The following is a 912,199-nucleotide window of genomic DNA, read 5'->3' as shown; positions in this document are numbered from 1 at the left end:
GCCTCGTTGTGCCAGCCCGACGACAGCAGGCGCGGCGTCCCTCCGATCGCCTCTTCCGGCGTGTAGCCGGTGATCTCGGTAAACGCGCGGTTCACCTCGACGACGCGCTGTTCGGGGTCGGTGATGACGATGCCCTCGATGCTGCGCTCGAACACGCTCGCCGCCATGTGCAGGCGCCGGTTGGCGGCCTCCAGCGCCTCGTTCTGCGCGCGCATGCTGGCTTCGTTCTCGCGCAGCGCCCCGTACTGCCGGCGCAGGATGCGGTCGGCGCGGCCGACGACCAGCAGCAGTACCGCGTAGAGGGCGCCGAATCCCAGCACGATCGCGAGCAGCAGCCACCACGAATCGCGGTCGATCTCGCGGATGTCGCCGGAGACGTCGGTATAGAGCTCGAACACCGCCTTCACCTGCCCGTCCGGATCGGGCCGGATGGGGATGTAGCTCGACACCACGTTCACGTTCTCGATCTCGCCTTCGGTCGCGCTCATGCGGCCGCGATAGACGAGCTCGCTCATCGTCACGCCGCTGCGCGCCGAGAGAAACCCGGGATTGGCGCTCTTGTCCTCGCCGATCTCGCGCACCACGGTGGAAAACACCGCCGTGCCGTTCAGGTCGTATACCTTGATCTTGATCACCGGCACGCCGGCCGACAATTCGCGGACCCGTTCCCGCAAGCGCGCGGTGAGCACGCGCTCGCGCAGCGCGAGGGCGTCGCGCCCTTCCGACTCCATCAACGCGGCGCCGAACTCCGGCCAGATCGCGTTGGCGACCGTGCGTGCGAGCAGTTCGTTGCGTGCGCCGGAAATCTCCGTGCGCTCGGCGATCTCGCTGCTGCGGTATCCCCACAGGAACAGCAGCGAAAGCACCAGCAAGGCGATCCCGCTCGCGATCGAAAAATAACGGGTCAGTCTGAACATGTTTTTCCCGCCCTGCCGGCCTGCGGACCCATGCCTGCGAGGCACGCAGCGGGGCTGCAGCCCATCATACGACCAATCGTCCGCGCGGGAAGCGCCCCCCAGCGCTTCCGCGACGCGATCCGCATCGCCGCGGAAGCATCAATCGCGCAATTGCTCGAGCGGGATGCCCCAGCGCGTCATGGCGTCGCGCAGCAGGGTCTGCTCGGGCAGGCAGATCACGCCATCGGCCTTCGCCAGCACCAGCATCGCGCGGCACACCATCTCGCGCAGGGCGGGGTCGGTGATGCGGTCGAGCATCGTCTCGAAACGCTCGATGTCGAGCATGCGCACCGGGTCGACGCGTTCGGGTCGCTGCAGCAGGCCGCGACAGTGGTCGATGATGGCCTGGATCAGGGTGTCGCGCTCGACGCCCAGCAGTTCGGGAATGCCGAGGCGGTCGAGCGCCTCGAGTTCGCGGCTGGCGAGCACACCGTCCGCAAGCAGGGTGAGTGCCACCAGCTCGGTGGCAACGGCGCGTTGCGCCTCGTAGTTCGGGTCGGTCATCGGCAAGAGCCCAGGGTGCGCGTGGAATGCTGAAGGATAACGCGCCTATGACCGCATGCTGCAAGGAATGGTTTCCGCGGGCCCCGCTCCGCGCGCGGAGGCCGGCGGCCCCGCGCGGGCGCCGCCGGCCGTGCCGTTCCCGCCGCTCAGAAGAACAGGATGCCGCCCAGCGAGATCGTGCGGGTCTTCAGGTCGCCCGGGAACATCTCCGCCCCGGTGCCCTTCTCGCGGTTGTACTCGGCCACCAGCGTGATGTACTTGTTCAGGCTGTGATACACGCCGAGCGTGGCCGAGCGGAACTTGTTGGTCTCGGTCAGCAGGCCGCTGCTGTCGCGGTTCTCGCCGTAGTTCAGGCCCACCTTGGTCTTGCCGAATTTGTAGGTGCCCTGCACGAAGTAGCCCTTGCCCTTAGTCTTCTCGAAGGGCGAGAAATACAGCGCGCCCACCGTGGACAGCCCCAGCCCCTTCGCGTCGAAGCCGTAGGCCACCGCCTCGAAGTTGCCGATACCGATCTTCGCGCCGAGCTCGTAGCCGTTGGCGTCGAAGCTGCCGTCGCCGCTCGTGCCCTGGTGGACGTAGCCCGCCCACAGCGACCCGGTGGTGCTCGTGCCCGCCTTCCAGTCGTAGTTCAGCATCGCCTGGAAGCCCGGATCCTTGGTCTCGTCGCCGGCGAACTTGTTCGGGTCGAAGATGCCGGCCGAGGCCGAGAAGCCGCCCATCGTCGGCGTCGTGTAGGTGATCTGCGGCTGGAAGCCGGTATACATGTAGCCGTGGCCGATCATGCCGAAGGTGGTGTTGAACGGCGTCGCCGCGTAGCTGTTGCCACCGAGGCCCAGCAGCGTCATGTCCGAAAGGATGATCTTCTGGCCGAAGAGGCCGATGTCTCGGCCCAGCTTGATCGTGCCCCAGTCCGACGCGCCGAACTGGAAGTACAGGTTGCGCGTGTCGATCTGGGAGAAGGGGCTGTCACAGCCGGTCGCGCCGCCGCAGCCCGGGTTGCTCGGCAGGCCGACCACGTCCGACTTGTCGTTGATGCCGGGCGCAAAACCCACGTGCGCCTTGATGTCCAGCCCTTCGACCTTGGTCGTGAACACGAAGTTGATCCAGCCCGGCAGCAGGCCGTTGGTGAGCGCCGATTCGCGCGTCTTGACGCCGCCCGACTCGGCGGTACGGTGCGAATAGAAGCCGTTGATCGTGCCGTTGATGTCGATCGTCGAGTCGCCCTGCGAGAAGCTCACCGCCTGGGCCTGCCCCAGCCCCAGCGCGCACAGCGCGCCCGCCATCGCCGTCCGCTTCAGCACACCCGATTTCGCACGAATTGTCATGTTTTCCTCCTTGGCCTTTGGTTTTGCTGCCTTGTTTGTTTGCGTTCCGCCCCCGCGCCCCTGTCCCGAAGGGCGCCAACCGGTGCGTGCAGCCGCGCCGGTGGGCGGGCCTGGGCGCACTTCGCAAACTCCGGGCCAAGTCCGGATTGCTGCACTTTGACCGCATTTTTAGCGATTTTCGCTACGCTTCACCCCCATATCGCCGTACACATCTGATCCGCTTTGACACAGCGCGCCGGTCGCCGGCGATACAGTTGTTGCAGGGTGGAACACCCGCGCCCGCGCCATGCGAGGACATGGGCCCGTTCGTCATTGCCAGCATCCGCAATTTGGCGGAACATCCTTACGACACGCCGGCACGCCCTCGCGCCGGCGCAGCCTCCCAGCCTCAAGCCGATCATGAATTCCCCTGCACAGTCCCTCGCCGCCGCCCTGCTCGCGCTCGCGCTGGCCGTCCCCCTGAGCGCGGCGGCCCAGTCGCGCATTCCCTCGCTCGACCGCAACGACCACCTCGGCGACGTGGGCCGCGCCGCGCGCCAGAAGGCCATCGAACGCTTCGACGGCGCCGACGCCGACAAGGACGGCAAGCTCTCGCGTGAGGAAGTCACGGGCCGTTTCACCTACCTGAGCGACAATTTCGACCAGCAAGACAAGAACCGCGACGGCTTCCTCGATTGGGAAGAATTCATCGGTCACGACCGCTGGAAAAAGGAATAGGACAATGTCCCGCCGGCCCGCCCCTGCGTCCTGGCTGCGGCTGCTTCTCGCCGCGGCGGTGCTGGCCTTCGCCGGCGCAGCAGGCGCGGAGGATCTTGGCCCGCTGCTCGAGCGCATCGAGCGCGCCTATGGCACCGTCACTCCGCCGAATACCATCCTGCAGCGCGGGCGCACGCTCTCGCACAGCCGTGGCGAAGGCGCCCTGCTGCGCGCCTACCGGGGCGCCGAGCGCTTTCGCATCGAGATCCACTATCGGTCCGGCGTCGAGACGCGCATCATCGACGGACCGACGGCCTGGCAAAGCAGCAAGCCGATGAGCGAAACCTTCCGCGGCGCGCTCATCCTGCAGGCAGCGCGCGTCGCCCTGCCGTGGAACCTGCTCGCGGCGCGCGAGCAGCTGCGCGACGGCGGCGAGCAACGCCTCGGCGACGTGCGCCTGCACTTCGTCGAAATGCCGCTCGGTGACAAGCTGCGCATGATCGCCGAAGTCGATCCCGAGTCCGGCCGCATCCTGCGCTCGCGCGGCATCCTTACCCACCCGGGCGGCAGCGAGATGGTTTTCGGTACCGTGTACGAGGACTTTCGCACCGCGAACGGTCGCCTTTATGCCGCCGTCGAACACCACTACGCGATGGGCCGTTACATCGGCCGCTCGGTCATCGAATCGGTCGAATATGACGCTCCGATCGCCGACAGCCTGTTCCGCCCCGACATCCCCGGCCTGATCTGACGCCGCTCATTCGGGCGGGACGTACAGCGTCTCCTTCAGTTCCTCCATCACCACGTAGCTGCGCGACTCCGCCGCCGACGGCAGCTTGAGCAGGATGTTGCCGAGCAGGCGCCGGTACTCGCCCATCTCGGTGATGCGCGCCTTCACCAGATAGTCGAAATCGCCCGACACGAGGTGGCACTCCATCACCTCGGGCACGAAGCTCAGCTCCTTCTTCACGCGGTCGAACACCTCGCCCGACTTCGCCGACAGCTTGATCTCGACGAACACCAGCAGGTTCTTGCCCAGCGCATGCGGATTCACGTGCGCGTGGTAGCCGGTGATCACGCCCTCGCGCTCCAGGCGCCGCACGCGCTCGGTGCAGGGGGTCGCCGAGAGGCCGATCTTCGCCGCCAGATCGGTCATGGAAATCCGGCCATCCTTCTGCAGCAGATCGAGGATGCGACGGTCGATGCGGTCGAGTTCGCGCATTTCACTAATCCAGAGGAAAACACCCTCCAAATATACGGTTAATCACTAGCGTACGCATATATTCGAGTGAATTTCACTACCAAACCATCACTAGACTGGCGATATTCAATGCAACGAAAGTCACGGAGTCAGTCATGCGCGTTCTCGTCCTCGGTAGCGGCGTCGTCGGCACCACCACTGCGTACTACCTCGCCCGCAGCGGCGCCCAGGTCACGGTCATCGACCGCCAGCCCGGCCCGGCGCTCGAGACCAGCTACGCCAACGCCGGCCAGGTCTCGCCCGGCTACTCAACCCCGTGGGCCGCGCCCGGCATCCCGCTGAAGGCGATGAAGTGGCTGTTCCAGCGCCACGCGCCGCTCGCGATCCGCGCCGACGGCAGCCTGTTCCAGCTGCGCTGGATGGCCGAGATGCTGAAGAACTGTTCTGCCGCCCGCTACGCCGTGAACAAGGAACGCATGATGCGCCTGTCCGAGTACAGCCGCGACGTCCTGCGCGACCTGCGTGCCGACACCGGCCTCACCTACGAGGAACGCACGCGCGGCACGTTGCAGCTCTTCCGCAGCCAGGCCCAGGTCGACGCCGCCGCGCGCGACATCGAAGTGTTGCAGGAATGCGGCGTGCCCTTCGAGATGCTCGACCGCGACGCCCTCGCCGGCGCCGAACCGGCGCTCGCCGCGGTGCGCGGCAAGCTCGCCGGCGGCCTCCGCCTGCCCAATGACGAGACCGGCGACTGCCAGCTGTTCACCTCGCGGCTCGCCGAGAAGGCGCGCGCTTTGGGCGTCGAGTTCCGCTTCGGCCAGGACATCCGCGAAGTGCTGGTGGGCGGCGGAGATGTCATCGGCGTGAGGGTCGGCGACGAGGTGCTCGCAGCCGACCGCTACGTGCTCGCGCTCGGCAGCTACTCGCGCCAGATGCTCAAGCCGCTGGGCCTCCACCTGCCGGTGTATCCGGTGAAGGGCTACTCGCTCACCGTGCCGCTCGTCGACGCCGCCAAGGCGCCGGTGTCGACCGTGCTAGACGAGACCTACAAGATCGCCATCACCCGCTTCGACGACCGCATCCGCGTCGGCGGCATGGCCGAGCTCGCGGGCTTCGACCTCGCGCTCAACCCGCGCCGCCGCGAGACGCTGGAGATGGTCGTGGGCGACCTCTTCCCCGGCGGCGGCAACATCCCCGCGGCCGAATTCTGGACCGGCCTGCGCCCGATGACGCCGGACGGCACGCCCATCGTCGGCGAAACCGCCTATCCGCAGCTCTACCTCAACACCGGCCACGGCACGCTGGGTTGGACCATGGCCTGCGGCTCCGGGCAATTGGTGGCCGATCTCGTCACCGGCCGCCAGCCGGCGATCCGTCATTCCGATCTGGGACTCGCGCGTTATGGCAAAGTAGCGGCTTCCCGCTCGCAAGGCCTTAACCTCTCCCCCGCCGCATGAGACCCGCCCGCGCCCTGATCGATCTCGACGCCCTGCGTCACAACTACCGCCTCGCCCGCGGCCGCCACGGCGGCCGGGCACTCGCCGTCGTCAAGGCCAACGCCTACGGCCACGGCGCCGTCGCCTGCGCGCGCGCCCTCGCCCCCGAGGTCGACGGCTTCGCCGTCGCCTTCCTCGAGGAAGCGCTGGAACTGCGTGCGGCCGGCATCGACCAGCCCATCCTGCTGCTCGAAGGCATCTTCGACGCCGCCGAACTCGACGAAGTCGTGCGCCACGACCTGTGGATGGTCGTGCACCACGCCGAGCAGATCCGCATCATCGACCACGCCAAGCCGGCGCTGCCGCTCGACGTGTGGCTCAAGGTCAACAGCGGCATGAACCGCGCCGGCTTCATGCCGCACGAGCTGCGTGCCGCGTGGCAGCGCCTAAAGGATAACGGTCGGGTCGGCAGCATCACGCTGATGACCCACTTCGCGCGTGCCGACGAGCCCCACATTCTGTCGACGCCCGAGCAGGTCGCCGCCTTCGACGCTGCCACCCGCGACCTGCCGGGCCCGCGCAGCCTCTCCAATTCCGGCGCCATCCTCGGCTGGCCCGATGCGCACCGTGACTGGGCGCGCCCGGGCATCCTGCTGTACGGTGCCGACCCCATGCCCGGCGAGCCCAACAGCCTGCGCCCGGTGATGACGCTCGAGAGCGCCGTCATGGCGATCCGCGAGATCCCCGAGGGGGCACCGCTCGGTTACGGCGCCCGCTTCCACGCCGAGCGCGACACACGCGTGGGCCTGGTCGCGATGGGCTACGCCGACGGCTATCCGCGCACCGTGCCGGACGGCACCCCCGTCGCCGTCGATGGCATCCGCACGCGCCTGATCGGTCGCGTATCGATGGACATGCTCACCGTCGACCTCACGGACCTGCCCGACGCGAAGCTGGGCAGCCGCGTCGAACTGTGGGGCAACAACGTCCCCGTAAACCGCATCGCCGAAGCCGCGAACACCATCTCCTACGAACTGCTGTGCAACGTCAAGCGCGTGCGCTTCGAATACACGGACTAACAACGTCGCCGTTCGCCGTGAGCCGGTCGAAGGGCCCGGCAAGCAGGGCGGATTTCAGCCCGCCACCAGCGACAGCCCCCGGCGGTCGGCTCGCGGCTCGCGGCCGCGCAGCAGCCCCTCGAAGGCCTCTGCGCGCAGCGGTTTCGCGATCAGGTAACCCTGCAGGTAATCGCATCCCCGCTCGCGCAGGAAATCCGCCTGCGCCTGCGTCTCCACGCCTTCCGCAACCACCTTCAGGTCGAGGCTGTGCGCCATGTTGATGATGGCCTCCACCAGATGCACGTCATTGCGGTCCTCGGGGCAGTCGCGCACGAAGCTGCGGTCGATCTTCACGATATCGACCGGAAAGCGCTTCAGATACGACAAGGACGAGAATCCCGTGCCGAAGTCGTCGAGGGAATACGCAACCCCCTGATCCTTCAGCGCACGCATGCGCTTCTCGGTTGCACTGTTGGCGTCGACCATCACCGACTCGCAGATCTCTAGCGTCAACGCGCCCGACGCCACGGCATAGCTGTCCATCACCTCGGCGACCAGCTCGGGCAGGGCCGGGTCGCGGAACTGCACCCCCGAGACGTTCACCGCAAGATGCGACAGCGCATGGCCCATCTCGCGCCAGGCATGCATCTGGCGCACGGCCTCGCGCAACACCCACGCACCGATCGGCACGATCAGTCCGCTGTCCTCCGCCACCGGCACGAAGTCGGCGGGCGACACGGATCCCAGCTGCGGATGCGACCAGCGGATCAGCGCCTCGGCACCGAACAGCTCGCCGCTGGCGGCCGCGACGATGGGTTGGTATTCCAGCGTGAAGGCATCCCGCGCGAGCGCCGTGCGCAGGTCCGCCTCCATCTGCATGCGCTTGAGCGCATCGCATTGCATCTCGCGCGCATAGAAGTGGAAGCGGTTCTTGCCGTTCTGCTTCGACTTGTACATCGCGATGTCCGCGTTGCGCAGCAGGCTGTGGACGTCGTCGCCATCGTCGGGGAACACCGTGATTCCCATGCTGCCCGAGATCTGGTGGCGCGTGGCCGGCAGCGCGATCGGCTGCTCCAGAACGCCCAGCACCTTCTCCCCGACCGTGCGCAGATGCTCCGCGTCCTGCAGATCGCCTACCACGATCGTGAACTCGTCCCCGCCCAGGCGCGCCACGGTGTCCTGCTCGCGCACGCAGTCCTTCAGGCGGTGCGCGACCTCGACCAGCAGCTCGTCGCCGACGTCGTGGCCCAGCGTGTCGTTCACCCACTTGAAACCGTCGAGATCGAGGAACAGCAAGCCGACCTTGCTGCCATTGCGGCGCGCATGTGCGAGCGCACGATCGAGGCGGTCGTACAACAGGCTGCGGTTCGCGAGCCCGGTCAGCGCGTCGAAGTTGGCCTGGCGCCAGATCTCGTCCTCATGCTGCTTGCGCTCGGTGATGTCGCTGAACATCGCCACATATTCGACGACACCGTCCTCGTCCCCGCGCACCGCCGACACCGTCAGCCACTGCGGGTAGATTTCGCCGCTGCGACGCCGGTTCCAGACTTCCCCCTCCCACTCGCCGCAGCTCGCAAGCGCCGACCACATCGCCTCGTTGAAGGCCTCGTCCTGGCGTCCCGAGCCGAAGACCGTGGCCTTGCGCCCGATCACCGCTTCCGCCGCGTAACCCGTGATGCGGCAGAAAGCGGGATTCACCGACGTGATCGTACCCTCCGCGTCCATCGTCATGATGCCCTGGCTCGACGCCGAGAACACCACCATCGCCTCGCGCATGCGCGCCTCGGTGAGGCGCCGCGCCGTGACGTCCTCGACCGTGCCGACGCAGCGCGGAGGCTCACCCGGAAGCACGATGCGTTCGGCGATTTCGCGCACCCAGCGGACCTCCTCCCCCAGGAGCACCCGGTGCTCGATGTCGAAAGGCCGGCCCGCAAGCACGCGCTTCCATGCCCTGCGCACCATGCCGCGATCCTCGGGATGCACGGCGTCCAACAGCACCTGCCACGACAGCTGCAACTCGGCCGACAAGCCGAAAAGCCGTCGCGTCTCGGCGGACAACTCGAGCCTGGGCTCGCGCGGCAGATAGACCCAGCTGCCGACATGTGCAATCGCCTGCGCACGGTTCAGGTCCGCAGTGCGCTCCTCGACCAGCGTCTCCAGTTCGCTCTCGTGCGCCTTCAACTCCTCGAGCAGGCGCACCAGGCTCGCCGCAAGATCCCCGACCTCGTCGTTGCCGAAGCGCCCCGCGCCGAAGCCCTGCCGCGGCCGCCCTGTCAGCGCGACTTCGCGCGCCTCGCTGGCAAGCTCCTCGATGCGGCGCGTCTGCGCGCGCGCGAGCGCGTAGCTGCCTGCACCGACCAGCATGATCGCGACCAGGCCCCACGCCACATGCTCGGCGAGCAAGCGCTCGATGGGCCGTTCGAAGACATCGGCATCCATGCTCACGCTCACCTGCAAGGGCACCGACAGGGGCAAGCCCGCGCTCACCCCGTGCGCGCTCGTCACCAGCCGCGCCGGGTTGCCCGGAAAGGCACGCTGCACGACGACGCCCCCACCCGCGCTCAGCGCCACCTCCACCAGACCGTCGTCGTTCAGGTCGAACGGTGACCCCGTGCCATGCAACCACTGGCTGAGGTTCGCCTCGAACACCAGCGCCCCCTCGAAGGCTCCGGTGGCATTCACGAGGATGGGGGCCGCGATGCGCAGCACCGCATCCGGGCCGCTTTGCTCGATGGCGACATGCGTCTCGCCGCGCAGGACCTTCTCCGACAACCACGCCTCGCCGCGGAAACTCCGCGGTGCCTTGCGCGCCGCGACGGCGTCGCCGCGGTAATCGACCAGGACGAGGTTGTAGTCGACGGATGTCGGCAGCGTGTGGCGGGCGAGAAAGGGTCTCAGATAGGCATCGCGCCCTTGCGAGTCGAGCAGCGCATTCGACAGCAGGGGCTGTCCGGCAAGCGCGACCAGCTCGCGATGCGCCAGGTCCAGCGTGCGCTCGATACGCTCCGACACCGAGCTGGCGATCTGCGCGAGGTGCCCGGCGGCGATGCCGTGCACCAGCGTGCGCGCATTGAAATACGACAAGGCGGCCATCACGACCACGACCAGCGTGGTCAGCGCCGCACCGTACAGTGCATAGCGGCCGCGCAGGCCCAGGCGCATGCGTCTCGGCGCAGCGACACCCCCCATCGCCTCAGCTTTCCGCCGCCCGCAAGGACTCCGCCCAGGTCGCCTCATCCACTTTCCTGAATATGTTCTTGTTTTATTTAAAGATAACACATCGGAAAGAATCCTGTGCATCGTCATATCGCGGGCGTCCGTCCGTGTCCCTTCGCACTCGCGAGGACGGGGGTGAATTCTTGTTCTGGCTCAAGGCGCGGGGCACCTGCGCCCCCTACGATCGGAACCCTGCGGCACCCCCGTACTTGTTTCGTAAGCCATTCATATCGCCATCGCCGCCCCAACCCGGAGACCCGACTCATGAGCGAACTGCCCATCCTCGACAACACCGTCTTTCCCTTTGACGCCCGCGGCGTCGCCAAGCGCTTCCGCCACGCCGCGATCTTCGGCGCCCTCGAATCCCTCGAGGACGGCGAAACCATGCGCTTCGTGAACGACCACGACCCGCTGCCCCTCCTCAACCAGATCCAGCAGCGTTATGGCGCCCAGGTCGCGATCGCTTACGTTGCGCGCGAACCGGGCAACATCGTCATCGATTTCCGCATCCAGCTCGGCGCACGCGACCAGGAGCCCGCTCCGATCCCGGCATCCACCGGCGGCGGCTGCGGTGGTGGCGGTGGTGGCTGCGGCTGCTCCGGTCACTGACCTCCGCACGGGCCCGGCCCCACGCCGGGCCGGTGTGCAGATTTTCAGGCGCCGCGCATCAGGTAGGCCAACGCGCCGGGGGCACGCGCAAGCCCGGCCACCGACAGGTAGTGCCGCCAGTGGCGGGCGAGGTGGCGCGCGACGAACCCCGGGCTCAAATAGAACCTGCGGTAGAAACGGCGCTGCAGGGCCGCCAGCGCCACCGGCGGAATGAGGCTGCAGCTCGTCGCCGGCGTCAGGTAATGGTATTCGGCGCCGTGCGTGCGCGACTGCTGCGGCAGCTCGCCCCACAAGGGCACGTCCGGATACGGCCGGTAGATCTGCATCTGCAGGTAGTCCGGGCGGATGCGCCGCGCCAGCGCCAGCGTCGCCTCGGCGTCGGCCTCGGTCTCGTCCGGCATGCCGACCATGAACAGCGCCACCGAGCCGATACCGGCCCGATCCAGCCGCTCGAAGGCCGACTCGGTCGCGGCGATCCACCCCGCACCATCCGCAGTCTTGCCCAGGCGCTCGATCAAACGGGCCGAACCGCTGTCCACCCCCACCTTCAACAACACTGCTCCAGCCGCCGCTGCCGCCGCCACCCGCTCCTCGTCGAGCTCGTCGGGACGGGCATTCGCCATCCATGGGAGCCCCACGCCACGCCGTACCAGCTCGTCGGCCAACTGCAGGAAGCGCCCGCGATGCACCAGCAGGGAATCATCCTCGAAAGCGATCGCCTGCGCACCGGCGGCCTGCAGCACAAGCACCTCGTCGACAACATCGCCGACCGGGCGCACCCGCAGGTCGCGCCCGACGCTCTTGCGCACGATGGCGGTACAGTGGCGGCACGGTCGCGGACAGCCCCAGGCGGTGAGCACGTAGCCCCAGCGCGCCGCCGGCCGCCCACGCACCGGAAAGGGGAAGGCATATGTCTTCAGCGCATCGCGTCCGAAGCGCGGACGGGGCAGCGCGTGCGGAGCCTCCACGAGGGCGACCTCGCCCGCGTCCATGCGTCGGCGGCACTCCGCGCGCAGACCGGCAAGGTCCTCGCCCGCCAGCACGCGCAGCGCCAAGCGCGGCGCCTGCTCCTCGGGTTCGCCCGCCACGGCGAGATCGTAGGCCTCGTTCCAACCGCCGAAGCGCGTCCGTGCCACGTGCTGCACCTGCTGCCCGACCGCGATCGTGACGACGCCAGCCGCGCGCAGCGCCGCCGCCACGCGCACGGACTCCTCCAGGCACCACGTCACGGCGCGGATTACCGCGACCCGCGGCTTCAGCGCCAGCACGCGCGCAATGAAGGATTCGACGCGGAATTGCCCCAGCCAGCCGTCGAGCAACGGTACCGCAACCTGCAGCGCCTGCTCGAGGCCCGCCTGCACGTACATCAGGTCGAGCGCAGGATGCAGGTGACGCGGATGCCCCGTGTGACGCCCCGCCTCGCGATCAATGCGCAGCACGACGACCGGATGCTCCGTGCCGCTCATGCGAGTTCCTCCGCAATTCGCCGGAGAACGGCGACAGTGCGCCGCAGCCGCGCCTCCGACAATCCATCGTAAAGCGGAAGCAGGACCGCCTGCGCGGCGGCCCCCGCCGCTCCGGGACAGTCCGCGAAACCGAGCATCGCCGCGGTATCGTCCATCACCTCGCCACCAATGCCGAGGTCCAGACCGTGCCGTTGCGCCGCAGCGCGCAGGGCGCCGATATCGCCGTCGAAGCGCGCAACAAAATTGTAGAACGCCGGCCGGCCAAAATCGCTGCGCCGCTGGGCGACGAAGCGCGCCGGCAGATCGCGCGCAAGGGCCTCCCACTGCGCGTTGAGCCGCTTCTGCCGCGCTGTCACCCGCGCCAGCTTGCGCAGCCCCAGCCTCGCCTGGAAAGCGCTGAACGCGAGGGGCTTGCCGCGCACCCGGTCATGCGCTTGGCGGTAGAGCCGGTCGAACCCGCCGGCGCTACGCGCGGAAAACATCAGGCGCGCCGCAATCGCATAGGCGGGGCTGCGCACCGCAATCTCTTCGGCAAACTTGAGCAGCATCTTGCGCACCGGCAGCCATTCGCGTCGTTCGCGACCGGCCAGGCGCGCCCGGGCCGCCGCCGCCAGCGCTGCGTCCGCAGTCACCAAGACGCCGCCGCCGAACGCCGCCACCGCCTTCGTCGCCTCCAGGCTGAACAGCGCCGCGCTGCCGAAGCTCCCGGCCGGTCGGCCATCGATCGACGCACCGAACGCATGGGCGCAATCCTCGACCACCGCAAGCCCGTGCGCATCGGCCAGGGCGCAGATGCCGCGGATGTCGCACGGCGCACCGAGCAGGTGCACGACGAAGATCGCGCGCGTGCGCGGTCCGATACGCGCCGCCACACTCGCCACGGTCATGTTGAAGCTCGCCGGATCCACGTCCGCGGGCACCGGCACGATCCCGCGCGCACGAATCAGCGGCACCAGTTCGCCCAATGTGTAGGCGGGAATCACTAACTCGTCGCCCTCGCCGAGCCCGAGACCATCCAGGATCAGCCCGAGCGCATCGCGGCCGCTCGCAGTCGCAATGGCATGCGGCGCGCCGATCGCGTCGGCGAAGGCGCGTTCGAATGCCGACACCTGATCCGCCGCCGCATCCGCCGACACCCACGGCGTGCGCAAGGCGTCCGCCAGGTCCGCCCATTCCAGCCGAATGCGCCGACGCGGAATCACGCCCCGACCTCTGCCAGATGGTCGCTGTGCGCCGGGCGCGCGGCACGCGCATCGAGCACGCGGCACAGCGCGCCGAACACCTCCGCGACGGAAATCCGCTGCATGCACTGATTATCGGTGCAGCGCGTGCGCCGCTGATTGCCGGCATTCACGCACGGCGAGCAGGCGAGGCCGGCACTGATCACGGTCACCTCGCCGAGCGGCCGGAACAGCACCGGCGTCTCGGGGCCGAACAGGGCGATCACGGGCAGGGCCGTGACCGCAGCGAAGTGCGCCGGCCCCGAGTCGTTGCTGACGAGCGCGGCACCAAGCGTGAAGAGCGCCGGCAACTCGCCGAGGGCGAACTGCCCCGCGATATCCACGCAGCGGCGTTCGCCTACCTCGGCCGCGATTGCCGCCGTCGTCGCCCGGTCGTCCTCAGCGCCGATCAACAGCACGCGCACGTCCGCATGGCGCGCGAGCAGCGCGCGCACCAGCGCTACGAAGTGCCCCTGCGGCCAGCGCCGCTGCGGCAGCATCGCGCTTGCGTTCGCATTCACGAACACCAAACGCTCGCCACCCACCGGACCGCGCACCAGCCGGGCCAGCTTGTCGCGCACCGGCGCCAGTTCGTCCGCGCCCAACTCGCGCCGGCGCACCCGCGGCACCAGCATTGCTGCCGGCACACGCGGCGCGGGGGGCACGTCCTCGGCAAACAAGGCCTCCACCAGCATCAGGTAGTTCTGCGCCATGTGCAGTTGCGGGTTAAAGGCCAGCGGGTGCGTGTACAAGTCGCCGCGATACAGCCCCACTCCTTCGAAACGGTGGAACCCCGCACGTCGGCGCACCCCGGTCAGCAGGCACAGGGCCGCCGTCAGGCGCGAGAACAGTTCGAGGTCGACCAGCGCGTCGATGCCCGCCCGGCGCACGTCGCGCAGGAAACGCCAGGCATCCGCCGCCAGCATGCGCAGCGAACCCGTACGGATCACGAACACGCGCTCGGGCGGCACCGTGCCGGCGATCGCGAGGCTGTCGCGATTGTGCGCGAAGGTCAGGCAATACGCCTGCGCACCGCTGCGCGCCGTCAGCGCACGCATTGCCGGATCAGCAAGGACCATGCTGCCCGACTCGGCCAATTGCACGAAGAGCACGCGGCGCACGGCCTGCTCCTTCTCCGGCACCGGCCGCAACGCGCGCGTCGCCCTGCGCATTCCCGACAGCGCGGCGCACAACGGCACACCGAGCCAGCGGTCCATGCGACGCATCGCCTCAGGGCCGGGCACCGCCCCCCCCTTGACGCAGATCGCCGTTCCGCTGCGTCGGTCGCGAAATCATGTCGAGTGCATGCGCGCAATCGGACGAAATACGCATAGAAACGGGCAATTGAGGTGAATTCGAACGGAGCGGACTATACCGCGCTTTGCCCCTGCCGTCGCGTGCCGCCACCGCCGGAAAACACGTGATCTGAATCACGCCAACCCGGCTCCGATCCCGCTAGAATGCCGACGATCGCAAGCCATTGCCCGGAGTGCGGTTATTAATCACGCACTCGGAAGCTGGTCGAATGAGCGAAACCCTGATTTTATCGGCAAACCCGGCTCACGACGCCCGCGCGTCGCTCGTGCAGTCGCTCGTTGCCCAGTCACCGGCGCTCATCGCCATTCGTGGCAACGACGGCACCTATCTCTACGCCAACGAATCCTTCGCACAGCTCCTCAACCTCCCCGCCGAATCGCTGCCGGGCCGGCACGAGGACGACGTGCTGCACACCGCCGGCGCACCGCGCGCCCTGCGCATCGGTAACAGCGCCGCGACGGAAGTCACTCACAGCGAGGAAGAGGCGATCGTGGGACTGCGCGCACGGCGCTTCCTCATCACGCGCTTCCCGCTGCGCGCAGGCGATAGCGAAGTCATCGCCTCGGGGATGATCGCCACCGAGATCGGCACACGCACGGGCAGCCTCCCCAATCCGGCCGAGTACGCCGAGGCACGCCACGCCGAGCTCCTCCATGCCCTCGAGCAGATGGAGCGCATCGCCTACACCGACCGGCTGACCGGTGCATGGAACCGGCGCCACCTCGAGGACGCCGCGTTGTTGGAAATGTCGCGCGCCGAGCGCCACGGTCACGCCGTCTCCCTGCTCGTGCTGGACGTCGATCACTTCAAGGAGATCAACGACCAGCTCGGCCATGCCGTCGGCGACTACGTTCTCGTCGAACTCGTCCGCCGCATCCGCAGCGGCATCCGGCGCGCCGACACCATCACACGCTGGGGCGGCGAGGAATTCGTCGTGCTCGCACCCGACACCGCCCTGCGCGAGGCTAAGCAGCTCGCACACAAGCTGTGTGCCCGCGTGGAGGAGGCGCACTTGTCGAGCGCACGCCCCGTCACCATCAGCGTCGGGGTCGCCGAATACCATTGCGGCGAAGGCTTCGAACACTGGCTTGCACGGGCCGACCGTGCGATGTACCGGGCCAAGAACACGGGGCGCAACCGCGTCGTCGCCGACCCCTACTCCGCGTACGCGAGCGATGGCACCCGGCTCGCCTCCTCGCCCGTCGAGCTGGTGTGGCGCGAAAGCTACCGCAGCGGCAACGAGCGGGTCGACCACCAGCACCGTCAGCTCTTCAAACACGCCAATCGGCTCCTGCAGGCCGTGATCGCGCACGCGCCCCGCGCGGAAGTCCTCGAAGCCATGGAAGTCCTGGTCGAGGACATCACCACGCACTTCACCGAAGAAGAGCGACTGCACGCCGCCATCGGCTATCCCGACAGAGAGGCGCACGCGGCGGAACATGGGCATCTGCTCGCATTGGCCAACGACCTGTTCGAACGCGCCCGGCTGGACGCCGAACTCCCGATCGCAGAAGTCTTCCAGTTCCTCGCCTACGACATCGTGGCCCAGCACCTCGTGGGCGCCGACCGGCAATACTTCCCCTATCTGGAAACGCCCCCCGCCTCGACGTCGACGTAATCCGCAGCAATCCGCGACCAGCACGCGCATGCGGTCGCTCGGCCAGGGCGCTGACGTACCCATGCGTTTCGGCACTTTGCATTCGCCGGGACGTACCCGATAATCGGAAAAAAACAACGAGCCTTGCGCAAGCAAGCGTGACTGTCCGTCCTCACCCACCGGGCTGGCGGAACTTGCAAACCCGATTCGGCGTCGACATGGGGCCGGTCGATTCGGCCCCGCGCTGGGTGGCGTGCGGGCGTCCCAACCGTCAACGCACACCAGACAGACGATGAACGAGTCCATCGACGATGGCCCTTCCATCGGCGTCCCTCCACTGCGGGGCCGCCGAAGCTCCGCGACCGCCGCGGCCCGGACCACCCACGCCGCCCCCCCCCCGCACGGGCTCGTCGATACCCGTCGCTGGACCCGCAGGCTGGGTCGAGCGGTGTTCGCCCTGCTCGCCGTCATTTGCATCGCCCCCGCATCGGCGCAGCAGTCGAAAATCGCCAATACCAAGCACAACCTTTCCTCCTCCGGCTCCGGCACGGTGAAGGCCACCGCGGAAAGCCAGATCTGCGTGTTCTGCCACACGCCGCACGCGGCCAACGCCAGCGCGCCGGCGCCACTATGGAACCGCGAACTATCCAGCGCGACCTACACGCCCTACACCTCGAACTCGCTCGACGCACAGACGATCTTCGGTGCGCTGTCACAGCCGGGCGGAAGCTCCAAGCTGTGCCTTTCCTGCCACGACGGCACGATGGCGATCGGCACGGTCGGCGTGCTAGGCGGCAAGGCGAACGTATCGGTGACGATGAGCGGCACCGACGCTGGCAAGATGCCCGCCGGCCCGCAAGGCGCAACCTCGGGCTTCACGCGCAATCTCGGCATCGACCTGCGCAACGACCACCCGATCTCGTTCACCTTCAACGACACGCTGGCAAGCACCGACGGCGAACTGCGCCGCATGGACGCGCAGCAGCGCCACCCCCCCGGCAGCGGCACCGTGATCGGCATCCGCGGCCCCGGCTCCAGACCCTTGCTGCCGCTGCAACCGACCGGCACCGCGGGAGCGGGCCAGGTGCAATGCACGACCTGTCACGACCCGCATCTCGACGTATCGAAGTTCCTGCGCCTGAACCGCTTCCAGACGTCCAACCCGTCCGGCGGCGCATTCAATTCCGCGTCCGACCAGATCTGCCTCGGCTGCCACGACAAGCTCGGCACCGCGTGGTCGCAGTCCTCCCACGCGTCGCAAACCATCGCCGACGAGCAATACAAGACCGACGCCGCGAACCGCCGCGAATTCCCGACGACGACGCAGGTCTGGCAGGCCGCCTGCCTCAACTGTCACGACACCCACGCCGTGCAGGGCACGCGCCGCCTGCTGCGCGAAGGCGTGAGCGGCGCCACCGGCGGCACCGGCGTCGGCAGTTTCAGGACGGGCTCGACCGCCACGCCCAACACCGTCTCCGCCATCGAGGAAACCTGCTATCAGTGCCACACGACCGCGGGCGAGAGCATCGTCGACACTGCCACCGGCACCGTCCCCAACATCAAATCCGACTTCAGCCTGCTGCGGCACATGCCGATCACCACCGCCGAACAGAAATCCGGCGTCGAGACGCACGACATCAAGGACCGCAACTTCACCGAGGATCGCCCGACGCTCGGCCAGATCGACGTCAACAATCGCCACGCAGAGTGCACCGATTGCCACAACCCGCATCGTGTGACGCGCAACAGCCTGTTCAACCTCACCGGGACGGACCAGCGCACCCATGTCCCCGGCGGCGTCAACGGCAACCTCGCTTCGGGCGCGCTGCGCGGCACTTTCGGCGTCGAGCCCGTTTATGGATTGCGCAGCTTTTTCGCACTACCGAACAGCTACACGGAAAAGAGCGGCGACGGCGGACAAGGGGCCGCCACCGCCGTCACCAGCCCGTGGGTGACGCGCGAATACCAGGTGTGCCTGAAGTGCCATTCCGACTATGCCTATACGGACGACAACGTGTATCCGAGCGGGCTCAAGCGCCCCGAACTGGGTGCCCCGGGAACACCTTCGTCATCGACCGAGCGCAACAACTACACGCGCTACACCAATCAGGCGCGTGAATTCCAGTCACCCATCACGCACCAGGGCGCACCCGGCAGCGTCGGCACCGATGGCGGCGCCGGCTACAACACGAACAACCACCGCTCCTGGCACCCGGTCATGGCCAGCACCGGCCGCACCACCTCGCTGCGCAACAACGCGAACGCCAACTCCTGGCTCGCCCCGTGGAGCGCCAACGTCGGCAACAACACCATGCACTGCACCGACTGCCACGGCAATGCCACCGCCGCCGGCACCATCACCCCGACGAGCCCGAATCCATGGGGACCGCATGGCTCGACCAACAACTTCCTGCTGAAAGGCCCATACAACACCAGCACGGGCAGCCCCGACACCAACGCCCTGTGCTTCAAGTGCCATTCGACGGTCTATGCCAACGGCGGCGGCACGACCGGTTTCCGCGGTGGCGGCCGCGGCGACCTGCACTCCTACCACCGCGAGAAGGTCGGCAGCATGCGCTGCAACTGGTGCCACGTCGCCGTGCCGCACGGCTGGAAGAACAAGTCCTTCCTCGTGAACCTCAATGACGTCGGCGCCGAGGCCGGCCAGGCCGGGAGCAAGGAGGTCGCGACCAACGGCAACGCCTCCAATTACAGTGAAGGTCCTTACTACCGTCGCGCCAAGCTCAAGATAGTGAACTTCCGCCAGAACTCGGACTGGAACGACACCGATTGCGGCTCGGCCGGCAAGACCGGCACCAACCTGATCGCCAACAGCCAGGGTGGCACCGGCAACACTTCGGGCACCGGCAAGGACTGGATGACGAACACCTGCTCCAATCCGCCGTAAGTCCCGCATCCGGCGGGGCGACTGATCCTCGTCAACAAGCAGCATGACGACTGTTGATAGAGTGCGCACACCTTGTCCGGCCCGCTCACGCGCCTTGCCCGCGTGGAACCGGACCCCGCCGCGACGTCCGCGGTGTGCACACTCAGAGTCGCCGCCATGACCACCAACGCTCCCGCCGCCGCCCCCCAGCCCGACCCCGTGCGCGAAGGGCTCGCCGAGCGCATCCGCGCGATGATCGCCGCAGGCGTCGACGCCGATCGCAGCCCCTTCGACAAGCTCGCACTGGACATCTTCGCCTGGCAGTTCGAGCGCAACATCCCCTACCGCGAATTCTGTACCGCCAAGGGCATCACCCCGGCGCAGGTCGCCGACTGGCGCCAGATCCCCGCCTTCCCGACGGACAGCTTCAAGACCGCGATCGTCACCTCCTTCCCGCCCGAGCAGGCCGTGATGGCGCAGATCACCAGCGGCACCACGGCCAACCGGCGCGGGCAGATCTTCCGCGACGACATCGGCCGCGAGCTCATCCTCACGGCCAACCGCACGATGACCGCGGCTTACCTCTTCCCCGACTTCGCGCGCGGCCAGCGCTGCCGCATCCTCATCCTCGCGCCCAGTCCCGAAATGGCGCCCTCGATGGGCATGGCGGTCGGCATGGACGAGACACGCCGCCATTTCGGCACGCCGGACAGCCGCTTCCTGCTCGACTACTCGGGCCTCGACATCAAGGGCATGATCGCCGCGATAGAAGAATCCGAAGCGACCGGTGTCCCGCTCGCGATGATCGGCTCGACCTCGGCCTTCGTCTATTTCTTCAACGCCTGCAAGGCGCGCGGTCTGCGCTTCCGCCTGCCCGCCGGCAGCCGCATCGGTGACGGCGGTGGCTACCGCGGGCGCTTCGGCGAACTCACGCAGGACGACTACTTCCGTCTCGCCGTTGAAGTGCTCGGCATCCCCGCCTCGCATTGCGTGAACGTGCTCGGCATGGCCGAAAGCGCCACCAACTACTTCGACGACACGCTGCGCGCCGCCGTTCACGGCCGCAGCTCGCAACGCCGCCGCCTCACCCCGCCGTGGGCGCGCGTCGCCGCGGTCGGCCTCGACGACCTGCAACCGCTTCCTGCCGGCGAGGTTGGCCTGCTGCGCCACTACGACCTCGCCAACCTGCCGACCGTACTGGCCGTGCAGACCGACAACCTCGGCTATGTCGACCATGACGGCAGCTTCCAGATCGTCGGCCGTGCAAAGCTCGTCGACGGCAAGGTCACGCCGCTGCCGAGCGAACGCCCCGTCGGGCCGATGGGCGACAAGCGGATCTTCCGCTTCCTCGAGGCCTACGTGAATTTCTCCATCCGCTTCAAGATGGGCCTCGCCCGTGCGCGCCAGCCGGCGGCAACCACCGGTGCCGTGCCGACGTCGCTGCCGATGACGCCGCCCGTCTGCCCATGCGACGAGCTAAGCGAGGAAATGCTCGCCAACCCCGTTCCGCGCGCCGAATCCGCCACCGACTCCTCCGCCGCGGTGCGCTAACCCCGCGAGCCCCCTGCGCGCGCCCGCGCCCTGCGTGCCGACCTATTCGGCGCGGGGTTCGGCCACCTCTTCGGCAATGCCGTTGATGTACGTCAAACCCCGTCGACAGGGGCTCACCTACCATGCCGCCGGTAGTCTGGCCCCCAGCATGTCCGCACACAGAGAACAATGAAAACCAACGGCTCCCCGATCACCTTCATCCCCCCCCCACGCACCGGTCCCGTCACCCCCCGCCAACGCAAGATCAAGCGCGTTGCGCTCGTCACCGTGCCCTATCACTCGGGAGTCGTCGAATCGGCCGGTACCTGGCTCAACGTCGGCTTCGTGTACATTGCCGGCTCGCTGCGCGAGGCGGGCTACGAGGTCGATTACTACGACGCGATGGCCCTGTGGCACGACGAGGACCAGATCCGCAAGCGCCTCGAGGACTTCCGCCCCGACGTCGTGTGCACCTCGGCGTTCACCGCAGCGATCGTCGCCGCGACGAAGCTGCTGCGCCTCGCCAAGGACATCGACCCGGAGACCGTCACCGTCATCGGCAACGTGCACGCCACCTTCTGCTACCAGGAGATGCTGCGCGTCGACAACGACGCCATCGACTACGTCGTGCGCGGCGAAGGCGAACGCACCCTGCCCGAGCTGCTCGACTGCCTCAACGCCGGCGACGACCCGGCCAAGGTCGCCGGCATCGCCTTCTGGCGCGACGACGGCGTCATCGCCACCCGCTCGGCCCCCTTCATCCGCGACCTCGACGCCCTGCCCACCGCCTGGGACCTCGTCGAGTGGCCTATCTACAAGTACCGCGCCAAGAACGACGCACGCCTCGCCATCGTCTCCTCCGCGCGCGGCTGCCAGCAGGACTGCTCGTTCTGCTCGCAAAAGCTCTTCTGGCGCCGCGGCTGGCGCGCCCGCAGCGCCGAGAACTTCGTCGCCGAAATCGAGATGCTGCACCAGCAGTACGGCGTCGAGGTCGCCATGCTCGCCGACGAGATCCCGACCTTCGACCGCGCCCGCTGGGAACGCATCCTCCAGCTCATGATCGAGCGCAAGCCCGGTGTGCGCCTGCTGATGGAAACCCGCGTCGACGACATCGTGCGCGACGAGGACATCATGGACAGCTACGCCGAGGCCGGTGTCGAGCACATCTACGTTGGCGTCGAGGCCGGCCAGCAGGCCACCCTCGACCTCTTCAAGAAAGGCTCGAAGGCTGCCGACTCGCGCCGCGCCATCGACATCATCAACGGCGCCGACATCGTCTCCGAGACCTCCTTCGTGCTCGGCATGCCCGGCGACACGCCGGAGACCTTCAAGGAAGCCGTGGAGCTCGCCAAGCTCTACAACCCCGACATGGCCTTCTTCTTGGCCATCGCGCCGTGGCCCTACGCCGACCTCTACCCGCAACTTGAGGCCCACGTCGCCACCAAGGACTACAGCAAGTACAACCTCGTGCAGCCCGTCGTCAAACCCGACGCGATGACGCTCGAGGAAGTCGAGCGCGAACTCGGCCGCGCCTCGCGCAACTTCTTCATGCACAAGTTCCAGAACCTGGATCAGCTGTCATCGTGGAAGCAGGAATTCATGCTGGCGGTGTTCGACATTCTCATCAACCACTCCTACCTCTCGGGCCAGATGCAGGAAATGGCGGCCGGTCAGCGCATGCCCGAGGCGGTCAAACAGATGCTGCGCAAGGTGAACGCCACGCGCCGCGACCTCAAGGTCCAGGCCGGCGCCGAACCGCGCAACTTCGCGCCGATTCCATAATCGTTTAGCATTAGTCGTTTCGCATTTATCTGGGCGCCAAAATACCCGCAGCACTGAAAAGGTTATGAAGAATTTCCACAGATTCCATGCCCTGATGCTCGTCGCTGCAGCCCTGCTCGGGTACGGCGCGCAGGTACCCGCGCAGAACACGAATGCGAAGATCTCGAACACCAAGCACAACCTCTCGGCAAACGGCCCGGGAACGGTCAAATCCGCCGCGACCAGCTCAGGTGGCACGGACCAGATCTGCGTCTTCTGCCACACCCCGCACGCGGCCAACGCCACCGCCCCCGGCCCGCTGTGGAACCGCACGCTGTCCACGGCCACCTACACCCCCTACACCTCGAACTCGCTCGACGCCGAAGACATTCTCAACGGGACGATCGGGCAGCCCGGGGGTGCCTCCAAGCTGTGCCTGTCCTGCCACGACGGCACGCTCGCGCTCGGCGCCGTCGCGAACTCTCCCGGCAGCGGCACCGGCACCGGCAAGAGCATCTCCATGGTCGGCACACCCGACGGCAAGATGCCCACGACCGACAATACGACGGGCTACACGCGCAACCTTGGCGTCGATCTGCGCAACGACCACCCGATCTCCTTCACCTTCCAGAGCGCACCTCCGGAATCCGACACCCTGTCCAGGCGCGACGGGGAATTCCGCTCGCCGCCTTATTCGGTCCAAGTCGCGGGTGAGACGAAAACCGTGGTGGGGATTCGCAGCCGGGGCACAAAGCCGATGCTGCCGCTCGACCATGAGGGCAAGGTACAGTGCACGAGCTGTCACGATCCGCACCTCGACGCGAGTAAATTCCTGCGCTTGAACCGCTTCCAGACAGGCGGCAGCCCCGGGACCAACTTCAATCCCAGCTCGGACCAGATCTGCCTCGGCTGCCACGACAAGAACAAGGATCGGCAGGGCAATGCTTTTCTGGCCTGGTCGAACTCCGCTCACGCCAACACCAGCGTCGCCACGTATTCGTATCTGGGCACGGCATCGACGCAGCGCGAGTTTCCGGCCGGCATCAAGGTCTGGGAAGCGGGCTGCCTGAACTGTCACGACACCCACACGGTGCAGGGCTCGCGGCGGATCCTGCGCGAAGGCACCGACAGTTCCGCCACGCCAAAGGCGGGCGGCAACCCTGCCATCGAGGAAACCTGCTACCAGTGCCATACCACCGCTGCCGCCAATATCCTGAGCGTGCCAACGATGACGGCAAGCACGGGCGTACCGAACATCCGCAGCGACTTCACGACGACCGGCAACAAGCGCATGCCGATCGCAAGCGGTGACCAGCCCGCGAACGCGGAGAAGCACGACATCGGCGGCAATTTCAGCGACAGCTTCGTAAGCTGCAACACACCCACCAACAAGTGCGGCGCAGATTTCATCGAGGACCCCACGCTGCTTGGCTCTGGCAACCACCTCAACCGGCACGTCGAATGCACGGACTGCCACAACCCCCACCGGGTGCTGAAGAATGCGCTGTTCAACGGCAAGGGCTCCGCGTCGCAGCGTACGCACGTTCCCGGAAGCAACATCGCGTCCGGCCCGCTGCGTGGCACCTGGGGTGTCGAACCCACCGCGGGCGTAGTCTCCACGGCGACCAGCTTCCCTGAAACGCCAAGCACCTACACCGTCAAGCGCGGCGAACCGGGCGGCAGCGAGGATACAGCACGCACCAACCCCTATCTCACGCGTGAATACCAACTGTGCCTGAAGTGCCATTCCGACTACGGTGCGGGTACCACCTTCCCCTCGCTCGGCAGCTTCACGGGCGGCACTGCCACCAACACCAACGGCATGTCGAAATACACCAACGTCGCGGCCGAATTCTCGGCCGTCAAGGCCACCGACCCACCGACCACGGGCACCGACCAAGGCGAGAAGACCAACTCGGGCACCGCCTGCGGTGGCGGCGACTGCAATCCGAGCGGCACCTCCCCCATCGGCGGCGGCACCGGCAACAACCACCGCTCGTGGCACCCGGTGATGTGGCCGACGGGTCGCGATGCGAAAGAACGCACGCGCAACTCGTCCGGCACCTTCACCAATATCCGCAACCCGTTCAGCACGGGCCTGGGCACCCAGACGATGTATTGCTCCGACTGCCACGGAAATTCGGGCTCCTGGAGCCAGGGCACGACTCAGGGCGCCACCGGCAACGGTCCGAATCTGGCGCAAGTGCAGGGGCCGCACGGCTCGCCGCAGAATTTCATCCTCAAGGGCAAATGGGACGATTCGGTAACCCCCAGCAACACGCGGGACGGCAACAGCAGCGGCGGCATCTGCGGGCGCTGTCATCATCCGAGCACGGCGAGCGGTTTCGCCGGCGCGGACTCTGAGGCGTCGCACGGCTGGGACGCCAAGACCTCGCGTTACTGCATGGCCTGCCACATCGCGGTGCCGCACGGCTGGAAGAACAAGGCCTTCCTCGTGAACCTCGCCTGCGTTGGCCCCGAAGGCGGCAAGGCCGCCGGCTGTACCCAGGTCGGCAGCACCAGCACCGAAACGATCGCGCCGTACTACTACCGCGCGCTGCTGCGCATCAACACATGGCAGGCCAGCGGCCAATGGACGGAGGGGAGCTGCGGCGTGTCAGGGAATAACGGCAAGGACTGGATGTCCAGCGCGTGCGGATTCTGATGTCCACACCCGCAGAACCCGCGCGGCCGACAGCCTGGGCGCTCGCAATCGCGTCGCCCAAGCTGTCGGCCGCCTTCTTCGTGTTGGCGGCCGGCTGTGCACTGTGGGCGAGCACACCTGGCCGCAGCGCCACGCTCGCGATGCTCGTCCCTTTCTCGCTGCTAGCGGCCAACCTGATCGCTGCCATCGCGACGAATCGGCGCTTCCGCACCGACCTGCCGCTGTTGGTATTCCATCTGGCCCTGCTCGCGATGACCGCCACATTCGTGATCGCCCGCCTGACCTACTTCGAGGGACAGGCCACCGTGACCGCCGGGGCTGGCTTCGAAGGCGAAATGCTCGCCCAGGAAAGTGGTCCCGTCCATGCAAACCGTCTCGACAGGATACGTTTCACCAACCTCGGATTCACCGAGAACTTCTCCGCCCGCAGTCACTATCACGCGACCTACAACCGTGTCGGCTGGCAGACGACAGATGGCGACGCGCACACGGCAGACATCGGTGACGACATTCCTCTGATTCTCCACGGCTACCGCATCTACACGAGCCGACATCGCGGCTTCTCACCGGTGTTCCGCTGGCAGAAACCCGACGGCACTGACGAGCTGGGGACCGTGCAGTTGCGCGACAACAATGGCGGCGAATTTGCGAGCGCCAACGACTGGGCGCTCCCGGACGGCGAGAAGGCATGGCTGATGGTGGACTTCGAGGCCGACGAGAGTCCCGGCGAAGCCCGCTCTCGCACCAACTTCGGTGTCGACCCGCTGCACCACCAGCTGATCCTGCGTATCGGCAACGACCGCCACATCCTCAAGCCCGGCCAGAGCGTGGTTCGCGCCAACGGCACTCTCACCTACGTCCGGCTGGGCTCGTGGATGGGCTACCGCATCGTCGCCGACCCGACCAAGCCGTGGCTCATCGGCAGCATCGCGCTCGCGGTCCTGTCGCTGGTCTGGTTCTACGCCCGCATCCTGTTTCGACCCATTCCCCAAACGCCCACCTGCCCATGAGACCGCTCACCGCGACAACCGCGGCCCTGCTCTTCGCCGCCGGAATGACGAGCACAGCCCTTCACGCTGCGGACGCTGGCAAGCCGCGCACCTGGACCGACCCGAAGTCGGGCCTCGAGTTCGTCCGCGTCGGCAAGGCCTGCTTCCGCATGGGAAACGATGCGCAGCTGCCGCCTGAAGACGAAAACGGGTGGGCGCGCGTCAAGTACAAGGAATCACTCTCGGCCGACGAGGCGCCCGCGCACGAAGCCTGCCTCGATACCTACTGGCTCGGCCGTCATGAAGTCACGCGCAGGCAATGGCAACAGGTGATGGGTTCCCTGCCCGACGGCAATGCCGAAGGCGCCGACAACCTGCCCGTGACACGGGTAACCTGGGAGCAGGCGCGCGCATTCACCGAGCGCCTCTCGGCGATGAACGGCAAACGCCATCGCTTCCGCCTGCCGACGGAAGCGGAATGGGAATTCGCCTGCCGCGGCGCAAGCCCCACATCACTGGACCGGGACGTTCCGGCGAACGAGACGGAACTGCAGGAGATCGCTGTTGCCGACATCCGCGCCCCCGTCGCACCGGCAACGGTCGGCAGTCGCAAGCCCAATGCCGCCGGCTTCCACGACCTGCTCGGCAACGTGTGGGAATGGACCGCCGACGACTACGCCGCCAACGCCTACGCCCGCCACAGCCTGTACAACCCGCGCCACAGCGCCGGAAGCGACACGGCCGTGATCCGCGGAGGCAGCGTGCGGACCGAATTTGTGCAGACGCGCTGCACGATGCGCGGACACTATCCGAAAAGCGACACCCTGAGACTGATCGGGCTGCGCATCGTGCGCGAGGACTAAGGAACGCCGACATGCCGCTTTACCAACACGTCGCCATCATTGCCACGGCCTTGTACTGTGCCCTTTCGCCTCAGCCATCCCACGCCCAGACGCCGGCAGTCGCCCTGCCGCGCGAGGTGCTGATCAACGGCGTCGAATTCATCCACATTCCGGCCGGAAATTTCTGGTATGGCATCGAAAACGTCGATTATTCCCAGAATCAGAAACCGATAGGCGGCGAGTACGTCCGGGATGTCCGGATCTGGCTGGACGGCTTCTATCTCGCCAAGTTCGAGGCGCGTGCGCGCGATTTCAAACGCTTCATGGAGCAGCCGAACGTCAAGCACCGCAACCAGTACGCGGGGGAAAGGGACGGGTGCTCGGTGACCGGAAACGCCACCGCCGGCTATACGCTCAAGGAACCCGAGCAGGACCTCCCCGCAACGCACCTGTCGAACGAGCTGTCGGCCGAGTTCGCGCAATGGCTGGGCTTCCGCCTGCCGACCGAAATGGAATGGGTCAAGGCCGCGCGAGGCACGGACAAACGCATGTTCCCGTGGGGCGATGAGTACCCCGATGACACTTTCGCGGGCTTCAAATCACACGCCGGCTGCAGCCCCGCGCCCGTCGACGCATTCGCCAACGGCCGCTCCCCCTACGGCCTGTACAACATGGGGGGCAACGTGTACGAGCATGTCGCCGACTGGTACGACAACACCTACGACCTCGCGCTCAAGGACGGGCTGCGCAACCCCGCGCCGGCAGCCAAGGGCTCGCTGCGCGAGGACATCGACCGCCCGATGAAGATCCTCAAGGGCGGCCGCTGGGCAACGCACGCGCGGGGGATGACGATCTATTCGCGCAACCTGAACCGCCCGGACGGCGGCTTTGTCTGTTTCGGCACACGCTTCGCAATCGACGAGGAGGCCGTCGCGCGCCACCTGCAGGCCGGCACCGCCCGGGTAATCGCACAGAAATGACCACTCACGCTCAGCCTCGCGAGGTGCGCGATTACCGCCGTGGCGCGATCCTCGCCGTACCCTTTTCGATCGCCCTCATTGCCACGGTGGTATCGCTGATGCCTGGCCGCGGCGTCGAATCGGGCAATCCGCACAGCGCCGCCTCGCCTTTCCCGTCGGTCGCGCCGCACGCGCCCGCGAATTTCCGCGTCGACGAGTCCCGCGAGGCCGAACCGGCGTCCGGCACGGGGCTGAAGGTCGACCCGGGCAAGGATGCAGCCGGCCACGTAAGTGAAGTTCGCCGCGCGACGCTCGACTCCCTCAACGCGCTCGCCCGAGAGGCTTTGAAACGCGGACTCCCCGAACAGGCCGCTGACTCTCTCCTCAAGGCGATGTTCCTGGTACCCGAAGACGCGGAAGCCTTCCATTTGATGGGCGATGTGATGATGCAGCGCGGTCGCTTCGGTGAGGCGCGCGAGTACTACGAAGGGGCGATCGACCGCGACCCGCTGCGCGCGGAAGCGTACTTCGGCCATGCCGAGGCCTCGGAGGCGATGGGCGACCTCGAATCCGCGCTCGGAGGCATGCGCAGCTACCTGCACGTGGTGACCGACAAGGACCCCTTCCGCCTCAAGGTCGCGCAGGCGCGCTCGGCAATCTGGGAATGGGAATCGAAACTCGGTCGCGGCCCGTGGGGGCCGACCCGCGGCATCCCCCCGGGCTTCACGGAAGAGGAACTGCGGCGCGACGGCAAGGGGGTCGCGGTGAAGATGCCGATCCCCGGCACCACCGATGAGAGCGGCGTGACGAAATATGAGATAAAGCACGCCGACAAGATCAGGATGTTCGAGAAAGAATGACCGACCTGCTGCAAACCGAACTCGTCGCCTTCTGGGCGTCCGTCGTTGCCTACAGCCTGGCGACCGTTGCGGCCATCAGTGCCCTGGTGTTCCGCCGCGACTGGCCTCGCCTGATCCTGCTGCTGCTGATCGGCGGATGGCTCCTGCACACGGCCGCGTTCGGTGCGCGCTGGATGCGCATCGGCCACCTGCCGGTGATCAACACCTTCGAGATGCTGTCGGCCAATGTCTGGGGCCTCGTCGCCGCAGTGTGGCTCGGCTACGTGCTGTTGCCGCGGGTGCGCGCCTTCGCCGCCTTCGTGCTGCCGGTCGTGACCTTGCTGATGGGCTGGATGATGCTGATCCCGATGGACGGTTCGTCGCTGCCGCCGACCTACCGGACGGTATGGCTGTTCATCCACATTGGGTTCCTGAAGATCTTTCTCGGCGCAGCCTTTGTCGCGCTGGGTATCGCACTGATCACGATCTTCCGCAAGTTCGACATTGGCACCGGCGCGCTTGCCCGCTTCCCCGGGGACGCGGAACTGGACGCCACCGCCTACCGCTGCATGGCGCTGGCGCTGATCTTCGACACGCTGGGCATCGTCGCCGGCGCGATCTGGGCACAAGACGCGTGGGGCCGTTACTGGTCGTGGGATCCGCTGGAGGTCTGGTCGCTGGTGACCTGGCTCGCGATTGGGCTGACGCTGCACGTGCGCGCGTCCTTCCGCACGCCACCGCTGACCAACTCGCTGCTGGTCACGGGCACTTTCGTCGTCGCGTTCTTCACCTTCTTCGGCATCCCCTTCATCTCCACGGCGCTGCACAAGGGGGCGATCTGAACCCGCCGGTCGTTGCGCGCGGGCTTGCCTTCCCGCGCGTACTGCTGTGGTTGATCGTGCTGGGCTACGCAATTTTTGTCGGCACGAAGATTATCGGCGGATACCGCGACGCCGCGCGCGGCGATACGCCCCTGTTTACCGACTTCACGCCCACTTACGCGGCGTCGATCATCGTGCGCGAACTGCCCGCCGAGTTCGTCTATATGCCACGCACAATGGCCGCTGCAGGCAAGGAGGCGGCACGGCGGATCTACGGCGAGCTCACGGAGCAGCAGGCAGGCGTGGTCGGCTTCGCGCCGTGGATGTATCCGCCGAGCTTCATTCTGCTGGTGCTCCCGCTCGCCTATCTGCCCTATCTGGTCGCGTGGGCGGGGTGGCTGGGCGTCACGGCCCTGCCCTACCTGCTGAGCCTGCGCCGCATCCTGCCCGAGCGCCTCGGCCTGCCGTTCGCGCTCGCAGCGCCGCCGGCCTTGTTCAACGTGATGTACGGCCAGACCGGTTTCCTCACCGCAGGGCTGATCGGCGCGGGCCTGCTGCTGCTCCGCAATCGTCCGCTCTGGGGAGGTCTCCTGATCGGCCTCGCCAGCGTGAAGCCGCATTTCGGCGTGCTGATTCCCTTCGCGCTGCTCGCCGGCGGACACTGGCGGGCCTTCGCCGCGGCGAGTACGAGCGTGCTGGGATTGGTCGCGCTCAGCGTGCTCGCACTCGGCGACGATCCGTGGTTCGCCTTCATCGGCACCAGCCTGTTCCACCTCGACGCCTTCACGGTCGGCGCCTTTGCGCTGCCGGCGATGGTCACGCCATGGTCCGCGGCGCGCCTCGCGGGGATGACGATCGATCAGGCCTGGGTGCTCCAGTGCCTCGTCAGCGCGCTGATGCTGGCGATCGTCACGTGGGTGTGGTGGCGCGGCCGGCGACACACGGGATCGCACGGCCTGCAGGCGGCCGTGCTGTGCCTCGCGACGCCGCTCGCGCTGCCGCTAGCCTTCCTCTACGACCTCGCGCTGATCGTGCCTGCCGCGGCCTGGCTGTGGGCCGACATGCGGAGCCGCGGCGCGGGGCGCGAAGAATACTGGCTGCTCGCCGGCGGGCTCGCGGCGCTGCTCGGGGCGAAGGAACTCGCCAGGTTGATGCCCGTCCAGATCGCGCCCTGGATTCTCGCGCTGCTGCTGGGCCTCGCCCTCTACCGCTTCCTCTCCGCGGTCGCGCGCGACGAAGCCACCGCGACCTGAGGCGACGCTGTGCAGCAGGAAACGCGGCAGCGTCCACGGACGGTAGCTCATGGTCGCGAAGATCGCGCATTCGAAGGAGCAGCGGCATTGCGTATCGCGGATGTAATCGGTAATGCGGCGGGCCTGCGGGCTCGCCAGGACCGCGCGCAGATCGTCGCCGTGCTCGGCCAGCCGGCCGATGACGAATCCGTCGTGGGACAAGGCATCCTGCGTGCGCACGCTACGGATCATCTCGCAAGGCAGCACCGCGCCGTCGCCACGGATCACCGTGAGTCGTCGACCGGCAAGGCAGCCGCCGCAGGGCCAGGGCGCGTCGGGCGACCGCACGATCGTGTACATCGCGCGGTCGAGCAGCGCGAACGCGCGCGACAAGCCCCTCGCGCCTCCGTTCGCGGCGGCGACCGCAGCCCCCAACTGAGCATAAGTCGCGTCGTCGGGACCGTGGACGGCCGGATCTGCAGGGGTGCCGCGCAGCCGGGTGAGCTCCACCTGATCCAGCGGAAATCGCCGCAGGCGCGCGAGAATCGCCGGGACTTCCGGGGCGTTCGCCGCGGTGGCAGCGACGCACGCATGCACGCGCAGTTGGGGCAGCCACGGGCCGGCCTCGCACAGCAGGCGCAGCGACTCTTCGACCCGAGCGAAGAGGCCGGGCACGCCGCGGAGGCGGTCATGCGCGTCGCCAACGCCGTCGACCGAAACAGTCACCATGACGCGCCCGAAGGGTGCGATGGCGGGGATGCGCGTGAGGAGGGCAGCGATCTTCTCGGGGTAGGAGCCATTCGTCGAGACGCTGAACGAGCGCACCCCGCTGCGGTAGTAGGCCGCGATGACCTCGGCGAGGTCGTCGCGCAGCAGGGGCTCGCCGCCGGTGAGGGACAGGTGGCCGACCGACCCGGTGCTTGCCGCGACGCGGCGGATGCGCGCGAGGTCGAGCTCGGCGTCTCGTCCGATCGCGTGCCGCTGCGGCATGTCGAAGCAGTGGCCGCACAGCGCGTTGCAGCGGTGGGTCAGGAACTGGATCAGGTAGCCCGGCGAACCGCGCGACAGCAGGCTGCGGAGGTAGGCGAGCACGACCGCGAGATCGATCGCCATGCTGCGCAGTCCGCGCGCCGTGATGTCCCGCAGCGCCAACAGGCCGCCGGCGACGATGGCGGCGCTGGCTGCGGCATGGAACGCAAGTCCCGTCGGCACGCCGGCCGCGCCATGCCTGCGCGCGAGCTCGCGCACCAGTGTGCGCGCCTGCCAGCCCGCCACGCCCAGCAGCAACAGGGCCGCGGCCATCAGCTCGGGGAACACGAGGCCGGCGGGTACGAGCAGCAAGCCGATCACCAGTGCCCCGCGCCCTATCCCTTCGCCCGCGCCCCCCATCATCGGATTGAAGCTGCGATAGCGCCGGATGAGCTGCAGGTAGTGGCGCGTGCGCGGGACGAGTTCGCGCACGTAATCGGAAAAGCCGGGCTGCCGGTGCTCGACGCGCAACTCGCCCGACAGCCACAGCCGGTAACCGGCCGCGGCCAGCCGGCATCCCAGGTCGGGGTCTTCGAGCGCGACACGGCGATTCTCGCTGAAGCCGCCCAGCTCGAGGAACACAGCGCGGCGGATCGCACACACCGAGCCGCCGAGGCAGCCGGGCGCGCTGCGATCGAGACTGCCGCGGCGCATGACGGTTTCGCACGCGTCGAGATAACGCGCGAAACGTCCGCCGCCCGGGTTGTCGTCGTGGTAGCAGCCCGAGATTGCGTCGTAACCGGGACGGCTAGCGATGAGGCCGACGCAGCGACGCAGGAAGTCGCGATCGCGGATGCGCGTGTCGGCATCGAGGAACACCAGCCACTCACCCTGTGCCGCGCGTGCGCCGGTGTTGCGCGCTGCCCCCGCCCCGGCGCAGCGCTCGTGGCGCAGCAAGCGCACCTTCGCGCGACAGGCGAGCAATCGTGCCGTCGCGTCAGTCGATCCGTCATCGACGACGATGAATTCGCAACCGCCCACGCCGTCGAGGCACTGCGCTTCGAGCGAGTCGAGCAGGCCGTCGATGGAGGCCGCGGCGTTGCGCGCGGGGATGACTACGGAGATCTTCATGCGCTTGACGTTTGCATGAAACGCGTCTGGATCCTGGGGGCGTGGGCTTGTATTCTACGCGCCCCGGCAGACGTGTCCGTCTCCGCGCGCACGTTCGTCGCTCACCCGTCGCAGCCATCGCCTAGCAACGAGTTCTCATGAAGATCGTCGTCGTCATTCCCACCTATAACGAACGCGGCAACATCGGGCGCCTGATCGTGGCGGTGCACGCCGCGCTTGCGGCACCGGAGCGGCGGGTGCGCGTTCTCGTGGTCGACGACGACTCCCCCGACGGCACCGCGGCCGAGGTCTTCGCCTGCGCCGCTTGCCTCCCCGGCGTGTCGTTGCTGAGCGGCCCACGCACGGGTCTCGGCGCGGCTTACGTGCGCGGCTTGAACCATGCGCTGGCGCATCACGCTCCCGACGTCGTGATCCAGATGGATGCCGATTTCTCCCACAACCCGTCCGATCTTCCACGACTGCTCGCGGCCATCGACGACGGCGCCGAGGTCGCCATCGGCAGCCGCTACCTGGGCGGGAACCGCACGCCGCATGACTGGGGCTGGCGGCGACGACTGCTGTCCCGGGCCGGCAATCTGGTCGCCCGCCACTGGCTGGGACTCGCGCCCGTGCATGACTGCACGGCCGGATTCCGGGCCTGGCGTGCCTCGGCACTGCGCGCTGCGCGCTTCACCGATGTGAGCGCCCAGGGATACGTCTTCATCGTCGCGATGCTGCAGAACGCGGCCCGCGCGGGAGCGGACATCCGCGAAGTTCCGGTGCATTTCCCGGATCGAAGGCTCGGCACATCGAAGCTCGGCACGCGCGAAATCGTCGAGTTCGCGCGCTGGGCACTGGCGCATGGCGCGCCAGCGATGCCGCGCACGGGCCTCGCGGAGCAGCAGGCGCGATGAACGCGATGCTGCTTCGCACCGGCCTCGCGCTGTGCCTGGTCCCGGGCCTGCTGTTCGGGCTGTCCCTGTTGCTGGAGCACCGCGCCTACCTGTGGGATGCCACGGTCTATCGCTGCGCCATCGAGGCGACTCTCGCGCACGGTGACCCGTACCGCTTCGTCGGTGACTGCACCGACTACTTCCTGCCGCACACCTACCCCTACGCCGGCACCCGACTGATGGCCGGACTGGCGTCCCTGGCCGGCACGACCGTGCTCGGGTACATCTACGTCCTCACGTATGCGGCGGGCTGCGCCCTGTTCCTGTACGTGGCCGGGCGTATCGGCGGATCGCCACAGGCCGTCGCCCTGCTCGTGCTGGCACCGGCCGCAGGCGTGTTCGTATCCGAGCTGGTGTCGGGAAACATGGGCGTTCCCTTCTATGGCGCGCTATCCTGGCTGATCTGGCGGGGGGCCGGAGGACGGCCGGTGGCAGCGCTGGGGGTGGCGATGGCGCCGTTCAAACCACTGTATGCCGCCTATCTGCTGCTACCGTTCTTCCAGCGGCGCGAGATGCTCCTCCCGCTCGCCGGCGCGATTGCCGTCGCCGCGTGGTACGGGGGCGATGCGCTGCTCTTCCCGACGCACTTTGCTGACTGGTTGCGCACCGCGGTGGATCATGCGAACGAGGTGCCGGGCTTCGGCTTCTCGATACTGGTGCGCAAGTCCGGCCTCGAATTGCAGAGCGGACTGTCGATCGTCGCGGCCTATGCCGTGTGGGCAGCGTTCGTCCTCGTCCTCACGCTGCGTGCTGTCGAACGCGCTCCGACCTCGATGTTGCGAGCTTTCGTGGCAGTCGCCGGCGTGGCACTGCTGCTGCCGCGCCTCAAGGAATACGACTGCCTCATGCTGATCCCGCTCGCCCTGGCGCTGTGGCCGACGCTGGACGCCCGCGAGCGCCGGGAATGGCTCGGATTGGTCGGCGGCTTCGCCATCGTGCTCCCTGCCGTGATCTGGTGGCTGCGCAAGCTCGCGCTCGTGGGGGGGGCCAGTCCCGCAACCTGGCGCAACCTGGTCGACATGCGCTGGTTGGTGCAGAACCAGGGCGCCTTCCTGTTCGCGGCGCTGCTTGCGGCGCTCGTCTGGCTTGCCTTCCGCTCGCGCGATGTCGCAAAGCCGGCATGACGGCACGGCTCACTTGACCATCGCGCTCGCGGCAACGCAGTGCGCGGTGCCTGCCGGCGCCCTGCATTACAATTCACCCTTCCTGCGGAACGGTACGACGGGCACCTGCGCAGCGCACCGGCCCGCCTCGTGCCCGGCAGCACCTTGCGACGCGACTCGTCCCGATCCACGCCCATGACCCTCGACCACGCCTTCCAGACCCTACGCCGTACGCTCGAAGGCGCTGTGCTTGGGCAGGCAGCCTTGGTCGAGCGTCTCCTCATCGCGCTCCTCGCAGACGGGCATCTCCTCATCGAAGGCCCCCCGGGCGTCGCCAAGACTCGCGCCGCTCACGCGCTGGCATCATTGATCGACGCCGACTTCCACCGCATCCAGTTCACGCCCGATCTGCTGCCCGCCGATCTCACCGGGACCGAGATCTTCCGGCCGCAGGACGGCGGCTTCCGCTTCGAACATGGCCCGCTGTTCCATCACCTGCTGCTCGCCGACGAGATCAACCGCGCGCCGGCCAAGGTGCAATCGGCGCTGCTCGAGGCGATGGGCGAACGCCAGGTCACGATAGGGCAGACGACCCATGCGTTGCCGAGCCTCTTCCTCGTCATCGCGACGCAGAACCCGATCGAGCACGAAGGGACCTACCCGCTTCCCGAGGCGCAACTCGACCGCTTCCTGATGCATGTGCGCGTCGGCTATCCGGAGGCGGCAACCGAACGGGACATCCTGCGCCTTGCCCGCGCCGAAGCGCAGGCCGGCATCGCGTCCTCCGTTACTCCGGCCCTGTCACCCGTCCTCACGCAGGAGCAGGTGTTCGCCGCGCGCCGCGCGGCGCTCGATCTGCACCTGAGTGCCGATCTCGAGGACTACATCGTGCGCCTCGTCGCGGCGACACGAACCCCCGGGCAGTACGGGGCCGACCTCGGAGGTGCCGTGCGTTTCGGCGCCAGCCCACGAGCCAGCATCGCGCTGGATCGCTGCGCCCGGGCACGTGCCTGGCTGCACGGACGCGACTACGTGTCGCCCGACGACATCCAGGCGTTGGCGCCGGACGTACTCCGCCACCGCATCCTCCCCGACTGGGAGGCGATGGCCGACGGCATGAACGCGGACACGCTTGCAGCGACGCTGCTCGCACGCGTTCCGGTACCCTGAGCGTGGTTCGCGTTACGCCATGAAGGCTGCACCCATAGCCCAGCCGACCGGCGCGGCCGGCGCCGTCGTCCCGGAACCACACGATCTGATCGCGCTGCGGGCCCAGGCCACCATGCTCCGCACGACAAGGAGCATCGGGAATGGCACCAGCGCCGGCATGCATCGCGGCCGCGAACTCGGGACGGGGCTCGATTTCGCCGAACTGCGCGCCTACCAGGCCGGCGACGACCCACGCAACATGGACTGGCGGCACACGGCACGGCGCGGACGCCCCTTCACGAAGCTCTTCCACGAGGAGCGCGAGCGACCGGTGCGCGTATTTGTCGATCTTGGTCCGACAATGCGCTTCGGCACACGCAGCTCGTTCAAATCGGTCGCCGCGGCGCGCTTGGCCGCGCTGCTCGCATGGACGGTGACGGACGCCGGTGACCGGATCGGCGGCGCCATCCACGATGGCTGCGCGCATCGGGAGCAGCCAGCCCGCGGACGCGAACACGGCGCACTCGGATTCATACACCAGCTCGTCGCGATCGGCGCGCACCCGCCCGCGGCCTCCGGCCCCGACGCCTTCACCGTAGCACTGCGCGCCTTCGCACGCCGCGTGCGCCCGGGGAGCCACGCGATCGTGGTATCCGATTTCCACCACCTCGATGTGGCGGGCGAGCACGCACTCGCGATGCTGCGCCGGGCGGCGGCCATCGCGCTGGTGCAACTCTTCGACAGCATCGAATCCATCCCGCCCCCTCCCGGCATCTACCGCATGTCCGCAGCAGACGGCGAACGCACGCTGGACCTGCGCTCCCCGGCCGCACGCGATGCATACGGCGCACCTTTCCGCGATCGCAGCGAACGGCTTGCCACACTGGCGCGACGTCTCGGCGCGCAGCACCTCACGCTCGCCACGCACGACGACCCGGTACGAACGCTCGCAGGGCTGTTCCGCCCCAGGGTCGCCGCATGATCACGGCCTCGATCGACCAGCTTCGCGACATCCACCTGCCCCCCACCCCGGGACTATGGCCACCGGCGCCCGGCTGGTGGATCCTCGGTGCGGCGGCACTCACCCTTGCGGTGTGGTTCGCACGGCATCGCCGACACGGACGACCGCTGCGCGCTGCCCTGAGCGAACTCGATGCCATCGCACGGATTCATGCGCGCACGCATGACGCGGTCGAACTCGCACGCTGCACCGGCGCGGTCCTGCGCCACTATGCGCAGTGGCGCTTTCCCCATGCACACCCTGCCGGCCTGGGCAGCAGCGCATGGCTTGAGTTCCTCGACGAATATGGCGGACAGGGCGAATTCGCCGCCGGCGCAGGCGCCGTGCTCGCCACCCTGCCCTATCGCCCCGCAAAAACCGCGACGGCCCTGACCGACGCCGAAGCCCGGGCACTGCTGTCACTTGCACGGCGCTGGTTGAAGGCCAACGCGCCCGGGAGCACCTCCGCCCAACCGCCCGATAGCGACACGGGTCCTCCCCCGACGATGCGCTCGCGTAATGATCGGAGATTGGCCCGGTGAGCTTTCTGTGGCCTTGGCTGCTCGCGCTCCTGCCTCTGCCGTGGCTGCTGCGCCGCTGGCTGCCCCCGGCGGGCACGGCGGCCGTGCTGCGCGTGCCATCGCTCGCCCCCTTCGCCGGGCCCGCGACATGCGGCCCCGCTGCACGCCCCCAAGGAAAGACGCTCCCGAGCCTCAACTTCATGCTCGCGACATTCATATGGGTACTGCTGGTGCTTTCCGCGGCGCGGCCGCTGGGTCCTGCCGCACTGCGGACGCTCCCGGTCAGCGGCCGCGAACTGATGCTCGCGCTGGACGTCTCCGCCAGCATGGGCACCGCTGACCTGCGCCTCGACGGGCCGCCCGCGACGCGCCTCGACGTGGCGCGCCGGATCGCGCAAGACTTCGTCACCCGCCGCGACGGCGACCGTGTCGGCCTGATCGTGTTCGGCAAACAAGCCTACCTGCATACGCCACTCACCTTCGACCTGAACGCCGTCCGCGACGCGCTCGCCGGCACCCCCATCGGGCTCGCGGGGCGCCAAACCGCGCTCGGGGACGCAATCGCCCTCGCCACCACCCGCCTGCGCGAGTTTCGCGGCAGCGAGCGCGTACTCGTCTTGCTCACCGATGGCGCAAACACCGCCGGTCATCTGTCCCCTGCCCAGGCCGGCTGGATCGCCCGGCGCGAGGGCTTGCGCATCCACGTGGTGGGCATCGGTACAGAGCCGGCGCAAGGCGATGGCGACGGAGCCGCCCCCTCTGCCGATCTCGACGAAGAAACACTGCGGGAACTCGCCAACCGGACTGGCGGCATCTACCGACGAGCCACCGATGGGCAGGCGCTGGCCGATTTCTACCGCCTCGTCGACCGCCTTGAGCCCGTCGCACTCGGACAAGTCGCCATGCGTCCCGTGCGCGAGCTCTACCCCTGGCCGCTCGCTGCCGCACTGCTCCTTGCGGCAACCCTCGGCTGGCGCACCCGGCTGGCACGCCCGGAGGCGGCGCGCGCATGAATTCCGCGAGCGACGTGGCGATCGGGCTGGCGGACTTCACCTTGCTGCGTCCATGGTGGCTGCTGGCACTGCTGCCCTGCTGGGCACTCGCATGGCTGCCCGCCCGCAAGCCCCGCGGTCCGTTCGGCAACTGGGCGGACGTGGTCGACGCCCCGTTGCTGCCGCATGTCGTTGTACCGGCACGCACCGCACGCGGCAGTGTGGTTCGCATGCTGTCTGCGCTCGGCCTCACACTCGCGATCATCGCGCTGGCCGGTCCTGCACTCCAGGGTCGTTCCGGCATTGCCCTGCGCAGCGACGCGATGCGCGTGCTGGTGGCAGACCTGTCCCCCGCCCTCGATGGCGCGCGCGACACCGCGCCGCTCGTCGAAGCCTTGCAGATCAAGCTGCTCGACCTCCTCTCCCGCATGCCCGCAGGCCAGACCGCGCTGATCGCGTACGCGGACGAGCCCTACCTCGTCGCCCCGCCGACGACCGACACCGCCACGCTGCGCATGTTCGTCACAGAACTGGCGCCGGACGTCTTACCCGTCGCCGGCGACCGCCCGGAGCGCGCGCTGCAGATGGCGGCACATTTGCTGGCGACAAGCGGTACCGCGACGCGCGACGTGCTCTGGCTCCACGCTGGCAGCGAGACTGCCGCACCCGCCGTGCAGACCGTCGCGGCATTGCGGGCCGAGGGCATACGGGTCTCCCTGCTGCGACTTTCCACCGACGGCATTACCCGGGGCGCCCTGCACGACGCCATCGTGGCGAGCGGCGGGCTCGATCTCGCCCGCCGCACGGACGACGGCGACGTCACCTCCCTCGTCGCTCATCTGGAGCCCACCTCGGCCTTGCGAGCCGGCGCGGCTGCGACGCGCGCAACACCGCGCGAACTCGGCCCTTGGCTGCTGGTAATGCTGCTGCCCTTGGCCGCCCTCGCCTTCCGCCGTGGCATCTTCGTCCTGCTCGCCACCGTCCTGCTGCTGCCCCCGCCCGCCGCGAACGCACGCGACTTTGCCGACTGGTGGCTGCGCCCGGACCAGCGCGCGATGGAGGCTCTGAACGGAGGATCTGCCGAGACGGCCGCACGTCAGTTCGCCGACGCGCGCTGGAAGGCCGTCGCGCACTACAGCGTCGGGAAGTATGCCGAGGCGGCCGCGCTGCTGGAGCCTTTCGACGATGCCGACTCGCTCTACAACCGCGGCAACGCCCTGGCGCGCCTGCAGCGCCTCGACGAGGCCCTCCAGGCCTATGACGCCGCCCTGCAACGACGCCCCGAGGACCCCGACATCCTCCACAATCGCGAGCTCGTGCGCGAACTGATGAAGCGCCCGCCGCCGTCAGGACAGGCTAACCCGCCGGCTCCGGGCAGGAACGTCCCCGCAGCCGCCTCACCACCGCCTCCGGCCCCAACCACCAACAGCGACACGCACGAACAGGAAGCCGAGCGCCTCGCCCAACAGTGGCTGCGCCGCGTCCCCGACGAACCCGCGGGACTGTTGCGCCGCAAGCTCGAACTCGAACACCGCCGCCGCCAGAGCGGCGAGGTCGCACTGCCATGGTGAGGTCCAGAGCAACCTCGAGGACATCCGCATCCGCGTTCGCGCGGCTTGCCCTCATCCTCACGCTCATTGCCGCCGCACCGGGCCCGACTCACGCCGCTGAAACGGGCGGCGCCCCCGCCGCAGACAAGACGCTGTGGATCGAGGCGGAACTGCAACCCGACACGCTCCACGTCCACGCGCAAGCGCGCTACACGCTACGCCTCTACCAGGCGGTCAGCGTGCGGGACCTCTCCTTCCACCCCCCCGAATCCGCGCTCGCCGAAATTCGTCCGGCGGGCGAAAGCGTCCGCGAACTAACGCGGGACGGCCAGCGCCTCCGCGTCACCGAACGACGTTACGCCATCTTCCCGTTTGCGAGCGGCAGTTTGCAGCTCTCGGGCGGCCATGTATCGCTGCGTACCGACGGCGGCTCCGCGTCCGAACGTCGAATCGAAGCGCCTGCCCTGACCCGCAACGTCCGCCCGGTGCCGACGGGCCTCCGTCCCGAGGAATGGTTGCCTGCCCGCACCGTGACCCTCAACGAATTCTGGCACCCCGACATGCCGCAACTACGCCCCGGCCAGCCGCTGCGCCGCAGGATCCGCGTCGAGGCCGTGGGGGTCGCTGCGGCACAGATTCCCCCGCTTCACATCGGCGCCGACGGATTCTCGATACATCCTGAACCCCCGCGGCTCGAAGAGCGCGAGGAAGACGGCTGGATCACCGGCATACGCGAACAGACCTGGCGGCTCGTTCCCAGACAGGGTGGCGATTTCAGGCTCCCCGCCCTGCAGGTGCAGTGGTGGGACCCCGTCGCCGGGCAGCCGCGCCAGGCCACGCTGCTGCCGCGCCCCATTGCCGTCATGGCTTCGCCCGGCGAGAGAGCCATTGCGACGGACGAGCCGGTGGTAGCTGCGGCTGCGGCCGCGCTCGCACCGGTACAACCAGCCCCGTCCGGCACAACTTCGCGACGAACGAAAGCGGTCGGCACCAGCGCCGCCCTTCTCGCGGCGATCGCTTTGCTGGCCGTCGGCGCCACTGTGATGCGCCGACGGGCCACTGCGACGCTCCGCCGCATTTCCCGCGCGTGCCGCGACAACGACCCGATCGCCGCCCGCGCGAACCTGCTGCAATGGTCCCGCCAAATCGGCGTCCCCGGCCAGGGTGGCCTGCTCACCCTCGCCCATCGCGTTGGCGGCACCGCCACCGGCCACGAACTCGCCGCCCTCGACCGCCACCTGTACGGCGAACAACATCAGCCTTGGAACGGCCAGCAACTTATCACTGCGCTGTGCAGCGAACACCACGAATTTCAGCCCTGGCGCCTTCGATGGACAACAGGGGGTGCGGCGAACGTGCTTCGCCCCCCGAAACGGTCGTGGAGGCCCCGACCAAGCAGATGACATTGAGCTTCCGGACTATGATGTAATCCGCCCGCTACCGCCGCCCCGGCTACACTTCGACTACCCTGAGCGGCGCAGAACCGACATCGAGATTTTACCCGAATGCCTACCCGAAACTCTGCAGCCCAACAAACGTCAAGCGTCTTGGGTACTGCTGGGCAGGAAAAACCGCGTCTTCTGGTCCTCACTTCCACCTTCCCGCGATGGAAGGATGACGCAGAGCCCCCTTTCGTATACGAACTGTGCCGCCGGCTTGCTGCGAGCTACGAAGTCTGGATCCTCGCGCCCCACGCCAAGGGGGCCGCGGTGCGCGAGCAATTCGACGGACTGAACATCGTCCGGTACCGCTATTTCCCCGAGCGGATGGAGAACATCGCCTACGAAGGCGGCATCACGGCAAAGCTTCGGAAAACCCCTGCCAACTATCTCGTCCTGCCCTTCTTCCTTCTGAGTCAATGGCGAGCCGTTCGCCAGCAACTCCGCCACCAGACATTCGCTGCGATCCATGCGCATTGGCTGATTCCCCAGGGGCTCGTTGCCATTGCATGCGCCGGCGCACGCACGCGTCCCCCGATCCTGTGCACCTCCCACGGGGGAGATCTCTTCGGCCTCAAGGGTGCCGCCGCCGAGTGGATCAAGCGGCTCGTCCTGCGGCATGCGCAACGCCACACCGTAGTAAGTCAGGCGATGAAGCGCGCCGAAATCGAGCTAGGTGCGGCGCCCGAGCGGATCGACGTCATCCCGATGGGCGTCGATCTGAGGGAAACCTTCGTTCCCGCACAGACAGCGCGAAACGGCACATCGCTGCTATTTGTCGGCCGTCTGGTGGAGAAAAAAGGCCTCGCGTACCTCCTCGAGGCACTGCCACCGCTGCTGCCGGACTTTCCCGACCTGACCCTCCAGATCGCCGGCGATGGCCCGGACAGGCCCGCACTTGAACAATTGGCCACGGCGCTCGGGATTGCGATGCATGTCCGGTTCCTCGGCCGCGCCAATAACGCCCAGCTCCCCGCCCTCTACCAGCAAGCCGGGATCGTGATTTTCCCCTCCATCGTGGCCCAAGGGGGTGACCAAGAAGGATTCGGGCTCGTCGCTGTCGAAGCGCTGGGGTGCGAGTGCGCCCTGGTGGCGACCGAACTACCGGCGATGAGGGATTTCCTCGAAGACGGCGTCAATGCGCTGATCGTGCCCCAGAAGGACACGCACAGCCTGACGACGGCCCTCAGGACCCTGCTCGACGATCCCGCACTGCGCGCGCGCCTCGGAAAAGCAGGCCGGCTTTCGGTTCTGAATCGCTTTGACTGGCCCGTTATTGCCGACGGCTACGCACGGATCGTCGACCAGCTCGCCGAACCACCGGCCCGAACAACGCCACGTGAACAGGCCACATCGGGGAAGCGGTAAACCGACCATGAGCGCTCCAACCTGCTCCATCTGCATCGCCAACTACAACGGCGAATCCCTGCTGGCCGACTGCATCGACTCCGTTCTCGCGCAAGACTGCGATTTCGCGTTCGAAATCCTCATCCACGACGATGCATCGACCGACGCATCGCTCGCCCTGCTGCGCGATCGCTACCCTCAGGTCGAGGTGATCGCGAGCAGCACCAACGTCGGCTTCTGCATTGCCAACAACCGCCTCGCCGACCGAGCCCGCGGCGACTACCTGCTGCTGCTCAACAACGACGCGGCCCTCGCCCCGGACGCCCTGTCCACCCTGTCCGCCCACGCCCGCCTCCAACAGCCCGAAGGCATCCTCACGCTGCCGCAATACGACTGGGAGACGAACGAGCTCGTCGACCGTGGCTGCCTCCTCGACCCCTTCTACAATCCCGTTCCCAACCTCGATCTCGACCGCCGCGACGTCGCGATGGTGATCGGGGCCTGCCTGTGGATTCCCCGCAGGCTTTGGCACGAACTCGGCGGTTTCCCAGAATGGTTCGAATCGATCGCCGAAGACATGTACCTTTGCTGCCGCGCGCGCCTCGCGGGCTATCCTGTGGAGGTGACCGCGACCAGCGCCTATCGCCACCGCCAGGGGAAGAGCTTTGGCGGCAATCGTGCAAATACGGGCCGGCTATCGACTACCTATCGCCGCCGGCGCCTGAGCGAGCGCAACAAGACTTTTGTGTTGACGATCTGTACGCCGAGCCCCTGGCTTTGGCCCGTGCTGACGTTGCATCTTGTCGCGCTCGCGATCGAGGGCGCCGCGCTTGTCATGTTGAAGAGCGATTCGCGTATCTGGCGGGAAGTGTATGCAACGCCCTTTCACAGCCTGTGGGAAGATTTCGACCGGCTCAAACGCCGGCGCAGCGCCGTTCAGGCTACCCGGCGAAGTAGCAGCATTTCCTATGGGAACGGCTTCACACTCGTGCCACGCAAACTGACGATGCTTCTCAAATACGGCATCCCGGCTTTGCGTTGATCCATGCAGAATGCGGGCCTCAGGCACCGAAGCGGCGCCGGAACCTCGCCAACCTGTCGCGCAGCGCGACGAACTGCTCGCGCGTAATGCAGAACAGTCCGCGATACCGCAGATATTCCGCCACCATGCTCCTGAACTCCGCCGGCGAAATCGCGAACCCCGGGTATTCGTGTCGAAGCGCGACGGCGGCATACGCGTTGCCGAAGGACGTGCTGCGCGCCTTTCTGCCCGTGAATATCCTGTACCGCGAGGTAACCTTCGGAACGAACCCGAAGTCGCATCTCGTAGAGTACTTGACCCACAAGGACCAGTCCTCGTAAAGATCCAGTCTCTCGTCAAACCCTCCCAGTTCCTCGAACAGGGAGCGTGCAAACAGCACCGACTGGATCGGAAGATAATTCTTGTACCAGAGAAGCACGCGCGAAAATTCCTGTCGGTATCTCACCGACACATGGCCATCGGTCCATCCGTCCGCGGTGGATTCGGCGGAAATCTCCTCCGCCAGCGCGTAGCACACGCACAATCCCCTAGTCACGGCGTGCGCGACCAGCACCTCGACGTGATCTGCATAAAGCTGATCGTCCTCATCCAGAAAACAGATGAAGTCGCCCTTGGCACGGGCGAGGCCGATATTTCCCGCCACCGACCGTCCCACGGCGCCACTGGTCCTGATGTAGACAATTTCGCGGCTAGACGACGCGCAAAACTCGTCGGTAACCTCCTTGCCCTGCCCGTCGCCATCGTCCACCACGACGACTTCGATGTTCCCATGGGTCTGGCCCCACGCCGTCTCGATCGCCTCCTTCAACATCCGCGGGCGATTCATGGTCCGGATCACGATCGAAACCTTCGGACTCGCTGCGATCCGTTCAATTACGTGTTGTCCACCGACGCGATGACGGCAGTACCGCCAATGATCGAATTTCGGCCTAACCTGCGCCTTCCGCAGACGTTCCGCCCTCATCGCCGTGCCGCGACTGGCGATGAGCGACAACACGCGCAGGACGGGGATCTTTCGTCCCTTGAACCGGAAGTACAGGCTTTCGGCCAACAACCAGAGCATCCCGCGCGCAGCGACGAGGGCCGAACCGTACTTCAGGCGCAGGAGAATGTTGTTCGCCCGGTCATACGCTTCCTGCAAGGGCTTCTGGCCGTGCGGCCCGACTACATCGTCATGGAACACTGCGCAGTCCGGCAGGTACTTGATCGACCGGCCGCGACTTCGCAAACGGAAAGAGAGGTCGACGTCCTCCCCGTACATGAACAGACGGCCGTCGAATCCTCCCGTCTCCCGAAATGCCCGTCGCGTCACGCAAAACGCTGCGCCAGAAAACCAGGGCGTGTCGCGCGAGACCGGGTCATATTCCTTCGGATGTTCGCAGGGCCGGTGGGCGAGTTCCAGAACCGCGACCGTCGGACCGGCGTTCTCCATGGCTCGGACGGCACGTATCATCGCCCCCTGGTCAATCCGTAGATCCTGATTGAGAACGAAATACCAATCCTCCTGGGTACGTTCGATAACGCTATTGACTGCCGCCCCGAAGCCGAGATTCTTACCGTCTCCTCCCATCACGACCAACCGATCCCCGTCGGCTCCATCGATCAAATCCCTCACCGACAAGGGCGAGTTATCCCAGATGAAGACCCGGAACGGATGCGGGAGAGGCTCCAGCGTGCGAAACAGGGAATGGACCAATTCATTCAGCGCTTCAACGTCAGGCTCATACGCGATGATCACGGCGCCGAGCGAAAACTTGCGCCCTCCGTTCACGTTCACGTCCTCCTCCCCCGACATCTCCACGTGCGCAGGCCTGCTCTCACTGATTTCCGACATCCGGCCGGGCGCGTCGGCGGAACTCATTCATTTTTCCTTTCGAGCCAAATAAGTCAGAAATTCGCGGCGCCACGGAACGATCATCTCGTAAGCCTCGACCAGCACATCTGACATCTTTGGCCGCCCCCTGCGCGAGGCGGTCAGCACATCGCCCCCCCGCTCGATCGCTTCACTCGCAGCGAATACCGAATACAGCACCAGACCCGGAAATTTCTGGGAGATGTGCGAAAAACCGGCCTTGTACAGAACGGAACACAAGGACGTCGCGTTAAACAGCACGAGATGCCGTGGGGGCTCCAAGCCGCGCCAGTTCGGGCCGTACAATCGGTGCCCTGCGCTGCTGAGGTTCGGCGTTTCCAACCACAGAATGCCTCCCGGCTTCAGCAGGCGGTGGATGCGGCCAAGCAGGTCGATCGGGTCGTGAATGTGCTCGATGACATGACTAAGGGTGATTACATCGTACCGTTCCCGCTCCCCGTCGAACAGTTCGATGCCGCCGAGACGAACCTGGAGGCCCGCAGAGCGGGCCGCATTGACGGCGCACTCGTCGAAATCCACGCCCTCCGCGTTCCAGCCCATTTCCCGCGCCATCGAAAGGAACTGGCCGTTGCCGCACCCCACATCCAGCAAAGCGCCGCCACCCGCGGGCGGCCGTGGCAGATGACGGCATTCCGCATCCGCTGCCGCGCGCAGGGGCACCAGCAGCGGAATCAACAGGCGCCCGAGCGGCTTCGCGGGTCGGCGCCGCAACCCGTAAACGCAATTCAGATAGCCATTCAGCCAGTCATGAAGCAAGGTCCTGATCGCGCCGATCCGCCGGACGGTCACTCCCCCCTGTGAGGAATGAGTATAGTAATTTGCATAAGCGAGACCGATCGTCGCCCTGTCAGGGCGCGGATCGAGATAGGCAGAGCCGCACCCTTTGCATTCATACATGCTCCAGCGACCAGGGGCGACACGAAAGATGCGGTCGGTCAGCCCCGTGTGCAGCAGCGAACGTTGCTCGCATCTGCACACGGGGCATCGCTCGACCTCCTCGCGGCCGGACGCGGGCCACTCGACGGGCAGGGATTGATCAGTCCAGGCGATGATCGACTCTCCCGCTCTCGACGCATGGCTTCTGACGGCCGAAGCGTCGCAACATTTCAGCGAGCAGAATTGCCATGACCACGGCAAGCAGCCAGCGCATTTCCGACGGAATATCCAGCAGGCACGCCGTCAACAGTCCAACGCCTCCGGCGACGTGCATTCCCGTTTCACGCAGGACCGCCCTGCAGGCCGGTTCGAGGCGTGCTGCCGTGACAAATAACAGGCCCGTATCCAGCACGATTCTCAGACACCACGCGACGGCAGCACCGACGATCCCGAACTGCGCAACCGCGAGCACAAGTAGCAGCACGTAAAAGGGCAATTCAAGGAGATGCAGTTTCGCAGTCACGTCGGAACGGCCCGACGACTGCAGCACAGCATATGGTATGTGCGCATAGCCATTCAGGAAGACGCCTAACAGAAGCCAACGCGCGACATCTTTGCCCTCACTGGCCATCGATGCGTTGAGCCACACTGTTAGCAATTCCTCGGCGAGCAGAACGGGAATCGCAACCAGCGGAAACCACAACAGGGTCATCGACATTGCTGCTCGGCGCACCAAGTCCGCACTACTCGTCCTTGCCCCCGATCGCTTTGCCAACTCCGGGAATGCGGCATTGATAGCGCCCATCGGAAGCGCCGCCAATCGCGATACGGCATCGAGCGGTACGGTGTACAAAGCCACGGCGGCCGGCGGAAGAACGCTTGCAAGATAGAATCGGTCGGCGAATACCATCACCGGGCCGACAATGCTCGATATGGTAAACCAGGCACCGAAACGCATTAACCTTCGCATCGCACCATCCGGCGTGCATTGTTTTCCGCCGCACCTCAAATGCGGGCGTGCTAGAAGCAACCAAGGAAGTAGCGCGACGATTCGTACTGCCGCCAAGGATGCCAGCGCAAGATCGAGACGCTGCGTAAGCACTGCGGTCACCGCAGGAAGCAGAAAGCTCGCGCTGCCGAGGAAGAGGCGCACGCAATTGACAACGGCAAAGCGCTGGAAACCCTCGAGACAGCCAACGAGACCTGTCGTCACCAATGCGGCCGGCAATGAAACAGCCACCCACCGGAGACCATCCACAGCCTCCCGGCCCACGAATTCCTCGAACTCGAAGACCCGCCCGACCAGCATCGGAGTGCCCACCCACAGCACTGCTGCCCAAAATACCCCTAGCGCCAGCAACATCCGAAGAGCCCTGCGGGCGAGTGTAGCCAGATCTGACGGAACAGCGCCGCGTCCATGCTCGCTCGCCACCAGCTGAGTCAACGCACGCCCCAACCCGAGATCGAAGACGCCCGCAAAGCCGATCAATCCGATCGCGAGTGTAAACACCCCGAGACGCGCGCCACCAAGACCAGTCAACAGCAGCGGGACCGCAACTATGCCCGCAATGGAAGGCACCGCTATGCCGGCCACATTCCAGGCGGCATTGCGCCCGACCGACGATCTCATCGCGGAATCAACTGCTTCAAGGGGAAACTCGCGATGACGACCCGCGAGGAAATCGTGCTCGCGGATTCACTCGTGCCCGATGAGCCGGTAACGGCGCCGGAAATCATTCGCTCCCCTCTCCGGGCGAGCGATACATCAACTGCGTGATCTGCTCCGACACCAACCCGATCAGGAAAGTCGTCACGGCAGATGTCAGCAGGAAGATCGTCGCCAGTGACAGCCGGCCATGAGCGGCAAACGTGTACGCATAGTAGCCGACGCCCAGCAAGACCTGCAGACCCACCACTGGTGCAAACAGCTTCAGCGGCGAATACAACGTCCCGATCTTGAAAATGATCAGCAGGAAGCGCGCCCCGTCCTTCAGAATCCGCACATGGCTCTTGCCGACCCGCTTCGCCGCCTTGATCGGGATGTACGCCACCGGATAACCCGCGCGGAAGAACGCCATCGTGCTCGTCGTCGGGTAGGAGAAACCATTCGGCAACAGGTGCAGGAATTCCCGAAACTGGTGGGCGCGCGCCGCACGCATCCCGGAGGTGAGATCCTCGATCCGCTGGCCGGTCATGTAGCTCGCCAGGCGATTGTAGAACCGGTTTGCCAGTCCGCGCCCAAGACTCGCCTGCGACGCGCCGTCACGTGCGCCGACCACCATGTCGAAACCCTCATCCAGTTTTCCCAGCAAGCGCGGAATATCGGCGGGATCATGCTGTCCATCCGCATCCATGAATAGGAGGATATCGCCCGTCGCCGCACGCGCTCCGCTCTTGATCGCCGCACCGTTTCCCATGCTGTAAGGGTGCGTGACCACCCTTGCGCCGGCGCGCTCCGCCTCCTCGCGCGTGGCGTCCGTCGAGCCGTCGTTGACCACGACAAGATCTGCATCGGGAAAATGATTCCTGATGCCTTCGACCACCCGCCTGATTACCGCCCCTTCATTCTTCGCGGGCAGGATGACACTGAGTCTGTTCATGAAATATCCGATCGAAACGGGCAGGGCCGCCGCCATTACCTCGTCATTGAAGCGACAATGATAGCGCCCCCCGACATCACAAGCACGATTCATGCTAATCCTCACGAATCGGGAACGATGCTTGCTTTTGACATTCGCCGCTTAAACTAACGCCGCGCCCGTCGAATCACCCCCTTTTGCGCCAACGCCGTGCCTCTACCGAAGACAGCCGAGTCGTCCCTGCTTCCCCGCGCGATTGTCGCCGTGCTGCTCATCGCCGTGACCCTTGCCGCCTATCACGGCATTGAGGCGAACAGCTTCCATTTCGACGACTGGCATAACATCCTCCTGAATCCGGCACTCCAGCTCGACGACTTCACCTTGGCCGGCCTGCTCGATGCAGCCCGGGGGGCTTCCCTCCCGCATCGCCCCATCGCCTCGATCACGTTTGCGATCGACTGGTGGCGCGGGGGAGGCGATCGCGCCGCACACTTTCTCGTCACGAACCTCGTACTGCACGGCGCGACCGGCATTGCCGTGTTTGCATTCCTGCTTCAAACGTTGGGTAAGGCCAACGCGGACCACGCACCGCTGCGGAGAATCATCGCGGCCGGGCTTGCCGCGGCGTGGTGGCTGGCGCAGCCGATCCATGTTCAGGCAGTGAGCTACGTGGTGCAGCGCATGACCGAACTAGCGGCCCTGTTCTCCGTGCTCAGCGTCTGGGCCTATGTGCAGGGACGCACCGCCCGGCGCGGACGCACGCCTTGGTGGGGGCTGTCCCTCCTGCCGCTCCTGTCCCTCATGCTCGGCGCGCTGTCCAAGCAGAATGCCTGGATCTCGCCCGCGCTCATGCTGATGGCCGAATTCCTCGTGCTTCGCCAGCACTCGGACCTCGTGCGCAGCCGGCTGGACAAAGGATTGCTGGCCTTGCCGGTCGCCCTCGGATTCCTTGGCCTTGCTGCCCTGCTCGTCGACGGCCCGTTCAGCGAATGGATCCTGCACGGCTACGCATGGAGGGACTTCACCCTCACTGAGCGCCTGCTCACCCAGCCCAAGGTGGTCCTGTTCCATTTCTCTCAGCTCATGTGGCCGCTCCCTGACCGCTTCTCGCTCGACCACGACATTGAAATCGTCCGCTCCGCAGCCTCCCCCCAGTTCTGGCTGCCCATGGGCGCCGTGCTCGCGTGGACATTAAGCGGCATCTGGCTGGCATTCCAGCGCAGTACCCGGCTGGCCGCCTTTTTCGTGCTCTGGGTGCCCGTCACGCTGCTGATCGAAAGCACGGTCGTTCCGCTCGAGCTTGTCTTCGAGCACCGCATGTACCTCCCCTCCGTCGGCGTTGCCGGCCTGATCGCATTCGGGCTCGCACGAACACCTGGCCGCACCTTCCTCCCCGCCTGTGCGGCGGTCGCGTTCGCCACCACCTTCGGCATCTGGTCGACCCAGCAGCGACTGCCGCACTGGCGCAGCGAGATCAGCCTGCTGGAAAACTCCACACGGCACGCCCCCAACTCCGTACGGGTCTGGAATGAGCTCGGCCTGAAGTACCTGGAACAGGGAAATCTCGAGCTCGCCAGACAGGCAATCGACCGCGCCAACCAGATCGAGCCCCGCTGGGGCGATGGCTACCCCTTCGTCAACCGCGGCGTCCTGCTCGAAGCGATGGGCCTGCGCGACCAGGCCCTCGCCGTGTACGAAGAGACGATTCGCCTGTTTCCGAATCAGGTCCTCGGGTACAACAACCGGGGCCTCGTGCACCTGCGGGCCGGCGAATTCGAACTCGCCGCAAGCGATTTCGACCGCGCGATCGAAACCGATCCCGAATACGCACCCGCCTGGACGAATCGGGGCACGACCAACTACCTGCGCGGTAAAGCGGCAGCTGCGCTTCCAGACTTTGAAAAGGCCGTCAGGCTCTCCCCGCGCGAGTCCATCGCCTGGCACTATCTTGCGAGAATTTACGCAACGCACGGACGCCAGGCCGACGCTGCAGCAGCCCGACTTCGCGCCTGCCGCCTGGGTGTTGCCAGGGACTGCACCGAGTAAGCGCCGACCACCATGATCGAGCACGCCGCCTTGCCATCCGACATTTCCCCCGCCACGCCAGCTCGTGCCGCAACACCTGGCCATTTCCTGGTCGCGCTACTAGCACTGACCGTCCTCGTCCTTCTTGCATACCAGGATATAGGCCGAAACAGCTTTCATTTCGACGACTGGCCGAACATTCTTGACAATGCCTCACTGCACATGGCGCATCTGAGTGTCGGAGCACTCATCGACGCCGCGCGCGGGGCCTATCTGGCACTTCGCCCCGTTCCCTCCATCAGTTTCGCCATCGATTGGTGGCGCGGCGGCGGCAACGCGAGTCCTTTCCTCATCACCAATCTGTTTCTTCACCTCCTGACGGCCTGGGCGGTGTTTGCGCTGCTGCTGCAAGTATTTGCCAAGGGACACCCCACGACGCTGCGCACGGTCGTCGTCTGCAGCGCGGCTGCCCTGTGGTGGGCCGCTCAACCAATCCACGTGCAGGCGGTGAGCTACATCGTCCAGCGCATGACCGAATTGGCCGCGTTGTTCTCGATCCTATGCGTCTGCGCCTACCTGAAGGGCCGGACGTCAACGCGCGCCAAACGGACGTGGTGGGCCCTGTCCGCACTCAGTCTCGCCCTTGCCGCGCTGTCGAAGGAAAATGCCTGGATCACGCCCATCCTCCTGCTGATGGCCGAACTGCTCCTCCTGCACGACGAAGCCAGGCTCTTCCGCGGTCGGCGCGAAATACTGCTGCTGGCCATCCCAGCATGCGCCGCACTCGCACTTCTCGCCGACCTCGCCTTCAAGGGGCCGGTCAGCCAGTGGGCGCTGTCGGGCTACGCGACCCGCAGTTTCACGCTCACCGAGCGCCTCCTCACCCAGCCCAAGGTCGTACTGTTTCACCTCTCCCAGATCGCGTGGCCGCTCCCGCAACGCTTCTCGCTCGAACACGACCTCGGCATCGTGCGTGCCGCGACATCTCCGGACTTCTGGCTGCCACTCGTCACGATCCTCGCGTGGTGCGTGGCTGGCATCGTGCTCGCCGCGAGGCAGGGTAGCCGCGTCGCCGGTTTCTTCACCCTCTGGCTGCCTGTGACCCTCCTCCTCGAAAGTTCGCTCGTTCCCCTGGAGATGGTCTTCGAACACCGCATGTACCTTCCCTCGGTCGGCCTCGCTGGCTTGATCGCTCTCGGCCTGGAGCATGCCGCCCGGCGCGGAGCTACTCCCCTTCCCTTTACCGCATTCGTTTTCACCGCCGCCACTGTCCTCGCCCTGTGGTCGACCAGCGAGCGCATCCCGCAGTGGCGCACCGACGCGAGCCTGTACGAACAGGCCGTACTGCGGGCCCCGCGATCGGCGCGGGCATGGAACCATCTCGGCATCGCCAATCTCGCCCAGCATCGCGGTGAAACCATCAGCCGTGACCGCTACCTGCGCGCCCTCGAAGCCTTTGACCGCGCCATTGCACTCGACCCGAACTACGCGGCACCACTCACTAACCGGGGCATTGCCCGCTACGTCCAGGGCGACATCTCCGGCGCGCAAGCGGACCTTGAACGTGCAATCGCCGTCTCGTCGCGCGAGGCCGCCGCGCAGCACTATCTCGGCGAGATCTATTCGCAGACCGGGCGCTTCAATGAAGCGCGAACCGCCCGCCGCCGCGCGTGCGCGCTCGGTGTAAACGTCGATTGCAGCCGTTGACACAGCCTTTTCGGATGACCCTCACCACCGCTCAGCCCGACCCACGGCAGAACCGATTCCGCCTGCTCCAAATTGGCCTGATCGCGCTACCGCTTCTCGCCATCGCGATCGCCTACCACGCAGCGCCGCGGAACGGATTCCACCTGGACGATGCCGTCAATATCGTCCAGCAGGGATCCATGCATGTCGCCGAGCTCGATGCCGCATCGCTGAAACGTGCCGCCGCCGAGGCGCACCTGCCACAGCGCGTTCTCCCCAACATCAGCCTCGCAATCGACTGGTGGCGCGGGAACGGCTCACCGGCACCATTCCAGCTGACCAACGTCCTGATTCATGCAGCCACCGCACTGGCCGTGCTGGCACTCCTCGTCACGACCCTGCGTCGTGCCGACATGCCCGGGCGTCGCGCTTGGATCGCCGCGGCGACCGCAACGATGCTCTGGGCGGTCCATCCGATCCAGGTCCAGGCCGTGACCTATGTGGTGCAGCGCATGACATCAATGGCAGCGCTTTTCATGCTCGTGACGCTCATCGCCTATGTCCGCGCAAGATCCGCCCCTCGTCGCTGGCCCTGGCATGGCGTCGCTGCTCTCTCGGCCATCGCGGCATGCCTATCCAAGGAGACGGCCTACATCCTTCCGGTCCTGATCCTGCTCGCCGAATACACTTTGTGCCGAAAACCGGGCGAACGCATCCGATCGCGCGTCGACCTTTGCATCTTGGCACTGCCTATCCTCGCCACCGGCTACGCCGTTGTCGACCTCACCATCCTGCACGGCCCGCTGGCGGCCTACGTGATGCCGGGCTACGCCTCCCGTGACTTCACCCCGACCGAGCGCCTGCTCACCCAACCACGCGTGATCTTCTTCCACCTCGGCCAGATGCTTCTCCCGCTGCCCGAGCGTTTCTCGATCGAACACGCCTTCCCGACTTCGACGAGTCTCTGGAAACCCTGGACCACTGCGTTAGCGATCGGCGGCATCGCCATCTGGATCGCTGGCGGAATCTGGCTCTCCCTACGCAGCAGATTCCCGGTCGCCGGCTTCCTGGTCCTGTGGGTACCGGCTACGCTCGCTATCGAAAGCAGTATCGTCCCCCTCGAGATGGTCTTCGAGCATCGCATGTACCTCCCATCGGTCGGACTCGCCGGGCTCGCCGCTCTTGGGCTCCATCGGCTCGCCGACACCCGGCTCCGCCCCGCTGCCATCACCCTCGCGGCAGTCGCGATACTGGGCTTCCTGGCGTCCACGCTCGTGCGGGTTCCCACCTGGCGCACCCCCGTATCCCTCTATGAGCACGCTGTACGCACTGCACCGGATGCTCCGCGCGCGTGGACCAACCTCGCCACGGCCTATGAAGGCCAGGACCGGACCACCGACGCCATTGCCGCTTACACGAAGGCTGTGGAGATCGATCCCGGCCGCGCAATTGCCTACCTCAACCGCGGATCGAGTCATCGCAAACGCGGCGACCTCGCTGCCGCCGAAACCGACTACCAAAGGTTCATCCGCCTTGAAGGGAGCGACTATCGAGGCCCGCTCGCACTCGGCAGCCTATACTCCGCCGCCGGGCGTTACGACGACGCTGCCCGCTGGCTCGAACGGGCCGCTCAGCTTGATCAACGCTCCCCACTTCCCCCACGCGAACTGGCCAACGCCTATTTCGCCACGGGACGCCCCGACGCCACGATCCAGGCACTCGAACTGGCCCGAGTCCGCGACGCCGCAATGGCCGACGCAGCCTACTTCACGCTTCTGGGAGCTGCGCAGGGTCGCCTTGCCCGCTACGACGAGGCCATCCGCGCGTTCGATCGCGCCTTACAACTCGATCCGGCTCTGAGCGGAGCACGCCTGAATCGGGGCTACGCTCACCTGCGCAGCAGCAAACTGCAGGAGGCCCTCGCGGACTTCGACGCCGTAATTGCAGGATCACCGGAGAACGCGGGGGCTCACTACGGGCGCGCCGAAGCATTGGCAGTGCTCGGCCATCATCGCGAAGCACTCGATGCTGCACAGCGAGCACTCACCCTCAACCCCAGCGACGACCGCGCAGCACGCCTCGTCAGCCAGATCCGCGCTACGCAACCATAGCGTGCATGGCCCCGCGGGTGCGTGATGGGGCCACACGATTCACCTACGGCTTCACCGGATGGAACACACGCGAAACATAGGAAACGATCGCGTCGATTTCTTCGTCCTTCAGCACGGACTTCCACGCTGGCATCGACGTGTTCGGCAGCCCTTCCCGGATCGTATGCGCCAAACGCCCATGCGTCATGTCGCGCATGAATTTCGGGTCGGTCAGGTCGCGCGGATGCGGCTCCATGAAGCTGCCGATCCAGTTCCGCCCCGTCCCGGTCGCACCATGGCAAAAAGCGCAGTTCCCCTGGAACAGCGCCTCTCCGCGTTTTTCCGTCGAAGTCAGGCCCGACACCTGCGGCACCACATCATGCAAGGCGTACGGGCTCGCACTGGCGATCGCATCGGCCTTGGTCGGTGGCGGTGCGGAGAAATCGCCCGGATCGAAATGGTTCCGCGGGTAGGACAGCGGCCGCCCGCCCCACACCGGCCCCGGATCCTCGGTACGGGCATGGTCATGACACGAAATACAGGTTGTCAGGAATAGGCGCTTGCCCTTCTGCTCGACCGGACTGAGCTGCTCCCACGGGCGGTCGAGCGGAATGACCCCCGTGGCAAACGGAAAGGCCACCTTGTGCCGTTCGTGGTTCGGCCAGCCGTTCTCCGGTGTGTGATACCGCGTGTTCGCCGCCTTCGCACGAATAAACTCCGCACGCACAAAGTCCACCACCAGATCGATGTCGCGCTCCGGGATGATGCCCTTGAAGCCCTTCATCGCCGTGCCCGCCTTGCCGTCGCGCACCGCGCCGATCATCTGCTCCCGGCCGATCGACTTCTCATCGTCCTTCGTAAAGTCGCGCGGCTTGGGCGTGAGATACGTCGCCGCAAGCGTCTTCGCATCCCCGGAGTAACCGTGACAAAAATAGCAGCGGAAATTGTAAATTTTGCGCCCGGCCTCATGCCGGGCATCCTTGCCAACGTCGACGGCAAATACCGGTGCCGTGAACGGGACGGCGACGAGTGCCGCGACCAGCCCGCGTAACCACAAACGCCCGATCATTTCGCCTTGGCAGCCTTCTCACCCGAACGAATGAAGGCCTGGAACACGTATTCCGAGACGTTGGCCATTTCCTGCTCGCTCAATACCTTGCTCCATGCCGGCATCTCGGTCCCGTTGCGGCCGAAGAAAACGGCCGCGTAGATGGTCGGACGATTCAGCGTCAGACGCGAACGCTCATTCAGGAAGTCGCGCGGCACCGGACGGATGAAATAGGCACGAGGCCCTTGGCCATCCCCCTTCACGCCGTGGCATTCAGCGCAATTCTTGTCGTAAAACGCCTGCCCCTTGGCTGCGTCGCCTTTCAGCCCCGACGGAAACGGCGCGCTCATGTCAGCCCGCTCGTCAGGTGCCACCGGCTTCACCGGTGGCAAGGGCGCAGCGATCGGCGGCACCGGGGCCTTTCCGGCCGCATCGGGCGCCGGGTTCGCGGTCCCAGTTCCGCCGGTCGTCCCGGAGGTCCCGGAGATCCCCTTGATCATCCCCGCCGAAATCGCCGCCCCGCGGTTCACGATGTCGTTGTGAACATAGTCGGCCAATGCAGCCAGTTGCTCCGCATTCAAGCGGGATTTGTAACCGACCATCGCCGTGTTCGGCTTGCCATTCGTGATGACATGAAGAATGTAGTCACGCGGAAGAGCCGTGCCCGCCTTGGTCAGATCCCGCGGGGGGGGGTTCAGGCTCTTCATCGCCCGGGAATTTCCATCACCCCGGTCCCCGTGGCACACGGAACAGTACTCATGGTAAAGCACATCCGCCTTGATCGTGCTGCCGCTCGCGCCGAAACTCAGCGCCGCGCCAACACCAAGCACGCAAGCGCGCAGGACCTGCGTGAATTGCCTCTTCTGATTCACAAGATACCCCTGGGTCGAAAAACTGCAGCCTAGATGCAAGAACCGAACCGGCCAATATTGAAGTTTGGCATGTGCATTGCTTGCCTTACCGATCCAACCACACGTGACGCCTCCGACCAGCGCTACGTTTCATCGACGGGACCAGAATGAAACACCTCCTTGCACCTGCCGGCCTGGCGCTCCTCGTCGTGTCAACCAATGTTTCGGCTGCCGACGGCAAGGCGGTTTATACTCAAATTTGTCGCGCCTGTCATGCGACGGGGGTCGCTGGCGCCCCGATTCTCGGCGACAGGGATGCTTGGGCAGCGCGCGTGCCGGCCGGGCTCGAGGCACTGCAACAGTCGGCGCTCCGGGGCAAGGGCGGAATGCCTCCCAAGGGCGGCAATCCAGGACTCGCAGATAGTCAGGTCAAAGCCGCGGTCGAATACATGGTTTCGCAGTCTCGCTAGGAACAGCAACCGATCCCGAACTTGAGAACAGGCTTCCACGGTTTGGAAATCCCGCAACCTCACGAGCACCCAGTGCAAACCACGCACCTCCCGCCGCCGATCCGACTCTTCACGACGCTGCTCGCGCTTCTCACCCTGACCTCGATCTGCAGCTTTCCGGCGATGGGGCAACGGATCGACATGCGCACCAGCAAGCACAATCTCGTCCAGATCGAAGGCAGCGGAGGTGTCGACCCGCGCCAGATCTGCGTCTTTTGCCATACCCCGACCGACACGAACACCGACGATGCGGCCCGACCGAAGTGGCAAAGCTCGGTGCCGAAGGACGGCGTCTTCCCAATGTTCGACGACATCGGTCGACTCGGGAGAGAAGGCAACGAAGCCATTGGCTCACAGTCTGTCGCCTGCCTATCGTGCCACGACTCGTCCCAAGCTTTCGGAATCGCTGGCAGAAGCCTCGACCACCCTTTCGCAGTCCCGTATCGGGGCGCCCTGACGCCCGAGCAGCGCAAGCAGATCCGCGAAGAGCTGCAGCGTGCCGGCAAGCTGATCAACACGGCAAAGCAAATCAAGTTCGACGACGGCTTTCGCCAGGCCCGACGTGGCGTTGTCGACAACCGCCCGGTCTGGTGGGTTTCCAAGGACAACTCATCTGCCCAGCGCGGCCGCCTTGACGTCCCGCTCTACGTACGCATTGATCAGGAAGACCAAACGGAAATCCCATTCGTCGAATGCGCGAGCTGCCACGACCCCCATACGGTGCGCCCACTATTTCTCCGCACGGAGAGCAACCCCAGCGACCTGTGCCTTACCTGCCACGTCAAGTGAACGAAGCGTGCGCAGCGTCCGCCCTCCCGCGAAATCCACACTCCCCTTTCTGACCATTCCTGCCCGACACAGCGATGAAATTGCTTACTGACCGCAAGACTTCCATGAAGGCACAACGCTCAACCCTCACGGGCTCGCGCCTTCTCGCCCTTACGCTCGCCGCCAGCCTCGCCCTGATCGCCGGGTGCGCCGAAATCGGAGGCGAAGCACCGGCAGCACGCGCCACCGGCCCGTTGGTATTCCCCGGCCCGCCTGATGACCCGCGCTTCGTGTACGAACGCACGATCACCAGTTCGGCCGACGTCGAGACCGACACCAGCGACGACGCATTCCGGCGGATGGTGACAGGCGCCCAGCGCACGGGCCACTTCCTCACGAAGCCCTATGCCGTTGCCGTTCACCAAGGCAGGATTTTCGTATCGGACACTGCCGATCGAGCGGTGAAGGTCTTCGACGTCGCCGCCGCGAAATACTTCACCATCGGCGAAGAAGAGCCCGGTCAACTCGTCAAGCCGCTCGGACTCGACGTGGATCGTTCCGGACGGCTCTATGTTGCCGACGCCACGCAGAAGATGATTTTCATCTATAGCCGCGACGGCAAATTCCTGCGCAAGATCGGAGGCAAGGAGCTCTTCGACCGCATCTCGAGCGTCACCGTTGACCCATCTGGGCAGCGGATCTACGTCGTCGATATCGGCGGCGTCAAATCGGAGAACCACCGCGTACGGGTCTTCGAGACGGCAACGGGCCGACACGTCATGGACATCGGGAAACGCGGCATCGGCCCCGGCGAATTCAATTTGCCGCGGGACATGGCCATCGGCAAGGACGGGCGCCTGTATGTCGTCGACGGTGGCAATTTCCGCGTCCAGATCTTCAACCCCGACGGAACCCACCACAGCAGCTTCGGCTCAGTCGGCCGCCAACTCGGCAACTTCGCCCGCCCGAAGGAGATCGCGACCGACAAGAATGGCAACGTCTACGTCGCCGACGCAGCCTTCGGCAACTTCCAGATCTTCGACCCGGAAGGCGAACTGCTGATGTTCATTGGCAACCGCTCCGAACAGGGCGGCCCGGCCCAATACATCCTGCCATCCGGTATCGCCATCGACGACGACGGCCGGATCTTCTTCGTCGATCAGTGGTTCTCCAAGATCGACGTTTTCCGCCCCTACGACCTTCCGGCGGACCAGGGCTTCCTGGTGAATCGCGCAACCGGTTCCAAACGCTGATAATCACCTTCCCGAGTTCAGGAATATTCCGATGTCACACAGCGGATTTCGACAGGTCGAAATCCGCATGGCGATCGAGAAGGATACGCAGCGCCAGTAATAAGCATTGAATAACAACATCTTATCCTTTTCTTACGCACTTGAATGCGCCCCCCGAGCAGGTGGACCGGAACCTGCTAGTAGAGCCTGCAACATCGAAATTCGTTTTGAGGTCGGCATCGACGCAGGCGTCTGGCTACCCGGACACGGTCCTTGATGACCAACAAACGGTTAAACCATCCATCGGGGGTTACCATGAAAAAAATCTTCAAGCTGTCGCTCGCAGCTGCCTCGCTCGCGCTGATCACAGGCGCCGCGTCGGCCGGCATTGTGAGCACACCGCACAACCTGACTGCGACGGGCGCGAATCCCGGCCCAGGCCCGAACAAGCAGAGCACCACCGAACAGATCTGCGTCTTCTGCCACACCCCGCACGCGGCAAACACGGCTGCCACTGCCCCCCTGTGGAACAAGGCGATTCCTGCCAGCACCGGTTACACGACCTATTCGACCGCCAACTCGTCGACGATCGACGGCAACGTCCTGGCTGTCGGTTCGGTCTCCGCAGCCTGTCTATCGTGCCACGACGGCACCCAGGCGATGGACAACCTCGTCAATGCTCCGGGATCGGGCGGCCTGAACGCTGCCGGCTCGGACCGCGGCTACAACTGGACCACGGGCGCGAACAAAATCACCGGCGTTGCCAACCTTGGCAAGGACTTGACCAACGACCACCCGATCGGCATCCAGTATTGCGGCGGCGGCCTGACCGGTTCGGGCGCCACGGTGAGTGGAACGTGCGCCGACACCGACTTCAACGCCCCGACGACGAAGTCGATCAATGGCTCGCAGGTCTTCTGGGTTGACACCACCGGTGCCGGCACCCGCTCGAAGAACGACATCATCCTCTACACCCGCACCTTCACGAACAATGCGACTGGCCCGTCGGTCGAGTGCGCGTCCTGCCACGATCCCCATACGGACAAGGCCGGCACGAACTCCGACGTGAACTTCATGCGCGTCACGACGTCGGGCAGCAAGATCTGCCTGGCCTGTCACACCAAGTAAGTCGGGCAGAGACCGCGATCTGCGCTGCGCACGTTGCAACAGCTGCGCTGCCGCGGTCACGGAAGGGGTCAGGCGACAAAGTCGCCTGACCTTTTTTTTGACACAATCGCTTTTCCCAGCCGACGTGCGTCGCTACTGGCCCGAAGCAGACACTAGCAGCCCAGCAAGACGAGAGCTCCTGATGAAAATGATCGTTCGAGCAGTTTCCGGCACTATCGCCGCCGCACTCCTTGCCGTCGGCGCCCAAGCGGCCGACGCCCCCAAGCCCGACGCCGCCAAGCCCGCTGCGACGGTGCCAAAGCCCGCCGATCCGCACGCCTCGCCCCCGTATCTGGCGGTCGTCAATGGCAAGGTGATCAGTTCCTCCGATTTCGATGCCGCGACCCGGGAAGCGATCCGCCAGAAGTTTTACCACGGCACCCCGCCTGAAGGTGAAGTCGAGCAGCTTGTCCGCGACGTCGCCAATGACATGATCGAGCGCCGACTCCTGGCCGAGGAGATCAAACGCCGTGAAATGAAGCCCGACGCGAAAGCCGTGGACGAGAAAATAGCCGCATACGAAAAGCGCTATGCGTCCAGCGCTCGTTGGCAACAGGAGCGGGCACAGATTCTGCCGGCACTGCGAGAACGTCTTGAAGAAGACGATATGCTCGCTGCCCTGGAAGCGAAGACGCGGAACGTCCCGCAACCTCCCCAGGACAAGGTTCTCGCCTATTACAAGAAACATCCCGAGAAGTTCACCGAACCCGAGAAGATGCGGATATCGCTGCTTCTGCTGACCGTCGACCCATCGGCCCCCACTTCGGCCTGGGAGGCCGCCGAGACCGAAGCGGGCGCCCTGCAACTCAAGCTCACGGAAGGCGGGGCCGATTTCGCGCAGCTGGCGAAAGAGCATTCGCGACATGAATCGGCCGAAACCGGCGGGGACCTTGGCTACATGCATCGCGGCATGTTGCCCGAGGGCATCCAGGAAAAGATCGACGGCATGAAGCCCGGCGACCTCTCCCCGCCAACCCGAGTCCTTCAGGGAATCGCATTGTTCCGCTACGAAGCCCTGCAACCTCCCAAGCATCATGACTTCGAGACTGTGAAGTCCCGCGCGGGGGATCTGCTCAAGCGCGATCTCAGCGACGAAGCATGGCGAAACCTGAACGAGCAACTGCGTAAGAAAGCGAAGATCGAGCTGAACACGGCGCGCTATCCTGCGCTCGCCAAAAAGGGGCCGGTTGCCACCAAGTAAGCCACCCGCACCACGAATGTCCCGTTTTGCGCTTGTGCGAGCGAGCAAATCGGCAGCCGACATGACACGCAGGCTCGTGTCGGCCTGCCACGGCCCCATTACGCCCATATGCGGAGGTATGCTGCTGGGCTTGGCGACAATGCCGGCCTTCGCCACATCCGCCCCACAAGCGGCCGACGCGTCGCCCCAACCGCGCCTGCGCCTCGCGACGGTACTTGCAAGCCTGCATCAATCCCGCGAATCGGGGGGCGAAGTTCCGCCCACGGCATCCGGGAACATTGACATCGCCCCTGCGGCACCAGAGCAAACCCCACTGGCGCTGAACTGGACATATCAGTTACCCGGCCTCTCCGCGGCCAAACCGGCAGCAGTCAGTCGCGACTCGTCAGCAGATCGAAAGACTTCGGCGCCCGTTCCGCCGCCCGAACGACCGACCCCCAGCGACAAGCCGGGTAACGACGACGACGCCCCAATTCCCGTTCGACGTTCGGCAAGTGCAGATTCCAGATCACGTGACGCCCTCGTCGAGGCATCGCGCAAGCCGGAGAACGCGACCAGAACCTCCGCTGAACCTGCCACATTGCCGAAGCTGGCAGCCACTGACACGGCATCGAGCACTCAAAGCTCGGGCACGGATGCCAAGGTGGTCGGCGATGAGGAGTTTCTGCCCGCCGAAGAATCGACAATCGAGTCAACGGTGGCGGACCTGCCCGTTCCGTCCCGCAGCAGGAGCTCGCCCACTTCGAATCTGCCCTCCCCTTCCCAGAAGCGCTGGGGCGCAGCCCCGATACGCTGGGGGGGAATCGTGTCGGTCGGTTTGCGCCGCAGCACTTCGGACACCTCGTCGGGTTCGTCAAGCCAGGTGTACGAAGGCCGGCTACGCGCCAATTCCTACATCTGGAAACCCTACATCGCGCTCGTTTCGGGCGATTTCGCACTTACCTCGATTCGGTCTCAGGAATCCGGCGATGTATCGTCCAGCAATTTGGTAGGCACCTCTGTCACCGGGAGCGGAACGCTCCAGCTCTTTCCGCAAAGCCGCTTTCCATTTTCGGCCTCGCTCACCTTATCCGACAGCCGAAGCGAAGGTTCCTTCTCGGACTCGAATATCCAGCAGAAACGCCTCTCACTGCGACAGGATTACCGGCCCCAGACAGGGCGGTGGTCGAGCTCGGCAGGCTATGACCGCAGCGAACTCACCGGCGACTTCGGCTCAGACGTCGTAGACCGCGTGTTCGGCAATTTCTCCAATTCGCTGGAGCGACATTCCATCAACTTGACCGGAGACTTCTCGAGGAACCAGGCAGCCGAACAGACTGGGCGAAGCTATTTCCTCGGCGCAAATCATGGCTTCACCTACAGCGATGAGTTGTCGTTGAGCACGAATGCGAGCCTAACCGGCCAACAGTTCGACCTGGACACCGATTCCGCGACGACGCAGAGCCTGCAAGTATTCAGCTATGGAAACTGGACGCCGTCGGAGTCGAAGTGGCGGGGCTCTGCAAACCTGCGCTATTTCCAGACAAACAACACGGTCGGAGGAACGACTTTCGAGAATCGCACGATCGGAGGTGCAGCAAGCCTGAATTACCAAGCCAGCCGCAATCTAAACGTGTTCGGCTCGGCCGGGTTGAGCGCAGACAACGACAATAAGCTCACATCGAACCAATCTCTGGGCTTGAGCTATAGCGGTGACCCACTCCGCTTCGGCTACTATGATTACACGTGGTTTACATCCGCGTCGGTGTCGAATGCAACATCCGGCGAGGGGGACTCATTCCGTTCGCTCAATGGATCGGTCGGACACTCGCTGATGCGCACATGGCAGACGAGTGAGCAAACGACCCTGAGCGGCAGCGTGAACCAGTCTGTATCGAGTTCGCGCTCGACGGGCATCGGCTCATCGAGCGCCACCACGCTTAGCCATGGCGCCAGCATCGGCATACAGGCAAATTCCGGAGAGACTCTCACGGGATACCTCAGCGCAAGCGCCTCGGACAGCCGCACCACGGGCGACACGACATCGTCCTTCCAGATGCTCAACGTCCAGCTCACCGGCAATTGGCGTATCAATCAATACTCGGAAGTCGATTCGAACCTGACTTGGCAGTGGACGCGCCAGGAGTCCGAGAACGATCAACCAGTGGTGCTCATCGACGAGTTTGGGCGCCCCCTCATCCGCGACGATACGTCGCGCACTGGCAATACCAGTCTCGCGGGAGGCGTGGGTTACAGTCACCGTCGGGCACTCGGGCTTCGCGGCTTGCGCTATAGACTCGATTTCCGCGCGAACACAAACCGTGACGACTCGCGACGATTCGGAAATCCAAACGCCCTGCGCCAACAAGACCGCGCCACGCTAGACCTCGATCAGAGACTTTACTATCGCATCGGCCGCCTCGACACGGAACTGCAGTATCGTATTGCCGAAATTGAAGGGCGCCGTAACCAGCTGGTTTTCTTCCGGGTAAGCCGAGAGTTCGGCTCGTTCTAACGCAGATCGGCCTTGCGCTGTGTTGCCGGGTGCAACCTTCCGCCCTGCCGGGCGACTAAATCCGATAATCTCTCGGAGCGATCCGCCCGAACCGGTTGCACCGCCCATATGTCTGCTCGCCTACGAGGCACTTCACTGAGACATTTAGTCTGCTGCCTGTGCCTGCTCTTGATCTTCCCCACACTTCCCGCGGGAGCCGATGACCGCTCATGGCTACCACTCGCCAAGGATGGGCTTCGCGACCCCGGCGGCCCAGCTGTAAAGGTGCTGCAGCAGCCTGCTGACGCGCTGTCGCCCCTCGCGCCGGACAACGCGGGCAACCAGGTGCGCTGGGTCCGCGCCTTACGGGACGGCCAGATCAACCCGAGATCGAGCCTGCGTCATCCGCTGAACGGCGAAAAATACGACAAGGATGTGCTGCTGAACCTCAACGGGGGCATGCCGGTCGTCCGCTTTCCGCACAGCGTGCATAACGAGTGGCTGGACTGCACGAACTGCCACGACCATCTTTTCAAAAAGCAGCGGGGCGCGACGAAAATCAGCATGTTTCTGATCCTGCAAGGCGAGCAATGCGGCGTCTGCCACGGGGCGGTGGCGTTTCCCCTGACCGAATGCGCCCGCTGCCACAGCGTCAAGCGCTCCGACGCTCTGGCCGAACTCGAACGCGAAGCCGCCGCGAAGCCTAGCCCCACTCCGCCCTTCGAGCCCGCGCCCACGCCGAGCACACGCCCTTCCGCAGGCAAGACCGAGGGCAAGGCCCGATGAGCACGCGATACCTGCCGCCATGGCACATCTGCGCCGTTTCGCTGTGCATTTCGTCTTTTTTTGCAGCACCACCCGCGACAGCAGAGTATGCTGACGTCGTTATCAATCGAGCAGCCGAATCTGCCGGCATGCGACCGGTGATCTTTCCTCACTGGTTCCACCGCATACGGTTTCGCTGCAAGGTATGTCACGCAGAACTCGGCTTCAAGATGCGAGCAGGCGCGAATCAGATCAAGATGACCGACATCATCGACGGCCGCTTCTGTGGCGCATGCCATGACGGCGAAACCGCATGGTCGGTCGAGAACTGTGACTTGTGTCATTCCGGGAAGGCAGGCCTGCCACCCGGCATTTTCGGCGGGCACGAAACACTCGGCCCCGGACGTTGGTGAACTCGATATGTGGCGTAACCTAGCCGGCAGCGTGCTTCTTGCCTTGGCTCAGATTGCCGGAGCCGATACGGGCTCCGATGCTTCAGCCATCGAACACGCCCCCACTTTCCTGTCGCCCAACCGGATGATTGTCGGCGGCTTCTCGACACCGGCATCACCGGTTCCAGGACGCGCCCCGACCGGGCCTTATCTGAAACTGCTGCAGCCATCAGCTCTGGCGGCAAACGGTCCCGATCTCTACATCGCGGACAGCGGCCAGCGATTGCTGTTACGCATCGACACAGTCACTCAGTCGATCACGCCGCTACGCGAGATACCGCCTTCGCCGGGAGTTCGCATCAAGGTCGGCAGCGATGGCAGTGTGTACGTGCTCCGCCCCGATCGCGGCGAGGTCGCCCGCCTTACCCGTGACGGCCGTCCGATCGCCACGTTCAGCGCAAAATATGAGATTCTCCAACCCGCTGACATTGTGATTGAACCGACCCTCAACAGGCCGTGGATATCCGATGCAGCCGGTGGCGTGTTTGCCTTTCATCCATCGGGGCGAAAGAGCGAGCCGCTCGTCGGACGAGGCGACGGATTTCCGGACGAACTAGCCGGCGCAACGCTTCTCGCTGCCAATCGTGCACGTGTCGTCGGAGTCGACCCGCGCTGCCGCTGCATCCTCGACTTCGACCGCGAAGGATCCGTGATCGGCAAGTTCGGGGAGGGCGAACTATTGAACCCGGCGGACATCGCGCTCGACGTACATGACCGCACATGGGTGGTGGACCGCGGCGATCGAAGCCTCAAGATCTTCGATCACGGACAACTGCTAGCAGTCCTGAAACCCGCACAGCTTGGGCTGGTAGACATTACGGCGATCTCGATCGATGTATACAACGCGTACATCGCAGACGCCGCTTCGGGGAGAGTTGGAGTATTCGGCATCACCCCGCCCTCACGGAGATGATCTTGAAGAATTTCGCGTCGTCCGTCCTCTCGTGGCTGACGGTCGCCCTCGCCCTCACGCTGGCGGGATGCGCAACCCAGTCTGCCCCGGCGCGCCTGCATTACGGCCTGCTCGATGCTCCGGAAGGCAAGCGGCTCATGTGGCCGGCCGAACCGGAAGTGCCCCGGTACCAATTCGCAGGCCAGCTTACCGGCGAGGAAAATTTTGTCCGCGAAGACGACTCGAAAGGGATTGTACGTTTCCTCGCCTGGGTCGTCGGGCTTTTCGACGAGGAAAAGCCGAACGTGCTGCAGCGGCCACAGGCTGTGATTGCAGATGGAAGCGAGCGAATCTTTGTCACCGACGTCAGCCGTGCCGCCGTCCTCGTCTTCGACAAGCCCGCCGGCGAACTCAAAATATGGGAGTATGCCGTAGGCTTGCGTCGATTCGTCGCCCCGATTGGCGTCGCGCTCGCCGACGGCGGCGGAATCTGGGTTGCCGATGCAGAACTTCAGCTCGTCGCACATCTCGATGCGCAGGGAAATCCGCTGCCGCCCATCGGTGCAGGCGTGTTGCAGCGCCCCACGGGAGTCGCCCGCGACGCGGCCACCGGTCTGCTCTACGTGGCTGACACCTACGCACACGACATCAAGGTTTTCGGCGCCGATGGGCGACTGGAAAGGATCATCGGCGAGCGTGGCGAGGCTCCAGGCGAATTCAACTTCCCTACACACCTCGCACTTGGGCAGGGCAAGCTTTACGTGACAGACACGATGAACAGCCGCGTGCAGATCATTCCGCTCGAGGGTGACGGAAAGCCGCAAGTCATCGGCAAGCGCGGTCTTTACTACGGCAATCTCGTTCGACCGAAGGGCGTCGGCGTCGACAGCGAGAACAATATCTATGTCGTCGAGTCATATTACGACAATTTGCTGATCTTCAATGAAGCGGGGGAGTTTCTGATGCCGATTGGCGGTGTCGGCCAGGGAACGGGTAATTTCTACCTTCCAGCCGGGGTTTGGGTCGACTCCTTCAACCGCGTCTTCGTTGCAGATACGTTCAATGGCCGCGTGACGATCTTCCAGTACCTGGGCGGAGCAAAGGCCGACGCCGAATGATGGGGGGCCGGCGACAAGATGGTCTGCACTGTTAAGGAGGACAAGGGAACGCAACGCAACGCCGAACAGGCTTGGGCCGACCACACGAAAGCGCAGAAAGGACATTCGACGGTCGCGAGCGCGCTGCGCTCGCTCGCTTCGTTACGGCTGACCCTGATATTGATCGCGCTCCTCGGATTCGGGATTGCGTTTGCCTACCTGTGGGAAGGCGCCCGCACCTGGCCGTTGGTCATCCCACTTATATTGCTCTCGCTCAATTTGCTGGCGGCAGTGCTGACCAATGTCGTGTTCCGGCGTCAAACCGCATTGCTGGTCTTCCATCTGGCTCTCGTGGCCCTGCTGCTTCTCGTTGCCGCAGGCCGGCTGACCTACCTGAACGGCTACGTCGGAGTCACCGAAGGCGTACCGTTCGACGGTGTGCTCTCCGAGTCTGAGCACGGGCCGATGCACGCAGGGGAGTTCTCGCGCATACGTTTCGTGAATCGTGGCTTTCGCATCGATTATGCACCGGGCCTCCAACGCGGCGCGACACTCAATGAAGTGGCGTGGGTTGGTCCGGACGGCCGCTGGCATGAATCACGGATCGGCGATCAGGAACCTCTGATCTTGTCGGGATATCGCTTCTACACGACGTTCAATAAGGGCTTCGCACCGACATTTCGGTGGCGCAGCGCTGAGGGGACCGAACTGCGTGGCTCGGTGCAGCTCCCGCCCTATCCTCTCAAGGAATACAGCCAGGCTGCCGAATGGGCCCCTCCCGGCAGCGGGCTGTCGATCTGGGTGATGCTCGACATCGACGAAATACTCCTCGACCCAGCCCAGCACACCAGCTTTCGCCTGCCCGAGCGATACAAGCTTGTTGTCCGAATTGGCCGCGACCGCCACGAAATGAGGCCGGGAGAATTGCTGCAGACCAGCGAAGGCGTACTTCAATTCGAAGGGCTGCGAAGTTGGATGGGGTACCGAGTGTTCTACGACTGGACTTTGCCTTGGCTTCTTTCGGCCTGCGCAGTGGCGGTGTTGAGTCTGTCGACACATTTTTGGAAGAAGTTCGCGGCCAGGCCGTGGGACGCTTGAAATGGAACAAGAACTGCAGATCCTGTGGGCCGCAGTAACGGCCTATGTGCTCGCCGGCGTCGTCGCCGTCGTTGGCGTCGTTCTGGGCAAACGACCTGAACGTTCGGTGCTGGTGTTCATGCTTGCCGGACTTGCGCTTCAGTCGACATCAATCGCACTGCGGTGGGAACGCCTTGGTCACGGCCCCTTCATCACGATGTTCGAGATCCTGTGCTCGAATGTGTGGAGCCTGATGACCGCCTACACCCTTGCCTACTGGCGCATCCCCCGCATTCGTGCCACGGCCGCAGTCGTGATGCCGCTGATGTTCATCATGCTAGGCTGGTTGATGGTTGCTCACCCCGGAGAGGGGCACTACCCTCCCACTTACAACACGCCTTGGCTGTATATCCATATTGGACTCGGCAAAGTCTTCCTCGGCGCCGTGCTGGTGGCAGTTGGGCTGTCGTGCGTGATCCTCATGCGCCACGCGGGACTCGGACGGCAACGTCTGGCACAGCTTCCGAACAGCGCTCAACTCGACGAGCTTGCGTTCCGCTGCATGGCAATCGGGCTCATTTTCCACACCCTGATGCTTATTGCCGGTGCAATCTGGGCTCAGGACGCGTGGGGCCGCTATTGGGCATGGGATCCGCTCGAAACTTGGGCCTTCATCACCTGGCTAACGGTCGCGTTCACCATTCACGCCCGGCTCGCCTATCGGCTCTCGCCCCCGGTACACGCAGGCCTGGTTCTCGCCGTGTTTGTCACCGCATTTCTGACGTTCTTTGGCGTACCCTTCATCTCCGCCACCCCGCACCAGGGAGCAGTGTGATGCCGCTGGCGCCCCCCCGCCCCACGCTTGTCTCTCAGCGCTGGCTTCTTGCCGCAACAATGTCACTGGGGCTGTCGTCGATAGCGGCTGCCGCCCTCGTGCTCGCCCGCACCCCAGTCCTTACCTCGTTCATACCCCCGGACAGTTTTCCCCGCGCCCTCGTGGTACATGTAAACCTCGCAACCTTGCTGTGGTATTTCGCTATGGCGAGCGCTCTGTGGACCGAACGCCTCGGGACACGTCGTCAAAGAGTTGCCGCGGCGCTTAATCTGGGCGGCATCGCCGGGGCTCTTGGGGTTGTCACGACGGGCCTTCTCTCTCCCGGCTCACCTATCCTCGCCAATTACATTCCCTACGTCGACCACCCTTTGTTCTTGGGATCGTTGGCACTTTTTGCGCTGACGACGCTGTTGACCGCCGGCATGTCGCTTACTCGCCCCCGGGATACCGCAGAAATCGGCTTCGCCATAGCCCGCCTGCCCTTCATCATGGCCGCAGCATACATGCTGCTCGCATTTCCACTGAAAATGAGCCTGGTGGACGCTCTCTGGGGCGCGGGACACATCCTGCAATTCGGTTTCGTGACGCTGATGATGGCAATCTGGCTGAGGCTGATCCAGAGGATCGGTGCTGATAGTCCACCTGCATGGCTTACGGTGGCATTGTTCGCCGCAGCATCCCTGCCTGCTTCGATTGCCCCTGCGCTCCTCCTGGCCGGAGCAGATCACGACAATCTGCACGGCCTTCACACCGAGATCATGCGCTGGACGAACTGGCCGGCCCCACTGATCTTCGGCCTGCTCCTGGCATGCCAGCCAGGCGCCCGTCGCGCCGACGGCTTTACGGCATCACTCGGCCTTTATTGCGTGGGCATTGTTGCCGGCACTGCCATTGAAAGCCAGACGACCCTGATTCCAGCCCACTATCACGGTACAATTGGCGCTTTTACGCTCGCCCAGATGGCTGCAGTCTTCGCACGCCTGTCGCCGGCGCACAACGCTCGCGAACCTGCTACGCCCACGCGTAAGCCCCTCGCGATCTACGTTTTCGGAATAACGACGCTGATCTGCGGACTTGCATGGAGCGGCATTCTCGGCGCGCCTCGCAAGACGGCATTCAGCTCGACGGCGGCCGAGCCTGGCGCAATAATCGCTGCCGCGCTTACCGGATTGGGCGGCGTCATCACAATCATTGGCGTCGCCTATTTCGCGCTCATTGCCGCCCCCCGGATTGCCAGACTATGCAACCCACGCATAACCCCGACCTCCCCGCACAGCAACAGCACCCCCGCCGCGACGTTCGCCGCCGCGCGCTAGGCATCACCGTTCTCGCCACACTGGCACTCGGGTCCCTGCTTGCTCTGGAGCTACCGCGTGGCGACCGTCAGCCCCCGAAACGCCTCGCTTTTGCAGACGTATTGGCGCTCGCGCCGCGCAACCCGACAAGCGATGCGGCAACCCTGAAGGAAGTCCAGGCACGCTTCGAGCAGGGCGTGGCGATGCTCCACATGCGCCAGTACGAGTACGCGCTCACCGCCTTTCACCAAGTCCTGGCGCTCGCACCCAAGATTCCAGAAGCACACGTGAACATGGGCTTCGCATTGATCGGACTTGAACAGTGGAAGCACGCACGCGATTTCTTCGAATCGGCAATCGAGCTTCGCCGCGACCAGATCAATGCATATTACGGGCTCGCCTTGACGCTCGAAGAACTGGGTGACCGACCCGGAGCCATGGGGGCAATGCAGACATATCTGCACCGAGCCCCCGCCGACGACCCATTCCGCGCGCGCGCCGAGTCGGCAATGTGGGAGTGGCGTTCCGCGGCAAGCGTTTCCGCAAGCGCGAAGGGAAGCCGCTCAACCGAACTCCCAGGGCGCTGACCCTGCCCGCCCGGGCAGGGTCAGGTTTGTTTGCCCGCATGGGCGCACGCTTGCTCGCCCCGCACTTTCCCGAACGCGGGAAAATATTCTCACGCACGACACAATCGGTTACATTCGCCACCCGACAAGAGGCTCTGCTGCCATCTTCAGCGGGCTACGCCGATCGTTATATATTTCGGCACATTTTTTGCTGAAGGCAGCAGTCCGACGCGCAGCATGGCCCAGTCAGGGAGACTCAATTTGAATGACGGGCAGGCTTGGTGCGACAGTATGAACCTCCAACTCCGGGACGGAATTGTCTGACGCGGCGGAGGGGACGATTACATTCGTTTGATTGCCAGCCGGCGGAGACTCGGGCACTTTGGCTGGCAGAAACGGTTCACGTTTTCAAGAGGGTTGAACTATGAAGCAGGTCCCGTGGGTAACAAGAGTCCGTCGTGGGCTCACTGCGCTGCTGTTTGCCGTAGTGGCCATCACACTATGGACTCCGTCCGACAGCCGCGCCGAGTACGGCGATATCGTCATCAACAACTATGCCGACGCGGCCGGCATGCGACCTGCGATCTTCCCGCACTGGTTCCACCGAATCCGCTTTCGCTGCAAGGTCTGTCATGCCGACCTCGGCTTCCAGTTCAAGGCTGGCGGCAACGAGATCACGATGCTGAAGATCATCGACGGCCAGTTCTGCGGCGCTTGCCACAACGGCGAAGTCGCGTGGTCGGTCGAGAACTGCGACCTGTGCCATTCCGGAAAACCCAATACCCCCACGCAAGTGCACGAAAGCACCATCCAGAAACTGGCAATTCCCGTCGGGCAAGGAGGTAGCAAGAAATGACCCGCCGTATTCCAACCCTGCTCCTGACCGCGCTCGTAGCCTCCCTGTTCGGCTCCGCACCCGCAATTGCCCAGGACAAAGGCAAGGCCGCAGCAACTCCGGCCGCAGCTCCGGTTGCCGCACCGGCCGCAGCCGCGCCGACCACCGATGTCAACCGCTTCAACCGCCTGCTCAAACCGGCCAACCAGCGCAACCTGCCTCCGGCGCAGGACGGCATCCACGATCCCACCAGCGAGGGCACCGCTGCGCTCATGCCGCCCTTGTCCGCTTTCGAAACGCTTCCCCGCAGCAACGCCGGCAACCGCGTCAATTGGGTCAAGGCGCTCGAAGATCGCGCGATCAACCCGCGCTGGGACCGCGTGGATACGACCGCAGCGCCCGTCGTGATGGACCTGAACATTGTGCGCGAGGTCAAGGGGTCGATGCCCGACGTCGTCTATCCTCACAAGCAACACACGGAGTGGCTTGACTGCTCGAACTGCCACCCGGCAATCTTCATCCCGCAGAAGGGCGCCAACCAGATCAGCATGGCCGCCATCCTTCTGGGCCAGAAGTGTGGCGTATGCCACGGCAAGGTTGCATTCCCGGTCTCCGAGTGTCGTCTGTGCCACTCGAAAAAGAAGGACGGCCCGATCGCCCGTACGGGTCAGTAAGTCGTATCTGCAGTCGCCAACATGCATGCCCAGGAGTCCACAATGATGAAACCAAACTACCACAGGGGGCTTCTTGGGCATGCTGCACTTGCGCTGACTCTGACTCTGGCCGCCGGCGACATGGCAATTGCGCAGACGGAATCCGTCCCGCAAGGGAGCGCATCGACGCGCCTCCAGGCCAACGAGCCCGACCGCGCCCAACTCGAGCGCCGGTTCGAATCGGTTGGAACACTAATCGAAAAATCCACTGCGGCCCGCCAGATCGAATCCAGCGGCGAAGCACCAGCCATCGAGAAGCGTCAGTCGGCCAAGGAGCAGTACGCGCAGGCGAAGGCTGCCTTTGACGCAGGCGAGCTCGCCAAGGCATCCAGCCTGCTGTCGGCAGCGAGCAAGACCATGTTCGAGGCGGCACGGCTTGCCGCGCCGGAAAGTGTCACCGCCAAGAAAGTGGAAACCGACTACAAGAACAAACTCGAGAGCGTCCGCGCCCTACTCTCCGCGCAGCAACGAATTGCAACGGAAAAAGGCAACAAGGAATCGCAGGAAAGCAGCCGTCAGGTCGAGGCTCTCATTGCCGACTCCGAGCGCAAGGCTGCTGCCGGCCAGTATGCGGCCGGCAGGACGATTCTCGAACAGGCGTATCTTCTTGCGAAAGCATCGGTCAGCTCGATGCGATCCGGCGACACGCTGGTACGTTCGCTGAACTTCGCATCGAAGGAAGAGGAATACCACTACGAGATCGATCGCAACGAGACGCACAAGATGCTCGTCAAGGTATTGCTCGAAGAAAAACTCGCCGGCGCGCCGATGAGCCCGCGCGTAACCGAGTTCCTCACCAACGCCGGCTCACTCCGCGGCGAAGCAGAAGCGGCGGCGTCGCGCAAGGATTTCGAGGCGGGCATCAAGCTGCTCGAACAATCGACCAGCGAACTGGTCAAGGCCATCCGCAGCTCCGGCATCTACATACCCGGCTAAACCTACTCCCTGCCGTGCCTGAGCATTCCTCGCTGAACGGCAGCTCCTGGCCCGTACCGAGGACGAGGGAGTTCTTGAAATCAGGAACTCCGTCATCCCTGAGCCCTGCTTGGGTGCCCCTTGAATCACGCCCTTACGTGGGGCTGCATCCGATTTCGGCCGACTACAGGTCGGCATGCCGATTGCTTGTTAAGTCATAAGACCCCACCATCAAACGCGCACGACAAGATGCCCGCACTCAGCAGCACCCTCAGCTCGGACGAATCGCTGCCAATGACCGCATGGTCACAAGCGACTCCGCAGCGTGGGTATGTCCAGGCGGGACGCCTGTGCCCATGGTTTGCCCTCGCCGCCGCAGTGCTGTGTTCGATTGGCCTGTTCGTCGGACTGGTCGTCGCCCAGACGGATCCGCACCAGCACGAGCACTACCGCATCGCATTCATTCATACCCCCTCTCTCTGGCTTTCGGTCGGTATCTACTTCGTTACCGCGGGCATGGCGGGCTATGGTCAGGCGAGACGGCAACGCTTCCTGTCGATGATTGCTTCGGCGCTGGCACCGACAGGAGCTCTGTTTGCCTTCTTGGCGCTCTGGACCGGCTCCCTCTGGGGAAAGCCGATCTGGGGTGCATGGTGGGTATGGGAAGCGCGTCTGACCGTGGAGCTTCTGCTGCTCTTCCTCTTCCTCGGATATGTTGCGCTCCAGGAGGCCATCGATGACACCCGCCGTGCAGACCGCGCCAGCGGCCTCCTGGCCTTGCTCGGAGCCTTCGGATTACCGCTTCTTTACTTCTCCGTGTTTCGCTGGAGCAGCATGTATGGCACTCCGCCCCAAAACCTCTCCGCCCCCGACAGCCCGGTCATCAGTGCCGGGATCCTGTTGATGGGCCTGGGCCTGTTCGCGTACGCGGTTTCTGCGACACTTGCGCGCCTGCGCAACGTCATACTCAAGCGTGAACGCAACAGCGAGTGGGTTGTACAGAACTTCGGTGCCCGAGCATGAACTGGGACAGCTGGGGCGACTTCTGGGCAATGGGCGGGGACGGTCTTTACGTCTGGAGCGCCTATCTGGTCGCGCTGGTTGTCATTTTCACCGAGATCGCAGTCCTTGCACTGACGCGCCGGTCCATCCTTGAGCATCTTGGCCGCTATGCCAAAATTGCAAGAAAGGAAAGGAAGCCGCGAAATGAGGACTCAAGATTCTGATCAGGCACCATCGAGCCATGGGACGTTCGCAACTGTGCGACGCGGCGTTTTCCGCCCCATACTCGCTGCGCTTGCCCTTGCAGCCCTCCTGATTCCACACGTCGCGCCGACGAATGCAGCGGAGACGCCGGCATTCATGCCCGAGCTTCCGCTTACCAACCTTGAGGGTGCGGCAATTGGCAGCCAAATCTGGCTGAAGGGACGCCCTGCAGTGCTGAACCTGTGGGCGACGTGGTGCGCGCCCTGCCGCACCGAAATGCCCTCCCTGCAGAGACTCGAAACCCTCCTCGCGCCCGACGGCATCCGTGTGCTCGCACTGTCCATCGATACCGATCACAATCTAGTGCGTGAGTTTGTACTCAAGTACGGGCTCACCCTTCCGGTGAGCATTGCGCACTCGCCGAGCCAAGCGATGGCCGCCCTGGGAGTCGTTGCGCTTCCGCAGACGCTTTACGTCGGCGCGGACGGCCGCATCCTGGGCAGTCACCTCGGACAGCGGGACTGGGCCGACCCGGCAACGGTGCGCGAGTTGCGCAGCCGCTTTGCCGCAAGAGGCCCCATCAGACCTTAGCTGGAGGTCGCGCCATAATCGGCCAAGCGTGCATCATGCAACGCGTATCGTTCCCATCATTCCGCCCGCGGCATGGTCGAGAATGTGGCAGTGATACATCCAGTCGCCAGGATTGTCGGCGACGAACGCAACGTCGATGGTCTGGCGCGGCCCCATGATGGCCGTATCGCGCCAAACGGGACGGACTTCCTTCCTCCCATCGACGGACAGGACACGGAAAAAGTGGCCGTGCAGATGCATGGGGTGAACGAAATCCGTTTCGTTGATCATGCGCAGCACGACGTGCTCGCCTCGCCGGAGGTGGAGAAATGGCTCGTGCATCAGTGCATGCTCGTGCTGGGCCGTGTAATTCATCGTCCAAGCCAGACCATGTCGCTCCATCAGTTCGTGCGAACGAACCGGCTTGCCGTCGACAATGCCCATCGTCGGGAGGCCCCTCATCCCCCCCTGGAACATGATGTAGTGCTCAGTCGCCTTCGCGAGGTCGGGCTCGGGCAAGCGATTGGGAGCCAGCCGGATCGGTGCACCGAGCGGCTTGCGGCGCAGCGGGCGCGCATCGCCATAGACGAGCGACACGATGGGCCCCGCGCTGCGCCGATGCGTGTCGTTCATCAGGTAGCGGCTTCCAGGGGCCTGCATGCAGTCGATCACGAGATCCGCCCGCATTCCCGGCCCGAGGATCAGCGACTCCACCGCATGCGGTTCGACGGCCTGCCCGTCGTAGGCGATCACCTGCATTGCGTGGCCGTGCAGTTCGAGCTGAAAGATCCTGGCAGCTGCCGCATTGATGAGTCGCAAGCGAAGTCGTTCGCCGCTTCTAACCTCGACCACGTTTCCCGCTCCGGCCGCCCTCCCATTAACCAGGACCTCATTGCCGATCCTTCCATCGTTCGCGATATCCAGAATGCGGCCAAAGTCCTCGATCTGCCGCCCGTCCTCTCCGATCCGCACATCGGACAGCAACCAGACCAATTCGCGGTCGACCTCGATTGGTCGCTCTTCCTCGATGATCAGTGCGCCGTATAGTCCTCTCGGCACCTGCTCGAAACTCGACTGATGCGGGTGGTACCAGAAGGTCCCTGAATCCGGGAGTGCAAACTCGTAGGCGAACTCTTCACCCGGCTTCACCGGATTCTGCGTGACATAGGGAACGCCATCGAACGCGTTCGGCACGCGGACTCCATGCCAATGGACGGCGGACTCGACCTCGAGGGCATTCTGGAAGATCATTCTCACAGTCTCGCCCTTGCGATACCGTAGCGAGGGCCCCGGCACGCTTCCGTTGAAGCCCCAGAAATTCGTGCGTGGCGCCCCTGCGCGAATCGCTTGATCCACCGGAGCAGCACGCAACGTCGCAGCCCGCGGAGCGGCTGCAATCCCCTGCCGCAGCGAGAGTGCCATCAGGCCAAGTGACGATGCCGCGGACTTGATGAATTGGCGGCGCGAAATACCCATCGTCTCCCCCTCGAGCGAATTGATCGGATGTAGGTCAACGCGATTCCGAATTCTGGTACAGGCGAACCAAGCGGTCCGTTGCCGCAAGGATGGAGTCTGCAGCTTCCGCAACAACGAGCCGATAGGATCCCGCCCCCTCCACCAACAGCGCGGTACGTAACCACTCCCATTGGAGCGCGATCTCCGAGAGTTCGGCTCGCACGTCCGCGGTATTTTCCGGCAGTGCGGCGAGAGTGGTCAGACCGCACCCGAATTCGTCTGCAGCGGACTCCATCTCGTGGCGGCTGGCTGCCGTGTCGGCACCCCACGAGTACAGCATGTAGGCCTTGACGACACGCTGCGAGAGCATGCGTAGCTTTCCCGCCTGGTTGATTCGGCGGGCACCACCGTTGTCCGAAGCGACCTCCAGGGCATCGACAAGTCGTTCCGCGCCGTCCAGAACGTCAAGGCTGCGTTGCGACGCAAGCAGCGCACGCGTTTTGTCAGCAGGTTCGGCGACTACTGTGTTCAGGGCCGCCCAGTCCCCGCGCAGGCGCTTGATCGCAGGCGCAACCGACGGAAGGGCACTCGCGAGAATCTCCATGCGCTCGAGATTGCGCTCGAAACGCAGCGTCGAATCCCGCAGTTGCTCGAGGGCTGCGGCAGGGACAACGTCGAGACCGAGCTGGACATAGGACTTGGCAAGACGTTGCGACAGCATCCGGAGCTCGGCTGCCGCGTTGATGTCGCCCGGGGAAACGCCCTGCTGCGCACCGGCATACGCGACCGTGACCGTCAGCAAAGCCCAGAGAAGAACGAACAGTTTCCGCATCATTCTGCGCACCTCGTTCAAAAGACCGGCACGCCCATCGATTGCAGGGCTCTGATCAGTTGAGCTGAGGCCTGCTCCATGAGCCTGACCGCCTCTGCATGCTGCCCTGCTGCAGCGTGCTCGTCGGCCTGTACGCCAAGCCGGCGTCCCTCCTCCACAAAGCCGTCGACCAGGTGTCGCTTGTCGCCAATGGCCCGCCCCTCAGCGACCATCATGTCAACCATGATCTCGTTGCTCGCAAAGCGCTTTTTCTCGTATGCGTACTCGTCCGCCGGCGTATCGAACTTCAGCGACAGCAGGACTTCCTGACCCGCGCGCAAACGCGAAAGCTCCTCCACGGCAAGCTTGTAGGCTTCAGCCATCCTCTTTCCCGCCTCGCCGACGCGCCCCGCATCGGCGAGCTGCCGCGACTCGGCCGCCAACCCATCCACGTGTCCGAGCAAGGTCTTAGCAGCAGAGCCCTTCTGGGCATCCCGGGACAACTCCTCGATCGAATTGCGGTACATCGCGACCTGATCGCCGAGATCCTGCAGGTTCTTGCGCTGCGCACTCTCGGGCAAGGCCCCTTCGCCCGGAGACATCCGCCTTGATGCGCTCGAGACAGCGCGCAAGGCGTCGTCGGCCAACCTCGCGGCGTCATCGTAACGGGAATCTGCCAGCGCCTTGCGCGCATCGTCGATCGCTTGCGTTCCCTGCCGTATGAGCGCCCGGGAACCCGCCTCCTGCCCTTCCGCTGCCCCTCTGGCGGCCGGAGAGTTGATCAGCGTATCGACCAGGCGGATCTTCTGCTCGATGAGCCGCCTCTTCTGATCACTTCCTTCTGCTGGTGCCTGCGCCCCCACCGTCAGGGCAAACACTGCGGCAGCGACACCCATCATCCAGCGCAAGCTCATCGACCTCTCCGGTTCAAACGCGATGAAATCAATCGAAGCCAAGCTCCGCCGAATACCGCGCCACCCTGTGTATGCGCGACCACGAGGCGTTCCTCAATGCCCCGCCCCCTTCGATCCGCCGAGGAAGGATCGCGCACCGGGGTGACCATTATCGGCTGCCGAGCGGATCCAGCGCATTGCCTCCTCCTGGTCCTGAACAACGCCCTTGCCCGCCAGGAACAACAAGCCCAAACCGTACTCGGCCTCGGCATGCCCCTTGCGTGCAGCTTCGAAATACCAACGCGCCGCCTCCTGGTCGGGATCCGGCACGGACTTGGGAAGCCTGTCACCGAACACGTACATGTTGCCGATGAAGTACATCGCATCGAGATTTCCCTGGTCCGCACTACGGCGGGCCCATTGCAGCGCCTTGTCCTCGTCCTCGGGTACTCCGCGTCCGTAGAAATACATGATCGCGAGCCTTTCCTGGGCTACGGCATTCCCGCCCTCGGCCAGTGGCTCGAACTGTCTGGCCGCGACTTCGTAATGACCACCATCGTATTGGCGAAGTGCATCGTCGATGGGGGCGGCATGCACGGCTCCGGTGAGCAAAATCATGCAAAAGGAAAGACGACGCAACATGTAAGAACCCTCTCCCTAACAACCATCAAGTCATCTGTATATGCGGGACGCCGCAACGGTGTGCGCTCCCGGCGCATCGCCCCACGCAATAACTGTACCGTCGGACGCGATTGCGAACGTATCATCGACTATGTGTTCTTATTTTTCGCTTCCGCCGATTCGCGCCATCGTGCGGGCAAACGCGCCATCTGAGAAAATGCGTGCGTGCGCGTCAAGTGTAGCCCGACGGTTCCGACGGAAGCGGTACGCGCCGAGAGAAATGTGATGAACACGACGACCTTCACCACGGCAGACGGTTTCTACGAAATGCCCGACGACGAATCCCGACCGCAGGAAAACCTCGGGCGACAACCGCGCTCGCTGTCGCTCAGAGCCAAAGGGATCATCGCCTTCATTCTCATGGTCGCATATTCGCTGCTGATCGGCGTCTCCACCGAAACGCAGCGCCAGAACCTCCTGACGGTCGTCGACGAACTGGAGAAGGCCCACCGCACGGAAGCCCAGCTCCTCGAAATCAACACCTCGATGGCGCGTACGCTGTTCTCCGTGAACATGTCGTTCTCCGATGACGATCTGGCATCCTCGGCGATACGGTCGATGATCGAGGTCGAGGCCAGCCTGTCATTGCTCGAAGCGATACAGGACCGCCACCCGTCGGTCCTGATGCTTGCGGGCAAGCTGCACGCACTGGTGCGCGATCTGGCGCAGTCGCCGACGCTCAGCACCCTGGGCGTGGCACGCGCGACCCTGAACGAATTGATCATCGAGCTGGACGGCGTAACGAAAAATGCCCATGCACACCGGTTGAAGCTCCTCGACCAATACCGAGAAAATTACGATCGCATTACGCTTAGCAGCTTGGCCATGCTCGTTATCGGGCTGATCCTGGTGGGCGCCGTGACGGCCATTTTTTTCAGCCGACTGACATGGGATATCCGCAAACTGGAGGCGCACGCACACGGGATCGTGAATGGGAATCGTGACGCCCCTCTGCCTGTCACGCGAAATGACGAGCTGGGCACGCTGATGCATGCGGTAAATCGCATGCAACAAGATCTGCGCGAACGCGAACGCCACATCGAGCGAGCACGGCTCGAACAGTTCCATCGCGAGAAGATGGTGGCCGTCGGCTCGCTCGCAGCGCAGTTGGCACACGAGATCAACAATCCGATTGCGGCGATCACCGGTGTGGCGAGCGCAATGAATCAGGTACAACAAGCCAGCCAGTGCCCCAATCACGGCGTGTCCTGCCACCCCGGACTGATCCTCGAGCAGGCGAAGCGCATCTCCGCCATCACGCGGCAGATTGCGGACTTCACTCGGCCCCAGCCGCAGCGTCCGGAATTGCTGAGCCTCAACGAGCTCGTGAGCAATACCTGTGCGTTCGTCAGCTACGACCGGCGCTTCCGACGCATTGCCATGACGACCGAGCTCGACGCCGAAATGCCGGCGATTCGCGCAATCGGCGATCACCTGACGCAGGTTCTCATGAACCTGCTTTTCAACGCCGCGGACGCCCTTGAGGAAATGCCCGCAGACCACCCTGCACAGATTCTCGTGCGCACGCAGGCACTCGACGATGGGGCCCTGGTTGAAATCGCGGACAATGGTGCTGGCATAGACGCCGACACGCTCGGAAAGGTCTTCGATGAATACTTCACGACCAAGCCTGCGGGCAAGGGAACTGGCCTCGGACTCGCACTCAGCAGGGAGTTGATCGAGGACGCAGGTGGCACTCTGACGCTCGAAGCGGAACCAGGCAAGGGGGCCACCGCGCGCATACGCTTGCCCCTGCGCCCGCCCGAAACGGCAACCTGACAACTGAGCTGGACAGCATTCACACCACAAGGGAATTCGATGCACATACTGGTCATCGACGACGAACGCGCCGTCCGGGAAATTCTCGCGGAAGCCTGCCGACAGGCGGGCTACTCCGTGGACGAAGCGCGTAACTGCACAGAAGCCGCATCAAAACTGGTCCGCGGAGACGTCGACCTGGCGCTTTGCGACATCAAGATGCCCGACGGAAACGGCGTCGATCTCATGCGGTCGATCAAGGAATCCGGCATCGAAACCAACTTCATCATGGTCACCGCATTCGCATCGATGGAGTCGGCCGTTGAGGCGCTTCGACTGGGCGCATCGGACTATGTGACCAAACCCTTCAACGTCGAAGAAATGCTGCACCGCGTGCAGCAGATCGCAGCCCTGCGCGGCTTGCGCGAGGAGAACCGCGTCCTGCGCAAAATCACCAGGGCGGACTCCGACAAGTTCCGCTTTACTTCGCCGTCGATGGCCGCGGTGGAGCGCCTCGCCGGCAAGGTGGCCCCCACGGACAGCACCGTGCTGATCACCGGCGAATCCGGTACCGGCAAGGGCGTGCTCGCACGCTTGATCCACGAACAGAGCCGACGAAGCGAGCACCTGTTTCTGCCGGTGAACTGCAGCGCGATCCCGGAAACATTGATGGAGGCCGAGTTTTTCGGCCATACAAAAGGCGCATTCACTGGCGCAGACAAGGCCCGCAAGGGGTTGTTCCTGCAGGCTGACCTCGGCACCCTGTTCCTCGACGAGGTCGGCGAACTGCCGATGCTGATGCAGACCAAGCTCCTGCATGCCATCGAAGAGAAGGAAATCCGCGCCGTCGGCAGCGAACAGTCGCGTCGCGTCGACTGCCGCATCATTGCGGCAACCAACCGCGATCTCAGCCAGATGGTGAAGGAAGGCACTTTCCGTGAGGATCTGTTCTTCCGACTCAGCATGTTCCACATCCATATACCGCCACTGCGCGAGCGCAAGGAAGACATCCGCGCTCTGATCCGCTTTGTCCTGGACCGAGCCCGTGACCAGCGCGACGCTGCCACCTGCATGACCGTCTCTGACGAGGTGGAGCGGCTGCTGGTCGGCTATCCGTGGCCAGGCAATGTGCGCCAGATGGAAAACGTCATTAATCGCGCGTGCATCCTTGCCGAGGACAATTGCATCACGCTGGATGACCTTCCCCCCGAGATCGCGCGGACTGTTTCACCCGGTTCGGTTCATGGCACACGCATTGCTACCCAGCGAAGCCTGCGCGATCAATTGCGCGAGTTCGAGGCGAGCGTGATCTACCGGACGCTGGACGAGACCGGAAGCGACAGACGTACCGCCGCCCAGAAACTAGGCATCGGTTTGTCTAGTCTTTATCGCAAACTCGAGGAATTCGAGGCATTTGGCATTCACCGGAGCGAGGCCGGCACCTCCAACCCGGCCCGTGCACCAAACTCCGAACAAGGAAACTAGGATGAAGCTTCCCGGAACCGAGAAAGCCGTTCCCGCTTTCAGCCATGCACTTTTGACATTAGCCTTGCTGGCAAGCTGCACGTTTGCGCGTGCCGATGCCGAAGCCGACTTCGTGCGCGGGCGCGAAGCATACCGCCTGAACGACGTCGCCGGCGCCATGGAACCGCTCAAGAAGGCTGCCGACGCAGGCCACGGCGCTGCACAGGCGCTGTACGGCGCCATCCTCGACAGCGCCGAATTGGACGACGAAGCCCTGCCGTACCTGCAGAAGTCCGCCGGACAAGGCGACATGGATGGGCAATACGGACTCGCAAAGATGTATTTCACGGGCGAAGCCCAAGCCCCCGATCCGGCCGATGCGGGACGTCTGATGCGCGCGGCCGCGAGCAAGGGGCACAGGCTCGCGATAGTCACCCTGGCCCTCGCGTACATTCGCGGGGACAGGCGCCTCGACGCCGACCATCCCGATTCGGCGGAAGCCCGCGAGATGCTCACCCAGGCTGCGGAAATCGGCGAAGTCGACGCCATGAAGGCCGTCGCACAAGGCTATCGCAGCGGGAAATTCGGTTTCCCTGCCGATGGCACGAAGGCCGATCAGTGGGATGCCCGGGTCGCTGCGATCCTCGGGACCGGCAAGAGGGGAGCGCGCAAATGAAATTCCTTCGCAGCGCAGCCCCGTCGATTTTCGCGGTGGCGATGCTGGCGCCGGGAGCGGTGCTCGCCGCCGACGTCATCGAAGGTCAGCGCATCTACAATCAGCACTGCATCGGATGCCACGGTCCCGGAGGGCACAGCGCCCTGCCCAATGCTCCCCATTTCTCACGCGGCGAGCGCCTGATGCAACCTGACATGTTGTTGCTCGCAACAATCAAGGCTGGAAAAATGACCATGCCATCATTCAACGGCATTCTAAGGGACCAGCAGATCCTCGACGTAATTGCTTACCTACGGACACTTCAACGATGACCCTGAACCTGCAGCACGCGCGACACGCCCTCGCGGCAGTCGGACTGTCCCTCACATGCATGACCGGATCAGCCTTCGCTCAGGCACCCGCGGCCGACTACCGGGTCCGCGAGACCTTTAATGTCGGAGACACGGTGTACGTTCGGGCACTGACCATCGAGAAGACTACTAACACCATTTGGGTGGGCACGTCGACCGGGGTGCATGAAATCGATCTCTCGACACGCAAGCCGCGCAACACATTCACGCGTGCCGACGGACTTGCCAACGAGTACGTGTTTGCCGTCGGGATCGATTCGCAGGGATACAAGTGGTTCGGGACGAACGCCGGCGGTGCATCACGGTATAAGGACGGCAAATGGAAGACCTACTTCCCCATGCACGGCCTTGCCGATTACTGGATCTACTCTTACGCCAACGACAAGGACGGTAACCTCTGGATCGGCACCTGGGCGGGCGTAAACCACTACAACGTCAAGACCGGTGAATTCAAGAAGTACGTCAAGGAACTCATCAACGAGTGGGTCTACGGCCTTGCGGTCGACGCCAAAGGGCGCGCGTGGTTTGCGACTGAGGGCGGGGTTTCGATGTTCGACGGCAAGAGTTGGAAGTCCTGGACTCACAAGGACGGCCTCGGCGCACCGAACGTCGAACAACTCCCCGCATCGAGCAACACGGGCCTCGGCACGCGGTCGCGCCATGACCTGACGACGATGGAACACGGTCAGCCGACCTACAATCCGAACTATTCGTTCGCCATGCACATCGACCCGCGGGGTGATGCATGGGTTGGCACCTGGGGCGGAGGGGTCGCACGCTTCGACGGCAAAGCCTGGAAGAACTACAACAGTAAGGACGGACTGGTCGGCAACATCGTCTATTCGATCGCGCAAGACAAGCAAGGCGTGTTCTGGTTCGGCACGGACAAGGGCGTATCACGCTTCGATGGCAAGAACTGGCGCTCGTACACGACCAAGGAAGGCCTGCTCGATGCGCACGTATACACCATTGCGGCGGCCGACAACGGAGATGTCTGGGTTGGCACTCGCCGCGGCGTCGCGGTCATCGGCAAGTAAGACAAACTCACGGACGGACGCGCCGGCGGACCCTTCACGCGGCCCCGCCTGCCGTGCGATTACCGGAACCTAAAATGGAGTTTTTCGCATGAGTTACAAAGTTGCAGCCGTCGCCGCCATCGTCGGCGCCGTCGCGATTGCCGGCGCCTATACGCTCGGTCAGCAGCAAGGCAAGACCCCCGCAGCGGTTGCGCACGCCCCGGCCGGCACTCTTCCCGCAAGCGGGGCGCAGGACGTCCGTGAAGGGAAGGTCGGCGTGGATCCGAACGAGAAATTCACGCATTTCCGCGTCGGCAACAAGAACGTCAAGAAGATATTCGCCGACAACGGCGTGATCTGGGTCGCGACCTCCGGCGGTGTCATCCGCTACGACACGCGCACGGACGAATACAAGCTGTTCGACAACCAGAGCGGCCTTCTGTCGAACGGCATGTTCTATGTCGGCCGGATACAGGGGAGGATCACCGTCGGCACGTACGGCGGCGGCATGTCGATACTGGACGAGAACACGGGCGCTTGGGAAACCTACAACATCCCCGAAGGGCTCGGCGACGCCTTCGTGTACGACGTCGTCGAAACGCGTTCGGGCGACATCTGGATCGCAACCTGGTCCGGCGTAAACCGCGTGCGCGGCGGCAAGCTCAAGGACCCCTCTGCCTGGGAACTCCACACCGTCGAAAGCACCAGCGGCGGTCTGCCCAACGACTGGGTCTACGGGCTCGCCGAAGGCAAGAATGGCGAAATGTGGCTCGCGACCGAAGGCGGCATGGCGCGTTTCATGGATGGCAAGTGGGAGAACTGGAACCACTCCCGCGGAGTCGGTGCCGATTACGATAAGGTCAAGCAGGACATCGCGTACAAGAGCGACCCCGCGAAGGAATCGCTCCACCATGCGCAGCAGAAGCGCGAAATGGGCCTCGAGGGTATCGACCAGGCATATAACCCGAACTACATCATCGCGCTCGTCGTCGATGAGGATGGCACGGTATGGTCCGGCACTTGGGGGGGCGGCCTGGCGCACTACGACGGTCAGAAATGGACCAATTACACGACCGTAGAAGGACTGCCGGGCAATCACGTTTTCATGCTGCACCGCGACCAGCAGAATCGTTTGTGGGTGGGCACCAACAATGGATTGGCGGTCAAGGAAGGGGATCAATTTCGCATCATGAAGTCTTCCGATGGCCTGTTCAACGACACGGTGTTCTCGATGACGACCACCAAGGAAGGCGATCTCTGGATCGGCAGCTACGGCGGCGTCGCCCATATCCGTCCGGCCAGCTGAGCCTGACGGCAGCACTCCGCTGCATCAGCGAGCCGCCCCCATTGCGTGGGGCGGTTTTTTTGCCGCGATACCGGCTCGCCCCCACGACCAGTTGCCCGCGCCATGCCACCCCACGACCGATAGCCCTTAATCGGTTTCAGGCGATAGAGAACGTAATGCAAGGGCTGCCAACGCTGCGGAGGAGGCAAGTTGGGACGTCCTGCAACGAGCGGGCGCACGCGCCATCTTTGCGGACCCGATCGTCGCAGCCGCCGCCCTCCGTGGAGTCACCCGCGCGGGCCACGGCGGACGCATTTTCCTCCTTGAGCGCGCCTCAAAACAAGAAGGGCGTGGTGCCAATGGCACCACGCCCTTCTGCTTGGCCGGTCGCGGCGCTCTTACTTCCGCACGCGGTCGATCACGATACTGACGCCTTGGGCGTCCGGCGCGACGAGCACGGTCTGGCTCTCGAGATCGCCTGCAGCAGCAGTCGCGCCTCCTCCCTTCGAGACGCGCGCACCGACGGCGATCTGTTCGGGCAAGGGCCCCTGCGACATACGCTGGGCGTTGGCGAAATCGAACTCGACGGGCAACTCGCCCGCACGCAGGCGCAATGCCGCAATCGGCATTCCGCCTTGCAGCGGACGCGCGAACAGGAACACGGTCGCGTCGCTGCCGGCTTGTTGCACAAGTTCGGGGGCCAGGCTCAGGCGACCACGCAGCGTCAACGGTGCCGATGCGGCAGCCCCTTCCTCGCGTGCCGCGGGCGCCCCGCCGATTCCCGCCATCTGCGCACCGGCAGGCGGGCTAAGCGCGGCCATCCCTCCCTTGGCGCGAGCCTCGTTGATGCTCGCCAGAATCGAGCCGTACGCACCGTCACCGGGCTGCAGGGAGGCGAGGATCTTCTCCCACTGCGCGGAGGCGGTCGCATAGTCGTGACGGACGAACGCAGAGGTGCCGGAGAGGGCCAGCGCCTTGACGTGATTCGGCGCGAGTTCCAGCGCGCGCGCGATCAGTCGGTCGGGGTCTCCCTCGAACTTGCGGCCGGACGCACCCGCCAATAGATCCGCCCAATCGGCGAGGATGTCAGGATGATCCGGGATCTTCGTGCCGATCTTGGCCCAGGTCGCCAACGCGCCCTGGAAATTCTGCATCACGGCGAACGACCGTCCGAGCATCATCCAGCCCTGCACGTCGTCCGGCTGACGCTCGAGGCGATCGGCAAGCTGGACTACCATGGCCTGCATCTGCTCCGGCGTGATCTGATGACCGGCCTCGGGCGCAGGCCTGGCGCTGGCGGGATCCAATCCTTCGGGCGTGCCGAGGACCAGGTACACCGCCACAGCGAGAACGGGCACTGCAAATACCACGCCAAGCGCCCAGGCACGCGCGGGGGCGGCGTCGACGCCGGCCTCGGTGGTGCCGGCCTCCGTCAGCGCGCGTTGCTCGAGTTCCTCGCGGGAACGCTGGTACTCGGCATCCGCGATGCGGCCCGCGGCGTGGTCGGCCTCGAGTTCGGCCAGTTGCTCACGCAGCACGATCAGTACGGTGCGGACCTGTTCCTGACGTGCAGCATGTTCGCGCGCCTTTGCGCCCGCACCCAGCATGGGCGGGATCACAAGCAGCAGGGCGCCGGCCACCAGCAAGGTGGCCAGGATCAGGAAAACGGTCACGAGCGGGACTCCTGGGAAGGTTTGGCGGTGCCATCAAGCAGCGCGGCGGCGCGGGCGTGCTCTTCCGCGCTCAGGGGTGGCGGCGCCTCGCGCACACGCCTGCGCAGGCGCCAGCCGAGCCATCCGGCCCCGGCGACGAGCAATAGCGCCGGCCCGAGCCAGAGCAGCAGCGTCGTCGCGTTGAACGGCGGCAGGTAGAGCACGAAATCGCCGTAGCGGGCGACGAGATAGTCGACGACCGCCGCTTCGTCCTTGCCGGCGAGGAACTGCTCACGCACCTGGTTGCGCAGATCGACGGCCAGCGGAGCATTGGACTCCGCGATCGACTGGTTCTGGCAGACGAGGCAGCGCAGGTCGTGCGACAGGCGCATCACTCGCTCCTCGAGGGCAGGATCGTCGGCGACCGGCGCGGCTTCACCGGCATGGGCCGCCAAGGGCAGCGACAGGGCCGCAACAAGCGCCAAGCGGCGCATCAGCTCAGCTCGCACGCTGCAGCTCCGCAATCTTGGGCACCAGCACGTCGCGCAGCGACTCCGGGGTGATCGGACCGATGTGCTTGTAACGGATCACACCCTGCTGGTCGATCAGGAAGGTTTCCGGAACGCCGTAGACCCCGTAGTCGATGCCGATGCGTCCATCCAGGTCGACCGCGGACACCGTGTAGGGATCGCCACCATGCTCGACAAGCCACTGGCGGGCACGCTGGCGCGCGCTGGCCAATTCGGTCGCCGGATCCAGCCCCTTCACATCGAGTGCGCCGTCACCGCGCAACTCCTTGTAGTTCAGGCCAATGATGGGCACCGGGCTGTTGCGGGCGAAATCCACCAGGACCGGATGTTCGTAGCGGCATGAGATGCACCACGAGGCCCAGACGTTGAGGAGCCACACACGCCCCTTCAGATCCTCCGGAGCGATGGTCTTGTCCTCGGCCTGCAACTGCGGCACGCGGAACGCCGGCGCCGGTTTGCCGATCAGGGGTGAAGGCACCTCGCGCGGATTGAGTTTCAAGCCATAACCAAGAAAACCGGCCAACAGCAGGAAAATAAAGAGGGGGACTAGGAACTTCGCTTTCATGGAACCTCTCAGGCAACCTGGCGCGCCGCCCCGGCAGGGGCTTCGCGCTCGGCCAGACGGCGATAGCGGCGGTCGGCAGCGGCGAAGATGCCTCCGAGCGCCATCAGGGTGCAGCCGAACCAGATCCAGCTGATGAACGGACGGTAAAACAGGCCGACGACCCAGGCGCCATCCTCGAGCTGGTCGCCGAGGTTCACGTACACGTCGCGGAGCGGTCCGATATCGATCGAAGCCTCGGTCATCGGCATACCCTGCGCTTCGTAGAAGCGCTTCTCGGGCGTGAGCGTCGCGAACGTGACGCCGCCGCGGCTGACCTCGATCGTCGCGCGGGCCGCCGCGTAGTTCGGGCCGGGCGCATTGGACACGCCACGGAAGGTGAAGGTGTAGCCGGCCAGCTGCGCCGTATCGCCGGCCAGCATCTTGACCTGGATCTGGCTGTTAAGGCTGCCGACCATGGCAACGCCGATGATGAAGACACCGATCCCCAGGTGCGCGAGCCACATTCCCCACCATGCGGCGGGGATGCCGCGCAGGCGCGCCCCCGTGCCTGCCCCCGCACGATCGGAGAGGCGCTGCCAGAGGATCTGAACGCTGCCGATCAGGACCCAGGCCGCGAGTGACAGTCCGAGGATGGTGCGCCACGTGACATGTCCGATCGCGTAGGCCGCGCCAATGCCAAGCACGATGCTCGCTACCAGGCCCGGTCCGATTTTACGCAGGATGCGGTTGCCGTCGTCGCCCTTCCAGCGCACGAACGGACCAATCATCATCAGGACGATCACCGGGGTCATCAGTGGCACGAACACGGTCTCGAAGTAGGGCGGCCCGACTGAGATCTTGCCGAGATTCAGCGCATCGATGAACAGGGGATAGAGGGTGCCGAGCAGCACGGAGCCGCTGGCAACGGACAGCAGGACGTTGTTGCCGAGCAGCGCGGCCTCGCGCGACACGAGCCCGAAGCTGCCGCCTCCGGCCAGGGTGGGGGCACGCCAAGCGAACAGCGCGAGCGAAACGCCGATCACCAAGACCAGCAGCGCCAGCACGAAGAGACCACGTGCGGGATCGGTGGCGAAGGCATGCACGGAGGTCAGCACGCCGGAACGGACCAGGAAGGTGCCCATCAGCGACAGCGAGAATGCCCCGATGGCGAGGAGCACCGTCCAACTGCGAAAGGCGCCGCGCTTTTCCGTAACGGCCAGAGAGTGCATCAGCGCGGTGCCCAACAGCCACGGCATGAAGGAGGCGTTCTCAACCGGATCCCAGAACCACCAGCCCCCCCAACCCAGTTCGTAGTAGGCCCAGCCCGAGCCTATCGTGATGCCCGCCGTGAGGAAGACCCACGCGACCGTAGTCCACGGACGCGACCAGCGCGCCCACGCGGCGTCCATTCGGCCGGACAGCAACGCGGCGATTGCGAACGCGAAGGCGACCGAGAAACCGACGTAGCCCATGTAGAGCAGCGGCGGATGGATGATCATGCCCGGATCCTGCAACAGCGGATTGAGGTCGCGGCCGTCGGGCGCGGCGGGCAGGAGGCGGTCGAACGGGTTGGACGTGACCAACAGGAACAGCAGGAAGCCGCTGCTGACCAGCCCGAGTACACCGAGCACGCGCGCCATGAAAATTTCGGGCAGGTTGCGGCTGAACACGGTCACGGCGACGGTCCACAGCGCGAGGGACATCGCCCACAGCAGCAGCGAGCCTTCGTGGTTGCCCCACACGCCGGTGATCTTGTAGATCAGCGGCGTCGCCGAATGCGAGTTGCTGGCGGCGAGTTGCAGCGAGAAGTCGCTGTTGATGAAGGACCAGGTGAGACAGCCGAAGGAGAACGCGATGAAGAGGAACTGGCCTTGTGCTGCCGTACGTCCGACGGACATCAGCGCGAGGCGGTTGCGGCTCGCGCCGACGAGAGGAACGACGCCCTGCACGAGGGCAAGGATCAGCGCGAGGATGAGGGAAAAGTGCCCTAGTTCGGGAATCATTGCTTCACCGTCTTGGCGGTCTTCTGCGCCTGATCGACCGCGTGCTGGGCTTCCGGCGGCATGTAGTTCTCGTCATGCTTGGCGAGCACTTCGGACGCGGCGAACTGGCCGTCCGCTCCCATCTTGCCCTGCACCACGGCGCCCTTGCCCTCGCTGAAGAGATCGGGCAGCGAGCCCTTGTAGGTCACGGGGATGACCTTCGCGGTATCGGTGATCGCGAACTGCACCGTGAGGCCATCGGCCGCGCGCTTGATGGAGCCGGGTTCGACGAGTCCGCCGATGCGGAAGGTGCGGCCGGTCGGCGCCTTGCCTTCGGCGACCTCGGTGGGGGTGTGGAAGAACACGAGGTTCTCCTGGAAGGCGGTGAGCACGAGGGCCACCGCCCCAATCAGCAGTGCGACGGCGCCGCCGAGCAGCATGAGCCGTTTGCTACGGGGTTTCATTCAACGATCTCCTCAAAAGCACGGCGCCCGCCCGCGCCGGCCGCATTGGCTCGACGCAGGCGCAACAGGCGCCGTACGGTATCCCTACGACGACGCACGACGAGGAACAGTTCCCCGACCACGAGCAACAGCGTCACGCCGTAACTGCCCCACACGAACGAGGCGAATCCGCCCATGTCCCAGAAGGCGCTCCAGGATTCCCACTGCATCAGATCTTGCCCTCCAGCGCATTCAGTTCCGCCGCAACCCAGTCGGTATGGCGCTCGCGTTCGAGGATCAGCGAGCGCACGCGCCACAGCGTCACAGCGATGGTGTAGGCCCATGCCGCGAGCGCCATGACCAGCATTCCGGTCAGCATGGTCGTTGCCATCGAAGGCGCTTTGTTGAGACTGACGGAGGCGCCCTGATGCAGCGTATTCCACCACTTCACGGAGAAATAGATGATGGGCACGTTGACCGCGCCGACGAGTGCGATGATCGCCCCGGCCTTATCGGCGCGACGCGGGTCTTCGATCGCCCGTGTGAGGGCCATGAATCCCAAATACAGGAAAAGAAGCAGCAATTGGGAAGTCAGGCGCGCGTCCCACACCCAGTAGGCGCCCCAGGTCGGCTTGCCCCACAGCGCACCGGTCCACAGCGCGACGAAGCAGAACATGGCGCCGGTGGGCGCAAGCGCCTGCGACATGATGAAGGACAGGCGCGTGTTCATGACCAAGCCGACGAAGGACCAGAAGGCCATGACGAGATAGACGAACATCGACATCCAGGCCGCTGCGACGTGGATGTAGATGACGCGGTAGACGTCGCCCTGCACGGCATCGGTCGGCGCGACGAAGAAACCCAGCCACAGGCCAGCCGCCGCGAGAACGGCGGAGATGCCTGCGAACCAGGGGGCGAGCTTGCCGGCCAGCGGGTAGAACATCTGGGGAGCAGCAAAGCGGAAAATACTCTTGCTGCGTTCAGGCTTTTGCATGTCTTTCATCATTCAACCGCGATTCGGAGGGCTGCCGCACAGGCCAGCGGTGCGAGGGCCAGGGTAGCCAGCAGGCCGCCACCTAGAAGCAAAAGATGTGCCTGCGCCCCAACGCCGGAGAGGTAGGCATCGACTGCCCCCGCACCGAAGATCAGCACCGGCACGAAGAGCGGCAATACCAGCAGCGCGAGCAACATGCCGCCACCGCGCAGCCCGAGGGTGAGCGCGGCACCGACCGCGCCGAGCAGCGCGAGGATCGGGGTCCCGAGCGCGAGGGACAGGATCAGCACCCCCAGCGCCCCCTGCTCCACGTCGAAGAGCAGAGCGAGGCCGGGCGCAACGACAACCAGCGGCAGACCGGTAGCGATCCAGTGGGCGCTGATCTTCGCGACGACCCAGAGGACGGTCGGCTCGGGCGTGAGCAGGAGCTGTTCGAGCGTGCCGTCGGCGTGATCCTGGGCAAACAGGCGGTGCAGAGACAGCAGGGTGGACAGCAGGGCCGCCACCCATAGCACACCCGGCGCGATGGCGCGCAGCTGGTTGGGCTCGGCCCCGACCCCGAAGGGGAAGAGACACACGACGACGACGAAGAACGCAAGCGTGACGAGGACGTCGGCGCGGCCGCGCCACGCAAGCAGGAGATCGCGGCCGAGGACCGCGGTAAAAGGACCCAGGGCGCGACTCAACAGGCTACCTCGGCAAGATCGAGCACCGTCGGGGCCTTGGCGAAGGGGGCGTCCTGGTGGGTCGTGAGCACCACCATGCCGCCGGCGGCGCAATGTTCGGAAAGGGTGTCAGTGAGGTCGGCCACCGCCGCAACGTCGAGCGCAGTGAAAGGTTCGTCGAGGATCCACAGTTTGCGGTCGGCTTCGAGAAACAGGCGTGCGAGGCCGACCCGCCGGCGCTGCCCCTGCGACAGGACGCGGGCGGGCAGATCGAGCTGCTGGGCGAGGCCGATGCGCACCAACGCGTCGATGCATGCGTCTTCGTCGACCTTGTCGCCCCCGGAGGAGCAGGCGAAGCGCAGGTTTTCGAGCGGCGAGAGAAGGTCGTTGAGCGCGGGAGCGTGGCCGAGGTACAGCAGGGAACGATGGTAGCTTTCGCGATCGCGATTGATGGGGACGTCGTTCCAGCGAATTTCGCCGCTTTCTGGCATCGCGAGACCGCACAGGATGCGCAGCAGGCTGGTCTTGCCGTATCCGTTGGGGCCGGCGACGCGCAGCAGATCCCCCGGAGCGACCCGCAGGGAAAGGCCACGGAACAGCGGGCGGTCACCCTTAACGCAGGCGAGATCGTTGGCATAAAGCATGGGCGTGGATTTAACCACAGACAGGACCGATGCGGGAGCCCCAAAAATGGGAAAAACCGCGATATCACCAGTGGATAGGTGAAATCGCGGCGGGACCAGCACGCGCCGGGAGTATTACTGCTGAGCGGGCGCTGCGGGCGGATGGAAGACCTCCGGGGCGACGCTCTCACGCGCGGCGCCGATGTCCTGCGCGATCGGCGGCAGGGAGTGGGCGACTCCCTTGTGGCAGTCGATGCAAGTCTTGCCTTCGGCCAAGCCGGCCTGGTGCGCCTTGTTCGAGCGGCGGCCCTGCACGGAGTAGTCGAAGTACTCGTAGTTGTGGCAGTTGCGGCACTCCTGCGAGTTGTTCTTCTTCATGCGGCGCCATTCGTTCTGGGCGAGCTGGACGCGTTTGGCGTTGAACTTCTCCGGGGTGTCAATCGAACCGAGGAGGTGGTGGAAGACCTCGTTGGACGCCTGGATCTTGCGGATGATCTTGGGGATCCACTCCTTGGGCACGTGGCAGTCCGGGCAGGTCGCACGCACACCGGTGCGGTTCTGGTAGTGGATGGTATTGCGGTACTCCTTGAACACGTTTTCCTTCATCTCGTGGCAGCCGATGCAGAAGGCTTCGCGGTTGGTGAGCTCAAGCACCGTGTTGAAGCCGCCCCAGAAGATGATGCCGGCGACGAAGGCAATGCCGACGACGCCGAAGGCTAGGCGACGCAGGCGCTGCCACAGGCTGCCCTTCGCGTTGTTGTTGTCCTGGGTCATGTTGGTTCCCTGTCCGTTAGGCGTCGAGGATCAGCGCAGGCCCTCGGCGCGTTTGAAGTTGTTGTCGACCAAAGGCTTGGCGTCGGTCTGGGGGATGTGGCACTGCAGGCAGAAGTAGCGGCGCGGCGAGATGTTGGAGAGTTCGCCGCCGTCGCGGTCCTTGAAGTGGGTAAGGCTGACCTTGGTCGCGTTGAACTCCTGGTAGCGGCTCCACGCGTGGCAGTCCATGCACTTGTTGAAATTCTTGGTGACCTCGTAGCCCTCAACCTTGTGCGGAATCAAGGGCGGCTGCTGCACGTAGTCGCGCGCGATGGCCGGTCCGTCGGGCCGGATGTGCGCCGCCGGGGTGACCGGCTCGGCGGCGTCGACGGGTGCGCCGCGCAGACTCTGCACCTGCTGGGCGAAGGCGGCCTGTCCGCCGAGGAAACCGAAACTCACGGCGGCAACGAGCGCCAGCGTCAGGTTACGGGTCTGTTTTTTCATGACTCGCTCCTATCAAATCGGGTCGTGATTCGAAAAACGTTCTTGCCGCACACATCGATGCAACGGCCACAGTTGGTGCAGTTGCGGTCGAGGATGACGGGATGATCCTGGCCGGCCGCCTTGAGGGCGGGGCGGATGACCTGGGGTTCGGGACAGACGGCAAAGCAGTCCATGCAGTCGTCGCAGGCGCTGCGGTGTGCGGCGCTTACGCGGACCAGCGCGGTGCTGCCGAGCAGGCTGTAGAAGGCGCCCATCGGGCAGAGGTGGCCGCACCAGCCGCGCGTGGCGATCAGGAGGTCGTAGAGGAAGACCCCGCCGACGATGCCCCACGCGAGGCCGAAGCCGAAGATGAGGCCGCGATGCAGCATCGACACCGGATTGACCCATTCCCACGCGAGGCTGCCGGTGGCGAAGGCGGCGAGCAGCATGAAGCCGAGCAGCCAGTAGCGCGTGTCGCCGGAGGGGATTTTGCCGCCCTTGAGGCCGAGGCGCCGGCGCAGCCAGGCGGCGGCGTCGGTGACGAGGTTCATCGGGCACACCCACGAGCAGAACACGCGGCCGCCGACGGCGAGGTAGAAGGCGACGACGATGCCGGCGCCGATCAGGGCCTCCTTGTAGGGGAGCGTTCCGGCCGCGAGCGACTGTGCGAGCAGGAAGGGATCGGTGAGCGGCAGCAAGTCGAGCGTGAGGCTCGACGAAAGGTTGCCCTTGACGATCCACACCCCGAACCACGGACCGGCGAGGAACAGCGCGAGGATGCCGAGCTGGGACAGGCGGCGCAAGATGAGCCAGTTGTGCGCGCCCAGCCAGCCCTTGCCGGCGATGGCTTCGGCGCCGATGCGCGGGCGTGCGGTCTTGGTCGTGGCAGCGCTCATGGCTTCCACCCCGAGTCGAGGCCGCTGCCCGGACGGGCGGGCGTGGCCGGCACCGGCCCCTGGCCGGGCAGCACGCGCGTGTCGCCATAGGCCTTGTCTTCGAGGCCACGCGCGGGCAGTTCGATCTGCTCGCCGATCAGGGACTGGCCGGCGGCTTCTTTTTCTTCCCAGCCCTTGCGGTAGTGCTCGGCCTTCGACCCTTGGGCGAGCTTGACCGGCAGCACCTTGATCGCCGCTTCGCCGGGCAGCACGCAGGACTTCTCGCATTTGCCGCAACCCGTGCAGTAGTCCGAGTGCACGGTGGGCAGCAGCATCGCGTGGCGGTCGGAGCGCGGGTTGTGCTGGCGTTCCAGGGTGATCGCCTTGTCGATGACCGGGCACACGCGGTAGCAGACGTCGCAGCGCAGGCCGAGGAAGTTGAGGCAGGTCTCGTGGTCGATCAGCACCGCGAGGCCCATGCGCGCCTTGCCGATGTCGGTGAGGCTGCGGTCGAGCGCGCCGGTCGGGCACGCTGCGACGCAGGGGATGTCCTCGCACATCTCGCACGGGATCTGGCGTGCATTGAAGTAGGGGGTGCCGGTGGGGACGGCTTCGCCCAGCGCTGCGAGCTTCAGCGTGTCGTAGGGACAGTCGCGCACGCACAGGCCGCAGCGCACGCAGGCGGCGAGGAAGTCGTCTTCGGCGAGTGCGCCGGGCGGGCGCAGGGCGACCGCGGGCAGGGCGCTGGCCTGCTTCGCGTACAGGCCGACGCCGAGCGACAGCAGGCAGGCGCCTCCCGCCACCCCCGCCACTTCCCGGAGGAAGCGGCGGCGGGGCGAGGCGCCTGCCTGGCCGACCGGCTTGTCCTGCATGTCACCCATGATCCGCGCTCCGCTGCCCTATTCCGTCAAACCTTGAGCACCTTGACGGCGCACTTCTTGAAGTCCGTTTCCTTGGAGATCGGACAGGTGGCATCCAAGGTGAGCTTGTTCACCAGGCGCCCTTCGTCGAAGAACGGGATGAAGATGAGGCCGACGGGCGGCTTGTTGCGGCCGCGGGTCTCCAGGCGCGCGGTGATCTCGCCGCGACGCGAAGCGACCTTGACCATCATGCCGCGCTGCAGTCCGCGTTTCGTCGCGTCGTCCGGGTGCATGAAGATCTGCGCCTCGGGCACCGAGCGGTGCAGCTCGGGCACGCGACGCGTCATCGTGCCGGTGTGCCAATGCTCGAGGACGCGGCCGGTACACAGCCACATGTCGTATTCCTTGTCCGGCATCTCCGGCGGATCCTGGTAGGGCAGCGCGAAAATGATCGCCTTGCCGTCCTTGTGGCCGTAGAACTTCACGCCCTCGCCGGTCTTGACGTAGGGGTCGTAGCCTTCGCGGAAGCGCCACAGGGTTTCCTTGCCCTCGACGACCGGCCAGCGCAGGCCGCGCGCCTTGTGGTACATCGCGAAGTCGGCAAGGTCGTGGCCGTGACCGCGACCAAACTGGGCGTATTCCTCGAACAGACCCTTCTGCAGGTAGAAGCCGAGTTCCTTGGACTCGTCGTTCATGTAGCCGGGGATCGCGTGCGCGTTGGCCTTCTCGACGTCGGCGAGGGGGAACTTGTTGACCGAGCCGTTCTTGTACAGCACGTCGAACAGCGTCTTGCCCTTGTACTCGGGCTTCTTCGCGATCAGTTCGGCGGGCCACACGTCCTCGACCTTGAAACGCTTGGAGAACTCGATCAGTTGCCACAGGTCGGACTTCGCCTGGCCCGGTGCGGACACCTGCTGGCGCCAGAACTGCGTGCGGCGCTCGGCGTTGCCGAAGGCGCCCTCCTTCTCTGCCCACATCGCGGCGGGCAGGATCAGGTCGGCGGAAAGCGCGGACACCGTCGGGTAGCAGTCGGAGACGACGACGAAGGCTTCCGGATTGCGCCAGCCGGGATAGACCTCGCCGTTGACGTTGGGACCGGCCTGCATGTTGTTGGTGGTGCTGGTCCAGTAGCACTTGATCTTGCCGTCCTTGAGCGCCCGGCTCTGGGCGACGGCGTGGTAGCCGATCTTCTCGGGAATCGTTCCCTCCGGCAGCTGCCAGATCTTCTCGGTGATCGCCCGGTGCATCGGGTTGGTGACGACCATGTCGGCCGGCAGGCGATGCGAGAAGGTGCCGACCTCGCGCGCGGTTCCACAGGCCGAGGGCTGGCCGGTGAGCGAGAACGGGCTGTTGCCGGGCTCGGAGATCTTGCCCACCAGCAGGTGCACGTTGTAGATCATGTTGTTCACCCACGTGCCGCGGGTGTGCTGGTTGAAGCCCATGGTCCAGAAGGACACGACCTTCTTTTTTGGGTCGGCGTAGAGCTTGGCCATGCGCTCGAGGCGGTCGACGGGCACGCCGGAGAGCTTCGACACCTTCTCGGCCGTGTACTCGGACACGAACTTGGCGAATTCCTCGAAGCTGATGTCGGTCGCGGCGCCGGTGTTGCCCTTGGGCTTGCCGTCCGCGCCGGGATAGCCGTTGTTGGTGGCATTGGCTTCGAGCGCGTGGTTCGGGCGCAGGCCAAATCCGATGTCGGTCTCGCCCTTCTTGAAGTTGACCCGCGTCTTGACGAACTCGGTGTTGACTTTCTTGTTCTGGATGATGTAGTTGCAGATGTAGTTGAGGATCGCCAGATCGGTGTTCGGCACGAAAATCATGCCGTTGTCGGCGAGTTCGAAGGAGCGGTGCTCGAAGGTCGACAGCACGTGCACCTCGCTGCCTTCCTTGGACAGGCGGCGGTCGGTGATGCGCGACCACAGGATGGGGTGCATCTCGGCCATGTTCGAGCCCCACAGCACGAAGCCGTCGGCGTTCTCGATGTCGTCGTAGCAGCCCATCGGCTCGTCGATGCCGAAGGTACGCATGAAACCCGCGACCGCGCTGGCCATGCAGTGGCGCGCGTTGGGGTCGAGGTTGTTGCTGCGCAGGCCGGCCTTGTGCAGCTTGGCCGCGGCATAGCCTTCCCAGATGGTCCACTGGCCGGAGCCGAACATCGCGACGGAATCGGCGCCGTGCTGCTTGATCGCGGCCTTCCATTTCTCGGCCATGATGTCGAAAGCCTGGTCCCAGCTGACCGGTGCGAATTCGCCGTTCTTGTCGTACTTGCCGTTCTTCATGCGCAGCAAGGGCTTGGTCAGCCGGTCGTTGCCGTACATGATCTTCGACAGGAAGTAGCCCTTGATGCAGTTGAGGCCGCGGTTCACAGGCGAGTCGGGGTCGCCCTGGGTGGCGACGACGCGGCCGTTCTGCACGCCGACCAGCACCGAGCAGCCGGTGCCGCAGAAGCGGCAGGCGGCCTTGTCCCAGCGCACCTTCGTGGAGGCGTTGCCGGCGGGCTGGGCCTGCGCCTGGGCCACCACCGGGATGCCGATGCCGGCGGTCGCCGCGGCGGCCGCGATGGCATTGGTCTTGATGAATTCGCGTCTATCCATGGTCATTTCAAGCCTCCTTGTCCTGAGCGCTGCCGATTCGGTCCACCGCGAGCGGCAGGCCCGGTATCGGTTCCGGGTGTTCCAATTCGTTGTCCAAACCTTCATCCGTGTATTCGTAGGCCAGCGTCACGCCGAGCGCGTGCGGGGCCAGGTTGACCGCCAGCAGGGAGTCGGTCATCGCGTACCCCTCACCGTCCTCGACGGTGACGATGACGCGCCCGAGTTCGGCGCTGGCGCCGTGCAGCTCGACCCCCGGGATCTTCTGCAGCGCATCCTTGAGCACCTCGATGTGCTCCGGGGCGACCCGGACGACGAGACTTGCGATCTTCATTCAGACATCTCCACTTCATTTCTCATTGCAATGGCACCTGCCGGACAGGGCGCCAGGCAGCCGCCGCAGCCGGTGCAGCAGGCGGCATCGAACAGGGGCTGCGCGACACCACCGAGGCTGGGCCGGAAGCGGATCGCCGCCGCGCCGCATGCCTCGCCGCACACGCGGCATTCCACCCCGCGTCGCGCGAGGCAGGCATCGCCGATTGCCGCCTTGAGCCGCCACGGCACCGCCGCGACATCCTCCCGCTGCAGGGCGCGCGGCTTGCAGACCGACACGCAGTCGCCGCAGAAGCTGCATTCACCTCGACTGAAATCGACAGCCGGATAGCCGCCCGCGGTTGCGACGAGAATCGCCGGGGGACAGGCCCTCAGGCATTCTCCACAGCGCGTGCACGCGTCCTCGAACGCGCCGTCCGGGATCGCCCAGGGCGGGCGCTGCATGTCGGAATCGGAACTGAAGCGGCCCCTGAGAAAACCGCGGCGTGAGGTCGACATGAAGCGAGCGCAATACCCTGAAACATCCATGGTTTTCATTGGACACGTGCCCACCTGGCCGAACCTTGACTGCTGTCAAGATGAGAACAGCTCTCAGTTGAGGCCGTTCGGGCGGCCGGATCAGCGATCGCTACGCATGTGCTCGACCGCCCACACGGCGGCCTCGACGCGCGAACGAAAATTGAGCTTGCGCAGCAGGTGTTTGACGTGCACCTTCACGGTGCCTTCCGCGATGTTCAGTTCCCGGGCGATCTGCTTGTTCGACAGCCCCCCGGCGATGCACTCGAGGATGCCCTGCTCACGCTCGGTAAGTCCGGCCGCCGACGCGCTCTCCGGGCGCTTTTCATCGCGCAAGGCTGCGGCCAGCAGATGCGTGAGGGCGTCGGAGACGACGATGCGACCGGCTGCGGCGGCGTGCAGCGCCGCCACCATCTCCTCCGGCTCCATGTCCTTGAGCAGATAGCCGTCGGCGCCGGCACGCAGCGCGGCGACGAGGTCGTCGGCCGCGTCCGAGACGGTGACCATCACGACGCGGGTGTCGAGATCGGCCTGCTTCACGAAGCGCAGGACTTCGAGCCCGGACATGTCCTTCATGTTGAGGTCGAGCAGGAGCAGGTCGGGGCGCAGGTGCAGAATCTGGCGGATACCTTCCTTCCCGTCCGCGGCTTCGGCCACCAGCTGGAATCCGGGGACGGTGCGCAGCAGTTGGATCAAGCCTTTGCGGAACAGCGGGTGGTCGTCGATGATAATGACGCGTTGCGGGGTTTCGCTCATTTGCCTTCCACAGCGATGGATATCTGGGGGTGCATCTCTGCCGCTTCCGGCATGAAACGCACGACGATGCGCGTGCCACCGCCCGGGCGGTCCTGCACTTCGAACGAGCCGCCGAGCCCACGCGCGCGCTCGGCCATGATTGTGAGGCCGAAATGCTGCGCCGCGACCCTCGCACCGTCCCCCACGCCGCAACCGTCGTCCTCGACGACGACCTCTATCTCTCCGTCGGGGCCGGGCGCGAGCGCGACGCGGATATCGGTCGCCTGCGCATGGCGCACCGCGTTGGACAAAGCCTCGCGGACGATGTGCAGGACATGGATTTCCTGGTTCGGGTTGAGATGCCCGCCCGCCAGATCGAGCTCGAGCCTGATCGGCAGGCCGCTGCGTGCGGCGAATTCGGACACGGTATTGCCGAGCAGGCGCGCGAAGTCGCCCTCGATACGCAGTCGGAAGCTCGTGAGCAGTTCCCGCAACTGACGGTAGGCGACGTTGATGCCCTCGCGCAGGTCGCCGAGGATTGGCGCGGCGTCTTCGCGCGGCTTCGGCCCGGCCAGCGCCGAGGACAGCAGGCTTACCTGAATCTTCATGAAGGACAGCGACTGCGCAAGCGAATCGTGGAGTTCGCGAGCGATGATCGAACGTTCTTCCTGAAGCGAGAGCAGGCGCTCGCGCTCGCTCTGGCGCGAGATGCCGAGCGCGATACCCATGTGGCGCGACACGGCCTCGAGCAGGTCGCGCTCCCATTCCGCCAGTCGCTGCCCAAGCGGCAGCGCGAGGCGCAGCATGCCGTAGTGCCGCTCGGCATCGCGAAGCGGCACCATCAGTACATCGACGTCGCCCTCGCGATGGTAGCTCCATGGTGCCGCACGCCCCGAGCAGCGCGCGCAATTCTCGCTGCCCGCCGTGCGTTCGGCGCAGTCACCCATCGTCGAGGCGATCGCGGCCGCCGGCCCGCCGTGCTTGGGCTCGATGCAGATGAAGCTTCCCTTGAGACCCAGGGTCTGCTCAAGGTCGTGCAGCGTTTCGGAATAGGTCTCGCTGCTGGCGGGCGCGTGGTACAGGCGCGCGATCACGTAGTACAGGAGTTCGAGCGCGCGGTTGCTGCGGGTCAGGTCGGCAGTCTTCTTTTGCACTCGGGCTTCCAGTTCGCGGTAAGCCACCGACAACTCGTCGGCCATCGCATTGAAGGCATCCCCCACCCGCCCCAGTTCGTCAGGCCCGGTGTAGCGGCTGCGCGCGCCGAAGTCGCCGCGGGCAATGCGGGCCGCGCAGGCGCGCAGGTCCGTCAAGGGAACGAGGACCCCGCGACGCAATACGGCCAGTGCCGCAGCGATGACGAACACGAGCAACACGAACGCCGCCCCCAGCAGCGTGCGCAATTGGCCGATGCGCGACTCGGCCTCGTGCTCCAGGACCGCCACCAGCGTATTGATCTCCTCGGCAAACGCATCGACGTCGGCGAGCAACGCGCGATAGTGCGCCGTCGCGAGCGGATCGTCTGCCGGCGCCTCGGGGATGTGCAGCAGGTTGGGGCGAATGCGTTCCGTCCAACCGGCCTCGACCCCACGGAAGATCGATGCGAAGACGCTGCTCGGCTGGCGCTCGAGCACGTTGGCGATGACGGGGCTTTCCAGCGCAGCCTCGAACTGGGCAACCGCATCGCGAACAGCGCCCTGCTCCGCAGCTCCCATACCGCGCGCCAGCGCCAAGCCGCCAGCCCGATGGGCGAGCCGGCGCAGGCTGCCCGCGACGTTCACAGCACTGGCGCTTCCCTGCACCGACTCGACGACGACGACCGACACGCCGATGCCGGCGACGCCAATGAGGGCGACCGCAAAGAAGGCCAGCAGCAGAAGCAGCAGCACGGCACGACCCGCGATCATGCGCCAGATGCGCTGCATGAGTCCGCGCAATCCGCGCCTGGACGCAGCCGCCGCTGGATTCATGGGAGATACCTCCATATACCTCAATCCGTAACCGAATATTTCTCGTTCAAAAAAAAGCCATAAAAATCCGACACTTTCGACTTACCACCAATACCTCTGAAGAGGTAGTCAGCAGCAAAACGCGACATATGCCACTAGGATCAACATGTTTTCTGCATCTACACTTGCGGAAGAATGTCGGCCAGACCCCGCATCATGACGCTCAGGGAGCATCCTGCCATGAACACGATTCAGGCTCAGACCGTTCAGATTCTCGCCCACCTCGAGCCCTTCGATCGACTCGATGCCGCCGCCCTCGGGCGACTCGCGCACGGGGTACGCTCGCTGCGCGCATCGCGCGGGGAGATCCTGATGCATCGCGGCGCCGAACCGGGCGGCATGTACCTCGTGCTCGAAGGCGAGATCAAGTTGTTCCTGATCTCCAGCGCAGGGGCGGAAAAAGTCGTGCGCCTTGCCGGCCCGGGCGATACCTTTTGCGAGGAAAACATCTTCAGCGACAGCTGTACGAGCCTCGCGGCGCAGGCCACGCGCAACGGCACGGTGCTGCACATCCAGCGCGGGGCGCTGCAGGCGGCGATGTCGGCGCAGCCGGCCTTCGCGATGGCCCTGATGGCGCGACTGTCTGAGCGCATGCGCGAACTGGTCGACGGGATGGAGCAATGCACGCAGCGCAGCAGCACCCAGCGCGTCGCGCACTACCTCGTGCAGCATGCCGGCAGCGATGACGGCGAGGTGCATCTTCCATGCGACAAGCAAACGATCGCGTCACAACTCAACCTGACGCCGGAAACCTTCTCGCGCGTGCTCAACCGGCTGCGGCGCGACGGCTTCATCATCCCGCGCGGTCGCCGCGCGATCACCCTCACCAACCGCCTGCAGCTCGAGCGCATCGCGGCGTGACGGACGATTCTTCGCCTCAGGCGGAGAACGGTTCCACGCGCTCGCGGTTGCCGTCCGCGGCAAGCCAGCGCACCAGGATGCGGTAGATGTCCAGATCGAAGCGGCGCGGCGGCAGTTCCGCGCCTAACGCTTCCAGCGCCGACAGGCTGTCCGCAGAACCCAGCAGGCACCAGCGGTCGAACACGTGCCAAGCCTCGCTGCCGCTGTGCGGGCAGCGTTCCGCAACGACCACCGGCCCGGTCCACGACCAGGGGCGCAGCTTCACCGCACCGAGCGCCCCGAGCAGGCGTTCGTCATGCGCCGCAATGCTTTCCTTGCCGGCGCACACGCCGGCGCAGCGTTTCGCGGCATGTGCAGCGCACGCCCCCTCCTTGCCGCCCTCCAGCCCCAGACGCTTGAGGCACAACTGATACGCCTGCGCGAGCTCGCGCAACAAGTTGTCGGCTTCCTGCTTCGTGCGAAAAGTGCCATGCACGTCGCTCCATGCCGCAGGATCGCTGCCGGTGAGCGGCACGCGCTGCAGGATGGGCGGGCGACGGCGCCCCGACACGTATTGCAGGCCGAACACCTCTGCACTGCCGGCGGCGCGGTTGTACTGTGGGCAGCGGCGACGCAGGAGCGCCGCCTCCTGCAGGGTTGCGGTGAGTTCGCCGGCGCTCTCCTCCCAGTCGACACGGCGCACGCGCTGCGCGAGCTCCGCGTCCTTGCCTTTCACTCCGGGAGCGAAGTGCTCCATCACGCGCGCGCGCAGGCAGGCGCTGCGACCGAGGTAGAGCAGCTGGTCGTTGTCGCCGTAGAGGTAATACAGGCCGGGCGACTCCGGCAGACCTTCGAGCACGCCCTCGGGCAGTTCGACGGCGCGCGCGGGACGTTTCATCGCGCGCTCGACGGCACGCGCCAGCACCTCGGGTGCGAACGAAGCCGTGACCAGGCGCGCGAACTGCCACAGCACCTCGGTGTCGCCCATGGCACGGTGGCGGGCGCCGCAGGTGAAGCCGTGACGCTCGATCAACGCGTCGAGGCCGTGGCGGTGGTGCTCCGGGTACAGAGCGCGCGACAGCTTCACGGTGCATAGCACCGGCGCATCGAAGCTCTGGTCGATGCGCGAAAACTCGCTGCGGATGAAGCCGTAGTCGAAGCGCGCGTTGTGCGCGACGAACACAGCGCCACCGAGTCGGGCGCGCACCTGGTCTGCGATGGTCGCGAAGGTGGGCGCATCGGCCACCATCGCGTCGGTGATGCCGACCAGCCGCTGGATCAGCGGCGGAATCGGGCATTCGGGATTGACCAGCGTTTCCCAGCGTTCGACCACCTCGCCACGCTCGACGCGTAGCACGGCGATCTCCGTCACGCGGTCGCGCAGCGGATTTGCGCCGGTGGTTTCGACGTCGATCAGGACCAGTGAGTCAGGCAGTGACACGCGGGCGGTGAAACGGGGGGATTCCCACAAGACAAGACGCACGCGGCACGGGCGAAGACCCGCGCGGCGGACGCGTCAGCCGTGCCGGATCAGTAATGCGTGTCGTAGTAGTAGGCCTTCACCGGCACGCGCGACTCGTCGAAGCGCTTCTGGGTCGCGACGTCCTGGGGCTTGTCCCACCACAGCGCACGGCCCTGCTTCTGCTCCTCGAGCTCCTTGGGGTGCTTCTCAAGCCACTCGCGCATGAACTTGGTGTGTTCCGATTCGTACATCGCCATCTGTTCTCTCCCGGTACAAGGCGACGCATTGTAGACGTCCGGCCTGCCGCCGCCAATGCGCACGCGCACAACCGGAATCCTTGACGTCACTTCGACAGCAGTTCGTCGATCAGGATCCACGCCGCGGTCGCACCGAGCAGCGCGGCCATCGTCCAGTTGAAAGCGCGCAGCGCAAGGGGGCTCTTCAGGATCACCCCCATGCGGTCCCCCGCGAACGCCCACAGCGCGATGCAGGGCAGGTTCACGGCGGCGCACCACCACGCGAGCTCCGCCGCCCCCTGCCAGCCGCCGTCGCGCGGCAGGAACAGGATCGCGACGTTGAGCACCATCATCCATGCCTTGGGATTGACCCACTGGAACAGCGCGGCGCCGATGAAGCCTAGCGGACGGGCTTGGCCGCGCGAGGCCGGCTCGCCCGCGCGCGCCTGGCGCCACGCGAGCCACAGCAGGTAGGCACAGCCGGCGATCACGAGCGGCACGCGCAGCGCTTCGAGCCACGCCATGATCCACGCCAGCAGGCTCGCGACCAGCACGACCTGCACGCCGTGCCCGATGCTGACGCCGAGCATGTGCGGCAGCGTGCGGCGGAAGCCGAAATTAACGCCGCTCGCCGCGAGCATGAGGTTGTTCGGCCCGGGGGTGACGGACATCGTGACCACGTAGGTCATCAGGGGCAGATCGAACATGGCACCTCCTCCGGGCTGAATTCACGTCATCAAGGATAGGGGTTCGCGGTCGAAGGTTACAGATCCAGAAACCGTCGCTTATACTGGTTACAGATAACAACATAAACAGCTGTGCCCATCATTCCGGGCACAGACTGCACCCATCGCACCCGGAGTCCCGACATGCTCGACGACAGCCAGCCGCTCTATCAGTCGCTCGCCCTGGAGCTGCGTCACGCGATGACGGACGGACGCCTCGCCAGCGGAGAGCGCCTGCCCTCGGTGCGCGAGGCGGCGAAGAGCCGCGGGCTGAGCATCAACACCGTTCTCGCCGCCTACCGCCAGCTCGAGGCGCACGGCCTGATCGAGGCGCGGCCGCAGTCGGGCTATTTCGTGCGCTCGCGCCTGCCGACGCCGGCGGCGCCACGCTTCGCAGCCGCCAGCACGACGGCGAAATCCGCGGAGGCGGAGGTCCTCGACCAGATCAGCCGCGTCGTCGTCGCGCAGGCGAGCCCCGACACGATCGACCTGTCGCTCGCCTGCCCCAAGGGCAGCGATTTCTATCCGGGCGAACGCCTGGGCCGGCTGGTGTCCGACCTCGCGCGGCGGCGGCCGGAGCTGCTGTCCGACTACTGCCTGCCGCCCGGATCGCTGCTGCTGCGGCGCGAGATCTGCCGCCACGCGCAGGATCTGGCGATGTCGCTGGAGCCAGAGAACATCATCCTGACCAACGGCTGCATGGAGGCGCTGCAGTTCGCGCTGCGCACGGTGACAGGTCCTGGCGACACGATCGCGCTGGAGTCGCCCACCTACTTCAACCTCATCCCGCTCGCCGAGCGCCTGGGCCTGAAGACGATCGAAGTGCCGACGCATCCGGAGTCGGGCATGTCGCTCGACGCGCTGGAACTGCTGCTGTCGGAGAGGCGCGTGCAGGCGGTCGTGGCCATGCCCAACGTGCACAACCCGCTGGGCACGAGCATGCCGGTCGAAGGCAAGAAGCGCCTCGCGGAACTCGCCAACGAATACCGCGTGCCGGTGATCGAGGACGCGCTGTACGCCGAGCTGCAATACGCCACGCCGCTACAGCCGACCGCCAAGGCCTTCGACCGCGACGGCTGGGTGATCGTGTGCGCGTCCTATACGAAGACACTGGCGCCGGGGTTCCGCGTCGGCTGGATGGAAGGCGGGCGCTTTCGCCGCGAACTCAATGACCTCAAGTTCTGCTCGTCGGTGTCTCAGCCCGCGCTGCTATGCGAGGCGCTGGGGGTGTTCCTGGAAAGCGGCGGCTACGCGCAGCACCTGCGCCGGCTGCGGCGCACCTACGCGGGACAGGTCGAGCGCCTGCGCGGCCTGATCGACGGCGCCTTTCCGGCGGGCACGCAGGCGACACGACCGACCGGCGGCTTCCTGCTATGGGTGCAGCTGCCCGCGGGCTGCGACTCCAACCGCCTGTTCGACACTGCCCTCGCGCGCGGCATCAGCATCACGCCGGGGCAGCTCTTTTCGCCCGGCGGGCGCTACACGCGGCACATCCGGCTATCGGGCTGCTATCCCTTCTCGGACCGGCACGTGCATGCGCTGATGACACTCGGGGAGCTCGCGGCGCGGCAGCTGTGAGCTGCCTCGGCGCGCAGATTGCCCCTATGGGAGCGGCTTCAGCTGCGAGACGAAGGTTTTGCATTCGGCAAGGCCGATTCGCGGCTGAAGCCGCTGCCACCGCGAGCCGGATCCTTACGCGGGGATCTGGCCGCAGAAGCTCGACAGGATGCTCACGACCTCGTCGCGCGGCAGCTCGCGTACGATGAAGACGAGGCGACTGCGGCGGTCGTCGTAGGGCGGACCTTCGGGCCACGCGGGTAGGCTGCTGGTCGGGTAGGCGACGTGCTGCACGCACTGCACCACGCGCGGCAGGGGATCGCCGGCGACGTTGAGCAGGCCCTTGATGCGCAGGATGCGCGCGCCGTACACCTGCAGGATCAGGCCGAGCCCGTCGGAAAAGCCGAGCCAGTCGAGCGGCTCGTCGAAGCGCAGCACGTAACTCGTGACCTGCTCGTCGTGGCGGGCCTCGTGCCCCTGCGCGGGCGCGGGTTTCGTCCCCGGCCGGCGCCATGTCGGCGCCGCGGCCGCCTGCGCGCGCACGCGCTCGTCGCCGAGCCAGCGCGCGACATCGGGGATCTTGCCCGCCGGGTCGTACAGACCGCAGCCCGACACCGCCGACGCCGGCACCTCGCCGCGGAACACCTCGATCTGCTGCGCGCCCGGGTTCAGCGCCGCGAGCCGCGCCGCGAGCGCCGCACGCTCGTCCGCGCCGGCGAGGTCGCACTTCGTCATCAGCAGGCGGTCGGCCATCGCGACCTGGCGCACGGCCTCGCGGTGGCGGTCGAGCTGGCCCTGACCGTGCGTCGCGTCGACGGCGGTGATGACGCCGTCGCAGCGGTAGCGCTCGGCGATGAAGGGCTCCTGCATCAGCGTGTAGACCACCGGCGCCGGATCGGCCAGTCCCGTGGTTTCGACCAGCACACGCTCCAGCCCGGGAATCTCGCGCCGCAGCGCGCGCATGAAGAGGTTCTTGAGCGCCTTCACGAGGTCGCCCTGCACGCTGCAGCACACGCAGCCGGAATCGAGCACGACGAGGGTCTCGTCGACCTTGTCGACGAGGTGGTGATCGACCGCGACCTCGCCGAATTCGTTGATCAGCACCGCGGCGCGGGCCATCGCGGGGTCGCGCAGCAGGTGGTTGAGCAGCGTCGTCTTGCCCGCACCGAGGAAGCCGGTCAGCAGCGTGACGGGGATGCGGCGGTCGCCTGCGTGCGCCGCCTCGGACGGAGCTGCGGACATGCCGGCCTCAGGCGCGCACGTCGCTCTTCATGCGCGCGATGCGCACGACTTCCGGCACGCGCCGCACGCCGCGCATCACGTTGGCGAGATGCATGCGGTCGCGTACCTGCACGGTCAGATTCATCGCCGTGTACAGGCCGCCCTGCTCGTTGTCCATCGACACGTTCTGGATGTTGCAGTCCGCATCCGCGATCGAACTGGCCACCCGCGCGAGCACGCCGCGCACGTTCTTGGTCAGCACGCGGATCGTCACGTCGAACAGGCGGTCCTCGCCGGACTCCCACTCGACATCCACCCAGCGCCCGCGGTCGCCGCGCACCTTCGACACCACCTGGCAGTCGTGCAGGTGCACTTCCAGCCCCTGTCCCTTGCGAATCACGCCGATAATGGGGTCGCCCGGGATCGGCTGGCAGCAGCGCGCGAGCTGCACCGCGATGCCCTCGCTGCCGCGGATCAGGATCGCCCCTGCGGGCTTGGGCTTGATGACGTCCGGACGGCCCGATTCGAGGTCCTGCGCCTGCGCCAGCCGCCGCGCGACGATGACCGGCAGGCGCCGTCCCAGCCCGATGTCGGCGAAGACTTCCTTCTTCGAACGCATGCTGCGGTCGCGCAGGAAGCGGTCCCACGCGAAAGTGCTGATCTGGCCCAGCGTGAGGCCGTGGGGGCGCAGGGCCTGGTTGAGCAGGCGCTCGCCCAGCGTCACCGACTCCTCCTGCTGCGCACCCTTGAGGAAGTGGCGGATCTGCGCGCGCGCCTTGCCGGTGCGCACGTAGGCGAGCCAAGCGGGGTTGGGGTTGGCGTGCGCGGCGGTGATGATCTCGATCTGGTCACCGTTGCGCAGCTCGGTGCGCAGCGGCATCAGGTCGCCGTTGATGCGACAGGCGACGCAACGGTTGCCGATGTCGGTGTGCACGGCATAGGCAAAATCGACCGGCGTGGAGCCCTTGAGCAACGACAGGATGCGGCCCTTGGGCGTGAACACGTACACCTCGCCGGGGAAGAGGTCGATCTTCACGTGCTCGAGGAATTCGGTCGCCTCGCCCGAGGTCGATTGCAGCTCCAGCAGCGATTGCAGCCACGAATGCGTCTTCTGCTGCAGCTCGGTGAGCGTCTTCTCGTCTTCCTTGTACAGCCAGTGGGAGGCGACGCCGCTCTCGGCGATGTGGTGCATCTCCGCGGTGCGGATCTGCACCTCGACGGGCGTGCCGAAAGGGCCGATCAGCGTCGTGTGCAGCGACTGGTAGCCGTTCGCCTTGGGGATCGCGATGTAGTCCTTGAACTTGCCCGGCACGGGCTTGTACATCGAATGCAGCGCCCCCAGCGCGAGATAACAGCTCGCGATGTCGCGCACGATCACGCGGAAGCCGTAGATATCCAGCACCTGCGAGAAGGACAGGTGCTTCTCCGCCATCTTGCGGTAGATCGAGAACAGGTGCTTCTCGCGCCCGCGCACCTCGGCCGCCAGATTCCATTGCGGCAGCCGTTCCTCGATCGCCTGCAGCACCTTGCCGACAACCTCGCGCCGGTTCCCGCGCGCGGCCTTGATCGCGCGCGACAGCACGCGGAAGCGCATCGGGAACTTGTGCTCGAAGGACAGTTCCTGCAGCTCGCGGTAGAGGTTGTTGAGGCCCAGCCGGTTGGCGATCGGGGCGTAGATCTCCAGCGTCTCGCTGGCGATGCGGCGCCGCTTGGCGGGGCGCACGCAGTGCAGCGTACGCATGTTGTGCAGGCGGTCGGCAAGCTTGACCAGGATCACGCGCAGGTCGCTCGCCATCGCCAGCAGCATCTTGCGGAAGTTTTCGGCCTGCGCCTCCTCGTGCGAGCGGAATTCGATCTTGTCGAGCTTGGATAGCCCGTCGACCAGCTCGGCGGTGGTCTTGCCGAAGCGCTCGGCGATCTCCTGCTTGGAGATGTGGGTGTCCTCCATGACGTCATGGAGGAGCGCGGCCATCAGGGCCTGCGGGTCGAGGTGCCAGTCGGCGACGATGTCGGCGACCGCGACCGGGTGCGAGATGTAGGGATCGCCGCTGATGCGGAACTGCCCCTCGTGGGCGCTCGCGGCGAAATGGTAGGCCGCCTCGACGCGGCCCACATCCTCCGGTTTCAGGTAGGTTGCGAGTTTCGCCTTGAGCTCGGCGAAGTCGAGCGACAGCACGCTCGACGCGGGAGGACGGAACGGTTCGGGGGCGGGAATCGCAGCGGCGGCTTCCATGACGGCACGACTCCCGGCTCCCCGTGCGCGGGGATCAGGCCTGTCCGCGGTTGAGGACTTCCAGGCCGACCTTGCCGGCGGCGATTTCGCGCAGTGCGATCACGGTCGGCTTGTCCTTGTCGCTCTTGTCGATCTCGACCTGCGGGGTCGAGCCGATGGTGATCTGGCGCGCACGATAGGTCGCGGCCAGGGTCAACTGGAAGCGGTTGGGGATTCGTTTGAGGCAATCCTCGATGGTGACACGAGCCATTTTTCAGTCCTGTTCAAGAAAATCGAAATACTGCTGGTGCCGCAGACGCTGGCGCCCGTAGCGCAGCCGCGACGCCCGCACCACCGCGACGAGGTCGTCGATGGCGTTGTGCAGATCGTCGTTCAGTATAACGTAGTCGAATTCCGCCACATGCCGCATCTCGCCGCGCGCGCCCAGCAGGCGCCGGGCGATCACCTCCTCGCTGTCGGTGCCGCGCCCGCGCAGGCGCGACTCCAGCGCATCCACCGAGGGCGGCAGCACGAACACCCCGACCGCGTCGGGGAAGCTGCGCCGCACTTGCTGCGCGCCCTGCCAGTCGATCTCGAGCAGGATGTCGCGCCCGGCGGCGATCTGCTCCTTCAACCAGACCTTCGAAGTGGCGTAGTAGTTTCCGTGCACCTCGGCCCATTCGAGGAACTCACCGCGGTCACGCAGCGTACGGAAGGTTTCGACGTCCACGAAATGGTATTCGCGCCCGTCCTGTTCGCCCGCGCGCGGCGCGCGTGTCGTGTAGGACACCGACAGGTGCATCTGCGGGTCGCGTTCGAGCAGCCCCCGCACGAGGGTCGTCTTGCCGGCGCCGGAGGGCGCAGTGATGATGATCAGGGTACCGGGCATATGTGCGCGCCGCATTCCGTCGCGAGCGGCGCCTCCGTGGTTCGCAGGTTGATCCGCCGCCGGCACGCACCGGGGCGGAACCGCGATTGTGCCAGCCGGCACGCGGCGACGCCAAACCCCGCGCGCACCCATGCCGTCCGGACGGAGCCTATCGCGGTGCATGCCTGCGCGCTGCGGCAAGGCAGTCGCGAGCGAGACGAGGGACTCGGAGCGAACGGATGCCCCCGATTGCCGCCTTGATATTAGAATGCATATTTTCCGCCCCCGGATACGCCGATGTCCTGGAACCTCCGTGAACGCGGGACGTTGCTGGCGCTCGCCGAAGACGGCGCCCTGACGCCGCGGCAGCTCGAACAGGCCGCGTCGCTCTCGCCCCTCGTGCCCGCGCGCGACGAATGGCTCAGCGGCGCCGACCGCATGCTCGCAGTCGCCGGCGCCATCCTCCTCGCCGCCGGCCTGATCTTCTTCTTCGCATACAACTGGGACGACCTGCACCGCTTCGCCAAGCTCGGTATCGCGATCGCGGCGATCGCGGCGTGCACCGGCACGGCGCTCGCCGCCCCGCCCTTCGGGACGGCGTGGCGCGCTGCGCTGCTCGCGGCCTGCCTCGCCACCGGCGCGCTGCTGGCGCTGATCGGCCAGACCTACCAGAGCGGCGCCGACGTCTGGGAGCTGTTCGTCGCATGGACCGCCCTGATGACGCCCTTCGCGCTGCTCGCACGCTCGTCGGCGAGCTGGCTGCTGTGGCTCGTCGTCGCCAACGCCGGCCTGCTGCGCTACCTGTCGGAATCCTGGTGGTCGCGCTTCATCGGCGCGCTCGGCGAGGCAGAGTCGCTGTTCGCGATCGCCGGGTTCAACGCCGCGATGCTGCTCGTTTTCGAATTCGCCGGCCATGCACTGCTCGCCACGCCGCGCCGCCCCATCCACCGCGTTGCCGGCTTGGGCGTGCTCGTGCCGCTCGCGCTCGGCGCCTGCCTGAGCTGGTGGGATGCCGATTTCCACGCCGTGGGGTTTGCCTTCGCCGCAGTCGCGGTCGCCTTCGCATATGCCTACCTCGCGTACCGGCGCGACGTGCCGATGCTCGCGCAGACCGCATTCGCAGCGATCTCCGTCGCCACTACCGCGCTGATCCGCGTGCTGCCGCACAGCGCCGACTTCGTCACGATCAACATCGTCGCGGTGTTCGTGATCGCCACCACCGGCCTCGCCGGCGTCTGGCTGACCCGCCTCCACCGCGAAGGACGCAGGCCATGAGCAACGCCCCGTTCCCGCCGATCGCCGAGCGCCTGCGCGATGCGGGCATCATCGACGAGGCCTGTCTCGCCGCACTGCAGGCGACGACGCGGGCACCGTGGTGGCTTGCACTGCTGCTCGGCTTCGCGGCGTGGATCGCCGCGACGATGATCATGTCATCGTTCTTCGTCCCCCTCCTCGCCTTCGGCAACGGTCCCGTCGCACGCGGCATCGGCGGCCTCCTGCTGGCCGCGGCGAGCGCCTTCCTGTTCCGCCAGCGCAAGCCCTTCACCGATCAGATGGCGCTCGCCTTCTCGCTCGCCGGCCAGTCGCTGTTCGTCTCCGCCTTCGCCGACCGATTCCTCGACCTGCTCGACGGCTCGGACGTGCTCTCGCTCGCGGCGCTCGCCGCCAGCCTGGTGATGGCCGCGATACCTGCGACGACCCTGCACCGCAGCGCATGCGCGCTGATTGCCCTGTTCAGCCTCGCATGGCTGATCGGCGCCGGTACGGGGCTCGCGCTCTTCGGCATTGCGCTCGCCGGCGCCGCCGTGGCGCTGTGGCTCGCCCGCCCGGCGTGGGCCGCCCATCCGCAGGCGCCGCTCATCAAGGCGGCCGCCCATGCGCTGACCTTCGCCGCATTGATCCTCGCCCCCTACGGCCGTGCGCATTCGGCGCTGACAGCGCTCGAAGAGGCGCTCACCGGCTACCAGACCGGTTTCGCGCTGCCGGTGTATCGCATCGGCGCCGCGCTCGTGCTCCTTGCGACGACGGCCTGGCTGTGCCGCGACACGCCGTCCTTGCGCTTGCCGGCCCTCGCCGGTGCGCTGCTGTTCGCCCTCGCCGCCCACCCCGCGCCCGGCCTGCTGGTTGCAGTCGCCGTGCTGCTCGCCGTCTTCCACGCCAGCCACCGCCCCTGGATCGCGATGACGCTGGTGTTCGCCACGCTCTACCTCGGCGAGCTGTATTACAGCCTGCAGCACACGCTGCTGGTGAAATCCCTCGCACTGATCGCCAGCGGCGCGGTGCTGCTCGTATTGCGCACCCTGCTGCGCACCCGCATGCAGAGGACCGTATGAACGCGAAGACCCTGCGCGCCGCCCTGGTCGCGGCCTTCCTGCTGGTGACGGCGGCGGCGCTGTACGCCGTGCGCGACAACGAGCGCATCCTCGCCGAAGGGCGCGTCGTGCTGGTGCAGCTCGCGCCGGTCGATCCGCGCTCGCTGATGCAGGGCGACTACATGGCGCTGCGCTACGCGATCGACAACGAGATCCTGCGCAGCGACGGCGAAGGCCGCTACGCCCACCTCGCAGTCGATGAAGAAGGCCGCGCCAGCCTCGCCGGACTCGGCAAGCGCCTGCCGGATGATCCCGCACTGATCGCGATGAAGTTGCGTTCGCGCGACGGGCGCAAAACGGTCGGGCCGAATGCCTTCTTCTTCCAGGAAGGCCGCGCGGACGACTTCGTCGGCGCGAAGTGGGGCGAGTTCCGCGTCGACGCAAACGGCAAGGCGCTGCTCACCCACCTGCGCGGTGAAGATCTCGTGCGGCTCGGCGAGAACCGCCGCTGAACGGCCGCTTCGGCTATCGTGCACGGCATGACACGCCCCCTGCGCCCCTTCGCCCGCCTGCTCACTGGCCTCGCCCTCACCGCGCTCGCGGGCGCAGCGCCGGCTGCCGGCGATCCGCAGCTGCCGGCACTCGGGGCCAGCCTCGAGCAGCTCACCATCTCCGGGGTCTCCTCGGGTGGCTACATGGCCGTGCAGTTCCAGGTCGCCCATTCGGCGCTCGTCAGGGGCGCGGGCGTCCTCGCCGCCGGCCCGTACGAATGCGCCACTGGCAGCATGTGGCGCGCGCTCAACAACTGCATGAATCCCGGCAGCGGCGCGCGCACCCCCAGCGCCGAACAGACGCTCGCCCGGGTGCGCGAAGAGGCCGAGGCGGGCAGCATCGACCCTCCCGCGGGCCTGAGCGACGACCGGGTATGGGTGTTCAGCGGCGGCGCCGACCGCACCGTCGAGCGTCCCGTGGTGGACGCCCTGCTCGATTTCTACCGGCGCGTGTTGCCCGCCGATGCGATTCGCTTCGTCGAGGTCGGCGAGGCCGGCCACGCGATGATGTCCGTCGCGGACCCGCAAGCCAACGCCTGCGACACGTCCGAGCCGCCCTTCATCAACCGCTGCGGCGACCTCGATGCCGCAGGCGAGCTGCTCGCCCATCTCGTCGGGCCGCTGGAACCCCGCAGCACGGCGCCCGCCGGCGAGATGCTCGCCTTCGACCAGCACGCCTTCACCAAGCTCGCGCCGATCGAGCTGAGCCTTGCAGACCGCGGCTACGTGTTCATCCCCGCCGCCTGCCGCGAAGGCGGCTGCCGTGTGCATGTGGCCTTTCACGGCTGTCGCCAGGGCGAGGCGCAAGCCGGTCGTCGCTTCGTCGACGGCGCCGGCTACAATGAATGGGCCGACAGCAATCGCCTGATCGTGCTGTATCCGCAGGTGCGGCCGCGCAGCGGCTTCGCCTGGGGATCGCTGCGCTGGGTGTACAACCCGAAGGGCTGCTGGGACTGGTGGGGTTACGCGGACCCGGATTACGCGACTCGCAACGGCGGACAGATCCGGGCCGTGCGCGCGATGCTCGAGCGCCTCGCCGCCCCGCTGCCGCCCCTGCCGGAGCGCTGAACGACATGGATGCCCACGAGCTGCTCGGCCTTGCGCCGGGCGCCAGCGCGCACGACATCAAGCGATCCTTCCGCCGCTTGGCGATGCTGTGGCATCCCGACCGCAACCCCGATCCGCACGCGCTGGAACACTTCAAGACCCTGCGCGCCGCCTACGAGAGCCTGCTCGCCGAGCTCGCGTCCCCGCCCCCGGAGGACGGCCCGCCGGACGCGGACGAGGGCGACGAGCAAGCCGGCGGCACCACGCCGCGCGGCGCAGACCGCCACCACGATCTCACGTTGACGATCGAAGCCGCCTTCTTCGGTGGCGAGCGCACGATCGAACTCGACGGCGAGGACGCCTGCAGTGCCTGCGCCGGCAGCGGCGAAGAGGTGCTGCGCCACACGCGGCTATGCGCAAGCTGCCACGGCACCGGGCGCACCCCCGGCGGCCACGGGCTCGCCCCATGCCGGCACTGCGCGGGGCGCGGTTACCTGACGAAGCAGGCCTGCCCGAGCTGCCACGGCAGCGGCCGACAGCGCACGCTGTGGCCCGTGATCGTGCGCCTGCCCGCAGGCATGCTGGACGGCGAGGAACTGCGCGTGGCCGGCGCAGGCGACGCCGCCGCCGAACTAGCGCCCGGTGACCTCGTGCTGCACATCCGGCTCGCGCCGCACGAACTGTACCGCCTCGATGGCCGCAATCTGGTGCTGGAGCGCCCGGTGAGCGCACCGCGCCTGCTGACCGGCGGCGAGCTCGCGATTCCGCTGCCGGACGGCATCCGCACCCTCAGGCTGGAACCCGGCACGGCCACGGCACGAACGCTCCGCGTCGCCGGCGCGGGTTTCCCCGGGCGCGACGGGCAGGCGGCAGGAGACCTGATCGTGCATCTGCAGCCGCGCCTCCCCGAGGCCCCGGACGAGGCCATGCGCAGCCTGCTCGAAGAGCTGGACGCCCTTGCCGCGGCGAATCATTCCCGCCACCTGCCGGATGTGGCACTCTGGGAAACACGCTGGCTGCGCGAGGAACCGGAAGAGCCCTGAAGCGCCCGCGCGCGGCCCCTGCATCACCTTCGGCCGGACGACACGCCCGGCCCCTCACCTCACCCCCGATCCATGATTCTCGATATCGATTTCGTCTCCGACTTCGTCTGCCCGTGGTGCTTCCTCGGAAAGACGCGTCTCGCCCGCGCCCTCGAACAGGTCCGCGAAAGCCACCCCGACATCGAGGTGCGCGTGAACTGGCTACCCTTCTTCCTCAATCCCGACACGCCCGCCGCCGGCGAGGCATACCGGCCCTTCCTGGAGGCGAAGTTCGGCGGACGCCGCGGTGCGGACGAGGTGCTCGCGCGCGTCGCCGACGCGGCTGCCCCGGACGGCCTGCAATTCGCGTTCGACCGCATTGCCACGCGGCCCAGTACACTGCTCGCCCACCGCCTGACCTACCGTGCGCAGTCGGTCGGCCACACCTCCGCACGCATCAATGCCCTCGGCGAGGCGCTGTTCGCGGCGCACTTCCAGCAAGGGCGCGACATCGGCGACATCGCGACGCTGGTCGACATCGCCGTCGAGACGGCAGGCGACAGGCGAGAGGACGTGGAGGCCTACCTGGAGAGCGACGAGGACACCGCGACGGTCAAGCGCATGGCCGCGCAGCTGCAGAAGCAGGGAGTGAACGGCGTGCCCTTCTTCATCTTCAACCGCCGCCTCGCCGTGTCGGGTGCGCAGACCTCTGCCGTGCTGGGCGCGGCGGTGCTGCAGTCGCTGCAGAACGCCTGAGCGGCGGGCCGCCTCCGCTCAGTGTGCGGGCGTGGGCGGCGCGGCCGCGGGGTGCACCGGCAGCACCGACGGCGGCAACGCGGGCGTGCCGTCCGGATTCACGCTATGGCAGCGATAGCAGTTGCGGTGCGTGATGAAGGCGACGCGGTCATGGCACTTGCCGCAAAACTGGCCGCGGAAGATGTCCTCCATGCGGATCTGCGTGCTACCGGCCTTTTCCGCGAACGGGTCGGGGTGGCAGTTCTTGCAGTCCAGCCACTCGGTATGCGCACGGTGCGGAAAGCGCACGTTGGGCATCTGCTTGGTGTTGCGCAGGATCACGTCGAGGTCGAGCGGCGGCTCGCGGTCCTTGCCGTCGATGCGCTGGCGCGGTTTGATCAGCCCCTGGCGCAAGGCGTTCATCCAGTCGACCTTGCCGTCGCGGTCGCGCGGCAGGTCGCCCAATGCCTCGTCGGCGCGCTGCAGGCGCTCGTAGGCCGGACTCGTGGGATCGTAGAACTCGTCGCTCGGACGCTGCCGACCAACGACGCGCGGCGGTGCCGCAGGCGAGACGGGCGCGACAGCTGCCTCGTCCTCTGCGGGTGGCACCTCGACCGTCTTCAGGGCTGCGCCCGCATGCGGGATGCCCCCGTACAGGACCGCCGCGATCAAGAGACCACCGACACAGCGCAAGATTCGATTTCCCATCTGTTCACACTTCCCCGCCCGAGTGCGGGCGATGCATGCAAATTCGGCACCCGCGGCACCTGCCCGGACGTGCGGAGCGCATTCTGCCTCGTCAACTGCCCCGCCGCCACCGCAGCGGCACGCGGTCGAGCATCCGCCGCGACGCGTCACGGGACCGCGCGTTCCCATAGTCGGAGACTCGTAGCGACGCATTCCCGCATTCGGGAATGACGGCCGTGCGCAGCCCTCCCGCTCTATACTCGATGCATGTCCGCGGACGCCGCGCCGAACGATGAACACCCTGGAAAGTAGCCACGCATGAAAACCGCCCTGCATCGACTCTTCACCACCGCGCTCCTCGCCGCCGGCCTCGTCGCGAGCGGCGGCGCTCGCGCCGAACCACTGGCCGAGGTGTCGACCGTCTGGAAACTGATCGGCCCGAACCACAAGATCGTCGTCGAGGCCTACGACGACCCGCTCGTCGAAGGCATCACCTGTTATGTATCGCGCGCCAAGACCGGCGGCCTGTCGGGCGCCTTCGGGCTCGCCGAGGACGTCGCCGAGGCCTCGATCGCCTGCCGCCAGGTGGGACCGGTGCGCATCGTGAAACCGCTCCCCGCCAAGGAAGAGGTGTTCTCCGAGCGCCAGTCCATCCTGTTCAAGCGCCTGCAGGTCGTGCGCATGGTCGATGCCAAGCGCAACGTGCTGGTGTATCTGACCTACTCGGACAAGATCATCGAAGGCAGCCCGCAGAACAGCGTCACGGCCGTCGCGGTCGATCGCGGCACGCCGATCCCGGTGCGCTGAAACGACAAGGGCCGCGCTTGCGCGCGGCCCTTGTCCACTGCTGCAGCCGGCGCAGACCGGCCACTACAGGGCTTACTTGTTCACGCGCACGGCGCTCGCGAACACGATCTGGTCGAACTTGCGGTTCAGCGAGGTGCTGGTGAAGTTCGTCATCACCATGCCATCGCCCCAGCTCACCTTGTCGCCCGCCTGCGCCTGGGTGACCGGCGCGGCAACCCACACGGTGTTGCCGTTCTGGAGCACTTCCAGGTAGGTGTAGCCACCGCCGGTCAGGACGCTTTTCACCTCGCCGCTGCTGCCGGCGGGCGCTTCGGCCTGGGCTGCCGGCTGGGCTGCACCCATCGGCGGATGCGCCCCAACCGCTGCCCCGGCCATCGGCTGCGTGCCGTGCGGCGCGACGCCGGTCGGCGCTGCGCCGGCAGGACCCCATGCATTCACGAACAGGATGCGATCGAAGGTACGTCCCAGCGACTTCGACGCGAAATTGGTCATCACGGCCGAATCGCCCCACTGGACGGTGTCGCCGACCTGCACCGGGATCTGTCCTCCGGCGATCCACACCGTCTCCCCGCCGCCCTGCTCCACCTCGGCATAGGTGTAACCGCCACCCTGCAGGAGTTGCAGGACCTTGCCGGAATTCGGGGTCGCTGCGGACACGGCCACCGGAGCAGCGGGCGCCGCAGCCTGAGGCGCCGGGCTGGCGGGCGCGGCAGCCTCTTCTTTCTTCGAACATGCGGCAAGGCCGACCGAGGCGGCCACAGCGACCAACAACCAGGGCTTCACAGGAATTTCTCCGTAAATGTCACGACCGACTGGCCGTGAAACGTGAATATTAGCACGCAAAAAATAGTCCACCCTTGGCTCGGCCGGCAACGGTGTGAACCGATACTTCCCTCCAACTTCGCGCCAAACAACCTCGCCGGACCTGCCCGCTTCGAGCAATCTGCCGTTCCTTCACGGCATCCCGCGCCTGCCCGCAGCTCGCCGCCGTGCGATAATTCACATTCGGGCAACACAGGCCGTTCAGTGTATCGGCCGCCCGCAGGTTTTGCGGTCTGGGTACCGCATCGTTCGTTCGACGGGGCGCCGTGGCGCCCGTCTCTATTAAACCCCGGCGACTTCCGCACCGGGGTGGATGTGGTCTCGCGCCTCGGCGCGGGCTCACGCATGTATCGGGAGAGGATTCATGTTCGATCCGCATCGTGCCGGACGCCGGCGCATGCTCGCCTCCATCGGGGGGCTGTTCGCGGCCGCCATTGCGCCGCCGGCCCTGTCCTTGCCTGGCAATTCGCGTACGACGCTGCCGGGTGACCGGCTGGAGTCGCTGGCGCAGCTCCCGCCCGCCCCGCCGGCCCTGCGCCGGGCGCTGGAACCGCTGCACGGCAAGGCCGTGCTGGTGAATTTCTGGGCGACGTGGTGCGAGCCCTGCCGCACCGAGATGCCAGCCCTCGTCAGCCTCGCCGAATCGGAACCCGGCCTCGCGCTGGTGACGGTTGCCGTCGCCGACCGCGCGGACGAGGTACGCCGCTTCTTCGACGAGCACCTCGTCGATCCCGTGCTGGTGAGCGATCCGGAGCAGGTCGTGTCGCGCGCCTGGGACGTGCGCTACCTGCCCACGACCGTACTGCTCGATACCACCCACCAGCCCCTGCTGCGCGTGCGCGGCGAACTCGACTGGCACCACGACAGCGTGCGCGAACGCATCCGCAGCGCAACAAAGTCCTCCCGCCCGGCCAGAACCTGATTCCGACAAAAGGACCCACGATGAACCGCAGAGACTTTCTCAAAACCTCGACGATCGCCGCCGGCCTGGTGCTGCCGGCTTGGAGCCACGCCGCCGCCCCGTTCGCCGCCGCCCCGGTCTCAACTGCCTTCACGCCCCGGCCGGAAAACGGCTGGAGGGTGTTCGAGCTCGTCACGCGCATCGAACCGGTCGCCACGGACGGCCCGATCCAGGTGTGGATCCCGCTGCCGACCGTGCAACAGAGCGACTGGAGCCGGCCGATGGGCAACCTGTGGAGCGGCAACGCGACCGGCATGTACGTCGCGACCGACCCGGTGTATGGCGCGACGATGCTGCACGCTACCTGGCCTGCCGCCACCGCCGCGCCGGCGCTCGAAATCGTCAGCCGCTGCGCGACGCGCGACCGGGCCGTCGACCTCGCGCACGGCGGCCGCATGCCCAAGCTGGCTGCCGCCGAGCGCACGCTGTACACGCGCGCGACCGCGCTGCTGCCGACCGACGGGATCGTGCTCGATACCGCGCGCGAGATCACGCGCGGCGCGAAGAGCGACGAGGCCAAGGCGCGCGCGATCTACGACTGGATCGTCGACAACACCTTCCGCAACCCGAAGACGCGCGGCTGCGGACTGGGCGACATCCGCGCGATGCTGGAGACGGGCGACCTGTCGGGCAAGTGCGCCGACCTCAACGCGCTGTACGTGGGCCTCGCGCGCTCGCTGGGGCTGCCGGCGCGCGACGTGTATGGCGTTCGCGTCGCCGACTCGCGCTACGGCTACAAGAGTCTGGGCAAGAGCGGCGACGTGTCGAAGGCCCAACATTGCCGCGCGGAAGTGTGGCTGGAGCACGCCGGCTGGGTGCCGGTCGACCCCGCCGACGTGCGCAAGGTCGCGCTCGAGGAGCCGCCGGGCGGCCTGCCGCTGTCCGACCCCAAGGTCGTCGCGGCACGCAACACGCTGTTCGGGGCATGGGAGATGAACTGGCTGGCGTACAACTTCGGCCACGACATCCGTCTGCCCGGCAGCGAGGGCCCGGAAACGCCCTACCTGATGTATCCGCAGGGCGAGAACCGCGACGGCCGCTTCGACAGCCTCGATCCGGCGAACTTCCGCTACACGCTGAGCGCACGCGAAGTCACCGGCGCCTGAGCCGCCGGCGTTTGACGCAGGCCCGGCGCGCCACGGCCGGGCTTGCTATCATCAACGGGATGAAAGCTTCCCACCGCGAGCAGCTCGACATCCGCGGGCTGCGCTACAACGTCCGCCACTGGGGCGCCGCGGACGCCCCGGCCGTGTTCTTCCTGCATGGCTGGATGGACACCTCCGCGACCTTCCAGTTTCTCGTCGATGCGCTCGCGTTGGACTGGCACGTGATCGCGCCCGACTGGCGCGGCTACGGCGCGAGCGAGTGGCTCGGGCGCCCGTACTGGTTCCCCGACTACTACGGCGACCTCGACGCGCTGCTTGCGCACTATTCGCCGGAGCGCCCGGCGCGCATCGTCGGGCACAGCATGGGGGCGGCGATTTCCTCGACTTACGCGGGCGTGCGGTCGGAGCGCGTCGCGCAGCTCGTGATGATGGACTTCCTCGGCCTCACCGCAACCAAGGACACGGACGCGCCGGGGCAACTCGTCGGCTGGCTCGACAACCTGCGCAAGGCACAGCCGGTGCGCGGCTATCGCGATCACGACGCCTTCGCGCGCCGGCTGCAGCTCGCCAATCCGCGGCTTTCCGACACGCGTGCAGCCTTCCTCGCGCGCAACGTGTCATGCACGCTGCCCGACGGCCAAGTGACGATGGCCGGCGACCCGTGGCACAAGGTGCCTTCGCCGCTGCGCTACCAGGCGGCCGACGTGATGGCGTCCTGGCGCTTGATCAAGGCGCCGGTGCTGATGATGCTGGCCGACAAGGGCTACGTGAGCGATCGTTTCGCCGACGATCCCGCGGAGATCGAACGCCGCCTCGCGTGTTTCGCCGACCTGCGGCGCGTGACGATCACGGAGTCCGGCCACAACCTGCAGCACGACCAGCCGGAGCAGGTCGCGGCGGCGATCGAGGCCTTCCTCACGCGCGACTGATCAGCGCATCTCGCCGCGCAAGGCGGCGACCGCCGCCTGCAGGCTTTCGGGGGTGGCTGCCTCGGGCGCGAAAGACGTGCCGCCAACCAGCTCGATGCGGCTGAAGAGGCCGCGCCGGAAGGGGCGGCTCATCGCCGGTCCGTCCTTGCGGCTGAAGCTGCTGCCCCACAGGCCGCGCAGCGCGAGCGGCACGACGGGCACCGGCGTGCGTTCGACGATGCGGCGGATGCCCGGGCGGAAAGGCTTGAGTTCGCCGTCGTCGGTGATGCGCCCTTCCGGGAAGATGCCGACCAGCTCACCCGCCTCCAGCGCGCGGGCGACCTCGTCGAAGGCGCGCTCCATCATTGCAGCGTCCTCCTTCGCCGGCGCGATCGGGATTGCGCGGCTCGAACGGAAGACGAAGGACAGCACCGGCCAGCGGAAGATGTGGTGATCCATCACGAAGCGGATCGGGCGGCGCGACGCGGCCATGATCACCAGCGCATCGACGAAGCTGACATGGTTCGCCACGAGCAGCCCCGGCCCCTCTTCGGGGATGTGTTCGACACCTTTCACGCGCAGCCGGTAGATGGTGTGCACCAAAAGCCACACGATGAAGCGCACGAGGAACTCCGGCACCAGCGTGTAGATGTAGAGCGCGACCGCGGCGTTGAGGATGGCGGTGATGAGGATCAGCTGCGGGATCGTCACACCTGCGGCGAGCAGGCCGGCGCCGAGCCCCGCGGCGACCACCATGAAGGCGGCGTTGAGGATGTTGTTGCCGGCGATGATGCGCGAGCGGTGGGCGGGTTCCGAGCGGGCCTGCACCAGCGCGTACAGCGGCACGATGAAAAAGCCGCCGAACACGCCGATCATCACGAGGTCGACGAGCGCACGCCAAGTCGCAGGGCTGGCGAGCACCGTGGCCAGCGGCAGGGCCTCACCCGCGTGCGCGGCGGCCGGGCTCACCCACCACAGGTCGAACGCGAACACGGACAGGCCGATCGAGCCGAAAGGCACCAGGCCGATCTCGACGTGCTTGCCGGAGAGCTTCTCGCACAGCAGCGAGCCGACGCCGATGCCGACCGAGAACAGCGCCAGCAGCAGCGTCACCGAATGTTCGTCGCCGCCCAGCACGTCCTTCGCGTAGCCGGGGAATTGCGACAGGAACAGCGCGCCGTAGAACCAGAACCACGAGATGCCGAGGATGGACAGGAACACGGTGCGGTTGCCGCGCGTGAAGCCGATGTTGCGCCAGGTCTCGGTGAGCGGGTTCCAGTTGATGCGCAGCGTCGGATCAGCCGCCGGCGCGGGGGGAATCGCGCGGCTCGTCACGTAGCCCGCCACCGCGACCGCGAGCACCGCCGCCGACAGCCAGGCGGCGCCACCCGGCAGCGCGATCGTCACGCCGCCGGCAATCGTCCCGAGCAGGATCGCGATGAAGGTGCCCGCCTCGACCAGCGCGTTGCCACCGACGAGTTCCTCCTCACGCAGATACACCGGCAACACGGCGTACTTCACCGGGCCGAAGATCGTCGAATGCAGCCCCATCAGGAACAGCGCAGCGAAAAGCAGTGCCAGCGAATCGAGCGCGAAGGCAACCGTCGCGAGCGCCATGACGCCGATCTCGAACAGCTTCACGAAACGGATCAGGCGCGTCTTCTCGAACTTGTCGGCCAGCTGGCCCGAGGTCGCGGAGAACAGGAAAAAGGGCAGGATGAAGAGGCCTGCCGCGAGATTCACCAGCACGCCGGGCGCGAGCGTCGTGTAGCGCGCCGCCTGGAAGGTGATCAGCACCACGAGCGCGTTCTTGTACAGGTTGTCGTTGAACGCGCCGAGGAACTGCGTGAGGAAGAAGGGCAGGAAGCGCCGCTCGCCCATCAGCTTGAATTGGGAGCTCATGTCGGATCCGATGCGGAAATTGGCTGCAAGTATAGGGGTCGGACTCAGGCGGCCTGCGCCCAGTGCTTCAGCGTGACGTAGTCGATCTTGCCGGAACCCAGCAGCGGCAGTGCCTCCACGGGCACAATCTTGCGCGGCACCGCGAGCTCGGGCAGGCCGGATTCGCGCGCCGCGGCGAGGAGGCGCTCGCGCGTGAGGCCGCGGTCGCTCGTGAAGAGCACCAGCGCCTCGCCCTTCGCCGCGTCGGCCTGCGTCGAGGCCGCGTGCAGGGCCGCCGGGACGGTGGCTGCGGCGAGCTTTTCGACTGCCTCGAGGCTCACCATCTCGCCAGCGATCTTGGCGAAGCGCTTGACGCGCCCGACGATGCGCACGAAGCCGTCCTCGTCGATGTCGACCACGTCGCCGGTCTCGTACCAACCCTCGCCCGCTTCCGACGCGGAGGGCTGCAACACGCCCGGCTGGTCGACCTTGAGGTAGCCGCTCATCAGGTTGGGACCGGACACGTGCAGCATGCCCCCCTGGGCGATGCCCGGCACCGGCACGACCCGCGCCTGCAGTCCCGGCAGGAACTGGCCGACGGTGCCCGTGCGGTAGGCCATCGGCGTGTTCACCGCCATCACCGGCGCGGTCTCGGTCGCGCCGTAGCCTTCGAAGATGCGGATGCCGAAGCGCTCGAACCACAGCTGCCGCACTGGCTCGGCGAGCTTCTCGGCGCCGGCGATGACGTAGCGCAGGCGGTAGAAATCGTAGGGGTGGGCGAAGCGCGCGTAGTTCGCGAGGAAGGTGCTGGTGCCCAGCAGCACGCTGCAGCCGCGGTCGTAGGCGAGCTCGGGGATCACGCGGTAGTGCAGCGGGCTGGGGTAAAGGAAGACGTTCGCGCCGGAGAGCACCGGCAGCAGCCCGCCCGCAGTCAGCCCGAAGGAGTGGAACAGCGGCAGCGCGTTGAGGATCTTGTCGTCGACCGAGAAATCAACCACCGCGCGGATCTGCGCAATGTTCGCGAGCAAGGCGCGGTGCGACAGCACGGCACCCTTGGGCTTGCCCTCGGAACCGGAGGTGAACAGCACCACCGCCGTATCCTCGGGCGATCCGATGTGCGTCGCGGCGCGCGGGAAGCGCAGCGCCCACAGCATGAGCCACAGCTTGTCGACCAGGCCCATCTGCGCGCGCAGGTCTTCGAGATAGACCACGCGTACGTCCGGGCACACCACCACGAGCGCCGCGAGCTTGTCGCCGAGCTTGGCCTGCTCGACGAAGGCGCGCGAGGTGAGGATGGTGCGGATCCCCGCGGCCGTGCACGCGGCCTGCATGCCGTCGGCGCCGGCCGTGTAATTCAGCATCGCGGGGATGCGGCGGAAGGCGGTCAGGCCAAAGACGAGGCCCAGCGTCGGCGCGAGGTTCGGCAGCAGGATGCCGACGTGCTCGTCCCGGCCCGACTCCCGGGCGACGATGCGGCCCAGCGCGAGCGCCATCTTGATCAGGTCGCCGTAGGAATACTCCTCCTGCTTCAGGTCCTCGACCAGGCGGCGCGAGCGGCCGTGAATGCTCGCCGCGTCGAGCAGCGCCTCGAACAGGGTCTGCTGCGGGCGGCTGGCGAAGATCATCTCCTGCATGATGCGGCGCATCGCCTCGCCGGCCTTGCGGCGGCGCTCGCGCGCGGTCGGCGCAACGGGCACGTCGATGCGCGTGACCGGATGGATGCTCAACGTGAGCTGCGGGAACAGCCGGCGCGGGAAACGTCCGCCCATGCGCGAGAAGTAGGTGCGCGCGGCGCCGTCGATCTTCACCGGCAGGATGGTCGCGCCGGTGCGCGCGGCGACGAAGGCCGGACCGTCGTAGGTTTTCATCAGGCTGCCGGTGGTGGTGATGCGTCCCTCGGGGAAGATCACGACCGGTCGGCCCGATTCGAGCAGGCGCACGACCTTCTTCATCGCCATCGGGCTGGTCGGATCGACCGCGAGGTAATCCACCAGCGACAGCATCAGCCGGAACCAGCGCTTCTTCGCGACCGTGGTATGCACCACGAAGACCGGATCGAGCGGCAGGAAGAGGCCCAGCAGCAGGCCGTCCAGGAAGGACTCGTGGTTCGCGATCACCAGCAGGCGCGCCGCGTCGACCGGCGCGGAGCCCTTCACGCGCACGCGGAACAGCAGGCTCGCGAGGGCGCGCAGCAGGGGTTTGAGGAGCGATCGGAGCATGGTCGGATCTCGTCGTCGGAAAGGTTCAAAGGGATGCGTCAACGTCCCGGTGCATCGGGCCAAGCGATGTCCGGGCGTTTCAGGTCGCGGAATGCCGCCATCAGCCAGGAGCGCATGCCGATGACGAGGGTGTAGGGGCGGCGGTCGGCGGGCGCGAGCTTCTGGTCGGCGATGTGCTGCTGCGCGAAGTCCTGACCGACGCGTGCGAGGCGCTCGCGGAAAGAGTGCGCGAGGCCGCGCCCGATCTGGCCATGCACGACCATCAGCATCTCGGATTCGCCGTCGAAGCCGCCGGCGAAGTAGTCGTCGATGACCTCGCCGCGGAAGTACTGCATCACCGGCCCGTGCGGGCGCCAGCGGAAGCCCTTGGCGACCTTGAGGTGGTAGCGGTTGCCCGGGCGCAAGTCGATGATGCCGAGCCGGTCGAGGTGCGTGAGCTGCTTCACGACCTCGGCCTCGCTCATCTGGTAGGTCGCCACGATCTGCTCCGCGCTCCAGTGGCTGAGGCAGCAGATCGCCACCAGCAGCAACCGGCGATCGCTCACGACCGCCGTCTCCTGCGCGAGCGACAGCTCCTCGAGCAGCGGCTCCTTCTCCGCGACGCGGCGCGCGAGGTCGGCGAAGTCGAGGTTGAGCGCGCGGCAGATCGCGTCGATGCGCGACAGCGGCATGTCGCCACTGGCCGAGAACATGCGCTTGACGCTGGATTCGGCCATGCCCAGGCGCTCGGCCAGCGCGGCATAGGTGAGGCCCGCGGCTTTCAGCTCGCTCTTCAGCGTGGCGACGAGGTCGGCGGTGGTGCTCATGGTCGGGGTTCCGTCCGGGAAGTGGCGCCAGATTATCCGCATGGTGTTCTCGGAGCGAGCGAATGTCATGAAGTATCGCATGGCGATACCCAAAGAACACGCCAGACACACTTCGCACGACCAACTTGTACCGCTACCGGGGCCGGCGAATGATGGGCTCGCCTGCCAACCAAGGAGCACTCCATGCAAGCCCTCATCCGCCGCGACACCCGCGCCTGGCGCGCGCAAGTCTGGATTTCCTTCGTCCTCGCCGGCCTGTTGTGCGCCGGCGGCCTGGCCGCCCTGCCTGCGATTGCCCTCGACCGCGCCTTCATGGTCATGGGATACGCCTTCTGCCTCACCAGCGCCTTCGTTCTCGCGAAGTTCGTGCGCGACGGCGAGGCGCGCGGCGACGACTCCCCCTTGTGGCGCCTCGTCGTGTGGGGTGGTTTCGCGCTGGCGATGGGTCTCACCGGGTGGGGGCTGTGGCGCATGGAGATCCACCCGACCTGGAAGGCCTATCTCGGCGTGAGCTGGCTGTACCTGATCTCCAGCGCGCTGACGCTCGCGAAGACCCTGCGCGACGCCTGGGAGGCCGAGCGCGCCGAAACGGCCCTGCACGCCGGCGCCCATCACGAGCCGCCTGCCCGCTGACCGACCACCGCCCCGACGGAGACGTTCATGACTATCCTTTCCCGCCGCAATGCCCTCGCGCTGCTCATTACCGCCCCCCTCGCCTTCGCTGGACGCACCACCCGCGCGCATGCCGGACCGTCCGACGCCAGCGCCGCCTCCGCGCTCTCGCTCGCGCTGCCCCTCGCCTCGGTCGTCGCCGCACCGGTGATGATCCTGTCCGCCGGCGCAGTGCTCACGGTCGCGGCGGTCGACATATCCGTGCACGGCACGGTCTGGATCCTCGAGCGCGCGTCCGATGGCGCTCGCGTGAGCCTCGAGATCAGCGCCGCAGGCATCGAGGCCTCCGCAATCACGATCGGCACCACCCTCACCGTCACGGCGCTGTCGGCCGGCTGGATCCTGTCCGCGGCCGGCACCGCGCTGTGCTTCGTGCCGAACGCGATCGGGCAGGCGCTGCTGTACAGCGAGAGGATCACGCCATGAGGACGTGCACCGATCTGCCGCGAAATTCGGGCCGGGCTGGACGGGCCGCGGCACCACCTCGCCTGTTCGCACGTCTCGCGGCGGTACTGCTGGCCGTGAGCCTGCTCGCCACGCCCTTCGCAAGCGGCGATGCGCTCGCCGGCCGCCCCTGCACCGAACGCCGTCTGACCACCGACGAGTTCGTCCGCAGCCTCGAACTCGCCGCGCACACCGCCGAGGCGCTCGATCGCAGCGGCGCGCGCGCAGCGGTCGTCGCCCGCGCCGGCCAGGATCTGCGCGAATGGCGCCTGCGCTACTCGCACCTCGCGCTCGCCTACCGCGACGGGCAGACGGCCGACGGCCGCGGCATCTGGCGCGTCGTGCACAAGCTCAACCACTGCGGCAGCGACCGCGCGAGCGTGTTCCGCCACGGGCTAGCGGAATTTTTCGGCGAGGAGCTGCATGACTACGAGGCCGCGATCGTGCCCTTCGAGACGGTGAGCGGCGCGGTGCTCGCGAACCGCCTGCGCGACAACTTCGTCGTCGCCGACCTGCACGAGCCGCGCTACAACATGCTCGCCTACCCGTGGGCGACACGCTACCAGCAGAGCAACCAGTGGGCGATCGAAACCCTCGCCCACGTGCTCGAACCCGCCGCGACCGACCGCGACCGCGCGCAGGCCTGGCTGCGCCTGCGCGGCTACCGGCCGACCACGCTGCGCATCGATCCGCTGCGGCGCCTCGGCGCACGAGTGGGCAGCGCAAACATCGCCTTCGACGACCACCCCAACGCCCGCCGCTTCACCGACCGCATCGACACGGTGACGGCGGATTCGGTGCTGGAGTGGCTGACGGCGAGCGGGCTGGGGCGGGAGCGGATCACGGTGCGCTGAAGCCGTCGGGCCTCAGACCGCCACCTTGCCGCGCGCGAGCAAGCCCTTGATCGTCTCCTGCAGGTCGGCCGGCAGCACGACGAGCTTGGCACTCTGGGAAGAGCCCATGCGCTCCATCGAGGCGATGTACTTCTCACCGAGCATGTACATCATCGGCCCCGGCTGGTCGCCGATGGCGGTGGCAACGCGGCGGATGGCCTCGGCGGAGGCTTCGGCGAGCATCACCTGGGCATTGGCGTCGCGCTTGGCGGATTCGAGGCGGGCTTCGGCCTCCAGGATCGCGGCCTGCTTCTCACCTTCGGCCTTGGTCACCGCCGCCTTCCGTTCGCGCTCCGCAGCGGCTTGCATCTCCATCGCGCGCTGCATCGATTCGGACGGCTTGATGTCCTGGATCTCCACCGACTTCACGGTGAGGCCCCAGTCGACCGCCTCGTCGGCAATGCTCTCCCTCAGGCGCGCCTTGATCTTGTCGCGTGACGACAGCGCCTCGTCGAGTTCCATCTCGCCGACGATGGAGCGCAGCGTGGTCATGATCAGGTTGCGGATCGCCTCGGCGAAGTCGGTGACGCCGTACACCGCCTTCACCGGATCGGTGACCTTGATGAAGGCGATGGCGTTGGTGACGATCACGGCGTTGTCGCGCGTGATGACCTCCTGCTCCTGCACGTCGAGGATGATGTCCTTGGTGACGAGCTTGTAGGCGACATTGTCGAGGTAGGGAATGATGATGTTGAGGCCGGGTTTGAGGGTGCTGTGGTACTTGCCCAGGCGCTCGACGATCCACTCCTCGCCCTGCGGCAGGATGCGCACGCCCTTGGCGAGCGTGACGACGACGAAGATGAGTAGGGCGACGACGAATACAAGACTACCGCTCATGAAATCTCCTCAGGCTTTGACGACTTTCAGGAAACTGCCCTCGACCGCGACGACGCGCACGCGCTCGCCAGCGGGAATCGGATCTTCGGCGAGGCACACCCACTCCTCGGCACCCAGCAACGGGCGCTGGAAGCGCACCTTGCCACGCTGGAACGGTGCGACCGCGCCGACGAGCAGGCCGACTTCACCGATGACCTCGCCCGCGGAGGTGCCGATGCGGGTCTTGTGAAAGCTGGGCTTGAACACGCGGAACCACAGCACGACCATGACCAGCGACAGGGCTGTCCAGGTCGCGAGCTGGGCGGTGAGCGACAGCGCCGGCGCGACGAGGAGCACGAGCGCCATCGCCAGGCCGGCGATGCCGAACCAGATCAGAAAAAAGGACGGCAGCGCCAGCTCGGCGAGGATCAGGGCGATGCCGATTACGGTCCAGTGCCACCATTCGATAGTCATAGCATCCTCCTCGACGGCGATTGTAGCGGGATGGCATCAACGTGTGCGCCCCCCGCCGGTCCGCACGCACGCGGCTGCGACCGAATTCACACGATCGGAACAGGGAAGTGCGCAGGGGCACGCGGAGTAGTTGACCGCACCGCCGTTTTTCACCAGACTGCTTGCGCGCATCAGTCATCGCGTGGCGTTTCGTACTCGAAGTCCTCTGGTACTCAGTTCGTCATCCCCCCGATAGCGATTGTCGCAACTCTGGGCAAACGCCCCTTATTTAAACTTTGATTTGGGAAATTCAGAAATGGCAACTGGTACCGTCAAGTGGTTCAACGACGCCAAAGGCTACGGCTTCATCACCCCGGACAACGGCGGCGAGGACCTCTTCGCACACTTCTCCGCGATCCAGGGCAACGGTTTCCGCAGCCTGGCCGAAGGCCAGAAGGTGCAATACGACGAGACCTCGGGTCCGAAGGGCAAGCAGGCCGGCAACATCCGCCCGCTCTGATCCGCCTCGGCAGGATCCGAAATGAAGAAGCCCGGCATTGCCGGGCTTTTTGCTTTTGGGCCCGGCCCACGCTCAGCGCGTAAGCTGGAAGGGCGACACGGCGGGCGCGGCGTTCGCGCCGACCTGCGCGCCAATGCAGGTGAAGCCGCGCTCGCTGGCCCGCGACGCCACGGCTACCACTCCACGTAGGGCGTCCCGTCGCGCGCGTTGCCCTCGGCGCCGCTGCGTACATCACCCACCGCGCCGCCGACACCGTCCGGCGGCGGCACGATCACCCAGCTGTCGTTGCGCTGCGTGATGGGGTCGACGGGGACGCTGCGCAGGTAGCGCTTGTCGGCAAGGGCCTGCAGCGAGTCGGGATAGGCTCCGGTATCACCGTAGTAGTGGTCGAGCGCGTCGCGCATCACCGCAAGGGTCTGGCGCAGCGCGGTGTCCTCTGATTTTTCCAGGCTGCCGAAGTAGCGCGGTGCGGCGATCGCCAGCAGGGTCGCGATGATCGACAGCACGACCAGCAGCTCGATCAGGGTGAAGCCGGCGTGTGATTTGTGCGGGATATCCATCGCGGACCTCACCACTGGCGATAGGGAACGCCGTTCATGCCCTCGCCGGGGGCGAGCGAGAAGACGTCGAAGACGTCGGCGCCGACACGCGGGTTGTCGGGCGGGCTGTCGTAGGCGCGCAGTCCCCAGGTTTCCTCGGGCGGCAGCTCGGGGGCGGCAAAGGGGTCGCGCGGGATGCTGCGCAGGAAGTAGATACGCTTGCCTTCGGCGTCGCGCACGTCGCGCAAGCCCTCGGCCAGCACGCGCAGCGTCGGCGGGTAGCCGCTGGCATCGGCCATCTTCTCGATCTGGCCGGCATCGGCCGCGGCCTTGTAGGCGTCGATGGCGTCGCGAATGCGGTACAGCGCGCTCTTGAGTTCCTGCTCCTTGCCGCGGCGCACGACCGTCTCGGCGAGCGGCATGGCGATGCTGGCGAGCAGCGCGACGATCGCCACCGTGATGACGACCTCGACGAGGGAGAAGCCGCGCGCGCGCCGCATCGTCCGTCCTCAGGGCTTCGCGCCCTGCTGCACCGAGTGCGGCAGCGCGACGAACATGCGCCCGCTCTCCTCGTCGATGCGCGGGGCGACGGAGATGATCGTGCAGTCGGCATTCATCACGTCGCCCTCGGTGACTTCGATAACGCGCAGTGCGGTCGGGGCGGTCGTGGCCATGCGCAGCATGGGCTCGGGGCGCACCTTCGGCTCCGCTTCGGTGCCCGACGGATACTCGATATCGTAGAGGTTCAGGTAGGGCATGTTGCGCACGATGGGCGGGATGATCGAGAGTACCAGCTCGGACTTGCCAATGGTGGCCTTGTTGCTGACGCGGATCACCGGGTTCGCCAGCGTGTTCACGCCGCTGTCGTTGGGCATCGCTCTGCTGCGGGTTCGGTGCATACCGCCCCGCCCTTCATCACGGCCCTGCGCGCCCTTTCCGCCCCGAGCGCGCGCTGCCGCGCCTCTCAGTGGTCATTGTTCGCCCTCATCCTGCCGACCATCCGGAGCCTTGTGCACATGGCGGCGGTCGGCAAACAGCCACGTTCCGTCATACAGCCGCATGGGGAAGCGGTGGCTCGGATGCTGCCGCCGGTCAGGATGCGTCAGGGCATGCGTGCCGTACTGCCCCGCCACGCCCGCCACGCGCGTCGCCGCGTCGGGCCCGATGCTGCACACCACTTTCGACAGCTCGGCGAGCGGGAAGGGCTTGAACAGGATGTGCTCGATGCCCCGTCGCGCCGCCTCGTCATACACCTCGTCGCGCGGCTGCCCCGTCATCAGGATGGCGTTGGCGGTCGCGCCGCGCCGCCGGATCGTGTCGAGCACCTGGAAGCCGGACATGTCCGGGAGCCGATAGTCGAGCACCAGCACCTCGGGCACGAACTCGTCCAGCAGCCGGATCGCGCTCGCGCCGTCGGACGCCACGCGGGCCTCGCAGCAGGCACGCTGGAGGTAGGCCTGGAGGTTCTCCGCGAGGATGTCCTCGTCTTCGACTATCAGTACTCTTCTGGTGGCTGACATGGCCGTCTCCGCTTGCGCACCGCCCCGGTCCCGAATGCCGGCGCTCCATTGACGATTGTTCAGCACGCTTTGTGCCAGCGTCCGCGCCCCGCTGAACGGGCCTGTTTCCGGGGGATCCGGCGCCCGGGGGGGCGCGTCCGCCCCCGAAAGTGGGGAAACCCACTCGCCCCCGGATCACTCGCCCCAGCCCCGGGGCCCCCGTTCAGAATTTCTGCGACACCATCACCTTCGCCGCACCCCGGAGGTTCTGCCGCATGCGGCTCGCCGCGAGCTCGTGGCGCAGGAAGTCGGCATGGGCGGCGTCGTTGCGCGCCTGCCGCTTGAGGTAGTCCTCGACATGGCGTTCGAGGCGGAAGACGGAGATCTCCGCACCGTGGCCCCGCGCGGCAACGCCGACCTCCTGTAAAGGGGCCGGCGTCGACAGCGCGAGGGTGCAGACCAGGCACACAGCCACCGCCCCGAGCCGCAGGCCGCTCAGCACGTGGCGAACGGCCCCTCCTCTCCTCTCCTGCGCCGTGGCGCGCGCCTGACTTGTGCCTGGTCTGTCCTCACTCGTCTTCTTTTCAACAATAGCCCATCGCCTCGCTCTTGCATCGTGTCGAGGCACACGTAGCGTCCGGTCGGGCGAAACACGCGCTTCTGCGCGCCCACGCCGACGATGTGGGCGCCTGCATCAGCGGCGCGACGACGGATTAGGGAATGTAGTTCGGGTTCAGGCACAAGACCGTCGCGTACGCTCCGTTCATGATGCTGGTCGCGTCGCCCATGCCCAGCTTGGGCTTTGCGGCGGAACTGAGTTCGTCGGCCTTGTCCGACACGGCGATGATCAGCGTGACCGCATCGTCGACCTTGCCCGCATCAACCTTGATTACCGCACCCGAAACCTTCGACAGCATGCCGGTGCGGTCCTTCTCCGACTTGAACGTCTTGGCGTAAGCGATCGCGCCCTCGAGCGTGGTGAATTCGGCTCCGCAGGTTCCGGTGTATGCGGCGTGGGCACTGCCCACAGCGAAGACGAGGGGAGTCGCGACGAGGGCGACGAAGGTACGAATGCTCTTGACCATATCAACATCTCCGAAGGGTTAGATTGTTGGGCTCGGAGTCCGCAGACCCCTTACCTGACACCACGTCGTCCGATGGAACACTGGCAGTTCGGCCCGGCGGATGCGTTGCGGGAAGGTCCCGCGGAACACTGAGCAACCCGCATGCCAGCATTTCCGGCACTGCCGTCCCTCAGGCATTTCGCGATCTCCGGCGCCACAGCAGGCAATTTTCCCCGATTCCGCCCCCCACTTCCGGGGGCCCGTCACCACGTGACAGGCACATCAACAAACGCTCATGAACTTCGTCGAGCTCGGCACATCCCGCGCCGTCCAAGGGTTTTGCCTGGCCGCGGGGAACCGGGGGGGCGTTTCCCCACCTTTGGGCGGCTCTCCCCACCCGTCATGACATCCGCCCGCCACGGCGAGCGAGCGGCATGCCCGTCCCGCCAATGGGCGCCCGGCCCACGCTCGCGAGGCCGGGTGGGGCGACGATGCGCTCGAAGCCGCGGTGCGGCTCGTCGGTGAGCGTTACCGAGCCGTCCGGCTCGACCTGCATATGGACGTCTGCGTGCGCGGCCAGCGGCAGCGCGAAGTATGTTGCGAGCAGCTGCGGGGCAGGCGAAGGCATGCGGCGTCTCCCTTTCATGTGTCTTGCTTGGGGAAAATTCCCCATCACCTCGGGGTTTACGCAAGCGCCATGCCTTGCATTCCCGCGCCGCGACGCGCGTCACGCCACGGGCATGTTTCCTGCCGCCAAAATTGACGCCGCCGGGAGCCTCTTCCTACACTGGCGGACACCCAACCAACCGAGCGACCAAGCCCATGGATGATCGTCGAATGCTCCGCCGCCTCACGGGCACCGCCTCGCGCGGCTTCACGCTGCTGGAACTGCTGGTCGTGCTGGTCGTGCTGGGCCTGCTCGCCGGCCTGGTGGCACCAAAGTACTTCAGCCAGCTCGGCAAGTCGGAAGTGAAGGCCGCGCGCGCGCAGATCGAAGGCCTGGTGAAGGCACTTGACCTGTACCGCCTCGACACCGGCCACTACCCCTCGACCGAGCAGGGCCTCGCGGCGCTGGTGACGCACCCCGGCAACGAAGCGAAGTGGGGCGGCCCCTACCTGCAGAAGGCGGTACCGGCGGACCCGTGGGGCCGCAATTACGCCTACGTGGCGCCGGGCGAGCACGGCGAGTACGACCTGTACTCGCTGGGCAAGGACGGCCAGCCCGGTGGCGACGGCGAGAACGCCGACGTCACCAGCTGGGAGTGACGCACCCGCTGCGTCGTGCTGGCGGAAAAGCGCATGGCGCCCCCGGTGTCGCTGCGCATGCTGCGCGCGGGCGAGCACGCCGGCAACCTGGGCGAGATGATGGACCACCGCACGGCGGCCATCCATGACGAGGAGATGAGCCTCTTCATCGAGTGGCTCGTGCGCCTCTTCGAACCTGTTCTGATGACCTTCATCGGCCCGGTGATCGGCATCATCGCGATCCTGATGTACATCCCGATCTTCGAGCTGGCGAGCCGTACCCAGTGAAAAAGGGCGCGGCTTGCGCCGCGCCCCCTCTCCCTCCCTTCCCGTATTCCTCGCCTCAGCGTCGCGGGCGCTCAAGCCCCAGCTTCTCGATGCGATAGCGCAACATATCGCGCGTGAGGCCCAGCAGGCGCGCGGACTTGGTGACGTTCCAGTCGGTCTTGTCGAGCATCTTGACGACGAGGTCGCGCTCGACCTCGGGGACGCTGACACCCGTCGGCGGCACCGACATGCAGTAGGAGTCGAGCGAGTGGAAGTCACGGTCGCAGGTGCCGTACAGGCCCGGGCAGATCGCCAGCTGGTTGGGCGTGATGGCCTTGCCGGCAGCCAGCAGCACGGTCTGCTCGAGCATGTTGCGCAGCTCGCGGACGTTGCCCGGCCAGGCGTAGCTCTTCAGCACGGCGAGCGCGTCGTCGTTGAAGAAGAGGCCCGGCTTACCGTAGCGGCGGGCGTGCTGTTCGAGGTAGTGCTTCGCCAGCGTGACGATGTCCTCACCGCGCTCGCGCAGCGGCGGCACCTTGATCGTGATGATGCGCAGGCGGAAGTACAGGTCGCTGCGGAACTTGCCTTCGCGCACCATCTGCTCGAGGTCGCGGTTGGTGGCGCTGATGATGCGCAGGTTGACCTTGATCTCCTTGACCGAGCCGAGGCGCCGGATGGTGCGCTCCTCCAGCAGCTTGAGCAGCTTGGCCTGCAGCGCGAGGTCGATCTCGCCGATCTCGTCGAGGAACAGCGTGCCACCGTCGGCCGCTTCGACCAGGCCGGCGCGGCGGTCGCGCGCGTCGGTGAAGGCACCCTTCTCGTGGCCGAACAACTCGACCTCCAGAAGATGGGAGGGGATCGAGGCGCAGTTCACTTCGACGAAGGGGCCACTGCTGCGCGTGCCGTCGACATGCAGGGCGCGGGCGACGAGTTCCTTGCCGGTGCCGGTTTCGCCGTTGATGAGGACAACCGGCAGCTCGCTCGCGGGCATGTGCTGCTCGGCTTCGAGCAGCTGGCGGATCATGTTCTTCATCGCCTGCATCGGGGCCGAGGCACCGATCAGCGCATTCACGCCCGCGTCGCGCGTGTCGCGCTCCTGATAGAAGGACAAGGTCCTTTCCATGCGCCGGGTGTTGAGGGCGCGCTCGATGAGCAGCTTGAGCTCGGCCAGCACGAGGGGTTTGGTGAGGTAGTCGTACGCGCCGGCCTTCATCGCCTCGACCGCGCGCTGCACGTTGCCATCCCCGGTCATGAGAATGACCTTGGCGTCGGGCTCGGCTTCGCGCACCCTGCCGATCAGCTCGATGCCGGTGATGCCCGCCAGGTTGAGGTCGGTGAGGACCACGTCGGGATGCAGCACCGCGAGCATCTTGAGAGCCTCTTCCGAGGAGCCCGCGAGCTGCGCGTCCCAGCCATTGCGCTTGAGGCTGGTGCAAATGTTGTCGCCCAGGATCTCGTCGTCTTCGACGACCAGGATCGTGTTTGGCATTTCCTTACTCCTGCTCCGCTACCTTGAATGTCAGACTCACGGTGGTTCCCGCCTGCTCCCTGCTCTCCAGCACGACGGTCCCGCCGAATCGCTCCATTATCCGCTGTACCAGCGCCAGACCGACACCCAAACCGTTGCGTTTCGTCGTGTAGAAGGGCTTGAAGACCATTTCAAGCTGTTTTTCCGACATCCCGCAGCCGGTGTCGGAAATCTTCACCGTGACGTCACCACGCGCGGGTGGCTCGACCCGCACGCCGAGACGCCCGCCGCGCGGCATGGCTTCGATGGCATTGGACAGCACGCTGTTGAGCACCTGCTCGAGCAAAGATCCGTTCGCCTGCACCTCGACCGCCGGCGCCGCGTCGGGCGTCCAGTCGACCTCGATGCCGGCGCGGCGGATCTGCACCTCGTAGGTGGACAGCGCGTTATCCAGGGCCATGTCGATCTTCACCGCCTCGCGTTCGTCGCTGATCGGCTTGGAAAATTGAAGCAATTCTCGTACCCATTTCGAGAGCCGATCGACCTGGGTGACGATGTCGTTGAGGTTCTTGGCAGTCGCGGGATCGCCGATTTCAAGCGCGACTTCGGCGCTGGATCGGATCGACGCCAGCGGGTTGCGCAGGCCGTGCGCGACCGCGGAAGACATCTCGCCGAGCGCGACCAGGGTCTTGTTGTCGACGATCTCGCGCTGCTGGGCGTCGATCTGGCGCGCGGCGCGAACGATGATCCAGTGCAGGCAGACGTAGATGGCCACCGCCGACAGCAACGCCGCCAGCCAGATCAGCAGGTAGCCGCGCTTGAGCGAGTGGATGAGGTCGCGCGGCTCCTTGTAGATCTCGACGATGGAAGCGACCTTGCCTTCGCGGTCGAACAGCGGCACGTAGTTCTCGATGTAGATATCCTCGGGAAGCCGCAGGAACTGCTGCTCGACCTTGGAGCCGGCGGTCGATTTGAAGTGGCCGCCCGCCACCGACTCCTTGCGCTCGGCCACTTCCTGGAGGTCGCGGTGATTGGGAAACGACTTGCCGATCAGCAAGGGATTGGCGGACCAGATCACGTGGCCGTCCGGCGAAAAAACCGTCGCGAGCAACAGCTCGGGCATATTGGCCAAGTGATCAAAGAACTCCTGACGCGCGCGCGAAAGATTCTCTTCTTCGAGACCGAGGTCTTCGGCCGACATGCGGTTGTCCAGGATGCCCCCGAGCGAAATGTGGACAAGGCCGAAGTGCCCGTGGCGCAACTCGATGTCCGCGATCGACTGGATGAAACGGGTGGTGAGCATCACGTCGCGCTTGATCGCTTCCGAGACGAAGAAATGGGACAGGATCGCACCCGAGACGATGGCCGCCCCTCCCGTCACCAGCAGGCTGACGATGGAAAACCATCTGCGCAGGTTGAAAGGCTTCCGGCTCCCATCCATGACCGTGCGAACTCCTGGAGCGTACGTGACGGGCCATATGCCCCGGACACACTTCGTTACAGTGTGCGCGCGTTCGTCGCACAGGACCGTGAACGACTTAACGTTACGAGACGTGGCGGGCGGCCATCAGGCCGCTCGCGCGCAGCACGCGCCGGTCGACGGCCTCGTCCAGCACCCGGTCGGAACCCGCCGTTGCCAGCGTCAGCCACTGGCGCGCGCGGGTGATGCCCGTATACACCAGCTCGCGCGTGAGGACGGGGTTCAGCGTGTCGGGCAGCACCAGCGCGGCGTGCGTGAATTCCGAGCCCTGCGACTTGTGCACCGTCATCGCGTACACCGTCTCGACCGCCTGCAGGCGGCTCGGCAGCACCCAGCGCACGCCGTCGCTGCCGTCGCCCGCGGGGAAGGCCACGCGCAGGCCCCACTGCAGTCCGCCGTCCGGCGCCGGACGCGGCAGTTCCAGCGTGACGCCGACGTCCCCGTTCATTAGGCCCAGGCCGTAGTCGTTGCGCGTGACGAGCACGGGCCGGCCGGGGTACCAGCCGTGATCGGCCGCGATCAGGCCCACCGCGTGCAGCATGCGCGCGACGCGTTCGTTGAGCCCTGCGACGCCCCACGGCCCGCGGCGCAGCGCGCACAGCAGCTGGAAATGCCCGTGCGCGGCGAGCACCGCGCGCGCCCAGCGGTCGAAGTCGGTCTGCGTGGCGTCGAGCGGCGGACGTCCGTCGCGCATCCCCTGCAGGTAATGGCCGAAACCCGCGGGCGACGGTACATCCTTGCCGGCAAGCTTCCCGCCGCCGGGGAAATTCTCCGCGCCGCCGTCGATCACAAGGCCGCGCAGGTCCGCGTCGCCGGCGAGCCGCAAGCGCGCGAGATCGACGCAAGGCTGCGCCCCCGATCCGTTCAACACCGCGTGCATCGCCGCCCGGTCGGCGGCATTCACGGCCTCGGCGAGGCGGCCGATGCCGCTGTCGGCGGTGAAGCGGTGACTCACGCGCAGCATCGCCACGGCTTGGTCGAGCGGCTCGCCCTGCGCGTCGACGAGGGCGTCGTCGACGCGCGTGCCGGTCACGCCGGCGAGCCAGTCGCGCGTCGCCGGCGTGTAATGGGCCTTGCTGGCGCGGGCGCACAGCTCGCCCAGCACCGCGCCGGCCTCGACCGAGGCGAGCTGATCCTTGTCGCCGAGCAGCACGAGACGGGCATGGGCGGGGAGCGCGGCGAGCACCGCGGCCATCATCTCGAGGTCGACCATCGAGGCCTCGTCGACGACCAACACGTCGAGCGCCAGCGGGTTGCGCACATCGTGGCGGAAGTGGCGCGTGTCGGGGCGGCTGCCGAGGAGACGATGCAGCGTGCCGACGGCGACCGGGATCGTCGCGCGCACGGCTTCGCCGCCGGGCAGGCGATCGAGCTCAAGCTGCGCGACCGCACCTGCGATCGACTCGTTGAGCCGCGCCGCCGCCTTGCCGGTGGGCGCGGCGAGGCGGATGCGCAGCGGGCGGCCCTGCGGCCCGGTGAGCGCGAGGCTCTGCAGCAGCGCAAGCAGGCGCACGACGGTGGTGGTCTTGCCGGTGCCGGGGCCGCCGGTGACGATGCCGAAGGCGCTGCGCGCGACCAGCGCACAGGCGAGCTTTTGCCAATCCACGGCACCCTCCGCGCGCGGCGGGAACAGCGCGTCGAGCGCCTGGCGGAAGGCGCCGGGGTCGGGCTCCGGCGGCGGCGCCGCCAGGCGCGCGTCGATCCCGGCACGCACGTCGCATTCGTATTGCCAGTAGCGGCGCAGGTAGAGGCGGGTGTCGACGAGCGCGAGCGGGGTGTTGCCGACGCCCTGCGCAACGAGCAGCGGATGCGCCAGCGCCGCAATCCAGTCCGCCAGCGTCACGCCCGCGAGCACCTCGTCGGGCAGCGGCGGCAAGCCCGTGTCGTCGTCCCCCTCGGGCGGCAGCGACAGCGCGAAGCGCGGATCGGCGAGCGTCGCGGCGAGATCCAGACACACATGGCCGCGCCCGAGCTGGTGGCTCGCGAGCGCCGCGGCGAGGAGCAGCAGGGGGGCGGCATCGGGCGCCGCGTCGTGCAGGAAGTCGGCGAGCACCCGGTCGAGCGGGCGGAGCCAGCCACGCTCCGCCCAGCGGCGCAGCAGCGCGGGAATGTCGCTGCGAACGGCAACGCCGCGATCGTCCATGCCCGCGAACAGGTCATCCATGCGGTCCGCGCCGGGACGGGTGCCTCGGGTGCTGCGCGTCATTGCCCGCCCTCCCCGGCCAGGATCCGTCCGAACGCTGCATCCAGCGCCTCGATCAGCGCGCGCGGCGGACGCTCGGCATGCACGCCGCGGGTCGGCGCGTGACTGCCGCGCAGGAAGAGGTACACCGCGCCGCCAACATGGCGGTCGTAGTCGTAGTCCGGCAGGCGCACCTTGAGCAGGCGGTGCAGCGCGAAGAGGTAGAGCACGTATTGCAGCTCGTAGCGCTTCGCGAGGACTGCGTCGCGCATCGCGTCAAGCGTGTAGGCCGCGTCGTCGGCCCCCAGCCAGTTGGATTTGTAGTCGGCCACGTAATAGCGCCCCTGGTGTTCGAAGACCAGATCGATGAAGCCCTTGAGCATGCCATTGAGCTGGCCCGGCGCGAGCGCCGGACGCGGCGCGCCGGCGAGGGTGTGGGCGCGCACGAGGGCATCGAGGCGGCCGAGGTCGGCGCGGTGGGTCTCGAACCAGAACTCCATTTCGGGGCGGGCGCCGGCGAGCTCGGCAAGGCACGGCGCCTCGCCGTCGGGCAAGGGCAGCGGGGTTGCGATGAAGTCGAGCAGCCAACGCGTGAGCGTCTCGGTCCAGTGGCTCCAGCCGCGTACGGCGCAGCGGCGCGCGATCATGTCGCGGGCGCGCTCGGGCGCCGCACGCACACGGCCGAAGCCTTCGCGCGCGGCCCATTCGAGGAGCTCGTGCAGGAAGGTGCCAGGACCCGCACCGCGCGCGAAACGGTGCAGGCGCTGGTCCGCGCCGGGGGCAGCGGGAGCACCCGGACTTTCGTCGAGGACCTCGGCGAAGGTCTCCTCGGCGGGGGTTTCGGCGGCAGGCAGTGGTGGAACAAACGCGGGTACGGCGGCGGCGTCCGCACTGGCTGAGCCAGGCTCGCGCGCGCCGCCTTCCGCCTCCGCGGTGCGCAGCGCCGAATAGCTCGCGATCCACCAGAATTCACGCACCGGCCGGCGCGGCTCGCGCGCGGCGCCGAGCTCGCTGCGGGCGATGCGCGGCGTGAAGCGATCGCCCGCGGGCGCCGGGGCGGGTGCGACGGCGATGTGGCCGCATTCGCCGCGCAGGACGTCCAGCGCAACGGGCAAGGCGTCCACCGCGACCGAGGCGCCACCCGCAAGGAGGTAGCCCAGCGCGCTGCGTTCCAGCCCGTCGAGCGGCGCGACGCCGATCCAGGTCGCGTGGCGCGCGCGCGTTAGCGCGACGTAGAGCTTGCGCAGATCCTCGCCGAGGCGTTCGCGGTCGGCCTGTGCGACCTCGCCGTCCGCAGGTTCCAGCGCGAGCCGCAAGCGCCCCGCGTCGTCGTGCAGCTTGATCGGCAGATCGGCAGGATCGACCGGACGATAGGCGCAGGCGAAGGGCAGGAACACGAGCGGGTATTCGAGGCCCTTGGACTTGTGCACGGTGACGACCTGCACGAGGTCGGCATCGCTCTCGAGGCGCAGTTTCCTCGCATCATCGCCGTTCGCAGCGTCGGCGCGCTGCTCCGCGAGGTGACGGATCAGCGCATGCTCGCCGTCGAGCGCGACGCTCGCGTGCTGCAGCAGTTCGGCCAGATGCAGGAGATCCGTGAGCGCACGCTCGCCGTCCTGCTCCGCCCTCTCCCCTCCACCGAGAAGTCGCCGCGGCACGCCGAAGTCACCCAGCAGGCGACGCAGCATCGGCAGCACGCCCTGCCGACGCCACAGCTGGCGGTAGGCGCGGAACTGCAGCACGCGCGCTTCCCATTCGAGCTCGTCGCGGCGCAGGCGGTCGAGCGCTGCCCAGTCGAGTCCGAGGCTGGGCGTTGCGAGCGCGGCGCGCAGCAGGCCGTCGTCGTCCGGTTCGGCACAGGCGGCGAGCCAGCGTTGCAGCTCCTCGGCCTGCGGGCTGGCGAACACGGATTCCTGGTCGGACAGATAGACGCTGCGCACCCCGCCCGCGGCAAGCTTGGCGCGCACGGCGTTGGCCTCCTTGCGGCTGTTCACGAGGATCGCGATGTCGGCCGGGCGCAAGGGCGCGAATCCTTCCCCCTCGCGCGCAAAACCCGCGCGCCCGTGCTGGCCGAGGTTCAGCAGGCGCACGACCTCGGCGGCGCAGCTCGCCGCCATGCGGGCGCGGTAATCGGTGACGCCAACCGCCTTGCCTGCCTCGCGCGGTTCCAAGGTCCAACAGGTGAGTGCCGAGACCGCCTCGCCCTCGACGACGAGGCGTTCGCGTCGCCCGTTGGCTGCGACCGCGTGGAAAGGCACGGGGTTGTCATCCTCGGCGCGAAAGAGGAAGGCCCCCTCCCCCTGCGCGCGCGTCTCGGCCAGCGCGAAGCAGCGGTTCACGGCCGCGACCATCGCCTCGGTCGAACGGAAGTTCGTCCCGAGCGTGAATAGCCGCCCGCCCGCGTCGCGACGCGCGCGCAGGTAGGTGAAGATGTCCGCGCCGCGGAAGGCGTAGATCGCCTGCTTGGGGTCGCCGATCAGCACGACGCCGGAATCCGGCGCGTTGTCGGCGATGCGATAGACGCGGTCGAAGATGTCGTACTGGACCGGGTCGGTGTCCTGGAATTCGTCGATCAGCGCGACCGGAAACTGGCGGCGGATCACCTCGGCGAGGCGCGCGCCGTTTGGCAGGCCCAGCGCCGCGGCCAGGCGCGTGAGCAGATCGTTGAAGCCCATCTGCGCCCGGCGCTGCTGCTCGGCCGCAAAACGCCGGGCGACCCAGCGCGCGGCAAAGCGCAGCAGGTCGGCGCGCGCGTCCGGCAGGCTTTCCAGTTCGGCCTTGAGCGTCAGCATCGCGTCGAGCGCGGGGTGATCGGGAGGATCGCCTTCCTTCCAAACCTCGGCCAGGCCGGCGCGCGTAAAGCGCGTCCAGCCGGTCTTGAGTTCCGGCATGATCAGCGTCGGATCATCGATCCAGGCACGCAAGCCGTCGAACCAGCGGTCGTAATTTCCCTTCTTCAGCTTCTGGCCGTTCACCTTCTTCGCCGCAACGGCGGCGTTCAGTAGTTCTTGCAGTTCATCAGCCCAATCCACCCATGGCGCCTTGAGTGCCGCGAGCGCCTTCGCCTTATCGTCGCGTGCGGCGGCAACCGCCTCAGCCGGTTCCGGCGCCTCATCGAGCGCCTCGGCATGCTCGACCAACTTGCCGAGTTCGCCCTGCAGCGCGTCCGGCGTCGCCCACCAGCCGGCGATCTCGGCGACGGCGTCCGCGTCGAGGGGGACGAAGAAGCTGCGCCAGAAGTCGCGCACGACCTCGGCGAGCAGTTCGCTCTGGTCGGCTTCGAGCTGCTGCGTGAACAGGCTGTCGCTGTCGAAGGCGTGCTCGTTGAGCATGCGCTTGCACCAGCCGTGGATGGTCGACACCGCGGCCTCGTCCATCCACTCGGCGGCGAGCTGCAGCTTGCGCGCGCAGCCGGGCCAGACCTCGGGCGGGTAGTCGGCGCGCAGGTCGTGCAGGAAATTCTTGCCGCGCTCCAGCGTGTCGACCGCCTCCGCTTCGGCGCGGAAGTAGCCCGCGGCCTCGGCCAGGCGCGCGCGGATGCGGTCGCGCAGTTCCTGCGTCGCGGCGTCGGTGAAGGTCACGACGAGGATCTCGGGCGGCGTCAGCGCGCGCGCGAAGGCCGCCTCGCCGCCGTGGCCGAGCACGAGGCGCACGTACAGCGCGGCGATCGTGAAGGTCTTGCCGGTGCCGGCGCTGGCCTCGATGAGGCGGCTGCCGTGCAGCGGGAAGGCGAGCGGGTCGAGTTGCTGCGGTTCGGACATCATCTGGGCGCTCATGCTTCATTTCCCTGCGCGGCATCGACCTTGCCACCCCTGGCGCCGACGGCGTCGTACAAGGGACGCAGCAGCCGGTCGGCGAGCAGCGCAAATTCCCCGTCCGCCCACAGCGCGTCGAAATCCGGCCAAGTGCGCGCGAGATAGGCGCTGTACGCGCGCTCGCCCCGGCGCTTGTAGCCGTCGCCGTCGAAGGCGATGCGCGCCTCGCGCCCGGCGTCGCTTTCCAGCGGCGTGTCCGAGCGCCCGCCCTTGCCGATCCATGCGAAAGCGGTCTTCACCGCGAGCGGCAGCGGACGCGCGAGCCCCGCACGCCAGGCTTCCAGCAGGTGGCGGAAGTATTCCCGCGCGGCCTCCGGCGCGAGCGGGTTGATCGGCGCGTCGCCCGCCTTGCTGACGATGCGGCTCGTCAGCGGCACGCCGCCGAGATGTCCGGCCACATGCGCGATCCAGTGTCCGACGAGCTTGTCGCGGCGGTACTTGCCGTCCTCGATGACGCTGCCGCGTTCCAGCACCAGCCGGCCGCGTGCGCCCTCCGCGTTGCGGCGCAGACTGCCGAGGCGATCGGCGAGGACGAGCCGCGCGGTGCCGACCGCGTGCTCGAAGGCGACATCCTCGTCCGGCTCGATCGCCTCGGGCCAGTCGGCAAGCGCCCTCGCGTAGCGCTCGAAGAGGCCCGACATCGGTTCGGCGAGCTCGGCCTGCATCAGCGCTGCGAAGCGCCCCGGCGCGAGTTCGCCGCGCCGTTCGATGCGCGCGAGCGCCCGCTCCAGCGCTGTCTCGCGTTCTTCGCCGCGACGCAGCGCGTCGAGCTGGGCGCCGATCAGCTCGTCCTGAAGCTGCCAGTTTTGCAGCGCATCGAGCGCAAAGGGTTCGTGGTCCTCGGCTGCCGGGTCGGGCAGCTCGAAATACACGCCCAGGCGGCGGCGCAGGAACACCCTTGCCGGTTCCTTGAGGAAATCGGCGAGCTCGCGCAAGGTGAGCGGCTCGCTCTCGTCGAGCGGGGCCAGCGGCGCGGAGTCCTCCGCCGCGGCATCGGCCCCAAGCCCCTCGCGCCACTCGCGCGCATACGTGAACAGCGCCGTGGCCGTGCCGCCGGCGGGGAAATAGTCCGGGCTGAAGGGCTGCAGGCGGTGCTCGACGGTGAGCGCGGCAAGCAACCTGTCGCCGCAATCCTCGCCCCCTTCATCGCCCGCCAGCCGCCAACCCGCCGCAAGGTGGTCGCGCAGCTGCCCGACCAGCACCGAGGGCGGACGCGCGGTGTTGTCGTGGATGCTGCGCCCGACCCAGCTCACGTGCAGGCACTCACGCGCCGACAGCAGCGCCTCGAGAAACAGGTAGCGGTCGTCCTCGCGGCGCGAGCGGTCGCCAGGGCGCCAGTCGCGCCCCATCAGGTCGAAGTCCATCGGCACGCGCGTGCGCGGGTAGTCGCCGTCATTCATGCCCAGCAGGCACACGTGGCGGAAGGGGATCGCGCGCATCGGCATCAGCGTCGCGAAGGTCACCGCGCCGGCGAAGAAACGCTGCGCGAGACCCGAATCGCCCATCTGCGCGAGCCAATGCTCGCGCACCACCGACAGCGGCAGCGCCTCCGTGAGCCCCGCCGCGGCGCAGGCGTCCTGCCAGGCCTGCAGTGCGGCTTCGAGGCGTTCCAGCGTATAGGCGCCGGTCGCGTCGGCGGGGTCGAAAAAGTCGGCGAGCAGGCCGCGCAGGCGCAGGCACCAGTCCGCGACGGCGGCCGGCTCGCGCAGCCCGCGCCAGGCCGCGTCGAGGCGCTCCAGCAGCGTCGCGAGCGGCCCGACCAAGCCCGCGTCCAGCCCGCCGATCTCGTCGTAGGGCTCGATGCCCTGCCAAGCCTCAGTGGCGCCCCCCGCGCCATTCCCCGCGCTGCCCACCGCATAGCCGAGCAGCATGCGGCGCAGGCCGAACAGCCACGAGTTCTGCTCCGCCCCGTCGGGCAGGCCGAGGCTCGCGCGCTGCTCAGCGTGCAGGCCCCAGCGGATGTTCGCGCCGCGCACCCAGCGGTGCAGCAGCGGCACGTCGTCCTCGGCGATGCCAAAGCGAGCGCGCAGCGCCGGCACTTCGAGGAGATCGAGCACGTCGGAGACGGCCACGCGCGACTGCGGCAGGCCCAGCAGCTTCTCGACGGCATTGAGCAGCGGATCGTGGTGGCGCAGGCCCTGGTCGGCAACCGTGAAGGGGATGAAGCGCGGATCCTCGGCGTCCATCAGGCCGAACACCGCCTGGATGTGCGGCGCGTAGGCGTCGATGTCCGGCACCATCACGATCACGTCGCGCGGGCGCAGCGTCTCATCGGCGTTGAAGGCCGCCAGCAGCTGGTCGTGCAGGATCTCGACCTCGCGCTGCGGGCCGTGCGCGACGTGGAAGCGGATCGAGGCATCCGTCGCGGGATCGACCGCCGGCCAGCGCGCGCGCGTCTCGGCGAGCGGGCGCAGGTCGCGGAAGTCGTCCTGCAACTGGTGCAGCAGGCAGTCGTCACCGTGCGGCGCAAAGAGATCGATGCGCGTGCCGACCTCGGCGAAGCGTCGCGCATAGCGCTCGCGGGCGTCGCCGGCGTCGTGCTCGTCGAGCAGGCCGATGAAATCGCGCCCCTGCTTGCCCCAGGCCGCGAGCAGCGGATGGGCGTGCAGGTGCAGGGCCTCCTCGGCCAGCACCGCCGGCATCCCGGCGCGGCGCGCATGGCGCGAGGCGGTCGCGCGCAGCAGGTCCTTGTCCGCGACGATGTCGGCCCAGTAGTGCTCGCAGGGGTTATGCACGCACAGCAGCACCTGGCTCCACTGCGCGATCGCCGCGAGCACTTCCAGCGTCTGCGCCGGCAGCGAGGAGATCCCGAACACCATTACGCGCCGTGGCAGCGAGGGCGGGCGTGGAGCATCCCGCATGTCGGCGACGGCCGCCAGAAAGCGCGTATGCACCGCGGCACGCCCGCTGCCGGCGAGCGCCGGACCGACGTCTTCCAGCAAGGCGCGCCACAAGGCCGGTTGCCACGCCTGCGCCGCGGGCAGCGGCTCGCGCCCGCCACGCGCGGTCAGCACCACGTCTTCCCCGTCGGCCCACGCCGCGAGCCAGTCGGCGCGATACATCTGGTACTGGTCGAAAAGGTCGGCGAGGCGCTCGGCGAGCTGGTGGCGCTTGCGCAAGTCCTCGTCGTCGGACAGGAAGCGCGCGAGGGGCGCGAACTCGCCGCGCGCGAGCAATGCCGGCAGCAGACGCATCAGGCGCCACACGAGCAAGGGTTTGTCGAAGGGCGACACCTCCGGCACCGCGTCGCGCCCGAGCACCGCGCGATATGCCTGCCACACGAAACGCGAGGGCAGGAAGGCATCCAGCGCCGCCGCGATGCCGCACCCCCCGGCCGCCTCGTCGGCCGCCAGCGCCATCTTCAGCCACTGCGCGATGCCGTTGCTCTGCACGAGGATCAGCTCGTTCTCCAGCGGCGCCAGCGGATGGCGCTTCATCCACGCGACCAGCACGTCGCGCAGCGCCTCCGGGTGATTGCCGTGGATCACCATCAGCCCGCCCGCAACGTCGTCCTCACGCTCCATGCCTGTCCCGGCCTCCCCTTGCCGCACCGAATCCATTCGCCTCGCACTGTAGCGCCCGCACGCGACAGAACGCATCGCATCCCTCCGCCGTAGCGGCGCACAACCTAACACGGTAGCATGCGCCCCGCGCCACCCCCACCCCCCGGAGTCCTGCATGGTCCGCGAGATCGAATTGAACCTCGTCAGATTCGCCCCCGACGTGATGGACCTGTGGGCCGACGTGCTGCGCGTGAATTATCCCCGACTGCGCCTCACCGGCCGGCCCAGCTCGCCGTGGAAGGTGCACGAGGTCATCGACACCCGCGCACGCATCCTCGACTCGGGTGAGCTCGAGCTCTTCGCCGAGACCGGCGCGGGCGAACCCGTCACGCTGCGCATCCCCGCGCGCGAATGGGGCTGGCGCTCGCGCTGAGTGCGGCACCCCCCGGTGGCGCCCCGGTCGTCAAGCGCCTGAAACATTGCCTTGCGAGACTCGTCGCCACATCCGCGACCACACGAGGCAGCACGATGATCTCCGCTTCAAGGCTTCTCGCCCGGCACATCCCAGGCCCCGTCCCCGGCACCTTCCCGCCGGCGCGCGCGACCGCCTGGTGGGGCGGCATTCTCGCGCTAGCCACGCTGGCGCTCGCCCTGCCGATGGAGGCCGGATGGCTCGACCGCAGCTTCGCCGCGACGATCTCGGCCCTGCAACCGGCCCGCCCCGAGGGCGCGCCCGCATCGCTGTCCGGCCATCGGGCAGACGTCGACGCGCGCCCCGTCGCCGGCGTCGGGCGCAACCTCTCGGGCCTCGCCTGGGACGAGCGCCGCGGCCACCTGTGGGCGGTCGTCAATGAACCGCCGCAGCTGCTCGCACTGACCGCCGACGGCGACGTGCTCGCCCAGCATCCGCTCGAGGGCTTCCAGGACGTCGAGGGCGTCGCCGTGCTCGATGGCGACCGGCTGCTGCTTGCCGAAGAGCGCCGCCAATCCGTCGTCGTCGCACCGGTCCCGGCCGCCGCGGATGCCGTGCTGTCGCGCACCGGCCTGCCCGCGCTCTCGCTCGCACTGGGCGCGGGCGGCAACGCCGGCTTCGAAGGCCTCGCCTACGACGAAACCGGCGACCGCCTGTTCGTCGTCAAGGAGCACTCGCCGCGCAAGCTCTACGAGATCCGCGGCCTGCGCGCGAGTCTTGCTGGCCGCCTCGACATTCAGATCATCGACCGCGAGGACTGGGTCCGCGACAAGCTCGTCGCGCGCGATTTTTCCTCGGTCGAGTTCGACTCCCGCACCGGCCATCTGCTCCTGCTCAGCGACGCCTCGAAGCTCGCACTCGAACTCGACGGCGAAGGCCGCTACGTCGGCTTCCAGAGTTTCGCCGCCGGATTCGCCGGCCTCGCCGACAGCGTGCCGCAGGCCGAAGGGCTCACGCTCGACGAGCGCGGCAATCTGTATGTCGTCAGCGAACCCGACCTCTTCTACGCCTTTCACTCCAAGCAAGCGGGGCCTTTTCCCCATCCCCACCGCGAATTTGCGCCAGATCAAATTTACCCGATTTGAGAATAAGAATTTCCTAACGGATCCTATACTTCAAGAGGACATTGACCTTCCGGCGAACCACTTCGAAGGGGAACGAAAATGACAAAATTTGTTGATGTGAACAGCACGGCGGCTGTTCTCGATCCCGGCTTCACGTTTTCCGCCTACGCTGGCGAGCTGCTGTCGACGATGACTTCGATCGACCAGGCGGCCACCACCATGCAATTTGCCGATCCGATCTCCATGACGCCGCCCGGCGTTGGAACGATGCAGGTCCAATGGGCTGACGGCACGCATCTGCAGATCGGCATCAGCGCGATCGGCTCCAGCTCGTTCACGATGGATGGCATGCATCTCGGCGCAGGTGACGGCTCGTACTTCTCGCTGCAGGGCGGGGGGCGCGTCGCCGTCAACGCCATGGGCGACCTCACCAGTTCCAGCCTGCGCGTGACGCGCATGATGTTCGGCAACGACCAGATCGGCCAGATCCTCGACGGTACCGGACGCATGAGCCTCGACACCGGCGCCGTGTCGGGCAGGCTCAACTCGATGACCTTCAGCTGGCTCGCCGACAATCCCGGCACGCCGGCACTCGAATGGCAGTACGTGACCCTCAGGGGCAGCGTCAGGCTCACGGGTGATGCCTTCTCGTCCGATCTCGGCACGCTCACCGGACGGGTCACCGGCTTCGAATGGGGCACGATGAGCACCGACGCCGATGGCAATCCGCTCGGCTTCAGCCCGACCACGAGCTTCAGCGGCCTGAAGATGGACGCCGCAAGCACGCTGAACGGCCTCGAATCCGGCGGCTTCAACTCGCTGATGGCCGGCCTGTACGCCGGCAGCGACGTGATCGACGGCACCGCCGGTGACGACCTCCTCGAAGCCTCGACCGGCAACGACAAGGTCTTCGGCGAGGAAGGCGACGACCACATCGATGGCGGCGCAGGCAACGACCAGTTGTTCGGCGGCGCCGGCAACGACCACATCATCGGCGGCGCCGGCAACGACAAGATCGTCGATGAGGCCGGCGACAACACCGTGATTGACACCGAGGGCAACGCGCGCGTCACCACCGGCGCGGGCAAAGACACCATCACCACGGGCGCGGGCAACGACAGGATTGTCGCGGGCGACGGCGACAACAACGTGGACGCCGGCGCAGGCAACGACAACATCGCGACCGGGGCCGGCGCGGACTTCATTCTCGCCGGCAGCGGCAACGACAAAGTCGTCGCAGGCGACGGCGCGAATTGGGTCGAAGGCGGCGCAGGCAACGACGTGCTGCGCACCGGCGCGGGTGCTGACGTGATCTACGGCGGCGAAGGGGCCGACAAGATCAACGGCGGCGGCGGCAGCGACGTCTTCGTGTTCGACAACCTCGCCGTCGGCGGCAAGGACCTCATCAAGGACTTCAGTGCGGCCGATGACTTCCTCGCCTTCGATACCAGCGTGTTCACCTCGCTATCGGGCGGCATTGCAGCCGACAACGTCGTGATCGGCGACCGGGTAACCGCCGTGCAGGCCGACGATTTCTTGATCTTCGACACCCAGGGCGGCAAGCTGTATTACGACGCGGACGGTAGCGACACCGGATTCGCCGCGGTGCAGATCGCGGTCGTGAAGGGCTCGCTGACCGGCCTGGACGCAGGCAATTTCATCGCTGAGGCGACGCTGTTCGCCTGATCCGGCCTCATCCCGGTCGTTGCGATAGGGCTGCCCGCGGGCAGCCCTTTCCGTTTACCCCCAGGCCCATGCACCGTTTGCGGACGGCATGAAAAATTTGGCTTTGCGGCCCATTCATCGTCATTTCATTTGTATAGAATTGTTACCATTTTGCATTCCCAGACAGGACAGGAATCCATGGCAAGCTTCAGCAGCGTCAGCGACACCTCGGCAACGATCAGCGCCGGCTTCAACTATGCGAGCTACACGACTGAGCTGGTCGACGCCGCCTGGTCGGTCGCAGATTCGATCTCGACCGTCTTCTACGATTCCCCCTACGACTGGGACTTTCCGACGGCCAACTCCTGGGGAGCCTGGTGGGACGGCACCGAACTGTACGCCACGCTGTCTTCTTGGAGCGCGACCTCCGCCACCGTCACCGACCTCGACCTGTATGCCCCGGACGGAGCATGGCTGGCTATTTCGGGCAGTGCGAAGATCCAGTACGACAGCTTCGGCGAGATCACCGACGTCAGCAACTTCTCCATGAAGTCGCTGGTCATGGGCAATGACTATGCGGCAACCATCCTTGCCGGATCGATGACGTTGAACGTGGATGCCGGCACGGTATCGGGAAAGCTGAACGCCATCACCATGGGCTGGCAGGACGACGACCCCAACACCGTCGGCATCGAGTGGAGCTACGTCACGCTGAAGGGCAGCGTCAGCATCGGTGGCGACGTCCTCGGCGGCACGCCGTCGCTGTCCGGCAAGATCACCGGGGTCGAGTGGGGAACCCTGGTCGATAACGGCAACGTCACCTGGATTCCGGCAGGCAGCGCCAGCGGCCTGAAGCTCGACGCGTCAGCGACAAGCGCCGCGCTCGCCAACGGCGGCTTCGAGGGTCTGTCGGCCGGCCTGTACTCCGGCAACGATACCATCACCGGCACCGCGGGCAACGACTTCCTCGACGCCTTCACCGGCAACGACAAGGTCAGCGGCGGTGAAGGCGCCGACGAGATCTTCGGCGGGGCCGGCAACGACCAGCTCACGGGTGGCACAGGCGATGACTACATCGACGGCGGCGCCGGCAATGACAAGATCAGCGACGACTCCGGCGACAACACCATCATCGACGAGTCGGGCAACGCCCAGATCACGCTCGGCGCCGGCAATGACGACGTGTACACCGGCGCAGGCAACGACAAGATCAACGCCGGCGACGGCGTGAACTGGGTCGAATCGGGTGCCGGCAACGACAACATCACCACCGGCGCACACGCGGATTTCATCTTCGCAGGCAGCGGCAACGACAAGATCGTCGCCGGCAACGGCGACAACTGGATCGACGGCGGCGCGGGCAACGACACGATCACGACCGGCGCGGGCGCAGATCTGATCTACGGCGGCGAAGGCGCCGACAAGATCAACGGCGGCGGCGGCAGCGACGTCTTCGTGTTCGACAACCTCGCCGTCGGCGGCAAGGACACCATCAACGACTTCAACGCCGCCGAGGACTTCTTCGCCTTCGACACCACGGTATTCGGGTCGCTCGCGGGCGGCATCACCGCGGAGAACGTGGTCGTCGGCGCGAAAGCGGCTGCGCTCGAAACAGACGATTACCTCATCTTCGACACGCAGGGCGGAAAGCTGTACTACGATGCGGACGGCAGCGGCGCTGGCGCCGCAGTGCAGATCGCCGTCGTGAAGGGTTCGGTGAGTACCGCCTCCAGTGGCAACTTCATCGACGAAACCACGCTGTTCGCCTGACGCGGTAGTACGCCGGCGACCACGAAAGGCTGCCCCCGGGCAGCCTTTTTCATGCCAATATGTTCGATTCGCCGCAGCGCTCCTTCGCCGCCCATCCGTGATGTCAGAAACCCGGCAGTTCGTCTCCGCCTTCCGCTCCATCTTCATGAACGCGGGCGTGTTCAGCCTCGCGATCAACGTCGCGCTGCTCGCCCCCTCGCTCTACATGTTGCAGGTCTTCGACCGCGTGCTCGCCAGCCGCAGCGACGAGACCCTGCTGATGCTGAGCATCGCGACCGCCGGCGCCCTGCTGCTGGCGCTCGCCCTCGACTACCTGCGCGGCCTGCTGCTGCAACGGGCCGGCGCATTGCTCGACCGCACGCTGGGCCGGCGCGTGCTGGTCGCGCTGATCCGCAACGCCTCCAACATCCAGCGCCGCGAGAACCTGCACGGCCTGCGCGACGTCGCGACGCTGCGCGGCTTCCTCACCGGCAGCGGCATCATCTCGCTGTTCGACGCGCCGTGGGGCGTGATCTTCGTCGTCCTGATCTTCCTGTTCCACCCACTGATGGGCATCGTCGCCGTCGCCGGCATGCTCGCGCTGCTCGTGCTCGCACTGTTCAACGAGCGCATGAACCGCAAGAAGGTCGAAGCGGTGCAGGACCGCGCGCGCCGCGCCGGCCAGTACATCGACAAGGGCATGGCCAACGCCGACGTGCTCAACTCCATGGGCATGACCGTGCCCTTCGTCGAACGCTGGCATGCACTCAACGACGAGGTCATCGCCAGCTCCCTCGCCACCAGTGGCGCCATGAGCGGCGTCACCAGCCTGTCGCGCTTCGTGCGTCAGCTCATCCAGGTCGCGGTGATGGGCACCGGCGCGTGGCTCGTGATCGACCAGCACGTCACGCCCGGCATCATGATCGCCTCGACCATCCTGCTCGGCCGCGCGCTCGCCCCGGTCGAGAGCGTCATCGGCAACTGGAACAACTTCGTGCTCGCACGCGCCGCATGGGCGCGCATGAAGCCCTTCCTCGACGAGGACGAGGCCGCGGCACCGACCAGCCTGCCCGAACCGCGCGGCGAACTCTCGGTCGAGGCCGTCACGCTCGCCGGCCGCACCGCGATGCAGACCATCCTGCGCCAGGTGAGCTTCCAGCTCCCGGCCGGCCAGTCCCTCGCGATCGTCGGCCCCAGCGCCTCGGGCAAGTCCAGCCTCGCGCGCCTGCTCGCCGGCGTGTGGGCGCCGACGCACGGCACCGTGCGCGTCGACGGCGCGGACGTGCGCCAGCTCGTCGCCAGCGGCCACGGCCGCCACATCGGCTACCTGCCGCAGGACGTCGAGCTCTTCCCCGGCACCATCGCCGAGAACATCGCCCGCCTCGGCAGCGTCGACGCCGAGCGCGTCATCGCCGCCGCGCAGCGCGCGCAGGTGCACGAGCTGATCCTGCGCCTGCCCGAAGGCTACGACACGCGCATCGGGCAGAACGACTACATCCTCTCCGGCGGCCAGATGCAGCGCATCGGCCTCGCGCGCGCGCTGTACGACGAACCCGCGCTGGTGATCCTCGACGAACCCAACGCCAACCTCGACGCCGACGGCGAGGCGAGCCTGGTGCGCTGCATCCGCCAGATCACGCATGAGGGCGTGACGGTGGTGATGGTCACGCACAAGCCCAGCCTGCTCGACTGCATCGACCGCGTGCTGGTGCTGCGCGAAGGCCGCGTCGAAGGCTACGGACCGCGCGAGGAACTGCTCGCGCGCATCGCGCCGCAGCGCGTTGCGCCGGTCGCCCCCGTCTCCCCCTCGCGCGCGCAGGGGGCATGATGATCGACCAGACGAAACGCCTCATCCGCGTCGGCCAGCTCATCATCGCCATCGCATTCGTGGGCCTGGGCATCTGGCTCGCGTTCGCGCCGCTGCAGGGCGCCGTCATTATGATGGCGCAGGCCAAGGTCGACGCCAACCGCAAGGCCGTGCAGCACAACGAGGGCGGCATCGTGAACGAGATCCTCGTGCGCGACGGCGACATCGTCGCCCAGGGCCAGCCGCTGATCGTGCTGCGCGACGCGCAGGCCGAAGCGCTGTACTCGGTCACGCACACCGCGCTCGACGCCGAACTCGCCCGCCACGCCCGCCTCGAAGCGGAGATGACCGGCAGCACCCCGAAATTCCCGCAGGCGCTGCTGCAGCGCAAGGACGAGCCCGTCGCCGCCGAGATGATGCGCCGCGAGCAGGCCCTCTTCGAGGAACGCCGCCGCGCGCTCGCGGCGCAGATCGCACTGCTGGAGAACCAGGCGAAGAGCGTCGGCGACGAAGTCGAGGCGCTCAAGGCGCAGATGGAAGCCGAGCGCATGGGCGCCGCCGCCGCCGAGGAGGAGATGGCCAGCCTCGCGTCGCTGAAGGACCAGAAATTCGTCGCCAACACCCGGCTGCTGACGCAGAAGCGCGTGATCTCCGACTACCGCTCGCGCGAGGAGGAGCGCCGCTCCGAGATTGCCCACGCGCAGAGCCAGCGCGAGGAACTGCGCCTGCGCGCGGTGACGCTGCGCAGCGACCTGGTGCGCCAGGCGGCCGAGGAAGCCAAGGCCAGCACGACGCGCATCATGGAACTGCAGGACCGCCTGCGCCCCGCGTCCGACCTGCTGCAGCGCCTCACCATCCGCGCGCCGGTCGCTGGCCGCGTGCTGAACCTCGCCGTGCATACGGCGGGCGGCACCATCGCCCCGCGCGCGACGCTGATGGAGATCGTCCCCGACACCGGCCCGCTCGTCCTCGAAGGCCGCGTACATGTCGATGCGATCAAGGAGCTGCACATCGGGCAGGGCGCGGACATCCGCCTCACCGCGCTGCCGCAGCGCACGACGCCGCTGCTGCCGGGCAAGGTCAGCTACATCTCGCCGGACGCGCTCACGGTCGAGGACGGCGCGACCTTCTACCTCGTCCAGCTCGTCCCCGACGCCGCGGAGGCCGACTCGCCGCTCGCCCAACTGCAGCCCGGCATGGCCGCCGAGGTGTTCATCCGCACCAAGCCGCGCACCGCGCTCGAATACCTGCTCGAGCCGGTCACCGACACGATGATGCGCGCCTTCCGCGAACGCTGAGTGCATCCGGGCGCGGCGGGAACGAAGCGCCCGGCTTCCCCTCCAATCGCGCATGGATACACTCACCCACGCCGTGTCCGGCGCGATCGCCGGCCGCCTGCTCGCCGCACGGCGTCCCGGCACCGCCGCATTCCCCTCCGCAACGACCCCACCCCTGCCGGTGTGGCAGAGCGTCGCCGCCGGTGCGGCAGCCGCCACTTTTCCCGACCTCGACTTCGTCCTCGGCTACGTCTCCGAACTCGCCTACCTGCGCGGTCACCGCGGCGTCACCCACTCGCTCGTCTTGCTGCCCCTATGGGGCCTGCTGCTCGCCTGGCTGTTCGGCCGCCTCGCGCGGCGCAGCCGCCCGGGGACGGACTGGCGCGGCTTTTATGCCGTCGCCTGCGCCGGCATCCTGATCCACATCGCGGGCGACCTCATCACCCAGTTCGGCACGATGATCCTCGCCCCCTTCTCCGACCAACGCTTCGGCTGGGGCACCACCTTCATCATCGACTTGGTGATCACCGGCCTGCTCGTCGCTGGCCTTGCCGGCAGCGCGCTGTGGCGCACGAGCCGCCTCCCCGCGGCAACCGCGCTCGCGCTCGTCATCGCCTGGATCGGCGTCGGCGCGGTCGGCCGCGGCGAGGCGATCGCCGCCGCGCGCGCCTGGGCGGCGGCGAACCAGGTGCCCGTCGTCGACGTCGACGCCGCGCCGCGCCCGGCCTCGCCCTTCAACTGGACCGCGATCGTGTTCGACGGCGAGCAGTACCATTTCGCCCACCTCAACACACGCCGCAGCGAGATCCTCGTCGCCGGCCCCGACGACAACTTCATCCGCCGCTTCTCCGCCCCCTACCGTCCGGTCGCGCTGGCACAATGGGAGACGCGCCCGCGCTTCGGCAACGGCGACCTGCAGCGCGTCGTGCGCGAGGTGTGGAGCAAGGAGAACTTCGCCTTCTACCGCTGGTTCGCGATGTTCCCGGTGCTCGACCACGCACAGCAGGACGCCTCCGGCAGCCTGTGTGCGGGCTTCCGCGATCTGCGCTTCGAGATCCCCGGCCGTGCCGAACTGCCTTTCATCTACGGCCTGTGCGGCACCCCCGGCGCCGACGGCTGGCGGCTGTACAAGGTCGCTGCGGAAGGACGACGCTGGGTGATGCACTGATCGGGCCCTTCAGCCCCCCAGTTCAAGGACCGCCACCATGGATACGCGCAGCGCAAGGCCGGCAAGATGATCGACCAGGTCGCCGAAAAGCTGGTGCGCCGCGTCATCCTCGGCTTCCTGCTCGGCGGGCTGCTGGTGCTGGCCTACGCCGTGCTGCAGCTTTTCATCGTGCCGGTCGCGTGGGCGGTCATCATCGCCTACGCCACGTGGCCGCTGTACCGACGCCTGCGCCGAGCCCTCCGCCGCCCGACGCCGAGCGCCCTGGTCATGACGCTGCTGCTGAGCGCGGCCTTCATCCTGCCGGCGCTGTGGCTGGGTGGACTGTTCCGCGGCGAGATCGGCACGGCCTACGCCGCGGTGATCGAGCGGCTCACGCAGGGACCATTGACCTTGCCCGAGGCGATCCGCACGCTGCCCTGGCTGGGCGGCTGGCTGCAGGACCAGCTCGACCTGATCGGCAACGATCCGGCAACGCTGCGAACGGAGCTCGCGGCCTGGGGCCGCCAGGGTGCGGACCAGCTCGTCGCCCTCGTCGGCGATGTCGGGCGCAATGCGGCGAAGCTCGGCTTCGCGCTGATCACGGTCTTCTTCCTGTACCGCGACGGCGAGCAGGTGCTGCAGCAGGTGCACCGCGTCCTGTCGCGCTTTCTCGGCAGCCGTATCGACGCCTACCTCGCCGCCGTCGGTGGCATGACCAAGGCGGTGGTGTGGGGGCTGCTCGCCACCGCGCTGGCGCAAGGCTTCGTCGCCGGGCTGGGCTACTGGTGGGCGGACCTGCAGGCCCCGGTGCTGCTCGGCGCGGTCACGGCGCTGATCGCGATGATCCCCTTCGGCGCGCCCATCGTGTGGGGTTCGATTGGCGCCTGGATGCTGGTCAACGGCGACATGGTCGGCGGCATCGGCCTGCTGCTGTGGGGAGCGCTGGCGGTGAGCTGGGTGGACAACCTGGTGCGCCCGCTCGTGATCAGCAACGCGACGCGCATTCCCTTCCTGCTCGTGATGTTCGGCGTGCTGGGCGGCCTGGCGGCGTTCGGGCTGGTGGGACTGTTCCTCGGCCCGGTCATCCTGGCGGTCATGATGGCGGTATGGCGCGAATGGATCGAGGAGTCCCGGCTCGAGGCCGTGGCGCAGCAAGAAGCCGACGCGCGGGCATCCGAAGAATCGCGATGACGGCGGTGGGCTGCCCGGCGCAGCCGCCTCGGCGGCATCACCCGCCCGCGCTGCCCTGCACCGCGAGCATCTCGCGGAAAAGCGGCGAGCGCTGCGCGAGCTCCCACGCCGACCCCATCGCCTCGATGCGCCCGGCCTGCATGAGGATCACCTGGTCGAAGCGGTCGAGAAGATGCAGGCGGTGCACCGAGGACACGACGATCGCATCGGCGAAGTGCGCGAACAGGCCCTCATACACGCGTGCCTCGGTTTCCGGGTCGAGCGCGCTGCTCGGCTCGTCGAGCAGCACGATGGAGCTTCCGTCAGCCGCGAGCACGCCGCGCGCGAGCGCGAGGCGCTGACGCTGGCCGCCGGACCAGTTCGCGCCGCCTTCGACAACGCGCGCAGCGAGCCCGCCGTGCAGTCCTTCGACGAAGGCATCCGCGCAGCTGGCGCTCAGCGCGGCGGTGATCGCGTCGGGATTGGCGGTGCCGCCCAGCAGCAGGTTCTCGGCGACGGTGCCGTCGAACATCTCGGCCTGCTGCGGGATCAGCGTCGCGATGCCGCGCAGGATGGATGCGGCCTCGGGCGCGGGGATCGCGTCGAAGCTCACGGTCGCGTCGGCCGGGGTGTCGAGCCCCGCGAGCAGGCGCAGCAGCGTGCTCTTGCCCGCGCCGCTGGGACCGACCAGCGCATAGCGACGGCCGCGTTCGAGTTCCAGGTGCGGGATGTCGATCGCCGCGCCGGCGCGCTCGGCTCCGGCATGGGCGAAGCGCAGGTCCGCCACGGTCATGCGCTGCCACGGCTCGCCCTCGGCGCTGCAGCGCGCGGGCTCGGCCGCCTCGCGCGCCGCGAACACCGGTTGCGCCGAGGCGAAGTCCGCGCGCTGGCGCGACAGCGACTGGAAGTGCGAGGCGATCGCGGTGATCACGCCACCGGCCTGCTGCGAGTACTCGTACACCATGAAGACCTTGCCCAGCGCGATGCCGGTCGCGACCCCCGCCGCGGCTTCCGCACCGACCAGGCCGGCCGCCTGCGCGGCATACACGGCGACGAGGATGCACCACAGCAGGCTCGCGAGGAGATCGACCGACGCCCACTTCGCCTCGTTGATGACGATGCTGCGCTTCAGGGGCCCTGCCATCGCCTCCAGCCGCGCGGCGATCAGGCGCGCGACGCCTTCGGCGCGGCGCAGCGCGAGCACGGACAGCACGTTGCCGAGCACGTCGACCAGGGTCGCCGACCAGGCGCGCTCGGCGCGGTTGGTGTCGACGGCGATCTTCATCATCACGCGGTCGAAGCGCGTGATCAGCAGCGCAATGAGCCCGTAGCCGATCACCGCGACGCCGCCGACCAGGGTGGAGATCAGCCACAGCGCGACGATGGGGCCGATGAGCTGCACGGTGTTCTGCAGGTAGATGAACTGGCTCTGCGCGAAGTCGTACAGCGCGCTGGTGCTTTGCTGTACCCGGTGCGTGATCTCGCCCGAGTGGTGGCGCTCGTGCCACGCCAGCGGCGCGCGCATCAGGCGTCCGACGAGCAGCGCCGACAGGCGTTCGCGCACGCGCAGCGCGACGTTGCGCTCGAGGATGCGCCCGGGGCCGTGCAGCAGCCAGGTAGCCACGATGGCCGTGAAGACGAGGATCAGCCAGCGCCCGGCGTCCGACAGCGCGCCGAGCCCGCCCTTCTGGATCGCGTTGATCGCGTTGCCGGCGAACCACGGCACGGCGAGCTTGAAGAGCTGGGAGGCGAACAGCAGGCCGAAGGCCCCGAAGATCAGGTGGCGCACGCCCTCCGCGTGCTGCCACAGCGCGCGGTACATCCCGGGCAGGCTGGCCGGGCGCTCATCGGCGACATGCTCCTCGACCGCGGCGGCCGCCTGGACGGCCTTCTCGTCATCCTGCTCGTCGATGATCTCGACGGTTTCGGGAACGCGCAATCCACTCACCTCCGCATGTCGGGAATCGAAAGTGTAACGGTTGGCGCGGCCGTCGGCGAAATTCCCGCCGCATGACGCAGCGCCGCCGCGCGCCTCCTCTGCGCCGACAGCATCGCGCGGTTGGCGATGACGACGGTGAGCGACACAAGCACGACGATGACCGTCGCGAGCGCATTGATCTCGGGCTTCAGTCCGTGGTGCAGACGCGCGAACACCAGCACCGGCAACGTCGTGCTGCCGGGGTCGGACAGCATCGCGGCGAGCACGAAGTCGTCCATCGACAGCGTGAACGCGAGCAGCCACCCCGCCAGCAACGCCGGCGCGATCACCGGCACGGTGATCACGAAGAAGACCTTGAAGGGCGGACAGCCGAGGTCGAGCGCTGCCTCCTCCAGCGAGCGGTCCATCTCGCGCAGACGCGACTGCACCAGCACGCTGACATAGGCCGTGCACAAGGTCGTGTGCGCGGCCCAGATCGCCACGACGCCACGGCCGCCGAGGAAGGGGAAGAGCGGATGCGCGAACAGCAGCACCAGCGACAGCCCGATGACGACCTCGGGCATCACCATCGGCGCCGTCGTCATGGCGGCGAAGGCGGTGCTGCCCGGATAGCGCCCGAAGCGTGCGAGCACCAAGGCGGCAACGGTGCCGACGACGACCGCCGCCGTCGCCGCCAGCGCACCGACACGCAGCGACAGCAGCACCGCGTCGATCAGCTCCTCGTCGCGCGCGAGTTCGGCGTACCAGCACAGCGAGAAGCCGTCGAGCTGCGTCGTGATCTCGCCGGCCGTGAAGGAGAACACGATCAGGCACAGGATGGGCACGTACAGGAAGGCATATACGGCCAACAGCCAGGCCGTCGCGCCGGGACGGGAGCGCACGCTCATCGCCCTTCCTCCCCGTCGCCGCCATTGGCGCGGCCGTGCCGGTGCAGCAGCACGATGGGCGCGATCAGCACCAGCACCATCGTCACCGCAACGGCCGCCGCCATCGGCCAGTCCTGGTTGGGGCCGAAGTCGTCCCAAATCCTGCGGCCTATCATCAGCACGTTGCCGCCGCCCAGCAGATCCGGGATCACGAACTCGCCCACCGCCGGGATGAACACCAGCATCGAACCGGCGACGATGCCGCGCCGCGACAGCGGCAGGGTCACGCGCAGGAAGGTCGTCCACGGCCGCGCGCCAAGGTCGGCAGCTGCCTCGAGCAGGCGTTGATCCAGCTTCACGAGGTTCGCGTAGAGCGGCAACACCATGAAGGGCAGGTAGCTGTAGACCATGCCGACCAGCACCGCGCCCGCGTTGTAGAGCAGTTGCAGCGGCACGTCGATGACGCCGGCGGCGAGCAGCAGGCGGTTGATCAGCCCCAGCTCGCTGCTGTCGAGCAGCACCATCCACGCATACACGCGCAGCAGGAACGAGGTCCAGAACGGCAGCATCACCAGCATCAGCAGCGTGTTGCGCGCGGCCTCGCGCGAGCGCGCGATGTAGTAGGCGAAGGGATAGCCGATCAGCAGGCACAGCAGCGTCGTCAGCGCCGCCAGCAGCAGCGAGCCGCCCCACGCGGAGAGGTACTGCAGGTCCGCGCCGGGCGTGCCGAGCGCGAGGAGTTCGTCGTGCAGACGGCGGTAGCTCGCGAAGTCCGGGCGGAAATGCGGCAGCATCTCGCCCGGTTCCATGACGAAGGGCGACACGTAGGGCGGAATCGCGAGCTGGGGCGTGGACAGGCTGACCTTCACGATCAGCGCGAAGGGCAGTGCGAAGAAGAGCAGCATCCACGCCCAGGGCAGCAGCCCCGTCCAGAAGCGCCCGCGCGCGAGGACGAAGCGCCGCCGTGTCATCGCGTCAGCACCACGCCGTCGGGCGCGAACCACGCGACGCCTACCGCATCGCCCCAGGTCGGCGGCGCGGAATCGCCCCAATGCACGGACGGCACGCTCGCGATCACGATGCGGCCGTTCGCAAGCTGCACGTGATACACCGAATGGCTGCCGAGATAGGCGATCTCGGCGACCTCGCCGGTCGCACCATTGCAGCCGGCGCCCGCCTGCACGCCACCGGATGCGGCACCGGCGCGGCTCAGCGTCACGCGCTCGGGGCGCACCGAGACCCAGGCCTCGTCCCCTTCCGCCAAGCCCGCATCGGGCGGCAGCACGATCGCCGCGGGAAACCCCGCACACGCGAGCGCCCCGTCGGCAACGCGCCCGTGGAACAGGTTGGTCTCGCCGATGAACTCGGCCGTGAAGCGGCAGTCCGGGGTCTCGTAGATCTCGCCCGGCGTGCCGACCTGCAGCAGCCGCCCCTCATTCATCACGCCGATCCGCCCGGCCATCGTCATCGCCTCTTCCTGGTCGTGCGTGACGAGGATGCAGGTCACGCCGACACGCTCGATCAGGTTCACGAGTGCGAGCTGCGTGCGCTTGCGGATCTTCTTGTCCAGCGCGGCGAGCGGCTCGTCGAGCAACAGCAGCTTGGGCTCCTTCGCGAGACTGCGCGCGAGCGCCACGCGCTGCTGCTGCCCGCCCGAAAGCTCGTGCAGCTTCCTGCGCGCGTAGCGCTGCATCTGCACCAGCTCCAGCTCCTGCATCTCCGCGACGCGCGTCTCGACCTCGGCACGCGCGAGGCGCGGGCTCAGGTGCCACAGCCCGAAGGCGACGTTCGCCTCCACCGTCATGTGCGGGAAGAGCGCGTAGGACTGGAACATCATGTTGGTCGGGCGTCGATACACCGGCACCTCGGCGAGATCCTCGCCATCCAGCACGATGCGCCCCGCGTCGGGCGTCTCCAGCCCCGCCAGCATGCGCAGCATGCGTGCTCTTGCCGCAGCCGGAACTGCCCAGCAGCGCGAAGATCTCGCGCTCGGCGATCTCCAGCGACACCTCATCGACCGCGAGGATTTCGTCGAAGCGCTTGGTCACGCCCTCGATGCGCAGGTAGGCCCGCCGGTTTGCCCTCCCCGCCGCCGCCCCGTCGCCGTTGTGGTCCACGAGCGCCTCCCGGCCCGGCCGCGTTACTTCGCGGTCTTGAAGCGGTTCAGCGCCTGCGTGAGTTCGCGCTGAACCTCCTGCGTCAGCACCGGCTTGGCGTGCAGACGCGCCTTGGGCGCCTCGGGCACGTTGATCGCCGGGTTGCCGGTGATCTCCGCCGAGGTCAGCGGCAGCGCCGCCTTGTTCGCGCTGAGGTAGTAGGTCTCGTTGGAGATCTGCGCGACGACCTGCGGATCGAGCATTGCGTTGATCCATGCGTGCGCGTGGGCGACGTGCGGCGCGTCGCGCGGAATCGCCATCACGTCCACCGACATCATCGCCCCGGTCTCGGGGATCAGGTAGCGCACCTTCGCGCCGGTGTGCGACTCGGCCGCCCGCCGCGCGGCGATCAGCGCGGCGCGGATTTCGGCCGGATCCATCTTCGCGGTTTCGGCGCCCGCATACAGCATCGCCGCCGGAATCACGTCGCTCGCCTCGTCCATCAGCGCGATGCCGCAGCCCTTCAGGCGCGCGGTCACGGCCGGGTCGAAGAGCAGGTCCCACGCGTTGTCCGGCAGCTTGCCGCCCAGCGCCTTCCCGACCTTGTCGACATTGATCGCAACCCCGGTCGTGTACCACATGTAAGGCACCACGAAACGGTTGCCGGGGTCCGCGCGCTCGACCGCCTTGAGGATTACCGGATCGAGATTGGCGAGATTCGGCAGGCGCCCCTTGTCGAGCGGCTGGAAGATGCCCGCCTGGATCTGCCGGCCCGCATACTCGACGCTGGGATAGACGACGTCGTAGCCGCTCGCCCCCGTCAGCAGCTTGCCCTGCAGCGTCGCGTTGCTGTCGTACAGGTCGTACTTCACCGCGATAACGGTCGCCTTCTCGAAGGCGGGGATCGTGTCGCGCGCGATGTAATCGTTCCAGTTATAGACGCTGAGGCCGTTCGCATCGGCCGAGCCCGCCCCGGACGCGAACGGGCCGGCCCCCACAAGGCCCAGCAGCGCCACCAGAAACCCGTGCAGTCGCATGGCCGTCCTCGCACCAAGTCCCGTTGCCGTCATTGCGCACAGACACCCGAAAGATGTAGGCAACATTCTTCGCAGCGCAGCCCCTCCACGCGCACGCCAGCCGCGCGTGAGGTCGGCAGCAGGCATCCGCCACCAACTTCGACCGGGTTTTGCTCGCTCCGTGCAACCGCGGCGCGTGCGATGCCGCCGATTCGCGGCTGAAGCTGCTCCCACGCCCACCGCATCGCCCCGCGACCCGCTTAACGACAATCCCGATGACATTAATTTACGTTATGCTAACGGGCTTTTCGGCACCCAGGCACAAACGCTGCTGCTGCCCCTGTTCGCCGCGGCGCGTCCCTGACTCCGTATGCACAGCATTCCCGACCTCATCGCCGGCGGCGCCGGCTGGCGTCAGACCGCGCGCCTGCTCACCCTGACGACGCCGCTCGGCCCCGACGTCCTGCTCGCCGAAACGGTCACCATCGACGAAGCGCTCGGCTCGCTCGCCGAACATGCCGGCTTCCGCATCGAGCTCACCGCCCTGAGCGCCGACGTCCGGCTGCCGCTGGCCGCCCTGCTCGGGCAGCCGGCACGCGTCGATCTCCTGACCGCCGCCTCGCGCACCGAGGCCCGCCCCTTCCACGGCCACATCACGCATGCCGCCCGCCTCGGCGCCGACGGCGGCTTCGCGCGCTACCGGCTGACGATCGAACCCTGGCTGAGCTTCCTCGGCGAGACCCGCGACAGCTACCTCTTCCAGGACATGAGCGTCGTCGAGATCGTCGACGAACTACTCGGCGACTGGCAGGGCCAGGGACGGCTCGCCCCCGCCTGGCGCTGGGAGCTCGCCGATCCCGCAGCCTACCCGCGGCGCGGCATGACCACCCAGTACCGCGAAAGCGACCTCGCCTTCCTGCGGCGACTGCTCGCCGAGGAGGGCCTCTTCTACTGGTTCGAGCACCAGGCCGACAGCGGCCCCGCGCTCGGTACTCATACCCTCGTCATCGCCGACCACAATGCCGCCTTCCGCGACAGCCCGCAGCCGCGGGTGCGCTTCACCCAAGCGGGCGCAACACTCGCCGCAGACAGCATCGACCGCTGGAGCGCCACCGCGCGCCTCGACACCGCCTCCACGCGCGCCGCGAGCTGGGACTACCGCAGCCTCGCCACGCGCCCCCAGGCTGTCGACAGCGCCCACCACGGCGCAGCGCCCGCCACAGCTGCCACCGACGACCCCGGCCCCTACGCGTGGCAGACCGCAGCCGACGGCGAACGCATGATCCGGCGCCAGCGAGAAGCCATCGACGCCCGCCAGCGCGAGATGCTCGGTGAAGGCACCGTGCGCGGCGCCGCTCCCGGCACCACCTTCGAACTGCGCGACCACGCACGGCACTCGGGCACGGATGCGGACCAGCGCCGCTTCCTCATCACCGCCGTCACGCACCGCGCGCGCAACAACCTCGCGACACTCCCCGGCATCGCGGGCAGCCCCGCCCCGGAAGGCGGCACAGCCGACTTCTACCGCAACCGCCTCCGCTGCGTTCCCGCCGCCCTACCCTGGCGTCCGCTGCTGCGCGACGGCCACGGCCGCGCCCTCCACCCGCGCCCCACCGCCAGCGGCCCCACCACCGCCATCGTCGTCGGCGACTGCGCCGCCACCGGCGAACCCACCCCGACCCACACCGACCGCGATCAACGCATCCGCGTGCAATTCCACTGGCAGCGCGGCGAACGCTCGGCCGCCCGCCAGCCCCACCCCAGCGGCAGCGACAACGCCCCCGCCAATGCCACCCGCGGCGTATGGCTGCGCGTGCTCTCGCCCATGGCCGGCGCCGACTGGGGCGGCCACTTCGTCCCGCGTCCCGGCCAGGAAGTAGTCGTCGCCTTCCAGAACAGCAACATCGACCGCCCCATCGTCATCGGCAGCCTTTACAACGGCCAAGGCAACGCCGACGCCGCAGGCAACCGCCTCGCCGGCGGCACCCAGCGCGCCACCGCCAACGCACCCGCGTGGTTCGCCGGCCGCTCGGATCCCGCCCACACCCACGGCGCCAGCCTCTCCGGCCTCAAGACGCAGGAGCTCTCCGCCAGTCGCAGCGGACAGGGCGGCCATAACCAGCTCGTTTTCGACGACACCCCGACCGAAGCGCGCATCGAACTCTCCACCACCGCCCACGACACCCGCCTGCAACTGGGCCACCTCAAGCACCAAACCGGCAACGCGCGCGAAGCCAGCCGCGGACATGGCGCCGAACTCGCCACTCGCGCCGCGCTCGCCACCCGCGCCGGCAGCGGACTGCTCGTCAGCGCCGACGCGCAGCCCGGCGCGCGCGGCCCCCACCTCGACAGCCGCGAGGCGATCGATCGCACGGACGAAGCCCGCGACCTCGTCCACGGCCTCGCCGCGACTGCCCACAAGCACCACGCGGGCCTGAGCGGCGACGACGCCCCGCACAATCTCCCCGCCACCACCTCGCTCGATCGCGGCCTCGACGTCCTGCGCAGCACCGCCGAACGCCAAAGCACCGAAGCCGCCTCGAGCCGCGGCAGCTTCCTCGCCGCCGGCGGCGGCACCGGCACCGTCCCCGCCTGGTCCGCCCCCCGCATCCAGTACAGCGCCCCCGCCGGCATCGCCCAGCTCACCCCGCAAGACCTCATCCTCGCCGCCGGGCACAACCTCCTCACCGCCTCCGGCGACGCCCAGTTCGTCAGCCAGGGCAATCACGCCATGGCGATCGCGCATGGCCTCGCCCTCTTCACCATCGGCAAGGCCCCGGGCGGGCAGAAACCCAACACCGAAACCGGCATCCACCTGCATGCCGCCAGCGGGCGGGTCAGCGTGCAAAGCCAGAGCGGCAAGCTCAGCGCCGCCGCCGACAAGCGGGTGACCGTCGCCAGCACCACCGCCGCGCTGTCGGCAAGCGCGAAGAAGCACATCCTCGCCACCGCACAGGGGGCGTATCTCAGGATCGAGGGCGGCAACATCCAGCTGCATGCGCCCGGGAAGGTCGCACTCAAGGCGAGCAGGAAAAATTTGACCGGGCCGGCGAGTGCCGACGCGGACGGACTCTCCTTTCCGAAAACGAAGGATCTCTTTGACGAACAGTTTGTAATCCGTGACGAGGTGACGCAGGAGCCCATCGCCGGAGCGCCCTATCGCATCGAGGATGACAAAGGGAATGTCCTGTTTGCCGGCCTTGCCGACGCACAAGGCCGGACGGCTCGTCTGACATTCGGCAAAGCCGAAAAGCTCCGGCTCTTCTGGGGCAAATAGCTCATCCCGATCTCTCACCAGACCTGAAATCCCTCAAACCATGTCTTACGGATCCACGCTCACGGCCCTCCAGACCGGCACCGCAAACACGACGCCCGGCAGCCAGGTTTACGCGCAGGTGGCGCCCACCCCCAACGCCTATCTGCGGCTCGATACTGGCGAAGTGATCGGAGTTCCTGCCGGCGACACGACCGCACTGAATAATGAGTTCGACAAGTGGAATCGCCTCATGCACGAACAGATGCTCGCGAATGAAGTGCTTGCCGTTTGTGACGAACGGCTGAGCGTCATCGCGCGAGAGCTAGCCGCAAGACCTCGCTCCGTGAATCGCGCAACCATCGAGCAGGCCGAGCAGGCACAGGCACTCGCGATCCAGTGGCGAGAAGAGGCGACCCAATCGCTGCGCAAGGAGCTCGCGCCGCTCGACCGATTGGGCGGCAACGGCAAGAAGCTCATAGAACTCATTCCCTTGCTCGACGGCAACAATGCGAGTCCCGCCAGATTCGAACGCGGCGCCGATGACGGGCAGTGGAAGCGCGACGGAACCGATCTGAAGACGGCCTGGAGCTTCAAGACAGGGGCGGGGCTGCGCGACCATTTCATGCAGGAGGCACGCTACAAAGGCCTGGGCCCTCTGCGCGTGCTCAGTTCGGACAAGCTCAAGGCGCGTTGGCCCAGGTTCAAGGACAAACAGTCCATGAAATGGGCCGACGTCTATAAGACCGACGCAAACGGCCAGCGCAAGATCGACCGCACAAAAATGCGGCAGTACCTCGGCGAGCAGGTCATGAAGCTCAAGGTCGATAGCAAGAATTTCGGCACCCTTGAGATCAGTAATACGGGCACGCTTGGACCCGAGGCACTAGCCAACTGGAACGCCAGCGCGACCTTCAGCAAGGAGGGAAAACTCGTCTTCGGCGACACGCCGATCGGCGATATCGACCTCGGCGCAGAGGCCGCCGCGATGCGGTACTTCAGCGGCGCCAGCCTGTCGGGCGAGATCGCCCCTCTCCAGGGCAACGTGAGCGTCAAGGCGGAAGGCAGCGCCGAAATCGCCTTCGCCGAAGGCAAGGCGGGCGCCAGTCTCTACCTGCCCTCCAGAGAGGGTGTGATGCTCTACCTGCTCGACATCGAACAGATCGCGGCAATATCGAAAGGCCAGGCGATGCCCCGCAAGCCCTACGACATGGGCGCCGTGCGCGTCGTCGCCGCGGCCGAGCTCAAGGGGGTGATCGGCGTCTGCCTCGCAGGAGAGCTTTCACTGGAAGTCGCGATGAAGGACGTCGATGTCGCAGACCTGGATGGAAGGCGCAAACGTGGAAGGGCGGCCCGCCTCTCGGGCAAGGGCAGAAGGACCCGCCGAGCCCGCAATATCGACGTCAATGGGCAGGGCGATGCGTGGAAGAACGTCGCCTCGGCCGCAGCGGAGGTCGAGTTTTTCGCGGGCGCCAAGGGAGGTCTTGAACTCAAGGGCGCCCTTCAGTGGCGCAATCCGCACAACGAGCAGAAAGAGTTCGAAGTCATGGCGAGCATTGCGCCGGAAATCCAGGGCCAGGCCGGTATTGGTGCGAGTGCGAGATGGATGGTCGACTATGTCGACGGGGTCTTCCGTATCACCGCTCACGCGGGGATCTGCTTCGGTGTCGGGGCCGAAGGGACTGTTAGCTTCGCCGTGGGCGTGAAGCAGCTGGCGAGCTTCATGTACTGGATCTACTACAACCTGCTGCACGTGGGGTTCAGAAATCTCGTGATCATTTCCGAGCAGGGCTTTAGGGCACTGAAGCACCTGACCTATCTGATGGTATGTCAAGGAAAAAAGGTTGAAGAGTATTTTCTTGTCGGCGGCAATGCATTAGCGAAGGTATTTCGAGACATTGAGCTCTCCTATCAACGAGCCGAAAATTCATATGCGCTCGGCAAACAGATTCTAGGAAAACCTGCCGCAACCCGCTTCAGTCCGCCTGAAGCCAAGGGCATGCTTATTTACCAGCTGACGCGGCACCGTTGGCAAAGCATCGCCACCGAACCGGGTCTGGGGAGCAGCTACCTGCGTACGCAGAAACAGGCCGTACTCTCTATCCTTCGGCAGACACAGTTGAAATCGGATATTGAGAATGTCATTCAGCACATCAGCGCAGACGGGAGCAAGGGCAGCTTCGAGAGGAATTTTTCCGAACTCAAGGCGTTTTTCGCCGTGGAAGGGCCTTCCGGCCTGGATTTGCCGGGCATGACGACGCACGAAACCGACTTATACGAATACTTGGACGAGACGGGCTTCAATGCCCTGCAACTGTCGAATGCTCGACACTCATTGGGGAGTGGGGCAGACCGAATCGCTATGGCTGGCAACTTCGGAGCTTGGTACGACAAAGTCCATGCATCGCTCAAGGACGAACCAACCCGCGGTTACGTAGCGGTAGGGAACGACACGGTCGCCTACGCCCTCCAGCGGAACATGCGCGATGATCATCCACTTTACGCGTCGGCCGCCGGCGGGTTTTATTCATAAGCATTATTAGTGTGACGCATCCTTTCTGGATGTCGCAGGGGCATTCATCGCGTCGAATTAATCGCACAGCGCAGCGTAGGGGAACTGTTGGTTGCGCTTGGCACAAGTCTATCGAAGACTTCTGTTCCATCTGGAATCAATTTCTCGAACTTGCGCCAGAGGTTGGTTCCCAAGACTTGCCCATTCCAGATGTACCAACTGCGCATGACCTTCTGCTCTCCGCTCTCTGGGCCTCCGGGGTCGCGCGGCGCCGCTTTCTCGTATGTATCCTCGGCATACCAGTCATTGACCCATTCAAATTCGAGGTAAGCCATGTCGTAAAGACCTAACGGATTCGGCGGATATAGCCCGATTGGATAGCGCGAGCCTGACTGGACGTATTGAGATGCAAGCGCCTCAGCTTGTGATGGGCGCGGCGTGTTCCGGCCGTACTCCAGATGTCCATTGTCCGTGGCCGTTGCAAAGAACTGCCCGCGGCTTCGTGCCGCATATTCCCATTGCGCCTCGGTCGGCAGATCGAACGGGTAACCGCTAATCTCCCCCAGCCACTGGCAGTAATCCTTGGCCTCCTGCCAGTAGGCACCCGCAGGTAGAAGCGGATGCCGGAATTTGGCATCGTGCTCCATCCCCGTCCGTTTGCGTCCCGTGGCATCCGTAAATACATCGAATTCAGCGTAGGCGACCTTGTACTTGCCGATCCAGAAGTCGCTCAGGGTGATCTTCTTGACGTGTTTATCGTCGAGATTGGGTGTGAAGCTCGCACTCAAGCCAGCCTGGACATGAAAATCTCCGCGCATGAAGCTTCCGCCGCGCACGTACACGAGATCGCCCACAACCTTCTTCTTGAGTTTCGCAATGCGCTCGTCGAGGCTCCCCTTTTCCAGATCGAGCAGCGCCGCGGTCAGTGCTGGGGGTTGCTTGGGAAGGGGCAGTTTTTCAATCTCGTCTCGCGGCAGGTGCTCGTTCAGGACACGGGGATGCTTCGGTGGCTTGACCTTGCGGAGGTTGGGCGACTCCGTGCGCGGCAATGCGGAGAAATCCCCGGGGGCTGAAACGGAAATCCCAGGGGCGATGCACGCAAGAATCGTCAGAGCGGTGAACCGACGGCAGGTGCGCTCGGGGGCGTGAGACATTCATTTCTCCGGGATAGCATGCGTATGTTTATTGCATTTTATCGCACATCACTGTGAAACGTCGCCCACCCAACTTCGTCCCGCGTCCCAGCCAGGAACTGCTCATCGCCTTCCGGCACGGCAAAATTGATCGCGCCGTCGTCATCGGCAGCCTCAACAACGGCACGGGCACCCCGGACACCGCGAACGAACCGCGCATCGAGCTCTCTACCACCACCCACGACACCCGCCAGCAGTTGGGCCACCACAAGCAGCAGAGCGGCAACGCCCGCAACGCCAGCCGTGAGGCGATCGAGCGCACGGACGAAGCCCACGACCTCGCCGCCACCGCCCACCAACACCACGCCGCCCTGCCCGGCGACGCCCCGGACAGCCGCCCCGCCACCACCTCGCTCGACCGCGCCCTCGACTTCCTGCGCAGCACCGCCGAACGCCAAAGCACCGACGACGCCGAGAACCGCGGCAGCTTCCTCGCCGCTGGCGGCGGCACTGGCACCGTCCCCGCCTGGTCCGCCCCCCGCATCGAGTACAGCGCCCCCGCCGGCATCGCCCAGCTCACCCCGCAAGATCTCATCCTCGCCGCCGGGGAACACCTCGTCACCGCGTCGGGCGACGCCCAGCTCGTCAGCCAAGGTAATCACGCCATGGCGATCGCGCATGGCCTCGCGCTTTTCACCATCGGCAAGGCGCCGGGAGGGCAGAAACCCAACACCGAAACCGGCATCCACCTGCATGCCGCCAGCGGGCGCGTCAGCGTGCACAGCCAGAGCGGCAGACTCAGCGCCGCCGCCGACAAGCGGGTGACCGTCGCCAGCACCAACGCCGCGCTGTCCGCCAGCGCCAAGATGCACATTCTCGCCACAGCACAGGGGGCATATCTCAGGATCGAGGGCGGCAACATCCAGTTGCATGCACCCGGCGCAGTCAAACTCAAAGCCTCGCAGAAAGTTTTGACCGGACCAGCGAGCATTGAAACCGCCGAGCATGCTGCCAAGGTCGACGAACTGCGCCTCAAGCGCGACATGGAAATTCGTTATCTCGATGCTGATGGCCAGCCCGCCGCAGGAGAACAGATTGCCTTGTCCTTCAACGACGGGTCTAGCAAGGCAGCGACTTTGGACGCCACCGGCAAGACAATTCTTAGGAACGTCCCACTAGGGCCTTTTAATGGACGCCAGCCGCGTCGTCGCACGTAAGGAATGAAAATGAAGATGCTTGCGGAACCATCCAAACGTCAAGCGACGCCTGAAACTGCGTACCAGCGCGTCTGTATTGACCTGCCCGGCGAGGCCGTTCGCTGCTGGCGGTCAAACGATAAGGTTGAGGTGATCCTGCGAAAACACCGGGACGTCATCCTGCAGTTCAAGATGAAGGCGGGCTCGACGTATACCGTTGAGAGCGAGCCGAACCCGGTCTTGAGAGCGGCATCGGCCGGCCGTCCGCACGAATCGATCCTTTCCCAACGCGACTTCTATAATGCCCGGGACAAGAAACTGGTTGAAGCCAGACTGAAACAGAAAGTCCATTTCCAGGATGGTGAGCAACTACATCTCTGGGTCGGACGCGAATTCAACGGGGTGTTGCTGGTCAAGCGGGGCGATGAGGTCGCAGGCCGCTTTGAGCCAAACGTATTCGATGCCTTCCCCTATGGATCGGACCCGAAAACAAAACCGGCTCCTATGATCGTGGTGGTCGATTCCACTACCCCCGATGCGGGAACAAGCCGCAGTGCCTCAGGATCGACAGAGACCATGCATGTATTGGAGGTCAGGCGGGATCTTGGTTCGTTACCGGATGATCTCGCCGATTTCTTTAAGAAAGGTGGCGAGGAAACTGCCATCGACACAAGGAAACTGATGACGCGAAACTGGCTGTGGGCGCAGATCACAGGCGCCGTCGCGTTTTTCGACAGCAACAAGGCCTGGATACGAGAACTGTGGGCGCAGAAGTTCCTGATTACGAAGGTCAAGGACAAGGCCTACATCATTTTCAAGGGAAACCACAAACTGCGCGAGCACATGAAAGGCACGCGTTACCTTTCTGAAAACAGCAAGATCATTGCCATCAGTGCCGGAGCAGGTACGCTTAAAGGCGCGCACAAGGCCGCGTGGGATGCGTCCAAAGGCAGTTTCAAAGGCGCCCCCGGTTGGGCTGTGATGTTCACGATCGGCCTCGACGTAGCCGAATGGCTTGCCGACTATGAAGCGCGCGATCCAACAAGTGGTCGGTCAAAACGAGATTTCTTCGATCTTGGAGCAAAGATCTTTACCGACGTAGCCTGGGCTGCGCTTGGTGCATGGATCGGCTCGTTCCTCGTTGCTGGACTTTCATCCATGTGGACGTTACATATCGGCGCTGCCCTTGGTGCCGGCGCAATTCTTGGCGGCGTAGTGATAATTGGCGCAGTGCTTGTGGCAATTGGCGTTGGATTAGGGCTGGCCTGGTTCGATGCACGACTCGGCGTAACTCAGAAATTAGCGCACGGTGCACGAGCCGGAGCAGCCTATCTCGATGCCAAATTCTCCACCGACTACCATGACTATCAATCTTCCGTCGACGAGATGCTCCTTAGGGGAATGCCATGAGTCATCGACGCGCAAAAAGGAAAACTTTCGATTCGGCCTTATTCAAAGCCCTTTCGTTATTTTGGCCGATATCCTGTCTATTTTCTTCAGCAATACTCTGGATATTCAGCGAAGAGCTAGGACAGGACACCACGCCCTCAATCACGCTTGCTTCCTCTGGAATAATAGCAGGAGCTTGTCTTTTTTCTGCCAGCCTTTTTCGCATCGAAATTCGACGAGTCATCAGCTGGGCAATAGCTATGGGCCTATTGGCAATCTCGCCGTATTTCATTGTTTTCGGCACTCTTGGACTTGCATATTTCCTACTGATACCCCACCCCTCCCAGGTCAGCTTCATGCAATGGGGTGCCATCGTGTTCGCAGGTACGCTGTGGTGCTGGCTTGACCTAAGGGATCTTAGACGACGAGTCACCGCAAAGGGGTATGTCGAGCACGAATTTATCGAGTTCGAAGACCATGTTGCCCTGAGGTCGGAGTGTAAAACCAATCTCGATGCGCCGCCCGTCACTGACAAGACTCTGCTGGGACGCCTGTGGCATCGGCATGGAACACAACTTTTTGTCGCGATCGCACCATTGGCCAGCGCAGGCTATGCGATTTCTCGGGTCGCTGATAGCACCGGAGGTATCGAGGCAGTGCTGTTGGTACTCGCAGTACTTGGGCTGCCACTCCTTCTATGGTTCTTCTCAAAGGTTGTTTGCGGCTTTTACCTCCATGTCTACCTCGTTTATCAAATAGAACGTCGTTCCGGGAAACCCGTATTGCTCCAGAATGGGGACCGCGATTGAGCTTGAGACGACAAATAGCAGTACGCAGGGACTGTGTGGGTGGCGGTCGGTTTCGCGCATCCGTTAGCCGAGGTATCAATCCGCGCACTATTTGCGCAGGTCGCAGCGGCTGCCCCCCAGTAGGCGCGCTCCATTACACATCTCATCGAGTTCGGGTCGGAGTGCGTTGTCGCGGGAAAACGGAATCATCCGCTCCCCCCAGCGTCAAACCCCGACCAGAACCAAAGGAGTCGCCATGAACTCCCCCGCATCCCCCGACAGGAACGCCGTCTCGACGGCGTTCGAACGCAGCCTGCTCGTACGACTCCCCTTCGTGCTGGCGGGCGGTACGCTGATCGCCGCCCTCGCGCCGGCGCTCGCCCGCCTGATGGCGTGGGCCGGCATCGGCCCGGATCCTACGGCGAGCATCACCACCGCGGACATCATCGGCCTCAGCATCCTGGGCCTGACCTTCAGCAGCGTCGCCGTGCTGGCGATCGGGGCCGTGATCGTGCTGATCATGAAGGGGCCGGCCTACTTCGCCGATTCCTATCCGCTGCAGGACGCCGACCACCCCGACCCACCCGCCCCGGCCCGGCGCACACCGGCCCGCCGGCGCTGAAGTCCGCAGGCGGCCGCACGTCACACGCGGAAGCGCCCGACCATGCCCTGCATCTCCTCCGCGATGCCGCTCAGCGTGCGTGCCGAGGCCGCAGTACTAGACGTCGCACTGCTTGACGCCTCGGCGTTGGTCGCGATCTGCTCGACGCGCTGGGCCACGTCGTTGGCCGCCGCGGTCTGTTCCTTGAGGCCGTCGGCGACGCCGGCAACGACCGTCGCGACCTCCATTGCCTTGTCCTGAATCAGCGCCATCGCTGCGCCGGTGTCGCGCGCGTGACCGACGCTGGTGTTCACGGCATGGACGCCCGACTGGATGCCGTCGACCACCTGGCGCGTGGCTGACAGGATGGAGCCGACGGTGGCGGCGATTTCCGTCGTCGAGTGGGCCGTGCGCTCCGAGAGCTTGCGGACTTCGTCGGCGACCACCGCGAAGCCTCGCCCCTGATCGCCCGCGCGCGCCGCTTCGATCGCGGCGTTGAGGGCGAGCAGGTTAGTCTGGTCGGCGATGTCCTTGATCACCGCCACCAGCTGCGAGATTTTTTGCGACTGCTCGGCGAGCTTGCGCACCTCGTCGGCCGCCTGCTCGACGCTCACGGCCACGCCCTGGATCTCGCCGACGAGCCGCTCGATGTTCGTCCTGCCAGACCCGGCGAGGCGGTCCGAGTCGCCCGCGAGCCGGCTCGCGTCGGTCGTCGCCTCCGAAATGTGGTTGATCGACACGGTGAGCTGCTCGATGTTCGCGGCGATCGACGTCGACGCCTCGGCTTGCTGTCCTGCGCTGCGTTCGAGCTGCTCGACGTTGCCGGCGAGCTCTCGCGACGTATCGGTGATGCGGTCGGCGTTGCGGCGGGTTTCCCCGAGCGCGCTGCGCAGAGACTCCTGCATCTCGCGCATCGACCGGATCAGCTGGCCGAGCTCGTCGCGGCCGCCACCGGCGATCGCTCCGGTCAAGTCGCCGCCCGCGATGCGCCGCGACGTTTCGGCCACCGACTGGACTCGTTCGATGATGCGGCGGGAGATCAGGTAGGACACGCCGGCCGCGATCACGAGGGCGATCGCCGTCGCCGCCAGCGTCCACACACGGGCGTCCTGCGCGTAAGCGGCGATTCGCGCCTTCGACGCGGCCGAACCATCGCGGTTGAATCGCACCAGCGCATCGGTCCTGTCGCGCAGCTCGTTCGCGCGTTTCACCCACTCGTCGCGGCGCAGCGCCTGAGCCTCGTCCTCGCGCCCCTCCTTGGCGAGCGCGACGGCCTTCCGCACCGCTTCGCGGTAGTTCGCGACCGCGCCACGGATGTCGCCGAGGAGCCGCTTCTCCGCTTCCGACATGTCCTGGCGCTCATACTCGTCGATCGCCTTGCCGAGCGCGGCGTCGAGTTCGGACAGGGATTGCTCGATCTTCGCCTTCTCCGCGGGACTGCCGGGCAGCATGAACTCGAGGCTGCGCACGCGGTAGCGCAGCCGCTCCTGGCTGATCCGGCCGACGAGCTGGACCGCGGGCAGCCAGGCATCCGCGATCTCGTCCGAGGTGCGGATGATCCTGTCGAGCTGGTAGAGACAGAAGGCGATCGCGAGGATCAACGAACCACAGGAAACACCCAGGCTGATGAGCAGCTTGGCGCGAAGACTGATGTTGTCGAACCATGCCATGACGTTCGCCCTCGTCTTGTGATTCTTGTGGCCTTGCCGTCCATGTCGCTGCGCAGATGCGCCCGACCCGACACAGGAAGGACGCATCCCCGCGACGACATCGGGGACGGACTGCCCCCCGGCATCATGCCGGGGGGCTATTCATCGTAGACCGTGATTCGCGTTGGTGCCGGAAGACGCCAGTGGGGCGACGGCCACCGAGATCAGCCGCGCCGCGTCAGCAGCAGGCCGGCCTCGACGTGGTGGGTGTAGGGGAACTGATCGAACACCGCCGCCGCGGAGATTTCGTGGGTGTCGGCGAGGGCGGCGACGTTGTCGCGCAGCGTCACCGGGTTGCAGGAGATGTACAGGATGCGGTCGAAGCCGCGTGCGAGCTTGACGGTGGCGTCGTCGAGGCCGCTGCGTGGCGGGTCGACGAACAAGCTCGAGAAGCGGTAGCCGGCGAGCTCGACGTCCTTCATGCGCCGGTATTCGCGCCCACCGGCGAAGGCGTCGCTGATCTCGTCGCTCGACATGCGCACCATCGTGATGTTGTCGACGCCGTTCGCCTCGATGTTGTAGTGCGCGGCGCGCACCGAGGACTTGCTGACTTCGGTCGCGAGCACGCGGTCGAAGAGCGGCGCCAGCGCCATGGTGAAGTTGCCGTTGCCGCAGTAAAGCTCGAGCAGGTCGCCGCCCACACTCGCGACCTGGCGTCGCGCCCAGCCCAGCATCTGGCGGTTCACGCCGCCGTTGGGCTGCGTGAAGCTGCCCTCGATCTGCTGATAGCGCAGGCGCCGGCCGTCGACCTCGAACTCCTCCAGCAGCCAGTCGCGATCGAGCACGATCTTCTGCTTGCGGCTGCGGCCGATGACCTGCACGCCCAGCTCCGCGGCGAGCGCGCGCGCGGCCGCTTCCCAGTCCGCGTCGAGCGCGCGGTGGTAGACCAGGCTCACCATCAGTTCGCCGCTCAAGGTCGCAAGGAATTCGACCTGGAAGATCTTCTTCCGCAGCACCCCGTTCGCGCGCAGAGCGTCGCGCAGGCGCGGCATCAGCGCGCAGATCGGCGCCGCCGCGGCGGGGAAGTCGTCGAGCAGCACCGGCGTCTTGGGGTCGTCCGGGGCGAACATGGCATAGTCGACCAGGCCGTCGCCGTGGTGCCACATGCGGAACTCGGCGCGCAGTCGGTAATGCAGGGGCTCGGACGCGAACACTTCCGGAGCGGGCACCCCCAGCGGCGCGAAGTCGCTCGCAAAGCGGGCCGCCTTGTCGGCGAGCAGGGTAGCGTATTCGGCGGGGTCGAAGCTGGGCAGTGACATCTTGATTCGGCGGCGGTGGCGCCGTGCGGGAGCGCTCCGGGCGGAGCGGCGGACGCGGGCGCCGAAGGATCGATGAGGGGTCGTCGCGGGGAATTCTCGCGGAGACGCGACTATACGCCGCCCGCGCGCACGATGCAGCCGCGCCGACCGGTTTTGACGGACGTCAAAGCCAGCCAACCATGACCGAGTAAAATTGTCGGACATTTCCAGAATCCGCATTCCAAGCGGTCACGAGGCTCCCCGACATGGCCAAGAAGTTTCCCCTGCATCCGAAGCACCCCGAGCGCATCTGCTGGGGTTGCGACAAGTACTGCCCGGCGGACTCGCTCGCCTGCGGCAACGGCTCGGGCCGCACCCTGCACCCCGCCGAGATGCTCGGCGACGACTGGTACGAATACGGCGACTGGGGGCTGGACGTGGCAGAAGAGCCGCAGAAGCCCGCCGAACCGGCAAGCCGCTGAAAGACACGCCGCCCGCGACCTCGGCTCGGCCACGCGCGGCCGTAAGCGCCCGCACCTGCCCGGGTATTCGCGCGTAAAAACGCTCCTGCGGTACTACACTGCAGCACAGGCGTCGCTCCGCGTCGCGCCTGCCCCACCGGCGTGGCCACCGCGCGCCGTTACAACTCCACACGCAAGCATCCACCCACGGACAGGAAGGCCTGACTAAGATGGCATCCATGTTCCGCCTCGCCACCCCCTCCGCACGCCTGCAGTTGCTGGTCGCGATGCTGCGCGATCCGGGTTCGACCGGCACGCTGCTGCCGTCGTCGCGCGCGCTCGCAAATGCGCTGGCGAGTGCCGCGGACGGCGCGGATCTCGTGGTCGAACTGGGGGCAGGCACCGGCCCGGTCACCGACGCGCTATTGGCGAAACTGCCCGGCGTTCCGCTGATCGCGGTCGAATTGCAGGCCGCCCTCGCACAACGCCTGCGCCATCGCTACCCGGCCGCGGACGTCCGCGAGGCGACGGCACGGCAGGTGGTGGATTCGCTGTACGATCACCCCGGCCGCATCGTCCTCGTGTCCAGCCTGCCGTTCCGCTCGCTGCCCGCGCATGTCGTGCACGAGACCGCGCACAGCCTGTGCCGCTTCCTCGCGCACAGCCCGGAACGCAAGCTCGTGCAGTTCACCTACCATCCGCGCGCGCCCTTTCCGGCACCGCGCCACCTGCGCTGGCGGCGAACCTCGGTGATCTGGCGCAACACGCCGCCGGCGGGGATCTGGGAACTGCGGCTCGCGTCCTGAGCGGCGCGCCATCCCCCGTCCCGCGACGCGGCTTTGTGGCCTCATCCGGCAGCGCGCAGTCCCTCCCCCTTTCCCACTGCCGCGCGCGCCGCCTCGAAGCGCCGGATCTCGGCGAGCGCCTCATCGAGGCCCATCTCGCCGGCCGCCATCAGCTTTCCGGCCAGATGTTCGGTGAGCGGCTTGAGCGCCGCCAGGAGCACCTTGGTTTCGCCATACAGGCGCTCGCTCTGCGCCTCCATGATGGCGCGCGTTTCCTCGTCGAGCGCACGGCTCGGCCCCTGGCCGTCGTTCGTGAGTGCGCCGAAGTTGAGGCGCGTCTTGCGGTACATGCCCATCTCACCAACGGCGTGATGCAAGAGCTGGGTGACGCGGGTGATGTCGTTGTGGGCGCCGTTGGTGGTGCCGTCCTCGCCGAAGAAGAGCTCCTCGTTGGCCATGCCGCCGAGCAGCACGCGCACGTCGTGCTCGATGTCGCCCTTGGTCTTGAGCAGGTTGGTGCCCTGCTTGTGGAAGACGAAACCGAGCGCGTTGCTGCGCGGGATGGCCTTCAGCGAGATCTTGATCGTCTTCATGTCGGCGAGGATGCGGTCCCAGTCGTCGTTCGTCACTTCGCGCTCGCGCTGCAGATCGACGAGAAAGTGGCCCCACTCGTGCACGGCGATGATGCGGCGGTCGCGCTCGCGCTCGTCGGTGGTGCTGGAGTTGACGTTGCCGACCAGCACCCGCTCCGCGGCCTGCATGAGGGTGTCGGCGCCTATCATCTCGCCCGCCTGCACCGCCGTGATGCCGGCCTGGTTGACGATGGTCTCGAGATCGGCGGGACTGCGCCCTTCGGTGACGCCGACGAGATGGCTCAGGTCGAGGCCGGCAAGCACCTTGTCGGCGCGCTGGGCGAGGTAGTGCTGGATGATCGCGAAGCGCTCCTCACGGTTGGGCAGGCGGAAATCGACCTTCATCTGGAAACGGCGCAGCATCGCCTCGTCCATCTGCATGGTCTGGCTGTTGAAGTTGCTCGCCACGATCCAGATGATCTCGGCCTCGTCCTTGCTGCGCACGCCGTCGAGCACCGCGAGCAGCGTATTGGCCGTATCGTCGTCGAACTTGCGCCGTCCGCCGCGCTTCATGAAGAGATCCTGCGCCTCGTCGAGAAACACGATGCAGCGCTTGCGCCGCTTCGCCATCGACACGATGCGGTTGAGGGTGTTCGCTCCGCCCGCGACGTAGCCGGTCTCGAGGTTCGCGGCGGAGTGGAACAGGATGGGCAGGTTCAGCTCCTTCGCGAGGTAGCTCGCGAGCTTGGTCTTGCCGGTGCCGGCCGGGCCGCTGAACATCACGTTGAAGGGCTTGCGGATGCCGTATTCGGCGTACAGCGCACGCCGCGCGTACTGGTCCTTGATCTGCGCAACCTCGGCCTTGATGTCATCCATGCCGACCAGTTCGTCGATGGAACCGCGCACCTGCCCGGGTTCGATGAACTTCAGCGACTTGAACTGCCCGCGCAGCTGCATGAACAGGAAGGCCAGCAGGCCCAGCATCAGCGCCGTCGACAGCACCCCGCTCAGCGCGGAGCGCCAGCCGTCGTCGGCCGAACGCGGGCGACCGTTGGCGAAGCGCTGGTCGAGGCGTTCGAACACCTTCAACGCGTTCTCGCCCAGTTCGGCGCGAGGCACGAAGGCGAGCCGGGCCGACCACGGCGCGGACACCGCCTTGTCGGCGAAGATCTTCGTCTCGAGGTCGCTCGGGTAATAGGCGTGCTGCTGCCCCCGCGACTGCACGAGGATGATGCGCTCGGAGAGGTTCCACATCAGCGGCTCGTAGATCACCGTGACGCGCTCGACCTGATTGGCATCAAGGAAGCCGAGCACCGAACCGCTGCCGAGCACGACCGGCACGCTTTCGTCGAAGGTCCACACGCCCGCCCCCGGCCCGCCGCCGACGGCCATCGCCTTGACCTCTTCGGCCAGCGCCGCGCGCTTCTGCGCGAGCATCATCGAGTGGATGCCGGTGAGGGGGATGAGGACGGCCGTCGCGACGAGCAGGACCTTCACCAGCATGGACTGGATCACGAACCAGTCCTGCAGGCGGCTGGCAGACTTCCTCAGCCAGAGCCAGGCGCCGGCCGGGGCATCGGTGCGGGAATTCGACTCAGCAGGCATGGCGGTCCTCCGCTACGGTCGCACCTCCGCGCGGCGGCGCCTGGATTGGCCGCAGGTGCAGCGGTGCTCGCCCGGTCGGACTCGCTGGCCGACGCCGGGAGGCTCCAGCATAGCGAGCGGCCGCAGCGGCCCGGCGTGAAGTATTGAACGCAGGCTCAACGATCACCCCGCCCAGCCGCGGCGGACCGTCCGGAGTCGAAGCCGGTCAGCGCACGCCCGGCGGCGGCGGAGGGGGCGTGCCGGCCGGCGGTGGCGGAGGCGTGCTGCGATAGCGGTCCGCGCGGCCGGGCGAATAGCGGCCCGACACCGGTACGCGATGACCGCTCGCGTACATGCACTGCACGTAGGCGTGGTCGTAGCGCCGCTGCGCCTCGTAGCCGGACACCTCGACCGCACCGGCGCCCGAGGCGCTGCCGATCAGCAGCCCGGTGCCGGCACCGACGCCCGCACCGCGCCCGCCATCGACCGCGGCCCCCACCGCCGCACCGATCGCCGTGCCGACGACCGCACTGCGCACGCCCGCATCGGCTGCAGCCTGGCCCGCGGAACGGCCGCCGATGTATTCATACGCATACTGGCGGCAGGCCGATTCGTCGGCGCGGAACTCGTTGAAGCTCGCGCCGGTTCCGGGGAGGACGAGCACGCTCGGCCCGGACGGCATCGACACGCAACCCGCGGTGAGGACAACCGCCGCGAGCGGAATGAAACGGAAACGGTTCTTCATGTTCGGATCCTCCCTCAACGCGACGGCCGCGGGGCGACGCGCTCCCACCCGCCGGGGCATTCCTTGACGTAAGGGTAATAGCCCTCGGGGCGGTCGCAGTAGTACCAGTAATTGCCGGCAGATTTGCCGTTGCCGTCCGCGTCGTCATCCTCGCGCTCGATATACGTCGGCGGCGACGACGGCGCGGAGACGATCGGCGGATAGGCGTAATAAGGCGGGTAGACGTAGGGATAGGGCTCGTAGTAGCGGTACGGATAACCGTAATACGGGCCGGGCCAGCCCCAGAACAGCGGAATGCCGATGTGCACGCCCAGGCGCGAGTGGCTGTGATGCCGGGCGATGCGGCCGCGATCGGCGGATGCCACGTCCGGCAACGCGACGCCCAGCGCGAGGGCCGCCGCAAGCGCAAGTCTCAGGTATTTCATGGTGGCCTCCCTGTGGAGAGGATGACACGTCCATTCAACGTGCGAACCCATCCAAAAGACCACAATCACGCAAAGGAATTCCCGTCCGAGTGTGACGTATTTTTTCATCCGCACGCGATACCCCGGCCCCGCACGCATGTGCACGCGTTGCCGGGGGCGCGCGTTATCGATGTGATACAAACAGCTTGCTGTCCATCAATCAAAATAGTATCGTTTTCGTCGAAACGGATCGCCCGCCCCCGGAGCGAGCCCGCCATTCACCGGAGACACACCGATGCAGCAGAAGTCCTCGTCCACGCCCGTCGATATCGGCGGAATACTCGACTACGGGCCATTCACGTCGATGCAGCGGCTCGTCGTGATGCTCGCCGCTCTTGCAATCGTGATGGACGGCTTCGACGGGCAGCTCATCGGCTTCGCCATCCCGGCCCTGATCAAGGAATGGGGCATCACCAAGGCCGCCTTTGCGCCCGCCGTCGCCGCAGGCCTGGTCGGCATGGCCGTCGGCAGCGCCTGCGCCGGCATCGTCGCGGACCGCATCGGCCGCCGCCTGGTGCTCGTCGCCAGCGTGTTCCTGTTCGGCACCGCGACCATCGCGATCGGCTTCGCCCCCGGCGTCACGGCGATCGCCGTGCTGCGCTTCTTCGCCGGCCTCGGCATCGGCGGCGCCCTGCCGACCGCTTCGACGATGACCGCCGAGTTCACGCCGGCCCGTCGCCGCACCCTCGCGGTCACCGCGACCATCGTGTGCTACCCGCTCGGCGGCATGCTCGCGGGCCTCTTCGCGGGCGCCGTGCTGCCGCTGCTCGGCTGGCGCGGCCTGTTCTGGATCGGCGGCGCGCTGCCGGTGGCGTATAGCCTCGTGCTGCTCGCGCTGCTGCCCGAATCCGCGCGCTATCTCGCGCGCAAGACGGCCCGCTGGCCGGAACTGCGCCGCCTGCTCGCACGCATGGAGCGCCCCGCGGCTCCCGACACGGCCTTCGTCGATGCCGCGGAAACCGGCGCCGAGCAACGCGCCGGCTTCGCCGCCCTGTTCCAGAACGGCCGCGCGCGCGACACGCTGGCGATCTGGGTCGGCTTCTTCCTCGTCATGCTCGCCACCTACACCGCCTTCAGCTGGCTGCCGACGATGCTCGCCACCGAAGGCCTGCCCGCCGCGCTGGCCGGCTCCGGCCTCACCGCGTACAACCTCGGCGGCGTGATCGGTTCGCTCGGCTGCGCGCTGGCCATCACGCGCTACGGCTCGCGCTGGCCGCTGATCCTGTCCAGCCTCGGCGCCGCCGCCAGCGCCTTCATGCTGCAAGGTGTCGACTTCGCGACGAACACCACCTGGCTGATGATCGGACTGGGTGTGCACGGCATGTTCGTGATCGCGGTCCAAGCCACCATGTACGCGCTGTGCGCCTACGTCTATCCGACCATGATGCGTGCCACCGGCACCGCCTCGGCCCTGTCCTTCGGCCGCCTCGGCGCGATTCTGAGCTCCTTCGCCGGCGCCGCCGTCATCACCTCGGGCGGCGCGGACAGCTACCTCGCACTGCTCGGCGGCGCCATGGTCCTCACCTTCCTCGCGCTGGCCATGGTCAAACGCCACATCCCGGGACTGCACACGTCGCCGCGCGCCGAACCGGAAGCGGCGGCCCCCGCGCCGTCCCTCGCCGTCGGCGGCGCGCGCCCCGGCGCCTGACGGGCCGCGCAGACACGTTCCCGGCTGCCCCCGCGCCCGTATTCGGTTAGGATACGGCCGGGGCAGCCCGCCACGCGGGTCCCGCCGCACGGCGCGCGCGCCCCCCCGACTCGCCAGGCGGAGAAGGACGTGATTGACATCAAGTGGGACAGCAAATTCGAGGTCGGGCATCCGCGCATCGACGCCGAGCACCGCACCTTCATCGATCTCATCCGTGCGGTATCCGTGGAAGCCGAGCGCCACTGCCCGAAAGAAAAGGCCATGCGCCTGCTGCTCGAAGTGCGCAAGTACGCCGAATTCCATTTCGTCAGCGAAGAGAACCTCATGCTCGACGTCGGCTATCCGGGCTACGAGGAGCATCGCGACGAACACGCGTGGCTGCTGCGCCGGCTGGAACATGAAACCAACCTGTTCTACACCGACAGCGCCCCGCTCGAAGAGCTCGCGCACTTCATGTTCGACTGGTTCGCAATGCACACGACTGTCGCCGACCGGAAATTGGTCGACAGCATCGCTGCACACCATACCCGCGCCGCGGCCTGACCCGCGCCGGCCTCGCCTGGAAGCTCCGCCCGTGACGCCCGCCCACACTCCCGACGACCGCCTCGCCCGCGCGCTCCAGGCCGCCAGCGGCATCGACTTCGTCGGCGCACGGCTCAACTCGGTCGGCGGCGGCTGCATCAATCGCACGCTGGAGGTGCAGGCAGGTCACCGGACCTACTTCCTCAAGCTCAACGACGCGGCCGCGCTGCCGATGTTCGAGGCCGAGGCCGACGGCCTCACCGCGCTCGCCGCCTGCGACGCCTTCCGCGTGCCACGCCCGCTCGCCTGGGGTGCCACCGACAGCGAAGCCTTCCTGCTGCTCGAGCATGTGCAACTGCGCCCCCTCGCCAGCGCCGAAGACGGCCGACGCTTCGCCGCAGCGCTCGTCGAACTCCACCGCAACACTGACGAGCGCTTCGGCTGGACGCGCGACAACTACATCGGTGCCACGCCCCAGCACAACACCCTGCACGACGGCTGGGCCCGCTTCCTGGTCGAATGCCGCCTCGTGCCGCAACTGCAACTGGCCCGCGCGAAAGGCTACGCCGGTGCCCTCGGCCGCGACGCCGACAAGCTTCTCGAACGCATCCCCTCCCTGTTCCTCGACTACCGCCCGCGCGCAAGCCTGCTGCACGGTGACCTGTGGAACGGCAACGCCGCTATCGCCGCGGATGGCACCCCCGTCATCTTCGACCCCGCCGTGTATCGCGGTGACCGCGACGCCGACCTCGCGATGAGCGAACTCTTCGGCGGCTTCCCGTCCGCCTTCTACGCCGCCTACCGCAACGCCTGGCCGCCCGCCGACGGCTACGAGCTGCGCAAGACGCTGTACAACCTGTACCACATCCTCAACCACCTCAACCTCTTCGGCCGCGGCTACCTCGGCCAGGCCGAACGCATGATGCGAACGCTGGCGGCGGCGCTGCTGCGCTGATTCAATACACTATCCCGCACGCCACACCCTCACCGCAGGAGCCTGTTCATGGACGCCAGCTTCTGGCACGCAAAATGGGAACGCAACGAAATCGGCTTCCACGGCAGTGAGGCCCATTCGCTACTGGTCGATCACTTCGATGCGCTTGGGCTCCCGCCCGGCAGCCGCATCTTCCTGCCGCTGTGCGGCAAGACGCTGGACATCCACTGGTTGCTCGCTCAGGGCCATCGGGTCGTCGGCGCCGAACTGAGCCCGCTCGCGATCCAGCAGCTCTTCGCCGAACTCGACGTGGAACCCACGGTGTCACGCGTCGGCGCACTCGAGCGTTACTCGACGGAAGATCTCGACGTGTATGTGGGCGACATCTTCGAAGTCACCGCGGAACTGCTCGGCCCCGTCGATGCAGTCTACGACCGTGCCGCCCTCGTCGCCCTGCCGCCCGCCATGCGTCCGCGCTACACGGCCCATCTCGCCGCCATCACGCTCGCGGCGCCGCAACTCCTCATCTGCTTCGAATACGACCAGCGCCAGCACGCCGGGCCACCGTTCTCGATCGACGCGGACGAGGTACGGCAGCACTACGCCGACCGCTTCGACCTGACGCGGCTCGCCCAGATCGACGTCGCCGGCGGCCTCAAGGGCAAGTGCCCGGCCACGGAGAGCGTCTGGCTGTTGAGGAAGGGCTGAACGGGTCGGCGGCCGCGATGGCGGTCCGCAGGGCCTATTCGCTGCGCGCGCCGGCGCCGTGCGACGTCAGCCCGGTTCGTGCTGCGGCGCGTCCGCGCTCTTCGCGATCTTTGCCAGCGCGGTCTTGCCCTTGGCGGTGAGGAAGGGCTCGACGAGGAGTTGCAGGCCTTCCTCGACGTATTCGGCGAGGGTGTAGCGGTCGTCGAAGGCCCAGTGCTTGAGCGCCCAGGCATGGGCGAAATTGACGATCTGGTAGCTCAGCAGATATTCGTTCACGGGCCGCATGAAGCCGCCCGTCGTGCAGGCGCGGATCGTTTTCTCGATCATGCGGTTGGTGCGCGTCTCGCCGTCCTTGATGAGCACGCGCCGGTCCGCACGCAGGGACTTGGTCGAGCGGTAGGCGAGCACCGTGGCTTCGCGCTGGGCATCGACCACCGCGCAGTAGGCCCACACCGCGCGGCACAGGCGCTCGACCGGATGCGTCAGGCCTTCGAGCTGAAGCGGGATGTCGTGTTCGTAGGTGTCGAGCACGTTCTTCAGCGTCAGGAACAGGATGTCGTCCTTGTCGCCGAAGTACTGGTAGATGAGGCCGGTGCTGACCTTCGCTTCGCGGGCGATCTGCAGAATGGTCGTCGTGTAGTAACCCTGCTCGGAGAAGAGCTTGGTGGCCGCGATGATGATCTGGTGACGACGCTCCTCGACCAGCTTCGGGTCGCTGACCACGCTTTTGACGCTTTCTGCTGAACTCATGTCCCTTCCCTCAGGTGAACCGTTACCACGACGTCCGGCATGGGCCGAACGTCCGTATTGTGCCACCGGCGGGGCCGGGTTTCCGCTTCGCCTGCGACCCCGCCTTAATGACCGTTCAGAAAGGCGCGCACGCGTTGCTGCGTTTCGCCGTCCGCGAGCATCGCCGCGCTGCCGGCGAGTTCGACTTCGTAGCCGTCTTGACCGCCCTCGACCGCCACCGTGATGCAGCGCTTGCATTCCGCCAGCGCCCGCGGCGGCAGTGCGGCGATGCGCGCGACGAGGGCGCGCGTGAAGGTTTCCAGTTCGGCCGCCGGCGCGACCCAGTGTGCGCAGCCGAGCTTCACGGCGTTCGTGCCGGCTACGACCTCGGCGCCGAGGATCAACCGCCGCGCGACGGCCTCGCCGCAGATACGCGTCATGCGCTGCGTGCCGCCTGCCGCCGGGAGCAGCCCCAGGCGCGCTTCGGGCAGTCCGACCTTGGCGGTGTCGGCGACGACGCGCAGGTCGCAGGCGAGCGCGAGCTCGAAGCCTCCGCCCATTGCCGCACCGCCGATCTCGGCGATCGTGACCTGCGGCAGACGCTCCAGGCGGGCGTAGAGCTGCTGCATGCGCCGCGTGATGGCGATCATCTTCTCGCGCCCGGCGGCGGTGGCGAAGAGCGAGCCGATCACGTCGAGGTCGGCGCCGGCGCAGAATGCGCGCTCGGCACTGCGGATCCACAGGACGTTGACGCGCGGCGTATGCTCGAGCTCGGCGAGGATGCGGTCGAACGCCTCGATCCATTCCTCGTTGATCGCGTTGACCGGCGCACGGCACAGCGTGACCGATGCGACGGAATCATCGATTCTCAGCGAAATCATTGGGGTATCCTCGGGAGCTGCGGGCGTTCTTCCAGCCGTTCGTCCGGAGCCTGTCGAAGGCGCGGGGCGTCGGCGGTTCAGCCCGAACGGGTATCGGTGCCGGGTTGAGGGAAAAAGAGGGCGTCGCCGGCCTCTGCGCACATCGGAGGAGAGTTCGTTGCACGGTCGCTTTGGCCGTTTGCGCGACGCCCCGGGAAACGGCCGGCGCCTGGCTGCACCACGCGCGGCCGTACGACATGACGCGACCGAGCCGCGGGGACGGCCGCCCGGTGCGCCGACACATCAATTGCCCTCGAACTTGGGCACCTGCTTGTTCACGAAGGCGTTGTAGGCGCGCGTGAAGTCCTGCGTCTGCATGCAGATCGCCTGGGCTTCGGCTTCGGTCTCGAGCGCCTGCTCGATGGTCTGGTTCCATTCCTGGTGCAGGCACTTCTTCGTCATCGAATGCGCGAAGGCCGGGCCGTTGGCGAGCGACAGCGCCAGCTCCTGCGCCTTCGCCAGCACTTTTTCGGCCGGCACGATGTCATTGAAGTAGCCCCACGCGCGGCCCTCCTCCGCGCTCATCGAGCGGCCGGTGTAGAGCAGCTCGGAGGCACGCCCCTGGCCGATGATGCGCGGCAGGATGCTGCACGCGCCCATGTCGCAGCCGGCGAGGCCGACGCGCACGAAGAGGAAGGCGGTCTTGGCCTCGGGCGTCGCGTAGCGCAGGTCGGAGGCCATCGAGATGATGGCGCCGGCGCCGGCGCAGATGCCGTCCACCGCGGAGATAATGGGCTGCGGGCAGTTGCGCATCTCCTTCACGAGGTTGCCGGTCATGCGCGTGAAGGCGAGCAGGCCATTCATGTCCATCTTCGTCAGCGGGCCGATGATGTCATGCACGTCGCCACCCGAGCAGAAGTTGCCCCCCGCGCCGGTGATCACGACCGCGCGCACGTCCTCGGCGTACTGCAGCTTGATGAAGGTGTCGCGCAGTTCGGCGTAGCTCTCGAAGGTGAGCGGGTTCTTGCGCTCGGGACGGTTCAGCGTGATGGTGGCAACGCGATCGACGACGTCGAACTTGAAGTGTTCCGGGCGCCATTCGGCAGCTTTGAGCTTGTACATGTGATTCTCCTGGAGGTGGATTGCGCTTGGGAATTCGAATGAACAGTCACTCAGCCAGCAAGCGTGAGACCGCCGCTGACGCTGATGACCTGGCCGGTGATGAAGCTGGCGCGGTCGCTGGCAAAGAACAGCACGGCGTCGGCGAGCTCGGACGGCTTGGCGAGGCGGCGCATCGGGGTGGCCTTGACGAAGGCCTCCCGGTGCTTCTCGGGCACCGCCTGCAGCAGCGGCGTGTCGGTCGGGCCGGGGCACACGCAGTTGACGTTGATGTTGTAGCGCGCGACCTCGCGGGCGAGCGACTTGGTGAAGGCGATCGCACCGCCCTTGGCGCCCGAATATACGGTCTCGCCGAGGCTGCCGACGCGGCCGGCGTCGCTCGACACGGTGACGATCTTGCCCGAGCCGCGCTCGACCATCTGCTGCAGGAAGGCCTGCGACACGGCGACCGGCCCGAGCAGGTTGAGGTCGACGACCTTGCGCCAGAAGTCGGGCGTGTTCTCCATGAAGGGCTGGATTTTCCCCCAGCCGGCGACGTTGGCGACGATGTCGACCTGGCCATGACGGCGATAGGTCTCGTCGCGGAAGGCCTGGATGGAGTCCATGTCGGTCACGTCGAGACGGACGAAATCGACGTCGAGGTGTTGCTCCGCGAGCAGGCCGGCTGCGGCCGCCCCCTTGGCCGCGTCGATGTCGCCGATCACGACCTTGGCGCCCGCCCGCGCCAGCGTCTCCGCCGTCGCATGGCCGATCCCCGATGCGCCGCCCGTGACGACGGCCGTTTTGCCTTGCAGGTTCATGTCTGTCTCCTCATTCACCAGTCATTCGCATCCCGGGGCGCCTTCGCTTGCGTCGCCCCGCTACCTGTTTGCTGCAGCGCCCCGTTTCCGGTTCCGTCAGTAGTTGAATGAATGTTCGTTCATTCAATAAATCTAGTCAAGCCCTTTACACAAATTTCCGTCGGGATCGGGCGATGGACGTCCTACAGCCGCCCCGCCTTGAGCAGCTCACGCAAGCGGAACTTCTGGATCTTGCCGGTCGCGGTGCGCGGCAGCTCGTCCACAAACCGGACGGTGCGCGGGCATTTGTAGATCGACAGGTTCGCCATCAGCGTGTCCTGCACCTGCGCGGACAGGCGGGAATGGCTCGCGGACGGATCCTTCGCCACGGCCACCAGCACAAGCCGCGTCAACCCGTCTTCCTGCGGCACGCCGACGACGACGGCCTCGGCGATGCCGGGCGCGGTCATCGCGCAGCCTTCGATTTCGGACGGGCTCACCCACTGACCGGAGATCTTCAGCATGTCGTCGGCCCGGCCGTTGTGGTACCAGTAACCGTCTCGGTCGAAGCTGAACATGTCGCCGGGAAAATACCAGCCGTCGCGCAGGGCCTTCCTCGTCTGCTCGGGCTGATTCCAGTAGCCGCTGAACTGCGAGGACATGCGGATCGCGATCTGCCCGGGCACATCCGGCTCGACGATATCCGCGCCGGCCTCATCGACGAGGCGCACCTCCGCCCAGGGCACGGGCTTGCCGCAGGAGCCGGGCCGCTGCGCTGCCCCGTCATTGACGAGGAAGAGAAAGATCGTCTCCGAGGCGCCGATGCCGTCGATGAGGGGCTGGCCCGTTGCCTCGAGCCAGGACTGGTACAGCGTCTCGGGCAGCTTCTCGCCGGCCGACAGGAAGTGGCGCACCGCGCGGAAGGCCTCGCTGTCGCCCGCCCCCTCGCGCAACAGGTTGCGGTACATCACCGGGGTGCTGAAGAACAGCGTCGGGCGGTGAGTGTCGACCACCCCCATGATGCGCACCGGGTCGGGCCAACCGGCGGCGATGATGACCGTCGCGCCGCAGCGCAGCCCGCCCATCAACGAATGGCCCAGCGCCCAGCCGAAGAACATCTTGGAGGTGGCGAAAATGCGGTCGCCGGGGCCCACGCCGAAGTATTCGGCCTCCATGCGGTCGGCGATCAGCACGCACGCGTGCGTGTGCATCACCGCCTTGGGCCGCCCGGTGGTGCCCGAGGAATACACCCAGAAGGCGATGTCGTCGGGCGCCGCCGGCGTCGAGGCCAGCGTGTCGGCCTGGCCCGCGAGGAAGTCCTCGAGCGGCACGCCGACGCGCGGCGCGGCGCCGCGCACGATCACCTGCGGCGGGGCGGCGAGCTCGGCGGCGATCTCCTGATAGAGGTGCGCGAATTCGGCATCCACGAACAGCAGGCGGCAGGCGCTGTCCTCGATCACGTAGCGCACGTCGCGCGGCGCGAGCCGCACGTTGAGGGCGACCGCGACGGCGCCGATGCGCATCGCGCCGAGGTAGCCCGCCACCATCTCGGGCGAGTCGTCCATCAGGAAGAGGACGCGTTCGCCACGCGCCAGGCCGTGCATCTTCATCGCGTTGCCGCTGCGATTGACCATCGCATCGAGTTCGCCGTAGGTGACGGAACGGCCGGCGCCGACGATCGCGGGCCGGTCGGCGAGACCCAGCGCGAGGGGGCGGCCGATGATCTCGTCGGCGGCGTTCATCGCGCCGCAGCGCGCGGTATTGTCAAAACTCATGTCTACTCCAGGACGACCAAAGGGTTCCCCGGCGGGCATCCCGGGGTTCGGGCGGGGCGCCCGCGCCTCAATTCGCAAGAAGCGTCCGAGCCTCGGCCAGCAGCTTCTGGCCGTCATAGCCCTTGGCGCTGACCTCCTTGACCCAGTCCGCAGTGACCGATTGGGACGCCTTCTGCCACTTGCCCAGCTCTTCGGCCGGCACGGTGTAGAACGTGTTCTTGCGCTCGACGCCGGCCTGCCGTCCCGTCAGCGTTGCGTCGTCCCAGATCTTGCCGGCCCACGCGGACACCTCGGGGCCGCTGTTGGCGTCGATGACCTGCTTCAGGTCCGCCGGCAGGCTGTCGTATTTCGCCGGATTCATTGCCAGGATGAAGGCGGACGTGGATAGCAGCGGCAGGCTGGGGTCGGTTTCGGTATGGAACTTGACGACTTCCTGAATCTTCATCGCCGGCACGACCTCCCACGGGATCATGGCACCGTCGATCACGCCCTTGGCGAGGCTTTCGGTGACCATCGGCACCGGCATCGGCACCGGGGTCGCGCCGAGGGCGCTCAGCATGCGCGTTGCCAGACGCGTCGGCGCACGCAGCTTGAGGCCGCTGAGGTCGGCCATGGTTTTGACCTGCTTCGTGGTCGTGTGCAGCGCCATGCCAGCGATCACGTGGAACACCAGCGGGCGCACGCCCTTGTATTCGTCGCGCGCGTTCTTGGTCGCATAGGTCCACAGCGCGCGGCTCGACTTCTCGCCCGAGCTGCCCATGAACGGCAGTTCGAACGCTTCGGTGACGAGGAAACGCCCCGCCTGGTAGCCCGGCAGCGCCCACACGATATCGGCCACGCCGTCCTTGGCCTGGTCGAAGAGCTGCGGCGGCGTGCCGCCCATCTGCATCGCCGGGTAGATCTGGCACTTCAGACGTCCGCCCGATTCGGCGCCGATCTTGGCGCACCACGGCTCGAGGAATTTCACCTGGGTGTTCGACGACGGCGGCAGGAAGTGATGCACGCGCAGCGTCACGACCTTGTCCGACTGGGCCTGGGCGGCGCCGCCCGCGAACAGCAGGGCCGCCAGCAGCGGCTTGAGCAGTTTTCCGGTATTCATCGCGTCTCCTCCTTGGAATGAAGGGCCGGCCTCAGCTTGTCAGCCGCCGAAGGTCCGGACCAGATACAGCGTGATGGCGGGAAAGAACAGCAGCAGCGTGATGCGCGCGAGGTCCGATGCGAGGAAGGGCATCACCCCGCGGAAGGTATCGGTGAGCGGCACGTCCTTCGCGGCCTTGTTGATGATGTAGATGTTCATGCCGACCGGCGGATGCACCAGGCCGATCTCGACCACCATCAGCACCAGGATGCCGAACCAGATCGACTTCTCGTCCGGCGTCAGGCCCCAGAATTCCAGCCCCATGACCATCGGATAGAAGATGGGGATGGTCAGCAGGATCATCGCCAGCGCGTCCATGACGCAGCCGAGGAACACGTAGATCAGCAGGATCGCCGTGAGCACCAGCAGCGGCGACAGGCCGCTGTCCTTGACCCAATTCGCGAGCTCGACCGGCATCTGCGTGAGCGCGAGGCCGGTGTTGAGCATGTCGGCGCCGAGCAGCACAAGGAAGATCATCGCCGTGGCCTCGGCGGCGCCGAGCACGCTTTCGCGGATGCCCTCGGCGCGCATGCCGCCCGTGACCACCGCGAGGATGCCGCAGGCCGCCGCGCCGATCGAGGCCGCCTCGGTGGGGTTGGCCCAGCCGCCGTAGATGCCGACGATGACGACGAGGAAGATCAGCGCGACGGGGGCGACGTTGGCAATCGAGCGCAGCTTCTCCGCCACCGGCACGCGCGGGCCGGCCGGTCCGGCCTCGGGCTTGAGCGTGACGATGATGCGGATCACCAGCATGTAGCCGAGCATTGCGATCAGGCCCGGTAGCACCGCCGCCATGAAGAGCTTGCCGATCGACTCCTGCGTGAGCACCGCGTAGATCACCAGCGGCACCGAGGGCGGGATCAGGATACCCAGCGTGCCGCCCGCGGCCAGCGCGCCGGTCGACAGGGCGCCGGAGTAGTTGCAGCGCTTCAACTCCGGCAAGGCCACCTGGCCCATCGTCGCCGCGGTGGCGAGCGAGGAGCCGCAGATCGCGCCGAAGCCCGCACAGGCGCCGGTCGAGGCGATCGCGACGCCGCCGCGCCAGTGCCCGACGAGCGAGCTCACGCAACGGAACAGCGCGCGCGACAGGCCGCCGTGGGTCGCGAACTGGCCCATCAGCAGGAACATCGGGATGACGGCCAGATCGTAGTTGGAGAGCCGCGCGTAGGCGAGGTTCTTCAGCATGTTGAGGAAGGGCGTGATCTCGCCGCCCATCATCGTCAGGTAGCCCGCTGCGCCGACGAGGAACATGGTGATGCCGATATGCACCCGCAGCACCAGCAGCGCCAGCAGCACCCCGAACATCGTCGCGCCGATCGCAATGCCGCTCATTTTTCACCTCCGGTCACGATGCGGAAGCGACGGCCCGCGATGTACAGGCTGGTCGTCGCAAACAACAGGAAGGCCGGCACGATCAGCGCGATCGACACCCACCCCGGCCAGCCCAGCATCAGCGAGGCCTCGCCCGATTCGTAGGACGCGACGGCCGCAACGGCGGTACGCCACGCGATCAGCAGCGCGACCGCACCCATCAGCAGCGCCGCCAGCCCGTCGAGGAAGGCGCGCCCGCGCTGCGGCAGCCAGTGCGTGAAGAAGTCGACGCGCACGTGGCCGTCGACCATCTGGCAGTAGGAGAAGAAGGTCGCCGACGCGACGGCCGCGCCCATCTGCAGGACCTCGAAATCGCCCGGCACCGGCAACGCAAAGAGCTTGCGCCCGACGATGGACGCCAGCGACATGCCGATCAGCAGCATGAAGATGGTCCCGCCCATCAGCGCGGACACCCTGCTCGCCGCATACAGGCGCCGGCCCCACGGCCCGTGCGGCAAGGCCTCCGGGTGGGCGACGTGCTCGATCGACCCAGGCTCGAGCTGGACGCCGGCGTCCTCATCCCCGCCCTCCCCCTCCACGCTTCCCGCGCCGCACACCTTCGCGGGCCGCAACCCCGCCGCGGCAGCAGCATCCAGGCTCACTACGCTCGTATGCATGTGTTGTCTCCTCATTCGCGCGCTCACTGGCTGAACGTTCACTCATTTTACGTACGGAGAGAAAAGGGGGTCCGCGACGGACGCCGCAGGACGTCCGCCGCGAACCCTTGCCAGGCTCAGACGGCCTGTTCCTGCTCCCAGGCGGAGAGGGTCTGGCGGGCGATGATGAGCTGCTGCACTTCGGTCGCGCCCTCGTAGATGCGCAACGCGCGGATCTCGCGGTACAGGCGTTCGACCGGGTGCTCGCTGACGACGCCGCAGCCGCCCCACAGCTGCACGGCGGCATCGATGACCTGCTGCGCGGTCTCCGTGGAGGTCATCTTGGCCATCGCGGCGGCGCCGGTGATGTTCTTGCCCTGGTCGCGCATCCACGCGGCGCGGTAGGTGAGCAGCGCGGCGGTGTCGACGTGGGTCGCCATCTGCGCGAGCTTGGCCTGCGTGATCTGGAAGTCGGCGAGCTTCTTGCCGAACATGTCGCGCGTCGTGGCGCGGCGCAGGCCTTCGTCCAGCGCGCGGCGCGCGAAGCCGAGCGCGGCGGCGGCGACCGAGGTGCGGAAGATGTCCAGCGTCTGCATCGCGACCTTGAAGCCCTGCCCCGGCGCACCGAGCAGGTTCGCGGCGGGCACGCGACAGCCGATGAAGCGCAGGCGCGCGAGCGGATGCGGGGCGATCACGTCGATGCGCTCGGCGATCTCGAAACCCGGAAGGTTCGCCTCGACGATGAAGGCGGACAGGCCGCGCGCGCCGGGCGCTTCGCCGGTGCGGGCGAACACGACGTAGAAGTCCGCGATGCCGCCGTTGGAGATCCAGGTCTTCTCGCCGTCGAGCATGTAGTCCTGGCCGTCGCGCCGCGCGGCACAGGCCATCGCCGCGACGTCGGACCCGGAATCGGGCTCGGACAGCGCGAAGGCCGGGATCGCCCGCCCCGCCGCGACATCGGTCAGGTAGTTGCGCTTCTGCGCGTCGCTGCCGTGCAGCGTGATCGCGCCCGAACCCAGCCCCTGCATGCCCAACGCGAAGTCGGCGAGCCCCGAATGGCGCGCCAGCGTCTCGCGCAGCAGGCACACGGCGCGCGTGTCGATGGTGTCGTGACGGCCGCCGTAGGCCGTGCCGCCGACCATGTAGCGCAGCCAGCCGTCGGCGCCGAGCTTTCTCACCAGGTTGCGGCAGGCGTCGTCGAGGTCCCCATGCGGGTGGCCGTCGATGTGCGCGGCCGCCCAGGCCTCCAGTTCGATCTGCATGCCGCGGTGGCGCTCGTCGAAGAAGGGCCACTCCAGATAGCTTCGATCACTCATCGTTGCGTCTCCTCTCGGGGTGGTGCGCCGGCGGCGCCCGCCCTCCTCCTTATGGTTGCTGTCCAGTGCGGCGCCCGCTCTGACGGGTCCGCCTACATCACCTCGCCGCCCGACACCGAGATCGCCTGGCCGGTGATCGCCTCGGAACCCGGCAGGCACAACCACAGCACCGCGTTGGCGACTTCCTCCGGGCGCACCAGGCGGCCCTGCGGGTTGTGTTTCGCGAGTTCGGCGAGCGCCTCGGCCTCGCTGCGGCCGGTCTTCTCGCGGATGTTGGCGACCGCGTCGCGCACGATATCGGTATCGGTGTAGCCGGGGCATACCGCATTCACCGTGATGTTCTTGTGCGCCATTTCCAGCGCCAACGCGCGCGTCAGGCCGATCACGCCGTGCTTGGCGGCGCAGTACGCGGAGACGTAGGGATAGCCCTTCTCCCCCGCGGTGCTCGCGACGTTGATGACGCGGCCCCAGCCGGCGGCGAGCATGCCGGGCAGCGCGGCGCGCGTCGCCAGATAGGTGCCGGTGAGATTCACGTCCAGCATCTGCTGCCACAGCGCCGGATCGGTGCGCAGGAAAGGCGCGCTGCCGGCCTGGCCGGCGTTGTTCACCAGAACCGCGACGGGGCCGAGGCGTTCGGCGGCGCCGGCGAAGGCCGCGGCGACCGAGGCTTCGTCCGCGACGTCGACCGCTTCGCAATGCACTTCGCAGGACGGGCCGCCGAGGGTGCGCAGCGCCGCGGCGCGCTCCTCGAGCTGCCCGCGGTTGCGCCCCATCAACGTCAGCCGCGCACCCTGCGCGGCCAGCGCCGCCGCGACCGCGGCACCGATGCCGCGGCCGCCGCCGGTGATCACCACGTGTTTTCCTGCGAGCGCCCGAGACAGTTCTGCCGCCATCACATCCCCCCCATTCCGTTGCCACTGCCCGGCGAAGCCGCGGCATCCCGCATTCCGGAGACGCCCCGCAGTGCGTTGAATGAATACTCGTTCATTTTACACGGAAGGTCAACGGGAATCTGCCATCCGTACGAACCCATGTCGGAGCGCTGCGGATCTCGCCAAACCAGACGCCGGGATCCGCTCCAGGGACGCGACGCCCATCGGTTTCGTCCGATCGGTGGGAGCGCGGACCCAACTCGGCGATGGGAATCTGCATCAGATCCTCCATGACGCAAGGACGGCCTCCGGAAGCGGCGGCGCTGCGCCGCTCTCTATCGGTTTTTTGGGGGTGCGCCGGGGATCTCAGGCGGCCAGGCGGCGCAGGCCCAGCTGTTCCATGAAGGCATCCACGCGCGCCTGCGTGCGAACCTCGTCGAACTCGCGCTCGTCGCCCATGTTGCCCTCGTAGGTCATGATCGGGATGCCGGCCTTGGCCATCGCCTGGCGGTTTTCCATGATGCCGACCGAGAGGCCTTCGCAGCCGCGGTTGAGGTGCATCATGCAGCCGTCGACACCCCAGTCGCGCGCGATGTCGAGCATCATCTCGGACTTCACCGAGGGGTCGAAGAACTGCTGCCACAGCGGCTTCGAGAGGTTCCAGTCGGCATACAGGCGCAGCGCCGTGTCGCGGTCGTTCATCGCTATGCCCTTCTCCCACGGCACCGTGCGCGCGCCCCAGGATCCGTCTTCCTTGTACTCCCACGTCCCTTCGAGGCCGAAGGTGTAGAGCGAGCCGATCGACACCGCGCCGTAGCTCTCCAGATAGCGGAAGATCTTCAGGAAGGGCCACGGCGGCTGCGTGTCGGACATCAGACGGCAGCGCTCGTTGGCCACCGCGGCGATGCCGCGCGCGACGCGGTCCTTCACCTCGTCGTACAGCTCGTCCATGAAGTCCGCGCACCACTGCGAGGATTTGTGCAGGATGCACAGCACATACAGCGAGTACATGGTCTTCTCGTCGAGCGGCGCGGGCCGCGCCTTCTGCAGCTCGCAGATCTGCGCCCAGCGGCTGGTCGAGCGCATCTCGTTCCTGATCGCGCGGATCAGCAGCTCGTCGTCGCACTTGCGCCCGGTCGCCTTCTCGACGAACTCGATCGAGTCGTGCAGCTGGCTCGTGACGTAGTCGAGGCGCTCGGGCGTGAGGTCCTTGTACGCGCCGACCGACACGTCGACATAGAAGTCGGGGATCTTCTTCACGTGCGCGACGTGCTGGTACCACTTCGCGTGCGAGCAGCAGATCTGCGTCTGGAAGATGAAGTCCGAGGTCGGCCACTTGCCGCCGTAGAAGTATTCATCCAGGTGCATGCTGCCCCAGTAGATGCGCATGTAGGAGCACATGTCGCGCGCGAAGCCGTAGGACTCGGCGGCGTCGAGGCAGCGCTGGGTGAACTTCTTGTCGAGCGACACGCCGGCCGAGTACGGCTCGCCGGTCAGCGGATAGACGTCGTCGCCGAGCGAGGTCGGGATCGCGTCGAAGGACCAGCCCGCCGCGGACCAGCGGATGCCGCCGTTGTCCTTGGCGCGGGCGTAGTTGTGGTAGTACTGCTCGCGCAACTGCTTGGCCTTGCCCCACAGCTTGAGCTGCTCGGTCGGGTAGATTGCCTTCGTATCCATGTCTTGTCTCCTGTCGGGCTCAGAACAGTTCTTCTTCGCTCAGCGTCTCCAGCATCGCCTCGATGCGGATGCGGAACGGGCCGATCGGGTTGGTGATGTCGAACTCGAGGAACAGCGTCGGGATTCCGTTGGCCTCGAGGTGGCGCTTGAGATCCGGGTAGTCGCCCTCGTGCGGATCGCAGAACTTCTGCTGCAGGAAGACGGCCGCCTGCACCTTGTATTCCTTGGCGAGATTCAGCACGTGCGCGAAACGGGTGTGCGCCGGGTAGTCCTTGGTCGGGCAGGCCGGGCGGTCGCAGTAGCGTTCGGCGATCGCCTTGACGACGTCGTCGTCGTTCTTCGACGCGTTCCAGAAGTAGCGGGTGCCCGAGCACTGGTCGTCGATGACGATGGTGGCACCGACCGACTCGACCATCGCCATGAAGGCGACGTCGTCGTTTTCCGATCCGATCGTCATGAAGCGGGCGCCGGTCGGGCGCGTGACCTGGCGCTTCGGCAGCGCGGCGAGCACCTTCCGCAGCATTTCGTTGTGCTCGCGCTTGTCGATGAACTGCGCGGTGATCGACGCATACAGCGCCTCGACGCCGGTGACCTTGGGCTCGTCGGCCTTGCGGTAGTCGAACAGCTCACGCAGCAGCCGGCGGTTCTCGTCCATCACGGCGAGCGCCTCGCGCAGCATGTCGTCGGTGATCGTCTTGCCGGTCAGCGTCTGCAGGAACACGCGGAAGGCCTGCACTTCGGCGCGGTGCGCCTTGCGCGAATGCGGCGATTGCACGTCGTTGGGCATCGCGACGTAGTAGTCCCACTTCACGGTCGGCACGTTCTGGCGCCAGGAGCTGTAGGCCTGGCGGTACTGGATGCAGGATTGGGTCAGCGTCACGCCTTCCGCGTAGTCGAAGCGGCCCAGCAGGCCCTGCGCCAGCGAGTCGCGACAGAACGGACAGAACATGCCGAAGATGTGCGGCTCGGTGACGTTCTGCGGCTCGTGCGCGCCCAGCACGCGCACCGGCAGCATGCCGGCCGCGATCAGCAGTTCCTCGGGCGTGTAGGTGCACATCGTCGCAACGACCTGGCCGCCAGTGCGTGCCTTCCACGCGCGGGCGTAGTCATGGCGCTTCTCGTACCACTCCTTGAACTGGTCAAACAATCCGTCGTTCATGAATCCGTCTCCTTGTGATTGCCCAGCCCTCTGGGCGATCCGCCCTGTCGGGGAGCCTTTCCGGCCAAATCCTTCCAACCCCCACCCGCTCTTGCCTTCACTTCAGTCTGTTTGATGTCCATCCACTGACTGAATGTTCGTTCACTCTACCCGTGAGGTTTTGCGAAATCAAGTGTTGAATGAACAATTATTCATCTGTATGCAGCGGAGTGCAGGTGAACGCGCTTCGGGCGCGGCCGGTCAATCGACCTGAGCCTTACCGCCAACAGTTGGAGGACGACGCAAATGCCCGTTGCCCTCTCTCCCTCATATTTCATTTGTCATTTTCTCTAGCGGACGGAGTACACTCCCTGCCCCGATGTCATCACGGCTACCGCCGTGGACGCACGAAATGAACGGCCTTTCCATTACGTAACCGTCACAAGCATGAGAATCTCGAATCCGGCGCTCGCGGCGCTGACCGCCCTCGCTCTCGCGTCCTGCGCGAACCCCGTCACCTCGGGCAATGAGCCTGGCCAGATGCTGGTCCCGGTGAACCACACGAATCGCTATGCGCCGAACATCGTCGTGGAAGACGCATGGGCGGGAAATGTCGATGCTTTCGGAGGGGGCGCGGGCGCAACATGCTGCATTGCAGGCCGCAAGGACTGGTCCAAGCCCGCCCTCGTGCGCTGGCGCTGGGGCGCCGAGGACGATCGCGCGACGGGCAAGATCATCCTCGCCGGCGAAGACCGCTCCGCCCTCGTTCCCTTCCCCCGCGCCCCGCATCGCATCAACAAGAGCACCAAGGACGACTGGTCACGCGAGGATTTCCTAGCCGACGAGATCTATCTATGCGTGATTTTCCGGACGCTGGAGACGGTCGAGTTCGCGTTTTCGTCCACGCGCAGCGGATGTAAAGCCAAGTAGCGGATTGCACGGATCGAGACATGACCGTCAGACAAGCCAACTCCCCAACGACGGACGAACAGCTCGCGAGCGCGTGGCACGAGGGCGCGAAGATGCGCATGGAAGAGCAGATCGCATGGTGTACGCTTGCGTCGACGCCCGCCGACCGCATCCGCTGCCGCCTCTATCCCAAGCTGTCCTTCTTCTTCGACGGCACCGGCAACAATCTCTACCAGGAGATGGCTAAACCCGAGGGGGAACGCGCCTTATCCAACATTGCGAAGCTCTATCAAGCCGCGATAAAGGACAAGGACGGAATGGAGGCAGTCCCCACCTATATTCCGGGCGTCGGCACGCCCTATCGCTACGCGAATGGCAACATCTCGCCGAATGAAGACAAGGGCGGGGCCCTGGGAATGGGTTTCGGCGCCGGCGGAGAGATGCGCCTCGAAGCCGCACTTTACGAATTCCGACGCATCCTGGAGATCGACTGGAGCTCAGGCGCGTTGCCGCACATGCAATGGATCACGCTTTCGGTCTTCGGTTTTTCGCGCGGCGCGACCCTCGCGCGCGCATTCGTCCGCCGCCTGATCGCCGAGCAATGCGAACGCACTGCCGACAAGCGTTTGATGTGGACCGCCCGTAACGGCACGCAGGTGCGCCTGCGCATCGTCTTCATGGGCCTGTTCGATACGGTCGCCTCGGTGGGCGGCCCCGGGCTGCATTTGGGCTGGGGCGCGGAACTGGCGATTCCCGAAGGAGTTGAGCGCTGCCTGCATTTCGTTTCCGCACACGAGGTACGGCAGGCCTTCCCGCTCGATTCCGTCCGTGTGGGCAGCGAATACCCGAAGACGTGCGAAGAGGTGATCTACCCCGGCGTGCATTCGGATGTCGGCGGCGGGTATTTCGACGGCTTTCAGGGGCGGTCCAATGCGCTGTCGCGCATTCCCTTGCGTGACATGTACGCGGAGGCGCTGAAAAGCGGCGTAATGCTCCGCAGGCTCTCCGACGCGCCGCTGGAAGTTCGCGATGAAATCGCCCTGCCGCCCGATGCACCGCTATTGCAGGCCTATAAGACTTACATGGCCTCGCTGCCGACCGCGACGGGTGATTCACTGGAATCGCTGCTGCACGCGCACCGAGCGCTGAAGTTCCTCTGGCGCGCGGCGCTCACGCGGATGAACAACGACGTCCGCGTGTTGGGAGCGCTGCACCGCCGTGTCGACCCGACGCTGTGCGACACGGTAGCTGCACAGAACAATCATCGGACATGTTCGCCAACAAGCTGGACCTACGAACTGCCGCGTAAACCGGATGTGCAGGCGAAGCAGCTTCTGGCCGAGCATCGGCGCCTGGTGCGCCAGATGCCCGCGATCCGCGACCCAGTCGTATGGCATGGCGACACCAAATGGAATCGCCAACGCAGCCCCTATGAAGATTTGATCGTCGCTGCCTGGGACGATCAGTCAGGGCTTCCGGAAGAGGTCGACGCTTTCATGGCCGACCATGTCCACGATTCGGTCGCCCATTTCACGGACTGGCCCTGTGCCTTGCACGACCCGCGCGCGATCTTCTGCGATGAAACGCGGATTCTCGCGGAGAGGGAAAAGCGACGAAGCACGGCCCACGCCTGACACCGGCGGCCGGCCCGCAGCGAGATTCGGCGCTCCGGCGCCGCCCTCCGTCCACGAACAGCGGCACGTCGACGGCGGGCGGGAGCGGCGACGCCTCAGCCTTCCTGCTCGGGCGCCGGATTGAAGTGTTCCTTGCCGTTGCCGCAGTCGGGGCAAACCCAGTCCTCGGGCACGTCTTCCCACTTGGTGCCGGCCGCGATGCCGTCGTCGGGGAGACCGTCGGCCTCGTTGTAGGGGAAGTAGCAGGCGCTGCACTGGTAGGTGGTCATGATGGCGGTCTCTCTGTGTCGTTGGGGGGGATTCGGGCGCTCTGCGGCGCCGTTGGGGTGTCGTAGGGCGGGAGACTCCCGCTGAGGGGCCTGTCGAATCGGCAGCGCCGCGTGGCGGGGCGAGGCTTCGCTCCTCCCGTCCTACGGGGTCAGGGGTTCATATCGGTGAGCCGCTCGGGAAATTCGGCGTCCGGCGCTCACGCACCGCGGCCAGGCCTTCGCGCACTTCGGGGCCAGTGAAGCCGAGCATCTCCAGCGCCACCGAGTTGTCGAAAATCGGGCCGGCCTGGCGCAGCCAGTTGTTGAGGCTGTGTTTGGTCCAGCGCAAGGCGGTCTGCGGGCCGGCGGCCAGTTTCCTGGCGATGTCGAAGGCGGTGTCGCGCAACGCGTCCGCTTCGACCGCCATCGACACGAGGCCGATGCGCTCGGCTTCCTCGCCGCTCACCTCGTTCGACAGCAGCAGATGCAGCTTGGCCTTGGCCATGCCGCACAGCAGCGGCCAGATGATCGCGGCGTGGTCGCCGGCGGCGACGCCCAGGCGGGTGTGGCCGTCGATGAGGCGCGCAGTCTTCGCCGCGATCGAGATGTCCGCCAGCAACGCGACTGCTAGCCCGCCGCCGACCGCGGGGCCGTTGATCGCGGAGACGATCACCTTCGAGCAGTTGATCATGTTGTAGACGATGTCGCGCGCTTCTTTCCACACGCGGGCGCGGTGCTCGAACTCGTCGACCATCGCGGCGACGAGGTCCAGCGTGCCGCCGGCCGAGAAGCCCTTGTCCTGGCCGCGCACGACGATCACCGCCACGGCCGGGTCGCGGTCGAGGTCGCGCCAAATGTCGGCCAGCTCGCCGTGGCCGACAGCGTCGGCGGCGGGCAGCTTGCCCGGCTCGCCGAGGATCACTTCGGCGATGCCGTGCTCGTGGAGTTCGACCTTGAGGTTGGTGTAGCGGCTGTAGTCCATCGTGTGTCCCTGATTCGCCTCGTCACGTCATGCCCCGTTCGCACTGAGCCTGTCGGCCGGCAATTGGCAGGGTTTCGACAGGCTCCGTCCGAACGGTATTCGAGGCGCGATTTACAGATTCAGTCTTTCGGCGGCATCAAATAGCGGCTGAAACGCGCCCGCCATTCGTCGTCGATCACGGTCGCGCGCGGGGCGCCGCCGAGGTCGGCCCACACCACCGTCTGCTTCGCGCGGAAGCGCACCTGCTCGCCCATGGAAGCCGTCGTGACGATGTCCATCGAGCTGCCGCCGATGCGCGAAACGTAGAGCGTGAAGGTCAGTTCGTCGCCGTGCATGCTGGGGGCCATGAAGTCGACCTCCAGGTGACGCATCGGCACGCCGCGGCGGATCTCCGCGTGCAGCTTGTAGAAGTCGACGCCGATGCCGCGGTCGAACCAGTCCTCCACCACCTCATTGCACAGCACCAGGCACTGCGGGTAGAAGACGATGCCGGCCGGGTCGCAGTGGTGGAAACGGATGGATTTCTTGCATTCGAAGATCATGGTCGTTCAGTCCAGGATGCGGTTCACGAATTCGCCGACGGCTTCGATCACGGCCGCGGGCTGGTCCTTGTGCGGGGAATGGCGGCAGTCGGCGAGCTTGACGAGATCCACGTCGCGCGCCTGGGCGGCGATGCGGTCGATCTGGTCCATGGTGCCATATTCGTCGTCCTCGCCCTGGATCGCGAGCACCGGGCAGGCGACCTTGGGGAGGTATTCCTCGATGTTCCACGCGCGGAAATCCGGGTGCAGCCAGATGTCGTTCCAGCCCCAGAACGCGGCCTCGACGTCCTGGTGGTACTTGCCCAGGCGCGCCGGGAGATCCGTGCTCTGCCACGCGACCTTGGCCTGGGCAATGCTCTCGACCGAGATGTCCTCGACGAGCACGTGCGGGGCCATCAGAATCACGCCGGAAAGTGGCGTCGCAGTGCCGCCCGCGCAGATCAGCGCGATCGAACCGCCGTCGGAGTGGCCGAGGAGGATGGGCCGGTCGAGCTGGAGCGCGTCGAGCAGCGCCGGCAGCACGGCGAGGCCCTCGTCGTGCATGTAGCGCGTGGTGCGCGGCAGCTCGGCCGCATCGGAACGCCCGTAGCCCGCGCGCGAATAGACGATGGCCTCGCATCCGGTCGCGTCGGCGACCCTCTGCGGGAAATCGCGCCACATCGACACCGAACCCAGCCCTTCGTGCAGGAACACGATCGCGGGCGCGCCCTCGCGCGGATGCGCCGAAGGCAGGCGGACGTATTCGAGATGCTTGCCGCCAACCAGCACTTGTTTCATTCAGACCCCCAGGTGTTTCTTGATGAGCTCGGGATTATTGCGCACCTCCTGGCTCGGACCGTCGAAAACGACCTGGCCCTTCACGAGGATCATCGAGCGGTCCGTGAGGGCCGTCACCGCCGCGTGGTTCTTGTCGACGATCACGGTGGCGATGCCGCTGTCGCGGATCTCGCGGATCACGCGCCAGATTTCGCGCACGATGAGCGGCGCGAGGCCCTCGGTGGCCTCGTCGAGGATCAGCAGATCCGGGTTCGTCATCAGCGCGCGGCCGATCGTGAGCATCTGCTGCTCGCCGCCGGACAGGTTGCCGCCGCCGTTCTCGATGCGCTCGGCAAGCCGCGGGAAGGTCGTCATCACGCGGTCGAAGGTCCAGTCGCGCTGGCCGTCGACGCCGGCGCGCGCGGCCATGATGAGGTTCTCCCGGACCGTGAGGTTGGGGAAGATGCCGCGGCCTTCGGGCACGTAGGCGATGCCGAGCTTCGCGATCCTGTGCGTCGGCCCGCCCGTCATGCGCTGGCCGCGCACCAGCACGCCGCCCGCCTTGGGCGTCAGGAAACCCATCATGGTGCGGATCAGCGTCGTCTTGCCCATGCCGTTGCGGCCCATCAGGCCGAGCGCCTCGCCCTTGCGGATGTGGAAATTCACGCCGTGCAGGATGTGGCTGGAGCCGTAGTAGGTATGCAGGCCGATCGCCTCCAGCAGCATCTCGCGCTCGTCGGGCACCGCCTGCCCGGCAGGATTGGCGGCAGGGTCGGCCGCTGCGTTCACTCTGATCATGGACATGTCATTCATGCTCCGCCTCGTGTCCCAGATAGGCCGCCTGCACGTCGGGGCTGTTGCGGATCTGCTCCGGCGAGCCCGATTCCAGCACCTGGCCATTGACCATCACGGTGATGCGGTCGGCAACCGCGAACACCGCGTCCATGTCGTGCTCGACCAGCAGGATCGCGCGCGTCGCCTTGAGGCGGTTCAGGAGCGTGACCATCTGCGCCGACTCCTCCGAGCCCATGCCGGCGAGCGGCTCGTCGAGCAGCAGCACCTCGGCGTCGGTCGCGAGCACCATCGCGATCTCGAGCTGGCGCTGCTCGCCGTGCGACATCGTGCCGGCGATGCGGTCCTCGCGGCCCGACAGGCCGGCCTCGGCGATCGCCGCACGTGCACGTTCGACCGCTTCGGGCATGCGCAGTGCGTTGGTCAGCAGGCTCCACGGACGCGGCTTGCGCGACTGCGCGGCCAGCCGGCAGTTCTCCAGCACCGTGAACTTGGGGAAGATGTTGGTGCGCTGGTAGCTGCGGCCGATGCCGATCTTCGAGCGCTGGTAGGACGTGAGCGCGGTGATGTCCTCGCCCTTGTAGCGGATCGTGCCTTCGGACGGCGGCAGGTCGCCCGACAGCATGTTGATGCAGGTCGATTTCCCCGCGCCGTTGGGGCCGAGCAGCGCATGCAGCACGCCACGCTCGAGCTGGATATTGACATCGCGGTTCGCGAGCAGCCCGCCGAAGCGGCGGGTCATGCCTCCGGCGGCAAGCAGGACTTCACTCATTGCTCTTTCCCCCATTGATGCGCGCCATGATGCGGGCGGGTGTCGCGGCCATGCCGCCCGGCATGAAGAGCACCGCGGCGACGATGGTGAGGCCCATCAGGAGCTGCCAGTGCTTGGTCATGCCGGTGAAGATCTCCTGCAGCCCGACCAGCGCGGCCGCCCCGGCGATGGCGCCGGCTAGATTGCCCATGCCGCCGAGGATCACCATCAGCAGCACGTCGCCGGACTTGTGCCACGAGAGGTATTCCGGCGTCACGAAGCCGAACAGTACCGCGTACAGGAAGCCCGCGAAGCCGGCGAGCCCGCCCGCCAGCGTGAAGGCCGCGAGCTTGTAGCGGAACGTCGCGTAGCCGAGCGAGAGCATGCGGTGCTCGTTGCTGCGGATGCCGACCAGCACGCGGCCGAAGGGCGAGCGCAGCACGAGCTTGAGCAGGCCATACACGGCGAGCATCGCGGCGACGACGAAGTAGTAGAGGTGATGCGGTTCGTTGAGGTCGAAGGGCGCCCAGCCGGCGATTGCCGCATCCGGCTTGAAGTTGAGGTAGATGCCGTCCGAGCCGCCGCCCAGCGGCGTGTCGTGGAACACGTAATAGGCCATCTGCGCGAACGCGAGCGTCACCATGATGAAGTAGATGCCCTTGGTGCGCAGCACGAAGAGCCCGATGACGAAGGCCGCCAGCGCCGCCGCGAAGATGGACGCCGGCAGCGCGAGCCACAGGTTCGCCGGGTCGTACTTCGGCGTCATCAGCGCCACCGCATAGGCGGCGATGCCGAAGTAGGCGGCGTGGCCGAAGCTCACCAGGCCGGTGAAGCCGACCAGCAGATCGAGACTCATCGCGAAAATCGCGAGGATCAGCACCTTGGCGATCATCTCGGCGTAGAAGTCCGAGCCGAAGGCCGGGAAGGCGAGCACGCCGGCCAGCACCGCGAGCTTGAAAATGGTGGAGATACGGGAATTCATGGCTGCTTACCCCTTCTTGAAGATGCCTTCGGGGCGCCACAGGAGCACCACGGCCATCACCAGATAGACCATCAGGCCCGCGAGATCCGGCAGCAGCACCTTGCCGAAGGTGTCCGCGAAGCCGATCACGAGCGCCGCGACGAGCGCGCCCCACACCGAGCCGACGCCGCCGATCACGACGATGACGAAGGAGATGATCAGCACGGACGAACCCATGCCCGGATACACGGAGGAGATCGGCGCGGCGAGCATGCCGGCCAGCGCGGCGAGCGCGACGCCGAGCGCGAACACCGTGCGGTACAGCAGGTTGATGTCGATGCCGAGCGCCTTGACCATGTCGCGGTCGTGGCTGCCGGCACGAATCATCATGCCCAGGCGCGTCTTCTGGATCAGCCAGTACAGCCCGCCCGCGAGCGCGAGGCACACGACCGAGATCACCAGGCGATACACCGGGTAGCTGAGGTTGTCGGAGAGCGGGATCGAGGCCGAGAACAGCTCGGGGATCGTCACGCCGTGCACGTCGTCGCCGACGGCGAGGCTGCGCAGCTCCTCGAAGATCAGGATCAGGCCGTAGGTCAGCAGCACCTGCTCGAGGTGGTCGCGCTTGTACAGGTGCGAGAACAGCGCCCATTCGAGGATCGCGCCGAACACGAAGGCGAGCGGCAGCCCCAGCGCGATCGCCAGCATCAGGTTGCCCGTCATGCTCGTCAGCGCGAACGCGAGGTAGGCGCCGACCATGTAGAAACTGCCGTGCGCGAGGTTGATGATGCCCATGATGCCGAACACCAGCGTCAGCCCGCTGGCCACGAGGAACAGCAGCAGGCCGTACTGCAGCGAGTTCAGCACCTGGATCAGGAAGGAAACGAAATCCATGAGTCTTCCCCTCCGGGCACCGTTGCGGGGCGCCCGGATATGTTGGAATGGAGCGGTCGGAAGAACTGCGGGGTCTTACATGCGGCAGCCGCGCGCCGGATCCGCCAGCGCCTTCTCGGCCACGCCGACGAGCTTGTTGTCGCGTCCCTCGACCTTGCGCAGATAGATGTCCTGCACCGGGTTGTGCGCCTTCGACAGCGTGAAGGCGCCACGCGGGCTGTCGATCTTCGCGGTTTCCATCGCCTTGATGACCGCGTCCTTGTCGAACTTCGCGCCCTTCAGCGCGTCGAGGCCGGTCTTCAGCATCTGCGCGGCGTCGTAGCCCTGCACCGCATACACGTCGGGCTGCATCTTGTAGGCGACCGCGTAGCCCTTGCGGAAGGCCTGGTCCTTCGGGTTGGTCAGGTTGTCGGCGTAGTGCAGCGTCGTCAGCAGGCCTTCGCCCGAACCGCCCATCGCGTCGATCGTGCCGTCGGTGAGGAAGCCCGAGCCGTACAGCGGGATCGTGCGCTTCAGGCCCGCCGCGTCGTAGTCCTTGACGAACTTGACCGCGCCGCCGCCGGCGAAGAACACGAACACGGCGTCCGGCTTCAGCGAGGCGATCTCGGTCAGGAAGGGCTGGAACTCGACGTTCGGGAAGGGGAGATAGAGTTCCTTCGCGACCTTGCCGCCGGCCTTCTCGAAGGCTTCCTTGAAGCCCGCGACCGACTGCTCGCCGAAGGAGTACTTCCACGTCACCGTGACGACGTTCTTGTGGCCGCGCTCGGCGACGATCTTGCCCATTGCGTAGGCGGGCTGCCAGGCGGAGAAGGAGGAGCGGAACACGTTGGGCGCGCACAGCGGACCGGTCAGTTCGTCGGCGCCCGCGTTGGGAATGATCAGCAGCGTCTTGGTGTCGCGCGCGACTTTCGCCATCGCCAGCGCGACGCCCGAGTGCACGGTGCCGACCAGCACGTCGACGTTGTCGCGCTTGACGAGCTTGGACGCGTTCTCGGTCGCCTTGGAGGGATCGGATTCGTCATCGACGACCGAGTACTCGACCTCGTAACCGCCGAGCTTGCCGCCCTGCTCCTGCACGTACTGCTTGAAGCCGTTGGTGATCGCGGTGCCCAGCGAAGCATAGGTGCCGGTGTAGGGCAGCATTAGGCCGACCTTGATCTTCTCGGCGGCCTGCGCGGCACCCAGCGGTACGAGCGCGCCGGCAATCACGCCGAGCGTCAGTTGCATCATGGTGCGGCGGGTCTTTCGGGCTTCTCTCATGGTGTCTCCTCCACGTGGGATGGGCGGGGCTTTGCCCCTTGTCATTCATGGATCGCGCAGGGCGGGGCGAGCAAAGCACATCCCGCCCTACGTTTTACTTTCCGGCCATTGCGCGCAGCTTGAAGCGCTGGATCTTGCCCGTCGCCGTCTTCGGCAGCTCATCGACGAATTCCATCCAGCGCGGGTACTTGTAGGGTGCGAGGTGCGCCTTCACGTGCGCCTTGATCTCGGTCGCGAGCTGCTCCGAACGCTGGAAGCCGGGCTTCAGCACGATGAAGGCCTTGGGCTTGATCAGGCGCTCCTCGTCCTCGTGGCCGACCACGGCCGCCTCGAGGATCGCCGGGTGCTGGATCAGGCAGGATTCGACCTCGATCGGCGACACGTAGATGCCCGACACCTTGAGCATGTCGTCGTTGCGCCCGGCATAGACGTAATAGCCTTCGGCGTTGCGCGAGTACTTGTCGCCGCTGCGGGTCCACGGCCCCTGGAAGGTCGCGCGCGTCTTCTCGCGGTTGTTCCAGTACATCACCGCGCTCGTCGGCCCGGAGATCTGCAGCTCGCCCGGCTCGTCGGGGCCTTCGACGACATTGCCGTCGTCGTCGATCAGGCGCACCTGGTAGCCCGGCACCGGCTTGCCGGTGGTGCCGTAATGCACGTCGCCGGGGCGGTTGGAGAGGAAGATGTGCAGCATCTCGGTCGAGCCGATGCCATCGAGGATCTCGACACCGAAGCGCTCGGTCCAGCGCAGGCCGATCTCTTCCGGCAGCGCCTCGCCGGCGGACGTGCACATGCGGATCGCCAGTTCGTCGCGCGTCGGACAGTCGGCATCCGCGAGCATCGACGCGTAGAGCGTGGGCACGCCGTAGAAGATGGTCGGCTGGTGCTCGCGCAGGCGCTTGAACGCTGCGGCCGGGGTGGGACGCTCGGCCATCAGGATCGCGGTCGCGCCGACCGCGAGCGGGAAGGTCAGGCCGTTGCCCAGGCCGTAGGCGAAGAAGAGCTTGGCCGCGGAGTACACGACGTCGCTCTCCTTGATACCGAGGATGGGCTTGGCGTACAGCTCGGCGGTGTGGATCAGGCTGGACTGGATGTGCACGGTGCCCTTGGGCGCGCCGGTCGATCCGGAGGAATACAGCCAGAAACAGGGATCGTCGCAGGTCGTCGCCGCCGCCTCGAACTTGTCGGAGGCCTTCGCCATCAGGGCGGCGACGGAATCCGACCCCGATTCTGCGTGCTCCGCGCCGGCGACGATGATGCGCTCGAGCGATTCGACCTTGCCCAGCAGCGGCGCGAAGGTGTCGTACAAGGGCGCCGACACCACGGCGATGCGCGCGCGGCTGTCGGAGAGCATGTATTCGTAGTCGGACTGCGTGAGCAGCGTGTTCACCGCGATCGGCACGACGCCGGCCTTGATCGCGCCGAGGAACACGGTCGGGAAGTCGATCGTGTCATGCACGCACACCAGGATGCGCTGTTCGCGCACGATGCCCAGCGCGCCGAGGGCGTTGGCGAAGCGGTTAACGCGCGTCGCAAGCTCGTCGTAGGTGTAGCGGCCGTTGTCGTCGATGTAGGCGACCTTGGCGCCACGGCCGGCGTCGAGGTTGCGGCCGATGAGGTCGTCCGCGGCGTTGTACCGGCGCGGCAGGGTGATGGTCGGCGGACTGGTGCTGTGGTCCGCAGCGCTGAGCGTGGTCATGCCTTCTCTCCTCCGTTCTTCCGGCTTGCGCCGGGGTATTCGTGGCCGGTCTTGGTGCCGGCGTTGTTCATTCGGATCTTCGTTCGCAGAAACCCGCCCCCGTCACGGGGTATTTCGCGCCTAGTTGGCGCGTGGCGGACGCCTCGGCACGAAATACCCCGCGCCGGGGGCCGGGCGCCATTCGCGTGCTTCTGCGCACATCGCTTCATGCTTACGGGCGGGTGAACTCGATCGCGCCCTGCGGCAACAGATACAGCACGTAAGCGCGGCCGCCCATCACGGTGGGCTTGTGCACGCTGCCCGGGCCGTACACGAACCAGCCGGCGCCATGGCCGTCGAACTTCGCGTCGCCTTCGAGCGGCATGATCATGTCGATCTCGCCGTTGGGGTGAGCATGCTGCGGGCCGACGACGTCGGCCATCTCGACGACGTCGACGCTGAAACCGTGGAGCGCATCGGTCGGCTTGATGACGCGGCCGAACTTGATGCCGCCGTGCTCGCGCTCGCACATCCAGCCGGCCGCGACGGCGTCCTTGCACGCGGCGAAAATGGCCTGAAAGTCCGCTCCGTTCGCGGGGAAGCGTTCATTGAGGAAGTCGGCGAGCTGGGCGTCTACCGGGCGGCCGGCGATCTCTCCGGTCACCTTCGCGATCAGCGCCTGGAACTGGTCTGGCGTCATGTCTCCGTCTCTCCGTCGGAAAGGGCGTTGGGGTCAGGGGGCGGGATGCGTGTATGTTTTATAGTTCATGCACCGAGCAACGCAGCGTCGACTGCGTCACGCGACAGGGCTTCGAGCACGGTCGGGCCGCCCTGCACGACGCAGCGACGATGGTACATCGCCAGCGCGCGCAGGCCGCCCAGCTCCTCGCCACCGCCCGCGCGTCCGGGGCCGCCGTGCAGGCAGGTCGGCATCACGTTGCCGTGGCCGGTGTGGTTCGCGCCCACCGCGGCATCGACGACCATCACGCGGCCGTGCAGGTCGGCAATTCCCGGCACGAGTTCGCCGAGGAAAGCGGCGTCGCCCGAATACACCGAGGCGACGAGCGAGCCGTGGCCGCGGCGCGCGATCGCGATGGCGTCGCGCGTGTCGGCGTAGGGAACGATGGTCGCGACCGGGCCGAAGACTTCGACGTCGTGGACATGGCGCGCGGCCAGTCCCTTGTCGCAGTAGAGCAGCGTCGGCTGCACGAAGGCGGAGACTGCCGCATCGGCATCCACCGGCTCGAAATCCGGGTCGCCGCCGAACACGACTTCGCATTCCTCCTTCAGCTTCGCCAGACCCTCGAAGGCCGCGGCCTGCTGTGCCTTACTCACCAGCGGGCCGACGCGCACGCCCTCGCTGCGCGGGTTACCCACCTTACAGCCGGCGAGCTTGCCCGACACCGCATCGGCGAGCGCGCGCGAAACCCCGGCGGGCGCGAGGATGCGACGGATCGCGGTACATTTCTGGCCGGTCTTCACGGTCATCTCGCGCACGATCTCCTTCACCGCGAGATCGAACTCCGGCGTACCGGGCTGTGCATCCGGCCCGAGGATCGCCGAATTGACGCTGTCGGCCTCGACGTTGAGGCGTACCGAGCGCGCGACCACGTTCGGATGCGTGCGCATGCGCGCCGCCGTATCCGCCGAACCGGTGAAGGACACGACATCGCATTCGCTGACGTGGTCGAGGGTGTCGCGCGCCGAGCCGCACACGATGGAGATCGCGCCCGGCGGCAGGATGCCCGCCTCGACGACGTCGGCCACCATGCGCTGCGCGAGCCACGCAGTCGGTGTCGCCGGCTTGGCGAACACCGGCACGCCTGCGAGCAGCGCCGGCGCCGCCTTCTCCCACAGGCCCCAGGCCGGGAAGTTGAACGCGTTGATGAAGACCGCGACACCGGTGAGCGGCATCAGGAAGTGCTGGCCCTGGAACACGTCCGTCTTCGCGAGTGCGACGCGGCCGCCTTCCTTCAGGTGACGCCCGGCGCCCAGCGCCTTGCCGGCGCGGGCGTAGCTCTTGACGGTGAAGATGGCGCCATCGACGTCGAAGGACGCATCGCCTTCGGTCGCGCCCGAGTTGCGCAGCGAGATGTCGAAATATTCTGCACGTTTCGCCTGCAGCAGCTCGGCGATCGCGGCGAGTTTCGCCGCACGCTCCTCGTACGTCAGCGCCTTCAGTGCCGCCCCGCCTTCCGTGCGGGCGAACTCCAGTGCATGTGCGACGTCGATACCGTCGGACGAAACCAGCACCAGCGTCTCGCCGGTGACGGGGTCCGTCAGCGCCGTGCCTGCGCCCGCCCCTTCGACCCACTGCCCGTATACATAATTGGCCAGCTTCACCTGTCTGTCTCCTCTCTCTGTTGAGGCATCGCGGTCTGGGCCGGATGTCTGATGTTCTGGCGTCGCGCCGGAGCGCAATCGGTGGAGATAGAATACACGCGCAATTTTCTCCGTCAAGCACTTTACTTCCACTTTTCCCGGCAACACTTAAACAAAGATGCAGTTTTCGACACAGCGAAGCGGCACACCCTCTTCTATACTGGACGAAAACTGCAGATTAACGCAGCGCACCACAAACAAACCTGCACTTTAGGTGTTGACGCAACGAATCTGATGCACTATTGTTCAACTCAACCGATGCAGTTCGCTGCAGACAAGGAACCCAGATGAGCCTCGAACCCACCACCGAACAGCAGCAGGAAGAGCTCCAGACGGCCGCCCAGGCCGCCGACGGCAACATCCTGCCGACGCTCGGCAAGCGCGTCCGCGAGATCCGCGACCGCCGTGGCATGACGAGAAAGCTCGTGGCCCGCGAAGCCGGTGTCTCGGAACGCCACCTCGCCCACCTCGAAGGCGGCGACGGCAACGTGTCCATCGTGCTGCTGCACAACATCGCCCGCGCGCTCAACGTTCCGCTGATCGAGCTGCTCGCGCCGGAAACCGAAGACACCGTCGAGAAGCGCCTGATTCGCCGCTTCCTCGAGCGCCTGCCGCAGCACCGCCTGGAAGAAGTCGTGTTCCGCCTGATGCGCGACTTCGGCCACGAGGAAGCCGTGCGCAGGAAGCGCGTCGCGCTGATCGGCCTGCGCGGCGCCGGCAAGTCGACGCTCGGCAAGCGCCTGGCGCAGGAAGAGAACATGCCCTTCATCGAGCTCGACCGCGAGATCGAGAAGGAAACCGGCATCCCGGCGCGCGAGATCTTCTCGCTGTACGGCCAGTCGGGTTATCGCCGCATCGAGAAGCGCACGCTCGAGCGCGTGCTGCGCGACAACCCGCGCGCCGTGATCTCGGTGGGCGGCGGCGTGGTGTCGCAGCCGGAGAGCTTCGACATGCTGCTCGCGCAATGCATGACCGTGTGGGTCAAGGCGCAGCCGGAAGAACACATGGCCCGCGTGATGGCCCAGGGCGACCTGCGCCCGATGGCGGGCAACGACGAGGCGATGGAGGACCTCAAGCGCATCCTCGAGGCGCGCCTGCCCCTCTACGCCAAGGCGGATACCGTGCTCGACACCTCGGGCGAGACGGTGGATCAGAGTTTCATCAAATTGCGCCAGCTCGTACTGAGCTGAGCAACTTCAACAGAGAGAGAGGAGACAGACCATGCAAGCAGTCGCGAACAAGCCGGTCGCAGAACTGGTGGATTACCGCACCGAGCCGTCGAAGTACCGCCACTGGTCGCTCGCGACCGACGGCGAGATCGCCACGCTGACGCTCAACATCGACGAGGACGGCGGCATCCGCCCGGGCTACAAGCTGAAGCTCAACTCGTACGATCTGGGCGTGGACATCGAGCTGCACGACGCGCTGCAGCGCGTGCGCTTCGAGCACCCGGAAGTGCGCACTGTCGTGGTCACCTCCAGCAAGCCGAAGATCTTCTGCTCCGGCGCCAACATCTACATGCTGGGCCTCTCCACCCACGCGTGGAAGGTGAACTTCTGCAAGTTCACCAACGAGACGCGCAACGGCATCGAGGACTCCAGCCAGTATTCCGGCCTCAAGTTCCTCGCTGCCTGCAACGGCACCACCGCCGGCGGCGGCTACGAGCTGGCGCTCGCCTGCGACGAGATCGTGCTGGTCGATGACCGCAACTCCTCCGTGTCGCTGCCCGAAGTGCCGCTGCTGGGCGTGCTGCCCGGCACCGGCGGCCTCACCCGCGTCACCGACAAGCGCCGCGTGCGCCGCGACCACGCCGACATCTTCTGCACCATCTCCGAAGGCGTGCGCGGCCAGCGTGCCAAGGACTGGCGCCTGGTCGACGACGTCGTCAAGCAGCAGCAGTTCGCCGATCACATCCAGGCCCGCGCCAAGGCGCTCGCCCAGACTTCGGACCGTCCGGCCGGCGCCAAGGGCGTCAAGCTCACGACGCTGGAGCGCACGGTCGATGAGAAGGGCTACCACTACGAGTTCGTCGATGCGACGATCGACGCCGCCGGGCGCACCGTGACGCTGACCGTGCGCGCCCCGGCCGCCGTCACCGCCAAGACCGCCGCCGAGATCGAAGCCCAGGGCGTGAAGTGGTGGCCGCTGCAGATGGCGCGCGAACTCGACGACGCCATCCTGAACCTGCGCACCAACCACCTCGACGTCGGCCTGTGGCAGCTGCGCACCGAAGGCGACGCCCAAGTCGTGCTCGACATGGACGCGACCATCGACGCCAACCGCGACAACTGGTTTGTCCGCGAGACCATCGGCATGCTCCGCCGCACGCTGGCCCGCATCGACGTGTCCTCGCGCAGCCTGTACGCGCTGATCGAGCCGGGCTCGTGCTTCGCCGGCACGCTGCTCGAAGTCGCGCTCGCCGCCGACCGCAGCTACATGCTCGACGCCGCGGAAGCCAAGAACGTCATCGGCCTGTCGGCGATGAACTTCGGCACCTTCCCGATGGTGAACGGCCTGTCGCGCATCGACGCCCGCTTCTACCAGGAAGAAGCCCCGGTCGCCGCGGTGAAGGCCAAGCAGGGCAGCCTGCTGTCGCCCGCCGAGGCGATGGAACTGGGCCTCGTCACCGCGATCCCCGATGACCTCGACTGGGCCGAGGAAGTGCGCATCGCGATCGAGGAACGCGCCGCGCTGTCGCCCGACGCGCTCACCGGCCTCGAGGCCAACCTGCGCTTCGGCCCCGTCGAGACGATGAACACCCGCATCTTCGGCCGCCTGTCGGCCTGGCAGAACTGGATCTTCAACCGCCCCAACGCGGTCGGCGAGAACGGCGCGCTCAAGCTCTTCGGCTCGGGCAAGAAGGCCCAGTTCGACTGGAACCGCGTGTAAGCACAAACGAATCACTCCGCGACCGCGCGGCAGGCCGTCCCCCTGCCGTTGCATCCGGCGCCCTGGCGCGGCGCGGAGAACTTGGCAAGTACAGACCCGGCGAGCCAAGAAGCCCCGGGCCGAGACGACAAAATCGGAGGAGTACAGAGATGATCAACTACAGCGAACGCATCCCCAACAACGTCAACCTCAACGAGAACAAGACCCTGCAGCGGGCGCTCGAGCAGTGGCAGCCGTCCTTCCTGAACTGGTGGGACGACATGGGTCCGGAAAACTCGAGCAACTACGACGTTTACCTCCGCACCGCGGTCAGCGTCGATCCCAAGGGTTGGGCCGACTTCGGCTACGTGAAGATGCACGACTACCGCTGGGGCATCTTCCTCGCGCCGCAGGAAGGCGAGAAGAAGATCAGCTTCGGCGAGCACAAGGGCCAGGACGTGTGGCAGGAAGTCCCGGGCGAATACCGCTCGACCCTGCGCCGCATCATCGTCACCCAGGGCGACACCGAGCCCGCATCGGTCGAGCAGCAGCGCCACCTGGGCCTCACCGCCCCCTCGCTGTACGACCTGCGCAACCTCTTCCAGGTGAACGTCGAGGAAGGCCGCCACCTGTGGGCGATGGTGTACCTGCTGCACGCGCACTTCGGCCGCGACGGCCGCGAGGAAGGCGAAGCGCTACTCGAGCGCCGTTCGGGCGACGAGGACAACCCCCGCATCCTCACCGCGTTCAACGAGAAGACCCCCGACTGGCTCTCGTTCTTCATGTTCACCTTCATCACCGACCGCGACGGCAAGTTCCAGCTCGCCTCGCTCGCCGAATCGGCCTTCGACCCGCTGGCGCGCACCTGCAAGTTCATGCTCACCGAGGAAGCGCACCACCTCTTCGTCGGCGAATCGGGCATCGCCCGCGTGATCCAGCGCACCTGCGAAGTGATGAAGGAACTCGGCACCGACGACCCCGTCAAGCTGCGCGGCGCCGGCGTCATCGACCTGCCGACGCTGCAGAAGTACCTCAACTTCCACTACAGCGTCACCAGCGACCTGTACGGTGCGGAGATCTCGTCCAACGCCGCCACCTACTACACGAACGGCCTCAAGGGCCGCTTCGAGGAAGAGAAGATCGGCGACGACCACAAGCTGCAGAACTCGGAATACGAGGTCATGGATGTGGCCGGCGACAAGATCCTCACCCGCCACGTGCCCGCGCTGTCCGCGCTGAACGAGCGCCTGCGCGACGACTGGATCACCGACGTGCAGGCCGGTGTCGACCGCTGGAACCGCATCCCGGCCAAGTTCGGCTTCAACTTCCGCTTCACGCTGCCGCACAAGGGCTTCCACCGCCGCATCGGCATGTTCACCGACGTGCATGTCAGCCCGGACGGCCGTATCCTGTCCGAAGCCGAATGGACGCATCAGCACAACAACTGGCTGCCGACCGAAAGCGACCGCCTGTACGTGCATTCGCTGATGGGCCGCTGCCTCGAACCGGGCAAGTTCGCGAACTGGATCGCTGCCCCGGGCCGCGGCATCAACAACCAGCCGGTCAACTTCGAGTACGTGCGCTTTAATTAAGACCTGAAAGAAGAACGGGAAGCGGGCGGAGGCCCGTTTCCCCGTCCGACGGAGAGAGACAACCATGAACGCGCCCGCAGAGCACGCCAACCTCGCCAGGCAACACCTCATCGATCCCGAGATCTGCATCCGCTGCAACACCTGCGAGGAGATCTGTCCGGTCGATGCGATCACCCACGACAGCCGCAACTACGTCGTCAAGTTCGACACCTGCAACGGCTGCCTCGCCTGCATCTCGCCCTGTCCGACGGGCGCAATCGACTCATGGCGCAACGTCGACAAGGCCACGCCGCACAGCCTCGCCGACCAGTATTCCTGGGACTACCTGCCCGACACCACCGAGCTCGACCAGCTCGAAGCGACGGTGATGGGAGCGGCGGAACTCCCCGCGGAAGTGCAGCAGATCACCGAAGTCGCGACCGCCGGCCAGGGCGGCCCGGCGATGGCGCCGTGGTCCGCGTCCCACCCCTACGTGAATCTCTACACGCCGGCCAACCCGATCACCGCGACCGTCACCGGCAACTACCGTCTGACCGCCGAGGACGCCTCCAGCGACATCCACCACATCGTGCTCGACTTCGGCACGACGCCCTTCCCGGTGCTCGAAGGCCAGTCGATCGGCATCATCCCGCCCGGCGTCGACGAAAAGGGCAAGCCGCACCTGCTGCGCATGTACTCCGTCGCCAGCCCGCGCGACGGCGAGCGCCCGCACTACAACAACCTGTCCTTGACGGTGAAGCGCGTCGTCGAGGACCACGAAGGCAATCCGACCCGCGGCGTCGCATCGAACTACGTGTGCGACCTCAAGAAGGGCGACAAGGTGCAGGTCACCGGCCCCTACGGCTCGACCTACCTGATGCCCAACCACCCCGGCTCGTCGATCATGATGATCTGCACCGGCACCGGCTCCGCGCCGATGCGCGCGATGACCGAGCGTCGCCGCCGCCGCATGGACCGCAAGGAAGGCGGCGAGCTGGTGCTGTTCTTCGGCGCCCGCGCGCCCGAGGAACTGCCCTACTTCGGCCCGCTGCAGAAGCTGCCGAAGGAGTTCATCGACATCAACTTCGCGTTCTCGCGCGTGCCCGGCGAACCCAAGCGCTACGTGCAGGACGCCATCCGCGAGCGCGCCGACAAGGTGTTCAAAATGCTGCAGGACGACAACTGCTACATCTACATCTGCGGCCTCAAGGGCATGGAAGCCGGCGTGCTGGAAGCCTTCCGCGACATCTGCCGCGCGAACGGCTCCGACTGGGAACAGCTGCGCCCCCAATTGCTGTCCAAGGCCCGTTTCCACGTCGAAACCTACTGAACGCAGGGCGGAAAGCGAGTTTCTGCTGACCCGAAAGCGAAGCGCCTTCCGTCGTATGCGGCCGACGGCGCTTCCGGGGCTGGACCCTCGTCTTCCGCCTTGCGCAAAGCGGGCTGCCGCCCTCGAACAGGCGACGAGCCTGACGGCGCCGGGCAGTTTTGCCCCACAATGGCACGCGGCACGCCCGCCCAAAAGATGCGCGCCCCTGACATAAAGAGAGGAGCCCCCCGACATGCCCCGCCACGTCTACATCTGCGACGCCATCCGCACCCCCTTCGGCCGCTACGGCGGCACGCTCTCGTCGGTGCGCGCCGATGACCTCGCCGCACTGCCGATCCGCGCCCTCGTCGCGCGCAACGCCGCCGTCGACTGGGCCGCGGTCGACGACATCATCTACGGCTGCGCCAACCAGGCCGGCGAGGACAACCGCAACGTCGCGCGCATGGCCGCGCTGCTCGCGGGACTCCCCGTCGATGTCCCCGGCACCACCGTCAACCGCCTGTGCGGCTCCAGCCTCGACGCGCTGGGAATGGCCGCACGCGCGATCGCCTCGGGCGAAGCCGAGCTCATGATCGCCGGCGGCGTCGAGAGCATGAGCCGCGCGCCGTTCGTGATGGGCAAGGCCGACACCGCCTTCTCGCGCAGCGCGAAGATCGAGGACACGACCATCGGCTGGCGCTTCGTCAACCCGCTGATGAAGGCACAGTTCGGCATCGACTCGATGCCCGAGACGGCCGAGAACGTGGCGCAGGAGTTCGGCGTGTCGCGGGCCGATCAGGACGCCTTCGCGCTGCGCAGTCAGCAGCGCTGGTCGGTGGCGAACGAGCGCGGCTTCTTCGCGCGCGAGATCCTGCCGGTGGAGATTCCGCGCAAGAAGGGAGATCCGCTGATCTTCGGCGCCGACGAGCACCCGCGCCCCGACACCACGCTGGAAGCGCTCGCCAAGCTCAAGGGCGTCGTGCGCCCCGACGGCAGCGTCACCGCCGGCAACGCATCCGGCGTCAACGACGGCGCCTGCGCGCTGCTCATCGCGTCCGAGGACGCCGTGCAGCGCCACGGCCTCACGCCGCGCGCGCGCATCCTCGGCTCGGCCGCGGCCGGCGTGCCGCCGCGCATCATGGGCATCGGCCCCGCGCCGGCGACGCAGAAGTTGCTCGCGCGCCTCGGCATGAGCATCGGCCAGTTCGACACCGTCGAGCTCAACGAAGCCTTCGCCGCCCAGGGCCTCGCCGTGCTGCGCCAGCTCGGCCTGCCCGACGCCGGCGAGCACGTGAACCCGAACGGCGGCGCGATCGCGATCGGACACCCTCTCGGCGCATCCGGCGCGCGCCTCGTGACGACCGCGCTGAACCAGCTCGAAACCACCGGCGGCCGCTTCGGCCTCGCGACCATGTGCATCGGCGTCGGCCAGGGCATCGCGCTCGCAATCGAGCGCGTGTGATAGAAGCAACATGAGCGCGGCCTCGCGGGAGCCGCTCCAGCCGCTCCCGCGACCACCCCAGCCCTGCGCCCCCCCCTTTCCACCCCCTGCAGTGGCCAGCACACGACAAGGCACACGGGAGACGTACGTGAAACCGGAAGCAGTCCAGATCATCCGCGACGAGCACCTCGCGATCAGCGCGGTGCTCTACTCATTGCGCTACCTCGTCAAGGGCATGCGCAAGGGCAATGCGCCCAACTTCCCGCTGCTGCGCGCGATCCTCGACTACATCGTGTCCTACCCCGACCGCTGGCACCACCCGAAGGAGGACAAGTACCTGTTCTCTGCCGTGCAACGGCGCACCCGCGAAGCGGACGGGCTCATCGCCCGCCTCGAACGCGAGCACAGCCAGGGCTACCCGATGGTCGAGGACCTCAAGAAGCAGCTCATCGCCTTCCAGGGCGGCGACGCCCGCGCCGGTGAAGCCTTCTGGGACACCGCCGAGCGTTACGCCGAGTTCGAATGGGACCATCTGCGCACCGAGGAAGACGCGCTGATCCCGATCGCCGAACGCGTGCTCACGCCGGAAGACTGGGCCGAGATCGCCATCGCCTTCCGCGAGAACGACAACCCCCTCTTCGGCATCAAGCCCAAGGACGAGGCCGAGACGCTGTACCAGCGCATCCTCAGCCTCACACCCACGCCACTGGGCATGGGCGGCGCGGCCTGAGTCCTGCGACGGGGCGAAATGCGCCCCATTCGTCCCGCATGAACCCCGCGGCCCAAACCGTCGTGCTGGTGCACGGCCTGTGGATGCACGGCGTCGTGTTCGGCCTCCTGCGCCGCCGCCTCGAACGTGCCGGCTTCGTCACCCGCACCTGGTCCTACCCCTCCGTGCGGCAGGGGCTCGCCGCCAACGCCGACGCCTTGGCGTGCTTCCTCGCCACGCTGCCCGGCGGGCCCATCCACCTCGTCGGCCACAGCCTGGGCGGGATCATCGTCGCGAGCGCACTCGCGCGCCATCCCGACCCGCGCGTGCGCCGCTGCGTGCTCATGGGCACGCCGTGGACCACCTCACGCAGCGCCACCGGATTGCAGCGCGTTCCCGGCATGTCCGTCCTCATCGGCCGTTCGCTGCGCGACTGGCTCGCGGCACCGCGGCCCGCACTCCCCGGCATCGACGTCGGTGTGATCTCCGGCAGCCGGCCGCTCGGGCTCGCCGGTTTCCTGGTCGGCCTGCCGCGGCCACACGACGGCATCGTCATGGTCGACGAAACCCGCGTCGCCGGGGCACGCGACGCCGTCACCCTGCGCGTGAGCCACATGGAAATGCTCCTGTCCGCGCGCTGTGCCGACCAGGTCCTGAGCTTCCTGCGCACCGGCAGCTTTACCCATGACATGCCGGACCACCACGCCGGGCAGGGCATCCGGCCCTGAACCTGACCTCCGGCCTCCCTTCACGGGGCGGTTTTGTTGCACCGCACAAAATTCTGCTTGACGCCAGGTTCCGACACGCTACAATGGATTTGTGCAATGCAACAAACCTGCCGGCAGCAGTGGGCCAGCAGACGATGACCCCGCCCCAACAGGAGAAAACACCATGATTACCACGACCGACACCTTCGCCAGCGCCACCAAGAACGCCTTCGCCACCGTCGAAGCGTCCACCCGCAGCAGCTTCGACACCTTCGAGCGCCTCACCGCGCTGAACATCAATGTCGGCCGCGGCGTCCTCGAAGACGGCATCGCCACCGTGAATGCCCTGCTGTCGATCAAGACCCCGAACGAGCTGGTGGCCGTTTCCGCCTCGCTCGTCCGCCCGTCGGCCGAAAAGACGCTGGCCTGGTTCCGCAGCAGCTACGAGATCCTCGCCCAGGGCGTCGAGCAAGCCGCCGCGCCTTACGAAACCCAGTATTCGGAAGTGAACAAGGCCATCGGCGTCGCGCTCGAAAAAGCCGCCAAGTCCGCCCCGGCCGGCTCCGAAGCCGCGGTCGCCGCGGTGCAGTCGGCGATCGCCGCGGCCAACCAGGCCTACGACACCGTGAATAAGGCGACCCGCAAGGTCATCCAGTTCACCGAAGCCAACGTTACGGCAACGGCCCGCGCCGCCGTCGATGCGGTGAGCGCACCGGCCCCCGCCACCAAGGCCAAGAAGTCGGCCTGATCACCCGCGGGGTCCGACCCCCGCACGACGGCCCGGTGTGACCGGGCCGTCCCCTCCGGCGCCTGCGGGCGCCGGAGTCGTTTCCGGTTATCCTTGCGCGCTTCCCCCGGCAGCACGCAGCCAATACAACAATGACAACCTCCCTCCCCGCCTCCGCACGCATCGCGCCCGAACTCCTCGCCCCCGCCGGCTCGCTGCAGATGATGCGCACCGCCTTCGCCTACGGCGCAGACGCGGTGTACGCCGGCCAGCCGCGCTACTCGCTGCGCGTGCGCAACAACAGCTTCGACAAGCTCGACGCGCTCGCCGCCGGCATCGACGAGGCGCACGCCGCGGGCAAAGCCTTCTACCTCGTCAGCAACATCTACCCGCACAACAGCAAGGTTCGAAGCTTCCTCGCCGACATGGAGCCCGTCATCGCGCTCAAGCCCGACGCGCTGATCATGGCGGACCCCGGCCTCATCATGATGGTGCGCGAACGCTGGCCCGAGGTCGCCGTGCATCTCTCGGTACAGGCCAACACCACCAATTACGCCGCGGTGCGCTTCTGGGCGTCGGTCGGCATCGAGCGCATCATCCTGTCGCGCGAGCTCTCGCTCGACGAGATCGAGGACATCCGTCAGGCCTGCCCCGACATGGAGCTGGAAGTCTTCGTGCATGGCGCGCTGTGCGTCGCCTACTCCGGCCGCTGCCTGCTGTCGGGCTACTTCAACCACCGCGACCCCAACCAGGGCACCTGCACCAACTCCTGCCGCTGGGACTACAAGGTGCATGAAGCGAACGAGGACGGCTCGGGCGACCTGCACGCCTGCGGCCAGGGCTCGCCGGATGCCGCCGGCACCGCGCTCGGCGGCGGCGCGCGCCACGAAGCGGCCTCGCGCGTCTACCTCCTCGAGGAAGGCACCCGCCCCGGCCAGCTCATGCCGATCGAGGAAGACGAGCACGGCACCTACATCCTCAACTCCCGGGACCTGCGCGCGATCGAGCACATCGAGCGCCTCGTCGCCATCGGCGTCGATTCGCTCAAGATCGAAGGGCGCACCAAGAGCCCCTACTACGTCGCCCGCGCGAGCCAGGGCTACCGCCGCGCGATCGACGACGCCGTGGCCGGCCGCCCCTTCGACCTGCGCCTCCTGGGGGAACTCGAAGGTCTCGCGAACCGCGGCTACACCGACGGCTTCTACCAGCGCCACCACACCCCCGAACACCAGAACTACATGCGCGGCCACTCCGAGTCCGGGCGCAGCCTGTTCGTCGGCGAGGTGCTGGGCATCGACGTCGCCAGCGGGCTCGCGGAAATCGAAGTGAAGAACGGTTTCGGCATCGGCGACCAGCTCGAATTCGTCCAGCCCCAGGGCAACATCATCGCCCCGCTGGAACGGCTCGAGACCCTAGAAGGCGAGGCGCTCGGCCGCATCCCCGGGGCCGGGCGCCGCGTCCGCCTGCCGCTGCCCGCGGGCGTGCAAGCCGACGCGCCGTGCTTCATCGCCAGACTGCTCTGACGCACGCAGCAACCCGTACTTCGCAGCTGCGGGATCAAGCGCCGCGCGCGACCTTCTTCCGGCCACCCCCGCTGACGGGGCCGTTGTGCCCGCGCACCAGTTTGCGCACCACGCGCAGACGCGGCGCCCGCACGGTCGCACGCTCTGCCGCCGCTGACGACGCATCCTCCGAACGGATGCGCCCGGCGCGCTTCTCGCCGTACATCGCCGCATCCGCGTGGCGGATCAACTCCTCCGGCTCGCTGCCGTGCTCGGGGCAGACACTCAGCCCCAGGCTGGCGGTGATCTCCAGCACCAGCCCGTCTCGCAGTTCGACCGGCTGCCCCACGGCGCGGAGCAACTTTTCGGCGAGCGGTTCCGCTGTCGCAAGCTCCGACACGCCGGGCAGGAGCACGACGAATTCGTCGCCGGCGATGCGCGCCACCGTATCCGTCTCCCGCACGCTGTCGCGCATGCGCGCGGCGACGGTTCCAAGCACCGCATCACCGACATCGTGACCATAACTGTCGTTCACGTCCTTGAATCGGTCGAGATCGACGAAGAACAACGCGAACCCTTCGCCGGTGCGTCGCCAGCAGGCGCTCGCGCGGCCGACGCGATCGTGGAACAGCCGCCGATTGGGTAGCCCGGTCAAGGGATCATGCAGCGCACTATGGGTTGCATGCTCCAGGCGCTCACGCTCGCGGGCGACCGCCGCACGGTGACGACGCAGGTACAGCACCAGCACGGCGAGCGTGGACAGGGCCAGACCGATCGCCAGCAGCAGCGGCTCGCTGCGGATGTCCCGGAAGCGCAACTGGCGCGTCACGCTTAGGCGCACCGGCTGCGAGGTGCTGACATCCTCGACGTTCAGCGTGAACTGCGGCAGCAGGCGGCGCTCCAGCGCACTGGCCGGCCGTGCCGCCAGAATCGCATACAGCGGCGGATCCTGCGGGCCAGTCTCACCCAGCATGCGCAGGACGTGCGCGGTCCGCGGATTGCGACGGCCGGGAACCATGGCATCGGCCTTCACCACCAGCAGCGCGTAACGCTGCTCGGCACCCGCAACCCGCAGGATGGAGTGCACCGTGTCGGTGCGCCTCATCACCACGTAGGCCAGCGGCCCCTCGATGAGCGCGAACGGCCGCGTCGACGCAGCGCCGTGCCCCGCCTCGGCGCGCCGCAGGGCATCGCGCAGGTGCGGCACCGAATCGAAATCGAGCCCGAGCACCGGGAGCGACTCGGGTGTTTCCGGCCACCGAAAGCTGATCGGGAAATAGGCCGCCTTCTCGCCGACGGGTTGCCACCGCAAGCCATCCTGGTAGGCGAAGCTGCGGATCCGCGCACCGGGGCCGGCCTGCGCCGCGAGCGCCTGCTCGAAGTCGTCCCGCGCTCGCGCCGGCACCTTCTCGACCACCTCGAGCATGTAGATGTGCGGATGCTCCACCAGGACGCGGCTCGCGTAACCGGCGATCTGCTCCCGCGTCGGCGCACCCAGCGCATCGAGAAAGGCGCCGAATCCCGACAGCAAGGCGTCGTTGGTGCGCAGGCGGTCGCGCAACAGCTCGATGTCCGCCTCGGCTTCCGCCTGGAACTCCGCGCGAACCTCTTCCCATGCCCCGCGCAACACCAGCGCGAACAGGGAGACGCCGAACAGCACCCATGCAAGCAGCAACACTGCATACAGCGGATTGTCGCCCCTGCGCAGTTGCGGCCGTTCCTCGCTGTCCACGATTCATCCCCCTTCCGACCTCACGGCCCGCCGCGCCCGCGCGTCGGCGTCCGGCCCAGGATGAGCGCCGGTGGGTGCACTCTATTCCTGTCCCCTTGGGTCGTACATATGGCGAAGGTCGTACCTATCCGACTGATTTGGCGAACTATTTGTGCAAAATCATCGTTTCCCGGGGAGCCTTGGGCGGACCGCTCGCCGCATCAGCTGCTCGGCCATCCGGCGGCCCTGTCCCATCTGCGCTATAATGCAAAGCTTTGTTTTAACTGAAAATCAGGATCCGCCGTGCTCGTCGCCGCCAACATCACCATGCAGTTCGGGGCCAAGCCCCTGTTCGAGAATGTCTCCGTCAAGTTCGGCGAAGGCAATCGCTACGGCCTGATCGGCGCGAACGGCGCGGGCAAGTCGACCTTCATGAAGATCCTGTGCGGCGCGCTCGAATCGAGTGCCGGCAACGTCTCCAAGGACCCGCACGAACGCATGGCCTACCTGCGCCAGGACCAGTTCGGCTACGAAGACATGCGGGTGCTCGACGTCGTCATGATGGGCCATGAGGAGATGTGGGCCTGCATGGCGGAGAAGGACGCGATCTACGCGAATCCCGAGGCCACCGAGGAAGACTACATGCACGCGGCGGAGCTCGAGGGCAAGTTCGCCGAATACGACGGCTACACCGCCGAATCGCGCGCGGGCGAACTGCTGCTGGGCGTGGGCATCGGCACCGAACTGCACAATGGCCCGATGAAGAACGTCGCGCCGGGCTGGAAGCTGCGCGTGCTGCTGTGCCAGGCGCTGTTCGCGAACCCCGACATCCTGCTGCTCGACGAGCCGACCAACAACCTCGACATCAACACCATCCGCTGGCTCGAAGACGTGCTCAACGAGCGCAACAGCACCATGGTGATCATCTCGCACGACCGCCACTTCCTGAACCAGGTGTGCACGCACATGGCGGACCTCGACTACGGCACGATCACCGTCTATGCCGGCAACTACGACGACTACATGGAAGCGTCGACCCTCGCGCGCGAGCGCCAGAGCGCCGCGAACGCCCGCGCGAAGGAAAAGATCCAGGACCTGCAGGAATTCGTGCGCCGCTTCTCGGCCAACAAGTCCAAGGCCAAGCAGGCGACCAGCCGCCTCAAGCTCATCGACAAGCTCAAGCCCGAGGACGTCAAACCGTCCAGCCGTCAGTACCCGTGGATCCGCTTCGACTACGACGACAAGGACAAGCTGCACCGCCTCGCATGCGAGGTCGAGAATCTGTCCTTCGCCTACGAAGGCATGCAGAAGCCGCTCATCGGCAAGTTCTCGATCGCCATCGAGGCGGGCGAGAAGGTTGCAATCATCGGCGAGAACGGCGTCGGCAAGACCACGCTGATGAAGCTGCTGGTCGGCGCCCTCGAGCCGAACAAGGGCACGATCAAGTGGGCCGAGAAGGCCAAGCCGGGCTACTACGCGCAGGACCACTCGGCCGACTTCGCCGGCACCGAGAAGCTCACCGAATGGATCGCCGAGTACGCACGCGTCACGGCCGCCGCGACCGGCGAGGACCTCGAGACGCTGATCCGCGGCACACTCGGCCGCCTGCTGTTCTCCGGCGATGAGGTCAGGAAGCCCGTCAACGTGATCTCGGGCGGCGAGCAGGGCCGCATGCTGTTCGGCAAGCTGATGCTGTCGCGTCCCAACGTCCTGCTGATGGACGAGCCGACCAACCACCTCGACATGGAATCGATCGAGTCGCTCAACACCGGCCTGGACAAGTTCACCGGCACGCTGGTGTTCATCTCGCACGACCGCGAGTTCGTCTCTTCGCTGGCGACCCGGATCATCGAGATCAAGCTCGACGGCACCATCATCGACTATCGCGGCACGTACGAGGAGTACCTCGCGAGCCAAGGGCTGGCATAAGGTCTTTCGCGGCCCGGTGAAGACCGGGCGAAATTCCCCAACGCATAGTCGATTTGCGTTATATTTGAGTACGTTCGCATATCTTGTTGCGAACCGTCTAACCCAAATGTATATTCGGCCGCTCGCATCCCCTCTCGGGGAGTCATTTTCACGGGCGGCTGTTCTTGGTTACGACGCGGGGATTCTCATTGATGCTGGCGGCAACGACAGCGATTGTCGGCGCAGGGACCGCGCACGCCGATTATTCGGACTGTCGTACTTGTCATTACGCCACGGGTATCGACAGCGCCACCCCCGATCTGACCGGCTATTTCGTCGACCCGGGGCATCATCCGGTGCGAGTCAGCTATCCGATACGCCCCGACTACAACCTGCCGGCCACGACGACCACGAGCGGAATCCTGTTCTTCGACCGCAACGCCAACGGCCTGCCCGACCCGGACGAGATCCAACTGTTCAGCAGCAGCGTCCTGTCCGGCACGAGCGGCACCGGCACCACAAGCCGTTCGAAGGGCAAACCGAAAACCAGCGTGACCACGGAAACGTGGGTGATCGACTGTGCATCCTGTCACATCGAGCACGGCCTGATGCCGACCGACCCCCAGCACGCCGCCGACTACGTGCGCGGCGCGGGTGGCGGCCACATGCTGTGCATCACCTGCCACAACCTCTGATCACCACGCCACACGGCACTGCGCATCGGTAACAAGAACGCTCGGCGGGAAACTCCCGTCGGGGGTGCGGCGGTCATACCTGCATCGCCCACAGCAGGCATCCGCGATGACCCACACTTCGCGAACGCGTCCGGTCCGCCGGGCAATGTTGGCAATCCTGGCGACCGTGACCGCCGCTCTCGCGCTGGGAGAGTTCCTGGGCTGGCCCTTCCTGCGCGCCCCGCTCGAATCCGCCCTCACGCGGAGCTTCGAGCGCCCGGTCCGCATCAGCGCGCCATTTCGCGTTCATCTCTTCGGCACTGTCCGCGTCAGCACCGGTGGGGTGTGGATCGCGGCGCCGGAAGGCTTCGACGCGCCCCATCTGGTGCAGGCCGACGGCCTCGCAGTGACCCTGCGCTACGGCGACCTGTTGAGGCTCAGCGAATCGCACCCGCTACGTATCGCCGCGATTGACGTCGATCGGCTCGACGCGCGGCTCAAGCGCCGTGCCGACGGCGCCGCGACCTGGCAGATCGGCGGACGCACTTCCGCACAGGCGAGCGCGCCACCACCACTGGTGGATGCGCTGGCGGTGCGTAACGGCACGATCGAATTCGACGATGTGCCGGCCAGGACGGCGCTCAGGGCTCTCTTCTCCACCAATGAAGGCGCCGGACAGGCGGCGCCCACTGCACGCGCGACCGTTCGCGGACGGCTGCGCGGGCGCACGCTCGACGGCGAGCTCGACGCCGCCGGTTTCCTGCAGCTTGCTGCGCAAGGCGACGACGCACACCCCGTGCCGGTCAGCGGGCGCGTCGACTATGGCGGCGTGCATGCGGAATTCGACGGCTCCGTGGCGGACCTCTCCGGTGGCCGCGACCTGAAAGGCCGGATTGCGGCGCGCGGCGCCTCGCTCGGCGTGCTCGGCGAGCTCTTTGGCGTGCTGCTGCCGACGACCGACCCATTCTCGCTGCGCGGCACACTGGAAAAGGACGGCGAATTGTGGCGTGCCCGCGTCAGCGACGCACAGGTCGGCGAGAGCGCCGTCCAGGGCGTCTTCACCTACGACGCACGCGCGGACACGCCGCGGCTCGAAGGCGAACTGCGCGGCAAGCGCTTCGTCCTCGCCGATCTTGCACCCGCGTTCGGCACCCGCAATCCAGACGGCAGCCGTGCGCCCCCTCCGCCCGGGCGAGTCATACCGGAGCGCGATCTGGACCTGCCTGCGCTGAAGACCATGGACGCGCGCATCGCGGTGGATCTCGGCCATGTCGATCTCGGCACCGCGTTCTCGCAGCCGATCTCCCCGCTGCGTGCGACGCTGAGCCTGCACAAGGGCCGACTCGCACTCAGCGAGCTCGATGCGAGCACGGCAAGGGGACGCCTGCGTGGCGAGATTGCCGTCGATGCTGACCACCGTCCGCCGCAATGGGCTGCGAACCTGAAGTGGGAAGGCATCCGCCTGGAAGACTGGATCAGCGTGGCGCGGACGCGGGCCGCCAGCGGCAGTGGCGGGGAACCAACCCAGCCGCCGTACTTCACCGGCGTGTTTCACGGCCGCGCGCGGCTGACCGGGCACGGCCGGTCCACGGCGGCCCTGCTCGGAACCCTCGACGGCGAACTGACCACAGGCGTGCGCGACGGCAGCATCTCGCGGCTGCTGATCGAGATCATGGGGCTCGACGTCGCCCAGGGCCTCGGCCTCGCGCTGGGCGGCGACCAGGCGCTGCCCGTGGACTGCGCCGTCGCCGACGTCGTTGCGCGCGGCGGCCGGCTGAGCCCGCGCGTCGCGCTGATCGACACGCCCGTCACCCTGGTGCTGGTCGACGGCGACATCGATCTCGCGCGCGAGGCGCTCGACCTGCGCTTCACGGCGAAGCCGCGCAACGTTTCGCCCTTCACGCTGCGCACACCGGTGCGCGTCGCCGGCACCTTCGAAACTCCGCGCGTACGGCCGGAAGCCGGCCCGCTCGCGACCAGGGCGCTGGCCGGCATTGCGCTCGGCTTCGTCACGCCGTTCGCCGCCATCCTCCCCTTCATCGACCCCGGTGAGACGCCGGGATCGCCCTGCCGACAGGCGCTCGCGCGACTCAGTCGCTGAGCACGGCGCGCCCCGCCGCCGGGTCGCCCGGGGCGCCGCCGTGCCCGAAGATGCGCGCGGCAGCGAGCACGTCGGCTAGAATCCCCTGAACTAGCGCGACGACACCATGATCGGCATCTTCCTCATCACCCACGGCACGCTCGGCGAGGCGCTGATCCAATGCGCCTGCCACGTACTGAACCGGCGGCCCGACAACGTCATCCAGCTCGGACTTTCGGGCCAGGACGATCCACTGGACATCCTGCCCGAGGCGCGACGCTTGCTCGCGACGGTCGACAAGGGACATGGCGTCGTGATACTCACCGATATCTATGGCGCAACCCCGGCAAACGTCGCGCGCAAGCTGCTGGAGCCGGGGCGCGTCGAAGGCATCGCCGGCGTGAATCTGCCGATGCTGCTGCGGGTGCTGACCTACCGGGAAAGGGACATGAACACGCTCATCGAACGCGCCATCACCGGCGGCTGCGAGGGCGTGCTGCGAATGAAGTGAGAGGGACATGCCGAAAGCGGAAGCCGAAATCATCAACAAGCTGGGCCTGCATGCGCGCGCGTCGGCAAAACTGACGCAACTCGCAAGCAGCTTCGGCGCCGACATCTGGCTCGAACGCAACAGCCGACGCGTGAATGCCAAGAGCATCATGGGCGTCATGATGCTCGCCGCCGCGCGCGGCGCGACGATCACGGTCGAAACCGCCGGCCAGGACGAGGACAAGGCGCTCGAGGCAATCCTCGGCCTCATTGCCGACCGCTTCGGCGAAGGGGAGTAACTCGATGCCCTTCACCATCCACGGGCTCCCCGTCTCGCAAGGGATCGCGATCGGCCACGTGCATCTGGTGTCGCACGCGATGCTGGAGGTCAACCACTACCACGTCGCGACTAAGTATCTGCCCGAGGAAGTGGAGCGCCTCAACGAAGCCGTCGCGACCGTGCAGGGCGAGCTGGTTGGGCTGAAGGCCGCCACGACCGCCGGACAGCCACACAGCGAAGTCGGGGCCTTCGTCGATCTGCAGCTGATGATGCTGGGCGACCCGATGCTCGTGGACGCGGCACGCCAACTGATCACCGAGCGGCGCTGCAACGCCGAATGGGCGCTGGTGCAGCAGATGGAGCTGGTCGTCGAGCAGTTCGAGCAGATCGAGGATCCCTATCTGCGCGAGCGCAAGGCCGACGTGGTGCAGGTGGTCGAGCGCATCGTGAAGGTGCTGCTGGGCCATCCCGGCCACCTGCCGCCCAAGCGTCGCGACGGACTCGGCACGATCATCGTCGCGCACGATCTCTCGCCGGCGGACACGATAGGCTTCCGCGACCACAACATCGGCGGCTTCGTGACCGACGTCGGCGGCCCGACCAGCCACACGGCAATTGTTGCGCGCAGCCTGCGCATCCCGGCGGTCGTGGGTCTGCACCACATCCGCCAGCTGGTCGAGGAAGACGAGCTGCTGATCATCGACGGCACGCGGGGGGTCGTGATCGTCGCGCCCGACGAGCGCATCGTCGAAGAATACCGCCTGCGCCGCAGCGAGCTGGAGCTGGAACGCTCCAAGCTCAATCGCCTGAAGGGCACGCCTGCGACGACGCTCGACGGCGAAGACGTCAAGATGCTGGCGAACATCGAGGGGCCGAAGGACCTCAATCAGGTCAAGGCGGTCAATGCCGACGGCGTGGGCCTGTACCGCACCGAGTTCCTGTTCCTCGGCCGCGACTCGCTGCCGGACGAGGACGAGCAGTACGAGGCCTACCGCGCGGTGCTGAAGTCGCTGTCGGGGAAGCCGGTGACCATCCGCACCTTCGACGTCGGTGCCGACAAGGCGCTCAACGGCGTCGGCGCGCGCTTCGAGCCGAACCCGGCGCTGGGGCTGCGTGCCGTGCGCTACTCGCTGGCCGAGCCGCAGATGTTCATGACGCAGCTGCGCGCGCTGCTGCGCGCCTCGGTGCACGGCCAGCTGCGCATCATGATCCCGATGCTCGCGCACGCGCACGAGATCGACCAGTCGCTGCAGTTGATCGCGAAGGCGAAGGCGGAGCTCGACGCGGAAGGGCTGAAGTACGATCCGCGCGTGGAGATCGGCGGCATGATCGAGGTGCCGGCCGCCGCGTTGGCGCTGGGCATGTTCATCCGCCGCCTGTCCTTCCTGTCGATCGGGACGAACGACCTGATCCAATACACGCTCGCGATCGACCGCTCCGACGAGGCGGTCGTGCACCTCTATGACCCGCTGCATCCGGCGGTGCTGAAGCTCATCGCCGGCACGATCCAGGCGGGGGCACGCTTCGGCCTGCCGGTGTCGGTGTGCGGCGAAATGGCGGGCGACCCGGCCTACACGCTGCTGCTCTTGGGCATGGGACTGCGCAATTTCTCGATGCACCCGGGACACATCCTCGAGATCAAGCAGCAGGTGCTGCGCGCCGACCTCAACGAACTGGCGCCGCGCGTGCAGCGCATCCTGAAGATGGACGAGCAGGCGAAGGTGCGGGAAGCGGTGATGCGGCTCGCCGGCTGAACGACGGCGAGGCGAAAAAAAACACATGGGACTGCGCTGGAAATCGGGGCTGTGGCTGGGCGTGCTGCTCGCGCTGCTGCTGCTCGTCGCGCTGCTGGCCGGGCGCGCGGGACTGGAGGCCTTCCGCACCCGCTTCGGCGCGGCCTTCGCCGCCAATCACGCGCAGTTGCACGCGCAGCGCCTGGTGACGCTGATCACGCGCGAACTCAGCCTGGCGCAGCGGCTGGCCGAACTCGGCAGCGTGCGCGAGTTCCTGCGCGACGGCGAGGGCGCGGCGGCGACGTTCGCCGACCTCGAACGCTTTCGCGCCGCATTTGCCGACGGCTCGGCCTTCCTGATCGCGCACGCCTCGGGTGACTACTATTTCAGCGACAGCCCGGCCGCGCCCGGACCGCTGCGCCCCCGTTACACCTTGCGCCGCGACGAACCGAAGGATGCGTGGTACTACGCGACGATCGCCGGCGGACGCCCCTACGCCCTCAACGTGAACGTGGACGAGACGCTGCGGGTGACCAAGGTGTGGTTCAACGTGCTCGTGCACGATGGCGACGGCGGCCGAATCCTGGGCCTTGCCGGCACCGGACTCGACCTCACGCGCTTTCTCGCCGACTTCGTCGCCACCGGCGAGGCGGGCGCCACCAGCCTGATCGTCAATGGCGACGGCGTGATCCTAGCGCACCCCGATCCCGCCCTGATCGAGTATTCGGCGCTCACCAAGGCGAGCCCGCAGCGCACCCTGCAACGCCTCGTCGCGCGCGAGGACGACCGCGCGGCGCTCGCGCGCACGCTCGCCGAGCTGCGTGCCGACCCGGCCGCGAGCCGCACGCTCGAGATCGAATTCGACGGCCGCCGGCGGATCGTCGGCGCCGCCTTCGTGCCGCAACTCGACTGGTACGTGCTCAGCGCCATCGACACCGACGCCGCGCAGGTGATCGACGAGAACCTCCTGTGGCCGCTGGCGCTCGCGGCACTGGCGCTGCTGGTGCTGTTCGCCGCGGGCGTCAGCGTCGGTGCGAACCGCCTGATCCTGCAACCGCTGGTGGGCCTGACCGAATCGGCGCGCCGCCTCGCCGCGGGCGACTACGGCCTGCGCCTGCACTCCGGCCGTCAGGACGAGCTGGGCGAGCTGACGCGCGTGTTCGACGGCATGGCGCGCCAGATCGATGCGCATACGCGCGAGCTCGAAGCCCGCGTCGCCGAACGCACGCGCGACCTTGCCGCCGCGCGCGATCGCATCGCCGAAGCCCACCGCCAGATCCAGGACAGCATCCGCTACGCGAGCCTGATCCAGCACGCGATGCTGCCGCAGGAAGCGCTCGCGCGGGCACTGCCGGGCGCGCATTGCGTGCTGTGGCAACCGCGCGATACGGTCGGCGGCGACCTCTACCTTTTTCGGCACGATGACGACGGCTTCCTCCTCGGGCTCATCGACTGCGCCGGACACGGCGTGCCCGGCGCCTTCATGACGATGATCGCGCATGCGGCCTTCGACCTCGCGGTGCATGAACTCGGCATCGCCGATCCCGCGGCGCTGCTCGCGCGCATGGACACGGCGATCCGCAGCCTGCTGCCCGAGGCGATCGCGGGGCGGCAGCTCGCGACGAACATGGACGCCGGCCTGTGCCACGTGGACGTCGCCAACGGTGTGCTGCGCTTCGCCGGCGCCCATCTCGATCTGTATCGCTGCGTCGGCGGACGCTGCGAACGCATACGGGGCGGTCGGCGCAGCCTCGGCGAGCGCCGGCGCGGCGCACATCCGAACCCGACCCATGAGAACCAGATCATGCCGGCAGCCGGCGATGCGACGTATTATCTGAGCACCGACGGTTTTCTGGACCAGGCCGGCGGCCAGCACGGCTTCGGCTTCGGCGCCAGCCGCTTCGCCGAGCTGCTCGCGACGCTCGCCGCGCAGCCGATGCCGGCCCAGGCCGAGGCCTTGCTGCACACGCTGCGCGAGCATCAGGGCCCGCGGGCACAGCGCGACGACGTCGCGGTACTGGGTTTTTGCGTTCCTGCGCGGGCGGCCTCGCCCGGACAGGTTTCCGGAGAGTGAGAATGGAACAGGTCGACGTCTTGACGCTGCGCGAGGCATTCACGCGCCAGGGCATCATGCTGGGCTTCAACGGGCCGTTTTCGGCGACGCTGATGGAGGAAATCGGCAAGGCGCTGCGCAAGCACATGGAAGGGCTGGCCGAATCGCCGTCGGCAGTGACCGACGTGTTCTCCGCCTACATCGAGCTGAGCCAGAACATCCGCCACTACGCCGCCTCGCGCGGCGTCAGCGGCAGCGCGGCGGAGGCGACCATCATCGTGTCGCGCGACGACGAGGGCCGCTACGTCGTGAGCGCCGGCAATGTCGTGCTGGCCGCGGACGGCCGCGCGCTGGAGGCGCGCATCGCCGAGCTCGCCGCGATGGACAAGGCGGAACTCAAGGCGGCGTTCAAGGCGCAGATGCGCGCGCCACGTGATCCGGACGCCAGAACCGGCGCCGGCCTCGGCCTGATCGACCTGGCGCGGCGCGCCAGCCGCCCCTTGTCCTGCAACCTGAAACCGCTCGACGATGCGCACGCCTTCTTCAGCCTGCGCGTCGTGATCTGAAGAGAGGATCGCCGTGAAAGACATCGACATTGCCGGCAGCGAATCGACGCCCCGTATTCGTGCCGACCGGGACGCCGGCCGCCTGGAGATGAGCGGCGACTCCTACCCGGAAAATTCCTTCGAACTGTTCCAGCCGGTGCTCGACTGGATCGCCGCGTTTCTGGCGGAGGGCGAACGGCCGCTGCTGGTCGATTTGCGCCTGCTGTACCTCAACACCAGCAGCGTGCGCGCAATGATGGAAATCTTCGACGCCCTGCAGGATGCGCACGAGCGCGGCCGTGAGGTCGCGGTCGTGTGGCGCTACGACGGCATCAACGAACGGGTCGCCGATCTCGCCGGCGAATTCAAGGAGGACTACACTTTCCCGTTCGACATCGTGGCCGCTCGCGAAACATGCCATTAGCCGCACACCGACCGGAACCTCCGCTGTTCGAGCGCATCGAAACCCTGCTCGCGGCACCGGAACACGGCGACAACCCGTTGCGCGCGCCGCTCGCCGAACTGTTCGAAGCCTTCGACGACCAGTTGCGGCAGATGGACCGCATCACCCGCATCAGCGATGGCTACCAGGCAGCCGAGCGCGCGCGCGGTGCCGGACATGCGCAGAACTATCGCGAACAGCTACGCCGGCTGGAAAAGATCGTGCGCATCAGCGATCGCTATCAGGGCCTGCTGCGCGAGCTCAACCAGCGCCTCGAATGGCTGTCGAACCGCGACGCGCTGACCGGCCTGCCCAACCGCCGGCATGCGCTCACGCGCCTCAACGAGGAGTTCCGGCGCACGCAGCGCACCGGCCGGCCGCTGGCGATCGCGCTGGTCGATATCGACCACTTCAAGACGATCAACGACACCTGGGGCCACGAGGTCGGCGACGAGGCGCTCGCCGCCGTCGCCGGACGCCTGTCCACCTCGGTGCGCGAGTATGATCTTTGCGCGCGCTGGGGAGGCGAGGAGTTCCTGGTGCTGCTGCCGGAAACCACCGAATCCGGCGTCCGCGACAGCGCCGAGCGGCTGCGCGCGAGCATCGCCAGCGACCCCTTCATGGTCGGCGATCGCCAACTCGTGATCACCGTCTCGCTCGGCGCGGGCACGGCACACGCCGACGAAGACGTCACGGCGTTCATGAAGCGGGTCGACGACGCGCTGTACCGCGCCAAGCATGCTGGGCGCAACCGCCTGGAGCTGGCACCGGCCGACACGAGCGCGATTTGACATTCGCCGGTGCGCACGCTAATTTCTCGCCGAACAGCGCCGATTTGAACCACAGCTTGCGGGCGCTCAATAAATCCGGCTAAAGCGAGGACGACCCAGTCCGCGTTTCGCAGCCGGCTGGGTTTTTTCGTTGACAAGAATACGACCATGATCCAACCCCAATCCGTCGGAGTCGTCGCCCCGCAACGGGCGCACTTCGCCGAGCCGCTGCCGCTGCGCAGCGGGGGCTCTTTGCCCGAATACGAGCTGGTCTACGAGACCTACGGCGAACTGAACGCCGACCGCAGCAACGCGGTGCTGGTGTGCCACGCACTGTCGGGGTCGCACCACGTCGCCGGCCACTATGCCGACGCGCCGAAGAACATCGGCTGGTGGGACAACCTCGTCGGCCCGGGCAAGCCGCTCGACACGCGCAAGTTCTTCGTCATCGGGGTGAACAACCTCGGCGGCTGTCACGGTTCGACCGGGCCGATGTCGATCAACCCGGCCAGCGGCGAGCCCTGGGGCGCGGACTTCCCCTTCGTGACGGTCGAAGACTGGGTCGAGGCGCAGGCGCGGCTCGCCGACCGGCTGGGCATCGCGCGCTTCGCCGCGATCGTCGGCGGCAGCCTGGGCGGCATGCAGGCGCTGTCGTGGACGCTGCAGTACCCGGAGCGCGTCGCAAACGCGGTCGTGATCGCCTCCGCGCCCAAGCTCACGGCACAGAACATCGCCTTCAACGAGGTAGCGCGCCAGGCGATCCTGAGCGATCCGGACTTCCACGGCGGCCACTACTATGCGCACGGCGTCGTGCCGACGCGCGGCCTGAAGCTCGCGCGCATGGTCGGGCACATCACCTATCTTTCCGATGACGCGATGGGCGACAAGTTCGGTCGCAGCCTGCGCCACGGCAAGGCGATCTACAGCTACGACGTGGAGTTCGAGATCGAGTCCTACCTGCGCTACCAGGGCGACAAGTTTGCGGGCTTCTTCGACGCCAACACTTACCTGCTGGCGACCAAGGCGCTCGACTATTTCGATCCGGCCTTCGAGCACGGCGGCAACCTGCCGGCGGCGCTGGCGCGCGCGACGGCGGATTTCCTCGTGGTGTCCTTCAGCACCGACTGGCGCTTCTCCCCCGCGCGGAGCCGCGAGATCGTCTATGCGCTGCTGCACAACCAGCGCAATGTCAGCTACGCGGAGATCGAGAGCGACGCCGGGCACGATTCCTTCCTGCTCGACGAAGCGCAGTACCACGCGCTGCTCACCGCCTACTTCGACCGCATCAAGGTTTAGCCATGTCCTACCGTTACGACTACGAAGTCATCACCCAGTGGATCGCGCCGGGGGAGAAGGTGCTCGACCTCGGCTGCGGCGACGGCAGCCTGCTCAAGCATCTCGCGGAAGTGCGCCAGGTGCAGGGTTACGGCGTCGAGAACGACCCGGACAAGCTGCTCGCGTGCACGAGAAACGGCGTCAACGTGATCCAGATGGACATGGAGAAGGGGCTTGCCGGGATCGAGGACGGCTTCTTCGACCACGTGATCATGAGCCTGTCGCTGCAGGCGATGCACAACACGCAGGGCATCCTCGTGGAGATGCTGCGGGTGGCGCGCGAGGCGGTGGTGAGCTTCCCGAACTTCGGCTACTGGCGTCATCGCCAGAGCATCCTTAACGGTCGCATGCCGGTGTCGGAGAGCCTGCCGCACCAGTGGTTCAACACGCCCAACGTGCGCTTCTTCACGATCTCGGACTTCGATGCGCTGTGCGAGATGAACGGCATCGCAGTGCGCGAGCGGCTGGCCTTCGACGAGGGCAAGCTGATCCTGGACGAGCCGAACTTCCTCGCCAGCGTGGCGGTGTATCGGCTCGGCCGCGGCGGCTGAATCGTCCGGCACGCAGATGCGACAAGGCCCGCGCGCAGCGGGCCTTGTCTTTTCGGGGGCGCGGCGCGCTCAGCCGACGACGAAGTTCGCAACGTCGACCTTCACGGTCGGGCGGCCCAGCGCGACGGCGGTCGCAACGGCGAACTGTTTCGCCCAGTCTCCGCGCTCCTTGAAGCGATCCTCGCCGCCGTACTTGGCGACGTTGAGGACCATGTCGAGCACGAGGATCTTGCCCATCGGGTTGGACGGCGTGCATTCGAGCCGCTCGAACTCGCCCGACAGCCAGGCGCGCGCCTGGTCCTTTGCAAGACCGGCCGCGTCCGCGTCGGACACGATCGTCTCGTATTCGCGCTCGGCGCCGAATACCACGTTGATGTGCTGCGTCATCCCTCTCTCCTCTCCTTATTGGTGTTTATGCGTTGAACGTACATTCTCGGGTGTGTCGCGCGGGCAGGCAAGCCCGCGGCGCAGCTCGACGCGGGCGCGGAATGTAAGGCGCTGCTGCAGCGACGACGCGGGCTGCGGCAATCTGGGATAATGCGCCGAACCCTCGCCCAAAGCTTCCCGTGTCGTCCATTCCCTCCGCTCCGCCCCCTGCCGGCCCGGCATCCTCGCGTCCCGCCTGGCTGGACGCGCTGTTCAACCGCCGGATGCTGATCTGCATCTTCACCGGCTTCTCCTCGGGCCTGCCGCTGTACCTGCTGCTGAACCTGGTGCCGGCCTGGCTCAAGACCGAAGGGCTGTCGCTGAAGGCGATCGGGGCGTTCGCGCTGATCCAGTTCCCCTACACGTGGAAGTTCGTGTGGGCGCCGCTGCTCGACCGCTTCGGCATCCTGCCGTGGCTGGGGCGACGGCGGAGCTGGATGCTGCTGTCGCAGCTGGGGCTGCTCGCGGCGATCGCGTGGCTGGGGCAGCTGTCACCGACCGATAACCTGATGCTGGTGGTCGCATTGACCGCGACGCTCGCTTTCCTGTCGGCAACACAGGACATCGCGCTCGATGCCTTCCGCCGCGAGATCCTGCCCGAACTCGAACTGGGACTGGGCAACGCGCTCCACGTGAACGCCTATCGCATCGCCGGGCTGGTGCCGGGTTCGCTGTCGCTGATCCTCGCCGACCGCCTGCCGTGGAGCGAGGTTTTCGCCATCACGGCGCTGTTCATGCTGCCGGGGGTCGCGATGACGCTGCTGGCGAAGGAGCCGGCGATCGCAGCGGGCGCGCCGCGCACCTTGCGCGATGCGGTGGTCGAGCCCTTCCGCGAGTTTTTCGGCCGCCATGGGCTGCAGTCGGCGTTGCTGGTGCTGACCTTCATCTTTCTCTACAAGCTCGGCGATTCGCTGTGCACGGCGCTGGCGACGCCCTTCTACCTCGACATGGGTTTCACCAAGACCGAGATCGGCCTGATCGCGAAGAACGCCGGGCTGTGGCCGTCGGTGATCGGCGGCATCCTCGGCGGCATCTGGATGGTGAAGCTGGGCATCAACCGCGCGTTGTGGCTGTTCGGCGTGGTGCAGGTGGTGAGCATCCTGGGCTTCGTGTGGATGGCCTGGCTGGGGCCGGCGCCGTCCGACGCGGCACGCCTCGCGGCGCTGGCGATCGTGATCTCGGCCGAGGCGGCGGGCGTGGGCCTGGGCACGACCGCCTTCGTCGCCTACATGGCGCGCACGACCCACCCCGCCTACACGGCGACCCAGCTCGCGCTGTTCACCAGCCTGATGGCGGTGCCGCGCACCTTCATCAACGCGTCCGCCGGCTGGCTGGTCGAGCGCATGGGCTGGTACGACTTCTTCTGGCTGTGCTTCTTCCTCGCGCTGCCGGGGATGCTGCTGCTGATTCGCGTCGCGCCGTGGAACGGCGAGGCGAAGGCGATCGCGGCGGCGCCCGGACGCGCCTGAATCCTCTTCCCGCAAAGATGAACACGACTACTGCCGATTCCCTGATCGCCGCGGCGCGCGCGCTGTCGGTCACCCTGGACGCGATGCGCTTCGCCGCACCGGTGAGCCACGTCTACAACCCGCTCGACTATGCATGGGCAATCCACGAGGATTACCTGCGCCGTTATGCGGCGGGCAGGAAACGCATCGTGTTCCTCGGCATGAATCCCGGCCCCTTCGGCATGGCGCAGACCGGCGTGCCCTTCGGCGAGATCGAGGCGGTGCGCGACTGGCTGGGGCTCGCGGGGCCGATCGGCAAGCCGGCGGTGGAGAATCCCAAGCGCCCGGTCGAAGGTTTCGACTGCGCGCGTTCGGAAGTGAGCGGACGGCGGCTGTGGGGGCTGTTCCGCGAACGCTTCGGCACGGCCGAGGCCTTCTTTGCCGAGCATTTCGTCGCCAACTACTGCCCGCTGGCCTTCTTCGACGGCGGACGCAACGTGACGCCGGACAAGCTGCCGGCGGCCGAATCGCAGCCGCTGCTCGCGGCGTGCGACGAGCACCTGCGGCGCATGATCGACGCGCTGGCGCCGGACTGGGTGATCGGCGTCGGCGCCTGGGCGGAATCGCGCGCGGCCGCGGCGCTGGGCGGGCGCAGGCTGCGCATCGGCCGTGTGCTGCATCCCAGCCCCGCGAGCCCGGCGGCGAACCGCGGCTGGTCCGAAGCGGCGAGCCGCCAGCTCGCCGAACTGGGAATCTGGTAAGCAGGATCGACGGCGCGCAACGGGCCAGGACCGCGCGTCACACCGCCTCCGGCCTTGACGGTCGGCACCGTCGCGAGCGCGCGGCGGACCTCTTTCCGTTCCGCGCCCGGGCCTGCATTCCCGCAGGAACAAGCCGTCCGGGTCGCTCCGGAGCGATCCGCATGAGCCCTCAGCGCCCCCCCGCACCCTACTGCAACACCCGTAAGAATCCCCTACGGTACGTACGGTATTCCCCTCCGTACGTAATGGTCAGCTGCAATTTCTTGTTGCATCTCCGGTTTGCGCCCGCTCGTGACGGTGTGACATTTTGATAACCCGTTCGCAATAAAACCCGATTTTCATAGGGTCCGCGAACGGCCCGTCGCAACGCTGTCTCGCAAGCTCACGCTTCACAGGGGGAGGATACGGTGGCGTCGCATCTCGGCATTCTGTCGGTCCTGCAGGCATTGCGCGAGCGCCTGGCGATCCGCATGGCGGCGCGCCTGGGCGGCAATCCGCAGGTCGAGATCCTTGGTTCGCAGACGCTCGACGGCAAGCCGCAGGCCAACACCGACACGCTCGGGATCTACCTGCATCGCATCTCGGTCGATCCGTTCAGCCGCAATCGTCATCTGTCACCGCTGCCCGGTCGCCGCCAGCCCCGCCCGGAGTTGCCGGTCAACCTGCACCTGTTGCTGATCGCATGGTGCACGCATACCGATCAGGAAATCGAATACCTCGCCGCGGCGATCCAGATCCTCGGCGGCGGCTTCATGCTGGAGAGCGCGGACATGAGCCTCGCCGATCCCGACTGGGGCCGCGAGGACGTCGTGCAGGTGCTGCCGGAGGAGATGAGCACCGAAGACCTGATGCGGCTGTGGGACAGCCTGCCGGGCGACTACCGCCTGTCGGCCCCCTATCTGGTCAAGACGGTACGCCTGGCCCCGGACATCGACCATGACGAAGGGCCGGCGGTGAGAACCCTGGTGTTCCCGATGGACGAGCGCAGCGGGAGCGGGCAGTGATCGTCGAGACCCTCGTGCTGCATGCCAGCGACTTCATCGAGTGGGTGGACGCGAGCGGCGCACAGGGCGGCGCACGACGTCCCGTGCCGGCTCAAGGCCTGAGGGTCCGGCTTGAAAGTCCGCCAGCCGATCTGGAACTGATCCACAAGACCGCGGGCACCGTGCTGTGGCGCCGGGTTCCGGCCGAACTGCGGCGCGTGATCGACGGCGCCGCGAGCCCCGCGGACCTCGCGGTGCCCCTGGAGGCCGACGAGCCGCTGTATGCCCTTGCGGGCGAGGTTGCCGACCCGGCCGGGCACTTCCTGCCGCGACGCTTCTCCCTCGCTGCCGGTCGCCGTACCGAACATGCCCTGAGCCTGTTCCGCTCGCCGCTCGGTACGCGCTTCGGCCGCGCCGGCGGGCTGATCGGCCGCACGACGCTCGAGGACGGCTCCCTCGTACCCTGGGCGCTGCTGGCGCTGCGCGTGACGCCGCCGCTTGCGACGCCCTTCGATTTTGTCGCGCAGAGCGACGCCCACGGCGAATTCCGCCTGTCGCTCGAACGCCTGCCGTCGCTCACGAAGGACGCGCCGGCGACGACTTACCCGGGAGTGCTCACGGTGCGCGCCGCCGCCGACGGCACCGATCCGGACACGCTGCCAGCTGCGCGCGTGCGCAGCACCGGCAGCGGCAACGCCGCATTCAAGACTCAACTGACGGTGGACATTGCGCCAGGGCGCATCACCACCTTGGCCAGCCCGGGACGGGATGCCCTCGTCCTGCGGTTTTCCTGAACCGCTGCTTTCACGAGCCTGACCGGCACCGAAGGAGAAGCGACATGCCCGAGTACCTAGCACCTGGCGTCTTCGTCGAGGAGACGAGCTTCCGCAACAAGTCGATCGAAGGCGTCGGTACGAGCGTCGCGGCGCTGGTGGGCCCGACCCGCACCGGCCCGCTGCGCGGCGTGCCCGAGGTGCTGACGAGCTACGCGGACTTCGAGCGCATCTACGGCGACGCGCAGGACCTGGCGATCGGCGAGGGCGGCGCGAGCGTGCCGAACTACTCGGCGCACGCGGCGCGGGCTTTCTTCGACAACGGCGGCAAGCAGCTCTTCGTCGCGCGCGTCGTGGCGGGCGTGAATGGCGTCGGCCCGGACGAGGATGGCAAGTGGCCGAATGCGGCGTCGAAGACCGACGGCGCGGGCGACGTGCAGTTCTTCAGCCGCTTCCCCGGCAAGATGGGCGAATACACGCTGGAGCTGCGCTGGCGCGACAGCGAGAACCTGCTGCGCAGCGAGACGCCGAAGGCGGCGACGGGCGACGGCCTGTACTTCCTCGAGGCGACCGGCGTGGCGCTGGCGGCGAAGGCGACCGGCGCGATCGCCGATGGGGCCTTCCCCGTCGACGTGAAGGCAGTGGTGAAGCTCGACGGCGCGAACCTCGCGATCCAGAGCAATCGCGCCGAGATCACGTCGATGGCCGATCCGGACAATCCGGCGGCGGTCCCCGCGGGCGAGCTCACCGCGCTGGTCGTCGCGAGCCTGCCGGCCAACGCCAGGCTCACGCGCATCTTCGTGCGTCCGCCGGCCTCGGGCGCGCTCGCGGCGGGGACTTCGGCGGAGCTGCAGCTCGCGGACGTGACGGACCTCGCCCCCTACACCGGCGGCGTGAACTGGGGCAATCTGAAGGTGCTGCGCGGCACGCTGGACGCGGCTGGCGAGACCTTCACGGTCACCGGCGACACGACGCTCAACCCCGGCGTCGCGAACCCGATCACGCTGCCCCTCGCCGCGCTCGCGGCCAAGCCGGGTGCGGCGCGCTCGATGATCGTGCTGCGCAGCTTCGATCTCGACGTGCGCAACGGCGGCAAGGACGGCGAAGTGATCCGCACCTACGCGGGCCTGAGCACGGCGCCCTCCGGCGCCACGAGTCTCGCAAGCGTGCTGCCGGCCAACCCCGAGCGCCGCGCGGAGGCGCTGAGTTCGCCGATCGCCTGCGTGCTGGCCGACGACGCGACCGGCGACGACATCCAGACGGCGCTCGTCGCGATGTGCGACGCGGCGGCGCTGAACCCCGGCGCGAGTTCGCTCGACGAGCCGCGCTACCTGATCGCGCTCACCGGCGGCAGCGACGGCACCGAGCCGACCTCGACCGACTATGCCGGCGAGACCGACGAGATCAAGGGCAGCACCGGCCTGAAGGCGCTGGAGATGGTCGAAGACGTGTCGATCGTGATGACGCCGGCCGCGGCCGAGTCGGACGAGGACGTGCACACCGCGGTCGTGATGGAAGTGCAGAAGCATTGCCGGCGCATGCGCTATCGCGTGGGCGTGGTCGATTCGCGCTTCGGCCAGAGCATCAGCGAGGTGCGCGCCTTCGCCGGCCAGTTCGACGACACGCGCCTGGCGCTGTACCACCCGTGGGTGGTGATCCCCGACCCGACCGGCACGCGGCGCGACATCGCGGTGCCGCCGGCGGGCTTCATCGCCGGCATCTATGCGCGCACCGACGTCGATCGCGGCGTGCACAAGGCGCCGGCGAACGAGATCGTGATGGGGGCGCTGCGCTTCGAGCAGCAGATCAACACCTTCCAGCAGGAGCTCCTCAACCCCAACGGCATCAACTGCCTGCGCTCCTTCGCCGGCCGCGGCCACCGCGTATGGGGCGGACGCACGCTGTCGAGCGATCCCGAGTGGAAGTACGTGAACGTGCGGCGCTACTTCCTGTACCTGGAGCGCTCGATCGAGAAATCGACGCAGTGGGCGGTGTTCGAGCCGAACGGCGAGGCGCTGTGGGCCAACATCCGCACCAGCGTCGAGGACTTCCTGTTCACCGAATGGCGCAACGGCCGCCTGCTGGGCGGCACGCCGAAGGAGGCCTACTTCGTGCGCTGCGACCGTTCGACGATGACGCAGAACGACATCGACAACGGCCGCATGGTGTGCCTGGTGGGCGTGGCGGCGCTGAAGCCCGCCGAGTTCGTGATCTTCCGCATCGGCCAGAAGACCGCCGACGCCTGACAACGTGGAGAAATGAAAAATGGCCGTTTTTCGTGAAACACCTTATTCGGCGTTCAATTTCCTGGTCGACCTCGAACCCGGCCAGGGCAGCGAGGTGCGCGCCGGTTTCTCCGAGGTCTCCGGCCTCAACGCCGAGGTCACGGTCGCCGAGTACCGCGCCGGCAACGACCGCGTGAACTACGTGCGCAAGGTGCCGGGCATCCACAAGGCGGGCGACGTCACGCTCAAGCGCGGCGTGATCGGCGCGCAGAACCTCTACGAGTGGCTGGAGAAGGGGCGCATCGGCAAGATCTCGGAGGCCAAGCGCGACATCGTCGTGAAGCTGCAGTCCGAGGACCGCGCCGACGTGGTCGTGAGCTGGAAGCTGCGCGGCGCGATGCCGATCAAGTGGACCGGGCCGACGCTCACCGCGAAGGGCGGCGGCGACGTCGCGATCGAGGAGCTGGTGCTCTCCGTCGAGACGATCGAGCAGGAGTAAGACCGTGCTGCTCGCCGACAAGCGCATCGATCTGGACGCCCGCCCCGCGCCGCGGCGGCTGGCGCCGGTCGAGGTCGTGATGATCGGCCATTGCCCGTCCTTCGACGGCAGCGCCGAGTGGAAGCGGCTGGCGCGCGACCTCGCGGTGCTCGCCGAGATCGCCGCGCTGGGCTTCACCGCCGAGGTCGACCGCCTGCGCGCGCTGGACGCCGGCGAGGCCGAGGCCGAACCGGGCGACGGGGCGCTGTTCGCGCTGTACCGGCTGCCGATCCCGATCCGCTCGCTGGGCTACTTCCAGGCGCTCTTCCCGCAGGCCTTCGACACCGACGGCGCCTACCGCAGTGCGCTGGCCGGCCGCGCGGCCTGGCTGCCGGCGGCGGTGCAGGACTTCTTCGCCGGCGAGGACCGCGGCTTCGGCGACACGCGCACGCTGTGGATCATCCGCGTGCCCGAGTCCGGCGGCGTGCGCGCCTTCCTGCCGCAGCCGAACGCAAGCCTGATCGAACCGTCGGCGCTGGGCGCCTTCGAGCGCGCGCTGCTGATCGAGCGCGCCGGCATCCTCGCGCTGCCCGACCTCGAGCGCCTGCTGGTGCCGCGCGCGCTGCCGGACATCCCGCGCGTGCGCCTCGACAACCCCGAGGCGGTGTTCCTGCCCTGCGGCACCGAGATCGACGACACGCACCGCGAGCGCCGCCGTTCCGACGAGATGCTCGGCGCGGACGCACCGCTCGAGCCGATCGACATCGTGCCGCCCATCATCCGCACGCTGGCGCGCCTGCGTCCGGACATGCAATGCCTGCTGACGCTGCCGCTGGATCAGCGCCCGCGCGACGAATTGCCGGCACCGGCGCGCGATTTCCTCGCACACCTCGCGCTCATCGCCGGCGAGATTGGCAGCGAAGCGGGTGGCGGCGCGGCCGTCTCGCCGCACGCCGAGCTCGCCGGGAAACTGCGCCACCTGCAGCTCCTGTGGCCCTACCTGCGCAGCGAGGAGAGTCCGCTCGCCTCGCCCTGCGGGCTGGTCGCCGGCATGCAGGCACGCGTGTCGCAGCGCCATGGCGTGTGGCGTTCGATCGCCGGCCGGCCGCTGCCCACCGCCGCGCTGCCGTGGCCGCCGGTGACGCAGCAGCAGGCGACCGCTTTGCGCGAGGTGCCCGGCGTGACGGTGCTGCTGACGCGTGCGGGCAAGCTGCAGGTGGACGACGAGGCGCTGTGCGCGCCCTGCCTGCCCGCCGCCGACCTGCGCAGCATGACGGCCGCGCAGCGCGCGCAGGAGCACTGGCGCTCGGCGGAGGTGATGCGCTTCATGGGCTGGCTGCGGCGCGGGCTGCAGGCGCTGGGCGAGCAGCTGCTCTTCGACGCCGATCCGCGCGATCCGCGCCCGGAGCTCGCGCTGCGCGCCTTCTTCGAGCGCCTGCACGAGGCCGGCGCATTGCGCGGCGCGCGGCCCGAGAGCGCCTACCGCATCCGCGAGATTCCGTCGGCCGAGTCGACCATCGCGTTCGAGATCGAGATCGCGCCGGCCTACCCGATCGACCGGCTGCGCCTGACCTTCCTGCACGACCGCCACGCCGCCGTGACGGACACCCGAATCGAGGCCGTCGATGGCTGACGCGCCGCGCGAGTTCATCCCCTTTCGCTTCCGCGTCGCGCTGTACGACGGCGAGGGCGGCAACCTGCTGTGCCGCGGCGCCTTCAGCGAGGTGTCGGGGCTGGAGGCGACGATGGCACCCAAGGCGCTGAAGGAAGGCGGGCGCAACTGGGGCGAGGTGCAGCTGTCGGGGCCGACGACTTTCGCGCCGGTCATCCTCAAGCGCGGCATCACCGAGCTCGCGGACCTGTGGCAGTGGTTCGACATGAGCACGCGCCAGTCCAACTACGCGCTGCGCGTGAGCGGCACGATCGACGTCTTCCACCCGGAGGATCCGGACAAGCCACTGCTGCGCTGGCGCATCACGAACGCGCTGCCGACCAAGTTCAAGGGGCCGGACCTCTCCGCGACCGCCAGCCAGGTCGCGATCGAGGAGTTGCAGCTGGTGCATGAAGGGCTGGAACTCGAGCGCACCTGAGGACGAAAACCATGCCCGCCATGCAGATCGCCCGCGCCAAGCTGATCCCGATGAACGGGGACCAGGTCGAGACCGACGAGTCGCAGCACATCGACGTGCAGTTCAACCCCGCCACCTTGCGTGTGACGCTCTCCAACACGCTGAAGGCCGACAACAAGGGCGGCAGCGGAGGCAGCGGCGCGGCGGCGCAGTACATCGACAAGAGCGAATCGACGCTCGCCGTGGAGCTGGTGTTCGACACCAGCATCGCCGCGAAGCTGGGCTCGGACAGCCGCGAGGACCGCGAGACGGTCTCCGCCAACACCGACGTGCGCACGCTGACGAAGCGCATCGCCGAGGCCTTCATGAAGCCGCAGGATGCCGAGTCGAAGAAGCCCAAGGCGCCCAAGCGCTGCCGCTTCCAATGGGGCAGCTTCCAGTTCACCGGGATGCTGTCGAGCTACTCGGAGACGCTGGACTTCTTCGCGCCCGAAGGCATCCCGCTGCGCGCGACCCTCGCCCTGACCTTCAAGGAGGACCGCTACCAGTTCGCGCTCGACCCTTCGGTGCAGGCCGCGGAGCGCCCGATGCCGGCCTTCGCGCCCGGCGGGGAGGGCCAGAACGCGGCCAGCGCGGCGCAGGCGGCTGGCCAGAACCCGCGCGACTGGCGCGGCGTGGCCGACCTGAACGCCCTCGACAACCCGCGCTTCACCGCGCTGGGCACCCTGCTGATCCCGCTCGGAGGCCGCTGATGCCCGTGATCATCGACGAACTCGTCGCCGAAGTGCAGCCCGAGCCGAACCCGGCGCAGACCGCCGGCGCCGAGCCGCGCCCGCCCGAGGGTCAACCCGGCGAGACGCTGCTCGATCTCCTCACTGTCGTCCGCGAACGGGAGGCGCGCCTTGCCATCGACTAATCCGGCACTGGTAAGCGTCCGTCCGCGCGTGCGGGTGGATGGAGCCGACCGCGCCGCGCTCGGCGAGGCAGCGGCGGCGCTGTCGGTGCATCTGCCGGCGAGCGGCATGGCGAGCGCGGAGCTGCGCGTCGTGAATTGGGCGCCCGGCGGCAGCGGCACGCCGGACTTCGCTTTCCAGGATCTGCGCCTGGGGAGCCGCATCGAGATCCTGCTCGGCGAGACCGCCGACAGCGCAGTCTTTTCCGGCGACATCACCGCCTTCGAGGAGCGCTACGGCGACGGTGCGCCGCAGCTCGTGGTCCTCGCCGAGGACGCGCTGCACAAGCTCGCCCGCAGCCGCGCGAGCCGCGTGTTCGAGAACAAGGGGCTGGCCGACGTGGTGCGCGAGATCGCCGCCGACGCGGGCCTTCAGGCCGACGTGAACATCGACGCGGGCAGCGCCGACTGGCTGCAGCACAACGAGAGCCATCTCGCCTTCCTGCTGCGCGTGCTCGCGCCGCACGACGTCCCGCTGCGCATGCAGGGCGGGCGCCTGCGTGCGCGGCCCGAGGAGACCGACGCGAACCCGGTGCGCATCGACTCGGGCAACAACGCGCGGCGCATCCGCATCGTCGCCGACCTCAACCGCCAGCCGCGCGAGGTCTTGGCCGACGGCTACAACCTCGCCGCGGATTCGGCCGCGAGCGGCCGCAGCGCCTCGCTGGCACCCGCGCCCGCCGGACGCACCGCCGCCGCGACGCTCGCGGAGCTGGGCTGGGACGGCCGCTCGCCGCGCCCGCATCCCTTCGCACGCAGCCAGGCCGAGGCCGATTCGCTCGCGCAGGGGGCCTTCCGCCGCGATGCGCAGCGCTTCCTGCACGGCGAGATCGTGTGCACCGGCACGCCGGAGCTGGGCGTCGGGCGCGAGGTGGAGCTCGCCGGCGTGTCGCCGCGGCTCGCCGGGCGCTATCGCATCGCCGAGTGCTGGCATCACTTCGACAACGCGCAGGGGCTGTCCACGCGCCTACGCGTCGAACGCCCGGACTGGAATCCATGAGCGGACGCCACAGCCCCGGCCCCCTGCAGGATCTGCACCTCGGTGTCGTGCTCGACAACGCCGACCCGGACAACCGCGGGCGCGTGAAGCTGCGCCTGCCGGCGACCGGGCTGGAGATGTGGGCCGCGGTGATGGTGCCGAGCGCGGGCAGCGGCTACGGCGTGAGCCTGCTGCCGCGCCTGGACGAACAGGTCGTGGTGGCCTTCGTCAGCCCCGACCTGCCGATCGTGCTCGGCGCGGTGTGGAGCGGCGGCGGCAGCCAGCCCGCCGACGCGCGCCCGGTCGAGGAGCGCTACTTCGTGCAGAGCCCGGCCGGCATCAAGGTGCTGCTCGACGACCAGGAACCGAAGGTGAAGATCGAGACGCCCGCCGGCAACCATCTCACGATCACCGACCAGGGCGGCGGCAAGGTCACCATCGAGCAGGGCGGCGAGAAGGTCGAGATGTCGCCCGGCAACATCAAGGTCACCGGTTCGGGCATCGTCAAGATCGAAGCCGCGCAGGTCACGGTGTCGGCCGGCATGGTCAAGGTCGATGCCGGGATGAGCAAGTTTTCCGGCGTCGTGCAGTGCGACACCCTGATCAGCAACGCGGTGGTGTCGTCGAGCTACACGCCGGGGGCGGGGAACATATGGTGAGCGCGACGCGTACCCTGGACGCGGCCCTGCTCGCCGAGCGCCCGATGCGCGCGCCCCGGTCCGCCGGGCCTGCAGGTGCACACCAGCCGCGCGTGGTGGCCCCCTTCTTCACCGGCGACGGCGACGGCCTGACGCTGCACCGCTACCTCGACGAGGACTTCGTCGCGCGCTTCCTCAACGACGCGCAGGCCGGCCGGCTAAACGGCACCGCGGCCCAGCCCTGGTACCGCGAGGACCGCTTCGGCCGCTTCAAGGACGAGCCGACGCTGCGCCTGCCGATGCACCGCAGCTTCTACCTCGCCTGCGCCGAGGTGCATTGCGCCGTGCCGGGCGCGCCGGCCTTCGACCCGAAGAAGATCCTCGGCGCCGGCATGGTGGTGCGCCGCGTGCCTGCCGACGGCACGCCGCAGCGCTGGATGATCGCGGACGGGCAGCCGGTGGGCTGGCGCAGCGGCGAGATTCCCGATCACGACCCCGACGACGTGCGCCGCCTCACCGCGCGCGGCCTATTGCCGCCGCGCTTCCCCGAGCCGCCGTATTCGGGCGAGGAGGTCGTGCCGCTGCACCCGCTGCTTGTGCGTCGCCGCGACGCGCGCGGGGTCGAGCGCAGCCACACGCTGCTGTGGGGCTACCTGCCGCTCGGCGGCTCCGCACGCGAGAGCGCCGACGCGCCGTTGCCGCAGGCGAACGGCACCGAGGGGCCGGACTTCGGCCTGGAGCACGCCTGGCCGCTCGGCAGCCGAGGCGCGAAGGCGTGGGCCGACAATGACGGGCTGGTGATGGACAACGGCGTCGCGACGGTCGGCTTCATCGAGCTGCTGCAGACGCTCGTCGCGCAGTTCCGCACCGACAATGCGGCCGACGGCGACAACACCGGCCTGCGCACCCTGCTCGGCCAGCTGCGCTTCCACCGCATCGAGTGGCGCGTCTTCGGGGACAACATCCTGCCGCAGCCCGTGCAGGTCTCCGGCGAGACCGTGCTCGCCTGGCTCGACCGCAGCGCGGCGGCACTGGTCGAACTCTTCGCGCGCATCGTGCGCCGCGAGGCGATTGCCGGCAGCGTTGCACTGCCCGACGGCTTCGGCGGCACGCGCGGCGACCGCCTCCTGATCTCGGAACAGCAAGCGGCCGACCTGCGCAGCCTCGTCGCGCTGCGCACGGCGCGCGCGCAGGTGCGCTTCGACGACGGCCTGCCGCTGCCGCGCTACGGCCAGACCGACGGCGACCGCTTCGTCGCCGTCCCCTTCGTGCGCTGGCTGGACAATTGCGGCTGCGAGCGCGTCGCGTGGGGACCGGCGAGCCGCGTGTTCCGCGTCGCGTCGCCCTTCGACCCGGATGCGCAGCGCCCGACCACCGTCGTGCTGCCTTCGCTCGACGACTTCAAACGCGGATTGCCGCGCGGCGTCGCGATGCTCGCGCCGAAGTCGCTCGCCGACGTGCTGCGCAAGATCAGCCCAGGCATCGACATGAAGGGCGACGGCCCGGGCAACAACTGCGGCGCGTGCTGGAGCTTCAGCTTCAGCCTGCCGGCGATCACGCTGTGCGCGATGCTGATGCTGATGGTCGTGATCAACCTGCTCAACCTCTTCCTCGGCTGGCTGCCGTGGGCCTTCCTCGCGCTGCCGCGGCTGTGCCTGAAGGCGCTGAAAGGCAAATAAGGGTCAATGACGATGCCGACACCCGAATCCCTGCTCACGAGTTTCCCGCTGCTCGCCGGCCTCGGCGCCGAGGGCCGTCCCGACTGGCGGCGCGGCAACGCGAGCGTGCGCGAGGTGATGCTCAACATCCTGCTCACGCGCCCCGGCGAGCGCCTGATGCGCCCCGAGTTCGGCGCCGGCATCCGCAACTTCATCCACCACCCGAACAACGAAACCACCCGCGCGCTGATCGCCGACGCCGCACTACGTGCGCTCACGCGCTGGGAACCGCGTGTGACGATCGAGGAGGTCCGCGCCGTGCCGGACCGCGAACGCCTGTCGCACGTGAATCTCGAGGTGCGCTACCGCCTGCTCGCCGACGGCCGGCGCGAGACGCTCGAACTCGCCCTGGACCTCGGCTGAGGGAGCCCGAACCATGCAGCTTCCCAATACCTTCCCCGTCCCCGACCTCGACGACCGCCGCTTCGACGAGCTGGTCGCGGAGCTGCAGGCCCGCCTCGCGCGCCACGTGCCGGAGATGGCGCCGCTCGCTCCGGGCGATCCGGTGCATGCGCTGGTCGACCTCTTCGCGTGGCTCACCGAGACCGTCATCTACCGCGCGAACCAGATTCCCGAGCGCCAGCGCCGCGCCTTCCTCAATCTGCTGCAGATCCCGCTGCGCCCGGCGCGGCCCGCGACCGGCATCGTCAGCATCGACGCGAGCGGGCGTTCCCTGCCGCCGCTGATCGCCACCGAATCGGCGCTCAAGGCCGGCACGACGAGCTTCTCGACGGTCGGCGAAGTGCAGCCGACGCCGCTGGCGCTGCGCGTCGTGGTGAAACGCACGCTCGACGAGGCCGCCCTCGCCGCCGAAGGCATCAGCCTCGACCAGCTGCGCGCGCAGTACGGCGTCGAACCGGCGGCCTTCCGCCCGGTGACGCTGGTGCCCGGCCACGACGCACTGAGCACCGCCGGCACGCGCGACGGCGCCTTCCACCTCGGCATCTGCCTCGCCAAGCCCGCCTTCGTCGCGCAGGCGGATCTCGTGCGGCGCGAGCTCGCCGGCATCGTGCTGAACGTCGGTCTCGCCCCCCTGACCGAACTCGAAGGCCTGCTCGCGACGGGGCTGCGGCCACGCAAGCTCGCGTGGGAACTCGCCTGGTGGCCCGACCCCGACAATGCGCCGCAGAACGTGCAGTACCTGCCGCTCGAAGTCCTTGCCGACAGCTCGGCCGGCGGGCGCAAGACCGGCGTCGCGCGCCTGCGCCTGCCGCGCAACGCCGACCTGCTGCGCGCCACCGCCGCGCTCGACCCGCAGTTCGCCGGCCTCGGCGACACGCCGCCCGAGCCGCCCGCCGACCTGCGCCCCGGCCAGCTCCTCTTCTGGCTGCGCGTGTCCTGCGCCGACGAGCCGAACCTCGCGCTCGGCTACCTCGGGCTCAACGCCGTCGACGTGATCGGCCAGGGCATCGCGCGCGACATCGTGCTGGGTGCCGGCACCGGCCGCCCGGACCAGCGCTTCGAGCTGCCGCACGCCGACGTCGAACTCGCCAGCGTGCAGGTCGAGGTCGAACACCTGCACGCCTTCCGCCCCTGGACGCGGGTCGCGCATTTCGCCGGCAGCGGGCCGGACGACACCGTCTTCGTCGTCGACGCGGCCGACGGCAGCGTGCGCTTCGGCGACGGCATCCGCGGCAAGCGCCCGCCCGCCAACGCCCGCATCCGCGCGGCCTTCTACCGCCACGGCGGCGGCGCGAAGGGCAACCTGCCGCCCGACAGCATCAAGGAGATCCACGGCAGCGGCGCCCGCCTCGCGCTGCGCCACGAATGGCCCACGCGCGGCGGCGTCGACGCCGAGACGCTGGACGAGGCCGAGCGCCGCATCCCGGCCTTCCTCAGTCATCGCGACCGCGCCGTCACCGCCGAGGACTTCGGCGTGATCGCGCGCGACAACCCGATCAACCCGGTCGCGCGCGCCGAAGCGGTCGCCGGTTTCTTCCCCGGCGCGAGCCTCACCGCCGTGCGCCGCAACGTCCCCGGCGTCGTCGCCGTGTTCGTGATGCCGCCGGCGCCGCAGGCGATGGCCGCCGCGCCGCGCCCGAACGCGGGCCTGCTCGCCGACGTGCATGACTACGTCTCGGCGCGCTGCATGCTCGGCACCGAGCTCTACGTGCTGTCGCCACAGTTCGTGCCGGTCGCCGTCGCGGTGTCGCTCGAAGTCGTCGATCCCGCGACCGAGCAGCAGGTGCATGCCGAGGTCGAGCGCGCGCTCTTGCGCTACCTGTGGGCGCTGCCGCCGGGCGGTCCGCGCGGGGCCGGTTGGCCGCGCGGCAAGGCGGTCGAGATCAACGAACTGCGCACGCAGGCGGGCCGCGTCGAAGGCGTCGAGGCGGTCAATGCGCTGCGCCTCTTCTACCAGGACCAGCAGCAGAACCCGCCGGTGTGGCTGGAACTCACCGGCGCGCAGGCGCTGCCACTGCTGGACTTCCAGTTGCCCGAGCTGATGGCGGTCGCGATCCGCCCGGGCGAGGACCGCCCGGCCCCGCCGCGCGGCTTCGGCCCCGGCCGCCCGCCCGAGGACGGCCCGCGTGCCGTGCCGGTGCCGGTGATTCCGGATTTGTGCTGACATGAACAGCAACGGCACCCGCTTCCTGCTCCTCGACGGCGCGGCAGACTTCCGCAACGCGAGCCGCCAGTGCAGCTGGGACGTCGAGCAGCGCGCTTTCACGCTTACGCGCCAGGACGCCCCGCGCCTGCCGCAGATGCCACCGGCGCGCGCGCGCGAACTGCTCGCCACGGCCACGCCGCTGATCCTCGACGACCACGGCCAGCTCGGGCGGTTGTCCGCCGACGGCCTGCGCTTCGAATGCGCGCTGCGCTGGCCCGCGAACGCCCCGGCCGACTGGCAGCCCGTGCTCGCCGCGCTCGACGACACGGAGACCGGCGCACCGAACCTGGAAGCGCTGGTGCTCGACCCGGTCGACGCGCCCGCCGGCCGCTTCACCGACCTCGCCTTCGGCGGCAGCGGGCTGGTCGCGCTGCCGTGGAGCGACGGCGGCACGGCGAACGGCCTCACCGCGGTGCATCTGCGCCGCCGCTGGCAAACGCACTGCACCCTGCCCTTCGCCCCGCGCCGCGCCTGCGTCGAAGCCAACACCGGCGCCGACCGCATCTGGCTGCTCGGCGAGACGCGCCTCGGGCTCGCCGTCGGTGCGCCGCTGCCCCAGCCCTACGTCGGCCGCCCCGAGCGCTTCGAACCGCTGCAGGCCAACCCCGATCCGCTGCGCCTGCTGTGGGACGTCGACCTGCCCGCGCACGGCGGCCTGCTGGGCCTGGCCGCCGACGACGAACGCCTCTACGTGCTGAGCGAAACGACCGATAGCACCGCCGACGCGCCGCGCATGCAGGTGTTCACCCGCGCGCTCGCCGTCGGCCCGACGGAAGGCTTCCGCGTCCATCGCCTGCCCGACGACCTTCCGCTCGCAACCGACCTCGCCGCGATCGGCGACGGACGCTTCCTGCTGCTCGTGCCCTTCGAGGAAGGCGCCGAGCGCGGCAAGCAGCGCGACTGCCCGCTGCTCGCCCTCCCGGACGACGACGAAGCCACCGCCGCCGACCTCCTCGCCGAACGCTGGCCGCGCCGCTCCGAGGCTCCGCTGCCCGCCGCGGTGCGCTTCGTACGCCACCGCGACGGCGCGCCGCGCACGCTCACCGAAGACGGCCCGGTCCGTCTCTACCGCCTCGCCCAGGCGCACTTCGCGCCGCGCGGCACGGTCACGCTGACCGAGATCCTCGACTCGGCGATGCCCGACACGCTGTGGGACCGCCTGTGCTTCGACGCCTGCGTCCCGCCCGGCTGCCGCATCGACTTCGCCGTGCAGGCGGGCGACGACCGCGAAGACCTGCCCGACGAGTGGATCGCCCAGCCGCAGGCGGTGCTCACGCCGCACGCCTCGGAACTGCCCTTCGCCCCGGGACGCGCACCGCAGGGCGAGGACCACGCCGGCCACGCCGGCCTGTACGAACTGCTGCTCCAGCGCGGCAACGGCGCGGTGCGCGAGGTGCGCGGCCGCTACCTGCGCCTGCGCATCACGCTGCACGGCGATGGCCGCCACAGCCCGGCGATCTTCGCGCTGCGCGTCTACTACCCGCGCTTCTCGTGGCAGACCCACTACCTGCCCGACCACTTCCAGCAGCAGGAACGCCCGCTGCCGCTGGAGGACGCCGATCCCATCACCGCCAACGGGGCCGACTTCCGCGAACGCCTGCTGGCGAGCTTCGAGGGCCTGTTCACGCCGCTCGAAGACCGCATCGCCGCGAGCGAAATCCTGCTCGACCCCGCCGCCACTCCCACCGAACGCCTGCCCTGGCTCGCCGGCATGCTCGGCACGCACCTGCCCCGCCACTGGCCCGACGCGCGCCGCCGCCGCTGGCTCGCCGCCCAGGGCGCGATGCAGCAGACGCACGGCAGCTACCGCGGGCTGCTGCTCGCGCTCGACATCCTCACCGACGGCGCCGTCGCGCGCGGCGCGGTGATCCCGGTCGAGCATTTCCGCCTGCGCCGCACCATGGCAACGATCCTCGGCATCGACATGGACGACCGCGACCACCCGCTGACGCTCGGCACCGGGCTTTCCGGCAACAGCATCGTCGGCGACAGCCTGATCCTTTCGGACGACCAGGCACGCGAGTTCCTCGCGCTATTCGCGCCGGAAGTGGCCGAACGGCGCGGCGAGACGGAAGTCGTCGAGCGCTTCTTCGACGAGGCCGCGCGGCGCATGACGGTGATCCTGCACGGGCCGGCGAAGGGCCTCGCCGCCGTCGTGCGCGACGCGCTGCCCGCGCTGGTGCCGGCCACCGTGCAGTGGGCGATCCGCGCGAGCGACCACCCCTTCGTGCTGGGCCTGTCGCCGCTCCTGGGCATCGACACCTGGCTGGAAACCCAGCCGCCGCCGCGGCGCGTCGTGCTCGACCGCACCCGCCTCGGCCGCGGCGACCTGCTGCACAACCCGGTCGCGCTCGACCCCGAGCACGCCGTGGCGATCGACGCGAGCGCCAGTGAAGCACCGTAAAGAACAACCAAGGAGAAGGGCATGAGCGAGCCCGACGACAACTGCGACACCAGCCTCGCCGGCGACGGCCGCTTCGAGGACGCGCTGAAGCGCGTGAACTACGCGCCCGGCATGCTGCTGGGGCTGGAGGCGACGCGCGCCGAGCAGGACTACTTCCGCCGCCGCGCGACGCGCCACGGCTACTGGCTGCACGGCGCGGGCACCGTCGCCGGCTTGCGCGTGAGCATCCGTGCCGAAGACCCCGGCAACGACACCGACAACGTGCGCGTGCGCCTCGTCGTGAGCCCCGGCGTGGGCGTCGACGGCCTCGGCCGCGAGGTGAGCGTCGCCGAACCCTACTGTGTGGACCTCGGCGCCTGGCTCACCGCCCAGTTCGAAGACGAGGAACTGTGGGGCGCCCTGATCCGCGACGGCTATGCCGCGGCCGACAACCTGCTGTGGCTCAAGGTCACGATGCGCTACCAGGACTGCGCGAGCGGCCTGCAGCCGGTGCTCGCGACCGAGGTCAATGCCGGCACCGACCCGGTACAGCCCAGCCGCGTCGCCGACTGCGTGCTGTTCGAGCTGATCGCCGAACGCCCGGACGACGTGCCCGCGGAGGAGCACCTCTTCGCCGCCCACGCCCGCATCAAACCCTACGACGAGATCGAAACCAATCTCGGCGAGCGCGAACGCGCCCAGGTCGAGGCCGCCGCCGGCGCCACGCGCGCCCAGCTCGAACTCGGCGCGCGCCTGCTGCATTCGCTCGGCGACGACAACCAGTCGCTGGTCGCGCGCCAGGCCTTCCTCACCGACCCGGCCCAGCTCGCGCGCACGCTGCTCGCACGCCTCGCGATCCGCCTCACGCCGCCCGCGCCCGACCCCGGCCTCGTCGTCAATCCGCGCCGCATCGAGGTCGACAACCTCGTGCGCCCCTTCCTCTTCAACGCCGCCGCGCTCGCCCGGCTGATCCGCGCCTAAAAGGGAACCGCCATGGCCAACATCCGCTTCACCCCGTTCCGGATCGGCACCACCAACGCGGCCGGCGAGCGCATCTCCAGCATCGACCCGCTGCTGTCGCGCACCAATTACTTCGACGGCCAGCTGCTGAAGGCCTCCGACCTCAACCGCGACCAGATCTACCTCGACGAGCGCCTGCTCGAACTCGGCCAGGTGTTCGGCGCCGGCATCGTGCGCGGGCTCGACCTGAGCCTGCGCTCCGGCCACGTCCTGCAGGTGGAGCCCGGCATCGCCATCGCCCCCTCGGGTCGCGTGCTGCAGCTCAACAACCAGCCGTTGACGATAGACCTGCTCAACAGCGGCCTGATCGCGACGCTCAACGACGGCCGCTTCCGCAGCTACGCGCGCGGCCTGTATGCGCTGGCGCTGACCCACGCCGAGGTCGTCGACGGCGTCGCCGAAGCCTTCCCCAAGGACCTCGCCGCGCCGCGCCGCCCGCACGTCGCCGCGTGGGCCGAAGGCGTCGAGCTGCGCCTGATGCCGCTGCCCTTGCCGCTGCCGCGCCAGGACGAGATCGCCGTGCGCGCGACCCTCGCGCGCGAGCTGCTGTCCGGCGGCGAGCGCCTCGCGCTGCCCTCCGACGACGCCGTGCCGCTGGGCCTCATCGCCGTCGAGCGCGGCCGCATCCTGTGGCTGGACCGCGGCCTGCTGCGCCGCCCGCAGCGCGCGCTGAACACGCCCAACGCGATCCAGCAGGACCTCGCGACCCACTACCTCGAACTGATGCAGACGGTGCTCTCCAGCCGCCAGAGCGCCGGCCTGCGCGGGGCCTTCGCCGCGAGCCAGTACTTCCGCGTGCTGCCGCCCTGGGGGCCGATCCCGCAGGACTGCGTCGACCCCATCGGCGGCCGCCAGCAGTTCTTCCCCAAGGACTACGAGGTCAGCATCGCGCCGGTGCGCCGTTCCGAGCTCGCCGCGGTGCTCGCGGACTCCGCCCACCTCGCGCCGATCGATCTCGAACGCGACGCCGACTGCGACATCATGGTGCTGGTGCCGATGAGCGACACCGCCTTCGCGCTGCGCGCCCGCCAGCTCGAAGCGCCGGCCGAGGTCGTGCCGCGCGCGCTCGGCCGGCTCGCGCGCCTCGACCGCCTCGCGCTGCGCATCCTGCCGCAGCCGCCGATCCACCGCATCGACACCGACGCCGACGTGTGGCGGGCGATCTGGGCCGAGGTGAATCCGGCCGAGCTGATGTTCGTGCGCCGCCCGCCGCGCACCGCCGAGACGGCCGTCAGCGCCGTCGTGCTCGCGCTGGGCATGACGCTGCCGCCGCCCGGCTCCGCGCTGCCGCCCGATGCCGCGGCGCTGGAGGAACAGCTCGATGCTGCATTGGAGGACGTCGACGCCGCCGAAGAGGCGCGCGCCGCGCTCGAAGCCGAGATCGCGCGCCTGAAAGTGCGCATCGCCGAACTCGAAAAGGCGCTGGCCGCAGCCGGCGGCGGCACCCCCACCGACGCGCTGGCCGAGATCGAGCGCCTGAAACTCGCCCTCGCCGCGGCGCAGAAAGAGATCGAGGCCCTCAAATCCGACGACCGCAACGCCATTGTCATTGCCAACGCGCTCGAAGCCGCCAGTGACCGCATCGACGCGCTCAAGGCCGAGCTCGACGCCGCGCGCGCCGAGATCGAGCGCCTGAAGACCACCAGCGCGCCGATCGACGAGACCCTCAAGCAGCGCATCGAGGAACTCGCCGCCGCGCTGGAAGCCGAGCGCGCGAAGTCCGCGGCGCTGGAGCAGGAACGCGCAACGCTCGCCGCGCAACTGAAGGAGGCGCAGCTACGCATCACCCAGCTCGAAGCCGAACTGAAGGACGCGCTCGCCAAGCTGGAGGCAGCCGGCGGCACCGACGCCGACCTGCAGGCCGCGCGCGAGGAGGCCGCGAAGCTCAAGGCCGAGCTCGATGCGACCCGCGCCACGCTCGAAACCACCCGCGCCGAACTCGCCGACACGCGCGCCAAGCTCGATGCCAGCCTCGCGCGCGAGGCGGCCGCGAACACCCGTATCGCCGAGCTGCAGAACGCGCTCGCCGCGGCGAACAACGAGATCGCGACCCTGCGCGCCCGCATTGCGACGCTCGAAACCCAGCTCGCGAACGCCAACGCCACCATCGAAAAACTCAAGCTCGAAGCCGCGCAGACCAGCGACCTCGCCAACGAACTCACGCTGGCGCTCCTCGCGCGCGCCCGCGGCGCCGACGACGCCGGCATCAAAGCCGCGACCAACGCCGACACGATGATCGGCGGCAACGAGCGCGCGCGCATCGCCGCGGTGCAGATCGTCGGGCTGGCCGACCGCCGCCTGGATCCCGCGCTGTGGCCGACCATGCCCGCGCTCGCGCGCTTCGACCTCGGCATCTTCGAGAAGCTGCGCGACCGCTTCCTCGACGCCGCCGGCGACCTCGACCTGCCGAAATTCTTCCTCGAAGAAGGGCAGAACTTCGGGCTGTCGGGCACGCAACTCGAACTGTGGAAGCGCGTCGCAGGCTGACGATCTAGGGAGCACACCATGGCCACCCCGTCCTTCCTCTCACCCGGCTTCCTCTCATCAAGCTTCCTGTCGCCGAGCCTGCTCGCCGCCCTCGCGCTGCGCCCCGCCCTGACGCTGCTGCCGCGCGTGCCGGTCGAGATCCGCCTGCACGACCCGGAAACGCGCCCCGACGACCCGCGCCGGCTCAACCTCTTCCCCGGTCGCGCGCTCGGCGAACGCGAGTTCGAGCGCCTGCAGGCCTATGTCGACGACCGCATCGCGCCGCTGCTCGCGAGCCTCGAACCGGGCATCGTCGAAGGCCTGCCGTGCAGCTTCTTCGGCACCGGCGCCGACACCCGCGTGCGCGTGCAGACGGGTCTCGCCGTCGGCGCCGCCGGGCAGCTGATCCGCCTCTTCTACCCCATCGACCAGGCCTGGACCGACCTCGCCGCGCAGGCCGAACGCGACCAGGACGCCCCGCTGCGCGACGGCCTCTTCCTCGTCACGCTCCGCAGCGCAGTCGAGCCGATCGACGACCCGACCGCCCAGGAACCCTGCACCCGCTACGAGCCCGACCCGCTGCGCGAACGTCGCATCGAGACGGTGTGCCTGCTGGGCCTGCAACGCATCGCCGGCAGCCCGCGGATCATGGCGATGCCGCGCTCGCGCGCCGCCAACCGCATCGGCGCGCGCCTCTTGCGCGAATCGCCCTTCCGCGAGGACTCCGGCGCCGTGCCGCTGGGCCTCGTGAAGGTCGTCGGCAAGCTCCCGGTGTGGTTCGACCCGCTCGCCGGGCGCCTCCTGGCCGAACCGGACGCCGCCGCCCACACCCTGCTCGCCCACACCGTCGCCGCGCTCGAAGCCTGGCAGCGCGAGCATCGCGACCCGCTGCCCAACGTGCCGACGCAGACGCTCGCCGAACTGCTCGGCCTCGACTACCTGCCGGCGGCCGGTCCCCTGCCGGCCGCGCTGCTGCGTGACCCCGCAGGCAAGACGCCCACGCTCGCCTTCCTGCCCGCCGACCTGCAGGTCGAGCTCGCGCCGGTGCCCGCCAACACGATCGAAGGCGTCGTCGCCGACGAACTGTCGCGCGGCACGGTCGACCTCATCCACGGCCTGGGCGAGCGCATCCGCCTGCTGCTCGCGATCCCCGACCTCGACTACCGCCGCGACCTCTTCGACCTGCCGCAGCGCGACACGAAGCTCGAAGACGAGCTCTTCCGCCGCGCCGAGGCCGCCACCCGCGCCTACCAGGCGTGGAAAGCGCAGTGGTTCGCGCTCTTCCACGGCCTCACCGCACAGCAGCTGCAGGCCTTGCGCGCGCCGCTGCTGATCGCCAAGGCGCCGCCCGACCCCGAGCAGTACCGCATGAAGCTCGTCATCGACCGCGCGAAGACGCTGCCGCCGGCATCGGCGCCGATCATGACGACCCACGTCGCTGCGACGGCCGGCACGCCCAACCTGCCCGAACCCTACGCGAGCCACCTCGCCGATCCGCATCCCGCGCCGGAAGACTACGACGTCGTTCCCGACACCGAGCCCGGCGACAACGGCCTCTTCCGCCAGCGCGAGGACCTGCGCGCCGACATCCGCCACCTCGAAGCCGCACTCGACAAGAGCTTCCGCCTGCTCGAAGAGGTGAACGACTTCCTCGGCCTGCAGCGCCAGCAGCTCGACGCGCTGACCGTGTCCTTCAGCGCGCTCGCCGGCGGCGTACCCGGCGACGGCCTCGGCGCGAAGCTGGTGCGCTGGACGACCAAGGCCAACTTCGTGCCCAAGGCCTCCACGGAGAACCCGACATGAGCGAGCTTTTCAACCGCTTCACGGCGAATACCACGGAATTCACCGAGGTGAAGCTCGCCGCCGACGCGCCACTCCTGAACCTCTCCGGCGCCGTGCAGATGGAGCCGACGATCTCCGCCGGCACGCTCGCCGCGCTCGCCGGCCTGCAGTTCGAGGCACAGCCCAAGGAGCCTCTCACCGAGCCGGTGTTCAGCAAGGCGCCGACCACCGGCAAGGGCATGCTGTCGCACGTCGAGCTGATCCGCGACAGCTTCCTCAACGTCCGCCGCGATCTGCTCGACCTGCGCGCCAAGGCCAACGCACGTCAGAACCAGGCGAAATCGCTGATCGACCGCCTGTGCGACTTCCTCGACGACTACCTGAAGCCCGAGGAACTGCGCCGCCTGGGCGTCATCGACGACGACAATCAGGCGCCGGCCTTCCGTCTGATGGTCGCGCCCGATCTCCACAACGCCGACGGCTTCCTGCTGCGCCCCAAGCTCGACCTCGCGATTCCCCGTCCGGGCGACACCGGCCCCGACGGCACCGCACACAACGACGAGTCGGCGCTGTTCGCGGCCGGCAAGGTCGTCGCCGACGACATCCGCAAGATCGAAGCCCTGCGCGGCGCGCTGACGACCCTGCGCCGCCGCCACCAGCAGACCCTCGAAGACCTGCGCGCGCGCCTCGCCGCGCTCGAAACCGACATCCCCGGCGAGATCCGTAGCCTCGACGTGCGCGAGCGCGAACGCGTCGAGGCCCTCGACGACTACGCCGTCGCCCAGCGCCTGCTCGCCGAACACTGGCGCGAGATCGAGGCCGCCTACGCCGAGCGCAAGCGCGTGATCGAGAGCCACCGCGGCCTCTTCTACGTCAAGGTGCGCGAAACCCCGCTCGGGCGCACGCTCCCCGACCCGCTCGACCTGCGCCCCGCGAGCCCCGACGACCTCGTGCCCGGCTGCGCCAATCGCGACACCGCGCTGCCGGCCGCGCTCGGCCCCTTCATCGAGGCCGTCTACGACATCCCCGCCGGCGACTGGGCCAACCTGCGCCCGCTCGGCCATCTGCTGCCGGGCCGCGCGATCCTCGCCGGCCTCGTCGACACGCGCCGCCAGAAGCTCGCACTGCGCCTCAACCGCGCGGTGTCGGCGGAGACGCCCGTGCTCACCAGCCTCGTGCAGCAGAACCACGCCCTCGTGCGCGAAGTCGCCGCCCGCCCGTTCAATGCCGGCGCGCTCACGGAACTGCAACGCCAGGGCAGCGCGATCCTCGCCCTCGACGACCTCCTCGCGATCCCCTCGCCGCTGCTGCGCGACCCGGCACGCGCGCTGCACCAGCGCCTCGACGCCGCCGCCGGCTGCATCCTCGCGCGCCTGCGCACCATCGCCCCGTCGATCCGCCTGCAGTGGTCCACCCTGGCCGAAGCCAACCGCCTCGCCGTCGAAACCCCCGAACGCTGGCCCGGCCTCGCCGACGCCGAGGAGCGCGACTTCAACGGCGTGCGCACGCTGGTCGAGCTCATCGCCTGGTGGTTCCGCCAGCTCGACACCGACGCCTCGGGGGTGGCCCGCACCGCGATGCGCAACCTCGTGCGCGCCTGCCTGCTGCTCGCCGCCAGCGACGATCCGCGACAGCTCATCCAGGGCACGCTCAAGACCCTCCCGGGGCGCTTCCGCATCGGCGAGGCGCTGCGCCTCACCCTCAACCGCGAAGCCGCGCCCGGCACGCTGCTGCAGCTTTTCGACGACAGCCAGCGCGTCATCGCCACCCTGCGCGTCGACGACCACGACGACCAAGGCACCGTCGCCTCGGTCGCCACCATCCTCGCCCCCGAAGTCGAGCGCAACCCGGGCGCAGTGCTCAACACCGCGCTGCGCATCAGCGGGCTGAACCGGGGCTGAGGCGATGTTCACCGCCGGCGACGACCTACGGATCGGCCGCGTCGTGCTGCGCGGCACCGCGCCGGCCGTCGAGCACGCACGCGCGACGCTCCCGGCGGCGCTCGCGCGCGCCCCCTGGCCCGCCGACGAAGCCATCGTCGTCGTCCGCCGCGTCGCCGTCGGCGGCACCGCCACCGAACTGCCCGCCCGCGCCGCCACCGCCGCCGACCACCTCGCCCGCCGCGCCGCCGACCCCTGGAGCCCTTCTGCCGACGCCGCCGAGGCCGTGCGCTTCCGCGACGCCCTCGACTACCGCGCCTGCCTCGTGCGCGACCTCCTCAAGGGCACCGCGGCGCGCCGCTGGCTGTGGCGCCATCGCGCCGCCCTCCTCGCGCGGCCCGCCGCCGAGGCACTCGCCGAACTGCTGGCCGAGGACGCCCTCGCACTTCCCACCCTCCTCGAACGCCCCGCGCTGCGCGATAGCCTCCCCGCGCTGTGGCGCACCCTCGACGCCCCCGCCGCACGCACCGTCCTGCATGCCATCGGCAGCGCAACCGGGTGGCAAAGCGCCGTCACAATCGCGCTCCTTCCGAGCCTGCACGAACATCCAGCGGAAAAGCGAAGCGCATCCCGCCACACGGCGCCCGCCCCCCTGCCAACGACGCATACGGCGACGCAGCGGCCCAATGTGGCCTTCGGCTCATCCGCCCTGCGATCCGTCCTGTCCGCCGACCTCCCGCCCTCCGATCCGCGCGTCGTGCTGCAAGCCGTGCTCGCACTGTGGACACAGGCTCCCGCGACGCTCGCCGGCACCGATGCCGGCGAAGCCCTCCGCGCCACGGCCGAGACGCTCGTACGCCCCGCCGCCGAAGCGACGACGGCGAGCTCACGCGAACCGCAGACCATCACCGCCGACGCCGCGGGCAACTCGGTCGCCCCCGCACCGACACCCCCGCAAGCGGGCACCCCCGACACCGCCGCACCGGCAACGGACACATCGCAGGCCTCCGCCGCGCCACACCCTGAGCCCGCCCCGGCCCGGCCCATCCTCTGCGCCGACGCACCGGTGCCCGCAGCCGATTCCCCCTCATCCTCCCGAGTCTCCTCCACCGCGGCCTCGCCCGCGGTACTTCCGCCCGCTGCGGATGTGGACTTCCACACCCGCGGCGGCGGTTTCTTCTTCCTGCTCAACGTGCTCAACCTGCCGGCCCTGCACGACTGGCGTGGGACCCTCGCCGAGCCCCACGCCGGCTGGCGCGAGCTTGTCCGCCTCGCCCGCGGGCTCGACTTCGCCCCCGACGCCCCGCTCGCCGCCTTCCTCGCCGACGCCTGCGCCCTCGACCCGCACGACATTCGCGACGACGACCCCATCGCCGTTCTCACGACGCTACCCCCCGACGCCGACCCCGCCCCGGTCCGCCACGCCGCCCTGCGCCACTACGGCGAAGCGGCCCTCGCCGCCGCGCTCGCCGAGCGCCCCGCGCGCGTCCGCGCCACCCGCAGCCACCTCGACGTACACCTGCGTCTGGCCGATGTGAATCTCGACATCCGCCGCACCGGCCTCGACCTCGACCCCGGCTGGCTGCCCTGGCTCGGCCGGGTCGTGCACTTCCACTACGACTAGCGGAGGTTTTCCGTCATGAACGCTCCCGCGACCCTGCTCCCCCAATCGGCGCCCCAAATGGACGGCGCCCGCCTGTCGCGTGCCTTCGTCCATGCCGGCATCGCGCACTTCGCAAGGCTCAGCCTCGGTGCCCCCTCCGCGGTGTTCGACGCCCTCGCCGCGAGCCTGGGCGGCGACGATCTCGCGACCTTGCTCGACACCCCGCGCGACGACTGGCAAGCCGCCTGCCGCGCCCTCGCGCGCACCGCCCCCGAGCTCCGCGGCCCGCTCGGGCGCCTGCTCGCCGACCTGCAGCTCCAGCTCCACGAATGGTTCGCGCTCGCACTATGCGGCGAGAACGAATCGAGCTACCTGCTGAACCTCGCCCTCGCCGAGTTGCAATCCCCCGGCGCGCTGCGCCCCGGCCTGCACCTCGTCGCAGCCGCCAGCGACGCCCTCTTCGGCGCCCAGCTGCCGCCACTCGCACTGCCCAACCACCGCCTGGTGCGTGCCGGCGTGCTCGACATCGTCGGCGACGGCCCCATGCCCACCCGCACGCTCGCCACCGCCCCCGAACTGTGGGCGCTGCTGTGCGGCGACACCAGCGCCTGGCGCGACACCGCCCCGCTGCCGGTCAGCGACGCCGTGCTGCCGCAAAGCTTCTGCGACCAGCTCCCCTCGCTCGCGACCATGCTGCGCAGCGGCGCCACACGCCACGTCGTGTTCCGCGGCGCCCGTGCCGCCGGGCTCGCCGCCGCCGCACGGCTCGCTGCCGCCGTGGGTCGCCCGCCCCTGCAGATGGAGGCCGCCACCTGGACCCGCCAGCCCGCGCTCGCCGCCGCATGCCGCTACGCCGGCTGGCTGCCGGTGCTGGCGCTGGAGCTCGGCCCCGGCGAGCGGCACGTCCTGCCCGAGCACCCCGCACTGGCGGTGCCGCTGCTCCTCGTCACCGGCCGCGACGGCGCCATCGAGGCCCCCGCGCTGGTCGAGATCGACCTGCCGCCGCTCACCCCGCAGGAACGCCGCGACGCCTGGCGCAGCGCACTCGCGCTCAGTGACCAGACTTCCGACGAGGCCCCCGACGACGCCCTGCTCGAAACCCGCCTGCGCGAATTCGCCGGCCACGCCCTGCTCGACGGCCCCACCGTGCACACGCTGGCCGAGCGCGTGCGCCTCGACGCCCGGGTGCGCGGCGAAGCCCCCGGCCTCGCGCACCTGCGCCGCGCGCGCGCCGGCTTCGGCAGCGAACGCCTGCGCCAGCTCGCGCAACCGGTGACGCGCGAAGTCGGCCCCGACGGCCTCGTGCTGCCCGACGATCTCCTCGAACGCTTCGACGCCCTCGTCGCCCGCTGCCGCCAGCGCGAACTCCTCGCCGACGGCCTCGGCGCCAGCCTCGCCGACCCCGCGCCGGGCGTGCGCGCGCTGTTCTGCGGCGAAAGCGGCGCCGGCAAGACGCTCGCCGCGAGCCGCCTGGCAACGCTGCTCGGCGCGCCGCTCTTCCGCGTCGACCTCTCCGCGGTGATGAACAAGTACATCGGCGAATCCGAGAAGAACCTCGGACGCCTGCTCGACGAAGCCGCCGCGCTCGACGTCATCCTCCTCATCGACGAGGCCGACGCCCTCTTCGGCCGGCGCGGCGAAGGCAAGGAGACCGGCGAGCGCTATGCCAACATGCTCACCAACTTCCTCCTCACGCGCATCGAACAGCACCCCGGCATCGTGGTCCTAACCAGTAACAGCCGCGGTCGCATCGACAGCGCCTTCACGCGGCGCTTCGACGCCATCATCGAGTTTCCCCCGCCGGGCGTGGCCGAACGCCTGCGCATCTGGCAGTCGCACCTGGGGCAGCGCTCCCCCGACGCCGCCCTGTGCCGCCAGCTCGCGAGCTACTGCACACTGCCCGGCGGCCACATCCGCAACGCCGTGCTGCAGGCCGCCGCGCTGGACCCGGCCGCCCCGGACGACCGCGACGCCACCCACCCCATCGCCGCCGAACAGCTCGTCGCCGCGCTGATCGAGGAATACCGCAAGATCGGCCGCACGCCCCCGCCCCAGCTCCTGCACGCGCGGGGCACACCATGAGCAGCCTCGCCCCCGGCCTGCGCCGCAAGAGCGCGCCCGAGAAGCAGCCACCCTCCGCCTCGCCCGCCCCCAAACCCGCCGGGCAGAAGGATCCGGGCGGCAAACCGGCCGCCGACCAGAGCGCGAGCGGCGGCGCCCCCTCGCCCGCAGCCGCGAACGAAGGCGGCACCTCAAAGGACCAACGCCCTGGCGCCCCCGGCTACCTGCAGGCCAAGCTCGCCGTCAGCCACCCCGACGACCCCGCCGAGAAGGAAGCCGATCAGGTCGCCGGCGAAGTCCGCCGCGCGCTGCGCACGCCGAAGGACACCGGCCCCGGCGCGGCATGCCCCACCTGCAGCGGCGCCGCCCCGCGCGGCAGCCTCGAACCCGCGATCACGCCGCCGAAGAAGGAGATCCTCGCGCCCCGGCTCCTACGGGAAGCCAAGCCCGGCGAAGAGGAAAAGGCCCCGGCCGCCCCCGGCACCGAAAAGGCGGCCGACACGCCCAAGACCGCCACCGCCGGCGCCGACGCCCTCGCCGGCCAGACCGCCCCCGCCGAAACCGAACAACGCGTCGCCGCTCGCCAGGGCCAGGGCACGCCCCTCGACCCCGAGCTGCGTGCCAAGCTCGAAGCCCAGCTCGGCCGCGACCTCTCCGCCGTGCGCATCCACACCGACGCCGAAGCCGACGCGATGTGCGTCGAGATGCACGCTCGCGCCTTCACGGTCGGCAACGATGTTTACTTCTCCGCCGGCAGCTACGCCCCCGAGAGCGACGCCGGCCTCGAACTCCTCGCGCACGAACTCACGCACGTCGGCCAGCAGGCCGCGGCCGGCGGCCCGCAGAGCGCCGCGCCCAAACTGCAGCGTGACTTCTGGGATGATCTCTTCGGCGGCGGCGGCGCCCCCGCCGATCCGATGGCCGCGTGCAACAAGGAACTCGGCGAGGCCGAGAAATGGGCCAAGGCCGGCCCCTATCCGGCCGCAGCGCAGACCATGGTCGGTGCCGCCGGGCGTGGTGGCTTCGACGCCCAGTACAAGCCGGACGCGACGGAAGGCGAAGGCGTGCTCGACATCAAGCAGGGTGTCGCCATCCAGTTCGAAGACCTGCTCACCACCGCCGGCGGCGTCGCCACGCCCAACCCGCTGCTCGGCGGCACGCCCGAACTCACCGCCCTCGCAGCCCGCATCAACGGCATCGCCGACGCCGGCCAGCGCGCCACGGCGCTCGGCGCCTACCAGTGGAACAACGCCGAAGAGCAACCCTGGATCGACAGGCTCAAGCCCCTCATTGAAGGCGGCTGGAGCGGCAAGCACAGCTTCTTCCTCAACAAGCCGCGCTGGAACTGGCTTGGTGCCGAAGTGAAGGTCACCCTCGACGTCGGCAAGCGCGCCCAGGCCGCCAGCGACCACATGTTCACGCGCGTCTACAAGATGCCCTCGGGCGAAGACCTCACCAGCTTCGGCACCGTCGACTCCACCAACCCCGGCGGTAACGCCAACGCGCGCGACCAGACCATGAAGCTCTCCGCCACTGGCCTGGAACCCAACTTCTACGACACCCTGCGCGAATCGGTCGAGTTCGCGCACGACTCCTCCGTGCTCGACGGCACCGCCCAGACCACCCTCACCAACTTCATCGCCAAATACAACGGCGCGGTCGCCAATGCCGCGCACCAGGAGATCCGCGTCGACATCATCGGCCACACCAGCGGCTCCGGCACCATCAGCCACAACCAGACGCTGTCCGAATCCCGCGCCAATGCCGTGCGCGACTTCCTCACCAACAACGGCTTCGCCAACGTGCCCACACGCGTGCACGTCGCCGCCCGCGGCGCCGCCGAAGCCGACCCGCTCGACAAGAACCGCCCCAAGGATCGCCGCGTCGACCTCCTCGTCGACGGCGGCCAGCGCCAGATCGGCGCATTGCACGAATGGGGCCACGCACTGGGGCTGGTCGACGAATACACCACCGCCGGCACCAACATCGGTGACCCGACCGGCCACGACGCGATGGTCAAGGCCATGACCGACGCCAGCGGCGCCCACCTGCCCGGCGCGATCCGCGAACACAATGGCGGCATCATGTCCGGCGGCAACGAGATCCGCCCGCAGCACTACGCCACCTTCCACAACGCGCTCACCACCGTCACCGCCCAGTCCCCATGGTCGCTGGGCCTGCACAAGCCGAAGTGGCAGGTCGCGATGGAATGCGGCGCGCCCTCGCCCAAGGGCGACTGGAACCTGCCGAACGCTCCGGCCCCCGGCACGAACCCGGGCACCCCGCCGCCGGGCGCCACACCGGGCAGCGACAATGGAAGCGCCGTCGCCTAAATTCGCGCGTCGGCCGAGCGAGAAGCCGGCGCCCCCTGCCCCGCACGCGGCCGCGCGCAGCAGCGGGACCACACCCGCGGCCTCCCCCGCGGCGAGGCCGGCCCCGCCCCCGGCGCTGCCCGCCTACGCCAGCCCCCCCGTCCGCATCAGCCAGCCCGGCGAAGCCATCGAACGCGAGGCCGAGGCGCACGCCGCCGCCGTCGCCCCCGCGAGCACGCCCGACCCCACGCCGACCGCGGCCACCCCGCCGACCGCCGCCCCGGCATCGGGCGAAACCGACGCCGCCCCGTCCGCACCCGACGCCGCGGCCGCATCCCCCGCCACCCCGACGGGCGGCGGCGCCACCGCAGCCTCATCTGCCACCTCATCTGCCACACTAGTCCCCGCCTACGCCGCGGGCCGCGTCGCCGAACGCCGCGGCCGCGGAGAACCGCTCGCACCCGACGCCCGCGCCCCGCTCGAAGGCCACTTCGGCCGCGACTTCGCCGACGTGCGCGTCCACACCGACGCCGAGGCCGCCCGCCTCACCGCCGCGCTGGGCGCACGCGCCTTCACCTCCGGGCGCGACATCTACCTCGCCCCCGGCGCCTTCGCCCCGGACACCGAGGACGGCCGCCACCTCCTCGCCCACGAGCTCGCCCACGTCGTGCAGCAGGACGGCCAGGCCGCGCCAGTTCTTGCGCGCGCGATCGAGCCGGCGATGAACGCCCGCTACCACGAGACCGATCGCACCGCCGCCGCCCTCGCCGCGCTCGAACGCCTCGAGATCCCCGCCGTCAAGTCACGCCACCTGCCGCTCTACAGCAGCCTCGCCGGCGCCGGCAACCTCAAGCGCGTGCGCGGCTACGGGCGCGAAGGCGCCGACCAGCGCTCGGTGTGGAACAGCCAGGTCCAGGTCGGCGCCGACGCCATCCGCGCACGCCTGGGCGAACGCAACATTCCTGTCCCCGCCGACGCCAACGGCCGCATCCGCCTCAAGCCCCACCGCGGCGCGCGCCTCACGTCCAAGCGCCTGTCGGAGCTGCAGACGATGCTGCGCATCCCCGGCTGGGACCGCCGCGGCCGCAAGGTCGCGCAGTTCCAGGTGGATCACATCGTCGAGCTGCAGGTCTCCGGCCAGATGGGATCCGGCGTCGGCAACAGCGTCGAGAACATGGAACTGCTCGACCAGCCGTCGAACAGCAGCTCCGGCGGCACCATCCGCAGCGGCATCTATCGCAAGGTCGACGCCTTCCTCGACACCTTCGACCCCAAGCCCGACCGCGGCCGTTTCCTGCGCCAGCACGACGTCGTCTTCACCAGTGCCGCCGCCACCGGCGGAGGCTCCGCCGCGGGCGCCTCCGCGTGGTGGACCAAGACCGAGATCGAGGAAGCCCAGCCGCTCGCCACCGCCAGCCCGCCCAACGCCGCCGAGGACAACGACACGGCCGGCACCGCCGAGGAATTCATCCTCAGCTCCGGCCCCGGCGGAATCGAAGTCGCCCGCTTCCGCCACCGCCCCGGCGCCGCGCCGAGCATCAGCCGCACGCAGGCGCGCGCGCTCGCCGGCCTCCGGATCACCGCGCTCAACCTCACCGACAACACCGGCAACCCCGAAGGCCCGGTCGGCTCGCTCTCCGCCGAATGGGACCTCCCCGCCGACTGGCAGCCCGCCACCCCGGCGGTCACCATCGCCCTCACCGGCGACGGCGAATACCGCGGCTACCCCTCCGCGCTGCCCGCGCTCAACCTCGAATACGCCAAGCTCAGCCCGGTCAGCTTCACCACCATCACCACCGAAGACGGCGAACTCTCCGCCGACGGCGAGCTCACCCCCTCGATCCCGCTGCTCAACGCCCCGATCACCGTGCGCCTGCGCGGCAAGGACCTCACGTTCTCGCTCGACTACGGCCCCGAGCAGATCAGCCTGCCCATCCCGCGCACCACCATCGACGACGCCTACGTCAGCGTCTTCTACTCCACCGCGCGCGGCCTGGGCCTCGGCGGCCAGGTCATCTACTCCATCGAAGGCGCCGGCAGCGGCGAACTCGCCGCCTCCGTGTCGACCACCGGCGGCGTCGCCTTCGAAGGCGGCTTCACCTTCGAACGCTCCCTCTTCGACCGCGCCCGCGTCAGCGCCTGGTGGCGCAACGGCCAGTTCGGCGCCGAAGGCACCATCGGCATCGACACCCCCGACAAGATCCGCGGCATCAAGAGCGCCACCGCGACCGTCAGCGTCAACGAAGGCCGCTGGGCCTTCAACGGCAGCGCCGAACTCTCCGTGCCCGGCGTCAGCGCCGCCTCCATCGCCATCACCCAGGGCGAAAACGGCCTCAACATCGCCGGCGACGTCGCCCTCACCGCCAACCCCGCGATCCGCTCCGGCTCCATCCACGTCGAATGCGAGCAGACCGACGGCGACTGGAAAGTCTCCGCCAGCGGCACCGCCGAACCCGCCATCCCCGGCTTCGACTCGCAGCTCACCGTCACCTACGAGGACGGCGCCTTCGACGCCCAGTTCAGCGGCGCCTTCGAACGCGGCATGCTCTCCGGCCAGATCACCGTCGGCGCCACCAACCGCAGCATCGGCGAAGACGGCAACCCCGGCGGCCCCCCGAGCGGCCCCGACGCCCCCATCGTCGTCTACGGCAGCGGCTCCGCCACCATCCAGATCGCCCCCTGGCTGCAAGGCACCGCGGGACTCCGCCTCGACCCCAACGGCGAGATCACCGTCTCCGGCGAAATCGCCCTGCCCAGCTCGCTCGAGATCTTCTCCAAGCTCGAATACGACAAGCGCCTTTTCGGCATGTCGACGCAGATCCCCATCATCCCCGGCGTCGTCGCCGAAGTCGGCGGCAACCTCAGCGCCAACGCCAGCATCGGCCCCGGCGCCCTCGACCAACTGCGTGTCGGCATCGAATACAACCCCTCGCACGAGGAAAACACCCACGTCACCGGCGACGCCCACCTCAACGTCCCCGCCGAAGCCGGATTGCGACTCGGCGCCCGCGCCGGCGTCGGCCTCGGCATCACCGGCGCCAGCGCCACCGGCGGCCTGGAGATTGGCGGCACGCTGGGCATCTCCGGCGCGGCCGAAGCCAGCGTGCACATCGACTGGATGCCCTCCCAGGGCCTCGAAATCGACGCCGAAGCCTCCCTCCACGCCCAACCCAGCTTCCGCTTCGACGTCTCCGGCTACGTCGCCGTCACCGTGCTCGGCGCCAGCCTCTACGACGAACGCTTCGAACTCGCCGCCTACGAATTGGGATCGGGCCTCGAATTCGGCGTGCGCTTCCCGGTCACCTACCGCGAAGGCGAACCGTTCGATTTGTCACTGGACGATCTGGAGTTCGAAGTGCCGGACGTCGATCCGGCGGCGATGGTGGAGCAGTTGGGCGAGCAGATTTTCTGACGGGGCACGCGGCGATGCTAAGGGCCGTTGCGGACGTCGGGCGGAAAACACTATCCGCCTATCTCGCGACGTTCCCCCGCGCGGCTCCTCCGCATCGACCACCTGAAATCACCGCCGCCGACAATATCCGCGCAAGCAACCTCGGCCCCAAAGCGGCGTCCCCCGCCGCGAGACGCACACCGACGCCCCTCACTTTCCCAATGAGTTCAATCGGATGCGCCCGTTCGCGATGGCTGGCCGTCGCGCATTGACAACACCATAGCGGTGGCCTATGGTCACGTGATGACGAACGTTTAGCCGAATACGATAATGCTGCGCCGCGGTTCCGCACCGGATAATAGGCCGAATCGGCATATTTCAATATTGACCGATTCGGTCTACTACAACTGTTCGGCGTCATCAAGGAGATCTGTCGACGAATGAAACGATTAATTGACCTTTCCAATGACGAGGCAAGAACCCATTTCCTGAAGGGCAGCAGCTACTTCAACGGGGACCTGCCCAAATACATCAGTTTCGAGCCGATACTGAATGACGTATCTGCGGTTCTTAAGGGCGCGAACTATGCTCAATTTAAGAACGCAAACCCCAACGAATTTCCGAGCGTGAATTACAACTTCATTGCGAACAAGGACGGAAAATTTGCTTGGCGCCCGTATGAACTTTTGCACCCCGCCATCTACGTCTCGTTAGTGAATCTGATTTGTGAGGAGGCAAACTGGGCGAGCATAAGGGCGCGACTCAAAGAATTTGAGGACGGTGTGGTTGACTGTTGTAGCGCGCCGGTGATGTCGGTTGATCACCAGACTGACGTCGCAACTCAGATCAAAAGCTGGTGGCAGAGCGTTGAGCAAAGGTCCCTGACGTATTCGCTGGAGTTCAGTCATCTTCTTCATACTGATGTGACTGACTGCTATGGCTCTATGTATACCCATAGCATTGCATGGGCTCTGCACGGCCTATCGAAAGCCAAGGAAGAAAAAACCAATAAAGCTCTGCTTGGCAACAAAATCGATTCCCATATCCAGGCCAGTCGTTACGGACAGACCAACGGTATTGCGCAAGGGTCAGTCCTTATGGACTTCATCGCGGAGATCGTCCTTGGATACGTCGATGAGCAGATTAATCTTGAGCTCACAGGAAGCACTGACATCCGGGTACTCCGATATAGGGACGACTATAGAATTTTTGCAAATAGTGACGAACGCGCAGAAGCGGTGCTAAAGATAGTCAGCGATAAGTTACGGGCAGTAGGGATGAGGCTCGGGGTGTCAAAGACAATCTCCTGCAGAAATGTAGTTGAAGGGTCGATCAAGCCAGATAAGTTGGCTGGCATTGAGCAACAAGACCTCGGAACATCTAACGCAAAGACAATTCAAAAACAGCTCTTGAGGCTACATTCCTTTGGTCAGCGGTTTCCGAATAGCGGAGCGTTACGACGGTTGGTTGGTGATTTTCACACGAATGTTTCAAAGCAGACTGAAGCTCCTGACGACCTTGATGTGCAGGTCGCGATCGCTACAGATATTGCGTTTGTTTCGCCATCGACGTTTCCGGCCGTGGCAGGCATTCTGAGCCACCTTATCTCACTCGCACCGAGTGAAGAGAAAGTGCGCTTGTGGACCAAAGTGCGCGAGAAGATGGCAAGAGTCCCATACAACGGTTACCTGGAGATTTGGCTGCAGCGCGTCACACAACCGAAGGCCGTTGGCATCAAGTTCGAAAGCAACGAACCGATTTGTCAGATTGTGAATGGGGCATCGCCTCAGCTCTGGGAGTCCGGCTGGATCGCAAGCGATGCACTCAAGAAAGCCTTAGACGTTAGCAAGATTGTCATTGCTGATGCAGGTGAGGCGATGGAAGTGGTTCAACCAGAAGAAGTTGAATTGTTTAAAGAAAATGCATGGGCCTATTAATCGCGCGTGGCGATGAAATAGTGGTGGTGTCGCCGAACAAATCGTTCCAGGGGACTCCGAAAAAGCTGCGCTTTTTCTCCGCCCCTGAACTCAAACGTTAGACCTCATGTCAAAGCGCGTGCAAGACATTCGGTTCGTTGACCAGCGGGCACTTACGCTCGTGGTCGATATTGCGGTTCTCTTGGAGCAGAGCGAGAAGAACAAGGGGACATGGCTGGGTAGTGCCTTTGCCCGATCCGCAGCTACCAACGCAGGGCTGCTTCTTGAGTGCGTATCTAACAGCTGCATCGGCTCTCTGGCGCTCCCGACACGGCTTCTCGAAGAACTAGACAAGCTGCCTGCGCTCTCGAAGCTCGACTACTACCTCTTTTCTCGAACGAACAAGCACATTGACCGCGGCTGCCGCGAAACTGAATTGGCTGCCGACGTGCTCAAGCTCCGCGATCACATCGTCCATCCCAAGCTGAAACCGGGGTCCTTGGCCGGGGTCGGGGAAGAGCAGTACGTGGATTACGGCGCGACAAAGGCACTCGGGATCGCGCTGGACAATCGGGAATGGACGCATGAGGACGGGAAGAAGGTGGCGGATGCAGCCACCGCGTTTCTCAGCCTGTATTTTCTTGATTGGTGCGGCCATGACAAGGGCAACGCGACGCGCGTCCTCGTGTGCAGAGAGCGGGACATCCTTCAACGGGAGTTAGCCATGTGGGTGACCATGCGCCGAGCAGAGCGTGACTTGATCCAGAAGTGGTTGCCAGCGACACTGTCATTCATGGATCTGAGGCCGAGCGAGCGTGAGGTCTAACAGGTCGTTCGACGCGGACACGCACCGGCAAGGCGCCGCGAGCCGTGCGCGGGAGCATACGTCTCGCGGCGCCTTGCCGGTGCGTGCCGGTCAACTCCGACGTTGGGCGTCTTGATATGGCCTACCAATCCCGCATTCCTGTCGATCCGACATACATTCATTCCGTAGGCACAGCGTTCTACAACTTCACGTACCTTGAGTGGGTCGTAGTTTGGACAATCGTCAAACTGAGCGCCGATGGTTTTGCCAGCGTTCCTCGTGGCGAAACAGCGAAAGTCATCGCTACGGCCCTTTTCAAGGCAATTGAAAACACGTCCCCGCCATTACCTGCTCCGCTACGTAAGCGTCTCATCAAATTTCACGAGTCGTATCTTGCCGCTATCCGAAGCAGAAACAAGCTACTCCATGCGCATCCTTACACCGCCCAGGATGGACAGCAACAGCTTGGCGGTGGTGGAGTCGAGTGGCCAATTTCCGAAGTCGATCAAGCCGCGCAGCTATTTGAAAATGCGGCCATCGAGGGCAACGCTATCTTTCACGGCGAGCTTGCGCAGGTGCGCCCGTGAGCAGACGCCCAACCCATCATTCCACCGGACCTGCGCGAGAAGCCGCGCAGTCCGGTGAATTCAAACGTTATGCTATATGAACTTTTCATCGTACTTGTCGGATGTCTTGTCAGCGCTCTCTGCGGCGGCACTGCTCGCGCTTGCGGCTTGGCTCTATAGCTGGGGGCGCAATCTGAGGCTCGAACGGAGTCTCAAGAGCGCTATCAGTCCAAATGGCGTAGGTGTTGGCTACTCCTTGTCTCCGCTTTCTGCCGAGTTCACGATCCAAATCCACAATTACACAAGTGCGTACGTTCGCGTTTGGTCCGTAGTCTTAGTGGCAGAGAAATGGCACATGGAACTTACCCCGAGTGAAAAGCACGGACTCTTCCAAACGCCGTTGTCTAATGAAGTTGTGCGTCCAAAGTTCAAGCGCACCTTCATTTCTAAGGGGGCTTTGGAAGAAGACAGCAATCCCCACAGCAAAGTCCTTCCGCCAAAGACCATGGGCATCTGGGCGGTGTGGCCTGGTGCCATCGGACAGCACGATTGGAAGCTAGTGCGCGGATTCGTTGTTTTCGAGTATCCAACACTATTTGGCAACACGGCTATGGTGCGCATGGAAATCCCCAATTCCTCTTTCAAACTCATCAGAGAAACCTTCGAAGAATTAAACACCTGCTACCGTGAGCGTCGCCCATTGCCAGAGCCGGGGCAACGAGCAAGGGCATAACAATGCGCTCAAGGTCGTTCGCTTCGCTCACTGGACGTCAAAAAGCGCAGCTTTTTGCCGCCCCTTAGCTTAATCGTTATGCGTTAAAGGCCACGCGCTGATGAAATATGAGCAACTTCAGAGTCTGGAAGAGTTCTTGACGGACGTGGAGGCCGCACTTCTGAGTGAAGAGGCGCGAACGCCAGTCAAGTATTCACCACATAACATTGCGCCGTGGAACGCGGCTCAGATCGATGCTGAGAATCAAGGCTTGCTCAATTCAGTATCGGGCGCAGCCAACGTGTATGCGATCTTCACGGCCCCGAAGAACACCAATGAGTTCACTCTCCGATACATTGGTAAAACAACAAAAAAACTTGCCCGCCAAAGAATTCGGAATCACCTAATAACGAAAAACGAGAAAACCGGAGCAAAGCTCTGGAAAATAATTTCACATGTTCAGGCGGGTGGAGCGGTAAAGATATCGTGGGTCAGTGTCGAACCCGAATCTCTACGAAATTACATCGAAGAAGAACTGATAAACCTACACAAGGGAGCAGACTGGAATCGTGAGAACGCATAACAAGTCCGCCAACCGGACCGTCAAAAAGCTGCGCTTTTTACCGTCCGGTCACGTCCAACGTTATGCGTTTCGCAATTAGCCAATTACGGATAGAGCAACCAATGAGAATAACCGCATTGATGGTCACTGTCCTGCTTATCGCCGGCTGTGCTGGGAAAATTGATTACGTTCGTCCAACCACGCCGCCGCCCGCGTCAGCAAACTACAAAATTATCGACAAACCTCGCGATGCTGTATGGAACGCAAGCGTGCCGGAACTCGGAAAGCAGTTTTTTGTTATCAATAACCTCGACAAATCATCAGGCCTTATCAACATCAGCTATAGCGGAGATCCAGAGAAGTACATCGACTGTGGCAGGGTGACTTCGTATGTCAAGAACGCTCGTGGCGAGAGAACATATGATTTCGCGGGGGCCAAGGCGCAGCAATCGTATGAGGTTATGAATGGGAATGGCCTCTTCTTTATCGAGCGCAAAATGTCTCTTGATGGCCGCGTCAATCTGGTGTTTGAAGAGTTGAGTCCAAATCAAACCAAAGTAACGGCAAACACTCGCTATGTAGTGCAACGACAGCAGACAGTTAGGAGTGTCGCAAACAATTTTCCCCAGTCTGGCTCGGACAGCATTTCATTTAATTCCGGAGGAACCTCGTCATTTGCGGCTAATGCTGATGGCCGAGCAACCGAATGCGTGGCAACAGGCTCGCTAGAACGAGAAGTCCTTTCCGCTATCAAATAGAGCATAACACTCCGCTCCAGCGGACCGTCAAATAGCTGCGCTTTTTGCCGTCCGCTGAGCTCGAACGTTGGGCGTCATGAATCGCACAGTACCCGATTGGGTGATCCAAACCTGCTGGTGGACTTCCGGGATATTTGCAACCGGTGCCCTTTGGTACTTCTTGTCCATCAAAGACTACTCGTATGCGGCAGGTTCCGGTGCCCTGGCACTTGCCTTCGCCCTCGCAGCAATTACCCTCCACAGGCGGAACGACAAAATAGCCGAACAGTCACTTCCAACGGAGTTCAAGGACGAACTCCCTGACGACTATATTCGACGTTCGCTGGACGAACCTACTGATGTCCGCCTTTTTGAGTCACTCCCAGAGCTAAAGGCAATTGCACATCGAATCGCGCAACCGGGATGGGACTCTGGCGTCACCATTGAAATGCGCAAGTCCACGTACGACGTCGTGGACTTCTACGAAATCATCTGGTTGAAGCTTGCGGAGTTCTATCCTTTCAAGCATTTCGGCAAAGGTGGAGCCGCTGCCCATATCAAGGCATATGTACGCGAAAGGTACAAGTTCCACTGGGCAAAGCACGAACCTGGCGGACCGGGTACCGGGGGAACAATCGTCGGTGTGCTTACCGGCGGCGATGTCATGCAGGACTTAGACCGCCTAATCGTCGAGACCGCCACGGCCGTAGTCGGGTACAGGGACAACTTCGACTTCACGACCTGGCATACGCGCTGGGAAGGTGCGGATCCGTCGCATAACGCCCAACCCATCAATCAAGCGGACGCCTAACGGCGCCGCTTATTTCAAACGTTAGGCATTACAACTACGCCAAATGGAACATTTGAAGCACCATCGCTACATCGAATACTTCCAACGCCAACTGGTTCGTGAAGGTTCTGAAGACTTCTGGCATAAGCAGAAGGAGTGGTTCGACGAAAATCGATCCTCTATAGCAAGAAAATTCTTGGAAATAAGCAAGCAGCCAGAAGACACTCCGAACCGATGGGCGGAGGCGATCATGGGACATACGGACCATGGTGACTATGACAATGTTTTTGCGAAGCAGATCTTCGAGCCGCTCGTTAAGAAAGTCCTTGAAATATGTGAGGCTCACGACTTAGCCCCTCGCTTCGCCGTCAGATTTGTTAACTCCCCGGGAGCCGAACCTTCGCCAGCTGCTCTCCCTTCTTCTTTTGAGCATGTCTTATTCGCAGGGCAAGGTACCTTTGCCTTCTGCAACTATTGGGCAAAAATATTTTCTTCAGCAATGGCTGAAGTAGCGGAGTTACCCGATGAGGAACGCGAGTCCCCTGCGGCAGTGATCGCTAAGCTACGCAAGGGCCAGGTATTGGTCGATGCAACCCGGCTTGCTGTGCACTATGCCCGCTTCGAATCGTTGCTTGGGTTTGGTCGAATAGAGCAACCGAATGAGTTATTGGGGTTTCGGACACTGCTCTTGAACGCGATGGAGGTGTTCATAGTTGGTCATGAGTTCGGTCACTTCATTTCTCATGAAGCGCATCCTGATACTTGTGGCATTCCAGATGGGGCAGATTCCAAGCACCATGAACTCGACTGTGACGCTGTAGGACTTGCCGTCTGCACTGAGTATGGAGTTCGCGAGAGCAATGCCTTTGCATTTCAGCTGATTGGTCCGCTTTTACTTTTCTATGCACTTCGTACCTGCGAACAAACCAAGGCAATCCTATTCACCGAAACACAAGAGAGCAACTCACACCCGTCGAATGAAGAGCGTTTTAGATTTGCTCTGGAGTTTCTGATTTCTGCAGGTGCGAGCGATCAAGTCATGGAAAGTGTTCACTTTGCACTGGATGTGGCAATGTGTGTTGGTAGCCAAGTGCAATTGACTGCCCATGAATTGAAGGAGTCTTTGCTTGCCAATAGAAATGCCTAACTCGGCAGTCGAGGGGACAGCCAAAAGCTACGCTTTTGGTCCCCTCCGCGCTTCGCGCTCCGGCTGCCCCTCACTTTGAACGTTGGGCCTCTTATTCGTAACACCGTTCGCATTTCAACCAAGAAAGGGAGTAACTACATGGCAAGCTACATCGACGGCGCGCTCATCAAGGACGAGAAGGTTGTTTATACCGGAAACATCAGCTTGTGGTCCCTTGCGCCGCTAATTCTTCTGGGCCTTCTGTTTCTGGCCTTGTATGGTCTTGGTTTAATTTTCTGGCTGGTCGCCTTCGTCCGTTACAAGACGACCGAGCTTGCCGTAACGAACAAGCGAGTCATCGCCAAGTTCGGCTTCATCAGCCGTCAGACCATCGAACTCAATATCAACAAGGTCGAGAGCATCCAAGTTAACCAAGGCATTCTTGGGCGCATCTTCAATTTCGGCTCGCTGGTGGTCTCCGGTGCCGGCAACCCGCAAGCGCCAATCCCTGGCATTTCAAATCCAATGAGCTTTCGCCGAGTGTTCATGGAAACCCAGGATCAGGCCGCCCAGGCAAAGGCCGCGTAGAGGCCCAACCCGTCATTCCATCGGACCTGCGCAAAGAGCCGCGCAGGCCGGTGAACTCAGACGTTAGAACTTTCACCGACCACAACCACACGAGGTAATCATGGCGAATGAATCCGTATCCGTATCTGGTCCCGTTTCCGTTGTCAGTGACGCAAAGCAACGAGTTGCCTTTGATCTAATGAAGTTCATTGGCGAAAAATGCTACGCAACTGACAGAGGCGCTCAAGAAACCAAGGATTATTGGCTTAAACTTTATCGCCAGTGCTACAAGGCAGCGAATGGGGGATCGGTAGAATCCATTCTGAAAGAAGAATAGCGCGTCATTCTTTACCTGAGCCGGCGGCATCCCTTCTCCAATAAGCAGGCGCACAGGGGTTAAATCTGAGGGTATGTTCCGGTGTAAGCATATCTCTTGGTTAAAAAAGTTCTAACCCTGCAATGCACCGGACCGTCAAAAGCTGCGCTTTTGCCGTCCGGTGATTTCCACGTTAGCCCGCTGAAAAGATGAGCCTCGCAAAGCCCCAACAAAACCTCGTGCTCCCGTTCGCAATCCAGAAGCGTTTGGACGCCACGCTCGCTGGCGAGACTGGGCTCTCAGGTCCAGAAATGTTGCAGTACTTCGCCCGCCATGATGAAAACATCGAGCAGTACCCGTGGAGTGGCGGAGCCCCAAGCCGAAAGCAAATCCTGCAAGACTGCCTTGCTCGCTTTCCTAAGGCAAAGCAGCTAGCGCTACTTCAAGACATGCTGACCTCCGATATTTATCAAAAGTACTCGCCGCCAAGCGTCGAAGATAAAACGTATCTGCTCGAATGGATCGCATCTCAATCTGGTCATCCCGTAGCAAACCCGCGCCCACGTTCGGTTGATCTTGTTTTTAAGGAGCAGCTAGTGCCAGCACGACAGCCACAGTGGGATGTCTTTATTTCTCACGCCCACGAAGACAAAGCGTCCATTGCCGAACCGCTCTCAGTCGCTCTGGTTCAGCAGGGTGTTCGTGTTTGGTACGACAACTTCGAATTGACACTCGGCGATAGCCTGCGAAAGTCCATTGATCGCGGGCTGGCTAATTCACGCTTCGGAATCGTCATCCTCAGCCACTCCTTTTTTTCGAAGCACTGGCCACAAATGGAGCTAGACGGGTTGGTTGCCAGAGAGTCCAACGGAGTCAAAGTTGTTCTGCCAATCTGGCACCGCGTCTCCGCAGCACAGGTTCAACAGTATTCGCCTCTTCTTGCTGGGCGCCTTGCCGTTTCCACGGATCAAGGCCTTGAACATGTTGTTCAGGAGGTTGTGCGAGTTCTTCAAACAAGTCCCCACACAGCAGGCTAACCCCTCATTGCAGCGGACTGCCTTCGGCAGCCGCTGAACTCCAACGTTAGCGCCGGTTATTTATGCGTAGCATGAATGCATTGTCCGTTGAGAATCCGAGGGCTGCGAAAAGCTCCAGCCGAGCTCGCCCTCAATGCGCTGCAATCAACGGCATGGTGGGAGCCGTTATGCGCTCTGCCCCGTCCGCCGGAACTTGCTTGCACGAAGGGACTTTGGGCAGTGGCACTTCGATCCAGCATCCGTGGCACGCGAAACGTGTCCTTTGTTCATTCCGCGCGGTGCCGCTCGCCGAGCATCGCGCTAACCAGTGCTTGCAGCGGACCGCCAAAAAGCTACGCTTTTTGCCGTCCGCTGAAGGCCGACGTTGGGCGCCTTCACGGATAAAAGCAGGATAGATGCAAACAATCATCGGAGCACTCCATAAGCATGGACGACGATATCAGTTACGCATACGAAGCACGTTGACTTCGTGGAAGTGGCGACTGGCACGAGCGGCCATGGTTCAGCGCAGATTGATCGCGTATCGGATTAACGTCATTTGCGCTAGAAGAACACTTCGGTCTGTAAATGGGAGGCGTTTTCTTGAATTGGAGTCGCTTCTCGCGGAATTCCTGCTGCGACGACTGAATGACGATCCGGTATTCGCCAGATCCGTCGCATGTCAGCTCCTAAATGTGCTGAAGCACTGTGACCAAATCACATATGAGGAGCCAGGTACAGCCGAGGCATATGCGCTGCTTCACTTTCTTGACAGGTACCATCGATTTCAATTGATCTTTGAGTACCTGCATCAGATCAAGCTAATGCCCTTGCGTACTGACGGGGTAAGGATCTTGGACGTTGGAACCGGTCCCGGCCCTTCGATGTACGCAGTATCGGATTTCTATAGCAACACTCTACCCAAGAGGCAAAACGAAGACAGCATTCGTGAACAGGCAGGGTTTTCCATCGATTACGTGGAACGCAGTTACCAGTTTCGCAATTGGTTGCATCACTTCACTGAGTTCGTTAATTATTACTGCCCGACCCAGATTCCTTGGCTCGTTCCATTCCATCACGGTACGTTCGACGACTTTCAGAACCTCGAATTCAATCAAACAGAAATCCGTTTGGAACGAGACGACGATGGTGAGCAAGTTCCTTTTCATTACGTTAGAAGGCACCGCTTCGACCTAATTGTGTTTAGTAATTTCCTTACCACCAAGGAACAAACCGCCGCCTTCTCAAAGGAAATTGAAAACTGCGCTAGGTACCTAAGAAACGATGGCATTCTTGTTGTGGTCGGTGCAAAGAGCTCCTCGAAGAAGTACAAGGAAGTCTACGGAGAGATCGAAAAAACCATCGTTTTAGGCCGCTACAGCAATCGAAAGCTAGTTGCTCGATGCCAAAGGGTAATGCTCAGTGATTCTGTCATGGGTTACTCGTGGAAGGACGGCTATGGGGAGCGTCTTAAGGCGCTTACAAAATCCGTTTTTGACGCCTTGCAGGCGCACGCAGGGGACGTCATACCCAAAGAAGCAGCCGACCTACTGAGAAATTCAGTACAGCCCGAGTATTCGCGCCCTATTGAGTGGGAATTGCTTGTTTTCCGCAAGAAGGCAAGGCCGCGTCAGCAGACGCCCAACCCATCGGTCCACCGGACGCTGCGCGATAAAGCCGCGCAGCGCCGGTGACCTTCACGTTAGGCGCTTATGGACAAGCAACTTTTCCCACAGCTTTTACGAAGGATCTACGAAGCGGTGGACGAACTGGAGAAAATGTTTCCAGGCAGGCATTTCACACCGGACGGACATCTGGTTGGCAGTTTGGGCGAGGCGCTTGCCTCATATCACTATGGCATCTCGCTATCCGACGCATCTGCTGAATGCCATGATGGCATCTGTGGCGAGCGCCAAGTTCAGGTCAAAGCGACCCAAGGTAACCGGGTGGCCTTATCTAGTAAGCCGCAGCATCTACTTGTCCTTCGGCTTGCGCGCGATGGAACATTCACCGAGGAATACAACGGTCCAGGTGCTCTAGTTTGGTCGCTTGTCAGTCACAAGCCGCGGCCGAAGAACGGGCAGTATCAAGTCTCACTCTCCGCGCTTCGGCGCATCATGCCCACTGTGGCTGAAGATGATCGCCTTCCAAGAACCGTGGCCTAACCCGGCGCTCAACCTCGCTCCCTTCGGTCGCTGGACAGCCAAAAGCTACGCTTTTGTCTGCCGGTTAGCTTGAACGTTGGGCGTCATCAACTGCCGCGGAGTAATCCATGGACGTACCCGGTGAAAAACTGCTGATAAAGCTCTGGGATTCAATTGCAGACAAGGGCATTGGATCCCTGCTCAAGCCATGGCAAATGCGAAGAGAAGGCCGCACTGCAATTGACATGAGGCGCGAAGAACTACTTGTCCTTGCCCAAGCGGAGGTTGATGCGGAAGCGATTCGTTCTGGGCAGAAGTTCCTACTCCCTGATGGAACGGTGTCAGAACAGCAGAGCGCTCCTGTCTTGCTGCCATCGTCACCAACCCAACCATTGCTTCTCCCTAGCATCGATCAGGTTGCACAGCAAAATGCCCGTATCGAAGCTATTAGGCGGGAGATTAGCCTAGCCAAGGTTGTCGTATTCGCAGAACAAGAACTCGTTCATGACACTCAAGAGCCACCTGAAGAGAAGGTTTCCGACGACTGGCTTCACCGGTGGCGGGAACATGCAGCAGGTGTATCTTCGGATGAACTTCAGTCGCTTTGGGGAAAGATTCTCGCGGGTGAAATTAAGAAACCGGGACGGTACTCTCCACGCACACTTGAGTTTCTAAAAAATCTCTCGCAGGATGAAGCGAAGGCAATTGAGAGACTCTCACCGTTCGTTATTAATGACATCATCTTTCGAGATGATGAGACGCTTCTCGAATCTCAGGGGGTTCCGTTTTCGCTGCTGTTTTCCATGCAAGAGCTTGGCGTTGTTTCAGGTGTTGAAGCCCTTGGGCTGGAAGTTGTGTGGCCCTCAATTGCCAACGACCATTTTGAGCGTGCTCTAGTGTCATACGGTCGCGTCCTGTTGGTGAAGCATGCTGATCCTGCCCGCCAACTAAAACTTCAGATATATCAGGTAACGTCCCTTGGGCGCCAAATTCTCAGGCTCGGGAACTTCCAACCTAATGAAACATACCTGCGTGCGCTTGGCACATCGATAAAGTCTCAAGGATTTGACGTCGCAATTGGCGATTGCCGTCCTGCTGGTGACAACAGGATCACGCTCTTGAATATGCAGCCACTATGACGTCCAACCCATCCATCAACACGGACGCTGCGCGATGAAGCCGCGCAGCGCCGGTTACGTCAAACGTTGGGCCTCTTAGGCTTCGCGAATATGCAAGAGAAGTTGTTTCTACTCACATCGAAACAAGTCGCCCGTCGATTGACTGAGGTATTTGATTTCGTATGGCCTACCGCTACAGCGATCTGGAATCTTCGGTGGCAAGTCGCCGGATATGTCTCCGCGTCTCCTACTGCCACCGAAAGCGAATTGGCTGGGCGCTTTGTCGCTGGAAGCGGTATTCGAGGGGCCAATTTGCGCCGATCTTGCATTGACTCTTCTTGGCAAGATCAACAGCAGGAGTTCGCTCGCTTTCTACTCTTCGAGTTTTGCTCCCTTTACGAAGCTTGGTGCGAAGGCGCACTAAACGAACTCGGCGCTGCCTCATCGCTATCGAAGCATCTGCAATTTCCAACGACGTTTAAAAACGGCGCTCCTTCGCGGGGCCGTTTCCATGCTATCAATTTGATCGTGCAAGGCGGTTCGCAGATCATGGCTGGCTCCATCTATCCTGCTATCGCCAAGAATAAGAAGAACTCGCCTCCGCATATCGAGCAACTCTTGGTCTGCTACCGCTATTTCAAGGAGGCGCGGAACTCCCTCGTCCATGCTGGCGGCAGTACATCAAGGAACTTTATTTCCGCAGAGGCTGCGTATAACCAGCTTACACCCGCGCAAGTAGGACTCAAGGAAGTGCCAGTTATCAATGGTCACACGGCGGGAAGTCAGATCAAGCTGAGCCTTCGTGGTGTCGTCGGCTTCGGAGATATTGTTCTTCGCCTTGTCTCAACGCTTGACGCCGAGTTTTCAAAGTCCCCAGGCGCGGAGCAGGCGTTCGTGCGTCGTTGGAGGACATGTCACGGAGGCCCTGCCGTTCAAGTTCCCGCCAATCCAAATTCATGTCACGAGCGAATCAGACGGCTTGTGCGGAGACTAGATCTTCCCACTCCGGTGGTTACGGCTCAGTTTGAAGCTTGGCTCCGAAACAACCAGTGCATCGTCTAGTTTCCCGAGGCCCAACCAATCATTCCACCGGACCTGCGCAAAATGCCGCGCAGGCCTGTGAAGTCAGACTTTAGGCTGCGCATACTACCCAAACCAATATGCACCCAGATCTGCTGCGCCAACGCAGGAATCTCATAGCGACAAGCGCATTTCTAGTGTTATTTGACGTTGCAAATGTGCAAATTGCCAAGGTATCGCTTCTTGGCAATGAGTTGATCATTGGAAATGTTCAGGTCCTTATCTATAGCGCTTGGTGTCTTTGGGCTTACTTCCTTCTCCGTTACTACCAATACTGGCGCGCAGAGCCCGATCAATACATTAGAAAATCATTTGCCAAGCATCTGGACTCGCTCGCACGCACCTACACGCAAGTCCAAGCTGTTCAGGATGGCGTGGGACAACGTTTTAACGACTACAAGCTTACGCGCATTGGATTTTTGAGTTGGTCCTACACGCTTCAAGGATATAACCCTGGACAGGGGAGTGTTGTCGACATAAAGACTTCGCGATTGCCGTTATGGAGGCTATTTTTTTGGAATTTTCAGTCAGCCCTACATGTTGGACTTCACACCCATCATGCAACAGATCACATTCTTCCATTTGCAGTCGCAATTGCAGCACCAATCATAGGAATCGTAGAAAAGTGGCCACCACCATGGCCTTGGCTTTTCTCATAATTGACAGCAAGCCTAACAAACGCTTCGAGCCGACCGTCAAAAGCTACGCTTTTGGTTCCCTCCGCGCTTCACGCTCCGGCTGCCCCTCACTTCCACGTCAGGAGGCATAGACCCACCCATGGTGCAAGTTCGCGCATACGAATCGCACGATGCCGAGGCAGTCGCCGCGGTCATCCTCCCCATTCAGCAATCGGAGTTCGGCATCCCAATCACACTGGAAGCTCAGCCGGACCTGAGCAACGTCGAACAGTTCTATCAGCACGGCTGCGGCAACTTTTGGGTCGCCGAGATTGACAGCCAGATCATCGGAACCATCGCCCTGCTCGACATCGGCTGCAACGAAGCGGCACTTCGCAAGATGTTCGTAGCCGCTCCGTTCCGTGGTCGAGAATTCGGTGTCGCCCACCGCCTCCTCAGCGAACTCCTCACTTGGGCGGCAGAGCACGGAGTAGCCAGCATCTACCTTGGAACTACCGCCAAGTTCCTGGCTGCACACAGGTTCTACGAGAAGAACGGGTTCCACGAAGTCGCCAAGTCGACCCTGCCGGAAACCTTCCCTATCATGGCAGTCGACTCCAAGTTCTACAGGCTCTCACTGCTCGCGAATGCCGCCTAACCCCGTCGAGGCGCGGCTTCGCCGCCGGGACGCCGTGCCGGCGGGGCCGGCCCGGCGTCCGTCACCTTCACGTTAGGCCACAGACATGAGCACAACATCTGCCTTTGCCAGTACGCCCGAGCCACCGTATTACGCCGTAATTTTTTCTTCTCGGCGCACTGAAGGGGACAACGGTTACGAAAATATGGCTGACAGAATGGTTGCTCTTGCCGCCAAGCAACCCGGCTTTCTCGGGGCTGAAAGCGTCCGTGGTGTCGATGGCTTTGGCATTACAGTCTCATACTGGACGTCCCCTGAGTCCATTGCCGCTTGGAAGGCGGATGTCGAGCACTGTGCCGCACAAGAAATGGGTAAACGTGCGTGGTACGAGCACTATGAAATCAGAGTTGCAAGGGTTGAGCGGGCTTATGGCAAGCCCTAACCCGGCCCTGGTCGAGGGGACAGCCAAAAGCTAGGCTTTTGGTTCCCTCCGCGCTTTGCGCTGCGGCTGCCCCTCACTTCGAACGTTGGAGCTGAACTAGTCATCATGCGAATCGACGGCACTGTAAAAACATGGAACGATGATCGAGGCTTTGGTTTCATCGAACCGCTGCACGGAGGTCAGGAGATCTTCGTGCACATCAAGGCCTTTGTCTCACGGTCCGGCCGACCCGAGGTTGGTCAGAGCGTGACATTTGAAGTTGAAATGACTCCAGATGGGAAAAAACGCGCAAAGCGTGTCGAGGTCGTGCGAGGCAGACGCCAGAGTGTCCGAGTGCAAAATGACAATCCGGCGCAATGGGGCACGGCAACGCTGTTCGCAATTCCCGCGTTTTTCGTTCTCTTTACCATCGTCGCGTATTTCTGGAAAGTGCCGGGCTGGGTGGCTGGTCTCTATCTCGGAACGAGTGTGGTGTGCTACGTCGTGTACGCCGCAGATAAGCGGGCGGCGACTGCCGACCGCTGGCGTGTCAGTGAAGACACTTTGCTGGGACTGGGGCTTATTGGTGGTTGGCCCGGTGCAATCGTCGCCCAACAGGTCGTCCGCCACAAATCCAATAAGGCCACATTCCGTGCCAAATTTTGGGTGACTGTGATCGTGAATGTTCTAGCGTTTCTCGTTCTCAGTTCGCCGCTGCGAGCCATGCTACTGGCTTGAGCTTGGGAAATAGGGGACAGACCACGATTTCCCCGCGTCCGGTTACGCAGCCTGCGACGCGCCACGGGGCGCACGCTCGCGCGTGACCGAGCCCGGCACGCCCGACAACGCCCCCGAACCTGCACGGAAGAAATATCCAAGCCAGCTCACGACCCCCACGAACTTGGCGCTGTCCTCGTAAAGGTAAGGGTTGATTCCCGCCGGATTCACGAGATCGAGACCGACCGAGACCGCGAACGCGGCGAACGCGATGGCGAGCAGGATGTAGTCGGTCCGCAGGATCAGGCGCCGGAAACTGACCAGGTGGAACAGCACGAAGGCCGCGTAGGCCACGAACACGCCCTTCTCCGGAATACCGAGGGACGGGAAGAATTCCTCGTGCAGCAGGAACAGATCGTCGAAGGCGAGCACCACCGTCAGCAGTCCCGACACGAACAGGAAGCGTCGCTCCTCCTGTGCGTCCGATCGCGCCGCGAGCAGTCGCGCGCAGAAAAAGCAGATGGCCGCCGCACCGGCCCAGACGAAGATCCCCAGTTGCGAGAGGAAACCGGTGTAGGCCGGCACGCCGGCGATGCTCGTCACGTCCGACGTCAGCAGATGGATCGGCACCCCTTTCCACACCCGCAACAGCAGCACGATCCCGATCGGGACCGCCGACGCCACGGCGATCAGTGCAATGGCCGGAAAACGGGAGCGTAGCTGCGCCCGCATGGGCAATGGCGGGCTCATCGATTGGATATCCCTCTATTGCGCATTGAAGGACGTCGATCATAACCAGCGCCCCGTTCCATGCGACTGCGCGATTGAAACAAAAGATAGGCACTGTAAATCGCGGACAGACCACGATTTCCCGATTCGTGGCAGGTGGGGAGACGGAAGTCCGCCGCACATACGTTCGGCGCATGAGAAGGAAGCCTTACGAATCGTTCAGCCCGCAGAACGAAGTGGTCTGTTCCCAATTTTCCCCCGCACCACGCCGACGCAACACCTTGCCATCCCTCCCGCCCCCATCCACACTGAGTACGTTCCTCACCCGATCGATGCCGACAGTGTTAACGTTCATCTCCACTCCTCCTCACGGTGGTTGAGACGTTCGCAATCCCAATCCGGCACATCGATGCCGCGGGTTCAGGGGAAGTCGATTTCATTTGTCAGGTTGCGCAACCGTTTGCATGCCTACCCATGACCAGCTGATGAAAGCACTTCTGCGGACGTTCTCGATCTTCCACGGCGTCATGGCAGTTCTCTTTGCCTGTGCAGCACTGATGCTCATCGTCATCGCCGCCAAGGTCGGCTGGCTGGCGTTTGCGGGCGGCTTGGACCGCGGTAGTGCTCAGCAGATCATTGAGGCGATCGGGCTGCTGACGGTGGCAGTCGTGGCACTGCAGATTGCACAGACCGTCGCGGAAGAGGAGGTCGTTCGCGACGCGCACATCAGCGGACCGACGCGCGTACGCCGCTTCCTCTCGAGATTCCTCGTTGTCGTGGTCGTGGCTTTGGTCATTGAAGGCCTTGTTGCCACGTTCAAGGCTGCGGGCGAGGACGCGTCGCACATGGTGTATGCAGCTTCCATCGTGCTCGCCGCCGGAGGCCTGCTTGCCGGTTGGGGGGTATTCATACGCATGAATCGCTACGCGGAGGAACTCGAACCCGAAGCCATGGCGGAAGCGAAGCGTGAAGACAGGAAGCTCAAGTAGCTGCAGTCATCCCCCATGAACCGGCGGAATCGTGGACAGACTACGATTTCCTCCTCGCTACTTTCCTTCGCAAGGATCGATGGCGTGGACACTCCCCGGTTTTGCAGAGCGCGCACCGCCCACGCACCGCCCATATCGCCCGGCGTCGCGTTGAAGTCCGGTATCCCCCGGCCTAGACTGCATTTACGGAACGAGTGATGCAGCCGCCGCGCTTCGTTCATCTCCCGGGACAGGAAACCGCGTGTGCGCTGCCGGATGCAGCTCAGAACGCTCGAGTCCGTTGCAGCACCAACCAGGAGGCGGACAATGAAGATCAGGCAGATTTCGCTGCTCGTGGCGGGATGCGCGGCTCTCCTGGCGGCACCGGCGGGTGCGGCCACGTTCGAGAGCGGCTCCGACGCCGCATTCAACAGGATGGTTGAGGCCCTCATGGCCGGAAACGCCGACACGGGTTCGGGCTGGTTCAATTACTACGTCGAACGGCTCAACCAGGATATTGCATTGCGGCAGGGCACCGAACCCTACGGCGCGGCCGGTCCGAATGGGCCGTTGAGCGGTTTCGAGGGCTACATCTCCGGATTCCGGATGCCCGATACGGGTTCGCGCTGGTTCAACGACTACGTCGACGCGATCAATCACGTCATCCAGGACAAGCAGGCCCAGTAGGCTCGACGGGCCGGGCCGCGCGTGAGGCGTTAGCGTTTGACGCCGTCGTCCTCCTCCCGCTCGCCGCGGGGCCCCGCGGGACCGCCGGCAAGCAGTTGCGCGCCCGCAGACTCCTGCGTCGTGTCCGCCTCGCCGCCGCGTTCCGCAACGGCCGGCGACACCTCGCCCGCGAGGCCGAAAAGGGCGAGGACTTCGCGGGGCAGCCGTTTATCCGGACTGGCAGCCAGCCAGTCGCGCAGGTAATCGGCGAAGGGCTTGCCGGCACTCGCTTCGTTCGGGTTGAGGTACTTGATCGCCTGCCAATACTCGGGGTGGGCCTCGAAGAGCGGGAGCAAGGTGGTCGCCACCAGCTCGTTGTCTTCCCGTCCGTAGGGGTTGCTCTGCAAGGACGCCTCGCGGGCCGCGAACCACGCCTGGAACGACTGGTCGGCGGCGAGGTAGCGGTGGCGCTCCGACAGCAGGCGGCGCGCGTAGCCGGCCAGCGCCTGATCGTAGCCGAGCCAGTTCTTCGCCGGCGCACTGCCCGCCCATTTCACCGCCAGCTGCTGCAGAACGAAGAGCGATGCGGTCTCGCACAGAGACTCCTCGAACCACTGATTGTGCTCCACCACCCGCCCGGTGTTTCGCGCCTTGTGATCGAAGTTGGTGACCACATGGCACAGCTCGTGGGCGAACTGGTAGGCGTATTGATACCAGCGTTCATCGCGCGCGGTCAGGTGCATGACATATTCGCCGTCGCTTCCCTGCTCATAGAGCACCTTCGGCGATCCGGCGCGCGGGACGACGCGAATCGTGAGGTCGCCGGCGCGGGGCGAATCGACCACGGAAAGAAACTCGCGGGCGACGGCGTCGAGGACGAGCTGGATGTCCTGCGTCGACGCCTTGCCCCAGTCGCCGGGCGCGACGTCAATGGTGAGCAGCAGGTCGCGGGCTTCCCGCTTCTTGGCGAGGCCAAGCGGATCACGGTGGTCGAACTTGCCTTCCAGCGCGCTCGCGGGCCCCACAAGATGGGCGCCCAGCACCACCGCGGCGAGATGCAGCAGGCGCATCCGTCGCCGATTGCTCCGCCGTGACAAGGCGGGAAGGGTGGACGTGCTGAACTTCATGGCTGGGTCCCGGGAGAATCGCTCGGCCGCTCGATTGCATCACGTCGTGGGGCATTCCCGGCGCGACAGCGGGCCTCATCCAAGGATAGGAAATTCGATGCCCACACCGCAAGGAACGACGAAGCCGGGAGCGCCCGATCCCCGGCCATGGCGAGTCGATGCGGACCGGGTCTTGGCGATTTCCCACTCACGTCGTCGCGATGCGCAAGACCCGCCCCTCGCCAAGTTCCGGCCTCAGATGCCGAGAATCTTCATCGCCTTGGCCAGCGTGTCGACGGAGTCCTGATGCTTGCCGGCCTTGTGCAAGGCTTCGCCGTCGGCGCGCAGCTGTTTGACTTCACTCATTTGCGCATCGGTCAGCTTGGGGCTGGTAGCGAGGGCGGCGTCGATCTTCTTCATGTCGGCGGGGCAATGCATGGCCAGCGCGCTGCCGGAGAACAGTGCGACGAGGGCCAGGATGACTAGCTTCTTCATGGAAACCTCCTTCGGGACAACGCGGACGAACATGCCTGCGTGTGAAATGAACAACCGGCCATCGCGATTTATTCCGAAGCCCCGAACGCAGCCTTGCAAGGGCGGTCCTGGAGTCAGGCCGCTTGCGCCCGTCCTGCCGGACCAGCCCCCGCACCACCCCTTTCGTCCACCGCTCCGTGCGCTATCCTGCGATCAGTTGCCGGCGCCCGCACGCCGCATCCAAACTCACTCGGGAGAGCAGCCCATGGACTTCATGAGCGGAATGGACCGCCGCACGGTCAAGGCGAACGGCATCAAGGTCAACCTCTGAGTGGGCGGCGACGGCCCGCCCGTGCTGCTGCTCCACGGCTGGCCGCAGACGGCGCAGATGTGGCACCGGATTGCGCCCCGCCTGGCCGAGCAGTACACGGTCGTGTGCCCGGACCTGCGCGGCTATGGCGACAGTGACAAGCCGCGCGACGGCTACGACAAGAAGACCATGGCGCGCGACATGCACGAAGTGATGCGGGCGCTGGGACACACCGCGTACGCGCTGGTCGGTCATGACCGCGGCGGGCGCGTCGGCCACCGCCAGGCGCTGGACTACCCGGAGGCCGTCACCCGGCTGTGCGTGCTCGACATCGTGCCGACGCACACGGTGTTCACGCAGACCGACCGCCATCTGGCCGCCGCCTACTGGCACTGGTTCTTCTTCCAGGCGCCCGACCTGCCCGAAGTCATGATCTCGGCGGCGCCGGAAGCCTTCCTGCGCCACGTCTTCCGCGCGCTGTCCTTCCGCGCCGGCGCCATCGAGGAGCCGCTGATCCGGGAGTACCTGCGCGCCTTCACGCTGCCCGGGACGATCCGCGCGACGCTGGAGGACTACCGCGCCGCCGCGACGCGCGATTTCGAGGACGACGCGTGCGATCTCGCGCTGCGCGTGCGCTGCCCGGTGCTCGCGATCTGGGGAGAGTTCGGCAAGATGCACGACCTGTTCGACGTGCGGGCGACCTGGCAGGACAAGGCCGACGTCGTCACCGGGCACCCGCTGCCCTGCGGCCACTTCATCCCCGAAGAGGCCCCCGAGGCGCTGCTGGCCGACCTGCAGACCTTCCTGCGCGGGTGAACGGCGTTTCGGCGCGCCGCGGCCGGCGCGCGACGCCGGCCCGGCAAAATCTTATGTTTTCAAATATTTAGCTTGCAATAGGCGCTCATCGCGCGTATCGTACACGGCGCGATTTCCAGTAGTGTTGCTGTCCTGTTGGTCTAGTGTCCGCAGTTCTGCGGCGTCAATTCCCCTTCTCAGTTCGCCTTCTTGATCTCGCCTCACCCCGAGGCTCCGCCCGGCATCATCAAGTAACGGCTTGGTCCCTCCCCGCACGCGGCGTGCATGCCCGTGCACTTCATTTCGGCGTGGCCACAGCGGCCAGGACCCGCCGTTTCATCACGACAAGGAGCACACCATGCTAAGCCCCATCCAGCGAACCGAACTCCGCACCTATTACTACACCCCCGTGCATTGCCCGTTCTGCGGCACGCGTGTCATGGGCGCCGACCCGGCGGACGAGACGCGCATTACCGCCTGCGCGCACACCTTGTTCATCGCCCATGACACGGCTTTCGAATACCGCTCCGAGCGTTTCGACCGCCACCTCGACCTCGACGGCCTGACCGACGAGGAAGTCGAGGAGCGTTGGAGCGGCGCGGAAGGCGGTGTCGACGGCTTCACCAACCGGGTCACGCTGGCGGACGCCATCAAGGTTGCCGCCTACGCACCGGCCCCGTCCGCCTATGGCTCGTACTACGGATTCGCGCCCACCGAGTGATCCGTGCAGTAGCATGGCGCGATGCACACCCTGATCGACCACGTATTCGTCGGCGCGCTGCGCCCGCTCCCGCCCGAAGGCCAGCTGACGGGCATGTTCAAGCAGCCGGTCGAGGGCCCCGTTGCCGTCACGGCCGAGGGCCTCGCCGGCGACCGCCAGGCCGACCGGCGCTACCACGGCGGCGCCGAGAAGGCCTTGCACCACTTTCCCGTCGAGCATTACGCGCGCCTCGCGCTGCGCTACCCCGAACGCGCCGCGCTGTTGCAAGCGGGCGTGCTCGGCGAGAACCTGTCGACGCGGGGCTGGACGGAAGAGTCGGTGTGCATCGGCGACCTGTTCCGCATCGGCACCGCCCTTGTCCAGCTGAGCCAGCCGCGCCGGCCATGCTGGAAGATCGACCACCGCCTCGATAGCGAGGGCGCCTCGCTGTTTGTCGCGCAGGAGGGGATCACCGGCTGGTACTACCGCGTGCGCGAAGCCGGCACGATCGCGGAGGGCGACGCCTTCGAACTGGTCGAGCGCCCGAACCCCGAGCTCAGCGTCGCCACCTATTGGCGTGCAACGCAGGCGCACCGTCCCGACGCGGCGGCGCTGCGCGCGATCTCTGCTGCCGTCGGCCTCGCGCCCGCGCAGGCCAGGCGGCTGGCCGAACGCGCCGCATGGCTGGAGAACAATCCTCCGGGCAACTGAAGGCCCCGCTCACACCGTGGACGAGGGGGCACCTCCCGGCAGGTGCATCGAATACAGCCCCCACGGGCAGGCGGCAAAACGTTCGTTGAGCGGTTTCGCCGCCAGTGCCGGGATCCGGTCCGCGTCGAAGACGGCCCACAGGGGGCCAAGGCCGCCCAGCGGCAAGGGCGATCCGTCGATATGGGTGGCGACAATGAAGCCGAGCTCCCGGGCATCGGCCCGCTTGAGCTCCACCCGGTAGCCGTCGAACGCAGCCAGCACCAGCGGCGCATCGTCCGCGACCGGCGCACCGGCCGCCTCCAGCACGCTGTCGAATGCGGGCCCGCGCAGTGCATGTGGCCTGGCGTCGTATTCGAGCGTCGGCCTGATCTCCACCGCGGGCAGTGCGACCAGGTCCGCGAAGGTAAAGGTCCGCGCCCTGGTGAAGGCCAGGCCCTGCTTGTGCATCAGCTGATCGAGGGCGGAATCGAGCGGACCGCGGTTCGGATGCGCGATACCGCCCGAGACGGTCAGCATGACGGGCCCCGCGGCCGGGGCAGGAGCCGCCTCGGCGCGCGCGACGAGCGGCAGTGCGGCGGCACCCGCTGCGGCGCGAAGAAAGGCGCGCTTGTTCATGTGTTGTTCTCCTTGGACTGCTCTGTCGGGTCGCAGCAGTCTTGCCGCTGGCCGGCGCGCATGCAAGGAAAATCCTCCGCGACAACCGTCCCGCGAAACCTGCGGAGACGCCGCGCCGCACGCCCTGATATTGCCATTGACATTTTCAGGGGGATGCGCGTGATATGCTATCGGTCTTTCTTGACCCTTGGGCCACGCTTGCCTTAAGCGGTGGCCGCGCCTGCTTTCCCGATGATCTCCCCGCTCGCCGCCCACTCCCGCCTGTACGACCTGCACTGGCACACGGACGGCCCGCCGCTCGCGGTCGAAGCGTGGCGAGGGCGCGAAAGCCTGTCGGGCGGCTTCGAGTTCCACATCGACACCCTGTCGCAGGATGCCTTCCTCGCCCTCGAGCCCCTGCTCGGGCAGGCGATGACGCTGCGCACCGCGCTCTCCGACGGCAGCCGCAGCGAACGCTCGGGCCTCGTGCGGGCCGCGGCGCATATCGGCAGCGACGGCGGCTGGAGCCGCTATCGGCTCACCGTGGTGCCGTGGACCTGGCTGCTCACGCGCGGCCGCCACAACTGCGTGTTCCAAGACAAATCCGTGCCCGAGATCCTCGACGCCGTGTTCGCCGATTACCGCGAACACGCCGCGTGGCACTGGCACGAGGACGTCGCCCCTTTCCTCGCGAGCGCCCGCCCGCGCAGCTACTGCGTGCAGTACCGCGAATCCGACTACGCCTTCGTGTCGCGCCTGCTCGCCGAGGAGGGCCTGGGCTGGTGCATCGAGGAAGATGCGGACGCCCCCGCGCGCCACCGCATGCGCCTCTTCGCCGACAGCACACGCTTCCCGGAAGACCCCCTCTCGGCGAATGCGCTCGGCGGTCGCGGCATCCGCTTCCACCGCGCGGATTCGCAGGAAGACCAGGACAGCATCGTCGCCTTCGGCGCGCAGCACCGCCTCGCGCCCACCCTCGGCACCGTGCTCGGCTACGACTACCGCGCCAAGCGCTCGATCGCGGCGAGCGTGCCGACGGCGCACTGCGTCGGCAGCGCGGACCTGCCGCCGCTCGAACACTACGACTACGCCGGCCAGTACGCCCACGCGAGCGTGGCCGAGGCCGAGCGCTACCAGCGCCTCGCGATGGAAGCGTTCGAAGCGCGCGCGAGCACCTGCCTCGGCCGCAGCACCGTGCGCAGCCTGCGCCCTGGCAGCTTCGTCGCGGTAAGCGGGTTGCCGCTCGACCCGGCGGCACCGCCCGCCCCCGACGGCGAACGCTACGCCGTGCTCGACGTCCTGCACGTCGGCATCAACAACCTCGACGCCGAGCGCATCGACGCGATCGCGGCGCGGCTCGCACAAGGCGATGCAGCCGAAGAGGACGCGGCGCTCGCCACTGGCGACACGCTCGAGCCGGTCAAGGCTCCGTCGGAACTCCCCCCCGCCCTCATCGACCTCGCGCGCAGCCGCGGCTATGGCAACGCCTTCGACGCGCTACGCGCCGAGCGGCCGTGGCGCCCGGCACTCGCGGACGACACCGGCCTGCGCATCAACCCGCGGCCCACAGCCCCCGGCCCGATGAGCGCCATCGTCGTCGGCCCGCAGGGCGAAACGGTGCCGAACGGCGCCGACGAGCTGTGGTGCGATGCGCTGGGGCGCATCAAGGTGCGCTTTCACTGGCAGGCGGGGGACACCCTGGACGACCGCTCGAGCTGCTGGGTGCGCGTCGCCAGCCGCCAGGCCGGCGCGGGCATGGGCTGGCAGTGGCTGCCGCGCATCGGCCAAGAAGTGTTGGTGAGCTTCCTCGGCGGCGACATCGACCGCCCCGTCGTGCTCGGCGCCCTCTACAACGGGCGTGGCGAAGGCGGAATCGTGCCCACTCCGGGCGGACGCACCGGGCCGGCTTCCGACACCGCCGTATTCGACGCCGCGACCGACCACCGCCCCGCAGGACAGGGCAACCTCGTTGCCCACGCTACGGGGGGCAACAGTCCCGCCTGGCACGGCGCGGCCGCGTCGAGCCACCGCCACCCGGATGCCCTGAGCGGCTTCAAGAGCAAGGAATTCGGCGCCCACGGACCCAATGCCGGTCACAACCAGCTCGTCTTCGACGACAGCGACCAGCAGTTGCGCGTGCAGCTCAAGAGCACGCAGCATGCCTCGGAGCTCAACCTCGGCCACCTCATCCACCAGGCCGGCAACTACCGCGGATCCTTCCGTGGCAGCGGCGCCGAACTGCGCACCGACGCCTGGGGGGCGCTGCGCGCCGGCCGCGGCATCGTCATGAGCACCTGGCCCGCCCGCCACACGGGCGAACCGGCCGGCGACCTTGCGCCCGGCATGGCGCTGCTGAAACAGGCCTGCACGCTCGCCGACACCCTGTCGCGCGCCGCCGCGACACACCAGACCGTGAAGCTCGCCGCCGCTATCGGCAGCACCGCGGCCCGCGCTAGCGCCGCCGACCCGGACCACCCGCCCCTCGAGGCGCTGAGCCGGATCGCCGCCGGCATGGTCTCGGCGCGCGATCCGGCCGAGGCCACCGCCGACGCAGACGCCGGCAACACCACCGTCACCGGCCAACGCGTCCCCCACCTCGCCGCTCCCGCGATCCTTCAGGCCGCCCGTGCCGGCATCGGCCTCGTCGCCGGCCAGAGCGTGCAGATCGCCGCCGGCGACACGGCCACCCTCATGAGCGGCGCCGACACGAACCTCGCAGTGGCCGGAGCCGCGCGCATCCATGCCGGCCAGGCGATCGGCCTTGTCGCCGGCGCCATCCGGCCCGGCGACGACCACACCGGCATCGGCCTCATCGCCGCCAAGGGCGACATCGCGTTGCAGGCGCAAAGCGACGAACTGAAACTCCTCGCCCGCGACGAGTTGAAGCTCGTCAGCGCCGGCGCAAACATCGACTTCGCCGCGGCGAAGAAGATCGTGCTGAGCGTGGAAGGCGGCGCGAGCATCACGATCGACGGCGGCATCACTGTGGCGTGCCCGGGGACGATCACGGTGCATGCGTCGAAGAAGAGTTTCAGCGGGCCTGTGCGGGAGGAATACGGTTTGCCGCTGTTCCCGCAGAGTGTATGCAAGGAATGCCTGCTCGGAGCCGTGCGATCCGGATCACCGTTCGCCACCGCGCAGTGATCGACTCAATGCCGACCTACCTGCAGAATCCCCATCAAGCCGAGCTTGCAGCAGCATTAAGCGCCTGGCTTTCCGCGCCGTGCCCATCCGGCTTCCAACTGTGGGCACTCGCTGACCTGAGCATCCTGGGTGCAACGGCGCTGCGTACGATCGAGCGATTGGCGTCGCCGACCTTCGCCCTGCTGGATGGCACCCGTTACGCCGCCTATGAGGAAATCGGCCCGCGCCTGATTCCCATAATCGGAGATTCGGAGCGGATCACCGAGAGTCTGCTTGCGATGGCCAACACCCTGCCGGCATTGTCGTTCCTCGAACTGAAAACCGACGATTGCGAACCCCGGCGCGAGCAGTTGGCAACACTCGCGTGCGTGGAAACCCCGGACGGCCTCCAGCTGTATTGCCGATTCACCGATACGCGCGTGCTGCCGGGCGTGCTCCGCGTGCTCGATCACAGCCAGCGCAGCCGGGTGGCCCAGACGGTGCGTCGCTGGGCTTGGATCGGTCGTGACGGCCATCTCGAAGCGCAGTACCTCGCCGAGGCGAACATGGGCAGCCGCGAAACGCGAACGGCACTCTCCCTGAGCGACGATCAATTCACTGCCCTGATGCAGGCAGCCGAACCCGACATTCTGTTCGGGCTGCTGCGCGAAATCTCCCCCGAGATCATCCCCGCGCGAGCGCCCTCGACGATACATGCCCGCCTGGCGTCGCTCTTGCAGACTGCACGGCGATATGGAATTGACGACACGCCGGATCAACTGCAGTTCGTGACCATAGCCTGGAGCACTTCCGAGCAGTTTCACGAGCTCGAGAGTCTCGCGGGAATCTGGGCCGCAACGCGCAGCGGCGAACTCCGCTTCCGCGATGCAGTAATGCGGTGGACCGACGAGCAGTGGAACGAGATCGAGACGATGAATTCGGACCCGGCTACTGCCCACTATTGAATTGACATCAGGACAATGCCCCTCCAATTAACGACTTATCGATAGGACAAACACCTTGACGAGACGACTCTCAGACCTCTTCCGACAGACGCTCCTGGTCGGACTCCTGGCGTTCGCCCTCACCGGCTGCGACGTTGCCACGCACAACGCCCGTGACGACGCATTCAGCCCGAGCGGCTTATCCGCTTACAACTACAGCAACGAAGGGATCCAGGAGTTCCACCTGGACGGAACGTGGGGCAGCAATGTCGGCGTCGGGGCGGGCGGCGGCGCCGTATGCTGCGTCTCGGTACCAAAGAAGTGGCGGCCCGGTCTCACGGTTACGCTTGAGTGGCGTCGGAGCGATTGCGGCATCCCGCGCTCGCCTCAGTGCACGATAGAGAATGCGGGCAAGTGGCCGAAGAAGAGTTTCAAGAAGACGATCCCTATCGAGCCGTATGAAACGCCCGGCAGAGTTCAGGTGATGTTCCTGCCGGACGACGACGTCAAGATCTATGTACGAGACGAAGATCCATGGGCGGACGAACATCCGTCCCATCTTGGCGGACCTCGTCCCATGACCACCACAGAAGCGCAATCGCTGCTCACACGATGACTGCAAGCACTCCCAGCGCGCATATTCCTGCTCTGAAGCTCACGACCAGAGAGCTCGTCGGGCGAACCGCGAGATTCGGCAGCGATTTGAGAGCCAACCAACCAGACTGCTCGCGACCGATCTGGGTCGGGACGTTCTTCGATGGCACCAACAACAATAAAAAGCGGGATCAGGAAGACATCCCGGATCCTGTCAAACGCAGCCACTCCAATGTGGTCGTGTTGCACGACGCGTTTCGGGACGACGCGAAGAACGGGTACTTCAAGAACTACATGCCAGGTGTCGGCACGCCGTTCGAGCAAATCGGTGAGATGACGGAATCGGCCGACGGGAAAGCTATGGCCTACGGCGGCGAGGCTCGCATCTATTGGGCGATGATCCAGCTATACAATGCCATTCATCGAGCAACAGCATCCGACGGTCGCCCGCTCGTAACGGACGCCGAGGCAAGTCGATATATCAATGGACCGAGCTTCCTCGCCACAAAGGGAACGCTGACGCTCCCTACAAGTCGCAGACGAGGATTCTTCGACGGCCTGTCTAAGCGCCTAAGTTCGGCAATCCAAGGCCGCCGCCCCGCCGTCAACGCGGTCAATGTGTCCGTGTTCGGGTTCTCACGCGGCGCAGCAGAGGCGCGTACCTTCTGCAACTGGATCGTTGATCTTTGCAGCGAGGGCGGGCAGGGATTGCAGTTCATCGGAATCCCCATCCGGTTTCAGTTTCTTGGACTGTTCGACACGGTCGCATCAGTCGGATTTGCCGATTCGACACCCTTGGTCGGCAGCCCCGGCAGCTTCGATCTCGTCGATGGTCTGATGGGCTGGGCAGACGGAACGTTAGATATTCGTGCCCAAATCGAACGCTGCGTGCACTACGTGGCAGCCCACGAAATCCGCAAGTCCTTCCCGCTCTCCTCCGTTCGCCGAGGCACGACCTATCCCTCCAATTGTCAAGAAATCGTCTACCCCGGCGCCCACTCGGACGTCGGGGGCGGCTACGCACCCGGCGACCAGGGAAAGTCCCTGGGAGGCCGTGACCGACTAGCCTCCCAAATAGCGCTAGCGAATATGTATGCGGAGGCCCGTAAGGCCGGAGTACCTCTATTGGGCCCGAGCGAATTAGCGCACCAGACCCTTGACGAGGTAATCGGCGATCTTCAAGTTGCGCCGGAACTTGCCCAAAGTTTCCGCGAATACGCCACGTGGTCGAAAGCCTCGTCCGCCTCCGTGGAGGATCTGCTCTTCAAGCACATGCGCCTCTATTGGCGGTGGCGCCTGAAGGTTGCACCGCACTTTGAAGAGCTCATGAGCGTCCGGCAGGCGAACGCGCAGGACAGCGAGGATCTTCGCGCCAGTGAACGCGATTTCCAGCGCGATATGCAGCAAGTGATGCAACGCAAGCGTCAGACCGAATTACTCCGGCAACGCCGCGGGGCCACTCCGCCACCGCTCTCGCCGCTGTATGCGGCAGTTGCCGAAGAGGCACGGGCAAACAACGAAGTGCCGGAAGCCGTGGCCGAATTCTTCGACCGCTTCATCCACGACTCCCATGCCTCGTTTTACCTCGCAGGCCCGGTGACGGCGTACGACAAGTCCGAGAAACTCAAGCTCGTGAAGGAAAAGCAGAGGCGGGGCAAGGCGCTCACGCCGTTCGAGCAACGCATGCTGGAACTTGACGCGATGCGACCGGGGGAATTTCCGGTCATGACAGACGGTGATTTCGAGGACCTTCTCGACCTCGAAAGCGCGTCCACGGAAGCGGTGGTCAAGGCGATGACCGCGACGCGGCGCGAAAGCGACGGACACGTGCGCGTCAGGGTGGTATTCGACCGAAGCTGAACAATGTGAATGATCGCGACGGAGCGGCCCTTCCGCCACCTTCGTCGATTTCGAACAAGGCCAGCCACCACAACTCCCTCGTTACGGGGAGGCGCCCCCGCTGGGGATAGGCGCCAGCGGCACCTCCACCACAAACACCGCCCCGCCCGCCGGATGGTTCGCCGCCGATAGCCGCCCGCCGTGGCGCTCGACGATGCCGTAGCTGATCGCGAGCCCCAGGCCCGTGCCCATGCCGACCGGCTTGGTGGTGAAGAAGGGGTCGAAGATGCGGTCGAGGATGTCGGGGGCGAGGCCGGGGCCGTTGTCGTGGAAGAGGACGCGGATGCGGCCGGGGTCGGCGGGATCGCGTTCGGCGCGGATCGTGAGTTGCGGGTCGGGGCGGCCGGCGGTGGCGTCACAGGCGTTCTGCACGAGGTTCATGACGACCTGCTGCATCTGGCCGGAGGAGCCGGTGAGCGGGAGTTCGTCGGGGAGGTCGACGTCGACGCGGAAGTTGTCGCGCGCGGCCTTGCACACCCAGCGCACGGCACGTTCGACGACGTCGCGCAGGTCGAAGGGGCGGTTCTCGTCGCGGTCGATCGCGGAGAAGCGCTTGAGACCATCGACGATGTCGCGCGTGCGTTCGGCGCCTTCTATCGTGCCTTCGATCAGTGGCGGCAGGTCGCCGAGGATGCGATCGATGCGCAGTTCCGCGCGCAACTCCGCGAGCGCCGCGGGCGGCTCGCCGGCATGCACGGCGGCGAGGTAGCGTTCGAGCCGCTCGGCGTAGCGCTTCAAAGCGTGCACGTTGCCGAGCACGAAGCTGATCGGGTTGTTGAGTTCGTGAGCGACGCCGGCGACCAGCCGCCCGAGCGAGGCCATCTTCTCGGAGTGCAGCAGTTGCTGCTGCGTGCGCTTGAGGTCTTCGTGCGCCTGGCGCAGCGCGTGGTAGGCCTTGCGCAGTTCGCCCACCGGACGGCCGGTGATGACCATGCCCAGCGACTTGCCGACGGCGCTGAAGCGCGGCGTGCAGTTGAGCGACACCGGCACAGTGCTGCCGTCGGCCGCACGCAGCGGCAGTTCGCAGTCGTGCACGGCCTGCTGGCCGAAGCTGCCGAGGAGTTCGCGGGCGCGGTCCTGCGGGACGTCCTCGGCGAAGAGGTCGTGGATCGGCCGGCCGCGCAGCTCGGCGGCGTCGCGGCCGCAGAAGTCGACGAGGGAGCGATTGACGTCCTCGATGCGTCCGTTGCGGTCGCACACGACCATGATGTCGGACATCGAGGTGAGCACCGAGAGGATGAACTGCTGCGATTCCTCGAGCTTGGCGTTCTTCTCTTCGAGGGCGACTTCGTACTGCAGCAGGTCCGAGTACACCTCGTCCATCTTGTGGATGACGTCCATCCACATGTCTTCGTCGACCGCGATCAGCTCACCGGGGTGGCCGGTGTGGCCGGGCGTCTTGTCGGGGGGCGGCTGCTCGCTCATGGCGTTGGACTGGAGATCAATGGACCGTGCACACCATGCACGGGTCGAAGGCGCGCACGACATGCTGCACCGCCAGCGGCACGGCCTCGCCCTCCCCGACCGGCGTGCCGACGAGGGCCTGTTCGAGCGCGCCGGGGGTGCCGGCGGCATCGCGCGGCGAGAAGTTCCAGGTGGTGGGCGCGACGACCTGGTAGTTGGCGATGCGCCCCTGGCGGATGACGAGCCAGTGGCCGAGCGCACCGCGCGCGGCCTCGACCAGACCCACGCCCTGCGCCTCGTCGGGCATGGGGCCTTGGTGGCAGAAGGCTTCGCCGGGCTCGATCGCGCGGATCCAGTTTTCCATCGCCGGCACGACGCGGGCGAATTCCAGCAGACGCGCGATGACGCGGTTGGCGACGTTGCCGCCGCTCGCGGCGACGAGCTCGCGGATCAGCGGATGGCCATCGACGACCTGGCGCGCGAGGGCGCCGCATTCCGCCACTTCGCCGTTGAGGCGCGGCGCCTTGCACCAGCTGTAAGCGCCGGCACGTTCGATGTCGACGCGCGTATCGCCCTGCCACGGGTGCAGCGCGTGGGGGTCGGCCATCCAGGCGTGGCTCGCGTCTTCGGCGACGTCGGTGTGGGCGACCGGCGCGAGCGTGGCGCTGGGCGCGTGCCACACGCCGCGAGCGAAGAGCGGGGAGCCGGCTAGCGGGTAGTTGCCGTAGCTGAGGAAGCGGTCGGTCGCGCGGCCGAGGCGGTCGAGCGCGAGGGCGTCGGCGATTTCGAGGAAGAGGCGGAAGTCGCTCGCCGCGGGGGCGCGGGTGGCTTTCCAGGCCTCCAGCGCGGCGATCGAGTCGAGCGCGGCTATGGCTTCGAGGCTGTCGCCGAAGAGCTGGCGTTCGAGCCAGCCGCGAAACTGGCGCAGCAGCGCGTGCACGCGGATCTTCTCGGACGCGCCGAGGCCGCGCGCCGAGCCGCCGGGCTGCAGCGTGAGGCTGTGCGGCCATTTGCCGGCGAGGATGCCGAGAATCTGCAGGAAGGCGGCGCGGGCCGGGAGCGCGTCGGCGGTCGCGGCGCCTTCGACGGCCTTGAAGCGGGCGCGCGCGGCGTCGAACCACGGCCGGCCGGCGTAGGCGTCGCGCGCGAAGTCCGCCATGAAGAAGAGGTAGAAGTGGGTGAAGTGGTCGGCGAGGTTTTCGTTGGCGAGGATCAGGTTCGCGGCAAGTTCGCCGTTGGGCGGCGGCACGAGGCCCATCGCGTCGCCCAGCGCGCGGGCGGCGGCAGCGGACTGCGACACCGAGCAGATGCCGCAGATGCGCGGCACGAAGACGAGCGCGTCGCGCGGGTCCTTGCCGAGCAGGATCTGCTCGAAGCCGCGGAAGAGCGGGGAATTCACGTGTGCGGCGGCGACGCGGCCGTCCTGCACGTCGAGCGTGACTTCGAGGTCGCCTTCGACGCGGTTGAAGGGGCCAACGATGAGGCGCGTCATTTCGGCCTTGCCTTGCGCAGCGCCGGTGCGACGACCGGATGATCGACGCGCGCGTTGTCGCGCACGCGCTTGGGCGTCGCGGACTTCGACAGCGCGGCGAGCGCGACGAACCAGGCCTTGGGCATGTCGGACGGCAGGCCGGTGGGGATGCCGGCGACCTTGGGGGTGGTGGCGAAGGGGTGACCGGGCTCCTCGAAGCCGGGCTCGGTGCAGGCGATGCAGGCGTAGCCGCCGGTGATGCACGAGCCGCCGCCGTTCCACGGCCGCACGTTGCAGTCGGCGTGGGCCTGGGTGCCCATACAGCCGAGGTTTTCCATCAGGCAGCCGAGGTCGGAGGCTTTCTCGGCGCTGGCCTTGAATTCGTAGAATTCGTTGCGGCTGCAGCCGTGGTGCACGAGGTGGTCGGCGTAGAAGCGCGGGCGGCCGAGGGCGTCGAGGCCATCGGGGTCGAGTTCGCCGAGGGTGAGGCCGAGCAAGGTTTCGACGACCCAGGCGGGGTGGGTCGGGCAGCCGGCGACGTTGATGACGGGCCAGCCGGCGACGGAGCGGTAATCGGCACCGAGGAGGCCGCCGCGGGTTTCGCCGTCGTATTGCAGGCCGCAGGCTTCGGCCGGGTTCATGCCTCCGGCGGTGATGCCGCCCCACGCGGCGCAACTGCCGATGGCCAGCGTGTAGCGCGCGCGGGCGGCGAGGTCCTTGACCCAGGCGATCATCGGCCGGCCGGTGCCGGCGAGCATGTGGAAGCGGCCCGTGCCCTGCGGGCCGCGCAGCATGGCGCCTTCGATGCACAGCAGGTCGACAGGAGTGTCGCCACGGGCGCAGGCATCGAGCAACGCGACGGTTTCGGCGCCGGTCTGTTCGGACAGCGCGGGGTGCCACAGGAGGTTGATACCGGCGTCGCGCAGCATCGCGACGAGGTCGTGTGAGTCGTGGCACAGCAGCGACATCGTGCAGCCGCCGCAGCCACCGGATTGGAGCCAGAGGAGGTTCATGGCTTGCGTGTCGTATTGTTCGCCAAAACCGCCCCCGCCGGGGTGCATTCCGCGCCTCGTTGGCGCGTGGCGGACGCCTCGGCACGAAATACACCCCGTCGGGGGCTACGCCGTGCGATTCGGGACTGGGACTGCTGCTTCCGGACGTCCATGTCAGCTCAATTCGTTTCGAGACCGTATCTTGCGAGCTTGCTGCGCAGGCCGACGCGAGACAGGCCGAGTTCCTGTGCTGCGCGTGTCTTGTTCCAGCGGTGGCGGATGAGGCTTTCCTTGACGATGCGCGCCTCCAGCGCCTCCAGCCGCGTCTTGAGGTCGCCGTCGAGGCCGGCCAGGAGCTGCAGCTCGGGTTCCTGATGGTCCTCCGCGGCGCGCAGGACGCGCGGCGAGAGGTGGGCGGCGGAGAGGCGCGGGCCGTCGGAGAGCGCGATCATGCGCAGGACTTCGTTGCGCAGTTCGCGCACGTTGCCGGGCCAGCGGTAGGCCTGAAGGCAGGCCAGCACGTCGGCGCCGAGCGGCTCGAACTCGCGGCCGAGAGATTGCCGGGCGCCGTCGACGTATTGCTGGGCGATCAGCGGAATGTCCATGCGCCGTTCGCGCAGCGGCGGCACGGTGATGGTGATCGCGGCGAGGCGGTAGTAGAGGTCTTCGCGGAAACGCCCTTCGCGCACGTCGGCTTCGAGGTCGCGGTTGGTCGCGGCGATGACGCGCACGTCCACGGCCACCGGGCGCGCGGCGCCGACCGGGCGGACTTCGCCTTCCTGCAGGACGCGCAGCAGCTTGACCTGGAAGGCGGCGGAGGTTTCGCCGATCTCGTCGAGCAGGATGGAGCCGTTGTCGGCCTGACGGAAGAGGCCTTCGCGGTCTTCGTGCGCGCCGGTGAAGGCGCCGCGGCGGGCGCCGAAGAGTTCGGATTCGAGCAGGGTGTCGGGCACGGCACCGCAGTTTTCGACGACGAAGGCCTGTTCGCTGCGGCTGCTGCCGTAGTGCAGCGCGCGGGCCAGCAACTCCTTGCCGGTGCCGGATTCGCCGGTGAGCAGCACCGGGATGTCGAAGTCGGCGACCTTGGCGACGAGCGCGCACAGGGCGTTCATCGGCGAGTCGGGGGCGCGCAGCAAGGCGTCGGCGCCGAAGCGGCGACGGGCGGTGTCCTTCTTGCCGGCGACGCGCTGGCGCAGCACGGGGCTCGCGACCTTGAGGTCGAGCGAGAGGCGCTGGTTCTCGCGCTGCAGGCGGTACATGTCGGCCGCGCCGCGCAGCGTGAGCAGGAGCTGTTCGGGCTGCCAGGGTTTGAGCAGGTACTGGTAGATGCCGCCGTCGTTGATGCCGGCGATGATGTCTTCCGAGTCGGTGTAGCCGGAGATGATGATGCGCACGGCGTCGGGCCAGCGCTCGCGCACCTGGCGCAGGAGCTGGACGCCGGAGGTGCCGGGCATGCGCTGGTCGCACAGCACGATCTGGATCCACTCGCGTTCGAGGATCGCGAGCGCTTCGTCGGCCGACGAAGCGGTGAAGACGTCGAAGTCCTCGTCGAGGGTGCGGCGCAGGGATTCCTGCGAGCGGACCTCGTCGTCGACGATCAGGACCGACGGCAGGGGGACGGTGGGCAGCGTTCTGCTCATGCGGCTTCGGCCTCTCCGGGCACACGCCAGCCGAGGTCGCGGTGGCGGGCGAGGTGGCGCGGGGTCCAGGATTGCGGGCTTTTCATCACGAAATGGTAGCGCGCGACGTGATAGCTGGGGTCGAAGCCGTAGAAGTTGCGGCGCATCGCGGCGAGTTCCTCCTCGCGGTAGGCGGCGAGGGGTTTTTCGGCTTCGTCGGCGGCGCGGCGGGCGGCCTTTGCGGCGATGCGGGCTTCGAGCGCGGGATCGGCGGCGAGGGCGGCGGCGTGGCGCGCGACTTCGGTTTCGAAGGTCGGCAGGTCGGCGCTGAAAGTGGCGTCGACGAGGCCGAGTGCCCTTGCGTCACGTGCGAGGAGCGGCAGGCGGTTGGCCATGATCTGCCGCCCGACCTCCATCCCGACGCGGCGCGGCAGCAGGTAGGTCCAGTATTCGGAGCCGAACAGGTTGCCCATGTTCTTGTAGTGCGGGTTGAGGATGATGCCGTCGCGCGCCCACACAAAATCGGCGAGCGCGAGGAAGCAGCCCCCTGCCCCGGCGTTGCCGCGCAATGCGGCGACGGTGAGGCGGTCGGTGAGCGTGAGCAGCGCGAGGCAGACGTCATTCATCGCGTTGATGTTGGCCCAGGATTCGTCCGCGGGCGAAGCGGCGGCTTCGATGCGGTTGAGGTGGATGCCGTTGGACCAGAAATCGCGCCCGCCTTCGAGGACGAGGACGCGGGTCGGGCGGGTCGCGGCGAATCGAATCGCGGCCGTGAGGCGCTGGCATTGGTCGGTGGCCATCGCGCCGTTGTAGAAGTCGAAGGCGAGGAAGCCGGTCGTGCCGTCGGCGCTTTCGCGGTAACGCAGTTCGCTCCAGCGGGGGTCGGTGGCGTCGCGCATCAGGGGGATCGCAAGCTCGGGCAACGCGGCGGATTCGGCGGCGAAGGCGACGGTCGCGGGAAGCTTGAAGGGGTGGTCGTGGTCGGCACGTTTGACGTGGCCGATCCAGACGGCGCCGTCGCTCGTAGCGCGCAGGAGGGCGCCGTCGCGGCGGGCGGTGATTGCGCCGGGTTCTGCGGGGCGAAGTTCGGCGGGCGTGGCGGGGTGGGCGTCGAAGAGGTGGCAGGGGATGCCGAACAGCGCGTCCGCGACGCCGGGGAAGCCGTCGGCGGCGCGGAGTTTTTGCAGGATCGTGTGGGTGCTGTCGTTAGGCCAGTCGATCTTTCGGTCGGACTGCTTCATCAGCGGGCGTTCGATGCCGACGGGCGCGTATCGGGGTGCTGAACCGCCCCCTCCGGGCGCTGTCTCGCGCTTCGTTGGACGCGTGGCGGACGCCTCAGCACGAGACAGCGCCCGGAGGGGGCTGCGGAGTGCAGGGCTGGGTAGCGTTTCGTTGTCTTGGGCGTTTTGGTTTACGGCGCTTTCTGCATTGTCGAGGATTTGTGCGAGCGGGGTCGGCGACCAAGTGCCGGCGCGCCAGTCGGGTACCTTTTCGATGGCGGCGCGGACCGCCTGCAGCGCTGCGGCGGTGACTTCGTTGCGGTAGAGGCTGGCCTTCGTCGCGTCGCGCATCGGGAAACCGACGCTCGCCCACACCGGGCCGGCGTCCATCGCGGCTTCGGCTTGCAGCACCGTGACGCCCCACTCCGTCTCCCCGTTCGTGATCGCCCAGTCGAGCGCCGAGGGGCCGCGGTCGCCGACGATGCCGGGATGCACGATCAGCGTGAGGTGGCGCGACCAGATCGATTCGGGCACGGCGCGCTTGAGGAAGGGCGCGAGGATCAGGTCGGGGCGGAACAGCGCGACGGCTTCCTCGGCGACGCGGTCGGCGATGTCGAACTCGACGGAGAGTGCGTGGCCGTCGGCCGTCAACTCGGCGAAGAGGCGCTGCGTGAGGCTGTTGAAGCTGTGGGTGAGGAGGAGGATGCGCATCGCGGCTCTCAGCAGATACGCGGCAATTGCTCGCCCGACAGCCAATCCACCATGCGCCGGCCGCCGAAGGACGTGCGGATCTGCACGAAGGCGTTGGGGTCGGCGGTGACGGTGCCGATGTGCGCGGCGCGTTCGCCCAGCGGATGGGCGCGCATCGCGGCGAGCAGGCGCTCGGCATCTTCCTGTGCGCAGATCGCGATCAGCTTGCCTTCGTTGGCGACGTATAGCGGGTCGAGGCCCAGGAGTTCGCACGCGGCGGCGACCTGGGGCTGGACGGGGATCGCGGCTTCGTCGAGCTCCATGCCGACGCTGGACTGGGTGGCGATCTCGTTGAGGGTGGTCGCGAGGCCGCCGCGGGTCGGGTCGCGCAGCACGCGGATCGCAGGCACGGCGTCGAGCATCGCGGCGACGAGGCCATGCAGCGCAGCGGTGTCGGAGGCGATCTCGGAGTCGAAGGCGAGCGACTCACGCTGCGCCATGATCGCCATGCCGTGGTCGCCGAGGGTGCCGGAGACGAGGATGGCGTCGCCCGCCCGCGCGTTCGCTCCGCCGATGTCGCGCCCGTGCGGCAGCGCGCCGACGCCGGTCGTGGTGATGAAGGCGCCGTCGCCCTTGCCCTGTTCGACGACCTTGGTGTCGCCGGTGACGACGGGCACGCCCGCCTCGCGCGACGCGTGCGCCATCGACTGCACGATGCGCGCGAGGTTGGCGAGCGGGAAGCCTTCCTCGAGGATGAAGCTCGCGGCGAGATAGAGCGGGCGCGCGCCCATCACGGCGAGGTCGTTGATCGTGCCGTGCACCGACAGGCAGCCGATGTCGCCGCCGGGGAAGAATAGCGGGCTGACGACGTGCGCGTCGGTCGCGACGACGAGGCGTTCGCCGGGGGCGGGCGCCGGCAGCACGGCTGCGTCGTCGCCGCGGTCGAGATGTTCGTTGGCGAAGGCCGCGGCGAAGAGTTCGGAGATCAGCTGCGCCATCGCGCGCCCGCCGGCGCCGTGCCCCATGTCGACGCGTCCGTGCTTGAGGTCCAGCGGGCGCACGTAGCCCTTCTTGATCGTTCCGGCGAGGCTCATGAGGCGGTCCCGGCGACGACCGGGATGTCCCGGAAGCGCCCGTAGTTGTAATGCGCCGCGCAGGCGCCTTCGGACGACACCATGCACGAGCCCATGGGGTTCTCGGGTGTGCATACGGTGCCGAACAGCTTGCAGTCGATGGGCGTCTTCACGCCGCGCAGGATGGCACCGCACTCGCAGGCGCGGTTGTCGGGCACGGAGACGAATTCGAGGCCGAATTTCGCCTCGGCGTCCCACGCAGCGAAGGGCGCACGGATCTTCAGCGCCGAGTACGGCACTTCGCGCAGGCCGCGCCATTCGAAGCTGCGCCGCAGCTCGAAGACTTCGGACACCAGCCCCTGCGCCTTGAGGTTGCCCTCCTCGCTCACCGCGCGCGTGAATTCGTTCTCGACCTCGGCGCGGCCGTCGTTCACCTGCCGGATCAGCATGCGGATCGCCTGCATCACGTCGAGCGGCTCGAAGCCGGCGATCACGACCGGCTTGCGGTATTCCTCGGCGAAGAAGGCGTAGGGGCGGCTGCCGATGATCGTCGACACGTGGGCCGGGCCGATGAAGCCGTCAAGCGGCACGGTGCCGAGCTCGCGCACTTCGGGCGATTCGAGGATCGTGAGGATCGCCGACGGCGTCAGCACGTGGTTGCACAGCACGCTGAAGTTGGCGAGCCCCAGCGCCTGCGCCTGGCTCAGCACCAGCGCGGTGGGCGGCGTGGTGGTCTCGAAGCCGATCGCGAAGAACACGACTTCGCGTTCGGGCATCTTCTGCGCGAGCGCGAGCGCGTCGGCGGCCGAATACACCATGCGGATGTCCGCGCCGCGCGCCTTCGCCTTCAGCAACGACAGGCCGTCCGAGGCCGGCACGCGCAGGCAGTCGCCGTAGGTGCAGATCGTCACGTCCGGGTGCGACAGGGCGAGGCGGATCGCCATGTCGATACGGCCGATGGGCAGCACGCACACCGGACAGCCGGGTCCGTGGATCATGCGCACGTTGGCGGGCAACAGATCGGTGACGCCGTAGCGCGAGATCGCGTGGGTGTGGCCGCCGCAGAATTCCATGAAGGCGTAGTTGCGCGCGGGGTCGGCCTCGCGGGCGATGGCGTCGGCGAGCTTGCGCGCGAGCGTGCCGTCGCGGAATTCGTCGACGTATTTCATGCCGCCCCTTCGTCGGCCGCGGCGGCGAGAGAGGAGCCTGTGAGGCCGGCTTCGGCGAAGAGCGCGAGGGTCTGTTCGGCCTCCTCCTCATCCAGCTTCGACAGCGCGTAGCCGACATGGACGATCACGTAGTCGCCGACTTGGGCGCCATCGACCAGCGCGAGCGAGATCTCCTTGCGCACGCCGCCGAGGTCGACGCGGCAGGCGTCACCGGGCAACAGTTCGACGATGCGGGCGGGGATGGCGAGGCACATGCGTCAGCGTCCTTGGTTCAAATGGTGAAGCGCGACCCAGGCCTGGCCCAGCGCGAGGCCGGCATCGCCGGGCGACAGCCGCCGCGCTTCGAGCACCGTGAGGCCGCGCGCGCGCAGGCCGGCGGCCAGGTGTTGCGACAGGATGCGGTTGTGCAGGCAGCCGCCGGAGAGTGCGACGACGTCGAGGCCGGTGCGCGCCGCCGCCTGTGCGACCCAGTCGTCGAGCGCGGCGGCGAGCGTGACGTGGAAGCGCGCGGCACCGCGGCCCGTGTCCGGTTCGTCCGCCAGCGCGACGAGGAGCGGCATCAGGTCGAGTCGCCCGGCCCCATCCGTCGTCCAGCCGTCGGCCTCGGGCCGGGCTTCACCGTTGTGGTCGAGGTACTCGGCCGCCGCACGCTCCAGCGCGATCGCGGCTTCCGCCTCGACGCGCATCACCGGGCACAGGCCCAGCAGCCCCGCGGTGGCGTCGAACACGCGGCCGAGGCTGGAGGTCGGCGGGCACAAGGCCTCGCGCTCGAGGAGCTGCGCGAGCATCGCCGCGGCGGGCTGGGAGGCGAAGCGGGTCGCGATCTCGCCGGCGCGGCCGGCCCGGTGCAGCACGGCCGCGGCCATGCGCCACGGTTCGCGCGCCGCGCGGTCGCCGCCCGCGAGCGGCAGGGGCGCGAGATGGCCCAGGCGCTCGAAGGACGCGCCGTCGACGCGCAGCAGCTCGCCACCCCAGGCCGTGCCGTCCGTGCCGAGGCCGACGCCGTCGAGCGCGAGGCCCAGCGCCGGGCCGGGATGCTCGTGCTCCGCCAGCACCGCGGCGACGTGGGCGTGGTGGTGCTGCACGGCGATGGCCGGCACCCCGAGGCGCTCGGCCAGCTCGACCGCGCGGCGGCTGGAGTGGAAGTCCGGGTGCAGGTCGTGGGCGACGGCGGCGGGCGTGCGATGGGCGAGCATCGCCTCGGCCCAGGCGTCCATGTCGTGACAGGCCTCGGGCGTGTCGAGGTCGCCGACCGTCGCGCCGAGCCGGCCCTCGCCCTCGGCAGCCAGGCACAGCGCGTTCTTGTACCAGGCGCCGAATGCGAGCACGGCCGGGCCGCGCGGCGCGAGCGGCAGCGTCACGGCATACGGAGGGGCGTCGTGCGCGATGCTCACCGACGGACTCAGGCCCGCTGCCGGGCCACGCGCGCCTTCGCCATGCCGCGCTCGAGCCACGCGAGCCACTGCGAAATGCCCTCCCCGTTCGTCGAGGAGCTGCGGATCACCTCGATCGCGGGATTCACGCGACGCGCGTAGCCGATCGCGCGCTCGACGTCGAAAGCGAGATACGGCAGCAGGTCGACCTTGTTGAGCAGCATCAGGTCAGCGGCGGCGAACATGTCGGGGTACTTGAGCGGCTTGTCCTCGCCCTCGGTCACCGACAGGATCGCGACCTTGTGCGCCTCGCCCAGATCGAAGGCCGCCGGGCACACGAGGTTGCCGACGTTCTCGATCAGCAGCAGGCTGTCGTCGGCGAGGTCCATCTGTGCGAGTGCGCGGCCGACCATGTCGGCGTCGAGGTGGCAGCCCTTGCCGGTGTTGATCTGCAGCGCCGGCACGCCGGTCGCGCGGATGCGTTCGGCGTCGAATTCGGTTTGCTGGTCGCCTTCGATGACCGCTGCCGGCACGCGCCCGGCGAGTTCGGTGAGCGTGCGCACGAGCAGCGTCGTCTTGCCGGAGCCGGGACTGGAGACGAGGTTCAGCGCGAAAATGCCGCGCGCGGCGAGGGTGCGGCGGTTTTCGTCGGCGCGGGCGTCGTTCTTGCCTAGGATGTCGCGCTCGATTTTCACCATCTGTGACTGCGTGAGGCCGGGCGCGTGCGCGTGGGCCGCGCCGGCACCGAAGTGCAGGTGGTGATGGGCGGGATGGATGTGCGCGTCGTCGGCGGCGGCCTCCGCGGCGGGTTCGTTGGCCTGTTCATGCGCGTGCGCGGGTGCCGCGACCTTCCACCCGCGCGTCGCCCCGCCCTTCGCACGCGCGCCCCTGGACCACCCCGCGCCACCGATACTCACTTCGCCCGAACCACAACCGCACACCGTACACATCACCTTGCTCCAACTCGTTCGCAAGCCCCCATTCCACGGCCTGCTGCAACTCGATACCGTTCGGGCTCAGCCCTTCGACCTTCCACAGGCCAGGCCTGTCGAATCCCTGCCGCCACCCTCCGACAAGCCCAGGGCGAACGACTGCGTTTGCCGCCAGGAATATTCGACGGCATCTTCGCCTCACTCCACCTCGATTTCGCTCACGCGCATCTCCGTGCCGCCGGTCGGTCGCACCTGGTAACCGCCGCACTCGGGACAGGCATCGTAGCGCTGCGCGAGCGGCACGCTGCGGTCGCACGCGAGGCACCAGCCGACGCCGGGGACGGCCTCGATCTCGATCGCCGCGCCGTCCGCCAGCGAATCGCTCAGCACGACGTCGAGGCAGAAGCGCAGCGCCTCGATCTCCACCGACGACAGCTCCCCGATCTCCAGCACGACGGTCTTCACGCGCGCGGCGCCCTGCGCCTGCGCGGCGTCCTCGACGATGCCGCGGATGCTCTCCGCGAGCGACATCTCATGCACCGGCCACGTCCTCGATCGCGATCTCGTACTCGACGCAGGGGTCGAGCGACAACGCGAGGGCCTTCAGGCGCAGCAGCGCCGCCTCGTCCGACTCCGCCTCCCAGCCGCAGCCTTCGCGCACGAAGGGACCTTCGGCGTGGAAATTCCATTCGGTCGGCGCGACGATCGCGTATTCGGCGATGCGATCGCCGTCGAGGCGCACCGCGTGCATCAGCAGCCCGCGGGCGGTCTCGACGCAGGCGAGCCCGGCGTGCTCGCCCAGCGGCGCCGCATCGACCAGCTTGGCCATGTCGGACGCGAGCGGATGGCGCAGGCGGCTCGCACATTCCGACAGATCGACCACGCGCGCGAACAGCCGCGCGGCGATGCGATGGCGATGCATGAGCAGGCCGCGCACCATCAATTCGCCGGCGTGACGCGACAGCACCCCGGTTTCGTGCGCCTTGCCGAAGAGGGTCGGCGTCGCGCAGAAATCCGCCGACGGCACCCCGCCCAGTTCGTTCGCCCACGCGCCCGCCGCCAGCACGGGCAGGAGCGGCACGGCCTCTTCTTTCGGGGTCGAGGAGCCCATTTCGATCAGGTCGCCCAGCGCCGCGCCGATGGTGCCGCCGCGCCGCGCCCGCTCGACGAACTCGCGCAGGCTGCTCGGTCCGCGCGTGGCCATGAAGAAACCCTGCAGCAATTCCACCGCGACCAGATCGAGGATATCTCCGCCCAATTCATAGGCTGCGCGGGCATCCACGAGACGCGCCAGGCGACGGTGCAGTTCCGCGAAGCGGTCGCGGCGCGGGGCGTGGCCGAACAGCGTGGGCCAGTCGAGCATCAGGCGCCACAGGTGCTCCTGCGTCATTTCGGTCGCGAGTTCGCGCTCCTCGGCCCAGGCCTCGGGGCGCTCCGTCTGCGCGGCGCCCGCCGCGACACAGGCCGCCGTGGCGGCGATCCGCTGCGCGTGCGAGCACAGACTGAAGAGGGTCGGAACGAGTTTGATCGCCTCCTCGACCGTCCGCCCGACGAGTACGCGCGCGGCCTGCGGCCGGGGGTTGTCGACCTCGACATGGACGATCCTCCGCCCTTGCCGCCGCGCCACCAGCCGCATCGTTCCCCCCGGGTTCATCCGCCTTCTCCGTTCCGCCGTCCGGTCGCCACACGCATGCCGCCGCACCCCATGCGCGCGCGGCCCGGAAAACGCGCTGTGGGCGCGCATCCGCCGGGTGCGGACGATGATAGGCGCAGACGCGCGAGGGCGAAAGCCTGCCGACGGCAACCGTTGACGCATGTCTAGGAGCGGCCGCGCAGGAAGGCGCGACGCGAGGGCGAGGGCGGCGTCCGCGGATTCGGATCGGCATCTTCGGAGGGGAGCGCCCCAGTGGGATCGGCGACGCTTGCGGCCAGCGGCTTGAGCACGGTGGCGAGCGCCTCGCGCGCGATCGCGCAGGCTGCGTCGGTGTCCGCGATGCCCTCGGGCGGCGTGATCAGGGGGCAGTACTGGAAGGCCGGCACGAGGTCCGAGGCGTGTTCGGCCGCCTCGCCGATGAACACGAGATTGCCCACCGGCAGGCTCAGCGTGTGGCGCATTCCGGCCGCGGTATCGCACCACAGCGTGCCGCCGCCCGGCAGCAGCACGAGCTGGATGCTCCACGGCGTCACCACCGCCGCCAGCCAGTCCCCGCCGACGCGCTCGCACGCGGCGACCGCGACGTCGAGGGCTTCGTTGAGGAAGGGCAGACCGAGCATGCGCGTTTCGTGCACACGGCGGAAATGGCGTTCCATCGTCGGGCTCGGGTCGTCATCCCAGACCGCGGCGACCTGCGCCGCCGCCGGACGGACCGCCGGCACGCGGACGAAGGGGAGCACCTCGCTCATGCCGCTTCCCGCCCGCCCAGGTCCTTGAACCACGCGTCGGGGTCGTAGTCGCCGTCAAGCGTCGCCGCCAGCGCCGCGAGCGCCTCCTCGGTCAGCGCGAGGCTCTCTTCGTCGAGCACGTCCTTGGCGAAACCAAGCGCAATCAGCAGCCAGGTGCCGACGGGCTGCGGGCCGACGAGCAGCATGTTGGCCTGCTCGCGGCGATCACCGCGCCGGACCCACGCGATCTCGCCGTCGCCCACCCAGGACTCGACCTGCATCGGCACCGACAGACACATGCTACGCAGCCTCCGCGACCTTGGGAGGCGTCTGCAGCCCATATTCCGCCAGCGCATCGCGGATCGCCTGCAGCCCCTGCGGCATCGCCGCTCGCACCGGCGCGCTCTGCTCCATCGAGGTCGAAATGTCGAAGGGCTGCACGCCCACGACGACGACATGGCGCGGCGCACGCTCGGTGATCTCGAGCGTCGCGAGCACGTCCGACAGCCCGACCTGATGCGGCGAGATGCGCGCGCGGAAGAAGGCCGGCACCTCGTCGTCCTTCAGCACGACGACGGACGCCGGCGGCTGGCCGACACGCACGCAGTCGGCGATGACGAGCAGGTCGAGGTTCTCGAGATCCTCGAGGAGCTCCATCGCCGCAGTGCCGCCGTCGAGCACCGTCAGCACTTCGGGGATCTCGTACCCGGCCTGCAATTGCTCGACGAGGCGCACGCCGACGCCCTCGTCGGTGAGCAGGATGTTGCCGACACCCAGCAGGACGGCGCGGCGGATTTCGATCGAGCTCATCAGGACGCCTTCACCCGCACGACCTCGGTGTTCTCCGTATCCAGGATATGCACCGCGCAGGCGAGACACGGATCGAAGGAGTGGATCGTGCGCAGCACCTCCAGCGGCTTCTCGGCATCGGCCACCGGGTTGCCGATCAGGCAGGCCTCGTAGGGCGCCATCTCGTCCTTCTCGTTCTTCGGCGCGGCGTTCCACGTCGAGGGCACCACGCACTGGTAGTTCTTGATCTTCTGGTTCTCGATCACCACCCAGTGCGACAGGATGCCGCGCGGCGCCTCGTGGAAGCCGACGCCGTGGATCTCGCCCTTGGGGAAGACCGGCGCATTGAAGGTGTCGAGGTCGCCCTTCGCCATGTTGTCGATGAGCATCTGCCACTGGCCCTGCAGCGCGTCGGTCTCGACGCCGCACATGATCGCGCGCGACGCGTGGCGGCCGATCGTCGAGTGCATCGCGTCCAGCCGGACCTGGGTCTTCGCCAGCGAGGACACCGTGTCGAGCATCCCGGTCGCGTACTTCGTGATGCCTTCGTGCTTGGCCGCGAGGCCGCACAGCACGCGCGCGAGCGGGCCGACCTGGGCCGGCTTGCCGAGGAAGGTCGGCGACTTGAGCCACGAGTACTTGCCGTCGTCCTGGAAGTCGGTGTACTTGGGCGTTGTTTCGCCCTTGTAGGGGTGCAGCGAAGTCGAATCTCCGCCGCCGTATTCGTACCACGAGTGCTTGATCGCTTCCGAGACCCCGTCCTCGAAGTACTTGTCGCCGAAGGCCGTGATCGGCTTGAACTGCGTGAGATCCCCGTTGGGGATGTAGCCACCGGGGATCGCGAACTGGGTGCCGGCCGAATCGAGCGGGATGTCCGGCGCCGCGAGATAGTTCACGACGCCGCGGCCGACCTGCGTCCATTCCGGATAGAAGGCGCCGATCGCGGCGACATCCACCATGTAGACGTTCTTCACGAAGTCGTCGAGCTTCGTCATCCACTCCTGGATCGCCATCAGGCGCTCGACGGTCAGCACCGACTGCGAGTTCGTCGACAGCGGATTGGCGACGCCGCCGACGGCGACGTTCTGGATGTGCGGCGTCTTCGAGCCGAGGATGGACACGATCTTGTTCGCGTAGCGCTGGATCTCCAGTGCCTGCAGGTAGTGCGCGACCGCCAGCAGGTTCACCTCCGGCGACAGCTTCATCGCCGGGTGGCCCCAGTAGCCGTTCGTGAAGATGCCGAGCTGGCCGCTCGCGACGTAGCTCGCGAGCTTCTCCTTGACCTTGCGCATCTCGTACTTGCTGTTGCCCGACCACGTCGACAGGCTCTCGCCGAGCGCGGCGGCCTTGTCCGGGTCGGCCTTCAGCGCCGAGACCACGTCCACCCAGTCGAGCGCCGACAGGTGGTAGAAATGCACGATCTGGTCATGCACCGCGTGCGCAAGGATGATCATGTTGCGGATCAGCTGCGCGTTGAGCGGGATGTCCAGCTTCAGCGCGTTCTCGACCGCGCGCACCGAACAGATCGCATGCACGGTCGTGCACACGCCGCAGATGCGCTGCGTGATCGCCCAGGCGTCGCGCGGGTCGCGGCCGATCAGGATGTTCTCGACGCCGCGCCACATGGTGCCCGAGGACCAGGCCTTGGTGACCTTGCCGCCGTCGACCTCGACGTCGATCCGGAGGTGGCCTTCAATCCGGGTGACCGGGTCGATGGTGATGCGTTGGCTCATGGGTTCAGTCTCCTGGTTTTTGTCAGGCGGCCTGCCCGGCCGGCGCGTGGTCCTCGCGCGGCAGCACCGGGAAGCGGCGGGTAATGACGATGTAGGCCAGCACTTCGATCGCGAACATGCCGAAGGTGACCATCATTTCGGGGATGGACGGGAAGTAGGACCAGCCGTCGCCGGTCTGGTAGCCGACCAGATAGGAATTCACGCGCAGCAGGATGCCGGCGATCATCAGCACGGCGCCGCCGGTGAAGAGGTTCGCCGGATTCGCGCGCTTGGCGGGCGAGCCAAGGATCCGCAACGGCAGCACGAAGGCGATGCTCTCCAGCCAGAACATGAAGGCCTGCAGCGTCGGCTCGAAGGCCGTCGCGATCGCGCCACGCACGATCAGGTCGCCGAAGCGCAGCGCCAGATACACACCCAGCATGCCCAGCATCACCTTGGACAAGGGGGTGAGGAGGTGCATCTCGATCGAGCGGCGATAGCCGGCGGCCGCGACGCAGGACTCGAACAGCACCACCGCATAGCCGAGCGTGATCGCCGAGATCAGGTAGATCGCCGGCAGCGCCATCGTCTGCCACAGCGGATGCAGCTGCGTGCCGAACACGATCAGCATCGAGCCGAGCGAGCTCTGGTGCATCATCGGCAGCACGGTGCCGAGGCCGATCAGGAAGAACATCGCGCGCCCGACCTTGCGCTGCGCGTTCGTCCAGCCGAACTTCTCGAAGAAGGTCGGCGAGAACTCCAGCCACATCACCAGGATGTAGAGCGAGATGCAGGCGGCGACCTCGAACATCACCGAGTTCGGCGACGCGTAGCCCGGCCACAGGATGTGCCAGAAGTTCCAGTAGCGGCCGAGGTCGAAGATAACGCCGGCGCCCGCCAGCGAATATCCGAACAGGCTCGCGAGCAGCGCCGGGCGCACCAGCGGGTGGTACTCGCCCTTGTTGAAGATGTACACCAGCATCGCGACCGAGAAACCGCCGCACGCGAAGGCCGAGCCGATCACGACGTCGCCGACCACCCAGATGCCCCACGGGTAGCCGTCGTTGAGGTTCGTCACTGCCCCGAGGCCGCCCCAGAAGCGCAGCGCGAGGATCGCAAAGGCCGACAGGATCAGCACCGCGCAGACGAAGCTCACCGCGTTGAGAAGCCGCCCGCCGACCGGGGCCGGCGCGGCATGGACATGAGCGCTCATTGGCCGCCCTCCCGCTTGTCAGAGTGTTGGCCCGTCGAGTCGTCGTCCTTGGGCATGTTGCGCTTGGCGAGGAAGGTCATCACCCCCAGCGCGACCACCGGCAGCGCGAGCCCGCCGTAGAGGGTGTGCTGCAGCGTCTCGGACCTCGACGAGAAGGAGCGCTCGGGCAGCGGCTTGTGGCCCAGCTTGTCGAAGGGCACGGCAGCGAGCTTCATCATCTGCGTGCCGCCGACCTCCTTCTCGCCATACACGTGCTGCACGTAGGCCGGCACCGCGCCTTCCCACGAGGGCTGGTCGCCCGTCGTGAGATTGCCGCGCGGATACACCGTCGTCTCGCCGGGTTTCAGCGCGAGGCGGCGCTGCGCCTCAACCTTCAGGTCGGAGACCTTGCCGTACAGCGTCGCGCCGGTCGGACACACCTCGGCGCAGGCCGCGTAGTGGCCGTCCTTCATGCGATGGCGGCACAGCTGGCACTTGCCGATCGCGCCGGTCGGCGAGTCGTAGTCGTATTTCGGGATGCCGAAGGGGCAGGCCGCCACGCAGTAGCGGCAGCCGATGCAGGCGTCCTTGTCGTAGGAGACGATGCCGGTCACCGGATCCTTGAGCATCGCCGACACCGGACAAGCCGACACGCAGCTCGGGTCGACGCAGTGCAGGCAGGAGCTCTTCATGAAGGCGTAGCCGCCCTGCTCCGTGTCCTTCAGCGTCGCCTTGCCGTCCTTGTACACCTTGATCACGTTGAAGGTGCGCGCCGTCGTGTCGAGCGGCACGTCCCACGGCGAGTCCGGCGTGGTGTTGATATCGACCGGCAGGTTGTTGGCCGTCTTGCACGCCGCGACACAGGCCTTGCAGCCGATGCACAGCGTCGCGTCGAAGAGGAGCCCCACCGCGTCGGGCGAGATCTCGGCGTTGCCGCGCGCCTGCACGGCCGGGCTCGCCGCGGCGCCTGCGACGGCCGCGCCGCCCGCGAGCGCACATCTGAGGAAGTCGCGTCGGGAGCTCATCGTCACTCCCGTCCGGCGCTCTTGCCGTCCTGCTTGCCGTCCTTGTCCTTCGCGGCCTGCTGCTCCGCGTGAGACTTGCCGAGATTCTTCGCGAACATTGCGCCGGCGCCCGCGGCGGCCCCGGCCACCGCGGCGAGAACCGCCGCCGAGCCCAGCGATGCGCCCTTGCCCTGCGGCTCGCCGACCGAGGGATAGCTCGCCGGCGGCTCGACGTTCTTCACCTTCGCGAGCATGTGGATCGGCTTCTGGAAGCCCACGCCCTGCTCGGTACAGCCGATACAGGGATGCCCGCAGCCGACCGGCCAGGTGCCCGCGCCGGCATCGCCGAACAGCACCGTCGGACAGTTCGCGTAGGTTTCCGGCCCCTTGCAGCCCAGCTTGTACAGGCAGTAGCCCTTGCGGTGGCCTTCGTCGCCGAACTCCATCGCGAAGCGGCCGGCGTCGAAGTGCGCGCGGCGCTCGCAGTTCTCGTGGATCAGGCGCGAATACGCGAACTTCGGCCGGCCCAGCTGATCGACTTCGGGAAGCGCGCCGAAGCTCAGGAAATGCACGACGGTGGCGAGGAAGTTGTAGGGATTGGGCGGGCAGCCGGGGATCGTCACGACCGGCTTGCCCAGCACCTCCGCGACACCGGTCGCGCCGGTCGGATTCGGCCCCGTCGAAGGCATGCCGCCCCAGCTCGCACAGGAGCCGATCGCGATCACCGCCGCGGCGTCCGCCGCGCACTCCCTGGTCAGCTCGATCGCGGTCTGGCCGCCGACCTTGCAGTAGATGCCGTCTTCCTTGGTCGGGATCGCCCCCTCGATGACGAGGATGTACTTGCCCTTGTTGTCCGCCATCGCCTGACGGCGGGCGGCCTCGACCTGGTGGCCGGCGGCGGCGAACAACGTCTCGTGGTAATCGAGCGAGATGATGTCGAGGATCAGCTTCTCGAGCGTCGGGTGCTCCGCACGCAGCATCGACTCGGTACAGCCGGTGCATTCCTGGAAGTGCAGCCAGATCACCGAGGGGCGGCGCTTCTGCTCGATCGCGCTCTGCATCTGCGCCGCGGCGGTGGCCGGCAGGCCCAGCGTCGTCGCCAGCGTCGCGCAGAACTGCATGAAAGTTCGCCGGCTCATCCCCAGGCGCTCCTCGACCGGCCGCGCCTGCCAGGCTTCCGCCAGTTCCTTCAATTCGTGGTGCATGCACTCCCCCCTGTTCTTGTCCATGGACCGCATCGCATGTGCGCGTCGTACGCGGGGAGGGTCACAAGAAGCGTGCCTGCTTTCCGGTTAGCGGTTTTCCGTTACGAAACAGGGGTTTGAAGGATTTGGGGAAGTTCACCCGGCAAGCCTCGAGCCGGCTGAAACCAAACTCCGGAAAGTTACTTTCCACTGTCCTTTCCAGAGGGCCTGCGTAGGATCGAGTTCGGCGAATCCTCGACGCGCTCCGTGGGAATGGCTTCAGCCGCGAATGCCCCCTTCCACATGCGCGGAGAGGGGGCCGGCCGCAGGCTCAGACGTCCAGCGGATCCACGTCCAGCTGCCAGCGCAGCTCGCGATGAGTACGCTGCCCGCGCAGCACCTCGATCCAGTGCGCGATGAAACCCTGCAGCGGCGCGCGCTCGTCGGCCTCGACCAAGAGCTGGGCGCGTTCGCGGCGCGCCAGGCGCGTCATGCGCATCGGCACCGCGTCGAACACCCTCACGCCGGCCGGCGCCATTTCCTGGGCGAGGCGGCGCGCGTGGGCGAGGAACTGCATCGCGTCGTCGAGCATCGGTGCGTCGGCGCGCAGCATCGCCTGGAAGGTGAAGGGCGGGAAGCCCGCGGCGCGGCGCTCGTCCAGCGCGCTCGCGGCGAACGCGTCGAAGTCGTGCTTCACGAGGCAGCGGTACAGCGGGTGGTCGGGGTATTCGGTCTGGATCAGCACTTCGCCCGGCAGGTGCGCGCGTCCCGCACGCCCGCCGACCTGCATCAGCTGCTGGAACAGGCGCTCCGGCGCGCGGAAGTCCGCCGCGTGCAGGGACGCGTCGGCACCGATCACGCCCACCAGCGTGAGCTGCGGGAAGTCGTGCCCCTTGGCCATCATCTGCGTGCCGACGAGGATGTCGGCCTCGCCGCTGGCGATCTGCGCGAGCAGGCTTTCCCACTGGTTGCGCGTGCGCGCCGAATCGCGGTCCACGCGCAGCACGCGCGCTTCGGGGAAGAGCTCCACGAGGCGCGCCTCGACGCGCTGCGTGCCACGGCCGAAGGGCTGGATGTCCTGGTTGCTGCACACCGGGCAATGGTGCGGCACCTCGGTATCGCAGCCGCAATGGTGGCAACGCAGGCGCCGGTCGGCGAGATGCACGACGAGGTTGGCCGAACAGTGCGGACACTGGCTGACCCAGCCGCAGGCGGGGCAGGACAGCACCGGCGCGTAGCCGCGGCGGTTGAGGAAGACAAGGCTCTGCTCACCGCGTGCGAGGCGCTCGCCGATCGCGGTCTTGAGCTGCGGGCTGAGGCCTTCGTCGAGCTTCATGCGGCGCGTGTCGATGCGGCGCACCGCGGGCAGCGTGCTCGCCAGCGCGCGCGCGTCGAGACGCAGGCTGCGGTAGCGTTCGAGCCGCGCGTGCTGCCAGCTCTCCAGCGAGGGCGTCGCCGAGCCGAGCACGACCGGGACGCCGCGCTGGCGCGCGCGCCACACGGCGACGTCGCGCGCCGAATAGCGCACGCCTTCCTGCTGCTTGTAGGACGCGTCGTGCTCCTCGTCGACGAGGATCAGCCCCAGGCGCGGCAGCGGCGCGAACACCGACAGGCGCGTGCCCAGCACGATGTCCGCGCGGCCTTCGAGCGCCTGCACGAAGCCGCGCGAGCGCGCCCCTTCGGCGAGCGCGGAATGCAGGCTCACGACGCAGGCGGCGGGGAAGCGGTTGGCGACGCGCGATTCGAGCTGCGGCGTGAGCGCGATCTCGGGCACCAGCATCAGCACCTGCTGGCCGGCGGCGAGCGCGCGCTCGGCCAGGCGCAGGTACACCTCGGTCTTGCCGCTGCCGGTCACGCCCTGCAGCAGCCAGGGCGCGAAGCCTTGCGGCGCCGCCGACACCGCCTCGACCGCGGCGCGCTGCTCGTCGGTGAGCTCGGGGCGGTTCGCCGCCGGCATCGCCGGATCCGCACCTCGCACGGCGACGACCCAGCCGCGCTTCATCGCGTCGCCCAGCGCCGCCCCGGCCGGCAGCTCGCGCGCGGCGCTGCGGCGGATCACGCCGGCCGCGCGCAGTTCGCCGAGCAGGGCCAGCGCCCGGCTCGCACGGCGGCCCTCGGCCAGCGCCGCGTGGCCTGCCTCGCTCAGGTCCAGCAGCGGGTCGCTTTCGCGGTCGCTCACCGCATCGGCGCGGCGCAGCCCGGGCGGCAAGGCGAGCGCGATCACTTCGCCGAGCGGCGCGTGGTAGTAGCGCGCGACGAAGCCGACCAGCTCCAGCCAGTCCGCCGGCAGCGGCGCGACCTCGCGCTGGATGTGACGCACCGCCTTGAGGCGCGCGGGGTCGAGGTCCGATTCGGCGACGCGCGCAACGATCAGGCCGCTCTTCTCCCCCCGTCCGAAGGGCACCCGCACGCAGCGGCCGACATCCTCATCGCATGCATCTTGCGATGAATAATCAAAGAGTTGCGGCAGAGGAACGGGAAGCGCGACGCGGACGATGGGCATTCGGGTTTCGTTTCTTACACAGCTTTCAATTAAATATCAGATGTTTACGGCACGTTGTTAAATTCGTTGTTCGGAAACGGGGAGTAAATCTTTGCCGCGAAACCGTTCCGACGCTTGTCCACAAATCCTGTGGATAACTTTGTTGATAGCATGGGTGAAACGTCCTGAACCCGGCGCCAGTCCTGCCCTTGTGTCACATTGCCTTAACAGTAGGCAAATTTTTATTTTATATTTTTCAATTACTTAGAGTTTCTGGTGAATAAACCCCGATTCCATGCAGGATCCGGCTTCGGGAGTGCTCCGGTGTGCATAAGTCAAGCGGTCAACGCATATTATTCCGCTTGACAAGGGTCGGCCGGACACCCCCGATTGCGCACGTCGCGGCGTGACGGTGCCGACAAACGGGGAATTTTCCCCGGCCCCAAAAGGGAACCCCGGCGGGGCGCGTCCTGCGCAACCCGGCCGGGGTTCGGGTACCGCCGCGAAACGCTCAGGCGCCCGCGCGAATCTTGCGGCTGTGCTCGTGCACGGTGTCGACCAGCACGGACACCGAGTCGGGCGGCGTGAACTGCGAGATGCCGTGGCCGAGGTTGAAGACGTGGCCGGGGTGGTTGCCGAAGGAATCGAGCACACGCTTCGCTTCGCGCGCGATGGCTTCGGGCGGCGCGAACAGCACGTTCGGGTCGAGGTTGCCCTGCAGCGCGACCTTGTCGCCGACGAGCTTGCGCGCGCGGCCGATGTCCATGGTCCAGTCGAGGCCGACCGCGTCGCAGCCGATGGCGGCGATGCTCTCGATCCACAAGCCGCCGCCCTTGGTGAACACGATGTTCGGCACGCGCTCGCCCTCACGCTCCTTGATCAGCCCATCGACGACGCGCTTGAGATAGGGCAGCGAGAACTCGTGGTAGGCCGCTTCCGACAAGGCACCGCCCCAGGAGTCGAACACCATCACGGCCTGCGCGCCGGATTCGATCTGCGCGTTGAGGTAGGCGACGACGGAGTCGGCCGTCACGCTGAGGATGTGGTGCATCAGGTCGGGGCGCGAGTAGGCCATCGCCTTGACCTTGCGGTAGTCGTCGGACGAGCCGCCTTCGACCATGTAGCAGGCCAGCGTCCACGGGCTGCCCGAGAAACCGATCAGCGGCACGCTGCCGTTCAAGGCGCGGCGGATCTCGGCGACCGCGTCCATCACGTACTGCAGTTCGGCGTGCGGGTCGGGGATCGCGAGGTTGCGGATCTCCCACTCGTCGCGCAGCGGGCGCTCGAAGCGCGGGCCCTCGCCTTCGGCGAAGTACAGGCCCAGGCCCATCGCGTCGGGCACGGTGAGGATGTCCGAGAACAGGATCGCGGCGTCGAGGTTGTAGCGCGCGAGCGGCTGCAGCGTGACTTCGCAGGCCATCGTCGGGCTCTTGCACAGGTTCAGGAAGCTGCCGGCGCGCTTGCGGGTCTCGCAGTACTCGGGCAGGTAGCGTCCCGCCTGCCGCATCAGCCACAGCGGCGTGTATTCGGTCGGCTGGCGCAGCAAGGCGCGCAGGAAGGTGTCGTTCTGCAGGCGGGTCACGGTTACGTCCTCAAATCTGCCCGAGCGGGCGCAAACCGTAATTATCGCCGTTTTTCCGCCGTCATGCCGAGCCCGCACAGGCGGCGGGGGATTTGCCCCGCCGCGCGCTCAGATCGCGAAGGTCAGCGCGCCCGCGGCGGCCGCCAGCCCGCCCAGCGTCCAGCGCAGCGCGCCGGTCGAGCGGACCGCGAAGAACGCACTCACGAGCGTGACGAGCGCCGACGGCAGGTGCTCGATGCCGGACGAGAACATGTGCGCGAGGCCCGGCACGAAGCCGTGGTCGCCGTGCGCGAGGGCCGGGCCGGCGACGAGGACGAGAGCGATGGCGGTGGAGAGGCGGAGCGGTGTCATGTCGATATCCTCGGAATGTTGGTCGCAGTTTGCTGGATCAGCCGAGGTCGATACAAGTTGTGTGCCAGCGGACGGGAGTGCGGCCGCACAAGGAGCCGATACCCGGCGCTGGCAAGTCGCATTCCGGATGGCGAGCGCGGATGGTCAGGCGCTTTCCAGTGGAGCCTGCCCGGACGGTCGGCTCCCCGCCACAGGCGCGAACGGAACGGACGGGGCCTCGGACGGCCGCAGGTTCAGCGGCACACCAGCACGGGAATCGTGCAATGCGTGAGCACCTTGTTGGTCTCGCTGCCCAGCAGCAGCGCGTTGATGCCGCGCCGGCCGTGCGAGGCCATGCAGATCAGGTCGCAGCCGCGGCGCTCGGCCGTGTGGATGATCACGCGGTGGGGTGTCTCGCTGCTTTCGAGGACGGATTCCGCGTCGATCCCTGCCTCGCGTGCGCGCGCGAGTGCGGCGTCGAGGATGCGCTGGCCGTGCGTCGCGGCCTCACTAGCGAAACGACGCGACTTCTCGGGATCGTAGTGGCCGTCCTCGCCGAAGTTGGTCACCGGGAACGGCGCTTCGGCGGTCGCGTTGAGGATGGTCAGGCGCGCGCCCATGCTGCGGCCGAGCGCGATCGCGCGGTCGAGGGCCTGATCGGACAGCGGCGAGCCGTCGGTGGGGACGAGGATGTGCTTGAACATGGTGCGTCCTTCTTGAATTGGGAGGTGCCTGGGTGGCGCGAACGGCGGCTGTTGCGCGGGGCGGCAACGAACCGCCGTTCGGGCTGTGCCTGTCGGGGCCTTGCGACGGCCCTTCGACCAGCTCAGGGCGAACGGAGGTCTCCGATCGGGACGGTCATTGCGCTAGTCACGCCCGGCGCCCGCGCCGGCGGTCTCGACCGCGAGCTCGCCCACCTCGCCACCGGTCTGCCGCTGCGCCAGCCAGCGGCCGAGCGCGACGACGAACAGCGCCCCGACCGCCGAACTCAGGTAGTGCAGCCAGCCCGGGAGGTGCTCGACGTAGGGCTTCACGACGACGTCGCCGACCAGCATGCCGCCGGCGATCCAGCCGAGAAGGGCCGCCCCCAGCGTGATGACCATCGGGAAGCGATCCATCAGTTTCAGCACGAACTTGCTGCCCCACACGATGATGGGGATGCTCACGACGATGCCGAACACGACGAGGCCGAGATCGCCCTTGGCCGCGCCGGCGACCGCGATCACGTTGTCGAGGCTCATCACCGCGTCGGCGACGACGATGGTCTTGATCGCACCGAGCAGATGCGTCGAGCCCTCGATGTTGCCGTGGCTGTCGTCGTCCTCGGGCTGCAACAGCTTGACGCCGATCCACAAGAGCAGCAGCGCGCCGACGACCTTCAGGAAAGGCAGCGCCAGCAACTGCAGCGCGAAGAAGATCAGCACGATGCGCAGGCCGATCGCGCCGACCACGCCCCACGCGATGCCCTTGGCGCGCTGGTGCTCGGGCAGCCTGCGGCATGCCAGCGCGATCACGACCGCATTGTCGCCGCCGAGCAGGATGTCGATGGCGATGATCTGCAGCACGGACACCCAGAAGGCGGCATCCATCATGGTTTCAATCACTTTTCTCTCCTCAGATCGGGGAATGGTGGCCGATCGCGTTCGCCTGCATGCGACGCACGAGGCGCCACGCCTGCGGCACGATCACGACCAGCGCGGTGATCACGAGCACCGTCGCCGAGATCGGCTGGGTCACGAAGATCGACAGGTCGCCCTGGCTGATCGCCAGCGCGCGGCGGAACTGCTGCTCCGACAATGGTCCCAGGATCAGGCCGACCAGCACCGGGGCGACCGGAATGTCGTAGCGGCGCATCACGAATCCCAGCAGACCGATGCCGTACAGCAGCGCGAGGTCGAACCACGAGTTGCGGATGCCGTAGGCACCCATCGTCGCGAAGATCAGGATGCCGGCGTAGAGTAGCGGGCGCGGGATCGACAGCAATTTTATCCAGACCCCCACGAGCGGCAGGTTCAGCGCAAGCAGGATGACGTTTCCGATATACATGCTTGCAATCAGGCCCCAAATCAGCTCCGGTTGCGTGTCGAACAGCAGCGGGCCGGGTTGCAGGCCGTACTGCTGGAACGCGGCGAGGATGATCGCGGCCGTCGCGGTGGTCGGCAGGCCCAGGGTCAGCAGCGGCATCAGCGTGCCGCTCGCGGACGCGTTGTTGGCCGCTTCCGGCCCCGCCACGCCTTCGATCGCACCCTTGCCGAACTCGGCCGAATGCCGGCTGAGCTTCTTCTCCGTCGCATAGGAGAGGAAGGTCGGGATCTCGGCGCCGCCCGCGGGGATGCAGCCGAACGGGAAGCCGAACGCGGTGCCGCGCAGCCACGGCTTCCACGAGCGCTTCCAGTCCTCCTTGCTCATCCAGATCGAGCCCTTCATCTGCTCGATGGTGTCGACACCGCGGTTGAGGTAGGTCGCCACGTAGAGCGTCTCCCCGACTGCGAAGAGCCCCACCGCGACGACGACGATGTCGAGGCCGTCGAGGAGTTCCGGCACACCCAGCGTGAAGCGCGCCTGGCCGGTCTGGCTGTCGAGCCCGATGAGGCCGATCGTGAGGCCCAGGAAGAGCGCGGCGAGACCGCGCGCGGGCGAGGAGCCGAGCACCGCCGACACGGTCACGAAGGCCAGCACCATCACCGAGAAGTATTCGGCGGGGCCGAACTTCAGCGCGACGTCCACGGCGAAGGGCGACACGAAGGTCAGCAGCACCGTGCCTATCGTGCCCGCGACGAAGGACCCGATCGCCGAAGTTGCCAGCGCCGGGCCGGCGCGGCCGCGCTTGGCCATCATGTTGCCTTCCATCGCGGTGACGATGGTCGCCGATTCGCCCGGCGTGTTGAGCAGGATCGAGGTCGTCGAGCCGCCGAACATCGCGCCGTAGTAGATGCCGGCGAACATGATCAGCGCGCCGGTGGGATCGAAGCTCGCGGTCGCGGGCAGCAGCAGCGCCACCGTCAGCGCCGGGCCGACGCCCGGCAGCACGCCGACCGCCGTGCCCAGCGTGACGCCGACGAAGCCGAGCAGCAGGTTCTGCAGCGTCAGCGCGACGGCAAAACCGGAGAGGAGTGCGTTCAGGGTTTCCATTCAGGCCTCCCGCCGGGCCGCCCCAAGGGAGGCCTGCGCCCCCTTGGGGGGGTGAGGCAGGGATTTCGCGGCGCACTGCGCCGTGCCTGCCGAACGGGCAGGCTGTGCAAAGCCTGCCCTCCGCGAACAAAGTGAGCGTGGGGGTCGTTTCATCTCAGCCTCCGAACAGGCCCGCAGGCAGGCTCAGACCCAGCGCCTGCGTGAAGAGGAAATACACGATGGTCGACAGCACCGCCGCGATCGCCACGTCGCGCACCGGCTTCGTGCTGCCGAAGCCACGCGCGACCAGCACGAAGAGCAGGGTCGAGGCGAGGATGAAGCCGGCCCAGCCGATCAGCACCATGTGCAGCACGACGCCGGCGCTGATCAGCAGGAAGCCCATGCGGTCGGGCGCGGCGTGCGTCTCGGCCTCGTCCGGCATCGCGCGCCAGCCGCCGGAGAGCGCCTGCCACGCGAGCCAGGTGCCGCACAGCGTCAGGCCGGTGCCGATGAGGTAGGGAAAAAGCCGCGGGCCGACCTGCGAATAGCCCTGCGTCTCGGCGATGCCCTGGGTCTCGAACACGACGAAGCTGCCCAGGGCCAGCAGTGCGAGCGAGATCAGCAGCTCGCCGGCGTCGATGCGCTTGCTTTGCATCTCGAATGTCTCCGGAAGAGCTCCCGCGGGCCGCGACGGCGCGGCCCCGCGCGGGAGGGGTGCTGCGGGCCGAGCGGGCCGCTCAGGGCTTGACCATGCCGAGGTCGGTCACCAGCTTGGTGATGCGCGCGATGTCGGCGTCGAGGAACTTCTTGAACTCGGGGCCGGCGAGGTACATGTCGGTCCAGTCGTTGCGCTTCAGGGCCTCCTTCCACGAGGTCGAGGCCACCGCCTTGTCGAGCGCGGCGACGAGCTCCTTGTGCTGCGCCTCGCTGATGCCGGGGGCGGCGAAGATCGAACGCCAGTTGACCATCTCGACATTGACGCCCTGCTCCTTCAGCGTCGGCACGCTCTCGCCGGGGATGCGCTCGGCGCCCGAGACCGCCAGCGCGCGCAGCTTGCCGGACTTGATCTGCGACTGGAACTCGCCGAAGCCGCTGATGCCCGCCGTGACGTGGCCGCCCATGATCGCGGCCTGGGCCTCGCCGCCGCCCGAATAGGCGATGTAATTGACCTTGGCCGGCTCGACGCCGACGGCCTGCGCGATCAAACCGGCGAGGATGTGGTCCGAGCCGCCCGCCGAACCGCCGCCCCACGCGACCGAGCCCGGACTGGCCTTGAACTGCTCGATCAGGTCCTTGAGGGTCTGGATCTTGGAACTCGCCGGCACGACGACGACCAGCGTCTCGCCGGAGAGGCGCGCCAGCGGCGTCACCTGGGTCAGGTTCACAGGCGACTTGTTGGTCGCGATCGCGCCGACCATCACCATGCCGCCGACCAGGGTCGCGCCGCCGTCGCCCTTCGCGCCATTGACGAACTGCGCCAGCCCGATCGTGCCGCCCGCGCCGCCCTTGTTGTCGACCGTGACCTTCTTCGCGAGGCCTTCGGCGTTCATTGCCGCCTGCAGCGCGCGCGCGGTCTGGTCCCAGCCGCCACCGGGGTTGGCCGGCACGAGGATTTTCACGTTGTCGAGCGCGAGCGCCGGGGTGCTGGCGACGAAGCCGAGGCCGAGTGCGCCGGCGACGAGGGTGGTCCTGACGATGTTCCTGAACATGCTTGTCTCCTCCTTGGAATGAGGCCGGTCGCTCCGGCCCTGCATGGAGGCGGACGATACGGAGGAGTGCTTTCGATTGGCTTTCAGCCGGCGACAGCTTCGCGGCGCGGGAACTCCACCTCGACGAGCAGCCCGTGTCCCCCCGCCGCGTCCGCGAGGCGCACTTCGCCGCCGTGCGCGAGCGCGATCTCGCGCACGATCGCGAGCCCCAGGCCGCTGCCGTCCGGACCGCCCTGGCCGAGGATGCGGTAGAAGCGCCCGAACACCTTGTCGCGCTCGTCGAGCGGGATGCCCGGCCCCTCGTCGCTCACCGCGAGCACGACGCGCCCGTCCGACGCGCCGGTCGCGACGACGACCTGCGTGTCCGGCGGGCTGTAGCGGATGGCATTGTCCACGAGGTTCGCGGCGAGCTCGCGCAGCATTGCCGCGTTGCCGGTCATCGGCGCCGGCCCGGTCTCCTCGAACGCGAGCTCGATGTGCTTCTTCAGCGCCACCGGCACGAGCTCCAGCGCCACCTCGCGCGCGATGTCGGTGAGCTCGACGGGCTCCTGCTCCTGGATCAGGCCGTTCGCCGGCTCCGCGCGCGACAACGACAGCATCTGGTCGGCCATGCGGCGCGTGCTGCGTATCGTCGCCAGGATGCTCTCGAAAATGCGCCGCATTTCGCCCGGATCGCCCTGGCGCGCGCCGAACTCGGCCTGCGTGCTGAGCACCGCGAGGGGGGTGCGGATCTGGTGCGCGGCATCGGTCAGGAAACGCCGGCGCGCCACGAGCATCGCCGACAAGCGCTCCATGTGGTGGTTGATCGCGCCGATCAGCGGCTGCACCTCGCTCGGCACGTTGCCCGTGGGCACCGGCGTGAGATCGTCCTCGGCGCGCTTCTGCACCGCATCGCGCAGCTCCACCAGCGGGCGGAAGGCCGTGCCCAACGCCAGGGCCAGCATCAACGCCCCCAGCCCGACGAGCAGCAGCTGGCGGCGCAGGCTGTCGAAGAACAGCTCGCGCGCGAGCGCGACCCGCGACTCGGTAGTCTCGGCGAATACGATGGTCACCGCATCGCTGCCGGCGAGCGCCGGGTCGTATAGACGCTTCTTCATCGCGCCGATGCGCACCTCCTCGCCGCGGTAGGGCATCTCCGCGATCAGCAGCGCGCCGTCCTCGGCCGGCACGCGCGGCGCGCGCAGATCCTCGTAGCCGGTCACGAGGCGCCCGTCGGGGGCGAACACCGCGTAGAAGATGCGCTCCTGCACGCCCGCCTCGAACACCTCGAAGGCCGAGTACGGCACATCGACGGTGATCTCGCCCTCGAGCGAATGGACCTGCTCGGCGATCGCGCGCACCGAGGCCGTGAGCGAGCGATCGTAGGCGCGGTTGACCGCCTGGCGCGCGCCCAGCCAGGACAACACGGCATTGATCGCGAGCAGGATCAGCAGCGGCGGCAGCAGCCAGCGCGCGACGCGCCCGCGCAGGCTCAGCGATGCGCGCATGCCCATCCGCGCGAAGCCTCAGTCACCGCCCGCCTCGCCGATCAGGTAGCCCAACCCGCGCAGGGTCGTGACGACCGCTCCCGACCCTTCCAGCTTCTTCCTCAGGCGATGCACGTAGATCTCGATTGCCTCCGGGCGCGCCTCCTCGTCGAAGCTGAACACCTTCTCGAACAGCGCCTCGCGCGCGAGCGGCCGGCCCTGGCGCGCGATCAGCGCCTCCAGCACCGCCAGCTCGCGCGGTGTCAGCGACAGCGGCTTGCCGTCGACGGTCGCGAGACGCGAGCCGAGATCGAACTCCAGCCGGCCGATCCTCACCGTCGGCACGAGGTTGCCCGCGCGGCGCAGCAGCGCCTTGATGCGCGCTTCCAGTTCGGTGAGCTCGAAGGGCTTGGGCAGGTAGTCGTCGGCGCCGAGATTGAGCCCCTTCACGCGGTCCTCGGTGGCGCCACGCGCGGTAAGGATGATCACCGGCGTGTTCTTCGTCGCCTCCCGCCCGCGCAGGCGGCGCAACACCTCCAGGCCGTCCAGCCCGGGCAGCGACAGGTCGAGCACGACCAGGTCGTAGGGCTGCGTGAGCAGCGCGTGGTCGGCGTGGTCGCCGCGGCGCATCACGTCGACGGCGTAGCCCGCCTGCACCAGCGCCTTGGAAACCCATTCCGCGAGTTCGGTATGATCCTCTACGAGCAGCAGGCGCATCGTCTGAAAGTGAATCGAAAGCCGTGGGAAGGATCATCGTGCCGCAAACGATCGCATCGCGCAAAACCGCCGCCGACTGCGAGGAGGAATCCGGATTGAGCTCCTTTCTGCCCCGCCTGCTCCGCACCGTCACTCTTGCGTGCGCGTGCGTGCTGCCTGTCGCCGGAGCGCACGCCGAACGTGACGACACGCGGTACGCGGCGGCTGTACGCGAGGGCCGGGTGATCATTTACGCGGTGACCGACGAGCGCATCGCGCGCCCGCTGCTGCAGGACTTCGAACGCCGCTACCCCGGGGTGCGCGTGCACTACGAGGACCTCAACAGCGGCGAGCTGTCGCGGCGCTTCCTCGACGAGGCTGCGCGCGGCGAGCAGCCCGACATCGTGTGGAGCTCGGCGGTGGACCTGCAGGTGAAGCTCGTCAACGACGGCTACGCCCAGCCCCACCGCTCCGCCGAAACGGCCGCGCTGCCCGAATGGGCGGTGTGGAAGAACGAGGCCTTCGGCACCACCTTCGAACCGGTGGCGATCGCGTACAACCGCAAGCTCCTCGCTCCCGCCGAGGTGCCCACGACCCATGCCGAGCTGTTGCGCCTGCTCGCCCAGCAGCCCGAGCGCTTCCGCGGCAAGCTGGCAACCTACGAACCCTCCACTTCGGGCCTCGGCTTCATGCTGCACACGCAGGACGTGATCGCCAACCCGGTCGTGTTCTGGAAGCTCGCCCAAGCCTTCGGCCGCACCGGCACGGTGACCCTCGCCTCGACCACCGGCATGCTCGACCGCATCGCGTCGGGCGAGGCCCTGATCGGCTACAACGTGCTCGGCTCCTACGCGCTGCTGCGCGCCCACGACGACCCCGCGATCGGCGTGGTGCTGCCGCGCGACTACACGCTGGTGCTCAGCCGCATCGCCTTCATCTCCCGCGGCGCGCGGCATCCCAACGCCGCGCGCCTGTGGCTCGACTACCTGCTGTCGCACGAGGGGCAACGGCAGCTCGCGCAGAACCCGGGTTTCTTCTCGGTGCGCGACGACGTGCCCGAGGATGCCGCGGCCACCGAGCTGCGCCGCCAGCTCGGCGGCGCCTTCCGTCCGATCCCGATCGGGCCCGGCCTGATGACCTACCTCGACCAGGTCAAGCGCCGCGACTTCCTGCGCAAGTGGCACCACACGCTGTTCCCGGTGCCCTGACCCCCGCTTTTCCCGCCCGGCCGACGAGTCGTCGGCGCGCCTACTCGCGCCACTTGAACATGCGGCATTCGGCCGACAGCGCCAGCAGGTTCGGATTGCGCTCGCGCTTGCGCGGCAGCAGCAGCGCGATGTGCTGGCTCGTGGCATAGCGCGCCTCGAGCGGAATGAACCTGACCTGCGGCGTGAACTCCTCGACCCGGCGCGGCAGCAGCGCATGGCCGACCCCGCCACTGACCAGATTGGTCAGGGAGAAGATGTCGCCGACGCGCATCGCGATCTCGGGCCGGAATCCGGCGATCTCGAAGGCCTGGACGAAGTCGCGGTAGGTGGCGAAGTCCTCGCTGAGACTGACGAATTTCTCGCCGCGCATCTCCTGCAGGTCGATCGTCCTGCGGTCGGCATAGCGGGAGTCGCGCGGGGTCGCGAAGCAGATCTCGTCGTCGAACATCGGGATGGCGATCAGCTCGGCAACCGGCGTATCGGCCTGCACCGCGATCACGATGGCATCGAGGCGGTCGTCGTTGAGCTTGTCGAGCAGATCGCGGTTGGAGCCGAGCGTCAGCTCGACGTCGAGCTCGGGCCTGCGCGCCTTGAGCCGCATCAGCAGGCGCGGCAGCGTGCGCACGGTGAGCGAATACAGGGCGCCGATGCGCAGCCGCGCCGTCGTGAAGCCGGCCGCCTCGCGCGCCGCCTCGATGCCGTCGACGCACGCCCGCACCGCGCGCCCCGCATGCTCCGCGAATGCGTAGGCGGCGGCGAGCGGGATCAGGCGCCGCCCCTCACGGCGGAACAACGGACAGCGCAGCCCCTCTTCGAGCGAATGCAGGGCGCGATGCACGCTGACCGTACTCTGGCCGACCGCCTCGGCGACGCGGTTCATGTTCCCGAGCTCCAGGAACGCGAGAAAGACTTCGAGTTTGCGGAACGTCACCTGCTCATCGACCTGCATCGCGGGCGCCTCCCAAAGGTGAGTAGATAAGGGAAATCAAGGGACGATCAACAAATTTTAATTACTCTCAAGTTAATAAAACAACTTCTCGGTTGATTGAAGCTACCGTTCGGCAGGCCTATCTTGCCATCACGAAGTCCAACTTGACGGAGTGAACATGCAAGCCAGTGCTCAACTCGACCCGCGGTGGAGCCGCAGGCGGCGCGAGAAACAGCGCCGCCTCGAGCAGGTTCGCGCCCTTGCCGACGGCGTCGTCCTGTATCAGGACCGCCTCGTCGAGGCGCTCGAGCGGCTCATCGCCCCGGGCGACCGCGTCGTGCTCGAAGGCAACAACCAGAAGCAGGCCGACTTCCTCTCGCGTTCCCTCGCGCGCACGGACCCCGCGGTGCTCCACGACCTGCACCTGATCATGCCGAGCGTGAGCCGGCCCGAGCATCTCGATCTGTTCGAACGCGGCATCGCCCGCAAGCTCGACTTCGCCTACGCGGGGACGCAGAGCCTGCGCATCTCGCAGTTCCTCGCCGACGGCCGGCTCGAGGTCGGCGCGATCCACACCTACATCGAGCTCTATGCCCGCCTGTTCGTCGACCTGATCCCCAACGTGGTGCTGGTTGCCGCCTATGCGGCCGACCGTCAGGGCAATCTGTACACGGGCCCCAGCACGGAAGACACCCCCGCGCTGGTCGAGGCCGCCGCCTTCAGCGACGGCATCGTCATCGCGCAGGTGAATGAGATCGTCGACGATCCCGGCGAGCTGCCGCGCGTGGATGTGCCGGCCTCGTGGATCGACTTCGTCGTCCAGGCGGACAGGCCCTTCTTCATCGAGCCCCTCTTCACGCGCGACCCCCGCCTCATCTCGCCAATGCACATCCTGATGGCGATGATGGCGATCCGCGGCGTGTATGAGCGGCACCAGGTGCAGTCGCTCAATCACGGGATCGGCTTCAACACCGCCGCGATCGAGCTGATCCTGCCGACCTACGGCGAGAAGCTCGGCCTCAAGGGCAAGATCTGCCGCAACTGGACGCTCAACCCGCACCCGACGCTGATTCCCGCGATCGAGAGCGGCTGGGTGGAAAGCATGCACTGCTTCGGCGGCGAACTGGGGATGGAGAAGTATGTCGCGGCGCGGCCCGACGTCTTCTTCACCGGCCGCGACGGTTCCATGCGCTCGAACCGCGCCCTCTGCCAGCTTGCCGGGCAGTACGCGGTCGACCTCTTCATCGGCTCGACGCTGCAGATGGACGGCCTGGGCAATTCCTCCACCGTCACGCACGGCCGCCTGACGGGCTTCGGCGGGGCGCCGAACATGGGCCACGACCCGCGCGGACGCCGCCATCCGACCCCGGCGTGGCTGGATCTCGTCGAGACCGACGACCCGCTGGCACGCGGCCGGAAGCTCGTCGTGCAACTGGTCGAGACCTTCCAGGCCGGCGGCAAACCGACCATCGTCGAATCGCTCGACGCCGTGGATGTCGCCCGCGACACCGGCATGCCGCTCGCGCCGGTGATGATCTACGGCGACGACGTCACGCACGTGCTGACCGAGGAAGGCATCGCCTACCTGTACAAGGCGCGTTCGCTGGAGGAGCGCAAGGCCATGCTCGCCGCGGTCTCCGGCGTGACGCCGATCGGCCTGACGCACGACCCGCGCACGACGCAGCAGCTGCGCCGCGACGGGCTGATCGCGCTGCCCGAGGACCTCGGCGTGCAGCGCGGCGAGGCGACGCGATCGCTGCTGGCCGCCAAGAGCGTGGCGGACCTCGTCACCTGGTCGGGCGGCCTGTACAACCCGCCCGCGAAGTTCAGGAGCTGGTGATGGGCTCGACATCGGAACTGACTGCGCGGCCCTTCGCGGCGGTCGCGACGCCGGCCCGCCCGCACGCGACACGGCTGGCGGACCATGCCGTCGCCGCCCTGATCGACGAAGTCACCCTCAGCCCCAAGCCCGGACTCGTCGATTTCCGCGGGCGCGGCGCGCACCGCGACCTCAGCTGGCCCTTGATGTGCCATTCCGCACGGACCCTGCATCCGGCGTTCGCGGCGATGGCGGCGGCGGGCGAGGCGGAAGGCGAGTTGCAGGCGCTGCGCGAGCGCATCGGGGCGATCGGCCGCGACGGCGAGGCGGCAATGCTGCGCGCCACAGGCGGGATCAACACGCATCGCGGCGCGATCTGGGCCCTGGGCCTGCTCGTCACGGCGGTCGCGCAGATGCCCGGCCGCGGCGATGCGGGGCTCGTTGCCGCACGCGCCGCGGCGCTGGCGCGCCTGCCCGACCGCTTCGCGCCCGCCGCCACCGGTCACAAGGGGGAGCGTGCCTGCCGCGCCTACGGCGTCGGCGGCGCCAGGGCGCAGGCCCAGGCCGGTTTCCCGCACGTGACGCGCGCGGCCTTGCCGACCTTGCGCGCGTCGCGCGAGCGCGGGGATCCCGAGGACGCCGCGCGACTCAATGCGCTGCTCGCGGTGATGGCCGAACTCGACGACACCTGCGTCCTGTCGCGCGGCGGGCCGACGGCCCTCGCGGCAGTCCAGGACGGCGCCGCCGGAGTGCTGGCCGCCGGCGGCGCGGGCCGTGCGGCGGGGCGACGCGCCCTGCGGGCACTGGAAAAACACCTGCTTGCGCTCGACGTCTCACCGGGGGGCGCGGCCGATCTGCTCGCGGCGACGCTCTTTCTCGACCGCGTCGAAGCGCAAGCGACAGCCTGATCAGGAGGAACACGAATGGAAAGGATCACTCTCGCATACGCCGCCGGCACCCCCGCACGCGGCCGGGCCGCGGTCGGTGTCGTCGCCTCGGGCGATCTGGAGGTGCTGCTCGAACCGGGCACGCACGGTCGCACCGAGGTCGCGGTGACGACCTCGGTGAAGGGGATGGGGCGCACTTGGGCGGCCGTGCTGGAACGCGTGCTCGGCGCCCGCGAGCTGCCTGCCTCGCGGATCGAGATCAACGATTTTGGCGCCACACCGGGCGTCGTGCGGATGCGCATCGAGCAGGCCTTCGAGGAACTCGACGCCATCGACGGCAAGTGAGGACGAGATGAATACCGAAGCATTGCTGAAACGCCGCAGCTTTATCGAGATGAATGCCCGGACGCGGGCGCGGGACCTGCTCGACGCGGGCTCGATGCGCGAGCTGATCGGGCCCTTCGACCGTGTCGCCTCGCCCTGGCTCGCGCAGCAGGGGGTCGTGACGCAGGCCGATGACGGCGTCGTCGTGGCGAAGGGACGCATCGACGGCGAGCCCGCCGTGGTGCTCGCCATCGAGGGCGGATTCCAGGGCGGCAGCATGGGCGAGGTCGGCGGCGCGAAGATCGCCGGCGCACTCGAGCTGGCCGCCGAGGACAACCGCCGGGGCGTGCCGACGCGCGCGGTGATCGTGTTCGAGACCGGCGGCGTCCGCCTGCAGGAGGCCAACCTCGGGCTCGCGGCGATCGCCGAGATCCACGCGGCAATCGTCGACCTGCGCCGCTATCGGCCCGTCGTCGGCATCACGGCCGGCACCGTCGGCTGCTTCGGCGGGATGTCGATCGCCGCGGGCCTGTGCAGCAGGCTGATCGTCACGCAGGAGGCCCGACTCGGCCTCAACGGCCCGGCCGTCATCGAGCAGGAGGCGGGCATCGCGGAATACGACTCGCGCGACCGCCCCTTCATCTGGAGCATCACCGGCGGCGAACAACGCTATCGCTCGCGACTCGCCGACGCCTTCGTCGAGGACGACGCCGACGCGATCCGGGCCGAAGTTCGCGCCGCGCTGCACGCCGGGGTGCCGCCCCGGCATCGCAGCGACCGGCACGAGGAATTCCTCGCCTGCCTCGCGGCCGTGGATCCTGCCCGACAAGCCCGGCCGGAAGACGTCCGCGCCATTTACGAGAGAGGACTCTGACCATGGAACAGGGCAAGGAGCCCGGTCGCGGGGCAGCATGGCTGGCCGCGTTGACCAATAATGGAAAGGCACTGGACGGCTACGCCGCGAGCGTGCGCGTGGTCGACGCGGCGCTGGCGGGCGAGCCCGCGCGCTACATCGCCGTCGTGCGCGACGCCGCCAATCCCTTCCCGCGGGTGCGCAATGGCGAGGTCGGGCTGGTGGAGGCGTGGATGATTGCGCGCGCGGTGCGCGAGGTGATCGCCGCCGACGCCGCCAAGGCCTGCAAGCGGCCGATCGTCGCGGTGATCGACGTCGCGAGCCAGGCCTACGGCCGGCGCGAGGAGGCCTACGGGATCCACCAGGCGCTGGCGGGGGCCGCCGCAGCCTACGCCGACGCACGGCTCGCCGGACATCCGGTCATCGGCCTCATCGTCGGCAAGGCGATGTCGGGGGCGCTGCTCGCGCACGGTTACCAGGCGAACCGGCTGATCGCGCTCGACGATCCGGCGGTCATGGTGCACGCCATGGGCAAGGCCGCCGCGGCGCGCGTGACGCTGCGCTCGGTCGAGGAGCTGGACGCGTTGGCGGCGACGATTCCGCCGATGGCCTACGACATCGGCAGCTTCGCGCAGCTCGGCCTGCTGTGGCGCCTGCTGCGGGTGGAGCACCCGGACGCGCCCAGCGCGCGCGACCTGGACCGCGTGGACAGCTGCCTCGCCGAGGCGCTCGCGGATATCCGGGCGGATACGCAGAGGGACTTGTCGGGACGGCTGAAGCAGCCGGCACGGCAGCTATCGCAACAGGTGCGCGACCGATTGCGCACCCCATGGAGGGAGGACTGACCGGGGGAGCATCGCAGGACCATGCTGCGGGACGGCCGAACGGAGGAGACAACCCGGACGCCTGCCCGAGCCGCACACAAACCACACAAGCGCTGCACGCAGCAGCGCACGCACCACAAGGAGATCCACCATGACCATCTACGGAACGGGACTGCTGGCCGCCTGCGTGCTCGCCGGCCTGATCGTCGGCGACTTCCTCGGCGCAGCCATCGGCGTGAAGGCGAACGTCGGCGGCGTCGGCTTCGCGATGCTGTTGCTGATCTTTTCGTCGGAGTACCTGCGCAAGCACAACCTGCTGCCGCAGCCGACCAAGGAGGGCGTTCAGTTCTGGAGCGCCATCTACATTCCGGTCGTCGTCGCGATGGCCGCCCAGCAGAACGTCGTCGCCGCGCTGAAGGGCGGACCGGCGGCCGTGCTCGCCGGCGTGCTCGCCGTCGTCGTGTGCTTCGCGCTGATTCCGCTCGTCGAGCGCATCGGCAAGGAAGACGCGTCTTCCTTTCGGACCCAGGTCGTAACGGAGTAAGCCGCCATGGAAAAGCTCATTGTCGATGTCCTCGTCAAGAACGGCCTGCTCACCGGCTTTGCCGTCGTCGCGCTGACCATGATGGTGTCGTACTGGCTGTCGGCGAAGTTCACCCGCGGCCGCCTGCACGGGTCGGCCATCGCGATCATGCTCGGCCTCGGCCTCGCCTATGTCAGCGGCGTGCTCACCGGCGGCCAGAAGGGCGTCGCCGACGTGCCCATGCTTGCCGGCGTGGGCTTCATGGGCGGCGCCATGATCCGGGATTTCGCGATCACGGCCACCGCCTTCGGCGTCCATCTCTCCGAGATCCGGAAGGCGGGGCTCAGTGGCATCGTGTCCCTCTTCGCCGGCGTCGTGCTGTCCTTCGTGGTGGGTGCGGCGGTGGCGGCGGCCTTCGGCTATGACGATGCAGTCAGCATGGCGACGATCGGCGCCGGGGCCGTGACCTACATCGTCGGCCCGGTCACCGGCGCCGCGATCGGCGCGAGTTCCGACGTGATGGCGCTGAGCATCGCCGCCGGTCTGGTGAAGTCGATTCTCGTGATGGTCGGGACCCCGTTCTTCGCCCGCAGCATCCATCTCGACAATCCCCGCACCGCCATGGTGTTCGGCGGCATGATGGGCACGACCAGCGGTGTCTGCGGCGCGCTCGCCGCGATCGATCCGAAGCTGGTGCCCTACGGTGCGATGACCTCGACCTTCTACACCGGGCTGGGCTGCCTGATGGGACCGTCGGTGCTGTTCCTCGCCACCCAGGCGCTGGTCGGCTGACGGCGGCACGCGCGATGAACACCGCGTTCCGCCCCCACGACCTGCTGTGGCTGCGCGACCCTGGCGCATTGCGGGGACCGCTGCCGGGGTGGGTGCGTGCCGCGTGGCCGGTCGTCGTGCGGCGCGCCGAGGCCGCACAGCCGGGCCTCGTCGCCGTGGGCCTGCGCGGCAGCTCGCGTGCCGAACGGCATGCGAGCTGGGTCGCCCGCGACGCCGTCCTGCGCGCGCTCTCCCCGGAAACACTGGCGCAGGGCGTGCGCGCAGGCGGCGAACGGCCGGCCCATCCCGTGCTCGACACGCTGCACCGGCTCGTGCCGCCGCTGGACGAGATCGGCCTCGCCTGGGGGCCGGCCGGCAGCACGGCGTTCGCGCTGGCGACCGGCGCAGCGATCCTGCATGCGAACAGTGATCTCGATCTCGTGCTGCGCGCCGCCGTCGCGCCATCGGCGCTGCAGCGCCGACGCCTGCAAGCCCTGCAGGGCGGCGTCGCCTGCCGGCTCGACATCCAGATCGAAACCGGCGCGGGCGCTTTCGCGCTCAACGAGTGGCTCGCCGGACGTGGACGAGTTCTGCTGAAGACCGACCGCGGGCCGGTGCTGGTGGCCGATCCGTGGGCATACCGCAATGAACGGGGGGAGGCCGCATGAGCACTGCCTTCCTCTTTCCCGGGCAGGGATCACAGCGTCCGGGGATGCTGCATGCCCTGCCTGCGGACGAGCAAGTCGCCGCGGCCCTCGCCGAGGCGGCCGAGGTGTTGCACCTCGACCCGCTCGGCCTCGACAGCGCCGAGGCACTGGCCTCGACCGTCGCGGTCCAGTTGAGCCTGCTGATCGCCGGCGTCGCAACGGCCCGCAGCCTGATCGCCCGCGGCGCGCGCCCGGACCTGGTGGCCGGCATGTCCATCGGCGCCTTCCCGGCCGCCGTCGTCGCCGGTGCGCTGGACTATTGCGACGCGCTGCGACTCGTCGCCCTGCGCGCTCGCCTCATGGAAGACAGCTTCCCTCGCGGCTACGGGATGACGGCCATCGTCGGGCTGGACGTCCGCCGGTGCGCGCAGCTCGTCGCGCGCGTCCATGCGCCGGCCAGCCCCGTGTACGTCGCCAACCGCAACGCGGAGCGCCAGATGGTCGTCGCCGGCGCCGAGGCGGCGATGGAGGACGTCGCCCGGCTTGCGCTCGAGCACGGCGCCACGCGAACCGAGCGGCTCGCCGTCAGTGTGCCCTCACACTGCGAACTGCTCCGCCCCGCCGCCGACACGATGCGCGAGGCGCTCGCAGCGGTGCGTCTGCGCCCGACGCGGATCGACTACCTCAGCGCCAGTTCGGCGCGGACGATCATCCACCCCGCACCACTGGCCGAAGACCTCGCGAGCAATATGGCCTGCCCGGTGAACTGGTACGACACCGCCCGGCTCGCGTGGGAACGCGGCGCGCGACTGAGCGTCGAGATGCCGAGCGGCAACGTGCTGTCGGGCCTGACGCAGGAAGTGTTCGCCGAGGGCGTCTGCGTGTGCAGTCAGGACACGCCGGTCGACACGATCGTCGCCCTGGTCGACCGCGAGCATCGCGCCGGATCCTGCGGCGGCTGATCAGGACGAAAAACCCCCGGCGCCGCGGGTTGCCGCACCGGGGGAAAGCACGCGCGGGGCACGCGTGAAGAGGAGAGGGTGTGCGCGCTCAGAACTTGTGGCGGATGCCTGCCATCACGACGCGCGGATCGTCGCCGGCATCCGGCGTGAGGTTGCCGAGCGCGTAGTTGGCGTCGTCCTTGTTGCTGAGCTGCGAGTACGCCGCATACAGGGTCGTGCGCTTGGAGAGGTCGTGCATGTAGTACGCCGACCAGCCGTGCGCATCCTCGGCGGCCGCATCGTTGCGCTCGTCGCGTTTCGCGTAGGAGAGCGCGATGGTGTCGGTGCCGGTGACGCGGATCTCCGCGCCGATGTCGAAGGTGCGCGCCTTGCCGCTGCCGACCGAGCCGCTCTCCTTGTCCTGCGTATAGGCGAGGTAGGGTTTGACGACGCCGAAGTCGTAGGCCAGACCGCCGCCGCTGGTGCGCACGCGCCCGCCGGTCGCATCGCGATATACGCTCTGCGTGACGAGCGAGGCTGACAGCGGACCGTTCTTGTACAGCGCCGTGATGCCATGGCCGTTGCCTTCCTTCATCGCGTCGCCACTGCCGGTTTTCTCCCCCAGCCAGTAGCCGAGGTCGAATTCCAGACCGGCGAAGCTCGGCGAGCGGTACTTCACCATGTTGTCGAAGCGCGTCTCGTAGGCCGGCTTGATGCCGCCCGCCTTGCGGCTGAGCAGGCCGGGGCTGCGGTCGGCCGAGCCCGTGGCGTCGAAGGGGTCGATCGCGACGAAGGCCGGCGAGTACTGGCGGCCCAGGGTCAGCCGGCCCCAGGTCGCGCTCTCCAGGCCGACGAAGGACTGGCGCCCGAACAGCCTCCCGCCCTGCTCCGCGGTACCGGTCGAGGGATCGAAACCGCTCTCCAGCGTGAAGATGGCCTTCAGGTCACCGCCCAGGGATTCGCTGCCCCGGAATCCCAGGCGCGAGCCGTTCAGCTCGCCGTGATCCACGCCGACGTGCTTCTTGTCGCCGGCCGATTCGCGCGCGAGGTTGAGGTCCAACAGCCCGTAGATCGTGACGTTGGCAGGCGCGGATTGCGCCAGCGCGGCGAACGGCATGGCGACGGCCGCCGCGATCGCCGCGGCGATGATGTTCTTGTGCATTGTGCTCCTCCGGTTCGGGAATCTTCCGATCCTCGGCCACCCCCTGGCGGCCGGGTGGAGGCATTCAACGCAAATTCGCTTTCAGTCTGCTTTCTGTCGCCGTGCGCGCCTCAGGACGGCGTGGTGCAGGACGAGATCCCGGCGAGGATCGGCGCGCGTCCTGCCCGACTGCCGGACCCGGCGTCCCCCCGGTGGCGCAACAGCCAGGCCTCCACCTCGGCGGCCGGCAGCGGCCGCGCAAACAGGAAGCCCTGCAGGCGGTCGCAGCCGAGGTCGGCGAGAAAGGCTCGCTGAGCCGGCGTCTCGACGCCCTCGGCGACCACCGCGAGGCCCAGCTGGCGCGCAAGCGTCACCACCGCGGTCGCAACCGCGGCATCGGTGCCGGAAGCCGGCAGGTGCTGCACGAAGCTGCGGTCGAGCTTGAGAACGTCGATCGGCAGCGTGCGCAGCATCCCGAGCGAGGAATGCCCGGTGCCGAAATCATCCATCGCCACCTCCAGGCCATGCTCGCGCAGGCGCTGCAGCATGCGCACCGCCCCGGCCGGATCCTGCATCGCCGTCGACTCCGTGATTTCCAGTTCGATCCACGCGCTCGGCACTTCGGCCTCGGCAAGGATGCGGGTGACTCGTTCGACGAGATCCGGGGCATGAAACTGGCGCGCCGACAGGTTCACCGCCACGCGCGGCACCGCGACGCCCCTGCGCCGCCAGTCGGCGATTTGGCGCGCCGCTTCGCGCAGTGCCCATTCCCCCAGTTCGGCGATGATGCCCGCCTCCTCGGCCACCGGGATGAACTCCAGCGGCGACACCAGGCCGCGCTCCGGATGGCGCCAGCGCAACAGCGCTTCCGCTCCCACCAAGGCCCCATCGTCCCCGCGCAGCTGCGGCTGGTAGAAGAGTTCGAGCTGGCCGCGCGCGGCCGCACGCCGCAGGTCGGCCTCGAAGCTCAGGCGCAGGCGCGCGCGCCGGTTCATCGCTTCGTCGTAGAAGCGGAAGGTGTTGCGCCCGGCCGCCTTGGCGGCGTACATCGCCGCGTCGGCGTTGCGCAACAGCGTCTCGGCATCCCGCCCGTCGTCGGGGCACAGGGCGATGCCCAGGCTGGCGGCGACATCCACGTCGCGCCCGGCGGCGCTGACCGGGCGCGACAGCGCCTGCAGCACGCGCTCGGCGACTGCCGCGGCATCGCCCGATTCACCCGCCCCCTCGATCAGGATCACGAACTCGTCGCCCGCCAGGCGCACGAGCGTGTCGCCCCCGCGACACACGCCGGCAATGCGGCGCGCAACCTCGACCAGCACCGCGTCCCCCGCTCCGTGCCCGAGGCTGTCGTTGATCACCTTGAAGCGGTCGAGGTCGACAAAGCACAGCGCGAAACCCTGGCCGCGGTTGGCCCCGGCGAGAACCTGTCCGAGGCGCTGGTCGAAGTAGGCACGATTGGGCAGGCCGGTGAGCCGGTCGTGGTGGGCGAGGAAGGCCAGCTGCGCCTCCGCCTCCTTGCGCTCCGTGACATCGTTCAGGATGCCGACGTAATGCGAGATGACGCCCCCGTCGCCGCGCACCGGCGCGAGGAAGAGCTCGATCCACTGCGGCGAGCCGTCCGGCCGCGTGCGCGACAGCGTGGTGTAGCCGTCCCGCCCGGCCGCGATCGCGTCGCGGATCACCGCGAAACCGTCGTCGTCGCCGGTGCACAGGCACGGCTGCCCCAGCACCGCTTCGCGCGGGCTGCCGAGGATGTTCGAGAAGGCCGCATTGACATAGCTCAGACGGCATTCCGGCGGCGTCGCATCGGCGATGAAGATGCCATTGACGCTGGACTCGATCGCGCGGTCGCGCAGGGCGATGGCACGCGTGTCGGCGTGGATGTACGTGTCCAGCGTCAGCCCGAGGTCCAGCATCACGACCTTCAGCAGCGCGTCGAACGCCGGCTGGAAGGATTCGAACTCGCCGCCGGTCGCATCCCAGGTCGCACGCAGCATGTCCGACAGGTACTTGCGAAAGGCGCCGACGTACCACTTCGGCGTCAGGCCGATGCGCGCATGGGTCATCCCCACCCGCAGGCGGCCGGCGACGTAGGCTTCGCCGTAGTCGCCGGCGACGAGGCTGTCGAAATAGCGCCCGTGCGCAGCCTTCAGTCGCGCCACCGTCGCATCGTCGGGCAGCAGCGCGGCCAGCTCCGGCAGGCGGCGCAGGTACTCGTAGAAGCCGTCGGCGAAGCCGTGGTGCGCGGCCGCCAGTTTGTCGCGCATCGCGCGCAGGCGTTGCGCGTCGGCCTCCTCCAACTCCAGGAAGGCCCGCCGCGCTGCAATTTCCGCCGCATCGATGCCCATTTCGGCGGCAATCCCGCCCAGTTCCGCGGCGGAGGCTGCGAAGGGATCCCGATGTCCCGGCATCACGCGCTCCGCGCGGCACCGGACTGGAGGAGGCGCTCCATGCCCGCCATCACCGTCAGGTTCGCCTCTTCCATGCGCGTGAGCGCCTGCAGCGCGCCCGGCAGGTCTCCCGCACGGTAACGCTCGACCGCCTGGCGCGCATGGTCGTGCACGGCCCGGTGCGGCATCTCCATCTCGCGGAAGCCCGCCAGACGCGAGAATTCCGCCCGCCCCTCGCCCTCGTAGTACCAGCGCCCGAGGCGGCACTGCGTTTCGTCCGGCAACTGGGCCGGCTGCAGGTCGGAACGGCCCAGCAGCACCTTGTACACCTCGAGCTTCAGGGTCAGCTCCTCGATGTTGGCAAGCTCGGCGTTGGCCAGGCGCGACGACGACGCAATCGTCGCCTGCATGTGCTGGGACAGCCCCATCAGCCGCTGCATGCTCTGCATCGCGGCTTCGCTCTCGGCGCCGTGACTCACCGCGTTGCCCGCCCCCGTCTCCATCAGCGCACGCGCCTCGGCCGTCTCCCGCTGGATCGCCGCGACCAGCGTGCCGATCTCCGTCGTCGCGGTCGCCGTGCGCTCGGCCAGCTTGCGCACTTCGTCCGCAACGACCGCGAAGCCGCGCCCCGCTTCACCCGCACGCGCCGCCTCGATTGCCGCGTTCAGCGCAAGCAGATTGGTCTGGTCGGCAATCTCGCGGATCACCGTGACGATGCCGCCGATCTCGCTGGCACGCCGCGACAGGCCCGTCACGCTTTCCCCGGCGGCAGTGATGCGCTCGCCCATCGAATGCAGGCTGTCCGCGATCTTCTCGAACGCCGCACGGTTGGCGTCCGACTCGGCGGAGGCCATACGCGCGGTTGCGGCATCCTCGTTCAACTGCTCCGACAGGCCGGAAAACGACTGGCGAATTCCCGCCAGGGATTCGCCGAAACGCGGGATGTTGGCGACCACGCCGTCCAGCAGCGCTTGGCGATCACGCAGCCCCAGTCGTTCGGCCTCACCGTTGTCGAGCTGCGCCGCCAGCTGGTTACGCTCATTCTCGAGCGCCGCAATGCGCTCGCGCAATCGCTCGTTTTCCGTCAGCGCAGCCGCCAACGCCTGCCTTGTTTTCGCACCGAACACAGTCACCCCCTGTGGCGCCAGAATTTAATGTTGAGTATTTTAGTCGGAATTGAGCGCAGCCCCTTGACTGCGCTCAAGTCGGACCGTGCCCCGTTCAGCGCCGCCAGAACACCGGCGTCATCACCACCAGCAGCGTGAAGATCTCCAGGCGGCCGAGGATCATCGTGAAGGCCAGCACCCAGGTCTGAAAGTCCGTCAGTCCCTGATAGTTCGACGACGGTCCGAGCGCACCGAGGGCCGGGCCGGTGTTGTTGAGGCACGCCACCACGCCCGAGAATGCGCTGATGATGTCCAGCCCGGTCGCGGTGAGCAGCAGCGTCAGTGACACGATGGTCACCATGTACATGAAGCTGAAGCCCAGCACCGCGTGGAGGATGTCGTCCGACACCGGCTGGCTGCGGATGCGCACCGGATGCACCGCCTGCGGGTGCAGCGAACGCACGATCTCGCGGAACACCTGCTTGTACAGGATCATCGCGCGCATCATCTTGATGCCGCCACCGGCCGAACCGGAGCACGCGATGAAACTGCCGAGGAACAGCACCCAGATCTGCGCGAACATCGGCCACAGCGTGTAGTCGTAGGTCGCCAGCCCGAGCGAGGTCGAGATCGAGACGACATGGAAGGCTACATAGCGCAACGTGCTGAGCAGATCCTCGTGCGCGTCGAACTGCATGAGGTACGCGGTGAGCACGACGATGCTCAGCGCCAGCGTCGCGAAATAGAAGGGCAGCTCGGGGTCGACGAGGTAGGGCCTGACGCTGCGGCGTGCGAAGGCGAGGTAATGCGTCGCGAAGTTGAGACCGGAGAGCAGCGCGAACAGGATCACGATCATGTCCACCGGCACGCTGTCGAAATACCCGAGCGACGTATCCTTGCTCGAAAACCCGCCCAGGCCGACGACGCTGAAGGTGTGGATGATCGCCTCCCAACCTTCCAGCCCGGCCAGCCACAGGCTCACCGCGCAGGCCACCGTGAGCAGGCAATAGGTCAGCCACAGCCCCTTGGCGGTCTCGGCGATGCGCGGCGTCAGGCTCTGCTCCTTCATCGGCGTCGGCACCTCGACCTTCATCAGCTGCCGCCCGCCGATGCCCAGCAGCGGCAGGATCGCCACCACCAGCACGATGACGCCCATGCCGCCGATCCAGTGCATGAAGGTGCGCCACAGATTGATCGATATCGGCAGGTGCTCCAGCCCCACCAGCACCGTCCCGCCCGTTGCGGTGAGGCCGGACACGGCCTCGAAGTAGGCGTCGGTCACCGACAGGTCGGGGATGAAGTCGAGCAGCGGCAGCGCACCGAATACCGGCATCACGACCCAGGTCAGCGCCACCAGCAGGAAACCGTCGCGCGTATGCAGGTCGCGCTTCCTGCCGCGCGTCGGCAGCCACATCAGCAGCCCGGCGGCCAGCGTGATGAGCACCGCGTGGTCGAACGCGATCGTCGCGCCGTCGCCGATGAACCACGACACCACGAGCGGAAAGAGCATCAGCACGGCGAACAGCATCACGATCAGCCCCAGTGCGTTGAGCACCGGGTGGGAATCCGCGCGCCACCTCATAGGAAGCCGAAGCCCACCTGGAACAGCTTCTCGACCTGGCGCACGAGCTTCTTGTGCGTGCAGAACACGATCACGTGGTCGCCGCTGTCGACCACCGTGTCATGGTGCGGCATCACCACTAGGCGGCGCGCGACCTTGCCGTCGGGCCGCAACTCATCGCGCACGATCGCGCCGATGGTCGCGCCCTTGGGCAGCGCGATCTCCGCGATCGTGCGGCCGACCACCTTGGAATCCTTGCGCGTGCCATGCGCGATGATCTCCAGCGCCTCCGCCGCGCCGCGGCGCAGGCTGTGCACCGCCACCACGTCGCCCTGGCGCACGTGCTGCAGCAGCGAGCCGATCGAGGTCTGGGCGGGCGAGATGGCGATGTCGATCGGCCCCCCCTGCACCAGATCGACGTAGCTCTTCCGGTTGATCAACGCCAGCGTGCGGTGCGCCCCCATGCGCTTGGCGAGCGACGCGGACATGATGTTGTCCTCGTCGTCGTTGGTCAGCGCGAGGAACATGTCCGCCTCGTCGATGCCCTCGTTCTCGAGCAGCTTCTCGTCCGTCGAGTCGCCGCGCAACACCAGCGCCCGATGCAGCTGGCTCGCGAGGACATCGGCGCGGCGGCGATCGACCTCGATCACCTTGACGTTGTGATCGTCCTCGATGGCGCGCGCCAGTCGCAGCCCGATGTTGCCCCCGCCGGCGATGATGATGCGGCGGATCGGCCGGTCCTCGCGCCGGATCTCGCGCATCACCTGGCGGATGTGCACCGTCGAGGCGAGGCAGAAGACCTCGTCGCCGGGCAGGATCATCGTGTCGCCTTCGGGGATGATCGCCTCGCCGTCGCCGCGGTAGATCGCCGCGATGCGCACCTCGACGTTGGGCATGTGGTAGCGCAGCGCCTTCAGCGGGTGTCCCACCAGCGGCCCGCCCTCGAACGCGCGCACGCAGATCAGGCTCAGCACCCCGCCGGCGAATTCCATCACCTGCAGCGCCTCGGGGAAGGCCACCAGGCGCTTGATGTAGTCGGTCACGACCTGCTCCGGGCAGATCGAAAAATCGACCGCGAAGTTGTCGTCGTCGAGCAGTTCGGGGTGGTCGACGAAGTCGCTCGAGCGCAGTCGCGCGACGCGCGTGGGCAGGTTGAACAAGGTCTTCGCGACACGACACGCGCACAGGTTGGTCTGGTCGGACTGCGTCACCGCGATCAGCAGGTCGGCGTCGTCCGCGCCGGCCTCGCGCAGCACCGACGGCGAGGCGGCATTGCCGATCACCGTGCGCAATTCGAGGCGGTTGCGCAGCACCTCGAGCTGCTCGGCACTGGTGTCGATCAGCGTGATGTCGTTGGCCTCGGAGACGAGGTTCTCCGCCACCGACGCGCCGACCTGGCCCGCGCCCAGGATGATGATCTTCACCGGTGAGTCGCCCCGAACATTAAGGAAGCCCGATTCTACGCGAGCTGCCGACCCGCGCAGTGCGACTGTTGCACGGCCGCCTCAGTCCCTCAGGCTTCCTCGCTGCGCCGACTGCCGTGCAGCCCGAGCTGCTTGAGCTTGCGGTACAGGTGGGTGCGCTCGAGCCCGCTCTTCTCCGCCAGGCGCGTCATGTTGTTGCCCTCGAGGCGCAGGTGGTGCTCGAAGTACAGGCGCTCGAAGGCCTCGCGCGCCTCGCGCAGCGGCTGGTCAAGCGATACCGCAACCGCCCCCTCGCTGGCCGGGATCAGCAGCCTGCGCACATCCGTGAGCGCGATTTCCTCGTCCAGCGTCCCGAGCGCCAGCGACTTCACCGCCGCGCGCAGTTCCGCATAGCCGCCCGGCCAGGGCTGGGCGCGCAGCGCATTGAGCGCCGCGGTCGAGAAGTGGCGACGCGGCACCTCGCCGGCCTCCACGAGGTGCAGCAGCAACTGCGCCGCGATCTCCGGCAGGTCGTCGCGCACGTCCGCGAGCGAGGGCGGCGCGAGGCTCACCTCGAACAGACGCACCGCCAGCGCCTCCTCCCAGCCCTCGCGCACCAGCGACTCCAATGTGTGGTCGGTCGCCACCACCAGGCGCAGGTCGTAACGTTCCAGCCGCTCGAGCGCAAAAGCGAGGTTCTTCTGCTGCGTGCGCGACAGGCGCGCCAGCTCGCCGACGAACAGTACCCCGCCCTGGCCGGCCTGCAACTGGTTCACGTCCAGCGCGGCCGACACTGTGGCCAGGTCCAGCCACGGCGCCGCCTTCGGCTGCACGCTGCGCGCGGCAAGCTCCGCGATGCTGCCCGGCCCCACGCGCAGCAGCAGTACGCGCGAATTGACCACCACCTGCTGCACCAGGCGCTGCAGTTCGCGCAGCGGTGCCGAGCGGGTGAAGGCGGCGAGCGTCAGCGGCGCCGGCGCGCCGGGCGCGGCCGGGCGCTGCAGCCCGCGCTTCACCGCCGACAGCAGCTTCTGCAGGCCGATCGGCTTCTCCAGGTAGTCGATCGCGCCGATGCGCGTCGCCTCGACGGCGGTGTCTATCGTGCCATGTCCCGACATCATCACCACCGGCATGTTGAGCTGGCCGTTGGCCGACCACTCCTTCAGCAGCGTTATGCCATCGGTATCCGGCATCCAGATGTCCAGCAGCACGAGATCGGGGCGCCGCGCATTGCGCACCGCGCGTGCGGCGGCAGCGTTCTCCGCCAGGACCACGTCGTGGCCTTCATCGCGCAGGATCTCCGACAGCAGTTCGCGGATCCCGACTTCGTCGTCAACAATAAGTATGTTTGCCATCTGTCACTATCACATTTCCGCGGAGGCGAGGCGCAGGCGGATGCGCACCTCGGCACCGCCCGCTTCGCCGTTCAGCAGGCGAACCTCGCCACCATGTTCGTCGATGATCTTCTTGACCATCGCCAGACCCAGGCCCGTCCCGCGGCTCTTGGTCGTGAAATAGGGCTCGAAAGCGCGCGTCAGCACGGCCGCCGGAAAGCCCGGCCCGTTGTCGCGCAGGTGGAGCACCACGCGATCGCCTTCGAGGCGCGTCGTCAGCGTGACGACGCCGTTGTCCTGGTCGGCCAGCGCATCCTCGGCATTCTGCAGCAGGTTGTGGATCACCTGCCGCATCTGGCTGGCGTCGCCCGCCACCGGCGGCAGGTTGCGCCCCAGTTCGGCGCGGATCATCACCGGCGAGCTTTCGTACAGGTTCAGGACCTCGCCGACGAGCGCGTTGAGGTCGAGGCTGCCGAGCACCGGACTGGGGAGCTTCGCATAATCCCGGAAATCGTTCACCATGTTTTTCATCGCCTCGACCTGGTTCACGATCGTGCGGGTGCCCCGTTCGAGCACTTCGCGGCCGTCATCGTCGAGCCGGTCGGCGAGCTTGTACGCGAGCCGCTCCGCCGAGAGCTGAATCGGCGTGAGTGGATTCTTGATCTCGTGCGCGAGCCGGCGCGCCACCTCCGCCCACGCCGCGGTGCGCTGCGCCGCGATCAGGCGCGAGATGTCGTCGAACACCACCACCAGGCCGCCGCCCGAAGCCTGCGGCAGGCGCGCACCGTGGATCAGCAGGGTCTGCGTCCCGCCCTCCTGGGACACCAGCTCCAGCTCCTCGTGCCAGTCGCCCGCGTTGTCGGCGAAGCCCCGCACGAGCGCGTCGCGGAAGCCGTGATGCTTCGGCCACTGCGCCAGCGTGAGCTCCTCGTAGCCCTCCAGCTCGTCCTGCAGGATCGCCATCGCGCCGGCGTTGGCCGCGCGCAGCCTGCCGTCGACGGCGAAGGCCAGCACCCCGGTGGACAGGTTCGCCAGCACGCTCTCGAGATAGGCACGCGACGATTCGACCGCGGCCCGGTTGCGCTCGGCGAGGTCGCGCGCCTCCACGAGCTGACGCGTCATGCGGTTGAACGACTGCGTCAGCACCCCCAGCTCATCGCGTGCCGGCAGCGCCTGGCGCGGGCTGAAGTCACCCTGCGCGACCGCCTGCGTGCCCTCGGCAAGAATCAGCAGCGGGGCCGCCAGCCGGCGCGACAACACAAAGGCCACCGCGACCGCGGCGAGCAGCGCGACCAGCAGGGTCAGCGTCAGCGTCAGCGTGTAGATGCGGTTCAGGCCGGTGCGCCCGAGCGTGAGCTGCTGGTACTCGCGATAGGCCTCCTGCACCGCCTCGGCGTTGCGCACGAAGCTTTCCGGCACGGCCTGCATGAGCTGCAGGTAATGCGTGTCCATGTTCAGCGTGCGCGACGGGATCGGCACCACGACGCGGATCGTCAGGCCCTCGCCCGCGCGGCTGTCCACGACGTGGTAGCGTTGGGTTTGGCGCGCCTCGCGCAGCTGGGCGGCGCTGGGCAGTTCGGGAATCAGTCCGCCGAGTCCGTCCGACACGGTCGCCACCACCTGCCCGGAGGGTCCGATCAAGGTCGCGCTACCTACCCCGGCCTGCTCGCGCAGGCGGTTGAGTAGGGTCGGTGGCACGGGGTCGATGCCTTCGAGATCCAGCGCCATTTCGCGCGCCTTGTCGCTGACCTGGCTGGTCAGGTAGTCGAGCGCGTTCTGCCCCAGCGCGATGCCGCCCTCCAGCGCCGCATCCACGCGCACGTCGAACCACGACTCGATGCTGCGCACCACGAACTGCAGCGACACGGCATAGACCACCACGCCGGGCACCAGCGCCATCAGCGCGAACATCAGCATCAGGCGGTACTTCAGGCGCGAACCGAACTGGCGTGTGCGGTACTCGCGCCACAGGCGACGCAGCTGGAAGGCGACGAGGCCGAGCAAGGCGACGACGATCGCACCGTTGATCGCCAGCAGGTAGGGATAGCCCGCCGCGAAGAGATCCGTGTTCGAGGTCGCCGACGCGAGCAGGAAGAGCGAGATGCCGGCGATCGCCGCGACGACGACGAGGAGCGCACGCTTCATGGAGTACCGCCTGCCTGGAAAGTCCAATGCTGCCATTCGGTGCCGATGTTCCAGTCACGGCTGCCGATCGCTGTCACCTGGAAGGGCTTGGGCAGCAGGCTGGTGTCGAGCTGGAAGCGCAGCGCCGCGCGATAGATCGTTCCGGGCTTCAGTTCGCCCGCAGGCAGGATCAGCCAGTTGCGGATGCGCTGCATGGTGCGCACAGCAGACTCGAGCGTCTCGAAACTCTGATGGAAGTTGCCGACCGACAGACGATAGCTGCGGGCGATGGCGTTGTAGGTAAGGCGAAAATTCAGCGTGCGCTCGGCGACGACCTCGTCGAGCCAGTACCAACGGTCGCGCTCGACCACGAACTGCGCACTGAAATACAGCGACACCCCGCGATTGACCGCATCCACGAGGCGCGGATTCAGCTCGAGGTCGATATCGGCATTGACGACGTAGCCCTCGTCACCTACCACGATCTCGGCGAGATCGATGCGCCCCTCGGCCAGGGCCGCGAGCGGCACCAGCAGACACAGGGCGGCGGCGGCGAGCGCGCGCCTCATCCCTTCAAGCGCGCTTGGCGAGCAAGGCATAGTAGAAGCCATCGTGATCCGCGTCGGGGAGGAGCTGAGACTCCGGCCGGCCGTCGATATCGATGCGCAGGGCATCCGGGTGGCGGGCGCAGAAACGCGCGACCTGGCGCGTGTTCTCCTCGTCGAACACCGAACAGGTCACGTAAAGCAGCTTGCCGCCGGGCATCAGCGTCGGCCACAGCGCGTCGAGGATCTCCGCCTGCTGCGCGGCGAAACGTCCGATGTCGTCGGCGCGACGCAGCCACTTGATGTCCGGATGACGGCGCGCGACCCCTGAGGCCGAGCATGGGACGTCGGCGAGAATGCGGTCGAAGGGACGACCGTCCCACCATTTGGCGACGGCGCGGCAATCCACGGTGCGCACCTCGCCCGTGAGGCCGAGGCGGGCGAAATTGTCGGCGATGCGGCGGCTGCGCACCGGATCCAGTTCCAGCGACAGCAGCTCGACCGCCGCGGTCTCGAGGATGTGCGCGGACTTCCCGCCCGGCGCGGCGCAGGCATCCAGCACCCGCTGGCCCGGAACGAGGTCGAGCCAGCGCGCCGCCCACTGCGCCCCGCCGTCCTGCACCGATACACGGCCTTCGGCAAAACCCGGTAGCGCCGCGACGGCGACCGGCTTGGCGAGCACTAGCGCGTCGTTCGCCAGACGGCGGCAGGCGAAGCCGAGCTCTTCCAGCTCGCGCGCGTAGGCATCGACGCCGCCGCGCAGGCGATTGATGCGCAGGCCCATCGGCGGACGTTCGTTGCCGGCCGCGAGCGCCGCCTCCCAGTCCTGCGGAAACGACGCGCGCAGGCGCTCCACCCACCACGGCGGATGACGGTAATACGCCGCCTGGTCGGCGCCGAGCTCCGCATCTAGCTCGGCGGCGTTGCGCTGGCGATTGCGCAGCACCGCGTTAACCACCCCCTTCAAGGGTGCCATCATCGCCGCTGCGGCCTCCACCGCCTGATTGACGACGGTGTGCGCCTGCTCCGGACGGGTTTCGAGGCGGTGCAGCGCGACCAGCAGCAGGGCATGAATCGCCTCGGGCAAGGGCTTGTGCAATAGGCAGCGCAAGACCGCATCGCCGCGCCCATAGTCGCGCAGCGTACCCCACGCCAGGTCGCGCACGGCGCCGCGCGTCGCGTCGGACCAGTCCGCATGCCGCGCGAGCATCGCCTCAAACACCTCGGTCAGGTTGGCACCGCCCAACACCGCTTCCACCAACTCTGCCGCGCGACTGAAGCTGAATGCAAGGCTGTCGGCCGGCAGCGCGGATGCCGGTCGTTCAGGGCGCTGGGCACGGTTCGATCTTTGATTCTTCAAGACTCGGGGCTCACTCACGCAAACACTCAGGCGAGCAGTTCGCGCACAAAATTCGGCAGGGCGAATTGCCCGGCATGGATCTCGCCATTGTAATACCGCAGACCGGCAATCCCCCTGCGCGCGAGCTCCGCGTCGATCGCCGCAGGCGGACATGCTAGCGGATCGACGCGGTCGGACGCGCACGCAAGCCCCCACAACCCTCCGTACAACGGGATGAACATGAAGTACGGCCGCACAATTGCGAAGCTGCCGCGCAAGCGCTGCACGAGGGCGCGCACCTGCCCCGCCTGCAGCCAAGGGGCGCCGAGGTGCAGCGTCAGCGCGCCCTGCCCGTGCAGCAGCGCGCGGCAGTCGGCGAAGAAGGGCTCGCGGTAGAGGGCCGCCGCCGGCCCCCTCTCCGGCTCGGTAAGATCGAGCACGATCAGGTCGAAGGTCTCCCCGGCTGCGACCGCGGCCCGCACGTAGTCGAGACCGTTGCCGATATGCAGCTCCGTGCGCGGGTCGTCGAAAGCCCCCTGGTGGATCGCACCGAGATAGCGGCGCGACAGGGCGACCACGGTCTCGTCGAGCTCGACCACGACCACTCGCTCGATACCGGGATGGCGCAGCAGCTCGCGCGCCGATCCGCCATCGCCGCCGCCGACCACGAGCGCACGGCACGGTGCCGGATGGCTCAGCGCGGAGACATGAACAAGGTTCTCGTGGTAGACGAACTCGTCGCGCTCGGCACTCATCAGGCTGCCGTCGAGGCGGAACAGCGTGCCGAAGGTCGGGGTATCCCACACCTCGTATCGCTGATAGGGCGACTTGCCCTGCTCCAACAAGCGCGCGCCGCGGCAGAAGAAGCCGTAATGCGCGTCCAGCTCCTCGACCAACGCATCCGACACAAGGCGCGGTACTGCCGGGGTCTCGTCGTCTTTCATCGTCTCTCGCCTGACAAGTGTTTCACGTGGAACAGCAAGGTGCTCAGTGCAGACGCATCACCAAGTCATACGCCATTTTCCCGATCAGTACACACAGCACTGCGAGAAACATCTTGCGCACGAAACCCGCACCGTGCCGGATCGCGAGGCGCGATCCGACCAAGGCTCCCGCGAGGTTGCACGCCGCCATCACCGCCGCGATCGCCCACAACAGCTCGACCGAGCTCGCGAAGAACAGGATCGCCGCGACGTTGGTCGAGACATTGAGGATCTTCGCGCTCACCGACGCGCGCAGGAAATCCATCCCGAGCAGTCGGACAAACAGAAAGATCAGAAAGCTCCCGGTTCCGGGCCCGAAGAAGCCGTCGTAGAAACCGATAACCGCCCCGATACCCACTGCCGTGAGCACCGGCCCGCGCCCGTCGCCCAGCAGGTCGCTGCCGGTACCGAAATCCTTGCGGCGGAAAGTGTAGATCGCGACAAGGATCAGCAAGCCGAGCACCAGCGGGCGCAATAGTTCGGGCGACAGGTAGGCGACGGTCCGCGCGCCGAACCACGAGCCGATGAAAGCCGCGACGGCCCCGGGCAACGCAACCCGCCACGGGATCGCCACACGCCTGCCGTACTGGATCGCCGCACTGGTGGTGCCGACGACACTTGACAGCTTGTTCGTCCCGAACAGCGTGGCAGGGCTCCCGTGCGGAAAGGCGGAGAACAGTGCCGGAATCTGGATCAGCCCGCCGCCACCCACCACCGCATCGACGACACCGGCGAAGAAGGCCGCCAGACTGAGGCCGGCGAACAGCCATTCAGAGTCCAGCATCCCGAACCCGTTTCACGTGGAACAAGGGCGGCCACCCCCTCATGCGTTTCGCATCGCGATCATGCATTTCGCCTACTTTCCAATGCAGAAGCGCGAAAAGATCACCCCAAGCAGATCATCCGCCGTGAACTCACCGGTGATCTCGCCGATGCGCTCCTGCGCCTGGCGCAGCTCCTCGGCGAAGAGCTCGAGTGCCGCACTCTGAAGCTGCGCCGCCTCGACATGGCCGAGCGCGGCGCGCAGCGCCGCCAGGTGGCGTTCGCGCGCCAGCACCACATCCTCGCCGTGCGCGTGCCAGCCCGCAACGCGCAGCAGCTCGGTCCGCAGCAAATCGACACCCTCGCCGCGCTGCGCCGACAGGTACACCGACACCCTGCCCTCGGACTCCCTGCGCTCGGCCGCCATCCCGCACAGGTCGATCTTGTTGTGCACGGTGATGCGCTCCACCCCGGCAGGCAGCGCCGCGTCGATCGCGTCGTCCGGCCCATCCCCGCCGCTGCGCGCATCGACCAGGCGCAGGATCACGTCCGCACGCCCGATCTCGCGCCAGGTCCGCTCCACCCCGATCTTCTCCACCGGGTCCTCGGTGTCGCGCAGCCCCGCGGTGTCGATCACATGGATGGGGATGCCCTCGATCGCGATCGTCTCGCGCAGCGCGTCGCGCGTCGTGCCGGCGATCTCGGTCACGATCGCCCGCTCCTCGCCGGCGAGGCAGTTGAGCAGGCTGGACTTGCCGACGTTGGGCCGCCCCACCAGCACGACGTTCATGCCGGTGCGCAGCAGCGCCCCCTGGCGCGCACGATCCAGCACGTCGACCAGCTGGCTGCGGATGCCCTCGAGGCGCTCCAGCGCGCGCGCCTTCTCGAGGAACTCGACCTCCTCCTCGGGGAAATCCAGCGTCGCCTCGACCAGCATGCGCAGGTCGATCAGCGCGTCGGTGATGCGGTGCATCTCGTCCGAGAACGCCCCCGACAGCGAACGCAGGGCCGAGCGCGCCGCCGCGACCGTCGACGCCTCGATCAGATCCGCAACGGCCTCCGCCTGCGTCAGGTCCATCTTGCCGTTGAGGAAGGCGCGGCGCGAGAACTCACCCGGCTCCGCGAGACGCGCGCCGAGCTCGACGCAGCGCGCGAGCAGCATCTGCATCACCACCGGCCCGCCATGGCCCTGCAATTCCAGCACGTCCTCACCGGTAAAGGAGTTCGGCGCGGGGAAGTACAGCAGGAGCCCCTCGTCGATCGCGCGCCCTTCGCCATCCAGAAAACGCGCGAACCCCGCAGCGCGGGGTTCGGGGGTCTTGCCGGTGAGCGCCCGCGCCATCGGCACGAGCGCTGCGCCCGACACGCGGATCACGCCGATCCCGCCGCGACCGGGCGCGGTCGCGACGGCGGCGATGGTATCAGGCAGGCTTCGCGCCGGACTTTCCACCTTCGATCATCCTCGTAATCTGCCACTGCTGGGCAATCGACAGCGTGTTGTTCACGACCCAGTACAGCACCAGGCCGGACGGGAACCACAGGAACATGACGGTGAACACGATCGGCATCGCGAGCATCACCTTGGCCTGGATCGGGTCCGGCGGCGTCGGGTTGAGCTTGGTCTGGATCAGCATCGTCGCACCCATGATGATGGGCAGGATGAAGTACGGGTCCTTGGACGAAAGATCCTGGATCCAGCCCAGCCACGGGGCGTGGCGCATCTCGACGCTGCCCAGCAGCACCCAGTAGAGCGAGATGAACACCGGGATCTGCACGAGGATCGGCAGGCAGCCGCCCAGCGGGTTGATCTTCTCCCGCTTGTACATTTCCATCATTTCCTGCTGCAGCTTGACCTTGTCGTTGCCGTACAGCTCCTTCAGGCGCTGCATGCGCGGACCCAGCACGCGCATCTTGGCCATCGACTTGTAGCTCGCCGCCGACAGCGGGAAGAAGGCCGCCTTGATCAGCACGGTGACGAGGATGATCGCCCAGCCCCAGTTGCCGAGCAGCTTGTGGAACCACGACAGGACCCAGAACAGCGGCGCCGCAATCACCGTCAGCCAGCCGTAATCGACCACCAGATCGAGCCCCTTGGCGATGCCTTCGAGCTTGTCCTGCTCCTGCGGACCGGCATACAGGCGCGTCGCCACCATGCCCTTGTCGCCCGGCGCAACGGCCGCGACCGGCAGGATCAGGCCCGACGAGTAGAGGCCGTCGCCGACCTTGCGCGCGAAGAACTCGCGCTCGACCCCTTCCTGCGGCAGCCATGCGCTGACGAAGTAGTGCTGCACCAGCGCCACCCAGCCGTCGTTCGCCTTCTTCACGAACTTCGCCTTGCCGTTGTCGATCTCCTCGAACTTCACCTTCTGGAACTTCTCCGCCTCGCTGTAGAACGCGGGGCCGGTGAACACGTTCACGCCGAAGCCTTCGACCGCTTCCGCCGGCTTGCCGTCGCGCGTCATCTGGAAATACGCGTGCGCATTGAGCGGCGCACCGCCACCGTTCACGATCTCGTAGGCCACGTCGACGAGGTAGCTGCCGCGATGGAACGTCATCAGCTTCGCGACCTTCACGCCGTTCTGCTCGGGCGCCTCGAGGCGCAGCGTCAGGCTGTCCTGGCCGTCCTTGAGCACCTGCTCGCCGGCCGGCAGTGCGAACGCCGTCTTGTGGTTCGGCAAGCCCTCACCGATCAGGCCGGACTGCGCGGCGTACAGGTGCTCGGCGCCGTCGTCGAACAGCACGAAGTTGCGCGACACGTCGGCCTTGGACTTGTGCTGCGCGAGCTCAAGGCGAACGATGCTGCCGCCTTCGGCGGACACCTCGGCGGTCATCACGTCGGTGCGTACCGTCACGCGCGGAGCGCTGGATACCGCCCCACGCGCTTCCGGCACCGCCGACACACCGGCCATGCTCGCGCTGGGCGTCGGCACCGCACCGGGAACGGACGAACCCGGCGCCTGCTGCTCGGCTACCGCCGCAGTCGGCGCGGGAGCGGGACGATTGTGCTTCTGCCAGCCGTCCCACAGCATGATCACGGCGAAGGAGAAGATGAGGAAGAGTATCAGTCGACGCTGGTCCATCGGATTCTTATGTTCTGGGAAGAGTCAGGGAACGGGATCATACCCGCCCGGATGGAATGGGTGGCAACGGCCCACCCGCTTGAGTGCCAGCCACCCGCCCTTGCGGGCGCCGTGGCGCTGGACGGCCTCGGCCGCGTATTCGGAACAACTCGGGTGAAAACGGCAGTTGCGCCCCAGCATCGGGCTGATCGCGTATTTGTACACGCGCAGCAGGCCGAGGAGCAGGGACTTCATCATGGCCGCAGGCGCGCGAAGAGCTGCGCGATGTCTTCGTTGATCATCGCGCGCGTCGCATCCCTGACCGGCGCGTGCAGGCGCACGATCAGGTCGTGGTGGGGGAGTACCGCACGGATCTTGCGAAACTGTTCGCGCACGATGCGTTTCACCAGGTTGCGCACGTTGGCGCGTTTCGCCAGCTTCTTCGCCACCACGACGCCGAGGCGCGCCGTGCCGAGTTCGTTGGGACGATAATGAACGACGAAGAAGCGTCCCTTGATCGCCCGCCGAAAAGCAAAAACGGATGAATACTCATCCGTTTTGCGTAATCTGTAGGCGCTGAGGAATCTCTGATCAACGCCCGACGGGCTGCTCACCTCAGACGGCGAGGCGATGACGGCCCTTGGCGCGACGAGCGCGGATGACGGCGCGACCGCCACGGGTCTTCATGCGGACCAGGAAACCATGGGTGCGCTTGCGACGGACGACGGAAGGCTGATAGGTGCGTTTCATTTCGGTTGGCCAGTGAAAGGGTCAAACCGCGGATTTAATTGGATAATACCCTGTTTGTCAAGCACAATTTTTACCCCAGGCTGTGGATAACTCTGACGTGCGGGGGTAGAATCGAGCGTTTCCTTTCCCGCCCGCCCTTCGCGCACTGCCGATCACGGCCCGTCGCGCGCCACCGGCAGCCGGGATGCCCCCGAAACACACTCGCGCCATCGTTGCTCCTTGTCGCTGCCTTCCATCGCAGCGGCCGGCCGGAACGAGGCGTTATTGGAAATCGTGTCACAAGCCCTAGCCTTCGAGTCCGTGAGTCAAGATTTCTGGTCCTTCTGCCTGTCGCGCCTTGAAAGTGAACTGCCGCCGCAGCAGTTCAACACCTGGATCAAGACGCTAAGTGCGGAGGCCGGCACGAGCGACGAACCGTCACTGCGCCTGTTCGCGCCCAACCGCTTCGTCATGCAGTGGGTGCGCGAACGCTATCTCAAGCGCATCGCCGAGCTCGGCGAGGAGTTCCACGGCGGCCCGATGCCGCTCGAGCTCGTGATGTCCGAAGCCGGCAACACGCGCGCCGCCCCCCGCACGGTGGCACCGGTGATGCCGGTCGCCGCCGAGAAGACGGCCGCGAACGTCGCCCCAGCGCCGGTCGCCGCGCCCGCGATCATCGTGCGCGCCGAGCCCGAACCCACCGCGAGTTCGGCCGATCTCGCCTACGAGAAGACGCGTCTCAACCCCGATTTCACCTTCGACACCCTGGTCACCGGCCGCGCCAACGACCTCGCCCGCGCCGCCGCGATGCAGGTCGCGCAGAACCCCGGCACGTCCTACAACCCGCTGTTCGTCTATGGCGGCGTCGGCCTCGGCAAGACCCACCTCGTGCACGCCATCGGCAACGCCGTGTACAAGCGCAACCCGCGCGCGGTGATCCGCTACGTGCACGTCGAGGATTACTACGCCGACGTCGTGCGCGCCTACCAGCAGAAGAGCTTCGACGCGTTCAAGCGCTACTACCGCTCGCTCGACCTGCTGCTGATCGACGACATCCAGTTCTTCAACAACAAGAACCGCACGCAGGAAGAGTTCTTCCACGCCTTCAACGCGCTCACCGAGGCGAGGAAGCAGATCGTCATCACCTGCGACACCTATCCCAAGGACATCCAGGGCCTGGAAGATCGCCTGATCTCCCGCTTCGACTGGGGCCTCACGGTGCAGATCGAGCCGCCCGAGCTCGAGATGCGCGTCGCGATCCTGCAGAAGAAGGCCGAGGCGCTGCGCGTCGAGCTCACCGACGACGTCGCCTTCCTGATCGCCAAGAACCTGCGCTCCAACGTGCGCGAGCTCGAAGGCGCGCTCAACAAGGTCGTCGCCTTCGCGCGCTTCCACGGCCGCGGCATCTCGCTCGAGGTGGCGAAGGACGCGCTCAAGGATCTGCTCAACGCGCACAACCGCCAGCTCACCATCGAGCATATCCAGAAGACGGTCGCCGACTACTACAAGATCAAGGTCGCCGACATGCACTCCAAGAAGCGCACGCGCGTGATCGCCCGCCCTCGCCAGGTCGCGATGTGGCTCGCCAAGGACCTCACGCCGATGTCGCTGCCGGCGATCGGCGAGGCCTTCGGCGGACGCGACCACACCACCGTGCTGCACGCCTGCCGCACGATCGCGGACCTGCGCCTCGCGGACCAGCAGCTCAACCACGACGTGCACGTGCTGACGCAGGTGCTGCGCGGATGAGTGTGCCGCGCCGCACCGCTTCCTTGCCCGGACAAACGGAATAACTTCAAACGGAAGATCCTGACGCCATGCTTCTGCTCACCACCACCCGCGATGCGCTCCTCGCCCCGCTGCAGTCGGTCGCCGGCATCGTCGAAAAGCGCCACACCCTGCCGATCCTGTCGAACGTGCTGATCGAGAAGCACGGCGACCAGCTCACCCTGCTCGCCACCGACATCGAGATCCAGATCCGCACGACCACGGGCGGACACATCGGCGGCGAGGACGCCAACATCACCGTCGCCGCGAAGAAGCTGCAGGACATCCTGCGCGCGCTGCCCTCCGCCGGCGAAGTGGTGCTCACGCTCGACGACAAGCGCCTCACGGTGAAGGCCGGGCGCAGCCGCTTCGCGTTGCAGACCCTGCCCGCCGCCGACTACCCGCGCATGAACCTGCCCGACGGCGACGCCACGCGCTTCAGCATCAGCCAGAAGAGCTTCAAGCGCCAGCTCGCCCAGGTCGCCTACGCGATGGCGCAGCAGGACATCCGCTACTATCTCAATGGTCTGCTGCTGATCGCCGACGGTAAGGAACTGCGCATGGTCGCCACCGACGGCCATCGCCTCGCCTTCGCCTCCAGCCCGCTCGAGGCCGAAGTGCCGCGCACCGAGGTCATCCTGCCGCGCAAGACGGTCATGGAGCTCGCGCGCCAGCTCGCCGACAGCGAGGACCCGCTCGAAGTCGTCCTCGCCGGCAATCAGGTGGTGTTCCGCTTCGGCCCGATTGAGCTCGTCTCCAAGCTCATCGACGGCAAATTCCCCGACTACGAGCGCGTGATCCCGCAGAACCACCAGAAGCTGCTGACCTTCGAGCGCGCACCGCTGCTCGCGACCCTGTCGCGCGTCGCCATCCTCACCAACGACAAGTTCCGCGGCGTGCGCCTCGTGCTCGGCGACGGCATGCTGAAGATTGCCTCGACCAACGCCGAACAGGAAGAAGCGCAGGAGGAGCTCGAAGTCGACTATCACGGCGACGCGCTCGACATCGGATTCAACGTCACCTATCTGCTCGACGTGCTCACCAACATCCACGAGGACCAGGTCGAGTGGCGCTTCAACGACGGCAACTCGAGCGCGCTGGTGACCCTGCCGGGCAACGACCGCTTCAAGTACGTGGTCATGCCGATGCGAATTTGACGCACACGGCGCCCGCCGCCGCAGCGTTCTGACGCCCCGGGCCCTCCCGGGGCGCGTTCTTTGATGATTCATAGAGATTGACGATGTCCGATCCGCAAAACCTGCCTCAGTCCGCCCCCGTCCCCGCTCCCGCTCCGTCCGGCGACTACGATGAATCCAGCATCCAGCAGCTCGAAGGCCTGGAAGCCGTGAGGAAGCGTCCCGGCATGTACATCGGCGACACCTCCGACGGCACCGGCCTGCATCACATGGTGTTCGAGGTCGTGGATAACTCCATCGACGAGGCGCTGGCAGGCCACTGCGACGACATCGTCATCACTATCCACGCCGACAACTCGATCTCCGTGGCCGACAACGGCCGCGGCATCCCGGTCGGCGTGAAGATGGACGACAAGCACGAGCCCAAGCGCTCGGCGGCCGAGATCGTCATGTGCGTGCTGCACGCCGGCGGCAAGTTCAACCAGAACAGCTATAAGGTGTCCGGCGGCCTGCACGGCGTGGGCGTATCGTGCGTGAACGCGCTGTCGAAGTGGCTGCGCCTCACCGTGCGCCGCGACGGCAAGAAGCACTTCATGGAATTCCACCGCGGTGTGCCGCAGGAGCGCGTGATCGACGTCGTCGACGGCGTCGAGGTCAGCCCGCTGAAGGTCATCGGCGAGACCACCAAGCGCGGCACCGAGGTCCATTACCTCGCCGACGACGACATCTTCGGCACCGTCGAATACCACTACGAAATCCTCGCCAAACGCCTGCGCGAGCTGTCCTTCCTCAACAACGGCGTGAAGATCCGCCTCGTCGACCAGCGCACCGGCAAGGAAGAGGACTTCGCCTTCGCCGGCGGCGTGAAGGGCTTCGTCGAATACATCAACCGCACCAAGTCGGTGCTGCACCCCAACGTGTTCTACGCCGCGGGCAGCACGCGCATCCCCACCGGCCACGGCCACGACGCCGAGCTGGGCGTCGAAGTCGCGATGCAGTGGAACGACAGCTACGCCGAACAGGTGTTGTGCTACACCAACAACATCCCGCAGGCCGACGGCGGCACCCACCTCACCGGCCTGCGCGCGGCGATGACGCGCGTCATCAACAAGTACATCGAAGAAAACGAGATCGCCAAGAAGGCCAAGGTCGACATCACCGGCGACGACATGCGCGAAGGCCTCGCCTGCGTGCTCTCGGTGAAGATGCCCGACCCCAAGTTCGCCAGCCAGACCAAGATGAAGCTGGTGTCCTCGGAAGCCCGCCCCGCGGTCGAGGAAGTGGTCGCCGGCAAGCTCACCGACTTCCTGCAGGAAAACCCGATCGACGCCAAGACCATCTGCGCCAAGATCGTCGAAGCCGCGCGCGCCCGCGACGCCGCCCGCAAGGCGCGCGAGATGACGCGCCGCAAGGGCCTGCTGGACGGCGTCGGCCTGCCCGGCAAGCTCGCCGACTGCCAGGAGAAGGATCCCGCGCTGTGCGAAATCTACCTCGTCGAGGGTGACTCCGCAGGCGGCTCCGCCAAGCAGGGCCGCGACCGCAAGTTCCAGGCGATCCTGCCCTTGAAGGGCAAGATCCTCAACGTCGAGAAGGCGCGCTTCGACAAGCTGCTGCAGAGCCAGGAGATCGCCACCATGATCACCGCGCTCGGCACGGGCATCGGCAAGGAAGACTACAAGCCGGAGAAGCTGCGCTACCACCGCATCATCATCATGACCGACGCGGACGTCGACGGCGCGCACATCCGCACCTTGCTGCTGACCTTCTTCTACCGCCAGATGCCCGAGCTCGTCGAGCGCGGCCACATCTACATCGCCCAGCCGCCGCTGTACAAGATCAAGCACGGCAAGAACGAGATGTACATCAAGGACGAGGCGGCGCTCAACCAGCACCTGCTGAAGCTCGCCCTCGACGGCGCCGCGCTCGTGCCGCGCACCGGCGCCGCCCCCATCGTCGACGAGACCCTCGGGGGACTGGCCCGCAGCTACCTGCTCGCCGAAGCGGTCATCAACCGCCTCTCCGGCTACATCGACGGCGCGGTGCTGCACGCGATGCTCGCCCACGACATCGAAGTCAGCCTCGCGGACGAAGCCGCCACCGCCGCCGCCGCCGCGCGCATCCGCCCGCACCTGCCCGACGAAGTCCAGATCCGTCCCGAGTACCATGAGGCCTCGGAGACCTGGCGCATCGCCATCGAGCGCATGCTGCACGGCAACCGCAAGCGCGGCTGGATCGACGAGGAATTCATCGTCTCCGGCGACTACCGCAGCATCCGCACCGCCGCCGCCGCCATCGCCGACCTGATGGGCGAAGGCGCCGAGATCCGCCGCGGCGAGAAGAGCCAGCCCGTCACCCGCTTCGCCGACGCCATCCGCTGGCTGCTCGCCGAAGTCGAACGCGGCCTCAGCAAGCAGCGCTACAAGGGTCTGGGCGAGATGAACCCCGAGCAGCTGTGGGAAACCACGATGGACCCCGCCGTGCGCCGCCTGCTGAAAGTGCAGATCGACGACGCAATTGCCGCCGACGAGATCTTCACTACGCTGATGGGCGACGACGTGGAACCGCGTCGGGCGTTCATCGAGGGGAATGCCCTGTTTGCGCGGAACATCGACGTTTGATGCCTTGTCGCCGGCAATGCTCACCAGCGCGGGCGTCGAAAATGGCTAAAGCAACAGCTTGTTTGCGCCGTTATAAATATTGATTGTGCTGGAAGAAATTCCAGTTATGATTGATCGCCCAACCTGTCAACCCTTGCTTCGGTGACCATTGGATGAAGACACTCCCGCGGCGGCTGGCCTTCGCATTCCTTGCAGGCACTGTCCACCTCGCATCGGCGGGTGAGTTCGACATGAGCGTCGACATGCGTGCGACGAGCAGCACCACGTTCTATGTCGAAGGCCGGATCGCAGGTCTCGGCGCCGTGGACTTGATGGTCGACACGGGTTCAGGCTACACGACGATCAACGAAGAAATGCTTGCCCAGCTCAAGAGTTCGGGTGCGGTTCGTTACGTAAAGGAATTGCGCGGTCGGCTCGCGAACGGGTCCGAAATCGATGTGCCGGTGTATGCGATCGAGGCGTTGAGCATTGGCGGCGGTTGCTGGCTCAAGGATGTCGAAGCGGCGGTCTTCCCGGGCTCGACCCGCGCCATTCTGGGCCTCAATGTGTTGCAGCGGACGGCCCCGTTCATCTTCTCGTTCGAACCGCCGCGTCTGCAGCTCAGCCACTGCACCACCACCGCGGAAGCCTCGTCGGGCGACAATCCCGATCTCGCGGCATTCGCCGAATGAAAAGATGCCGGCGGGGCCTCGGGCCCGCCGGCATCTGCGAAATGACGGTTCATACCCGTCACGAACGGCTTCATCCGGTAGCGGTCACGGCGTGATGCGCTCGCCTTCAGGATACACGGCTGCCGGGTTTGTGCTCCAACCGGTTTCCAGTGAAGTGCCCATGCGCCGCGGCGCCGCGGTTTCGGCAGGGACGGTCTCAAAGGCAGAGAACTCCCCCTTGGCATCGCTCGTCCCCGCCGGCTTAGCCCGCATCATTTCGGCTCCTTTTTCGGAGCGGACGTCGTAATTCAACTGGTGCGAGGCCGGACCCCGCTCACCAAAAAGTTCATATGTCTCAGCGCTGGCCGCTAGTGGAACTGCGGTGACTGCCGCAATCGTGCCGGCGAACAAATATTTGCGATATTTGGCACTCATGGCAACCTCCTGCTTCGTCTTTCCGTCTGTGGGGGACGCTCACCCTCACGGGCGAACGCCTGGTATCGATCCTGATGTCCCCGAGGCTTGTTTCCGCGCGTCGAGGCGGCTTTTTTAGGGCAGCCAGTGGATCGAGGTACGTTTATGATAGATGGCCGGCGTGCCAAGTTCCGCGATCGCTCGAGACGTGCTCCAAGCGGCCGCATCCTTTCCGCCCATTGCATTCGGCGGGCATTTTCCACGCGAGCCACGGGCGGTCCGTCGCGGGCGTGGACGGCGCCAACGCGTCGGTGACCCTAGGTGACCCTATCCTTCCGCTCGGCGGAAATGACCGGCACCGCCGAGGGTGACCGCGTGCCGGAGCCAGGCACGAAACGCCGCGACGATTATCGGACGTCCGTCACGCTGCCAAGAATCGCTATACGCTTTTGTGACCAGCTCCTGGATCATTGACTGGCATCCTATTCACTGTCGCAGAGCACGAAAACAGGGACAGACCACGATTCCCGCACGGCTGCTAAGCTGTTCCGGGCACTTCCGGTCTTGTCGGACCGTTTCCCCCCATGAAGACCCTGCTGATCGTCTATCACTCCATGACCGGCGGTGCGCTGCAGATGGCACGAGCCGCCGCCGCGGGCGCCGCTGCCGAAGGCTCGGTCGCGGTTCGGCTGCTGCACGCAGGCGAGGCGGGCGCCGAAGACGTTTTGGGCGCGGACGGCTACATCTTCGCGACGCCGGAGAACCTGGCCGCGATTTCCGGGCAAATGAAGGATTTCTTCGATCGCACCTACTACGCTGTGCTGGACCGCATCAACGGCCGGCCCTACGCGACGCTGGTGTGTGCGGGCAGCGACGGCAGCAATGCCGCCCGGCAGATCGATCGCATCGCGACCGGGTGGCGGCTGAAGCCGGTCGCGCCGACCCTGATCCTGTGCACGCATGCGCAGACGCCCGATGAGATACTTCGGCCGAAGCACATCGGGGCCGACGAGCTCAAGCGCTGCGAAGAGCTGGGTGCAGGGATTGCAGCCGGGCTCGCGCTGGGCATTTTCTGAGCCCCGTCGGCGCCGACGTCCCATCACCCGTTTCCACGAGCACGCCTTCCATGACCGACGTAACCATCTATCACAACCCGCGCTGCAGCAATTCTCGCGGCGCCCTGCAGATCCTGCGCGAGCGCGGCATCGCGCCGCGTGTCGTCGAGTACCTGAAGACGCCGCCAAGCCGCGACGAGCTCATCCGCCTGATCGCGGCCAGCGGCCTCGCGGTGCGCGCGATCATGCGCGACAAGGAGGCGGTGTTCGCCGAACTCGGCCTCGGGTCGCCGGAACGCAGCGACGGGGAGCTGATCGACGCGATGCTTGCGCATCCGGTCCTGATCAACCGCCCGATCGTCGTGACGCCGCTGGGCACGCGGTTGTGCCGGCCGCCGGAGCGGGTGCTGGACATCCTGTCGCCGGCCTGAGCAAGGATCGAGCAAGCCCGGCGGAAGCGAATCCATCAAGTCGCTTCCCTGTTGCCGTGGAGCGCCGGGCGCGAGCTCCCGATGCTTGAACGCGCGCAGGACGTGGATACACTGGGCGCACCGCCCGCACCGTCGCGACCTACCCATGTCGTTCTTCCGCACTTTCAAGTTCCGCCTCATCGCGCTCGGCGTCGTGCTTATCGTCATCGGCGTTCTGGTGCGTCAGCTCGTCATCCTGCCGACGGTGCGGGATCGCGTGCATGAAGTGGTGGCGGACGCGCAATTGTCGATTGTGAACCATGTGGCGCGCGATCTTGCCCATGCCCTTCAGGCGCGCCGCACGCTGATCGGGGAACTGGCGGACACACTGCCGGCGGCGCTGCTGTCGCAGCCGCTGCAGCTCGGGGCGTGGCTGGACGAGCGCGAGCGGCTGAATCCGCTCTTCGATCGCGGCTTGCGGGTGCTGGGCCCGGATGGCGCGCGAGTGGCGGGCAGCTCGCGGGCGGCCTGGGGCGAGGGGTCCGCCGCGCCGCAAGCGGATTGGTTGCAGGCGGCGCTCGGCACGCAGGGCGCGGTGATCAGCCGACCGCAGCGCGCCGAGGGAGATGGCGCCCCCGTCGTCGTGATGGCGGCGGCGGTGCGCGACGGCGGCGGGCGCGCGCTGGCCGTGGTGGCGGGCGAGCTGCGGCTCGATGAGGGGGGATTTCTCGAGGATCTGCGGCAGACGCAGCTGGGCGAGAGCGGGGGATTCGTGGTGATCTCGCCAGCCGACAAGCTGTTCGTGGCGTCGAACGATGCGGCGATGGTGCTCCGGCCGACACCCGGCCCGGGCGTCGATCCGATGCTCGATCGCGCGCTGACGGGATACCGCGGCACGGGCCTGACGGTCGATGCGCAGGGCGAGGACGAGCTTGCGGCCATCGCGGCGGTGCCCGACATCGGTTGGATCGTCGTCGCGCGCCGGCCGACGGCGGAGGTATCGCAGCCGGTCGCGGAGCTGCGGCGCCTGCTGTGGCGCAATTCGTTCGCGACGATGGCGGTGCTGAGCCTGATCCTGCTGGGGGTGCTGTCGCACATGCTGCGCCCGCTGACGAATGCGTCGCGCGCGATCCGGGAGATGGCGGACGGCAAGCAGGAACTCGCGCCCGTGGCCGTGACGCGTCAGGACGAGTTCGGCGACCTGCTGTTCGGCTTCAACAACCTGGTGACGCGACTGCACGACAAGGAGCAGGCGCTGCTGCAGACGCTGAAGCAGCTCGACGCGCTCGCCGGCACGGACGCGCTGACCGGGGCGTGGAACCGACGTCAGTTCTACCAGGTCGTCGCGCTGGAGGTCGAGCGCGCGCACCGCTACCGCCATCCCCTCGCACTGATCCTGCTCGACGTGGACCTGTTCAAGGGCATCAACGACCGCTACGGCCACATGAAGGGCGACGAAGTCCTGCAGGCGGTGGCGACCAGCCTGCGCAGCACGCTGCGCAAGGCCGATTCGCTGACGCGCTGGGGCGGGGAGGAGTTTGTGGTGCTGCTGCCCGAGACCGATCTGGCGAGCGCCACGGTCTTCGCTGAGCGCGCGCGGGTCTGCATCGCGGCGCACGCGATCGACGGGGTGGGCGCTGTCACGGCCAGTTTCGGTGTTGCCGAACTGGGCGAGGCCGAATCGCGCAACGACTGGATTGCCCGCGCCGACGCGGCCCTGTACCGCGCCAAGCAGGGCGGGCGCAATCGCGTCGAGGCTGACGATGCGGTCGTGGGCCACAGGGGAACGCAGGAGGGATTCATCAGGCTGGTATGGCACGCGTCCTTCGAGAGCGGCGACGCCACACTGGACGCGGAACATCGCGCGCTTTTCGATGAAATCAACGTGCTCTGGACGCTGATCGCCGCCCAGCACCCGGCGGCGGAAATTCGCGCCACCGTCGAGGTGCTGTACGGGAAGATGGTGCGTCATTTCCGCGACGAGGAAGCGCTGCTGCAGCGCATAAGCTACCCCGAGCTCGCGGCGCATATCCGCATGCACGAGGCGCTCACCGTGCGCGCGGATGCACTGATCGAGGAATTGCGCTGCGGCAAGGTCGACTTCGGCACGCTCTTCGCCTTCCTCGCGCACGACATGGTCGCGAAGCATATCGTCGGCCAGGACCGCGCCTATTTTGCTTACCTTGATACTGCGGCGTCTCGGCCGGATCACGCCGATGCGCTGCCTGCCGCCGCACGCGACGCTGCCGCCCCAACGCCGCTCTCGGACGACCGCGCGTAGCCCGTCAAGCTTTCCGCGTCCGTGCCGCGACGCCATGGATACATCCAGGGTGAAGCCTCTGCCCAACCGGCTGAAACCCCCGAACAGGCATTCGAATGCGCAGCCGGGAACGGGTGCATGGTCCCGGGTCCGCAGCGTGACGCGCGACGGCGGGCGACCGTCGCCCATTGCCCACCGCCCGGCCATTGCCGAGAATGGCGGGATGGCCAAGCACACGATCCCCGGCTGGTCGGTCCGCGCATACGGCCCCTCGCCGGGGAGCCACACGCACGACCATTTCCAGGTGCTGTGGGGCCTGCACGGCGAACTCGAGCTGGAGATCGACGGCCAGGGCTCCCGCGTCGTGGCAGGTCAGGGCCTGATCATCGCCCCCCACGAGCGGCACGATTTCGAGTCGCGCCAGGGCAGCCGCTGCCTCGTGCTGGACTCGGCCGATGCCGGCTGGGCCGCCCGCCAGCGCCGGCCCTGCTGCGAGCCGGCGACGGATCTGCTCGCGCGCTTCATCGCCGAGGCGCTCGCGCAGGACCTGCCGATCGACCGCCAGCAGGCCGCCTCGCTGCTCGCCCAGTCCTGGGGCGCGCTGCCAAGGCCCGAACGCGCACGCCGCGACATCGACTGGGACGGGCTCGCCGCATGGGCACGGACGCAGTTGTCGCAACCGCTCAGCGTGTCCGACCTCGCCGCGCGCGCCTGTCTGGCCGAGAGCCAGTTCCGCGCCCGCTGCGTCGAGGCGCTCGGCTGCAGCCCCATGCAGTGGCTGCGCCGGCTACGCCTGGACGAAGCGGAGATCCTGCGCGCCCGTGGCTTGAGCGTGGCGGAGGCGGCGCGCCGCACCGGCTACGATTCGCCCTCAGCCCTCACCGCCGCGCTGCGCCGCCACGGCCGCAACTGAGAGCTTGTGAAGAAATCGTCGCGAGCAGGGTCGAGTGCAAGGCGCGAGCGCGCGAACGACGAGACATATCAAATGGATAGGCGAGGAGTGAGCGAGTGAGCAACGCAGCAATCGACCCGCGCAGCAGATTTATTCACAGGCTCTGAGCCGACCGGCGAAACGCGACGACACACCGGCGGCACGCCGCCTTGCCCGCGACTACGCTCAAGGGCATGAAATCCGATCTCCAAGCCCTCTCCGCGATCGCGCTGTGGTCCGTGCTGGCCTTCCTCGCTGTCGAACTCGCCCACCTGCCGCCCTTCCTCCTCACCGGCGTCGGCCTGCTGCTCGGCAGCCTGATCGCGCTGCCGCTATCGCGCTTCCGCTTCGCGGCGTGGAAGATCCCACTGCCGACCCTGCTGCTGGGCGTGTATGGGCTGTTCGGCTTCCATCTGCTGCTGTTTCTCGCGCTGCGCAGTGCGCCGGTGGTCGAGGCCAACCTCATCAACTACCTGTGGCCGCTCGGCATGGTCCTGCTGGCCCCGGCGATCCTACCCGGAACGCGGCTGCGCGCCGCCCACCTCGGCGCCGCCACGCTCGGTTTCGCCGGTGCGGCGATCGCCATCCTGGGTGGCAAGACCGGCGCCGACGTCGCGGACGGCGCCTTCCATCCCGGCTATGTCCTCGCCCTCGGCTCGGCCTTGATCTGGGCGACCTATTCGCTCGGCACTCGCCGTGTCGCGCCCTTCGAGACCGCCGCAGTGGGCAGCTTCGCCGCGCTCTCGGGCGTGCTGTCGCTGATCTGCCACGCGCTCTTCGAACCCGCAGCCACGCTCACGGCCAGGGATCTCGCGAGCCTCGCCCTGCTCGGCGCCGGCCCGCTCGGCGGGGCATTCTTCCTGTGGGATGCCGCGCTCAAGAAGGGCGACCCGCGCCGCATCGCGGTGTTCGCCTTCCTCACGCCGCTGCTGTCGACCGTCGTCCTCGTCACCGCCACCGGCCAGCCCCTGCAGCCCAACATCGCGCTGGCGGCGGCGATGATCATCGCCGCCGCCGAATGGGGCCGGCGCGCGACGCGCAGCTGACCCGCTCCCTCAAGCGACGCTCACGCAGGGCGACGGCGTTCCCGCGCATCCCACCGGAACGCGGCCGGGGTTTGTCCGAAGCGCCGCCTGAACATCTTCCCGAGGTAGCTGGCGTCGGCGATGCCGACTTCATCGGCGAACACCGCAAGGCTGTGGTCGGAGTTCAGCCGGCGCCATTGCAGGTGCTGCAGGCGCATCGCCCGCCAGTATTCGGACGCGGTGCCTGCCGATGACACATTAGAGGGCGGGGAAAACCGTCGCGTCTCGTGCTCGCCGGACCCCGCTCAACCTGGCCACCGAACCCTGAATCGCTCGGCGTCCGGGCTACAATCGCGCGTCGCCGTCCCTATCCAGTTACCATGCCCGATTTCCTCGAGCTCTCCACCCTCCTGCGCTCCGGCATGCCGCTCGTCGCCATCGAGACGGTCGAAGAAGCGAAGGCGATGCGCCTTCTCGACCGGGCCCTGCGTGCATGGGCGGCGCTGCGCGGCATACCGGCGGACTGATGAGCATGGCCGCCAACACAGAGCCGAACCACGCTTGATCTTCCTTACCACCTGTCCGGCTTCAAAAAAGGAGACTGCGATGCGCGCCGTATGGATCTCCGGACTGAGCACGCTGGCGTTGGGCGTCGGTCTCTTCTGGTATCTCGCCCCCCTCGATCCGGGCGTGCTGGCACTTCAGTTCGCCTTCTCGCCCAGGACCTTCGGGCAGATCGTCCACTTCTGGTCACCGGCCGATCTCGCGCGTTACCGCAGCCATCTGCCCGCGGACTTCGCTTTGCTGTTTGCCTACGGCCTCTTCGGCTATCTGTGGGCGACGCGCGCGGGCGTGACAGCCGCGCGCGAGCCGGCGTTCCGTCGCGTCCTGAGCTGGCTCCTGCCGGTCGCGGCGTGTTTCGACGCAGTCGAGAATGCGCTGCACTGGTGGCTCACGGATGTGCCGCGCTTCGGCGTGGCGCCGCTGTACGCGGCATCGGGCGCTGCGTCGTCACTAAAATGGCTACTAATTCTCGGGTTCGGGCTGCTGGGCGTGTATGCCCTGTATCGCGCGGACGATTGACGAGACCCCGGCATCCCGGGCTATAATCCGCGCCCTTCCGCTGCCTTTGCAGTTCGCCCCGCGCGACTGCAGCAATGCGACGAAGCCTTGGTGGTGAAATTGGTAGACACGCTATCTTGAGGGGGTAGTGTCGCAAGACGTGCGAGTTCGAGTCTCGCCCAAGGCACCATTCAGCAGTACCCGGAAGACCGATCTAGGCCAGAAATCCCAAGCAACGCAAGGGTTCTGGCCTTTTCACGTCCACGCCGGCGTCCGAACGGTACGCCCCAAACTGGTTCATCCGGGGGCACGTACGGCGGCATTCGGGCTCCCCCATCCGCCCGATGCCCCGCCCGCGCGGCCTCAGGCCGTTGCGAAGGCCTCGGCAACCGCCGGGCAGACGATGCGCCCGGCGTCCACATTCACGCCCGCGCCGAGGTGCGGATCCTCTGCGGTCGCGAGCTGCCAGCCCTTGTCCGCGAGCGCGAGGACGAAGGGCAGGGTGGCGCTGTTGAGGGCGAAGCTGGAGGTGCGCGCGACCGCGCCGGGCATGTTGGCGACGCAGTAGTGCACGATGCCGTCCACGACGTAGGTCGGGTCGGCGTGCGTGGTGGGGTGGCTGCTCTCGAAGCAGCCACCCTGGTCGATGGAGACGTCGACCAGCACCGAACCGGGCTGCATGCGTGCCAGCCAGTCGCGTGGCACGAGCCGCGGCGTACGCGCACCGGGCAGCAGCGCGGCGCCGATCGTGAGGTCGGCCTTCAGCACCAGGGATTCGATCGCGCCGCCAGTCGCATGGCGGGTGCGGATACGCCCGGCGAAGAACTCGTCGAGGCGGCGCAAGCGGTCGAGCGAGCGGTCGGCGACGGTGACGTCGGCCCCCAGGCCGACCGCCATGCGCGCGGCGTTGTAGCCGACCACCCCACCGCCGAGGATTACGACGCGGGCCGGGGCGACGCCCGGAACCCCGCCGAGCAGCACGCCCGAGCCGCCGTGCGGCTTTTCGAGGCAGCTCGCGCCAGCCTGGATGGCCATGCGTCCGGCGACTTCGCTCATCGGCGCGAGCAGCGGCAGGCCGCCGGCGGGGCTGGTGACGGTCTCGTAGGCGATCGCGGTGGCACCGGAGGCGAGCAGCAGACGTGTCTGCTGCGGGTCCGCGGCGAGGTGCAGGTAGGTGAACAGCACCTGACCGGGCCGCAGCAGCGCACATTCCTGCGGCTGCGGCTCCTTGACCTTGACGACGAGCTCCGCGCGGGAGAAGACCTCGTCCGCGGAGTCGACGATCTCCGCGCCTTCGGCACGGTAGTGCTCGTCAGCCAGACCGATCGCCGTGCCCGCACCGCCCTGCACCAGCACGTGGTGACCGTGGGCGACCAGCTCGCGCACGCTGTGCGGCGTGGCACCGACGCGGTATTCGTGTGTCTTGATTTCCTTGGGGATACCGATGTGCATGATCGATGGTCCGTGCGAAGGCAGGCAGCCCGCCTGCGGGGTCCGTGCCAGTGCGATGCGTGGCTGCGGCAGCTGTCCATGATGAACGCGCCGACGCCCGTCTGTCATGCTGCGCCACAACACGGATGCGAATATCTGTACCGGGTATCTGCGATAGTATTACCAAGGTCTTATGTATCGGCTTGCTGTGCCGCATCGCGCCGCAATTTGCGGTTTTTTGTTTTCCTTCCACCGGTTTGCCTGATAGCCTGTCGGCACCGGACAAAAATCCGAACGACCATACGCTGTCAGTAGAAGAATATGACACCTCGGCAAGGTTTCGAACGCGTCTCGCCCACCGACATCCGCCTTGGCGAACCACTGCCCTACGCGGTGTATGACGGTTCCGGGATGCTGTTGCTGCAGGCCGGTTTCGTGATCAACACCGCGAAGCAGCGCGACGTGCTGCTCGCCAACGGCTGCTTCATCAGCAATGATGCCCACCACAAGCCGGCGCATGCGCCACTGCCGGTGGCGTCGGTGAGCGAGGAGCACAGCTCCTTCGAGATGTTCGACCTGCTCAAGCTGCGCCTCAAGCGCACCTTCGACCTGCACAAGCAGGGCAGCCTCGGCGACGAGTTCGTGCCGCGCATCGAGGGCATCGCCCTGACGATCCAGGAGGCGTGCACGCACGACACCGACTCGGCACTGGCGAACCTGCATCTCGACTACGACAGCTCCTACGCGGTCATCCACCATCTGCAGGCGGCAATGCTGTGCGAGCTGATCGGCAAGAAGCTGGGCGTGCCGGACGAGTCGCGCCTGCCGCTGATCAAGGCCGGGCTCACCCACGACATCGGGCTGCTCGACATCCAGGACACGCTCGACCAGCAGATCGCACCGCTGACGCCCATGCAGCGCGAACGCATCAAGCGCCACCCGATCGACAGCGAAACCATCCTCGCGGGCCTGGGCGTGCGCGAGAAGACCTGGCTCGATCCGGTGCGCCACCATCACGAGCGGCTGGACGGCACGGGCTACCCCGACGGCAGCGCGGGCGATGCGATCAGCCTGCCGACGCGGGTGCTGGCGATCGCCGATATCTACAGCGCGATGGTGCGCGACCGCCCCTACCGCAAGGCGATGGTATCGACCGAGGCGATGCGCAAGCTGATGCTGGAGCAGGGCTCGGCCACCGACAACCGCCTGATCAGCATGATGATCAAGGAGATCGGCGTGTTCCCGCCGGGTGCGACCGTGCGTCTGGCGAACGGCGAAGTGGCGGTCGTGAAGAAGCGCACGATGAACACCGCCTGCCCGCTGGTATTTTCCTTCGTCCGCGCCGACGGCATGCCGATGCTGACGCCGATCCAGCGCGACACCGCGAACGAGGGCTACCGCATCGAGGGCATGGTGCCGTTTTCCAGCCACCGCGGCTCCGTCGTGGTGCTGCGCGGCCTGTGGCACCGCAACTGAGGACCACTGCAATGAACCGCTTCGAATGGAAGCCCGAATACTCTGTGGACGATGCCGAGATCGACCGCCAGCATGCGGAACTGATCACGATCATCAACGAGCTCGCCGCCCAGTTGCACGGCGAGGGCCCGTCCGGCGGGGCGCGCCGCGTCTTCGACCACCTCGCGCATTACGTGACGACGCATTTCGCGTACGAGGAAGAACGCTTCACGCGCGCCGGCTTCCCCGACGACAAGGTCGCCGAACACCAGACCGAGCACAACGCGATCCTCCGCCAGGTGCAGGAATTCGAGCGCGTCTTTGAAAGCGGCGACGCCGCGGCACTGCAGGAGATGATGCCTTTCCTCTATGGCGAATGGCTGATCCATCACATCTGCGGCACCGACCGCGAATACGTGCCCTACCTCACGGCCGCACGCTGAGATCGCGCCGGGGCGCGCGACCGCGACCGCGACCGCGACCGCCCAAAGCGGGTAATACTGACAGGGCGGCAAGCCCGCGCTGTCATGACAAGTCGATCGCAAGCGGACTAGAATGAGGCGGTAACCCGATCCTCCAGCGGTTCCTATCGCCATGCTCCGCATCCCCGACCGCTTCTACTGGGTGCTTCCGCTCGGGGCATGGACGCTGCTGATCCTGCTGTCCCTCGGCCTGACGCTGTATCAGGGCCATAATGCCGCCTCCGCGACAGCCCGCCAGCAGGGGCGCGACATCTTCCACATGATCGAGGCGATGCGCCTGTGGAATTCCCGCAGCGGCGGGATATACGTGCGCCAGAGCGAGACAACGCCGCCGAACAAATATCTCGAGTTGCCCGAGCGCGACCCGGTCACCACCTCCGGCATCCACCTCACTACCGTCAATCCCGCCTACATGACGCGCCAGATGGCCGGCGTCATCGCGAGCGAGAGCGGTATTCGCATCCACATCACCAGCCTGCGCCCGATCAACCCCGGCAACGTCGCCGACCCGTGGGAGACGCAGGCGCTGCAGGCGTTCGAGCAGCACGGCGAGAAGGAACGCAGCGAGATCCTCGACAGCGCAGGCGAGCCGGTGATCCGCTACATGGCGGCGCTGTATGTGCGCAAGGAATGCCTGAGCTGCCATGAGAAGCAGAATTACCGCGTCGGCGACGTGCGCGGAGGCATCAGCGTGTCGATCCCGGCAACCGATTTCGTCGCGCGCGCCGATGCGTCGCGCCGCCAGCTCGTCATCGCTCACGTGGGCGTGTGGGCGCTCGTCGCGCTGATGCTGCTGATCTACCTGCGCCAATATCGCGTACAGTGGAACAGCCTCAAGAATCTCACCGCGACGCTCGAGGACCGCGTGCGCGAGCGCACCGCCCGGCTGGCGGAGGAAAGCGCCGCGCACCGCGCCAGCGAGCAGGAGGCGCGGCAACACCACCAGCGCTTCCTCGACCTCGTGAACACCACCGACGGCATCGTGTGGGAAGCCGATGCCCGGACCTTCGTGTTCACCTTCGTCAGCCGCAAGGCCGAGAGCCTGCTCGGCTACCCGGTGGAGGACTGGCAGACGCCCGGCTTCTGGGTCGCGCACCTGCACCCGGAGGACCGCGAATGGGCGCCGCAGTATTGCGCGTCCTGTACCGGCCGGCTCGAACCCCATCGTTTCGAATACCGTTTCATCGCCCGGGACGGGCGTGTCGTGTGGCTGGAGGACATCGTCACGGTGGTCGCAGAGAACGGCGAGCCGACGCTGCTGCGCGGGTTGATGGTGGACATCACCGCGCGCCGCGAGGCCGAGCTCGAAGTGCGCCACCTCACGCAACGTCTGACACTGGCGACGCGTGCGGCGCACATCGGCATCTGGGAATACGAACCGCACAGCGGCAAGCTCGTATGGGACAGCACGATGCACGAACTCTTCGGCCTGAGTCCCGACGAATTCAGCGGCCGCTTCGACGACGTGCTCCAACTGATCCTGCCCGACGACGTCCCGCACCTCACCAAGCTGGTCGACGAGACGCTGCGCACCGGCAGCGATTTCGTCACCACTTTCCGCATCCTGCGCCACGGTACCGAGATCCGCCACATCGACGCCCAGGCGGTGCTGGTGCCGGGCAACGGCCAGCAGCCGCTACGCATGATCGGCGTCAATCGTGACGTCACCGAACGCAAGCGCAACGAGCAGGAACTGCTGCGCCTGGCGACCACCGACGTGCTGACCGGTTGCTACAACCGCGGCTACCTGCAGCGCATGCTGGAGCTGGAGATCGACCGCGCACGCCGCCACGGCGACGTGCTGTCGCTGCTGATGTACGACCTCGACCGCTTCAAGCACGTGAACGACACCTGGGGCCATGGCGTCGGCGACCAAGTGCTGGCGCAAAGCGCGGCCGTGGTGCGCGACACGATTCGCCGCACGGACACGCTGGCGCGCTGGGGTGGGGAGGAATTCATGGTGCTGTGCCCGCGCACCTCGGCCGCCGAAGCGAAGGTGCTGGGCGAACGTGTGCAGCAGGCGCTGCGCGAACACGCGACGCCACCTGCCGGCGTCGTCACGGCGAGCATCGGCGTGGTCACGCTGCGCCCCGAGGACGACGCCGACACCCTGCTCAAGCGCGCCGACGACCTGATGTATTGCGCCAAGCAGGCCGGCCGCAACCGCGTGTGCTGCGACGTCGACGCCGTCTGAGCGCGTCCGCACTCAACCCAGCCCGGCCGCACTCCGGTAGATGGCTGCCTCCTCCACCAGCCAGTCGCGAAAGGCCGCCAGCGAAGCGGTCTCGGCCTTGCGTTCCGGGATGATCAGGTAGTAGGCCTTGGTGCTGAGATACACGTGCTCGCACGGGATCACGAGGCGCCCGCTGTCGAGCTCCTCGCGGATGAGGAAGGGCGGGATCAAGGCAATCCCCATATCCTGCATCGCCGCCTGCGCCAACATCGAGAACAGCTCGTAGCGCGTGCCCGTCATGTCGTGAGGGACCTGCATCCCCAGCGAACCGAACCATTCGCGCCACGCATAGGGGCGGGTGGATTGCTGCAGCAGCGGCAGCGCCGCGATCTCCCCGGGTGTGAGCGATGCGCTGCCCCGAAGCCTGCGCGGACTGCACACCGGCGCCGCATTCTCACGCATCAGGAAGTGCGCCTCGGTGCCCGGCCAGCCGGCGTCGCCGAAGTAGAGTGCAGCGTCGAACTCGGTGTCGGCGAACAGGAAGGGGCGCGTGCGATTGTTCATGTTGACGGTGACGTCGGGATGACGGGCGAGGAAGTCGCCCAGCCGCGGCAGCAGCCAGCGCGTCGCGAAGGTCGGCATCACCGCGAGCTCGATGGTCGCGCCGCGGCCGTGGTGGGCCATCACCGACAGCGTGTCGCGCTCCATCGCGTCGAGGCGCGCGCTGATCTGGCGGCTGTACGACAGGCCCGCTTCGGTGAGGGTGACGCCGCGCTTGGTGCGGCGGAACAGGCGCAGCCCGAGGAAATCCTCGAGCGCGGCGATCTGGCGGCAGATTGCGCTCTGCGTGAGCGCGAGTTCCTCCGCCGCACGCGTGAAGCTCTCGTGCCGCGCCGCGCGCTCGAAGGCGAGCAGGGCGGCGGTACTGGGGATCTTGCGGCGCATGGATGCCTCCCTAAAGTGCGCAATGCGCATGACAGCGTGCAAACCATGGCGGAACAGCCCCACGCGACTTCCGCCGAATGCGCACCCGTACCGACTCGACAGCTGCACGGCGGAAGGCGCTGCACTTTTCCCCCCTACGCGTCCACATGTCTCAACAAGTGCGTTTTACGCACAAGCTACCACGAATTTTTCGTTTGTCGTGCCTCGCAGGCGTGACTACAGTTCAGTCACAGATCAGAGCCGGGTGGTCCCGGCCCGCGACCAAACGCCGCATTGAGGAGAATCGACATGGCAACGAACCGCGTGACTTTCGACTGGGCCGACCCCCTGTATCTCGACAGCCAACTCACCGAAACCGAGCGCCTGGTGCGCGACAGCGCCCGCGCCTACTGCCAGGAACGCCTGCTGCCGCGCGTGCAGGAAGCCTTCCGCCACGAGAAGACCGACCCCGCGATCTTCCGCGAGATGGGCGAACTGGGCCTGCTCGGGCCGACCATCCCCGAGCAGTACGGCGGCGCCGGCATGAACTACGTCGCCTACGGCCTGATCGCGCGTGAAGTCGAGCGTGTCGATTCCGGCTACCGCTCGATGATGAGCGTGCAATCCTCGCTGGTGATGGTGCCGATCAACGAATTCGGCTCCGAGGCGACCAAGCAGAAGTACCTGCCCAAGCTCGCGACCGGCGAACTGATCGGCTGCTTCGGCCTGACCGAGCCGAACCACGGCTCCGACCCCGGCAGCATGGTCACCCGCGCCAAGAAGGTCGACGGCGGCTACAGCCTGTCGGGCGCCAAGATGTGGATCACCAACAGCCCGATCGCCGACGTCTTCGTCGTGTGGGCGAAGGACGACGCCGGCGACATCCGCGGCTTCGTGCTGGAGAAGGGCTGGAAGGGCCTGTCCGCCCCGGCGATCCACGGCAAGGTCGGCCTGCGCGCCTCGATCACCGGCGAGATCGTCATGGACGAGGTGTTCTGCCCCGAAGAGAACGCCTTCCCGACCGTGCGCGGCCTCAAGGGCCCCTTCACCTGCCTGAACTCGGCGCGCTTCGGCATCGCCTGGGGCGCGCTCGGCGCGGCCGAAGCGTGCTACGAGACCGCGCGCCAGTACACCATGGACCGCAAGCAGTTCGGCCGCCCGCTCGCCGCCAACCAGCTGATCCAGAAGAAGCTCGCCGACATGCTCACCGAGATCACGCTGGGCCTGCAGGGTTGCCTGCGCCTGGGCCGCCTCAAGGACGAGGGCAACGCGCCGGTCGAGCTGACCTCGATCATGAAGCGCAACTCCTGCGGCAAGTCGCTGGAGATCGCCCGCGTCGCGCGCGACATGCTCGGCGGCAACGGCATCTCGGACGAGTTCTGCATCGCCCGCCACCTCGTGAACCTCGAAGTGGTGAACACCTACGAGGGCACACACGACATCCACGCGCTGATCCTCGGCCGCGCGATCACCGGCATCGCCGCGTTCGCCAACTGAGTTCGGCGAGCCTGCCCGCCCGGCACCGACCTCACACGGGTCGGACGGCCGGGCGAGGGCACCGACCCCGGCCTCCGGGGTCCCTTCTTCCTCCGGGACGCGACCGGGCAGCACCCGCCGGTCGCGGCTCATCCTCCGGGCGACACATGCCCTGTCATTACCCGATTCCGGCACTCCGGCGTCATTGCCGCGGAACACTCCACAGCATCCGCCGGACAGGACGGTAGAATCTTCCGACGAGCAGCCCGTGCGCACCGCATTGGCGGTCCCGCGACGTGCCAGGCCGGAGGAGCACGATGGAAAAACCCACGGATGCGAGCGCAGCGTGCAGCGCGACGGACGCCGCTCGCATCACCGCGCTGATCAACCGCTCGCCGGTGGTGGCGGTCGAGTGGCGCAACCTGCCCGGCTGGCCGGTCGCTTTCGTCAGCGACGGCATCGCGCAGTGGGGCTACGATCGCGATGACTTCCTCTCCGGCAGGATCCGCTACGCAGACCTGATCCACGCCGACGACCGCCCGCGCATCGAACACGATGTCGCCGAACACCTCGCCAACGGGCCGGACGACTACCGCCAGGAATACCGCATCCGCACCGCCGCCGGCACCTGGGTGTGGCTGGACGACCGCACCTGGCTCACACGCAACGAACGCGGGGAAGTCACCGACATTCACGGCGTGCTGCTCGACATCACCGCGACCAAGGCGGCCGAGGCCGAGGTGCGCCGCCTCAATGCCACGCTGGAAGACCGCGTCGCCGAACGCACCGCCCAGCTGCAGGCCGCGAACCAGGAGCTGAGGTCGTTCTCCTACACGGTGTCCCACGACCTCAAGGCGCCGTTGCGCGGCATCGAAGGCTACAGCCAGCTGCTGCTCGAGCAGTACCGTGACCGCCTCGACGAGGACGGACGCCACTTCCTCACGAGCATCAGCCGCGGCGCGCTGCACATGCACGAATTGATCGAGGACCTGCTCGCCTACTCGCGCATCGAACGCCAGGCGCTGGATGTGCGCAGCGTGGCCCTGCCCGCCGCCGTGCGCGGCGTGCTCGACGGCTTCGCGCACGAGATCCAGACACGCGGCGTCGAAGTCGTCGTCGAGGAACTGCCCCCGCAGGTCCGCACCGACCCGAGCGGGCTCACCCTGGTGCTGCGCAACCTCGTCAGCAACGCACTCAAGTTCACGCGCGACACGCCGGCCCCGCGCATCACGATATCTGCATACCGCCATGACCGTCACATCGTCCTGACGGTGGCCGACAATGGCGTCGGCTTCGACATGAAGTATCATGACCGCATCTTCGAGATATTCCAGCGTCTGCATCGCGCCGAGGACTATCCCGGCACCGGCATAGGGCTGGCGCTGGTGCGCAAGGCGCTGCAGCGCATGGGCGGAACGGTGTGGGCAATCAGCGAACCCGGCCGAGGCGCGACCTTCCACGTGGAGCTTCGGCAATGACAGGCGAGCATGCCCCACGCAGCATACTGCTGGTCGAGGACAATCCCGTCGACCTGGACCTCGCACTGCGCGCCTTCGCCCGCCGCGGCCCCGACTGCCGCAGCATCGAGGTCGCGCGCGACGGCGAGGAGGCGCTCGCCTTCGTCCGCCGCTGGGAACAGGGACAGGCGCCGCCGGCGCTGGTGCTGCTGGACATCAAGCTGCCGCGCGTGAATGGACTGGAGGTGCTGCGCCAGCTCAAGTCGCACCCGCGTTTCGGCTACATTCCGGTGGTGATGCTCACGACCTCGGGCGAGGACGCCGACCTCGGCCAGGCCTACGAGCTCGGCGCGAATTCCTATATCATCAAACCGGTCAATTTCGCGCGCTTCATCGAAGTGACCGAACAGATCGAGCAATACTGGTGCCTGCTGAACGCCCTTCCGAACTAGGCGGACTGCGCGTCCTCTACGTCGAGGACAACAGCGCCGATGCCGACCTCGCGCTACGCATGCTCGCACGCATCGCCCCGGACATCGTGCTCGATGTCGTGCCCGCACAGGACGCGGCGCTCGTCCGGCTGTCCGGGCCGCTGCCATACGACGTGCTGCTGTCGGACCTGCGGCTGACGGGCGGATCAGGGCTGGAGCTGCTCGCCGAGGTGCGCCGGCGCCAGCTGCCGCTGGCGGTCGTGATGCTCACCGGTTCGGGCGATCAGGTCGCCGCGCTCGCCGCACTGAAGGCCGGCGCAGACGGCTACGTGGTCAAACGCGGCGACTACCTGGCACAACTGCCGACGACGCTGCGCGCCGCCTTCGCGCGTTTCCTCGCCGAACCAGGACGGCGGCTGCCGCCGCTGCACGTCCTCTACGGCGAACACGACAGCCGCCGCGCGACGCTGACGCGGCAGCACCTCGCGCGCCACGTGCCGCATATCCGTCTCGATGTCGTCCCCGATGCGGCCGCGATCCTCGCCGCCGTGCCGCCGGACCCGGCACAGCCGCCCGCCTTCGACGTCCTGCTGCTCGACACCGGCATCGGCGGCATGGACGGCCTCGAACTGGTGCGCGTGCTGCGCGAGCAGCGCGGCCTCGCGCGCCCCATCGTGCTGCTGACCGGCGGCAGCGACGAAGAGATCGCGGCGCAGGCGCTCAATGCCGGCGTGAGCGACTGCATCGCACGCTATGAAGGCTATCTCAACGCCTTGCCGGCCACCCTGGAAAAGGTGCGCGAGCAGGCTGAACTGCTGCGCGAACGCGCCGAATTGCGGGCCACCAGTGCGCACCTCTCGCACCTCATGTCGGCCAGTCCGGTCGTCCTGTACACCCTGCGCATGCACGACGGCAGCCTCGTCGCGACCTGGGTGAGCGCGAACGTGGAGCGCATCACCGGCAGCGCCCTCGACGAGGTTCTGGCCCCCGGATGGTGGCTCGCCCATTTGCATCCCGCCGATCGCAGGGCCGTGCTCGACGCGCAGGCCCGCCTGCTGCGCGACGGGCAACTCGACCACGAATACCGCTTCGTCGTCGACGACGGCCGCGTGATCTGGATCCGCGACCAGATGCGCGTGATGCGCACCGACGGCGAGGGTCCGCTCGAACTGGTCGGCACGTGGACCGATATCACCGCATCGAAGAAGGCGGAACGGCTCAAGGCCGCGCGCGCTTCCGTCCTCAACCGCCTGGTTGCCGGCGACCCGTTGGCGGTGATCCTCGGAGACGTCGCCCAACGCCTCGAACAGCTCGAACCGGAGATGCGTGCCTCCATCCTGCTGCTCGACGCGGTCACCGGCCGCTTCACGCAGAGCGCGGCACCGCGCATGCCGGATTACTACCGCGATGCGATCGAGCAGCTGCCGCCGCAGGAGGGCATGGGCTCCTGCGGCACAGCCACCGCGCGGGGCGAGGCCGTCATCGCAGCCGATGTGACGACGGACCCCAGTTGGGTGGCATTCCGCGACATCGCCGCGCGCGCCGGCTTCCGTGCCTGCTGGTCCTTCCCCTTCAGCGATGCCGGCGGCAGCGTGCTCGGCACTTTCGCCGTCTACTTCGACAATCCCCGCGACGCCGACCCCGATCTTGTCGCGATCATTGAAGAATTCACCGCGATCACCGCGCTGGCGGTGCAGAAAGTGCGCGCAAACGACTCGCTGCGCCAGGCCGCCGCGGTGATCGAGAGCACCCGCGACGGCGTCATGATCACGGACCTCGAGCGGCGCATCGTCAGCGTGAACCGCGCCTGGTGCGAAATGACGGGCTTCTCGCGCGAGCAGGCCATCGGCTGTGCGCCGCAGATGCTCAAGTCCGGGCTGCAGAACGACGCGTTCTACCGCAGCATGTGGGACCAGATCACGCGCACCGGCGACTGGCAGGGCGAACTGTGGAACCGGCGCAAGAACGGCGAGCTGTATCCGCAATGGCTCAGCATCAGCACCGTACGTGACGAGGAGCAGCGGCCGACGCACTACGTCGGGGTCATGACGGACATCAGCAAGCTCAAGCAATCCGAGGCCCAGCTCGAACACCTCGCGCACTACGACCCGCTCACCGATCTGCCCAACCGCCTGCTGGTGCAATCGCGCCTGGAACACGGCATCGAGCGCGCCGCGCGCCAGGGCGGGCACATCGGCGTGCTGTTCATCGACCTGGACCGTTTCAAGACCATCAACGACAGCCTCGGCCACCGCGCCGGCGACGAGGCGCTGATCGCGATTGCGCAGCGCCTGCGCGGCTGCCTGCAGCGGGACGACACGCTGGCGCGCTGGGGCGGCGACGAGTTCCTCGTCATCCTGGAAGACCTCACCAAGCCGGACGAGGCCGCCCACGCGGCGCAGACGCTGATCGACCGACTGCGCGAGCCGCTGCAGCTCGCGGACGGCCAGCCGGTGTATGTCGGCGCCAGCATCGGCGTAAGCATGTACCCGCAGGATGCCCGCACCTCGGCCGTGCTGATCCAGCACGCCGACACCGCCCTGAACCAGGCCAAGGCGCAGGGGCGCAACACCTACCGCTTCTTCACCGACGCGATGAGCGCCGAGGCGCAGCGCCACCTGAGCCTGGAACGGCGGCTGCGCCACGCCCTCGAACACGAGCGTTTCGTGCTGCACTACCAGCCGCAGGTCGATATCGCCAGCGGGCGCATCGTCGGCTGCGAGGCCTTGCTGCGCTGGAACGATCCCGACGAAGGCCTGGTGCCGCCGGGACGCTTCATTCCCTTCGCCGAGGAGAGCGGCCTGATCGTGCCGATCGGAGAGTGGGCGCTGCATTCGGCGTGCCTGCAGGCGCGACGCTGGGCCGACGCCGGTCTGCCGCCGCTGCAGGTCTCGGTGAACCTGTCGGCACGCCAGCTGTGGCAGGCCGAGCTGCCCGACCGCATCGCCGCGATCCTGAAGGCCACCGGCCTGCCGCCGCAGGCGCTGGACCTCGAGCTCACCGAGAGCATGATCATGGGCCACGAGGCGCAGGCCGTCGAACGCCTCGGGCAGCTGCGCAGCATGGGCCTGCGGCTCGCGATCGACGACTTCGGCACCGGCTATTCCTCGCTGTCCTACCTGAAGAACCTCCCGATCGAGGTGCTCAAGATCGACCAGAGCTTCGTGCGCAACATCCCGCAGGACCGCAACGACATGGAGATCGCCGGGGGCATCATCGCGCTCGCGCGCAAGCTCAACCTCGCCGTGACCGCCGAAGGCGTGGAAACCGCCGCCCAGCTCGATTTCCTCGCCGGGCAGGGCTGCGACAGCTACCAGGGCTACCTGTTCAGCCGCCCGCTGCCGGCGGCCGAGTTCGAGAAGCTGCTCTCGCGCTGAATCAGAACGGTGCGTCGCTCGCCGACGCGGTCGAGAACGAAACCCCTTCCGCAGCGGCCGCCACGCCGCTGCCCTTCAGCTCCCCGCCCAACGCCGCGACGACGGCCGGCAGCAGGCGCTGCAGCTCGCCGGTCATCAGCGCGAAGCCGGCGTCGAACAGCGCGCGCGCGTCCTCGGCGCCGGCCTGGTCGAGGTTTTCCTTCACCACGTCGAGGAAGTCGAGGCGCTTGATCTCGAACTTCTCGGTCAGCACGAAGCTCACGCGGTCGTCGAAAGTCAGCGCCAGCCGCGTTGGCAGCTTGCCCGCCGTGAGGTGACCGCGCACCTCGTCGCCTTCGAGCGGATGGCGCACGTAGCGCACCGCGGCCTTGTCCTCGCTGACCGAACGCAGTTCGCAATCCTGGTCGATCGTGAAGCCGGCGGGCGCCTCATTGCCCGCGAGCCAGTCGGCCATCGCGCTGGTCGGCGACAGCTCGGTGCGCACGAGCGCGAGCGGCAGGGTGTCCAGGGTCTGGCGCAATACCTCCAGGACGTCCTCCGCACGGGCCTGGCTGGGCGCATCGATGCCCAGCCACCCCCCGACCGGGTCGATCCATGCAAAGACCTTCCTGCGCCGTGTAAACGCCCGCGGCAGCAATTCCTGCAGAACCTGGTCACGGAGATCCTTCATCTGCTTGCGCCCGGGCTTGTAGCCCTGCTGCTCGGCCAGCGCCTCGGCGCGTTCCTCGGCCTCCTGCTTCACCACCGACGAGGGCAGCAGCTTCTGCTCCACCCCCAGCGCGATCAGCCACTGGCCGCCGACCTGGTGCACGAGGAATTCGTCACCGGTGGGCGAGAGCCAGCCGCGGGTCTCCTGGTCCTGGCTGCCGCAGGGCTGGAAGCGCTTGCGTGCGAGTTGTTCCTCCAGCGTCTCGGCCGTCATCGTCCAGCCGGCGGGAACGCGATAGATCTGCAGGTTCTTGAACCACATGGGAAATTCGTCCGTGTTGCGGGGGGGGGGGGTTGATGGAAAATTCGCCGAAAATGCGCGAGAAATGCGGTCGGAGCGCTACTGCACGCGCCCCGACTCGGCGATCATGCGGATCACGCGCAGGGTGTCGACATCCGACTGATGGTAGGCCGACTTGATGTATTCGACATAGGCGACATCGTCGCCGATGCCCTGTTCGGTCAGCGTCGTGCGGTACTGGAAACGCAGCACCATGGTGTCCCGGACCGGCTCCTCGATGCCGATCGTGAGGCTGCCGCCGGCATGCGCCGCGGTGCGCTCGGTGTCGAAACGCACCCATTCCATCGGCTGCAGCGTCACGCGGTCGCGGATCAGCGCGTTGCCGAACCTGAGCTCGCGCACCAGTTCGGTGTCCGTGCGCGACAGGATCGTGCACGCCTCCAGGCCGGGCAGGAAGGGGCGCGAATCCTCGGCGCGGCACAGCAACCCGAACCACAACTCCTCGCGCGTGAGCGGTGAGACGAGCGGATTGTCCGGGTCGTTGACGACCAGCAGATGTTCAAAATTCACCAGCAGGCTCCAAGTGCGGGTTCGACCATGGTAGCGGGGCGATAGTGTCCCACATGTTTCGGTTAGCATCCGCCCATGCAGATCGAACGACTACTCCATTCCCAGGGGTTCGGCAGCCGCAAGGAATGCCGCGCCCTGATCCGTGCCGGCCTGGTCGCTGTCGCAGGCCGGATCCTCGACAACCCTGCCGAAGACTTCGCGCCCGAGGGCCTCGAATTCAGCGTAGACGACGAAACCTGGGTCTATCGCGAAAAGGCCTACCTGGTGCTGCACAAGCCCGCCGGCTACGAGTGCTCGCGCCGGCCCCAGTTCCACCCCTCGGTGTTCGCGCTGCTGCCCGACATGCTGGCGAACCGCGACGTGCAATGCGTCGGGCGGCTCGACCAAGACACCACCGGCCTGTTGCTGCTCTCCGACGACGGCCAGTTCATCCACCGCTGGAGCTCCGGCAAGAAGCGCACGCCCAAGGTGTACGAAGTCACGACCAAGCACCCGGTGGACGACGCCTTGATCGCCGCGTTGCTCGCAGGGGTCGAACTCCTCGACGAGCCGGCACCGATCGCTGCATCGGCCTGCCTCAAAACGGGGGAGCGGAGTCTAAGGCTCACGATCACCGAAGGCAAGTACCACCAGGTGAAGCGCATGCTGGCTGCGGCGGGCAACCGCGTCGAGGCCCTGCATCGCAGCGTCGTGGGCGGTCTCGCCCTGGCCGCCGATCTTGCGCCGGGCGACTGGCGCTGGCTGGACGAAGCCGACCTGGCCCGCCTCGCCGATTACGACGAGACCGCCTGAGCGGTCGGTGTGCGCGTAGGGCGGGGGCAACGCAGCGAATCCCGCCATATCCACCTTTGGACCCGATATCCGCGTGACGTGGCGGGATCCCCGTCCGGCCCCTCCCGCCCTACGCCGCAAAACCCGCAGCATTGCTTCCGCTTGCTGCTTTCCCCTTTTCTGCAGTCCACGCTCCTCTGCTGCGGGGGAGCGTCCCTTTCCGGGGGCACCCCGACCGGCTCCCGCAGCCTCATGTTTGTTCTTCTGTATTTCTTTAAATTTAAAAGATAAAGAAGAAGATAGGCGGCCAAATTCTGTGGATAAGTCCCGATCCGCCAATGCCTGCGGTGTTTTCGACGCTGTAGAACCCCGTAGACAAGTGGCAGGTTCACCTGTGTGGCGATTGTGACCCGTTTCGGCTGTTCACGAATTTTCGGTCCTTTCCCACAAAGTCTCCCTCTGCTCCTCCACGGACTTATCCACCGGAGCCCCGTCCAGGGAGGGGGATGGGCACCGCGCGATGCCTTGAACGCGAGATCGTGCACGTATTCGGTTTGCAGCCGGTGATGGCGGCCACGAGCGGGATGTGCGGCTGGGACCGGTCTTGCCATCGGATCGCCTGCAAGGTATGCAAGGTCATCGGGCGGGAGCAGCCAAAGGCCGACCGTGGCAAGTGCACCGCTTTGCCTCGTCGATGGTGTCTTGCACGGCCGCTTGGCGGGGCACGCTGCGCAACGCCCGCCCGAAGAAACCGTGTGCGTTTGCCCTGCAGCCGTGCTCGGGGGTTTTGCTTTTAGTAGTTTGTTTTAATTAAAAGATAAAGATATATAGAGTGTCGCCTTTTCTGTGGATAAGTCCGGCTTCGCCAGTCCCTGCGGGGACTCCGGGGCGGTAAAACTCCGTAGATAAACCCCCCGTTCACCTGTGTGTCGATTGTGGCCGGTTTTCCGGTCCACTCCGATCCAGCCCTTTTCCCACAAAGCATTCCTGCCGTTTTCCCGCACTTGTCCACTGCCATGAGCCTTGCCGACGCTGCGCCCGCCTTCGACTGGGACATCTTCTGTCGCGTTGTGGATAACTTCGGGGATATCGGCGTCTGCTGGCGGCTGGCCAAGGCATTGGCGCACGACCACGGGTGCTCGGTCAGGCTGTGGGTGGACGACTGGGGGACCTTCGCGCGCCTGTGTCCGGCGGCCGCCGAGGCGGGCGACGCCGTGCGGGTGGAGGGCGTCGAAGTGCGTCGTTGGCGCGAACCCTTTCCCGGGGTGATGCCGGCACGCGCGGTCGTCGAGGCCTTCGCCTGCGAGCCGCCCGCGTCCTACGTCGAGTCAATGGCCGCCACGACGCCGCGGTCGCAGTGGATCAACCTCGAATACCTGTCGGCCGAGGACTGGGTCGAGGGCTGCCACGGGCTGGCCTCGCCGCATCCGCGCCTGCCGCTGACGAAACGTTTCTGCTTCCCCGGCTTCACGGCGCACACCGGCGGGCTGTTGCGCGAAGGCGGGCTGCTCGAAGCGCGCGACCGCTTCCAGGCCGATGCGACCGTGCGGCGCGACTGGCTCGCCGGCCGCGGCATTCCCGTGCCCGCGGAGGGCGCCCGCCTCGTGTCGCTGTTCGCCTACGAGCAGCCGCAGTTGCCGGAACTGCTGCGCCTGTGGGCCGACGCGCCGCGCCCGACCCTGCTGCTGGTGCCGGAAGGCCGCGTGCTGGGCGACGTGCTGCGCTTTTTCGGGCGCGCGGAAGCGCGGGCCGGCGAAATCCTCGCCGCGGGTGCCCTGAGCACGGTCGTCCTGCCCTTCCTCGACTCCGCCGACTACGACCGCCTGCTGTGGGCATGCGACCTCAACTTCGTGCGCGGCGAGGATTCCTTCGTGCGTGCGCAGTGGGCCGCGCGGCCCTTCGCGTGGCACATCTACGAGCAGGACGAGGCCGTGCATCACGACAAGCTCGACGCCTTCCTCGCCCGTTACCTGGCCGGACTCGACGAGGCTGCAGCCGAAGCGACGCGTGCGTTGTGGAAGGCGTGGAACGGCGAAGGGAGCCTTGCCGCCGCGTGGCCCGCGTTCGCCGATGCGCTGCCGCGGCTTGCGCCGCACACGCGTCGCTGGTCGGACGGGCTCGCCGAACAGCAGGACCTCGCGTCGACCCTGGTGCAATTTTCAGAACTAACGGTAAAATGACGGGTTTTATAAAATGTGCGGCCAAAATGTCCGCGCCCGATCTACATCAGGAAACAGCATGAAAACCGCACAGGAACTCCGCTCCGGCAACGTCATCATGGTTGGCAGCGACCCGCTGGTCGTGCAAAAGGCCGAATACAACAAATCCGGCCGCAACTCGGCGGTCGTGAAGATGAAGCTCAAGAACCTGCTCACCGGCGCCCCGTCGGAGTCGGTGTACAAGGCCGACGACAAGTTCGAAGTCGTCCAGCTCGACCGCAAGGAAGTGACCTTCTCCTACTTCGCCGATCCGATGTACGTGTTCATGGACGCCGACTACGAGCAGTACGAAGTCGAAGCCGAGAACATGACCGACGCGCTGAAGTACCTCGAAGACGGCCTGCAGTGCGAAGTCGTGTTCTACAACGGCAAGGCGATCTCGGTCGAACTGCCGAACTCGGTGGTGCGCGAAGTGGTCTACACGGAACCCGCCGTGAAGGGCGATACCTCGGGCAAGGTCATGAAGCCCGCCAAGCTCGCGACCGGCTTCGAACTGCCGGTGCCGGCCTTCGTCGAAATCGGTGACAAGATCGAAATCGACACCCGCACCGACGAGTACAAGAACCGCGTGAAGTAATCCGCGCGTTCCGCGTCGCGATCGGAAGGGCCCGCCGAGTGCGGGCCCTTCGTCATTTTGGGTTCTCGTTTCGCCATCCTGTCCACCTTGAACTTTCCGGCGCCGGCGATATCTTGAGAGCACCCCGTCAACGAGGAGCACAAGAATGAACAAGATCCTGACTGTCATGTTGATTGCCGGCCTGTCTGCAGGACTGGCCGCGTGCAACCGGGAAGCGCCTGCCGACAAGGCCAGCACCGCAGGAAGCCAGGCGATCGAGGCCGCGAAGGAGTCGGCCGAAAAGGCCGGCGAGGCGGCCCAGAAAGCCGGCGAAGCCGCGACGGCCGCAGCCCAGGCCGTGACCGAATCCGCGAAGGAGGGCGTCGAGAAGGGCAAGGAAGTCGCCGGTGAAGTTGGTGAGGCGGCGAAGGAGAAGGCCGTCGAAGTCAAGGAAGCGACGGCCGAGGCTGCGCAGAAGGCCGCGGAGGTCGCGCGCGACACCGCGACGAAGCTCAAGGAGGCCGGCAAGGAAGCGGTCGACGCCGCAAAGGATGCGACCCGCAAGGAAGAAAAATAAACGATGTCCGACCGCATCCGCATCTTCGGCGCGCGCCAGAATAACCTCAAGAACCTCTCGCTCGACATCGCGCTGAACGAGCTGACGGTCGTCACCGGAGTCTCCGGCTCCGGCAAATCCTCGCTGGTCTTCGACACCCTGTACGCCGAAGGCCAGCGCCGCTACGTCGAGACCTTCTCGCCCTACGCGCGGCAGTTCCTCGACCGCATGGACAAGCCCCAGGTCGACCGCATCGAAGGCGTCCCGCCGGCGATCGCGATCGACCAGACCAACCCGGTGCGCACTTCGCGCTCCACGGTCGGCACGATGACCGAGCTGACCGACCACTTCAAGCTCCTGTACGCCCGTGCGTCGAAGCTCTATTGCCGCGGCTGCGGAAAGCCGGTGCGGCGCGACGACCCGGACAGCGTGCATGCGGCGCTGGCCGAACGCTGTGCAGCCGAGGATCCGCGCCTGGTGCTGACCTTCGCGGTACCGGTGCCGAAGAACTTTACCGAAGACGAAGTCACGCAGCTGCTCAACCAGCAGGGCTACACGCGCATCCACGCGCGCGAAACGACGGACGGCGGCGATCTGCTGCATGTCGTGCAGGACCGCTTCCGCTTCGCCAACGCCGAACGCAGCCGCGTCAGCGAAGCTATCGAGACGGCGATGAGCCATGGCCACGGCCGGCTCGCGGTGCGCGCGCAGGGGGAGGGCGGCGAGACGGTGTGGCGCTTCTCGCGCGACCTGCACTGTGCCGACTGCGACATCCACTATTCCGATCCGACACCGGGCCTCTTCTCCTTCAACTCCCCGATCGGCGCCTGCGACACCTGCCGCGGCTTCGGCCGCGTGATCGGCGTCGACTTCTCGCTGGTGATCCCGGATGAATCGAAGACGCTCGCCGAAGGCGCGGTGAAACCCTGGCAGACCGCGAGCTACCGCGAATGCCAGGACGACCTCGCGAAGATGGCGAAGAAGTACGGCGTCGCGATGGACGTGCCGGTGCGCGACCTGCCGCCGGAACATCGCGCGTGGCTCCTCGAAGGCGACCCCGAATGGAAGAGCTGGGAGGCCAGTTGGCCGCGCAAGTGGTATGGCGTGCGCCATTTCTTCGACTGGCTGGAAACGAAAGCCTACAAGATGCACATCCGCGTGCTGCTGTCGCGCTACCGCAGCTACACGGAATGCCCGGCGTGCAAGGGGGCGAGGCTGAAGCCGGAGGCCCTCCTCTGGCGCCTGGGAGAAAGAGCCAACGAGACGGCGACCGCCGACGAGAACACCCCCCAGGGAGCCGCCGACGCGGGGGCTTCCGGGGCGAGGCGTCCGCCACGCGTCCAACGAGCACCGGAAGCCCCCGCGGCGGCGGCGCATCGAAGCCCCAATCACGCCGCAGAAAAACCCGGATTGGCGATCCATGAGCTGATGGCCCAACCGGTGAGCCGCGTCCGCGACTTCATCGCTCGCGTCGAACTCCCGTCGGGCCTCGACGAAGCCACCGAACTCCTGCTCGGCGAGATCAGGAGCCGCCTCGACTACCTCGCCAATGTCGGCCTCGCCTACCTCACCCTCGACCGCCAGTCGCGCACGCTGTCGGGCGGCGAAGTCCAGCGCATCAACCTCACGACCGCGCTCGGCACCTCGCTCGTGAACACCCTGTTCGTCCTCGACGAACCCTCCATCGGCCTGCACCCGCGCGACATCGACCGCATCCTCGCGGTGATGACGCGGCTGCGCGATGCCGGCAACACGCTGGTCGTCGTCGAACACGATCCGCAGCTGATGTCCGCCGCCGACCGCCTGCTCGACATCGGCCCCGGTCCCGGCGAACGCGGCGGCGAGATCGTCGCCTACGCCCCGCCCGCCCAGCTCGCCGCCGATCCCGCCTCGCTAACCGGCGCCTACCTGTCCGGCCAGAAACGCGTCGACGCCGGCCGCAGGCTGCGCCCGGTCGGCAAGGACGACCCTGTGCTGCGCCTCGTCGGTGCCCGCGAGCACAACCTGCGCAGCCTCGACATCGAAATCCCGCTCGGCAAGCTGGTGTGCGTGTCGGGCGTCTCCGGCTCGGGCAAATCCACGCTGATCCAGGACGTGCTCCACCCGGCGCTCGCCAAGCACTTCGGCCAGGCGACCGAAGCCCCCGGCGCCTTTGCGCGCCTCGAAGGCCTGGAACACATCTCGGGCGTCGTGATGGTCGATCAGTCCGCGATCGGCAAGAGCGCGCGCTCCAACCCGGTGAGCTACGTCGGCGCCTGGGACGCGATCCGCTCCCTGTTCGCGGCACTGCCCGAAGCCAAGAGCCGAGGCTACACCCCTGGTACCTTCAGCTTCAACTCCGGCACCGGGCGCTGCCCGACCTGCACCGGCTCCGGCTTCGAGCACGTAGAGATGCAGTTCCTGTCCGACGTCTATCTGCGCTGCCCGGACTGCGACGGCAAGCGCTATCGGCCCGAAGTGCTGGAACTGACCTGGCGCGACCTGTCGGTGTCCGACGTGCTCGACATGACCGTGTCGGAGGCGCTGGCCTTCTTCGCCGACCAGCCCGCAGTGCAGGCCGCGCTCGCGCCGCTCGCCGACGTCGGCCTCGAATACCTCAAGCTCGGCCAGCCGGTGCCGACGCTGTCCGGCGGCGAGGCGCAGCGCCTCAAGCTCGCCGGCCATCTCGCCGATGCGGCGAAGCTGTCGGGCAAGAAAGCAAAGGCCAGGACCAACGCCGGCCGCCTGCTCTTCCTCTTCGACGAACCGACCACCGGCCTGCACTTCGAGGACGTCGCGACGCTCTTGCGCGCCTTCGAAAAACTGCTCGACGCCGGCCACGCGCTGGTCGTCATCGAACACAACCTTGATGTGTTGCTCGCCGCCGACTGGCTCATCGACCTCGGCCCCGAAGGCGGCGAGGACGGCGGCGAACTCGTCGTCGCCGGCACGCCGCAGACCGTCATGGCTTGCACCGCGTCGCACACCGGCGTCGCGATGCGTGCCTATGCCGGTTCGCTCGGCAAGCCCACCACGGTGGTCGCCGAACCGATCGCCCGCTACCGCCCGGTCGCGGCCCCTGCGATCGAGATCCGCCACGCGCGCGAGCACAACCTGAAGAACGTCAGCCTGACGATTCCGCGCGATCGCTTCACCGTCATCACCGGCCTGTCCGGCTCGGGCAAATCGACGCTCGCCTTCGACATCGTCTTCGGCGAAGGCCAGCGCCGCTACCTCGAATCGCTCAACGCCTACGCGCGGCAGTTCGTGCAGCCGGCGGCGCGTCCCGACGTCGATGCGCTGTTCGGCATCCCGCCGACGGTCGCGATCGAGCAGCGCGTGAGCCGTGGCGGCCGCAAGAGCACGGTCGGCACGCTCACCGAGATCCAGCCCTTCCTGCGCCTGCTGTACGTCAAGCTCGGCACGCAGTTCTGCCCGAAGTGCGACGTGCCGGTGTCGCCGCAGAGCTTCGACGCGATCGCGGCGCAGATCCTGCGCGACTACCGCGGCGCGTCGGTGGAATTGCTGGCGCCCCTGGTGACGAACCGCAAGGGCCTGTACACCGCGCTCGCGAAATGGGCCAAGGGCAAAGGTTACGATCAGCTGCGCGTCGATGGCGACTACCTGCCGACGGCGAAATGGCCGCGCCTGGACCGCTACGTCGAGCACACCATCGAGCTGCCGGTCGGCATGGTCGTGGTCGGCCCCGAACACGAGGCGGCGTTGCGCACGCAGTTGGCCGAAGCGCTCGAGCACGGCAAGGGCGTCGTCAAGGTACTGCAGCTCGGCAAGATCGGCGCGACGCCCCACACCTTCTCGACGCTGCGCGCCTGCCCGTCCTGCGGCGACAGCTTTCCGGAACCGGATCCGCGCCTGTTCTCGTACAACGCCAAGCACGGCTGGTGCGAGAGCTGCTACGGTACCGGCCAGCGCACCATCGGCCGCGTCGAGGACGCCAACGAGCTGGACCTCGCCGAGACCGAGCAGGTCACCGACGAAGTCTGCCCGAGCTGCGACGGCGCGCGCCTGAACCCGGTCGCGCGCGCGGTGCGTTTTCGCGAACTGGGGATCCATGAACTCTCCGCGCAGCCGGTCGCCAAGGTCGCCGGCTTCTTTGAGACCCTCAGCCTGGAAGGCCGCGAGACCGACATCGCGCGCGACCTCGTCGCCGAGATCCGCGGCCGGCTCGACTTCCTGCAGCAGGTCGGCCTCGCCTACCTCGCGCTGGACCGCGGCGCGCCGACGCTTTCCGGCGGCGAAGCGCAGCGCATCCGCCTCGCGGCGCAGCTCGGTTCCAACCTGCGCGGCGTGTGCTACATCCTCGACGAGCCGACAATCGGCCTGCACCCGCGCGACAACCGCATGCTGCTCGACACCCTCGAAGCGCTGCGCGACCGCGGCAACACGCTGCTCGTCGTCGAGCATGACGAGGACACCATCCGCCGCGCCGACCACGTCATCGACCTCGGCCCGGGTGCCGGCGTGCGCGGCGGCGAAGTCGTCGCCGAAGGCCGCCTCGCGGACCTGATGGCGGCGCCGCAATCGGCGACCGGCGCCTGCTTCCGCGCCCCGCTGCAGCATCCGATGCGCCCGCCGCTGCCGATTGGCAACGACCACCCCTTCCTCGTCGTGCGTAAGGCGACGCTGCACAACCTGCAATCGGTCGAGGCACGCCTGCCGCTCGGTCGCCTGACCGTCGTCACTGGTGTGTCGGGCTCGGGCAAATCCACACTCGCGCGCGACGTGATCCACGCCAGCCTGCACGCCCTGCTCGGCGACCCCGACGCCCAGCGCGCCCGCCGCCGCGGTGAGGCGCAGACCAGCGCCGCGGAGCCCGTCGGCTGCGCGCGTATCGAAGGCTGGCAGGCGGTCGGCCGCGTGCTCGAAGTCGACCAGACGCCGATCGGCAAGACGCCCCGCTCCTGCCCCGCGACCTACGTCGGCTTCTGGGACGCGATCCGCAAGCTCTTCGCCGAGACTTTCGAGGCCAAGACACGTGGCTGGAACGCGTCGCGCTTCTCCTTCAACACCGGCGCCGGCCGCTGCCCGGTATGCGAGGGCCAGGGCCAGACCACGGTGGAGATGAGCTTCCTGCCCGACGTGAAGCTGCCCTGCGACGCCTGCGGCGGCGCGCGTTTCAATCCCGAGACGCTGACGGTGCGCTGGCGCGAGAAATCGGTCGCGGAAGTGCTCGCGATGCCGGTCGACGAAGCCGTCGACTTCTTCGCCGCGCATCCGTCGATCGCCCATCCGCTGGCGCTGCTGCAGGACGTCGGACTCGGCTATCTGACGCTCGGCCAGCCCAGCCCGACGCTGTCCGGCGGCGAGGCGCAGCGCATCAAGCTCGTCACCGAGCTGGCGAAGGTCAGAGGCCGCGCCGGGGAGTCGACGCAAATGAGCGCCAAGACCGGCGGCCGTCCGCTCCCGCCCGAAAAGCACACCCTGTACGTGCTCGACGAGCCGACCGTCGGCCTGCACATGGCCGACGTCGACAAGCTCATCCGCGTGTTGCACCGCCTGGCGGACGCCGGCCACACCGTGCTCGCGATCGAGCACGACCTCGACGTGATGGCCGAAGCCGACTGGCTGACCGACCTCGGCCCCGAAGGCGGCGACGGCGGCGGCCGCATCGTCGCGCAAGGTTCGGTCGCGGAAGTGTGCTCGGCCTCCGGCTCGCACACCGCGCGCATCCTCGGGGAATTTCTCGCCGCGCGCGCTGTTAACGGGGGAGGCGCTGCCGCCCCGGTACCCGTCGCCTCGGGCAAGACCAAGAAGGGAAGAAAATCGTGAAGCATCCCATCCTGCTGTGGGACCTCCCCACCCGCCTCGCGCACTGGCTGCTTGTCGCGCTGGTCGCAGGTGCCGTCATCAGCGTGAAGATCGGCGGCAACGCCATGGAATGGCATGGCCGCATCGGGCTGGCGATCCTCGGCGTCGTCGTGTTCCGCATCGTCTGGGGTATGGTCGGCTCGACCTATGCGCGCTTCTCCCAGTTCCTGCCTACGCCCGCCGCGATTCGCGCCTATCTGAAGGGCCACTGGCGTGGCGTCGGGCACAACCCGCTCGGCGCGCTGTCGACAGTCGCGCTGCTGTCGCTGATGGCGGGGCAGGCCCTCGCGGGCGCTTTTTCCAATGACGACATCGCCTTCTACGGCCCCCTCTACCAGGCGATCTCGAGCGAACTGTCGACCTGGATCAGCGGGCTGCACCGCCAGGCCGAATGGATCGTGTACGGCCTTGTCGGTCTGCACGTCGCCGCGGTGCTGTGGCATACCCACGTCAAGAAGGACAACCTAATCACGCCGATGATCACCGGCGTGAAGGCGTTCGATGACCCGGCGATCCCGCCCGCACGCGGCGGCGGTCCGGTGGCGCTGCTCGTCGCCCTCGCGATCGCCGGCCTGGCGGTGTGGGCCGTTTCGGGCGGCGTGCTGCCGCCGCCGGCGCCCATGCCGGCGGCCACGACGCCCGCCTGGTAATTGCGGCCTTACTGCCGCACGTCGCTCCACGCGGCGCCGGTGAGCGCCTGCAACTGCGCCGGACTCAGCGGGAACACCGAAAATGGCGTGCCTGCGGCGGCCCACACGGTGGCGAAGCGCCGCAGGTCGTCGTCGAGCAACAGCTTCACCGGCTGGGCATGGCCGAGCGGCGCGACGCCGCCGATCGCATAGCCGGTCGCGCTGCGCACGAAATCGGCGTCCGCGCGCGCGAGCGCCTCGCCCACCTGCGCGGCGACCTTCGCCTCGCTGACACGGTTGTCCCCGCTCGCGACGACGACGACCGCCTGCCCGCTTTCCTTGCCGCGGAAGACGATGGACTTCGCGATCTCGGCAACGGTGCAGCCGATCGCCGCGGCGGCCTCCGCGCTGGTGCGGGTCGGCTGCTCGAACTCGACGACGCGCGTGTCGATGCCGGCTTCATTCAGGAGTTGTGCGGTGCGCAGGGCGGTCGGATGCTGGGCGGGCTTCATGGCGGTACGGAGTCGCAAAGGGTGAAATCTTAGCCCTGCGCGCGGGCGCGTCCAAGCCGCGCGCGGCGGGCGGCGCTTGACGCCTGTCAATGAGCGCGGCGGCGCGGCGGGCGATCCTTTTCGAACTTGTGCGACGGGCGCACGGCGATGGAGCGGGCGACATGAACGGACGGGCGGGAGCGGGGATCGCTGCGGGATTCGGCGTCGCCATGCGCGCCGGGGTGCGCCGGCTGGCGTGGCCGGCGCTGCTGCTCGCGCTCGTCGCGGCCGCGCCGGCGCGCGCTGTCGACCTCGCGGCCCTGTCCGCCGCGCCAGTCGCGGTACGGCTCGCCGCGGGCAGCCCGGCGGTCGTCGTGCTGTGGACGCCGGGTTGCCTCGCGTGCCGCAAATCGCTCGCCGAGATCGAGCGCTTCGTCGCGATCGCCGCGAGGGACGGCGTCGCGGTCCGCACCCTCGTCCCGGCCGACGCTTTCGACGAGGCCCGCGCGCTGCTCGCGCAGCGCGGCCTCACCCTGTCCGTCGTCGCCGACGAGCACCGCCTCGACGCGGCGACCTTGCGCATCCTGCGCGACAGCGCGCTCGCCTACGCCGTCGATCGCGACGGGACGATCGTCGCCACGCGCGGCGGTCTGCTCGGCGTGTGGGTCCTCGAAGGGCTCGCGAACGCGGCGAAAGGGGGCGAGCCGGTGGAGTCCGCCGTCAGTCGCTGAGCCGCCCCCACGGCGGCACCGGCTTCAGCATCGCCTCCAGCTCGTCGAGCAGCACCTTCACCTTCGGCAGGCGGGCGCGGCTGGGCATGTAGCAGGCGTACAGGTGACGGCCGAAGTCGATGCGCGGCGTGTAATCCTTCAGCACGCGCACGAGCCGCCCGTCGGCCAGCTCCTTGCAGCACAGGTAGGTCGGCAGGATCGCCAGTCCGAGCCCGGCGAGCGTCGCGTCGAGGATGCTCGCCGGTTCGTTGAACTGGATGCGCCCGCGCACCGGGATCGCGATTTCCGTGCCGGCGCGGTCGAGCAGGTGCCAGATGCGGTTGTCCGAGAGCAGGAAGCTGAAGCACTGGTGATCGACGAGTTCGCGCGGCTGTCGCGGCGTGCCGTGCCGGGCGAGATAGGCGGGTGCGGCGCAGATCACCGTTTCCATCGTGAAGATGCGTTTTGCGACGACATCCTCGGGAGGCGTCTTGCAGAAGCGCAGCGCGAGGTCGATGCGATCCTCGGCGAGGTCCACGAGCGAGTTGGTGAGGATCAGCTCGCACTCCAGCTCGGGGTAGCGGGCGGTGAGGCGTGGCAGCAGCGGGGCGACCCAGATGCGACCGAACACCACGCTCGCGCTGATGCGCAGCAGCCCGCTCGGCACGTCGCCGAGGTTGCGCACCGCGACCTCCGTCAGTTCCACCGACTCGAGCGCGCGCAGCGCATGCTGGTAGAACACTTCGCCCGACGGGGTGAGGAAGAGTTTGCGCGTCGAGCGGTCGAACAGGCGCGCGCCGAAGCGCCGCTCAAGCTCGCCGATCTGCTTGCTGACCTGTGCGCGCGTGCAGTCCAGGCGGCGGGCGGCTCCCGCCATGCTGCCGCTCTCGACGACTTTCACGAAGGTGTCCCAGCTCGCGAGCCAGCTCATGTGTCAATCTCAAATGTCAACATATCGTTGACGTAACGACAACTATTATCGGCTTTTTGTTTCCGTAATTGTCGGTTAAATTTGCCGTGACATACGCTAGGGTATTGAACATGCACACGAGCATCACGCTTCCCGAAGCCTTCTTCCTGCCGCTCGGCGACGACGCCTACCAGCCCACCGAGGCCACGATCGGCCCGTGGTCGGTGGAGAGCCAGCACGGCGGCCCGCCGATCGCGCTGCTCGCGCAGGCGCTGCGCCGTTTTCCGTCCGAGTTCGGGCTCGACATCGCGCGCATCACCTTCGAGATCCTCGGCCCGGTGCCGGTCGAGCCGTGCGAGCTGCGCGTGCGCGTGCTGCGCCCGGGCCGGCGCATCGAGCTGATCCAGGGCGAGATGCTCGTCCGCGGCAAGCCGGTCCTGCTAGCCCACGCGTGGCGCGTCGAGCGCAAGCCCGAGAGCGCCGTCGCCGTCGCCGACCCGTTCGCGGTGCCGCCGCTGCCCGAGGCGCAGGCGCAAGTGTTCTTCCACGGCGTCGACTACTTCCCCTATGCCGATGCACTCGAATGGCGCTTCGCCGACGGCAGCTTCCGCGAACCCGGCCCGGCGACGGTGTGGGCACGCCCGCGCATCCCGCTCGTCGCCGGCCAGCCGACCGACGGCATCGAGACCCTGCTGCTGATCCTCGACTCCGCCAACGGCATCAGCGCAGAACTGGATATCCGCCACTGGACCTTCGTGCCGGTGGATCTCACGCTCAACATGCACCGTCATCCGACCGGCGAGTGGTTTGGCATGTCGGCGCGCACCATCATCGACCCCGGCGGCATCGGCACCGTGACGACCGCGGTATTCGACCGCGACGGCGCGCTCGGACGCAGCCTGCACACGCTGTTCGTGCGCAAGAAGTAGCTGGGAAGCACGCCCCCGACCCCATCCGACCATAACGATAAAGAAAGAAGGCCCCCATGCTGCGATCCCTCAACAGCCGCGCCGCGCTGATCGTCACCCTCTCGGCCGCCGGCATCCTCATGGTGACAATGGGCGCGCGCCAGTCGTTGGGCCTCTTCGTGTCCCCGCTCAACAGCTCGACCGGGCTGGGTATCGCGACGATCAGTTTCGCGCTGGCTGTCGGCCAGTTCATGTGGGGCGCGATTCAGCCGGTCGCCGGCGCCTTCGCGGACCGCTACGGCGCTGCGAAAGTCCTCGTCGCCGGCCTGATCGTCCTCGCGTTCGGCAGCGCGCTCACGCCCTTCATGGGCTCGGGCTTCGGGCTGGTCGTGTCGCTGGGCCTGCTCTCGGCAATGGGCTCGGGGGCGGGCAGCTTCTCGGTGCTGATCGGCGCCGCGGCACAGCGCCTGCCGGTTGAGGCGCGCGGTACCGCGTCGGGCGTCATCAACGCCGGCGGCTCCTTCGGCCAGTTCGTGTTCGCACCGGTGCTGCAGAAGCTGATCCAGTCGATCGGCTGGATGGGCGCGATGTGGTCGATGGCGCTGATGACGCTGGCGGCGCTGCCGCTCGTGCGCGTGCTCGTCGATCCCAAGCATGCGACCCACCACCACGGCGCGCACGAGGACGCCGGCCTGTGGCGCACGGTGCGCCAGGCAATGGGCGATCGCAGCTACCTGCTGCTGCACGCGGGGTTCTTCACCTGTGGCTTCCACATCGCCTTCCTCGTCACCCACCTGCCGGGCGAAGTCGACCTGTGCGGCCTGCCGCCGACGGTCGCGAGCTGGTCGCTGGCGATCATCGGCCTGTCGAACATCGTCGGCAGCCTGTATGCGGGATCCTGCGTATCGCGCTACCGCAGCAAGCACATTCTTGCGGCGATGTACGGTTCGAGAGCGCTGCTCGTCGCGCTCTACCTGATGGCGCCGAAGACCGCGCTGACCTTCTACCTCTTCGCCGCCGGCCTCGGTTTCACGTGGCTCGCGACCGTGCCGCCGACCGCGGCCATCGTCGGCAAGCTGTTCGGCATCCGCTACCTCGGCACGCTGTTCGGCCTCACGCTGCTGTCGCACCAGATCGGCGGCTTCCTCGGCGCGTGGCTGGGCGGTCTCGCGATCACCGAGTTCGGCGACTTTTCGTGGATGTGGTACGCCGACATGGCGCTCGCGGCGACGGCTGCCCTGGTGAACCTGCCCATCCGCGAGGCGCCGGTACTGCGGCCCGCGGCACAGCCGGCCTGAATGCCGTCGGTGAAATTAAGATGGCCACCCCGCGGGGTGGCCATCTTGCCGTTCACCGAACCCGCTGGCCCGGCAGGGCGCGCCTCACTCCTCGACGCGGTACTTGTCGTGACAGGCCTTGCAGGCCTTGCCCATCTCGCCGAACTGGGCCTTGATCGCGGCCTGGTCGCCCGTCATCGCGACCTTCTGCAGCGTGTTGGCCTGCTCGATGAAGTTCTTCGCGATCTTGCCGACTTCCTCCTGCTCCTTGAAGAACTCCGCCTTCAGGCGCGTGTCCTTCCAGCCCTTGCCCTTGTCGGTGCCGGGCAGGTACAGCGCGCCCATGCCGGAGTTGGCCGTGGCCGCGATCACGTTGGCGGCGGCGACGACCTGGTCCTTGTTGTACGGCGTCGTGCCGTCGACGACCTGCGCCTTGATCTTGCCCATGTTCCACGCCATGAAGGTGTAGCCGGACTGGCGGTTCTTGATCGCGTCCTCGGGCTTCATCTGCGCCGAGGCGATGCCGGCCAGCGACAGCGCGACGAGGCCGGCGGCGGCATGGGTGAGGAGTTTCTTCATTGTTCGTTCTCTCAGACAGTTGGTGGAAAAAACGCGTCACGCGCGACCGGCGCATGCGTGCCGGCTCGCAATGATCCTGCGCGAATATGAACAGCAGTCTATCGGGATTTATTCCACGGCCAAGCCGCGTGTGACCCAGGTCACACAGGGCCCGTGCCGGGGCCGTCGGCAGCGGGGTCGGCCGCTGCCACGCGTGCGGCGCGGACCCCGCTCGGGCGGTGCTCAGCTGCCGGTGCGGATGGGCACGTAGATGCGCGTGCCGCCGCGTTGCACCAGCAGCGCGAAGCGGTTGCCGACCTTCTCCATCATCTGGCGGAAGGCCTGTACCGTGGTCACCGGCTGGTTGTTCACCGCCAGCACGATGTCGCCCTGCTGCAGCCCCGCCTGCGCCGCCGGGCCGTTCACGCGTTCGACCAGCAGACCGCCGCGCACGCCGAGCTGCGCCGCCTCTTCGCTGGTGAGCGCACGGCCCGCCAGGCCCAGCTTGCCGCCCGCGTCCTCGCCGCGCTTGCCCTCGCCGCCGCCCTGTACCTCGGCCAGCGTCTCGGGATTCATCTCGCCCAGGGTCGCGCTCACCGTGCGGCTCTTGCCGTCGCGCCAGATCTCCAGCTTCACGCTCGTGCCGGGGCGCTTGTCGCCGATGATGCGCGGCAGGTCGCCCGAATCGCCGACGCTCGTGCCGTCGACGCCCAGCACCACGTCGCCCGGCTTCAGGCCCGCCTTGTCGCCGGCGCTGTCGGGCTCCACGCTCGCGATCAGCGCGCCGCGCGGCTCCGACAGGCCGAAGGACTGCGCCAGCTCCTTGTCCAGCCCCTGGATGGTCACGCCCAGCTTGCCGCGCTGCACGCGGCCGTACTTCACGATCTGGTCCTTGACCTTCAGCGCGACGTCGATCGGGATCGCGAACGAGATGCCCATGAATCCGCCCGAGCGCGAATAGATCTGCGAGTTGATGCCGATCACCTCGCCGCCGAGGTTGAACAGCGGTCCGCCCGAGTTGCCGGGGTTGATCGCGACGTCGGTCTGGATGAAGGGCACGTAGTTCTCATCCGGCAAGCGGCGCGCCTTGGCCGAGATGATGCCGGCCGTGACCGTGTTGTCGAAGCCGAAAGGCGAACCCACGGCGACCACCCACTCGCCCACGCGTGCGCGCTCGGGGTCGCCGGTGCGCACGGTCGGCAGCCCGGTCGCGTCGATCTTCAGCAGCGCGATGTCGGTGCGCTTGTCGGTGCCCACCACCTTGGCCTTGAATTCGCGCTTGTCGATCAGTTTCACCGTCACTTCCGACTCGCCTTCGCCGACCACGTGTGCATTCGTCAGCACGTAACCGTCGCCGCTGACGATGAAGCCCGAGCCCACGCCGCGCTGCACGCGCGGCCCGCGGTTGCCGTGCCCGGGCTGGCCGGGCATGCCCGGCATCGGCACGCCGAAACGGCGCAGGAAGTCGTAGAACGGGTCGTCGGGCGACAGGCCCGGCACGTCCTCGCCCATCGGGCGCGCCTTTTCCTTCTGCGTTACGGCGATGTTCACCACGGCGGGGCCGACCTGCTCCACCAGATCGCCGAAATCGGGCAGGCCGAAGCGGTTGAGTTGGGCCGCCTGGGCCGTCGGTACCGGGCTCGCGGCGAGCGCCGAGGGCACCGTGAGGCCGTCGCCGAAGGCGGAGCCGAGGCCCAGCGCCAGGGCCGTGACAAGAATCGTCTTGCGCATGTTGTGCTTTTCCCCTGAGTTGTCATCAATCCGTCGCGTAGACGCACGGCGGCCGCCGGTGTTCCCGGCCGCGGCATGCAACACAGATTGGGGGCGAAGCCCGCCGGACTCAAGTCCGGCGTGTAGCCAAATGCGTCAGAAGCTCGCCGAGACGCTCAACATCACGATCGGTTCGAGGCGATTGACCGGGTCGTCGCCGCCGGAGGCCTGCTGCACCGGGAAATTCGCCAGCTCCTGATGGCGGCCGAGCAGGTTGAGGCCGGTGAGCCGCACCTCCAGCGTCTGTCCGCCGTCCAGACGGAACTCGCGTGCGATGCTGGCATCCAGCGTCGTGTAGTCCGGCACGGTGTATTGGAAGCTCGGCGTGAAACCGTTACCGGCGCGCACCGGCCCGACGCGCAGCAGGGTCAGCGCGCTCTGCCAGGCCCCCATGCGCTGCAGCCACGTGACGCTCGCGGAATACGGCGCGGCACTGTCCGCGGTGCCGTCGTCGTCGGCGCGCAGGCGCATCATCGTGTGGCGCAGCAGCAGCGTGCCGTGGTTCCACGGTTTGAAATCGAACTGCGTCTCGATGCCTTCGATTTGCACCGTTCCCGGGCTGTTTCCCCACTGCGAAGGCGGCAGGAAGCGCTGCACGAGCGCCTGGAACGGATTTTCGATCGGCGCATCGGCCTGCTCGCGCACCAGCTGATCGCCGATGCGCTCATGGAACACGCGCACGTCGAGGCTGCCCTGCAAGGCGGGGAAGCGGCGCGCATGGCCGATCTCGAAGCTGTCGAGGCGCGCCGGATCGATTCCCGGGTTGGGCACGAAGCGGTGCTGCAGCAGCAGGCCGGCAATTGGCGTGCCGGCCGGCGCGAAGATGCGCACGTCGCTGTGCCGGCCGAACACCCCCGGATTGCGCCACGCGCGTGCGTAGCCGGCACGCCAGGTTTCGGTTTCGTTCGGCAGCCAGTTGAGGAACACGCGCGGCGAAAGGCGGGTCTGGTCGTGCTGGAAGCGCTCCGCCATCGCGCCGAAGTTCCATTGCCACTGCGGTGCCGCCCGCCATTCGATGTTCGCGTACACGCGCCGGCTTTCCTCGGACGGATCGGAGCGGTCGAAGAAAATGAACGGAGCATGGACTTGGTCGCGCCGCCACTCGGCGCCCCAGCTCAGCCTCAGTCCCTGTCGGGGCGAGAGGTTGTGCTGGAATTCGAGGTTCTGACGCCGCGTCGTGAAGCTGTCGTTCACCGGAATCGAGACCGGACCGAGGATCGCCTGCAGCGGTCCCGTGTTGACCGCCCACTCGTTGCTCGTGCGCTCGTAGGCGTAGTAACCCGACAGCAGGAACTCCTCGTCCGGACTGACGGCATGGCGCCAGCGCAGATGGCCGAAGTGCTCGCGCGTGTCCATGTCGCGTTCGGGATGGGAATTGAACGGCGTGTTCGGATAACCCGTTCCGCGCGCGATGTCGGTGAGGCCGGCGAGAAAAGTCAGCTCGTCGTGCTCGCTCAGTTGCAGGTCGCTGCGCAGGGTTGCGCGGTGGCGGTCACGGCTGTCGTTGAGGTCGTGCACGCCTTCGTCGCGCAGGTGTTGCGCCGTGATGCGCAGGCCCAGGGGCCCCGAACGCGTGACGAAGCGGCCGCTGACTTCGGAGTATTCGCCCGTGCCGCCCGCGACCGAGACCGTCGCACCGCTCTCCTCCGCGGTGTGGCGCGTGATGATGTTCACCACGCCCATGTAGGCGTTCGTGCCGTAGGACGCCGCGTCGGTGCCGCGCACCACCTCGATGCGTTCGATGTCCTCGATTGCCAGCGGGAAGGAATTGCGCCCGAAGCTGCCGAAATAGGCCGCGCTCACCGAGCGGCCGTCGATCAGGATCTGCAATTCCTGCGGCGTGTCACGGTTCGGGCCGTGGTAGCTGACCCACTGCTCGCTGCCGCGTTCCTTCGCCACCAGCATGCCCGGCACCAGGCGCAGCAGGCGGTCCAGGCTGCGGTAACCGGTCGCGCGTATCGTTTCGCGATCGAGCACGGTCAGTGCCGCGGGCACCTCGTTCTGCGGCCGTGGCATGCGCGACACGGTGAGCACCACCGGAAGCGAGTCGAAATAGCTCGATTCCGGAATCTGTGGATCCGGCGAAGTTTCCGGCCCGATTCCGGATTGGGCGGCCGCGATGGATGAACAAGCGGCGATCGACGCCGCCGCAACGGTGCGGAAATATAAGCAGAAAGACATAGATTGTTATTGTTCGAAGTCCCGTGGTGCGGGGCATTGACGCAAACCGGAGTATAAGCCGCAGCGACGCGTCGCGGTTGCTGGAGGTGTCCCGATCTGCCCATGCGGAGTAACATCTTCGGCGCATGCCAACGCCCAGCGCTCCACCATGACCCTCACCGATCTCCGCTACCTCATCGCCCTCGCCCACGAGCGCCACTTCGGCCGCGCGGCCGAAAAGTGCCATGTCAGCCAGCCCACGCTCTCGGTCGCGATCAAGAAGGTCGAGGACGAACTCGGCGTGCAGCTCTTCGAACGCAGCGCCACCGAGGTCAAGATCACCTCCACCGGCCAGCGCATCGTCGCCCAGGCCGAGAAGGTGCTGATGGAAGCGGCGCAGATCCCCGAGATCGCCGCGGCCGGCAAGGATCCGCTGTCCGGGCCGTTGCGCCTGGGGGTGATCTACACCATCGCCCCCTACCTGCTGCCGCGGCTGATCCCGCGCGTGCACAAGCTCGCGCCGCGCATGCCGCTGATCATCCACGAGAACTACACCACGCGGCTGCTCGAAGCGCTCAAGCGCGGCGAACTCGACGTCATCGTCCTGTCGCTGCCCTTCGACGAGGCGGGCGTCGTCGCGCAGCCGGTGTATGACGAGCCCTTCCGCGTGCTGATGCCGGCGACCCACCCGTGGACGGCGCTCGAGTACATCGACCCGGACAAGCTCGCCGACGACCAGCTGCTGCTGCTCGGCGCGGGCAACTGCTTCCGCGACCAGGTGCTCGAAGTGTGCCCGCACTGCCGCAGCGTCAGCGGCCTGCAGCGCACGCTGGAAGGCAGCTCGCTGGAGACGATCCGCCACATGGTCGCCACCGGCCTCGGTGTCACCGTGCTGCCCAGCACCGCCGCGGACGACCTGCCGGCGCAGAACGCGCTGGTCGCCGTGCGGCCCTTCTCCGACCCCGAACCCTCGCGACGGGTTGTGCTCGCGTGGCGCGTCACCTACCCGCGCAGCGGCGCGATCGACGTCCTGCGCACCGCCATCCTCGAGAGCGACCTGCCCGGCGTGCGCCCGATCGGGCGTGCGGCGCCGCTGGAGCTCGCCTGAGGCGATTTGACCCGACAGGCAGACGCACCTTCGGGCTGAGCTTGTCGAAGCCCTGCCAATGCCCTTCGGCATCGCTCAGGACAGCTTCGTCGAAGGGTCCAGCCCCGAAGGTCGTGCCTTGCCGGGATCGTCGTCTTTCCCGGGCACCGGCCGGCGTGACCGATTGCCGCGCCGTTCCGCCCGCCGGCGACTAGCGTGAAACTATGCCTTCCCCGGGGGAGCGCCGTGAATGCACCGCTCGTGATCGTCGGCACCGGCTTCGCCGGCTATGCGCTGTTGCGTGCCTTGCGCCAGCGCGACCGCCAGCGCGCGATCCACATGATCGGCGCGGACGACGCCTCGGCCTATTCCAAGGACCAGCTCCCCGCGGGCCTCGCCCATCAGCGTGAGGCCGACGAACTGGTGATCGCGACCGCGGAGCAAATGGCCTACCGCTTCGAGGCCAGCATCACCCCGCGCCGCCGTGCGCTCGCGATCGACCTCGCCGGCCGCGTGCTGCGCACCGACAACCCTGCGCAGCCGGAGCTGCCGTGGTCGCAGCTGGTGCTCGCGACGGGCGCGGAATCGGTCCGGCCGGCGAACGTGCGCGGCAGCGCCGCCGCGGCCGTCCTCACCGTCGGCAGCCTCGCCGAGTACGCCTACCTGCGCTCCGAACTTGCCGGGCGCAGGCGTGTTGCCGTCGTCGGCGGCGGCATTCGCGGCTGCGAGCTGGCGGAAAGCCTCAAGCGCGGCGGCTGCGAAGTGAGCTTGCTGGAAGCGGGCCCGAACCTGCTTGCAGGCAGGGTCCCTGCCCTGAGTGCGCAACGCATCGCCGACGCGCTCGCCGCGGCCGGCGTGCACATCCGCACCGAGGACGGTGTGCAGCGCATCGACCAGGGCATGCACGAGCTCGATGTCACGACCCTGGGCGGCCAGCCGCTCGCCGTCGACGTGCTCGTCGCCGCGCTGGGCACCCGACCGCGCGTGCAGCTCGCACGGGCCGCGGGGCTGGACGTCGCCACGGGCATCGTCGTCGATGCGGTCATGCACAGCTCGGCCGAGGGCATTCACGCGCTGGGCGGCTGTGCGGAATTCGAGGGACGCGTGTTCGAGCTCGGGGAGGACATCGAAACCGGTGCGCAGGTGCTCGCCGACGTGCTCGCGGGGCACACCGCGCGTATGCGCTGGAAGGCGCGCGTCCGGCGCCTGAACCTGGAATGCTGCCCGGTGGCGCTGTGCGAGCCGCCGCCCGTCGCCGGCGAATGGCACGAATCGGCCACCGCCCGCGGCGTGCGCGCGCTGTTCCATGACCGCGCAGGGGCGCTGCGCGGTTTCGCGCTGGTCGGGGAGCCAGTCGGCGAAAGCAGCAGCCTGGTCGGCCGCGTCGCGCGCTGACGCGCGCCTCCGTTCAGGCTTCCTTGCGCGTGCGCGTGCCGGTCTTGCGCGCAGCCGGTTTGGCCTTGTCGGCGGCCTCGGCCGCCGAGCCTTCCTTGTCGGCTCCGTCGCCGGCCTTGGTCTTCGCTCCGGCCTTGGGTGCCTTCGGCTCGAACTCGAAGCCCACCTTGCCGTCCGCTCCCCGCACGAGGAAGGCCGAGAACTTGCGCTTGGTGCGCGTCGACACGAAACCCTTGAGCAGGTCGGTGCGGCCGTCGGCGAGCAGCTTCGCCATCTGCTCGCGCTCCACCGGCTGCTGCAGGATGACCTTGCCCGAGCGGAAGTCGCAGGCCTTCTCCGGCCCCACCGACTTCGCGCACACGTAGGCCATGCCGTGCTCGTACACCGGCGCGGCGCACTTCGGGCACGCGCCCAGGGCCTCCTGGCCGGAGAAATCCACCGGCTCGGCGCCCTCGCCGTCGTCCTTCGGCTGGCCGAAGTCGAATTCCGGCTGCTTGTCGTCGTTGAGCCTGATCTCGGCGTTGAAGAGCCGCCCCATCTTGCTGCGGAAGCCCATCAGCGGGCCGACCTTGCCCGCGCGCAGCAGGGTCTCGATCTCGTCGATCTCGAATTGCCGCCCGGCGACGATCTTCCACGCGCTCCAGTCGCAGCCTTGGCAGGCGAACTTCTTGTAGTTCTCCTTCACGACGCCGCCGCATTTCGGGCACGGCGTAGCCAGCGTGACGAAGTCGCCCGGCACGGTGTCCGACTCGTAGCGCTTCGCACGCTCGACGACCTCGCGCGCCATCTCCGCGATCTCGCGCATGAACTCGGGGCGCGACAGCTGGCCGCGCTCCATCTGCGCGAGTTTGTGCTCCCATTCGCCGGTCAGCTCGGGCGAGGTCAGGGCCGACACGTCGAGGCCCTTCAGCAGCGTGATCAGCGAGAAGGCCTTGGCGCTCGGGATCAGCTCGCGCCCCTCGCGGTGGATGTACTGCTCCGCGATCAGGCCCTCGATGATCTGCGCGCGCGTCGCTGGAGTGCCCAGGCCGCGTTCGCCCATTGCCGCGCGCAGCTCCTCGTCGTCGACCATTTTGCCCGCGCCTTCCATCGCCGAGAGCAGGGTCGCTTCGTTGTAGCGTGCGGGCGGCTTGGTGACGAGCGACTTCACGAGGATGTCGTCGGTCGATACCGTCTCGTTCGGCTGCACCGCGCACAGCTGCGCGCCGCCGCCGCTGGCGCCATCCTCGTCGTCCTTGACGGCTTCCTTGCCGTACACGGCCAGCCAGCCCGAATTCACCAGCACCTTGCCCTCGGTCTTGAAGGCCTCGCCCGCGACGCGCGTGATGCGTGTCGTGATGCGGTATTCGGCCGCCGGGTAGAACACCGACAGGAAGCGCCGCGTCACCAGGTCGTAGATCTTGAACTCGGCTTCCGACAGGCTCTTCGGCAGCGTGCCGGTCGGGATGATCGCGAAGTGGTCGGAGATCTTGGCGTTGTTGAAGATGCGCTTGTTGGGCTTCACCCAGTCCTTCTTCGCGATCTCGTTCGCGAATGGCGCGTACTCGATCGGCAAGGCGCGCAGCACGTCCTTCACCGAGCCGAGGTAGTCCTCCGGCAGCGCGCGCGAATCGGTACGTGGGTAGGTCAGCACCTTGTGCTTTTCGTACAGCGCCTGCGCGATCTGCAGCGTCACGCGCGCGGAGAAGCCGAAGCGGCCGTTGGCCTCGCGCTGCAGGCTGGTGAGGTCGAAGAGCAGCGGCGAGAGCTGGGTCGAGGGCTTGGACTCCTCCGTGACCGTGCCGGGCTTGCCGTCGCACTTCGCCTTGATCGCCTCGGCCTGCGCCTTGTCCCACAGGCGGAAGGCGGTCGCGTGCTCGTCGCCCTCGGGCTTCCTGAACTTCTCGTCGAACCAGCGCCCTGCGTAGCTGCCGGCCTGGCAGCCGAAGGAAGCTTCCAGTTCCCAGTAATCGCGCGGCTTGAACTGGCGGATCTTCTGCTCGCGCTCGACGACGATCGCCAGGGTCGGCGTCTGCACACGCCCGACCGTGGTGAGGTGGAAGCCGCCGGTCTTGGAGTTGAACGCGGTCATCGCGCGCGTGCCGTTGATGCCGATCAGCCAGTCGCTCTCGGCGCGGCACACCGCCGCCTGGCGCAGGCCCTCGACCTCCTGCGCCGAGCGCAGCTGGGCGAAACCGTCGCGGATCGCGTTCGCCGTCATCGACTGCAGCCACAGGCGGCGCACCGGCTTGTCGCTCTTTGCGTGCTGCACGATGAAATTGAAGATCAGCTCGCCCTCGCGGCCCGCGTCACAGGCGTTGATCAGGCCGGTGACGTCCTTGCGCTTGATCAGCCGCGTCAGCAGTTTCAGGCGGTCGTCGGTCTTCTCGATCGGCTTGAGCGCGAACTGCGGGGGGATCACCGGCAGGTGGGCGAAGGTCCATTTGCCGCGCTTGACCTCGTACTCGTCGGGCACCACCAGCTCGAGCAGGTGGCCGACGGCCGATGAGAGCACGTACTCGTCGGACTCGAAATAGTCCTTTTCTTTCGTGAAGCCGCCCAGCGCGCGGGCGATGTCCTGCGCGACCGAGGGTTTCTCCGCGATGATCAGTTGCTTGCTCATGCCGCTTGGCCGCCTTGGAAAACCCTGCCGGTTTTCGTGTATGGGGTAATCGAGCGGCGCATGATAAGCAGGCCGCCGTCAAGGGTGCAAGCGCCGCGGACGCGCTCAGTGCAGGAGTTGCCCGCCTTCGTCGGCTTCTTCCCCGAGCAGTTCATCGACGATCAGGCTGTCGAGCGGCAGTTCGCGCTGCCACAGTACCATCAGCACGATCACCTTGAGCCGGGCGAGGCTGACGCCGAATCCGCTCAGCGCCAGCGTGCGCTCGATGATGATTTCCCGCGTTCCCGCGTCCAGCGCGCCGGCATTCTCGAGGAAGGCGAGGAAGCCGCGGCACTCGCTGCTCAGTTGCAGCTCTTCCTCGGCCGCATACACGCGGAATGCGCCCGCAGCGGGCGTCGTCGCGAGCGGCGAGGCGTCGGAAATGCTGCGCAGGCCCGAGAGCCAGTCGAGGGCTTCGGTGATCTCGTCCTCCTCGAAACCGGCCGCCGAAAGCTTGCGGGCGAGCTGGTCGATTTCGGGGCAGGCGGCGGCGTGAACGTAGTTCTCGAAGAGGTATACAAGGATGTCGAACATGGCGGCACACCGTCTGGTCAATGGCGCTGGAAGCGACCGCCGGGGAGTCGGCTGATCCGACCGTCGAGCTCCAGTGACAGCAGAATGGCGTAGAGCGCATCGAGCGTCAAGCCGCTGCGTGCGGCCAGGGTGTCGACATCGAGCGGGTCGTGTCCCAGGGCGTCGAGTACCGCGGCCTGTTCCGGCGGCAGGTCCGCGTGCGGCGCAGGCGCAGGGAACAGGGCGTGCGAAGCGTCCTCCTCCGCGCGCTTGCGTCCCCGTGCCGGGCTGCGGGCCGGCGGCGGGGCTGGTGCCCTTGTCCCGCCCCAGGCGAGTTCGTCGAGCACGTCGGCGGCCGTCTCGACCAGCTTGGCGCCGTCGCGGATTAGGCGGTGGCAGCCGCGCGCAAGCGGCGAATGGATGGAGCCGGGGATCGCGAGCACCTCGCGCCCGCATTCGGACGCGAGCCGCGCGGTGATCAGCGAGCCGCTGCCGACGGCCGCCTCGACGACCAGCACGCCGCGGGCGAGGCCGGCGATGAGGCGGTTGCGGCGCGGGAAGTTGTGTGGCAGCGCGGGCGTGCCGAGCGCCAGCTCACTGACGATGGCGCCGCGCTGCGCGATCTCGCGCGCGAGCGCCTGGTGGCGGGCGGGATAGACGCGGTCCGCCCCGGTGCCGATGACCGCGACGGTCTTGCCGTCGGCCTGCTCGAGTGCGCCGCGGTGGGCCGCGGCGTCGATGCCGAGCGCAAGTCCGCTGACGATCGTGAGCCCCGCGCCGGCGAGATGGTGGGCAAAGGCCTGGGCATTGGCGACGCCGCCCGGCGTCGCGGAACGGGCGCCGACGATCGCCAGCGCGCTCCCGGCGAGCAGCGCCGGATCGCCCTTCACGTACAGCAGCACCGGCGGGTCGGGGATCTCGAGCAGGCCGCGCGGATAGGCTGCGTCGGCGAGGGTGAGGATGTGGTTGCCCGGTTCCGCGGCCCATGCGAGGGCGGCGGCGATGCGCGCCTCGTCGGGCGCGGCGAAGAGGAGATCGGCGGTGTCCGCACCGGCGACCGCGGCGATTGCACTGCGGCCGGCGGCAAACACCTGCGCGGGCAGTCCGAACGCGGCGAGCAGACTGCGCTGGCGTTCGGGCCCGATGCCGGGGAGGAGGGTCAGCCGCAGCCAGGCGGAAAGATCGTCCTCCACTGCAGGAGTGTCAGGGCTTGCGTACGCTGTCGCCGACCGAGACCTGGCCGTCGGTCTCCATCACCAGCGCGTAGGACACGCGGTCGAAGACACGGAACACGAACAGGAGGCCGTAGCGCTTCTCGGGCAGGTTGTAGGTTTCCTTGTTGCCGTCGTCGTCCTTGTAGACGACCGAGCCGCGGTTGCGGTGCAGCGCCAGCACGTGGCCGCGCTCGATGCCTTCGCGTGCGCCGACGTTGAGCGTCACGACATGGTTGCGGCCGGTTTCGGCGACGCCGCGGTAGATGCTGATCAGACGGCCGGCAACCTCGTTCTCGGGCGCGTGCGGCACGTTGGAGAAGATCTCGGGCTTGTCGCTGACGAGCAGGCGGTCGCCGGTGCCGATTTCCTCGACCGCGCTGAGGATCTCGAGCGTGGCCGGCGTGCCGTTCTCGGTGACGCGCGCGGCGCCGAGGTACATCGCCTCGTAGCCGAGGACTTCCTTGGTGACCGGGTCGGTGAGCGGCTTGGCCGGGCGCAGCACCTGCCACACCTTCTGGTCTTCCTTGATGTTCTTCGCGAAGATGGTGTCGCCGGGGCCCATGTACACGCGGCTCGTCTCGGTCGCCACCACGGTGCCGGCGTCGGCCAGGCGTGCCTCGTCGACGACCAGCGGCTTGGTCAGGAAGGGCTCGATGTCCTGCATCGGGATGCTGGCCAGGGCGTCCTTGAGCTCTTCGTGATAGGCCTGCGGTTGCAGTTTCTGGTCGCCGATGCGGCGGCCGATCGACAGGTAGGGGCCGCTGCGGTCGAGCACGATGATCTGGCCGGGGTAAATCAGGTGCGGGTTGCGGATCTGGTCGCGGTTGAGGCGCCACACTTCGGGCCAGCGCCACGGTTCCTTGAGGAACTTGCCCGAGATTCCCCACAGCGTGTCCCCGCGCACGACCGTGTGGCTGTCGGGGGCATCGTCGGCGATCGCGGCCGGTGCCGCGAGCGCGGGGGCGCCGAGAAGGGTCGCAACGCTGAAGAGGAGAGGGAATATAATGCGGGTCATCGCTCGCTTCCGATTGGAACGGACCGGATTTCCGCTACCGGAACGCGTTCCGCCGGTCGAGGATCCAATCCGCAGACTCGATTCGAATGCCGGGGCGACCCCGACAGCATGCCAAAGCACTTGAAATTCTGCACGTAATGACTTAACCCGGCAAGCATTTATGGCGCTATTACCGATCCTCCGCTATCCCGACCCCCGTTTGCACACGCGCGCCGCCCCGGTTGCGCAGGTGGACGATTCGATCCGTCAGCTCGTCAAGGACATGGCCGAGACGATGTACGAGGCGCCCGGCATCGGGCTCGCCGCGACCCAGGTGGATGTGCACAAGCGGGTGGTGGTGATCGACGTCAGCGAGGACCGATCCGACCTGCGCGTGTTCATCAACGCCGAAATCCTGGAGAAGTCCGGCGAGCACATCGGCGAGGAAGGTTGCCTGTCGGTGCCCGGCATCTACGAGAGCGTGTGCCGCGCCGAGCGCGTGCGCGTGAAGGCGCTCGACGCCGACGGCAAACCCTTCGAACTGGAAGCGGACGGCCTGTTGGCGGTGTGCATCCAGCACGAGCTCGATCACCTCGAAGGCAAGGTCTTCGTCGAATACCTGTCGCCGTTGAAGCTCGGCCGCATCAAGACGCGGCTGGCGAAGAAAGCGCGGATCACCGCGTGAGCGCGCCTTCCTTGCGCGTCGCCTTCGCGGGCACGCCGGAGTTCGCCGCCGCGGCGCTGGAGGCGATCCTCGCCGCGGGATTCGAGGTGCCGCTGGTGCTGACCCAGCCGGACCGCCCCGCCGGGCGCGGCATGAAGCTCAGCGCGAGTCCGGTCAAGCAGGTCGCGCTGGCGCACGGCATCGCCGTTGACCAGCCCGAGAAGCTGCGCACCGAGGAGCAGCGCGCGGCGCTCGCCGCCTGCGCGCCGGACATCCTTGTCGTCGCGGCTTACGGCCTGCTGCTGCCGCCGGCGGTGCTGGAGCTGCCGCGCCTGGGCTGCATCAACATCCACGCCTCGCTGCTGCCGCGCTGGCGTGGCGCGGCGCCGATTCACCGCGCGATCGAGGCCGGCGACGCCGAGACCGGCATCACGATCATGCAGATGGACGAGGGGCTCGATACCGGCGCGATGCTGATGAAGCGCGCCATCGCCATCGGCCCCGACGAGACGACCGCGACCCTGCATGACCGCCTCGCCGCGCTGGGGGCGGAGATGGTGGTGGAGGCGCTGCGCGCGCTGCCGCAGGGCACGCTCAGGGCGGAGCGGCAGCCCGAGGCCGGGGTGACCTACGCGGCAAAGATCGGCAAGGCCGAGGCGGCGATCGACTGGCGTCGCCCGGCGGTCGAGATCGGACGCGCGGTGCGGGCCTTCAATCCCTTTCCGGGCGCGGTCGGCACGCTGCGCGAGGTCGCGGTGAAGATCTGGCGTGCGGAGCCCGTCGCCGCAGCCGGCGAGCCGGGCACGGTGCTGGCGGCGGACGAGTCCGGGGTCCTCGTCGCCTGCGGCGAGGGCGCGCTGCGCCTCGTCGAATTGCAGAAGCCGGGCAGCCGGCGCATGCCCGCCGGGGAATTTCTGCGCGGATTCCCGGTCAGTGCAGGCGAACGCTTCGGCAGCGGAGCCTGATGGCACGCGGGGAGAAATCCCCGCTCCGCATTGAAGCCTAGGCGTTCGGCCCCACATGGGGTCATACAAGCCCAATCACTGAGGAAGGAAATACGCACATGTTCGGCAACTGGCTCAAGACCTCGATCCTCATGGCAGGTATCGTCGCCCTGTTCGGTGCCGTGGGTGGCATGCTCGGCGGCAAGCAGGGCATGCTGATCGCGCTGCTGTTCGGCGGTGCGATGAACGTGTGGGCCTACTGGTTCTCCGACAAGATGGTGCTGCGCATGTACAACGCGCGCCAGGTCGACGAGACCAGCTCGCCCTATCTGTACAACATGGTGCGCGGCCTGGCGCAGCGCGGCGGCCTGCCGATGCCCAAGGTCTACATCATCGACGAGGAGCAGCCCAACGCCTTCGCGACCGGGCGCAACCCCGACCACGCGGCGGTCGCGGCGACCAGCGGCATCATCCGCATGCTGTCCGAGCGCGAGCTGCGTGGCGTGATGGCGCACGAGCTGGCGCACGTGAAGAACCGCGACATCCTGATCTCGACAATCTCGGCGACGGTCGCGGGCGCGATCTCGATGCTCGCCCAGTTCGGCATGTTCTTCGGCGGCAGCCGCGACGACGAGCGGCCCAACCCGATCCTGTCCATCCTTGTGATGATCCTCGCGCCGATGGCGGCGATGATCATCCAGATGGCAATCTCGCGCACGCGCGAGTTCGGCGCGGACCGTGGCGGCGCGGAAATCTCGGGCGACCCCGAGGCGCTCGCGAGCGCGCTGGCGAAGATCGATGCCTACGCGCGCGGCATCCCGATGCACGCTGCCGAGGCGCATCCCGAGACGGCGCAGATGATGATCATGAACCCGTTGTCGGGCGGCGGCCTGCGCGGCTTGTTCTCGACCCACCCGTCCACGCAGGAGCGTGTCGCCCGCCTGCGCGAGATGATGGTAGGTCGCTAGGCTTCCCCACCCTTGTCCGGTGGGAGCGGCTTCAGCCGCGAAACGGTCCCGTTCGCGGAGGAATCCGCTCCCACGGCGTCGGGGCGCGCGGCGGATCGTGATGCGCCGAAGCGCCCGCGCTGGACCGATCGGCTGCGCAGGTCGGTCCGCGCCAAGCTGCTCGCGCTGGTGCTCGCCCCGCTGGTCGTCGGGGTGCCGGTGCTGCTGGGGCTGGTATGGACCTGGGGCAGCGAGGGCTACGAGCGCCTGCTGAACTTCAAGATCAGTTCCGATCTCGTCACCGCGCACGAGTATTTCGATCGCGTGCGCATCGGCGTCGGGCACGACGTGCAGGCGCTCGCCGAATCGCACCGCCTGGTCGGGCTGCTCGCCGCGCAGCCGGCGGCGCTGCCCACGCTGCTCGCGGAACTCGCTCCCGGGCGGCGCCTGGACTTCCTGCTGCTGCTCGACCGCGAAGGCCGCCCGTTGGCGGCGTCGCAGCCGCTCGCGGGCGCGGCCGCCCCGCGCCTCGCCTGGCCGGCGGTGGCGTCGGCGCTGAACGGCACCGCGCTGACGACGGTAGAACGATTCGCGCCCGAGGCGCTCCAATATTTGTCCCCGGCGCTGCGTGAGCGCGCGTGGCTGCCGCTGGTGGAAACGCGTGCGGCCGCACCCGATGCGCGCACCGCAGAGGACCGGGGACTGGTGATTCACGCCGCCGCACCGGTGTATGACGCAAAGCGCAACCTCGTGGGCGTGCTCGAGGGCGGCGTGCTGCTCAACGGCAATCTGGAAATGGTCGACCGCATCAACGCCATCGTCTATCGCGACGGCTCGCTGCCGCTCGGCAGTCGCGGGACCGCCACCCTGTTCCTCGACGACGCGCGCATCGCCACCAACGTGCGCCTGTTCGGCGACACGCGGGCGCTCGGAACGCGTGTGTCGCAGGCGGTGCGCGAACGCGTGCTGGGGCGCGGCGAGACCTGGCTGGGCACGGCCTTCGTCGTGAACGACGATTACGTCTCGGGCTACGAGCCGATCGCGGACGGTCGCGGGGAGCGGGTCGGGATGCTGTACGTCGGTTTCCTGGAGGAGCCCTTCCGCAGCGCGGGACGCATGGCGATGGGGGCGCTGTTCGCGCTGTTCATCGCCATCAGCGCGGCCGGTGCGGTGCTCAGCCTGCGCTGGGCGCGCAGCGTGTTCCGGCCGATCGAGCGCATGAACGCGGTGATCCAGTGCGTCGAGCAGGGCGAAGCGGACGCGCGCGTCGGCGAGGTGGCGAGCCGCGACGAGCTGGGGCGGCTCGCGGGCGAGTTCGACCAGCTCCTCGACACGCTGTCGGCCAAGCGCGAGGAGCTGCAGCGCTGGGCGGAGGAACTCGACCGCAAGGTGGCCGAGCGCACCCTGGAGCTGCGCGAGGCGAACGAGACGCTGCGGCGTGCGCAGCAGCAGCTGGTGATGAGCGAGAAGCTGGCGGCGATCGGCGAACTGACGGCGGGCGTCGCGCACGAGATCAACAACCCGGTGGCGGTGATCCAGGGCAACCTGGATGTGATGCGCGACCAGCTGGGGCCAGCCGCCGAGCCCGTGCGCCAGGAGATCCGCCTGATCCACGAGCAGACCGACCGCATCCGCCAGATCGTCACCAAGCTGCTGCAGTTTGCGCGTCCGGGCGAGTTCGCAGGGTACGCGGAGGCGGTGGAGGTGAACGAGGTCGTCGCCGACTGCCTGTTCCTCACGCAGCACAACTTCGACCGCCGCGCGATCGAGGTCATCACCGACTTCGGTGCCGGCGCGCGCATCGAGATCAACCGCAGCGAGCTGCAGCAGGTGCTGATCAACGTGATCGTGAACGCCGTGCAGGCGATGCCTGCGGGCGGCTGCCTGAGCCTCGCGACGGCAGACTGGGGCGAGGACGGCGAGGCGGTGGGCGCGGTGATCCGGGTGCGCGACACCGGCCAGGGCATCGCGCCGGAGGATCTGTCGCACATCTTCGACCCCTTCTTCACGACCAAGAAGGGCAGCGGCACCGGGCTGGGGCTGTCGATCAGCTACACCATCGTCGAGCGTTATGGCGGCCGTATCGAGGTCGACAGCCGGCCCGGCGAGGGCACGGAGTTCGCACTGTGGCTGAGGCGCGACGCGCGTTATGACGAATCCCCGAGCGCTCCGGGGTTTTTGCGGCGCTGGTGAGGCGTAGTTGGGGCGTAGGTGGCGGAGGCTCGGTTATCATCAAAATCCAACTGTGCGCCGGCCATTCGCAGAAACGGGCGACTCATGAAGAGGACAGCGATGCAGCATGAGCGGGACGGGGGCGCGCCGGGCCACGGCGGAACTCCGGAATTCAACTGGCAGGCGCATTCGATCCTTATCGTCGATGACGAGGAAGGCATGCGCAGCTTCCTCGAGCGCGCGCTCAAGCCGCGCTGCGGCCTCGTGGAAACCGCGCCGGACGCCGAGCACGCGATGCGCCTGATGGCGCGGCTGCACTTCGACCTGCTGATCCTCGACATCGCGCTGCCGGGCAAGTCCGGCCTCGACTGGCTGCACGAGCTGCGCGAATCGGGCTTCGCCGGCGACGTGATCCTGATCACCGCCTTCGCCGACCTCGACACCGCGATCAACGCGCTGCGCGGCGGTGCGTCGGACTTCATCCTCAAACCTTTCCGTGTCGACCAGATCCTGAATTCGATCAAGAACTGCTTCCAGCGCGCCCACCTCGCGCGCGAGAACTTCATCCTGCGGCGCGAGCTCGCGGGCCTGTCGGCCGACGTCGAAGGCCTGGTCGGGAACTCGACGGCGATGGAGGAGCTGCGCACGGTCCTGCGGCGCGTCGCGCAGATGCCCAGCACGGTGCTGCTGCTGGGCGAATCGGGCACCGGCAAGGAAGTCGCAGCGCGCGCGCTGCACCGCATGAGCCCGCGTGCGCAGCGCCCCTTCGTGCCGGTGAATTGCGCGGCGATCGCGGCCGGGCTGATCGAGAGCGAGCTCTTCGGCCACGTGAAGGGCGCCTTCACCGGCGCGACCGAGACGCGCAACGGCCTCTTCTACTATGCTCACGGCGGCACGCTCTTCCTCGACGAGATCAGCGAGCTGCCGCTGGCGCTGCAGGCCCGCCTGCTGCGCGTGCTCGAGGAGCGCAGGCTGCGGCCGGTCGGTTCGGAGCGCGAGGTGCCGGTGGATGTGCGCATCATCGCGGCATCGAACCGCGATCTGGCCGCGGAGGTCGCCGCCGGGCGCTTCCGCCAGGATCTGTATTTCCGCCTGGCGGTGGTCGAGATCGTGATTCCGCCGCTGCGCGAGCGCGCCCAGGACATCCCGGACCTGGTGCGCCATTTCATGCAGCAGCTGACCCTGCAGCTGGGCGTGCCGCCGCTCGCGCTGTCGAACACGCTGTTCGCGCGTCTCGAGACCTACGGCTGGCCGGGCAATGTGCGCGAGCTGCGCAACTTCATCGAGCGCTCGCTGATCCTCGGCCATTTCCCGGTGGAGGCGCTGGGTGCGCGCGGCGACGTGCTCGCCGGCGGCACGGACCTGCCGCTCGACGAGGTCGAGAAGCGCCACATCCTGCGCATGCTGGATGCGTGCGGCGGCAACAAGTCGGAGGCGGCGCGGCGCCTGGGGGTGTCGCGCAAGACGCTGGAGCGCAAGTGCGCGGAGTGGGGCGAGTCGGTCGCGTGAGTGCGCGCTGGCGCCCGTGAGACAGGAAACAGCATTGAAAGTGATCGGATTCGCCGGCTGGTCCGGCAGCGGCAAGACTTCGCTGATCGAGAAGGTCGTTGCGGTGCTCGCCGCGCGCGGCCTCAACGTGTCCTTGATCAAGCACGCGCATCACAGTTTCGACATCGACCACGAAGGCAAGGACTCGTGGCGGCACCGCAATGCCGGCTGCCGCGAGGTGCTGATCAGCTCGGGGCGGCGCTGGTCGCTGATGCACGAGCTGCGCGGCGACCCGGAGCTGCCGCTGGACGAACTGCTGCAGAAACTCTCGCCCTGCGACCTGGTGCTGGTCGAGGGCTTCAAGCGCGCGCAGATTCCCAAGATCGAGGTGCGCCGCACGGCGGTGCGCGAGGCACCGTTCTACCAGCAGGATCCGCACATCGTCGCGGTCGCGACCGACGTCGAGCTCGACACCGCGCTGCCGCAGCTCGACATCAACGACCCGCAGGCGGTCGCGGACTTCGTCGTGGATTACGTGTTCAGGATGGATCCAGTACCCGTCCCAGCGTCGTGAGATCGTAGCCGCCGAGCTGTTGCGCGAGCTCGCGTATCTCGGCGCTGCCGAGCCGCACGAGCAGGCGCTGGAAGAGGTGGCGGAAGTAGATCTCCTTCGGCAGTGCGAGGTCGAGCGCTTCCCAGCCGAGCGGCAGGAAGTCGAGGCCGAATTCGCTCGCTGTCGCGCGCGTGCCGGGGGTGCAGTCGGCGGCGTCGCGCACAAGCAGGGCGGCGGCCTCGCGTTCGCCATGCACGGTCGCGACGACGCTGCAGTCGTCCGCGCGCAGGCCGCGGGCCTTGAGCGACGAGGCGAGGAAGTGTGCGGCGCCCGATCCGGGTTCCCGCATCGCCCAGCGCACGTCGAACGCGGCCAGCGTGTCGAGCTGGTCCATGCCGAGGCCGGGGCGCAGCAGCACGCCCTGCTCGCGCTGGCCGATGCGCACCAGCGTCCAGCGTGCGTGGCCGGGATGGGCGCGCAGCAGCGTCGCGTGGAGGCTGGTGCTGTGCCCGACGTCGCCCCAGTGCACGACGCTGAGGTCGGCGCGGCGGCGGGCGAGCTGTTCCAGGCCGGGGAGCGTCGCGGTCGGACTGTAGGCGACGAAGGCCTCGGCGCCGAGTTCGGCGGCGAGCTGGCGCACCGCGGCGGCGAGCAGCGCGTCGTCGCCCCCGGCGATCAGCAGGCGGTCGGTGAACACGCCGCCGTGCGCCTGTTCCAGCAGCCACTCGTCGAGCAGCCGGCGCGGGAACAGCCATTTGCCGCCGACGCGCGCGGCCGGGACTTCGCCGCTGTTGGCGAGCTCGTACAGCTTCTTCTCGTTGAGGTGCAGGTAGGCCGCCGCCTGCCTCGCGGTGAGGCAAGGGCTCTCCGGCACGAGCGGGGTGAGGACGGGCGGCTCGGGCGCGCTCATCGTGCGACGTCGTCGAGTTCGTCGCGCGTGTTGATGTTGCGGAACGCCGCTTCCTCGTCGTCGAAGCGCACTTCGACGATCTTCAGCGTCGCATACCAGAAGTCGATCTTGCGTCCGCCGCCGGCGAGAAATTCGTCGAGGTGCGGGAGCACGTCGCGCCGGCACAGGCAGAACACCGGGTGGGGCTGGTCGAACGTGCGTGCGACGGCGAGTTCGGCGCCGGCCTCGGCGAGGCCGCGGTACAGGCGTTCGACGAGATCGGACGGCAGGAAGGGCGAGTCGCAGGGGGCGGTCGCGACCAGCGGATGCTGTGCACGCGAGAGCGCTGCGTGCAGCCCCGCGAGCGGGCCGGCGAAGCCGCCGATGTCGTCGGGGAACACGGGGTAGCCGAAGGCGGCGTAGCGTTCGGCGTTCTGGTTGGCGTTGATGATCAGCTCGTCGACCTGGGGGCCGAAGCGTTCGATCACGTGAGCCACCATCGGCCGCCCGCGCAGCTCGACCAGGCCCTTGTCGACGCTGCCCATGCGCCGCCCCTGTCCGCCGGCGAGGACGACGCCGGTGATCTTTTCGCGCACGCTCATCGGGTGAATCGCTCCTCGCCGGTGAATAGAAGGTAGTGCTTGCCCTGCGCGCGCCCGATCATCGTCAGGCCGATCTTGCGCGCGATCTCCCAGCCCATCTGCGTGAGGCCGGAGCGCGAGACGAGGAAGGGGATGCCCATCTGCGCGGTCTTGATGACCATTTCCGACGTGAGCCGGCCGGTGGTGTAGAAGATCTTGTCGCCGCCGCCGAGGCCGTCCAGCCACATCTGCCCGGCGATCGCGTCGACGGCATTGTGGCGGCCGACGTCCTCGACGAACATGAGGATCTCGCAGCCGTCGGCCGTGGGCCAGGCGAGCGCGCAGCCGTGCACGGCGCCGGCCTGCTTGTAGATCGATTCGTGGTGACGAACCGCGTCCATCAGCGCGTATAGCGTCGCCTGCGTGAGCCTGCGGTCGGCCGGCAGGTGGATCGCGTCGATCTCGTCCATCAGGCCGCCGAACACCGTCCCCTGGCCGCAGCCGGTCGTGACGGTGCGGCTGCCGAGGCGCTCATCGGCGTCGACGAGGCCGTTGCGCGTCTTCACCGCGACGGCATTGACCTCCCAATCGACCTGCACCGCCTCGATGTCGTCCAGGCTCGCGACCAGGCGCTGGTTGCGCAGCCAGCCTATCGTCAGCGCCTCGGGCGCGGCGCCCAGCGTCATCAGCGTGACGATCTCGCGGCGATCGACGTAGATCGTCAGCGGAAACTCGCCGGCGATCTGTGTCGGCACGTGCTCGCCGTTCTCGTCGACGGCCGGGATCGTCACCGTCAGCGGGTGGCTCGCGTGGCTCAGCAGTGGACGGCGCGGCGTGTCGGGGGCGGAGGGCATGGAGAGGGACGGGTGGGTTCGAGGGGGTATTCTAGGAGCCTGTCGGACTTAAAGGAAATCGGCTGCAAATCCGCCTGGGCGGTCCATATTTCGCCGCTTTCTTGGTCAATAGAATGACTATTGACCTGCAAAATCGACAAAATCTGTCCTCGCCCAGCCGAATTTTCGCTTCGATTCTTCAGGTCCGACAGGCTCCTAGTGCGGCGGGCGGGAAATTCGGACATCGGCCGGCGGTGTGACGGTCGCCCGCCGTGGCCGCTTCGCCTATCCTAAGAAGGATCGAGTCATCAGGAGTTCGTCGCATGGACCGTTTTCCCCTCGCCGTCATCATGGAGCGCCGCCGCCTGCAGAGCCGCTGGGCGGATGAGGCGTGGGAGGCGGTCGGCGTCGTGCCGGCCTTCGGCGACAACCCCGGGGCGACGCGCCAGCTGGTGGCGGAGGCCGACCGCGACCAGTACCTCGTCGGCGGCTTCGCGCTGGAGCTGTTTCGCGACGAGGCGGACAACTACTTCCTCAACCTGAGTTCGCCGGTGCCCAAGGTGTTCGTGATGTGGCGCAGGGAAGACGGCGTCGCGAAGCCGCTCTCCGTCACGGTGAGCTACGGCGAGGCGGCGCGCCTGCTCGATTCGGGCGAGCAGGTCGACGGCGTGGCGATGCCGCGCGAGATCGCCGACTGGGTGGGCGAGTTCGTGAACCTGCACTACAAGCCGGCGCCGCGGAAGAAGATCCGCCGCAACGATCCGCTGGCGCAGGACCGGGAGCAGGCATGACCCGTTTCCTCGAGCGCTGGTCGCGGCTGAAGCGCGGCGAGACGAGCGCCGCCGCGCCCGCGGCCCCGGTGGTGCCGGCGGCTCCGAGCGCCGCAGGCGCGGCCTCCCGCGCCGTGCCGCCCGCGGCCGATGCCGCGACCCCGGCATCCCCCGCGGAAGCGGCCCTGCCGCCCATCGACAGCCTGGACCTCGCGGCGGACTTCAGCGCCTTCATGAAGAAGGAGGTCAGCGAATCGCTGCGCCGCGCGGCCTTGCGCAAGCTCTTCAGCGATCCGCACTTCCATTTCGAGCGCATGGACAAGCTCGACATCTACATCGACGATTATTCGGGCGGCGACCCGATTCCGGCGGACATGCTGCAGAAGCTGCGGCAGTTCGAGACCCTGCTCAAGGATGAGGAGGCGGACGAGAGCGCCGTGCAGCCGGCCCCGCCGCAGGCGGCCGCCGCTGCCGAGCCCGGTCCGTCACCCGCGGCGGCGACGTCCGCAGGCGAGGATGAGGGCGACGGCCACGGCGACGCCATGCCCGAGCATCGCGCGTAGGAAATGCGACATTTTGGGGCCGCTGGGACTTTTAGTCCCGGCTGATGGCGTTCGCGGCGTTCTTCTACGGTAAATCGAGGAGTTCTGCTCCTTTTTTCTACTGATTCCTTGGTACGTCCTCTGCTTGGCTGCATCACACCAATCAGGCAGGCGACCATCCAAGTGGCGAGACAGATCAGGCTGTGCGACTGCAACCGCAGTTTCGCAGTCGATGAAAAAGCCCTCGCGGCGGGCATCCCCGGGCCGCTGAAAGTCCATCACGAGCTGTGCCGGCGGGAGATCGGTGAGTTCGAGTCTGCGCTCGCGTGCGGCGACGTCCTCGTCGGCTGTACGCAGGAGGCTGCGCTGTTCGCCGAGGTGGCGGCGGAGCGTCCGGCGGTGCGCATCGATTTCTTCAACCTGCGCGAAAACGCCGGCTGGTCGGCCGAAGGCCGCGGCGCGACGCCCAAGATGGCGGCGCTGCTCGCCGCGGCGATGCTGCCCGAGCCGGATCCGGTCGCCGGGGTGACGCTGGCGGCGGGCAGGAACCTGCTGATCGTCGGCGAGGCCGGCGCGGCGCTGGGCTGGGCCGAGCGCCTGGCGGGGCGCTTCGAGGTGTCCGTGCTGCTCACCGGCGCGAGCCGCGACGCCGAGTTGCCGCTCGAACGGCGCTATCCGGTGTGGTCCGGTGCGGGGGTGACGCTCTCCGGCCACCTCGGTGCCTTCGACGCCGTCTGGGCGCAGCAGAACCCGATCGACCTCGACCTGTGCGTACGCTGCAACGCCTGCATCCGCGCCTGTCCGGAAGGGGCGATCGGCTGGGATTACCAGGTCGACGCCGCCCGCTGTCGCGCGCACCGCGCTTGCGTGGCGGCCTGCGGCACGGTCGGCGCGATCGATTTCGCGCGCACCGACACGCGGCGCGAGGGACGTTTCGACCTCGTGCTGGACCTCTCGCCGGAAGCGCTGCTCAGGCGCGTCGAGCCGCCGCAGGGCTACGCTGCGCCGGGGCGCGACCCGCTCGACCAGGCGCTCGCGGTGCAGGCGCTGGACGAGTTCGTCGGCGAATTCGAGAAACCGCGCTACGTCGCGCTCGACGCCAAGCTGTGCGCACACAGCCGCTCGCGCAAGGCGGGCTGTTCGAACTGCATCGAGGCCTGTGCGGCCGAGGCCATTTCCTCCGCGGGCGACGCCGTGCGCGTCGATCCCTACCTCTGCCAGGGGTGCGGCACCTGTTCGACGGTGTGCCCGACCGGCGCGCTCGCGCCGCAGTATCCGCGCGTCGAGGACGTCGGCCTGCGCGTGAAGACGGTGCTCGCGCGTTACCGCGAGGCCGGTGGTGAGGATGCCTGCCTGCTGTTCCATTCGGCCGAGGCCGGCCGCGCGCTGATCGAGCGCCTCGCGCGCCGCGGCAAGGGCCTGCCGGCGCGGGTGATTCCGCTCGAGCTCTGGAGCGCCGATGCGGCGGGCCTCGACCTGATGCTCGGCAGCCTCGCGCTCGGGGCCTGCCAGGTCGCCGTGCTGGCGGCGGGCACGCACGACGCGGCGCCGCTGTGGGCGCAGGCCGCCCATGCGCAGACCATCCTCGCCGGGCTGGGCTACGCCGGCGAGCACCTGCGCGTGATCGAGGCCGAGGACTGGCCGGCCCTCGAGGCGGCATCGTGGGACTGGTCGCCCGCGCAGGGCGTGAGCCGCCCGGCGAGCTTTCGCCTCGTGCCGAGGAAGCGCGACACGCTGGACCTCGCGCTGCGCCACCTGCACGCGGTCGCGCCCGCGCCGGTCACTGAGATCGCGCTGAAGGCCGGCGCCCCCTTCGGTGCCGTCGCCGTCAGCGACGCCTGCACGCTGTGCATGGCCTGCGTCGGTGCCTGTCCGACCGGGGCGCTCAGCGCCGCCGCTGACGCGATGCGCCTCGGCTTCCTCGAGAAGAGCTGCGTGCAGTGCGGGCTGTGCGCAAACGCCTGTCCGGAGAGCGCCGTCGCGCTCACGCCGCGCCTGCGGCTCGACGACGCGGCGCGCCGCGTGGTGCCGCTGAAGGAAGCCGAGATCTTCCACTGCGTGCGCTGTGGCACGGCGATGGGCGCCAAGCCGATGATCGACGCGATGTTCGCGCGCCTTGCCGGCCATTCGATGTTCGCCAGCGAGGCGCAGCGACGGCGCCTGCACATGTGCGCCGACTGCCGCGTGATCGACCTGATGGAAAACGAGAACGGCGCCAAAGCCTGGAACATGACCGAATGAACGCACCTGCCACGATCTTCCAGCCGCAGCACCCGCTGCCCGGCGACGTCCCGGTGCTCACCGACGAGGACCGGGCGCGCGCGCACCATTACGCGCTGCTGGGCAACCTGTTCTTCGGTGCGCCCGAAGCGCCGCTGCTCGCTGCGCTGGTCGCCTCCGCGCGCGTGCTCGGCAGCGGCGACACGCCGTTCGCGGTCGCCTGGGCCGGGCTCGGCGAGGTCGCCGCGGACAGCGACGCGAGGGGCCTGCATGACGAATACCACACCCTGTTCTACGGCGTCGGCCGGCCCGAGGTGATGCTCTTCGGCTCCTTCTATCTCGCCGGCTTCCTCATGGAGGAGCCGCTCGCCGAACTGCGCGACGACCTTGCCGAGCTGGGCCTCGCGCGCCGCCCGGGGGTGGCCGAGACCGAGGATCACATCGCCGCGCTCGCCGAGGTCATGCGTCACCTCGTGCTCACCGGCCCCGACGAGGCCGGCCTTGCGCGGCAGCGGCGCTTTTTCGTCCGTCATCTGCAGCCCTGGTACGTGCGTCTCGCCGACGCGCTCGCCGCGGCGCCGCAGGCACGGTTCTATGCCCGCACCGGTGCGCTGATGCGGGTGTTTTTCGACATCGAGAGCGAAGCTTTCGCAATGGAGTAGGTCGCACCCGGTCCCTTGGGCCGGCCAAGTGATCCGATACGGGAGAAGGACCATGGAAGACAAGAAATCCGGCCTGCAGCGCCGTCATTTCCTGCTGACACTGGGCGCCGGCGGCGCCGCAGCCGCGGCGGCCGTCGCGACGGTCGCCGGCAAGCCGGCCGCGGTCGCAGCGCCGTCGGCACCGGCGGCGGGCGAAACCGGGACGGAGCGTGGCGTCAGCGAGCACGCCCGCAATTACTACCGCACTGCGCGCATCTAGGCGGGGGACAGGCGATGCTCACGAGGAAATCCACCCAGGCGACGGGCGCCGCCCGTCAGCTGCGCAGCTCGGCGGCGCGGCACTTCGGCCAGACCATGGACCGGCGCACCTTCCTCAAGCGCTCGGGCCTCGGCGTGGGCGCCGGCGCGCTGGCGGCGCAGCTGCCCTACAACCTGATCGGCAGCGCCGACGCGGCCAGCCCCGAAGCGGCAGGCGCCGCGGGCGACGCGAGCGTGCGCCGCACCGTGTGCACGCACTGTTCGGTGGGCTGCGCGATCGACGCGGTGGTCAAGAACGGCGTGTGGATCCGCCAGGAGCCGGTGTTCGATTCGCCGATCAACCTCGGCGCGCACTGCGCCAAGGGCGCGTCGATCCGCGAGCATGGCCACGGCGAGCACCGCCTGAAGTACCCGATGAAGCTGGTCGACGGCAAGTACCAGAAGATCACCTGGGAGCAGGCGATCCAGGAAGTGGGCGACCGCCTGCTGAAGATCCGCGAGGAATCCGGCCCCGACGCCGTGTACTGGATCGGCTCGTCGAAGCACAGCAACGAGCAGTCCTACCTGATGCGCAAGTTCGTGTCCTTCTTCGGCACGAACAACATGGACCACCAGGCGCGTATCTGCCACTCGACCACCGTCGCCGGCGTCGCCAACACCTGGGGCTACGGCGCGATGACGAACTCCTACAACGACATGCAGAACGCGAAGGCGATGATGTTCATCGGCTCCAACGCGGCGGAAGCGCACCCGGTGTCGCTGCTGCACATCCTGCATGCCAAGGAGAACGGCGCCAAGATGATCGTCGTCGACCCGCGCTTCACGCGTACGGCGGCCAAGGCCGACTACTACGTGCGCCTGCGCTCGGGCACCGACATCCCCTTCATCTGGGGCCTGCTGTACCACATCTTCCAGAATGGCTGGGAGGACGAGGAATATATCCGCCAGCGCGTCTACGGCTTCGACAAGGTGCGCGAGGAAGTTGCGAAGTGGACGCCCGACAAGGTGCAGGAAGTCACCGGCATCCCCGAGGAGCAGGTGCGTACCGTCGCCGAGACGCTGGCGAAGAACAAACCCTCGACCGTCGTATGGTGCATGGGTCAGACCCAGCACACCGTCGGCAACGCCAACGTGCGCGCGATGTGCATCCTGCAACTCGCGCTCGGCAACGTCGGCGTCGCGGGCGGCGGCACCAACATCTTCCGCGGCCACGACAATGTGCAGGGCGCCACCGACGTCGGCCCCAACCCGGACTCGCTGCCCGGCTACTACGGCCTGGCCGCGGGCTCGTGGAAACACTGGTGCAGGGTGTGGGGCGTGGATTACGAGTGGGTCAAGGCGCGCTACAAGTCCGAGGAGCTGATGACCAAGTCCGGCATCACCGTGTCGCGCTGGATCGACGGCGTGCTCGAGAACCCGGAACTCATCGACCAGCCCGGCGGCAACCTGCGTGCGGTGGTGTACTGGGGCCACGCGCCGAACTCGCAGACGCGCGGCGCGGAGATGGTCGAGGCGATGAAGAAGCTCGACACCCTGGTCGTCATCGACCCCTACCCGTCGGCGACCGCGTCGATGGCGGCGATGGTGAGGAAGGACGGTGTGTACCTGCTGCCCGCGTGCACGCAGTTCGAGACTTCCGGCTCGGCCACCGCGTCGAACCGCTCGCTGCAGTGGCGCGAGAAGGTCATCGAGCCGCTGTTCGAGTCCAAGCCCGACCAGACGATCATGTACGCCTTCGCGAAGAAGTTCGGCTTTGGCGACGAGCTCGTGAAGAACATCCCGCTGGTGAAGGACAAGGACGGTTGGGACGAGCCGGTGCCCGAGGACATCCTGCGCGAGATCAACCGCGGCACCTTCACGATCGGCTACACCGGCCAGTCGCCCGAGCGCCTGAAGCTGCACATGCAGAACATGCACACCTTCGACGTGAAGACGCTGAAGGCCAACGGCGGCCCGTGCGACGGCGAGTACTTCGGCCTGCCGTGGCCGTGCTACGGCACGCCCGAACTCAAGCACCCGGGCACGCCCAACCTGTACGACACCTCCAAGCACGTGATGGACGGCGGCGGCAACTTCCGCGCCAACTTCGGCGTCGAGAAGGACGGCGTGTCGCTGCTCGCCGAGGAAGGCTCGGCGTCCAAGGGCGCCGAGCTGCAGATGGGCTACCCCGAGTTCGACGACGTGCTGCTGAAGAAACTCGGCTGGTGGGACGAGCTCACCGACACCGAGAAGGCCGCCGCCGAGGGCAGGAACTGGAAGACCGACCTCTCCGGCGGCATCATCCGCGTCGCGATGAAGAACCACGGCATGCACCCCTTCGGCAACGCCAAGGCGCGCGCGCTGGTGTGGAACTTCCCCGACCCGGTGCCGCTGCACCGCGAGCCGATCTACTCGCCGCGCCCGGATCTGGTCGAGAAGTACCCCACGCACGACGACAAGATGAAGTTCTGGCGCCTGCCGACGCTGTACAAGTCGCTGCAGGAAAAGGTCAAGGACATCTCCAAGGAGTATCCGCTGATCATGACCTCGGGGCGCCTCGTGGAGTACGAGGGCGGCGGCGAGGAGACGCGCTCCAATCCCTGGCTCGCCGAGCTGCAGCAGGAGATGTTCGCCGAGGTGAACCCCAAGGACGCCAACGACGCCGGCTTCCGCAACGGCGACTACATCTGGGTCGAATCGCCGACCAAGGCGAAACTCAAGGTGCGCGCCCAGGTCACGCAGCGCGTCGCGCCGGGCACGGTGTTTCTGCCCTTCCACTTCTCGGGCTGGTGGCAGGGCAAGGACATGCTCGAGTTCTATCCGGAAGGGGCGGCGCCGATCGTGCGCGGCGAGGCGGTCAACACCGCGACGACCTACGGCTACGACGTCGTGACGATGATGCAGGAAACCAAGACCACCCTGTGCCGCGTATCCAAGGCCTGAGGAGAAAATAAATGGCACGCATGAAATTCCTGTGTGACGCCGAGCGCTGCATCGAGTGCAACGGCTGCGTCACCGCCTGCAAGAACGAGCACGAAGTGCCCTGGGGCGTGAATCGCCGCCGCGTCGTCACCATCAACGACGGGGTGCCGGGCGAACGTTCGATGTCGGTCGCGTGCATGCACTGCTCGGACGCGCCGTGCATCGCGGTGTGCCCGACCAACGTCATCTACCAGACCGAGGAAGGCATCGTCCTGCACGACAAGGACGGCTGCATCGGCTGTGGCTACTGCTTCTACGCCTGCCCCTTCGGCGCGCCACAGTTCCCCAACGGCCCGGCGGCCTTCGGCGCACGCGGCAAGATGGACAAATGCACCTTCTGCGCCGGCGGTCCCGAGGAGAACGGCTCGCAGGCCGAATTCGACAAATACGGACGCAACCGCATCGCCGAAGGCAAGCTGCCGCTGTGCGCCGAGATGTGCTCGACCAAGGCGCTGCTCGCCGGCGACTCCTCGGAGATTTCGGACATCTTCCGCGACCGCGTCCTGCGCCGCGGCAAGGGCGTCGAGGCCTGGGGCTGGATGACCGCCTACGGCAAGGACAAGGAGGAGGCGAAATGAAAGCGAGCATTCCGTACGTGATCGCCGCCGTAGTCGTGGCAACCGTCCTCGCCGGCTGTGGCGAGCGGCCGCAGGTCGGCAAGTACGAGCAGGGCGAGTATGCCGGCAAGGCCGACCAGCGGCCGTGGGACGGCGGAACGTTCAAGGGCGACAAGGGGGCGTGGGAACAGGCCCAGCGCAACCGCATCCGCACGCAGAACGAATACAAGCGGGTTGAATGAGGAGACCGTCCATGAACTCGATCCTCAGGCGGCGTGGCGGCATCGGGTGGCTGCTGGCGCTGGTGGCGTGGCTGTTGGCGCTGGCCGGTGTGCCGGCGCTGGCAGCCGATACGGCGGCCGGGGCGGCCACGGCGCAGGTCGAGCGCCAGCAGGCGCAACCGCTCAACAACGCGCCGGTGTGGCGCGAAGTGCGCTCGGGCGAGGTGCACTTCACCACCGTGCGCGGCCCCGAGACCGGCGTGCTGATCCAGAGCGAAGGCCAGACCTGGCGGCAGTGGCGCAACGGCCCGATCACCTTCTACGGCGGCATCCTGCTGCTGGTGGTGCCGACCGCGATCGCGCTGTTCTACGCGGTGAAGGGCGCGGTCAAGCTGCACGGCGCGCCGACCGGCCGCAGGATGCAGCGCTTCAGCCTGTTCGAGCGCGTCGTCCATTGGGGCACCGCGGTCAGCTTCGTCGTCTTGGGCATCACCGGCGTATGCATCCTGTTCGGCAAGCACATCATCGAGCCGATCCTCGGCAACGCCGCGCTCGGCGGCCTGCTGTGGGCCGGCAAGAACGTGCATAACTATCTCGGGCCGGTGTTCGGCGTGTTCACGGTGCTGATGATCCTCACCTTCCTGCGCGACAACGTGTGGCACGCGATCGACAGCGTGTGGATCCGCAAGGCCGGTGGCATCGCCAGCGGCGAGCACGTGCCTTCGGGGCGCTTCAACTTCGGCGAGAAGACCTGGTTCTGGATCGGCGTGACCTTGCTCGGCCTGATCGTCGCCGGCTCCGGCCTCGTGATGGATTTCCCCAACTTCGGCCAGACGCGCGCGGACATGCAGCTCGCCAACATCATCCACGGCGTCGGCGCGATCGTCCTGATCGCCCTGTCACTGGGCCATATCTACATGGGCACGATAGGCGTCGAAGGCGCCTACCAGTCGATGAGGACCGGCTACGTGGACGAGACCTGGGCGAAGGAGCACCACGAGCACTGGTACAACGAGGTCAAGGTGGAGCGTTCGGGCCACCCCTGACCCGCTGCGCCCCGCCCGCCGCGGGGGCTTCGGCCCACCGCGGCACCCTGCTTTGTCCCTGATGGCGCCGCGGTTCCCCTGCTGCGCAATCCCGACTAGACTGATCCGATAGAGCCGGTGCCCCGCCGGCCTTTGGACCAACCCATACGAAGGAGACAAGCAGATGAGCACCGTGACCCTGGGCGGCAATCCGATCGAAGTCGCCGGCAAGTTCCCGCAGAAGGGCGATACCGTCCCGCCGCTGTCGCTGGTCGGCGCCGATCTCAAGGACGTGACGCTCGCCGACTACGCCGGCAAGCGCAAGGTCCTCAACATCGTTCCCAGCCTCGACACGCCCACCTGCGCGACCTCGACGCGCAAGTTCAACGCCGAGGCGGGCAAGCTCGCCGATACCGTCGTGCTGGTCGTCTCCGCCGACCTGCCCTTCGCCGCCAAGCGCTTCTGCGTCGCGGAAGGGCTGGACAACGTCGTCACGCTGTCGACAATGCGCGGATGCAACTTCATGAAGGACTACGGCGTCGAGATTGCCTCCGGCCCGCTCGTCGGCGTCACCGCGCGTGCCGTCGTCGTGCTCGATGCCGACAACAAGGTGCTGCATTCGCAGCTCGTCGGCGAGATCAAGGACGAGCCGGACTACGCGGCGGCGCTTGCGGCGCTGAAGTAGGCGTTCCGGGAACCCATTTAGGCAAATGGGTTTATCATGCGGGGCGCGTGCGGTCGCACGCCGCCCCGCATCCGGCTGGCGCAACAGCCGTTCCCCCATCCGTAGCTCGATGTAACGAGATGTCGGACTCCCTCCCGAAGGTCGGTATCGAGCAACTGCAGGTCGGCATGTTTGTGTCGCTGGACCTGCCTTGGCTCGACCATCCCTTCATGGTCAATTCCTTTCGCATCACCAGCGAGAAGCAGCTCGCGACCTTGCGCGAACTGGGTCTGCGCAAGATCGCCTACGACCCGGCACGCTCCGAGGCCGAACCCCTGCAGCCCGGAAGTGCCCCGCCCGCGCCGCCGGTGGCCGTTCACGAGCCCGAGGACGCCGCGCAGGTCGAGGCCAAGCGCCAGCGTGTTGCGCGCATGCTGGAGCACCGCGAACGCATCCAGAGCTGCGAGAAGGCCTATGGCAGCTGCGTGGACTCGACCCGAAACCTCCTCGCCGACCTCATGCGCGACCCGGCGGCTGCGACCGCGCAGGCCGGAGCGATGGTCGGGGATCTCGCCTCCACCTTCCTAGAGGACGCCGGCGCAACCGTGATGCTGGTCGCCTCGCGCAAGCGCGACGACGCGACCCACCAGCATTCCCTCAACGTGATGATCCTGACGATGATCCTCGCGAAGGGGCTGGGCCTCAAGCGGGAGGTCTTCGAGGCCGCCGGCATGGGCGCGCTGCTGCACGACATCGGCGCGAGCCGCATCAGCCCGATCGTGCTGCGCGCGAAGGAGCGCACGCGGCCGGAGGAGTCGCTCTACCGGCTGCATGGCGAATACGGCCTGCAGATCGTCGGCAAGCACGTGGTGCCGCCGGTGCGTGCGATCATCCGCGACCACCACGAGAGCGTCGACGGCAGCGGTTTTCCCGCGGGGCGCAAGGGTCCAGACATCAACCCGCTTGCGCGCATGGTCGCGATCGCGAATCGCTACGACAATCTGTGCAACCCGCCCTCGCTCGCCGAAGCGATGACGCCGGCCGAGGCGCTGTCGCAGATGTTTGCGCGCGAGTCGGCGCATTTCGATGCCTTCATGCTGTCGGCCTTCATCAAGGAGCTGGGGGTCTATCCGCCCGGCTCCTTCGTGCGCCTGTCGACCGGCTCGATCGCGATCGTCGTCGCGGTCACGCCGGGCAACACGCTCAAGCCGACGGTGCTGGTGTACGAGCCGGGCGTGCCGCGGCGCGACGCGCTAGTGCTGAGCCTGGTCGACTCCGACGAGGTCACGATCGACGCCGTGCTGAAGCCGCGCACCTTGCCGCGCGAAGTCGTCGAATACCTCAATCCGCGCATGAACCTCGCGTACTTCGCGCAGCGCGCGCACGGCTGATTCGGCGCTAGCGGACGCTGATCTCCACGCTGTCGAAGCGGCCCGCGTCGTCCATCGCGGTAATCCGGTACGGGCCCGCGACGGGGAATTTCCGCAGCAGCGTCCGGCCCGCCGCCACGCGCCCGACGTGCACGCCGTTTACCAGCCAGGTCAGGGCGTCCTGCCCGCCGCGCGCTTCGAGCCGAAGTTCGGGCGCCGGGCCGGTGCCGGCGCGGCGTATCGTTTCCCCCTCGCTGACGCCGACGATCTTCAGTCCCGCCTCGGGGGCGACGGCATCCTTGCACGCCGGCGCCCATGCGGGGGGCAGCGCGTGCTGGCGCGTTGCGCTGTCCAGCCACGGTTCGAGCGCGGCGGGCCAGCGCGCCATCTCCACGGCGCGCATCTCGCCGGCGGCGCAGCCGGCACGCACCCGCAGGCCGCTGTCCGCGTCGCGGTGATCCGTGTAGCGCGCCGCGCCGCCGCGCAGGCGGTCGGGAAGGGTCGGCGGTGCGGCGCCGTTGAGGATCCAGGCGGTGCGCTGCTCGTGGCACAGCCCGGCTGGCAGGTCATCGCTACGGGTGCCCAGCGGCCAGCAGATCTTCGCCAGCGTAACGCCCGCGGGCGGAACGCGCGGCCCGGGCGGCGCGCCGTCGACCGCGGAAAACACGTCGATCAGCAGCGGCGCGGCGATGTTCGCGCCGAAGAAGCCGGGGTTGGGCGTGCCGTCGGGCCGGCCGACCCACACGCCCACCGTCAGGCGGTCGCTGACGCCGACCGACCAGGCGTCGCGGAAGCCGAAGCTCGTGCCGGTCTTGAAGGCGATGCCGCGCCGTACGCCGACGCCGCCTTCGACCGCGCGCGCGAGTGGCCCGCCCGATTCGAGGATGTCGCGCACGATGAAGGCCGCGCCCGCGCTCATCATGCGCGTCTCCTCGAGCGGTGCGTCGCGCGTGTAGCGCGGGCGGGCGGCAATGCCGCCGCGTGCGAACGAGGAGTACGCTCCGACCAGGCCTTCCAGGCTCGTCGCGGCGCCGCCCAGGATGACGCTGAGGTTGGGGACGGCGCCGCGCGGCAGTTCCAGCCTGAGGCCGCCACGGCGCAGCTGGGCGACGAAGCGCTGCGGCCCGAGACGGTCGAGCACCTCCACGGCCGGCACGTTCAGCGATTTCTGCAGCGCGTGCGACACGCTCACCGGGCCGCTGAAGTTTGCCTGGAAGTTGCCCGGCTGGTAGCCCGCGAAGGACTGCGGCACGTCGGCCAGCAGCGATTCCGAATGGATTAGGCCCTCGTCGAGCGCCAGCCCGTAGAGGAAGGGCTTCAGCGTCGAGCCGGGCGAGCGCGTCGCGCGCACCATGTCCACATGCGAGAAGCGGCTCTCGTCGCCGAAGTCGGCCGAGCCCGCGTAGGCGAGCACTTCCAGCGTCGCGTTGTCGACCACCAGTGCGGCCATCGACACGCGTGGCGGCAGCACCGACAGCCGCGACGCGAGCAGCTGTTCGACCATGCCCTGCATGCCCGCGTCCAGCGTCGTCTCCACGCGCGGCCGGCGAGGATGCTCGCGGCGCAAGCGCTCGGCGAACAGCGGCGCGAGCAGCGGTTCGCGCACCGTCTGCGCGATCACCGGCTCCTCGCGCGCGTCTCGCACGCGTTCCGCGCCCCAGTGCCGCGCCATGCGCGCCAGCACCTTGTCGCGCGCAGCCCGTGCGCGCTCGGGGTAGCGGTCCGGCCGCAGCAGCGAGGGGGCCTGCGGCAGCACCGTCAGCAGCGCGGCCTCCGCTTCCGTGAGGCGCGCCGCGGGCTTGCCGAGATAGGCGCGGCTGGCCGCCTCGACGCCCTCCAGCACGCCGCCCATCGGCGCGTAGCCGAGGTAGAGCTCGAGGATCTCGCGCTTGGACAGGCGCAGTTCCAGCTGCAGCGCGCGCACCATCTGGCGCAGCTTGCCGCGTAGCGTGCGCGGGGTCGGATCGAGGATGCGTGCGACCTGCATCGTCAGCGTGGAGCCGCCCGACACGACGCGGCCGCTCGTCGCCCACTGCCCCGCAGCGCGCAACAGCGCGAGCGGATTCACGCCGGGATGCCAGCGGAAGAAACGGTCCTCGTAGGAGATCAGCGCCTCGAGGTAGCGCGGCGACACCTCGTCCTGGCGGACGGGATGGCGCCAGATGTGCGTGCGGTCGGGGAAGGCGCGCAAGGGGGTGCCGTCGCGCGCCAGCACCACTTGGGCATGCGGCGCCGCGCGCCCCGGCAGGGGCGGCGGGAAGAGCTGGTCGGCGACGAGCAGCAGCGTCAGCGCCGCGGCGAGCGCGAGGCGCAGGCGGCGGCTCATTGCCCGCCGTCGGCCCCGTCGCTGCCTCCGCCATGACTTCCGTCGGTGATCTGCAGCGTTTCATCGCCCCCGGCCAGGCCGTAGATGTAGGGCTGGTACATGTCCTCCGCGTAGGTCGGCGGCACGACGAAGCGTCCCGGCGTGACAACGCGCACGCGATAGAAGAAGTTCATCTCGCCCCGCAGTTTCGCGGCAACGACGAAGCGGTCGTCGCGGAACTCGACGTGCTGGATCGCGGCGTCCTGCATCGCCTGGCGCGGGTCGATGCCGGCGATGCTGATCGCCGACTGCTCGCCCTGCACGATGTTGGCGTTCTCGATCTCGACCCCCGCCGGCACGTAATCGACGACCAGGCCGTTGCTGTGGCGGCCGGCGGTGAGCACGCGCAGGCGCACGATCAGCGTCTCGCCGACGCGCAGCGGCCGCTTGCCGAGCGGTTGGCCGTCCGGCGTGTACCACTCGCGCCTGAGGTCGAAGGCATCGCGCCGCGCCGCGGGCATCGTCGCGGGGTTGCCCGCGAGATTGAGTTCGGCGAAGAGCCTTTCCTGATGGGTGTTGGTGAGGCGTACGCCGCCGGCGACGTCCTCGGCGGACAGGGACAGGAACTGCGTGCCCTTGCCGCCGATCGCCTGCGTGCTGCCGGCGCTGGCGGCGTCGGCCGTCCAGCGGCCGCCTTCTCCGGTGACGAAGCTGCGCCCGAGCAGGAACAGTGCGAGCTTCTCCTGGGTGCTGTGGTAATCGCGGCCGCGGTCCAGTTCGGCGGCGACGAGGTTCACGAGGTTCTCGCGCCCTTCCGGTTTGAGGCCGTGCTTCTCGAGCAGCACGTACATCAGCGCCCAGTCGCGCAGGTTGCTGCCGTAGTCGCCCCACCAGTAGTTGTCCGGCCGGTTCTTGCGCATGCCGGCCTCGAGCGCGCTCGTCGCGCGCGCCTCGTCGCCCATGAGCTTCAGCGCGATCCCGAGCTGCACCAGCCCGAGTCCGGAGTGCGCCGCGGCCTGCGATTCGTGCAGCTGGCGCAGCGTCGCGAGCGGCGCCTTGCCCTGGCGCGCGAGCACGTAGGCGCCGTAGGCGAGCACCGCGAAGCGGCCCGAACCGGCGTAGCGGTGGTCGGTCCATACCGAATCCGCACTGTACTTCACCGCTTCGCGCGGCAGGCCGGCGACACCCTCCTGCAGGCCCTTGAGCAGGAATTCGACGGCGCGCTTCTCCATCTCGGCCGGGACGTTGAAGCCCTGTTCGCGTGCGTCGAGCAGGAAGTTCGTGACGTAGGCCGACAACCAGTACTCGTAGTTGCCGACGTTGCCCCACAGGCTGAAGCCGCCGTTGGGCGCCTGCATCCCGGCCAGCCGCCCGATCGCCTTCTCCAGCATCTCGGCGCGCTGCGCCGGCGTGTAGGGCTTGAGGCCGAACTGCTTCGCGGCCGCCTCGTCGATGAACACGTGCGGGTAAGCGGTGCTCGTCGTCTGTTCGGTGCAGCCGTAGGGGTAGGTCAGCAGGCCGCGCACGGCATTGCGCACGTCGATCGGCGCCTTGTCGGATACCGCCAGGGTCGCCGCGACGCTGGGCTTCAGGAATCCGCCCAGTTCCGCGTCGCGCACTTCCACCGTTTCGCCCGGCGCGAGCGCGACGCGTTTCAGCACCGACTGGCGCGGTGTCGGCGCCTGCACCTGCAGCGGGAAGCTGCGGTCGAGCTTCGCCGCGTCGCTCTCGACCTGCACGCGCAGCTCGGTGAGCCCCAGCGCCGATCCCGCCTCGATGGGGATGCGCAGGATGCGCTTCTGCTGGTCCTTGAGCGCGATCCGCTGCTCGCCCGCGCGGATTTCGAGGCCGTCGCCGTTCGTCACGCTGATGCGCACGTCCTGGGCGGCGCCGGAGAGGTTCTGCACGTCGAGTGCGAGCACCGCGCTGTCGCCGACCGACAGGAAGCGCGGGGTCGCGAGTTCGACGACGAGCGGCGCGGCGACGACGACCTCGGCCTCCTGCATGCCGAAGCGCTCGCCGCTGGTCGCGACGGCCATCAGGCGCAGGCTGCCGTTGAAGTCCGGCACCGGCAGCGAGATCTCGGCCTCGCCCTGGTCGTCGAGCGCCACCGGGCCGCTGAAGATATCGACCAGGCGCACCTTCTTCGGCAGGCTCTTGGTCGGCTTGGGCGCGGCGTCGCCGCCGAACTTGAGCCGTCCCTTGTCGCCGGCCATCTTCTCGATCAAGCGCCCGTACACGTCGTGCGCGTCGGCGCCGTAGCGCAGCCTGGCGAAGAAGAAGGCGAACGGGTCGGGGCTCTTGAACGCGGTAATGTTGAGGATGCCGGCATCGACCGCGGACAGCGTGACCATGGCTTTCTGGCCCTTAGCCTCGGGTACCTTCACGCGCACCTTCAGCGGCTGTTCGGGTTTCATCTTTTGCGGCGCTTCGAGCGCGACGTCGAGCTTGCGCGTGCTGCGATCGAGCGGCAGGTGGATCAGGCCGAGCGCGCGTGCCGGCGTGATCATCTCGCCGCTGCTGCCCGGGCGCAGCACCATCACCGACACGTATAAGTCGTGGCGCTTCCATTCCTTGTCGACGGGGATGTCGATCGTCGTGCCGTCGGCGCCGACCGAGAGCCGACGCACCCACAGCGTCCTGTTGCCCTCGACGGTCACGAGCGCCTCGCCGGCGTGGGGCGGCGCGATGGTCAGGCGCGCCGTGTCGCCGTCCGCGTAGGCCGCCTTGTCGAGCTTCAGTGCGACGAGGTCGGGGCGCACACCCCGCGTTTCGTCGTCCTGTGCGCTCCAGCCCGCGTAGAAGCGGTAGCGTGCGGTCTGCTGCGTCTCGGGGTCGAGGATTTCCAGCCGGTAACGGCCGTACTTGACCGGCAGCGCGAGCTTGCCGCGGCCGCCGGCGGGCATGGAAACCTGCGTCGTCATGACCAGCTCGTCGGTCTCGGTGAAGCCCGAGTTCCAGCCGCGCTGGTCGTCGAAGCGCCAGTAATAGTTACGGTTCTCGCGGAACAGCCGCACCGGAAGTGCGGTGCCCGCCGCGAGGGTGCCGGCTGTATCGGCCCGTACCACTTCGAACTCCGCCGTGGCGCCTTCGCGTGCGTAGGCGCCGACGAACAGCGGGCGCACGCCGACCAGCACCGGTGCGGGCCAATGCACGCGCTCGATGCTGCGGATCACCGGCCGGCCGCCGCTCTCCAGCAGGCCGATGGTGGCACGCACGGTGAAGGGCGAGCGCCGCCCCGCGACCGGCTCGAGATCCACTTCGATATGCGCCTTGCCATTGTCGTCGAGCGCATTCTCCGGCAGCTCGGTGCGCGACTTGACTGTGTCCTCGTCCGCATCGCCGAACACGAAGCCGGGCAGTTTCTGCGCCAGCGGATTGCGGTTGCGCTCGGTGTTGACGACGCCGACCAGGCTATTGCCCGCCGCGGGGGCGCCGTAAAGGTAGCGCCCGCTCACGTCGATGCGCCAGCTCGCGTCGTCGGCGAGACTGTCCGCGCTGCTCGTGAGCTCGAGCTTCATGCGCTCGGGCAGGAATTCCTCGGCGCCGAAACGCATCACCGCCGCGGTCGTGCTGGCCGCCGGGTCGGTGCGCAGTTCGAGCGCCCACGAGCCGGTCGCGGCGTCGACCGGCAGTTCGATCGCCTGCGTGTAGTAGCCGGGGTCGAGTTCCTGCGGCTTCCACGTGCGGGTCCATTGCAGCTTGCCGTCCGGTCGGCGCAGCGCGGCCTGGATCGGCTGCGGCGGCACGGGGCGGCCGTCGGCATCGCGTGCGATCACCGACACGTCGAAGCGTTCGCCCGGACGGTACAGGTTGCGTCCGCTGTAGGCGAACAGGCGCACCGGGACGAAGGGCGTGCCGCCGATATCGAATTCGCCGAGGTCGAGCGCCGGTTCCTTCAGGGCGATCAGCGACAGGTGCTCGCCCTTGCGTGCCGTCAGCACGCGCGCGCCCTTCGGGCGTTCGGCGAATTGCGCCCGTCCGTCGCCGTCGGTCTCGCCGCGCGCCAGGGTCTTGCCCTCGCCGTCGATCCAGCTCAGCTCGGCGCCGCTTACGGCCTTGCCGCTGGCGAGCGAACTCACCCAGGCGTCGGCGCCGGCGGCGTACTGGCGCACGTGCAGGCCGAGATCGCTGACGTAGAAATAGGTGGTCTGGAACTCGTGGCGGAAGCGGTTCGGCTGCGACATCACCGCGACGTACACGCCGGGTTCGCGCAGCGCCGGGATGTCCTCGACCGGAATGAAGGTCACGCGGCGGCGGTCGGGCTTCTGCTCGGTGACGAAGCGGCCGATGAAGGCGCTGGTCGTGAGACGGTGCAGCTGGTCGAGCTGCCAGCCGTCGACGGCGCCCTTGAGCCGCGTGCGCGCGTCGCCATAGTAGTACGCGTCCTCGTCGTAGGAGTCGCCGTCCTCGGTGTCGGCGGACGCATCGCGGGTTGCCTGGCCGGCCACGACCTGGTCGAGGAATTCCGACAGGCGCTCCGGCTTGACCTTGAGGAACTGGATGTCGACCTCGGGCACGTTCACGGTGGTGACCGGCAGGCCGCCATTCTGCCCGGCGGGCAGGACCATGCCGCGGCTGGCGAAGTAGAAGGCCGGGGCGACCGTGCCCATGCGGATGGAGAAGCGCGCCTCCGCGTCGAGCTTGCTGCCGTTCTTCGCCGGCAGACCGGTCATCACGCGCACGACGTAGCGGGTCTGCGGCTTGACGTGCGGGAAGAACAGCAGCCGCGGGTTCTCGCCGACGACCCAGGCGCCGGCGACCGGCTTGCCGCCCTCGGTCGCCGTGTCGGCCGCCTCGCGGCTGCTCGCGTTGCTGACCGCGGAGGTCGTGCTGCCGTCTTCCTCGTCTTCATAGTGCACGCCCGCCGACGAACCTTCCGCAGCGTGGCCGGGAGAGGGCATCTCCAGCACCTGGAGAAACTTGTCGTGATCGCCGCGGGCGTCGAGCGGCAGGCTGAACGACAGCGCGAGGGCCGGCGATCCGTCGAGGTCGCGCGGGGCGCCGTCCACGAGTTCGAAGGGCACGCTGCCGGTTTCGGTCTCCTCGCGCGTCGCGAGGAAGTAGCCGCCAAGCGCCGCCACCAGAACGACGACGAGCGCGATCGGCGCAACGCCGAATCCCCTTGAACCAGCCTTTCCGAACCGCATGCCATTCCCCCGTTATATGCGGTCGGAATTGTAACCGAGGAGCGCGGGAAGCGCCCCGGGCCGGAAGGGACCGTCAGGGCAATCGCGCGATCGGCTGGACCGGGCTTTCCTGTGGGAGCGGCTGGTACCGCTTCCCGCGGTCAGACTGCCGTGCGCCTGGCGGACGTAGGTTCCGTCTTGCCGCGCCTATGCGGGGCGGATCGCGTCGAGCGCCTGTTCCAGCGATTTCACGCTGCGTTCGATCGTATGCAGCTTGTCGAGGCCGAACAGGCCGATGCGGAAGCTGCGGAAGTCGGCCGGCTCGTCGCACTGCAGCGGCACGCCGGCGGCGGTCTGCAGGCCTTCGGCGATGAACTTGCGGCCAGACTGGATCTCGGGGTCGTCGGTGTAGCACACGACCACGCCCGGCGCCTCGAAGCCCGGCGCTGCGACGCTGGGGAAGCCGTGCGCGGCGAGCACTGCGCGCACGCGCCGGCCCAGCTCCTGCTGCTCCGCCTTCACCTTGTCGAAGCCGTAGGACTCGGTCTCCAGCATCACGTCGCGCAGCGCGGTCAGCGCGTCGGTCGGCATGGTCGCGTGGTAGGCGTGGCCGCCCTTCTCGTAGGCTTCCATGATCTGCAGCCACTTCTTCAGATCGCACGCGAAGCTGGTGCTGACGGTCGCCTCGATGCGCTCGCGCGCTCGCTCGCCGAGCATCACCAAGGCGCAGCACGGTGGCGCGCTCCAGCCCTTCTGTGGCGCGCTGATGAGGATGTCTACGCCGCTTGCAGCCATGTCCACCCAGATCGTGCCGGAGGCGATGCAGTCGAGCACGAACAGGCCGCCGACCTCACGCACCGCGTCGGCGACCGCACGCACGTAGTCGTCCGGCAGCATCATCCCCGACGCGGTCTCGACGTGCGGCGCGAACACCAGATCGGGCCGGGTCTCGCGGATCGCCGCGACGACGTCGGCGATCGGAGCAGGCGCGAAGGGCGCCTGCGCCCCGGCTGCAACCTGTCGCGCCTTCAGCACGGTGCATTCGGACGGGATGGCGCCCATGTCGAAGATCTGCGTCCAGCGGTAGCTGAACCAGCCATTGCGGATCACCAGGCATTTCTTGCCGGTCGCGAACTGGCGCGCGACGGCCTCCATGCCGAAGGTGCCGCTGCCGGGCACGACGACGGCGGCGGCGGCGCCATACACCTTTTTCAGCACGCGCGAGATGTCGCGCATGACGCCCTGGAAGCGCTGCGACATGTGATTGAGCGCACGGTCGGTATACACCACCGAGTATTCGAGCAGACCTTCGGGATCGGGTTGGGGCAGCAGGCTGGGCATGTTCCTATGGCTCCACAGACGATGAATCCGACATGAGTATCCAGCTTAGCACGCAGTGCGGTGCTGGGCGCCTGGCGCTCAGGGCGGACAGGGGGTTCGGTCGAGGTATTGTGCGCATTCCGCATCGGTCAGGCCACTGGTGACGCGTTTGCGCAGCGCCGCCGCGACCTGCGCCGCATCGAGGGGATGGAAATGCACGCGCCGGTCGGCGCCGCCGGTCGCGAGCATGCGACCGTCGGGCGAGAAGGCCAGTGCGTGCACGGCGCCATCCTGCGGCGGCAGCACCAGCCGCTCCGTGCCGTTCGCGACCTCCCAAATGCGCGCGCTGCGGTCGCGTCCGGCCGTCGCCAGCAGGCGCCCGTCGGGGCTGAATGCAAGCGCATCGATCGCGCCCGCATGCCCAGACAGGCTGCGCACCTGCTTTCCGCCCGTCAGCCCCCACAGGCGCACCACACGGTCGGTGCCGGCACTCGCGAGCAGCGAACCGTCAGGGCTCAGCGCAAGGTCGAGGATCTCGTCGCCCTGTTGCTGCAGGCTGCGCAGCCGCTTGCCGTCGGTGGCATTCCATTGCGCGAGTGCCCCGTCGGCACCTGCCGTCAGCACGCTGTGTCCGTCGCGGCTGAAGATCACACCGTTCAGCGCTGCGGTGCCGGTGCGCAACCACAGGCGCCGGGTCCCGCTGGCGGCATCCCACACGCCGACCATCCCGTCGCGTCCGCCGGTGACGACGCGGTGTCCGTCGCTGCTGAAGGCGATGGCATTTACGCGCCCGGCATGTCCGAGCAGCGTCAGCGGCGGCCGTTCGCCGGCGGCGTCCCACAGCGTTGCGCTGCCGTCGCCTTGCGCGGTGGCGATGCGGGTGCCGTCCGGGCTCCATGCGACGCGCGTTGTCGTGCCGTTTGGCACGGCGAACCTGTGCAGGGTCTTCGCGCTCGCGCGATCCCACACCGTGGCACCCGTGCCGAGGGCCGCCGTCGCGATCCGGTTGCTGTCGGGACTGAAGGCGAGGCTGCGGATCGCCCCCGCGTGGTCGAAGGCGAGGTCCCACAGCTTGACTCTGCCGTCGGCTCCGCTCGTTGCAAGCGTGGTCCCGGCGGCGTCGAAAGCGAGGTCGGTGACCGGGTTGCCGTCGCCGGCGAAGGGCTCACGCGGCTGGCATTCACGGTCGGCGCGCGTGCAACCTGCCACTTGCCAAAGCAGCGCGGAGCCGTCCGAGCCGCCGGTCGCCAGCAGGCTGCCGTCCGGGCTGAATGCGACGGCACGGATCGCTCCGGGCTGTTCGGCCAGCTCGCGTACCGCGATGCCGCTGCCGACCTCCCACAGGCGTGCCCGGCGGTCTTCGCCTGCGCTCACGAGCCAGCGCCCGTCCGGACTGAACGCGAGCGCAAGAACCGCGTCCGTATGCCCCTCGAGCACCTGCAGTACTCGCCCGCTCAGGAGATCCCAGACACGCAGCGTTGCGTCGCTGCCGGCGGTCGCCAGATGACGTCCGTCCGGGCTGAATGCGACTGCGTGCACCTGCCCCTTGTGGCCGGCGAGGTTGGCGAGCAGGCCGCCGGAATCGGCGTCCCACAGCCGCACGACCGGGCTCTGTCCCACCGTCGCGACGATTTCCCCGTCCGGTCCGAACGCGACGGCGTTCAAGGGCTCCGGCTGTCGCGGCAGCTCGCGCAGCCGTTCGCCGCGCACCACGTCCCACAGCACGATGCGGCCGTCCTCGCCCACCGACGCGAGGGTCTTCCCGTCGGGATCGAGGGCGAGATCGCGGACCTCGCCCTCGTGTCCGCGCAACTCCGGGGACTCCGAGCCTTCGGCGACATTCGCCAGGCGCACCGTCCCTTCCTGCCCGGCCGACGCCACCTGCGAGCCGTCCGGGCTGAAGGCGATTGCATTGATGCGGCCCGCCTGCCCGCGCAAGCTCAGGCGCAGCCGGCTGCCGTCGAGGCTGCGGCGCACCGCGTCCTCGGCCTGGGCGCGCAAGAAAGGCGCGGCCTCCGCAGTGCGCCGCAGCGCATCGGCGGCCGCGCGGGCGGACAGGTCCGGATCGGATTCGAGATGGCGCAAGGCCGTGACGACCAGTTGCAGCGACAGCGCGACCTCGGCTTGCTGGCGGCGCTGCAGTTCGGCCACCTGTCGTGCGATCAGCGTCGCGATTGCCACAATGGCCAGCAGGAGCGCAAGGATGCCCAGCCCGATCGCGCGCCGCCGCATGCGTCGCGCGATGGCGGAGGGATCCGCGCCGGGATCAAGTCCGCCGGCACCGCCCTTGTCGCTGCGTCTTGCCGGACGCTCTTCCGTCAGCAGTTCCGCGACCATGCCATCCGCAGATGATGCCACCACCGTCCTCCTCGCCGATTCGCCGTGGGGCGCGCCGTCAGGCGATCTGGCGCCCCCTCGCCGCTGAACTATATTTGAAGCACGCTCCCGCTCGAAGGAGTTCGGTCACGTGTGCCCCGATAACCATACCTCGTGTCCGACGCGACGATCCACCGCCGCGTTCGCGACGCCTGCCCGCAGACGAAGCGCGCGCCGCCGCGCGGCTGCCACCCCCGGGCGACCGTGTCCAGAATGCCGGGGACATCGGGCCGGTGCCGGTTACAATGTGTAAAGCAGCGCGGGCGCATGCACGAGCGGACACTCGGGTTGATCCTTATGCCCGCGAACCTCGCCATGCTTTACGATGGGCGTGGGCGGCTGTCACCCGCCGCGCTGCTCACGCCTTACTGGGCAATAGAGCCGTCCTCCGCATTTCCGAACCAACACAATTGGAGTCCGTTCATGCGCAAGTCCCTCACCGCCCTCGCCCTGTGCCTCTCCGTCGCCGGTCTCGCCGCGCCCGCCCATGCCCAGCTCACCGGCACATTGCAGAAGATCAAGGATTCCGGCGCGATCACGATCGGCCATCGCGAATCCTCGGTGCCTTTCTCCTACCTCGACGCCAACCAGAAGCCCATCGGCTACGCGATGGACCTGTGCGCCAAGGCCGTCGATGCGATCAAGGCCGAGCTGAAGCTGCCCAGCCTGCAGGTGAACTACCAGGCGGTGACCTCGCAGAACCGCATTCCGCTGATGCAGAACGGCACCATCGACCTCGAGTGCGGGTCGACCACCAACAGCGTCGCGCGCCAGCAGCAGGTCGGCTTCTCGGTGGCCTACTTCGTCACCAGCGTGCGCATGGCCGTGCGCAAGGACTCGGGCGTCAAGGACATCGGCGACCTCAACGGCAAGCCGGTCGTCACCACCACCGGCACGACGTCCGACCAGCTCATCAAGATGAACGAGAAGGGCAAGACCATCGACGTCAGGAACATCTACGGCAAGGACCACGCCGACTCCTTCCTGATGGTCGAGAGCGCCCGCGCCGCCGCCTTCGTCATGGATGACATCCTGCTCGCCGGCCTGATCGCCAGCTCCAAGAACCCGGCCAATTTCGAGATCGTCGGTCCATCGCTGCGTGACGAACCCTATGCGGTCATGATGCGCAAGGACGACGCACCGATCAAGGCGATCGTCGACAAGACCCTCACCGGCCTGATGAAGTCCGGCGAGGCCGAGAAACTGTACGCCAAGTGGTTCATGAACCCGATCCCGCCGCGCAACGTGAACCTCAACTTCCCGATGAGCGCGGCGGTGAAGGCCGCGTTCCAGAACCCGACCGACAAGGGCGTCGAGTAACCGGCCCCGGCGCGGCGGCCGTCCCGCTGCCGCCGCGCCCCGACATCCGACAAACCCGGCGCCCGCGCGCCGCCCAGGGAGGGCAGTTCGCATGAACTACCATTGGGACTGGATGTTCTTCTTCCAGGAGACCGACGACGGTCTCAAGTATTACGACTGGATCCTGTCCGGTCTCGGCTGGACCACCTTCGTCTCGCTCGCCGCGCTCGCCGTCGCGCTGATCCTCGGCTCGGTCCTCGGCGTCATGCGCACCACGCCAAACCGCGGGCTGGTGGGCCTCGGCGACGCCTATGTGGACCTCTTCCGCAACATCCCGCTGATCGTCCAGCTCTTCATGTGGTTCTTCGTCGTGCCGGAGCTGGTGCCCGAGAACATTGGCATCTGGATGAAGCAGGACCTGCCCTACTTCGTCACCGCGATCGTCGGCCTGGGCCTCTACACCGCCGCGCGCATCGCCGAGCAGGTCAAGGCCGGCATCAACTCGCTGTCGCGCGGTCAGCGCAACGCCGGCCTCGCCCTGGGCTTCACCGAGTGGCAGACCTACCGCTACGTGCGCCTGCCCATGGCCTACCGCATCGTGTTGCCGGCGCTCACGTCCGAGGCGATGAACATCTTCAAGAATTCGGCCGTCACCTACGCGGTCGGCATCCTCGAGCTGTACTTCCAGTACAAGCAGATCATCGAGAAGACCTCGCAGGTGCTCGAGATCACCATCGTCGTGACCCTGTGCTACTTCACCCTCGCCTTCGTCATGAACCGCATCCTCGCCTTCGTCGAGGCCCGCACGCGCGTGCCCGGGCTCATCGTCGGCACGAAGGGCAGCAAGTGAGGAGGCCGTGACATGAGCGATTTCGACTTCTCCGTCATCACCCAGAACTGGGCCTTCCTCGCCGAGGGGCTGCGCTACACGCTGCAGGTCACCGTCACCGCGATGCTCGGCGGCATCCTCATCGGCACGGTGCTCGCGCTGATGCGTCTGTCCTCGATCGTGCCACTGCAGTGGTTCGCTGCCGGCTACGTCAACATCTTCCGCAGCGTGCCGCTGGTGCAGGTGATCCTCGCCTTCTACCTCATCATCCCACTGGTGCTGCAGATGATCACCGGAAAATCGACGCCGATCGGCGCCGCCAACTCGGCCTACTTCACCTTCACGATCTTCGAGGCCGCGTATTACTCGGAGATCATGCGCTCGGGCATCCAGTCCATCCCCAGGGGCCAGATCGCCGCCGGCTACGCGCTCGGCTTCACCTACGGCCAGACGATGCGCTTCGTCGTGCTGCCGCAGGCCTTCCGCAACATGCTGCCGGTGCTGCTGACGCAGACCATCATCCTGTTCCAGGACGTTTCTCTGGTCTATGCCATCGGCGCCACCGACTTCTTTGGCGCGGCCGACAAGATCACGCAGCGCGACCTGCGCCCGGTCGAGATGTACACCACCGTCGCGGTCGTCTATTTCGTCATCTGCTTCACGCTTTCGCGCCTCGTGAAGCGGCTGCAATCGCGCATCGCCATCATCCGCTAAGTCACGGAGCCAGCAACGATGATCGAGATCAAGAACGTCTCCAAGTGGTACGGCAGCTTCCAGGTGCTGACCGACTGCACGACCCAGGTGAGCAAGAGCGAGGTCGTCGTCGTGTGCGGCCCCTCCGGCTCAGGCAAATCGACGCTGATCAAGTGCGTCAATGCGCTCGAACCCTTCCAGCAGGGCAGCATCATCGTCAATGGCATCGCCGTCGAGAACCCCAAGACCGACCTGCCCAAGCTGCGTGCCAAGGTCGGCATGGTGTTCCAGAATTTCGAGCTCTTCCCGCACATGACGATCACCGACAATCTCGCGATCGCGCAGATCAAGGTGCTCGGCCGCAGCCGGGAAGAGGCCGTCGACAAGGGCATCAAGCTCCTCGACCGCGTCGGCCTCAAGGCGCACGCGGCGAAGTTCCCCGGCCAGCTCTCCGGCGGCCAGCAGCAGCGCGTCGCGATCGCGCGCGCACTCGCGATGGACCCGATCTGCATGCTGTTCGACGAACCCACCTCGGCGCTCGACCCCGAGATGATCAACGAGGTGCTCGACGTCATGGTGCAGCTCGCCCACGAAGGCATGACGATGATGTGCGTCACGCACGAGATGGGTTTCGCGCGCAAGGTCGCCAACCGCGTGATCTTCATGGACCGCGGGGCCATCGTCGAGGACGCGGCGAAGGAAGATTTCTTCGGCCAGCCGCGCTCCGAACGCGCGCAGACCTTTCTCGCGAAGATCCTCAATCACTGAGACATCGGGGGCGGGGCGCCGCCCCCGGTGGTCACACCTTCTTCAGGTAGCACGCCTTCAGCATGAAGTTGCCGCCGTCCATCCTGCAGTCGACCTCGTGATCGCCGCCGACGAGGCGGATGCTCTTCACCTTGGTGCCGACCTTGAGCGTGATCGACGAGCCCTTCACCTTCAGGTCCTTGATCAGCACCACCGAGTCGCCGTTCTGCAGCACGTTGCCATTGGCATCCTTGACGACTGCCTCGGCCTCGTCCTCAGCCGCTGCTGCCTCGGCCATCGGCCATTCGTAACCGCAGTCCGCGCATACGTAGTTCGCTCCGTCCGGATAGGTGTTTTCCAGGGTGCATTGGGGGCAGGCCGGGATGTTCGACATGGTGTCCTCGCTGATCGCAGGTGCGAAAAAGGCCCGCAGTATCCCTAACGGCGCAGGGGTTGGCAATGTCCGCCGTGCCGCGCTTTACTCTCCGCCGTCCTTGCAGTCGAATGGGCGGACCGCACAGCCCGTGCAAGGAGTGACGATGAGCATCGAACGCAAACCCATCCGCCGAGGTGGCATCCGTTCCGCCGGCTACGACCGCGGCGCACGCATCCTCGAAATCGAATTCGACACCGGCAGCATCGTCCAGTACAGCGGCGTCGGCGACGAGATCGCACGCCGCTTCCTCGCCAGCGGCGCCCCGGCGAGCTACTACCACGACAACATCGAGGACGAGTTCACCGCCAGACGCGTGAAATGATCTCCGAGCATGCGGCGCGGGCTCCGCGTCGCTTGCCCATCTCGCCGGAATATTATGGCAAGTAACTGTTTGGAAATCACTTTTCCGTGGAACAGGGGCGGGGAACACTAGGCTTTCGCAGCGCAACAGCGTAAAATCCCGCGTCTTTCGCCTCATCCGCGCCGGGGTGCGCCATGCTCTATCCCTCCCGTTTCGATGTCATCGTTGTCGGCGGCGGCCATGCCGGCACCGAAGCCGCCCTCGCGTCCGCGCGCATGGGCGCGAAAACCCTGCTCCTCACGCACAACATCGAAACCCTCGGCCAGATGAGCTGCAACCCGTCGATCGGCGGCATCGGCAAGGGCCACCTCGTCAAGGAAGTCGATGCGCTCGGCGGCGCGATGGCTGCCGCCACCGACGAGGGCGGCATCCAGTTCCGCATCCTCAACGCCTCGAAGGGCCCCGCCGTGCGCGCGACCCGCGCCCAGGCCGATCGCGTGCTGTACAAGGCCGCGATCCGTCGCCGCCTCGAAAATCAGCCCAACCTGTGGCTGTTCCAGCAGGCCGTTGACGACATCACCGTCGCCGGCGACCGCGTCACCGGCGTCGTCACGCAGATCGGCCTCGCCTTCGAGGCCCCCGCCGTCGTGCTCACCGCCGGCACCTTCCTCAACGGCCTCGTGCACGTCGGCCTCGAACACTACTCCGCCGGCCGCGCTGGCGATCCCCCGGCGATCTCGCTCGGCCGGCGCCTCAAGGAACTCAAGCTCCCGCAGGGGCGGCTGAAGACCGGCACCCCGCCGCGCCTCGACGCGCGTACCATCGACTTCTCGGTGATGCAGGAGCAGCCCGGCGACGACCCCGTGCCGGTGTTCAGCTTCCTCGGCTCGGCCACCCAGCATCCGCGCCAGCTATCGTGCTGGATCACGCATACCAATCAGGGCACGCACGACATCATCCGCGCCAACCTCGACCGCTCGCCGATGTACTCCGGCGTCATCGAGGGCGTCGGCCCGCGCTACTGCCCGTCGATCGAGGACAAGATCCACCGCTTCGCCGACAAGGACAGCCACAACATCTTCCTCGAGCCCGAAGGCCTCACGACGCACGAGATCTACCCCAACGGGATCTCCACCTCGCTCCCCTTCGACGTCCAGCTTGCCGTCGTGCGCTCGATCCGCGGCCTCGAGAATGCCCACATCCTGCGTCCCGGCTACGCGATCGAATACGATTACTTCGACCCGCGCAACCTCAAATCCAGCCTCGAGACCAAGACTTTCCGCGGCCTCTTCTTCGCCGGCCAGATCAACGGCACCACTGGCTACGAGGAAGCTGCCGCGCAGGGGCTGCTCGCCGGCGCCAACGCCGCGCTGCAGGTGCAGGGACGCGAAGCCTGGTGCCCGCGCCGCGACGAAGCCTATCTCGGCGTTCTCGTCGACGACCTCATCACCCGCGGCGTCGCCGAGCCCTACCGCATGTTCACGTCGCGCGCCGAATACCGCCTGTCCCTGCGCGAGGACAATGCCGACCTGCGCCTGACCGAAAAGGGCCGCGAGCTGGGGCTCGTCGATGACGTCCGCTGGGAAGCCTTCTGCCGCAAACGCGAAGCGATCGAGCGCGAAACGGCACGCCTCAAGGCCACCTGGGCGGTTCCCGAGCGCGTTCCCGCCGCGGACGCCGAGCGCGTCGTCGGCAAGGCGCTGGAACGCGAATACCGGTTCTTCGAGCTGCTGCGCCGTCCGAACATCCGATATGCGGACCTCATGACCCTGCCCGGGGCACCGGAGACTCCGGAAACCGACCCGCAGGTCATCGAACAGCTGGAGATCGCCGCCAAGTACCAGGGCTACATCGACCGTCAGCAGGACGAGGTCGCCAAGCAGCTGCAGGCCGAATCCACGCGCCTGCCCGCCGAGCTCGACTACGCCGAGGTGCGCGGCCTGTCCAAGGAAGTGCAGCAGAAGCTCAACCTGCACAAGCCTGAAACCATCGGTCAGGCAGGTCGCATCCAGGGCGTCACGCCCGCGGCGATCTCGCTGCTGCTGGTGTGGCTGAAGCGTCGCGAACTGGTCGCGCGCAGCCGCGGCACCGACGCGACGCAGGCGAAATCCGCATGAGCGCGATGACCCTGGAACGCGGCCTTGCCGAAATGGGGCTGAACCTGCCGGCCGACGTGCTCGCGAAATTGCTCGAATTCGCCGCCTTGCTGCAGAAGTGGAACAAGGTCTACAACCTCACCTCGATCCGTGGCGCCGGCCAGGTCATCACGCACCACCTGCTCGACTCGCTTGTGGTGCTGCCGCATCTCGCCGGCATCGGGCGCCTCGCCGACATCGGCTCCGGCGGCGGGCTTCCGGGCATCCCGCTCGCGATCGCCACGGCCGCGCGCCAGCCTGCGCCTGCAATCACGTCGATCGAGACCGTCAACAAGAAGGCGAGCTTCCAGCAGCAGGCGAAGATCGAGCTGAGCCTCGCGAATTTCACCGTCCTCAACGAGCGTGTCGAAAACGTACGCCCCGGGCAGCCCTTCGATGCCGTCATCTCGCGCGCCTTCTCCGAACTCGCCGATTTCGTCGGCCTCACGCAACACCTGCTGCGTCCCGGCGGTCGCTTCCTTGCCATGAAGGGCGTGTATCCTCACGACGAAATCGCACGCCTGCCCGCCGACTTCCGCATTGTCGAGGCCGTGCCGCTGACGGTGCCGGGACTCGGCGCCGAACGACACCTGATCATCGTGGAAAAGAGCTGAATGGCCCGAATCTTCTGCGTCGCCAACCAGAAAGGCGGAGTCGGCAAGACCACCACCTGCGTGAACCTCGCCGCCGCGCTGCAGCTCGCCGGCCAGCGCACCCTCCTCATTGACCTCGATCCGCAGGGCAACGCGACCATGGGCAGCGGCATCGACAAGCGCGCGCTGCAAAAGTCCGTGTATCACCTGCTCGTCGGCCTCGCGACGCTCGACGAGGCGCGCGCGACCTCGCCGACGGGCGGCTACGACGTGCTGCCCGCGAACCGCGACCTCGCCGGCGCCGAAGTCGAACTCGTCGACCTCGAGCGCCGCGAGAACCGCCTGCGCGACGCTTTCAGGCAGTTCGATGCCGACTACGACTTCGTCCTCGTCGACTGCCCGCCCTCGCTGTCGATGCTCACGCTCAACGGCCTGTGCGCCGCCGACGGCGTCATCATCCCGATGCAGTGCGAGTACTACGCGCTCGAAGGCCTGTCAGATCTCGTCAACACGATCAAGAAGGTGCACGCGAACCTCAATCGCGACCTCAAGATCATCGGCCTGCTGCGCGTCATGTTCGACGCGCGCATGACGCTGCAGCAACAAGTCTCCGCCCAGCTCGAGAGCCATTTCGGCGACAAGGTGTTCGACGCCATCGTGCCGCGCAACGTGCGCCTCGCCGAAGCGCCCAGCCACGGCATGCCGGGCGTTGTCTTCGACAAGGCAGCCAAGGGCGCGCAGGCCTACATGGCCTTCGCGAAGGAAATGATCGACCGCGTGAAGACGCTGTAACCCGCCCACGACACAGCACCCACAGCCCATGTCCCGACCCAAACTCAAAGGCCTAGGCCGCGGCCTCGACGCCCTGCTCGCGGCCAACAACGACGACGACGCGGTCGGCGAACTCCAGACCCTCGCCGTTTCCGCGCTGCAGCCCGGCAAGTACCAGCCACGTACGCGCATGGACCCCGGCTCGCTCGAGGAGCTGGCCGCCTCGATCAAGGCCCAGGGCGTCATGCAGCCCATCCTCGTGCGCCCCGTCGATGGCAGCGGCTACGAGATCATCGCCGGCGAACGCCGCTGGCGTGCCGCGCAGATCGCCGAGCTCGCCGAGGTGCCCTGCCTCGTGCGCGAGATCCCCGACGAGGCGGCGCTCGCGATGTCGCTGATCGAGAACATTCAGCGCGAGGACCTCAACCCGCTCGAGGAAGCGAGCGGCATCCAGCGCCTCATCGACGAGTTCGGCATGACCCACCAGCAGGCCGCCGATGCGGTCGGGCGCTCGCGTCCGGCCGCCTCCAACCTGCTGCGCCTGCTCAACCTCGCGCGCCCGGTGCAGGAGCTGCTCATGGCGGGCGACATCGACATGGGCCACGCGCGCGCCATCCTGCCCCTCGACGGCGCTAACCAGATCCAGCTCGCCAACCACGTCGCCGCGCGCGGTCTGTCGGTGCGCGACACCGAGCGCCTCGTCCAGCAGACCGTCAACCCGCGCCCCAAGAAGGCTGCCCAGGCGCCCGACCGCGACCTCCTGCGCCTGCAGGAGGAACTCGCCGACCTTATCGGGGCTACCGTCCGCATCAAGGCCAATCGCAAGGGGGCGGGAGAACTCAGCCTGCGATTCGGCAGCCTCGACCAACTCGACGGTCTCCTCGCACGCCTTCGCGGCGAGACGGAATAAGACCTTTTGCTGACCTCATTCGCAGGTCGAATGGGGTTCCGGCTACGAAAAAGCGCCTATCTTCTATAAGATGCAGGACCTGGCGCCGGCACCATGCTGCAGTGCCATACATATTTGACTTTGTTACGGTTAACCCCTAGTATTCGCGGAATTTTTGAGGCGGTCGGCGCCTGACAGGCGCGGCGCGGCGGCAGATCCATGCTGAAGATGGTTTTACTGCAGTTCTGCGCGACGATCGTGGCAACGGCCATTGCGGCCGTTTTTTTCGGCCCGGCCGGAGCGATCTCCGCAGTACTCGGAGGTCTGTCCTGCGTGTTGCCAAGCGCCCTGTTCGCGCTGCGGTTGCACCTCGTCGCCAAGCGCGGCGGGTCAGGCCATGTGACAGCTTTTTTTGTCGGCGAGTTCCTGAAGGTCGCGTCGATAGTGGGATTGTTGGTGCTGGTCGGGCTGCGCTATGAAGACGTCCATTGGGGCGGTCTCTTCATCGGCCTGATTCTGGCACTGAAGGCGAATTTGTTTGCATTTTTGGTGAAGACCTGATTATGGCTACCGAAGCACCCACCGCAGGCGAGTACATCGTCCACCACCTCACCCACCTCAACTCTACCGGGCACGCCCAGAAGGCCGTGATCGATTGGAGCGTGTGGAACCTCGACACCCTGTTCTTCTCGATCTTCCTGGGCGTCGTTACCCTGTTCTTTCTGATCCGCGCCGCCAACAAGGCCACCGCCGGCGTGCCGGGCCGATTCCAGGCTGCTGTCGAGATCCTGGTCGAGATGGTCGCCGATCAGGCCAAGGGCATCGTGCATAGCGCCGAATCGCGCAAGTTCGTCGCGCCGGTCGCACTCACCGTGTTCCTGTGGATCTTCGTCATGAACTCGATGGACTTCCTGCCGGTCGATCTGCTGCCGAAGATCTGGCAACTCATGACGGGCGATTCGCATGCCTACCTGCGCGTCGTGCCGACCGCCGACCTCAACGGCACCCTCGGCATGTCGATCGGCGTGCTGCTGCTGTGCCTCTACTACAACATCAAGATCAAGGGTATGTCGGGCTGGGTGCATGAGCTCTTCACCGCGCCGTTCGGCAGCCATCCCCTGCTGTATCCGGTGAACTTCCTGATGCAGATGATCGAATTCCTCGCCAAGACCGTCTCTCACGGCATGCGACTGTTCGGCAACATGTACGCCGGCGAGCTGATTTTCATGCTGATCGCGCTGCTCGGCGGCACCGCCACCGTCTTCGGCTTCGTCGGCCACGTCATCGCCGGTTCGATCTGGGCCGTGTTCCACATCCTGATCGTCGCGCTGCAGGCCTTCATCTTCATGATGCTGACGCTGGTGTATATCGGCCAGGCACACGAAAGCCACTAACCGTTTTGTAGTCTTGTAGTCGTAACTGGTTTCTTTTTAACTTCAATCTCTTACTTAAGGAGTCGTCATGGAAAACGTTCTGGGTTTTGTTGCGCTGGCCGCCGGTCTGATCATCGGTATGGGTGCTATCGGTGCTTGTATCGGTATCGGCATCATGGGTTCCAAGTACCTCGAAGCTTCGGCCCGTCAGCCTGAACTGATGAACGCGCTGCAAACCAAGATGTTCCTGCTGGCCGGTCTGATCGACGCCGCGTTCCTGATCGGTGTCGGTATCGCGATGATGTTCGCCTTCGCCAACCCGTTCCAGCTCTGATCGGTTCGCTCATTTGGCCTCCATCGGCCTCATTGAACACAACTGAGGAGCAAGAACAGTGAATTTGAACGCAACCCTGATTGCCCAGCTCGTTGTGTTCTTCATTCTGGCGTGGGTCACCATGAAGTTCGTGTGGCCCCCCATCGTGAAGGCACTCGACGAGCGCGCGAAGAAGATCGCGGACGGGCTTGCGGCTGCGGACAAGGCAAAGGCCGACCTTTCTCTCGCCGAGAAGAAGGTCGTCGAGGAACTGCGCAAGGCCCGCGAATCCGCGGGTGACGTGCGCACGGCCGCTGAAAAGCAGGCCGCCACCGTTCTCGACGAAGCCCGCGCCGAAGCCGCGCGCATCATTGCCCAGGCGCGTGAAGCAGCCCAGGGCGAAGCCGGTGCCGCTGCGCAGCGCGCCAAGGAAGCCCTGCGCGACCAAGTCGCCAACCTCGCCGTGGCCGGTGCCGAGCGCATCCTGCGTCGCGAGATCAACGCCCAGGTGCACGCCGACCTGCTCGCCAACCTGAAACAGGAACTGCAATAAGTCATGGCCGAGAACGTCACCATCGCGCGCCCCTATGCGGATGCCGCCTTCGAGCTGGCCCGCGGGGCAGGTGCGCTGGGGCCTTGGTCGGAAGCACTCGATCGTCTGGCCGCGATTGCCGCGGACAGCGCGATGCGGGCCTGCATCAGTGATCCGAAACTGTCGGCGCAGCAGCTGTTCCAGCTGTTCGTCGACGTTGCGGGTCAGGGCCTGACCCCCGAACTGCAGAACTTCGTCCGCGTCCTCGTGGACAACGAGCGCCTGCAGGTGCTTCCGGAGATCCGTGACCTGTTCGTCGATCTCAAGAACGAACATGAGGGCGTCAAGGAGGCCGAAATCGCCTCCGCCTTCCCGCTCGACGATGCGACCCTGGCAACACTGAAAGCCGATCTTGAAAGCCGTTTCAAGTCGAAGCTGAACATCAGCGTGAGCCTCGACCCCGAACTCATCGGCGGGGTCCGTATCGCCATCGGCGACGAAGTGATCGACGCCTCGGTCCGCGGCAAACTCGCGAACATGGCCGCTGCGCTAAAGAACTAGGAGCATACCCAGATGCAACTCAACCCCTCTGAAATCAGTGATCTGATTAAGAGCCGGATCCAGAACCTGCAGCTCGCAGCCACGTCGCGCAACGAGGGTACGGTGGTGTCGGTTACCGACGGCATCACCCGCGTCCACGGCCTGGCGGACGTTATGCAGGGCGAAATGCTGGAATTCCCCGGCAACACCTTCGGCCTCGCGCTCAACCTCGAGCGTGACTCCGTCGGCGCGGTGGTTCTCGGCGAATACGAGCACATCACCGAAGGCGACTCCGTCAAGGCGACGGGCCGCATTCTCGAAGTGCCGGTCGGCCCCGAGCTGGTCGGCCGCGTCGTCAACGCCCTCGGTCAGCCGATCGACGGCAAGGGCCCGATCAATGCCAAGCTGACCGACAAGATCGAGAAGGTCGCGCCGGGCGTGATCTGGCGTCAGTCGGTGTCGCAGCCGGTGCAGACCGGCCTGAAGTCGGTCGACTCCATGGTGCCGATCGGCCGTGGCCAGCGCGAGCTGATCATCGGCGACCGCCAGACCGGCAAGACCGCCGTCGCCGTTGATGCGATCATTAACCAGAAAGGCCAGGACATGTTCTGCGTCTACGTTGCGGTCGGCCAGAAGGCCTCGACGATCGCGAACGTGGTGCGCAAGCTGGAAGAGCACGGCGCGATGGAATACACCATCGTCGTCGCCGCGACCGCTTCCGAGTCCGCCGCGATGCAATTCATCGCCCCGTACTCGGGCTGCACGATGGGCGAATACTTCCGCGACCGCGGCCAGGACGCGCTGATCATTTATGACGATCTGACCAAGCAGGCCTGGGCCTACCGTCAGATCTCGCTGCTGCTGCGCCGCCCGCCGGGCCGCGAAGCCTATCCCGGCGACGTGTTCTACCTGCACTCGCGCCTGCTCGAGCGCGCCTCGCGCGTCTCGGTCGACTACGTCGAGAAGTTCACCAACGGCGAAGTCAAGGGCAAGACGGGTTCGCTGACCGCACTCCCCGTGATCGAAACCCAGGCCGGCGACGTTTCCGCGTTCGTTCCGACCAACGTGATCTCGATTACCGACGGCCAGATCTTCCTTGATACCGACCTCTTCAACGCCGGTGTCCGGCCCGCGATCAACGCCGGTATTTCGGTGTCGCGAGTCGGTGGCGCCGCGCAGACCAAGGTCGTCAAGAAGCTCTCCGGCGGTATCCGTACCGACCTCGCGCAGTACCGCGAACTCGCGGCCTTCGCGCAGTTCGCGTCCGACCTCGACGACGCGACCCGCAAGCAACTCGAGCGCGGCCGCCGTGTGACCGAGCTGATGAAGCAGGTCCAGTACGCGCCGATGTCGATCGCGGAAATGGCCATCACGCTGTTCGCGGTGAACAACGGTTACTTCGACGACGTCGAAGTCGGCCGCGTGCTCGCCTTCGAGAACGGCCTGCAGCAGTTCGTCAAGACGAAGAACGCCGCGCTGGTCTCCAAGATCCTGTCCGCCAAGGAGCTCGACGCCGACGGCGAGAAGCAACTCGTCGCCACGATCGAAGAGTTCAAGAAGAGCTGGGCCTAAGGCCGCGGACGGAGACGGAATATGGCTAGCGGTAAGGAAATCCGTACCAAGATCAAGAGCGTGCAAAACACGCGCAAGATCACCAAGGCCATGGAAATGGTGGCCGCATCCAAAATGCGCAAGGCGCAGGACCGGATGCGTGCTGCCCGTCCCTATGCCGAGAAGATCCGCCGACTCGCCGCGAACCTGTCCCAGGCCAATGTGACCGACTACAAGCACCCCTTTCTGGTCCAGAAGGACCAGGTCAAGCGGGTGGGCCTGATCCTCGTCACTACCGACAAGGGTCTGTGCGGCGGTCTCAACACCAACATCCAGCGTGTCGCGCTGAACGCGATGAAGGAATGGAACGCCAACGGCGTTTCCGATATCCGTGCCTGCTGCATCGGCAACAAGGGTTTCGGCTTCATGCAGCGTATGGGCGCGAACGTCGTGTCGCACGTCGTGCAGATGGGCGACACGCCGCACCTGGAAAAGATGATCGGCCCGGTCAAGGTCATGCTCGACGCGTTCCAGAACGGCGAGCTCGACGCGGTCTACATTGCCTACACGCGCTTCATCAACACAATGAAGCAGGAGCCGGTGCTGGAGCAGCTGCTCCCGCTCTCCGGCGAACAGCTGGGCACACCCGAGAGCTCGTGGGATTACCTCTACGAGCCCGACCCGCAGGTGGTCATCGACGAAATGCTCGTGCGTTACGTCGAGGCGCTGGTGTACCAAGGTGTCGCGGAGAACATGGCTTCCGAACAGAGTGCGCGAATGGTGGCAATGAAGTCCGCCTCCGACAATGCCAAGAACGTGATTGGCGAACTGCAGCTGGTCTATAACAAGACCCGCCAGGCCGCGATCACGAAGGAGCTGTCGGAGATCGTCAGCGGCGCCGCCGCGGTGTAACGGATTATTGAATTAAGGAAACGACGATGAGTCAAGGAACTATCGTTCAGTGTATCGGCGCCGTGGTGGATATCCAGTTCCCCCGCGAAGCCATGCCGAAGGTGTACGACGCGCTCAAGCTCGAAAGCGCCGCCGACTCCTTCGCGGAAGAAGGTCTGACCTTCGAAGTCCAGCAGCAGCTGGGCGACGGCGTGGTGCGTACCATCGCGCTGGGTTCGTCCGACGGCCTGCGCCGCGGCATGAAGGTTGCCGGTACCGGCAAGCCGATCGCAGTGCCGGTCGGCCACGGCACGCTGGGCCGCATCATGGACGTGCTGGGTCGCCCGATCGACGAAGCCGGCCCGGTCGAAGCCGACGAGCTGCGTCCGATTCACGCGAAGGCCCCGAAGTTCGACGAGCTGTCCCCGTCGGTCGACCTGCTCGAAACCGGCATCAAGGTTATCGACCTGGTGTGCCCGTTCGCGAAGGGCGGCAAGGTCGGCCTGTTCGGCGGCGCCGGCGTGGGCAAGACCGTGAACATGATGGAGCTGATCAACAACATCGCGAAGCAGCACTCGGGTCTCTCGGTGTTTGCCGGCGTGGGCGAGCGTACCCGTGAGGGCAACGACTTCTACCACGAGATGAAGGACTCCAACGTTCTGGACAAGGTTGCGATGGTGTTCGGTCAGATGAACGAACCCCCGGGCAACCGTCTTCGCGTCGCGCTGACCGGCCTGACGATGGCCGAGCGCTTCCGCGACGAAGGCCGCGACATCCTGTTCTTCGTGGACAACATCTACCGCTACACGCTGGCCGGTACCGAAGTGTCCGCGCTGCTGGGCCGTATGCCATCCGCGGTGGGCTACCAGCCGACGCTGGCGGAAGAAATGGGCCGCCTGCAGGAGCGCATCACTTCGACCAAGGTCGGCTCGATCACCTCGATCCAGGCCGTGTACGTCCCTGCGGACGACTTGACCGACCCGTCGCCTGCAACGACCTTCCTGCACCTCGACTCGACCGTCGTGCTGTCGCGTGACATCGCCGCGCTGGGTATCTACCCCGCCGTCGATCCGCTCGACTCGACTTCGCGCCAGCTCGACCCGCTGGTCGTCGGTGAAGAGCACTACGGTGTGGCCCGCCAGGTGCAGATGACGCTGCAGCGCTACAAGGAACTGCGCGACATCATCGCGATTCTCGGCATGGATGAACTGTCGCCGGAAGACAAGCTGGCCGTGTCGCGTGCGCGGAAGATCCAGCGCTTCCTGTCGCAGCCCTTCCACGTCGCGGAAGTGTTCACCGGCTCGCCGGGCAAGTACGTGCCGCTTAAGGAGACGATCAAGGGCTTCAAGATGATCGTCAACGGTGAGTGCGATCACCTGCCGGAGCAGGCGTTCTACATGGTCGGTGGCATCGAAGAGGCCATCGAGAAGGCCAAGAAGCTCCAGTAATCTGGGCCGCCGCGCGGCAGTCCGCTGTCGCGCGGCCTTGAAAAGGAGTCAACATGGCAATGACGGTCCACGTGGACATCGTCAGCGCGGAAGAGCAGATCTTTTCCGGCCTGGCGGAGTTCGTTGCGCTTCCGGGCGAAGCGGGCGAACTCGGGATCCTGCCCGGCCACATGCCGCTGATGACCCGGATCAAGCCGGGCGCGGTGCGTGTGAAGGTGCCGGATCAGGCGGATGAAGAGCTGGTGTTCGTCGCCGGCGGCATTCTTGAAGTTCAGCCGGGACTGGTCACCGTTCTGGCGGACACCGCGATCCGGGGTAAGGATCTCGACGAGGCCAAGGCCCTCGAAGCCAAGCGTATGGCGGAAGAGGCGCTGCAGAACAAGTCGTCGGAGCTGGACTACGCGAAGGCCCAGGCAGAGCTGGCCGAAGCGATCGCCCAGATCGCCGCGATCCAGAAGCTGCGCAAGCGCGGTCACTGATCGCCACCCGCGCCGCAGTTGCGGCGCGATTGAAGCACAAAGGGCAGTCCGCGAGGATTGCCCTTTCCATTTCCGGCCCGCCTTGCGAGGTGGCGGGCAGTTCAGGCGCGGCGTGCCGCCGTGCCGAGCCGGCCGAGACGCTTGTCGAGGCGCGCGAGGTCGTCGCGCAGCACGCGCAATTGTTCGCCAAGGCCCTGCAGCGCTGCGCGGGTGACGAGAGCGTGTTGTTCCTCGGCGAGATATTCCGCGAGGTTTCCGGTGAGGCCCGCCCAAGCGCGCTCGTGCATGCGCCGCAGGCCCGTGGCGCCTTCAACCATGCGGTGCGCGAGGATGTCGCCGAACACGAGCGACAGGTCTTCCTCCGCGTCCCAGCGCAGGTTGCGGAAGACGAAGCCGAGGGTGTCGGCGAGATCGGCGCTGCCCTCTATGCGTACAGCGTTCATGAGTCTGTTCGCGTCCCCGCTCGCTAGGCCGGGCAAGGCCGAGAGCGGCAGCGAGAGGGTGACGTCGGGGGCGCGCTCGTCCTCGGTGTCGACGAGGTAGCCGTCGTGGTCGATGGCGAAGGTCAGCGCGAGCGGCTCGACGCTGATTCGCGCGCAACGGCCGGCGTGCGGGGCGAGGCGTTCGCGCGCCCAGTCGGCGCGCGCGAGGAGGTGGTTGATGGCGGCCTGGGCGCCGCGGGTGCCGAAATTGAGTACGGACATATTCTCGGAGGGGCGGCGCTGCGGCGGGGACTCAGGCGACCTGCTGGATGCCGGCGATGACCCAGCCGCCGGTGGCGTTGACCGGCTTGGCGAGGTGCCAGACTTCGTCGAAGGAGGCCGGTGGCGCGCCCGGGTCCTCGCGCAGCAGGCCGGTGAATCGCACGCTGACGACGTAGCGCTGCGCCTCCTCGACGACTTCAAGGACTTGGGCGTCGAGTTCGACGATGTCGGTGTGCTGTTCGCTCGTGCCGCGGTCGGCCATCTGCAGGCGGATCTCGGCGTACATCTCGGGGGTGGTGAACTCGCGGATGTCGTCGAGATTGCCTGCGTCGTGGGCGGCCTGCAGGCGGATGAAATTGACCTTGGCCTGGCGGGCGAAGGCCTCGGCATCGAAGTCATGCGGGAATGCGCGCGTGCCGGCGTCGCCGCCTCCGCCGGGGAGCGAGGCGTCAACGTAGCGGGGCGCGGCGCCGCTACCCTCGACGGCGCCGGCGTACTGCATGCCCGGGCCGGCGCGGGTGGCGGCCGGACGGCGCGTGAGCATGCGGAACAGGGCCATGCCCGCGAACACCATTAGGGCGATCATCAGGAGCGAGCCGAGTTCCTCGCTCAGGCCGAGATGCGAGAACAGCGCCGCGAGGCCCAAGCCGGCGGCCAGGCCGGCGAGCGGGCCCATCCAGGAGCGTCTGGGCTGCGTCGTGGCGGTGGTGGACTGCGATGGTTGCGGGGCGGGCGTCGCGGATTGCCGCGGCGCCTGCTGGGGGCTGATCTGCCTTTGCATGCCGAGGCTGCTGCCGCCGCCGAGACGTTTCGCCTCGGCGTCGGCGATACCCAGGCCGAGCGTGACGACCACCGCAAGGAGGGCGAGAATGGACTTCTTCATGGCTCGATTCGCTCCATGGCACATTGTGCGGCACCCGGCGGAGCCGCGTGCGGCAGCGCCGGCGGCGTTCAGACCTTGTAGCCGCGGTGCAGCGCGACGATGCCGGCGCTGAGGTTGAAGTAGTCGACCCGCTTGAAACCGACTTGTTCCATCAGCGCCTTGAGCTCCTCCTGGGGCGGATGCATGCGGATCGACTCGGCGAGATAGCGGTAGCTGTCGGCGTCGCCTGCGACCTTCTGCCCCATCCACGGCAGGATCTTGAAGGAGTAGAGGTCGTAGACGGGGGAAAGCGGTCCCCACACCTTGGAGAATTCGAGCACCAGCAGCCGGCCGCCCGGACGCAGCACGCGGCGCATCTCGGCCAGCGCGGCGTCCTTGTGCGTCATGTTGCGCAGGCCGAAGGCGACGGTGACGCAGTCGAACCAGTTGTCGGGGAAGGGCAGCTTCTCGGCGTTGCACTGGGCGACCGGCAGCGCGTAGCCGCGGTCGAGGACGCGGTCGCGGCCGACCGAGAGCATGGCGTGGTTGATGTCGGTGAGCCACACCTGGCCTTCGCGCCCGACGCGCTTGGCAAAGGCGAGCGAGAGGTCGGCGGTGCCGCCGGCGACGTCGAGGACGCGGTCGCCGCGGCCGACGCCCGAGATCTGGATCGTGAACGCCTTCCACAGCCGGTGCAGGCCGAAGGACATCAGGTCGTTCATAACATCGTATTTGGTCGCGACCGAGGAGAAGACTTCGGCGACGCGTTGCTGCTTCTCGCCTTCGGCGACTGTCTGGAAGCCGAAGTGGGTGGTCTTGTCGTTCATGTTCAGTGCTTGTGGCCGCAGCCGTGCTTCGGGGCGGGCGGTGGGTTGTCGGCGGGGTCGCGGCTCGCCCCGGCCTCGGCGAGGCGGTCGAGGTATTGCTGCCACAGCGTGTCGTGCTGCGTGGCGAGCATGTGGAGGTAGTCCCAGGAGTAGAGGCCACTGTCGTGGCCGTCGGAGAACACCAGCTTCACCGCGTAGTGGCCGACGGGTTCGATGTCGAGGAGTTCGACATCGCGCTTGCCGACCTGCAGGGTCTCCTGCCCCACGCCATGACCGCGGACTTCGGCGGAGGGCGAATACACGCGCAGGAATTCGAAGGGCAGCGAGTACTGCCGGTCTTCGCCGAACGCGATTTCGAGCACGCGCGACTTGCGGTGCAGGGTGAGTGCGGTGGGGATGGGGGTATCGTCGTCGAGGCCGGCCATGCTTGCCCCTGCTCGTTGTTGGAGGGGATGTCAATCATACCCGATTCGGCGCCGGCCCGTGCCGCGCGGGCGGGGCCGAGACGAGTATTGCGGGCGCGTGACCTGTCACAAAATCGTCAATTTCCTGCAATACACTGCGTGCGACGACATGGAGTGTGAATATGGCCGCGAACATCCTGCTAGTGGAAGACGAACCGGCGATCCAGGAGCTGATTGCCGCCAACCTCGGACGTGCGGGGCATCATGTGGTGCGCGCAGGTGACGCCGAGACAGCGCAGCGCATCGTGCGCGACGCGCTGCCGGACCTGGTGCTGCTCGACTGGATGCTGCCGGGAATGTCGGGCATCGAGCTGGCGCGTCGCCTGCGGGCGGACGAGCGCACGCGCGCAATCCCGATCATCATGCTGACGGCGCGCGGCGAAGAGCAGGACAAGGTCGCGGGCTTGGAGATGGGCGCGGACGACTACATCACCAAGCCTTTCAGCCCGCGCGAGCTGGTGGCGCGCATCAAGGCGGTGCTGCGCCGGCGCGCGCCGCAGGCGACGGAAGATCCGGTGGCGCTGGGAGGCTTGTGCCTCGATCCGGCGACGCACCGCGTCTCCGCGGGGGAGCGGCCGGTGGCGCTCGGCCCGACGGAGTTCCGCCTGCTGCATTTCCTAATGACGCATCCGGAGCGCGTGCATTCGCGCGCACAGCTGCTGGACCAGGTGTGGGGTGACCACGTGTTCGTCGAGGAGCGCACGGTGGACGTGCATGTGCGGCGCCTGCGCGCGGCGCTCGAACCGGTCGGCCAGGACGGGCTGATCCAGACGGTGCGCGGCAGCGGCTACCGCCTGTCGGCGCAGCCGGCGGTGGCGGGCGTGTAAGATCCGGACGGACAGATACCGGCGGGAGCCTCTCATCAGACCCGAATCGCGATACGTGTGGATGCAGGCGCTGCGCGTGCTGGGCCTGGTCGCGCTGCTGGCGCTGATCGTCGGTGCGATCGGCGGCAAGGTCGCGGCGCTGGCGATGCTGTTCGCCGGTCTCCTCGGGATGCTCGCCTGGCAGCTCATCAACCTGCAGCGCCTGGTCGAATGGACGCACACGCCGACGGAAGTTTCGCTGCCCGCCGGGGTCGGCATCTGGGCGCACATCTTCTACGACCTGGACCGGCGTTCGCGCACTTCGGCCGATCTGCGCGAACGCCTGACGGGCGCGCTGGACCGCTTCCACGAGGCCAGCCAGGCGATGCCCGACGGGGTGCTGTACCTGTCGGCGAACGACCGCATCGAGTGGCTCAACCGCAAGGCCGAGCAGCAATTCGGCATCGACGGGCGGCGCGACCACGGGGCGCTGGTGACGACGCTGGTGCGCGAGCCGGAGTTCGTGCGCTTCCTGCAGGGCGGCGATTATGCGGAGCCGCTGGTGCTGCATTCGACGCGCCGCGCGGGGCTCACGCTGCTGGTGCAGGTGGTGCCCTTCGGCGACAAGCAGAAGATGGTGGTGTCGCGCGACATCAGCCAGCTGGAGAAGCTGGAGACGATCCGGCGCGACTTCATCGCCAACGTGTCGCACGAGCTGCGCACGCCGCTGACCGTGGTGACGGGCTTCCTCGAGACGCTGATCGACGGCCGCGACGATTTCACGCCGGAGGACGTGACGCACTTCCTGCAGCTGGCGCTGGAGCAGTCGCTGCGCATGCAGGCGCTGATCGAGGATCTGCTGGCGCTGTCCGCCCTCGAGACGGGCGCGCCGGCGGCGGTGGAGGAGCGCGTGGACGTCGCCGCGCTGGTCCAGAGCATCGCCGAGGATACGCGTCTGCTGTCGAACGGGCGGCACGAGATCGAGGCCGACATCGACGTGCGCGGCGGTTGCGCGATCCTGCTGGGGAGCGAGAAGGAGCTGCGCTCGGCGTTCGCCAACCTCGCCAGCAATGCGGTGCGCTACACTCCTGCCGGGGGACGCATCCGTCTGAGCTGGCGCTGCGCGGACGGCCCAGGGGAATTCGCGGTCGAGGACAACGGCATCGGCATCGCGGCCGAGGACATCCCGCGCCTGACCGAGCGCTTCTACCGCGTCGACCGCGGACGTTCGCGCGAGACGGGCGGCACCGGCCTGGGCTTGGCGATCGTCAAGCACATCCTGTCGCGCCACCAGGCCGAGCTGCGCATCGTCAGCGCGCCCGGCAAGGGGAGCCGCTTCAGCGCGCGCTTCCCGGCTTCGCGCCTGGAGCCGGCGCTTCCAGCGCTTCGTAGCTGACCTGAACGAAATCGGGGCCGCGCAGGAGCGCCTTGACGAGGCGCAGCTGGTAACGCTCGCCGCGGTCGAAAACTTCGATGACGCGTTGCGGCTGGAACCATTTGGACGGCAGGATCAGCGAGGCGCCCGCCTTCAGCGCCGGCGTGGGGGGCAGCATGAAGCCCTCGAGGAAGGTTTCGTGCAGGTTGCCCGCGAGGCCGAAGGGGCGCACCGCGACGACGCGTGGCAAGCCCGGAAGCACCTGCACGCCGGCTTCCATGACGCCGTCGGCGCGATACATGAGCCAGCTGAGCTGCGCGAGCAGGAACTGCTCGCCGTCGGGCGGACGCACGCCGACGAGCTGGTGGTGTTCGAGGCGCTGGGTATGGGGATCCTGGTACAGACGGAAGCCGCTGACCGAGTGGTCGGCGACCTGCCAGTGCTCGCAAGCGAAGCCGAGCCGCGCGGCCGCGCGCCGGCGTTCATTTTCGTTCCAGCGGGGATTATCGGCCTGGGCGACGCGTTCGCCGAAGGTGAGGAGCGAGATGTCGCTGCGCAGGCTGCGTTGCGTGGCGTACAGCGGGGGCTGTTCGAAGACCTTGCCGCTGACGTGGAAGGCGATCGACGACCAGCCGACAGTGAGTTCGGCGCGCCCCTGCGTCCCGCGTCGCGGAAAGCGCCGCCCGGCGGAGGCCAAGCCCCAGGGGCGGTACAGCGACAGCAGCAGCCTGGAGCAGGCGTCCACGGGGCAGTCGGCGCCGAGTCCGAGTGAGGAGGGCGTGACGCCTTGCTTGAACTGCTTGAGGACCGCCTGGATTTGGCCGGCGAGCTTGCTGCCGTCGAAGCGGCGCAGGTTGGCCGAGGGCGTCAGCACACCGACGGGACGCAGGCCGTGGTCGGCGCCGAGGTCGAGTCCGTAGCTGGCCGGCTGCGGGGTTTCGCCGTCGGGCGCCCCGCGCAGCTCGCAATACGGGGCGAAGCGCTGCGCCCAGCGGCATACCCAGCCGAGGTCGCGCTCGCTGCGGCCGTAAGGGTTGGCGAGGTCGACGAGCAGCACGGCGACGAAGGCTTCGGCGGGACTCTGGGCCTTCCAGATGTCGTTGAGCGCATCGGGGACGCGGATCGTCGCGACGCCCTGTGCCTCGGCGGCGCAGAAGCTGTCGTGCAGTGCCGTCCATGTCCCTCGGGGGATTGCGCGGTGGGCGCGGAAGTATTCGAGTGGCACCATCCCCGCGTAGTGGATGCGCCGCTGCGCCAGCAGCGCGCGCTGGTCGGTCGGCCGCAGTTCGGCGCCGCTCGTGCGTGCAACCAGGCCGTAGGAGCGGGCCATCGCCTGCCACAGCGCGATGACGCTGCTCAGCGTCTCGTTCTCCACGCTGTCGGGAGGAAGCGGATGTGAGGCGTAGCGGTTGGCCATCGTGGACTGCGCATATGCGACGTGCGGACGCGCGGCTTCGAGGATCTCGAGGTGTCGTTCCGGTGCGGGCGGGGTGCGCAGCAGTGCCGTCACCATCTCGGACAGCAGCCGGTGGGTCTCGTCGACGTTCAGCGGATGCAGCCTGGCGAGCAGCTCCAGGCATTCGACGGGATCGTGATAACCCATGGGTTCTCCGTTGTGCGTTCGCTCAGGGTGCGCGGGCCTCATCCCGCGGTCTGTTCGGTGAGCATCGCGACCAGCGTCGCGGTGAGGCTGGCCACCGGCGGGGCCGTGCGCGGCGCGGCGGTGCGCAGCGGTGCACTCCAGATCGATTGCGGGAAGTGGGCGTCGTCGGCGAAGCGCGGGATGACGTGCCAGTGCAGGTGCGGGACCATGTTGCCGAGGCTTGCGAGATTGATCTTGTCCGGGCGCATCAGCTGGCGCAGCGCGGCTTCGGTCGCGAGCACGACGTTGAGGAGATGGCGCTGTTCGCCGGCATTGAGGTCGGTCATCTCCGCGCTGTGGTGGTTCCACACGACGCGGCAGAAGCCCGGATAGCCGGGTTCATCGATGAGGATGACGCGGCAGCTGCCGTCGCGCCAGACCAGGGTTTCGTTGGCGGCCAGACACAGTGGGCAATCGGACACGGGTTTCCCCTTCGGCGCTATGGTGAAAGTCGGACTGTAGCCTTTCGGCATGAAGCTGCGAAGTGAAATCTACACGCTGCCCGCGCCGGCGGCGGGGTTCCCGGCGATGGTCGTCGCCTCGCCCAGCGTTTCGATCGCGCCATGCCGAAATGCGAGCAGGGTGCCGGGCGGGATCGCGTGCCACACCTCGTTGTCGGTCAGCGGCGCGGTCGCGATCACGGCGACGCGGTCGGCGGGGGTCGTGAGCTGGCTGAAGTCGACGCTGAGGTCCTGGTCGGAGAGATGCGCGGTGGTGAAGGGGGCCTGTCGGACGATGTAGGTGAGCCGCGTCGAGCAATGGGCGAAGAGGTAGTCGCCATTGGAGAGCAGGAAGTTGAACGGGCCGTGCGCGCCGATGCGGATCGCGAGGCGGCGCAGGGCCGCGTACAGGGCCTCGGGCGGAGGCGGGCCGTCGGGGAATTCGGCCGCGAGGTGCTGCAGGATGTCGCAGAACGCGGCCTCCGAGTCGGTGTTGCCGACCGGCAGGAAGCGTCCGTCGAAGTGCGGCGCGTAATCGAGCAGGTTGCCGTTGTGCGCGAAGATCCAGTAGCTGCCCCACAGCTCGCGCTGGAAGGGGTGGGTGTTGTCGAGCGTGACCTGGCCCTGGGTGGCCTTGCGGATGTGCGCGATGACGTTGAGCGAGCGGATCGGGTAGCTGCGCACCAGCTCCGCGACCGGCGACGAGGCGCTGGGCTGGGGATCGAGGAAGACGCGCACGCCGCGCCCCTCGAAGAAGGCGATGCCCCAGCCGTCGGCATGCACGTCGGTGGCGCCGCCGCGCGCCTGGAAGCCGGCGAACGAGAAGCAGATGTCCGTCGGCACGTTGCAGTTCATTCCGAGGAGCTGGCACATCGCGCGTCCCCCGAGGGTGTTGCGGTGAAAGGGTGGCTTCAGCCTTCCAGCTTGCGTTTCAGCAGTTCGTTGACCTGCGCCGGGTTGGCCTTGCCCTTGCTCGCCTTCATGACCTGGCCGACCAGCGCGTTAAAGGCCTTCTCCTTGCCCGCGCGGAATTCCTCGACCGACTTCTGGTTGGCGGCGAGGACTTCGTCGATCATCGCCTCGATCGCGCCGGCGTCGTTGGTCTGGCGCAGACCCTGGGCTTCGATGATGGCGTCGGCGCTCTCGCCTTCACCATTCCACAGGGCTTCGAACACCTTCTTGCCGATGTTGTTCGAGATCGTGCCGTCGCCGATGCGGGTGACGAGGCCGGCGAGCTGAGCGGGCGACACCGGGGAAGCGGACACGTCGAGCTCCGCCTTGTTGAGGCGTGCGGCGAGATCGCCCATGACCCAGTTCGCGCAAGGCTTGGCGAGGGCGACGCCGGCTGCATCGACGGTCGCCTGGTAGAAGGTGGCGACTTCCTTCGACGCGGTGAGGGTCGTCGCGTCGTAGGCGGATAGGCCCCATTGCTCCATGAAGCGCGCCTTCATCGCGCCCGGCAGTTCCGGCATTTCCGAGGCGACGCGCGCCTTCCAGTCCGGCGAAATCACGAGCGGCAACAGGTCCGGGTCGGGGAAATAGCGGTAGTCGTGCGCATCTTCCTTCGAGCGCATCATGCGCGTCTCGCCGGTGTCGGGGTCGAACAGCACCGTCGCCTGCTGGATCCTGCCGCCGTCCTCGAGGGTGTCGATCTGCCACTGCACCTCGTAGTCGATGGCCTGCTGCAGGAAGCGGAAGGAGTTGAGGTTCTTGATCTCGCGGCGCGTGCCGAGCGGTCCGCCGGGGCGGCGCACGGAGACGTTGGCGTCGCAGCGGAAGGAGCCTTCCTGCATGTTGCCGTCGCAGATGTCGATCCAGCGCACCAGCGCGTGCAGTGCGCGCGCGTAGGCGACGGCCTCGGCGGAGGAGCGCATGTCGGGCTCGGAGACGATCTCCAGCAGCGGCGTGCCGGCGCGGTTCAGATCGATGCCGCTCATGCCGTGGAAGTCCTCGTGCAGCGACTTGCCGGCATCTTCCTCGAGGTGGGCGCGGGTGAGCTGCACGGTCTTCTCGTACGCTTTGTCACCCTCGCCGACTCGGATCGTGATTTCGCCGCCCTGCACCACCGGCAGCTCGAACTGGCTGATCTGGTAGCCCTTCGGGAGGTCGGGGTAGAAGTAGTTCTTGCGCGCGAACACGCTTTTCGGCGCGACTTCGGCGCCGATCGCGAGGCCGAAGCGGATCGCACGCTCGACCGCGCCGCGGTTGAGCACCGGCAGCACGCCGGGCAGCGCGATATCGACGGCGCAGGCCTGCACGTTCGGCGCGGCGCCGAAGGCGGTGCTGGCGCCGGAAAAGATCTTGGAGGCGGTGTTGAGCTGGGCATGTACTTCCAGCCCGATGACGACTTCCCAATCCGATCTGCTCATAGTCCTGTCTCTTGATTCGCTGCGGTCAGGTGCACTGGCCGCTAGACCGGTCCACCAGGATCGGCCATACATATTCGAACGTGCCGCGGGTGCAGCGTTTCGCGCATTCGGAGAATGCGACGGTGACCTGTTCGCCCTGTTCCCACATGCGCACGGTGCAGCCGTCGCGCGCCTGCAGCTCGACGTGCGGCTCCTTGAGCACCTGCCTGAAGTCGGCCAAGTCGAACTTGCAGCTGCCGCGCTTGGGGACGTCGACCGTGGCGGCGAAGGCGCGCACCTCGGAGTAGCTGACGTCCAGCACGGCGCTGCCGCCGTAGCCGACCTCGTCCTTGAAGTGGCAGTCGGTCTTGACGGAGAGCGGGCGCACCGGCATGGGCTTCAGCCGGCCGCGCTGCAGTGCGCGCTCCGGTTCGGCCTCCGCAGCGGATTGCGCCGGGGAGGGCGTGGTCGCAGCGGGCTCCGTCTTGCGCTCGGGCGGGGTCGCGCAGGCGCCCAGCAGCGCGAGGGCTGCGAGCGCGAGCGCGCGGACGGCGGGATGAAGGCGGCGCATGGGACGCTCAGCCCGGACGGCGCAGGTGCCAGTCGGTCGCGTGCTGGTACTGGTGCGCGGTGCCCAGCAGGCGCGCTTCGCCGAAGTAGTCGCCGATGAGCTGCAGGCCGACCGGCAGCTTGCCGGCGCCGAAGCCGCAGGGATGCGACAGGCCGGGCAGGCCGGCGAGGTTTACGGCGATGGTGTAGATGTCCGACAGGTACATCTGCACCGGGTCGTCGGTTTTCTCGCCGATCGCCCACGCGGTGGTCGGGCTGGTCGGGCCGGCGATCACGTCGCATTGCCGGAAGGCGGCCTGGAAGTCCTGCGCGATCAGGCGGCGCAGCTTCTGTGCCTGCAGGTAGTAGGCGTCGTAGTAGCCGTGCGACAGCACGTAGGTGCCGACCAGGATGCGGCGCTTCACTTCGGCGCCGAAGCCTTCGGCGCGGCTCTTCGCGTACATCTCGGCGAGGTCCCGGTATTCGGCCGCGCGGTGGCCGTAGCGCACGCCGTCGAAGCGCGACAGGTTGCTGGAGGCCTCGGCCGGGGCGATCACGTAGTAGGCGGGGATCGCGAGTTTGGCGTTCGGGAGGCTCACCTCGACGGTGCTCGCCCCGAGCCTGCGGTACTGCTCGAGCGCGGCCTCGACCGCGGCGCGCACGTCCTCAGCCATGCCTTCGGCAAAGAATTCGCGCGGCAGGCCGATCCGCAGGCCCGCGAGCGGTTTGTCGGAGGCGGGTGCGGCGATCTCGCGCGCGTAGTCCTCGGCGGGGCGCTCGAGGCTCGTGGAGTCACGCTCGTCGAAGCCCGCCATCGCGGTCAGGAGCTGTGCGCAGTCCGCAGCGGAGGCGCCGAAGGCGCCGCCCTGGTCGAGCGAGCTGGCGTAGGCAATCATGCCGTACCGGCTGACGACGCCGTAGGTGGGTTTGATGCCGGTGATGCCGGTGTGGCCGGCGGGCTGGCGCACCGAGCCGCCGGTGTCGGTGCCGGTGGCGATCGGCGCCAGGCGCGCGGCGACCGCGGCGGCCGAGCCGCCTGAGGAGCCGCCAGGGATGCGCGTCGTATCCCAGGGGTTCTTCACCGGGCCGTAGTGCGAGTTCTCGTTCGACGAGCCCATCGCGAACTCGTCCATGTTGGTCTTGCCCAGGTTCACCGCGCCGGCGGCCTTGAGCAGCGAGACGACGTGCGCGTCGTAGGGGCTGACGAAGTTCGACAGCATCTTCGAGCCGCAGGTCGTGAGCACGCCTTCGGTGCAAAATACGTCTTTGTGCGCGAGCGGGATGCCGGTGAGAGGACCGGCCTGGCCGGCGGCGATGCGCGCGTCGGCGGCCCGCGCGGCCTCGATCGCGCCGTCGCGGTCGACCGTGATGAAGGCGTTGAGTGTCGGGTTGTGCGCGGCGATGCGGTCGAGGAAGAGCGTCGCGAGCTCGACGCTGGAGATCTTCTTCGCGTCCAGCGCGGCGCGCAGTTCGGTGAGGCTGGCGTTGATCATGGCTTACTCGATGACCTTCGGGACGAGGTAGAGGCCCGCTTCGGTCTGCGGGGCGACGCGCTGGAAGGCCTCGCGGCGATCCCGTTCGGTCGCGACGTCGTCGCGCAGGCGCTGAGCGACATCCTGCGGGTGGCTCATCGGCTCGACGCCGCTGGTGTCGACTGCCTGCATCTCTTCGATCAGGCCGAAAATTCCATTCAGTTTGGTGCGCGTGGCCTCGACTTCGCCATCGGCGAGCTCGAGCCGCGCGAGTGCGGCGATGCGCAGGACCTGTTCAGTGGTAAGCGACATGAGGAAACAAAACCCGCTTAAATCACAAAGATTTGTAGGTTATCATACTCGTTTGCCGCCAGTCCGGCCGGGCTTGTCGCCCCCCCATCGCCCACCCTCCTCACCGGTTTCGGGATTTTTCCGCATGTTTGGCTTCCTGCGTTCCTATTTCTCCAACGATCTGGCCATTGACCTTGGCACCGCCAACACGCTGATCTACGTGCGCGGCAAGGGCATCGTGCTCGACGAGCCGTCCGTCGTGGCGATCCGTACCGAGGGCGGGCCCAACGCGAAGCGCACGATCCAGGCGGTCGGCCATGCGGCGAAGCAGATGCTGGGCAAGACGCCGGGCAACATCACCGCGATCCGCCCGATGAAGGACGGGGTGATCGCCGATTTCGTCGTCACCGAGCAGATGATCAAGCAGTTCATCAAGAAGGTGCATGACTCGCGCATGTTCTCGCCCTCCCCGCGCATCATCATCTGCGTGCCCTGCGGTTCGACCCAGGTCGAGCGCCGCGCGATCCGCGACGCGGCGCTCGCGGCGGGCGCCTCGCAGGTGTATCTGATCGAGGAGCCGATGGCGGCGGCGATTGGCGCAGGCCTGCCGGTGTCGGACGCGACCGGTTCGATGGTGGTCGATATCGGCGGTGGCACCACCGAAGTCGGCGTGATCTCGCTGGGCGGCATGGTGTATGCCGGCTCGGTGCGCGTCGGCGGCGACAAGTTCGACGACTCCATCGTCAATTACATCCGCCGCAACTACGGCATGCTGATCGGCGACACGACGGCGGAGAACATCAAGAAGGAAATCGGTTCGGCCTTCCCGGGCTCGGAGGTGCGCGAGATGGAAGTGAAGGGGCGCAACCTCGCCGAGGGCATTCCGCGCAGCTTCACGATTTCGTCGAACGAGATCCTCGAGGCGCTCACCGAACCGCTGAACCAGATCGTGTCGGCGGTGAAGATCGCCCTCGAACAGACTCCGCCCGAACTGGGCGCGGACATCGCCGACCGAGGCATGGTGCTTACCGGCGGCGGCGCGCTGCTGCGCGATCTCGACCGCCTGCTGATGGAAGAGACCGGCCTGCCGGTGATCGTCGCGGAGGAGCCGCTGACCTGCGTCGCGCGCGGCTGCGGCATGGCGCTCGAGAAGATGGACAAGCTCGGCTCCATCTTCGCGTCCGAGTAATTCGCGCCGTCACGACGGGCCTCCGGACTCGTCGCGCTCCGCCGTCCACGCATCACGATGTCCCTCGCCGGTCATCCGTCGCCACCCATCTTCAAGCAGGGACCCACGCCGCTCGTGCGGCTGCTGGTGCTCGTCTCCATCTGCCTGGCGATGCTGGTCGCCGACCTGAAGTTCCGTTACCTCGAAGTGGTGCGCCAGGCGCTGTCGGTGGCGACCTGGCCGCTGCAGATGGCCGCGGCGGCGCCGGCCGATTTCGTGCGCAACGCCGCGGTGTATTTCGCGACGTTGGTCGAGGTGCAGAAGGACAACTCCGCGCTGCGCGGCCGCGAGCTGGAAGCGGCGCAGCGCCTGCTGCGCTTCGAGCAGCTGGAGGAGGAGAATCGCCGCCTGCGCGGGCTCCTCGACATGGGGGCTTCGGTGGCGGCGAAGAGCGTGGCCGCCGAGATTCTCTACGATGCGCCGGACCCCTTCGACCGCAAGGTGATCCTCAACCGCGGCAGCCAGCAGGGCGTCGAGGCCGGCATGGCGGTCGTCAACGAGCAGGGCATGATCGGCCAGGTCACGCGGGTGTATCCGGTGCAGGCGGAGGTCACGCTGATCACGGACAAGGACCAGGCAGTGCCGGTGCAGGTCGCGAGGAACGGCTTGCGCGGCGTGCTCGCCGGGGCGGGACAGGGGCGCCTGGAACTGCGCTTTACCTTGTCGGGCGCGGACGTGCGCGTGGGCGACCGGCTCGTGACCTCGGGCCTCGACGGCCTCTTCCTCGCCGGCCTGCCGGTCGCCGACGTCGTGAGCGTGGATCGCGACGCGCAGACCTTCGCGGTGATCGTGTGCGAGCCGGTCGCCGGCGTCGAGCGCACGACCCAGGTGTTGCTGCTCGGACGTGCCGAGTCGCCGCCGCCGCGTCCTGCGCCGGAGCCGGAACCCGGGCCGAGCAAGGGTCGCAAGGGTTAAGGACAGCCATTCATGCAGCCGACCCACCGCTCCAGTCGCATCCTGCTGCCTGCCAAGACCTGGTTCGCCTGGCTGAGCCTGCTGGTCGCGCTCGCGCTGAGCTACATCCCGACCGGACTGACCCCCGGCGTCCCCGACTGGGTCGCGCTGGTGCTGGCATTCTGGTCGATCCGCGAGCCGCTGCGTGTCGGCATGGGGGCGGGATTCCTGTTCGGTGTGCTGGTCGATATCGGACACGGCGCCGCGATGGGCCAGCATGCGCTCGCCTACGTGGTGCTGTGCTATCTCGCGACTTCGGTGTCGCGGCGCGTGCTGTGGTTCGGGCCGACGCAGCAGGCGCTGCAGATGTTCCCGCTGCTGCTGCTCGCGCAGGTGATCATGGTCGTGGTGCGCCTCGTCGCCGGCGCCGAGTTCCCCGGTTGGTGGTACTTCCTGTCGAGCCTCACGAGCGCGGCGCTGTGGGTGCCGCTGAACTACCTGTTGCTGCTGCCGCAGTACCAGCCGGTGGATCGGGACGACAACCGGCCGATCTGATCCGATGATGGAATTCCGTACCCCCGACGAGGAACTGGGGCGCTTCCGCCGCCGCGTCCTGATCGCGGGCATTTTCATTGCCGTGTGCTTCGGCCTGCTGGTGGCGCGCTTCTGGTTCCTGCAGGTCGTGCGCTACGACTACTACCACACCCGCGCCGAGGACAACCGCATCGCGCTGCTGCCCATCGTGCCGGGGCGCGGTTCGATCACGGACCGCAACGGTGTGCCGATCGCGCGCAACTATGCTGCCTACACGCTGGAGATCACGCCCTCGCGCGTGCGCGACCTCGAGGCGACGATAGACGGGCTGGCGGAGATCGTCGAGATCGACGCGCGCGACCGTCGCCGCTTTCGGAAGCTGCTGGAAGAGAGCAAGAATTTCGAGAGCGTGCCGATCCGCACGCGCCTGACCGAGGAGGAAGTGGCGCGCGTGATCGCACGGCGCTACCAGTTCCCCGGCGTCGAGGTGCAGGCGCGCCTGTTCCGCGACTACCCGCAGGGCGAGCTCGCGTCGCACGTGATCGGCTACATCGGCCGCATCAACCAGCGCGACCGCGAACGCATCGAGGAGTCCGGCGACGACGCGAACTACCGCGGCTCAGAATACATTGGCAAGAGCGGCCTGGAGCAGAGCTACGAGGCCGAGCTGCACGGCATCACCGGCGCCGAGCAGGTGGAGGTGAATGCCGGCGGGCGCGCCGTGCGCCAGTTGGCGCGCACGCCGGGGGTGGCCGGCAATGATCTGGAGCTGACACTCGACATCGAGATGCAGAAGGTCGCCGAGGCGGCCTTCGGCAAGCGTCGCGGCGCGCTGGTCGCGATAGAGCCGACGACGGGGGGCGTGCTCGCGCTGGTCTCCAAACCGGGGTATGACCCCAACCTGTTCGTCGACGGCATCTCGACCGAGGATTGGAAGTCACTCAACGAATCGCCCGACCATCCGCTGGTGAATCGTGCCATCTTCAGCGCCTATCCGCCCGGCTCGACCTTCAAGCCCTTCATGGCGATGGCGGGTCTGTCGGCGGGCAAGCGCACGATCACGCAGACGATTCCCGATCCGGGCTACTTCATGTTCGGCGGCCACCGCTTCATGGACGACAAGATCGGCGGCCACGGCATGGTCGATCTGCCGAAATCCATCGTCGTGTCGTGCAACACCTACTACTACCAGCTCGCCAACGACCTGGGCATCGACGGCATCGCGAACTTCATGCGTCCGTTCGGCTTCGGTTCGCGCACCGGCATCGACGTGCCCGGAGAGGCCGAGGGCGTGCTGCCGACGCCGGAATGGAAGAGGAAGCGCTTCCGCAAGAAGGAACACCAGAAATGGTTCGGCGGCGAGACCATCTCGGTGGGCATCGGCCAGGGCTACAACGCCTACACGCCGCTGCAGATGGCGAATGCGGTGGCGGCGCTGGTCAATGATGGGAAGCTGTTCCGGCCGCACGTCGTACGCCATGTCGTGAGCCCCGTGACGGGCGAGCGCCGCGTCGTCGAGCCCGAACCGATCCGCACCATCCCCTTCAAGCCCGAACATGCGGCCGCGGTGCGTCAGGCGATGGTGGACGTGAACAAGGTCGGCACCGGCGCGCGCGCCTTTGCCGGTGCGCCCTACTCGGCCGGCGGCAAGACCGGCACGGCGCAGGTCTTCTCGCTTCGCGGCCAGCGCTACGTGGAAGGCCGCGTCAGCGAGCGCCTGCGCGACCATTCCTGGTTCATCGCCTACGCGCCGGCCGACAAGCCGACCATCGCGCTCGCGGTACTGGTCGAGAACGGCGGTTTCGGTGCGCAGTCGGCGGCACCGATCGCGCGCCAGGTGATCGACTATCATCTCCTCGGCAAGCGCCGCGACCAGCCGGCGGGTGAGGATGTCGACGCGGCCGGCGAGGGTGACGAACATGCCGGGCACCCGCACGCCGGCGCACATGCCGCGGCCGTGGAACCGGCGCAGCCGCAGGCAGGCGGACAAGACGGGGAGCCTCGTTCAGAATGACCGACACGCGATTTCATCCGCGCGAGCTGCTGCTCGGCTTCCTGCGTCCGATCGATCCGCCGCTGCTCCTGCTGCTCGCCTTGCTCCTCGGCTACGCTTTCGTCCTCATGATGAGCGCCTCGCCGGAGCGCATCCCCTCCCTGCAGGTGAACACGCTCGTCGCACTGGCTGCGATGTGGGTGACGGCGCGCGTGCCGGCGCAGCGCCTGCTGAGCCTCGCGCTGCCGCTGTACGTGGTCGGCGTGCTGCTGCTCGTCGCGGTGGATCTCTTCGGCGAGACCTCGAAAGGCGCGACGCGCTGGCTCGACATCGGCGTCACGCGCATCCAGCCGTCCGAGATCATGAAGATCGCGATGCCGCTGATGCTGGCGTGGTACTTCCAGCAGCGCGAGGGCCAGATCGGCCTGCGCGAGTTCATCGTTGCGGGCCTGCTGCTGGTCGTGCCGGTCGGACTGATCATGGTGCAGCCCGACTTGGGCACCAGCCTGCTGGTGACCGCAGCGGGCATCTATGTCATCTACTTCGCCGGCCTGTCGTGGAAACTGCTGGTGCCCGTCGTCGCGATCGGCGTCATCGGCATCGGCGCGATCGTCGGCTTCGGTGACCAGATCTGCCAGCCGGGCGTCGATTGGCCGGGCCTGCGCGAATATCAGAAGCACCGCGTATGCACCCTGCTCGACCCGACGCAGGATCCGCTCGGCAAGGGCTTCCACATCATCCAATCGACCATCGCCATCGGTTCGGGCGGCGTGCTCGGCAAGGGCTGGATGGACGGCACGCAGACGCACCTCGCCTTCCTGCCTGAGCGCCACACGGACTTCATCTTTTCGGTGCTGGCCGAGGAGTTCGGCCTCATCGGCATCGTCGTGCTGCTGGCGATCTACGTGCTGCTGCTGCTGCGCGGCTTCTACATCGCCGCGATGGCGCCGACGCTCGCGACGCGCCTGCTCGGCGGCGCGATCACGATGATCTTCTTCACCTATGCTTTCGTTAACATGGGCATGGTCAGCGGTATCCTGCCGGTCGTGGGCGTGCCGCTGCCCTTCATCAGCTACGGCGGAACCGCGCTCGTCACGCTGTGTCTCGGCATCGGGATACTGATGAGCATCCAGCGCAGCCGCGTGCTCGCGCAGGCGTGATTACGGAGACTGACTGATGCCGACGCATACCCTGCCAGCCCGCCCGTCCGCGTGCAAGCTGCTGTTCGCGGGCCTGATTGCCGCCATGCTGGCGCTGGCCGGTTGCAGCACGACGCCCTACGTCGACAGCACCGCCGCCACGCCACCCCAGCCAGCGCCAGGCACGAGCGCGGTCGTGCAGAAGCGCGGCGGCGGCTACTACAAGGACGACGGCCCGGGCGACAATCCGCCGGCCAACCTCGACGACATCCCCGATGCGCAGCCGCGCGCCGAGCCGCTGCACCGCTTCGCCAACCGCCCGTACAACGTGTTCGGCGAGGACTATGTGCCGGCGAAGGCCGTGATGCCTTTCCGCCAGCTTGGCCGCGCCAGCTGGTACGGCAAGCGCTTCCACGGCAAGCCCACCTCCAGCGGCGAGCCCTACGACATGTACTCGATGACCGCCGCCCACCCGACGCTGCCGATCCCGAGCTACGCGCGCATCACGCACCGCGCGAGCGGGCGCTCGGTGGTGGTGCGCATCAACGACCGTGGGCCTTTCCACAAGGGCCGCATCATGGATCTCTCCTATGCCGCCGCACATCGCCTGGGCTATGTGAACGTGGGCAGCGCCGAGGTCGAGGTCGAGGCCATCGTGCCCGACGGGGTCGAGCTGGTCGCCACCGAAAATCCGGTCCCGCCGATGCCCGGCCGCCGTCCGGTGGCGCTCGTGCCACCGACGCCGGCGCCGCCGGAGCCGCCGGTGCAGCTCGCGATGGCCGAACCGTCCACGCTCACGGATGCGACGCGCGGCATCTTCCTGCAGCTCGGCGCATTTTCCACCGCCGCGAGTGCCGAAGGTTTTCGCGGCATGGTGCGCGATGCCTTCGCCGAGCATGCCGAGCGGCTCGCCGTCCTCGCCGACGGCAAGCGCTTCCGCTTGCACCTGGGGCCCTTCGGATCGGTCGAGGAGGCAAAGCGCGAGGCGGAGCGCATCGCGCGCGAGCTGAAGTTCCGCCCCTTCGTCGTTACGCGTTGATGCAATCTGAACCAATTGCGGCATGCACCGGTCTCCTGTCGGGGACCGGGCAAGCCTCTATAATCGAACCTTTGTCCCGGCCCTGAGGCCTCGCCGCCTCCGTCTGCCCACTGTCACCCGTCAGCCGATCCTCATGCGCTTCCTCGTTGCCCTGCTGTTTGCCGTCGTCTCCTTCGCTGTTTCCGCCCAGAACGTCCCGCCTCCCACGCTCGCCGCGCGCGCCTGGCTCCTGATGGACCAGGCCACCGGCCAGGTGCTCGCCGCACGCGAGCCCGACGCGCGCATCGAGCCCGCGTCGCTGACCAAGCTGATGACCGCCTATCTCACCTTCGCGGCGCTCAAGAGCGGCAGCATCACGCTGCAGCAGACCGTGCCGGTGTCCGAGAAGGCCTGGCGCATGGAAGGTTCGCGCATGTTCATCCAGCCCGACAAGCCGGTCACGGTCGAGGAGCTGGTGCAAGGGATGATCATCCAGTCCGGCAACGACGCCTGCGTCGCGCTCGCCGAACTGATCGCCGGCAGCGAGGAGTCCTTCGCCCACCTGATGAACCGCGAGGCGCAGCGCCTGGGCATGAAGAACACCAGCTTCATGAACTCCTCGGGCCTGCCCGACCCTAACCACTACACCACTGCGCGCGACCTGTCGCTGCTCGCGTCGGCGATCTCGCGCGACTTCCCCGAGTACTATCGCTACTACTCGCAGAAGGAATACACCTACAACAAGATCACGCAGCCCAACCGCAACCGGCTGCTGTGGCTGGACCCGACCGTCGACGGCCTCAAGACCGGCCACACCGCGGCGGCCGGCTACTGCCTGATCGCGTCCGCCCTGCGCGGCCCGCGACGCCTCGTGTCGGTGGTGCTGGGCACCGATTCCGACACCATCCGCGCGCAGGAATCGCTCAAGCTGTTGAACTACGGCTTCCAGTTCTTCGACACCGCCAAGCTGTACTCAGCGAACCAGGAGCTGTCGCGCTTCCGCGTGTGGAAGGGCGCGCAGAACGAGCTGCCGGTCGGCTTCCTCAACGATTTCGTGATCTCCCTGCCCAAGGGTCAGGCCGAGAAGATCCAGAGCCAGCTCACCAGCCAGCAGCCGGTGGTCGCGCCGCTGCAGAAGGGCCAGCAGGTCGGCACGCTGCAGCTCACGCTCGACGGCCAGCCGATCGGCGAATATCCGGTCGTCGCGCTGCAGGACGTTCCCGTCGCCGGCTTCTTCGGCCGCCTGTGGGATACCATCGTGATGTGGATCAAGAGCCTGTAAGATTTTCCCCGGGGGCACGCATGAGCATCTGTTACCTCGATGGCACCTATCAGCCGCTGAGCGAGGCGCGCATCTCGCCTATGGATCGCGGTTTCCTCTTCGGCGACGGCGCCTACGAGGTGATCCCGGTGTATTCGCGCCGCCCCTTCCGCATCGCCGAGCACATCGCGCGCCTCGGGCGCACGCTGGACGCGGTGCGCATCCCGAACCCGCACACGGCCGCGGAATGGGAAGTGATGGTGAACGAGCTCGTCGCGCGCAACGCCTGGGTGGACCAGTCGATCTACCTGCACGTGTCGCGCGGCCCCGACGAGCGGCGCAACCACGCCTTCCCGGCCGTGATGCGCCCGACGGTGTTCCTCATGAGCGAGGCACTCGTGACGCCCTCGGCCGAGGTGCTGGCGAGCGGCGTCGCAGCCGTGAGCGCGGCGGATTTCCGCTGGGCGCGCTGCGATCTGAAGACCACCGCACTGCTCGCGAACTGCCTGCTGCGCCAGGTCGCCGTCGACAAGGGCTGCGCCGAGACGGTGCTGTTCCGCGACGGCTTCCTCACCGAAGGTGCGGCTTCCAATATCTTCGTCGTGCGCGACGGCGTGCTGCTCGCGCCGCCCAAGAGCCACCTCATGTTGCCGGGCATCACCTACGACGTGGTGCTGGAACTGGCGTCGCGGCACGGTCTCAAACACGAAGTGCGCGAAATCCTCGAGGACGAGGTGCGCACGGCCGAGGAGGTGTGGCTCACTTCGTCGACCAAGGAAGTGCTCGCGATCACCAGCCTCGACGGACGCCCCGTCGGCGACGGCCGGCCCGGCCCGGTGGGGCGCGAGATGTACGCCTGGTACCAGGAATTCAAGAACACGGTGATGCGCGTTGGCTGACCAGAACCCCGAAACCCTCCTCGAGTTTCCCTGCGATTTCCCGATCAAGATCATGGGCGCGCGCGTGGATGAGTTCGCGCAGGTCGTCGTCGACGTCGTGCGCAGGCACGCGCCGGAGTTCGATCCCGCGACGGTGCAGATGCGGCCGTCGAGCAAGGGCAACTACATTTCCCTGACCTGCACCGTGCGTGCCGAGTCGAAGGCGCAGCTCGACGCGTTGTACCGTGACCTGTCCGGTCACCCGCTGGTGAAGGTGGTGCTGTAGTGCAGGTGGCGGAAGCCCTGCCGCTGGTCGTGCGCCGTCTGGGGCTTGTCGAATACGAGCCGACCTGGGCGGCGATGCGCGCCTTCACCGACGCGCGCACCGCGGAGACGCCGGACGAGCTGTGGCTGCTCGAGCACCCGCCGGTGTTTACGCTGGGCCAGGCCGGCAAGCCCGAGCACCTGCTGTGCGAGACCGGCATCCCGCTGGTGAAGATCGACCGCGGCGGCCAGATCACCTACCACGGCCCTGGCCAGATCGTCGTGTACCTCCTCATCGACCTGCACCGCCGCCGCCTCAAGGTGCGCGAGATGGTGAGCCTGATGGAGCAGGCGCTGATCGACTGCCTCGCGGACTACGGCCTCACGGCTGAGCGCAAGGACGGCGCGCCGGGCGTGTACATCGCCGGCGAGAAAATCGCCGCACTGGGCCTGCGTGTCAGGAACGGCTGCAGTTACCACGGCCTCGCGCTCAACGTCGATGCCGACCTCGCGCCGTTCTCGGCGATCAACCCCTGCGGTTACGAGGGGCTGAAGACGATCAGGATGAAGGATTTCGGCGTGACCGACGGCGTCGCGGAAGTGGGGGAGCGTCTGCTTGCCCACCTCGGGCGCCTGCTCGCGCCCCGCCCGGCCGCCGACAGGCCATAATGCAGCGGGCGCCACAAGTGCCCGTGACCCCGAAGAGACGAGAGAATCGCATGAATACCGAGAACCGCAAGCAGCGTGGCGCCGACAAGACCGCGCGCATCCCGATCAAGATCGTGCCCGCTGAGCGCCTGAAGAAGCCCGAGTGGATCCGCATCAAGCTGGGCGCCGGCCAGGAAGCCGAGCGCTTCAACGAGATCAAGGCGACGCTGCGCGACCACAAGCTGCACACGGTGTGCGAGGAAGCCTCCTGTCCGAACATTCACGAATGCTTCGGCAAGGGCACGGCGACCTTCATGATCATGGGCGACATCTGCACGCGTCGCTGCCCGTTCTGCGACGTCGGCCACGGCCGTCCCGAGCCGCTCAATGCGGATGAGCCGAAGGACCTCGCGGCGACGATCGCGGCGATGCGCCTGAATTACGTCGTGATCACCAGCGTCGACCGCGATGACCTGCGCGACGGCGGCGCCCAGCACTTCGTCGAGTGTATCCGCGAGACGCGCGCCGCCTCGCCGAAGACCGCGATCGAGGTGCTGGTGCCGGACTTCCGCGGCCGCATGGAGATCGCGCTGGAGATCTTCGACCAGGCGCCGCCGGACGTCCTGAACCACAATCTCGAGACGGTGCCGCGCCTGTACAAGCAGGCCCGCCCGGGTGCCGATTACGAATATTCGTTGAAGCTGCTCAAGGAATTCAAGGCGCGCCACCCCGAGGTGCCGACCAAGTCGGGCCTGATGGTGGGCCTGGGCGAGACGGACGAGGAGATCCTCGAGGTGATGCGCGACCTGCGCGCGCACGACGTCGAGATGCTGACGATCGGCCAGTACCTGCAGCCTTCGACCGGCCACCTGCCGGTGTTGCGCTACGTGCACCCGGACACCTTCAAGATGTTCGAGACCGAAGCACTGAAGATGGGCTTCAAGAACGCCGCCTGCGGCCCGATGGTGCGCTCGAGCTACTGGGCCGACCAGCAGGCCCACGGCGCCGGGGTCGTCTGAGCCACGCGGGGACGTAGGGCGGGAGGAGCCGAAGGCGGATCCCGCCAAGGTCGGACGTAGAGGGTAGGGAAACGCCGTTTGGCGGGATGCGCTGCGCTTCTCCCGCCCTGCCTGGTTTTCGCCTCGTTGGCGGGCGCAGCAGGACGCGGGACCGAGGGCGAACCCCCGGCCGCGCCCTTCCCCTTTAGCGGAAGAGGCGCTCCTCGCGTTCGTGCCTTTCCTGCTCCTCGATGCTCAGCGTCGCGGTCGGGCGCGCAAGCAGGCGGCCGACGCCGATCGGCTCGCCGCTGACTTCGCAGTAGCCGTAGCTGCCATCCTCGATGCGGCGCAGCGCGGCTTCCACCTTGTGCAGCAGCTTCAGTTCGCGGTCGCGGATGCGCTGTTCCAGCACCTGTTCCTCTTCCTGCGTGGCGCGGTCGGCCTCGTCCGGGGTCGCGACGGTTTCGCGCAGGTGCGAGCGAGTCTCCTCGCTGTTTTCCCGCAGTTCGGCCTGCAGTTGAAGCAGGCGCAGGCGGAAGAATTCGAGCTGCGCGGCGTTCATGTAGTCGTCCGCGGGCATCGCCAGCAGTTCGGCTTCGGAGAGTGTGCCGTTGCGTGTGGCAGTCGCCGTCATCATGAGTTCTCCGTGTTACCACCCCTTGCACCGCAGTGCCGCGGGGTCAAGTGCATTAATGAAAAAAGGGTAACTTCTGCACGCGCATGCTTCCCGTCGCGGGGTATGCTCATGGGCGCTTCGAGTGAAACCCGTCCTGGAGACCATCATGCGTTCCATTCTGCGAGCTTTCGTCCTGCTTGTCATCTGTGCGCCGGCGTGGGCGGCCGGACTGGGGGGCATCACCGACTCGGAGGCCTCCGGCGGCTTGCGCGAGGCGCTGACGCAGGGCGCGGGCCGCGCGGTGGACCTGCTGGGCAAGAAGGACGGCTTCCTCGCCAACAAGAAGGTGAGGATTCCGCTGCCCGACGGATTGGCGCAAGTTGAACCCGTGATGCGCATGGCTGGCCGCGGCAAGGATTTCGACAATCTCGTGACGACGATGAATCGCGCCGCCGAGGCCGCCGTGCCCGAGGCGAAGGTGCTGCTGGTCGATGCGGTAAAGCAGATGTCGGTCGAGGATGCGCGCAACATCCTGACCGGCGGCGATGATTCGGCGACGCGCTATTTCAAGTCGAAGACGCAGGCGCGGCTCGCCGAGAAGTTCCTGCCGATCGTGAAGGAAAGCACCGACCGTCTTGCGCTGGCCGGGCAATACAACAAGCTCGCGGGCCAGGCGGCGAGCTTCGGACTGGTGAAGGATGAGGACGCGCAAATCGAGGGCTACGTGACGCGCAAGGCGCTCGACGGCCTCTACGTGATGATCGCCGAGGAAGAGAAGGCGATCCGCAGGAACCCGATGCAGGCGGCCGGGTCGCTGGCGCAGAAGGTGTTCGGGCTGCTGGGGCAGTAAGGGGGCCGCTCGCGCCCGCTTCGGGTTGTAAGCGGGCCGATGCGACGGAGGTGATGCGGTAAAATCCGCACTCGCGCCGCCTGCGGGCGGCGCTGCCTTTTTCCTCACCGTAGTCCCCCGCAAGGCCCATGTCCGCTCTCCTCAACGCCCCGCAGCGCGAAGCGATCCGCTATCTCGACGGCCCCAGCCTGGTGCTCGCCGGCGCCGGCAGCGGCAAGACGCGGGTGATCACGCACAAGATCGCACACCTCATCAACGAGTGCGGGCTGAACCCGTCGAACATCGCGGCGATCACCTTCACCAACAAGGCGGCGAAGGAGATGCAGGAGCGCGTCGCGGGCCTGATGGGCGGGCGCGCGCCCGGGGGGCTCACGGTGTGCACCTTCCATGCGCTGGGCGTGAAGATGATCCGCCAGGAGGCGGTGCACTGCGGACTCAAGCCACAGTTCTCCATCCTCGATGCTTCCGACACGGTACAGATCGTCTCCGACATCTCGCGCGATTCGGACAAGGCACGTTCGAAGGCGATGCAGTGGCAGATCTCGGGCTGGAAGAACGCGATGATCACGCCGGCCGAGGCGGCGCAGCTCGCCGACGACGAGATCTCGTCGGCCGCGGCGATGCTGTACGCGGAGTACGAGCGCACGCTGCGCGCCTACCAGGCCGTGGATTTCGACGACCTGATCTCGCTGCCGGTGCGGTTGCTCGAAGACAACCCGGACGTGCGCGAGCGCTGGCAGAACAAGCTGCGCTACCTGCTCGTCGACGAGTACCAGGACACGAACAAGGCGCAGTACCGCCTGCTGCGCCAGCTCTCGGGCGTGCGCGGGGCGTTCACGGCGGTGGGCGACGACGACCAGGCGATCTACGCGTGGCGCGGGGCGGACGTCGAGAACCTGAAGCTCTTGCAGCAGGACTATCCGAAGCTGAAAGTCATCAAGCTGGAGCAGAACTACCGCTCGTCGCGGCGCATCCTCACCGCGGCGAACACGGTCATCGCGAACAACGAGAAGCTCTTCGAGAAGCAGCTGTGGTCGGAGCACGGCGACGGCGAGCAGATCGCGGTGACGGCCTGTCGCGACGCGGACCACGAGGCGGAGTGGATCGCCTCCAAGATCAGCGCGCACAAGTTCGAGCACCGCACGAAGTTCTCCGACTACGCGATCCTGTACCGCGGCAACCACCAGGCGCGCGTGGTCGAGCAGCAGCTGCGCAACCAGAAGATTCCCTATGTGATGTCGGGCGGACAGTCCTTCTTCGACAAGGCGGAGATCCGCGACCTGATGTCGTGGCTGCGCCTGCTGATGAACGAGGACGACGATCTGGCCTTCATCCGCGCGATCACGACGCCACGGCGCGGGGTGGGTGCGGCGACGATCGAGGCGCTCGGCAACTACGCCGGTCGGCGCCACGTGAGCTTCTTTGCGGCGGTGTTCGAGGAAGGCGCGGCGCATGCGCTGAATGCGCGCCAGATCGAGCAGCTGCAGGAGTTCGGCAACTTCATCAACCGCATGCAGTACCGCGCCCACCGCGAGCCGGCCGCGCGCGTGCTGGAGGACCTGCTGGCGGCGATCCGTTACGAGGCTTGGCTGTTCGAGCATCTCGACACGCGCGAGGCGGAGTCGAAGTGGAGCAACGTGCGCGATTTCGTCGGCTGGCTGGGCAGAAAGGGCGAGGCCGACAACAAGAACCTGATCGAGCTGACGCAGACGATTGCGCTGATCTCGATGCTGGACAAGGACGACGCCGAGTTCGACGGCGTGCAACTCGCGACCCTGCACGCGTCGAAGGGGCTGGAGTTCAAGCACGTGTTCCTCGTCGGCGTCGAGGAGGGCCTGCTACCGCACCAGTCTTCGATTGACGAGGACAAGGTGGACGAGGAGCGGCGCCTGATGTACGTGGGCATCACGCGCGCGCAGCGCACGCTCAACATCACGTGGTGCGAGCGGCGCAAGGCGGGCAAGGAGACGCGCACCTGCGAGCCCTCGCGCTTCATCGCCGAGATGGGCGGCGACATCAGGATGAGCGACCGCAAGACGAACGCGCCGGTGTCGAAGGAAGAGGGCCGCGCGCGCCTCGCCAACCTGATGGCGATGCTGGAACGGCGCTGAGGCCCGGCTGCCGGGCATTGCATTCCACTGCAATAGGGAAAAGCGTCTAGCGCGCTTCTTCATCCCTCCAATTTCGGCCGTCTCGTTGCGGGCCTAGAGTGGCATCGACTCCCAAACCACTGGAGCGTTGTCATGAAAGAACAAGATCCGCGTGAAGTGTCGGCCTCGCGTCGCGCCTTCCTGCGCGGCATTCCGGTGATCACCGCCGCGGCGGCCGCCCTTCCCGCTCCGGCGCTCGCGGCGCAGGGCCGGCACCACTGGGCGATGCTCGTCGACCTGCGCAAGTGCATCGGCTGCCAGGCCTGCACGGTGGCGTGCATCCAGGAAAACGCGGTGCCGGAAGGCAGCTTCCGCACCGTGGTGTCGACCTACAGCGTGAAGCTCGCCGATTCCACCCAACCGGCCGGCACCTACATGCTGCCGCGCCTGTGCAACCACTGCGACGAGCCGCCGTGCATCCCGGTGTGCCCGGTCGGCGCGACCTTCAAGCGCGAGGACGGCATCGTCGCCGTCGATGGCGAGCGCTGCGTCGGCTGTGCGTACTGCGTGCAGGCCTGCCCGTACGACGCGCGCTTCATCAATCACGCGACCAACAAGGCCGACAAATGCACATTCTGCGCACATCGCGTGGATGCGGGGCTGCTGCCGGCCTGCGTCGAGACCTGCGTGGGCGGCGCGCGCATCTTCGGCGACCTGAACGATCCGCAGGGCGAACTGCGCCGCCGCCTCGACGCCGCCAAGGCCGAGCTGAAGGTGCTCAAGCCCGAGCAGGGCACCGAACCGCGCGTGTTCTACATCGGCCTCGACGAACGCTTCCAGGGCAAGGTCGAGGGCCAGGGCACGCTGTGGCAGCCGCGCAAGGCGCACGCGTGAGGCGAACAGGAGAACGATCATGACCCCCGATATCGTCGAAACCGTCAACGTCGCGCGCGAGGTCGCGTGGCTGCCTTGGGCGGTGCAGTACTTCTTCCTCATCGGCCTGTCCTACGGCGCGTATCTCGTGTCCCTGCCCGGCCTGGTATTCCGCCGCCGCGGCTGGGAGGGGATCTCGCGCCTGGCGCTGCTGGCGGCGCTACTGTGCGGGCTGACCGCGCCGGTCGCGCTGCTCGCCGACCTGCACCAGCCGGGCCGCTTCTGGCACTTCTACGCCTATTTCACCCCCAGCTCGTGGATGTCGTGGGGGGCGTTCTTCATCCCCGTGTATCTCACCGGGCTGATTTTGTACGCGTGGCTCGCGTTCCGGCCGGCGCTCGCGCGCCATGCGGACGAGGGCGGCAAGCTCGCGGGCCTCGCGCGCCGGCTCGCCTACGGCGGGCACGAGAGCCGCAAGGCGCTGGTCGCGGCGGCGCTGCTGGCCTTCGTCGGCGCAGCGCTGGTGGCCCTGTACACGGGGGTGGAGGTGATGCTGGTGCGGGCGCGTCCGCTGTGGCACACGCCGCTGTTGCCGGTACAGTTCTTCGTTACCGCGCTGGCGGGCGGGCTGGGCCTCGCGCTGGTGTTCAACCGCGCGCTGCCCGGCGGCGGCGACCCCGCGGCGACCCGGCGCATGGCCGTCGCGCTGGCGCTCACGCAGCTGGCGGCGCTGCTGGTCGGTGCGGTGTGGCTCGTGCTGGGCATGAGCGGCATGTCGCCGGTGCACGCTCAAGCGCTGGCGGAGGTCGCGCCGTCGGCGAACTGGACCGTGAGCGCGGTGTGGGCGGTCGTCGCCACGCTCGTGACCCTCGTGCTTGCGCTGCGCCGCCCCGGCTCGGGCCTGCTGATCGGCCTGCTGGCGCTGCATTCGGCGTGGATGATGCGCTGGACAATCTTCATCGGCGGGCAGGAGCTGCCCAAGACCGGTGCCGGCTACTACAGCTACCAGCTCCCGCTCGGCCCCGAGGGCCTGCTGGGCATCATCGGCACGGCCGGGCTGTGGATCTTCCTCTTCGTCGTGCTGACCACGCTGCTGCCGCTGGAGCGTATCGGCCGCGTCGAGCGTGTCGGCGCATGAATCGAATCAAGGGAAACCGATCATGAAAATCGAACGTCGCGAACTGATTGCCGCCGGAGGCCTCGCCGCCTTCGCCGCGGGCTTCTCCCAGACCCTCGGCCGCATGGTGTCCGGCCTCGTCAGCGATGAACCGCAAGCGCACAACATCCACGGCCGTTCGGCCGAGCCGGAGTTCAGCGTGGATCCTTCGACGGGCGAACTGCGCGTGAACCCGAACCAGCAGGTGAGCTATACCGCCTGCCTCGGCTGCACGACCCAATGCGGCGTGCGCGTGCGCGTCGACAAGACGAGCGGCAAGGTGATCCGCGTCGCCGGCAACCCATACAGCCCCTTGTCGACGGAGCCGCATCTGCCAATGAAGGCATCGGTGAAGGAGAGTTTCGTCGCGCTGTCGCGCTTCCAGGACAAGGGGCTGGCGGGGCGCTCGACCGCTTGCGGGCGCGGCAATGCGGCGATGGACCAGATCGACTCGCCCTTCCGCGTGCTCACGCCGCTCAAGCGCGTCGGTCCGCGCAACGGCGGCAAGTGGCAGCCGATCTCCTTCGAGCAGCTGGTGCGCGAGCTGGTCGAGGGCGGTGACCTGTTCGGCGAAGGCCACGTCGAGGGCTTCCGGGCCTTGCGCGACCTCGCCACGCCGATCGACCCGGCGGCGCCCGAGCTGGGGCCGAAGGTGAACCAGGTGGCGCTGATCTCCAGCGTCAACGACGGCCGCGAGGCCTTTGCGCGCCGTTTCTGGAATCAGGCCTACGGCACGCTCAACTTCGTCGGCCACGGCTCCTACTGCGGCGGGGCGTACCGCTCCGGCTCCGGCGCGCTGTTCGGCGACATGAAGAAGATGCCGCACGCGAAGCCGGATCTGGCCAACGCCGAGTTCGTGATCTTCATCGGCACCGCGCCGGGCAACGCCGGCAACCCCTTCAAGCGCACCGGCACGCTGCTCGCGAAGGGACGCAGCGAAGGGCGGCTGGAGTACGTCGTCGTCGATCCGGTGCTGACCAACGCGGACAACCGCGCCGCCGGCGAGCGTGGGCGCTGGGTGCCGATCCGTCCGGGTACCGATGGCGCGCTGGTGATGGGGATGATGCGCTGGATGTTCGACAACGGGCGCGTGAATACGGCCTATCTCTCGTATCCGAACCTGGCTGCGGCGGAAGCCGCGGGCGAGCCGTCCTTCACCAACGCGAGCTGGCTCGTGATTGCCGAGAAGGGGCACCCGCGCGAAGGGCGCTTCCTGCGCGGCTCGGACATCGGCATGACGGTGACCGAGGAGGAGAAGTACAAGGAGGCGGACCCCTATCTCGTGCTCGGCGCCGACGGCAGGCCGATGCCGGCAGATGCCGCGACCGGCCCCGCACCGCTGGAAGCGGCGGGCAGCGTGGCGGTCGGCGACAAGGCGCTCGCGGTGAAGACGTCGTACGAACTGCTGCGCGAATCGGCGCTGAAGCTGAGCGTCGCCGAGTGCGCGGCGATCTGCGGGATGCCGGAAGCCGTCATCACCGGGCTGGCGGACGAATTCAGCAGTCACGGGCGCAAGGCCTGCGCAATCGCCCACGGCGGCATGATGGCCGGCAACGGCTTCTACAATGCCTATGCAGTCGTCACGCTCAACGCGCTGATCGGCAACCTCAACTGGAAGGGCGGCTTCGTCGTCAATGGCGGCGGCTTCAAGGACGCCGGTGCAGGGCCGCGCTATGACCTGGAGACCTTCCCGGGGATGGTGAAGCCCAAGGGCACGCCGCTCGGGCGCAACGTGCCCTACGAGAAATCCGCCGAGTTCGCGCGCCGCAAGGCCGAGGGCAAGCCGTATCCGGCACGCGACGCATGGTTCCCGAACGCGCCGGGGCTGGTCACGGAGTGGTTCCCGGCGATGCTGCGCGGCTATCCCTACGGGGTCAAGGCGCTGGTGCTGTGGAGTTCGAACCCGGTGTACGGCCTGCCCGGCGTGCGCCCGCTGATCGAGAAGGAGCTCGCCGATCCGAAGAAGATCCCGCTGATCGTGTCGGTCGACCCGCTGATCAACGAGAGCAACGCCTACGCCGACTACATCGTGCCGGATTCGCTGATGTACGAGAGCTGGGGCTGGACGGCGCCATGGAACGGCGTGCCGACGAAGGCCACCACCGCGCGCTGGCCGGTGGTCGAACCCAAGGCAGCGAAGACGCCGGACGGCCAGGCGATCGGCATGGAGACCTTCTTCATGGCGTTGGCGAAGGCGATGAACCTGCCCGGCTTCGGCACGGAAGGGCTCGCCGACATGGAGGGCAAACGCCTGCCGCTGGAACGGCCCGAGCACTGGTACCTGCGTGGCGGCGCGAACATCGCCTTCCTCGGCAAGGCGCCGGTCGGCGATGCGACGGACGAGGATCTCGCGCTGTCCGGCGTCGAGCGCCTGCGCCCGCTGCTGGAGGCGACGCTGAAGGAAGACGAATGGCGCAAGGTGGCCTTCCTGTACACGCGCGGCGGCCGCTACCAGCCGGCCGGCGAGGCGCAGGACGAGGCGAATCCCGACTGGCAGACCAACCGCTTCAGGAACGCGCTGTGGCTGTGGAACGACAACGTCGGCGGGGCGAAGAACAGTCTCACCGGCAAACGCTTCGCCGGCTGCGCGACCTGGCAGCCGCCCGCCTTCGCCGACGGCACGCCCATGCGAGATCGGCACACCGAGGCGGAGTGGCCGCTGCTGGCGGTGAGCTACAAGTCCGCGCTGCAGAACTCCTACAGCATCGCCACGCGCATCACCGCGCTGCATCCGGACAACCCAGTGATCGTGCATCCGGAGGACGCCGCGCGCCTGGGGCTCGCGACGGGGGATATCGCGCGCATGCAGACGCCGGGCGGCGAGGCGACCTGCCGCGTGATCGTGCATGCGGGCGTGATGCGCGGGGTGCTCGCGGTCGAGCACGGCTACGGCCATCGGGAGCTGGGCGCACGGGCGCACCGGCTCGGCGAGGCGCATCAGCCGCAGCGGCCGGATCTCGCCGCAGGCATCAATCTCAACGACCTGGGGCTGCGCGACCCAACCCGCGGCGGCGAGGCGATCTGGGTCGATGCCGTGTCCGGCACTTCGGTGCGCAACGGCCTGCCCGCGCGGCTGCTGCGGCTGTAAGGCACGAAGGATTCAAACGGGATGTAAATGCATGCGGAGCAATATAAGAAAAGGTCTATATTTAATCGGGATGCTACCGGTTCCGCGTCGAGAGGGGGCGGACCGGCGGCTTGCCGTTTGACTCACCGACCAAGGAGCTTGCGATGAAAACCGGATTGCTGACGGCGGCCTGTGTCGCCGCGCTGCTCGCGGGCGGAGCCTTCGCCCAGCCGGCGGGAGGGTTGCCGCCGATCGCCGATGATGCGCCGATCTTCGGATCACAGATGATGACGTCACAGGAGCGCATCGAACAGCGTGACCGCATGCGCGCCGCGAAGACGCTCGAAGAGCGCGAGAAGATTCGCGCCGAGCATCATGAGCAGATGGTCAAGCGCGCGAAGGAGCGCGGCGTCACGCTGCCCGAGGAGCCGCCGATGCGCGGCGGCGCAATGATGGGTCCCGGTGGTGGAATGGGCGGGGGGATGGGGCCCGGGCCGGGCGGCGGCATGGGCGGCGGTCCGCGCCGCTAGGCCGTCCCTTCAGTCCAACGCCGCGGGGTCCGCGCGCAGCATCAGGCGCGCGAGTTCCGCGGCGCTGCCCACCTCGGCCTTGTCCATGACGTGCTGGCGGTGCACATGCACCGTCTTCTCGCTGATGTCGAGTTCGCGCGCGACGAGCTTGTTGGGCAGCCCCTGCGCGACGAGACGGGCGACTTCCAGTTCGCGTGGCGACAGGCGGGCGAGGCGCGCCTTCGCCTCGTCGCGCAGAGCGTGGCGCGAGCGGTCTTCGGCGCCGCGCCGCACCGCCGCGGCGACGGCATCGAGCAGCGCCTGATCCTTGAACGGCTTTTGCAGGAAGTCACACGCGCCGTGCTTCATCGCCTGTACCGCGAGCTCGATGTCGCCGTGGCCGGTGATGAAGACGATGGGCGGCTGCGCGCCGTCCGCGCGCAGGCGTTCCTGCAGCTCGAGCCCGCTCATGGTCGGCATGCGGATGTCGAGCACGAGGCAGGCGGGCGCCTCGGGCGAGCCGGCCCGCGTGGCGAGGAAGTCCTCGGCTGAAGCGTGGCTCGCAACGTGCCAGCCGACCGATTCGAGCAGGAACACGAGCGAGCGGCGGAAGGCCGCATCGTCGTCCACGACATGGATCACGGCTTCATCGGTCGGCAGCATGGGTGCTTCGGCTCTCCGTTGGTGCGCTGGCGGATGGCGCCAGCGGCAGACTCAGGATGAATTCACAGCCCGGAGCTTCGCCCGTGCCATCGACGGTCAGGCGTCCGCGATGGGCCTCGGCGATGGTGCGGCAGATCGACAGACCCAGCCCCAGCCCATCCGGCTTGGTGGTGAAGAAGGGCTCGAACAGGCGTTCGCGCGCGGCCGCGTCGAGCCCGCAGCCGTAATCGCGCACGGTGATGTGCGCGTGTCCGGCGCTCTCCCCTGCGCCCTTGCCAATGCGCACGGCCAGGCGCTGGCGCTCGGGCGGCAGGCCGCGCGCCGCATCGTACCCGTTCTTGAGCAGGTTCAGCAGCACCTGCTGGATCTGCAGCGGGTCGACGTCGACGCTGGCGTCGGCCGGCAGCGCGTCGTCCACGGCAATGTCGGGGGCGTTCGCGAGCATGCCGCGGAACAGTGCGACCGCCTCGGCGACCAGCGTGCCAGGGGCGACGCGCTCGCGCACCGCCGCGCGTTTCCTGGCGAAACCGCGGATGCGGCCGAGGATGCCGGCGGCGCGTTCGGCTTGGCCGGCGATCTCGGCCGAGGCCTCGCGCACCGCGTCGTCGGTGAGGCGGCCATTGTCGCTGCGGCGGATGAGGCTCTGCGCGTAGTTGGCGATCGTCGCGAGCGGCTGGTTGAGCTCGTGCGCAAGCGTGCCGGCGAGTTCGCCCAGCACCGACAGGCGCGCGAGGTGGTCGGCCTGCTCCTGGTTGGCGCGGATGCGCGCCTCCAGGGCCTCGCGCGCCGCGAGTGCCGCACGCAGTTCGGCGGTGCGCGCATGCACAAGGTGCTCGACACGCACCGTGTACAGGATCCACGCCGCCAGCAGCAGCGCGAACGTCGCGATCCAGGGCCAGTAGCGCTCGGCCAGCACCATCAGCGTCGGCTCGCGCAGGTAGGCATAGGGGCCGATCTGCAGCTCGCGGAACATCTCGTGCACCGCCTGGTAGTCCGCCGGGACCGCCCACTCCATGCCGTCGCGATCGGCCGACATCCCCAGCAGCGCGAGCGTCACATCCCTGGCCAGCGCGGTCGGGGTGTGGCGAAGGGTCGCGAGTGGCCAGTCGGGGTACAACCGCGTCGAGCTCGCGCAGGGGAAATCCGCCTCCTTGCGCGCGTCCAGCACCGCAAAGTCGCGGCGCCATTCCTCGCGGCTTTCGAGCAGGCAACTACGCACGACACCGGCGTCCACGTCGCCGCGCGCGACGGCCTCGAACACGTTCGTCATCGGCAGGCCGACGACCTTGAGTTCGGCGAGGTCGCGCTGCGGGTCGATACCCTGCGCGGCGAGCTCGCGCCAGACCGTCTGAAAGCCGCCGAATCCTTCCGTCGACACGACCGCGAGGCGTTTCCCGCGCAGGTCGGCGAGGGTGCGCAGCCCGCCGCTGCCGGCCTGCACGATCACCGCGGAGCCGATGGAGCGCTCGGGCGTGCGCGGCGGGCCGGGGTCCAGTGTCAGGATGCGGCTCGCGCCCAGCTCGGCTTCGAGCTCGACGTAATGGCCGGGGTTGGTGATCAGGAAGTCGATCTCGCCTGCCGCCGCGGCGTCGCGCAGGCCGCGGTGGTCGAGCTGCACGAGGCTGACCGTGCGTCCGGGCAGCGCGGCCTGTACGCGGCGCTGCACTGGCGACCACTCGCCGATGGCGGCTTCCGCGCCGAGGAAGGCGAGCACGCCGATGCGCACGGCGTCGGGATCGTCGGCCGGGGCTGAGCGGGCCGGCGCCAGGGTGGCGAGGAGGAACAGCACGGCGCCGAGCAGGCGCCGCACGCCGGGGTATGCAGGCATCGGTCAAGCATCCCGCGTTCGCCGCGGACGGTCAAGCGGTCGTCATGGGTGTGCGCGCGGGGGGCGGAGGAAGGGCCACAACGCCCACGGCGTGACGGTTTCCGCAGTCCGGCCGTGCATGAGGTGCGCATTTTCACCCACCTGCAACGCATCTCCGTACAATCCTCTGCGGGAATTTTCCCGTTCGATCGCGTGCGTTCCGACGACCGCGGCGGGCCTTCATAACAATATTTCCGGTGGAGCTGAACTGATGAAGAAAAAGAATCCGGCGCTGGTGTATTCGCTGATCCGGGGCGCAACGGCGGCTGCCGTCGCGGTCCTCGCCCTCGCATCCGGCGCTGCGAGCGCCGATGAACTTCCCTGCGAGGCACCGGGTCGCCTGGTACCGATCTCCGGGAAGATCCTGACGAATGCCCTGGGGCCTGGCGACACGCTGGGCGTGCTGGCCGGCAAGATCGATGGTATGCCGAGCCTGAAATGCGGGATCCACGGCAAGGCTTTCTTCAATCCGGATGGAAGCTTCGGGGGATTCACCCACACGCTCGTCTGCGACGACGTTGTGCCCGCCCAGTACGGCGGCGAAAGGATTCACACGCAGGCGGTGTCGATCAGCCGCTTCTCCAGCGTTCCGGATTTCCGCAGTTGCGGCATTCCGGGCCTGGAATTCGGTTCCTTCACCGAGGTTTCCGATCCGCAGAGTGGCCGCGGCATCTTCTCGCCCACGGGCGGCGGGCGGCTGTATATCGACGGCACGGTCAATTGCGCCGGTGCCGTCGACATGAAGTTCACCGGCAAGGTCTGCCTCGTCCCCTGAGGGCGGCCGCGGGGACGCCTTGCATGGCGTCTCCGCCCTTGCGGATGCCGGTGCGGGCTTACTTTTCGACCGGCGGCTCGGCGAACTTCGCGCCGCCGCTGTTGGCGAGGTAGGCCACCGCACGGCGCACCTCGGTATCGGTGAGATCGGCGCCGCCTCCGCGCGGTGGCATCTGGCGGATGCCGCTGATGGCGTTCTTCGTCAGCGTGTCGAAGCCCTGCGCGATGCGCGGCGCCCAGGCGGCGGCATCTCCCGTCTTCGGTGCGCCGAGCGCGCCCGCTGCGTGGCAGCCGGCGCAGGTGCCCTGGTAGATCTGTTCGCCGGTACGGCTGCCCGGTGCCACCTTCTGCACTTTCAGCGAGATCTTCGCGACCGGCTCGATGCGGCTGGCGCGGGCTTCCGGGTCACCCTGCTGCGGCTGGCTGCAGGCCCCCAGCAGGGCGGCGAGCAGTGCGACGGCGGGCAGCGCGAGCGGGCGGACGGAACGGTCGGGGAGAGGGGCGGGCCGGTTGCACGAGGCGGTCATGCGGGCTCCTTGTAGGTGTTGTTTGGGAAGCCGCAAGTATAGCCGCCACGCCGGCCTCGGGCCGGGTGGCGGTTACGTGCTGGCGGCCCGGCCTGCCCGGGGCGGGCAATCCTGCCCTGTGCGCAGCGGCGTGCACACAAAAAAGCCGGGGTGTCCCCGGCGGATTGGTGTGCTGCGGAAAGCGCGCCGCTTACTGAACGCGCACCTCGACGCGGCGCGCCTCGGCGGCGTCGCCACCCCCCAGCGTCACTGCCGGACGGCGCAGCAGTACGCGGTCGGCCGGCACGCCCGCCTCGACCAGCGCGTCGCGCACGGCCAGCGCACGGTTCTTCGATACCTCGGCATTCACCGCGGCGCCGCCGGTCTCGTCATGGAAGCCCGACAGGAGCACCTTCTTGTCCGGTGCAGCTTCCAGTGCAACGACGATCGTCGCGATGTCCGGCGACGCATCCGCCGGCAATGCCGCCTCGCCGACCGCGAAATAGAACTTCACCAGCGGCTCGCCCACCTCGGCCACGTCGGCGAATTCACCTGCCACCGCTGCCGCCGCGGCCGGTGCCGGCACCTCGGCCGCGCGCAGCTTCCAGGTCCCGAGGCCGATCACCAGCGCGATTACCAGCGCGATGACACCGAAGAGCACACCGATGACGACGTTGAGTTCTCCGTCTTCCTGATCGAACATGTTCTACGCTCCAGTCACAAAGTTATCCCGCGAACGCAGGGTCGGCGGGCAGTTTAGCCCAAACGTCGCGAAATCGTATCGAATCGTTTCGCTGAAGATCGCCTCCTTGCAGCGAAATTCGACGCATTGTGGTGCCGGCGGGGTGGCAAGCTGGTTGCCTCCGCTGCGCGGTGGCGTTTGAATATGCGAAGTCCGGTGGGCGACGCGCGGGCGGGTGGAGCAGAGAGGAGAGAGATGGACATACCGACGATCATCGAGAAGCCCACAGTCCTGGTGGTCGACGACACCCCCGACAATCTGTCGCTGATGTCCGGCCTGCTGAAGGACCGCTACAAGGTCAAGGTCGCCAACGGCGGCGACAAGGCGCTACGCATCGCCCGCGGCGAGCCCGCGCCCGACCTGATCCTGCTCGACATCATGATGCCCGGCCTCTCCGGCTACGACGTGTGCGAGGCGCTCAAGGCCGATATGGCCACGCGCGACATCCCCATCATCTTCCTCACCGCAATGACCGCGACCGAGGACGAGACGAGGGGCCTCGCGATGGGCGCGGCCGACTTCATCACCAAGCCCGTCAATCCGCCGGTGGTGCTGGCGCGCGTCGCTACCCATCTGCACATCAAGGCCGCCGCCGACTTCCTGCGCGACAAGAATGCCTACCTCGAAGCCGAGGTCGCCCGGCGCACGCGCGAGCTCGCCGCGATCCAGGACGTCGCCATCCTCGCGATGGCCTCGCTCGCGGAAACACGCGACAACGACACCGGCAACCACATCCGCCGCACCCAGTTCTACGTCCGGGCGCTGGCCGAACACCTGCAGCCGCATCCGCGGTTCCGTGAATTCCTGACCGACGCGACGATAGACATGCTGTTCAAGTCGGCCCCGCTCCATGACATCGGCAAGGTCGGCATTCCCGACCGCATCCTGCTCAAGCCCGGTCGCTTCGACGACGCGGAATTCGAGACGATGAAGGCGCACACCACGCTCGGCCGCGACGCCATCATCCACGCGGAGCGGAAACTCGGCATGGATGTCGACTTCCTGCGTCTGGCCAAGGAGATCGCCTATTACCATCAGGAAAAGTGGGACGGCTCGGGCTACCCCGAAGGCATCGCCGGCGACGCGATCCCGATCTCCGCGCGCCTGATGGCATTGGCCGACGTGTACGACGCGCTGATCAGCAAGCGCGTGTATAAGGAGGGTATGTCGCATGAGCAGGCTGCCGTCATCATCCGCGACGGCCGCGGCTCGCACTTTGACCCCGACATCGTCGACGCCTTCGTCGCACTGCAGGACGAATTCCGCGCCATCGCCGCGCGCTTTACCGACTAGGCCGCCCTCGCCGCGCAACCAGGAGCCGCAACAATGAGCCTTTCGATGTCCGCGCTAGAGCGCCGCACGCTGGCGGCGAAACTGATGCTGGGCTTCGTCGGCCTGCTGCTGGTCGTCGGCGGCATCAGCCTGAATTCGCTGTACAGCCAGCATCAGCTGAACGACGAGTTGCAGGCGCTGTACGAACGGGAGCTGATGGGCGTCTCGCACGTCAAGGAGGCACGCATCCAGTTCGCGCAGATGGGCCATGCGCTGCGCCAGGCCATCCTGCCGCAGGAGCCCGGCGAACGCGATCTGGCGCTGCGTCAGCTTGCCGAGTCCGAGAGTCGCATGCGCAGCGAACTGGAGTCGGCGGTGGCCTTGTTCCACCGTCAGGACAACCGCGAGCGGCTCGCGCGCTTCGACGAGCGTTTCACGCAGTACAAGGCCGTGGTCGCGCGGGTCGTCGACCTGCAGAAGAAGGGCGACCTCATGGACGCGCTGGCCGCAGTCGCCTCGCCCGGCTTTCAGCACGCCGGAAAGGCCGCCGGCGACCTTCTGGTCGACATCGCGCGCGTGATGGAGGAAGAAGCGCGCGACGCCGCGACCGCGGCCGACCGGCGCATGGTCGAGATCGAGCGCACCACGTACGCCATGATCATCGGCGGAGGCTTGCTCGCGCTGCTGCTGGGCGCCCTCGTCGCGCAGTCCATCCGGCGGCCCACCGAGCGCCTGCGCAGCGTCGTCGAGCAGATCTCGGCCGGCCATTTCGAGCAGCCCGTCCCGCACACCGCATATCCCAACGAAATCGGCGACCTCGCGCGCGCCATCGAGGTACTGCGCGTCGAGGCGCGCAAGGCCGAGACGCAGCGCTGGCTCAAGACCCACCTCGCGGCCATTTCCGGCGACCTGCAGATGTCGTCCAGCCTCGCCGACCTGGCACAGAAGTTCCTCTCCAACCTCGCACCGGTTCTCAAGCTCGGCCACGCCGCCTTCTACTACCACGACGAGCCCGCGCGCCGCCTCGTCCTGCTCGCGGGCTACGCCCTGCGCGGGACGGCGCAACCCGTCCCGCAGTTCGCCCCCGGCCAAGGTCTGGTCGGGCAATGCGCGCTCGAGCGCGCGCCGATCATCTTCACCAACCCGCCTGCGGACTACATCCACATCGCATCCGGACTGGGCGAGGCGGCCCCGCGCGTGATCGCCGTCTTCCCCGTGGCGCGCAACGAACGCCTGTTGGCGGTGGTGGAACTGGCCACCTTCGAAGCGTTCGGCGCGCCCCAGCAAGCCCTGCTCGATGGCGTGATGCCGATCCTCGCGATGACCCTCGAGATCCTCGAACGCAACGCGGCCACGCAGACGCTGCTCGAGGAAACGCAGCGCCAGGCCGAGAACATGGAACAGCAGGCGCGCCTGCTCGAGGAGCAGACGGTGGAACTCGAGGCCCAGCAGGCCTCGCTGCGCGATACCTCGGCCCATCTGGCGATCCTCGAAGAGCGCAGCCGCCTGATCCTGGGCTCCGTCAAGGACGGCATCATCGGCCTCGATCAGGACGGCGTGATGACCTTCGCCAACCCCGCGGCGCCGGCGATGCTCGGATACCGCGAAGAGGAGTTCGTCGGCCGGGCCGTGCATGCGCTGATCCACCACAGCTATCCGGACGGCCGCGACTTTCCGCGCGACAAGTGCTCGATGTACCTCACCGGCATGGATGGCCAGGCGCGAACCGTCGACAGCGAAGTCCTGTGGCGCAAGGACGGCAGCGCGCTTCCGGTCGAATACTCGACCACGCCCATCCACAAGGATGGCAGCCTCGTCGGCACCGTCGTCGTGTTCCGCGACATCACCGAACGCAAGGCCGCCGAGAAGGCCCTCGCCGACCAGCGCGCCTCGCTGCAGTACATCCTCGACCACAGCCCCGTGGGCACTGCCTTCACGACCGACGGCTTGTTCCGCTACACCAACCCCGAGTTCACGCGCATGTTCGGCTGCGGCCCGGGCGACAGCGCGCTGCACATCTACGCATCGCCCGAAGACCGCCTGCGCATGGTCGAGGACCTGCGCCGCGACGGCTACATCCGCGACCGCGAGACGCGTCTGGTGGCTGCCGGCGGCGAACTGCGCGACTTCCTCGTCACCTTCATGCCCTTCGCCCAGGAGGGCGAGGAAGGCGTCATGGGCTGGCTGCTCGACATCACCGACCGCAAGCGCGCCGAGGCCGAGATCCTGCGCGCCAAGGAGCTCGCCGAGGAAGCCACGCGCGCCAAGAGCGACTTCCTCGCCAACATGAGCCACGAGATCCGAACGCCGATGAATGCCATCATCGGCATGTCGCACCTCGCGCTGCAAGGGCCGCTCGACCGCAAGCAGCGCAACTACATCGAGAAGGTGCATCGGGCCGGCGAAAACCTCCTCGGCATCATCAACGACATCCTCGACTTCTCCAAGATCGAAGCCGGCAAGATGTCGATGGAAACGGTCGAATTCCGGCTCGAAGACGTCATGGACCACCTCGCCAACCTCGTTGGCCTCAAGACCGAGGACAAGGGGCTGGAACTGCTGTTCAATGCCGCCCCGGACGTCCCCACTGCCCTCGTCGGCGACCCGCTGCGCCTCGGTCAGGTCCTGGTCAACCTCGGCAACAATGCAGTCAAGTTCACCGAAACGGGCGAGATCGTCGTCGGCATCGAAACCGCCTCGCAGGCCGCCGACCAGGTCGAGCTGCATTTCTGGGTGCGTGACACCGGCATCGGCATGAGCCCCGAGCAATGCGAATCGCTGTTCCGCAGCTTCACCCAGGCCGATGCCTCTACCACGCGCAAGTACGGCGGCACCGGCCTCGGCCTGGCGATCTCGAAGCGGCTGGTCGAAATGATGAAGGGCCGCATCTGGGTCGAAAGCGCCGTCGGCCGCGGCTCCACCTTCCACTTCACCGCCCGTTTCGGCATGCAGGCCGAACCCGCGATGCGGCGCATGCTGCGTGCCGACGAACTGCAGGGCGTGCGCGTGCTCGTCGTCGATGACAACGCCTCCGCGCGCGAATTCTTCTCCGCCATGCTGCGGCACTTCGGCCTGACGGTCGATGTCGCATGGGACGGCAACCAGGCGCTCGACATGATCGCCGCCGCCGACGTACGGCAAACCCCGTACGACCTCGTGCTGATGGACTGGAAGATGCCCGTCATCGACGGCGTCGAGGCCGTGCGCCGCCTGCAGGCCGGGCACCCCGCGCGCCAGCCCGCCGTCATAATGGTCACCGCCTACGGCCGCGAAGAAGCGCTCGGCTCGGCCGAACTGCGCGGCGTCGCCATCAAGTCCGCCCTCACCAAGCCGGTCACGGCATCGCGCCTGCTCGAAGCCATCGGCGAGGCGCTCGGCAAGCGCGGCCTCGTCGATACCCGCGCGCACGAAAGCATCGACAGCTCCAGCGCCGCCATGGCGACGCTCGCCGGCGCCCGCGTGCTGCTCGTCGAAGACAACGAAATGAACCAGGAGCTCGCCACCGACCTCCTGCGCCAGGCCGGCATCGAAGTCGTCGTCGCCGGCAACGGCCAGGAAGCGCTCGACACCCTCGCCCGCGACGCCCGCTTCGACGGCATCCTCATGGACTGCCAGATGCCCGTCATGGACGGCTACACCGCCACGCGCGAAATCCGGCGCAACCTCGCGTGGGCCAGGCTCCCCGTGCTCGCGATGACGGCCAACACCATGGCCGGCGACCGCGACAAGGCCATCGCCGCCGGCATGGACGACCACATCGCCAAGCCGCTCGACGTCGCCGGCATGTTCGTCACCCTCGCCAAATGGATCCGTCCCTCCGCCGTCGCCGCGGCGCAGGCCGCGCCGCAGCCGGAGTCAGAGCCTGCGGCTGCCGTCCTGCCCCCGCTGGCCGGCATCGACGTCGCCGCCGGCCTCGCGACGACGATGGACAACCGTAAGCTCTACCTGCGCATGCTCACGCGTTTCCGCGACACCCAAAGCCGCTTCGCCGAACAGTTCGCCGCCGCCCAGGCCGACCTGGACGCGACTGCCGCCATGCGCGCCGCCCACACCCTCAAGGGCAATGCCGCCAACATCGGTGCGCGCGGCGTGCAGACCGCTGCCGAAGCCCTGGAACACGCGTGCCGCGACAGGCTCCCGAGCGCGCAGCTCACCCCGCTGCTCGAGTGGACGCTCGCCGAACTCGCCCCCGTCATCGAAGGTCTGGATGAGCTCGGCCGGGCGGATCCCGCTGTGCCACCAGCGGAAACAATCGCAGCGGCCGTTGACGCCGGAAACCTGCAACCAGACATCGCCCGCCTCAAGGCCCTGCTCGAAGACAGCGATCCCGAAGCCGCCGAGGTCATCGAGGCCCTCGCCGAACGAGCCACTGGCACCCCGATCGCACCCGCCCTGAAACAGGTCGCCACCAGCGTCGCCGCCTACGATTTCGACAAGGCGCTGGTGAGCCTTGCGGTGTTGAGCCGGAATGGCTCCTGAGGAGGAGAGTGCGGCCAAGGGCTGCGCGGATTCCTGCTATCCGAAGGCAGAGCTCGTCACCTGCCGCGGTTCAGGTATAATGCCGCGTTCCGTCGCCACGTCAGTGGCACAAGGCGCCCGTAGCTCAGCTGGATAGAGTACTGCCCTCCGAAGGCAGGGGTCGGACGTTCGAATCGTCTCGGGCGCGCCAGATACATCAAGGGGTTAGCGATTCCGCTAGCCCCTTTTTCTTGGGTTCGGCGAAAATCTTTGCGTAGTCGGTCCGGAAACCGGACGAGCAGCGCAGGAGCCCTTGGTGCGGCGCGTCTTCATGAAACCGGGCAAATCGCTATATCTTTGCGAGGACGGGAGATCCACATATTGAAGGGCGACGCAACGGGACCGTGGTGCCTGCTCGCCGGGCGGGGGCGACCACCTCCCGGGTGTCATTTGATTGCGAATCCGGGTCCCGGGCTTGACTGATTTCGAAAGTACGCTATAATCCCGCTCCTTTAGCGCCCGTAGCTCAGTTGGATAGAGTACCTGGCTACGAACCAGGGGGTCGTGGGTTCGAATCCTGCCGGGCGCGCCATGCACGCTAAAGCGGGGCACCAGATCGGTGCCCCGTTTTTTTTTTGGCACGGATCGTCGCGGCCAAATTCGCCTGGCGTCCTTCATCGCCCGCTCACCTTTACGCCGTCCCGCAGCCGGTCGTCCGGATGCACGACCACGCGGTCACCTTCCTTGAGCCCCCCCAGCGCCTCGGCAATCAGTCCGGTGCGTTGCCCGGTGTCGATGCGCCGGCGCACGGCACGACCTTCCTCGACGACGAAGGCGGCCCAGGCGTCGCCGTCGCGGAACAGCGCGCTCGCGGGGACCTGGAGTACGTTCGCGCCTTCCCACAGCACGAAACTCGCCTCGACGCGATAGCCGTCGCCGAGGCGCTGCCAGGTCTCCGGCGGCGACTTGAAATCGACGATCACCCACACGCGCTGCTCCTCGACGCCCAGTGCCGATACCTTGGTGAAGCCCGCCGGTTCGATGACGCGCACGACGCCCTCCAGCGCGCCCTCGCCGCCCCAGCGTTCGAACAGAACGCGGGTGCCGGGGCGGATGCGTACCGCGTCGGCGGAGAGCACGTCGACCTCGACCTCCAGCGCGCGCGGGTCGCCGATTTCGACCAGCGGCTGGCCGCTCTCGACCGCGCCCTCGCTCTTGCGCGGGATCTTCAGCACCTGGCCTGCGACCGGCGCGCGCACGAGCACCGGTTCGCCCGCGCCGCCTGCTGCGGCGTAGCCGAGGGCCGTGCGCGCGGCCTCCAGTTCGTGGCGGGCGGTGGCGACGGTGAAGCGCGCCGAACGCAGCTCCGCGCCCGCGCGATCGTCCGCCGCCACCGCGCGGTCCGCGGCATCGGCGGTGACGTGGCCGGCCGCGCGCAGCGTGCGGATGCGTGCGAGCTCCTTGCCCGACAGCTCGGCACCGGCCTCTGCTGCCAGCACGCGCTGTTCGACCGCGGCGAGGTTCGCCTGCGCCGCCGCGACGCGCGCCTCGGCCTCGGCGTGCCGGCGCGCGTCCAGCACTGCCGAGCGCGTCGCCTCCAGCGCGACGAGCGGGACGCCCGCCTCGACCGTGTCGCCCACGTCGAGCGCGATGCGGCGCGCGTAGCCGTCGACCGGCGCCGTGACGACGTAGCGGTCGACGACGCGCGTACGCCCCTCCTGCTCGACCGTGACGCGCAGCGGCGCGCGCACCGCCTCGCCGAACTCCACGACCACCGGTTGCGGCCGGAAGCCCGAATACATCCCCCACGCGAGCGCCGCGACGATCAGCGCGAACACGATCTGTCGGCGCCACTGCACCTTGGTTTTCATCGTTTCACTCCGGGGTCTTCAAGACTTCGATGAGGTCGAGCCGGTCGAGGCGGCGGCGCACCGCGAGCCCCGACAGCACCGCCGAAACCAGCACCACCGCGACGGCGAAGGCATAGGTTTGCGGCACCAGCACGACCGGCACGCGGAAGAGGTCGGTCTGCATCGTCTGCGCGATGTAGTAGCACATCGCCTCGCCGAGCTTGAGGCCCAATGGGATCGCGACCAGCGTCAGGATGCCGAGTTCGCCGAGCAGGATGTAGCCGATCTCGCCGCGCGTGAAGCCGAGCACGCGCAGGCTCGCGAGCTCCCGCCCGCGCTCGGTCAGCGCGATGCGCGCGCTGTTGTAGATCACCCCGAAGGCGATGATCACTGCGAATACCGTCGACACGTAGGTGAAGAACAGCATCGTCTCGTCCATCAGGCGGTTGAAGTTGCGGATCTCCTGCACGCGTTCGGCCACCCCCGCGACGCGCGGCAGCTCCTTGAGGCGCGCGTACAGCCCCTGCAGCTGCGCGTGATCGACGGCCAGCCACGCGCCCGAGATTGTCGGCCCCTCGTGCATGAAGCGGTTGAGCGCCGCCAGATCCATGTAGGCCGCGACGCCGAGGTACTCTTTCACGAGGCCCGCGACCGTCGCTTCGCGCAGCGGCCGGTTGCCTTCCAGCACCTCGACGACGATGCGGTCGCCCGCGCGCACGCCCAGCATTTTGCCGAGATGGTCGGTGAGCAGGATGCCGTCGGCGGGCATCGCGACCGGGTGCAGCGAGGTGTCGAGCAGGCGCTGCAACTCCCCGGCCGGCTCGATGCCGCGGATCGTCGTGCGGTAGTCCAGATGTCCGCTGCGAAGACGCACCGGCACGGAGCGGAAGGCCTCGACGTGTTCCACGCCGGGCAGCCCCGTCAGATCGAAGCGCGCGCGGTAGGCCGTGGGTTCTGTGAACGCGACCGACAGGTCCTCGCGCTGTGCGAGGCCGTAATGCACATTCATCATGAAGCCGACGGTGTCGCGCTGGAACAGGCCGGTGAGGATGATGCCGCACGCGAGCGCGATGCCCAGCGTCGTCAGCGCGGACTTCAGCGGCTTGCGCCAGATGTGGCGCAGGATCATGCGCGTGGGCTGCGACAGCCAGCGCTTCAGGCCCAGCTTCTCGACCAGCGTCTCGCGATAGCGCGGTGGCGGTTCGGGGCGCATCGCCTCAGCGGGCTTGAGGCGCGCGGCCCGCCACACCGCGACGATGGTGCCCGCACCCGCGGCGGCGAGGCTCGCACCTGCAGCCTCCAGCATTGTTTCAGGCTGCAGGCTGAAGCGCAGCCACGGGAAGTAGTAGAACTCCATGTAGATCCCGGACAGCGCGTGCCCCAGCCATGCGCCCAGCAGGATCCCGCCCGCGATGCCCGCGCCGGCGATCACCGCGACGAGCTTCAGGTAATGCGCCGTCACCGCGCCATTGCCGTAGCCGAAGGCCTTCAGCGTCGCGATCTGCTCGCGCTGCATCGTCACGAGGCGGCCGATCACGACGTTCAGCAGGAAGGCCGCGACGCCCATGAACATCGTCGGGAACAAGGTGGCCAGCGTGCCGAGCTGGTCCAGCTCCTGCGTGAGGAAGCGGTGCGAGAGCTGGTCCTTGCGCGCGTAGGCGCCGAGTCCACCGAAAGGCGTGATCAGCGCATCGACGCGGTCGATCACGTCCTGCGCGCCGGCGCCCGGACGCAGGCTCAGCGCGAGGTCGTTGAAGGCACCGTCGAGGTCGTAGGCCTGCCCCAGCGCCTTGCGCCCCATCCACATCACGCCGTAGCGTTTGGGATCGGGGAAGGCCGAGCCCGGCCGCAGCTGCTGCACGAACTCCGGCGACAGCGCCGTGCCCACCACCGTCAGCGCCTGGCGGCGGCCGTTGAGGATCGCGTGGAAGCGGTCGCCCGGATGCAGCGTGTGCGCCTTCGCGAAGGGCGTGCTGACGACCACCTCGTCCGCGCGCCCGGACAGCGGCAGGCGCCCTTCGCGCAGGTGCAGGCCGTTGAGGCCGTGCGGCGCATCGCCCGCGAGCGACACCATGCGCGCGCTCACCGGCTCGGGGAAGTCCGGCATGTCCAGTCGCACCGGCTGCACGACGCGCGTCTCCACGCGCTCGACGCCCGGAATCGCCGCGATGCGGGCGCGCAGCGATTCCGGCGCGCGTTTCAGGCTCGCAAACACCTCGGCGAAGCGGTACTCGCGGTAATAGTCATCCTGCGTCGCGCGCAGCGCGCCGAGCGTCGACAGGAACATCACGTAGGTGCCCACGCCGCACATCACCACCAGCGCGATCGCGATGGCCTGTCCGCGCATGTGCCACAAGTCGCGCCACAGCTTGCGGTCGATCGCGCGCATGGCGCTACCAGCTCAGCTCGGCGGCCGCCTTGCGGCGCTCGTTGCGTTCGATGCGCACGACGTGGCCGTCGCCGAAATGCACGACGCGGTCCGCCATCGCCGCGATCACCGCGTTGTGCGTGATCAGCACGGTGGTCGTTCCCAGCTCGCGATTCACGCGCGCGATCACCTCCAGCACCATCACGCCGGTCTGCGCATCGAGCGCCCCGGTTGGTTCGTCGCACAGCAGCACTTGTGGCCGCTTCGCCACCGCGCGGGCGATCGCCACCCGCTGCTGCTCGCCGCCCGACATCTGGCTGGGGAAGTGGTCCATGCGCTGTGCCAGCCCCACCAGCGTCAGCGCCTCCTCGGGCGTCATCGGGTCGTGCGCGATCTCGGTCACCAGCGCGACGTTTTCGCGTGCGGTGAGGCTGGGGATCAGGTTGTAGAACTGGAACACGAAACCGACATGCTCGCGCCGGTACTGCGTCATCGCCGCGTCGTCATCGACGGTGAGGTCGTGCTCTGCATAGCGCACCGTCCCGCTCGTCGGCGTATCGAGCCCGCCGAGGATGTTCAAGAGCGTCGACTTTCCGCTCCCCGAGGGCCCCAGCAGCACGACGAGTTCTCCCGCGACGAGGTCGAGATCTACCCCGCGCAGCGCGTCGACGCGCACCTCGCCCATCTGGTACACCTTCGTGAGGCCGCGCGCCTCGAAGATCGGGCGCGGCGAGGACGCAACGAGCGGGGAAGGGGCGGACTGCTCGGGCATGCGCAGCTCCGGCGGTGGCTACGCTGGGAGCATAGCGCGGCGTGCGCGGCTTGTGACCTCGACCGCGTCACGCGGCAGTCGGCGCGGCGCCGATTGCCCGCCGCGCGGCCGCGTTACGCGGGCTGGTTTTCCCGTTCCACGTCCGCGAGGAAATCCTCGGCCCGCAGTTGTTCGGCCTGTTCCAACCACAGCGGATAGTGCGTGCGGAAATCCGCGGTGATCTGGGTCAGCGGCACGTCGGGGAAGTGGCCGCGCTGATTCACGTATTCCATGTGCTTGTTGCCGCTGCGGTCGAAGGCGTGATAGATCGAGTCGCTGCGACCGTCGAATTCCAGCGGCAGCAAGCCGAAGCGCTCGCACAGCGTGAGGTTGAACGCCGGCGTGGCCTTGTACCACGCCTCGTCGATGAGGATCTCCGTGTAACCGTGCCAGCGGTACAGGTCCGAGCCGATGGTCTGGCGCATGCGTTCGGTGCTGAGGTGGTTGCGCACGTCCGCGTAACCCAGGCGCGCAGGAATGCCCGCCGCGCGGCACACCGCCGCCAGCAGCGTGGCCTTCGGCACGCACCAGCCGGCGCCGGCGGCGAGGACACTGCTCGCCTTCATGCCGTTCTCCGACAGGTCGATGCGATAGGGGTCGTAGCGGAAGCCGTCCCGTACGGCGTAGTACAGGGACACTGCGCGCTCGCGCACGTCCTGGCCGTGGCAGTGCTCTTGCGCGAAGGCGAGGACTTCGGGGTGGTCGCTGTCGATCAGCGCGGTGGGCGAGGCGTATGGATTTGTCATTGAAGCGTCCAATGATTGACTCTGCAACTATATACCGTTCCGGCCGTGCCTGTCGAAGTCGGGGGCCCGGCCATACATCAGTCCTGCTGGCGCGTCATCTCCAGGCGCGACAGGTCGAAGCCCCGTGTCGCGAGGCGCGCGCGCAGTGCTTCCAGCGCCTGAGGTTCGACCGTCGGCGTGCGCGAGAGGATCCACAGATACTCCCGCCCGGGCTCGCTCACCGCCGCGAGGCGGTAATCCGTGTCGAGGTCGATCACCCAGTAGTCGCCCCACACCCAGGGCAGGAAGGACAGCCACGCCGGAGCGAAACGGACCTTCAGCCGTGGGGAATTCGCGTCGCCGATCTGGCGGGCGGTGCCGATCGCCTCGTCGACGCGGCCCTCGGCCGTGCGGCAGCGATTGGCCACCTGCACCCGTCCGTCCTCCTGCAGGCGGTACTCGGCCTGGGTGAAGCCTGCGCAGTGGCGCTGGAAGCGGTTCGGGTACTTGGCGATCTCGTACCACGTGCCCATGTAGCGCGGTACGTCCAGCGTGGCGATGGTCGTCAGCTCGGCGGGCTGGGCGCCCGCGTGCGCGGAGAGGGGCTGCGTCGTCAGCAGGGTGAGCGCGAGCAGGGCGCTCCGGATGGTGCGGCAGGCGGAGCTGCAACGGACGGTCGAATGTCGTGCGGGCTTCATGATTGCGGCAGGCGAAAAGCTACATGTTAGCCCAGGCGTACCTTGCGGCGTGCCGAAGCCGCCGCGATGCGCGGCGCGGCGAATCATGAAGCTCGTGCCGGCCTGCCGTCCGCGGATGATGCGCCCCGCCCTGGGGCAGGTTCCGCCCGAGGAGGCCTGCGGGCGTCGCTCCTCGTTGCCGTCGATCAGATCCGGAACCGTTCGACCGTGGTGTTGAGCTGACCGGACACCTGGCGCAGCTCTTCGGCGGCTTCCGCAGTCTGCCCGGCGGCTGCGGTGTTCTCATCGGCCATCTGTGCGATGCACTCGATGTTCTTCGCGATATCCGAGGTCACTGCGGTCTGCTCGGACATCGCGCTGCTGATCTCGGCAAGCCCGGTGCGCGTCTCGAGGGCGGAAGCCTCCGCGTGGCTGAGCACGGCGGCAACCTTGCTCATCAGGGTCCGCGCGGCGCCCAGGCGCTCGCGGCTGGCGCTCATGGCGCTCTCGACGGCTTCGCCCTGCGTGGCGATGCGCTGCGTGTGTACGTTGATTTCGTTGGCCGTGTGGCCCGACTTCTCGGCGAGTTTTCGGACTTCGTCGGCGACCACCGCAAAACCGCGGCCTTGCTCCCCCGCTCGCGCCGCCTCGATCGCGGCATTGAGCGCGAGCAGATTCGTCTGGTCGGCAATCTCGCGCACGTGCCTAGTGAGGTTGGTGATGAATTGGGTCGCGTCCACGAACTCGTCGAGAGTGCCGTTCGCGTCCTCGATGGCACTTTGCACCTTGCCGAGCTCGACGCTCAGGTGGTCCGTGTGCACCGCTCCGTCGTGTCCTTCCGCGACGCTGCGATCGCCCAGTTCCCGCACGCCATGCGTGCTGTCGGCCACGTGCGCGATGCTGACGGTCATCTGCTCGACCGCGGCGCTCATCGACGACGCAGACTCGCTCTGCTGCTCCGTGCTTGAGCGCACCTGCTGTGCCGCAATCGCGAGACGTTCGGAGCTTGCCGCGACGCTCTGTGCATCTCGTTGGATCGCGCCGAGGCTGTCGCGCAGCGTCGTCAGCAAGCGCTGAAAGGCCGACGACATGCTGCCGATCTCGTCCTTCGACGAGTAGCCGTAGTTCACCGTCAGATCGCCGTCGCGCGCGACTTTCGCCATGACTGCGTCCAGGTGGCCGATCGGTCCCGTGACGTAGCGCCGCAGAATCAGCGTCGCGAGCAGGAGGGCGAGTGCGAAGATCCCCGCCAGGAGCCCTGCATTCCCGAGGAGCCCGTGACGAAACGCAGTCTCGATGTCGTCCGTATACACCCCGGTGCCGACGATCCAGTCCCAGCGGGCGGCCCGTTTCACGTACGAGATCTTGGGTTGTGGCTCGGTGTAGCCCGGTTTGGGCCACATGTAGTGGAACTCGCCGCCCTGGCGCCCGATCTCGGCAAAGCGCACGAAGATGCGCTGGCCGCCGGCGTCCTTGAAGTCGCTCAGGTCCTTTCCGTTCAGCTCCGGCTTGATCGGATGCGCGAGCATCCGGGCCTTGCTGTCCTGGATCCAGAAGTAGTCGCCATCGCCGAAACGCATCTTGCCGATGGTCGTGACGGCGATCTGGCGCGCCTGTTCTTCACTGAGCGTACCGGCGTCGGTCAGCGCCGCCTGCTCGTTAATGACGGTGATCGCCTGGTCCACCAGTGCCTGGATGACGGTGAGGCGGTCGCGATACATTCGCTCGCGTTCGCCGTAAATCATGAATGCGACGCCGGCGGCAACCAGCAGCATCGTGAGACCCAGCACCAACCCGATCTTCCGCGCGACCGGGATGTCCTTGAATTGAATCACAACCGACCCTCCTGTTTCAGCGCCCCGATGTCCGGTCCGGACAGGGAGTGTTGAAACACATTGTTATTCAATTCCTGGTCGGCGCTCCGCCCTTTATGCCGAGTTTATGACATTTATCAATGCATTGCGGGTGCTTGTATGTATTGGAATAATAATATGCGGAATTGCTTCTTTGTTTGCTGCGGCGACTGCGCAACGCGTCGTGCTTCGATAATTTCGTCGGTTACGACGATTCCGGGCTGAGCCGCAAGGCGGAGAGGTTTCGCGGATTCCCCGATGCGCTGAACGGCCCGCCGCAACTCAAACACCGCGTCGGCCGGCCTTGATCAGTCCGCGGTGTGCCTTCGCTTCGAGGCGCTTCTTCACCGATGCGCGCGTCGGCCGGGTCGGGTGGCGCACCTTCGGCACCTCGGCTGCCCGATTGACGAGTTCTTCGAGCCGACGCATGGCTTCGGCGCGGTTTTTCTCCAGGCTGCGGAATTTCTGCGCCTTGATGATCACCACGCCGTCCTGGCTGATGCGCCGGTCGCCCAGCGCCAGCAGCCGCGTGCGCACCGCCTCGGGCAGCGACGAGGCCCCGATGTCGAAGCGCAGATGGACCGCGTTCGATACCTTGTTGACGTTCTGGCCGCCGGCGCCCTGCGCGCGGATGGCGGTCAGCTCGACCTCGTCGGGCGCGACGACGATGCGCGGCGACACTCAGCGCACGTCCAGCAGGCTCGCGTCCCAGGCGGCGTGCTTCTCGAAGCCGATCAGGTTGGCGACGGTCGCGGCGATGTTCGACAGGCCAGCCCCGTCGACGCTCTTCAACCCCAGCTTGCCGCCGCTGACCTTGTCGTACAGGATCAGCGGCACGGGGTTGAGCGTGTGCGCGGTCTTGGCCTTGAACGAACCGTCGGCGTTCTGTGCCGGCTGCTTGGTCTTCTTGTCGAGTTCGAACATCTCGTCGGCGTTGCCGTGGTCGGCGGTGATCAGCGCCACACCGCCGGCCGCGTCGATCGCGGGCAGCAGGCGCGACAGCGCGAGATCGACGGCCTCGACCGCCATCGTCGCGGCGCGGAAGTGGCCCGAGTGGCCGACCATGTCGCCGTTGGCATAGTTGCAGCGCAGGACCTTGTATTGACCGCTGCGGATCGCTGCGATCATCGCGTCGGTGATCTCGGCGGCCTTCATCCACGGGCGTTGCTCGAAAGGCACGACGTCGCTCGGCACTTCCTCCCAGGTCTCGCCGTCGAACTTGTTCGAGCGGTTGCCGTTCCAGAAGTAGGTCACGTGGCCGAACTTCTGCGTCTCGGAGCACGCGAACTGGGCGATGCCGCTCTTCGACAGCCACTCGCTCATGGTGTCGCGAATCGCCGGCGGATCGACGAGGAAGCGCTTGGGGAGCTTGAGGTCGCCGTCGTATTGCAGCATCCCGGCGTAGGTCACGCGGGGTACGCGCACGCGGTCGAACTTGTCGAACTCGGCGCCTTCCTCGAAGGCGCGCGTGATCTCGATCGCGCGGTCGCCGCGGAAGTTGTAGAAGACCACCGCGTCGCCGTCCTCGATGGTGCCGACCGGCTGGCCGTCCCTGCCGATGACGAAGGCGGGCAGGTCCTGGTCGATGGTGCCGGGGTGTTTCTCGCGCAGCGCGCGCACCGCCTCGGAGGCGCTCGCGAACTGCTCGCCGCGGCCCAGGACGTGCGTGTGCCAGCCCTGTTCGACCATCTTCCAGTTGGCGTCGTAGCGGTCCATGGTGATCGTCATGCGCCCGCCGCCGGAGGCGATCTGCGCGTCGAAGCCGCTTGCCTGCATCTCGGCGAGGAAGGCCTCGAAGGGCTCCACGTATTCGAGCGCGCTTGTTTCCGGCACGTCGCGCCCGTCGAGTAGCGCGTGGATGCGCACGGCCTTGACGCCTTCATCGCGCGCGCGCAGCACCATCGCCTTGAGGTGGTCGATGTGGCTGTGCACGTTGCCGTCGGAGAAGAGCCCGATGAAGTGCAGCACGCCGCGGCCGGCCTTGGCGCCGGCGACGACCTGCTGCCACGCAGCGCCCTGCCAGATCGCGCCAGAGGCGATCGCGTCGGCGACCAGCGCCGCGCCTTGCGCGTACACCTGGCCTGCACCGATGGCGTTGTGGCCGACTTCCGAGTTGCCCATGTCCTCGTCCGAGGGCATGCCGACCGCCGTGCCGTGCGCGCGCAGCAGCAGGTGCGGATAGCGCGCGAACAGCGCATCGAGGGTCGGCTTTCTCGCCGCGGCGATTGCGCTGCCGACGTCGGTCTTGGGAACGCCGTAGCCGTCCATGACGATGACGACGACCGGGCCGGTGATGCCGGGGAAGGACGGGAGCTTTTGCAGCATTCTGGGAGATTCCTTCATTGCGGGGGCGGAAAACCCGATATTTTAGCGAAGGCGTGCGGAGAGTTTCGTATGAGGTCGTTGCGGAGGGCGTCGATGTGCTGGCGACCCATTGACGGGCAACGTATCCTGATGCGGTGATCGCCCGCAAATACCTCTATCTCCTCGCCCTCGCGCGCGAACGGCATTTCGGCCGCGCGGCCGAAAGCTGCCACGTGTCGCCGTCCACGCTGTCGGGGGCGATCCGCGACCTGGAGGACGAACTGGGTGTCGCGCTGGTGGTGCGCGGGCAGCGCTTCGCAGGGCTGACGCCGGAAGGGGAATGCGTCGTCGCGCACGCGAAGCGCGTCGCCGCCGGCGCGGACGACCTGCGGCACGAGCTGGGCATGCTGCGCGACGGGCTGCGCGGACCCTTGCGCATCGGCGTGATCCCGACTGCGCTGCCGGTCGTCGCGTCGCTGACCGAGGCCTTTGCCGACGCGCACCCGGCCGTTGCGATCGAAGTGCGCTCGGCGAGCACGCGCGAGATCCTCAACGCGCTGCGCAATTTCGAGCTGGAGGCCGGCGTCGTGTACGCGCATTCGGCCGCGGCGCCGGACCTGGATTATTGTCCGCTGTGGCGCGAGCAGCTGGTGTTCCTGACCACCTCCTCGACCGCATCGCCCGACGAGGCGATCACCTGGGAAGGCGCGGCGCGCCAGTCCTTGTGTCTGTTGTCGCGCGACATGCAGAACCGCCAGACGATCGACCGCGTCTTCGAGTCCCTGGAATGCACGCCGCACGTGGGGCTGGAGACGAACTCCATTCTCAGCCTTCTCGCGCACGTTCGCACCGGGCGCTGGTCGACGATCCTGCCGCGCAGCGTGCTGGGGCTCGTTGGCGAGCCATCGGGGCTGCGCGCGCTTGCTCTGGTGAAACCGGCGGTCGCATGGGAGACCGGGCTCGTGACCTTGCGGCGTGAGCCCAATTCGCCGCTCGTGGATGCGATGAACGAGGTGGCGCGCAAGGTCGTGGGAACGTCGTGAGGCGCGGGTTAGGTTCCCGGCATGCGAAGCGGTGCACCCCGGGGATGAGTTTGTCACGAGCGAGGCATCGAACCGCCAGCGCCCGCGCCGCAATCACGGCTTGAGGCGTCTTGCGAGGTACTCGGGAAAGTCGGCTGCCATCACGGGCCGGCTGAAAAGGTAGCCCTGAATTGCGTCACAGCCGTGTTGGCGCAGGAAGGAAAGTTGCTCCTCCGTCTCCACGCCCTCAGCGACGACCTGGCGACCAAGACTGTGAGCGAGCGAGATGATCATCAAGGCGATTTCCGCATCCTCGCGCGACGTCGGGATTCCTGCCACGAAGGACTGGTCGATCTTGATGCAATCGAGCGGGAATCGCTTGAAATAGTTGAGGCTGGAATAGCCCGTACCGAAATCGTCGAGCGCGATCTGGATACCCGCGTCCCGCAGACTCGCGAGGACTGCGATCGCGCGCTCGGGATCCTCCATCATCGCGCTTTCGGTCACCTCGACATGCAGCTGGTGCGCAGGGACATTCCATCGTCGCAGCGCATTCTGCAGCAAGGCGAGCAAGTCCGACTGCTGGAACTGGCGCGGCGAGACGTTCACGGCGACACTCACCCCCGAGAGATCGGCGGCCCGCCACGCCGCAAGCTGCCGGCAGGCCGAATCGATGACCCATTCGCCGATCGGCACGATGAGCCCCGTCTCCTCCGCGAGCGGGATGAAGTTTGCAGGCGAGACCAGACCGGCCTGCGGATCGCGCCAGCGGAGCAATGCCTCGGCGCCGAAGACCATCCCGTCGGCCAGGCTTACCTTGGGCTGATAGTGGAGTTCGAACTCGCCACGTTCCAAGGCCCCGCGCAGAGAGCCTTCCAGCGCCAGCCGCTCCATCGCGCGGGCGTTCATCTCCGGCGCGTAGAAGCGGAAACCGTTGCGCCCGCCCTGCTTCGCGCGATACATGGCGACGTCGGCGTTCTTCAGGAGGGACTCTGGCTCTTCGGCGTCGCGCGGGTAAAGCGCGATGCCGATGCTGGCCGTCACCCGAACATCGTGTCCGGAAAGGCGCACCGGGGCTGTCAGCGTATCGAGGCACTTCGCGGCGAGCGACGCGACGTTGCTCTCCGAACCGACATCCGGCAGCACGATCATGAACTCATCGCCGCCCAGCCGGGCGACGGTGTCCTCCTCGCGCAGGCGTGCACGGAGCCGTCCCGCCACTTCACACAGCAGACGGTCCCCGGCCGGATGCCCCAGGCTGTCGTTGATGAACTTGAAGCGATCGAGATCGAGCAGCATCACGGCGAGCTGCTTCCCGCCCCGATTTGCGCGGAGGATTCCACGCTCGAGGCGATCCTGCAGCAGGTTGCGATTGGCCAGGCCGGTCAGGGCATCGTGATTGGCCTGCTTCTCCAGTTCCAGCTCATAACGCTTGCGATCGGTCAGATCGTTGAACACGGAGATGAAGTGCGTGACCCGGCCGCGTGCGTCGCGCATGGAAGCGACGGACACATCGTTCCAGAACAGGGATCCGTCCCGCCGGTAATTGCGCAGGGTGACCCGCGCACTGCCGCCGCTGCGGACGGCATCCCTCAGGCGCTGGATGTCGGGTTGCGCCCAATCGCCCCCCAGCAGAATCCGCGGGTTGCGGCCGATCACGTCTTCGGCCGGATAGCCGGTCATGAGCGTGAATGCGGGGTTCACGTAAATGATCGGATTATCCCGCTCCGATCGCGCCTCGCTGATCACGATCGCATTGATGCTCTCCTCGATGGCCCGGTTGCGCAGCCTCAGCTTGTCCTCCATCTGCCGTTGTGCGGCCAGCGAACGCAGGGCGCGCAGGCCATACGCGATATCGTCGGCAAGTTCCTTGAGCAGGTTCACTTCGTCCGTATCGAAAGCGTCCGATTCCGCGGCCAGGATGCACAGCACGCCGAGGGGCTCGCCTCGGCAGATCAGGGGAAAGGCTCCCGCCGCCTCGATCGGGCGCCTGAGCACGACGCCCTCGCGCCAGCGCTCCGTGGCCGGATCATGGCTCATGTCGCGCACGATCTGCGCTTCGCCGCTACGCACTGCCTTGCCAAGAGGGGTCTGACCTGCTTCGGTGTCCGACCAGGAAAAGTGCATCGACTGCAAAGCCCCATGGTCGTCACCGGCACTCGCGACGGTTTCGATCGAGCACTCCGCATCGTGTCGCACGAGGCCCACCCAAGCCGCGCCGAAGCCGCCGTGACCGACCAGGAAGCGGCACATGTCGCCCAGCAGGCCGATTTCGTCGGAGGCGCGCACCAGGGTGCGGTTGCACTCGGCCATGACCTTGCGCGCACGCAGCACGCGGCGTAGCTGAAGTTCGGCGGCCTTGCGGTTGGCAATTTCGACGGCGAGTTCGTCCGCCCGTTGCTCCAGGCGCCGATAGAGAATCCAGTTCTCGTAGACGCGCCCGGCGTGTGCCGCGTGCGCCCCGGAGATCCATTCGTCTTCCTCGGAGAACTCCGGTGCACCGAGCTTGTTGAAGAGGCACACCCAGCCATAGACCGCCATGGCGGACGCAACGGGAGCGGCCACCCCGCAATGCACGGCGGGGAATTGCGGCGGAAGGCCGAGCAATTCGGGTCTGCCGCCCGGATTGCTGAAGCGCATGGGACGGCGTTCCGCCATCATTTCGGCCAGCACGCCGCTCTCGCCCTGGATGGCATTGCGAAAGCCGGTTTCCTGCTCTTCCGTGAGACCGTGCCCGAGCAGGACCATGCCTCTGCCGTCGCCGTTGCCCTGGAGCGCGACGAGGGCATAACTCGCGCCGGTGAGTTCGCGCACGCCCTGACACACCTTGTCCAACAAGAGCCGCGTGTCGCGTTCCGCCGAGAGCTTGAGGTTCAGTTCGGTGAGCGCGGCGAGCCGCTGGTTTGCCTGCTCGAGTTCCTCGGCCTTCGCCGCCAGCTTGTTGGTCAGAAGCTGCCGGTGGTCCTTGTCGAAGTCCTTCGCAATCGCCACCGTCGGTGCGTGGTCGTCGGCGGCCAGGGCCTCATGCACCGCAGCCAGGAAGTCCTCCGGCTGGCACGGCTTGATCACGATCCTTGAGACGCCAAGCCCTTCGGCCAGATGGTGGGCCTCGCGCTCGTGGTAGTTCGCCGTGTGAAACATCACGCGGGTCGCGGCAAGTTCGGGTGCGTCGCGCAATCGACGAACGAACTCATAACCATCCATCGTCGGCATCAGAATGTCGCAGATCACGAGATCGGGATGCTCGGCGGCGACGATCTGCAAGGCCTCCGCGCCGTCGACCGCCTCGAGCACGGCATGCCCGTCGTAACTGAGCAGGGTGCTGAAGAGGTCCCGGGTCGGTTCGTAGTCATCGACAATCAGCAACTTCGCCATGCTGACCTCCGTTTTGGTTGCGGCGGACCACCTCCTCGATCACGGTCTAGACGTCCCCGACGTCGATCCTGGCCAACCTGCATGCGTCGAGGGACATCGCGTTTCCTGTTCAAACATCCGTGCCATGTAGCTGGATGCCGGAAACATTCGATCTCTAATCACGTATAGCAAGGCTTCCCGCTGATAACCCAGTGAATTTGTAACCTATTGACTCGCCCGCTTTCCGCTCCGTTCGGAAAAAGCGAACAATTCTTCGACACAATCCGCTTTGCGCCAGCCGGAAGCCGCACTATCGTTCAATGCATCCGCCGGCGGGGCCATCGTGGTCCGATGCCCGGCAAATCTTGCGCGGGACCCCCATGATGCCCAGAAACCCCGAGCGCGGTCGCAAGCGCGAACCGCTCCCTGAATCCGCCCGCGAGGCCGCCGCGGTGGCCTTGGCCCCGGACCTCGCCGCCGGCCTCACGCCGCGAGCCGATCGCCTGATCGAATACCTGCACCGCTTGCAGGACACCCATGGTGCGCTGCACGCCGACCACCTCGCGGCGCTCGCCGAGGCGCTGAAGCTCGCGCGTGCCGAGGTGTTCGAGGTCGCTACCTTCTACCATCACTTCGATTTCGTCCCGGCCGGGGCGGAGGCGCCGCCGGCGCTGACGGTGCGTGTGTGCGATTCGCTCGGCTGTGCGCTGGCGGGCGGCGCGGAATTGGCTGCCTCGCTCGCGACCCGTCTCGGCGCGGACGTGCGTGTCCAGCGCGTGCCCTGCGTCGGCCGCTGCGACAGCGCGCCGGTCGCGGTCGTCGGGCAGAAGCCGGTGCTCAATGCTGACGCGGACAAGGTCGCCGCGGTCGTCGCCAGCGGCGAGCGCGCTGAAACGATGCCGGAGGCGATCCGCTTCGATGCCTACCGCGCCGCGGGCGGCTACGCGCTGTGGGAGGCGGTTCGCAGCGGCGCACGCGACGCGGAATCGATCGTCGCGGCGCTCGATCACGCGGGCCTGCGCGGTCTCGGCGGTGCCGGCTTCCCGGCCGCGCGCAAGTGGCGCACCGTCGCCGCCCAGCCCGCGCCGCGCAACATGGCCGTCAACATCGACGAAGGCGAGCCCGGCACCTTCAAGGACCGCCACTACCTCGCGAGCGATCCGCACCGCTTCATCGAAGGCATGCTGATCGCCGCGTGCGTCGTCGGCATCGCGGGCATCTGGATCTACATCCGCGACGAATACCCCGCACTGCGTCGCCTGCTCGCCGAGGAACTGGACCGCGTGCGCGCCGCATGGCCGGACCTGCCCCCCATCGAGCTGCGCCGCGGCGCCGGCGCCTACGTGTGCGGCGAGGAGTCGGCGATGATCGAGTCGATCGAAGGCAAGCGCGGCATGCCGCGGCTGCGCCCGCCCTATGTGGCCGAAGTCGGCTTGTTCGGGCGCCCGACGCTGGAGCACAACCTCGAGACGCTGTGGTGGGTGCGGGACATCGTCGAGAAGGGGGGCGACTGGTTCGCGAGCTTCGGCCGCAACGGCCGCAAGGGCTTGCGCAGCTTCTCCGTCAGCGGGCGCGTCGCCAAACCCGGTGTCGTCGTCACCGACGCCGGCATCACGCTGCGCGAACTGGTCGACGAACACTGCGGCGGCATGCTCCCCGGCCACGAGCTCTACGGCTATTTTCCCGGCGGTGCCTCGGGCGGCATCCTGCCCGCGCGTCTCGCGGACGTGCCACTCGACTTCGACACGCTCGCACCCCACGGCTGCTTCATCGGCTCGGCGGCGATCGTCGTCTTCTCGCAGCACGACCAGGCGCGGCTGCTGGCCGAGAATGCGATGGAATTCTTCGCCCACGAATCCTGCGGCCAATGCACGCCCTGCCGCGTCGGCACCGCCAAGGCGGCCGAACTGATGAAGGCGCCGCAATGGAACGCCGGGCTGCTGACCGAACTCGGAAAGACCATGATGGACGCCTCGATCTGTGGCCTCGGCCAGGCCGCGCCGAACCCGATGCAATCGGTGCTGCGCTTCTTCCCGCACGAGGTCGGCGCAGCGCATCAGGAGAAAACCGCATGAAGGCCGACGACATGATCCGCTTCGAACTCGACGGTCGCGAGATCGACGCCGCGCCGGGCGAATCCATCCTGCAGGCCGCGCGCCGCGCCGGCACCGACATCCCGCACCTGTGCTACACGGACGGCCTGCGCGCCGACGGCAACTGCCGCGCCTGTGTCGTCGAGATCGACGGCGAGCGCGTGCTCGCGCCCTCGTGCTGCCGTGCACCGAAGCCCGGCATGAAGGTGAAGGCCGAGAGCGAACGCGCCCGCGCCTCGCAACGCATGGTGCTGGAACTGCTGCGCGCCGACGTGCCGGCCGAAGCCGAGAAGGCCGACTCCGAGCTCGCGCACTGGTGCGACGAACTGGGCGTGAAGGAATCGCGTTTCGCGCCGCGCGAACAACCGGCCGCCGACCGCAGCCATCCCGGCATCGCCGTGAACCTCGCCGCCTGCATCCAATGCACGCGCTGCCTGCGCGCCTGCCGCGAGGAACAGGTGAACGACGTGATCGGCCTCGCGCGCCGCGGCGCCGATACGGCGATCGTGTTCGACTTCAATGACCCGATGGGCACCTCCTCGTGCGTCGGCTGCGGCGAATGCGTGCAGGCCTGCCCGACCGGCGCGCTGCTGCCGGCGGCGCTCGTGACGGCCGCGCCCGAACCCGCCGTCGTGCTGGGCGCCTTCGCCGAACCGATCACGGCGCCCGCGCCGGTCGCCGAGACGAAAGCGATCGACTCGCTGTGCCCGTACTGCGGCGTCGGCTGCCAGACGACCTACCACGTCGCCGGCGAAGGCGGCGAGGCGAAGATCATCCACGTCGTCGGCCGCGACGGCCCCGCCAACTCCGGCCGCCTGTGCGTGAAGGGGCGCTACGGCTTCGGCTACCCGCGCCACTCGCAGCGCCTCACGAAACCGCTGATCCGCAAGCCCGGCATCGCCAAGGCCGTCGATCTCGATCCGGCCAATCCGCTCGCCGCCTTCCGCGAAGCGACGTGGGACGAGGCGCTCGACTTTGCCGCCGCCGGCCTCGCGCGCATCAAGGCGCAGCACGGCCCGCACGCGCTCGCCGGCTTCGGCTCGGCGAAAGGCAGCAACGAGGAGGCCTACCTCTTCCAGAAGCTCGTCCGCACGGGCTTCGGTACCCATAACGTCGACCACTGCACGCGCCTGTGCCATGCGTCCTCGGTCGCTGCACTCCTGGAAGGCATCGGCTCGGGCGCCGTGTCCAACCCCGTGCGCGACGTCGAGTTCGCCGACGTGATCGTCGTGATCGGCGCGAATCCGGCGGCGAACCACCCGGTCGCCGCGTCCTTCATCAAGAACGCGGTGGAGCGGGGCGCGAAGCTGGTGCTGATGGACCCGCGCGAAACTCCGCTCGCGCGCCACGCCCACCGCTTCCTGCAGTTCCGCCCCGACGCCGACGTCACCCTGCTGCTGTCGCTCGCCTGCGTGATCATCGAAGAAGGGCTCACCGACGAAGCCTTCATCGCCGCGCGCACCGAAGGCTTCGACGCCTTCCGCGCCGCCGCGCTGGCGTTCCCGCCCGAGCGCGTCGAAGCGGTCACCGGCATCCCGGCCGAGACCGCCCGCGAAGTTGCGCGTCTGTACGCCAAGGGCCCCAACAGCATCATCTTCTGGGGCATGGGGGTGTCGCAGCACACGCACGGCACCGACAACTCGCGCTGCCTCATCGCGCTCGCGCTGATGACCGGCCAGATCGGCCGCCGCGGCACCGGCCTGCACCCGCTGCGCGGCCAGAACAACGTGCAGGGCGCCTCCGACGCCGGCCTGATCCCGATGATGTTCCCGGATTACCAGCGCGTCGCCGACCCGGCGATCCGCGCCAAGTTCGAGGCGCTGTGGAACACGCCGCTGTCCGACAAGCCGGGCCTGACGGTGGTCGAGATCATGGACGCCGCGCTACAAGGCCAGATCCGCGGCATGTGCATCGAAGGCGAAAACCCGGCGATGTCGGACCCCGACCTCGCGCACGCCCGCGCCGCGCTCGGTGGCCTCGACCACCTCGTCGTGCAGGACCTCTTCCTCACCGAGACCGCGATGCTCGCCGACGTGATCCTGCCCGCCTCCAGCCTGATGGAGAAGAGCGGCAGCTTCACCAACACCGACCGCCTCGTGCAGCTCGCGCAACCCGTCCTGCCGCTGCCGGGAGATGCGCGCCCCGACTGGTGGATCATCCAGCAGGTCGCGCAGCGCTTGGGGCTCGCGTGGAACTACGCCGGGCCGGCCGCCATCTTCGACGAACTGCGCCAAGCGCTGCCCGCCTACGCCGGCATCACCTGGGCGCAGCTCGAAGCGGAGAGCGCCGTCGTCGCGCCGAAGTTCACCGAGGACGGCCCTTCGTATCCGGTCCTCTTCGAGGATGACTTCCCGACTGCCAACGGCCGCGCCCGCTTCGTCGCCGTCACGCCGCTGCCCGCGGCCGAGCTGCCGGACGACGACTACCCGATGGTGCTCACGACCGGCCGCGTGCTCGAACACTGGCACACCGGCTCGATGACACGTCGCGCCAACGTCCTCGACGCGCTCGAACCGCAGCCGTGGTGCACCGTACACCCGGACGACCTGGCTGCGGCCGGCATCGCCTCCGGCGAAACGGTCACGCTGGAAACCCGCCGCGGAGCGATCACCCTGGAGGCCCGCGCTGACCGCGGCATGCAGAAGGGTTCGGTCTTCATGCCCTTCTGCTACGTCGAAGCCGCAGCGAACCTGCTCACGCAGCCCGCGCTGGACCCCTTCGGCAAGATCCCTGAGTTCAAGTATTGCGCCGTCCGAATCACCACGAAGGAAACCGTCGAAACCTGACCAAGTCCGCCTGAATCCGAAGACGTGGGGGATCGCCAAGCCGATCCCTTCAATCCCATAACGGCCCCGCAACCCGTTTTCATGCGATGATCCCGTTTTTCGTCCGCAGCTCCCGCAGCTTCCCGCAATGAATACCGAAACGACTCCCGAAGCCCTCGCCGAACAGCCCACCGCTCCGGCCGCCGCAGCCAAGCCCGCCGGCATCGATGCCCGCGGACTGCTGCAGAAGCTTCAGGAAATCTCTACGACCTTCAGCGAAGTCAAACCGCTCGCGCTGCGCATCGACAAGGCCATCGGCGAGCGCTTCCCGGATGTCGACCGCAAGGTCATCCGCAGCGCGATGCGCATGCACACCGCGACGACGCGCTACCTGAAGGCGGTCGAGAAGGCCACTGCGCGCTTCGACCTCGACGGCAAGGAGAGCGGCGAAGTCACCGAGGAGCAGCGCCAGCACGCCGCGCAGACGCTCAAGGAGCGCTTTGCCGAGGTCGCCAAGCGCAAGAAGGCGGCGGCCGAGGCCGAGCGCGAGCGCCAGCGCGCCGAGGAAGCCGAGCGTCGCAAGACCGAGAAGCTCGCGCAACTCGTCGGCAAGTTCTCCAGGCGCTGAGCCGGCCCGCGTACGCTGCGCGTGCGCGGCGTACGTCAGGTGAACAACCAAAGGCCCTGCCGGGGTGACCGACAGGGCTCTGCTGGGCGCGCAGGAGGGGTTCAGAACTCGTATTCGAGTTTCATGCGCAGCGTGTGCTCAGGCGTGTCCTTCGTCATGCCGAAGAGGAAGCCCACGTCGTACTTGAGCGCCTGGTGGCCACCCAGCGGCAGCTTGCCGAAGACCGCCGGGCCGGCCATGTGCTCCTGCTCGTCCGACTTCGCCCAGTCGTTCCACTTTCCGACCTCGCCCATGCCCTGCACGCCGTACTCGAAAGTCGGCATCAGGCGGTATTTCAGCTGCCACTGATAGCCGAGTTCGGTGTCGCTCTTCTCCTCGGCATCGTAGTGCCGCTCGGCGAGCAGGTTGAAATTCGCCTGCACCTTGCCGAAATCCTTCTGCGTCAGCAGCCCCAGCTTCAGCTCCCAGCCCTCGTCATGCTCGCGCGGACGCTCGATCTCGACCAGCAGGCCGAGGTCGACCGGATATTTTCCGGTCTCGGTGAGCTGGAACTTGTTCTCCCACTCGAAAGCCTCGTACTTGAAACGTTCGCCGCGCTCGCGTTCGTATTCGACGCTCAGTTCGGTGAACCACCACGGCGTCACGCCCGTGCCGTAGCCGATCACCATCGCCGTCTCGTCTTCCTTGCTGTGGTCGCGATGCGAACCGGCCTTGAATTCGATCTCGTTTTCGCCGTACTCCACGGTCGGCGTGTAAATGGATGCGGCCGGGCCGGCGTGGGCGATCCCCGCGCCGAAACCGGCGAGCGCGAGGGCGATGAGTTGCTTCTTCATGAAGGTCCTTTCGGTGTCGTGCGTTGAAAACGGGGGCGCAGGCGTGCCGGACCCGGCCGGCGGCGGGCCGGGGGCATGTCGCGAAAACGGGGTCAGGCCGGCGTGGCCGAGCGCGCCGGTGCGCGGGCGAGAAACATGCCCAGCGCGATCGCGGCGACGGTGCCGAGGTAGAACAGCGCCTGCATCGCGCTCGGCCGCGGGTCGTAGCCTGCGAGCACATGCAGCAGCGTGCCGGCGGGCGAGTTCGCCGACAGCCAGGCCGAGGTGTCCCACAGCGGGTTGGCGAGCGGCGGCAGGATGTCGCCCTGGATCAGGAAGCGCGCCATCTGCCCCGCCATGCCCGCCGCGAGCAGCAGCACCAGCGCGGCAGTGACACCGAAGAACCGGCGCACCGGCACGCGCAGCAGGCCGGCGTACATCGCGAAACCCACCCCAGCACCGGCCGCGAGGCCGAGCGCGCCGCCCGCGAGCACCTGCCCGGCCGATTCCCCCTCCGAGGCGAGGCTGTACAGGAACAGCGCGGTTTCCGACCCCTCGCGCAGCACGGCCATCGCCACCAGCACCATGATCGCCGACAACTCGCGCCGGCCGTCCGCGACGTCGCGCACGATCGCGCGCGCGCCTGCAACCATCTCGCGCGCATGCCGCGCCATCCAGATGTTGTGCCACGCCAGCATCGACACGGCGAGGCCGAGGATGCAGGCGTTGAGCATCTCCTGCCCCATGCCGTCGGCCATGTCGGCGATCCGGCCGGCCAGCGCGGCCACGATGAGCGCACCCATCACGCCGGCGGCGACGCCAGCCGACAGCCAGCGATTGCGTCCGGGCAGGGTGCGTGCGGCTGCGGCGATGATGCCGATCAGCAGCGCCGCTTCGAGCGACTCGCGGAAGACGATGATGGCGGCACCGAGCATGGCGCTTACTCCGCGATCACGACGCCGCGCGCGGTGGCTTCGTTGAATTCGCCGAAGAAGGGGTACTTGCCTGCCTGCAACGGGCCGATGAAGATCGACGCCTTCGCGCCGCCCGGGATGACCTTCTCGCGGTTGAGTTCGTGGCTCTCGAACTCCTCCGGCGTGCCGTCCTGGTTATGCACCACCAGCCTGACCTTCTGCCCTGCGGGTATGCGGACCTCGGCCGGTTCGAAGCGGTGGTTCCTGATCGTCAGCGGGATCTCCGCGGGATCGGCTGCGGCGGCAGCGAAGGGCAGGCACAGCAGGGCGAGGAGGGGCAGTCGTCTCATGTCGGGCTCCGGAGTTTTCACGAATGATAACGATTCGTATTCGAAAACGACCGCTGCGCCGGATTAATGTTTCTTAACCTTCGGGAGGTGGATCATCCGTCCTGTTCGAGGTGCTGCGCGAGCAGCCCTGCGGCCCGTTCGGACACGACGAGAATCAGCTTCATGCTCGCACGCGTGGCGCCGACGAAGAGCTTGCGCACCGCGAGCGGATCGAACTCCTCGAAGTCGATCTCGGTGAAGATCACGCACGGAGCGGCCTGGCCCTTGAAGCGGTACACCGAGTCGATGAGGAAGTCGCCGTCCGAATACACCGGGTTGCCGAGCAGGTCGTAGTGTCCGGTGAAGGCCTTCAGGCGGTGCGCGCCGAGGCGATCGTAGGGCGTGAACATCGAATGCTCGCGTCCGCGGAAAGTGATCGTCGCGATCATGTCGCGGCGAAATCCCTGTCCGATGGCACGCGTCATCGCGCGCTTGGTCGCGTCGATGAGCCCCGCCGGGTCGCTCCAGGTCAGGAACTCGACGTCCGAGCCGGTGAGCGGGCTGCCCGCCTCCAGCGCGTGCGGCAGCGGCAGCATGCGGTTCAGTGCCGACAGGATGTCGGTGGGGCTGCGGTAGTTGCGTTCGCTGGTGATGCGCACCCAGCCCGGCAGCTCGACGGGCGGGCGGTCGTACAGGTTCTGCAGCGGGTCCTCCAGCCACCATGCCCGTCCGCCGGGCCGCAGCAGGCGCAGCAGGGCGTCGCGCCACTCCGCGCGGAAGTCCTGTCCCTCGTCGACGATCAATTCGTCGAAGCGCCACGCCTCGCCCGCGTCGATTGCAGCGAAACGCTGCTCGATGCGCGAGAACGCGTCCGCCAGGCGGAAGTCGGGCACCTCGCCGCGGGCGCGCAGCACGCGGTCGCACAGCTGATGGTAGGTCGCAATCGCTCCCCCGGGCGGTGCGATCAGTGCGATATGGTCGGCGAGCGGGCGGTTGTAGCATACGTAGAGCGGCCGCCGCCCGGCAGCGAGCGCGTCGCGGAACACCGCCATCGCCAGTTGCGTCTTGCCGCTGCCCGCGGTGCCCGTGACGCGCAGGCGGAAGGGCTCCATCTCGATGCGACGCGCCCATTCGGCCAGTCCGCCGGCCAGCCGGGTGTAAAGCGCCTCGGCCTGTCCGACGATCGCGCTCACCTCGGGCACCAACTCGAGTTCGTCGGTGAGGAAGCGATGGATGTTGTCCAGCACCACGCGGTCGCGTAGTTCGTCGCGCAGCAGGCTCTGCACGATCGCCACGAGGTGCTCGCGGCGGCTCGCGTCGACAATGCGCGCCGGATCCACGCCGGCGCTGCCGGGCTGGCGCACCGTGTAGTCGGGGCAGTAGAGCAGGCTATCGATACGCGCCTTGTGGCCTTTCAGGAACGCGCCCAGGCGTTCGCGCAGGTGATCGGCACTGCGCGCCATCTGCACGCCGACGTTCTTCTTCGCCTTCGCGTAGGTCTTGACCAGGCCGTCCTGGGTTTCGTCGAGAAAGCCCGACTTTTGCTCGATCAGCAACACCCGGCCACTCGGGCCGACGACGACAAAGTCGATCTCGCCGAACAGCGCGTGATCGCGATTCACCCGCGTCCAGTGGATGCCGTGATACACCGCGTGGTCGTCGGGCAGCCCTGCCGCGAGCGTCGCGAGCGTCTCCAGTTCGCGCGCCAGCGTGCCGCTCGCGGGAATGCGTTGCCAGCCTTCGGGGTGGATGCGTGCCATCGGCGCGACCTCGGGAAGTCGGGGAGTGGGAATTATTGCATTGCCGTGCGACGGCGAGACGTGTCGAATGGCGGGTGGGTTTTATGCGAATGCCATCGCGCGGATTGCGTCGCAGCCGACGGTCCGAATGAACGCCCCATTTTGGTGCGTTGAAGTGCATGAATTTGCAGGAAATTAACCTTAATGTTGCCGTGGTTGTGACGTTAAGACCTGAACCCGGGCCGGCCGTTGTCCGTCCCGGAATTGCCGCAAAACCGGGGAGTCCAATAATGAGTGTCAAACACCGTCTGCTGGTCATGGTCGCCATCGCCCTCATCATGCTTGCCACGGTGATGGGGATCGCGCTCTACCGCATGAATCATCTGGCAAGTTTCCAGGATGACGGGTTCGCCCGCACGCAGACCCAGGCGCGCGCGGCAGAGGCCTCATGGCTGGGCGCCCAGTTCTATCAGATCTTCGCCGACACGATCATCAACCGCGACCTCGACGCAGCCAAAATGGATTTCGCAGCGCTGTACGCCGAGGCAGGCAGCGACCTGCAGCGGCTTGCCGAGGATGCCGACACGCCCGAGGAGAAGGCCGCGGTGGCCGCGGCGCGCAAGGACGTCGAGGCAATCGTCGCGCTGTTCGAGAAGCGCCTGCTGCCCGTGCTGAACGCCGACAATGAGGCCGATCCGGCGATCCGTGCGATCGACGACGAGGCCGATGCCACGGTGAGCCGCATTCGCGAGCAGCTGGCCAAGGTCGCGGAGTCGATGGGGCGCGAGGCAGTCGACGCCGACAAGCAATTCGACGAAGAGCGCAGCCGGACGCTGATCGAGATCGCGATCATCGCGGCGGCGGCGGCGATCGCGCTGGCCGTGTATGCGGCCTTCGTGCTGCGCTCCATCCTCAAGCCGCTGCAGATCGTGCAGGAAGCCGCCGAGCGCATCGCCAAGGGTGACCTGACGCACGCCTTCGAAGTCGACGGCCGCGACGAGCTGGCCACGGTGCTCGCGGCCTGTCAGATGATGCAGGGCAACCTGCGCGAGATCGCCTCGAGCCTGCAGGAGCACGCCGAGGGACTCGCGTCGATGAGCGAGGAGCTCGCGGCGACGACCACGCAGCTGTCCGGTTCGACCGAGCAGCAGTCGCAGGCGTCGTCGTCGATGGCGGCATCGGTCGAGGAAATGTCGGTGAGCATCTCGCAGGTCTCCGACCACGCCAGGGACGTGCGCAGCGCTGCCACCGAGTCGGGCCGCAAGTCCGCCGAGGGGCACGAGATCGTCACGCGCATGGTGGAAAGCGGCCGCGTCACTGCGTCCGCCGTGACCCACACGGCCGAGCAGATTCGCATGCTCGGCAGCTTCTCCGACCAGATCTCGTCCATCGTCGCGGTGATCCGCGACATCGCCGACCAGACCAACCTGCTGGCGCTCAATGCGGCGATCGAAGCGGCCCGCGCGGGCGAGCAGGGCCGCGGCTTTGCGGTGGTCGCCGACGAGGTGCGCAAGCTCGCCGAGCGCACCGGCAAGTCGACGCAGGAGATCACCGAGATGATCTCGCAGGTGCAGAACGTCACCCGCGACGCCGTCGCCAGCATGGAAAAGGTCGTCTCCCACATGGGCGACGTCGACGCCCTGTCGCGCGAGGCCGGGCATGCGATCAGCGCGCTCACCGACCAGGCGCGCCAGGTCGTCTCGGCCGTCGAGGACATCACCAGCGCGCTGCACGAGCAGTCCACCGCGAGCAACGAGATCGCACGCCGCGTCGAGCAGACCGCCCAGATGAGCGAGGAAAACAGCGCTGCGGTGAAGGAAACCGCAACCGCCGCGCACCAGCTCGAAGGCGTTGCGGCCCGGCTGCAGACCACGGCGGCGCGCTTCCGCCTCGCCTGAGTCGCGTGCGGCACGCGCTTGTCGTGTGCCGGCACCTGCACGATTCCTGATCACAATTCGCCCCCGGTGTGGCCGCGACGGTCCGCACCGGGGGCGCGGTCCTTTCGACGCCCGAGCAAATGCAAACGCCATTCGTCGGCTGCGACTGCGATATACAATGAGCAGTTGCACCATCGCCACTCATGTCCGCTTGCGGACCCATCAGCAGGAGTCTGTTCGTGAAGAAAGTTCTCGCCCTCGTCGTCGCCGCAATGCTCGGCTCCGTCGCCCCCGCAGCCTTTGCCCAGGATGCCGCCGTCAGGACCGTCGCCGCCGTGTATCAGGAAAAGGCCGAGCTGTCGGGCAAGGCGATCAAGGTCAATGGCAAGGTCGTCAAGGTCAACAACGGCATCATGGGGCGCAACTTCGTCCATGTGCGCGACGGTTCGGGTGATCAGGCCACCAACAACCTCATCGTCACGAGCAAGGACACGGCCGCCGTCGGCGACGAAGTCGTCGTCACCGGCAACGTCAAGCTCGACCGCGACTTCGGTTCCGGCTACATGTACCCGCTGCTGGTCGAGGACGCATCCATCACCAAGAAGTAAGGCTCCCGCGAAACTGACGCGTCCGTTTCGCTGCACTGCCCCGGGCGGCCGACGACGGCCGAACCGGGCAGACTGCCGATCAGGCCGGTACGCCCAGCACCACGTGCGAGGCCTTGATCACGGCCGTGGCGGCCACGCCCGGCTTCAGGCCCAGATCCCCCACCGCTTCCTTCGTCACGATCGCCGCGACCTCGGTGCCGCTCGCGAGCGTGATCACGACTTCCGCATTCACCGCACCCGGCGCGACCGACTTCACCGTGCCGGCGAGGCAGTTGCGCGCCGACAGGCGCACGTCGCCTGCGTCGGTCATCACCATGACCCACGGCGCCTTCACCAGCGCCACGACCTCGCTGCCGGTGGCGATACCCAGGGATTTCACGCTCTCCATCGTGATGATCGCGACGAGCCGGTCGCTGCCGCCAAGGGCGAGCTCGACCTCGGCATTCACGCTGCCGGGACGCAGGGCGCTGACCGTCCCGCGAAAAACATTGCGTGCGCTGACTCTCATGGCGGGATTCCTTGTCGTCTTCGTTCGTGAGGATTGTCGGATGTGTCACTCGTTGTATCATTGGCTACATATAAAATGATCGCCGGCAAGCCCGATCATCGGCGCAAACACTATACGGCGCCAGAAGATGCAGCCGCAATCATGACGCCAAGCGTATTTCGCACGAGATTCGCTATATAGCGAATAACATATAAACGGAGGTGTCACGATGAACAATCCGGGTCCGCACCGATTCATCGGTCACCTCGCGATCGAGGCCGACATGGGCGCGGCCCTGTCGGACACCCGCATCCGTCTGCTCGAAGAGATCGACCGGCGCGGCTCGATCAGCCAGGCCGCGAAGGCCGTGCCGCTGTCGTACAAGGCGGCGTGGGACGCGGTCGACGCCGTGAACAACCTCGCCCCCGAGCCGCTCGTCGTGCGCGTCACGGGCGGGCGCCAGGGGGGCGGCACGCAGCTCACCGAATACGGCCGGCGTGTCGTCGCGATGTTCCGCGCGCTCGAGATCGAATACCAGGCGACGCTCGACCGCCTCGCCGCGCGCCTCGGCGACATCGGGCCGGTCGGCATCCGGGAGTTCCAGATGCTGATCCAGCGCATGTCGATGAAGACCAGCGCGCGTAACCAGTTCACGGGCCCGATCACAGGGCTGCGCGACGGCGGTGTGGATTACGAGGTGCGTCTGCGCCTCGACCGCGACTCGGAGATCGTCGCCGTGATCACCAAGGCAAGCGCCGAGAACCTGGGGCTCGCGATCGGCAAGGAGGTGTGCGCGCTGGTGAAGTCCTCATCGGTGCTGCTGATGACCGACGGCGACCTGCACATCACCGCGCGCAACCGCCTGTGGGGCGAGGTCGCGGCGATCCACGAGGGCTCGGTCAATGACGAGGTGACGCTGCAGCTGCTGTCCGGGCGCAGCGTCACGGCGGTCGTCACGCACGGCAGCTGCGAGGCCCTCGGGCTCGCGGTGGGCGTGCGGGCGTGTGCGATCTTCAAGTCATCGAGCGTGATCCTTGCGACCTGGGACTGAATCCGTCGCCGGGTTCGAACCGATTTCAGTTTCCATCCACTGGCACCGAGTACCGATGAGAGCCATCCTCGCCCGCTTGCTGTGCGCCGCCGCCGCCGTGCTGTCATGCGCGGCCGCACAGGCTGCCGAAGTCAGCGTCGCCGTCGCCGCGAACTTCACCGCGCCGATGCAGAAGATCGCCGCCGTGTTCGAGCGCGACACCGGCCACAAGGCCCGGCTTGCCTTCGGCGCGACCGGCAAGTTCTACGCGCAGATCAGGAACGGCGCCCCTTTCGAGCTCTTCCTCTCTGCCGACGACACGACGCCGGCGAAACTGGAGGAGGATGGCTCGGCGGTTGCCGGCAGCCGTTTCACCTATGCGATTGGCAAGCTGGTGCTGTGGTCGGCGCAAGCGGGCGTCGTCGACGACCAGGGCGAGGTGCTGAAACGCGGCGCCTTCGCCCATCTCGCGGTAGCGAACCCCAAGACCGCGCCCTACGGCGCGGCGGCGCTGGAGGTGCTGCGCAAGCTGGGCGTGGCCGAGGCGCTTGCACCTAAGCTCGTCACCGGCGAGAACATCGCGCAGACGCATCAGTTCGTCGCCACCGGTAACGCCGAACTGGGCTTCGTCGCTCTGTCGCAGGTGTGGGCCGAAGGCAGGTTGAGCGGCGGCTCGGCCTGGCTGGTGCCCGCCGAACTGCACGCGCCGTTGCGCCAGGATGCGGTGATCCTCGCCAAGGGGCGCGACAATCCGGCGGCGCGGGCGCTCGTGGAGTACTTGCGCGGTGCGAAGGCTGCCGCGATCATCAAGTCCTACGGTTACGGACAGTGAGACGCCGGGAATGATGCCGAGCGCGGCCGACTTCGCTGCGATCCGCCTGACGCTGGAGCTTGCGGCGGTGACTACCGCGATCCTGCTCGTGGTCGGCACGCCGCTCGCGTGGTGGCTCGCGCGCACCCGCTCGCGCCTCAAAGGCGTGATCGGCGCGGTCGTCGCGTTGCCGCTGGTGCTGCCGCCGACCGTGATCGGTTTCTACCTGCTCGTGACGATGGGGCCGCATGGCCCCATCGGGCAGCTCACGCAGGCGCTGGGAATCGGCCTGCTGCCCTTCAGTTTCGCGGGCCTCGTCGTGGGCTCCGTGTTCTATTCGCTGCCCTTCGTCGTGCAGCCGCTGCAGCAGGCCTTCGAGGCGATCGGCGAGCGGCCGCTGGAGGTCGCCGCGACCTTGCGTGCGGGCGCGCTCGACACCTTCTTCAGCGTCGTGCTGCCGCTCGCGCGGCCCGGTTTCGTCACCGCGGCGGTGCTGGGCTTCGCGCACACCGTCGGCGAGTTCGGCGTGGTGCTGATGATTGGCGGCAATATCCCGGAGAAGACGCGCGTCGTGTCGGTGCAGATCTACGACCACGTCGAGGCGCTCGAATACGCACAGGCGCACTGGCTGTCGGCGGGCATGTTGGCGTTCAGCTTCCTCGTGCTGTTCCTGCTGCATAGCCGCAAGAGTGGGGGCGTGCGATGACGGCTCCGTCCGCGGTGGCTCCCGCCGCCGGCATCGACGCACGGTTCCGCCTGGCGTGGTCCGGTTTCGTGCTGGATGCCGCGCTGCAGCTGCCCGGGCGCGGCGTGAGCGCGCTGTTCGGCCATTCAGGGTCCGGCAAGACGACGCTGCTGCGCTGCCTGGCGGGCCTGGAACGCTCCACCGACGGCTATCTCGCGGTGCGCGGCGAGGTATGGCAGGACGACACGCGCGGCGTGTTCGTGCCGACCCATCGCCGCCCGCTCGGCTACGTGTTCCAGGAGGCGAGCCTTTTCCCGCATCTGTCGGTGCGGCGCAACCTCGAATTCGGCCTGAAGCGGGTCGCCGCGGCCGAGCGCCGCGTGTCGCTCGATCACGCCATCGCGCTCCTCGGCATCGAGCCGCTGCTCGAGCGCATGCCGGAGCGGCTGTCGGGCGGCGAGCGCCAGCGCGTCGCGATCGCGCGCGCGCTGGCGACCAGTCCGCGCCTGCTGCTGATGGACGAGCCGCTGGCCGCCCTCGATGCGCAGCGCAAGGCCGAGATCCTGCCCTACCTCGAGCGCCTGCACGGCGAGCTGGACATCCCGGTCGTGTACGTGAGCCATGCGCCGGAGGAGGTCGCGCGGCTGGCCGATCACGTGGTGTTGTTGCGCGATGGGCGGGTGCTCGCGGCGGGCGCAATCGAGGAGGTGATGCCCCGTCTCGACCTGCCTTTCGCACACGACGAGGAGGCCTTCGTGGTGGTCGATGCGCAGGTGGCCGGGCGCGACGAGCGTTTTGCGCTGACGCGCCTCGAATTCGGCGGCCTGCCGCTGTGGATCACCGGGCTGGACGCCCCGCTCGGGGCGCAGGTGCGCGCCCGCGTGCTGGCGCGCGACGTCAGCCTCGCGCTCGCGGAGCGCCATGATTCGAGCATTCTCAACGTGCTGCCGGCGCGCGTGGTGTCGCTCGACGATGGGAGCCCCGGCCGCACGCTGGTGCGCCTGGACGTCGCCGGCCGCGCGCTGCTCGCGCGCATCACGACGCGCTCGGCGGTGCAGATGGGCATCGAGCCGGGCATGGAGCTGTTCGCGCAGGTGAAGGGCGTCGCGCTGCTGCGCTAGGGCGAGCTGCGCAGGCCGCGTTAAACTGTCGGACCGTTCAACCCGACTTCCTCCCCGCCATGATCCAGCTGCGAATCGTCCCGGTGACCCCCTTCGAGCAGAACTGCAGCATCGTGTGGTGCGACAGGACGATGAGGGGGGCGGTGGTCGATCCGGGCGGCGACCTGGAGCGCATCCGTGCCGCGGCCGACAAGCTCGGCGTGACGATAGAGAAGCTGCTGATCACGCACGGCCACATCGACCACGCGGGCGGCACGGCGAAGCTCGCGCGCGAGCTGGGCGTGCCGGTCGAGGGGCCGCAGGAGGAAGACCGCTTCTGGATCGCCGGGATGCCGCAGCAGAGCAAGATGTTCGGCTTTCCCGACGTCGAGGCCTTCGAGCCGGATCGCTGGCTGCACGACGGCGACACCGTGACGGTCGGCGAGGAGAGCTTCCGCGTGATCCACGCGCCCGGCCATACGCCCGGCCACGTCGTGTTCTTCCATGCCGACGCGCGACTCGCGATCGTTGGCGACGTGCTGTTCGCGGGCTCGATCGGCCGAACCGATTTCCCCAAGGGCGACCACGCGACCCTGATTCATTCGATCCGGGAGAAGCTCTTCCCGCTCGGCGACGACGTCACCTTCGTGCCGGGCCACGGCCCGACCTCGACCTTCGGTGACGAGCGGCAGAGCAACCCGTACGTCGGCGATTACGCCTGAGTTCCGCTCCGGAGCCACCGGCAACGAAATACCGGGCTGAGCCGGTCGAAGCCCTTCGACGGGCTCAGCCCGAACGGCTGGGAGCTGCCTAGCCGCGCTGCTTCAGCGCGTCGCGGATCTCGCGCAGCAGCTTGATGTCTTCCGGCTCCGGCGCGGGCTCGGGCGGCGGTGCCGGCGGTTCGGCGCGCTTGAGGCGGTTTATGGCCTTGATCGCGACGAAGATCGCGAATGCGATGATGATGAAGTCGATCGTGGTGTTGATGAAGGCGCCGTATTTCACCAGCGGCGCGCCGGCCTTCTCTGCCGCTTCCATCGTTTCGAAGGTCTTGTCGCCGAGATTGATGTAGAGATGCTTGAAATCGACGCCGCCGAGCATGCGGCCGACGATGGGCATGATCACGTCCTTGACCAGCGAATCGACGATCTTGCCGAAGGCGCCGCCGATGATCACGCCGACCGCCAGGTCGACGACGTTGCCGCGCATGGCGAACTCTTTGAACTCGCGCAGGAAACTCATTCTCGATAACCTCCCCGGGTGGTGGATGTGCCGCGGCACGGCGCGTCGGCCGTGTCGATGCGGCTAGTGTGCCATTTTTTGCGGCCATCGCGTGGAGGCCGCGATTTTCATCCGGAATAGTCGCGCGTGCTGCGCGATGCCTTACATCCGCGCGCGGAACACCGGCAGGCGCCAGCCGAAGCGAATCGCCGAGAGCCGCATCGCGAGGACGACCGAGCCGGCGAGCAGGGCCGCCCAGGTGTGCGCGACCTCGAACTCGGACAGCGCGACGAGGAGCAGCGCGCCGACCCAGGACGCGGTGGCGTACAGTTCGCCGCTGAACACCAGTGGCACCTCGTTGCACAGCACGTCGCGCACGATGCCGCCGAAGGCGCCGGTGATGACGCCCATCAGGCTGGCGACCAGCCAGGGCGCGTCGAGCGCGAGCGCCGCCTGGGTGCCGCTCACCGTGAACAGCGCGAGGCCGATCGCGTCGGGCAGCAGGAACAGGCGGGCCGGCAGGCACGTCACGCGCGCGAGGGCGAAGGCCGCGAGACTCGCCAGCAGGGCGGCGACGAGGTAGCTCTGGTCGGCGATCCAGAAAACCTGCCGGTCGAGCAGCATGTCGCGCAGCGAGCCGCCGCCGAGTGCCGCGGCGAGGGCGACGACGACCATGCCGAAGAGGTCGAAGCGCTTGTTGCCCGCTTCCAGCACGCCCGCGGCGGCCTGGGCGGCGACACCGGCGAGGCCAATGCCATAAACGAGGGTGTCGATGGGACGCATCGGACGAGCATAGCATTGCCGTGCGGCCGATCGCAGCGGCCGCGCGCAGCGTGCAAGGCACGGCGGGCTTGGCATAATCGCGCTTTGCCTCCGCCGGCAGCCCCTTCTTCCGGGAAACACATGCCTTTGTCGCCGTCCGCCAGTACCTCGCCGCTGCATCGATGACCGCTGAGACCCTGATCCAGGTCCTGGCGAGTGGCGTCGCGACCGGTTGCGTCTACGGGCTGGTCGCGCTGTCCTTCGTGCTGATCTACAAGGCGACCGGGGCGGTGAGTTTCATGCAGGGTGAGCTCCTCATGCTCGGCGCTTTCGTGGTGCTGGCATTGCACGAGGCGGCGGGCCTGCCGCTCGCCGCCGCGGTCGTGCTCGGTATCGCCGCGCTGGCGGCCTTTGGGGCGCTGCTCGAGCGCACGGTGCTGCGTCGCACGCTGGGGCCGGCGCACCTCACGGCCTTACTGCTGACCTTCGGGCTGGGGATGGTGATGCGTGGCACGGTCGGCGCGGTGCCGGCGGCGAGCCACGCGATGCATCGCCTGCCGCTGCCCTTCGCCGGCGAGAGCGTGCAGTGGGGAGGCGTGGCGCTGGCCGCCGAACACCTGGCGGTGATTGCCGCCACCGGGTTGCTGGCCGGGGCGCTGACGCTGTTCTTCCGCCGCACGCGCGCGGGGTTGGCCTTGCGCGCGTGTTCGGAGAACTCGGACATCGCGGCGTTGATGGGGGTGTCGGTGGCGGGCATGCACACGCTGGCATGGTCGCTCGGCGCCGGCCTCGCGGCGGTCGCCGGGGTGCTGCTGGCACCGGTGACCTTCGTCCATCCGAACATGGGCCTGGTCGCGCTGAAGGCGTTTCCGGCCGCGGTGCTGGGGGGCATGGCGAGTCTGCCGGGAGCGCTTGCGGGCGGGGTGTTTCTCGGCGTGGTCGAGGCGCTCGCGGGGCTGGTGCTGCCCGAAGGAGCGAAGGACGTCGTGCCCTATCTGCTGATGATGGCGGTGCTGCTGCTTTTCCCCGGTGGTTTCGCGGCCGGCCTGCGGGGGCGGCCGTGAGTCGGGGGTGCGCCGGCCCGGCTGCCACACGCGGCCCGCGCACGCTCGCGGCGGCGGCTGCAATCACGGCCCTTGCCGCGCTCGCCTTGTGGGGGCTGGGCGTGGACTACGCGCTCGCGCAGGCGGCCTTCGTGGCGACCTGGGCGATCGCGGGACTGGGGGTGGTCCTCATCGTCGGGCAGTGCGGCCAGGTTTCGCTGGGCCAAGGTGCGCTGCTCGGGCTGGGGGCGTACGCGCAGGCAGTGCTCGCGCTGCGCGGCGTGCCGGCGCCGCTGTCCTTGCCGCTTGCGCTTGCGCTGGGTGCGGCTGGCGGCTGGCTGGCGAGCCTGCCCGCGCGGCGGCTGGGCGGGCTGTATTTCGCGATGAGCACGCTGGCCTTCGCGCTGGTGGTCGAGGAGGCGCTGGTACGCTGGGAGTCCCTGACCCGCGGCGCGGCGGGGCTTGCGGTGCCGCCGTTGATGCTAGGCGGGTGGGTGGCGGACACCTCGCTCGCGCAGGCTCTGGTCGCCTGCGTCGCGCTAGGGCTGGCGTGGCTCGCCTGCCGGCGCTGGCTGGCGTCGCGGCTGGGGCGGGCGTGGCGCGCGGTGCGTGAGGACGAGATTGCGGCTGCGGCGGCGGGCATCGACGTCGCGCGCGCGAAAACGCTCGCCTTCGTGCTGGGCGGAGGGCTGTCGGGGCTGGCCGGCGCGCTGTATGCGCACTGGATCGGTTTCGTGAGTCCGGAGCAGTTCGGGCTGATGCTGTCGTTCGAGTTGCTGATGCTGGCCTTCATCGGTGGCGCGCGGCACTTGTCCGGCGCGTTGTGGGGGGCGCTGGTGGTCGTGGCCCTGCCGCAGGGGGTGTCGCTGGCGGTGGAGCACCTGCCAGCCGGCCTGGCGGGCGCGGCGGGTATCGAAACGGCGCTGTTCGGTGCCGTGCTGGTCGTCCTGGTGTTGCTGCGCCCGGGTGGCCTCGTCGGTTCGCGTTGAGCGGCCAGGGCCTTCCCGCGCCAACGCGCCGTTCCAGGAGGTGGTGGTGGGCATGAGTCGGGGACGTCGCGTGGCCGTGAACGCAGGGCTTCGCGGATAATCGCATGGTGGCGCCACCCGGGCGCCGGGAGCCTCCATGAATCTCATCCATCGTGTTTTCGTCGTGCTGGGCATCGCCTTCGCGTCTGCCGCCGCCGCGCAGGCGCCGGGTGTCACCGAGAGCGAGATCGTCATCGGCAGCATCCAGGACCTGTCGGGGCCGATCGCACTGCTCGGCGCGCCGGTGCGCGACGGCATGCAGATGCGCTTCGACGACGCCAACGCCGCCGGCGGCGTGCATGGCAGGAAGCTGCGCCTGGTCGTCGAGGACGCCGGTTACGACCCGAAGAAGGGCGTGCTCGCCGCGCGCAAGCTCGTCCAGCGCGACAAGGTCTTCGCCTTCCTCGCCAACCTCGGCACGCCGGTGGTGATGGCGACCATGCCGCTGATCGTGGACGCCGGCCGGCCGCACCTTTTCCCCTTCTCGCCGCACGAATCGACATACTCGCCGCGCCACCCGCTGAAATTCCAGGTGTTCGCGCCCTATCAGGACTACATGGACGCGGCCACCCGCCACATGGTGCAGACGCACGGCTACGAGCGCACCTGCCTGCTGTACCAGGACGACGACTACGGCCTGGAGGTGATGAAGGGCGTGGAGGCGGGGCTGGCGAAGTTGCAGCAGCCGCTCGTCGAGAAGACCAGCTACAAGCGCGGCGCGACCGACTTCTCCAGCCAGGTCGCGCGCCTGCGCGGCGCGGGTTGCGATTTCGTGGTGCTGGCGACGGTCGTGCGCGAGACCGTCGCGGCCGTGTCCGAGGCGCGCCGCACGGGCTGGAACGTCGACATGCTCGTGACCGCGTCGGGCTATTCGGCGCAGACGCACGAACTGGGCGGCAAGGCGGTCGAGGGCCTGTACGGCGTCACCGTGCTGCCGCACCCCTACGAGGCGGGCGCGAACGGGCAGCTCGCCGACTGGATCCGCCGCTACCGCGAACGCTTCGGCGCCACGCCCAACGTGTGGAGCGCGATGGGCTACACGGTCGCCGACCTCTTCGTGAAGGCCGCGGACAAGGCCGGGCGCGATCTCACCGTCGAGGGCTTCACCGCCGCGCTGGAAACGCTGCATACCCCGCGCGACTTCTTCGGCGGCCCGGAGTATCGTTTCAGTCGCGACGACCACCTCGGCAACCGCCACGGCCGCATCGCACAGATCCGGGACGGCCGCTGGACGATCCTGACCGACTACCTGAAGTGAGAATCCCTCCCCGATGAGCCCCGCCGCCCCGCAGACCGTCGCCGTCGCCTTCACCGGCGCCTCGGGCATGCCCTACGGGATGCGTCTCGTCGAATGCCTGCTCGCCGCCGGCTGCACGGTGTGGCTGCTGTACTCGCAGGTCGCGCAGATCGTCGCGCGCCAGGAGATGAACCTCGAGCTGCCCTCGCGCCCGGCGGAGGTCGAGGCGCAGCTCGCTGCGCGCTTCCAGGCCGCGCAGGGCCAGCTGCGCGTGTTCGGCCGCGAGGAATGGTTCGCGCCGCTCGCCTCCGGCTCCAACCCCGCCGACGCGATGGTCGTGTGCCCGTGCACAATGGGCACGCTCGCCGGGATCGCCGCGGGGCTCTCGCAGAACCTCATCGAGCGCGCCGCCGACGTCGCGATCAAGGAAGGGCGCAAGCTGGTGTTGGTGCCACGCGAGACGCCGTTCTCGGCGATCCACCTCGAGAACATGCTCAAGCTCGCGCGCCTGGGCGTCGTGATCCTGCCGCCCAGCCCCGGCTTCTACAATCACCCGCAGACGGTCGGCGAGATGGTCGATTTCGTCGTCGCGCGCGTGCTCGATCAGATCCGCGTGCCGCACCGCCTGATGCAGCGCTGGGGCGAGGCGGACGGGGAGGGCGCGTGATGGAGCATGCGGGCCTGCTGCCACTCTTTCCGCTGCAGACGGTGCTCTTTCCCGGCGCACTGTTGCCGCTGCACGTGTTCGAGGCGCGCTACATGGACCTCGCGACGCGCTGCCTGAAGGAGGGCACGGTGTTCGGCGTGAACCTGATCGCGGAAGGCCACGAGGTCGGCGCTCCGGCGCGGCCTTATGAAGTCGGCGTGAGCGCGCGCATCGTCGAATGGGATGTCGCCAAGCCCGGCACGCTGGACATCGTCACGCGCGGCGAGCGCCGCTACCGCGTGCTGCGCTCCGAGCACGGCGCCAACGGCCTGCTGCTCGGCGAGGTCGAATGGCTCGCCGAGGCGCCGCACCGGGCCATTCCCGACAACTGCCAGCCCCTGGTCGCGCTGCTGCGCGCGATCGTCGAGGATGCGGGCCGCGCGCGCCTGCCCGAGCCGCACGAGTTCGAGGATGCCGGCTGGGTCGGACTGCGCTTCGCGGAGGTGCTGCCGATCCCGGCCCAGGCCAAGCAGGCGCTGCTGGAGCTGGACGACCCGACCGACCGCCTGGAGATCATCCGCCAGTTCCTCGATCAGCGCGGCCTGCTCGCGGAGCGCGTGAAGGCGTCGAAGGGCAGCTGAGTCAGGGCCGCGTCGCAAGGCTCACCAGGGCAGCGCGCGCTGCGGCGTCTCCCCCGGCGCGGCGGCAAGATCCGCGAGGATGCGTCGCACCGGGGTCGGCAGGCCCGCGTCGGCGAGGGCGCCGCGGGCCAGCCAGCGGTGGTCGTCGTCGGCGGCGAGCGTTTGGCGGCGTTCGACTTCGACGAGCACGGGCGTCATCTCCAGCCGGAAATGCGTGAAGGTGTGGTTCAGGACCGGCAGCGGGCGCGCCGCACGGGCGGCGAGGCCGTAGCGCGCCTCCACCCAGCGCGCTGCATCCGCCTCGTCTGCGGGGATCTCCGGCAGTGCCAGCAGCCCGCCCCAGATGCCCGTCGGCGGCCGGCGTTCGAGCAACACCTCCCCGCCGGCCACGATCACCGCGACGCGCGCATGGCGCTGCGGCACGGCCTTCTTCGGGCGTGCCGCAGGCAGTTCGCCGACGCACTCCTCGCGCAGCGCGACGCAGATCGGTGTCATCGGGCAGCGTCCGCAGGCGGGTTTGCCGCGCGTGCACAGCGTCGCGCCGAGGTCCATCTGCGCCTGGATGTAGGTGCCGATCTCCGTGTGCGGCAGCAGGTCTTCCGCCAGCGCCCACAGGCGCTGTTCGACCGCGCGCTCGCCCGGAAAACCGTCGATGCCGAATACGCGGCACAGCACGCGCTTGACGTTGCCGTCGAGGATCGCCGCGCGCTCGCCGAAGGCGAAGGCCGCGATCGCCGCTGCGGTCGAACGGCCGATGCCGGGCAGTTCCGCGATCTCGGCGGCGCTGCGCGGAAACTCGCCGCCGTGCTGGGCGACGACCGCCTGCGCCGCCTTGTGCAGGTTGCGCGCGCGGGCGTAGTAGCCGAGCCCGCTCCACAGCGCGAGCACGTCATCGACGGGGGCCGCGGCGAGGCTCGCGACGTCCGGGAAGCGGGCGAGGAAGCGCGCGTAGTACGGTATCACCGTGTCGACCTGGGTCTGCTGCAGCATGATCTCCGACAGCCAGATGCGGTACGGGTCGCGCGTGTTCTGCCACGGCAGGTCGTGGCGTCCGTGCCCGCCGTGCCACGCGATCAGCCGCGTCGCGAAGTCGCCATTCCTCATCGTCCGTTCCGCTCCTTGCCCTGTTCCATTCGGTTCATGCCTGCGCCGCGTTGCCCTTCGCGATATGCGCGGCGATAATCAACGGTTCCATCCAATTTCGCGCCGGCTCCGTGGGGGCACGCGCCGATCACAAGAACCGACCATGTCCCAACCGCCCGTTACCCATCAGGATTTCACCCGCGCGTTCCGCGACGCCCTCGGCATGTTCGCGACCGGCATCGCCGTCGTCACGACGCGCGCCCCCGGCGGCGAGGCGATCGGCCTGACGGTCAACTCCTTCAATTCCGTGTCGCTCGACCCGCCGCTCATCGTGTGGAGCCTGTCGCGCAAGCTGGCCAGCCTGCCGGTGTTCGAAGCCTGCGAATACTACGCGGTGAACGTGCTCGCGGAGGATCAGCAGCACCTGTCGCAGCTTTTCGCGACCCGTTCGGACGACAAGTTCGCCGGACTCGACATCGACGACGGCCTGTACGGCGTGCCGCTGCTGAAGAACTGCTGCGCGCGCTTCGAATGCCGCAACACGGCGCGCCACGACGGCGGCGACCATCTCGTCTTCATCTCCGAAGTGGTGCGTTTCGACCGCGAGGACCGCGCCCCGCTGGTCTACCATGCCGGCGCCTACCGCCGCCTCGCCGCGGATTGAGGTCCCGATTCGCTGATGTGTTCTCCGGGCGGCGCCCGGGGCGGAGCGAACTATACTGTTTGATGAGCCGGCGCACGACCGGCGAAGCCGGTCGCGCCGCAGAGCGGTCCCGACCCCCAATGTCTACGAGCGCCTGCGACCGGATGCCCGACCAGCCGTCCTCCGTTTCGTCCGCGGTTCCCGAATCCCCGATCGACGCCGATCATGCAGCGTTCATTACGACGGCCGGCGTGTCGATCAGCGTCGGCTCGTCCAGTGCCGACCTGCTGCCCAGCATCACGCGCGGTATCGGCTGCCGTGTCGTCCCCGACCGGCTGCGCGCGAGCGTATTCGTCGTGGCCGAGCAGTCGCGCGACCTCCTCGACGACGTGCGCGACACGCGGCGCATCGCGGTCGTGTTCAGCGAACCGCACAGCCACCGCACACTGCAGATCAAGGGCCGCGACGCGGTCGTGGAGGCGCTCGAGGCGGGCGATCGCGACCGCATCGAGCGCTACCGCGCGGCCTTTTCGGCCGAACTCGGCGAGATCGGCTTCGGCCCGCTGTTCACGCACGCGCTGATCGACAGCGGCGGCGGCGAGGTCGTCGCGATCGCCTTCACGCCCTGCGCGGCCTTCGACCAGACGCCCGGCCCGCGCGCGGGCGAGCCGCTCGCGCACGCGAAATGACGCAGCGGCTCGACGTGATCCGCGACTGCCTCGAAGGCGCGGTGCCGGGAATCATGGCCACCTGCGCGGCCGACGGCACGCCCAATGTCGCCTACCTGTCGCAGACCGAGTACGTGGACGGCCGCCACATCGCGCTGTCCTACCAGTTCTTCAACACCACGCGCCGCAACATCCTCGCGAACCCCGAGGCGCGCCTGATCGTCACGCACCCGCACACGGGCGAGCGCTTCCGTCTGCGCCTGCGCTACCTGCGCACCGAAACCGCCGGCCCGCTGTTCGAGCGCATGAAGGCCAAGCTCGCCGGCATCGCGTCGCACACCGGCATGAGCGGCGTGTTCCGCCTGCTCGGTTCGGACATCTACCGCGTCGCCGAGATCGAGCGCATCCCCGGCGCCGCGCTCGCGCCGCCGCCCCCGCGCGCGAGCCTGCTCGCCGCGTTGCGCGCGGTGTCGGCGCGCATCGCCGGCTGCCGCGAGCTGGACTTGCTGTTCAGCGACACGCTCGACGGGCTGGAAGCGCATTTCGACATCCGCCACGCGATGGTGCTCCTGCTCGACGGGGCGGGCACGCGCCTGTACACGATCGCCAGCCGCGGCTACGAGGCCTCCGGCGTCGGCTCCGAAATCCCGCTCGGCCAGGGCGTGATCGGGGTGGCCGCACGCGAAGGCACGCCGATCCGCATCGGCTACGCGACGCTCGAATACGCCTACGGGCGCGCAATCCGCGCCGCAGCCGAGGCGAACGGCCTCGCTGCCGTGCTGGAAACCGAGATCCCGCTGCCCGGCCTTGCCGATTCGGCCAGCCAGCTCGCGGTGCCGATCCGCGCCGCCGGGCGCCTGCTCGGCGTGCTCTACGTCGAGAGTCCGCACAACCTGCGCTTCGGCTACGACGACGAGGATGCGCTGGTCGCGCTCGCCGGCCAGCTCGGCGCGACGATGCTGTCGCTGCAGCAGGCGAGCGAACTCCAGGAGGAGGTTCTCGTGCCCGAACCGCTGGCGCAGCCCGCCGCCGGTCGCCCGGTGCTCGTGCGCCACTACGCCGGGGACGACAGCGTCTTCCTCGACGACGACTACCTCATCAAGGGCGTCGCCGGGTCGATCTTCTGGGCGCTGGTGCGCGACCACGTCGAATCCGGCCGCAGCACCTTCAGCAACCGCGAGCTGCGCCTCGACCCGCGCATCCGCCTGCCGGACCTCTCCGACAACCTCGAGGCGCGCCTGATCCTCCTGCGTCGCCGCCTCAACGAGCGGCAGGCCTGCGTGCGCCTGGAAAAGGCCGGGCGCGGGCGCCTGCTGCTCACCGCGTCGCGTCCGCTCACCCTCGTCGAGGTCGGGCAGGGCGGTGCGCGCCCCGACGGCGCCTGCTGCTGAGCCGGCTTCCTAAATCTTCCCTCAGCGAATCCTAAGAGTCTCTTAAGCCCCGTCCACAGTGGGCGTGGCACGCCTAGAGTGCCTCCACGCGGCGCCCCGGCCCTTCCGGGGCGGTCCGCCTGATTCTGGAGGCGACACATGCAACACAGCGTACAAGCCCCGTCCCCGCTCGCGCTGCTGGAGACGATGATGCTGATCCGTGCCTACGAGGAGGCCCTCGTCGGCATCGCCGCCGGCGGCAACGCGCCCGGCACCTGCACCTCGGTCGGCCAGGAGGCCGCCGCCGCGGGCGCCGTGCGGGCGCTCGCGCCGCAGGACCGCATCCTTACCAACCACCGCAGCGCCGGCCACCTCCTCGCGCGCGGCGCCGACCCCGGGCGCATGATCGCCGAGGTGCTCGGCAAGCGCACCGGCTACTGCAAGGGCAAGAGCGGCTCGCTGCACATCTCCGCGGCCGAACTGGGCGTCGTGCTCACCTCGACGATCGTCGGCGGCGAACTCTCGCTCGCGCCGGGCGTGGCATTGGCGCGCACGATGACGCCCGGCGATGACGGCATCGTCGCCACCTTCTTCGGCGACGGCGCCGCCTGCGAGGGCGTGTTCCACGAATCGCTCAACCTCGCCGTGGTGTGGAAGCTGCCCATTCTCTACGTGTGCGAAAACAACGAATGGCAGGCCTTCGTGCATCGGCGCGAGACCATGCCGATGGCGTACGTGCGCGACTGGGCCGCGGCGCACGGCCTCGTCGCCGAGACCGTGGACGGCAACGACGCCGAAGCCGTGCAGGCCGCGGCGGCGCGCCTGGTTGCGCGCATCCGCGAAACCGGCGAACCGGCCTTCCTCGAGACGCTGACCTACCGCACGCGCGGCCACTACGAGCCGGACGACCAGTCCTACGTCGACCGCACAGAACTCGCGGCGTGGCAGGCGCGCGACCCGATCGAACTGCTCGCCAACCGCCTGCGCGCCGCCGGCCGCCTCGACGACGCGCGCCTTGCGCAGATCCGCGCGCGCGTGCGGGCCGTGATCGACGAGGCGGTCGCCTTCGCCAACGCCTCGCCCTACCCGGAACCCGCAGAACTCTTCACCGACGTCTACGCGTAAGGAACCCGCCATGTCCCAGATCACCGTCAATGAAGCGATCGCCCAGGCGATCGCCGAGGAAATGCGCCGCGACCCCGCCGTGTTGATGTTCGGCGAAGGCGTCGCGACCAAGCGCGGCGAGCTCGTCGCCGAATTTGGCGCCGCGCGCGTGCGCAACACCCCGCTCGCCGAAGGCATCATCGCCGGCACTGCAGCGGGCGCCGCGGCGAGCGGCCTGCGCCCCATCGTCGACCTGCTGTTCGCGCCCTTCCTGTGCTTCGCGATGGACGAGATCGTCAACAGCGCCGGCAAGCTGCGCTACATGTCGGGCGGCCAATTCAAGTTCCCGATGGTCGTGCTCGCGCAGAGCGGCGCCGGCTGGACGGTCGGCGCGCAGCACAACCACAACCTCGAGGCCTGGTTCGTGCACAGCCCCGGCCTCAAGGTCGTGATGCCGTCGTCGGCCGCGGACTTCAAGGGCCTCCTCAAGGCCGCGATCCGCGACGACAACCCGGTGCTGTTCTTCATGGACCTCGCGCTCGGCTATCAGGCCGGAGAAGTGCCTGCGGGCGAGCAGCTCGTGCCGCTCGGGCGCGCCGCGACACTGCGCGAAGGGCGCGACGTCACGCTGGTGAGCTACGCCAAGACCGTGCACTACTGCGTCGCCGCCGCCGAGACGCTGGCCGGGCAGGGCATCTCCGCCGAAGTCATCGATCTGCGTTCGCTCAAGCCTCTCGACGAAGCGGCGATCCTCGTCTCGGTGCGCAAGACCGGCCGCGTCGTCGTCGTGCATGAGGCGAGCCGCCTGTGCGGCGTCGGCGCCGAGGTCGCCGCCATCGTCGCCGAGCACGCCTTCGATGCGCTCAAGGCCCCGGTGCGCCGCCTCACCGGCCCGGACACGCCGGCGCCCTCGTCGTGGCCGCTCGAACAGGCCTTCGTGCCGCAGGCCGACGCGATCGTCGCCGCGGCGCGCGAACTGGTCGGTACGCGCGAGTACGCCTGACGGCCCGGGCTCGCTCCCGTCGTTCCCTAAAACAATGCTAACCGGGCGGCGCCTGCCGGCGCGCCCGCCCCACGAGAGGATTCCCATGAAGACCGCTGCCCGCCTTGTCCTGTCCCTCCTTGCCTGCGCCGCCGCGACCGCCGTACTTGCCGCCGACCCCGCTGCGGCCGAGCGCGGCCGCTACCTCGTCTCGATCGCCGGCTGCAACGACTGCCATACCGAGGGCTATGCGCAGAGCGACGGCAAGGTGCCCGAGCCGCAGTGGCTCACCGGCTCGGCCGTCGGTTTCAGCGGGCCGTGGGGCGTGAGCTATCCCGGCAACCTGCGCCTTGTCGCCGCGATGCTCGACGAGGCGGGCTGGCTCGAGCGCGTGCGCCAGGGCGGCCTGCCGCCGATGCCGTGGTCGTCGCTGCGCGCGATGAGCGAATCCGATCTCCTCGCGATCTACCGCTACCTGCGCGACCTCGGCGCGGCCGGCGAGCCCGCGCCGCAGGCGGTCGCACCGGGGCAGCCGATCGCTACGCCGCACTTCGTGTTCGTCCCGCAGCCGCCGCAGCCGCTCAAGACCGGGGCGCTCGCGCGCTGAGGGGGACGTCTATTCCTTTCTGCGTATCAATGGTCCATGATGAATTGCGGCCGGCCGAGGTGTCGGCCGCACGACATCCTCCATTCGAGAAAGGATAGAAGAAGATGAATGCCCGCTCCCTCCTCCCGACATTGTCCGCAACCCTGCTCATCGCCGCCTGCAGCAACCTCGGCCTCGGCGGACCGATCACCGCCGAAGCGCCCCTTGCCCCGACCAAGGGCAATGCGGCCGCCGGCACCGTCAAATTCACCGAGGTCGACGGCGGCGTGCTCATCGACGCCAGCGTGACCGGACTCTCGCCCGGCAAGCATGGTTTTCACATCCACGAGAAGGGCGACTGCTCCGCGCCCGACGGCACCAGCGCCGGCGGCCATTTCAACCCGAGCGGCAAGCCGCACGGCGACCCGGCGAAAGGCGAGCGGCACCTCGGCGACATGCCGATGCTGGTCGCCGATGCGAACGGCAACGCTAAGCTGGGCACGATTCTCGAAGGACTCACGATCAGCGGCAAGGGCAACATCGTCGGCCTCGGCGTGATCGTGCACGCCGCCCCCGACGACTTCAAGACGCAGCCGACCGGCAATTCCGGCGCGCGTGTCGCGTGCGGCGTGATCGCGCGCCCGAAGTAGGCGAAGCGGGACCGGAAACGAAGAAGGGCCCGACGTGTGCCGGGCCCTTCCTGGGGAATCTGGAGCGGGTGAAGGGAATCGAACCCTCGTCATCAGCTTGGGAAGCTGAGGTAATAGCCATTATACGACACCCGCAAATCCGGCCCGCGTGGCGAACCGAGGCGCCATTCTAATGGTCGGGATGGCGCCGCGCAATGCGTCGGGACGGCGGCGCGGCACATGGTAAGATTTTCATTTGATGCTTCAGTCCGTTTCACCATGATCCAGCTCATCATCAACGGCCAGACCGAGCGTCTGGAGCGGCCCACCACGGTGCTCGGGCTGCTCGAGGCGCGTCAGCTTGCTGGCAAGCGCCTCGCGGTCGAGCGCAACGGCGAGATCGTCCCCAAGGGGCGGCACGCCGAGACCCTGCTCGCGGACGGCGACCGTCTGGAAATAGTCGTCGCCGTCGGCGGCGGCTGAAGAGATTGCGCATAAAGCTACTGCGCGTCCCGATTTCGCCGCTGTGATGCTCGCCGTACCGCATGTACGGCTGCGCTTCTCGCACCGAACTCGGGCCGCTCGCTACGCTTTCTGCACAATCTCTTCGTGCTGATTTCAGCGATCAACGCTACGCGAGATTCTTTTTCCAACCGAATTCCTGCAGGTCGAACATGAACGATTCCCTGGTCATCGCCGGCAAGTCCTACGGCTCCCGCCTCCTCGTCGGCACCGGCAAATACAAGGACTTCGCCGAGACGCGCGAGGCGATCGACGCGAGCGGCGCCGAGATCGTCACCGTCGCGATCCGCCGCACCAACATCGGCCAGAACGCGGGCGAACCCAACCTGCTCGACGTGCTGCCGCCGGAAAAATTTACGATTCTGCCCAACACCGCCGGCTGCTACACGGCGGACGACGCGGTGCGCACGCTGCGTCTCGCGCGCGAACTACTCGACGGCCATCCGCTGTGCAAGCTCGAAGTGCTGGGCGACCCGAAGACGCTGTTCCCGAACATGCCGGAAACGCTGAAGGCCGCCGAGATCCTCGTGAAGGATGGCTTCGACGTGATGGTGTACTGCGCCGACGACCCGATCCAGGCGCAGATGCTGGAGGACATGGGCTGCGCCGCAGTGATGCCGCTCGCCTCGCTGATCGGCTCCGGCATGGGCATCCTCAATCCGTGGAACCTGCGCCTCATCATCGACCAGGCCAAGGTGCCGGTGCTCGTCGATGCCGGCGTCGGCACCGCCTCGGACGCCGCGATCGCGATGGAACTCGGTTGCGACGGCGTGCTCATGAACACCGCCATCGCGCACGCGAGCAAGCCCGTGCTGATGGCCAGCGCGATGAAGAAGGCGGTCGAGGCCGGGCGCGAAGCCTTCCTCGCCGGGCGCATGCCGCGCAAGTTCTATTCCGCCGATCCGAGTTCGCCGACCGCCGGACTTATCGGTTCGTAGGAGGCATCGCAGCGGCGCGAGCCGATGCCGCCTCCGCATCCCACTCTTTCCGTTCCGCCCGCGGGGCGCGTGCCTCGGTGCCCGTCGCCTCCCGCCCACTCATGATGACCGCAACGACTCCCGATCAGCCGGACACCGGCTCTCCCGACACCACCTCGCCCGCTGCCACAGCGTCCGCCGAACCCGAGCACACGTTGCCGGGCGAGGCCGAGGCGCGCTTTTCCAGCCGCTCGATCCGCAGCTTCGTGCTGCGCCAGGGGCGCATGTCGGTCGCGCAGCAGCGCCACATGGAGGAGACCTTCCCCAAGGTGTCGATTCCCTACCGCGTCGCTGCGCTCGACCTCGACGCCGCTTTCGGCCGCCAGGCGCCCAAGATCGTCGAGATCGGCTTCGGCATGGGCGAGACCACCGCGAAGATCGCCGCGGCGCTGCCCGACAAGGACTTCCTCGGCATCGAGGTGCACGGCCCCGGTGTCGGCAGCCTGTGCAAGCTGATCGCCGACGACGGCCTCGCCAACCTGCGCATCATGCAGCACGACGCCGTCGAGGTCCTGCGCGACATGATCCCGGAAGGCGCCCTCGCCGGCGTGCATGTCTTCTTCCCCGATCCCTGGCACAAGAAACGCCACCACAAGCGGCGCATCATCCAGCCGGACTTCGTCGCGCTGATCGCCTCGCGCCTCGCCCCGGGCGGCTATCTGCACTGTGCGACGGACTGGGAGGAATACGCGCAGTGGATGATGGAGATCCTCTCCGCCGAACCTGCGCTGGAGAACACCGCCGACGGCTTCGCGCCGCGTCCGGACTACCGGCCGCTGACCAAGTTCGAGAACCGCGGCCTGAAACTCGGCCACGGCGTGTGGGATCTGGTGTTCCGCAAGCGCGGCTGAACGCACCGGGGGCGACGGTACGATGGCGGGGTGAGCGGCTCGCGCCCCGAATCGGTTAGCATTCCGCCTACCGCTCGTTTGCGGCTGCAACCGCTTCCACCGGGCACAGCGAGGTAAGGCACATGTTTGGGTTTCTGGGCAGGCTGTTCGCATGGATCTGGCGTGCGCTCGACCTGCTGCGACGCGTCGTCGTCACGCTCGCGTTCCTGCTGGCGTTCGCCCTGGTCATCGCGTTCGCGCTGCATCCGGGGCCGTCCGTGCCCGACGGCGCGGCGCTGGTGCTGCGGCCGGCGGGAACCCTGGTCGAGCGCGTGCGCGTCGATGATCCGCTGGGCATCATCCGCTCGGGCGGCGCCCCGGTCGCCCAGACTTCGCTGCCCGACCTGCTCGAGGCGGTGCGCGCCGCGCGCGAGGACGATCGCATCAAGGCGCTGGTCATCGAGACCGATCAGCTCGGCCAGGGCGGACTGTCCAAGCTCGCCGAACTGCGCGAGGCGGTCATCGCCTTCAAGAGCGGCGGCAAGCCGGTCTATGCGCGCGGCGAGCGCTTCACGCAGGGGCAGTACTTCCTCGCCAGCATCGCCGACGAGGTCCATCTCGCGCCCGACGGCTTCCTGCTGCTGCCCGGGCTCGCCCGCAACGTCAGCTATTTCAAGGGCGCGCTCGATGCGCTGGGCGTGAAGGTGCATGTGTTCCGCGTCGGCGAGTACAAGTCCTTCAGCGAGCCCTTCACGCGCACCGACATGTCCGACGAAGACCGTCAATCCTCGCGCGAGCTGCTCGACACGCTGTGGGCGGGCATGCGCGAGCGTGTCGCCGGCAGCCGCAAGCTCGCCCCGGAAGCGCTCGACCGCTATGTCGAGGACTACGCCGGGCTGCTGCAGGCCACCGGCGGCGACGCCGCCCGTGCCGCGCGCGAGGCCGGCCTCGTCGATGCGCTGAGCCAGCGCGACGAATGGCACCAGCTGCTGAAGGCGCGCGTCGGCGAGAGTGCCGACGGCAAGGACTATCGGCGCATCGACGCCGACGACTACCTTGCCGCGGTGCGCGCCGCGCGTTCGCACGAGGACGCGCGCGTTGCGGTGCTCGTCGCCCAGGGTTCCATCGTCGATGGCGCCGCGGACGAGGATTCCGTCGGCGGTGACAGCCTCGCGGCGCAGATCCGCGCCGCACGCGAGGACGAGCGCGTGAAGGCGGTGGTGTTGCGCATTGACAGCCCCGGCGGCAGCGCCTGGGCATCGGAGGTGATCCGCCGCGAGCTGGAGCTCACGCGCCGCGAGGGCAAGCCGGTCGTCGCGTCGATGAGCTCGGTCGCCGCATCGGGCGGCTACTGGGTCGCCGCCGGTGCCGACGAGATCTGGGCGCGGCCGGAGACGCTGACCGGTTCGATCGGCGTGTTCGCGATGTTCCCCGAATTGACCGAACCGCTGGCCCGGCTCGGCGTCACCACCGATCGTGTCGCCACGGGACCGCTCGCCGGCACGCTGGACCCGCGCCGCCCGCTCGAACCCGCGCTGGCGCAGGCGATGCAGTTGGGCGTCGAACACAGCTACCGGCGCTTCCTCGAGATCGTCGCCACGGCACGCCGGAAGGACATTGCCGAGATCGATGCCGTCGCCCGCGGCCGCGTGTGGACCGGCGAGGCCGCGTTGCGCCTGGGTCTCGTCGACACGCTCGGCGGCATCGAGGATGCGGTCGTCGCCGCGGCGAAGCGCGCGCAGCTCGAGCGCTACGAAACGGTATGGCCGACCGGCGAGATCAACCTGCGCCACCTGCTGCTGCGCCGCCTGATGTCGGTGCTCGGCCCCGTCGGGATCACCTCGGAAGCGCCGCTCGGGCGGCTCCTCGGCGGCCTGCAGGCCCAGGTCGCCGACCTGCTGCGCTGGAACGACCCGCAGCACCTGTACGGCCACTGCCTGTGCGACGCGCCTTGAGCGTCAGTCCCGCAGGAACAGCGTCAGCAGATCATTGAGGAAGCGCCGCCCCTGTTCGGTGGGGCGGATTTCGTCGCCGTCGACCTCGAGCAGCCCGCGTCGCCGCGCCTCGATCAGCTCCGCCTCCACCGCCGTGAAGGGCAGGCCCGTGCGCTCCGCGAACAGCCGGCGCGGGAAGCCGCCGGTGAGCCGCAGCGCGTTCATCATGAACTCGAAGGGCAGCTCCGCGACGCCGACCTCGCGGCGTTCCTGCACGAATTCGCGCCGCTGTGCGCCCTCGAGGTAGCGCGTCGGGTGTTTGTGGCGCATTTCGCGCACGATGCCTGCGTGGCTGGAGAGCTTGCCGTGCGCGCCGGCGCCGATGCCGAGGTAGTCGCCGAAGGTCCAGTAGTTGAGGTTGTGCCGGCATTCCTGGCCCGGCTTGGCGAACGCCGAGGTTTCGTAATGGCGGAAACCCGCGCCGGCGAGCCGCTCCTCGATCGCCTCCTGCATGTCCGCAGACAGGTCGTCGTCGGGCAGCGGCGGCGGTTCGTGCGCGAAGGGCGTGTTGGGCTCCAGCGTCAGGTGGTAGCACGAAAGGTGCGTGACGCCGAAGGCGAGCGCGGTGTCGAGGTCGGCGAGTGCCTCGGCGAGCGCCTGCCGGGGCAGCGCGTACATCAGGTCGAGGTTCACCCGCTCGAAATGCGCGAGCGCCGTGTCGATCGCCCGGCGTGCCTCGTCGCCACCGTGGATGCGACCCAACTGCGCGAGCTGGCGGTCGTCGAAGCTCTGGATGCCCAGCGACAGGCGGTTCACGCCCGCCGCGCGATAGTCGCGGAAGCGGCCTGCCTCGACCGTGCCGGGGTTCGCCTCCAGTGTCACCTCGGCCAGCGGGTCGAGCGGCAGCAGCATGCGGATGCCGGTCAGCAGCCGGTCCAGCCCCTGCGCGGACATCAGGCTCGGGGTGCCGCCGCCGAAGAAGATCGAATGCACGCGCCGCCCCCACACCTGCGGCAGGGCCGTTTCCAGGTCGGCGAGCAGCGCGTCGATGTAGGCCGACTCGGGGATCTCGCCGCCGCGCTGCGCGTGGGAGTTGAAGTCGCAGTACGGGCACTTCTTCACGCACCACGGGTAATGCACGTACAGCGCGAGCGGCGGCGGCGACGTCAGTTGCGCGCGCTCCGGCAGTTCGCCGGGCGCCGGGTCTGCGGCCGGCGCGACCGCGAGCGGGATGATGCGGCGCTCAGTCACAGCGGGTCGGTTTCCAGCCTCGACAGCAGGTGGCGCATCGCCGCGCCACGGTGGCTCAGGGTGTTCTTCAGCTTCGCGTCGAGTTCGGCCGCGGTCTGGCCCAGCTGCGGCACGTAGAACAGCGGGTCGTAGCCGAAGCCGGCCTCGCCGCGCGGCGCGTCGAGGATCGCGCCGTGCCACTCGCCGTCGGCGATCAGGGGGCGCGGATCCTCGGCATGGCGCACCAGCACCACCACCGAGTAGAAGAATGCGCGCCGGTCGGAAACACCTGCGAGGCGCTCGGTCAGCAGCGCGTTGTTGCGCGCGTCGGACTTCGGCTCGCCGGCGTAGCGCGCGGACTGCACGCCCGGCGCGCCCCCCAGCGCCATCACGCACAGTCCCGAGTCGTCTGCGATCGCCGGCAGGCCGCTCATCTTCGCAGCATGACGCGCCTTCGCAAGCGCATTCTCGACGAAGGTATTGTGCGGCTCTTCCGCCTCGGGGATGTCGAAGGCCGACTGCGGCACCACCTCGATGCCGAGGGGGGCGAGGAGGGCCGCCATCTCGGTGGCCTTCTTGGCGTTGTTGCTTGCGAGTACCAGTCGTTTGCTCATCGTGTCACTGCTCCGCAATGGCCGCGCGCTGCACGGCGAACAGCTGGCGAATGCCTCCTTCTGCGAGTGCCAGCAGGGCGTCGAGTTCCTTGCGCGTGAAGGGCGTGCCCTCGGCCGTGCCCTGCACCTCGACGAAGCCGCCGGCGCCGGTCATCACCACGTTCATGTCGGTGTCGCAGTCCGAATCCTCCGCATAGTCGAGGTCCAGCACCGGCACGCCCTGGTGGATGCCCACCGACACCGCGGCGACGAAGTCGCGCATCGGGTTCGTCTTGAGCTTGCCGGACGCGATCAGCTTCGCGATCGCGTCATGCACGGCGACGCAGGCGCCGGTGATCGCGGCGGTGCGCGTGCCGCCGTCGGCCTGGAGCACGTCGCAGTCGACGATGATCTGGCGCTCGCCCAGCGCGGCGAGATCGGTCACCGCGCGCAGGCTGCGCCCGATCAGGCGCTGGATCTCCTGTGTGCGCCCGCTCTGCTTGCCCTTGGCCGCTTCGCGCGCGCTGCGGGTGTGGGTCGAGCGCGGCAGCATGCCGTACTCGGCGGTCACCCAGCCCTGGCCCTTGCCGCGCAGGAAGGGCGGCACGTTCTCCTCGACGCTCGCCGTGCACAGCACGCGCGTGGCGCCGAACTCGACCAGCACCGATCCCTCGGCGTGGCAGGTGAAGTTGCGGGTGATGCGGACGATACGCAGTTCGTCGGGGTGGCGGTGACTGGGGCGCATGGGGGTTTCCTATTTGCTGAATTTCTGGATGGCGGCGTTGATTTCGGCAATCGCCTTTTCGATGTCGTCGTCGCTGATGTCGAAGCGCGAGGCGGGTGCGCGCGAGGTGTCGAAGCTCTCGAGCTGCGTCGTGAAGTTGTCCAGCGCCATTGTCTGCGTCGACACCGCATCGCCGTGCGGTTCGGTGACGTCGTCGTGCCAGCGCATCGCGATCATCGACAGGTTGTCGCAACTCGGCCCCGCGGCCGCCTCGGCGCGGTCGAGCAGGGCGGGGACGGCCTTCATGATGTCGGGCGCCGTCAGCCCCTCGCTCAGGGCGGTGTCGCCGAGCGGCCCCCACACGCCGTCGGTGCATAGTGCCAGCACGTCGCCGTCGCGCAGCGACAGGCGCTTGGAGAATTCGACCTGCGGCGCATGGTTGCCGCCGAGGCAGCTATACACGCGGTTGCGCCCGGGGTGGTGGGCGGCCTCCTCGGCATTGAGCAGGCCCTGATCCATCATCAACTGCACGCGCGAGTGGTCGCGCGTGTGCATCGCGATCTTCCCCTGGCGCAGCACATACAGGCGGGAATCGCCTGCGTGCGCCCAGTGGGCGAAGCCGTCCTGCACGATGCACGCGACCACCGTCGTGCGCGGCGCCTCCTCGAGGTTCTTGTCGAAAGCGTAGTCGAGGATCGCGTTGTGCGCATTGGTCAGCGCGCGCGACAGGAACATCGAGGGGTCGCGCAGCACCGGCCGCGCGTCGCGCTGGAAGGCCTCGGTGATGAACTGCACGCAGATGTGCGCGGCCACCTCGCCGTGCAGGTGTCCGCCCATGCCGTCGGCCACCACCATCAGCAGCGCGTCGCGCGAATAGCTGTAGGCGAGCCGGTCCTGGTTGTTCTTGCGCTGGCCGACACGGCTTTCCTGGTAGATCGTGAACTTCACGGTCGTTTCCTTCTGTTTTTACGTACGTCCGATGAACGACTTCAGTCGCGCACCGAGGTCGCCGAACAGCCCCGCGTGCACGGTGTCGCCGTCATCGTTGCGCCGGATCAGCGCCTTCTGCAGCGAATACACGCTCTGCGGGCGCGCCAGCGGGTCGAGCTTGATGCACCAGTCGATGGTGTCGAGCAGGTGCGCGGAATATCGTGCGCCGTGCGACTTGCGCAGCGACACGAGGGTGTCGTCCTTGAGGCGCTCGTCCGATCGCTGCGGCGGATTGCCGGTGACGCACGCGTACAGGCTCGCCCCCACGCTGTAAATGTCGCTCCAGGGGCCCAGCGTGTCGCGGTGCTCGAACTGTTCGGGCGAAGCGAATCCGGGCGTGTACATCGGCTTGAGGATCGGCTGGTCGCTCAGCAAGGTTTGCCGCGCTGCGCCGAAATCCAGCAGTACCGGCGTGCCGTCGTTGCGCAGGTAGATGTTCGACGGCTTGATGTCGAGGTGCAGCAGCTTGTGCGCATGCACCTCGCGCAGGCCGTTGAGCATGCGCGTGAACACCACGCGGATGAAGCCTTCGCTCACCTCGCCGCGGTGTTTCTGGATATAGTCGTGCAAGGTGCGCCCGCGCTCGAACTTCATCACCATGTAAACTGTGCCGTTGGCGCGAAAGAAATTCAGCACCTGCACCACGTTGGGATGCATCAGCTTCGCGAGCGAGCGGCCCTCTTCGAAGAAGCACTTCATCCCGTAGCGGAATGCGGGCATGTGCTCCTCGGAAACCTGCGGCTCGAATTCGCCGTCCTTGCGCAGGGCGAGCGAGTTGGGCAGGTATTCCTTGATCGCGACCGGCGTGCCTTCCGCGTCGTTGGCGAGATAGACGATCGAGAACCCGCCCAGCGAAAGCTGCCGCTCGATCCGGTACTGGTCCAGCTGGAAACCGGCGGGAAGTGGGCAGTTCGTTTGCGCAGGCATTTGGAGGAAGGCTGGGACCCGGCTTTCCGCGGCATATTTCTTGTTCGGAACCCGCAGTGTACAGGATCGCGGCAGGTTCCCGGAGACACCACCGATGATCCACAGCATGACCGGCTTTGCCGTGCAGACCCGCGACCTGGGTCGCGTCAGCATCCACCTCGAGCTGCGCAGCGTGAATTCGCGCTACCTCGACCTGTTTTTCCGCATCGGCGACGAGCTGCGCCAGGCCGAACCGGCGATCCGCGAGCTGGTCACCGCGCGCCTGACCCGCGGCAAGGTCGAATGCCGGCTCAACCTGCAGACCAACGGCGCCGCCCCGCGCAGCCTCGCGCTCAACACCGCGCTGCTCGACCAGCTGAGTGATGCCGAAGCCCGCGTGCGCGACCGCATGCCGACGGCCGCCCACATGTCGGTCGCCGAGATCCTGCGCTGGCCGGGCATGCTCGCAGACGACGGCGTGGCCTTCGACGAAGTGCAGCCGGCCGTGCTGGAACTCGCCAAGGCCGCGCTCGACGAACTCGTCGCGACCCGTCGCCGCGAAGGCGACAAGCTCGCGGCGATGATCCGCGAACGCCTCGACCGCATGCGCGAGCTCGTCGCTCAGGCCCAGCCGCGCGTCCCCGAATTGGTCGCCGAGTATCAGGAAAAGCTCACGACGCGCCTGCGCGAAGCCGTTGCCTCGCTGGACGAGGACCGCATCCGCCAGGAAGTTGCCCTCTTCGCCCAGCGCATCGACGTCGCCGAGGAGCTGTCGCGCCTCACGGCGCACATCGACGAGGTGCAGCGCATCCTGAAGGCCGGCGGCGCCGCCGGCAAGCGCCTCGACTTCCTGATGCAGGAGCTCAATCGCGAGGCCAACACGCTCGCGTCGAAATCCTCCGCGACCGAGGTCACCGGCATCGCGATGGAGATGAAGGTGCTGATCGAGCAGATGCGCGAGCAGGTGCAGAACATCGAATAAGCCCCACCGAAAGCCGCTTCCGTCCGGCTCCGTACGATGCATACGATTTATGACAAAGAAATTTATGCGTGCGTGTGTGGAACGTCGCATGATGGTGAAGATTTCGGCCGCGCAGGGCGATTGTTGCGACCAGAATTACTCCGCTATGGCCCATCCGTCCGTGCCACGCGGATGCGGTGTTCCCGCCTAGCCACAGAATGGAGCGGAAAATGAGGAAGGGACTACTTGCGGCGACCATGGCAGCCAGCCTCGCGGGTTTGCCTGCGGTTTCGGCGGCCCAGGCTCAGCCGGGCAATCTCGGCGTGTCGGTTGAGGTGCGCGAGGAGGTGCACAACAGCTTCATCTTCGTGCTGCGCGACGACGTTGCCGCGAACGAGGTGGCGCGCCACGCCAATGCGCTCGCGGCCGGGGCCGGCGGCCGGGTCACCCACACGTACACGACGGCGCTCAAGGGTTTCGCGGCGAAGATGCCTGACGAGGCGGCGGCGCGCGTGCTCGCGGCCAACCCGCTGATCGCGTCCTACGAGCCCGATGCCATCGCCTACGCCTTCGCCAAGCCGGGCACGGGTGGTGGGACCGTCGCGTGTACCGCACCGGAAACGACGCCCTGGGGCGTCACGCGCGTCGGCGGAGCCGGTGACGGCACGGGCCGCACCGCGTGGGTCATCGACACCGGCATCGATTTCGAGCACCCCGACCTGAACGTCGATGTCGCACGCAGCAAGAGCTTCCTGCTGCGCGGCAAGACCACAGCCGACGACGGCAACGGCCACGGCACACACGTCGCCGGGACGATCGCCGCGAAAAGCAACGGCTGCGACGTCATCGGCGTCGCGGCCGGCGCGACCGTCGTTGCCGTGCGCGTGCTCGACAACAGCGGCTCCGGCAGCTACTCGGGCGTGATCAAGGGGATCGACTACGTCGCGCAAGTCGCGAAGGCGGGCGACGTCGCCAACATGAGCCTGGGCGGCGGATACAGCGCGTCGCTCAACGCGGCGGTCGAGACCGCTGCGGGCAAGGGCATCTTCTTCTCCCTCGCGGCCGGCAACGAGAGCGACGACGCGGCCCGGTACTCGCCGGCCAGCGCCAGCGGCGCGAACATCTACACGGTGTCGGCGATCGACTCCGCCGACAAGTTCGCGTGGTTCTCGAACTACGGCAATCCGCCGGTGGACTGTGCTGCGCCGGGCGTGAACGTCGTGTCGACGAAGAACGGCGGTGGTGTCACCACCTTCTCCGGCACTTCGATGGCCGCGCCGCACGTTGCCGGCATCCTGCTGCTGGGGACGCCGACCTCCAACGGCAGCGCGGGCGGGGATCCGGACGGCAAGGCCGATCCGATCTGCCACCGCTGAGTCGGGCCTCAGTCCCGCCGCCTTCGCGGCGGGGCCGTCAGGTTCGGGCCTGCACGGGCTCGATCTCCGCGCCGTGTTCCTGCAGCAGCGTGCGCAGCACCGAGCGGTGGCAGTGCGACTCGTCGGCGCAGTAGCAGCCGACCGAGAAGTTCGTCCGCTGCGAAAGCGCGGCCAGCAGGTCGAGGGAATGGCTATTGTCGTGCGTCGACATCTCCGCACGGTAACGCTTCACAAAGGCCTGCCATTCGGCCGGATCCTGACTCTGCTGCGCCTGCTGCGCGAGTTTCATCGTCTCGACGCTGGGGGCGAGGTTGGGATACCAGACGTCGTACCAGTCCCGGGTCGCGAACTCGGCCTTCGGCACGCCGCGCGGCGGACGGCGTACGGTGCCGATGCGTAGGCCCTCGTCGGCCGCTCGCGGCGTGCCCAGGCGGACGATGCGTAGGACCATGATGATGCCTCCATTCTTCACTCCCCGCGGGGGCGGGGCGTCTGCCGCCCGTGCGGACCTTACCGGCGGCCGGCAACCCCGTTATACACCCGTCGTACCTCGTCTGCACCGTGTTGGCGCTCCAGCCGGCGCACGATGAAGTGCCCGCGCGCCATGTCCTGGAAGTGGTCGATGAACACGGTATTGATAACCGCGCCGCCGACGGCGCCGAGCACCGGCACCGCCTGCGCAGCGACCTTCTGCGACACGGTGATCGAAAAGCGCGAGGCGATCTGCGCGATGAGCCGGACGACGACGGGAGCGCCGTGCACGACGGCGCCCTGCTGCGCGAGAAAGCGCGCGGCCTCCGACACGGCTTTCGCCATTGCGGCGCGTGCGGCGAAGTAGGCGGTTTCGGCCGCGTCGTCGCCTGTCGCACGGCCGCCCAGTGCGAGCACCTGCAGGCACTGCAGCCGCGCGTCGAGGCTGCGCAGGTCCTCGCCTTCGCTGCGGGCGACGTCGGCGATCGAGCGCAGCATGATCGTTGTCGATACGGGCAACTCGATCGCCAGCGCCGCCAGCCCGAAGGCGCCGCCGGCCGCGCCGGTAGTGCCGACGGCGAGCTTGTGCCAACGGTTCGCGGGCGCGTCGCGGCGTTCGTGGTCCAGGGTTCGCAGTGCGACGTCGAGGGCCGTCTCGATGGCCTTGCGCGTGGCACCCATCACGGCCGCGTTCCAGCGCTTGGGCAGCATTTCGAAGCCGCGCTCGATCGGCGAGCCGAGGGCGTCGCCGATGCGTGCGGCAAGACCGGGGTTATCGAGGAGGGTGCGCGCCTGCTGCAGTTCTGCGAGCTCTGCGGGGGAAAGAGACATCTCGGCGATCCGGACGTAGGAGGCGAGGGAGGCTAAGGGGGCTGTGAGCGTTGCGGCCCCATGATCGGCCATTCGACGCCTCGCCGCACGGGAAGGTTCGCTCAGCGACGCACATGCCGGAGCACCTGCAATGCAGGTGCGGTCAGCGGCGGCGCAGGCTGATCCCGATGCCGAGCAGGCCGATGCCGACGAGGGCGAGTACGCCGGGCTCCGGTACGGCCGTGGCGACAGCGTCCCCGCCACCCGGGAGATCCATGGCCAAGATACCCTCCGGGACATCGAAGAGCATCAGGCGGTAATGGGCGGTGAAGATCCCCCGGTTTGCGCTGCCGGTCCATGCGGAGCGATCGCTGTCTGCATCGATCAGCGCGAGGAGTTCGTCGAAATCGCCGGCCGCGGGGCCGTCGAGATCGAGGTCGTCCAGATCGAACGCCGCGGTGGGCTGCGACAGATCGAACACATATCGGCCCAGGCTGGTCGGTGCGCTGCCGGGCAATAGCGCGCCCAAATCGACGGCATAGAGCGGCAGGCCGTCCGGATCGGCGAGCGGATAGCCCAGGTTTCCGCCGCCCGGTAGCCAGGCAATCGAAAAGCTCGTTGCGCCGCTGATGCCGGCGGCCGCTCCCGATTCGCTCGAGGATGCGGTGGGCCCGGCGCGCGTGATCGTGAGCGTTGCGATGCCACCATAATCCGCGAGACTCTGCGCGTCGATCGTGAGCGCGGCCCCCGCCGAGGACGGCAGCGTCGTGCCGAGCAGGGCAGCAAGTGCGCAGCGCGTAATCAAGGTGCGCAACGGCATGGCAGTATGAACTCCTTCCGCGTCGACGACGGGTTTGCACCCATTTTGGTGCAATTATTGCGCCAAATTCCGTAAGTAGATGAATTAAATAATGTATTTTATTCAATGGCTTTGGCATTGACGCCGCAATGTAAAGCGCGCCGACAGTGCTTGACATGTTGCGGGCAGGGGATTGCCCCGGGATTGCCGATTTGCGCGCCGGGCGTCCCCGGTTTATCTTCCGCAGGCCGCTCCTCAATCGTTTCCGCGCCTCCATGACGACTCGTTTTCACCTCGCAGGCTCCATGTCCGCCCGTCCGCTCCGTTTCGCGTGGCGACTGGTATGAATGCGCCGCTGCGCGCCCGCGATGTCGCCGTGCTCGGCCAGGTGTTCACGCCGGAGGCGGTGGTGCGGGCGATGCTCGCGCTGCGCCGTAACCGCGGCCGTGTGCTGGAGCCATCCTGCGGCGACGGGGCCTTCCTGCGTCATCTGCCGGGCGCGGTCGGTATCGAGTACGACGCCGCGCACTGCCCGCCCGGCGCCACGCGGATGGACTTCTTCGCCTACCCGGAAAGCGAGCGTTTCGACACCATCATCGGCAATCCGCCCTACGTGCGGTTCCAGGACATCCCGGCCGCGACGCGGGAATTGCTGCACGACGAGCATTTCGACGGACGTTCCAACCTGTATCTCTTTTTCATCGAGAAGTGCCTGCGCCACCTCGCGCCGGGCGGCGAGCTGATCTTCATCACGCCGCGCGACTTTCTCAAGGTGACGTCCGCGGTGAAGCTCAACCGCCTGATGATGGCGGGCGGCACGATCACCGACGCGATCGAGCTCGGCGACGCGCGCGTATTTGACGACGCGGTGCCCAACTGCCTGATCTGGCGCTTCGAGAAGGGCAACTTCGAGCGCAGCGTGCGCCATGCGGAAATCGGCGTCGCCGATCGCCTCGCGGATGCGCTTGCGGCCCCGGCGTGGCAGACGCGCCACCTCGTGGAGTGCGCCGGCCACCTGATGTTCGCGCGTGGCGACTATCCGCTGCGGCTGTTCGACGTCGCCTTCGTCAAGGTCGGAGCGGTGTCCGGCGCCGACGATATCTATGCCGACGCGGCCGCCGGCAACCGCGACTTCGTGTGCTCGGCGACGGTGAAGAGCGGCGCCACGCGGCGCATGCTGTGGGTGGATCCCGAAGATCCGCCGCCCGCGGCGCTGCTGCCGCACAAGGCGCGCCTGATCGCGCGCCGCGTGAACAACTTCGATGAGCGCAACTGGTGGCACTGGGGGCGCAGCTATTACCAGTCCGGGCGTCCGCGGGTGTATGTGAATGGGCGCACGCGCCGGCCGCAGCCCTTCTTCCTGCACGACTGCCCGCACTACGACGGGGCGGTGCTGGCGGTGTTTCCGCGGCGCGAGGACGTCGACCTCGCGGCCTTGCGCGACGCGTTGAATGCCGTCGATTGGGGCGACCTCGGCTTCGTCTGCGACGGGCGTTTCATCTTCACCCAGCGCAGCCTCGAGAACGCGCCGCTGCCCGAGCACTTTCGCGTCTTTGCCGCGGTCTGAATCGCTGCGGGGCCGGGTGTTGTAGTATTCGGGCAAAACCATCGCCGCCGGCGGGCCTCGCCGGCGACATCCATTACGGGAAAATTTCCATGGTTCCTCACCTTACGACGGCCCTCACCGGCCCGCTGCTGGAGCTGGAGAAGCACTTCCTCGGCCATGCCACGGAGATCGAGCGCTGGATGCGCGTGCAGTGGCAGGATCACATGCCGCCCTTCTACGCCTCGACCGACCTGCGCAATTCGGGCTTCAAGCTCGCGCCGGTCGATCTCAACCTCTTCCCCGGCGGCTGGAACAACATCAACGACGTGTTCATGCCGCTGTGCGTTCAGGCCGCGCAGGACGCGATCGAACGCATCTGCCCGGATGCGCGCCAGCTGCTGCTGATCCCCGAGAACCACACGCGCAACCAGTTCTACCTGCAGAACGTCGCCAAGCTCGTGGCGGTGCTGCAGCTCACCGGCCTGGAGGTGCGTGTCGGCTCGCTGCTGCCCGAGATCACCGCACCGACGACGCTGGAACTCGCCAACGGCGGCACGCTGACGCTCGAGCCGCTGGTGCGCACCGGCAACCGCGTCGGGTTGCCCGGCTTCAATCCCTGCGCGATCCTGCTCAACAATGACCTGTCGGGCGGTGTGCCGGCGATCCTCAAGGGTCTCGACGAGCAGTGGCTGATCCCGCCGCTGCATGCGGGCTGGCACACACGGCGCAAGTCGATCCATGCCGCCGCGTACGACCGCGTCGCGCGCGAGTTCGCCGGGGTGATCGGCATCGACCCGTGGCGCATCAACCCCGAGTTCGGCGTGTGCGGCCAGATCAACTTCCAGGAGCGCACCGGCGAGGAATGCCTCGCCGCCGAGGTCGACAGCCTGCTCACGCGCATTCGCGCCAAGTACAAGGAATACGGCGTCGACGAGACGCCCTTCGTCGTCGTCAAGGCCGACGCCGGCACCTACGGCATGGGCGTGATGACGGTGCGCGACGCCTCCGAGGTCGTGGGCCTCAACCGGCGCCAGCGCAACAAGATGAGCGTCGTGAAGGAAGGCCTGCAAGTGCAGGAGGTCATCATCCAGGAAGGAGTGCATACCTTCGAGACGGTCGATGACGCGGTTGCCGAGCCGGTCGTCTACATGATGGACCGCTTCGTCGTCGGCGGCTTCTACCGCGTGCACACCGAGCGCGGCCGCGACGAGAACCTCAACGCCCCGGGCATGCACTTCAAGCCGCTGGCGTTCCAGACCTGCTGCTCGCTGCCCGACTGCCGCCAGGCACCGGATGCCGCGCCCAACCGCTTCTATGCCTACGGCGTGGTCGCGCGGCTGGCGCTGCTCGCGGCGTCGGTCGAGATCGAGGAGACCGAGCCGGCCGAAGCGGACGTGGCGTAAAGGGCGGTCATGGGAAAGAGCCTCAAGATTGCCTTCATCGTCGATCCCCTCGACAAGCTGAAGGCCTACAAGGATTCCAGCATCGCGATGATGCGCGCGGCAAGTGCGCGCGGGCACGAGGTGTTCGCGATCCAGCGCCCGGCACTGAGCTGGTGCGAGGGCGCGGTGTCGGCGCGCGCGCTGGCGCTCACGCCGCTCGCGGACGACCATGACTGGTACCGGCCGGGTGTCGAGTCCCTGCTGCCGCTGACGGCCTTTGACGCCGTGCTGATGCGTCAGGATCCGCCCTTCGACTTCGAGTACGTGACCGCGACCTGGATGCTCGAACGCGCGGTCGCCGCCGGTGCGCGCATCTTCAACGACCCGCGCGCGATCCGCGATCATTCGGAGAAGCTCGCGATCTGCGAATTCCCCGACCTGATCCCGACGACGCTGGTCGCGCGCGACGCGGTCGATGTGAACGCCTTCATCGACCAGTTCGGCGACGTGATCCTCAAGCCGCTCGACGGCATGGGCGGCACGCAGATCTTCCGCGTGCGCGCGGACGATCCGAATCGCAACGTGATCATCGAGACGCTCACGCACGAGGGCAAGCGCACCATGATGGCGCAGCGCTTCCTGCCCGAGATCGTCGAGGGCGACAAGCGCGTGCTGATCATCGGCGGCGAGGTCGTGCCGTATTCGCTCGCGCGCATCCCCAAGGCCGGCGAGACGCGCGGCAACCTCGCGGTCGGAGGGCGCGGCGTCGCGATGCCGCTGACCGAGCGCGAGCACGAGGTCGCCGCCTGCCTCGCGCCCATCCTCCATGCACGCGGACTGCTGATCGTGGGGCTGGACGTGATCGGCGGGCGGCTGACCGAGATCAACGTCACCAGCCCCACCTGCTTTGTCGAGATCGCGGAGCAGACCGGCTACGACGTGGCCGCGCTGTTCGTCGACCAGCTCGAGAAGGCTTGCACCCGATGAATCTGCGCGAGGCGCTGCGGCGGGCTGCCGCAGTCCTGTTGCCCCTGCTGTGTGCGGCGTTGCTGGCGGCGTGCTCCAACTCCGAGCTGCACAAGCAGGAAGCCTACGTGTTCGGCACGCGCGTCGACGTCACCGTATATGGCGAGACGCGCGAGACGGCCGAGGCGGCGATGGCCGAGGTGCTGCGCGAGTTCGACCGCCTGCACCGTGCCTACCACGCGTGGCAGCCCTCCGAGCTGACCGCGCTGAATGACGCGATCGCGCGCGGCGAGGTTGCGACCGTGTCGACCGAGCTCGCGACCATGCTCACGGACGCGGCCCGGCTGGCGGATCTCGGCGACAACCTTTTCAATCCCGCGATGGGTGCGCTGATCGAGATGTGGGGTTTTCAGGCCGACGAGTTCGTGCCACGCCGCCCTGACCCCGCTGCGCTGCAGGCGGTGCTGGAAGCCGCGCCGCGCATGTCCGACCTCGTCATCGACGGCAACAAGGTGGAAAGCCGCAATCCGGCCGTGAAGCTCGACCTCGGCGGCTACGCCAAAGGCTACGCACTCGACCGCGCGGCGGCGATCCTGCGCGCGAAGGGTATCGAGAACGCGCTCATCAACATCGGCGGCAACATCCTCGCGCTGGGCAAGAAGGGCGACCAGCCGTGGCGCATCGGCCTGCAGCACCCGCGCGAACCGCAGCCGCTGGCGACGCTGCCGCTCTACGACGGCGAGGCGATCGGTACCTCGGGCGACTACCAGCGCTACTTCGAGCTCGACGGCAAGCGCTACTCGCATCTGCTCGACCCGCGCAGCGGCGGGCCTGCCGACGCCACGCAATCCATGACCGTGCTTGTGACTCCGCGCGAAGGCGCCGGCACGCTCTCCGATGCCGCGAGCAAGCCGCCCTTCATCGCCGGCGACAACTGGCGCCCGTACACGCGCCGCTATGGCATCGACCATGCGCTGCGGGTCGCCGCCGACGGGCACATCGAGGTCACGCGCGAACTGCGCGCCCGTCTGCAGTTCCCGTCCGGAACGGCGCCCGTCACTGTGGTCGACTGATGCCGCCGCTGCGTGCGCACCTCGATCGCCTGGCGATCTCGATGATGGTGGTGTTGTGCACCATCTGGGGGCTGCAACAGGCGGCGATCAAGATCACCAACGTGGGTATCTCGCCGCTGTGGCAGGCCGGCTGGCGCTCGGCTGGCGCGACGCTGCTGATCCTGTTGTGGGCGCGCCTGCGCGGGGTGAAACTTGCCGAAGCGGATGGTACGCTGGCACCCGGCGTGATCGCGGGCCTGTTGTTTGCCGCCGAGTTCGCGCTGATCTTCGCTGCGTTGCAGTACACCACCGCCTCGCGCGGCGTGATCTTCCTCTACACCGCGCCCTTCATGGTCGCCCTCGGGGCGGTGTGGCTGCTGCCGCACGAGCACATGCGCCGCGCGCAATGGAGCGGCATGAGCCTGGCCTTTTCCGGTGTGCTGGTGCTTTTCGGCGAGGGCCTGCTGGAGCCGTCCGGGAAGGCGTGGATCGGCGACCTGATGATGATCGGTGCGGCCGTGGCCTGGGCGGCCACGACACTCACGATCAAGGTGAGCCCGCTCGCGCGCGCCTCGGCAGAAAAGACGCTGCTGTACCAGCTCGGGGTGTCGGCCCTCTCGCTGACGCCGCTTTCGCTCTCCTTCGGCGAACCCGGGGTGTTCGCCGCCGATGCGCGCGTGTGGTCGGCCTTCGCCTTCCAGACCGTGATCGTCGCCGCGGCGAGTTACCTCGCGTGGTTCTGGCTGATCTCGCAGTACCCGGCGACGCGCCTGTCCTCGTTCTCCTTCCTTACCCCGGTGATGGGCGTGCTGGCGGGCGTGTTCGTGCTCGGCGAGCCGATGACGCCTGCGATCTGGCTGGCATTGGCGCTGGTCGGTGCCGGCATCTGGATCGCCAACCGGCCCGCCCCGGCGGCCTGACGCCGGCGCCGCTGACACGGGCGCGCGCATCGGAGCGCCGGATCGGCTACAGTGATCGTTCATCCGCCTTGCCAGGGGGGGCAGCACCATGTCGGAGCCGAGGATCGAGTTCTGGTACGAGTTTGCGAGCTCGTACTCCTATCTGTCGGTGATGCGCATCGAGGCGCTGGCGCGCGACGCCGGTGTGGCGGTGGAGTGGAAGCCCTTCCTGCTCGGCCCGGTGTTCCTCGCGATGGGCTGGAACGATTCGCCGTTCAACATCTATCCGCCCAAGGGGCGCTACATGTGGCGTGACCTCGCGCGGCTTGCCGACAAGTACGGGCTGCCGTTCCGCATGCCCAGCCGCTTCCCGCGCAGCGGCCTGCTCGCGGCGCGGGTCGCGCTGCTGGGCGTGGAGCAGGGCTGGGTCGCGGAGTTCTCGCGCAGGGTGATGCTCGCCAACTTCGCCGAAGACCGCGAGATCGGCGAGCCCGAGGTGGTCGGGGCGATCCTGGCGGAGCTCGGCCTGCCGGTCGACGCGCTGTTGGCCGCCGCGGTCACGGAGGACAACAAGCGCGCATTGCGAAGCCAGACCGAGCGCGCGGCTGCGCTGGGAATGTTCGGTGCGCCGAGCTTCCGCGTCGGCGAGGAACTCTTTTGGGGCAACGACAGGCTGGAAGACGCGCTCGCGTGGGCGCGGCGTGCAGCATCCTGACCGGGAAGCGAGCCGTAAGTCGCTACGCCCCTTTTTGCCCTGCTGCCCCCTTCGGCGGGTCAGGGCGAAGCGGTATCGGCTGGCGCCCTAGTTCGCCGGCTTGACCATATCTTTCGCGGCGTCCTGCGCCTTTTCGGCTTCGCGCTGTCGGATGCGCTCCTCGTAGCGCGCGCGGTCGCGTGCCGCCGCTTCGGCGCGCCCAGCCGCTTCGGCCTCGGCCTGCGTGCGCGCCTTGGCCTTCTCTGCGTCCTTCTGCTTGCGTTCGGCCTGCTGCGCTTCCTTCGCGCGCACCGCATCGGCCTCGCGCTGGCGGCGCGTGCTCTCCGCCATCGGGTCCGGCTGGATTGCAAAGGCTCCCTCCGGCGCGGGTTCCGCCGGCTCGGTCGGCGCATCGGTGCGTGTGCGCCCGCTTTCCGCGGCCGCGCGCCGCTTTTGCGCGAGCTCGGTGCGGCTTGCCTCGGCTTCCAGCGTGCGCGCCTTGCCGACGGCCTCCAGATGTGCGTCCTTTGCGTTGGCGATGCAGCGATTCACAAGGAAGCGCTCGTAGCACTTCGGCAGTTCCGCGGCGAGTGCGTCGTCGGCCTGCTGGCGCAACGCCTTGGCCTCGTCGCGCAGCTTTGCGGCGCGTTCCAGCTCGGGATTGGGCTCCGGCGCGGCGTCGGCGGCAAGGGCGCCGCCGCTGGCGAGGGCGAGCAGCAGGGGCAGGAGCGCAGTCAGGCGATGGGGCAGGTGGGGTGTCAGGCGAGGAGGCACGATGTCCGGCGGCGGTCGGGTTCGGGGATGCGTAGAATAACGCCTTTGCTCGAAGATGCGCTGACGTGATCCAGTTTCGCAACCTCCGCCTCGCCCGGGGCGCCAAAATCCTCGTCGATTCCGCTTCCCTGCAGATCCACCCCGGCTGGCGCGTCGGCCTCACCGGCGCCAACGGCACCGGCAAGTCCAGCCTCTTCGCGCTGCTGCGCGGCCTGCTGCACCAGGACCAGGGCGACCTGGAGATCCCCGCCGGCTGGCAGATCGCCCACGTCGCGCAGGAAACGCCCGCGCTCGCGAAACCCGCGATCGAATACGTGCTCGACGGCGACACCGAACTGCGCGAAGTGGAGGCGAAGCTCGCTGCGGCCGAAGCAGCGCATGACGGTGCGCACATCGGTGAGCTGCACGCGCGCCTGCACGAGATCGGCGGCTACGCATCGCGCGCCCGCGCGGCGGCGCTGCTCGACGGCCTGGGTTTCGTTGGCGACGATCCCGAGCGACCCGTGTCGGATTTCTCCGGCGGCTGGCGCATGCGCCTGAACCTCGCGCAGGCACTGATGTGCCGCTCCGACCTGCTGCTGCTCGACGAACCGACGAACCACCTCGACCTCGATGCCGTGATCTGGCTCGAGCAGTGGCTGCGCGACTACCGCGGCACGCTGCTGCTGATCTCGCACGACCGCGAATTCCTCGACGCCTGCGTCACCCACATCGCCCACATCGAGCAGCAGCGCCTCACGCTCTACAGCGGCGGCTACTCGGACTTCGAGCGTCAGCGCGCCGAGCGCCTCGCACAGCAGCAGGCGCTGTTCGAGAAGCAGCAGCGCGAGGTCGCGCACATCGAGAACTACATCCGCCGCTTCCGCGCCCAGGCGACCAAGGCCCGCCAGGCGCAGAGCCGCATCAAGGCGCTGGAGCGCATGGAGCGCATCGCCGCCGCGCACATCGACACCCCGTTCTCCTTCAGCTTCCGCGAAGGCCCGGCCGCGCCCGATCCGCTGCTGCAGATCGAGGATGGCGCCGTGGCCTATGGCGAGCGCACCGTGCTCGACCGCATCCGCCTCACGCTGCGCCCCGGTGAGCGTGTCGGCCTGCTCGGGCGCAACGGCGCCGGCAAGTCCACGCTGATCAAACTCCTCTCCGGTGAACTCCGACTCGCCGCGGGCAGCCGCAGCGAAGGCAAGGGTCTGGCGATCGGCTATTTCGCCCAGCACCAGCTCGAAACCCTGCGCCCCGAGGAATCCCCGCTGCAACACATGGTCCGCCTCGATCCGCGCGCCCGCGAGCAGGAGCTGCGCGACTACCTCGGCGGCTTCGACTTCCGCGGCGACGGCGTCGGCGGCACTTCGACCCCGGCCACCACGCCCTGCGGCTCCTTCTCCGGCGGCGAAAAGTCGCGCCTCGCGCTCGCGCTGATGATCTGGCAGCGCCCCAACCTGATGTTGCTCGACGAGCCGACCAACCACCTCGACCTTGAGATGCGCCACGCGCTCACACTCGCGCTGCAGGACTACGAGGGCGGCATGGTGCTGGTGTCGCACGACCGGGCGCTCTTGCGCGCGACCTGCGACCGTTTCCTGCTCGTCGACGACGGCCGCATCCAGCCCTTCGACGGCGACCTCGACGACTACCGCGACTGGCTCGCGACGCGCCGCGCGCAGGCGGCCGAGGCCGCGAAATGCCCCGATCGCGAGGCGGACAAGGCAGCAAGGAAGGCCGACCGCGCGCAATCGGCCGCCGAGCGCCAGGCACGGCTCGCGGCGCGTCGTCCGCTGGTGAAGGAGATCGACCAGATCGAGAAGAAGCTCGCCGGCTGGCAGGGCGAGAAGAAGCTGCTCGACGCACGCCTCGCCGACCCGACGCTATATACGGGTGGCGATTCCGCGCAGCTGCAGACGCTCCTCAAGCGCCAGGCCGAGCTCTCCGGCTGGATCGAGGAGGCGGAGCTGCGCTGGCTGGAGATCTCCGAGGCGCTGGAGGCGATGCCGGCGGACTGAGGGCCGCGGCCGGATGCGGTGCGCTCAGGCCGTCGCCGGCAGCCATCGTGCCGGGTCGATGTTCCACTGCGCGAAGTCCTCGTGTTCGACGATCGTGTCCCACGAGTCGGCGAGGTCCAGCTTGCGCGGCGTCGTGTAGCAGCGCTGCTTCACGTCGAAGATCACCAGCACCCGCGGCTTGAGCAGGTTGTTCGGGTTCTGCTCCTGCACCACCGCGAGCGCCTTGCTCTCCAGGCTCACGAGCGAGCCGGTCGGATAGATGCCGATCGAGCGGATGAAGGCGTGCACCAGTTTTGGCGCGAAGTGGAACTTGCTCCATTCGAGGAGTTTCCTCAACGCCAGCGTCGGCGGCATGCCCTGATGGTAGACGCGGTTCGAGGTGATCGCGTCATACACGTCGACGATCGCCGCCATCTGCCCGTACAGGCTGATGCCGTCGCCCGCAAGGCGGTTCGGGTAGCCCGTGCCGTCGAAGCGCTCGTGATGCTGCGCCGCAACGTCGAGCGCGACCTCGCTGATGCCCGGCGTGTTCTGCAGGATGAGCTTGCTTTGCACGACATGGGACTTCATCGCGTCGAATTCGGCGTCGGTGAGCTTGCCCGGCTTGTTGAGGAGCTGTTCGGGCACCCTGGCCTTGCCGACGTCGTGTAGCAAAGCCCCGATTGAGATCTCTCGGATCACCTCGCGCGGCAGTTCCAGCGTGCGCGCGAAACTCGTCATCAGTGCGCACACCGACACCGAATGCATGAAGGTGTAGTCGTCGTGGTCCTTCAGGTGCAGCAGCGGTAGCAGCGCGTCGGACTTGCGGAAGATCGACGCGACGATGTTCTCGACCAGCGGTTCGATCTGTTCGAGTTCGATGTGCTTGCCGAGGCGGATGTCATCCATCATGTTGCGCACGATGCGGCGTGCCTCGCCATGCAGCCGTCGTGCCCGGTAGCGCTCGGCCTCGGGCGAGATCGCCAACTCCTCGCTCGGTCGCGTCGTCGCGATGCGGTCGAGCGTGGCGTCGACTTCGCGCGCCGCCTCGGCGGCGCTCGGTGCATCCGGCACGTCACCGCCGCGCGCCGTGTCGATGTAGATCTCGCGCACGCCGATCGCCCGCACGCGCGCGAGCGTCTCCGCGTCCTTGACGAGGAAGCGGCTGAGCACGAAGTCGTGGTCGATCCAGTCGCAGTTCAGGTCGTGGATGAACATGCCCCGCGCAAGCTGGTCGATGCGTATAAGTTTGATCATCGGCGAGGTGCGATGCGGCGCTGAGCCTTGTTTGTGAAAATGCTCCGATTTATACCGCATATGGGCGACGCTGCGCGACAGCGGCTGCGCGCCGCCTCGTCCGCAGCCAGCTCCCGAAGGCGGGCTTTTTGCGGCTAAAGTGACGCATGGGAGCCCATCGTGCCCCCACACACCCCTTGTTCCGAGGATTCCGCATGCCTGCTGCCCTGCCGCTCGATCTGCCGGCCCTGCACCTCGCCCGCGAACGCATCCGCGACGCCATCCTGCGCACCGTGCAGTGGCAGAACGAACCGCTGTCCGAAGAGCTGGGCGTGCCGCTGCGTCTCAAGCTGGAAAACCTGCAGCGCACCGGTTCGTTCAAGCTGCGCGGTGCCACGCACAAGATCGACTGCTTGCTCGCGTGCGCGAATCCGCCCACCGGCGTCGTCGCCGCCTCCGCCGGCAACCACGCCCAGGGGGTTGCGCGCGCCGCGGCCCAGTGCGGGCTGCGCGCCGTCGTGTTCATGCCGGTGAACGCGCCGCTGACGAAGATCCAGTCCTGCCGCAAGCTCGGCGCGGACGTGCGCCTGGTCGGCGAGACGCTGGAAGCCGCGACCGACGAGGCGACGAAGCTCGCCAAGGACGAAGGCCTCGCCTTCCTCCATCCCTACGACGACTGGGACGTGATCGCCGGGCAGGCGAGTTGCGGGCTGGAGATGCTGGAGGACGCCCCGGACATGACGGTCGCGATCGTGCCGTTGGGCGGCGGCGGGCTGATCTCCGGCATTGCGCTCGCGCTCAAGCTGCAAAACCCCGCGATCCGCGTGATCGGCGTGCAGACCGAGGCGGTCGCCCCCTGGCGCAGCTACCTGCGCGACGGGGCGCTGGAAGAGGTGCCGCCCGGCGCGCACACGATCGCCGACGGCATCAAGGTCAAGCGCCCCGGCATGCTCACGCGCCAGGTCATCGCGCGCTACGTCGACGAGATCGTGACCGTCGACGACAACGCCATTGCCGAGGCTATCGTCACGCTGCTGGAACGCACGCGCACGATAGGCGAGGGCGCGGGGGTGGTCGGGCTCGCCGCGTTGATGCAGCGCAAGATCGCGCTGCGCCCGGACGACCGCGCGGTGGTGGTGATCTCGGGCGGCAACGTGGACATGACGCTGGTCGGGCGCTCCATCGACTATGGCCTGGCGTCGAGCGGGCGGCTGATGTGCGTCGCGGTGACGATCTCGGATGCGCCGGGCCAGCTGCTCGCGGTGCTCAAGACGGTCGCCGACCTCGGCATGAACGTGCGCCACGTCGAACACCGGCGCGGCGAACTGCACGTGCCGGTGGGCATGACCGAGGTGATCCTGCAGATGGAGACGCGCGACTTCGAGCATCAGGACGAGCTGCGCGCGCATTTCGCGCAGCAGGGCCTGCACGTGCGCAACCTGTTGGGCGGCTGAGCGGAAAAGAAAAACGGGACGACCGGAGCCGTCCCGCCAAATGGCCTCCATCGGGGCCAAGGGTTACGCATTTAGCCCTGCCATTATAGGGCCATATCACCCAGACCGCTGGCCTTCTAATAGGTTCCCGGGAGATTAAATTTTTTGAACCTTGCCGCTTCCGGGTGCGGCGGCACGGTGGCCGGCGACTGTTAGAATCCGGGGTTCATTTATCCGCCGATAACAGGAAGCTTGCCGTGCAGATCGTCTGTCTCGACCTCGAAGGTGTGCTGGTCCCCGAAATCTGGATCGAATTCGCCGAGCGTACCGGCATCCCGGAGCTGCGCCGCACGACGCGCGACGAGCCGAACTACGACACCCTGATGAAGTACCGGCTCAACATTCTTGCCGAGCGCAGGCTGGGCCTGCCCGACATCCAGGACGTGATCGCGAGCATGGGTCCGATGGCCGGTGCGCGCGACTTTCTCGACGACCTGCGCGAGAGCTACCAGGTCGTGATCCTCTCCGACACCTTCCAGGAATTCGCCAAGCCGCTGATGAAGCAGCTCGGCTGGCCGACCCTGTTGTGCCACCGCCTCGAGGCCGACGACAACGGCGTGCTGGTGAACTATCACCTGCGCATGCCCGACCAGAAGCGCGAGGCCGTCAAGCGCTTCAAGGAGCTCAATCTCACCGTCGTGGCCGCGGGCGATTCGTACAACGACACGGCGATGCTGGGCGAGGCGCATGGCGGCATCCTGTTCCACCCGCCCGAGAACGTGATCCGCGAGTTCCCGCAGTTCCCCGTCACGCGCAGCTACGCCGAGTTGCGCCGCGAGATCGACAAGGCCTTCGCGCGCGTCGCGTAATCCGATGCATCGCGACCGCTTCTACACCCTGTCGGCGTCCTGCCCCGACCGCGTCGGCATCGTCGCGCGCGTGTCGGGCTTCGTCGCCGAGCACCGCGGCTGGATCCTCGAGACCTCGCTGCACGCCGAGCCGCCGGAGGAGGGCGAGGCGGTCGGCCGCTACTTCATGCGCATCGAGATCAAGGCCGACTCGTTGCCCTTCCACCTCGCCGAATTCCGCGAGCGCTTCCGCCCCATCGCTGAAGAGCTCGAAATGGACTGGAGCATCACCGATTCTGCGGTGAAGAAGCGCGTCGTCGTGCTGGTGTCGAAGCAGGAACACTGTCTCTACGATCTGCTCGCGCGCTGGCAGTCGAAGGAGCTGGACGTCGAGATCCCGTGCGTGATCTCCAACCACGACACCTTTCGCGGCTTCGTGGAATGGCACGGCATCCCCTTCCATCACGTGCCGGTCACGCCGGACAACAAGGTTTCGGCCTACGCCGAAGTACGGCGCATCGTCGAAGAGGTGCGCGGCGACACGATCGTGCTCGCGCGCTACATGCAGGTGTTGTCGCCCGAGCTGTGCGCCGCCTACCCGGGACGCATCATCAACATCCACCACAGCTTCCTGCCCAGCTTCGTCGGCGCAAAGCCGTATCATCAGGCGTGGACGAAGGGTGTGAAGCTGATCGGCGCGACCTGCCACTACGTCACGCCGGAGCTCGACCAGGGGCCGATCATCGAGCAGGACGTGATCCGCATCGATCACTCGGACTCGGTCGAGGACATGGTGCGCTACGGCAAGGACATCGAAAAGACCGTGCTCGCGCGCGGCCTGCGCTACCACCTCGAGGGCCGCGTGCTGCTGCACGGCAACAAGACCATCGTCTTCCGCTGACGCGCCCGCGGCACGGGGCGCGGGGCCCCGCCTGCCGCGATCAGGCCATGCGGAAGCGGCCCACCACCGCGCGCAGTGCGTCGGCGGTGCGCGCCGATTCGTCGGCGGCCCCGGCCATCACCGCGATCGAAGCGCTCGTGTGCTCGACGGCCTGCGAGATCGTCTCCATGCCGTCCGCGGTCTGCTCGGCGACGAGCTTCTGCTCGCGCGTCGAATGCGCGATATCGTCCGCCAGAGCCGACACCTCGCGCGCCGCGTCGAGGATCTGCGCGAAGGCGCCCTCGAGACGCTTGACGGTTGCCGCATCGGCCTCGACATCCGCATCGACCTCGCGCATCGCCGCGACCGCCGTCTCGGCCTGGCTTTCGACCCGGTGCACGATGTTGGCGATCTCGGCCGTGCTCTGCCCGGTACGCTCGGCGAGCTTGCGCACCTCGTCGGCCACGACCGCGAAGCCGCGTCCCGCCTCGCCTGCGCGGGCGGCCTCGATCGCCGCATTGAGGGCGAGGAGGTTGGTCTGGTCCGCGATTTCGCGGATCACCGTGGAGATCGCGTTGATCTGCTGGATGGACGCCGACAGCGCACCCACCGCTTCGCTCGCGCGGTTGGCGGCGTGCTGGGCGAGTTCGCTCGTGGCGTGGCTCTCCTGGACCAGGTTGGCGCCGTCTTCGGCGGCCGTCTGCGCGCGTGCCGCGGCCGAGGACACCTGCGCCGAGCCGTTCGAGATCTCCGCGACCGAAACCGTGAGCTGCTGCATCGCCGCCGTCAGCTTCATGACCTGGTCGGCCTGTTGCTGCGCGCGCGAGCGGATGTCGGCGGCGCTTTCGCGTACGTTGCCGGACACGTCGGCGACGCGGTCGGAGCCGCCGCGCACCTCCATCAAGGTGCCGCTCAGGATTTCCAGCGAGCGGTTGATCGCACGCGCCATGTCTCCGAGTTCGTCCTTGCCGTGCGCGCGGGCCTTTGCGGTCAGATCGCCCTGCGCGACGAGGCTCAGCGCCCGCTGCACGTCGGACACCGGGCCGGTGATGCCGCGGATGATGAGGGTCGTGCAGGCCGCCAGCAGCGCGAAGGCGAGCACGACCAGAATGGTGGCGCTGCGGTTGAGGCGCCTCTCCATGCGCTCGCTTTCCTGGTACTCCTTCTCGACCTGCTGCGTGCGCAGCGCGATCAGCGTGGCGAGGGGCTTCGACACATTGACGATCACGCCCGGCCAGTCGTCCTCGAGGATGGCCGTGAGGAGTTCCTTGTCGTTCGACGCCGAATACGCCTTGTCCAGCCGGTCCAGCAGCGACGGCAGGGCCGCGAGGCCGCGATCGAGCCTGGCGGTGAGTTCGGGCTCTTCCGTGCCCTCGGCAGCGAAGGGCGTGCGGGCGCGGTAGTCTGCCCACAGCCGGGGCAGGGCCTCACGGACTTCGGCCAGATGGCGGCGGGAGCCGGGGGCCGGCATCTGGTCGGTGATCACGCCGGCGATGCGGAAGCGCACCTCGCCGAGCTGGTCGTCGATCGACTGGATGTGCTGCAACGGGATGACGTTTTCCTCATACACGCGCCGCAATGCCTCGGTCGACGCCGCATTGGCGTAAAACAGCATCGCTGCGAGTGCGGCAATCAGGGTGAACGCGAGCAGGGCCAATGCATGGAGCTTGGCCCTCAGGGAAAGTGCGAATCGCATGGGGAACCTCGGACAAAAAAAAGGCTGCGCCATGGCGCAGCCCTGCAGTGGCGTCGCGATTTACTCGACCGGCAGGCCTTTGGCCTTCCAGCCGGGCAGGCCGTCGCGCAGCCAGTACACGTTCTTGTGGCCGGCGCGAATCGCGACCGTGGAGAGCTTGTAGCTCTTCCAGCAGTCGTGGCCATTGCAGTAGGTCACGAAGGCGGAGGCCTTGTCCGCGGGCAGTTTCGTCAGATCGACGCTGTCCTGGGCCGCGTCGAACTCGACCTTCTTCTCGCTTTTTTCCTTGTAGGGGACGTTGATCGCACCCTTGATATGCGATTCGGCATATTCGGCGGCCGAACGCGCGTCTACGACGATGGCCCCCTTGCCCTGCAGTTCGCGTGCCTGCTCGGGCGACACCAGCGTCGCGCCGGCGAGGCTGGCGGGGTTGTCGACTGCCCCTGAGGTGGCGGCTGACAGGGTGAGGAGCACGGCGGCGGCCGTGCGGGAGATGCGGCGGATCATCGGGATAACTCCATCGTCATGAGCTGTGTAAATAACCATTTCGACATAGAGTGTATTTGAGGCCGCGGGCGGGGCTTTGGAACCTTGGTTACAGACAGCACCCCGGATCAATGAGCATGACAACGACAATGGCCGGAATGAGAACGGGCGCCCCCGAAGGGGCGCCCGTCGCAGGACCGGACGCGGGAGCGGTCCGGAGGGCCTCAGTGGTGGTAGGCCGTCTCGCCGTGGGCCGTGATGTCGAGGCCTTCGCGCTCCTCTTCCTCTGGCACGCGCAGGCCGATCAGCACATCGACGATCTTGTAGGCGACCACCGACACGACGCCCGACCACACGATCGCGACCACCACGCCCCAGACCTGGCTGGTGACCTGTGCGGAGGTCGAGAACGGGGCAGCCGCGTTGGCGACGTAGTCATACACGCCGACACCGCCGAGCTCCGGGTTGGCGAACACGCCGGTCAGGATCGCACCGAGGATGCCGCCCACGCCATGCACGCCGAACACGTCGAGCGCGTCGTCGGCGCCGAGCATGCGCTTGAGGCCATTCACGCCCCACAGGCAGATCACGCCGGCGAGGAGCCCGATCACCAGCGCGCCCATCGGGCCGACCCAGCCGCAGGCCGGGGTGATCGCCACGAGGCCCGACACCGCGCCCGAGGCCGCACCCAGCAGTGAGGGCTTGCCCTTCATCAGCCATTCCGCAACCATCCACGACATCGCCGCCATGCCGGTCGCGACCATCGTATTGAGGAAGGCGAGCGCTGCGAGGCCGTTGGCTTCGAGGTTGGAGCCGGCGTTGAAGCCGAACCAGCCGATCCACAGCATCGAGGCACCGACCATGGTCAGCGTCAGCGAGTGCGGGGCCATCGATTCGCGGCCGTAGCCGATGCGCTTGCCGATCATGAAGGCGCCCACGAGGCCCGCGATCGCCGCGTTGATGTGCACCACGGTACCGCCGGCGAAGTCGAGCGCGCCCTTCTGGAACAGGAAGCCTGCGGTCGCGGCGGCCGCGTCACCGGCGGCGGCGTCGGTGTAGGCGTCCGGGCCGGCCCAGTACCACACCATGTGGGCCATCGGCAGGTAGGAGAAGGTGAACCACAGCACCATGAACAGCAGCACCGCGGAGAACTTCATGCGCTCGGCGAAGGCGCCGACGATCAGCGCCGGGGTGATCGCCGCGAAGGTCGCCTGGAAGATGATGTAGGCGAACTCGGGGATCGCGACGCCCTTGCTGAAGGTCGCGGCCATGGAGTCGACCGTCACGCCGCTGAGGAAGGCCTTCGATAGCCCGCCGATGAAGGCGTTGCCCTCGGTGAAGGCGAGGCTGTAGCCGTAGACGAACCACAGCACGATCATCAGCGAGAAGATCACGAAGACCTGCATCAGCACCGACAGCATGTTCTTCGAGCGCACCAGGCCGCCATAGAACAGCGCGAGGCCGGGGATCACCATGAAGGCGACGAGCGCGGTGGAGGTCAGCATCCAGGCGGTGTCGCCCTTGTTGACCGTGGGGGCGGGCGCGGCGGCGGCTTCCGGCGCGGCCGCGTCGGCGATCGCGGTGACGGCCTCGGCCGCGGCCGGGGCATCCTCGGCGCCGGCGAGCCCGGCGAAGCCGAGTGCGCACACCGCAAGCAGGACAGCAAACAGTTTTTTCATGATGTTCTCCCTTACAGCGCGTCGGCGCCCGTTTCGCCGGTGCGGATGCGGATGGCCTGCTCGAGGTCGAAGACGAAGATCTTGCCGTCGCCGATCTTGCCGGTCGCGGCGGACTTCTCGATCGCCTCGATGACCTGTTCGAGCAGTTCCGTGGCGATCGCGGCCTCGATCTTCACCTTGGGCAGGAAGTCGACGACGTACTCGGCGCCGCGGTACAGCTCGGTGTGACCCTTCTGGCGGCCGAAGCCCTTGACCTCGGTGACGGTGATGCCCTGCACGCCGATCGCCGAGAGGGCCTCGCGCACTTCGTCGAGCTTGAAGGGCTTGATGATGGCGGTGACGAATTTCATGATGGTTTCCTTTCAGTCTTGCGGGGCGGCGGCCCCGCGGCGTTGCGGGCTCAGAAGGTCTTGCTCAGGCTCACGACGTAGCGGCCGTCGGCGTCGAAGTCGCGCTTGTCCTTCATGTTGGTATCCACGTAGTGCAGGCCCAGCGTGACGCCCGCGACGGACTGGCTCACGCCGACCTTCCAGTCGGAGTAGGACTCGGCCGGGCCGGCGATCATCTGGTGGCCGACGTGGGCATTGAGCGTCGTGCCGGGGATCACCTCGTAGGCGGCCGTGAGGTCGAAATACTGGCTGCCCTTGGAGTCCGGTGCGCCAAACAGCTTGGTGAAGGAGTTCGAGTACTTGAACGACAGGAACTGCCACGACAGGCCGAGGTAGCCTTCCAGCGTGTTCGGGTTCTTCAGGCCGATCGTGTTGCGCCAGCCCGAGTCGAACTCGCCCGGATAGACGTACTGCAGCAGGCCGACGTCGTAGCCGATGTCGCCGATCGTGCCCTTGTAGCCGCCGTAGACGTCCAGTTCGAGGCTGTTACCCGAGTTCTCGCCGGTACCACGCTCGAGGTCGCTCAGCCAGGACACGTTCGAGCCCCACACGCCGACGTACAGGCCGCTCGAGTGCGCGTAATCGAACCCGCCCTGCAGCGCCGGCTTCTCGTCGGTCTGGCTGATGCCGCGGTAGGCATAGTCGGAGACGAGGGCGACGTTCGCGGCGATCGGGCTGTCGCCGGCGGCGGCCACGGGGGAGATCAGCGGGAGGGCTGCTGCAACGGCCAGGGCGATGATGCGCTTGTGCATGGTGCTGCTCCTTGATGGTTGGCGTTTGATTGCTGGTGAGTCCTCCTTTGCACGCGGCGTGCCAAGTTGCCGAAAAGGCTGCACAAAATATTGTTTATAAAAAGAAATGGCGTTTCGAAGAGGCGCCGGGTGCGGGGTTTTGTGCACTTGCAGCAGAGTGCCTGCGCACGAAATGCACCTCCATGGTGCGTTCTAGTCGATTTCGTGGTGCGTGACGCCCCCGGTGGCCGGGCCGCTCACCGGAATGGGGCGCGGCAGGCGCTCGTCCGTACTCGCATCCGCGCCCGTGCTAGACTTTTGCCCTTCGCTTACGCCCCAGAGGTATCTACATGGCAGGCCCCCGCTTCCTCGACGAGATTGGTGCCAAGTTGTCCGAACTCGCCGCGAGCAATCCCGCCCGCGATTTCGAAAAGAACGCCAAGGCCCTGCTCGGCAGCGCCTTCGGCAAGCTCGATCTGGTCACGCGCGAGGAATTCGACGTGCAGCGCGAAGTGCTCGCGCACGCGCGTCAGAAGCTCGCCGAACTGGAAGATCGCGTCGCCACGCTGGAATCCGAACTGGCGCGCGCCCGCGCCGACCGCGACGACGAGTGAACGGCAGCGCCCGTCCGTGCAGCGGGCGCTTTCGCTGCAATGTCGCGAAGATAATCTTTCGTCATTGTCGGAGCCTCCGGTAGACTGAGCGCAGTCCATTCCGGAGGTACCGATGTCGCTGGCTCTCGTACGCACCAGGGCGCTCGCAGGCATGGGCGCGCCCGAGGTGACGGTGGAAGTCCATCTCGCCAACGGCCTGCCCGCATTCAACCTGGTCGGTCTGCCCGACACCGAAGTCCGCGAGGCGCGCGAACGCGTGCGCGCCGCGATCGCGACTTCGCAATTCGAATTCCCGCAACGCCGCATCACGGTGAATCTTGCCCCTGCCGACCTGCCCAAGGAGGGCGGGCGCTTCGACCTGCCGATCGCGCTGGGCATCCTCGTGGCGTCGGGCCAGGTGAATGCGGCGGGGCTCGCGAAGCATGAATTCGTCGGGGAGCTGTCGCTCGACGGCAGCCTGCGCGCGGTGCGCGGCGGGCTGGCGATGGCGCTGGAGAGCGGCCGCAGCGGTCGCGCGCTGGTGCTGCCGGCCGCGAATGCAGACGAGGCGGCGCTCGCGCGCGGCGCCGAGGTGCTGCCGGCGGCGAGCCTGCTGGCCGTGTGTGCCCATCTGAACGGTCACACGCCGCTCGCGCGTCGCCTGCCGCCACCCGTCGCGGAAGGGCGCGACGACGAACCCGATCTCGCCGAGGTGAAGGGGCAGCTGCAAGCCCGCCGCGCGCTCGAGGTCGCTGCGGCCGGAGCGCATTCGCTACTCATGTTCGGCCCCCCGGGCACCGGCAAGTCCATGCTGGCGCGCCGCCTGCCGGGCTTGCTGCCGCCGCTCGACGAGGCCGAGGCGATCGAGAGCGCGTCCATCCAGTCGCTCGAAGGCGGCTTCGACGCCCGTCGCTGGGGCCGCAGGCCCTACCGCGCGCCGCACCACTCGGCGTCCGCGCCGGCGCTGGTGGGGGGCGGCGCGAACCCGAAACCGGGCGAAATCAGCCTCGCGCACCGCGGGGTGCTGTTCCTCGACGAACTGCCGGAATTCGACCGCCGCGTGCTCGAGGCGCTGCGCGAACCGCTGGAAACGGGCTCCGTGACGGTGTCGCGCGCGCGCCAGCGCACCGAATTCCCCGCGCGCTTCCAGCTCGTCGCGGCGATGAACCCCTGTCCCTGCGGCCACGCCGGCGACAAGGGCGGACGCTGTCGCTGCACGCCCGACCAGGTCGCGCGCTATCGCGGACGCCTGTCGGGGCCACTGCTCGATCGCATGGATCTCGTCATCGAGGTGCCGCTGCTCGACCATGCGGAGATGAGCGCACAGCCGACGGGCGAGTCCAGTGCGGCCGTGCGCGAGCGCGTCGCGCAGGCCTGGGCGGTGCAGCGCGAGCGCCAGGGCGGGGCCAACAGCCATCTCGCGCCGGGACGCGTCGATGCGCTGTGCGCGCCCGACGAACAGGGCAAGGCGTTGCTCGAGCATGCGATCCGACGGCTGAATCTGTCCGCGCGCGGGTATCATCGCATCTTGAAGGTCGCCCGCACGATTGCGGACCTGGCCGGCGCCGCGCGCGTCGGCCCGGCGCACGTGGCCGAGGCGATCCAGTACCGGCGCGGCCTCGACTCGCGCTGACGCGGCGTCCTGGGCGCGCGGGGGATGCCCGGTACGGATAACAACGACCCCAGAGATCCCCCTGATGCCCGCCACTTCGCCCTGGCTCGCGTTCGTCCTCGCCGCGCTCGCCGCGATCGGGCCGTTCTCGATTGACACCTATCTCCCCGCCTTCCACGCGATGGGAGAGGAGCTGTCCGCGACCCCCTTGCAGATCCAGCAGACGCTCACGGCCTACATGGCGACCTTCGCCTTCATGGTGCTGTGGCACGGCGCACTGGCGGATCACTTCGGCCGCCGGCGCGTGCTGATTGCGGGAACGGGACTGTTCGCGCTGGCGTCGCTGGTGTGCGCGCTGGCGCCGTCGATCGAGTGGCTGTGGATCGGGCGCGCGCTGCAGGGCATGGTCGGGGGGGCGGGGATGGTCGTGGGCCGGGCGGTGATCCGCGACCTGTACGATGGCGAACACGCGCAGCGGCTGATGTCGCGCGTGATGCTGATTTTTGGCATCGCCCCGGCGATCGCGCCGATGATAGGCGGGCTGCTGCTCGCGCTCGCAGGGTGGCGCGCGATCTTCTTCTTCCTCGCGCTGTTCGGCGCATGGCTCGCGTTCATGACGTGGCGCTTCCTGCCGGAGACGCTGTCCCCCGAGCACCGCCATCCGTTACATCCGGTACTGCTGGCGCATGCCTACCGCCGCGTGCTCGGCAGCGCGGCCTTCGTGCTGCTCGCCGGCTCGGTCGCGATGAACTTCAACGGCTTCTTCCTCTACGTCCTCTCGGCGCCGGCCTTCCTGATGGAACACCTCGGCCAGACCGCGCAGGATTTCGGCTGGCTCTTCGTCCCGGCCGTGATCGGAATGACTGCCGGCTCGGCCCTGTCGGGGAAGGTCGCGGGACGCTGGCGGGCGCAGCGCACGATCATGACCGGCTTCGCGATCATGGCGGCCGCGGCGGTCTCGAACCTGCTGGTCTCTTCGCTGATGTCGCCGGGCCTGCCGCAATCGGTGCTGCCGATCATGCTGTACACCTTCGGCATGGCGTTGTCGATGCCGAGTCTGACGCTGCTTGCGCTCGAGCTTTTCCCGACCCACCGCGGCCTCGCGTCGAGTTGCCAGAGCTTCCTGCAGGTCGGCGTCAACTCGTTGACCGCCGGCGCGCTGGCTCCGCTGCTGTGGCACTCGCCGCTGACGCTGGCCGCGGGGAGTGCGGGTTTCCTGACCTTGGGCGGCATCGGCTTCGCCGCCTGGTGCCGCCGCGGAGGCGCCTGCCTGCGCTGACTTCGGGCCGTGCTGCAAAGCAGCGCACCGGTGGGTTGCCGGAGTCATAACCATCATATCGAGATGGATTTGCAGAAAATCATGACCATCGCTTCATGATCCTGCCGTGTCGCGCCGTGACGCATGTGTCGATGATGTCGACATGTTCGCAGGCGTGGCCGGGAGGGCGATGGAATGGATTTCGTGATGCCGCAGCTGGCGGTGGGCAGCCGCGCCGACGCCGCCGACGGTGCCGCGCTCGCGGCGGCGGGCATCGACGCCTTGCTGTCGCTGGCGCCGCTGGCCCGCCCGGCGGAGGTCGCATTGCAGCTGGGGCTGGCGGTGGCGGATCGTGCCGCGCTGCCCGCGGCGACGATCCGGGAGGCGGTCGCGTTCATCGCCGCCCGCCTCGCCGCCGGGCACCGCGTGCTGCTGCATTGCGAGCAGGGCATTTCGCGCTCGCCGGCGCTGGCTGCGTGCTTCCTGCACGAGCAGCTCGGCGTTCCGCTCGACGAGGCCGTCGACCGGGTCCGCGCGGCGCGTCCGCAGGCCGACCCGCACCCCGCGCTGCTCGCATCGATCCGCGCGCATTACGCCGGCACCGACCATCCGGCGGTCGATCTGTCCGGCAACGAGAATCCCTTGGGCCCTTCGCCCGCGGCTCGCGCCGCGATCGTCCGCAGCACGGCCCGGCTGCATCGCTATCCGCCCGCCGACACCGCGGCACTGCGAGACGCCCTCGCGCGCCGGCTGGGGCTTTCCGCTGAGCAGTTCGTCATCGGCAATGGCGCGTGCGACCTGATCGACCTCGCGTTGCGCGCCATCGTCGGCGCCGGCGGCGAGGTACTGATCCCGGATCCGGCCTTTCCCGCCTATCGCTCGGCGGCCGCGCGTGTCGGCGCGAGGGTCGTCACGGTGCCGCTCGCGGGGAGCCGCTACGCGCTCGACGAATACCTCGCGCGCCTGACGCCTGCGACCCGCCTCGTGGTCGTCGCGTCGCCGCACAACCCGACCGGGACGCTGATGGACCCGGCCGACTGGGCACGGTTGCGAGGTGCCCTGCCGGCGGGTGCGGTGCTGCTGCTCGACGAGGCCTATCGCGACTATGCGGAGGGCCATGAACTGATCGATGCGGCGGCGGATGTGCGCGCCGGCGCCGCGGTGCTGACGCTGCGCTCGCTGTCGAAGGTCGAAGGGCTCGCGGGGCTGCGCGTGGGCTACGGCTTCGCGCCCGAGGCGCTGGTGCGGCGGCTCGCCAGCCTGTGCCCGCAGTACCACGTCGGTTCGCTCGCGCAGGTCGCCGCGCTCGCGGCGCTGGAGGACGAGGCCCATCGCCGCGCCAGCATCGTGGCCAATGCCCGCGAGCGCGAGCGTCTGATGGCGGGGCTGGCGCGACTGGGCGTCGACTTCGTGCCCTCGGCGGCGAACTTCGTGCTGCTTCAGGGTGCGCCACGGGACGCGCGTGCCCGCCTCGCGGCGCGCGGCGTCGCCGTGAAGGACATGGCGCGCTACGGCCTGCCCGGCGACGTTCGCGTGAGCGTCGGCCTGCGGGCCGAGAACGCGCGCTTTCTCACTGCGCTGGGTGAGCTGCTGTGCGAAGACCACCAACGCCGGGCAGCGGTCCCGGCCTGACGGAGAACAATCAATGGTGATGATGATGGCCCCCGGCGGCACGCTGGAGATGGCGAAGACGGTGCTCGACGAGGGGGCGGACGCGGTCTATGTCGGCGTCGTCGGCTGGAGCCGGCGCGGCTCCCAGGACGAGCTCGACGACGACGAGATCCGCCACACGATCGATTACGCGGTGGCGCGCGGCAAGGAGGTGCGCGTGGTCGTGAACACGCTGCCGAGCTCGACCGAGCTGCCGATGTTCGTCGAGCGTGTCGAGCGCTATGCGGGCTGGGGGGCGCAGGGCTTCATGATCAGCGACCTGGGCGCGATGCGGCTGGTGAAGGAGCGCCTGCCGCACGTGAACGTGCACACCAGCGTCGGCTGCGGCATCACCAACTACGAGGACGTGCGCTTCCTGCGCGAACTCGGTGCGGATTACGTGGTGCTGCCCTACCGCCTGTCGGTCGAGGAGATCCGCCAGATCAAGCACGCGGGCAAGGTCGGCATCGAGGTCTTCCTGTTCAAGACGCCCTCGGGCGGCAAGATCTGCCCCGGCAAGTGCAACATGAGCAGCTACTTCAGCTTCCGTCGCTGGCTCGATGGCGAGGGCAAGGACCACTTCTTCGGCTCGGCCTCGCGCGGCGGCGACTGCCTGCGCGTGTGCCAGACGGAATGGGACTTCAGGGTCGAGGACATCGACTACCGCCTGCCGATGACGATCAAGACCAACCCGGCGTTGTGGCTCGAAGAGCTGCCCGACTATCTCGCCGCCGGCGTCGATTGCCTGAAGGTGCCGGGGCGCGACCGCTCGGCGGTGCTGGTGCGCGACATCGTGCGGGTCTACCGGCGCGCAGTCGACACCATTCTCGAGACCGATCGCCCCGACCTCTCGGTGTTCGCGTCCGAGCTCGAGATCCTGCGCGGGCGCTGGATGACCGAGCGCGCCAAGCGCGACAACCGCTTGTTGCGCCAGGCGATCGACGAGTCGCGGCGCGTCGTCGTGGCGCAGTGAGGCGGCCGGTCGTCAGCCCGAACGGCATTCGCCGGCGGCACCAGAAATCCCATCCCCTTGCGAGGAGACAGCACATGTTCGAACTATCCACCGACGTCGGCAACCTGAAGGAACTGCGCGAGGGCGACTTCTCCGCCTACGACGCGCTCTACCTGGGCGATTTCTCCTGCCCCGAGTACCCGAACAACTTCAGCTCGCATGCCGAGCTGCTCGAAGCCGGTCTCCGGCACGTACACGAGCGCGGCCAGAAGGCCTACCTGCGCCTCTATGCGGTGCCGGGCAACGACGATCTGCCGTGGGTCGCGGAGCACATCGACACCGCGCTGGCGCTGCCTTTCGATGCGATCGAGGTGCACAACCTCGGCGTGCTGCGCATGCTGCGCGAGCGCGGCTGCACGGTGCCGATCCACCTCGGCGTGTTCGGCAACCTGTACACGCACGAGACGGCGAAGGTGCTGAAGGGCCACGGCGTCACGCGCGTCTATCCGAACCCGGAGCTGTCGCTCGACGAGGTGCGCTACATCGCCGAACACGCCGGCGTGGAGGTGCTGGTGGCGGTGCACGGCAAGATCCCGCTGGTGATCTCCGAGACCTGTTTCATCCTCGAACACAGCGAGGACGGCGCGGCGGGAGCGTGCGGCGACGGCAGCTGTTCCTACCAATGCACGCAGGAGCACTGGCTCAAGCGTGGCCGTGGCGACGGTAGTCGCGCCGACTGGTCGCTCAAGGACACCGGCCGCATGACGCTCTCGGGCAAGGACCTGTGCATGGTCGAGCACGGCGAGAAGCTCGCCGCAATGGGGCTCAAGCACTTCTACGTGCATAACAAGGGCGAGGCGCCGGGCTACGCGGCGAAGGTCGGGCGCATCTACCGCGATGCGCTGTCCCGCGCCTTCGCCGGCGATGCTGCGGGCGACTTCGCGCCGGTGCTCGACACGCTCGCGGGCCTCGCGCGCGAAGGCCTGTGCAACGGCTACTACTTCGAAGGCGCTGGCCAGCGCTACATCGGGCGGAACTGCTGATGGCCAAGTTGCTCGCCCCCGCCGGCTCGCTGGAGATGGCGCGTGCGGCGGTCGACGAAGGCGCCGACATTCTCTACGTCGGCCCGCTCGGCTTCTCGCGCCGCCCCTACGAGTCCGAGATGAGCGACGACGCGATCCGCGAGGCCGCCGCCTATGCCCGCGCGGGCGGGGCGGAGCTGCGCGTCGTGCTCAACACCTTCCCGACGCCCTACGACTTCGGCCGCTTCGTCGACAAGGCGGAGCGCTACGCGGCCGACGGCGCCTCGGGCTTCATCGTGACCGACATCGGCCTGCTGCGCGCGCTGCGCCGCGAGCTCCCCGGCACGGTGCTGCATGTCAGCATCGGCAGCGGCATCAGCAACCTCGCCGACGCCGCCTTCTACCGCGACGCGGGTGCGGACGTGATCATCCTGCCCTACCGCTGGGACGTCGCCGAGATCGAGGCGCTGCGGCGCGTGAGCGATATCGGGCTGGAGACCTTCCTGTTCGAGACGGTGCAGACCGGCAAGCTGTGCCCCGGCAAATGCATCATGAGCAGCTACCTGCGTTTCCGTGACTGGCTGGAAGTGGAGGGGCAGCGCGACTTCCACGGCAGCGCGAACCGTGGCGCGAAGGAGTGCTACCGCGTGTGCCAGGCGAACTGGGAGTTCGGCGCGGCGGGGGCCGATCCGATCGAGATCAAGCTGCGCCGCGACGCGCGCCTGATGCTCGCGCAGCTGCCGGGCTTCGTCGCCGCGGGTGTCACCTGCTTCAAGCTTTCCGGGCGCGAGCGGCCGGTCGCGATGATTCGCGACCTCGTGCGCTTCTACCGCCGCGCGATCGACGAGGTCGTTGCCGGCGCGACCGATCTCGATCATCACGCCGCGGAACTCGCCGAACTGCGCGGGCGCTGGGTGCGGGAGAAGGCGAAACGCGTCGATACCCTGATGGACCGGGCCGCCGCCTATGTCGGCTGAGCTCTCGCACGACGCGCTGCCGACGCTGCGCGCCGCCTTCGAGGCCACCGGCAGCGGCGCCTGGCTGATGCGCGCGATCATCGCCTGCGGGCTCGACGAGGCCAACGGCTACCGCCTCGAATTGCAGTTGGGCGACGATCGCATGCGCGGCGAACGCCACGCGACCGAGGCGCGGCTGCTCGCCGGCGAGGTCGAGCTCGCCGACACCGATTGGCTGTCGCTCGCACGCCATCGCGCTTCGGGCCTGCCGCTCGTCGCGGTCGCCCCGTATGGCGCGATCTTCGGCGGCCTCGTCGCTCCGCGGGGGGGCGTGCTGCGCGGCCTCGCGGATTTGCCAGGCAAACGCATCGGCGTCGTCCACGCGCACGACAAGAACTGGCTGCTGCTGCGCGCCGCATGCCGGCTGCGCCACGATTTCGATCCCGCCGAAGTGTCGAGCTGCGTCGCCCTCGGCTCGAAGAGCGCGTTGCATGATGCCTTGTGTGGCGGCGCGCTCGACGCGGCGCTGCTGTACTGGCACCAGGTGCCCGCGCTCGTCGCGGCTGGTGCCTGCCGCGAGGTCTGCGACCTGGCCGGGCTGCTCGCGAGCTTTCCCGTTCCGCGGCCTCTGGTGCCGACGAGCTTCTTCGTCTGCCACGAGGCGCTGGCGTGCTCTGCGCCGGCCCTGGTGGAGGGCTTCGCGCGCTCGGCCGCCACCGCAGTGGCCCGCCTGCGCGCGGATGCCGGCCTGTGGTCGCGCGTCGCCCGCGTGCCCGCGGGGAGCTGGGCGGGCGCCGCGTTGCGGCGCAAATGGCTTGCCCGCGTCGGCCTTCCGTGGGCGCGGCAGATGACCGACCGCCTGCAGGAACTGGCCGACCTCATGGCGCCGTCCGGCGCTCCCCGACATGCCCTGCCGGCCGGCCTCCTCGCCGCCGGCCTCCTTTCCCGAGGTGAATGATGACGATCCTGATGGCCCCCGGTGGCAGCCTCGAAATGGCTTACGCGTCGCTCGCGCGCGGCGCCGATTCGGTCTACGTCGGCCCGCGCGGCTGGAGTCGGCGCCCCGCGACCGACGAACTCGACGACGGCGCGATCGCCGAGCTGGCTGCCGAGGCGGCGCGAGACGGCAAGGACGTGCGCGTCGCGATCAACGTGATGCCGGCGCCCGACGAGGTGGGCCTCTTCCTCGACCGTGTCGCGACCTTCGCGAAGATCGGCGTCACCGGCGTGATGGTGTGCGACCCCGGCCTGATCCCGCTGGTGCGCCGCGCGCATCCCGCGCTGGACATTCACGTCAGCGTCACTGCCGGCGTGTTCAACGTCGAGGACGTGCGTTTCTACGATGAGCTGGGGGCGGACTACGTCGTGCTGCCCTACCGCTGGGGTGTGGACGAGGCCGCGCAGATCCGCGCTGCGAGCCCGATGAAGCTCGAAGCCTTCCTCTTCCAGAACCCGCATCGCGGGCGCATCTGCCCGGGGCGCTGCTATTCGAGCAGCTACTTCCACGTCAAGCACGTGCGCGGCGACGACGACAAGGACCTCTACCTCGGCTCGGCGGCGCGTGGCGGCAGCTGCTACCGCATCTGTCGCGGCGAATGGTCGCTCACCGCCGGCGAACGCCAGCATCCCGATTCGCCGCGTCTGAAGAGCAGTCCGGAGCTGCTGCTGTGGGAAGTGCCGGAATACGTCGCGATGGGCGTCGAGCGCTTCAAGATTCCGGGGCGCGAACGCTCCGCGCCGCTCGTCGCCGACATCGTCGCCTTCTACCGACGCGTGCTCGATGCGGCCCTGCGCGGCGAACGCATCGAAAGCTTCGCGCCGGAATGGCTGGAACTCAAGGACCGCTGGAGCGGCGAGCGCGACAACCGCGACGACTCCCGCATCCGCGGCGCGGAGCGGGCCGGCCGCGCGCTCCACGCCGGAGTCGCAGCGTGAGTAGGGAGGAGGGCGCCCCGCCGGCGTCCGCCTGGATCCGCGACCTTGCCGCGCTCACGCCGGCCGACGCCCGCGCCGTGGGCTACAAGGCGCTGCGCCAGGGTCTGTTGCTCACCGCGGGCTTCCCGGTGAGTCCCGGCTTCTGCGTCACCGCGGCGGCGATCGCGGTCTGGCGAGCGGGCGGGGAAGGGCGCGAGGCCGTGCGCGCCGCACTGCTGGCGGCCTATCGCGAACTCGGCGGGCGCGTCGCGGTGCGCAGCTCGGCGATCGAGGAAGACGGCGAGGGCGCGAGCTATGCTGGCGTCTACGCCACCGAACTGGGCGTGCACGGCGAGGCAGCGTTGCTCGTCGCGCTGGAACGCTGCATTGCGTCGTGGGCGGACCCGGCTGCCGCCGAGTACCGCGCCCGGCTGGGTCACGCCGATGCGGCGCTGGCGGTGCTCGTGCAGCGCCTCGTGCCGGCCGTCGCCGCCGGCATCGCCTACACGCGCGCGCCGCTCGACCCGAAGCGCCGCGAGGTCCATGTCGATGCGGTATGGGGGCTGGCGGAACCGCTCGCCGCGGGCCGGCACGCCGGCGACAGCTTCGTGCTGTCCCACGCCGGCCGCCTGCTGAGTCGGCGCATCGGTCACAAGTGCGAGGCACTCGCCGTCGACGGTACGCATGCGGTGCGCCCGCAGCGCGCCCGCGCCGCCTGCCTGACGCCCGCCGAGGCGCGCGAAGTCGCCCTGCTCGCGCTGCGCGCCGAAGCCTTCTTCGGCGGGCCGCAGGATGTCGAGTTCGCCGTCGACCTGTGCGGCGTGTGGCTGCTGCAGGCGCGTCCGCTCGTCGCTGCGAATACGGTAGGCGGGGGCGGTCTGGAGAATTATCTCGCCGGTGAGCGGCGGCGCCTCGCGCGCAAGTTCGCCGACCTGCGCCGGCGAGGCCTCCTGCAGGGCAGCCAGCTCGTGCTCAGCAATGGTAACGTCGGCGAACTGCTGCCGACCCCGACCGCCATGAGCTTCGGCCTGTTCCGCGACATCTTCGCCGGCCGCCGCGGCGCGATCGTCACCGGGCGCCGCCGCCTTGGCTACCGCTTCGATGCGCGCTGCGTCGATCACCTGTACGAGCTGGTGGCCGGACAGCTCTGCTTCAACCTCGAAGTCGATGCGGCGACATTCGGCGACGGCATGGAGCCGGCGGTCGACTGCTATCTCGATCGCATCGCAGCCGACCCCTCGCTCGCGAACTACCCCGAAGTGCGCCTGTATGGCCGGCTTCCGCTCGAGGCTTCGGCCGCGGCCGCACGGAATCGCTTCGAGCATGGCATACGCGTCGCGGCTCACTCTTACCGCGCCCGCTACGAATCGCAGGTCGCGCCGAAACTCGCCGTGCCGGACGCACTCGAACGAGCCGTTGCGTCGGGCGACCCGCGCCGGCTGGTCGTGACGGTGTCCAGCCTCGTGCGCTTCCTGCGCACCGGGCCCTGCGTCGAGTTCGTGATCGCGGCGCGGCTCGGCTTCCACTTCGCGACCGAGGTCCGCCGCACGCTCGAAACCCTGCTCGGCCCGGACGGCGAGGCCTTGTGCGCGCGTCTGCTGTCCGGCCTGCCCGGCAGCCTGATCACGTGCCAGGGGCTGTGGCTGGAAGAGGTTGCCGAGGGGCGCCGCAGCCGTGCGGACTACCTCGCGGCCTACGGCCACTGCGCCGACAACGAACTCGAACTCGCCGAGCCGCGCCTGGCCGAGAATCCCGGCCGCCTCGACGAGCTGCTCGCGAACCTGCGCGCGAGCGGCCGCCGGCCCGCGGCGGAGTTTGTGCACCAGCAGGCAGCGCGCCGCACGGCCGAAGCAGAGCTCGCACGGCGGCTGGCCGCCGCCGGCGTCGACGATGCCGCGCGCGCGACGCTCTTCGAGGCACTCGCCTTGGCGCAGCATTTCCTGCCGCTGCGCGAGACGATCAAGCACCACTACACGGCGGTCCATGCGCTGATCCGCCACGCCGCATTGCGCCTCGGGGCGCACCTCGGCTGGCCCGACGGACTGATTTTCCACCTCCACTCGCGCGAACTGCCTGCCGCGCTGCGCGACCCCTCGGCCTTGCGCCGGCGCGCCGAGCGTCGTGCCGCCGAGCATGCGCTGGCCCGTCTCGCCGCACGCCTCCACTGTGTTCCGGCCGTCGTGTTCGGCTCGCGCCTCGATGCCATCGGCGTGCCGGCCGCAGGCGCCGGGGACGCGGAGGAGGCGAACGCCTGGAGCGGTACGCCGCTGTCGGCGGGCAAGGTGTGCGGCGTCGCGCGCGTCTTCGCGCCCGGCGAGCCCGTGCCGGCGGAGGGCTGGCGCGGCGACGAGATCCTCATCCTGCGCGCCGCCAACCTCGGCGTGACGCCGCTCTTCCGCATCGTCGCGGGACTTGTCGTCGAAATCGGCGGCCTTCTTGCCCACAGCGCCTGCCAAGCGCGCGAAGCCGGCATCCCCGCGGTCGCGCTGCCCGACGCGACGCGCCTGATTGCCGACGGCGCGCGCGTCGTCCTCGACGGCGCCAGCGGCCGCGTCGCCCTGCTCGAATCCTCCACCGGAAGGTACAGCGATGAATCCCACTGCGACTCCGTCGCCCACGTTACCGAACAGTTCGCCGCGGTTTGACCTCGACGGCCGCGTCGCGCTGGTTACCGGTGCCGGTGCCAACGGCGGCATCGGCCATGCGCTCGCGCTGGGCTTCGCGCGCGCCGGCGCCCGCGTCGCAATCGCGGACATCGATGCCGACGGCCTCGCGCAGACTGCACGGGAACTTGCCGCGATCGGGCCCGCGCCGCTCGCGCGCGTCGTGGACATCGCCGACGCGGAGGCCGTCGAGGCGCTGTTCGCCGCGATCGACGAGGACATCGGCCGCCTCGACATTCTCGTCAACGTCCCCTTCGTCTTTCCCGCGCGCGTGCGTCCGCACGAGCTGGCCCCCGTCGACTGGGAGCGCATGCTCGCCGTGAACCTCAGCGGCTACTTCCGCTGCTGCCAGGCCGCGTTGCGCCGCATGCTGCTGGTAGGGCAGGGCAGCATCATCAACATCGGCTCCAACGCGGGCGAAAGCGCCCTCGGCCGCGGCGCACTGCCCTACGGCTGCACCAAGGCGGCGGTGCACCAGATGACGCGCGAGCTCGCGGTCGAATACGCCGGCGCCGGCATCCGCGTGAATGCGATCCTCCCGGCGCAGACCCTCACCCCTGGCCTGCGTGGCCATCTCGACAACCCGCGCTTCCGCGACCAGGTGCTGCCGCGCATCCTCGCCGGGCTGCCGCAGGGACGCCTGCTCGAACCCGAGGATTACGTCGGTCCGGCGATCTTCCTCGCATCGGATGCCGCGCGCGCCGTGAATGGCGTGCTGCTGCCCGTCGATGGCGGCAACCTCGCGATGAACGCTGGCGGCAGCCACACCTGGCCGGGCTGAGGCGCATGAAGCTCGTCCGCTACGGCCCGCGCGGCCGCGAACGTCCGGGGCTGATCGACGGAAACGGCGTGCTGCGCGATCTCTCCGCCCACGTCGCGGACGTCGACGCCTCCGCCCTCGCGCCCGCAAAGCTCCGCGCGCTGCGCGGCCTCGACCCGCGGACCCTTCCCGCGGTACCGGGCCGCCCGCGTCTGGGCGTGCCCGTCACCGGGGTCGGCAAGATCGTCGCTGCAGGCCTGAACTACCGCGCCCACGTCGCCGCCGGCTACCCCCTGCCCGACGAGCCCATCCTGTTCCTGAAAGCCCCGTCCTCGCTGTGCGGCGCGCGCGACCCGGTGCGCCTGCCGCCCGGCGCCACGCGCGCCGACTGGGAAGTCGAACTCGCGCTGGTCATCGGCCGCCGCGCCAGCCGCATCTCGCCCGAACGCGCGCTCGCCCACGTCGCCGGCTACTGCATCGCCAACGATCTCTCCGAACGCGCTTTCCAGTTCGAGCGCGGACCCACCTGGGACAAGGGCAAGAGCTGCGACACCTTCTGCCCGCTGGGCCCCTGGCTCGTCACCCATGACGAGATCCCCGACCCGCAGGCGCTCGATCTGAAGCTCACCCTCGACGGCAAGACGATGCAGGCCGCGAACACCGCCGACATGCTGTTCACCTGCGCCGAACTCGTCGCCTGCGCCAGCCGCTACATGACCCTGCACGTCGGCGACATCCTCCTCACCGGCACGCCGCCCGGCAGCGGCTTCCTGCAATCGCCGCCGCGCTTCCTGCGGCCCGGACAGACGATGCAACTCGCTATTGCGGGCCTGGGGGAACAGCGCTCGCAGGTACGTTCCTTCCGACCCTGAACGCTGCGTCGTGCAAGTCACGCGTGCGCCGACGTCTTCACGCTCGTCGCAGCACAGTGAGCGGAATCGGCCTTCGGGTCCGGAAATGAAAACGGGCGCCGAGTTCTTCGCTCGGCGCCCGTTTTCATTGTGCGAGAGTCGGCTGCGTCAGGCCGCTTCTTCGCCCAGATAGGCGGCGCGCACCTTGGGATTAGTCAGCAGCTCCGCCCCCGAGCCGGTGAGCGTGATCTTGCCCGACTCCATCACGTAGGCGCGCTGCGAGAACTCCAGCGCCAGGTTGGCGTTCTGCTCCACGAGCAGGATCGTCACGCCTTCCTTGGCGACCGATTGCACGACTTCGAAGATCTTTTCCACCACCAGCGGCGCGAGGCCCATCGACGGTTCGTCGAGCAGCAGCAGCTTGGGGCGCGACAGCAGCGCGCGGCCGATCGCGACCATCTGCTGCTCGCCGCCCGACAGCGTGCCGGCCACCTGTGCGAGGCGTTCCTTCACGCGCGGCAGCATCGTATACACGCGCTCCAGATCCTGCTCGATGGCGGCCGTGTCGTTGCGCGTGTAGGCGCCCATGCGCAGGTTCTCTTCGACCGTGAGGCGCGTGAAGATGCCGCGCCCTTCCGGCACGAGCGCGATGCCGCGGCGCAGGCGCTTGTGCGCCGGCAGCACATGCACCTTGTCGCCCTCGTACAGGATCTCGCCGCCGGCGATCTTCAGGCTGCCGGCGATGGCGTTGAGCGTGGTGGTCTTGCCCGCGCCATTCGCACCGATCAGGCTCACGAGCTCGCCGCGGTACAGTTCCAGGTCGATGCCCTTCACGGCCTTGATGCCGCCGTAGGCGACTTCCATGCCGGAGAGCTGGAGCAGAGGGGCGTTGGGATTAGTGTGCATGCTTGTGGCCTCCGCCGAGGTAGGCGCCGATCACGGCTTCGTTCTTCTGCACCTCGGCCGGGACGTCCTCGGCGATCTTGCGTCCGAAGTCGAGCACCGCGATGCGGTCGCACAGTCCCATCACGAGCTTCACGTCGTGCTCGATCAGCAGCACCGTGATGCCGTCGCCGCGAATCTGCTCGATGAGGCTCTTGAGCTGTACGGTCTCGGTCGCATTCATGCCCGCGGCGGGCTCGTCGAGGGCCAGCAGCTGCGGCTCGGTCGCCAGTGCACGAGCGATCTCGAGACGGCGTTGGTCGCCGTAGGAGAGGTTCTTCGCGGTCGCGGTGGCGAAGCGTTCGATCCCCACGTACTTGAGCAACTCGTAGGCGCGCTCGGTGGTGAGGCGTTCCTCCTCCACCGTGTGCCGGTTCTGCGTGAGGATGCCCCATACGCCCGCCGTGGTGCGGATGTGGTGGCCGGCCATCACGTTCTCGAGTGCGGTCAGCTCGCGGAACAGGCGGATGTTCTGGAAGGTGCGCGCGATGCCCTGTGCCACCACCAGGTGCGGCTTGCCCGAGGGCAGCACCGTGCCGTTGAACACGAACTCGCCCCCGTCCGGCGTGTAGGCGCCCGTGAGCACGTTGAAGAAGGTGGTCTTGCCGGCACCGTTCGGGCCGATGAGGCCATACACCTCGCCCTTGCGGATCGTCAGCGACACGTCGGAGAGCGCCTGCAGGCCGCCGAAGCGCTTGCCGATGTTGCGGGCTTCGAGGAGCGTGATCATTCGGTCACCCCCTTGGCCTTCAGGTGGCGGATGTGGGAATACTTGGCGTTGGCCGGGATCAGCCCGGCCGGGCGGAGCAGCATCATCAGGATCATCGCGAGCGACAGCAGCAGCATGCGGAGCACTTCGGGGTCGAGCAGCACGTGGCCGAACACGGCCTGCTGCACCGGCACGGCGAGGTGACGGAGGATTTCGGGCAGGGCGGAGAGGATAATCGCGCCGACGATCGCGCCGGCGATGTTGCCCATGCCGCCGAACACCACCATCGTCAGCACCGCAATCGACTCCATCAGCGAGAACGATTCGGGCGAGACGAATCCCTGGAAGGTTCCAAACAGCACGCCCGACACGCCGCCAAAGGTCGCGCCGAGGGAAAACGCCAGCAGCTTCATGTTGCGCGTGTTGATGCCGATTGCCTTGGCGGCGAGCTCGTCGTCGCGCATCGCGGCCCATGCGCGGCCCACGCGCGAGATCTGCAGGCGCTGGATGAAGATGATCGAGCCGACCACGCACGCGAGGAAGAAGTAGTAATAGAGGAACAACGAGTTGACTGCGAGTTCCTCGGTCACCTGGAGATTGCGCGACAGGTCCCAGCCGAACAGCATGATCGGGTCGAGTGAGTTGATCCCCTGCGGCCCGTTCGTGATGTTGATCGGGTAGTTCAGGTTGTTCATGAAGATGCGCACGATCTCGCCGAAACCCAGTGTGACGATCGCCAGGTAGTCTCCTCGCAATCGCAAGACCGGGAAGCCCAGCGTGATGCCCGCCATCGCCGCGAAGAAGGCTGCCAGCGGCAGCACGATCCAGATCGGCATGTGCAGGTCGAAGTGCGGCGACGCGAGGAAGGCCGCCGTGTAGGCGCCGACCGCGTAGAACGCGATGTAGCCCAGGTCCAGCAGGCCGGCGAAGCCGACGACGAGGTTCAGGCCCAGCGCCAGCAGGATGTACAGCAGCGCGAAGTCCAGCACGCGCACCCAGGTGCGGCCGAACATCATCGCTACCAGTGGCGCGCCGATCGCGATCGCGATCACGAGCCAGCGCGCGGCCTGCGGGTTGCGTTTGCCCAGCCAGGGAACGGCCAGTGCGAGTTCGTTCATGTTCTTGTCACTCCCGCGTTATGCCCGGTCGGACACGCGTTCACCCAGCAGGCCGGTGGGCCGGAAGATGAGCACGAGGCCGAGGATGATGAAGGCGAAGATGTCCTGGTAGGACGAGTTCAGGAAGCCGAAGGTCAGGTGCTCGATGTAGCCGGCGCCGAAGGACTCCACGAGGCCCAGCACCACTCCGCCCAGCATCGCGCCGCCGAGATTGCCGATGCCGCCCAGCACCGCGGCAGTGAAGGCCTTCAGGCCCGGCATGAAGCCCATGCCGTAGTGCGCGATGCCGTAGTTGCTCGCGAACATCACGCCTGCGACCGCCGCGAGCGCCGCGCCGATGACGAAGGTGAGCGCGATGATCATGTTGGTATCGACCCCCATCAGCGCCGCGACGCGATGGTTCTCGGCGGTGGCGCGCATCGCGCGGCCGAGCTTGGTCTTGGTGACGAGCAGCACCAGTGCGGCCATCATCAGGGCCGAGACAATGATGATCGTGATCTGGATCGGCGTGATGAACACGCCCTCGATCGGCTGAATCGGGGTCGTCGAGATCAGCTGCGGGAAGGTGTGGTAGTTGCGGCCCCAGATGATCATCGCCAGGGTCTGCAGCAGGAAGGACACGCCGATCGCGGTGATGAGCGGTGCGAGACGCGGCGCGTTGCGCAGCGGGCGGTAGGCGAGACGCTCCATCGTGAACGCGAGCAGCATGCACACCGGGACCGCCACCAGCAGCGACAGCGTCAGCATCGCGATCGGCGACATGCCGGGGGCTACGCCCATCAGGAACATCATGGTCTGCAAGGCGGTGAGTGCGCCGACCATCACCAGGTCACCGTGGGCGAAGTTGATCAGGCCCAGGATGCCGTAAACCATCGTGTAGCCGAGGGCGACGAGCGCATACACGCTACCGACGACGAGGCCATTCACGATCTGTTGAAGAAAGATTTCCATGTTTACCCTCGGAAGGTCGGGTGCGGGCCGCACAGGGATGAATGATGCGGGGTGGCCGTCGTGAGGCCGGTCCGCCGTTCGGACGCTGTTTTCGCGTGCGCCGTTCGCACACGCTCGGGGTTCGGCGCGGGTGTGTCGGCCAAACCGCTGCAAGGCTGAAAATACATCGGGTTACAAGTCGCGAGAGTCACAAAAAAGGGGGTGCGATCGTGCTGCGTGATCGCAACCCCCGCTTCGGGTCATCCAGACTGTCGGGCCGGAATGACCACCGGAATTACATCGGTGCCCAGGTGCCGGCCTTGAACTGGTACATCGTGATCGCGCCGTCCTTGATGTCGCCGAGTTCGTCGAAGGCCACCGTGCCGGTCACGCCGGAGAAGTTGCTCTTCTTCAGTTCGGGCAGGTACTTGGCCGGCTCGACGGAATTGGCTGCCTGCATCGCGTTGATCATCGACGTTGCCGCGTCATAGGCGTAGGGCGAGTAGATCTGGACGTCCTGATTGAAGCGCGCCTTGTAGCGGTTGCGGAACTCGGTGCCGCCCGGCATCTTCTCGATCGGCAGGCCGGCCATCGAGCAGTACGCATTGGCGCCGAGCGCCTCGCCGGCGAGCTTGATCATCTCGGGGCTGCAGCCGCCGTCGCCGGTGACGAACTTGGCTTCCACGCCGAGTTGCTTTAGCTGGCGCAGCATCGGGCCGCCCTGGGCGTCCATGCCGCCGAAGAAGATCACGTCGGGCTTGGCGCCGCGAATCTTGGTCAGGATCGCGTTGAAGTCGGTGGCCTTGTCGTTCGTGAATTCGCGCGCGACGATCTTGCCGCCGCCCGCCTTCACCGCCTTCTCGGTTTCGTCGGCGAGGCCCTGACCGTACGCGGTGCGGTCGTCGATGATCGCGACGGTCCTCGCCGCGAGCGGGCCGACGATGAACTTGCCCAGCACGCCGCCTTGCTGCACGTCGTTGGCGATCGTGCGGAACACCGCCTTGTAGCCCTGGCGCGTGAGCGTCGGGTTGGTTGCCGAGGGCGAGATCATCGGCACGCCGGCCTGGTTGTAGATGCGCGAGGCCGGGATCGTGGTGCCGGAGTTCAGGTGGCCGACGACGCCCTTCACGCCGGCGTCGACGAGACGCTGCGCGACCGTGGTGCCGGTGCGGGGGTCGGCCTGGTCGTCCTCGCCCATCAGCTCGAACTTGACCTTCTTGCCGCCGATGGTGACGCCTTTGGCATTGGCGTCCTCGACGGCGAGGCGTGCGCCGTTTTCGTTGTCCTTGCCGAGGTGGGAGATGGTGCCGGTCAGCGGGGCGACGCTGCCCAGCTTGACGACCATCTCCTGCGCTTGGGCGACGGACAGGCCAATGCCCATGATCGCGAGTGCGACGACGGTTTGCTTCATGTTTCTCCTCCAGCGAGATCGATTCGTGAGATTGAGGGCCTGAACGACACTTCCAGCCTTCGTGAGCGCCGAAGGGCCGCCAGGGTGCTACACGTGATACCGCCTTTCCGTTCGCCCCCGACTATCACCGCTGCGGTGCAACGGTCCCGGGGGGCTGAAAAGTCCGCGTATTCTGCCCAAAAACAGACCGTGATGCGCGAATTGCAACAGTGATGTGCGGGATCCGGCCTTCTGCAGTGCAGCAAGGTGTTGCCGGGGTCCGACATCGCCGATGACGAAAACGTGCGCGACGGGCCTGGATCGTCAGCTGGTGCGGGTTTCCAAGGGACTGGCCTGTGTTTGCACGCATGGTGCATCGCACAAGTCATGCCAGATTGTGGAAAACCCTAATGCTGCGGCGCCCGCCCGTCCGGAGCCGCGCTGCAGGCGCCTGCAGGCAGAAGAAAGGGGCGCCGCAGCGCCCCGATCGGGTTCGTTCCTGCCGCGCGCCGCACGCTCGTGGTGCGGTGCTCCGGTCATGCGATCAGTTCAGAGCTTCCCACTTGCCGCCCTGAAATCGGTACAGCGTGACGCCGCCGTCGCGGATGTCACCGTTCTTGTCGAACGCGATCGTGCCGGTCACGCCCGAGATATTGAGCTTCTGCAGCGACGGCAGGTACTTCGCCGGCTCCACCGAGCCCGCGGCCTTCATGGCCTCGATCAACGCCATTGCCGCGTCGTAGCTGTACGGCGCGTAAAGCTGCACGTCGCCCTTGTACACTTCCTTGAAGCGCTTGTTGAACGCGGCACCGCCCGGCATCTTGTCCATCGGGATGCCGGCCTGCGTGCAGTACGCGTCGCCGCTCATCGCGTCGCCCCCGAGCTTGATCATCTCGCCGGTGCAGGCGCCGTCGCCGCCGAGGAACTTCGCGCCGATGCCGAGCTGTTTCATCTGGCGCAGCATCGGCGCGGCCTGTGCGTCCATGCCGCCGAAGAACACGGCATCGGGCTGCTTGCCCTTGAGCTTGGTGAGGATGGCGGTGAAGTCGGTGGCCTTGTCGTTGGTGAACTCGCGGCCCACCACCTGTACGCCCTCCTTCTTCAGGCTTTCGGCGAAGGCATCGGCGAGGCCCTGGCCGTAGGCGGTGCGGTCGTCGATGATCGCGACCTTCTTCGCGCCCAGCTTGTTGGCGTACTTGGCCATCGCCGCGCCCTGCTGCAGGTCGTTGGCGATGACGCGGAAGGTCACCTTGTAGCCCTGCTGCGTGAGCTTCGGGTTGGTCGAGGACGGCGTGATGACCGGCACGCCGGCCTGTTCGTAGATGCGCGAGGCGGGGATGGATGCGCCCGAGGTCACGTGGCCGACCACGCCCTTCACACCCGCGTCGGTCAGGCGTTGCGCGACGGTCGTCGCGGTCCGCGGGTCGGCCTGATCGTCCTCGCTGACGAGCTCGAACTTGACCTTCTGGCCGCCGATCGTGGTGCCCTTGGCGTTGGCGTCCTCGATCGCGAGGCGCACGCCGTTTTCTCCGTCCTTGCCGATGTGGGCGATCGGACCGGTGAGCGGGCCGGCGTGGCCGATCTTGACGACGGTCTGGGCGTGGGCGGCGGACAGGCCGGCCGCGGCGAGTGCGAGGGCGATCAGGGTCTTCTTCATGAACCGTTCTCCGAAGCGTTGTAAGCGGACAGGGGGCCGGTTCGCGATTGTGCCGCGCTCCGGTATGGTGCGATTCTAGCCTGCAATTCCCGCATCGTCCCTGCCGCGATTGACGATACGCCCAGCGTGACGGTGCTGGGACATGCACGCTGGCCCGCCCCGGTCCTGTGCCGACATAATCCGGTGAGCCGGCAGCGTCGTTTGCCGTACTCGAGGAGACTATGCCCGATGAATCGCCTGTTCGCCCTGTTGTGCAGCCTGCTCGCCGCGCTGGGACTCGCCGCCTGCGATCATTTCAACCTGAAGGAGCTTGAGCCGGGCGTGTCGACGGCCGCCGACGTGCGCCAGCGCTTCGGCCCGCCGCAGATGGAATGGCACAACGATGACGGCTCGGTGACGTGGGAGTATTCCCGTCAGCCCATGGGCACGGAGTGCTTCATGATGACAATCGGCAGCGACGAGGTGCTGCGCAAGGTCGAGCAGGTGCTGAACGAAAACAACTTCGCGCGCATCGAAAGAGGCATGACCGGCGACGAGGTGCGGCGCATCCTCGGCGCGCCCGGCACGCGCGAGCGCTTCGAACTCGCGAAGGAAACGGTGTGGGGCTGGCGCGTCGGCAAGGAGGTATCGGGCGATGCGGTGTTTTTCCTGGTGCATTTCAATGACGATGGGCGTGTTGCACGCACGAGCCGCTTCGTCGAACCGCGGCCGTAAGGGTGTGAGCGGGGACGCAGCGCAGGTGAAAGTCCGCCGTTTCGGATCACGTGTCGCGACGCTGCTTGCGATTGCGGCGCTGGCTGCCGGCTGTGCGCTGACGGGCGGCCTCCGTCCGCTGGCGAGCGAGGCCGAGGCCATCGCCGTGCATGGCGAGCCCGCGCGGCGCTGGCACAACGAGGACGGCACACGCACGCTGGAGTACTCGACGCAGCCCTACGGCCATGCCACGCTGATGATCACGGTGGACGCGGCCGGCACCGTGCTGCGGCAGGAAAACGCGCTGTCCTTCGAGAACCTTGCCCGCGTCGAGCCCGGCATGACGCGCGAACAGGTGTCGCGCCTGCTCGGCGCCCACCGCTCCGTCGAGATTTTCCACCTGAGCGGGGAAGAGGTGTGGGACTGGAACATCGAGAACGACGGTCCGGGCATCGCCACCTATTTCAATGTGCACTTCATCGACGGCAGAGTCGTGCGCACGAGCCGGACCTACCTCTTTCCGCACGACGGCCCCGAGATGGGCGGGCGCAGCGGATTCCCCGCGCTCCCACCATTTCCGCCCCATCCCCTGCGTCTGCGCCACCTCGCGTCCGTCCGCTGACCGCGCCGGGCGCCGCGGGTTCTGCCGGTATACTGTCACAATATATTGACAGAAGGTGGCGTGATGATCCATTTCCGGGCCGACGACGGCGAACACATTCATGTGAAGATCGACGGCGAGGGACCGCCGCTGGTGCTGCTGCACGGCTGGACCGCAAGCCATCGCGACTGGAATCCCTTCATCGACGCCTTCGCCGCGCACCACCGCGTGTTTCGCTGGGACGCGCGCGGCCACGGCGGCCACGCCCCGCAAACCGATACTCCGGTAAGCGCCGCACGCATGGCGCGCGACCTCGAGCAGATGCTCGAGCACTGGAACCTGCGCGACGCAGTCGTGGTCGGCCATTCGATGGGCGCGCTGACGCTGTGGCAATACATCCGCGACTTCGGCTGCAGCCGCCTGCGCAAGATCGTGATCATCGATCAGTCACCGCGCATCCTCACCGATGCGGATTGGCGCTGGGGCATCTACACCGACTTCGACGCCGCTCGCAACGCCGCCTTCGTGCGTTCGCTGCAGGAGGACTTCGCCGAGGGCGTGCTGCGCCTGGTCGGCCAGAGCCTCAACGAGCGCGCCCGGCGCAAGTACCTCGAGAACGGCGACGGCATGGCCCTCGCGCGCCAGCGCCTGCGCGAGATGGCTCCGCAGCCGCTGATCGACTGCTGGTCCAGTCTCGCCGCCGCCGACTATCGCGACGTGCTGGAGAAGATCGACGTTCCCGCACTGCTGGTCTATGCCGGCGCGAGCAACTTCTACCATACCCGCACCGCCCACTACGTGCGCGACAACATCCCCAACGCGCTGCTGCAGATCTACGACGACGTCGACCACGCGCCGCACCTGTGGCAGCGCGAGCGCTTCGCCCGCGACGTGCTCGACTTCATCGACGCAGCGGACTGAGCGCGCGGCAGCCGGCAAACTAGGCGGGCGAGCAGAACCACAGCTTGTTGCCTTCGCTGTCGAGGAAGGCGCCGACGTAGTGGCTGCCGTCGTAGAGTTCGACCGCATCCGGGATCTTCACGTCGAGTCGGCGCAGGCTCGCCTCGAGTGCGCGTGCGTCGGCGCATTCCAGCGTGATGCGCGGGTTCGGCTCCGCGGTCGGCGTGCCATACCAGTCGTCCTTGAGCATCAGCACGGCGCCGCCGAGCTCGAAACCGACCTGCCGGCCGCCTTCGCTGGCGGGTGCGAGCCCCAGCGTTTCGCCATAAAACCTGTTCGCACGTGCGACGTCGCGTACCGCGAGCGCGACAACCTTCACGCATTTCAATCCGGAAGCGGGGTTGGTCATGATGATCTGCCATCGAAGCGGAATCCGTCGGCACGGGCCGGTTTCTGCGTCCGGCAAGGGGGGACCCCGGAGGAGGAGGGCCGCCGCGCCTCCGACGCGGCGGGACGGTCCCGGCCGCGGGGAAGGGGCGGCCGTTCATCCTTCACGCTAGCACGCGCCGGGCGAAACGCCAGACGTGCAGGATGAGCGCGGTTGGCCTCCGCGCGGCATCACGGCGAAGGCGGTGCGATCTACCCGGAATGCGTATGCCGTAGTCCCCGGGGGCTGCGCTTTTCTCCGAACTTTCACACTGTTACAATTGGTTTCAGGGGGCGGCGCCCTCCGGTATCATTCGTTCCGAATCCGTTCGGGCATGCGCGGGGAATTTCACCCGGGTCCGTGCCGCCCGGTGCATCCGCAGCTATCCCGGCTGGACATCCGCGTATGACTTACGACCTACTCAGCATCCGGCGCGCCGGGGCTGGCTTCACGCTGATCGAGCTTATGGTCGCCGTCGCGATCGTCGCGATCCTCGCGGCGATCGCGGTTCCGTCCTACACGCAGTATGTGCAGCGCAGCCGGATCACCGAGGCGACGAACGAGCTGTCGACCCTGCGCGTGCGCCTCGAGCAGTTCTATCAGGACAACCGCAACTTCGGCTCGACGGCGACGGGCTGTGGCGTTGCGGTGCCCGCCTCGGACGCCTTCGATTTCACCTGCAACAACGGTGGCGGCAGCAACCAGACCTTCCTCGCGACGGCGAACGGCAAGGCCTCGCGCAACATGGCCGGCTTCACCTTCACGATCGATCACGACAATCTGCGCCAGACCACCGCCTTCCCCGGCGCGAGCGGCTTGCCGCGCAATTGCTGGATTGCGCGCGCGGGGGATGCGTGCTGAACGGTGTCCGGCGGACGTCGCGGCAGAAAGGTTTCACCCTCGTCGAGGCGCTTGTCGCGGTCGGCGTTCTGGCTGTTCTGGCATCGCTCGCGGCCCCGAGCTTCGAATCCACCTTCGTGCGCTTCCGCGTGCGGGTTTCGGCAGAGGGGCTCATGTCCGGGTTGCAGCTCGCGCGCTCCGAGGCCCTGCGCCGCAACCAGGCCGTGCGTTTCACGCTCGACGACGGGCGTGGCAACTGGTCCGTCGCGACGCTGAGCCCCGCCCGCAGCATCCAGACGTCCACGGGCGCCGCGGCTGCGGGCGTGACGATGACGACGAACGCCTCGCAGACCGCCGTCGTCTTTCTGGCGAGCGGGCTCGTGGACACCTCCTCCGCCCGGCTCGAGCGGATCGACCTGAGCACCCGTGTTCCCGGCGTGAACAGCTGGCGTGTCGAGGTCCACGGCGGCGGTCAGGTGCGCATGTGCGATCCCGCCGTCACGGACGCCAACGATCGGAGGAGGTGCTGATGTCTGCGGTGCTGTCCGGTCCGATGCGGCAACGCGGTTTCAGCCTGATCGAGGGGCTGATTGCGATTGTCGTGTTTTCGCTCGGCGCGCTCGGGATGATCGAGATGCAGGCACGTGCAGTGCAGCTGAGCGTCGATGCGAACGAGCGCGCGAACGCGAGCTTCCTGATCAACAAGCTCGTCAGCCAGGTCGCCCTGCAGGACGCGACCACGGCCGTTCCCGATCCCTCGGCCGACTTCCTGCTTGCGCGCCGCGCGTGCAGCGACGGCATCCCGGACTCCCATCCGGCTGCCGCTTGGATGCGCGAAGCGTGTGCGGCGTTCGACGACGCGAAAATCACGATCGCCCGCCCGGTCGGCGTCGGTACGGGCTTCCTCACAATCACGCTCGAATGGCGCGGGCGCTACAAGATGAACGACGGTGCCGCGGTCATTCGCGACGATCACCGCCTCGACATCACCAACCGCTTCCAGTGGCAGTCATGACGCAGCACGCAACCGGTCGCGCACAGGCGGGCATTTCGCTCGTCGAGATGATGGTCGGCATCGTGGTCGGCCTGATCATCGCGATCGCGATCACGTCCTCGGTCGCGGCCATCGGCAAGCAGTTCCGTATTACCGGCGCCGGTGCGAGCGCTGCCGAAAGTGCCCAGTTGGGGCTCGCGATGGTGGAGCGCGATGCGCGCATGGCCGGCGCGGCGGTCTTCAGCGGTTCGGTGGCGACGATGTGCCCGCGGCTGAATGCCTACGATGCCACCAAGGTGCCCGCGACGACCAACGATGGCACCCCGATCGGGGAAGCCTGGCCGCCAGTGCGCATCACCGACGGCGGCACGGGCTCCGACACGATAGACCTGATCCTCACGCCGCCGGCCGCCACGATCAACCTGAACGTCGCGGTCACCAAGGAATTGCCCACCAGTTCGTCGGTGCTCAAGGTGAGCGAGCCCGGTGGCCGCCTCGCGGTGGGCGACCTCGTGCTGGTCGCGCAGCCGCCGCCCAACACCTCGGGCTACCCCTGCACGCTGATCCAGGTGACCGACATCACCGGCAACTGTACCGACGGTGCCACCGGCTGCAACGTGAATTTCGGCTCCGGCGAATCGGTGTACAACCCCCCCAATGCCAACACGGCGTTCTCGATCACGGAGCCCTACGGCCCGGGCTCGGTGCTGATGAAGATGCCGACCTTCACCTACACGCGCTATCGGGTGCAGTGCAATTCGCTGCTGCGGCACGACGCCGGCATCACGCCGTCGTGTACCGGCACGCCGTCCTACCGCGACAGCGCGCTCGCCGCGGGCATCGTGATGCTGAAGGCGCAGTACGGCATCTCCAATGCCGGCAGTGACGCGATCGTCCAGTGGAAACGGGCGTCGGCGATCGCGGCGGGCGAGATGGCGCGCGTGAAGGCGGTGCGCGTCGCGATCGTCGCGCAGAGCGCGGAAGTCGATGGCACGCAGGTGACCTCCTCGGCACCGGTCGTCTTCGACGGCTCCCAGACGCTGGATCTGTCCGCCCTCAGCCTGCCGCCGGGCAAGAGCTGGCAGAACTATCGCTACCGCGTGCATGAGACAGTCGTCCCGGTGAGGAATTCGGCATGGAACCGCTGACGGTGCGCTGCTCTCCCCGGGGCCCTGCCGCCGCGCGTGCGTCGGGAGCGGTGCTGATCATCGCCCTGGTCGTGCTCGCGCTCATGAGCCTCGCTGCGGCCTCGGTGATCCGCTCGACGGACACCGGCACCCTGGTCGCGGGCAATCTCGCGTTCCGCCAGGCCACGATGCACGCGTCCGACGTCGCCGTCGATCGTGCGTGGGAAGAGTTGGTGCAGGGGACCTACGCCGGCAAGGCCTATTATTACGGCACCCGCCAGACCGCCTCGCCCGACTTCAGAACCGCGGCGGCCGTGGCATCCGCGGCGGTGTGGGACGCCAATGCCGTGCCCTGCACCGACGAGCGCGGCATGGTGGTCGATTGCGCCGCCGAAACCGGGGGCTACCGCATCCAGTACGTCATCGAGCGCCAGTGCGAATCGGTGCCGGACGCCAGCGACGTGAACAGCATCAAGGCACGCTGCGCGATCGATCCGCTCAGCGCGTCGGCCACCAGCCCCGGTGATCTCGGCGTGTTCTTCAGGGTCCTGGTGCGGGCCCGCGGGCCGCGCGGCACCGTCAGTTTCTACGAAGTGATGTACAGCGGCCCCGCGGCCTGACCATCCGCTTTTTCCCCGGAGCAAGACCGTGCGCAACCCGATCGTCCGACGCTGCCTGATCCTGCTGGCCGGCCTCATCCATCTCGCCGCGTTTGCGCCGGCTGCCGCGGCCGAGACCGACCTCGCGAACATCCCGATGGCGGTGAGCAACAACGCGCCGGCGAATTTCATGTTCATGGTCGACAATTCGGGTTCGATGAGCAACATCGTGCCCGAGTCGCCGTATGCGGCGACCGGGGCGTCCTACCTGGGGGGCGCGTGCACTGCCTCCAGTCAGGCGGTGCAGACCAGCAACGAGGTGTATCTGCGTGTCGTCAACGGTGTGCCCAAGGCTCAGCTCGCGAACCGGGTCGGTTCGGGCGGATCGAGCACCGATTGCACGAGCGGATGCGATGTCGGCACGGCGTCAGGGCAGGTGTGCTTTGTCGATGAGGCCGTCTACACGAATGTCCGCCTGCTCGCGACGGAGAGCTGCGGCACCAACTGCCGGACCGCGCTGGGCGCGAGCTACCTGCCGGCCGAGTATTCCGGCCGCTATCTCAACTGGTACTTCCGCACCGGCACGCTCACGGGCTGGGGGGAGCGCAAGCCGCAAACGCGGACGCGCCTGGAAGTCGCCAAGAAGGCCACCAAGACCGCACTCGACACCATCCCGCTGCAGACCACCACGACTGCCGTGAAGGCGCGCGTCGGTCTCACGACCTACAACGGGGGCGACGGCGGGCTCCTGGTGCGCGGACTCGCGAACCTCGACGCCTCACACCTCACCAATCTCAAGTCCAGCATCGACGGCCTCGCGGCCACCGGCAGCACGCCGCTTTCGGAAACGCTCGCCGACATCGGCCACTACTTCACGCTCGGCTACACGGGCAACCTGACGATACATCCGGGCGCAACGACGCCGACGACCGTGAGCATCGCGCAGCTCTTCAAGCAGGGCACGTCGGCCCCGCACAGGTTGAGCGGCACGTTGCCGACGGGCTGCACCGGCCTGTCCTGCCCGGTTCAGTACTGGTGCCAGCGCTCGATTGCCGTGCTGATGACCGACGGACGTCCGCAGCAGGACCAGGCCCTGTCGAACAACGAGTCCCTGTGCGACTACGACGGCGACAGCGGCGGCTGCACGACCAGCGGCGCCAGGGCCTATGACCAGAAGAACGGCGGTACGGCGACGAACCACACCGGGCACCTCGGCGGCGCACACAGCTACGAGAGCGCGGGCAGCGACTACCTCGACGACGTTGCGCAGGCGCTCTTCGAGACCGACCTGCGGCCCGATCTCTCCGCGCCGGGCGGCCAGGCATCGTTGAACAACCTGCGCACCTACACGGTGGGCTTTGCCGACCGCCAGGCGCAGGACGATCCGCTGATGCAGGAGACGGCGCGCCAGGGCGGCGGGCTGTTCCTCTCCGCAGAGAACGAGGAGTCGCTGACGCGGGCCTTCGTCGGTGCGCTCAACGACGCGCTCGACAAGGATAGCGCGGCCGCCGCGGTCGCCGTGACCAGCACGCAGCTGACCGCCAACAGCATCAGCTATGCGTCGAGCTTCACCTCGGGCTACTGGACCGGCGACCTCGAGGCCTTCTCGGTGGATCTCGCAAGCGGCCTGCCGATCACGCCGCGCCTGTGGTCGGCGCAGGCACGGCTCGACGCGCTCGCGAGCCCGCAGTCGAGCCGCAGGATCGTCTCCTGGACCGGCAGCAGCGGCAGCGCGTTCACGGGGGCGAACTTCCGTGACGATGCAATCGGCCTCACGACCGGCGTCATCGACTACCTGCGCGGCGACCGTTCCGGCGAGGGCTCCATCTATCGGCGTCGCCAGCACCTGCTCGGCGACATCATCAACGCCGAGCCGGTGATCGTCAGCTACGGCAGCTCGACCGTCGTCTATCAGGGCGCCAACGACGGCATGCTGCACGCCTTCGACGGCGGCGCGGGCGCTGTCGGTGGCAGCGAGCTGTGGGCCTACGTGCCGAAAATGCTGCATTCGCGTCTGTGGAAGCTCGCCGAGCCGACCTATGCGCATGAGTACTTCATCGATGCCACGCCCGCGGTCGCCGACGTCGACGTGTCCGGATTCCGGCGCAAGATCCTCGTCGGCGGCCTGGGCAAGGGCGGATCGGGCTACTACGCACTGGACATCACCGACGGCACGGCGGCGAGCGAGACAGCCGCCGCAGCCAAGGCGCTGTGGGAGAAGGTCCCGGCGGCCGACAGCGGCTTCAGCTTCGGCACGCCGCTGATCGTGCGCACGCCCAACGATGGCTGGGTCGTGCTCGTGACGTCCGGCTACAACAACGGCACGAGCGACGGTGGCGACGGTCTGGGGCACGTGTGGGCGCTCGATCCGCGAGACGGCACGGTACTGCGCCATATCACCACCCCCGCCGGCTCGCCGTCGACGCCCGCAGGCCTGACCCACCTTGCCCGCCTGAGCAATGCCGCGCCCGACGAGGTGACGCGCTTCGCCTACGGTGGCGACCTGCTCGGCAATGTCTGGCGCTTCGACCTCGCGAACTGGTCGGCAACGAAGATCGCCGCACTCGCCGACGGCAGCGGCGCGGCCCAGCCGGTGAGTTCCGCGCCGGTCGTGCGCCAGGTGCGCGGCACCGGCGACAAGTTCTACGTCTATGTCGGCACCGGCCTGTACCTCGGCAACAGCGACGTCCCGGGCAATACGCCGGTTAACGCCCATGCGACGCAGACCCAGTCGATGTACGGCATCATCGACGACACGACGCTCGCCACGCCGACGCTGCCCGATATCCGCGGCAGCAACGGCACCAGTTGTCCGGGCAATGGCGGAAACGGCGACTTCGTCTGCCAGCGCGTCGCGAGTTCGTCGACCAGCACCTTCACGCTGACGACGAACACGCTGCAAGTGGCCAACAAGGGTTGGTATTTCGACCTTCCGATCGCGAATGGACGCATCAACACCCACCCGGCGGTCACCACGACCGGCGTGCTGGTGTTCACGGTGAATGTTCCGACCACCGCAATCTGCGATCCGGGCGGGTCGAGCTGGTTCTTTGCCGTGGATGCCGACACCGGCGGCGCAGTGCGACGCTCGACGACCGGCACGAGCACCTTTGAAAGCGGATGGTATCTCGGCAATGCGTTGGGCAGCCGGCCGGTGATCGTCGACACCTCGTCCGGCAAGCGCGCGCTGATCCGCATGTCGGACCGTACCGTCAAGAATCCGACGATCCCGGAGATGGGCGGGAGCCCGCCGACGAAGTGGCGCCGGGTGTACTGGCGCGAGCTGATGTAGTCCCTCCGCCGGCTTGGCACCGGCGGAAATTTTCCATAGAATCACTCGCTTGCCGAGGAGCGCTGCGACCCGATACTAGCGGGCCAGGCTCGGCAACCGAACAACGGCGCTCGCAAACCACCACCGGGGTTTGCCGCGCCGTTTGCTTTTGTGCGCTCCTGCGGCTTTCGCCCGGTGCCTGTGAATTCGCCAGACCGAGGTAGACCATGCAAGCCGACCGCAGCCAAGAACTCCGCGACCTTCTCGCCCGCCGCATCCTGATCCTCGACGGCGCGATGGGGACGATGATCCAGCAGCACAAGCTGGGCGAATCGGACTACCGCGGCGAGCGCTTCAAGGCGCACCCGAAGGATCTCAAGGGCAACAACGACCTGCTGGTGCTGACGCGTGCCGACGTCGTCGCCGGCATCCACCGCGCCTACCTCGACGCCGGCGCGGACATCATCGAGACCAACACCTTCAACGGTACGCGCGTGTCGCAGGCCGAATATGGCCTCGCGGATCTCGCCTACGAGATCAACGTCGCGGGCGCGCGCCTCGTGCGCGAGCTGTGCGACGAATACACGGCGAAGGATCCGGCGAAGCCGCGCTACTGCGCGGGCGTGCTCGGGCCGACCTCGCGCACGCTGTCGATCTCGCCCGACGTCAATGATCCGGGCTTCCGCAACATCAGCTTCGATGCGCTGGTCGATGACTACTACGACTCGGCGCGCGGCCTCCTCGAAGGTGGGGCCGACCTGCTGCTGATTGAGACGATCTTCGACACGCTGAACGCCAAAGCCGCGGTATTCGCGGTCGAGAAGCTCTTCGACGAGACCTCGCGCCGCGTGCCGGTGATGATCTCCGGCACGATCACCGACGCCTCCGGCCGCACGCTCTCGGGCCAGACCGCCGAAGCCTTCTGGAACTCGCTCGCGCACGCACGGCCGATCTCCTTCGGCCTCAACTGCGCGCTCGGCGCGAAGGAACTGCGCCAGTATGTCGAGGAGCTGTCGCACGTCTGCGATACGCACGTCTCCGCGCACCCGAATGCCGGCCTGCCGAATCCGCTTTCGCCGACCGGCTACGACGAGACGCCCGAAGCGCTGGCGAGCGCGATCCGCGAATGGGCCGAAGCCGGCCTCGTGAACATCGTCGGCGGCTGCTGCGGCACGACGCCGGCGCATATCGCGGCAATCGCGCAGGCCGTCGCGGACGTGGCACCGCGCGCGGTGCCGGAAGTCGAGAAGAAGCTGCGCCTGTCGGGTCTGGAACCCTTCAACGTCGGCGCCGACAGCCTCTTCGTGAACGTCGGCGAGCGCACCAACGTCACCGGCTCGAAGGCTTTCGCGCGCATGATCCTCGAAGGCCGCTTCGACGACGCGCTCGCGGTGGCGCGCCAGCAGGTCGAGAACGGCGCCCAGGTCATCGACATCAACATGGACGAGGCGATGCTCGATTCGCTCGCCGCGATGGAGCGCTTCCTCAAGCTCATCGCGTCCGAGCCGGACATCTCGCGCGTGCCGATCATGCTCGACTCGTCGAAGTGGAGCGTGATGGAGGCGGGCCTGAAGTGCATCCAGGGCAAGGGTGTCGTCAACTCGATCTCGATGAAGGAAGGCGAAGCCGAGTTCCTGCGCCAAGCGCGCCTGTGCCGCCGCTACGGCGCCGCGGTGATCGTGATGGCCTTCGACGAGAAGGGCCAGGCCGACACCTATGCGCGGAAGACCGAGATCTGCAAGCGCGCCTACGATCTCCTCGTCGGCATCGGTTATCCGCCCGAAGACATCATCTTCGACCCGAACATCTTCGCGATCGCGACCGGCATCGAGGAGCACGACAACTACGCCGTCGATTTCATCAACGCCGTCGCTTGGATCAAGCACAACCTGCCCTACGCGAAGACCTCGGGCGGCGTGTCGAACGTGTCCTTCAGCTTCCGCGGCAACGACCCGGTGCGCGAGGCGATCCACACGGTCTTCCTCTACCACGCGATCAAGGCCGGCTTGTCGATGGGCATCGTCAACGCCGGCATGCTGGGCGTGTACGACGACCTCGAGCCCGCGCTGCGCGAGAAGGTCGAGGACGTGGTGCTGAACCGTCACCCGGGTGCGGGCGAGGCGCTCGTGGAGTTCGCGCAGTCGGTGAAGGAAGGCAAGGCGAAGAACACCGGGCCGGACCTCGCGTGGCGCGAGTGGTCGGTCGAGGAGCGACTGTCGCACGCGCTCGTGAAAGGCATCACCGACTTCGTCGTCGCGGATACCGAGGAGGTGCGCGCGAAGCTCGAAGCCGCAGGACGCCCGCCGCTCGCGGTGATCGAAGGCCCGCTGATGGCCGGCATGAACGTCGTCGGTGACCTATTCGGCGCGGGCAAGATGTTCCTGCCACAGGTCGTGAAGTCCGCGCGCGTGATGAAGCAGGCCGTCGCACACCTGATCCCGTTCATCGAAGCGGAGAAGCTGCGCACCGGCGCGACCTCCAAGGGCCGCATCGTCGTCGCGACGGTGAAGGGCGACGTGCACGACATCGGCAAGAATATCGTCGGCGTCGTGCTGGGCTGCAACGGCTACGAAGTGATCGACCTCGGCGTGATGGTGCCGGCGGAGAAGATCCTCAACGCCGCGCGCGAGCACGGCGCGCAGGCGATCGGCCTGTCAGGCCTGATCACGCCGTCTCTCGAAGAGATGAGCCACGTCGCGGCCGAGATGCAGCGCCAGGGCTTCGATGTGCCGCTCTTGATCGGCGGCGCGACGACGAGCCGTGCGCACACCGCGATCAAGATCGCGCCGCACTACGGCCAGCCGGTGGTCTACGTGCCGGACGCCTCGCGCGCGGTCGGCGTCGTCACCGCGCTGCTGTCCGAAGGCGGTGCGGCCGATTTCAAGGCGCAGCTCGCCGCCGACTACGACAAGATCCGCGCCCAGCACGCCAACAAGAAGGGCGTGCAGCTCGTGAGCCTGGAGGCCGCGCGCGCCAACGCCTTCCGCTGGAATGGCGTCGCAGGCTATGCGCCGACCACGCCGAACACGCTGGGTGTGCAGGCGCTCGCGGTGCCGCTGGCTGAGCTCGTTGAATATATCGACTGGGGCCCCTTCTTCCAGACCTGGGACCTCGCCGGCCGCTTCCCGAAGATCCTCGACGACGAGCTCGTCGGCGAGACCGCCCGCAGCGTCTTCAAGGACGGCCAGGCGATGCTCGCGAAGATCGTCGCCGAGCAATGGCTGGAAGCGCGCGCGGTGTTCGGCCTCTTCCCGGCGAACAGCCTTGGCGACGACATCGCGTTCTATGCCGACGAGTCGCGCGGCGCGCCGCTGATGACCTGGCACGGCCTGCGCCAGCAGCACGAGCGTCCGGCGGACAAGCCGCACTATTGCCTCGCCGACTTCATCGCGCCCAAGGACTCCGGCGTCGCGGACTATGCCGGCGCCTTCGCGGTCACCGCCGGCATCGGCATCGAGGCGAAGCTCGCCGAGTTCGAGGCCGCGCACGACGACTACCACGCGATCATGCTGAAGAGCCTCGCCGACCGCCTCGCGGAAGCCTGCGCGGAGTGGCTGCACGCGCGCGTGAGGAAGGAGTTCTGGGGCTATGCCGCCGACGAGGTGCTCGACAACGATTCGCTGATCCGCGAGGAATACCGTGGCGTCCGCCCCGCGCCGGGCTACCCGGCGTGCCCGGACCACACCTCCAAGGGTGGGCTCTTCGCACTGCTTGATGCGACCAGGAATACGGGCATGACGCTGACGGAATCCTTCGCGATGAACCCGGCGGCCTCGGTGAGCGGTTTCTACCTCGCGCATCCGCAGGCGCGGTACTTCGCGGTGTCCAAGATCGGCCGCGACCAGCTCGAGGACTGGGCGAGGCGCAGCGGCAAGAGCGTGGACGAGGCTGCGCGCTGGCTCGCTCCGATTCTCTGACGCCTCCACGGCGGCGAGGGGTTACGCCTGCTTACCCCGCATCCGGTAGGTTGGGGCTAAGCTTGCAAGCAGGGAAGCCGGTGCGCTGTGCCGGCTCCCCGGCAATTGCGAAGGAGAATCTATCATGCGACAACGCGGACTATTCCGCCGGTCGCGCCGACCGGTCATGGTTAGAAGCGTCCTCGCGGGCATGCTGCTGGCGCTGGGCGCGCTTGCATTGCCCGTCGCCCACGCGCAGGACTCTCGCGGTACGACCACCGCCGAGGACGTCGGCCACGGTGTCGGGGCCACGATGCACGACATCGGCACTGGCGCGCGCGACGCCGGCAAGGATGTGGGGCAGGCGGCCGGGAACGCCGGGAGGGCGATCGGGCACACGGCCCGCGACGCCGCCGTGGTGACCTGGGATGTGATGAAGCGCACCGGCATCACAATCGGCCACACCGTGCGCGACAGCAGCAAGGCCTTCGTGCGCGGCCTGAAGGGCGAGCCCGAACGCTGAGTCAGCGCGCCGAGCGTGCCATGCTCGCGCCGATTCCTCCCGGCTGAGACGAACCCACGGTTTTCGAGCGAGAATCGTGGTTCTTTCCAATTGGAACGCCCCGGCGACGCCGGGAGGGGCGTGATGGATCTCAGCCAGATTACCGACGCGATCCAGCGGGACGCCGTTTGGGTCGTGTTCGTCAACGTATTGCTCCAGCAATTGGGCCTGCCCGTCCCGGCGGTGCCTACGCTGCTCGTCGCCGGCAGTCTCGCTGCGGGCTCCGGCCAGGCGGGCGCGATGCTCGCCGCGGCAGTGGGGGCCTCGGTCATCGCCGACTGGGTGTGGTATCTCGCCGGCCGGGTCTTTGGCTATCGTGTGTTGTCCGGCCTGTGCCGCTTGTCGCTCAATCCCGCTTCCTGCGTGACGCAGACCGAGGCGCGCTTCATGCGCTGGGGCGTGTGGTCGCTGGTCGTCGCGAAGTTCGTGCCGGGTTTTTCGACCGTCGCGCCACCCATCGCCGGCTCGCTGCGCATGCCCCTGCCGGGATTCCTCGCCGCCGCAGCAGCAGGGGCCGCGCTGTGGGCGGGGGGCGCCATCCTCGCCGGCTGGTGGCTGCGCGACGAGTTGCAGAGCGCGCTGGCGGCGATGAGCCGCCACGGCTCGACGATGCTGGCCGGGCTGGCGCTCGCGCTGGGTGCGTGGATCGCGTGGAAGCTGTGGCAGCGCTACCGCTTCGAGAAGCTCGCGGCGATCCCGCATGTCACCCCGTCCGAACTGATCGCGGCGATGGCGTCCGACGAACCGCCGCTGTTTCTCGATTTGCGCGGTGCGGCGCTGATCGCGACCAGGGGGGCGGTGGAGGGGGCGCGCGCGGCCGAGATCGACAAGCTCTTGCTCGCGGTAGGCGACTGGCCGCGCGAGCGGCCGATCGTGACGATGTGCGCCTGCCCCGGCGACGCGACCGCGGTGCGTGCCGCGCATGTGCTGGGCGAGCTCGGCTATGCTGCCGCGCGGCCCCTCCGGGGCGGCTACGAGGCCTGGCTCACGGCGAACCGCCCGGCCTGAGCGGTAGCGCTACTCGAACAGCGCGCCTACGCTCTCGCCGGTATGGATGCGCTCGATCGCCGAGGCGAAGAGCGGCGCGACGGTGAGTTGCGTGATCTTGTTCAGGCGCTTGCCAGGCGGCATATGCACGGTGTTGGTGACGACGATGGACTCGATCGGCGCGTCGCGCAGGCGCTCGATCGCCGGGCCGCACAGCACCGCATGTACGGCGCCCGCATGGATCGTGCGCGCCCCGGCGGCCTTCAGCGTGCCGATCGTCGACAGCAGCGTGCCGGCGGTCGAGATCTCGTCGTCGAAGAGCACCACGTCGCGCCCTTTCACATCACCGACCACTTCGCCGTGCGTGACGTTGGTGTCGCTGACGCGGCGCTTGTCGATGATCGCCATCGGGATGCCCAGGCGCTCGGAGAAGCGCCCGACGCGCTTCGCGCCGCCGGCGTCAGTGGCGACGGCGACCATGTGCGCGAGGTCGTGGTTGCGGCGGAAGTGCTCTGCAAGGGTCGGAATCGCGGTGAGGTGGTCGACCGGCACGGAGAAGAAGCCGTGCACCTGGTCGGCGTGCAGGTCCATCGTCAGCACGCGGTCGGCACCCGCGGTCTTGAGCATGTCGGCGATCAGGCGACCGGTGATCGAGATGCGCGGCGCGTCCTTCTTGTCCGAGCGAGCGTAGGAATAGTAGGGGATCACGGCGGTCACCCGCCGCGCCGAGGCGCTGCGCAGCGCGTCCAGCGTGATCATCAGCTCCATGATGTGGTCGCTCACTGGCTCGGTGAAGGATTGCACGACGAACACGTCGCGCTCGCGCACGTTCTCGTGGATCTGCACGTGGAGGTTGTCGTTGGAAAAGCGCGAGATTTCCAGCGGGCTCAGGGCCAGTCCGAGCCTCTCGCAGATTTCCGCAGCCAGCGCGCGGTTGGAGTTGCACGCAAAGATGCGCAAGGCGTCGTTCATCGCATTCGCTCCGGTAGCGGTCGTGCCGCGCCGCGGGGCCGGCGCAACATCCTGTTGCGAATTGTAGCTGTCACGGCGGGGTCGCGGCAGCGGGCGATGACGTCGGAGGGTAACTCAGGCGCCCGGAAGCCCTCGTGCTTTATCCCCTTCAAGGGTCGGCGGCGGGCTCTCGCCGAGCACCGCTCTGCGCCGGCGGAGCGAAGCGAAGATTCCCGGGGGGCGGGGCGATCGGCGTCAGCATGATCCCCCCTTCCTCCCCGTTTGGGGCGTAGCGCTCAGGTGCGCGGCTCCTGCTGCTGGAAATAGGCCACCCATTCGGTACGGCTGATCTTGCCGTCGGAATCGGTGTCGATGTCGCCGAAATACTTCACCAGTGGTGCCGAGGCACGTGCTTCTTCGCTGTCGATGCGGCTGTCGCTGTTGCGGTCGAGCAGGCCGAAGACGTAGTTCACGTCCGGTTCCGGTTCGGTGGCGCGTTGCGACTGGGAGTCGAGGGCGACGGGCGTGAAGGCGCCGGCGGCCCCAGCGAACAGGGGGGCCAATACGCTCAGCGTGAGCGTGGCCCAGATCAGGCGTTTGGTGAGCACGTTGTTTCTCCATCCTGGTGGATCCTGCGGGAACTGCAGGACACCTCCGCCACTGTGCAAGCGCCGGGCCAGTCATGGAAAAATGTTTTGTATCAACGTGTTGAATGTGATGGGATGGCTGCGGCGGCCCTTGCGGGCGCAAAACCGTCGCCTGATGGCGACGCCGCCGCCCGGCTGCGCCATGCGAGCGGCGCGCGGCGCGGCGCTGGCGCTGTCGCTTGGCAGCGACGACTGTGCGGTGAATTGCGACGTCGGGCCGCTCAACGATAGAGCAGGAAGGGTTCGCGCGCTGCGGTCCAGGCGCGCTCGTCCGGGACGGTCAGCGCATCGAGCTCATCCGGCGCCGCGGCCGGATCGTCCACCCAGCGGCGCAGGACCTCGCTGCCGTTGATGAGGTCGATCGCGAGGCGGTCGTGCTCGTACTCGTAGGGGAAGTCGCGCCACAACGGATAGTCGGGCTGCAGGGCGCGCAGCGCCTTGAAGGCGAGCGCCTGCACGCGCCACGGGCGGAACGCGGCGTGGTCGTAGTGCGCGGGATCCTCGACGTGGACCTGCAGGCCGCTGCACAGCCTGCCGGCGTGCTTGTGAAAGGTCGGCTCGAACCAGCACTCGCGCAGCACGCAGCCTGCGAGCCAATGCGGGGCGAGACGCTGCATCTCGGCGCGGATCGCGCACGCGTCGATGTCGGGCGCGCCGAAGAGCTCCAGCGGGCGCGTCGTGCCGCGGCCTTCCGACAGCGTCGTGCCCTCGAGCATTACGGTGCCCGCATAGGCGCGCGCCATCGACAGGTTGGGGGCGTTGGGGCTGGGGTTGATCCAGCTGCGCTCGCCCAGCGGCCAGCCGAAGCCGGGGCCGGCCTCCGGCTGCCAGCCCGCCATCGCGATCACCTCGCACTCGACGTCCAGCTTCAGGGTGGCGACGAACCAGCGCGCCAGTTCGCCCATCGTCAGGCCGTGGCGCATCGGCAGCGGACCGGCGCCGACGAAGCTCTCCCAGCCGGGGCGCAGCGTCAGGCCTTCCACCGGCCGTCCGGCGGGATTGGGGCGGTCGAGCACCCACACCGCCTTGCCGTGGCGCGCAGCGGCTTCGAGCACGTAGCGCAGCGTGGTGATGAAGGTGTAGATGCGGCAGCCCAGGTCCTGCAGGTCGACGAGCAATACGTCGAACGTGTCCATCATCGCGTCGGTGGGCCGGCGCACCTCGCCGTACAGGCTGTATACGGGAATGCCGTGCACCGGGTCGATGAAGTCGGGCGATTCGACCATGTTGTCCTGCTTGTCGCCGCGCAGGCCGTGCTGCGGGCCGAAGGCGGCGCTGAGCGTGATGTCGGGCAGGGCGCCCAGTGCGTCGAGCGAGTGCGCGAGCCCGCGCGTGACGGATGCGGGGTGGGCGAGCAGGGCGACGCGGCGGCCGGCGAGCGGGCGGCGCAGTGCGGGGTCTTCGAGCAGGCGGTCGAGGCCGAACCGGATGGAGGCGGTCATGGTGTGCGGGAGGTTTGCGCCGCGTTCAGGGCCGGACCAGGGGCAGCGTGAAGGCGTCGCGGAGGTGGAAGTCGGGGCGCGCACTGGGGTGGCGCAGGGCCCAATAGGATAGCGTGCCGTCGAGCGTTTCGACGACGGCCGTGAGCCCGAGCTCGAGCGGCGAGCCCTGCGGCAGGGCGGCCGCGTCGAGCGTCACGTCGAGCACGAGCCGGCCCGTTTCGAGGCGCGACGCGATCAGCGGGGCGGGCGGGACGATCCCGGGGACGCTGCGCTGGCGGTAGGCGTCGAAATCGTAGATCGCCCATTCGCCGGAGGGCGAGAAGTTGAATTCGCGGTAGGCCGGGTGGCCGGGAACGGCGACGAAGGCCTCGCCGCAGGTGTGCGCCCACAGGCCGTCAGCCGCGCGAGGGGCGCACTTGGCGGGAACGAGCACTTGCTGCACCTCACCCAGGAGTTCGAAGCGCAGCCGCAGGCCACCGCGGTCCTCGCGGAAGATGTGGACCGCGATCGAATCGATCGGGCCAGGAGCGCTTCCCGGGAAAGGGCGAAGTTGCGCCGTCGCCGTGGCGGTCACGGACGTTTGCCGCGCTCGAGCGCGATGCTGAGCGAGAGATAGGCGACCGGGCAGACTTCGTTCACCGGGTCCTTCGAGCCGCTCGCCGCCTGCTGGCTGCGGTCGGCGAATTCCTGATGGCGCGGCCCGATGTTCTGCGCGGTGAGTCCCAGCTGCACCGCGTGACCCGCGACGCGGGTGGAGTAGGTGATGTTCGCGTCCGCCGTCGTGTATGGCTTGGCGATGAAACGGTAGCGCGGCACGTAGCCGTCTCCGCCGGCGAGCGGCCCCATGCGCATCACGCTGATCATGCTCTTCCAGCCGCCGCCCCAATCCTGCAGCCAGCTGACCGCCGCGGTGTAGGGGGCGCTGCGGTCCTCGATCGCGGCGTTGCGGCCGTCGCGGTCGAGGATGGCGTGGGCGACGCGCAGCTCCGTGCCCGGCAGTGGGTGTGTCGACAGCTCGTACTCGATGCCGCGCAGCCGCACCGCGGAGTCGAGGTTCTCGTAGCGGGTGGAGCCGAGGCTGAACGGCAGCGGGCTCACGCTCGGCGACAGCAGGGGGGCGGGGTCGGGGTCCGGTTGCGGCACGCGCACGACGAAGTCGTGGATGTTCTCCTCGAACACGCGCACGTCCAGGGTCGTGTTCCAGGTCTCGAGGCGGCCGAAGTAGCCCAGTTCGCGCGCGCCGACGCGCGTCTGTTCGAGGTTCGGATTGGGCACGTAGGGGCGGACCAGTTCGAGGCCGCTCGCCGGGTCGATCGCACGGATGTCCGAGTAGCGCGAGAACACGTTGTTCTGGCGCAGGCCGCGGGAATAGCCGGCACGCAGCGTGTGCCCGGGGGCCGCCTGCCAGTTGACGAAGGCGCGCGGGCTGAGGTGGGTCTTCCCGCCCGAATACCGCTCCACCGCGCCTCCCAGGTTGAGCGTGACGTCGTCCTGCGCGCGCCACTCGACGTTCCCGGATGCGCGGTACAGGTACTGGGGGTCGGGGTTGCCGCTGAAGTAGAGGAAGGGCGCGTCGACATCCTCGCGCTGGGCCTCCACGCCCCACACGAACTGCAGTTCCGGGGCCGGGGCGCTGCGCCGCTGGATGCCGATGCTGTCGCGCACGCTTTTGCGGTTGCGGTTGAGCGGCACCGCCGGGAACATCGGCGCACTCGCGAGCCACTCCTCGCGCACGCGCTCGTGATTGCGGTAATAGTTGAGCAGCCATTCCGTGTCTGCGGAGTCGTTGTGCTGCCACTGCAGATGGATGTTTTGGCTTTGGTGCCTGCTGTGACGGGTGCCGTTGTTGTCGAACACGGAACCCTCGTAACCCTCGCCGCGCTCGCCGGTGTTGCTCGCAATGCGTACGAGCAGCGAGTCATCGGCGCCCATCTGCAGGTCGCCACGCAGGGAGAAGGTGTCGGTGCGGCGGGTGTCGTGCAGGCCGTCGAAGCCTTCGTCCCGCTGCGTTGCTGCGCTCATGCGCAGGGTGAGGGGGTCGTCGCCGCCGGACCAGGTGACTGTCGCGTCGCGGATGCGGTCGTCGCCGGCGCGCAGGTCGACCCGCAGTCCCGGATCCTCGACGCTGTGGCGGGTGATGATGTTGATGACGCCGAGGAAGGCGTTGGCGCCGTAGCTCGTCGCATTCGTGCCGCGCACCACCTCGATACGGTCGATCTCGTCGAGCGTGAGGGGCAGGGCGGTCCAGTCGACACCGCCGAAGGCGCTGCCGTTGATCGCCGAACGGCCGTCGACCAGTACCTGCATTTCGGTCGGGTAATCGCTCGACAGGCCGTGGTAGGTCACCCACTGCGCGTGCCCGCGTTCCTGTCCGATCTGCATCCCGGGCACGAGCCGCAGCACGCGCGCGAGGTCGCGATAGCCGGTCGCGGCGATCATCTCGCGGTCGATCACCGTCACTGCGCCGGGCACCTCGTGCCGGGGCTGGGGCAGGCGCGTCGCGCTCAGCACCATTGGCAGCTCCTCGAAATAGGGCGACTCGGCCGCGGATGCCGGTGTCGCCACGCCGGCAAGCAGTGCGAGCATCAGGTGCAGGCTGAGGGGGCGGATCGACGAGGCTGCCAACTGAATTTCGGTCCAGGAGCGGCGGATGCCAAACTTCTAATATTACCTGCTTCGTCAATCCAAAGGTGATAACCCGGATATTTCCGTTGAGTAATCGGAGGAATTCGATCCGCGGACAAGTGTAAAAATCCATTGCGCCCCGCGCCGCGGCCGGATGTCCGCAACGCGCGCCGGGCCGCGTTCCGCTCGCCGGCAGGGGGTGCCGTAGCGGCGACGCGACGCGCAACGCCGTGTAACACGGTGCCCGCTTGGCGCCGGAACACCGGTGGCACGATCGCGTCCCATTCTAGGCACGCACGGCCCGCGGCCGGTGCGCCTGCGTTTTCGAACCCTCTGGCAAGGAGCGACTGATGAACATCCGGACTGGCATTTGTGCAATCGCCGTGGCACTGGCGACGAGCGCCTGTGCGACCTGGGACGGCATGTCCGCGCGCGAGAAGAGCGCCGTGATCGGCGCGGGTGTTGGTGGCGTGGCCGGCGCGGTGATCACCGACGGCGGGGTGCTCGGCACCGTTGGCGGTGCGGCCATTGGCGGCGTGATCGGCGACCAGGTTGGCAAGAACCGCCGGCGCTGAGTGGCAGGCCGGCCGTGTGCCGGCCGCAATCAATCAGGAATTGCGGAACCTGTGCTGTGGTTGCGCAATTCGCGTGTCTTGCCGGCGGCGTGCTATATAGCGGGATTGTCCGTTTGATGACCCGTCATGATCGAATTCCTCACCGACCCGCAGCTCATTGTCGCCTTCCTCACCCTCACCGCGCTCGAGTTGGTGCTGGGTATCGACAACATCATCTTCATCTCGATCCTCGTCGACAAGCTCCCGCCGGAACGCCGTGCGTTCGCGCGCCGCCTCGGCCTGTTCCTCGCGATGTTCATGCGCCTGGCGCTGCTGTCCATCCTCGCGTGGCTTGCCGGCCTCAATCAGGCGTTGTTCGAGCTGTTCGGCCACGGTTTCTCGGCGCGCGACCTGATCCTGGCGGGCGGCGGCCTGTTCCTCGTGTGGAAGAGCACCGGCGAGATCCACCAGTTGATGGAAGGCGAGGAGGGCGAGGCGTCGTCCGCGGTCAAGGCTACCTTCTCCGCGGTGATCATGCAGATCATCGTGATCGACCTGGTGTTCTCGCTCGATTCGATCATCACCGCGATCGGCATGGTGAACAACCTCACCGTGATGATGGCGGCGGTGGTGGCGTCGGTCGGCCTGATGATGGTGGCCTCCGCGCCGATCGGCAATTTCGTCTCCAACCACCCGACCGTCAAGATGCTGGCGCTGTCCTTCCTGATGGTGGTGGGCGTCGTGCTGATCGCCGAAGGTTTCGGCCATCACGTGCCCAAGGGCTACATCTACTCGGCGATGGCCTTCTCGGTGGTGGTCGAGATGCTCAACATCCGCATGCGCAAGCGCGCGGCCCAGCCGGTGGTGCTGCACGAACCCTACGTTGCGGAGAAGCAGCCGGCGCGCTGAGGCGGACGCCCGCGCCGCCGATCTTGGCGGCGCCCGGACGGCGGTGTGGAGGGTTCAGCCCTTCGCGCCGCCGTTGCCGTTGACGCCCTGCTCGCGCTCCTCGCGAGCGACGGCGGAAAGGTCGCGCAGATACCAGAGCGCATAGCCGAATCCCGCGGCTGCCACCAGCGCCGTGAACATCAGCTTGCTGTCGAAGGGCAGGCCGGCGGCGAGATTCGCGATGACGACGTAGCCGAGGTAGCAGGCGGCGACGAGGCCCCCGAGGATGCGGGTCAGCGCGAAGACTTTGCGCTGGCGGAGCGTGGGCGTGGCTTTGGGCATGGCGGGCGAAGTCCGATGGAAAGGCGGGTCTGAACAGGCGCGCATCATCGCAGATTTCGGCGGATTTGCCCCCGTCGGCCGGTGGTGCCGGCTAATTCCTTGATAGAATTGCGTTTGTCTCCGCCGCGCCGATTCCGGCCGGCGGCTTTGTTTTTCTGCGAACCGATCCATGGCCGACATTCCCTCAGTGCCCCCCTATCCGCCCGAACTGATGCGCGACGTCGCGAAGCGCCGCACCTTCGGCATCATCTCCCACCCCGACGCGGGCAAGACCACGCTGACCGAGAAGCTGCTGCTGTTCGGCGGCGCGATCCAGCTCGCCGGTACCGTCAAGGCACGCAAGAGCGCGCGGCATGCGACCTCCGACTGGATGGAGGTGGAGAAGCAGCGCGGCATCTCGGTGACCAGCTCGGTGATGCAGTTCGAGTACCAGGGACACACCATCAACCTGCTCGACACGCCGGGCCACCAGGACTTCTCCGAAGACACCTACCGCGTGCTGACCGCCGTCGATGCGGCCGTCATGGTCATCGACGCCGCGAAGGGCGTCGAGGCCCAGACGATCAAGCTGCTGGAAGTCTGCCGCCTGCGCAACACGCCGATCATCACCTTCGTGAACAAGATGGACCGCGAAGTGCGCGAGACCTTCGACCTGCTGCAGGAGATCGAGGAGGTGCTGAAGATCGACTGCGCGCCGATCACCTGGCCGATCGGCATGGGCAAGACCTTCCGCGGCGTGTATCACCTGCTCGAGGACCGCGTGCTGCGCTTCACCGCGGGCGAGGAGAAGCGCAGCGAGGGCGAGCTCATCAAGGGCATCGCCAACGCCCAGCTCGACGAGCTCTTCCCGCTCGAGGTCGGCAAGCTGCGCGAGGACGTCGACCTCATTCAGGGCGCGTCGACCCCGTTCTCGCTCGGCGACTTCCTCGCCGGCAAGCAGACGCCGGTGTTCTTCGGCTCCGGTATCAACAACTTCGGCGTGCAGGAGATCCTGCAGGCGCTGATCGACTGGGCGCCGCCGCCGCAGCCGCGGGTAGCCGGCACCAGCGGGGCCGACACCCGCCTCGTGCAGCCGTCCGAGGCGCCTTTCACCGGTTTCGTGTTCAAGATCCAGGCCAACATGGACCCCAAGCACCGCGACCGCATCGCCTTCTTCCGCATCTGCTCGGGGCGCTACACGTCGGGGATGAAGGTCAAGCACGTGCGCGCGGGCCGCGACATGAAGCTCGCGAATGCGCTGACCTTCATGGCCAACGAACGGGTATTGATGGAAGACGGCGTCGCCGGCGACATCATCGGCATCCACAACCACGGCCAGCTGCACATCGGCGACACCCTCACCGAAGGCGAGAACCTCGGCTTCAAGGGCATCCCGTATTTCTCGCCGGAACTCTTCAGCGCCGCACGCCTGCGCGACCCGCTCAAGTCCAAGCAGCTGCAGAAGGGCCTGCAGGAGCTGGGCGAGGAAGGTGCGATCCAGGTGTTCGAGCAGGAAGGCGGCAACATGCTGCTCGGCGCCGTCGGTCAGCTGCAGTTCGAAGTCGTCGCGCAGCGCCTCAAGGACGAGTACAAGGTCGACGCGATCTTCGAGTCCGCCGACATCCACACCGCGCGCTGGCTCACCTTCCCGGACGAGCTCACGCGACGCAACTTCGAGCGCGAACAGTCGATGCGCATCGGCAAGGACGTCGACGGGAATCCCGTGTATCTGGCCTCCAGCCGCTACAACCTCGAAGTGACGATGGAAAAGTGGCCCAAGGTCGGCTTCCACGCGACGCGCGAACACGGCCAGGTACTGGCTTGAGCCACGCCACCGGGGCACGCCACTCCCGTTCGTCCTGAGCCTGTCGGAGCTCATACGAGGGCTTCGACGGGCTCGACACGAACGGTCCCGTGGCTGTCCGGTCGGTGGGAAATGCTGCGTCGCAGCATGGTGCAGCTGTTTCCTTCACGCAACACGGGTGTCTGAATGGCGTGGCGATGCTGGATAATCCCCGCATCTCATGCATGCGGGCGCCGACGTGTCAGGTAACACCAGCAACAAGAAGCCGCAACGGCGAGGGTGGTTCAGGGCGCTGCGGCGCTCGCTGTTCTGGCTGTGTGTCCTGGCGCTCATCGTCGGCGGCGTCGCGGCGTACTACGAAAGCGAAACGTCCTGGCTGCAGGCGCGCGAGATTCCTCGTTATGCGGCAAAGCTCGCCTACGAGGTCCAGCCCGGCCCGAGCGAGGCGATCCGCTTCCCCGAGCACGGTCCCTTCGACCAGCGCCTCGGCTACACCCAGCTGAAGGCATTCGCCGAGCGCCTCGCGGCGCGCGGTTACGCCATCGAACGCCAGGCGCGTTTTTCCGACGCCTTGCTCGACTACACCGGACGCGGCTATTTTCCGCCCTACCGCGAAAAGACACGCACGGGCCTGGCGGTCAGCGATGCGCGTGGCGACTCGCTGTACGCGACGAACTACCCGATCCGCCACTACGAGGATTTCGCAGCCATCCCCCCGCGCATCGTGCATGGGCTGCTGTTCATCGAGAACCGCGACCTGCTCGATCCCGAGCGGCCGCACATGAACCCGGCGGTCGATTGGGCGCGCTTCGGCCGCGCGATCGTCGCGCAGCTGGCGAAGGTCGTCGACGAGGACCTCAACACCCCGGGCGGCAGCACGCTGGCGACGCAGATCGAGAAATACCGCCACTCGCCCGACGGCGTCACCCACTCGCCGCAGGAGAAACTGCGCCAGATGGTGTCCGCGAGCGTGCGCGCCTATCGCGACGGCGCCGAGACGCTGCTGGCGCGGCGCGATCTGGTGCTCGACTACCTCAATACCGTGCCGCTGTCGGCCGCTCCCGTTTACGGCGAAGTACATGGCCTGGGCGACGGCCTGTGGGTGTGGTTCGGTGCCGATTTTGCGCGCGTGAACGCGCTGCTGGCGAGGGACGAGGCGAGCGGCGACGAACTCGCCGAGCAGGGCCTCGCGCTGCGCCAGGTGCTCGCGCTGATGATCGCGCACCGGCGGCCCTCGCACTACCTCGGCCGCGGCCGCGACGACCTCGCCAAGCTCGCCGACGCGCACCTGCGCATCCTCGCCGAGGGCGGACTGATCAGCGCCGCGCTGCGCGATGCGGGCCTTAAGGCGAAGCTCGTGTTCCGCGACCCGGCGGTCGACCCCGCGCGCGTGCCGGTGCCCGCGGACAAGGGCTCGACCCTGGTGCGCACGCGCATTGCGGGCATGCTCGACGTGTCGCTGTACGACCTCGATCGCCTCGACCTGCGGGCCTCGACCACGCTCGACGGCAAGCTGCAGGAGGTCGTCACCGAGTACCTGCGGGGGCTCGCCGAGCCCGAGTTCGGCCGCAACGCCGGCGTGATCGGCGAACGCCTGCTCACGCCGGCGCAGCTCGACAAGGTGCATTACAGCTTCACCCTGTTCGAGCGCACCCCCGGCGGCAATCGCGTGCGCGTGCAGACCGACACCACCGACCAGCCACTCGACATCAACGAGGGCAGCAAGCTCGAGCTCGGTTCCACGGCCAAGCTGCGGGTGCTCGCGACCTACCTCGAAATCGTCGCCGAATTGCACGAGCGTCACGCGCAACAGTCCGTGCCCGAGCTGCATGCGGTGCAGGTCGACTCGCGCGACCATATCAAGCGCTGGGCGATCGACTACCTGATCCGCACGGCCGACCGCAAGCTGCCCGCAATGCTCGAGGCGGCGCTCGAGCGCACCTATTCGGCGAGCCCCGGCGAGGCCTTCTTCACCGGCGGGGGCTTGCACACCTTCAACAACTTCCGCAAGGAAGACGACGGCCGCGTGCCGACGATCCGCCAGGCGCTGCAGGCCTCGATCAACCTGCCCTTCGTGCGCCTGATGCGCGACATCGTGCGCCACACGATGTACGAGGTGCCGGGCAGCACCGCGAAGCTGCTGCAGGACGACGACGACCCGCGCCGCAGCGAGTATCTCGCCAAGTTCGCCGACCGCGAGGCGCAGGTGTTCATGCGGCGCTTCTGGCGCAAGTACAAGGGACAGAGCCCGGAGAAGATCCGCGCGACCTTCATGGACGGCCTGCGTCCGAGTGCCGACCGCCTCGCGGCGGCCTACCGCTACCTGAACCCCGAGGCCGACCTGAAGACCTTCTCGGTCTTCGTGACGGAGCGCCTGCCGGCTGCCGACCTCGGCGAAGAGCGGCTGGCCGCGTTGTACAAGCGCTATGCGCCGGGCTCCTTCGACCTGCCCGACCAGGGCTTCATCGCACGCGTGCACCCGCTGGAGCTGTGGCTCGCCGGCTATCTCGCGACCCGTCCCGACGCGAGCTTCGACGAGGCGATCGCCGCAAGCAAGGCCGAGCGCCAGGCCGTGTACCGCTGGCTGTTCCGCACGCGCTACAAGGGCGCCCAGGACACGCGCATCTACACGATCCTCGAGGTCGAGGCCTTCCTCGACATTCACCGCCGCTGGGTGCGCCTGGGCTATCCGTTCAACCGCCTGGTGCCCTCGCTCGCGACCGCGCTGGGCAGCGCCGGCGACCGCCCCGCGGCGCTGGCCGAGCTGATGGGCATCATCGTCAACGACGGCGTGCGCCTGCCGACCTCGCGCATCGACCGCCTGCATTTCGCGCCCGACACGCCCTACGAGACGGTGTTCGCACGCCGCCCGGGCGAGGGCGAGCGCGTGATGTCCTCCGAGGTGGCCACGGCGCTGCGCGGCGCCCTGTCGGAGGTCGTCGAAGGCGGCACCGCGCGCCGGCTGGCGGGCGCCTTTACCGCACCCGACGGCACGCCGCTCGCGGTCGGCGGCAAGACCGGCACCGGCGACAACCGCATCGTGATCTCGGGCGCACGCGGACAGGTGAAGGGGGCGATCGCGATGAACCGCACCGCGACCTTCGTCTTCTACCTCGGCCCGCGCCACTTCGGCACCCTCACTGCGTACGTGATCGGGCCGGACGCCGCCTCGTTCAGGTTCACGTCCGGCCTGCCGGTGCAGATCCTCAAGTCGATGGCGCCGACCCTGCTGCCCTACCTGAGTCAGACCGTCGCCGAACCCGAGCCGGCGCGCGTGCCGCCGACCGAGCCCGCGCGCGAGGCGGAAAGTTCTGCCGAGGAGCCGGCGCGCGGCAATGCGGACGCCGGCATGGCGACCGGCGAGATCCGTTCGCTGGCCCCGGCGCCGGAGGGGCAGGGCGAGGCCGAGCACGCACGACCGCAGAATTGAAAGGATTTGTTTGATGGGTCGGCAACGGCGCGCCATGGCCGTTGAATACTCGGGATGCCGGCGTGTACGCGGTTGACGCGGGATGCGCCGGATCCGTCCGCCCCGCGAGGGGTTAGTCCGGAGTGACACCGAAATGGTCCGCAAGCTCAAGAATGCCCTGCGACTGCTGCTTCTCGTCCCGCTGCTGTTGGTCCTGACCGGCGCGAGCGGCACCGCCCTGGCCGATCCGCCCGCGCGCGCGGGCCGCTTGTCCGTCATCGAGGGCGAAGTCGCCCTGCGCCGCGACGGCAGCCACGACTGGGAAAGCGCGGCTGTCAACCTGCCGATCACCACCGGCGACGAGATCGCCACCGAAGCCGACGGGCGTGCCGAGATGCGCATCGGATCGAGCGTGCTGCGCCTCGACAAGGCGACCTCGGTCGAGGTGCGGCGGCTCGACGACGAACGTATCCGCGTGCTGCTGAAGGAAGGCAGCGTCGCCATGCGCATCCGCAGCGCCGAGCGCGAGGACGCGATCGAGGTCGAGACGCGCGACGGCGTCGCCGTGCCCGCCGAGCCGGGCCGCTACCGTGTCGACTTCGTCGATGCGGGAACCTTGGTAAGCAACCACGACGGCCATATCGATTTCCGCACCGACGACCGTCACGTCGGTGTCACCGAGGGACGTCGCGCCCAGATCTGGAGCGAGGGGCCGACCCAGGTGGTGTGGGACGAGCCCGACGAGGACGACTTCATGGAGTGGTCCTTCGCGCGCGACCGGCGCGACGACCGCATCGCGCGCAACCGCTACGTCTCGCCCGAGATGACCGGCGCCGAGGATCTGTACGAATACGGCGACTGGCGCGAATACGACGACTACGGCCCGGTGTGGTTCCCGCGTGACGTGCCCTACGGCTGGGCCCCCTACCGCTACGGCCGCTGGGTATCGATCGCGCCGTGGGGCTGGACCTGGGTCGATGACGCGCCGTGGGGCTTCGCGCCCTTCCACTACGGACGCTGGGTGCGCATCCGCGGCGTGTGGGCGTGGGTGCCGGGACGCTACATCGCCCGTCCGGTGTATGCGCCGGCGCTGGTCGCGTGGATCGGCACGCCCGGCGTGAGCATCACCTACTCGTCGGGCCTGCCCAACCTCAGTTGGTTCCCGCTCGCCCCGCGCGAGGTGTACGTGCCGTACTACCGTTACAGCCCGACCTACGTGCGCCAGATCAACATCACGCACGTCACCAACGTCGTCGAGATCGAGCGCGTGGTGCGCGAGCCGCGCCGCGTGCGCTACGCATTCCGCGACCGCAGCGAGGCAGTCACGCGCGTGTCGGAGCGCATCCTGCGTCCGCCCAAGCCCGTCGCGCTCGACGTCGAACGTCGGCGCGAGCACCGTGTGCGCGAATGGGAGCGGCGCGGCTTCCCGGTGCGCGAGGTCGTGCGCCCCGACGGTACGCGCGTGCGCACCGTGCAGCCCGCGCAGATCATGCAGCAGCGCGAGGAGCGCCAGCAGGCGGTCCGCGAACAACGCCAGGAAGAACGCCAGCAGCGCGTGGAGTCGCGCCAGGAGCGTACGGAGGCGCTGCGTCAGCAGCAGGCGCGCGAACGCGAGGAGCGGGCCGCACGCGAGCAGGAGCAGCAGCGTCAGCGCCTGCAGCAGCGCGAGCAGCAGGATGAGCGGCGCGAGCAGTTGCGCCAGGAACGGCGCGACGAGGGTGCGGCGCGGAAGGAGCGTCTCGAGGCGCAGCGTCAGCAGAACGCGCGCGAGCGCGAGGAACAGGTGCGTCGCGAGGCGGCACAGCAGGACGAGCAGCAGCGTCAGCGCTCGGTCCTGCGCGAGCAGCAGGAGCAGCGGCGTGACGAGGCCCGTCGTGCCCAGCGCGAGGAGGTCGAACAGCGCCAGCAGGAACGCCAGCAAAGGCTCGAAGCCCAGCGCCAGCAGGAGGCGGGTGAGCGCGAGTCGCGCCGGCAGCAGGTCGAGCAGCAGCGCGAAGAGCGCAGCCGCCAGCAGGCGCAGGAGCAGGAACGCCGTCAGCAGGCGATCCGCCAGCAGACGGAGCAGCGCGAGCGCGAGGTGCAGCAGCGCCAGATGCAGATCCAGCAGCAACGCCAGGCCGAGCAACAGCAACGCCAGGCCGAGCAGCAACAGCGGCAGGCCGAGCGTCAGCGCGTTCAGCGCGAACCGCAGCAGGACAATCGCCGCAGCAGCGAGGAAGAACAGCAGCGCCGCCGCCCGCCCTTCGGCCAGCCCGAGGGGGCGCGCTGAGCACGCATGTCGCAGGGTCTGTTGCAGTGCAGCGGTTGATTTTGGGGGGGTGAGGGCCTATCTTCTCGGGTCGCCCCTCCGAGTTCTGCTTCCTTGTCCGTCCATCATCCCAAACTCCGTTCCGTCCGCGATCGTGCCCGACAGGTGATCCTGTTCGAGGTCGGCGGGCTCGCGCTCATCACGCCGCCTTTTGCGTGGCTGAGCGGTGTGCCGATGGGCGATTCGGTCGGCCTGCTTGCCGTCGCGGCACTGATTGCCGCGCTGTGGAACGCGGTCTATAACACGGCCTTCGACTGGATCGAAGGCCGCATCACCGGCCGCACCGCGGACCGGCGCCCGTTCCGCATGCGTGCCCTGCACGCGCTCGGCTTCGAGGGTGGACTGCTGCTGATGACCCTGCCGGTGATCATGGCGTGGACGGGGATGGGGTGGGTGGACGCGTTGATCGCCGATCTCGGGTTGGCGACGGCGTACGTCATCTACGCCTTCGCCTTCAATCTCGGCTACGACCGCGTGTTCCCCATCGAAGCGCCCGCGACCGAGGGGCTCGTCCGTGCGAAATGAGCGCCCCGTGAGTGCCGCCGCGCCGGCGATCGAGTGCGACGCGGACCTGCGTGCCTTCAACACCTTCGCTCTGCCGGCGCGCGCCGCGCGGCTCGTCACGATAACGGACGCGGCGCAGCTTGCTGCGCTGATCGCGACCCCGGAGTGGACGCTGCCGCGCCTCGTGCTCGGCGGCGGCAGCAACCTCGTGTTGACGCGCGATTTTCCCGGTCTGGTGCTGAAGGTCGCCATCGCCGGACGCCGTCTCGTCGATGAGGATGCCGACGCCTGGTACGTCGAGGCCGGCGCGGGCGAGAACTGGCATGACTTCGTGCGCTGGACCCTGGCACAGGGCTGGGCGGGCCTCGAGAACCTGTCGCTGATCCCCGGTACGGTCGGGGCCGCACCGGTGCAGAACATCGGCGCCTACGGGCTGGAGATGGCCAAGCGTTTCCACGGTTTGCGGGCGGTGTCGCTGGAAACGGGCGAGATGCTGCGGCTGGGCCCCGCGGACTGCCGCTTCGCCTATCGCGACAGCGTGTTCAAACAGGAGCTCGCGGGCCGCGTGCTCATCACCGCCGTGACCTTCCGCCTGCCCAAGCGCTGGCAGCCGGTCACGGGCTATGCGGACGTCGCGCGCGAGCTGGCTGCGCGCGGCATTGCGCAGCCATCCGCGCTCGACGTCTCGGACGCCGTCATCGCCATCCGCCGGCGCAAGCTGCCCGACCCCGCGCGTCTGGGCAATGCCGGCAGCTTCTTCAAGAACCCGGTCGTCGATGCCGCCGTGCTGGCGCGTCTCGATGCCGCCCATCCCGACCTGCCGCGCTACCCGCAGCCGGACGGCCGCTTCAAGCTCGCGGCCGGCTGGCTGATCGACCGCAGCGGCTGGAAGGGGCGCGACCTCGGTCCCGTCGGCGCCTACGAGCAGCAGGCGCTGGTGCTCGTCAACCGTGGCGGCGCCACCGGCGCCGACGTCGAACGCATCGCGCGGGCGATCCAGGACGACGTGTTCGCGCGCTTCGGCGTGCATCTGGAGCCCGAGCCCGTCTTCGTGTGACGGCATCTGTGCCGTCCGTGGACCGAGTGCCAAAACCATGCTAAAAAGCGGGCTTTTGCCCGCCAGCGGCCTTGCTGTCGGCATGACTGCGTGCCGCTGCGGCCCGCGACTCTCCCCGGGGGAAACGAACATGGTCCGGAGCCGTCTGGCTCTTTTCGTGGCGCTGCTGATCGGCGGCGGCACCGGCACGGCATTTGCCGGAAACGATGCGGTGATGCAGCTGATCGCCAAGGCGGCATCCGATTCGGCCACCCGCACCACCCTCGTGCGCGAAGGCGATACGGCCTCGTTCTTCTGCAAGAATTGCCACGGCGAGAAAGGCATCGCGCGCTATCCCGAGGTGCCCAACCTCGCCAGCCAGAATCCGGCCTACATCGTCAGTCAGATCGACGCCTTCCTGTCCGGCAGGCGCCGCAACGAGTTCATGCAGGGGCTGATGAAGGTCCTTGGCGACCGGGAGAAGGCCGCCATCGCCTTGTTCTACGCGAACCAGCCGGCAACGCCTGCCGTCGCTCCACCGCCGGCCGCCGCCGCCGCGGGTGCGAGCCACTACAAGCGCCTGTGCGTGTCCTGCCACCAGGCGGACGGGCATGGTACCGAGACCTTCGCGCGCATCGCCGGCCAGCAGCCGGCCTACCTGCGCCTGAGCCTCAAGCGCTACCTGGCGCGCAGTGGCGAGCGCACCAATGCCGAGATGAGCGCCTCGGTCGGCCAACTCGGCGAGGCCAACATCGAGCCGGTCGTGCAGTACCTGGCGAGCCTGAAGTAGGCGCACGCGTCCTTCAGTCGGTGCGTCCTGCCGCGGCGAGGCCGCCTGCCGTGACGCAGGCGGCGACGCCGGTGGCGATCTCCTCGGCCATGCGCTGCTGGCGCTCCGCGTCGCGCAGGAGCAATTCCTCGTCGCGGTGCTTGAGCACCCCGGCCTCGAACAGCACCGCGGGCTGCTGCGCGCGGTAGAGCACGACGAGGTTGTCGTAGTAGTGGGTGGCGTGCTGCGCGTCGGCATACTCGCGGCGGCGTGCGTTCTTGTCGGTCGGCACGAAGCCCGCGCGCTGCAGCCGCGCGCCGATCGCCGAGGCACACATCAGGCTGCCCGCGGGGTCGGGATTGCGACGTGACACGAAAAGCGAATGGCCCGCCCACAGGTCGCTGAAATCAAGCGGGATGCCCTGCCATTCCCAGGGCGTGAGGTGCTGCTCGCCGACCGAATCGTGGTGGATCGAGATCAGGAAGACGGCTCCGGCAGCTTGTTCGGGGCGCGCCTGCAGCGATTCAATGAGGCCATCGGCGTTGATCAGCTCGGCTCGCAGGCCGAGCCGTTCGAGCGCGGCGACGACGCGCCCGGCGAGATCGCGGTTGAACTCGAACTCGGTGCGGCCGCGCGCGCTGATTGCGCCGGGTGCAGCCAGCGTGTGACCGACGTCGACGGCGATGAGGGGAGCTTCGCCGGCAGCCAACGGGGCGGGGAGTGCGATCGGCGCGAGGAGCAGGCCCAGCGCCGCCCGGGCCGTGCGTCGAAGGGGCGATGGCGGCTGGCGTCGTGCGCCCACGCGCTCAGCCGTCCGTGTTGCCGAGCCGTGCCGAGATCGCCTGCGCGCACGTGCGCAGCTTCGTCGCCATCGGGCCGTCCCATGCCGGGTCGAAGTTCGCGGCCGGGCCCATCGCGGTGATCGCCAGTGCGAGATGGTCGGTGTGGTCGAATACCGGCGCGGTGAAGGCATTGATGCCGGGGATCGGCTTGCCGACGGCACGGGCGAGGCGCTCGCGGCGCACTTCGGCGAGCCCTGACTCGAGTTCCTCGCGCGTCATCGCCCCGCCGCTGGCCGACAGGCGCGCGAACTCCTCCTCGACCAGTGCCGAGGTCATGCGTGCCGGCAGGAAGGCGGCAAAGGTGCGGCCGGTGGCCGACGTGAGCAGGTCCATCACGGTGCCCACACGCATATTCACATGCACCTGGCGGCTGCATTCCTCGATGCTGACGATGGTCGGACCCTGGTTGCCCCACACGGCGATCGCGACGTTCTGCTGGATCTCGTCGGAGAGACGGGCCGCCTCGGGGGTCGCGACGCGCAGCGGGCTCAGGCCGTGCAGCGCGGACAACCCCATCTGCAGCGCGAAGGCGCCCAGGCCATAGCGGCCGGTAAGCGGATCCTGCTCGATCAGGCCGAGCTTGCCGAAGCTCACCAGGTAGGGGTGGGCCTTGGCGGGCGGCATGCCGGCCTCGCGCGCGAGCTCCTTCAGGATCATCGGCGCACCCTGGCGCACCAGCGCCTGCAGCAGCGCGCCGCCGACTTCGATCGACTGGATGCCGCGCCGATCGCCGCCGTGTTTGCTGCCCGGCTCTTCCGGGCGCTCCGCGAGCGTTTCGTTGTCCAAGTTCTTGTCTCCCATGGAGCGCGAATCTTAGCAGTTGCGCCGATCGCCTTTCTTGATTGATATTCAACGATAGCAAACGAATTGACGATTAACAAATCGTTAGCTAGGATGAAATTGATCGCTCACGGCCCCCGCAGAAGTCCATGCCCGGGCAGACGAACTGTAGATTGGCGACCCGCTCGCAGAAGGCGGCGTCCGAAGCGATTGGAACACAGGAGGAGGATCCCGTGCTGAGCACGTACCAGTACCCGAAATTCGAATACCGGCGCCCGCCGGAGCTCGCCGAAGGGCGGGAGGGGAGCGACGGCCGCTATCCGGTCGTGGTCGTCGGCGCCGGCCCGGTGGGCCTCGCGGCGGCGATCGACCTCGCGATCCACGGCGTGCCGGTCGTGCTGCTCGACAACGACGACACGGTGTCGATCGGCTCGCGTGGCGTGTGCTATGCGAAGCGCGCGCTCGAGATCATGGACCGCCTCGGCTGCGCCGAGGAGATGGTGCAGAAGGGCGTGTCTTGGAACGTCGGCCGCACCTTCTTCCGCGAACAGGAGGTGTTCAACTTCAATCTGTGCCCGGAGCCCGACCACCACCGCCCCGGCATGATCAACCTGCAGCAGTATTACCTCGAGGAATACCTCGTGCGCCGCGCGCAGTCGCTACCGAACATCGACCTGCGCTGGAAGAACAACGTGATCGCGGTGAGCGACCACGGGGAGCGCGTCGCGCTGCGCGTCGAGACCGCCGACGGCGCATACTCGATCGACACCGACTGGCTGGTGGTCGCCGACGGCGCGCGCAGTCCGATCCGCCACATGATGGGGCTGGACATCGAAGGCAAGATCTTCATGGACCGCTTCCTCATCGCCGACGTCGTGATGAAGGCGGACTACCCCACCGAGCGCTGGTTCTGGTTCGATCCGCCCTTCCATCCGAACCAGTCGGTGCTGCTGCACCGCCAGGCCGACAACGTGTGGCGCATCGACTTCCAGCTCGGCTGGAACGTCGATCCGGAGGAGGAGAAGAAGCCCGAGAACGTGATTCCGCGCATCAAGGCGATGCTCGGATGGCACGCCAATGAGGACCGCGAATTCGAGCTCGAGTGGGTCAGCGTGTACACCTTCCAGTGCCGCCGCATGCACGCGTTCCGCCACGGGCGGCTGCTGTTCACGGGGGATGCCGCGCATCAGGTCTCGCCCTTCGGCGCGCGCGGCGCGAACTCCGGCATCCAGGACACCGACAACCTCGTGTGGAAGCTCAAGCTGGTGCTGGACGGCAAGGCGCCCGCGGCATTGCTGGATACCTATTCCGAGGAGCGCGTCGCCGCGGCCGACGAGAACCTCATGAACTCGACGCGTTCGACCGACTTCATCACCCCCAAGAGCGCGACCAGCCGGACCTTCCGCAATGCCGTGCTGGGGCTGGCGAAGGACTACCCCTTCGCGCGCGCACTGGTGAACTCCGGGCGGCTGTCGGTGCCGAGCTTCCTCGTCGAGTCGCGCCTCAACACGCCCGACAGCGAGGTCTTCGCCGGCCACATGGTGCCCGGCGCGCCGATGGACGACGCGCCGGTCGACAGCGCCGGCGGCGAGCAGTGGCTGCTGCAGGTGGCCGGCAACTGCTTCCAGCTGCTGTACTGCATGCCGGATGCAGCGGACGTCGATGCCGCGACGGCCGCCGCCTTCGCGGACCTCGCCGCGGGCGCGATTCCCGTCGAAGTGCTGGTCGTCGCCGAGCGTGGCCAGGCCCCCGCAGGTCTGCGGACGCTCATCGACGCGAAAGGGCGCATCCGCGAACGCTACGACCTCAAGCCCGGCACGAGCTACCTGATCCGCCCCGACCAGCATGTGGCTGCGCGCTGGCGCAGCTTCGACGCCGCGACCGTGCGCGCCGCGCTCGCCCGCGCGACCTGCAACGCCTGAAGGAGCGCCGCCATGAGCCTCAACACCGACCCGAACTTCTTCACCCCCGGCAAGCGCTACTTCCGAGCCTTCTCGCCCGGCGACGACTTCTACGAGGCCCTGATCGACATGCACCGCGACCTCACCGACGAGCAGAGCGCGATGGTCAATGCGCGCCTGATCCTGCTGCTCGCGAACCACATCGGCGACATCGCGGTGCTGCGCGCGGCGATGAAGATCGCGCGCGAAGGCGTCTGAGCGACGCGGAGAACCCGTCTTGCCGATTGGCAGGACGCAGCACGTCGCCTCAATGCATTCGAGATGACGGATGATCGTCCAGCAGGTCGTGCCGCGCGCACGCCGAGCAACCCTTGTCCCGGGAATCGCATGAAGCTCTACACCTACTTCCGCAGCTCCGCCGCCTATCGCGTGCGCATCGCACTGAACCTCAAGGGCCTCGCCTGGGAGGTGGTGCCGGTGCATCTCGTGAAGGACGGCGGCCAGCACCGCAAGCCCGACTACCTCGCGCTGAACCCGGCCGGCCTCGTGCCCGCGCTCGAGGACGACGGCCAAGTGTTCACGCAGTCGCTCGCGATCATCGAGTACCTCGACGAGACGCACCGCGAACCGCCGCTGCTGCCCGCCGACGCGGCCGGGCGGGCGCGGGTGCGGGCGCTCGCGCAGGCGATCGCGTGCGACATCCACCCCATCAACAACCTGCGCGTGCTGCAGTACCTCAAGCGCGAACTGGGCGTGAGCGACGAGCAGAAGGATGCCTGGTACCGCCACTGGTGCGAGCTCGGCCTCGCGGCGGTGGAGGCGATGCTTGCGGGCGATGCGCGCACCGGGCGCTTCTGCCACGGCGACGCGCCGGGGCTCGCCGACTGCTGCCTCGTGCCGCAGGTGTTCAATGCACGGCGCTTCGGTGCGAAGCTCGACGCGATGCCGACCGTGCTGCACATTGTGGACGCCTGCGAGATGCTCGACGCCTTCCGGCTCGCCGCGCCAGGCGTACAACCGGATGCGGAGTAGAAAGCGTCGGTTATTGGTTGATATCTAACAAATGCGGCTCTAAGATCGGGCCTCTTTTCTTGCCCACCCTTCGATGACCGCCGCGCCCACGCTCACCCTTGCCGTCCTGATCACCGCGCTCGTCGCGCTCGGGCCGCTGTCGACCGACTTCTACCTGCCCGCGCTACCGGCGATCACCGCGTCGCTCGCCACCGACGTCGCGCACACCCAGCTCACCTTGTCGGTCTATCTGTTCGGCTTCGCCGTCGGCCAACTCGCCTGCGGGCCGCTGTCCGACCGCTACGGGCGCCGGCCGGTGCTGCTGTCCGGGGTCGCGGTGTATGTCGTCGCGTCGCTCACGTGCGTGTTCGCGGTGTCGATCGACGCGCTCATCGCCGCGCGCTTCCTGCAGGCGCTGGGGGCTTGCGCCGGGCCGGTGCTCGGCCGTGCGGTCGTGCGCGACGTGTATGGGCCGCAGGACTCGGCGCGCATGCTGTCCTACGTCGGCACTGCGATGGCGATCGCGCCCCTGGTCGGCCCGCTCGTCGGCGGCTGGCTCACCGAGTGGTGGGGCTGGCGCGCGACCTTCGTGTTCCTGGTCGCGTATTCCGCGCTGCTCGTGCTCGCCATCATGTTCCTGCTGCGCGAGACCAATCCCCACCTCAACCCCGCGGCTGGCCGCCCGGCGGAGATCTGGGCGAATTTTTCGACGCTGCTGCGCGACCGCCGCTACCGCGGGGTGCTGCTCTGCAACGCGCTCGCCTACGCGGGCCTGTTCGCCTTCATCTCCGGCTCGTCCTTCGTCTTCATCGGCATGTTCGGCTTCACGCCGCAGCAGATGGGCCTCGCCTTCGGCGTGATGGTGTCGGGCTACATGGCGGGCACCACGGCCTCGGGCCGCCTGTCGCGACGCGTCGGTCCGGAGCGGCTGATGCGCAACGGCGCACTGCTGGGCGTCGTCGCCGGCGGCGCGATGCTGGGCCTCGCGCTCGCCGGCGTGCATCACCCGCTCGCGGTCATGCTGCCGATGTGGTTCTCGGCCTGCTCGATTGGCCTCGTGATGCCCAATGCGGCCGCGATCGGCATGGCACCCTATCCGCACATGGCCGGTTCCGCGGCCTCGCTGATGGGGTTCGCGCAGATGGGGCTCGCGGCGCTCGCCGGCGTCATCGTCGGCCACAGCCTCGCGCAATCCGTGGTGCCGATGGCGCTGGTCATCGCAGTCGGTGCGATCGCCAGCCTGGGCAGCTATCTCGCGTGGGTGCGGCAGCCGGGCTGAATGCGCTGGGGGCGATCAGGATCCGCGCAAAGCAGTCTCGAACTCCCCCGCGTAGCGGAAGACCTCCCCCAACAGCGGGTGCGTGAGACGAAAATCCATCGCGAACCGGCTGTCGTCGATCGCCTCCTCCACGATGGTGGCGTGCCCCAGCACCAGCCATTCCGGTATCGGCAGAAGCAGCGGCCCGAGCCTGGCAACGTAGCGCACGCTGCGATAATGCAGCCGCTCGCCGCGGACGTAGGGGGCCATCTGCAGCCCGAATACGGGATTGACGAATTCGATGACCTCGCCCGCTCCGGCAGAGACCCAGAAGCTGTCGAAGCGGATCACCCTGCCGTCCGGGTAGGCCACGGTCCTGCGCCAGTACTGGCGCTCGCCGACCACCTCCTTCTCGACCACGGTATCGAGCCGGCTGCCGCGGCGATTGACCAGGGCCCCCAGGAGCCGCAGCGCGCTCAGCAGGGGTTGCAGGTAGCCGGGGTAGTGGATATCCATCTGCCCGCTGTCAGTGTTCGTGCCGAAGCGGTAATGGGCCTGCAATGCCGGAGGCAGCTTTTCCCAGTCGGCGCCCAGCGCCTGTTGCATGAGACTCTTCATGATCCGACTCCCGGAACGTGTTTGAACACCATCAAGGCCACCACCAGCACCATCGCCGTGAAGGCGGGAACGCCCAGCCAGAACCACCAGCGCGCCATGCGCCAGTACAGCGCGGGCAAGGGCGTCCCGCGTGCGACGGCGTCCTCGGCGATCTTCCGCATGCGGATCTGCAGCCACACCACGGGCAGCCAGCAGGCGCCCGCAAGCAGGAACAGGAGCAGGCTGGCGACCACCCAGGGCGTCATGAGCGGTACGCCGAGCAGGAACAACATCCACAAGCCGCTCACGGGCTGGAGGACCACCGTCGGCGTGGTGAAGATCCAGTCGGCCAGCACCACATGCCGGTTGGTGACGGCGATGTGGGCGAGATTGCCGCTGCGGTCGGCCATCCACTTGTAGAACGCGCTGCCGAGGCCGGTGCCGAACAGTAGCACCATGCTGAGGACATGGAAGATCTTGAGCAGGGTGTAGGTCATGATGCGCTCCGTGCATCGGTGCCATCCGAGAAGAACAGACGTGCGTCGGCGGTGTGCGGCATGCGCCCGAGGAAGCGCGCCAGCGGCCGGAAGTCGGCCTTGTAGCCGGTCTCCAGCATGCGCAGGTTTTCCGGCTGCAGGATCGGGTTGATGTACCGTCCCACGCGAGCCAGAGCCATCGCCAGGGAAACGGGGATGCGGACGAGGCGGGCGCGGGGCAGGCCCTGGGCTTCACGCATGCGCTGCAGCCAATCGGCAAACGTGACGGTTTCCGGGCCGACGATATCGAGCGCCTGCCGGACCTGCGGCGATGCGAGGCAGCGCATGACGGTCGCCACCACGTCGCCGATATGCACCGGCTGTATCGCCTGTTGCCCGTCTCCGATGACAGGCACGCGCGGCAGCGCGGCCAGGCGCATGAACAGGCGGGCGCTCTTGCCGCTGCGACCGTAGATCAGGGACGGGCGCAGCACGAACCAGTCGAGGTCCAGGCTGCGCAGGCAGTCGTCGGCCGCGCGCTTGCTCAGGTGGTAGGCGGAGAACGCCGTCTCGTCGGCGCCCAGTGCGGAGATCTGCAGCACCCTGCGAATCCCCACCTGCGCGCAGGCCCGGAACAGGGCCGACGGCGCCAGGGTGTGCAGCGGCGCAAACCGTTGGCCGCCGTTCTCGCCGATGATGCCGACGCAGTTGATGACCGCGTCGATCCCCGCAAGATGTGCTTGCCAGTCCGAGGCGGAGTGCATGCGGCGAAAATCGATGCCGTTCTCGCGCGAAGCGGGAATGACGCGATGACCGGCGGCAGTGAGCGCCGTCGCGATGTTGCGCCCGATGAAGCCGCTGGCGCCGGTTAGCAGGATGTTCATGATGCATCGCCTCCGCGCGCCGATTCGACGAATCGGCCGAGGTGCCGGCCGACCGAAAAGAGCCCGAGCAGCAGCCCTCCCAGCGCCGCCATCAGGGTCAGGCGCAGGCTGTCGAGCGGATTGCCGACGCGCGCGAACATATCCACCAGGAGGACGAGCAGCAGTGGTGCGATGACCAGCATGACCTTCGTGTAGCTCGCCCAGAAGGCGGCGGCCTGTTCGTCCGGGCAGATCCGGTCGAGGATGTTCGTCAGCGGTCCGGACAGCACATGCAGGACGGCAAGGCTGGCGGCGATGCTGATGAGCGATGCCGCGAGTAACTGGAGATAGGCGTTCATGAGTGGCTCCTTGCGTATGACAGGAGCCCTCACTCTGCCGAACGGTGCCCGGCGGGACTTCCGTTCTTATCGAAAAGGAACGCTTTTCGGCTCCGGAAAGATCATTCCGGAGCGTTGTGTCGGCGCAGACGGCTATTGCGCAGCCCCGCCCCGGGCGTTGAGCTTGCGGAACTGGCCGGGTGTCGTCCCCTCGACCTCGCGAAACGCGTCGTAGAAATTCGACTGCGAGGTGAAGCCGACGCTGAGGCCCACCGACAGCACAGAAGCCGAGGGCTCGTCGCACAGCATGGCCTTGGCGGCAGCCACGCGCCGCTCGCGCAGGTAGCGCGCGAAGCTTTTCCCCAGCCGGGCATTGAGCAGTTCCGACAGCTGATGGGGGCGCAGCCCGACCCGCTCGGCAAGACCCGGCAGGCTCAGGTCCGCATCGGCGTAGGTCCGGTCGCTTGCCATGAGTGCCTCGAGCCTGGCGAGCATCGCATCGCAGTCCACGTTGTTCAGCGTCGACGTCGCGTACGCCGCCTGCACCGTTTCACGCACCTCGGTCGACAACTGTGGCCGAAGGACGAGCGTCGTCTGCACCAGTAGGAAGGCCAGCCCGATGGCAACCGCGTACAGACTGAAGAACAGCCTGTCGGGCAGCGATGCTTGAAAGAGCCCGAGCGCCGAGACGCCGATCGCGATCGTGAAGACGCCCCCGAGCAGGAGCAGTTCGAGATGGAAATGGGCGCGCTCGTGGCGCAGCCGGAACAGGCTGCGCGCGAGCCACAGCATGTAGCCGGCGCCGACGAGGAAGGCCAGCGGCAAGGCCGACGCTTCCGGAAGGAAGGGGCACATCAGGAGCGGGAAGGCGTGAACGAGCAGGGCGGGGCGGGTCGCGGAAGCGGCCTGCGGGCGCAGCAAGGGGCGGCTGAACATGTAGAAAGCCGGCGCCACGGCGAACAGGATCATGCGGTAGGGAAGGGCGGCCACCCATTCGCGATCGAGATACAGCCAGGCAAAATGCGCGGCCTGCAAGGCGCTCAGCGCCAGCAGGAGGACCAGGCCCATGGCCCGCGACACGGGCTGGTCGCGGTAGTGCTCGCTGCGGAAATGCGTCAGCGCGATGATCAGGGCGCTGAACAGGGAATAGCCGACGAGGAGAATGGCAAGACCGGTCACGGCAGGTACGCGGCAGGGGGCGACGGGTTTCCGACGGGGATGATGTGCGACACAGGCCGTACGTACCGTGAAGGGTGCGCGATCATGTCTGTGTAATATTCTACCATCCGGACTGAGGCCCGCAGGCGCGCCTCATGGAGCGACTCTCGTCGTTCCCGCGGCGAATGCCCGCGCGCGAGTCGCCTCAGCCGCCGCGCAGGATGTCCATGTCGGCGCGGTTGCGCTCGTCGGTATAGGGCTCGGCCGGCGCCGGTTCGCCCTCTCCGGCGAAGCACTGCACCAGCACGTTGCTCTGCGGCCGGTCGCGGAACAGCACCTCGACCGCGCACTGGCCGTACACCGACTGGATCGTCGCCAGCAGGTTGCGCGCGTAGGGCGATGCGAGGCGCGGGTCGAGGATCAGGTTGGCGAGCATCACCCCGTCCGGCGCGAGCGCGCGGCGCGTGCCCGCCCAGAACTCGCGCGTCACGAGATGTGCCGGGATGCTCGTGAGCGCGCTGTACACATCGACGACCACCGCGTCGAAGCGCTCCGTGGTGTCGGCCACGAAGCGGCGCGCGTCGGCGGCGACGAAGCGGCCGCGGATCGGCTCGCGCAGGAATTCGCGTTCGGCGATGTCGCGGATCGCCGGGTCGATGTCGACGTAGAGGTAGTCGTTGAGCGGCTCGCGGTGCGACAGCGTGAAGCCGCCCCCGCCCAGCACCAGCACGCGCCGCTCGCGGAAATGCAGTTCGTCGAGCAGGATCGCGCGCAGGCGCTCGACGTAGCGCGTGTAGCGCGGCGGCTCGCTCGCGTCGATCATCGAGGCGGCCGAATTGTTGTTGCGGAACACGCGCGCATTTGTGCGACCGGGCACCGAGGCCGCATCGACGCGATAGGTCGCGTAGGCCGTCTCGATCTGCTGCGGCAGCAGCACGTTGCACGCGAGGGCGGCCGCGCCGACCAGCGCGGGCAGCGATAACGCGCGCAGCGAGGGCCGTGCCGCGGGCGCAGCGAGGAAGGGCACGATCGCGAGCAGCAGCGCCGTGCACACCAGCACCGCCGCAGACACGCCCAGCCACTGCATCACGAGGAGCGACAGCGACAGCGAGCCGAGGAAGGAGCCCAGCGTCGACCAGTACAGCGCCGCGCCGCTGCGCGCGCCGGCGCGCTCGTGGCGCAGCAGGTTGGTCAACACCGGCACGGTCTGGCCGAGGAGCCAGGCGATCGGGCCGAGCACGCCGGCGATGAAGACGAGGTAGGCGACGAGCGGCGGGCGCACATGCGCGAACAGCGCATCGACGACCGGGCCTGCCAGCCCGGCGCCGGTCAGCGCGGCCGCGACGATGAAGTTGAGCCGCACGCGCGCGAGGAAATCGCGCTCGACGCGCCCGCCGGACTGGTAGCCGAGCGCCAGCGCGAGCAGGAAGAAGCCGATCGTCGGTGCGGTGATCGTGATCGCGCTGCCCAGGTGCGGCACCAGGCGGCGCAGCGCGATGATTTCCGCGCCGAGCGAGGCGAAGCCCTCGACGAACACCATGCCGAACAGCACTGCGCCGGTGAGGGGCGGCACGGAAGCGCCGGGCGCTTCGGCCTGCGGCGTCATCGCGGCAATCGCACGCCGCCCAAGGCGCTCACACGCCCCACACCACCGGCACGCCGTCCTTCTGCGACAGCTGCAGCAGCTCGAGCAGCGGCCACGCGCGCTGCGCGAGGCTCACCGGCGCAGCCATGCCGCGGCGCTCGGGATCGGGTTCGTCGTCCTCGTCCTGCGCGTGGCCGGCCTGGCGCGCCTTGTCCTCGTCGATTGCTGCGCGCAGACGCGCGATCGCGTTGGGCAGCTGTTCGACGGTGACGATGCCCTTCGCGTCCTGCGGATCCTTGCCGAGGATCGCGACGAGCTTCTTGGCGATGTCGCCGAACATGATGACGTCGGCGCCGGCGGCCGACTTGAAAGTGATCAGCATGGGTTGTCCTCAGAGTCCCTTCACGGCGTAGATCCCCGGCGCGTTGCGCCAGTAGCCCTTGTAGTCCATGCCGCAGCCGAACAGGAAGCGGTCGGCGACGTCGAGCCCGGTGAAGTCGGCGCGCATGCCGGGGTAGGCCTTGCGTTCGTGCTGCTTGTGCGTGAGCACCGCGGAACGCACTTCCGCGGCGCCTTCGCCCTTCAGGTATTCCAGGATCGAGTGCAGCGTGTGCCCCTCGTCGAGGATGTCGTCGAGCACCAGCACGGTGCGCCCGCGCAGGTCCTGCGTCGGCCGCATGCGCCAGTCGAGGTCGGAGCCTTTGAGCGCGTGGCCGTAGCGCGTCGCGTGCAGATAGGCCAGTTCCAGCGGGAAGGGCAGGCGCGGCAGGATCTGCCCGGCGAGGATCATGCCGCCGTTCATCACGACGTACACGAGCGGGTTCTTGTGTCCCAACTGCGCGGTGATCTCCGCCGCCATGCGGTCCAGCGCCGCGTTCACGGTCGCGCCGTCGGCGAGGCAGTCGGCCTCCTCGCGCACGCGGATGATTTCGTCCAGATCGACGGCCATTGCGGCCCTCCTGCGCAATTCATGCAAAACCCCATTCTACCGGAGGGCTTTGCCGCGCGCCCTTGCGTTAGACTGGCGCGCGATTCCACTCCGCCGCCGGGAGCCACCCTCCATGTCCGTGAAACAGATCAACCACCCGCTCGTCCGCCACAAGATCGGACTGATGCGCGAGGCCGACGTCAGCACCAAGAAATTCCGCGAACTCACCGCCGAACTCGCCCGCCTGCTCGCCTACGAGGCGTGCCAGGACTTCGAGCTCGAAGCGGTCACCATAGACGGCTGGGCCGGCCCCGTCGAAGTCGAGCGCATCAAGGGCAAGAAGGTCACCGTCGTGCCCATCCTGCGCGCGGGGCTGGGCATGCTCGACGGCGTGCTCGACATGATCCCGAGCGCCAAGGTCAGCGTCGTCGGCATCGCGCGCAACGAGGAGACGCTGATGCCGGCGCCCTATGTCGAGAAGTTCGTCGGCAACCTCGCCGAGCGCATGGCGCTGATCATCGACCCGATGCTCGCGACCGGCGGCTCGATGGTGGCGACCGTCGATATGCTCAAGCGCGCCGGCTGCCGCCAGATCCGCGCGCTGGTGCTGGTCGCCGCACCCGAGGGCATTCGCCTGATGGAGGAGAAGCACCCCGACGTGAAGATCTTCACCGCGAGCATCGACAGCCACCTCAACGAGCACGGCTACATCATTCCGGGCCTCGGCGACGCCGGCGACAAGATCTTCGGCACCAAGCACAACAACTGAGGCCATCCATGCGCGAACTCCCGATCGAGGGTAGCGAGCCGCTGTGGCGGCAGGCGATTTCCGGCGCCCAGATTCTCTTCGTCGCCTTCGGTGCGCTGGTGCTGGTGCCCCTGCTCACGGGCCTCAATCCCAGCATGGCGCTGCTCGGCGCGGGCGTGGGCACGCTGCTGTTCCAACTCGTCACCGGCCGCCAGGTGCCGATCTTCCTCGGCTCCAGCTTCGCCTTCATCGCGCCCATCATCTACAGCATGCAGACGTGGGGGCCCGCCGCGACGATGGGCGGCATGATCTGCGTGAGCCTCGTGTATTTCGTCTTCGCCGGCCTGGTGTGGCGCCATGGCGCGGAGATCGTGCACAAGTACATGCCGCCGGTGGTGATCGGGCCGATCATCATGATCATTGGCCTGTCGCTCGCGGCGGTGGCCGTGAACATGGCGATGGGCAAGAGCGGCGACGGCAAGGCCGAACTCGTGCCCTACGCGACGGCGATGCTGATCGCCGCAGCCTCCTTCGGCACCACCGTCGTCGTCGCGGTGTGGTCGCGCGGCTTCCTCAAGCTCGTGCCCATCCTCGCCGGGGTGCTGGTCGGCTACATGCTTTCGGCGATGCTGGGCCTGGTCGATTTCGGCAAGATCTCCGCCGCGCCCTGGCTCGCGCTGCCGCAATTCACCGCGCCGCGCTTCGAGTGGGCGGCGATCCTGTTCCTGCTGCCGGTCGCGCTCGCACCGGCGATCGAGCACGTCGGCGACATCGTCGCGATCGGCGGCGTCACCGGCAAGGACTACACGGAGAGCCCCGGCCTGCACCGCACGCTCGCCGGCGACGGGCTGGCGGTCGCGTTCGCCGGCCTGATCGGCGGTCCGCCGGTGACGACCTACTCGGAAGTGACCGGGGCGGTCACGCTCACGCGCAACTTCAACCCCGCGATCATGACCTGGGCGGCGGTGCTGGCGATCGTGATGGCCTTCTTGGGCAAATTCAACGCGATCCTGCAGTCGATTCCGGTGCCGGTGATGGGCGGCATCATGATGCTGCTGTTCGGCTCGGTTGCGAGCATCGGCCTGAAGGCGCTGATCGCCGCGCGCGTCGATCTCGAGGAGCCGCGCAACCTCGTGATCGTCTCCTCGGTGCTGGTGTTCGGCATCGGCGGCCTCGCGCTGAACCTCGACGGCGTCGCGCTGCAGGGCGTGAGCCTGTGCGGGGTCGCGGCGGTGCTGCTGAACTTCGTGCTGCCGAAGAAGCGCCTCAGCTAGCGAAGCGGCGCAGGAAGCCGATCAGGGGATCGAGGCCGCGTCCCAGCCGGCGGTAGAGCATCCAGCCGACCCAGGCGCGGCGCGCGACGCGCAGCGCCAGGCGCGGACGGTAGAGCACGGCGGCGAACGCGAGTGCGGAGAGCAGTGGCGCGTGCTCGCGCAGCCCCTGAGCGCGGTCGCGGGCGCGGTCGACGACGTCGAGCACGGATTCGATGCGTTCCAGCCCGGCGACGAGCGTTTCGCGTTGCCGCTCGGCGTCGAACTGCAGGCGCTGCTTCCTCAACGCCAGTTCTAGCCGCCGCGGATTCATTCGCGCGGCCGCAGTGCGTCGCGATCGCGTGCGAGTTCGCCCAGACTGGCGGCGAACAGGCGGCTGCCACGCTTCACTTCGCGCGCCGCGTTGCTCGCCGCGAGCACCCCGGCGGCGAGCAGCACGACCGCGCCCAGACCGAGCGCGAGCAGACGGTGTTCCTCCCAGAACAGCACGGTCAGGAACACCGCCAGGAACACCACCCCGAAGCCGAGGAACACCGCGCTCAACAGCGTGTTGAACAGCAGGGCGGTGAGCCGCAGCTTCTCTTCCTGCGCCTCGACGGCGAGCAGCTCCAGCCGCGTCTGCGCGGTCGCGAGCCCGGTATCGAGCAGCCCGCGCAGGCTGCTCGCAAGGCGCGGCTTGTGCTCCTCGGCCACGGGTTCAGCGACGACCCGACAGCAGGCCCAGCAGGAAAGCTACGCCGGCGGCGATGCCGACCGCCTGCCACGGGTTCTTGTGCACATAGTCGTCGGTCGCATGGGCGACCTTCTTCGCCTGTTCCATGGCGACCGCCTCCATATCGGAAATGCGGTCTTTCGCGGTTGCCATGCGGTCGCTGAGGCGGCTGCGGACTTCACTCAGCTTGTCGCCCGCCTGCCCGGCAGTGAGCTTCAGCAGTTCCTCGGCGTCGCTGATCACGACCTTGAAGTCGGAAACGAGTTTGTCGCGGGAAACATCGGCATTATTGGACATTTTTCCTACCCCTGTCTGTGCGGAAACATCGGTATGCGCGTGAGCGCACGAGGCAAAATCAGGCTAGCCCGATTCGGGCGCGAAGGCAAATGCTGAAGGCGTATCCCGCGTGACAGGGTGCCGCGTACGCCGTTCTGCACGTTGCCCCGCGCCCGCTGTCTTGGCGGGCGTGGGGCTGCTCAGCAGGGCAGGCGCGCGACGAGCCGGCGGTTGATCGCGCTGTCGGGCTTGCGCACGAGGCGCTCGTTGATCAGCGCGCGTGCGAGCGGCACCTGGCCGCCGCGCAGCGCCGCCTCGATCAGCGCGAGGTCGACGAGGTCTCGTTGCGCGTGGCTGCCGCCGAAGCGGTGGGCGATGGGGCGGACGCTGCGCAGCGTCTCGACCGCCGCCGCGCACCGGCCGGCAGCGAGGTCGCCGAAGGCGCGCAGCAGCGGTTCGCCGACCGTGGCCCCGATCTCGGCGTGGTCGCCGATCTGCGCCGCGTCGAGATTGCGCTGCGCGGCCATCCAGTCGCCCGCATTGGCGTCCTGGCCCGCGCCGAGCCAGGCCATCATCGCGTGCAGGTCATTGAAGGCATACAGCCCGGGCTGTGCCGAGGTGCGCCAGCACTCCGCGATGCTCGTCCAACGTGCGGCCACGTCGATGCCGGCGAACTGCAGCCGGCACAGCAGCGCCGAGGCGTCCACGAGGTCCAGCATCAGCACCGAGCGCGGTCCGTGGATCGGGCCGTCGAAGAGCGCGAGCGCCTCGTCGATCTCGTCGCGGTCGAGGTGGAATATCGCGAGGTGCCACCAGTTATGCACGGCGAAGAAGTTGTCCTCGGCCCAGTGCGGCTGGCGCTCGCGCATCCATGCGATGCCGTCGGCGGTGCGCCCCTCCATCTCGATCACGTGGGCGAGCGCGTGGTGAGCCCAGGAATCCCTCGGTTCGAGCTCCAGCGCGCGCCGCCCCTGCGCCTCGGCGCGGCGGTAGTCGCCCGTCTCCTCGCAGCCGAAGGCGTGCATGCCGAGCAGCGCGTGGTAGCCGGGCAGGGACGCGTCCCACGCCGGCAGCGTGCGGGCGATGCGGTCGCGCAGCATGCGCGAGTCGCCGCGGTAGAAGTCGACAAGATGCCCCGCCTGCAGCGCAAGGATGTCGCGCGGCCACTCGATCGCCAGGTCCTCCAGCACGCGCCCGGCCGCTTCCCAGCGTCCGCCGGCGAAGTGCGCGATCGCGTCGAGATGCGCCTGCTCGCGGCGGTTCGGTGCACAGGCCGCCGCCTTGGCCGCATCGTCGCGCGCCACGGCGAGGCCTTCGGGTTCGGTGCCGAGCAGATGCAGCCAGGCATGCAGCACATGGCCCATCACGAAATCCGGCTGGATGGCCGTCGCCGCGTTGATCGTCGCGACGGGGTCGCCGCGGTAACAGTGGAATTCCTGCAGTGCCCGTGCGTAATGCGCGAGCGCGGCATCGTCGGTCGGGCTGAGGGGATTGCCGGCAAGGTCGGTCGATTTCATGGCGTCTCTCCGTTGGGGTGGTGCACCTTGTTGCGCCGTCGTGGCGCCGGTGTCTGGAATGCATCCTAGGGTGGATGGCCGGTGTGGACTAAGGTGAAAACGGTCACGAACAGGACGATCGCGCCATGCATGCCCCCCGCCGCGGAAACAGTCTGCCCACAGTCGCCATCCTCGCCTTCCCCGAGACGACCGCGTCGGTGCTGTACGGCATGCACGACCTGTTCCACTCGGCCGGGCGCGACTGGGGCCTGATCGAGCATGGCACGCCCGGCCTGCCGCTGATGGCGCCGGTGGTCGTGTCGGTGGACGGTGCGCCGCTGACGGTCGGGAACGGCGTGCGCGTGTGCCCGGACTGCCACATCGACGCCATGCCGCAGCCGGAACTGGTGTGCATTCCCGAAATCGCGGTGATGCCGACCGACGAGTTGTTGCGGCGCTTCGAGCCCGAGTGCGCGTGGCTGCGGGGGGCCTATGCGGGCGGCGCCGTCATCGCCTCGGCCTGCTCGGGCGCGCTGCTGATGGCGCAGGCGGGACTGCTCGACGACGAGCCGGCGACGACGCACTGGGCCTTCTGCGGCACGCTCGCCGAGCGCTTCCCCCGGGTGCGGGTGCAGTGCCAGCGCTCGCTGGTGGTTGCCGGTGACGGCCAGCGGCTGGTGATGGCGGGCGGCGGCACGACCTGGCAGGACCTCGCGCTGTACCTGATCGCGCGCTTCGCCGGCGTCGACGCCGCGATGCAGCTCGCGCGCATGAATCTCATCGACTGGCATCACGTCGGCCAGCAGCCCTTTGCACGCCTGTCCGCGAGCCGGCAGACCGACGATGCGCTGATCGCCCGCGCCCAGGTGTGGGCGGCGACGCATTATGCGGAAGCGGCTCCGGTCGCCGCGATGGCCGAACTCACCGGTCTGTCCGAGCGCGCCTTCGTGCGCCGCTTCCGTCAGGTCACGGGCATGTCGCCGCTCGCGTATGTGCACACGGTGCGCATCGAGGAGGCCAAACAGATGCTCGAATCGACACGCCTGCCGGTCGAGGCGATCGCCGAGGAACTAGGCTACGAGGACGCGAGCTTCTTCTCGCGCCTGTTCAAGCGCGAAGTGAAGCTCACGCCGGCGCGCTACCGGCGCAAGTTCGGCGACCTGCGCGAGGTGCTGCGCGAGGCTGCCGGCCACGCGCATTGAGCCTGGGAAGGGAGGTCAGGCGGGCCAGTCGTAGTCGATCGTCAGCGGCGCGTGGTCGGAGAAGCGCTGGTCCTTGTAGACGCGGGCGTCGCGCGCCGTCCCGGCGATGCCCGGCGTCGCGAGCTGGTAGTCGAGGCGCCAGCCGACGTTCTTCGCCCAGGCCTGGCCGCGGTTCGACCACCACGTGTAGCAGGCGTCCGTGGTGTCGGGGTACAGGCGGCGATACACGTCCACCCAGCCCTGTTCGTCCTGCACGCGCGTCATCCACGCGCGCTCCTCGGGCAGGAAGCCGGAGTTCTTCTGGTTCGACTTCCAGTTCCGGAGGTCGATCTCCTTGTGCGCGATGTTCCAGTCGCCGCAGATCACGACCTCGCGCCCGCTCGCGTACAGCTTCTCCATGTGCGGCAGGAAGCGCTCCATGAAGCCGAACTTGATCTGCTGGCGTTCCTCGGAGCTCGATCCCGAGGGCAGGTACAGTGACACGACCGACAGCTGCCCGAAGTCGAGCTGCAGGAAGCGCCCCTCGGCGTCGATGTCGGCGATGCCGAGCCCCTCGATCACGCGGTCCGGCGTGCGCCGCGCATACAGGCCGACGCCGCTGTAGCCCTTCTTTTCGGCGTGGTGGAAGTAGCCGGCGTAGCCGGCGGGCGTGCGCATCGCCTCGCTGAGGTCGCTCGCGTGCGCCTTGAGTTCCTGCAGGCAGACGACGTCGGCATCCTGCGCGGGGAGCCAGTCGAGGAAGCCTTTCGTGGTGGCCGAGCGGATGCCGTTGAGGTTTAGGGTGATGATGCGTAACATTCGGCCGGATAACCCAGAACTGGATGCAAAGCGTGGATTTTAGCCGGGATTTCATCGCACTGGCCTGCGACAAGGGCGTACTGCGATTCGGGTCCTTCGTGACCAAGGCGGGGCGCAATTCGCCGTACTTCTTCAACGCCGGGCTGTTCGACGACGGCAGCTCGTTCCGCGAGCTGTGCGGCTTCTACGCGCGCGCGATTCTGGCCGCGGGCGTGCCCTGCGACATGCTGTTCGGGCCGGCCTACAAGGGCATCCCGCTGGTCGCCGGCGTGGCGATCCGCCTCGCCGAGCAGGGCGTGAACCTGCCCTTCGCATTCAACCGCAAGGAAGCCAAGGATCACGGCGAAGGCGGCACCCTCGTCGGTGCGCCGCTCAAGGGCCGCGTGCTGATTCTCGACGACGTGATCTCGGCCGGCACCTCGGTGCGCGAATCGGTCGATATCATCCGCGGCGCGGGTGCCGAGCCGGCCGGCGTCGTCATCGCGCTCGACCGCATGGAGCGCGGCAAGGGCGAGAAATCGGCGGTGCAGGAAGTGCGCGAGTCCTTCGGCATCCCCGTCGTCGCCGTTGCGACGCTCGAGGACCTGATCGGCTACCTGGGCGACAGCCCCGAACTGGCCGCCAACCTCGAGGCGGTGCAGGCCTACCGGAGCACGTATGGCATCGCGACGCAGTCCTGAGCTGCTGGTGGCCCTCCTGCTGGGCCTGACGCTGGCGAACACGGCCGGCGCGAAGGTGTATTGCTGCGAGGACGCCAGCGGCCGGCGCCAGTGCGGCGACGTGCTGCCGCAGGCCTGTTACGGGCGTGCGTACCGGGAGATGGGCCCGCAGGGCACGATCAAGCGCGAGGTTTCCGCGCCCTTGACGGCGGATGAGATCGCGCGGCGCAACGCCGCGGAGCAGCAGAAGAAGGATGACGAGACACGCCAGGCCAAACAGCGCCGCCTCGACCAGGCCTTGCTGGAGACCTACGCGAGCGTCGAGGATCTCGATCGCCGCCGCGACAAGGACATCGCCGACATCGAGCGCAGTCTCGAAGAGGCGCGCAAGCGCGACAAGGAGTTGCGCACCAAGCGCCAGCGCTTCGAGAAGGAAGCCGAGTTCCACAAGGGACGCGACCTGCCGCGCGACCTCGCCGCCAACCTGCGCTCGATCGACAGCGAGCTGGCATTGCAGGGCAAGCTGGTCGAAGACAAGACGCGCGAACTCGAAGCGACGCGCGCGCGCTTCGAAGCCGACCGCGCCCGCTACGTGGAACTGAGCAGCGCCGCCGCGAAGCAACGCTGAACGTGCCGGGTGTCGGCCATTGTTGGCCGGCTCGCTGCGGACGGGGCGCCGCGATCTCCGCCCCATGATTGCAGGCCGGCGCGCGTCGCGTGGTCCGGCAGGATTCAGGAGTCGTCATGAGCACTGCCGCCAGCAAGGTCGTCCGCGCCGCCTGCCCGCACGACTGTCCCGACACCTGCGCGATGGAAGTTGCCGTCGAGGACGGCCGCGCGGTGAAGATCCGCGGCGCCGACGACCTGCCCTTCACCAACGGCGCGCTGTGCACCAAGGTCGCGCACTACCTCGAACGCGTCTATTCCGACCAGCGCCTGCTGCACCCGATGAAGCGCGTCGGCAGGAAGGGCGAGGGGCGCTTCGAGCGCATCTCGTGGGACGAGGCGCTCGACACCATCGCCGCGAAATTCGCCGCGATCGCCGCCGACGACCCGCGCGCGATCCTGCCCTACAGCTACGCCGGCACAATGGGCCTCGTGCAGGGCGAGAGCATGGACCGCCGCTTCTTCCACCGCCTCGGTGCCTCGCTGCTCGACCGCACGATCTGCGCGTCGGCCGGCGCCGCGGGCTGGAAGGCGACCATGGGCGCCTCGGTGGGCATGGACCCCGAGGCGATCGTCGATGCCAGGCTGATCCTGATCTGGGGCGGCAACCCGGTGGTCTCCAACCTGCATGGCTGGCGCTACATCCTGGAAGCGAAGCGGCGCGGCGCGAAGCTCGTGTGCATCGATCCGTGGCGTTCGCAGACGGCGGAGAAGTGCGACCTGCACCTCGCGCCCTGGCCCGGCACCGACGGCGCGCTGGCGCTGGCGATGATGCAGGTGCTGATCGCGGACGGCCTCATCGACCGCGACTACATCGACGCCCACACGCTGGGCTTCGACGCGCTGGCCGAACGCGTGAAGACGTGCACGCCGGAATGGGCGGCGCCGCTCACGGGCCTCGCCGCCGACACGATCCGCAGCCTCGCGCGCGAGTACGGCAGCGTGAAGCCAGCGGCGATCCGCCTCAACTACGGCCTCAACCGCTGCGCTGGTGGCGCCACGGTGATGCGCAACATCGCCTGCCTGCCGGCGCTCACCGGCGCATGGCGCCATCCGGCGGGCGGCGCGCTGCTGTCGACGTCGGGCAACTTCCCCGTCGACCAGCAGGCGCTTGAACGCCCCGAGCTGTACACCGCAAACCACACGCGCCCGCCGCGCACGATCAACATGTCGGCGATCGGCGGGGCGCTTCTCCGCGCGGACGAGCCGCCGATCCGCGCGCTGTACGTGTACAACTCCAACCCCGTCGCCGTCGCCCCGGACGGCACGCGCGTGCGCGAAGGCTTCCTGCGCGAGGACCTCTTCTGCGTCGTGCATGAGCTCTTCCAGACCGACACCGCCGACTACGCCGACATCCTGCTGCCCGCCACCAGCCAGCTCGAGCACCGCGACGTGCACAAGGCCTATGGGCACCTCTACGCGCTGACGAACGAGCCGGCGATTGCACCGCTGGGCGAAGCCAAGCCCAACAGCGAAGTGTTCCGGCTGCTCGCCGCCCGCATGGGCTTCACCGACGCGGCGCTGCGCGAGTCCGACGACGAGATCGCCGCGCAGGCCTTCAGGCGTCGCGACAACCGCGCGCTGGGCCTCGATCCCGGGACACTGCGCACGAAGGGCTGGGCGCGCCTCAACCTGCCGCGCCCCTTCGCGCCCTTCGCGCAGGGCAATTTCCCGACGCCTTCGGGCAAGTGCGAGTTCTTCTCGGAATCGCTCGCGCAGCGCGGCCTCGACCCGTTGCCGCACTGGGTGCCGCCGCACGAGTCGCCCGTCAGCAACGCGGCGCTGGCCGCGCGCTATCCGCTGGCGATGATCTCGCCGCCGGCGCGCAACTTCCTCAACACCAGCTTCGCCAACCTGCCGCGCTTCCGCGCGCAGGAGGGCGGGCCGAAGCTCGAGATCCACCCCGACGACGCCGCGCGGCGCGGCATCGTCGCCGGCGAGCGCCTGCGCATCTTCAACGACCGCGGTGCCTTCCACGCGCAGGCGGTCGTCACCGAACGCGTGCGGCGCGGCCTCGTCGTGTGCCCTTCGGTGTGGTGGCGCAAGCTCTCGGGCGACGGCGAGAATGCCAACGCCGTGACTTCGCCGGCGCTGACCGACTTCGGCGGCGGACCGACCTTTTACGACTGCCTCGTCGAGGTGACCAAGGCGTGAGCGAAACCCGGACACTGGACTGCGTCGCACAACTGATCACCGACGCCAGGCGCATCCTCTTCATCACCGGCGCGGGCATCTCGGCCGATTCCGGCCTGCCCACCTACCGCGGCATCGGCGGCCTGTACCACGAGCGGCTCACCGACGAGGGGCTGATGATCGAGGAGGCGCTGTCGGGCGAGATGATGAGCCGGCGACCCGACATCTCGTGGAAGTACATCGCGCAGATCGAGGCCAACTGCCGCGGCGCGCAGCCCAACATCGCGCACCGCATGATCGCTGCGCTGGAGCACGAGAAGCCCGGCGTGTGGGTGCTGACGCAGAACGTCGACGGCCTGCACCGCGACGCCGGCTCGCGCCACCTGATCGAGATCCACGGCACCGTGCATCACCTGCGCTGCATGGAGTGCAGTCACCATCGCAGCGTCAAGGACTACTCCGGCCTGCAGCTGCCGCCGGCGTGCCCGAAGTGTGGCGGCGTGCTGCGGCCCGATGTCGTGTTGTTCGGCGAGATGCTGCCCGACGAGGGCCTGAACCGCCTCGAGACCCTGATCGCGCACGGCTTCGACCTGGTGGTATCGATCGGCACCACCAGCGTGTTCCCCTACATCTCCGGGCCGGTGTGGTGGGCGCGGGAGGCCGGCGTGCCGAGTGTCGAGATCAACCCGGGCGAAACCGAGGTGAGCGGCATCGTCACGCACCGCCTGCGCCTGCGCGCCGCCGAGGCGATGCCAGAGCTGTGGCGGCGCCTGCACCCGGAACGCCCGCTGGAGGACTGAGCGCGGCGCAGCTGCACCGGCAGCATCCCCCGCGCTAGCGCAGTTCCTCCAGCATCACCTCATACACCTTCTTTGCCTCGTCATAGGCGATGCGGTAGCGCGACGGATAGAGGCCATTTTTCGAGTATCGCGCGGGGCGCGGTACGGGGGCCGAAAACGAAGGCTTTGATTTGAGGAATTCGAGCGATGCCATCGGCTCCACGAAGGTCAGGCGCTTCTCGTAGTAGCCGTAGATGAAGGTCGCGGCAAACGCTTGCTTCTGGAACTCGGGCGAGCCGGGGTTGATGGCGTGCACGCCCATGCGCGGCACCGCGGTGCCCGGAGGCAGGATGTAGCCCGCGGGCATCAGTTCGGCGGGCGGTTGCTGGGCGGGATCAGCCGAGTCTGCGGGGCCATTGAAACGGACCTTCGACACCTCGTCGCGGCTCACGACGTAGAAATGGAAGTCGAAATGCGGCACGTCGTAGACCTGCGGCGGAGGATGGCCCATCGATTCCCAATCGATCATGACGTGATCGATGACCGTCTTCGGTCCCTTCGTCGGCATGCTCAAGGCGTAGGGGAAATGCGGGCTTGCGCCGGGCGCCGCGATGGGCAGCCCGTCGAGCATGTTCTCGCTGAATGCCACACCGATCGCGGTCACCGCGCCGTCGGCACCGGTGCGTACCACCGTGTGCGCCGCGCCCTGGCCGATCTTGACCGGCTTGCCTTCATAGACCGCCGTCCCGCCCTCGGCGAAGGCATTCCCCGCCCCGAGCAGGGCGAGCGCGGCCGCGCTGGCAAGGAAAAGGGGCCGCCACGCCCACGCATGTGTCCGCTTCATGATTCGCGCTCCCCCGACCGTTGCCTCGACTCGCTGCGCAGGGCGGTTCGCCATCTCCGCCCCGGTCATTCAATCTAGTCGATCGTGGTGCGACTGCCACGCTCCGCGCGCGTGTGCCGCGGCCGTCCGCTCACCCCGCGGCCACGGGATCATTCCGTGTCGAAGCCGAGCAGGCGCGATTCGATGATCCGCGCGGCGACCACCTCTGGCACGTCCTGCTCCCATTCACCGCGGCCGCGGCGCAGCGCGGCCAGCACCTCGGTGGCGTCGATGTGCAGGTGGCTGTCGTCGCGCGGTTCGACGGCGATCAGCTTGTGGTTTTCCTTGAGGAAGGCGAGCAGGTGGCGCAGGTTGGCGGGCACCTCGACGTTGTCCAGCGTGACCAGGGCAGTGGAGTCGCCGTGGCGCGGGCGCGAGGGATACACGTAGACGTGCGTGTTGTCGGGGAACAGCTTGCCGAAGGCTTCGAGGATGCCACCCTCCAGGCCCTCGTAGTACTTCTCGTCGAACAGGAAATCGAAGTCGCGCACCGACAGCACGATGCCGATGGGCTTCTGCGTGTAGCGGCGCAGATAGGCGCGCAGGCGGAAGAAGCGCACGTAGTCCGACACCATCACCGTGCAGCCCTGCGACGCGAGCAGGTCGATGCGCGCGAGGAAGTCGGCGTCGTCCACGTTGTCCCCGCTCACGAGCGAGTTCATGGTGATCTCTGCGAGCGACAGGGTCTCGTTCTCATCCACCGCCGCGAGCTGGCTGAACTGCTTGAGGGCCGCGGCCATCATGTCGACGTTCACCAGCGTCACCGGCTTGAAGCTGCCGCGCATGACCGTGACCGGCTTGCGATAGAACAACTCTCCCGGGACGACCACTTCGCCCGCCGGATTGAACACCACCGCTCGCGTGAGCCATGCGCGGATCAGGTGCAGGTTCATCAGGCGGTTCTCGACCTCCTCGAAGTAGGGGCCGGAGAAGTGGATCAGGTCGACCTCGATGCGGTCGGAGCCGAGTCCGTCCGCCAGCGCCTCGACGACCCACTCCGGGTTCTGGTGATAGAGGAAGGCGCCGTGGATCAGGTTCACGCCGAGGATGCCGAGCGCCTCCGACTGCAGCGCATTGTCGTTGTCGAGCATGCGCACATGCATGATCACGTCGCTGGGCAGTGCGCCCGGATGCAGTTGCAGGCGGATGCCGACCCAGCCGTGACATTCGTTCTTCTGCTTGAAGCTGCGGGCAGTCACGGTTGCGGCGTAGGCGAAGAAGGTCGTGTTCTTCGCCCGCAAATGGGCGAGCCGGTCGACGACCTGGGTGAATTCCTTTTCCAGCATCTGCAGCAGCCGCGCGCGACTCACGTAGCGATCCACGTGCCCGTAGATGTCGTCGCTGACGGCCATGTCGTAGGCCGACATGGTCTTCGCGATGGTGCCGGCGGCGGCGCCGACGGAGAAAAAGCGCCGTGCCACTTCCTGTCCTGCGCCGATCTCGACGATCGACCCGTACTTGTACTTGTCGAGATTGATCGCGAGCGCTTTCTGATCGGTCGTGAGCGTGATGTCGCGTTTGCGCATGGCATCTCCGTGGAACTCGCCGGGGCGGGAATCGGCGGCTGCGCGACGCCCCCGGGGCAAGCTTCGAAGTCTACACCTTCATGCTACCCGCTTGTCGTAGCGCCGCCGCCAGCTTGACTGCCCAGGCTCAGATGCCGAGCTGCAGGGCCGCGAGGCGCGCGTACAGGCCACCCTGGCGGCGCAGGTCGTCCGGGGTGCCGGTTTCGACGATGCGGCCCTGGTCGAGGACCACGATGCGGTCGACCCTCTGCACCGTCGCCAGGCGATGGGCGATGACCAGCGTCGTGCGGCCCTGCATCGCGCTGTCGAGGCCCTTCTGCACGAGGATCTCCGACTCGGCGTCGAGGGCGCTGGTGGCTTCGTCGAGAAGCAGCAGGGGCGCGCCTTTCAGGATGGCCCGCGCGATCGCGATGCGCTGGCGTTGCCCGCCCGAAAGGCGGGTGCCGCGCTCGCCGAGGAAAGTGCGATAGCCTTCCGGCAGGCGCTCGACGAATTCATCCACCCGCGCGGCGCGGGCCGCGGCGATGACGTCGGCGTCGCTCGCGCCGGGACGGCCGTAGCGGATGTTCTCCAGCGCCGTCGCCGAGAAGATCACCGGTTCCTGCGGGACGATCGCGATGCCACGGCGCAGGTCGTGCAGGCTCAGGTCACGGATGTCCTGACCGTTGAGGCGGATGCGTCCGCCGGTGGAATCGTAGTAGCGCAGCAGGACCTGGAACAGGCTGGTCTTGCCGGCGCCGGATGGGCCGACGAGCGCGACGCTTTCGCCGTGCGCGACCTCCAGGCAGATGTCGTCCAGGGCGCGCGCCTGCGGCCGGGCGGGGTAGCACAGGGTGAGGTGCTCGAAGCTGAGCGCGGCCTGCGCCGGAAGCCGCGGCGCCTGCGGCTCGGCGGCTTCGGGTACGGCGCTGTCGGCGTGCAGCAGTTCGAGCAGGCGCCCGGTCGCGCCGGCGGCGCGCATCACGTCGCCCCACACCTCCGCCATCGTGCCGACGCCCCCCGCAACGAGCATCGCATAGAGAACGAAGGACGCCAGCTGTCCCTGGGTCATGACGCCTTGGTGCACCTGGCGCGCGCCGACCCACAGTACGAACACGATGGTTCCCATCACTGCCGTGATGATCACCGCCGTCAGCGCCGCGCGCACGCGCGTGCGGCGAATGGCGGTGGCGAAGGCCGTGTCGGCCGCCCCCGCAAAGCGCGCCGCCTCGTAGCCTTCCTGCGTATAGGCCTGCACGGTGGGCATCGCATTGAGGATCTCGCCGGCAAGGGCCGTCGCGTCGGCGATGCGGTCCTGCGACTCGCGCGACAGCCGCTTGACCTTGCGGCCGATGGCGACGATGGGCAGCGCCAGCAGGGCCATCAGGCCGAGATTGAGCGCGAAGAGGTGAAGACTGGTGACGGCCAGCATGGCCATGCCGCCGACGAACTGGAAGAAGCTGCGCAGGCCCATCGAGATCGAGCTGCCGACGACCGCTTGGACCAGCGTGGTGTCGCCGCTGAGGCGCGACAGCACTTCGCCGGTCTGCAGGGTCTCGAAGAACTGTGGTGATTGCGACAGCACGCGGGCGTAGACGGCGGAGCGCAGGTCTGCCGTGGCGCGCTCCCCGATCCAGGTCACCGTGTAATAGCGTGCCGACACGACGAGCGCCCATGCGGCGGCGAGGCTGAACAGTGCGAGGAAATGGGCGTCCAGCCCCGGTCCGGCGACCAGGCCCTCGGCCGGACGTGCCTCCTCGCCGAAACCGAAGTCGATCAGGTCGCGGAAGGCCAGCGGCATCAGCAGGATGAGCGCCGAGCCGAGGCATAGCAGAACCAGGGCGAGGAACAGGCGCGTGCGGTAGGGGCGCAGGAAGGGCCACAGCCCCTTCAGCACGGAGAGGCGGCGGGGGCTGCTGGCGGGGAGAGCGATGTCGCGGGACATGCCCGATTATCCGCCCTGCCGCATTGCTGCGGTAACCGGCAAAGACGGATCGACGACGAGTCCGGTCGCAGGGCGGGAGCAGTGCAGCCTATCCAGCGACTGCCGCGCGTTGTGCACTGATGTTGTCCGCCTGGCGCGATACGCCTTCGGCTGCTCCCGCCCGGCGGGGCCGTCGACAGGCTTCCGGAGCCGGCGGACGTCCTCGCCGTCCTCAGAATTTCACGCTGAAACCTGCGTAGAGCGAGCGCCCCATGCCGGGAACCGGAATACCGTAGGGTGCATCCGGCCGGTTGAGCGACATGGTCGTTCCCTGGCCGATATACGCACCGCCCAGGGGCAGGTCATATTGCTTGTCGAGGGCATTCTCCAAGCCGAGGTCGATGCGGTAGTGCCGCGTGTCGTAACTGCTGCGCAGGTTGAGCAGACCATAGCCCGCCGTCTTCATTTCGTTGCGCACCCGTGAAACGTCGTTCTTGGCTCTGACCAGCACCCCTTCCACGGTATTGGTCCAGTTCCCGATGCGATGCTCGAGGGCCAGGCGGGCATTGAGCGGCATGATGTTGTAGAGATCGTCGTCAGAGCTCGTATTCCTGCCCTTCACGTAGCCGATGACCCCCTTGCCGGTGAAGCTGCCAATGCCTTCAATCTGGCCCAGGGCGGTGAAACCGGAGAGATCGAGACCATACAGGCGGGCATCCCGATTGACCAATTGCAGGTAATTGAACCGGTTTGCAGTGCAGGTCGTCCGACATTTCGCGTCGATGTAGTTATCGACTCGGGTGTAATAAGGCGTGGCCTTGACCCCCCAGCTGTTCCCGTCGGCCTGGTGCAGATCGACGGTGAAGGCGAAGGTATGGGCGACCTCCGGTTTGAGGTTTATATCGCCGACGTAGCCGTTGCCGTCATTGAGCCAGTTGTTCATGGTCATCGCCATGCCGTTCGTGGACCACGTGTAGCGCTCGTACAGGCTCGGCGAGCGGGTCTTTCGCGAGTAGCCCGCTTCATAGGTCCGGCCCGCGGCCGGTGAGTAGCGAACGAGTGCGCTCAGGTCGACATTTTCATCGTTCTTGCTGCGGTCACTGGCGTTGAAGCGGTTCGCGTCCCCGTTGTACATGGCGTTATAGCCCTGTACCGTGCCCGCATCCATTTTGACCGTGCTACTGCGAATCCCTGCCAGCGTCATCCACTCCGAGTTCCATTGCGCTTCCCATTCGGCGAAGACGTCGAAGCGGTCACGCTGTCCGTCGTTGATGTTCCAGAAATTATTGGGGGACATCATCGCGGAATTGGCGACGGGTGCCCACCAGTCGTCCAGCCGGTAGCGCTGGTATTCGCTGCCGACGCGGAGGAGGTCACGTTCGGACAGCACGATATCCGCCGAAAGCGCGGCGCCGGTGGTGCGTCCCTTGGTATCCATGGGCATGCCGGCCACGTTGTGGGCCGCTCCATACCAGTACAGCTTGTCCGGACCGAAGTCCATCTTGTGCCGGGTCGCTTCCTCATAGACACGGGCCCGCAGGGTTCCCCACCGGAAATTGCCGGTGTAGCCGAGATTGACCTGGGTGCTCTTGTTGTCGGTCATGTCCATATGCTGGTTGGGGAAACCCTGATAGGGAATGTGCTGAAATCCGACCTTCAATTCGACCAGATGATTGTCATTGCGCAGCGCGACCCCCAGCGAGTGGTTTTCCGTCTTGTAGGCGGAGGAGCCGACTTCATCGCCGTCAATCCAGTGACTGCCGTCCTTCGTCCAGGTGGCGAGCGTGCCCGGCTTGAATTCCTTTGCTGCGCGGTAATTGTCTGATTCCGCCGTCGACCCCTGGTAGCTCACGCTCAGGTTTTCACTGGCAAGCGTGGCCGAGGCATGGACGCCATGGGCATCGCCATTTGAACGATAAAATCCGCCCAATTCGCCGGAAGTCAGCAAACCATCACCGGCTTGTGCGAAGCGTGCCGTTTTCGAATTGACGATGATGACGCCGCCGATGCTGTCGCCGCCGAGGCTGACCGGGATGATTCCGGCGTAAACCCGGGCGTCCTCGACATGGGTCGGATCGATATAGGAGAGCGGCGGATTCATGTGGTTGCCGCAGGCCGAGACGAGATCCATGCCGTCCACCTTGATGCGATTGCGGTCATCGGCCAGGCCATGAACGACGGGCAGGCTGGACACGCCGCCCGCTCCCGAGAGGGCTACTCCGGGAATGTCGCGCAGCAGTTGCGCGCTATCGCTCACCAAAGACCGTTTGCCCGCCAAATCCCCGGAACCGAGGATTTCCGCGTTCGCCGGCAATGGGAGGATCCTGGCGGCCTTGATCACCACTTCGTCCATCACCTGGGGCGTTTCGGCCGCTGCCGGTGCCTCGACAAATAGTGCGGTTACAGCCAGCGCCAAGGTGCCGGGGCGGAAATGCTGCTGCATGGATTTTCCCTTCAATTGATCGGTCGCTATAGCGAACAGGCGCGCGCATTATCGTGTTCCGCATAGGCGAATGAAATGCGACCGATTGCCGCAGGGGCGCATGCGGCTGAGGGCGGGAAAAAATCCGGATCAAAAATGGAGGCAAAAAAATGGGGACAGCCCGGGATTCGATGCGAAATCCCGGCCTGCCCCCATTCGCTTCCAATACTCGCGATCAATCGGCGCGGCTGACGCCGTCGTCGCGGATAAGGTCCTTGGGCGAAATCCTTACAACAGCACGCGCTCGATGCCGCCGCTGTTCGCGCGCTGAACGTACTCGGGCATCCAGTTCTCGCCGAGCACGTGCCTGGCGATCTCGATGACGATGTAGTCCGCCTCCACTCCGCCCGCATCGTTCGCGTAGCGGTGCAGGCCTTGCAGGCAGGACGGGCAGGAGGTCAGGATCTTGACCGGATCCTTGCCGCCGTCGCGCAGCGCCGCCGCGCCCTTCTCGATCTCCTGCTGCTTGCGGAAGCGCACCTGGGTCGAGATGTCCGGGCGCGCGGCCGCGAGCGTGCCCGATTCCCCACAGCAGCGGTCGCTGAGGTCGACGCGTGTGCCCATGAGCTCGTTGGCGACCTTGATGCCCGCATGCACCTTCATCGGCGTGTGGCAGGGCTCGTGGTACATGTACTTGGTGCCCGTGATGCCTTCCAGTTTCAAGCCCTTCTCCATCAGGTACTCGTGGATGTCGAGCAGGCGGCAGCCGGGGAAGATCTTGTCGAACTGGTACTTCAGCAACTGGTCCATGCAGGTGCCGCAGGACACGATCACGGTCTTGATGTCGAGGTAGTTCAGCGTGTTGGCGACGCGGTGGAAGAGCACGCGATTGTCGGTCGTGATCTGCTGGCCCTTGTCCTCCTCGCCGGCGGCGGTCTGCGGGTAGCCGCAGCACAGGTAGCCGGGCGGCAGCACGGTCGTCGTGCCGATCTGGTACAGCATCGCCTGGGTGGCGAGACCAACCTGGCTGAAGAGGCGCTCCGAACCGCAGCCGGGGAAGTAGAACACCGCCTCGGACTCGTCGCGCTTCACCTGCGGATTGCGGATCACCGGGATGACCTTGTCGTCCTCGATGTCGAGCAGTGCGCGGCTGGTGCGCTTCGGGAGGTTGCCGGGCATGGGCTTGTTGATGAAGTGGATCACCTGCGCCTTGATCGGCGGCTTGCCGAGCGTCGCTGGCGGCTGCTTCACCTGGGACTGGATCAGGCCCAGCGACTTGCCGATGCGGTGGCCGAGGCGCTGCGCCTTGTAGCCCCATTCGAGCATGCCGGTGCGGATCAGCTTGATCGTCGCCGGGTCCTTCGCGGTGAGGAAGGCCATCGCCGCGGCCTTGCCGGGGTTGAAGCTCTTCTTGCCCTGCTTGCGGAGGAGGTTCCTCATCTTGATCGACACGTCGCCGAAGTCGATATCGACCGGGCAGGGCTTCTCGCACTTGTGGCACACCGTGCAGTGGTCGGCAACGTCCTCGAACTCGGCCCAGTGCGCGAGCGACACCCCGCGCCTCGTCTGCTCCTCGTAGAGCATCGCCTCGATCAGCAGCGAGGTGCTGAGGATCTTGTTGCGCGGGCTGTACAGCAGGTTTGCGCGCGGCACGTGGGTCGAGCACACCGGCTTGCACTTGCCGCAGCGCAGGCAGTCCTTGATGTCGTGCGCGATGTCGCCGATCTCGGTCTGCTCCATGATCAGCGATTCGTGGCCCATCAGGTTGAAGCTGGGCGTGTAGGCGTTGTCGAGGTTGCCCTTGATCGGCCCGTTGCGCATCAGCTTGCCGCGGTTGAAGCGGCCTTCCGGGTCGACCTTGTGCTTGTAGCTCCAGAAGTTCGCCATCTCCTCGTCGGTGAGATAGTCGAGCTTGGTGATGCCGATGCCGTGCTCGCCGGAGATCACGCCGTCGAGCGAGCGCGCGAGCGCCATGATGCGGTCGACCGCGCGGTTGGCGGTCTGCAGCATGTCATAGTGGTCGGAGTTCACCGGGATGTTCGTGTGCACGTTGCCGTCGCCGGCGTGCATGTGCAGCGCGACGAAGACGCGGCCGCGCAGCACTTCCTTGTGCACTTCGGCGATGCGCGCGAGCACCGGACCGAACACGACGCCGTCGAAGATCTTGTCGAGGCGCGGTTTGAGCTCGGTCTTCCACGAGGTGCGCACCGAGTAGTCCTGCAGCCGGTGGAAGAGGCGCGGGTTCGCGGCGCGGTTCGTCAGCTCGCCGGCGTGGATGCCGTACTCGCCGAACTGTGCCTCGGCTTCCGCGAGCGGCAGGTCGAGGTGGTCGAGCAGCCACTGCCAGCGGCGGCGCACGCTCGCGACATAGTCGAGCGCGGCCTGGCGGCGGTCGCCGATCAGCTCGTCGGCGGCGATGTTGGCGTCGCCCTGGTCGAGCGGCAGATCGCCCAGCAGGATTTCGGTCAGCGCGTCGCACAGTTCGAGCTTGTTCTGCGTCGACAGCTCGATGTTGATGCGCTCGATGCCGTCGCAGTAGTCGCCCATGCGCGGCAGCGGGATCACGACGTCCTCGTTCACCTTGAACGCGTTGGTGTGACGCGAGATCGCCGCGGTGCGCGAGCGGTCGAGCCAGAAGCGCTTGCGCTGTTCCGGGCTGACGGCGATGAAGCCTTCGGCCGCGCGCATGTTGCACATGCGCACGACTTCCGAGGCCGCGGCCATCACGGCGGCCTCGTCGTGGCCGACGATGTCGCCGATCAACACCATCTTCGGCCGGCCGTGGCGCTTGGCCTTGGTCGTGTAGCCGACGGCCTTCACGTAGCGTTCGTCGAGGTGCTCGAGGCCGGCGAGCTGCACGCCGAGGCGATGGCCTTCGGCGCCCGGCTTGAACCAGTCCGTGATCTCGACGATCGCCGGCACCGCTTCGCGCACTTGGCCGAAGAATTCGAGACAAACCGTGCGCGTCACCGGCGGCATCTTGTGCAGCACCCAGCGCGCGGCGACGATCAGGCCGTCCGTGCCTTCCTTCTGCACGCCCGGCACGCCGCCGAGGAACTTGTCGGTGACGTCCTTGCCCAGCCCGGTCTTGCGGCACGAGGCGCCCGGCAGCGTCAGGATCTCCTCGCCGAGCAGCGCGTAGTTCGCGGCGTCGAAGCGGCGCAGGCGGAACCGCACCGTCTCCTGCTCGTGGATCTTGCCGAAGTTGTGGTCGAGGCGCTCGACCTCCAGCCAGTTGCCGTCGGGCGTGACCATCTTCCACCACGCCAGGTTGTCGAGCGCGGTGCCCCATAGCACGGCCTTCTTGCCGCCCGCGTTCATCGCGATGTTGCCGCCGATGCACGACGCGCTGGCCGAGGTCGGGTCGACGGCGAACACGCGGCCCGCGCTGGCAGCGGCTTCGGCCACGCGCTCGGTGACCACGCCCGCGCCGGTGCGGATCGTCATGTAGGAGCGCGCCGGATTGCCGCTGCGATCGGGCAGCAGCATCTCTTCGACCTTGCCGAGATCGATGAGCTTCTCGGTGTTGATGACCACCGAGCGCGCGTCGAGCGGCACGGCGCCGCCGGTGTAGCCGGTGCCGCCGCCGCGCGGGATGATCGTGAGCCCGAGCTCGATGCAGCTCTTCACGAGCGGGGCCATCTCCTCTTCGGAGTCGGGGTACAGGACGACGAAGGGGTACTCGACGCGCCAGTCGGTGGCGTCGGTGACGTGGGAGACGCGCGCGTGGCCGTCGAAGCAGATGTTGTCGCGGCGCGTGTGGCGGACGAGCGCCTTCATCGTCTGCCGGCGCAGCGCGCCGGTTTCGTGGAAGAAGGTGGCGAAGCGATCCACTGCGCCGTGCGCCGCGGTCACGAGGCGCGCCACGTTGTCGCTGCGATCCGGATCGGCCGACGCGCTTTCCTCGCGACGCTTCTCGACCTCGCTGAGGCGATGGCGCAGAGCTTCGATCAGCGCCTGGCGGCGTTCCGGGTTCCCGAGCAGATCGTCCTGCAGGTAGGGGTTGCGCTGCACGACCCAGATGTCGCCCAGCACCTCGTACAGCATGCGCGCCGAGCGTCCGGTGACGCGTTCGTCGCGCAGCGCGTTGAGCGTCTGCCACGCATCGGCGCCGAGCAGGCGGATGACGATCTCACGGTCGGAGAACGAGGTGTAGTTATATGGAATCTCGCGCAGGCGTTGGGTCATGAGATCTTCCGGTACCGGACGGCAGTGAACCGCAAATTGTAACTTACTGCAGCGCAATATACGCGCGCTTCAAACCCTTGGACCGTGTAGGGTCTTGATTTTCCGGCGGGTTTGTCCTTCTTTCGGACAGCTCCGCACGTGAAAGTTCAGTCCTGCTGCGCACTTGCGGCAACCACGGCAATCTCGACGCGCCAGCCCGGGCGCGCGAGGCCGGCGACCTGCACGCAGGCACGCGAGGGCGCGGTGCCGGCCGGCAGCCAGGCGTCCCACACGGTGTTCATCGCGTCGTAGTCGGCCATGTCGGTGAGGTAGATCGTTGCGGAGAGCAGGCGCTCGCGGCTGCTTCCGGCGCGGGCCAGGAGAGTGTCGAGGCTGGCGAGGATCTCGCGCGTCTGCGTTGTGGCGTCGGCGTTCTCGCTGGCGGGAACCTCGACGATCCAGGCGGTGCCGTTGTGGATGACGATGTCGGAATAGCGGGCGGTGGTGCCCAGGCGCTGGATGTTCATGAGGAGTGACAGAGTGGTCAGGTGACGGAAAAGGCGATGAGGGCGTAGCGTAGCAGCTTGCCGAGTCCCATCCACAGCAGGCAGGGCAGCCAGGGCAGGCGCAGCCAGCCGGCGGCCGCGCACAGGGCGTCGCCCACGACGGGTGCCCACGAGAGCAGCAGCACTGGCGCGCCATGATGGCGCACCCAGTCGAGGCGGGTGGTGTCGGCACGTTGCGGCAGCAGGCGTGCGAGGCCCCAGGTGCTCATGCCGCCCAGGGTGTTGCCGAGCGTCGCGAGCGACAGGGCCGCCACGAGCTGCTCCGGGCGCAGGCTCAGCACGCCGGCGAGCACCAGTTCCGAGCCGCCGGGCAGCAGCGTCGCGGACAGGAAGCTCGACAGGAAAAGTGCGGCCAGCCCGGCGTCGGGGCCGGGGTCGAGCAGCGACAGGAAGCTCATCGACACCGCGAGGCCGGCATTGCCCCCAGGTGCGTCATACGATATCGACGAACACCAATTCGCGCTCGACCTCGTTGGCCGAGAAGCCGCAGCCGATGCGCCCGCTGCCGGCGAGCACCAGCTCGGCTCCCTTGATGCAGCTCTCCTTGCCGCTGTCGTCGGCGAGGAAGGTGCCGTTGGTGCTCTGGTCGATCAGCACGAAGCCGTCGCGCCGACGCTCGATGCGCGCATGCTGGCGCGAGGCGCGCGGGTCGGAGATCACGATGTCGTTGCCGAGTTCGCGTCCGAGCAGCACGACCGGGCGCGCATGGTCCACGAACAGGGTGTCCTGCCCGTGGCGCACGCGCACGCGCGGCTCGACCGGCTTGTCGGCCGGAGTCGAGGCGGCGGCCGGTTGGCGCGCGACCGCGAAGGCGGTCCAGCCAAGCCCGGCAAGCGCGGGGTTGCGGGACGCCGAAGCGGCGACGAATTGCCGTCCGGTCGCCGACAGTTGCGTGACGACCGCCTCGCTCGCGAGGGCGTGCCCCGGTTTGGCGACTTCCGCCAGGCGCGTGGCGCCGAGCTCCGCGTCGTCCGCACCGGTCCCGCAGTGCAGTCCGACGCAGATCGTCATGCGCAGGCCGCGCAGCGGCGGCAGGCTCTGCACGCGGTCGAACATCTCGCAGATGGCGAGCACCGCCGCGTCGCCACGCCGAAAGCTGGCACACGCGCGAGCGTCGGCGCGGCGCTCCACCGTGCCGCCGTGGGCTTCGATGGCGAGATCGATGCGGTGCATGCAGCGCTCCAGCGCGCGCCGCGCTTCGGCCGGCTCGAGGGCCTCGGCGATACGGTCCGCGCCGGGTATTTCGGCGACGAGGACGCAGACGTTGTTCGGCTCGGTCATGGCCGGGATTCCGTTGCTGTTGCGGGCCGGCGGGGAAGCCGCCGGGCGATGCTGAAGGAGCGGGCGCGGAGTCTGGAGATGATCGTCAATTGGTCGGTGTGACGCAAGCCGCCGGCTTGGGCGCTCAGTCCTCGTCCGTGAATTCACTCACGATGGGGATCACGCGGTTCGGCGCTGGCAGTTCCGGGCGGTCGAAGGCGATGTCGCCCTCCGCCACCGGGGTGTCGCGGGTGAGGCCGCGGAAGTCGAACAACGCATTGTCGGCGAGGTGCGAGGGCACGACCTGGCTCATCGCGGTCGCGATCGACTCGATGCGCCCGGGGAATTCGCGCGCCCAGCCCTGCAGCATGTTCTTGATCAGCTTCCTCTGCGCGTTCTCCTGCGAACCGCACAGGTTGCACGGGATGATGGGGAAGTCCATCGTGCGCGCGAAGCGCGCGATGTCGTTCTCGGTGCAGTAGGCGAGCGGGCGGATCACGACGTGCTCGCCGTTGTCGCTGACCAGCTTGGGCGGCATGGATTTCAGTTTGCCGCCGAAGAACATGTTGAGGAACAGCGTCTCGATCATGTCGTCGCGGTGGTGGCCGAGCGCGATGCGCGTGGCGCCGATCTCCTTGGCGACGCGGTAGATGATGCCGCGGCGCAGGCGCGAGCATAGCGAGCAGGTGGTCTTGCCCTCGGGGATCTTGTCCTTGACGATCGAGTAGGTGTCCTCCGTGACGATGCGGTACTCGATGCCGATCGATTCGAAGTAGGCCGGCAGCACGTCGGCGGGGAAGCCCGGCTGCTTCTGGTCGAGGTTCATCGCCACGATGCGGAAATTCACCGGGGCGCGCTCGCGCAGCGCCATCAGGCAGGACAGCAGCGTGTAGGAGTCCTTGCCGCCCGATACGCACACCAGCACGGTGTCGCCTTCGCCGATCATGTTGAAGTCGGCGATCGCCTTGCCGACGCCGCGTTCGAGCTTCTTCTTCAGGCGCAGGAAGGTGTTGGAGAAGCGGGCGTCGCCGGCAGCGGCGGGGAGGGGGGCCTCGACGGCGCGGCGCGCGTCCGAGGTCGGGAGGGCTGCCTCGGCGGCAGTGGCGGGGGCGTTCACGGCGGAAATCCTGCGAAAAAAACGAGCGGAATTATACCTTTCGGCGCAGTGCTCAGAGGTGCGCGCTGCGCCCGCCATCGACCGCGAGGATCTGGCCGGTGACGTAGGGCGCGTCGAATATCAGGAAGCGCACGCTGCGGGCAATGTCGGTGGGGCTGCCGGTGCGGCCCAGCAGCGTGTGGCGCACGATCTCGTCCTGCTCGGCGGGCGCGATCTGGCCGTCCTCGGGCCAGTCGATGGCGCCTGGCGACACGCCGTTCACGCGTACCTCGGGAGCGAGCTCGACCGCGAGCGCCCTGGTCAGGCCCAGCAGTCCGGCCTTGGCGGCGCAGTACAGCGGGTAGTGGCGCAGGGGACGCTCGGCGTGGATATCGACGATGTTCACGATCGTCCCATGCGCTGCGCGTAGCGCCGGCGCGAGGGCCTGCGACAGGAATAGTGGCCCCTTCAGGTTCGAGCCGATCAGGTCGCCCCAGGCGCGGGCGTCTATCGTGCCGAGCGGGGTCGGGAAGAAGCTCGAGGCGTTGTTCACCAGCGCGTCGAGGCGGCCGTGGCGCGCCAGCAGGGCGTCCGCGAGGGCCTCGGGGGCGCCGTCCTCCTTCAGGTCGGCGCGCGCGGTCGAGGCCGAGCCGGGGCGCTCGCGGTTGAGCGCGTCGGCCAGCGCATCCGCGTCGCCGGCCGAACTGCGGTAGTGCAGCACGACGTGAGCGCCCGCGGCGTGCAGCGTGCGCGCAATTTCGGCACCGACGCGCCGCGCGGCGCCGGTGACGAGGATGACGGGAGTGTCCTGCATGTCCATCGTTGGGGTGTTCCGTGTTTCATTCTTGTAGGTACGATCGTCCGTGGCGGGCGGACCCGGCCGTGCGGCGGCAGTTAGAATACGCGTTTTCCGTCGTACTTCGCCCATGTCCCTGCCCGAACCTTCCGCCGACGCGCTCGAACAGAGTGCGCGCCTGCTCCGCACGATCACCGCCGCCATCGCCGAGGCCGGCGGCTGGATCCCGTTCTCGCGTTACATGGAGCTCGCGCTGTATGCGCCGGGCCTGGGGTATTACAGCGGCGGCGCGCGAAAGTTCGGCCCCGGCGGCGACTTCATCACCTCGCCGGAGCTCACGCCGCTGTTCGGTCAGGCGCTCGCGGCGCAGGTCGAGCAGGTGATGCGCGCGTCTTCCCCGCACGTGATCGAGGTCGGCGCCGGCACCGGCCTGCTCGCCGCCGACCTGCTGCTGGAACTCGAGCGTCGCGGCTGCGCACCGGAGAGCTACGGCATCCTGGAAGTCTCGGGCGAACTGCGGGAGCGCCAGTTCGACACGCTGGCGGCGAAGGCGCCGCATCTGGCCGCGCGCGTGCAGTGGCTGGATACGCTGCCCGAGCGTTTCGCCGGCGCCGTGGTCGCGAACGAGGTGCTCGACGTGATGCCGGTGCATGTGGTCGCCACGCGCGGCGACGCGCTGTACGAACGCGGCGTGGCGGTCGACGGGGAGGGCGTGCTGCGTTGGGCGGATTCGCCCGCCACCGGCGCGGTCGCCGAAGCCGCCGCGGCGCTCGATCTGCCGCGCTCGGAGAGCGCCGAGTACGTCACCGAACTCAACCTCGCCGGGCGCGCGTGGATCGGCGAATGGGCGGGACGGCTGGAACGCGGCGCGCTGCTGCTGATCGACTACGGCTATCCGCGTGCCGAGTACTACCTGCCCTCGCGCTCGAGCGGCACGCTGCTGTGCTATTACCGCCACAACGCGCATCCCGACCCCTTCCTGTGGCCGGGGCTGAACGACATCACCGCCTTCGTCGATTTCACCGGGGTCGCGGAAGCTGCGTTCGACGCCGGGCTGGACGTGCTGGGCTACACCAACCAGGCGGCCTTCCTGTTCAACTGCGGGGTGCTGGAATGCCTCGCGCGGCGCGCGCCGGAGGAGAGCGCGGACTACATCCGCGCGGCGCGCGCCGTGCAGCGCCTGACGACGCCGCAGGAGATGGGGGAGCTGTTCAAGGTGCTCGCCGTGGGGCGCGGCATCGCCGAACCGCTGCTGGGGTTCATGCGCGGCGATCGCCTGCACGCGCTCTAGCACGGCAAGACGCAGCGCCCGCGCCGGCCGGCGCGGCGATCAACTGCTCCTCTGCGCGTGCGGAACCGCGCTGCGGCGCGGGCTCGCGCGCAACAACCGAGCCGTTCATTCCTGGTAGCGGTATACCGCTTCGAGGAAATGCTCGACGTCGATCGGCGGCACCGGCGCTTCGTGTGCGGCGTGCTCGACTTCCTGCAGCCGTGCCGCGACTTCCGGCTGCGGCGGCAGCCAGTTCGCGTTGAGGACCTCGTCGCCGTACTCTTCCGTCGGCTCCTCGATGGCCTTGCCCGTCGTCATGTCCATGATCGTCACCATGTTGGCCTCCGCTGCGTGCTCGGGTGATCCGGCTACCTGGGTGAACTATCGGCAGCCGCGTCCGATTCCTGAATCCCTTGCTCCGTATCTGCGGACTCACGCTCTGTTTTCAACTCCGGCACGGGGCGGAATCATGCTCCGCGGCGGGGCTGCGGCAGGTGCCTCCTCGCACCCACAGTTCCATCATGAATGGGAATGATGACGATTTCCAGCGTGTGATTAAACAATCTGTGTCGGAAGCCACGCGGCAATGTGGTCGGCCACCGGGCGCCAGTCGCGCTCCAGCATCACGCCGTGTCCCAGGCCGGGAAAGATGTGCGCGGGTTCGCCGTACATCGCCGCGGTCATCGACACCTGCGCGGGCGGGATGAGGTGGTCGTGCTCCGCGCCCAGGATCAGCATCGGCGGGCGGTGCATGCGTGCCGGCTGCGGGAGGTTGAATAGGGTCATGTCCCAGATCGCGCGATGCGATTCGGGCTGGCACAGGCGGTAGTAGCGCATCAGCGCGGCGTCGTCGACCGGCTGGTGGAAGAGCGCCTCGCGCAGGCTCTCCGGCGCGGGATGCCCGCCATTGAGCATGCTGTTGAGGTCGTGGATCAGGTTGGGCTTGTTGAACATCAGCCCGATCGCCGAGCCCATGAGCCCCTGCGGCGGCACCGAGCACAGCAGCACCGCGGCTGGCACGCCCGCGCGCTCGAGGTACTTCTGCACCACCATTCCGCCCATCGAGTGGCCGATCAGCACAGGCGCCGCGGGCAGGCGCGAGACGACTTCCGCGACGTCGCGCACGTAGTCGTCGATCGACAGCGTGTCGAGCGCGGCGTGCCGCCGGCTGCCGCCGTGCCCCGACAGCGACACCGCGTAGCAGGTGTAGCCGGCGTCGGCGAAGTAGGGCAGGAAGTGCTCGGCCCAGCACCATGCGCCGGTGTAGGCGCCGTGGATGAAGAGCAGGGGCGTGGAGAACGCCGGCTTGCCCGAGGGGCTGCAGGCGAGGACTTCGAGGTCGCCGAAACGGTTGGCGTTCATGCGCGCAGCTCCACAGCAGCGGGAGTTGCGGTGGGCGAGATCGGGGGCGTGGTGTCGGTCATTCTTTCTTCTTGTCCTGGGCGGGCATGTTGCGGCGGCGCGGCCGTGCGGGGTCTAATGTCTGATTGTTTTTACGGAGCAGTGCGTGTTGAAGTGGCTCGTCGTGATCGTGCTGATGGTACTGGTTCTCGGCCTGTTCCGCCCGGGGCTGGCCCGACTGCGCTTTGGTCACCTGCCCGGCGATCTGCATTTTCGCGTCTTCGGGCGCGCCTTTCATCTGCCCTTTACCAGCACGATCCTGCTCTCGCTGGTCGCCTGGGCGGTCTTGCGCGCATTGTGACCACGGCCGGCGGCGATGGGTTCGTTGCACCGCACGAACTCAGTGCGCATCGGTGGCCGTCCGGCCGCCCTGCGCCTTGACCGCGGCGACGCGCGCCGCGTGCACGCGCTGCGGGATCTGCGACTTGTCCTCGCAGGCCCGCGCGATCGCCCCCGCATCCACGCCCTGGATCGCCGCGAGCGCGCTGCGCCAGCGCTCCGCGCGGACGTAGGGCGCGTCGCGGCCGGGACGGCCGTGGTAGTCGCAGGCCGCCGCTTCCAGCAGCAGCGCGAAGCGTTCGGGCCGACGCAGGGCGTCGACCGTTTCCAGCACCTTCACGACGGTCTCCGGTCGCAGCTTCTCCACCTGGTGAAGGATGCCGTGCTCGCGCGCGAAGATCACCGCCAGGTCGCGGCAGTCGACCGGCGCGCGCAGGCGCTCCGACACCGCACGCGCGCGGGTGGCGCTCTTCGCCTCGTGGCCGTAGTGGTGCGGCAGGATGTCGGCGGGCGTGTCGCCCTTGCCGAGGTCGTGCATCAGGCAGGCCCAGCGCACGGGCAGCGGCTGCTGCGTCTTCGCGGCGTGGTCGAGCACCAGCAGCACATGCTCGCCGGTGTCGACCTCGGGGTGGTGTTCCACCGGTTGGGGCACGCCGAACAGGCGCTCGACCTCGGGCAGGATACGCGCCAGCGCGCCGCACTCGCGCAGCACGCGCAGCATGCGCGAGGGCTTGTCCTCCATCAGCCCGCGCGCGAGCTCCTGCCACACCCGTTCGGGCACGAGGTGGTCGACCTCGCCGTCGGCGACCATCGCGCGCATCAGCGCCAGCGTTTCCGGCGCCACCGTGAAATCGCCGAAGCGCGCGGCGAAGCGCGCGACGCGCAGGATGCGCACCGGGTCCTCGGCAAAGGCCGGGCTCACGTGGCGGAACACGCGCGCGGCGAGGTCGGCCTGGCCCCCGTAGGGGTCGATCAGCGTGCCGTCCTCGTCCGCGGCGATGGCGTTGATCGTCAGGTCGCGCCGCAGCAGATCGTCTTCCAGCGTCACGTCGGGCGCGGCATGCACCACGAAGCCGGTGTAGCCGCGCCCCCTCTTGCGCTCGGTGCGCGCGAGGGCATATTCCTCGTTGGTCCGCGGATGCAGGAAGACGGGGAAGTCCTTGCCAACCGGGCGGAAGCCGCGCGTGAGCATTTCCTCAGGCGTCGCACCGACCACCACCCAGTCGCGATCCTGCACCGGCAGGCCGAGCAGGCGGTCGCGCACGGCGCCGCCGACGACGTAGCAGCGCATCAACCGTACAGGTCCTCGGCGGGGATGGATTCGGTCTCTGTGCGCGCCGCCGCCTCCCATTCCTTCATCGCCGGATGCGCGAGCATCGCCGCGAGATACTCGCCGGCGGCACCGGCCGGCTGCACGCCGTAGGTCTTGAAGCGGAAGCACACCGGGGCATACATCGCGTCGGCGATCGAGAAGGCGCCGAAGAGATACGGTCCGCCCGGGTTTGCCTTCGTCCCGAAGCGCGCGCGGCAGTCGTTCCAGATCGCCTCGATGCGTGCGATGTTGGCGTCGACGCCGGGCGTGCGGCCCTTGCCGGCGTAGTCCTTGCGGATGTTCATCGGCATGTTCTCGCGCAGATCCTGGAAGCTCGAGTGCATTTCCGCGCTGATCGCGCGCGCCACTGCGCGTGCCGCGGGATCGGCCGGCCACAGCGAGGGAGACTTCTCCGCCAGGTATTCGCACACCGCCAGCGAATCCCATACCGCGAGGCCGTGGTCGATCAGGCAGGGCACCTTGCCCGAGGGCGAGTGCTGCAGGATGCGCTCGCGGCTGCCCTCCATGAACAGCGGAATGCGGATCTCCTCGAAGGACTGGCCGCAGGCGCGTGCCGCCATCCAGGGACGCAGGGACCAGGACGAATAGTTCTTGTTGCCGATGATCAGTTTCATGCGCTCGTCTCCGTGGGGGTGTCGGGGTGCAGCAGAAGGCTCAGCCGTGGCGCGGACGGCGCGCACGGCTGCGCATCGGGTAGTAGCGGGCGCGCAGATGCCCCTCGCCGATCCAGGTCGGCGCGAGCCCCTCGAGCCCGGCGGGCTGCAGGCCGAAGGGCAGGGGGGCGCCGCCGGCGACGTTGTCGACGCGCATCGAGCGCACGTTGTCGCGGCTCATCAGCGGTTGCGGCGCGAACTCCATCAGCCGCGCCTGCAGCAGCGCGAGGCCCTCGGGCAGCGCGATCACCGGGCGCGGACGGCCGGAGAGCTCGCTGACGTATTCGACCAGCTCGCGCAGCGTGTACACCTTTGGCCCCGCCACTTCGTAAGTCTGGCTGCGCGCCGAGGGTTCGGTGAGACTGCGCCACACGACCTCGGCGACGTCATCGACATGCACCGGCTGGAAGCGCGCATGCGCGCCCGCGAGCGGCAGCACGGGAAAGAGTCGCGCGAGGCGCACGAACATGTTGAGGAAGTTGTCCTCGCGGCCGAAGATCACCGACGGGCGCAGAATCGTCCATGCGGGGGCATCTCCGGCTGCGCGTATCGCCTCCTCTCCGGCGGCCTTGGAGCGCTGGTATTCGGACGGACCGTCGGCCGCCGCGCCGAGCGCGCTGATGTGCACGAGACGCGCGACACCGGCCGCCTGGCAGGCTGCGACGATCTTGCGCGGCAGCTCGACGTGGGCCCGTGCAAAGTCGGGACCATAGGGCTTGCCCGGCCGCGAGTGCAGGATGCCGACGAGGTTCACGACGGCGTCCGCGCCGGCGAACAGCTGCGACAAGCTCGCCGGGTCATGGACGTCGGCCTGTACCACCTCGACCGTCGGAATCGGCAGCAGTGCGCCCGCATGGGTATAGCGCCGCGTGGGCACCTGCACGGCCACGCCTTCGCGCGACAGGCGGTTTGCAATGGCGCGACCCACAAACCCGGTGCCGCCGACGAGTACGACGCGTTCCAGTTTCATGTTGCTGCCTCCTTGTGCGGGGCCGACGAGTCCCTAGGGCTCCGCCGCCAGCCGCGGCGAGATCGTGCCGAGGCGTGTCTTCAGCGACTGCGGCTTCGCCTCCAGCATGGCGGCATAGATCACCGCGTTCGCCATCACCTTCTTTACGTAGTCACGTGTTTCGTCGAAGGGGATCGTCTCCGCATAGATCGCGCCTTCGAGCGGACGTTCGTCACGCCATTTGCGTGCGCGTCCCGGTCCGGCATTGTAGCCGGCGGACGCAAGCACCGGATGTTCGTCGAGATCTTCGAGGATCAGGCGCATGTAGCTTGTTCCCAGCAGCACGTTGGTGTCGGGGTTGGTCAGCATGCCGGGGTGGTAGCCGGTGAGGCCGATCTTGCGGGCGACCCACTTGCCCGTCGCCGGCATCACCTGCATCAGGCCCTGGGCGCCCGCGCCCGAGCGTGCCGGCGCGATGAAGCGGCTTTCCTGACGCATCAGGCCATATACCCAGGCCATGTCCAGTCCCTGCTGGCGCACCTGCGGCTCGATGAGTTGGCGATATGGCGTGAGGAAGCGCAGGTCATAGTTCGCCTGCGGGTCGGTGCGCTCGGCGGTATTGATTGCGCGGTCGTAGATCTCGTTGCGCAGCGCAAGCCGCGCCGCGGCGACCAGGAAGGCCTCGTCACGGCCGCGTAGCGACCAGTTCCATTCGCGCATGCCCTCGGTACGCATCTCCAGCCGGTACAGCGCGAGGGCGCGGCGCAGGCCGGGATCGGCCTCGGCGCGTGCCACGTCCTCGGCCGTGACGTTACCGTTGCGCACGGGCGCGGCAAAGAGGCTGCCGAGCTCCTCACCGGCGAGGATGCCATAAAAGCTGGGCTGTCCGGCGATGCGCTGGTACAGCGCCGCCGCGTCGGCCGGCCGGTTCTGCGCGGCCAGTGCGCGTCCGAGCCAGTAGGTCCATTCCGGCTGCGTCTGCTCGGTCGCGGCGAGCCCCTCGATCGCCGCCTGCACGCCGCGCCAGTCCTCGACGCGCAGCTCGGCGCGCACGCGCCAGGCGCGCTGCTCGGCGCTCATCGGCACCTTGCCGGCGGCGCGGAACCAGCGCACCGCCCCCGGCGAGCCCTGCAAGGAGCCGTGGTGGCCGAGCGTCGCGTGGATGTAGGCGCGCTCGTCGGCGCCCAGTCGCTCCTCGATGCGCGCGAAGCGCGCGTAGGCGGACGACACGTCCTCGCGCGCGACACGCGCCAGCGCCGCCAGTGCCAGCTCGCGTCCCGCGCGCGACGCGGTGAAGTTCACCGGCAGGCGGTCCAGCCAGGCGGCCGGGCTTTTCATCATGCGGTCAAAGTCGGCGAGTGGAGGCGCGTCTGCGCCCGGCATCCACGATAGCGTGGCGCGTGCGTTCGACGGGCTGCGGCTGTCGACCTGCCGTCGCACGCGCCACCAGAGCTCGTCGCTGCCGATGTGCCCGGCCAGCGCCAGCGTTCGGAACACCGGCTCGCAGGCGTTATGGTTGTCCGCGAGCTCCAACCAGCGTGCGCGCACCTCGTCCAGCACGCTCAGGTCGCCCGACTCCAGACGCGCGTTGCGCTGCAGGCAGCGCAGTTCGGCATCCGGTTCGCGCAGGTCCGCGTAGACCCGCAGGAAGCCGCTCCAGTCCAGTTCGCGCGCCATGCGCCGCAGCCAGTCGGCGCGCAGCCGCTCGGCGAGCAGGCTGTCGGGTTCGCGCAGCAGGAATTCGTTCAGTTCCTCGACGGGCGGGGGCTCGGGGCGGGCCAGGATGTTGGTGAGGCGCCAGTAGCGTACGTAGAGATCGAGCACGTGCGGCTCGCGCTCGGCCGCGAGGCGTTCCAGCGTTGCACGGTCGCCGGTGCGCAGCGCCTCGCGCGCCGCCAGAATGCGATCGTCGCCGTCCTGCCCGTGGGCGCCCTGCGTCAGGCCCGCCAGCACGAAGGCCAGCGCCGCCCACAAACCCTTTGCCATCCCTTACCATCCCCTTTCGATCAGTCCGACCATACCACAGTGAATATTGCTCCTGCCGCCTCCGCCTCCGATCCGGCCGAACAGCGCCGCGCCCTGCGTGCCCGCACCATCGCTGCGCGACAGGCGCTCACCGCGACGCATCGCGCGGCGCTGATGCGCCATCTCGAAACCCACCTCGGCGAACTCGTCGCTCGCCAGGCCCCGACCTCGCTGGGCTTCTGCTGGCCCTACCGTGGCGAGCCGGATCTGCGCGTCTGGGTCACGCACTGGCTGGCGGCGGACAGCGCGCGCGTCGCGCTGCTGCCCGTGGTGCCGCACCAGGCCGGCCCGATGGAGTTTCGTCGCTGGACTCCCGGCATGGAGATGCCACTCGACCGCCACGGCATCCCGCATCCGGCCGAAGGCGAGCCGGTCGTTCCCGACATGATTCTCGTCCCGTGCAATGCCTTCGACGCCGCAGGCTACCGCGTCGGCTACGGTGGTGGCTATTTCGACCGCACCCTGGCAGTCATGGATCCGGTCGCGGTGGGGCTGGGTTTCGAATTTGCGCGGGTGGACGACGTGTGGCCGCAGTCGCACGACCGCCCGATGGACTGGATCGTCACCGAGGCGGGCGCGTTTCCCGCTCAGCCGAGGAACATGCGGTAGGCGGGGTTGGCCGACTCGTCCGCGTATTCGTAACCGAGTCGGTCGAGAAAGTCCTGGAAGGCGCCCTTGTCCTCGGGCGGCACCTGCATGCCGACCAGCACGCGGCCGAAGTCTGAGCCGTGGTTGCGGTAGTGGAACAGGCTGATGTTCCAGTCCGAATGCAGGCTGGTGAGGAAGTTCATCAGCGCGCCGGGGCGCTCGGGAAATTCGAAGCGGTAGATCAGCTCGTTGCTCACATGCGGCGCGTGTCCGCCCACCATGTAGCGGATGTGGCTCTTCGCCATCTCGTCGTCGGTGAGGTCCACCGCCGGTAGTTCGTGGCGTTCCAGCATCTCGACCACGCGCGTGGCCTCGGCGCGGTTATGCACCGCCACGCCGACGAAGATGTGCGCGCGCTGCGGATCGGCGTAGCGGTAGTTGAACTCGGTGATGTGGCGGTTGCCGACCAGGCTGCAGAATTTGCGGAAGGAACCCGGCCGCTCCGGGATCGTTACCGCGAACACCGCCTCGCGCTGCTCGCCGACCTCGGCGCGCTCGGCGACGAAGCGCAGGCGGTCGAAGTTCATGTTCGCGCCGGATGCCACCGCGACGAGATTCTTGCCGTGCAGGTTGTGGCGCTTTGCGTATTCCTTCGCTCCGGCCACGGCGAGCGCGCCCGATGGCTCGAGGATGGAGCGCGTGTCCTCGAACACGTCCTTGAGCGCGGCGCAGATCGCGTCGTTGTCGACCAGGACCATCTCGTCGACGTACTGCTGGCACAGGCGGAAGGTTTCCTCGCCGACCTGCTTCACCGCCGTGCCGTCGGCGAACAGCCCGACCTGGTCGAGCACGACACGCCGGCCTTCGGCGAGCGAGCGCGTCATTGCATCGGCGTCCACGGTCTCGACGCCGATGATTTTCGTTTCCGGGCGCAGGCGCTTGATATAAGCCGCCACGCCGGCGATCAGGCCGCCGCCGCCGACGGCGCAGAACACTGCGTGGATCGGGTCCGGGTGCGCGCGCAGGATCTCCATGCCGATCGTGCCCTGGCCGGCGATTACGTCCGGGTCGTCGTAGGGATGGACGAAGGTCAGTTTCTCGGTCTTCTCGAGCTCGACCGCGTGGGCATAGGCGTCGGAATAGGAGTCGCCGGCCAGCACCACCTCGCCGCCGCGCGCCTTGACCGCCTCGACCTTGATCAGCGGCGTCGAGGTCGGCATCACGATCACCGCGCGCACGCCCATGCGCTGTGCCGAAAGTGCGACACCCTGCGCGTGGTTGCCTGCCGAGGCGCAGATCACGCCGCGCTTGAGGGCCTGCGGCGACAGGTGCGCCATCTTGTTGTACGCGCCGCGCAGCTTGAAGCTGAACACCGGTTGCATGTCCTCACGCTTCAGGAAGACGCGGTTGTGCACGCGCTCCGAGAGATTCGTGGCGAGGTCCAGCGGCGTTTCCTCGGCCACGTCGTAGACGCGGGCATTGAGGATCTTTTCCAGGTAATCCGGTGTTGCGGCAGTCATCGGGGAGGCCTTCGCGGGGCGGCGCAAAGACCTTGAGCGTATCAGCCGATGCGGCACTGCGGCAAGAGTCTTGCCGGCCGTTCCCGCTTAGAGGGTTTCCCCGTCGGCGTCGAGCAGGCGTTGCTGACGGTCGATGAATTCCTGCGTTGAATCGATCCCGCGCAGTTGCAGGATGGTCGAGCGCACAGCGGCCTCGAGCAGCACCGCGATGTTGCGCCCCGCGGCGACGGGCAGCGTCGTGCGGATCACCTGTACACCGAGGATGTCCTGTGTCTCGCGTTGCACCGGCAGGCGCGAGGGATCGGACTGGCCCGGCAGGCGGCGCTCGAGGTGCACGATCAGGCGCAGGCGCATCTTTCGCCGGCAGGCGGTCTCGCCGAAAATCGTGCGAATGTTGAGGATGCCCAGGCCGCGCACCTCGATGAAGTCCTTGAGCATCTCCGGGCACCGCCCCTCGAGCACCGTTGGCGCGATGCGCGAGAATTCGACGATGTCATCGGCGACCAGCCCGTGGCCGCGCGAGATGAGTTCCAGGGCCAGCTCGGACTTGCCGGCGCCGGAGCTGCCGGTGATGAACACGCCCACGCCCAGCACGTCCATGAACACGCCGTGCAGCGAGACCTTCTCGGCGAGCTCGCGCGACATGTACAGGCGCAACTGGTCGATCACGCTCGCCGACGGTTGTGGCGTCGTGATCAGGGCGACCTCTGCGTGCTCGCAGATGCCGTTCAGGATGTCGGGGATCCTGCAGCCGTCGGCGACGATGATCGCCGGCGGGCGTGCACCGATGATTTCGGTGAGGTGGTGGGCGACCTTTTCGCGCGAATGCCGCTGCGCCCACGAGAGCTCGGCCGCGCCGAGGATCTGGATGCGCGTCGGATGGATCAGGTTCAGGTGGCCGACGAGGTCGGCCGGCCAGATACGCTCTTCGTTGACCGAGATGACCCGGTCCAGCCGGCCGCTGACGTGCGTCAGCTCCAGCCGTTCGCGGTGCAGGTCATACAGCCGCGCGACGCTGGTCTGCCGCATGCGGACCCCAGGAGGCAAACAGCGTATGGATCGTCGCGACGTCGGGCGCGTTCTGCAGTTGTTCGCGGAAGTCGCGGTCGCTGAACATCTGCGCAAGCTCGGACAGCAGCTGCAGGTGGGTTTCGTTGGCCTGCTCGGGCACGAGCAACACGAACAGCATCGTCACGGGGCGGCCGTCGGGAGCGTCGAACTGCACTGGGGCCGAGAGGCGCAGGAAGGCGCCGGCGGCTTCCTTCAGGCCCTTGATGCGGCCGTGGGGAATGGCGATGCCCTGACCCAGGCCGGTCGAGCCGAGGCGTTCGCGTGAGAACAGGCTGTCGAAGACGACGCTGCGGGCAATGCCCTGATGGTTCTCGAACAGGAGACCGGCTTGTTCGAAAACACGCTTCTTGCTGCTGGCGTCCAGATCGATGACGACGTTCGAGGGGGGCAGGAGTTCGGCGATGAGGCTCATGCGGATCACCACCTGCACGACACGGGCCGTGCCGCTGCCGATCGGATGCGGGAGGAGGCTCGGGGTGTGCGGCAGGCGCGGGTTGAAAACGCGCGAATTATAAACACACCCCGGTCCCTCGGCGTGAATTAAAGGATCACAGCTCGGTCGGTTGCTGGTGCTTCAGCGTGTCGTGGCCGTGGTCGTTGTTCTTGGCCTTGTACTTGAGAACCTGGCGGTCGAGCTTGTCGGCCATGCTGTCGATGGCTGCATACAGGTCGGCGTCCTCGCTCTCGACGTAGATGTCCTTGCCGCGCACGTGCAGCGTCACTTCCGCCTTCTGGCGCAGCTTCTCCACCGACAGGATCACGCTGACGCTGGTCACGTTGTCGAAATGGCGGATGACGCGATCGAGCTTCGTATTGACGTACTCGCGGATCGCGGGGGTGACTTCGACGTGATGTCCGGTGATGGTGAGATTCATGATGTTTCCTCGTATTGTCAGATCGTTTTTCAGATCGCTTTGCGCAGGCTGACCGGCGGAATATTGAGTGACTCGCGGTATTTCGCGATCGTTCTGCGCGCCACCACGATACCCTGCTGGCCCAACAACTCGGCAATTTTCGCGTCGGACAGGGGCTTTTTCCTGTCTTCGGCCTCCACCAGCTGGCGAATCAGCGCTCGAATCGCCGTGGAAGAGGCCGCCCCACCGGTGTCGGTGGCAACGTGACTGCCGAAAAAATACTTCAGTTCGAACACGCCGCGCGGTGTGGCCATGAATTTCTGCGTCGTGACCCGCGAAACAGTCGATTCGTGCAGTTCGAGCTGGTCCGCGATCTCCCTCAACGTCAGGGGTCGCATCGCCACATCACCATAATCGAAGAACTGTCGCTGCTGGTCAACGATCGCCTGCGAAACCCGCAGGATGGTGTCGAAACGCTGTTGCACGTTCTTGATTAGCCAGCGTGCTTCCTGCAGCTGGCTGGTCAGCGCGCCGCCCGATCCGCGGTTCTGTTGCAGGATGCTGGCGTACAGTGAGTTGATGCGCAGCTTGGGCATCGCCTCGGGGTTGAGCGTGACGGCCCAGCGGTTGCGGATCTTGCGCACGACGACATCCGGCAGGATGTAGCGCGTCTCCTGCACCGAGTGCTGCGAGCCCGGATGCGGATCGAGCCTGCAGATCAGCGCGTGCGCGGCGCGCAGTGCGTCGTCGTCGCAGCCGGTGGCGCGCTTGATGCGCAGAAAGTTGCGTTCAGCGAGCAGGTCGAGGTGCTCGTCGACGATCTTCAGCGCGAGGTCACGCGTCGGGTCCGACGGCATTGCGCGGAGTTGCAGGCTGAGGCATTCCTGCGGGTTGCGCGCGCCGATGCCGGCCGGGTCGAGGTTCTGCACGTGGCGCAACGCGATCGAGAGGTCGTCGAGGTCGTATTCGAGTTCCGGCGGCAGCAGCGGCAGCAGCTCCTCGAGCGACTGGTTGAGGTAGCCGTCCTCGTCGAGCGCCTCGATGATGAAGCGCACCAGCGCGCGGTCGCGATCCGACAGCGGCGACAGGCTCACCTGCTGGTCGAGGTGATCGCGCAGGCTGGTGCCGGCAGCCTGCAGTTCCTGGAAGTCGGTGTCGTCGTCATCGTCGCGGTTCGACGAACCACTGCTCGCGCTCGACCATTCGCCGGCTTCGTCGAAACTCGCCGGTTCGGCCTCGCCATGCCCCTCCTCGCCGGGCGTCGGGGTGTCGGCCTGGCTGCCGGAGTCGGGCGCTTCGCCGGAGGGCTGCGCGGCACCCGGGGCGAAGTCGCTGCCGTCGCCGTCCTCGCGCTCGAGCATGGGGTTCTCGAGGAGGAAGCGTTCCAGCTCCTGGTTGAGCTCCAGCGTCGACAGCTGCAGCAGCTTGATCGACTGCTGCAGCTGCGGCGTCAGCGTGAGGTGCTGGGAGATCTTGAGCTGGAGGGACGGTTTCATGGGGCTACGCGGGCAGGATCAGAGGCGGAAATGCTCGCCGAGATAGACGCGGCGAACCTGTTCGTTGGCGACGATCTCGTCGGGTCGCCCGCTCGCGAGCACGCGGCCCTCGCTGATGATGTAGGCGCGGTTGCAGATGCCGAGCGTCTCGCGCACGTTGTGGTCGGTGATGAGCACGCCGATGCCGCGGTCACGCAGGAAGCGGATGATCTTCTGGATGTCGAGCACCGCGATCGGGTCGACGCCCGCGAAGGGTTCGTCGAGCAGGATCAGGCGCGGGTCGGTCGCCAGCGCGCGCGCAATCTCGCAGCGCCGCCGCTCGCCGCCCGACAGCGACACCGCGGTGTTGTCGCGCAGATGGGCGATGCCCAACTCCTCGAGCAGTTCCTCGAGGCGTTCGTCGACGCGCTCGCTGTTCAGCCCCTGCAGTTCCAGCACCGCCCGGATGTTCTCGGCGACGGTGAGCTTGCGGAACACGCTCATCTCCTGCGGCAGGTAGGACAGGCCGAGGCGCGCGCGCGCGTGCACGGGCAGGTGCGTGAGCTCGGCGTCGTCGAGGCGGATGTCGCCGCCGTCGGCACGTACGAGGCCCACGATCATGTAGAAGCAGGTGGTCTTGCCGGCACCGTTGGGGCCCAGCAGGCCGACGACTTCGCCGCTGCCGACCTCGAAGCCGACATCGTGGACGACGGTGCGCGCCTTGTAGCGTTTCTGCAGTCCGGCGACCTTAAGCAGACTCATCAGGGTTCTCTTTCAATATCTTGCGGATCACGTCGGTGCCGAAGCCGCGACCTTGCAGGAACCTCGCCTGGCGGGCCCACTCGCGCGCGTCGGCCGGCGTGGTGCCGAACTTGCCGCGCCAGATGGCGCGTGCGCGGTCGACGTCGTCCTCGACGCCCTCGGCCTCGAGCGCCGCGTCTATCGTGTCGCGCTCGACCCCGCGCAGTGCGAGCTCGCGCCGCAGGCGTGCCGTGCCGAAGCGGGTGGCCTTGCCGCGCACCCAGGCTTCGGCGAAGCGGTGGTCGCTGAGCAGGCCCAGTTCGGTGATGCGGTCGAGCACGTCGTCGATCTCTTCGGCGGAGCCGTGCGGGGCGAGCTTGCGGACCAATTCGGCGCGCGAGTGTTCGCGACGCGCGAGGTGCCGCAATGCGCGTTCCCGCAGGCTCGTCTCCGCCATGATCCGGGCAAGGGGCTTCAGGCCGCCTCGGCAGCCGGCTGCGCGGGCTCGGCCGGCAGTTCCTTGAGGCCGACCGCGACGCGCACCTTGTTCTCGATCTCGCGTGCGAGCGCCGCGTTCGCACGCAGGAACTCGCGTGTGTTGTCCTTGCCCTGGCCGATCTTGTCGCCCTGGTAGGAATACCAGGCGCCTGCCTTGTCGACGATCTTGTTCTCGACGCCGAGGTCGATGATCTCGCCTTCGCGAGAGATGCCCTCGCCGTAGAGGATGTCGAAGTGCGCTTCCTTGAACGGGGGGGCGACCTTGTTCTTGACGACCTTGCAGCGCGTCTCGGAGCCGACGACCTCGTCGCCCTTCTTGATCGCGCCGGTGCGGCGGATGTCGAGGCGCACGGAGGCGTAGAACTTCAGCGCATTGCCGCCGGTGGTGGTCTCGGGGTTGCCGAACATCACGCCGATCTTCATGCGGATCTGGTTGATGAAGATCACCAGCGTGTTGGTGCGCTTGATGTTGGCGGTGAGCTTGCGCAGTGCCTGGCTCATCAGGCGGGCCTGCAGGCCGGGCAGCTGGTCGCCCATCTCGCCTTCGATTTCGGCCTTGGGCGTGAGCGCGGCGACCGAGTCGATGACGACGATGTCGACGCCGCCCGAACGCACCAGCATGTCCGCGATCTCGAGCGCCTGCTCGCCAGTGTCCGGTTGCGAGATCAGCAGATCGGTGATGTTCACGCCGAGCTTCTCGGCGTAGCCGACGTCGAGGGCGTGCTCGGCGTCGATGAAGGCGGCGGTGCCGCCGAGCTTCTGCATCTCGGCGATGACCTGCAGCGTCAGCGTGGTCTTGCCGGACGATTCGGGACCGTAGATCTCGACGACGCGGCCGCGCGGCAGTCCGCCGAGGCCGAGCGCGATGTCGAGTCCGAGCGAGCCGGTCGAGACGGTCTGGATGTCCTTTTCGACGTTGCCGTCGCCCATCCGCATGATCGAACCCTTGCCGAACTGCTTCTCGATCTGCGAGAGCGCGGCGGCGAGGGCCTTGGCCTTGTTGTCGTCCATGTCCTGTCCTTTCAAAACGTTGGGGGATTATGGCACAGAGATTGCTGGCGTGTTGCAGGTCGCCTGTGCAGCGATCCAAAAATGATTATGTCATGAGTCCGGCGAGCGCGCGGATGACCGCCTGGCGCCGGATTCCGGTGCGATCGCCGTCGAAGTGGACGGTTTCGCTGCGCAACTCGCCGTCGCGTTCGCCCCACGCGAAACACACCATCCCGACCGGCTTGGCGGCGGTTCCGCCGCCGGGGCCGGCGACGCCGGAAACCGCGAGGGCAAAGCGTGCGCGGCTGTGCACGAGGGTGCCGGCGACCATTTCGCGCACGGTCTCTTCGCTGACCGCGCCGTGGCGCGCGAGCGTCGCGGCGGCGACGCCGAGGAGTTCCTGCTTGGCCTCGTTAGAATAGGTCACGAAGCCGCGGTCGAACCAGCCGGAACTGCCGGCGGTGGCGGTGACCGTCTCGGCCACCCAGCCGCCGGTGCAGGATTCGGCGCAGGCAAGGGTCGCGCCGCGCGCGGCGAGCCAGTCGCCGACGCGGCGTGACAGGGCGTGCAGTTCGTCGTCGCTCATCGGGTCACCCCAGGAAGTGCTTCAGTACGGCGAGCGCAAGGATCGCGTAGCCGGCGGCGATGAGATCGTCGAGCATCACGCCGAAGCCGCCGCCGACGTGGCTGTCGGCCCAGCGGATGGGTTGCGGCTTGACGATGTCGAAGAAGCGGAACAGCACGAAGGCCGCCGCCTGCCACGCGAGCCCGGGTGGAGCGAAGAACAGCACCAGCCAGAACGCGACGATCTCGTCCCACACGATCGCGCCGTGGTCCGCTGCGCCGAGCGCGCGGCCGGTGCGGTCGGCGGCGATCACGCCGGCGACGAAGAAGCTCGTGAGCAGCGCCAGGAAGACGAACTCGGAGATCGGCGCGCGCAGCAGCGGGTAGAGCAGCCATGCGGCGAGCGTGCCGGCCGTGCCGGGCGCGCGCGGCGAGAGGCCGGAGCCGAAACCGAGCGAGATGAAGTGGGCGGGGTGGCTCAGGAGCAGGCGGACGGTGGGGCGCATGGTCGGCGTGGGCGGGCGGGGTCAGGCGAAATGGTCGTAGCCGGCATGGGCCGTGGTGTGCTCGTGGCCGTCGGCTTCGCGCAGCAGCAGTTCGCCGGCGTTCGCGGTGGTCGTGCCGATGCGCGTCAGCGCCAGTCCGTGCCCGGCAGCGAGTGCGGCAAGGTGCTCGCGCTGCGACGGCGGCGCGGTGAACAGGAGCTCGTAGTCGTCACCGCCGGACAGCAGGCAGCGTCGCGCGAGGGCCTCGTCGGCCCCGCAGGCACGCAGGGGGGGCAAAGGCAGTGCGGCGAGCTCGATGCGTGCGCCGCAGCCGGAGCATTCGAGGATGTGGCCGAGGTCGCCGAGGAGTCCGTCGGAGACGTCGAGCATCGCGCTGGCGATGCCGCGCAGCGCCAGCGCGAATCCGACGCGCGGCTGTGGGCGGTGCAGGGCAGCGAGGCAGATGCGTGCCGCGTCGGGTGCGAGCGCCACTTCGCCGCTCAGGTGCGCGAGGCCGAGCGCCGCATGGCCCGGTGTGCCGGTGATCCACAGGTCGTCGCCGGTTCGTGCGCCGGCGCGCGTGATCGCGGCGCCCGCCGGCACTTCGCCGAAGATGGTCACGCACAGGTTCAGCGGGCCGCGCGTCGTGTCGCCGCCCGCGAGATCGACGCCGAACGCGTCGGCGCAGGCGAAGAAGCCGCGCGCGAAGGCCGCGATCCACGCTTCGTCGGCCGCCGGCAGCGATAGCGCGAGCACGGCCCAGCGCGGTTCGGCGCCCATCGCGGCGAGGTCGGAAACATTGACCGCGAGCGTCTTCCAGCCCAGCGCCTCGGGCTCTGCATCGGGGAAGAAATGCGTGCCGGCGACCAGCATGTCGGTCGATACGGCGAGCTGCATGCCCGCGCGTGGCGCGAGCAGGGCCGCGTCGTCACCGACCGACAGCGTCGTGTGCTGGGCGGGGCGGGTGAAGTGGCGGCGGATGAGGTCGAACTCGGAGGGCATGGGGGCGTGGCGCGGTTGATCGCGCGCAAGCTTACCGCAGTCGTGGCGGCTGCGCCCAACGGCGCCAGAACGCGGAGCGCCCATGCTCGGCGCGGACGGGTAAGATGAAAACAAATATTTCAGCTGGGGACGGGATGGTCGCGATGGGCGCCGATTCGCTGCGGGAAGGGGATGAGGCTTTGCCGGACTTCGTCGTCCGCGACGAGGGCGGACTGTGCGTGGATTTGTCGCGGCTGGGCGGTTCGGCGGAATTCCGGGCGTGGGTCGATAAGACATTCATCCACGGCATCTGTTTCAGGGGGCTCGATTACCCTGCCTTCCAGCATCTGGCCTTCGAATGCGAGTCGGGGCGCGCGGATGATGAAGCCCGGGGCTGCGAAGCCGCCGGGCGGCAGCCGCGTGTGCGTTTCGCCACGGGCATGAGCCACATCCTGCCGGTGCGCGTCCCGCTGTATCGCGGGCTCAAGATTTCCGGCGCGCGCGCCGAGTATCTGTTCGAGCCGGTGAGCATCGACTGCACGGTTCCGCGCACCACCGAGGGTGGAGGGGCGGGCGGGCAGGAGTTCGAGACGGTGACGCAGAAGACCCGGCTCGATTTCGACGAGTTCGTCGCGCTGGCGTGGCTCAAGGGACTGCGCTGCGGCATCGACGAGGCGGTCGTGCGGGATGCGATCGAGAGCGAGCGGATGGGCAGGAGCGTCATCGCACACGCGGTGCCGCCCGGTACCGGCCGCGACGCGGGGGTCGAGGAACTGTCGAGTGGCCTGCATCGCGATGACGCCCCGGGACTGCTGCCCGACGGGCGCGTCGATCTCGCACGTTTCCGCAACCGCTTCCCGCAGATCCGTGCGGGCGAGAAGCTGTTGCGCAAGCTGCCGCTGGTGCTCGGCGAGCCGGGCCGCGAACTCGACGGACGTGCGGTGGCGCCCGCGCTGCCGAAGGACATCGACTTCGCCGCGCTGTCCGGTACGGGGACCCGTGTCGAAAGCGGTGCGGAGGGCGACTATCTCGTCGCAACGATCGATGGCTTCCTCGACATCGACGAAGCTTCGAGCAAGGTTTCGGTCACCGACAAGATCGTCAACCGTGCCGGCGTGAGCCTGCGCACGACGGGTGACCTCGTGCTGATGGGCGACGATTACGAGGAGCATGGCGAGATCCTGGAAGGCCGGGTGGTCGAAGGGCTCAACGTCACGAGCTTCGCGGATGTGTTCGGCAGGATCGTGTCGCGCGGGGGCGCGGTCGCGCTGAAGAAGAACCTGAGCGGCGGGGCGATCGTGAATCCGGGCGGACAGGTCGCCGTCGAGGGCCGGGCGAGCGGGGCGACGATCCTGGCACCGGATGGCGAAGTGACGCTGCAGTGCGCCGAGAACAGCCTGATCGTGGGACGCCGCGTCGTTGTGCGGGAACGGGCTGTCGGTTGCGACATCCTCGCCGACGAACTGGACATCGCCCTCGTGGAGGCATCCGTGCTGGCGGGCCGCAGGGTCGCAGTTGCGCAGGTGCGTCCGCACGGGCCGGCCGAGACCGTCGTGTCCGTGCTGCTGCCGCCCGAGGACACGCAGGGCGAGCTGATCAGGGCGGCGCGCGCGCAGCTCGACGAGTTGCAGGCCGCGGACGATCAGGCCAGGCAGGTCATCGAGACCTTGCGCGGACGTCCGGGAGTGGGCAATTACCTGACCGTTGCCGCCAAGGTGCATCGCCACGAGATCACCTTGAGCGCCGAGCAGCAGGCTGCCTTCCAAAAATTGCGCGACAGCGTGGCGCCAGTGCTCAAGGCGATGACACAGGTGTCCGAGCAGGGCAAGGCGCGTGCGGCGCATCGCGAGAAACTACTGGCGGCGATTGCCGGGGTGGAGGCGGCGCGGCAGGCGGCGGCCGCATCGATCCGCTGCAGCGTTGCGGACATCGGGGGCGAGCTGATCGTGCACGCACGACATCTGGCGGCCGATGCGAAGCTGCCGCAGGGGCTGGCACCGGGTGAGCTGAGGGCCTTCCTGCGGGCGACGCCGGACGGGAGTCGTCCGCTGTTCGCCGGCAGCGGCGGCGCCTTCGACTGGAGTCCGGCCGGCAGTTCGGGCGAGAAGGGTTGAACGCCCGGCGCCGGTGTCAGGGGCGGATGCCCGAGCGCTTGATAAGCAGCGCGACTTCGCCGACGACGCCGCGACGGAAGGCGAGCACGCACACGACGAAGATCACGCCGGTCAGCACGGTGACCCACTGCCCCAGTTCCGCGCCGTAGTTCTGCAGGCTGACGACGATGGTCGCGCCGACGATGGGGCCGAACACCGTGCCTACGCCGCCCAGCAGCGTCATCAGCACGACTTCGCCGGACATGTGCCAGTGCACATCGGTGAGTGAGGCGAGCTGGAACACCAGCGTCTTGGTCGCGCCGGCGAGGCCCGCGAGCGCCGCCGAGAGCACGAAGGCAAGCAGCTTGTAGCGGTCGACGTCGTAACCGAGCGAGATCGCGCGCGCCTCGTTTTCGCGGATCGCTTTCAGGACCTGGCCGAAGGGCGAGTCGATCGCGCGGTCGATGACCCAGAATCCGAACAGGAACACGGCGAGAACGAAAAAATACATGTTCATCGTGTCGCCGAGGTCGATGAGGCCGAACAGGCGGCCGCGCGGGATGCCCTGCATGCCGTCCTCGCCGCCGGTGAAGGGGAACTGCAGCGCAAGGAAATACACGAGCTGCGCGAGCGCCAGCGTGATCATCGCGAAGTAGATGCCGGCACGGCGGATCGCGAGGCTGCCGAAGATGAAGCCCAGCACGGCAGCGCCGGCGCTGCCGGCAAGCAGGCCCAGCTCCGGCGACAGGCCGAGGCCTTGCATCGCATAGCCGCAGATGTAGCCCGCGGAGCCGAGGAAAGCCGCGTGGCCGAAGGACAGCAGGCCCGTGTAGCCGAGCAGCAGATTGAAGGCGCAGGCGAACAGGGCGAAACACAGGATCTTCATCACCAGCACGGGGTAGACGACGAAGGGTGCGACCAGCCCGAGCAGGAGCAGGACTATCCAGCCGATGTGTTTGCCATTCATGGTCCGATTCCCGGTGTGGAGGCGCCGCACGGCGCTGGGGGCGCGGCGGCGCGGTGATGCGGCATGGCGTTCATCGCTCCCGTCCGAAAAGTCCGGCCGGCCGCAGCAGCAGCACGATGCCCATGATGACGAAGATCACGACCGCGGAGGCTTCCGGATAGAACACCTTGGTCAGGCCTTCGATCAGGCCGAGTCCGAGGCCGGTGACGATCGAGCCCATGATCGAGCCCATGCCGCCGATGACGACCACGGCGAACACGACGATGATGAGGTTGGATCCCATCACCGGGTTTACCTGCAGCACCGGCGCGGCGAGCACGCCGGCGAAGGCCGCGAGCGCGACGCCGAAGCCGTAGGTGAGGGTGATCATCAGCGGCACGTTGATGCCGAAGGCCTGCAGCAGTTGCGGGTTCTCGGTGCCGGCGCGCAGGTAGGAACCGAGCTTGGTGCGCTCGATGATGAACCAGCTTCCGAAGCACACCACCAGCGACACCGCGATGACCCAGGCGCGGTATTTGGGCAGGAACATGAAGCCTAGGTTGTAGCCGCCCGACAGCAGCTCGGGGACCGGGTAGCTCTCGCCCGAGATGCCGAAGCGGTAGCGGAACAGCCCCTCGATGATCAGCGCGAGGCCGAAGGTGAGCAGCAGGCCGTACAGGTGGTCCAGCTTGTACAGATGCTTGAGCATCGTGCGTTCGATCAGCATGCCGAGCGCCCCGACGACGACGGGGACTGCGATCAGCGCGAACCAGTAGTTGAGTCCGAGCCAGTTGAGGCCGATCCACGCGCAGAAGGCGCCCATCATGTACAGCGCGCCGTGCGCGAAGTTGATGATGTTGAGCAGGCCGAAGATGATCGCCAGCCCGAGGCTGAGGGTCGCGTAGAACGAGCCGTTGATGAGCCCGATCAGCAACTGCCCCATCAGGGCCTGGATCGGAATGCCGAAGATGTCCATGGTCTCGCGCTCGGGTGTCTTGCGGGCCGCGGGATCGTGAGCGCCTGTGGCGCCCACGATCCCTGGTCATGGCCGGGCTGGTGTGTCTACTTCTTGACCAGCGGGCACTTGCTCTCGGCCAGCGGGATGAAGGCGTCGTCGCCCTTGATGACCTCGCGGATGTGGTAGTAGTCCCACGGATACTTGGACTCGGACGGCTTCTTCACCTGCGCGAGGTACATGTCATGCACCATGCGGCCGTCGGCGCGCACCTTGCCGTTCTTGGCGAAGAAGTCGTTCACGGGCATCTCGCGCATCTTCGCCATCACCGCCTTGGCCTCGTCGGTGCCGGCCGCCTTCACGGCCTTCAGGTAGTGATAGACGGACGAGTAGTTGCCCGCCTGCACCATCGTCGGCATGCGCTTCATCTTGTCGAAGTAGCGCTTCGACCATGCGCGCGTCTCATCGTTGTAGTCCCAGTAGAAGCCCGTCGTCAGATACATCCCCGCCGTCGCCTCGAGGCCCAGGCTATGCACGTCGGAAATGAACATCAGCAGGCCGGCGAGCGACTGCTTGGGCGTGATGCCGAACTCCTTGGCCTGCTTGATCGAGTTGATTGTGTCCGCGCCGGCATTGGCGAGGCCGATCACCTGCGCGCCCGAGGCCTGCGCGCTCAGCAGGAAGGACGAGAAGTCGCTGCCCGGGAAGGGGTGGCGCACGCTGCCGAGCACCTTGCCGCCGCTCTTGGTGACGACGTCCGAGGTGTTCTTTTCGAGCGAATGGCCGAAGGCATAGTCGGCCGTGATGAAGTACCAGTTCTTGCCGCCCTGCTTGACCACCGCCTTCGCCGTGCCAACCGGCAGCGAGTACGTGTCGTAGGTCCAGTGCACGGTGGTGTCATTGCACTGTTCGTTGGTGATCGGTGTCGAGCCCGCGCCCGATATGAGCGAGATACGGTTCTTCTCGTTGGCGACCTTCATCACCGCGAGCGCGGTCGAGGTCGTCACGAGGTCGACGATGGTGTCGACCTTCTGCGTGTCGAACCACTCGCGTGCCTTGTTGGCCGAGATGTCGGCCTTGTTCTGGTGGTCGGCGGAGATGACCTCGATCTTGAAGTCCGGTTTCTCCTTCGCGATGAAATCCTCCACCGCCATTTTCGTCGCTTCCACCGTGCCGGGGCCGGCGAGGTCGGAGTAGGTGCCCGACATGTCGGTGAGCACGCCCAGTTTCACGGCACCATCGCTGACATTGGTGGCCGCCTGCGTGAATGCCGGCGCCATCGCGACGGCTGCTGCCACTGCCGAACCCAGAATCTTGCGCTTCATCCTCTCTCTCCTCCTCGTATGCCGGGGCTCAAACGCCCAGCAGTTTTTGCAGCAGGGGCATCTTCGAATCGAGCTCGTCCTTCCTCACCATCTCGACGATGCGGCCATGTTCGATCACGTAGTGGCGGTCCGCGAGCGGCGCCGCAAAGCGGAAATTCTGTTCGACCAGGATGATGGTCAGGCCCTTCTCCTTGAGCTGCGCGATGACGCGGCCGAGGGTCTGCACGATCACCGGCGCGAGCCCCTCGGTGATCTCGTCGAGCAGCAGCAGGCGCGCGCCGGTGCGCAGGATGCGCGCCATCGCCAGCATCTGCTGCTCACCCCCCGACAGCCGGCTGCCCGGGCTGTTGCGTCGTTCCTTGAGGTTGGGGAACATTTTGTAGATCTCGTCGAGCGACATCCCGCTGCTGTTCACCGCGGGCGGCAGCAGCAGGTTCTCCTCGGTCGACAGGCTCGCGTAGATGCCGCGCTCCTCGGGGCAGTAGCCGATGCCCAGGTGCGCGATGCGATGCGTCGGCAGGTCGATGACCTGGTGGCCGTTGATCATGATCGAGCCGCTGCGCCGGCCGACCAGCCCCAGGATGGCCTTCAGCGTGGTCGTGCGGCCGGCGCCGTTGCGCCCCAGCAGCGTCACCAGTTCGCCGCGGTTCACCTGGAAGTCGATGCCGTGCAGGATGTGCGACTCGCCGTAGAACGCGTGCAGGTCATGCACCCGCAGCATCTCGGAGTCGGGCGTGAACGCGCTCGCCTTAGCCATGTGCTGTACCCATGTAGGCTTCCAGCACGCGCGCATCGGCCGAGACGAATTCGTAAGGCCCTTCGGCCAGCACGGCGCCGCGCTGCAGGACGGTGATCGTGTCGCAGATGTGCGAGACCACGCCGAGGTTGTGCTCGACCATCAGCACCGTGCGGTTGGCCGCGACGCGCTTGATCAGGTCGGCCACGCGCCCGACATCCTCGTGGCCCATGCCCTGGGTCGGCTCGTCGAGCAGCATCAGTTCGGGTTCCAGTGCCAGTGTCGTCGCGATTTCCAGTGCGCGCTTGCGTCCATAGGGCAGTTCCACCGTCACCGTGTCGGCGAAGGTCTGGAGGTCGACCGACTCGAGCAGTTCCATCGCACGTCCGTTGAGCACATCCAGACTCCGGGCGGAGCGCCAGAAGTGGAAGCTCGTGCCGAGCTTGCGCTGCAGCGCCACGCGCACGTTCTCGAGTACGGACAGGTGCGGGAACACCGCCGAGATCTGGAAGGAGCGTACGACTCCGCGGCGCGCGATCTGCGCCGACTTCTCGGGCGTGATGTCGATACCGTTGAAGTGGATGGTGCCGCGCGTCGGCGTGAGGAACTTGGTCAGCAGGTTGAAGACGGTCGTCTTGCCCGCGCCGTTGGGGCCGATGAGGGCATGGATCGTGCCCCGCCGGACGTGCAGGTTGACCTTGTCGACCGCGACGAAGCCCTTGAACTCTTTCGTGAGGTCACGGGTTTGAAGTATGTAATCCGAGCCCATCGCGTCTGTCAGATCCTGCCTCTCTCTGTGGGTCGAAGCTGAACTGCGCCGGCAGCGGGATGCCGGTATAAACACGCGTCGTCGTCAAGGAGCGGGGAAGGACGGCGACCTGATGATTATAAGAATCGATGTTGCGTCAATATGTATCGTTGATCACGGTCGGCACAAGTTAACACCCGTGCATGGGGGCGTCAATGTGGTCGGACTAGGGGTGAACCCGCATGCCTGCTCGATCTGCGGGAAGTGATGTGCAAGAAAAAGGCCGCGGTTGCTTGCGCAACGGCGGCCTTTGCGGACCTTGTCCGGCGACGCGGATTTACTCGATCGCGGACGCCGATTTCGCCTGCTCGCGCAGCACGAATTTCTGGATCTTGCCGGTCGAGGTCTTGGGCAGCACGCAGAATTCGACGAACTTCGGCACCTTGTAGCGCGCGAGGTGTTCGCGGCAGTGCGCGATGATGTCCTCGGCCGTCACCGCGGCGCCTTCCTTGACCTCGATGTAGGCCGCGGGCACCTCGCCCCACTTCGGATCGGGCTTCGCCACCACTGCCGCCGTCATCACGGCCGGATGGCGGTACAGCACGTCCTCGACCTCCAGCGACGAGATGTTCTCGCCGCCCGAGATGATCACGTCCTTGGAGCGGTCCTTGATCTTGACGTAGCCGTCGGGCTGCATCACGCCCAGGTCGCCGGTGTGGAACCAGCCGCCCGCGAAGGCCTCCTCGGAGGCCTTCTCGTTCTTCAGGTAGCCCTTCATGACGAGGTTGCCGCGGAACATCAGCTCGCCCATCGTCTCGCCGTCGGCCGGCACCGGTTCCATCGTTTCCGGATTCAGCACCGTGATCGCCTGCTGCATGTGATAGCTCACGCCCTGGCGGCCATTGCGCTCGGCGCGTTGCGCGATCGGCAGCTCGTCCCACTCGGGGTGTTTCGCGCACACGGAGGCCGGCCCGTAGGTTTCGGTCAAGCCATACACATGGGTGATGTCGAAGCCGATGCGCTCCATGCCCTCGATGATTGCGGCCGGAGGCGCGGCGCCGGCGATCAGCGCGGAGACCTTGTGGTCAATGCCGGCGCGCATGCCTTCCGGCGCGTTGATGATCATGCCATGGACGATCGGCGCGCCGCAGAAGTGGCTGACCTTGTGCGTCCGGATCAGCTCGCAGATCAGCGCGACGTCGATCTTGCGCAGACAGACATTCACACCGGCGTTGGCGGCCATCGTCCACGGGAAACACCAGCCGTTGCAGTGGAACATCGGCAGGGTCCACAGATACACCGAATGCTGCGGCATGCCCCAGCTGATGATGTTGGACGCCGCGTTGAGGTAGGCGCCGCGGTGGTGGTACACGACCCCCTTGGGGTTGCCCGTCGTGCCCGAGGTGTAGTTCAGCGCGATCGCGTCCCACTCGTCCTGGGGCAGATGCCACTCGTAGGCCGGATCGCCACCGGCGATGAAATCCTCGTATTCGATCTCGCCGCAACGCTCGGTGCCGGGATACTCCGCATCGAGCGCGTCGATGACGAGCGGCTTGGGGCCGTCGAGCCGTTCGAGTGCGGGGCGGACGATGGTCGCGAACTCGGGATCGGTGATCAGTACCTTCGCCTCGCCGTGCGTCAGCATGAACGCAATGGCTTCCGGGTCGAGGCGGGTGTTCAGCGTGTTGAGCACCGCGCCCGTCATCGGCACGCCGAAGTGCGCTTCGTACATCGCCGGAACGTTGGGCAGCATCACCGCGACGGTGTCGCCGCGTCCCACGCCCTTCTGCACCAGCGCGCTGGCGAGACGGCGGCAGCGCTCATAGGTCTGCGCCCACGTGAACGAGCGGCTGCCGTGGATCACCGACGTGCGCTGCGGATACACATAGGCCGAGCGCTCGAGGTAACTTAGGGGCGAGAGCGGCACGTAGTTCGCCGTGTTCTTGCCCAGACCTTGGTCATATGGACTGTTCGACACGATTTTCCTCTTTATTGGAGTAGTTGATCGATGACGCCGTTGCCGGCGCCTGTCGGGATGAGCGGCCGTCGCCGGCCGTGGGAGTCCTGATGGCGATGGGCGCCAATGTACCCAAATCCGCTAGGCGCACCAAACGCTTCCGGCCCGGAATGGGCGATTGCGGCGCCCTGCGTGCGACGAAAGTGCTCAAGTCCGGCGTTGCGCGAAACGGCGCACGAAGTCTTCGCCCTTCATCGCCTGGCCGTAGAGGTGTCCCTGGAACTCGTCGCAGCCTTCGTTGCGCAGGAACGCGGCCTGATCCTCGGTCTCCACGCCTTCTGCGATCACCCGCAGCCCCAGCGTGCGGGCGACGCCCAGCACGGTGCGCACGATCGTGTCGTTGCCCTGGTTGCGCCCGATGCCGCTCACGAAGCTGCGGTCGATGTTGAGCTTCGATATCGGCAAAGTCTTGAGGTTTCCGAGCGGCGAAAAGCCGGTCCCGAACCCGTCGATCGACAGCCGGATGCCCATCTGGTCTAGCGCCTCGAGGGCAGGCACGACGTAGGCGACATCTGACAGCACCGATTCGCGGAACTCGAACTCCAGCGACTGCGGCGAGATCCCGGTCTCGGCGACCAGTGCGGCGACGCTGTCGACGAAGTCGATGCGTTCGAGCTGTCGTGCCGAGACGTTCAGCGACAGCACAGGCGGCGCGACACCGGCGGCCTGCCACGCGACGAACTGCGTGAAGGCGCGGCGCATCACCCATTCGCCGAGCGGGTGAATGAGTCCGTTGTCCTCGGCGATCGGCACGAAGCGCTCGGGTTCGACGGCGCCCAGCTCGGGGTCGGTCCAGCGCACCAGCGCCTCGACGCCGAGCACCGAACTGCCCGCGACGTCGAACAACGGCTGGAAGTGAAGTTCCAGCGCGCCGCTGGCGATGGCGCGGCGCAGTTGCGTCTCGATCGTTGCGCGCTCGGTGGCGAAGGCCGTCATCTCGGCGGAGTAGAAGCGGTATCCGTGACGGTCGCGGCTGCGAGCCTGCAACATCGCCGCATCCGCGGCGGTCGCGAGGTCGTCCAGCGTGTAGCCGTCCATCGGGTACAGGCTGATGCCGACATTCGCACCGGCGTAAACGTCGATGCCGTCAACGGTGAGCGGCCGCTCCAGCGCCTTGAGCAGCTGGTCGGCCGTCACGCTGGCGTCGCGCGGGCCGTTGATGCCCTCGATCAGCACCAGGAACTCGTTCTCGCCGTAGCGCGCGAGCGTGTCGGTTTCACGCAGGTGCGTTGCCAGTTGCTCCGACGCGGCGACGAGGAAGGGATCGTTCGGCACCTTGCCTTGTGCCGTCACCTCGACCATCAGTACGGCGAGCTGGCGCGCATCGCGCAGGGTGCGCCGCGCGGCCTGTTCGAAGCGGTCGCGCAGCAGCATGCGGTTCGGCAGGCGCGTGAGCGGGTCGTGGTAGGCAAGGTCGCGCAGCTTCTCCTGCTCCGCCATGATCCGGCCGATGTCGGTGAACACGCCAACGTAATGCAGGATTTCGCCTGCCTCGTCGCGCACCGTGCTGATCGACAGCCATTCGGGGTAGATCTCGCCATTCTTGCGGCGATTCCAGATCTCGCCCTGCCAGTGCCCTTCATCCCGCAGCGCAAGCCACATGCGCGCGTAAAACTCGCGACCGTGGCGCCCCGAGCGGAGCATTGCCGGCGTCCTGCCGAGGACGTCGGCGACGGGGTATCCGGTCAGCGCGGTGAATGCGTCATTGACCGCCAGGATGCGACCCTGGGGATCGGTAATCGCGATGCCTTCTGCCGCGTTCTGGAAGACGATGTGGGCAAGCTGCCCAGAGTCCTGAATGGCCGTCATGATCCGCCTCTCGTGCACATCCGGATATTATGCCGAAGCCGGGCGAGACAGGATTTGCTTATCGTCATATGCCGGCCTCGGCGGTGATGCGCGAGGGGGCCGAAAAGCAAGAAGGCCGGCTGCAGGAGCCGGCCTTCTCGGAATCTGGTGGGGGCACTAGGACTCGAACCTAGGACCAATTGATTAAGAGTCAACTGCTCTACCAACTGAGCTATACCCCCGGATTCTGCAGGATTTTCCACCTGTCGGTGGTAGGCCGTGCTGGATTCGAACCAGCGACCAACGGATTAAAAGTCCGCTGCTCTACCAACTGAGCTAACGACCCCCTTGCAGAAGGACCCGAATTCTATGCAAGCGTTCGAGGTCCGTCAAGCAATTGTGACAGAAATTGCTTCAGCCGACGCCGAAGAGGCGGCGGAAGCCCGCGCCGAGCGTGGCCATGAAACCTCCGGCTTTGGCCGCAGCCGCAGTTTCGGCCTGCGGCGCAGTTCGCTCCACATCCGAAATCAGGGATTCCATCGCGCCGGCCGAGGTGGCTTCCACCGTGTGGCGGAAGGTCAGGGCCGGGTCGCTGACGAGCGCGCTGTGCTTGCGCAGCGCCGACTGCAGCACGAGCTTCAGGTAACCCGTGCGGATGGGCTTGGGAACGAAGCGATAGATCTGGCCCTGGTTGATCAGCGTCGTGATGGTGTCGGCGTCACTCTCGCCCGTGAGCATGACGGTGACGATCTCCGGGTGCTTGCTCTTCATCAGGCGCACGAGTCGAGTCGCGTCGATGGTGCCAACTCGGGTCTCGGAAATGATCACCGAGACGTCCTCGCTGTTGAGGATGCCCACGGCATCGGCGAGGTTACGCGTGTAGGACACTTTCGCGCTGGCGCCGACGAGGTCGGCAACGGCCCTCCCCATCTCGGGGTCGTCGTCAATGACCAGGATGCGTTCGCCATTGGCGATGATGGGAGCATCCTCGGGGATCTCGGCGACGGGGGTCTCGGCGGGCTGGGTCTTGGCGATCGTGATCGCCTGCGCGACGACCTTGGGAAGCTCCGAGATGTTCCACGGCTTGTTGATGAAGCGGAACACCTCGCTCTCATTCACCGAGCGCACGATGGCCTGCATGTCCGAGTAGCCGGTGAGCAGGATGCGCATCGTGCGCGGCGAGAGTTTGCGCACTTCGCGCAGAACCTCTACACCGGTCATCACCGGCATGCGCTGGTCGCTGATGACGACGTCGAACTCGTGCTGTTTCACGAGTTCGAGCGCCTCGGCGCCGCTGGTTGCGGTGAACACCTCGAACTGCTTCTGCAGCAGCCACTGCAGCGAGCGGACGATGCCCGGTTCGTCGTCGACGCAGAGTACCTTGCCGGCCAGTCGTGTCATGGGTTTCTCCTGCCTGTGTCAGGCGGCCTGGGCCAAGGGGGCCTGCTGGCGCACCGGTAACGTGACGGTGAAGGTCGTGCCGACACCCATGCGCGTGCTGACGGTGATGTCGCCGCCGTGTTCGGTGACGATGTTACGCGCAATCGCGAGGCCGAGGCCGGTGCCTTCGCCCGCGGGCTTGGTCGTGTAATAGAGGTCGAAGATGTGCGGCAGCACGTCGTCGGGGATGCCGCGACCGTTGTCCTGGACTTCGACGTGAACCTGATCGCCTTCCGCGAAGCTGCGGATGCGGATGCGCCCCGGGCCGTCGATCGCCTGGGCGGCATTGTTGATGAGGTTCAGGAACACCTGGTTGAGCTGCGAGGGATTGCATTCGACGCTGGGCAGCTCGCCATACTCCTCGACGAGTTCGATGTTTTTGGGGAGTACTGTCTGCGCGATGTAGGCGACCGTGTGCAATGCCTTGTTGAGGTCGGCATTGGTCGTCGCGGCCCGATCGAGACGGGTGAAGTCGCGTAGGTTCACGACCAGTTCGGACATCTGGTCGATGCCGCCCAGGACGTCCTTGAGCATCTCCTGCAGCATGGTGACGTCGACATTGCCTTCCTGCAGCTTGTCGAGGTTCGCCCTGAGCTGTGACACCTTGATCGTGACCTTGTCGCCGTCGACGTCCTCGAGGATGGAGGAGAGCCTGCCGGCGACCTTCATCGGCAGTTCCATGCTTTGCAGCGCATCCTTGACCATCAGGATGTTGTTCTGCGAGAACGCGAGCGGGGTGTTGAGCTGGTGCGCAACGCCGGCGACCATCTGGCCGAGCGAAGCCATCTTCTCCGACTGGGCGAGTTGTTGATGGGCGTGGGCGCGGTCGGCTTCCTGCTGGTCGATGATGCCTTCGGCGCGGCGGACGATCGCGAGGAGTGCCGCGAAGAGCAGCGCGAGCAGGCCGGCGATCGTCGCGAACTGGCGATAGGAAGTCGCATCGACCGCCTCCTGGTTGGCGGCCGCGGCTTCGCCGAGCTTGTTCTGGTTCTCGATGGCGGTGGCGCGGATCTGTCCCGAAGTCTGCTGGATCTGCTTCAGAAAGGGCGTCACGTCGGAATAGACCTCGAACACGCCGACGATGCGTGACGTGCCGGGTTCGAGTACGGGCAGGTAGCTGCTGATCAGGTCGCGGTTCTCGACGACGCCTTCGAAGGCGCTGAATTTCCCGCGGTGAGTGAGTTCGCTCTTGGGGACTCCGTCGAAGGCCGCACCGCGCCAGCCTTCATTGGTGCTCTTGTCCTCGCCCATCTGCGCATGTTCGGACGAGTACACAGTGATGCCGCGCAAGTCGAACACCTTGATCTTGAACACGGTGCTCTTCTTCATCGATGCAAACACCTTGGCGTCGATTGACTTGAAGTCCGGCAGGGCCATGATGCGCTTGCCGACGTCCGCGAAGCAGGCCTTCTTCTCGGGCGGCGCGACCTTCTTGCCATTTTCGTCAGCGACGTCGGCGATCGCCTTGCAGTGGTCCACGTCGATAGCCTGCACGTCGGCGACGAATGGCGCGAAATCGCGCTCCCACAGCGCGTTGGCAAAAAGGCGGGTTAGATTGACGTTGCCCGACTCGTGAATCGTCAGCAGGTCGCGGCGGGCCGCCTCCTCCTGCTGCTTGGCGAAGGATTGCTGCACTTCGCCGAAGAACGCGAGCTGCTCGTCGTTCGTGTGCTTGTAGAACTGGCTTTGTTCGCGCTCGAAGTAGATCAGGCTCAGGGCGACGAGGCCGAACATGCCGAGGCTGGCAAGCGTGAAGTACCGAACTAAGCGGAAGCGCATCGAATGATCCCCTTTGAGGCACATTGGCCCTTGGGGAGATGTTACAAAACCTTTCTGCGAGCAGGGCTGACTTAGATCAAAGGGTGCGGGATGCAACAAAACAGCATCCTGCAAATCGATGAGCAAGGTGAAGGAATAAACTCACGTCATCGAAAAATTCACATGGAATTTTCTGCCCTCAGGCGTAGCGCGTAGGATCTGGAAGCCCTGCGACCTCGAATCCGGCACGCCGCAGACGGCACGCGTCGCATCTGCCGCAGGCATGGCCGGCATCGTCGGCCTGGTAGCACGAAACCGTCTGGCCGTAATCGACGCCCAGTGCGCTGCCGCGGCGGATGATGTCGGCCTTGGACAGTGCGATCAGGGGGGCATGAATGCGCAGGCGCGTGCCTTCGACTCCGGCCTTGGTGGCGAGGTTGGCCATCGTCTCGAAGGCGGCGATGAATTCGGGGCGGCAGTCCGGGTAGCCGGAATAGTCGACCGCATTCACGCCGACGAAAATGTCGTTTGCGCCGAGCACCTCGGCCCAGGCGAGCGCAATCGACAGCATCACGGTGTTGCGCGCGGGTACGTAGGTCACGGGGATGCCGTCAGTGCTGCCTTCGACGGGGACGGGGATCTTGTCGTCGGTCAGGGCCGAGCCGCCGAACTGGCCCAGTTCCACACTTGCGACGCGGTGCTCGCGCGCTCCCAGCGAGGCGGCGACGCGGCCTGCGGCCGCGAGTTCGGCGGCGTGGCGCTGGCCGTAGGCGACCGACAGTGCATAGGTCTCGAAGCCCATGTCGCGAGCGATCGCAAGGCAGGTGGCGGAGTCCAGGCCGCCGGACAGCAGAATGACGGCGCGCTTGGGATGGTCGGTCATGGCACGGGGCTCAAAAGGAGGCGAGAACGAAGGGGTGCGGCGCCGCGGAGCGTGTCAGGGATTCAGCGTCCCCGGGCGTCGTTCCACAGGATCTTGTGCAACTGGAGCTGGAAACGTACCGGCAGGCGGTCGCGCACGATCCATTCGGCGAGCAGGGTCGGGTCGAGCCTGCCCTGCACGGGCGAGAGCAGGACGGTGCAGCGTTCGGCGAGACGGTGCAGCGCGATCTGGGCCTTGGCCCAGGCGTAATCGGCCTCGTCGGCGAGGACGATCTTGACCTCGTCGTGCGCGCCGAGGTGGGCGAGGTTTTCCCAGCGGTTGCGCGCGACTTCGCCCGAGCCGGGGGCCTTGAGGTCCATGATGCGCGACACGCGCAGGTCGACGGCGGCGATGTCGAGCGCGCCGCTGGTTTCCAGCGACACGGAGAAACCGGCGTCGCACAGGGCGGTGAGCAGCGGGAGGCAGGATTTCTGCGCCAGCGGCTCGCCGCCGGTGACGCAGACATGCCGGATGCCGTGTGCGGCGACCGCGTCGCACACGTCGGCGATGCTGCGGTTCTCTCCGCCCTGGAAAGCATATTCCGTGTCGCACCAGCTGCAGCGCAGCGGGCAGCCGGTCAGGCGCACGAAGACCGTGGGCAGGCCGACGCGTGTCGACTCGCCCTGGATCGATGCGAAGATTTCAGTGATCCGCAGCCTGGGGCTCGCGGTTTCGGCCTGCGTCATGCGGATTTCAGGGTTTGCGCGCGAGGCGCTGCTTGGCCGCCTTGCCCGCCGAGCTGTCGGGGAAGCGTTCCACGAGCTTCTTCAGCGTTTCCTGCGCAGCCTTGGCTTCGCCGAGGGCCTGCTGGCAGTTGGCGACGCCGAGCATGGCGTCGGGGGCGACGGGGTCGTTCGGCCAGTTCGTCAGCACGCTCTTGAAGTAGTTGTTGGCGACGGCGACGTCCTTGGCCTGCAGCGCGGCATTGCCGGCCCAGAAGTGCGCGCCCGGCTGCACGGGGCTGCGCGGATAGTGCTTGATGAACTGGTCGAAGGCCGTCTGCGCTTCCTTGTACTTGCCTTCCTTGAGCAGGTTCAGCGCGGCTTCGTAGTCGCGCGATTCGGCGGCTGGATCGGCGGCGGGGGCCTCCGGTGCGGCGGCCACGGGAGCGGACTCGAGTTTGCGCACGCGGTTGTCGAGATCGACGTAGAAATCGCGCTGGCGCTGTTTGAGCGATTCGATCTCGTGCAGCAGGACTTCGAGTTGTCCCTGCAGTTTCGATACTTCGGTGCGGAGCAGCTCGTTCTGGTTCGCCAGTTCGAGCTGCCCGCGACTGCTGGCCTCCAGCCGTTCGATGCGGGGGGTGATGTCGGTGCGCAAGTTGGTGATTGCGCGCCGTGCCTCCTCGTCGTCGAACAGAGCGTGCGACGGTGCGATGTGCGACAGGGCGGCAACGACAGCGAGCGGCAGGAGGCGCTTCATCAGAATTCGCCCGAGTAGAGCATGTCACCGCGACGGTTCTGCGCGAAGCAGGATTCCGTCGCTTCCGTGCAGCGCGGCTTTTCCTCGCCCAGGCTGACGGACTCGATCTGCGTCTCCTTGGCGCCCAGCAGGCTCAGGGCCTTGCGCACGGCGTCGGCACGCTTCTGGCCGAGGGCGAGGTTGTACTCGCGGCTGCCGCGCTCGTCGGCGTTGCCCTGGATGAGCATCTTCATCTGCGGGTTCTGCACGAGGAACTTGGCGTGCGCCTCGACCAGCGGGCGGGCGTCGTCGCGGATCACGTAGCTGTCGAAGTCGAACATCACGCTGCGCTTGGACAGGATGTTGTTCGGATCGGTCAGCGCGGCGATGCCGGAGCCGGACGCGCTCGGGGCGGTCACGGTGGCGACGCCGGAGCCGGCGCCCTTGCTGCGGTCATCGACGGCCGCGCCGCCGGCGGGCTGGTCGAAGGTGCCGGTGCTGCTGCACGCGGCGAGAAGGCTTGCCAGGATGGCGGGGACGAGCACTTTTTTCATGGGGTTTCCTGATCTAGTCGAACAGTGTTGCTTTTTGCGGGAGGGAGTTACCGGCTCTGCGGACCCCAGGAGGGCTCGCGGACGTCGGCGGCCTGCACCGACAGGCGCTGCTTCACCCGGCCATCGGACGAAACGGCCGCAAGCACTCCCCGCCCGCCGGTTTCGGTGGCGTAGAGGATCATGCGGCCGTTGGGCGCGAAGCTGGGCGACTCGTCACGCGCCGAGTCGGTGAGGATCGTGGTCTGGCGGGTGGCGAGGTCCATGATGGCCACCTGGAAGCGTCCGCTGTTGCGCGTGATGAAGGCGAGGCTCGTGCCGTCGGCCGAGGGGCGCGGGGTCACGTTGTAGCTGCCATCGAAGCTCACGCGCTGGGCGCTGCCGCCGCTCGAGGAAGTGCGGTAGATCTGCGGGCTGCCGCCGCGATCGGAAGTGAAATAGATCCACTCGCCGTCGGGCGACCATGCGGGTTCGGTGTCGATGCCGGGCGAGGTGGCGAGGCGGCGCACGCCGGAGCCGTCGGCATTGAGGACGTAGAGCTGCGACTGGCCGTCCTTGGTGAGCACGACGGCGAGACGCTGGCCGTCCGGTGCCCAGGCGGGGGCGGAGTTGGAGCCCTTGAAGTTGGCGACCACCTGGCGCTGGCCGGTAGCCAGCGTGTGTACGTACACGACCGGCTTCTTCGCCTCGAACGAGACATAGGCGATGCGCTGGCCGTCCGGCGCCCAGGCGGGCGAGATGATGGGCTCGCGCGAGGCCAGTGCGGTGGCCGCGTTCATGCCATCAGCGTCGGCGATCTGCAGTTCGTAGCGCGGTGCGGCCGTCGGGCCGCTCTTGACGACGTAGGCGATGCGGGTGGAGAAGTAGCCGGGCTGGCCGGTGAGCTTCTCGTACACGAAGTCGGCAATCTTGTGGCCGATGGCGCGGTTCTGCGCCGGCGCCATGCGCATCGACAGTCCACCCAGTTCGGTCTGCTTTTGCGTGTCGAAGAGGCGGAAGCGCACTTCGAAGCGGCCGTCGCCCTGCTGGTAGATGCTGCCGGTGAGGACAGCGTCCGCGCCACGCCCGCGGATCGCGGCCATGTCGGGGATGGCGGTGACGGGCAATGCGGCGATGCCCATGTCGACGAGGCTGAAGAGGCCGCTGCGTTCGAGGTCGGCGCGCACGACGTCGGTGACGCCGCGGGGCAGGGTGCCTTCGTTCTCGAACACGGGGATTGCGACCGGGAAGCGGCTTGCGCCGGCGCCCGTGATCTCGATCGACAGCTGCGCATGCGCGATGGCGCTGACGACGGTCAGCACCGCAGCGATGAGCAGGCGGTAGGTGGAGAGGAGTTTTCTCATGGCTGGGGCTTGCCTAAAGCGAAAGTATAACGAATGGAGTCGATCACGATGCGTAAAGATCGAAACTGTTTTGAATTGGTTCCCTTATTCTTCGAGCGGCCGGAAGTGCAATTCGAGCGTGCGTTCGAACAGACCCGGATCCTTGGGCAGCGGTAGCGGGCTCGAGCGCCGGATTGCGCGCTCGATCGCGTCGTCGAGCGCGGGAACCCCCGAGGAGCGTTTGAGCCGGATGGCGAGCACTTCACCGCTGGGCAACTGGTCGACCTCGAATATCGCCTCGGGGTTGCCGCTCAGTCCCGGCGGGCGTAGCAGGTTGCCGCGCACCTTGGTGCTGATCGCGTTGCGGTAGGCGTCGACGGCGCCTTTCGCGCGTGCGGCCGAGGCGCGTGCTGCGTCCTCGCGCATCATGCGTTCGAGGTCGGCTTTGGCGCGCGTCTGCGCCGCTTCCTGGGCCAGCTTCTGCGTCAGGTAGTCGTCCTTGGGCGGTGTGACGGGCTTCGGCTCGGGTTTTACTTCCGGCTTCTTCGGTTCCGGCTTCGGTTCGGGCTTCTTCGGCTCCGGCTTCGGTTCCGGTTTTGGCTCGGGCTTGGGCGGCTTCTTGATCTCGGGCGTCTTGGTCGCGATGTCGGGCTTGGGGACGGGCTTGGGTTCCGGCTTGGGGTCCGGTTTGGGTTCGGGCTTCGGCTGGGGCTTGGGCGGCTCCGGCTTGGGTTCCGGTTTTGGTTCGGGCTTGGGTTCCGGCCGGGGCTCCGGCGCGGGTCGCGGCAATGCCGGCTCGGCGGCGGGCGGGGCGACGAGTTCGACCTCGAGCGCCGCGGGCGGGCTGCTCTGCCAACGGATGCCGAAGAGCAGGAAGGCGACGAGGCCCAGGTGAACGACTACCGTCAGCGCCAGCGAGGCCCACTTGCCGGGCTCGTCGCGCTGCAGGTCAAGGTGCGTGTCTTTCATCGGGTGCTGCTGGTACTCGTCTGCAGGCCGACTTTCTGGAAGCCCGCCTTGCGGATGCTGTCGAGCGTGTCCATCACGCGTTCGTAAGACACCTGCTTGTCCGCGGCGACCAGGATGGGTTGCTGGGGATTGCGCTGCAGCGCGTTGTGCAGTTCGCGCAGCAGCTCGGTGTTGCTCATCTTCTGTTCGGTCGAGCCGCTCGTGACCTTGAAGGTCAGCGAGCCGTCCTTCTTCACGGACACCACCATCGCCTCGGCCGGCGGTTGCGGCACCCCGCCCACGGTGGGGAGATCGACGCTGCCGGTCTGGATCATCGGCGCGGTGACCATGAAGATCACGAGCAGCACCAGCATCACGTCGATGTAGGGCACGACGTTGATCTGGTTCATCAGGCGGCGCTGGCGCATCGGTGTTTCCTCCCGCTCAGCGCAACTGGCGCTGCAGGATGTTCGAGAACTCTTCCATGAAGCTCTCGAAGCGGATGCTGATGCGGTCGATGTCGTGCGCGAAGCGGTTGTAGGCGACCACCGCGGGTATCGCAGCGAAGAGGCCGATCGCGGTGGCGACGAGCGCCTCGGCGATGCCTGGGGCCACGTTCGCCAGCGTCGCCGAGCTGACGTTGGACAGGCCGCGGAAGGCGTTCATGATGCCCCACACGGTGCCGAACAGGCCGATGTACGGGGACACCGAGCCGACCGAGGCGAGAAAGGCGAGGTGCGCCTCGAGGTCGTCGACCTCGCGCTGGTAGGTCGCGCGCATCGCGCGGCGCGCGCCGTCGATGATCGACGCGTTGTCGTGGCTCTTGCTGCGCAGCTTGGTGAATTCGCGGTAGCCGGACTCGAAGATGCGCTCCATGCCGCCGGTTTCGTGGCGGGCGGCGGCGGCCGACTGGAATAGCGAGTTGAGGTCGCCGCCACTCCAGAAGTCGCGCTCGAAGCCGTTGGTCTTGCTGCGGGCGGCGCGGATCTGGAAGGACTTGCGGAAGATCCAGTACCAGGAGACGAGCGACAGGCCTGCGAGCAGGGCCATGACGAGCTGGGCCAGGACGCTGGCCTGGCCGATGAGGCTGATGATCGAGAGATCGTGGGAGACGGTCATGCTTGTACGAGTTTTTCCAGTTTTGTGCGCATGTCTGCGGGGAGCGGGGTCGGGCGTTTGCGGTCGAGGTCGACACAGGCGATGACGAAGCGGCCGCGGAACAGGACTTCGTCGCCGCGCATCACCTTCTGCATGAACACCATGCTGGCGCCGCGCAGCGTTTCGACCCCCGTCGTGACGTGTAACGCATCATCGAGCATTCCTGCTGACAGATAATCGCCGGCAACGGAGCGGACGACGAAACCGATGCGCTGTTCGGTCAGCAGGGCCTGCTGTTCGAAGCCTGCCACGCGCAGCCATTCGGTGCGTGCTCGCTCACAGTAACGCAGGTAGTTGGCGTAGTAGATGACTCCGGCGGCGTCGGTGTCCTCGTAATACACGCGGACCGGCAGTGAAAATACGTGGTTTTCGCCGGAGTTTGACGGCGGGCGAGGTGTGTGCATCGCAACATTCTAGCCGACGGTGTGCCGTCTGTTACATCTGCTGCGCGGGTACTGTTTTGCAAAAGGTAAGGTGCGGACGGCCAGGCGGCCGCCCGCGTCGCGGTGGGGGCGCAAGAGCTGCGCCCGAAATGCTATCCTTCCGCATCCCCGACTAGTCCATCTCCGTTCGCACAGGTCGTAACGTGGTTCTTCCATTCTTCGGCAAGAAGCCCGCTCCCGGCACTCAGCCGTCAGGTGCCTCGTCCGGCGCGGCACCCTCGTCGGCTGCGCCCCAGGTGGAGCCACCCGAATTGTCCAAGCTGGATTTCTCGATCGGCGATCCGACGCACGCCCTGGCGCATTGCGCCGGGCAGGTCGAGGTGCAGGAGATGGGGGCGGGCATCGGTGCCGCCTACGAGGAGGCCGCCGTGCTGTACGCGAACGGGAATACGGCGGAGGCGGAAGCGGCGCTCAACGCAGTGCTGGATGGGCAGGGCGGCCATGCGGGCGAAGGGCTGTGGATGATGCTGCTGGACTTGTACCGCCTGACCGGGCAGCGCCAGCGTTTCGAGGCGCGGGTGCTGGATTACGCGACGCGCTTCGAGCGGTCGCCGCCGCCGTGGATGGACCTGTCGAGTGCGCAGGAGCATGTGCGCTCGAACGCGGCGCCGATGGTGAATATGTCGGGCAGCCTCTCCGGGCAGGCCGCGGCGCAGTTCCAGCAGGTCGCGATCATCGGCAAGAAGAGTGGTGCCATCCGCATCGACCTGGGGCGCCTGCGCTCGGTCGATGAAGACGGATGCACGCTGTTCCGCGACGTATTGCGCGAACTGGCGATGGAGAGGGTGAAGGTGTCGCTGCTGAACTGCGGCCAGCTCGCGGAGATGCTGGCGGGGCAGGTGCGCACGGGCGAGCCGAGCGGGCGCGACATCTGGCTGCTGCTGCTCGAGATGCTGCAGCACACCGGCGAGCAGGAGCGGTTCGAGAACCTGGCGGTGGATTACGCGATCACCTTCGAGGAGTCTCCGCCGTCCTGGGAGGCGCGGGCCGGCCAGGCGGCCTCGACGACGGCCGTTCAGGAGGTCGCGCTCGATCTGGATGCGCCGGCGAGCGGCGATTTCGTGCTCGACGGCGAGGTCACCAGCGCGGCGGTGGAGAAGATCCGCAAGCTGGCTGCGCACGCGAGCAGCCTGCAGAGCGTCGAAGTCGACTGCGGCCAACTGCGCCGCATCGATTTCGTCAGCGCGGGCACGCTTTTCAATATTCTTGCAACGCTGCAGGCGCAGGGTAAGACGGTCGTGCTGCGCAACGTGAACGCGATGGTCGCAGCGTTGCTGCGGGTGATGGGCGTCGATCAGGTGGCGTTGGTGCTGCTGCGCAGCTGACCGGGTCGCCGTACCCCCGATTCGAGGAAAAACCAATGGAACAGTATCACGGCACCACGATCCTCTCGGTGCGACGCGGCAATCGCGTCGCGCTGGGCGGCGATGGCCAGGTCACGCTGGGCAACATCGTCATCAAGGCGACTGCCCGCAAGGTGCGGCCGATCTATCAGGGCAAGATTCTCGCGGGTTTCGCGGGCGGTACGGCCGACGCCTTCACGCTGATCGAGCGCTTCGAGGCGAAGCTGGAGAAGCATCAGGGCAACCTGCTGCGCAGCGCGGTGGAGCTGGCCAAGGATTGGCGTACGGACCGCGTGCTGCGACGCCTGGAGGCGATGCTGGCGGTGGCGGATCGCGACAATTCGCTGGTCATCACCGGCAATGGCGACGTGCTAGAGCCCGAACAGGGCATCGTCGCTATCGGCAGCGGCGGCGCCTATGCGCAGTCGGCGGCGCGCGCGCTGTTGGAGAATACGGATCTCCCTCCCGAGGAAATCGTCAAGAAGTCGCTGCAGATCGCGGGAGATCTGTGCATTTATACCAATCAGAGCCATGTGATCGAGGTGATCGAGGGATGACGCAGATGACGCCGCCGGAGATCGTCTCCGAGCTCGACAAGCACATCGTCGGCCAGGGCAAGGCCAAGAAGGCCGTTGCAATCGCATTGCGCAACCGCTGGCGGCGCGCGCAGGTGGAGGAGCCGCTGCGCAGCGAGATCACGCCCAAGAACATCCTCATGATCGGGCCGACGGGTGTCGGCAAGACCGAGATCGCGCGCCGCCTCGCACGCCTGGCGAATGCGCCCTTCATCAAGATCGAGGCGACGAAGTTCACGGAAGTGGGCTATGTCGGCCGCGATGTCGAGACGATCATCCGCGATCTGGTCGAGATCGCGATCAAGGACGGACGCGAGCGGGCGATGAAGACGGTGCGCGACCGCGCAATGGATGCGGCCGAGGATCGCGTGCTCGACGCGTTGTTGCCGCCCGCGCGTCCCGTCGGTTTCGCGGCCGACCCGGAGCCGCAGGACACGGCGACGCGGCAGAAATTCCGCAAGAAGCTGCGCGAGGGAGAGCTCGACGACAAGGAGATCGAGATCGAGGTCGCCGCACATGCGATGACGGCGGAGATCTTCGCGCCCCCGGGCATGGAGGAGCTCACGCAGCAGATCCAGGGCATGTTCCAGAACCTGGGCGGGGGCAAGAAGAAGCTGCGCAAGATGAAGATCGGCGATGCGCTGAAGGCGCTGGCCGACGAGGAGGCCGTGCGCCTGATCAACGACGAGGAAGTGAAGGCGGAGGCGATCCGCGCGGTGGAGCAGAACGGCATCGTGTTCCTCGACGAGATCGACAAGATCGCCGCGCGTTCGGACGTGCAGGGTGCAGACGTGTCGCGCCAGGGCGTGCAGCGCGACCTGCTGCCGCTTGTCGAGGGCACGACGGTGTCGACCAAGTACGGCATGATCAAGACCGATCACGTGCTGTTCATCGCCAGCGGTGCGTTCCACCTGTCCAAGCCGAGCGACCTGATCCCGGAGCTGCAGGGACGCTTCCCGATCCGCGTCGAGCTGGAGAGCCTGTCGGTGGAGGATTTCGTGTGCATCCTCACGCAGACGGACGCCTGCCTGGTGCGCCAGTACCAGGCCCTGCTCGCGACCGAGGGGGTGGCGCTGGAGTTCGTCGATGCCGGCATCCGCCGCCTCGCCGAGATCGCCTTCCAGGTGAACGAGAAGACCGAGAACATCGGTGCGCGGCGCCTGTACACGGTGATGGAGAAGCTGCTCGAGGAGATCTCCTTCGAGGCCGGCAAGAGTGGTGTGGATAAGCTGGTCATCGACGCCGCTTACGTCGATGGGCGGCTTGATGTGTTTGCCCAGCGCGAGGATCTCGCGCGTTATGTCCTGTGAGGTGTCGAATGAGGTTCCTGGTGTGCATGGCCGCTTCCTTGCTGGCGGCGGGAGCAGCTTCAGCGGCGGACCCGGCGGTCAGCGCGTTCCATGGCGAGCACGACAACTACGATCGCACGGGTTTGTCCGTGCGCCTCGGCCCGGTGTGGGAGTCGGACTGGGGCGTGTGGCATGCGGGCCTGCACCCCGAGCTTGAGTTGAGCCAATTTCGTTACAGCGGTTCGAACGACGGTCCGAACACGCTGAACCAGGCGGGCGCGGTCGGCATGTTGCGCATGGTGCGCGGCAAGGGAAGCTTCCAGCCCTACGCGGAATTGGGCCTCGGTGCAGCGCTTCTCAGCCGCACGGACCTCGGGCCCAAAGTGTTCTCGACGACCTTCCAGTTTTCGCAGCACGCCGGACTCGGGATCGAGTTCGCCGGACGTTATTCGGTCGGCTGGCGCTACTCGCATTACTCGAATGGGGACATCGAGACGCCCAACAACGGTATCGACCTGCACCAGTTCTTGATCGGCGCGCGCTTCTGAGCTTGCCTCATCACGTCGCGGGGGGCCTTCACGGCCCCTTTTTTGTTGCCGCCGTGCGGCGCCCCTGTCACCGGGCTGTGTCCCGCCGTCCATGTTGATCCGCATCGTCTCAGTCCTCTTCCCGCTCTTCGCAGTGACCGCTCTCGGCTATCTCGTCGGCCGGCGCATGCGGCCGGATCTGTCGCATGTGAACAAGCTCAACATGGAGGTGTTCATTCCGGCGCTCGTCTTCGCGGCGCTGGCGAACAAGGAGTTTCGCATTGCCGAGTTCGGCTCGCTGGCAGTCGCGACGCTGTTGCTGGTGATGGGCACGGGCGTGGCCGGCTACGTGCTTGCGCGCCTGTGCGGGATCGCGCCGAAGACCTTGGTGCCGCCGATAATGTTCAACAACAGCGGCAATCTGGGACTGCCGCTCGCGGTTCTGGCGTTCGGCGATGCGGCACTGGCGCCGGCCGTGGTGATGTTCATGGTGTCGAACCTGCTGCATTTTTCCTTCGGTGCGTGGTTGCTCGACCATCGCATCAAGGTGTGGACGGTGTGGCGAGTGCCGTCGGTGCTGGCGACTTTTGCGGGCCTCGCGATCGGCATCGCCGGCATCGAGGTGTGGCCGCCGCTGATGCTCGCGATCAAGATGCTGGGCGACATCTCGATTCCGTTGATGCTGTTTGCGCTGGGTGTGCGCTTCACCGATTCGCGCATCGGCTCGCTCGGCCTGGGTCTCTTTGCAGCCGTGGCACGACCCGTTGCCGGCATGCTGCTGGCGTTCGTGCTGACGCTGGTGTTCGACCTGTCGGGGCAGGAGCGCGCGCTGTTGATCGTGTTCGGCGCGCTGCCACCCGCGGTGCTGAACTACATCTTCGCCGAGCGCTACCACCAGGAGCCGGAGGTGGTTGCGTCGATGGTGCTGATCGGCAATGTCGCCGCGGTGGTGTTCCTGCCGATTGCGCTGGCGATGGTGCTGCCGTGATCAATCGGGGGGCTGCTTGGACGACACCTCGGCGAGAAGCCCCTTCAGCAGGTCGACCGGGACGGGGAAGACGATCGTCGAGGCCTTGTCGCCGGCGATCTGCGTGAGGGTCTGCAGGTAGCGCAGCTGCATCGCCGCGGGCTGGCGGGCGAGCATCTCGGCGGCCTTCATGAGGCTCTCCGCGGCCTGCTTTTCGCCTTCGGCGTGGATCACCTTGGCGCGCCGCTCGCGCTCGGCTTCGGCCTGGCGGGCGATCGCTCGGATCATGCTCTCGTTGAGGTCGATGTGCTTGATCTCGACGTTGGCGACCTTGATGCCCCAGCCGTCGGTCTGGGCGTCGAGGATCTGCTGCACGTCGAGGTTGAGGCGTTCGCGCTCGGCGAGCATCTCGTCGAGTTCGTGCTTGCCGAGGACTGCGCGCAGCGTGGTCTGCGCGAGCTGGCTGGTGGCGACGAGGTAGTTCTCGACCTGGATGATCGCCTTCTGCGGGTCGATGACGCGGAAGAAAATGATTGCGTTGACCTTGACCGAGACGTTGTCGCGCGAGATCACGTCCTGGCTGGGCACGTCGAGGGTGACGACGCGCAAGTCCACCTTGACCATCTGCTGAATGCCGGGAATCACGACGATGAGGCCGGGGCCCTTGACCTTCCAGAAGCGGCCGAGCATGAAGATCACGCCGCGTTCGTATTCGCGCAGGATACGCAGGGAGCTCGCGACGAGGGCGACGAGCAGGAGCAGGATGGTGCCGAGGCCCAGGTTGAGGTCGAAGATCATGGCGGACTTCCTCCACGGCGATTGGCCGGATCGGCGATGAGCGGCTCGACGAGCAGGGTGAGGCCGTCGAGCCCGGTGATGCGCACCCGGTCTCCCGGTGCGAGGGGCGCCGCGCTGCGCACGCGCCAGGATTCGCCCTGGACGAGGGCCCATGCGCCTTCGGCGGTGACGGTGGTGACCGTTGCGATCGTGCCGGCCATCTGTTCGCGGCCGCTGACGACGGGCCGCCGGCGCGTGCGTGCGGCGAAGCTGCCGACGGCGCCGATCACCAGCGCGCTGGCGATCGCAAGGCCGATCAGGAAGGCGAGCGGGATGCCGAAGCCGGGTGCCTCGGTGTCCATGAGGAACAATCCGCCGACGACGAAGGCGACGATGCCGCCGACGCCGAGGGCGCCGAAGCTCGGCAGGAAGGCTTCGGCGAGCATCAGGATGGCGCCGAGGGCGAGCAGCGCGACGCCCGCCCAGTTCACCGGCAAAAGCTGGAAGGCGTACAGCGCGACCAGCAGGCAGATCGCGCCGGCGACGCCGGGCACGCCGAAGCCGGGGCTGGTGAACTCGAAGAACAGGGCGTAGATGCCGATCATCATCAGCACCAGTGCGAGCTGAGGATTCGATAACAGGGCGAGCAGACGCATGCGCCAGTCGGGAGCGATTTCGGTGACGGTCGCGGCGGCGGTCGACAGGCGTTGCGTGCGTCCGTCGTCGAGTTTCACCTCGCGGCCGTCGATCTTCCTCATCAGTTCGGGCAGGTCGGCGGCGATGAGGTCGATGACGCCGGCGGCGAGCGCTTCGTCGGCGGACAGGCTGGCGGCTTCGCGCACCGCGCGCTCGGCGAAGTCGCCGCTGCGCCCGCGCAGCTGCGCGAGGCTGCGCAGGTAGGCCGCGGCGTCGTTGCGGACCTTTTCCATCATCGCGTCGCCGATGCCCGGGGCGCTCTTGCCGTCCTTGTCCGCGTTATCGGCGTCGGGCTTGTCTCTGGGCGTGGGATCGCCCCCGGGTTTGCCGCCCGGCATGCCGATCGCCACGGGCGTCGCCGCGCCGAGGTTGGTGGCGGGGGCCATCGTCGCGAGATGGCTGGCGTACAGGATGTAGGTGCCGGCGCTGGCGGCACGCGCGCCCTCCGGGCCGACCCACGTGGCGATGGGGATGGGCGAGGCGAGGATGTCCCTGATGATGGCGCGCATCGAGGTGTCGAGGCCGCCGGGTGTGTCCATCGCAAGCACGAGAAGACCCGCGCCGCGCGCGTGCGCACGGGCGAGCTCGCGGGTGAAGAAGTCGGAGCTGGCTGGGCCGATCACGCCGTCGATGCGCAGCACGACGACCTCGCCGCCCGTCGGCGCGGCCGCCGGGCGGTTGAGTTGCAGGAAGCCGAAGATCAGCAGGGCGAGTGCGAGCAGCGCCCATATCGTTCTGCGCATACGCAATCCTGACGCCGGAACGCATCCGGTGTGCGGCATGCACGAAGCATCCGTTCGTATGAGTGCAGGTGGCGGCAGGCGTTCCCGTGGGGGCCGCGATTCATGTGGGGTGGCGATCGGCGGCGGGGGGGGGGGGCGGATGGAACAAGGGCGTGGCCGCCGTTCTGGCGGGCACGCCCTGCGCGATGTTGATGCCGGCGAGTGCCGGCGATGGATCAGGCCGACCCGGCTGCTTCGCCCGTCTCGACTGCAGGCAGCGCGATCTTGTTGTCCTTGCTGTACTGGTAGTCGTGGAAGATGTGCTCGGCGGTGAGGATCCGGTAGGTGCCGTCGGCGCGCCGGTGCGTGGTGTCCTTGAGGCGGTAGGTGTAGTGGCCGCAGGTCCAGCAATCGAAGTTGCGCATGTGGGTGCACAGGCAGGTCTTGTCCATCACCTTGAGCCGCTTCTCGTCGGGGTGCAGCGCGAGTTCGCGATTGTAGGCGGTGATGTAGGCGCAATTGCCGTTGCCGTCGAGCAGGTAGCCGTAGGCTTCGCAGTTCGGGCGGATGCCGGAGCCGATCGCGGGGCTGCTCTTCAGCATGCGCATCGGGTAGCCGGTGGGCGAGATGTTGTTGACCTCGATGTCCTGTTCCTGCGCGGCGAAGTAATGCTGTTGCACGTCGGGCGGGAGGCCGCATTCGTGCGACACCGTGAAGCGGGTGGCGACCTGCACGGCCGCGGAGCCGCTTTCAAGGAAGCGCACCGCGTCGCTGCCGGTGAAGATGCCGCCGGCGGGGATCAGGGGGATGTCGAGGTGCTCGGCGGCGAGCCATTCGCGGATCTCGGCGACGATGGCGTGCAGGTCGTACTGCGCCCAGTCCATGCCGAAGCCGAGGTGGCCGCCCGCGAGCGGGCCTTCGACGACGACGTAGTCGGGCAGGCGGTTGGTGCGCGCGGATTTGCGCAGGAAGAGTTGCAGCGCGCGCAGGGACGAGACGATGATGCCGAGCTTGACGTCGCGGAAGCGCGGGTGGTCCTCGATCAGGCCGAAGGAGCCGAGGTGCAGGCCGGCGGCCAGCGTGATGCCGTCGATGCCGGCATCCATGGCCGCGCGCAGGCGCACGCGCAGCGTTTCCTTGGGCCCGTTCATCGTCAACTTTTCCATGCAGTTGATGAAGATCAGGCCGTCGCCGCGCTTGCGTTCCATCGTGCGGCGGACATGGGTCTGCGTGGCCTCGGCGACCAGGCCGAGGTCGAACTGGACTTCGGACTTGTTGGCGTTGGCGACGTTGTACTTGTACTGCTTGAGCTTGTCGCGCACGTACTTGGTGTCGTAGCGACGGTCGCTGACGGTCGGCAGCATGGCATCGGAAATGTGGCCGATGCCGCCGAGGCGTGCTGCCTCGAGCGACAGATCTGACGTGGAGATGTCTACCCCCATCCCGCCAATCATGATCGGTACGTATTCCCTGCTCCCGAACCGCAGGCGAAAATCATCGAGACATTTCATGTGTGTCTTCTATATTGCGTTGCTGTGCCGGACAGCAGACAAATCGGCAAGGCGCGATTCTCCCACACCCGGGGCCGGAGGGGAAAACATCGCGCCCCGGGCGGCCTGCGGACGCCCGGGGCTGGGGAGGGAAAGGCCGCGGGCGCTCAGCCGATCATGCCTGCGCCGACGGTGTTGTTGGTGCTTTCGTCGATGATGATGAAGGCACCGGTGGCGCGATTCTCGACGTAGGGGTCGGCCAAGATCGGTTGCGCCAGTTTGAGCGTCAGGCGCGCGATATCGTTCATCGCGAGCGCGGTCGCGGGTTCCTGAGCGAGCGTGTTCACGTCGAGACGGTAGTCGATCTTCGCGACCTTGGCCTTCACTTCGCGCGTGGTGTGGCGCAGGAGGTAGGTGCGGGCGGGCGACAGGGGCGTCTCGGACAGCCAGCACAGGGTGGCGTCGATCTGTTTCAGCTGTTCGGGTGCTTCGGCAGTCTTGACGATCATGTCGCCGCGCGAGATGTCGATCTCGTCGGCGAGCAGCAGGGTGACGGACTGTTCGTGGATCGCGCGCTCGATGCTCTCGCCGCCGATCTGGATGTCCTTGATCGTGCTGGTGCGCCCTGCGGGCAGGACGGTGACGGTGTCGCCGACCACGATTTCTCCCGATTCGACGCGGCCCATGAAGCCGCGGTAGTCGTGCAGTTCGGGGTTGGCCGAGTCTTGCGGGCGGCAGACGAATTGCACGGGGAAGCGGAAGTCTTCGGCCTGTTCGGTGTGCGCGGCGGGCACAGTCTCGAGGATGTCGAGCAGCGTCGGGCCGTCGTACCAGCCGAGGCGCTCGCCGCGGTCGACGATCATGTCGCCGTTGAGGGCGGACAGGGGGATGAAGCGGACGTCCTTGATGCCGAGCTTTTCGGCGAAGGCGAGGTAGTCGGCCTTGATGCGTTCGAAGGTGGCCTGGTCGTAGTCGACGAGGTCCATCTTGTTCACGGCGACGAGGAGGTGTGGAATGCCGACGAGGCTCGCAAGGTAGGAGTGGCGGCGGGTCTGGGTGAGCACGCCCTTGCGCGCATCGACGAGGATGATCGCGAGGTTGGCGGTGGAGGCGGCGGTCACCATGTTGCGGGTGTACTGCTCGTGGCCCGGGGCGTCGGCGATGATGTACTTGCGGGTGCCGGTGGAGAAGTAGCGATAGGCGACGTCGATCGTGATGCCCTGCTCGCGCTCGGCTTGCAGGCCGTCGGTGAGCAGCGAGAGGTCGACGGCGCTCGTGCCGCGCTTGGCGGAGGTCTTCTCGATGGCGTTCAGCGTGTCGGCGAGGATGGTCTTGGTGTCGAACAGCAGACGGCCGATCAGGGTGCTCTTGCCGTCGTCGACGCTACCGCAGGTGAGGAAGCGCAGCAGGCCGTGATCGGTGTCGGGCAGGTTTTCGAGGGCGGACATGGTTTTGTTTCCTTCAAGCTTGCGAGAATTCTGGTGTTGCTCAGATCGTTGTGTGCGGCCGGGGTGCTAAGCCGCCGGCGCCGCGCGGGGTATTCGCTCTGCGGCTGCGGAACTCGCGCAGCGGCGCGCTTCCGCGCCTGCGCTCAGACAGTCCTCGCCGCGCCGCGAACACCCCACACGTCCCCGGCTACGTTCGGGTTGGCGAAAGGCCGGATTCGATCCATTGCACATTGCTCTTTTACGTTTGAAAGCCGCAGCAATGCGGGCTTGGATGCGTTTGCTTTTCCTTTCCACTTGTATGACGCAAGAGCGGGGCGGGGTGTTTGCGGAGCGGCGAGGACTGTCTGAGCAGACAGCGCGGAAGCGCGCTGTACTGCGAGTTCCGCAGCCGACGGAGCAAATTCCCCGTCCCGCTCGATTAAGCACCCCGCACTCCGAGACCCGAAGAACCAACCAAGCCTCAGAAATAACCTTCCTTCTTCCGCTGTTCCATCGACGCCTCCGAAGTCTGGTCGTCCAGACGGGTCGCACCGCGCTCGGTGATGGTCGTGGTGGCGGTTTCGATCACGATCTTTTCCACAGTGTCGGCGTCCGACTCGACCGGCGCCGTGCAGGAGATGTCGCCGACGGTACGGAAACGCACCTGCAGATCGACGATTTCCTCGCCGGCCCTGGGCAGGTTGGTCAGTTCTCCGCTCATCAGTGGCACGTTGACCGGCACGATGGCGCCCTGGCGAATGACGACGGGGCGCTGGTGGGCGAAGTAGATCGACGGCAGTTCGAGCTTCTCGCGCTCGATGTACTGCCACACGTCCATTTCGGTCCAGTTGCTGATCGGGAAGGCGCGGATGTTCTCGCCCTTGTGGCTGCGGGCGTTGTACAGGTTCCACAGCTCGGGGCGCTGGTTCTTCGGGTCCCACTGGCCGAACTCGTCGCGGAAGCTCATGATCCGCTCCTTCGCGCGGGCCTTCTCCTCGTCGCGACGGGCGCCGCCGATGCAGGCGTCGAAACCGAATTCCTCGATCGCCTCGAGCAGCGTCACCGACTGGTGCTTGTTGCGCGACTCGTTGTCGTGCTTCAGGACGACGGTGCCGCGCTTCATGGAGTCTTCCACCGAGCGGACGATCAGCCGCTCGCCCAGCTCGGCTGCGCGCTTGTCGCGGAACTCGACCACTTCCTTGTAGTTATGGCCGGTGTCGATGTGCATCAGGGGGAAGGGAAACTTGCCCGGGCGGAAGGCCTTCTCGGCGATGCGCAGCATGCAGATCGAATCCTTGCCGCCGGAGAAAAGCAGCACGGGATTGGCGCACTGGCCGGCGACCTCGCGCATGATGTGGATCGCCTCGGCTTCGAGCCAGTCGAGGTGGGACAGGGTTTGACGGGTCAGCGTGGACATCTTCTTTCTCAGTTACTGGTGTTCTTGGCGCGTAGCGCGCGCACTGCCGCCTTCATCCCCGCACGCAGCGCCGACAGGCGGCGGCGCAGATTGGGACGCGAGTCGGGGGCCGCCGGCGAGTGGCGGAGGGGGGCGGCTTCCCGCTGCTCGGGTTCCGGTCGGAGTCTCATGGTGTCAGCCCTTCTTGACGTGAAGCCCGCATTCCTTGGAGGTCGGGTCCTCCCACCACCAGCGCCCGGCGCGGACGTCCTCGCCGACCGCGATGGCGCGGGTGCAGGGGGCACAGCCGATGCTGGGGTAGAACTGCTCGTGCAGCGCGTTGTAAGGCACTTCGTGCATGCGCAGGTAGGCCCACACTTCGGTCTCGGACCAGTCCGACAGCGGGTTGAACTTCACCAGCCCGTTGCCCTCGTCGAACTCGCGCGTCGGCAGGCCGGTGCGCGTCGTCGATTGTGCGGCGCGCAGGCCGGTGATCCAGGCCTTCTTGCCGGAAAGCGCGCGCTGCAGCGGTTCGACCTTGCGCATGTGGCAGCAGGCCTTGCGCATCTCGACGGATTCGTAAAACCCGTTGATGCCGTGCGTGCGCACGTAGGTTTCGACGGCGTCGGACTTCGGGAAGAAGACCTTCAGGCGAGTGCCGTAGTGCTGCTCGACTTCGCCCATCAGCGTGTAGGTTTCCGCGGGCAGGCGGCCGGTGTCGAGCGAGAAGATTTCGATCGCCAGCTTTTCGCGCAGGATCAGGTCGGTGAGGACCATGTCCTCGGCACCGAAGCTGTTCGCGAAGGTGATTTCGCCCGTGGCGCCGAGTTCGGCGATCGCTGCGCGCAACAGGGCGAGGGCGGAGCCGGTCTTGTCGCTGACGGCTTCAACCAGCGGCTCGGTGAGCACCGGATGAATCGCCGGGTTCTTCGCCGCCGGGCGCAGCAGGCTGACTGCTCCGCTCATGCCTTCGCTCCGGCGCGCGCGACGCGGCGGAACAGCGGCTGCGGATGGGTGGCCGAGGCCTGGTAGGGTTGCGTGAAGTCGCTGATGCTCGCGACGGCGGCTTCGAGCTGCTCGTCGGTGTAGCGGTCCGCGCGCGGCTGCAGCGCGTCGAAGCCGCTGCGCGTCATGTAGTTGAACTGGTCGCGCAGTACGTCGCCGATCGCGCGCAGCTCGCCGGTGTAGCCGTAGCGCGTGCGCAGCAGCATGGCGGTCGAGTAGCCACGGCCGTCGGTGAACTTGGGGAAGTTTACCGCGATGACGGCGAAGCGCTTGACGTCGTCGTCAATGTCCTCGGGGCCGTCACCGGCATTCAGCCACACGCCCACTTCGCCACGATCGGCGCGCGCCGCGAGTTCGGCGTGGCGGGCCTGCCATACGGCCAAGGGCACGAGCGTGCGCCCGGCAGGCACGATTGCGTCTCCTGCAGTCTCGCCCTCGGCAAGCGAGACGATCTGCCAGTCGTCCGCGACGATCCGACCGTTCTTGATCAGCTTAGGCATTCGCCACCTTCCTTTGCGTGAATAGTTCGCCGCCATAGACGTTCTGCTTGAACGGTTCGACGCCGAGGCGGTGCGCCGTGTCGATGAAGCGCTCGTCGGGGTGCCGGTGTTCGATGTAGGTTTCGATCAGCTTCTCGACGACGTCGGCCATCTGCGCACGTGCGAACGACGGCCCGATGACCTTGCCGAGGGCGGTGCTGTTGCCTTGCGTGCCGCCGATCGTGACCTGGTACCACTCCTCGCCGTTCTTATCGACGCCGAGGATGCCGATGTGCCCGACGTGGTGGTGGCCGCAGGAGTTCATGCAGCCGGAGATGTTGATGTCGATGTCGCCGATGTCGTAGAGGTAGTCGAGATCGTCGAAGCGCTCCTGGATCGCCTGCGCGATCGGGATCGACTTCGCGTTCGCAAGGCTGCAGAAGTCGCCGCCCGGGCAGCAGATGATGTCGGTCAGCAGGCCGATGTTCGGTGTTGCCAGGCCTGCATCGCGGGCGAGTTGCCACAGCGTGTAGAGGTTTGACAGCTTCACGTCGGCGAGCACGATGTTCTGCTCGTGCGTCATCCGCGCCTCGCCGAAGCTGAAGCGGTCGGCCAGGTTGGCGACGAGGTCCATCTGGTCGGCGCTGATGTCGCCCGGCGCGACGCCGGTCTTCTTCAGCGAGAGCGTCACCGACGCGTAGCCCGGTTTCTTGTGGGCACGTACGTTGCGCTTGACCCATGCGGCGAAGGCGAGGTTTTCGACGAGATGATGGTGATGCGGCTTGTCGTCGGCCGGCAGGTCTTCGTACTGCGGATCGACGAAGTGCGCGGCGACGCGGGCGACCTCGGCTTCCGTGAGGGTGTTCGGGCCGTCCTTGGCGTGTGCCCATTCCTCGCGCACCTGCCAGCGGAATTCTTCGACGCCGAGCGCTTTGACGAGGATCTTGATGCGGGCCTTCCAGATGTTGTCGCGCCGGCCGTAGCGGTTATAGACGCGCAGGATCGCTTCGCAATAGGTGATCAGGTGCTGCCACGGCACGAAGCTTTCGATCTCCTCGCCGAGGATGGGCGTGCGGCCGAGACCGCCACCGACCAGCACGCGGAAGCCGATGTTGCCTTCGGCGTCGCGCTTGAGGTCGATGCCGATGTCGTAGACGCGCAGCACGACGCGGTCTTCGAGTGCGCCGTTCACGGCGATCTTGAACTTGCGCGGCAGGTAGGCGAATTCCGGGTTGTAGGTTGCCCACTGGCGCAGGATTTCCGCCCACGGACGCGGGTCGACGATCTCGTCGGCGGCGACGCCGGCGAAGGGGTCGGCCGTGATGTTGCGGATGTCGTTGCCCGAGGTCTGGTTCGCGTGCATCTGCACGGTCGCCAGCTCGGCGAGCATGTCGGGGATCACTTCCAGCGGCGACCAGTTGAACTGGACGTTGGTGCGCGTCGTGAAGTGCGCGTAGCCGTGGTCGTAGGTGCGCGCGAGGTGGGCGAGCTTGCGCAGCTGGCGGCTGGCGAGATGGCCGTAGGGCACCGAGATCCGGAACATCGGCGCGTGGCGCTGGATGTACAGGCCATTCTGTAGCCGCACGGGACGGAACTCGTCGTCGGTCAGCTCGCCGGCGAGGTGGCGCCGCATCTGTTCGCGGAACTGCGCGACGCGTTCGTCGAGAAGGTGCTGGTCGTATTCGTCGTATTGGTACATCGCGTACTCTCTCGTTGAGTCCTTCAAATCCTGCTCTTTCAGTGTCCGATCAGCTTCGCGCCGACCAGCACCAGCATCGTCGCGAGCATCGGCCGCAGCACCCGGTCGGGCACCTTCGTCGAAATGTGGCTGCCGAGCCAGATCCCCGGCAGCGAGCCGACGATGAGGCTGCCCAGCAGGAACCAGTCGACGCTGCCGAGCATCCAGTGACCGATGCCGGCGACCAGCGTCAGCGGCACCGCGTGGGCGATGTCCGAGCCCACGATGCGCAGCGCCGGCATCGTGGGGTAAAGGAAGAACAGCGCCGTAACGCCCAGCGCGCCGGCGCCGACCGAGGAGATCGACACCAGCACGCCAAGGACCGCCCCGGTCAGGACGGTGAGGCGTGCGGTGCGGGCAGGGTTGGGCACGCCGCCGAAGCGATTTACTGCGTAGGACTGGATCTGCTTGCGGAAGATGATCGCGACCGCGGTCAGCAGCAGCGCGATTCCCAACGCCACCTTGATGAGGTTGGCAGCGCCGTCGATGCCGCCCGGGGCGAACTTGCCGACCAGCACCAGCGTCAGCGCAGCGGCGGGGATGCTACCGGTGGCGAGCCGCCTTGTCACGGTCCAGTCGACCGTGCCCCTCATGCCGTGGGCAAGGGTGCCACCGGCCTTGGTGATCGCGGCGTAGAGGAGGTCGGTGCCGACCGCGACCGAGGGATGGATGCCGAACAGCAGCACGAGCAGCGGCGTCATCAGCGATCCGCCGCCGACGCCGGTCAAACCGACGATGGCGCCGACCGCGAACCCGGCGACTGTGTAGGCAAAGTCCATGAAAGCGTTCCCCTTGTATGGTGCGGTGCATCGTATGTGCGGAGAACAGGATCAAAAAGATGGTTTGCGTTAAACTTTAAGAAGTTTTGGTTATAAAGGGGCGGTGATGAACCTCCAGCAGCTGCGTTACATCCATGAAGTCGCGCGCCGTGGGCTGAACGTCTCGGACGCCGCGGAAGCCCTGTTCACGTCGCAGCCGGGGGTGTCGAAGCAGATCCGGCAGTTCGAGGCGGAACTGGGGGTGGATATCTTCGTGCGCCACGGCAAGCGCCTCGTCGATGTCACGGCGCCGGGCAGGCAGGTGCTGGCGATTGCCGAGCGCATGCTGCGCGACGCGGACAACCTGCGCCAGGTCGGGGAGGAGTTCACCAACGAGGTTGCGGGCGACCTCTCCATCGCGACCACCCACACGCAGGCGCGCTACGTGCTGCCGCGCGTGGTCCGCGACTTCATGCAGCGTTTTCCGCTGGTGAAGCTGTCGCTGCATCAGGGCAGCCCCCGCCAGGTGTGCGACATGGTGATGTCGGGCGAGGCGGACATCGCGATCGCGACCGAGGCGATCGCCGAGTACGACGAGATGGTGATGCTGCCCTGCTATCAGTGGAACCGCTGCATCGTCGCGACGCCGCGCCACCCGATCCTGAAGGAGCATCCGCTGACGCTGGAGGCGATCGCGCGCTATCCGGTGATCACCTACGACGATGCCTTCACCGGGCGCAGCCTGATCAACAAGGCCTTCCTCGGGCGCGGGCTGCGGCCGAACGTGGTGCTGACGGCGCTGGACTCGGACGTGATCAAGACCTACGTGGCGATGGATCTGGGCATCGGCATCGTCGCGCGCATGGCCTACGACCCGGCGACCGACCGCGGACTGGGAATGGCGGACGCCGCCCACCTGTTCGAATCGAGCACGACGCGCGTGGGGCTTCGACGCAACGCCTACCTGCGCGGCTACGTGTATGCGTTCATCGAGCTGTTCGCGCCGCACCTGACGCGGCGGATGATCGACGTGGCGCTGGCGGGCGGCGGTGAGGACTACGGGATGTAGTGGGCGGCCGCGCTCAGCCGGCGTCGCCGAGGACGAGGTCGAGCCGGGCGGGGTCGCCGGCTGCGAGCGCTAGCATCAGTGCGACGCGCGCCTGCGAGGCCGGCAGCTCGCCCGCGGCCCGCGTGCCGAGGCGATCGTCCAGCGCCTTGTGCCCGACCGGCCCCGTGCCCGCGCGGGAGGCGCGGATCACCGGAATGCCGCGCGCGCCGGCGGCCGCGAGCGGCGCTTCCCAGGCCTCGGGCAGACTGCCGTTGCCGGGCAGCGCGAGCACCAGGCCGCGAGCACCATCCGCGATCATGACATCGACGAGGGCGGGCGGCGTGCCCGCGCCGACGTAGAGGACGTCGACGCGCGGCAGATCGGCGAGATCGGGCGGGAGTTGCAGGCACAGCCGCGCCCCGGCCGGCGGCGGGGCGAAATAGCGCAGCGGGTCGGTCTGCCCGATCGCGCCGGCGCTCGCGCTGCCGAAGGCGTCGAGGCGGTGGGTCTCGCGCTTTCTCACGCCGCGGGCGGGCAGGATCGCGTCGCCGAAGCTCACCAGCACGCCCCGGCCGCGACTGTCCGGGTGAGCGGCGACGCAGGCGGCGTTGTAGAGGTTCATCGGACCGTCGGCAGACAGTGCCGTCGCGGGGCGCATCGCGGCGGTGAGGACGACGGGCTTGGCGGCGGCGAGCGTCAGGTCCAGGAAGGCCGCGGTCTCTTCCAGCGTGTCGGTGCCGTGCGTGATGACGATGCCGTCGATCGCGGGATCGTCCAGCAGGGCGCGGACGCGGCGGCCGAGCGCGAGCCAGTGCGCCGGCTGCATGTCCTTGCTGTCGAGGCTGAAGAGCTGTTCGGCGCGGATTTGCGCGACGTCGGCGAGCGGCGGCACGGCGGCGAGCAGCGCGTCGGCGCCGAGCGCGCCGGCGGTGTAGCCGGTGGTGTCGGTGGCAGATGCCGCGGCGCCGGCGATGGTGCCGCCGGTGGCGACGAGGGCGAGGGTGGGCATGGCGGAGTCCTCCGTTTGTGATTCAGCTCGGGCGGAACACGGCGATGCGGCGTGCGCGTTCCTGTTCGAGCAGCCGCGCGGCGACGTCGCCCGGGACGCCCAGCGTTTCGAATACCGAACCGGCTAGCTGCAGGCCGGATTCCAGCGTCTCGGGGATCACGACCGTCGCCCCGGCGTCGCGCAGCGCCTGGGCGTGCGCCTCGTCGCGGGCGCGGGCGGCGATGCGTATGCCGGGCGAGCTCGCGCGGATGCCTTTCACCGCGTGCACGGCGGCGGCGGTGTGGTCCATCGTCAGCACCACGGCGACCGCGCGTTCGAGATGCAGCTTGCGCAGCAGTTCCGGGCGGCTCGCGTCGCCGAAATGCACCGGCGCACCGCGCGCGCGCAGCTTCTTGACGCGTTTGGCGTCCGATTCGACGGCGAGGTGGGGAATGCCTTGTTCGGACAGCAGCTCGCCGATGAGTTGCCCGACGCGGCCGTAGCCGGCGACGATCACGTGGCCGCTGATCTGGTCGAGCGGGGCGCTCGCCTCCGGGGCCGTGCCGCCGAGCTTCGCGTCGATGCCGTCACCGAGTTTGCGGCCGAAGAATGTGAGCGGTGGCGTGACGAGCATCGACAGGCCCACGACGAGCAGCATGAAGTGGCCGACCGTCGGATTGATCAGGCCCAGCCCGAGCGCCATGCCGATGACGATGAAGGCGAACTCGCCGCCCTGCCCGAGCATGATGCCACCTTCGGCGGCGCGTCCCCACGAGAGGCCGAAGAGGCGAAACAGCACGATCAGGATCAGACCCTTGATCGCGAGCACACCGATCACGGAAAGGGGCAGCAGCATGGGTTCGGCGAGGATCGCGCTGACGTCGATGCCCATGCCCACGGACATGAAGAAGAGGCCCATCAGGAGGCCCTTGAAGGGCTCGATCGTGACCTCGACCTCGTGGCGGAACTCGGTCTCGGCGATCAGGAGACCCGCGAGGAGCGCGCCCATCTCCATCGACAGGCCCGCTGCCTGCGTGAGCACCGCGACGCCCAGCGTCGTGAGCAGGGTCACCGCCATGAACGATTCGGATTGGCGAATTGCTGCGATCTGGTGGAAGAGCGGTCGCACGATGCGGCTGCCGATGAAGTAGATCAGCGCGACCGTGACGATGCCTTTCAGCGCTGCCACGCCCATCAGCGTGCTGACGCTTTCGCCGGATTTCTGCCCGAGCACGCTGACGACGACCAGCAGCGGGACGACGGCGAGATCCTGGAACAGCAGCACCGAGAAGGTCGCCTGGCCGAGCGGAGTGCCGACCTCGCGCCGCTGCGTGAGGAGCTGCATGACGACTGCGGTCGAGGAAAAGGAAAGGACGAATCCCAGCACGACGGACGATTCGAAGGTGTTGCCGAAGGCGTAGGCGATGCCGCCGATCGTGAGCGCCGATAGGCCGACCTGCAGGGCCCCCAGGCCGAACACGAGGCGACGCATCGCCCACAGGCGGTCGACGGACATCTCCAGCCCGATCATGAACATCAGGAAGATCACGCCGAATTCCGCGAAGATCGACACGTCTTCCTGGCGCGAGAACGTCAGGTGGCGCAGCCACGGGACGGCGTCGGTGTGCTGGCCGAGGCCGAAGGGTCCGACCATCATGCCCACGGCGAGAAAGCCCAGTACCGGGTTGATCCTGCGCCGCTGCAGCAGCGGGATCAGCACGCCGGCGAATGCGAGGAAGAGGATGACTTCTCGGAGGAAGGCGGGTGCGTCGTGCGCGTCCATTAACGGATCTTGTGTTGCCGTATGCAGTAAGTGTATCGGATCGGTGCGCCCTCATGACTTGCGGACAACGCTGTCCTCGGGGCGATCGGGCGTGTGTGCAAGGCAGGGTCTAGGGGTTGGATCCTGCGAGCAGGGCTTCCTCGCGTTCCTGCTGTTGCAGCGCCCACATGCGGGCGTATTCGCTGCCGTGAGCGAGCAATTCGCCGTGCGTGCCACGTTCGACGATGCGGCCCTGGTCGAGCACGATGATCTCGTCGGCGTTCATGATGGTTGACAGCCGGTGCGCGATCACGAGCGCGGTGCGTCCTTCGGCGGCGAGGTCGAGTTGCGCCTGGATCGCCTTTTCGGTCTTGGAGTCGAGCGCAGAGGTGGCTTCGTCGAAGATCAGGATGGCGGGGTTCTTCAGCAGTGCCCGCGCGATCGCGACGCGCTGCTTCTCGCCGCCGGAGAGCTTCAGTCCGCGCTCACCCACGCGTGTCTCCCAGCCGTCCGGCAGGCGCGCGATGAAGTCGGTGAGCTGGGCGGCGCGTGCGGCGGCCTCGACCTCGGCCCGGCTCGCCTCGGGCCGGCCGTACTGGATGTTGTAGTAGAGCGTGTCGTTAAACAGCACGGTGTCCTGCGGCACGATCCCGATCGCCTGGCGCAGGCTCGACTGCGTGAGCGCGCGAAGGTCGTGGCCGTTCACGCGGATCGCACCCTGCTGCACGTCGTAGAAGCGGTACAGCAGGCGCGCGAGCGTCGACTTGCCCGATCCCGAGTGGCCGACGACGGCGACGGTGCGGCCGGCGGGAATCGCGAAGTCGACGTCGTGCAGGATGGTGCGTTTGGGGTCGTAGGCGAAGCCGACATGCTCGAAATGCACGCTCGCGGGGCCGGGCGGCAGCGCGACGGCGTCGGGCGCGTCGGCGACCTCGCGGTGCTCGTGCATCAGCCCGAACATGCGCTCGATGTCGGTCAGCGACTGGCGCAGCTCGCGGTACAGCACGCCGAGGAAGTTGAGCGGGATGTAGAGCTGGATCAGGAAGGCGTTGACCAGCACGATGTCGCCGATCGTCATCGTGCCCGCTGCCACCCGGCTCGCGGCCTGCCACATCATCGCGGTGACGCCGAGCGCGATGATCGCCGCCTGGCCGATGTTGAGCGCCGACAGCGATTTCTGGTTGGTGACCTGCGCATTCGTCCACTTGCGCATCTGCTCGTCGTAGCGGCGCGCCTCGAAGTCCTCGTTGTTGAAGTACTTCACGGTCTCGAAGTTGATCAGGCTGTCGATCGCGCGTGCGTTCGCGGCCGAGTCCAGCTCGTTCGCCTGGCGCCGCAGCACCGTGCGCCAGTTCGTGATGCGGACCGTGAAGAAGATGTAGAGGACCAGTGTGCCGAGCGTGATGAGCGCGAAAACGGGGTCGTACTGCACGAGCAGGATGCCGATCACGAGGCTGATCTCGATCAGCGTCGGCAGGATGGAATACAGCGTGTAGCTGATCAGCGAGCCGATCGAGCGTGTGCCGCGTTCGATGTCGCGCGTGAGGCCGCCGGTCTGGCGCTCGAGATGGAAGCGCAGCGACAGCGCGTGCAGGTGGCGGAACACGCGCAGCGCGATCTCGCGCACGGCGTTCTGCGTCACGCGCGCGAACACGATCTCGCGCAGCTCGGTGAACAGCGAGGTCGAGAAGCGCAGCACGCCGTAGGCGAGCAGCAGCGCAGCGGGGACGACGATGAAGGCTTGATCGGTGGTCAGCGACAGCCCATCGATGAGGCGCTTGAAGATCAGCGGCACGGCCACGTTCGCGCCCTTCGCCGCGACGAGGCAGGACAGCGCGAACAGCACCCGGACCTTGTAGGCCCAGATGTAGGGGAACAGGCTCTTCAGGGTCTGCCAGTCGTGGCGTTCGGTCGGCTCGGGGCCGGGCAGTGCAGTGGATGGTCCGCGTCTCATCGGGCAATTCTATCGTGCCGGCGCTACCATTTCGCCTTTCGCCCGCCCCGTCCGGGGTGCGGCAGACGAAACGGGATGGCGGAACGATGGAGAGCGGTTCGGTGGGCGTGCTGGTCTGGTTGGTCGCGGTGCTGGGCGGGGTGGTTGCCGGGGCGGTGCTGGTGTGGCTGCTGCTGCGTGGCCGCGCGGCCGAGGCGGCTGCGGCGGCGATCGAGCAGGGGCGCGCGGAGGTGCGCGTCGAGCTCGCCGCGGCGACGGAGCGGGCGCGGGCGCTGGAGCAGGAGCGCGCGCAGTCGCTCGCCCAGTTCGACGCCCTGCGGCGCCAGGCGGGCGAGTGGCGTGACGCGCTCGATGCGGTGCGCGACGAGCGCGCGCAGCTCGCCGAACGGGCGACACGCGTCGCGCCGCTGGAGCAGCAGAATGGTGAGGCGCTGGCACGCCTGGCGACCCTGCAGCGCGAGGCCGGCGAGCAGCGCGAGACGCTCGGGCGCGTGAACTCGCAGCTCGCGGCGGAGCTGAAGGCCGAGCGCGAGCTGCTGGCGGCGCTGCGCGGCGATCTCCAGGCCGAACGGACCCTGCGCGAGCAGGCGGAGACGCTGGCGAACCGCCTGAATGCCGAACTCGCCGAACTCAACACGCGCTTCGAGGCCGAGCGGCGCGCCGCCGATGAGAAGCTCGCCTTGCTGATCGCGGCGCGCGAGAGCCTCACCGACCAGTTCAAGAGCCTCGCCAACGACATCCTCGAGGAGAAGGCCAAGCGCTTCACTGAGCAGAACCAGGCGAACATCGGCCAGATCCTCGACCCGCTGCGGGTGAAGCTGCAGGAATTCCAGGGCAAGGTCGAGCAGGTCTACGTGCAGGAGGGCAAGGACCGCAGCGCGCTCGCCGAGCAGGTGCGCCAGCTGATGGAGCTCAACCAGTCGCTTTCGCAGGACGCGAAGAACCTCACGCGCGCGCTGAAGGGCTCGAGCAAGGCGCAGGGCAACTGGGGCGAGCTGATCCTCGAGCGCGTGCTGGAAGCCTCGGGCCTGAGGAAGGGCGAGGAATACGACGTGCAGGAGAGCCACACGCGCGACGACGGCTCGCGCGCGCAGCCCGACGTCGTGATCCATCTGCCGGAGGATCGCCACCTGGTGGTCGACGCCAAGGTGTCGCTCACCGCCTACGAGGACTACGTCACGGCGGAGGACGAGGGCGAGCGCAACGCCGCGGCGAAGCGTCATCTCGACTCGGTGCGCGCGCACATCAAGGGCCTGTCGGAGCGCAACTACCAGGACCTGTACGGCCTGAAGTCGCTCGACTTCGTGCTGATGTTCGTGCCGGTCGAGCCCGCCTTCATGCTCGCTGTGACGCACGATCGCGAGCTCTTCATGGACGCGTGGCAGAAGAACGTGCTGCTGGTGAGCCCGTCGACGCTGCTCTTCGTCGTGCGCACGGTGGCCCACCTGTGGCGCCAGGAGGCGCAGAACCGTAACGCGCAGGACATCGCGAAGCGGGGCGCGGAGCTGTACGACAAGCTGGTCGGCTTCGTCGAGGACCTGGAGTCGGTCGGCAACCGGCTGGAGCAGGCGCAGAAGGCCTACCATGCCGCGCACAACAAGCTCGCGAGCGGGCGCGGCAACGTGATCCGGCAGGCGGAGATGCTGAAGCAGCTCGGTGTGAAGCCGACCAAGGCGCTCCCCGGGGCGATGGTCGAGGCGGCGACCGATGGCGACGACGCGGCTGCGCCGGCCGTTACGGATCAGCAGGCGGCCGTGATGCGATAGACGCGCGCCTCCCATGGCGCGAGGCGTAGCACGTGCCGCGGGCCGTGCGGCGCGACGGCGCGGTTCGCGAGCAGCAGGCCGTCCGAGGCGAGCGCGAAGCCCGCGTGGCGGAAGGTCGCGGGGTGGCCTGCGAGGTTGCAGATCACGGCGATGCGTTCGTCGCCCTCGCCGCGGGTGTAGGCGTAGATGCGCGTGCTGCGGGGTGCGAGCGCGCTGTAACGGCCGTGGAGCAGCGTGGGCTCGCGCCGGCGCAGCGCGATCAGCGCGCGGTAATGGTGGAGCACCGAGCCGGGGTCGGCCTGCTGGCGGGCGACGTTGGCGTTGCGGCAGTCGTGGTGCGCCGCGAGCCACGGCGTTCCGGTCGTGAAGCCGCCCTGCGGGCTGCCGTCCCAGGGCATCGGTGTGCGCGAGGTGTCGCGGCCGGTGCGGCGCATCTCGTCGAGGATCGCGTCCTCGCTCATGCCCGCGGCGCGCATCTCGGCGATGCGGTTGTGCGCGAAGCTGTCGCGGAATTCGGCGAGGCTGCCGAACTGCGCGTTCGCGAGGCCGAGCTCCTGCCCCTGGTAGATGAAGGGCGTGCCTTCCATCAGGAAGTACATCGTCGCGAGCGCGGTGGCGCTCTCGTGCGGGTGGTGCAACGGGTCACCCCAGCGCGAGAGGACGCGCGGCAGGTCGTGGTTTTCGAGGTACAGCGCGTTCCAGCCGCGGCCGTGCAACGCACGCTGCCAGCGGCCGAGGATGCGTTTGAGCGCGCGCACGTCGAGCGCCGCCTGCGGGGCGTTCGACCACAAGTGCCAGTGCTCGAACTGCAGGATCATCGACAACCGCGCGCGCGTCGTCCCCACCCATTCCCCGGCCTCGTCCGGACCGATGCCGTTGGCCTCGCCGACGGTCATCGCGTCGCGGCCGGCGAGTGTCTCGCGGCATAGTTCGTCGATGTCGTCGAGGATGCCGGCGACGTTCATGTGGAAGGGGTAGGCGGCGACCTGCGCGAGGCCCTGCGGATTGGGCATGTCGGGCAGTCCCGGCGCCTTGCGGATGTGGGTGATCGCGTCGATGCGGAAGCCGTCCACGCCCTTGTCCAGCCACCAGCGCATCATCGCGTGGATCGCCGCGCGCACGGCCGGGTTCTCCCAGTTCAGGTCGGGCTGGCGGCGCGTGAAGAGGTGCAGGTACCACTGGTCCGTCGCGGCGTCGTGCTCCCATGCGGGGCCGCGGAAGATGCTCTCCCAGTTGTTCGGCGGGCCGCCGTCACGGCCGTCGCGCCAGATGTACCAGTCGCGCTTCGGGTTGTCGCGCGAGGCGCGCGACTCGACGAACCACGGGTGCTCGTCGCTGGTGTGGTTGATGACGAGGTCGAGGATCACGCGCATGCCGCGGCGGTGCGCGTCGGCGAGCAGGCGGTCGAAGTCGGCCAGGGTGCCGAACTCGTCCATGATCGCGCAGTAGTCCGAGATGTCGTAGCCGTTGTCGTCGTTGGGCGAGCGGTAGATCGGGCACAGCCACAGCGTGTCGACGCCAAGCCACGCGAGGTAGTCTAGGCGCGCGAGGATGCCCGGCAGGTCGCCGACGCCGTCGCCGTCCGTGTCCATGAAGCTGCGCGGATAGATCTGGTAGACGACGGCCTGTTGCCACCATCTGCTTTCCATGGCGCCCCCTGCATGCATCACATGTCGCCAGTCTGCCGCAGCCGGGCGAACATCTCCGTGCAATTTGCCAAGGAAGGCCGATGCCTTCGGGGCTACAGTTGAGGGCAGCATCGCAGGGCAGGCGTGCCTGCGGGCCATGACACGGGGGGAGGGATCATGGAAGCGACGAGTCCGAAACTGCGCGGCGTGAATCTCGGCAGCTGGCTGCTGCTGGAGAAATGGATGGTCCCGAGCCTGTTCGAGGGGCTAGCGGCGTCCGACGAGACGACCTTCTGCGCCGAGCTGGGGCCGACCATGGCGACGGAGCGCCTGCGCGTGCACTGGGACCGCTGGGTCACGCGCGAGGATTTCTCGTGGATCGCCGAGCGCGGCCTCAACGCGGTGCGCATCCCATACGGGCACTGGATCTTCGGCCCGGACTACCCCTGGCACCGCGCCTACGGCGAGCATCGTCATCCCTTCGCAACCGGCGGCATCGAGGTGCTCGACCGTGCGATGGACTGGGCGCAGGAGTTCGGCCTGCGCGTGATGCTGGACCTGCACGCGGCGCCCGGCTGCCAGAACGGCTTCGACAATGGCGGCATCCTCAACGTGTGCGAGTGGCACACACGGCCCGAGTACCTCGAACATGCCCTGTCCGTGCTCGAACGCATCGCCGAGCGTTACCGCGATCACCCGGCGCTGCACGCGATCGAATGCCTCAACGAGCCGCGCTGGGACGTGCCGACCGACTACCTGAAGGACTTCTACCTTGCCGCCTACGAGCGCATCCGCAGGCACTGCCCGGCCGACCGTGTCGCGGTGGTGTTCCACGACGGTTTCCGCTCCTTCCGCGAGTACGTCGGCTTCATGCAGGCGCCCGAGTACCGCAACGTGATCTTCGACCTGCACCGCTACCAGTGCTTCGACCGCCGCGACATCGACTCCGACATCTTCGCCCACATGGGCAAGGCCGGCGGCGAGTGGCGCGAGGAGGCCGACGCGATCAACGCCGAGCTCGGACTGCCGGCGGTGTGCGGGGAATGGAGCCTGGGGCTCGATCTGCGCGTCGTCTCGTTGTGGGCCGAGGGGCCGTTCAACCATGCGCTGGAGCACATGGACGAGTTCCAGGAGACCGTCGCCAACCGCGGGTATGCGGCGGCGCAGCTGCTGGCGTTCGAAAAGTACCTCGGCTGGTTCTTCTGGAGCTACAAGACCGAGACGACGCCGGCGTGGTGCTTCCGCGACTGCGTCGAACGCGGCTGGCTACCGTCCGACTTCCGCTGAGCCGGAGACGGGAGCAGGGTTCACGGCCGGGGTGCTCGCGTCGCTCCGCTCCTCGCCGCCCGGCTTCAGGCCGGGCGTGCCGACGCGGTGCAGCTCGATCCGGCGGTGGAAGAGGCGCTCCAGGCCACCGTGACGCATCACCGACAGCACCGTCATGTCGGGCATTTCGCGGTGCATCATCTCCATGATGCCGGCCTCGCCCTTGGCGTCGAAGGCGTCGGTCGTGTCCTCGAGGAACACCCACGCAGGGCGTTGCAGGAAGAGCCGGGCGGTGCTCAGGCGCTGCTGCGCGCGTAGCGGCAGCACGTGGTTCCAGTCGTCGGACTCGTCCAGGCGCGGCGCGAGCCAGTCGATGCCCGCGCATTCGAGCGCACGGTGCAGCTCCGGCGTCGGGTAGCGCTCGGGCGGGTGCGGGTAGCACAGCATCGCGCGCAGCGTGCCGGTCGGCAGGAAGGGGCGTTGCGGCAGGAAGACCATCTCCTGGCCTTCGGGCAAGCGGATCTCGCCGCTGCCCCATGGCCACAGGCCGGCCACCGCCTTGAACAGCGCCAGGGTCACGTGTGCGTCGCCGACGATCAGGATGCGCTCGCCGCGGCGCACGCGCAGCTCCAGGCCGCGCAGCAGCGGCTCGCCGGTCTGGGTTTCCAGCGACAGGCCGCACAGATGCAGCTCGGGCTTGGTCGAATGGCCGATCTTGATACGTGTGGGCTCGCCCTGGCGGTCGATGACGTCGAGCCGGAGCATGTCGTCGTGCAGGTTCACGACGCGGCCTGCCGAGGTGCGCCACATCGCGATCTCGCCCAGTTTGTCGATCGGCCAGGACAGCGCCGACGCCAGCCGCTCGAAGGCCTGCGCGGCCTGCATCAGGCCGCCCAGCGTCAGGGCGCCGGCAATGAACTGCGGCGCTGCGACGAGGATGGGGAAGATCGGCATCAGGTTGCCATAGGCGGTCGAGAACGACACGATGCCGAGGTAGGCGAAGGTCTGCCGGTTCCAGCCGCGCGCGACGTCGCCGAAGAGCTGCACGGCGCTGCGCCGCTCCATGCGTTCGCCGTGCGTCAGCGCGATCGCCTCGGCGTTCTCGCGCGCCCGCGCGAGGCTGAAGCGCAGGTTGGCCTCCACGCTCTGCAGCCGATTGGTCGCGCGCACGAGGGGGCGGCCGAGCAGGTAGCCGATTGCCGCGCCGCCGCCCGCATAGGCGAACGCGAGGAGGACCATGTAGCCGGGCACCTCGAATTCGCTGCCGGGAATCGGCGCGCTGCCCGATACTTCCGCGAGGATCGCGATGAAGGCCCAGCCGACGAGCAGCGAATAGGTCAGCGAGTGCGCGAGGCTGATCGCCGCCTCGGTGGCGATGCGGATGTCCTCGGCGATGCGCTGGTCGGGGTTGTCGTGCTCGCCTTTCAGGAACTGCAGGCGGTAATGGCGCGAGCGTGTCATCCACTGGTCGACCAGGTTCGCCGTGAGCCAGCGCCGCCAGTCGAGCTGCAGCCAGCGCTTGATCTGCATGTGCAGCGCGGTGACTGCCATCGTCAACACGAGGATCAGCGCGAAGACGAGGATCTGCTGCAGCAGCGCATCCAGCGAGCGCGCTTCCAGGGCATCGAAGAACGCGCGGTTCCAATAGCTCGTCCACATCACCAGCGCCACCTGGCTCACTGTCAGCGCCAGCAGCAGCAGCGTGGCCGCGCCGATCTTCCACCGGTGCTGCGAGTTCCAGTAGGGCAGTGCCAGGCGGGCGAAGCGGCGCACCGCGTGGCCCGGGGACGCGGGTCGGGATTCCGGCGGCAGCTCGACGGGAACCATCAGGCGTGCCCTCTCGTGTCTGGCGAGCACGGCTGCGATCGGGCGGCAACGATTCCGCCGCGGCACGCGACGCTGCCGCTGCTCGGACGGCGCCCCGCCGCCCCGCCGGCGAGCATCGCTGCAACGATCATCTGGCCGCTCCCGTCACGTAAAAGTCTTGTTACAACGCTTAGACTATCTCATTCGGGGGCAGGAAAACCGTGATCTAAGTAGCAGGCGCCGGGAGTGCCGGCGCTCGCCGGGCCGCTCGCGCTTCGTCGGGGAGGTGAACATGCAGCTCGGGGTGATGTCCTTCAACATCCGCTGCGCCTCGGCGCCGGACGGCGAGCACGCGTGGGCGCGGCGCAAGGCGCTCGTGGTCGAGCGCATCCGCGCCTTCGATCCCGACCTGCTGGGCCTGCAGGAATGCCGCGACGACGAGCAGGCCGAATATGTGCGCGCCGCGCTGCCGGACTACGAATTCGTCGGCGTGCAGCGTGGCGGCGACGGCGATTCGGCGATCGAGATGGCGCCGCTGCTGTACCGCCGGGCCGCCTTCGCGGAAGTCGCGCGCGGCCACTTCTGGCTCGCCGATCTGCCGGACTCACCGGGGCGCCAGTCCTGGGGCGCCGCCTACCCGCGCACCGCTAGCTGGGTGCGCCTGGCCCCGCGCGATGGCCGCTGCGGCCGATTCACCTTTCTCAACACGCACTTCGACTATCAGGGCGCGTCCCGCGAGGAATCGGCGCGCCTGCTGCGTCACTGGGTGCAGGCGCTGCCGCCGGGCGAGGGCGTGATCGTCTCGGGCGACTTCAACGCCGAGCGTGACTCCGAAACCTTCCGCGAGCTCACCGCCGACGCTGCGCTGCGCGAGGTGCTGCAGGAAGCGGGAGCGGCGGTCGGCACCTATCACGATTACGGCCGTGCGCCGGTGCGCGAGGCGATCGACTGGATCCTCGCCTCGCAGCACTTTCGCACCGTGGCGGCCGGGGCGGACACCTGGCGCTCGGGCCGGCGCTATCCGTCCGACCACTTTCCGGTCACGGCGCGGCTTGCGTTCAACCCGTCCGCGAGCGGCCCTAGCCGGCCATGAGCCGCATCGACGCGGCATCGTGCAACCAGGTGTCCTCGAAGAACGTCACCGTGCCGCTGGCCAGGTCGTGCTTGCCGCCGATGATCCCCACCTTGCCGGCGGCGATCATGCGCTCGAGGATGGTGCTGCGGTTCACGATCGAGCGCACCGAGCGGCGCACGTTCAGGTCGGCCACATTCTCGACGAACGCGGCGTTCTTCGAGTTGCGCTGCGCCGAATCCGGGGTCTGGCTCTCTTCATAGACGGCCGGCTGGATCTTCGACAGCAGCTCGGTCAGGTTGCCCAGCTCCACGTGGTCGCACGCGCCCTTGATGGCGCCGCACGAGGTGTGCCCGAGCACCACGATGAGCTTCGACCCGGCCACGTGACAGGCGAATTCGAGGCTGCCGATGATGTCGGTGTTGATCACGTTGCCGGCGATGCGCACGGAGAAGATGTCGCCGAGGCCCTGGTCGAAGATGAGCTCGGCCGAGGTGCGGCTGTCGATGCAGCTGACGATGGTGGCGAACGGCCACTGGCCGTCGTGCGTCTCGTTGGCCTGCTGCAACAGGTCGCGGCTCGCGCGCAGGTTGTTGACGAAGCGTGCGTTGCCCTCCCTCAGGAACTGCAGGGCAAGTGCGGGGGTGACGCTGGCCTGGGTTTCGGACGTGTGGGTTTTCATTGAGGGGAGCAGCTCGCCTTCAGACGTTTGATGTTGGCCATGATGTTACCGATGGGTGAAAATAATAAATAATCGATATTCGTGATGACGTGCATCGATAAATCTCTATGAATGCGACCTTCCGCCAGCTGCGCCTCTTCCTCGCGCTTGCAGACCACGGCAGCGTCACCGCCGCCGCCGAAGCCTGCCACGTCACGCAGCCCACCGTGTCGATGCAGCTGCGCGAGCTCGCCGATGCCGTCGGCCTGCCGCTTTATGAACAGGTCGGCAAACGTCTCTATCTGACTGCGGCTGGCGAGGCGCTCGCGGAAACCGCGCGGGCGATGCTCAATGAGTGGCTCGCGTTCGGGCAGGCGATCGACGCGATGAAAGGCCTCGAGCGCGGACGCCTGCGCGTCGCGCTGGTGAGCACCGCGAAGTACTTCGTGCCGCGCCTGCTGGGCAGTTTCTGCGCAGAGCACCCGAACATCGAGATCGCGCTCGAAGTGCTCAACCGCGACGGCGTGGTCGCCCGTCTGCGCGAGAACCGCGACGACCTCTACATCATGTCGATGCCCCCCGAGAACCTCGACCTCGAACGGCATGCCTTCCTGCCCAATCCGCTCGTCGTGATCGCCCCCGAGGGGCACCCGCTGGCCGGACGGCGGATCGAACTCATCGACCTTGCCGGCGAGCGCTTCATCCTGCGCGAGCGCGGCTCGGGCACGCGCCTCGCGTGCGATGCGCATTTTGCGCGCAACGCCTTCGTCCCGCGGGTGCGACTCGAACTCGGCAGCAACGAAGCGATCAAGCAGGCCGTCGCGGGCGGCCTCGGCCTCGCGGTGATCTCGCGTCACGCGCTGGCCGCACGGCCCGGCGACGACCAGCTCGCGGTCCTCGACGTCGCGGGCTTTCCCGTGCAGTCGAGCTGGTTCACCCTGCATCCACGCGGCAAGCGGCTGTCGCCCGTCGCAACCGTCTTTCTCGGGCACCTCGAGCGCACCGCGCGCGAATGGAGCGAGCGGCGCGACCGGCACTGAGGCGTAGCGCACGCGATCGTGTCGGCGTCGCCCGAGAGCCGGCGCCGCGCGAGGTCATGCGTTCGTAACATGGCCATCACGTTCGTGTAACGCGCGCCCTCCAGCATGACGACTTGTCATCCACATACCGGAGCAAGTCCGATGGTTGTTCGCAAGTCTCTCGCCCTGTCCTCGCTGCTGCTCGCCGTGGCTGGCGCCGCGCATGCCGAAACCCTGATCAAGGTCGACGGTTCCAGCACGGTCTATCCGATCTCCGAGGCCGTCGGCGAGGAGTTCCAGAAGGCCAGGAAGAACGCCGTCAAGGTCACGATCGGCATCTCCGGCACGGGCGGCGGCTTCAAGAAATTCTGCCGCGGCGAGACCGACGTTTCGAATGCGTCGCGCCCGATCTCGAAGAAGGAGATGGACGCCTGCGCCCAGGCCGGCATCAAGTACATCGAGCTGCCCGTCGCCTACGACGCGATCACCGTCGTGGTGAACAACGACAACGCCTGGCTCAAGGAGGTCAAGGTCGAGGAGCTGAAGGCCATGTGGGAGCCGGCCGCCCAGGGCAAGATCGCCAAGTGGAGCGACGTGAATCCCGCCTGGCCCGACCAACCGCTCGCGCTGTACGGCCCGGGCGCCGATTCGGGCACCTTCGACTACTTCACCGACGCCATCAACGGCAAGGAGAAGGCGAGCCGCGGTGACTTCACCGCGTCCGAGGACGACAACGTGCTCGTGCAGGGCGTTTCGCGCAACAAGGGCGGCCTCGGCTACTTCGGTCTCGCCTACTACCTGGAGAGCAAGGCCAAGCTGCGCGCGGTGCCGGTCGTCGCCAAGGGCGCCGCCGCGGGCGTCGCGCCGGGCTTCGACACCGTGATGGACGGCAGCTACCAGCCGCTGGCGCGTCCGATCTTCATCTACGTGAGCGCGAGGGCCGCCGCCGAGAAGCCCGAGGTCAGGGAGTTCGTCGAGTACTACCTGAGGAACGCGCCGCAACTGGTGAAGGAGGTGAAGTACGTGCCGCTGTCGACGGCCGACTACACCCACGGCATGAACAATTTCGCCAAGGGCAAGACGGGCACCGCCTTCGGCGGCACACCCGAAGTCGGCATCAAGGTTGCCGAACTGCTCAAGCGCGACCCGAAGGAATAAGCGTCCGGGCCGCCGCCCTGCGGGGCGGCCCCTCGCTGCGAGCCGGGATGAGCGTCCCGGCTCTGTTCTTTTGCGGCGCTTCGTTCGCCGCCCCGCGCTTCTCCGGTTCGGATACGGCGGAATTGCCTCGATGGCGGGGCCGTTCCGCTGCGGTGGCCGCGCCGCGTCCGCGATGGTGCGCCGCCGCATCAAAATTCCTTGACTCTCAATCAATGAAACGTATGATTCAAACAACTGTTTGATTCAGGCGTTTCATCATGCGCGCTCCCAGCGACCGACAACCCGCCGCCGAAACCCGCGACCGCATCCTCGATGCGGCCGAGGTGCTGTTTGTCGAGCACGGCTTCGAGGCGACGACGATGCGCATGATCACGAGTCGTGCGGATGCCAACATCGCGGCCGTGAACTATCACTTCGGCGGCAAGGATGCGCTGATCCAGGAAGTCTTCAAGCGGCGGCTGACCGATCTGAACCGGCGGCGGCTGGCGAAGCTCGACCGGCTCGAGGCGGAAGCGGACGGCGCGCCGCTGAAACCCAGTCGCATCGTCGAGGCCTTCTTCGGCACCGCGCTGGAGATGGCGGCGGACACCGCGCACGGCGGCCACACTTTCATGCGCCTGCTCGGTCGAACCTATACCGAACCCAACGGCTTCGTGCGCCAGTTCCTCGCCGAGGAGTACGCGGAGGCGGTCGAGCGCTTCCTCGCCGCGTTGTACCGCGCGCTGCCCGACGTGCCGCGCGAGGAGATCCTGTGGCGCTTCCATTTCATGATGGGGGCGATGTCCTACGCGATCGCGGGCACCGACGCGCTTCAGCTCTTCGCCGGCAAATTCGACGATGCCGACCCCGAGCGCCTGATGCCGCGCCTGATGTCCTTCCTGCTCGGCGGTCTGCGTGCGCCGCTGCCGGGCCAGGGTGTCCCCGGCGAGAACGGGAAGGGTGCGCACCGCGCCCAGTGAGCTGAAATTCGACCGGTCCCGGTGTGCAAGGCGGCGCAGACCGCCTCGGGACGGATCCTGAAAGATCGAGGAGACGACAATGATCTGGTGGTTCATCGCTTTGCTCCCTCCCTTGGCAATCGCGCTCGCCTACGGGCGAGCGCCCCTTTTTGCCTGGGCAGGGGTCGGGTTGGGCTGGCTGGCGGCGGCCGGCTGGGCCGGGGGCTGGGCGCCGGCGGCGATCGGTGCGGCGCTGGCGGCATTCGCGGGCGTGATGGCGATCTTTTTGCTGCGGCCCGCGCGCCGGGCGCTGGTCACTGCGCCGATCTTCCGCGCCTTCCGTGCGGCGCTGCCGTCGATGTCGCAGACTGAGCGTGATGCGCTGGAGGCGGGCACGGTGTGGTGGGAGGGCGAGCTCTTCCGCGGCGCACCGGCGTGGTCGACGCTGCTCGCCTATCCGTGGCCCACGCTCACGCCTGAGGAGCGCAGCTTCCTCGACCATGAGACGAGCGAACTGTGCCGGCTCACCAACGACTGGCAGGACAACCTGCGCCAGGATCTCTCGCCCGAGGTGTGGCAGTACATCAAGGACAAGGGCTTCCTCGGCATGATCATACCGAAGGAGTACGGTGGGAAGGGCTTCTCGGCCTATGCGCATTCCCAGGTCGTGACCAAACTGTCCACGCGCGCCTCGGCGCCGGCGATCACGGTGATGGTGCCGAACTCGCTCGGCCCGGCGGAACTGCTGCTCCACTACGGCACGCCGGAGCAGAAATCCCACTACCTGCCGCGCCTGGCGAAGGGGCTGGAGATCCCGGCCTTCGCGCTGACCAGCCCGTGGGCGGGGTCCGACGCGGCGTCCATCCCCGACGCGGGCGTCGTGTGCAAGGGGCTGTGGCAGGGGCGCGAGGTGCTGGGCATGAGCGTCTCGTTCGACAAGCGCTACATCACGCTTGCGCCGGTGTGCACGGTGTTCGGGCTGGCGTTCCGCCTCTATGACCCGGACGGCCTGCTCGGCAGCGAGCCGGATCTGGGCATCACCTGCGCGCTGGTGCCGGCCGATCACCCCGGCGTGGACACCGGTCGCCGCCACTTCCCGCTCAACGGCATCTGGATGAACGGCCCGGTGCGCGGTACCGACGTCTTCATGCCGCTCGACTTCATCATCGGCGGGCCGAAGATGGCCGGGCAGGGCTGGCGCATGCTGATGGAGTGTCTCGCGGCAGGCCGTTCGATCTCGCTGCCGGGCTCCAACACCGGCATGCAGAAGATGACGGCGCGCGCGGTCGGCGCCTATGCGCGCGTGCGCTACCAGTTCAAGACCGCCATCGGCCGCTTCGAGGGCGTCGAGGAGGCGCTCACGCGTATCGGCGCGAACACCTACCTCAGCGACGCGGCGCGCGTGATGACCGCCGGTGCGATCGACCTCGGCGAGAAGCCCTCGGTGGTGTCCGCGATCGTGAAATACCACGTCACCGAGCGCGCGCGCCAGACCGTCAATGACGGCATGGACGTGGTCGGCGGCAAGGGCATCTGCCTCGGGCCGCAGAACTTCCTCGGCCGCGCCTACCAGCAGATCCCGGTCGGCATCACGGTCGAGGGCGCGAACATCCTCACGCGCAGTCTGATCCTCTTCGGCCAGGGCGCGATCCGCTGCCATCCCTACGTGCTCGACGAGATGCACGCCGCGCAGGCCAACGCGCTCGCGACCTTCGACGAGGCATTGTGGGGCCACGTCGGTTACACGGTGTCGAACGCCGCACGCGCGCTGGTGATGGGGCTCACGGGCTCGCACTTCGTCGGCGTGCCAGAGAACGTCGCCCCCGAGACGAGACGCTATTACCAGCAGCTCACGCGCTTCTCCGCGGCGTTCGCGTTCATCTCCGACATATCGATGGGCACGATGGGCGGTGCGCTGAAACGCAAGGAGAAGCTCTCCGCACGCCTCGGCGACATCCTGTCGCTGATGTACCTCTCCTCGGCGGTGTTGCGTCGCTACGAGGCCGAAGGCCGCCAGGCCGCCGATGCGCCGCTGATGCACTGGGCGATCTGGGACTGCATGTTCAAGGCGCAGAACGCCTTCGAGGGCGTGATCGCGAACTTCCCGAACAAACTCTTCGCGACGCTCCTGCGCCGCATCGTGGTGTTCCCGCTGGGACGGCCCTATGTCGTGCCGTCGGATCAGCTCGGCCACGAGGTCGCCAAGCTCTTGATCGCGCCCTCGGCGACGCGCGACCGCCTCACCTCGGACGTGTATCTGACCGACGACGTCGAGGAACCCGTTGGCGCCGTCGAAGCCGCGCTCGCCGCGACGATCGCCGCCGAGCCGGTAGAGGCCAAGGTGCGCCAGGCGCAGAAGGCCGGCCGTTTCGAGCCGGGCCTGCTGGTCGGCGGCGGCGTCGATGCGTTGTGGCAGCGCGCCTATGAGTCGGGCGTCATCACGGCCGACGAATTCGCGCTGCTCAAGCGTCGCGGCGAGCTGCGCGACAAGGTGATCCGCGTCGACGATTTTCCCTACGACTTCGGCCTGCGTGACGCGCTCGGCGTGATCGCGTCGCAGTCGCCCGCGACGGTGAAGGTCGCCGCATGAGTCGCGACATCTTCATCATCGACGGCGCGCGCACGCCCCTCCTCAAGTCGCGCAACACGCCGGGGCCGTTCGCGGCCTCCGACCTCGCGACCGCGGCCGGCTCCGCCCTGCTCGCGCGCCAGCGGTTCGCGCCGGACGAACTCGACGAGGTGATCCTCGGCTGCGCGAGCCCCTCTCCCGACGAGGTGAACATCGGTCGTGTTGTCGCGCTGCGCATGGATTGCGGGCAGAAGGTGCCGGGCTGGACGGTGATGAGGAACTGTGCCTCCGGCATGCAGGCGCTCGACTCGGCGATCGCGAACATCCAGGCGGGGCGCTCGGATCTGGTGCTCGCGGGCGGTGTCGATGCCCTGTCGCGCGCGCCGCTGCTGCTTTCCGACGCGATGGTGCGCTGGCTCTCCGGCTGGTACGCGACCAGGACCGTCGGCGACAAGATCGCCGCGCTGCGCCGCTTCAAGCCCGCCTATCTCGCGCCGGTGATCGGCATCATGAAGGGGCTCACCGACCCCATCGTCGGCCAGCTGATGGGCCAGACTGCCGAGAACCTCGCGCACCGCTTCGGCATCTCGCGCTCCGAGATGGACGCCTTCGCCGCGCGCAGCCATGCCCGCGTGCTGGCGGCGCGCGAGGCCGGGCATTTCGCTGAGATCGTGCCGCTGATCGACCGCGATGGTACCGTGTACGCCGACGACGACGGCGTGCGCGCCGACTCCACGCCGGAGAACCTCGCCAAGCTCAAGCCCTTCTTCGACCGCAAGTACGGCCGCGTGACCGCCGGCAACAGCTCGCAGATCACCGACGGCGCGGCGTGGCTGATCCTCGCGTCCGCGGAAGCGGTCGAGCGCCACGGCCTCGTGCCGCTCGGGCGCATCGCCGACAGCCAGTGGGCGGGCCTCGACCCCGCGCAGATGGGCCTCGGGCCCGTGCATGCCGCGACGCCCATCCTGCAGCGCCACGGCCTCGCGCTCGCCGACATCGAAGCGTGGGAGATCAACGAGGCCTTCGCGGCGCAGGTCATCGCCTGCCTGCGCGCCTGGGACGACGCGGACTACTGCCGCGAGGAGCTGGGCCACGCCGACGCCTTCGGCCGCCTCGACGAGACGAAGCTCAATCTCGACGGCGGCGCGATCGCGCAGGGCCACCCGGTGGGCGCCAGCGGCGCGCGCATCGTGCTGCACCTGCTGAACGTGCTGCGCCGGCAGGGCCTGAAGCGCGGCATCGCCAGCATCTGCATCGGCGGCGGGCAGGGCGGTGCGATGCTGGTGGAGGCGCTGTGATGAGCGAATTCAAGCATCTGGTCCTCGCGCGCAAGGGGGACGAGTCCGGCCTCGCATGGCTCTACCTCGACCGCGCCGGCACAAGCACCAACACGCTGTCGCGCGCGGTGCTCGACGAACTCGCCGGCGTGTTCGCGCAGCTCGAGGCGGATCCGCCCAAGGGGCTGATCATCGCCTCGGCGAAGCCGGCCGGCTTCGTCGCCGGAGCGGACATCGAGGAGTTCACGCGCATCGACTCGGCCGCAGGTGCACGCGACCTCGTGCAGCGCGGCTGGGAGCTCTTCAACTGGCTCGCGCGCCTGAAATTCCCGACGCTCGCGCTGATCCGCGGCCATTGCCTCGGTGGCGGGCTGGAACTTGCGCTGGCGTGCCGTTACCGCATCGTCGTCGATGAGCCCGCCACCAGGCTCGCGCTGCCCGAGGTGATGCTGGGCATCGTCCCCGGCTGGGGCGGCATGAGGCGCCTGCCGGAGCTGATCGGCCCGGCCGCGGCGCTCGACATGATGCTCACCGGCAAGAGCCTGGACGCGCGCCGCGCGCACAAGCTGGGCCTCGCCGACGCCTGCGTGCCGCCGCGCGTGATGGAAAACGCCGCACGCATGCTGGTGCTGTCCGGCCAGCCGCCGCGCGCGCTGCCCTTCGTGCAGAAGCTGCTCAACGGCCCGCTGAAGGCGGTCGTCGCGAACAAGGCGCGCGCGCAGGTCGCGACCAAGGCGCGGCGCGAGCATTACCCCGCGCCCTACGCGATCCTCGACATCTGGCGCAAGCAAGGCGGCAATGCGCTCGCGGTGCCGGCCGATGCGCCCGCCTCGCTGGAGGCGATCTTCCGCTCGCCGACCGCGAAGAACCTCGTGCGCGTGTTCTTCCTGCAGGAGCGGCTGAAGGGATTTGGAAAAGACAGCGACTTCGCTCCGCGCCGCGTGCATGTCGTCGGTGCCGGCGTGATGGGGGGTGACATCGCCGCGTTGTGCGCGTGGGCTGGCATGACGGTGACGCTGCAGGACCAGTCCGTCGAACGCATCGCGCCGGCCGTCGCGCGCGCCGCGAAGTTCTTCGAGCGCAAGTTCAGGGGCGATGCGCGCCAGGTGCGCTTCGCGCTCGACCGCCTGATCCCCGATCCGGCCGGCCACGGCGCCGCGCGGGCGGACCTCGTGATCGAGGCGATCTTCGAGAACCTCGATGCCAAGCGCGCGCTGTTCGCCGACATCGAGCGGCGCGCACAGCCCGATGCGGTGCTCGCGACCAACACCTCCAGCCTGCGCATCGAGGACATCGCGACCGGGCTCGCCGACCCCCGCCGTCTGGTAGGCATCCACTTCTTCAATCCTGTCGCGCTGATGCCGCTGGTCGAGGTCGTCCGCGGGGCGCAATCGGACGACGCGGCGCTGCGCCGTGCGGCGGCCTTCGTGCGCCGCCTCGACAAGCTGCCGCTGCCGGTGAAGAGCGCGCCGGGCTTCCTCGTGAATGCGGTGCTCGGCCCCTACATGCTGGAGGCGCTGCGTTGCGTCGAGGAAGGCATCGCGCCCGAAACGGTGGATGCCGCGCTCCTCGCCTTCGGCATGCCGATGGGGCCGGCCGAGCTGGTCGACACGGTCGGCCTCGACATCGCCGTCGCCGCGGGCAAGGCCCTGGCCGGTGCGGGCGCCGAGCCGCCGCCGAAGCTGCTGGCGCTGGTCGCCGCCGGCCACCTCGGCCGCAAGAGCGGGCAGGGCTACTACCGCTGGGCCGACGGCAAGGCGCAGAAAGGGGCGCCGGGTGCGATTCCCGCCGGCTTGGCCGAGCGCATCCTCGCGCCCCTGATCGCCGCGGCACGCCGCTGCGTCGATCAGGGGGTGGTCGCAGACGCCGACCTGGCCGATGCTGGAGTCATTTTTGGAACAGGCTTCGCCCCCTTCACGGGCGGGCCGCTGAATTATTCCCCGGAATCGGGGAAAACTTTGCCCGACGCGGCTTCCGCCGGCCGGGTTGGTGCTATCGTGCATGCTGGATGAGCATGAGGGGATTCTTATGAGCGATGCCGCAGTCGAGCCGGTGAAACTACCCGAGAACAAGCAGCCGGCCTTGCGCGTGATGCCGATGCCGGCGGACGTGAATCCCGCGGGCGACGTGTTCGGCGGCTGGATCATGGCAATGGTCGACATCGCCGGCGCGATTCCCGCGCACCGGCGCGCGCGTTGCCGTACCGCAACGGTGGCGGTGAACTCCTTTGTCTTCAAACAGCCGGTGTCGGTCGGCGACCTTGTAAGTTTTTATGCCGAAGTGGTGTCCGTCGGGCGCACTTCGATCACTGTAGACGTCGAGGTGTATGCCGAGCGCGATCCCGAGAATCCGGTGGTCGTGAAGGTGACCGAGGCGACGCTGACCTATGTTGCGCTCGACGACAAGGGGCGCAAGCGGCCAGTCCCGCCTGCCTGAACTTCATTCGATGAATCTTGCGCGGCCCCGCGGCGCCAGGGTACGCGCGCGCACCCGGCGAAACCCCGCTGCGGGTCCGGAATGCAGCGCCGAAGTTGCACAGACAAATCACGAGGAGATAAGACCCATGAAGCAAACGACGATTGCCCGACTGCTGCCTGTCGCCCTGCTCGCACTCGGATCCGGCGCGGCTTCGGCCGCCGGTTTCCAGTTGCTGGAGCAGAACGCCAGCGGTATCGGCAACGCCTACGCGGGCTCGGCCGCGGTGGCCGAGAACGCGAGCACCATCTTCTTCAACCCCGCGGGCATGACCCAACTGCAGGCGCGTGAGGTGTCGGTGGGGATCTCGGCGGTGCGGCCGAGCTTCAAGTTCAAGGACAAGGGCTCGGTGGGGGGCGCGTTGTCAGGCAATGGCGACGATGCGGGCGACTGGGCCGCGATTCCGAATGCCTATCTGTCGTGGGCTTTGAACAAGGACGTGTATCTGGGCCTGGGCATCAGCGGTCCTTTCGGCCTCGTGACCGACTATGGCGATTCGTGGGTTGGCGGCGCACAGGCGCTGAAGTTCGAGATCAAGACGGTCAACATCAATCCATCGATTGCGTGGAGAGTTAACGACAAGGTCTCGCTCGGCGCCGGTGTGAACTGGCAGCGCATGGAAGCCGAGTACGAGCGCATCCTTGCTGTGGCCAACCTCGGCCCGGTGCCCCTCGCGTCCTCGACCGCGAAGCTGGAAGTCGACAACGACGCATGGGGCTGGAACGTCGGTGCCTTGTTCACGCTGTCGCCGACGACGAAAGTCGGGGTGTCATACCGCTCGAAGATCGACCACAAGCTCGATGGCGACCTGAAGGTCGAAGGGCCGGCCGCGCAGTTCGGCGGTATCGACCCCCGGTTGCGCAGCGTGAAGGCAAAGGTCGATGTCGAAGTGCCCGACACCCTGATACTCAGCGTCACGCAGAAGCTCGACGATCGCTGGGAGATGCTGGGCGACCTGTCCTGGACCGGCTGGAGCAGCGTCAAGGACGTGCCCATCGTCCGCGATTCGGGCGTGCTCGCGGGAAGCACGGCACAGACGCTGAAGGCCGACTTCAAGGACACCTGGCGCGTCGCGCTGGGCGCGAACTACCGGCTCGACGACGCGTGGAAGCTGAAGTTCGGTATCGCCTACGACCAGACGCCGGTGAAGGACAAGGAGCGCCGCCTCGTGTCGCTGCCTGACAACGACCGCACCTGGTTCACCTTCGGGGGACAGTGGAAGGTGAGCAAGACCAACACGCTGGATCTCGGCGCGGCCTACCTCTACGTGCCGAAGACGAAGATCGACAACAACCAGCTCGCCGACGGCCGTGGCCGCGTGACCGGCGAGTACACCTCCAGCGTGTGGATCCTCGGCGCGCAGTATTCGATGGCGTTCTGACATCGTGATCCGGGGGTGGCGGCCGCATCCGGCCGCCGTCCTTTTCGCGGCATTCGCCGCATCCATCCGCTAAAAAGAAGAAAGCAGCGTTCGCCGTCGGCCGCGGCCGCGCCGATGGTATGTCATGTGCATTGACCGGAGAGTTGGCATGAGCAATTTCATCATCCGCAAGGTCGCCGTGCTCGGTGCGGGCGTGATGGGGGCGCAGATCGCCGCCCACTGCGCGAACGCCGACGTGCCGGTGCTGCTGTTCGACCTGCCGGCGAAGGACGGCAAGCCGAACGCGATCGTCGACAAGGCCATTGCGGGCCTGAAGAAGCTCGATCCCGCGCCGCTGGCGGCGAAGGATCGGGCGGGCTTCATCGACGCGGCGAACTACGGCAGCGACCTCGACAAGCTGCGCGAATGTGACCTGATCATCGAGGCGATCGCCGAGAAAATGGAGTGGAAGCTGGACCTGTACGCCAAGGTCGCGCCCTTCATCCGTGCCGATGCGGTGTTCGCGTCGAACACCTCGGGGCTGTCGATCAACCGCCTCGCCGAAGGCATGCCCGCCGCGCTGCGCGGGCGCTTCTGCGGCATCCATTTCTTCAACCCGCCGCGCTACATGTCGCTGGTCGAACTGATCGCGACGCGCGACACGGAAGGCGCGATGCTCGACCAGCTCGAAAGCTGGCTCACGACGCGGCTCGGCAAATCCATCGTGCGCGCGAAGGACACGCCCAACTTCGTCGCCAACCGCGTCGGCGTGTTCTCCATCCTCGCGGTGATGCACCACACGGCGCGCCTCGGGCTGGGCTTCGACGAGGTCGACGGCCTCACCGGTCCGCTGATCGGGCGCCCCAAGAGCGCGACTTACCGCACCGCGGACGTCGTCGGCCTCGACACGCTCGCCCACGTCGTCGGCACGATGCAGGCGACGCTGCCCGATGATCCGTGGCATGCCCACTTCCAAGTGCCCGACTGGCTGCAGGCGCTCATCGCCAAGGGCGCACTCGGGCAGAAGACGCGCGCGGGCATCTACCGCAAGGAAGGCAAGCAGATCCAGGTGCTGGACCTGAAAACCGGCGACTACCGCCCGAGCGCGGGCGACGTGATCCCGGCGGTCGATACCATGCTGAAGACCAGGGACCCGGTCGAGCGCTTCTCGCTGCTGGCCGCGAGCGAGCTGCTCGAGGCGCAGTTCCTGTGGTCCATCTTCCGCGACGTGTTCCACTATTGCGCCGTGCATCTGGGCGACATCGCCGACAACGCGCGCGACATCGATCTCGCGATGCGCTGGGGCTTCGGCTGGGCGCAGGGCCCGTTCGAGACCTGGCAGGGGGCCGACTGGAGCGAGATCGCCAAGGCGATCCAGCTCGACATCGACCATGGCCGCGCGATGGCGAAGGTGCCGCTGCCGGCCTGGGTGTTCGAGCGCAAGGGCGTGCATGAGGCGGGCGGTTCGTATTCGGCAGCGACGGCCACGCTCAAGCCGCGTCCGGCGCTGCCCGTCTACAAGCGCCAGCTCTACCCCGAGCAGGTGCTGGGCGAAGCGCCGTCGGAGCGTGGCGAGACGCTGTGGGAGAACGAGGGGGTCCGGTTGTGGACGCGTCCCGACCAGGACACGAAGATCGGCATCCTGTCCTTCAAGTCGAAGCAGCACGCGATCGGCGACGAGGTGCTCGATGGCCTGCTGGAGGCGGTCGCGCGTGCCGAGACCGACCTCGACGGCGTCGTGCTGTGGCATCCGGCGCCGTTCGCGGTCGGCGCGAACCTGTACCAGGTCGTCGAGGCGTGCAAGGCCGGGCACTTCGACATGCTGGAGCGCACGGTCGCGAAATTCCAGCGTGCGTCAATGACGCTCAAGCACGCCCAGGTACCGGTCGTCACCGCGATCCAGGGCTTGGCGCTGGGCGGCGGCTGCGAGTTCGCGATGCATTCGGCGCACCGCGTGCTGGCGCTGGAGAGCTACGTCGGTCTCGTCGAGGCGGGCGTCGGCCTGATCCCGGCCGGCGGCGGCAGCAAGGAGTTCGCGCTGCAGGCGCATTACGCGGCGCAGAAGGCCGCGGGGGGCGACGTCTTCCCCTTCATCCAGAACAGCTTCCAGACGATCGCGATGGCCACCGTCGCGAAGAGCGCGCTGGAGGCCGTGCAGCTCGGCTTCGCCAAGCCCACCGACGACGTCGTGTTCCATCCGCAGGAACTGCTCTACGTCGGCATCCGCCGCGCGCGGGCGCTCGCCGACGCCGGCTACCGGCCGCCGCTCGTGCAGCGTGCGGTGACGGTCGCGGGCAGGAACGGCATCGCCACCTGCGAGCTGATGCTGGTGAACATGGCCGAAGGCGGCTTCATCTCGAGCTACGACTACAAGGTCGCGAAGGCGGCGGCCACGGCGCTGTGCGGCGGCGAGGTCGAGACGAATTCGCGCGTATCCGAGCACTGGATCCTCGACGTCGAGCGCGCGCTCTTCGTCGATCTGCTGCGGCAGGAAAAGACACAGCAGCGCATCGCGCACACGCTCGAAACGGGCAAACCGCTCAGGAACTGATGGGGACGAGAACATGAGCAGACAGATTCAGGAAGCCTATATCGTCGCCGCGACTCGCACGCCGGTCGCCAAGAGGAACGGCCTGTTCCGCAGCGTGCGCCCGGACGACATGCTGGCGCATGTACTGGCGGCGGTGGTCGCGAAGGTGCCGGCGCTCGACGCGCGGGAGATTGGCGACGTGATCGTCGGCTGCGCGATGCCGGAAGCCGAGCAGGGCATGAACGTCGCGCGCATCGGCCTGCTGCTGGCGGGCCTGCCGGACACCGTGCCGGGGATCACGATCAACCGCTTCTGCTCGTCCGGGCTGCAGGCGGTCGCGGACGCCGCCGCACGCATCCGGCTGGGCGAGGCGGACGTGATGATCGCCGCCGGCACCGAGTCGATGAGCGCGATGCCGCAGATCATGGGCAACAAGGTGAGCCTCAATCCGGCGATCTTCGCGAAGCAGGAGAACCTCGGCATCGCCTTCGGCATGGGCCTCACGGCCGAGAAGGTCGCGCAGCAGTGGAAGGTGAGCCGCGAGGACCAGGACGTCTTCGCGCTGCACTCGAACCAGCGCGCCTGCGCGGCGATCGCGGCGGGGCTCTTCCGCAAGGAGATCAGCCCCTACACGGTGCGAGCGCACCTGCCCGGCGAGGGCGGCGCGGTGCGCGTCGTCGAACGCGTGGTCGATACGGACGAGGGGCCGCGCGCGGATGCGTCGCTGGAGACGCTGGGCAAGCTGAAGCCGGTGTTCGCGGCACGCGGCTCGGTGACGGCGGGCAACAGCTCGCAGATGTCGGATGGTGCGGGGGCCGTGCTGCTGATGAGCGAGGCGGCGTTGAAGCGCTACGGCGCGACGCCGATCGCACGCTTCGTGAGCTATGCGGTTGCCGGCGTGCCGCCGCAGGTCATGGGGATCGGTCCGGTAGAGGCGATTCCGCGCGCCTTGAAGGCGGGCGGGGTCGCGCAGGGCGAGTTGGACTGGATCGAGCTCAACGAGGCCTTCGCGGCGCAGGCGCTGGCGGTCATCGGTCAGCTCGGCCTCGACCCGGCGCGGGTCAATCCGCTCGGCGGCGCGATCGCGCTGGGTCATCCTCTCGGCGCGACCGGCGCGATCCGCACGGCGACGCTGATGAGCGCGATGCAGCGCGATGCGAACCTGCGCTACGGCATGATCTCGATGTGCATCGGCACCGGCATGGGGGCCGCGGGCGTGTTCGAGCGCGTTTGAAGCGACCTCGGAGGGCCGCAGCCTTCGGGAAACCCCGCTCCGGCCGGATTACAACCCACGCAGGATCGCGGCATACTACAAGACCAAGATCGAACGCCGCGACGCCCTGCCCGTGACGCGGCAGACATAATCAGGGGATCGGAATTCATGGCCAACACCGTATTGCTCGACGTCGAAAACCGCGTCGCGACCCTCACGCTGAACCGCCCGGCGCAGCTCAATGCCTTGTCCATCGAGATGATGGAAGACTTTCTGCATGCCATGCGTGCGCTGCGCGACCTGAAGGACATCGATGTCGTCGTGGTCACCGGTGCGGGCGAACATTTCATGGCCGGCGGCGACCTCAAGGATTTCGCGACGCAGTTCCATCTCGGCCCGCAGGCCCGCATGGTGACCTTCCGCGCGATCATCGAGAAACACATCAATCCGGCCGTCGAAATCCTGCAGTCCCTGCCGCAGCCGGTCGTCGCCAAGGTCCGCGGCGCCTGCGCCGGCTTCGGCCTTTCGCTGATGCTCGGCTGCGACCTCGCCCTGTGCGCCGACAGTGCGAAGTTCACCACCGCCTATTCCTCCATCGGCCTGTCCGCCGACGGCGGCATGTCGTGGTTCCTGCCGCGCATCGTCGGACGGCGCAAGGCCGCGGAACTGCTGCTGCTGGGCGACCGTTTCGACGCGGCGGAGGCGCTGCGCCTCGGCCTGGTGAACCGAGTCGTGCCTGCAGCGGACGTGGACGCCGAGACCGCGGCGCTGGTCGGCCGCCTGCAGAACGGCGCCCGCCACGCCTACGGCGAAATCAAGCGCCTGCTGGCCGCGTCGGCGGACGCAAAGATCGAGACCCAGCTGCAGAGCGAAGCCGAGGCCTTCGCGCGCTGCAGTGCGACCGAGGACTTTGTCGAGGGCATCAGCGCCTTCCTCGAAAAACGCAAGCCGGGCTTCCGCGGCGCCTGACGAGCCGACACTGCCGGCATCTCGGGCCGGCCCGGCCCGCCCCATTCCTCCGGACTCCGGGAACGCCCGTTACGGTAGCGGGATGCGTTCGGTTTCGCCGGGCACCGGTGCGAAGCGGTCGGCGCGCCAGTCCTCCTTCGCCTCTTCGATGCGCTCGCGCGTGCTGGCGACGAAGTTCCACCACACAAAGCGCGGGCCGTCGAGCGGCTCGCCGCCGAGCAGCATCAGGCGCGTCGGCCCGAGCGCGGCGAGCATGACGTCGGCGCCGCGGGCGAAGACCAGCAGCTGCCCGGGCGGATAGGCCTGGCCGTCGATGCGCACGGCGCCCTCGACGACATAGGCCGCGCGCTCATCGTAGTAGGCCGGGATGTGCAGGCGCTGCTGCGCGACGAGCGTGACGTCGGCGTAGAAGAGCGGCGAGCGCGTCTCGGCCGGCGAACGTACGCCGAAGATCTCGCCGGCGATCACGCGGATACGCATGCCGGGTTCGGCGATGACCGGCAATTCCTCGGCGCCGTGGTGCGCGAACGCGGGCGCCATTTCCTCATCGCGCGCCGGCAGCCCGACCCAGGCCTGCAGGCCGGAGAGCTTCGGCCCGGCCGGCCGCAGTTCGGGCGGGGTGCGCTCGGAATGGACGATGCCGCGGCCGGCGGTCATCCAGTTAAGCTCGCCGGGGCGGATTGGCTGCACGCTGCCGAGGCTGTCGCGGTGCAGGATCTCGCCGTCGAACAGGTAGGTCACGGTCGCCAGCCCGATGTGCGGGTGCGGGCGCACGTCGAGGCCGGTGCCGGCCTCGAGCCGGACGGGGCCCATCTGGTCGAGGAAGACGAAGGGGCCGACCATGCGCCGCTGCGCCGAGGGCAGCACGCGCAGGACTTTGAAACCGCCGCCGAGGTCGCTGGCGCGGGGCACGACTATCGTTTCGACGGTGGGGTCGGGTTGTGCGGCGGATGTGCGGTCGCTTGTCATGGGAGTCTCGGATGCGGGGGGCATCGTTCCGTCGGTGCCGGGTGGGGGAGAAGGCATGGGGCGTCGCCGCGATCAAAGGGTCTTCAGGTATTCGACCAATGCCGCCTTGTCGGGGTCGGGCAGTTCCGTGCCGTACAGGTGGCCGCCGTTGCCGTTGCCGCGCTGGCGGGTGTCGTGCAGCGTGCCGACACGCTCGGCCTGTGGCCCGGTGGTGAGGAAGCCGCCCCGGGCCTGATCGTAGACGTCGTAGCCGCGCAGGAATTCGACGGGGCGGCGAGCGGGCGGTTCCAGCAGGTCGCGCAGCGTCGGCACCGAGCCGTTGTGCAGGTAGGGCGCGCGCAGCCAGATGCCGTCGAGGAAGGGGATCACGTATCCGTCCAGCGTCTCCTCGACGAGCCCCTTGCGGGCTATGCCCATCGCGCGCACGACGCGGTTGGCCTCGATCGCGGCCTCCTTGTTCCAGCTGTCGACCCGCCCGCGGTCGGTGCCGACCTCGCTGAGCGGCAGGCGCGTGCCGGTGCGGTCGGACGCGTGGCAGGCGGCGCAGTGCTGTTCGAACACCGCCTTGCCGGCGGCTGCGCGGTCGGCGTCGAGCGCGAAGGGGTACTTCGGCGCCGGCAGCTTGCCGAGGAAGGCGTGCATCCAGTCGACGTGGCCGAGGAAGGCCTGGCGGTCCTTGGGCGCGGCGCCGAGCACGCCCAGCGCGGAGTCGATGATCACCGAGCGCGCGTCGTGGCTGTCGCCGGCGAGGTTCATGAAATGCCCCTTCTCCGGCTTGTACTTGTCGAGGTTCCACAGCGCCGGCATGTCGGTCGGGCCGAAGCTGTCGTCCATCGGCGCCTTGATCATGAAGTACTTGGTGAGGTTCATCGCGTCGTCGCGCCCGCGGCCCCAGTTGGGGAAGTCCTTGCGGTAGATCCACGCGAACTGCGTCTCGCGTTCGAGCAGGCGCTTCTTGGTGATGGGGATGATCAGGAAGCGGTACGCGAGGCGGTCGAGCCAGTCGAGTCCGGTGACGAGCTCGATCTCGCGCATCAGCACGTCGGGGGTGAAGCGTGGGTCCTTCGCGCAGTCGATGAGGTAGCGGAAGAAGGCCTGGAGGTTGAGCGTGTGGCCCGGGCCGGCGACTACGTAGGTGGGGTTCTCGTCCTCGCGGCTGCGGTAGCTCGCGGTGTGGCACGCAGCGCAGGTGTTGGCGACGCGCGGGAAGCCGATGGTCTTCTTGGTGAAACCGATCGGCAGCTCCATGCCCTGCTCCCACGCGACGCCCAGCGACGCGTAGCCGCCCACGCCGGGGAGCTTGTCGGGGAAGATGCGCGGCAGGACATAGAAAATCCAGTACGGGATGCCGGCGTCGTTCTCGGCGCCGATCGAGCCGTATTTCCAGCGCATCTCGGGGCTCGCGGTGACCCACGCGGGCTGGGGCTCCTCGCGCAGGAAGCGGTACCAGCCGACATAGGCGAGCGCGGCGCCGGCGGCGAGCAGGACCGTGAGCGCGATCCACAGCCAGCGGTGCTTGCGCGGGCCGGCGATGGGGTCGTCGGCCGGGCCGTTCATGTTGCTCTCGTTCGTGGCGTGCATCGCGCGGCCTCCGGCATCAGAAGGTCTTGAGGTATTCGACCAGCGCGGCCTTGTCGTCGGCCGGCAGCTGCGTGCCGTAGGGCTCGCCCTCGTGGCCGGCGTTGCCGTTGCCGGCGATGGTCGTGTCGTAGCGGAAGTAGTGGCGGCCGCCTTCCTCGCACGCGTCGCCGACGAAGCCGAGCCTGTCGCGGTCGATGACGTCGTAGCCGCGGCAGAACGCCTTCGGGCGGTTCGCGACCGGCTCGAGCAGGTCGCGCACCGTCGGCACCGAGCCGTTGTGGAGATACGGCCCGCGCAGCCACAGGCCGTCGAGCGGCATGTTGGCGTAGCCGAAGGTCTTGCGGAAGCCGGTGAAGCGCCACGGGTAGCCGGCATAGACGGAGCCGAGGTTCTGCGCGAGCTCGGGCGTGAAGGAGTCGAGGCGGTGGCGGTCGGTGCCGATGTCGGCGAGCGGCGTGACGTGGCCGACGCGCGCGCCGCGGAAGTCCTTCCCGCTCGCGCCGTGGCAGCCGGCGCAGTATTCGGCGTAGAGCGGGGCGCCGCGGTCGGCGAGCGCGGCGTCGATCGGGTAGGGGTACTTCGGCGGCGCGGCGTCGAGCAGCCATTCCTCGAGGCGGCCGATCGCGACCAGGTCTATCGTCGGCGGCGTCGTGCCGGTGCCGAAGGCGGCGTTCTTGTTGCGCTCCTCGGCCTTGGTGTTGTTGCCGTCCCAGTGCAGCTGCATCGGCTGGCCGTCGTCGCGCGTCTTGCGCTTCCGCTGTTCCCAGATCGACGGGAAGTCGGTCGTGCCGAGGCGCTCCTCGGGCGCGAGGCGCTCGGGCGGGAAGTTGAACAGCGCCTTTGACGGGTTGAAGGTGTCGACCCGCCCCGGCCCCCAGGGCGGTTGCGACAGCGACCACGCGAAGCGTTCGCGCAGCATCAGCAGGCGCTCGCGCATCAGGGCGATGGCGACCGGATAGACGACGTAGCGGTCGAAGGGGCCGAGCTTGCCGGCGCGCGCGTCGATCTCGGGGATGATGGTGTCGGCGCTGAAGCGCGCGTCGGCGGCGCAGTTGAAGAAGAAGTTCTCGAAGCCCATCAGGTTCAACTGGTGGGCCGGCATGCCCAGGTATACGCGCGGCGCGGAGGTGGGCGTGTCGCGCACGGTACCGGCGTGGCACGCGGCGCAGTTGAGGAAGACGCGGTCGAGGCCGAGGTTGCGGCGCATCGACACGCCCACCGGCAGCGTGCGGCCGTCCTCGAAGATCATGCCGAGCGAGGCGTAGCCTTCGCCGGGCAGGTACTTCGCGCATACCTTCGGCAGCACCTGCCAGATCCAGTACGGAAAGCCCGAGGCGCGTTCGCCGCCGGTCGAGCCGTACTTGAAGTGGCGTTCGATGTCCGGGTAGCTCACCGGCTCGTCGGCGGAAAAGCGCACGTACAGGCCGACCGCGATCGTCGCCGGGATCAGCAACAGCGCGGCGAGGACGAGCAAGGCGCTGCAGCACCAGCGCCGGGCGGGCGGCTCGGGCGCGGGGGGCTTGGAGGAGGATCGGCGCAGGATCGGCATCGTCGCGCTCCTTAGCCCGAGGCGGGCAGGCAGGGAGGCAGGGCCTCGTAGTTGTCCGGCTGCGGCAGCGGCGCGCCGCCCGCGAGTTCGGCCGCGTAGGTCGCGAGCGTGGCGAGCTCCGCGCTTGCGGCCCAGGTCGCCGGATTGGCGCCGAGCGGGCGCAGCGCTAGCAGCGGCGGCATCGGCGTCTTCGCGCGTGCTTCGGGCGGCTTCTGCCACATCGCGAGGCGATAGCGGATGCGCGCGGCGCAGTGCGTGAGGCGGGCACGCACGGTCGCCTCGTCGCCGTGCAGGAAGTTGGGCGGGGTGCTCGACGGGGTCTGGTGACAGGGGCTGCAGTAGCGCTGGAACAGGCCGGCTGACGCGGCGGGTGGGAATCGCGGGACGTCGCGGACCGGTGCCGCCGTGGCGATGGACGCCGGTGCCTCGTCGCGGCGGCCGGACGGCGCGAGGAGGGCCGTCACCAGCTGCTCGCGCCGGAACGGTCCGGCGGCGAACGGTCCGCCCGGCGTGGCGGCAAGCGCGGCGATGGTGTCGCGGACGCGGTCGAAGTCCACTGGCTGGGCGCCCTGTCCGGGAAAGGCGGCACCGAGCAGCGCGAGATCGCGCCCGCCCACCATTTCGGCCAGCCCCGCGACGGTCTCGTTGAGGCGCTGGGCGTCGGGCGCGGGCCACACTTCGAGCGGCGGGCGCGGGGCGAGCGGCTCGAAGGGCGCGGGAATGTTCGCGAGCATCACGCCATCGGTTCGCGACAGCCCTTCCGGCAGCGGATCGCGGTTGGGGATGTTGGCATCCGGTAGCGCGAGCCCGCTAGGCCAGTGCGTCTGCCATGCGGCGGCGAAGGCGGGCAGGATCGCCCCCTGCAGTGCGGCGAGTTCGTGGCGCCCCGTCGCGCGGTAGCGCAGCGCGGCCTCGAACAGCGCCGCGCGGCAGCGGGCGCCGCGTTCGCCGTCGCCGCAGCCCGTCTGCCACAGGGCCTGCCAGAGCGCGAAGCGGTTGGCGCGCTGGGCCGCGGTGTCGATCGCGCCGGGGAGGTCGATGCCGCGCCGCACCGGCACGCCCTCGACGCTCGCCTGCCACGTCGCGAGCCGCGCAGCGACCGCCGGGTTGGCGTTGGTCTCCTGCCACAGCGGGCGCGAGAAGATCGGCGCGTGGTTCTGGTGGCACGCGAGGCACAGCGGGCGCGACGCGTACACGACGCGCGGCCGGGCGCCGCTGCGGTAGTCGAGCACGAGCTGGAACTCGAAGCGGGCGGCCGCCTCGTTGTAGCTGATGACCTCGATGATGTCGCTGTTGCCGACGTGGCCGAGGTACAGGCGGTCGCGCTGCAGCGGGCCCGGGCCGTGGGCGGCCGGTTCGCCGGCCATCGCGGCGACGACGCGCGGGTGGCGGAAGAATTCCGGCGCCGCGGCTAGGCGCTGCAGCGAGCGGCCGATCGGGATCAGCACGCGCACGAGGCAGCGCCCGTCCGGCAGGTCTGCACAATGCCCCTCGCCTTCCAGACCTTGCAGCAGCCGTTCGAACGGATAGGGCAGGGCCGCCGCGCCGCCGAGCGCCGCGACGCGCTGGTCGAAGAGCGACGCGCCCGCCGGCGGCAGGTCCTCACCGTAGGCGTCCGGCGCGAGCAGCGGCCGCGCCGGCGGGGAGGGCGTCGCGCCAGATTCGGCGCGGGCCGGGGGGGCGGTCGCGGCTGCCCGGGGCGGGGTCTCGCGGCCGTAGTTCCACCACGCGACCGCGAGCGCCGCCGCGAGCATCACCGCGCTGGCCCGGTTCGCGGCGCGCATCGCTGGAGTCCCCTCGCCGCCCGCGGCCGGCCTACTTCGCGGCGACGACGACCCGCTTCTGCGTGCCGCCCCAGCAGTCCTCCTGCACGCTGCCGGTCTTCTGGAAGGCCGGTCCGTCGCGTTCGGCGATCTCCTTGTTGTAGAGCACGAAGTTCAGCACGAACACGCGGTCCATGTAGGCGCGGCCGAGGTAGAGGCCGGGCCGCACCATGCGGATCTCGTCGCGCACCTTGAGGCCGCGCCGTCCGGCGAGGAAGTCCGGCTTTTCCTGATAACCGGGCAGCTCGTCGGTGAAGGCGTAGTCGATGATCACCGACTCGCGCCGCGAATCGACGAGGCTCTGGCCGCAGTAGAGCTTGGCGGGGAACAGCAGCCACGCGTCCTTGCGTCCGACGACGATTTTCTTCGGCTCGCCCTCGACGAGCCCGGCCTTGCGGAAGATCTCCAGGTCCTCGATGCGGTTCCTGAGCACGCGCTCGTTGCGGTAGAACACCTTGCCCTTCCACAGCGTCTCGCCGATCTTGTCGACGGCGATGCCCTTCAGGTGCAGCGCGAAGCCGGCGAGCCCGCCGACGATCTCGCCCGCGCGCAGCTTGCCGCTCTCGCCCTCGGGCAGGATGATGCTGCCGTCGAAGGGGCCGTCCGGGATCGGCCCGGCGCCGAGGCGCGCATAGATCTGGTCGAGCTGCTCCTGGTTCAGCAGCGCGAGGTTCTCCGGCGTGATCTTCTCGAGGTCCGCGACCGACAGCGGGTACTGGTGTTCGAGCTGGGCGAAGTCGGGCTTGCGCGCGTAATCCGTGCCGTACGGAGCGAAGGGGATGGCCGGCGGTTCGGTCTTGCCGCAGGCGGCGAGCAGGAGCGTGGCGAGCAGGACGGTCGCGGCGCGGGGGAGGTTCGATTTCATCGCGGTCTCCTTGCGCTCACAGGGTCGCGAGGAAGGCGATCAGCGCCTTCTTGTCCGCGTCCGACAGGTCCTCGCCGAAGCGATGGCCGCCGTTCTCGATCTCGTCGGTGCAGTTGCTGTAGTGCTGGCGCAGCAGCTCGCGCTGGCCGCGCAGCAGGCCGGCGAACTCGCCCGGTTGGGCGAGGATGTCGTCGGCGAGCTTCTGCATCTGCCCGGTCGTTTCCTTGCCCAGGCGCGCCTCCAGCTTTGCCGGGTCGCGCTTGGCGAGGAAGAGGTCCACCACCAGGTCCTTGTGCCGCAGGCTGGTCATCGAGTTCGCCGGGATGCCCGCCGGGATGCGCACCTGCCCGCTGCCGACGAGCGGCTTCTCGCCCGTGCCGTCCCACACGCGCGGGCCGAGATCGAGGATCACGTCCTGGTCGGTCAGCGTCGCCTTGGGCTTGCGCGCGTCCGGATGCAGCAGCTCGTGCATCGACGCGAGGTACAGGCGGTAACGCCCTTCCACGCTCGGGTCGGTCTGGAAGCACTCGCTCTGGGTGGCCGCGAGCTTGCCGTCGGCGTCGAGCTCGCGTGCGCGGAAGAAATCGTTCGCCGCGTTCGCCGGCTTGCCGCACAGCTCCGGCCCGATCGCGTTGTTGTGCATGAAGGGCGCGTGCGCCCACAGGTTCAGCAGCGACACGTTGCGGTAATAGCCGCGCCCGCCGTCGTTCGGCTCCTTGACGTTGATGTCCGCGGCGCGCGAGCGCAGCGTCTCCGAGCCGTACTCCTGCCATACGTGGCCGGCCATGTGGTTGGAATGCAGCGCGCGGCAGCGGTTCGTGCCGATCTCGCTCGCGGGGCTCGCGACGTCGTTGCCCATCCAGTCGGCGCGCAGGCCGTTGTCCGCGAGCGCATGGAAGTCGCGGTTCGCGAACGGCCCGCCGACGCTTTCCGGGATGCTCGAGTGGCAGCGCGCGCAGTTGGTCGCGAACACGGCCTTGCCGCGCGCGATGGCGCCCGTGCCGTGTTCCCGCTCGAGGTCCGCGATGAGGCTGTCGCGCGTATAGTCCGGCGCCGCCGTATCGGCGGCCTTGTGCACCGCGTTGCGCGCGACGGCGAGGTCGGTCGCGTTCGATTCGGGCGACAGGAAGAACGCCAGGATGTCCGCCAGCCGGTCCTCGATCGCGCGGAAGTTCGGGCAGTCGCGCCGGCACTGGCCGATGTTGAACGGCGTCTGGCCGAAGTAGTGCGCCTGCGGATCGACCTGGCGCAGGTCCGTGAGGTGGTTGAGCCAGCACTGCTCCGAGCACGAGCCGATGTTGAAATACACGCGCTGGATCGCCTCGAGCGCGCCGATCGAGTCCTCCCCGCCCTTCAGGATGTGATGCACGCCGGGCTTGCCGAGCGTCGTATCGTCGCTGCGCGTGCTCTTCTCCCAGCACTTCGTGTCGCGCCCGGGCTCGCACCAGCACTTCGCCTCGTCTTTTTCCGCGCCGCAGGTCGTGACCTTGCGCCACTTCGTGATCGATTCGCCGGGGAAGATCGGCCGCTGCGCGATGTTGATCAGCGCGTTGATCGTGCCGGGGTTGTTCACCCCGTCATGCGGAATCGCCGACGTGTCGGTCACGCCCGGCCGTGCGTGCGCGAACATCTGCCATTCGAGGCTGCTGCGGGGCATGCCCGAGCCGAGGATCTCCGACTTGCGGATGTACTGGTTGCCGACCAGGCCCTTGATGTTCTCCCAGCGCGGATGCGCCGGATCGACGGGCGGATTGAGCGGGTCGAAGGCGATGTGACAGGAGCCGCAGCTCGTGCCGATCAGGAAGGGCGGTTCCACCGACGCGTCCGCGAGGCGGCTGAAGCGCTCGTCCGACGGCACTTTCGTCTGCTCGATCATGCGCCGGCCGAAGCCCTCCCAGGTGCCGAGGCTGCCATTCACCGTCTTCCACTGCTCCGGGTCGAAGCGCGGGTTCGGGAACTTGCGGAAGCCCAGCGCCCCGGTCGAGGTGCCGAAACGCAGGTCGCAGGCCGAATGGCGCTGGTCGCGGCCGTCCTTCGCGTGCGGGTCGGCCGCGTCGAGCGCCGCGTCCTTCAGCCCGCAGGCGGGATCGACGTAGCCCGCCTTGCCGACGTACTTCAGCAGCACGTCGTCGCCCGGGCACCAGTCGAAGCCGTAAGTCTCGTCGCGGCTCTTCGCCGGGCAGTTAGCCTCGCCCGGCACGCAGCACGACGGGTCATTGATCAGCCCCCACGCGCGGAAGCGGTCATCGCGCTGGTCGCTGCGCAGCACGCGGTACCAGTCCGGCAGCACGCCGACGCGCTGCTGGAACACGTAGGTGTGGAAGCGCTCGTTGCCCGCGGTCGCCTTGAACCAGATCAGCCGCCCGACGCAGGCCGATTCCGACAGCCCCTCGCGCGCGCAGGCCTCGAAGTAGGGTGCATCCTGATCGACCGACGTGCTCGCGGGCATCGGCTTGTCCGGCGCCACGACGGGGGGCAGGGGCGCAGGCTGCTGGGCGGTGGCAGTGGTAACCAGCGGGGAGGCCAGGGAGGAGGTGCCCGTATCGCGATCGGCCGAAACGAACACCATGGCGAGCAGAGCGCCGGCGGTGACGAGCACTTTCATGGTCCGCTCCTGTTGGGTTCCGGGTCGCTGCCCCGATGACGAGGCAATGCCCGAGGCGCATATGCAGTGCTGGTCCGGCGAAGTGCCGCAAGCGAATTGCCGCCGCAGCTTTTTATGGCGCCTAAGTTTCTATAGGCAAGCGCGACCCGAAACGCAAACGCCGATACAAGTCGCGATGGATGGGCATGTTGGCGTCCGCGTGCGCCGGCGGCGGCCGCTCAGCGCGTCAGACGGTAGGCCAGCAGCCCCAGCCACTCGTGCACGGCATACCAGCCGGCATAGGCGGAGGTCGGCCCGGGAAGCTCCTCGAGTACCTGGTCGCCGGCCCCGGGACCGCCCAGCCACGCCGTCGGCGCCGGTATCACCTGCAGCCCCGCGGCTTCGAATGCCGCCTGCGCGCGCGGCATGTGGGCGGCGTGGGTCACGAGCAGGATCCGGCTCACCCCCGCGGCGCGCAGCGGCTCTGCCGAAAACCGCGCATTCTGCTGCGTATCGAGCGAGGCCTTCTCGACCCAGCGCACCGGAACGCGGAAATCCTCTTCCAGCGCCACCTTCATCAGGATCGCCTCGGCCATCGTTCCGGTCGGTGCGCCGCCGCTCACCAGCACCGGCAAGCCGGTCTGGCGCGCCAGCCGTGCAGCGTAGCGCAGTCGTTCGAGCGCCAGCCGGTTCACCGTCTCGCCCCCGTATTCCGGCGCATGGCGCCGTTTGCCAGCGCCCAGCACGACGATCGCCTGCGCCTGCCGCAGTGCGGCCGCATCGACGACCGGTGCGGTCTCGAGTCCGCGCAGCAGCCAGCCGACGCTCGCGGGGGTGGATAACAGCAACGTGGCTGCGACGCCGAGCCAGGCCAGCATGAGGCCGGCGCGCCGCCGCCGCGGCACGAGCAGCAGTCCCGCAACGGTCAGCAGCAGCGGCGCCACCGGCGGCTGCACCAGGATCGAGACGGTCTTCTTCAACCAGAACAGGGCGAGCGCGGGATCCAAGGCCATCTGCATTGTCGGGAGGATGGGGCGCCAGTATTATCCCCGACTTATCCGTCGTCGCGCCCATTCCGGCCAGTCTTCCCGATGCACGATCCTTCTTGTCCTGCCCCCCGCGTGAGGTCGAATGGGACTGCGTGAACTCATCCTCGCCGCCACCGCGCTCCTCGCGGTGTATGTCGGCTACCAGCTCTACCGCGCCTCGCGGGTGCCCAAGGCGCCGGCGTCCGTGCCGCCCGGTGTGTCCGCCGAGGGTTCGGCCGGGGAGGCGCCCGCAAGTGTCGAACTGCCCGCCGGGGCGCCGGCAGGTGTCGATGTCCTGGCCGCAGGCGACGGCGACGACGAGGCCGGGCCGCTGTACGGCGTCGCCGGCCGGCTTCCAGCCGCGTCCGAGGCCGGACCCGCGCCGGATGCGTTCCAGCACGAACTGGAGGTTCGGCAGTTGCGGCGCGAACTCGAGCAGCAGGGTGGTGCACTGGCCGAACTGCGGCGCGAACTCGATGAGCTTCGCGAGCAGCTTCGTGCGCACAAGGAGCAGGCCGATGCGGGTCTCGGGACGCGCGGCGCGTCGCCCGAGTACAACGAGGCGCTGGTGTTCGCCCGTCGCGGACTCGATGCCGAAGCGATTGCCGAGCGTTGCGGCATTACCGTGGCGGAGGCCGAACTCGTGCAATCGCTGGCACGCAGCCAGTCCGGCGAGTCCGGGTCGGTGCCATGAGCCGGGCCTTCGAGGCGCAAGACGCCGCCGCTTCGCAGTCCCTGCGCAAGGCCAGCCTGAAGCGGGCACTGGTCGCGACCCTCGTCCTCATGGCGCTGACGGCATCCCTCCGGCTGGTAGAGGACCGCGAGACGGCTGTACCGCAGGCCGCGCCCGCCGATCCTGCGCCCGCCACGTCGTCCACCCCCGCCGCGGACAGCGCCGCGGCGGCTGCCCCGGCTGCGGCGGTGGAGGCCCCGGCGCCCGTCGCAGCGGAGGAGGGCGCGCCGCTCGAATCCGGGCATGTTGCGAGTGCGGCGGCTCAATCCGGGCCGCAAGCGGCAGCCCCGCAGGGCGCGACGCTCGCCCCGGCGGCATCGCCGCCGGGATGGGACGCGACTGCCGTCGCCGTTGCACCCTCCGTCCCCGTAGAGCCTGCCCGGGAGGGCAGTGCCGTACCTGCGCCGGCGGAGGCTGCCCCGGCGGACGCGGCGGCGGAAAGGCGCGACGCCGCGCCTCGCGCCGATGCGCCGCGTCTGCATGCCGGCCCGCCTCCGGGGCCGGGGTATCTCATCCAGCTCGGCGTGTTTCTCGATACCGCCAACGCCGAGAGCATGCGTCGGGAGCTTGAGCGAAAGGGCTATCCGGCGCACCTGCAGGCGCGCGTCGTGCTCGGCCCCTATCCGGACCGCGGGGCCGCGCTCGCGGCGCAGGAAAAAGTTCGCCGCGAACGCAAGCTGGATGGCATGATCTTGGGTCCGCGCAAGTAACATCGCAGGCGGTGCAGGGCAGGCTTCGTCGGCACGGATCGTCGTGCGCGTACGTCAGGGCGCCAAAAGCGGGTCAAATCAGAGGAGGTCTCAATGAAGATCGAGAGTCAGGTGTTCGGTACCGTCGATATTCCCGATGAAAAGGTGATCGAGTTTCCGGCCGGGCTTCCCGGGTTCGAGGACTGCAAGCAATTCGCCCTCGTGCATGAGGATGGATCCACCTCGCCCCTATACCTGCTGCAGAGCTTGGACAATCCTGCGGCCGTGTTCTCGATCACCGGATCGGACCGGCTGGGTGTCAATTACGAGTTCGGTCTCTCGGACGAAGAAGCTGAGCAACTCAAGCTCGCGAATCCTGCCGATGCCTTCGTCGCCGTCATCGTGCGCAAGGACGAAGGCGACGTGGGCAACCCCGCGACCGCCGGGCTGCGTGCGAATTTCATGGCGCCGCTGGTGATCAACGTCGCCGCGCGCCGTGGAATCCAGAAGATCATCACGCGTCTCGGCTGTGACGTGACCCTGCGCGCCGAAAGCTGATCGGCGCACCCTTCCGCGCCCCGGTGCTGGATGCGCCGGGCGTTGTTTCATCCGGCCCCCTGTCGGAATCGTTCGTATTAGCAAAGGAATTCAAGCATGAGCCGCAGCATCATCTCGACCCCCAACGCCCCCGCCGCCATCGGCACCTACTCGCAGGCCGTCAAGGTCGGCGATACCGTCTACTGCTCCGGCCAGATCGGCCTCGACCCCGCGACGATGCAAATGGTCGAGGGCTTCGAGGCGCAGACCGTGCGCGTGTTCGAGAACCTCAAGGCGGTGGCGGAAGCGGCCGGCGGCTCCCTTGCCGATGCCGTGCGCGTGACGATCTACCTCACCGATCTGGCCAATTTCGCCAAGGTGAACGAGGTGATGGCGCGCTACTTCGCCGAGCCCTTCCCGGCGCGCGCCGCCGTCGGCGTCAAGGAGCTGCCCAAGGGCGGCGTGGTCGAGGCCGACGCCATCCTGGTGATTGCTTAAGGATCCGCAAATCTGGGCCGGCATCGGCCCGCAGCTCGCAGGACGGCTGGCGAAGCTCGACATCCGCCGGCCGCAGGACCTCGTCCTGCACCTGCCGCTGCGCTACGAGGACGAAACCCGCCTGACGCCGATCGCCGCCGCGCGTGCCGGCGCGCCGGTGCAGGTCGAAGGCGAAGTGGTGTCCTGCGAAGTCACGCTGCGCCCGCGCCGCCAGCTCGTCGCGCAGATCCGCGACGCCAGCGGCACGCTCACCGCGCGCTGGCTCAACTTCTACCCCTCGCAGCAGAAGCAGCTCGCGCCCGGCCGGCGCGTGCGCGTGTTCGGCGAGGTGCGCGGCGGCTTCTTCGGCAACGAGATGGTCCATCCGCGCGTGCATCCGGTGGAGGAGGGCGAGGCGCTGCCGCAGGCGCTCACGCCCGTCTATCCGACCACCGCGGGGCTCGCGCAGTCGGCGCTGCGCAAGCTCATCGGGCGCGAACTGCAGCGCCCGCCGCCGACTGAACTGCTCCCCGTGCCGCTGCCGGGTGGCCTGCAACTGCCGCCTTTTGCCGACGCGCTGCGCACCCTGCATCAGCCCCCGCCCGACATCGACCCGTACGCGCTCGAAGACCGCGCGCATCCCGCTTGGCAGCGCATCAAGTTTGAGGAGCTCCTCGTCCAGCAGCTGTCGCTGCGGCGCGCCTACAACGCCCGCCGCACGCGCCGCGCGCCGGTCCTGCGCGACAGCGGCAAGCTCACCGGCGCCCTGCTCGCGCAGCTGCCGTTCAGCCTCACCGGCGCGCAGGCGCGCGCGGTCGCACAGATCGGCCGCGACCTCGCCACCCCGCACCCGATGCAGCGCCTGCTCCAGGGTGACGTCGGCAGCGGCAAGACCATCGTCGCCGCGCTGGCGATGCTGCAGGCGGCCGAAAACGGCTTCCAGGCCGTGCTCATGGCGCCCACCGAAATCCTCGCCGAACAGCACTGGAAGAAGCTTGCCGCGTGGCTGGAACCGCTCGGCGTCGGCATCGCGTGGCTGTCGGGCAGCCGGCGCAAGAAGGAGCGCGAGGCCGAGCTCGCCCGGCTCGCGAGCGGCGAAGTCCTGCTCGCCGTCGGCACGCACGCGCTGATCGAGGACCCGGTGACGCTGCCACGTTTGGGCCTCGCGATCGTCGACGAACAGCACCGCTTCGGCGTGCGCCAGCGCCTCGCGCTGCGCGAGAAGGGCGCCGACGCGCTGCACCCGCACATGCTGATGATGTCGGCGACGCCTATCCCTCGCACGCTGGCGATGAGCTTTTACGCCGACCTCGACGTCACCGTGCTCGACGAACTGCCGCCGGGCCGTACCCCCATCCTCACCAAGCTCGTCGCCGAGTCGCGCCGCGACCAGGTCATCGCGCGCGTGCGCGACGCCTGCCTCGGCGGCGCGCAGGCCTACTGGGTGTGCCCGCTGATCGAGGAGTCCGAGGCGCTGCAGCTCAAGACCGCCGTCGAGACCTTCGAGGCCCTGTGCGCCGCGCTGCCGGAGCTGAAGGTGGGGTTGGTGCATGGCCGCATGAAATCCGACGAAAAATCCGTGACGATGGCCGCGTTCTCGGCCGGCGCGCTGCACGTGCTGGTCGCCACGACGGTGATCGAGGTCGGCGTCGACGTGCCCAACGCGAGCCTGATGGTGATCGAGCACGCCGAGCGCTTCGGTCTTGCGCAACTGCACCAGTTGCGCGGGCGCGTCGGGCGCGGCACGAAGGAGTCCGCCTGCATCCTGATCTACGCCCATCCGCTGTCGGAGAACGGGCGCGCGCGCCTGAAAGTCATCTACGAACACAGCGACGGCTTCGCCATCGCGCGCGAGGATCTGCGCATCCGCGGCCCCGGCGAGTTCGTCGGCGCGCGCCAGAGCGGCGTGCCGCTGCTGCGCTATGCCGACCTGGAGGGCGACGCCGATCTCCTGGAGCCGGCGCGCGCCCTCGCCGAACGCCTGCTGCGCGACTCGCCGGACGTTGCGACGCAGCTGATGGAGCGCTGGCTCGGGGGGCGCGAAGGCCTGCTGCGCGCCTGAGCCACCGGGTTGGGCGCGCGATGCCCAACCGGTATCATGCCCGTCGTTCCGTTTCCTCTCCCTCATGCGTACCCGTCCTCACAAAGAAACCTGGCTGAAGCGCCCGCCGCGCGCGACCGTTTCCCGCATGCTCCGCCCCTGGCTCACCGATCCGGACTCGCTCACCGCGCGCATCCGCGCCCGCTGCAGCACTTTGTCCGTGCACGTGCTGCGTCAGCGCCTCGCCTTGCCGCACCGCGACGAGGCGACGCTGCTGGGGCTGCGCCGCGGCGAACTCGCGTGGCTGCGCGAGGTGCTGCTGGTCGCCGACGGCGTGCCGGTGGTGTTCGCGCGTTCGCTATTGCCGCGCGCCAACGTGCGCGGCGCGTGGAACCTGTTCCACGGCATGGGTGCCCGGCCGCTGGGCGCCGCGCTCTTTGCCGACCCGGCGATCAGCCGCCGTGCGCTCACTTGCGCCTGCCTCGACCTCCGCGACGCGCGCTATCATCTCGCTGCCGCGGCACTGGCGCCGAAGGCGATGCCGCCGCGCGTCTGGGCGCGCCGTTCGCTGTTCCGCCTGCACGGCCGCGCCCTGCTCGTCAGCGAGGCCTTTCTGCCCACGATCCTGGACCTGCCCGAATGATGTCTGCGCCGCTTCCCCTGTCCGCCCGCCTGCCCATCTACCTGCGGCTGATGCGCCTCGACAAGCCCATCGGCATCCTGCTGCTGCTGTGGCCGACGCTGTGGGCACTGTGGCTCGCCGCCGACGGTTTCCCGCCGCTGCACATCCTCGCGATCTTCGTCCTCGGCACGGTGCTGATGCGCTCGGCCGGCTGCGTCGTCAATGACTACGCCGACCGCGATTTCGACGGCCACGTCGAGCGCACGAAGAACCGTCCGCTCGCGACGCGCGTGATCGGCACCCGCGAGGCGCTGCTGCTTGCGACGGCCCTCTCTATCGTCTCCTTCCTCCTGATCCTGCCGCTCGCGCCCATCGTGCTGTGGCTGTCGCTGCCGGCGCTGTTCCTCGCCGCGAGCTACCCGTTCATGAAGCGCTTCTTCGCGATTCCCCAGGCCTACCTCGGCATCGCCTTCGGCTTCGGCATCCCGATGGGCTTTGCCGCGGTGCAGGGCGAGGTGCCCGCAATCGCATGGTGGCTGCTGCTCGGCAACATCTTCTGGACTGTCGCCTACGACACCGAATACGCGATGGTGGACCGCCCCGACGACCTCCGGATCGGCATCAAGACCTCCGCGATCACCTTCGGCCGCTTCGATGTCGCCGCCGTGATGCTGTGCTATGCGATCGCCTTCGCGCTGTTCGCCGCCGTCGGTCTTGCCGCGGGGCGCGGCGTACTCTTCTTCGCCGGCCTGCTGGCGGCCTGCGGGATCGCCGGCTACCACTACACGCTGATCCGCGGGCGCGAACGCGCACCTTGCTTCAAGGCCTTCCTGCACAACAACTGGGTCGGTGCAGCCATCTTCGCCGGCCTCGTCCTTGATTACATTGCGTTTCCTGCCGGCTGAACTAGGGTGAACGGACCGTATCGCTGACGGTCGAATACACGTGTCGGGGTCAATTCCGGCACGTCCCCAAAGGAGAACGCAATGAAGAGAAGCCTGTTGTTCGCAGGCCTGTGCGCGATGGCGCTGTCTTCCAGCGCCTTGGCGTTTCACTGCCCCGCGGACATGAAGAAGATCGATGATGCGATGGCGAAGAATCCTATGCTTACGGCCGAGCAGATGACGGAAGTGAAGAAACTGCGTGCCGATGGCGAGGCGCTGCATAAGGCCGGCAAGCATCAGGAGTCGGTCGATACCCTCGCGAAAGCCATGAAGATGCTCAAGATCGACATGTGACCGAGCCGATCCCGAGCCCGGGGGCCGCCATAGCGCGGCCCGTTTTTTTGGGCGACCGCTTTGTGCGCACGCGCTGGCGTCATCCGGCTTATCATTCGCCCCGGACCAATCAGGACGCCTCCATGCACTTCATGACCGCCCTCCGGGCCGCCTGGCAGAACCGCAACAGTCTCCTCTGCGTCGGCCTCGACCCCTATCCCGCGCGCTTCCCCGCCCACCTGCAGGGACGCCCGGACGCCATCCTCGAATTCTGCAAGGGCATCGTCGACGCGACCTCCGACCTCGTGTGCAGCTTCAAGCCGCAGATCGCCTACTTCGCCGCGCAGCGCGCCGAGGATCAACTCGAAGACCTGATCGCCTACATTCACGAGTGCCACCCCGATACCCCGGTGATTCTCGACTCGAAGCGCGGCGATATAGGCAGCACCGCCGCGCAATATGCCGTCGAAGCCTTCGAACGCTTCGGTGCCGACGCGATTACCGTGAATCCCTACATGGGCCGGGATTCCGTCGAGCCCTACCTCGAATACGCCGACAAGGGCGTGATCCTGCTGTGCCGCACCTCGAATCCCGGCGGCAGCGACCTGCAGTTCCTCGACGTCGGTGGCGGCGAGCGCCTGTTCGAGCGCGTCGCGCGCCTGGTCGCGAACGACTGGAACGCGAGCGGCAACTGCGGGCTTGTGGTCGGCGCCACCTTCCCCAACGAGATCGCGCGCGTGCGGCAAATCGTCGGCGACATGCCGCTGCTCGTTCCCGGCATCGGCGCCCAGGGGGGCGACATCGCCGAGACCATGCAGGCAGGCGGCACCGGCGACGGCACCGGCCTGATGATCAACTCCTCGCGCGCGATCCTCTACGCCGGCCAGGGCGAGGACTACGCCGAGGCCGCGCGCCGTGTCGCGCTCGAGACGCGCGACGCCATCAACGCCCATCGCTGAACCGCCGTACCCGAAAGGATTTCATGCGTTACCACGATCTTCGCGACTTCATCGCCCAGCTCGAACAGCGCGGCGAGCTCAAGCGCATCGGCATTCCCGTCGACACCCACCTTGAGATGACCGAGATCGCCGACCGCGTGCTGCGCGCCGGCGGCCCCGCGCTACTGTTCGAGAAACCGGTGACGCACGGCGTGCCGCAGGCGATGCCGGTGCTCGCGAACCTCTTCGGCACCCCTGAGCGCGTCGCGCTCGGCATGGGCGAGGAACTCTCGAACGGCGACTGGCAGACGCCCTTGCGCGAAGTCGGCAAGTTGCTCGCCTTTCTCAAGGAGCCCGAGCCGCCCAAGGGCCTCAAGGACGCCTGGGAGAAGTTTCCGGCCTTCCGCCAGGTGCTCAACATGTCGCCCAAGGAGGTGCGCTCGGCGCCCTGCCAGGAAGTCGTGTGGGAAGGCACCGACGTCGACCTCGCACGGCTGCCGATCCAGCACTGCTGGCCCGGCGATGTCGCGCCGCTGATCACGTGGGGGCTCGTCGTCACGCGCGGCCCCGGCAAGAAGCGCCAGAACCTCGGCATCTACCGCCAGCAGGTGCTTGGCCCCAACCGCGTGATCATGCGCTGGCTCGCGCACCGCGGCGGCGCGCTCGATTTCCGCGAGCACCAGCTCGCGCACCCCGGCGAACCCTTCAAGGTCGCAGTCGTCCTCGGCTGCGACCCCGCGACCATCCTCGGCGCGGTCACGCCGGTGCCCGACACGCTGTCCGAGTACCAGTTCGCCGGCCTGCTGCGCGGCGCCAAGACCGAGCTCGTGCAGTGCCTCGGCTCCGACCTGCAGGTGCCGGCCTCGGCCGAGATCGTCCTCGAAGGCGTGATCCACCCGGACGACACCGCGCCCGAAGGCCCCTACGGCGACCACACCGGCTACTACAACGAGGTCTCCGACTTCCCCGTCTTCACGATCGAGCGCATCACGATGCGCAAGGACCCGATCTACCACTCGACCTACACCGGCAAGCCGCCCGACGAGCCGGCGATGCTGGGCGTCGCGCTCAACGAAGTCTTCGTGCCGCTGCTGCAGAAGCAATTCCCCGAGATCACCGACTTCTACCTGCCGCCCGAAGGCTGCTCCTACCGGCTGGCGGTCGTCAGCATCCGCAAGCAGTACCCGGGTCACGCCAAGCGCGTGATGTTCGGCATCTGGAGCTTCCTGCGCCAGTTCATGTACACCAAGTTCATCATCGTGGTGGACGACGACGTGAACATCCGCGACTGGAAGGAAGTCATCTGGGCGATGACGACCCGTGTCGATGGCTCACGCGACACGGTGATGGTCGACAACACCCCGATCGACTACCTCGACTTCGCCAGCCCGGTCGCGAGTCTCGGCAGCAAGATGGGCATCGACGCGACCAACAAGTGGCCGGGCGAGACGACACGCGAGTGGGGGCGCCCGATCGTGATGGACGCCGCGGTCAAGCAGCGCGTCGATGCGATGTGGGCCGAGTTGGGCCTGTAAAGGCGGGGTTGTAAGATCCGGCTTGTAAAGTCGGACCTGTACGATTCAAGCGGAATCCTCACCACCACGGAGCCAGCCATGCCCGATCACCGGACTGACATCGTCACCGCCGACCTCGGCGGGCTCGTCACGCTCGCACACATCATTTATGGGTTGCACGCTTTCGCGGTCGTCACCGGCGTCGTTGGCTCCGCGACCATCATCGGCAGCTTCGTCGCCAGCCTGCCGTCCATTCTCGCGGTGGTGCTCAACTACATGAAGCGCGACGCCGTGCGCGGCACCTGGCTGGAAAGCCACTTCCGCTGGCAGATCCGCACCTTCTGGTTCGCGCTGCTGTGGATCCTGGTCGCGACCGCCATGGTCGTCACCGTGATCGGCATCCCGTTCGCATTCGTGCTGCTGGCCGGGGCCGGCCTCTGGATCGTCTACCGTGTCATCCGCGGCTGGTTGAACCTGCTGGACCGCAGCACCATGCCGATGCCGACGGACGCCTGAGACCGCATCGCGACGGTAACGGCAGTAAGCGAGCACCAACAACCGTTCGCCTCGAGCCCGTCGACAAAGTCAGGACGGACCTGTCGAAGGGCTTGGGTTTCGACAAAAGCTCAGTCCGAACGGGGCGCGGCCGTTGTGCTATCGGCTTGGCTCCGCCTCCCCGCCCGTTGCCCACACCCATTCCAGCAGTGCGTCCTGCGCGGCCTGGCTGGCCCCCGCCTCGGCGTGGTTCACCATCATCACGACCGCATGGCGCCGGCCGTGCCTATCCAGCACATAGCCGGCCAGGGATTTCACGCCGTTGATCGATCCCGTCTTGATGTGGGCGTAGCCGCGCGCCGGGCTGTCGTGCAGCCGCCCGCGCGCCGTGCCGTCCTCGCCGGCGATCGGCAGCGCGGCGATGAACTCCGGCATGAAGGGGCGCCGCCACGCCGCGAGCAGGACCTCGGCGAGCGTGCGCGCGCTCACCCGCTCGATGCGCGACAGGCCCGAGCCGTTCTCGATCACCAGGCCCGCGGTCGCGATTCCGTCCGCGACGAGCTGTGCCTTCACCGCCTCCGCTCCGCCCGCGACCATGTCCAGGCTCGCCCCGCCTTCCCGTCCCAGCGTCGCCAGCAACTGGCGTGCGATCACGTTGCTCGACCACTTGTTCATCTCGCGCACCACCTCGGCGAGTGGTGGCGAGGTCTCGGTGAGCAGCGTCGCTGCGTCGGCGGGCGTCACGCCGCTGCGCACCGACCCCTCGACCTTACCGCCCAACTCATTCCACAGTGCGGCGACCAGCGCGCGCCCGAAGGCCTCCGGCGATAGCGGGGCGGTTGCCCAGTCGCGCTGCCCGCAGCTTGCCGGCATGCTGCCCGACAGGACCAGCCTGGGTCCCTGCGGCCCCGCCTCGAGCGTCGCCTCGAGATTGCCGTACCACACGCCGCAAGGGCCGGGACCCGTCATGATGCGGTTGTCGATGTCGACCCCCGTCAATGACGGATAGGGCGCAACCCCCACTGCCCGCCCCGGTTCGGCGGGGGGAACCAGGCGTAGCTGCAGCGTGTTGAAGTGCATCAACAAACCGTAGGCACCGCTGTTGTAGGGGCGTAGCGCGCGTCCGTCGAAGGCCGCGGGATCGTGCGGCGGCAGCGCCAGCGCCGAACCGTCGAGTACGATGTCGCCGCGCACGGCCGTGATGCCGAGTGCACGCACTTGGCGCAGCAGGCGCCCGAGCCGCTCGTAGTTCAGCATGGGGTCGGCACCGCCCGCCAGATATAGGCTGCCGTCCAGAACGCCGGCGGCGACCGGCCCCCCCGTCGCGACCCGCGTCGTCCAGGTGAAGGCGGGACCGAGGCGGTCGAGCGCCGCGAAGGCCGTCACGACCTTCATCACCGACGCCGGATTCATCGGTTGCTCGCCGCCGAACTCCAGTTGCGGGGCCGACGCGTCCACGGCCTGCACCCATACCGCCACGTTGCTCGCCGGAATGCGTGCGGCGTCGAGCGCCTGCCGTACCCCTGGCGGCATGGCGGCCGCTTGTGCCGCGGCCAACATGCCGCAGAAGTACAGGGCGGCAAGAAACCGGATTACGTGTTGCGTTGTCATGAGGTGGTCGTCGATATCCTGCAACATTCTCGTGAAGCACGCGTGGGCGCGACGGGTATGCGGTCGCGATACAATCGCAGTTACACGTTGCCCGCGGACCGGCATTTTACGCCGCCGCAAATGCGGCAAGCTGGCTGAAGAGGTGGATCAATGATTCTTGTGACCGGCGGTGCAGGCTTCATCGGCGCCAACTTCGTACTCGACTGGCTGCGCGCAAGCGACGAGCCGGTGCTGAACCTCGACGCGCTGACCTACGCGGGCAACCTCGAGAATCTCGCCGCGCTGCAGGGCGACGGCCGCCACGTCTTCGTGCAGGGCGACATCTGCGACCGCGCCCTCATCGACCGTCTGCTCGCCGAACACCGTCCGCGCGCGATCGTGCATTTCGCCGCCGAAAGCCACGTCGACCGTTCCATCCACGGCCCCGCGGCCTTCGTCCGCACCAACGTCGAAGGCACCTTCACGCTGCTCGAAGCGGCGCGCGAGTTCTGGTCCGGGCTCGACGGGGCGGAGAAGGCGGCGTTCCGCTTCCTGCACGTCTCGACCGACGAGGTCTACGGCTCGCTCGGCCCAAACGACCCGCCCTTCGCCGAAACCAAGGCCTACGAGCCCAACAGCCCGTACTCCGCAAGCAAGGCCGCGTCCGACCACCTCGTGCGCGCCTGGCATCACACGTACGGCCTGCCGGTGCTCACGACCAACTGCTCGAACAACTACGGCCCCTACCAGTTCCCCGAGAAGCTCATCCCGCTGATGATCGCCAACGCCCTCGCCGGCAAGGCCCTGCCGGTGTATGGCGACGGCCGCAACGTGCGCGACTGGCTCTACGTCGGCGACCACTGTGCCGCGATCCGCGAAGTGCTCGCGCGCGGCCGCCTTGGCGCGACCTACAACGTCGGTGGTTGGAACGAGAAACCCAACCTCGAGATCGTGCACACCGTGTGCGCACTGCTCGACGAACTGCGCCCCGACGCGGCCGGCCCGCACGCGCGCCTCATCACCTACGTCGCCGACCGCCCCGGCCACGACCGCCGCTACGCGATCGACGCGCGCAAGATCGAGCGCGAACTCGGCTGGCGCCCCGCCGAGACCTTCGAGACCGGCATCCGCAAGACCATCGCGTGGTACCTCGCCAACCAGGACTGGGTCGCGCACGTCCAGTCCGGCAGCTACCGTGAATGGGTCGAGCGCAACTACGGAGAACGTCGGGCATGAGCACACGCAAGGGCATCATCCTCGCCGGCGGATCCGGCACCCGCCTGCACCCGGCTACGCTGGCCGTCTCGAAGCAGCTGCTGCCGGTGTACGACAAGCCGATGATCTACTACCCGCTGAGCACGCTGATGCTTGCGGGCATCCGCGACATCCTCGTCATCTCGACGCCGCAGGACACCCCGCGCTTCGAGCAACTCCTCGGCGACGGCAGCCGCTGGGGCCTCAGGCTGCAGTACGCCGTGCAGCCCAGCCCAGACGGCCTCGCCCAGGCCTTCCTGATCGGCGAGCAGTTCATCGCCGGCTCCCCATCCGCCCTCGTGCTCGGCGACAACCTCTTCTACGGCCACGAACTCGCCGACGACCTCAGGCAGGCCGGCCAGCGCGCGCATGGCGCGACCGTGTTCGCCTATCCGGTGACGGACCCCGAGCGCTACGGCGTCGTGGAGTTCGATGTCGCAGGCCACGCGATCAGCATCGAAGAGAAGCCGGCGAAGCCGAAGAGCCGCTACGCCGTCACCGGTCTCTACTTCTACGACGAGCGCGTCGTCGATATCGCCCGCGGCCTCAAGCCCAGCCCGCGCGGCGAACTCGAGATCACCGACGTCAATCGCCACTACCTCGAGGCGGGCGCGCTTGACGTGCAGGTCATGGGCCGCGGCCACGCCTGGCTCGACACCGGCACCCATGAAAGCCTGCTCGAGGCCGGCCTCTTCATCCAGACGATCGAAAAGCGCCAGGGGCTCAAGATCGCCTGTCCGGAAGAGATCGCCTGGCGCTCGGGCTGGATCGACGCCGCCCAGCTCACCGACCTCGCCAAGCCGCTCGCAAAGAACGGCTACGGCCAGTACCTGCTGCGCGTGCTCGAAGAGAAGGTGTTCTGATGAAAGCCCTCCCCACCGCCATTCCCGACGTGTTGCTCATCGAATCGAAAGTGTTCGGCGACGCGCGCGGTTTCTTCTTCGAAAGCTACAACGCCCGAGCCTTCCGCGAGGCCACCGGACTCGACGAGCAATTCGTGCAGGACAACCACTCGCGCTCCGCGCGCGGCGTGCTGCGCGGCCTGCACTACCAGATCCGCCAGCCGCAAGGGAAACTCGTGCGCGTCGTGCGCGGCGCGGTGTTCGACGTCGCCGTCGACCTGCGCCGCCGTTCGCCGACTTTCGGCCGCTGGACGGGCGTGGAACTCAGCGAGGACGACCACCGCCAGCTGTGGATCCCGCCCGGCTTCGCGCATGGCTTCGTCGTGCTGTCCGACTCTGCGGACTTCCTCTACAAGACCACCGACTACTACGCGCCGGAGCACGAGCGCTGCCTCGCCTGGAACGACCCGACCGTCGGCGTCGAATGGCCGCTTGCGGGCGAACCGCAACTGTCGGCGAAGGACCGCGAAGGCAAACCCCTCGCCGAATGTGAGGTATTCGAATGAAACTGCTCGTCACCGGCGCCAATGGCCAGGTCGGCTGGGAACTCGCGCGCAGCCTGATGCCGCTCGGCGAAGTCATCGCGCTCCACCGCAGCCGCTGCGACCTGTCGCGCCCCGAGACGCTGGCCCCCCTGGTCGCCGAGCTCGCGCCGGACGTCATCGTGAACGCCGCCGCCTACACGGCCGTCGACAAGGCCGAATCCGAGGAAGCCCTCGCGACCACCATCAACGGCACGGCGCCCGGCGAACTCGCGCGTGCCGCGAAGGCGGCGGGCGCGCTGCTGATCCACTACTCGACCGACTACGTGTTCGACGGCACCAAGTCCGGCCCCTACACCGAGGACGACCCCGTCGCGCCCGTCAACGCCTACGGCCGCAGCAAGCTCGCCGGCGAAATGGCAATCCGCGAGGCAGGTTGTGACCACCTGATCCTGCGCACCACCTGGGTCTTTGCCGCGCGCGGCGGCAACTTCGTGCGCACGATGCTGCGCCTCGGCGCCGAGCGCGAACAACTGCGCGTCGTCGCCGACCAGCACGGCGCACCGACCTGGGCACGCAACATCGCCGACGCCACCGCGCTCATCCTCGCTCAGGCGCAGCACGAGCGGCGTGGAGGCGCGTTCGCGTCCGGTATCTTCAACCTCGCCGCGGCCGGCGAAACAAGCTGGCACGGTTTCGCGGAAGCGATCTTCGCCGAGGCCCGCAGTGCATTGCCGGATACTGCGTTGAAGGTCGCGAGTGTCGAACCGATCCCGGCGTCCGCGTATCCGACGCCGGCCGCACGTCCGGCCAACTCGCGCCTGTCCGGGGGCCGGCTCGCTACGCGTTTCGGCATCGGCATGCCGCACTGGCGGGACGCGTTGCGGCGCTGCCTCGAAGACATCGCGCGCTGAGCCATGAGCGGGTTCGAACATTTCGAGCGTGATGCCTTCGAGCTGGAGCGCGAGATCCTCAAGCGCGGTTTGCTGCTCAAGCTCGACTGGGACGACGCGGCCATCATGCGCAAGCTCGCGCGCGAAGCCCTCGAAGGTGGTCCCGACCACACGCAGGCGCTACTCGCCGACCCGGATGCCCGCCTGCGTGCACGCGGCGAGCTTTTCGCGTTGGGCGTGCTGATGCTGCGCGTGATGGAGGAGAGCGCCGATACCGGGGTGCACACCCACGGTGGACCGGCCTGGAAGGCCTTCGGCCGCGCCCTCATCCTTGAGGCGCAGGCCGAAGGTAAGCCGGTCGATTCCCGCGCTCAGCTCAACGGCGATTCGAGCGCGTAGAGTGACTCGACGGCCTCGCGCTGGCGGATGAGGTGAATGCGATCGCCGTCGACCATCACCTCGGCGGCTCGCGGACGCGTGTTGTAGTTCGAACTCATCGCCATGCCGTAGGCCCCGGCCGACAGCAGCGCCACCAGATCGCCCGCCTCGACGGCCAACTCGCGGTCGTGGGCGAGGAAGTCGCCGCTTTCGCAGATCGGCCCCACGATCTCGTAGTTCTTCGCCACCCCCGCACGCGGCTGCACCGCGACGACCTCATGGTAAGCGTCGTACAGCGCCGGGCGCGCCAGGTCGTTCATCGCCGCGTCCACGATCGCGAAGTTCTTCTCCTCGCCCGGCTTCAGGTACTCGATGCGCGTCAGCAGCAGGCCGGCATTGCCGACCAGCGAGCGGCCGGGCTCGAAGCACAGCTCCTCCGTGCGCCCCTCGAAAAGCTTCAGCACCGGCGCGAGATATTCGGCGACCGAGGGCGCCTGCTCGTCGCGGTACCGGATGCCCAGGCCGCCGCCGAGATCGATGTGATCCAGCGCGATCCCCTCGTCGGCGAGGCGATCGACCAGCGCGAGTACCTTGCCTGCCGCTTCCGCGATCGGCGCGGGGTCGAGCAACTGGGAGCCGATGTGGCAGGCCACGCCGCTCACGCGCAGGTGCGGCAGGCTCGCCGCGCGGCGGTACAGGTCCGCCGCCGCGTCGATCGCCACGCCGAACTTGTTGCTCTTCAGGCCCGTCGAGATGTAGGGATGGGTCTTCGGATCGACATCCGGATTCACTCGGAACGCGATCGGCGCGACCTTGCCGAGCTCGCCGGCGACCTCGTTGAGGCGGTCGATTTCCGCTTCTGACTCGACGTTGAAGCAGCGGATGCCGGCCTGCAGCGCCAGGCACATCTCGTCGCGGCTCTTGCCCACGCCGGAGAACACCACCTTGCCGGCCTCGCCGCCTGCGGCCAGCACGCGCGCGAGTTCGCCGCCCGACACGATGTCGAAGCCCGCCCCCAGCTGCGCGAACACCGACAGCACGCCGAGGTTCGAATTCGCCTTGACCGCGTAGCACACCAGGGCGTTGCGGCCGGCAAGCGCGTCGCGGTAGGCCGAGAACGCATCGGTCAGCGCGCTCCGCGAATAGACGTAAACAGGCGTGCCATGCTGTGCGGCGATCGCGGCGAGCGATACGCTTTCGAGCTGAAGGCCGTCATTGCCCTCGGTCAGGGTCGGGATCGGAAATCGGGAGGTCATCGGGAGTCGTCGGCAGCCTTGGGTGCTTTGCTATGATCGACGCCGGCGGCGGGAGCCGCCTTGGCCGGTGCGGGCGGAACCTGGGGCAGGTAAAGCGGCCCCTTGATCCCGCAACCGCTCAGGGCAATGGCACAGCACAGCGCGGCAGCGGTCGGAATGGCTCGCATGGTGTCGTCGGTCGTAAAAAACGGAAATGCTAACAGAAGGAGCCAACATGGAAGAATCGGCGTTCAATGCGCTGGCCGAAGCCGAACTCGCACGCATCGAGGCGGCGCTCGAAAGCTGCGGTGCCGAACTGGACATCGAGACCATGCCCGGGGGCGTGCTCGAGATCGAATTCGAGAACGGCAGCAAGATGGTCATCAACCGCCACTCCGCCGCGCGCGAGATCTGGGTCGCCGCGAAGGCCGGCGGCTTCCACTTCCGCCCCGATGCCGGACGCTGGGTCGCGACCCGCGACGGCGCCGAACTCTACGCGCTGCTGTCCCGGCTGGTCAGCGAGCAGTCCGGCAATCCGGTGGTCGTGGTCGCCAGCTGATCCGCCGGTGGCCCGCCTGCGCTTCAGGGGCGGCGGATCGGCGTCGGCGAGCGTTCGACCACGGGGGCGGGTGCGGCGGCGGGCCGGGTCTGGGGCAGTGCCTCGTCGGGCGCCTCCGAGGGCAGGGGGAGGTTCTCGATGCCGGCCGGAATCATGATGGGTTCCGCGGGCAGGTTCTCGGCATAGATGAACTCCTCGCGTCCCGAGCCGGTATTGATCGCCAGCAGCCCCTCCGGGCGCGGCGGGAATTTCTCCGGCAGGCCCTTCAGCGCCGTCCGCATATAGTTCACCCACATCGGCAGTGCGGCAGAACCGCCGGTCTCGCCGCGGCCGAGGTTGCGCGGCTGGTCGAAACCCATCCAGCTCACCGCAACCAGATCCGGGTGATAACCGGCGAACCACGCGTCCACATAATCGTTGGTGGTTCCCGTCTTCCCCGCCAGGTCGCTGCGCTTGAGTGCAAGTGCGCGCGTCGCGGTGCCGCGCCGGATTACGTCCTGCATCATCGAATTCATCAGCCAGGCGTTGCGCGGGTCGATCACCCGCGGCGCGCTCTCGCCGGCAACCGGCGGGTCGATCTTCGCGACCACGTGTCCCTGGCCGTCGATCATTTCCTTCACGACATAGGGCTCGATGCGGTAGCCGCCGTTCGCGAACACGGCGTATCCGGCCGCCATCTGCCACGGCGTCGCCATCCCGGCGCCCAGCGCCATCGTCAGGTAGGGCGGATGCTGGGCCGCATCGAAACCGAAGCGGGTGACGTAATCCTGTGCATACTCGGGCGTGATCGAGCGCAGCAGGCGGATGGAGATCATGTTCTTCGACCGCGCCAGGCCCTCGCGCAGCGTCATCGGCCCTTCGTACTTGCCGTCGTAGTTCTTCGGCTCCCAGTCCTTGCTTCCCGTGATGCCTGCCGGGAAAAACAGTGGACCATCCTCCTCGACTGAGCTCGGGGAAAAACCGCGCTCGAGCGCAGCCGAGTAGATGAAGGGCTTGAAACTCGATCCCGGCTGGCGCAATGCCTGGGTCGCATGGTTGAACTTGCTCCGATTGAAGTCGAAGCCGCCGATCAGCGCCCGCACCGCACCGGTGTTCGAGTCCACCGAGATCAGCGCCGCCTCCACGTCCGGCAGTTGCGCGATCTCCCAGCCCTTCTCTCCGAGGTTGCGGATGCGCACGATCGCCCCGCGCCGAAGCCTGCGAGCCTGCGGTGCACGCTCGTTGAGCATCGGGGCCGCAAACGTCAGTCCTGCGCCCGAGATCTTCAGGATCTCGCCGTGGCGATAGACCGTGACTGCCTTCGGCGATGCCTCGAGAACCAGCGCGGCGAGCAGGTCATCGTAGTCCACCGCTTCGGAGAGCAGTTCGTCGAGCCGCTCCTCGTCGTCCGCCTTGATACCGTTCAGGTCGACGAAGCTCTCCGGGCCGCGATAACCATGCCGCCGGTCGTAATCCATCACGCCCTGCCGTACCGCCTTATACGCGGCCTGCTGCTCTTCGCGCGTCACTGTCGTGATCACGCGGATGCCCGAATCGTAAGCCTGATCGCCGAACTGCTCGACGGCCAGCTGGCGCGCCATTTCGGCCACGAAGTCGCCGCGCAGCGGAGTCGAGGCCGAGCGTCCGTTGGCCAGTACCAGCGGTTCCGCGCGGGCCGCCTCGAAGGTCTTCTGGTCGATGAAGCCGGCTTCGACCATGCGCCGCAGCACGTAATGCTGGCGCTGGGTCGCGCGGCGCGGGTTGGCGATCGGGTTGTAGGCCGACGGCGCCTTCGGCAGCCCTGCGAGCATGGCCGCCTCGGCCACGGTGATGTCCTTCAGCGGCTTGTCGAAGTACGCACGAGCCGCCGCCGAGAACCCGTACGAGCGCTGGCCGAGGTAAATCTGGTTGATGTAGAGCTCGAAGATCTGGTCCTTGCTCAGACTGCGTTCGATGCGCAGTGCCAGGAGAATCTCGTAGAGCTTGCGGTTGAAGGTCTTTTCCCGCGTCAGGAAGAAATTGCGCGCCACCTGCATCGTGATTGTCGATGCTCCCTGGCCACGCCCGCCCGACACGACGTTCGCAATCGCCGCGCGTGCGATCCCGATCACATCGATACCGGGGTGTTCGTAAAAGCGCTCGTCCTCTGCCGCGAGGATGGCCTGCTTCAGAACTGCCGGGACCTCATCCATGGTCACGACGACGCGCCGTTCCTCGCCGAATTCCCCGAGTAGATATCCATCTGACGTGTATACTCGCAGCGGAATCTTCGGGCGGTAATCGGTCAGAACGTCCAGCGAAGGCAGGTTCGGCCATGCGAATGCCGAGACAGCCGCGATGGTGGCCGCGCCGAGAACGAAGAGAGCCATCAGTGCCGCGAGGGGATACAAAACCCAGCGCATCGGGAATCCAGAAAGGGAGGGGAGGAGCGCGATTATACGTTTGCGCACCCTGAGCCTCCAAAGCATCCGCCGCCGTCTGTGTTTGCACTCGCAACACTTTGTTGCTAGCATCTGAGAAGCTTATTCAGTATCGGCGCCTAACATAAAGAAATTTAAGGGTTTTCTTTGTGATGGACTTCTCCCTGTTTCGCCCCAAGGCGCGCCAACTGGTCGGCCTCGATATCTCATCTTCATCCGTGAAGATGGTCGAGCTGTCAGAGGGCGAAAAGGGTGCATACCGCATGGAGCGGTATGCCATCGAATCCCTGCCGCGTGATGCCGTCGTCGACGGAAACATCGCCAATCTCGAAGGCGTGAGCGAGGCCGTATCGCGCGCTGTGCGCCGCATGGGCGGAGGCATCAAGCAGGTGGCCGTCGCGCTCCCCGCGTCGGCGGTCATCACCAAGAAGATGATCCTGCCGGGTGGCCTGCGTGACCAGGAAATGGAGCTCCAGGTCGAGTCGGAGGCCAGCCAGTACATTCCCTTCGCACTGGACGAAGTCAATCTCGACTTCCAGGTAGTCGGCCCGTCGCCGGGCAGCCCCGAAGAAGTCGAGGTCCTGATCGCGGCATCGCGCAAGGAAAAGGTCGAGGATCGCGTTGCTGTCGTCGAATCTGCCGGTCTCAAGGCCGTCGTGATGGACGTCGAGTCTTTTGCCGCGGAAGCCGCCTTCGAGCTCGTCGCCAAGCAGCTTCCCGGCGGTGGCGTCGACAAGATTGTCGCGGTCATCGACGTCGGTGCAAACGTGATGAACGTCAGCGTTCTGCGCAACGGTCAGCAGCTCTATGCCCGCGAACAGGCATTCGGCGGCATGCAGCTGACGCAGGAGATCGCGCGGCAGTATGGGATGAGCGTCGAGGACGCCGAGTCTGCGAAGCGCACCGGCGGGCTGCCTGAGGATTACGAGCGCGACCTGATGCGGCCCTTCATGGACAGCCTGGCGCTTGAAGTTTCGCGGGCCCTGCAGTTTTTCTTCACGTCCACCCAGTTCAACCAGGTCGACCACATCGTCCTCGCAGGCGGCTGCTCGGTCATGCCCGGTCTGTCCGACGTGGTCGCCGGTCGTACCCAGGTTCCGTCCATCGTCGCCAATCCCTTCGTCGGGATGTCGCTGTCGTCGCGCGTGCGACCCAAGAATCTGCTGGCCGATGCACCGTCGTTGATGGTTGCGTGCGGGCTGGCGCTCCGGAGATTCGATTCATGATTCGAATCAATCTGCTGCCCCACCGGGAACTGAAGCGCCGTGAACGGCGCCAGCAGTTCTACGTCGTGTCCGTCGCGATGGTCGCGGCCGGCCTGCTGGTCGCGCTGATCGTGCATACCGTCATCGCGGGCTATGTCGAGCGTCAGGAACGCCGCAACGACTTCCTCAAGGCCGAGATCACCAAGCTCGATGCCCAGATCGCCGAAATCAAGCGTCTGCGCGAGCAGATCGACGCCCTGCTGGCGCGCAAGCAGGTCATCGAATCCCTGCAGACGACGCGGGGCCAGGCGGTGAACGTCATGAACGAGTTTGCCCGGCGCGTGCCCGATGGCGTGTATCTGCGGTCCATCAAGCAGACCGGGCCGAAGATTGCCCTGCTCGGCTACTCGCAGTCCAATTCGCGCGTGTCGGCACTGATGCGAAGCCTCGATGAATCGCCCTATCTCGCCAATCCGGGCCTGGTCGAAATCAAGTCTGCATCCGTGAACAAGCGGCGGGTCAGCGATTTCGCGCTCAATATCGGCATCGAGGGGCCCAAGGCCGAAGGCGATCAAGGGGCCAGAAAATGAATCCCGGGAAACTCAAAGGCATCGATTTCGAGCGGCTCTCGCAGGATTTCAAGGGGCTCGATCCCAACGATCCCGGCGCGTGGCCGCTGGCACCGCGCATCGCGGTGTTCGCCGCGTTGCTGGTCGCCGTCCTTGCGCTCGCATGGTGGTTCGACTGGCGCGATCAGGTGATGCTTCTCGAGCAGCGTGAGGCTGACGAGGTGCAACTCCGCAACGACTGGGTGACGAAGAAGAAGCTCGCCGTGAATCTGGATGCCTACAAGCTCCAGCTCGAGGAGACCGACCGCCAGTTCGGTGCGCTGCTCAAGCAGTTGCCGAATCGCGCCGAAATGGACTCGTTGTTGTCCGACATCAACCAGGCCGGCGTGGGCCGCGGGCTGCAGTTCGAGCTCTTCAAGCCGGGCGTCGAAGCGGTCAAGGATTTCTATGCCGAGATGCCGATCGATGTCCGCATCGTCGGTGCCTATAACGATCTCGGTGCATTTGCCGAGGATGTGGCCCGGATGCCTCGAATCGTGACGCTGGACAACATTGCCATCGAAACACTCAAGGACGGCGGGTTGAAGCTGGAAGCAAAGGCCGTCACGTATCGCTACCTCGACGAAGAGGAGCTCGCGCAAAAGCGCCAGCAGGAGAAGGCCGCGAAGGCAAAGGGAGGCAAGTGAGAAAGCCATGAAACGCCTTCTGATACTTGCAGGTGCCCTCGTCCTGTCTGCCTGCGCAGGCGACCAGGAGGACATCCAGGGCTGGATGGTGGAGCAGGAAAAGGCGATGCCCCAGATGATCAAACCTCTGCCCGAGGTGAAGCCCGCTCCGGTCGTGAAATACGAAGCGGAAGGTGCCGCAGACCCCTTCGTCGCGAGCCGCATCGAGCCGGAAACCAAGACCTCCCGCCGCGGCGGTCCTGATCTCGATCGCAGGCGCGAGCCCTTGGAATCCTATCCGCTCGAATCCCTGCAGCTCGTCGGCGTGATCACCCAGAACAAGAAAGTGCACGCACTGGTGCGCGCCGACCAAAACCTGCACCAGGTGAGGGTCGGCAACTACATGGGACAGAACTTCGGACTGGTGACGGCGATCACGGAGTCGGAAGTCACCCTGAAGGAACTGGTTGAAGACATGAACGGCGATTGGGTCGAGCGCATCAGCACATTGCTGCTGCAGGAGCAGCAGGAGGTTCGGAAATGAATATCAAACGCACGATTGCGCTGCTGTGTGCGGCGTTCACCCTCGTTGTTCCTGCGCCCGCCGTCTTTGCGCAGGCCGCGTCATCTCAAACCCAGGCCGCGACGAACCGCATCGAAGATCTCGAGGTTTCCCGGCAAGGGGGGGCGGTACTGCTGAAACTTACGCTCAAGGAGCCGCTCGCCGCGCCGCCGGCGAGTTTCAGCGTTGCGAACCCTGCACGGATCGCATTCGATTTCCCCGGCACGGTCAATGGCCTGGGTCGCAGCGTGCAGGAAATCGACCAGGGCGACCTGCGCAGCGCCAACATCGTGCAGGCGGGCGACCGCACGCGCCTCGTCCTGAACGTCACCAAGGTGACGCCGTTCGAGTCGCGAATCGAGGGGCGCTCCGTCATCATTTCCCTCGGTGCCGCCGCTCCGGTCGGTGCGACGACCACCCAGGTGTCACAGGCCATGGCCAATTTCGCGCCGTCGAAAAGTGACGCGGTCGCCGAGGGCAGCAGCATCCGGGACATCAATTTCCGCCGCGGCAAGGATGGTGAAGCCCGGGTGGTCGTTCAACTGTCGAATCCCGATGCGGGCATCGACATTCGTCAGCAAGGCGGCGGACTGGTTGTTGAATTCCTGAAGACCTCGCTGCCCGAACACCTTCGCCGCCGCTCCGACGTCACCGACTTCGCTACCCCTGTTACCTCCATGACCGCGCAGCAGCAGGGCGACAACGTCCGCCTGCAGGTGACCCCCAACGGCAAGTGGGAGCACAACGCCTACCAGAGCGACAACCAGTTCGTGCTCGAAGTGCGCCGAGTGGTCGAGGATCCGAACAAGCTCGTCCAGGGTGCCGCACGCGGCCAGTACAAGGGTGAGAAGCTCTCGCTGAACTTCCAGAACATCGACGTCCGGTCCGTGCTGCAGGTCATCGCGGACTTCACCAACTTCAACATCATCACCAGCGACTCCGTACAGGGCAACCTCACGCTGCGCCTCAAGGATGTGCCGTGGGATCAGGCCCTCGACATCATCCTGCAGGCCAAGGGCCTGGACATGCGCAAGTCGGGCAACGTCATCTGGATCGCCCCGGGTGAGGAGCTTGCGACGCGCGAGAAGCTGCAGCTCGAAGCGAAGGCGCAGATCGGCGATCTCGAGCCGCTGCAGACCGAGAGCTTCCAGATCAACTACCACAAGTCCAAGGAAATCTTCGATTTCCTCAAGAGCAAGGATCAGACGATGCTGTCCAAGCGTGGCAGCGTCGTAGTGGATGAGCGGAGTAACCGGCTGTTCGTCACCGATGTCGCCAGCCGACTGGCAGCCCTTGCGAGCCTCATCAAGGACATCGATATCCCGCCCCGCCAGGTCATGATCGAGGCGCGCGTCGTCGAGGCAAACAAGGACTTTGCGCGCGATCTCGGTGTGCGTCTCGGCTATGGCGATCGCCGCGCAAAGAACCTCGGCGACGGCGCGAAGATCGGTTTCGGTTCGTCCGAATTCGGAAGCTTCAACTCCCAGACGGGCGAGATCAGCACCGATCCGGATACGCCGATCAACACGATCATTCATCGAGTCGGCGAGAACGCGGTCAGTGGCAACGGCTTCCTGCCTACGAACCCGTTCGGTGCGCTGAACCTGACCTTGTTCAACCGGTCCCTGACGCGTTTCCTGAACCTCGAGTTGGCAGCGCTGGAGTCCGATGGTCGCGGGCGCGTCGTGTCGAGCCCGCGCATCCTCACCGCCAACCAGGTCGAAGCGACGATCAAGCAGGGTCAGGAAATTCCCTACGTCACGCCCTCGAGCGGTACCGAGCCGCCGACGGTCAGCTTCAAGGATGCAGTCCTGATGCTCAAGGTGCGTCCGCAGATCACTCCGGACGGTCGCATCCAGCTGAAGGTCGAGGTGAGCAAGGACAGGGCCGACTTCTCGCGCAGCATTCTCGGCAATCCGCCCATCGACAAGAAGAGCGTGACGACCGAAGTAATGGTCGAGAACGGCGGAACGGTCGTGATCGGCGGCGTGTTCGAGGAAGAGGAGACGACCAACGTGGATCGCGTTCCATTGCTCGGCGAGATTCCCTATCTCGGCGCCCTGTTCCGCTCGACGACTACGCAGACAGCACGTCGCGAGCTGCTGGTATTCCTGACGCCGCGTATCGTTGCGGACACGCTGACGCTCAAGTGATCGGCGTACGCGCAGGCTCGTTGGCCTGCTGTATAGTTGCTGGCATTACGTATCGGATGCCGGTTTGGTGTTAGTGATTCTGGTTGGCATGATGGGCGCCGGGAAGACCACGGTTGGTCGTGAGTATGCCCGGCGTCATCGCATGCGCTTCATCGATTGCGATCACGAGATCGAGGCTCGCACGGGGGTCAAGGTCTCAACGATCTTCGAGATAGAAGGCGAGGAAGGTTTCAGGCGGCGCGAGACTCAGCTCATTGATGAGTTGACGCACGAGTCCGACCTCGTGCTGGCCACCGGCGGCGGGGTCGTGCTCAATCCGGACAATCGCGCGATCATGTCCGAGCGGGGTATCGTCGTTTACCTCAACGTCCCGACCTCGGTTCTGTGGGAGCGTACGCGGCATGACCGCAACCGGCCGTTGCTGCAGGTGCCCAATCCGCGCGAGCGCATCGAAACGCTCTACCGCGAACGTGATCCTCTGTACCGTTCCGTCGCGGACATCATCGTCGATGGCGGCCGCGGCAACCCCGGGGGGATGGTGCGGGTGATCGAGAAGGCCATCGATAACTTCAAGAAGTGATATGCGTACCCTGAATGTGGCCCTCGGCGACCGCAGCTACCCGATTCACATCGGTCGTGGCCTCCTCGCCGACCCTTCGCTGATAGTTCCCTTCCTCAGGACGCCGCGCGTCGCGATCGTCACCAATGACGTCGTCGGGCCGCTTTACCTTGATCCGCTGCAGAGCGTGCTGCGCGACAGCGGCGTGCGCGTGCACGCCGTGACCTTGCCCGATGGCGAGGTGCACAAGGACTGGCCGACGCTGAACCTGATCTTCGACATGCTGCTGGAGGCGCGTTGCGAGCGCTCAACGACCCTCCTGGCCCTGGGCGGCGGGGTCGTCGGCGACATGACGGGATTTGCAGCGGCGACGTACCAGCGGGGCGTGCCGTTCATCCAGATCCCGACGACGCTGCTGTCGCAGGTCGATTCGTCGGTGGGCGGCAAGACGGCGATCAATCATCCGCTCGGCAAGAACATGATCGGCGCGTTCTACCAGCCGAAACTCGTGCTGGCCGACACGGCCACCCTCGAGACGCTGCCGGCGAACGAACTTGCGGCAGGCCTGGCGGAAGTGATCAAGTACGGCCTGATTCGCGATCCGGCGTTCTTCGAGTGGCTGGAGTCGAACGTCGAGCGCCTGGTCGCGCGCGAGCCCGAGGCGCTGGCGTTCGCGATCGAGCGCTCCTGTGCGAACAAGGCCGAGGTCGTCGCCGCCGATGAGACCGAACAGGGCGAGCGCGCGCTTCTGAACCTCGGTCACACTTTCGGCCATGCGATCGAAACCGGCATGGGCTATGGGGCCTGGCTGCACGGCGAGGCCGTCGCGGCAGGAACCATGATGGCGGCGGAGCTTTCGGCGCGGCTGGGGTGGTTGAGCGGTGATGAGGTTGCGCGGATCGAGGCGCTGCACCGCCGCGCGGGCTTGCCAGTGCATGGCCCGCGGCTTGACGCATCACGCTATCTGGCGTTGATGGCCCACGACAAGAAGGTCGAAGCCGGGCGGTTGCGGCTGATCCTGTTGCGTGGCATCGGCAGGGCGGTCATCCACGCCGATGCCACGCCCGAGGCGATCGCGGCTGCCATCGAAACGCGCTGCGCATGATGGCGCTGGCTGCCTGGGCGGTTACCGAAGCGAATTCGCGCGGGCGAGTTCATCCCGAGCCGTCGCCGGGCATACGTACCGAGTTCCAGCGCGACCGCGACCGCATCGTGCATTCGAATTCCTTCCGGCGGCTCGAGTACAAGACGCAGGTCTTCGTCAATCACGAGGGCGACCTGTTCCGCACCCGTCTCACGCACAGCATCGAGGTGGCGCAGATCTCGCGCGGGGTGGCGCGGGCGCTGCAGCTCAACGAGGATCTGGTCGAGGCCGTCGCGCTGGCACACGACCTCGGGCACACGCCGTTCGGGCATGCCGGTCAGGACGCCCTCAATGCCTGCATGAAGGCGCACGGGGGCTTCGAGCACAACCTGCAATCGCTGCGAACCGTCGATCTTCTGGAAGAGCATTACGCCGCCTTCGACGGTCTCAACCTGTGCTACGAGACGCGCGAGGGAATCCTGAAGCACTGTTCGCGTGAGCGCGCCAAGGAGCTGGGCGAGCTTGGACAACGCTTCCTCGACGGCCATCAGCCCTCGCTGGAGGCGCAGCTGACGAATCTCGCGGACGAGATTGCGTACAACAACCACGACGTCGACGACGGCCTGCGCTCCGGGTTGATCACCCTCGAGCAGCTCGACGAAGTCGCCGTTTTCGCGGATGCGCGCCGCGACGCGGAGGGGCGCTGGGCCGGCCTGGGCGGGCGCCGGCTGATCCACGAGACGATCCGGCGCATGATCAACGAGATGGCGCTCGACCTCATCGCCACGACGCGGGCGAACATCGAGGCGGCCGGCGTGCAGTCGCTTGCGGACGTGCGCCATGCCGGCCGTCTGGTCGCGTATTCCGAAGAGCTGGCGCCGCGCTTGCGTGAACTGAAGGCCTTCCTGCGACAAAACCTCTACGCGCACTATCAGGTGCTGCGCATGACGGACAAGGCGCGTCGCATCATCCAGGATCTGTTCGGCGCCTTCATGAGCGATCCTCGCCTGCTTCCGCCGCAGTACCAGATGCGTGCACGCGCCGACACGCCGCGTGCAATCGCCGACTACATCGCGGGAATGACTGACCGCTACGCCATGAAAGAGCACCGCCGCCTCTTCGCCGTTGGCGAAATTCATTGAGGCATCATAGGCTTACCGCAACGCAAAAATTTCTTGAAACAGCGGTTTTGCGGAGGTATATTCCTAAGTCCGCCTGAAAGGTAAGCAGTGGCCGTGTGTCAAGCATCGGCCGAAGGAGCCGGTGTGCGCGCGCATCCCGGCTCTTTTTGACGCCTGCACAATTTTGGTGCGTTATTTGCATGCGGCGCTGCCGTCGCCCGATCAACGCCGGTTTTTTGCCGGCAAACGTGTTGTGTCGAGGAAGAACGTGATGGATCTCCCCCAGAAGCAGGGTCTGTACGACCCGACCAATGAACATGACGCCTGTGGTGTGGGTTTTGTTGCCCACATCAAGGGCGTCAAGAGTCATGCAATCATCAGTCAGGGGCTTGAGATTCTGAAGAATCTCGACCACCGGGGCGCGGTCGGCGCGGACGAGCTGCAGGGCGACGGGGCGGGGATCCTGATCCAGATTCCGGATGCGCTGTACCGCGAAGAAATGGCGAAGCAGGGCATCGGCCTCCCGCCGGCGGGTGAGTACGGTGTGGGTATGGTGTTCCTGCCCAAGGAGCAGGCCTCGCGCCTTGCGTGTGAGGAAGAGATCGGCCGCGCCGTGCGCGCGGAAGGCCAAGTGGTGCTCGGCTGGCGCGATGTCCCGGTGAATCGCGACATGCCCATGTCGCCGGCCGTGAAGACCAAGGAGCCGGTCATGCGCCAGGTCTTCATCGGCCGTGGCCCGACCGTGACCGTGACCGACGCGCTCGAGCGCAAGCTGTACGTGATCCGTCGCCGCGCCGCGAACGCGATCAATGACTTGCGGCTCAAGCACGGCAAGGAATTCTACATGGTGTCGATGTCGGCCCGCACCGTCAACTACAAGGGCCTGCTGCTCGCCACTCAGGTCGGCGAGTACTACTGCGACCTCGCGGATGCGCGCGCGGTTTCGGCGCTTGCGCTGGTGCACCAGCGCTTCTCGACCAACACCTTCCCGAAGTGGGACCTGGCTCATCCGTTCCGCTACATCGCCCACAACGGCGAAATCAACACGCTGCGCGGCAACTACAACTGGATGCGCGCGCGCGAGAAGGGTACGCATTCGCCGCTGCTCGGCGATGACCTGCAGAAGATCTGGCCGCTGATCTATCCGGGCCAGTCGGACTCGGCGTCCTTCGACAACGCACTCGAGCTGCTGGTGATGAGCGGCTACTCGCTCGCCCATGCGGTGATGATGATGATCCCCGAGGCGTGGGAATCGCACACGCTGATGGACGAGAAGCGCCGTGCCTTCTACGAGTACCATGCGGCGATGATGGAGCCGTGGGACGGCCCGGCGGCGGTCGCCTTCACCGACGGCCGCCAGATCGGTGCAACGCTCGACCGTAACGGCCTGCGTCCGGCGCGTTACCTCGTTACCGACGACGACCTCGTGGTCATGGCCTCGGAGTCGGGCGTGCTGCCGATCCCCGACGGCAAGATCGTCAAGAAGTGGCGCCTGCAGCCCGGCAAGATGTTCATGATCGACATGGAGCAGGGGCGCATCATCGACGACCGCGAGCTGAAGGAGTCGCTGGCGCAGGCGAAGCCTTATCGCGAATGGATCCGTCGCATCAACATCAAGTTCGACGACCTGCCGGTGCCGGAAGGCGTCGAGGCGGTGCAGCCTGGCGCCTCGCTGCTGGATCGCCAGCAGGCCTTCGGCTACACGCAGGAAGACATCAAGTTCATCCTCGAGCCGATGGGCAAGACCGGCGAGGAAGCGACCGGCTCGATGGGCAACGATTCGCCGCTGGCCGTGCTGTCGGCCAAGGAAAAACCGCTCTACAACTACTTCCGTCAGCTGTTCGCGCAGGTGACGAACCCGCCGATCGACCCGATCCGCGAGCAGCTGGTGATGTCGCTGGTGTCCTTCATCGGCCCGCGCCCGAACCTGCTCGAGATCAACGAGATCAACCCGCCGTATCGCCTCGAGGTGACCCAGCCGGTGCTGGATTTCGACGACATGGCGAAGATCCGCAACATCGCGCGTTACGCCGACAGCCGCTTCCGCTCGGCCGAGCTGGATGCGTGCTACCCGGTCGCCTGGGGCAAGGAAGGCGTCGAGGCGCGCCTGGCGACGCTGTGCGCCGAGGCCGAGGATGCCGTGCTGCAGGGCTACAACATCCTCATCGTGTCGGATCGCAAGATCGACGCCGAGAAGGTCGCGATCCCCGCGCTGCTGGCGACCTCCGCAGTGCATCAGCACCTCGTGTCGAAGGGGCTGCGCACGCGTGCCGGCCTGGTGGTCGAAACGGGTACCGCGCGCGAGGTGCATCACTTCGCGGTGCTCGCGGGCTACGGCGCGGAAGCCGTCCATCCGTACGTCGCGATGGAGACCCTGCGGCAGATCGCAGGCGATGCGGAGGCCGGTGCGAAGGCGATCAAGCATTTCGTCAAGGCCGTCGGCAAGGGGCTCATGAAGGTCATGTCCAAGATGGGCATCTCGACCTACATGTCCTACACCGGCGCGCAGATCTTCGAGGCTGTCGGCCTGAAGCAGTCGCTGTGCGACCGCTACTTCACCGGCACAACCAGCCAAGTCGAGGGCATGGGCGTGTTCGAGGTGATGGAGGAGGTCATCCGCCTGCACCGCAAGGCCTTCAGCAATGACCCCGTGCTGGTCGACATGCTCGACGCGGGCGGCGACTACGCCTACCGCGTGCGCGGCGACGACCACATGTGGACGCCGGAATCGATCGCCAAGCTGCAGCATGCGACGCGCTCGGGCAAGGCCGACACCTACAAGGAATACGCCAAGCTGATCAACGACCAGAGCAAGCGCCACATGACGCTGCGCGGCCTGTTCGAGATCAAGCCTGCCGGTCCTCCGGTGCCGATCGAGGAAGTCGAGCCCGCCAAGGAGATCGTCAAGCGCTTCGCCACCGGCGCGATGTCGCTCGGCTCGATCTCGACCGAGGCGCACACGACGCTGGCCGTGGCGATGAACCGCATCGGCGGCAAGTCGAACACCGGCGAGGGCGGCGAGGACCCGATGCGCTTCAAGCCGATCACGCAGGCAATGCGCCTGTCGCAGATCGTCGGCGAGAACCGCATCGCGCGCGACCTCGAGCTGAAGGCGGGCGACAGCCTGCGTTCGGCGATCAAGCAGGTGGCGTCGGGTCGCTTCGGCGTCACGACCGAATACCTGGTCAATGCCGACCAGATCCAGATCAAGATGGCGCAGGGCGCCAAGCCTGGCGAGGGCGGTCAGCTGCCCGGCCACAAGGTCAGCGAGTACATCGGCTTCCTGCGCCACTCGGTGCCGGGCGTCGGCCTGATCTCGCCGCCGCCGCACCATGACATCTACTCGATCGAGGATCTCGCGCAGCTGATCCACGACCTGAAGAACGCCCAGCCGGCGGCTTCGATCTCGGTCAAGCTGGTGTCGGAGATCGGTGTGGGCACGGTCGCGGCGGGCGTCGCCAAGGCCAAGGCGGATCACGTCGTGATCGCCGGCCACGACGGCGGCACCGGCGCTTCGCCGTGGTCGTCGATCAAGCACGCCGGCAGCCCGTGGGAGTTGGGCCTCGCGGAGACGCAGCAGACCCTGGTGCTCAACAGTCTGCGCAGCCGTATCCGCGTGCAGGTCGATGGCCAGATGAAGACCGGCCGCGACGTCGTCATCGGCGCGCTGCTGGGCGCGGACGAGTTCGGCTTCGCGACCGCGCCGCTGGTCGTCGAAGGTTGCATCATGATGCGCAAGTGCCACCTGAACACCTGCCCGGTCGGCGTCGCGACGCAGGATCCGGAGCTGCGCAAGCGCTTCACCGGCCAGCCCGAGCACGTGGTGAACTACTTCTTCTTCGTGGCCGAGGAAGTGCGCGAGCTGATGGCGCAGATCGGCATCCGCAAGTTCGACGACCTGATCGGCCGGCCCGAGCTGCTGGACATGAAGAAGGGCATCGAGCACTGGAAGGCGCGCGGCCTCGACTACACCCGCATCTTCCACCGTCCGAAGGTTGCCGCGAGTGTGGCCAAGCGTCACGTCGAGACCCAGGACCACTGCCTCGAGAAGGCGCTCGACAACCAGCTCATCGACCTGGCGAAACCCGCCCTGGAGCGCGGCGAGGCGGTGCGCATCGACGTGCCGGTGCGCAACATCAACCGCACGGTCGGTGCGATGCTGTCCGGGCGGGTCGCGGAGAAGTACGGCCATGCCGGCCTGCCCGACGACACGATCCACGTGACCCTGACCGGCACTGCCGGCCAGAGCTTCGGCGCCTTCACGGCGCGCGGGGTGACGCTGGAGCTGGTCGGCGAAGGCAACGACTACGTCGGCAAGGGCCTGTCGGGCGGTCGCGTGATCGTGCGTCCGCAGGCTTCGTTCCGCGGCACCTCGACCGAGAACATCATCATCGGCAACACCGTGCTCTACGGTGCGATCGAGGGTGAGGCCTATTTCTCCGGTGTCGGTGGCGAGCGCTTCGCCGTGCGCAACTCCGGCGCCACGGCGGTCGTCGAGGGTGTGGGCGACCACGGCTGCGAGTACATGACCGGCGGCACGGTCGTCGTGCTGGGCCAGACCGGACGCAACTTCGCGGCCGGCATGTCGGGCGGTGTCGCCTACGTGCTGGACGAGGACGGTACCTTCGAGCAGCGCTGCAACATGGCGCAGGTTGCGCTGGAGCCGGTGCCGGAAGAGATCGAGGCGCGCAAGGGCTCGGAGTCGGGCGACGACCTCGAGTCGCACGGCCGTGTCGACATCAACCACCTCGAGATGGGCGACGAGCTCATCCTGAAGGGGCTGATCGAGCGTCACGCCCGCTACACGGGCAGCCCGCGTGCCCGCGAGATTATCGAGAACTGGACCGCCTGGCGCTGCAAATTCGTCAAGGTGATGCCGCATGAATACCGTCGCGCGCTGGCCGAAATGGCCGCGCAGAAGCAGAAGCAACTGGAGGCCGCATAAAAAATGGGCAAGCCCACAGGATTTCTGGAGTATCAGCGTCTGTCGGAGGCCTACGAGCCGGTTGCGGAGCGCCTGAAGAAGTACAAGGAGTTCATCCTGCGTCTGACCGACGAAGAGGCGGCGGTGCAGGGCGCGCGCTGCATGGATTGCGGCATCCCCTTCTGCAACAACGGCTGTCCGGTCAATAACATCATTCCGGACTGGAATGATCTCGTGTATCGCAACCAGTGGAAGGAGGCGATCGAGGTCCTGCACTCGACCAACAATTTTCCCGAGTTCACCGGCCGCATCTGCCCCGCGCCATGCGAGGCGGCATGCACCCTGAACATCAATGCCGATGCGGTCGGAATCAAGTCGATCGAGCATGCGATCATCGACAAGGCGTGGGAAGAGGGCTGGGTGCAGCCCCGTTCGGCTACCGCAAAGACCGGCAAGAAGGTCGCCGTCGTCGGCTCCGGCCCCGCGGGCCTCGCCGCAGCGCAGCAGTTGGCGCGCGTCGGCCACGACGTGACGGTGTTCGAGAAGAACACGCGTATTGGCGGCCTGCTGCGCTACGGCATCCCCGACTTCAAGATGGAGAAGGGGCTGATCGATCGGCGCATGGCGCAGATGGAAGCCGAGGGCGTGCGCTTCCGCACCGGCGTGATCGTCGGAGCCGATACGACCGCGCCCGGCATCGCCAATGACGCGAAGGAATTCGTCGGCGCGGAGGCGCTGCAGAAGGAATTCGACGCGGTGATCCTCGCTGCGGGTTCGGAAGTGCCGCGCGATCTGCCGGTTCCGGGCCGCGAGCTGGGCGGGGTGCATTTCGCGCTGGAGTTCCTCATTCCGCAGAACAAGGCGGTGGCCGGCGACGGCCCGAACCCGATCTCGGCGGAAGGCAAGCACGTCGTCGTGATCGGCGGCGGCGATACCGGTTCCGACTGTGTGGGCACGTCGAACCGCCACGGCGCGGCGAGCGTGACCCAGTTCGAGCTGATGCCGATGCCGCCGGAGCAGGAGGACAAGGCGCTGACTTGGCCGTACTGGCCGATCAAGCTGCGCACGTCCTCGTCGCACGAGGAAGGCTGCGAGCGCGACTTCGCCGTTGCGACCAAGGAATTCTTCGGCAAGGACGGCAAGGTGACCGGCCTGAAAGCGGTGCGGCTCGAGTGGAAGGACGGCCGCATGTCGGAGATCGCGGGGTCGGAATTCGACGTGAAGGCCGATCTGGTGTTCTTCGCGATGGGCTTCACGAACCCGCTGGGCAAGCTGCTCGAGGCCTTCGGCGTGGAGAAGGATGCGCGCGGCAATGCCAAGGCGACAACTGACGGTGCCGGGTGCTATGCCACCAGCGCGCCGAAGGTGTTTGCTGCCGGCGACGTGCGCCGCGGCCAGTCGCTGGTCGTGTGGGCGATCCGCGAGGGGCGTCAATGCGCGCGTGAGGTCGATCAGTTCCTCATGGGTGAAAGCGTCCTGCCCCGCTGAACGCCGCGGACCGCCCAGGGGCGGGGAGTGGACGACTGCGGGCCGACCGGCCCGCAGGGCGCGAAGGCCGTCAGTGCGCGCGCGAGGTGGATCAATTCCTCATGGGCGAGACGGTCCTGCCGCGCTGAGCCGTTTTCGGCGGACGAAATGAACAAAGGGCGACCCGCGGGTCGCCCTTTTTCGTTGCTGCCTTCAGGTGATCAGTGCGCGAGGCGTTCCAGCGTGTAGCGGGCGATCATGCCTTCCTCGTTGGTCGGCACGACGGCCACGGCGACGCGGCTCGCCGGGGCGTCGATGCGCAGCGCGTGTGCGTCGTTCGCTTCCGGGTCGATGGCGACGCCCAGCCAGGCGGAGAGCTTCGCGACCTGGGCGCGCACCGGCGCGGCGTGTTCGCCGATGCCGCCGGTGAACACCAGTGCGTCCAGACCGCCAGCGGCGGCCGCGAGCGAGCCGATTTCACGGGCGATGCGGTAGCAGAAGAGATCCACCGCTTCCCGTGCCGCGCGGGCGTCCGATGCGAGCAGGGTGCGCATGTCCTGGCTGATGCCGGAGACGCCGAGCAGGCCGGACTCCTTGTACAGCAGATTCGTCAGCGCCTTGGCGTTCATGCCCTTCTGTTCCATCAGGTAGAGCAGCACGCCGGGGTCGAGGCTGCCGGTGCGCGTGCCCATCATCAGGCCTTCGACGGCGGTGAAGCCCATCGTCGTGGCGACGCTCTTGCCTTCGCGCATCGCGCACATCGACGCGCCGTTGCCCAAATGGGCGATCAGCACGGCGCCGTTCGCGCGTTCGCCGATCACGTCCGGGAGCTTGCGCGCAACGTAATCGTAGGACAGGCCATGGAAGCCGTAGCGCTTGACTCCCTCGGCGCTGATCGCGCGCGGCAGGGCGAAGGCCTGGGCCAGCGGGGATTGCGTGCGATGGAAGGCGGTGTCGAAGCAGCCGACCTGCGGAATCTCGGGGATCAGGGCCGCGACGGCGCGCACCGCGCGCAGGTTGTGCGGCTGGTGCAGCGGAGCGAGCGGGATGAAGCCTTCGAGGTCGCGCAGGACCGACTCGTTGAGCACCACGGGCGCGCTGTGGAGCTCGCCGCCGTGCACAATGCGGTGGCCCGCGGCGACGATGTCGAGGTCGGGATTGTGGGCACTGAGCCAGCGGAACAGGTGGTTGAGCGCGTCCTTGTGCTGTTCGCCCTGGCTGCCGCCGGTCAGCACGGGTTCGTGGTAGCGATGGCCTGCCGCGTCCTTGGCGGACAGCAGCGGCGTGGCGCCGATGCCTTCGATCTGTCCGGACAGCGCCGGGCTGTGGGCGAGCTCCGGTTCGATCGCGAAAAGCGCGAACTTGAGGCTGCTGGAGCCGGCGTTGATGACGAGTACAGCCTTCATGCGAGCCGCGCCTCGCGCTTCTTGTGCGCCATGAGTTGCACGATCGCGCACGAGGCGGCGCGCGTTTCGGCGGTGTCGGCGCGGCTGGTGAGCACGATGGGCACGCGTGCGCCGAGCACGACGCCGGCCATCAGCGCGTTGGCGAGATACTCGAGCTGCTTGGCCACCATGTTGCCCGATTCGAGGTCGGGCACGACGAGAATGTCCGCGTTGCCCGCGACCAGCGAGCGGATGCCCTTGGTCTTGGCGGCGACGAGCGAGACGGCGTTGTCGAAGGCGAGCGGACCATCGAGCAGGCCGCCCTTGATCTGGCCGCGGTCGGCCATCTTGCACAGCGCGGCGGCGTCGATGGTGGAGCGGATCTTCGAGGTGACCGTCTCGACCGCCGACAGGATCGCGACCTTGGGTTCGGGCAGGCCCATGACATGGGCGAGGTCGATCGCGTTCTGGATGATGTCGACCTTGTCCTCGAGGGTGGGCTCGATGTTGATCGCAGCGTCGGTGATCAACAGCGGGTGCGGGTAGGTCGGCACGTCGGCGAGGAAGACGTGGCTGATGCGGCGCGCGGTGCGCAGTCCGCCCGCCTTCGACACGACCGCGCCCATCAGTTCGTCGGTGTGCAGCGAGCCCTTCATCAGTGCCTCGACCTGCCCTTCGCGGGCGAGCGTCACGGCCGTCTCGGCCGCTTCATGGCTATGGGCGACGTCGATGATGCGCGCGCCGTGCAGGTCGATGCCTTCCTGCTCGGCGATCGCGCGGATCTTCATTTCGGGGCCGACCAGCACCGGAATGACGAGGCCCGCTTGTGCGGCCTGGATCGGGCCGCGCAGCGACTCGGCGTCGCAGGGGTGGGCGACGGCGATCGGGATCGGCGCCATGCCCGCCGTGATGGACAGCAGGTGGCCGTAGCGCAGTTCGCGGTCGGAGATCGTGACTTCGGGGAGGTGTACGCGTGCGCGCTTGATCTTCTCGGTGGGCGCCTGCACCTCGGCGACGCCGTCGATGACTTTCAGGCCGTCCTGGTTGAGCGCGAGGCAGTCGAACACCATGTGATGGTTGTGTTCGAACTTCTCGCGGCAGGTAACGGTGATCGTCAGCGTGTCGCCGATCGTGATCGGGCGGTGGAAATTGAGTCCCTGGGACACATAGACGGTGCCCGGGCCGGGGAATTCGGTGCCGAGGATGGTGGAGATCAGCGTGCTGCCCCACATGCTGTGGCCGACGATTTCGCGGAACTGGCTGGAGCGCGCGAATTCGGGATCGACGTGGGTCGGATTCACGTCGCCGGACATGACGGCGAAGAGGTGGATGTCGTCCGGCCGCAGGGTGCGGACGAGCTGGGCGCGGTCGCCCACCTGGATCTCGTCGAAGGTGCGGTTCTGGATGAAGTCGGTGACGTTGCGATCCATGGTCGGTGTATTTCCGTTGCGATGCAAAAATTGCATTTTAGGCGCGTTATCAGAGATTTGCCTGATGTGCTGTAAAAACCTGTTTGCGCTGCCGCATCCGTGTCCCATCCGTGCGACAGCGCTGGGTGCGGCACGGGGGCGACCCGGGCCGCATGCTAAAATCGCGCCCTGTTCGAACAGGGACGAGGCTTTCATGGAAGTAGTGATTCTCGCGGCCGGGCAGGGCAAGCGCATGCGTTCGGTATTGCCCAAGGTGCTGCAGCCGATCGCGGGGCGACCGATGCTGGCGCATGTGATCGGGGCCGCCCGGGCGCTGGACGCTTCGCGCATCTGCGTCGTGTTTGGACACGGCGGCGAGGTCGTGCGCGAGCGCCTGCAGGACGCGGCGCTGCGCTGGGCGCGGCAGGAGCCGCAGCTCGGCACGGGGCACGCGGTGCAGCAGGCGCTTCCGGAACTCAGCGACGGCGAGATGGCGCTGGTGCTGTACGGCGACGTGCCGCTGATCGGCGCGCCGACGCTGCGTCGCCTGCGGGCGGCAGCCGGCAGCGGCAAGCTCGCACTGCTGACCGTGGAACTCGACAACCCCACCGGCTACGGACGCATCCTGCGCGACGCCGACGGCAAGGTCACGCGGATCGTCGAGGAGAAGGACGCCAGCGCCGAGCAGCGCCGCGTGCGCGAGGTCAACACCGGCATCCTCGTCGCGCCGGTCGCACGCCTGCGTGACTGGCTCGGGTGCATCGGCAACGACAACGCCCAAGGCGAGTACTACCTGACCGACATCATCGGCCTGGCGGTTGCCGAGGGCGTCGACATCGTCACGGTGAAGCCGGACGCGGTGTGGGAAACGCTGGGCGTGAACAGCAAGCCCCAGCTCGCGGAACTGGAGCGCATCCACCAGCGCAATATCGCCCAGGGCCTGATGGACGCGGGCGTCACGGTGCTCGACCCGGCACGCATCGACGTGCGCGGCGAACTCGAGTGCGGCCGCGACGTCGAGATCGACGTCGGCTGCGTGTTCGAGGGGCGTGTGGAGCTCGGCGACGACGTGCGCATCGGTGCGAACTGCGTGATCCGCAATGCGCGCATCGGCGCGGGCACTCGCGTCGCGCCGTTCTCGCACATCGAGGACACCGTCACCGGACGCGAATGCGTGATCGGTCCGTACGCGCGCACGCGCCCCGGCACGACGCTGGGCGACGACGTGCATCTGGGCAACTTCGTCGAGGTCAAGAACAGCGCGATCGCCGATCACTCGAAGGCCAATCATCTCGCCTATGTCGGCGACGCGGACGTCGGCCAGCGCGTGAACATCGGTGCCGGCACGATCACCTGCAATTACGACGGCGCCAACAAGTTCCGCACCATCATCGAGGACGACGTGTTCATCGGCTCCGACACGCAACTCGTCGCGCCGGTGCGCGTCGGCCGCGGCGCGACGCTCGGTGCCGGCACCACACTGACCAAGGATGCCCCGCCGGAGCAGCTCACCGTGTCGCGGGCCAAGCAGATCACCATCGCCGGCTGGAAGCGGCCGGTGAAGAAGAAGTAAGCCGGAGAAAACACCATGTGCGGCATCGTCACTGCCATCGCGACGAAGAACGTCGTCCCCGTCCTCCTCGAAGGCCTGCGCAAGCTCGAATACCGCGGCTACGACTCCGCCGGCCTGGCCGTGCTCAACGGCGGTCTGCAGCGCGTGCGCGCGGCCGGCCGCGTCGCCGAACTCGCGGCGCGTGCCGACGAACAGAAGCTCGATGCCGGTATCGGCATTGCGCACACGCGCTGGGCGACGCACGGCGTGCCGTCCGAGCGCAACGCGCACCCGCACGTGTCGGCGGGGCTCGCCGTGGTGCATAACGGCATCATCGAGAACTTCGAAGCCATCAAGCAGCGCCTGATGGCCCTAGGCTACGAATTCGTCTCGGAGACCGACACCGAGGCGATCGCCCACCTCATCCACAGCAAGCTCGCGGTGCAGCCGGACCTCTTCGAGGCGGTGCGGCTGGCCACGGGCGAGCTCGTCGGCGCCTACGCGATCGGCGTGATCAGCGAGAGCGACCGCTCGCGCGCGATCGTGTCGCGCCACGGCGCGCCGCTGTTGCTGGGCGTGGGCGAGGACGGCATGTACGCGGCTTCCGATACGGCAGCGCTGCTGCAGGTCACGCGCAAGGTGATTTACCTCGAGGATGGCGACATCGCCGAGCTGCGCCTCGACGGCTACCGCATCGCGCGCCCCGACGGCACGCCCGTCGAGCGCGCGACGCATGTGTCCAGCCTGTCCGCCGACGCGGTCGAACTGGGCCAGTACCGCCACTACATGCAGAAGGAGATCTTCGAGCAGCCGCAGGCGCTGGCGAACACGCTCGAGATCATCGCCGGCGGCGGCTCGGTGACGCCGCAGCTCTTCGGCACCCAGGCGCCCGAGCTGCTGGGCGGGGTCGGGCGCGTGCTGGTGCTCGCGTGCGGCACGAGCTACCACGCCGGCCTCGTCGCGCGTTACTGGATCGAGGCGATCGCGAAGGTGCCGTGCAGCGTCGAGATCGCGAGCGAATATCGTTACCGCGAATCGGTCGCGAATCCGGATACGCTGGTGGTCGTCATCTCGCAGTCGGGCGAGACCGCCGACACGCTCGCCGCGCTCAAGCATGCCAAGGCGCAGGGCATGGCGCGCACGCTGGCGATCTGCAACGTGCCCGAGTCGGCTATCGTGCGCGAGGCCGCGCTGCGCTTCATCACGCGCGCCGGCCCGGAGATCGGCGTCGCCTCGACCAAGGCCTTCACGACGCAGCTCGCGGCCCTGGCGCTGCTGACCCTGTCGCTCGCGAAGCTTGCCGGCCGCCTGCCGGAAGCAGACGAGGCGCGTTATCTCACGGCACTGCGCCATCTGCCGGTCGCCGTGCGGAAGGTGCTCGATCTTGAGCCTGAGATCGAGCACTGGGCGCAGCGCTTTGCCGGCAAGCAGCACGCGCTGTTCCTCGGTCGTGGCCAGCATTGGCCGATCGCGATGGAAGGCGCGCTGAAGCTCAAGGAAATCTCCTACATCCACGCCGAAGCCTACGCGGCGGGCGAACTGAAACACGGCCCGCTGGCGCTCGTCGACAAGGACATGCCGGTGATCGCGGTGGCTCCCGCCGACGAACTGCTGGAGAAGCTCAAGTCGAACCTGCAGGAAGTGCGCGCGCGCGGTGGCGAGCTGTACGTGTTCGCCGACGCCGGCAGCGAGATCCCGCAAAGCGAAGGGGTGCATATCCTGCAGATGCCCGAGCACTACGGCATGCTGTCGCCGGTCCTGCACGTCGTACCGCTACAGCTGCTGTCCTACCATGCGGCCCTGGTGAAGGGCACCGATGTGGATAAGCCGCGTAATCTCGCAAAATCGGTCACGGTGGAGTGATATGACAATGGCATCACCGACTCTTGTTCCTGACAATTAAAGTCGAAAACTCGTCATTAAAGTCGAAAACTGGTCAATAAAGTCGAAAACTGGATTGCTTCATGAAAACGCCCGGCTCGTCCGGGCGTTTTCACTTCTACGTCAGAGGGCTGGGTGATCGGCTGTTGCGGGTCAGTGCCGGCAACTCGGCCTGACCTGACGCTGGCCTGACGGGCGAAGTCAGGCAGCAATGGCCAGTCACCCGCCGTTCGATCGTTAGGCGACGGCGAACGACTGCTTCTTAATCCTGCGAATTGGAACGGCCGACCCGATGCCGTCATTCGTGTCCCCGTTGCTTCGACGGCAGGAATCAGGATCGAGCAGTTCCCGTCCGAAAAACTGGCGGCCCGGCGCAGGCTTGAGCTGACGTTCAGGACCGAATCTCTCCACCGAACCCGGGGAATTGTAGAACGGCCTTGCCTCTTTCTGATGTTCATGCCATATTTAATAAGCACGTGGTTACTGGAGCCGAACCTGGCGGCGGGTTGAAATCCTTTCACGCAGTTGTGTTACGCAGTCAATGCTTATTGCATGGTTTTGCGCTGTTGTTTAATCGCCGCCCGATAGTGCGATTGTTGAAACCAAATCATTGCAACTAAGGATTGATCATGGAAAACACGTACTATCCCCCTCTCTATAAGTCTCTTGCAGACGAGCTTAAGTCCTCGGCTAACGCTACTGGCATCAAGCTTGGTCATCAGCGTAGCCTTGAGCTGATTGCTAAGTTTCATGGCTTCAATAAGTACGCGAGCCTGAGGGAGAATGGACTACTCTCGGGGCTTCGCTACCCGGTTCCGGCCGCAATCGGCATTGACTGGAACGCCGTCAAAGGCGCAATCAGCAGCTATAACGACGAGCTTACCGTTGATGACGAGGGCCCTATTTGCGGCATCCTTTACGAATTGTATTGCGATGAATGCGACCCGCTTCGCTCCTTGAGCAAGCGTTTGGCTCGACGGATCAATGTGACCTGCGACTTCGGCTCGGATAACGACTACGCCGGTACTGTTCTTCTAGACTACGAGGACTGGAAAGCCTGTGGTGACATTGCCAGTCTAGACGCTTTCGTTGATGGCCTGTATCGCTTAGGCCCCTGGCCCAGCATCGCAGCGATCGCGATGTCTAAGCCGGACAGACAGTACGGCGGGCTATATCCGGTGGAACCGGGATCGATCTTAAATATCCTCGCATTCTTGCGCCCTGATGACTGGCCCAGTTTGTTGCAGGGCAAGTAACTGTCCGAAGCGGCCTTAGTCCAAAACGGAACCTATGGGTTCCGTTTTGTTTCATATTTAGCGGGTCATCCCTTGTTCCGGCAACTGAATCGCCCCGGGTTTCTCGTCGACAGTTGTCACGTTTTGAAAGAGCCGGACCCTGTAGTGTTGCAAGCACATCGGCACTCCTTCTAAGCGCTTCCATGCTGGCATATTGCAGCCTTCGGCCGCACACTGAAGGGGCGTGCTCTGTTTTCTCAGTTCCATGCTCACCTCAGTGCCCCTTTTGATCCAAGATCGGAGCTACAACGGCGCAACGCGTGCGCGGTTTTCGAGATATATTAAGGGCTGGCGTAGATTCAACCTCCTTATCCTCTGCGCCCCCTCCTTGCTTAGCTCGTCTTCGCGTGACTCAGCTTGAACGACGGTTACACGAATCTCATTACCCTTCGCACTGACGGTCCAGCTCATGAATGATGACGACCGATCAGGACTGCTGTCTCTGTGGCCTCGATCTGGTCAAAAATGCGGTCGGGCTTGGCGTGCACCCCACAGGATAATGGACCGCGGTCGTCGCACTTCGAACTGCGGTGGTTAGCGGCGATTGCGATCTCGCGAGCCGCAATGTCCGCGTAACCGACATTGCACTCCACGACTACTCGGTGGTCAGGCGGGAATGCCTGCAGCGCCCGTATCAGCTCTTCAACTTTCATACAACGAGCCTCCGATTTCGTTGCCAGCGGGCTTGATTTCGCCCAAGTCGCGACCGAAATGCCTTACAGCGGATTGCTGCTGGTAGCCGTCAGCAGTCCGCTGCATAGCAGGTCGATCCGGTCCCAACTGGTGCCGTCGGCAATAAAAGTCAATCGTTCGCGTGAGCAGGCACGAGCTGACGTGTTCGATCACATCGAGTGCTTCTACAATCCCACGCTAGGTCACTCAACGCTCGGCTATGTCAGGCCGGCAGAGTTCGAGAACGCTCGAAAAGCTTCTGTCGATGTCCGTGAAACCGGCAGCAGCCCACTTGCTTCATTTTCCTCATGCGCTCCAACACGGCAGGCACCGCATCGAGCGACGCCTGCCATTGCCAGAAGCTTTACGCATCACGTGTTACTCGTGATCTCGCAGGTACTCCAGGTAGGAATCACGGTCAGCGACAGGATAGTCCGGTTGTGACTCGCCAGCGTGATCTTCACATTCCCCGGCGTCGTTGATCGCTTCGGACATGAAAACTTTGGGCTCGTGGTTGGCTTCGCAGCACCAGCAGAACCCATATCGGGAGCAACCGCGGGCGCATGCAAGGTGCACATACTCCTCTCTGTCATCCGCAGGGTGAAAGCCCATAACGGGCAGCAGCGGATTATGCACTGGGTTGTGTGATGCACCGCAGATGTGGCACTCCCGCTGCGCATTTTCCTCCGTTGCAACGGCGGCTGTTTGCGTAATATTTTCAGCCGTTACCAAACGCAATGGCACCTGGTGCAACCGGTCTCTGGGATCTTCTGTCATGGCCGCACCTGTTGGCCGCTTCGAGAACAGTCGGGGACGTAGCCTTGTTGCGCGGCGCGATTCATGTACCACTCGTATGCTTTCGCATGCGGCTTAGCGTGATTGGCAAAGTCACCTGTTGCGCTGCGTGTGTGGAACTGCGCAGCCAGCCACGCAGCTTCGCCATCGTGGTATTTGTCAGCCGCAAATTTAAACGAGTTGAGGGCTTCACTCGGATTGCGCCTCACCTTTTCACCCCGCAGCAGCAGCAGTCCCCTGAGCCGAAATGCTTCGCCCAATGCAACCCTTGCGCGTACGTAAACTGGCCATTCCGGCCAAGGGCGCCCAATCACCTTCTCAATCAAATCCATCGCGTGCTGATGGTTTTTCAGCGGCCCTTCGTTCCAGCAGGCCCTTGCCTGCTCCAACAAAGCGTAGGGATCGCCGCATTTCGCGAGTTCCTTCAGCAGCAGGATTCCAGCTTGCCGGTTGGCTGAATGGGCATGTTGGCACAGCTTGCTTGCGATGTGACGAGCGCCGTGTGCGATGACTGGACCGTTTTCAGGGTCAGCCGCACAAAGAGCAGCAATCTGTTGGCATTCCGCCTTCGTCGGAAACAGTTTGTCATTTTCAAACAGTCGACGAAGGGCAATTTCGCCTGGGCACATCTCGCCTGAGCTGGCAGACGATGTCGTGGCTGGATTCATACGGCAGTTTCCTTTTCAAAAGGTCGTGACACAGCCGGTTTTCTGATCTCAGAAAACCCATCGAGCACGAGTCAAATTCGACTCGCAAATCTCGGTCGCTGTGTCCGCTGCCGTTCTTCCTGGCTTCGTGCTGGTCTCGGAGTATGGTACGAGACCAGCCCATCGGGCGGATGAGTTCAACGGCCACCTTGCAAAACTCAGGTTGAACCCCTCGGGTGCATGCAGACGTCATGTTGCTGGCTAGGACACCTCTCAGCGGAGCTGATGGTTACGACGCGCTTCCATGCATGCAGCCCTAGTCTGCCGTACGACGTCGATACTCGTCAAGCGTAACGAAAATCGTGGCGCCGGCGGCTGTGCCACTGGTTGGCTCAAACATTGAACGGAAGGTTTCTCGCTTCCCGAAAGGCAGCTAAGGTCCATTCCGGCTGTAGAGCGGACTTCGGAGCGGACGTAGCAGTCAACTTTCGTGCTACGACCGCTCACTGACATGTTGCTGTCCTTGACGGCAACATACCCTAGCGGCAGGTCAGCTCGCGTAGGCTGTCCGGCGGGTTCCAGAGTGGAGCTGTCGCTTGAACGGCAGCCCTGATGGGTGTCCAGCAGGTCATGGCCGGGACTCCGCGGTCGGGTTGTACCGAAACCCACCGTTCGGCCAGAATTCGTCGAAATAGCAGTTCTGTCATCCTCCAGAGGTCTCGGTTCGAGCCGAAGCGCCTGTGCGTCTTGCTCCAAAGCCGCCGCCAGAATGATCCCGCGCCACCTCAGTCACTAATGCGACGTTGATAGAATCGAAGAAATTACCGCGCCATCAACACGAATACGCCCAAGCCCAGGTATTCACGGGTGAACGTGGCGTAGCGTTCGGGTTCCGAGGTCAGCTTGGCTCGAACATCTGCCGCGAGGTCGTCGTCGGGATTTGCTTCGAGCCATCGGCGCATGGTGAGCCACTTGGCGGCCTCGTACCTGTCCCAGCCGTCTTGGTCTGCCAGAACCATTTCGACGACGTCGTAGCCAAGGTCGCGGAAAGACGCGAGAAGTTTTGGAAGCGTGAGAAAGTCGGACGTCGATCCGGCAAGGCATCCTTGGGCAACGTCGTCCGTTGGCGGCAACTGCAGCCAGTACGGCTCGCCGATGAGGATGAACCCTCCGGTCCGGAGGCTCTCCGCCAGGAGTTCGATGGTGCCGGCGACTCCCCCGCCGATCCACGTGGCACCGAGGCAGGCTGCCACATCGGCCTTTTCGCCGGCGATGTATCCTGCAGCGTCACCGTGGATTAACTCCACCCGATCGGCGACGCCGAGTTCTTTCGCGCGAAGTTTGGCTTGCTCGGTGAACAACTGGCTCAGGTCGATACCGGTGCCGGTGATTCCGTGATCGCGCGCCCAGGTGCACAGCATCTCGCCGGAACCGCTGCCAAGGTCGAGGACACGGGCGCCGGATTCCAGGCGCAACGCCGCACCGAGAGTGGCAAGCTTTTCGGGGGTGAACGGATTATGGATGCGGTGAGCACTTTCCGTGATGTTGAAGATTCGTGGAATGTCCACTGCAGAAACTCCTTACAGGTGTGAACGGATCCGGCACGCTACTGACAATAGGCACTTGTGCTGGCTTCCCATAAAGCTCACGCGACCGCCGGATCATCGAACATCGTGGGGCATCGTCAATGGGTGTCTCGCGAGCGCTCCAATGAATATTCCATATGAAGCGCCATGGCCGCTTCTGGCCGACAGCACGAGTTGACCGTCCGTCCCTGTGAGCGGTCTGATGCTCGGCGGTCTTCAATCAGATTCCGATCAACAGTCAAGGAGTCTGAAATGGAATCCTACGAGCATCGTCAACCCTAGAACAAGGGAAAACTGGTGGGGCAGAAGGCGCGCCTGAAACCCAGGGACATATGGGCGATCCGCATTCACCTGCAGAACGCCCACCATGTTCGCGATCTTGCGATGTTCAATCTGGTCATCGACAGCAAGCTGCGGGGATGCGACCTCGTCGCCCTGCGAGTTCGGGACGTCACGCACGGGAATCAAGTACTGTCGCGCACCGCGGTCATCCAGAGAAAGACGCAGAGGCCGGTTCAGTTCGAGCTGACGGAGCCGACGCGAACCACGGTGGCGAAGTGGATCGAAACGGCAACGCTGAAGCCGGAGGACTTCCTGTTTCCAAGCCGTCTGCATGACTCGCCGCATGTATACACCCGGCAGTACGCAAGGATCGTCGAACAATGGGTGATGGCGGCGGGTCTGGATCCTGCCGCCTACGGGACGCATTCGATGCGCCGGAGGAAGGTGACGCTGATCTACAAGCGGACGAGGAACCTGCGGGCCGTCCAACTCCTGCTAGGCCACTCCAAACTGGAGTCGACAGTCCGGTACCTTGGCATCGAGGTCGATGATGCCTTAGAGATCTCAGAGCAGATCGAGATCTGACCGTGACGGCGACCGCGCGCCGAAAGCCTTTCGATCGTCGGGCGGCCGCTTCTGGGTGACACCCCGGGGAGGGACGTATCGGCCACAACTGGCCGGTGACCGTTACATTTCAATTGTCTGCCGGAGGCGCTCGTCTATGCTGAGAACAATAGCCCGACGGGGATCCTTGTCGCACATTTCTGGACCGTCGGGCCGTTGACGCTCCGCCCGCCGCCAAACTCTTGGATCAATAGAATGCGGGTGGCCGCGGCGGGTAGCTGAGACGGCATTCCCGTAAGCTCTTCCAGGAGACTAAGCATGCGCACTACCGCCGCAAAGAATGTGGGTAGCGTCGTCCGTGGCTCAGATAGTTACATGAGCAAACAAGGGTCTGTGTACGCACCAGGGATTAGTGCAGAGACGGTTGGCTCCACGGCTGTCTTTCTCGGTATGGTCACGATTCCACCGGAGGGCCGAACGCGGGCGCATCTCCATGAGTTCCACGAATCTGCGTTCTATTTACTCAGCGGCGAGGAAGTAGAGTTGTTCACCGGGGATCGACTTGAACACAGGGCGCTTGCGCATCCAGGTGACTACCTATTTATCCCGGCCAAGGTCCCGCATATTGCTGTTAATCGCGGCAAAACGCCGGCCGTCTTTATTGGCGTCCGTAATGAGCCAACCGCGCAGGAAAGCGTGGTCATGCTTCCGGAGCTAGACGCGCTAGTACCGTGATCGGACAGGACCGGTACGGCGGCTTTCCGGTGATGAATCAAAAGAGTTGTTGGTCGCCATCCGACCCACAGGAGACATTCGTTGACTTGGCTCCTAACGGCAGTTTTTTGAGTTAGTCGGCCTATCACGCCAGCCTGAAACCTTCTCGGCTGACCTGCCATAGGCATTGTTGTCGCCATGCGGTGGCGGTGCGTCGGATACGCGCTCGGGTTCGCGTCTTCTAGTTGCTCGGCAAGGCCTTGTCGCTATTATCTATGCTATCAAGCTTCTCTTTTTTTTCCTGCCAGCACATCAATACTAAAAATGCGTAGGCCAATATAAGCAATGGGAGAAAAATATGTGCGCCGCGATTATGGCGAACCAACCCTTCCGGCCTCGCGTACATATAAACGCCTGTGTCGTAGGACATTCCGTCTCTTGCCGGGCTATCAAGAAACTCGTATGCGAGTACACCGAAGGAGCTGTTGAAGTATACCCGTACGTGGTCGCCCGTCGTCAGACGCGGCGAGAAGGGGAATCCGCAAAGTATGAGTTGGGTTTTGAATCCGCAATGTACTTGTCGTGAACCAAACCCTCCATCAATAAAGTAATGAGGCGCCAACAGCCTGCTCTTTCCTGAGCGCACTTCGCCTTCTTGCCTCCAAGTTCCGTCAAGAATCTCTAATGCTTCCTTTGGTGGAACGCCTCTCACGTAATAAGTGAGCAGTGGGCTCAGGAGGTATGAATATAAAATCGATAGGAAAATTAGTGTTATCCAACAAGGCAGCGGATTTATATTCGGGTGCCCCTTCAAAGCGAGTGCCTGCAGTAGGCGCCGAGTGATTGTCAATTTGCGCTCCAAAGCATCTTTCACTGGATATTGCTGCAAGCAACGCCGATACATTCAGGCTACCCGTGATCAACGTGATGCGGCGAGGACGTTGAGGCGGGGGCGACTCTCTGAAAGCGGTACAGCATTAGTCTCCCGGTCAGATAGGCGCCTTGGGTAGCTGCTGCAGGCGCATGCATAATATACCATTGGAATCAATCAGTAAATGCAAAGAAAAGCATTGTGGGCTGTCTTAGGGCACTTACTTAACATCAATAGCAGGGCGGATTACAGGTACCCGAGGGGGGCGCCCCGTCGGATCAAGTAACGTGACGAGGTTGTCTGGCCGGTTTCAGAATAAGTTGTCGTTCTATCAGCGCCAGTGTCGGAATGATGACTGTCCGGTTCTGGCCGGGTGCGTCAGATCACGAACGGCAGCTTCGTGGTAGCGAAACTAACGGAAGCTCAGCATGCCCGAACGGCAGCTTCAGGGAAATCCGGATGACTGCTTGGGGCCGAGAGTTCGCGTTCGGCGGTTAGCGAAGCCGCCGTTCGAACCTTCTCAAGGCTCAACGGCAGGTGACCGAATCATTGCGGACCAACACTGCCCGCGAGCTCAAGGGCGGCATTGGCCGACCTGCTGTCGCTGCCGGCAACGGATTGAGGCTGAAACGAGGGCGATGGGGTACCGTCGTCGCGTTTAGGGCGTGGCGTCTCGCTCAAGAAACGCATAACCGGACACACTGCTCAGTCGCCCGTCGACGAGGGCCTTGCCAACCGTGAAGTGGTAGAGATCCTGAAAGCGCTCGGTGTTGAGTCCGAGTGCCTCGTGCACTGCGTCGTCGAAGTAACAGCCGATGCCGGTACCTTGGACGCCGGCCGCTTCGGCTTCGAGATAAAGCACTTGGCCGAGCATGCCGGCCTCCCAGAATCGCTGGCGGTAAAGCCACGGGTGGGCGGCGTCGATGTCGTCGAAACGGGCCAGCATGCCGAGGCTAAATGCCGAATCGGCGGCGATGTCCTGATGGCAGGAGGCGGTGGTCGCAAAGTTGCGAGCGTCCAACGGTACCAGCAGGTATAAGGGCAGGTGTTCGGGGCAGCCCGGAACGCTTGCCCAGAGCCAGTCTTCGCGCATGGCGGCGCGCAGGTCGGCGAGCGCGCCGGGTGCCCGGGGCAGGCAGTAGATGCCGGGGTCGAGGCCATCGACACGATGCACGAAGAGCACAGGATGCACGCAGGGGGTTTCGTCCAGCACTGTCCAGGGCGGAATCGCCGCGCGAGGGAGCAAGGCGTCGAGCATGCGATAGAAGCGCTGTGCGCTGATCGTGGTGATGCCGTCGAAGGCCTGGGCGGAACGGCGTTCGCGAATCAGCCTGGTGACTGCGGCGCTGGACGCCGGCGCCAATGGTGGCAAGGGCGCCAGTGCGATGACCGGGGCGGCCATGCGTGCCGCCTTGCGGGTGGCCGCCGCCACCATCGGGATGTCGGGCCAGTCGCGATGTGCCGGGCTGAGCGCGTTGGCATGCCCCGCCCAGTGGGCGTTGGCGAGCATCGCGCGCACGCTTGCCGGATCGGGTGCCGCGCCGGGGCCGATCCACAGCAGGGCTTCCGGCGCTTCCGCCTCGGCGACGGAAAAATTCTCGGTTCGGTCGAGGCCGGTGAGGGTGGTGATGTCGTCGTCGCTCCATTCGGTCATCAGGCGCGTGGGCCAGCCGAAGATCGCTGCGGCGTAGGCGAGCGCAGCAAGGGCGTGGCCGCAATCGTGCTGGCAGTAGCGGAATGCGCGCATGCCGTATTTCCAGGCTTCGCGCCAGTGGATGCCAGTGAGCGCCACCAGCACGCCACCCGAAAACGTGAGCGGTGCCGCCGCGCGCTGTTCGAGGCCATGCCGGTCGGGGCGGTAGTGATAGACGCCGGCGGGGAGTCCAGGCAGATCCGGACAGACAAGGTAGCCCTCGGTCGGGTGGAGGTTGCCGCTGGACGGGTTGCAGCGCAGGGCCCAGCGATTTCCGCCGTAGGACTTCCAGGCCGACAAACCGAGCGACAGTTGCAGCAGCTGCGCCAGATTCTCCACGGTCATCGCCTGCGATGACCGACCGCTTGGGGCGAACAGGTCGTCCCAGCGCACCGGCAGTTCGTCCTTTAGCAGGGGCAGATCGAGCTGCGGGGCGCCGTCGAAGCGACGAAAGGGATCGGGCTGCGTGTCCCAGTCGAGATTGCCAGGGCCGGGCGCGTAGCGGTGGAGGTGGTGTTTGGAGCGTTCGTGGTAGCTGCGAATCGGATCCATGACGGCGGCGCGAACTCAATCGGAGTGGGGGAATACGCTACACGGATTCCGCCTCGCGTGCCGCATTGGGCGAGATTTCACGGTCGGGCTATGAAGCGCCCGGCTCGCGGCCAGTGAGCAAGGCATCAAGCTGGGTGCGACCACGTGCGATGGCGGTGTCCAGTTTCATCGCGCTGAGAAACGGGCTGACGCTGGCGTCGTCTTGCAGCGCGAACAGCGTGAGCTCACCGGTTCGGTAAGCTGCCATTCACGTTGTTTCACAGCTCAACGGCAGGTGACCGACGCATTGCCGCCCGAGTCTGGCAAGGCACACAAGGTCGGCATTGGCCGAGAAGGGGAAAGTTGAAAGCGCGCCGCTCGCTCCACAGTTCGATCAGCCATCAATACGTACCGGTGGTAATGTCAATCGAATGAGGGTAGGGGCGGCGCTCCAAAATCGGGTTGTCCGCCAGAGAGACAATCCTGCCGGGGCCGGGAAAGGCTGCCGAGTCCCTAAGGGCGCAGGCGGGGCGCGAGCTGGTTAGCCTCTCGCATTTGCCATCCGAATGCCAAGGCTCCTACGCCAGTGCAAAGAAATATCGCGTACTAGGATATTTCGATTCCCGCTGCAGCCTTCGTAGTCTTGCTCACGACGGCAGCACACCTCCTATTAGGTTTGAAAACCACGTTTTTAAGTGGCATGGATGTGTGCGCCTGTCTCCTGATGGCGCCCCGTGAGAAGGGCGTCGCAATTTCAAACAGTGGAGTGAGGCAGACGATGAAACATGTACTTGCCGGCGTTGCCGCCGCACTGGCAGTGAGCCCCGCGTTCGCGCAGGACAATTCGATCGAGGCGCTGCGCGAGCAACTCAATCGCCTGCAGGCGCGCATCGACCAAATCGAGAAATCCGGCCGCGAAGGGGAGGCGGCCCTGAAGGCGGGCAATGTCGTCACTGGCGGCGACACTCCCGGCAGCTTCAAGCTGCCGGGCTCGAAGACCTCGGTGCAGATCGGCGGCTACCTCAAGCTCGATGCGATCTATGACCGCGACCAGGATCTGGGCGACACGCTCTTCGTCGACGGATTGTCCACCAGCGGCAGTTCCAAGGACGGCCATTTCCGAATGCACGCGCGCGAGTCGCGCCTGTTCGTGAAGACTACGACCGCGACCGACATGGGGTCGCTACGTACCCACCTCGAAGCCGACTTCTTCGGCGCCGGCGGCAACGAGCTGTTCTCCAACTCGCGCAACTTCCGCATCCGCCACGCCTACGGCGAGCTGGGCGGCGTGCTCGCGGGCCAGACTTGGTCGAACTTCATGCACTTCGCGGCCTATCCGGCGACCGTCGACTTTGATGGGCCGGTCGGCGTCAGCTTTCTGCGCCAGGCCCAGCTGCGCTATACGCTGCCGCTCGGTGCGGGCAGCCTGTCGTTCTCGGCCGAGAACCCGGAAGGCACGGGCTTCGCCGACGCGAAGGATACGGCGCCGGATCTGACGGCGCGCTACAGCTGGAGCGGCGACAAGGCGGCACTCGAGGCCGGCGCGGTGCTGCGCCGCCTCGCCTATGACGACGGCGCGAACGACGATGCGGTGACCGGCTACGGCCTGATGCTTGCCGGCAACGTTGCCCTCGGTGCGGCGACGCGGCTGATGGGTGGCGTGATCTGGGGTGACGGCGTCGGCCGCTACGTGTATTCCGCGAGCGGCGAGTCCGACGGATCGGCGGGTATCGGCGCGGCCTACATCAAGGCCGACGGCTCGCTCGAGACGATCCGCGCGCGCGGATTCAACGTCGCGCTCACGCACGACTGGACCAGCCGGTTCAGCTCCTCGCTGTCCTACGGCCAGGTGCGCGGCGATCGCCCCGAGGCCTTGTTCCCGACCTCGACGCGCAAGCTCGAGAGCATCCACTTCAGCCACTTCTATAAGCTGTCCGAGCCAGTCACGCTGGCGTTCGAGGTCTCGCGCGCGGCCAAGGAGACGCAGGACGGCGAATCGGCGCGCGCGCTGCGCTTCCAAGCCGCGGCGAAGTACGCGTTCTGATTGCGCGTGTCGCCCTCAGCGCCGCCGCGATTGCCGTGGCGGCGCATTTTGTGGACCCTCGCGCAACGACAAGGAGAGCGTCGTGGAGGAACGGCAGAAGGGCTTGTTGATGACCGCAGCGGGCGTGCTGCTGATGTCGCCCGATGCGCTCGTGCTGCGCTGGGTGAGTGCCGATGCGCTGCACGTCCTCGCATGGCGCGCCTTGATGATGGCGGCAGGCCTCGGGGTGCTGCTCGGGCTGCGCTATCGTACCGCGCTGCCGCGAGTGCTCGCGCGCTGCGGCTGGACTGGCGCGGGCTGCGCGCTGAGCTACGCGGCGAGCACGATGTGCTACGTCACGGCGATGAACCTCGCCGGTGCGGCGAGCACCTTGCTGATCTACAGCGTCTCGCCCTTGGTCGCCGGGCTCATCGCCTGGGCCTGGCTCGGCGAGCGCCTGTCGCGCCGCGACCTTGCGGCGATTCTCGTGTGCGTCGCCGGCATCGTGCTGATCGTCTCCGACGATGCTCCGGGCGCGAGCCTGCCGGGCAACCTGCTGGCGCTCGCGGCGGCCACTCTGTTCGCCGCCAATCTTGCGCTCGCGCGCAGCCGCCCGCTCGTCGACATGAGTCCGGCTCTGCTGCCAGGGGCGCTGCTGGCCTCGCTCGCAGCGTTCGCGCTGGGTGGCACGCCGCGCCTCGACGGCGGCGAGCTTGCCGCGCTCGCGGCAATGGCGCTGGTGCTGCTGCCGCTGGGCTTCATGCTCGTGCAACTCGGGCCGCGGCGCATCGGTGCCGCCGAGGTCGGGTTGCTCCTGCTGCTGGAGGTCGTGCTCGGCCCGCTATGGGTGTGGTGGCTGCTCGGCGAGGCGCCAGGCGCTCGGGTGCTGTTCGGGGGGATGGTGGTGCTGCTTGCGCTGCTCGGACACACGCTCGCCGGCTGGCGCGTCGCTGGGCGGTCTGCGGCCGCCGTGACGTGAGAAAGGAGTAAGGGGCGGCAGCCCCGGCACGAGATCCGCTTGGGCACCGCAGCCATCGCGGTATGCTCGGAACCCGTGCGAATCGAGAAAGGCTTGTCCCATGTATACGCCCTCCAGCTTCAGAGAAGACGCCACCGTTCGCCTGCATGCGCTGATCGAGGCGAATCCGCTCGGCCTGCTGGTCACGCACGGCGAGGGCGGCCTGCAGGCGTCGCCGCTGCCCTTCTTGGTCTACCCGGACGAGGGGGAGTTTGGCGTGCTGCGCGCCCACCTCGCGCGGGCGAATCCGCACTGGCAAGAGCTAACCCGCGTCGACGAATGCCTGGTCGTTTTTGGGGGCGTGCAGGGCTATGTCACCCCGTCGTGGTATCCGAGCAAGGCCGACACGCACAAGGCCGTTCCGACCTGGAACTACGCCACCGTCCACGCCTGGGGCAAGCCGACGGCGATCGAGGACGCTGCCTGGCTGCGCCGACAACTCGACGACCTGACCGGGTTCCACGAGCATCGGCGGCCCGTGCCTTGGGCGGTCAGCGACGCGCCGGCCGATTACATCGCGGCGCAGATGAAGGCCATCGTCGGCATCGAGATTCCCATCGCGCGCCTGGAGGGCAAGTTCAAGATGAGCCAGAACAGGAGCGAGGCCGACCGGGCCGGGGTCGTCGCGGGCCTGCGCGACGAGGCTGATCCGCACGGGAATCGCAAGATGGCCGGGATCGTTGAACGGCTGGGATGAGGGGAGTCGCGGCCAACCCGGATAGGGCTGCCGAATACCGCCAATCCACCCGCGTCGGCGAGCGTCATAGACGGCGAAGGGCGGACACCTCGTAGCGGGGGTGTCCGCCCTTCCAATGCGGTGCCGAGGATCTCAGCCTTCGAGGCTGATGCGCCGGAAATCCCCCAGCATGTTCTGCAGATGCACCAGGAAGCGTGCGGCGAGCACGCCGTCGACGACGCGGTGATCCCACGACAGGCACAGCGGCAGGATCAGGCGCGGCACGAACTGCTGGCCGTCCCACAGCGGCTTCGTCTGGGCCTTGGTGACGCCGAGGATGGCGACCTCGGGGGCATTGATGATCGGTGTGAAGGCGGTGCCGCCGATGCCGCCCAGGCTGGAGACCGTGAAGCAGCCGCCGCTCATGTCGGCGGAGCCGAGCTTGCCGTCGCGCGCCTTCTTCGCGAGCTCGGCGGCCTCCGCGGCGATCTCGTAGAGGCCCTTGCGATCCGCGTCGCGGATCACCGGCACGACCAGCCCGTTGGGTGTGTCGGCGGCGAAGGCGACGTGGAAGTACTTCTTCAGCACCAGATTGTCGCCGTCGAGGCTGGCGTTGAACTCGGGGAACTTGCGCAGCGCCGAGACGCAGGCCTTGATCAGGAAGGCGAGCATCGTGAGCTTCCTGCCGCTCTTGTCGTTCTCCTTGTTGAGGGCGACGCGGAAGGCTTCCAGATCGGTGATGTCGGCCTCGTCGAAGTTGGTGACGTGGGGGATCACGACCGCGTTGCGCGAGAGGTTCGCGCCGGAGATCTTCTTGATGCGCGACAGCGGCTGGGTTTCGATCGGGCCGAACTTCGCGAAGTCGATCTTGGGCCAGGGCAGCAGGTCGAGCCCGTTGCCCGGCGCCGCGGCCGGGGTCTTGCCGGGCACGCTGCCGGAGCTCATCGCGGCCTTCACGTGTGCCGTGATGTCCTCGCGGGTGATGCGGCCCTTGGCTCCGCTCGCGCGCACCTGGGCGAGGTCCACGCCCAGCTCGCGCGCGTAGCCGCGCACCGAGGGGCTGGCGTGCACCTTGCCGCCGAGCGGCAGGGCGGGCGGGAGGGCGGCGGGCGCCGACGGTTCAGCCGCGGGCGGTGGGGGCGGTGCCGCAGGAGCGGCCGCCATCGGGACAGCGACGGGCGCGGGCGGCGCAGCCTGCGCGGCTTCCGCAGCAGCTGCCGCCGTGCCACCCTCGGCGGTTTCGATCTTCATCACCAGGCTGCCCTGCGACACGCGGTCGCCGACCTTCGCGAGCAGCTCGCGGACGATGCCGGCCACCGGCGCGGGCACGTCCATCGTCGCCTTGTCCGATTCGAGCGTAAGAATGGGATCGTCGGCGGTGATGTGGTCGCCGGGCTGCACGAGCAGCTCGATCACCGGCACGTCCTTGTAGTCGCCGATGTCCGGCACGGTCACGTCTATGAGTCGGGTCATCTGTTCACCTCGATTGTTCTTTCCGGGCGCCGCGTTCAGATCGCGAGCGGGCTGGGTTTGTCGGCGGCGATGCCAAGGCGCGCGACGAGGCCGTCGAGCGTCGCGGCCGGCAGCGCGCCGTCGGCGACGAGGCTGCGCAGCGCGGCGAGCGTGACGTAGCGGGCGTCGACCTCGAAGAAGTCGCGCAGTGCGACGCGCGTGTCGGAGCGGCCGAAGCCGTCGGTGCCGAGCACGGTGTAGCGCGCGGGGACCCAGTTGCGGATCAGGTCCGGATAGGCGCGCATGAAGTCGCTCGCGGCGACGACCGGGCCGCGGCCCGCGAGTTGCTGCGCGACCCAGGGCTCGCGCGGGGCCTCTTCCGGGTGCAGCAGATTCCAGCGCTCGCAGGCGAGGCCGTCCTTGCGCAGCTCGCCGAAGCTCGTCGCGCTCCACACGTCGGCGGCGACGCCGAACTCGGCTTCCAGCCGCTCGGCCGCGGCGAGCACTTCGCGCAGGATCGTGCCGCTGCCCACGAGCTGCACGCGCGGCTTGCCTTCGAGCGCGCTTGCGCGCAGCAGGTAGAGACCGCGGCGAATGCCTTCCTCGGCCCCGGCCGGCATCGCCGGGTGGGCGTAGTTCTCGTTGTAGAGGGTGATGTAGTAGAAGCCGTTGTCGCCCTCGCTCATCATGCGGCGCACGCCGTCCTCGACGATCACCGCGACTTCAAAACCGTAGGCGGGATCGTAGGCGCGGCAGGTCGGGATCGTCGCAGCATAGACGTGGCTCTGCCCGTCCTCGTGCTGCAGGCCTTCGCCCGAGAGCGTCGTGCGGCCGGCGGTCGCGCCCAGCAGAAAGCCTCGCGCCTGCGAGTCGGCGGCGTTCCAGATCAGGTCGGCGACGCGCTGGAAGCCGAACATCGAGTAGAAGATGTAGCACGGCAGCATTGGCTCGTCGCTATGCGAGTAGGCGGTGCCGGCCGCGATCCACGAGGCCATCGATCCGGCCTCCGAGATGCCTTCCTCGAGGATCTGGCCCTTCACATCCTCGCGGTAGAAGGCGAGCTGGTCGGAGTCCTGTGGCGTGTAGCGCTGGCCCCACGGCGAGTAGATGCCGAACTGGCGGAACATCGCCTGCATGCCGAAGGTGCGCGCCTCGTCGGCGACCACCGGCACGACGCGGCGTCCAAGCTGCTTGTCGGCCATGAGTTTGCCGAGCAGGCGCACGAAGCTCATCGTCGTCGACACTTCCCGCCCGGCCGAGTCGCCGTGGAAGGCATCGTAGAGCTCGGGCTGCGCGAGCGCGATCGGCTTCGCATCGCGGTTGCGCGCCGGCACATAGCCGCCCAGCGCGGCGCGGCGTTCCTGCAGGTAGCGCAGCTCGCGGCTGTCCTCGCCGGGGTGGTAGTAGTTGAGTTCGTCGAGGTCCTGGTCGGTCAGTGGCAGCTCGAAGCGCTCGCGGAAGCTTTCGAGGTCTTTGCGCGCGAGCTTCTTGGTCTGATGCGCGCTGTTCGCGCCCTGGCCCGAGGCGCCCATGCCGTAGCCTTTGGTGGTCTGCGCGAGGATCACCGTGGGCTGGCCCTTGTGCGCGACCGCCGCGGCGTAGGCGGCGTAAATCTTGATCGGGTCGTGGCCGCCGCGCTTCAGGGCGTCGATGTCGTGGTCCGACATGTTGGCGACCAGCGCGGCGAGTTCGGGGTAGCGCGAGAAGAAGTGCTCGCGGTTGTAGTGGCCGTCGGTCGCCGAGAGCTTCTGGAATTCGCCGTCCACGGCCTCGGCCATGCGCTTGAGGATCCAGCCGTCGCGGTCGCGCGCGAACAGCACGTCCCAGTTCGAGCCCCACAGGCACTTCACGACGTTCCAGCCGGCGCCGGCGAACAGCGTCTCGAACTCCTGCACGACGTTGCCGTTGCCGCGCACCGGGCCGTCCAGACGCTGCAGGTTGCAGTTGATGACGAGGACCAGGTTGTCGAGCTGCTCGCGCGCGGCGAGCGAGATGCCGGCGAGCGATTCGGGCTCGTCCATCTCGCCGTCCCCGACGAAGGCCCACACGCGGCGGTCGCTCTGCGGCGCGATGCTGCGGTGCTGCTGGTAGCGCTGGAAGCGTGCCTGGTAGATCGCGCTGAGGAGGCCCAGTCCCATCGAGCCGGTCGGGAACTGCCAGAAATCCGGCATCAGCGTGGGGTGCGGATAGGACGACAGGCCGCGGCCGATGCCGCCGGAGACTTCGCGGCGGAAATGGTTGAGCCGGTCCTCGCTCAGGCGCCCTTCGAGGAAGGCGCGCGCATACACGCCGGGCGCAGCATGCGGCTGGAAGTAGACCAGGTCGCCGGGGTGCGCCTCGCTGCGCGCGCGAAAGAAGTGGTGGAAGCCCACTTCGAAGAGGTCGGCGATCGACGCATAGGTCGCGATGTGGCCGCCCAGTTCGGGGTGGGTCTTGTTCGCGCGCGACACCATGGCCAGCGCGTTCCAGCGGTGGATCGCGGTGATGCGCGCCTCGAGGTCGAGGTCGCCCGGGTACTGCGGCTGCGCCTCGACGGCGATGGTGTTGCGGTAGGGCGTCGTGTGGCGGGTGTGGAAGCGCCCTCCCGCGCGGCGGCCGGCCTCGATGAGGCGGTCGACGAGGTACTCGGCACGACCGAATCCGTCGCGCTCGACGACTTCGGCGAGGCTGTCGAGCCAGTCGAGGGTCTCGCCGGCGTCGCTGTCGGCGCCGAAATTCATGTTCGTGGGCGGCGGATTGTGTGTCATGGCGCGGTTCCTTTGGTGTGAGCAGGGGCGTCGCGATGCGGGGCGAGCCGCTCGCGCGATCGGTTCGTGTAATGCAGTGTAGGGGGCTGGTACGCCCGATCGAATGACCTAGGACACTCGATCGGGCGTACTCGGACGCAAGGTTTTAGCGCCTTAGCGGCGGCGTGCAGGCGGCACGTCGGTGCAGCTGCCGTGCGCGACTTCCGCGGCCATGCCGACCGTCTCGCCCAGCGTCGGGTGCGGGTGGATGGTCTTGCCGATATCCACCGCGTCTGCGCCCATCTCGATGGCGAGGCAGACTTCGCCGATCATGTCGCCGGCCGAGGGGCCGACGATCGCGCCGCCAATGACGCGGTGCGTTTCGGCGTCGAAGATCAGCTTGGTGAAGCCGTAGTCGGCGCCGTTGGCGATCGCGCGGCCCGATGCGGCCCACGGGAACTTCGCGGTCTCGACCTTGCGGCCTTCCTTCTTCGCCTGTTCTTCCGTGTAGCCGACCCAGGCCACTTCCGGATGGGTGTAGGCGACGCCCGGGATCACGGTGGCGTCGAACGCCGACTTCTCGCCGGCCGCGACTTCGGCCGCGACGTGCGCCTCATGCACCGCCTTGTGCGCGAGCATCGGGTTGCCGACGATGTCGCCGATGGCGAAGATGTTCGGCACGTTGGTGCGCATCTGCGCATCGACCGGGATGAAGCCGCGGTCGGTGACGACGACGCCGGCCTTCTCGGCACCGATCTTCTTGCCGTTGGGGCTGCGGCCGGCGGCCTGCAGGATCATGTCGTAGCGCTGCGGTCCGCCCGGAGCCTTCTCGCCTTCGAAGGTGACCCACAGGCCGTCGTCCTTCGCCTCGACGGCGACGGTTTTGGTCTTGAGCATGATGCTGTCGAAGCGGTGGGCGTTCTGCTTCTCCCACACCTTCACGGCGTCGCGGTCCGGGCCCTGCATCAGGGCGTCGAGCATTTCGACGACGTCGACACGGGTGCCGAGGGTCGAATACACGGTCGCCATCTCGAGGCCGATGATGCCGCCGCCGATGACCAGCATCTTCGCCGGCACCTGGCGGAGTTCCAGTGCGCCGGTGGAGTCGACGATGCGCGGGTCGCGCGGGATGAAGGGCAGGTGCACTGCGGCCGAACCGGCGGCAATGATGCACTGCTTGAACTTGATGACCTTCTTCTCGCCGGTCTTGTCCTGACCGTCGCCGATCGTGACTTCGACTTCGACGTGGTTCGGGTCGAGGAAGCTGCCGTATCCGCGCACGACGTCGACCTTGCGGCCCTTGGCCATGCCGGCGAGACCGCCGGTGAGCTTGCCGACAACCTTGTCCTTGTGGGCACGCAGCGCGTCGATATCGACGGTCGGCTTCGCGAAGGTGATGCCGGCGGCCGACATGTGCTCGGCTTCGTCCATCACGGCGGCGACGTGCAGCAGCGCCTTCGACGGGATGCAGCCGACGTTCAGGCACACACCGCCCAGCGTCGCGTAGCGCTCGACGATGACGGTCTTGAGACCGAGGTCGGCCGAGCGGAACGCGGCCGAGTAGCCGCCGGGGCCGGCGCCAAGCACGAGCATGTCGCACTCGATGTCGGCACCACCGGCGTGGCTCGCGGCGGCCGGGGCCGCCACAGGCGCAGCAGCCGGAGCCGGCGCGGCGGCGGGGGTTGCCGCAGCGGCCGCACCTGCAGCTTCCACCTTCAGCAGCACGGCGCCTTCGCCGACCTTGTCACCGACCTTCACGAGCACTTCGGTGACAATGCCAGCGGCCGATGACGGCACGTCCATCGTCGCCTTGTCCGATTCGAGCGTGCAGATCGCGTCGTCGACCTTGATGGTGTCGCCGGCCTTCACGAACAACTCGATCACCGGGACAGAAACGAAATCGCCGATGTCCGGCACCTTCACTTCAACAATCTGGCTCATATTGGGGGCTCCTTGTGGGCGCGGCGCCCCGTGGGACGCCGCGCCGGATGCTGCCGGGGTGGGGGCGGATCAGATCTTGGCGAGCGCCTGCTCCAGGTCGGCGATCAGGTCGTCGCCGTTCTCGATGCCGGCCGAGTAGCGGATGAGGCTCTCGGGGATGCCGGCGTTGGCACGCTCCTGCTCGGTGAGCTCGACGTGGCTGGTGGTGCGCGGGGGGCCTACCAGGGTTCCGACCGAGCCCAGGCTCGCGGCCTTGTGCGCGTACTTGAGGTTCTCGAGCACGGTGACGACCTTGTCGAAGCCGCCCTTGAGCGAGAAGCTCAGCATGCCGCCGAAGCCGTCCATTTGCTTCTTGGCGATGGCGTGGTTGAGATGGGTCTCGAGGCCTGGGTAGTACACCTGCTCGACCTTGGGGTGCTGCGACAGGTAGGTCGCCACGCGCATCGCGTTCTGGTTGTGGCGCTCGATGCGCAGTTCCAGCGTCTTCATGCCGCGCAGGATCATGTAGGCCGAGTGCGGGTGCAGCGTCGCGCCGGTGATCTCGCGGTAGTGGAAGATGCGGTCCACGAGTTCCTTCTTGCCGGTGACGAGCCCGCCCATCACGTCGGAGTGGCCGTTGAGGAACTTGGTCGCGCTATACACGACGAGATCGGCGCCGAGTTCGATCGGGCGCTGGTTGATCGGCGTGGCGAAGGTGTTGTCGACCACCACCACCGCGCCGTGCTGGTGCGCGACCTTCGACAGGCGCTCGATGTCGACGACCTTCAGCGTCGGGTTGGTCGGCGTCTCGAGGTAGAGCACCTTGCAGCCCTTCTTCACCTCGGCCTCGATGATGGCGAAGTCGCTGGTGTCGCACAGGCATACGTCGACCTTCATCTTCGGCAGGAACTCGATGAAGATCTTGTTCGAGCCGCCGTAGGTGTCCTTGATCGCGACCACGCGTTCGCCAGGGCTCAGCAGCGTGAACAGCGTGTTGCTGATCGCAGCCATGCCGGTCGAGAAGCTGGTGGCTTCCTCGGCGCCGTCAAGGATGCGGATCTTCTCCTCGAGCGGGCGCACGGTCGGGTTGGTGTTGCGCGAGTAGATGTGGCCCTTCTTGCGGCCCAGCGCGACGTCGAACCATTCGTTCATGTCGTCGTAGCCGAAGGTCACCGAGTTGAAGACGGGCAGGCAGATCGCGCCCTCGGCGAAGAGGTGCTCCTCGCCCGCCCATACGGCGGCGGTGCCGGCCTTGTTGGTCTCGCTCATGTTGTTTCTCCTTTGGAAGATTGTTCGTGATGCCGGCCGAGCGTTCAGCCGACGATTTCGGCGACCACCGCGAGGGTGTCGCCGCGGCCGATCAGGCCGGGGAAGTGGCGCGCGGCGAGGATGCCGCCGCGGCGCGCGCGGTATTCGACGGGGGCGACGCCGGTGCGCGTGACGTCGTGCACGCGGGCGATCACCTCGTCCTTCGCGACCGCGTCGCCGAGGTCGCGGCACATCTCGAGCAGGCCGTCGTGCAGGCTCGTGACGTAGCAGTCGCCGTCGGGCATGTCGAGGGTGACGGTGTCGCGGCGCTCGATGCGGCCGGCGCAGATGCCGGCCTGGATCAGGAACTGCCGCACGCCGCGGTCGGCGACCGCGACGCTCTTCGCGGTCGCGCTGCCGCCACCGCCGAGTTCGGTCGAGACGAACACCTTGCCGGCCGACTCGGCCGCGGTGTCGAACATGCCGACGCTGTCGAGCTCCAGCAGGCGCATCGAGTAGGGCGCGTTGAAGGCCTGCATCGCGGCCTCGCAGCGCTCCTCCTGGCCCTTGTCGCCGAGCACGTGGATCGCCGCGAAGGGCAGGAAGTCCAGCGTCTTGCCGCCCGAATGGATGTCGAGCACGTAGTCGGCGAGCGGCAGCAGGTGGCGCTCGACGTAGTCGGCGATCTTCTCGGTGACCGTGCCGTCCGGCTTGCCGGGGAAGCTGCGGTTGAGGTTGCCGCGGTCGATCGGCGAGGTGCGCGTGCCGGCGCGGAAGGCCGGGTAGTTCATGAACGGCAGGATGATCACGCGGCCGCGCACGTCCTCGGCGGCGAGCGTCGCCGCGAGCTTGGTCAGCGCGACCGGACCCTCGTATTCGTCGCCGTGGTTGGCGCCGGTGAGCAGCGCGGTCGGGCCGTCGCCGTTACGGATCACCGTGATCGGGATCATCACCGCGCCCCACGCGGCATCGTCGCGCGAGTAGGGCAGCTTGAGAAAGCCGTGCTGCACGCCGTCGCGCCCGAAGTCGACGGAGGCGCTGATGGGGGAGGGTTTCATCGCATCAGTCCTTGACGAAGAGTTTGCGCGGCGTGTTGCAGAAGGTCTCGACGCCGGTGTCGGTGATGAGGATGCTTTCGGTGATCTCGAGGCCCCAGTCGTCCTGCCAGATGCCGGGCATGAAGTGGAAGCTCATGCCCGGCTCAAGGACGGTGCGGTCGCCGGGGCGCAGGCTCATCGTGCGTTCGCCCCAGTCGGGGGGGTAGCTCGCGCCGATGGGGTAGCCGCAGCGGCTGTTCTTCTCGATGCCGTAGCTCTTGAGCACCTTGAAGAAGGCGTTGGCGATGTCCTCGCAGGTGTTGCCGGGGCGGGCGGCATCCAGGCCGGCGTGGATGCCCTCGACGACCGCCTTCTCGGCCTCGATGAAGTGCTGCGGGGGCTTTCCGAGGAAGACGGTGCGCGACTGCGGGCAGTGGTAGCGGCGGTAGCAGCCGGCGATCTCGAAGAAGGTGCCGGCGCCGGCCGCCATCGGGCTGTCGTCCCAGGTCAGGTGCGGGGCGGCAGCATCCGCGCCGGTGGGCAGCAGCGGCACGATCGCCGGGTAGTCGCCGCCGTGGCCGTCGGCGCCCTCGATGCCGGCCGCGTAGATGCGGGCGACCAGCTCGTTCTTGCGCATGCCGGGCTCGATGGTGTCGACGATGGTCTGGTGCATGCGCTCGACGATCTTCGCGGCGATCCGCATGTACTCGATCTCGCGCGGCGACTTCACGGCGCGCTGCCAGTTCACGAGCGAGTTGGCATCGACGAAGCGCGCCTGCGGCAGGTGCGTGACGAGCGAGGCGTAGGCGGCGGCCGAGAAGTAGTAGTTGTCCATCTCGACGCCGATGCGCTTGTCGGCCCAGCCACGCGCGGCGATGAGCTCGGTGGCGAGGTAGTCCATCGGATGGCGCTCGGTCGACTGCACGTAGTGGTCGGGGTAGCGCACGATGTCCTCGGCCGCCATGTACACGGTGCGGTCGGCACCGTTGCCGTCCATGCCGCGGCCGTACCAGATCGGGTCGCCTTCAGGGCCGACGATCACGCACTGGTGCACATAGAAGGACCAGCCGTCGTAGCCGGTGAGCCAGTACATGTTGGTCGGGTCGCTGACGATCATCACGTCGATGCCGCGCGCGTCCATCGCGGCGCGGGTCTTGGCGAGGCGCGCGGCGTACTCGGCGCGCTCGAAGGGCAGTATTACGTTCTGTGGCATGGCCTTGTCCTTGTCTCCAGCGGGTTGCAGCGGGCGTCGTGGGCGACGCTCAGTCCTTGACGAAGAGTTTGCGTGGCGTGTTGCAGAAGGTCTCGACGCCGTTTTCGGTGATGAGGATGCTCTCGGTGATCTCGAGGCCCCAGTCGTCCTGCCAGATGCCGGGCATGAAGTGGAAGCTCATGCCCGGCTCAAGGACGGTGCGGTCGCCGGGGCGCAGGCTCATCGTGCGTTCGCCCCAGTCGGGGGGGTAGCTCGCGCCGATGGGGTAGCCGCAGCGGCTGTTCTTCTCGATGCCGTAGCTCTTGAGCACCTTGAAGAAGGCGTTGGCGATGTCCTCGCAGGTGTTGCCGGGGCGGGCGGCATCCAGGCCGGCGTGGATGCCCTCGACGACCGCCTTCTCGGCCTCGATGAAGTGCTGCGGGGGCTTTCCGAGGAAGACGGTGCGCGACTGCGGGCAGTGGTAGCGGCGGTAGCAGCCGGCGATCTCGAAGAAGGTGCCGGCGCCGGCCGCCATCGGGCTGTCGTCCCAGGTCAGGTGCGGGGCGGCAGCATCCGCGCCGGTGGGCAGCAGCGGCACGATCGCCGGGTAGTCGCCGCCGTGGCCGTCGGCGCCCTCGATGCCGGCCGCGTAGATGCGGGCGACCAGCTCGTTCTTGCGCATGCCGGGCTCGATGGTGTCGACGATGGTCTGGTGCATGCGCTCGACGATCTTCGCGGCGATCCGCATGTACTCGATCTCGCGCGGCGACTTCACGGCGCGCTGCCAGTTCACGAGCGAGTTGGCATCGACGAAGCGCGCCTGCGGCAGGTGCGTGACGAGCGAGGCGTAGGCGGCGGCCGAGAAGTAGTAGTTGTCCATCTCGACGCCGATGCGCTTGTCGGCCCAGCCACGCGCGGCGATGAGCTCGGTGGCGAGGTAGTCCATCGGATGGCGCTCGGTCGACTGCACGTAGTGGTCGGGGTAACCGATGATGTTGTCGTCGCCGATGTACGCCGTGCGGCGCGCGCCGTTGGCGTCCTGGCCGCGGCCGAACCACACGGGCTCGCCTTCGGGGCCGACGATCACGCACTGGTGCACGTAGAAGGACCAGCCGTCGTAGCCGGTGAGCCAGGCCATGTTGGTCGGATCGCTGACGATCAGCACGTCGATGCCGCGCGCGTCCATCGCGGCGCGGGTCTTGGCGAGGCGCGCGGCGTACTCGGCGCGTTCGAAGGGCAGGGCAATGTTGTGGGGCATGGGGTGTCTCCGCTCCTCGTTGCGGGATCAGGATTCGAATGGGGTGCCGTGGCCGCCGGCGCGGGCGCGCGCGAAGGCAAAGGTCGCGATCGCGGTGTCCTGGGCGCCGGTGCCGGTCAGATCGCAGATCGTCACGTCGTCGCGACTCGTGCGGCCGGGCGCCTGGCCGGCGATGACTTGGCCGAGCTCCGGGAAGCTCGCGTCGGTGGTCACAAGGCCGGCTGCGATCGCATGATGCAGCTCGCCGAGCACGCGCACCTGAGCGAGGCGGTCGCACACGTAGCGTGTCGCGGCGGCGATTGCGGCGGGCGCGATCTCGTTCTTGTGCTCGGCATCCGAGCCCATCGCGGTGATGTGCAGGCCCGGCTGCAGGTGGCGAGGCTCGATCAGCGGCGAGCGGCTGGGCGTGGTCGTGATCGCGACGTCTGCGCCGTCGATCGCAGTGTCGATGCTCCGGCACGCGCTTATGCGCAGTCCAAGCGCGGCCGTCATCTCGTCGGCGAAGCGTTGCGCCTCGTCGATGCGCGGCGCCCACACGGTGGCCGACTCGATGTCGCGTACCAGCGTCAGCGCCTTCAGCTGCAGGCGCGCCTGCTCGCCCGATCCGATCACCGCCGCGCGACGCGCATCCTCGCGCGCGAGCCAGCGCGCCGCGACCGCGCCGGCGGCAGCGGTGCGCACCGCGGTGAGATAGCCGTTGTCGAGCAGCAGCGCCTCGGGTACGCCGGTGCGCGCCGACAGCAGTACCATCAGGCCATTGAGACTGGGCAGGCCCAGCTTGGGGTTGTCGAAGAAGCCCGGGCTCACCTTGATCGCGAAACTGTCCAGCCCCGGTAGGTAGGCCGTCTTCACGTCGACCTCGCCGTTGTGCTCCTCGATGTCGAGCCGCAGGATCGGCGGCATGACGACCTTCTCGGTCGCGAGCAGGCGGAACGCGTGCTCGACGCAGTCGATCGCGGCCGCGTCGAGCGTGACGCAGGCCCGCAGATCGGATTCGCTCAGCAGAATGACTTTGGACATGCAGCCCCCTTCGGTCCGGAACGCCCCGCGCCGACGCGGCGGGGATTGAGGTCCAGTGTAGGGGGCGGGAATTGTCGGTCCGCTTGTCCTAGTGCAATGGCGACATTTCGGCGCTGCTGCGCCGAAATGTCGCGTCGGGCATCACAGGTAGTCGTGCACCTGCGGATACTGGCGGAAGACGCTGGCGATCGTGCCTAGCGCGCCGTTGATGCGCACGTCGCTGCCCTCGGCGCCGAGGCACAGCCGGATCGCATTGGGGCGAGGGGCGCCCAGCACCAGGAACGGGTCCGGTGAGGTGACGGCGACGAGCCGGTGGCGCAACTGCTGCACCAGGCTGTCGAGCTGCCAGTGCCCGGGGATGCCGACCCAGGTCGACAGCGAGCAGGGATGGTTCGAAATCGCGAATTCGCCGAGATGTTCTTCGACCATCTTGTGGCGCAGCGCGAGGCATTCGCGCTGCACTTGGACGAGGTGTTCGGCGGTGCCGTCGGCAATCCAGCGCGTCGCGACCTCGGCGAGCAGCGGCGTGGCCATCCAGCTATTGACGCGCAGGATGCTCTCGACGCGCAGCGCCAGCCGCCGCGGCATGGCGAGGTAGCCCGTGCGCAGGCCCGTCATCAAAGACTTCGTGAAGCTCGTCAGGTAAAAACCCAGCTCCGGCAGGTGACTGGTGATCGGCGCGGGGCGCTGCGTGAGCAGCGGGCCGAAGACGTCGTCCTCGATCACATACACCCCGTAGCGCTCGGCGATGCGCGCGATCGCGCGGCGGCGCGAGTCCGGCATCAGGCTGCTGGTCGGATTGTTGAGGTTGGGCGTGCATACCAGCGCAGTGATGCGCTCGTTGGCGCACATGTCCTCGAAGTGGTCGGGCTGGATGCCGTACTCGTCCGAATCGAGGCCCTTCAGCGTGAAACCCAGCACCTGCGCCGAGCCGATCACGCCGTGGTCGGTGAGGCTGTCGGTTAGCACCGTGTCGCCCGGGCTCACCAGCGAGGCGAGCGCGAGAAACTGCGCATGCGAGGCGCCGTTGGTGATTAGCAGCGTCTCGATCGAGCTCTTCATGCCGAGGCCCGCGAGCCATTCGACGGCCGCGGCGCGGTGATGCTCGAAGCCTGCGATCGGCCGGCACGCGCGCATCCACGGCTGGTCGGGTTGGGCCGCGAGCGCCGCGCAGGTCTCGCGCCAGACCGCGTCATGCTCTTCCGTGTACACGATGCGTGCGATCGAGAAATCGACGAGCGAGCGCTCGGCGCGATCGAGCATGTAGCTCGCGACCTTCTCGGTCACGCGCTTCGCGACGAAGCTGCCGCGCCCGACCTCGCACCGGATCACGCCGTGCTGCTCGAGTTCCTTGTAGGCGTTGGTGACGGTCTGCACGCTGATGCCGAGCTTTTGGCTGACCTCGCGCTGCGGCGGCAGGCGGGTGCCCTCCGCGAGCGAACCGTTCTCGATGTCGGCGGCGATCGCCTGCACGAGGATCTTGTACTTCGACTCCCCGCCGCGCACTGCGTCCAGTGCCTCTCGCCAATGTTCCATCATGGGGTACTCCTGACTCGGTCCCGCTCCCGATGGCCGGTCGGGGCGGGCGGTTGCGGGCTCGCTGGATTCACGTGGCGCTCACGTGCCTCCAGCGTTCCATTCTTCGCAGACCAGGCGCCGATGCAGCGCCATGTCGATGTTCGCGCCGCTCACGAGGACCGCGGTCGTGCCGGGATTGGCGACGCGCCCGGCGAGCAGGGCGGCGATGCCGACCGCGCCCGCGCCCTCGACGATGACCTGCTCCTCGCGGTACGCGTGGCGGATCGCATCCGCGATCTCCGCCTCGCTCACGAGCACGGTGTCGTCGACCAGTGTCTGCGCCATGCGGAAGGTGTAGCGGTTGTCGAGCCCGATGCCGCCGCCGAGCGAATCGGCAAGCGTCTCCAGCTCCTCGACCTGCACGGGGCGGCCGGCTTGGATGCTCGCGTGCATGGCGCAGCCGCGCTCCATCGTCACGCCGACGACGCGGATGTCGCGCGAGGCGCTCTTCATCGCCAGCGCGACCCCGGCCAGCAGCCCCCCGCCGGAGAGCGGCACGAGCACGGTGTCGACCGACGGCAGATCGTCGAGGATCTCCAGCCCGGCGGTGCCCTGGCCGGCGATCACGTCGGGGTGGTCGAAGGGCGGCAGCAGCGTGAGCCCTTCCTCGCGCACCAGGCGCGCGACCTCCAGCTCGGCCTCGTCCTGGCTCGCGCCGCTGATATGCACCTCGGCGCCGAGCGCGCGGATCGCCTCGACCTTGTTTGCCGGCACCAGCCGCGACATGCAGATCACCGCGCGCACGCCCAGCCGCTTCGCCGCATGGGCCAGTGCGCGGCCGTGGTTGCCGGTGGAGACGCCGATCACGCCGCGCGCGCGCGCCGCGTCGTCGAGCGCGAGCAGCGCGTTGGTCGCGCCGCGCAGCTTGAAGCTGCCGGTGGTCTGGCGGCATTCGAGCTTCAGATGCACCGGCGCGCCGACGCGGCGCGTGAGGCTGGTCGAGGCGGCGAGCGGCGTGTGCAGCACGTGGCCGCGGATGCGGTGGCGGGCCTGGAAGAGGTCGATCAGGCGAATGTCCTGGTTCATTGCGGTATGTGTTCCTCGAGGGTGTCGAAGAGGCGGCCAGGCGCGTCGCGCGCGGTGAGGCCGACGAGGTCCAGCGTGTGCCAGACGATCGCCTGGTTGCTGGTGACCACGGGGCGGCCGAGCGCAGCCTCCAGCGCCTCAACGGCGAGGCTCGCGCGCAGCGCGGTGCATGAGACGAACAGCGCGTCGGCCTCGGGCGCCATCGCGCGCAGGCCCGCCTCGACGATCGTTGCGGGCGCGAGCGCCGTCATCGCGTAGTCGTCGTCCATGTCGAGACCGGACACGTTCACCACCTCCAGCCCGCGGCTCGCGTAGTAGTCGCCGAGCGCGCGGTTCACGTCCGCGCGGTAGGGCGTGAGGATGGACACGCGGCGCGCGCCCAGCCGCGCCAGGGCCGCGAGGCTCGCGGTCACCGGCGTGGTCTGGTGACGCGAGGGCTTCGCGTGGCGGATCAGTGCGAGTGTCTCGGCTTCGCCCAGCGCAATCGTGCCCGAGGTGCAGCCATACACGACGACGTCGAGCTCCAGCCCCGGCAGCAAGTCGCGCCCGGCGCGCGGCAGGTCGTCGGCGACTCCGCGCAGCGTCTCCAGCGTCATCGGGTTCGCATGCCGGATGCGGTTGCAGTACAGCCCGACGTCGGCCGGCAGCATGCGCCGCAGGTCCGCCTCGCTGTTGAGGTCGGTCGCGAGGCCCAGCAGGCCCACACGGGCCCGCTCGGCGGCGGTCGGTGCGTCGTCGCGACGGGGAAGGATGTCGATGCGCACGGTCTTCTCCCGTTCAGCGGTAGGCGAGCTTCGGCAGCGTCAGCGCGATGTCCGGCACCAGCACCAGCAGCACCGACACGAACAGCAGGATCACGATGAAGGGCGGGGTGCCGCGGATCACCTCCGCGTAGGGTTTGCGCCAGATCGCGCAGGCCGTGAAGATGTCGCAGCCGAAGGGCGGGGTGCAGGCGCCGATCGCCATCTGCAGCGTGATGATCGTGCCGACGAGGATCGGGTCGATGCCGGCGGCGTTCACCAGCGGCATGAAGATCGGCGTCATTACCAGCGTCACGACCACCGAGTCGACGAACATGCAGCCGATGAAGAAGGCCACCGAGATCGCGAACAGGATCGTGTAGGGGCCGGCGTCGGCGAGGCCCAGCGCGGCGATCAGTTGCTGCGGGATCTGCGCGAACGAGATGATCCACGAGAAGGCCGCGCCGGCGCCGACGAGGATGAAGACGATGCCGGTGATGAGCCCGGTCGAGTAGGCGATGGCGGGGAAATCCGACAGCTTCACCGCGCGGTAGACGACGACCTCTAGGATGAACGCATATAGCACCGCAATCGCGGCGACCTCGGTCGGGCTGAAGTAGCCGCCGTACAACCCCCCGACGATCAGCACCGGGAACATCATCGCCAGCGCCGCCTTGCGCATTGCAACAAAGCGCTCGCGCCAGCCGGTGCGCGGCAGCAGCGGGATGTCGTGGCGCCACGAATACCACACCGAGTACAGGCTGAAGAGCAGCAGGATCAGCAGGCCCGGGCCGATGCCGGCGAGGAAGAGCTCCGCGATCGAGGCCTTGCCGACGATGCCGAACACGATCATGCCGATACTGGGCGGGATCAGGAAGGCGATGTCGGCGGCGTTGATCAGCAGCGCCATCGTGAACTTGTCGTCATAGCCCGCCTGAAGCATGCGCGGGCGCAGCGGCCCGCCGACGGCGACGACGGTGGCCTGGGTCGAGCCCGAGATCGCGCCGAACAGCGTGCAGGCGACCGAGGCCGTGACCGCGAGCCCGCCGCGCAGGTGGCCGAAGAAGGTCATCGCGAGATCCAGCAGCCGGTTCGCGGTGCGCCCGCGGGTGACGATGTCGGCCGCGAGGATGAACATCGGCACCGTGATCAGCGCCACAGGGCTGATGCCGCTGACCATCTGCTGCACGATGATGTCGGGCTTGAGGTTGGGGAAATAGACGAAGAAGCCGACGAAGGTCGCCACGAGCATCGGGACCATCATCGGGAAGCCGCTCAGCATCAGGCCGAGCATGATGAGGAGAATCGTCAGTGCCATGATATGCAGCTCCTCAGATGGTGGGCATGTCGACTTCGTCGTGCTCGGTCACGTGTGGCGCGAGATGCACGCTGCCGGGGGTGATCACATTGACGACGCAGGCGAGGGCGAACTGCAGGCTCGCAATGACGAGGCCCAGGGGGATCCACAGCAGCGTTATCCACATGGGCAGCTGCAACGCAGGCGTGACGCGCCCGAGGCCGTGCATGCGCAAGATGTAATGGGTCGCGTACCACGCGAGCAGCGCGAGCACCACGGCGGTGACGGCCTGGATCACGGCGAGCATCCGGCGCCGTCCCTCGACTGGCAGCAGGTCCGTGAAGGCAGACATGCGGATGTGCCGCCCCTGTCGGGCCGCAGCGCTGGTGCCGACGAAAGTCACCAGCATGATGAGGAACTGGTTGAGCTCCTCGGAGAAGAACAGGCTGCTCGAGAACAGCACGCGCGCCGCGACGTTGCCAAGGGTGTTGACCGCCATCACGATGATGCCCCACGAGAGGAGCTGCTTCTCTAGCACCCCCAGGCCGCGATCGATGCGCCTGACGACTTGCAGGGCCAGGCCCCGCGTGAACGATGGGTCCATTCCTACCTCCTCCACCTGCAGGGACAGTCCCTGCGCAGGCGTTGTGTGCATGCTTGTCTCCTCCGGCAATTGACGGCCTGGTGCGCGATTCGCCGCGTCATAATGTTTTGTGTTCGTTTTCGCAGCGGAGCCAGTCTAGTGTCGAGGGGCGCAAGCTCGTAATGCCCTAGAACAATCGGGCTGCGGCGCCACGATTGTGCGTGTGCGCCGTCAGGGTTCTGCGTTTCGTTGTCTCCTTCAAGTGTTCTAGTGCAATCGCGGAGCGAATTCATCGGCGTAGTCTCGATTCCGCATCACGGCGCAGCCGCCGCGCCGGAGCACATTACACTGACAAGATGGAGGAGGAGACGATGGCCATTGCAAGAACCCTGAAGCACCTGGTTGCCGGCGCGGTGATTGGCCTGGCAGCGCTCGGAGTCGCGCACGCCGAGGAATGGAAGTTCGCGGTCGAGGAAGGCCCCGGCGACGTACAGACCCTCTACGCCGAGCAGTTCAAGAAGCTCGTGGAACAGCGCAGCCAGGGAAAGGTGAAGGTCACGATCTACACCTACGGCCAGCTCGGCAACGAGAACGACCTGACCGAGCTCACCGCCTCGGGCGCGATCCAGTTCTCGAACGCTTCGCCCGGACACCTCGGCACCTTCGTGCCCGAGGTGCAGATCCTGAGCCTGCCCTTCCTGCTGCCCGAGGCGGACGCAGCGAAGGGCGAGATCCTGTCGAACAGCAAGGCGCTGTACGGTTCGCTCGCGAAGGACTTTACCGCGAAGGGACTCAAGCTGTTCACGATCTATCCGGAAGGCGAGATGATCTGGACGACCAAGAAGGCCGTGCGCAAGCCTGCCGATCTCGGAGACGTCAAATTCCGCGTGATGACTTCGCCGATCCTCATCGAGCAGTTCAAGCTCTACGGCGCCAATCCGGTCGCGCTGCCGTGGGGTGAAGTCTATGGCGGGCTGCAGATGAACGTGATCCAGGCCCAGGTGAACCCCGCCTTCTTCATCGAGAGCGCAAAATTCCACGAGGTCACCGATCACCTGATCTATGTCGGCGACGTTGAATACACGACCACGGTCGTCTCCAACGCCGACTTCTACGAGAGCCTGCCGGCCGAACGGAAGAAGATGCTCGACGAAGTGCGAAGCGAGCTCCAGCAATACATTTTCAAGACCGAGCGCGAGAAGAACGCCGCCGCGGTCGACAAGATGCTCAAGGACAACCCCAAGCTCAAGGTCGTCAAGCTCACCGACGCGGAGCGCGAAGTCTTCCGCAAGCGCGCCGAGCCGCTTGGTCAGAAGCTTGTCGCGATGGTCGGTGGCCGCGCCGGGGAGATCCTCAAGCAGCTAAAGGCGGAAATCCAGACCGCGAACACGCAGGTCAGCGCGAAGTAAGCACCTCGATCTCGAGTCCGCCCTTATTTCAAGGAATGGGGCGGAGTTACGGAGTGCCCGTATCCGTTGGCGGCGAAGCCTCATACTTCGAAAGGGCCGCCCGTTGATACGGGGCGAAGGCCAGGCCTCTCGGCCAATGCTGTCGGCCAGCCTGCGCCGACTGAGCGATGGAAGTGTGGCGGAAAGCCGCCGCACGGCGTAGAGGGCCACCGAACGGCAGATGTCCAGTTCATCTAACCATTGCCCAATGGAGCCCTCCACATGCTGATTTGTGGAGGGCCGGTTCTGGTGCCGGATTAGAGCCCCTTCCAGGCGTAGCGCACGCCTACCCATGCACTACGCGGCGTGCCGGGCGCGATGAACTGCTCATGGCGCCATTCGTCGGGATTTGTCTCAAACGCATTACCGGCACCGACGAAAGGATTTTCTGCGAGCGTGCCGGCAGTCGCGTAGCGTTTGTCGAATAAGTTGTCGATGCGGCCGAATAGTGTCCAGCCGCGAGCCAGCTGGTAGTCGACGCTGACGTTGAGCACGGCATATCCAGGAAGCTTCCCGCGTCCTGAAAACTCGCTGTCCGGTTCATGACGGTTGTTCTCGTTTCCGCGTACATATTGGCTCGAGTATGCGATGAGGTCGCCCCCTAGGCGCAAAGTGTCGCTGGCTCGCCAGTCGAGACCCAGTTTGAGGCTGTGCTTTGGCAGTCCCGGCAGCCGGTCGCCGCGAGAAATACGGATTTCGTCGTCAGGACAGCCACCACCACCCTCGGTGCTGTTGTTCTCGGCAAGGATGCAGGCCGAGGACTGGAAGGTGGCCTTCAGGTAGCTGTAATTCACCCGCCAATCGATGGCTCCGCTGTCACCGGAGACACCCAGCTCGATGCCTTCGCGGCGTGTGCGCCCGAAATTGGTGAAATAGCCGAGGCTGCCCCCGGTGCCGACGAAGAGAATGTCGTCGCGGTTGGTACTACGAAATGCCGTCGCGTTCCATTGCGCGTTTCCGGCTAGCTTTCCGCGCACCCCCAACTCGAAGGTGCGCGTGACCACCTGTTCCAGGAAGGGGTCGGCGGCCATCGCATTGGGCAGACTGCAGGGGTTTTCCGGGTCGGCGCAGCCGAGCTCGACTGGAGTGGGGGCGCGGTTGCCTTGCGTATAGCCGCCGTAGAAGGTGACGGCGGGGGTGACCTGCCAGGTAATCCCCAGAGCGGGATTAAGCTTGCGGTAGGTATAGTTGGCGTCGAGATTGTTCCGCTGGTTGGGGAAGAGCAAGTCATCGTTGATGACCCGCGTATAGTTGTAGCGCAGCGAGCCGGTGAGCTGCAGGGTGGGTGACAGGGCAACACTGTCGGTCAGGTAGACGCTGCTGGTGCGCGTACGTCCCAGGAGCCGATTCGCCAGTCCCTCGTCTTCTTCGGCCTCGACGCCACGCTCGTCGTCAAGCTCGCCCTCCTGCTCGGTCTGGCGGAAGTTGGCGCGGCTGCGGTCGTGCGAGAGGCCGATCGCGAACTGATGCGTGCCGGCCATGCGGCTCCACTGAAGCGCGAAGCCATTGGCGACCTGGTGCGTCCGCGTGCGGTTGAGCACGCCGTTTTCGTCGAAGCCCGGATCGGCCTCGAATTCGTCCTCGTAATCGTCGTTGCCGTCGCCGTTCAGGGTACGAGTGTGCGTGCGTCGCGTGTAGATCGTACCGGAGAGCCGGTCGCTTTCGTTGAGCCAGTGGCTGCCCGACAGCGCCACGAGGGTGCTGCGATTACGCGTCTGATCAGGGTAGGTGAAGATCGCTTCGCGCCCTTCCGAGCGCAGAAGGCTCTCCGGCACAAGGCCGTTGCCGACAAGGTCGGTGCGCGCATGTGCCAGGGTGAGCGCAAGATCCGTCACGTCTGAGGTCCACGCGAACTTGCCGAACAGCTGGCCGACCTCGGTAGGCGAATGGTCGCGCCAACCGTCTTCCTTCATGCCCTCTGCGGCAACATACCAAGAGAGCTCGTCCCGCCTGCCGCCATGCTCCACTGAACCCCCACGACGATTGAACGATCCTCCGTACAGCTCTATGGCGCCGCCCGAATGGGTGTCGCCGCGTTTCGTCTGCAGCGCGAGCGCACCCCCCAGCGTATTGAGGCCGTAAAGGGGGTTGGAGCCAGGCACGAGCGTCATCGAGGCAATCGCCGCTTGGGGAATCAGGTCCCAGTTCACGACATCGCCGAAGGGCTCATTGACGCGCACCCCGTCGAGGAACACGGACAGGCCTTGGGGTGTGCCGAGAAGGGGCGAGGCAGAAAAGCCGCGGTAATTGACGTCGGCCTGGTAGGGATTGCCCTGAACCTCGTTCACATTGATGCTGGGCAGCTTTCGCTGCAGGTCCTCGGCCAGCGATTGGCCGCCGGCATTGCGCAGTTGCTCTGCGCTCAAAGTCTGGACGTTGGCGGGCACCTGATCCTTCGGAAGATCGATACCGGGCAGGGGCGTTGTGCCGATGACCAGCACCGGCTCGAGTTCGCCAGTCTCAGCGGCCAAGGAGGTTGAAGCAGCCCCCAAAGAGGCAATTAGGATGGCGAGCGCTGTGCGCATCGGTGCCCGGCTGACGTGCTGCATGATGCTCCTCGTGTGAGTTGGTGTTCGTGCAAGGGTCGTCCTGGCGCTGTTCGGCACGTTTGCAGTGCGTCAGTGCCTTGATGGCGCCGGAGATACTGCGCAGCCTACGTTTGCTGCGCGTCAGCCTCCATAGGAAAAGTTCCCGATTTTCTCGATGCGCGCGCGGGCGGGCCAATGTGATACTGCCCTCATGGATCTGACCTCTATGCTCCTGCGGCGCGCAACGGCCATCACGCTGGCGTGCCTCCTTTGCGTCCTTCTCCTCGCGGCGTGGCGAACGCAATCAGATGTCCACCGGGAAGGAGTTGGTGTCGGAAAGCTCGCTGAATTGAACAGTCAGCTTGCCGCCCTGCTAAGCGCGTCGGAAAGCGAGCTTGACGAGCGGATCACGGCTTTGCGCGAAATCGGACGTTTGCGCCATGTGGAATTCCGCCTCGAGGATGCCAAGACCGGTGAAGCGCTCGCGCAATCGATGACCGGGGAAGTGCCCCAACCGGAGATTCGGCCTTTCCTGTGGCTGCTGGAGTTATTCGCGCGCCCGCAGGTCCCTGAGAAATCGGCTTGGCTCCTGGAGCGTGCAGATGGTCGCACCTATCGCGTCACCCTGACTTCGCAGCCATACAGCGAGCAAAAGGAAGCGTTCGACGAAATCGTCGGCGTCACCGGCGTGTTGCTTCTCTACAGCTTGGTCCTGCTGGCAGCCCTGTACTGGGCTGTTCGCCATGCCTTCGCGCCGATGCGCCAGGTTCTGGACACTATTGATGCTTTTGAACGGCAAGACTATGGAGCTCGACTTCCCTCCATGCATATCCGCGAAATGGACGTGATCGCGGGCGCGCTCAACCATCTGGCAGCGGCGCTGGATCAGGCCCAGGGGGAGCGACGCCTGCTCAGCCTGAAGCTGCTGACATCGCAAGAGGACGAGCGGACGCAAATCACCCGCGAATTGCATGACGAACTTGGGCAATCCCTTACCGCGATGCGCGCGGATGCGACCTATTTGATGCGGCGGACCATAAAGCAGCCAGATCTGCATACGGTCGTTGCAGAAATTGAGCAGCAGTGCGCCCGCGTCCAGCAGGACATACGCAATCTGCTCGGACGGCTAGGGAAGCCGAGTGACGCAACGAGGCGTGGGGCGATTCCGATCCACGAACTCCTGGAGTCCTTGGTCGAAAGCTGGCGAAACCGGCCGGGCCAGAGCACCGATTACCGGCTGGTTGTCGATTTCGACAACAGGGATATCCCGCGTGATTTGGCGATGACTCTGTACCGCATGACTCAGGAGGCACTGACCAACGTGGCCCGTCACGCTAACGCAACGGCGGTGTTGGTTACGCTCGTCACTCGCCCCGAGGAGAATATCGAGTGGTCGGTGTGTGACGATGGCATCGGGATCGCCTCCTGCAACGAGGCGCTCCAGCAGGGCATCGGCTTGGCCGGGATTCGTGAGCGCGTCTGGGCCTATGGGGGCGACCTGAACATGCTTGATCAAGGTCCGAAGGGCGCACCGCCCGGGTTGTGTCTTCTGGCGCGCATTCCTTGGCCAGGAGAAGCGTGCTCTTTGGCAGCACCCAGCATCGGCAGCAAGGCATGGGAGGCGAATTGATGAGCTGCTTGCGTGTGGCAATTGCTGACGATCACGCCGTGGTGCGAGCAGGATTTAAGCGGCTGCTGGAGCTTGAACCAAACATCCGCGTCGTGGCCGAGTTCGCCAACTGCGAAACGACCTATACCTGGTTCAATGCCAATCATGCCGATATTCTTGTTCTCGATCTTTCGATGCCGGGCCGCGGTGGCCTCGAAACGCTGCGGCGACTCAAAGCGAGAATACCAATGCTGAAGATCCTTATCTTCAGCATGCATGACACTCCGGCGATGGTCAGTCAAGCCATGCAGGCGGGTGCTGATGGCTATCTGACGAAGAGCAGTCCACCGGGCGCCCTGATCGCGGCAGTGCAAGAGATCGGCGCAGGGGGGCACCCGCTATCGGAGGAAGCCGTGCGAGCCTTGGGCGAGGCTGGGCGCGATGAGCATGCACCCCATCAGCTGTTATCGTCCCGGGAGTTCCAGGTGTTCACCCTGCTTGCACAGGGACTAGCGGTTGATGACATCGCGAAGCGGCTTTACGTGAGTGCCAAGACCGTCGCCAACTACCAGACAGCTATCCGCCAGAAAACCGGGCTGGGAAACGCGCTTGAGATGTTTCGCTACGCGAGGGCGCATGCGCTAGTTGAATGAGCCAAAGTGTGCCGGAGTTTGGCTCAGGGGGCCGTTCTGACGGATAGATCGAGTTCGCCCGCCTTCCCTGGAGCGGACGGCCGCTCCGCGCCGAACAGACAGACTCCGATCAATGGTCACGGAGTCTGGCGTGGCCATTCCAAGCTCGAGTGGACAGTCCGTTACCTGGGCATCGAGGTCGATGATGCTTTGGCGTTCTCTGAGCAGGTCGAGATCTGAACGCCGTTCGGCCGCTCGCCGCCAACGTCTAGGCACCCGCCCCATAGGCCATGCGCCTCCTGGTCTTGGGAGGCCGAGGTTGCAGCCAGACGCAGTTCATCGCGACAATCGACGGGCCGGGTGTTTCCGGCCTAATGGCTGGCCGACTGTAACCTTTCCCCCGCACGCCCCATCCAATTGGCAACAACAGGAGGATGGCATGAACACACTCGATACAGCGGCGGCGACTTGCACGGCGGTTTCAGATGCCGCGCTGGCGCGCAGCATCGTCGCCGGCGAGCCGGGCGCCTTCGAGCGTCTGATGCGCCAGCACAATCGGCGGCTGTTCAGGGTTGCGCGCAGCATCCTGCGCGACGATGCCGAGGCCGAGGATGCGCTGCAGGAAGGCTACATCAAGGCCCATCGCGCGATGGCCGGCTACCGCGGCGATGCGCGCCTATCCACCTGGCTGACGCGGATCATCGTCAATCAGGCGCTCGAGTCGAGGCGGCGGCGGCCCGTCGAGCCTGCCGACCCAGCCGGGGGCGAGCCCGTCAACGAGAGCAGGTTCGGCAGCACAGCGGACACACCCGAGACCCTGGCGATGCGCAATGACCTGCGGCGACTGATCGAGCACGCCATCGACGACCTGCCGGACAACTACCGCAATGTCTTCATGCTGCGCGCCGTTGAGGGCTTGAGCGTGGACGAGACCGCCGCCTCGCTGGGCATATCCGAGGCCAACACCAAGGTCCGCCACCTGCGCGCACGGTCCCTGCTGCGTGAATCGCTGGGGCAGCGTCTCGGCCCCTTGATGGAGGACGTGTTCGCGTTCGACGGCCAGCGTTGCGACCGCATCGTGGCGCACGTATGCGCCCGCCTTGGGCTTCCCGCCCCGGCCGTTGCCGGGCAGGGCGCCCTGACTTCACCCACCACCCCGAGGAGAGCGTCATGATCGCCCGCATAAATCCCTTTTCCGCCCTTGAAGGCCTGAGCCGGCGCCGTTTTCTGGTCGGTTCGGGCGCCATCCTGTCGGCCACGGCGGTCGCCCTGATGGCGGGGCGTCCGGCACTGGCCGCCGCCCAGGCAGGCAAGCAGGACGACACGGAGTCGGACGTCCGCATTCTCAATACCGCACTCGGTGCTGAACTGGAGGCCATCGCCGCCTATGCGGTAGGCGCCGGCAGCGGCCTGTTGCAGAAACCGGCGTTGGACTTGGCCTTGCAGTTTCAGGGCCATCACAAGGAGCATGCGGACGCGCTCGCAAAGACAGTGCGCAAACTGGGCGGCACTCCGGCGGAAGCGCGTGAGCGCTATGTGTTTCCCACCGACAAGCTCAAGAGCCAGGCCGATGTGCTGGGCTTCGCCGCCGGGCTCGAGCGCGGGGCGGTGAGCGCCTATCTCGGCGCAGTACCGCTGTTCCACGGCCGCGAACTGGCGAGTGCTGCAGCCAGCATCCTGGGTGACGAGGCCATGCACTGGGCCATCCTGCGCCAGACGCTGGGCCAGGACCCTGTCCCCGCCGCCTTCATGTCATGAAACGTCCACTCGCCACCGTCCTGCTGGCGCTGTCGGTATTGGCCCCGCTGTCCGCCGGCGCCGTCGCGCCCGGCGATCCGGCGCGCGGCGAGGCCATTTATGCGCGCTGCCAGGCCTGCCACGCGCTCGCCTATAACCGCACGGGGCCCAAGCATTGCGGCCTGTTCGGACGCCGCGCGGGCGGCGTGGCGGACTTCCGCTACTCGCCGGCGATGGCCCACGCCAACATCGTCTGGAACGGCAGTACCCTGGACCGCTTCCTGACCAACCCGATTGCGATGATCCCGGGCACGACCATGGGCTACGCCGGGATTGCCGATGCGCAGGAACGGGCGGACCTGATCGCCTGGTTGCGCCAGGCAAACGCATCGTCTGCCGAATGCACGCCGTGAGCGACCCGTGAAATTGCAGACCGTCTCGGACCGCCACTTGGGGCTGGCGCCCTGCGAGCTTCCCGACACCGGAGCGGATGTGCGACGCCGGACGACGGTTTCGCCCAAAGAGCGGGGGCACAGCGTGCGAAGCTACAGGTGAAAATCGCCCGCGGCTTCGGGCTGGTAAAGCACTTTCCCAATCCGAATACGCCGGGTCCGGTCCGTGATGCGCCAGTCGAAGACATCGCCCTCCTTGTAGCCCAGGATCGCAGTGCCAATTCCGGAACAAACCGACAGCTTCCCGGCATCGTCATCCGCGTCCTCCGGGTAAACCAGCGCCACTTCCACTTCCTCGTCGTCCAGCTGCACCAAGGCCCTGGAGTTCATTGTGACGACGTCCTGCGCCACTTGCCGCGAATCGACAACGATGGCTCGCTCGATCTCGTGCTCCAGCTCGAAAACATCTGAGGCCCGCTCGAACGCGAGCAGGTTTCTGAGCCGGGCATTGTCGACTTCGGTGATATAGATATCGGTGGCCTGATCTGCGGGGCTTTCGCGCAAGAGCCGGAGGTAGCGCTCCAAGGTCATGGCAAAGGACTTCAGGGTAGGCGTTTGGCTTTCCAGCAGGAAACCGCTGCTCTGGAAGGCCTTCAGCGAGCGTGTATTGTCCGCATGAATCTTGGCGATGAGCTTCTCGGCCCGCATGTCGAAGAATGCAAGCTTCATGCCTTCGCGGATGGTGCTGGCTCCGAGCTTGCGGCCCCAGTTGTCGCGGTTGCCGATGACCAGGACCATTTCGCAGTCCGGTCCCGTCTTGACGAGACGAACGAAACCCACCGGGGTGTCATGCCGGTCGTAGGCCATGAAGAACCGGCCTCCCTGGTTGAACAGATGGGTCAGGATGGGCAACTGGACTCGATCGACGACCTGCTCAATGAACCTGGAGACATGGCGCGAATCGCTCAGGTAGCAGGTGACGGACTCGTCTTCCAACCAGTCCATCAGAGTCATTGCATCGGCCCGAGTGATCTCGGGGCACAGGGAAACGAAAGGTTTGGACATTTTCACCCCATTCGGTTGCAAGGATGAAAGCCTTTCATGGCCGCGGCTATGACGGTTCTTTCGACAAAGTGCGTATTCTAAGCCGGCGCCCGAGCGCGGGGGTGAATGCTTCCTGCTGTTCTCATGATCACTGTTGCTCGTCCTGCGTCGGGCTGGGCGCCGGGTGTGGCACGCTGGAAGGCGTCGAGTGCCATGCAGCGCGCGAAGATCCCCATCACCGTGGGTACAGGGTCAAGGCTGCAGGCGAAGCGCTGGGCATTGGTCTGCTTCAGACTCACTGCAAGCTTTTACAACGGCCGCCGCGGCACGCATTCATGTCGGTAGCCCCGCTCTTCGCAGACCTTCAATCAGGGTGGCGAGATTCTCCGACCGTTGGATCGGCAGCCACTCTGCGACATTGGCGAGGCGCAATGCGGGGTCGAGTTGGCGCAGATGATCGAGCGCGCGCTGCGCTTCAGCGCTGCGTCCGGCGTGAGCATGGCTTGCCGCGAGGGTGGCCGCAGCGAGCAACAGGCTGGGCAATTCCCGCAATGCGCGCTCCGCCCAGGACGCTGCGGTGTCGAAGTGCCCCATGAAGAGATGCGCGGCTGCCATGCCGGCTTCCATCTTGTAGAGCTCCGGATCGAGGGGGCTCAAACGCATGGCGTGGGTAAAGTGCTCGACGGCTTCTTCCGTTTCGCCATGCAAGAGCTTAAGGAATGCGCCGAGGAACCACGCCGCGGCGAGGTTGGGATTGAGCATGAGCGCCTTGTCCAGCAAGGCGATGCCGCCGGGAAGGTCTTGGGCAAGATGGCCGAGCACATGCCCGCATCGGGTCAGCGCGACCGCATCGTCCTTGCCCAATTCGACGGCCCGGCGAGCCAATAGGACGCCCTCGGCCAACTCCCGCGGGCGATCGGTCATCCAGCCGTTGATCTTCCGCCAGCAGTGACACCACGCAGCCATCGCGTAGGCCGACGCGAAATCGGGATCGTGCTCGATTGCCTTGAGGAAGAGTGGCAGCGCATGGTCGATCGCCTCCCGGGTTCCGCGATGCAACCAAGCCATTCCGCGTAGATAGTAATCGTAGGCGCCGAGGTTTTCGGTCGGTTTGTGCCGCGCTCGCTCGATCTCGGCGCGCTCGAGTTGAGGGGCAATTGCGCCGACCACAGTCTCGGTGATCTGGTCCTGCAGCGCGAAGATGTCTCCGAGGACCCCCTCGAAGCGGCCTGCCCAATGATGCGCCCCGGTGGTGGCATCGATCAGCTGACCGGTGATGCGCACACGGTTGTCGGCCTTGCGCCAGCTCCCTTCCAGTACGTAGCGGACGCCCAGTTCGCGGCCCGCCTGTTTCACGTCCACGGCACGGCCCTTGTAGGTGAAGCTCGAGTTGCGCGCGACGACGAACAGCCAGCGATACTGCGACAAGGCCGCGATGATGTCCTCGACCACGCCGTCGGCCAGGTAGTCCTGCTCCGGATCTCCGCTCAGATTCACGAAGGGGAGGACTGCGATGGACGGTTTGTCCGGCAGGGTTGGCGGGGACGCCGGAGTTGCGGCGAATCCGGCGCCAGGCGCACCGGTGCCCTCCGCTGAACCGGCTTCTCTTAGATCGGCGATGAAGCGGAATCCCTTGCGCGCGACCGTTCGAATCACGCGCTGTTGGTGGCCGTCGTCGCCCACGGCCTTGCGCACGGCGTTGATGTGACTTGCCAAGGTCGATTCCGAAACGATTCGGCCGCCCCATACGGCACCAATCAGATCGTCCCTGCTGACGACGCGCTCACGGTGCTCGGCCAGATAGAGCAGCAGGTCGAAGACTTTGGGCGCAATCGCAACAGGCGTCGACGCCCGCGAGAGCTCCCGCCGGTCCGGGTCGAGCAGGCAGTCGTCAAACACCAGAAGCATTCAGGGCTCCAGCGCGGTCTTGGACAAGCATCCATGCGAAATCCAAGGAAAACCCAAGACGTCGACAAAGTCTTCAGCCGGCACGCCGCGCACACTGCATCCATCGATCGCGGCCACCAAGTGATCGCCACTCAGGCAAGGAGCCCAAGCATGAAGATCGTTGTTATCGGCGGTACCGGCCTTATCGGATCAAACATTGTAAACAGGCTGCGTCTCGATGGACATGAAGCGGTGGCGGCATCCCCCCGTACCGGCATCAATGCGATGACAGGCGAAGGGCTGGGCGAAGCGCTTGCGGGTACGCAGGTGGTGGTCGACGCAAGTAACTCGCCCTCGTTCGAAGACCAGGCCGTGCGGGAATTCTTCGAAACGTCCACCCGTAACCTGCTTGCCGCGGAAGCCGCCGCCGGCGTCGGGCATCACGTCGCACTCTCCATCGTCGGGACCGATCGCCTTCCGGAGAACGGTTACTTCCGCGCAAAAGTGGCGCAGGAAAACCTGATCAAGGCGTCGCCGATTCCCTACACGATCCTGCGCTCAGCGCAATTCTTCGAGTTCATCGGAGGGATCATCGATTCGAGCGCCGACGGCGACACGATCCGCCTGTCGCCCGCCTTGATCCAGCCCATCGCAGCGGACGACGTTTCGGCGCTGCTGGCCGACCTCACGGTTGGGGCGCCGATGAATGCGATTGTCGAGGTCGCCGGGCCGGACCGCTTCCCGCTCGATGAACTGGCTCGCCAGTTCCTCGCCGCCCGCCAAGACCGGCGCGAGGTCGTCGCCGACGTTCATGCGCGCTATTTCGGCAGCGAACTCGACGACCGATCGCTGGTGGCCGGTGATGACGCACGCATCGGCCCAACCCGTTTTCACAACTGGCTCAGCCGCTCCTCGGCACGAGCATAAAAGGAGATCCATCATGACCCAACGCATCGACTACCAGAAGCAATCGCCCGAGCTGTTCAAGAAACTGCTCGCATTCAGCATGGCCCTCAACGAGTCCGCGATCGAAGTGTCGACCCGGCATCTCGTGGATATCCGGGCATCCCAGATCAACGGCTGCGCGTTCTGCGTCGATATGCACGTCAAGGAAGCGACGATGCACGGCGAGCGCCCGCTCAGGCTGCACCATGTCGCCATCTGGCGCGAGTCGACGCTGTTCAGCGCGCGCGAACGGGCTGCCCTGGAATGGACCGAAGTCCTGACCCGGATTCCTGCCGAGGGCGTGCCCGACGACGTCTATGAGCGCGTTCGTGCTCAGTTGTCCGAGAAGGAGTTGTCCGATCTGACCTTCCTCGTGATGTCGATCAATGCATGGAACCGCGTCAGCGCCGGCTTTCGTGTGGTACCCGGCTCGTACGACAAGGCCTTTGGCCTGGACAGATCGGGCCTGTCCTGATCAGGCATCCACCGCCCCACGACAAGGAGCAAACCATGTTGAAACTCAGAGCCCTCGCTGTCGCGTTGGTGTTGGCAGCTGGCGCCGCTGGCGCGCAACAATCGCCGCCGGGAGCACACGTGACGCCGCTGATGAAGCAGGCGCTCGCCGACTATCCGGGCAAGGAAGCGACGGTCATCACAGTCGACTACGCACCCGGCGGAGCTAGCGACGTGCATCGTCACAACGCGCACGCATTCGTCTATGTGCTGGAAGGTTCAATCGTGATGGGGGTGCGCGGAGGCAAGGCCGTCACGCTGACTCCGGGCCAGACCTTCTACGAAGGTCCGGACGACATACACACCGTCTCGCGCAACGCCAGTCGCACCGAACCTGCCAAGTTCATGGTAGTCCTCCTGAAGGACAGTGGCGCACCCATCGTGACGCCGGCGCACTGATGCGGTTACCGAGGAACTCGAACGCATAGCTCAATGTCAAGGAGGGCAAGCTGTGACGAACGAGTCGAGCGGACTCCTTGTTGCTCAAGCGCGGTGACGGCGGTTGGCGCGCTCGCGGTGGTAAGCGGGTTCAGGATGCGCGCGACGTGTGATCGCGCAGGCCGTCGCCACCCCATGCTCTCCCCGCCCCCGCACCGGGGGCGATTTCTGCGATTTCACGGATGAAGGAGATTTTCATGGCAACGTACAAGATCGGGTATTTCGTCGGCAGCCTCTCGAGCACGTCGATCAACCGTCTGCTGGCCAAGGCGTTGGTGCGTCTTGCGCCGCCCGAGCTCGAACTGATCGAAATTCCGATACGGGATCTGCCGCTCTACAGCCAGGACTATGACGCGGACTATCCGCCGGTTGCGCGTGCGTTCAAGCAGGCCATCGCCGATGTGGACGGGCTGCTCTTCGTTACGCCGGAGTTCAATCGCTCGATTCCCGGCGGGCTGAAGAATGCGATCGACTGGGCCAGCCGGCCGTGGGGGCAGAATTCCTTTGCGCGCAAGCCCTCGGGGGTGATCGGTGCCTCGCCCGGTGCGATCGGCACGGCGGTCGCTCAGCAGAGTCTGCGTGGCGTGCTGTGCTTCTGCAATTCGCCGCTGATGAACACGATCGAGGCCTACATCCAGTTCAAGCCGGGTCTCATCACCGAGGACGGGCAGGTGACGGACGATTCGACGGCCGAGTTCCTGCGCAACTACATGAAGGAGCTGCATGCATTCATCGTGCGGGTGCTGACCGTTCTGCCGCGCAACGGCTGACGGCGGCCCGCAGCGCCCATGCAATCGTCTTCAGGGTGTTCGCACTTGCCGGGCGGTTTTCGACAATAATCGCGGGATGCGAGCGATCGCGGTCTTCGGCCGCGGTCGCGTCTTCCACTTTGATTGGCCGGAACCGCCATCCCCGATTGGAGCCATATGATGCGTTTGTTCGTCGTGCTTGCACTAGTCTGTTTTCCGTTTGCGGCCCAGGCCGCCGGCCCCGCAGCGGAGACCCTGCCGTCCGGCGTGACGGTCGAGCGCTACAAGGAGGGGACGGGCACTGCGCCGACGAAGACGGACGTCGTGCGCGTTCATTACCAGGGCACGCTCGCGAACGGGCGGGAGTTCGACAGCTCGTATGGCCGCGGGCAGCCGGCGGAGTTTCCGGTCAATGGCGTGATTCCGTGCTGGACCGAAGTGCTGCAGTTGATGAAGCCGGGCGGGGCGGTGCGCATCACCTGCCCGCCGCAGACGGCCTATGGCGAGCGCGGGATCGCCGGCACGATTCCGCCGAACAGCACGCTGACCTTCGTCGTCGAGTTGCTCGAGGTGAAGCACTAGGCGTGCCGCGCCGGCCGGCGGGGGCCGGCCTGTAACCTTTCGACCGCGCACTCCATCCAATCGGCAGCAAGCGGAGGGGGCGCCGCATCCCGCGTGACGATGCCTCTCCGGCCGAGGAGGAGTGCATCATGAACAAGCGCATCGATCCCGTTTCCGCGGTGCGGAAGCCGATCAGGCATCGCATGCTGGCGGCTTCCGGCTTCACGCTGACGGCCCTGGCTGCGGCCGCGGCCTTGACCCTGACATCGACGCCGGCGTTTCCGGATGCGATGCCGGGGGGCAACCGGCACTTGGGGCAGTACATCTTCCGCTTCGATACCTTCGGCGACCAGCAGTTGTGGACCACCGTGCTGCGCATGCACGAGGTGATCCCCGCGGCGGTGAGCCCGGCCACGGCGCTGGCCGTCGGCTTGAAAGTGGATGCGACGGCCTTGCCGCGGAATTTCTTCGCGAAGCATGATCTCAATGATCCGAGGACGACGGTGGAGCTGCTGCGGCGCAATGCGGTGGTCGGCGTGGTGGGCAAGGTGAAAGGGCGGCGCCTGGTGTCGGTGGGGATCACCTGCGCGCTGTGTCACTCGACCGTCGACAACTCGGTGGCGCCGGGCGTGGGCAAACGCCTCGACGGCTGGCCCAACCTGGATCTGAATCCGGGTGCGATCATCGCGCTGTCGCCGGCGCTGCCCGAGGATAGGAAGGCGGTCTACAGCTCCTGGGGCCCCGGCCGCTATGACCCGCGCTTCAGCATCGACGGCATCAACGGACCGCTGGTGATCCCGCCGGCCTACGGTCTCGCCGGCGTGCCCTTCGAGACCTTCAGCGGGGACGGCCCGATCTCTTACTGGAACAACTATGTCGCCGTGACGCAGATGGGGGGGCACGGCAATTTCTCCGACCCGCGGCTCGGCATTACGATCGAGCAGACGCCGGATCTGGTGACGTCGAAACTGCCCGAACTGCTCGCCTACCAGCTGAGCCTGCCGGCACCCCGCCCGGCGGAGGGCAGCGTGGATGCTGCGGCGGCGCAGCGCGGGGCGGCACTCTTCAACGGCACGGCGCGCTGTGGCACGTGTCACATCCCGCCGACCTACACCGACGTGCATAACGGGTCGGACGCCGACACGCCGCTGCTGCACGACCCGAGCGAGACGGGGATGGATCCGGGCTATGCTCGGCGCACCGCGACCGGGAAATACCGTAGCACGCCGCTGCGCGCGCTGTGGCAGCATCCGCCGTATTTCCACGATGGCAGCGCGCCGACGCTGGGGGCCGTGGTGGATCACTACGACACGCATTTCGCCCTGGGGCTGACGCCAGAACAGAAGGCGGATCTGGTGGAGTTCCTGAAGTCGCTGTGAGCAGTGCGTGGCGAAATTCGGATAGGGGTCAGAAATAGTTCATTGACGCCGACGGGCGGGAGCGACACAGTGACGGGCATGAAGATCACCGTTGCTCCTGCCATCCACCTGCTGCACGAGGCAGCGCATGCCACGCTGGCGACGCATTCGACCCAGCTCGCGGGCTATCCCTATGCGACGGCCGTGCCCTGCGTCGTGGATGCGGCACAGCGCCCGCTGTTCTGCGTCAGCCTGCTCGCCGAGCACACGAAGAATCTGCTGGCGGACCCGCGTGCGAGCGTTTCCGTGGTCGGGACCGAGAACGGGAACATCCTGGCCGGGGCGCGCATGACGTTGATCGGTGACGTCGAGCGTTTCGAGCCGTCGGCCGAACTCGTTGCGCGCTACCTGCGCTATCAGCCGGACGCGAAGCAGTACCTCGAGCTCGATTTCGTCTTCTTCCGCCTGCAGCCGAAGCGAATCCGTCATATCGGCGGGCCTGGCAAGATGGGCTGGATCGAGGACGAACGCTGGGCTGCCCTGCCCGTGTTGGCGGAGGCGGCGGAGGCGGATCTGCTGCAGCAGCTCGCCGGCAGCGTGCCGGCCGGCACCCATCTGCTCGGGATGGACTGCTTCGGCATCGACTATGCCGTGAACGGGCGGCGGGCGCGGCAGCGCTTCCCCGAGCTGCGCAGCGCCGAGAACCTCGTCGGCACCGCGCCGCGCATCGTGGCCGGGCTGCTGTGAGCGCGGGGGCGTCCGTGCGGACGGCACGGCCATGACCTCGATCGAAACCACCCTCGCGTTCTTTGTCGTGTCGGTGCTGCTCGGTGCGGCGCCGGGGCCGGACAACCTCTTCGTGCTGATGCAGTCGGCGCTGCGCGGGCGCCGGGCGGGGATGCTCGTGGTGCTGGGGCTGTGCACGGGCCTGCTGGGGCACACGGCGGCGGTCGCCGTGGGCCTCGCGGCGGTGTTCGCGGCGTCGGCGACGGCCTTCACGGTGCTGAAGTTCGTTGGCGCCGCCTATCTGGCGTGGCTGGCGTGGCAGGTGCTGACGGCACCCGACGGAGGCGATCCGGCCGTTGGCGCGGCGGCGCCGGACGGCTGGCGCATGTATGTACGCGGGATCGTCATGAACCTGACCAATCCCAAGGTGATCCTGTTCTTCCTCGCCTTCCTGCCGCAGTTCGTCGAGGCCGGCGCGGCCCCGGTGGCGCAGCAGGTGATGTGGCTGGGCTTCGTGTTCATCGTCGCGACGCTGCTGACCTTCGGCGCGATCGCACTGTTCGCGGCGTCGATCGGGCAGCGCCTGCGCAGTTCGGCGACCGCGCGGCGCGTGCTGAACAAGTCCGCCGGGCTGGTGTTCCTGGGGCTGGCGGCGCGGCTGGTGCTGGCCGAGCGCTGAGCCGCCGGCGGAATCTCAGCCGAGCGTCACCGCAGTGCCGCTGACGGCCACCATCAGCATGCCGTTGGTCTCGCCGAGGACCTCGTAATCGAGGTCGATGCCGACGATGGCGTTGGCGCCCAGCTTCTCGGCCGCTTCGGCCATTTCCGCGAAGGCGGTGTCGCGCGCCGAGCGCAGCGTCTTCTCGTAGGCGCCCGAGCGCCCGCCGACGAAATCGCGCACGGCGGCGAACATGTCCTTGAGGAAGTTCGCGCCGATGATGGCTTCCCCGGTGACGACGCCGTGGTAGGCGCGGATGGTCTTGCCTTCGACGGTGGGCGTGGTGGTCATCAGCATGGCGTGTTCCTGTGCAGTGATAGAAGGGTCAGGGCGCGAGCTGGCGCAGGTCGGCGGTCGCGGCCTGGCCGAATTCGTCGCCGAGGAGATAGTTCACGAGCCGGAACGCGCATTCGTCCGGGCGGGCGAGGGCGCCGTCGCGCTTGAGGGCTTCGAAGCGGGCGCGCACCGGGAAGCGGTCCTCGGGGGTCGCGCGGATCTCGGCCTGCATCGCGGTATCGACGACGCCGGGGGCGAGGCTGCAGATGCGCAGGCCGGGCGTGCCGTCCATCGCGACGGCGCGGGCGTGCTGGTCGAGTGCGGCCTTGGAGGCGCAGTACACGCTCCAGCCGGCGTAGGCGCTGCGCGCGGCGCCGCTGGAAACATGCACGATGCGCCGGTCGGCGACCTCGGGGCTGGCCGCGGCGAAGGCGCTGGCGAGCATCAGCGGGGTGGCGGTGTTCAGTGCAATGGCGCGCGCGATCGCTTCCGGCGGCAGGGAGTCGAGCTGGCCGACCGGCTGCAGCATGCCCGCGTTGTTGATGAGGAGCGCCTGCGAACAGTTGGCGAGGAAGGCGCGCAGCGTTCCGCCGGCCAGCCAGTCGGCGACGACCTCGGTGTCGGCGAGGTCGATCTGCACCTGCGAGAGGTCGTCGGGATAGCGTTCGGCGAGGGCGTCGTTCGCATGTCGTGCGAGGCCCAGGACGGGGATCGTGCGGGCGAGGAGCTCTTCGGCGATTGCGGCGCCGAGTCCCTGGGTGTGTCCGGTGAGGATGGCTTTCATTGCGGCAGTGTTTCCGGGTCAGACGGCCTGCGCGGCGGCTTCGGCCGTGAGCCAGGCGCGGAAGGCGGCTACGGCGGGGCGCCGGGCGATCGCCTCGTGCATGACCAGATAATAGGCGAAGGGCGAGGGCAGTGGTATGTCGAAGGGGATTGCGAGACTGCCTTCGGCGACCCGCGATGCGATCAGCGAGCGCGACGCGAGCGTGACGCCCTGGCCGGCGAGCACCGCGGAGAGTGCGAGCGCGGCGTTGGCGAAGCGCGGGCCGCGCTCCGGATCGACGCCGCTGACGCCGGCACGCTCCAGCCACAGTCCCCAGCCGGAGCGGGCGAGGCCGGGGCCGGCGTCGCGCAGGGTGTCGTCGTGGATCAGCACCTGGTGCGCGAGGTCGCCTGGTGTGCTTAGCGCGTGGTCGCCGCGCAGCAGCGCGGGTGCGCACACCGGGACGTAGTCGGGGGCGAAGAGGCGGTCGACGATCTGACCGGGGTAGCTGCCGGTGCCGTACAGGATGGCGACCCGGCTCTCGGCGTCGCGCGGGTCGACGGTGAGTGCGGCGACGACGGCCGCCTGGCCGCGGCGGTCCACGGTGTCGGCGGTACTCGACAGCTGCAGTGCGACCTCCGCATGAGCGCGAGTGAAGCTCGCGAGGCGCGGGACCAGCCAGTGACTCGCGAAGGAGGGCGGGGCGATCACGGTGAGGGGACCGGCCACGGCCTGGCGGGTGCTCTCGACTGCCGCGGCGAAGCAGTCGAAGCCTTCGCGCACCTTGGGTAGCATCGCGCGGCCGTGCTCGGTGAGGGCCAGCGCCCTTGTCATGCGGCGGAACAGCGGTACGCCGAGCCAGTCTTCCAGCGTCTTGATCTGCTGGCTGACGGCCGCGGGCGTCACGCACAGCTCGGCCGCCGCCTGTTTGAAGCTGAGGTGGCGCGCGGCGGCTTCGAACGTACGCAGCAGGGCGAGGCCGGGCAGGCGGTAGCTCATCGTCGATGATTAAGTGGTGCTAAACCGTTGCATCATAAATCCTCGTTTGTCGCCGGACCAGCCGCTGCCTAGACTGCATCCCACATCCATCGTGGTGTCCGGCGGTCCTCCTCCCTCCTCCGCCGCCGGGAATCTTCGATCGATCGGAGTGCGCGCCATCGGGTGACCGGTGGCGCGCATTGCCTGCGCGGTCTGTCCCTTTGCCGCGCCTTGGCCATGTCGTTCCGGCTCCGGATTCCATGCAGGCAGGTTTGCGGACTCCTCCGCCGGGCGCTCGTTTGCGCCGGAATGCCGGCGTCCCGTTTTCGTGGAGTCGTGAATCAGATGAACAAAGAAAACCGCATCCATTGTGCGGCGCTGCGCAGCAAGGTCATGTCCGCCACCGAGGCGGCGAGCCTGATCCAGTCGGGCATGAACGTGGGCATGAGCGGATTCACCGGCTCCGGTTACCCGAAAGCGGTGCCGTCCGCGCTGGCCAAACACATCATGGACGCGAACCTGAACGGCAAGCGCTTCAAGATCGGCGTGTGGACGGGCGCGTCGACGGCACCGGAACTCGATGGCGCGCTGGCGATGGTGGATGGCATCGAGATGCGCCTGCCCTATCAGTCGGACCCGACCTGTCGCAAGCGCATCAACGCGGGTGAGATGGAGTACATCGACATCCACCTGTCGCACGTCGCGCAGTTCGTGTGGTTCGGCTTCCTCGGCAAACTCGACGTCGCGGTGGTCGAAGTCGCCGGCATCCTTGAGGACGGGCGCCTGATCCCCTCGTCGTCGATCGGCAACAACAAGACCTGGCTGGACCAGGCCGACAAGGTGATCCTCGAAGTCAACTCGTGGCAGAGCAGCCAGCTCGAAGGCATGCACGACATCTGGTACGGCACGCAGCTGCCGCCGAACCGCCAGCCGATCCCGCTGGTGCGCAGTGCCGACCGCATCGGTGAGCCCTACCTGCGCTGCGACCCGGAGAAGGTGATCGCGGTCGTCGAGACCCACGCGCCGGACCGCAACTCGGCCTTCGCGCCGCCCGACGCGAACTCGAAGCTGATCGCCGGCCACATCCTCGAATTCCTGCAGTACGAGGTGAAGAAGGGGCGCCTGCCGCGCGAACTGCTGCCGCTGCAGTCGGGCGTTGGCAACATCGCCAATGCGGTGATGGCGGGCCTCAACGAGGGACCGTTCGAGAACCTGACGGCCTACACCGAGGTGCTGCAGGACGGCATGCTGGCGATGCTGAAATCCGGCAAGCTCGCCAGCGCCTCGGCGACTGCGTTCTCGCTGAGCAACGAGGCGCTGGCGGAGCTCAACGCCGATCTCGCGCGCTACCGCGAGCGCATCATTCTGCGCCCGCAGGAGATCAGCAACCATCCGGAGGTGATCCGGCGCCTGGGCGTGATTGCGATGAACGGCCTGATCGAGGCCGACATTTACGGCAACGTGAACTCGACGCACGTGATGGGCTCGCAGATCATGAACGGCATCGGGGGCTCGGGCGACTTCGCGCGCAACGCCTACCTGTCGATCTTCATGACGCCCTCGCAGGCGAAGAACGGCGCGATCTCGTGCATCGTGCCGATGGCCTCGCACGTGGATCACACCGAGCACGACGTGCAGGTGCTGGTCACCGAGCAGGGTCTGGCGGATCTGCGCGGCCTGTCGCCCAAGCAGCGCGCGAAGGCGATCATCGAGAACTGCGCGCATCCGAATTTCCGGCCCGCGCTGTCGGACTACTACAAACGCGCGCTGCAGTTCTCGCCCGGCAGGCAGACACCGCACCTGCTGGAGGAGGTGTTCGGCTGGCACCTGCGCGCGCTGCGCGGCGAGCGGATGTAGTCAGTCGAACAGGCGAAGGTTCTCGCCCGGCTGCGGTGGGCGGGGGCCGGCCTCGCCGGGCGGCAGCAGCGTCCCGACGCGCACGCCCAGCAGGCGCAGACGGCGGTCGAGCGGCACACGCTTGAGGCAGCTGCGCACCGTGGCGAGGATGGTGGCCGCGTCGTCGGTCGCCTGTTCGATTGTCATGTCGCGGGTCACGGTGCGGAAATCGTCGTAGCGCAGCTTGAGGCCGATCGTGCGGCCGACATAGCCCTTTCGCTTGAGGTCGCCGGCGACGCGCTCGCACAGCTTTACCAGAATCTCGGTCAGTGCGTCGCGGTCGGCGCGTACGTCGAGGTCGCGTTCGAACGTGGTTTCGCGGCTGATCGATTTCGTCTCGCGTTCGGTCACGACGGGGCGCGCGTCGCGGCCGTGCGCGACTTCCGTGAGCCAGTGGCCGTAGTGCTGGCCGAATTCCTTGATCAGGCTTTCCGGTGCGGCAGCAGCGAGGTCGCCGATGGTGTGGATGCCCATCGCGTCGAGCTTTTCCCCGGCGCGCGGGCCGATGCCGTTGATCTTGCGTGCGGCGAGCGGCCAGATGCGCGTGGGAATGTCGGCGTAGTCGAGCACGGTGAGTCCGTCGGGCTTGTCGAGGTCGGAGGCGATCTTCGACAGCAGCTTGTTGGGCGTGACGCCGATGGAGCAGGACAGGCCGGTCGCCGCGCGCACGGCGTCCTTGATGCGCTGCGCCAATTCGACCGTCTCGCCGGGGACGCCGGTGAGGTCGATGTAGATCTCGTCGATGCCGCGGTCCTCGATCAGCGGCGCGATCTCGGCGACCGCGGCCTTGAAGAGGCGCGAGTAGCGGATGTAGTCGTCGAAGTTCGCGGGCAGCAGGATCGCGTCGGGGGCGAGCGCCGCAGCCTTCATCAGACCGATGCCGGAATGCACGCCGAGCGCGCGGGCGGGGTAGGTGGCGGTGGTGGCGACGCCGCGGCCGACGTAGTCGCGCAGCCGGGGGAAGTCGTCGGGCCGGTCGCCCGCGAGCGTGCCGCGCCGTCCGCCGACGACGACCGGGAGGCCGGCGAGCTGCGGGTAGCGCAGGAGTTCGACGGACGCGAAGAAGGCGTCCATGTCGAGGTGGGCGATGCGGCGTTGCATGCTTCTCGCGCCGTGCGGCGCGGCTTCAGTCGGTGAGTTGCGGGGCGCGTTTGAGCAGGTGGTTGCCGATGTAGGAGGCGACGGTGTCGCCGTGCTGGTTGATGGTCTTGTACAGCATGCGGACGATGCCGCGGTCGGGCTTGGAGCGCGAGGGCCTGACTTCGAGGACTTCGAGTTCGGCGTGGAGGCTGTCGCCGGGGCGGACCGGGGCGAGCCAGCGCAGTTCGTCGATGCCGGGCGAGCCGATGCTGGAGTCGGCGATGATGCCGGTCTGGATGAAGAGGCGAAAGGTCAGCGCGACGGTCTGAAAGCCGCTGGCGATGAGGCCGCCGTAGGGGGATTGCGCGGCGGCGTGGGTGTCGAGGTGGAAGGGCTGGGGGTCGTACACCATCGCGAAGTCGATGATCTGGCCTTCGGTGATGGTGATGCCGGCGGTGGTGAAGCGTTCGCCGGGGGTGAAGTCGTCGAGGTAGCGGTGGGGGGGCATTGGGCGAGGTCGTCCTGTTTTCTTGTCAGGGCGATATTTTGCGGCATCCGGGGCCTTCGGGGGGCGCGGAGGGGCCTTCGCCCATCGGGCAGGCGCTCACGACAGCCCACCGGGCGAAGGCCCGTCCGCGGGTTGGCGCGCGGGGTGTTTTCTTATAGCAGGTTCATGCGCTTCGCCCCCTCGCGCAGTTCGCCGCGGAAGTTCGGGTGCGCGATGCCGATCAGCGCCTCGCAGCGCTGCTTCGCCGTCTTGCCGCGCAACTGCGCGACCCCGTATTCGGTGACGACGTAGTTGATGTCGTTCTTGCTCGTCGTGACGTGGGTGCCCGGCGCGAGGGTCGGCACGATGCGCGAGATGGTGTCGTCCTTGGCCGTCGAGGGCAGCACGATGAAGGCCTTGCCGCCCCTGGAGCGGTTCGCCGCGCGCACGAAATCGACCTGGCCGCCGGTGCCGGAGTAGGGCAGGGAGCCGAGGCTCTCCGAGCCGCACTGGCCGAGGAAATCGACCTGCATCGTGGCGTTGATGGCGACGAGGTTGTCGTTCTGCGCCGCGTAGTACGGGTCGTTGGTGACGTCGACCGGATGCATCTCCAGCGTCGGGTTGCGGTGCATGTACTGGTAGAGCTTGTTCGACCCGAGCGCGAAGGTCGCGAGCATCTTGCCGGGCTTGAGCGTCTTCCGGCGGTTCGTCACGGCGCCGGATTCGATCAGCGACAGGATGCCGTCGCCGATCATCTCGGTGTGGATGCCGAGGTCGTGCTTGTGCTTGAGCTGCATGACGACCGCGTCGGGGATGCCGCCGTAGCCGATCTGCAGCGTGGCGCCATCGTCGATCAGGTCGGCAACGTACTTGCCGATCGCTTCCTGGACGGGGCCGATCTTGGGCAGGCCGACTTCGAGGAGCGGGGCGTCGCTCTCGACCAGCGCCGCGACCTGCGAGATGTGCACGTGGCAGTCGCCGTAGGTGAAAGGGACGTTCGGATTGACTTCGAGGACCACCGTGCGCGCCTTCTTTATTGCGGCCATGGTGTAGTCGGGTCCGAGAGAGAGTGCGAAGTAGCCGTGCTCGTCCATCTGCGAGGCCATCGAGAACACGACGTCGGCCGGCGTCAGGCCGCGCTCGATGAGCTGCGGGATCTCGGAGAAATAGTTGGGCATGAAGTCCACCCAGCCCGCCTGGCCGCCCGGCCGCGAAGCGCCGCCGAAGAAGTAGGCGCTGTGGCGCACGTTGGTGACGGTCTCGGGGTCGAAGTAGCCGTACTTGCGCAACGGCAGGATCTGGCTGACGACGACGTTCTCGAGGCCGTGCCGGCGTGCGGACAGCGCTTCGAGCAGCGCCGGCGGTTCGCCCACGCCGGTCGGCACGACGATGGTGTCGCCCGACTTCACGAGCCCGGCGGCGTCCGCGGGGCTCATCTTCTTTTGCTGATACTGGGTATGTACGCTCATGTCCTTCCTCTCCCTGGCTTCGACTATTTATGTATCGATTCGGGCGCGATTATAGTCGCGTCCATACTGATGCGTATGGAAAACGTACGGATGCGTATGGCGAAACGGATTGGTTTTGCCTATCGATGGCGAGGGCCGAGAAGTGATCGGTTTCTCGTCCCGTTCATGGCATTGTATTACCGGAATGCCAGCGTGGTCGCACGGGGGCCGTGCGTCTCACCGGGTCACGCGACTGCCGCGTCCTCGGCGGAGGCCGCGGCGTCGTCATTCGTGTCGGCGAGCGTCGCGGCGATGTAATCGGCGGGCAGACCGTGGCGGCGGGCGAGCTCATCGACGCTCTCGCCGCTCGCGCGGAGCGCTTCGAGCCAGCCGTCGAGGCCGGTCGACAACGAGCGCCCGGCTTTCTCGCCGTCGCGTGCGGCGCCCGACTCGACGTCGTACTTGTTCGCGTAGCCGCGCGGCGTGACCATCAGACCTTCGCGCACGAAGGTGTTGGAGTTGCCGATCAGCACGGTGCTGAGCATGCCGATCTCGCACGCGGTCATCCTGTCGAGGGTCGTGAACTCGATGCGCTGCCTGGGCCGGTAGGCGGACTTCACGATCGCGACCGGCGTGTCGGGGCGGCGATGCGCGAGGAAGAGACGCTGCGCCTCGACGATCTGGCGCGAGCGCCGTCCGCTCTTGGGGTTGTAGAGGGCGACGACGAAATCGGCGGCGGCGGCGGCGTTGAGGCGGCGCGCGATCACGGGCCAGGGCGTCAGCAGGTCGGAGAGGGAGATCGCGCAGAAGTCATGCGTGAGCGGCGCGCCGACCAGCGCCGCGCAGGTATTGAGCGCCGAGGCGCCGGGGACGATCTCGACCTCGATGTCGCCGGGTTGGCCAGTGGGGGGCGTCCAGCCGGCCTGGAACAGCACCTCGAAGGTGGGCCCGGCCATGCCGTAGACGCCGGCATCGCCCGACGAGATCAGCGCGACCTTCCTGCCCTGGCGGGCGCGGTCGAGGGCCTCGATGGCGCGGTCGAGTTCCTCGGTCATCGATTTCTTGACGACCTCCTTGCCTTCGACGAGGTCGGCGACGAGGCGGATGTAGGTGACGTAGCCGATGATGGTGTCGGCCTCGGCGATCGCGGCGCGCGCGCGTCCGCTCATGTGTTCGACGCTGCCGGGGCCGAGGCCGACGAGCATGATTTTTCCGCGGGTCATGATGAGGTTCTCTCTGGCTTGAAGGGGTAGGGCAGGAGAGGCCGGAGGCAGATCCTGCCATGCGGCGGTAGCGTGCCGTCGGGCATTTGGTTGGCGGGATGCGCCGCTTATTCCGCCCTACGGCGTTGGAGCCAGCTCTGCGAGCGCCGGCCGCACCCAGCGTGCGACCGCCAAACCGGACAGCGCGCCGAGCGCGAGCCACTGCACGGCGGTGGCGATTGTCGTCGCGAACGCGAAGGAGCCGGCGAGCGCTTCCATCTGCCGCGCGATCCCGATGTCGTAGCCGGCGAAAGGGCCGCCTGCGAGGTGCGGGGCGCCGACGGCGAAGGGCAGCAGAAGCACCGCGATGCCCGCCAGGCGCAGCGGGCCGCGGACGAAGGCGAGCAGGGCGAGCCCGGCCGCCCCGCTTGTGGCGGCGAGCAGCCACCAGCCCTGTCGATCGCCGAGCGGCGCGGCGACGCTGCCGGGAAGTTCGGGCGGTAGCCCCAGCGTCGGCAGGCCGAAGACGCAGATCCAGCCCGCCGCCCCCCACACGAGGCCGGTGCCGGCCGACGCGAGCGGCCCGCCGCGCAGGTGTTCCCAGGTCGTGATCGCCGCGACCAGCACGAGGCCGAAGCCGATTGCAGTGAGCACGTTCGCGATCGCGGTCCACACATGCCGTTCGCCGCCGTCTTCCGGCGCCCATGTCTCCGCGTCGTGCGCGTGTGCATCGCCGCCGGCATGGTCGTGATCGTGATCATGCGCGGTCGCGGCGAGCGTGGGCTCGGCCGGATCCGCCGATCCTTCGAACACCTCGGCCGCGGCGATGAGCGGGATGGCCTGCCAGTGCTGCACGGCACTCACGAGCAGGCCGGCGAGTGCGCCGACCAGCAGCGCGCACAGGACGATGCGACGGAACAGCATGTGCGGCTCCGCGATCAATGGCAGGGGAAGACGTTGACGTGGCGGGCGTCGTGGGCGGCGTTGTGGGCCGCGGCGATGGGGCTGAAACCCACGCCATAGACGATCACGACGCCGAGCAGCGCGGCGGTGAGGACGGGCATCGCGATCGCGAGCAGGGCGCTCTTCGGACGGGCGATGTGCAGGGTGGCTTGCTGTTGCATGGTGGTTCTCCTTCTTCGATGGGTGTGGGACAACGTTTGAAAATCAGTTCGATCCCGGCATGCGGGCGACCGACACGGTGGCGTTACGCCCGTCCGGGCCGCGCAGCTTGTGTTTTTCGACGACGAGTTGCGTGAGGTCGGTGCCGGCGGCGAGCAGCGCGGCGGCTTCCGAGACCGATGGCGTGCCGGTATGGTGGCGTACCGTCTCGGATGGATTCGGCACGGGCACCGCCGCGAGCGCCGCCGCCGGATGGAACGCGATCGTCCAGCCGAGCAGCGTCGCGATTTCGAGCAACCCGGCTTCGTCGGCCTTGAGGTCGATGCTCGCGACGGCGCGCACATCGGCGAGGCTTGCGCCCGCTTGCGCGAGCGCCTCGTCGATCGCGCGGGCGATCGTCTCCGCCGGCGTGCTGCGGTCGCAGCCCAGGCCGAGGGCGACGGCCTTGTGAGCAGGATTGCCTGCGGCGCTCACGCCGCCTCCTGGGGCGGACGGTAGATCACGCGGCGGCCGGCGAGGCGTTCGGCCCAGCCGGCGGGCAACTCGCGCCGGCTGATCCACAGCACCGCGCCGAATGCTTCGGGATCGACGTCCTCGAGGCGCTCGAAGCGCTGCAGGTTCGCCGGCAGCGGGCCGCTGCGGCCGTTGGCGTGGCGCGCCCACCAGTCGCGGCTGCCCGCTTCCTGCACGAGCGCGACCGGTTCGTCGTTCACGACCGCAGCGCTCGCGCGCACGATCTCGTCGTGGCTCGCGTCGAAGGTCCACCCGAGTTCGCGGCCGAGCAGATCGACGGCGAGCGTCTCGCGCGCGTCGGAGGCGGTGGTCAGCACCGGCTGCGCGCCCAGCGCCGATGCGAGCACGCCGGCAAGCGCATTGGCGCCGCCGAGGTGGCCGGAGAGCACGGGAATCGCGTAGCGGCCGCCTTCGTCGAGCACGACGATGCCGGGGTCCTGCTCCTTGGCCTTCAGGTGCGGCGCGATCAGGCGCACGACGGCGCCGAGCGACACGATCGCGACGATGCCGTCGAAGCCCGCGAAAAGCGCCGGGATCTGGTCGCCGGTCTTGCCCGTGTAGCAGGTGGCGGCGCCGGGTGCGGCGGCTTCGGCTTCGGCGCGGAATTTTTCGGGTGCGAAGAGCCGTGCGCCGGGGATCGCTGCGACGACCTTTCCGGCGAGCGCGATGCCGTGCCGGGTGATCGAGACCACCGCGACGCGTTCGTTGGGTAATGGCAGTTGGACGTTCATGCGGCGACCTCGGCTGCGCTTGATTCCGCACGCTTGCGGCAGCCGCGACGCAGCTCGCCGCGCGCGCGCTTGGGGTTCTGCACCAGCAGCAGCGACAGGTAATTGACCTTCTCGCCGCGCAGGCTCGCGACGTCCTTCACCACGCGCTCCTCGGGCGAGCCGACCTTCTCGACGAAGCAGCTCGTCGCGAGGAGTCCGCGCGCTTCGAGCAGATCGAGCACCTCGTCGAGCAGCGGCTTCACCTTCATCAGCACCAGCGTGTCGAACTCGTCGAGCAGGTGGTCGATCACCGACACGCCGTAGGCCGCAGGGATCACCGCGACGGTCTCGTCTTCCTCGGCGAGCGCGAGGTCGGCGCAGGCGGCCGCGGCGGCGAAGGAGCTGACGCCAGGGATGGTTTCGAGTTCGACCGCGGGTGCGAGCTCGCGCACCGCGCGGGCAAGGTGGCGGAAAGTCGAGTAGGTCGACGCGTCGCCCTCGACGAGGAAGGCGACGTCGCGCCCTTCGGCGAGGAGTTCGGCGGTGCGGGCGGCGGCGCGCGCCCAGGCCTTCGCGAGCGCTACCGCGTCGCGCGTCATCGGGAACACCAGCTCGACCGCGTCGGTCGGCACGTCGAGGCCGGCGCGCACGACGATGTCGAGGGCGTAGGAGCGCTCCTCGGCCTTCTTCACCGGATAGGTCCAGCGCGCGTCCGACTGCAGCGCGGCCCAGCCGCGGCGCGTGATCAGGTCGGGATCGCCGGGGCCGAGGGATACGCCGATCAGGCGGCCGTAGCGGGGCGTGGGGAGCGTGTTGTTCATTGTTGTTCTCTTGTCGAAGTTGCGAACTCAAAGCCCGTTCGGGCTGAGTCTGTCCAAGTCCTGCGATTGCCCTTCGACAGGCTCAGGGCGAGCGGCGGTGGTTGCGGAAGGACTCCTTCTGGCGGTCACGATCCAAACCGGGTTCTGCGCCGCGAGCCGGTGCATGTCGAGAATCGGCTGGCTGCGCGCGGCTGACAGCATCGTCACGTCCCACTCGGCGCCGGCGGCGGCGAGCGCCGCAGTCGCGGTCGCCAGGTTCTCGATGGTGACGAAGTTCATCACCAGCCGCCCGGCGAGCTTCAGGCGCGCAAGGCACAGCGCGATCAGCTGCGCGAGCTCGCCGCCCGAGCCGCCGATGAAGACCGCATCCGGATCGGGCCACGCGTCCAGGCCGTCCGGCGCCTTGCCCTCGACCAGCGTGTAATTCGTCGCCTGCAGGCGGCGGGCGTTTTCGCGTGCATTCGCGGCGTCGGCGCTGTTCTTCTCGATCGCCCAGACGTGGCCGAGGCGGGCGATGCGCGAGGCCTCCAGTCCGACGGAGCCCGATCCGGCGCCGATGTCCCAGACGAGGCTGTCGGCGCGCAGGCCGAGCTTCGCTAGCGACACCGCGCGCGCTTCGAGCTTGGTGATCAGACCCTTCTCTGGCTGGCGTTGGACGAAGTCAGCGTCCTCGAAGCCGAACACGGCGCGGGGGGCGGAAGCGGTCGCACCGTCGATCACGACGATGTTCGGGGCGGGGAATTCGCGGGTGGCCGCCTCCGCGAGCGCGAGGTCGGTGAAGATCTCCTCGTCCTGCAGGCACAGCCGTGCTGCGACCGAAATGCACAAATCGTCGCCGTAGCCCGCGGCGAGGAGCGCCCGCGCGATGCGGTCCGGGCTGTTCGCGGGCCCCGTGAAGGCCGCGACGCGCGTGTGTTCGGCGACCGCGCGGACGATGGGATACAGCCCGTGCTCGGGTGTCGCGCCTTCGAACCATTCGCCCGCATCCGCGCCGTGGCAGGAGCGGATCGCCGCGTCCTGCCAGGTCTTGTTGAGTCGCGCGCAGGCGAGCGCGATCGTCGAGGGCGCGGGCTGCACCTCGATTTTCCCCGCCCCGAGCTTGTCGATCAGGAAGCGCCCGATGCCGTGGCACAGCGGGTCGCCGGTGGCGAGCACGGTCACCGGCAGGCAGTCGGCGAGCGCGGCACGCACCCATTCGGGCGTCTTGCCGAGCGCGCCGTCCATGTCGCGCAGCTCGATGTCACCGCCCAGATGCGGCGCGACGAGATCCAGTGTGCGGCGCGCGCCGATCATGATGCGGCTGGCGGCCAGCCGTGCGCGGCCGGCGGCGGAGAGCCCCTCCCAGCCGTCGTCGAGGATGCCCAGGATCAGGCAGCGCAGGTCAGACATTCCGATTCCTCCACGGTGATGATGGGCACGCCTTCGAAGTTGCACGCGAGCACGGTCAGCCGGTGCGGGCCGGGATAGCGTTCGCGCAAGGAACGGATCGCGCGCATCGCGAGCGCGCGGTGGAAGGGCACGGTGAGGCCCAGTTCGGCGAGGCTTTCGGCGGCGAAGCGCGCGGTCTCGGCGGCGCGGATCTGCTCGACGACGTCCGGCGGCGCGCCGACCTCGGTCGCCGCCTCCGCGATCAGCGCGCGGTCGATCTCCTCGCGCCAGGCGTGCGTCACCGACAGGCCCTGCGCGATCTTCGTGAGCTTCCCGACCATCGCGCCGACGACGACGCGCTGCATCCCGTGCTTTACCGCGGTCGAGAACGCCGCCTTGACGAAGTCGCCCATCTGCACGAAGCAGGCCTCGTCGAGCTCGGGGAGCTCGCGCATCGCGCACTTCTCGGTGCGCCCGCCGGTGGTGAACACCACCGTCGTCTGGCCCTGGTTCGCGGCGACGTCGACCGCCTGGATCACGCTCGCGCGGAACGCCGCGGTCGAGTAGGGCCGCACGATCCCGGTCGTGCCGAGGATGGAGATGCCGCCGAGGATGCCCAGGCGCGCGTTGAGCGTCTTCTTCGCCATCTCCTCGCCGCCGGGCACCGAGATCGTCACCTCCAGGCTGTCGCCAGCGGCAAGGATCGCGGCGCCGGCGCGTGCGACGTTCTCGCAGATGCTCTTCCGCGGCACCGGGTTGATCGCCGGGCCGCCGACTTCGAGCCCGAGGCCCGGTTTCGTGACCACGCCGACGCCCGGGCCGCCCTTCAGGATCACTTCGCCGCCGCCGTTCGGGATGCGTCGCACGTCGGCGCTCAGGTGCGCCTTGTCGGTCGCGTCCGGATCATCACCCGCGTCCTTGATGCTCACCGCGTGGGCGCAGTCGCCCTCGATGCGGCCCTCGGTGATGCGAAACGTCACGTGCATCGTGTTCGGCAGCACGCACTCGATCTCGGCCGGTACCTCGCCATGCACGAGGCCGAGCGTCGCCGCGGTCGCCGCGGCGGCCGAGTTCGCGCCGGTCGTGAAGCCCGTGCGGTTGCCGCGCTCGCGCTTCGCGTCGCCCTTGCGTACCTTCTCCGGCAAGGCGTGGTCCGCTGCCATGGTTCGCCCCCGCTTAAGCCGTCTGCGCTTGCTGTTCGCGCTGGCGCGCTTCGGCCAGCCCCAGCAGCGCATGGATCGCCGCGACGACCAGCGTCGAGCCGCCCTTGCGGCCGCGGATCACGATCCAGGGCACCTCATCGACTTCCGCCATCAGGTCCTTCGACTCGGCCGCCGACACGAAGCCGACCGGCATGCCGATCACCAGCGCCGGGCGCGCGCCTTCCTCGCGGATCAGGCGCACGACCTCGATCAGCGCGGTCGGCGCGTTGCCGATGCCGACGATCGCGCCGTCCAGCAGCCCCTGGCGGTGCGCCTTGCGCATCGCCTGCACGGCGCGCGTGGTCTCCTCGGCCTTGGCCTGCGCGATCACGTCCGCGTCCGAGATGAACTGGTGCGTGCTCATGCCGAAGTGCGCGAGGCGCGAGGCCGACAGGCCGACGCAGATCATCTCGACGTCGGCGACGATGCGTGTGCCGCCTCTGATGATCGCTGCGAGGCCCGCCGCCACCGCGTCGCCGTGAAAATCGGTCAGGCCGTTGAATTCGAAGTCCGCGTTGGCGTGGATCATGCGGCGCACGACGGGCCACTGGTCCGGCCCGTAGTCGTGGCCGCCCACCTCGGCGTCGATGATGGCGAAGGAGTCGTGCTCGATCGCACGTCCGGCGGCGGTGAGCTGTTCGGTGACGACGTTCGTGTGCATGGTTCAGGCGTGGGAGTGGTGGGTGCAACCGGCGTGCGGTCGGTTGTTGGTCGATGAGTGGTGGGAACAGGCGTGGCCGTGATCGTGGTATAGGTGGTCGTGCCCGGCGTGCGCGTGGTGGCCTGCCGTGTGGCTGTGGTCGTGCAGGTGTTCGGCCTCGGCGGCGAGGCGGTACTTGCAGCCATCGCATTCGAGGAGACTGCCTTCATTGCCGCCGGCATCCGCGACGCGTGCCTCGACCAGCCCGAAAATCCCCGCGTCGAAGCCGAAATGCGTGCCGAGCGCGAAGGCGATTTGCGGGTACTGCGCGCGCAGCCGCGCAAGCTGCGCGTCGATGCGCTCGATCAGCACGCCGGTGAAGAGATACACCGGCACCACCGCGATCTGGGTCATGCCCAGGCGCACCTGGCGCTGCACCGCCGTTTCCAGCCGCGGCCAGGTCACCCCGGTGAAGGCGAGGTCGACGAGCTCGTGGTCGGTATCCTCGAAGATCCAGCGCGCCATCTTTGCGAGCTCGCCGTTCGCGCCCGCATCCGACGAGCCGCGGCCGAGCAGGATCACGCCGGTCGTGCAGGGATCGGGCATGTGCAGTGCGCGCATCAGGCGGTCGAGCTGGTTCATCAGCACCTCGAAGATCTCGCGCCCCACGCCGAGGTGGCGCGTGCAGTCGAAGGCCACGCCCGGATGGCGTCCGCGCGCCGCCTCGATCGCCGCCGGGATCTCCATCTTCACGTGGCCCGCCGCGTTGAGGATGAAGGGGATCACGATCACGCGCTTCGCCCCGCGGGCGGCGCGGTCGAGCCCGGTGTCGAGCAGCACGTCGGCGTACTCGATGAAGCAGGCCTCGATGCGCCACTCCGGGCGGCGCGCGCGCCATTCGGCGGCAAAGCGTTCGATCTCGTCGTTGCCCGCGCGATTGCGCGAGCCGTGGCCCACCAGCAGGATCGTGGTGTCTTGCATCATGCGTTCTCCGTGACGTTGGCCCGGCGGAAGCGGTGACTGAAGGCCGGGTCGTAGAGTTTCGAACGGGCGATCTCCGGCCAGTCGCGTGCGCCCAGGGCGGGGCTGGCGATGATCATGGCCTGCGAGGCGATTCTTTCTGCCTGGCACTTCTTCTTGATGTCGGCGAGCGTGCCGCGCACGATCTTCTCCTCGCCCGGCCAGCTCGCCTTCTGCACGACGAGGATGGGCGCGTCCTCCGGCCAGCCGGCGCGGCGTAGCGCGTCCTGCACCTCGTGCAGCAGCGTGATCGACAGGAAGATGCACAACGTCGTGCGGTGCGCCGCGAGCGCATCGAGCTCCTCGCCCGCCGGCATCGGCGTGCGGCCGGCGACGCGGGTGAGGATCACGGTCTGCGTGACTTCCGGCAGCGTCAGCGTTTCGCCGGCGGCGGCAGCGGAGGCGAGCGCCGAGGACACGCCCGGCACGACCTTCCACCGCACCCCCGCCGCATCGAGCAGCCGCGTCATCTCGATCAACGCTCCGTACAGGCCAGGATCTCCGGTCTGCAGCCGCACGACGGTCTCGCTGCGGGATGCCGCGTCGATCAGCCATGCGCTCATCTCCTCGAGCGTCATGTCCTTCGAGTCGCGGATCGTGCAGCCTTTGGGGGCGTGGAGTGTCGCCGCCTGATCGACGAGCGAGCCGGCGAACAGGATGCCGCCCGCCTGTTCGAGCAGGCGGCGGCCCTTCACGGTGATCAGGTCCGGATCACCCGGACCGGCGCCGACGAACCACACGGTTCCCGGCTGGGACTTGGAATGCATACGGCTCCCCGCGAGTGCATTGAACACGCACCGGGGAAGCGGAAACGAAACTTGAGGCTGGGTCGATGAGACGGCGCGAACGGGCAGAAGCCCGCAGCGGACGCGATCGGATTCCAGTCGGCAAGCCCACACCCCGGGGCACAAACCTTCCAAATCGATCGGGCCGGTCTTCTGGCTCGCCTTCCACCGGATTCCGCCGCCTTCCCGAGCGCAAGGCTCAGTGGCATGTGGCGGATCCGTCAGGCTTACAGCAGCGGGGGCTGCGCCGGACTGGTCGGGGGAGCATGTCCCCGGACGTCACCGGACTTCCCGTTTCACCCCGGCGCGCGGTCGCACGCAGGGGAACCCGGATCGAATTCAGCGCGGAGCATAGGCGATATTCATCCCGCGATGCAAGTGCTGCGACCTCGGGCAGCGACCTCGGACGGAAGCCGCCGCGGCAAGCGCCAGCCAGCCCCGCCTGCCCATGCCGGGGAGTCCGCATCCCCGTGAATACTGCCGGAGTATGCACTCGGCGTTCCCCGCTTCAGCGGATCCGGTTATGCTGGCGGGCATGACACAGATTTCTGCCGATCCCGCCATGATGCAGCCTGCGACAAACGCCTGTGCCGTGCCGTCCTACCTGTCGCGCACCTATCACTGGGCCTATCTGAGCCATCGCACCCTGCCCTGGCTGGACAAGGAATGGGTCGTTTCCGCCATCCTGTGGGGCAACGCCCGGCGCCTGATGCGCGCAGCGGTCGAGGAGTTCGCTCCGGGTCAGCGCCTGTTGCAGGCCGCGTGTGTCTACGGACCGTTCTCGCGCCTGCTCGCCGAGCGTGTCGGCGACACGGGCGCACTCGAAGTCATCGACGTCGCGCCGATCCAGGTTGCGAATGCCCGCCGCAAGCTCGACGGACTCACGCACGCCGAGGTGCGCCAGGGCGACCTGGCGCGGCCCGATTGCCTCGCACCCGAGTCACACGAGGCGGTGTGCTGCTTCTTCCTGCTGCATGAAGTCCCGCCGGTCGAGCGGGCGTGCATCGTGCACAACCTCCTCGGGGCGGTCGAGCCGGGCGGCAAGATCGTGTTCGTCGATTACCATCGCACCCGGCCCTGGCATCCCCTGCGTCCCGTCATGGCGCAGGTCTTCCGCTGGCTCGAGCCTTTCGCCCCTTCGCTACTCGATGTCGACATCACTGCGATTTCGCCGCGGGGCGAGGGGTTCGAATGGAAAAAGACCACCTTGTTCGGTGGTCTCTATCAAAAAGTCGTCGGGGTGCGGCGCGGCTGAGCCGCCCCCGTCGCGGTGACGCTCAGTTGCCGCCGCAATTGCCGGCTTGGTTGCCGCCTCAGTCGCGCCGATTGCCCGGCTTGGCGCTGAAGAGCGCAGCGCGCGGCGCCGGGCTGCGCCCCGAATCCGGACGTGCCGCTGCGCGCGGCGCATCGCCCGTGCGCGGCGCGCGAGTGGCGCCTGCGTCCTGACCGCGCGGCGCACCGTTCCGGTTCGTCTCGCCGTTGTGCGCCGGGCGATTCGCCGGCTTGCCGCCGTTGCCCGCGGGGCCTTGCGCGCCTTGGCGTGCCGGCTGGCGGTTCGCCCCATGTGCCTGCGCCCGCGGCGCGGGACGTTCGGTCTGCGGCTGGCGCGGAGCGCGGCCGTCATTGCGCCGTCCCGACGCCTGGCGCGGATCGCGCGGCGGGCGGTCGTTGTCGCCCGGATCGGGCGCGTGGGTCACGAATTCCGGCACCGTGGCGCGCTCGATGCTGCGCTTGATCAGGCGCTCGATCGACGCCAGATAAGGCCGCTCCTCACTGTCGACGAAGGAGATCGCCTTGCCCGTCGCCCCGGCGCGGCCCGTGCGGCCGATGCGGTGCACGTAGTCTTCCGGCACGTTCGGCAGCTCGAAGTTCACCACCTGCGGCAACTGGTCGATGTCCAGGCCGCGCGCCGCGATGTCCGTCGCCACCAGAACCGGCAATGAGTTGTCCTTGAACTGCGACAGCGCGCGCGTGCGCGCCGCCTGGCTCTTGTTGCCGTGGATCGCCGCGGCCGGAATGCCGTGCTTGCCGAGGTATTCGGCCAGCCGGTTGGCGCCGTGCTTGGTGCGCGTGAACACCAGCACCTGATGCCAGTCGTGTTCCTTCACCAGATGCACGAGCAGGTCGCGTTTCTGCTTCTGCGGCACCGAATACACGGACTGTTCGACCAGTTCGGTGGTGGTGTTGCGGCGAGCGACCTCGACGCAGCCGGGGTTGTTCAGCAGGCCGTTGGCGAGCGAGCGGATCTCGTCCGAGAAGGTCGCCGAGAACAGCAGGTTCTGGCGCTGCTTCGGCAGCAGCGCGAGCACCTTGCGGATGTCGCGGATGAAGCCCATGTCCAGCATGCGGTCGGCCTCGTCGAGGACGAGGATCTCGACCCCGGACAGGTCCACCGTCTTCTGCCCGGCATGGTCCAGCAGACGCCCGGGGGTCGCGACGAGGATGTCGACGCGCTTCTTCAGTGCCGTGATCTGCGGATTGATGTTCACGCCGCCGAACATGACCATCGAGGTCAGCGGCAGGTGCTTGCCGTAGGTCTGCACGGATTCCTCGACCTGTGCCGCGAGTTCGCGCGTCGGGGTCAGGATCAGGCAGCGCGGACGACCGGCCTTGGGGGCGCTGGCGGAGGTGGTGGACAGCCGGTGCAGCAGCGGCAGCGTGAAGCCCGCGGTCTTGCCGGTGCCGGTCTGGGCTGCGGCAAGCAGGTCGCCACCGGCCAGCACCAGCGGAATGGCCTGCGCCTGGATCGGCGTCGGTTGCGTGTAGCCCGATTCGGAAATGGCGCGCAAAAGGGGTTCGGCCAGTCCGAGACTGGCGAAGGAAACTTCGGAAGTGATCAAGAAGGATGCTCCAGCGACGGCCTGTCGCTGCGTTAGAGCGACACCAATCGAGGCGGGCGGGGTTGTGCGACCGGAAATGGTCGCAACGGGGGTGTATCGGAGGGCCTGTGACCGATTGGTCAAGGACACAGGTGTTGCAATTCTACACTTTTTTCCTGCGGCGCAACAATGATCGTGTAAGGCGGATTTCCACGTTCTGCGCTGCTTCTACATTGATTTATATGCAAATTGTTGGCGGACGTATCACTAAGGTGCAATGTTGTGCTTACGTCTTGTTAAGTATATTCCGTGTTTCGATCATGGTTTCTCGGGGTGCCTCGTTCATGGCCGCAGTCCAAAACCGCCTCTCGCGCACTCGCGCACGGCTCGCTCGCCGGCTCGGTCTGCGCGCCACGGCGGGCCTCTCGGCAATGGGGCTGCTCGCCTTCGTGCTGGGCGCCGTCGTGGTGAAGCTGGTCGTCGAAACCTGGTCAGCCCTGGTCGCGGGCAACGTGTTGCTGGCACTGGTTGCGGTCGTCAGCTTCCTGATCGCGACGGCCTTGTGCGTGCTCGTGTGCGGCTGGCTGTTCGCGCCGGTTGCCCGCCCCGACGGCGTGCGCCTGCCGGAGGAACTCGCGGAAGGGCTGTTCCGCCTCATCGAGCGCACCGGCAAGCGCTTTGGCGGAATCCGCATCGACGCGGTGTGGGTGGTCGGCGACATGAATGCAGCGATTCTGCAACGGCCACGTTGGGGCTGGGTCGGCCCGCTCGAAACGCACCTGATGATCGGCCTGCCGCTGGCGCACAGCATCACCCGGCGCCAGTTCGGCGCGATCCTCGCGCACGAATTCGCCCACCTCGCAGCACAGCGCCGCGGGCTGGACGGCTGGTGGGGGCACCTGCGCGCGTGGTGGTTCCGCGCGCTCGACCGCTGCATCGAGGATGCGCCGCGCCTTGGTCGCGCGCTGGACAAGTGGACCGCGGGCGACCTGCGCGCGGCGATGCGCCTGTCGCGCCTGGAGGAGTTCGAGGCCGATGCCGGCGCAGCGCGCGTGGTCGGTGCCCAGCGGGTGGGTGAGGCGCTGGTCGAGGTCGCGCTGAAGGAGCGTTTCCTCAACGAGGACTACTGGCGCAAGGTCATGGCGCAAAGCCGTTCCACGCCCCAGCCGCTGATCCGCCCCTTCCGCGAGATGGGGCTGGGCGTGCTTGCGGGATTCCGCCGACCGCAGCCCGGCCCGGTGAACATTCACGACATGTTCGGCGGCGCCGCGTCCGAGGCCGACTTCCATCCCACGCTTGCCGAGCGCCTGCGCGTGCTGCGCGTCGATCCGAAGGTCCCCGTGTGCGGCGGCGAGTCGCTGGCCAACACCCATCTCGGTCCCATCCTGCCGACGTTGTCGTGGGTGTTCGACCGTGCGTGGTGGCAGGATTCACGGCGCGACTGGCGCCAGCGTTACGAGCGCGCTCGCCGCGCCTGAGCGCGGCCGGGCCACGTCGTCAAAAAGTCCCTTCGTTCGCTCCGCTTCACCTGTTTCCGGCGGGGCGCTTGGCGCGCGCCATCTCAAGCTGGTCGCACAGCATCGCGGCCCCGTCGAGGATGCGCGGCGTGTGGCGCTGGATCAGTTCCGGCGGTACGAAGTAGAGATTGTCACGTGCGGTCGCAGTGAGCTTCGGCCAGCGCTTCCAGCTGTCCAACCATTCCGGCCGTGCCTCGCCCATGCCGCTCGCGACGATCACCTCGGGGTCGGCCGCCAGAACGCTTTCCACGCCAATCGTCGGCGCCAGCTGCGTGAGCCTGGCGAACACGTTCTCGCCGCCGCACAGGCGGATCACGTCCGAGATCAGATGCTCGTCGTTGATCGTCATCAGCGGCTTGTCCCAGATCTGGTAGAACATCCTCACGCGCGGGCGTTGTCCGAAGCCCGCGGCGAGCGCCCCCTTGCGCGCCCGGAATGCGTCCGCCGCGGCGCGGCCAGCCGCGTCGGCGCCGGCGAGCCGGCCCATGATTTCCAGGCTGCGCGCGACGTCGTCCAGGCTGCGCGGCTCGTTCAGGAAGACCGGGATGCCCAGTGCCGCGAGCTTGTCCAGGTGCGCGCCGCGGTTGCCGCTCTTCCATGCAATCACGAGGTCGGGTTTGAGCGCGGCGACCGCCTCCATGTCGACGTTGGTGTAGCCGCCCACACGCGGCAGCTTGCGCGCCGCTTCGGGGTAATCGCTGTATGCCACCACCCCGACGATGCGCTCGCCCGCGCCCGCCGCGAACAGCAGCTCGGTGACGTGGGGGGCGAGGCTCACGATGCGCTGGGCGGGGCGTGCGAGCTTCACCTCGCGGCCGGTGTCGTCGCGCATCGCGATTTCCGCCTGGGCGCCGGTCGCTGCAACGGCGGCAGCGACGAGGATCGTGGCGAGGACCGCTCTGCGGCGGGAAAGGGCTGGGCGGCGTGGCATCGGTGTCTCAGTTCGGGTGTAGCGCGGCGCGTTGCACCGGGGTGGGCCGGGGAGGATGTGTCAGCGGGCGGGCAGTGAGGCAGCCCTGCGGCCCGTTCGCGGCGAGCCGGCGTGCGATCTCGTGGATGCCCTCGAAGCGGCCAGCGCACCACGCGGGGGCGAGCAGCGTCGGGGCGTTGGCGGTTGCGGACACACGGTGATAGACGACCTCCGCGGGCGTGCGCCGGATCATCTCGGCGGCGACCTCGGCGTAACGCGCCGCATCCGGCGGTGCGACCTCGCCGCGGCGCCACGCGGCCGCGAGGCGGCTGCCCTTGACGATCATCAGCGGGTGCAGTTTCAGCCCCGCGACGCCGTGGTCCAGCACGCGTTCCAGCGTGTCGATACTGCGCTCGGGCGCTTCGCCGGGCAGGCCGACGATGAGGTGCGTGCACACCGGAATCCCGCGCACATGCGCGCGCGCCGTCGCGTCCGCGTAGGCCGCGAAGCCGTGGCCGCGATTGATGCGGGCGAGCGTGTCGTCGAAGGCGCTTTGCAGGCCCAGCTCCAGCCACACCTCGTAGCCGCGCTCGCGGTACCCGGCGAGCAGATCGAGGGCCGCATCGGGCACGCAGTCGGGACGCGTGCCGACGCACAGGCCGACGATGTCGGCGCCGGTCAGCGCCTCTTCGTACAGCCGCTGTAGCGTCGCCACCTCCGCATAGGTGCTGGTGTAGGCCTGGAAGTAGGCGAGGTAGCGGCGCGCGCGGTCGGCGCGGATGCGCCCGGCCGCGAGCTGCTGCGCGATCGGCGCCTCGGCCTCGTCGCTGAACGAGCGCACGTTGCAGAAGGTGCAGCCGCCGCGCCCGAGCGTGCCGTCGCGGTTGGGGCAGGTGAAGTTGGCGTGCAGCGGCAGCTTGTGCACGCGTTCGCCGAAGCGCGCACGCAGGTGGCGGCCTATCGTGTTGACGTAATGGTCGAGCTGCACGTCAGGCGGGCCGGCGCAGGCTGTCGAGCGCCGCGGCGAGGCGGCTCCAGCCGGCCTCGTCCGGCGGCAGGCCGAAGCGCAGGCTCGCCGGTTCCTCGAACAGGCGGACAAGGATTCCGGCGCGCGCGAGGCGGTCATGCACCGCCTGGGCGTCCGGGCGCCGCACCCACTGGAAGAGCGCCGGTCCGGTGGGTTCGCCGAGGCCGTTGCGCCGCAGCAGCGTGGCGAGACGTGCCGCTTCGCCCTGCAGGCGCGCGCGCATCGCGTCCTGCCATGCCCGGTCGGCCAGGGCCGCGCGCGCGACGTGGCGGGCGGGGCCGCTCAAGGTCCATGGCCCGAGGAGGTCGGCCAGGCGTTCGCGCAATGCCGCCGGCGCGAGAATGAAGCCCACGCGTGCCCCGGCCAGGCCGAAGAACTTGCCGAGCGAGCGCAGCACCACGAGCCTGTCGCGTCCGGCGGCGCCGGCCAGGCTTTCGGCAGGCTCCGTGTCGATAAATGCCTCGTCCACGACCAGCCAGCCGCCGCGCGCAGCAAGCCGCGCGTGCCAGCCGAGGAGGCGCTCGCGCGAGAAGCGCGCGCCGGACGGATTGTTCGGATGCACGAGGAGCAGCACGTCGGTGTCGTCGATCGCCGCGTCGATTTCCTCCGCGTCGACCGCGCGCAGCGTGCGACCACGCCAGGCATGCGGATGCTCGGCATAGGTTGGCGCGAGCACCGTCACACGTTCGCCGGGAATCAAGACCGGCAGCGCCTGGATCGCAGGCTGCGAGCCGGCCACCGACAGCAGCTGGTCGGTGCCGTAGTAGGCCGCGGCGGCGGCTTCGAGTCCGTCGTCGTCCTCGGGCAGGCGGTGCCACGCAGCTGCCGGAACGGGCGGGACCGGCCAGGCGTGCGGGTTGATGCCCGTCGACAGATCCAGCCAGTCGGCGAGCGGGATGCCATAGTGCTGCGCCGCGCGGCGCAGGCGCCCGCCGTGCTCAAGCATGGGTGTGCTCCCGCATCACAGCGCCAGCAAAGCCCATCATTTCGTTCCCGCAAGCGTCGCGACGATCGCCGCGGTGGCGACTACGCCCAGCCACAAGCACATGCCGTGCTGCATCAGCCGCACCGCCGCGCGCACGCTGGCGGCGTCGGGCGTGCGGCCGCAGCCGAGCGGTGGGCGTAGCTCCTCGCGGCCGTGGTAGATCGCCGCGCCGCCGAGCTGCACGCCCAGCGCCCCGGCGCCGGCGGCCATCACCGGTCCGGCGTTGGGGCTGTCCCAGGCCGGCGCCTGCGCGCGCCAGCACACCAGCGCGTCGCGGCTGCGGCCGAGCAGCGCGTAGGTCAGCGCGGTGAGCCGCGCCGGCAGCCAGTTCAGCACGTCGTCGAGGCGCGCCGCCGCCCAGCCGAAGCGGATGAAGCGTTCGGTGCGGTAGCCCCACATCGCGTCCAGCGTGTTGGCGAGGCGAAACACCAGAGCGCCCGCACCGCCTGCGACGCAGAACCAGAACAGCGCGCCGAAGACCGCATCGTTGCCGTTCTCCAGCACCGACTCGGTGCCGGCCTTGGCGACGCCGGCTTCGTCCAGCGCGCGCGTGTCGCGGCTGACGATCCAGCCCACGCGCTCGCGCGCCAGGTCGAGGTCGCCGGCCGCGAGCGGCGCGGCAATCGCCTCGGCATGCTGGCCGAGGCTGCGCGCACCGAGCGCGAAATAGAGCAGGGCGATGTCGATGACCCAGTGCGCTGCCGGGTGGCTTGCGCGCAGCCACAGCGCGAGCATGAGCCACGGCCCGACCGCCAGCAGCCACGCGAGCAGTCCGCCCGCGCGGGTCGGCATCCGCGGGCGCAGGCGCGATTCCAGCCAGCCGGCCCAGCGGCCGAAGCCGACCAGCGGATGCCAGCGGCGCGGCTCGCCGAGCAGGTGGTCGAGCGCGATGCCGGCGAGGAGTTTGACGAACAAGGAAATCATCGGCGCGAAGCTTATCGGCGATAATCCGCCGCTTTGAACGAGCCGGGATTCTACGCCATGCCGCAAGCAATCACCCTGATGGTGCAGGGAACCACCTCCGACGCGGGCAAGAGCACGCTGGTTGCGGGTATCGCGCGTGTGCTCGCGCGACGTGGCGTGCGCGTGGCGCCGTTCAAGCCGCAGAACATGGCGCTGAACTCGGCGGTGACCGCGGACGGCGGCGAGATCGGCCGCGCGCAGGCGCTGCAGGCGCTCGCCGCGGGCGTCGCGCCGCATACCGACTTCAATCCCGTGCTGCTCAAGCCCTCCACCGACATCGGCGCGCAGGTCGTCATCCACGGCAAAGTCGCCGCCAACCTGTCCGCGCGCGACTACCACGCCTACAAGCCGACCGCGATGAAGGCCGTGATGCAGTCCTGGGACCGCCTCACGAGCGGCTACGATTGCGTGCTGGTCGAAGGCGCCGGGAGCCCAGCCGAAATCAACCTGCGCGACCGCGACATCGCCAACATGGGCTTCGCGGAAGCGGCCGACGTGCCGGTGATCCTCGTCGCTGACATCGATCGCGGCGGCGTGTTCGCGCATCTCGTGGGCACGCTCGAACTGCTGTCGCCGTCTGAACAGGCGCGCGTGAAGGGCTTCGTCATCAACCGCTTCCGCGGCGACATCGGCCTGCTGCAGTCCGGCCTGGACTGGCTGGAGGAACGCACCGGCCGCCCGGTGCTGGGCGTGCTGCCCTACCTGCACGGACTCTTCCTCGATGCCGAGGATGCGCTCGGCGAGGCCTGTGCGGACAAGGGCGAGGCGCGCCTGCGCGTCGTCGCGCCGGTTTATCCGCGCATCTCCAACCACACCGACCTCGACGCGCTGCGCCTGCATCCGCAGGTCGATTTCCGCTGGGTCGGACCGGGGCAGGCCATACCGCCCGCCGACCTGATCGTGCTGCCGGGCTCCAAGAGCGTGCAGGCCGACCTTGCCTGGCTGCGCGCGCAGGGCTGGGAGCCGGCGATCAAGCGGCACGTGCGCTACGGTGGCAAGGTGATCGGCATCTGCGGCGGCTTCCAGATGCTCGGTGGTGCGCTGGCCGACCCGCTGGGGCTCGAAGGAAGCGCGAACACCGTCGCGGGGCTGGGCCTGCTCGACATGGAGACGGTGCTGGAAGCCGAAAAGCAACTCGAGAACCGCAGCGGGAGTCTGTGCTTGCCGGGCGGAGCGGTGGTCGCCGGCTACGAGATCCACATGGGCGTGAGCCGCGGCGCGGCGCTCGACCGCCCAGCACTACGCTTCGCCGACGGGCGCCCCGATGGTGCGCTGTCGGCCGACGGGCAGATCCTCGGAACCTATCTTCATGGCCTCCTCGACACGCCCGAAGCCCTGTCGTCGCTGCTCGCCTGGGCCGGGGCGGGGGAGGTCGAGACGGTCGATCTCGCGGCGCGGCGCGAAGCCGACCTCGACCGGCTGGCGGACAGCGTGGCGGCGAATCTGGACCTGCGCGCAGTGCTTCCGGCGGCGTGGCTCGGGTAGCAAGGCGGATCGCAGGAAGCTCAGCTCAGCGCCCGCTGAACACCGGCTTGCGCTTGGCGAAGAACGCCTCCAACCCTTCCCTGTAATCCTTGGTCGCGAGGAAATCGAACGCAGCGCGCTTTTCCTCTGCGCTTAACGCCCCCCCGCGCATCAAGCGGTGCACCCACTGCTTGTGCCAGCGCGCGACCAGCGGCGCGCCGGCGACGATGCGCGCTGCGCTCGCAAGGGCCTCGTCCAGCACCTTCTCGTCGTCGACGACCCGCGTCAGCAGCCCCTTCTGCAGCGCCTCGCGCGCGTCGAGGATGCGCCCCTCGAGCAGGATCTCCAGCAGCACCGCCGGACCGACGAGATCCAGCAGGCCCGCCATCTCGCCCGGATACATCGAGAAGCCCAGGCGGTTGATCGGTGCGCCGAAGCGTGCCGACTCGCCCGCGATGCGCAGGTCACAGCATCCGGCGATTTCCAGCCCGCCGCCGACGCACGCGCCCTGTATCGCGGCAACGGTCGGAATCGCGCATGCGCGGATCGCATCCAGTGCCGCCGCCACCAGCGTGTCGTGATAGTGCAGTGCGTCGTCGACGGTCGCGCGCACGGTCAGGAACTCCTCGATATCGCCGCCCGCGGCGAAGGCCTTGTCGCCAGCGCCGCGCAGGATCACGCAGCGCAGGGCGGGCGTCGCAGCGATGCGCTCGAACGCTTCGCGCAGCGCAATCCACATCGCGGAGTCGATCGCGTTGAGCTTGTCAGGGTTGGAGAGGGTCAGCGTGGCGATGTCGCCATCGGTGGAAAAGAGTATCTCGCCGCTCATGGTCGGGTTCCGTCTGCCGCTTCGAAAATGGTAGAAAAATTCAATTTATCAAAGAATTAAAAAAACTCCATACGTTATGGTATGGAGTCTTGTAGATGATATATCATCCGCCCGTCGGTACCGGTGCGACAGACATCGGGTCGGCGGAAGGAGGAATGTGGAGGAGCAGCGTGACATCGTTGCTTTTCTTGGAGGGAGAGGGAATGTCGGTTTCAATGTATGCGCACATCAGGCGCAATCCGCGTTTTGCGGAACTCGTCGCGAAGCGGACCCGCTTTGCCACGATCCTGTCGATCGTCGTCCTGGCGATCTTCTATGGCTTCGTGCTGCTCGTTGCGTTCGCGCCCGAGTTCATTGCGAAGCAGCTGTCCGAAGGCAGCAACCTGACCTTCGGCGTCGCCGTCGGTCTGTTCCAGTTCGTGTTCTTCTGGGTGCTGACCCTGGTCTACGTGCGTCGCGCCAACGGCGAGTTCGACGACATCAACAACGAAATCGTGCGCGCCGCGTGGAAGGAAGAAAAATAATGAAAGCCTCCGTTATTTCTCGCCTGTCCGCCGGCCTCTTGTCGCTGTCCGTGGCTGCTTCGGCCGTTGCCGGCGATGCCATCGCCCAGACGGAAAAGCAGGGCCTCAACCTGCACGCGATCCTGATGTTCTTCGTCTTCGTGATGATGACCCTGGGCATCACCTACTGGGCCGCCTCGCGTACCAAGTCGACCGCGGACTTCTACACCGCCGGCGGCGGCATCACCGGCTGGCAGAATGGCCTGGCGATCGCGGGTGACTACATGTCCGCGGCGACCCTGCTCGGTCTCACCGCGATGATGTACACGCAGGGCGTCGATGCGTACATCTACATGATCGCGTTCTTCGTCGGCTGGCCCATCATCCTGTTCCTGATGGCCGAACGCCTGCGCAACCTCGGCAAGTTCACCTTCGCCGACATCACCGCCTATCGCCTCGACCAGGGCAAGGTGCGCACGATGGCCGCCGTCAGTTCGCTCACCGTCGTCTGCTTCTACCTCGTCGCCCAGATGGTCGGCGCCGGCCAGCTCATCAAGCTGCTGTTCGGCCTCGACTACAACGTCGCGCTTTTCGTGGTCGGCGCGCTGATGATGGTGTATGTCACCTTCGGCGGCATGGTCGCGACGACCTGGGTGCAGATCATCAAGGCCTGCATGCTGCTGATCGGCGGCACCACCGTGATGCTGCTCGCGTTCAGCCAGTTCGGCTTCAGCTTCGACGAGTTGACCACCCGCGCGATGGAAGTGCACAAGCTCGGCGGCAAGCTGCTCGCCCCGGGCAGCCTGCTCGCCGACCCGGTCACCGCCATCTCGCTGGGTCTCGGCCTGATGTTCGGCACCGCCGGCCTGCCGCACATCCTGATGCGCTTCTTCACCGTCACCGACGCCAAGGAAGCGCGCAAGTCGGTGCTCTACGCTTCGGGCATCGTTGCGTACTTCTTCAACGTCATCGCCATCATGGGCCTGTGCGCGATCCTGATCGTCGGCACCAACCCCGAGTTCTTCGAGGGCGGCCAGCTCGGCGGCAAGGTCATCGGCGGCGGCAACATGATCGCCATGCACCTCGCCAAGGCGGTCGGCGGCAACCTGCTGCTCGGCTTCCTGTCGGCCGTGGCCTTCGCGACCATCCTCGCGGTCGTTGCCGGTCTCGCACTGGCCGGCGCGTCGGCGATCTCGCACGACATCTACTCCCGCGTCATCATGAAAGGCAAGGCATCGGAAACAACCGAGCTGAAGGTCTCGAAGTTCGCGACCATCGGCCTCGGCATTGTCGCCGTCCTGCTCGGCATGGCCTTCGAGAAGATGAACATCGCGTTCATGGTCGCGCTGGCCTTCGGTGTCGCGGCTTCGGCCAACTTCCCGGTGCTGATCCTGTCGATGTACTGGAAGGGCCTGACGACCCGCGGCGCGCTGTGGGGCGGCTACTCCGGCCTCGCCAGCGCCGTGACCTTCGTCGTGCTGTCGAAGTCGGTGTGGGTCGATGTGCTGCACAACGCCTCGGCGATCTTCCCCTACACCCAGCCGGCCCTGTTCTCGATGCCGGTCGCCTTCATCCTCGCGATCGTGGTGTCGAAGATGGACACCAGCGTCGCCGCACAGAAGGAAATCGAAGCCTTCGACGACCAGTACGTGCGTGCGCAGACCGGTGTGGGCGCAGCGACGGCATCGTCGCACTAAGCATCAGCAGGAAGTCCGCGACACGCCACGTGTCGCGGTACAAAAGAAGCCCCCGCGAGGCTCGCGCCCGCGGGGGCTTTTTCTTTGAGGCTCGGTGTTATTCCGGTGCGCCGGGTGCAGCGGCGAGTTTCGGCGCCGGCGTGCGGGCCACTCGTGTGCACAGACCCAGCACGGCGCACGCATCGCTGGTCGTCAGATCGCGTCCGAGCACCAAGCGCACGTCGACCCTCAATCCTCCGGCCGCAGCGGGGAGGAGTTCCGGCTGGAAAGGGAGCAGCGCGGCGAACGCTTCCGCCGATGCGCGATAGCCATCCCGATACTGGATCACCGATGTCGCCTGATTGAAGGGTGTCTGGTTCGTCAGCCGCGGACGGGCGACGCCCTGTTGGCCAAGCAATCCGGCCAAGCGCCGGGCAAGCCCTTCGCCGCCATGTCCGTTCGATATCTCGTAGCGTGCAGAACGAGTTGCTGGGGCAATCGTAGCGGTGGCCGAATGTTGCGGCGAGGCAGGCGCATCGATGGCGCGCGCAGGAAGCGGTGCGGCGGCTGACGCGACCGCTGCGATGATCGCCGCCGCCTCGGCGACCGAAGCGCCCCGCGGGGCCGGGCCGTTGCGCAACTCGAACACATTTTCGGCGACTTTCACGATTGTCGCCTGCGGTGTGGTCGTCACCATGAGGGCGGCCGCCGCATTTATGATCGTCGGCACCACCTGCATCATGCCGAGAGCGGCTGTGCTTGTCTCCAGGCTGGTTGATGCAGGTTTCTCGGCTGGCGGGGTTTCCGTAGTGGAGGAAACGTGAGGCTGTAGCGCGGCGATCGGTGTCGCGGCCGGGGAGGATTCCGCTGCTATCGTGCCCACCGCAATCGCGGCTGCAGGTGCAGTTGTTTGCGTCGCGGGTGCCGCAGTGGATGCTGCGACGCTGATCTGTTGCGCTGGAGAAATCGTTGCAGAGGGCAGGGGCGTCGGTGCGTCCGCAGCGGGTCTCGTCGTATTGGTCGCAATGTTCCACTTGCCGTTCGCGCGCGCATCGGCAAACTCAGCTTGGTCAAGCGCTCCGAGACGCCGATACGCGGTCGCAAGGTTAGCCCATGCGCGGCGGTTGGAGCCGTCGAGGTCTACTGCCCGCCGAAGCTCCTTCGCCGCGTCGTCATCGCGCCCTGCAAGCAGCAGGGCATAGCCAAAGTTGTTGTGCAGGTGGCTTGTCTTCGGTGCAAGGCTCACCGCGTGTTCAAGGGCCTGCAACCCTTCGTCGGTCCGACCGAGCTGCATCTGGAGCGCGCCGAGGGCATTCCACGCTGCCACGTGAGCGGGGTCAGCCGCAACCGCCTTGCGGTAAGCCTCGATCGCCTGAGCGCTTGCGCCCTGTCCTTCCTTGACGCGACCGAGCGCGAAGTAACCCGCAGCAGTGGCTCCCCCGTGTCGGACGGTTTGAACCGGGGCGATTTTCCATGCATCTTTCGGCATGTCTGGCGTGGTGCTGCATGCGCCGAGGACAATGGCCACGAGCACGGGCTTCAAGGTGAGCGCGTACCTTTTCATCACGGTTCTCCGAATGAGCTCCGGTCGCTTGACGACATTTCAGCCGCCGCTGCTGCCAGCCATCGTCGGCAGCAGAATGCGATAGATCTGGATCATTGCCGGCCCGAGCAGGACGAGCATCAGCGACGGGAAGATGCAGAAGATCAGTGGAAACAAGAGCTTCAGTGCGATCTTCGCGGCTGCCTCTTCGGCGCGCTGGCGGCGGCGGGTGCGCAGCATGTCGGAATGCACGCGCAGCGATGCGGCGATGCTGGTGCCGAAGCGTTCAGCCTGGATGATCATCGCGACAAAGCCTTCCACTTCCTCGACGCCGGTGCGCATCGAGAGATTGCGCAAGGCTCGGGCACGTTCGAGTCCGGCACGCAATTCCAGCGTTACGAGATGCAGTTCTTCCGCCAGTGCCTCGCTCTTGTGCTGCATCTCGTCGGCGACGCGCACGAGAGCGGCCTCGACGCCGAGACCCGCCTCGACACAGACGGTCATGAGGTCGAGTGCGTCGGGAAAGGTCTCGAAGATTTCGCGTTGCCGCACGAAGATCATGCGATTGAGGACAATATTCGGCAGGTAGTAGCCGAGGGTCGCAGCGAGCAAGACCGCCAGCAGGGTGCCCTGGAACTGCAATCCGGGCATCGACACCAAGACCGTGAAGTACACGAGCAGCGGCAAGCCGAGGGCGAGCACCGTCTTGATGCCGAAGAACGCGACCGGCGCCGAGGGGTTGCGGATCCCGGCGTGCAGGAAGCGGGCGCGCAGGGCGGATGTCTGCTCGCCGTCTTCCGGCGCGGACAACTTTGCGAAGGGGCCGGTAAGCTTCACCGTGCGCTCGATCCACGCGTCGGCCGCCGGTGCGGGCGCCGCCTTTCCAGGGGACCCGAGGGCCTCCAGGCGAGCGGCGGTCGGCGAGCGCGCGAAGTAATTCATCAGGAAAAAGGCGCCGGCCGTGACTGCGATGAACAGCAGTCCGAGAAACGCGAGTTGCGTGTAGTCCATGTCTGCGTTCTCCTCTTCGCCGCTGCGCTAGACGCGGATGCGGATGATCTTGCGCATCCACAGCACGCCAATCACCATCATCGTCAGGGCGCCATAGATGAAGTTGATCCCGGCCGGATCTTCCCACAGCACCTTCATGAAGCCCGGGTTCACGAGGTTGACCATTGCTGCGGTCACGAAGGGCAGGCAGCCGAGGATCCACGCCGAGAGCCGCCCTTCCGCCGACAGGGTGCGGATTTCGCCATAGAGCTTGAGGCGCGCGCGGATAATCGCGCTGATGTTGTCGAGCAGCTCGGCGAGGTTGCCACCGGAATCTCGCTGGATCAGCACTGCGATCACAAAGTAGCTGAGGTCCGTGCTGTCGGTGCGCGAGGCGAGGTTCAGCAGCGCCGTCTGCTGCGGGACACCGTAGTTCATCTCGTCGAACAGGATTCGGAATTCGCCGCCGATCGGGTCTTTCATCTCGTCTGCGACCATCTTGATCGCAGTAGGGAAGGCATGGCCGGCGCGCAAGGCCCGCCCCATCAGGTCCAAAGCCTCTGGCAATTGCCGTTCGAACAGCTGCATGTGCTGGGAGCGCGCGCGCGTGACGTAGAGCAGGGGCAGCAAGGCCAAAACGCCGCCGGCGAGCACGGCAAGGATGAAAGGTCGATCGAACATCAGCGGCAGCGCGACGCCGACTGCCGCGAGTGCGAGGGTCCAGGCGACGAACTGCGCCAGCGTGAGGTTCAGGCGCGACTGGACGATCAGGCGGTTCAGTCCGCCCAGGCGGGGAATCGCGGCCAGCATGCGGTCGCCGGTTGCCGAGCCCGACACGCTGTCGTCCTTGAACAGTTTGGCCTTTTGTTCCTGTTGAATGCCGGTGGCCACTTCTTCGAGGCGACGGTTGAGGCGTTTGACCTCCGGGCTATGGGTCGAGGTCCACCACAAGTAGGCGCCTTCCAGGAAGAGCACCACCGCAATGAAGGTGGCCAGTGCGAAGAGCAGCGTCAGGGTGTCCATGGCAAGCTCACTCGAAGCGCCGCGTCGGGTCGAACATCTCCTCCGGCAGCTTGATGCCGTAGGAGCGCAACCGATCGGCGAAGTGCGGGCGCACGCCGGTCGCAGTGAAATGCCCTTGTACTGCGCCGTTGTCGGCGATGCCGGTCTGGCGGAAGGTGAATACTTCCTGCATGGTGATCACGTCGCCTTCCATGCCGGTGATCTCCTGGATGCTGGTCAGCTTGCGCTTGCCGTCGGTCAGGCGGTTGGTCTGCACGATCACGCCGATGGCGCCCGCGATCTGTGCACGCGCGACCTTCGGCGGCAGGTTCGCGCCCGCCATGCCGATCATGTTTTCCATCCGACCGAGCGCGTCGCGCGCCGTGTTCGCATGAACAGTGGTCATGGAACCCTCATGGCCGGTGTTCATCGCCTGCAACACGTCGAAGGCTTCGGCGCCGCGCGTCTCGCCAAGGATGATGCGGTCCGGCCGCATGCGCAGCGCATTGCGGACCAGCGCACGCTGGGTCACTTCGCCCTTGCCCTCGATGTTTGGCGGGCGCGTTTCAAGCCGTACGACGTGAGGCTGTTGCAGCTGCAGCTCGGCCGCATCCTCGATCGTCACGATGCGTTCGTCGTGCGGAATGTAGCTCGACAGGATGTTGAGCAAGGTCGTCTTGCCGCTGCCGGTGCCGCCCGAGATCAGGATGTTCACCTTGGAGTGCACCAGGCCCGCGAGCAGTTCGGCCATCGCCGGGGTGAGCGTCTTGTAGTCGATCAGCTTCATCATCGTCAGCGGGACGGCGGCGAAGCGGCGGATCGAGACGATCGGCCCATCGAGCGCAAGCGGCGGGATGATGGCATTCACCCGCGAGCCGTCCGGCAGGCGGGCATCGACCATCGGGCTCGATTCATCGACCCGGCGTCCCACACGGGAGACGATCTTGTCGATGATCTTCATCAGGTGGGCGTCGTCGCTGAAGGAGATGTCGGTGAGCTCTATCTTGCCGTGACGCTCCACGTAGACCTGCTGGGAGCCGTTGATCAGGATGTCGGAGACGGTCGGATCGGCGAGCAGCGGTTCGATCGGCCCCAGCCCCAGCATTTCGTACTGGATGTCGCGGACCAGATCGCGCCGCTCATTGGCGTTGACGACGACGTTTTCCTCGGCGAGCAGGCGCTCCACCATCAGCCGCAATTCCTCGCGCAGGCGGTCGGGCGCGAGATCCTCCATCGCCTCCAGATCGAGGCGCGACAGGAGCAACTGGTGTATGCGCATCTTCAGGCGCTGGTACGCCTTCGTGGCACCAGTGTCCGGAGCCGCCACTTGAGAGCGCAGGGGGGCTTCGGGTGAGACGGATTCGAGGCGCTGACGCAAGCTCATGTGGTGCTCCTATGGAACGGGGCCGGCTTCCTAGTTGGTCGCAAACAGGCGCGACAGCCAGCCCTTGCCAGATTTTTCGGGAGTTGCCGCAAGGGAATCGGCAATTTCGCGCAAGGCTTTCGTGACCGGGCTGTTCTTCGCCAATCGGGCAATGGGCTCGCCTTGATTGACCGACGCCGCCACTGCCTCATAGGCATTCGGAATGGCCTTGTACACTTTGGCGTTTACCGTGCGCTCGAGATCTTCGATGCTGATCTCCCCGGTCTTCTGCAGCCGGTTCACGATGAGTCCGACCTTGGTCATGGGGTATCCGAGCGATAGCAGCACCTGGACCAGGCGCTTCGCCTCGCGGATGAAGGGCAGTGTCAACTGCACCACCGGGAAGATCATGTCCGCCATGTCCAGCGGCTGGAGGCTGACACCATCCAGCGAACGCCCGACGTCGACGATGACGAAATCGTAGTTTGCACGCGCGACCTTCAGGATCGATTCAATATGCTCGGCACGAACGTCGGTGGCGTGGGCCGGGTCTTCGGGAGCTGCCAGCAGGTTGAAGCCGGGGGCGATTTCCATCATCGCCGATTCGAGAAAGGCCGCGTCGAGCCGGTGAATCTGCTGGCACACCACCGCCAGGTCGCTCGCCGGGTGCTGGTCGGTGACGTACATCGAGGCGTCGCCGAACTGCAGGTTGAGGTCGATGAACGCGACCCGTTTGCCATGACTGGCAGCCAGAACCCAGGCCAGGTTGGTTGCGATGAAGGTCGCTCCGCTTCCGCCCTTGCATGAGGTGAATGCGAGGATCTTGCCTGCCGACGACTCGGCCCTGCGTTTCGGCGCAATGCGACCGATGGCGTCATGGAGCAGCGCGCCTGCGGTCGGCGTCGGCAACACTTCGCGCACGCCCGCGCGCATGGCGCGCAGCAGAAACTCGGGCGTCTGGTTGTCGCTCACCACGATGAAGGCAGCGTCCGGATTGCGTTGCCGCAGTCGCGCCAGGCTTTCGAGGCCGCCGTTCTCGGGCAGGCCGCCATTGACGATCAGCACGTCCGGCACGTCGGCGATCGCCTCGAGTTCGGCGGCACCACACTGGAGCGCTGCAACCTCGCCCACGCTCCTGTCGCCTTCGAGGATGCGAGTGATTTCGCTCAGATGCTGTGTGTCAGAGGACACGACGGTAATTCTGGTCTTGCTCATTTCCTGTACCTCTGAAATGGCATGCACGGACGCCTATGGGGATACGCTGAACCCCAAGCTCTCCGCCGGCATGATCACGCTGGAAACCGGGATGTTGATTGCAAGGAAAGGGAACAGTCCGACCATCGGCAGGTACTTGATGGATCCGGTACAGGTTCCCGCGGTGGCGACGCAGGCCTCGACATAGCGCACGCAACTCGTCGTCCGGGTCACATCCATGCAGGCTGAGATGTTGTCGATCGGGTCGAGCGGCATCGGGTCGGCTACCACGAGGTTTTCGTTAAGGTAGTTGATCCTCACGTCGGTGGCAGTGATTTCCTTGGCAGCCGGGAGATAGGCCGTGCCGCTCCCGGACTCCGGGTTGAACACCGCCGCGCGCGACACCTGTCCGGCGTCCGCGAATCCCCTCACGACGGCTTCGCGCGCTGCGCGCCGCGTCACCTCCTGCACGGTGTTCCACACGTACAGGACGCGGCCGAACTCCATGATGCCGAACACGATCGTGAAGAAAAGCATCGCGACGATCGCAAACTCGACCGCCGTCGTACCCCGTTGTCGGTTGCCGCTGAACGATTGTCGGATCTCGCTGGCCATGGCACGCCTCACTTCATGTAGGGCATCGTGGTTTGCGGTGCGAGCGCCACGCCCGAATACACCTTGGCATCCCCTCCGCTCGGCGACAGGAAGGGGAACATCCCTCCAATGTCGATCGAGTAGCCCGTGATCGCGACCCTGATGTTCTTCGGCGCGTCGGTGCCGCTGCCGCAGCCGATGGCGTCGAATGTTTCATTCAGGCAAGTCACCGAAACCTGTGCGGTGCTGAGCGCCGGCTTCAGGTTGGCCGCGTTGGCAGCCTCCGTGACGAGGAACTTGGCGTCCGCGATGAAGGTGCCGGTCGAAAAAGTCGCCTTGTCGGCAACGCTCAGCGTCCGTGCACCGTCGCGGGTGGCCTTGGTCAGGGCGTCGTAGTACCAGAAGGCGCGGCCGAACTCGACGATGCCGGCCGTCAGCAGCAGCAGGAAGACGATGACGAGCGCCAACTCGACCGCCGCCACGCCGCGTTGTGCCTTGAAGGTGCGCGGATGTTTCATTTGGGCACCCATATCCTCGCTAACGGTAGAGCCGGATTTCCGACAACAGGATGTCGTCGACCAGTCCGGCGAATTCCATGTCCATCTGGCGGTTTGGCCCGCCCGAGAAGTTTGCCGGGACCTGCATGAAGAACTTGCCGATCCCGACGACATCCATGGCCTGGCAGGCGCCGAGCCCTACCGGCGGTACCGTGCAATCAACGATGACGATGTTGAGGACGCGACGGTTGCGCACACCGGGTCGGCTCGGGGCCTTGAAGTATGTGGCGCTGCCGGTCTGGTTATACGGGGCCGGTGGAGTGGTCGAAGGAAAACCGTTTCCGACGGTGATCGGATAGTTCGCGACATCGAAGTACGAAACGCTGACGTCCTGCGTGTTGTACATGTCGCTGCCATTGGCATCGGCAGGTGTGAAAGGGGCGCCGGCCTTCGGTGGGGATCCACCATTGGATTGGTACGCGGGGCCGTAGGACCACTGCACGCCATACTTGTCGCGGGCGAGGTTCGGCCGGTTTGGTGGAAGCGCATAGGCCGGTTTGTTGAGGGCCGTTTCGACGAACTCCCGGTTGGGCAGCGTGCTGCCAGCCGGGTCCATCCAGTCCTTCGGCGTGGTGAGAGCATCGTTGACGGCGGGCGGCACGCTCAGGCACTCGGGGTCGGAGCTCGGGCTGGGGTTCGTGCAGTGGTATTCCTTGATATTCGTGTCAGGCGGGGCGCTGCCCGGGTCGCAGACCGATGGCGGCTTGTAATCGTCGAAGCGCGAGTTGAGCGAGCTGTCCAGTGAAGCCGTCATGCCGGTATTCACATAGACCTTGCCGCTGCCGCTGCTGATCACGGCACTGTTGCCGGTGCAAATGAAGGGCGCAGTGAAGGTCGCGCTCGAATGGTTCGGGTCGCAACTGTTCGGATAAGTGTCGACGGGGTTGATGAGATAGGGGTCGGATGGGCCGCTCGCCAGAGGGTTCAACTGGAAGAGGTTGTAGGTCACACCGCGCCGGAAACCCAGTTCCACCAGCTCGGTCATGCCGTTGGAATGCGTGTACTGGCTGGTACGGTTCGCCGGATCGACCGCGCAGACGCCGATTGGGGTCACGTTCGTCTGATAGCGCCCCGCAACCGAGTAACCCGCCGTCTGCGTGGTGTTGTAGGCGGCGCCAGCCACGCGCATCAGGTACGTGTTGAGGGACTGGGTGCCGGTGTCCACCTCGATGAAGCTCAGGCCGGAGGCCATCCCGTCGCTCGTCACGCTCGAGGCGGGTATGAAGGTGCAGGTCGGGCTACGGACCCCGGGGCGGCTCCAGGTATTGGCGTTCCCGGCATTGGGGCACGACGCGAGCCGGATGTTCGCGATCGTGATGCTGACCGGCGTCTTGAAGTCGTACCGGTGCTGGGCGGCGGTCGCAATCGCCCGGTTGACGGCGGCCGTCACGCCACTCAGCTTGTTGTTGAGTTCCTTGGCGCCCGCCAGCGCGGCGGCATCGGAGGCGTTCTGCAGTTCCGACTTGGCGATGTAGAGATGCCCGAGGTCCAGCACCAGCCCGCCAAACGCGAACAGCACGACGGCTGTCAGGCCGGCCATGATCGCGACGGCGCCCCGCTGGCGGGATCTTGGTGTGTGAACCTTGGGCATTTTTGTCCTCCTTCTACGCGCTCACTGCCCCGAGCCGCCGACCCCGATCGTGAAGACGCCCGTCTGCGGCTGCGGTTGCGTGAAGCTCTTGGCGTATTCGCCCATGGCCCCTTGAGCGGCCTTGCCATCCATCCCGGACACGGCAGATGGGTTGAGCGAGGCTTCCGGCGCGATGACCTGTTGTGCGGCGAGAACCCTTGCCGCTTCGCCAAACTGTGCGTCCCAGTGAGGCGAGGTCGCTACGCAGCCGGTCTGTGCCAAGGCCACGAGGGCGCTTCCAACTATCCAGATATTGCGCATGATCGGCCTCCTCACTTGGTCTCGAATCCGCCGGCGGCGGGGGCTGTTTCCGCGGCCGCGGGCATCACGCCTTGCTCTCGTGCGGGCGCCGCACCGCCTTCCAGCTTGCCGCTCCAGATCACGTCGGCGCGATTCGGCTCGACGTAGTTGTCGGTGGGCAACGTATAGTTGGGCGGCAGCGGCTTGACCAGGCGCGGCGTGATCACGAAGACGAGTTCGGACTTGTCGGTCTGGAATTCCGTGCTGCGGAACAGCGCACCGATGATGGGAAGCTCCCCAAGGACGGGGAAGGCGCGGATGTTCGTCGTTGCGTTGTTCTTGATCAGGCCGCCGATTGCAAAGCTCTGTCCGTCTTCGAGTTGGACCGTCGTGAAGGCCCGGCGCGTCGTGAAGGCCGGCAGGATTGCGAGGCCATTGACCCCGGGAGCGGTCAAGCCCACGCCTTCGCGGTTGAGTTCCGAGACTTCCGGGCGAACGGCAAGGTTGATGCGGCCGCCATCGAGCACGGTCGGGGTGAACTTCACCGACACGCCGAACTCTTTCTCTTCCAGCGTGATCGTCTGGCCGCCGTTGTTATTGCTCTGCGCCACGGGGATGAAGATTTTGCCGCCGGCGAGGAAACTGCCCTCCTGCCCGCTGATGGCCATCACGGTCGGTTCCGCGAGGATCTTCACCAGGCCGTCGGTCTTCTGCATGTCCAGGCCGAGGTTCGTGACGCCTTCCGCCGGCACAGTGCCGAAGGTGGTTGTGTACTTCGGCACGAGCTGTCCGCCGACCTCGGTCAGTTCCTGGGTCACGTTGCCGCCGGCCGCAATGTCGCCCGGAATCGTGCCGCCGACGACGGCGCCGACGGAACTGAGCGGCGCACCGTTCGGGCCGACACGGGAGATCTGCCCGAGCCGGCCGGACTTGCCGCCGAAGATGCCGGACAGGAAGCGCATCACCGAGCCGTCGACGTAGGCTCTCGAGAAGTCGATGCCGAAGCGATCGAGCACGGCCTTCGAGACCTCGGCCACCTTCACTTCCAGCATCACCTGCTGCGGCGCGCCCACCTGCAGCATGTTCAGCACGCGGACGCTGTTTCCGTCTTGCGCTCCTCCGCCGTCACGGACGTAGGCCGCAGCGATCTGCACCGCGCGATCGACCTTTGTCGCGTCGCTCACGGTGCCGGTCAGCACCAGCGAATCGTAGGCCGAGGTGACCTTGATGCCCGTCTCCCCCGGCATCAGCGCGGCGATCGCACCTTGCACCGAGGTGATATCCATCGCGACCGTCACATCGAGCGCGGTGCAGCCACCGGCACGGTCGACCAGCACCACGTTCGTCGCTCCGACGGTCTTGCCGAGCAGGTAAATCTCATTGGGGCTGAGCAGCAACACATCGACCTGCGCGACGCCGGGGCGGCCGTCGTCCTGTCGTTGCTGCTGGCGGTTCTTATCATCCTTCTGATTCTCGGCGCTCGGACGCGCGGCCTGCGCGTTCTCAGGGTTGCCGAGCAGGATGCGCGTGACCGGCGTCTGCGGCCGGATCACCGAGGACTTGCCGACGGGAATGGTCACCATCGGTGCAATCTCCACCCGGCCGCAGGGCGAGCCGCCGCCGGGGGCCACGAGGGGCTTGCCGACGGCCGCTTGTGCGGCGCCCGGAATGAGGAGCGCAGCCACGACTGACAATGCGCATGCTGTGGTCCGGCGATTTTCCTTGTTCTTGTACGGGATCATGATGTCCTCACGCGTCGATGCAGGTTCGGAATTGGGCTAGAAGCATTCATTGACCTTATTCACGCCGCGGATCACCTCGACGCACACGCGATCGCTCGGTGCAGGCGACGGACGCGGCTTGGCAGCGACGCGCCGCATCGCTGGCGCGGGCTTGGCGGCGACCGGCTCGGGCGGAGCCTCTGCGGCGGTGCGGAGCAGTTTTGCCTTCGTGATACCCGCGGTGTCGGTCGGATCGGAATCGACCTGGTTGCGCAGCACCAGCGAAAGGTTGCCGACGCTGCGCGCGAGGTCGAGCCGCTCTGCCTGCTCAGGCGTAACCTCGAGGGTGACGGCGTTCACCACCTTGGGTTTGGTTTCGTCGCGGTTGGCCTCCTGGGCGACGGCCAGCACGAGGATGCGCTCCAGGACGATCTTGGAGATCATCTGGTCCTCGCTGTTGCGGTTCGCGCCGGTGTTCTCCGTGTTGACCATGATGTCCACGTAGTTGCCCGGCAGCGCGAAACCGGCCACGCCGATGACGTCATTCACGCGCACGGTGATCGCCCGCTTGCCCTGGGGCACGACGGCGGACAAACCGCCCTTGGTGCCGACGGGGGCGAGGCGCGATTCGAGGACCGGCTCGCCCGGCAGGATGCTCGTGAGGGCTACGCGGCCGTCCAGCGCGGCAAGGTCGGTGAAAGCGCCGGTCGGCACGCTGCCGGACGGCCACTCCACCAAGCGCAAGGCATCGGGGGTGATCTGCCCGCCCAGCTGCAGCTCGACGGCCGCGACGGCGATGCGGTTGTCGACGGGGGCGGCCTTCTGCTGCAGCCATCGGGTTCCCAGCACCACTGCCGCAAGGCCTGCCAGCATCGCGACGAACAGAAAGACGAGACCTTTGCTTTTCATGAGAGTCCCCTTGTATCCGGACCGTCAGCAAAACTGCGCCGGCCCCGCAAGTGCCCGCCGTGGCGAGCGTTCAGGCGTCCCGACCCCGTTCCGGTCGTCGCGCCTCTCTGCCTGCCGCATCCTCAGCGGGATGCGAAGTAGTTGTGCCAGGCCCAATGCAGCGAATCCTGGGTGAGTCGTGCCGGTTCGCCGCGGTAGCGGGCCAGGTCCGCGATCTGGTTGATGATGTCGCGCGGGTAACAGGCCAGCAGCGGCTGGCCATGAACCTTGTGATAATCATTCACCAGTGTTTCGAACGCCACCTGATCGAAAGGTACGCCCCTTTCCTCGCAGACACGCGTGAATATGTTCCTGTACTGTTCCTCGTCCATCGGCCCGATGTGAATTTTGTAACCAAGCCGACGTAAAAAAGCCGGGTCGGCCACTTCGGACGGCATCAGGTTGGTCGAGAAGACCAGCACCACGTCGAAGGGCAGCGAGAATTTCGTTCCACTGTGCAGCGCCAGATAGTCGTGGTGCCGGTCCATCGGCACGATCCAGCGATTCATCAGTTGTTCCGGCTTGATGAGCTGGCGTCCGAGGTCATCCACCACGAACAGACCGTTGTTGGCCTTGACGTGCGGAGGCGCCTGGTAGAAGCCGGTGCTGGCGTCGTAATCCAGGTCCAGCATGCGCAGCGTGAGCTCGCCGCCGGTGATCGCCACCGGGCGCTTGCAGATTACCCAGCGCAGGTCGGGCCGCATCAGGTTGTCGAGCGCGGCCGGGCGGGAGTGGTCCTCGACCGGCGTGTGGATCAGCGGGTCGAAGATCTGGATGATTTCCCCATCCACGAGGATGGCATGCGGCACGGCGATGTCGCCATCGAGCAGCAAGGAAAGGCGCTCGGCGAGATAGGTTTTGCCGGCACCCGCCGGTCCGTACAGGAACATCGCCCGCCCCGAGCCCATTGCCGCGCCGAGTTGGTCGCGCACCTCGGGGTTGATGATCAGCCCGCGGAAGGCCTCGTTAACGTCCTCGCGCGTGACGCGCATCTTGGTGACGGACTGCTTCTCGACCTGGGCTACATAGGCGGCCAGGCTGACCGGCGCCGCGCCCGCGTACTTGCAGCGGCTCAAGTACTCCGAAGCCCGCGCACGGCCGGCGTCGGTGAGTTCATACAGGATGTCGCCATCGGTCTCGCCGCGCCGCATCACCTCGCAGATCCGCTCCGCGCGCATGAACGCGAGCAGGTTCTCGAGAACGGTTGCTGGAAGATGCAGGCGCTGGGAAATCTCGGTCAGCCGCATCTGACCGCGTACGAACATCAGTTTCGTTGCGAGCTCGACGAGAAACAGCAGCGGCAGGCCGGTGTCCTCGAGTGTGCGTGGCGCCCGGGGAAACGCAGCATTGTCGTCGATGGGAATGACGCGGGCGCTGGATGGTGCGTTCATGACAGTGCTCCGAAGAGTAGTCGGCTCAGCTCAAGGCCCAGCCTCCGTTGCGGACTAGGTAGAGCTGCAGGAGGGTGCCCGCCGCGATGGCGACCGCGTAGGGCATGCGGCCGGCGGTCTGTTGCAGCGGTTCGAATTTTGGGCTGGTGCCGCCGGCAGCGCTGATCGCGCTTGTGGTCAGCATAAAGCGGAGGTTGAGGATGAGCTGGCGGAAACTGCGCTGCCACAGTGCCATCGCAATTGCGAGCACGCCGCCGGCGGCGAAAGTCAGGACGACGACCCCAAGGGTTTGCAGGGGGCCGAGGAAGGCTCCGACCATCATCATGAGCTTGACGTCGCCGGCTCCCATTGCGCGCAGGGCGTAGAGGGGAAACAGGGCAGCAAAGCCAACGGCGATGCCGGCGAAGGCTGTGACGAGCTCAATTGCTCCACCCGAGGGATCAAAAATTCCAGCTCCGCGTGGAGCCACGCCGTTGAAAGCGAAGGCTGCGCCCAAGCCAACGACGATAGAAAAATTGTGCACCTTTCCTGCGCGCAAGTCTGTGATGACAGCGATTGCGAGAACACCGAGCAGGCTGGCGAGTCCGAGGTTCATTTGTTGTCCCATCGCTTCGTAGTCTGTGGGTTCACTTTGAGGCATTTGGACCGCGTAAGCGCGGCCCAAATGCCAAACTCTCGAGATCGCCCGTTAGGGGTTAGGCGCCCCTTGGAGGGTTGTCCCGACAAAGTTGAAGACGCGATCAAGTTCAACACCGATGATTTTTGCTCCAGCGATGATCATTACGGCAATTAGCGCTGCGATCAAACCATATTCGATCGCGGTCACGCCCTCTTCATTTCGAATGAATTTCTTGAGCATCTCAGTCATTTCAACCTCCGTTTTCAAGAAAATGGCAAGTTTGCGGCGGAAAACCGGAGCGGGAAGGTCGCTCCGGTAAAGCCAGCTTAGGGGTTAGGCGCGCCTTGGAGGGTTGTCCCGACAAACTTGAAGACGCGATCGAGTTCAACCCCGATAATTTTGGCGCCGGCGATGATCATCACCGCAATGAGCGCGGCGATCAGCCCATACTCGATCGCGGTTACACCCTCTTCATCCCGAATGAACTGCTTGAGCATTTCCAACATGATTTTCTCCTTCATCAAGAAAACGCCGGGCCTCCCGGCTTCCGCACCGGAGCGGGAGGCCCGTTCCGGAAATACGCTGCGAGTCATCTTCGTTCCTCGCGGCAAAATCGTTGTTCACTCAGGACACTGCGTCTGCGACTTTGAGCGAGATTTCGTCATAGAGCACTTTGATGCTGTCACCAACAAAACCGACCGAAATCGCAATCGCGCCGAAGATCAGGGCTGCCAACAGCGCATACTCGATCGCGGTGACGCCGTCTTGTTCCGCCCAGAATTCGTTGAGCAGTGCTCGGATCTGCACGGTGTTCATTTCGGTTCGGTCGTCCCGTTCAGTGTGTCTTGAGTTCAGGTTAGGCGCCGCCCAACGCGGCAACATCGGCAATTGCGCCCAAGGTGGCTAGTTATATGGAACGAGCGGCAGGGGTGACAATTGTCATTGGTTGTGTTGAGCCTTTGGGTTTGGCCGATCGCGGCCGCGTTTGACGCGCTGCGCTGCCTTCGTAAGGACATGGACGTGCGAGCCCCAGGTGAGACGACAACTAGATGTGTACGGTGTGCGTTGTGCAGACGAGGCGTGTCAAGGCAATTGATCTGTCGCGATCAGTAGGCCGATTGGCGAGGGTGCGGGCGCGACTAGAACACGAAGGGGATGAGTCGCCATCTGACGCGGCTTCGGTATGCCCGGTACTCGGGTGTCTGAGCGAGATGCCTTTCTTCGAAATAAACGCGCGCCAATAGCAGGGTCAGGCTGACCGCCACGATGAGCAGATTCGGGGACGAGAAGTTGGCCGCAAGATAGAAACAAAAATTGAAAAGGTAACTGGCGTAAATTGGATGTCGCACGAAGCGATACATGCCCGCGGTTTTCAGTTCACGTAGCGCGGGTACTAGTGCGAGACTGCGATTGAGGGACAGCACGGCAGCAATCTGCATGGTCGACCCAAGCAGCACTCCCCACTCTGCGAACGGCACAGGGGTGTCGGACGTCGGCCGGAGCAGCAGCGGCAAGAAGGTCCCCAGAACCGCTACGACCCATTCATGGGGATTATTCGTGAAGGACTTCGGCTCTGTGCGAAGCAGGAAAAACGCCGCGATGAGGGTTTCCGCGACGCCGAATACAAGGAGGCTTGCCTTCCCGTTGAGATTGAACGTTACGAGGTGTGCCGCTGCGAAGAAGCCCCATAACGCTGAAAGGATAACCCCGGTAAAAATCTGTGCGCGGGGCGACGCGATCATTTGAGGGATTCGGGGCATTTGACTGATGTCCATGCAAGGTTCGCTTACGAAACTTCTGTGCCGACATAGGTTTTCCGGATGGGCGATCCAGCGACAGCGGGTCAGTTTTTCGAGGTCGTGGCTATTTGGTAGAGTGCTTGCCAAGCATTGCGCGCCGCGTCCGTGTTTATATGATGGTCCAGACGGCGTATCGCCACATCGATCGATGCGACTGCTTCGGTTGGTTTCCATAAACCGGTCGGTCCGTGACAACTGTCACCCCTGCCGGCCTATTCCATGGCGCGGAGAACCGCTGCGATCAGTTCGTCGCCCGAGGCGGTTTTCGACACGAAGTCGGCGGCGCCGAGGTCCAGCGCGCGGCGGCGCGTCGCTGGCGTGTCGAGGCAGGTGAAGACGACGATTCGTGCGTCACAGTCGCACAGCAACAGGGGAATCAACGCCAGCCCGTCCTCGCCGCCGAGGTCGACGTCGAGAATGATGACTCCGGGCTGCGTGCTGCGCGCCAGCTCGAGCGCCAAGCTGCCGGTGGCGGCGCAGCCGGCGACCCGCATCGACGGCCCCTCGCTCTCAATCAACGCGGTTACCCCCGCAAGGATCGCCCGCTGGTCATCGACCAGCAGCACTTCAATTGGACGGGCGAGGGTGAGGCAGGGCACGGCGTGCTCCGCTTGTGCGACGTGCGTCGCGATGGGTTCAACATACCGTGTATTGGGTAGTTTCGCCCATAGGAGGACGCGCGCGGGAGGCCCGTGACAAACTGCCTGGATAGGGCGCCGTACTGCGCCCCACTTGCCAAGTTCAGAACGCTACTGTCGCCTCGTTCGAGCAAGCCGCCGTTCCGGTTTCGCACACCTTGTAGGTGTAGGAGCCGCCGCCGGTGCGGTTGATCGGGTCCGTGTAGGCGCCGTCGTTGCCGGTGGTGGTGAGGATGCTGCCGTTGCGCACGACGTCCATCGAGCTGGCGGCGGACCCTGTCCATTGCAGGTCGGCTTTCTGCTGTCCCTTGACCTTGTAGCCGGTGGCCGTGAGGGTGATGGTCGGAGGCGGAGGAGGCGGGTTGTCGGCGGTGAGGGCGAGGTGGGCGTTGATGCGGCCGTACCGCACCCAGGCGCGGAAGTTCTGGCCGAGGGCGCCTTGGGCGTTGGCGCTGTTCTCGATGTAGGCGCGGGCCTGGACGTTGGTGATGCCGGCATAACGGGCGAGCACGAGCGCGGCGAGGCCGGCGACGTGGGGGGACGCCATGGAGGTGCCGGAGAGCCAGTTGTAACAGCCTTCGGGGTCGTCCGGCGGGATGCCGCAGGCGACGTTCGGGTAGGCCGACAGGATGTCGTGGCCGGGGGCGGCGACCGATACCCAGGACGAGCCGAAGCTGGAGAAATAGGCGAGGTTGTCGTGGCGGTCGGTGGCGGCGACGGAGATGACTTCGGGGAAGGCGGCGGGGTAGTGGCGCGTCGATGCGTAATCGTTGCCGGCGGCGGCGACGAGGACGACGCCCTTGCTCCAGGCGTACTTGATGGCGTCCGCTTCGGCCTGGGACGGGGAATAGGGGTCAGGGTCGCTGCCGTAGCTCATGTTGGCGACGCGATAGCCGTTGTCGGCGGCGTACAGGAGGCCTGCGACGGAGTCGGCGACGTCGCACATGCCCAGCAGCGGGAAATCCACCGAGGGCCATTCGTGACACACTTTCAGCGAACCGATCCGGGCGTTCCAGCCGACACCGGCGGTGCCCTTGCCGTTGTCGGTGTTGGCGGCGGCGATGCCGGCGACGTGGGTGCCGTGTCCGATCACGTCGGCGGTGGTGGTGCTGGCGGTGAAGTTCCGCTCCTCGATGCATTTGCCGAGGAGGTCGACGTGGGTGCATTCGACGCCGCTGTCGAGGATCGCGATCCGGATGTTCTCGTTGCTGCGCGAGAGGTCCCACGCTTCGGGTGCGTCGATGTCGGCGTCGAGGGTGCCGGTGACGTTGGCGCCTGACGCGGTGTCGTAGAGGGGCTGCGCGGTGTTGTTGATGCCCCATTGCAGAGCGAGGTATTCGGTGCCGAGTCCCGTCGGCAGCATCGGGTCGCGGCCTTCTGTCGGCAGGATTAGGGCGCGATGGAGGTTGGGCTCGGCGTAGCGGATGTAGGGGTTGTGCTCATAGAGCGCGATGCTCGCTTCGACGGCGCCGGCAGGGATGGCGAGCAGTTGGACGCCGATGGCGTCGAACCTCTTGATCACTTGTGCGCCGGCTGCGGCGTGGGCCTGCGCGATTTGCGCGCCGGGGGTGCCGGGCTTGAAGGCGACCAGCAGTTGGTCGGGGGCGAAGCGCGGGGGCGGGGGAGCGCCTTCGGGGAGACCGCCGGCGTGGGAGGAGGGCAGGGCGAACAGCACGCTGGCTGCAACGAACGGGGCCAGGAAGAAGGCTCGGCGCATGATCTCTCCTCCACGATGTATTGCGTTCGCCCTTCGACAAGCTCAGGGCGAACGGAACGCTCCGGCCGGGTGAGGGGCCCGGAGGTTTATTGCGCTACCGTGCCGATGCCGCGTTCCTTGGCGTACAGGTACAGCTCGAGCCGGCCGTGCACTTCGAGCTTGTGGTAGATGGCGGTGAGGTGGTTGCGCAGCGTGTGCTCGCTGATGCCGAGGTCGTCGGCGATGACGAGGCTCTTCGCGCCCTTGTGCCGGACCACGGCGCCGATGACTTCATGCTCCTTGGGCGTGAGACTGGCGATGCGGGCGTCGTCGGGCGCGGCGGCCCTCTTGTTGCCGGTGAGCATGTTCATGATGTCGCCGATGAGGGCGCGGTTCACCCACACGTCGCCCTCGTGCACCTTTTCGATGGCGCGCAGCAGGACGTCCACCGGCTCTTCCTTGCGCACGACGCCGCGGGCGCCGGCCATGACCGCGCGGCGATGGGCGTCGAGGTCGCGGGCGCCGGTGAGGACGAGGACTTTCGCGCCGTAGGTCGAGAGCAGTTCGGCGAAGGAGTCGCTGGAGTCGTGGCCGCCGAGATCGAGGTCGATGACGATGACGTCGGCTTCGCGGCTTTCCGGGGAGGCGAGGAGTTCGGCGACGCTGGTCGCGCTGCCGGCCAGTTGCATGCGTTGTGCGCCGTCGACGAGGCGCTCGAGGCCCCACAGCGTTGCACGATGGTCGTCGACGAGGAAAACACGGATTGGGCGTTCGGTGACTTCGATCATGATCTGTCGCCGCTCAGGTTGTTTTCGGGATCGAGATCATTAGAGCAGTGGTGCCGTCCTGCCGGATGTCGACTACGACACATCCACTTACAGATTCCGCGCGCTCGACCACGGCGCGGGGGACGAAGGGCTCCGGTGGCGAGCCTATGTCATGCGGGTTGCGGACTTCGACGACGTAGTCGATGGCATCCGCACGGACGAGGATCTCTGCACGTTGGGCCGGGGTGTGGCGCCGGATGTTGGTGAGGGCCTCGCTGACCATCGGAAAGATCGCGGCGGCGAGCTTGCGCCGGATCGACAGGTTGCCTTCGCACTGCACCGCCACGTCGATGCCGAACAGCTCGGTGAAACGCTTGGCTTGCCGCTGCAAGGCGGGGCCGAGGGCGTTGTCGCCGCCTGAGGCGCCATTGCGCATGCCGCTGACGAGTTCGCGCAGGGTGTGGAGTTCCTCGAGCGCGACTTCCTGCAGGGCAAGGATGTCCGTGCGCAGCGGATTGTCGTCGCCGGCCTTGCGTGCGAGGGCTTCGATGCCGTACTTGAGGCCCAGATAGGGCTGGATCGCGTTGTCGTGCAGGTCGCGGCCGATGCGCGCGCGCTCGGTGGCCATCGCCTCGTCGGCGAGGCGTTCCAGCAGGCCGGCGTTCTCGAGCACGGGGGCGAGCTGGTCCATGATGCCCGCGAGGAGGTCGGCGTCGTGGGAGCGATAGCGGCGGTGTCCGGATTCAAGGACCAGGCGGCAGGGATGCGGGCCGCGGCGGCAGATGGGGATGGCGATCATCGAGTGCGCATCGAGCGCCTCGGCAAGATCCTGCACGGCCGTCCGTGCCGTGTTTGTGGGCACCTTGCTCACCAGGTCGAAGCCGCTGGTATAGCGCAGCGGAAAGCGGCCGAGGACGTGGGCGTGGTGGTGCACGCTGACGACGTCGGCGGGCAGGCGCACCAGCGCTTCGACGAGGGCGCTGCGCAGTTCGCCGTCGAGTTCGCCGAAGCGGCCGTTGCGGTCGCAGCGGAACAGTCGCGCCTCGCTGCCGGGAAGCCAGATCAGCAGCAGCCCGAGATCGGCCGTGAAGTGCCGCGAGACGGCGCGCAGCAGGGTCTCGGCGACCCGCTTGACGCCGAGGCGGGGGTCGGCGGCGCCGAGCAGGCGATCGGCGACGGACATCTGCTCGTTCATCTGCACGCCGGCGCGTGCGAGACCGGCAACGAGCGGCCCGAGGACCAGGATCGACAGCGGCTGGAGGATGATTTCCGGGGAGAGCTTGCCGATGTTGAGGTCGCGGGCGAGCAGTTCAGCGGCCGCGCCGGCGGCGGAGAAGAGCGATATCACGAGGCCGGGCACGAAGCCGAAGCTCAGCGCGGCGAAGAGCACCGGGAACAGCAGCAGCAGGGTGTAGAGACTGCTTTGGGTTCCCGCCAGCCATGCGAAGACGAGGATCCAGGTCGCGTCGATCCAGGACGTCAGCATGGAGCGGAGCGGGCGGTTGCCGTTCAGTTCGATCCAGCACAGCCATCCGGCCCAGGCCGCGTAGCCGAGCACGGCGAGCATCATTGGCGGGCGTGTCGCCGCCGACAGCGACACGGCCTCGGTGGCGGCGACGATGGCGACCAGCACGCGAATGTTCGCGAGTACACGCCGCAGCTCCGGGCTGTTGCCCGCGCGCGTGGTCGCCGGTATTGCACCTGCCGGCTTGCCGGTTTCGCCGTCCGTTCGCGGCATTGTCCGTTGTCTCCCTTGGGCGTTGCGCCTGAAGCGTCTTCTCGGAGCGAATGCTTCCGGATCCCGCATGGATGTTAGAGGGATGGATGTGAAGCATAAAGTTACAAAGTCACGGGGCGTGGAGCTTGCGTCGGGCTGGGGAATCACGCGCAGGCGTGCGCGTCGAAGTCCACATGGCCGGGAGATGTTCGGGAGATGGCCGGGAGACGAGCATGGATGCGACACGTACCGAAACCGATTCGATGGGATCCGTCGAGGTCGCGGCGGACCGTTACTGGGGCGCCCAGACGGAGCGCTCTTTGGCGCACTTCCCCATCGGCACGGACCGCTTCCGCTGGGGCCGGGCGATGATCCGGGCGCTGGGCATCCTCAAGAAGGCCGCGGCGCAGGCCAATGCCGAGCTCGGCGAGTTGCCACCGGAGCTCGCCACGCTGATCGCGGCGGCGGCGGACGAGGTCATCTCGGGCGAGCTGGATGGCCACTTTCCGCTGGTGGTGTTCCAGACCGGATCGGGCACGCAGTCCAACATGAACGCCAACGAGGTGATTGCGAATCGCGCGATCGAGTTGGCGGGCGGGACGATGGGCTCGAAGCGGCCGATCCATCCGAACGATCACGTCAATCGCGGGCAATCATCCAACGACACGTTTCCGACCGCGATGCACATCGCGGTCGTCGGCGAACTGCATGATCGCCTGTTCCCCGCCGTGCGCCGCCTGCGCAACACGCTGGCGGACAGGGCGAAGGCCGGCGAGGAGATCGTGAAGACCGGCCGCACTCACCTCCAGGATGCGACGCCGGTGACGCTGGGGCAGGAGATCGGCGCGTGGGTGGCGCAGATCGATTTCGGCCTTGCCGCGGTGACGGCGAGCCTGCCGGGGCTGCACGAGCTGGCGATCGGCGGCACCGCGGTCGGCACCGGCCTCAATGCCCATCCGCGCTTCGGCGATTGCGCGGCGGCGCAGATCGCGCAGCTGACCGGTCAGCCGTTCCGCAGCGCGCCGGATCGCTTCTTCGCGCTGGCGGCGCACGATGCGCTGGTGCAGTGTTCAGCGACGCTGCGCACGCTCGCGGGCGGGCTGATGAAGATGGCCAACGACGTGCGCTGGCTGGCGAGCGGGCCGCGCTGCGGCATCGGCGAACTGCTGATCCCCGAGAACGAACCGGGCTCGTCGATCATGCCGGGCAAGGTGAACCCGACGCAGTGCGAGGCGCTGACGATGGTGTGCGTGCAGGTGTTCGGCAACGACGCCGCGGTCGCGTTCGCCGGCACGCAGGGCAACTTCCAGCTGAACGTGTACAAGCCGGTGATGGCGCACAACGTGCTGGAGAGCATCGCGCTGCTGGCCGATGCCTGCGATGCCTTCGAGGCGCACTGCGCGCGCGGGCTCAAGCCGAACCTGCCGCGTATCCGCGAGAACCTGGAGAAGAACCTGATGCTCGTGACGGCGCTCAACCGCCACATCGGCTACGACCGCGCCGCGGAGATTGCGAAGAAGGCGCACGGGGAAGGACTGTCGCTGCGCGAGGCGGCGCTGGCGTCGGGTTACGTCCGGGCGGAGGAGTTCGACCTGTGGGTGGATCCGGAGGCGATGACGCGGCCGGGGGCATGAATCCGACTGTTCCTCCCCTTCAAGGGGGAGGAACAAGTGCCCGGCGACCTTGTTCAGGCGACCTTGTTGCGCGCCTTGGCGATGCGCACGAGGGCCGCGCGGCCGCTGCTGATGTGGGCGCGCATCAGTCGCTCCGCGTCATCCGCACGGCGCTCGGTGAGCGCGGCGAGGAGCTCGCGGTGTTCGGCGAGCGACTGCTCGAGGCGGCCTTCGCCGAACAGCGAGTGATGGCGCGACAGCTTGATCACGCGGCGCAGGTCCTCGATGGCGTGCTGCAGCCAGCGGTTGTCGGCGATCTCCTGCAGCGCGAGGTGGAAGGCCTGGTTCGACTCGAAGAAGCCGTTGATGTCGTCCGCCGTCGCCGCCTTCTCGAGTCCGGCGTGGATCTCGCGCAGGCGGCCGAGGTCCGCGTCGCTGGCCTTCTGCGCCGTGGTCTGGGCGCACTGGCCTTCGAGCAGGGCCATCACGGCGAAGATCTCGTCGAGATCGCGCTCGGAAATCTCGGTCACGTAGCACCCGCGGCGCGGCTTGAGCGTGACGAGCCCTTCGGAGGCAAGCACCTTCAGCGCCTCGCGCAGCGGCGTGCGCGAGATGCCGTAGTTGTCGGCGAGCGCCTGCTCGTCGATCCAGGTGCCGGGCGCCAGTTCGTGCGAGAAGATGAGCTGGCGCAGCCGCTCGGCGACTTCCTGGTACAGCGCGAGCGGGGCGATGCGGGTGGCGGTCATGGGTGCTGTTCGGTGTGCGAAATGTTGCGGGCCGGATTGTCGTCGAAATCCCGACTCACGGACAGTTGCATTCATAATTATGGATAAAGTATTATTTGTGCGACGGTACAAGTCAACTTCCCATGTGCGGCGTAGGATTGGGAGCTTGCGTTGGCGGACCCTTGGTCTGCTGCGCAACGAGAGGGAGAGGGAGCTACGCCGAATGCATGGGAGCGCCGGCGACCGCCTGCAGTCTTCGGACTGCGGGCGGTCTCGTCGTCGCCAGGAAACCGTCTGACCTGCAGCACACAAAATCGCAACGCCGCTAGCCGCGGCCATTGGAATCGGAGAGGGTTTGTCATGCCGAACGACAAGATGCCGGCTTATCCCCAGTCGGACCTGGAAGCCTGGAACAAGGCTGCCGCGAAACATGCGCCGGGTGGCGACGTGGAGAAGCTCAACTGGGTGACGCCCGAAGGCATCGCGGTGAAGCCGCTGTATACGAAGGCCGACACCGCCGACCTGCAGCACGCCGACACGCTGCCCGGCTTCGAGCCCTTCCTGCGCGGTCCGCAGCCGACGATGTATGCGGTCAAGCCGTGGACGATCCGCCAGTACGCGGGCTTTTCGACCGCCGAGGCTTCCAACGCCTTCTACCGCAAGGCGCTCGCCGCCGGCGGACAGGGCGTGTCGGTGGCGTTCGACCTCGCGACGCACCGCGGCTACGACTCCGACAATCCCCGCGTGGTCGGTGACGTCGGCAAGGCCGGCGTGGCGATCGACTCGGTCGAGGACATGAAGATCCTCTTCAACGAGATTCCGCTCGATAAGGTGTCGGTGTCGATGACGATGAACGGCGCCGTGCTGCCCATCCTCGCCGGCTACATCGTCGCCGCCGAAGAGCAGGGCGTGAGCCAGGACAAGCTGTCCGGGACCATCCAGAACGACATCCTCAAGGAGTTCATGGTCCGCAACACCTATATCTACCCGCCGACGCCGTCGATGAAGATCATCGCCGACATCTTCGGGTACACGGCGCAGCACATGCCGAAGTTCAACTCGATCTCGATCTCCGGCTATCACATCCAGGAAGCGGGCGCGAACCAGGCGATCGAGCTCGCATTCACGCTCGCCGACGGCATGGAGTACGTGCGCACCGGCATCAACAGCGGCATGGACGTCGACACCTTCGCCGGCCGCCTGTCCTTCTTCTGGGCAGTCGGCATGAACTTCTACCTCGAGATCGCCAAGATGCGCGCGGCGCGTCTGCTGTGGTGGCGGATCATGAAGCAGTTCAACCCGAAGAGCGCGAAGTCGATGATGCTGCGCACGCACTCGCAGACTTCCGGCTGGTCGCTCACCGAGCAGGACCCGTACAACAACGTCGTGCGCACGACGATCGAGGCGATGGCCGCGGTGTTCGGCGGCACGCAGTCGCTGCACACCAACGCGCTCGACGAGGCGATCGCGCTGCCGACCGAGTTCTCGGCCCGTATCGCGCGCAACACGCAGATCATCATCCAGGAAGAGACGCACATCTGTAACGTCGTCGATCCGTGGGCCGGCTCCTACATGATGGAGAAGCTCACGCAGGACATGGCCGACAAGGCCTGGAGCCTGATCGAGGAAATCGAGGCGATGGGCGGCATGACCAAGGCGGTCGAGTCCGGCTGGGCCAAGATGAAGGTCGAGGAATGCGCGGCGGACAAGCAGGCGCGCATCGACTCGGGCAAGGATGTCATCGTCGGCGTGAACAAGTACAAGCTGGCGAAGGAAGATCCGATCGAAATCCTCGACATCGACAACCACGCGGTGCGCGAGGCGCAGGTTGCCCGCCTGACGAAGATCCGCGCGACGCGCGACAACGCCGCCGTGCAGGCCGCGCTGGACGCGCTGACCAAGTGCGCCGAGACCAATGAGGGCAACCTGCTCGACCTGTCGGTGAAGGCCGTGCGCCTGCGTGCGACCGTCGGCGAGATCTCGGACGCGCTGGAGAAGGTCTTCGGCCGCTATCGTGCCAACCCGCAGGCCGTGTCCGGCGTGTATGGAGCCGTCGTGGAAAACGATGCCGACTGGAAGGAACTGAAGGCCGACATCGAAGCCTTCGTCGCTGAAGAGGGCCGCCGCCCGCGCATCATGATCGCCAAGCTCGGCCAGGACGGCCACGACCGCGGCGCGAAGGTCGTCGCGTCGGCCTTCGCCGACCTCGGCTTCGACATCGACATCGGCCCGCTCTTCCAGACGCCGGAAGAAGCCGCACGCCACGCCGTCGAGAACGACGTGCATGCGGTCGGCTGCTCGAGCCTCGCTGCGGGCCACAAGACGCTCGTGCCGCAGATCGTCAATGAGCTCAAGCGCCTCGGCGCGGACGACATCGTCGTCTTCGTCGGCGGCGTGATCCCCGCGCAGGACTACGATGCGCTGTATGCTGCCGGGGCAAAAGGCATCTTCGGGCCGGGCACGCCGATTCCGGCGGCCGCGCGCGAAGTGCTGAAGCAGATCCGCGCGGCGAAGGCCTGATCTTCAGGTCGGGTGGCGGGGTGCAACGCATCCCGCCACCTCCCGCGCGAACCCGTTTTCATCGTTGGAATGGCGGGATACGCTTCTTTCCTCCCGCCCTACGTGAACCGCCTCGTTGACGCCTCGATGCCGATGAACAAGCCCGAACATCTGCCCGTGCTCGACGCCGCCGACCAGGCGCTGGTCGACGGCGTGCTCGCGCGCCAGCTGCGCCCGCTCGCGAAGACGATCACGCTGATCGAGTCGCAGCGCGAGGACCACAAGGCACGCGCGCGCCACGTGCTCGAAGCGCTGCTGCCGCATACCGGCGGCGCGATGCGCGTGGGCATTTCCGGCGTGCCGGGGGTCGGTAAGTCCACCTTCATCGAGGCGCTGGGTCTGTACCTGATCGAGCTGGGGCTGCGCGTTGCGGTGCTGGCGGTGGATCCGTCCTCGTCGCTCACCGGCGGCTCCATCCTCGGCGACAAGACGCGCATGGAGCTGCTGTCGCAGAACCCCGCCGCCTTCATCCGCCCCAGCCCGTCGGCGGGCAGCCTGGGCGGCGTCGCCGAGAAGACGCGCGAGACGATGCTGGTGTGCGAGGCGGCGGGCTTCGACGTGATCATCATCGAAACGGTCGGCGTCGGCCAGTCCGAGACCGCGGTCGCCGGCATGAGCGACATCTTCTGCCTGCTGCAGCTGCCCAACGCGGGTGACGATCTGCAGGCGATCAAGAAAGGCATCATGGAGATCGCCGACCTGATCGTCATCAACAAGGCCGACATCGACGCCGGTGCGGCGATGCGTGCGAAGTCGCAGATGAAGACGGCGCTGCACATGCTGCGGCCGGCGAGCCTGAACTGGACGGTGCCGGTGCTGACGCTCTCGGCCTTGCAGAAGCAGGGCATCGCCGATTTCTGGACGGCGGTGACGGACTACCGCAAGGCGATGCAGGCCTCCGGCGAGTTCGAGGCCAAGCGACGCCATCAGGCGCTGGCGTGGATGTGGGATCTGATCGATGCCGGGCTGCGCAGCCATTTCCGCAGCCACGCGCAGGTGAAGCACGAATTGCCGGGACTGGCGCGTGCGGTGGAGGAGGGCACGACGACGCCTTCGGCTGCCGCGATGCGATTGCTCCGCTACGTCGAGAAGGATGCGGGCTAGAACCCAGGGCAGGGGCGCATCCTTCCGAACAGAATTGAAGTTGAACGCCCGGCCGGCACAAGGTCGGGGACAGCAGAACAAGTCAAGGAGGTCATCAATGCAAGAGATCATTCGTCAGCTCGACGAAAAGCGCGCGAAGGCGCGCCTCGGCGGCGGGCAGAAGCGCATCGACGCGCAGCATTCCAAGGGCAAGCTGACGGCGCGCGAGCGCATCGAGCTGCTGCTCGACGAAGGCAGCTTCGAAGAATGGGACATGTTCAAGGAGCACCGCTGCACCGAGTTCGGCATGGAAGCGGACCACACTCCGGGCGACGGCGTCGTGATCGGCTATGGCACGGTCAACGGCCGCCTCGTGTTCGTGTTCTCGCAGGACTTCACGGTGTTCGGCGGCTCGCTGTCGGAGACCCACGCCGAGAAGATCTGCAAGGTCATGGACCACGCGATGAAGGTCGGCGCGCCGGTGATCGGCCTCAACGACTCGGGCGGTGCGCGTATCCAGGAAGGCGTGGATTCGCTCGGCGGTTACGCCGACGTGTTCCAGCGCAACGTGCTCGCCTCGGGCGTCGTGCCGCAGATCTCGCTGATCATGGGCCCCTGCGCCGGCGGCGCGGTGTATAGCCCGGCGATGACCGACTTCATCTTCATGGTGAAGGACTCGTCCTACATGTTCGTGACCGGTCCGGAAGTCGTGAAGACCGTGACGCACGAGGAAGTGACGGCCGAGGAGTTGGGCGGCGCGGTGACCCACAACACCAAGTCGGGTGTTGCCGACCTCGCGTTCGAGAACGACGTCGAGGCGCTGATGATGACGCGCCGCCTGATCGGCTTCATCCCGTCGAGCAACCGCGAGAAGGCTCCGACCGTGCCTGCGGTCGACGCGGCCGAGCGTCTCGACTACTCGCTCGACACGCTGGTGCCGACGAACCCGAACCAGCCGTACGACATGAAGGAAGTCATCATCAAGATGGTCGATGACGGCGACTTCTTCGAGCTGCAGCCGGACTACGCCAAGAACATCATCATTGGCTTCGCGCGCATGGAAGGCGCCCCGGTCGGCATTGTCGCCAACCAGCCGCTGGTGCTCGCCGGCTGCCTGGATATCAAGAGCTCGATCAAGGCGGCGCGCTTCGTGCGCTTCTGCGACGCGTTCAACATCCCGGTCGTGACCCTGGTCGACGTGCCGGGCTTCATGCCGGGCACCACGCAGGAATACGGCGGCATCATCAAGCACGGCG

General features: G+C 67.2%; 820 protein-coding genes, 6 tRNA genes, 1 pseudogene and 2 riboswitches (2 of these 829 only partly in view). Of the genes and pseudogenes, 432 read left to right on the top strand and 395 right to left on the bottom strand.

Going from position 1 to position 912,199, the window contains the following annotated elements; genetic code table 11:
• The 3 genes from ToN1_RS14010 to ToN1_RS14000 form a co-directional block, all read right to left on the bottom strand.
• On the bottom strand, nucleotides 1-917 hold the 5' end (the start) of the coding sequence (locus ToN1_RS14010; protein ID WP_169207199.1) for a putative bifunctional diguanylate cyclase/phosphodiesterase. The gene continues 1,510 nt to the left of window position 1, outside the view; 917 of the gene's 2,427 nt are visible here — the first part of the coding sequence; the start codon lies at nucleotides 915-917; its stop codon lies beyond the left edge, outside the window.
• Between the two features lie 138 nt (nucleotides 918-1,055).
• The gene (locus ToN1_RS14005) at nucleotides 1,056-1,460 is read right to left on the bottom strand and encodes a tellurite resistance TerB family protein (protein ID WP_169207198.1); all 405 of its coding nucleotides are present in this window, start codon (nucleotides 1,458-1,460) and stop codon (nucleotides 1,056-1,058) included.
• A 146-nt stretch (nucleotides 1,461-1,606) separates the two neighbouring features.
• Nucleotides 1,607-2,785, bottom strand: a complete 1,179-nt coding sequence (locus tag ToN1_RS14000; protein WP_169207197.1) for a porin — start codon at nucleotides 2,783-2,785, stop codon at nucleotides 1,607-1,609.
• Nucleotides 2,786-3,184: 399 nt separating this feature from the next.
• Here ToN1_RS14000 and ToN1_RS13995 point away from each other — a divergent pair, with 399 nt between their 5' ends.
• Both ToN1_RS13995 and ToN1_RS13990 read left to right on the top strand, forming a co-directional pair.
• Nucleotides 3,185-3,502, top strand: a complete 318-nt coding sequence (locus ToN1_RS13995; protein WP_169207196.1) for a hypothetical protein — start codon at nucleotides 3,185-3,187, stop codon at nucleotides 3,500-3,502.
• A gap of 4 nt (nucleotides 3,503-3,506) precedes the next feature.
• Complete coding sequence (locus ToN1_RS13990; protein WP_169207195.1) at nucleotides 3,507-4,232, top strand: hypothetical protein; 726 nt, start codon at nucleotides 3,507-3,509, stop codon at nucleotides 4,230-4,232.
• A gap of 6 nt (nucleotides 4,233-4,238) precedes the next feature.
• On the opposite strand, the gene ToN1_RS13985 is transcribed toward ToN1_RS13990, so the two are convergent.
• Nucleotides 4,239-4,703, bottom strand: coding sequence for a winged helix-turn-helix transcriptional regulator (locus ToN1_RS13985; RefSeq protein ID WP_169207194.1), 465 nt, complete (start codon nucleotides 4,701-4,703; stop codon nucleotides 4,239-4,241).
• A gap of 134 nt (nucleotides 4,704-4,837) precedes the next feature.
• On the opposite strand from ToN1_RS13985, the gene ToN1_RS13980 reads away from it, so the two are divergent.
• Nucleotides 4,838-6,139 (top strand): D-amino acid dehydrogenase, encoded by a 1,302-nt coding sequence (locus ToN1_RS13980; protein ID WP_169207193.1) that lies wholly within the window; start codon nucleotides 4,838-4,840, stop codon nucleotides 6,137-6,139.
• The gene (alr, locus tag ToN1_RS13975) at nucleotides 6,136-7,197 is read left to right on the top strand and encodes an alanine racemase (protein WP_169207192.1); all 1,062 of its coding nucleotides are present in this window, start codon (nucleotides 6,136-6,138) and stop codon (nucleotides 7,195-7,197) included. Before ToN1_RS13980 ends, alr begins: the two co-directional genes overlap by 4 nt.
• 54 nt (nucleotides 7,198-7,251) lie before the next feature.
• Here alr and ToN1_RS13970 read toward each other — a convergent pair whose 3' ends face one another.
• The gene (locus tag ToN1_RS13970) at nucleotides 7,252-10,338 is read right to left on the bottom strand and encodes a putative bifunctional diguanylate cyclase/phosphodiesterase (RefSeq protein ID WP_169207191.1); all 3,087 of its coding nucleotides are present in this window, start codon (nucleotides 10,336-10,338) and stop codon (nucleotides 7,252-7,254) included.
• A 318-nt stretch (nucleotides 10,339-10,656) separates the two neighbouring features.
• Between ToN1_RS13970 and ToN1_RS13965 the strand changes: the two genes are divergently transcribed.
• Nucleotides 10,657-11,001 (top strand): DUF2249 domain-containing protein, encoded by a 345-nt coding sequence (locus ToN1_RS13965; RefSeq protein WP_169207190.1) that lies wholly within the window; start codon nucleotides 10,657-10,659, stop codon nucleotides 10,999-11,001.
• 44 nt (nucleotides 11,002-11,045) lie between these two features.
• Here the strand turns inward: ToN1_RS13965 and ToN1_RS13960 are convergent, their stop codons facing one another.
• The 3 genes from ToN1_RS13960 to ToN1_RS13950 are packed head-to-tail and all read right to left on the bottom strand — an operon-like array spanning nucleotide 11,046 to nucleotide 14,904.
• Nucleotides 11,046-12,467, bottom strand: coding sequence for a B12-binding domain-containing radical SAM protein (locus ToN1_RS13960; RefSeq protein ID WP_169207189.1), 1,422 nt, complete (start codon nucleotides 12,465-12,467; stop codon nucleotides 11,046-11,048).
• On the bottom strand, nucleotides 12,464-13,618 hold the full coding sequence (locus tag ToN1_RS13955; protein ID WP_244860783.1) for an aminotransferase class I/II-fold pyridoxal phosphate-dependent enzyme: 1,155 nt from the start codon (nucleotides 13,616-13,618) through the stop codon (nucleotides 12,464-12,466). Before ToN1_RS13955 ends, ToN1_RS13960 begins: the two co-directional genes overlap by 4 nt.
• Before the next feature lie 47 nt (nucleotides 13,619-13,665).
• On the bottom strand, nucleotides 13,666-14,904 hold the full coding sequence (locus ToN1_RS13950) for a glycosyltransferase family 9 protein (RefSeq protein WP_244860782.1): 1,239 nt from the start codon (nucleotides 14,902-14,904) through the stop codon (nucleotides 13,666-13,668).
• Nucleotides 14,905-15,212: 308 nt separating this feature from the next.
• Between ToN1_RS13950 and ToN1_RS13945 the strand changes: the two genes are divergently transcribed.
• The 11 genes from ToN1_RS13945 (at nucleotide 15,213) to ToN1_RS24770 (ending at nucleotide 31,147) form a co-directional block, all read left to right on the top strand.
• Complete coding sequence (locus ToN1_RS13945; RefSeq protein WP_169207188.1) at nucleotides 15,213-16,622, top strand: diguanylate cyclase; 1,410 nt, start codon at nucleotides 15,213-15,215, stop codon at nucleotides 16,620-16,622.
• Between the two features lie 271 nt (nucleotides 16,623-16,893).
• Nucleotides 16,894-19,509, top strand: coding sequence for a cytochrome c3 family protein (locus ToN1_RS13940; protein WP_169207187.1), 2,616 nt, complete (start codon nucleotides 16,894-16,896; stop codon nucleotides 19,507-19,509).
• 156 nt (nucleotides 19,510-19,665) lie between these two features.
• Nucleotides 19,666-21,039, top strand: a complete 1,374-nt coding sequence (locus tag ToN1_RS13935; RefSeq protein WP_169207186.1) for a LuxE/PaaK family acyltransferase — start codon at nucleotides 19,666-19,668, stop codon at nucleotides 21,037-21,039.
• 168 nt (nucleotides 21,040-21,207) lie between these two features.
• A complete protein-coding gene (locus ToN1_RS13930) occupies nucleotides 21,208-22,800 on the top strand; it encodes a B12-binding domain-containing radical SAM protein (RefSeq protein WP_210147812.1) in 1,593 nt (530 codons plus the stop codon).
• A gap of 64 nt (nucleotides 22,801-22,864) precedes the next feature.
• The gene (locus tag ToN1_RS13925) at nucleotides 22,865-25,444 is read left to right on the top strand and encodes a cytochrome c3 family protein (RefSeq protein WP_169205864.1); all 2,580 of its coding nucleotides are present in this window, start codon (nucleotides 22,865-22,867) and stop codon (nucleotides 25,442-25,444) included.
• Entirely contained in the window at nucleotides 25,444-26,454 is a 1,011-nt protein-coding gene (locus ToN1_RS13920) for a cytochrome c biogenesis ResB family protein (RefSeq protein WP_169205865.1), read from the top strand. Before ToN1_RS13925 ends, ToN1_RS13920 begins: the two co-directional genes overlap by 1 nt.
• Nucleotides 26,451-27,296 carry a formylglycine-generating enzyme family protein gene (locus ToN1_RS13915; protein ID WP_169205866.1) on the top strand — a complete coding sequence of 282 codons (846 nt, stop codon included), beginning with the start codon at nucleotides 26,451-26,453 and terminating at the stop codon, nucleotides 27,294-27,296. Before ToN1_RS13920 ends, ToN1_RS13915 begins: the two co-directional genes overlap by 4 nt.
• Nucleotides 27,297-27,307: 11 nt before the next feature.
• Entirely contained in the window at nucleotides 27,308-28,255 is a 948-nt protein-coding gene (locus ToN1_RS13910; protein WP_169205867.1) for a formylglycine-generating enzyme family protein, read from the top strand.
• A complete protein-coding gene (locus ToN1_RS13905; protein ID WP_169205868.1) occupies nucleotides 28,252-29,094 on the top strand; it encodes a tetratricopeptide repeat protein in 843 nt (280 codons plus the stop codon). The genes ToN1_RS13910 and ToN1_RS13905 overlap by 4 nt, the downstream gene beginning before the upstream one ends.
• Nucleotides 29,091-29,915, top strand: a complete 825-nt coding sequence (gene ccsA / locus ToN1_RS13900; RefSeq protein ID WP_169205869.1) for a cytochrome c biogenesis protein CcsA — start codon at nucleotides 29,091-29,093, stop codon at nucleotides 29,913-29,915. Before ToN1_RS13905 ends, ccsA (ToN1_RS13900) begins: the two co-directional genes overlap by 4 nt.
• A gap of 56 nt (nucleotides 29,916-29,971) precedes the next feature.
• Complete coding sequence (locus ToN1_RS24770; protein WP_244860781.1) at nucleotides 29,972-31,147, top strand: glycosyltransferase family 87 protein; 1,176 nt, start codon at nucleotides 29,972-29,974, stop codon at nucleotides 31,145-31,147.
• Nucleotides 31,148-31,804: 657 nt separating this feature from the next.
• Here ToN1_RS24770 and ToN1_RS24765 read toward each other — a convergent pair.
• Nucleotides 31,805-33,226, bottom strand: a pseudogene (locus tag ToN1_RS24765) (glycosyltransferase); the annotation flags it as partial.
• 137 nt (nucleotides 33,227-33,363) lie between these two features.
• Between ToN1_RS24765 and ToN1_RS13890 the strand changes: the two are divergent.
• From ToN1_RS13890 to ToN1_RS13845, 10 genes are all read left to right on the top strand, one after another.
• Nucleotides 33,364-34,119 carry a polyprenol monophosphomannose synthase gene (locus ToN1_RS13890; protein WP_169205871.1) on the top strand — a complete coding sequence of 252 codons (756 nt, stop codon included), beginning with the start codon at nucleotides 33,364-33,366 and terminating at the stop codon, nucleotides 34,117-34,119.
• Complete coding sequence (locus tag ToN1_RS13885) at nucleotides 34,116-35,282, top strand: hypothetical protein (RefSeq protein WP_169205872.1); 1,167 nt, start codon at nucleotides 34,116-34,118, stop codon at nucleotides 35,280-35,282. The genes ToN1_RS13890 and ToN1_RS13885 overlap by 4 nt, the downstream gene beginning before the upstream one ends.
• Before the next feature lie 174 nt (nucleotides 35,283-35,456).
• A complete protein-coding gene (locus ToN1_RS13880) occupies nucleotides 35,457-36,431 on the top strand; it encodes an AAA family ATPase (protein WP_169205873.1) in 975 nt (324 codons plus the stop codon).
• A gap of 19 nt (nucleotides 36,432-36,450) precedes the next feature.
• Entirely contained in the window at nucleotides 36,451-37,392 is a 942-nt protein-coding gene (locus tag ToN1_RS13875) for a DUF58 domain-containing protein (protein ID WP_169205874.1), read from the top strand.
• Entirely contained in the window at nucleotides 37,389-37,952 is a 564-nt protein-coding gene (locus ToN1_RS13870) for a DUF4381 domain-containing protein (protein WP_169205875.1), read from the top strand. Before ToN1_RS13875 ends, ToN1_RS13870 begins: the two co-directional genes overlap by 4 nt.
• Complete coding sequence (locus ToN1_RS13865) at nucleotides 37,949-38,944, top strand: VWA domain-containing protein (protein WP_169205876.1); 996 nt, start codon at nucleotides 37,949-37,951, stop codon at nucleotides 38,942-38,944. Before ToN1_RS13870 ends, ToN1_RS13865 begins: the two co-directional genes overlap by 4 nt.
• Nucleotides 38,941-40,494, top strand: a complete 1,554-nt coding sequence (locus ToN1_RS13860; RefSeq protein ID WP_169205877.1) for a tetratricopeptide repeat protein — start codon at nucleotides 38,941-38,943, stop codon at nucleotides 40,492-40,494. Before ToN1_RS13865 ends, ToN1_RS13860 begins: the two co-directional genes overlap by 4 nt.
• Nucleotides 40,488-41,876: a BatD family protein gene (locus ToN1_RS13855; RefSeq protein WP_169205878.1), complete on the top strand. Its 1,389-nt coding sequence runs from the start codon at nucleotides 40,488-40,490 to the stop codon at nucleotides 41,874-41,876. Before ToN1_RS13860 ends, ToN1_RS13855 begins: the two co-directional genes overlap by 7 nt.
• 102 nt (nucleotides 41,877-41,978) lie before the next feature.
• On the top strand, nucleotides 41,979-43,280 hold the full coding sequence (locus ToN1_RS13850; RefSeq protein ID WP_169205879.1) for a glycosyltransferase family 4 protein: 1,302 nt from the start codon (nucleotides 41,979-41,981) through the stop codon (nucleotides 43,278-43,280).
• 7 nt (nucleotides 43,281-43,287) lie between these two features.
• Nucleotides 43,288-44,301 (top strand): glycosyltransferase family 2 protein, encoded by a 1,014-nt coding sequence (locus ToN1_RS13845; RefSeq protein WP_169205880.1) that lies wholly within the window; start codon nucleotides 43,288-43,290, stop codon nucleotides 44,299-44,301.
• Between the two features lie 19 nt (nucleotides 44,302-44,320).
• On the opposite strand, the gene ToN1_RS13840 is transcribed toward ToN1_RS13845, so the two are convergent.
• From ToN1_RS13840 to ToN1_RS13825, 4 genes are all read right to left on the bottom strand, one after another.
• Complete coding sequence (locus ToN1_RS13840) at nucleotides 44,321-46,162, bottom strand: glycosyltransferase (protein WP_169205881.1); 1,842 nt, start codon at nucleotides 46,160-46,162, stop codon at nucleotides 44,321-44,323.
• On the bottom strand, nucleotides 46,163-47,071 hold the full coding sequence (locus ToN1_RS13835) for a class I SAM-dependent methyltransferase (RefSeq protein WP_169205882.1): 909 nt from the start codon (nucleotides 47,069-47,071) through the stop codon (nucleotides 46,163-46,165).
• Between the two features lie 139 nt (nucleotides 47,072-47,210).
• Nucleotides 47,211-48,680 (bottom strand): flippase, encoded by a 1,470-nt coding sequence (locus ToN1_RS13830; protein ID WP_169205883.1) that lies wholly within the window; start codon nucleotides 48,678-48,680, stop codon nucleotides 47,211-47,213.
• 103 nt (nucleotides 48,681-48,783) lie between these two features.
• Nucleotides 48,784-49,743 (bottom strand): glycosyltransferase family 2 protein, encoded by a 960-nt coding sequence (locus ToN1_RS13825; protein ID WP_244860780.1) that lies wholly within the window; start codon nucleotides 49,741-49,743, stop codon nucleotides 48,784-48,786.
• Between the two features lie 150 nt (nucleotides 49,744-49,893).
• Here ToN1_RS13825 and ToN1_RS13820 point away from each other — a divergent pair, with 150 nt between their 5' ends.
• The 3 genes from ToN1_RS13820 to ToN1_RS13810 are packed head-to-tail and all read left to right on the top strand — an operon-like array spanning nucleotide 49,894 to nucleotide 55,451.
• On the top strand, nucleotides 49,894-51,675 hold the full coding sequence (locus ToN1_RS13820) for a tetratricopeptide repeat protein (protein WP_244860779.1): 1,782 nt from the start codon (nucleotides 49,894-49,896) through the stop codon (nucleotides 51,673-51,675).
• A 12-nt stretch (nucleotides 51,676-51,687) separates the two neighbouring features.
• Entirely contained in the window at nucleotides 51,688-53,361 is a 1,674-nt protein-coding gene (locus ToN1_RS13815; RefSeq protein ID WP_169205885.1) for a tetratricopeptide repeat protein, read from the top strand.
• Nucleotides 53,362-53,375: 14 nt separating this feature from the next.
• Nucleotides 53,376-55,451, top strand: coding sequence for a tetratricopeptide repeat protein (locus tag ToN1_RS13810; RefSeq protein ID WP_169205886.1), 2,076 nt, complete (start codon nucleotides 53,376-53,378; stop codon nucleotides 55,449-55,451).
• A gap of 43 nt (nucleotides 55,452-55,494) precedes the next feature.
• On the opposite strand, the gene ToN1_RS13805 is transcribed toward ToN1_RS13810, so the two are convergent.
• Both ToN1_RS13805 and ToN1_RS13800 read right to left on the bottom strand, forming a co-directional pair.
• Complete coding sequence (locus ToN1_RS13805; protein WP_169205887.1) at nucleotides 55,495-56,499, bottom strand: c-type cytochrome; 1,005 nt, start codon at nucleotides 56,497-56,499, stop codon at nucleotides 55,495-55,497.
• Nucleotides 56,496-57,350 carry a c-type cytochrome gene (locus ToN1_RS13800; RefSeq protein WP_169205888.1) on the bottom strand — a complete coding sequence of 285 codons (855 nt, stop codon included), beginning with the start codon at nucleotides 57,348-57,350 and terminating at the stop codon, nucleotides 56,496-56,498. The genes ToN1_RS13805 and ToN1_RS13800 overlap by 4 nt, the downstream gene beginning before the upstream one ends.
• A 146-nt stretch (nucleotides 57,351-57,496) precedes the next feature.
• On the opposite strand from ToN1_RS13800, the gene ToN1_RS13795 reads away from it, so the two are divergent.
• The 20 genes from ToN1_RS13795 to ToN1_RS13700 all read left to right on the top strand — a co-directional run bounded on the left by ToN1_RS13795 (nucleotide 57,497) and on the right by ToN1_RS13700 (nucleotide 75,918).
• Nucleotides 57,497-57,799: a c-type cytochrome gene (locus ToN1_RS13795; protein ID WP_169205889.1), complete on the top strand. Its 303-nt coding sequence runs from the start codon at nucleotides 57,497-57,499 to the stop codon at nucleotides 57,797-57,799.
• 72 nt (nucleotides 57,800-57,871) lie between these two features.
• Nucleotides 57,872-58,627, top strand: coding sequence for a cytochrome c3 family protein (locus ToN1_RS13790; protein ID WP_244860778.1), 756 nt, complete (start codon nucleotides 57,872-57,874; stop codon nucleotides 58,625-58,627).
• Between the two features lie 74 nt (nucleotides 58,628-58,701).
• A complete protein-coding gene (locus ToN1_RS13785) occupies nucleotides 58,702-59,859 on the top strand; it encodes a 6-bladed beta-propeller (RefSeq protein ID WP_244860777.1) in 1,158 nt (385 codons plus the stop codon).
• Between the two features lie 294 nt (nucleotides 59,860-60,153).
• Nucleotides 60,154-60,966, top strand: coding sequence for a cytochrome c3 family protein (locus tag ToN1_RS13780; RefSeq protein WP_169205891.1), 813 nt, complete (start codon nucleotides 60,154-60,156; stop codon nucleotides 60,964-60,966).
• A 181-nt stretch (nucleotides 60,967-61,147) separates the two neighbouring features.
• A complete protein-coding gene (locus ToN1_RS13775) occupies nucleotides 61,148-62,206 on the top strand; it encodes a peptidylprolyl isomerase (RefSeq protein WP_169205892.1) in 1,059 nt (352 codons plus the stop codon).
• Between the two features lie 118 nt (nucleotides 62,207-62,324).
• Nucleotides 62,325-64,700, top strand: coding sequence for a hypothetical protein (locus ToN1_RS24760; RefSeq protein WP_244860776.1), 2,376 nt, complete (start codon nucleotides 62,325-62,327; stop codon nucleotides 64,698-64,700).
• 264 nt (nucleotides 64,701-64,964) lie between these two features.
• The gene (locus ToN1_RS13765) at nucleotides 64,965-65,465 is read left to right on the top strand and encodes a c(7)-type cytochrome triheme domain-containing protein (RefSeq protein WP_244860775.1); all 501 of its coding nucleotides are present in this window, start codon (nucleotides 64,965-64,967) and stop codon (nucleotides 65,463-65,465) included.
• Nucleotides 65,462-65,857 carry a c(7)-type cytochrome triheme domain-containing protein gene (locus tag ToN1_RS13760; RefSeq protein WP_244860774.1) on the top strand — a complete coding sequence of 132 codons (396 nt, stop codon included), beginning with the start codon at nucleotides 65,462-65,464 and terminating at the stop codon, nucleotides 65,855-65,857. Before ToN1_RS13765 ends, ToN1_RS13760 begins: the two co-directional genes overlap by 4 nt.
• Nucleotides 65,858-65,864: 7 nt before the next feature.
• Nucleotides 65,865-66,809 carry an NHL repeat-containing protein gene (locus ToN1_RS13755; protein ID WP_169205894.1) on the top strand — a complete coding sequence of 315 codons (945 nt, stop codon included), beginning with the start codon at nucleotides 65,865-65,867 and terminating at the stop codon, nucleotides 66,807-66,809.
• A 2-nt stretch (nucleotides 66,810-66,811) separates the two neighbouring features.
• The gene (locus ToN1_RS13750; protein WP_244860773.1) at nucleotides 66,812-67,906 is read left to right on the top strand and encodes a 6-bladed beta-propeller; all 1,095 of its coding nucleotides are present in this window, start codon (nucleotides 66,812-66,814) and stop codon (nucleotides 67,904-67,906) included.
• A gap of 18 nt (nucleotides 67,907-67,924) precedes the next feature.
• Complete coding sequence (locus ToN1_RS13745) at nucleotides 67,925-68,983, top strand: cytochrome c biogenesis ResB family protein (RefSeq protein ID WP_169205896.1); 1,059 nt, start codon at nucleotides 67,925-67,927, stop codon at nucleotides 68,981-68,983.
• Nucleotide 68,984: 1 nt separating this feature from the next.
• Nucleotides 68,985-69,797, top strand: a complete 813-nt coding sequence (gene ccsA / locus ToN1_RS13740; RefSeq protein ID WP_169205897.1) for a cytochrome c biogenesis protein CcsA — start codon at nucleotides 68,985-68,987, stop codon at nucleotides 69,795-69,797.
• Nucleotides 69,797-71,113, top strand: coding sequence for a hypothetical protein (locus ToN1_RS13735; RefSeq protein WP_169205898.1), 1,317 nt, complete (start codon nucleotides 69,797-69,799; stop codon nucleotides 71,111-71,113). Before ccsA (ToN1_RS13740) ends, ToN1_RS13735 begins: the two co-directional genes overlap by 1 nt.
• A gap of 101 nt (nucleotides 71,114-71,214) precedes the next feature.
• A complete protein-coding gene (locus tag ToN1_RS13730) occupies nucleotides 71,215-71,679 on the top strand; it encodes a tetratricopeptide repeat protein (RefSeq protein ID WP_169205899.1) in 465 nt (154 codons plus the stop codon).
• Nucleotides 71,680-72,082: 403 nt separating this feature from the next.
• Complete coding sequence (locus ToN1_RS13725) at nucleotides 72,083-72,514, top strand: c(7)-type cytochrome triheme domain-containing protein (RefSeq protein ID WP_169205900.1); 432 nt, start codon at nucleotides 72,083-72,085, stop codon at nucleotides 72,512-72,514.
• Nucleotides 72,511-73,167, top strand: coding sequence for a c(7)-type cytochrome triheme domain-containing protein (locus tag ToN1_RS13720; protein WP_169205901.1), 657 nt, complete (start codon nucleotides 72,511-72,513; stop codon nucleotides 73,165-73,167). The genes ToN1_RS13725 and ToN1_RS13720 overlap by 4 nt, the downstream gene beginning before the upstream one ends.
• A 42-nt stretch (nucleotides 73,168-73,209) precedes the next feature.
• A complete protein-coding gene (locus tag ToN1_RS13715; protein ID WP_244860772.1) occupies nucleotides 73,210-74,142 on the top strand; it encodes a hypothetical protein in 933 nt (310 codons plus the stop codon).
• Between the two features lie 228 nt (nucleotides 74,143-74,370).
• Nucleotides 74,371-75,144, top strand: coding sequence for a cytochrome c biogenesis protein CcsA (gene ccsA, locus ToN1_RS13710; RefSeq protein ID WP_169205902.1), 774 nt, complete (start codon nucleotides 74,371-74,373; stop codon nucleotides 75,142-75,144).
• Nucleotides 75,141-75,347 (top strand): heme exporter protein CcmD, encoded by a 207-nt coding sequence (gene ccmD / locus ToN1_RS13705; protein ID WP_169205903.1) that lies wholly within the window; start codon nucleotides 75,141-75,143, stop codon nucleotides 75,345-75,347. The genes ccsA (ToN1_RS13710) and ccmD (ToN1_RS13705) overlap by 4 nt, the downstream gene beginning before the upstream one ends.
• A 136-nt stretch (nucleotides 75,348-75,483) precedes the next feature.
• Nucleotides 75,484-75,918, top strand: a complete 435-nt coding sequence (locus ToN1_RS13700) for a TlpA family protein disulfide reductase (protein WP_169205904.1) — start codon at nucleotides 75,484-75,486, stop codon at nucleotides 75,916-75,918.
• Nucleotides 75,919-75,951: 33 nt separating this feature from the next.
• On the opposite strand, the gene ToN1_RS13695 is transcribed toward ToN1_RS13700, so the two are convergent.
• From ToN1_RS13695 to ToN1_RS13680, 4 genes are all read right to left on the bottom strand, one after another.
• The gene (locus ToN1_RS13695; RefSeq protein WP_169205905.1) at nucleotides 75,952-77,373 is read right to left on the bottom strand and encodes a multicopper oxidase family protein; all 1,422 of its coding nucleotides are present in this window, start codon (nucleotides 77,371-77,373) and stop codon (nucleotides 75,952-75,954) included.
• Nucleotides 77,374-77,407: 34 nt separating this feature from the next.
• Nucleotides 77,408-78,196, bottom strand: a complete 789-nt coding sequence (locus tag ToN1_RS13690; RefSeq protein ID WP_244861059.1) for a type IV pili methyl-accepting chemotaxis transducer N-terminal domain-containing protein — start codon at nucleotides 78,194-78,196, stop codon at nucleotides 77,408-77,410.
• 5 nt (nucleotides 78,197-78,201) lie between these two features.
• Nucleotides 78,202-79,077 (bottom strand): hypothetical protein, encoded by an 876-nt coding sequence (locus tag ToN1_RS13685; RefSeq protein WP_244860771.1) that lies wholly within the window; start codon nucleotides 79,075-79,077, stop codon nucleotides 78,202-78,204.
• A gap of 93 nt (nucleotides 79,078-79,170) precedes the next feature.
• Nucleotides 79,171-79,698 (bottom strand): tetratricopeptide repeat protein, encoded by a 528-nt coding sequence (locus tag ToN1_RS13680; RefSeq protein ID WP_244860770.1) that lies wholly within the window; start codon nucleotides 79,696-79,698, stop codon nucleotides 79,171-79,173.
• A 264-nt stretch (nucleotides 79,699-79,962) separates the two neighbouring features.
• Here ToN1_RS13680 and ToN1_RS13675 point away from each other — a divergent pair, with 264 nt between their 5' ends.
• From ToN1_RS13675 to ToN1_RS13650, 6 genes are all read left to right on the top strand, one after another.
• Nucleotides 79,963-81,516: a sensor histidine kinase gene (locus tag ToN1_RS13675; RefSeq protein ID WP_169205906.1), complete on the top strand. Its 1,554-nt coding sequence runs from the start codon at nucleotides 79,963-79,965 to the stop codon at nucleotides 81,514-81,516.
• 39 nt (nucleotides 81,517-81,555) lie between these two features.
• Nucleotides 81,556-82,980 carry a sigma-54-dependent transcriptional regulator gene (locus tag ToN1_RS13670; protein WP_169205907.1) on the top strand — a complete coding sequence of 475 codons (1,425 nt, stop codon included), beginning with the start codon at nucleotides 81,556-81,558 and terminating at the stop codon, nucleotides 82,978-82,980.
• Complete coding sequence (locus tag ToN1_RS13665) at nucleotides 82,910-83,635, top strand: tetratricopeptide repeat protein (RefSeq protein WP_244860769.1); 726 nt, start codon at nucleotides 82,910-82,912, stop codon at nucleotides 83,633-83,635. The genes ToN1_RS13670 and ToN1_RS13665 overlap by 71 nt, the downstream gene beginning before the upstream one ends.
• A complete protein-coding gene (locus tag ToN1_RS13660; protein ID WP_169205908.1) occupies nucleotides 83,632-83,946 on the top strand; it encodes a c-type cytochrome in 315 nt (104 codons plus the stop codon). Before ToN1_RS13665 ends, ToN1_RS13660 begins: the two co-directional genes overlap by 4 nt.
• The gene (locus ToN1_RS13655; protein WP_169205909.1) at nucleotides 83,943-85,022 is read left to right on the top strand and encodes a ligand-binding sensor domain-containing protein; all 1,080 of its coding nucleotides are present in this window, start codon (nucleotides 83,943-83,945) and stop codon (nucleotides 85,020-85,022) included. The genes ToN1_RS13660 and ToN1_RS13655 overlap by 4 nt, the downstream gene beginning before the upstream one ends.
• 88 nt (nucleotides 85,023-85,110) lie before the next feature.
• Nucleotides 85,111-86,307, top strand: a complete 1,197-nt coding sequence (locus ToN1_RS13650; protein WP_169205910.1) for a ligand-binding sensor domain-containing protein — start codon at nucleotides 85,111-85,113, stop codon at nucleotides 86,305-86,307.
• Nucleotides 86,308-86,684: 377 nt separating this feature from the next.
• On the opposite strand, the gene ccmI is transcribed toward ToN1_RS13650, so the two are convergent.
• The 18 genes from ccmI to ToN1_RS13560 form a co-directional block, all read right to left on the bottom strand.
• Entirely contained in the window at nucleotides 86,685-87,959 is a 1,275-nt protein-coding gene (ccmI, locus tag ToN1_RS13645; protein ID WP_169205911.1) for a c-type cytochrome biogenesis protein CcmI, read from the bottom strand.
• On the bottom strand, nucleotides 87,956-88,432 hold the full coding sequence (locus ToN1_RS13640; protein ID WP_169205965.1) for a cytochrome c-type biogenesis protein: 477 nt from the start codon (nucleotides 88,430-88,432) through the stop codon (nucleotides 87,956-87,958). Before ToN1_RS13640 ends, ccmI begins: the two co-directional genes overlap by 4 nt.
• A 4-nt stretch (nucleotides 88,433-88,436) precedes the next feature.
• On the bottom strand, nucleotides 88,437-89,033 hold the full coding sequence (locus ToN1_RS13635) for a DsbE family thiol:disulfide interchange protein (RefSeq protein ID WP_169205912.1): 597 nt from the start codon (nucleotides 89,031-89,033) through the stop codon (nucleotides 88,437-88,439).
• 8 nt (nucleotides 89,034-89,041) lie between these two features.
• The gene (locus ToN1_RS13630) at nucleotides 89,042-91,015 is read right to left on the bottom strand and encodes a heme lyase CcmF/NrfE family subunit (RefSeq protein WP_169205913.1); all 1,974 of its coding nucleotides are present in this window, start codon (nucleotides 91,013-91,015) and stop codon (nucleotides 89,042-89,044) included.
• Nucleotides 91,012-91,458 carry a cytochrome c maturation protein CcmE gene (gene ccmE / locus ToN1_RS13625; RefSeq protein WP_018989446.1) on the bottom strand — a complete coding sequence of 149 codons (447 nt, stop codon included), beginning with the start codon at nucleotides 91,456-91,458 and terminating at the stop codon, nucleotides 91,012-91,014. The genes ToN1_RS13630 and ccmE overlap by 4 nt, the downstream gene beginning before the upstream one ends.
• The gene (gene ccmD / locus ToN1_RS13620; RefSeq protein WP_169205914.1) at nucleotides 91,455-91,667 is read right to left on the bottom strand and encodes a heme exporter protein CcmD; all 213 of its coding nucleotides are present in this window, start codon (nucleotides 91,665-91,667) and stop codon (nucleotides 91,455-91,457) included. Before ccmD (ToN1_RS13620) ends, ccmE begins: the two co-directional genes overlap by 4 nt.
• Entirely contained in the window at nucleotides 91,667-92,431 is a 765-nt protein-coding gene (gene ccmC, locus ToN1_RS13615; protein WP_169205915.1) for a heme ABC transporter permease CcmC, read from the bottom strand. Before ccmC ends, ccmD (ToN1_RS13620) begins: the two co-directional genes overlap by 1 nt.
• 8 nt (nucleotides 92,432-92,439) lie before the next feature.
• A complete protein-coding gene (gene ccmB / locus ToN1_RS13610) occupies nucleotides 92,440-93,117 on the bottom strand; it encodes a heme exporter protein CcmB (RefSeq protein WP_169205916.1) in 678 nt (225 codons plus the stop codon).
• Nucleotides 93,114-93,740 (bottom strand): cytochrome c biogenesis heme-transporting ATPase CcmA, encoded by a 627-nt coding sequence (gene ccmA / locus ToN1_RS13605; protein ID WP_169205917.1) that lies wholly within the window; start codon nucleotides 93,738-93,740, stop codon nucleotides 93,114-93,116. The genes ccmB and ccmA overlap by 4 nt, the downstream gene beginning before the upstream one ends.
• Nucleotides 93,741-93,854: 114 nt before the next feature.
• The gene (locus tag ToN1_RS13600) at nucleotides 93,855-94,493 is read right to left on the bottom strand and encodes a NapC/NirT family cytochrome c (RefSeq protein ID WP_169205918.1); all 639 of its coding nucleotides are present in this window, start codon (nucleotides 94,491-94,493) and stop codon (nucleotides 93,855-93,857) included.
• Between the two features lie 30 nt (nucleotides 94,494-94,523).
• Nucleotides 94,524-94,976 carry a nitrate reductase cytochrome c-type subunit gene (locus ToN1_RS13595; protein ID WP_169205919.1) on the bottom strand — a complete coding sequence of 151 codons (453 nt, stop codon included), beginning with the start codon at nucleotides 94,974-94,976 and terminating at the stop codon, nucleotides 94,524-94,526.
• Nucleotides 94,973-95,851 (bottom strand): quinol dehydrogenase ferredoxin subunit NapH, encoded by an 879-nt coding sequence (gene napH / locus ToN1_RS13590; RefSeq protein WP_169205920.1) that lies wholly within the window; start codon nucleotides 95,849-95,851, stop codon nucleotides 94,973-94,975. The genes ToN1_RS13595 and napH overlap by 4 nt, the downstream gene beginning before the upstream one ends.
• Nucleotides 95,848-96,711, bottom strand: coding sequence for a ferredoxin-type protein NapG (gene napG, locus ToN1_RS13585; RefSeq protein WP_425305819.1), 864 nt, complete (start codon nucleotides 96,709-96,711; stop codon nucleotides 95,848-95,850). Before napG ends, napH begins: the two co-directional genes overlap by 4 nt.
• Before the next feature lie 26 nt (nucleotides 96,712-96,737).
• Entirely contained in the window at nucleotides 96,738-99,290 is a 2,553-nt protein-coding gene (gene napA / locus ToN1_RS13580) for a nitrate reductase catalytic subunit NapA (protein WP_169205921.1), read from the bottom strand.
• Nucleotide 99,291: 1 nt separating this feature from the next.
• Nucleotides 99,292-99,615, bottom strand: a complete 324-nt coding sequence (locus ToN1_RS13575; RefSeq protein WP_169205922.1) for a chaperone NapD — start codon at nucleotides 99,613-99,615, stop codon at nucleotides 99,292-99,294.
• Nucleotides 99,612-100,058: a ferredoxin-type protein NapF gene (gene napF / locus ToN1_RS13570; protein ID WP_244860767.1), complete on the bottom strand. Its 447-nt coding sequence runs from the start codon at nucleotides 100,056-100,058 to the stop codon at nucleotides 99,612-99,614. The genes ToN1_RS13575 and napF overlap by 4 nt, the downstream gene beginning before the upstream one ends.
• Nucleotides 100,059-100,232: 174 nt before the next feature.
• Complete coding sequence (narL, locus tag ToN1_RS13565; RefSeq protein ID WP_169205924.1) at nucleotides 100,233-100,886, bottom strand: two-component system response regulator NarL; 654 nt, start codon at nucleotides 100,884-100,886, stop codon at nucleotides 100,233-100,235.
• On the bottom strand, nucleotides 100,883-102,787 hold the full coding sequence (locus ToN1_RS13560; RefSeq protein WP_244860766.1) for an ATP-binding protein: 1,905 nt from the start codon (nucleotides 102,785-102,787) through the stop codon (nucleotides 100,883-100,885). Before ToN1_RS13560 ends, narL begins: the two co-directional genes overlap by 4 nt.
• A 264-nt stretch (nucleotides 102,788-103,051) precedes the next feature.
• Between ToN1_RS13560 and ToN1_RS13555 the strand changes: the two genes are divergently transcribed.
• Nucleotides 103,052-103,732: a Crp/Fnr family transcriptional regulator gene (locus tag ToN1_RS13555; protein WP_169205926.1), complete on the top strand. Its 681-nt coding sequence runs from the start codon at nucleotides 103,052-103,054 to the stop codon at nucleotides 103,730-103,732.
• Between the two features lie 16 nt (nucleotides 103,733-103,748).
• On the opposite strand, the gene ToN1_RS13550 is transcribed toward ToN1_RS13555, so the two are convergent.
• The 3 genes from ToN1_RS13550 to ToN1_RS13540 all read right to left on the bottom strand — a co-directional run bounded on the left by ToN1_RS13550 (nucleotide 103,749) and on the right by ToN1_RS13540 (nucleotide 106,116).
• Nucleotides 103,749-105,152, bottom strand: coding sequence for an exonuclease domain-containing protein (locus tag ToN1_RS13550; RefSeq protein ID WP_169205927.1), 1,404 nt, complete (start codon nucleotides 105,150-105,152; stop codon nucleotides 103,749-103,751).
• An 89-nt stretch (nucleotides 105,153-105,241) separates the two neighbouring features.
• Nucleotides 105,242-105,430: a DUF3460 family protein gene (locus tag ToN1_RS13545; RefSeq protein WP_169205928.1), complete on the bottom strand. Its 189-nt coding sequence runs from the start codon at nucleotides 105,428-105,430 to the stop codon at nucleotides 105,242-105,244.
• Between the two features lie 86 nt (nucleotides 105,431-105,516).
• Nucleotides 105,517-106,116: a LysE family translocator gene (locus ToN1_RS13540; protein WP_169205929.1), complete on the bottom strand. Its 600-nt coding sequence runs from the start codon at nucleotides 106,114-106,116 to the stop codon at nucleotides 105,517-105,519.
• A 162-nt stretch (nucleotides 106,117-106,278) separates the two neighbouring features.
• Between ToN1_RS13540 and ToN1_RS13535 the strand changes: the two genes are divergently transcribed.
• Complete coding sequence (locus ToN1_RS13535) at nucleotides 106,279-107,712, top strand: aminotransferase-like domain-containing protein (protein WP_169205930.1); 1,434 nt, start codon at nucleotides 106,279-106,281, stop codon at nucleotides 107,710-107,712.
• 114 nt (nucleotides 107,713-107,826) lie between these two features.
• On the opposite strand, the gene ToN1_RS13530 is transcribed toward ToN1_RS13535, so the two are convergent.
• From ToN1_RS13530 to gmk, 4 genes are read right to left on the bottom strand one after another with little or no spacing between them, the layout of a single operon-like run.
• Nucleotides 107,827-108,933, bottom strand: coding sequence for a CobW family GTP-binding protein (locus ToN1_RS13530; protein ID WP_169205931.1), 1,107 nt, complete (start codon nucleotides 108,931-108,933; stop codon nucleotides 107,827-107,829).
• 7 nt (nucleotides 108,934-108,940) lie between these two features.
• Nucleotides 108,941-111,145: a RelA/SpoT family protein gene (locus ToN1_RS13525; protein ID WP_169205932.1), complete on the bottom strand. Its 2,205-nt coding sequence runs from the start codon at nucleotides 111,143-111,145 to the stop codon at nucleotides 108,941-108,943.
• 34 nt (nucleotides 111,146-111,179) lie between these two features.
• Nucleotides 111,180-111,395, bottom strand: coding sequence for a DNA-directed RNA polymerase subunit omega (rpoZ, locus tag ToN1_RS13520; protein ID WP_018989425.1), 216 nt, complete (start codon nucleotides 111,393-111,395; stop codon nucleotides 111,180-111,182).
• Nucleotides 111,396-111,398: 3 nt separating this feature from the next.
• Nucleotides 111,399-112,013: a guanylate kinase gene (gmk, locus tag ToN1_RS13515; protein ID WP_169205933.1), complete on the bottom strand. Its 615-nt coding sequence runs from the start codon at nucleotides 112,011-112,013 to the stop codon at nucleotides 111,399-111,401.
• Between the two features lie 276 nt (nucleotides 112,014-112,289).
• On the opposite strand from gmk, the gene ToN1_RS13510 reads away from it, so the two are divergent.
• From ToN1_RS13510 to ToN1_RS13485, 6 genes are all read left to right on the top strand, one after another.
• On the top strand, nucleotides 112,290-113,267 hold the full coding sequence (locus ToN1_RS13510) for a DUF2157 domain-containing protein (protein WP_169205934.1): 978 nt from the start codon (nucleotides 112,290-112,292) through the stop codon (nucleotides 113,265-113,267).
• Entirely contained in the window at nucleotides 113,264-114,325 is a 1,062-nt protein-coding gene (locus tag ToN1_RS13505; RefSeq protein WP_169205935.1) for a DUF4401 domain-containing protein, read from the top strand. Before ToN1_RS13510 ends, ToN1_RS13505 begins: the two co-directional genes overlap by 4 nt.
• A complete protein-coding gene (locus ToN1_RS13500; protein ID WP_169205936.1) occupies nucleotides 114,322-114,816 on the top strand; it encodes a GDYXXLXY domain-containing protein in 495 nt (164 codons plus the stop codon). Before ToN1_RS13505 ends, ToN1_RS13500 begins: the two co-directional genes overlap by 4 nt.
• Before the next feature lie 27 nt (nucleotides 114,817-114,843).
• A complete protein-coding gene (locus ToN1_RS13495; RefSeq protein WP_211162099.1) occupies nucleotides 114,844-115,923 on the top strand; it encodes an extracellular catalytic domain type 2 short-chain-length polyhydroxyalkanoate depolymerase in 1,080 nt (359 codons plus the stop codon).
• A gap of 5 nt (nucleotides 115,924-115,928) precedes the next feature.
• The gene (locus ToN1_RS13490; protein WP_169205938.1) at nucleotides 115,929-116,945 is read left to right on the top strand and encodes a DnaJ C-terminal domain-containing protein; all 1,017 of its coding nucleotides are present in this window, start codon (nucleotides 115,929-115,931) and stop codon (nucleotides 116,943-116,945) included.
• Nucleotides 116,946-117,017: 72 nt separating this feature from the next.
• Entirely contained in the window at nucleotides 117,018-117,680 is a 663-nt protein-coding gene (locus tag ToN1_RS13485; RefSeq protein ID WP_169205939.1) for a DsbA family oxidoreductase, read from the top strand.
• Between the two features lie 18 nt (nucleotides 117,681-117,698).
• On the opposite strand, the gene ToN1_RS13480 is transcribed toward ToN1_RS13485, so the two are convergent.
• Nucleotides 117,699-118,367 carry a c(7)-type cytochrome triheme domain-containing protein gene (locus ToN1_RS13480; protein ID WP_244860765.1) on the bottom strand — a complete coding sequence of 223 codons (669 nt, stop codon included), beginning with the start codon at nucleotides 118,365-118,367 and terminating at the stop codon, nucleotides 117,699-117,701.
• A 297-nt stretch (nucleotides 118,368-118,664) separates the two neighbouring features.
• Here ToN1_RS13480 and ToN1_RS13475 point away from each other — a divergent pair, with 297 nt between their 5' ends.
• The gene (locus ToN1_RS13475) at nucleotides 118,665-119,153 is read left to right on the top strand and encodes a CreA family protein (protein ID WP_169205940.1); all 489 of its coding nucleotides are present in this window, start codon (nucleotides 118,665-118,667) and stop codon (nucleotides 119,151-119,153) included.
• Nucleotides 119,154-119,225: 72 nt separating this feature from the next.
• On the opposite strand, the gene ToN1_RS13470 is transcribed toward ToN1_RS13475, so the two are convergent.
• Nucleotides 119,226-119,936: a hypothetical protein gene (locus ToN1_RS13470; protein WP_244860764.1), complete on the bottom strand. Its 711-nt coding sequence runs from the start codon at nucleotides 119,934-119,936 to the stop codon at nucleotides 119,226-119,228.
• A gap of 403 nt (nucleotides 119,937-120,339) precedes the next feature.
• Between ToN1_RS13470 and ToN1_RS13465 the strand changes: the two genes are divergently transcribed.
• From ToN1_RS13465 to ToN1_RS13455, 3 genes are read left to right on the top strand one after another with little or no spacing between them, the layout of a single operon-like run.
• Nucleotides 120,340-120,897, top strand: coding sequence for a TlpA family protein disulfide reductase (locus ToN1_RS13465; protein ID WP_169205941.1), 558 nt, complete (start codon nucleotides 120,340-120,342; stop codon nucleotides 120,895-120,897).
• 20 nt (nucleotides 120,898-120,917) lie between these two features.
• Entirely contained in the window at nucleotides 120,918-122,042 is a 1,125-nt protein-coding gene (locus ToN1_RS13460; RefSeq protein WP_169205942.1) for a transglutaminase-like domain-containing protein, read from the top strand.
• A gap of 59 nt (nucleotides 122,043-122,101) precedes the next feature.
• Nucleotides 122,102-122,971 carry an alpha/beta fold hydrolase gene (locus ToN1_RS13455; RefSeq protein WP_169205943.1) on the top strand — a complete coding sequence of 290 codons (870 nt, stop codon included), beginning with the start codon at nucleotides 122,102-122,104 and terminating at the stop codon, nucleotides 122,969-122,971.
• Here ToN1_RS13455 and ToN1_RS13450 read toward each other — a convergent pair whose 3' ends face one another.
• The 3 genes from ToN1_RS13450 to ToN1_RS13440 are packed head-to-tail and all read right to left on the bottom strand — an operon-like array spanning nucleotide 122,972 to nucleotide 127,856.
• A complete protein-coding gene (locus ToN1_RS13450; protein ID WP_169205944.1) occupies nucleotides 122,972-124,852 on the bottom strand; it encodes an MFS transporter in 1,881 nt (626 codons plus the stop codon). It abuts the gene before it with no gap.
• A gap of 44 nt (nucleotides 124,853-124,896) precedes the next feature.
• On the bottom strand, nucleotides 124,897-127,050 hold the full coding sequence (gene aas / locus ToN1_RS13445; RefSeq protein WP_169205945.1) for a bifunctional acyl-ACP--phospholipid O-acyltransferase/long-chain-fatty-acid--ACP ligase: 2,154 nt from the start codon (nucleotides 127,048-127,050) through the stop codon (nucleotides 124,897-124,899).
• Nucleotides 127,051-127,088: 38 nt separating this feature from the next.
• Nucleotides 127,089-127,856: a helix-turn-helix domain-containing protein gene (locus tag ToN1_RS13440; RefSeq protein WP_169205946.1), complete on the bottom strand. Its 768-nt coding sequence runs from the start codon at nucleotides 127,854-127,856 to the stop codon at nucleotides 127,089-127,091.
• Nucleotides 127,857-128,039: 183 nt separating this feature from the next.
• Between ToN1_RS13440 and ToN1_RS13435 the strand changes: the two genes are divergently transcribed.
• From ToN1_RS13435 to ToN1_RS13425, 3 genes are read left to right on the top strand one after another with little or no spacing between them, the layout of a single operon-like run.
• Entirely contained in the window at nucleotides 128,040-128,489 is a 450-nt protein-coding gene (locus ToN1_RS13435) for a YiaA/YiaB family inner membrane protein (protein WP_169205947.1), read from the top strand.
• A 27-nt stretch (nucleotides 128,490-128,516) separates the two neighbouring features.
• Nucleotides 128,517-128,954 carry a hypothetical protein gene (locus tag ToN1_RS13430; RefSeq protein WP_169205948.1) on the top strand — a complete coding sequence of 146 codons (438 nt, stop codon included), beginning with the start codon at nucleotides 128,517-128,519 and terminating at the stop codon, nucleotides 128,952-128,954.
• Complete coding sequence (locus ToN1_RS13425; RefSeq protein WP_169205949.1) at nucleotides 128,951-129,826, top strand: DUF2145 domain-containing protein; 876 nt, start codon at nucleotides 128,951-128,953, stop codon at nucleotides 129,824-129,826. Before ToN1_RS13430 ends, ToN1_RS13425 begins: the two co-directional genes overlap by 4 nt.
• 12 nt (nucleotides 129,827-129,838) lie before the next feature.
• Here the strand turns inward: ToN1_RS13425 and ToN1_RS13420 are convergent, their stop codons facing one another.
• Nucleotides 129,839-130,702 carry an SPFH domain-containing protein gene (locus ToN1_RS13420; protein ID WP_169205950.1) on the bottom strand — a complete coding sequence of 288 codons (864 nt, stop codon included), beginning with the start codon at nucleotides 130,700-130,702 and terminating at the stop codon, nucleotides 129,839-129,841.
• A 9-nt stretch (nucleotides 130,703-130,711) separates the two neighbouring features.
• Nucleotides 130,712-131,155, bottom strand: coding sequence for an NfeD family protein (locus ToN1_RS13415; RefSeq protein WP_169205951.1), 444 nt, complete (start codon nucleotides 131,153-131,155; stop codon nucleotides 130,712-130,714).
• A gap of 295 nt (nucleotides 131,156-131,450) precedes the next feature.
• Between ToN1_RS13415 and ToN1_RS13410 the strand changes: the two genes are divergently transcribed.
• Nucleotides 131,451-131,654: a cold-shock protein gene (locus ToN1_RS13410; RefSeq protein WP_015433923.1), complete on the top strand. Its 204-nt coding sequence runs from the start codon at nucleotides 131,451-131,453 to the stop codon at nucleotides 131,652-131,654.
• A gap of 173 nt (nucleotides 131,655-131,827) precedes the next feature.
• Here ToN1_RS13410 and ToN1_RS13405 read toward each other — a convergent pair whose 3' ends face one another.
• The 7 genes from ToN1_RS13405 to ToN1_RS13375 form a co-directional block, all read right to left on the bottom strand.
• Entirely contained in the window at nucleotides 131,828-132,214 is a 387-nt protein-coding gene (locus ToN1_RS13405) for a type II secretion system protein (RefSeq protein ID WP_169205952.1), read from the bottom strand.
• 8 nt (nucleotides 132,215-132,222) lie between these two features.
• On the bottom strand, nucleotides 132,223-132,693 hold the full coding sequence (locus tag ToN1_RS13400; protein ID WP_169205953.1) for a type IV pilin protein: 471 nt from the start codon (nucleotides 132,691-132,693) through the stop codon (nucleotides 132,223-132,225).
• Between the two features lie 9 nt (nucleotides 132,694-132,702).
• Nucleotides 132,703-133,068: a hypothetical protein gene (locus ToN1_RS13395; RefSeq protein ID WP_169205863.1), complete on the bottom strand. Its 366-nt coding sequence runs from the start codon at nucleotides 133,066-133,068 to the stop codon at nucleotides 132,703-132,705.
• 96 nt (nucleotides 133,069-133,164) lie between these two features.
• Entirely contained in the window at nucleotides 133,165-133,713 is a 549-nt protein-coding gene (locus ToN1_RS13390) for a response regulator (protein WP_169205954.1), read from the bottom strand.
• A gap of 202 nt (nucleotides 133,714-133,915) precedes the next feature.
• Entirely contained in the window at nucleotides 133,916-134,194 is a 279-nt protein-coding gene (locus ToN1_RS13385) for a hypothetical protein (RefSeq protein ID WP_169208753.1), read from the bottom strand.
• 211 nt (nucleotides 134,195-134,405) lie between these two features.
• Nucleotides 134,406-134,777, bottom strand: coding sequence for a hypothetical protein (locus tag ToN1_RS13380; RefSeq protein ID WP_169208754.1), 372 nt, complete (start codon nucleotides 134,775-134,777; stop codon nucleotides 134,406-134,408).
• A 379-nt stretch (nucleotides 134,778-135,156) separates the two neighbouring features.
• Nucleotides 135,157-135,384, bottom strand: a complete 228-nt coding sequence (locus ToN1_RS13375) for a hypothetical protein (protein WP_210147811.1) — start codon at nucleotides 135,382-135,384, stop codon at nucleotides 135,157-135,159.
• Nucleotides 135,385-135,593: 209 nt separating this feature from the next.
• Between ToN1_RS13375 and gspG the strand changes: the two genes are divergently transcribed.
• Together gspG and ToN1_RS13365 are read left to right on the top strand one after the other, a co-directional pair.
• Entirely contained in the window at nucleotides 135,594-136,022 is a 429-nt protein-coding gene (gene gspG / locus ToN1_RS13370) for a type II secretion system major pseudopilin GspG (RefSeq protein WP_169208755.1), read from the top strand.
• Nucleotides 136,023-136,055: 33 nt separating this feature from the next.
• The gene (locus ToN1_RS13365) at nucleotides 136,056-136,289 is read left to right on the top strand and encodes a type II secretion system F family protein (RefSeq protein ID WP_244860763.1); all 234 of its coding nucleotides are present in this window, start codon (nucleotides 136,056-136,058) and stop codon (nucleotides 136,287-136,289) included.
• A 55-nt stretch (nucleotides 136,290-136,344) separates the two neighbouring features.
• Here ToN1_RS13365 and ToN1_RS13360 read toward each other — a convergent pair whose 3' ends face one another.
• The 5 genes from ToN1_RS13360 to recC form a co-directional block, all read right to left on the bottom strand.
• Nucleotides 136,345-137,757 (bottom strand): sigma-54-dependent transcriptional regulator, encoded by a 1,413-nt coding sequence (locus ToN1_RS13360; RefSeq protein WP_169208756.1) that lies wholly within the window; start codon nucleotides 137,755-137,757, stop codon nucleotides 136,345-136,347.
• 4 nt (nucleotides 137,758-137,761) lie between these two features.
• Entirely contained in the window at nucleotides 137,762-139,177 is a 1,416-nt protein-coding gene (locus ToN1_RS13355; protein WP_169208757.1) for a sensor histidine kinase, read from the bottom strand.
• A gap of 103 nt (nucleotides 139,178-139,280) precedes the next feature.
• Nucleotides 139,281-141,422, bottom strand: coding sequence for an exodeoxyribonuclease V subunit alpha (gene recD, locus ToN1_RS13350; RefSeq protein WP_169208758.1), 2,142 nt, complete (start codon nucleotides 141,420-141,422; stop codon nucleotides 139,281-139,283).
• Nucleotides 141,419-145,174 carry an exodeoxyribonuclease V subunit beta gene (gene recB, locus ToN1_RS13345; RefSeq protein ID WP_169208759.1) on the bottom strand — a complete coding sequence of 1,252 codons (3,756 nt, stop codon included), beginning with the start codon at nucleotides 145,172-145,174 and terminating at the stop codon, nucleotides 141,419-141,421. The genes recD and recB overlap by 4 nt, the downstream gene beginning before the upstream one ends.
• Nucleotides 145,171-148,737 (bottom strand): exodeoxyribonuclease V subunit gamma, encoded by a 3,567-nt coding sequence (gene recC, locus ToN1_RS13340; protein ID WP_169208760.1) that lies wholly within the window; start codon nucleotides 148,735-148,737, stop codon nucleotides 145,171-145,173. Before recC ends, recB begins: the two co-directional genes overlap by 4 nt.
• A gap of 154 nt (nucleotides 148,738-148,891) precedes the next feature.
• Here recC and ToN1_RS13335 point away from each other — a divergent pair, with 154 nt between their 5' ends.
• From ToN1_RS13335 to ToN1_RS13300, 8 genes are all read left to right on the top strand, one after another.
• Nucleotides 148,892-149,149 carry a hypothetical protein gene (locus ToN1_RS13335; RefSeq protein ID WP_210147809.1) on the top strand — a complete coding sequence of 86 codons (258 nt, stop codon included), beginning with the start codon at nucleotides 148,892-148,894 and terminating at the stop codon, nucleotides 149,147-149,149.
• Between the two features lie 95 nt (nucleotides 149,150-149,244).
• Nucleotides 149,245-150,273 (top strand): SdiA-regulated domain-containing protein, encoded by a 1,029-nt coding sequence (locus tag ToN1_RS13330; RefSeq protein ID WP_210147808.1) that lies wholly within the window; start codon nucleotides 149,245-149,247, stop codon nucleotides 150,271-150,273.
• A 78-nt stretch (nucleotides 150,274-150,351) separates the two neighbouring features.
• Nucleotides 150,352-151,938 carry a calcium-binding protein gene (locus ToN1_RS13325; RefSeq protein ID WP_169208669.1) on the top strand — a complete coding sequence of 529 codons (1,587 nt, stop codon included), beginning with the start codon at nucleotides 150,352-150,354 and terminating at the stop codon, nucleotides 151,936-151,938.
• 177 nt (nucleotides 151,939-152,115) lie between these two features.
• On the top strand, nucleotides 152,116-153,687 hold the full coding sequence (locus tag ToN1_RS13320) for a calcium-binding protein (RefSeq protein WP_169208670.1): 1,572 nt from the start codon (nucleotides 152,116-152,118) through the stop codon (nucleotides 153,685-153,687).
• 100 nt (nucleotides 153,688-153,787) lie between these two features.
• Nucleotides 153,788-155,494, top strand: a complete 1,707-nt coding sequence (locus ToN1_RS13315) for a type I secretion system permease/ATPase (protein ID WP_169208671.1) — start codon at nucleotides 153,788-153,790, stop codon at nucleotides 155,492-155,494.
• The gene (locus tag ToN1_RS13310; RefSeq protein WP_169208672.1) at nucleotides 155,491-156,771 is read left to right on the top strand and encodes an HlyD family type I secretion periplasmic adaptor subunit; all 1,281 of its coding nucleotides are present in this window, start codon (nucleotides 155,491-155,493) and stop codon (nucleotides 156,769-156,771) included. The genes ToN1_RS13315 and ToN1_RS13310 overlap by 4 nt, the downstream gene beginning before the upstream one ends.
• 52 nt (nucleotides 156,772-156,823) lie before the next feature.
• Complete coding sequence (locus ToN1_RS13305) at nucleotides 156,824-157,918, top strand: metal-dependent hydrolase (protein ID WP_169208673.1); 1,095 nt, start codon at nucleotides 156,824-156,826, stop codon at nucleotides 157,916-157,918.
• A 66-nt stretch (nucleotides 157,919-157,984) separates the two neighbouring features.
• The gene (locus ToN1_RS13300; protein ID WP_169208674.1) at nucleotides 157,985-159,088 is read left to right on the top strand and encodes an AI-2E family transporter; all 1,104 of its coding nucleotides are present in this window, start codon (nucleotides 157,985-157,987) and stop codon (nucleotides 159,086-159,088) included.
• Between the two features lie 37 nt (nucleotides 159,089-159,125).
• On the opposite strand, the gene ToN1_RS13295 is transcribed toward ToN1_RS13300, so the two are convergent.
• From ToN1_RS13295 to ToN1_RS13275, 5 genes are all read right to left on the bottom strand, one after another.
• Nucleotides 159,126-161,006, bottom strand: coding sequence for an ATP-binding cassette domain-containing protein (locus ToN1_RS13295; RefSeq protein ID WP_169208675.1), 1,881 nt, complete (start codon nucleotides 161,004-161,006; stop codon nucleotides 159,126-159,128).
• A 5-nt stretch (nucleotides 161,007-161,011) separates the two neighbouring features.
• Nucleotides 161,012-161,893 (bottom strand): ABC transporter permease subunit, encoded by an 882-nt coding sequence (locus tag ToN1_RS13290; protein ID WP_169208676.1) that lies wholly within the window; start codon nucleotides 161,891-161,893, stop codon nucleotides 161,012-161,014.
• Complete coding sequence (locus ToN1_RS13285; protein ID WP_169208677.1) at nucleotides 161,890-162,843, bottom strand: ABC transporter permease; 954 nt, start codon at nucleotides 162,841-162,843, stop codon at nucleotides 161,890-161,892. Before ToN1_RS13285 ends, ToN1_RS13290 begins: the two co-directional genes overlap by 4 nt.
• A complete protein-coding gene (locus ToN1_RS13280; RefSeq protein ID WP_244860762.1) occupies nucleotides 162,840-163,811 on the bottom strand; it encodes an ABC transporter ATP-binding protein in 972 nt (323 codons plus the stop codon). The genes ToN1_RS13285 and ToN1_RS13280 overlap by 4 nt, the downstream gene beginning before the upstream one ends.
• A 201-nt stretch (nucleotides 163,812-164,012) precedes the next feature.
• A complete protein-coding gene (locus tag ToN1_RS13275) occupies nucleotides 164,013-165,005 on the bottom strand; it encodes an extracellular solute-binding protein (RefSeq protein ID WP_169208678.1) in 993 nt (330 codons plus the stop codon).
• Between the two features lie 349 nt (nucleotides 165,006-165,354).
• On the opposite strand from ToN1_RS13275, the gene ToN1_RS13270 reads away from it, so the two are divergent.
• Nucleotides 165,355-168,261, top strand: a complete 2,907-nt coding sequence (locus tag ToN1_RS13270) for a type VI secretion system Vgr family protein (protein WP_210147807.1) — start codon at nucleotides 165,355-165,357, stop codon at nucleotides 168,259-168,261.
• 40 nt (nucleotides 168,262-168,301) lie between these two features.
• Nucleotides 168,302-170,770: a hypothetical protein gene (locus ToN1_RS13265; RefSeq protein WP_169208904.1), complete on the top strand. Its 2,469-nt coding sequence runs from the start codon at nucleotides 168,302-168,304 to the stop codon at nucleotides 170,768-170,770.
• Between the two features lie 44 nt (nucleotides 170,771-170,814).
• On the opposite strand, the gene ToN1_RS13260 is transcribed toward ToN1_RS13265, so the two are convergent.
• On the bottom strand, nucleotides 170,815-171,903 hold the full coding sequence (locus ToN1_RS13260; protein WP_169208903.1) for a formylglycine-generating enzyme family protein: 1,089 nt from the start codon (nucleotides 171,901-171,903) through the stop codon (nucleotides 170,815-170,817).
• 53 nt (nucleotides 171,904-171,956) lie between these two features.
• Between ToN1_RS13260 and ToN1_RS13255 the strand changes: the two genes are divergently transcribed.
• Together ToN1_RS13255 and ToN1_RS13250 are read left to right on the top strand one after the other, a co-directional pair.
• On the top strand, nucleotides 171,957-173,099 hold the full coding sequence (locus ToN1_RS13255; RefSeq protein ID WP_244860761.1) for a DUF2345 domain-containing protein: 1,143 nt from the start codon (nucleotides 171,957-171,959) through the stop codon (nucleotides 173,097-173,099).
• Between the two features lie 9 nt (nucleotides 173,100-173,108).
• Nucleotides 173,109-174,488 (top strand): stage II sporulation protein M, encoded by a 1,380-nt coding sequence (locus ToN1_RS13250; protein WP_169208917.1) that lies wholly within the window; start codon nucleotides 173,109-173,111, stop codon nucleotides 174,486-174,488.
• A gap of 1 nt (nucleotide 174,489) precedes the next feature.
• Here ToN1_RS13250 and ToN1_RS13245 read toward each other — a convergent pair whose 3' ends face one another.
• Nucleotides 174,490-174,825, bottom strand: coding sequence for a hypothetical protein (locus tag ToN1_RS13245; RefSeq protein WP_169208919.1), 336 nt, complete (start codon nucleotides 174,823-174,825; stop codon nucleotides 174,490-174,492).
• Here ToN1_RS13245 and ToN1_RS13240 point away from each other — a divergent pair.
• Nucleotides 174,824-175,276 carry a hypothetical protein gene (locus tag ToN1_RS13240; protein ID WP_169208920.1) on the top strand — a complete coding sequence of 151 codons (453 nt, stop codon included), beginning with the start codon at nucleotides 174,824-174,826 and terminating at the stop codon, nucleotides 175,274-175,276. The two genes, ToN1_RS13245 and ToN1_RS13240, sit on opposite strands and share 2 nt — an antisense overlap.
• A gap of 235 nt (nucleotides 175,277-175,511) precedes the next feature.
• Nucleotides 175,512-175,877, top strand: a complete 366-nt coding sequence (locus ToN1_RS13235) for a hypothetical protein (protein WP_210147806.1) — start codon at nucleotides 175,512-175,514, stop codon at nucleotides 175,875-175,877.
• Nucleotides 175,878-175,897: 20 nt separating this feature from the next.
• Here ToN1_RS13235 and ToN1_RS13230 read toward each other — a convergent pair whose 3' ends face one another.
• Together ToN1_RS13230 and trmA are read right to left on the bottom strand one after the other, a co-directional pair.
• Nucleotides 175,898-177,526, bottom strand: coding sequence for a methyl-accepting chemotaxis protein (locus tag ToN1_RS13230; protein ID WP_169207764.1), 1,629 nt, complete (start codon nucleotides 177,524-177,526; stop codon nucleotides 175,898-175,900).
• Between the two features lie 203 nt (nucleotides 177,527-177,729).
• Entirely contained in the window at nucleotides 177,730-178,824 is a 1,095-nt protein-coding gene (gene trmA / locus ToN1_RS13225; protein WP_169207765.1) for a tRNA (uridine(54)-C5)-methyltransferase TrmA, read from the bottom strand.
• A gap of 245 nt (nucleotides 178,825-179,069) precedes the next feature.
• On the opposite strand from trmA, the gene ToN1_RS13220 reads away from it, so the two are divergent.
• Nucleotides 179,070-179,285 (top strand): DUF3079 domain-containing protein, encoded by a 216-nt coding sequence (locus tag ToN1_RS13220; protein WP_169207766.1) that lies wholly within the window; start codon nucleotides 179,070-179,072, stop codon nucleotides 179,283-179,285.
• A gap of 209 nt (nucleotides 179,286-179,494) precedes the next feature.
• Nucleotides 179,495-180,070: a class I SAM-dependent methyltransferase gene (locus tag ToN1_RS13215; RefSeq protein WP_169207767.1), complete on the top strand. Its 576-nt coding sequence runs from the start codon at nucleotides 179,495-179,497 to the stop codon at nucleotides 180,068-180,070.
• 41 nt (nucleotides 180,071-180,111) lie between these two features.
• Here the strand turns inward: ToN1_RS13215 and ToN1_RS13210 are convergent, their stop codons facing one another.
• The 3 genes from ToN1_RS13210 to ToN1_RS13200 form a co-directional block, all read right to left on the bottom strand.
• Nucleotides 180,112-182,226 (bottom strand): AAA family ATPase, encoded by a 2,115-nt coding sequence (locus ToN1_RS13210; protein ID WP_169207768.1) that lies wholly within the window; start codon nucleotides 182,224-182,226, stop codon nucleotides 180,112-180,114.
• Nucleotides 182,227-182,431: 205 nt separating this feature from the next.
• Nucleotides 182,432-182,950, bottom strand: a complete 519-nt coding sequence (locus ToN1_RS13205; RefSeq protein WP_169207769.1) for a glycine zipper family protein — start codon at nucleotides 182,948-182,950, stop codon at nucleotides 182,432-182,434.
• Between the two features lie 14 nt (nucleotides 182,951-182,964).
• The gene (locus ToN1_RS13200) at nucleotides 182,965-183,375 is read right to left on the bottom strand and encodes a hypothetical protein (protein ID WP_169207770.1); all 411 of its coding nucleotides are present in this window, start codon (nucleotides 183,373-183,375) and stop codon (nucleotides 182,965-182,967) included.
• Nucleotides 183,376-183,649: 274 nt separating this feature from the next.
• Between ToN1_RS13200 and ToN1_RS13195 the strand changes: the two genes are divergently transcribed.
• From ToN1_RS13195 to tmpT, 4 genes are all read left to right on the top strand, one after another.
• Nucleotides 183,650-185,062, top strand: a complete 1,413-nt coding sequence (locus tag ToN1_RS13195) for an MFS transporter (protein WP_169207771.1) — start codon at nucleotides 183,650-183,652, stop codon at nucleotides 185,060-185,062.
• 129 nt (nucleotides 185,063-185,191) lie between these two features.
• Entirely contained in the window at nucleotides 185,192-185,605 is a 414-nt protein-coding gene (locus ToN1_RS13190) for a bacteriohemerythrin (protein ID WP_169207772.1), read from the top strand.
• Between the two features lie 31 nt (nucleotides 185,606-185,636).
• Nucleotides 185,637-186,539 carry a fructosamine kinase family protein gene (locus tag ToN1_RS13185; protein ID WP_169207773.1) on the top strand — a complete coding sequence of 301 codons (903 nt, stop codon included), beginning with the start codon at nucleotides 185,637-185,639 and terminating at the stop codon, nucleotides 186,537-186,539.
• A gap of 48 nt (nucleotides 186,540-186,587) precedes the next feature.
• Complete coding sequence (tmpT, locus tag ToN1_RS13180; protein ID WP_169207774.1) at nucleotides 186,588-187,226, top strand: thiopurine S-methyltransferase; 639 nt, start codon at nucleotides 186,588-186,590, stop codon at nucleotides 187,224-187,226.
• Between the two features lie 66 nt (nucleotides 187,227-187,292).
• Here tmpT and hbdR read toward each other — a convergent pair whose 3' ends face one another.
• From hbdR to bzdN, 12 genes are all read right to left on the bottom strand, one after another.
• Entirely contained in the window at nucleotides 187,293-187,976 is a 684-nt protein-coding gene (gene hbdR / locus ToN1_RS13175) for an HTH-type transcriptional regulator HbdR (protein ID WP_169207775.1), read from the bottom strand.
• Between the two features lie 104 nt (nucleotides 187,977-188,080).
• Nucleotides 188,081-188,836 (bottom strand): enoyl-CoA hydratase/isomerase family protein, encoded by a 756-nt coding sequence (locus tag ToN1_RS13170; protein WP_169207776.1) that lies wholly within the window; start codon nucleotides 188,834-188,836, stop codon nucleotides 188,081-188,083.
• A 282-nt stretch (nucleotides 188,837-189,118) separates the two neighbouring features.
• Nucleotides 189,119-189,937 carry an enoyl-CoA hydratase family protein gene (locus ToN1_RS13165; RefSeq protein WP_169207777.1) on the bottom strand — a complete coding sequence of 273 codons (819 nt, stop codon included), beginning with the start codon at nucleotides 189,935-189,937 and terminating at the stop codon, nucleotides 189,119-189,121.
• 50 nt (nucleotides 189,938-189,987) lie between these two features.
• Nucleotides 189,988-190,734 (bottom strand): SDR family NAD(P)-dependent oxidoreductase, encoded by a 747-nt coding sequence (locus tag ToN1_RS13160; RefSeq protein ID WP_169207778.1) that lies wholly within the window; start codon nucleotides 190,732-190,734, stop codon nucleotides 189,988-189,990.
• Between the two features lie 182 nt (nucleotides 190,735-190,916).
• On the bottom strand, nucleotides 190,917-192,488 hold the full coding sequence (gene hbdA, locus ToN1_RS13155) for a 3-hydroxybenzoate--CoA ligase HbdA (RefSeq protein ID WP_169207779.1): 1,572 nt from the start codon (nucleotides 192,486-192,488) through the stop codon (nucleotides 190,917-190,919).
• 67 nt (nucleotides 192,489-192,555) lie between these two features.
• Nucleotides 192,556-193,587, bottom strand: a complete 1,032-nt coding sequence (locus ToN1_RS13150) for a TRAP transporter substrate-binding protein (protein ID WP_169207780.1) — start codon at nucleotides 193,585-193,587, stop codon at nucleotides 192,556-192,558.
• Between the two features lie 39 nt (nucleotides 193,588-193,626).
• Nucleotides 193,627-194,958, bottom strand: a complete 1,332-nt coding sequence (locus ToN1_RS13145; RefSeq protein WP_169207781.1) for a TRAP transporter large permease — start codon at nucleotides 194,956-194,958, stop codon at nucleotides 193,627-193,629.
• Nucleotides 194,955-195,614 carry a TRAP transporter small permease gene (locus ToN1_RS13140; RefSeq protein WP_169207782.1) on the bottom strand — a complete coding sequence of 220 codons (660 nt, stop codon included), beginning with the start codon at nucleotides 195,612-195,614 and terminating at the stop codon, nucleotides 194,955-194,957. The genes ToN1_RS13145 and ToN1_RS13140 overlap by 4 nt, the downstream gene beginning before the upstream one ends.
• Nucleotides 195,615-195,730: 116 nt before the next feature.
• Entirely contained in the window at nucleotides 195,731-196,909 is a 1,179-nt protein-coding gene (locus ToN1_RS13135) for an acyl-CoA dehydrogenase family protein (RefSeq protein WP_169207783.1), read from the bottom strand.
• Nucleotides 196,910-197,001: 92 nt separating this feature from the next.
• Nucleotides 197,002-197,763, bottom strand: coding sequence for an SDR family NAD(P)-dependent oxidoreductase (locus ToN1_RS13130; protein WP_342344153.1), 762 nt, complete (start codon nucleotides 197,761-197,763; stop codon nucleotides 197,002-197,004).
• Between the two features lie 384 nt (nucleotides 197,764-198,147).
• Complete coding sequence (bzdO, locus tag ToN1_RS13125) at nucleotides 198,148-199,458, bottom strand: benzoyl-CoA reductase, bzd-type, subunit O (RefSeq protein ID WP_169207785.1); 1,311 nt, start codon at nucleotides 199,456-199,458, stop codon at nucleotides 198,148-198,150.
• A 19-nt stretch (nucleotides 199,459-199,477) separates the two neighbouring features.
• Entirely contained in the window at nucleotides 199,478-200,617 is a 1,140-nt protein-coding gene (gene bzdN / locus ToN1_RS13120; protein WP_169207786.1) for a benzoyl-CoA reductase, bzd-type, subunit N, read from the bottom strand.
• Nucleotides 200,618-201,043: 426 nt separating this feature from the next.
• Here bzdN and ToN1_RS13115 point away from each other — a divergent pair, with 426 nt between their 5' ends.
• Together ToN1_RS13115 and ToN1_RS13110 are read left to right on the top strand one after the other, a co-directional pair.
• Nucleotides 201,044-201,526, top strand: a complete 483-nt coding sequence (locus tag ToN1_RS13115) for a DUF3304 domain-containing protein (RefSeq protein ID WP_169207787.1) — start codon at nucleotides 201,044-201,046, stop codon at nucleotides 201,524-201,526.
• Nucleotides 201,527-201,546: 20 nt separating this feature from the next.
• The gene (locus tag ToN1_RS13110) at nucleotides 201,547-203,139 is read left to right on the top strand and encodes a T6SS phospholipase effector Tle1-like catalytic domain-containing protein (RefSeq protein ID WP_169207788.1); all 1,593 of its coding nucleotides are present in this window, start codon (nucleotides 201,547-201,549) and stop codon (nucleotides 203,137-203,139) included.
• 95 nt (nucleotides 203,140-203,234) lie between these two features.
• Here ToN1_RS13110 and ToN1_RS13105 read toward each other — a convergent pair whose 3' ends face one another.
• From ToN1_RS13105 to ToN1_RS13050, 12 genes are all read right to left on the bottom strand, one after another.
• The gene (locus tag ToN1_RS13105) at nucleotides 203,235-203,408 is read right to left on the bottom strand and encodes a rubredoxin (RefSeq protein ID WP_018988724.1); all 174 of its coding nucleotides are present in this window, start codon (nucleotides 203,406-203,408) and stop codon (nucleotides 203,235-203,237) included.
• A 157-nt stretch (nucleotides 203,409-203,565) separates the two neighbouring features.
• Complete coding sequence (locus ToN1_RS13100) at nucleotides 203,566-204,369, bottom strand: enoyl-CoA hydratase/isomerase family protein (protein WP_169207789.1); 804 nt, start codon at nucleotides 204,367-204,369, stop codon at nucleotides 203,566-203,568.
• 119 nt (nucleotides 204,370-204,488) lie between these two features.
• Entirely contained in the window at nucleotides 204,489-204,911 is a 423-nt protein-coding gene (locus ToN1_RS13095) for a benzoyl-CoA thioesterase (protein WP_169207790.1), read from the bottom strand.
• Between the two features lie 6 nt (nucleotides 204,912-204,917).
• Entirely contained in the window at nucleotides 204,918-205,688 is a 771-nt protein-coding gene (locus tag ToN1_RS13090; protein WP_169207791.1) for an alpha/beta fold hydrolase, read from the bottom strand.
• Complete coding sequence (locus tag ToN1_RS13085) at nucleotides 205,689-206,393, bottom strand: ABC transporter ATP-binding protein (RefSeq protein ID WP_169207805.1); 705 nt, start codon at nucleotides 206,391-206,393, stop codon at nucleotides 205,689-205,691. It lies immediately after the preceding gene.
• A 79-nt stretch (nucleotides 206,394-206,472) separates the two neighbouring features.
• A complete protein-coding gene (locus ToN1_RS13080) occupies nucleotides 206,473-207,231 on the bottom strand; it encodes an ABC transporter ATP-binding protein (RefSeq protein WP_169207792.1) in 759 nt (252 codons plus the stop codon).
• The gene (locus ToN1_RS13075; RefSeq protein WP_169207793.1) at nucleotides 207,224-208,192 is read right to left on the bottom strand and encodes a branched-chain amino acid ABC transporter permease; all 969 of its coding nucleotides are present in this window, start codon (nucleotides 208,190-208,192) and stop codon (nucleotides 207,224-207,226) included. Before ToN1_RS13075 ends, ToN1_RS13080 begins: the two co-directional genes overlap by 8 nt.
• 6 nt (nucleotides 208,193-208,198) lie before the next feature.
• A complete protein-coding gene (locus ToN1_RS13070; protein ID WP_169207794.1) occupies nucleotides 208,199-209,065 on the bottom strand; it encodes a branched-chain amino acid ABC transporter permease in 867 nt (288 codons plus the stop codon).
• A gap of 75 nt (nucleotides 209,066-209,140) precedes the next feature.
• Complete coding sequence (locus ToN1_RS13065; protein WP_244861058.1) at nucleotides 209,141-210,295, bottom strand: ABC transporter substrate-binding protein; 1,155 nt, start codon at nucleotides 210,293-210,295, stop codon at nucleotides 209,141-209,143.
• Nucleotides 210,296-210,419: 124 nt separating this feature from the next.
• Nucleotides 210,420-212,021: a benzoate-CoA ligase family protein gene (locus ToN1_RS13060; RefSeq protein ID WP_169207796.1), complete on the bottom strand. Its 1,602-nt coding sequence runs from the start codon at nucleotides 212,019-212,021 to the stop codon at nucleotides 210,420-210,422.
• 211 nt (nucleotides 212,022-212,232) lie between these two features.
• A complete protein-coding gene (locus tag ToN1_RS13055; RefSeq protein WP_169207797.1) occupies nucleotides 212,233-212,700 on the bottom strand; it encodes a DUF4863 family protein in 468 nt (155 codons plus the stop codon).
• 65 nt (nucleotides 212,701-212,765) lie between these two features.
• Complete coding sequence (locus ToN1_RS13050) at nucleotides 212,766-214,343, bottom strand: 3,4-dehydroadipyl-CoA semialdehyde dehydrogenase (protein ID WP_169207798.1); 1,578 nt, start codon at nucleotides 214,341-214,343, stop codon at nucleotides 212,766-212,768.
• Between the two features lie 51 nt (nucleotides 214,344-214,394).
• Here ToN1_RS13050 and ToN1_RS13045 point away from each other — a divergent pair, with 51 nt between their 5' ends.
• From ToN1_RS13045 to trhP, 10 genes are all read left to right on the top strand, one after another.
• A complete protein-coding gene (locus tag ToN1_RS13045; RefSeq protein WP_169207799.1) occupies nucleotides 214,395-214,673 on the top strand; it encodes a hypothetical protein in 279 nt (92 codons plus the stop codon).
• Nucleotides 214,670-215,572 carry a helix-turn-helix transcriptional regulator gene (locus tag ToN1_RS13040; RefSeq protein ID WP_169207800.1) on the top strand — a complete coding sequence of 301 codons (903 nt, stop codon included), beginning with the start codon at nucleotides 214,670-214,672 and terminating at the stop codon, nucleotides 215,570-215,572. The genes ToN1_RS13045 and ToN1_RS13040 overlap by 4 nt, the downstream gene beginning before the upstream one ends.
• A 31-nt stretch (nucleotides 215,573-215,603) precedes the next feature.
• Nucleotides 215,604-217,271: a 2,3-epoxybenzoyl-CoA dihydrolase gene (gene boxC / locus ToN1_RS13035; RefSeq protein WP_169207801.1), complete on the top strand. Its 1,668-nt coding sequence runs from the start codon at nucleotides 215,604-215,606 to the stop codon at nucleotides 217,269-217,271.
• Between the two features lie 149 nt (nucleotides 217,272-217,420).
• Nucleotides 217,421-218,842: a benzoyl-CoA 2,3-epoxidase subunit BoxB gene (gene boxB / locus ToN1_RS13030; RefSeq protein WP_169207802.1), complete on the top strand. Its 1,422-nt coding sequence runs from the start codon at nucleotides 217,421-217,423 to the stop codon at nucleotides 218,840-218,842.
• 64 nt (nucleotides 218,843-218,906) lie between these two features.
• On the top strand, nucleotides 218,907-220,151 hold the full coding sequence (gene boxA, locus ToN1_RS13025) for a benzoyl-CoA 2,3-epoxidase subunit BoxA (protein WP_169207803.1): 1,245 nt from the start codon (nucleotides 218,907-218,909) through the stop codon (nucleotides 220,149-220,151).
• A 232-nt stretch (nucleotides 220,152-220,383) separates the two neighbouring features.
• Nucleotides 220,384-221,592 carry a 3-oxoadipyl-CoA thiolase gene (gene pcaF, locus ToN1_RS13020; RefSeq protein WP_169207804.1) on the top strand — a complete coding sequence of 403 codons (1,209 nt, stop codon included), beginning with the start codon at nucleotides 220,384-220,386 and terminating at the stop codon, nucleotides 221,590-221,592.
• Nucleotides 221,593-221,719: 127 nt separating this feature from the next.
• A complete protein-coding gene (locus ToN1_RS13015) occupies nucleotides 221,720-222,301 on the top strand; it encodes a hemerythrin domain-containing protein (RefSeq protein WP_169207914.1) in 582 nt (193 codons plus the stop codon).
• Between the two features lie 38 nt (nucleotides 222,302-222,339).
• A complete protein-coding gene (locus ToN1_RS13010) occupies nucleotides 222,340-223,008 on the top strand; it encodes an alpha/beta hydrolase (protein WP_169207913.1) in 669 nt (222 codons plus the stop codon).
• Nucleotides 223,009-223,171: 163 nt separating this feature from the next.
• The gene (locus ToN1_RS13005) at nucleotides 223,172-223,735 is read left to right on the top strand and encodes a phasin family protein (protein WP_169207912.1); all 564 of its coding nucleotides are present in this window, start codon (nucleotides 223,172-223,174) and stop codon (nucleotides 223,733-223,735) included.
• A 131-nt stretch (nucleotides 223,736-223,866) separates the two neighbouring features.
• Complete coding sequence (gene trhP, locus ToN1_RS13000) at nucleotides 223,867-225,237, top strand: prephenate-dependent tRNA uridine(34) hydroxylase TrhP (RefSeq protein ID WP_169207911.1); 1,371 nt, start codon at nucleotides 223,867-223,869, stop codon at nucleotides 225,235-225,237.
• A gap of 34 nt (nucleotides 225,238-225,271) precedes the next feature.
• Here the strand turns inward: trhP and ToN1_RS12995 are convergent, their stop codons facing one another.
• Nucleotides 225,272-226,948, bottom strand: coding sequence for a sensor domain-containing diguanylate cyclase (locus ToN1_RS12995; protein WP_169207910.1), 1,677 nt, complete (start codon nucleotides 226,946-226,948; stop codon nucleotides 225,272-225,274).
• 282 nt (nucleotides 226,949-227,230) lie between these two features.
• Between ToN1_RS12995 and ToN1_RS12990 the strand changes: the two genes are divergently transcribed.
• The 12 genes from ToN1_RS12990 to metW all read left to right on the top strand — a co-directional run bounded on the left by ToN1_RS12990 (nucleotide 227,231) and on the right by metW (nucleotide 239,787).
• Nucleotides 227,231-228,856: an ABC-F family ATPase gene (locus tag ToN1_RS12990; protein ID WP_169207909.1), complete on the top strand. Its 1,626-nt coding sequence runs from the start codon at nucleotides 227,231-227,233 to the stop codon at nucleotides 228,854-228,856.
• A gap of 191 nt (nucleotides 228,857-229,047) precedes the next feature.
• Nucleotides 229,048-229,530 (top strand): hypothetical protein, encoded by a 483-nt coding sequence (locus ToN1_RS12985; protein WP_169207908.1) that lies wholly within the window; start codon nucleotides 229,048-229,050, stop codon nucleotides 229,528-229,530.
• Between the two features lie 145 nt (nucleotides 229,531-229,675).
• Nucleotides 229,676-231,610: an AsmA family protein gene (locus ToN1_RS12980; RefSeq protein WP_244860760.1), complete on the top strand. Its 1,935-nt coding sequence runs from the start codon at nucleotides 229,676-229,678 to the stop codon at nucleotides 231,608-231,610.
• A 106-nt stretch (nucleotides 231,611-231,716) separates the two neighbouring features.
• The gene (locus tag ToN1_RS12975) at nucleotides 231,717-232,100 is read left to right on the top strand and encodes a PTS sugar transporter subunit IIA (RefSeq protein ID WP_169207906.1); all 384 of its coding nucleotides are present in this window, start codon (nucleotides 231,717-231,719) and stop codon (nucleotides 232,098-232,100) included.
• Nucleotides 232,101-232,107: 7 nt separating this feature from the next.
• Nucleotides 232,108-232,377 (top strand): HPr family phosphocarrier protein, encoded by a 270-nt coding sequence (locus tag ToN1_RS12970; protein WP_169207905.1) that lies wholly within the window; start codon nucleotides 232,108-232,110, stop codon nucleotides 232,375-232,377.
• 4 nt (nucleotides 232,378-232,381) lie between these two features.
• Nucleotides 232,382-234,112, top strand: coding sequence for a phosphoenolpyruvate--protein phosphotransferase (gene ptsP / locus ToN1_RS12965; RefSeq protein ID WP_169207904.1), 1,731 nt, complete (start codon nucleotides 232,382-232,384; stop codon nucleotides 234,110-234,112).
• 25 nt (nucleotides 234,113-234,137) lie between these two features.
• A complete protein-coding gene (gene siaA / locus ToN1_RS12960; protein ID WP_169207903.1) occupies nucleotides 234,138-236,165 on the top strand; it encodes a biofilm regulation protein phosphatase SiaA in 2,028 nt (675 codons plus the stop codon).
• 2 nt (nucleotides 236,166-236,167) lie between these two features.
• A complete protein-coding gene (gene siaB / locus ToN1_RS12955; RefSeq protein WP_169207902.1) occupies nucleotides 236,168-236,710 on the top strand; it encodes a biofilm regulation protein kinase SiaB in 543 nt (180 codons plus the stop codon).
• A 13-nt stretch (nucleotides 236,711-236,723) separates the two neighbouring features.
• Complete coding sequence (siaC, locus tag ToN1_RS12950; RefSeq protein ID WP_169207901.1) at nucleotides 236,724-237,113, top strand: biofilm regulation phosphoprotein SiaC; 390 nt, start codon at nucleotides 236,724-236,726, stop codon at nucleotides 237,111-237,113.
• Nucleotides 237,104-237,922: a biofilm regulation diguanylate cyclase SiaD gene (gene siaD, locus ToN1_RS12945; protein WP_169207900.1), complete on the top strand. Its 819-nt coding sequence runs from the start codon at nucleotides 237,104-237,106 to the stop codon at nucleotides 237,920-237,922. Before siaC ends, siaD begins: the two co-directional genes overlap by 10 nt.
• Before the next feature lie 147 nt (nucleotides 237,923-238,069).
• Nucleotides 238,070-239,197 carry a homoserine O-succinyltransferase MetX gene (gene metX / locus ToN1_RS12940; RefSeq protein WP_169207899.1) on the top strand — a complete coding sequence of 376 codons (1,128 nt, stop codon included), beginning with the start codon at nucleotides 238,070-238,072 and terminating at the stop codon, nucleotides 239,195-239,197.
• Between the two features lie 2 nt (nucleotides 239,198-239,199).
• Complete coding sequence (metW, locus tag ToN1_RS12935; RefSeq protein WP_169207898.1) at nucleotides 239,200-239,787, top strand: methionine biosynthesis protein MetW; 588 nt, start codon at nucleotides 239,200-239,202, stop codon at nucleotides 239,785-239,787.
• Nucleotides 239,788-239,856: 69 nt separating this feature from the next.
• On the opposite strand, the gene ToN1_RS12930 is transcribed toward metW, so the two are convergent.
• On the bottom strand, nucleotides 239,857-240,174 hold the full coding sequence (locus ToN1_RS12930; protein ID WP_169207897.1) for a hypothetical protein: 318 nt from the start codon (nucleotides 240,172-240,174) through the stop codon (nucleotides 239,857-239,859).
• Nucleotides 240,175-240,353: 179 nt separating this feature from the next.
• On the opposite strand from ToN1_RS12930, the gene ToN1_RS12925 reads away from it, so the two are divergent.
• From ToN1_RS12925 to ToN1_RS12720, 42 genes are all read left to right on the top strand, one after another.
• Nucleotides 240,354-241,682, top strand: coding sequence for an AmpG family muropeptide MFS transporter (locus ToN1_RS12925; RefSeq protein ID WP_342344152.1), 1,329 nt, complete (start codon nucleotides 240,354-240,356; stop codon nucleotides 241,680-241,682).
• Nucleotides 241,683-241,699: 17 nt separating this feature from the next.
• On the top strand, nucleotides 241,700-242,422 hold the full coding sequence (locus tag ToN1_RS12920) for a uracil-DNA glycosylase family protein (protein WP_169207896.1): 723 nt from the start codon (nucleotides 241,700-241,702) through the stop codon (nucleotides 242,420-242,422).
• Between the two features lie 407 nt (nucleotides 242,423-242,829).
• Complete coding sequence (locus ToN1_RS12915) at nucleotides 242,830-243,426, top strand: Pvc16 family protein (protein WP_169207895.1); 597 nt, start codon at nucleotides 242,830-242,832, stop codon at nucleotides 243,424-243,426.
• Nucleotides 243,423-244,199 carry a hypothetical protein gene (locus ToN1_RS12910; RefSeq protein ID WP_169207894.1) on the top strand — a complete coding sequence of 259 codons (777 nt, stop codon included), beginning with the start codon at nucleotides 243,423-243,425 and terminating at the stop codon, nucleotides 244,197-244,199. The genes ToN1_RS12915 and ToN1_RS12910 overlap by 4 nt, the downstream gene beginning before the upstream one ends.
• Before the next feature lie 44 nt (nucleotides 244,200-244,243).
• A complete protein-coding gene (locus tag ToN1_RS12905) occupies nucleotides 244,244-246,424 on the top strand; it encodes a phage tail sheath family protein (protein WP_169207893.1) in 2,181 nt (726 codons plus the stop codon).
• A gap of 19 nt (nucleotides 246,425-246,443) precedes the next feature.
• The gene (locus tag ToN1_RS12900; RefSeq protein ID WP_169207892.1) at nucleotides 246,444-246,902 is read left to right on the top strand and encodes a phage tail protein; all 459 of its coding nucleotides are present in this window, start codon (nucleotides 246,444-246,446) and stop codon (nucleotides 246,900-246,902) included.
• Nucleotides 246,903-246,906: 4 nt separating this feature from the next.
• Nucleotides 246,907-248,514, top strand: coding sequence for a hypothetical protein (locus tag ToN1_RS12895; RefSeq protein WP_169207891.1), 1,608 nt, complete (start codon nucleotides 246,907-246,909; stop codon nucleotides 248,512-248,514).
• A complete protein-coding gene (locus ToN1_RS12890) occupies nucleotides 248,507-248,971 on the top strand; it encodes a phage tail protein (protein WP_169207890.1) in 465 nt (154 codons plus the stop codon). The genes ToN1_RS12895 and ToN1_RS12890 overlap by 8 nt, the downstream gene beginning before the upstream one ends.
• A gap of 11 nt (nucleotides 248,972-248,982) precedes the next feature.
• Complete coding sequence (locus tag ToN1_RS12885; protein WP_169207889.1) at nucleotides 248,983-249,702, top strand: CIS tube protein; 720 nt, start codon at nucleotides 248,983-248,985, stop codon at nucleotides 249,700-249,702.
• Nucleotides 249,702-249,866, top strand: coding sequence for a hypothetical protein (locus tag ToN1_RS12880; RefSeq protein WP_169207888.1), 165 nt, complete (start codon nucleotides 249,702-249,704; stop codon nucleotides 249,864-249,866). Before ToN1_RS12885 ends, ToN1_RS12880 begins: the two co-directional genes overlap by 1 nt.
• Nucleotides 249,853-250,902: a phage late control D family protein gene (locus ToN1_RS12875; RefSeq protein WP_169207887.1), complete on the top strand. Its 1,050-nt coding sequence runs from the start codon at nucleotides 249,853-249,855 to the stop codon at nucleotides 250,900-250,902. Before ToN1_RS12880 ends, ToN1_RS12875 begins: the two co-directional genes overlap by 14 nt.
• A complete protein-coding gene (locus ToN1_RS12870) occupies nucleotides 250,899-251,540 on the top strand; it encodes a phage baseplate assembly protein V (RefSeq protein ID WP_169207886.1) in 642 nt (213 codons plus the stop codon). The genes ToN1_RS12875 and ToN1_RS12870 overlap by 4 nt, the downstream gene beginning before the upstream one ends.
• Nucleotides 251,534-253,198: a hypothetical protein gene (locus ToN1_RS12865; RefSeq protein ID WP_169207885.1), complete on the top strand. Its 1,665-nt coding sequence runs from the start codon at nucleotides 251,534-251,536 to the stop codon at nucleotides 253,196-253,198. The genes ToN1_RS12870 and ToN1_RS12865 overlap by 7 nt, the downstream gene beginning before the upstream one ends.
• A gap of 6 nt (nucleotides 253,199-253,204) precedes the next feature.
• Nucleotides 253,205-253,600, top strand: a complete 396-nt coding sequence (locus tag ToN1_RS12860; RefSeq protein ID WP_244860759.1) for a GPW/gp25 family protein — start codon at nucleotides 253,205-253,207, stop codon at nucleotides 253,598-253,600.
• Between the two features lie 13 nt (nucleotides 253,601-253,613).
• Entirely contained in the window at nucleotides 253,614-255,803 is a 2,190-nt protein-coding gene (locus ToN1_RS12855) for a putative baseplate assembly protein (RefSeq protein ID WP_169207884.1), read from the top strand.
• A gap of 1 nt (nucleotide 255,804) precedes the next feature.
• A complete protein-coding gene (locus tag ToN1_RS12850) occupies nucleotides 255,805-258,249 on the top strand; it encodes a phage tail protein (protein ID WP_169207883.1) in 2,445 nt (814 codons plus the stop codon).
• Nucleotides 258,250-258,270: 21 nt separating this feature from the next.
• On the top strand, nucleotides 258,271-259,209 hold the full coding sequence (locus ToN1_RS12845; protein ID WP_169207882.1) for a hypothetical protein: 939 nt from the start codon (nucleotides 258,271-258,273) through the stop codon (nucleotides 259,207-259,209).
• 12 nt (nucleotides 259,210-259,221) lie between these two features.
• On the top strand, nucleotides 259,222-261,735 hold the full coding sequence (locus ToN1_RS12840; protein ID WP_169207881.1) for a coiled-coil domain-containing protein: 2,514 nt from the start codon (nucleotides 259,222-259,224) through the stop codon (nucleotides 261,733-261,735).
• A gap of 18 nt (nucleotides 261,736-261,753) precedes the next feature.
• Nucleotides 261,754-263,517: a hypothetical protein gene (locus ToN1_RS12835; RefSeq protein ID WP_169207880.1), complete on the top strand. Its 1,764-nt coding sequence runs from the start codon at nucleotides 261,754-261,756 to the stop codon at nucleotides 263,515-263,517.
• On the top strand, nucleotides 263,514-265,397 hold the full coding sequence (locus ToN1_RS12830) for a hypothetical protein (protein ID WP_210147805.1): 1,884 nt from the start codon (nucleotides 263,514-263,516) through the stop codon (nucleotides 265,395-265,397). The genes ToN1_RS12835 and ToN1_RS12830 overlap by 4 nt, the downstream gene beginning before the upstream one ends.
• Nucleotides 265,398-265,401: 4 nt before the next feature.
• Nucleotides 265,402-267,000, top strand: coding sequence for a hypothetical protein (locus ToN1_RS12825; RefSeq protein ID WP_210147804.1), 1,599 nt, complete (start codon nucleotides 265,402-265,404; stop codon nucleotides 266,998-267,000).
• A 15-nt stretch (nucleotides 267,001-267,015) separates the two neighbouring features.
• On the top strand, nucleotides 267,016-269,061 hold the full coding sequence (locus ToN1_RS12820; protein ID WP_210147803.1) for an ATP-binding protein: 2,046 nt from the start codon (nucleotides 267,016-267,018) through the stop codon (nucleotides 269,059-269,061).
• Nucleotides 269,058-271,373, top strand: a complete 2,316-nt coding sequence (locus ToN1_RS12815) for an eCIS core domain-containing protein (RefSeq protein WP_210147802.1) — start codon at nucleotides 269,058-269,060, stop codon at nucleotides 271,371-271,373. Before ToN1_RS12820 ends, ToN1_RS12815 begins: the two co-directional genes overlap by 4 nt.
• Nucleotides 271,354-274,764 (top strand): eCIS core domain-containing protein, encoded by a 3,411-nt coding sequence (locus ToN1_RS12810; RefSeq protein WP_244860758.1) that lies wholly within the window; start codon nucleotides 271,354-271,356, stop codon nucleotides 274,762-274,764. Before ToN1_RS12815 ends, ToN1_RS12810 begins: the two co-directional genes overlap by 20 nt.
• 419 nt (nucleotides 274,765-275,183) lie before the next feature.
• Nucleotides 275,184-276,680 carry an RNA-directed DNA polymerase gene (locus ToN1_RS12805; protein WP_169208330.1) on the top strand — a complete coding sequence of 499 codons (1,497 nt, stop codon included), beginning with the start codon at nucleotides 275,184-275,186 and terminating at the stop codon, nucleotides 276,678-276,680.
• Nucleotides 276,681-276,786: 106 nt separating this feature from the next.
• A complete protein-coding gene (locus ToN1_RS12800) occupies nucleotides 276,787-277,485 on the top strand; it encodes a hypothetical protein (RefSeq protein ID WP_169208329.1) in 699 nt (232 codons plus the stop codon).
• A gap of 116 nt (nucleotides 277,486-277,601) precedes the next feature.
• Nucleotides 277,602-278,051, top strand: a complete 450-nt coding sequence (locus ToN1_RS12795) for a hypothetical protein (protein ID WP_169208328.1) — start codon at nucleotides 277,602-277,604, stop codon at nucleotides 278,049-278,051.
• 334 nt (nucleotides 278,052-278,385) lie between these two features.
• Nucleotides 278,386-278,763, top strand: coding sequence for a hypothetical protein (locus ToN1_RS12790; RefSeq protein ID WP_169208327.1), 378 nt, complete (start codon nucleotides 278,386-278,388; stop codon nucleotides 278,761-278,763).
• Between the two features lie 100 nt (nucleotides 278,764-278,863).
• Nucleotides 278,864-279,325 (top strand): GIY-YIG nuclease family protein, encoded by a 462-nt coding sequence (locus tag ToN1_RS12785; RefSeq protein WP_169208326.1) that lies wholly within the window; start codon nucleotides 278,864-278,866, stop codon nucleotides 279,323-279,325.
• A gap of 101 nt (nucleotides 279,326-279,426) precedes the next feature.
• Nucleotides 279,427-280,062: a hypothetical protein gene (locus ToN1_RS12780; RefSeq protein WP_169208325.1), complete on the top strand. Its 636-nt coding sequence runs from the start codon at nucleotides 279,427-279,429 to the stop codon at nucleotides 280,060-280,062.
• 76 nt (nucleotides 280,063-280,138) lie between these two features.
• Complete coding sequence (locus ToN1_RS12775) at nucleotides 280,139-280,852, top strand: hypothetical protein (protein ID WP_169208324.1); 714 nt, start codon at nucleotides 280,139-280,141, stop codon at nucleotides 280,850-280,852.
• A 43-nt stretch (nucleotides 280,853-280,895) separates the two neighbouring features.
• Entirely contained in the window at nucleotides 280,896-281,978 is a 1,083-nt protein-coding gene (locus ToN1_RS12770; RefSeq protein ID WP_169208323.1) for a hypothetical protein, read from the top strand.
• Between the two features lie 138 nt (nucleotides 281,979-282,116).
• Entirely contained in the window at nucleotides 282,117-282,545 is a 429-nt protein-coding gene (locus ToN1_RS12765) for a PH domain-containing protein (RefSeq protein WP_169208322.1), read from the top strand.
• A gap of 100 nt (nucleotides 282,546-282,645) precedes the next feature.
• Nucleotides 282,646-282,861, top strand: coding sequence for a hypothetical protein (locus ToN1_RS12760; RefSeq protein ID WP_169208321.1), 216 nt, complete (start codon nucleotides 282,646-282,648; stop codon nucleotides 282,859-282,861).
• 188 nt (nucleotides 282,862-283,049) lie between these two features.
• Complete coding sequence (locus ToN1_RS12755) at nucleotides 283,050-283,877, top strand: toll/interleukin-1 receptor domain-containing protein (protein ID WP_169208320.1); 828 nt, start codon at nucleotides 283,050-283,052, stop codon at nucleotides 283,875-283,877.
• 833 nt (nucleotides 283,878-284,710) lie between these two features.
• A complete protein-coding gene (locus ToN1_RS12750) occupies nucleotides 284,711-285,550 on the top strand; it encodes a hypothetical protein (protein WP_169208319.1) in 840 nt (279 codons plus the stop codon).
• An 18-nt stretch (nucleotides 285,551-285,568) separates the two neighbouring features.
• Complete coding sequence (locus tag ToN1_RS12745) at nucleotides 285,569-286,021, top strand: DUF6998 domain-containing protein (RefSeq protein ID WP_169208318.1); 453 nt, start codon at nucleotides 285,569-285,571, stop codon at nucleotides 286,019-286,021.
• A 107-nt stretch (nucleotides 286,022-286,128) separates the two neighbouring features.
• Nucleotides 286,129-287,139 (top strand): DUF2806 domain-containing protein, encoded by a 1,011-nt coding sequence (locus ToN1_RS12740; RefSeq protein ID WP_169208317.1) that lies wholly within the window; start codon nucleotides 286,129-286,131, stop codon nucleotides 287,137-287,139.
• A 90-nt stretch (nucleotides 287,140-287,229) separates the two neighbouring features.
• The gene (locus ToN1_RS12735) at nucleotides 287,230-288,180 is read left to right on the top strand and encodes a hypothetical protein (protein WP_169208316.1); all 951 of its coding nucleotides are present in this window, start codon (nucleotides 287,230-287,232) and stop codon (nucleotides 288,178-288,180) included.
• A gap of 795 nt (nucleotides 288,181-288,975) precedes the next feature.
• Nucleotides 288,976-289,473, top strand: a complete 498-nt coding sequence (locus ToN1_RS12730) for a GNAT family N-acetyltransferase (protein WP_169208315.1) — start codon at nucleotides 288,976-288,978, stop codon at nucleotides 289,471-289,473.
• Between the two features lie 85 nt (nucleotides 289,474-289,558).
• The gene (locus ToN1_RS12725) at nucleotides 289,559-289,894 is read left to right on the top strand and encodes an antibiotic biosynthesis monooxygenase family protein (RefSeq protein ID WP_169208314.1); all 336 of its coding nucleotides are present in this window, start codon (nucleotides 289,559-289,561) and stop codon (nucleotides 289,892-289,894) included.
• 105 nt (nucleotides 289,895-289,999) lie between these two features.
• Nucleotides 290,000-290,611: a cold shock and DUF1294 domain-containing protein gene (locus ToN1_RS12720; RefSeq protein ID WP_169208313.1), complete on the top strand. Its 612-nt coding sequence runs from the start codon at nucleotides 290,000-290,002 to the stop codon at nucleotides 290,609-290,611.
• A gap of 42 nt (nucleotides 290,612-290,653) precedes the next feature.
• Here ToN1_RS12720 and ToN1_RS12715 read toward each other — a convergent pair whose 3' ends face one another.
• Nucleotides 290,654-291,340: a hypothetical protein gene (locus tag ToN1_RS12715; RefSeq protein WP_244860757.1), complete on the bottom strand. Its 687-nt coding sequence runs from the start codon at nucleotides 291,338-291,340 to the stop codon at nucleotides 290,654-290,656.
• 464 nt (nucleotides 291,341-291,804) lie between these two features.
• Here ToN1_RS12715 and ToN1_RS12710 point away from each other — a divergent pair, with 464 nt between their 5' ends.
• Both ToN1_RS12710 and ToN1_RS12705 read left to right on the top strand, forming a co-directional pair.
• Nucleotides 291,805-292,308, top strand: a complete 504-nt coding sequence (locus ToN1_RS12710; RefSeq protein WP_169208312.1) for a hypothetical protein — start codon at nucleotides 291,805-291,807, stop codon at nucleotides 292,306-292,308.
• 306 nt (nucleotides 292,309-292,614) lie between these two features.
• The gene (locus ToN1_RS12705) at nucleotides 292,615-292,974 is read left to right on the top strand and encodes a hypothetical protein (RefSeq protein WP_169208311.1); all 360 of its coding nucleotides are present in this window, start codon (nucleotides 292,615-292,617) and stop codon (nucleotides 292,972-292,974) included.
• A 29-nt stretch (nucleotides 292,975-293,003) separates the two neighbouring features.
• On the opposite strand, the gene ToN1_RS12700 is transcribed toward ToN1_RS12705, so the two are convergent.
• Entirely contained in the window at nucleotides 293,004-294,080 is a 1,077-nt protein-coding gene (locus ToN1_RS12700; protein WP_169208310.1) for a hypothetical protein, read from the bottom strand.
• Nucleotides 294,081-294,314: 234 nt separating this feature from the next.
• Nucleotides 294,315-294,554, bottom strand: a complete 240-nt coding sequence (locus tag ToN1_RS12695) for a hypothetical protein (RefSeq protein ID WP_169208309.1) — start codon at nucleotides 294,552-294,554, stop codon at nucleotides 294,315-294,317.
• 331 nt (nucleotides 294,555-294,885) lie between these two features.
• Here ToN1_RS12695 and ToN1_RS12690 point away from each other — a divergent pair, with 331 nt between their 5' ends.
• The 3 genes from ToN1_RS12690 (at nucleotide 294,886) to ToN1_RS12680 (ending at nucleotide 297,049) form a co-directional block, all read left to right on the top strand.
• On the top strand, nucleotides 294,886-295,659 hold the full coding sequence (locus tag ToN1_RS12690; protein ID WP_210147800.1) for an alpha/beta fold hydrolase: 774 nt from the start codon (nucleotides 294,886-294,888) through the stop codon (nucleotides 295,657-295,659).
• Between the two features lie 337 nt (nucleotides 295,660-295,996).
• Nucleotides 295,997-296,359 (top strand): hypothetical protein, encoded by a 363-nt coding sequence (locus ToN1_RS12685; RefSeq protein ID WP_169208308.1) that lies wholly within the window; start codon nucleotides 295,997-295,999, stop codon nucleotides 296,357-296,359.
• Nucleotides 296,360-296,380: 21 nt separating this feature from the next.
• A complete protein-coding gene (locus ToN1_RS12680) occupies nucleotides 296,381-297,049 on the top strand; it encodes an MOSC domain-containing protein (protein WP_169208307.1) in 669 nt (222 codons plus the stop codon).
• Between the two features lie 9 nt (nucleotides 297,050-297,058).
• On the opposite strand, the gene ToN1_RS12675 is transcribed toward ToN1_RS12680, so the two are convergent.
• Nucleotides 297,059-297,664, bottom strand: coding sequence for a molybdopterin-binding protein (locus tag ToN1_RS12675; protein WP_169208306.1), 606 nt, complete (start codon nucleotides 297,662-297,664; stop codon nucleotides 297,059-297,061).
• A 231-nt stretch (nucleotides 297,665-297,895) separates the two neighbouring features.
• Between ToN1_RS12675 and ToN1_RS12670 the strand changes: the two genes are divergently transcribed.
• Genes ToN1_RS12670 through ToN1_RS12655 form a run of 4 tightly spaced genes read left to right on the top strand, consistent with a single transcriptional unit; the run spans nucleotide 297,896 to nucleotide 304,164 of the window.
• On the top strand, nucleotides 297,896-300,787 hold the full coding sequence (locus ToN1_RS12670) for a type VI secretion system Vgr family protein (protein ID WP_244860756.1): 2,892 nt from the start codon (nucleotides 297,896-297,898) through the stop codon (nucleotides 300,785-300,787).
• 8 nt (nucleotides 300,788-300,795) lie between these two features.
• The gene (locus ToN1_RS12665) at nucleotides 300,796-301,731 is read left to right on the top strand and encodes a DUF4123 domain-containing protein (RefSeq protein WP_169205339.1); all 936 of its coding nucleotides are present in this window, start codon (nucleotides 300,796-300,798) and stop codon (nucleotides 301,729-301,731) included.
• A 55-nt stretch (nucleotides 301,732-301,786) separates the two neighbouring features.
• Nucleotides 301,787-302,326 carry a DUF3304 domain-containing protein gene (locus ToN1_RS12660; RefSeq protein ID WP_169205340.1) on the top strand — a complete coding sequence of 180 codons (540 nt, stop codon included), beginning with the start codon at nucleotides 301,787-301,789 and terminating at the stop codon, nucleotides 302,324-302,326.
• Nucleotides 302,323-304,164: a T6SS phospholipase effector Tle1-like catalytic domain-containing protein gene (locus tag ToN1_RS12655; RefSeq protein ID WP_169205341.1), complete on the top strand. Its 1,842-nt coding sequence runs from the start codon at nucleotides 302,323-302,325 to the stop codon at nucleotides 304,162-304,164. The genes ToN1_RS12660 and ToN1_RS12655 overlap by 4 nt, the downstream gene beginning before the upstream one ends.
• Nucleotides 304,165-304,245: 81 nt before the next feature.
• Here the strand turns inward: ToN1_RS12655 and ToN1_RS12650 are convergent, their stop codons facing one another.
• The 29 genes from ToN1_RS12650 to ToN1_RS12510 form a co-directional block, all read right to left on the bottom strand.
• Nucleotides 304,246-305,628: a sensor histidine kinase gene (locus ToN1_RS12650; protein WP_169205342.1), complete on the bottom strand. Its 1,383-nt coding sequence runs from the start codon at nucleotides 305,626-305,628 to the stop codon at nucleotides 304,246-304,248.
• Nucleotides 305,629-305,644: 16 nt separating this feature from the next.
• Nucleotides 305,645-307,099, bottom strand: coding sequence for a nickel-dependent hydrogenase large subunit (locus ToN1_RS12645; RefSeq protein WP_169205343.1), 1,455 nt, complete (start codon nucleotides 307,097-307,099; stop codon nucleotides 305,645-305,647).
• A complete protein-coding gene (locus ToN1_RS12640; protein WP_169205344.1) occupies nucleotides 307,096-308,091 on the bottom strand; it encodes an NADH-quinone oxidoreductase subunit B family protein in 996 nt (331 codons plus the stop codon). Before ToN1_RS12640 ends, ToN1_RS12645 begins: the two co-directional genes overlap by 4 nt.
• 158 nt (nucleotides 308,092-308,249) lie before the next feature.
• Nucleotides 308,250-309,710, bottom strand: a complete 1,461-nt coding sequence (locus ToN1_RS12635; RefSeq protein ID WP_169205345.1) for a sigma-54-dependent transcriptional regulator — start codon at nucleotides 309,708-309,710, stop codon at nucleotides 308,250-308,252.
• The gene (locus ToN1_RS12630; RefSeq protein ID WP_169205346.1) at nucleotides 309,707-311,620 is read right to left on the bottom strand and encodes a hydrogenase maturation protein; all 1,914 of its coding nucleotides are present in this window, start codon (nucleotides 311,618-311,620) and stop codon (nucleotides 309,707-309,709) included. Before ToN1_RS12630 ends, ToN1_RS12635 begins: the two co-directional genes overlap by 4 nt.
• A gap of 8 nt (nucleotides 311,621-311,628) precedes the next feature.
• The gene (gene hypE, locus ToN1_RS12625; RefSeq protein ID WP_169205347.1) at nucleotides 311,629-312,693 is read right to left on the bottom strand and encodes a hydrogenase expression/formation protein HypE; all 1,065 of its coding nucleotides are present in this window, start codon (nucleotides 312,691-312,693) and stop codon (nucleotides 311,629-311,631) included.
• On the bottom strand, nucleotides 312,690-313,841 hold the full coding sequence (gene hypD, locus ToN1_RS12620) for a hydrogenase formation protein HypD (protein ID WP_169205348.1): 1,152 nt from the start codon (nucleotides 313,839-313,841) through the stop codon (nucleotides 312,690-312,692). The genes hypE and hypD overlap by 4 nt, the downstream gene beginning before the upstream one ends.
• Nucleotides 313,838-314,095: a HypC/HybG/HupF family hydrogenase formation chaperone gene (locus tag ToN1_RS12615; RefSeq protein ID WP_169205349.1), complete on the bottom strand. Its 258-nt coding sequence runs from the start codon at nucleotides 314,093-314,095 to the stop codon at nucleotides 313,838-313,840. The genes hypD and ToN1_RS12615 overlap by 4 nt, the downstream gene beginning before the upstream one ends.
• Nucleotides 314,096-314,098: 3 nt before the next feature.
• Nucleotides 314,099-315,235, bottom strand: coding sequence for a Kae1-like domain-containing protein (locus ToN1_RS12610; RefSeq protein ID WP_244860755.1), 1,137 nt, complete (start codon nucleotides 315,233-315,235; stop codon nucleotides 314,099-314,101).
• An 8-nt stretch (nucleotides 315,236-315,243) separates the two neighbouring features.
• Nucleotides 315,244-316,164 (bottom strand): hydrogenase nickel incorporation protein HypB, encoded by a 921-nt coding sequence (hypB, locus tag ToN1_RS12605; protein WP_169205351.1) that lies wholly within the window; start codon nucleotides 316,162-316,164, stop codon nucleotides 315,244-315,246.
• Between the two features lie 180 nt (nucleotides 316,165-316,344).
• Nucleotides 316,345-316,686: a hydrogenase maturation nickel metallochaperone HypA gene (hypA, locus tag ToN1_RS12600; protein WP_169205352.1), complete on the bottom strand. Its 342-nt coding sequence runs from the start codon at nucleotides 316,684-316,686 to the stop codon at nucleotides 316,345-316,347.
• Nucleotides 316,679-317,800, bottom strand: coding sequence for a nickel-dependent hydrogenase large subunit (locus tag ToN1_RS12595; RefSeq protein ID WP_169205353.1), 1,122 nt, complete (start codon nucleotides 317,798-317,800; stop codon nucleotides 316,679-316,681). The genes hypA and ToN1_RS12595 overlap by 8 nt, the downstream gene beginning before the upstream one ends.
• 164 nt (nucleotides 317,801-317,964) lie before the next feature.
• Nucleotides 317,965-318,549, bottom strand: coding sequence for a [NiFe]-hydrogenase assembly chaperone HybE (gene hybE, locus ToN1_RS12590; protein ID WP_169205354.1), 585 nt, complete (start codon nucleotides 318,547-318,549; stop codon nucleotides 317,965-317,967).
• Nucleotides 318,546-318,827: a HypC/HybG/HupF family hydrogenase formation chaperone gene (locus ToN1_RS12585; RefSeq protein WP_169205355.1), complete on the bottom strand. Its 282-nt coding sequence runs from the start codon at nucleotides 318,825-318,827 to the stop codon at nucleotides 318,546-318,548. Before ToN1_RS12585 ends, hybE begins: the two co-directional genes overlap by 4 nt.
• A gap of 1 nt (nucleotide 318,828) precedes the next feature.
• Nucleotides 318,829-319,338 (bottom strand): HyaD/HybD family hydrogenase maturation endopeptidase, encoded by a 510-nt coding sequence (locus ToN1_RS12580; protein WP_169205356.1) that lies wholly within the window; start codon nucleotides 319,336-319,338, stop codon nucleotides 318,829-318,831.
• Entirely contained in the window at nucleotides 319,338-321,050 is a 1,713-nt protein-coding gene (locus ToN1_RS12575; RefSeq protein WP_169205357.1) for a nickel-dependent hydrogenase large subunit, read from the bottom strand. The genes ToN1_RS12580 and ToN1_RS12575 overlap by 1 nt, the downstream gene beginning before the upstream one ends.
• A 22-nt stretch (nucleotides 321,051-321,072) precedes the next feature.
• Nucleotides 321,073-322,242 carry a Ni/Fe-hydrogenase cytochrome b subunit gene (gene hybB, locus ToN1_RS12570; protein WP_169205358.1) on the bottom strand — a complete coding sequence of 390 codons (1,170 nt, stop codon included), beginning with the start codon at nucleotides 322,240-322,242 and terminating at the stop codon, nucleotides 321,073-321,075.
• Nucleotides 322,239-323,246: a hydrogenase 2 operon protein HybA gene (gene hybA, locus ToN1_RS12565; RefSeq protein WP_169205359.1), complete on the bottom strand. Its 1,008-nt coding sequence runs from the start codon at nucleotides 323,244-323,246 to the stop codon at nucleotides 322,239-322,241. The genes hybB and hybA overlap by 4 nt, the downstream gene beginning before the upstream one ends.
• A 2-nt stretch (nucleotides 323,247-323,248) precedes the next feature.
• Complete coding sequence (locus tag ToN1_RS12560; RefSeq protein ID WP_244860754.1) at nucleotides 323,249-324,454, bottom strand: hydrogenase small subunit; 1,206 nt, start codon at nucleotides 324,452-324,454, stop codon at nucleotides 323,249-323,251.
• A gap of 286 nt (nucleotides 324,455-324,740) precedes the next feature.
• Nucleotides 324,741-326,912, bottom strand: a complete 2,172-nt coding sequence (locus tag ToN1_RS12555; RefSeq protein WP_169205361.1) for a primosomal protein N' — start codon at nucleotides 326,910-326,912, stop codon at nucleotides 324,741-324,743.
• A gap of 490 nt (nucleotides 326,913-327,402) precedes the next feature.
• Nucleotides 327,403-328,473, bottom strand: coding sequence for a uroporphyrinogen decarboxylase (gene hemE, locus ToN1_RS12550; protein ID WP_169205362.1), 1,071 nt, complete (start codon nucleotides 328,471-328,473; stop codon nucleotides 327,403-327,405).
• 108 nt (nucleotides 328,474-328,581) lie between these two features.
• Nucleotides 328,582-328,824: a hypothetical protein gene (locus ToN1_RS12545; protein ID WP_169205363.1), complete on the bottom strand. Its 243-nt coding sequence runs from the start codon at nucleotides 328,822-328,824 to the stop codon at nucleotides 328,582-328,584.
• A 233-nt stretch (nucleotides 328,825-329,057) separates the two neighbouring features.
• Nucleotides 329,058-329,507 carry a universal stress protein gene (locus ToN1_RS12540; protein ID WP_169205364.1) on the bottom strand — a complete coding sequence of 150 codons (450 nt, stop codon included), beginning with the start codon at nucleotides 329,505-329,507 and terminating at the stop codon, nucleotides 329,058-329,060.
• A 162-nt stretch (nucleotides 329,508-329,669) separates the two neighbouring features.
• Entirely contained in the window at nucleotides 329,670-330,407 is a 738-nt protein-coding gene (locus ToN1_RS12535; RefSeq protein WP_169205365.1) for a TerC family protein, read from the bottom strand.
• Nucleotides 330,408-330,417: 10 nt separating this feature from the next.
• A complete protein-coding gene (locus ToN1_RS12530; protein ID WP_169205366.1) occupies nucleotides 330,418-331,935 on the bottom strand; it encodes a tripartite tricarboxylate transporter permease in 1,518 nt (505 codons plus the stop codon).
• A gap of 154 nt (nucleotides 331,936-332,089) precedes the next feature.
• The gene (locus ToN1_RS12525; RefSeq protein WP_169205367.1) at nucleotides 332,090-332,569 is read right to left on the bottom strand and encodes a tripartite tricarboxylate transporter TctB family protein; all 480 of its coding nucleotides are present in this window, start codon (nucleotides 332,567-332,569) and stop codon (nucleotides 332,090-332,092) included.
• Between the two features lie 82 nt (nucleotides 332,570-332,651).
• Complete coding sequence (locus ToN1_RS12520; protein WP_169205368.1) at nucleotides 332,652-333,623, bottom strand: Bug family tripartite tricarboxylate transporter substrate binding protein; 972 nt, start codon at nucleotides 333,621-333,623, stop codon at nucleotides 332,652-332,654.
• An 83-nt stretch (nucleotides 333,624-333,706) separates the two neighbouring features.
• Nucleotides 333,707-335,110, bottom strand: coding sequence for a sensor histidine kinase (locus ToN1_RS12515; protein WP_169205369.1), 1,404 nt, complete (start codon nucleotides 335,108-335,110; stop codon nucleotides 333,707-333,709).
• 18 nt (nucleotides 335,111-335,128) lie between these two features.
• Complete coding sequence (locus ToN1_RS12510; RefSeq protein WP_169205370.1) at nucleotides 335,129-335,806, bottom strand: response regulator; 678 nt, start codon at nucleotides 335,804-335,806, stop codon at nucleotides 335,129-335,131.
• A 95-nt stretch (nucleotides 335,807-335,901) separates the two neighbouring features.
• Between ToN1_RS12510 and ToN1_RS12505 the strand changes: the two genes are divergently transcribed.
• A complete protein-coding gene (locus ToN1_RS12505) occupies nucleotides 335,902-336,993 on the top strand; it encodes an ABC transporter substrate-binding protein (RefSeq protein WP_169205371.1) in 1,092 nt (363 codons plus the stop codon).
• Nucleotides 336,994-337,033: 40 nt separating this feature from the next.
• On the opposite strand, the gene ToN1_RS12500 is transcribed toward ToN1_RS12505, so the two are convergent.
• A complete protein-coding gene (locus ToN1_RS12500) occupies nucleotides 337,034-337,942 on the bottom strand; it encodes a LysR family transcriptional regulator (RefSeq protein WP_169205372.1) in 909 nt (302 codons plus the stop codon).
• A gap of 157 nt (nucleotides 337,943-338,099) precedes the next feature.
• On the opposite strand from ToN1_RS12500, the gene mdcA reads away from it, so the two are divergent.
• From mdcA to mdcH, 9 genes are all read left to right on the top strand, one after another.
• Nucleotides 338,100-339,761, top strand: coding sequence for a malonate decarboxylase subunit alpha (gene mdcA / locus ToN1_RS12495; RefSeq protein ID WP_169205373.1), 1,662 nt, complete (start codon nucleotides 338,100-338,102; stop codon nucleotides 339,759-339,761).
• Nucleotides 339,761-340,648 carry a triphosphoribosyl-dephospho-CoA synthase gene (locus ToN1_RS12490; RefSeq protein ID WP_169205374.1) on the top strand — a complete coding sequence of 296 codons (888 nt, stop codon included), beginning with the start codon at nucleotides 339,761-339,763 and terminating at the stop codon, nucleotides 340,646-340,648. Before mdcA ends, ToN1_RS12490 begins: the two co-directional genes overlap by 1 nt.
• Before the next feature lie 15 nt (nucleotides 340,649-340,663).
• Nucleotides 340,664-340,972, top strand: coding sequence for a malonate decarboxylase subunit delta (locus ToN1_RS12485; RefSeq protein WP_169205375.1), 309 nt, complete (start codon nucleotides 340,664-340,666; stop codon nucleotides 340,970-340,972).
• A 7-nt stretch (nucleotides 340,973-340,979) separates the two neighbouring features.
• On the top strand, nucleotides 340,980-341,825 hold the full coding sequence (locus ToN1_RS12480; RefSeq protein ID WP_169205376.1) for a biotin-independent malonate decarboxylase subunit beta: 846 nt from the start codon (nucleotides 340,980-340,982) through the stop codon (nucleotides 341,823-341,825).
• 2 nt (nucleotides 341,826-341,827) lie between these two features.
• A complete protein-coding gene (gene mdcE, locus ToN1_RS12475) occupies nucleotides 341,828-342,649 on the top strand; it encodes a biotin-independent malonate decarboxylase subunit gamma (protein WP_169205377.1) in 822 nt (273 codons plus the stop codon).
• A gap of 130 nt (nucleotides 342,650-342,779) precedes the next feature.
• Entirely contained in the window at nucleotides 342,780-343,172 is a 393-nt protein-coding gene (madL, locus tag ToN1_RS12470) for a malonate transporter subunit MadL (protein ID WP_169205378.1), read from the top strand.
• Nucleotides 343,173-343,178: 6 nt separating this feature from the next.
• Nucleotides 343,179-343,943: a malonate transporter subunit MadM gene (gene madM / locus ToN1_RS12465; protein WP_169205379.1), complete on the top strand. Its 765-nt coding sequence runs from the start codon at nucleotides 343,179-343,181 to the stop codon at nucleotides 343,941-343,943.
• Between the two features lie 14 nt (nucleotides 343,944-343,957).
• Nucleotides 343,958-344,590, top strand: coding sequence for a malonate decarboxylase holo-ACP synthase (locus tag ToN1_RS12460; RefSeq protein ID WP_169205380.1), 633 nt, complete (start codon nucleotides 343,958-343,960; stop codon nucleotides 344,588-344,590).
• A complete protein-coding gene (mdcH, locus tag ToN1_RS12455; RefSeq protein ID WP_169205381.1) occupies nucleotides 344,587-345,531 on the top strand; it encodes a malonate decarboxylase subunit epsilon in 945 nt (314 codons plus the stop codon). Before ToN1_RS12460 ends, mdcH begins: the two co-directional genes overlap by 4 nt.
• A gap of 88 nt (nucleotides 345,532-345,619) precedes the next feature.
• Here the strand turns inward: mdcH and ToN1_RS12450 are convergent, their stop codons facing one another.
• The 16 genes from ToN1_RS12450 to rpmH all read right to left on the bottom strand — a co-directional run bounded on the left by ToN1_RS12450 (nucleotide 345,620) and on the right by rpmH (nucleotide 364,007).
• Nucleotides 345,620-346,672: a porin gene (locus ToN1_RS12450; RefSeq protein WP_169205382.1), complete on the bottom strand. Its 1,053-nt coding sequence runs from the start codon at nucleotides 346,670-346,672 to the stop codon at nucleotides 345,620-345,622.
• Nucleotides 346,673-346,782: 110 nt separating this feature from the next.
• Complete coding sequence (locus ToN1_RS12445; RefSeq protein WP_244860753.1) at nucleotides 346,783-349,062, bottom strand: putative bifunctional diguanylate cyclase/phosphodiesterase; 2,280 nt, start codon at nucleotides 349,060-349,062, stop codon at nucleotides 346,783-346,785.
• On the bottom strand, nucleotides 349,062-350,111 hold the full coding sequence (locus tag ToN1_RS24900) for a methyl-accepting chemotaxis protein (RefSeq protein WP_280516635.1): 1,050 nt from the start codon (nucleotides 350,109-350,111) through the stop codon (nucleotides 349,062-349,064). Before ToN1_RS24900 ends, ToN1_RS12445 begins: the two co-directional genes overlap by 1 nt.
• Before the next feature lie 151 nt (nucleotides 350,112-350,262).
• Nucleotides 350,263-351,729 (bottom strand): TrkH family potassium uptake protein, encoded by a 1,467-nt coding sequence (locus tag ToN1_RS12435; protein ID WP_169205384.1) that lies wholly within the window; start codon nucleotides 351,727-351,729, stop codon nucleotides 350,263-350,265.
• Nucleotides 351,726-353,132: a Trk system potassium transporter TrkA gene (gene trkA, locus ToN1_RS12430; protein WP_169205385.1), complete on the bottom strand. Its 1,407-nt coding sequence runs from the start codon at nucleotides 353,130-353,132 to the stop codon at nucleotides 351,726-351,728. The genes ToN1_RS12435 and trkA overlap by 4 nt, the downstream gene beginning before the upstream one ends.
• An 89-nt stretch (nucleotides 353,133-353,221) precedes the next feature.
• Nucleotides 353,222-354,466, bottom strand: a complete 1,245-nt coding sequence (locus tag ToN1_RS12425) for a sigma-54-dependent transcriptional regulator (RefSeq protein ID WP_169205386.1) — start codon at nucleotides 354,464-354,466, stop codon at nucleotides 353,222-353,224.
• A 9-nt stretch (nucleotides 354,467-354,475) separates the two neighbouring features.
• On the bottom strand, nucleotides 354,476-356,590 hold the full coding sequence (locus ToN1_RS12420; protein WP_169205387.1) for a sensor histidine kinase: 2,115 nt from the start codon (nucleotides 356,588-356,590) through the stop codon (nucleotides 354,476-354,478).
• A complete protein-coding gene (locus ToN1_RS12415) occupies nucleotides 356,587-357,138 on the bottom strand; it encodes a DUF4390 domain-containing protein (RefSeq protein ID WP_210147799.1) in 552 nt (183 codons plus the stop codon). The genes ToN1_RS12420 and ToN1_RS12415 overlap by 4 nt, the downstream gene beginning before the upstream one ends.
• Before the next feature lie 4 nt (nucleotides 357,139-357,142).
• A complete protein-coding gene (rsmB, locus tag ToN1_RS12410) occupies nucleotides 357,143-358,474 on the bottom strand; it encodes a 16S rRNA (cytosine(967)-C(5))-methyltransferase RsmB (RefSeq protein ID WP_244860752.1) in 1,332 nt (443 codons plus the stop codon).
• A 26-nt stretch (nucleotides 358,475-358,500) separates the two neighbouring features.
• Entirely contained in the window at nucleotides 358,501-359,397 is an 897-nt protein-coding gene (gene speE / locus ToN1_RS12405) for a polyamine aminopropyltransferase (RefSeq protein ID WP_169205389.1), read from the bottom strand.
• 43 nt (nucleotides 359,398-359,440) lie between these two features.
• The gene (locus ToN1_RS12400) at nucleotides 359,441-360,217 is read right to left on the bottom strand and encodes a sulfite exporter TauE/SafE family protein (protein ID WP_169205444.1); all 777 of its coding nucleotides are present in this window, start codon (nucleotides 360,215-360,217) and stop codon (nucleotides 359,441-359,443) included.
• Between the two features lie 75 nt (nucleotides 360,218-360,292).
• Complete coding sequence (mnmE, locus tag ToN1_RS12395; protein WP_169205390.1) at nucleotides 360,293-361,648, bottom strand: tRNA uridine-5-carboxymethylaminomethyl(34) synthesis GTPase MnmE; 1,356 nt, start codon at nucleotides 361,646-361,648, stop codon at nucleotides 360,293-360,295.
• Nucleotides 361,620-363,278 carry a membrane protein insertase YidC gene (gene yidC, locus ToN1_RS12390; RefSeq protein WP_169205391.1) on the bottom strand — a complete coding sequence of 553 codons (1,659 nt, stop codon included), beginning with the start codon at nucleotides 363,276-363,278 and terminating at the stop codon, nucleotides 361,620-361,622. Before yidC ends, mnmE begins: the two co-directional genes overlap by 29 nt.
• A gap of 24 nt (nucleotides 363,279-363,302) precedes the next feature.
• Nucleotides 363,303-363,512, bottom strand: coding sequence for a membrane protein insertion efficiency factor YidD (gene yidD / locus ToN1_RS12385; RefSeq protein ID WP_210148136.1), 210 nt, complete (start codon nucleotides 363,510-363,512; stop codon nucleotides 363,303-363,305).
• Nucleotides 363,512-363,934 (bottom strand): ribonuclease P protein component, encoded by a 423-nt coding sequence (rnpA, locus tag ToN1_RS12380; protein WP_244860751.1) that lies wholly within the window; start codon nucleotides 363,932-363,934, stop codon nucleotides 363,512-363,514. Before rnpA ends, yidD begins: the two co-directional genes overlap by 1 nt.
• The gene (gene rpmH / locus ToN1_RS12375) at nucleotides 363,873-364,007 is read right to left on the bottom strand and encodes a 50S ribosomal protein L34 (protein WP_002926183.1); all 135 of its coding nucleotides are present in this window, start codon (nucleotides 364,005-364,007) and stop codon (nucleotides 363,873-363,875) included. The genes rnpA and rpmH overlap by 62 nt, the downstream gene beginning before the upstream one ends.
• A gap of 300 nt (nucleotides 364,008-364,307) precedes the next feature.
• On the opposite strand from rpmH, the gene dnaA reads away from it, so the two are divergent.
• From dnaA to ToN1_RS12355, 4 genes are all read left to right on the top strand, one after another.
• The gene (dnaA, locus tag ToN1_RS12370; protein WP_169205394.1) at nucleotides 364,308-365,735 is read left to right on the top strand and encodes a chromosomal replication initiator protein DnaA; all 1,428 of its coding nucleotides are present in this window, start codon (nucleotides 364,308-364,310) and stop codon (nucleotides 365,733-365,735) included.
• Nucleotides 365,736-365,803: 68 nt separating this feature from the next.
• Nucleotides 365,804-366,910 (top strand): DNA polymerase III subunit beta, encoded by a 1,107-nt coding sequence (gene dnaN / locus ToN1_RS12365; RefSeq protein ID WP_169205395.1) that lies wholly within the window; start codon nucleotides 365,804-365,806, stop codon nucleotides 366,908-366,910.
• 83 nt (nucleotides 366,911-366,993) lie between these two features.
• Nucleotides 366,994-369,507: a DNA topoisomerase (ATP-hydrolyzing) subunit B gene (gyrB, locus tag ToN1_RS12360; RefSeq protein ID WP_169205396.1), complete on the top strand. Its 2,514-nt coding sequence runs from the start codon at nucleotides 366,994-366,996 to the stop codon at nucleotides 369,505-369,507.
• A gap of 230 nt (nucleotides 369,508-369,737) precedes the next feature.
• Nucleotides 369,738-370,178, top strand: coding sequence for a retropepsin-like aspartic protease (locus tag ToN1_RS12355; protein WP_244861035.1), 441 nt, complete (start codon nucleotides 369,738-369,740; stop codon nucleotides 370,176-370,178).
• An 84-nt stretch (nucleotides 370,179-370,262) separates the two neighbouring features.
• Here ToN1_RS12355 and ToN1_RS12350 read toward each other — a convergent pair whose 3' ends face one another.
• On the bottom strand, nucleotides 370,263-370,592 hold the full coding sequence (locus ToN1_RS12350) for a hypothetical protein (protein WP_169205397.1): 330 nt from the start codon (nucleotides 370,590-370,592) through the stop codon (nucleotides 370,263-370,265).
• Nucleotides 370,593-371,155: 563 nt separating this feature from the next.
• Between ToN1_RS12350 and ToN1_RS12345 the strand changes: the two genes are divergently transcribed.
• The 5 genes from ToN1_RS12345 to ToN1_RS12325 all read left to right on the top strand — a co-directional run bounded on the left by ToN1_RS12345 (nucleotide 371,156) and on the right by ToN1_RS12325 (nucleotide 376,273).
• Nucleotides 371,156-371,647 (top strand): flavodoxin family protein, encoded by a 492-nt coding sequence (locus ToN1_RS12345; protein ID WP_169205398.1) that lies wholly within the window; start codon nucleotides 371,156-371,158, stop codon nucleotides 371,645-371,647.
• 50 nt (nucleotides 371,648-371,697) lie between these two features.
• Nucleotides 371,698-372,057, top strand: coding sequence for an arsenate reductase (glutaredoxin) (gene arsC / locus ToN1_RS12340; protein WP_169205399.1), 360 nt, complete (start codon nucleotides 371,698-371,700; stop codon nucleotides 372,055-372,057).
• A 145-nt stretch (nucleotides 372,058-372,202) separates the two neighbouring features.
• On the top strand, nucleotides 372,203-374,317 hold the full coding sequence (locus ToN1_RS12335) for a diguanylate cyclase (RefSeq protein ID WP_169205400.1): 2,115 nt from the start codon (nucleotides 372,203-372,205) through the stop codon (nucleotides 374,315-374,317).
• 202 nt (nucleotides 374,318-374,519) lie between these two features.
• The gene (locus ToN1_RS12330) at nucleotides 374,520-375,209 is read left to right on the top strand and encodes a helix-turn-helix domain-containing protein (protein WP_169205401.1); all 690 of its coding nucleotides are present in this window, start codon (nucleotides 374,520-374,522) and stop codon (nucleotides 375,207-375,209) included.
• Between the two features lie 212 nt (nucleotides 375,210-375,421).
• A complete protein-coding gene (locus ToN1_RS12325) occupies nucleotides 375,422-376,273 on the top strand; it encodes a DMT family transporter (protein ID WP_169205402.1) in 852 nt (283 codons plus the stop codon).
• A 20-nt stretch (nucleotides 376,274-376,293) separates the two neighbouring features.
• Here the strand turns inward: ToN1_RS12325 and ToN1_RS12320 are convergent, their stop codons facing one another.
• Entirely contained in the window at nucleotides 376,294-376,470 is a 177-nt protein-coding gene (locus ToN1_RS12320) for a helix-turn-helix domain-containing protein (protein WP_169205403.1), read from the bottom strand.
• Nucleotides 376,471-376,632: 162 nt separating this feature from the next.
• Between ToN1_RS12320 and ToN1_RS12315 the strand changes: the two genes are divergently transcribed.
• The 3 genes from ToN1_RS12315 (at nucleotide 376,633) to ToN1_RS12305 (ending at nucleotide 377,504) form a co-directional block, all read left to right on the top strand.
• Nucleotides 376,633-376,779, top strand: a complete 147-nt coding sequence (locus ToN1_RS12315; protein ID WP_169205404.1) for a hypothetical protein — start codon at nucleotides 376,633-376,635, stop codon at nucleotides 376,777-376,779.
• A 79-nt stretch (nucleotides 376,780-376,858) separates the two neighbouring features.
• Nucleotides 376,859-377,335 (top strand): hypothetical protein, encoded by a 477-nt coding sequence (locus ToN1_RS12310; protein ID WP_169205405.1) that lies wholly within the window; start codon nucleotides 376,859-376,861, stop codon nucleotides 377,333-377,335.
• 84 nt (nucleotides 377,336-377,419) lie between these two features.
• Nucleotides 377,420-377,504: transfer RNA gene (locus ToN1_RS12305), tRNA-Leu, on the top strand.
• Between the two features lie 173 nt (nucleotides 377,505-377,677).
• On the opposite strand, the gene ald is transcribed toward ToN1_RS12305, so the two are convergent.
• Nucleotides 377,678-378,766: an alanine dehydrogenase gene (ald, locus tag ToN1_RS12300; RefSeq protein ID WP_169205406.1), complete on the bottom strand. Its 1,089-nt coding sequence runs from the start codon at nucleotides 378,764-378,766 to the stop codon at nucleotides 377,678-377,680.
• Nucleotides 378,767-379,066: 300 nt separating this feature from the next.
• Between ald and ToN1_RS12295 the strand changes: the two genes are divergently transcribed.
• From ToN1_RS12295 to ToN1_RS12285, 3 genes are all read left to right on the top strand, one after another.
• On the top strand, nucleotides 379,067-380,221 hold the full coding sequence (locus tag ToN1_RS12295; RefSeq protein WP_169205407.1) for an HD-GYP domain-containing protein: 1,155 nt from the start codon (nucleotides 379,067-379,069) through the stop codon (nucleotides 380,219-380,221).
• Between the two features lie 11 nt (nucleotides 380,222-380,232).
• Nucleotides 380,233-380,643: a bacteriohemerythrin gene (locus ToN1_RS12290; protein ID WP_169205408.1), complete on the top strand. Its 411-nt coding sequence runs from the start codon at nucleotides 380,233-380,235 to the stop codon at nucleotides 380,641-380,643.
• A gap of 151 nt (nucleotides 380,644-380,794) precedes the next feature.
• Nucleotides 380,795-382,876: a diguanylate cyclase gene (locus ToN1_RS12285; RefSeq protein WP_169205409.1), complete on the top strand. Its 2,082-nt coding sequence runs from the start codon at nucleotides 380,795-380,797 to the stop codon at nucleotides 382,874-382,876.
• Between the two features lie 12 nt (nucleotides 382,877-382,888).
• On the opposite strand, the gene ToN1_RS12280 is transcribed toward ToN1_RS12285, so the two are convergent.
• Nucleotides 382,889-383,800 carry a LysR family transcriptional regulator gene (locus tag ToN1_RS12280; RefSeq protein WP_169205410.1) on the bottom strand — a complete coding sequence of 304 codons (912 nt, stop codon included), beginning with the start codon at nucleotides 383,798-383,800 and terminating at the stop codon, nucleotides 382,889-382,891.
• Nucleotides 383,801-384,088: 288 nt separating this feature from the next.
• On the opposite strand from ToN1_RS12280, the gene ToN1_RS12275 reads away from it, so the two are divergent.
• The 4 genes from ToN1_RS12275 to ToN1_RS12260 all read left to right on the top strand — a co-directional run bounded on the left by ToN1_RS12275 (nucleotide 384,089) and on the right by ToN1_RS12260 (nucleotide 390,520).
• Nucleotides 384,089-385,276 carry an acyl-CoA dehydrogenase gene (locus ToN1_RS12275; RefSeq protein WP_169205411.1) on the top strand — a complete coding sequence of 396 codons (1,188 nt, stop codon included), beginning with the start codon at nucleotides 384,089-384,091 and terminating at the stop codon, nucleotides 385,274-385,276.
• Between the two features lie 296 nt (nucleotides 385,277-385,572).
• Nucleotides 385,573-386,733: a sensor histidine kinase gene (locus ToN1_RS12270; RefSeq protein ID WP_169205412.1), complete on the top strand. Its 1,161-nt coding sequence runs from the start codon at nucleotides 385,573-385,575 to the stop codon at nucleotides 386,731-386,733.
• Entirely contained in the window at nucleotides 386,730-387,164 is a 435-nt protein-coding gene (locus ToN1_RS12265; RefSeq protein ID WP_169205413.1) for a response regulator, read from the top strand. Before ToN1_RS12270 ends, ToN1_RS12265 begins: the two co-directional genes overlap by 4 nt.
• Nucleotides 387,137-390,520: an EAL domain-containing protein gene (locus ToN1_RS12260; RefSeq protein WP_210148099.1), complete on the top strand. Its 3,384-nt coding sequence runs from the start codon at nucleotides 387,137-387,139 to the stop codon at nucleotides 390,518-390,520. The genes ToN1_RS12265 and ToN1_RS12260 overlap by 28 nt, the downstream gene beginning before the upstream one ends.
• 1 nt (nucleotide 390,521) lies before the next feature.
• On the opposite strand, the gene ToN1_RS12255 is transcribed toward ToN1_RS12260, so the two are convergent.
• Nucleotides 390,522-391,490 carry a recombination-associated protein RdgC gene (locus ToN1_RS12255; RefSeq protein WP_169205414.1) on the bottom strand — a complete coding sequence of 323 codons (969 nt, stop codon included), beginning with the start codon at nucleotides 391,488-391,490 and terminating at the stop codon, nucleotides 390,522-390,524.
• Between the two features lie 78 nt (nucleotides 391,491-391,568).
• Nucleotides 391,569-392,039 (bottom strand): SRPBCC family protein, encoded by a 471-nt coding sequence (locus ToN1_RS12250; protein ID WP_169205415.1) that lies wholly within the window; start codon nucleotides 392,037-392,039, stop codon nucleotides 391,569-391,571.
• 75 nt (nucleotides 392,040-392,114) lie between these two features.
• Between ToN1_RS12250 and ToN1_RS12245 the strand changes: the two genes are divergently transcribed.
• The 6 genes from ToN1_RS12245 to ToN1_RS12220 all read left to right on the top strand — a co-directional run bounded on the left by ToN1_RS12245 (nucleotide 392,115) and on the right by ToN1_RS12220 (nucleotide 402,599).
• Nucleotides 392,115-392,831: a pseudouridine synthase gene (locus tag ToN1_RS12245; protein ID WP_169205416.1), complete on the top strand. Its 717-nt coding sequence runs from the start codon at nucleotides 392,115-392,117 to the stop codon at nucleotides 392,829-392,831.
• Between the two features lie 995 nt (nucleotides 392,832-393,826).
• Complete coding sequence (gene earP / locus ToN1_RS12240) at nucleotides 393,827-394,990, top strand: elongation factor P maturation arginine rhamnosyltransferase EarP (RefSeq protein ID WP_169205417.1); 1,164 nt, start codon at nucleotides 393,827-393,829, stop codon at nucleotides 394,988-394,990.
• 58 nt (nucleotides 394,991-395,048) lie between these two features.
• The gene (efp, locus tag ToN1_RS12235) at nucleotides 395,049-395,606 is read left to right on the top strand and encodes an elongation factor P (RefSeq protein WP_169205418.1); all 558 of its coding nucleotides are present in this window, start codon (nucleotides 395,049-395,051) and stop codon (nucleotides 395,604-395,606) included.
• A gap of 145 nt (nucleotides 395,607-395,751) precedes the next feature.
• Nucleotides 395,752-396,162: a hypothetical protein gene (locus ToN1_RS12230; protein ID WP_169205419.1), complete on the top strand. Its 411-nt coding sequence runs from the start codon at nucleotides 395,752-395,754 to the stop codon at nucleotides 396,160-396,162.
• Nucleotides 396,163-396,165: 3 nt separating this feature from the next.
• Entirely contained in the window at nucleotides 396,166-401,910 is a 5,745-nt protein-coding gene (locus ToN1_RS12225; RefSeq protein ID WP_169205420.1) for an excinuclease ABC subunit UvrA, read from the top strand.
• Entirely contained in the window at nucleotides 401,904-402,599 is a 696-nt protein-coding gene (locus ToN1_RS12220; protein ID WP_169205447.1) for a cytochrome b/b6 domain-containing protein, read from the top strand. Before ToN1_RS12225 ends, ToN1_RS12220 begins: the two co-directional genes overlap by 7 nt.
• 8 nt (nucleotides 402,600-402,607) lie before the next feature.
• Here ToN1_RS12220 and ToN1_RS12215 read toward each other — a convergent pair whose 3' ends face one another.
• Nucleotides 402,608-403,090, bottom strand: coding sequence for a YbaK/EbsC family protein (locus tag ToN1_RS12215; RefSeq protein WP_169205421.1), 483 nt, complete (start codon nucleotides 403,088-403,090; stop codon nucleotides 402,608-402,610).
• A 161-nt stretch (nucleotides 403,091-403,251) separates the two neighbouring features.
• Here ToN1_RS12215 and ToN1_RS12210 point away from each other — a divergent pair, with 161 nt between their 5' ends.
• Nucleotides 403,252-403,800, top strand: coding sequence for a thioredoxin domain-containing protein (locus ToN1_RS12210; RefSeq protein WP_169205422.1), 549 nt, complete (start codon nucleotides 403,252-403,254; stop codon nucleotides 403,798-403,800).
• Here the strand turns inward: ToN1_RS12210 and ToN1_RS12205 are convergent.
• Entirely contained in the window at nucleotides 403,790-404,710 is a 921-nt protein-coding gene (locus ToN1_RS12205) for a LysR family transcriptional regulator (RefSeq protein ID WP_169205423.1), read from the bottom strand. The two genes, ToN1_RS12210 and ToN1_RS12205, sit on opposite strands and share 11 nt — an antisense overlap.
• A 110-nt stretch (nucleotides 404,711-404,820) precedes the next feature.
• On the opposite strand from ToN1_RS12205, the gene ToN1_RS12200 reads away from it, so the two are divergent.
• Both ToN1_RS12200 and ToN1_RS12195 read left to right on the top strand, forming a co-directional pair.
• Entirely contained in the window at nucleotides 404,821-405,618 is a 798-nt protein-coding gene (locus ToN1_RS12200) for a thioesterase family protein (RefSeq protein ID WP_244861034.1), read from the top strand.
• A gap of 56 nt (nucleotides 405,619-405,674) precedes the next feature.
• Nucleotides 405,675-406,895, top strand: a complete 1,221-nt coding sequence (locus tag ToN1_RS12195) for an MFS transporter (protein ID WP_169205425.1) — start codon at nucleotides 405,675-405,677, stop codon at nucleotides 406,893-406,895.
• 84 nt (nucleotides 406,896-406,979) lie between these two features.
• On the opposite strand, the gene ToN1_RS12190 is transcribed toward ToN1_RS12195, so the two are convergent.
• The 3 genes from ToN1_RS12190 to ToN1_RS12180 all read right to left on the bottom strand — a co-directional run bounded on the left by ToN1_RS12190 (nucleotide 406,980) and on the right by ToN1_RS12180 (nucleotide 411,383).
• On the bottom strand, nucleotides 406,980-407,453 hold the full coding sequence (locus ToN1_RS12190) for a c-type cytochrome (RefSeq protein ID WP_169205426.1): 474 nt from the start codon (nucleotides 407,451-407,453) through the stop codon (nucleotides 406,980-406,982).
• 222 nt (nucleotides 407,454-407,675) lie between these two features.
• A complete protein-coding gene (locus ToN1_RS12185) occupies nucleotides 407,676-409,163 on the bottom strand; it encodes a DegQ family serine endoprotease (protein WP_169205427.1) in 1,488 nt (495 codons plus the stop codon).
• A 135-nt stretch (nucleotides 409,164-409,298) separates the two neighbouring features.
• On the bottom strand, nucleotides 409,299-411,383 hold the full coding sequence (locus ToN1_RS12180; RefSeq protein ID WP_169205428.1) for a TonB-dependent receptor plug domain-containing protein: 2,085 nt from the start codon (nucleotides 411,381-411,383) through the stop codon (nucleotides 409,299-409,301).
• Nucleotides 411,384-411,531: 148 nt separating this feature from the next.
• Here ToN1_RS12180 and ToN1_RS12175 point away from each other — a divergent pair, with 148 nt between their 5' ends.
• On the top strand, nucleotides 411,532-412,470 hold the full coding sequence (locus tag ToN1_RS12175) for a hydrogen peroxide-inducible genes activator (RefSeq protein WP_169205429.1): 939 nt from the start codon (nucleotides 411,532-411,534) through the stop codon (nucleotides 412,468-412,470).
• Between the two features lie 225 nt (nucleotides 412,471-412,695).
• Nucleotides 412,696-413,844: an NAD(P)/FAD-dependent oxidoreductase gene (locus ToN1_RS12170; RefSeq protein WP_169205430.1), complete on the top strand. Its 1,149-nt coding sequence runs from the start codon at nucleotides 412,696-412,698 to the stop codon at nucleotides 413,842-413,844.
• A gap of 13 nt (nucleotides 413,845-413,857) precedes the next feature.
• On the opposite strand, the gene ToN1_RS12165 is transcribed toward ToN1_RS12170, so the two are convergent.
• The 4 genes from ToN1_RS12165 to ToN1_RS12150 form a co-directional block, all read right to left on the bottom strand.
• On the bottom strand, nucleotides 413,858-416,446 hold the full coding sequence (locus ToN1_RS12165; RefSeq protein WP_169205431.1) for a DNA topoisomerase III: 2,589 nt from the start codon (nucleotides 416,444-416,446) through the stop codon (nucleotides 413,858-413,860).
• Nucleotides 416,447-416,551: 105 nt separating this feature from the next.
• Nucleotides 416,552-417,019 (bottom strand): Smg family protein, encoded by a 468-nt coding sequence (locus ToN1_RS12160; protein ID WP_169205432.1) that lies wholly within the window; start codon nucleotides 417,017-417,019, stop codon nucleotides 416,552-416,554.
• Nucleotides 417,020-417,036: 17 nt separating this feature from the next.
• A complete protein-coding gene (dprA, locus tag ToN1_RS12155) occupies nucleotides 417,037-418,191 on the bottom strand; it encodes a DNA-processing protein DprA (RefSeq protein WP_169205433.1) in 1,155 nt (384 codons plus the stop codon).
• Nucleotides 418,192-418,201: 10 nt separating this feature from the next.
• Nucleotides 418,202-419,227 (bottom strand): LysM peptidoglycan-binding domain-containing protein, encoded by a 1,026-nt coding sequence (locus tag ToN1_RS12150; protein ID WP_169205434.1) that lies wholly within the window; start codon nucleotides 419,225-419,227, stop codon nucleotides 418,202-418,204.
• A gap of 160 nt (nucleotides 419,228-419,387) precedes the next feature.
• Here ToN1_RS12150 and def point away from each other — a divergent pair, with 160 nt between their 5' ends.
• The 6 genes from def (at nucleotide 419,388) to mobB (ending at nucleotide 425,995) form a co-directional block, all read left to right on the top strand.
• Nucleotides 419,388-419,891: a peptide deformylase gene (gene def / locus ToN1_RS12145; protein WP_169205435.1), complete on the top strand. Its 504-nt coding sequence runs from the start codon at nucleotides 419,388-419,390 to the stop codon at nucleotides 419,889-419,891.
• Entirely contained in the window at nucleotides 419,888-420,835 is a 948-nt protein-coding gene (gene fmt, locus ToN1_RS12140) for a methionyl-tRNA formyltransferase (protein WP_169205436.1), read from the top strand. The genes def and fmt overlap by 4 nt, the downstream gene beginning before the upstream one ends.
• Nucleotides 420,836-420,933: 98 nt before the next feature.
• Complete coding sequence (gene htpX, locus ToN1_RS12135; protein ID WP_169205437.1) at nucleotides 420,934-421,782, top strand: zinc metalloprotease HtpX; 849 nt, start codon at nucleotides 420,934-420,936, stop codon at nucleotides 421,780-421,782.
• A 132-nt stretch (nucleotides 421,783-421,914) separates the two neighbouring features.
• The gene (locus ToN1_RS12130) at nucleotides 421,915-423,954 is read left to right on the top strand and encodes a sensor histidine kinase (protein ID WP_169205448.1); all 2,040 of its coding nucleotides are present in this window, start codon (nucleotides 421,915-421,917) and stop codon (nucleotides 423,952-423,954) included.
• 99 nt (nucleotides 423,955-424,053) lie between these two features.
• On the top strand, nucleotides 424,054-425,442 hold the full coding sequence (locus tag ToN1_RS12125; protein WP_169205449.1) for a sigma-54-dependent transcriptional regulator: 1,389 nt from the start codon (nucleotides 424,054-424,056) through the stop codon (nucleotides 425,440-425,442).
• Between the two features lie 34 nt (nucleotides 425,443-425,476).
• Complete coding sequence (mobB, locus tag ToN1_RS12120; RefSeq protein ID WP_169205438.1) at nucleotides 425,477-425,995, top strand: molybdopterin-guanine dinucleotide biosynthesis protein B; 519 nt, start codon at nucleotides 425,477-425,479, stop codon at nucleotides 425,993-425,995.
• On the opposite strand, the gene ToN1_RS12115 is transcribed toward mobB, so the two are convergent.
• The 3 genes from ToN1_RS12115 to ToN1_RS12105 are packed head-to-tail and all read right to left on the bottom strand — an operon-like array spanning nucleotide 425,961 to nucleotide 428,298.
• Nucleotides 425,961-426,884, bottom strand: coding sequence for a helix-turn-helix transcriptional regulator (locus ToN1_RS12115; RefSeq protein ID WP_169205439.1), 924 nt, complete (start codon nucleotides 426,882-426,884; stop codon nucleotides 425,961-425,963). The two genes, mobB and ToN1_RS12115, sit on opposite strands and share 35 nt — an antisense overlap.
• Entirely contained in the window at nucleotides 426,881-427,465 is a 585-nt protein-coding gene (mobA, locus tag ToN1_RS12110; RefSeq protein WP_169205440.1) for a molybdenum cofactor guanylyltransferase MobA, read from the bottom strand. The genes ToN1_RS12115 and mobA overlap by 4 nt, the downstream gene beginning before the upstream one ends.
• Entirely contained in the window at nucleotides 427,462-428,298 is an 837-nt protein-coding gene (locus ToN1_RS12105) for a formate dehydrogenase accessory sulfurtransferase FdhD (RefSeq protein WP_169205441.1), read from the bottom strand. Before ToN1_RS12105 ends, mobA begins: the two co-directional genes overlap by 4 nt.
• A 302-nt stretch (nucleotides 428,299-428,600) precedes the next feature.
• Here ToN1_RS12105 and ToN1_RS12100 point away from each other — a divergent pair, with 302 nt between their 5' ends.
• The 11 genes from ToN1_RS12100 to ToN1_RS12050 all read left to right on the top strand — a co-directional run bounded on the left by ToN1_RS12100 (nucleotide 428,601) and on the right by ToN1_RS12050 (nucleotide 439,548).
• The gene (locus tag ToN1_RS12100; RefSeq protein ID WP_169207011.1) at nucleotides 428,601-429,068 is read left to right on the top strand and encodes a DUF3305 domain-containing protein; all 468 of its coding nucleotides are present in this window, start codon (nucleotides 428,601-428,603) and stop codon (nucleotides 429,066-429,068) included.
• Complete coding sequence (locus ToN1_RS12095) at nucleotides 429,065-429,610, top strand: DUF3306 domain-containing protein (protein WP_169207012.1); 546 nt, start codon at nucleotides 429,065-429,067, stop codon at nucleotides 429,608-429,610. The genes ToN1_RS12100 and ToN1_RS12095 overlap by 4 nt, the downstream gene beginning before the upstream one ends.
• Nucleotides 429,611-429,772: 162 nt before the next feature.
• A complete protein-coding gene (locus tag ToN1_RS12090; RefSeq protein WP_169207013.1) occupies nucleotides 429,773-431,830 on the top strand; it encodes a 4Fe-4S binding protein in 2,058 nt (685 codons plus the stop codon).
• On the top strand, nucleotides 431,827-432,471 hold the full coding sequence (locus ToN1_RS12085) for a TorD/DmsD family molecular chaperone (RefSeq protein ID WP_169207014.1): 645 nt from the start codon (nucleotides 431,827-431,829) through the stop codon (nucleotides 432,469-432,471). Before ToN1_RS12090 ends, ToN1_RS12085 begins: the two co-directional genes overlap by 4 nt.
• A 52-nt stretch (nucleotides 432,472-432,523) precedes the next feature.
• Nucleotides 432,524-432,730, top strand: coding sequence for a hypothetical protein (locus ToN1_RS12080; protein WP_169207015.1), 207 nt, complete (start codon nucleotides 432,524-432,526; stop codon nucleotides 432,728-432,730).
• Nucleotides 432,731-432,744: 14 nt separating this feature from the next.
• Nucleotides 432,745-435,651, top strand: coding sequence for a molybdopterin-dependent oxidoreductase (locus tag ToN1_RS12075; protein WP_169207016.1), 2,907 nt, complete (start codon nucleotides 432,745-432,747; stop codon nucleotides 435,649-435,651).
• Nucleotides 435,652-435,662: 11 nt separating this feature from the next.
• Nucleotides 435,663-436,268: a formate dehydrogenase FDH3 subunit beta gene (fdh3B, locus tag ToN1_RS12070; protein WP_169207017.1), complete on the top strand. Its 606-nt coding sequence runs from the start codon at nucleotides 435,663-435,665 to the stop codon at nucleotides 436,266-436,268.
• Entirely contained in the window at nucleotides 436,265-436,489 is a 225-nt protein-coding gene (locus ToN1_RS12065) for a hypothetical protein (RefSeq protein WP_169207018.1), read from the top strand. The genes fdh3B and ToN1_RS12065 overlap by 4 nt, the downstream gene beginning before the upstream one ends.
• An 11-nt stretch (nucleotides 436,490-436,500) precedes the next feature.
• On the top strand, nucleotides 436,501-437,514 hold the full coding sequence (locus tag ToN1_RS12060) for a formate dehydrogenase subunit gamma (RefSeq protein ID WP_169207019.1): 1,014 nt from the start codon (nucleotides 436,501-436,503) through the stop codon (nucleotides 437,512-437,514).
• Nucleotides 437,515-437,677: 163 nt separating this feature from the next.
• The gene (gene tpx / locus ToN1_RS12055; RefSeq protein ID WP_169207020.1) at nucleotides 437,678-438,178 is read left to right on the top strand and encodes a thiol peroxidase; all 501 of its coding nucleotides are present in this window, start codon (nucleotides 437,678-437,680) and stop codon (nucleotides 438,176-438,178) included.
• Between the two features lie 119 nt (nucleotides 438,179-438,297).
• Nucleotides 438,298-439,548, top strand: coding sequence for an HD-GYP domain-containing protein (locus tag ToN1_RS12050; protein ID WP_169207021.1), 1,251 nt, complete (start codon nucleotides 438,298-438,300; stop codon nucleotides 439,546-439,548).
• Nucleotides 439,549-439,555: 7 nt separating this feature from the next.
• On the opposite strand, the gene pbpC is transcribed toward ToN1_RS12050, so the two are convergent.
• From pbpC to ToN1_RS12030, 4 genes are all read right to left on the bottom strand, one after another.
• Nucleotides 439,556-441,853, bottom strand: a complete 2,298-nt coding sequence (gene pbpC, locus ToN1_RS12045) for a penicillin-binding protein 1C (protein ID WP_169207022.1) — start codon at nucleotides 441,851-441,853, stop codon at nucleotides 439,556-439,558.
• The gene (locus ToN1_RS12040) at nucleotides 441,850-446,982 is read right to left on the bottom strand and encodes an alpha-2-macroglobulin family protein (protein WP_169207023.1); all 5,133 of its coding nucleotides are present in this window, start codon (nucleotides 446,980-446,982) and stop codon (nucleotides 441,850-441,852) included. Before ToN1_RS12040 ends, pbpC begins: the two co-directional genes overlap by 4 nt.
• 186 nt (nucleotides 446,983-447,168) lie before the next feature.
• Entirely contained in the window at nucleotides 447,169-448,302 is a 1,134-nt protein-coding gene (locus ToN1_RS12035) for a pyridoxal-phosphate-dependent aminotransferase family protein (RefSeq protein ID WP_169207024.1), read from the bottom strand.
• A 78-nt stretch (nucleotides 448,303-448,380) separates the two neighbouring features.
• Nucleotides 448,381-450,639, bottom strand: coding sequence for a WD40 repeat domain-containing protein (locus ToN1_RS12030; RefSeq protein ID WP_169207025.1), 2,259 nt, complete (start codon nucleotides 450,637-450,639; stop codon nucleotides 448,381-448,383).
• Between the two features lie 441 nt (nucleotides 450,640-451,080).
• On the opposite strand from ToN1_RS12030, the gene ToN1_RS12025 reads away from it, so the two are divergent.
• The 4 genes from ToN1_RS12025 to ToN1_RS12010 all read left to right on the top strand — a co-directional run bounded on the left by ToN1_RS12025 (nucleotide 451,081) and on the right by ToN1_RS12010 (nucleotide 454,246).
• Nucleotides 451,081-451,977 (top strand): transporter substrate-binding domain-containing protein, encoded by an 897-nt coding sequence (locus ToN1_RS12025; RefSeq protein WP_169207026.1) that lies wholly within the window; start codon nucleotides 451,081-451,083, stop codon nucleotides 451,975-451,977.
• 91 nt (nucleotides 451,978-452,068) lie between these two features.
• On the top strand, nucleotides 452,069-452,806 hold the full coding sequence (locus ToN1_RS12020; RefSeq protein ID WP_169207027.1) for an amino acid ABC transporter permease: 738 nt from the start codon (nucleotides 452,069-452,071) through the stop codon (nucleotides 452,804-452,806).
• A 12-nt stretch (nucleotides 452,807-452,818) separates the two neighbouring features.
• Nucleotides 452,819-453,499, top strand: a complete 681-nt coding sequence (locus tag ToN1_RS12015; protein ID WP_169207028.1) for an amino acid ABC transporter permease — start codon at nucleotides 452,819-452,821, stop codon at nucleotides 453,497-453,499.
• An 18-nt stretch (nucleotides 453,500-453,517) separates the two neighbouring features.
• A complete protein-coding gene (locus ToN1_RS12010) occupies nucleotides 453,518-454,246 on the top strand; it encodes an amino acid ABC transporter ATP-binding protein (protein ID WP_169207029.1) in 729 nt (242 codons plus the stop codon).
• Between the two features lie 31 nt (nucleotides 454,247-454,277).
• Here ToN1_RS12010 and ToN1_RS12005 read toward each other — a convergent pair whose 3' ends face one another.
• Nucleotides 454,278-454,619, bottom strand: a complete 342-nt coding sequence (locus ToN1_RS12005) for a zinc ribbon domain-containing protein YjdM (RefSeq protein ID WP_169207030.1) — start codon at nucleotides 454,617-454,619, stop codon at nucleotides 454,278-454,280.
• 145 nt (nucleotides 454,620-454,764) lie between these two features.
• Between ToN1_RS12005 and ToN1_RS12000 the strand changes: the two genes are divergently transcribed.
• The 14 genes from ToN1_RS12000 (at nucleotide 454,765) to ToN1_RS11935 (ending at nucleotide 466,477) form a co-directional block, all read left to right on the top strand.
• Nucleotides 454,765-454,983, top strand: coding sequence for a KTSC domain-containing protein (locus tag ToN1_RS12000; RefSeq protein ID WP_169207031.1), 219 nt, complete (start codon nucleotides 454,765-454,767; stop codon nucleotides 454,981-454,983).
• A 173-nt stretch (nucleotides 454,984-455,156) separates the two neighbouring features.
• Entirely contained in the window at nucleotides 455,157-457,079 is a 1,923-nt protein-coding gene (mnmG, locus tag ToN1_RS11995; protein WP_169207032.1) for a tRNA uridine-5-carboxymethylaminomethyl(34) synthesis enzyme MnmG, read from the top strand.
• Nucleotides 457,076-457,711, top strand: coding sequence for a 16S rRNA (guanine(527)-N(7))-methyltransferase RsmG (gene rsmG / locus ToN1_RS11990; protein ID WP_169207033.1), 636 nt, complete (start codon nucleotides 457,076-457,078; stop codon nucleotides 457,709-457,711). Before mnmG ends, rsmG begins: the two co-directional genes overlap by 4 nt.
• A complete protein-coding gene (locus ToN1_RS11985; protein WP_169207034.1) occupies nucleotides 457,712-458,482 on the top strand; it encodes a ParA family protein in 771 nt (256 codons plus the stop codon).
• A gap of 28 nt (nucleotides 458,483-458,510) precedes the next feature.
• A complete protein-coding gene (locus ToN1_RS11980) occupies nucleotides 458,511-459,371 on the top strand; it encodes a ParB/RepB/Spo0J family partition protein (protein ID WP_169207035.1) in 861 nt (286 codons plus the stop codon).
• Between the two features lie 198 nt (nucleotides 459,372-459,569).
• Nucleotides 459,570-459,911: an ATP synthase subunit I gene (locus ToN1_RS11975; protein WP_169207036.1), complete on the top strand. Its 342-nt coding sequence runs from the start codon at nucleotides 459,570-459,572 to the stop codon at nucleotides 459,909-459,911.
• A gap of 2 nt (nucleotides 459,912-459,913) precedes the next feature.
• The gene (atpB, locus tag ToN1_RS11970; protein WP_169207037.1) at nucleotides 459,914-460,744 is read left to right on the top strand and encodes a F0F1 ATP synthase subunit A; all 831 of its coding nucleotides are present in this window, start codon (nucleotides 459,914-459,916) and stop codon (nucleotides 460,742-460,744) included.
• Between the two features lie 67 nt (nucleotides 460,745-460,811).
• Nucleotides 460,812-461,057 carry a F0F1 ATP synthase subunit C gene (atpE, locus tag ToN1_RS11965; RefSeq protein ID WP_050414076.1) on the top strand — a complete coding sequence of 82 codons (246 nt, stop codon included), beginning with the start codon at nucleotides 460,812-460,814 and terminating at the stop codon, nucleotides 461,055-461,057.
• 58 nt (nucleotides 461,058-461,115) lie between these two features.
• Nucleotides 461,116-461,589, top strand: a complete 474-nt coding sequence (locus ToN1_RS11960) for a F0F1 ATP synthase subunit B (protein WP_169125715.1) — start codon at nucleotides 461,116-461,118, stop codon at nucleotides 461,587-461,589.
• Nucleotides 461,590-461,592: 3 nt separating this feature from the next.
• A complete protein-coding gene (locus ToN1_RS11955; RefSeq protein ID WP_169207038.1) occupies nucleotides 461,593-462,129 on the top strand; it encodes a F0F1 ATP synthase subunit delta in 537 nt (178 codons plus the stop codon).
• A gap of 12 nt (nucleotides 462,130-462,141) precedes the next feature.
• Nucleotides 462,142-463,680 (top strand): F0F1 ATP synthase subunit alpha, encoded by a 1,539-nt coding sequence (gene atpA, locus ToN1_RS11950; RefSeq protein ID WP_169207039.1) that lies wholly within the window; start codon nucleotides 462,142-462,144, stop codon nucleotides 463,678-463,680.
• Nucleotides 463,681-463,701: 21 nt separating this feature from the next.
• Nucleotides 463,702-464,571: a F0F1 ATP synthase subunit gamma gene (gene atpG / locus ToN1_RS11945; protein WP_169207040.1), complete on the top strand. Its 870-nt coding sequence runs from the start codon at nucleotides 463,702-463,704 to the stop codon at nucleotides 464,569-464,571.
• Between the two features lie 26 nt (nucleotides 464,572-464,597).
• A complete protein-coding gene (gene atpD / locus ToN1_RS11940; protein ID WP_169207041.1) occupies nucleotides 464,598-465,998 on the top strand; it encodes a F0F1 ATP synthase subunit beta in 1,401 nt (466 codons plus the stop codon).
• A 53-nt stretch (nucleotides 465,999-466,051) separates the two neighbouring features.
• The gene (locus tag ToN1_RS11935; protein WP_169125710.1) at nucleotides 466,052-466,477 is read left to right on the top strand and encodes a F0F1 ATP synthase subunit epsilon; all 426 of its coding nucleotides are present in this window, start codon (nucleotides 466,052-466,054) and stop codon (nucleotides 466,475-466,477) included.
• 101 nt (nucleotides 466,478-466,578) lie between these two features.
• On the opposite strand, the gene ToN1_RS11930 is transcribed toward ToN1_RS11935, so the two are convergent.
• The 4 genes from ToN1_RS11930 to ToN1_RS11915 form a co-directional block, all read right to left on the bottom strand.
• Nucleotides 466,579-467,181 carry a ubiquinone biosynthesis accessory factor UbiJ gene (locus ToN1_RS11930; protein WP_169207042.1) on the bottom strand — a complete coding sequence of 201 codons (603 nt, stop codon included), beginning with the start codon at nucleotides 467,179-467,181 and terminating at the stop codon, nucleotides 466,579-466,581.
• A 31-nt stretch (nucleotides 467,182-467,212) separates the two neighbouring features.
• Complete coding sequence (locus ToN1_RS11925; RefSeq protein WP_169207043.1) at nucleotides 467,213-468,064, bottom strand: Tim44 domain-containing protein; 852 nt, start codon at nucleotides 468,062-468,064, stop codon at nucleotides 467,213-467,215.
• Between the two features lie 68 nt (nucleotides 468,065-468,132).
• Complete coding sequence (gene ubiE / locus ToN1_RS11920) at nucleotides 468,133-468,870, bottom strand: bifunctional demethylmenaquinone methyltransferase/2-methoxy-6-polyprenyl-1,4-benzoquinol methylase UbiE (protein ID WP_169125707.1); 738 nt, start codon at nucleotides 468,868-468,870, stop codon at nucleotides 468,133-468,135.
• A gap of 2 nt (nucleotides 468,871-468,872) precedes the next feature.
• Nucleotides 468,873-469,295: a gamma-butyrobetaine hydroxylase family protein gene (locus ToN1_RS11915; protein ID WP_169207044.1), complete on the bottom strand. Its 423-nt coding sequence runs from the start codon at nucleotides 469,293-469,295 to the stop codon at nucleotides 468,873-468,875.
• Between the two features lie 161 nt (nucleotides 469,296-469,456).
• Between ToN1_RS11915 and phoB the strand changes: the two genes are divergently transcribed.
• Nucleotides 469,457-470,161 carry a phosphate regulon transcriptional regulator PhoB gene (phoB, locus tag ToN1_RS11910; RefSeq protein WP_169207045.1) on the top strand — a complete coding sequence of 235 codons (705 nt, stop codon included), beginning with the start codon at nucleotides 469,457-469,459 and terminating at the stop codon, nucleotides 470,159-470,161.
• A 61-nt stretch (nucleotides 470,162-470,222) separates the two neighbouring features.
• Entirely contained in the window at nucleotides 470,223-471,536 is a 1,314-nt protein-coding gene (gene phoR, locus ToN1_RS11905; RefSeq protein ID WP_169207069.1) for a phosphate regulon sensor histidine kinase PhoR, read from the top strand.
• Here phoR and ToN1_RS11900 read toward each other — a convergent pair.
• From ToN1_RS11900 to gatC, 7 genes are read right to left on the bottom strand one after another with little or no spacing between them, the layout of a single operon-like run.
• Nucleotides 471,478-473,118, bottom strand: a complete 1,641-nt coding sequence (locus ToN1_RS11900) for a hypothetical protein (protein WP_169207046.1) — start codon at nucleotides 473,116-473,118, stop codon at nucleotides 471,478-471,480. The genes phoR and ToN1_RS11900 overlap by 59 nt on opposite strands.
• Before the next feature lie 38 nt (nucleotides 473,119-473,156).
• On the bottom strand, nucleotides 473,157-473,630 hold the full coding sequence (locus tag ToN1_RS11895) for an HIT family protein (RefSeq protein WP_211162166.1): 474 nt from the start codon (nucleotides 473,628-473,630) through the stop codon (nucleotides 473,157-473,159).
• Nucleotides 473,631-473,648: 18 nt separating this feature from the next.
• Entirely contained in the window at nucleotides 473,649-474,470 is an 822-nt protein-coding gene (locus ToN1_RS11890) for a class II glutamine amidotransferase (RefSeq protein ID WP_169207048.1), read from the bottom strand.
• A 38-nt stretch (nucleotides 474,471-474,508) separates the two neighbouring features.
• The gene (gene gatB, locus ToN1_RS11885) at nucleotides 474,509-475,966 is read right to left on the bottom strand and encodes an Asp-tRNA(Asn)/Glu-tRNA(Gln) amidotransferase subunit GatB (protein WP_169207049.1); all 1,458 of its coding nucleotides are present in this window, start codon (nucleotides 475,964-475,966) and stop codon (nucleotides 474,509-474,511) included.
• Between the two features lie 25 nt (nucleotides 475,967-475,991).
• Nucleotides 475,992-476,516, bottom strand: a complete 525-nt coding sequence (locus ToN1_RS11880; protein WP_169207050.1) for a hypothetical protein — start codon at nucleotides 476,514-476,516, stop codon at nucleotides 475,992-475,994.
• A gap of 7 nt (nucleotides 476,517-476,523) precedes the next feature.
• On the bottom strand, nucleotides 476,524-477,987 hold the full coding sequence (gene gatA / locus ToN1_RS11875) for an Asp-tRNA(Asn)/Glu-tRNA(Gln) amidotransferase subunit GatA (RefSeq protein ID WP_169207051.1): 1,464 nt from the start codon (nucleotides 477,985-477,987) through the stop codon (nucleotides 476,524-476,526).
• 3 nt (nucleotides 477,988-477,990) lie between these two features.
• Nucleotides 477,991-478,278, bottom strand: coding sequence for an Asp-tRNA(Asn)/Glu-tRNA(Gln) amidotransferase subunit GatC (gene gatC, locus ToN1_RS11870; RefSeq protein WP_169207052.1), 288 nt, complete (start codon nucleotides 478,276-478,278; stop codon nucleotides 477,991-477,993).
• A gap of 124 nt (nucleotides 478,279-478,402) precedes the next feature.
• Between gatC and ToN1_RS11865 the strand changes: the two genes are divergently transcribed.
• The 11 genes from ToN1_RS11865 (at nucleotide 478,403) to lipA (ending at nucleotide 489,133) form a co-directional block, all read left to right on the top strand.
• The gene (locus ToN1_RS11865; protein WP_076602349.1) at nucleotides 478,403-479,446 is read left to right on the top strand and encodes a rod shape-determining protein; all 1,044 of its coding nucleotides are present in this window, start codon (nucleotides 478,403-478,405) and stop codon (nucleotides 479,444-479,446) included.
• 57 nt (nucleotides 479,447-479,503) lie between these two features.
• Nucleotides 479,504-480,400, top strand: a complete 897-nt coding sequence (gene mreC / locus ToN1_RS11860; protein WP_169207053.1) for a rod shape-determining protein MreC — start codon at nucleotides 479,504-479,506, stop codon at nucleotides 480,398-480,400.
• Nucleotides 480,401-480,412: 12 nt separating this feature from the next.
• Nucleotides 480,413-480,934: a rod shape-determining protein MreD gene (mreD, locus tag ToN1_RS11855; RefSeq protein ID WP_169207054.1), complete on the top strand. Its 522-nt coding sequence runs from the start codon at nucleotides 480,413-480,415 to the stop codon at nucleotides 480,932-480,934.
• 4 nt (nucleotides 480,935-480,938) lie between these two features.
• Entirely contained in the window at nucleotides 480,939-482,927 is a 1,989-nt protein-coding gene (gene mrdA / locus ToN1_RS11850) for a penicillin-binding protein 2 (RefSeq protein ID WP_169207055.1), read from the top strand.
• Nucleotides 482,924-484,066 carry a rod shape-determining protein RodA gene (rodA, locus tag ToN1_RS11845; protein ID WP_169207056.1) on the top strand — a complete coding sequence of 381 codons (1,143 nt, stop codon included), beginning with the start codon at nucleotides 482,924-482,926 and terminating at the stop codon, nucleotides 484,064-484,066. Before mrdA ends, rodA begins: the two co-directional genes overlap by 4 nt.
• A 16-nt stretch (nucleotides 484,067-484,082) precedes the next feature.
• On the top strand, nucleotides 484,083-485,084 hold the full coding sequence (locus tag ToN1_RS11840; protein WP_169207057.1) for a septal ring lytic transglycosylase RlpA family protein: 1,002 nt from the start codon (nucleotides 484,083-484,085) through the stop codon (nucleotides 485,082-485,084).
• 133 nt (nucleotides 485,085-485,217) lie between these two features.
• Nucleotides 485,218-486,345 (top strand): D-alanyl-D-alanine carboxypeptidase family protein, encoded by a 1,128-nt coding sequence (locus ToN1_RS11835; protein WP_169207058.1) that lies wholly within the window; start codon nucleotides 485,218-485,220, stop codon nucleotides 486,343-486,345.
• A 20-nt stretch (nucleotides 486,346-486,365) separates the two neighbouring features.
• Nucleotides 486,366-487,223, top strand: coding sequence for an aminotransferase class IV (locus ToN1_RS11830; protein ID WP_169207059.1), 858 nt, complete (start codon nucleotides 486,366-486,368; stop codon nucleotides 487,221-487,223).
• A 52-nt stretch (nucleotides 487,224-487,275) separates the two neighbouring features.
• Nucleotides 487,276-487,488, top strand: coding sequence for a YbeD family protein (locus ToN1_RS11825; protein ID WP_425305835.1), 213 nt, complete (start codon nucleotides 487,276-487,278; stop codon nucleotides 487,486-487,488).
• Between the two features lie 23 nt (nucleotides 487,489-487,511).
• Entirely contained in the window at nucleotides 487,512-488,135 is a 624-nt protein-coding gene (gene lipB / locus ToN1_RS11820) for a lipoyl(octanoyl) transferase LipB (protein WP_244861056.1), read from the top strand.
• Nucleotides 488,136-488,185: 50 nt separating this feature from the next.
• Nucleotides 488,186-489,133 (top strand): lipoyl synthase, encoded by a 948-nt coding sequence (gene lipA / locus ToN1_RS11815; protein WP_169207062.1) that lies wholly within the window; start codon nucleotides 488,186-488,188, stop codon nucleotides 489,131-489,133.
• A gap of 184 nt (nucleotides 489,134-489,317) precedes the next feature.
• On the opposite strand, the gene dksA is transcribed toward lipA, so the two are convergent.
• On the bottom strand, nucleotides 489,318-489,749 hold the full coding sequence (gene dksA, locus ToN1_RS11810; protein ID WP_425305833.1) for an RNA polymerase-binding protein DksA: 432 nt from the start codon (nucleotides 489,747-489,749) through the stop codon (nucleotides 489,318-489,320).
• Between the two features lie 145 nt (nucleotides 489,750-489,894).
• Between dksA and ToN1_RS11805 the strand changes: the two genes are divergently transcribed.
• The 6 genes from ToN1_RS11805 (at nucleotide 489,895) to ToN1_RS11780 (ending at nucleotide 498,294) form a co-directional block, all read left to right on the top strand.
• On the top strand, nucleotides 489,895-490,578 hold the full coding sequence (locus ToN1_RS11805; protein ID WP_169207063.1) for a DUF4197 domain-containing protein: 684 nt from the start codon (nucleotides 489,895-489,897) through the stop codon (nucleotides 490,576-490,578).
• A gap of 128 nt (nucleotides 490,579-490,706) precedes the next feature.
• Nucleotides 490,707-492,689: a UvrD-helicase domain-containing protein gene (locus ToN1_RS11800; protein WP_169207064.1), complete on the top strand. Its 1,983-nt coding sequence runs from the start codon at nucleotides 490,707-490,709 to the stop codon at nucleotides 492,687-492,689.
• Between the two features lie 132 nt (nucleotides 492,690-492,821).
• Nucleotides 492,822-493,562 (top strand): sulfate reduction electron transfer complex DsrMKJOP subunit DsrO, encoded by a 741-nt coding sequence (gene dsrO / locus ToN1_RS11795; RefSeq protein ID WP_169207065.1) that lies wholly within the window; start codon nucleotides 492,822-492,824, stop codon nucleotides 493,560-493,562.
• A 19-nt stretch (nucleotides 493,563-493,581) separates the two neighbouring features.
• Nucleotides 493,582-494,679 carry an NrfD/PsrC family molybdoenzyme membrane anchor subunit gene (gene nrfD, locus ToN1_RS11790; RefSeq protein ID WP_169207066.1) on the top strand — a complete coding sequence of 366 codons (1,098 nt, stop codon included), beginning with the start codon at nucleotides 493,582-493,584 and terminating at the stop codon, nucleotides 494,677-494,679.
• 22 nt (nucleotides 494,680-494,701) lie between these two features.
• Nucleotides 494,702-497,785 carry a molybdopterin dinucleotide binding domain-containing protein gene (locus ToN1_RS11785; protein ID WP_169207067.1) on the top strand — a complete coding sequence of 1,028 codons (3,084 nt, stop codon included), beginning with the start codon at nucleotides 494,702-494,704 and terminating at the stop codon, nucleotides 497,783-497,785.
• Between the two features lie 143 nt (nucleotides 497,786-497,928).
• Complete coding sequence (locus tag ToN1_RS11780; RefSeq protein ID WP_210148097.1) at nucleotides 497,929-498,294, top strand: hypothetical protein; 366 nt, start codon at nucleotides 497,929-497,931, stop codon at nucleotides 498,292-498,294.
• 9 nt (nucleotides 498,295-498,303) lie between these two features.
• On the opposite strand, the gene ToN1_RS11775 is transcribed toward ToN1_RS11780, so the two are convergent.
• Both ToN1_RS11775 and ToN1_RS11770 read right to left on the bottom strand, forming a co-directional pair.
• On the bottom strand, nucleotides 498,304-498,936 hold the full coding sequence (locus tag ToN1_RS11775) for a response regulator transcription factor (protein WP_169206511.1): 633 nt from the start codon (nucleotides 498,934-498,936) through the stop codon (nucleotides 498,304-498,306).
• Entirely contained in the window at nucleotides 498,920-500,764 is a 1,845-nt protein-coding gene (locus ToN1_RS11770; RefSeq protein WP_169206512.1) for a sensor histidine kinase, read from the bottom strand. The genes ToN1_RS11775 and ToN1_RS11770 overlap by 17 nt, the downstream gene beginning before the upstream one ends.
• 250 nt (nucleotides 500,765-501,014) lie before the next feature.
• On the opposite strand from ToN1_RS11770, the gene ToN1_RS11765 reads away from it, so the two are divergent.
• The gene (locus tag ToN1_RS11765) at nucleotides 501,015-501,578 is read left to right on the top strand and encodes a hypothetical protein (protein ID WP_169206513.1); all 564 of its coding nucleotides are present in this window, start codon (nucleotides 501,015-501,017) and stop codon (nucleotides 501,576-501,578) included.
• Between the two features lie 58 nt (nucleotides 501,579-501,636).
• Here ToN1_RS11765 and ToN1_RS11760 read toward each other — a convergent pair whose 3' ends face one another.
• Nucleotides 501,637-502,104, bottom strand: coding sequence for a c-type cytochrome (locus tag ToN1_RS11760; protein WP_169206514.1), 468 nt, complete (start codon nucleotides 502,102-502,104; stop codon nucleotides 501,637-501,639).
• A 190-nt stretch (nucleotides 502,105-502,294) separates the two neighbouring features.
• The gene (locus ToN1_RS11755) at nucleotides 502,295-502,786 is read right to left on the bottom strand and encodes an OmpA family protein (RefSeq protein WP_169206515.1); all 492 of its coding nucleotides are present in this window, start codon (nucleotides 502,784-502,786) and stop codon (nucleotides 502,295-502,297) included.
• 234 nt (nucleotides 502,787-503,020) lie between these two features.
• Between ToN1_RS11755 and ToN1_RS11750 the strand changes: the two genes are divergently transcribed.
• The 4 genes from ToN1_RS11750 (at nucleotide 503,021) to ToN1_RS11735 (ending at nucleotide 509,147) form a co-directional block, all read left to right on the top strand.
• Nucleotides 503,021-504,118, top strand: coding sequence for a response regulator (locus ToN1_RS11750; RefSeq protein WP_169206516.1), 1,098 nt, complete (start codon nucleotides 503,021-503,023; stop codon nucleotides 504,116-504,118).
• 33 nt (nucleotides 504,119-504,151) lie between these two features.
• On the top strand, nucleotides 504,152-508,576 hold the full coding sequence (locus ToN1_RS11745; RefSeq protein ID WP_169206517.1) for a response regulator: 4,425 nt from the start codon (nucleotides 504,152-504,154) through the stop codon (nucleotides 508,574-508,576).
• 113 nt (nucleotides 508,577-508,689) lie between these two features.
• Nucleotides 508,690-508,766 (top strand) — tRNA-Arg (locus ToN1_RS11740).
• Nucleotides 508,767-509,070: 304 nt separating this feature from the next.
• A tRNA-Arg gene (locus ToN1_RS11735) sits at nucleotides 509,071-509,147 on the top strand.
• Nucleotides 509,148-509,229: 82 nt separating this feature from the next.
• On the opposite strand, the gene ToN1_RS11730 is transcribed toward ToN1_RS11735, so the two are convergent.
• From ToN1_RS11730 to gpmI, 8 genes are all read right to left on the bottom strand, one after another.
• Nucleotides 509,230-510,426 carry an efflux RND transporter periplasmic adaptor subunit gene (locus ToN1_RS11730; RefSeq protein WP_169206518.1) on the bottom strand — a complete coding sequence of 399 codons (1,197 nt, stop codon included), beginning with the start codon at nucleotides 510,424-510,426 and terminating at the stop codon, nucleotides 509,230-509,232.
• 4 nt (nucleotides 510,427-510,430) lie between these two features.
• A complete protein-coding gene (locus tag ToN1_RS11725) occupies nucleotides 510,431-512,794 on the bottom strand; it encodes an ABC transporter permease (RefSeq protein WP_169206519.1) in 2,364 nt (787 codons plus the stop codon).
• Nucleotides 512,795-512,798: 4 nt separating this feature from the next.
• Entirely contained in the window at nucleotides 512,799-513,545 is a 747-nt protein-coding gene (locus tag ToN1_RS11720) for an ABC transporter ATP-binding protein (protein WP_169206520.1), read from the bottom strand.
• A 113-nt stretch (nucleotides 513,546-513,658) separates the two neighbouring features.
• Nucleotides 513,659-514,330, bottom strand: a complete 672-nt coding sequence (locus ToN1_RS11715; protein WP_169206521.1) for a transglutaminase-like domain-containing protein — start codon at nucleotides 514,328-514,330, stop codon at nucleotides 513,659-513,661.
• 77 nt (nucleotides 514,331-514,407) lie between these two features.
• Nucleotides 514,408-515,007, bottom strand: a complete 600-nt coding sequence (locus tag ToN1_RS11710) for a lipocalin family protein (protein WP_169206522.1) — start codon at nucleotides 515,005-515,007, stop codon at nucleotides 514,408-514,410.
• Between the two features lie 185 nt (nucleotides 515,008-515,192).
• Nucleotides 515,193-516,821, bottom strand: a complete 1,629-nt coding sequence (locus ToN1_RS11705) for a methyl-accepting chemotaxis protein (RefSeq protein WP_169206523.1) — start codon at nucleotides 516,819-516,821, stop codon at nucleotides 515,193-515,195.
• Nucleotides 516,822-517,121: 300 nt separating this feature from the next.
• The gene (gene arfB / locus ToN1_RS11700) at nucleotides 517,122-517,520 is read right to left on the bottom strand and encodes an alternative ribosome rescue aminoacyl-tRNA hydrolase ArfB (protein ID WP_169206524.1); all 399 of its coding nucleotides are present in this window, start codon (nucleotides 517,518-517,520) and stop codon (nucleotides 517,122-517,124) included.
• Nucleotides 517,521-519,164 (bottom strand): 2,3-bisphosphoglycerate-independent phosphoglycerate mutase, encoded by a 1,644-nt coding sequence (gene gpmI / locus ToN1_RS11695; RefSeq protein ID WP_169206525.1) that lies wholly within the window; start codon nucleotides 519,162-519,164, stop codon nucleotides 517,521-517,523.
• Nucleotides 519,165-519,298: 134 nt separating this feature from the next.
• Between gpmI and ToN1_RS11690 the strand changes: the two genes are divergently transcribed.
• Complete coding sequence (locus tag ToN1_RS11690) at nucleotides 519,299-520,186, top strand: LysR substrate-binding domain-containing protein (RefSeq protein WP_169206526.1); 888 nt, start codon at nucleotides 519,299-519,301, stop codon at nucleotides 520,184-520,186.
• Nucleotides 520,187-520,279: 93 nt separating this feature from the next.
• Here the strand turns inward: ToN1_RS11690 and ToN1_RS11685 are convergent, their stop codons facing one another.
• Nucleotides 520,280-523,540, bottom strand: coding sequence for an EAL domain-containing protein (locus ToN1_RS11685; RefSeq protein WP_169206527.1), 3,261 nt, complete (start codon nucleotides 523,538-523,540; stop codon nucleotides 520,280-520,282).
• Between the two features lie 359 nt (nucleotides 523,541-523,899).
• Here ToN1_RS11685 and ToN1_RS11680 point away from each other — a divergent pair, with 359 nt between their 5' ends.
• From ToN1_RS11680 to ToN1_RS11670, 3 genes are all read left to right on the top strand, one after another.
• Nucleotides 523,900-525,594 (top strand): NAD(P)H-dependent oxidoreductase subunit E, encoded by a 1,695-nt coding sequence (locus ToN1_RS11680; protein ID WP_169206528.1) that lies wholly within the window; start codon nucleotides 523,900-523,902, stop codon nucleotides 525,592-525,594.
• Nucleotides 525,591-528,398, top strand: coding sequence for a formate dehydrogenase subunit alpha (gene fdhF, locus ToN1_RS11675; RefSeq protein WP_169206529.1), 2,808 nt, complete (start codon nucleotides 525,591-525,593; stop codon nucleotides 528,396-528,398). Before ToN1_RS11680 ends, fdhF begins: the two co-directional genes overlap by 4 nt.
• A gap of 127 nt (nucleotides 528,399-528,525) precedes the next feature.
• A complete protein-coding gene (locus tag ToN1_RS11670) occupies nucleotides 528,526-529,005 on the top strand; it encodes a ProQ/FINO family protein (RefSeq protein ID WP_169206530.1) in 480 nt (159 codons plus the stop codon).
• Nucleotides 529,006-529,106: 101 nt separating this feature from the next.
• Here the strand turns inward: ToN1_RS11670 and ToN1_RS11665 are convergent, their stop codons facing one another.
• The 4 genes from ToN1_RS11665 to ToN1_RS11650 form a co-directional block, all read right to left on the bottom strand.
• The gene (locus ToN1_RS11665; RefSeq protein ID WP_169206531.1) at nucleotides 529,107-529,838 is read right to left on the bottom strand and encodes a hypothetical protein; all 732 of its coding nucleotides are present in this window, start codon (nucleotides 529,836-529,838) and stop codon (nucleotides 529,107-529,109) included.
• Nucleotides 529,839-529,930: 92 nt separating this feature from the next.
• Nucleotides 529,931-530,752, bottom strand: a complete 822-nt coding sequence (locus ToN1_RS11660) for an FTR1 family iron permease (RefSeq protein ID WP_169206532.1) — start codon at nucleotides 530,750-530,752, stop codon at nucleotides 529,931-529,933.
• Between the two features lie 5 nt (nucleotides 530,753-530,757).
• Entirely contained in the window at nucleotides 530,758-531,081 is a 324-nt protein-coding gene (locus tag ToN1_RS11655) for a cupredoxin domain-containing protein (protein ID WP_169206533.1), read from the bottom strand.
• A 92-nt stretch (nucleotides 531,082-531,173) separates the two neighbouring features.
• Entirely contained in the window at nucleotides 531,174-532,820 is a 1,647-nt protein-coding gene (locus ToN1_RS11650) for an ATP-binding domain-containing protein (protein WP_169206534.1), read from the bottom strand.
• Between the two features lie 269 nt (nucleotides 532,821-533,089).
• On the opposite strand from ToN1_RS11650, the gene ToN1_RS11645 reads away from it, so the two are divergent.
• Together ToN1_RS11645 and ToN1_RS11640 are read left to right on the top strand one after the other, a co-directional pair.
• A complete protein-coding gene (locus ToN1_RS11645; protein ID WP_169206535.1) occupies nucleotides 533,090-534,697 on the top strand; it encodes a methyl-accepting chemotaxis protein in 1,608 nt (535 codons plus the stop codon).
• Between the two features lie 218 nt (nucleotides 534,698-534,915).
• Nucleotides 534,916-535,284, top strand: a complete 369-nt coding sequence (locus ToN1_RS11640) for a hypothetical protein (RefSeq protein WP_244861033.1) — start codon at nucleotides 534,916-534,918, stop codon at nucleotides 535,282-535,284.
• A 79-nt stretch (nucleotides 535,285-535,363) separates the two neighbouring features.
• Here the strand turns inward: ToN1_RS11640 and ToN1_RS11635 are convergent, their stop codons facing one another.
• Nucleotides 535,364-535,792, bottom strand: coding sequence for a TOBE domain-containing protein (locus ToN1_RS11635; RefSeq protein ID WP_169206537.1), 429 nt, complete (start codon nucleotides 535,790-535,792; stop codon nucleotides 535,364-535,366).
• 208 nt (nucleotides 535,793-536,000) lie between these two features.
• Between ToN1_RS11635 and ToN1_RS11630 the strand changes: the two genes are divergently transcribed.
• From ToN1_RS11630 to ToN1_RS11610, 5 genes are read left to right on the top strand one after another with little or no spacing between them, the layout of a single operon-like run.
• Entirely contained in the window at nucleotides 536,001-536,822 is an 822-nt protein-coding gene (locus ToN1_RS11630) for a TOBE domain-containing protein (protein ID WP_169206538.1), read from the top strand.
• 55 nt (nucleotides 536,823-536,877) lie between these two features.
• A complete protein-coding gene (gene modA / locus ToN1_RS11625; protein ID WP_169206539.1) occupies nucleotides 536,878-537,633 on the top strand; it encodes a molybdate ABC transporter substrate-binding protein in 756 nt (251 codons plus the stop codon).
• A 13-nt stretch (nucleotides 537,634-537,646) separates the two neighbouring features.
• A complete protein-coding gene (gene modB, locus ToN1_RS11620) occupies nucleotides 537,647-538,318 on the top strand; it encodes a molybdate ABC transporter permease subunit (protein WP_169206585.1) in 672 nt (223 codons plus the stop codon).
• Nucleotides 538,315-539,418, top strand: coding sequence for a molybdenum ABC transporter ATP-binding protein (gene modC / locus ToN1_RS11615; protein ID WP_169206540.1), 1,104 nt, complete (start codon nucleotides 538,315-538,317; stop codon nucleotides 539,416-539,418). Before modB ends, modC begins: the two co-directional genes overlap by 4 nt.
• 59 nt (nucleotides 539,419-539,477) lie before the next feature.
• Nucleotides 539,478-540,119 (top strand): MBL fold metallo-hydrolase, encoded by a 642-nt coding sequence (locus ToN1_RS11610; protein WP_169206541.1) that lies wholly within the window; start codon nucleotides 539,478-539,480, stop codon nucleotides 540,117-540,119.
• Nucleotides 540,120-540,207: 88 nt separating this feature from the next.
• On the opposite strand, the gene mscL is transcribed toward ToN1_RS11610, so the two are convergent.
• Nucleotides 540,208-540,636, bottom strand: coding sequence for a large conductance mechanosensitive channel protein MscL (gene mscL / locus ToN1_RS11605; RefSeq protein WP_169206542.1), 429 nt, complete (start codon nucleotides 540,634-540,636; stop codon nucleotides 540,208-540,210).
• A 141-nt stretch (nucleotides 540,637-540,777) separates the two neighbouring features.
• Nucleotides 540,778-541,398 carry a trimeric intracellular cation channel family protein gene (locus tag ToN1_RS11600; RefSeq protein WP_169206543.1) on the bottom strand — a complete coding sequence of 207 codons (621 nt, stop codon included), beginning with the start codon at nucleotides 541,396-541,398 and terminating at the stop codon, nucleotides 540,778-540,780.
• A gap of 161 nt (nucleotides 541,399-541,559) precedes the next feature.
• Between ToN1_RS11600 and ToN1_RS11595 the strand changes: the two genes are divergently transcribed.
• From ToN1_RS11595 to ToN1_RS11575, 5 genes are all read left to right on the top strand, one after another.
• Nucleotides 541,560-542,441: a branched-chain amino acid ABC transporter permease gene (locus ToN1_RS11595; protein ID WP_169206544.1), complete on the top strand. Its 882-nt coding sequence runs from the start codon at nucleotides 541,560-541,562 to the stop codon at nucleotides 542,439-542,441.
• 62 nt (nucleotides 542,442-542,503) lie between these two features.
• Nucleotides 542,504-543,409, top strand: a complete 906-nt coding sequence (locus ToN1_RS11590; RefSeq protein ID WP_169206586.1) for a branched-chain amino acid ABC transporter permease — start codon at nucleotides 542,504-542,506, stop codon at nucleotides 543,407-543,409.
• Between the two features lie 136 nt (nucleotides 543,410-543,545).
• On the top strand, nucleotides 543,546-544,706 hold the full coding sequence (locus ToN1_RS11585; RefSeq protein WP_169206545.1) for an ABC transporter substrate-binding protein: 1,161 nt from the start codon (nucleotides 543,546-543,548) through the stop codon (nucleotides 544,704-544,706).
• Between the two features lie 13 nt (nucleotides 544,707-544,719).
• On the top strand, nucleotides 544,720-545,352 hold the full coding sequence (locus ToN1_RS11580; RefSeq protein WP_169206546.1) for a flavin prenyltransferase UbiX: 633 nt from the start codon (nucleotides 544,720-544,722) through the stop codon (nucleotides 545,350-545,352).
• Complete coding sequence (locus ToN1_RS11575; protein ID WP_169206587.1) at nucleotides 545,352-545,972, top strand: LON peptidase substrate-binding domain-containing protein; 621 nt, start codon at nucleotides 545,352-545,354, stop codon at nucleotides 545,970-545,972. The genes ToN1_RS11580 and ToN1_RS11575 overlap by 1 nt, the downstream gene beginning before the upstream one ends.
• Nucleotides 545,973-545,993: 21 nt before the next feature.
• Here ToN1_RS11575 and mutY read toward each other — a convergent pair whose 3' ends face one another.
• Nucleotides 545,994-547,076, bottom strand: coding sequence for an A/G-specific adenine glycosylase (mutY, locus tag ToN1_RS11570; protein ID WP_169206547.1), 1,083 nt, complete (start codon nucleotides 547,074-547,076; stop codon nucleotides 545,994-545,996).
• 142 nt (nucleotides 547,077-547,218) lie between these two features.
• Here mutY and ToN1_RS11565 point away from each other — a divergent pair, with 142 nt between their 5' ends.
• The 7 genes from ToN1_RS11565 to ToN1_RS11535 all read left to right on the top strand — a co-directional run bounded on the left by ToN1_RS11565 (nucleotide 547,219) and on the right by ToN1_RS11535 (nucleotide 553,058).
• The gene (locus ToN1_RS11565) at nucleotides 547,219-547,719 is read left to right on the top strand and encodes a flavin reductase family protein (RefSeq protein WP_169206548.1); all 501 of its coding nucleotides are present in this window, start codon (nucleotides 547,219-547,221) and stop codon (nucleotides 547,717-547,719) included.
• Between the two features lie 119 nt (nucleotides 547,720-547,838).
• Nucleotides 547,839-548,387, top strand: coding sequence for a hypothetical protein (locus tag ToN1_RS11560; protein WP_169206549.1), 549 nt, complete (start codon nucleotides 547,839-547,841; stop codon nucleotides 548,385-548,387).
• Nucleotides 548,384-549,757, top strand: coding sequence for a GAF domain-containing protein (locus tag ToN1_RS11555; RefSeq protein ID WP_169206550.1), 1,374 nt, complete (start codon nucleotides 548,384-548,386; stop codon nucleotides 549,755-549,757). Before ToN1_RS11560 ends, ToN1_RS11555 begins: the two co-directional genes overlap by 4 nt.
• A gap of 138 nt (nucleotides 549,758-549,895) precedes the next feature.
• Nucleotides 549,896-550,861 carry a thiamine pyrophosphate-dependent dehydrogenase E1 component subunit alpha gene (locus tag ToN1_RS11550; protein ID WP_169206551.1) on the top strand — a complete coding sequence of 322 codons (966 nt, stop codon included), beginning with the start codon at nucleotides 549,896-549,898 and terminating at the stop codon, nucleotides 550,859-550,861.
• 10 nt (nucleotides 550,862-550,871) lie between these two features.
• Nucleotides 550,872-551,843 (top strand): alpha-ketoacid dehydrogenase subunit beta, encoded by a 972-nt coding sequence (locus tag ToN1_RS11545; RefSeq protein ID WP_169206552.1) that lies wholly within the window; start codon nucleotides 550,872-550,874, stop codon nucleotides 551,841-551,843.
• A gap of 85 nt (nucleotides 551,844-551,928) precedes the next feature.
• On the top strand, nucleotides 551,929-552,429 hold the full coding sequence (locus ToN1_RS11540) for a cytochrome C (RefSeq protein WP_169206553.1): 501 nt from the start codon (nucleotides 551,929-551,931) through the stop codon (nucleotides 552,427-552,429).
• A 104-nt stretch (nucleotides 552,430-552,533) separates the two neighbouring features.
• Complete coding sequence (locus tag ToN1_RS11535) at nucleotides 552,534-553,058, top strand: superoxide dismutase family protein (RefSeq protein ID WP_169206554.1); 525 nt, start codon at nucleotides 552,534-552,536, stop codon at nucleotides 553,056-553,058.
• A 60-nt stretch (nucleotides 553,059-553,118) separates the two neighbouring features.
• On the opposite strand, the gene ToN1_RS11530 is transcribed toward ToN1_RS11535, so the two are convergent.
• Nucleotides 553,119-553,193: transfer RNA gene (locus ToN1_RS11530), tRNA-Gly, on the bottom strand.
• A 123-nt stretch (nucleotides 553,194-553,316) separates the two neighbouring features.
• On the opposite strand from ToN1_RS11530, the gene thiS reads away from it, so the two are divergent.
• The 4 genes from thiS to sppA all read left to right on the top strand — a co-directional run bounded on the left by thiS (nucleotide 553,317) and on the right by sppA (nucleotide 557,321).
• Entirely contained in the window at nucleotides 553,317-553,520 is a 204-nt protein-coding gene (thiS, locus tag ToN1_RS11525) for a sulfur carrier protein ThiS (protein ID WP_169206588.1), read from the top strand.
• 191 nt (nucleotides 553,521-553,711) lie between these two features.
• Entirely contained in the window at nucleotides 553,712-554,497 is a 786-nt protein-coding gene (locus ToN1_RS11520; protein WP_169206555.1) for a thiazole synthase, read from the top strand.
• 104 nt (nucleotides 554,498-554,601) lie between these two features.
• The gene (gene trmB, locus ToN1_RS11515; protein ID WP_244861055.1) at nucleotides 554,602-555,387 is read left to right on the top strand and encodes a tRNA (guanosine(46)-N7)-methyltransferase TrmB; all 786 of its coding nucleotides are present in this window, start codon (nucleotides 554,602-554,604) and stop codon (nucleotides 555,385-555,387) included.
• A 122-nt stretch (nucleotides 555,388-555,509) separates the two neighbouring features.
• A complete protein-coding gene (gene sppA / locus ToN1_RS11510) occupies nucleotides 555,510-557,321 on the top strand; it encodes a signal peptide peptidase SppA (protein ID WP_169206556.1) in 1,812 nt (603 codons plus the stop codon).
• Nucleotides 557,322-557,324: 3 nt separating this feature from the next.
• On the opposite strand, the gene hemW is transcribed toward sppA, so the two are convergent.
• The 5 genes from hemW to ToN1_RS11485 are packed head-to-tail and all read right to left on the bottom strand — an operon-like array spanning nucleotide 557,325 to nucleotide 561,764.
• The gene (hemW, locus tag ToN1_RS11505) at nucleotides 557,325-558,551 is read right to left on the bottom strand and encodes a radical SAM family heme chaperone HemW (RefSeq protein WP_169206557.1); all 1,227 of its coding nucleotides are present in this window, start codon (nucleotides 558,549-558,551) and stop codon (nucleotides 557,325-557,327) included.
• A complete protein-coding gene (gene rdgB / locus ToN1_RS11500; RefSeq protein WP_169206558.1) occupies nucleotides 558,548-559,144 on the bottom strand; it encodes an RdgB/HAM1 family non-canonical purine NTP pyrophosphatase in 597 nt (198 codons plus the stop codon). The genes hemW and rdgB overlap by 4 nt, the downstream gene beginning before the upstream one ends.
• A 4-nt stretch (nucleotides 559,145-559,148) precedes the next feature.
• Complete coding sequence (gene rph, locus ToN1_RS11495; RefSeq protein WP_169206559.1) at nucleotides 559,149-559,868, bottom strand: ribonuclease PH; 720 nt, start codon at nucleotides 559,866-559,868, stop codon at nucleotides 559,149-559,151.
• A 9-nt stretch (nucleotides 559,869-559,877) separates the two neighbouring features.
• Nucleotides 559,878-560,795, bottom strand: coding sequence for a PP2C family protein-serine/threonine phosphatase (locus ToN1_RS11490; RefSeq protein WP_169206560.1), 918 nt, complete (start codon nucleotides 560,793-560,795; stop codon nucleotides 559,878-559,880).
• A gap of 18 nt (nucleotides 560,796-560,813) precedes the next feature.
• Nucleotides 560,814-561,764, bottom strand: a complete 951-nt coding sequence (locus ToN1_RS11485; protein ID WP_169206561.1) for a serine/threonine protein kinase — start codon at nucleotides 561,762-561,764, stop codon at nucleotides 560,814-560,816.
• 94 nt (nucleotides 561,765-561,858) lie between these two features.
• Here ToN1_RS11485 and ToN1_RS11480 point away from each other — a divergent pair, with 94 nt between their 5' ends.
• Entirely contained in the window at nucleotides 561,859-562,725 is an 867-nt protein-coding gene (locus ToN1_RS11480; protein ID WP_169206562.1) for a YicC/YloC family endoribonuclease, read from the top strand.
• 209 nt (nucleotides 562,726-562,934) lie between these two features.
• Nucleotides 562,935-564,080: a S8 family serine peptidase gene (locus tag ToN1_RS11475; RefSeq protein ID WP_169206563.1), complete on the top strand. Its 1,146-nt coding sequence runs from the start codon at nucleotides 562,935-562,937 to the stop codon at nucleotides 564,078-564,080.
• A 37-nt stretch (nucleotides 564,081-564,117) separates the two neighbouring features.
• On the opposite strand, the gene ToN1_RS11470 is transcribed toward ToN1_RS11475, so the two are convergent.
• The 3 genes from ToN1_RS11470 to ToN1_RS11460 form a co-directional block, all read right to left on the bottom strand.
• A complete protein-coding gene (locus tag ToN1_RS11470; RefSeq protein WP_169206564.1) occupies nucleotides 564,118-564,531 on the bottom strand; it encodes a DUF488 domain-containing protein in 414 nt (137 codons plus the stop codon).
• 59 nt (nucleotides 564,532-564,590) lie between these two features.
• Entirely contained in the window at nucleotides 564,591-565,382 is a 792-nt protein-coding gene (locus ToN1_RS11465) for an EcsC family protein (RefSeq protein ID WP_169206565.1), read from the bottom strand.
• Nucleotides 565,383-565,524: 142 nt separating this feature from the next.
• Nucleotides 565,525-566,181, bottom strand: coding sequence for a PEP-CTERM sorting domain-containing protein (locus tag ToN1_RS11460; RefSeq protein WP_169206566.1), 657 nt, complete (start codon nucleotides 566,179-566,181; stop codon nucleotides 565,525-565,527).
• 322 nt (nucleotides 566,182-566,503) lie between these two features.
• Between ToN1_RS11460 and ToN1_RS11455 the strand changes: the two genes are divergently transcribed.
• The 6 genes from ToN1_RS11455 to ToN1_RS11430 all read left to right on the top strand — a co-directional run bounded on the left by ToN1_RS11455 (nucleotide 566,504) and on the right by ToN1_RS11430 (nucleotide 572,720).
• Nucleotides 566,504-567,727, top strand: a complete 1,224-nt coding sequence (locus ToN1_RS11455) for an Eco57I restriction-modification methylase domain-containing protein (RefSeq protein ID WP_169206567.1) — start codon at nucleotides 566,504-566,506, stop codon at nucleotides 567,725-567,727.
• 89 nt (nucleotides 567,728-567,816) lie between these two features.
• Nucleotides 567,817-569,109, top strand: a complete 1,293-nt coding sequence (gene gshA, locus ToN1_RS11450; RefSeq protein WP_169206568.1) for a glutamate--cysteine ligase — start codon at nucleotides 567,817-567,819, stop codon at nucleotides 569,107-569,109.
• A gap of 9 nt (nucleotides 569,110-569,118) precedes the next feature.
• Nucleotides 569,119-570,075 (top strand): glutathione synthase, encoded by a 957-nt coding sequence (gene gshB, locus ToN1_RS11445; protein ID WP_169206569.1) that lies wholly within the window; start codon nucleotides 569,119-569,121, stop codon nucleotides 570,073-570,075.
• Nucleotides 570,072-571,127: an FAD:protein FMN transferase gene (locus ToN1_RS11440; protein WP_210148096.1), complete on the top strand. Its 1,056-nt coding sequence runs from the start codon at nucleotides 570,072-570,074 to the stop codon at nucleotides 571,125-571,127. Before gshB ends, ToN1_RS11440 begins: the two co-directional genes overlap by 4 nt.
• Nucleotides 571,127-572,026, top strand: a complete 900-nt coding sequence (locus tag ToN1_RS11435; RefSeq protein ID WP_169206570.1) for a DMT family transporter — start codon at nucleotides 571,127-571,129, stop codon at nucleotides 572,024-572,026. Before ToN1_RS11440 ends, ToN1_RS11435 begins: the two co-directional genes overlap by 1 nt.
• Before the next feature lie 88 nt (nucleotides 572,027-572,114).
• On the top strand, nucleotides 572,115-572,720 hold the full coding sequence (locus tag ToN1_RS11430) for a 2-hydroxychromene-2-carboxylate isomerase (RefSeq protein ID WP_169206571.1): 606 nt from the start codon (nucleotides 572,115-572,117) through the stop codon (nucleotides 572,718-572,720).
• Nucleotides 572,721-572,807: 87 nt separating this feature from the next.
• Here the strand turns inward: ToN1_RS11430 and ToN1_RS11425 are convergent, their stop codons facing one another.
• Complete coding sequence (locus ToN1_RS11425; protein WP_244861032.1) at nucleotides 572,808-573,473, bottom strand: hypothetical protein; 666 nt, start codon at nucleotides 573,471-573,473, stop codon at nucleotides 572,808-572,810.
• Nucleotides 573,474-573,538: 65 nt separating this feature from the next.
• Between ToN1_RS11425 and ToN1_RS11420 the strand changes: the two genes are divergently transcribed.
• A complete protein-coding gene (locus ToN1_RS11420) occupies nucleotides 573,539-575,470 on the top strand; it encodes an ATP-binding cassette domain-containing protein (protein WP_169206572.1) in 1,932 nt (643 codons plus the stop codon).
• Nucleotides 575,471-575,494: 24 nt separating this feature from the next.
• Here ToN1_RS11420 and ToN1_RS11415 read toward each other — a convergent pair whose 3' ends face one another.
• Entirely contained in the window at nucleotides 575,495-576,706 is a 1,212-nt protein-coding gene (locus ToN1_RS11415; RefSeq protein WP_169206573.1) for an HD-GYP domain-containing protein, read from the bottom strand.
• A 194-nt stretch (nucleotides 576,707-576,900) separates the two neighbouring features.
• On the opposite strand from ToN1_RS11415, the gene ilvA (ToN1_RS11410) reads away from it, so the two are divergent.
• From ilvA (ToN1_RS11410) to purU, 3 genes are all read left to right on the top strand, one after another.
• On the top strand, nucleotides 576,901-578,139 hold the full coding sequence (ilvA, locus tag ToN1_RS11410) for a threonine ammonia-lyase (protein ID WP_169206574.1): 1,239 nt from the start codon (nucleotides 576,901-576,903) through the stop codon (nucleotides 578,137-578,139).
• A 236-nt stretch (nucleotides 578,140-578,375) separates the two neighbouring features.
• On the top strand, nucleotides 578,376-578,987 hold the full coding sequence (thrH, locus tag ToN1_RS11405; RefSeq protein ID WP_169206575.1) for a bifunctional phosphoserine phosphatase/homoserine phosphotransferase ThrH: 612 nt from the start codon (nucleotides 578,376-578,378) through the stop codon (nucleotides 578,985-578,987).
• 4 nt (nucleotides 578,988-578,991) lie between these two features.
• The gene (gene purU, locus ToN1_RS11400; RefSeq protein WP_169206576.1) at nucleotides 578,992-579,867 is read left to right on the top strand and encodes a formyltetrahydrofolate deformylase; all 876 of its coding nucleotides are present in this window, start codon (nucleotides 578,992-578,994) and stop codon (nucleotides 579,865-579,867) included.
• 40 nt (nucleotides 579,868-579,907) lie between these two features.
• Here the strand turns inward: purU and ToN1_RS11395 are convergent, their stop codons facing one another.
• The 5 genes from ToN1_RS11395 to ToN1_RS11375 all read right to left on the bottom strand — a co-directional run bounded on the left by ToN1_RS11395 (nucleotide 579,908) and on the right by ToN1_RS11375 (nucleotide 584,848).
• Entirely contained in the window at nucleotides 579,908-581,542 is a 1,635-nt protein-coding gene (locus tag ToN1_RS11395) for a methyl-accepting chemotaxis protein (RefSeq protein ID WP_169206577.1), read from the bottom strand.
• Nucleotides 581,543-581,602: 60 nt separating this feature from the next.
• On the bottom strand, nucleotides 581,603-582,049 hold the full coding sequence (locus ToN1_RS11390; protein ID WP_169206578.1) for a rhodanese-like domain-containing protein: 447 nt from the start codon (nucleotides 582,047-582,049) through the stop codon (nucleotides 581,603-581,605).
• Between the two features lie 203 nt (nucleotides 582,050-582,252).
• Nucleotides 582,253-583,707 carry an ammonium transporter gene (locus ToN1_RS11385; protein WP_169206579.1) on the bottom strand — a complete coding sequence of 485 codons (1,455 nt, stop codon included), beginning with the start codon at nucleotides 583,705-583,707 and terminating at the stop codon, nucleotides 582,253-582,255.
• A gap of 11 nt (nucleotides 583,708-583,718) precedes the next feature.
• A complete protein-coding gene (gene glnK / locus ToN1_RS11380) occupies nucleotides 583,719-584,057 on the bottom strand; it encodes a P-II family nitrogen regulator (RefSeq protein WP_169206580.1) in 339 nt (112 codons plus the stop codon).
• 50 nt (nucleotides 584,058-584,107) lie between these two features.
• A complete protein-coding gene (locus tag ToN1_RS11375) occupies nucleotides 584,108-584,848 on the bottom strand; it encodes a TorF family putative porin (RefSeq protein WP_169206581.1) in 741 nt (246 codons plus the stop codon).
• A gap of 329 nt (nucleotides 584,849-585,177) precedes the next feature.
• Between ToN1_RS11375 and ToN1_RS11370 the strand changes: the two genes are divergently transcribed.
• The 12 genes from ToN1_RS11370 to ToN1_RS11315 all read left to right on the top strand — a co-directional run bounded on the left by ToN1_RS11370 (nucleotide 585,178) and on the right by ToN1_RS11315 (nucleotide 599,079).
• Nucleotides 585,178-585,441, top strand: a complete 264-nt coding sequence (locus ToN1_RS11370) for an accessory factor UbiK family protein (RefSeq protein WP_169206582.1) — start codon at nucleotides 585,178-585,180, stop codon at nucleotides 585,439-585,441.
• Between the two features lie 112 nt (nucleotides 585,442-585,553).
• Nucleotides 585,554-587,053 carry a YifB family Mg chelatase-like AAA ATPase gene (locus ToN1_RS11365; protein ID WP_169206583.1) on the top strand — a complete coding sequence of 500 codons (1,500 nt, stop codon included), beginning with the start codon at nucleotides 585,554-585,556 and terminating at the stop codon, nucleotides 587,051-587,053.
• A 64-nt stretch (nucleotides 587,054-587,117) separates the two neighbouring features.
• A complete protein-coding gene (locus tag ToN1_RS11360; RefSeq protein ID WP_210148095.1) occupies nucleotides 587,118-588,311 on the top strand; it encodes a multidrug effflux MFS transporter in 1,194 nt (397 codons plus the stop codon).
• Between the two features lie 174 nt (nucleotides 588,312-588,485).
• Entirely contained in the window at nucleotides 588,486-589,922 is a 1,437-nt protein-coding gene (locus ToN1_RS11355) for an aminotransferase class I/II-fold pyridoxal phosphate-dependent enzyme (RefSeq protein WP_169208050.1), read from the top strand.
• A 13-nt stretch (nucleotides 589,923-589,935) separates the two neighbouring features.
• A complete protein-coding gene (locus tag ToN1_RS11350; protein WP_169208049.1) occupies nucleotides 589,936-590,913 on the top strand; it encodes a peptidase U32 family protein in 978 nt (325 codons plus the stop codon).
• A 74-nt stretch (nucleotides 590,914-590,987) separates the two neighbouring features.
• A complete protein-coding gene (locus ToN1_RS11345) occupies nucleotides 590,988-591,935 on the top strand; it encodes a peptidase U32 family protein (protein ID WP_169208048.1) in 948 nt (315 codons plus the stop codon).
• Complete coding sequence (locus ToN1_RS11340) at nucleotides 591,935-592,891, top strand: peptidase U32 family protein (protein ID WP_169208047.1); 957 nt, start codon at nucleotides 591,935-591,937, stop codon at nucleotides 592,889-592,891. The genes ToN1_RS11345 and ToN1_RS11340 overlap by 1 nt, the downstream gene beginning before the upstream one ends.
• The gene (locus ToN1_RS11335) at nucleotides 592,881-593,828 is read left to right on the top strand and encodes an ABC transporter substrate-binding protein (protein WP_169208046.1); all 948 of its coding nucleotides are present in this window, start codon (nucleotides 592,881-592,883) and stop codon (nucleotides 593,826-593,828) included. The genes ToN1_RS11340 and ToN1_RS11335 overlap by 11 nt, the downstream gene beginning before the upstream one ends.
• The gene (locus ToN1_RS11330; protein ID WP_244861031.1) at nucleotides 593,825-594,805 is read left to right on the top strand and encodes a peptidase U32 family protein; all 981 of its coding nucleotides are present in this window, start codon (nucleotides 593,825-593,827) and stop codon (nucleotides 594,803-594,805) included. Before ToN1_RS11335 ends, ToN1_RS11330 begins: the two co-directional genes overlap by 4 nt.
• Nucleotides 594,802-597,429 (top strand): PEP/pyruvate-binding domain-containing protein, encoded by a 2,628-nt coding sequence (locus ToN1_RS11325; protein ID WP_169208045.1) that lies wholly within the window; start codon nucleotides 594,802-594,804, stop codon nucleotides 597,427-597,429. Before ToN1_RS11330 ends, ToN1_RS11325 begins: the two co-directional genes overlap by 4 nt.
• Nucleotides 597,374-598,228 carry an SDR family NAD(P)-dependent oxidoreductase gene (locus ToN1_RS11320; protein ID WP_169208044.1) on the top strand — a complete coding sequence of 285 codons (855 nt, stop codon included), beginning with the start codon at nucleotides 597,374-597,376 and terminating at the stop codon, nucleotides 598,226-598,228. The genes ToN1_RS11325 and ToN1_RS11320 overlap by 56 nt, the downstream gene beginning before the upstream one ends.
• A gap of 5 nt (nucleotides 598,229-598,233) precedes the next feature.
• A complete protein-coding gene (locus tag ToN1_RS11315) occupies nucleotides 598,234-599,079 on the top strand; it encodes a fumarylacetoacetate hydrolase family protein (RefSeq protein ID WP_169208043.1) in 846 nt (281 codons plus the stop codon).
• A gap of 147 nt (nucleotides 599,080-599,226) precedes the next feature.
• On the opposite strand, the gene ToN1_RS11310 is transcribed toward ToN1_RS11315, so the two are convergent.
• The 6 genes from ToN1_RS11310 to ToN1_RS11285 form a co-directional block, all read right to left on the bottom strand.
• Nucleotides 599,227-599,964 (bottom strand): ABC transporter ATP-binding protein, encoded by a 738-nt coding sequence (locus ToN1_RS11310; protein ID WP_169208042.1) that lies wholly within the window; start codon nucleotides 599,962-599,964, stop codon nucleotides 599,227-599,229.
• Nucleotides 599,954-600,730 carry an ABC transporter ATP-binding protein gene (locus ToN1_RS11305; RefSeq protein ID WP_169208041.1) on the bottom strand — a complete coding sequence of 259 codons (777 nt, stop codon included), beginning with the start codon at nucleotides 600,728-600,730 and terminating at the stop codon, nucleotides 599,954-599,956. Before ToN1_RS11305 ends, ToN1_RS11310 begins: the two co-directional genes overlap by 11 nt.
• Entirely contained in the window at nucleotides 600,727-601,827 is a 1,101-nt protein-coding gene (locus ToN1_RS11300) for an ABC transporter permease subunit (RefSeq protein WP_169208040.1), read from the bottom strand. Before ToN1_RS11300 ends, ToN1_RS11305 begins: the two co-directional genes overlap by 4 nt.
• A gap of 18 nt (nucleotides 601,828-601,845) precedes the next feature.
• The gene (locus tag ToN1_RS11295; protein ID WP_169208039.1) at nucleotides 601,846-602,778 is read right to left on the bottom strand and encodes a branched-chain amino acid ABC transporter permease; all 933 of its coding nucleotides are present in this window, start codon (nucleotides 602,776-602,778) and stop codon (nucleotides 601,846-601,848) included.
• A gap of 274 nt (nucleotides 602,779-603,052) precedes the next feature.
• Nucleotides 603,053-604,168: a branched-chain amino acid ABC transporter substrate-binding protein gene (locus ToN1_RS11290; protein ID WP_169208038.1), complete on the bottom strand. Its 1,116-nt coding sequence runs from the start codon at nucleotides 604,166-604,168 to the stop codon at nucleotides 603,053-603,055.
• Between the two features lie 523 nt (nucleotides 604,169-604,691).
• Entirely contained in the window at nucleotides 604,692-605,804 is a 1,113-nt protein-coding gene (locus ToN1_RS11285; protein WP_169208037.1) for a branched-chain amino acid ABC transporter substrate-binding protein, read from the bottom strand.
• Between the two features lie 228 nt (nucleotides 605,805-606,032).
• On the opposite strand from ToN1_RS11285, the gene ToN1_RS11280 reads away from it, so the two are divergent.
• The 3 genes from ToN1_RS11280 (at nucleotide 606,033) to ToN1_RS11270 (ending at nucleotide 608,019) form a co-directional block, all read left to right on the top strand.
• On the top strand, nucleotides 606,033-606,518 hold the full coding sequence (locus ToN1_RS11280) for a hypothetical protein (RefSeq protein WP_169208036.1): 486 nt from the start codon (nucleotides 606,033-606,035) through the stop codon (nucleotides 606,516-606,518).
• A 25-nt stretch (nucleotides 606,519-606,543) separates the two neighbouring features.
• The gene (bamE, locus tag ToN1_RS11275) at nucleotides 606,544-607,119 is read left to right on the top strand and encodes an outer membrane protein assembly factor BamE domain-containing protein (protein ID WP_244861030.1); all 576 of its coding nucleotides are present in this window, start codon (nucleotides 606,544-606,546) and stop codon (nucleotides 607,117-607,119) included.
• A gap of 63 nt (nucleotides 607,120-607,182) precedes the next feature.
• Nucleotides 607,183-608,019 carry an alpha/beta fold hydrolase gene (locus tag ToN1_RS11270; protein WP_169208035.1) on the top strand — a complete coding sequence of 279 codons (837 nt, stop codon included), beginning with the start codon at nucleotides 607,183-607,185 and terminating at the stop codon, nucleotides 608,017-608,019.
• Nucleotides 608,020-608,038: 19 nt separating this feature from the next.
• Here the strand turns inward: ToN1_RS11270 and ToN1_RS11265 are convergent, their stop codons facing one another.
• A complete protein-coding gene (locus ToN1_RS11265) occupies nucleotides 608,039-608,407 on the bottom strand; it encodes a VOC family protein (protein ID WP_169208034.1) in 369 nt (122 codons plus the stop codon).
• Nucleotides 608,408-608,830: 423 nt separating this feature from the next.
• Here ToN1_RS11265 and ToN1_RS11260 point away from each other — a divergent pair, with 423 nt between their 5' ends.
• The 9 genes from ToN1_RS11260 to ToN1_RS11220 all read left to right on the top strand — a co-directional run bounded on the left by ToN1_RS11260 (nucleotide 608,831) and on the right by ToN1_RS11220 (nucleotide 620,722).
• Nucleotides 608,831-609,286 (top strand): type IV pilin protein, encoded by a 456-nt coding sequence (locus ToN1_RS11260; protein WP_169208033.1) that lies wholly within the window; start codon nucleotides 608,831-608,833, stop codon nucleotides 609,284-609,286.
• Entirely contained in the window at nucleotides 609,280-609,795 is a 516-nt protein-coding gene (locus tag ToN1_RS11255) for a GspH/FimT family pseudopilin (RefSeq protein WP_169208032.1), read from the top strand. The genes ToN1_RS11260 and ToN1_RS11255 overlap by 7 nt, the downstream gene beginning before the upstream one ends.
• Nucleotides 609,795-610,280 (top strand): type IV pilus modification PilV family protein, encoded by a 486-nt coding sequence (locus tag ToN1_RS11250; protein ID WP_169208031.1) that lies wholly within the window; start codon nucleotides 609,795-609,797, stop codon nucleotides 610,278-610,280. The genes ToN1_RS11255 and ToN1_RS11250 overlap by 1 nt, the downstream gene beginning before the upstream one ends.
• The gene (locus tag ToN1_RS11245) at nucleotides 610,277-611,407 is read left to right on the top strand and encodes a PilW family protein (RefSeq protein WP_169208030.1); all 1,131 of its coding nucleotides are present in this window, start codon (nucleotides 610,277-610,279) and stop codon (nucleotides 611,405-611,407) included. Before ToN1_RS11250 ends, ToN1_RS11245 begins: the two co-directional genes overlap by 4 nt.
• The gene (locus ToN1_RS11240; RefSeq protein WP_169208029.1) at nucleotides 611,395-612,006 is read left to right on the top strand and encodes a pilus assembly PilX family protein; all 612 of its coding nucleotides are present in this window, start codon (nucleotides 611,395-611,397) and stop codon (nucleotides 612,004-612,006) included. The genes ToN1_RS11245 and ToN1_RS11240 overlap by 13 nt, the downstream gene beginning before the upstream one ends.
• Before the next feature lie 28 nt (nucleotides 612,007-612,034).
• Nucleotides 612,035-615,277 carry a pilus assembly protein gene (locus ToN1_RS11235; RefSeq protein WP_169208028.1) on the top strand — a complete coding sequence of 1,081 codons (3,243 nt, stop codon included), beginning with the start codon at nucleotides 612,035-612,037 and terminating at the stop codon, nucleotides 615,275-615,277.
• A gap of 48 nt (nucleotides 615,278-615,325) precedes the next feature.
• Nucleotides 615,326-615,396, top strand: a riboswitch (S-adenosyl-L-homocysteine riboswitch).
• A gap of 87 nt (nucleotides 615,397-615,483) precedes the next feature.
• A complete protein-coding gene (metH, locus tag ToN1_RS11230; protein WP_169208027.1) occupies nucleotides 615,484-619,173 on the top strand; it encodes a methionine synthase in 3,690 nt (1,229 codons plus the stop codon).
• Nucleotides 619,174-619,339: 166 nt separating this feature from the next.
• Complete coding sequence (locus tag ToN1_RS11225; RefSeq protein WP_210148094.1) at nucleotides 619,340-619,675, top strand: hypothetical protein; 336 nt, start codon at nucleotides 619,340-619,342, stop codon at nucleotides 619,673-619,675.
• 123 nt (nucleotides 619,676-619,798) lie between these two features.
• Nucleotides 619,799-620,722: a VTT domain-containing protein gene (locus ToN1_RS11220; RefSeq protein WP_169208026.1), complete on the top strand. Its 924-nt coding sequence runs from the start codon at nucleotides 619,799-619,801 to the stop codon at nucleotides 620,720-620,722.
• A 9-nt stretch (nucleotides 620,723-620,731) separates the two neighbouring features.
• Here the strand turns inward: ToN1_RS11220 and ToN1_RS11215 are convergent, their stop codons facing one another.
• From ToN1_RS11215 to ToN1_RS11195, 5 genes are all read right to left on the bottom strand, one after another.
• A complete protein-coding gene (locus tag ToN1_RS11215) occupies nucleotides 620,732-621,673 on the bottom strand; it encodes a ribose-phosphate diphosphokinase (RefSeq protein WP_169208025.1) in 942 nt (313 codons plus the stop codon).
• 275 nt (nucleotides 621,674-621,948) lie between these two features.
• Nucleotides 621,949-622,260: an EF-hand domain-containing protein gene (locus tag ToN1_RS11210; RefSeq protein ID WP_169208024.1), complete on the bottom strand. Its 312-nt coding sequence runs from the start codon at nucleotides 622,258-622,260 to the stop codon at nucleotides 621,949-621,951.
• Between the two features lie 260 nt (nucleotides 622,261-622,520).
• Nucleotides 622,521-623,741 (bottom strand): exo-beta-N-acetylmuramidase NamZ family protein, encoded by a 1,221-nt coding sequence (locus tag ToN1_RS11205; protein WP_169208023.1) that lies wholly within the window; start codon nucleotides 623,739-623,741, stop codon nucleotides 622,521-622,523.
• Nucleotides 623,742-623,766: 25 nt separating this feature from the next.
• Nucleotides 623,767-624,315 (bottom strand): DOMON-like domain-containing protein, encoded by a 549-nt coding sequence (locus ToN1_RS11200; protein ID WP_210148093.1) that lies wholly within the window; start codon nucleotides 624,313-624,315, stop codon nucleotides 623,767-623,769.
• The gene (locus ToN1_RS11195; protein ID WP_244861029.1) at nucleotides 624,312-626,366 is read right to left on the bottom strand and encodes a TonB-dependent receptor plug domain-containing protein; all 2,055 of its coding nucleotides are present in this window, start codon (nucleotides 626,364-626,366) and stop codon (nucleotides 624,312-624,314) included. Before ToN1_RS11195 ends, ToN1_RS11200 begins: the two co-directional genes overlap by 4 nt.
• A gap of 350 nt (nucleotides 626,367-626,716) precedes the next feature.
• Here ToN1_RS11195 and ToN1_RS11190 point away from each other — a divergent pair, with 350 nt between their 5' ends.
• Together ToN1_RS11190 and ToN1_RS11185 are read left to right on the top strand one after the other, a co-directional pair.
• Nucleotides 626,717-626,941 (top strand): glycine zipper 2TM domain-containing protein, encoded by a 225-nt coding sequence (locus tag ToN1_RS11190; protein WP_169207286.1) that lies wholly within the window; start codon nucleotides 626,717-626,719, stop codon nucleotides 626,939-626,941.
• 126 nt (nucleotides 626,942-627,067) lie between these two features.
• Nucleotides 627,068-627,829 carry a TerC family protein gene (locus ToN1_RS11185; RefSeq protein ID WP_169207287.1) on the top strand — a complete coding sequence of 254 codons (762 nt, stop codon included), beginning with the start codon at nucleotides 627,068-627,070 and terminating at the stop codon, nucleotides 627,827-627,829.
• Nucleotides 627,830-627,883: 54 nt separating this feature from the next.
• On the opposite strand, the gene ToN1_RS11180 is transcribed toward ToN1_RS11185, so the two are convergent.
• On the bottom strand, nucleotides 627,884-628,150 hold the full coding sequence (locus tag ToN1_RS11180) for a hypothetical protein (RefSeq protein ID WP_169207288.1): 267 nt from the start codon (nucleotides 628,148-628,150) through the stop codon (nucleotides 627,884-627,886).
• A gap of 169 nt (nucleotides 628,151-628,319) precedes the next feature.
• On the opposite strand from ToN1_RS11180, the gene ToN1_RS11175 reads away from it, so the two are divergent.
• The 6 genes from ToN1_RS11175 to ToN1_RS11150 all read left to right on the top strand — a co-directional run bounded on the left by ToN1_RS11175 (nucleotide 628,320) and on the right by ToN1_RS11150 (nucleotide 637,980).
• A complete protein-coding gene (locus ToN1_RS11175) occupies nucleotides 628,320-629,954 on the top strand; it encodes a peptide chain release factor 3 (RefSeq protein WP_169207289.1) in 1,635 nt (544 codons plus the stop codon).
• Between the two features lie 199 nt (nucleotides 629,955-630,153).
• Nucleotides 630,154-633,363 (top strand): transglycosylase domain-containing protein, encoded by a 3,210-nt coding sequence (locus ToN1_RS11170; protein WP_169207290.1) that lies wholly within the window; start codon nucleotides 630,154-630,156, stop codon nucleotides 633,361-633,363.
• Between the two features lie 133 nt (nucleotides 633,364-633,496).
• Nucleotides 633,497-635,611 (top strand): DUF6600 domain-containing protein, encoded by a 2,115-nt coding sequence (locus ToN1_RS11165; RefSeq protein ID WP_169207291.1) that lies wholly within the window; start codon nucleotides 633,497-633,499, stop codon nucleotides 635,609-635,611.
• 93 nt (nucleotides 635,612-635,704) lie between these two features.
• Entirely contained in the window at nucleotides 635,705-636,175 is a 471-nt protein-coding gene (locus ToN1_RS11160) for a PACE efflux transporter (protein WP_169207292.1), read from the top strand.
• 7 nt (nucleotides 636,176-636,182) lie between these two features.
• On the top strand, nucleotides 636,183-637,211 hold the full coding sequence (murB, locus tag ToN1_RS11155; protein WP_169207293.1) for a UDP-N-acetylmuramate dehydrogenase: 1,029 nt from the start codon (nucleotides 636,183-636,185) through the stop codon (nucleotides 637,209-637,211).
• A 130-nt stretch (nucleotides 637,212-637,341) separates the two neighbouring features.
• Complete coding sequence (locus ToN1_RS11150) at nucleotides 637,342-637,980, top strand: c-type cytochrome (protein ID WP_169207294.1); 639 nt, start codon at nucleotides 637,342-637,344, stop codon at nucleotides 637,978-637,980.
• Nucleotides 637,981-637,993: 13 nt separating this feature from the next.
• On the opposite strand, the gene ToN1_RS11145 is transcribed toward ToN1_RS11150, so the two are convergent.
• Nucleotides 637,994-638,707 (bottom strand): N-acetylmuramoyl-L-alanine amidase family protein, encoded by a 714-nt coding sequence (locus ToN1_RS11145; RefSeq protein ID WP_169207337.1) that lies wholly within the window; start codon nucleotides 638,705-638,707, stop codon nucleotides 637,994-637,996.
• Nucleotides 638,708-638,765: 58 nt separating this feature from the next.
• Nucleotides 638,766-639,587: an IclR family transcriptional regulator gene (locus tag ToN1_RS11140; protein WP_244861028.1), complete on the bottom strand. Its 822-nt coding sequence runs from the start codon at nucleotides 639,585-639,587 to the stop codon at nucleotides 638,766-638,768.
• A gap of 227 nt (nucleotides 639,588-639,814) precedes the next feature.
• On the opposite strand from ToN1_RS11140, the gene ToN1_RS11135 reads away from it, so the two are divergent.
• From ToN1_RS11135 to ToN1_RS11120, 4 genes are all read left to right on the top strand, one after another.
• The gene (locus tag ToN1_RS11135) at nucleotides 639,815-641,503 is read left to right on the top strand and encodes an FAD-dependent oxidoreductase (protein ID WP_169207296.1); all 1,689 of its coding nucleotides are present in this window, start codon (nucleotides 639,815-639,817) and stop codon (nucleotides 641,501-641,503) included.
• 12 nt (nucleotides 641,504-641,515) lie between these two features.
• Entirely contained in the window at nucleotides 641,516-641,740 is a 225-nt protein-coding gene (locus ToN1_RS11130) for a DUF2783 domain-containing protein (protein ID WP_169207297.1), read from the top strand.
• 129 nt (nucleotides 641,741-641,869) lie between these two features.
• A complete protein-coding gene (gene maiA, locus ToN1_RS11125; protein WP_169207298.1) occupies nucleotides 641,870-642,514 on the top strand; it encodes a maleylacetoacetate isomerase in 645 nt (214 codons plus the stop codon).
• Between the two features lie 73 nt (nucleotides 642,515-642,587).
• Nucleotides 642,588-643,772: a multidrug effflux MFS transporter gene (locus ToN1_RS11120; protein ID WP_169207299.1), complete on the top strand. Its 1,185-nt coding sequence runs from the start codon at nucleotides 642,588-642,590 to the stop codon at nucleotides 643,770-643,772.
• 15 nt (nucleotides 643,773-643,787) lie between these two features.
• On the opposite strand, the gene ToN1_RS11115 is transcribed toward ToN1_RS11120, so the two are convergent.
• The 8 genes from ToN1_RS11115 to ToN1_RS11080 form a co-directional block, all read right to left on the bottom strand.
• A complete protein-coding gene (locus ToN1_RS11115; RefSeq protein WP_169207300.1) occupies nucleotides 643,788-644,369 on the bottom strand; it encodes a DUF4166 domain-containing protein in 582 nt (193 codons plus the stop codon).
• Entirely contained in the window at nucleotides 644,366-644,845 is a 480-nt protein-coding gene (locus ToN1_RS11110) for a DUF2269 family protein (RefSeq protein ID WP_169207301.1), read from the bottom strand. Before ToN1_RS11110 ends, ToN1_RS11115 begins: the two co-directional genes overlap by 4 nt.
• Nucleotides 644,842-645,708, bottom strand: coding sequence for an NAD-dependent epimerase/dehydratase family protein (locus tag ToN1_RS11105; protein ID WP_169207302.1), 867 nt, complete (start codon nucleotides 645,706-645,708; stop codon nucleotides 644,842-644,844). Before ToN1_RS11105 ends, ToN1_RS11110 begins: the two co-directional genes overlap by 4 nt.
• Nucleotides 645,705-646,046 carry a hypothetical protein gene (locus ToN1_RS11100; protein ID WP_169207303.1) on the bottom strand — a complete coding sequence of 114 codons (342 nt, stop codon included), beginning with the start codon at nucleotides 646,044-646,046 and terminating at the stop codon, nucleotides 645,705-645,707. The genes ToN1_RS11105 and ToN1_RS11100 overlap by 4 nt, the downstream gene beginning before the upstream one ends.
• Before the next feature lie 132 nt (nucleotides 646,047-646,178).
• Entirely contained in the window at nucleotides 646,179-647,204 is a 1,026-nt protein-coding gene (locus ToN1_RS11095) for an AraC family transcriptional regulator (protein WP_169207304.1), read from the bottom strand.
• 184 nt (nucleotides 647,205-647,388) lie between these two features.
• Nucleotides 647,389-648,789: a fused MFS/spermidine synthase gene (locus tag ToN1_RS11090; RefSeq protein WP_169207305.1), complete on the bottom strand. Its 1,401-nt coding sequence runs from the start codon at nucleotides 648,787-648,789 to the stop codon at nucleotides 647,389-647,391.
• A 28-nt stretch (nucleotides 648,790-648,817) separates the two neighbouring features.
• Nucleotides 648,818-649,150, bottom strand: coding sequence for a DUF1840 domain-containing protein (locus tag ToN1_RS11085; protein WP_169207306.1), 333 nt, complete (start codon nucleotides 649,148-649,150; stop codon nucleotides 648,818-648,820).
• Between the two features lie 9 nt (nucleotides 649,151-649,159).
• Entirely contained in the window at nucleotides 649,160-649,717 is a 558-nt protein-coding gene (locus tag ToN1_RS11080; RefSeq protein ID WP_169207307.1) for a hypoxanthine-guanine phosphoribosyltransferase, read from the bottom strand.
• 112 nt (nucleotides 649,718-649,829) lie between these two features.
• Here ToN1_RS11080 and upp point away from each other — a divergent pair, with 112 nt between their 5' ends.
• Nucleotides 649,830-650,465 (top strand): uracil phosphoribosyltransferase, encoded by a 636-nt coding sequence (gene upp, locus ToN1_RS11075; RefSeq protein WP_169207308.1) that lies wholly within the window; start codon nucleotides 649,830-649,832, stop codon nucleotides 650,463-650,465.
• 8 nt (nucleotides 650,466-650,473) lie between these two features.
• Nucleotides 650,474-651,718 carry a uracil-xanthine permease family protein gene (locus tag ToN1_RS11070; RefSeq protein WP_169207309.1) on the top strand — a complete coding sequence of 415 codons (1,245 nt, stop codon included), beginning with the start codon at nucleotides 650,474-650,476 and terminating at the stop codon, nucleotides 651,716-651,718.
• On the opposite strand, the gene ToN1_RS11065 is transcribed toward ToN1_RS11070, so the two are convergent.
• The 4 genes from ToN1_RS11065 to ToN1_RS11050 all read right to left on the bottom strand — a co-directional run bounded on the left by ToN1_RS11065 (nucleotide 651,711) and on the right by ToN1_RS11050 (nucleotide 654,220).
• The gene (locus ToN1_RS11065; RefSeq protein ID WP_169207310.1) at nucleotides 651,711-652,028 is read right to left on the bottom strand and encodes a YqjK-like family protein; all 318 of its coding nucleotides are present in this window, start codon (nucleotides 652,026-652,028) and stop codon (nucleotides 651,711-651,713) included. The two genes, ToN1_RS11070 and ToN1_RS11065, sit on opposite strands and share 8 nt — an antisense overlap.
• Complete coding sequence (locus ToN1_RS11060; RefSeq protein ID WP_169207311.1) at nucleotides 652,025-652,408, bottom strand: phage holin family protein; 384 nt, start codon at nucleotides 652,406-652,408, stop codon at nucleotides 652,025-652,027. Before ToN1_RS11060 ends, ToN1_RS11065 begins: the two co-directional genes overlap by 4 nt.
• 4 nt (nucleotides 652,409-652,412) lie before the next feature.
• The gene (locus ToN1_RS11055; protein WP_169207312.1) at nucleotides 652,413-652,724 is read right to left on the bottom strand and encodes an ElaB/YgaM/YqjD family protein; all 312 of its coding nucleotides are present in this window, start codon (nucleotides 652,722-652,724) and stop codon (nucleotides 652,413-652,415) included.
• A gap of 179 nt (nucleotides 652,725-652,903) precedes the next feature.
• Complete coding sequence (locus ToN1_RS11050) at nucleotides 652,904-654,220, bottom strand: tetratricopeptide repeat protein (protein ID WP_169207313.1); 1,317 nt, start codon at nucleotides 654,218-654,220, stop codon at nucleotides 652,904-652,906.
• 125 nt (nucleotides 654,221-654,345) lie between these two features.
• On the opposite strand from ToN1_RS11050, the gene ToN1_RS11045 reads away from it, so the two are divergent.
• Nucleotides 654,346-655,401 carry a GlxA family transcriptional regulator gene (locus ToN1_RS11045; RefSeq protein WP_169207314.1) on the top strand — a complete coding sequence of 352 codons (1,056 nt, stop codon included), beginning with the start codon at nucleotides 654,346-654,348 and terminating at the stop codon, nucleotides 655,399-655,401.
• A 15-nt stretch (nucleotides 655,402-655,416) separates the two neighbouring features.
• Here the strand turns inward: ToN1_RS11045 and ToN1_RS11040 are convergent, their stop codons facing one another.
• The gene (locus ToN1_RS11040; protein ID WP_169207315.1) at nucleotides 655,417-656,199 is read right to left on the bottom strand and encodes an exodeoxyribonuclease III; all 783 of its coding nucleotides are present in this window, start codon (nucleotides 656,197-656,199) and stop codon (nucleotides 655,417-655,419) included.
• Between the two features lie 32 nt (nucleotides 656,200-656,231).
• On the opposite strand from ToN1_RS11040, the gene pyrE reads away from it, so the two are divergent.
• The 4 genes from pyrE (at nucleotide 656,232) to ToN1_RS11020 (ending at nucleotide 660,457) form a co-directional block, all read left to right on the top strand.
• Nucleotides 656,232-656,879 carry an orotate phosphoribosyltransferase gene (gene pyrE, locus ToN1_RS11035; RefSeq protein ID WP_169127866.1) on the top strand — a complete coding sequence of 216 codons (648 nt, stop codon included), beginning with the start codon at nucleotides 656,232-656,234 and terminating at the stop codon, nucleotides 656,877-656,879.
• Nucleotides 656,857-657,486, top strand: coding sequence for a hypothetical protein (locus ToN1_RS11030; RefSeq protein WP_169207316.1), 630 nt, complete (start codon nucleotides 656,857-656,859; stop codon nucleotides 657,484-657,486). The genes pyrE and ToN1_RS11030 overlap by 23 nt, the downstream gene beginning before the upstream one ends.
• 116 nt (nucleotides 657,487-657,602) lie before the next feature.
• Nucleotides 657,603-659,678 (top strand): molybdopterin-containing oxidoreductase family protein, encoded by a 2,076-nt coding sequence (locus ToN1_RS11025; RefSeq protein ID WP_169207317.1) that lies wholly within the window; start codon nucleotides 657,603-657,605, stop codon nucleotides 659,676-659,678.
• Nucleotides 659,675-660,457 carry an NAD-dependent deacylase gene (locus ToN1_RS11020; RefSeq protein ID WP_169207318.1) on the top strand — a complete coding sequence of 261 codons (783 nt, stop codon included), beginning with the start codon at nucleotides 659,675-659,677 and terminating at the stop codon, nucleotides 660,455-660,457. Before ToN1_RS11025 ends, ToN1_RS11020 begins: the two co-directional genes overlap by 4 nt.
• Before the next feature lie 34 nt (nucleotides 660,458-660,491).
• Here the strand turns inward: ToN1_RS11020 and ToN1_RS11015 are convergent, their stop codons facing one another.
• The 10 genes from ToN1_RS11015 to ToN1_RS10970 all read right to left on the bottom strand — a co-directional run bounded on the left by ToN1_RS11015 (nucleotide 660,492) and on the right by ToN1_RS10970 (nucleotide 675,079).
• Nucleotides 660,492-661,280, bottom strand: a complete 789-nt coding sequence (locus tag ToN1_RS11015; protein WP_169207319.1) for a DUF5602 domain-containing protein — start codon at nucleotides 661,278-661,280, stop codon at nucleotides 660,492-660,494.
• A gap of 149 nt (nucleotides 661,281-661,429) precedes the next feature.
• Nucleotides 661,430-662,845, bottom strand: coding sequence for a TonB-dependent receptor (locus ToN1_RS11010; RefSeq protein ID WP_169207320.1), 1,416 nt, complete (start codon nucleotides 662,843-662,845; stop codon nucleotides 661,430-661,432).
• Between the two features lie 127 nt (nucleotides 662,846-662,972).
• A complete protein-coding gene (locus ToN1_RS11005) occupies nucleotides 662,973-664,769 on the bottom strand; it encodes an ABC transporter transmembrane domain-containing protein (RefSeq protein ID WP_169207321.1) in 1,797 nt (598 codons plus the stop codon).
• A gap of 211 nt (nucleotides 664,770-664,980) precedes the next feature.
• Nucleotides 664,981-667,191 carry a TonB-dependent receptor gene (locus tag ToN1_RS11000; RefSeq protein ID WP_169207322.1) on the bottom strand — a complete coding sequence of 737 codons (2,211 nt, stop codon included), beginning with the start codon at nucleotides 667,189-667,191 and terminating at the stop codon, nucleotides 664,981-664,983.
• Between the two features lie 267 nt (nucleotides 667,192-667,458).
• Nucleotides 667,459-671,358: a DUF3683 domain-containing protein gene (locus ToN1_RS10995; RefSeq protein ID WP_169207323.1), complete on the bottom strand. Its 3,900-nt coding sequence runs from the start codon at nucleotides 671,356-671,358 to the stop codon at nucleotides 667,459-667,461.
• A 146-nt stretch (nucleotides 671,359-671,504) separates the two neighbouring features.
• The gene (locus tag ToN1_RS10990; RefSeq protein WP_169207324.1) at nucleotides 671,505-671,864 is read right to left on the bottom strand and encodes a RidA family protein; all 360 of its coding nucleotides are present in this window, start codon (nucleotides 671,862-671,864) and stop codon (nucleotides 671,505-671,507) included.
• A gap of 17 nt (nucleotides 671,865-671,881) precedes the next feature.
• Entirely contained in the window at nucleotides 671,882-672,301 is a 420-nt protein-coding gene (locus ToN1_RS10985) for a YqaA family protein (RefSeq protein ID WP_169207325.1), read from the bottom strand.
• A gap of 34 nt (nucleotides 672,302-672,335) precedes the next feature.
• Nucleotides 672,336-673,184 (bottom strand): FHA domain-containing protein, encoded by an 849-nt coding sequence (locus ToN1_RS10980; protein WP_169207326.1) that lies wholly within the window; start codon nucleotides 673,182-673,184, stop codon nucleotides 672,336-672,338.
• Between the two features lie 124 nt (nucleotides 673,185-673,308).
• Nucleotides 673,309-674,166, bottom strand: coding sequence for a tRNA 2-thiocytidine(32) synthetase TtcA (ttcA, locus tag ToN1_RS10975; RefSeq protein WP_211162188.1), 858 nt, complete (start codon nucleotides 674,164-674,166; stop codon nucleotides 673,309-673,311).
• 166 nt (nucleotides 674,167-674,332) lie between these two features.
• Nucleotides 674,333-675,079, bottom strand: a complete 747-nt coding sequence (locus ToN1_RS10970) for a pteridine reductase (RefSeq protein WP_169207328.1) — start codon at nucleotides 675,077-675,079, stop codon at nucleotides 674,333-674,335.
• Between the two features lie 106 nt (nucleotides 675,080-675,185).
• Between ToN1_RS10970 and ToN1_RS10965 the strand changes: the two genes are divergently transcribed.
• Nucleotides 675,186-676,346, top strand: a complete 1,161-nt coding sequence (locus ToN1_RS10965) for a class I SAM-dependent methyltransferase (RefSeq protein WP_169207329.1) — start codon at nucleotides 675,186-675,188, stop codon at nucleotides 676,344-676,346.
• Nucleotides 676,347-676,451: 105 nt separating this feature from the next.
• On the opposite strand, the gene ToN1_RS10960 is transcribed toward ToN1_RS10965, so the two are convergent.
• Both ToN1_RS10960 and ToN1_RS10955 read right to left on the bottom strand, forming a co-directional pair.
• Nucleotides 676,452-676,661: a hypothetical protein gene (locus ToN1_RS10960; RefSeq protein ID WP_169207330.1), complete on the bottom strand. Its 210-nt coding sequence runs from the start codon at nucleotides 676,659-676,661 to the stop codon at nucleotides 676,452-676,454.
• Nucleotides 676,662-676,880: 219 nt separating this feature from the next.
• Nucleotides 676,881-677,687, bottom strand: coding sequence for an alpha/beta hydrolase (locus ToN1_RS10955; protein ID WP_169207331.1), 807 nt, complete (start codon nucleotides 677,685-677,687; stop codon nucleotides 676,881-676,883).
• Nucleotides 677,688-677,832: 145 nt separating this feature from the next.
• Between ToN1_RS10955 and ToN1_RS10950 the strand changes: the two genes are divergently transcribed.
• Complete coding sequence (locus ToN1_RS10950) at nucleotides 677,833-678,027, top strand: DUF2905 domain-containing protein (protein WP_169207332.1); 195 nt, start codon at nucleotides 677,833-677,835, stop codon at nucleotides 678,025-678,027.
• 39 nt (nucleotides 678,028-678,066) lie between these two features.
• Here ToN1_RS10950 and ToN1_RS10945 read toward each other — a convergent pair whose 3' ends face one another.
• The 4 genes from ToN1_RS10945 to ToN1_RS10930 are packed head-to-tail and all read right to left on the bottom strand — an operon-like array spanning nucleotide 678,067 to nucleotide 682,926.
• The gene (locus ToN1_RS10945) at nucleotides 678,067-679,296 is read right to left on the bottom strand and encodes a multifunctional CCA addition/repair protein (RefSeq protein ID WP_169207338.1); all 1,230 of its coding nucleotides are present in this window, start codon (nucleotides 679,294-679,296) and stop codon (nucleotides 678,067-678,069) included.
• Nucleotides 679,296-679,952 (bottom strand): glutathione S-transferase family protein, encoded by a 657-nt coding sequence (locus ToN1_RS10940; RefSeq protein ID WP_169207333.1) that lies wholly within the window; start codon nucleotides 679,950-679,952, stop codon nucleotides 679,296-679,298. The genes ToN1_RS10945 and ToN1_RS10940 overlap by 1 nt, the downstream gene beginning before the upstream one ends.
• A gap of 40 nt (nucleotides 679,953-679,992) precedes the next feature.
• Complete coding sequence (locus ToN1_RS10935) at nucleotides 679,993-680,961, bottom strand: complex I NDUFA9 subunit family protein (RefSeq protein ID WP_169207334.1); 969 nt, start codon at nucleotides 680,959-680,961, stop codon at nucleotides 679,993-679,995.
• 33 nt (nucleotides 680,962-680,994) lie between these two features.
• Nucleotides 680,995-682,926 carry a lytic transglycosylase domain-containing protein gene (locus ToN1_RS10930; protein ID WP_210148092.1) on the bottom strand — a complete coding sequence of 644 codons (1,932 nt, stop codon included), beginning with the start codon at nucleotides 682,924-682,926 and terminating at the stop codon, nucleotides 680,995-680,997.
• 45 nt (nucleotides 682,927-682,971) lie between these two features.
• Between ToN1_RS10930 and ToN1_RS10925 the strand changes: the two genes are divergently transcribed.
• A complete protein-coding gene (locus ToN1_RS10925; protein WP_169208847.1) occupies nucleotides 682,972-683,574 on the top strand; it encodes a 5-formyltetrahydrofolate cyclo-ligase in 603 nt (200 codons plus the stop codon).
• Here the strand turns inward: ToN1_RS10925 and ilvA (ToN1_RS10920) are convergent.
• From ilvA (ToN1_RS10920) to thiL, 11 genes are all read right to left on the bottom strand, one after another.
• A complete protein-coding gene (gene ilvA, locus ToN1_RS10920; protein WP_169208837.1) occupies nucleotides 683,553-685,073 on the bottom strand; it encodes a threonine ammonia-lyase, biosynthetic in 1,521 nt (506 codons plus the stop codon). The genes ToN1_RS10925 and ilvA (ToN1_RS10920) overlap by 22 nt on opposite strands.
• 87 nt (nucleotides 685,074-685,160) lie before the next feature.
• Complete coding sequence (hprK, locus tag ToN1_RS10915) at nucleotides 685,161-686,102, bottom strand: HPr(Ser) kinase/phosphatase (RefSeq protein WP_169208838.1); 942 nt, start codon at nucleotides 686,100-686,102, stop codon at nucleotides 685,161-685,163.
• A complete protein-coding gene (ptsN, locus tag ToN1_RS10910) occupies nucleotides 686,071-686,556 on the bottom strand; it encodes a PTS IIA-like nitrogen regulatory protein PtsN (RefSeq protein WP_169208839.1) in 486 nt (161 codons plus the stop codon). The genes hprK and ptsN overlap by 32 nt, the downstream gene beginning before the upstream one ends.
• Before the next feature lie 136 nt (nucleotides 686,557-686,692).
• Entirely contained in the window at nucleotides 686,693-687,019 is a 327-nt protein-coding gene (gene hpf / locus ToN1_RS10905) for a ribosome hibernation-promoting factor, HPF/YfiA family (protein ID WP_169208840.1), read from the bottom strand.
• Nucleotides 687,020-687,048: 29 nt separating this feature from the next.
• Nucleotides 687,049-688,494, bottom strand: coding sequence for an RNA polymerase factor sigma-54 (locus tag ToN1_RS10900; RefSeq protein ID WP_169208841.1), 1,446 nt, complete (start codon nucleotides 688,492-688,494; stop codon nucleotides 687,049-687,051).
• 18 nt (nucleotides 688,495-688,512) lie between these two features.
• On the bottom strand, nucleotides 688,513-689,235 hold the full coding sequence (gene lptB / locus ToN1_RS10895) for an LPS export ABC transporter ATP-binding protein (protein ID WP_169208842.1): 723 nt from the start codon (nucleotides 689,233-689,235) through the stop codon (nucleotides 688,513-688,515).
• Entirely contained in the window at nucleotides 689,222-689,671 is a 450-nt protein-coding gene (gene recX / locus ToN1_RS10890; RefSeq protein WP_169208843.1) for a recombination regulator RecX, read from the bottom strand. The genes lptB and recX overlap by 14 nt, the downstream gene beginning before the upstream one ends.
• 17 nt (nucleotides 689,672-689,688) lie before the next feature.
• Nucleotides 689,689-690,723 carry a recombinase RecA gene (recA, locus tag ToN1_RS10885; protein WP_169208844.1) on the bottom strand — a complete coding sequence of 345 codons (1,035 nt, stop codon included), beginning with the start codon at nucleotides 690,721-690,723 and terminating at the stop codon, nucleotides 689,689-689,691.
• A gap of 85 nt (nucleotides 690,724-690,808) precedes the next feature.
• Nucleotides 690,809-691,288, bottom strand: a complete 480-nt coding sequence (locus ToN1_RS10880) for a nicotinamide-nucleotide amidohydrolase family protein (RefSeq protein WP_169208845.1) — start codon at nucleotides 691,286-691,288, stop codon at nucleotides 690,809-690,811.
• 4 nt (nucleotides 691,289-691,292) lie between these two features.
• On the bottom strand, nucleotides 691,293-691,772 hold the full coding sequence (locus tag ToN1_RS10875; protein WP_210148091.1) for a phosphatidylglycerophosphatase A family protein: 480 nt from the start codon (nucleotides 691,770-691,772) through the stop codon (nucleotides 691,293-691,295).
• 21 nt (nucleotides 691,773-691,793) lie between these two features.
• Complete coding sequence (thiL, locus tag ToN1_RS10870) at nucleotides 691,794-692,753, bottom strand: thiamine-phosphate kinase (protein WP_169208216.1); 960 nt, start codon at nucleotides 692,751-692,753, stop codon at nucleotides 691,794-691,796.
• A gap of 104 nt (nucleotides 692,754-692,857) precedes the next feature.
• On the opposite strand from thiL, the gene ToN1_RS10865 reads away from it, so the two are divergent.
• Complete coding sequence (locus tag ToN1_RS10865) at nucleotides 692,858-694,846, top strand: flagellar assembly protein A (protein WP_244861027.1); 1,989 nt, start codon at nucleotides 692,858-692,860, stop codon at nucleotides 694,844-694,846.
• Between the two features lie 16 nt (nucleotides 694,847-694,862).
• Here the strand turns inward: ToN1_RS10865 and ToN1_RS10860 are convergent, their stop codons facing one another.
• The 20 genes from ToN1_RS10860 to ybgC all read right to left on the bottom strand — a co-directional run bounded on the left by ToN1_RS10860 (nucleotide 694,863) and on the right by ybgC (nucleotide 713,244).
• Nucleotides 694,863-695,792 (bottom strand): branched-chain amino acid ABC transporter permease, encoded by a 930-nt coding sequence (locus ToN1_RS10860; protein ID WP_169208217.1) that lies wholly within the window; start codon nucleotides 695,790-695,792, stop codon nucleotides 694,863-694,865.
• 70 nt (nucleotides 695,793-695,862) lie between these two features.
• Nucleotides 695,863-696,747 carry a branched-chain amino acid ABC transporter permease gene (locus ToN1_RS10855; RefSeq protein WP_169208241.1) on the bottom strand — a complete coding sequence of 295 codons (885 nt, stop codon included), beginning with the start codon at nucleotides 696,745-696,747 and terminating at the stop codon, nucleotides 695,863-695,865.
• A gap of 86 nt (nucleotides 696,748-696,833) precedes the next feature.
• Complete coding sequence (locus ToN1_RS10850; protein ID WP_169208218.1) at nucleotides 696,834-698,051, bottom strand: ABC transporter substrate-binding protein; 1,218 nt, start codon at nucleotides 698,049-698,051, stop codon at nucleotides 696,834-696,836.
• Between the two features lie 28 nt (nucleotides 698,052-698,079).
• Nucleotides 698,080-698,808: an ABC transporter ATP-binding protein gene (locus ToN1_RS10845; protein ID WP_169208219.1), complete on the bottom strand. Its 729-nt coding sequence runs from the start codon at nucleotides 698,806-698,808 to the stop codon at nucleotides 698,080-698,082.
• Complete coding sequence (locus ToN1_RS10840) at nucleotides 698,801-699,556, bottom strand: ABC transporter ATP-binding protein (RefSeq protein ID WP_169208220.1); 756 nt, start codon at nucleotides 699,554-699,556, stop codon at nucleotides 698,801-698,803. The genes ToN1_RS10845 and ToN1_RS10840 overlap by 8 nt, the downstream gene beginning before the upstream one ends.
• Nucleotides 699,557-699,872: 316 nt before the next feature.
• Nucleotides 699,873-701,513: an acyl-CoA synthetase gene (locus ToN1_RS10835; RefSeq protein ID WP_169208221.1), complete on the bottom strand. Its 1,641-nt coding sequence runs from the start codon at nucleotides 701,511-701,513 to the stop codon at nucleotides 699,873-699,875.
• 186 nt (nucleotides 701,514-701,699) lie between these two features.
• Nucleotides 701,700-703,361, bottom strand: a complete 1,662-nt coding sequence (locus ToN1_RS10830; RefSeq protein ID WP_169208222.1) for a putative bifunctional diguanylate cyclase/phosphodiesterase — start codon at nucleotides 703,359-703,361, stop codon at nucleotides 701,700-701,702.
• 145 nt (nucleotides 703,362-703,506) lie between these two features.
• Nucleotides 703,507-703,582, bottom strand: a tRNA-Lys gene (locus tag ToN1_RS10825).
• 28 nt (nucleotides 703,583-703,610) lie between these two features.
• A tRNA-Lys gene (locus ToN1_RS10820) sits at nucleotides 703,611-703,686 on the bottom strand.
• A 68-nt stretch (nucleotides 703,687-703,754) separates the two neighbouring features.
• Nucleotides 703,755-704,741: a response regulator gene (locus ToN1_RS10815; protein ID WP_169208223.1), complete on the bottom strand. Its 987-nt coding sequence runs from the start codon at nucleotides 704,739-704,741 to the stop codon at nucleotides 703,755-703,757.
• A gap of 18 nt (nucleotides 704,742-704,759) precedes the next feature.
• On the bottom strand, nucleotides 704,760-706,559 hold the full coding sequence (locus ToN1_RS10810) for an ATP-binding protein (protein WP_169208224.1): 1,800 nt from the start codon (nucleotides 706,557-706,559) through the stop codon (nucleotides 704,760-704,762).
• A 178-nt stretch (nucleotides 706,560-706,737) separates the two neighbouring features.
• Nucleotides 706,738-707,421: a 7-cyano-7-deazaguanine synthase QueC gene (gene queC / locus ToN1_RS10805; RefSeq protein WP_169208225.1), complete on the bottom strand. Its 684-nt coding sequence runs from the start codon at nucleotides 707,419-707,421 to the stop codon at nucleotides 706,738-706,740.
• 62 nt (nucleotides 707,422-707,483) lie between these two features.
• On the bottom strand, nucleotides 707,484-708,146 hold the full coding sequence (queE, locus tag ToN1_RS10800) for a 7-carboxy-7-deazaguanine synthase QueE (RefSeq protein ID WP_169208226.1): 663 nt from the start codon (nucleotides 708,144-708,146) through the stop codon (nucleotides 707,484-707,486).
• A 7-nt stretch (nucleotides 708,147-708,153) separates the two neighbouring features.
• Nucleotides 708,154-708,882 carry a tol-pal system protein YbgF gene (gene ybgF, locus ToN1_RS10795; protein ID WP_169208227.1) on the bottom strand — a complete coding sequence of 243 codons (729 nt, stop codon included), beginning with the start codon at nucleotides 708,880-708,882 and terminating at the stop codon, nucleotides 708,154-708,156.
• Nucleotides 708,882-709,415: a peptidoglycan-associated lipoprotein Pal gene (gene pal / locus ToN1_RS10790; RefSeq protein ID WP_169208228.1), complete on the bottom strand. Its 534-nt coding sequence runs from the start codon at nucleotides 709,413-709,415 to the stop codon at nucleotides 708,882-708,884. The genes ybgF and pal overlap by 1 nt, the downstream gene beginning before the upstream one ends.
• A 47-nt stretch (nucleotides 709,416-709,462) precedes the next feature.
• A complete protein-coding gene (gene tolB, locus ToN1_RS10785) occupies nucleotides 709,463-710,755 on the bottom strand; it encodes a Tol-Pal system beta propeller repeat protein TolB (protein ID WP_169208229.1) in 1,293 nt (430 codons plus the stop codon).
• An 84-nt stretch (nucleotides 710,756-710,839) separates the two neighbouring features.
• Nucleotides 710,840-711,703, bottom strand: a complete 864-nt coding sequence (locus tag ToN1_RS10780) for an energy transducer TonB (protein ID WP_169208230.1) — start codon at nucleotides 711,701-711,703, stop codon at nucleotides 710,840-710,842.
• Nucleotides 711,700-712,110, bottom strand: coding sequence for a protein TolR (tolR, locus tag ToN1_RS10775; protein ID WP_169208231.1), 411 nt, complete (start codon nucleotides 712,108-712,110; stop codon nucleotides 711,700-711,702). Before tolR ends, ToN1_RS10780 begins: the two co-directional genes overlap by 4 nt.
• Nucleotides 712,111-712,126: 16 nt before the next feature.
• Complete coding sequence (gene tolQ, locus ToN1_RS10770) at nucleotides 712,127-712,801, bottom strand: protein TolQ (RefSeq protein ID WP_169208232.1); 675 nt, start codon at nucleotides 712,799-712,801, stop codon at nucleotides 712,127-712,129.
• Nucleotides 712,798-713,244, bottom strand: a complete 447-nt coding sequence (gene ybgC, locus ToN1_RS10765) for a tol-pal system-associated acyl-CoA thioesterase (protein ID WP_280516669.1) — start codon at nucleotides 713,242-713,244, stop codon at nucleotides 712,798-712,800. Before ybgC ends, tolQ begins: the two co-directional genes overlap by 4 nt.
• A gap of 182 nt (nucleotides 713,245-713,426) precedes the next feature.
• On the opposite strand from ybgC, the gene ToN1_RS10760 reads away from it, so the two are divergent.
• From ToN1_RS10760 to ToN1_RS10740, 5 genes are all read left to right on the top strand, one after another.
• Nucleotides 713,427-714,608 carry an STAS domain-containing protein gene (locus ToN1_RS10760; protein ID WP_169208233.1) on the top strand — a complete coding sequence of 394 codons (1,182 nt, stop codon included), beginning with the start codon at nucleotides 713,427-713,429 and terminating at the stop codon, nucleotides 714,606-714,608.
• 35 nt (nucleotides 714,609-714,643) lie between these two features.
• Nucleotides 714,644-715,183 (top strand): ATP-dependent protease subunit HslV, encoded by a 540-nt coding sequence (hslV, locus tag ToN1_RS10755; RefSeq protein ID WP_169208234.1) that lies wholly within the window; start codon nucleotides 714,644-714,646, stop codon nucleotides 715,181-715,183.
• The gene (gene hslU / locus ToN1_RS10750) at nucleotides 715,180-716,511 is read left to right on the top strand and encodes an ATP-dependent protease ATPase subunit HslU (RefSeq protein WP_169208235.1); all 1,332 of its coding nucleotides are present in this window, start codon (nucleotides 715,180-715,182) and stop codon (nucleotides 716,509-716,511) included. The genes hslV and hslU overlap by 4 nt, the downstream gene beginning before the upstream one ends.
• A 26-nt stretch (nucleotides 716,512-716,537) precedes the next feature.
• The gene (locus ToN1_RS10745; RefSeq protein ID WP_244861025.1) at nucleotides 716,538-717,038 is read left to right on the top strand and encodes an acyloxyacyl hydrolase; all 501 of its coding nucleotides are present in this window, start codon (nucleotides 716,538-716,540) and stop codon (nucleotides 717,036-717,038) included.
• A gap of 91 nt (nucleotides 717,039-717,129) precedes the next feature.
• Nucleotides 717,130-718,005, top strand: a complete 876-nt coding sequence (locus ToN1_RS10740) for an AEC family transporter (protein ID WP_169208237.1) — start codon at nucleotides 717,130-717,132, stop codon at nucleotides 718,003-718,005.
• Here the strand turns inward: ToN1_RS10740 and ToN1_RS10735 are convergent, their stop codons facing one another.
• The 10 genes from ToN1_RS10735 to ToN1_RS10690 all read right to left on the bottom strand — a co-directional run bounded on the left by ToN1_RS10735 (nucleotide 718,006) and on the right by ToN1_RS10690 (nucleotide 728,493).
• The gene (locus ToN1_RS10735; RefSeq protein WP_169208238.1) at nucleotides 718,006-718,782 is read right to left on the bottom strand and encodes a slipin family protein; all 777 of its coding nucleotides are present in this window, start codon (nucleotides 718,780-718,782) and stop codon (nucleotides 718,006-718,008) included.
• A complete protein-coding gene (locus ToN1_RS10730; protein ID WP_169208239.1) occupies nucleotides 718,779-720,200 on the bottom strand; it encodes an NfeD family protein in 1,422 nt (473 codons plus the stop codon). The genes ToN1_RS10735 and ToN1_RS10730 overlap by 4 nt, the downstream gene beginning before the upstream one ends.
• Before the next feature lie 215 nt (nucleotides 720,201-720,415).
• On the bottom strand, nucleotides 720,416-721,690 hold the full coding sequence (locus ToN1_RS10725) for a nitronate monooxygenase (RefSeq protein WP_169208419.1): 1,275 nt from the start codon (nucleotides 721,688-721,690) through the stop codon (nucleotides 720,416-720,418).
• A gap of 146 nt (nucleotides 721,691-721,836) precedes the next feature.
• On the bottom strand, nucleotides 721,837-723,117 hold the full coding sequence (gene cysN, locus ToN1_RS10720) for a sulfate adenylyltransferase subunit CysN (RefSeq protein WP_169208420.1): 1,281 nt from the start codon (nucleotides 723,115-723,117) through the stop codon (nucleotides 721,837-721,839).
• 460 nt (nucleotides 723,118-723,577) lie between these two features.
• Nucleotides 723,578-724,513: a sulfate adenylyltransferase subunit CysD gene (gene cysD / locus ToN1_RS10715; RefSeq protein ID WP_169208421.1), complete on the bottom strand. Its 936-nt coding sequence runs from the start codon at nucleotides 724,511-724,513 to the stop codon at nucleotides 723,578-723,580.
• An 8-nt stretch (nucleotides 724,514-724,521) separates the two neighbouring features.
• Nucleotides 724,522-724,683 carry a hypothetical protein gene (locus ToN1_RS10710; protein WP_169208422.1) on the bottom strand — a complete coding sequence of 54 codons (162 nt, stop codon included), beginning with the start codon at nucleotides 724,681-724,683 and terminating at the stop codon, nucleotides 724,522-724,524.
• A 4-nt stretch (nucleotides 724,684-724,687) separates the two neighbouring features.
• Entirely contained in the window at nucleotides 724,688-725,458 is a 771-nt protein-coding gene (locus ToN1_RS10705; RefSeq protein WP_169208423.1) for a phosphoadenylyl-sulfate reductase, read from the bottom strand.
• Entirely contained in the window at nucleotides 725,455-725,997 is a 543-nt protein-coding gene (locus ToN1_RS10700; protein WP_169208424.1) for a DUF934 domain-containing protein, read from the bottom strand. Before ToN1_RS10700 ends, ToN1_RS10705 begins: the two co-directional genes overlap by 4 nt.
• Nucleotides 725,990-727,675, bottom strand: a complete 1,686-nt coding sequence (locus tag ToN1_RS10695; protein WP_169208425.1) for a nitrite/sulfite reductase — start codon at nucleotides 727,673-727,675, stop codon at nucleotides 725,990-725,992. Before ToN1_RS10695 ends, ToN1_RS10700 begins: the two co-directional genes overlap by 8 nt.
• A 38-nt stretch (nucleotides 727,676-727,713) precedes the next feature.
• A complete protein-coding gene (locus tag ToN1_RS10690) occupies nucleotides 727,714-728,493 on the bottom strand; it encodes a sulfite exporter TauE/SafE family protein (RefSeq protein ID WP_169208426.1) in 780 nt (259 codons plus the stop codon).
• 106 nt (nucleotides 728,494-728,599) lie between these two features.
• Here ToN1_RS10690 and cysB point away from each other — a divergent pair, with 106 nt between their 5' ends.
• Nucleotides 728,600-729,541: an HTH-type transcriptional regulator CysB gene (gene cysB, locus ToN1_RS10685; protein ID WP_169208427.1), complete on the top strand. Its 942-nt coding sequence runs from the start codon at nucleotides 728,600-728,602 to the stop codon at nucleotides 729,539-729,541.
• 13 nt (nucleotides 729,542-729,554) lie between these two features.
• Here cysB and ToN1_RS10680 read toward each other — a convergent pair whose 3' ends face one another.
• The 3 genes from ToN1_RS10680 to ToN1_RS10670 form a co-directional block, all read right to left on the bottom strand.
• The gene (locus ToN1_RS10680) at nucleotides 729,555-730,529 is read right to left on the bottom strand and encodes an asparaginase (RefSeq protein WP_169208428.1); all 975 of its coding nucleotides are present in this window, start codon (nucleotides 730,527-730,529) and stop codon (nucleotides 729,555-729,557) included.
• Nucleotides 730,530-730,551: 22 nt separating this feature from the next.
• Nucleotides 730,552-732,291: a cation:proton antiporter domain-containing protein gene (locus ToN1_RS10675; protein ID WP_169208429.1), complete on the bottom strand. Its 1,740-nt coding sequence runs from the start codon at nucleotides 732,289-732,291 to the stop codon at nucleotides 730,552-730,554.
• Between the two features lie 109 nt (nucleotides 732,292-732,400).
• A complete protein-coding gene (locus ToN1_RS10670) occupies nucleotides 732,401-734,224 on the bottom strand; it encodes an ABCB family ABC transporter ATP-binding protein/permease (protein WP_169208430.1) in 1,824 nt (607 codons plus the stop codon).
• An 86-nt stretch (nucleotides 734,225-734,310) separates the two neighbouring features.
• Here ToN1_RS10670 and ToN1_RS10665 point away from each other — a divergent pair, with 86 nt between their 5' ends.
• Nucleotides 734,311-735,990: a DNA recombination protein RmuC gene (locus tag ToN1_RS10665; protein WP_244861024.1), complete on the top strand. Its 1,680-nt coding sequence runs from the start codon at nucleotides 734,311-734,313 to the stop codon at nucleotides 735,988-735,990.
• On the opposite strand, the gene ToN1_RS10660 is transcribed toward ToN1_RS10665, so the two are convergent.
• Nucleotides 735,966-737,639 (bottom strand): alpha-glucosidase, encoded by a 1,674-nt coding sequence (locus ToN1_RS10660; protein WP_210148090.1) that lies wholly within the window; start codon nucleotides 737,637-737,639, stop codon nucleotides 735,966-735,968. The two genes, ToN1_RS10665 and ToN1_RS10660, sit on opposite strands and share 25 nt — an antisense overlap.
• Before the next feature lie 156 nt (nucleotides 737,640-737,795).
• Between ToN1_RS10660 and ToN1_RS10655 the strand changes: the two genes are divergently transcribed.
• Nucleotides 737,796-738,905, top strand: coding sequence for a glycoside hydrolase family 5 protein (locus tag ToN1_RS10655; RefSeq protein ID WP_169208431.1), 1,110 nt, complete (start codon nucleotides 737,796-737,798; stop codon nucleotides 738,903-738,905).
• On the opposite strand, the gene ToN1_RS10650 is transcribed toward ToN1_RS10655, so the two are convergent.
• Complete coding sequence (locus ToN1_RS10650; RefSeq protein WP_244861023.1) at nucleotides 738,885-740,741, bottom strand: ABC transporter ATP-binding protein/permease; 1,857 nt, start codon at nucleotides 740,739-740,741, stop codon at nucleotides 738,885-738,887. The genes ToN1_RS10655 and ToN1_RS10650 overlap by 21 nt on opposite strands.
• Before the next feature lie 241 nt (nucleotides 740,742-740,982).
• Between ToN1_RS10650 and ToN1_RS10645 the strand changes: the two genes are divergently transcribed.
• Nucleotides 740,983-741,783, top strand: a complete 801-nt coding sequence (locus ToN1_RS10645; protein ID WP_169208432.1) for an endonuclease/exonuclease/phosphatase family protein — start codon at nucleotides 740,983-740,985, stop codon at nucleotides 741,781-741,783.
• Here ToN1_RS10645 and ToN1_RS10640 read toward each other — a convergent pair.
• Nucleotides 741,770-742,444 (bottom strand): carbonic anhydrase family protein, encoded by a 675-nt coding sequence (locus ToN1_RS10640; protein WP_169208433.1) that lies wholly within the window; start codon nucleotides 742,442-742,444, stop codon nucleotides 741,770-741,772. The genes ToN1_RS10645 and ToN1_RS10640 overlap by 14 nt on opposite strands.
• Before the next feature lie 107 nt (nucleotides 742,445-742,551).
• Here ToN1_RS10640 and ToN1_RS10635 point away from each other — a divergent pair, with 107 nt between their 5' ends.
• The 11 genes from ToN1_RS10635 (at nucleotide 742,552) to ToN1_RS10585 (ending at nucleotide 757,931) form a co-directional block, all read left to right on the top strand.
• The gene (locus ToN1_RS10635) at nucleotides 742,552-743,463 is read left to right on the top strand and encodes a LysR family transcriptional regulator (RefSeq protein ID WP_169208434.1); all 912 of its coding nucleotides are present in this window, start codon (nucleotides 742,552-742,554) and stop codon (nucleotides 743,461-743,463) included.
• 141 nt (nucleotides 743,464-743,604) lie between these two features.
• Nucleotides 743,605-744,600: a PstS family phosphate ABC transporter substrate-binding protein gene (locus tag ToN1_RS10630; RefSeq protein ID WP_169208435.1), complete on the top strand. Its 996-nt coding sequence runs from the start codon at nucleotides 743,605-743,607 to the stop codon at nucleotides 744,598-744,600.
• A gap of 257 nt (nucleotides 744,601-744,857) precedes the next feature.
• A complete protein-coding gene (locus ToN1_RS10625; RefSeq protein ID WP_169208436.1) occupies nucleotides 744,858-745,559 on the top strand; it encodes a TetR/AcrR family transcriptional regulator in 702 nt (233 codons plus the stop codon).
• 79 nt (nucleotides 745,560-745,638) lie between these two features.
• Complete coding sequence (locus ToN1_RS10620) at nucleotides 745,639-748,128, top strand: acyl-CoA dehydrogenase (protein ID WP_210148089.1); 2,490 nt, start codon at nucleotides 745,639-745,641, stop codon at nucleotides 748,126-748,128.
• Nucleotides 748,125-749,405, top strand: a complete 1,281-nt coding sequence (locus ToN1_RS10615) for an acetyl-CoA C-acetyltransferase (RefSeq protein WP_169208622.1) — start codon at nucleotides 748,125-748,127, stop codon at nucleotides 749,403-749,405. Before ToN1_RS10620 ends, ToN1_RS10615 begins: the two co-directional genes overlap by 4 nt.
• A complete protein-coding gene (locus ToN1_RS10610) occupies nucleotides 749,405-751,396 on the top strand; it encodes a 3-hydroxyacyl-CoA dehydrogenase NAD-binding domain-containing protein (RefSeq protein ID WP_169208623.1) in 1,992 nt (663 codons plus the stop codon). The genes ToN1_RS10615 and ToN1_RS10610 overlap by 1 nt, the downstream gene beginning before the upstream one ends.
• Nucleotides 751,397-751,412: 16 nt before the next feature.
• Nucleotides 751,413-751,820: an acyl-CoA thioesterase gene (locus tag ToN1_RS10605; RefSeq protein WP_169208624.1), complete on the top strand. Its 408-nt coding sequence runs from the start codon at nucleotides 751,413-751,415 to the stop codon at nucleotides 751,818-751,820.
• A gap of 127 nt (nucleotides 751,821-751,947) precedes the next feature.
• The gene (locus ToN1_RS10600; RefSeq protein WP_169208625.1) at nucleotides 751,948-753,240 is read left to right on the top strand and encodes an OmpP1/FadL family transporter; all 1,293 of its coding nucleotides are present in this window, start codon (nucleotides 751,948-751,950) and stop codon (nucleotides 753,238-753,240) included.
• A 148-nt stretch (nucleotides 753,241-753,388) separates the two neighbouring features.
• The gene (locus ToN1_RS10595; RefSeq protein ID WP_169208626.1) at nucleotides 753,389-755,770 is read left to right on the top strand and encodes a 3-hydroxyacyl-CoA dehydrogenase/enoyl-CoA hydratase family protein; all 2,382 of its coding nucleotides are present in this window, start codon (nucleotides 753,389-753,391) and stop codon (nucleotides 755,768-755,770) included.
• A 13-nt stretch (nucleotides 755,771-755,783) separates the two neighbouring features.
• Nucleotides 755,784-756,983: an acetyl-CoA C-acyltransferase gene (locus ToN1_RS10590; RefSeq protein WP_169208627.1), complete on the top strand. Its 1,200-nt coding sequence runs from the start codon at nucleotides 755,784-755,786 to the stop codon at nucleotides 756,981-756,983.
• A 147-nt stretch (nucleotides 756,984-757,130) separates the two neighbouring features.
• The gene (locus ToN1_RS10585) at nucleotides 757,131-757,931 is read left to right on the top strand and encodes an enoyl-CoA hydratase/isomerase family protein (RefSeq protein ID WP_169208628.1); all 801 of its coding nucleotides are present in this window, start codon (nucleotides 757,131-757,133) and stop codon (nucleotides 757,929-757,931) included.
• 69 nt (nucleotides 757,932-758,000) lie between these two features.
• Here ToN1_RS10585 and ToN1_RS10580 read toward each other — a convergent pair whose 3' ends face one another.
• The 7 genes from ToN1_RS10580 to ToN1_RS10550 form a co-directional block, all read right to left on the bottom strand.
• Nucleotides 758,001-758,900, bottom strand: coding sequence for a pirin family protein (locus ToN1_RS10580; protein ID WP_169208629.1), 900 nt, complete (start codon nucleotides 758,898-758,900; stop codon nucleotides 758,001-758,003).
• Nucleotides 758,901-758,972: 72 nt separating this feature from the next.
• Complete coding sequence (locus ToN1_RS10575; protein ID WP_244861022.1) at nucleotides 758,973-760,481, bottom strand: c-type cytochrome; 1,509 nt, start codon at nucleotides 760,479-760,481, stop codon at nucleotides 758,973-758,975.
• 16 nt (nucleotides 760,482-760,497) lie between these two features.
• The gene (locus ToN1_RS10570) at nucleotides 760,498-762,030 is read right to left on the bottom strand and encodes a c-type cytochrome (protein WP_169208630.1); all 1,533 of its coding nucleotides are present in this window, start codon (nucleotides 762,028-762,030) and stop codon (nucleotides 760,498-760,500) included.
• A gap of 11 nt (nucleotides 762,031-762,041) precedes the next feature.
• Nucleotides 762,042-763,814: a hypothetical protein gene (locus ToN1_RS10565; RefSeq protein WP_210148088.1), complete on the bottom strand. Its 1,773-nt coding sequence runs from the start codon at nucleotides 763,812-763,814 to the stop codon at nucleotides 762,042-762,044.
• A gap of 31 nt (nucleotides 763,815-763,845) precedes the next feature.
• Nucleotides 763,846-764,718 carry a hypothetical protein gene (locus ToN1_RS10560; protein WP_169207388.1) on the bottom strand — a complete coding sequence of 291 codons (873 nt, stop codon included), beginning with the start codon at nucleotides 764,716-764,718 and terminating at the stop codon, nucleotides 763,846-763,848.
• A gap of 16 nt (nucleotides 764,719-764,734) precedes the next feature.
• Entirely contained in the window at nucleotides 764,735-767,323 is a 2,589-nt protein-coding gene (locus tag ToN1_RS10555) for a c-type cytochrome (protein WP_169207387.1), read from the bottom strand.
• Between the two features lie 218 nt (nucleotides 767,324-767,541).
• Nucleotides 767,542-768,315 carry a YdcF family protein gene (locus ToN1_RS10550; protein ID WP_169207386.1) on the bottom strand — a complete coding sequence of 258 codons (774 nt, stop codon included), beginning with the start codon at nucleotides 768,313-768,315 and terminating at the stop codon, nucleotides 767,542-767,544.
• Between the two features lie 118 nt (nucleotides 768,316-768,433).
• Between ToN1_RS10550 and ToN1_RS10545 the strand changes: the two genes are divergently transcribed.
• The 11 genes from ToN1_RS10545 to ToN1_RS10495 all read left to right on the top strand — a co-directional run bounded on the left by ToN1_RS10545 (nucleotide 768,434) and on the right by ToN1_RS10495 (nucleotide 777,614).
• Nucleotides 768,434-769,024, top strand: coding sequence for a DUF2802 domain-containing protein (locus tag ToN1_RS10545; RefSeq protein ID WP_169207385.1), 591 nt, complete (start codon nucleotides 768,434-768,436; stop codon nucleotides 769,022-769,024).
• On the top strand, nucleotides 769,021-769,773 hold the full coding sequence (locus tag ToN1_RS10540; RefSeq protein WP_169207384.1) for an SPOR domain-containing protein: 753 nt from the start codon (nucleotides 769,021-769,023) through the stop codon (nucleotides 769,771-769,773). The genes ToN1_RS10545 and ToN1_RS10540 overlap by 4 nt, the downstream gene beginning before the upstream one ends.
• 93 nt (nucleotides 769,774-769,866) lie before the next feature.
• Nucleotides 769,867-770,310, top strand: a complete 444-nt coding sequence (gene fliW / locus ToN1_RS10535; RefSeq protein WP_169207383.1) for a flagellar assembly protein FliW — start codon at nucleotides 769,867-769,869, stop codon at nucleotides 770,308-770,310.
• Nucleotides 770,311-770,406: 96 nt separating this feature from the next.
• Nucleotides 770,407-770,787, top strand: a complete 381-nt coding sequence (locus ToN1_RS10530) for a RidA family protein (RefSeq protein WP_169207382.1) — start codon at nucleotides 770,407-770,409, stop codon at nucleotides 770,785-770,787.
• A complete protein-coding gene (recG, locus tag ToN1_RS10525; RefSeq protein ID WP_169207381.1) occupies nucleotides 770,780-772,828 on the top strand; it encodes an ATP-dependent DNA helicase RecG in 2,049 nt (682 codons plus the stop codon). The genes ToN1_RS10530 and recG overlap by 8 nt, the downstream gene beginning before the upstream one ends.
• A 64-nt stretch (nucleotides 772,829-772,892) precedes the next feature.
• Entirely contained in the window at nucleotides 772,893-773,450 is a 558-nt protein-coding gene (locus ToN1_RS10520; protein WP_169207380.1) for a chorismate--pyruvate lyase family protein, read from the top strand.
• Nucleotides 773,447-774,334, top strand: a complete 888-nt coding sequence (gene ubiA, locus ToN1_RS10515; protein WP_425305832.1) for a 4-hydroxybenzoate octaprenyltransferase — start codon at nucleotides 773,447-773,449, stop codon at nucleotides 774,332-774,334. Before ToN1_RS10520 ends, ubiA begins: the two co-directional genes overlap by 4 nt.
• A gap of 81 nt (nucleotides 774,335-774,415) precedes the next feature.
• A complete protein-coding gene (locus ToN1_RS10510) occupies nucleotides 774,416-774,667 on the top strand; it encodes a hypothetical protein (RefSeq protein ID WP_169207379.1) in 252 nt (83 codons plus the stop codon).
• A gap of 122 nt (nucleotides 774,668-774,789) precedes the next feature.
• On the top strand, nucleotides 774,790-775,605 hold the full coding sequence (gene pyrF, locus ToN1_RS10505; protein ID WP_169207378.1) for an orotidine-5'-phosphate decarboxylase: 816 nt from the start codon (nucleotides 774,790-774,792) through the stop codon (nucleotides 775,603-775,605).
• A gap of 23 nt (nucleotides 775,606-775,628) precedes the next feature.
• Nucleotides 775,629-777,119 carry a 4-hydroxy-3-polyprenylbenzoate decarboxylase gene (gene ubiD, locus ToN1_RS10500; protein WP_169207377.1) on the top strand — a complete coding sequence of 497 codons (1,491 nt, stop codon included), beginning with the start codon at nucleotides 775,629-775,631 and terminating at the stop codon, nucleotides 777,117-777,119.
• Nucleotides 777,120-777,197: 78 nt separating this feature from the next.
• Entirely contained in the window at nucleotides 777,198-777,614 is a 417-nt protein-coding gene (locus ToN1_RS10495; protein ID WP_169207376.1) for a DUF4870 family protein, read from the top strand.
• Nucleotides 777,615-777,752: 138 nt separating this feature from the next.
• On the opposite strand, the gene dacB is transcribed toward ToN1_RS10495, so the two are convergent.
• Nucleotides 777,753-779,204, bottom strand: a complete 1,452-nt coding sequence (gene dacB / locus ToN1_RS10490) for a D-alanyl-D-alanine carboxypeptidase/D-alanyl-D-alanine endopeptidase (RefSeq protein WP_169207375.1) — start codon at nucleotides 779,202-779,204, stop codon at nucleotides 777,753-777,755.
• A gap of 150 nt (nucleotides 779,205-779,354) precedes the next feature.
• Between dacB and rfbB the strand changes: the two genes are divergently transcribed.
• The 5 genes from rfbB to ToN1_RS10465 are packed head-to-tail and all read left to right on the top strand — an operon-like array spanning nucleotide 779,355 to nucleotide 783,113.
• Complete coding sequence (gene rfbB / locus ToN1_RS10485; RefSeq protein ID WP_169207374.1) at nucleotides 779,355-780,419, top strand: dTDP-glucose 4,6-dehydratase; 1,065 nt, start codon at nucleotides 779,355-779,357, stop codon at nucleotides 780,417-780,419.
• Entirely contained in the window at nucleotides 780,416-781,300 is an 885-nt protein-coding gene (gene rfbA, locus ToN1_RS10480; protein WP_169207373.1) for a glucose-1-phosphate thymidylyltransferase RfbA, read from the top strand. The genes rfbB and rfbA overlap by 4 nt, the downstream gene beginning before the upstream one ends.
• A complete protein-coding gene (gene rfbC / locus ToN1_RS10475) occupies nucleotides 781,300-781,845 on the top strand; it encodes a dTDP-4-dehydrorhamnose 3,5-epimerase (RefSeq protein ID WP_169207372.1) in 546 nt (181 codons plus the stop codon). Before rfbA ends, rfbC begins: the two co-directional genes overlap by 1 nt.
• Nucleotides 781,842-782,735: a dTDP-4-dehydrorhamnose reductase gene (gene rfbD / locus ToN1_RS10470; RefSeq protein ID WP_169207371.1), complete on the top strand. Its 894-nt coding sequence runs from the start codon at nucleotides 781,842-781,844 to the stop codon at nucleotides 782,733-782,735. Before rfbC ends, rfbD begins: the two co-directional genes overlap by 4 nt.
• A gap of 3 nt (nucleotides 782,736-782,738) precedes the next feature.
• A complete protein-coding gene (locus ToN1_RS10465; protein ID WP_169207370.1) occupies nucleotides 782,739-783,113 on the top strand; it encodes a hypothetical protein in 375 nt (124 codons plus the stop codon).
• Here ToN1_RS10465 and lysA read toward each other — a convergent pair.
• On the bottom strand, nucleotides 783,086-784,348 hold the full coding sequence (gene lysA / locus ToN1_RS10460) for a diaminopimelate decarboxylase (protein ID WP_169207369.1): 1,263 nt from the start codon (nucleotides 784,346-784,348) through the stop codon (nucleotides 783,086-783,088). The genes ToN1_RS10465 and lysA overlap by 28 nt on opposite strands.
• Nucleotides 784,345-784,515, bottom strand: a complete 171-nt coding sequence (gene lptM, locus ToN1_RS10455) for an LPS translocon maturation chaperone LptM (RefSeq protein WP_169207368.1) — start codon at nucleotides 784,513-784,515, stop codon at nucleotides 784,345-784,347. The genes lysA and lptM overlap by 4 nt, the downstream gene beginning before the upstream one ends.
• A gap of 47 nt (nucleotides 784,516-784,562) precedes the next feature.
• Here lptM and cyaY point away from each other — a divergent pair, with 47 nt between their 5' ends.
• Nucleotides 784,563-784,886: an iron donor protein CyaY gene (gene cyaY, locus ToN1_RS10450; protein WP_169207367.1), complete on the top strand. Its 324-nt coding sequence runs from the start codon at nucleotides 784,563-784,565 to the stop codon at nucleotides 784,884-784,886.
• Nucleotides 784,887-784,909: 23 nt separating this feature from the next.
• On the opposite strand, the gene ToN1_RS10445 is transcribed toward cyaY, so the two are convergent.
• On the bottom strand, nucleotides 784,910-787,267 hold the full coding sequence (locus ToN1_RS10445; RefSeq protein ID WP_169207366.1) for a penicillin-binding protein 1A: 2,358 nt from the start codon (nucleotides 787,265-787,267) through the stop codon (nucleotides 784,910-784,912).
• A gap of 170 nt (nucleotides 787,268-787,437) precedes the next feature.
• Here ToN1_RS10445 and ToN1_RS10440 point away from each other — a divergent pair, with 170 nt between their 5' ends.
• The 10 genes from ToN1_RS10440 to ToN1_RS10395 all read left to right on the top strand — a co-directional run bounded on the left by ToN1_RS10440 (nucleotide 787,438) and on the right by ToN1_RS10395 (nucleotide 801,615).
• Nucleotides 787,438-788,511 carry a pilus assembly protein PilM gene (locus ToN1_RS10440; RefSeq protein ID WP_169207365.1) on the top strand — a complete coding sequence of 358 codons (1,074 nt, stop codon included), beginning with the start codon at nucleotides 787,438-787,440 and terminating at the stop codon, nucleotides 788,509-788,511.
• Complete coding sequence (locus ToN1_RS10435; RefSeq protein WP_169207364.1) at nucleotides 788,508-789,080, top strand: PilN domain-containing protein; 573 nt, start codon at nucleotides 788,508-788,510, stop codon at nucleotides 789,078-789,080. Before ToN1_RS10440 ends, ToN1_RS10435 begins: the two co-directional genes overlap by 4 nt.
• A complete protein-coding gene (locus tag ToN1_RS10430; protein ID WP_169207363.1) occupies nucleotides 789,077-789,745 on the top strand; it encodes a type IV pilus inner membrane component PilO in 669 nt (222 codons plus the stop codon). The genes ToN1_RS10435 and ToN1_RS10430 overlap by 4 nt, the downstream gene beginning before the upstream one ends.
• Before the next feature lie 7 nt (nucleotides 789,746-789,752).
• Complete coding sequence (locus ToN1_RS10425) at nucleotides 789,753-790,268, top strand: pilus assembly protein PilP (protein WP_169207362.1); 516 nt, start codon at nucleotides 789,753-789,755, stop codon at nucleotides 790,266-790,268.
• On the top strand, nucleotides 790,265-792,439 hold the full coding sequence (locus ToN1_RS10420; RefSeq protein WP_169207361.1) for a type IV pilus secretin PilQ: 2,175 nt from the start codon (nucleotides 790,265-790,267) through the stop codon (nucleotides 792,437-792,439). The genes ToN1_RS10425 and ToN1_RS10420 overlap by 4 nt, the downstream gene beginning before the upstream one ends.
• 88 nt (nucleotides 792,440-792,527) lie before the next feature.
• Complete coding sequence (locus tag ToN1_RS10415) at nucleotides 792,528-793,019, top strand: shikimate kinase (RefSeq protein ID WP_244861021.1); 492 nt, start codon at nucleotides 792,528-792,530, stop codon at nucleotides 793,017-793,019.
• A gap of 1 nt (nucleotide 793,020) precedes the next feature.
• On the top strand, nucleotides 793,021-794,103 hold the full coding sequence (gene aroB, locus ToN1_RS10410; RefSeq protein ID WP_169207359.1) for a 3-dehydroquinate synthase: 1,083 nt from the start codon (nucleotides 793,021-793,023) through the stop codon (nucleotides 794,101-794,103).
• Entirely contained in the window at nucleotides 794,100-795,224 is a 1,125-nt protein-coding gene (locus ToN1_RS10405; RefSeq protein ID WP_169207358.1) for a deoxyguanosinetriphosphate triphosphohydrolase, read from the top strand. The genes aroB and ToN1_RS10405 overlap by 4 nt, the downstream gene beginning before the upstream one ends.
• A gap of 250 nt (nucleotides 795,225-795,474) precedes the next feature.
• Nucleotides 795,475-800,148: a glutamate synthase-related protein gene (locus ToN1_RS10400; protein ID WP_169207357.1), complete on the top strand. Its 4,674-nt coding sequence runs from the start codon at nucleotides 795,475-795,477 to the stop codon at nucleotides 800,146-800,148.
• A 3-nt stretch (nucleotides 800,149-800,151) separates the two neighbouring features.
• Nucleotides 800,152-801,615: a glutamate synthase subunit beta gene (locus tag ToN1_RS10395; RefSeq protein ID WP_169207356.1), complete on the top strand. Its 1,464-nt coding sequence runs from the start codon at nucleotides 800,152-800,154 to the stop codon at nucleotides 801,613-801,615.
• Nucleotides 801,616-801,815: 200 nt separating this feature from the next.
• Here ToN1_RS10395 and ToN1_RS10390 read toward each other — a convergent pair whose 3' ends face one another.
• Both ToN1_RS10390 and ToN1_RS10385 read right to left on the bottom strand, forming a co-directional pair.
• A complete protein-coding gene (locus ToN1_RS10390) occupies nucleotides 801,816-803,000 on the bottom strand; it encodes an acetate/propionate family kinase (protein WP_169207355.1) in 1,185 nt (394 codons plus the stop codon).
• On the bottom strand, nucleotides 802,997-804,409 hold the full coding sequence (locus tag ToN1_RS10385; RefSeq protein WP_169207354.1) for a bifunctional enoyl-CoA hydratase/phosphate acetyltransferase: 1,413 nt from the start codon (nucleotides 804,407-804,409) through the stop codon (nucleotides 802,997-802,999). The genes ToN1_RS10390 and ToN1_RS10385 overlap by 4 nt, the downstream gene beginning before the upstream one ends.
• Before the next feature lie 193 nt (nucleotides 804,410-804,602).
• Between ToN1_RS10385 and glmU the strand changes: the two genes are divergently transcribed.
• The 3 genes from glmU (at nucleotide 804,603) to ToN1_RS10370 (ending at nucleotide 809,077) form a co-directional block, all read left to right on the top strand.
• Nucleotides 804,603-805,961, top strand: coding sequence for a bifunctional UDP-N-acetylglucosamine diphosphorylase/glucosamine-1-phosphate N-acetyltransferase GlmU (gene glmU / locus ToN1_RS10380; RefSeq protein WP_169207353.1), 1,359 nt, complete (start codon nucleotides 804,603-804,605; stop codon nucleotides 805,959-805,961).
• Nucleotides 805,962-805,976: 15 nt separating this feature from the next.
• Nucleotides 805,977-807,803 (top strand): glutamine--fructose-6-phosphate transaminase (isomerizing), encoded by a 1,827-nt coding sequence (glmS, locus tag ToN1_RS10375; RefSeq protein ID WP_169207352.1) that lies wholly within the window; start codon nucleotides 805,977-805,979, stop codon nucleotides 807,801-807,803.
• Between the two features lie 647 nt (nucleotides 807,804-808,450).
• A complete protein-coding gene (locus ToN1_RS10370; RefSeq protein ID WP_169207351.1) occupies nucleotides 808,451-809,077 on the top strand; it encodes a hypothetical protein in 627 nt (208 codons plus the stop codon).
• 446 nt (nucleotides 809,078-809,523) lie between these two features.
• Here ToN1_RS10370 and ToN1_RS10365 read toward each other — a convergent pair whose 3' ends face one another.
• The 4 genes from ToN1_RS10365 to ToN1_RS10350 all read right to left on the bottom strand — a co-directional run bounded on the left by ToN1_RS10365 (nucleotide 809,524) and on the right by ToN1_RS10350 (nucleotide 812,798).
• Nucleotides 809,524-809,769, bottom strand: a complete 246-nt coding sequence (locus ToN1_RS10365) for a hypothetical protein (RefSeq protein ID WP_169207350.1) — start codon at nucleotides 809,767-809,769, stop codon at nucleotides 809,524-809,526.
• A gap of 397 nt (nucleotides 809,770-810,166) precedes the next feature.
• On the bottom strand, nucleotides 810,167-810,565 hold the full coding sequence (locus ToN1_RS10360; RefSeq protein WP_169207349.1) for a hypothetical protein: 399 nt from the start codon (nucleotides 810,563-810,565) through the stop codon (nucleotides 810,167-810,169).
• Nucleotides 810,562-811,251 (bottom strand): hypothetical protein, encoded by a 690-nt coding sequence (locus tag ToN1_RS10355; protein ID WP_169207348.1) that lies wholly within the window; start codon nucleotides 811,249-811,251, stop codon nucleotides 810,562-810,564. The genes ToN1_RS10360 and ToN1_RS10355 overlap by 4 nt, the downstream gene beginning before the upstream one ends.
• A gap of 800 nt (nucleotides 811,252-812,051) precedes the next feature.
• Nucleotides 812,052-812,798, bottom strand: coding sequence for an SAM-dependent methyltransferase (locus tag ToN1_RS10350; protein ID WP_169207347.1), 747 nt, complete (start codon nucleotides 812,796-812,798; stop codon nucleotides 812,052-812,054).
• 315 nt (nucleotides 812,799-813,113) lie between these two features.
• Between ToN1_RS10350 and ToN1_RS10345 the strand changes: the two genes are divergently transcribed.
• Nucleotides 813,114-813,683: a tyrosine-type recombinase/integrase gene (locus ToN1_RS10345; protein ID WP_244861020.1), complete on the top strand. Its 570-nt coding sequence runs from the start codon at nucleotides 813,114-813,116 to the stop codon at nucleotides 813,681-813,683.
• 297 nt (nucleotides 813,684-813,980) lie between these two features.
• Entirely contained in the window at nucleotides 813,981-814,397 is a 417-nt protein-coding gene (locus tag ToN1_RS10340) for a cupin domain-containing protein (RefSeq protein WP_169207346.1), read from the top strand.
• 220 nt (nucleotides 814,398-814,617) lie between these two features.
• Here the strand turns inward: ToN1_RS10340 and ToN1_RS10335 are convergent, their stop codons facing one another.
• The 3 genes from ToN1_RS10335 to ToN1_RS10325 form a co-directional block, all read right to left on the bottom strand.
• The gene (locus ToN1_RS10335; protein ID WP_169207345.1) at nucleotides 814,618-814,806 is read right to left on the bottom strand and encodes a hypothetical protein; all 189 of its coding nucleotides are present in this window, start codon (nucleotides 814,804-814,806) and stop codon (nucleotides 814,618-814,620) included.
• Nucleotides 814,807-815,905: 1,099 nt separating this feature from the next.
• Nucleotides 815,906-817,492, bottom strand: a complete 1,587-nt coding sequence (locus tag ToN1_RS10330; protein ID WP_169207344.1) for a SagB/ThcOx family dehydrogenase — start codon at nucleotides 817,490-817,492, stop codon at nucleotides 815,906-815,908.
• An 88-nt stretch (nucleotides 817,493-817,580) separates the two neighbouring features.
• A complete protein-coding gene (locus tag ToN1_RS10325; RefSeq protein ID WP_169207343.1) occupies nucleotides 817,581-817,739 on the bottom strand; it encodes a hypothetical protein in 159 nt (52 codons plus the stop codon).
• Between the two features lie 510 nt (nucleotides 817,740-818,249).
• Here ToN1_RS10325 and ToN1_RS10320 point away from each other — a divergent pair.
• The 3 genes from ToN1_RS10320 to ToN1_RS10310 all read left to right on the top strand — a co-directional run bounded on the left by ToN1_RS10320 (nucleotide 818,250) and on the right by ToN1_RS10310 (nucleotide 821,209).
• Complete coding sequence (locus ToN1_RS10320; RefSeq protein ID WP_169207342.1) at nucleotides 818,250-819,515, top strand: DcaP family trimeric outer membrane transporter; 1,266 nt, start codon at nucleotides 818,250-818,252, stop codon at nucleotides 819,513-819,515.
• An 82-nt stretch (nucleotides 819,516-819,597) separates the two neighbouring features.
• Nucleotides 819,598-820,473, top strand: coding sequence for a DMT family transporter (locus tag ToN1_RS10315; RefSeq protein WP_169207341.1), 876 nt, complete (start codon nucleotides 819,598-819,600; stop codon nucleotides 820,471-820,473).
• A 100-nt stretch (nucleotides 820,474-820,573) separates the two neighbouring features.
• Nucleotides 820,574-821,209, top strand: coding sequence for an FMN-binding negative transcriptional regulator (locus ToN1_RS10310; RefSeq protein WP_169207340.1), 636 nt, complete (start codon nucleotides 820,574-820,576; stop codon nucleotides 821,207-821,209).
• Nucleotides 821,210-821,341: 132 nt separating this feature from the next.
• Here the strand turns inward: ToN1_RS10310 and aceF are convergent, their stop codons facing one another.
• The 13 genes from aceF to ToN1_RS10245 form a co-directional block, all read right to left on the bottom strand.
• Nucleotides 821,342-822,661: a dihydrolipoyllysine-residue acetyltransferase gene (gene aceF / locus ToN1_RS10305; protein WP_244861019.1), complete on the bottom strand. Its 1,320-nt coding sequence runs from the start codon at nucleotides 822,659-822,661 to the stop codon at nucleotides 821,342-821,344.
• 35 nt (nucleotides 822,662-822,696) lie between these two features.
• Complete coding sequence (aceE, locus tag ToN1_RS10300; protein ID WP_210148087.1) at nucleotides 822,697-825,387, bottom strand: pyruvate dehydrogenase (acetyl-transferring), homodimeric type; 2,691 nt, start codon at nucleotides 825,385-825,387, stop codon at nucleotides 822,697-822,699.
• A 153-nt stretch (nucleotides 825,388-825,540) separates the two neighbouring features.
• Nucleotides 825,541-827,307 (bottom strand): dihydrolipoyl dehydrogenase, encoded by a 1,767-nt coding sequence (gene lpdA / locus ToN1_RS10295; protein WP_210148086.1) that lies wholly within the window; start codon nucleotides 827,305-827,307, stop codon nucleotides 825,541-825,543.
• A 69-nt stretch (nucleotides 827,308-827,376) separates the two neighbouring features.
• Entirely contained in the window at nucleotides 827,377-828,555 is a 1,179-nt protein-coding gene (locus ToN1_RS10290; RefSeq protein WP_169206861.1) for a cystathionine gamma-synthase family protein, read from the bottom strand.
• Between the two features lie 44 nt (nucleotides 828,556-828,599).
• Nucleotides 828,600-829,592 carry a N(2)-acetyl-L-2,4-diaminobutanoate deacetylase DoeB gene (gene doeB, locus ToN1_RS10285; RefSeq protein WP_169206860.1) on the bottom strand — a complete coding sequence of 331 codons (993 nt, stop codon included), beginning with the start codon at nucleotides 829,590-829,592 and terminating at the stop codon, nucleotides 828,600-828,602.
• 4 nt (nucleotides 829,593-829,596) lie between these two features.
• Nucleotides 829,597-830,784: an ectoine hydrolase DoeA gene (gene doeA / locus ToN1_RS10280; RefSeq protein WP_169206859.1), complete on the bottom strand. Its 1,188-nt coding sequence runs from the start codon at nucleotides 830,782-830,784 to the stop codon at nucleotides 829,597-829,599.
• A 49-nt stretch (nucleotides 830,785-830,833) separates the two neighbouring features.
• Entirely contained in the window at nucleotides 830,834-832,021 is a 1,188-nt protein-coding gene (gene doeA / locus ToN1_RS10275) for an ectoine hydrolase DoeA (protein ID WP_169206858.1), read from the bottom strand.
• A 27-nt stretch (nucleotides 832,022-832,048) separates the two neighbouring features.
• Entirely contained in the window at nucleotides 832,049-833,041 is a 993-nt protein-coding gene (locus ToN1_RS10270) for a cyclodeaminase (RefSeq protein WP_169206856.1), read from the bottom strand.
• Nucleotides 833,042-833,182: 141 nt separating this feature from the next.
• Nucleotides 833,183-834,580 (bottom strand): MocR-like ectoine utilization transcription factor EhuR, encoded by a 1,398-nt coding sequence (gene ehuR, locus ToN1_RS10265; protein ID WP_169206855.1) that lies wholly within the window; start codon nucleotides 834,578-834,580, stop codon nucleotides 833,183-833,185.
• Between the two features lie 78 nt (nucleotides 834,581-834,658).
• Nucleotides 834,659-835,645 carry a hydroxyectoine utilization dehydratase EutB gene (gene eutB, locus ToN1_RS10260; RefSeq protein ID WP_169206854.1) on the bottom strand — a complete coding sequence of 329 codons (987 nt, stop codon included), beginning with the start codon at nucleotides 835,643-835,645 and terminating at the stop codon, nucleotides 834,659-834,661.
• A complete protein-coding gene (locus ToN1_RS10255) occupies nucleotides 835,642-836,409 on the bottom strand; it encodes a maleate cis-trans isomerase family protein (protein ID WP_169206853.1) in 768 nt (255 codons plus the stop codon). The genes eutB and ToN1_RS10255 overlap by 4 nt, the downstream gene beginning before the upstream one ends.
• A gap of 13 nt (nucleotides 836,410-836,422) precedes the next feature.
• On the bottom strand, nucleotides 836,423-837,703 hold the full coding sequence (locus ToN1_RS10250; RefSeq protein ID WP_169206852.1) for a TRAP transporter large permease: 1,281 nt from the start codon (nucleotides 837,701-837,703) through the stop codon (nucleotides 836,423-836,425).
• Nucleotides 837,704-837,716: 13 nt separating this feature from the next.
• Nucleotides 837,717-838,337, bottom strand: a complete 621-nt coding sequence (locus tag ToN1_RS10245) for a TRAP transporter small permease (RefSeq protein ID WP_244861018.1) — start codon at nucleotides 838,335-838,337, stop codon at nucleotides 837,717-837,719.
• Between the two features lie 299 nt (nucleotides 838,338-838,636).
• Between ToN1_RS10245 and dctP the strand changes: the two genes are divergently transcribed.
• Nucleotides 838,637-839,674, top strand: a complete 1,038-nt coding sequence (gene dctP / locus ToN1_RS10240) for a TRAP transporter substrate-binding protein DctP (protein WP_169206850.1) — start codon at nucleotides 838,637-838,639, stop codon at nucleotides 839,672-839,674.
• Nucleotides 839,675-839,970: 296 nt separating this feature from the next.
• Here dctP and ToN1_RS10235 read toward each other — a convergent pair whose 3' ends face one another.
• The gene (locus ToN1_RS10235; RefSeq protein ID WP_169206849.1) at nucleotides 839,971-842,262 is read right to left on the bottom strand and encodes a TonB-dependent receptor; all 2,292 of its coding nucleotides are present in this window, start codon (nucleotides 842,260-842,262) and stop codon (nucleotides 839,971-839,973) included.
• Nucleotides 842,263-842,452: 190 nt separating this feature from the next.
• Between ToN1_RS10235 and ToN1_RS10230 the strand changes: the two genes are divergently transcribed.
• From ToN1_RS10230 to ToN1_RS10210, 5 genes are all read left to right on the top strand, one after another.
• A complete protein-coding gene (locus ToN1_RS10230) occupies nucleotides 842,453-843,871 on the top strand; it encodes a sensor histidine kinase (RefSeq protein ID WP_169206848.1) in 1,419 nt (472 codons plus the stop codon).
• A complete protein-coding gene (locus ToN1_RS10225) occupies nucleotides 843,820-844,503 on the top strand; it encodes a response regulator transcription factor (RefSeq protein ID WP_244861017.1) in 684 nt (227 codons plus the stop codon). Before ToN1_RS10230 ends, ToN1_RS10225 begins: the two co-directional genes overlap by 52 nt.
• A gap of 418 nt (nucleotides 844,504-844,921) precedes the next feature.
• Nucleotides 844,922-845,656: an RNA polymerase sigma factor gene (locus ToN1_RS10220; protein ID WP_169206847.1), complete on the top strand. Its 735-nt coding sequence runs from the start codon at nucleotides 844,922-844,924 to the stop codon at nucleotides 845,654-845,656.
• Nucleotides 845,653-846,240 (top strand): ferritin-like domain-containing protein, encoded by a 588-nt coding sequence (locus ToN1_RS10215; protein WP_169206846.1) that lies wholly within the window; start codon nucleotides 845,653-845,655, stop codon nucleotides 846,238-846,240. Before ToN1_RS10220 ends, ToN1_RS10215 begins: the two co-directional genes overlap by 4 nt.
• Nucleotides 846,237-846,632, top strand: coding sequence for a c-type cytochrome (locus ToN1_RS10210; protein ID WP_169206845.1), 396 nt, complete (start codon nucleotides 846,237-846,239; stop codon nucleotides 846,630-846,632). Before ToN1_RS10215 ends, ToN1_RS10210 begins: the two co-directional genes overlap by 4 nt.
• A gap of 132 nt (nucleotides 846,633-846,764) precedes the next feature.
• Here the strand turns inward: ToN1_RS10210 and ToN1_RS10205 are convergent, their stop codons facing one another.
• The gene (locus ToN1_RS10205; RefSeq protein WP_169206844.1) at nucleotides 846,765-847,676 is read right to left on the bottom strand and encodes a bifunctional GNAT family N-acetyltransferase/nucleoside diphosphate kinase regulator; all 912 of its coding nucleotides are present in this window, start codon (nucleotides 847,674-847,676) and stop codon (nucleotides 846,765-846,767) included.
• Between the two features lie 312 nt (nucleotides 847,677-847,988).
• Nucleotides 847,989-849,563, bottom strand: a complete 1,575-nt coding sequence (locus ToN1_RS10200) for a winged helix-turn-helix domain-containing tetratricopeptide repeat protein (protein WP_169206843.1) — start codon at nucleotides 849,561-849,563, stop codon at nucleotides 847,989-847,991.
• Between the two features lie 33 nt (nucleotides 849,564-849,596).
• On the opposite strand from ToN1_RS10200, the gene ToN1_RS10195 reads away from it, so the two are divergent.
• From ToN1_RS10195 to ToN1_RS10160, 8 genes are all read left to right on the top strand, one after another.
• On the top strand, nucleotides 849,597-850,469 hold the full coding sequence (locus ToN1_RS10195; protein WP_244861016.1) for an SDR family oxidoreductase: 873 nt from the start codon (nucleotides 849,597-849,599) through the stop codon (nucleotides 850,467-850,469).
• A 13-nt stretch (nucleotides 850,470-850,482) separates the two neighbouring features.
• Nucleotides 850,483-850,962: a carboxymuconolactone decarboxylase family protein gene (locus ToN1_RS10190; RefSeq protein WP_169206842.1), complete on the top strand. Its 480-nt coding sequence runs from the start codon at nucleotides 850,483-850,485 to the stop codon at nucleotides 850,960-850,962.
• Between the two features lie 35 nt (nucleotides 850,963-850,997).
• Nucleotides 850,998-851,399, top strand: a complete 402-nt coding sequence (locus ToN1_RS10185) for a cupin domain-containing protein (RefSeq protein ID WP_169206841.1) — start codon at nucleotides 850,998-851,000, stop codon at nucleotides 851,397-851,399.
• Between the two features lie 236 nt (nucleotides 851,400-851,635).
• Nucleotides 851,636-852,208, top strand: coding sequence for an NADPH-dependent FMN reductase (locus ToN1_RS10180; protein ID WP_169206840.1), 573 nt, complete (start codon nucleotides 851,636-851,638; stop codon nucleotides 852,206-852,208).
• Nucleotides 852,209-852,364: 156 nt separating this feature from the next.
• Complete coding sequence (locus ToN1_RS10175; protein ID WP_169206839.1) at nucleotides 852,365-852,769, top strand: FKBP-type peptidyl-prolyl cis-trans isomerase; 405 nt, start codon at nucleotides 852,365-852,367, stop codon at nucleotides 852,767-852,769.
• Between the two features lie 128 nt (nucleotides 852,770-852,897).
• Complete coding sequence (locus tag ToN1_RS10170; protein ID WP_169206838.1) at nucleotides 852,898-854,127, top strand: hypothetical protein; 1,230 nt, start codon at nucleotides 852,898-852,900, stop codon at nucleotides 854,125-854,127.
• A gap of 78 nt (nucleotides 854,128-854,205) precedes the next feature.
• Nucleotides 854,206-854,853 carry a HugZ family pyridoxamine 5'-phosphate oxidase gene (locus tag ToN1_RS10165; RefSeq protein ID WP_169206837.1) on the top strand — a complete coding sequence of 216 codons (648 nt, stop codon included), beginning with the start codon at nucleotides 854,206-854,208 and terminating at the stop codon, nucleotides 854,851-854,853.
• A 31-nt stretch (nucleotides 854,854-854,884) separates the two neighbouring features.
• Entirely contained in the window at nucleotides 854,885-855,511 is a 627-nt protein-coding gene (locus tag ToN1_RS10160; RefSeq protein ID WP_169206836.1) for a LysE family translocator, read from the top strand.
• A 15-nt stretch (nucleotides 855,512-855,526) separates the two neighbouring features.
• Here ToN1_RS10160 and ToN1_RS10155 read toward each other — a convergent pair whose 3' ends face one another.
• Genes ToN1_RS10155 through gcvA form a run of 3 tightly spaced genes read right to left on the bottom strand, consistent with a single transcriptional unit; the run spans nucleotide 855,527 to nucleotide 857,588 of the window.
• The gene (locus tag ToN1_RS10155) at nucleotides 855,527-855,847 is read right to left on the bottom strand and encodes a heavy metal-binding domain-containing protein (RefSeq protein ID WP_169206835.1); all 321 of its coding nucleotides are present in this window, start codon (nucleotides 855,845-855,847) and stop codon (nucleotides 855,527-855,529) included.
• Between the two features lie 28 nt (nucleotides 855,848-855,875).
• Nucleotides 855,876-856,610, bottom strand: coding sequence for an SDR family oxidoreductase (locus ToN1_RS10150; protein WP_169206834.1), 735 nt, complete (start codon nucleotides 856,608-856,610; stop codon nucleotides 855,876-855,878).
• A gap of 18 nt (nucleotides 856,611-856,628) precedes the next feature.
• On the bottom strand, nucleotides 856,629-857,588 hold the full coding sequence (gene gcvA / locus ToN1_RS10145) for a transcriptional regulator GcvA (protein WP_169206833.1): 960 nt from the start codon (nucleotides 857,586-857,588) through the stop codon (nucleotides 856,629-856,631).
• A 324-nt stretch (nucleotides 857,589-857,912) separates the two neighbouring features.
• Between gcvA and ToN1_RS10140 the strand changes: the two genes are divergently transcribed.
• A complete protein-coding gene (locus ToN1_RS10140) occupies nucleotides 857,913-859,424 on the top strand; it encodes a succinyl-CoA:acetate CoA-transferase ScpC (protein ID WP_169206832.1) in 1,512 nt (503 codons plus the stop codon).
• Here ToN1_RS10140 and dinB read toward each other — a convergent pair whose 3' ends face one another.
• The 14 genes from dinB to cobM all read right to left on the bottom strand — a co-directional run bounded on the left by dinB (nucleotide 859,425) and on the right by cobM (nucleotide 871,843).
• Complete coding sequence (gene dinB / locus ToN1_RS10135; protein WP_169206831.1) at nucleotides 859,425-860,564, bottom strand: DNA polymerase IV; 1,140 nt, start codon at nucleotides 860,562-860,564, stop codon at nucleotides 859,425-859,427.
• A gap of 25 nt (nucleotides 860,565-860,589) precedes the next feature.
• Entirely contained in the window at nucleotides 860,590-861,051 is a 462-nt protein-coding gene (locus tag ToN1_RS10130; protein ID WP_169206830.1) for a MaoC family dehydratase, read from the bottom strand.
• Nucleotides 861,052-861,203: 152 nt separating this feature from the next.
• Complete coding sequence (locus ToN1_RS10125) at nucleotides 861,204-862,499, bottom strand: acetyl-CoA hydrolase/transferase family protein (protein WP_169206829.1); 1,296 nt, start codon at nucleotides 862,497-862,499, stop codon at nucleotides 861,204-861,206.
• A 224-nt stretch (nucleotides 862,500-862,723) separates the two neighbouring features.
• The gene (gene cobJ / locus ToN1_RS10120; RefSeq protein ID WP_169206828.1) at nucleotides 862,724-863,701 is read right to left on the bottom strand and encodes a precorrin-3B C(17)-methyltransferase; all 978 of its coding nucleotides are present in this window, start codon (nucleotides 863,699-863,701) and stop codon (nucleotides 862,724-862,726) included.
• Between the two features lie 117 nt (nucleotides 863,702-863,818).
• Nucleotides 863,819-864,604: a CbtA family protein gene (locus ToN1_RS10115; protein ID WP_169206827.1), complete on the bottom strand. Its 786-nt coding sequence runs from the start codon at nucleotides 864,602-864,604 to the stop codon at nucleotides 863,819-863,821.
• Nucleotides 864,605-864,618: 14 nt separating this feature from the next.
• Nucleotides 864,619-864,804, bottom strand: a complete 186-nt coding sequence (locus tag ToN1_RS10110; protein ID WP_169206826.1) for a CbtB domain-containing protein — start codon at nucleotides 864,802-864,804, stop codon at nucleotides 864,619-864,621.
• Nucleotides 864,805-864,847: 43 nt separating this feature from the next.
• On the bottom strand, nucleotides 864,848-865,276 hold the full coding sequence (locus ToN1_RS10105; protein WP_169206825.1) for a cobalamin biosynthesis protein: 429 nt from the start codon (nucleotides 865,274-865,276) through the stop codon (nucleotides 864,848-864,850).
• A complete protein-coding gene (locus tag ToN1_RS10100) occupies nucleotides 865,273-866,046 on the bottom strand; it encodes a cobalamin biosynthesis central domain-containing protein (protein WP_169206824.1) in 774 nt (257 codons plus the stop codon). Before ToN1_RS10100 ends, ToN1_RS10105 begins: the two co-directional genes overlap by 4 nt.
• Nucleotides 866,043-866,846 (bottom strand): precorrin-2 C(20)-methyltransferase, encoded by an 804-nt coding sequence (gene cobI, locus ToN1_RS10095; RefSeq protein ID WP_169206823.1) that lies wholly within the window; start codon nucleotides 866,844-866,846, stop codon nucleotides 866,043-866,045. Before cobI ends, ToN1_RS10100 begins: the two co-directional genes overlap by 4 nt.
• A gap of 27 nt (nucleotides 866,847-866,873) precedes the next feature.
• Nucleotides 866,874-868,235, bottom strand: coding sequence for a precorrin-6y C5,15-methyltransferase (decarboxylating) subunit CbiE (gene cbiE, locus ToN1_RS10090; protein WP_210148085.1), 1,362 nt, complete (start codon nucleotides 868,233-868,235; stop codon nucleotides 866,874-866,876).
• A complete protein-coding gene (locus tag ToN1_RS10085; protein WP_169206821.1) occupies nucleotides 868,214-869,377 on the bottom strand; it encodes a cobalt-precorrin-5B (C(1))-methyltransferase in 1,164 nt (387 codons plus the stop codon). Before ToN1_RS10085 ends, cbiE begins: the two co-directional genes overlap by 22 nt.
• 13 nt (nucleotides 869,378-869,390) lie before the next feature.
• The gene (locus ToN1_RS10080) at nucleotides 869,391-870,077 is read right to left on the bottom strand and encodes a precorrin-8X methylmutase (protein ID WP_169206820.1); all 687 of its coding nucleotides are present in this window, start codon (nucleotides 870,075-870,077) and stop codon (nucleotides 869,391-869,393) included.
• Nucleotides 870,078-870,080: 3 nt separating this feature from the next.
• Nucleotides 870,081-871,037, bottom strand: a complete 957-nt coding sequence (locus tag ToN1_RS10075; RefSeq protein WP_169206867.1) for a sirohydrochlorin chelatase — start codon at nucleotides 871,035-871,037, stop codon at nucleotides 870,081-870,083.
• On the bottom strand, nucleotides 871,037-871,843 hold the full coding sequence (gene cobM / locus ToN1_RS10070; RefSeq protein ID WP_169206819.1) for a precorrin-4 C(11)-methyltransferase: 807 nt from the start codon (nucleotides 871,841-871,843) through the stop codon (nucleotides 871,037-871,039). The genes ToN1_RS10075 and cobM overlap by 1 nt, the downstream gene beginning before the upstream one ends.
• A 144-nt stretch (nucleotides 871,844-871,987) precedes the next feature.
• Nucleotides 871,988-872,209: riboswitch (cobalamin riboswitch) on the bottom strand.
• Between the two features lie 214 nt (nucleotides 872,210-872,423).
• Here cobM and rquA point away from each other — a divergent pair.
• The gene (rquA, locus tag ToN1_RS10065) at nucleotides 872,424-873,116 is read left to right on the top strand and encodes a rhodoquinone biosynthesis methyltransferase RquA (protein WP_244861015.1); all 693 of its coding nucleotides are present in this window, start codon (nucleotides 872,424-872,426) and stop codon (nucleotides 873,114-873,116) included.
• A 58-nt stretch (nucleotides 873,117-873,174) separates the two neighbouring features.
• On the opposite strand, the gene ToN1_RS10060 is transcribed toward rquA, so the two are convergent.
• A complete protein-coding gene (locus ToN1_RS10060; RefSeq protein WP_210148084.1) occupies nucleotides 873,175-874,701 on the bottom strand; it encodes a DEAD/DEAH box helicase in 1,527 nt (508 codons plus the stop codon).
• A 323-nt stretch (nucleotides 874,702-875,024) separates the two neighbouring features.
• On the opposite strand from ToN1_RS10060, the gene ToN1_RS10055 reads away from it, so the two are divergent.
• Nucleotides 875,025-876,158: a M48 family metallopeptidase gene (locus ToN1_RS10055; protein WP_244861014.1), complete on the top strand. Its 1,134-nt coding sequence runs from the start codon at nucleotides 875,025-875,027 to the stop codon at nucleotides 876,156-876,158.
• 46 nt (nucleotides 876,159-876,204) lie between these two features.
• Here ToN1_RS10055 and ToN1_RS10050 read toward each other — a convergent pair whose 3' ends face one another.
• The 4 genes from ToN1_RS10050 to cbiB are packed head-to-tail and all read right to left on the bottom strand — an operon-like array spanning nucleotide 876,205 to nucleotide 880,043.
• Entirely contained in the window at nucleotides 876,205-877,128 is a 924-nt protein-coding gene (locus ToN1_RS10050; RefSeq protein WP_169206817.1) for a cobalamin-binding protein, read from the bottom strand.
• A gap of 7 nt (nucleotides 877,129-877,135) precedes the next feature.
• Nucleotides 877,136-878,095, bottom strand: a complete 960-nt coding sequence (mnmL, locus tag ToN1_RS10045; RefSeq protein WP_169206816.1) for a tRNA modification radical SAM protein MnmL/YtqA — start codon at nucleotides 878,093-878,095, stop codon at nucleotides 877,136-877,138.
• Nucleotide 878,096: 1 nt separating this feature from the next.
• A complete protein-coding gene (gene cobD, locus ToN1_RS10040) occupies nucleotides 878,097-879,080 on the bottom strand; it encodes a threonine-phosphate decarboxylase CobD (protein WP_169206815.1) in 984 nt (327 codons plus the stop codon).
• A gap of 36 nt (nucleotides 879,081-879,116) precedes the next feature.
• Complete coding sequence (gene cbiB, locus ToN1_RS10035) at nucleotides 879,117-880,043, bottom strand: adenosylcobinamide-phosphate synthase CbiB (protein WP_169206814.1); 927 nt, start codon at nucleotides 880,041-880,043, stop codon at nucleotides 879,117-879,119.
• Between the two features lie 57 nt (nucleotides 880,044-880,100).
• Here cbiB and ToN1_RS10030 point away from each other — a divergent pair, with 57 nt between their 5' ends.
• Nucleotides 880,101-881,567 carry a cobyric acid synthase gene (locus ToN1_RS10030; protein WP_169206813.1) on the top strand — a complete coding sequence of 489 codons (1,467 nt, stop codon included), beginning with the start codon at nucleotides 880,101-880,103 and terminating at the stop codon, nucleotides 881,565-881,567.
• 25 nt (nucleotides 881,568-881,592) lie between these two features.
• Here the strand turns inward: ToN1_RS10030 and ToN1_RS10025 are convergent, their stop codons facing one another.
• Nucleotides 881,593-882,375, bottom strand: coding sequence for an enoyl-CoA hydratase/isomerase family protein (locus tag ToN1_RS10025; RefSeq protein ID WP_169206812.1), 783 nt, complete (start codon nucleotides 882,373-882,375; stop codon nucleotides 881,593-881,595).
• A 203-nt stretch (nucleotides 882,376-882,578) separates the two neighbouring features.
• Here ToN1_RS10025 and ToN1_RS10020 point away from each other — a divergent pair, with 203 nt between their 5' ends.
• Both ToN1_RS10020 and ToN1_RS10015 read left to right on the top strand, forming a co-directional pair.
• Nucleotides 882,579-882,899, top strand: coding sequence for a DUF485 domain-containing protein (locus tag ToN1_RS10020; RefSeq protein ID WP_425305831.1), 321 nt, complete (start codon nucleotides 882,579-882,581; stop codon nucleotides 882,897-882,899).
• Complete coding sequence (locus tag ToN1_RS10015) at nucleotides 882,899-884,575, top strand: cation acetate symporter (protein WP_169206811.1); 1,677 nt, start codon at nucleotides 882,899-882,901, stop codon at nucleotides 884,573-884,575. The genes ToN1_RS10020 and ToN1_RS10015 overlap by 1 nt, the downstream gene beginning before the upstream one ends.
• A 97-nt stretch (nucleotides 884,576-884,672) precedes the next feature.
• Here the strand turns inward: ToN1_RS10015 and ToN1_RS10010 are convergent, their stop codons facing one another.
• The 21 genes from ToN1_RS10010 to ToN1_RS09910 form a co-directional block, all read right to left on the bottom strand.
• On the bottom strand, nucleotides 884,673-886,118 hold the full coding sequence (locus ToN1_RS10010; protein WP_169206810.1) for a LytR C-terminal domain-containing protein: 1,446 nt from the start codon (nucleotides 886,116-886,118) through the stop codon (nucleotides 884,673-884,675).
• 39 nt (nucleotides 886,119-886,157) lie between these two features.
• Nucleotides 886,158-887,108 carry a type II secretion system F family protein gene (locus ToN1_RS10005; protein ID WP_169206809.1) on the bottom strand — a complete coding sequence of 317 codons (951 nt, stop codon included), beginning with the start codon at nucleotides 887,106-887,108 and terminating at the stop codon, nucleotides 886,158-886,160.
• Between the two features lie 27 nt (nucleotides 887,109-887,135).
• Entirely contained in the window at nucleotides 887,136-888,110 is a 975-nt protein-coding gene (locus ToN1_RS10000; protein ID WP_169206808.1) for a type II secretion system F family protein, read from the bottom strand.
• A 7-nt stretch (nucleotides 888,111-888,117) separates the two neighbouring features.
• Complete coding sequence (locus tag ToN1_RS09995) at nucleotides 888,118-889,473, bottom strand: TadA family conjugal transfer-associated ATPase (RefSeq protein WP_169206807.1); 1,356 nt, start codon at nucleotides 889,471-889,473, stop codon at nucleotides 888,118-888,120.
• A gap of 30 nt (nucleotides 889,474-889,503) precedes the next feature.
• Nucleotides 889,504-890,667: a CpaE/TadZ family protein gene (locus ToN1_RS09990; RefSeq protein WP_169206806.1), complete on the bottom strand. Its 1,164-nt coding sequence runs from the start codon at nucleotides 890,665-890,667 to the stop codon at nucleotides 889,504-889,506.
• 33 nt (nucleotides 890,668-890,700) lie between these two features.
• Nucleotides 890,701-891,261, bottom strand: coding sequence for a TadE/TadG family type IV pilus assembly protein (locus tag ToN1_RS09985; RefSeq protein ID WP_169206805.1), 561 nt, complete (start codon nucleotides 891,259-891,261; stop codon nucleotides 890,701-890,703).
• A gap of 8 nt (nucleotides 891,262-891,269) precedes the next feature.
• Nucleotides 891,270-891,758, bottom strand: coding sequence for a TadE/TadG family type IV pilus assembly protein (locus ToN1_RS09980; RefSeq protein ID WP_169206804.1), 489 nt, complete (start codon nucleotides 891,756-891,758; stop codon nucleotides 891,270-891,272).
• Nucleotides 891,759-891,777: 19 nt separating this feature from the next.
• A complete protein-coding gene (locus ToN1_RS09975) occupies nucleotides 891,778-893,388 on the bottom strand; it encodes a TadE/TadG family type IV pilus assembly protein (RefSeq protein WP_169206803.1) in 1,611 nt (536 codons plus the stop codon).
• A gap of 21 nt (nucleotides 893,389-893,409) precedes the next feature.
• Nucleotides 893,410-893,688 carry a pilus assembly protein gene (locus ToN1_RS09970; protein ID WP_169206802.1) on the bottom strand — a complete coding sequence of 93 codons (279 nt, stop codon included), beginning with the start codon at nucleotides 893,686-893,688 and terminating at the stop codon, nucleotides 893,410-893,412.
• Between the two features lie 11 nt (nucleotides 893,689-893,699).
• Nucleotides 893,700-895,352 carry a type II and III secretion system protein family protein gene (locus tag ToN1_RS09965; RefSeq protein ID WP_244861013.1) on the bottom strand — a complete coding sequence of 551 codons (1,653 nt, stop codon included), beginning with the start codon at nucleotides 895,350-895,352 and terminating at the stop codon, nucleotides 893,700-893,702.
• A gap of 93 nt (nucleotides 895,353-895,445) precedes the next feature.
• Nucleotides 895,446-896,297, bottom strand: a complete 852-nt coding sequence (gene cpaB / locus ToN1_RS09960; RefSeq protein ID WP_169206800.1) for a Flp pilus assembly protein CpaB — start codon at nucleotides 896,295-896,297, stop codon at nucleotides 895,446-895,448.
• Nucleotides 896,298-896,419: 122 nt separating this feature from the next.
• A complete protein-coding gene (locus ToN1_RS09955) occupies nucleotides 896,420-897,727 on the bottom strand; it encodes a P-loop NTPase family protein (RefSeq protein WP_169206799.1) in 1,308 nt (435 codons plus the stop codon).
• A 25-nt stretch (nucleotides 897,728-897,752) separates the two neighbouring features.
• Nucleotides 897,753-898,322, bottom strand: coding sequence for an A24 family peptidase (locus ToN1_RS09950; RefSeq protein ID WP_169206798.1), 570 nt, complete (start codon nucleotides 898,320-898,322; stop codon nucleotides 897,753-897,755).
• Between the two features lie 93 nt (nucleotides 898,323-898,415).
• Nucleotides 898,416-898,595, bottom strand: coding sequence for a Flp family type IVb pilin (locus ToN1_RS09945; protein WP_169206797.1), 180 nt, complete (start codon nucleotides 898,593-898,595; stop codon nucleotides 898,416-898,418).
• Between the two features lie 77 nt (nucleotides 898,596-898,672).
• Nucleotides 898,673-898,939, bottom strand: coding sequence for a Flp family type IVb pilin (locus ToN1_RS09940; RefSeq protein ID WP_342344170.1), 267 nt, complete (start codon nucleotides 898,937-898,939; stop codon nucleotides 898,673-898,675).
• A gap of 31 nt (nucleotides 898,940-898,970) precedes the next feature.
• Complete coding sequence (locus tag ToN1_RS09935; protein WP_210148083.1) at nucleotides 898,971-899,162, bottom strand: Flp family type IVb pilin; 192 nt, start codon at nucleotides 899,160-899,162, stop codon at nucleotides 898,971-898,973.
• A 323-nt stretch (nucleotides 899,163-899,485) separates the two neighbouring features.
• Complete coding sequence (locus tag ToN1_RS09930) at nucleotides 899,486-900,121, bottom strand: methyltransferase family protein (RefSeq protein ID WP_169206796.1); 636 nt, start codon at nucleotides 900,119-900,121, stop codon at nucleotides 899,486-899,488.
• 236 nt (nucleotides 900,122-900,357) lie between these two features.
• Nucleotides 900,358-900,744: a response regulator gene (locus ToN1_RS09925; RefSeq protein ID WP_169206795.1), complete on the bottom strand. Its 387-nt coding sequence runs from the start codon at nucleotides 900,742-900,744 to the stop codon at nucleotides 900,358-900,360.
• A gap of 142 nt (nucleotides 900,745-900,886) precedes the next feature.
• A complete protein-coding gene (locus ToN1_RS09920; protein WP_210148082.1) occupies nucleotides 900,887-902,500 on the bottom strand; it encodes a S8 family peptidase in 1,614 nt (537 codons plus the stop codon).
• 86 nt (nucleotides 902,501-902,586) lie between these two features.
• Nucleotides 902,587-903,267: a response regulator transcription factor gene (locus ToN1_RS09915; protein ID WP_169207429.1), complete on the bottom strand. Its 681-nt coding sequence runs from the start codon at nucleotides 903,265-903,267 to the stop codon at nucleotides 902,587-902,589.
• A gap of 13 nt (nucleotides 903,268-903,280) precedes the next feature.
• Nucleotides 903,281-904,984, bottom strand: a complete 1,704-nt coding sequence (locus ToN1_RS09910) for a sensor histidine kinase (RefSeq protein WP_169207428.1) — start codon at nucleotides 904,982-904,984, stop codon at nucleotides 903,281-903,283.
• A 212-nt stretch (nucleotides 904,985-905,196) separates the two neighbouring features.
• Here ToN1_RS09910 and fumC point away from each other — a divergent pair, with 212 nt between their 5' ends.
• A complete protein-coding gene (fumC, locus tag ToN1_RS09905; RefSeq protein ID WP_169207427.1) occupies nucleotides 905,197-906,597 on the top strand; it encodes a class II fumarate hydratase in 1,401 nt (466 codons plus the stop codon).
• A 53-nt stretch (nucleotides 906,598-906,650) separates the two neighbouring features.
• On the opposite strand, the gene ToN1_RS09900 is transcribed toward fumC, so the two are convergent.
• Nucleotides 906,651-907,322: a GntR family transcriptional regulator gene (locus ToN1_RS09900; RefSeq protein ID WP_169207426.1), complete on the bottom strand. Its 672-nt coding sequence runs from the start codon at nucleotides 907,320-907,322 to the stop codon at nucleotides 906,651-906,653.
• A 339-nt stretch (nucleotides 907,323-907,661) separates the two neighbouring features.
• On the opposite strand from ToN1_RS09900, the gene scpA reads away from it, so the two are divergent.
• From scpA to ToN1_RS09885, 3 genes are all read left to right on the top strand, one after another.
• Nucleotides 907,662-909,821: a methylmalonyl-CoA mutase gene (scpA, locus tag ToN1_RS09895; protein ID WP_169207425.1), complete on the top strand. Its 2,160-nt coding sequence runs from the start codon at nucleotides 907,662-907,664 to the stop codon at nucleotides 909,819-909,821.
• Nucleotides 909,822-909,947: 126 nt separating this feature from the next.
• Nucleotides 909,948-910,964, top strand: a complete 1,017-nt coding sequence (meaB, locus tag ToN1_RS09890; RefSeq protein WP_169207435.1) for a methylmalonyl Co-A mutase-associated GTPase MeaB — start codon at nucleotides 909,948-909,950, stop codon at nucleotides 910,962-910,964.
• 97 nt (nucleotides 910,965-911,061) lie between these two features.
• Nucleotides 911,062-912,199, top strand: the 5' portion of a protein-coding gene (locus ToN1_RS09885; protein WP_169207424.1) for an acyl-CoA carboxylase subunit beta. It continues 395 nt past the right edge of the window; the window shows 1,138 of its 1,533 coding nt (coding positions 1-1,138); the start codon lies at nucleotides 911,062-911,064; its stop codon lies off the right edge, out of view.

Source organism: Aromatoleum petrolei, from assembly GCF_017894385.1.
In the GTDB taxonomy this organism is placed as follows: Bacteria; Pseudomonadota; Gammaproteobacteria; order Burkholderiales; family Rhodocyclaceae; genus Aromatoleum; species Aromatoleum petrolei.
The sequence above is the reverse complement of the archived record's forward strand: the minus strand, read 5'-3'. Positions and strand labels throughout refer to the sequence as shown.

Coding starts and splice junctions, on each gene's coding strand:
- ToN1_RS14005 (WP_169207198.1), bottom strand. CDS start 1,460: ATGACCGACCCGAACTACGAGGCGCAACGCGCCGTTGCCACCGAGCTG.
- ToN1_RS14000 (WP_169207197.1), bottom strand. CDS start 2,785: ATGACAATTCGTGCGAAATCGGGTGTGCTGAAGCGGACGGCGATGGCG.
- ToN1_RS13995 (WP_169207196.1), top strand. CDS start 3,185: ATGAATTCCCCTGCACAGTCCCTCGCCGCCGCCCTGCTCGCGCTCGCG.
- ToN1_RS13990 (WP_169207195.1), top strand. CDS start 3,507: ATGTCCCGCCGGCCCGCCCCTGCGTCCTGGCTGCGGCTGCTTCTCGCC.
- ToN1_RS13985 (WP_169207194.1), bottom strand. CDS start 4,703: ATGCGCGAACTCGACCGCATCGACCGTCGCATCCTCGATCTGCTGCAG.
- ToN1_RS13980 (WP_169207193.1), top strand. CDS start 4,838: ATGCGCGTTCTCGTCCTCGGTAGCGGCGTCGTCGGCACCACCACTGCG.
- alr (WP_169207192.1), top strand. CDS start 6,136: ATGAGACCCGCCCGCGCCCTGATCGATCTCGACGCCCTGCGTCACAAC.
- ToN1_RS13970 (WP_169207191.1), bottom strand. CDS start 10,338: ATGCGCCTGGGCCTGCGCGGCCGCTATGCACTGTACGGTGCGGCGCTG.
- ToN1_RS13965 (WP_169207190.1), top strand. CDS start 10,657: ATGAGCGAACTGCCCATCCTCGACAACACCGTCTTTCCCTTTGACGCC.
- ToN1_RS13960 (WP_169207189.1), bottom strand. CDS start 12,467: ATGAGCGGCACGGAGCATCCGGTCGTCGTGCTGCGCATTGATCGCGAG.
- ToN1_RS13950 (WP_244860782.1), bottom strand. CDS start 14,904: ATGGACCGCTGGCTCGGTGTGCCGTTGTGCGCCGCGCTGTCGGGAATG.
- ToN1_RS13945 (WP_169207188.1), top strand. CDS start 15,213: ATGAGCGAAACCCTGATTTTATCGGCAAACCCGGCTCACGACGCCCGC.
- ToN1_RS13940 (WP_169207187.1), top strand. CDS start 16,894: ATGAACGAGTCCATCGACGATGGCCCTTCCATCGGCGTCCCTCCACTG.
- ToN1_RS13935 (WP_169207186.1), top strand. CDS start 19,666: ATGACCACCAACGCTCCCGCCGCCGCCCCCCAGCCCGACCCCGTGCGC.
- ToN1_RS13930 (WP_210147812.1), top strand. CDS start 21,208: ATGAAAACCAACGGCTCCCCGATCACCTTCATCCCCCCCCCACGCACC.
- ToN1_RS13925 (WP_169205864.1), top strand. CDS start 22,865: ATGAAGAATTTCCACAGATTCCATGCCCTGATGCTCGTCGCTGCAGCC.
- ToN1_RS13920 (WP_169205865.1), top strand. CDS start 25,444: ATGTCCACACCCGCAGAACCCGCGCGGCCGACAGCCTGGGCGCTCGCA.
- ToN1_RS13915 (WP_169205866.1), top strand. CDS start 26,451: ATGAGACCGCTCACCGCGACAACCGCGGCCCTGCTCTTCGCCGCCGGA.
- ToN1_RS13910 (WP_169205867.1), top strand. CDS start 27,308: ATGCCGCTTTACCAACACGTCGCCATCATTGCCACGGCCTTGTACTGT.
- ToN1_RS13905 (WP_169205868.1), top strand. CDS start 28,252: ATGACCACTCACGCTCAGCCTCGCGAGGTGCGCGATTACCGCCGTGGC.
- ccsA (WP_169205869.1), top strand. CDS start 29,091: ATGACCGACCTGCTGCAAACCGAACTCGTCGCCTTCTGGGCGTCCGTC.
- ToN1_RS13890 (WP_169205871.1), top strand. CDS start 33,364: ATGAAGATCGTCGTCGTCATTCCCACCTATAACGAACGCGGCAACATC.
- ToN1_RS13885 (WP_169205872.1), top strand. CDS start 34,116: ATGAACGCGATGCTGCTTCGCACCGGCCTCGCGCTGTGCCTGGTCCCG.
- ToN1_RS13880 (WP_169205873.1), top strand. CDS start 35,457: ATGACCCTCGACCACGCCTTCCAGACCCTACGCCGTACGCTCGAAGGC.
- ToN1_RS13875 (WP_169205874.1), top strand. CDS start 36,451: ATGAAGGCTGCACCCATAGCCCAGCCGACCGGCGCGGCCGGCGCCGTC.
- ToN1_RS13870 (WP_169205875.1), top strand. CDS start 37,389: ATGATCACGGCCTCGATCGACCAGCTTCGCGACATCCACCTGCCCCCC.
- ToN1_RS13860 (WP_169205877.1), top strand. CDS start 38,941: ATGAATTCCGCGAGCGACGTGGCGATCGGGCTGGCGGACTTCACCTTG.
- ToN1_RS13855 (WP_169205878.1), top strand. CDS start 40,488: ATGGTGAGGTCCAGAGCAACCTCGAGGACATCCGCATCCGCGTTCGCG.
- ToN1_RS13850 (WP_169205879.1), top strand. CDS start 41,979: ATGCCTACCCGAAACTCTGCAGCCCAACAAACGTCAAGCGTCTTGGGT.
- ToN1_RS13845 (WP_169205880.1), top strand. CDS start 43,288: ATGAGCGCTCCAACCTGCTCCATCTGCATCGCCAACTACAACGGCGAA.
- ToN1_RS13840 (WP_169205881.1), bottom strand. CDS start 46,162: ATGAGTTCCGCCGACGCGCCCGGCCGGATGTCGGAAATCAGTGAGAGC.
- ToN1_RS13835 (WP_169205882.1), bottom strand. CDS start 47,071: ATGTATGAATGCAAAGGGTGCGGCTCTGCCTATCTCGATCCGCGCCCT.
- ToN1_RS13830 (WP_169205883.1), bottom strand. CDS start 48,680: ATGAGATCGTCGGTCGGGCGCAATGCCGCCTGGAATGTGGCCGGCATA.
- ToN1_RS13825 (WP_244860780.1), bottom strand. CDS start 49,743: ATGAATCGTGCTTGTGATGTCGGGGGGCGCTATCATTGTCGCTTCAAT.
- ToN1_RS13815 (WP_169205885.1), top strand. CDS start 51,688: ATGATCGAGCACGCCGCCTTGCCATCCGACATTTCCCCCGCCACGCCA.
- ToN1_RS13810 (WP_169205886.1), top strand. CDS start 53,376: ATGACCCTCACCACCGCTCAGCCCGACCCACGGCAGAACCGATTCCGC.
- ToN1_RS13805 (WP_169205887.1), bottom strand. CDS start 56,499: ATGATCGGGCGTTTGTGGTTACGCGGGCTGGTCGCGGCACTCGTCGCC.
- ToN1_RS13795 (WP_169205889.1), top strand. CDS start 57,497: ATGAAACACCTCCTTGCACCTGCCGGCCTGGCGCTCCTCGTCGTGTCA.
- ToN1_RS13785 (WP_244860777.1), top strand. CDS start 58,702: ATGAAATTGCTTACTGACCGCAAGACTTCCATGAAGGCACAACGCTCA.
- ToN1_RS13780 (WP_169205891.1), top strand. CDS start 60,154: ATGAAAAAAATCTTCAAGCTGTCGCTCGCAGCTGCCTCGCTCGCGCTG.
- ToN1_RS13775 (WP_169205892.1), top strand. CDS start 61,148: ATGAAAATGATCGTTCGAGCAGTTTCCGGCACTATCGCCGCCGCACTC.
- ToN1_RS24760 (WP_244860776.1), top strand. CDS start 62,325: ATGCTGCTGGGCTTGGCGACAATGCCGGCCTTCGCCACATCCGCCCCA.
- ToN1_RS13760 (WP_244860774.1), top strand. CDS start 65,462: ATGAGCACGCGATACCTGCCGCCATGGCACATCTGCGCCGTTTCGCTG.
- ToN1_RS13755 (WP_169205894.1), top strand. CDS start 65,865: ATGTGGCGTAACCTAGCCGGCAGCGTGCTTCTTGCCTTGGCTCAGATT.
- ToN1_RS13745 (WP_169205896.1), top strand. CDS start 67,925: ATGGTCTGCACTGTTAAGGAGGACAAGGGAACGCAACGCAACGCCGAA.
- ccsA (WP_169205897.1), top strand. CDS start 68,985: ATGGAACAAGAACTGCAGATCCTGTGGGCCGCAGTAACGGCCTATGTG.
- ToN1_RS13735 (WP_169205898.1), top strand. CDS start 69,797: ATGCCGCTGGCGCCCCCCCGCCCCACGCTTGTCTCTCAGCGCTGGCTT.
- ToN1_RS13725 (WP_169205900.1), top strand. CDS start 72,083: ATGAAGCAGGTCCCGTGGGTAACAAGAGTCCGTCGTGGGCTCACTGCG.
- ToN1_RS13720 (WP_169205901.1), top strand. CDS start 72,511: ATGACCCGCCGTATTCCAACCCTGCTCCTGACCGCGCTCGTAGCCTCC.
- ToN1_RS13715 (WP_244860772.1), top strand. CDS start 73,210: ATGATGAAACCAAACTACCACAGGGGGCTTCTTGGGCATGCTGCACTT.
- ccsA (WP_169205902.1), top strand. CDS start 74,371: ATGCCCGCACTCAGCAGCACCCTCAGCTCGGACGAATCGCTGCCAATG.
- ccmD (WP_169205903.1), top strand. CDS start 75,141: ATGAACTGGGACAGCTGGGGCGACTTCTGGGCAATGGGCGGGGACGGT.
- ToN1_RS13700 (WP_169205904.1), top strand. CDS start 75,484: ATGCCCGAGCTTCCGCTTACCAACCTTGAGGGTGCGGCAATTGGCAGC.
- ToN1_RS13695 (WP_169205905.1), bottom strand. CDS start 77,373: ATGGGTATTTCGCGCCGCCAATTCATCAAGTCCGCGGCATCGTCACTT.
- ToN1_RS13685 (WP_244860771.1), bottom strand. CDS start 79,077: ATGAGCTTGCGCTGGATGATGGGTGTCGCTGCCGCAGTGTTTGCCCTG.
- ToN1_RS13680 (WP_244860770.1), bottom strand. CDS start 79,698: ATGTTGCGTCGTCTTTCCTTTTGCATGATTTTGCTCACCGGAGCCGTG.
- ToN1_RS13675 (WP_169205906.1), top strand. CDS start 79,963: ATGAACACGACGACCTTCACCACGGCAGACGGTTTCTACGAAATGCCC.
- ToN1_RS13670 (WP_169205907.1), top strand. CDS start 81,556: ATGCACATACTGGTCATCGACGACGAACGCGCCGTCCGGGAAATTCTC.
- ToN1_RS13660 (WP_169205908.1), top strand. CDS start 83,632: ATGAAATTCCTTCGCAGCGCAGCCCCGTCGATTTTCGCGGTGGCGATG.
- ToN1_RS13655 (WP_169205909.1), top strand. CDS start 83,943: ATGACCCTGAACCTGCAGCACGCGCGACACGCCCTCGCGGCAGTCGGA.
- ToN1_RS13650 (WP_169205910.1), top strand. CDS start 85,111: ATGAGTTACAAAGTTGCAGCCGTCGCCGCCATCGTCGGCGCCGTCGCG.
- ToN1_RS13640 (WP_169205965.1), bottom strand. CDS start 88,432: ATGCGCCGCTTGGCGCTTGTTGCGGCCCTGTCGCTGCCCTTGGCGGCC.
- ToN1_RS13635 (WP_169205912.1), bottom strand. CDS start 89,033: ATGAAAGCGAAGTTCCTAGTCCCCCTCTTTATTTTCCTGCTGTTGGCC.
- ToN1_RS13630 (WP_169205913.1), bottom strand. CDS start 91,015: ATGATTCCCGAACTAGGGCACTTTTCCCTCATCCTCGCGCTGATCCTT.
- ccmE (WP_018989446.1), bottom strand. CDS start 91,458: ATGAAACCCCGTAGCAAACGGCTCATGCTGCTCGGCGGCGCCGTCGCA.
- ccmD (WP_169205914.1), bottom strand. CDS start 91,667: ATGCAGTGGGAATCCTGGAGCGCCTTCTGGGACATGGGCGGATTCGCC.
- ccmC (WP_169205915.1), bottom strand. CDS start 92,431: ATGCAAAAGCCTGAACGCAGCAAGAGTATTTTCCGCTTTGCTGCTCCC.
- ccmA (WP_169205917.1), bottom strand. CDS start 93,740: ATGCTTTATGCCAACGATCTCGCCTGCGTTAAGGGTGACCGCCCGCTG.
- ToN1_RS13600 (WP_169205918.1), bottom strand. CDS start 94,493: ATGACCCAGGACAACAACAACGCGAAGGGCAGCCTGTGGCAGCGCCTG.
- ToN1_RS13595 (WP_169205919.1), bottom strand. CDS start 94,976: ATGAAAAAACAGACCCGTAACCTGACGCTGGCGCTCGTTGCCGCCGTG.
- napH (WP_169205920.1), bottom strand. CDS start 95,851: ATGAGCGCTGCCACGACCAAGACCGCACGCCCGCGCATCGGCGCCGAA.
- napG (WP_425305819.1), bottom strand. CDS start 96,711: ATGGGTGACATGCAGGACAAGCCGGTCGGCCAGGCAGGCGCCTCGCCC.
- napA (WP_169205921.1), bottom strand. CDS start 99,290: ATGACCATGGATAGACGCGAATTCATCAAGACCAATGCCATCGCGGCC.
- ToN1_RS13575 (WP_169205922.1), bottom strand. CDS start 99,615: ATGAAGATCGCAAGTCTCGTCGTCCGGGTCGCCCCGGAGCACATCGAG.
- napF (WP_244860767.1), bottom strand. CDS start 100,058: ATGCAGCGCCCGCCCTGGGCGATCCCGGACGGCGCGTTCGAGGACGCG.
- narL (WP_169205924.1), bottom strand. CDS start 100,886: ATGAGCGAAACCCCGCAACGCGTCATTATCATCGACGACCACCCGCTG.
- ToN1_RS13560 (WP_244860766.1), bottom strand. CDS start 102,787: ATGCAGCGCATCTGGCGCATGATCGCGGGTCGTGCCGTGCTGCTGCTT.
- ToN1_RS13555 (WP_169205926.1), top strand. CDS start 103,052: ATGAACACGATTCAGGCTCAGACCGTTCAGATTCTCGCCCACCTCGAG.
- ToN1_RS13545 (WP_169205928.1), bottom strand. CDS start 105,430: ATGGCGATGTACGAATCGGAACACACCAAGTTCATGCGCGAGTGGCTT.
- ToN1_RS13540 (WP_169205929.1), bottom strand. CDS start 106,116: ATGTTCGATCTGCCCCTGATGACCTACGTGGTCACGATGTCCGTCACC.
- ToN1_RS13535 (WP_169205930.1), top strand. CDS start 106,279: ATGCTCGACGACAGCCAGCCGCTCTATCAGTCGCTCGCCCTGGAGCTG.
- ToN1_RS13530 (WP_169205931.1), bottom strand. CDS start 108,933: ATGTCCGCAGCTCCGTCCGAGGCGGCGCACGCAGGCGACCGCCGCATC.
- ToN1_RS13525 (WP_169205932.1), bottom strand. CDS start 111,145: ATGGAAGCCGCCGCTGCGATTCCCGCCCCCGAACCGTTCCGTCCTCCC.
- rpoZ (WP_018989425.1), bottom strand. CDS start 111,395: ATGGCTCGTGTCACCATCGAGGATTGCCTCAAACGAATCCCCAACCGC.
- gmk (WP_169205933.1), bottom strand. CDS start 112,013: ATGCCCGGTACCCTGATCATCATCACTGCGCCCTCCGGCGCCGGCAAG.
- ToN1_RS13510 (WP_169205934.1), top strand. CDS start 112,290: ATGTCCTGGAACCTCCGTGAACGCGGGACGTTGCTGGCGCTCGCCGAA.
- ToN1_RS13505 (WP_169205935.1), top strand. CDS start 113,264: ATGAGCAACGCCCCGTTCCCGCCGATCGCCGAGCGCCTGCGCGATGCG.
- ToN1_RS13500 (WP_169205936.1), top strand. CDS start 114,322: ATGAACGCGAAGACCCTGCGCGCCGCCCTGGTCGCGGCCTTCCTGCTG.
- ToN1_RS13495 (WP_211162099.1), top strand. CDS start 114,844: ATGACACGCCCCCTGCGCCCCTTCGCCCGCCTGCTCACTGGCCTCGCC.
- ToN1_RS13490 (WP_169205938.1), top strand. CDS start 115,929: ATGGATGCCCACGAGCTGCTCGGCCTTGCGCCGGGCGCCAGCGCGCAC.
- ToN1_RS13485 (WP_169205939.1), top strand. CDS start 117,018: ATGATTCTCGATATCGATTTCGTCTCCGACTTCGTCTGCCCGTGGTGC.
- ToN1_RS13480 (WP_244860765.1), bottom strand. CDS start 118,367: ATGGGAAATCGAATCTTGCGCTGTGTCGGTGGTCTCTTGATCGCGGCG.
- ToN1_RS13475 (WP_169205940.1), top strand. CDS start 118,665: ATGAAAACCGCCCTGCATCGACTCTTCACCACCGCGCTCCTCGCCGCC.
- ToN1_RS13465 (WP_169205941.1), top strand. CDS start 120,340: ATGTTCGATCCGCATCGTGCCGGACGCCGGCGCATGCTCGCCTCCATC.
- ToN1_RS13460 (WP_169205942.1), top strand. CDS start 120,918: ATGAACCGCAGAGACTTTCTCAAAACCTCGACGATCGCCGCCGGCCTG.
- ToN1_RS13455 (WP_169205943.1), top strand. CDS start 122,102: ATGAAAGCTTCCCACCGCGAGCAGCTCGACATCCGCGGGCTGCGCTAC.
- ToN1_RS13450 (WP_169205944.1), bottom strand. CDS start 124,852: ATGAGCTCCCAATTCAAGCTGATGGGCGAGCGGCGCTTCCTGCCCTTC.
- aas (WP_169205945.1), bottom strand. CDS start 127,050: ATGCTCCGATCGCTCCTCAAACCCCTGCTGCGCGCCCTCGCGAGCCTG.
- ToN1_RS13440 (WP_169205946.1), bottom strand. CDS start 127,856: ATGAGCACCACCGCCGACCTCGTCGCCACGCTGAAGAGCGAGCTGAAA.
- ToN1_RS13435 (WP_169205947.1), top strand. CDS start 128,040: ATGCAAGCCCTCATCCGCCGCGACACCCGCGCCTGGCGCGCGCAAGTC.
- ToN1_RS13430 (WP_169205948.1), top strand. CDS start 128,517: ATGACTATCCTTTCCCGCCGCAATGCCCTCGCGCTGCTCATTACCGCC.
- ToN1_RS13425 (WP_169205949.1), top strand. CDS start 128,951: ATGAGGACGTGCACCGATCTGCCGCGAAATTCGGGCCGGGCTGGACGG.
- ToN1_RS13420 (WP_169205950.1), bottom strand. CDS start 130,702: ATGAGCGGTAGTCTTGTATTCGTCGTCGCCCTACTCATCTTCGTCGTC.
- ToN1_RS13415 (WP_169205951.1), bottom strand. CDS start 131,155: ATGACTATCGAATGGTGGCACTGGACCGTAATCGGCATCGCCCTGATC.
- ToN1_RS13410 (WP_015433923.1), top strand. CDS start 131,451: ATGGCAACTGGTACCGTCAAGTGGTTCAACGACGCCAAAGGCTACGGC.
- ToN1_RS13405 (WP_169205952.1), bottom strand. CDS start 132,214: ATGGATATCCCGCACAAATCACACGCCGGCTTCACCCTGATCGAGCTG.
- ToN1_RS13400 (WP_169205953.1), bottom strand. CDS start 132,693: ATGCGGCGCGCGCGCGGCTTCTCCCTCGTCGAGGTCGTCATCACGGTG.
- ToN1_RS13395 (WP_169205863.1), bottom strand. CDS start 133,068: ATGCCCAACGACAGCGGCGTGAACACGCTGGCGAACCCGGTGATCCGC.
- ToN1_RS13390 (WP_169205954.1), bottom strand. CDS start 133,713: ATGTCAGCCACCAGAAGAGTACTGATAGTCGAAGACGAGGACATCCTC.
- ToN1_RS13380 (WP_169208754.1), bottom strand. CDS start 134,777: ATGGTCAAGAGCATTCGTACCTTCGTCGCCCTCGTCGCGACTCCCCTC.
- ToN1_RS13375 (WP_210147811.1), bottom strand. CDS start 135,384: ATGCCTTCGCCTGCCCCGCAGCTGCTCGCAACATACTTCGCGCTGCCG.
- gspG (WP_169208755.1), top strand. CDS start 135,594: ATGCTCCGCCGCCTCACGGGCACCGCCTCGCGCGGCTTCACGCTGCTG.
- ToN1_RS13365 (WP_244860763.1), top strand. CDS start 136,056: ATGGCGCCCCCGGTGTCGCTGCGCATGCTGCGCGCGGGCGAGCACGCC.
- ToN1_RS13360 (WP_169208756.1), bottom strand. CDS start 137,757: ATGCCAAACACGATCCTGGTCGTCGAAGACGACGAGATCCTGGGCGAC.
- ToN1_RS13355 (WP_169208757.1), bottom strand. CDS start 139,177: ATGGATGGGAGCCGGAAGCCTTTCAACCTGCGCAGATGGTTTTCCATC.
- recD (WP_169208758.1), bottom strand. CDS start 141,422: ATGACGCGCAGCACCCGAGGCACCCGTCCCGGCGCGGACCGCATGGAT.
- recB (WP_169208759.1), bottom strand. CDS start 145,174: ATGAGCGCCCAGATGATGTCCGAACCGCAGCAACTCGACCCGCTCGCC.
- recC (WP_169208760.1), bottom strand. CDS start 148,737: ATGGAGCGTGAGGACGACGTTGCGGGCGGGCTGATGGTGATCCACGGC.
- ToN1_RS13335 (WP_210147809.1), top strand. CDS start 148,892: ATGGTCCGCGAGATCGAATTGAACCTCGTCAGATTCGCCCCCGACGTG.
- ToN1_RS13330 (WP_210147808.1), top strand. CDS start 149,245: ATGATCTCCGCTTCAAGGCTTCTCGCCCGGCACATCCCAGGCCCCGTC.
- ToN1_RS13325 (WP_169208669.1), top strand. CDS start 150,352: ATGACAAAATTTGTTGATGTGAACAGCACGGCGGCTGTTCTCGATCCC.
- ToN1_RS13320 (WP_169208670.1), top strand. CDS start 152,116: ATGGCAAGCTTCAGCAGCGTCAGCGACACCTCGGCAACGATCAGCGCC.
- ToN1_RS13315 (WP_169208671.1), top strand. CDS start 153,788: ATGTCAGAAACCCGGCAGTTCGTCTCCGCCTTCCGCTCCATCTTCATG.
- ToN1_RS13310 (WP_169208672.1), top strand. CDS start 155,491: ATGATGATCGACCAGACGAAACGCCTCATCCGCGTCGGCCAGCTCATC.
- ToN1_RS13305 (WP_169208673.1), top strand. CDS start 156,824: ATGGATACACTCACCCACGCCGTGTCCGGCGCGATCGCCGGCCGCCTG.
- ToN1_RS13300 (WP_169208674.1), top strand. CDS start 157,985: ATGATCGACCAGGTCGCCGAAAAGCTGGTGCGCCGCGTCATCCTCGGC.
- ToN1_RS13290 (WP_169208676.1), bottom strand. CDS start 161,893: ATGAGCGTGCGCTCCCGTCCCGGCGCGACGGCCTGGCTGTTGGCCGTA.
- ToN1_RS13285 (WP_169208677.1), bottom strand. CDS start 162,843: ATGACACGGCGGCGCTTCGTCCTCGCGCGCGGGCGCTTCTGGACGGGG.
- ToN1_RS13280 (WP_244860762.1), bottom strand. CDS start 163,811: ATGCTGCGCATGCTGGCGGGGCTGGAGACGCCCGACGCGGGGCGCATC.
- ToN1_RS13275 (WP_169208678.1), bottom strand. CDS start 165,005: ATGCGACTGCACGGGTTTCTGGTGGCGCTGCTGGGCCTTGTGGGGGCC.
- ToN1_RS13270 (WP_210147807.1), top strand. CDS start 165,355: ATGCACAGCATTCCCGACCTCATCGCCGGCGGCGCCGGCTGGCGTCAG.
- ToN1_RS13265 (WP_169208904.1), top strand. CDS start 168,302: ATGTCTTACGGATCCACGCTCACGGCCCTCCAGACCGGCACCGCAAAC.
- ToN1_RS13260 (WP_169208903.1), bottom strand. CDS start 171,903: ATGTCTCACGCCCCCGAGCGCACCTGCCGTCGGTTCACCGCTCTGACG.
- ToN1_RS13250 (WP_169208917.1), top strand. CDS start 173,109: ATGAAGATGCTTGCGGAACCATCCAAACGTCAAGCGACGCCTGAAACT.
- ToN1_RS13240 (WP_169208920.1), top strand. CDS start 174,824: ATGCAATGGGGTGCCATCGTGTTCGCAGGTACGCTGTGGTGCTGGCTT.
- ToN1_RS13245 (WP_169208919.1), bottom strand. CDS start 174,825: ATGAAGCTGACCTGGGAGGGGTGGGGTATCAGTAGGAAATATGCAAGT.
- ToN1_RS13235 (WP_210147806.1), top strand. CDS start 175,512: ATGAACTCCCCCGCATCCCCCGACAGGAACGCCGTCTCGACGGCGTTC.
- ToN1_RS13230 (WP_169207764.1), bottom strand. CDS start 177,526: ATGGCATGGTTCGACAACATCAGTCTTCGCGCCAAGCTGCTCATCAGC.
- trmA (WP_169207765.1), bottom strand. CDS start 178,824: ATGTCACTGCCCAGCTTCGACCCCGCCGAATACGCTACCCTGCTCGCC.
- ToN1_RS13220 (WP_169207766.1), top strand. CDS start 179,070: ATGGCCAAGAAGTTTCCCCTGCATCCGAAGCACCCCGAGCGCATCTGC.
- ToN1_RS13215 (WP_169207767.1), top strand. CDS start 179,495: ATGGCATCCATGTTCCGCCTCGCCACCCCCTCCGCACGCCTGCAGTTG.
- ToN1_RS13210 (WP_169207768.1), bottom strand. CDS start 182,226: ATGCCTGCTGAGTCGAATTCCCGCACCGATGCCCCGGCCGGCGCCTGG.
- ToN1_RS13205 (WP_169207769.1), bottom strand. CDS start 182,950: ATGAAGAACCGTTTCCGTTTCATTCCGCTCGCGGCGGTTGTCCTCACC.
- ToN1_RS13200 (WP_169207770.1), bottom strand. CDS start 183,375: ATGAAATACCTGAGACTTGCGCTTGCGGCGGCCCTCGCGCTGGGCGTC.
- ToN1_RS13195 (WP_169207771.1), top strand. CDS start 183,650: ATGCAGCAGAAGTCCTCGTCCACGCCCGTCGATATCGGCGGAATACTC.
- tmpT (WP_169207774.1), top strand. CDS start 186,588: ATGGACGCCAGCTTCTGGCACGCAAAATGGGAACGCAACGAAATCGGC.
- hbdR (WP_169207775.1), bottom strand. CDS start 187,976: ATGAGTTCAGCAGAAAGCGTCAAAAGCGTGGTCAGCGACCCGAAGCTG.
- ToN1_RS13170 (WP_169207776.1), bottom strand. CDS start 188,836: ATGATTTCGCTGAGAATCGATGATTCCGTCGCATCGGTCACGCTGTGC.
- ToN1_RS13165 (WP_169207777.1), bottom strand. CDS start 189,937: ATGTACAAGCTCAAAGCTGCCGAATGGCGCCCGGAACACTTCAAGTTC.
- ToN1_RS13160 (WP_169207778.1), bottom strand. CDS start 190,734: ATGAACCTGCAAGGCAAAACGGCCGTCGTCACGGGCGGCGCATCGGGG.
- hbdA (WP_169207779.1), bottom strand. CDS start 192,488: ATGAGTTTTGACAATACCGCGCGCTGCGGCGCGATGAACGCCGCCGAC.
- ToN1_RS13150 (WP_169207780.1), bottom strand. CDS start 193,587: ATGAATACCGGAAAACTGCTCAAGCCGCTGCTGGCGGCCCTGCTGTTC.
- ToN1_RS13145 (WP_169207781.1), bottom strand. CDS start 194,958: ATGAGCGGCATTGCGATCGGCGCGACGATGTTCGGGGTGCTGCTGGCG.
- ToN1_RS13140 (WP_169207782.1), bottom strand. CDS start 195,614: ATGCATACGAGCGTAGTGAGCCTGGATGCTGCTGCCGCGGCGGGGTTG.
- ToN1_RS13135 (WP_169207783.1), bottom strand. CDS start 196,909: ATGAGTGATCGAAGCTATCTGGAGTGGCCCTTCTTCGACGAGCGCCAC.
- bzdO (WP_169207785.1), bottom strand. CDS start 199,458: ATGGATACGAAGGCAATCTACCCGACCGAGCAGCTCAAGCTGTGGGGC.
- bzdN (WP_169207786.1), bottom strand. CDS start 200,617: ATGAACGACGGATTGTTTGACCAGTTCAAGGAGTGGTACGAGAAGCGC.
- ToN1_RS13115 (WP_169207787.1), top strand. CDS start 201,044: ATGAGAATCTCGAATCCGGCGCTCGCGGCGCTGACCGCCCTCGCTCTC.
- ToN1_RS13110 (WP_169207788.1), top strand. CDS start 201,547: ATGACCGTCAGACAAGCCAACTCCCCAACGACGGACGAACAGCTCGCG.
- ToN1_RS13105 (WP_018988724.1), bottom strand. CDS start 203,408: ATGACCACCTACCAGTGCAGCGCCTGCTACTTCCCCTACAACGAGGCC.
- ToN1_RS13100 (WP_169207789.1), bottom strand. CDS start 204,369: ATGGACTACAGCCGCTACACCAACCTCAAGGTCGAACTCCACGAGCAC.
- ToN1_RS13095 (WP_169207790.1), bottom strand. CDS start 204,911: ATGATCTTCGAATGCAAGAAATCCATCCGTTTCCACCACTGCGACCCG.
- ToN1_RS13090 (WP_169207791.1), bottom strand. CDS start 205,688: ATGAAACAAGTGCTGGTTGGCGGCAAGCATCTCGAATACGTCCGCCTG.
- ToN1_RS13085 (WP_169207805.1), bottom strand. CDS start 206,393: ATGCTGCTGGAGGCGATCGGCCTGCATACCTACTACGGCTCCAGCCAC.
- ToN1_RS13080 (WP_169207792.1), bottom strand. CDS start 207,231: ATGAGTGAAGTCCTGCTTGCCGCCGGAGGCATGACCCGCCGCTTCGGC.
- ToN1_RS13075 (WP_169207793.1), bottom strand. CDS start 208,192: ATGAATTCCCGTATCTCCACCATTTTCAAGCTCGCGGTGCTGGCCGGC.
- ToN1_RS13070 (WP_169207794.1), bottom strand. CDS start 209,065: ATGGATTTCGTTTCCTTCCTGATCCAGGTGCTGAACTCGCTGCAGTAC.
- ToN1_RS13065 (WP_244861058.1), bottom strand. CDS start 210,295: ATGATGCAACTGACGCTCGGCGTGATTGCCGGCGCGCTCGTACCGCTG.
- ToN1_RS13060 (WP_169207796.1), bottom strand. CDS start 212,021: ATGACCACGCTCAGCGCTGCGGACCACAGCACCAGTCCGCCGACCATC.
- ToN1_RS13055 (WP_169207797.1), bottom strand. CDS start 212,700: ATGACGCCAGACCAGTTCCAGGCGCTGATCGCGAAGGTGACCGGAGAG.
- ToN1_RS13045 (WP_169207799.1), top strand. CDS start 214,395: ATGTTCTGGCGTCGCGCCGGAGCGCAATCGGTGGAGATAGAATACACG.
- ToN1_RS13040 (WP_169207800.1), top strand. CDS start 214,670: ATGAGCCTCGAACCCACCACCGAACAGCAGCAGGAAGAGCTCCAGACG.
- boxC (WP_169207801.1), top strand. CDS start 215,604: ATGCAAGCAGTCGCGAACAAGCCGGTCGCAGAACTGGTGGATTACCGC.
- boxB (WP_169207802.1), top strand. CDS start 217,421: ATGATCAACTACAGCGAACGCATCCCCAACAACGTCAACCTCAACGAG.
- boxA (WP_169207803.1), top strand. CDS start 218,907: ATGAACGCGCCCGCAGAGCACGCCAACCTCGCCAGGCAACACCTCATC.
- pcaF (WP_169207804.1), top strand. CDS start 220,384: ATGCCCCGCCACGTCTACATCTGCGACGCCATCCGCACCCCCTTCGGC.
- ToN1_RS13010 (WP_169207913.1), top strand. CDS start 222,340: ATGAACCCCGCGGCCCAAACCGTCGTGCTGGTGCACGGCCTGTGGATG.
- ToN1_RS13005 (WP_169207912.1), top strand. CDS start 223,172: ATGATTACCACGACCGACACCTTCGCCAGCGCCACCAAGAACGCCTTC.
- trhP (WP_169207911.1), top strand. CDS start 223,867: ATGACAACCTCCCTCCCCGCCTCCGCACGCATCGCGCCCGAACTCCTC.
- ToN1_RS12985 (WP_169207908.1), top strand. CDS start 229,048: ATGCTGGCGGCAACGACAGCGATTGTCGGCGCAGGGACCGCGCACGCC.
- ToN1_RS12980 (WP_244860760.1), top strand. CDS start 229,676: ATGTTGGCAATCCTGGCGACCGTGACCGCCGCTCTCGCGCTGGGAGAG.
- ToN1_RS12975 (WP_169207906.1), top strand. CDS start 231,717: ATGATCGGCATCTTCCTCATCACCCACGGCACGCTCGGCGAGGCGCTG.
- ToN1_RS12970 (WP_169207905.1), top strand. CDS start 232,108: ATGCCGAAAGCGGAAGCCGAAATCATCAACAAGCTGGGCCTGCATGCG.
- ptsP (WP_169207904.1), top strand. CDS start 232,382: ATGCCCTTCACCATCCACGGGCTCCCCGTCTCGCAAGGGATCGCGATC.
- siaA (WP_169207903.1), top strand. CDS start 234,138: ATGGGACTGCGCTGGAAATCGGGGCTGTGGCTGGGCGTGCTGCTCGCG.
- siaB (WP_169207902.1), top strand. CDS start 236,168: ATGGAACAGGTCGACGTCTTGACGCTGCGCGAGGCATTCACGCGCCAG.
- siaD (WP_169207900.1), top strand. CDS start 237,104: ATGCCATTAGCCGCACACCGACCGGAACCTCCGCTGTTCGAGCGCATC.
- metX (WP_169207899.1), top strand. CDS start 238,070: ATGATCCAACCCCAATCCGTCGGAGTCGTCGCCCCGCAACGGGCGCAC.
- metW (WP_169207898.1), top strand. CDS start 239,200: ATGTCCTACCGTTACGACTACGAAGTCATCACCCAGTGGATCGCGCCG.
- ToN1_RS12930 (WP_169207897.1), bottom strand. CDS start 240,174: ATGACGCAGCACATCAACGTGGTATTCGGCGCCGAGCGCGAATACGAG.
- ToN1_RS12920 (WP_169207896.1), top strand. CDS start 241,700: ATGAACACGACTACTGCCGATTCCCTGATCGCCGCGGCGCGCGCGCTG.
- ToN1_RS12905 (WP_169207893.1), top strand. CDS start 244,244: ATGCCCGAGTACCTAGCACCTGGCGTCTTCGTCGAGGAGACGAGCTTC.
- ToN1_RS12900 (WP_169207892.1), top strand. CDS start 246,444: ATGGCCGTTTTTCGTGAAACACCTTATTCGGCGTTCAATTTCCTGGTC.
- ToN1_RS12890 (WP_169207890.1), top strand. CDS start 248,507: ATGGCTGACGCGCCGCGCGAGTTCATCCCCTTTCGCTTCCGCGTCGCG.
- ToN1_RS12885 (WP_169207889.1), top strand. CDS start 248,983: ATGCCCGCCATGCAGATCGCCCGCGCCAAGCTGATCCCGATGAACGGG.
- ToN1_RS12880 (WP_169207888.1), top strand. CDS start 249,702: ATGCCCGTGATCATCGACGAACTCGTCGCCGAAGTGCAGCCCGAGCCG.
- ToN1_RS12870 (WP_169207886.1), top strand. CDS start 250,899: ATGAGCGGACGCCACAGCCCCGGCCCCCTGCAGGATCTGCACCTCGGT.
- ToN1_RS12865 (WP_169207885.1), top strand. CDS start 251,534: ATGGTGAGCGCGACGCGTACCCTGGACGCGGCCCTGCTCGCCGAGCGC.
- ToN1_RS12860 (WP_244860759.1), top strand. CDS start 253,205: ATGACGATGCCGACACCCGAATCCCTGCTCACGAGTTTCCCGCTGCTC.
- ToN1_RS12855 (WP_169207884.1), top strand. CDS start 253,614: ATGCAGCTTCCCAATACCTTCCCCGTCCCCGACCTCGACGACCGCCGC.
- ToN1_RS12850 (WP_169207883.1), top strand. CDS start 255,805: ATGAACAGCAACGGCACCCGCTTCCTGCTCCTCGACGGCGCGGCAGAC.
- ToN1_RS12845 (WP_169207882.1), top strand. CDS start 258,271: ATGAGCGAGCCCGACGACAACTGCGACACCAGCCTCGCCGGCGACGGC.
- ToN1_RS12840 (WP_169207881.1), top strand. CDS start 259,222: ATGGCCAACATCCGCTTCACCCCGTTCCGGATCGGCACCACCAACGCG.
- ToN1_RS12835 (WP_169207880.1), top strand. CDS start 261,754: ATGGCCACCCCGTCCTTCCTCTCACCCGGCTTCCTCTCATCAAGCTTC.
- ToN1_RS12830 (WP_210147805.1), top strand. CDS start 263,514: ATGAGCGAGCTTTTCAACCGCTTCACGGCGAATACCACGGAATTCACC.
- ToN1_RS12825 (WP_210147804.1), top strand. CDS start 265,402: ATGTTCACCGCCGGCGACGACCTACGGATCGGCCGCGTCGTGCTGCGC.
- ToN1_RS12820 (WP_210147803.1), top strand. CDS start 267,016: ATGAACGCTCCCGCGACCCTGCTCCCCCAATCGGCGCCCCAAATGGAC.
- ToN1_RS12815 (WP_210147802.1), top strand. CDS start 269,058: ATGAGCAGCCTCGCCCCCGGCCTGCGCCGCAAGAGCGCGCCCGAGAAG.
- ToN1_RS12810 (WP_244860758.1), top strand. CDS start 271,354: ATGGAAGCGCCGTCGCCTAAATTCGCGCGTCGGCCGAGCGAGAAGCCG.
- ToN1_RS12805 (WP_169208330.1), top strand. CDS start 275,184: ATGAAACGATTAATTGACCTTTCCAATGACGAGGCAAGAACCCATTTC.
- ToN1_RS12800 (WP_169208329.1), top strand. CDS start 276,787: ATGTCAAAGCGCGTGCAAGACATTCGGTTCGTTGACCAGCGGGCACTT.
- ToN1_RS12795 (WP_169208328.1), top strand. CDS start 277,602: ATGGCCTACCAATCCCGCATTCCTGTCGATCCGACATACATTCATTCC.
- ToN1_RS12790 (WP_169208327.1), top strand. CDS start 278,386: ATGGAACTTACCCCGAGTGAAAAGCACGGACTCTTCCAAACGCCGTTG.
- ToN1_RS12785 (WP_169208326.1), top strand. CDS start 278,864: ATGAAATATGAGCAACTTCAGAGTCTGGAAGAGTTCTTGACGGACGTG.
- ToN1_RS12780 (WP_169208325.1), top strand. CDS start 279,427: ATGAGAATAACCGCATTGATGGTCACTGTCCTGCTTATCGCCGGCTGT.
- ToN1_RS12775 (WP_169208324.1), top strand. CDS start 280,139: ATGAATCGCACAGTACCCGATTGGGTGATCCAAACCTGCTGGTGGACT.
- ToN1_RS12770 (WP_169208323.1), top strand. CDS start 280,896: ATGGAACATTTGAAGCACCATCGCTACATCGAATACTTCCAACGCCAA.
- ToN1_RS12765 (WP_169208322.1), top strand. CDS start 282,117: ATGGCAAGCTACATCGACGGCGCGCTCATCAAGGACGAGAAGGTTGTT.
- ToN1_RS12760 (WP_169208321.1), top strand. CDS start 282,646: ATGGCGAATGAATCCGTATCCGTATCTGGTCCCGTTTCCGTTGTCAGT.
- ToN1_RS12755 (WP_169208320.1), top strand. CDS start 283,050: ATGAGCCTCGCAAAGCCCCAACAAAACCTCGTGCTCCCGTTCGCAATC.
- ToN1_RS12745 (WP_169208318.1), top strand. CDS start 285,569: ATGGACAAGCAACTTTTCCCACAGCTTTTACGAAGGATCTACGAAGCG.
- ToN1_RS12740 (WP_169208317.1), top strand. CDS start 286,129: ATGGACGTACCCGGTGAAAAACTGCTGATAAAGCTCTGGGATTCAATT.
- ToN1_RS12735 (WP_169208316.1), top strand. CDS start 287,230: ATGCAAGAGAAGTTGTTTCTACTCACATCGAAACAAGTCGCCCGTCGA.
- ToN1_RS12730 (WP_169208315.1), top strand. CDS start 288,976: ATGGTGCAAGTTCGCGCATACGAATCGCACGATGCCGAGGCAGTCGCC.
- ToN1_RS12725 (WP_169208314.1), top strand. CDS start 289,559: ATGAGCACAACATCTGCCTTTGCCAGTACGCCCGAGCCACCGTATTAC.
- ToN1_RS12720 (WP_169208313.1), top strand. CDS start 290,000: ATGCGAATCGACGGCACTGTAAAAACATGGAACGATGATCGAGGCTTT.
- ToN1_RS12715 (WP_244860757.1), bottom strand. CDS start 291,340: ATGAGCCCGCCATTGCCCATGCGGGCGCAGCTACGCTCCCGTTTTCCG.
- ToN1_RS12710 (WP_169208312.1), top strand. CDS start 291,805: ATGAAAGCACTTCTGCGGACGTTCTCGATCTTCCACGGCGTCATGGCA.
- ToN1_RS12705 (WP_169208311.1), top strand. CDS start 292,615: ATGAAGATCAGGCAGATTTCGCTGCTCGTGGCGGGATGCGCGGCTCTC.
- ToN1_RS12700 (WP_169208310.1), bottom strand. CDS start 294,080: ATGAAGTTCAGCACGTCCACCCTTCCCGCCTTGTCACGGCGGAGCAAT.
- ToN1_RS12695 (WP_169208309.1), bottom strand. CDS start 294,554: ATGAAGAAGCTAGTCATCCTGGCCCTCGTCGCACTGTTCTCCGGCAGC.
- ToN1_RS12685 (WP_169208308.1), top strand. CDS start 295,997: ATGCTAAGCCCCATCCAGCGAACCGAACTCCGCACCTATTACTACACC.
- ToN1_RS12680 (WP_169208307.1), top strand. CDS start 296,381: ATGCACACCCTGATCGACCACGTATTCGTCGGCGCGCTGCGCCCGCTC.
- ToN1_RS12675 (WP_169208306.1), bottom strand. CDS start 297,664: ATGAACAAGCGCGCCTTTCTTCGCGCCGCAGCGGGTGCCGCCGCACTG.
- ToN1_RS12670 (WP_244860756.1), top strand. CDS start 297,896: ATGATCTCCCCGCTCGCCGCCCACTCCCGCCTGTACGACCTGCACTGG.
- ToN1_RS12665 (WP_169205339.1), top strand. CDS start 300,796: ATGCCGACCTACCTGCAGAATCCCCATCAAGCCGAGCTTGCAGCAGCA.
- ToN1_RS12655 (WP_169205341.1), top strand. CDS start 302,323: ATGACTGCAAGCACTCCCAGCGCGCATATTCCTGCTCTGAAGCTCACG.
- ToN1_RS12650 (WP_169205342.1), bottom strand. CDS start 305,628: ATGAGCGAGCAGCCGCCCCCCGACAAGACGCCCGGCCACACCGGCCAC.
- ToN1_RS12645 (WP_169205343.1), bottom strand. CDS start 307,099: ATGACGCGCCTCATCGTTGGCCCCTTCAACCGCGTCGAAGGCGACCTC.
- ToN1_RS12640 (WP_169205344.1), bottom strand. CDS start 308,091: ATGAACCTCCTCTGGCTCCAATCCGGTGGCTGCGGCGGCTGCACGATG.
- ToN1_RS12635 (WP_169205345.1), bottom strand. CDS start 309,710: ATGAGCAGAACGCTGCCCACCGTCCCCCTGCCGTCGGTCCTGATCGTC.
- ToN1_RS12630 (WP_169205346.1), bottom strand. CDS start 311,620: ATGCGCATCCTCCTCCTCACCCACAGCTTCAACAGCCTCACGCAGCGC.
- hypE (WP_169205347.1), bottom strand. CDS start 312,693: ATGAGCCTCGCCGGAACGATCAAGAAGGGCTACGTGCGCCCGCTGGAC.
- hypD (WP_169205348.1), bottom strand. CDS start 313,841: ATGAAATACGTCGACGAATTCCGCGACGGCACGCTCGCGCGCAAGCTC.
- ToN1_RS12615 (WP_169205349.1), bottom strand. CDS start 314,095: ATGTGCCTCGCCATCCCCGCCCGCATCGTCGAACTGTTGCCCGGTGAC.
- hypB (WP_169205351.1), bottom strand. CDS start 316,164: ATGTGTACGGTGTGCGGTTGTGGTTCGGGCGAAGTGAGTATCGGTGGC.
- ToN1_RS12595 (WP_169205353.1), bottom strand. CDS start 317,800: ATGAACCCGGGGGGAACGATGCGGCTGGTGGCGCGGCGGCAAGGGCGG.
- hybE (WP_169205354.1), bottom strand. CDS start 318,549: ATGAGCGAGGTGCTCCCCTTCGTCCGCGTGCCGGCGGTCCGTCCGGCG.
- ToN1_RS12585 (WP_169205355.1), bottom strand. CDS start 318,827: ATGTGTCTGTCGGTGCCGATGCAGGTCGAGTCCTGGGTGGGCGACGGC.
- ToN1_RS12580 (WP_169205356.1), bottom strand. CDS start 319,338: ATGAGCTCGATCGAAATCCGCCGCGCCGTCCTGCTGGGTGTCGGCAAC.
- ToN1_RS12575 (WP_169205357.1), bottom strand. CDS start 321,050: ATGAGCCAACGCATCACCATCGACCCGGTCACCCGGATTGAAGGCCAC.
- hybB (WP_169205358.1), bottom strand. CDS start 322,242: ATGAGCGCTCATGTCCATGCCGCGCCGGCCCCGGTCGGCGGGCGGCTT.
- hybA (WP_169205359.1), bottom strand. CDS start 323,246: ATGAGCTCCCGACGCGACTTCCTCAGATGTGCGCTCGCGGGCGGCGCG.
- ToN1_RS12560 (WP_244860754.1), bottom strand. CDS start 324,454: ATGGACAAGAACAGGGGGGAGTGCATGCACCACGAATTGAAGGAACTG.
- ToN1_RS12555 (WP_169205361.1), bottom strand. CDS start 326,912: ATGCCCATCGTCCGCGTCGCGCTTCCCGTTCCTCTGCCGCAACTCTTT.
- ToN1_RS12545 (WP_169205363.1), bottom strand. CDS start 328,824: ATGACACCGCTCCGCCTCTCCACCGCCATCGCTCTCGTCCTCGTCGCC.
- ToN1_RS12540 (WP_169205364.1), bottom strand. CDS start 329,507: ATGTTCAAGCACATCCTCGTCCCCACCGACGGCTCGCCGCTGTCCGAT.
- ToN1_RS12530 (WP_169205366.1), bottom strand. CDS start 331,935: ATGGAAACCCTGAACGCACTCCTCTCCGGTTTTGCCGTCGCGCTGACG.
- ToN1_RS12525 (WP_169205367.1), bottom strand. CDS start 332,569: ATGCAAAGCAAGCGCATCGACGCCGGCGAGCTGCTGATCTCGCTCGCA.
- ToN1_RS12520 (WP_169205368.1), bottom strand. CDS start 333,623: ATGTTCAGGAACATCGTCAGGACCACCCTCGTCGCCGGCGCACTCGGC.
- ToN1_RS12515 (WP_169205369.1), bottom strand. CDS start 335,110: ATGCGCGCATCGCTGAGCCTGCGCGGGCGCGTCGCGCGCTGGCTGCTG.
- ToN1_RS12510 (WP_169205370.1), bottom strand. CDS start 335,806: ATGCGCCTGCTGCTCGTAGAGGATCATACCGAACTCGCGGAATGGGTT.
- ToN1_RS12500 (WP_169205372.1), bottom strand. CDS start 337,942: ATGCAGGTCGATGAGCAGGTGACGTTCCGCAAACTCGAAGTCTTTCTC.
- mdcA (WP_169205373.1), top strand. CDS start 338,100: ATGCAAGCCAGTGCTCAACTCGACCCGCGGTGGAGCCGCAGGCGGCGC.
- ToN1_RS12490 (WP_169205374.1), top strand. CDS start 339,761: ATGGGCTCGACATCGGAACTGACTGCGCGGCCCTTCGCGGCGGTCGCG.
- ToN1_RS12485 (WP_169205375.1), top strand. CDS start 340,664: ATGGAAAGGATCACTCTCGCATACGCCGCCGGCACCCCCGCACGCGGC.
- ToN1_RS12480 (WP_169205376.1), top strand. CDS start 340,980: ATGAATACCGAAGCATTGCTGAAACGCCGCAGCTTTATCGAGATGAAT.
- mdcE (WP_169205377.1), top strand. CDS start 341,828: ATGGAACAGGGCAAGGAGCCCGGTCGCGGGGCAGCATGGCTGGCCGCG.
- madL (WP_169205378.1), top strand. CDS start 342,780: ATGACCATCTACGGAACGGGACTGCTGGCCGCCTGCGTGCTCGCCGGC.
- madM (WP_169205379.1), top strand. CDS start 343,179: ATGGAAAAGCTCATTGTCGATGTCCTCGTCAAGAACGGCCTGCTCACC.
- ToN1_RS12460 (WP_169205380.1), top strand. CDS start 343,958: ATGAACACCGCGTTCCGCCCCCACGACCTGCTGTGGCTGCGCGACCCT.
- mdcH (WP_169205381.1), top strand. CDS start 344,587: ATGAGCACTGCCTTCCTCTTTCCCGGGCAGGGATCACAGCGTCCGGGG.
- ToN1_RS12450 (WP_169205382.1), bottom strand. CDS start 346,672: ATGCACAAGAACATCATCGCCGCGGCGATCGCGGCGGCCGTCGCCATG.
- ToN1_RS12445 (WP_244860753.1), bottom strand. CDS start 349,062: ATGCCGGGACATCGGGATCCCTTCGCAGCCTCCGCCGCGGAACTGGGC.
- ToN1_RS12435 (WP_169205384.1), bottom strand. CDS start 351,729: ATGAGGTGGCGCGCGGATTCCCACCCGGTGCTCAACGCACTGGGGCTG.
- ToN1_RS12425 (WP_169205386.1), bottom strand. CDS start 354,466: ATGGCAAACATACTTATTGTTGACGACGAAGTCGGGATCCGCGAACTG.
- ToN1_RS12420 (WP_169205387.1), bottom strand. CDS start 356,590: ATGAAGCGTGCGCTCCTCGTCGTCGTCGCGGCGATCGCCGGCATCTCG.
- ToN1_RS12415 (WP_210147799.1), bottom strand. CDS start 357,138: ATGAGGCGCGCGCTCGCCGCCGCCGCCCTGTGTCTGCTGGTGCCGCTC.
- speE (WP_169205389.1), bottom strand. CDS start 359,397: ATGAAAGACGACGAGACCCCGGCAGTACCGCGCCTTGTGTCGGATGCG.
- yidC (WP_169205391.1), bottom strand. CDS start 363,278: ATGGACCAGCGTCGACTGATACTCTTCCTCATCTTCTCCTTCGCCGTG.
- yidD (WP_210148136.1), bottom strand. CDS start 363,512: ATGAAGTCCCTGCTCCTCGGCCTGCTGCGCGTGTACAAATACGCGATC.
- rpmH (WP_002926183.1), bottom strand. CDS start 364,007: ATGAAACGCACCTATCAGCCTTCCGTCGTCCGTCGCAAGCGCACCCAT.
- dnaN (WP_169205395.1), top strand. CDS start 365,804: ATGCTTCTGCTCACCACCACCCGCGATGCGCTCCTCGCCCCGCTGCAG.
- gyrB (WP_169205396.1), top strand. CDS start 366,994: ATGTCCGATCCGCAAAACCTGCCTCAGTCCGCCCCCGTCCCCGCTCCC.
- ToN1_RS12355 (WP_244861035.1), top strand. CDS start 369,738: ATGAGCGTCGACATGCGTGCGACGAGCAGCACCACGTTCTATGTCGAA.
- ToN1_RS12350 (WP_169205397.1), bottom strand. CDS start 370,592: ATGAGTGCCAAATATCGCAAATATTTGTTCGCCGGCACGATTGCGGCA.
- ToN1_RS12345 (WP_169205398.1), top strand. CDS start 371,156: ATGAAGACCCTGCTGATCGTCTATCACTCCATGACCGGCGGTGCGCTG.
- arsC (WP_169205399.1), top strand. CDS start 371,698: ATGACCGACGTAACCATCTATCACAACCCGCGCTGCAGCAATTCTCGC.
- ToN1_RS12335 (WP_169205400.1), top strand. CDS start 372,203: ATGTCGTTCTTCCGCACTTTCAAGTTCCGCCTCATCGCGCTCGGCGTC.
- ToN1_RS12330 (WP_169205401.1), top strand. CDS start 374,520: ATGGCCAAGCACACGATCCCCGGCTGGTCGGTCCGCGCATACGGCCCC.
- ToN1_RS12325 (WP_169205402.1), top strand. CDS start 375,422: ATGAAATCCGATCTCCAAGCCCTCTCCGCGATCGCGCTGTGGTCCGTG.
- ToN1_RS12320 (WP_169205403.1), bottom strand. CDS start 376,470: ATGCGCCTGCAGCACCTGCAATGGCGCCGGCTGAACTCCGACCACAGC.
- ToN1_RS12315 (WP_169205404.1), top strand. CDS start 376,633: ATGCCCGATTTCCTCGAGCTCTCCACCCTCCTGCGCTCCGGCATGCCG.
- ToN1_RS12310 (WP_169205405.1), top strand. CDS start 376,859: ATGCGCGCCGTATGGATCTCCGGACTGAGCACGCTGGCGTTGGGCGTC.
- ald (WP_169205406.1), bottom strand. CDS start 378,766: ATGCACATCGGTATCCCCAAGGAAATCAAGACACACGAATACCGCGTC.
- ToN1_RS12295 (WP_169205407.1), top strand. CDS start 379,067: ATGACACCTCGGCAAGGTTTCGAACGCGTCTCGCCCACCGACATCCGC.
- ToN1_RS12290 (WP_169205408.1), top strand. CDS start 380,233: ATGAACCGCTTCGAATGGAAGCCCGAATACTCTGTGGACGATGCCGAG.
- ToN1_RS12285 (WP_169205409.1), top strand. CDS start 380,795: ATGCTCCGCATCCCCGACCGCTTCTACTGGGTGCTTCCGCTCGGGGCA.
- ToN1_RS12280 (WP_169205410.1), bottom strand. CDS start 383,800: ATGCGCCGCAAGATCCCCAGTACCGCCGCCCTGCTCGCCTTCGAGCGC.
- ToN1_RS12275 (WP_169205411.1), top strand. CDS start 384,089: ATGGCAACGAACCGCGTGACTTTCGACTGGGCCGACCCCCTGTATCTC.
- ToN1_RS12270 (WP_169205412.1), top strand. CDS start 385,573: ATGGAAAAACCCACGGATGCGAGCGCAGCGTGCAGCGCGACGGACGCC.
- ToN1_RS12265 (WP_169205413.1), top strand. CDS start 386,730: ATGACAGGCGAGCATGCCCCACGCAGCATACTGCTGGTCGAGGACAAT.
- ToN1_RS12255 (WP_169205414.1), bottom strand. CDS start 391,490: ATGTGGTTCAAGAACCTGCAGATCTATCGCGTTCCCGCCGGCTGGACG.
- ToN1_RS12245 (WP_169205416.1), top strand. CDS start 392,115: ATGCAGATCGAACGACTACTCCATTCCCAGGGGTTCGGCAGCCGCAAG.
- earP (WP_169205417.1), top strand. CDS start 393,827: ATGAGCCTTGCCGACGCTGCGCCCGCCTTCGACTGGGACATCTTCTGT.
- efp (WP_169205418.1), top strand. CDS start 395,049: ATGAAAACCGCACAGGAACTCCGCTCCGGCAACGTCATCATGGTTGGC.
- ToN1_RS12230 (WP_169205419.1), top strand. CDS start 395,752: ATGAACAAGATCCTGACTGTCATGTTGATTGCCGGCCTGTCTGCAGGA.
- ToN1_RS12225 (WP_169205420.1), top strand. CDS start 396,166: ATGTCCGACCGCATCCGCATCTTCGGCGCGCGCCAGAATAACCTCAAG.
- ToN1_RS12215 (WP_169205421.1), bottom strand. CDS start 403,090: ATGAAGCCCGCCCAGCATCCGACCGCCCTGCGCACCGCACAACTCCTG.
- ToN1_RS12210 (WP_169205422.1), top strand. CDS start 403,252: ATGAACGGACGGGCGGGAGCGGGGATCGCTGCGGGATTCGGCGTCGCC.
- ToN1_RS12205 (WP_169205423.1), bottom strand. CDS start 404,710: ATGAGCTGGCTCGCGAGCTGGGACACCTTCGTGAAAGTCGTCGAGAGC.
- ToN1_RS12200 (WP_244861034.1), top strand. CDS start 404,821: ATGCACACGAGCATCACGCTTCCCGAAGCCTTCTTCCTGCCGCTCGGC.
- ToN1_RS12195 (WP_169205425.1), top strand. CDS start 405,675: ATGCTGCGATCCCTCAACAGCCGCGCCGCGCTGATCGTCACCCTCTCG.
- ToN1_RS12190 (WP_169205426.1), bottom strand. CDS start 407,453: ATGAAGAAACTCCTCACCCATGCCGCCGCCGGCCTCGTCGCGCTGTCG.
- ToN1_RS12185 (WP_169205427.1), bottom strand. CDS start 409,163: ATGCGCAAGACGATTCTTGTCACGGCCCTGGCGCTGGGCCTCGGCTCC.
- ToN1_RS12180 (WP_169205428.1), bottom strand. CDS start 411,383: ATGTCTTTCTGCTTATATTTCCGCACCGTTGCGGCGGCGTCGATCGCC.
- ToN1_RS12175 (WP_169205429.1), top strand. CDS start 411,532: ATGACCCTCACCGATCTCCGCTACCTCATCGCCCTCGCCCACGAGCGC.
- ToN1_RS12165 (WP_169205431.1), bottom strand. CDS start 416,446: ATGAGCAAGCAACTGATCATCGCGGAGAAACCCTCGGTCGCGCAGGAC.
- ToN1_RS12160 (WP_169205432.1), bottom strand. CDS start 417,019: ATGTTCGACATCCTTGTATACCTCTTCGAGAACTACGTTCACGCCGCC.
- ToN1_RS12150 (WP_169205434.1), bottom strand. CDS start 419,227: ATGACCCGCATTATATTCCCTCTCCTCTTCAGCGTTGCGACCCTTCTC.
- def (WP_169205435.1), top strand. CDS start 419,388: ATGGCGCTATTACCGATCCTCCGCTATCCCGACCCCCGTTTGCACACG.
- htpX (WP_169205437.1), top strand. CDS start 420,934: ATGTTCGGCAACTGGCTCAAGACCTCGATCCTCATGGCAGGTATCGTC.
- ToN1_RS12125 (WP_169205449.1), top strand. CDS start 424,054: ATGCAGCATGAGCGGGACGGGGGCGCGCCGGGCCACGGCGGAACTCCG.
- ToN1_RS12115 (WP_169205439.1), bottom strand. CDS start 426,884: ATGAGCGCGCCCGAGCCGCCCGTCCTCACCCCGCTCGTGCCGGAGAGC.
- mobA (WP_169205440.1), bottom strand. CDS start 427,465: ATGAGCGTGCGCGAAAAGATCACCGGCGTCGTCCTCGCCGGCGGACAG.
- ToN1_RS12105 (WP_169205441.1), bottom strand. CDS start 428,298: ATGCCCTCCGCCCCCGACACGCCGCGCCGTCCACTGCTGAGCCACGCG.
- ToN1_RS12100 (WP_169207011.1), top strand. CDS start 428,601: ATGGACCGTTTTCCCCTCGCCGTCATCATGGAGCGCCGCCGCCTGCAG.
- ToN1_RS12095 (WP_169207012.1), top strand. CDS start 429,065: ATGACCCGTTTCCTCGAGCGCTGGTCGCGGCTGAAGCGCGGCGAGACG.
- ToN1_RS12085 (WP_169207014.1), top strand. CDS start 431,827: ATGAACGCACCTGCCACGATCTTCCAGCCGCAGCACCCGCTGCCCGGC.
- ToN1_RS12080 (WP_169207015.1), top strand. CDS start 432,524: ATGGAAGACAAGAAATCCGGCCTGCAGCGCCGTCATTTCCTGCTGACA.
- ToN1_RS12075 (WP_169207016.1), top strand. CDS start 432,745: ATGCTCACGAGGAAATCCACCCAGGCGACGGGCGCCGCCCGTCAGCTG.
- fdh3B (WP_169207017.1), top strand. CDS start 435,663: ATGGCACGCATGAAATTCCTGTGTGACGCCGAGCGCTGCATCGAGTGC.
- ToN1_RS12065 (WP_169207018.1), top strand. CDS start 436,265: ATGAAAGCGAGCATTCCGTACGTGATCGCCGCCGTAGTCGTGGCAACC.
- ToN1_RS12060 (WP_169207019.1), top strand. CDS start 436,501: ATGAACTCGATCCTCAGGCGGCGTGGCGGCATCGGGTGGCTGCTGGCG.
- tpx (WP_169207020.1), top strand. CDS start 437,678: ATGAGCACCGTGACCCTGGGCGGCAATCCGATCGAAGTCGCCGGCAAG.
- ToN1_RS12050 (WP_169207021.1), top strand. CDS start 438,298: ATGTCGGACTCCCTCCCGAAGGTCGGTATCGAGCAACTGCAGGTCGGC.
- pbpC (WP_169207022.1), bottom strand. CDS start 441,853: ATGAGCCGCCGCCTGCGCCTCGCGCTCGCCGCGGCGCTGACGCTGCTG.
- ToN1_RS12040 (WP_169207023.1), bottom strand. CDS start 446,982: ATGCGGTTCGGAAAGGCTGGTTCAAGGGGATTCGGCGTTGCGCCGATC.
- ToN1_RS12035 (WP_169207024.1), bottom strand. CDS start 448,302: ATGCCCAGCCTGCTGCCCCAACCCGATCCCGAAGGTCTGCTCGAATAC.
- ToN1_RS12025 (WP_169207026.1), top strand. CDS start 451,081: ATGCGCAAGTCCCTCACCGCCCTCGCCCTGTGCCTCTCCGTCGCCGGT.
- ToN1_RS12020 (WP_169207027.1), top strand. CDS start 452,069: ATGAACTACCATTGGGACTGGATGTTCTTCTTCCAGGAGACCGACGAC.
- ToN1_RS12015 (WP_169207028.1), top strand. CDS start 452,819: ATGAGCGATTTCGACTTCTCCGTCATCACCCAGAACTGGGCCTTCCTC.
- ToN1_RS12010 (WP_169207029.1), top strand. CDS start 453,518: ATGATCGAGATCAAGAACGTCTCCAAGTGGTACGGCAGCTTCCAGGTG.
- ToN1_RS12005 (WP_169207030.1), bottom strand. CDS start 454,619: ATGTCGAACATCCCGGCCTGCCCCCAATGCACCCTGGAAAACACCTAT.
- ToN1_RS12000 (WP_169207031.1), top strand. CDS start 454,765: ATGAGCATCGAACGCAAACCCATCCGCCGAGGTGGCATCCGTTCCGCC.
- mnmG (WP_169207032.1), top strand. CDS start 455,157: ATGCTCTATCCCTCCCGTTTCGATGTCATCGTTGTCGGCGGCGGCCAT.
- rsmG (WP_169207033.1), top strand. CDS start 457,076: ATGAGCGCGATGACCCTGGAACGCGGCCTTGCCGAAATGGGGCTGAAC.
- ToN1_RS11985 (WP_169207034.1), top strand. CDS start 457,712: ATGGCCCGAATCTTCTGCGTCGCCAACCAGAAAGGCGGAGTCGGCAAG.
- ToN1_RS11980 (WP_169207035.1), top strand. CDS start 458,511: ATGTCCCGACCCAAACTCAAAGGCCTAGGCCGCGGCCTCGACGCCCTG.
- ToN1_RS11975 (WP_169207036.1), top strand. CDS start 459,570: ATGCTGAAGATGGTTTTACTGCAGTTCTGCGCGACGATCGTGGCAACG.
- atpB (WP_169207037.1), top strand. CDS start 459,914: ATGGCTACCGAAGCACCCACCGCAGGCGAGTACATCGTCCACCACCTC.
- atpE (WP_050414076.1), top strand. CDS start 460,812: ATGGAAAACGTTCTGGGTTTTGTTGCGCTGGCCGCCGGTCTGATCATC.
- ToN1_RS11955 (WP_169207038.1), top strand. CDS start 461,593: ATGGCCGAGAACGTCACCATCGCGCGCCCCTATGCGGATGCCGCCTTC.
- atpA (WP_169207039.1), top strand. CDS start 462,142: ATGCAACTCAACCCCTCTGAAATCAGTGATCTGATTAAGAGCCGGATC.
- atpG (WP_169207040.1), top strand. CDS start 463,702: ATGGCTAGCGGTAAGGAAATCCGTACCAAGATCAAGAGCGTGCAAAAC.
- atpD (WP_169207041.1), top strand. CDS start 464,598: ATGAGTCAAGGAACTATCGTTCAGTGTATCGGCGCCGTGGTGGATATC.
- ToN1_RS11935 (WP_169125710.1), top strand. CDS start 466,052: ATGGCAATGACGGTCCACGTGGACATCGTCAGCGCGGAAGAGCAGATC.
- ToN1_RS11930 (WP_169207042.1), bottom strand. CDS start 467,181: ATGTCCGTACTCAATTTCGGCACCCGCGGCGCCCAGGCCGCCATCAAC.
- ToN1_RS11925 (WP_169207043.1), bottom strand. CDS start 468,064: ATGAAGAAGTCCATTCTCGCCCTCCTTGCGGTGGTCGTCACGCTCGGC.
- ubiE (WP_169125707.1), bottom strand. CDS start 468,870: ATGAACGACAAGACCACCCACTTCGGCTTCCAGACAGTCGCCGAAGGC.
- ToN1_RS11915 (WP_169207044.1), bottom strand. CDS start 469,295: ATGGCCGGCCTCGACGACGATACCCCCATCCCCACCGCACTCACCCTG.
- phoB (WP_169207045.1), top strand. CDS start 469,457: ATGGCCGCGAACATCCTGCTAGTGGAAGACGAACCGGCGATCCAGGAG.
- phoR (WP_169207069.1), top strand. CDS start 470,223: ATGCAGGCGCTGCGCGTGCTGGGCCTGGTCGCGCTGCTGGCGCTGATC.
- ToN1_RS11900 (WP_169207046.1), bottom strand. CDS start 473,118: ATGGGTTATCACGATCCCGTCGAATGCCTGGAGCTGCTCGCCAGGCTG.
- ToN1_RS11895 (WP_211162166.1), bottom strand. CDS start 473,630: ATGCCGAAAGGCTACAGTCCGACTTTCACCATAGCGCCGAAGGGGAAA.
- ToN1_RS11890 (WP_169207048.1), bottom strand. CDS start 474,470: ATGTGCCAGCTCCTCGGAATGAACTGCAACGTGCCGACGGACATCTGC.
- gatB (WP_169207049.1), bottom strand. CDS start 475,966: ATGAGCAGATCGGATTGGGAAGTCGTCATCGGGCTGGAAGTACATGCC.
- ToN1_RS11880 (WP_169207050.1), bottom strand. CDS start 476,516: ATGCGCCGCCTTCATCCCGCCGTCCGCGCGCTCGCGCTCGCAGCCCTC.
- gatA (WP_169207051.1), bottom strand. CDS start 477,987: ATGATCAACGCCAGCCTCACCGAACTGCGCGCCGCGCTGGACGCGAAG.
- gatC (WP_169207052.1), bottom strand. CDS start 478,278: ATGTCGCTTACCACTGAACAGGTCCTGCGCATCGCCGCACTCGCGCGG.
- ToN1_RS11865 (WP_076602349.1), top strand. CDS start 478,403: ATGTTTGGCTTCCTGCGTTCCTATTTCTCCAACGATCTGGCCATTGAC.
- mreC (WP_169207053.1), top strand. CDS start 479,504: ATGTCCCTCGCCGGTCATCCGTCGCCACCCATCTTCAAGCAGGGACCC.
- mreD (WP_169207054.1), top strand. CDS start 480,413: ATGCAGCCGACCCACCGCTCCAGTCGCATCCTGCTGCCTGCCAAGACC.
- mrdA (WP_169207055.1), top strand. CDS start 480,939: ATGATGGAATTCCGTACCCCCGACGAGGAACTGGGGCGCTTCCGCCGC.
- rodA (WP_169207056.1), top strand. CDS start 482,924: ATGACCGACACGCGATTTCATCCGCGCGAGCTGCTGCTCGGCTTCCTG.
- ToN1_RS11840 (WP_169207057.1), top strand. CDS start 484,083: ATGCCGACGCATACCCTGCCAGCCCGCCCGTCCGCGTGCAAGCTGCTG.
- ToN1_RS11835 (WP_169207058.1), top strand. CDS start 485,218: ATGCGCTTCCTCGTTGCCCTGCTGTTTGCCGTCGTCTCCTTCGCTGTT.
- ToN1_RS11830 (WP_169207059.1), top strand. CDS start 486,366: ATGAGCATCTGTTACCTCGATGGCACCTATCAGCCGCTGAGCGAGGCG.
- ToN1_RS11825 (WP_425305835.1), top strand. CDS start 487,276: ATGGGCGCGCGCGTGGATGAGTTCGCGCAGGTCGTCGTCGACGTCGTG.
- lipA (WP_169207062.1), top strand. CDS start 488,186: ATGAATACCGAGAACCGCAAGCAGCGTGGCGCCGACAAGACCGCGCGC.
- dksA (WP_425305833.1), bottom strand. CDS start 489,749: ATGATGACGGCGACTGCCACACGCAACGGCACACTCTCCGAAGCCGAA.
- ToN1_RS11805 (WP_169207063.1), top strand. CDS start 489,895: ATGCGTTCCATTCTGCGAGCTTTCGTCCTGCTTGTCATCTGTGCGCCG.
- ToN1_RS11800 (WP_169207064.1), top strand. CDS start 490,707: ATGTCCGCTCTCCTCAACGCCCCGCAGCGCGAAGCGATCCGCTATCTC.
- dsrO (WP_169207065.1), top strand. CDS start 492,822: ATGAAAGAACAAGATCCGCGTGAAGTGTCGGCCTCGCGTCGCGCCTTC.
- nrfD (WP_169207066.1), top strand. CDS start 493,582: ATGACCCCCGATATCGTCGAAACCGTCAACGTCGCGCGCGAGGTCGCG.
- ToN1_RS11785 (WP_169207067.1), top strand. CDS start 494,702: ATGAAAATCGAACGTCGCGAACTGATTGCCGCCGGAGGCCTCGCCGCC.
- ToN1_RS11780 (WP_210148097.1), top strand. CDS start 497,929: ATGAAAACCGGATTGCTGACGGCGGCCTGTGTCGCCGCGCTGCTCGCG.
- ToN1_RS11775 (WP_169206511.1), bottom strand. CDS start 498,936: ATGCTGCCGACCGATGAAGCCGTGATCCATGTCGTGGACGACGATGCG.
- ToN1_RS11770 (WP_169206512.1), bottom strand. CDS start 500,764: ATGCCTGCATACCCCGGCGTGCGGCGCCTGCTCGGCGCCGTGCTGTTC.
- ToN1_RS11765 (WP_169206513.1), top strand. CDS start 501,015: ATGAAGAAAAAGAATCCGGCGCTGGTGTATTCGCTGATCCGGGGCGCA.
- ToN1_RS11760 (WP_169206514.1), bottom strand. CDS start 502,104: ATGACCGCCTCGTGCAACCGGCCCGCCCCTCTCCCCGACCGTTCCGTC.
- ToN1_RS11755 (WP_169206515.1), bottom strand. CDS start 502,786: ATGTTCGATCAGGAAGACGGAGAACTCAACGTCGTCATCGGTGTGCTC.
- ToN1_RS11750 (WP_169206516.1), top strand. CDS start 503,021: ATGGACATACCGACGATCATCGAGAAGCCCACAGTCCTGGTGGTCGAC.
- ToN1_RS11745 (WP_169206517.1), top strand. CDS start 504,152: ATGAGCCTTTCGATGTCCGCGCTAGAGCGCCGCACGCTGGCGGCGAAA.
- ToN1_RS11730 (WP_169206518.1), bottom strand. CDS start 510,426: ATGAAAACCAAGGTGCAGTGGCGCCGACAGATCGTGTTCGCGCTGATC.
- ToN1_RS11725 (WP_169206519.1), bottom strand. CDS start 512,794: ATGCGCGCGATCGACCGCAAGCTGTGGCGCGACTTGTGGCACATGCGC.
- ToN1_RS11720 (WP_169206520.1), bottom strand. CDS start 513,545: ATGCCCGAGCAGTCCGCCCCTTCCCCGCTCGTTGCGTCCTCGCCGCGC.
- ToN1_RS11715 (WP_169206521.1), bottom strand. CDS start 514,330: ATGACAAATCCATACGCCTCGCCCACCGCGCTGATCGACAGCGACCAC.
- ToN1_RS11710 (WP_169206522.1), bottom strand. CDS start 515,007: ATGAAGCCCGCACGACATTCGACCGTCCGTTGCAGCTCCGCCTGCCGC.
- gpmI (WP_169206525.1), bottom strand. CDS start 519,164: ATGCTGCAAAAGCTCCCGTCCTTCCCCGGCATCACCGGCCCGGTCGTC.
- ToN1_RS11685 (WP_169206527.1), bottom strand. CDS start 523,540: ATGGCGAAGTTGCTGATTGTCGATGACTACGAACCGACCCGGGACCTC.
- ToN1_RS11680 (WP_169206528.1), top strand. CDS start 523,900: ATGATGCCCAGAAACCCCGAGCGCGGTCGCAAGCGCGAACCGCTCCCT.
- fdhF (WP_169206529.1), top strand. CDS start 525,591: ATGAAGGCCGACGACATGATCCGCTTCGAACTCGACGGTCGCGAGATC.
- ToN1_RS11670 (WP_169206530.1), top strand. CDS start 528,526: ATGAATACCGAAACGACTCCCGAAGCCCTCGCCGAACAGCCCACCGCT.
- ToN1_RS11665 (WP_169206531.1), bottom strand. CDS start 529,838: ATGAAGAAGCAACTCATCGCCCTCGCGCTCGCCGGTTTCGGCGCGGGG.
- ToN1_RS11660 (WP_169206532.1), bottom strand. CDS start 530,752: ATGCTCGGTGCCGCCATCATCGTCTTCCGCGAGTCGCTCGAAGCGGCG.
- ToN1_RS11655 (WP_169206533.1), bottom strand. CDS start 531,081: ATGAGACGACTGCCCCTCCTCGCCCTGCTGTGCCTGCCCTTCGCTGCC.
- ToN1_RS11650 (WP_169206534.1), bottom strand. CDS start 532,820: ATGGCACGCATCCACCCCGAAGGCTGGCAACGCATTCCCGCGAGCGGC.
- ToN1_RS11645 (WP_169206535.1), top strand. CDS start 533,090: ATGAGTGTCAAACACCGTCTGCTGGTCATGGTCGCCATCGCCCTCATC.
- ToN1_RS11635 (WP_169206537.1), bottom strand. CDS start 535,792: ATGAGAGTCAGCGCACGCAATGTTTTTCGCGGGACGGTCAGCGCCCTG.
- ToN1_RS11630 (WP_169206538.1), top strand. CDS start 536,001: ATGAACAATCCGGGTCCGCACCGATTCATCGGTCACCTCGCGATCGAG.
- modA (WP_169206539.1), top strand. CDS start 536,878: ATGAGAGCCATCCTCGCCCGCTTGCTGTGCGCCGCCGCCGCCGTGCTG.
- modB (WP_169206585.1), top strand. CDS start 537,647: ATGCCGAGCGCGGCCGACTTCGCTGCGATCCGCCTGACGCTGGAGCTT.
- modC (WP_169206540.1), top strand. CDS start 538,315: ATGACGGCTCCGTCCGCGGTGGCTCCCGCCGCCGGCATCGACGCACGG.
- ToN1_RS11610 (WP_169206541.1), top strand. CDS start 539,478: ATGATCCAGCTGCGAATCGTCCCGGTGACCCCCTTCGAGCAGAACTGC.
- mscL (WP_169206542.1), bottom strand. CDS start 540,636: ATGAGTTTCCTGCGCGAGTTCAAAGAGTTCGCCATGCGCGGCAACGTC.
- ToN1_RS11600 (WP_169206543.1), bottom strand. CDS start 541,398: ATGCGTCCCATCGACACCCTCGTTTATGGCATTGGCCTCGCCGGTGTC.
- ToN1_RS11595 (WP_169206544.1), top strand. CDS start 541,560: ATGACCGCTGAGACCCTGATCCAGGTCCTGGCGAGTGGCGTCGCGACC.
- ToN1_RS11585 (WP_169206545.1), top strand. CDS start 543,546: ATGAATCTCATCCATCGTGTTTTCGTCGTGCTGGGCATCGCCTTCGCG.
- ToN1_RS11580 (WP_169206546.1), top strand. CDS start 544,720: ATGAGCCCCGCCGCCCCGCAGACCGTCGCCGTCGCCTTCACCGGCGCC.
- ToN1_RS11575 (WP_169206587.1), top strand. CDS start 545,352: ATGGAGCATGCGGGCCTGCTGCCACTCTTTCCGCTGCAGACGGTGCTC.
- mutY (WP_169206547.1), bottom strand. CDS start 547,076: ATGAGGAATGGCGACTTCGCGACGCGGCTGATCGCGTGGCACGGCGGG.
- ToN1_RS11565 (WP_169206548.1), top strand. CDS start 547,219: ATGTCCCAACCGCCCGTTACCCATCAGGATTTCACCCGCGCGTTCCGC.
- ToN1_RS11560 (WP_169206549.1), top strand. CDS start 547,839: ATGTCTACGAGCGCCTGCGACCGGATGCCCGACCAGCCGTCCTCCGTT.
- ToN1_RS11555 (WP_169206550.1), top strand. CDS start 548,384: ATGACGCAGCGGCTCGACGTGATCCGCGACTGCCTCGAAGGCGCGGTG.
- ToN1_RS11550 (WP_169206551.1), top strand. CDS start 549,896: ATGCAACACAGCGTACAAGCCCCGTCCCCGCTCGCGCTGCTGGAGACG.
- ToN1_RS11545 (WP_169206552.1), top strand. CDS start 550,872: ATGTCCCAGATCACCGTCAATGAAGCGATCGCCCAGGCGATCGCCGAG.
- ToN1_RS11540 (WP_169206553.1), top strand. CDS start 551,929: ATGAAGACCGCTGCCCGCCTTGTCCTGTCCCTCCTTGCCTGCGCCGCC.
- ToN1_RS11535 (WP_169206554.1), top strand. CDS start 552,534: ATGAATGCCCGCTCCCTCCTCCCGACATTGTCCGCAACCCTGCTCATC.
- thiS (WP_169206588.1), top strand. CDS start 553,317: ATGATCCAGCTCATCATCAACGGCCAGACCGAGCGTCTGGAGCGGCCC.
- ToN1_RS11520 (WP_169206555.1), top strand. CDS start 553,712: ATGAACGATTCCCTGGTCATCGCCGGCAAGTCCTACGGCTCCCGCCTC.
- trmB (WP_244861055.1), top strand. CDS start 554,602: ATGACCGCAACGACTCCCGATCAGCCGGACACCGGCTCTCCCGACACC.
- sppA (WP_169206556.1), top strand. CDS start 555,510: ATGTTTGGGTTTCTGGGCAGGCTGTTCGCATGGATCTGGCGTGCGCTC.
- rdgB (WP_169206558.1), bottom strand. CDS start 559,144: ATGAGCAAACGACTGGTACTCGCAAGCAACAACGCCAAGAAGGCCACC.
- rph (WP_169206559.1), bottom strand. CDS start 559,868: ATGCGCCCCAGTCACCGCCACCCCGACGAACTGCGTATCGTCCGCATC.
- ToN1_RS11485 (WP_169206561.1), bottom strand. CDS start 561,764: ATGCCTGCGCAAACGAACTGCCCACTTCCCGCCGGTTTCCAGCTGGAC.
- ToN1_RS11480 (WP_169206562.1), top strand. CDS start 561,859: ATGATCCACAGCATGACCGGCTTTGCCGTGCAGACCCGCGACCTGGGT.
- ToN1_RS11475 (WP_169206563.1), top strand. CDS start 562,935: ATGAGGAAGGGACTACTTGCGGCGACCATGGCAGCCAGCCTCGCGGGT.
- ToN1_RS11470 (WP_169206564.1), bottom strand. CDS start 564,531: ATGGTCCTACGCATCGTCCGCCTGGGCACGCCGCGAGCGGCCGACGAG.
- ToN1_RS11465 (WP_169206565.1), bottom strand. CDS start 565,382: ATGTCTCTTTCCCCCGCAGAGCTCGCAGAACTGCAGCAGGCGCGCACC.
- ToN1_RS11460 (WP_169206566.1), bottom strand. CDS start 566,181: ATGCCGTTGCGCACCTTGATTACGCGCTGCGCACTTGCTGCCCTGCTC.
- ToN1_RS11455 (WP_169206567.1), top strand. CDS start 566,504: ATGAATGCGCCGCTGCGCGCCCGCGATGTCGCCGTGCTCGGCCAGGTG.
- gshA (WP_169206568.1), top strand. CDS start 567,817: ATGGTTCCTCACCTTACGACGGCCCTCACCGGCCCGCTGCTGGAGCTG.
- gshB (WP_169206569.1), top strand. CDS start 569,119: ATGGGAAAGAGCCTCAAGATTGCCTTCATCGTCGATCCCCTCGACAAG.
- ToN1_RS11440 (WP_210148096.1), top strand. CDS start 570,072: ATGAATCTGCGCGAGGCGCTGCGGCGGGCTGCCGCAGTCCTGTTGCCC.
- ToN1_RS11435 (WP_169206570.1), top strand. CDS start 571,127: ATGCCGCCGCTGCGTGCGCACCTCGATCGCCTGGCGATCTCGATGATG.
- ToN1_RS11430 (WP_169206571.1), top strand. CDS start 572,115: ATGTCGGAGCCGAGGATCGAGTTCTGGTACGAGTTTGCGAGCTCGTAC.
- ToN1_RS11415 (WP_169206573.1), bottom strand. CDS start 576,706: ATGATCAAACTTATACGCATCGACCAGCTTGCGCGGGGCATGTTCATC.
- ilvA (WP_169206574.1), top strand. CDS start 576,901: ATGCCTGCTGCCCTGCCGCTCGATCTGCCGGCCCTGCACCTCGCCCGC.
- purU (WP_169206576.1), top strand. CDS start 578,992: ATGCATCGCGACCGCTTCTACACCCTGTCGGCGTCCTGCCCCGACCGC.
- ToN1_RS11395 (WP_169206577.1), bottom strand. CDS start 581,542: ATGCGATTCGCACTTTCCCTGAGGGCCAAGCTCCATGCATTGGCCCTG.
- ToN1_RS11390 (WP_169206578.1), bottom strand. CDS start 582,049: ATGATCCGCCGCATCTCCCGCACGGCCGCCGCCGTGCTCCTCACCCTG.
- ToN1_RS11385 (WP_169206579.1), bottom strand. CDS start 583,707: ATGAAAAAACTGTTTGCTGTCCTGCTTGCGGTGTGCGCACTCGGCTTC.
- glnK (WP_169206580.1), bottom strand. CDS start 584,057: ATGAAATTCGTCACCGCCATCATCAAGCCCTTCAAGCTCGACGAAGTG.
- ToN1_RS11375 (WP_169206581.1), bottom strand. CDS start 584,848: ATGCACAAGCGCATCATCGCCCTGGCCGTTGCAGCAGCCCTCCCGCTG.
- ToN1_RS11370 (WP_169206582.1), top strand. CDS start 585,178: ATGGCAGGCCCCCGCTTCCTCGACGAGATTGGTGCCAAGTTGTCCGAA.
- ToN1_RS11365 (WP_169206583.1), top strand. CDS start 585,554: ATGTCGCTGGCTCTCGTACGCACCAGGGCGCTCGCAGGCATGGGCGCG.
- ToN1_RS11360 (WP_210148095.1), top strand. CDS start 587,118: ATGCCCGCCACTTCGCCCTGGCTCGCGTTCGTCCTCGCCGCGCTCGCC.
- ToN1_RS11355 (WP_169208050.1), top strand. CDS start 588,486: ATGGATTTCGTGATGCCGCAGCTGGCGGTGGGCAGCCGCGCCGACGCC.
- ToN1_RS11350 (WP_169208049.1), top strand. CDS start 589,936: ATGGTGATGATGATGGCCCCCGGCGGCACGCTGGAGATGGCGAAGACG.
- ToN1_RS11345 (WP_169208048.1), top strand. CDS start 590,988: ATGTTCGAACTATCCACCGACGTCGGCAACCTGAAGGAACTGCGCGAG.
- ToN1_RS11340 (WP_169208047.1), top strand. CDS start 591,935: ATGGCCAAGTTGCTCGCCCCCGCCGGCTCGCTGGAGATGGCGCGTGCG.
- ToN1_RS11335 (WP_169208046.1), top strand. CDS start 592,881: ATGTCGGCTGAGCTCTCGCACGACGCGCTGCCGACGCTGCGCGCCGCC.
- ToN1_RS11330 (WP_244861031.1), top strand. CDS start 593,825: ATGATGACGATCCTGATGGCCCCCGGTGGCAGCCTCGAAATGGCTTAC.
- ToN1_RS11320 (WP_169208044.1), top strand. CDS start 597,374: ATGAATCCCACTGCGACTCCGTCGCCCACGTTACCGAACAGTTCGCCG.
- ToN1_RS11315 (WP_169208043.1), top strand. CDS start 598,234: ATGAAGCTCGTCCGCTACGGCCCGCGCGGCCGCGAACGTCCGGGGCTG.
- ToN1_RS11310 (WP_169208042.1), bottom strand. CDS start 599,964: ATGCACACTAATCCCAACGCCCCTCTGCTCCAGCTCTCCGGCATGGAA.
- ToN1_RS11305 (WP_169208041.1), bottom strand. CDS start 600,730: ATGATCACGCTCCTCGAAGCCCGCAACATCGGCAAGCGCTTCGGCGGC.
- ToN1_RS11300 (WP_169208040.1), bottom strand. CDS start 601,827: ATGAACGAACTCGCACTGGCCGTTCCCTGGCTGGGCAAACGCAACCCG.
- ToN1_RS11295 (WP_169208039.1), bottom strand. CDS start 602,778: ATGGAAATCTTTCTTCAACAGATCGTGAATGGCCTCGTCGTCGGTAGC.
- ToN1_RS11290 (WP_169208038.1), bottom strand. CDS start 604,168: ATGAAGCAAACCGTCGTCGCACTCGCGATCATGGGCATTGGCCTGTCC.
- ToN1_RS11285 (WP_169208037.1), bottom strand. CDS start 605,804: ATGAAGAAGACCCTGATCGCCCTCGCACTCGCCGCGGCCGGCCTGTCC.
- ToN1_RS11280 (WP_169208036.1), top strand. CDS start 606,033: ATGAATCGCCTGTTCGCCCTGTTGTGCAGCCTGCTCGCCGCGCTGGGA.
- ToN1_RS11270 (WP_169208035.1), top strand. CDS start 607,183: ATGATCCATTTCCGGGCCGACGACGGCGAACACATTCATGTGAAGATC.
- ToN1_RS11265 (WP_169208034.1), bottom strand. CDS start 608,407: ATGACCAACCCCGCTTCCGGATTGAAATGCGTGAAGGTTGTCGCGCTC.
- ToN1_RS11260 (WP_169208033.1), top strand. CDS start 608,831: ATGACTTACGACCTACTCAGCATCCGGCGCGCCGGGGCTGGCTTCACG.
- ToN1_RS11250 (WP_169208031.1), top strand. CDS start 609,795: ATGTCTGCGGTGCTGTCCGGTCCGATGCGGCAACGCGGTTTCAGCCTG.
- ToN1_RS11245 (WP_169208030.1), top strand. CDS start 610,277: ATGACGCAGCACGCAACCGGTCGCGCACAGGCGGGCATTTCGCTCGTC.
- ToN1_RS11240 (WP_169208029.1), top strand. CDS start 611,395: ATGGAACCGCTGACGGTGCGCTGCTCTCCCCGGGGCCCTGCCGCCGCG.
- metH (WP_169208027.1), top strand. CDS start 615,484: ATGCAAGCCGACCGCAGCCAAGAACTCCGCGACCTTCTCGCCCGCCGC.
- ToN1_RS11225 (WP_210148094.1), top strand. CDS start 619,340: ATGGTTAGAAGCGTCCTCGCGGGCATGCTGCTGGCGCTGGGCGCGCTT.
- ToN1_RS11220 (WP_169208026.1), top strand. CDS start 619,799: ATGGATCTCAGCCAGATTACCGACGCGATCCAGCGGGACGCCGTTTGG.
- ToN1_RS11215 (WP_169208025.1), bottom strand. CDS start 621,673: ATGAACGACGCCTTGCGCATCTTTGCGTGCAACTCCAACCGCGCGCTG.
- ToN1_RS11205 (WP_169208023.1), bottom strand. CDS start 623,741: ATGACCGCCTCCATCCGGTTCGGCCTCGACCGCCTGCTCGAAGACCCC.
- ToN1_RS11190 (WP_169207286.1), top strand. CDS start 626,717: ATGAACATCCGGACTGGCATTTGTGCAATCGCCGTGGCACTGGCGACG.
- ToN1_RS11185 (WP_169207287.1), top strand. CDS start 627,068: ATGATCGAATTCCTCACCGACCCGCAGCTCATTGTCGCCTTCCTCACC.
- ToN1_RS11180 (WP_169207288.1), bottom strand. CDS start 628,150: ATGCCCAAAGCCACGCCCACGCTCCGCCAGCGCAAAGTCTTCGCGCTG.
- ToN1_RS11175 (WP_169207289.1), top strand. CDS start 628,320: ATGGCCGACATTCCCTCAGTGCCCCCCTATCCGCCCGAACTGATGCGC.
- ToN1_RS11170 (WP_169207290.1), top strand. CDS start 630,154: ATGCATGCGGGCGCCGACGTGTCAGGTAACACCAGCAACAAGAAGCCG.
- ToN1_RS11165 (WP_169207291.1), top strand. CDS start 633,497: ATGGTCCGCAAGCTCAAGAATGCCCTGCGACTGCTGCTTCTCGTCCCG.
- ToN1_RS11150 (WP_169207294.1), top strand. CDS start 637,342: ATGGTCCGGAGCCGTCTGGCTCTTTTCGTGGCGCTGCTGATCGGCGGC.
- ToN1_RS11130 (WP_169207297.1), top strand. CDS start 641,516: ATGAGCCTCAACACCGACCCGAACTTCTTCACCCCCGGCAAGCGCTAC.
- maiA (WP_169207298.1), top strand. CDS start 641,870: ATGAAGCTCTACACCTACTTCCGCAGCTCCGCCGCCTATCGCGTGCGC.
- ToN1_RS11120 (WP_169207299.1), top strand. CDS start 642,588: ATGACCGCCGCGCCCACGCTCACCCTTGCCGTCCTGATCACCGCGCTC.
- ToN1_RS11115 (WP_169207300.1), bottom strand. CDS start 644,369: ATGAAGAGTCTCATGCAACAGGCGCTGGGCGCCGACTGGGAAAAGCTG.
- ToN1_RS11110 (WP_169207301.1), bottom strand. CDS start 644,845: ATGACCTACACCCTGCTCAAGATCTTCCATGTCCTCAGCATGGTGCTA.
- ToN1_RS11105 (WP_169207302.1), bottom strand. CDS start 645,708: ATGAACATCCTGCTAACCGGCGCCAGCGGCTTCATCGGGCGCAACATC.
- ToN1_RS11100 (WP_169207303.1), bottom strand. CDS start 646,046: ATGAACGCCTATCTCCAGTTACTCGCGGCATCGCTCATCAGCATCGCC.
- ToN1_RS11090 (WP_169207305.1), bottom strand. CDS start 648,789: ATGACGCCGCAGGCCGAAGCGCCCGGCGCTTCCGTGCCGCCCCTCACC.
- ToN1_RS11085 (WP_169207306.1), bottom strand. CDS start 649,150: ATGCTGATCACTTTCAAGTCGGCCGCCGGCGCCGACGTCATCATGTTC.
- ToN1_RS11080 (WP_169207307.1), bottom strand. CDS start 649,717: ATGGCCGTCGATCTGGACGAAATCATCCGCGTGCGCGAGGAGGCCGAC.
- upp (WP_169207308.1), top strand. CDS start 649,830: ATGTCCGTGAAACAGATCAACCACCCGCTCGTCCGCCACAAGATCGGA.
- ToN1_RS11070 (WP_169207309.1), top strand. CDS start 650,474: ATGCGCGAACTCCCGATCGAGGGTAGCGAGCCGCTGTGGCGGCAGGCG.
- ToN1_RS11065 (WP_169207310.1), bottom strand. CDS start 652,028: ATGAATCCGCGGCGGCTAGAACTGGCGTTGAGGAAGCAGCGCCTGCAG.
- ToN1_RS11055 (WP_169207312.1), bottom strand. CDS start 652,724: ATGTCCAATAATGCCGATGTTTCCCGCGACAAACTCGTTTCCGACTTC.
- ToN1_RS11050 (WP_169207313.1), bottom strand. CDS start 654,220: ATGAAATCGACCGACCTTGCCGGCAATCCCCTCAGCCCGACCGACGAT.
- ToN1_RS11045 (WP_169207314.1), top strand. CDS start 654,346: ATGCATGCCCCCCGCCGCGGAAACAGTCTGCCCACAGTCGCCATCCTC.
- ToN1_RS11040 (WP_169207315.1), bottom strand. CDS start 656,199: ATGTTACGCATCATCACCCTAAACCTCAACGGCATCCGCTCGGCCACC.
- ToN1_RS11030 (WP_169207316.1), top strand. CDS start 656,857: ATGGCATCGCGACGCAGTCCTGAGCTGCTGGTGGCCCTCCTGCTGGGC.
- ToN1_RS11025 (WP_169207317.1), top strand. CDS start 657,603: ATGAGCACTGCCGCCAGCAAGGTCGTCCGCGCCGCCTGCCCGCACGAC.
- ToN1_RS11015 (WP_169207319.1), bottom strand. CDS start 661,280: ATGAAGCGGACACATGCGTGGGCGTGGCGGCCCCTTTTCCTTGCCAGC.
- ToN1_RS11010 (WP_169207320.1), bottom strand. CDS start 662,845: ATGCGCAAACGCGACATCACGCTCACGACCGATCAGAAAGCGCTCGCG.
- ToN1_RS11005 (WP_169207321.1), bottom strand. CDS start 664,769: ATGTCCCGCGACATCGCTCTCCCCGCCAGCAGCCCCCGCCGCCTCTCC.
- ToN1_RS11000 (WP_169207322.1), bottom strand. CDS start 667,191: ATGCAGCAGCATTTCCGCCCCGGCACCTTGGCGCTGGCTGTAACCGCA.
- ToN1_RS10995 (WP_169207323.1), bottom strand. CDS start 671,358: ATGACCCAACGCCTGCGCGAGATTCCATATAACTACACCTCGTTCTCC.
- ToN1_RS10990 (WP_169207324.1), bottom strand. CDS start 671,864: ATGAACATCCAGCGCCTGGGCACCACCGCCCGCTATTCCGACATCGTC.
- ToN1_RS10985 (WP_169207325.1), bottom strand. CDS start 672,301: ATGAGCTTCCTGTCGCTGCTCGACCCCGGCCCCGACGCCGGGCTGGCC.
- ToN1_RS10980 (WP_169207326.1), bottom strand. CDS start 673,184: ATGACCGAGCCGAACAACGTCTGCGTCCTCGTCGCCGAAATACCCGGC.
- ToN1_RS10970 (WP_169207328.1), bottom strand. CDS start 675,079: ATGGACATGCAGGACACTCCCGTCATCCTCGTCACCGGCGCCGCGCGG.
- ToN1_RS10965 (WP_169207329.1), top strand. CDS start 675,186: ATGTCCCTGCCCGAACCTTCCGCCGACGCGCTCGAACAGAGTGCGCGC.
- ToN1_RS10960 (WP_169207330.1), bottom strand. CDS start 676,661: ATGGTGACGATCATGGACATGACGACGGGCAAGGCCATCGAGGAGCCG.
- ToN1_RS10955 (WP_169207331.1), bottom strand. CDS start 677,687: ATGAACGCCAACCGTTTCGGCGACCTCGAAGTCCTCGCCTGCAGCCCC.
- ToN1_RS10945 (WP_169207338.1), bottom strand. CDS start 679,296: ATGCGCTGCTACGTCGTCGGCGGCGCCGTGCGCGACCGCCTGCTCGGC.
- ToN1_RS10940 (WP_169207333.1), bottom strand. CDS start 679,952: ATGAAACTGATCATCGGCAACAAGAACTATTCGTCCTGGTCCCTGCGT.
- ToN1_RS10935 (WP_169207334.1), bottom strand. CDS start 680,961: ATGAAACTGGAACGCGTCGTACTCGTCGGCGGCACCGGGTTTGTGGGT.
- ToN1_RS10930 (WP_210148092.1), bottom strand. CDS start 682,926: ATGGCAAAGGGTTTGTGGGCGGCGCTGGCCTTCGTGCTGGCGGGCCTG.
- ilvA (WP_169208837.1), bottom strand. CDS start 685,073: ATGACTGCCGCAACACCGGATTACCTGGAAAAGATCCTCAATGCCCGC.
- hprK (WP_169208838.1), bottom strand. CDS start 686,102: ATGCGGCAGACCAGCGTCGCGCGGCTGTATGACCTGCACCGCGAACGG.
- ptsN (WP_169208839.1), bottom strand. CDS start 686,556: ATGAGCCTCATCGCCGAACTCCTGCCCCCCTCGAACGTCGTCATCGAT.
- hpf (WP_169208840.1), bottom strand. CDS start 687,019: ATGAATCTCACCATCACCGGACATCACGTCGAAGTCACCCCCGCGATC.
- ToN1_RS10900 (WP_169208841.1), bottom strand. CDS start 688,494: ATGAAACCGTCCCTCCAGCTCAAGATCTCCCAGCACCTCACGCTGACG.
- lptB (WP_169208842.1), bottom strand. CDS start 689,235: ATGAGTCTGCTTAAGGTCGCCGGACTGCAGAAACGCTACAAGGCGCGC.
- recX (WP_169208843.1), bottom strand. CDS start 689,671: ATGGCGGAGACGAGCCTGCGGGAACGCGCATTGCGGCACCTCGCGCGT.
- recA (WP_169208844.1), bottom strand. CDS start 690,723: ATGGACGACAACAAGGCCAAGGCCCTCGCCGCCGCGCTCTCGCAGATC.
- ToN1_RS10880 (WP_169208845.1), bottom strand. CDS start 691,288: ATGAGCGACGACGAACTGCACGCCCTGTCACGCCGCGTCGGCGACTGG.
- ToN1_RS10875 (WP_210148091.1), bottom strand. CDS start 691,772: ATGCGCCCCACCGTCCGCCTGCTCCTGAGCCACCCCGCCCACTTCATC.
- thiL (WP_169208216.1), bottom strand. CDS start 692,753: ATGCCCTCCGAGTTCGACCTCATCCGCCGCCACTTCACCCGCCCCGCC.
- ToN1_RS10865 (WP_244861027.1), top strand. CDS start 692,858: ATGAAAACAAATATTTCAGCTGGGGACGGGATGGTCGCGATGGGCGCC.
- ToN1_RS10860 (WP_169208217.1), bottom strand. CDS start 695,792: ATGAATGGCAAACACATCGGCTGGATAGTCCTGCTCCTGCTCGGGCTG.
- ToN1_RS10855 (WP_169208241.1), bottom strand. CDS start 696,747: ATGGACATCTTCGGCATTCCGATCCAGGCCCTGATGGGGCAGTTGCTG.
- ToN1_RS10850 (WP_169208218.1), bottom strand. CDS start 698,051: ATGAAGCGCAAGATTCTGGGTTCGGCAGTGGCAGCAGCCGTCGCGATG.
- ToN1_RS10845 (WP_169208219.1), bottom strand. CDS start 698,808: ATGGCTAAGGCGAGCGCGTTCACGCCCGACTCCGAGATGCTGCGGGTG.
- ToN1_RS10840 (WP_169208220.1), bottom strand. CDS start 699,556: ATGGGCTCGGATTACATACTTCAAACCCGTGACCTCACGAAAGAGTTC.
- ToN1_RS10830 (WP_169208222.1), bottom strand. CDS start 703,361: ATGACGGCCATTCAGGACTCTGGGCAGCTTGCCCACATCGTCTTCCAG.
- ToN1_RS10815 (WP_169208223.1), bottom strand. CDS start 704,741: ATGACACGACTGGCCGGCAAGGTACTCTGCGTCGACGACGAACCGGGC.
- ToN1_RS10810 (WP_169208224.1), bottom strand. CDS start 706,559: ATGCGCTTCCGCTTAGTTCGGTACTTCACGCTTGCCAGCCTCGGCATG.
- queC (WP_169208225.1), bottom strand. CDS start 707,421: ATGACCGACCATCCCAAGCGCGCCGTCATTCTGCTGTCCGGCGGCCTG.
- queE (WP_169208226.1), bottom strand. CDS start 708,146: ATGACGCAGGCCGAAACCGCGAGCCCCAGGCTGCGGATCACTGAAATC.
- ybgF (WP_169208227.1), bottom strand. CDS start 708,882: ATGAAGCGCCTCCTGCCGCTCGCTGTCGTTGCCGCCCTGTCGCACATC.
- pal (WP_169208228.1), bottom strand. CDS start 709,415: ATGAAAAAAGTGCTCGTCCCCGCCATCCTGGCAAGCCTTCTCGCCGCG.
- tolB (WP_169208229.1), bottom strand. CDS start 710,755: ATGAGAAAACTCCTCTCCACCTACCGCCTGCTCATCGCTGCGGTGCTG.
- ToN1_RS10780 (WP_169208230.1), bottom strand. CDS start 711,703: ATGAAAGACACGCACCTTGACCTGCAGCGCGACGAGCCCGGCAAGTGG.
- tolR (WP_169208231.1), bottom strand. CDS start 712,110: ATGCGCCAGCGCCGCCTGATGAACCAGATCAACGTCGTGCCCTACATC.
- tolQ (WP_169208232.1), bottom strand. CDS start 712,801: ATGACCGTCTCCCACGATCTCTCGATCATCAGCCTCATCGGCCAGGCC.
- ybgC (WP_280516669.1), bottom strand. CDS start 713,244: ATGCACACACCTCGCCCGCCGTCAAACTCCGGCGAAAACCACGTATTT.
- hslV (WP_169208234.1), top strand. CDS start 714,644: ATGGAACAGTATCACGGCACCACGATCCTCTCGGTGCGACGCGGCAAT.
- hslU (WP_169208235.1), top strand. CDS start 715,180: ATGACGCAGATGACGCCGCCGGAGATCGTCTCCGAGCTCGACAAGCAC.
- ToN1_RS10745 (WP_244861025.1), top strand. CDS start 716,538: ATGGCCGCTTCCTTGCTGGCGGCGGGAGCAGCTTCAGCGGCGGACCCG.
- ToN1_RS10740 (WP_169208237.1), top strand. CDS start 717,130: ATGTTGATCCGCATCGTCTCAGTCCTCTTCCCGCTCTTCGCAGTGACC.
- ToN1_RS10735 (WP_169208238.1), bottom strand. CDS start 718,782: ATGATCTTCGACCTCAACCTGGGCCTCGGCACCATCCTGCTCCTGCTC.
- ToN1_RS10730 (WP_169208239.1), bottom strand. CDS start 720,200: ATGCGCAGAACGATATGGGCGCTGCTCGCACTCGCCCTGCTGATCTTC.
- ToN1_RS10725 (WP_169208419.1), bottom strand. CDS start 721,690: ATGAAATGTCTCGATGATTTTCGCCTGCGGTTCGGGAGCAGGGAATAC.
- cysN (WP_169208420.1), bottom strand. CDS start 723,117: ATGTCCGCCCTCGAAAACCTGCCCGACACCGATCACGGCCTGCTGCGC.
- cysD (WP_169208421.1), bottom strand. CDS start 724,513: ATGTCCACGCTGACCCGTCAAACCCTGTCCCACCTCGACTGGCTCGAA.
- ToN1_RS10710 (WP_169208422.1), bottom strand. CDS start 724,683: ATGAGACTCCGACCGGAACCCGAGCAGCGGGAAGCCGCCCCCCTCCGC.
- ToN1_RS10705 (WP_169208423.1), bottom strand. CDS start 725,458: ATGAGCGGAGCAGTCAGCCTGCTGCGCCCGGCGGCGAAGAACCCGGCG.
- ToN1_RS10700 (WP_169208424.1), bottom strand. CDS start 725,997: ATGCCTAAGCTGATCAAGAACGGTCGGATCGTCGCGGACGACTGGCAG.
- ToN1_RS10695 (WP_169208425.1), bottom strand. CDS start 727,675: ATGTACCAATACGACGAATACGACCAGCACCTTCTCGACGAACGCGTC.
- ToN1_RS10690 (WP_169208426.1), bottom strand. CDS start 728,493: ATGGACTTTGCCTACACAGTCGCCGGGTTCGCGGTCGGCGCCATCGTC.
- cysB (WP_169208427.1), top strand. CDS start 728,600: ATGAACCTCCAGCAGCTGCGTTACATCCATGAAGTCGCGCGCCGTGGG.
- ToN1_RS10680 (WP_169208428.1), bottom strand. CDS start 730,529: ATGCCCACCCTCGCCCTCGTCGCCACCGGCGGCACCATCGCCGGCGCC.
- ToN1_RS10675 (WP_169208429.1), bottom strand. CDS start 732,291: ATGGACGCGCACGACGCACCCGCCTTCCTCCGAGAAGTCATCCTCTTC.
- ToN1_RS10670 (WP_169208430.1), bottom strand. CDS start 734,224: ATGAGACGCGGACCATCCACTGCACTGCCCGGCCCCGAGCCGACCGAA.
- ToN1_RS10665 (WP_244861024.1), top strand. CDS start 734,311: ATGGAGAGCGGTTCGGTGGGCGTGCTGGTCTGGTTGGTCGCGGTGCTG.
- ToN1_RS10660 (WP_210148090.1), bottom strand. CDS start 737,639: ATGGAAAGCAGATGGTGGCAACAGGCCGTCGTCTACCAGATCTATCCG.
- ToN1_RS10655 (WP_169208431.1), top strand. CDS start 737,796: ATGGAAGCGACGAGTCCGAAACTGCGCGGCGTGAATCTCGGCAGCTGG.
- ToN1_RS10645 (WP_169208432.1), top strand. CDS start 740,983: ATGCAGCTCGGGGTGATGTCCTTCAACATCCGCTGCGCCTCGGCGCCG.
- ToN1_RS10640 (WP_169208433.1), bottom strand. CDS start 742,444: ATGAAAACCCACACGTCCGAAACCCAGGCCAGCGTCACCCCCGCACTT.
- ToN1_RS10635 (WP_169208434.1), top strand. CDS start 742,552: ATGAATGCGACCTTCCGCCAGCTGCGCCTCTTCCTCGCGCTTGCAGAC.
- ToN1_RS10630 (WP_169208435.1), top strand. CDS start 743,605: ATGGTTGTTCGCAAGTCTCTCGCCCTGTCCTCGCTGCTGCTCGCCGTG.
- ToN1_RS10625 (WP_169208436.1), top strand. CDS start 744,858: ATGCGCGCTCCCAGCGACCGACAACCCGCCGCCGAAACCCGCGACCGC.
- ToN1_RS10620 (WP_210148089.1), top strand. CDS start 745,639: ATGATCTGGTGGTTCATCGCTTTGCTCCCTCCCTTGGCAATCGCGCTC.
- ToN1_RS10615 (WP_169208622.1), top strand. CDS start 748,125: ATGAGTCGCGACATCTTCATCATCGACGGCGCGCGCACGCCCCTCCTC.
- ToN1_RS10610 (WP_169208623.1), top strand. CDS start 749,405: ATGAGCGAATTCAAGCATCTGGTCCTCGCGCGCAAGGGGGACGAGTCC.
- ToN1_RS10605 (WP_169208624.1), top strand. CDS start 751,413: ATGAGCGATGCCGCAGTCGAGCCGGTGAAACTACCCGAGAACAAGCAG.
- ToN1_RS10600 (WP_169208625.1), top strand. CDS start 751,948: ATGAAGCAAACGACGATTGCCCGACTGCTGCCTGTCGCCCTGCTCGCA.
- ToN1_RS10595 (WP_169208626.1), top strand. CDS start 753,389: ATGAGCAATTTCATCATCCGCAAGGTCGCCGTGCTCGGTGCGGGCGTG.
- ToN1_RS10590 (WP_169208627.1), top strand. CDS start 755,784: ATGAGCAGACAGATTCAGGAAGCCTATATCGTCGCCGCGACTCGCACG.
- ToN1_RS10585 (WP_169208628.1), top strand. CDS start 757,131: ATGGCCAACACCGTATTGCTCGACGTCGAAAACCGCGTCGCGACCCTC.
- ToN1_RS10580 (WP_169208629.1), bottom strand. CDS start 758,900: ATGACAAGCGACCGCACATCCGCCGCACAACCCGACCCCACCGTCGAA.
- ToN1_RS10575 (WP_244861022.1), bottom strand. CDS start 760,481: ATGCACGCCACGAACGAGAGCAACATGAACGGCCCGGCCGACGACCCC.
- ToN1_RS10570 (WP_169208630.1), bottom strand. CDS start 762,030: ATGCCGATCCTGCGCCGATCCTCCTCCAAGCCCCCCGCGCCCGAGCCG.
- ToN1_RS10565 (WP_210148088.1), bottom strand. CDS start 763,814: ATGCGCGCCGCGAACCGGGCCAGCGCGGTGATGCTCGCGGCGGCGCTC.
- ToN1_RS10560 (WP_169207388.1), bottom strand. CDS start 764,718: ATGAAATCGAACCTCCCCCGCGCCGCGACCGTCCTGCTCGCCACGCTC.
- ToN1_RS10555 (WP_169207387.1), bottom strand. CDS start 767,323: ATGAAAGTGCTCGTCACCGCCGGCGCTCTGCTCGCCATGGTGTTCGTT.
- ToN1_RS10550 (WP_169207386.1), bottom strand. CDS start 768,315: ATGGCCTTGGATCCCGCGCTCGCCCTGTTCTGGTTGAAGAAGACCGTC.
- ToN1_RS10545 (WP_169207385.1), top strand. CDS start 768,434: ATGGGACTGCGTGAACTCATCCTCGCCGCCACCGCGCTCCTCGCGGTG.
- ToN1_RS10540 (WP_169207384.1), top strand. CDS start 769,021: ATGAGCCGGGCCTTCGAGGCGCAAGACGCCGCCGCTTCGCAGTCCCTG.
- fliW (WP_169207383.1), top strand. CDS start 769,867: ATGAAGATCGAGAGTCAGGTGTTCGGTACCGTCGATATTCCCGATGAA.
- ToN1_RS10530 (WP_169207382.1), top strand. CDS start 770,407: ATGAGCCGCAGCATCATCTCGACCCCCAACGCCCCCGCCGCCATCGGC.
- ToN1_RS10520 (WP_169207380.1), top strand. CDS start 772,893: ATGCGTACCCGTCCTCACAAAGAAACCTGGCTGAAGCGCCCGCCGCGC.
- ubiA (WP_425305832.1), top strand. CDS start 773,447: ATGATGTCTGCGCCGCTTCCCCTGTCCGCCCGCCTGCCCATCTACCTG.
- ToN1_RS10510 (WP_169207379.1), top strand. CDS start 774,416: ATGAAGAGAAGCCTGTTGTTCGCAGGCCTGTGCGCGATGGCGCTGTCT.
- pyrF (WP_169207378.1), top strand. CDS start 774,790: ATGCACTTCATGACCGCCCTCCGGGCCGCCTGGCAGAACCGCAACAGT.
- ubiD (WP_169207377.1), top strand. CDS start 775,629: ATGCGTTACCACGATCTTCGCGACTTCATCGCCCAGCTCGAACAGCGC.
- ToN1_RS10495 (WP_169207376.1), top strand. CDS start 777,198: ATGCCCGATCACCGGACTGACATCGTCACCGCCGACCTCGGCGGGCTC.
- dacB (WP_169207375.1), bottom strand. CDS start 779,204: ATGACAACGCAACACGTAATCCGGTTTCTTGCCGCCCTGTACTTCTGC.
- rfbB (WP_169207374.1), top strand. CDS start 779,355: ATGATTCTTGTGACCGGCGGTGCAGGCTTCATCGGCGCCAACTTCGTA.
- rfbA (WP_169207373.1), top strand. CDS start 780,416: ATGAGCACACGCAAGGGCATCATCCTCGCCGGCGGATCCGGCACCCGC.
- rfbC (WP_169207372.1), top strand. CDS start 781,300: ATGAAAGCCCTCCCCACCGCCATTCCCGACGTGTTGCTCATCGAATCG.
- rfbD (WP_169207371.1), top strand. CDS start 781,842: ATGAAACTGCTCGTCACCGGCGCCAATGGCCAGGTCGGCTGGGAACTC.
- ToN1_RS10465 (WP_169207370.1), top strand. CDS start 782,739: ATGAGCGGGTTCGAACATTTCGAGCGTGATGCCTTCGAGCTGGAGCGC.
- lysA (WP_169207369.1), bottom strand. CDS start 784,348: ATGACCTCCCGATTTCCGATCCCGACCCTGACCGAGGGCAATGACGGC.
- lptM (WP_169207368.1), bottom strand. CDS start 784,515: ATGCGAGCCATTCCGACCGCTGCCGCGCTGTGCTGTGCCATTGCCCTG.
- cyaY (WP_169207367.1), top strand. CDS start 784,563: ATGGAAGAATCGGCGTTCAATGCGCTGGCCGAAGCCGAACTCGCACGC.
- ToN1_RS10445 (WP_169207366.1), bottom strand. CDS start 787,267: ATGCGCTGGGTTTTGTATCCCCTCGCGGCACTGATGGCTCTCTTCGTT.
- ToN1_RS10440 (WP_169207365.1), top strand. CDS start 787,438: ATGGACTTCTCCCTGTTTCGCCCCAAGGCGCGCCAACTGGTCGGCCTC.
- ToN1_RS10435 (WP_169207364.1), top strand. CDS start 788,508: ATGATTCGAATCAATCTGCTGCCCCACCGGGAACTGAAGCGCCGTGAA.
- ToN1_RS10430 (WP_169207363.1), top strand. CDS start 789,077: ATGAATCCCGGGAAACTCAAAGGCATCGATTTCGAGCGGCTCTCGCAG.
- ToN1_RS10425 (WP_169207362.1), top strand. CDS start 789,753: ATGAAACGCCTTCTGATACTTGCAGGTGCCCTCGTCCTGTCTGCCTGC.
- ToN1_RS10420 (WP_169207361.1), top strand. CDS start 790,265: ATGAATATCAAACGCACGATTGCGCTGCTGTGTGCGGCGTTCACCCTC.
- ToN1_RS10415 (WP_244861021.1), top strand. CDS start 792,528: ATGATGGGCGCCGGGAAGACCACGGTTGGTCGTGAGTATGCCCGGCGT.
- aroB (WP_169207359.1), top strand. CDS start 793,021: ATGCGTACCCTGAATGTGGCCCTCGGCGACCGCAGCTACCCGATTCAC.
- ToN1_RS10405 (WP_169207358.1), top strand. CDS start 794,100: ATGATGGCGCTGGCTGCCTGGGCGGTTACCGAAGCGAATTCGCGCGGG.
- ToN1_RS10400 (WP_169207357.1), top strand. CDS start 795,475: ATGGATCTCCCCCAGAAGCAGGGTCTGTACGACCCGACCAATGAACAT.
- ToN1_RS10395 (WP_169207356.1), top strand. CDS start 800,152: ATGGGCAAGCCCACAGGATTTCTGGAGTATCAGCGTCTGTCGGAGGCC.
- ToN1_RS10390 (WP_169207355.1), bottom strand. CDS start 803,000: ATGAAGGCTGTACTCGTCATCAACGCCGGCTCCAGCAGCCTCAAGTTC.
- ToN1_RS10385 (WP_169207354.1), bottom strand. CDS start 804,409: ATGGATCGCAACGTCACCGACTTCATCCAGAACCGCACCTTCGACGAG.
- glmU (WP_169207353.1), top strand. CDS start 804,603: ATGGAAGTAGTGATTCTCGCGGCCGGGCAGGGCAAGCGCATGCGTTCG.
- glmS (WP_169207352.1), top strand. CDS start 805,977: ATGTGCGGCATCGTCACTGCCATCGCGACGAAGAACGTCGTCCCCGTC.
- ToN1_RS10370 (WP_169207351.1), top strand. CDS start 808,451: ATGGAAAACACGTACTATCCCCCTCTCTATAAGTCTCTTGCAGACGAG.
- ToN1_RS10365 (WP_169207350.1), bottom strand. CDS start 809,769: ATGAAAGTTGAAGAGCTGATACGGGCGCTGCAGGCATTCCCGCCTGAC.
- ToN1_RS10360 (WP_169207349.1), bottom strand. CDS start 810,565: ATGACAGAAGATCCCAGAGACCGGTTGCACCAGGTGCCATTGCGTTTG.
- ToN1_RS10355 (WP_169207348.1), bottom strand. CDS start 811,251: ATGAATCCAGCCACGACATCGTCTGCCAGCTCAGGCGAGATGTGCCCA.
- ToN1_RS10340 (WP_169207346.1), top strand. CDS start 813,981: ATGCGCACTACCGCCGCAAAGAATGTGGGTAGCGTCGTCCGTGGCTCA.
- ToN1_RS10335 (WP_169207345.1), bottom strand. CDS start 814,806: ATGTCCTACGACACAGGCGTTTATATGTACGCGAGGCCGGAAGGGTTG.
- ToN1_RS10330 (WP_169207344.1), bottom strand. CDS start 817,492: ATGGATCCGATTCGCAGCTACCACGAACGCTCCAAACACCACCTCCAC.
- ToN1_RS10325 (WP_169207343.1), bottom strand. CDS start 817,739: ATGGCAGCTTACCGAACCGGTGAGCTCACGCTGTTCGCGCTGCAAGAC.
- ToN1_RS10320 (WP_169207342.1), top strand. CDS start 818,250: ATGAAACATGTACTTGCCGGCGTTGCCGCCGCACTGGCAGTGAGCCCC.
- ToN1_RS10310 (WP_169207340.1), top strand. CDS start 820,574: ATGTATACGCCCTCCAGCTTCAGAGAAGACGCCACCGTTCGCCTGCAT.
- aceF (WP_244861019.1), bottom strand. CDS start 822,661: ATGACCCGACTCATAGACGTGACCGTGCCGGACATCGGCGACTACAAG.
- aceE (WP_210148087.1), bottom strand. CDS start 825,387: ATGACACACAATCCGCCGCCCACGAACATGAATTTCGGCGCCGACAGC.
- lpdA (WP_210148086.1), bottom strand. CDS start 827,307: ATGAGCCAGATTGTTGAAGTGAAGGTGCCGGACATCGGCGATTTCGTT.
- ToN1_RS10290 (WP_169206861.1), bottom strand. CDS start 828,555: ATGAGCGAGACCAACAAGGCCGGCACCGCCGCCGTATGGGCGGGCGAG.
- doeB (WP_169206860.1), bottom strand. CDS start 829,592: ATGAAACCCTCCCCCATCAGCGCCTCCGTCGACTTCGGGCGCGACGGC.
- doeA (WP_169206859.1), bottom strand. CDS start 830,784: ATGCCACAGAACGTAATACTGCCCTTCGAGCGCGCCGAGTACGCCGCG.
- doeA (WP_169206858.1), bottom strand. CDS start 832,021: ATGCCCCACAACATTGCCCTGCCCTTCGAACGCGCCGAGTACGCCGCG.
- ToN1_RS10270 (WP_169206856.1), bottom strand. CDS start 833,041: ATGTCCAAAGTCATTCTGCTGAGCGAATCCGATCTGCGGGCCTGCGTC.
- ehuR (WP_169206855.1), bottom strand. CDS start 834,580: ATGATGGAACATTGGCGAGAGGCACTGGACGCAGTGCGCGGCGGGGAG.
- eutB (WP_169206854.1), bottom strand. CDS start 835,645: ATGAACCAGGACATTCGCCTGATCGACCTCTTCCAGGCCCGCCACCGC.
- ToN1_RS10250 (WP_169206852.1), bottom strand. CDS start 837,703: ATGGCACTGACGATTCTCCTCATCATGCTCGGCCTGATGCTGAGCGGC.
- ToN1_RS10245 (WP_244861018.1), bottom strand. CDS start 838,337: ATGCACACAACGCCTGCGCAGGGACTGTCCCTGCAGGTGGAGGAGGTA.
- dctP (WP_169206850.1), top strand. CDS start 838,637: ATGGCCATTGCAAGAACCCTGAAGCACCTGGTTGCCGGCGCGGTGATT.
- ToN1_RS10235 (WP_169206849.1), bottom strand. CDS start 842,262: ATGCAGCACGTCAGCCGGGCACCGATGCGCACAGCGCTCGCCATCCTA.
- ToN1_RS10230 (WP_169206848.1), top strand. CDS start 842,453: ATGGATCTGACCTCTATGCTCCTGCGGCGCGCAACGGCCATCACGCTG.
- ToN1_RS10220 (WP_169206847.1), top strand. CDS start 844,922: ATGAACACACTCGATACAGCGGCGGCGACTTGCACGGCGGTTTCAGAT.
- ToN1_RS10215 (WP_169206846.1), top strand. CDS start 845,653: ATGATCGCCCGCATAAATCCCTTTTCCGCCCTTGAAGGCCTGAGCCGG.
- ToN1_RS10210 (WP_169206845.1), top strand. CDS start 846,237: ATGAAACGTCCACTCGCCACCGTCCTGCTGGCGCTGTCGGTATTGGCC.
- ToN1_RS10205 (WP_169206844.1), bottom strand. CDS start 847,676: ATGTCCAAACCTTTCGTTTCCCTGTGCCCCGAGATCACTCGGGCCGAT.
- ToN1_RS10200 (WP_169206843.1), bottom strand. CDS start 849,563: ATGCTTCTGGTGTTTGACGACTGCCTGCTCGACCCGGACCGGCGGGAG.
- ToN1_RS10195 (WP_244861016.1), top strand. CDS start 849,597: ATGCGAAATCCAAGGAAAACCCAAGACGTCGACAAAGTCTTCAGCCGG.
- ToN1_RS10190 (WP_169206842.1), top strand. CDS start 850,483: ATGACCCAACGCATCGACTACCAGAAGCAATCGCCCGAGCTGTTCAAG.
- ToN1_RS10185 (WP_169206841.1), top strand. CDS start 850,998: ATGTTGAAACTCAGAGCCCTCGCTGTCGCGTTGGTGTTGGCAGCTGGC.
- ToN1_RS10180 (WP_169206840.1), top strand. CDS start 851,636: ATGGCAACGTACAAGATCGGGTATTTCGTCGGCAGCCTCTCGAGCACG.
- ToN1_RS10175 (WP_169206839.1), top strand. CDS start 852,365: ATGATGCGTTTGTTCGTCGTGCTTGCACTAGTCTGTTTTCCGTTTGCG.
- ToN1_RS10170 (WP_169206838.1), top strand. CDS start 852,898: ATGAACAAGCGCATCGATCCCGTTTCCGCGGTGCGGAAGCCGATCAGG.
- ToN1_RS10165 (WP_169206837.1), top strand. CDS start 854,206: ATGAAGATCACCGTTGCTCCTGCCATCCACCTGCTGCACGAGGCAGCG.
- ToN1_RS10160 (WP_169206836.1), top strand. CDS start 854,885: ATGACCTCGATCGAAACCACCCTCGCGTTCTTTGTCGTGTCGGTGCTG.
- ToN1_RS10155 (WP_169206835.1), bottom strand. CDS start 855,847: ATGCTGATGACCACCACGCCCACCGTCGAAGGCAAGACCATCCGCGCC.
- ToN1_RS10150 (WP_169206834.1), bottom strand. CDS start 856,610: ATGAAAGCCATCCTCACCGGACACACCCAGGGACTCGGCGCCGCAATC.
- gcvA (WP_169206833.1), bottom strand. CDS start 857,588: ATGAGCTACCGCCTGCCCGGCCTCGCCCTGCTGCGTACGTTCGAAGCC.
- ToN1_RS10140 (WP_169206832.1), top strand. CDS start 857,913: ATGAACAAAGAAAACCGCATCCATTGTGCGGCGCTGCGCAGCAAGGTC.
- dinB (WP_169206831.1), bottom strand. CDS start 860,564: ATGCAACGCCGCATCGCCCACCTCGACATGGACGCCTTCTTCGCGTCC.
- ToN1_RS10130 (WP_169206830.1), bottom strand. CDS start 861,051: ATGCCCCCCCACCGCTACCTCGACGACTTCACCCCCGGCGAACGCTTC.
- ToN1_RS10125 (WP_169206829.1), bottom strand. CDS start 862,499: ATGAGCGTACATACCCAGTATCAGCAAAAGAAGATGAGCCCCGCGGAC.
- cobJ (WP_169206828.1), bottom strand. CDS start 863,701: ATGACCCGCGGAAAAATCATGCTCGTCGGCCTCGGCCCCGGCAGCGTC.
- ToN1_RS10115 (WP_169206827.1), bottom strand. CDS start 864,604: ATGCTGTTCCGTCGCATCGTCCTGTGCGCGCTGCTGGTCGGCGCACTC.
- ToN1_RS10110 (WP_169206826.1), bottom strand. CDS start 864,804: ATGCAACAGCAAGCCACCCTGCACATCGCCCGTCCGAAGAGCGCCCTG.
- ToN1_RS10100 (WP_169206824.1), bottom strand. CDS start 866,046: ATGAACGTCCAACTGCCATTACCCAACGAACGCGTCGCGGTGGTCTCG.
- cobI (WP_169206823.1), bottom strand. CDS start 866,846: ATGAACAACACGCTCCCCACGCCCCGCTACGGCCGCCTGATCGGCGTA.
- cbiE (WP_210148085.1), bottom strand. CDS start 868,235: ATGTCTGACCTGCGCTGCCTGATCCTGGGCATCCTCGACGACGGCTGG.
- ToN1_RS10085 (WP_169206821.1), bottom strand. CDS start 869,377: ATGGCAGCGGACCACGCCTTGCCGGAGAAGGTACGCAAGGGCGACGCG.
- ToN1_RS10080 (WP_169206820.1), bottom strand. CDS start 870,077: ATGCACACGAACGTCGTCACCGAACAGCTCACCGCCGCCGGACGTGCG.
- ToN1_RS10075 (WP_169206867.1), bottom strand. CDS start 871,037: ATGCAAGACACCACGATCCTGCTGGTGGGCCACGGCTCGCGCAATCGC.
- cobM (WP_169206819.1), bottom strand. CDS start 871,843: ATGCATTCCAAGTCCCAGCCGGGAACCGTGTGGTTCGTCGGCGCCGGT.
- rquA (WP_244861015.1), top strand. CDS start 872,424: ATGATGCAGCCTGCGACAAACGCCTGTGCCGTGCCGTCCTACCTGTCG.
- ToN1_RS10055 (WP_244861014.1), top strand. CDS start 875,025: ATGGCCGCAGTCCAAAACCGCCTCTCGCGCACTCGCGCACGGCTCGCT.
- ToN1_RS10050 (WP_169206817.1), bottom strand. CDS start 877,128: ATGCCACGCCGCCCAGCCCTTTCCCGCCGCAGAGCGGTCCTCGCCACG.
- cobD (WP_169206815.1), bottom strand. CDS start 879,080: ATGCTTGAGCACGGCGGGCGCCTGCGCCGCGCGGCGCAGCACTATGGC.
- cbiB (WP_169206814.1), bottom strand. CDS start 880,043: ATGATTTCCTTGTTCGTCAAACTCCTCGCCGGCATCGCGCTCGACCAC.
- ToN1_RS10030 (WP_169206813.1), top strand. CDS start 880,101: ATGCCGCAAGCAATCACCCTGATGGTGCAGGGAACCACCTCCGACGCG.
- ToN1_RS10025 (WP_169206812.1), bottom strand. CDS start 882,375: ATGAGCGGCGAGATACTCTTTTCCACCGATGGCGACATCGCCACGCTG.
- ToN1_RS10020 (WP_425305831.1), top strand. CDS start 882,579: ATGTCGGTTTCAATGTATGCGCACATCAGGCGCAATCCGCGTTTTGCG.
- ToN1_RS10015 (WP_169206811.1), top strand. CDS start 882,899: ATGAAAGCCTCCGTTATTTCTCGCCTGTCCGCCGGCCTCTTGTCGCTG.
- ToN1_RS10010 (WP_169206810.1), bottom strand. CDS start 886,118: ATGAAAAGGTACGCGCTCACCTTGAAGCCCGTGCTCGTGGCCATTGTC.
- ToN1_RS10005 (WP_169206809.1), bottom strand. CDS start 887,108: ATGGACTACACGCAACTCGCGTTTCTCGGACTGCTGTTCATCGCAGTC.
- ToN1_RS10000 (WP_169206808.1), bottom strand. CDS start 888,110: ATGGACACCCTGACGCTGCTCTTCGCACTGGCCACCTTCATTGCGGTG.
- ToN1_RS09995 (WP_169206807.1), bottom strand. CDS start 889,473: ATGAGCTTGCGTCAGCGCCTCGAATCCGTCTCACCCGAAGCCCCCCTG.
- ToN1_RS09990 (WP_169206806.1), bottom strand. CDS start 890,667: ATGAGCAAGACCAGAATTACCGTCGTGTCCTCTGACACACAGCATCTG.
- ToN1_RS09985 (WP_169206805.1), bottom strand. CDS start 891,261: ATGGCCAGCGAGATCCGACAATCGTTCAGCGGCAACCGACAACGGGGT.
- ToN1_RS09980 (WP_169206804.1), bottom strand. CDS start 891,758: ATGAAACATCCGCGCACCTTCAAGGCACAACGCGGCGTGGCGGCGGTC.
- ToN1_RS09975 (WP_169206803.1), bottom strand. CDS start 893,388: ATGCCCAAGGTTCACACACCAAGATCCCGCCAGCGGGGCGCCGTCGCG.
- ToN1_RS09970 (WP_169206802.1), bottom strand. CDS start 893,688: ATGCGCAATATCTGGATAGTTGGAAGCGCCCTCGTGGCCTTGGCACAG.
- cpaB (WP_169206800.1), bottom strand. CDS start 896,297: ATGAAAAGCAAAGGTCTCGTCTTTCTGTTCGTCGCGATGCTGGCAGGC.
- ToN1_RS09955 (WP_169206799.1), bottom strand. CDS start 897,727: ATGAACGCACCATCCAGCGCCCGCGTCATTCCCATCGACGACAATGCT.
- ToN1_RS09950 (WP_169206798.1), bottom strand. CDS start 898,322: ATGAACCTCGGACTCGCCAGCCTGCTCGGTGTTCTCGCAATCGCTGTC.
- ToN1_RS09945 (WP_169206797.1), bottom strand. CDS start 898,595: ATGACTGAGATGCTCAAGAAATTCATTCGAAATGAAGAGGGCGTGACC.
- ToN1_RS09940 (WP_342344170.1), bottom strand. CDS start 898,939: ATGACTCGCAGCGTATTTCCGGAACGGGCCTCCCGCTCCGGTGCGGAA.
- ToN1_RS09935 (WP_210148083.1), bottom strand. CDS start 899,162: ATGAACACCGTGCAGATCCGAGCACTGCTCAACGAATTCTGGGCGGAA.
- ToN1_RS09930 (WP_169206796.1), bottom strand. CDS start 900,121: ATGGACATCAGTCAAATGCCCCGAATCCCTCAAATGATCGCGTCGCCC.
- ToN1_RS09920 (WP_210148082.1), bottom strand. CDS start 902,500: ATGCGCCGAGCCTTCTTCCTGGCCCCGTTCGTTGCAGCCAGCGTGCTG.
- ToN1_RS09915 (WP_169207429.1), bottom strand. CDS start 903,267: ATGATCGAAGTCACCGAACGCCCAATCCGTGTTTTCCTCGTCGACGAC.
- ToN1_RS09910 (WP_169207428.1), bottom strand. CDS start 904,984: ATGCCGCGAACGGACGGCGAAACCGGCAAGCCGGCAGGTGCAATACCG.
- fumC (WP_169207427.1), top strand. CDS start 905,197: ATGGATGCGACACGTACCGAAACCGATTCGATGGGATCCGTCGAGGTC.
- ToN1_RS09900 (WP_169207426.1), bottom strand. CDS start 907,322: ATGACCGCCACCCGCATCGCCCCGCTCGCGCTGTACCAGGAAGTCGCC.
- scpA (WP_169207425.1), top strand. CDS start 907,662: ATGCCGAACGACAAGATGCCGGCTTATCCCCAGTCGGACCTGGAAGCC.
- meaB (WP_169207435.1), top strand. CDS start 909,948: ATGCCGATGAACAAGCCCGAACATCTGCCCGTGCTCGACGCCGCCGAC.